Here is a 922746-nt window from a genome sequence, read left to right on the forward strand (position 1 = left end):
TCAAAGGCAATGCGCCCGAGCCGACCGGCGTCCCGCTCTAGCACGCCGACGTTTGAACGCCAGAACCAGGATCTTGTCCAGGAGTCCCCGGGGACTCCGCAGCGGGCGCGCACGGCCTCCTGCAGCCACTCGCGGAAGACCCTGTCAGCGTCTACGGGCGTAGCTCGTGACACTTCCTTCAGCGCGCGACGCACCTCGGCCCAGGGGATGGTGTCCGGGAAGACCTCCGCGAGTGCACCGACAACGCCGTAGTCAACCGAGAACTGCCCCCGGTCCTCCACGTTCTGCAGGCGCGTGGGCACCTTCCACCCCATATTGAGACCGCGGAAGTGCGCCAGGTAGAACCGGTCGTCGGGTGGTACGTCGGCGCCGCGGATGAAGTGGCACGTCGGTGAGGTCGCGGAGGACAGGGAGGAGAACCTCGCCGTCCACTTGGGGCGGCACGGATGACCGGTCTTGAGCATCTTGAAGAAGTCCCAGAAACGCGGCGCACGGGACGTGTCCGAGCGGGAGTTCTCGATCCACCTGCCGCCGTAGCCGACCACGCCGTCCTCGGACTCCGCAAGCGCATCGAAGACATCCATGTCGGTGGTCTTGATGACCAGTTCATCGATGTCGGAATTGATCACACCGACGGCGGACTGCAAGAAGCGGTACCTGGCGTCCTGGAAAGCGCCGATCTGGCCGTAGTCGGAGTCCCATGCGACATTCGGGCCGACCCAGGGGCTGCCTTGGGGACCGAATTTGTAGTTCCACTCCACGACTACGGCGGTCTCCAGCCCCTCAAGCGACCTAAGCGCTCCGAGGAGCTCTTCCGGAGTCCTGGTAGTCGAAGCGTTGTCGTAGAGCAGGACCGCGTCAACGCCGTGCTCGTGCTGGTAGTAGCGGATCCAGTCGAGTATCCAGGCGATGGGCTCGTCCTTCTGGTGAGCCATCAGCACTCTACGACCGGCGAACAGCTCGTTCATATCCGGCGTCGGCGTGAGCGCGAGCCTCGTGCCGTCGCTGAGCCGGAACTTCAGCTCGGCGTTCCCCATGCCGGGATCACGTAGCCGTACTGTGGAGACCTGGCTGCGATCGTGCTTGACCGTGCTGAACCGCACCGGGTCTTCAGACGCGCCGAAGCGAACGTCCCCGCCGGTTATGAGCCCCTCCAGATTCAGTAGCGGAGGTCCGACCAGCGTCACCGTGCGGCCGCTAAGAATAGCGTCGTAGAACACCGTCGAGTCATCGTATTTGTCCGCATAGGTGGGGTCGCGCTTCTCGACCGGACGCGGCGGTTCGCGCCTGAGCGAACCAGCTTCCGACAGTGAGGCGCCCACCGGGCGCACCAGCTTGTAGATAGTCATAGCCGTTCCTTCTGTGGAGCATCTTCGAGAATGTCTGCTTCTTGCCCAGCAGGACGATCAATTGCAAGTATCGCGCCCAGCGTCGCGGAGGTCGCATCGGCGCAGTACTTCTCGGCGTCGAATACTCCTGCGGCCACGGACATGTCAGCGCTCGCCACCTGAATGGCGTGTGCGATCTCCTCCGCAGAGGTTCCGCAGGTCAGGCCGTACCCAAGCCTGATCAGTTCCAGGCTGCCGGGCACATCGGAGGCGATCACCGGAACACCCAATGCCATCGCTTCGAGGATTGTCACCGGCTGGCCCTCATGCGTCGAGGGCAGGATGAAGCAGTCAGCGCATGCCAGAACCGGGTACGGGTTGGCCAGCTGCCCCGTGAACAGAACGTGCCGATCGAGGTCACGGCGCCTTGCGTGCACCTTGAGATCGGGTTCGAGCAGCCCGGACCCTACGAGTACCAGGCCGACGTCGACGCCGCGTGAGCGAGCGGTTGCGACGGCGTCGATCAGCGCAGTCTGGTTCTTCTCCCGCGACATTCGCCCGATCGACACGAAGGTCAGTGCATGCGCTCGTTTGAACGCGCCCACGTCCTCCGGCAGCGCCTCCTGGGACAGCCTGTGCAGCTTGTCCATCTCGATGAGGTTGCGCGCGGCTGCCTGCCGGGAACCGGTATCAATCCCGAGCAGCCGCAGGCTCCTTTGATTGTGTGCCGCCAGTCCCGGGCTAACCGCAATGATCGCGGCGGCAGTGTCGTAGAGCCGGAAGACGCGCATCAGGTCCGGGAGCTTCTCCCGGTACTCGTCGTCCATCTGGTTGTGCTGATAGCAGGAGACGCGCGCGCCGCGCCGTCCCCAGGCGGCTATGAGCGACAGCCAGGTGTACGCGTATCCGTCGTACTCGACGGCGGCGTCGGGGACGAAGTCGCCCAGCAGCCGTCGGCTCTCACGGTCCCAGTAGCTCCAGTACTCCCGCCAGAACGCGGGCGTCTCAGCGTCTGGGTGGCGTGAGAACTCGTTCGTGCACCAGCGCTCTGCCACAGTCCAGGGGGCCACCCCCTGCCTGCAGATGACGTGTACGTGCTCCGGCAGCCGCATGTACATCTCCCGGCGGTCGTCGCGGCTGCGCAGCACCTTCGGCTCCACCAGGAGGCTCACCGAGTACTCTGCGGGATCCAGCGAATTCATGAGGGAGAGCAGCGCTGAGGCGATGCCGTTGGGAATCAGCGAGGCATGGAAGAGGATGGTCTTCCGACCGACGGCGCCGTTGTCCACGCGGTAGTCACGAACCACGGAGGGCTCGGGCAGGCTGCGAACGCCGTCGAAGAAGAGCCTGACCATCCGCTCCGAGGCGTTACCGTCCTCAAGCGGGCAGTACCGCCGAAGATCCGCGTCCTCAGGCGCTCCTGCACCCAGTATCGCCTGGTCGATCGCGTCACAGAGGCCGCTCCGGTCCTGGCAGTGCAGCCCCGGAACCGCATCCGGGTCCAGGTACAGCCCCCGGTCCGCCCGGTACTCATCCAGATCGTGCATGTACAGCACAATCGGCTTCCGCTGGGGCATGAAGTCAAAGAAGATCGAGGAGTAGTCCGTCACCAGAATATCGATCGCTGCGAGCAGCTCGTTCGTATCGATGTCCTTGGGAACGATAGTGACCGGGAGCTCAACGCCTTCGAGCAGTTTCTCGGAGAGCCGGTGGGCACGGTAGACAACCACTACGTCATCACGGGCTGCCATGGCCTTGAGGTCATCCACCAGCGCATCGGCGTCCAGCTCGCGCTCGCTCACGCCGCCGCGCCACGTGGGGGCGTACAGCAGCAGCTTGCGCTCGTCGCCCGGCGCCAGACCGAGCCGTGAGCGAAGCGCCTGCCGCCCTCCCGCATCCATCAGGATGGAGGTGTCCAGACGTGGCGAACCCGCAATGACTGACACTCCCCTATACACGTCCAGTAGATCGTGATCCTCAATCAGTGCACACTCCGTAAGGGCGTTGGGCGCCATCACGACGGTGCTCTGCTGGAAGTTTCGCTGGAGGTTCTCGTAAGCCAGCAGCTCGCCCTTCATGGAGCGGCCGAGTGTCTTGAACGGGGTACCGTGCCAGGTGTTCAGGTACTCCTGCCCGGGCCTACGCACAAAGTAGGGTGCGAAGGACACGTTGTTCACAATGTGGCCGGCAGTGGCCAGATACTGCATGTACTCCTGCGAGTGCAGACGGACGAACACGACGTTGTCATGGTCAAGCACGTCGGCGGGGATTCCGCTCTCGTCGTTGATCGCCCACACATGGATGAGGTGCTCGTACTCCGGCCGGTCCACCATCCAGCGGAACATGGCCAGGGGGTGACACCCGATGGACGCGCCGTGGTTCGACTCCCACAGCACCAGGTTCGGGCTGACGGGGAGTGTCTCCAGTGCCTCCGCGTAGCGGATGTTGCGCAGTGCCGCAGGAGTCTTGCTGTAGGCGGCTGGGTCCAGCCCGTCCTTTGAGCCGAACTCCTCAACATGCTCGAGGATCTCGCATGCCAGTGCGGGGTCACCAGCCTCCTTCACAGCGACCGCCAGGCGTACCCGGGTAGTGCGATCCCCCTTGAGGACCAGCGGCAGTATGGCGCGAATACGCGCCACCTTGTCGACCTTGCTCAGGTACCGCCCGCGCATGTTGAGCAGGCGTGCTTCAACCAGGTCGATCGGACGGTGCCGGTTCAGCACGTGTGGGGACAGCACGTGGGCGTAGGCATCGTTCAGCTTGGGCTCCTTGGGAACGCCCGTGTACTCCAGATAGGACTTCACCGCGTCGTTGTAACGCCCCATGGCCGCCAGCACGACCCCGCGCCGGTAGTTCCACCAGTGCCCCGAGCGGCCACGCAGAGTGGATAACGCCTGCGAGTAAGCCAGCTCTGCCGCGACGTAGTCGCCCGCTCGCTCACGCGCCAGGCCGAACTTATAGTGCTTGTACCCACTTTCGGGGTCGCTCAGCACAGACAGGGCGTAGTGCTCGCTCGCCTCACGGTAGTCGTGCAGTTTGTCCTTACAGAACGCGATCTCATACTCGACCTGCGTCTCCGTCATGCCCTCGCCCGGGAATGCGCGGACGAGTTCAGCTGCCAGGCGCCAGTCGGAGCGCTGGTACGCGAACTGCGCCGGCCCCTTCTCCTTGGCCTTTCCGCCCGCCATGTCGCAGGCGCGGGCAAAGGTGTCGCCGGCCGCCTTATCACCGGACCGGTACTGGATCATGCCGAGGTCGAACAGCTCGGCCGCCTTGAGCTTCCCTACGTCTGAGATTCGCGCGATCAGCTCACGGGCCCGCTCCTGGTGGCCCATGGCCAGCTCGCCGGCGAGCGTCTTGCGCAGCCAGTCGCAGTCCTCCCCGTGGCTGGGCAGGCCGCTGCGCAGGACCTCGAGCCGCCGCCACAGCGGCGTGTCCTTGGGCAGTGCGGCAAGAAGCTGCTCGGAGACCCGGGGGTCGGGCCCGCCGGCAGCACGGGTTAGGAGGCTGTTCGCGTCCTCCCCAGCGCCCCGCTCGCGCATCAGCCGCGCTAGGCTGAGGAGCGCCTCGATGCTGGTCGGGTCATCCTCAACTATGCTCGCGTAGACGGCCTCTGCCTCCTCAGGCCGCTCGAGCCTCTCAGCGATGAGTCCCATCCGCAGCCGGGAGGCGGGGTCGTGCGCCGCGGCAGGAAGCTCGATGTAGATGCTTCGGGCGAGCTCCAGGTCGCCTTCCGCGTAGGCTTGCGCAGCCGCGTAGCGAGCGAAGCGGCTACCGGTGCGACCCCGGAAGCGGCCACTGGCTCGTTCCCCGACACCGCGCGCCCACCGCACTTGCAGCGCCTGACCCTGTTTCCTCTGCGTTGTCATGGAGCGACTCACCCCCGTCACAGCCTCTGCATGTCGTTCTTGATCTGGGTGGTCGAGATCTCCGGCGTGCGCGGCAGGTAGACGACCTCGCACAGGCCCGCGAGCTGCTCGTCAAACTTGCCCGCCCAGTCATCCCCCATGACGAACACGTCGATCTCATACTTCTTCACATCGTCAACCTTCTGCTCCCACGTGTACTCCGGCACCACCAGATCCACGTACCGGATCGCCTCCAGCATCCGCCGACGCTCCTCATACGAGAAGTAGGACTTCTTACCCTTCCCCGCATTGAACTCATCAGACGACAGCACCACCACCAGGTAGTCGCCAAGCGCCCTCGCACGACGCAACAGCTCAATATGCCCGTAGTGCAACAAATCGTAGGTGCCGTAAGTGATGACGCGCTTCATGAGTCCTCGCATGGGTGATGGGGAGCCGTTCGCGACCGCGTGCTTGCCAAATCGTAACTAGCACGAAGGTCGTGAATGAAGAAAGCTTACCTGAGTCCCGGCTGTTCGGTGTCCCGCTTGCGGCTCGTCGTTGACCTGCGGTGAAGCCGCGACGGTCGAGCGCCGACGGCGACCTCGCACCCGCAGTAGACCGCCAACGGGTCCGCACACCATCCCGGCTCGCGAACGATCCATCCGACGCTCTCTAGTATGTGGCTTGTTACCTACGTCGGACCGCCGTCGCCCTCCCGCCTGAGCCCGCTCCCACCTATCGCATCTCTGGATCACCCATGTGGCGGCAAGGGCCCTGAAAATAAATCCGGCGGCCGCCCAAAAAAAGGGGCTAGTTCGTTTCGCGGCCGCAAGGGTGAGCCGACCGCGGGTTGTCGGGCACCTGGAAGCGGCGCCTGTGCGCTGCACCGGAACTGGCCGCCGCCTTCCCCGTGGCCGAATCGGCCAGCGTCTTCGCACCTGTAACCACCCACAAGGCCGTTCCACCGCTGCCGCACCACTGCACAGGGCCGACAACGCCCGCTAACCCGTTTACCCGAGAAGACCCGAGGTAGACAACCGAACGCTAGATACCGTAAAACCTGATTCCTGGAAGGTTATTCATGGGGTGTACGTGAAGGTGGGGGTGAGTATGCCGGTGATGGTTGTTAGGAAGGCTTGTATGGGGTGGCGGTAGCCGGAGTGCAGGACGCGCCAGGTCTTGAGGGTGGCTATGGTTGTTTCGACTACGAAGCGGATGCGGTCGGCCGAGGCGTTGTAGGACATGTCGTTCTCGTGCGGGCGCGGCCCGCGTAGCTTCTTGACGGGCGTGGTCATGCCCAGCCCGGTGGAGCCCCGTCGCCAGTAAGCGTTGGCGGTGCCTGCCCGCCGGGTAGGCACTCGGGCGGGACGTCCAGCAGGCCCGATGTTCCCAGCGCGGCCGCGTCGTGCGCGGATCCGGGCAGCGGGTCGGACACCCGTGCCAGAGCGCCGAAACGGGCACGGGCAACCTGCACGTTACGCACGGCAGTGCGGTACTTGCCTGCGAGCAGGCCAGGTGCGCCTTTCCAGTCCCAGGTCTTGAGCAGGGTGCCGTCCACAATCTGCACCTAGATGGGGTCGATGTCCTCCACTGCAAGCACGCCGTTCCCCAGGGCGTAGGCGTCAGGGTGGCGTAGGCGCTGATGATGCGGGAGGCGGTGGGCTGGGAGACGTCGAAGACCTCAGCAGGAACTCCTGGCTGGTGTTTGTGGCGCAGCGCCATCACGTCCAGATTTACCAGCTGGTACCGGCCCAGTACCCAGGAGCCGCCCTAGCACGCACCCACTACGCGCGCGCATCGAAAATCCCCCACACCCCTACGAATACCCCTCCCGGTACTACCCCCGTTGATCATATATCCCTTCCGCTGCAGCAGCCGAACCCTTCTCTACGCCGCACCGACCGATAGCTCGCCAGAACTCGCGAATAGCATCAGTGGAGTACGTTCTGCTCTCGAACCTAGCCGCAGCCTCTCGGCATTCTTTCCAGCGCCGCATAGCATCAACCCAGAGGTCATGCTCAAGAGGCAGGATCCTCTGCGCGCCGTCCGGCCCCATTGCCCTTATTCCGTCGATATCAGAACCAATTACGGCGGTCCCCAAGGCCCGTGCCTCCAGGATGACCATGGGCTGCCCTTCATGGAGAGACGGGATCAACATCGCATCCGCGCGTGCGAGTATCGGGTACGGATTTCTTACCCACCCCGGCACGAACACCGCCTGCTCAATCCCAAGGCCATGTATCTGCGCCTCAACCTGCGGCCGCAATGGTCCGTCCCCCAGAAGAACCAGACGCGCATCCGAGCATTCCTTGCGGAAACTCGCAAAGGCATTGAGTAAGAATCCGTGGTTCTTCTCCGGGGACATACGCCCGACGTGCACGAATAGCGGTCTCGAATCGCCACACCAATCGATGAATCCATCAATCGATTGCTCATCTGCCAGTCGCTCAAGGACGTCAGGAACAATCACGTTCCGCGCATAAGTAAAGTTGGCGTCGGGAATGCCGTGCGCCTGCGGCAAACGCCTTGCGTTTGTCTCCATCAGCCCCGCGGAAACAGAGACCGCATGGTCAAACCGCGGAATCAGGCTCACTACGGCGGATAGCTCAGGCATCCGAAGTTCTATTTCGCCCTGGATATCATTGTGGAGATACAGCACCTTTGAGGCCTTGCTGTCCGCGATACCGAGAACCAAGCGGGCCATAAACTCGGAGTATCCGTCAAACTCGATCACGGCGTCAAAGGTCGCACCGGGAAGAACCCTGAGCCCTTCTCTCACGAACAGGCGGGTAATCACCGAGTCGAGCCCCGGCCCGGGAGCATACGCCAACTTATGGGCGACGTGCTGGGCGTGCACCTCCAGGCAGGATCTCGGCTGCGCACCGACCCTGCCAATCACACGCACATTTGCCGGGAGCTTGCGCATCGTCTCTTCGCGCCCAGGTTCATTCTGCACCGGACGCCCCTCCGTTAGCACCGTCAGTGACGTGCCCTGGTCGGCTAGCACGGTAATGAGGTTGACGAAGGAACTCGCCATGCCGTTTGGAATCAAGCTTTGGCGGACAAGTAAGCCAGATGATCCTCCGCCCAAGTCTCTTTGAGGATATGCCTCGTCTCGGGACGCCAGGAACGCCTCTGCTACACGTTCCGATGTGTGCCCGTCATCGGCCGGACCAAACTCCGCGATGAATGCTTCACGCTCCACCAGGTCAACCTTAGGCGCCGATATAGCTGCGCGTAGGCTTTCCAGGTTGTCGCAGACTATGCCGGGTAGATGCGACTGATCGAAGTAGACACCCCGGTTCTCGGCGTAGCGGTCCCAATCCGGCACGTAGAACACCATGGGACGCCGGGTCAAGGCGAAGTCGAAGTATATCGATGAGAAGTCCGTGACAAGGAGGTCGATGTCCGGCAGAAGATCGTAGGTGGAAACATGCCTGGGGACAAACTCGATCGTCGGGTCGATCCTCAACGCCGCTTGTTCTACGTAGTGATGGGCGCGCAGATAGGTGTCATATCCCGCATCCGCTAGCGCATCACGAATTGCCAGCAGCGTCTGTACCTGCTCCTCGAGCTCGGAGTCCTCACGCCAGGTGGGAGCGAACAACGCTCGCCTTGCCCCGCTACAGTGGGTGTCGCCGGCGGCTTCTACCAACACGTCGTTGCGCGGGTAGCCCGTGATCTCGATTCTCGCTTTGGTCAAGCCGTTGACATCGCACCCGTTAATCATCACGGACCGAGTGTGCTCGTTCGGGAAAATCGCATAGGTGGCCTGGAGGTAGTTCCGGGCCATGTTGAGATGCACCAGTGGCTCTTGCATGTCCTTCGCGAGCGTCTTGAGCGGAGTCCCGTGCCAGGTCATCAGGTACCGCTGTTCGAGACGCCGAGTAAAGTATGTCGGCCACGTGGAGTTATTGATCAGGTATTTGGCGGTCGCGAGAAGCCTGGTGTACTGCAAAGAGTCTTTCCGGACGACGATCACGTCGGCGCGATCGGCGAGGTCTTCCGGGAGTACGGCATGCTCATCAACGGCCCAAACATGCAGGAATTCGCCTGGGTGCGATCGAAGGATCTCCCGGCACAGCGCAAGCGGGCTACAGTCGATTGAGATTCCGAGGTTGGCCTCATAGAGAATGACATCATCCTCCACCGCGCAGTCCTCCGACCACTCGACATACGCTGCCAGCTGTGCGGTATAGGTCCCAGTCCGCGGAGTATCAACCACCTTTGGCAGCGCCCGATTGAACGTGGTAGTCCGTTTGAGCACGCCTACAGCTCCGCGGAAGTCACCGGTGTCTGCGAGCAGTTCCGCGTAACGGTCTGCGGTTTTAGCCGCCAACGGGTGGCTGAGCAGGCTCACATAGCGATATTCCTCAATAGCCGTTGCTGTATCTCCCGCACGTTCGGCCAGACGCGCACGTTCCTCATGGCCACGGCGATCGGTCGAACCGAAGAAGCGCAGAGGCGCGATAGGTTCTTCGACTGGATCAACCTGAGAAACACCCGAATCGCTGCGTATAACATCTGCCTCGTCCGGGAACTCAGCTGATGGGATCCACGAGGGTCCGCCCGCTATATCGGAAGCAGCTTCTGTCTGCTTGGTAGGCTCAAGCGCACGCGAAGGTGCGAGCCCCATGGATTCCCGCAACGCCTCGTAGGCAGCCGCATAGTAGCCAGCGTCTTCAAAACACCGGCTAATCTCTCGCTGAAGCGTGCGTATCCTGGATTGCTGTCCCGTCAGATTGTCTTCGGCCAGTAAATTGAGTAGTTTCCTATACTCCGTCAAAGCCGCATCACGGGCACCGGAAAGCTGAAGGGCCATTGCGAGGTCTTCGATCCACTCCGTGTTCATCGGCCTCAGATTGACCGCTGACCTCAGTAGCTGTGCGGCATCCGGGAACTCGCACAGCATGGTCTTCATCGTTGCCGCACGATAAAGTAGCCCGGCCCGCCGCCACACTTCGGGCGAAGCTGCCGCGTCGTTGCGATACGTCTCCGCTGCGGCGTCGTAGTGCCGCCCCTCCTCGTGGAAGACACCCAGGCCCCACTTCTTGGCGTCCAGTTTCTGGTCACGATCCTGGGCCATCAAATAGCAGTGCCGGGATCGCCCCCGGTCGCCGGCGCGTTCGTGCGCGTATCCGGCACGGTAGTACGTCCAGCTTCCTCCGCTTAGCGCGGCCGACGCCTCGAAGGCCTCTGCAGCCGCCGGAAGCTGGCCGGCATCTTCGAGCACGGTTGCATAGTTGTATAGCCATTCGGCGTTATCTGAGTGACGCTCTGCAACTTCGGCCATCGCGCTGGCACGCAGCCAAGCGGGATCCTTCTTAGTAAAAGTAGACAAGTATTCTATATCTACCTTCGGATCTGCAAGGTCTTGCACTACTGCAGCGTAATACTCACGGGCGCGCGCCACCTCTCCCTGACGCATGTGCAGGCGCGCAGCGATAAGCTTATCGCTATTTGTCTGCTGACCAGCCTTTGCCCGAGCATCCACCAACGCAACAGCGTCAGCGCACGCACCAGTCTTCTCAAGACTAAAAGCGAGGCGCCTCTCCGCCACGGAGTTTGTGGGATCTGCCTTCAGAGCTGCACGCAGAAGAGGCACCGCGGCCTCGTAGTTCTTCAGCCGGTACTCAAGGTTGCCGAGCGCAAACGCCGATCCTTCCTCAGAGTTCCTCTGAGCAGTCTGGTAGTACTCGCGCGCACGCGCGAAGTTGCTGCGATGCTCGTAGTACTGCCCTAGCCGGACATTGGAGATCAGCTTCATGTCAGCGTCCTTGCTGGAGTCTCAGTTGTTCTGCATGTCGTTCTTGATCTGGGTGGTCGAGATCTCCGGCGTGCGCGGCAGGTAGACGACCTCGCACAGGCCCGCGAGCTGCTCGTCAAACTTGCCCGCCCAGTCATCCCCCATGACGAACACGTCGATCTCATACTTCTTCACATCGTCAACCTTCTGCTCCCACGTGTACTCCGGCACCACCAGATCCACGTACCGGATCGCCTCCAGCATCCGCCGACGCTCCTCATACGAGAAGTAGGACTTCTTACCCTTCCCCGCATTGAACTCATCAGACGACAGCACCACCACCAGGTAGTCGCCAAGCGCCCTCGCACGACGCAACAGCTCAATATGCCCGTAGTGCAACAAATCGTAGGTGCCGTAAGTGATGACGCGCTTCATGGGGCCTCACATGGGTAATGGGTAGCCTTTCCACGATCGAGTACTTACTACGCCAGGGCTAGCATGTCGATCGCGACGTGATGATTCTACCCAAGGCGCAGTACCTTGCCTCCCCTGTGACTGCGCTTACAGGATCACGAAACGGCGCCAATCCGCGACTACAGGCGAGGCTGGCGTGCCTGCTGCGTCAGGCGGACGCACCGCGCCGACTGGTAGGCACGTTCTGCCTCCGCGCCGTGCACCACGTAGCCGCACACCAGCCCCCAGTACGCGGCGGCCGCAGGCGAGTCGGTGAAGGGCACACGCGTATACAGGCTCGCTATCCGTCCAGCCCCTGTCACCGCCACGGCCTCCTCGCCCTTCCACAGCAGCATACGGGCGCGTGCCGCCGCACTCAGGTGCGGCCACGGCGCCCGCCTGATCTGCTCGGAGTCGAGGCGCTCGACCAGACGACGCATCAACGCCTCGTGTTGTGCGGCGAGTCCGGGAATGCTGGGGGCCTCCCCGCGATCTACGACCCCGAAGTACCAGCCCAAGTCATACAGGACCGTCTTCTGCGCCCAGTAAGCACCCCCGGTCTCCTCCAGATACGGCAGGTAACGGTCTACGAGCTGCTCAACGTACCGGCCGGGGCGGTCCCAAGCCGTCTGGACCGCCGAGTCGCCGGAGGCGCGCTTGTTGTAGTAGTAGACCGCGTCCGGAACCACCAGGCAGTACGGGTTCAGTACTCGCACTCTGCCTACATACATGCCGTCCTCGAAGGTCGGCGCCACCCGGTCCTCCGGGAAGCGGCAGCGCCGAGCAAGATCCCCACGCACCAGCACCTCGTGGGTGGATAGCTGCACCACATCCGAGGACCGGCGCACGTCCACGCTGCGCACCCCCCGCCGGAACCGGAAGTCGAGGGGGTGGGGGACGGTCGCCCCCAGCTGGCGGATGAGCGTACGGCCAATGAGCATGCCCGCCCCGCGTCATGCGCACCCAGCAGCGTTGAGATGAAGTCCGGGGCGAGCTCGTCGTCGGGATCGGGGAAGCCGATCCAGTCACCCGTCGCCTGAAGCAGCCCGAGGTTGCGAGCACGGCCCTGGCCACCGTTGTTCGTCTCGATCACCCGAGCGCGAAGATCTGTCCTCGCTGCCCACTTGCGGCACAGGACCGGGGAGTCGTCGCCGGCACCGTCCAGGACAAGTAGTACCTCCATCCGCTCATGCGGATAGTCCTGGGCGTCCAGGGAGGCGAGGAAGTCCGGCAGGTACTCGGCCACCCCGTACACCGCCACCACCAGGGAGACGGTCAGGTCCCGGCCAGTACGGCGACGGCGAGCAATTCCCACTAGATCGTCTCCTTCAGCAGCCGGTGCAGGATCCGCTCACAGGCCCCCGCATCCGGGATGATCAGCTCCGAGGCCGCATGCAGCCGACCCGCGCGCGCGTCCAACGCCGCCGCGAGCGCCTCCCCCAGGCTCGCAGCGGACACGGCGCCTGCCGCCACGTGCATGCGGCGGTAGGCATCGGCGTCGGCGGTGCCGTCCGGACTCCAGACGATTGCCGCGGCCCCCAGCAGCATCGCGTCATCCAGTATCGAAGAGCGGTCCGAGACCACGGCCCACGCCCGCGACAACTGCCCGGGCACGTCCGTGCCGGTGGTGGTGGGTGCGGCCAGGCTCCTAAACCAATCCGGCGTAGTCAGGGCGAGCTTTGGGTGCACGAACAACACCGCGTCTACCCCCGACTCCCTCAGGGCCTCGGCGAGTTGGAGCCAGGGCGCGTAGAAACCGGCGAGCAGGTCCGTGCGTCCAGGGTCCCGGTCCAGCGTCCTGGAAAGCCACGGACTCCAGGTGGGCGCCAGCACTACCCGATCGCGCTCGCGCCCGAGTAGTGCGTGCATGGCGTCATGGCGGGGGAAGCCGGTCAGCCATACCTCCCGGTCGGTGAGCAGGTAGGGGCTGTGGTCGGCGGTGATGGCGGTGTACTCGGCGCGGTGGGCGGTGATGAGCACGTCGATGCGGCGCGTGTTGAACCATCGCCACATGTGCCGCATGGTCACGCCGTGTTGCAGGAAGATCACCCGCTGGTCCCTGCGGGTTCCCGTGCCCACCAGGCGTGCGGCTACGACGGGGTCGCCGATGTCGGCCAGCAGCAGCGTGTCGGCCTGCGCCCAGGCGGTCTCAAATGCGGTCGTTCCCGGAGAGGCCAGCTCGAATCCCTCCGCCTCCAGACGCTCCCAGTCCGCACAGCGGCGGTCTATGGCGAGCACGTGCCGGATGCCCGGCGCGTGCTCGCGCGCGTAGCGGTACAGGGGCTCGGCGTTGTCCCCGGCCGAGTCGTGCCGGTCCATGTACAGCCAGGTGCGGGGAGCACCCTGCGGCGTCACCGCCGACGCGTCCAGCCGTGGCATTCCCGCCTCCGCCCGAGTGGGCTCAGGCGCCGTACCACCGCGGTGGCCGACCAGTCGGGCCGTGCGACGTCGCAACGCCCGTAGCCTCCGTGTCAGGGCGCGCCGCACCCTGGTCACCGGTGCGGGCGGGGGCGACGGCGGGCGCCGCATGCCCCGGTATGGCGCGGGGGTGACCTCGCGGCCGTCGATGACTGCCGTCAAGGTCCCCCTGGGGAGCCAGACGAGCCGCTCGTGCACGAGTACGCGATCGAAGTAGGCGTGGTCGACGATCTTCGTGCTCGTAGGCTCGGCCGGCGCACCGTCGACGTACCACTGCTCCCTAGGCGGGGAGCCGGTGAAGAAGTAGGACACCTGGCGGTCGGCCCGGAAGGGGCGCTCCGACGGCAGCACGGGCTCGGGCAGGCGGGCGCCGGTAGCGGCCAGCAGTGCCGCCAGCCGGTTGAGAGCCACCGGCGTGGCGCAGTACGCCTCGACCTGGGCCGCCGGCACACGGGCAAGCACGCCGACCAGTAGATCCGCCACGCGTGCGCGCTCGGCCTCGCCCAGCGCGTGGGCGGCGAAGCGCAGGCCCCGGTCTGCGTCGGTCACTTCGAGCAGGCGCGCCAGCACCAGCTGGTGCACCCAGGCGGGGAGCCCGCCCCGTTCCCCCGCCGCGGCGTACCAGGCGGGAATGTCCCGCTCCAGCACCTGGACGTACTCCGGCAGCGTGGACAGCGGCGGCTGCTCCTCCGGCCGGGGACGTTCGATCACACCCGGCCCGTCGTGCAGGCGTACCCGCTGGCCGGTGCCCGCGAGCAGGCGGATCAGCAGCGTGGCGCCGTCGGCGTCGGCCTCGTCCCAGGCCGGCAGGCCACCGGCGGGAACGTCCATGACCGCACCCGCCAGCCGCAGCGTGAACAAGTGCGGCTCAGCCAGCAGGCTGGAGTCGCGGGCCCCGTGGGCGAAGCGGGCCCGCAGCGGGTGGGTGTCCGAGACCTGGCCGTCAACCATCCGCTTGAGCGGCACCATGACCACCCCGGCGCGGCCACTCCCCGGCAGTTCCTCGGCCAGCCCCGGCTCGGGCACATCCCCCGCCCGCAGCACCAGCACCCGGCCGCGCAGGCCGGCGAGCACCCTGCGAGTGGCGGCCAGAGGCGTCTGCCCCACCACGGGCTGCAGGTCATGCTCCGCGAGCGCCGCGGCCTCCGCCGGGGTGGGACCGTCTGCGCCGACGCATACGGCGACGTCGCCGATCCCCTCGTCGGCCAGGCCGATGAGGGTCGTCTCCAGGTCCCCGCCGCCGTCGACAATGACTACCACGCGGAGACTCGTAGCACCACCGTGGAGGGCCCGCTCCCGGTCAGGAAAGGCAATACCGTTCTTCAAAGAAGCTCCTGCTCAGCACTCTCTGGGATCACGACCCGCCCATCCCGATCATTGCACCGAGCCGGGGATCTCCGCGTCACCGGGCGCGCCCCAGTGGGTGATGCGGCCGGTCGCCAGCACCTCGGCGGAGGAGATGCCCCAGGTGTGGGCCGGTCCGGTGCCGCGGCGCTGCACGAAGCCGAAGCGGGAGGCGGAGTACATGCGGGCACCGGCGGCGGACGCCCGCTTGAGGAAGCCGGTGTCCTCCCCGATGGTGGTGTCCGGGAAGCCCGCCTCGCGCGCCAGCCCCGTGGTGGCCACCAGCGTCGGCCCGGACAGGAAGGCCGTGTAGCGGTGCTCCCACTCGGGGAAGCGCAGGACGACGGCGTTCTCACCCTCCAGGTGGACGAAGTGGGCGTGCTTGCCCACCACCTCGGCGCGGGCGTAGTCGGCGGCGGCCAGGGACTCGAACAGGTAGTAGTCGCCGTACAAGTCGTCATCATCCAGCTTGGCGATGAAGTCGGCATCCACGCGCGCCAGCATGCGGTTGTAGTTGGCCCCCAGCGAGTCGGCGGCCTCGCCCACAACCCAGTCCACCTCCAGGCCCAGCTCGCGGGCGCGGGCGTGGGCAGCGTCCGGCGCCTCAAAGCCGTGGGTGAGGATGATGGGCCGCAGCTCGACGTGCTGCTGGCGGGCGAGGGTATCCAGTACGCCGTCCAGCCGCTCCGGGCGAATCGTTGATACCAGCGGGGCGATGGTGGGGCGGCGGTAGGCCCGCTCCCCCAGGCCGACCGCCTCCAGCACCTGGTCCACGCGGGCGGTGTAGGTATGCCGCAGCCAGATCTCCCGCTGCGCCAGGTAGGTCATGCGGTCACGCAGCTCGGGATTGCTCACCAGGGCCCGCTCGGCCCAGTAGGCCTCCTTGCGGTCACCGACGACGGCGAGCGTCCCGGCGGGCAGGAAGCGCCCGGTAGCGGGCGACGGCATGGTCACCACCGGGGTGCCGCAGGCGGTGATCTCAAAGATCCGGCGGGCGAACATGGAGGGGCTGGAGACCACCGAGTTGACGTTCAGGAACACCTTGTAGCCACGGTAGGCGGACAGCATCTCCGGGTAGCTCAGCGAGCCGCGCACGAAGGCGTCGTAGGGGGCGGGGAACTGGTAGTTCGCGTCGGCGCCGAGGTAGCGGGAGAAGATGTCCAGTCCCCGCTCCAGCTTCGGGGCGGCATCCACGGCGGCACCCAGCAGCGCCTCCATCTGCTCGCGCCGCTCGGGGTACTTGTGGGCGAAGTACATGCCGGCGAAGGCGATATCCCGCAGCGGGACGGGGCGGCCGTCGTCGTCGCACAGGCGCACCGGGTTGTGGATGGTGGGCTGGGCGGCGAAGGGCAGCACGCCGATGCGGTCATGGCCCAGCTCGGCCCGGTAGCGGTCCAGGAGAGTCTCATCCGTGGTGAGCACCCAGTCGAACAGGCGGGCGGTCGCGATCGCCTCGTCGTAGTGGGCGGGGTCCTCCTTGTTCCAAAACACCGTGGGAATGCCGGCGGCGCGGGCGTGCGCAACCAGTTCCCGCAGGTGGGTGGAGGGCCCGTTCCTGCCGATCACCTGGTAGCGCCAGGCATCCCCGTTGCCGTGCCACGCGGATTCCACGAACAGCAGGTCAATCGGCTCAGCGGCGATCTGCTCGCGCCACTCGGCGGGGGTCAGCGCCACGGGCCGCCACTCGTACTGGAGTGCGAGGGCGGTGAACTCGTCCGCGATCACGCCGACGGTCAGGTCGTGGCGGGGCGGGGCGGCGTCGGGCGCGGGAACCTCCCAGGCAGGGAAGGCGACCTGCCCCTTGCGGGCGCGGCGGCCCCGGGCGGGGCGCGCCCAGGCACTCGCCCGCCGCCTACGCCGGAACTCCCTTACCCCGGCGATTCCACCGTGGCGGGCATGCCACAGGGTCTTGCGGGCCGTGCGGAACAGGTCACTCATGGGGCTCCTCCTCGCCGGGGCGGGTCGGCACCACACCCGGCAGCACCGTATCGATCCAGGCGCACACGGCGTCCAGGCTCGCGCGAATAGGTGCGGGATCCACCACCGCGGGCACCGGGCCGGCGGCCAGCAGCTCGGCCGCACGGGCCTGCACCTGCGCCTGGGTACGGGTGACGGGCAAACCCGAGTCGGCCGGCCAGTCCCGGTAGAAGCCCCGCTCCCGATCCCGGTACGCCTCCAGGTCGGGCAGGTGCAGTAGGGCCGGGCGGCCGGTCAGGGCCCAGTCGAACACCACCGAGGAGTAGTCGGTGATGAGCAGGTCGGAGGCCAGCATCAGGTCCTCGATACTCGGGTAGCGGCCCACGCCGATCACGCGGTCAGCATGGGCCCGCAGTGAGTTCATATGGTGGCTGCGCAATAGCACCACGGCGCCGGTAGCGCGGGCCAGGGCGCCGGCGTCCAGTAGCTCCGAAGCGTCCTGATAGGGCCGTCGCAGTCCCTCCCGCCAGGTCGGGGCGTACAGGATGACGGGTTCGGCCGGGCCGATGCCCAGTTGTGCACGCACGCGCCCTGCCTTGGTCTGCCCGCCCAGGAGGCCGGTGTTGCGCGGCTGCTCACCCACTAATACCCGCCCGGCGTATCCCAGCCCGCGGCGAAGGTCCGCCGCTGCCGCCGGGGACTGTGCCAGCAGGAGGTCCCACTGGGGCGCCTGCCGGGCCATCAGGCGCCGGTAGGGCAAGGTGACGGAAGCGGAAGGGGCGTCGTTGAGCAGCCGCTTGATGGGGGTGCCATGCCAGGTCTGCAGGAGGCGCTGCCCGGGGTCCTTGGTGAACCAGTGGGGCAGGTGGTCATTGACCACGAGCAGGCGGGCGGTCCGCAGGGCGCGGAACCACTCGGGAGTGCCGACGACGATCGGTGTGGCCCCGGCCGGCACGGAAACCGTCCCGTCCCGCACGGATACCCAAAGCGGCACGGGCGTGGAGCGGGCGATGAGCTCGTCGCGGATGGCACCTGGATTGTCACCTGCGGACTTGCCGCTGAAGGTCTCGAAGAAGATCCCGGGCACGAGCGGCCCCCAGTCCTCCTCGATCAGCAGGCGGCGGCCGTACCGGGACCGGTACTGCGGGTCAACCGGTGCGATGATACTCATTTCCAGGCCCCCGTCCGCCTGGGGGCGCAGGCGTACGCGGCGTACGCGCCCGGCCAGCTCGGTCGGGGGCCCGTCCAGGGCGGCACCGGTGACGCAGCGCCCTTCACTGCCCGCTGCGGACCAGCGCAGGACGAAGCCGCCGGAGGGCAGACTCGGGTCCGTCAGGTCCAACTCCGCCGCCCAGCCACCGGCGGCAACGGTCGTGGTCAGCGGGAAGCGTCCGCTGGATGCGGCGGCGGTGATCGCCAGGTCAGCGGGGACTGGGCCGGGACCGCCGACCCGGAGCCGTCCGCCGTCCAGGCTGGCGCGGGCGACGCTCACCCCGTCCGGGGCGAGCCCCCCGGCACCGGGTGGCGCCTCCCCCGCGGCCGCGGGGCGAATAACTAGTGCCCCGCCGTCGGCTGCGGCGCTCCACCCCGTGGCCGACGTGCGCGGTCGACGCGTGCCCAGTGGTGGCGGCACCGGCTGCTCCAGCAGCCGGCCGGCTACCCGCAGGCGCAACTGCACCCGCATGGGAGCGGAAGGTATACCCGCCAGGCTGACGGTCGCGCGGTAACCCGAGCCGGTGTAGCTGCGCCAGGGGTCCTCGGCCTCCAGGTCCGCGAGCGGCGCAGCAATACGCTCGACGTCGGCGCGGGCGACCTCCCGGCCGTCCGCGCCTATCAGGACTACCTCGGGACCGGGATCGGCGCAGGGGTCTACGCCCGGCACATACGCCCAGCCCTCCAGCAGGAGCCCGTCCTCACCAATCCACCGGCATGCCCGCAGCACCTGGTGGATGCGCAGATCGGCATCCGTGACGGCGCGGACCTGCGCGGGAACGGGCGCGATCCGCCCAAGCACGGGCGGATCGGCGCGCAGCCCGCCCGCCGCAGCAGTCAGGGGAACGGCAGGCGTGTCCTCGTAACGGGACGCCAGCACCTCAAGCAGATCGGCCGAGCCTGCGTGCCCAAGGACCCACAGCAGCAGGCGGTCGGAGAAGGGCAGCGCGCCCCACGCGACGGTGTCCGCGTCCGGGAGGGCGCTGCGGGTCACCGCGCGCAGCCGCTCCACCGCATCATCGGGCTGGGCCGGCGCCCCGGCAGCCAGGTCGACTAGCGCGCGGCCGTGCAGGACACCGAGCAGGGCCTCGCCCCCACCCGCCAGTAGCCGCCGGTCGGCGGCGATAGCACTCGCAACCGCGCTCAGGTCCGCATCCCAGCCGGGTTTCGGCACGGCGCCGACCAGGACCAGGTCCGCAGGCTCAACCAGGACCGGCTGGGCACCAAGGACAAGACGGAGTGCGGCGGTGCGGGCGGCCTCCTGCGGGGCGGCGTCCCCGATCCCGGCCGCCGCAGTGACCCAGGCGCTCGCGGGGGCAACCACTCTGCCGGGGATGAAGCCATCCAGTAGCTCCGGAGCGGAGGTGATGCTGGTCAGGCGGCGCGGCTCCGGCACGCCGGGCCCGGGCCCCTGGGCGAGTGGCCGGGCTCCCCCGAGGTGAACCTCGCCGTCGGCGGGTATCGTCCCGTAACCGTCGCGGGCCGCGGCGTCGGACGCAGACATGATCGTCAGCATCCGGCCCCGGGCCGCCTCCAGGACCGCTCCCAATCCCCCCTCAATCACGCGGACGCGGCGGTTGCGGCGGGCGAGCGCTCCGAGCGCCTCCCGCTCAGGGGGAGGGCAGGAATCCATGACAAGAGCGAGAACCTCGCCATCCACCGACTGCTGGTTCAGCAGGGAGCGTGCGGCGCGCGCCACGCTGGCGTTGGCGCCGACCAGCAGCACTACGCTCAGAACCGGCCGGCGGCGCCGAGCCAGCAGCCGCAGCGTGCTTTGAATCCCCATGGCGTCGTTGCTCCCAGGCCGCTTAGCGGGTCAGCGCCAGGCGCCGCGCGTATCGATCACACGCTTGCCGTCCAGCGGTGACCGGTCCAGTGCCTTGAACTCCTTGTGGTCTACCAGCAGTACCACCACGTCCGCCGCGGCAATCGCCTCCCGGTAGTCCACGAGCGAGATGTTCCCTGCGGCGGCGAGCGACGCGGGCAGCTCGGTGATATTCGGTTCGGCGGCCAGAATCCTGGCCTCGGGCAGCAGCGCCGCCAGCTCCCGCGTCACCGACAGGGCCGGGGACTCCCGCAGATCATCCACGTCGGCCTTGAAGGCCAGTCCCAGGGCCGCGATAGTCGGCGACTCCAGTCCCGCCACGGCCTCCCGCACGCGCCCGACCACGTGCCTCGGCTTGGAGTCGTTGACGTCGCGCGCCGCGTGAATCAGTCTTGCCTCATCCGGCGCGGCAGACACGATGAACCAGGGGTCCACGGCGATGCAGTGACCACCAACCCCGGGGCCGGGCTGCAGAATATTCACCCGCGGGTGCAGGTTCGCCAGCTCGATCAGCTCCCACACATCGATCCCGAGCTTCTCGGAGATGATCGACAGCTCATTGGCGAAGGCGATATTCACGTCCCGGAAGGCGTTCTCCGTCAGCTTGGCCAGCTCCGCCGTGCGGGCGTCCGTCAGCCGCAGCTCGCCCGTGCAGAAAGTGGCGTACAGATCACGGGCCAGCTCCGCCGCCCGCGGCGTGAGGCCGCCGATGATCCGCGAGTTAGTGATCATCTCGGTCATGATCCGCCCCGGCAGCACCCGCTCCGGGCAGTGCGCGAAGTGCACCACCGGCCTGTCCCCGGATCCGTCCAGCGACAGGTCCGGCCGCTGCCCCAGGATCAACTGCGCCATGTGCTCGGTGGTCCCCGGAGGGGAAGTCGACTCCAGCACCACCAGCTCACCACCCGTCAGGTGGGGCGCAATCTCGCGCGCCGCCGCCTGAATGTAGGACAGGTCCGCCTCATGTTCACCGGTCCTGCCCTGCTTAAACGGCGTCGGCACCGCCACGATGTACACGCCCGCGGCCGGCATCTGCACCTGTGCGCGCAGCCGCCCCCGGGCAACCCCTTCGGCCACGGCCTCGCCCAGGCCCGCCTCCACGAACGGCAGCTCTCCCCGGTTGACCGCGGCGGCACGCTCTTCCGACACGTCCACCCCGATCACCTCGGCCCCGGCGCGCGCCAGCACGGCCGCCGTCGGCAGGCCGATATAACCGAGTCCAACCACGCAGATCGAGGTCATGTGGGGGCCATCTCCTAAGGATCGACCACGACCAAAGGTGACCCCCTGGTCGGTGGGTTGCTTACAGCCTAGATGATCGCACTTAGTTGCGAAGTCACCAAGATTGCTGATTGCCACAGCCGGGACTGGCTTTTGTGGCACAGACGGGCCGTCAGTTCACCGTGGCCGGAAGCAGGGTGACGGCGTCGGGGTTCTCCTCCAGGTAGTCCGCAACCGCGTCCTTCTGGAAGGCCTCGAACAGGGGGCGTCGGCCTCGGCATCAAGCAGGACGATCGACTGCCCGTCCGCGCTCGTACCCGTGCCGGAAGTGGGAACGGTCATGAAGTTGATGTCCGTGGAGTGGATGCCGCGCAGAGCCAGGGCCAGCGACTGCATCTCATTAATCGTGAAGCCCTCGTCCACGGCCAGGGTCTCGGTGACCGTGGTCAGGAAGGAGTACAGCTTCCCCGGGTTGGACAGGATGCCGTTGTTCAGCACGGCCCCGACCATGGCGCGCATCCAGGCCTGCTGCCGGTTGACGCGGTCGAAGTCGCCGCCGGGCAGGCTCTTGCGCTCGCGCGCGTAGGCGAGTGCCTGCTCCCCGTTGAGCAGCTGCCCGCCGGGCTCGAACTCGGTTCCAGCCAGCGTCTGGGGCGTCTTGAGGTTGATCGTCACGCCGCCAATTGAGTCCGTAATAGCGCTGAAGGACTCGAAGTCCGCTACCACGAAGTGGTCGATGCGCACCCCGGTGAGCTGCTCGACAGTCTGAATGGTCAGGCTCGGACCGCCGTAGGAGAAGGCTGCGTTGATCTTGTTCTCCCCGTAGCCGGGGATGTCCACCCAGGAGTCACGCGGGATCGACATGACGGAGACGTCCTCGCGATCACCGCTGACCTGCACCAGCATGATCGCATCGGTGCGCTGGGCGCCGGCCTCCCACTGGCTGGGGTCTCCGGCGCTGATACGTGAGTCGGAGCCGAGCACGAGGATGTTTGTGGCCGGGTCCTCGGCGTCCTGCTCCGGGGCGCGAGCGCCGGAGTCAATTGACGCGAAGGGGTTGCCGATCGTCTCGATGTTGGCCGCCAGCCGGCTGCGCAGCCACAGGCCCCCCGCGGCTGTGCCCGCGACGAGCACCGCCACGACCGCGAGCACGGACACCAGCCCGATGCGCCAGCGGCGCCCGCTACCGCTCTTGCCGGAGCCATCGCTCGCGGAGTCGGTCCGCCCGACGCCGCCGAGCACGTCATCATTCGCATTTCCGCGAGCGGCATCGTCTGCGCGCTGCTCGTTATCGCTCATAAGTCAATCTGACCACACCGAGCGGGGCGGGGAGCCGCGCAGCCGTGGGGATCGGATCACAAGCCGGTTGCGACGTCAGGCCAGGCGGTACATCCAGTCGTAGGGGTCCTCCAGGCGCCCGTACTGGATGCCCGTCAGGCGCTCGTAGATCTCGTGCGTGACTTCGCTGCCCTCAATGGCAACGTCGAATCCCTCACCCTTGAGCCGCCCGAGCGGGACAACGACGGCGGCGGTGCCGCAGGCGAAGACCTCGCGCACCCTTCCTGATGAAATGTCCTCCAACAGGCTCTCCAGGGGGATGGTCTCCTCCACCACCCTACGGCCGGAGTCCTTGAGCAGGCGAATGATGGCGCTGCGGGTGTTCCCTTCGAGGATGGTGCCGGTCAGGCGCGGGGTGCGCACGGTGCCGTCGGCGTCCACCACCATCACGTTCATGCCGCCGAGCTCCTCCAGGTTCTTCCCGGTGACGTCATCAAGGAAGCAGACCTGGTCGCAGCCCTGAGCGTCGGCCTCCTGCTGCGGCAGCAGGGAGGAGGCGTAGTTTCCGCCGGTCTTGGCGAATCCGGTTCCGCCGCGCCCGGCCCGGTGGTAGTCCTGTGACACCCAGATGGAGATGGGCTGCAGGCCGTTGGTGAAGTAGGCGCCCGACGGCGAGGCGATGACGTAGTAGTCAATGGTGCTGGCGGCGTGCACGCCGAGGAAGGCCTCGGAGGCGAAGGCGTATGGCCGCAGGTACAGGGACTCCCCCTCCCCCGAGGGCACCCACTCGGCGTCGGCACGCACCAGGTCCACCAAGGAGGCGATGAAGTCCTCCTCGGGCAGTTCGGGGACGGCCATGCGGCGGGCCGACAGATTCATCCGGGCGGCGTTGTAACGAGGCCGGAAGGTCCAGATCGAGCCGTCGGCGTGGCGGTATGCCTTAATGCCCTCGAAGATCTCCTGCGCGTAGTGCAGCACGGCTGCGGCGGGTGAGAGGGTCAGGTCCGCGAAGGGAACGATGGCGTGCTCCGCCCAGCCGCCCTCCTTGGTCCAGCGGGCGTGAGCCATGTGGTCGGTGAACACCCTGCCGAAATGCAGATCGGTGAGGGCCTGGGCGCGCTCGGCGTCGCTGGCCGGGTGCGGGTGCGGCTGCCGGGGGAAGCGGCCGGCGAGGGAGTCGGCTGGAGGGACCGGGACAGCGGCGGCGCGAGCCAGAGGCGTCTGGAGGGAATCGGGCGTGGAAGCGGCGGCTGGGGTCACAGACATACCGGCACTGTACCGCCGTTCCACTGCCCGGAAGGACATCTCTCAAATGCTGGTTCGGCCGATCCTGTGTGCCGTACTCAGAAGCGAGCTGACACACGCGCCGTTGGCTCAGACGCTCCCACCCGGTCCTCCCGCGCCCGCACCGGGAGGGCCCCACCACCGCCCCATGCACCGCAGCGTCAACGGTCATCTCGCGCCCGCACCGGGAGGGCGACCTCCGCCTCCGCCGCGAGCCGCCCGGGCTGGCGTACTGCACCCGCCCGGGAAGGCGCCTGGGGTCTGGCGCGCCGGCTTCAGCCCCGCACTGCGGCCGTGACGGCGTCCCCGATCTCGCTGGTGGTGCGCACCAGCGGGGCTCCGGCGGCCTCGGCTACGGCCCGGGCGGCCATGTCTGCGTCCACGGCCGCCTCCACCCTGGCGGCCGCCTCCGTCATGCCCAAGTGGCTGAGCATCATGGCTACGGCGGAGATAGTGGCGACCGGGTCGGCCTTGCCCTGCCCGGCGATGTCCGGGGCGGAGCCGTGGACCGGCTCGAACATGGAGGGGAACTCCCCGGCCGGGTTGAGGTTGCCCGAGGCCGACAGGCCAATGCCGCCGGTGATGGCGCCGGCCTCGTCGGTGAGGATGTCGCCGAAGAGGTTGTCAGTGACGATCACGTCGAAGCGGCCCGGGTCGGTGACCAAGTAGATGGTGGCGGCGTCAACGTGGGCGTAGTCCACCTTCACCTCCGGGTACTCGGCGCCGACCTCCTCAACGGTGCGGCGCCACAAGTGGCCGGCGTTGACCAGCACGTTGTGCTTGTGCACCAGGGTGAGGTGGTGGGCGGGGCGGGCCTGGGCGGTCTCGAAGGCGTAGCGCACCACGCGCTCGACCCCGTAGGCGGTGTTGACGCTGACCTCGGTGGCGATCTCCTGCGGGGTGCCGGTGCGCACGGTGCCGCCGTTGCCGCAGTACAGGCCCTCGGTGCCCTCGCGCACCACCACGAAGTCGATGTCTCCCGGATCAGCCAGTGGAGTGGCCACGCCCGGGTAGTACTTGGAGGGCCGCAGGTTGACGTAGTGGTCCAGTTCGAAGCGCAGCCGGAGCAGCAGGCCGCGCTCGAGCACGCCGGAGGGGACCGATGGGTCGCCGACGGCACCCAGGAGGATCGCGTCGTGAGTCTTGATGTCCTCCAATTCGGCGTCCGCAATGGTCTCGCCGGTACGGTGCCAGCGCTCGGCACCCAGGTCGAAGTCGGTGGTCTCCAGGGTGACGCCGCTACCTTCCAGGGCGGCCCGGAGCACCTTCAGGCCCTCGGGCACCACCTCCTTGCCGATGCCGTCGCCGGGGATCACTGCAAGTCTGATGGTCTGCGTCATGCGGCGACCCTAAGCGGATCGGTCGTCGCCCCGGGCGGGCATCTCAGATAGCGGCGAGCGGTTGGCGGGCCCGCCAGCAGGCACTGCGCCGCTCCTGCCGACCCCACGGTGCCGACCAGTCCGCGGCGCGCCGTCGCCACGACGCCGTTGCACGACCCCGGGCGATACTCCACGACCTTGGTGCGTGTTGCACGACCCTGGGGAGGTCGTGGAACACGCACCAAGGTCGTGCAACGCATGAGCGCAGCCACCACGAACCGGGGCACCCGCGCTACTGATAGCTCAGGTGCTGCCGGTTCCTGACCACGGCGGACTCGAGCTCCTTCTCGAGCCTCTTCCAGGCCTCCAGATGCTTGACGTCACCATCTATCCGGATCTGGCCGACGAGTTTCGAGCGCTTGCGTTCAAAGGCGTTCACCGTCATGAAGCGAGAACGGTCCCGGTTGAGGTACTCCTTCAGCGTTCGCTTGGGGTCCGCCAGATCCTCGATCCCGGCCAGCCGAAATCCTTGCCGCGACGCCCAAGGTTGAAAGGACTCCTCCTTCGACCACAGGTCCGCCAGCACCCACGCCTCGGTCATCGTCACCGGGATCACCGGCACGACGCGGTCGTCGCCCGGGGAACGGCACTCCTTGATCCGAGCCTCTATGCCTACGTTGTCGGCGTCGCGGTGCACGAAGATCAGGTCATACGGCTCTTCTGCCAACGCCTTGATCTTCTCCTCAGCATTATTCGGCCGCCGCCCAGTCCATCCGTGCGGTTCAAGGTTCACGTCGGCACCGGGACGCATGCTCATGAGCAGCCGCTCGAGTACCTTAGCTAGCCCGTTGTCGGAGGTTCCCTCGCCGATGAAGGCGCACTGCCAGTACTCAGTCATCGGTCTCCTCTGGCGCCGAGGGGTTGTACAGGAAGGCGAAGAGCTTAGAGCGCGACACCGGCGCCGAGCTCCGCGGACGGTCGTCCGAGCCCTCCCACCGCTCGGACCGCCAGGTTCCCGGCAGCGGATTGAAGGTCACGGACTCCGTGATGCACCCATCGGGCTCTCGGCGTCGCCATGGCACCGCGCACAGCACGTCGTCGGCGTGGTCCCGCATGACATCCTGGACCAGGTAGGGCGAATGCGTGTTGACGAGGACCTGCCCGGCGTGGCCGTCACGGGCTTCCGTCATGGAGCGCAGCAGTTCGAGTATGTCAGCGATCTTGGCGGGGTGGAGGCCGTTCTCCGGCTCCTCGATTGCGATGAGGCTCTGGCCGGTATCCAGTACCGCGAGAGCGGCGAGCGCGATCAGACGCAGGGTGCCGTCGGAGAGGCTGAGCGCAGATAGCTCGGGCCCGTCTCCGATCCTGGCACGCAGTTCCAGGTAGTCACCGTTGGGGACCACCCGCAGCTCGCGCATCTCAAGGAACGGAGCCACAGCATCAATGATGTCCTGGTAGACCCGGCCGCCGTCCCGAGCGGCACGCCGGTAGAGGGCCGAGGCCAGGTGCGCTCCCGATGCGGTGATGTCCGCCTCCTCGTCACGGTCGTCCGAGCGACGTAGGGCGGAGGGCTCGAGGGACAGAAAGCGCCACGAGCGCATCTGCGCCGCGACGGCGGCGACGGCTCGCGAGAAGCCCGCACCGACAGGATCGCCGAGCAAGGTACGTACGCTGCCGTCGACCGGAAACATCATCAGATCTTCCCCACCACATCCCGGTAGAGGCTCAACATCATCGCGGCTAACAAAGACAGCCTTAATGAAGCCGGCATCTGGCGGGGCGTCGCTACCCACTGACACATCGTCCGTAAAGATGTACGTCCCTGGAGTATCTAGCGAGCCGAGTCGCTCCTTGGCCAACGTAAGGTCGGTGTCGCCATCGCGTTCATTGACGCGGAACTCCACCTCGTAGCGGAACCTCTCGGCGCGCGTCGGGACCCGTGGCGGCCCCGACCGGGGATCGCGCGGCGCCATCTGCCCGGGCCGCGTCACGTCGACGTCGGCAGTGACCTCCGCAGCAAGCCGAACCGTGTGCCCGTCGGCGAGCGACTCGGGTGGGAAGAGCACGCGCAGCGGCGTCTTCTGACCGCCATCGGAACGCAGCCGGCGGAATGCCTCGCGGTACGGGTACTGGACGAGGAGGCTGAGCAGCTCGATCGCGTCGAACAGGTTGGACTTCCCAACGCCATTTGGCCCAGCGATCACAGTCATCGGACCGAAGTCAACGGCAACGTCCCGGAGGTTCTTGAACCCCGAGACCTCAATCCTGTTCAGCACGGCCTCGGCTCCTTCCCACGGCCTCACACCGATTGCAGACCAGGATAGCAACCGCGTTAACCGAACCGTATTTGGACGAGGACGCCCCCATCCGCACGCCTCATCCTCTTACCTCACGCGGGCTCTTCAGGTACGCCAGCACCGCACTGCGCGGAACCGGGCGGATGCCGTCGCCGCCGTCCCGGCCCCGGCTGCGCCACGACCCCTCCAGGGGCCGGAAGTCGGCGACTCGCAGCTGCGAACCGTCCCCGCTGCGCACCGTACGCGCAACCGCGCAGAGTAGCTCGGCGTCGTCGGCACACTGGAACAGGTAAGGAGAATGCGTGTTCACGATGACCTGGCGCAAGTGCTGTGAAGTAGGCTCGGACAGGTCATGCAACAGGTTGTACAAGTCGGCGATCTTAGCGGGGTGGATACCGTTCTCCGGCTCCTCCAGGCACAGTAGCCCCGAGTAGTCGGGGCGGCGCCGATGGCGGCCAGCGCGAGCGAGCGCAATGTCCCGTCAGACAGAGCCCGCGCGGGAAGCTCGGGTGAGTCCCCAACCTGGGCGCGCAGCTCCAAGGCCTGCCGCACGGGATCCTCCCTGACCGACAGGCTGCGGATGTCCACCAGGGCGCTGACGGCGTCACGCACCCGCCGGAGCACCGCGCCGTCCCGCCCGGACGCAAGATCCTGGCGGTACAGGGAAGCCGCCACGTGCGCCCCTGAGGCAGAAATAGCGCGCCGCTCCATTAAGTCGTCGGGTGAGCGCATGGCACTGGGCTCCAGGGCCAGGAATCGCCACGACGCCATTTCGGTACGCGCAGCGAGGATAGTCGGGTACTCGGCACTGGCGACGGCGGACAGGACAGTTCGCTGAGCGCCGTCGGCAAGAACTTGGCGCGCTCTTCCCGAGGCCTCGCGGTGCACCATCACCACTCCGCTGCCGCCAGCGACTTCGTAGTTCATGAAGAAGCCGTTGGAGTCGTCCCGCCGGGAGGGGATAAACCGGCGGCAGAGATCCGCTTCCGGGAAAAGGAGTGGGCGTGTGCTGTCGTTCAGCGGGCGCAGCCGCTCCCCCGCCAGCCGCAGCCGCAGGCCCCCTGGCACCGAGGCGTCGCGGTGTACCGCGATCTTCACCTCGTAGCGCACATATCCGCATGACGGCACCACCGCCTGCCCGAACTCGTCCTCCGCCCGCGGGGGCAGGATCATCTCCGCGGCCAGGGTCAGGTGACCGCGTCCGGCCAGCACTTCTGCCGCAAGTAGAGCGCTGGCGTCGAACTGCTGCTGAGCCGTGGGGCGCACCTGCGCACAGGCGTCGTGGAACGAATTGCAGCTGAGCAGGGAGAGGAACTCCAGCGCATTGAGCAGATTCGATTTTCCCACCGCGTTCGGGCCAGTGATACAGGTGAATGGGCCGAAGTCGACCGCCACACCTACGAGATTCTTGAATCCTGTCACCTCGAAACGGGTTAGCACACTTACGCCCCCATCATCTCCTACCGGCAGCTCGCACAGTTTATCCTCAGGCAAGCGCCCACACGCCCACATACGGCAGCGTGGTCAAAACGCTACATTAAACGCCTTCTAAAACGATGAATTCCGGGAAAAATAAGGGGCGGCGGGCCGCAGCCCGCCGCCCCACTGGGAAGCAATTACCGGCTCACCGGACCAGTCCGCCGCCGCGGGCCGACTCCGCCGCCCCGCGCGGTTGCACCTGACCGGATGCCGACCCCGCCCGTCGGCTCAGCGTGCGGCCGAGCCCTCGGTGTAGTCCTTGTCCAGGTCGGCGCGCCAGGCGAACATGGAGCGCACCTCGCGGCCAGTGGCCTCGATCGGGTGTGCCTCGCCCTCGGCCCGCAGCCGCTTGAACTCCGGGGCGCCGGCGGCCTGGTCGTCCATGAAGCGCTTGGCGAAGGAGCCGTCCTGGATGTCGCCCAGGACCTCCTTCATGTGCTCCTTGACGTCGGGGGTGATCACGCGCGGACCGGAGATGTAGTCGCCGTACTCGGCGGTGTCGGAGCAGGACCAGCGCTGCTTGGAGATGCCGCCCTCGTTGATCAGGTCGACGATCAGCTTGAGCTCGTGGCAGACCTCGAAGTAGGCCATCTCCGGCTGGTACCCGGCCTCGACCAGCGTCTCGAAGCCGTACTGGATCAGCTTGGACACGCCGCCGCACAGGACTGTCTGCTCGCCGAACAAGTCGGTCTCGGTCTCCTCGCGGAAGGTGGTCTTGATAGCGCCGGCCCGGGTACCTCCAATGGCCTTGGCGTAGGACAGCACCAGCGGCCAGGCCTGACCGGAGGCGTCCTGCTGGACGCACACCAGCACGGGCACGCCGCGGCCGGCCTCGAACTCGCGGCGCACGGTGTGACCGGGGCCCTTGGGGGCAACCATGACCACGTCGATGTCCGCGGCTGGGGTGATGTAGCCGAAGTGGATGTTGAAGCCGTGTGAGAACAGCAGGGCGGAACCGGACTTGAGGTTGGGCTCGATCTCCGTCTTGTACAGCTCGGCCTGCACCTGGTCAGGGGCCAGGACGACGGTGACGTCGGCCTCAGCCACGGCCTCGGCGATCGGCTTGACGGTCAGGCCGGCCTCCTGGGCCTTGGCGGCGGAGCGGGACCCCTCACGCAGGCCGACGACGACCTCCACGCCGGAGTCGCGCAGATTCAGGGCGTGTGCGTGTCCCTGCGAGCCGTAGCCGATGACGGCCACCTTCTTGGACTGGATGACCGACAGGTCGGCGTCGTCGTCGTAGAACTTCTCAGCTGCCATAGTGGGTTCTCACTTCTCCTTGAGTTGATCGGTGATGGAACGGGGGCCGCGGGAAATCGCGACCGCACCGGACTGGACGATCTCCTTGACCCCGTGGGGGCCAGGGCGTCCAGGAGGGCCTTGACCTTGGACTCCGAGCCTACGGACTCGATGACCACCGAGGTTGGGGACACGTCCACGACGTGCGCCCGGAACAGGTCAACGATCTGCAGCACGGCGGTCCGGTTTGAGTCGTCGGCACGCACCTTAATCAGGTACAGCTCGCGCCCGACCGAGGTGTCCGGGTCCAGCTCGACGATCTTGATGACGTTGACCAGCTTGTTCAGCTGCTTGGTCACCTGCTCCATGGCCGGGCCCTCGGCGTCGGCGATCACCGTGATGCGCGAGATGTCCTCGTGCTCGGTGGGGCCGACCGCCAGGGAATGGATGTTGAAGCCACGGCGGGTGAACAGGGCCGACACGCGGGTGAGCACGCCGGGCTTGTTCTCCACCAGGACTGACAGCGTGTGCTTCTCGCTCACGGTCTCACTCCTCCTCCCACGCCGGGCTCATGCCCCGCGCGTGCTGGATCTCGTCGTTGGACACGCCCGCGGCGACCATGGGCCACACCTGGGCGTCGGCGGACACGATGAAGTCGATGACGACGGGCCGGTCATTGATGGCGTTGGCCTGGGCGATGACGTCGTCGACGTCCTCGAGCCGCTCGCAACGCAGGCCGACGGCCCCGTAGGCCTCGGCGAGCTTGGCGAAGTCGGGGATGCGCTCGGTGCCGGCACCGGTGTGCAGGTCCGTGTTGGAGTAGCGCTCCCCGTAGAACAGGGTCTGCCACTGGCGGACCATGCCCAGGGACGAGTTGTTGATGATGGCGACCTTGATGGGGATGTTGTTGAGCGTGCAGGTCGCCAGCTCCTGGTTGGTCATCTGGAAGCAGCCGTCGCCGTCGATCAGCCACACGGGCCGGTCAGGGCAGGCCTCCTTCGCCCCCATGGCAGCCGGCACTCCGTAGCCCATGGTGCCGGCGCCGGCGGAGGTCAGCCAGGAGTGGGGCTGGTTGAAGTGGAGGTAGTGGGCGGCCCACATCTGGTGCTGGCCGACGCCGGTCACCCAGATGGTGTCCTCCGCGGCCGCCTTGTCCAGGTGGGTGATGACCTCCTGCGGCTGGAGCAGTCCGTCGTCGGTGTCGGTCCAGTCGGTGGGGTAGGTGGCGCGAATGTGGGCGACCTCGGTCAGCCACTGGTCGATTTCGGTGCGCGGCTCGGCGGCGAACTGCTCGCGGCAGGCGGCGGTCAGCGCGGGCACGACATCCTTCAGGTCCCCCACGATGGGGATGTCCGCGGAGCGGATCTTGGAGATCTCGGCCGGGTCGATGTCCACGTGGATCACGGCGGCGTGCCGGGCGAAGGTGTCCGGCTTGCCGGTGACGCGGTCGTCGAAGCGGGCGCCGAGGGTGATGATCAGGTCGGCGCGCTGCAGGGCGCCGACGGCGGCGACGGTGCCGTGCATGCCGGGCATGCCCAGGTTGAGCTGGTGGTCGGTGGGCAGCACGTCCAGGGCGGTCAGCGTCGTCGTGAAGGGGGCGCCGACGAGCTCGACCAGCTCCTTCAGCTGCTCAGCCGGCACGCCGGCGCGGCTGAGGCCACCACCCAGGTAGAAGACGGGGCGCTCGGCGGAGGCGATTGCCTCCGCGGCCTGGGCGATGCGCCGCTGGTTGGGTCTGCCCGGCAGGCTGTAGCCGGGCAGGTCCATGCGTGGGGGCCAATGGAACTCGGTCTGCCCGACCTGGGCGTCCTTGGTGAAGTCCAGCAGGACGGGGCCCGGGCGGCCGGTCGCGGCCAGGTGGAAGGCCTCCGCTACGCGGCCGGGGATCTCGTCGGGCGAGGTGACCAGGAATGAGTGCTTGACGAAGGGCATGGTCGAGCCGACGATGTCCGCCTCCTGGAAGGCGTCGGTGCCGATCGCGGCGGAGCCGACCTGCCCGGTGATGGCGACCATGGGCACAGAGTCCATGTGCGCGTCACCGATCGCGGTGACCAGGTTGGTGGCGCCGGGGCCGGAGGTGGCCACGCAGACGCCGACCCTTCCGGTGGCCATGGCGTAACCCTCGGCGGCGTGCCCGGCGCCCTGCTCGTGGCGCACCAGCACGTGGCGGATCTTCTCGCTGGCCAGCAGCGGGTCGTAGAAGGGCAGGATCGCGCCTCCGGGCATGCCGAAGATGTCGGTAACGCCGATCTCCTCCAGGGAACGCACGAGTGCCTGCGCACCCGTCATTACTTGTCGGTCCTGGCCCGGGGAGCCTGTGTCACGAACCATCGTCCGCCCTCCTATCCGTGAGATCCGTTTGCTTACACGTTTACTGACCGGTGTACCGGCCGGTGTGGGAGGAACCGTATGCCGAGCTGCGGGCCGCCGTCGATTTCGCCACCCGTGATCTCACATATTGGAATCACGGACGACGCCGGGGGTCCGCTACCCCCGCTCCGAAACGACCGGGCACAGGACGCAACTTCAACCGGCCGCGGCGGCAGCGTGGGCCGCGGCTCCCGGACGGGCGGCGGCGCTAGGGGCCCCTGCGAGGAATGTCAGATGTCTCTCGTATGCGCGCGGTCTTTGGTCCATGCAGCTGAATCCACGCGGATGCCAGAATGCCCTAGTCAACTGCTCATCTGCGCGGCCGACGGCGCAAGCACCGGCGTCGGCCCAGGACAACTGGAAGGCGGCACCTCCACGTGGTCATCGGACTGCTCAATGCCCTGGCCGAGAACCCTGTACTCATCCTATTCCTTCTAATCGGCGTCGGGATGCTAGTCGGGCGCATCAAGGTCGGCGGGGTCAGCCTGGGGGCGGCGGCCGTCCTCTTCGCCGGGATCATCCTGGCCGCCTGGGGCACTGCCGAGGGCATCGTCATTGAGATCCCCGCCCAGATGGGCACGCTGGGGCTGGCGATCTTCACCTTCGCCATCGGTATCCAGTCCGGGCCGAACTTCTTCCACGTGCTGCGCACTGCGGCCGGCCCGCTCGCGATCATGCTGGCGGTACTGGTGGTGGGCGCAGCGGCCGGCCTGGGGGTGGGCCGCTCGCTGGGAATGAGCCCGGCGATGATCGCCGGGACCTTCGCCGGAGCGCTGACGAATACGCCGGCGCTGGCCGCCGCCGGCGGCGCGGCCACGGCCGCGGGCAATCCTGACGGCATGGCGATCGCCACGGTCGGCTACGCGGTCGCCTACCTGTACGGCGTGATCGGCATGCTGTTCTTCTGCCTATTGGCGCTGCGCTACCGCCGCTCGGACAAGGACGCCCCCTCCCCCCTGGTCAACCGCACCGTGCGCGTTGAGCGCGAGGACGCCCCGCAGCTGGGGGACATTGCCGAACGCGTCAGCGGGGAGATGAAGTTCTCGCGCCTGCGCCGCGGCGAGACGGGCCCCATCACCCGCCCGACCCCGACCGACAAGATCTACAAGGATGACCTGATCACCGTCGTCGGCACGCAGGACGCCGTGAACCAGGTCATTCACGAGATCGGGCACCCCTCCTCCCACTCCCTGATCGAGGACCGCCGCTACCTGGACTTCCGCCGCATCACCGTGTCCGACCCCAAGCTTGCCGGGCACACCTTGGCAGACCTGGACGTCGACCACCGGTTCGGCGCCACAATCTCCCGGGTGCGCCGCGGGGATGTGGACATGGTGGGCACCCCGGACCTGGTGCTCCAGCAGGGCGATCGTGTGCGCGTGGTCGCGCCGACCAGCCGGATGGCGGAGCTGTCCAAGTTCTTCGGCGACTCCGCGCACGGCCTGTCCTCCATCAACCCGGTGGCGATGGGGCTGGGTATGGCCGTGGGGATCGTCATCGGTGAGTGGGCGATCCCGCTGCCCGGGGGATCCACGTTCTCCATTGGTGCGGCTGCGGGCACGCTGATCGTTGGCCTGGTCTTCGGCCGCATCGGCCGTGTCAAGGGGTTTGTGACGGCGATGCCGTTCACCGCGACGGCGGTGCTCTCCGAGCTGGGGCTGCTGGTGTTCCTGGCGCAGGCGGGTACGCGCGCGGGCGGGCAGATTGCTAACGCTTTTACGGGCGGCGATTGGTGGAAGATCCTGATCACCGGTTTTGTCATCACGACGATCGTGGGCTTTGGCATGTATGCGTCCATGCGGTGGATCGTGAAGATGGGCGGTACGCGCCTGTCCGGCCTGCTCGGTGGCCTGCAGACGCAGCCGGCGGTGCTGGCGTTCGCCAACGAGCGCACCGGCGCGGACCCGCGTGTGGCGCTCGGCTACGCCATGGTCTACCCGGTAGCGATGATCGTGAAGATCTTCATCGCCCAGTTCCTGGGCGGGATGTAACCCGTCCGGGAAGCGAACCGCGACGAGTACTAAGTACGGCGGAGGGCCCGAACCGCAGGTCGGCGGTTCGGGCCCTCCGCGTTGGCACCTTGCAGCGGGCGCGCGTCTGCGCGAGCGAGCGGGACAGAGCGACCGACGGAGGTCGGCCTGCGGCATCGGGTTGTTCCAATGCCGCCAAATGGAGCCCGGCCACTAGGGCCGGGAAAGAGCGTCATCTGCAAATTCGCAGGTAGGACCCTCGCTACACCTCAATGGAGCCCGGCGGCAGAACCGGGAACTTTACAGGCACAGCCTGCCGAACTATACCTGCATACCTGACTCTTCTATGGGCTCTGTTCCATGCGTGCACCGACTACGGCATGAAGCCCAGCAGAACGCTCCGGGCGACCACCTCGCAGCCGTCCAAGGCGTTGACGTCAACGCCCCGACAATGTCGCGAGCAGCGCCACTACGGCCAGGATCAGTGGTGGAATGTTATCGACGACAGTCTGCCAGACCTGCGCCTTGTGCTTACTCTTCATCCTTTTGGCCTTGTGACGCCGACGTGAAACGTCGGCTCGATGAACGCCCTGACCGACCATCACAACCTACCTCCTTTCACCGTTCGTAGCCAGGGTAATATATACAGGCAGCTCGTCGTCAACCGCTACGCCTACGGAGCCCGGCCATGAAGGCCGGGAAGACTCGGTCGCCGCATCGGACAGCTGGATGATCTGGTGGCCTCAATGGAGCCCGGCCATGAAGGCCGGGAAGACCCGAAGGCCGACCCGCCCAACTCCTCCCCCACCACGCCTCAATGGAGCCCGGCCATGAAGGCCGGGAAGACCAGTACGTCGGTGTCGTCGTGGCGGCGTGCGAGGAGGCCTCAATGGAGCCCGGCCATGAAGGCCGGGAAGACGACCCTGCGGGTCACAGTCGTCTCCTCCACGCCACTGCCTCAATGGAGCCCGGCCATGAAGGCCGGGAAGACGGACTTCCGGTTCTGGAAGTACTGGTCGTCAACCACGCCTCAATGGAGCCCGGCCATGAAGGCCGGGAAGACCTGGATCAGGCGGGCGAGGTAGATGCCGGTCCCGCCGCCTCAATGGAGCCCGGCCATGAAGGCCGGGAAGACCGCCTGCACGCTGTCGACGGAGGCCCGCCCATCGTGGCCTCAATGGAGCCCGGCCATGAAGGCCGGGAAGACCTACGTCGAAAACCTCGGTCTCGCATTAGCCACGAGGCCTCAATGGAGCCCGGCCATGAAGGCCGGGAAGACGTCCCGCCCGAGCTGCGCCGCTTTGAGACGGTCCTGCCTCAATGGAGCCCGGCCATGAAGGCCGGGAAGACCCAGACACACACGCAGAACCGCGGCAACGCACGAGGTGCCTCAATGGAGCCCGGCCATGAAGGCCGGGAAGACCGCCTGAGGGATGTTAGCGGTTTCAGGAAGGTCGCGGCCTCAATGGAGCCCGGCCATGAAGGCCGGGAAGACGTACGTCATTGCCACAGCGATCGCTGCACCAGTCAAGCCTCAATTGAGCCCGGCCATGAAGGCCGGGAAGACAGGTCCGCCTCAACGAAGACGGCTACTTCGAGAATATGCCTCAATGGAGCCCGGCCATGAAGGCCGGGAAGACCCGGTGCTGCGTGGATCGCGACCCTAGCGGCGCTACGCCTCAATGGAGCCCGGCCATGAAGGCCGGGAAGACCGGCTACTTCGAGAACAACCGACCTGCCAATGCCTGCCTCAATGGAGCCCGGCCATGAAGGCCGGGAAGACCCAGGCGCACAGGGCCGTAGCGCAAAAACTAGCTGGCCTCAATGGAGCCCGGCCATGAAGGCCGGGAAGACTCACGACCACCACTAGCAAAGCAGAGGTGCCACAAGGCCTCAATGGAGCCCGGCCATGAAGGCCGGGAAGACCGCACCCTCCTGTCCTGGCTGACGCCTGAGCGCAGGCCTCAATGGAGCCCGGCCATGAAGGCCGGGAAGACACCACGACGGCGGTAACCTACGCGGTTGCGTGCGGTGCCTCAATGGAGCCCGGCCATGAAGGCCGGGAAGACGCAGCACTGTGCGCCGCCGTGCAGCTGATCGAAGAGCCTCAATGGAGCCCGGCCATGAAGGCCGGGAAGACCGCCACCAACCAGTAGTCGCCGAGGAGCACATTGTGCCTCAATGGAGCCCGGCCATGAAGGCCGGGAAGACTCGATCTCGTAGATTGCGTCCTCGACCCGGGTCAGGCCTCAATGGAGCCCGGCCATGAAGGCCGGGAAGACACGGCTTCAGCACGCAGGTCTACTTCTACAGCGCGTCGCCTCAATGGAGCCCGGCCATGAAGGCCGGGAAGACACGAGCACCTACCGGAGGGATTCGAGGCCTTTGTGACGCCTCAATGGAGCCCGGCCATGAAGGCCGGGAAGACCTCACAGCGCGGACAGTGGTCCTTGACGTAAATGTCGCCTCAATGGAGCCCGGCCATGAAGGCCGGGAAGACGGCCTGGTCGGCCAGGTAGTCGCTGATCTCTGAGACGCCTCAATAGAGCCCGGCCATGAAGGCCGGGAAGACGTCCGTGTCCGCTGACGGCACCACCAGCGCCACCCCGCCTCAATGGAGCCCGGCCATGAAGGCCGGGAAGACTCCATCTGTCACGGTATGCGGCGTACCTGGTCGCGATGCCTCAATGGAGCCCGGCCATGAAGGCCGGGAAGACCAATTCGACCCTGTGCCCCTGGACGGCCGCGGCGTCGCCTCAATGGAGCCCGGCCATGAAGGCCGGGAAGACGCGGTCATCGATGAGTTCGACGACTCCAAGGATGCAATTGCCTCAATGGAGCCCGGCCATGAAGGCCGGGAAGACCGGCAATCGACGGCGGCGACGACCTGGTGACGCCGCTGCCTCAATGGAGCCCGGCCATGAAGGCCGGGAAGACAAACAGGTGGTACGGCCGCTACTGGCCCGTCGAAATGCCTCAATGGAGCCCGGCCATGAAGGCCGGGAAGACCACCCAAGAGATCCACACCCTCACCACGGTGGGGGAGCCTCAATTGAGCCCGGCCATGAAGGCCGGGAAGACGTTTAGCTGCTGCCCACTGTATACGGGGTCAAGCCAGCCTCAATGGAGCCCGGCCATGAAGGCCGGGAAGACCCACGAGGACCAGTCCTGGTGCTCCCGCAGCTCGTCGCCTCAATGGAGCCCGGCCATGAAGGCCGGGAAGACACGCGTGTCTCCGCTGCATGATAGCTACGTGCGAGGCCTCAATGGAGCCCGGCCATGAAGGCCGGGAAGACCACCGAGCCCGTCGATGGCGTGCAGGCGGATGCGTGGCCTCAATGGAGCCCGGCCATGAAGGCCGGGAAGACAGCTCGCGGATTTTGCCGCGGCTGGTCAAGGATTCTACGCGGTCTCGCGAGCGCTGCCGCAGAAACGGGCAAGTGAATCGTGTCCGCTGGTCCGCCGACAACCAGAAAACCCTGTCATACCGCCCTTTCGAGCACTCCCCTGGGATCGGGGCAGCACCGGAGCACTCGCTAAACAATCTGGGCCCCCTGAGTGGGCAGACCCGCACGCCTACCGACGAACGTGAAGCGGTCCTCCCCCAGTTCGCCGAGGTCGACGATCACCACCGAGTCCTCGTCTAGGTTCATGATCTCCTCACTGTCAGCCCTTAAGTGGACCAGCTCGGTCCGGTTCAGGTCGCAGATGAACACAGAGTACTGGAGCCGTTCGCCGTTGGCCTCCATAAGCTTGCAGATCCGGCGCAGCCGCCCGGGCTTGCGGATGTCGTACGCGATGAGATATCGGCGTCGGTTCGTCCTCATCTAGTCACCATCGCCGTGTAGTCATCCAGCTCCCCCAACATGACCGCACCGAGCACCCGTGCCTGGATGTCCATGACGCGACGATAGCTGGCCTTGTAGCCGAACTGCGGGTGCGTAATCTCCTGCTCCAGCCTCCGCTCATAGGCCCTGAGCACGGCCTTGCGGCCACTCGCCTCCAGCATGCATCCGCCGGCCCGACTCTGAAAGTCATGCGGACCGACTTCACCGTTGTTTAGCACCTGCAGCACCACGCTCTCTGCTACCAGGGACCGAAACTCCTCCGCCAGGTCCAACGCGAGCGCAGGACGCCCGAACCGGGGCTTATGGAACATCCCGTAGTAGGGGTCGAAGCCGATCCCCATGAGCGTGACAGTCAGGTCCTTAACCAGCAGCGTGTAGCAGAAGGACAGCAGTGCGTTGAGCGGATCCTTCGGCGGCCGCCGCGTGCGCCCGTTCTCCTGGAAGTCCGAGACGTCCACACGTGAGTTCTTCCCGACCATGGCCGAGAAGCTCCCGAAGTACAGGCGTGCAGCCGTCCCCTCGATCCCGAGCAGTTGCTGCGAAGACTCGGCCTGCATCGCCTGGATGGCTAGCTGCTTGAGCTGCTCGCCAACTCGGGGCATCTCGCCACGCGCGTTTCGGCGCAGCATCGTGCGGCTGTTGCGGATCTTTCCGGAGATCATCCGGCGCGCGATCTCAAGCTGTTGCTGCTCGGGCGCTCGGAACTGCGCGATCCGCAGGTCCACGTTCTTACCCGGCAGTCCTTCGGCAATGCCGGAGAACCAGCCCCCGTAGCTGAACCACAGCACCGGGATGTCTCGCGAAAGCAGGGTCCTGGCAGCCTGGGCGGACACCGTCACGTTCCCAAAGACGCACACCTGGCTTACGTCTATCAGGCGATAGCTGGCCTTCAACTCGCCCGACAAGCGCACCTCCAGCCGGTCGCTTCGCACGCCGACCACCGCACCTTGCAGCGTCACGTAGACCGGGCGTCCCTCCAGAATCGGCGCCATCAACCGCTTCAGCGGTCTGCGCTGCTTCGGAGGCGTCTGCAGTGCGTCCAGCTCATCGGGCAGACAGATGCCCACCAGCGAGCAGCGGGCACACTTCGGGCTGTCACGCATCGGTGGGGGCGCCGACGGGTCGGACGCCACCCGCCACGCACGTGTCACGGTGTCGGTGATCTCCTGCAGCGCCGCATCGTCCACGGTGATGTGGACGCGCTGCCGGGTCTCGGCGTACCAGATCTCGGCCCGCTCGACGGCGTAACCCTCCTCGCGCAGCAACAGCGCCTGCACCAGGGACTGCACGCGATCACTGGGCCAAGCACCACCATCCTTGTTGGGGTGTCCCTTCTTGTAGTCGACCGGGACGACGGTCCCGTCCCCGCCGTCCTCCACGAGATCCAGCCTGGTAGCCAGCCCGAGCCTCGGTGAGGACAGCGACACGGATCTGGCGACCCGCCCGTTCCACGCCTCGGACTTGTCCGGCAGGTCCCCCGCCTCCCGGTCAACAACCCGGTGCAGGTACAGCCCCTCCTCGACGTCGTCGCTGGTGGCGAATTGCTGCTGCACCCACTCCAGGTGGAACAGCCGTGGGCAGTACACGAACTCATTCAGCATGCGTGCGGGCACCGTCTCCGGCAGTCCCGGCAGGTCAGGCCTGATGGTGTTGATGCTCATGACACTGTCACCAATACGCCCGCGGACTTCTGACCTTCCGCCTTACGACGATGCGCACGGCATACATGGAAGATCCCCATGACGCGAAGCTTGTCCTGCTCCACCGCATCCCACTTTCCGTCCAAGACCGGGTCCTCAACCAGTGCCTTCACCGCCGCCAACCCCAACGGCTCTCGCCACAGAGGCAGTCTCAGTTCAGGAGCCGAGCGGCGGTCGTCACGACCGACCGGCTGACTGTGCCACCCACTGGTGCGGACCTGCTGTCCGGCCGCCGTGGTGGTCCAAAGCGGGTAGGACATGAGCGCTAGCCACGTCGCCCCGGGCACGCCGCGCATCTCGGCCTTGCCTCTGCCGTCCTCGCCGCTGTCCCAGTTGGCGCGGTGATCCAGGTACTCGCCGGTTACGCCAGGCACTCTGCGCCAGCCGATTAGCGCCTGACGCAAATACTCGGGCTCGGACTGCACCAGCCGCAGAGGCTTCTCCAGCATTGTTGCCATGGACTGCTTGCCTGCGGGCGCAGTGAACTGGCTTATCGCACCGCGCCCCTGGGGGTCAGCGACTAGGTCGGTCACGAGGCTGGCGAGCCACCTCTGCACCACGGGCGACGGAGTGTCGACGCCGAACCGTTCGTACAACTGCCCCTGTTTCAGCCGTAGCTTGTCAGGCGCTTCCCCGGGAGGCGGGAAGCCCGGAGGTCCTCCGGGCACCACCACGTCCTCGGGCATCTCGGCGACTAGTTCCGACAGCTCCTCGACGACGGCGTCTATCGATGCCAGTATCGAGTGCAGTACCGGGGCGCGGTCATCCGGGTCCCAGGACAGGCGAGCGTCGTCGTCGGCGAAGTCATGGATCAGCCGAAACGTACCGATGGCGGCAAGAATGGCCAGCGGTGATTCGCCGATCAGTGCAGGAAACTTGACTTGGCTCATGATCCCTCCGATGAAATAGTCATATCGGCGCTGCGCACCACTGTCTCAAGCAGCGCCAGGCCCCACCGGCCGTAGCGATCAGTGAGCCTGGCGAATCGATCCGCGTCTGCCAGATGCAACTCGACCGGCAGCGGAACCTCGACGGCGACCTCACCAATCGCCGCCCGAAGCGCACCGTCTCCCCGGTCGTCAACGGGTGGCAGGAAGGGACGGGCATGGCCGTGGTGGCTGGACACGAGATGCCGCAGCAGCTCGACGTCACCCGGGTAGGGCTCGACGAACCCCTCCAGGTGGGCGGCGACGATCGCCTCAGACCAGGCCTCGTGGCTGGCGCCGCTGGGCAGGCCGCTGCGCCGCCGGGCGCGTCTATACCGGCCCCGGTCCCCGGGCGGCATGCCGGACTTCGCCAGCGGCTCCCGGGCGAGCTCCGCGGCAATTCGGGAACCGTCGAACAGCATGGCTTGGAAACGCATGTCCACTTTGCCCAGGTCGTGCCAGCGGGCAGCGTCTACGACGACGCGCCGCAGCTCCTCCGGCAGCCCCAGGTTAGTTGCGATCTGCCGGGCACGTTCTCCTACCGCCGCCAGGTGCGCCGCCAGGGTCACGCGCCTGTTGAGGGTGGAAGTGCCCGCCTGGTCCTCCTCGCTGACGGCGCGCCATGGCACTGATGACGCGGCATTGCCGCCGGCGTGGTCTCCGCTCGTGCCGACGGTCCGCCAGTCGTCTGCCGGAGCAGTACCCCGCAGCACCGGAATCAGTTCCCTCGAACCAGCGGCGGAATGCCCAGGTCTCCTGTTCCGACGGCGCCGCTCCACACCGGTTGAGATGAGGGCGCCGCTGTGCTCAAAAGCGTTCTGCAAGCACTCGATGTCCTCCGGCGTCCAGGGATACTCGGGGGCGCCGGACGAGCCCAGCCACTGGCGTGCCGCCTCTACGAGGGCGCCCTGACATGCGTCACGGTCCTCCGGCTCCTCCGCGTTCCGCCAGTCGGCCACCAGTTCCCGCAGCCTCTCAAGAGGCGGCAGGCCCAGTCGGCTCCCCGGGTCGGAGTCCAGGCGCAGAATGGGCTGCCCACGTCGCAGGGAGGCGAGTTCGGAGATGTCCTTTACGGGCGCCTTGCTGGAGGGGTTCCAGCCGAAGCGGTCCAGGCCGCCGTACTCGCACGGAACGACGATCGTGTCTCCCGGCCGCAATTCACGAGCGGTGATCCACCGCCACTGATCGTCGGAGCCGCGGCGCAACACCTGCAGATTGGCATTGCCTTCATTGTCCTTGAAGGGGATGTCATCGAAGCCGTCGTAGTCGTCGACGTCGGCCATGGTCTCCGACTGGCCCTGTTGCAGCCAGGCACGTGCCGCCATGAGCGAGATCTCTATACATTCCTCGCTGCGCACCGGCACCGACTCCACCACGGCTCCCGCATGATCTGGGGGCAGCAACTCAGGGTCGCCCTCGGCATTCTCACCGCCACTCCTGATCTCTAGGCCGTCGCGCCAGGCGATGGTGATCCGGGCGGCGGCCTTGTTGATGCCGTGCAGGTACGGGTCCAACGGCGGATCGTTTACCGGAGCGGGATTTGTCCTCGCCCAGGCGTCCAGATGAGCGGGCAGTAACAACGGCGGCAGGGGCGGCGGCGAGATCAGGTCTCTCGACACGTCCTCCTGCAGATGGCGCAGCGCCAGCGGAGAAACGTCAAGCCCGTTCTGCGCGATCCTTCGCAGAAACTCGGCCGTAGCCACCTTCGCCGGTCCATATACGGAGGGCTTCTTGGCGCGGTCCTCCACCACTGTGATGGAAGCGGAGGCACGATCTCCTCGCCGGTTGACCCGGCCGAAGCGCTGCACCAGGGCATCCCAGGAGGCGGTCTCGGTGACCATGTCCGTGGCGTCGAGGTCGATGCCGACCTCAATGGTCTGGGTGGCCACCAGCACCGCCTTGTGGTCGCCTGGTTCCCGGCCGGCGCCGAACAGCTCGGTGACCCGCGCAGCGATCCCCTCCCGGTCCAGTGGGCGCGAGCGCCCCATGAGCAGCAGTACCTCAACGCCGTCCAGCTTCGTTCCGCCGGTTGTCAACGCCTCGAACACTTCCCGGGCCCGGGCGACCGTGTTGCACACCACCAGCACCCGGTGGTCCTTGGGCCCATTGGGGAGTCATCGGGCGTCTCGAACCGCTCGTGCTTCTCAAGGATGTCCCGTACCTGGGCAGCCATCTCCTTGACGATCTTCTTCTCCGTGGAGTCGACGAGCGTCAGGGGCTTATGCGCGGTCAGCCTCTGCGCGGCGGTCATATTCCGTAAATGCGCGTCCTCATCGAATGACGCCTCCCAGGCACCGAGCTCCTTCCCGGGCCTCTCCGCACTCGTAGCACTCAGGTGAATCACCGAGCTCTCCGGCAGCCCCAGCTGGCAGGTCCGGTCGGCCTGACGGGCGGACGCCAGCGAGGTGGTGAAGGCCTGTGCCAGGTGGGCCTCGTCGATCATGATGACCGAGTCGGTGCCCACGAGCGCGGCGTCGATGGGCCGTCGTCCTTTGCTGACCCCGTATCCGCGGAAGAACAGGCGGCTGCCCACCTGGTCCACGGTGCCGGTGATTATGGCTGGCAGGTCGGGACGCGGCAGCCAGGCGGCGTCCCAGGTCGCCCCGCCGCGCATCTTCACCACCCGCAGTGCGGCCTCGCTCTGCGATGCGCCGAACAGGCCCCGAAGTCGCCGAGCAACCTCGAACACGGTTCCTTCGGTTGCGCTCTCCAGCTTCTCGGCAATGCGCTTACCGTGGGCCTCGGCCTGGTCGACCACAATGCGCCTGTCCACCACCAGGAATATGCGACGGCGCCCCAGGCCTGCGGGGGCCTCGCCTCCGGCGCTTAGTGCCAGGAGGAACACGGCCACGTCCAGCATGGAGGTCTTGCCCAGACCCGTGGGTACGTCAACCAGTGCTGGCCAACTCCCCTTTTCTACGGCCTGCTCGACCACCGCCGACTGCCAGGGGAAGGGGTCATGTCCATGCACCTCCCGCATGAACTTCTCGAAATCGGTGACATTCATTGCTGCTCCTCCTCATATTCGGGAGCGAACAGCCCGACACCGAAGTAGCGTCCCGCACCGGCCAGAATCGGCCCCCTGACGGGGCGATCGAAGGTGACACGCGCATGCGTGTACAGGCGTCCCTGACACCGCTTGGGCAACTCCTGCGGTCTCAGCCGCACCGCCCCGTACACCATGGGCTCCTTGCTCACTTCGACCTCACGCGGCTCCGGCAGGCCGGCGTTGACGAAGGACTCGGCCACCGCCGCGGCGAGGTCGCGGTCCTTCGGGTAGCGGTCCAGCACCAGGGGCGTGGCCGTGGCCCACGTCCGCGCGGGGAGCGTCCAGCGCTCGACGGTGGAAGTGAAGGGCCGTGTCTCGTCAGGCGCATACCGGAGCCGAAAACTCTGTCTGAATCCGTTGACACGCAGCACGACATCCCGTTCCGGATCCTCCCCGAGGATGCCGCGCAGAATGCGCAGGCGTTCGTCATGCTCCAACCCCGGAATGCTGACGGCCAGAGCCATCAGCTGTCCGTCTGCGTGCTCATTGCCCACGAAGGGTAGCCCCAGGTAGGCGACATGCGGCAGTCCGGGGGTACCGTGGCCGTGCAGTGCGGGAGGCAGCGGGTTCTCCGTCTGCCCCATGACCTTGCGGCGCAGGGCCTCGGTGAAAATGGAAACCAGATGGCCGGAGGGACGCAGCTCCTCGAATCTGAGAATGACCAGGTCTGGGTAGGGGGAATCGAAGTCGTCCACCGCAGAGATCTCCTCGCTGCTCTCGTCACTGGTCTCCGCCGCCCCGACTTCACGGTAGAAACGGCGCGCACGCGGGCCGGCGGCCTGCCATGCGGGTTGATCCTCCCGATACAGGGCGTTGAGCTCGTCGAGGTAGCCGGGGTAAGGCACCCGGATACTCAGGGGGCTACGCCCTACCGTCGGCTCATAGGTGGTCAGGCCCGGCAGCGGCGTCGGCTCCCCCACCCGGCTGAAGGCGAGCGTTGCCGACGACGTCGAGCGGCCGAGGTACGGCACGCGCCGGGCGAGGCGGTCGAGGTCGGCCACCGTGCCATCGGAAAGTGCGTCCCCATCCGGCCAGTCGAACTGGACGCGGGCGTCCTCAGGCAGGGTGCTGGTGCGCTGCCGCAAGACGCTGGTGCGTCCGGGGTGGGTCTGATGCCCGCCCTTGTTGTCACGCACGTTCTTCACGACGTATCCCCGAGAATGCCGCGCACCCACCGCGGCGGTGGGGGACGCATGTATCAGCGGCGGCGCCAGGCGCTCCAACTCCTCCAACGGTCCTAGTTCATCCTCACCGGCGACGGCGCGCAGGGCGGCGAAGGCCCGGGCCGGGTGGGGAGGCCACTCCGCGGCACGCGGGTCCTCCCCTCCCCCGGCGTCGTAGCGCTCGCTCAGGAGCGTGATGTCCAAGCGGAGGGTCATGTCACTCCCCCGTGGACTCGGCCTTGGTCAGGCTGAAGTCGATCGCCTGGCTCAAGGCTTTGTTGGGCTTCAGCTCCACGGTCTCCAGATGCAGCGGCACCCCGGCGTCCAGGGCCGCCTGCAGGGCGTCCTCGTACAAGTGGACTGCCGCGCTCGGGGACAGTGCGAAGGACTCCGCCACGCCGCCACGACCGATCCATTCCAGCTGCTCGGCCTGCATGACCAGGTCGCAGCCGCTGCGCAGCCACAGGCCGGCGTCGCCGAAGGCAAGCCGGTCACCCAGGAGGCCAAATGCGACGAGCAGGGCTCGGGCGACCTCGACGGCCGCGGGATCCATGGAGCCGAAGCCCAGTCGCCGGGTGGCGGTGAGGCTGAGGACGGCGGTGCGAGTCGCCTCACTGATGGTGACGCCGCCGTGGATGGGTTTCTTCGGGGCAATATTGCCGTGTCCAATCTCGCTGAGCTTGGTGTCCTTCTTCTTCTCGCTCACCGGCGAATAGGTCCAGTTATCGCCGTCACCGCTGCGCGATCCGGTCAGGTTCGCCGGGTCCATGCGCCCGGCCTTGCGCTCACCCTCAACCGGGTCCCAACCGATCATCTCGCTGGCGTACAGGCGCGGGAACTTCGCCTGCCGTCCCTTGCGTTGGGAGTTCCAGCCTCCGTAGACGAGGGTGGCGGGGTCATATGTCAGCAGCGCCGTCGCATCCTCCAACGACGCTGCCAGAATCGCCTTGCCGATCTCGGTCCGGTCGAACTCGACGCCGCCAAGCTCGCAGTCACGCCAGTAGGCATCGAAGGCGCGGTGCGGCGCCTCGAGGCCAATGAGTTCGAAGCTCGCCGCGTTTTCATGCGTCATCCGCAACATGGGCATGCGGATAACACCCTGCCGCCAAGCCCTCGCCTCCGCCTCCTCGCAGCGGTTGGCCTGGGACGGCACCTGGTCGAGGACCTTTGTCTTGTGCAGCACGCCGTCACGCCACCGGTCTTCTGAAGGCAAATAGGAAGAGTCATCTCCCGCGGTGGGGAACGTCGGCGGATACACACGCGCGCCCGGACCGCCGCTGGGCTGGTAGGTGGCCTCCACGCGGATCGCGGCCCACTCCGGGTCCGCGAGCTTGTCCCGCAGGGCGTCCAATGTGAGTTCAGTCATGATTTCTGCTCCTTCGATGGATGAGTGGTGCGCATGAGCGAGACATCCGCCGCTACCTGTGAGCTCAACCATATGCGGTTCATAGGACTTGAGTGATCGCCTGGTCGAGCTACGAGCGAGCACGCTCCGAGCATCGGCGTCGGCCCGAATGGCTCGGGGCCGGTTGCCGCCAATGGGTCAAGGGCGTGCCCAGGCTGTTTCTTGCTCACGTCACCCATGCTGTCAGGCACGACCGACACGAATTCGACCCCGTTAGCAGGGCGCGGGCCGGACTGGCCGCTTTAATACCCCCTGGGGTATTGTCCGGCGTGCGCCCCGATGGTGCCGGGCAACCGACAGCGCCGCAGAGGACCACCACGCGAAAGGCATGAAGATGACCCCACCCGCCACTTCACGGGATTCCGTCTCTGCACCTGAGGACGGCGCCCCGCGCCCATCCCCCACCGGCTCCGAGCGCCCCCTGCGGCTGGTCGTCGTCGGCGGCGTCGCCGGCGGGATGAGCTGCGCCGCCCGCGCGCGCCGCCTGAGCGAGGATGCGGAGATCATCGTCCTGGACCGCGGGCAGCACGTGTCCTTCGCCAACTGCGCCCTGCCCTACTACGTGGGCGGGGAGATCGAGGACCAGGATGATCTGCTGGTGCAGACCCCCGAGCGGCTGCGCGCCTGGCTCAACCTGGATGTGCGCACCGGCCACGACGTCTCCGGCATCGACCCCGCCGCCCAGGAGGTGATCGTGAGCACCGCCGCTGGCGAGCAGCGCATCCGCTACGACGCCCTGGTGCTGGCCCCAGGCGCGGAGGCCGCACGCCCGCCCGTCGACGGCCTGGACTCTCCGCGCGTTTCCACCCTGCGCACCGTCGAGGACGCCGTCCGCCTGCGCGAGTGGGCGGACGCGGGAGCGAAGTCGGCGGTCGTCCTGGGAGCGGGATTCATCGGCATTGAGGCCGCCGAGGTACTGGCCAAGCGCGGTATTGCCACCACCGTCGTCGAGTTCGCCGACCATGTGCTGCCGCCGCTGGAACGGGAGTACGCCTACCCGATCACCCAGGAGCTGCGTCGGCTGGGCATTGACGTTCGCGCGGGAGCTGCGGCCCACTCCATCGTCCACGGCGCCGACGCGGACGAGGTGCTCCTGTCAGACGGGACTAGCGTGCGGGCCGACCTGATCGTTCTAGCCACGGGGGTGCGTCCGGACACCGACGCCTTCGTCTCCTCCGGCCTGGAGCTGGAGCGTGGGGCGATCGTCGTCGACGAGCACGGCCGCACGAATCTGCCGCACGTGTACGCCGTCGGCGACGCCACCGTGTCGACCGATCCGGTGACCAGGGCCCGCCGCCCCGTCCCGCTGGCGGGCCCGGCGAACCGCGCGGGGCGGCTGGTGGCCGACTTCATCATGGATCCTGCGCATGCCCGGCCGATTCCCGCGCCGCTGGGCACCGCCATTGTGCGCGTCGGGAAGATGACGGCGGCGATGACCGGCGCCAACCGCGCCGCGCTGGATGCGGCGGGCATCGAGTACACGACCATTCACCTGCACCCCAACCAGCACGCCGGCTATTTCCCAGGGGCCACCCAGCTGCACCTTTCGGTCAGCTTCACCCCAGACGGGCGCATCCTGGGCGCCCAGTGCGTCGGGCGCGACGGCGTCGACAAGCGCATCGACGTACTGGCCACGGCCATCCGCGCCGGCCTGGGCGTCGCGGACCTGATCGACCTGGATCTGGCTTACACCCCGCCCTTCGGTCAGGCGAAGGACCCGGTGAACCTGGCGGGGATGCTGGGCTCGAACGTGCTGGATGGAAGCGTGGAGGTGTGGGACGTGCGCGACCTGGAGCAGGTCCGGCGCACCCACCTGCTGCTGGACGTGCGCACGCGGGCCGAGGTCGTCCGTGGCATGGTGCCGGGGGCGCTCAATATCCCGCATACCGAGCTGCGAGCCCGTATCGATGAGGTGCGGCAGGCCGCTGCCGGCCGCCCTGTCGGTGTGATCTGCCAGGTGGGGGTGCGGGCGAATATCGCCCACCGGATCCTGGTGGGCAATGGGCTGAAGTCCTCGGTCCTGACCGGCGGCATGATCACCCTGCGCGCCTGGCTGGGTGACGACGCCGACTCCTTCCTGGTGGGAGCGTGATCGCCGTGGCCAAGACTCAAGATGCTGCAACTCGAGGTGCCGCCGCGACGACGGCGCCGGCCTTCGAGTGTGATCCGGAGACGAAGCGGCGGATCGTCAACCGGCTCAAGCGGGCGCGCGGCCAGCTGGACGCCGTCATCGACGCCGCCGAGCGCGGAGCCTCCTGCAAGGAGACGATCACGCAGCTGTCAGCGGTCACGCATGCGCTGAACCGGGCCGGGTTCGTCATTGTCGCCAGCGCGATGCGCAACTGTGTCGACGCCGAGCAGGCGGCATCCGCCGGCGACGGCGGGGCCGGAGCCGCGGCGGACGAGGCGGTCGCACCGGCGATGACCGTCGACGAGCTGGAGAAGATCTTCCTGTCCCTGGTCTAGGCGCCAGGGCGCGCCGGACACCGCCACTTTCTTTCGACCCGATCAACCGAAACCAAAACAAGGAGAACATCATGTGTCGCAAGGTGACGTGCAAGAAATGCGGCAAGCCCACCTGGGCGGGCTGCGGGCAGCACATTGAGCAGGCGCTGGCGGGCGTGCCCAAGTCGCAGCGCTGCCAGGGCCACGACGACGAGCCCGCCTCGTCCGCCGCGCCATCGGGCTTCCTGCGCGGACTCTTCGGGCGGAAGTAGCGCGCCAAACTGTCCGAGTTCGGCATAAACGCGTTCACCGCGTCGAACCGCGACTTCGCGATCGTTGGAATGACGCGGCTCTCCGAGAGCCCCTCCGGCCGACCGGGGACGTTTATGCCGATCTCAGACATTCTTCCCCGGCCCCGTCCGCAGTTCGGCGGCAACACCGGGCCCCGGAAGATCTCAGGACTCAAAGGCGATCACCTGACTTGGGCACACCGCCGGAGGGCAGTAACACGGTAGCCTGGTGCCATGCCCGCCCAGGAGTCGCTCGGAAGAATCGTCATCCAGGGGTACCGCTCGATTCGCGATCTCGACCTGGAGTTGACGAGTGATGTCACCGTCCTCATCGGTGCCAACGGGTCCGGCAAGTCCAACCTCGTCAGCGCCCTTGAGCTCATCTCCCGCGTCTGGGACGACACATTCCAGAACTACCTCACGGATCGGGGCGGGATCGCGCCGTCCCTCCGCGACGAGGACGGCGCCGCCCGCATCACGATCTTCGGCGCAGGCACCCCGGGGTGTCCCATCAACGGCTACCGCGTAGTCCTCGCGCTTGACGACGACGACGCTCCCCGCGTCACAGAGGATCTCCTGTCCCAACAGCCATCGCACGATCACCCCTTCTGGGAGAGGATATCCCGAAGCGACATGCATGGGAGAGGTAAGACCGTCCCGCACGAGGGCCAGGGCAAACGTACTATCGCATATCACGTCGCACCTATCGTCTCCGGATGTCGCGCATTCCACTTCGACGACGTCTCCCCCAACGCCCCTGTGCGGCAGTACAGCAACACCGCAGATGATCTTGCGCTTCACTCCGACGCCTTAAACATTGGCCCATTCCTGCTCAAGACTCGCGAAAATCACCCCCACCGCTACGAGCAGATCGTCTCGACCGTACGCTCAGCGGCGCCATTCTTTGAGGATTTCGTGCTGGAGCCGAACCAGAATGATCGCCTCCGACTACGCTGGCGGCAGCGCGGACTCGACCGCGTCTTCTCCTCCCGAGAGATGAGCGACGGCACCCTGCGTTTCGTGTGCCTGGCGACTCTACTGCTGGGTCCGGATCTTCCCTCGACCGTAGTTCTGGACGAGCCCGAACTCGGCCTGCACCCTGCAGCGATCACGCTGCTCGCGGAGATGATACACGCCGCAGGCAGGATGGGGCATCGCGTCCTAGTAGCCACCCAGTCGGTGTCCTTGCTGTCACACTTCGAGATCGGCGAAGTTCTGGTACTGAACCGAGTCGACGGCGCCACGGTCACCACGCGCCCCGACCCCGAGATCCTAGCGGGTTTCCTCGAGGAGTACTCGGTAGGAGCCCTGTGGGAGATGAACCTGCTCACAGGTCATCCGTCCTTCCACGAACAGCCGATCGAGGTTATCCGATGACAGCTCCCAGACAAGTCATGGTGCTCGTTGAAGGACAAACCGAGAAAGACATCTTGGATGAGCGTTTTCGCCCCCATGGCGAAGTCTCGTTCAGTGTACGTTTACCCGATTCCCGTCACTACATCCCAAACACCCAAAGGACCCAACCGGGGCGGCGGCACCTGGGGACACTATGATAACGGCGTGCGTAACTTACTTAAAGGCACCCATCTGAGCAGTGTTGGTCTGCTGATAGACTTCTACGGCTACCCGCGCAATGCACTCGGTTACGTTTCCAACGGCAAAGGGGAGTCGTACCGGCTGTCCTTGGAACAGGCCCTTCGAGACCGCCTCGAGGACCCCAGGTTCCACCCACTCGTCGTTAAGCATGAGATCGCGGCACTGGCACTCGCATCCATCTTCGCCGGTCATTCGACGGGAGCCTTCTCAGCGAAGGCGCTGAGGCAACTCATCAAAGCTGTCGAGGCAAGCGGCGGCGCAGAGGAGGTCAACAACGGGCCGGACACGAGCCCGTCCAAGCGTATTCTCCGGGCCTGTCCCGAATACCACAAAGTGCAACATGGCCGGGCGCTTGCAGAGTTGGAGGGTGCGGAAGAGCTTCTAGGGCAGTGCCCCATGTTCGCGGCCTGGTGGAAGAGCCTTCTCGAGGATGCGCCGTCCTGAGCCGCCGTCGACGGTGCGCACCGCGCACTCGCGAACCACATCCATACGCCCGCTGCACGCCGCCCGTTAAGCACCTCGAATTCGTCTCGGAGGTCTGTGAGAGGCTGCGGGCACGTTAATGCCAAGCTCGGACATTCTTCCTTACCCCCACCCGCAGCTCTCCGACAACGCCGGGTTCACAGAAGAAGGCCGGAGCGAGTCGTGCGTAGGCATCCTTTGTGGGGAGCCGTAAAAGCTCCTCGTGCATCGCAAGCAGGTCGATCCTTCCGAATAGGAAGACTTCTCCACCATCAAACCGCACTGTTCGAGTCAGGCTGCAGTCCGCGTACGCCGGGCACTCCAGCAGATGCGGCACCCCGCCCACGCGTGACTCTTCCAGCGTCAGGCCCGCCACGGCCAGCCTGCTTTCCCTGGGTGCATCCGCGACCTCTGGGGCCCGCTCGGCCTGCCGGGCGGTAGGGAAGTTCAGAGTGAAGCGTTCGGTAGCGGTCGCATTGGCGCAGGTCTGATGCTGCTCGGAACATCCGAACCCGATGATCGGCCCGCGGAAGGCGGCCATTGACACCCAGCTCTTCGGCGCCAGGTTCACCTCGCCGTCGGCATCGCGAGTCGTCACATACACGATCTGTCCGGGCACCGGGGACGGACGCCACTGCCACTTGTCCGCGGGCAGTGGATGAAAAGGCGAAGCCGCGATCTGATCCATGCCTTGCCCCACAGCCGCCAGTATAAGGTCGAGGCATGAACCGAAGTGTTACGGTCACTGCGACCCGCTGGTCGGGTGGCTGGGAGCTTGAGCTCGACGACGACCACCACACCCAGGTAGCCCACCTCGACCGGGCACGCCAGCAGGTCGTCGATTACCTCGATACCGTTGACGCGGCCACCGACCACTCCAGCTGGGAGATCGACATCGTCCCCCAAGTCGACTCCCTAGCCCAGGTTCGTGCCGTCGATTGACCGCTACGCATCCAGCACGCTGGCCGCTGGGCAGCATCCCCTGGACGCCACCCGCTAAGACCCTGGAATTCGTGTCGGAGGCTTGTGAGAGGCTGCGGGCATGCGGATCCTCCATACTTCCGACTGGCACCTCGGGCGCACCTTCCACGGCCGGGTGCTCGATGACGCCCAGGCTGTCTTCGCCGAGCACCTGATCGAGGTGGTCAAGGCCGAGGGTGTCGACGCCGTCGTCATCTCCGGGGACGTCTACGACCGCGCCATCCCGCCCACCGCCGCCGTACGCCTGCTCGACGACACCCTGTGCCGCCTGGCCGAATGCACCCGCGTCGTGCTCACCCCCGGCAACCACGACTCCGCCCAGCGGCTCGGCTTCGCCGCCGCCCTGCTGCGCGAAGGACTGGACCTGCGCGTGCGCGTGGCCGACGTCGACCGGCCCGTCGTCATCCCCGACGCCGCCGGCCATCCCGGCCTGTACGTCTACGCCCTGCCCTACCTGGATCCCGACGCCGCCCGCGAGTCCCTGCCACCCCTGCTGGCCGCACGCCTCGGGGAGGGGATCGTCGAACCGGAGGCGCAGGCCGACGCCGCCTCTCCCGCCGACCCGGCGGCCTTCCCCGGTCCCCCCGATGCAGCCGCGCCCGTACCCGCCGGCGGTCCCGCCCTGCTGCCGCGCAGCCACGAGGCGGTTGTCTCCGCAGCACTGCGGCCGGTGGCGCACGACTTGGCTGAGCGGCGGGCCGACGACCCGTCCAGGGTGCCCGCGCTGGCCATGGCGCACGCCTTCGTCGTCGGCGGGCAGGCGAGCCCCGACTCCGAGCGGGACATCCGCGTCGGCGGGGTGGACTCCGTGCCGGCGGGCGTGTTCACCACGCTCGGCGGCTCGCCCCTGGCCGACGCCTCCGGCGGGCTCGACTACGTGGCCCTCGGACACCTGCACCGCCCCCAAGAGCTGCACTCCCCCGCCGCCGGGGCCGACACCGCCACGGCCGACGCGCCTGCCGCTGATGCGCACCCGTCCGCCGCGCACGCCCCCGCACGCCCGCGCCTGGTCTACTCCGGCAGCCCGCTGCCCTTCTCCTTCCCCGAGGCCGACGCCACCAAGTCCTCCGTGCTGCTGGAACTGGGCCCCACCGGCGTGACCCGCATGGAACGGATCCCCACCCCCACCCCCTACCGGGCCACCACGCTGCACGGCACACTCGATCAGCTCCTCGCCCCCGCGAACGCGATCTACACCCGCGACTGGGTGCGCGTGGAACTCACCGGCCCCATGCCCCCCGGCACCATGGCCCAGCTCAAGGAACGGTTCCCCAACCTGCTGGCCTTCTCCCACACCCGCCCCGAACAGGCCGAGCGCGAAACCATCACCGTCACCCGCGCCTCCGACCCGGTGGACGTGGCCGACCGCTTCCTGACCGAGATGCTCGGTCACCGCCCCACCCCGGCCCAGCACGCCATCATGGCCGCGGCCTACGACGCCGCCCGCGCCGAAACCCAGCTCAAGGAGGACCGCTGATGCGCCTACACCGCCTGACCATCACGGGGGTGGGCCCCTTCCCCGGCACCGAGACCATCGACTTCGACCGCTTCGCCGACTCCGGCCGCTTCCTGCTGACCGGCCCCACCGGATCGGGCAAGACCACCATCATCGACGCCATCGTCTTCGCCCTCTACGGGGAGGTCGCGGACTCAGACGGGTCCTCCAAGCAGCGCATCCGCTCCACCCTGGTGGCCCCCACCGCCCCCAGCGAGGTCGAGCTCGTCTTCTCCACCTCCGCCGGCGTCTACCGGGTTGTGCGCACACCCGAGTACATGCGCCCCAAACGGCGAGGCAGCGGCACCACCAAGCAGAACGCCTCCGTGAAGCTGTGGCGGCTGTCCGCCCCGGACGGGAAAGCCCTAAGCGAGCCGATCACGCGCATCGATGAGGCAGGCCAGGAGATCCTCCGGATCGTGGGTCTGGACCGTGGCCAGTTCACCCAGACCGTCATCCTGCCGCAGGGGAAGTTCGCCCAGTTCCTGCGCGCCGAATCCAAGCAGCGCCGCCAGCTGCTGCGCGACGTATTCGGCACGGGCGTCTTCGATCACATGCAGGAGGCGCTGCGTATCCGCGGCCGTGCCCTGGAGCAGCAGGCGGAGTCTGCCCGCCAGGTACTGCGCGCCCGCGCCGAGATCCTGGCACCCCTGCTTTCCGAATCCGGCCCCCCGGCGACTACCGACACAGGCGACGCCGCCACCGACTCCCCCGCCGGCGGCCCCGTAGGCACCGCCGCCGACATGCAGTCCCCTGCAGCAAGCGCCGACTCTCCCGGGGAAGACGGCGGCGAACCAGTCTCCCCGCCGCCCTCTCCCGCCGCACAGCTGGAGGCCCTCGTGTCCGCCCGCGTGCCAGATGCCGGGGCCATCACATCCATAGCTCACGCCGCCGTCCAGGCCGCGCAGGCACCGACCGAACCGGCGCAGCATGCCCTGGAGGCGGCCGGCGCCGCGCGCCAGGAGGCGGTCGACGCCGTCAACGCCGCCATCGCCCTGCAGGACCGCCTGGACCGGCGCGCACGCCTGGTGGCCGAGCAGCAGCAGCTCGACGCCAGCGCCGCCCAGGACGCCGCCGACGCCGCCCGTGCGAAAGCGGCCCGGCAGGCCGCCTCCGTCATCCCCGTGCTGGCCCGCGCCCAGGACTCCGCCGACGCCGCCCGCACCGCACACACGCAAGCCATCACGGCCTTGGAGGAGAACCGCCCGCCCACCACCGGCTCCGACCCCGGGAACAACACCACAACCCCACTCACCATCGCCGAATACGAACCCGCCCGCGCATCGCTGGAGGCGCTCACCGCCCTGATCCCAGCCACCGACACACCCGCACCGGCCGGCGCGGATTACGCGGAGGCGCCCCCCGCCCTGGACGCCCTCACACAGGCCGCCCGCACCATCACCACCCGCAGCCACGCCCTGCGCACCCGGGCGGGAACACTCAGCGCCGTCGTCGAGCTGGAAGACGGACTGGCCGCCCGCGCCCAGGAGGCGGTGACCGCCCGGCAGCGCCTCACCGCCAACCAGGCAGACACCGAAGACGCCGCCGCCCAACTGGCGCAGCGGCCCGAGTTGCAGACCGAGCTGGAAGAGGCGCTGGCCGCAGCGCGCGCCGCCCAGGCAAGAGTGCCCGAGCTGCGCCTGCAGCGGGCCGCCTGCGCCGAGCGCCTCGAGGCATCCCAACGCGCCGACGCACTGGACGTCCAGATCGCCGCCGCGCATGACGCCGTCGAGGCCGCCACCGCCGCGGCGCGCGACGCCAACGCGCTCGTCTCCCAGCAGCGCGAGGCCTGGATCAGCGCCACCGCCGGCTCGATCGTCACTGAGCTCGTGGACGGGCAGCCCTGCCCGGTGTGCGGCTCAACCGAGCACCCCGCCCCCGCCGTCCCCGACCAGGGGACCGTCTCCCGCGCGGACGTCGAGGCCGCCGAGGCGGCGCAACGCCAGGCCGACGCCAAGCTGGCGGCACAGGTCAAAACCCACGAGGCACTGGTCGCCGAGCAGGCCACGGCCCGCACCGCCGCCGGGCAGTCCCCCACGGCACAGCTCGCCCAGGCGCTGGAGGCCGCGCAGCGTGAACTCGACTCCGCACAGCAAGCCGCCGCACCAGCGCCAGAACTGGAGTCCCAGCTCGCCGACTTCACCAGCACAACCGAGCAACTGCGCGAACAACTCGCGCAGCGCCGGGCCGAGCTAGCGCAGGAAGGCGCCCGGCTGGAGTCCCAGTTCGAGGCTCTCGCCCGGGACCGGGAGAACTGCCGCACCGTGCAGGGCGCCTACAACTCCGTCGCCGACCACATGCGCGCCCTGAGCGACGCCGCCGAGGCCGCCGGCCAGCTCGCAGCCCTACTCGCTCAGGCCGCCGAGGCCACCCGGACGGCCACGCAAGCCCGTACCGAACTGGCAGATGCCGTCACCCAGGCCGGCTTCGTCTCCGCCACGGACGCGAACGCCGCCTACCTGCCCGGCCAGAAGCTGACGGAACTGGAGCAGAAGGTCGCCGAGGCGGCCGCACGGCGCGAACGCGTCCGGCACGGCCTGACCCAGGATGAGGCGATCGCCTCCCTCACCGGAGAGGAGGAAGCCGACGTCGTCGGCGCGCGCCAACGGCTGGATGCCGCCGAATCCGCCTACCAGGCGGCGGTGGAGAAGCGGGAGCAGGCCCGCTCCCACCTGGCCCGCGTGCAGGAGGCCGCCGACGCCGTCAGCGACGCCGCCACCGCCCTAACCGCCGTGGTCAAGGACTCCGCCGCCCTGTGGGAGGTCGTCGCCGTGGCTTCCGGCTACAACGACTCCGCCACCCCCCTGGCCACCTGGGTGCTGCTAGAGCGGTTCAAGGAAGTTCTCGTCTTCGCCAACCAGCGCCTGTCCCAGATGTCTGCGGGGCGTTATGAACTCGTCCACGTAGACGACGAGGTCGGCTCCAGGAGCCGCACCGACCGCGGACTGGGGCTCGGCATCATCGACCGCTTCTCCGACTCCGGTGTGCGCGGCCCCAAGACGCTGTCCGGTGGGGAGACCTTCTACGTATCCCTGTCCCTCGCCCTGGCCCTGGCCGACGTAGTCACCGCCGAGTCCGGCGGAGTGACCATGGAAACACTGTTCATCGACGAGGGCTTCGGCTCCCTGGACCCCGAAACCCTCCAAAACGTACTGGCCGAGCTGGGCCGCCTACAGGCCGGCGGACGCACCGTCGGCATCGTCTCCCACGTGGAGGAGCTGCGCCGGCAGGTAGCAGACCGCATCGAGGTCACCCGCTCGCCCGCGGGCTCCAGGCTGCGCGTCATCGCCTCCTGACTGAGCCGCCGCCGGCAGCTCACCCCTCCCTGTGCGATCAGTGCCGGTCTCGACACGTCACTTGTGCCGGTCTCGGCACGTCACTTGTGCCGGTCTCGGCACGTCACTTGTGCCGGTCTCGGCACGTCACTTGTGCCGGTCTCGGCACGTCACTTGTGCCGGTCTCGGCGTGTGATTAGTGCCGGTTTCGCGGGGTGGCGGCCAGCTCCTGCGCAAGCGCGGCACGCTCAGAGACGTCATACCAAAGCAGGTCCGCATCCGCGGCACGCTCAAAGGCAGCCTCATCCCCGGTGCGCGCGGCGCGCACATCGGACTCCGCCTCCGCCTCGTCCACCAGCAGCGCAGCCACCTGGTCCCACTCCACCGGCGCGGTCACCTCAACCGTGCCCGGAAGCACGTCGCCCACCACCGGCACCTCCCGCACCTGCGCATCCTCAACATCCGCGGCGATCACTACGCGTCGATCCGCCTCCGCCTCCGCGCCAGGCGCGGCCAGCAGCAGCACCGAGGAGTCCGCGGCGCACAGGCTCGCAGAGACCTCCAGCCCCTCCTGATCCTCCTCGGGAAACGCGTCGGCCAGCGCGGGCGTGACCGCATGGGCTATACGGGGGCTGATCCGGACGGCGGACAGGTCGGAGGCAGTGGCAGGAAGGTAAGCACGCATGGGCCAAGTGTGCCCGATTCCAGCCGGTGCGCGGCACGACCCGGACGGCAGGGCAACACTGAAATCCGGGGCGCCGCGCCCAGCAAGCGCAGCGGGCCCCCACCCCAACGCCTCTACCCGCTTGGCGTGGCACCACAGGTGTGGTGAGCTGCGGTCATGAACTGGGACAGCCTCCTGGCCGATCTGGAAAGCCGCTTTGACGCAGAGCGCCGCGCCGACCTCGCCGCCGAGGCCGCAGAGCTCGCCGAGGCGGAAGTAGCCAGCCTGCGCCTGGCCGACCGGCTACACGGCGCCGTCGGCCGCACCGTGCACCTGCGCACCCGCGGCGGAACGTCCGTGGACGGCGTCGTCAGCCGCGCCGAGGAAGCCTTCGTACTGCTCACCGAGAGCGAGGGTATGCAGTCACTTGTGCCGTTGCACGCAATCGCCCTGGCCACACCCCTGCCGGGCCCAGCACCCGCGCTGGCCGGACGCCGCCCCACCATCCAGGCGGTACTGCGGCGGCTCGCGCGCGCCGGCGCACGCGTGCGCGTGGTATTCGCTGCAGGCGAGTTCACTGGACGGCTCGCCCGCGTGGGGGCCGACTACATCGACGTCATCCACGACGGCGCCGCCCCGGGGCGCGCTCCCGGCGCGGTCACCATCGCCCTGCCGATGATCGAGGTGATACGCAGCCGCTGAACGCATCAGCGGCGCCGCGCACGCCCAGTCCGGGACCCGGGCTAGGCGTCCGCGCCCCTGGTCGCCCGCAGCGATCCGGCCGCCACCATCGCGCGAGTCGCCGCGAGCTGGCGCTCCACGTACTCATCAAAGGCGCTCTCCGGCACGCGCCACAAGTGGCGGGCCCCCACTTGAATCGCCGGGAGCTCACCCGACTGGATCAAGGCCCGCACCCCCTGGGCAGACAGCTGCAGGTGCTCGGCTACTTCAGCGATGGTCAGAAAACTCTCCGGCATGGCACTATGCTCTCACCATCTTGCCGTATACGCCATAGCTGAACATACTTGTGGATAATCAATTACACTCCCAAGGTGTTCAACGGCAGCACACATGATCAAGGAGGGCCCAGTGAGTTCCGCGCGACGAAGCGCACCCAGCCCGGCTGGGGCCGCACGCCCAACCCCACGCAGGCGCCCGCGCCGCCCCACCTGGCGTGACCCGCGCCTGGCCGGCGGACTGGTGCTGATCGGAACCGCGGTGGCCCTGGGCGCCTGGGCCGTCAACGCCGCGGCAGACACCGAGCAGATCTACATCCTCTCCCGCGACGTCGCCCCCGGCACCGACCTGACCGCGGACGGCGTGCTGACCCTGGTTGACTCCCACCCCGGCACCACCGTGTACGTGGCGGCGGGAGAGCTGCCCGAGGACGCCGTCGCAACCCGTTCCCTCCAGGCCGGCGAGCTGCTGCCATCCGGGGCGATCGGCCAGGCGGCGGATGTCGACCTGCGGTCAGTTGTGCTCAATCTCGCCTCGGGACTGCCCGCGGGTACGGCCGCGGGAGACATCGTGGACCTGTGGGCCCTGCCCGCCGCCCAGGTCACGGCACAAGAGCCCGGCCAGGCCGAGGTTGTTGCACGCGGGCTGCTGATCGCCTCGATAGGCGAGGCGGGCCCCAGCCTCATCGGCGGCTCCAGCCTGCAGGTGGAGGTGCTCGTGCCTGAGGAGGCAGTCGCCGACGTGCTCAGCGCCGTCGGCGCGGCCGGCCCGCTCGTGCTGGTGCCCACCGGACAGGGACAGTGATGACCGAGCCGCAAGCAGCCCCATCCAGTCCGCACGGGGTCCTACTCGCGCTTTCCGGTGACGACTCCAACATCCTGCGCGCCCTCGACGCACCCGGTTCGGGGCTGAAAGTGGTGCGTCGGTGCGCCGACACGCCGGAACTACTCAGCGCCGCCATGGCCGGCCTGGCCACACTCGTCGTCACCGACACCGCCTTCGACGACCTCGACCGCACGGTGCTTGACCGCCTGCGCCGCGCCGGCGCGTTCGGACTACTGCTCGCGCCCGATGCCGAGCGCGAGCGGTGGGCGGGAGCAGGCTGGCCCGTGGAATCCGCCGAAACGGCCGCGGCCGGCATCTGCGCCCGCTTGCAGAGCATCGCGCGCGGCCTCGAGGACCCGCCCCAGCCGCCATTTCCTCCGGCAGCACCGCGCGCATCCGCACCGAGCCCGCCGACGGCCGAGCGGGACCTGTGGGACGAGTTCGACGCCGCGACTCCCACGGCACCACTCGCCCCCACGCCGGATCTGGCTCCGAGGCCGGTGCGCGCGCACGCGAATGAGGCGGACAAGCCTCGAGGACGGCTGGTAGCCGTGTGGGGCCCGCAGGGCGCCCCCGGACGCTCCACGATTGCCGCCGCACTGGCCGCCGGACTCAGCGCCGGCACGATTTTGGTGGATGCAGATACTCAGGCCCCCTGCCTCACGCAGTTACTGGGCCTACCCGAGGACTCCTCCGCCCTGGCTACCGCTGCACGGCTCGCCTCCCGCGGCCGCCTGGACCCCGAGGCGCTGGGCCGCATCCTCATACCGGTGAGCGAGGACCGGCGCCTACTGTCCGGTCTGGGCCGAGCGGGCCGATGGCGCGAGCTACCGGCGGCAGCCATGCCGGAGGTGTGGGAACAGTGCCGGCGCGCGGCCGCCTGGACCGTCGTGGACGTGTCCGGGGGCCAGGTCGACGACGCCGTCGACGACTTCACCCTGGAGCCCGGTCCCGGCGCCGTAACCGCTCACCTGCTGCGCAACGCCGATGTGGTGGTGATCGTCGGCGCCGGCGATCCGATCGGCATACGGCGGCTCTTGCAGCTCATCGACGATCTGGATGGGGGCACCCGGCCGACCGGGCGCATTGAGGTGGTTGTCAATCGGGTGCGGGCCTCCGCCGCCGGCCCTTCACCACAGCAGGCCGTCAGGGAGGCACTTGCACGCTTCGGCGGCATAGAAGAAGTCACGCTACTGCCCGACGACGCGGCTACCGCAGACCGCTGCCTGCTGGAGGGGCGCAGCGTGCTTGAGGCTGCACCGGGATCTCCTCTGGGCCGGGCACTGGCGGAGCTGGTGGACCAGATCGACCCGCGCTCGGGGGCCAGGCGCAGCGCGGGACGAGCAGCCCGCGGGGCCCGGCTCCGCCGCCTGACAGCGCGAAGGGCGCCCCGACGCCCCAGGACAGCCGGCGCCAGCCCCAGCCGCACCTCGCCCAACCACAGTGCGCCCGGTGGCGGTCGGCCGGAAGATGCAGCTAGCGCCGTCGTCAACCGCGGCGCCCCTGTAGCCCAGACGCCCGGCCCGCTCGTCGGAGCCAGCACCCCTGCGCCCCCACCGCCACCGGCGGAGACCGGCCCGGACGTGCCGCAGGCGCCGCCTACCGCCGCTACCAGAGCAGACTCCACCGGCCTCCTCGCCCCGCCGCCCGGCCCGGCCGACTCCCGGGCACGCAACCAGGGCGGACGGCACCGCGCCTGAGCGCCGCACACTCACTGAAACCCTCACCGCCAACCCGCAGGCGCCGGTACGAAACCCGGCGACTGCGGGTTGAGTGCATCCAACCGGCACTCAGGCACACCCAGCCTCATTCAACACACACTTGACACATCTCAATCGCTCTACAATGATCTAACATCATCAAACATCATCACCAGCGATGGAGCGAGTCATGTGTGCAGCTACTGCATCAACGCGGACTACTCAAACCCTGCGGCACGTACGCAGCCACGTTGCGCTTGGCACGATCGGCGTGCTGTCCGCAGCGCTGATCCCAGTGCTGGCGAGCACCGCCGCCAACAGCGCCCGCAGCCTCCTGGAGCTGCCGACCGCCTGGTGGGGCAGCGCCCATCTGACTGCCGCAATCACAGCCCTCGCCTGCACCGCCGGAGCCCTGGGTGCACTCTGGCACCTGCTATCCGTGCTCCTCGCGCTTGCGGCCGGGGCCGGCAACCGTCATGGCGCCTCCGCCCCCGGCAATCCGCCGAGCAGGAGCACCCGAGCAGCTGCGCGGGCACTACAACGGTGGGGCGCGCCCCTGGTGCGGCGGATCACCGCCGGCGTGCTGGTCGCGGGAATCACCACCAGTCCGGCACTCGCCGCCCCGGAATCGGAGGTCGGCACCGATGACCTCGGCTGGCAGCCGACCGTGACGGTACCGACTGACCCCGACGCCGCGGCCCCGAGCTCGCCCCCGTCCGCCCCCGCACCAGACTCCGCACCAGACTCCGCGCAGGAACCCGGCTCATCGGAGTCCCATACCGTGGCCGTCGGCGAGTCACTGTGGTCGATCACCGCCGAGCTGCTGGGCCCGCAGGCCTCGCCGGCGCAAATCGCGGACGCCTGGCCGCGCCTGTACCAGGCCAACACCCAGGAGATCGGCACCGACCCGGGGCTCATCCACCCCGGGACCGACCTGGACGTCCCCACACTCACCGACCAGCCCAATTCCTGAACAAACACCCGCTGCGCGCACAGACGCGCGCCCGTCACCGCGCAGGAGAAGCGTCATGTCCATCCTCACCGTTCCCGATACCCGCCCCGACGCCGTCCCCGCCGCAGCGCGTAGGCACCTACGCGCGCTCGAGGCAAAGGAGGATGCCGCGCACCCGGCCGGCCGGAACCGGCGCCGCACCGGCCCGACGCCACCGCTACGGCCCGTCCCGGGCCTGCGCACCTCGACGAGCAGCCCCGCCGGGGCGCTGGTTCCGCGTCCGGTCCTGGAGGGCACCGAGCGGGCCGAGGAGTGGGACCGGCTGCACTTTCGCCCTTCCCTGGGCACCGGCGGCACCGCCAGTCGGCAGGCGTCGACCGCCGGAGATGACATGCCGGACCCGGCACGTTTCGCCGCCGTAGTCGTGACCGCCGCTGCAGAAGTACTACACGGCCAGCGCCGAGCCGACCACCTGGCGCGCTGGACCACGCCGGAGCTGTTCGAGGCGCTGTCCCGGCGGGCAGGACTGGCACGCAGGCTCCTGGGACAGGCGCCGACGCGCGTACGCCCGCGCTCGGCCCACGCCCAAAAGTCCGATAACGGCACCTGCGAGGTGACGATCCTGCTCGACGACGGCGCCCGCGTGCGCGCTGCGGCGGCCCGGCTTGAGGCCTTTCGGGGCCGCTGGCTGCTGGCCGCCCTGGAGATCGCCTGAGGCTCGAGCCAGTTGGCATCCGCCCACCGGGCGGCGCCGGCACCCGGCTACTTGCGCCGCTTCCTGGCCGCCGCCCGCCGCTGCTTGCGGTTGCCTCCGCCCGCTGCGGAGCCGGCCGGCCGCGTAGCGCCGGCGGCAGCTGCACCGGCGGCCGCGGGCCGGGCCGCGTCCCGGCCTCGAGCCGCGGGCTCGGTGGCCGCAGTAGCGGTGCCGTCCTCCGAAGGCGCCGTGTAGGTCAGGCGCTGCTTCAAGGGCTCCTGACCGGCAGCCCCCATAACCGAGGCCACGGCGGCACTGCGCCCGCGGGCGGGCCGCTCAGTGGCGGACGGCGCAGCGGTACCCGCCGCCGCGGTAGCAGACTCGCCCTCCGCATCCTCCTGCGCGGCTGCGGCGCGGGCGGCCGCGGCATCGAAGCGGGCGGCGTTGGCGAACACCTGCTCGACGGTCTCCTCCCGGATCCCCTCCATCATGGCCTTGAACATGTGGGCACCCTCGTTGGCGTACTCCACCAGCGGGTCCCGCTGGGCCATGGCGCGCAGGCCGATGCCCTCCTTCAGGTAGTCCATCTCATACAGGTGCTCGCGCCAGCGCTTGTCCACAACGGCCAGCAGGACGCGCCGCTCCAGCGCTCGCATGGGCTCCTCCCCCAGCTGCGCGCGGGCGATGGGGTTGTCATTGAGACGCTGCTCGGCCTCCTCATAGGCAACGGCGGCGTCATCGCTGAGCTCGGCGGACAGGCGCTCGGTGGAAAGCAGGTCGCGACCGCCGACCTCCTCGATCAGGTCCTCCTGAGTGACGCTGACCGGGTAGACGTGGGCCAGGTCATTCCACAGGGCGTCCAGGTCCCACTCGTCGGGGCGTCCCTCCTGCGTGCGGGCGGCCACGATCGTGCCCACCGCCTGGGCGCGGAAGCCGGCCAGCTGCGGCTCCAGGTCCTCCCCGTCCAGGACGCGGCGCCGCTCGGAGTACACCTTCTCGCGCTGCTCGGTCATGACGTCGTCGTACTTCAGGACGTTCTTGCGGATCTCGTAGTTACGCGACTCGACCTGCCGCTGGGCGGAGGCGATCGCGCGAGTGACCATCTTCGACTCGATCGGCACGTCGTCGGGGTAGGCGCCGGAGCTCATGATGCGCTGCGCAGCCCCGGAGGCGAACATGCGCATCAGGTCATCCTCCATGGACAGGTAGAAGCGCGACTCACCCGGATCCCCCTGGCGGCCGGAGCGCCCGCGCAGCTGGTTATCGATACGGCGGGACTCGTGCCGCTCGGTGCCCAGCACGTACAGCCCGCCCAGCTCGACGACCTCGTCGTGCTCCGCGGCGCAGGACTCCTGCGCCGCCGCGAGCGCCTCGGGCCAGGCCTTCTCGTACTCCTCGGCGTTCTCCTCCGGATCCAGCCCCGCCTCCTTCAGGGCCGTCACCGCAATGTGCTCGGCGTTGCCGCCCAGCATGATGTCGGTGCCGCGTCCGGCCATGTTGGTGGCCACGGTGACGGCGCCCTTGCGGCCCGCCAGGGCGACGACGGCGGCCTCACGTGCATGCTGCTTGGCGTTGAGGACCTCGTGCGGGATGCCGCGCTTGTCCAGCAGCCGCGAGAGCTGCTCGGACTTCTCCACGCTGGTGGTGCCCACCAGCACGGGCTGGCCGGCCGCGTGCCGCTCGGCGATGTCATCGACGACCGCGGCCAGCTTCGCGGCCACGTTGGTGTATACCAGGTCCGGCTGGTCCTGGCGGATCATCGGCTTGTTTGTGGGAATTGGGACCACGCCGATCCCGTAGGTGCCGGAGAACTCGGCGGCCTCGGTCTCGGCGGTACCGGTCATGCCGGAGCGGGATCCCTCCGGGTACAGGCGGAAGTAGTTCTGCAGGGTGATGGTGGCCAGGGTCTGGTTCTCAGCCTTGATGTCCACCCGCTCCTTGGCCTCAATGGCCTGGTGCATGCCCTCGTTGTAGCGGCGCCCGGGCAGGACGCGGCCGGTGTGCTCGTCGACGATGAGGACCTCACCGTCGCGCACGATGTAGTCCTTGTCCAGGTGGAACAGCTCCTTGGCCTTGATGGCGTTGTTCAGGAAGCCGATCAGGGGCGTGTTCTCCGCCTCGTAGAGGTTGTCGATGCCCAGGTAGTCCTCCACCCGCTCGATGCCGGGGGCGAGCACGCCCACGGTGCGCTTCTTCTCATCGACCTCGTAGTCGCGGCCGGCGCGCAGGCGCTGGGCAAGCTTGGCGAACTCCTTGTACCACTTGTTCACGTCACCGGTGGCGGGGCCGGAGATGATCAGCGGCGTGCGGGCCTCGTCAATGAGGATCGAGTCCACCTCGTCGACGATCACGAAGGCGTGCCCGCGCTGGACCAGGTCCTCCGGACGCTGGGCCATGTTGTCGCGCAGGTAGTCGAAGCCGAACTCGTTGTTGGTGCCGTAGGTGATGTCGCACTGGTACTGCTTGCGCCGCTGGGCGGGATTCTGCGTGGCCAGCACGCAGCCGGTGGACAGGCCCAGGAAGCGGTGCACGCGCCCCATGAGGTCGGACTGGTACTCGGCCAGGTAGTCGTTGACGGTGACCACGTGGACGCCCTTACCGGTCAGCGCGCGCAGGTAGGAGGGCATGGTGGCCACTAGGGTCTTGCCCTCACCGGTCTTCATCTCCGCGATGTTGCCCTGGTGCAGGGCGGCGCCGCCCATGATCTGCACGTGGTAGGGGCGTTGGCCGAGCACCCGGTCGGCCGCCTCTACGACGGTGGCGAAGGCCTCGGGAAGGAGCTCGTCCAGGGTCTCCCCATCGGCGTAGCGCTGCTTGAACTCCGCGGTCTGCTCGCGCAGCTCCGCATCGGTGAAGTCCTTGTAGTCCTCGGCGAGGGCCTCCACCTGGGTGGCGAGGGCATCGAGCTTCTTGAGGGTCCGTCCCTCACCGATGCGCAGGATCCGGTCGACAATCGACACGCTGGTATCTCCCCTGGTAGCTGGTGGGAGCCCGCCGCGGCGCGGCCCCTTAGGCGGGCGGGCCCCGTGCCCGGGCGGACCGGGCGCGAACTCCGCCATGGTATGCCATCCCGCCGACGCCGCCGCGGACGGATCAGTGCTATCGCTCACCGCAGAGCCGCGATTGCGCTTCGCCGGCCCGCCACCTGCTGCCCGCTCCTTGCGGCCCTGTCCTTGCGGCCCTATGCCCTGGCAGCCCCGCCCCATCCGCCGCCTCCCGTCGCGTCCTGCGCCCCCGTCCACAGGCGCTCCCGGAGACAGCCCCCAGCAGTTCCCTGTGGAGGCCCCGGGGCAGTGGCGTGCGCGCGTGCAGCCGGCCCAGCACACTGGCCGCATGCCCCCGTCCCGCTCCGGCACGCTCACCGCCGCGCTGCGCCTCGTTCTACCCGTGACCTGTGCGGGCTGCGGCCGCTGGGACGTTGCCCTGTGCCAGGAGTGCGCCGCGCTGCTCGCCGCGCAGCCGCACCGGGTGGAGCACGTCGACGCGGCCGGCGACCTGCCGGTATGGGCGCTTGCCACCTACGCAGGCCCCATCCGCGCCCTGGTCCTGGGCTGGAAGAGCGGAGCGCGGGAGGACTTGGGGCGCCTAATGTCCCAGGTGGGGCAGGACGCGGGCGGATGGCTCGCAGCCCACCTGCCGGACCAGGTGGTGGCGGCCGCAGCCTCGAGCGGGCACCTGCTGGTGGTGCCGGCGCCGTCGGGACTGCGACGGCGCGCACGCGGGCTGCTGGTGGCGGCGGACCTGGCCGACGCCGTCGCGCGGGGCCTGGCAGCGGGCTGGCCTGCTGCCGGCACCCCGGGGCCGGCGCGAGCCGTGACGGTGGCCAGCACGGACGTGCTGCGACGTCGCCTCGGTTCCGGGGGCGTGCACCAGGCGGGCCGCTCGGCGGCCCAGCGGCGGGCGAACCGCTCCGAGCCGCCGCGGGTACTGGCACCGGTGCGAGGCGCGGGAGTAGTGCTGGTGGACGACGTGGTCACCACCGGGGCGACCCTGGGCGCCTGTGCGCGAGCGCTGCGGCAGGCCGGGGCGGTAGTCGGGGCCGCCCTGGTGGTGGCGGCGGCTCCCCCGCCGGCCCGCGGGCGCCCGATCACGGTCCCCGGCGGGCCGGTACCCAGCGAGTCGGCACCTGCCCGTCCCAGCCGGCCACGCACCCAGGTCGGCACCAGTGACGTACCGCCCCAGCCGGGCACCGCTGCGTACGCGTAGCCCGCGCCCCGGTCTGCTGGGACGCCCTCACGCACGGGCCACCAGGGCATCGGCGTCCCGGCTCCACCGCGAACGGTGCGCTGTACGTGGCGGCCCCGGAAATGGTGTAGCTTATGTGTCGTAACACACACGGCAGCGCGGCGCCGAGAGCAGATTCCGCGCCCGGTTGTACACCGGCAGCACACAAGGAGGTGGCCGACCACTCCGAAGCTCGTCGCAAGGTGCGGCGGGTGTTTCCCCCAGCCCGATCCCCTCACAAGGATCACTTGGACTTAGAAAGAGGTTCCACCATGGACATCAACGTCGTCGGCCGCAACGCGGAGATCAGCTCGCGCCTGCGGGACTACGTCGAGGAGAAGGCAGCCAAGGTCGAGCAGTTCGACCCGCGCGTGCAGAGAGTCGAGGTCGAGATCACCCATGAGCGCAACCCGCGCCAGGCGGACACGGCCGAGCGCGCTGAGATCACGGTGATCTCCAAGGGCCCGGTAATCCGGGCCGAGGCCAGCTCCTCGGACCGCTTCGCGGCCTTCGACATCGCCATGGGGAAGCTGACCGAGCGCCTGCGCCGGGCACGGGACCGGAAGAAGAACCACCGGCGCTACATCGTCGACCTCCCGGAGTCGGTACCGCCCGCGCCCGCCGAGGAGCCGCAGCTGCCGGACACCGATGACCTCCCCATCGAGGACTCCCCCACGGCTCCCACCGAGCCGGGCGTGGCCGTGGAGTCGCAGTTGGGCGACTCTCCTGTGGTGGTGCGGCAGAAGCTCCACGAGGCGGTACCGATGACGGTCGACGAGGCGCTGTACCAGATGGAGCTGGTCGGTCACCCCTTCTACCTGTTCATTGAGAAGTCCACGATGCAGCCCTGCGCGGTCTACCACCGGCACGGTTGGACCTACGGCGTGATCCGCCTGAACGCCCAGGTCTCCCCCGCCGACTGACCCCCGCGCACCCGGCCGGATCGGTCATTCACCCGCCCCGCATGCGCTGTGCCGCATGCGGGGCGCGCTGTATGCCGGTGCCTGCACCGGCCGGCATGGCCCCACCGCCGTCCCGCCCCTGCCTGCGCCTCAGGGCAATGGGTAGGCGATGTCCGTCACGTCGGTGGCGCTTACGCGCCAGGCTGTGCCGGTCTGCTGCCAGATGCGCCCCGCCGCGTCGGTGAGCTGCACCGCCCCGGTGGCGCGGTCGGCGGTGATGGCAACCGCTGCCGGGGAGGTGATCGTGGTGGCAAGTGGCCCGCCGACTGGAACCCGCAGGACTCCGGTCGGCGTCTGCCCCTCAGGGGCCGTGGGCAGGACCGCGATGCTCAGCGCGTCGTACCACACGACTGCGCCGGTGCGCGCCCCGGTCGCCGCAGGCAGCTCGAGCGGCTCGCCCAGGCCTGCCGGAGCGCCCTCGTCACGGGTAATGGCCGCCACGCTAACGCGCTCGTCGGCCGCGCCCGTGCCCGCGCTGTGACGCACCACGATGCGGCTGGACTCGGCTGAGACGTCAAAGGAAATCACCTTCCGACCGTCCAGCCAGGCGGCGGCCGGCCTAACCCTCCTACCACGGTCGTCAACCGCCAGGAGCTCGCCCTCGGCACCGGTCCAGACCCAGTGGTGGCGGTCGGCGACAGGCGGCAGCAGCCCGACGCCGCCGGGCCCGGCCGCAGCGCCCGGGTCGGGGTCCTCCCGCGCGCCGTCCTGCGCATCCTGCTCTGCGCCGGTCCCCGAGTCCTCCCCGGAATCGGCATCGCCCACCGACATAATGACGTCCGCCGCGCTCTGCCCCGGCGGCACGCGCAGCAGGCTCGAACGGCTCAGAACGTAGACAGTTCCATCCGCGCCCAGCGTGGGGTGGGAGGCCGTTCCTGCACCCAGGGTCTGGGCCGTAACCAAAGTGGTTCGCGTCGAGGTTGTCCCCTGCACCACCGCCCCCAGGCACATTCCGACGACCGCTCCCGGCGCCGCATCAACCGCGGGCAGCGGCGCCGCGCCACCGAGCTCCTCCCCGTCCGCGCGCACGACGACACCCCGTACCTGGGTGATGTCCGCCGCCCCGACCAGGGTTGCGCGTATCTGCGCCACCACAAGTGCTGCCTGTGAGCCCTCCAGCGCGTGGGGACCGCCCAGTCCGGTCAGGTCCACGTTCGCGACGCCCGCCTCGACGACTACACCGTCATCGCCTACCGCGGCCGCCTCGGGCACCGCCGTGGTCGCACCTGCGGCAAGCCAGTGCGAGGGCCCGCCCAGAAGCGCCTCAATCAGGCGGCGGGGAAACTCGTGCCGGGGCAGCCACCGCAGCTCGGGTACCAGGCGGGAGTGGTCCGGGGTCAGGAAGAACAACGGGGCCGATGCGAAGCCCGCGCTCAGGTCGCCATCGGACAGCAGCATGCCGGCGGGCAGCTCGGCGATACGCCACTGGCCCGAGGTGTTGGCGCTGAGCACATAGTGGCAGGCATGGTCGGGCTCGGACGCCGCGGTGAACGCTCCGCCCGCGTCGATAGTGCCGATCAGGTCCACCGTAACCGTGACCTCGTGCTCGACTACCGTGACGACGGGCATGGTGGAGCCCTCGTAGATCCCTACGCTGGCGCTCGGCTGCCAGGAGGCGGAGGCGGCATCGGTGAGGAAGGCCCGGGCGGTGGCGAAGTCATCGAACAGGCCGGCTACGCAGGCACGCAGGAACCCGGTGACGATCTCATCCGGCGTCGCGCCGTCCACCGGGCCGGCCGCGGTCTGAATGAGCTGCTCCTCGGTGATGCCCGGGAGATCTGACTCGGTGATCTCTCCGGACGTGGGCAGCGCCGTGCACGCGGCGAGCGCTCCCCCACCTAGGAGCATGGCGGCGAGCATGCTGCGCCGGGGCATCTGCCGAGTGAGCCCGGGCGCAGCGGAGGAGCCACTGGACTCGGCCCCAGTCACCGGCGCACCTCCCCCTGCTTCCTGCGGGCGTCCACGTCCTCCGGGGTGCGGGCGCTGGGGCCCTCCCCGGAGCCGTGCGCGCCGGCAGGTACGGGCGGCTCCGGCTCACCGCCCGACAGGGCCGCTGGGGCCGGGGCCTCAGGCTCCTCCTGCTCCACGTCGCGCTCGACGTCCGAGCGCCGAGACGCCGGAGACGGCGTCAACGCCGGGACCGCCGGCGGGACCTGGCCAGGCTCCACGGTACGGGCACCGACGCGGGAGACCGGCGGGGCGTCGTCGGGGACCACGTCCAGCGGTCCCGGCTTGGTGAAAGCACCGGGGGTGGCGTCGGGCCCGAGGCGGCGCGGGAGGGTGAGCAGGAAGGAGGCGCCGTCGGCCGGCCACCCCCAGGCCACGAGCGTGCCCCCGTGCAGGACGGCGTCCTCCAGGGAGATGGACAGGCCCAGCCCGGTGCCGCCCAGGGTGCGCTTGCGGGAGGGGTCGGCGCGGTAGAAGCGGTCAAAGACCTTCTTGACCACGTCCGGGCTCATGCCCACCCCGTGGTCGCGCACACGTACGGCGACGGCGTCGTCACTGGCGGCAACCGTGATATCGATGGGTGAGCCCTCCGCGTGCTCGAGCGCATTGACTATCAGGTTGCGCACGATGCGCTCCACCCGGGCCACATCCACCTCGGCGACGGCGGGAGCATCGGGCAAGTGCAGGCGGATCGGGGAGCCGGAGGCCTCTACGTGCACGGCAACCAGGTCGAGCACGCCACGTACGACGGCGCTGATATCCGCCTCCGCGGATCGCAGCTGGACCCGTCCGGAGTCGATGCGGGAGATCTCGAGCAGGTCGGACAGCATCTGCTCGAAGCGATCAATCTCCCGCATGAGGATCTCCAGGCTGCGTGCGGCGAAAGGATCCTTGATCTCGTCACGCGCCTGCCAGATCTGCTCGGCCGCCAGCCGAATGGAGGCCAGTGGAGTACGCAGTTCGTGGGACACGTCGGATACGAATAGCTTCTCCACCTTCGACAGGCTCTCCCAGGCCTGAATCTGCGCCTCCAGGGAATCGGCCATGTTATTGAAGGAGCGGGAAAGGGTAGCGATCTCGTTCTCCCCCGCCACTGGCAGCCGCTCCTGGAGGTGCCCGCCGGCCAGCCGCTGGGCGGCCAGGGAGGCGCGGCGCACGGGGATGAGTACACGGGAGGTCAGGGCCCACAGGCCCAGCAGCAGCAGCAGCAAGAAGCCTGCGCCGGCGATGATGATGGCGCGGGTAGCCAGGTCGATGACGTGCTGCTCTGGCGCCAGGGTGTAGACGAGGAACAAGTCGTACCCACCCGCCAGGGGCAGGTTGATCCGGGAGCCGACGACCAGCCCGGGGTCGGTGCCGCCGTGGCCGTCGGGGATGCCCACGGGCTGGGAGTACTGGGCGCCGGGTGCGCCTGCCTCCACCTGGGCCGCGAGCTCCTCGGTTATGAGCGCAGCCAGGTCGGCATCGGTGGCCAGGTCGTTGATTATGGTGTTGGAGGCCTCACCGGAGGCCCGGCGCAGTGCTACCCCCTTACCGCCCGCGCCCGCGAAGGAATCGTTGATGGCTGACAGCTGCGCCTGGGCGGTGGCGGTCAGGTCCTCAGCAGTTTCAACCGCGGCCGCGTCGAATACCGATTGGGTGGTCACCGCCCGCTGGCGGGCATCGGCCAGGATTGCGGCACGCCGCTCGGCGAAGACGTCGTTGCGGATGGTTATGGTGACGGCAACCAGCAGGACGGCGATGAGCACCACTCCGGTCACGGTCGCGAACAGCACCATGGAGGTGCCAAGGGACCGGCGTGCCGCCCGCAGTGGGGACGGCGCGCCTTGGCGCCCCGCGTTCCGGACCGGGCTCTGGGCGTCCACGATCAGTGAGCCGCGAGGCTAGGCCTGCGGTGCGGGCGGGGCCCAGAGGCCACCGCGCCCGCAGTCACTTGCCGTCGCCGGCGCGGTAGCCGACTCCGCGTACGGTGACCACGATGCTGGGGTGCTCCGGGTCCTTCTCGATCTTGGCGCGCAGGCGCTGCACGTGAACGTTGACCAGGCGGGTGTCTGCGGCGTGCTGGTATCCCCAGACCTGCTCCAGAAGCTCCTCGCGCGTGAACACCTTCCAGGGCGTGCGCGCAAGGGTCACCAGCAGGTCGAACTCAAGGGGAGTGAGGTTGATGACCGTCTCTCCGCGGTGCACCTGGTGGCCGGAGACATCGATGTCCAGGTCCCCGGCGCGTACGTGCTCGGCGCCATTGGCGTCGATATTGCGGCGCAGGCGGGTGCGCACGCGGGCGAGCAGCTCCTTGGACTTGAACGGCTTGGTGACGTAGTCATCCGCGCCGGCCTCCAACCCGGCGACCACATCCTGGGTGTCCGTACGCGCAGTGAGCATGATGATCGGCACATCGGACTCGGCGCGGATCAGCTTGCAGATTTCCACGCCGTCAATGCCGGGCAGCATCAGGTCCAGCAGGACCAAGTCCGGGTCTGTCTCCCGGAAGGCCTCCAGAGCCTTCGCGCCGTCGGCGCAGAAGGACGGAGTGTAGTCCTCCGCCTCGAGCATGATGCCGATCATCTCGGCCAGGGCAGTGTCATCGTCAACGACCAGAATGCGAGTGCGCATGGCGCCTATCTTGGCACGTAGTCCAGCCACAAACGCCACCGATATGGTGCACTATGACTTTCATCATAGCCCATTAAGTGGACACTAAGCAGCTGTCGGGCCGGGACTTCTGGCCCGGTACCCCTGTCTTATCGCCCCTGCGAGGCCCCCGGAGCCGGCGCCGGGCCCCGCGAGCGTCCACGAAAATCCGTCCCGCCGCGGGGCGTCGCCCGGGCGTGTCGGAGCGTGTACGCGCACCGTCGCGCCGGGCGGCCCGAGCCGCGAAGGCCGCGGCCCCGGCACCTGATCTCCTCCTCTGGGTGGAGAGCGCCGGTTTCCCCGCCGTGACACAGTATGCCCATGAGCACCGACAACACCGGGTGGCAGCCACCCACCGGAGGGACTCACGCGAGCCCATCCCCTGAACCCGGCCCGCAGCAGCAGCCGGAGTCGGCGTCCGCGCCCCGCTATGGCACCTACGCCCAGTCGGAGCAGCCCGCCTACGGCCAGCAGGCGCCCCAGGGTCAAGGCTCCTACGCGGGAGGTGCCCAGTATTCCCAATACGCCCAGCAGGCGGGCACCTACACGGCAGGTCCGGGCGGATTCTTCGTGGCGCCCAAGCCCGGCATCATCCCGTTGCGGCCGCTCACCATCACCGAGATCATCACCGGCGCCTTCGAATCGCTGCGGGCCAACCCCCGAGCCATGTTCCTGCCGGCCATAGTGGTCATGGGTGCCGCCGGCCTGATATCCGCGCTGTTCACATTCCTGGCATTCAGCACCCTGTCCAACCAGATCAGTATCATTGACTCCTACAACGAGTACGATTACGCCTCCGTCGGCTCCGACCAGGAAGTCTTTAACGCGCTCAGTTCATATCTCGGCGGCTCCACCGGCCTGTCACTAGTGAGCACGGCGATCAACTTCTTCGCCATCACCGTCCTGACGGGGCTGCTGACCGTGACCGTATCGCGCTCGGTGCTGGGCCGCATCGCCACGCCGGCCGAGGTGTGGGAGCGCGTCCGGCCGCGGCTGTGGGCACTGATCGGCCAGGCACTGCTGGTGGAACTGGTCACCGGACTGGCCGCATTCGTCGCCGCCCTCGGCGCCGTTGGGCTGTTAATCGGCTCTGTCTTCGCCCTAGACGACTCCGGCAGCTCCGCCAACCTGGGACTGATCATGCTGGTGTGCTTCCTGCTCGGCGTCGGCGGCCTGATCGCTGCGGCCTTCCTGGGCGTGCGCCTGTCCGTGGCGGGCGCCGCGCTGATCCTGGAGAACGTCAGCATCTGGGAGGGCATCCGCCGCTCCTGGCAGCTGACCCGGGGGTACTTCTGGCGCGTGCTGGGCGTCCAGCTGCTGGTCGGCCTGCTGGTTGGCACCGTCTCCGCGGTTCTCGGGGGCGCCATCGGCGCCCTCAGCGGCGCCGGAACCCTGCTCGTCGGGATCGGGGCGTCCACTGTGCTGATCATGGTGTCGGCCTTCATCGGCAGCCTCCTCGACGCGCTGATCCGGCCCTTCTCCTCCGCCGCAACCGCGCTGGTCTACATCGACCTGCGCATGCGTCAGGAGGGCCTGGACGTCGAGCTGCGCCGCTCCGCCGGAGTCTGACCGCGATCGGCGCCCGAGGTTCCGCATGATCCCGATGCCACCGGTGCCCGCAGCCGTCCACGTCCCCTACTCGGGGCGGGAGCTGTGTGGCCTGCCACCCCTGGATGTTCCGGCCACGCCCGACGCCGATACCGCGCGTCGCGCCGCTGAGAAGGAGCTGGCCAAGCCCGCCTATCACCACGCCGCCACCCTGTGGGAGCGCGCCTGGCGCTGGCTCGCGGAGCACCTGGACCCGCGCGGGGCCGTGCCCGGGGTGCCATCGTGGCTGTCCGTGCTGATCGTGGTGGTGCTGGTGCTCGCCCTGGTTGTCGCCCTGGGGGTCATGTTCACCCGTATCACCTGGGCACGGCGCGCCAGGCGCGCGCACGGCGTGCTGTTCGAGGACGACCGCGACGCCTCGGCCCTCACCCGTGCCGCCAACGCCGCTGCCGCCCAGGGAGACTGGGCAACCGCCGTGATCGAGCGCTTCCGGGCAGTAGTGCGTACACTCGATGAGCGCGGCGCACTGGAGGACTATCCGGGCATGACCGCGCACGAGGCGGCGGGGCTGGCAGCCCGTCCGCTGGGCGAGCTGGCAGCCGAGATGGATGAGGCCGCCCGGCTGTTCGACTCCGTGCGTTACGGCAGCGTCGTTTCCACCCCCTCCCAGGACGCGTGGATGCGCGAGTTCGCCGAGCGGGTCACGCGAGCGCCTCTTGCCCTGCCGACGCCGGCCAGGCAGGTGACACCATGAGCACCACCACGGCCCCGGATCGGGGCGAGGGCACCGCGCCTGCGCACACCGGCGATCAGGTAGTGGGGGCGCGCCTGGGCGAGCGGCTGAGCCGCTGGCGCCCCTTCATAGCCGCCGGGGCGCTCCTCGTACTCGTGGCCCTGGCCACCCTGTGGACCACGCCGCAGTCATCCAAGGTCCCCTACGCGATCAACAACTCCCGTGCCAACGGTACCCAGGCTCTGGCCGAGCTGCTGCGCAGCGAGGGGATCGATGTCAGTAGCGTCAGCTCCGCCGACGCCGCCGTCAGTGCTGCCGCGGACGGCGCCACCGTGGTGGTGCTCCACGCCGGGGAGATGAGCTACCTCGACCGCTTCCGACTGGCCCGGACCGGGCAGGACGTAGTGGTCCTGGGAACCCTCTACGAGAATCTTCAGGACCTGACCGACATGACCCCGGTCGGCGTCTCCGCGAGCGCCGACACCTCACTGCGGCCGGAGTGCGCCGACCCCGACGCCGTGGCTGCGGCCTCGCTGGCCGGCTCGACCGGCTCGGTCCTCCTGGATGACGTCAGCGGCGCTGTGGGCTGCTTCCCGGTTAGGGAGGACGCCTATGCCTATGCCACCGCGCCGCTGGAGGGCGGAGGCACACTGCGGGTGATCGCCGACCCGCGCATTGTCACTAATGAGAACCTGACCACGGCCGGGAACGCGGCGCTGGCGATTCGCGCGCTTGGCCACAACGACCGGCTGGTCTGGTTCGATGCCTCCCGAGCGTCGTCCATTTCAACCCTGTGGGACAGGCCTTCGCTGCCACCGTGGCTGCCGGTGCTGCTGTTCCTGGGCTGCGGCGTCGTCATCGCGCTGGCCTTCACGCGGGGGCGCCGCTTCGGAAGACTTGTGCCTGAGGACCTGCCGGTGGTGGTGCGCGCCACCGAGACCGCCATTGGCCGCGGCCGCCTGTACCGCCGGGCCGGCGACCGTGAGCGCGCCGCTCAGGCGCTGCGGTCGGGAACCGCTCTCCGGCTCGGCCGCAGCCTCGGAATGCCGCCGTCCGCGTCCCGCGGCGAACTCGTCGCGGCGGCTGCGCGGGCCACCGGCTGGCCCCAGAAGCAATCGACCATGCCCTGTACGGGCCCACCCCCGCGAATGACCACGTCCTGGCGGATCTGGCCGTTCGCTTGGAACTACTCGAGAGCGAGGTCCACCCGCGATGACCACTCCCCTTCCCCACACAATGACCCGACGCGCCAGTTCGACGAGAGCGACGTTCCCACCACGGCCCTGCCCACCACGGGCGTCCGCGGATACGGCACCGTGGCGGACCCCACCACTGCGCGACCCGGGACAGCACAGCCCGGCACAGGGCAGCCCGCGAGCGCGGGAGCGTCCGCCTCGCCAGGTGCCGCAGCCGGCCCCGTCCGCGCCTCGGCCAGTGCCGAGCCGCACGCAACTACGCCCCCGGGCAACGACCCCCGGGCCCGGCTGCGGGCGGTACGCGCCGAGGTCGCCAAGGCGGTTGTCGGCCAGGATCCGGCCGTCACCGGGCTGGTGATCGCCATGCTCGCCGGTGGCCACGTGCTCTTAGAGGGTGTGCCCGGGGTGGCCAAGACCCTGCTGGTGCGCTCCCTGGCCGCCTCCCTTGACATTGGTACCAAGCGCCTGCAGTTCACGCCCGATCTGATGCCCGGCGACGTGACCGGTTCGCTGATCTATGACGCCCGCACCGCCGAGTTCTCCTTCCGGGAGGGCCCGGTGTTCACCAACCTGCTGCTCGCCGACGAGATCAACCGCACCCCGCCCAAAACCCAGGCCGCCCTGCTGGAGGCGATGGAGGAGCACCAGGTGTCGGTCGACGGCTCCCCGCGCGCGCTGCCCGATCCATTCATGGTGGTGGCGACCCAGAACCCGGTGGAGTACGAGGGCACGTACCCGCTGCCGGAGGCGCAGCTGGACCGTTTCCTGCTCAAGCTCATCCTGCCCCTGCCGGAGCGCGGTGAGGAGCTTGAGGTGCTGTCCCGCCACTCCACCGGATTCAATCCCCGGGACCTGCCGGCGGCGGGCCTGCAGGCCGTGGCCTCTCCCGCGGACCTGGCAACCGCTAGGGAGCAGGTGCGCACCGTCAGCGCCTCACCGGAGGTGCTCGCCTATATCGTGGACCTGGTACGGGCCACCCGCACCTCGCCGTCGGTCGCCCTGGGCGTGTCTCCCCGCGGGGCGACGGCGCTCCTGGCCACCGCCAAGGCCTGGGCCTGGTTGTCGGGACGCGGCTTCGTCACCCCCGACGACGTCAAGGCGCTCGCTCTGCCGACGCTGCGCCACCGCATCCAGCTGCGGGCCGAGGCCGAGCTGGAGGGCGTGTCCACCGAGTCAGTGGTCAACGGTGCCCTGCGTGCGGTGCCGGTGCCGCGGTAGCCGATCGCGCTAAGGAGGCACCCGTGTACCTGACCATGCGCGCCGTCTGGCTGCTTGCCGTCGGCGCCGTCCTCGTGCCGCTCGTGCCCCGCCCGGGCACCGTCGTAGCGTGGACGGCCCTGGTGGCTGCGCTGGTGGCGGTGGATGTGGCGGCGGCGCCCTCGCCGCGGGGCCTGCGCGCCACCAGGTCGGTGCCCCGCTCCGTCCGCCTGGGTGAGACCGTCACCGAGACGCTGACCCTGTTCAACACCACTGGGCGCAGCATGTCCGCCCTGGTTCGGGACGCCTGGCAGCCTTCGGCAGGTGCCTCCCACGAGCGCCGCGCATTGACGGTCCCGGCTGGGCGCCAGCGCCGCCTACGCACCCAGCTGACCCCCACCCGGCGTGGCGACCGCATCGCCGACCTGGTAACCGTGCGCGTGCGCGGCCCCCTGGGGCTGGCCGGCCGGCAGGCCTCGCTGCATGTGCCGGCCAGGCTGCGGGTGCTGCCCCGCTTCGCCTCCCGCAGGCACCTGCCCTCCAAATTGTCCCGGCTGCGGGAGATGGACGGGCGTAGCGCCGTAATGGTGCACGGGGCCGGCACCGAGTTTGACTCCCTGCGCGAGTACGTCGTCGGCGACGACGTGCGTTCCATCGACTGGCGATCCACGGCCCGACGCGCGGAGGTGGTGGTGCGCACCTGGAGGCCGGAGCGGGACCGCCGGGTACTGATAGTGGTGGACACCGGGAGGATGGCGGCGGCGCGCCTGGATGACGCTCCCCGGCTGGACGCGCAGATCGAGGCGATGCTGCTGCTGGCGGCGCTGGCAGCGCGCGCCGGGGACCGGGTGGACGCCGTGGCCACAGACGTACAGACCCGGGCGCAGGTGCGGGGCGTGTCCGGATCCGCCCTCCTGGGCGCGCTGGCGGACGCATTCGCCCCGCTGCAGCCGGCGCTGGTGGAGACCAACTGGACCCTGGTGGCGGCGACGGTGGAGGCGTCCTTGTCCCAGCACGCCCTGGTAGTGGTGCTGACCGGGCTGGACGGGGCGGGAGCCAACGCCGACATGCTGCGGGCCCTGGGCATTATGGCCCGCAAGCACACGGTAGTAGTGGCCTCCGCTACCGATCCGGGCCTGGAGCACCTGCGCTCCCGGCGTGATGACGCCGAAAGCGTTTACACGGCTGCCGCCGCCGAGCGCGAGCTGGTAGAGCTCAGCGCAGTGCGAGCGCGTCTGCGCCGCGCCGGCGTGGAGGTGGTGGAGGAGCAGCCGGGCGCCCTGGCTCCGGCACTTGCCGACGCCTACCTGGCGCTCAAGGCTGCGGGGAGGCTGTGATGGGTGAGCCGCGCGGCACAGCGGCTGTACGGGTGTCCGGCGGTGCCGCCGGACCAGTCGGCCGATCAGCCGGCCTCAGCCTGGATCGCGCCGGCCTCGTCGGTCTCCAGGTCTCCGGTGTGCCCGGCCATGACCGCCCGACGCCCCGGCAGCAGGGTGTACGCCCAGAACACCGCCAGGGCCAGCGCACCGATCGTGCCCTTGAGCAGCCAAGGCAGCGGTGCCGGGGTCACGAAGGCCTCGATGAATCCGGAGACCGCCAGCGCCACCGTCAGCCCCGCCGCAACTGTGATCAGGGCGCGGCCCTCCGCCGCGAGCGCCACGCCGCGCGACCGGTCCCCGGGCGCCAGCATGGTCCAGAACAGTTTCAGGCCCGCGGCGCCGGCCACGAATACGCAGGTCAGCTCCAGCAGCCCGTGCGGGGTGATCAGGGCGAAGAACTGCCCGAGCAGGCCGTGGTCAGCCATGATGGCGCCGGCCTGCCCGACGTTCACCGCGTTGGCGAACAGCACGTAGGCCGGCAGCACCCCGGTGATGCCGCTGGCCACGCACAGGGCGGCGACGCGGGCGTTGTTAGTCCACACCTGGCCGGCGAACTCCGAGGGGGCGTAATTGGAGTAGTAGGCCTCGAAGGACTCCTGCGCGTAGGTGTCCAGTTCACTTTGCGACCCGAGCGCGGCCATGGCCTCGGGACTGCGCAGCGTCCACACGCCCACGATCACGGCGATCGCGATCTCTACCGCCGTCACCGCCACGGTCCACCAGCGCAGCCGGTACAGGGCTGCGGGGACGCTGGCCACCCAGAAGCGCCTGAGATCGCTCATACGCGCCTCGCGCGTGCCGGTTATGCGTCCGCGCGCCGCCGCAATCCTGGTGGACAGCTCGGCCAGCAGCACCGGGTCGGGCGCGCCGGTGCGGATCCGGGACAGGTGCGCGGCAGTGGCCCGGTAAAGGGATACCAGCTCGTCCGCCTCGGCTCCGGTGAGCCGACGGCGGGACGTGAGCTGGTCCAGGCGGTCCCACTGGTCGCGGTGCGCTGCGGCAAAGGCGTCAATGTCCACGAGAGGAGTCTGTCATGGTGAATGAGGCTGCCGCCTCGTCCGAGCGGATGATGACGCCGGACCTGATGATCACCGGTGAGGCCGTAGCTCTGGAGGTGCTTCCCGCCTCCCCCGGATCTCGCATCCTGTCCGGGTTCATCGACTACGCCCTGTATGCCGCCGGCCTGCTGGTCTCCGTGGTCACGGGCCTCCTGATCGGTGACCGGGTCATTCCCCACCCGTCCGAGGCGCTGGTGATGGCGCTGGTGGCCCTGGTGGCCCTGGGCTGGATGGTGGTGGTGCCGCTGGGAGTGGAGGTACTCACGCGGGGGCGCTCCGCCGGGCGGATGGTCACCGGCTCCCGCATCGTCCGCGACGACGGCGGAGCGGTGCGGTTGCGCCACAGCCTGGTGCGAGTCCTGGTGGGCGTCGTCGAGATCTGGCTGCTCGCTGGGGTGCCGGCGGTGTCAGCGTGCGTGGTCACCCGCCGCGGCAAGCGCCTGGGTGACCTGCTGGCGGGCACCTATGCGGTTCGTGAGCGCAGCGGCGGGGTTGATGCGCCGCCGATCCTCATTCCCCCGGAGCTGGCCGCCTGGGCCGCCGACGCCGATCTGCGCGCCCTTCCCGGGCACCTGGCGCTCGTCATCCGGACCTTCCTGCAGCGGGCGTCATCCATGCAGCCCCAGGCGCGGCTGCGGCTGGGGCTGCAGCTGGCCGCGCAGGCGGAGCCCTACGTGGCCCCGCCACCGCCCCCGCACACGCACCCGGAGCGCTTCCTGGCGGCCCTGCTCGCGGCACGGCGGGACCGAGAGTTCATGCTTGAGCTGCGGGACCGGCGCCTGGAGGACGATGCGCGCGCCGCCTTGCGCACGGCGCCGTTTGATGTGGCCGCACCCGCGCGGGGGAAGTGAGGCGGGAGCGGCGGGCCACCGCCCCCGCGGTACCTTGGGACGGCACCGCGGGGGCGGCTCAGTCCTCGGTCTTCTCGCCGCGCAGCACCCGCAGGTGGCCCCGCCGGGTGATCTCGCCGTCGCCCAGTCCGGTCAGGTGATCCGGCAGCGGGGCGGTCAGTGATGTGGGCAGCAGGCCGGTGGGGCGGCCGGCGTGCTCGGCCGGCTGCGGCTTGGGCCGCGGCGCGCGTGACGCCTCCCGGACGGCGTCGGCCAGGGCGGTCAGGTCGTCGTCCGACGGCGGTGCCGGCTGGAAGTCCGTGGCGAGCCGGATTACCTGCCAGCCGCGTGGCGCGGTGAAGGACTCCACGTGCTTCTGGCACAGGTCGTAGGCCTCCGGCTGGGCCTGCGTGGCCAGCGGGCCGAGCACGATCGTGGAGTCGGCGTACACGCTGGTCAAGGTGGCTACGGCCGGGTTCTCGCATCCGGGCCTGCGGCAGTGGCGGACTCTTCTCACGCCCGCAGGCTACCGCGCGCGGGGCGGCGGGTGCGGTAGCCGCGGGAGTGGCGGTGCAGCGTTGCGCCAGGCGCAGTGCTCACAGATCCGGGTCGATCTCCTCCGGACGGCGCCCGAGCACCAGCGCCACCTGCTCAACTACGACGCGCCGCACGAGCTCTGCCAGCTCGGCGTCATCTGCGGCGCGGGAGACTATGGGACGCCGGTACAGGACGATCCGGGTGGGCAGTCCGGCGCGCGGCTCCGCAGCGAATCCCCGGCCGAGCACAACCCCCTGCTCCCACGGTGCGGGGTCTGAGGGCGGAACCTCCTCGACGGCGAACTGCATTTGGGTGATCTCCGGGTGCCGGCGGGACAGTGCGTCGGCGGCGGCGATCACCATGGCGTCGAAGCGCTCGGCCCGGGTGCGCCAGGCGGGCAGGTGGGGCGGCAGCAGCGGGCCCCGCAGCCCGCGACCGTGGCGGTCGCGCCGACGCGGGGACGCCGGGATGGGTGCCGGGGGCAGTTGGGATGACCGAGCCACGCCCCCACCCTAAACGATCATTCCGGGCGGGCCGGCGCCGTCTGCGCCCAGCCGGGGTCAGTGCAGCAGGAGGCTGCGGGTCCCCTGGACATCGGCATCAAGCACGGCCGGGAGCACGGAGATGAGCTCTCCGGGCACATCTTCCCCGACCTGGGCGGTGACCACGGCAGCCGCCACCACCTGCTGGCCGGCGGGACCGGAAATCTCCAGTGCGTTTGCCTCTGCGGGGGTCGGGACGGTGAGCGTGGCGCCCGCGGGCACGCTGAGCTCCTGCTCCCAGTCCCCGCCCACGGATGCCAGGGCGACCGTGGCGGCATCCGGTCCGGTATTGGTCAGCACCACGGTTGGCTCCAGGCCACCCGCCCGCGGCAGTGCCAGGGCTGAGCCCCTGGTGGCATCGGTGGTTGCCTGCACCCAGGCGATGTCGTGTGCAAGCGCTCCGGAGCGGTCGGGGTACTCCCCCGCACTGCGCACGAGCTTCACGGCGGCGCCGACGGGCGTATCAGACGTGACGCGCACCCCGTAGGCGCCGGGCCGCACACCCGCCAGGGAGAAGTCGAATACCGCGCCCGCATCCACGATCACCGCGGTGGCACCGGCCAACTGCTCCTCGCCCCCGGGGCCAAGCAGGGAGATGGATACGGTCGTCGGCACGTCTGCGGGGTTCACCACCCGCACCAGCGGCGCATCGGAGGAGACGGCGCCGTCAACCTGGGCCTCCCCCTGATCGGCGGCGTCCACGAGCACGACTCCGGGTATGGCCAGATCGGTGGCCGGGGCGGCACCGGGCGTCAGCGTGTCCACGCCGGCGGGGGTCTCCCCGTCGAGTGACTCGGTCACCAGGACCGGGATGAGCGTGCCGCCGTCGGCCTCCACGCTCAGCGCCAGCCGGTCGTCCGCCGCCCCCGCAACCTCGAGCAGCAGGGTCGCGGTCTGCCCCGCACTCACGGAAACCTGTCCGGAGGAGGGCAGCGTCAGCTCACCGGTAGAGCCGTACAGGTGAATAGTCGCGGTGACGGTAGTCAGGCCGGGATTTGTCAGCCGCAGCTCGGAGGAGGCGCCGATGTCGGCCGAGCCGCCCACGATCCAGGCCACGGAGGCGGGCGTGGTGCACGGGGCGGCGGCCAGTCCGCGCAAATCGCCGGAGGGGGTCAGCCAGGTGACGGTGCCGATGGCGCCGGCGGAGCCGCCGCCCGGCCCCCCCACGGTAAGGATGCCGCCGTCGGCCTGGGCGAGGGTGGTGGTTCCACCAATCTCCTCCGTGCCGTAGGTCAGCACTGAGTCCTCGTCGCGGGCGGTGATGGCGGTCGTGCTGGCCGCCTCCCCGACGTCGACGCCGCCGATGGTGTTGCGCGGCGCCGCCGGGCAGCCGTAGACGATGTCCGCACCAGGCGCAGGCATCGCAATGGCGGTCACATTCTGGCTGGTGGCGCGGGGTGTGCGGGTGCCCCACCAGGTCAGGCCGACCACGGCCGCCAGGACCAGCAGTACGGCAGTCAGGCGCAGGGCCGCGAAGAACAGTTTGCGGCGTGATGAGCTCATGCGGCAGTCCTCCTGCGACGCAGGGGCAGGGCCACCAGCACAGTGATCACCCACACGGCCTGGATTCCGCGGGCGGCGAGGCCGCCGATGCGAGTGCCGTGGGTGACGATGAGCTCGCCGCCGTCGGCGGGGACCTCGAAGCCGGTGCGCCAGCGGCCGTATGCGTCGGTGATGGGGGCGGGCTGGAGCGGGCGCCCGTCCAGCGCTGCGCTCCAGGTGCCGTCGTTGCGCTCGGACAGGATGAGCAGCCGCTGGCCGGTTCCCGGCTCCAGGACGGTGCGGATGGCGGTCCTGCCGGTCGTGTCCGCGGGCACGGTGGTGGCGGTGCCGGCGCTGGTGACGAGCACGGCGCGGGCGGACTCGACGGCGTTGCTGGGGGACACGCGCCAAGACGTGCCCGAGTCGGTGCGCGCCAGTTGCTGTAGGCCCGGCGTGGCGTCCAGGCCCGCGCGGGTGGACGCCGTCAGCCCGTCTCCGGCCGCATCGGTGAGCAGCACCACCGCGATGCCGTGAGCCGCCAGGCCGTCGGCGACGTGCTCGTCCTGTCCGGCGGCGGCGCGCACCACCAGGTCTGCCAGTTCGGCGTCGGCCGGGTCGGTCAGCGTGATGCCGAGGGCATCATTCGGCTCAGGAGCGCCGGGAGGGGCAGGCGCTGCGGCTGCGGGTAGGCGCGCAGTGAGCTGCGCAGCCAGGACATCGGGGGTGACGTCGGCCAGTTGGTTGCCATCGCCGCGCCAGATCCGCACGCGCAGCTCATCTCCGGCCGCGGAGAGGACCAGGACCCGCCCGGCGGCGTCGGAGGCCTGGATCTCGGAGGCGATCACGGGTATCCGGCTCCCGGCCGGCCGCAGTGCCATGACTGCCGCGTCGGTGCCGGTGGCCGTCGAGTCGCGTGCGGCCAGGGCCCAGGCACCGCCCACCGCCAAGGGGGCGGCGAGGGCTGCGAGGCCGATGCCCACCACGCACACGCGGGCCCAGCGCCGCCAGCCGGCCGCGCCTGCATGCGGGGACGTCACCGAAGGGTACGCGGGGAAGCACGCGGCCCACACCGCGTCGCCCCCGGCCAGTGCCGCCGCCATGAATCCCGCCAGGGCGAAGGAGATGCCCGTCCCCGCCCAGCCGGTGACGGTTTGTGCGCCGGTGCCGTCAGCCTGCGTGCCCAGGGCTGTAATCATGCGCGTTCCAGCACCGGCCAGGGCCAGGCCGCCCAGCCCCATCAGGAAACCTGCCAGCGCCCGGGCGCCGCGGCGCCCGCCGACCACCAGGCCTGACACGGCCGCCGCGGGAACAATGGCCAGCAGGGCCTTCAGCGTCAGCGCGAGGGCGGGGTCGTCGACCAGGTACTCGACGTCGACGGGCATGCCCAGGACGGTCTCAATGGTGCTGGGTGGGGCTACGGCGATGGGCACGCCGGTGTCAGTGAGCAGGTAGCGCGCGGCGGCGACGGCGTCATAGGACTGCGCCAGGCGCAGTGCACGCCACCAGGCGGGCAGGGCGGTGACCGCAACCGGCACCAGCGTCAGCAACAGCCGCAGGGCGCTGCGACGCACGCACACCGCCAGCAGCACCAGGCCCACCACTATAGGCGCGGCCGTTGCGGGTGCGGCGGCCACGATCAGGCTCAGCAGCAGCCCGGCGACCGCGGCGGCGGTGGGGGAGCCGGTCCCGTAGCGCTCCAGGAGCGCCGCCGGGACCGCGGCGGCCGCTTCCGCGGGCTGGTCCAACTCTTCCGCGGGCTCGGCGGGCTCCTGCGCTGGCCGGTCGAGCTCTTCCGCAGGCCGGTCCGGATCTTCCGCGGGCTCTTCCGCGCCCGTTTCCTCCTCGCTCCCCGGGGTGGTGCCGGCCCGCACGACGGGCACGACAGGTACGTCCGCATCCGTAGCCGCGCGAGTCCCATCGTCTAACTGGGGCGCCGATCCGGCTTCCGGCTGATCATCGCCCTCCGGCTGGCTATCGTCCTCCGGTCGGCCATCAGCCGACGAGTCGGGCGCGGCAGCGTCCGGCTCCGCGGTGGGTGAGGCATCGGCGGAGAGCTCAGCCAGGTCCTCGATCCGGGCGGAGGCGAACCGGTCCAGCTCATCGCGCTCCTCCTGGGTGGCGTGATGCGCACCGACCATCCCGGACAGGACCACGTCGCGCCGATCCGCGCCCACGGCGCGAGCCAAGGCCGTCAGTGCCCACGGCAGCGTCAGGTGCACGATGACAGCGGTCAGCCGTCCCTGCCCGACGGCCAGTAGCAGGGTCGGCGCCAGTGACCACACGCACGCAGCCCAGGCTCGCAGCGGGACTCGGCGAGTAACGGTCCCGGCCGCGTACCAGGCGCCGAGCGCCGCCAGAGGAAGGGCCAGTAGCAGCAGGATGCGCACCAGGGCGTCGCCACCAAGTCCGAACCAGGAGCCCACCGCCACGGGTAGGGACAGCACCGCCAGCAGCGGGTTCACGGCGGCGGGATAGCCGTCCCCCGACAGTGCCCAGGTGGACCAGGCGGCATCCCACAGCTCGCGCCAGCCCGAGCCGAGGGAGGGCAGGGCCCCGCCAGTCACTGCCCGAGTGACCAGCAGCCGTGACATCCCGACTGCGGCAACAGCGGCAACGGCTACGAGGGTGACCGTCAGGCCGACTCGTCGCCGACGGGTGAGAACTGCCAGCTCGCGCAGCTCCAGCTCGCTGCGAACGGCTTCCCGGGCCATGCGCTCGCGTTCCTGCCGCCGGCGGTCGCGGCGGGCGGCCCGGATATCGCCGGCGCTGGTGTACAACTGCGCCAGCACCGAGCGGCGCACGCCGTGGTGCGCGGCCAGGCGCCTGCGGCCACGGCGTATCACACCGGCGTCACCGGCGACGCCGAAGGCGGCAGCCAGCTCGTCCCGAGCCAGCGCGGGGTCCTTGGTCAGCAGGCGCCAGCCGGCGCGCGCCAGGCCCAGCAGAACCATCCAGGCGAGCAGCAGCGGCACGGGGCGAGCCGAGAATGTCGCCCACGCCCTCAGCTGGGCCGTGCGCCGGGCGCGAAAAGAGCGATCGGGATCGGGCTCGGGAATGGCGGTCGCCGCGGTGGCGGCCGGCTCGTGAGAGCGCCCACGACCGAGTCCGCGCGCCGCCTGAGGCTGCTGGCCGGGCCGCAGGCCGAGGAAGCTGGCACGGCGGTGGCGGATAATGGCATCCGGGACCACTACCACGCGGTGACCCGCCAGGCGCACCGCCCGGGACAGCTCCAGCCCGTCATCGAACACCGGGAAGGCGGGCGAGATGCCGTCCACCTCATCCCAAACGGACCGGTCGATCAATGCCCCGGCGGTACCGACCGCGAGCATGTCCGACCGGTCGTCGTACTGTCCCTGGTCGATCTCACCGGCTACTACATCATTGGCTCGCCGGGCCGAGGCTGTGGTGCACAGCCCGACCTCCAAGAGTTCGCGGGCATCGTCCCAGTCAACCTGCTTGGGACCTGCCAGGCCCACGGAGCGGGCCGACCGGACCGCGCGCTCCAGCGCCTCCAGGCAGTCGGGCTCCGGGGCTGAGTCGTCATGCAGCAGCCACAGGCGCCAGCCGTCGGCGGTGTCCTCAGCGGGGGGCGTGTTAGCCGCTACCCCAAGCGTCTCGGACTCCGATATCGGCGACATGGCACCGGTAGGGCCGGTAAGGGGGCCGGAGGCCGACCCCGCGCCGAGATACTCCCCCTGCCGCGCACCGGCACCGCCGGTGCTCAGCTTGCCACCGTGACGGCGTCTGCGGTTGCCGCGCGCAACGAGCTCCGCGTACTTCGCCAGGCCGCGCTTGACCGCGTCGCCGAACCCGGTGGCATCCGGTACACGCACCACGCGCACGGCGGTGGCAGAGTCGGCACCGGAGTCGACTACCGCCTCCTCGATCGGGGTGCCGTCACCCAGGCCATTGCTGCGAGAGGCGACGTCGACGATGAGCAGGACATCGGGGGCAGTCGCCTGGCGGGCCACCGCTCGTAGGGTCTCAGGCAGGTAGGGGGTTACCCCGGCTGAGACGAGGACCGCGAGGGTCCCGGCGGGCGAGGCGTACGGTCCGGCGCTTCCCGGCAGGCTCATACCGCGCGCCGTTTGAGCTTGCGGCGCTCGCGCTCAGACAGTCCTCCCCAAATCCCGAAGCGCTCGTCATTGGCCAGGGCGTACTCCAGGCATTCCTCACGGACTTCGCAGGAGGCGCACACGCGCTTGGCTTCGCGCGTGGAGCCACCCTTCTCAGGGAAGAAGGCCTCGGGGTCGGTCTGAGCGCACAGCGCGCGCTCCTGCCAGGCCAGGGGGCCCTCATCGGGATCGTCGTCGCCGAGCAGAAGGAGGAGCGCCTCGTCGTCGGCGTCGTCGGACCGCTCAAGCGGACCGTCGCCGAGGATGTTCCACACGATGGCTTCCCTTCAGGATACGGACGATGTTTACGTAGAATTACACGGGTGTGAGCCGCCGTGAGTCAAGCCGGGTGCGGGAAATTCACTCAATTGCGACGGCTCGGAGGCCGCCGCGGCGAGCCCGGCCCCGCAGTCACTTTCGCCCGGTATTGCACCACTGGCCGCTACCTCGGGCAAACTCGCGCCCGACCCGGCCAACCGTTTTTATGACAATCAACTGTGAGCTTGCTGTGCGCTCGCAGGCGGCGGCGTGCATCTGCTTGGATCAGACGGTGACCAGAACCGTGACCCCAGCAGCCGACCGCCTGGAGGACCTGCCCGACCCCCTGGCGCCCCTGCTTCCCTCCGCCGCGGACGCAGACCGCCCGTGGCTGGTCTGGTACGCACCCGGCGAGCGGGTGGAGCTGACCGGGCACGTGCTGAGCATGTGGCAGTGCAAGATCGCCAACCTGCTCACCACCGAGGCCCACACCGACGACCCCGCGGCAGGGCCGCTGGTGCACCTGGACCTGGGGGTGCACTGGCGAGCACTGACCTGGTGCGGCGGCGCGTGGCTCGTCGGCGGCGCGGTGGCCTTCACCGAGCCGGCCGCGCACGCCGGCTCATCCCCCTCCCCGGGCGGAGTACTCCGCCCAGCGGACGTATCGGTCGCATTCGAGCCGGCAGGCCTGAGTGCCGACGCGCAGGTGCAGGTACTGGTGCCGCGCGAGCCGCTGGCCACGCGCTGGCCCGGGACCCTGCCGCCACTCGTACTGGATGGCGTCGCCGACGTCATGCCCCACGCCGACTCCTTCCCCGCGCACGCGGTCGGCGGGGCCACCACCGCGATGGTGCACTACCCGGCGCAGGCGCCGGGCACTGCCGTCGAGGTGTCGCGCGACGCGCTTGTCGCAGACCTGACCCCGCCCCTGCTGGTTACGCCCGGCGGGACGGGTGCGGGCGGTACCGACCGCGCGGGCGGGGAGGACCGGACACACGCTGCGCTCCTCGGCGGGAACGGCCGAACGGGTGGGGGCGCCCGCGCGGGTACGCGCGCCGTCCTGGTGCGCGCCGGAGCCGCCCAGGAGGCGGTGCGCGGGGTGCTTGCGGCGTGGCAGGCCGGCCTGACCGCCGTGCTCATCTCCCCCGACGCCGATGAGGCGCTAGTCCGGGACGCCGCCCGGCAGGAGGGCGCCGAGGCGGGCAAGCCGCGACGGTAGCCCGAAGGCGGTAGGCCGGGCGTGCAGCTGCGGACACCAGGACGTCCTCGTCTCGGCGCACCCGGCCACCTGCCGAGGCCTACGGCACATCGGCCTGGACGACAGTCCCCTCTCCTTCAACCGCAAGGGTGCGCTCGTCGGCGCCGATGAACAGTGCCTGCCCGCGGGTCAGCCGAGCCTGCCCGGCGGGGGTCGTGATCGTAGTCTCGCCGTCGGTGGCCAGCACGATTCGGGGCCCGCGACCGGGCACCTGCACCCGCCCGTCCGGCGGCACCACCGTGGTCACCAGCAGCTCGAAGTCATCCACCGGCACGTAGTAGGCGCGTGTGGCGCGAGACAGGTACTCGGGGGCGGGCCGCACCGGGGGCGCCGCGACATAGTCCACGCAGGCCAGCATCTCCGGCACATCCACGTGCTTGGTGGTCAGCCCGGCGCGCAGCACGTTGTCCGAGGAGGCCATGACCTCGATACCCATGCCGGTCACGTAGGCGTGCACCGAGCCGGCGGGCACGAACAGGGCCTCGCCCGGCCGCAGCGTGACCGGGTTGAGCAGCAGGGCCGCAGCCACGCCCGGGTCGCCGGGGAAGGAGCGCCACATGCTGATGACGTTGGAGTCCACGCGCCTTGAGGGAGATGCGCCTGCGGTCAACCGGGTATCGATCTCCGCCACGAGCTCGGCGATGTCGGCCTCCCCCGGGCGCGTGCCGGCGGAAACCAGGTCCGTGAACACCTGGCGAATTCCGAAGCGGGTCGGATTCAGCCGCAGGGTGCGACGCATACGCCGTGCCAGGGGCGAGTGCAGGTCGGCGAGCACCTCCGCCGCCCGCCGCGGCGCCCGGAAGCCGGCGACCGCCTCGAAGTGCGTAAGCGCCAGCACCATCTCCGGCTTGTGGTTGGTGTCCTTGTAGTTGCGTACGGGACTGCCCAGGGGGACCCCGGCCTCGTTCTCCAGCTCATAGCCCTCCACCGCCTGCTCCAGCGAGGGATGCACCTGCAAGGAAAGCACCCGGGCGGGGGCGATCAGCTTGAGCAGGAAGGGCAGCTTGGGACCGAAGCGCCGCACCACGTCCTGGCCCAGCAGGCGCTCCGGATCGGAGTCGATCAGCGCCGCCAGGGTGCATTCCCCCGCGCGCGTGGTTCCCGCCGGGTGCGCGCCGAACCACTGCTCGGCCCACGGCTTCCCGTCCGCCTCGACGCCGAGGAACTCGGGGATGGCCTCGGGCGAGCCCCAGTCGTAGCGCTGCCGCGCGCCGTCAAGACGTTCCATGGGCGCCAACGGTAGCCGACGAGTCGGCCCCACAGCGGCGCGCCGGGCGGATTCGCGTAAACCCGTCCGGCTCATTTGCGGCGAAGAGGGCCGCGGATGAGCCAGACTGTGCCCATGCGAGGCATCATCCTGGCCGGCGGATCCGGCACGCGACTGAACCCGATCACCCTGGGCACCTCCAAGCAGCTGGTGCCGGTGTACGACAAGCCGATGATCTACTACCCGCTGAGCACGCTGATGCTCGCCGGCATCCAGGACGTGCTGGTCATCACCACCCCGCACGACGCCCCCAGCTTCCACCGGCTGCTGGGAGACGGCTCCCAGCTGGGCGTGAACCTGTCCTACACGGTGCAGGAGGTCCCCAACGGCCTGGCGCAGGCCTTCGTGCTGGGTGCGGACTTCATCGGCGACCAGCCGGCCGCCCTGGTGCTGGGCGACAACATCTTCTACGGCCCCGGCATGGGCACGCGCCTGCGCCGCCACACCACCCCGGACGGCGGCGTCGTGTACGCCTACCAGGTGGCCGACCCGAGCGCCTACGGCGTGGTGGAGTTCGACGCGGACTTCAAGGCCGTGTCCATCGAGGAGAAGCCCGCCCACCCCAAGTCCGACTACGCCGTGCCCGGACTGTACTTCTATGACAATGACGTGGTGGAGATCGCCAGGAACCTCCAGCCCTCCGCGCGCGGCGAGTACGAGATCACCGACATCAACCGCACCTACCTGGAGGCCGGGCGGCTCACCGTGGAGGTCCTCCCCCGCGGCACGGCCTGGCTGGACACCGGCACCTTCGACTCCCTGGCCGACGCCACCGGCTTTGTGCGCACCGTCCAGCACCGGCAGGGCCTGAATATCGGCTGCCCGGAGGAGGTGGCCTGGCGCATGGGCTTCATCGACGACGACGGCCTGCGCGAGCGCGCCGAGCCGCTGGTCAAGTCCGGCTACGGCCAGTACCTGCTCGGCCTGCTAGAGCGCGGGCGCCGCTGACACTGCCGACGCCGGCGACGCGAGCCGCGAGCGCAGCGTCCCCGTCCAGCGCCCACCATGATCCGTATCCCGCGAACACTCACCCCCACAAGCATTGGAGACTCATGACTGACAGCACCGACACGCCCGCCGCCGACACCAACGGCGTGGAGACGGCCAAGCCGCTCGGCGTCCAGACCACCCCGATCCCCGGCTTCCTGCGCATCGACCTGACCGTGCACGGGGACAACCGCGGCTGGTTCAAGGAGAACTGGCAGCGGGAGAAGATGACCGCCCTGGGCCTGCCGGACTTCGGGCCGGTGCAGAACAACATCTCCTTCAACGATGAGGTCGGGGTGACCCGCGGCATCCACGCCGAGCCGTGGGACAAGTTCGTTTCGGTGGCCACCGGGCGGGTATTCGGCGCCTGGGTGGACCTGCGCGAGGGGCCGTCCTTCGGCACCGTGTACACCACCGAGATCGACCCTTCGGTGGCGGTGTTCGTTCCAAAGGGCGTGGGCAACGCCTACCAGACGCTGGAGCCGAACACGGCCTACACCTACCTGGTGAACGACCACTGGTCTCCCGACGCCCAGTACACCTTCCTGAACCTGGCCGATGAGACCGTCGCCGTGCCCTGGCCGATCCCGCTGGAGCAGGCCATCCAGTCGGACAAGGACCGCGGCCACCCGCGCCTGGCCGACGTCGTCCCCTTCCCCGCGGACGACGCCGCCGACGCCGGCGGCACGGCAGCCTCCGCGCCGGGCAGACGCGTGCTGGTGACCGGGTGCAAGGGGCAGCTCGGGCGCGAGCTCATGAAGCAGCTGCCCGAGGCCGGGTACGCCCCGACCGGCGTGGACCTGCCGGAGGTGGACATCTCCGACGCCGACGCCATGGCCGCCTGGGACTGGTCTGCTTATGACGTCATCATCAATGCTGCCGCCTGGACGAACGTCGACGGCGCCGAGACCCCCGAGGGACGGCGCCTGTCCTGGCGGGCCAACGCCACCGGCCCGGCCAACCTGGCCCGCGAGGCGGCCCGCCACGGCCTGACCCTGGTGCACATCTCCAGCGAGTACACCTTCGACGGCGAGCTGGAGCCGCACACCGAGGCCGAGGCCCCCAGCCCGCTGGGCGTGTACGGTCAGTCGAAGGCGGGCGGCGATGCCGCCGTCGAGGCCACCCCCAGGCACTACCTGGTGCGCACCTCCTGGGTGGTTGGCGACGGCAAGAACTTCGCCAAGACCATGGCCTCCCTGGCCGCCCGCGGCATCGCCCCGAAGGTGGTGGACGACCAGACCGGCCGCCTCACCTTCACCACGGACCTCGCGGCCGGCATCATCCACCTGCTGCGCACCGGCGCCGAGTTCGGCACCTACAACCTGTCCGGCGAGGGTCCCGTGGTGTCCTGGTGCGACGTCGCCAAGCGCGTGTTCGAGCTGGTGGGTCACAGCGCCGAGGAGGTCACGCCGGTTTCCACCGCCGAGTACTACGCGGGGCAGGAGGGCATCGCCCCCCGGCCGCTGCGCAGCGCCCTGGACCTGAGCAAGATCGAGGCGGCCGGATTCACCCCCGCGAACTCCATGGAGCGCCTGGACGCCTACGTGCCCACCATCGAGCTGTGAGGCAGGTGTACCGCGGGGCGCCCGCGCCGCTCGGCTGACGGGCCCCGCGGCTGCGCCGTCGGAACTACTCGGCGCCGCTCAGCGCCGCGGCTCCTCCCAGCCTGCCGATTCGTACCACCGCGATCGTCCACGCCACGAGCGCCGCGCCCAGCAGCACGATCGCGGGTCCGGGCCAGGCCGGGAATCCCCCTGCCGGGGCAGCGGCGCCCTGTTGCGCCTGCTGCCACCACCAGGGCACGAAGAACACGGCCCACAGGGCGAACCAGGCGCCGGTGGCGATTCCGGCCAGCCGCCGTGAGCAGGTCAGGCCGCCCGCCATCAGCACCGCCAGCGTCAGCAACGCCGGCAGCAGGTAGCGCGGGTGAAGGCCACCGCCGCCAGCCGAGTACTTCAACTGCATCGCCACGATGAGTACGGCCTCAAGGCCGAGCACCCCGGCCACCGCCAGGTCCGCGCCGGTAGCGCGCCGACGCACCAGCGCGACCACGCCCGCGGCAAGCCCGCATGCGGCGGGCGCCGCGATCAGTACGAGACCCACCCCTCCCAGGGCGGGCACGGGCACGAACAGTGACAGCAGTCGCTGCCAGGTTTCCGGCCGCGCGGCGAGCTCGGAAACCGGGACCTGGTGGGTGTTGAAGTGCTCGGCCGCCCACTCGGGGTGCCCGCCGGTGATCGTCCCGGTCAGGCGCAGGTTGCGCAGGTAGAACCAGCCCGCGGACAGCGCCACCAGCACGCCCACACCGGCGCCGTTGAGCAACGCGGTCCACCGGCCCCAGCGGTCGCGTCCCGCCCCGCGCACCATTCCCTCCAGGACGATCGCGAGCATGCACACGGCTACCACCACCATCAGCGACAGGCGGGTGAGCAGCGCGGCGCAGCCGAGCACGGCAAGCAGGAGCCAGCGGCGCCGCGTGGGGCCCTGGCGGATGAACTGGCAGGTCAGCGCGAGGCAGGCGGCCATCAGCAGGGTGGCCAGGGTGTCGTTGTACACGGCCCCCGATACCCCCAGCATCGAGCAGCACAGCGCGGCGATCAGCATCGTGGTGGGGGCAAGTAGCCGATTGCGCGGGAAGGCGACCTGCGCGGCATACCCGATCACGGCCACGGCGGCGGCCCCGAGCAGCACGTTGAGCGCCCGGGCGGCCAGGCCCGCGGCCAGCACGCCTGCCCAGTCCGTCAACCCGCCTGCGAGGGGGGCCATGATCAGGTAGAAGAGCGGCGGGTGCTGGGAGACGGACTGCACGGACAGGGGTGTCCTGGGCCAGACCCCGGGATCACCGGCCCGGTGAAGAAGTCGGGCCATTGGCCGTGCCAGAGCTGAAAGGCGTAATCAAGGTGGTTGACCTCGTCAGCGCTGCCGAACAGGGGGATCAGCAGCGCGCGGCCCGCCGCGCACAGTACGAAGCCAACGAGCACCGCGCGCCCCGCGCCGGAGATCGCCCGGCTTCGCGGCCGCCGCCGTGCCCCGTACCGGTGGTCGTTGGGATCGGCGGGAGTTCGGTCCGGGGATGGCGCGCTTCTCACCGGGTCACAATAGACCGGCTCCTGCGGTGCGGGCGCTTTGGTCGGCACGCTCGCCTGCGTGGCCGCACACCTTAGTTGCCCCGGTCACGCAGACGTGAGCCCGGCTCCGCCGCTGTGCGCAACGAGTCTGAACCCAAGTCCGCCTTTGGGGCGCGACACGCGGCGGCTGCGGGGCCGCGTCCGCTAGCCTGCCTGCATGCGTATTTCCGTAATTGGTTGTGGGTACCTGGGCGCTGTGCACGCGGCTTCGATGGCCGAGCTGGGGCACACCGTGGTAGGTGTTGACGTCGATGCCCGCAAGGTGGAGCTGCTGTCCCAGGGCAAGGCTCCCTTCTTCGAGCCCGGATTCGAGGAGATCCTGAGCCGCAACGTGCAGTCCGGCCGCCTGACCTTCACCACCGACTACGCGGCGATCGCCGGCGCACAGGTGCACTTCATTGGCGTGGGCACGCCCCAGTCGGAGAGCGGCGCTGCCGACCTGACCTACGTAGACGCCGCGGTTGAGGGCATGCTTCCCCACCTGGGCCGGTGCACCGACGGCGTCGAGGTGGTAGCCGGCAAGTCGACTGTCCCGGTCGGCACCGCCGCCCGCCTGGCCGAGCAGGTCGCTCCCACCGGGGTGAGCCTGGTTTGGAACCCGGAGTTCCTGCGGGAGGGTTTCGCGGTCAAGGACACGCTGGACCCTGACCGCATGGTCTACGGCCTGCCCGCGGACGAGCAGTCCGCCGCGGCCGCGCAGGCTGTCCTAGATGAGCTGTACCGCCCCATCATCGACGCCGGCACGCCCCGGCTGGTGATGGACTACCAGACAGCGGAGCTGGTGAAGATCTCCGCCAACGCCTTCCTCGCCACCAAGATCTCCTTCATCAACGCCATGGCACAGATCTGCGACGCCGCCGGCGCCGACGTGACCGCGCTGGCCGGCGCCATCGGCCTGGACGACCGCATCGGCAAGCGCTTCCTGCGCGCCGGCATCGGCTTCGGCGGGGGCTGCCTGCCCAAGGACATCCGCGCCTTCCAGGCGCGCGCCGCGGAGCTGGGGGTGGGCGACTCGCTCGGCTTCCTCGCCGAGGTGGACAAGCTCAACGACGCTGTACGTCACTCCGTGGTGGATACCGCCCGCCGCCTACTCGGCGAGGACCTGGCCGGGAAGCGGGTGGCGGTGCTCGGGGCCGCCTTCAAGCCCGACAGCGACGATATGCGCAACTCCCCCGCGCTCGACCTGGCGCAGGAGTTCACCGAGCTGTCCGCCTCCGTGGTGGTCACGGACCCCGCGGCCGGCCCCATCCTGGCCGCCCGGGAGGGCCTGCCCTACCAGATCGCCGGCAGTATCGAGGAGGCGCTGACTGGCGCTGACCTGGTGGTGCTGGGAACCGAGTGGAAGCAGTTCACCACCCTTGATCCTGCGAAGGCCGCCGAGCTGGTGGCCCGCCGCATCGTTATCGACGGCCGTAACGCACTGCCGCGCGAGGACTGGAAGGCTGCGGGATTCACCTACGCGGGTATCGGACGGCGCTGAGCCGCCCGCTTCACAACGACGCCACCGTCCAGCTGACCGGGTTGATTCCATCGCTGGACGGCAGTAGGACGGTGGCGCCGTCGGGCGACAGCGCCGGGCGCGAGTAGCCCGCCGCCTCGCCCAGCCGGATCAGCCCGGTACCGTCCCATGCGACTGCATACATGCCGGTCTCCTCTCCGTTGGAGCCGGAGCCCCAGGCGAAGCGGGCGGTGCCCGCCGAGCCGATGATGATCGCGGACGGCGTGTGCAGCCAGGTCTGCGGCGCCTGCTGGTCGGAGTTCCACAGGCCGATGTAGGTTCCCGCCTCCGCGGTTGCTGAGGACACGGCAACGGCTCGGTGGTTCCCGGCGGCCCAAACGCCCGTGACTTGCCACGATGAGTCCGCAGAGCTGATCGACATTACCTCCTGGGCGGTGCCGGTCGCCTGCTCCCACTGGGTGAGTGTGGTGAGCGCGCCCTGCGCGTCGGGCTGCGCGAACAGGACGCCGCCGTCAACGGCTGCCGGCAGGTCGCCGGTGGCGACGACGGTGTGGTCCCCTGCGCCGTCCAGTGCGAAGCGAAGTACCTGCCGCTCCCAGGCCTCGCCGACCGCGACGGCGGAGGCCCAGTACACGCTCGTGCCGTCAGTGGTGGGGACGACTTCAAACGGACCAGTGGGCGTCTGGGTGGTTCCGTTCAGCTCCTGCGCGGAGCCGATGAGCTCCGCCTCCTGGCCTCCCGTGCGCCGGTAGGCCCACAGCTGCCAGTTGTCGATCACCGATGAGGCCTCAGACTCGACGTCTACCGTGGCGGCCCGCCACACGATCCAGTCGTCGGTGGCGGAGCCGTCCTGCGGCTCGAAGTAGTCCTCCGGATTCACGATGGCGGGAGGTGCGGGCGTGAGGCGCTCGGGACCCGCGGGGGTCAGGACGGCGGCGGCGTAGGACATGAGTGCATTCGGGTTGGCGCTGACCGACCCGAAGACCTCCGCCCCGGACAGCGGTAGGACGCCGATCTCGGAGTAGTCGCCGCCGAAGCCCCACTCGGTGGACAGCACCGCAGCCTGTGCCGTCTGCGCTACCTCTATCGGGGTGGCGGTGACCGGTTGGCCGACCAGGGAGAACGGCAGGGTGGAGCCCTGGTCCGTGGTGGCGGTGGCCGCAGCCGTGGTTGGCGCCGTCGGCGCCGTGGGGGCAGCCGCCCCGGTTGTGGCCGTTGTGGCCGGAGTCCGACTGCACCCGGCGAGGAGCAGCCCGCAGGACATGCCTGCGGCGGTAAGCAGCCTGCGCCTACTGAATACCCGCGTCATTTATGCTGACCTGCCTTAAGTCTCAGGGAGTGAAGATTCCGATGTGCTGGCGGCCGTCGTTGACGTACTCGTACTGGAGGAAGTTACGGGTGAACGTTGACAGCGACGGATACCAGAACTTCTGCGAGGCGCCGCCCCAGAGCGTGGCGCCGGGGTCCGCGAACTGCACCGCATCGGTCTTGGTGTTGTAGCCGGTTACCACCATGATGTGGGAGAACGTGGAGTTGCTGTGGCCGTTGAAGTGGGGCCCGCCGCGGCGCTCCTGCTCGTCAACAGCCACCGGGTACCCCTTGGAGAACGACTGCTTGACCTTGGTCTGCACGACCGCCGGAGTCGGCGTGTGAATAGTGGAGTAGACCGCCCTGCCCAGCCACGCATTCATGCCCTGCTGGAACTTGCGGTCATGGAATGACGTGTACCCGTAGCGTCGCGTCGCCATCGCGGTGGCAACATTCTCGATGCTCAGTGACGCGCCCGTGGCCTTAGACCGTCCTGCATTCTTGTACCGCAGGATCATGTAGCCGGAGGTCGGCCCGCAGAAGAAGTTGTTCGGCTGCCCCGCCCAGGCAACATCGAAGGTAAATACCGTCTGCGCCGGCTTGACCTCCGGTGGACGGCGCAGGCCGAAGGTGTCCCGGCCATCACCGTTCCAGTCGCCCACCAGCACCAGGTCAGTCGCCCGCCCGTAGGAGACCATCTGATCCGCGTTGCCGCCCGTGAGCGAGTTCTTCACATGGAACACATTGCCGCGCCGCACGGCGAAGGTGTCCTTCTTGTTGCGGTTCCAGTCGCCAGCGTACACCTCGTCACCTGCGCGCCCGTAGGAGAAGACGACGTCCGCGGCACCGCTCTTGATCGTGTTGGACACGTAGTAGTCCTTACCGCGGCGCACGGCCAGGGTGTCCTTGCCGTCCCCGTTCCAGTCACCGACGATCACCTGGTCCGTGGCGCGCCCGTAGGTGATCTGCGTATCGGCGACGCCACCGCGAAGGCAGTTGAGGATGAAGTACTGGTTTCCGCGGCGCACGGCCAGGGTGTCCCTGCCGTCCCCGTTCCAGTCACCGACGATCACCTGGTCCGTGGCGCGCCCGAATATGATGACGACGTCGGCGGCGCCACCGGCGAGCCGGTTGGAGAAGAAATAGTAATTACCGCGCCGTACGGCCAGGGTGTCCTTGCCGTCGCCATTCCAGTCGCCGGTTAGCGCCATGTCATTATTGCGCCCGTATGTGAAGACCGTGGTCGCCTTCGACGTGAACGTGTTGGCAAAGTAATAGGTGCTGCCAAGGTTCTTCTCGGTGCCGCGAGCGTTCGCGGCACCGGCGGCCACACCGCTGGGCAGGGGCAGGCGGCCCCCGAGGTACCCGCCTGCTTCAGCGCTCCTGCATCCGCATCGTCCTTGGCCGCGGCGGCCGGGTCAAGCGGCACAAGACCGTCGGTGCTTGAGGCGGTGGGTGCGGCGGAGGGCGGTGCTGGTGACTCATCCCCGCCGCCAGGGGCCGTGGCGGCTTGGGACGGCGTCGGGGCACTGCCCGCCTCGGTGGGCAGTGCCGTTGCGGTTGCGGTCGCGGAGGGCGTCGGTGTCGCCTCCGCAGTGGGGTCGGCGACCGCCATTGGTGATACCAGAGCGAGTGAGGCGAGAAGGGACAGCGCGACGGTGCGCGGAGTCCATGGTGCATGACGCCGCATGGGTGAGGAATCCTGTCTGGGAGGAACGGGGAATATCTCCGCCAGGCTACCGCACAGCTTTCACACAGCGTGCTTCATTGTCGCATCAACGATAACAACACGGATGCACGCACGCCCCGCACCAGGTATCGCCGCTAGGCGCACGCGTGGAAGCACGCGGCCTGCACCGCGGGCCACGTAACCGGAGGGGCCTCAGCCCATGCCGGCGCTCAGCACCAGACCGCGTCCCTTAGGGCCAGCAGGAAGGTTCTTCCGAAACGGGTGGTCGGTTCCAGCACGGCGCTCTCCGCCCACTCGTTCCAGGCGTTGATGAACACCACGCGGTGCTCCGGCTCCCGGGACATCACCGAGTCGATCAGGCCTGCCACCCAACGGCGGAAGGTGTAGGGGTTCGAGCCGTACCAGGTGTCCGCCGTCCACTGGCGGCGCGCGGTGTTGTCGAATGCGACCATGGCCCCCGGGTACTCGCTGTCATCCAGCGTGCCGGACATCGCCAGGGAGGCCTTGACGGTCTCCTGGTAGCTCATGAAGTTCCCGCGCCAGCGCGAGTCGAGGCCGACCTCTGTGGCCGGGCCCGCCACCCAGGGCAGGTTGTGCGGCGGGAACTGGAGCGTGCCGTCGATGCCCGTGTCGGCACCCAGCGCCTGGATGCCGTCGAACTCCTCGGCTACCGCGACGGCGAGCACGTACAGCTCGCCGACGCCCGCCTCGCGTGCCTTCTCGCGCCAGGTCGCGACCACCTCCGGGAAGTTCTTCATCTGTGCCGGGCGGTAGACCGCCAGGACGGCCTTGCCGTCTATGCGCATGTAGCGCGGGTCGAGGAGGAACTCCATGACGTCGTCGATGAAGGCCTCGGCCGGGACCTTCGTGTAGTCCTGGCCGACCAGGATGTCCGCGGCCCTGCCGTCCCAGCGACGGGTCCAGTTCTCGTTGGCCCACATGATGCAGTAGGGCTGATCGAGATCGGAGGCGTGCAGCCGCTCGATCGGGACGTTCAGCAGTCTCTCGCCGGAGAACCAGTAGTAGTAGTACATGAAGCCGGCGATGCCGTGCTCGCGCGCCAGCACGGCCTGCTTGCGCCGGACCTCATCATTGGCGAGGTCGTAGAAACCGAGCTCGGTTGGCAGCTTCGGCTGGTAGTGCCCCCGGTATCCCGGGATCGCGGCAGTCACATTCGACCACTCGGTGAATCCCTGCCCCCACCAGCGGTTGTTCTGCGGCGAGTCATGGAACTGCGGCAGGTAGAAGGGGATCACCTGGGCCCGGGCGTAGCGGTCCGCTCCCCGTTCGAAGCGCGTATAGGCATCAGCGGCGCCCGCCTCCTGCCTGCCGAGTTCGGCCACCTCGGCCATTCGCAGGCCCGCCTCCTCGGTCAGGATGCCCAGGAGGCGCTCGACGGCGTGCGCCGTGGTGGCGTCGACCTGCCCGTTCTCCTCGTCGAAGTCTGCGTGCTGCAGGTTCAGGGCGCGCAGCCCCTGCAGTGCGAAGCCGCGGATCCAGTACATCGAGCCGGATGCGAAGCGCAGCGTGTCCGGATCATCAAGCGACATCTCCAGTCGGCGCAGCAGCTGCTCGACGATGTGCTGGTCCCCGCCCCAGAACTCGGGGCCGACCACGCAGTCGTCGGCGGTGACCAGGCCTAGGGAGGAGTCCGAGGCGAACGCGTTGAGAATCTCCTTCACCCGCTGGTCGGAGCCAAGCAGGTCGCCCAGCAGCCGGTCCTTCCACCCGGCGCCGTCGCCGGCGAGCTCCGCGTGCTGCTCGCGCCAGGGGCTTCGCTTCGTGTGCACCTTCAGCACAATGTCGTAGGGGTCGAGCAGGCCGGCGTTGACCAGCTGCACGGTTGGGAAGATGTCCCGCCCGTGGTTGGCGACCTCTACGACGCTGGCGTGACCTAGGCGCGGCAGCTGCTCCCGAGGAACGGTCAGCTCCTGGCCGGAGGCATTGGTTATGAACAGGTCGAAGTCGACCGGTATCGCCCGTAGGCGGTCGAACAGCTCGTCCATGAGCTCGGGGTAGAAGCAGTGGATCACCACGGCGATCCGGGCCGGATCGTCGTTGCGCAAGGAGTCGTCCACGCGCCAGTGGTCCGGGAAGCCTGAGTTCTGGCGCCCGCCCAGGCGGGAGACGTACTCGTTGAAGTCGGCGCAGTGCTTGCTCTGATAGCCGTGGATGCTGCCGCTGACGACCAGGTTCGCGACCGCGTTGCGCCCCCTGGCGGCGAAGTAGCTGGCTCGGCGCACGAGCCCGGTCTTGGTGACTTTAGTCATCGCAGGTCCTTACCAGTCGTTGACGTCGGTGCCGAACCGGCGTCGGATGTACTGAGCCGCCTCGGCCGCCTCGGCCTGGGTGGACGGGTGGGTCATGATGGTGCGCTTGAGGAACGGCACGCCGGACTCGATCAGGTTCTTCCAGCCGTCGACGGTGGGGTTTCCATAGGGCACCCCGAGTTCCGGACCGGTCACCCACACCTCGCTGGAGTAGCACTCGGAGAAGGCCGTGCGCGAGACGCCGATCTCGTATGACAGGACCACCTCGTCCTTGCCCGGCTCCACTCTCACCGAGTTGAAGAAGTCGCGCCAGGGCCGGTCTGCCAGGATCCCGCCGCGGTAGGCGAGGAAGTAGCTCTGAACGTGGTAGGCGAACTGGTATGAGGCGGTCAGGCCGCGAATGTCGGGGCCGGGAGCCGCCGCCCATTCGAGCAGGTGCTCAATCGGTCCGAAGGGGCCCAGCAGTGAGTCATTGGTCAGCAGGACGGTGCCCGCCTCGCGCAGCTCGGGGATGCATCCCAGCGCGGTCGCCCAGGAGCCGAAGTCGTAGCCGAGGTTGGGGCGCCGTATGACCATCGTGTCGGTGGGGACGCCCGCGGGGAACTCCAGCGGCGCGGTGGTCTCGCAGGTGGAGATGACCACGGTTGCGTATCCGGCGGCGTCGAGCCGCTGCAGGTACTCAGACAGTGACCTGGGCTGGACTGGCCCCGCGGAGAACTGGGCCACCAGCGCCACCCGGTCGGAGCCGACGACGGCGTGGGGGTCGCCCCGCTCGATGTGGACGCGTCCTTGCGACACCTCCGAGACCAGCGGTCCCCGCCGCCCTGGCACCCTCATCTGAGGACCCCCCGCAGCACCGTCTTGAGGGCGCGCACGGGAGCCGTCATCTGCCAGGAGGAGGAGTGCCGCATCACGTTGATCTGTTCCCATGCGCCCGCAACCGTGCGGTTGGCGCGGCGCAGCTCCTTCTCCAGCTCCTCATTGCGCAAGGACAGCTCGGAGATTTCGTGGCGCATCTTGCGCAGGGTCGCCCGTAGCTGACGAATCTCCTCGTCACGCGCGGACGCATCACCCATCGACTGGTCGTCCTTCTCAGATGCCATTTTCATGATCCTTCTCCGGCTCCGGGTGCCCGGGCCGCCTGCTCCACCGGCCCGGCGCAAGCGTAACGAGTCCGGGCTCATCCATCATTCGGTCCGCGCGGATAATCATCTCCGTACGGCGATCGGACAGGTCGTAGATCTGCCCGTCCCTGACAAAGCAGGTTGTCAGCCACAGGCGTCCTGGCTGGAACACCACCTGATCAATGCTGTAATCGATATATGAATCGCCTCGGCGCAGCGTGTAGAGCGTGCCTGCGGCGCGCGAGTTCGGGCCCGCTACGGTTACCCCGCCATCCGTGGCGAAGCCCAGCCCCAGCTCCACGTCATGCAAGTCCTTCTTGGCGCGCACGTGCACGCGCAGCGTCAGCGGCTTCCCGTAGGTGATGAAGGGAACCTCCGCCCCGTTCTCATCAAGGAAGTCCACGCCGGTCATGCGGCAGTCCCCGTTTCCCTGGTTCTGCTTGTACGGCTCGTCCTCGGGGAACTCTTCCTCACCCTGCTCTGCAGAGCGCTTGCGCGCCTCTCGCTCGTTGACTGCCGTCAGGTACGAGGAGACCACCTCATCGGCGTTGCCTATCATCTGCACTTTGCCGTGGTCCAGCCAGGCAACCTCGTCACACATCTCGGTTGCGAGCGAGAGCGAGTGCGTCACGAGCACGATGGTGGTGCCGCGGTCGCGCAGTTGCCGCATCAGGTCGAAGCACTTCCGCTGGAACTCCTCGTCACCAACCGCGATGATCTCATCCACGATCAGGATCTCCGGCTTGATCGCTACCGCCGTCGCGAATCCCAGCCGCACCGTCATGCCGGAGGAGTAGACCTTCACGGGCTCGTCGATGAAGTCGCCGATGTCCGCGAAGTCGATGATCCAGTCCAGGGACTCGTCTATCTGCTTCCGGCTGCGCCCCAGGATCGCGCCGTTGAGGTATATGTTCTCGCGGCCGGTCAGCTCCCCGTGGAAGCCCGCCCCAACCTCCAGCAGCGCATCAACCTTGCTGGCCACCATGACCTCGCCGCGGGTGGGCCGGTAGACGCCCGCGAGGATCTTGAGCATGGTGGACTTCCCCGAGCCGTTGTGGCCAACCAGCCCGAAGGTGGTGCCGCGCCGCACCTTGAAGCTGACGTCATTGAGCGCGCGAAACACGTGCGTGTCCTTGGAGCGCCCCCGGACAAAGCGTTCCTTCAGGGAGTCGCGCCGGTCTGCGTGGAGCGTGAAGTGCTTGGAGACATTGCGCACCTCGATGGCGTAGTCATCGTCCGCGCTGGAGACTGGAGTGGTCATCGGCACTCAGATCCTTTCTCCCAGATCGGCTCCCCACCTGCGTGATACCCACACCGCCGCGACCAGGGCCAGCGCTGCCCAGGCGGCGCACGCCAGCCAGCTGGCCGCCGCTCCGGGCTGCAAGGAGTAGACCAGTGAGCGGAACAGGCTGATGAACTGCGCCATGGGCATGCCCTGGATTAGGTCATGGGCTGGAAGCCCCCATACCGTTTGCGGGACAATATCGGGATTGTAGATGATCGGGGTGGCATAGAACATCAGCTGCAGGAAGACCCCCACCAGGTGGGCGAGATCGCGAACATAGATGTTCCATACGGACAGGATCACGCTGACGGCACCGGTGAACACAGTGAGTAGCAGCAGGAAGGGCACCAGCAGCAGCCAGGTCCATGACACATTCGTCAGACACGCCAGGACCACGAGCAGCAGACCAACCTCAATCCCCGACTGCACCCCTACGGCCAGGCAAGAGCCGAGGACAGCGGAGTAGGCCGGGAAATAAACCTTCTGCAGCAGTCCCCCGACCCCAGAAGGCCGTTTATGCCCGCGTTGATGGAGTTCTGGAAGAATCCCCAAATGGTCAGGCCGGCGAACAGCCAAACCGCAAAGATCCCGATGCCCTCGTGCCGAGAGGCAATAGTTGCGGGGACCATCTTGAACAGCCCACCGAAGATGAGCGTATAGATCCCCAGCGAGGCCAGGGGGACAACCAGGGACCACAGCCAGCCCAGTGCGGTCCCCTTGAACTTCGACTTGAGGTCACGCTGCCCGAATGCCTGGATGAGGTCCCACTCCTGCCAGAAGGACCTCCTGGACCTCACGTTCGTCTTGCTCATGCAGTCCTCACTTGCCTCGGGGTGCACGCCGGAGCGCGGAGTAGTCCGCAACGGGGACTCGCCTACTCGTGTCCGCGCCGGACGGACCAGGCCACCATACCCGCTCAGTCCCAGGCACATACGGGACCGGTGGGTGATGTCTCCCGCACGTTCCGGTTCGCGCTGACGCCCCGCCGGGTAACCTGTGCGCAGCCGTCTGCGGGCGGGCTGCAAGGGAGGTCGTCAATGCCGGTGGTAGTAGCAGTAGTCGTGACCTTCAATCCGGATCACGACATCGCCGGGCTCCTCGGGGCATTGGCCGCGCAGTGCGACCAGGTACTGATCGTTGACAATGGCAGTTCCGCCGAGCGGCTTTCCCGCATACAGGGCGCGGCGGCCGCCGTGGGCGCGGAACTGCTGCCGCTGGGTCACAACCGGGGGATCGCGGCGGCCCAGAACGCGGGTATCGCACGTGCACGCGAGCTGGCTGCCTCCCACGTGCTGCTGTCCGACCACGACTCCCTGCCGGCGCCGGGGATGGTGCGGCGGCTGCTGTCCGCATTCGACGCCGCCGAGCGTGTCGCTGCGGTCGGTCCCCTGCCGGAGGAGGACCGTGAGGGCGGCGATCAGCTCGTCTACGTGTGCCGTCGCTGGAAGCCGGGACGCGCCACCCCGGCGGAGCTGCGCGCCGACCGCCTCGAAGTCGCCTTCCTCATCGCCTCCGGATGCCTGGTGAGCATGGAGGCGCTCAGCGAGGTCGGAGCCATGGACGAGTCATTGTTCATTGACCACGTTGACCTGGAGTGGGGCCTGCGCGCCCGCCGGGCGGGGTACCGGCTGCTGGTTGTTCCCGCGGCCCGGTTGCACCATTCGCTTGGCGACGACGTCGTTATGCTGCCGGGCCGGTCGCAGCCGGTCCACGTCCACGGGCCGGTTCGCAACTACTACCTGGCCCGCAACACCATTTTGCTGGTCCGCAGGCACGCGCTCATGCCCTGGCGGTGGCGCGTGCGCTACGTCTACTGGCTGGCCAAGTACGCGGCTTTCAACGCCCTGCTGCCCGATCGGGGCAAGGAGCGCAGACGCATGCTGCGCCGTGGCATACGCGACGGCCTGCGGCGCCGTTCCGGGGCACTTGCAGCCCAGGACTGAGCCGGCTAGGCAACCCTGCCGATTCCCATGACATCTGCCACCACCAGCACCAGTACGACGGCGCACACGCCCCAGACGACGGCCTGTCCGCGTCGCCCCAGGGGCTTTAGCAGCAGCCCGAGCACCAGAGCCGTGAGCGGGATCAGCGTGACTCCGTAACGCGCCGAGACGGTGGGGAAGTAGACCTCCTCACGCACCCACGCCTGAATCTGGACTATTAGCACCACCAGCACCGGACCCACCGCCGCGATGCCGGCGAGCAGCCGCTCCCTCCCGCGCAACGCGATGAGTCCGCAGAACGGCACCACGGTCAGTGCCAGGCCGGCCAGGCTGGTCAGCAACTGGCCGTGGTACGTCATTACCGGGGACCCCTCCCAGGATCCCGCCGTATACCCGAATACGTCGGTGAGCGTCGGCAGCCACTCGTCCAACGGGCTTCCCACGTATTCGGTGTTGTTCTGCCCGAGGACCAGGTTCCTCCAACCGCTCGGCGTGTGGGCGGTGACGTATCGTCCCCACACCAGCGTCACCAGCCCCGCCCCGGAGGCGCCTGCGGCCACTGTGAGCAGCGGCTGCCACCAACGGCCGCTTCCGCGCACCAGCCGCACCACAGCGATGACGCCGAGTACTCCGAGCACGATCACCAGGCTGGCCAGGGCAATCGTCTTGACCAGGCCCGCGCAGGCGCCGGTGACCAGGGCGAGTAGCGCCGCCGACCTGCCCGACAGCTCGCGCGTGAGCACTATCGCGGACAGCACCCCGAACACCAGGAAGGGCGCGTCGGTGGACACGGTCGTGGCCATCATGAGGGTGAAGGGATTAGCGAGCAGTAGCAGGGCCACCGCAGCGGCAAGCCCGCGCGGAAGGGACCACATGCGCATCAGGGCGTATACCATCCCCAGGCCCACCGCGATGAAGACCGCGCAGGACAGGCGCATGAGCGTCACCGGGTCCAGGGAGCTCACCGCCATGCCCATGCGGGTCATCACGGCCACCACGGCGAACAGGCCCGGAGGCTGCCAGGCGTTGTAGTTCTCCAGTATCACCTTGAACTGCGAGCGGTCGGTCACGCCGCACTCGGGCAGTTTGTTATAGACACTGGCCTGCTTCCGGCAGGACCACTCCTCAAGCGTGAAGGAGGTGTAGGTGTCACCACGGTGCGGGAGCTCGCCGTGCATGATGCGCCACACGTAATCGATGTGCGTGGCCTCGTCGATGGGGCTGATCTCATCAACACGCCAGATCTGCAGCGCGGCGATGGCGAATGCGAATGCGGCAATCGCCGCGGCAACACCCACATCGGGCCACCGCCTACGCCAAACCGCCCCTGCGCGGGAGCCTCCGCCACCGCCCGCAGCCCGCCTGCCGCGCCGCGAGGCCGCGCTCCGCCCGGCAACATCAGTGGCGGCGTCAGTCGCGGCGTTGGCAGCGCTGCCAGCGGCAGTTCGGGTCATGCCCACCTGACCGAATGTGCTGGCGATGCTGGACGCGGTCACCATGCTGCTCCTCCTCATCTATCGGCAATCCGCCCGGTCGGCCCCAGCGGCTCACTCGGGCTGTGCCTGCTCCCGCCGACGGCCCTGCCGGGCGGCCACGATTCCCGCCCCGCCCATGGCCAAGTCCGCGATCGTAAGCACCACGCGGGACAGCAAGACCACGGCCACCACGCCGCCGGTACTCAGCGACCCCGCCAGGACGAGTCCGAGCACACCCTCGCGCACGCCCGCGCCCGCAGGAACGAAGACGATCAGGAAGCCTACCGTCCAGGCCATGGCGTACCCGCCGACGCACAGCGCCAGCGTGGCCGCCGAAGCCTCCATCCCGATGCCGACGGCCAGCAGCCACACCTGCACGCCCGCTACCGCCCAGGCCAGTAGCGTCCACACCGTGCAGGCGCCGATCCCGGACCAGCTCACCGGGTGCTCCAGCGGCGGCCGCCCGGTGAGTCGGAACACGAGCCGCAGCAGCCGGTTGAGCACCGGCGGCGCCAGCATGGTGACGAATACCGGCAGTGTCCAAGTCACCCAGCCGTAGCTGTCACGCAACCGCTCCGAGGCGAATGGCATCGTCCCCACCGCCAGCGCGGCGCCGGTGACGATCGAGACGATTACCGTTACCGCCATGACTGATACCGAGCGGCGGCGGGGGATGTCATGGTCCGCGCCGAGCTCTGCCGCGGCAAGGATGTTCCACACCCCGCCGGGCATGTACTTGCCCAGCTGGGAGACGAAGAAGACGCGGAAGGCCGCGCTGGGCGGCAGGGTTGTGCCCATGTCTGCCAGCAGCACCCGCCAGGCCAGCATGGTCAGCAGCACGTAGACCACACCGGCCAGCAGTGAGCCCAGCAGGGCCAGCGGACTCATTCCGGCCATGGCGGCCACGATGTCATCCCACTGGGAGACGACCGCGTACACAGCCAGCGCCACCACCAGTATGAGGAAGCCGATACGCACCGGGGTGGAGCGCAGCGCCCCCGTGATCCCGCCCAGGAGCGTGCTCACCGGCGCGCCTCTTCCCGGCGCCTGCGCTCCAGGGCGTCCACCAGCGGGGCCACGGCCTGTTCGGGGACGAATGCCGCCGCGGCCGCTGCGGCCCGCGCACGTGCGTCGCGCAGGGCCGCCGGGTCGGTTGCCAGATGCTGCAGGGCGTCCGCCAGCGCACGGGAATCACCCGGCGGCACGAAGACGGCGCCGTCACCGAGCACTCGCCGCTGCGGGGCGGTGTCGGAGGTGACGACGGCGCAGCCGGCCGCAAGCCCCTGGTAGACCTTGTTCGGTACGACGTCGAGCGCCTTGTCGGTGGTGCCGACGATGCCGAGGCACACGTCGTGCTCGGCCACTACGCGGGGCAGCTCGGCGGAGTCCACCCAGTCGCGCCACTGAACCGCCTGCGCGGCCGGGGAGCCGGCCAGAATCTGCTCGCATTCGGCGCGTTCCTGCCCCGCTCCGATCAGCAGGGCGCGTACCGGGGCGCCGCGCTCGGCGAGCAGGCGCAGAGCCTGGGCAATAACGGGGGCTCCCTGAAGCGGGGTGAACAGCCCGAAGAAGACCACGGTGAGCGGACGTTCCGCGTCTCGTGCACCGTCGTCGTCGGCGCGCGCGGCAGCCGCGGCCTCCCCGGCCCCGTACCAGGACCTGGGGGCCCCGACCGGCACAATCACTCCGCGGTCGGCGATGGAGCCATCAAGCTTGGCGGCGTGCTCGCCGGTGTCCAGGACCACCACGTCGGCGCAGTGCGTAGCCATCCGGTCCAGGACGGACAGAAGCCTCGCCTTGGCACCGTCCTCGCCACGGTCGCGGGCGGTGCCGGAGGCGAAGATCAGGTGGTCCAGGATGATCGTTGTGCGCGGGTAGAGCAGGCGGGCCAGCAGCACGTCGAAATGGCCCATGTAGCCCACGAGCAGGGCGTCCGGCTTGCGGGAGCCGCGGAAGCGACGGCTGCCGGCCGCCAGGCGGGACCAGCGCGAGGCCAGCCGCCCGCCGAGGACGGGCAGGCGCCACGGCTGCTTGAGCATCGCGACCCGATCTGCGGTGCTCAGACCCAACGGCTCATCCAGCTCCCGGACCACATTGCCGGGGGTGCGCCGCAGTCCCTCCAGCAGCACCTCCACACGCGGGTGCGCCGCGGTGTCGTAGGTGCCGAAGCCAAGAATCCTGCGCATGCCTCAGTCTTCCCGGCTGTAGGCGGGATCGGCCCCGGAGGGGCGGCCGGAGACCAGGGCGGCACGGATACCGGGGATCTGCGTGTGGTCCACCCGCCCGTACTCGATGTTCTTCACCCGTTCCAGGGTCTCCTCGATCAGCACCCGGTTGGTGCGCTGCAAATCGGCGATCACCAGCAGAGCCACGCTCAGCAGGGCCGCTACCAGCATGGTGGTGCCGAAGACCAGGGACTGGATATGGCCGCCGGCGGTGCCCATGCACCACAGGATGAAGAAGCGGATGAACGGAATCGCCCCGATAACCGCGAACAGTGCGGCCAGCCAGCCCAGCACCACGTGCGGCTTGAACATCAGGTAGGAGCGGGTGATGGCCCCACCGGACTTGGCCATGTGCTGGAAGATGTTGTTGAACAGGCGGGACTCACGCGTCTTGGGGTTGGTGGTGATGGGCACCGAGGCGATGCGCAGCCGCTTGTTGCCTGCCTGGATGATCGTCTCCATGCAGTAGGAGAACTGGGTGATGACGTTGAGCTTGAGCAGGGCGTTCTTGGAGTAGGCGCGGAAGCCGGAGGCGGCGTCAGGCAGGCGGGTGCCGGCCGCGTAGTTGACCACCTGGGAGCCGAAGTGCTGCATGCGCTTCTTGAACCAGGAGAAGTGCGCGATCCTGGCGGTCTGCCGATCGGCAATGGCGATGTCCGCCTCGCCGCGCACCACCGGGGCCACCAGCTCTCCGATGTACTCCTGCTTGTACTGGTTGTCGCCGTCGGTGTTGACCACGATGTCGGCGCCGTGCGCCAGGGCGTAGTCAACGCCGTCGCGGAAGGAGCGGGCCAGGCCCATGTTGCGGGCGTGGCGCACGAAGTGCTTGACCCCGTGCTCCCGAGCAACTTCCACGGTGCGGTCGGTGGAGCCGTCGTCGATCACGAGGATCTCGACCTGATCGACTCCCTCGATCTGGCGGGGGATCGTGTCCAGGACCATGCCCAGCGTCCCCTCCTCGTTGAGGCAGGGGACCTGCACGAACAGTTTCATCAGCTTCCTTCTCGGATGGGCGCACCACCCCCGGGGCGCGAGGCGGCAATGGCTGGAGCTAGCCTACAAGCCGTTGCGGACGCCCCGCCCGCCGGGAGTGGTCCTCCCCGCTGTTCAGCGCACCACTCCCAAGGTGTCCCTGCCGTCGCCGTTCCAGTCGCCGACGATGGCCTGGTCCCCGCTGCGGCCGTAGGTCTGCACGGTATCCGCGACGCCGCTGGACAGGGAGTTACGTACGTAGTAGCTGGCGCCGCGGCGCACGGCGAGGGTGTCCCTGCCGTCCCCGTTCCAGTCGCCCGCATACACCGCATCGGTGGCCCTGCCGTAGATGACGACGCGATCCGCCTTGCCGCCGGCCAGGGAGTTCTTGATGTGGAACTCGGCGCCGCGGCGCACGGCGAGGGTGTCCCTGCCGTCCCCGTTCCAGTCGCCGACGACGACCTCGTCCGCGGCGGTGCCGTAGGTCACCACCTTGTCCGCTCCCCCGCCGTACATGGAGTTCTTGAAGTAGTAGGTATTGCCGCGGCGTACCGCCAGCGTGTCGGTGCCGTTGCCGTCCCAGTCCCGACGAGTACCTGGTCGGTATCCCTGCCGTAGGTGAAGGTACGCAGACTGGCGCCGGAGGTGTTGGTGTTGCGGAAGCCGTAGGCGGCGCCGTTGCGCACGCCCGTGGTGTCCACGCCGTCGCCGTTCCAGTCGCCCGCGAGAACACTTGTGGCCGGCGTGGTGTAAGTGAACACGATGTTGGCACCGGCCGACCAGGAGTCATTGAGGTAGACCTGGTGGGTGCGGGCGCCGTTGCCCGCCGTTGCCGATCCCGTGGGCGATCCCGTGGGCGAGGTCTGGGCGCTCGTGCCCTTGACCTGGTTCTGTGCGGTCGAGCGGATCTGCCCGAGCTTGGAGTAGCCGACGTCACCGGGGCAGGTGGTGTAGCCGACGTCGCGGTGCCCGGAGATAACCGGCAGGGAGATGGTCTGTCCGGCGGAGTACTTCTCCGTGGACTTGAAGGTGAAGGATGCGGAGCCGGCGGCATTCGTGACCCCGGCCCGCTTCAGGAACCAGCCGGCCATCTTGCCGACGTTGGTGAGCTGGGTGGCTCCAGGGGAGACGCTGGTGTACGTGCCCATCATGGAGATGCCCATGGTGCCGGTGTTGGCGCCGTAGGCGTGGGCACCCACCACCATCTTACCGGCGGCGGCCCCCGTGGAGCCGTAGCGGCCCTCGAAGACCTGCCCGTACTTGTCCACCAGGAAGTTGTAGCCGATGTCGCCCCAGCCCAGGGTGACGGCGTGGTAGTAGTAGATGCCGTTCACAATCGAGGCGGACTGGCTCGCGGTGTAGTTGTTCGTCCCCGCGGTGTGGTGGACGATCACGTGCTTGGCGGCGGCGTATGTGGGAGACCAGCTCATATAGGCGGAGTTGGCGCCCCACTCCGAGCGAGTTGTCACCGCGACGGGCAGGCCGCCCGCAGTGGTGGTGGTCTCCAGGGCCGCCTGCAGGTCCGGGCCGAGCGAGGTTCCGCCGGCCGCGCCGGAGCCACCCGTCGCGGAGTCCGAGCTCTCCGGGTCGGACTCCTCCGCATCGGTGGCGGGAGCGCCCGTGGGCTGCGCCGTGGCGTCGGCGGTGGGCGCGCCGAGTCCGCCCGCCGGCTCCTCCTCGGGATCCTCAGGGGTGGCCACTGCGGTGGGCTCAGCGTCGGCCGCGCTCAGTTCCGCCGGGTCAAGCACCTCCTCGCCTGCGGGCCGCCCGGGGATGAGCGCGAGCTGGAGTCCGGCGGGAAGGGCCTGCGCGTCACCGACCACGCTGGCCTGGACGGCGTCGGCGCCGCCGGTGCTGAACTCCTCGGTTCCGGCCACGCCCGCGGCGTCGTCGCGGCCGGCGCCGGAGGCCTCGTTCAGGTACCAGTCGGACCAGACCCCGCCCTCGCGTACGCGCAGGTAGACGCTCAGTCCCGCGGGCAGCTCGTCGGCGCCGGTCCAGGTAAAGCCGGCTACCAGGAAGTCATCCACCTCCAGGGGCTCGGTAAGTAGTAGGGCGTCCGCCTCCGGATCCACGCCACCCGCTGTCCCCACTGTGGCCGCCCTGGCTACGGCGGCCAGCCGCGGCGCGATTCCCGGGTTGACGCCGGTGCCGCCGCTGGTACCGGCCGATGCCGTGTCCAGCAGGCCGGCCTCGGCCACCTCGGTCGCCTCGCCTGCGGAGGTGGTCAGCTCGAGCAGCTGCACGGGGGCGGCCTGCGTAGCGGTTTCGGCGACCGCAGGGGTCGCGGGTATGAGCCCGGCCGCCAGCAGAGGTAACACCGCTGTCAGTCCGAGGAGTCGTGGGGCTCTCATGGGGATCCTTTCAGCGCCGCATGCGATACCTGTGAATCACATGTGCACCTTGAGGCGCATGTGATTCATGTGAACCATGGGGCACGATACCGATTGCGCGCCCCGAGTCGACCCCTTTGTGCCGCACGACATAATGACAAGCCGGGAATTACTGCTGTGTATTTCCGGGACTTCCCGTGCATTCATGCCGCTCCGCTGTTTAATCCACTGGGATTGCAGAACCGTCTCGGCAAGGCGGCCGGCCCGCGCCCATCGCCGGCGGCTCCCCCGCCCGCCGGGGCGTAGCGGCGCCCGTCGCCGCGACTATGGCATGATTGCGAGCGTTCTAACGCCTTCTAGCAGCGCACTGGGAGCACTCCATGCACGTCCTCATCACCGGCGGCGCCGGCTTCATCGGCGCCAACTTCGTTCACCAGACCCTCGTGCGTCGCCCTGACGCCAAGGTGACAGTGCTGGACAAGCTCACCTACGCGGGCAACCGGGGGTCCCTGGCGGACCTGGGCGACCGGATCGAGCTGGTGGTTGGTGACATCGCCGACGCAGACACGGTGGACCCGCTGGTGGCCGACGCCGACGTGGTGGTCCACTTCGCCGCCGAGTCCCACAACGACAACTCGCTGCGCGACCCCTCCCCCTTCATCCGCACCAACCTGGTGGGCACCTTCACGCTGCTGGAGGCGGTGCGCCGTCACGGGGTGCGCTTCCACCACGTGTCCACCGACGAGGTCTACGGCGACCTCGAGTTGGACGACCCGGCAAAGTTCACTCCCGACACCCCCTACAACCCCTCCTCCCCCTACTCCTCCTCCAAGGCCGGGTCCGACCTGCTGGTGCGCGCCTGGGTGCGTTCCTTCGGGGTGGAGGCCACCATCTCCAACTGCTCGAACAACTACGGCCCCTACCAGCACATCGAGAAGTTCATCCCCCGCCAGATCACCAACCTGATCGACGGTGTGCGTCCGAAGCTCTACGGCGCGGGAGAGAACGTGCGCGACTGGATCCACGTGCTGGACCACAACGACGCCGTTTGGGACATCATTGACAAGGGCCGCATCGGGGAGACCTACCTGATCGGCGCGAACGGGGAGAAGAACAACAAGGAGGTCGTCGAGCTCATCCTGGAGCTGATGGGCCACGACCCCAGCGACTACGAGCACGTGGCGGACCGCCCCGGCCACGACATGCGCTACGCGATCGACAACTCCAAGCTCGTGCAGGAGCTCGGCTGGTCACCGCGGTACACGGACTTCCGCTCCGGCCTGCAGGCCACCATCGACTGGTACCGGGACAATGAGGCCTGGTGGCGCCCGCTGAAGGCGGAGGTTGAGGCCAAGTACGCCGCTCAGGGGCAGTGAGCGCGCCTGCGAGCGTCCCGCGGGCGGGTTGGCCGGTCTTGGGGGCTCACTCTCACTCGGCGTCGCAGGCGGTAATGCGCCACAGCGTCGCGCTGTTCTGTGAGTCCACTTCCTCCAGCGCGCTGCGCGGCACCCGAGCCAGCGCCTCTCCCCACAGGGGCTTACGCACACCCCCGGTAAGTCCATCAGGCTCGGCGTCGTCGCTGTAGTAGTACTCGACGCCGTACCGGTTCAGGATCTCGCATACGCGCGGGTCGGTCTCAATCTGGTCGGCGTTCTCCCCGAGCCACCGCAGTTCCGCGGTCGAGGGCCGCGGGCGGGAGGGGTAGAGCACCTTCGTCCCGGTGACGCTCCACAGGTATGCGCTGCCGTTGGAGGGATCCCCCAGGACGACGGCGTCGTCGGGGAGCGCGCCGCCGATGCGACGAATGAAGTCGAGCTCACCGGCGGAGAGCATGGCGCCGTAGGAGATGCGCTCCGGGTCGTGAATCGCCTCAAGCAGTTCTGCGCGCAGACCCCAGCGCCAGCCCGGGGCAGCAAGTAGGGAGATGACCAGCAGCGTCGCCGGGACGTGCTGCCGCACCAGCGTAAGCCCGCGCCCAACCGCGCTGGCAGGTGCGCCTTTCGCCGCGCCCCAGCGCCGCTGCGCCTGCTGAATGCCGAAGGCCGCGAGCACCAGTACTCCCAGCGTCAGCAGGGGCATGATCCGGGCCCGCTGGGTATACCAGGGGCCGGCGAGGGCGCGCAGCGGCCATGCGGGGCCGGAGGCGAGCAGCAGTAACAGCAGGGAGATTCCCGTTCCCACTGCCCAGGCGCGCACGCTCGTGTCCCGGCGCCACGCCGCGGCTCCCCATACCGCTAGGGCGAAGACGAGGGCGTTGCCCGGTATCCAGGGCGTGAAGGTGGCCAGGAGGGGGTGGTCGGTTACTACGGCGAACAGGGTCTCCCAGATGTTCCCGGCTGCACGGGGGTAGTTGAACACTGCGGCAAGAGGTCGGCGCATGGTCCACGCCCCACCGGCCAGGAGGAGCAGTAGCAGCGCCCCCGAGGCGGCGATGGCCACCCGCACGCCCACTCCCCTGCGCCATACGCTCCGCCATGCCGGGACTCCGGCCGCCACAACCACGGGCAGGCCGAGCACCGCCAGGTTGAACACGGCCGCACCGTGGGCGATCAGTACACCGAGGCAGGCCCCCAGGGCCAGTATCCAGGCGGCGGTACGCTCCCTCGCACCCACCTTGCCCGACCGCACTGCGCGTACAAGCAGCGCCAGCGCGCCGGGGAGCATCACCACTGACATGCCGTAGGGCCACACGCTGGTGAGCAGCAGAAGCGGCGACACCACGGAGCCTGACAGGGCGGTGCCGACCGCGAGGACCGAGCCGGCTCCGGGAAGGACTTCGCGCAGTAGCGCCGCCACGCCCAGCGGCCACACCAGCGCGGCGAGGACCACCACCAGCAGGTTCGCCCCGGTGATGACGTCGCCAGGCAGCAGCGCGGCAACCGCGTGCCATCCGGTCGGGTAGTACACCGCAGTGCCGCCATACATCGGTGCCAGTCCGCCTAGAAATGACGCCGTCCCGGTCTCCCGCACGTAGGCGGTCGCGGAAAGGTGGAATACGGCGTCCGAGGCCTGGGCGGGGTTGTCCCAGGATCCCGTGCCCAGGGCCGTCGGGATGGCGGTGAGGCCTCCCGCCAGGGTGATGGCGGCTAGGAGCAGCAGCCGCTCGCGCCGCGGCAGGCGGTCCCGGTCCAGGGTGTCCGTCCCCCTGGTATCCCGGCTCGTGATGGTGACGGGCAGCGGCAGGCGTCTGAGCGCCAGGCCGACGGCACAGGCGGACGCGAGCAGCAGCATCGGCCAGCCGGTCAGCAAGGCAGTGGGCTCCCAGCGCTGCCCCGTGCGCTGGGCGAGCAGCGTCGCCGTCCCCAGTACGCCGAGAGTCAGCGACGGTGCGCTTCCGACTGCGGTTACGCCTCTCGCGCCCCAGCTGCGCGCCAATAGCCAGCCCGGTACCAGTAGCAATGCCGCCGCGGCTGCCGCAGTCACGGGTGCCGACGCGCTCGAGACTGCGACCGCGGCGGGCACGGGCACGACCGCTGTAGGCGCGGATGGCAGTAGGTTCATACTCATCCCGGTTGCTGCTGGCAGCCTCAGTCGCAGGCGGTTAGCCGATACAGGTGCGCCGTGTCCAGTACTGCCACGAGCTCGAACCCGGCGGTCAAGTCTACCTCATCGTATCCGGGGAAGCGCATCCACCGCTCCAGATCGGAGATGTCCGAGTCCTCGTAGTAGTACGGCGTACCGCCGATCCGGCGGACGATTTCACACACCCGCGGATTGGTGTCGATCTCATCAAAGTGCTTGGCGATGAACTTCTCATCGGGGGTGCCGGCCGGACTCCACGAGCGGTGCACGCTGGTCGCCGGGGTCAGGACGGGGATTAGGCCCGCGCCGGACTGCGGAAAGCCGTAGACGACGGCGTCGTCAGGCAGCTGCGCACCAACGGCTTCCATGCGTAGCGCCTCGGCATCGGTCACCCACGGCGGGTGAATCAGGTAGACGTAGCCCCGGGTCGTCAGCTGGCGGAAGACACCGGTGTTGGGCGCGCACACTCCCAGGAGCAGGGCCAGGGCCACGGCCCCCGCAACCGGTCCGGCGATCCGGCGTGCCAGTGCTGACCGCTGCGGCCGACGCAGCAGTCCGTGCAGCCACAGCACGACTGCCTCTAGGCCGAGCGCGCCGAAGAACGCCAAGGGGATCACCTCCAGCGCGAGGAATCGGGGGTAGTCCCGCCACCATCCTCCGACCAGGGCCCACCATGGTCCTTCCGGAAGCCCGGTGATCCACACGCACAGCACCGCAGCCGCCAGAGCCGCCGTCGGCACCTGCCCCACCCTACGGCGGAACAGTATTAGGCCGATAAACCCCATGACGGCCAAGGGCAGGTACGCCGCCGGGGCGAGTGGCACTGGGGAGACTTTCGCCACCACGTCGTTGAGCAGCACGGGCGCGAGGAATCGCGACCATAAGGGGATCTGTCCGCGGTCGAAGGAGCCCATGGCCTGCAGCGTGGGGATTCGCGTCATCAGTATCAGAGGCAGGCAGGCGACCAGGGCCAGAACGAAGACCGCGGCCAGGCGCAGGGGCCCGCGCGAGATGCTGCGCGCGCGTGGGGCGAGCCGCATGAAGCCCAGTAGGCAGCCGACCTCCACCGCCCATTGGCCGGCCCCGGGGCTGGCAAGACCGATCCCGAGCACCATTACCGCCACGAGCAGTAGCGCACGCCAGTCCAGGCGCCTGCGCCAGAGCAGCACAACCGCGGCCAGGGCCGAGGGAACCAGCGCAATCGCGAATGCCCCGGAGGCCTGCGCGCTGAAGGTCAGCATGAGGCCGGGGAACCAGGGGGCGGCCAACGCGAGCCACGGCGCCGCAATCCGCGCGATGGTACCTCTGCTGGCGGTCGCCGTGAGCATGCCCATGCCCGTGGGGAAGAGAACGGCGAACAGTGCCACGGCCATGGCATTGAACACGAAGGGCGTGTTGGCAAAGGGTGCCAGGAATACTGAGAACGCGTGCCAGGCGGTGGGGTAGTTCCCACCCGTCACGGGTATGGCGGCGGTGAGCATGGAGGCGTCACCGCTGCGTTCGATCTCTGCGATGAGGTTCAGCTGCACCATCGCGTCGGTGTTCTGCAGCAGGGCGTCGGGCCTTCCAACCGCCCTGGCGAAGAGCGCCACCTGCGCTCCCCCCGCGGTGACCGCACCGAAGACCGACGCGGCCAGTGCGCGTGACCGACGTGCTTGGCAGTCAAAGGCCTCGGCCTCCGGCTGACCCGCGTCTGTGGCTCCCCGCCGTCGGCGCAGGGCCGCCGCCAGGGCGCCGGCACCACAGATCGCGGCAAGCAGTGCTACAGCGGTCCGCGCGTCCCACGCGATTCCGAGCCGGGACATGACCACTGTGGCCACGCCCACGATTGCGACCGTTACGGCGGGGCCGGCGGCGATTGCCAGCGGCCGCTGAGTTCCCGCTCCCGCCAGCAGGGTCGCGCCGGGAACTGCCACCAGCAGGCTTACAACTGCCGCTGCGAGCACCAAGGTCACCCAGCCCACCATGGGTATTCCTCCTCGTATGGGAGAACTCGTGCCGGTGGGCCCGGGTGCGGGCCCACCGAACCGGAATTCTGAAAGACCGCCGTAGGGCTCAATGAACCACGCGGTCCACGCCTATGCCGGGCGGCGCATGATGCGGGTTACTTGCCCCCGCCGATGGTCAGGCGGGGGGTGCCCGCCCACAGGGCGGCGTCGGTGGCACGGCGGCCGTCCAGCAGCAGCCGCACGCCGGGCAGGTCCGCGGGGGCGAGGGTGGTGTACTCGGGGTGGTCGGCCTGCACGATGGCGACGTCGACGGCGTCGCCGAGGTGGTAGGCGTCCCAGCCGAATCCGGCCAGCTCGGCGTCGGTGTACATGGGGTCGTGCACCAGCACCTGCGCGCCCTTGGCGCGCAGCGCCTCGACCGTGGGGAACACACCTGAGAAGGCGGTCTCCTTGACTTTGCCGCGGTAGGAGGCGCCCAGCACCACCACGCGCAGGCCCTTCAGGTCACCCAGCAATTCCTCGGCACGGTCGACCACGTACTGCGGCATGGTCGCGTTGAAGGACCGGGCGGTGCGCACGATCGAGGCGTCCGGGTCGGTGGACAGGTACAGGCGCGGGTAGACGGGGATGCAGTGGCCGCCCACGGCGATGCCGGGACGGTGGATGTGGGAGTAGGGCTGGGAGTTGCAGGCATCGATGACGCGCTGGATGTCGAAGCCGGCCTTGTCCGCATAGACGGCGAACTGGTTGGCCAGGCCGATGTTGACGTCCCGGTAGGTGGTCTCGGCCAGCTTGGCCATCTCGGCGGCCTCGGCGGTGCCCATATCCCACACGCCGTTGGGGTGGGGCAGGTCGTCACGCTCGTCAAAGTCGAGTACCTGCTCGTAGAAGCGGATACCGGCCTCGGTGCCGACCTCGTTCAGGCCGCCGACCAGCTTGGGGTAGCGGCGCAGGTCGGCGAAGACCCGCCCGGTCAGCACGCGCTCGGGGCTGAACACCAGGTGGAAGTCCTCGCCCTCCTTCAGCCCGCTGATCTCCTCGATCAGCGGCTTCCAGCGCCCGCGGGTGGTGCCCACCGGCAGGGTGGTCTCGTAGGAGACCAGGGTGCCGGGTGTCAGGTGCTCGGCCAGGGAGCGGGTGGCGGCGTCCATCCACTCGAAGTCGGGCTCCCAGGTCTCGTCGTTGACGAACAGGGGCACCACCAGGACAACGGCGTCGGCGCCGGGGATGGCCTCGGCGTAGTCGGTGGTGGCACGCAACGCCCCGGCGGGCACCAGCTGGGCCAACCGGTCGGCGAGCTCGGCCTCACCGGGGAAGGGCTCCCGGGCGGCGTTAACGGCCTCGACAGTGACGGGATTCACGTCCACGCCGATGACCTCGTGCCCCTTTCCGGCGTACTGGACCGCCAGGGGCAGACCGATCTTTCCCAGGGCGACGACGGCGATGCGCATGCGGGTTCCTTCCTCAATCGACCTTTCGGTCCGACCATCGTAAGTCATCCCAGTCACGCGTATCGACCGGCAAGCGTGAGACGCCTGCCCTAAGATGCCTTTGTGAGCCAACGCCCCGCTATCCTCGTGATCTCCTTCTCTCCGATCGCCCGTGACGCCCGCGTCCTGCGCGAGATCAGCGCGCTTGCCGAGGTCGGCGAGGTCACTAGTGTGGGGTACGGCCCCACGCCACCCCACGTGGTCAATCACCTGCAGATACCGGACTCCGCACCGTCCCTGCCGCAGACTCCCGCCGGAGTGCTGAAGCTGGCCACTCGCCGCCTGCGCTCCGCCGAGACTGCCGCACCCGCGGCACGGGCTGCTATGCGCCTGGTGGGCAATAGCCGCTTCGACATGGTCGTCGCCAATGACGCGCGCGCGATCCCCACGGCCTTCGCTGTGGCCCATGGCGCTCCAGTGTGGGCGGACATGCACGAGTGGGCACCCGAGGAGCGCACCCATGTGACCAGCTGGCGCCTGCTTGTGGCTCCCCTGATGGACCACATCTGCCGGACGTATCTCCCGCGCTGTGCGGCCGTGACGACCGTCGGCGGAGAGATCGCGGACCTGTACAACCAGCGCTACGGCGTCGCCCCCAGGCTGGTGCGCAATGCTGCTCGCTACGCAGACCTGTCCCCCTCCCCCGTTCTGACCGAAGGTCCAATTCGCCTCGTGCACTCCGGCGGAGCAATTTACGGCCGCAACATCGAAGCGACTATCGACGCAGTCAAACAACTTGACGAGCACTTCACCCTGGATCTATATCTCGTTGCCGGCGGAGACAATGGCGCCTACCTATCCGCGCTCAAAAAACGTGCCGCAGACTGTGAACGCATCGTCTTCCGCAACCCGGTGCCGCCCGAGGAATTGCCCGCCGTTCTGAACGAATATGATGTGGGCGTATTTTGGATCCCACCGTTCAACACGAACGCACGTCTCACTCTCCCCAATAAGATTTTCGACTTCATCCAGGCACGCCTGGCCGTGGCCGTGGGGCCAACGGTTGAGATGGTGCGAGTAGTTAAAACCTACGGCGTCGGGGTCAGTTCCACAACTAACGATGTCTCTGACATCGTCGCCACCCTGCGTGCGCTGACGCCGGAGAAGGTAGCCAGCTACAAGCACGCCTCTGACCGCGCTGCCCATGAGCTGAGCTTCGAGCACGAGAAGCAGACTATCCACGCCATTGTCAGTGAGCTGACAGAGTCCACCGTTAACTAGCCGCAGGAGCCCCCATGCGAGTCATGTCCGTCGTCGGCGCACGCCCACAGTTCGTCAAACTGGCTCCGATCGACCGCACCTTTAAGGAAGCCGGAATCGAGCACGTGATCGTGCATACCGGCCAGCACTACGACCCCATGCTCTCCGACGTGTTCTTCTCGGACCTGGGCATCTCCGCACCGAACCACCATCTGGGGGTCGGTTCGGGTACGCATGGGCGCCAGACCGGCGCAATGCTGGCCGCCCTGGATGGAGTACTGGAGGGAGATCGCCCAGACTGGATGCTCGTCTACGGCGACACCAACTCGACCCTGGCCGCGGCGCTTGCCGCAGTCAAGATGCACATTCCGGTCGCGCACCTGGAGGCGGGCCTGCGCTCCTTCAACCGACGCATGCCGGAGGAGATCAACCGCGTGCTCACCGATCACGCTGCCGATCTCCTACTCGCACCAACCCAGGTGGGGATGGACCACCTTGCCGAGGAGGGGCTGGCGTCCCGTTCCGTGTTGGTTGGCGACGTCATGACCGACGTTCTCTACAGGGTGCGTGACGAGGTCGCCGCGCAGCCCGGGTGCGCCATCATGGACGAGCTGGGACTGGCTGCGGGAACATACTCCGTGGCAACCATCCACCGTCCGGACAACACTGATGATCCGGCGATTCTCAACACGGTACTCGATTCGCTGGGAGCGGTTGACCACCCTGTAGTGCTGCTCGCCCACCCCAGGCTGGTCGCGAAGTGCGAGGCGGCCGGGATCTCGATCGACCGGGGGTCACTGCGTTCACACCGGCCGCTCGCCTATCCCGACCTCATTGCCTCGGTGATGCACGCGCGTGGCGTCATCACAGACTCCGGCGGCTTGCAGAAGGAGGCGTTCCTACTGCGTGTCCCGACCACCACAGTGCGCCCGCAGACCGAGTGGGTAGAGACGGTGGAATTGGGGTGGAACGTGTTGGTGGAGCCCGGTCCCGACCTGGTAGCCGCAGCGCAGCGCCCGCGGCCCGCGGAAACAAGTGCTGTGCCATACGGCAATGGCCAGGCCGCGAAACAAGTTGCCTTGGCTCTCACCGATGCTTAAAGTACAGCACGATGACCCGCAGCCCCCGCACGCTATTTATGAATAGCGCGCGGAAAACTCACGTCACATGCATTCTCAACCAAGACTGATTAGTTTTCCCTTCAGAGGAGCGCGTTAGCTTGAAGACGATCAAGGCGGTTACTGTAACTTCGGTGCTGATTGATGGGTTGAGTGTCGCCGTTTGATGGCTTTAAAGCCCATGAGCAGGGCGTTGGCTCTTTCTACGGGGCCCGCAGGCTGACCTAGAACTAGTTGTGGGTCTTCGAGTCGGGGTCGAGCTTGGAGCCCCTGGTGGGCGTATTTAGGCCGATTTCTGCGCCCGCGTACCCCTCGTCGCCCCATGTGGGCATCCCGTATGCGACGCAAGGGCACAGCGCTGGCAGCGCATTGGTCATGGCGAGAGTGATAGGGGCGGTGGAGCCCAGACCGACAGGAAAACCGCAAATGCCCCGCACCAGGAACCCAATGGACCTATCAGCGCTTGCACGTTCCCGCCACAGGCCCTGTACTTGGCGGCGCACCACAGGCGGTAGCCGGTATCCGAGTCAAAGTCGGCAACCCAGTAGGTTCACACCAGGGTCCCGTCCTTTGGCACACGAACGGCACGCCCTTGCCCTTCAGGGTGTGTAGCACGTCAGGCGGCTCAGGAACTACGTCAAGGGATCGCGGCTGGTATCGGTACGCGATAGCGGGCGAGACTCTTACATATCGATTCACGGCCGCCACGCTTGGAGCCTGGATAAGCATCACGGCAATGATCTTGATTGTCTGAGTCCGGCGAGTGGCGGCCCTCTGCCAGGACTTGGCGTCGTGACGGCATCCGTGTGCGCTGGAAAAGCATGAGACGATGCGAGCGATGGAAGCGTGGACGCCCGTAGGTGCCACCATGGGACAGCCACACGAAGCCCTTTGCGAAATTGCTTATCACGATTGAGCCACATGCCGCACGCAGGTCCCGCGTGCACCCACACCAACGACACACCCACCTTCCTGCACAGCCCCCCCACCCCCCGCATCCTTACCCCTGACGAGAAACACTCTATATTCATGAGGCTGCAGGTATCGTGGCAGGAGAGCATAGGGGGTGCCCCCTTACCGCGGGTACTTATTGGCCAACAAGCCCGTGAGAACAGTCCATCAGCCGTGGCTGCCGGCACGAAACTCGGCCTCAGACTCCCTTGCGGGGAGTCCCGAGCGGTCGGCCGCCGCGCCCCTCCGCCCCAAGGACCGCAAGCGACCAGACCGAAACAGCTCGGCGTCAATTCAGAAGAGCTCCTAATCGGCCCGAATACACCCCGTACACGGCCAAGACACCCTCCTCGTCCCCAAGCTCACCAGCGCTGAAGGGCACTCAGAACAAAAGGGCATCATCAGCAGGACTGCACCTAACGATTACGACCGTCCAGCCCGAACATTGCCACATGCACGGTAGCCCATCCCGAGGCGCTCATCGCCAAGTCCGAAGAGCCCATACTTATATCCGCTGCACCATCGGTGCAATTAGTCCTCGGTCGACGCCTGGCACGTCTCGGAAGTAGCTAAAAAAAGACCGATTACAACCTTCCCAATAGCGACCACAACCACACTCGCACCCACACTCATTCGCGCGCCCGTGAACACACCTCAAATGCCGACACGCAAAGTCAGACGAATGAGAGTTGCCCCAGCCAATCGTCCACCTTTCGCGCTAGCCGACCTTGGCCTTTCCGTTCCATGCTCGCACACCGGACAGCTGAGTGAAGCTGTAACTGCAACTTCCGGTCGTAAGACCCGTGACAATTCCATACGCAGTAGCTCCGCCTCTACCATCGCCGTAGTAACTAATGCCACCGGAGTCACCGGCTCGGAAACCGTTGCAGTCTGCAACGCCGTCGCGATTGACGTCATGTATGGCGTTCGTCAGGTGCCCAACTGTGGTACTTCCCACCTTTCGCGTACTATTCGTGCTTCGGACAACATACCTGCAAGTCGCTCCTGTGGTTGACCCAGACGCACAGAGTTCGCGGCCAAGCGCCCTCCGGCCGAAGTCTCCACCGCTGATAGGTAGTGACGACGACGAATTGAGCTGTGCGTTAAACACCCGTAGAGCGTAGTGTGATCCCCGCAACAATTGCCAGTCGCCGTATTTGTGCGCGGTTCCAGTCCACGTGGTCGTGTACAGGCTGCCGACGAAGTTCCCGTTACCTCCATTCCGCCAAGTCCCTTTTCCGCAATGCCCGGCCGTCAGCACGTAGTATTTTCCTCCGATTTCGATGGGCGCCCCAAGCTGCATCGGGTGCCGTTGCTCAGCACGATCGCACCGCCCGCGTAGAAATACGAGCTGTCGTTGAAACGTGTCTTGGCCTCAACTTCCGGTTCACCGGGAGTCACGCGCACTCCCACTCCAATGTCCCCCAAGGAGTCAAGTACGCTGTCTTCGAGGTCATCGAAGTCGGACTGATTACCGTCTTGACGTGAGTCTGCCGGGTGGTCACCCTCTGAGATGGTTACCTCAATGCCGTCTCCGATGGGGTCAGGAGCGACTGACTCGATGTGCAACGCACCCCAATCGCGGTTTAAAACCTGTTCTTCTGCAGCCCTGATCTGTTCTGGCGAATTCTCATTCACGACCGCCCGTATATGGGTCGAATCGGCGGAAAGCAACTCATCCAGGCCCGCAATGTCGAGCGAAGTGACGAACACTTCGACTACCTGCCGGTCTGATGTCAGTGCGACTCCGAGAACGGTATCGGGGTGGGATTCCGCAAATTCTTCCGCTCGGTTGGCAAGCGCTGCAACCGTCGAGGACTCCGAGCCATACCACAGGCGTTGGCCAAACTCATCGACGACGTTTACGCCGACATCATCGGGACCACTGACGTCATCGGCCGCTACGGCGGAAGTAGTAACTGCTTGGAAGCATAGTGCGACAGCAAATGCCGCTGCCAGGGACGTAAACGTACGCATGATCGGGTCTCCACGTTGATTCCGGCATGTCAGGGATTGTGAAGCAGCGTACATCGGCTATGAGGCCGCAGTCAAGCCCTCGGCGCGACTCATCTCAGCTGCTCGTGAGAACCGCAGATGGTGGCGACAAACGGCGGCGGGTCGGCTGGTGCGGGCCAGGGTGGAGATCGCAGGAAGTGCGCGGAGCGTGCGCCAAGGCGCCCAGAGAAGAACGACAGGGGGAGGATACCGAGGCGAGTCGTGCGTGGTCACCGGTCGGCTGCCGAGTGGGCGCAGGCGAGCACGCGGTGCGACACATACCGCTACAACCACGAGGAGCGGCGTGATACGGGCGTACGCATGAGGCGCGACAGGACAACCTGCCCGGAGTCACTCCCGCACAACACGGGTAGGCCCATACCACCGAACACCCAAACCGTAGGAGCCGCTCTAGGGTTCAAGAATCAGCCTGCCTTCCTCATCGAAGACATTCACCTCTCCATCCGGTCCGTACACCGGCTCGTAGGGCGTGTTCAGGCCCCAGGGATCACGCACGAGAGAGTCCGGCGAGTCGAGCTCGCCGCACGCAGTTATGCGCCATACAGATGCAGTGTCCCCGCTCGCCACAAGCTCGAAGCCGGTGGAGGTGTCTACCCCGTAGAGTCCGGGGGCGCGCTCGGCGACGTCCACCCCTGGGACCGTTCCCGAGTCGTCGGCGTAGTAGTAGCCCACGCGATAGTGCCGTATAAGCTCGCAGACTACGGGATCCTCGCGGAGCTCTGCGAAGTGCAGTGCCAGGTAATGAGCATCCCAATCCAGGGAGCGGAAGGTAATGTGGGGGAACACCGAGCGCAGACCGCCTAGAACCTCAACGTACGCCGCACCAGCAGCTGGGTCGCCGAGCACCATTAGAGACGGGTCCGTCCTGCCACGCAATGACTGGATCATCCGTACCTCGTCGGCGCTCAAAGTGCGCACCAGCGCATTACTGCCTACCTCGTAGGAGCTCTCGCTCACGCTCCGACGCGCAGCATCCGCACCGACACCTCCCACCAGAAGGATCGCTGCACAGGCCGCAGCGGTGACCTCCGCAGTAGCCTTACGGCGGGGAGCGGAAGCATGCTCGGCAACAGCCCCGGCACAAGTCTCCACCGCTACGACCGCCAGCAGTGAGATTGACGGAATAACCAGGGGTATGATGCGGTACGGATCGTTATACCAGAGCCCCGTGAGCGCAGTAAGAGGACCTAGCGGCAGGTAAGCCGCAACCAGTAGAACCATTGGCAGCAGCCAAGCGCAGGCAATCCATCGCCATTCTTTACGGCGCGCTGCGATTGCCAGCCCCGCGGCGGTCAGCAGCAGCTGTAGTGCAAGCGCTAGCCGGTACCCCAAGTAGCCGCTGCCCAACGGCCAAAGCGTGATCATCGCCTGTATACGCCGGGGTAGGTTCGAGACTCCGGCGTATCCCTCACGAGCAAGACGCGCCATCACGCCCGGCTCGAGTATCAGCAACCCACCCACAAGCAGAACTGCGAACACGCCAAAGGCAACCAGGAGCAACGTCCCGCGTCGTCTTCCAAGACGGCGCAATATGAAACCCGCTGCGACCTTCGCTATGCCGTACAGGAGCGGAATACCGGTGAGAAGGACCGAGAATACGGCGGATGGATACGTGGCGATCGCCCCTCCCAGAGCGATCATAAAGGCGACGAGCGCGATGACGGCTCGTCGCCTTCCCGCCGTGCCGGTGAGGCGGAGCATATGCATCGCCCGGCACAGCAACGCGAGCATAGCGGGAAGGACCGCGTACCCCAGAGCATTGGGCCACAACTGCCGATAACCGAGCATGTACACTGGAAACGCCGGAAGCAGAGCCGCCGTCAGAGGCGCGATTACCGGAGCCCACCTAGAGGTGGGGAAGGCCTCCATTGCAAGAGCAGCTATGCCGAGCGTCCATATGACGGGGGTGAGCGCGACCAGCGTATTGGTCACTGTTACCACGTGCGCGGGGCCGGCGACGGCGGCAACGATGGCATGCCATACCAAGGGATAGTATGCGGGGATTGCACGCAAGGAGAACGACCAGGAAGCACCGGTGAGCAGGGAGGCATCACCGGTCTGTGTAATGACCCAAGCAAGATTGTAATGGAACACCGAGTCTATCTGCTGGGCTGGCAGCTCCGGATTCCACTGGCTAACTATTGGTGCTGCAATAAGAATACCTGTCATGGTCGCCGCCAGCAGCGCCATGCCCGCCGTACCGCGCCTCCGCTGCGATAGTTCCTCCGGTAAGACCGCGGGCAGACCGCCTAGAACGAGCCGCGCAGTCAACGAGACGACAAGCACGTACAGCACCAGACCGATTACCAACGAGGTGATCGTGTAGCGCACGCCCGTCCAGGAGTAGACCTGACCGAGCAAGGCAATCCCGGCAAAGGTCACTGGCGGCGCTGCCGCCACCGGCAGCACGCCCCGATATCCTAGAGCGCGCAACGCCGCCCAGCCCGGCGCGAACACCAACCCGATGAGGCCGATGAGGTGGCCGGCATTGTGCAGCCACGGCAGGAGAACTGACATGAGGAACTTTCTCTTGAAATGAGGTGGCCGCTAGAACACGTACCAGCGGTTCAGAGCAGTGCCTCCAGGCTCTGCGGCGACAACGTTCTGGCGGCGTCCCGCGCCCGGTCCGCCCAGGTATTGACTCGTGCAGCTGCTCGGGCGGCCGCAGCTCGCTCCGCAATCTCCTCCGGAGCTTCCTGCAGGTGGGCAAGCAGGGAAGCAATCTCATCCCGGTCATAGTCGACCACCCACCCGGCACCATTGGCCTCGACGATCCTGCCGGTCTCGGTGCCCCGTGTGGCGATCACCGGCCTACCGTACGACAGATACTCGAAGAGTTTCACCGGCACCGCGAAACTCCAGTATTCGCTAGGGCGAGCGGTAAGTACGCCCACACTCGCGCGTCTATACACCGGCGCCAACTCATTCGCCGCAAGATGACTCACCCTGATTTGCTCCGCAGAGAGTTCAGGGTTCGCAGCCACCGCCGTCTCCCACAACGGTTTTCGAGTGACTAATTCCAACTGCGCACACGGGATCGCAACAAGAGCGGAGAAGAACACGTCAAGGTCGTAATGGCCGCCTAGACCTCCAACATACACCAGGTGCAGCGTTCCATCTACAGGCGGCAATGGTTCCGAACAGTCGGCCTGTCCAGCCGGAGGTAACGGCGAGCATACATCATCATCCAAACCAAGAACATCAGCCATCGGCCTCGACGGAACAAAAAAGTTGACTCCGTTACGACGATATCCTACCAAGTCCGCCTTCTGTAGCGCAGGGACAATCGACCCACGCAAGCCCGACGCCCTCCCGAACGCGAAACGCCAATAGGCATCTCGATAAAACACGCCCACCGGCACTCCAGCATGCCTCATCGCCCGCATAATGCGATAGTCGAGCAACGGAGCGACACCGGTGCGCACGCTCGTAGCCAGTACGTTGGGCTGAGTCGAATTCTCGCTGTACAGGAATGCGGGCCGGTCACCGGCGGCGATTCGCGCGCGCAGGGCAGCGAACGCCCTACTCCGGCGGCTAACCGAGCCAGAGAGGTCAAAGACCCTGTAGCCGATCTGCGCAAACGCCTCCCGCATGCGCAGCGGACGCAGCCGGGACGCCGAAGTCGGATCCGGGTCCAGCGGGTACGGGGCGTGGAAGACCATCCACGGCCTATCGCCTTGCGCGCTCATGCCGCATCCCCCGCCCGAGCCGGCTGGCGAGCTGCACCAACCGCTCGGCCATGTCGCTGTACTGCCGATCGGCATTGAATTCCTCGTCCCAGGTGCGCACCGCCTGCTCGCGCATCCGGGCGAAGTCGCTGGCAGATGCTCCAGCAACCCCCGCAATCGCATCCGCGAGGTCGTCTCCAGTGGCGTCAGCAGGCACTAGCCTCCCATTCACTCCATCATGGACTATCTCCTTGGTGCCGCCCACGTCCGTGGCGACAACCGGCAGCCCAGCCGCCATTGCCTCCATAATCGATACCGGGACGCCTTCTCCCGAAGAGGAATTGACAAGCACCGTAAATCCGCCTGCCTCTAGCAGGGAGCGTATACGCGAATTCGGTTGGTACCCCATGAATTCAACCTGCGCGCCAGGCGCGACTGTTGCGGTGTACTGCCTTATCGAACTCAGCCTCGCCTCATCCCGTTCGCCGATATGCGTCCACCGAACCTGCAGGCCCCGACCACTGAGCGCCCCTACTGCGTCAGCGATTCGGTCCACGCGCTTGTACGGGGCTAGATGCGAGCAGCTGACTATATGAATCGGCTCCCGGCTACAGTCTCCCCTTCCACCGGCAGGCACCCCCAGGTGGCGTATTTGCAGGTTAGCGGTGCCTGCGCCGAGGTATGGTGTCAGGAACGACGCCGCATAGTGGGAGATCGGATAGACCTCATCCAGCCCTCCGACCAGCCGACGGCGAGCCGGCAGGTGGCCCTGGGGCTTGTAGGACTCGTTGACATCATAGGCGTGCGCGCGGGACACAGCGGCTACCGGGGCGTCATGGGTGGCCCGCAGCATCTGCGCCATTCCAGCACCGTAGTAGAGCCAGTAGCCGTAGGCGACTAGCGGTCTCCCGGCCAGACGTTCGCGGTACAGGCGCGCACGGGTAAAGAGCTCGAAGCGGTGCAGCACATCAACAGCGAAATGCAGTTCACGGACCGCACAAGCTGCCGAGCGGCGTGTGTTCCCGAGCTCGATTCGCCCAGGTCCTGCGATGAGCCGGGGCATGTGCCTAGGCAGGCGCTGCTTCCAGCTCCGGCCGTCCGCTAAAGGGAGCAGGACAGCGGAGACGTTCTCCGGCAGCTTCCGCGTCTTGGATGCGCCTACACCGGCCCGCATCGGAACCACCCAGACCTCGGCGAAGCGCTCGGCTAGGTAGCTGATCTCCTGCTCGAAGAACTCCTCCCCGACATCAAAGGGGTAGTTGTCGGTGAAGACGACCAGGGGAACAGGTGACTTTTTCACGTGGGCCCTCCCGTGCGGCGGCATTATGTGAGCGCAGACTGCGGTCGCATTCTCGCATACGCAGCGTAAGCGAGCTGGTAGTTCCGTCATCGTACGTCGTCGCGTCCGCCCGTGCGGTCATAGCGCCGGGCGGTCAGCAGCGCCATGCACAGCATGACGACCAGCATCACTGCCATCAGCATCCCCAGTACGTACACGGTCTGCATGATGGGCAGCGGGCTGAGCCAGAGCCATGTCAGCGGGACGGCGCAGTAGACCACAGCAAACGCCAGCAGTCGGCTCTGCTGCTCGGTCACCACGAATATATTAGAGATCGGCGAGGTGAGCACGTTCATGAACAGCCACGGCGTGAGCGCGCGTGCGTAGTATCCGGCATCGTCCCACGTGGGCCCGAACACCAGCGGGAACAGCCAGGGCGCCAGCAGGTACAGGAGCGCGAAGGGCACAATCGCGGCCAGGAAGGCGCGCCACAGCACGGCCCTTACCAGAGGTGCCATGGTCCCCGGCTCTGCGTCCGACAACTTCTTCAGGAACACCTGGGACACCGACCCGGAGATAAGGGAGACAGGCACCTGCATGGTGCTCCAAGCGAGCTGAAACTGCCCCAGTGCCGCCACCGATGCCGCACCAATGAACAGGTTGATGCCGTTGTTGCGGATCGAGTCCACGAAGACGTTGGGGCCGTTAAGTAACGGCATCTTCCAGTACCGCCGCATCATCTCGCGCATCGTCGGCGCCTCGGGGTCCCTCGGCTCATGCAGTTCGGGAACGCGGCGCTCCAGGAAGACCAGGGTCAGCAGCTGCCCGGTGATTGTGCCGATGATGATCGCAGAGAGCCCACCGTGCATGATCAGCCCCGCCACAAGTTGACAACTAGCAACCGCCGTATACTGGAACACGCGGTTGCGAGCGATGTCTCCGAACCGACCCTTGCGGGTGAGCCAGTACTGCACGTTGGTGATTTGCGCTACCAGGAAGACGGTAACGCCAGAGATCATAAGCCACCACATCAACTGCTCAGAGTGGTGGTAGTGGTCACGCAGTACGGTTGCGCCGACCATACAGACAAGTGAGGTCAGCAGGGAGCTGACTACGATGCATCGTCGGGACAGGCGCTCAAGGACCTTAGCCGAACGATCGTCCTTGGGAGCACCACGGTCAAGTCGAAGCGCAGCGCGGCGAAGGTGATGACAAAGCCAGTGATGGATCCGTAGATCCCGAACAGGCCCTTGTCCGTGTCCGAGTAGACCCGGGCTATGAAGATCTGCAGGACAAAGGTGATCGCCTGCGCGGTAGCCGTCCCTGACACCAGGGTGAGGATGGCACCCAGGACGGGGCTCCCAGTCCGCAGCCTTTCCCACCTGTCACGCAACCGCTGTACCATGCGGGTATTGAATCACGTCGTGCCTCTCCCACCGAGCATGCCGCGAGCCTCACGTATCACACGGCCTCGCTTCACACCCCGACGGCTTGAGGAGCCCCATGGAGAACTTCCGGATGATGCTCACCTCTCCGCTGTGGACCAGCACGCCTACAGCATCGGAGTGGCTGTGGCGTCCGGTGCGCGACTGGGACAACGAGGACACTGTGAACAGTGTTTCCGCTGCCGCGCCATCCGATCGGCGCGGTCAGTGGACCGTCGTCACCCGCCAGGGCCGGGACCTCCGCATCGACACCGACCGCCTGCGCTCCCACCACCTGCTGTTCACCTATGTAAACGGCCAATGGATGGTTAGCGATGACCCGGAGTCACTTCGCAAGCACTCGGGTTCCTGGAGCCGCGATGCGGAGGCCGCAGACGTGTTCCTCCACACCGGTTTCGTGGTCGGCTCCCGGACCCTGGTGAGCGGCGTGCACGCGACACCAGCGGCCTCAACCGTGGTTCTGCACCCTGACGGTACCTGGACGTGCAGCCTGTGGGACTCTTTCGGGTACAGCACCAACCCAATCACCTCCGCCGCAGAGTTTGACGAGGCCTTCGATCATGCCCTGGACTTGGCGGTGACCCGGTTGCTTGCGCACGCCGAAGGCCGGCAACTGGTACTCCCGCTATCGGGCGGGCTCGACTCGCGGCTGCTGGCCGTCTGGCTCAAGCGTCTGGGCGCCCCCCGAGTAATCGCCTATACCTACGGCAAGCCCAGCTCCCGGGAGATCTCAATTTCTCGGGCCGTGGCACAGGCGCTGGGGATCGACTGGTTCTCAGTGGACCTAGACCCCTCGCGAATCGCGCAGCGCTGGCACACCGCCGCCGGCGCTCACTTTCAGGGCGCCACCTGGGGGCTCACCTCACTCCCCCACGTGCAGGACTGGTACGCCCTGACCGTAATCAGGGAAGACCACCTGGTCGACGACGACGCGATTATCCTCCCCGGGCACGCAGCGGTCCGGACACTGCACGACACCGGCTTGCTGCACTCATCCCCTCGAACGCTCAAGTGTTCACCGCCATCGCCCGCCGATACGCGGTGCTCCAGGGTTCTCCCGAGGCATACCGCGCGCTACCGCTCCTGCGCGAGGAGATCCGGCGCGCGGAGACAGAGGCGCCGCTGGACCGCGAACGCGGCGTGCAAGGGTTGCTGGCATGGTTCAATCTCAGGGAGCGGCAGGCAAAATACATCAACAACTCCATGAAGGCCTATGAGTTCTTCGGCTACGACTGGGCGCTTCCCTTGCTGGACTCCGAGGTGTGGGACTGCTGGCTGAACGGATCGGAGGAACTGACCGCGAACCGCGACTGGTACGCCCGCTACACCGGCGCCCACTATGCTCGCGTGACGGGACAGGAGCAGGAGCTGTATCGGGCGCCCAGTGTGTCTATGCCCGCCGTCCCCAAGCGCGCGTTGCTTGCCGCTATGCGCGCCGCTGGAGCCGACCGGCTGCTATCACGGGTCCGCTCGGTACGCACCATGCTGGATCACCCCATGGCCTTCGAAGCCTTCACCGAGGGGATTCCGCGTTCAGAACAGGCCTGGCGCTTCGCCCGGGGAACCACGTCACTGGGCCTGTGGACACAGCTGTTCCTGGACAACCAGTGGGGCACCGATCTAGTACCGTCGTCCTGACTAATCACCCCAGGCGCTCGCGCGCCTAGGCCTTGGCATCGGCATCAGCAGCCTCGGCGTTCAGGAGCCACTCACCAGCGCGAAGCGTTCCTGAAGCCGTTCAACAGCTCGCGCAGGCGAGTGGTTGGCCTCAACCCACTCTCGTCCGCCCTGCACACGCACGCCCGCTAGCGCTTCACGAACTCCCTCCAACGTGGTTTCCAGCAGGCGCTCGGGAGCCGTCACCCCACCGAGCACGGGCACATCACGCGTCGTTGGATGCGATCCGTCGTACCAGCGCGAGTTCAGCGCCATGACCGTGGTGGTGCCCGTGGCAATCGCCTCAAGCTCGGAAATACTCATGTACCCGGACATTTGTCCCACGGCCAAGCTGCCGCTTCCCAGCCACCGCGCATAGTCATCGTGAGTCATCCGCTGCCGTAGCACCACACCGAAGTCCCGCGCCGCGGTAGCGGCGTTCTCACCCCAGTCCAGGCCTTCAAGCACTATCTGATCGCCGTATTCATCACGCAACGCGGCCAGGAGCTCAAGCTGCATGTCCCCTCCTTTAGCCGCATCCCACCGGGAGGGGAAGAGTATGCGTGGAGGCGCCGCGGCGGTATCCACAGCTCTCGGCAGCTCGCCCACGTCTACGATCACGGGTTGGAGCGTGGCTGCGGGTGCCAGATCCAGTACGTGCTCGGCCAGGTCAGGGGTTGTGTAATAGACATCCAAGGCCTCACGTACAGCGCGCTCTACCAGGTTTGTGTATGCGGGCTCGTAGCGTCGTACACGGATGTCCGTTCCGTGCAGGTGCAGCACATAGGGACGGCGCAGCCACCGTGTATGCGCAGTCACCGTCGCTCCGTGAATGTCAAGAAGATCCGACGCCAGTGCTCTGCGTGCAAGCCCCGCCTCCCAGGCCGCCCCGCGCAACGCGCGGCGCAGCGCGCGAGTACGCGGCGACCAGCGGGGATCAACCCGGGCAGTGTCGTACAGAGTCCAGTCAAGACCGATGCTGCGAGCCTGGCGCACCAGTGCGCTACCTATCCGAGCGACGTCGTTGACATGCAGAACCTTCACTAAGCCATTCTCACATGCCACGACGGGCCTGCGGAGAACACCTCCACAGCCAGCTCCGAGTCTTTGCACCCTGGTGTGCGGCAAATAGGCGCACACCAGGGTGCAAAAGCTCGCATCAGAGCAGAAAGTCGCTTGTCATTCCGCCAGCGGCACCTCCGCCGCCGCCACCTCGGCCAGCAGCACCTCGGCCGCGTCGCGCAGGGCTGCCCGCATGGAGCGGTTGTGCATGACCCATTCCCGACGGCGATCCGCCGCCTCGGCCCGCTGCGCCTCACCCGCCCGGGAGGCCCCAGGGCGGCCAGCATGGCGGCGGCCACCTGCTCGGCGTCGTAGTCACTCGCCCAGCCCAGGGCGTTGGCGGGCAGGTCGGTGCGCGCCGGCCCGGGTCCGGCGTAGACCACCGGCGTGCCGCAGGCCAGGGCGGCGAAGATCTTGGTCGGGTAGGCGAAGTCGTAGCCGAGGCCGGGACGGATGGATACCACCGAGGCCACCGCCCCGCGCTGCCAGGTGGCCGCCTCCACCGCAGGAACCAGGTCGTGAAACTCCACGCGCGCATCGCCGCCCGCCAGATCCTTCAGCGCCTGCCAGTCGCTGCCCTGCCCCAGGAACACCAGCCGCGCCTCGGGCTCCTGCCTGTGCACCAGGCGCAGCGCCTCGATGAATACACCCGCGCCCTGCCACTCCGAGGCGGTGCCGGCGTACAGGAAGTAGGGGGCCTGCGGCGCGTCGGCGGCGCGCGGGCCGGCGGGGGTGAACACGTCGGTGTCGATGCCGTTGGGAACCACCGTCACCGCCCGGGCACCCAGCTCACCCACCCGCTCGGCGACGCCGTCGTTGACGGCCAACACGGTGCGGGCACCCCGCAGCACCAGGCGCTCCACTCCCCGCAGGGCACCAACCACCCAGCCGGGGGCGCCGGTGGAGGCCGCGGCGTCGGACCACACGTCGGCGGCGTAGTAGGCATAAGGAGCGCCACGCAGGGCGGCGGCCACGCGCACCACCGCCCCGGTGGTGGGAGGCGGCTCGGCGACGATCAGGTCCGGCGCGGGCCCGGCCAGCAGCCGCGCCGCGAGCGGGATGTCGAAGCTCAGGTACTGGGCGTAGCCGCGGATGTAGCCGCTCTCGTCGCGCAGGGCCGGGGCGGAGCGCACCGCCACGCCTGGGTCGGCGGGGGCGCTCATACCCGGCGGCGTGGAGGTCAGCACCGTCACTCGTGCGCCGGCGCCGGCCAGGGCGCGGGCCAGTCCGCGCAGCCGTAGCGCGGCGGCGGCCGGCTCGGGGGCGTACAGGCGGGTGGCCAGCACCACCCGGGGGCCGGCGCCGCCCGAACGGGCGCGCAGAGCCGCGGCCGCGAGCGCTGCACCCGCGCCCGCGGCGGCCAGGGCGAGCAGACGGCGGTTCACAACTGCACCGCGCGGCCCTCGGCCGCGGAGGTGAGCACCGCCTCCACCACCCGCAGCGTGTTTACGCCCTCGGCCATGGTGACATGCTCGCTGCCCACCCCGCGCACGGCGTCGCGGAAGCGCTCCTGCTCCAGGGCCAGCGGCTCCCGCTTGGGGATCGCGTAGCGGATCACGTCGCCCTCGGAAACGCCGCGGAAGTTGGCAACCTGGTCCCACCCGGAGGTGACGGTGCCGTTGGCGTAGAACGTCAGGTCACCGGTGAGCGTGTCCGCCACGAAGGCGCCCTTCTCCCCCGTGACGATGGTGACGCGCTCCTTGAAGGGGGTCAGCCAGTTGACCACGTGGGACACGATCACGCCGCTTTCGAGCAGACCGGAGGCAACCACCATGTCCTCGTTCTCCCGCCCGGAGCGGTGGGCCACCTGCGCGCTGATGGAGACGTACGGGGAACCGGCCACCCAGGCGGTCAGGTCGACGTCGTGGGTGGCCAGGTCCTTGACCACGCCGACGTCGCTGATGCGCGCCGGGAAGGGCCCCTGGCGGCGGGTGAGGACCTGGTAGACCTGGCCCAGCTCTCCGGCGTCGAGCCGCTCCCGCAGTGCCCGCAGGGCCGGGTTGCAGCGCTCCACATAGCCGACGGCGCCCACCAGGCCACGGGAGGCGAAGGCGTCACGCACCCGCTCGCCGGCCGCCACGGAGTGGGCGATGGGTTTCTCCACCATGGTGGGCACACCCGCCTCGGCCAGCGCCAGAGCCACCTCCTCGTGGTAGACGGTGGGGACGGCCACCATGGCGGCGTCCAGGCCGGCGTCGATGAGGGCATGCACATCCGGCAGCACCGGCAGGTCCCCGGCGACGCCGAAGCGGTCGCCGCCCGGGTCCGCGACCGCGACCAGGTCCACGCCCTCGGTGGCGCGGATGACGCGGGCGTGGTGACGGCCCATGGAGCCCAGGCCGATCAGGCCCAGACGCAGCGGGGAGGCGGTGGTTGCGTTCTCGCTCATATCAGGCACCCGCCTTCACGACGGCGGCCACGGCCTGCACGATGCGGTCCAGGTCCGCCTGCGACAGTGACGGGTGCACCGGCAGAGACAGGCACTCGCGTGCGACCAGCTCAGTATTCGGCAGCTCGAGCCCGGGGCGTAGGGGGCCAAGGACTCCAGGCGGTGGTTGGGAATCGGGTAGTACACCCCGGTACCCACCTGCCACTCCTCGCGCAGGGCGCTCTGGGCGGCGTCGCGCTCGGCCGTCGTGGCCCCCTCCAGGCGGATCGTGTACTGGTGGTAGACGTGCCGGTAGCCGTCCGGGACTTGCGGGGTGAGCACGCCGGGGACGTCGGCCAGTCCGGCGTCCAGGGCGGCGGCGTTGGCGCGGCGGGTCTCGGTCCAGCCGTCGAGCTTCTTCAGCTGCACCCGGCCGACGGCGGCGGCCACGTCCGTCATGCGGTTGTTCAGTCCCACCAGCTCGTTGGCGTACTGCTTCTCCATGCCCTGGTTGCGCAGCAGGCGCACGCGGCGCGCCAGCTCGGCGTCAGAAGTGGAGACGATGCCGCCCTCCAGGGTGGTCATGTTCTTGGTCGGGTAGAAGGAGAAGGAGCCCCACGCCCCGAAGGTACCCACGGGCTTGCCGTTGATGGCGGCGCCGTGCGCCTGGGCGCAGTCCTCGAAGACCGCCAGGTGGTGGCGGGCGGCGATCGCCATGATCTCTTCCATGTTCGCCGGCAGGCCGTACAGGTGCACCACCTCGATGGCGACCGTGTTGTCGGTGATGGCAGCCTCAACGGAGGCCGGGTCCAGGGTGAAGGTGACCGGGTCGATGTCGGCGAAGACGGGCTTGGCGCCGGTGATGGCCACGGAGTTGCCGGTGGCAGCGAAGGTGAAGGAGGGGACGATCACCTCCGGGACGGCGCCATCGGCCTTGAGGTCGCAGGCCAGCGTGGCCAGGTGCTGGGCGGAGGTGCCGGAGTTGACGGCGACGGCGTGGACGCCGGCAACCACCTGGGCGGAGAACTCCTCCTCGAAGGCGGCGACCTGCGGCCCCTGCACAACCATGCCGGAAGCCATGACGGCGTCAACGGCGGCGCGCTCCTCGTCCCCGATGATCGGCTTGGCAGCGGGAATGAACTCGCGTGACATCAGTGGGTGACCTCCCGGATCGTGTTTTCGGAACTGTTGGGCGCAAGTGTTTCTTCGTACAGCGCGCCGGTTGCGGGGCAGCGCCACCGGCGCGTGCCCGCGGCGGTCGGCTCGGCGTCGTTCTGGGCGGAGGGGTGCCGGGCCTCATCATCGACGGGCACGAGCGGCTCGCCGGCCCGCCCCACCCAGCCGATGCGGCGTGCGGGAACCCCGGCGACCAGCGCGTGCGCGGGCACGTCCTTGGTAACGACAGCACCGGCGGCAACGGTGGCCCAGGCGCCGATTACCACGGGGGCAACACAGACGGCGCGCGCCCCGATGGAGGCCCCCTCCTCCACGGTGACTCCCACCGGCTCCCAGTCCGAGGCTGACTTCAGGGAGCCGTCCGGGTTGACGGCACGGGGGAAGTGGTCATTGGTGAAGGTGACAGCGGGGCCGACGAACACGCCATCGGCCAGGCGCGCCGGCTCGTAGACCAGGGCGTAGTTCTGCACCTTGCAATTGCGGCCCATGCGCACGCCCTCGCCGATGTACGCGCCACGGCCCACGATGCAGCCCTCGCCGAGCACCGCGTGCTCACGCACCTGGGCCAGGTGCCAGATGGATGAGCCGTCCCCGATACTCGCCTCGGGCGAGACGTCGGCGGAAGGGGCGATCCGGGCGGGACTGGCCGGACTCATGGCGGCTCCTGACTGGTCTGGCTTCTGACGTGCGGGCGGACACCGATCCTTCGGGCGGCCCTGCGTCGCCATCCTAGGCCAAGGTTGTGCGAGAATGCGGCGGTGACATCCGCTGAAGGCTCCCAGACGCGTTCTCCCGCGCCGGTAACCGATGCCTGGCTAGTTGTGCCCCTATACAACGAGGGCCAGGTTGTGCGTGGCGTGATCGAGGAGGCGCTGCGTGTCTTCCCCCTGATCGTGGCGGTGGACGACGGCTCCCAGGACGACTCGGCCGCGCAGGCGCAGGCGGGCGGCGCCGTAGTCGTCCGGCATCCGCTGAACCTGGGCCAGGGGGCCGCCCTACAAACGGGCATCACCTACGTACTGGAGCGCACCGACGGGCGTTACGTAGTCACCTTCGACGCCGACGGCCAGCACTCGGTCCAGGACGCCGCCGCCATGGTGCAAGCCGCGAGGCAGGAGGATCTTGCCTTCGTTCTGGGATCGCGATTCCTGGGCAATGCCTCCCCCGTCGGCTGGCTCAAGCGCCTGGTACTCAAAACGGCGGCGCTTGCCGCCTCACGCACTACCGGCATGCACCTGACCGATGCGCACAACGGGCTGCGCGTGATTCGCCGCGACGCCGCCGCGCAGCTCGACCTGCGGCAGAACCGGATGGCGCACGCCTCGGAGATCATCCGCCAGCTCGGCGCGATGCGACTGCCCTGGCGGGAGTTCCCGGTACACATCGCCTACACCGACTACTCCCGCGCCAAGGGGCAGTCCCTGTGGAACTCCGTCAACATCCTGGTTGACCTGCTGTTCTCGTAGCCCCGCGCCCCTGGCGGGTCGCTGAAACTGCCATACTGGACGCCATGAGCTCCCAGATCATCATCCAGATCCTCCTGATCCTCGCGGTCGCCGCCATGGGGTGGATGATGCTGCGCTCCCCGGGCGGCGCCCGGCACCAGGCGGGGCGTCGGCTCCTGACGCTCGCCTTCGTCGTCTTTGCCATTGCCGCGATCCTGGCGCCGTCGCTGCTGACGCGGCTGGCACACCTGGTCGGGGTGGGCCGGGGCACCGACCTGCTGCTGTATGCCCTGGTGGTGGCGTTCCTGTTCCAGATCCTGTCCTCCTTCCGCCGCAATGCCGCCCGCGAGCGGCAGATCACTCGGCTGGCGCGGCGAGTGGCGCTGAATGACGCCCCACCGCCGCCCTCGCTGCCCTAAGACGCACCACACGCAACGACGTCCGTAGCGGAGCAGCCCTCGGCGAGGCTTCCCGCATCTCCGGGCTACGACACTTGGCGAGGAGGCGTCGGCAGGCGCGTTGAGCCTTGCCCACTCGAGTCGGCTCAGGAAGCCGTCCAGATCCCATCTGGCCCTTGCATCCCGTCCTGGCGAGAACCTCAGCGAGTGCGCGACACGCGCAACTCTGGCCTTAACCGGCTCTTCGTGTTTGTGGGTGTGGGGGGGGTTGAGCTGGGGCTGTTGGTGTTGGTTGTGTTCGGGGCCCTGTTTGACGAGAACCGGCCCATCAGGTGGCCGAGTACGACACGGCGGCCACCACGCCCAACAGCGCGGGTCGTATTCGGTCGGCGTCGGGTAGTCGACTACGACCTCACACGCCCGAGTACGACCTCCGCCCGGCCGAATACGACCTCGTCAGCCCGAGAACGTCCCCAGTGCGGCGAAAACGGCCTCGTGGGCCCGAAACCCTCCACGATGTGGAGGGTGTGGGGCGAATGAGGTCGTATTCGGCCAGCGTCGGGTGGTCGAGAACGACCTCGCACGCCCCAAAACGACCTCATCATCCCCAAAACGACCCGCTACGCCCGACCGAGTACGCCGGCCATTACCCGGCAGGCCACCACCGGGAGCACCCGGCCAGCTCAGGGCCGAGGGAGACGGCGTTGGGAACGCCACTTCGGCGCCTACTACGCCCGTTGGGTGCTTGCTGAAGGCTTCCGAGCCCTTCAGCAAGCACCCAAGTGGCGTTGCCAAGCCCGAACCGGCGTAGTAAACGCCCATGCGCCTCGGCCACCGCCACCAGCAGCCCTAAGCCATGGCCGCCAGCACGCCGCCGGGCCTCGAACCGGAAGGGCGAGTTAATGGGCTCTTCTGGTCTAGGGGTGGGGCGGGCTAATGGTTGGCGAGCACCGGGATCGCCGTTTGTGCGCGTGCTCCGGTAGGTACGGCGCACGGCCCCGCTCCGGCGTGCACCTTCCCGCGGCGCCTGGGGTGTGGTACTCGCATGCTGTGACCTGGGTGCGCATTGGACACCTCCCCCGGTGCCTGCGATGCGGTAGCAAAATCGCTGGACTCACTGGCCGGAGCCTTCGACAGCTGCCACCGCGGTCCGGCGCCCCGGTCCGGGAACCGCACGGCCTCAACGACTCCAACGATTCGTCCACGCCGCCAACACGGCCGGACCCGTCGGCCCGAGCACAGCGTTTGCCTACTTGGACCATCTGCGCGCGCTTCTGGAGAAGTCCGGGTAGGCGCGGCCGTTCCCAGCCGGGCGCGGGCCAGCCAGCCGTACCCCGGACACCACTCCAACCTCATCCTCGGCGCGCGCACCGGAAGAGCCGAAACAGCGGCTCTTTGCGCTCAAGGCTTGGGCTGCGGCGGCCCGGCGTGAGCTCAGCCGCCGTGCGGAGGTCTACATGTCGGCCTTCTGCGGCGGTCAGTACGTGCCAGCGTGCGCGCTGATGACATGGATTGCACCACTTTGGAACTTGCTGCCGCAGCTTCCGCCGACCGCGTCCGCGGAACCATGCGGTTTGTTAGCTCCGGAACACGGCCACTACCTGGAAAGTGGTGCATATTGTGACAGAGCGGACCCGGTAAGCGGGGAGCTGCCGCGGCAAGTCAGTCTCCGCACAGCCCTGAGGGGCCTAGGCGGCGCCTTCGTCGTCACCGCCCATGGCCTGTTCATCTGCGGCCACGCCCGAAACCGCCTCGCGGGCCTCCTCCGCCGCCGACGCTGAGTCTCAAGAACGTCAGCCGGACCGAGGCGTCGGCGGCAACTCACCTTCCCGAACGCGATCTCGGCGACACCAAGCATCCGCGCCAGGTTCGGGCCGTACATGCCGGGCGTGCCGACCCCACGCCCGGATCACAAGAGCGCATTCTCAGCCGCGACGGGCAGAGCGCACCGCGATCTCCTCGCGGGCCCGCAACCCTGCAGACACCAGCCAGCGCACAGGCGCCTGCCAGGCGGCCGGGTGGCTGGCGTTCACGTAACGGCGCGCGGAGTCGTGATGCGCGCGGATCATGCGCTCGGGCCGACTCTTCCAGCTGGCGCCCTGGGAGTGGACGACTACAGCGTCGGGCACCTGCAGGTTCAGCCAGCCGGCACGTCCCACACGCGCACCCAGATCCACATCCTCAAAGAACATGAAGTAGTCCTCATTGAAGCCGCCAAGGCGCTTCCAGGCGGCGGCGGGCAGCAGCACGCAGGCGCCGGACAGCCAGCCCACGGCGTGGGTGGCGTCCTCATTCGTGCCGTGGTACCTGGCGGAGAAGGGATTGCCCGGCCACACCCTCCCGAGGACGGCGTGTCCTGCGCCACCTACCAGCGTCGGCAGAGCGCGCCCGGACGGGTAGATGCTGCCGTCCGGGTTGAGCAGCCGCGGCCCCAGGCAGCCGGCGCGGGGCTCGGCGCGCGCGGCCTCGATCAGCGTGTCCAGGCTTCCTGGACGCCAGACGATGTCCGGGTTGGCAACAACGATCCAGTCCTCAGTCAGGTCGCGCGCGGCCAGGTTCGCCCCGCCCCCGTAGCCGCGGTTAGTGCCGTCACCGACCACACGCGCCCCGTAGCGCTCGGCGGTGCTCTCCACCCGCTCATGCTCGGTACCGTTGTCAGCGATCACGACGGCGGGGACCCGTGCGGTGGCGGCACGCAGGGACTCGAGGAAGCGTTCAAGCTCCGGGCCGGGGTTGTAGGCCACCGTGACCACGCGTACCGTTCCCAGCGGCGCCTGGGCGGACTCGCGGGACGGTTGGGACGCTACGTCAGTCACGCTTGGGAGACTACACGCGCCGGGGCCCCATGGCTGCATGCCTGGGCCGCGGGGCGTACCGTAGGGTGGAGCCATTACAGTCACCTAGGATTCCTCCTTGCTAAGGACGGAGAATCGCAGCTCCTCACAGACGGGTTCTTTATGATCATGGCCGTGTCATCCCACGCCAAAGCCAAACCTCACGCGCGGCACTCAGCCAAGGACATGAGCCGGAGCGCTGCGCACAGGTTCCTGCTGGCCGGATTCGCCGTCATACTGTTCATCGTCTCCGGGGTCGGCCTGGCCTGGTATGACCTCCAGTCCCAGGTGAACAAGCTCGGCATCGATGACTTCCTGGGCAAGGACCGCGCCCGCCAGGTAGTGGACAGCTATGAGGGGCGGTCGGTCAACATCCTCATCCTGGGAACCGACTCCCGCGCGGGCGCCAATAACGTGGACGGCTCCGAGGGCAGTGAGGAAGTTGCGGTGGCGCGCTCGGACACCACCATGATCCTCCACCTGCCGGCGGACCGCTCCCGCATCGAAATCGTCTCAATCCCGCGTGACCTGCTGGTGGACATCCCCGCCTGCAAAACCGCCGACGGCGACACCACCGAGGCCATGACCTACACCTCGTTCAACGCGGCCTTCGCCAATGGCGCCGGCGCCAGCGCGGATGACGCCGCCGTCGCCGCCGGCGTGGCCTGCACCGTGGCCACGGTCGAGGACCTCACGGGGCTCTACATCGATGAGTACCTCGTTGTGGACTTCAACGGCCTGACCACCACCGTGGACGCGCTGGGCGGGGTCACCCTCTACGTGGATGAGGACATCAATGACACCGAGTTCACCGGGCTGGTCATGAAGAGCGGCTGCCAGCATCTCGACGGCGCCACCGCGCTGCAGTACGCGCGCGTGCGCCACGGCGTGGGCGATGGCTCGGACCGCCAGCGCATCCCCCGGCAGCAGAACCTGGTGTCGGCGATGCTGCGGACCGCGAAGTCGAAGAACTACTTCACCGACGCCGACGCCCTGTACAGCTTCGCCCGCGCCGCCCTGGGCTCGCTGACCACCTCACCCGGGATCGGCTCCCTGAGCACGCTGGCCGGATTGGCCATGTCCATCAGCAACGTCGGGATGGATCAGGTGACCATCATCACCATGCCCAACGAGGAGGCGCCGTGGGATCTGAACCGCGCGCTGCCCACGGATGAGGCCGACTACGTCTGGAAGGCGATCAAGGCCGACACCCCCGTCACGGACGCCCTGCGCGAAGCAGCCGCCCAGGATGCCACCGCTGCGCCGTCGTCGGACTCGACCGAGCAGGCGCAGGCTGACGGTGATGACGCGGCACAGCCCGACGCCGCGCCGGAGCAGTCCTCAGCCCCGACGCAGGCACGTACCCCAACCGCTACCGCGACCACGCAGGACCCCGCCGCGCAGTGCCACTGAACACCCACTGACACCCGCCGACGACGTGCCGACCGAGCCGCAGGAATAGGAGTCCAAGCAGCAGTGAGCAGCACAGACGACGACCTCCCCCCGGCATTCAGCCCCGGAGACGACGGGTCTCGGCGTCGCCCCGGCACCGAGAGAACCCCTGCGCGCCGCTCAGAGCGTACCGGTCCCGGCTCCCCCAGCGGCACGCGCTCCACGGGCAGCGCAGGTGACGGCAGTGGCGTACGCAGTGGCGCGGCACCGCGCCGCCCACGCCCCCAGAAGGCCGACTCATCGGGCCAAGCCGACCCAGCCTCCCCTCCTCGCGGACACCACCACGCCGACGGGGCCACAGCCCGCCCCGGAGCAAACCCGAGTACTCCCAAGCGGGTCCCCGTAAGGAGCCGGGCGCGCTCCGGATCCTCCGCTGTGCCACTGCGGTCGGCCCCCGCGGCTGCAGACGGCCGCGCGTCCACCAGGGTCATGCCCGCCGGCACCGCGCCCTCCGCGCGCAGCCGTAACGTCTCCCCGGCTCTTGCCCCGGCGCGCTCATCCCGGTACGCCCCCTCATCGACCCTGAACCAGCACACCCAGCCGGCTCCGCCGCGGCCCCCCGCGCGCAAACGGCACCGACCCCTGCGATGGCTGGCCATCACGCTGGTCATCCTGCTGGCGCTAGTCGGGGCCCGCGCAGCCTGGCTCATACACGACGTCAATTCCAAGCTCTCACGCGTCCAGGCTCTGTCCGGCGTGCAGGCCACACCCGGGGAGACCTGGCTGATCGTCGGCTCGGACTCGCGGGCCGACGGCGCCGTAGTGGACAACACCGACGGCGCCCGCTCCGACTCGATCATGCTGCTGCACCGAGCCCCCGGCGGGCAGAGCTCCCTGATCTCCCTGCCGCGCGACACCTACGTGGAGATACCCGGTTACGGAGGCAACAAGATCAACGCCGCCTACGCCTACGGCGGCCCCACCCTCCTGGTCGCAACGGTTGAGCAGCTGACTGGGCTGACTGTTGACCACTACGTTGAGGTCGGCATGGGCGGAGTGTCCTCCCTGGTGGACGCCGTAGGCGGCATCAACGTCTGCCTGGACTACGACGTCGATGACGCGGACTCCGGGCTCGTGTGGGACACTGCCCAGGGCGAGTGCCAGGACGTCGACGGCGCCAAGGCGCTCGCCTACTCCCGCATGCGGAAATCCGATCCGGCCGGCGATATCGGACGCGCCCTGCGGCAGCGGGCGGTCATCTCCGCCGTCGTCTCCCGCGCTGTCTCACCCACCACACTGCTGAGCTTCACCCGGCAGGACGCCCTCGTAAACGCGGGCACCAAGGCGCTGACGGTTGACGAGGACACCTCGGTACTCGATCTTGGCAAGATGCTGCTGGCCTTCCGCTCCGCCTCGAACGCCGGCCTGACTGGCGCGCCGCCCATCGCCAGCGTGGACTACGAGCCCGGCGGCATCGGCGCGGCCGTGCTGCTACAGGACACCACTGCCCCGGACTTCTTCGCCAAGCTCCGCGCAGGCACGCTGACTGCCGCTGACTTCGACCAGCCCTGAGCCGTCCGCTCCGGAGCTGCCTGGCAAGCGGCGGGCACCGCCGTGGCCGGGGATACCCGTCGGCGGTGCCCGCGTGCACCGGGGACCGGTGCGGTGTTCAGCCGAAGTGAGGCCGGTCCGGATCGGCCTGCCAAGCGGAGAAGGACGATGCGACGATGTCGTCCAGGTCGTGCTCGGCCTCCCAGCCGAGTACCTCGCGGATACGCGAGGCGTCGCCAATCAGCTGCGGCGGATCGCCGGCACGGCGGTCCAGCTCCTCCGGCCGCACTTCACGGCCGGTGACGGCAACGACCGCGTCAATCACCTTGGAGACCACCTCGCGCACCGAGGACCCCTGCCCCGTGCCGACGTTGAACACGTGCTCGCGCATCTCCTCCTCGCCGGCCAGGTGGTCCAGCGCCGCGATGTGGGCGCTGGCCAGGTCGCGCACGTGGATGTAGTCGCGGATGCAAGTGCCGTCCGCAGTGGGGTAGTCGGTGCCGAAGATCTTCGGGGACTCGCCACGGGCCAGACGATCGAGCACCATGGGGATGAGGTTGAGGGTGGCCATGTCACCCAGGTCGTCCCAGCCCGCGCCGGCTACGTTGAAGTAGCGCAATCCCGCCCAGCGCAGCCCCCAGGCACGCTCGCAGTCGGCCATCATCCACTCGCCAATGAGCTTCGTCTCCCCGTAGGGGTTGATGGGACGGCAATCGATGTCCTCGGGCACAACCTCCACGGGCGGCATGCCGTACACCGCTGCGGAGGAGGAGAAGATCATCCGCTCTACGCGGGCCTGCTCCATGGCCAGCAGCATGTTGGCCAGGCCGCCCACATTCTGCTGGTAGTACCAGGCGGGTCGGGCAACGGACTCGCCCACCTGCTTGCGGGCGGCGAAGTGGATGACCGCCTTGACGTCCTTACGGTCCATCAGGTCCGCCAGGGCCTCGATGGCGTTGCCGGCGGCGACGTCGAGCTCAACCAGCTCGGCGTCTCCTACACGCCCGGGGGTTCCGTAGGACAGGTCATCAACGACGACGACCTCATCTCCACGCTCTTGCAGCAGACGAACAACATGGGCACCGATATATCCGGCACCACCCGCAACGAGGATGCTCATGGGGCGATGCTACCGGTGGCGGCATCGCTCCGTATATGCCCAAGGTCCAACTCGCCGGGCCGTGCGGCGTCGGCCCAGCGGGCTGACGCCAGGCGGTGACGGGCCTCAGTCCCGCCCAGCGACCTCGCGGCGCAAAGCTGCTCCCTTGGCGTGCGCAGTATCGGCGAGCTCGGCCTGGAATGCGCGCATGGCGGCGCGTAGGCAGGCAGCCTCCGCCCCCTCCCCCGCGCCCAGGATGCGTGCGGCTAGCAGGCCCGCGTTGCGAGCGCCGCCAATGGATACCGTGGCGACCGGTACACCGGCGGGCATCTGGACGATCGACAGCAGCGAGTCCATACCGTCCAGGTACTTCAGCGGCACCGGCACGCCGATCACGGGCAGCTCGGTGACGGCCGCGAGCATTCCGGGCAGGTGGGCGGCGCCCCCAGCCCCGGCGATGATGACCCGCAGGCCCCGCCCGGCGGCGTCGCGCCCGTAGGCGAGCATCTCGTCCGGCATGCGGTGGGCGGATACGACGTCGGCCTCGTAGGGGATTTCCAGCGCGTCGAGGGACTCGGCGGCCGCCCGCATGGTGGGCCAGTCGGAGTCCGACCCCATGACGATGCCGACGACTGGTTGCTGGTCCTGCTGCTGGGTCATGGGGCTGCTCCTACATTGAATCCGCCGCTTGCTGCGTCGTCCGCCCACGCCAGCCGCGGCGCGGTGCGGGACGGACTCGTCAAGCCTATGACGTGCCGCGTGACCGCCCCAAGGATTCGGCTCAGGCCTCTGCGCGCAGGATCGCGACGACGGCGCGGGCCCGCTCGCGCACGGCGGCGATTTCCGCAGCGCCCGTGGCCGTGGTGGTCATATTGACGTGTCCGAGCTTGCGGCCGGGACGCCACTGCTTGCCGTAAAGGTGCAGGTGGGCCTCGGGCTCGCGTGCCAGAGCACGGGCGAGGGCATCGGCGGGCATCTGCTGCTCCCCGCCCAGGAAGTTGACCATCACGGTGGTGGGGGCCGTCGGCGTCGTCGCTCCCAGCGGCAGGTCGAGGACGGCGCGCATGTGCTGGGCGAACTGGCTGGTCACCGCGCCCTCCTGGGTCCAGTGGCCGGAATTGTGGGGGCGCATGGCCAGCTCGTTTACGTACAGGCGGGTGCCCTGCGGGCCCTCGACGGCGAACAGCTCAACGGCGAGCACCCCGGTGACATCCGCACGCTCGGCAATGGTGCGGCCGATGTGCTCCGCCTGCCCGACGGCAGCGGGCTCCAGCCCGGGGGCCGGGGCCACCGTCTCAACGCAGATGCCGCCGGACTGCACTGATTCGATCACCGGCCAGACGGCGACCTGGCCGGAGGGACGTCGTGCCAGCAGAACCGCTAGTTCACGGGTGAAGGGAACCGCCTCCTCCACCAGCAGGCTGGTCACGGCGCCTCCGCCCAGGCTGCCACCACCGCCAGTACCGGCCGCCGCCCGCCCGGCGCGAGCATCGGCAGTGGACTCCAGCCATGCCGCAGCCTCACCCTGGTCCAGCTCAACCGCGGATCGCACCATGAGCACCCCGTGCCCGTCATAGCCGCCGCGGGGCGTCTTCAGCACTACTGGCCAGCCGTGCGCGGCAGCGAAGTCAGCCACCTGCTCCCGCATCTGCTCGGTAGTCCCGGCCACTTCCGCCCAGGCCGGCTGCGGCAGCCCAGCAGCATCGACGGCACGGCGCATGGCGAGCTTGTCGCGGGCCAGGAGCAGCGCCTCGGGCGCCGGCCGCACCGCCACCCCCTCCGCCTGCAGGTGGGACAGCAGCGCAGGATCCTGGTGCTCGTGCTCAAAGGTGAGTGCATCCGCGCCCGCGACCAGGGCACGTACGGCGTCGGCGTCGTCGGCACGGCCAACCGGGGAATCGACCGTCACCTGCGCAGCAGAGCCGTCCGCGGACTCGACGAGGGTGCGCAGATGAATACCCAGCGCGGAAGCCTCCTCCTGCATCATGCGGGCCAGTTGGCCGCCTCCGATAACGGCAAGAACGGGGGTGCTCACGGCTCCACCCTAGTGGCGGTCCCGGCTCGGCCCCGTACGCTGGCGCCGTGTCCGACTCCTCCGCACCCGACGCCGGCGCGGTCACCGCCTCCGGCCCGCATGACGGTTGTCCATCCCCACGTCCACACCGGCGGACGGATCAGGCGCCCACGGGTGCGAGCCGGCCCGCCCTCGCCGCCCTGCCCCGCTGGGCCGCGGTGCTGGCGGTGTGGGCCGCGTCCACTGCGCTTTCCCTGCTGCTGCTGCGCATGGGCGCCCAGGACACGGGGGCCACGGTGTGGGCGCCTGAGGCGCCGTCGTGGATGCAGCAGGCCTCATTCTGGGACTCCGGCTGGTATGACCGCATCGCCCGGGAGGGTTATCCGGCTCAGCTACCCACCAGTAGCGACGGGACGGTGCAGCAGAACGCATGGGCCTTCATGCCGCTGCTACCCCTGGCGGCCTCCGCACTGACGGCCACGGGCTGGTCCTTCTACGCGCGTGCAACGGTGATCGCGCTCGCGGCGTCGGCACTGGCCGCACTGGTCCTGGACCGCTGGCTCGGTCCCCGTGTGGGCGAGCGGGCGTCCCTGTGGGCGGTAGCGCTGGTCTGGTGCTCGCCGTGCGCGGTGGTACTGCAACTGCCTTACGCCGAGTCGCTCGGCCTACTCGCGGTGGGACTGGCGCTCATGCTGGCGGAGCGAGGCCGGTTCCTCACGGCGGTGCCGGCGGTGGTCGCGGGGGCCCTCGCCCGTCCACTCGGCGTTCCCCTGACGGCCGCCCTGGGGCTGTGGTGGCTGTGGGAGACAGTGCGTGCTCACCGCGGCCTTGAGAACGTCAGCAGGGGCGGGCGGCTGCGCCTACTGGCGCTGGCGGGAGCCGCGGCCGCCTCCACCGCCGCCTGGCCGCTGTACGCCTGGATAGTCACCGGCCGTCCCGATGCCTACACGGCCACCGAGACCTCTTGGCGCGGCGGCACGCTGATGCCCGCGCTGCAGTGGCTCACCCGCAGCCAGTGGTGGGTGGGTGACCACCTGGGATGGGCGCTACTGGCCGGCGTCGTGGCGCTGTGCTGCCTGGGCGTGTCGGCGCCCTCGCTGCGGCGGCTCGGCGCCCCGGCGTGGCTGTGGTGCGTGAGCTACTGCCTGTACCTGCTGGTCTTCTTCGACCCGACGACGTCAGTGTTTCGCCTGCTGCTACCGCTCGCCCCGGCGGGGTGGGCCCTGGCCGCCCGGGCTACGCCACGGCTGCGCGCGGCGCTGCTGGCCGCAGGTGTCATAGGCCAGGTGTTCTGGATCAGCTGGGTGTGGGATGGTTACAGCGCAGTCGTGTGGGTGCCGTAAGATCGTAGTCGTGATGAAAGCGATATCTGAGACGGGGTCCGCCAACCCGCCTGTTTTCACCGAGGCCCCCGGCGCACTCACGTCCTACCAGCCTGAGCCGGGCACGCCGCCCCCCGCGCAGGCGGCACCGGGTGAAGAGGTCACTCGCGCCTACCGCCCCCACGCCCGGGTCTGCGTCATCGACCGCCTACTGGCGTGGCTGCGGGAGCTGACCCAGTTCGGCCTGGTTGGGGCGCTGGCATTCATCATCGACTCCGGCATGTTCAACCTGCTCCAGCACGGCCCCACGGGGGTGCTCGCCGGGCATCCGAACACGGCCAACCTGGTCTCCGCCGCAGTGGCGACGGTTTTCTCCTGGGTGGCCAACCGCAGCTGGACCTACCGCGGCCGCACGCGCGAGAGCATGGCCCGGGAAGCGGCCCTGTTCGCCTTCGCCAACGCCGGCGGCATCCTGATCACCCAGTTCTGCCTGCTGTTCACCCACCATATCCTGGAGCTGACCGGCCCCCTGGCGGACAACGTCTCCGCCTACGTAGTCGGCTTCGCCCTGGGAACAGCTTTCCGCTTCTTCTTCTACCACTACGTCGTCTTCACCGGCGATGGCGACGCCGCACCCAACTGAGCAGCCAATCCCGCCTCTGCCACTCACAACTCCCGGCTCCGCCCAGAGCCCGCGGGCACACTCGATGCCCCGGGCCGGACGTGCGGCACGCATCGTCGTGCGGCACACATCGTGGTCATGCAGCACCGCGCACAGCGTGCAAGCTGTCACGGCGAGCCGTTGGGCTCACACGCGCGTGCCCGATTCCACAGCCGAGATGCGGCGCCCGTCTCGGCGGGCACCCAGGGTTTGTTCCTACGCTGAGCGCGTGATTGCGCTGCCTGCTATGCCCGCCCCTGCTCTCGGACCTGAATGGCTCGACGCCGCCAACCTCATCACCAAGATCGTCGAATGGTTCGGCCCCTGGGCCATCGTCGGCGTGATGCTGGTCATCTTCGCGGAGACCGGCCTGCTGGTCGGTTTCTTCCTCCCCGGGGACTCCCTGCTGTTCACCCTGGGGATGTTCGTGGCCACCGGCGCCGTTGGAGTATCCATCTGGGTGGCCGCGCCACTGGTATGGGTGGCCGCAATCATCGGGAACCAGACCGGATACGCCATAGGCCGTAAGGCCGGGCCCGCCATCTTCAACCGGGAGGACTCGCGCCTGTTCAAGCAGGAGTACGTAGAGCGCACGTCTGCGTTCTTCGCACGGCACGGCGGGAAGGCAATCACCCTCGCGCAATTCGTGCCAATCGTGCGTACCTTCACCCCGGTGATGGCGGGTGTGGGCCGCATGCATTACTCCCACTTCCTCGGCTTCAACGTGCTCGGCGCCACCTTCTGGGCCTTCGCCATCACCTGGCTGGGCTACCTGCTGGGATCGATCGCCTGGATCCAGAAGAACATCGACGTCATGATCCTGGGGATCGTCTTCGTGTCGGTGCTGCCGATGCTCATCACCGCCCTGCGGAACAAGCTTGGCTCCGCCAAGCGCGAGGCTGCCGAGCCGGTAAGCGTCGAGGCCACCAAGTAGGCCCGGCCGGGTGGCCCCGGGTAGCGACGGGCGTGGATCCTGCGAGCCTGCCCGGGGGCGGCGTCTCTACTTGAACCGCGTTCCGGCGCATGGACCGTCTGAGAACGCGTTTAAGGCGGCCCAACCGCAGATTTGGGGCCCAACCGCAGCATGGCGGTCCAACTGGGGCCGTGGGAGTGCTGCGACGGCGCAGGCCAGTTCCCCGTCACCTTGCTGGTGGCTCCGAGTGGTCCACGGCGCGGGCCAGTTCCCTGCAGCAAGCGCCAGCCAACCCGCGCAGGGGTGGGCCGCCGCCCACGCACCGTTGGCCCGCCTGCGGCGCTGGAGGCGCCAGGACTGCGAACGCACGCCGGTAGCAGGACGCCTCTCGGGCAGCCCCAAGCGGGTCCGACGGCAGCTTGCCCCGCCGCCCTGCACTGGCTTAGCCCGACATCGGCATGGACGGCTCGGCAGGCCCCTCAGATCCGGCGGCGCCGCCCCACGCTGACCAGCGCCCCACGCGGCAGCACGTTATTGGGGTCCAGTGACTTGGGCACCGCATTGAGCAGTATCGAGAAGACGGCGGGCTTGCGCTGGGACAGCTCAATACGCCCGCCGTCGGCCTCCACCAGGTCCTTGGCCAGCGCCAGGCCCACACCGGTGGAGCCGTGCCCGGAGACATTGCGCTCAAAGACGTTCGGGGCGATGTCCTCGGCCACTCCCTCACCCTCATCCGCAACATCAATGAAGACACCGTGCCCGCCGTTCGCGCTGCGCACGGACACACTGGTTGTGCCATCGCCATAGCGCAGTGAATTCTCAATCACCGTGGCCAACACCTGGGCCAGAGACCCGGGAGTGGCCAGCACCGGCATACCGACGGCGTCGGAGAAAGTGACCTCGCGCCCGGCGTCGTGGAAGGCCGGCTCCCACTCCTCGCGCTGCTGCTCGAACAGATCAGAAAGGTGCAGCGCCTCGGTGGTGCCGCCACCGGTACGCCGCGAAATACGCAGAAGGTCCTCCACCACGCCGGTGAGCCGATCGACTTGCTCGATGCAGGCGCGAGCCTCCTCACGCACCTCCTCCTGAGTGGAAAGCAGCTCGATCTCCTCCAGCCGCAGGCTCAGCGAGGTCAGGGGCGTACGCAGCTGGTGCGAGGCATCGGAGGCGAACTGCCGCTCGGCCGCGATGCGCCCTGCAACGCGCTCGGCACTGCGCACGAGCTCGGCCTGCACCAGGTCGATCTCCTCGATTCCGCTGCTGCGCAGCCGGGGCCGCACCTGGCCGGAGCCGAGCTGCTCGGCCTCGGCAGCCAGGTAGATCAGGGGCGCGCTGATGCGGCGCGACCCCCTGGCGGCCACGATATAGGCGGCAACCAGCGCCACCGCGGCCAGCGCCACGGTGGTCACAACGACTATGAAAATGACGCGTAGATGATCGTCACTGGCGGAGGAGGCCCGGGAGGCGACGGCGATCCACGCCCCGCCCAGGGGCACTCCCAGCAGGACGACGGCGACGGACACGGCCGCCATGGTCATCTGCATTGCTCGGCGTCGCATGGCACCTGCCTTCTTCGGTGGCCTGGCTCAGGCGTGGGCTCAAATCGCCAGCCGGTAGCCCCCACCATCCGCGATCAGCAGCGCCGGGTTGTCGGCGTCGTCGCCGAGTTTCCGGCGCAGCCAGGTGATATGCATGGCCAGCGTGTGCTCGGAGCCGGTGGGGTCCTCACCCCACACTTCCTTGAGGATGTCCTCAGTGGACAGCATCTGGCCCACTCCGCGCACCAGCACACGCAGCAATTCGAACTCACGGGTGGTCAGCTGAAGCTCCTCCCCACGGGCGAAGGCCCGATGGCCGGCCACGTCGACGCGAATATCGCCGGCCACCAGCTCGTCCTCGATCGCCTCACCGGAGGCACGCCGCACCTGTGCGCGCACGCGGGCCAGCAGCTCGGCCAGGCGGAAGGGCTTGGTCACGTAGTCGTCCGCCCCCGCGTCAAGTCCCACCACCAGGTCGGTGTCCTCGCTGCGGGCGGTGAGCATGAGGATCGGGATGGTCAGCCCCTGGGCGCGCACCTGCCGGGCCACATCAAGGCCATCGATGTCCGGCAGGCCGAGGTCGAGGACGATGATGTCCGCCCCGTCCAGATCCTCCAGGGCCCCCTTGCCCGTGCCGTGGGCGTGGACCTCGTAACCCTCACGGCCGAAGGCGCGGGCGAGCGGCTCGGAGATGGCGGGGTCGTCCTCAACGAGAAGCACATTCGTCATGCCCTGGATCGTATGCGACCAGGGCGGGAGGCGTCATCCTCCGCTGGCAGGAAGTGTCGCGCCTCAGGCACGGGCGAGCGCCCATGGGGTGACATTACCCAGACCCTTGGCGACTACTTCGTGACACGGGTGAACCGTGTACAGGTGGGCGTCCGGGCCGTTGATGAGCTCCATGGCGGTTGCCTCATCCATCCGGATGCCCCCGGGCTCAGCGGTGTCAACCAGCCGGGAGGCCAGGTTCACCGGAGGCCCGAAGACATCGCCGGAGCGGGAGACGACCCGCCCCTGTACCAGGCTGGCACGCACCCGCATCATCTCCGGGCCGGACTGGAGCTGCTCAACCAGCGCTGTGACAACATCGGCCGCCGTGCTCAGATCATCGGCGATGTACATCACGGCGTCGCCAATGGTCTTGACCACGCGGGCGCCGCGGGAGGTGACGACGTCCCGCGCGGTGGACTCGAAGTCGTCAAGCATCTCGGCCAGCTCCAGCCGGCCCATGGTCTGGGCGCGCTGGGTGAAGGAGACGATGTCCACGAATCCCAGCGAGCGGATGAGCGGGTAGAAGTCGGGGCCGGCGTCCTCACGACCGCGGCGGGACACCTCCGAATCGGTGCGATCCAGCAGGGAGGCCAGGTGTCGGCGCCAGACGTAGGTCAGCTGCGCGGACAGTGAGTCGACCATCTCGTCGATGTGGTCCAGGGCCACCAGCCGGGCGGCGGTGTCATCCAGGTGGAGGCGCTCGGAGATGTCAGCCACCAGCGTCTCAAACTGCCATAGCACCAGCCGGTCCATGGTGAAGGACTGGGCGCGCAGCAGCTCCAGGACACTGCTGGCGGCGAGTCCGCCCCCGGGGGCGTGGGCCGAGGGCAGGCCGTCATCATTGTCATCGATCAGGTCGGCCACATTGCGCAGGGCGACCGCATCCTGCGCGGTGAAGCGGACCTCATCGGGATCGACGTCGGCGAAGCCCATGGCCCGCCAGAAACGACGCGCCAGATCCAGCCCAGTGCCGGCGTGCACGGCAATCTCGCGCAGGCTGAGCGTGGGCACGCCCTCCAGTAGCCGCTGCTCGTGGCCGCGGACGGTGCCGGCCGCCTTGCCGGCGGACCCAGCCGCCGAGACGGCGCCGGCATACGAGTCCCCGGCGGGGTCGCGCGGCTCGGGGGTCTGTGGGGCGGTCACCGCGTAAGAGTAGCGCACATCACAGGCCGGTGATCAATAGGTGAATCAATCAGGGCGGTCACAAGGCCGACCAGCACTCATCCCAGCTGCCGCCGTATGCGTAGTGCCGCCGCTCGTACCGATACTGCGCAGCGGCACCGCCCACCCGCGCGCTGGCCGCGCCGCACGCTAATTCCGCTCCCTGACCGCGGTGACATCCCCCGCGGTGACCTCGATAAGGCGCGCACCCGTACCGTCACCGACTTGCAGGACCAGCCCGGGGCTGAGGTCGACGGCGACGCCCGCCACCTCCCCGTCGGGCCCGTTGACGCACACTGCCTGCCCGAGGGTGGCACAGGCGCTGCGCAGTTGCCTGCCCAAGGCGCCGTCACCGGCGTCAGGATCGCCCCCGACAGACTCCCACAAGGAAACGAGCTCAGCCAGGCTGCGCCCGCAATCGTCCAGCAGCGGGCCGGCGGCGGTGTCCGCCGCCCCCAGCGAGGCCAGGGAGGCGGCCCAGGGCACCGGCAGCTGCTGCGCGTCTTGAGCGAGGTTGACGCCGATTCCCACGATCACGGCCACGGCGGCATCCCGGGAGGCGGGCACGGCGGCCCCCGTCGGCACAGGGCCACGCGCCCCGGGGGTAACCATTTCAGTGAGGACGCCGGCCAGCTTGCGGCTACTCCCCCAGCCGGGTACCGCTGCGGGGGCGCACGTCGCCGGGCCCGGCAGTGCGATCACGTCATTGGGCCACTTGGTGGCCGTGTTCCACCCGCTGCCCGACAGCCTGGGCGCGAGGGCACGGGCTACGGCCAGGCCCGCCAGCAGCGGCAGCCAGTGCAGCCGGGTGTTGGGAACCAGTGGCCGCACCACGATTGAGGCGGTCAGCGCCCCTGTCGGCGGCGTGGTCCAGACGTGGTCGGCGCGGCCGCGGCCAGCGGTCTGCGTACGAGCGCGCAGCGCCGATAGGTGCGGCCACCGTACGGAGGCGACGGGGTCGAGGCCGCCGTCGGGGCCGGTCAGGGCCCGCCGCAGATCCGTGTTGGTCGAGCCGGTGCGCTCCACTACCACTAGCCGGCTGAACGGGGAGCGGGCGGTCATGCCAGCAGCCTACGCGACCGCCGAGAACAGTCGAGGCGACGAAGCCCGGCTCCGGCGTGGGCTTGCGGGAGACCGGGCACTAGGCTTGAGCGCGTGCTTGTCCTGGCATCCCAGTCCACCGGCCGTCTGGCCACCCTGCGGGCAGCCGGCGTCGATCCGCAGGTACGGGTCTCCGACGTCGATGAGCCCCGAGTCCTGGCCGACCTAGCCGCCGCGCGCCGCGCCGGCGGCTCACCGGCTCCCACACCCGCAGAGCAGGTGCAGGCTCTGGCGCAGGCCAAGGCACTTGACGTGGCGGGCAGCCTCCCGGACGCGGCGGCACAGGCGGACCCGGACCTGGTGGTAGTCGGCTGTGACTCCATGCTGGAGATCGACGGGAACGTGGTTGGCAAGCCGGGCACCGCGCAGTTGGCCCGCGAGCGCTGGCGGGCGATGCGGGGGCGCAGCGGCACCCTGCACACCGGGCACTTCCTGGTGCGCGCCCGCGACGCCGCTACCGCCGCCGGCGTGTCATCCACGATCGTGCACTTCGGCTCCCCCAGCGACGCCGAGATCGACGCCTACGTAGCCTCCGGGGAGCCCCTGTGGTGCGCAGGCGCGTTCACCATCGACGGCCTGGGCGGCGCCTTCATCGACGGCGTTGAGGGGGATCCGCACGGGGTGGTCGGCATCTCCCTGCCACTGCTGCGCCGCCTGCTGGCTCACCTGGGGGTGACCTGGACGGACCTTTGGTCCCCACCCAGCGCCGCACCCGGCTCAGCGGCGCAATAGGGCGCTGTGCCCGCCGGTACTGATACCGCCCCCGGCGTCGACGTGCAGCGCGACAGAGCCGCCTGCCGGCAGCGGCACGGCCCCGGTGAACCGCAGGTCCACCGTCCCGGAAGCCGGCGCTAGCGCGAGGCTGATGGCACCCAGCAGCAGTCCATGGGCGACTACGTCCCCCTCCCCTACGGGCAGTCCTGCCCGCCGCGCCGCGCCGGCACGCAGGTGGATGGGATTGTGGTCACCGGTCGCCCGGGACCAGTCGCGCACGTGGGCGGCGGTGAGAACGAGCTCACGGACCGGCTCCGCCCCCGACGCCGGAACTGGTCCGCCCGGTGCCGGTGCCGCAGCCGCCGCGCGGCGGGCGAGGTCGTGAGCGACCCGGGCACCGGTCGCCCACCCCGGGCCGGCGGGGCACACGAGCACGGTGCTGTGCACCAGCTCCCAGCCGCCGCGGACGGTGCGGTCCATGGTGGGCTCGAGGTCGCGGGAGGCTGGTCTTCCGCGGGCGTCGGCGGGTACGACGTCGGCCGGGGTGATCCGGCAGCGTCGGTGGATGAATCCGGTCAGGTCCCTGCCACCGGTGCCGTCGGCGGCGTTGCCCGTGTACCGCGGGAGCCGGTCGGCTAATCCGGCCAGTGCCACGACGGCGGGGGCGAGCACGAGCGCAGCAGGCGCCAGGGCCGGGCCGCAGTCCGCTCCGCTCGTGTCCGGGGCAACCGGTTCCCTGTGGGTGGAAGGCAGGCGGGCGAGAACTGCGGCGAGGACTTGCGCCATGTCTGCGGCAAGTGTGTCCGGGACTGCCGTTGCTGCGGGGGTATGGCAAGGCCCCGGCGATCCTGGATCGTCGGGGCCTGCATCCGCGTCGCGCACCGCCACGGTCAGCGGGTCTCGCGGTGCTCCGTGTGCTTGCCGCAGCGCCGGCAGTACTTGGACAGAGACAACCGGTCCGGAGTGTTCCGGCGGTTCTTCTTGGTGATGTAGTTGCGCTCCTTGCACTCCGAGCACGCCAGAGTGATCTTGGGGCGAACGTCGCTGGCCTTGGCCACGTCCTTCTCCTCTCGCTGATCCTCGAGCAGCCCGTTGGGTGCCATGCTCGAACTTGCGTAGCGGGGGAGGGACTCGAACCCTCGACCTCACGATTATGAGTCGTGCGCTCTAACCAGCTGAGCTACCTCGCCAGATGACACTTCAGGGGCCCGTAGGCCCCCGCAGCATCAGAGCCCCGAAAGGGAATCGAACCCTTGACCTTCTCCTTACCATGGAGACGCTCTGCCGACTGAGCTATCGGGGCAACGAGCGGAACTTTAGGCAGATCGGATTTGCCTGCGCAACTCCGTTTCCCGTGGCCTCGCTCACCGCGGTCCCGCCCCTGGGGGCGAGTTCTGGCCGCGGCGTAAACGCCGCAACCATGGTGGCGGGTGAGGGATTCGAACCCCCGTAGCATACTGCGGCTGATTTACAGTCAGCTCCCATTGGCCGCTCGGGCAACCCGCCGGGCTCCGTGCTCGCCGCGGGCCGGTCTTGCCGCCCCACGCCTCTGCTCGGTGCCGTGGAAGGATAGCAAGCCAACGGCTGCGCACGCCAATCCCCACCGTAGGACCCTGCTCACAGCGATGACGGCGCCACGTCCGGCTCCGCAATCACCGAGCTCCTTCTACAGTCGTTGTCATGTCGCAACCTAGGCCCCCTTACCGTCCCGATCAGCGACCCGCACCCCAGGCGCAGCCCATGGCTACGCAGACGCCAGGCGTCCCGATGCCGATGCAACCCGGACAGCCTCAGCACAAGCGTCGTAGTCCCCTAGTCCTCGTCATTGCTGTGGTGGCCGCCATAGCGGTCGCCGCCGGCATCGGCATCGGCATCATCGTCAGCGTGGCATCGCACGGCCGGCCCGTCCCGGCAGCACAGGCCACCGCCGGACAGTGCATCGAGGACCCGGAGGTGAAGGAGCTGGGCCACGTCTACGTCGCTGACTGCGACTCTGCGGATGGCGCCTACAGGGTCACCGCCGCTGCCGGTACCGACTGCACGACCGTGCCAGGAACAACCACCACTTACCAGGATCTATGCATGATCGGCCTTGGCGAGGACCCGAGCGCTTCCTTGATCGAGGTTCAGGAGGGCGACTGCCTGAGTATTGACGACGCCACGCAGGAGGCCGCCGTTGCAGAGTGCACCAGCGGCACCTACCCGGCGCTGAAGGTACTTACCGACGTTGCCGACTCAGATCTCGGGCTGATGGCGGGCGACGAGGACGCCTGCATCGCCGCGGGCGTGGATGAGGATGCTTACTCCTTCTGGTACAAGTGGAACCTGACCTCCTTCATGTTCGACACGGCAGGCGACACGAGGAATCTGCTCAGCCCCAACCAGTTCGTCTTCTGCCTGGGCGATCCCCAGCCGTGACCCGTCATCCCTGACCGGAGGGTGGCAGCCGTCTCAGTAGCCCGCCATCTGCTCCAGGCGGGCGATGCGCTGGGCCATCGGCGGGTGGGTGGCGAACAGGCTCCGCACCCCGCCGAAGGGGTTGGCGATCATCATGGCGCTGACCGGCTCCAGGCGCGGGTCCTGCCGCATGGGTGCGGCGGCCACGCCTGTCTCCAGCTTGTGCAGTGCGCTGGCCAGGGCCAGCGGGTCGTGAGTCAGGACGGCGCCGTCGTGGTCGGCGTCGTACTCGCGGGTACGGGAGACGGCGAACTGGGTGAGGCTGGCCGCCAGCGGAGCCAGCAGCGCCAGCAGGAGCAGAACCAGGGCGTTGGAGTCGCGCCGGTCCCGGCCCCCGCCGAACCACATGATGCCGGTGGCGATCGAGGAGATCACCCCGGCGATGCCCGCGGCTACGGAGCCGGTGAGGATGTCCCGGTTGTAGACGTGGGACAGCTCGTGGCCGAGTACCCCGCGCAGCTCCCGCTGGTTGAGCAGCTGGAGGATGCCCTGGGTGCAGCACACGGCGGCGTGCTGCGGGTCGCGGCCGGTGGCGAAGGCGTTCGGACTCATGGTGGGGGCCACGTACAGCCGCGGCATCGGCTGCCCGGCGGCAGTGGACAGCTCGCGCACAACCGCGTACATGACCGGCTGCTGCACCTCGCTGACCTCGACGGCGCCCATGGAGCGCACCGCGAGCTTGTCGGAGTTCCAGTAGGCGTAGGCCGTCTGCGCCACCCCGATCGCGGGCATGAGCAGCAGCCACACGCTTGAGCCGGTTCCGCGCGCAAGCAGCCAGCCGAGCAGGAGCAGCAGGCCCCACAGTCCCCCCATGAGGACGGCGGTCTTGAGTCCGTTGTGGTGGTTCGTGCCCGTCATAGCGCGAGTGTATGAACGCTCGCTGTGCTGTTCCTGGGAGTGGTGGCCGGCTCAGGCCAGCAGGGCGGCGACGTCGGCGACGTCGAGTCCCAGGGCCTGCCCGACGCCGGCCGTGTACAGGGCGCCGCCATGGGTGGCCAGGCCGCGGGCGAGGTCGGCCCGCTGGCGGCAGGCCTCGTGCCAGCCGCTATCGGCCAGGGCGACGGCGTAGGGCAGGGTCGCGTTGGTCAGCGCGTAGGTGGACGTGTAGGACACGGCCCCGGGCATATTGCCCACGGCGTAGAAGATCTTGCCGTCCACCTCGTAAGTGGGCTCGGAGTGCGTGGTCACGTGGGAGTCCTCGAAGCAGCCGCCCTGGTCGATGGCGATGTCCACGAGTACGGAGCCCGGGCGCATCGCCTCGACCATCTCGTGGGTCACCAGCCGGGGCGTGCGGGCGCCGGGTACGAGCACGGCGCCGATGACAAGATCGGCGGCGGCGACGGCTCCGGCCACGTCCAGCGGGGTGGAGAAGCGGGTGCGGACCGTCCCGCCGGTCAGCTCATCGATCTGGCGCATACGGACCGGGTTGATGTCCATGACGGTGACGTCCGCACCCATGCCCGCGGCCACGCGGGCGGCGGCCAGGCCGGCGGTGCCGCCGCCAAGCACGACGACGTTGGCGCGGCGCACTCCCGCGGCACCGCCCAGCAGCACGCCGGAGCCTCCGTTTGGTGCGAGCAGGGCGTCGGCCCCCACCTGCACGCCGAGCCTTCCAGCGATCTCGGACATGGGAGCGAGCAGCGGCAGGCCGCCGTCGTCGGTGGCGACCGTCTCATAGGCGACCGCCGTGACGCCCCGGTCCATCAGGGCCTCAGTCAGGGCGCGGTCGGCGGCCAGGTGCAGGTAGGTGAACAGCAGCAGGCCCTCACGCAGGTAGCCGAACTCGGAGGGCACCGGTTCCTTGACCTTGAGGACCATCTCGGCCCCGCCCCACACCGCAGCGGCATCGGCGGCGATGGTCGCGCCGGCGTCCACGTAGTCGGCGTCGGCAATGCCGGCACCCAGTCCCGCCCCCGCCTGCACGGTCACCTCGTGCCCGTGCCGCACGAGCGTGTCCACGCCGGCCGGCGTGAGCGCTACGCGGTATTCGTGATCCTTTACCTCGGTGGGTACGCCGATACGCATGGGGCTACCTTTCGCTGCTTGGAGTCCGGGCACTGTGCTCCGGGTGCCTCAGCCTACCGCCCCGACCGGACCGTCAGTCCTGCAGGCGGTGTGCAACTCGCTCGGGCACGCGATCGGGATCCGGCTGGCCGATGAGGTCGGCGGGGGCCTCGGTGCTGCGGGAGATCGCGGTCATCGCTTCACGGGCAACAACCTTGACGCGCTCGCGCGACTTGGCGTCACCGCCGGTGACCGTGACCTCACCGTAGGCCTCGCCCAGCTCGCGCTCGTAGGCGTCCAGCAGCTCCCAACCCTCCCAGGTGGTGTAGGGCACGCCGCGGGAGTCGAGCAGCGCCAGCAGGGCGTCGTGGCCGACCTGGGAGGCGTCGTCGGTGGTGGCGTGCAGCAGGCCGGCGTTGGCATCGGCAACCAGGTTCGTAATTGTCTCCTGGGCGTCGGACTTGGTGGAGCCGATCAGGCCGACCGGGCCGCGGCGGATCCAGCCGGTGGCGTAGATGCCGGTCAGCGGCTGGCCATCATCGTCGAGCACGCGGCCGCCGGCGTTGGGGATCACATGCCGGTCGGCGTCGAAGGGCAGGCCCTCAATGGGACTGCCTGCGTAGCCAACGGCGCGGTAGACGGCCTGCACCGGCCAGTCCCGGAACTCGCCGGTGCCGGAGACGGTGCCGTCACCGTTCAGGCGAGTGCGCTCGGTGCGCAGGGCGCGCACGTGCCCGGCCTCATCGGTGAGAATGGCGGCGGGCGCCTGGAACAGGTGGATGTGGATGGTCCGGGAGGCGGTCAGCTCCTCCGGCTCCTGCATGGCGTAGTTCTCCAGGGCCTTGACCACCTGCCGCTGCTGGTTGGAGGCGGCCAGGGCCTCGCGGGAGCCCTCGTCGTACTCGAAGTCCTCCTCATCGACGGTGACGTCCACATCGGGCTGCTTGCCCAGTTCCCGCAGCTCCAGGGGGTGAACTTCACCTGGGCGGGGCCGCGGCGACCGAAGACGTGCACGTCGGTGACCGGGGACTGCTGCAGTAACTCGGCCACGTTCGCGGGGATCTCCGTGGTCATCAGGTCGCGGGCGTGCTTGGCCAGGACGCGGGAGATGTCCAGGGCGACGTTGCCGACGCCGATGACGGCAACCTCCTTGGCCTCCAGCGGCCAGGTGCGCGGATGGTCGGGGTGACCGTCGTACCAGGAGACGAAGTCGGCGCCGCCGTAGGACTCGGGAGCGTCGATACCGGGGATGTCCAGGGGGGCGTCGGTATCCGCGCCGGTGGAGAAGATCAGGGCGTCGTAGTGCTCGCGCAGCTCGGCGACGCTGATGTCGCGGCCGACCTCCACGTTGCCGATCAGCCGGATGTCGCCGCGCTGCAGGATCTTGTACAGGGCCACGATGATCTGCTTGATGCGCGGGTGGTCCGGGGCCACGCCGTAACGCACCAGGCCGTAGGGGGCAGGCAGGCGCTCGAACAGGTCGATGTTCACGTCCAGGCCCGACTTCGACAGGATGTCCGAGGCGTAGATACCGGCGGGGCCTGCTCCGATGACGGCGACATTAAGAGGGCGTGCGTTCACTGGTCTTCGTTTCTGGTGACTAAGGGTGGATGGCCGGGCGAGCACCGGGCGGTGCGCTGCTCAGGTCGGCCCAAGTGTATGCGGGTGCTCATCAACCGCGGTGTGGCGTGCGTCCCGCTCACCCGACTGGCTTCCGCCGCCCCTCGCCGAGGTCGGTAGACGTTACGTGCCGAGGTCGGCAGAAGTGGCGAATCCCATTCCCGCTGACCTCCTCGTTCTTGTCGCCCGTCCGGAAGCATGCAGACGCAGCACTGCGCGGCTCAAACCACGACGATTCGTGCACATGGCGACGGATCTGCGATTCGCCGGGTGACGTGACTCCTCCGGTTCGCGGGTGTGGAGGTGGATTCCGGGGTGATCTCGGGCGCTTAGGCCGAGGGGTCGGCTGGATGCGACTCTCTGCTGGCACCGAGTCCCGTGCGTGGCGGCCCGAAGTGTCCAGATCTATGACAAACGAGGTAGGAGGCGGCAGCGGCCGCGAACAGAACGTTGGAATCATGCGGGTGTCAGATCGGCACCAGCGGCCGTAGGCGGTGTTTGTCATCAATTTTGACAACCATAGGAGCATCATTCCGCCCCCGCGGCGGGCACCCGGCACACACCCACCAGGCCGACAGCACCCACCAGCCACACCTCAAACCTGACAAGTCCGTTTGAGGGCGTACGCATCGCTGGTCATGCAGTACCGGATACCGGCCACTGACAATGCCGTGCCCAGCACCTCCCACGCCTGGAGTCGGCTGCACGCACCCCCGTACCCAAGTCGGCTGCAAGCACCCCCGGAGTCGTTTGCCGGTATCCCCCGCCCGGAAGCGGGATCATCTACAACGCCACTTCGAGGTTAACAACGCCCGTTAACGGTCTGCTGAAGGGCTGCAAGGTATACAGCAGGCCGTTAAGTAGCGTTGTTAACGCCCAACCCGCGTAGCAGACACCCCCAGCCCGCCACACTCGCCAACACGAACAACAGACTGCCGTCTCACCCGAGTCTCCCCACGACGACAAGGCGCCGATATAGTATCGAGACATTTCGTCGCTCCGCGCCTAGGACAACCATGAGACGCCGCCACTTCCTGCTCAGTTCACTGACAGCCACCGCCCTCCCGATCCTCACCGCATGCGGTTCGCGGACGTCGTCGGACCGCGCCACCGCATCCACGGCCGCTTCACCGACCCCGACGCCCCCGGCTCGCGTCCCCGTGGGCTTCGCCGACGCCGGGAATCTGCCGGGATCAGACTTCCATCCCGAGTCGTTCAGCCGGCTCCGTGGCAGCTACCTAGTGGGTAGCAGCGGCAACACCTGGTGGTACGGGGATCCATCCGCCATGAACTACTGGTATTTCACAGCCGACGGCGCCGACGCCGGCTCCATGGAACTGGTAGCCATGGGCTCCGCCGAAGAGCTTCAGAACCTCGCGCCGCAGGTCGGACCGGCTCAAATTCTCACCGATGAAATCATGGTCGTCGACGCCGCTGCCCACTTCGGCTATGTAGTCGTCACGGCGGTCCGCACCGGGGTGACTCAGGAATCCGCCTGGCAAGCCCATCTGCTCAAGGTGGATCTGGAGGCTGCGGCCGTCGTGGAAGTGCTGCCGCTGGATGTCGACGCCGCGGTCGATACGACAATCGGCAACTGGACGATGGCGCTGGACACCGACGGCACCAACCTGGGCATCGGTACCGGGATAATCCGTGGCGACACCCGCATCTGGGCCATCAACACCGAGTCGATGGAGATTGTCCTCAAGGATCCACATCAAGTTGGTTATGACGCCCTCCACCAGGTCAGCGGCGACGCGCTACTGACAGGCACGGCGAGCTCCTCCTACTCCGAGGGCGCATACCCGCCCTATATCGTCTACTCATTCGAGTCCGGCAACCTAGTCACCCAGGAGAACAACCTGGACACCTACTTGTTGGGCTCCTGGCTGTACTGGTTGGAGACCGCCTACGACGCCTGGCGCATCATGGACGTGACCACCGGCGAGGAGGTGACCCTGGCTGATCAGCCTCCCGTAGGCGCGCTGGACGCGCGCCCGACGGTGTGGGAGACGGGCGGCTACTCGGTCGTACGCACCGATTCGGCGCTGGACGTGCGCCCCCTCGGTTCGCCAGCAGCGACACTGTCCCTGTCCGCGGACGCCGGGGACACCATCCCCGCAGCGCTCGCCGTCCACCGCGATGTGGTTTATGCGGCCTATCCCTCCGCCGCGCATGAGCTGCACCTGATCGATCTCGCCACCGGCGAGGAACTGGCCACTGCCAGGCTTGGAACCGAGGAGGACGGAATCGATCGTGAGCCGCAGACGCTAGCCGTCTCCGAGGTCGGTGCCGGCTACTTCTACAGCCGGGGCGGGACCTGCACCTTCCACGCCGCCACCGACTGGCTGACCTGACCGGCAGTCCCGGCGCACAGCGTCCACCAGCCCGGGTGTGCCATTGGTGCGGACTCGCTGGCAGGGCGTCGGGCACCGCATCCCCATTCTTCTATCGCGCACCGCCAGCGCCGACACCGCCATCGCCGGAGTCCTGCCCCGAAGACTTCTCCTCGGAAATGCTGTGGCCGGCGCCGGCGGCTCCTCCGCAATAAACGCCGTGGATGACCACTACCTGGCCGGCACCGCCCACGTGCATGACGCGCTGTTGGGCAGGGATGGGCTGCGCCGCGTCGTCGACCTCAATGGCCCGACCACTTGGGCGGTGCCCAGTGGCGCGACTAAGCCCCCTGGATGGGATGCGGGGCAGCCAGTTCCTCGTGCGGCCCTCGTCTCCGGCAATGCCCTTACCGATACTGGCATTGGCACCTGACTGCTACCGACGTCGGCAAGGGAGCGGGTCAGGCTGCGCGGTCCACCAGCAGGTGCGCGAACTGCACCATGCCATCACGTACCAGGGCCACCCTTTGCCGTGCGTCGGCAAGGGCCGCGTCACGTTCCTCTCCCGTAATGCCTCCGGCGTCCAGACGCTCTACGGTGCCGGCCAGAACCGCGTCCTCCAGGCCGTCTAGCACTGCGACGGCCTGGTCCGCCCAATCCATCGCCATCTTCCGGGTGCGGGCGAGAACCGGGTGGACGCGCAGCTGGGCCACGACGTCCGCCAGCACCGCATCGTCGGACAGGTCGGCGCCGGAGAGAGTGGCCAGGATCGACTGCCCGGCGGCGTCGAGCTCGCCCGCCGCCAGGGCCTGCCGCAGCAGCAGCACCGGCATGGTGTCCACGCCCTCCCGCAGGTCCGTGCCCGGAGTCTTACCGGTGGTGGCAGTATCGCTGGTCAGGTCGATGCAGTCGTCAGCGAGTTGGAAGGCCACCCCGATCTTCTCCCCGAACGCCTCCACGATCGCCTCGGTAGCCTCCCCCGCACGGGAGAGCATGGCGCCATAGCGCGCCGACACGGCAATGAGAGAGCCGGTCTTGTCCGCCAGTACTTGCAGGTAGTGCGCCACCGGGTCCGTGCCTGCCGGGCGCGGCAGCGTCTCATGCAGCTGGCCCATGCACAGCCGCTCAAAGGTCTTGGAGTGCGCCAGCACCGCCTGCGGGCCGAGTGCGGCCACGAGCTGGGATGCCCGGGCCACCAGCACGTCCCCGGTGAGAATCGCCGCCGAGTTGCCCCACACCGTCTGGGCACTGGGGGCACCGCGGCGCAGGGGCGCCTCATCCATTACGTCATCGTGGTAGAGAGTGGCGATATGGGTGAGCTCGACGGCGACGCCCGCGTCCAGCACGGGCTCGACGACCGCCAAGCCCGGGTCACCTAGGTGAGCCGTCAGCAGCGTGAGCACGGGGCGCAGCCGCTTCCCGCCGGCCGCGGCCAGGTGAGAGGTCGGTGCGTTAATGGTTTCGTCGGCGTTGCTGACGACCTCTAGCAGGCGCGCCTCAATGGCTTCGAGTCCCGGTACGATCCGCTCTTCGAGCTGCGGGAGGCTGAGGGGCAGCGTTCCAATCACGGTAGGAGCATAGCGGCGTTAGCCAGCGCCCCCGCTACGGCCTGGGGCAGGACGCCAATGAGCACGGTACCGACGGCCGCCAAGCCGATCGCCAGCGCAGTCGGCCCCATGGAGTCGACGACGGCCACCCGCTCCCCCTCCGGCTCGCGGAAGAACATGAGCACGATCAGTCGCATGTAGAAGAAGGCAGTGGCCACAGAGCTGATCACCGCGGCGACGACGAGCCAGGTAGCCCCGCCTACGACACCCGCGATAAACACCTCGAACTTCGCCACGAATCCGGCAGTCAGCGGGATACCGGCAAATGACAGCAGGAATACGGTCATGGCGCCGGCCAGCCAGGGACTGCGCCGCCCCAGACCGGCGAAGGCCTTCAGGTCCGTGGCCTCGGCGCCGGGGGCGCCGTCGTGGCTCTCCCGCACCAGCGTGACCACCCCAAAGGCGCCGACGGTGGCGATGCCGTAGGTCAGGGCGTACAGCATCAGCGCACTCACGCCGATAGAGTTCCAGGCAATGATGCCGATGAGCATGTAGCCGGCGTGGGCTATCGCCGAGTAGGCCAGCATGCGCTTCACATCGGTCTGCACCACGCCGACCACGGTGCCCACGGCCATGGTCAAGATGGCAACAGCCCACAGGAACGGGGCCAGGTCCCAGCCCAGTACGCCGCCTACCACGTAGTAGAAGCGCACCAGGGCGAGGAAGGCAGTGGCCTTCACCCCGGCCGCCATGAAGCCCGTGACCGGGGTGGGAGCACCCTGGTAGACGTCCGGGCTCCAGGCGTGGAACGGCGCAGCTGCTGTCTTGAACAGCAGGCCGATGGTCACCAGCACGACCCCGGCCAGGGCCAGCCAGTCCATACCGAGCGCTCCCCCGCCGGCGATGGCGTAGGCGATCGCCCTGTAGGACAGCGAGTCGGACACCCCGTACAGGAAGGCGGCGCCCATCAGCAGGAAGGCCGAGGCGAATACTCCCAGCACGAAGTACTTCAGGGCGGCCTCCTGGCTGAGCAGGCGGCGGTGGCGCGCCATGGCCGCCATGATGTACAGGGGCAGCGAGACCAGCTCCAGGGTGACCAGCAGCGTGATCATGTCGTCCGCCAGCGGGAACAGCATCATGCCGCCCAGCGAGAACAGGGTCAGCGGGAACATCTCGGTGGACACCCAGCGGGCGTGCAGGGACTCGGCCTCCTCGGCGCTGCCGGGGCGGTCGGCGGCCTGGGCGGCGAAGGCGCCGTCGTCGGCGGTGGTGCGGTCGGCCATCACCAGGATGGCAAGCAAGCCGATCACCAGCACAATGCCCTGGGCGGCTACCCCGAAGGGGTCCTCCGCGATGCCGGTGGCCAGCTGGCGGCCGATGCCGGGGGACACGATGGACCAGCGGCCCGCCAGTGCCACGCCGGCGCCGAGAACGGCCAGCAGGCTCAGCATGGCCTGTACGACCGGGCGAGCGGCGCGGGGGACGAACGCCTCCACAAGTACGCCGATGACGCCCGCAAGCAGGATGATCAGTACCGGGGTGAGGCCGGCCCATTCGATGACCGGGGCGGTGAGGCTCACTTCGTGTTCCCTTCTGCGATCACGACGGCGACGGCGGGGTCTGCCGGGGCGGGGGCGGTAGCCGAGACGGCCTGGGCCGCCGTGGTTCCGGTGGCATCCAGCGCAGCGGCAACCTGCGCCGCGACGTCCTCGAAGGCGTCGGTCAGCACGGCGGGCGCAAGCCCGAGTGCGAGCATGGCGGCGATGACCGGTACCAGCACGAGCTTCTCGCGGCCGTCCAGGTCGGCGCTGCCCACGCGCTCACGGGCGGGAGCGCCGGTGAACACCCGCTGGTAGGGCAGCAGCACGTACACGGCGGCGATGATGACGCCGAGCACGGCGATCATCCCGAGCGGCACCGACTCGGAGAAGGTGCCGGTGAGCACCATCCACTCCGGAACGAATCCGCTCAGCCCCGGCAGGGCGATGGAGGCCAGGCCGGAGATGAGGAAGGTGCCGGCGATCAGCGGCATGACCCGCTGGATGCCGCCGAGCTCGCTAATGGCAACGGTGCCGGTGCGGCGGGCGAGGAAGCCGGTAACCAGGTACAGGCCGGCGATCGACAGCCCGTGGGCGACCATGTAGACCATAGCGCCGGTCGCGGCGATCTGGTTGCCGATGAACAGTCCTAGCACCATGAAGCCGAAGTGGCTGATGGAGGTGTAGGAGATCAGCCGGTACAGGTTGTCCTGGGCGATGGCGGCCAGGCCCCCGTAGATGATCCCGATCACGGCCAGTACCAGCACTACCGGCGCGGCCCAGGCGGACTCGCGCGGGAACAGGGGCAGCACCAGCGCGGCCATGCCGTAGGTGCCGATCTTGTCCAGCACGCCGATCAGCAGCACGGAGGTGCCCGGTGTGGCCTGCTCCGCGGTGTCCGGCAACCACGTGTGCAGCGGCACCATGGGTGCCTTAATGGCGAAGGCGACGAAGAAGGAGATGAAGATCCACCTCCCGGCGGCGGTGGATCCGCCTATCCGGCCGGTCAGGTTCTCAATCAGGTAGGCGCCCTCACCGCCGGGGCCGTAGACGAACAGTGCGACTACCCCCACGAGCATGACCAGCCCGCCGGCCAGGGAGTACAGCAGGAACTTCAGGGCGGCGCGACGCCGGCGCTCACCGCCGAAGCGCCCGATGAGGAAGTACACCGGCACGAGCATGGCCTCGAAGCAGATGTAGAACAGGAAGACGTCGCGGGCCGCGAAGATGACCACGACGAAGGCCTCCAGCACCAGCACCAGGCCGCTGAACAGGGACTGCTGGTCCGCGGGCACCTCTCCCCAGCTGGCCAGGAGCACAAGCGGCACCAGGAAGGCGGTCAGCAGCAGCATGGCCAGGCCGAGCCCGTTCACGCCCAGCGCCCAGGACACGCCCAGCAGCGGGATCCAGGAGTGGGTCTCGGCCAGCTGCGTGGCGCCGGCCTGGGCCATGTCAAAGCGGGTCAGCGCCCAGATGCCTACACCGAACGTGGCCAGGGAGAAGAGCAGGCCGATGACCCGCCCCTGGCGCCGCAGCGGGGGCATCAGCCACAGCAGCAGTGCCCCGGCGAGCGGGACGACCGCCATGACAGTCAGGATGGGAAAGGTTTCATTCATGGGCTGCATGTGGTCGTGTCCTCTCAGAACCTGCTGGCCAGGACGGCGATAAGTGCTAGGACCGTCCCTCCGAGCATGTAGCCGGCGTAGGAGCGGACGTATCCGGACTCGGTGCGGGCGGTGAGCCGGCCGAGCGCCCCGGTTCCCTTGGCGAGCCCCTCTACGGCGCCGTCGACGACGTAGTGGTCCGCGACCCCCGCGGCGAGGACGAGCCCCTGACCGGGCCGCATGGCTACTGCCTCGTTGATCGTGTCCTGGTACATGTCGTGGCGGGCGGCCTCCACCAGGAGGTTCGCGCGCTGCACCACCGTGGGCACGTCCCGCCGCACGTACAGGGCCCAGGCGACGACGACGCCGATAATCACCAGGGCGAGCGTGGCCCCCATGATCGCGGTGGCCGGGAGGACGGGCTCGCCGTGCGCGGCATGCCCGGTGACCGGCTCCAGCCAGGTGACGAAGGCGTCACCCATGGTCAGCGCCCCACCCAGGCCGAGGGAGAAGACGGACAGGATGATCAGCGGAAGCGTCATCATCCAGCCGGACTCGTGGGGGTGGACCTCACCCTCAATGTCCTTGGCGGTGGTCCACCGGGGGGTGCCGTGGAAGATCATGAAGAACAGCCGCGACATGTAGAAGGCGGTGAGCCCGGCGCCCAGCAGGGCGATGGTGCCCAGGATCCAGGGGCGGGCGCCTTCGCCGACGAAGGCGGCCTCAATGATCTTGTCCTTGGACCAGAACCCGGAGAAGGGCGGGATCCCGAGGATGGCCAGCCAGCCGATTCCCATGGTGACCCAGGTGATCCTCATGGCGCGGTGCAGGCCGCCGAAGCGGCGCATGTTCACCTGGTCGCCCATCGCGTGCATGACGCTGCCGGCGCCCAGGAACAGCTGGGCCTTGAAGAAGCCGTGGGTGAGCAGGTGGAAGATGGCGAAGGCGTAGCCGATCGGCCCCAGGCCGGCGCCGAGCATCATGTAGCCGATCTGGCTCATGGTGGAGGCGGCCAGCACCTTCTTCATATCGTCCTTGGCGCAGCCGATGACGGCGCCCAGCACCAGGGTGATGGCCCCGACGACGGCGACGGCCAGCTGGGCGTCGGGGGCGCCCTCGAATACGGCGCCCGAGCGCACGATCAGGTACACGCCGGCGGTGACCATGGTGGCGGCGTGAATCAGCGCGGACACCGGGGTGGGGCCCGCCATGGCGTCACCCAGCCAGGCCTGCAGGGGGAACTGGGCGGATTTTCCGCACGCCGCCAGCAGCAGGCTGAAGCCGATTGCGGTGAGCCATCCGGTGGAGATGGCCCCCTCCTGGGCGGCCGGCAGCACCGCGTCGTAGGCGACCGAGCCGACCTGCGCGATGCAGGCCATCATGGCCAGCAGCAGGCCGACGTCGCCGATGCGGTTCATGATGAAGGCCTTCTTGGCGGCGGCCGCGTTCTCCCGGCTGGTGAACTGCTCCGCCTGGGGGGCGTCGGCGTCGGCGGTGTTCCAGAAGCCGATGAGCAGGTAGGAGGCCAGGCCCACGCCCTCCCAGCCGATGAACAGGGCGATGTAGGAGTCGCCGAGTACCAGGGTGAGCATGGCGGCGATGAAGAAGTTCAGGTAGGCGAAGAACCGGCGCCGGTCCCGGTCATGGGCCATGTAGGCAACCGAGTACAGGTGGATGAGGAAGCCGACGCAGGTCACCAGCACCACGAAGGTCAGCGACAGCGGGTCCAGGCGCAGGCCCAGGCTCACGTCCAGGTCTCCGGCGCCGAACCAGCGCCACAGGGGCACGCCCACAGCTCGGTCGGCGGCGTCCAGGCCCAGCACCTGGGCGAGGATGACCAGGCCGAGGCAGGCGCTGAATGCGGCGGCAGCCACGCCCAGCCAGTGGCCCCAGGCGTCGGCGGCCCGGCCGAGCAGCAGCAGGATGGCGGCGCAGGCCGCGGGCACGGCTATCAGCAGCCAGGCCAGCGCGGCCGCACCGGTGGCGGGCGCGGCGGCACCGACCACGGACTGGCTCGCGAGCAGCCCGGTGGAGAGCACGAGAGGGGATGCGGTCATGATCTCGGCTCCTTCAGTGCTTGAGCAGGTTCAGGTCGTCAACCGACGTGGACCTGCGGGTGCGGAAGATGGACACGACGATGCTCAGTCCGACGACGGTTTCCGCCGCGGCCACGACGATGGCGAAGAACGCGAACACCTGCCCGCTCAGGTCCCCGTACATGCGGGAGAAGGTCACCAGCACGAGGTTGACGGCGTTGAGCATCAGCTCCACGCCCATCAGCTCGATGATCGCGTTGCGCCGCAGCAGCACGGTCAGGGCACCCAGGGTGAACAGCACCCCGGCGAGCACAACATAGGCGGTAATGGGGACGCTCACTTGTGCTCCTCCTCGGTTTCTGCCGGCGCTTCACCGGCGGCCGCAGAGCCGGGCGACGCGGCGGCTGCCGCCGGGGCGACGGGCTGGGTGACAACGGGCGCGGGGGCGCCCGGCATTGCCGGCATGCCTGAGCGACCGACGGTGGCGTCCTCCCGCTGAGTGATGCGACCGGCGCGCTGAGCCGCGCCCATCTCCGGGGACACCTCGGACAGCTCCAGCGCCTGGTCCCGTACCCGCAGCACCCGCGGCACGGACTCCTCCAGCGCCTCGCCGGAGGCCGCCAGGGCGGGTGCGGCGGCGCTGTTGGTGGCCGCGTAGACGCCGGGCATGGGCTTCTGCCCCGGGTGGGTGCCGGAGCTGGCATACGCCCGCATCCGGGCATCCACCCGGTCGCGCTGGGACAGGCGGGGGCGGACCCGCTGCCGGTGGGTGAGGGTCAGTGCTCCAACCGCGGCAGTGATCAGCAGGATCCCGGTCAGCTCCATGGTGACCACGTGGTCGCCGAACAGGACCACTGCGAGCGACTGGGGGCTGGCTTCGTCACCCTCGGCCAGGCCGACCGCGGTGGGGAAGGCGGTTCGCCACACAACCGCGGCGATCACAGCCACCAAGCCGACTCCGAACAGCGTCAGCAGCCACTTGGTGGCTGCGTTGTGGGTGGCGACCGGCTCGTCTCCGCCCACGCCCACAAGCATGATCACGAACAGCACCAGCGTCATCACGGCGCCGGTGTAGACGACCACCTGGATGACCCCCAGGAAGGGGGCCTCATTGGCGACGTAGAGTGCCGCCAGGCAGATCATGATCAGGATCATGCTCACGGCGGCGTTCACGGCGCGCTTCGCGGTCAGCAGGATCAGGCCACAGGCAACCATGATGACGGCCACGACGGCGAACAGGACCGTCTCACCGCCGGACAGGGTGCCGTCCGCGGTGAGGGTCGCGGGCAGGGGGTTCATGAGCGTCATGAGTGCACCGCCTCCTTCGGGGCCTTCGCGGGTGCGGGAACCGTGCGTACGGAGGTGAGCGTGGGGTCATCGGGGCGGTTCTCACACACCCAGTCGACCTGGTCCTGCGTGGGGCCGGTGACGGCACCCCGGTAGTAGTCGCCATCCTCGGTGCCCTCCACCATTGGGTGGGGAGCGGCCAGGGCGCCTTCGGGAACTGGCGCCAACAGGTCCTGCTTCTCGTAGATGAGGCCGGAGCGGGTGGGGCCGACCAGCTCGTCGATCTCGTGGGTCATGGTCAGCGCGCGCGTGGGGCAGGCCTCAATGCACAGGCCGCAGAAGATGCAACGCAGGTAGTTGATCTGGTAAACGCGGCCGTAGCGCTCGCCAGGTGAGTACTGCGCCCCCGGCGCATTGGGCGCGGCCTCGACGTAAATGGCGTCTGCGGGGCAGGCCCAGGCGCACAGCTCACAGCCGATGCACTTCTCCAGGCCGTCGTCGTAGCGGTTGAGCTGGTGACGCCCGTGGTAGCGCGGCATCAGCACCGGCTTCTCGAAGGGGTACAGCTCCGTGACGGTGGGGCGGAAGATGGAGGACAGCGTGACCCCGTAGCCGGCCACGGGGGCGAAAACGCGTCCCAGTGCGCTGGGCTCGTCGCGCAGCCACTGGTCGTGGCCGACGCCCTCCCGGTCCCCGGGGCGGGACTCCTGAGGTGTTGGGTCAGTCATCGGTTCCCTCCTGAGCGGTGACGTCGGAGTCGGTGGCGGCCGCAGTCAGGGAGACGTCGCTGGCGGCGTCAAGCACCGGTGCGGCAGAGCGGCGGGCGCGGCGAGCACGCGGTGACGGCGGCAGCTTCTGGCCCGGCAGCGGCGGTACCGGGAAGCCCCCGGCAAAGGCGTCCAGTTCCTCACCCGGAACGGTGACGGCATCCGTATCCGCCGGCTCCCAGCCGGTAGCGGGGAGGTCCTCGTCCTCCTCGCCCGCGGGCAGCACCAGCAGGATCACCATGGCCACCAGGAAGATGGCGGCCAGCACCAGCAGCAGCCCCTGGGTGGAGCCGCCGGAGAAGGACCGGTAGCCCTGCACGATGGCGACCAGCACAAACCACACCAGGGCGACGGGGATGAGGAACTTCCAGCCGAACTTCATGAAGTGGTCGTAGCGGATGCGCACCAGCGTCCCGCGAGTCCAGATCATGAAGAACATCACGCACCAGACCTTGAGGATGAACCACAGCATCGGCCACCAGCCGGAGTTGGCGCCGTCCCAGAAGCTGGCCAGGATGAAGGAGCGCCAGCCGCCGAGGAACAGGGTGGTGCACACGGCGGAGACGTTGAACATGTTGATGTACTCGCCCAGGTAGTACCAGGCGAACTTCATCGAGGAGTACTCCACCATGTGGCCGGCAACCAGCTCGCCCTCCGCCTCGGGCAGGTCGAAGGGCAGGCGGTTGACCTCGCCGACCATGGAGACCACGTAGATCAGGAAGCTGGGGATCATGGCCACGCACCACCACAGGCGCTCCTGCGCGCCGACGATGCCGGAGGTGGACATGGTGCCGGAGGCGAGGAAGACCGTCAGGATCGACAGGCTCATGCTCAGCTCATAGGAGATGACCTGCGCGGCCGAACGGACGGAGCCGAACAGCGGGTAGGTGGAGTGCGTGGACCAGCCTCCCAGGATGATGCCGTATACGCCGAATCCGGTGATCGCCAGCACGTACAGCACGGAGACGGGGAAGTCCGTCAGCTGCAGCGGCGTGGAGTGGCCGAACATGCTTACCTGCGGGCCGAAGGGGATCACCGCGTAGATCATGAAGGCGCTGAAGGCAGCGATGACCGGGCCCAGGATGTAGATGAGGCTCTCGGCACCCTTGAGCCAGAAGTCCTCCTTCATGATCAGCTTGGCGGCGTCCGCCACCAGCTGCGGCAGGCCGAGCGGACCGTTTACGTTGGGCCCGGGCCGGGTCTGCATGCGCCCCAGGACGCGCCGCTCGGCCCAGATGGCGACGATGACACTGAGGATCAGGAAGACCATGATGAACACGGCCTTGATGAGCGTCAGCCACCAGGTCTCCTCGGTGAAGTCGGCGACCACGCCGCCGCCCTGCGCGGCGAGGGCCGCCGGGACGCGTGAGCTGCTGGCAATTCCGATCGGGTTCACTGGGCCACCTCCGGGCTGTCCGCAGTGGTGAGTGAGAGGGACACACGGGCGCCGTGGCCGACGCCGAGGCTCTGGCGCACCGTGGAGCCGGGCGAGCACTCCGGCAGCCAGACGGTCCCGTCGGGGACTGCGCCGACAGCGGCCGGAAGCGTAATCGTGCCGGCCGCGGTGGTCACGTCGACTGCTTCGCCGCCGACCAGGTGCAGCCGAGCAGCCAGGTCGGCGCCGACACGCGCCGTGGGCCGCAGGCCCGTGGCGGCCAGGAAGGGCTCACCGTCCTGCAGGCGGCCGGCGTCGAGCATGGGCTTGTGGGTGGCCAGTACGGCGTCCAGGCCACTGACCGTGGAGCGGCCGGGCGCCTGTGCCGAAGCGTCTGGGGCCTCAGGAGCCGGGGTGAAGCTGACCCGGGGGCGATCCCCGCCCCACAGGCCCAGTGCGTCCACCTGTGCGTGCACCTCCTGAAGCGTGTCGACCTCGAGGTCCACGCCCATCTCGGCGGCCAGGGCAGCCAGCACCTGCCGGTCGGTGCGGGCGCGGGACACGTGAGCCTGCCCGAAGGGCCGCACGCGTCCCTCCCAGTTGACGAAGGTGCCGTTCTTCTCCACCGGCGGGGCCACCGGCAGCACCACGTCGGCGTGCTCGCTGACCTCGCTGCGGCGCACCTCCAGCTGGACGGTGAAGCCGGAGGATGCCAGGGCGGTACGGGCCAGCCCCGGATCGGGGAAGTCGCGCAGGTCGACGCCGCCGACCACCAGCCCACCGAGCTCACCGTCGGCCAGCGCGTGCAGTATGGCAGTGGTGTCGCGTCCAGGCTGCGCGGGCAGCGGGTCGGGGGCGCTGATACCGCCAGGCGGGGCCCACAGCTGCTGCACCTCGGCACGGGCGGCGGCGTCGGAAACGGGGCGCCCGCCGGGCAGCAGGTGCGGGAGCAGACCCGCCTCAATGCCGCCGCGCTCACCGGCGCGACGCGGCACCCACGCCAGGCGGGCGCCGGTCGCATTGGCAAGCGTGTCCACCACGGACAGCAATCCGGGAACCGCCGCGGCCCGCTCCCCCACCAGGATGGTGGCACCCTCCCCGCCCAGGGCCCGGGTCAGCTCGGGGTGGGTCTGGGACAGCAGGGCGACGGCGCGCGCCTCAGTTCCGGGGACGGCCAGGACCACTTCGGCGTCGAGCTTGCGCGAGCCGGCCGAGCGGAGGCTGGCCACGGTGGCGACCTTGACGCCGCCGGCGCGCACGCCCTTGCGCAGGCGCAGGAACAGGGACCCGCACTCGTCCTCCGGCTCCAGGGCGATCAGCAGCACCTGGCCGGCGCTCTCCAGCGACCGGTAGGTGACCGTGCCCAGGCCGGTGCCCGCCACCCGGGCGGCCAGGAAGGAGTCCTCCTCGGAAGAGTGGGCGCGCACACGCTGGTCGATGTCATTGGTGCCCAGCACGGTGCGGGCGAACCGGGACCAGGCCCAGCCGTCCTCAAGGGTCAGGCGAGCTCCTGGCAGCAGGCCCACGCCGCCGTCCCGGCGCGCCCCGGCGAGTCCGCGGGCGGCCACGTCCAGGGCGTCGGACCAGGAGGTGGGCACCAGCTCGCCGCTGGCCTCATCGCGCACAAGCGGGACGTCCAGACGGTCATCCAGGGATGACCAGGGGAAGGCGAAGCGGTCCTTGTCGGTGATCCACTCCTCGTTGACCTCGGGGTCGTTGCCGGCCAGGCGGCGCAGCACCACGCCGCGGCGCATGTCCACGCGCAGGGCGGAGCCGGAGGCGTCGTGCTCGGTGACGGTGTCCGTGGAGACCAGGTCCATAGGGCGGGCCCGGAAGCGGTAGCGGGCGCTGGTCAGGGCGCCGACGGGGCAGATCTGGATGATGTTGCCGGAGAAGTAGGAGGCGAAGGGCCGTCCGGACACATCCAGCTCCTCGGCCCCACCGAGCGTGCCCGGGCCGTATACGGTGCCGTCGACGACGCCGGGCTGCCCACCGGGGCCGGCGAGGTCGTCCTCGGGGACCAGGTGCTCCCCGCCGCGGACGGTCTGGGTGTGCCCCGAGGCGACGGCCGCGGGATCGTGGAAGTCCAGGACGCCGGAGTCGAAGCGGCCGATCTGCTCGGAGTAGAGCCCGCCGGTGACCTCCCCGCCGGCGTGGCCGCCGCCGCGTCCCTGCAGGGTGATGAAGCGGTCACCGGCGATCTGGTCGGCGAAGCGCACGCAGCGCTGGCACAGGATGCAGCGGTCGCGGTCGAGCAGGATGTTGCTGGTCAGGCGCAGCGGCTTGGGGAAGGCGCGCTTGACGTCGGTGAAGCGGGTGGCCGCCTGCGCGCCGGAGGCCATCAGCTCCAGGGCCTGGTTCTGCAGGGGGCACTCGCCGCCCTTGTCGCACACCGGGCAGTCCAGTGGGTGGTTGATCAGGAGGAACTCCATGGTGCCGGCCTGGGCCTTGGCGGCCACCTGGCTGGTGGCCTGGGTGGAGACCTCCATCCCCTCTGATGCGGTCATGGCGCAGGCGGGCTGCGGCTTGGGCATGGGGCGCACGACGCCGTCGCGCCCCGGCATGGCGACTTCCACCAGGCACTGGCGGCAGTTGGCTGAGGGCGCCAGCAGCGGGTGGTCGCAGAAGCGGGGAATGCGCACGCCCACCTGCTCCGCGGCCCGAATCAGCAGCGTGCCCTTGTCCACCTCGACGTTCATGCCGTCGATCGTGATGTTGACCGTGTCAGTCATCTGGTCACCGTCCGCTCTGAGCCTGGCTGTTGACAATGGAGGAGGCCGCGTGGGGGAACAGCTCGGCCGCGGGTGTGGTGTAGCCGGCCTCGAACTCGCTGCGGAAGCGCTTGATGCCGGAGAGCACCGGGGTGGCGGCGGCGTCGCCGAGGGCACAGAAGGAGCGGCCGGAGATGTTGTCGGCGATGTCCTCCAGCTTCTCCACGTCGCCGGGCTCGCCCAGGCCCGCCTCCAGGCGGGTCATGATCTGCCGCATCCAGTAGGTGCCCTCGCGGCACGGGGTGCACTTGCCGCAGGACTCGTGCTGGTAGAACTCGGTCCACCGGGACACCACGCGAACCACCGAGACCGTGTCGTCGAAGACCTGCAGGGCGCGGGTGCCGAGCAGCGAGCCGGCACCGACCACGGACTCGTAGTCGAGCGGGACATCCAGCTCCTCGGGGCCGAAGATCGGGGTGGACGAGCCGCCCGGCACCCAGAACTTCAGCTCGTGGCCCGCCCGGACACCGCCGGCCAGTTCAATCAGCTCGCGCATGGTGATGCCGAAGGGCGCCTCGAACTGCCCAGGATTGGCCACGTGCCCGGTCACGGAGAACAGGCCGTGCCCCTTGGAGCGCTCGGTGCCCATGGATGAGTACCAGGCGGCGCCGCGGGCCAGCACCCCGGGCACGGAGGCGATGGTCTCGACGTTGTTGATGACGGTGGGGCGGGCGTACAGGCCCTGCACCGCGGGGAACGGGGGGCGCAGGCGCGGGTGGCCGCGGCGTCCCTCCAGGGAGTCCAGCAGCGCCGTCTCCTCACCGCAGATGTAGGCGCCTGCACCGGCGTGGGCGACGATCTTGAGCGGCTGGCTGCCGTCCAGGCCGAAGCCGTCGTCGAGCAGGCCGGCGTCGGTGGCGTCGTGGATGGCGTGCAGCAGGCGGCGGTAGGCGTGGGCGACCTCGCCGCGCACGTACACGAAGGCACGGTCGGCGCCGATGGCGCGGGAGGTGATGGCTACGCCCTCCACCAGGGCGTGCGGGTTGGCCATCAGGGTGGGCATGTCCTTGCAGGTGCCGGGCTCGGACTCATCGGCGTTGACCACCAGGTAGCGGGGCAGGCCGTCCGGGGCGGGCAGGAAGGACCACTTCAGCCCGGTGGGGAAGCCGGCGCCGCCGCGGCCGCGCAGGTTGGAGGCCTTGACCAGCTCGATCAGCTCTGCCGAGCTCATGGTCTTGGCCCGGGCCAGGCCCCGGTAGCCGCCGGCCTCCCGGTAGGCGTCCAGCGTCCAGGAGCGCTGCTTGTCCCACATGTCGGTGACGACCGGGGTGAGTGTTCCCGGCGCGGTGAAGGCCGGCTCTGCGGGGCCGGGCGTCTGCTCACTCACTTGTCCTCCTCCTGGGTGGGTGCCGTCCAGTCGTGCTCACGGGCCAGCCGCAGGCCGCGCAGGCTGGACTCGCCGGCCGCAACGCCCTCGTCGGCACGGCCGTCCTCGAATCCGGCCAGCAGCCGCTCGTTCTCCCGGAAGGTCGGCACGGTCTCCGGGCCACGGGTGGGGGTCACGTCCTCGCCGCGCTCCAGGCGTGTCACCAGGTCGACGGCGGAGGCGGGGGTCTGGTTATCGAAGAACTCCCAGTTGACCATCACCACGGGGGCGTAGTCGCAGGCCGCGTTGCACTCCACGCGCTCCAGGCTGATGCGGCCGTCCGCGCTGGTCTCGTCGCTGCCGAGCCCGGTGTGCTCACTGACGGCCTGCCAGACCTCGTCGCCTCCCATGACGGCGCACAGGGCATTGGTGCAAACACCCACGTGGTACTCCCCCGCGGGGTGGCGGCGGAACTGGCTGTAGAAAGTCGCCACGGCGGAGACCTCGGAGCGGGTCAGCTCCAGCTTCTGGGCGACCAGCGCGATGCCGGCCGGAGAGACGTAGCCGTCCACGCTCTGCAGCAGGTGCAGCATGGGGATGATGGCGCTGCGCTCGTACCCGGACGGGTAGCGGGACATGATCTCGGCGATGTCGGCGTCCAGCTGCGCGGCCACGTCCGGGGCGTAGCCGAGCGCGATCCCGGCGGCGTCGGCCGGGGCAGGGGTGTTCTCAAGGGTGCTCATTAGCGGTCCACGCCTCCCAGGACGGGGTCGATCGAGGCCAGGGAGGGCACGACGTCGGCGATCATGCCGCCCTCGCTCATCATGGCCAGCGATTGCAGGTTGGAGTAGGAGGGGTCCCGGAAGTGGACCCGGTAGGGGCGGGTGCCGCCGTCGGAGACGGCCTGGATGCCCAGGACGCCCTTGGCGTGCTCAACCGTCTGGTACACCTGCCCGGCAGGCACCCGGAAACCCTGGGTAACGAGCTTGAAGTGGTGGATCAGGGACTCCATGGAGGTGCCCATGATCTCCTTGACGTGCTCCAGGGACTGCCCCTGCCCGTCGGTGGCGACGGCCATGCGGGCGGGCCAGGCGATGGTCGGGTCGGCCACCATCGTGGTGTTGGAGGGGTCGTCCCCGCGCCCGGCGATCTCGTCGAGCCGATCCAGTGCCTGGGAGACGATCTTCAGGGACTGGTAGCACTCGTCGAAGCGGACCCGCAGCCGGTTGTAGCAGTCGGAGCGGTCGTACACGGGGACCTCGAAGTCATAGGTCTCATACCCGCAGTAGGGGCGCAGCTTGCGCATGTCCAGCGGGTAGCCCGCGGCCCTGATGCACGGCCCGGTCAGCCCCATGGCCATCGCGGCGGAAAGGCTCATCTCGCCGATCCCGACGAACCGGGACTTCAGGATCGGGTTGGCCATGAGCAGGGACTCCAGCTCGCCCAGGTCGTTCTTGATGTTCGGCATGACCGAGCGGACGAAGTCGGTGAAGCCCTCCGGCAGGTCCTGGGCCAGGCCGCCGGGGCGCACATAGGCGTGGTTCATACGCAGCCCGGAGGCCATCTCGAAGGCGCGCAGGATGTTCTCACGGCACCGGAAGGAGATGGTCATCAGCGTGGTGCCGCCCATCTCGTTGCCGGCCGAGCCGATGGCCACCACGTGGCTGGCGATGCGGTTGAGCTCCATGAGCACCACGCGGGCCACGGTCGCCTTCTCAGGGACGTCATCGGTGATGCCGAGCAGCTTCTCCACCGCCAGGGCGTAGCCGACCTCCTGGAAGAAGGGAGCCACGTAGTCCATGCGGGTTACAAAGGTCTCCCCCTGCACCCAGGTGCGGTACTCCATGTTCTTCTCAATGCCGGTGTGCAGGAAGCCCGTGCCGGCACGCAGCTCGGTGACGGTCTCCCCGTCGGTCTCCAGCACCAGGCGCAGCACCCCGTGCGTGGAGGGGTGGACCGGGCCCATGTTGACCACTACGCGGTCGCGCTGGAGGCGGTCGGCCTCGTCGCGGGCGGCGATCTGGGCGGCGATGTCATCCCAGTCCCCGCCGCTGGCGGTGAACTGGGGGCGCCGTCGGTGAGGTCATCGGTGGCGGGACCGGTGGCGTGCAGTGTGCTCATCAGCGGTATGACCTCCGGGTGTCGGCGGTAGCGGTTGAGGCGCCCTTGTACTCCACGGGGATGCCTCCGAGCGGGTAGTCCTTGCGCTGCGGGTGACCCACCCAGTCGTCGGGCATGGCCGAGCGCGTCAGGTTGGGGTGGCCGTCGAAGACGATGCCCATCAGGTCCCAGGCCTCGCGCTCGTGCCAGTCATTGCCCGGATAAACCGGTACCAGCGAGGGCACGTGCGGGTCGGATTCGGGGCAGGTGACCTCCAGGCGCAGGTCACGGGCGCCGTGGGTCAGGGAGATCAGCTCGTAGCAGGCGTGCAGCTCGCGGCCGGCGTCGCCCGGGTAGTGCACGCCGGTCACGCCCAGGCACAGCTCGAAGCGCAGGTCCTGGTCGTCGCGCAGCGGGCGGGCCACGTCCAGCAGGTGCTCGCGGGTGATGAACAGGGTCAGCTCGCCGCGGTCCACCACCACCTTCTCAATGGCCGCGGCGGGGTCCACCCCGGCCTCCGTGAGGTCCTCGATGAGGGCGTCGACGACGTCATCGAACCACTCCCCGTAGGGGCGCGTGGACGCCGGGGCGAGGGCGACCACGCTGGTGGTGCCCCCGTAGCCGGTGGTGTCGCCGGCGTCACCGGCGCCGAACTGGCCGGTGTGCGTGCCGATCACCTCCAGCCGCAGCTCCTCGCGCACCGGCTGGCCGGCAACCTCCGGTACGGCGGTGGCGGCCTCGGCGACGGCGTCGGAAGCGGCGTTGTTCTCAGCGTTCCCAGCGTTGGCGGTCATGCGAGCAGACCCTTCATCTCGGCGGTGGGGACGGCCTTGAGGGCGGCGGCCTCAACGGCGCGGGCGATCTCCTCGCGGTGGGCGAAGATCGGCTTGCGCTCGATCTGGCGGGTGAGCTCGAGCATGGCACCCAGCAGCATCTCCGGGCGCGGCGGGCAGCCGGGCAGGTAGATGTCCACCGGGACGATGTGGTCGGCGCCCTGGACCACGGCGTAGTTGTTGAACACGCCGCCGGAGGAGGCGCAGGCCCCCATGGAGATGACCCACTTGGGCTCGGGCATGGAGTCGTAGACGTTGCGCACCACCGGCGCCATCTTGTGGGAGACGCGGCCGGAGACGATCATGACGTCGGCGTGGCGCGGCGAGGCGCGGAAGACCTCCCAGCCAAAGCGGGCCATGTCGAAGCGGGGCGTACCGGTGGCCATCATCTCGATGGCGCAGCAGGCCAGGCCCATGGTCACCGGCCACAGCGAGCGCGCCTGCGCCAGGTCGGCCAGCTTCTCCACGGTGGTGAGCATGAAGCCGGGCCCCTCAACGCTCTCCAGCGCCTGCGCCTGCAGGTCATCCCGCTTGGAGGGGATGTGGAGCATCTTCTCGTTGTACTCACGCATGTTCATCGGGCTTGCTCCCTTACTCCCAGTCCAGGCCGCCGCGGCGCCACTCCAGGAGATAGGGCACCGTGATCAGGGCGATGAAGGCGAGGGCGGCGCTCAGCCCGAAGAAGCCCAGCTGCGTGAAGGCGGTGGCCCACGGGTAGAGGAAGACGACCTCGACGTCGAAGATGATGAAGGTCATGCCGACCAGGTAGAAGGACACGGGGAACCGGCCCTGGTCGACGTTGGTGGGGGTGGGGTCAATGCCGCACTCGTAGTTGGCGACCTTGACCCGGTTGTGCCGGTTCGGGCTCACGATCGCAGACAGCACCAGGCCGCCGACGGCGACGACCATGGCGACTGCCGCCATGATGAGCAGGGAGACGTACGGGTTCATGCTGCCGGCACCATCCTTGTCAGAAGTTGGATGAAGTGGTCGATTCCGTCGCCGCCGCGGCGCTCCCAGCCATCGGACAGGAGCTTGGCGACGAGCCGCATCAGGCGCTTGCGCGGCAGCCCGTAGCGGGTGCACACGCGCATCACCTCAGGGTGCTCAATCAGGGCGACGAAGATGCGCCCGAGCGTGTAGTAGCCGCCCATCTGCGCCTCCAGGGCGGCGGGGTACTGGGCCAGGGCGAGCTCGCGCCCGGAAGCCGTGGTGCGGGCCGCAGCCTGCGCGGCAGCCTCGGCGGCCAGGCGCCCCGCCATAAGCGCCTGGGCGATGCCCTCCCCGTTGAAGGGGGAGACCATGCCGCCAGCGTCACCCAGCAGCATGAGCCCGTCGGCGTAGTGGGGCTTGCGGTTGAAGGCCATGGGCAGTGCAGCGGAGGCGACGCGGCCCACCCGGTTCTCGGGGCTGAAGCCCCAGGCGGCAGGCACGTGCTCCAGCCAGCGGTTGAAAACGGCGCGGTAGTCGATGCCGCGCGCAGACGCCGCGGCCGGCGTCGAGGCGACCGAACCCAGGCCCACATTGACCAGGCCGTCACCCACGCTCCAGATCCAGCCGTAGCCGGGCAGCAGGTCAGAGCGTCGGGCGGGGCCGTCCCACAGCTCCAGGCGGGACTCCATCCAGGCGTCGTCGGCACGCGGGGAGCGGAAGTACGCGCGCACGGCCACTCCCAGCGGCCTGCGCTCGTTCTTCCGGCGGCCCGCGGCGGTGGCCAGGCGGGCGGAGACACCGCCGGCGTCCATGACCAGCGGGGCGCGCACGGTGGCCGGGGCCTCGATACCCGGCTCCGGGCTGCGCGGGGTGGGGGCGATCCTCACGCCGGTGACGCGGCCCGCGGCAGTGGTGACCGGCTCGGTTGCGGTCACGCCGGTGATCAGGCGGGCGCCGGCGGCTACGGCGCGGGTGGCCAGGTCCCGATCCAGCTCGCTGCGGCGCCGGGCCAGGCCGTAGGAGGGCAGGCTGGGCTGCTCCGGCCAGGGGATGTGCAGAAGGTGTCCGCCACCGATTACCCGCAGCCCCTGGTTGCGCTGCCAGGTGGAGGTGTCCACGCCCATGCGCACCAGCTCGCGCACGGCAGCGGGGGTGAGCCCATCGCCGCAGACCTTGTCCCGCCCGAGCTCCTGACGCTCCAGCAGCAGCACGTCCAGTCCCAGCCTGGCCAGGTGGTAGGCGGCGGAGGAGCCCGCGGGGCCGGCGCCCACAACTACGACGTCAGCACTGAGATCGCCTGCGGCTGCTGCCATTACTGCGCGCCTCCTTCGCGTGCCACTCGATCGGGATGTTGGAACTGTCCTGCGACTGCCGGGGAGGGCAGCCGGAACCCGGCAGCCCTGCAACAGACCGGGACCTGCCGAGACATTACCGGCTGACCTCGGCTAGTCATCCGCAGGCTCCGCCAGCACCCTCGCCGACCCCGGTTATTCCCCGCGATTTCCATAATAACGCGAAGACATACGGAACGCCCGCGAGAACGCCGCGACGGCACTAGACGCGCAATTAGAGATACCTACCCTTGCGAATTAGCGTCGTCGGCGCAGGGCCGCCCACCCGGGGGCGGGGCCCGCTCCGGAGCGGGCCCCGGATCTGCGAGGATCACCCCATGAGCCGAGCCTCCCTAGCCAAGGACCCCCGTGAGGTCGCGGGCATGTTCGATGCCGTCGCCCGCCGCTATGACCTGACCAATGACGTGATGAGCCTGTGGCAGGTGCGCATGTGGCGCGCCGTAACCCGCGCCGCCGTCGCCGCCGGCCCCGGCATGCGGGTGCTGGACCTGGCCGCAGGCACCGGCACCTCCGCCGCCGACTATGCCGCCGCCGGTGCGGACGTGGTTGCCTGCGACCTGTCTGCTGGCATGGTGGCGCAGGGGCGTCTGCGCCACCCGGAGATCGAGTTCGTGGTCGGTGACGCCACCGACCTGCCCTTCGCCGACGCCACCTTTGACGTGGTCACCATCTCCTACGGGCTGCGCAATGTGCAGGACACCGCCAAGGCGCTGGCGGAGATGACGCGCGTGACCCGTCCGGGCGGGCGCCTGGTGATCGCGGAGTTCTCCACGCCCGTGAATACGGCCTTCCGCCGCCTCTACCGCTTCTACCTGGGCACGGCCCTGCCCGCGGCCGGGAAGCTGCTGTCCTCCAACGCCGATGCCTATAGCTACCTGGGCGAGTCAATCCTGGACTGGCCGGACCAGGAGGCCCTGGCGGAGTTGATCCAGCGCGCCGGCTGGCGCACGGTCGGCTACAAGAACCTGTCCGGCGGGATCGTCGCCATCCACCGCGCCACCAAGCCGGAGGTACCCGCGGCCAGCAGCGCCGGCAACGCCGCACCGACGGCCCCGGAGGCCTGAGGTGACCGTGGCGGTACCCGCGGGGACCTCCGCCGACGGCCTGCGACTGCCTGCGGCGCAGGCCGCCGCCGCTCCGCCGCGCATGTCCTTCCGCACGGTCGCACTACCCGCCGGCGCCATCACCCCGGAGGGCGGCGGCACGGGGCTGCTTGAGCTGCTGGCCGGGCGCCAGGACCCGGTGTCCTGGGTGCGTCACGGGCGCGGGCTGGTCGGCTGGGGACGCGCGCTGTGCCTGGAGGCCGCCGGCACCGACCGGATCGAGGCGCTGCGCGCCGCCTGGCGGGCCACGGTCTACGCCTCATGGTGGCGCGACGCCCTGGTACGCCCGGGCACCGGGCCGGTCGCGCTGGGGACCATCGCCTTCTCCCCCGACTCCGCCGCCGCCTCGGTACTCATCGTGCCGCGCGTGATCGTGGGTCTGGATGACGCCGGGGCGTGGCTGACCACTGCCGTGGCAGAGGGCGAGGCGCACCCGGACGCGGCGGAGGTCCTGGCCCATATGCGACCACCAGCATCCGGAGGGGCAACTGCCTCCTCCCCCGGCGCCCCCGTGATCTCGCCCGGGGCGCTGTCCGAGACCGACTACCTGGCCACCGTCGCAGAGGTACAGCGGCGCATGACTGCCGGGGAGGCCCGCAAGGTGGTGCTGGCGCGGGATCTGCTCGTAACACCGGCCGCACCCCTGGCGACCGGCGACCTACTGCGCCGACTGGGCGCGAGCTACCCGTCCTGCTGGACCTTCGCCGTGGACGCCATGGTGGGGGCGACCCCGGAACTGCTGGTGCGGCTGGAGAACCGACATCTTGCCAGCCGGGTGCTGGCGGGTACCGCGCGCCGTCACCCGGGCGACGCGGCGGCTCGCGCGCGCGAGGCCGAGCGGCTGGCGGGCTGGCTGGCGGCTTCGGCCAAGAACCGGGCCGAGCACGAGCTGGCGCGGGCCTCCGCGATCTCGGCCCTGGAGCCCCTGTGCTCCATGGTGGAGGCACAGCCGCCGCGGGTACTGACGCTGCCGAACGTGCTGCACCTGGCCACCGACATCACCGGCGTGGTTGCCGGGGACACCGGGGCGTTGTCCCTGGTGGGCGCGCTGCACCCCACTGCGGCCGTATGCGGCACCCCCACCGCCGCGGCCGCCCGCATCATCGCCGAGGTGGAGGGCATGGACCGGGGGAGGTACGCCGGCCCCGTGGGCTGGGTGGACTGGCACGGCGAGGGCGAGTGGTGCATTGCGCTCCGCAGCGCCGCCCTGCCGCCGGGCGGGGCGGGCCCGCAGGCGCCGGCGCGAGTCTTCGGCGGCGGCGGGATCATGCCCGACTCGGTGCCGGCCGACGAGCTGGCCGAGACGAAGGCCAAGATGCGCCCCGTGCTGGCCGCCCTGGGCGCGAACATCTAGCCGTCCAGCGGGAAAAGTGTCACAGTCTGCACCACTTTCCTTGGTGGATCGTTCGCGCCGCACCAGGAAAACCCCGTAATCATGCGGATCACGCGCCAGGCTGCGGTTACCGGGATCGGGAAAGTGGTGCATTTCGTGCCAACGCATGGCCTCAAGGGTGCTCGAAGTACGGTTACGGGAGTCCTGGCACAAGCCGTGCGCCTTGCGGTCGGCCCTGGCGGACGGCCCACCTGGCGGAGTCGGTAAGCGCAGCAAGGCCTGGTCCGCGAGGATCAAGCGGCGGACCGGGCTATCGGCGCCACCTCCCGGCACCTGCAGCTCAGCCCGCACGCGCTCCGCTACTACGAACATGTTGGACTGGCCACCGCCACACGCGACTCGGTCGGTCACCGGCGCCGCACCCCGGCGACTATTCGTCGCTTGCTTCTCCTTACCCGTATGCAGGCCTCGGGCGGGTCGAGCATGGGGGCCAGGGCGAATCCGTCATCGGCTCGCTCGTCGGCATCAACATCGGCATCTGTCAGCGCGGCATCGATCGCACCCAAGCACGTGGACCGCTGGACCCGCACTGTCCCCGTTCCCGATTCGTGATTATGTGCGTGGTCGGTTAAGGTTAGGCGTCCTTCCCCAACCGGAGGTCCGCCCATGACCAGCAGCCCGGCGCCCGACCAGCAGTCGCACTATCAGCACTCACCGTACGCGAGCAACGGTGACCGGCCGCGCCGCTATGACGTACCAACGTGGCGGAAGGCCGCCTACTACGGCGGAGCCTTCCTCCAGGGACTCGGCCTGCTCATGTTCTTCAGCGTCTTCATCGCCGGCTTTGGCGCCTTCGCCGGGACCGGTGACGTATTCGGCTCCGGCGACCACACGGCTATCGGAAGCGGCATCGGCCGCGTCTTCCAGTTCTTCCCCGTGGCATTCCTGGGAGTCTTAGTCATCAGTGCCGGCCAGTGGCTGCGACGCGTGGGCAGGCAGGGTCTGGCCGGCGCCGGCGTGGTGCTGTCGCCCCAGGGCGAGGCCCGCGACGCCGAGCCGTGGAAGCGCTCGGAAGGCGCTCAGGACCAGATGCGGCTCGAAGAGATCCCTGCCCTGCAAGCGGCGCTTGAAGGCGCTTCCAAGCCGGCCGAGCCCCCGGCACAGGTGGTCAGGCTGCGCTGCCGGTCCTGCGGTTACCTGGAGACGGAGGACGCCACCTTCTGCTCCCAGTGCGGCCAGCGGATCTGATCCGCACCTAGCCTGGACGCCGACCCGCGCCTACCGTGGGGGCATGAGCGAACTCACCGACTCCCCTGCATCCCCCAACGCCTACCTCGAGCTGCTACTGGCCTCACTGGACCGCTCCCGCGAGCGCTTCGACCGCGCCCTCGACGACGTGAGCCTGGAGCAGGCGAACACGCAGCCCACCCCGCAGCTCGCCCCGCGTATCGACTCCCTGAGCTGGCTGGCCTGGCACACCGCCCGGGAGATCGACCTGCAGATCTCCGCCCTGGCGGGCACCGAGACGCTGTGGACATCCCGTGGCTTCAAGGAGCGTTTCAACCTGCCCCTGCCCGATGACACCGAGGACTGGCGCCACACCCCGGAGCAGGCGGCACTGGTGCGCGTGGAAGACCTCACCGTCCTGACCAGCTACCTCGACGCCGCCTATGACCTGGCCCGCGACTACCTGCGCTCACTGCACCCGCAGGCGCTTGAGGAGGTCATCGACCGCGCCTGGACGCCGCCGGTGACTCGCGGGGTGCGGCTGGCCTCGATCATCGACGACGCTGCCCAGCACTCCGGGCAGGCCGTCTACACCCACCGGCTGCTGGGTCTGCCCGGCTGAGCGACCCTTGCCCGCGTCAGTCCACCGCCTCACCGCGGCGGAACACCGTGACCGGGTTCAGGTCCGCGTCGGTTACCACCACGTCGGCCCATAGACTGGGCTCCAGTGCGCCGACGGAGTCCTCCCCGAGGATCTCCGCGCCCTGGCAGGAGGCGGCGAAGACGGCGTCAACCAGGTCAACCCCGCCGCGCCAGGTGGTGCGCACGACGTCAATCAGGTGCGCCGTGCTGCCGGCCAGTGCCCCGCCCTCGGCCAGGCGGGCCACCCCGGCGGAAACCGTGACGGCCTGGGAGCCGAGCACGTAGTCGCCGTCGGGCACGCCGGCGGCGGCGAGCGCGTCGGTGATCAGCACGACGTTCTCCCGCCCAAGCGTCTCAAACATGTCGCGCACGATGGCGGGGTCCAGGTGGACGCCGTCGCCGATCAGCTCCACAATGCACTCCCCGCTCGCCGCGGCGGCCAGGAACTCGGGTACGGGTCCGGGCTTGCGGTGGTGCATGGGGCGCATGCCGTTGAACAGGTGGGTGGCGGTGGCGCGGGCGGAGCGAGCCGGCTCACTGGACGCCGCGCGCGCGGCGATGCGGGCGGAGGCGTCGGCCAGGGCGGCGCGCACGGGGGCGGCCTCGGCATCGGTGTGGCCGAAGGAGGGCAGTGCGCCGCCGTCGATCAGCGCGGCGACCACGCCGTCGTCGCCCGCGATGTGCGGCTTCTCGGGGGCGATCGTCATGGTGGCCACGTGTCCGCGGCCGAGCTCGATCAGCTCGCGGGTGAGGGCGGCGTCGGGGTCCGTGATGTACGTGGGGTCCTGAGCGCCGCAGCGCTCGGCGGACACGAACGGTCCCTCGAAGTGGATCCCGGCGAGCTCCCCGGCGTCGCACAGGTCGGCCAGTACTCGCGTGCGCGCCTTGAGCACCTCCGGGGCGGCGGTGACGCAGGAGGCGACCAGGCTCGTCGTTCCGTGCCGGCGGTGCTCACGGACGGCGGTCATGGCCTGGGCGCGGGTCTCAGCGTTGGGGAAGGACTCCCCGCCACCGCCGTGGCAGTGCACGTCAACCAGGCCGGGCAGCAGGTAGCCGCCCGCCGGGGCGCTGCAGGCCGAGGCAAGCAGATCCGCCCAGCCGGCCCGAGCGGCCTCCGTGGCCGGCCCGACCCAGGCGAGGTGACGTGCGGCGATGACGACGACACCGTCGTCAATGATCTGCATTGGTGTGACCACGCGTCCACGTAGGGCGAAGGGGGTATCGGCGGCTGCGGCGGAGGCCGCGGTGGAGCGCGGCTTGGAAGAGACCGACGCGGAGCCTGTGGGTGTGGCGGCACTGCTCATGCAGCGAGTCTACCGCAAGAACCCACAGACATCAGATGTCTGTTGTCTTGCCGGGTTGGTTCCGCTGCGGCCGCCAAGCCGCGGCATTCAGCGGCTCAGTCTGCGCTCCACGCGTCGCACCACCCGGTCCACCGCGGCCTCCAGCCGAGCCGAGCGGCGGGCGCCGTCGGCCCACAGCAGCCCCTCCCCCACGGGACGCACGGCCACCACTCGCCCCCGGTCCACCAGCAGCGGCCGGAACATGCCGTTGGCCGCCGGGCAGATCAGCCGCTCCCCGGCGGCGTCGGTCAAGCAGAGCCGGTCCTTGTAGCCCACGTGCAGTTCGTCGAAGGAGGGCAGGAACAGGGTGCGGCCGACGGCGCGCGCATTCGCCTCCAGCAGTTCGGGCAGGTCGGCGCGCAGGTAGAGCACGTCGCGCCCGGGCCCCGCCCCCGCATCGGCTCCGAGCAGCCGGACGCTCCCTCGCAGCCCGCCCTCCGCACGGGCGCGCACCAGCGGCACGCGAGCGGCGGCCGGGTCCACCGGGTAGGCGGCGGCGTTCGTGACTTCTACGGCGTCCTCGAGGGCGCGCGTGGCCTGCGCCAGTGGCAGCGTGGTCCAGCGGGCGAGGTCGGCGGCACTCACCGGCCCGTGACTGGCGGCGTAGCGGCGGGCGATCTCCGCCAGGGCGGCGCGATGCCCGCCGGTGCCGTGCGCCGCTCCCCCACTGCCGCCGGGCCCGGTTTCGGCGCCCGGCAATGCTCGCGCGTCCACGATCAGGTGCTCGTTGCCGCGCCTGGGCCCCTGCACCAGTACGCCCTCACGCTGCAACCGCACCAGCAGGTGCCGCCGGTGCCAGGTCCCCGGGGTGGATGCGTCCGCCGAGTCAAGCAGGCCGGCCTCCTGCCAGGCCTCGATCAGTCGGGAACGCGCCGTCGGCCCCTCCGCCTGTATGAGTGCCAGAGCGGTATCGGCGGCGCTCCGCAGGAGAGCGTCGTCGATGCCCAGGCGCTCCTCGCTCTGTCGCGTCCAGGCATCGGTGCGGTGCATGAGTGCCTCGCGCAGCCAGTGGTGATCGGCGGTGGTAGTGATGTGGACGGTGCCGCGCATGGGCCAGGAGCGCACCAGGTGGCCACCGGCGAATGCGGCGTCGACGTCGGAGCCGGTGGCGCCGTCGGCGCGGATGATCAGCGCGTGGGGCACCGCGGAGGGCTGCTGGCCCTGCATGGCCAACTGGCGGCGCACCGCTTCGACGACGTCGGGGGCGGTGGTGGCGGGGACGAGCCCCTGGGCGAGAATGCGCAGGTAGGACATCTCGCGCGGGGCGGCGACGGGGCGTGCGGCGGGCATGGGCAGATGTTAAGCGCCCAGCGAGGGTGCGGCACGACGAGGACAGATAACGGCGCACGCGCCGTGATTCCAGCCCGGTCCCGTGCCGCCGGGGTGGTGCCTGCCGGTCAGAAGAGCCGTGAGGAGGGGTCGTCCAGGCCGCGCATGGCGTCGTAGTCCAGCACCACGCAGCGGATGCCGCGGTCCTCGGCCAGCACGCGCGCCTGCGGCTTGATCTGCTGGGCGGCGAACACCCCGCGCACCGGCGTCAGCAGCGGGTCGCGGTCGAGCATGTCCAGGTAGCGGGTCAGCTGCTCGACGCCGTCGATGCCGCCCACCCGCTTGACCTCCACGGCCACCGCGGCGCCGGCGGCGTCACGCACCAGCAGGTCGACCGGGCCGATGGGTGTGGGGTACTCGCGGCGCACCAGGCGGAAACCGGGGCCGAGCACCTCCACCTGCTCGGCGAGCAGCTCCTGCAGGTGGGCCTCGACCCCGTCCTTGGTCAGTCCGGGGTCGACGCCGAGTTCCACGCTGGTGTCCGAGACGATCTCGAACAGGCGGATGACCAGGCGGTCGTCGGTCTTGGCGGCGGTCACCTCCCAGCGGGCCGTAACGCCGACCTCGGTGTCCTCCTCATCCGGGGCGACCTCCGTCAGGCGCGCGGGCGGACTCATCCAGTTCAGCGGCTTGTAGGAGCCGCCGTCGGAGTGGACCAGTACCGAGCCGTCCGCCTTGACCATGATCAGGCGGGTGGCCCGGGGCAGATGAGCGTCCAGGCGACCGGAGTAGTCCACGGAGCAGGAAGCAATGACGACGCGCACCCCGGCAGCCTACCCGCACCCCTCGCCCCGGCGCTCACTCATCCGGTCGGCACCCCACTCACCGAAACCGGCACTTGTAACACGCCGAAACCGGCACTATTGACGCACCGAAACCGGTCGCCATGACGCGGCGGCGCTGTCTCTCAGTTCGCCCCGCCCGCGGACAGCGGCCCGTAGTACCAGGAGGCGGTGACGCCGCCGTCGGCCAGCACATCCGTGCCGTTGATGTATCCGGCCTCGGGCCCCATGAGGAAGCCGGCCAGCGCGGCGATCTCATCGGGTGTGCCCGCGCGCCCGGCCGGAGACAGCTCGAGCTGCTTGCGGTAGCCGGCGCCGCGCGGCCCCTCGAGCTCGTCGCGCGCCAGCGGCGTAATGACGATTCCGGGGCTGATGGAATTGATGCGGGCACCGCGCTCACCCCAGGTGACGGCGTTGGCCCGCACGCGCAGGCCGTTGGCACGCTTGGACATCTGGTAGGCGTGCAGGGTTGAAGTCACGGCGCCCTCAGCGAGCATGGGCAGTGCGAGCAGCTCGTCCACGGGGGTGGTCGCCAGCAGGGCGTCCTGCTCACGGGTGAGCGCGGGCATGCGGTAGCCGGACTGGCTGGAGATGACGACGCCGGAGCCGCCCGGGGCGATGACCTTGCCGAATTCCTCCAGCGCGACGGCGAAGCCGTACAGGTCTACCCGCAAAATAGTGGGGATGTCGGCCTGCGACGGCGAGACTCCTCCGGCGAGGATGACGCGGGTGACTGGCCCGAGTGAGGCGGCGTGCTCCGCAAGGGCCCGGATGGAGGCGGGATCGGCCAGGTCCGTCGTCGTCGCCTCGGCGCTGTAACCGGCGTCGAACAGCTGCTCACGGACCTTCTGTGCGTTCTCCAGCCGCAGGTCGGCGACGACGATGTGGCCGCCGTTGGTGACGCGGCGGGCGATGGCGGTGCCGATGGCTCCGGCACCAAGCAGGACAGTTACGGGACGTTGTGTACTCATGGCATCGATTGTTGACCCGGTGAGCCGCTGCCCCTAGCGACTGGGCAGGCATTGTCAAAGGGGGGTCTGGCTGTGCCCCTGTAACCGCCTCTGTGCCGTGGCGGTAGCCCTCCTGGAGGAGCGCGGTGCACGCACCACCATGTCGACCGGTCTCGGTGCGTTACTTGTGCCGGTCTCGGTGCGTTACTTGTGCCGGTCTCGGCGAAGGGGTGGGGCGGCGCAGAAGAGGAGTAGGGGCCAGAGCGCTAGAAGAGCGTGGGCTGGGAGGGAGCCGCCGACTCGATCCAGGCGACCAGCGCGGAGTGGGAGTCCTCCACCATGGCCAGTTCGAAGCGCTCCCCGCGGTACTTGCACGGCACGTCCACCACGTGCCCGCCCTGGCCACGGTGGTGCACCGGGCCGAGCTCAAGGTCATCGCGCCTGAAGCGACGACGGCGACGCAGCCCGAAGGAGACAAGCCGGTGCCACTCCAGATCGTCGTCGCCGAATACCGCGATACCGCTGATCCAGCGCGCACTTCCCTGCGGGCGCAGCGCGCATTCGAAGGACCCGACCCGCCCGGCCAGAAAACGCAGCCGCAGGAGAAAACCTCCGGTGAGGGCGATGACCACTAGCGCCACGGCGACGACCACTTCCCACACCGGCATGTCTCCCCCTCAGTCCCGCATGCCTACGCCCGGAATCACGATTGTCTCGGCCAGGACGTCGCTGACGGTGACGCCGGAGTCGGTGGTCTCCGCGCCGGCGGCGTCCGCCGCCACGGTGACCACATCCGCATAGACGGAACAGAATCCTCCGGCCACCGGCACGCTGACTTCCTGACCGCCGTCGGCCGGGGCGATCCGCACGTCGCCGCGCCCGAGCACCGCCAGGATGGGCTGGCGCCCGGGCAGCACGCCGAGCTCGCCGTCGGGCAGCGGCACCGAGACCCGGGTGGCCCTACCCGCCCAGGCCTCGCCCCCGTAGCGGGAGACCACCTCCACTTGAAGCATGCGTTCACCGGGCATATCAGGCATCCGCCATCTCTGCCGCGCGGCGCTCAAGATCCTCGATGCCGCCGATGTTGAAGAACGCCTGCTCGGGCAGGTGGTCGTAGTCGCCCTCGGTGATGCGGCGGAAGGCCTCGATGGTCTCCGCCAGCGGTACCGTGGATCCGGGCACGCCCGTGAACTTCTCCGCCATGTAGGTGTTCTGGGACAGGAACTGCTCGATACGCCGCGCCCGGCCCACGGTGACCTTGTCCTCCTCGGAGAGCTCATCCACGCCGAGGATCGCGATAATGTCCTGCAACTCCTTGTTCTTCTGCAGGATGGACTTCACGCGGGTGGCGACGTCGTAGTGCTCCTGGCCCACGTACTGAGGGGCGAGCAGCCGGGAGGTAGAGGCCAGCGGGTCCACCGCCGGGTAGATGCCGCGGGAGGCGATGTCGCGCGACAGCTCCGTGGTGGCATCCAGGTGGGCGAAGGTCGTGGCCGGGGCGGGGTCGGTGTAGTCGTCGGCGGGCACGTAGATCGCCTGCAGCGAGGTAATGGAGTGCCCCCCGGCCGAGGTAATGCGCTCCTGCAGCTGCCCCATCTCATCAGCCAGGTTGGGCTGGTAGCCGACGGCCGACGGCATGCGGCCCAGCAGGGTGGAGACCTCCGAGCCGGCCTGGGTGAAGCGGAAGATGTTGTCGATGAACAGCAGCACGTCCTGGTGCTGGACGTCGCGGAAGTACTCCGCCATGGTCAGCGCGCTCAGTGCCACCCGCAGGCGCGTACCCGGCGGCTCGTCCATCTGCCCGAACACCAAGGCGGTCTTGTCAAAGACGCCGGCCTCCTCCATCTCACCGATCAGGTCGTTGCCCTCACGGGTGCGCTCGCCGACGCCGGCGAACACTGACACGCCGCCGTGGTTCTGGGCGACGCGCTGGATCATCTCCTGGATCAGGACCGTCTTGCCGACGCCGGCACCGCCGAACAGGCCAATCTTGCCGCCCTGTACGTAGGGGGTGAGCAGGTCGATGACCTTGATGCCGGTCTCGAACATCTGCTCCTTGGGCTCTAGCTGCTCGAAGGCCGGCGGCTGGCGGTGGATGGGCCAGCGCTCGCTGATCTCCAGGCGCTCACCCGCGGCGAGGTTGAGTGCCTCACCGGTCACGTTGAAGACGTGCCCGAGGGTGGCGTCTCCGACCGGCACGGAGATCGGGGCGCCAGTGTCGCGTACCTCCGAGCCGCGCACGAGCCCGTCGGTGGGCTTGAGCGAGACGGCGCGCACGATGTTGTCACCCAGGTGCTGGGCCACCTCGAGGGTGATCTCATGGGCGACGTCGCCCTCACCGGTGGCGTTTACGGTCACCTTCAGCGCGTTGTACATCGCCGGGATCGCGTCCGGCGGGAACTCGACGTCGACGACGGCGCCGATGATCCGGGTGACGTGCCCGATGGCGGGGGTGTTCCCTTGGGGAGTCGTGTCGGTCATGATGCGTTCTTCCGTATCCGTTCTGCCAGAAGCTGCGGTGGTCGGTGGGTGAGTGGCTTTGATGCGCGGGTCCGCCGGGCGTCATCTGCCGGGCCGCTATTGCGAGCCCAGGGCGTCCGCTCCCGAGACGATCTCGGTGATCTCCTGGGTGATGTCTCCCTGGCGGGCGGCGTTGGCCAGGCGGGTGTAGGTGGCGATGAGGTCCTCGGCATTGGACGTTGCCGTGTGCATGGCCTGCTGACGGCTGGCCAGCTCGGAGGCGGCAGCCTGCAGCAGGGCGTTGCGGATGCGGCTGCGCACATAGCGGGTGAGCAGGGCGTCCAGGACGGCATCGGCGCTGGGGGTGAACTCGTACAGGGGTCGGGCTCCGGTCCGCTCGGCCCGCACGCGCTCGACGTCGGGGGCCAGGTCCTCCCGGTTCAGCTCGCCGGGGCCGTCCACGTCCACGACTTTAAGTGGCAGCATGCGCCGCACCTCAGGCACCTGGGAGACCATTGACACGAAGCGGGTGAAGACGATGTGCACCTCTGCCACGCCGCCGGCCTCCGGGCTGGACAGGAAGTAGTCCAGCATGACCGTGGCGACCTCCTCGATGGAGGAGTCGGTGGGCCGGTCGGACTCACCGGTCCAGGAGAACTCCACGGGGCGGCCGCGGAATGTGAAGTACGCCGCGGCGCGCCGCCCGTAGGTGAACAGCACCGGCTCCTTGCCGGCGTCAACCAGCTGCTCGATCAGCCGCTCGGTCTCCCGCAGGATGGTCGCGGAGTAGGCGCCGGCCATGCCCCGGTCCGAGGTGAGCACGAGGATGGCCACCCGATTGGTGTCCTCCCGCTCCCGGGTGAGCGGGTGGTCCAGGGCGGCGTGAGTGCCGACGGCGGCGACCGCCTGGCTCAGGGCGTGGTCGTAGGGGCCGGCCTCCTGGGCGTTATTGCGTGCGGAACCAATCCGGGAGGAGGCGATCAGCTCCATGGCCCGGAAGACCTTCTGCAGCGTCTGGGTGGACCGGATACGCTGTTTGTAGATGCGCTGGTTCCCTGCCACGTCGGTCAGCCCCTCTTGACCACGATCTGCTCGGCGGTGTGCTCAGCAGGCACCTCTTCCTCAGGCGCCTCGACCTCGCCGGAGAGCATGCGCCCGCCGGCCAGGTAGGTGGTGCGGAAGGACTCCACGGCTCGGCGCAGCGCCGCCTCGGTGTCCTCGTCCAGGCGGCCAGTGGTCCGGATGGTGTCCAGGATGTCGGTGTTGCGACGCAGGTGGTCCAGCAGGCTGCGCTCAAAGGGCAGCACATCGGCGACGTCGAGGTCATCGAGGTAGCCGTTGGCGCCGGCCCAGACGCTGGCGACCTGGTCCTCCACGGCGTAGGGGGTGAACTGCGGCTGCTTGAGCAGCTCCATGAGCCGCTCGCCGCGAGTCAGCTGCTGGCGGGTCGTGGCATCCAGGTCGGAGGCGAACATGGCGAAGGCCTGCATCGAGCGGTACTGGGCCAGCGTGATCTTCAGCGTGCCGGCCACGCTCTTCATCGCCTTGATCTGGGCGTCCCCACCCACGCGGGAGACCGAGATGCCCACGTCGACGGCGGGGCGCTGGTCCGCGTTGAACAGGTCGGACTGCAGGAAGATCTGCCCGTCGGTGATGGAGATGACGTTGGTGGGGATATAGGCGGACACGTCGTTCGCCTTCGTCTCGATGATGGGCAGGCCGGTCATCGAGCCGGCCCCCAGCTCGTCGGAGAGCTTGGCGCAGCGCTCCAGCAGCCGGGAGTGGAGGTAGAAGACGTCACCGGGGTAGGCCTCGCGGCCCGGCGGACGGCGGAGCAGCAGGGACACGGCACGGTAGGCCTCCGCCTGCTTGGACAGGTCGTCGAACACGATCAGCACGTGCTTGCCACCGTACATCCAGTGCTGGCCGATCGCGGAGCCGGTGTAGGGCGAGAGGTACTTGAAGCCGGCCGGGTCGGAGGCCGGGGAGGCCACGATTGTGGTGTACTCCAGGGCGCCGCGCTCCTCCAGCGTGGCGCGCACGGAGGCGATGGTGGAGCCCTTCTGGCCGGTGGCCACATAGATGCAGCGCACCTGCTGGTTCGGGTCCCCGGTCTCCCAGGCTGCCTTCTGGTTCAGGATCGTGTCCAGGGCGATGGCGGTCTTGCCCGTCTTGCGGTCGCCGATGATCAGCTGGCGCTGTCCGCGGCCGATCGGGATCATAGAGTCGATCGCCTTCAGGCCCGTCTGCAGCGGCTCGTGCACGGACTTGCGGGCCATCACGCCGGGGGCCTGCAGCTCCAGGGCGCGGCGCCCCTCGGCGGCAATCTCACCGAGCCCGTCGATGGGGCGGCCCAGCGGGTCGACGACGCGGCCGAGGAAGGCATCCCCCACCGGAACCGAGAGGACCTCTCCGGTGCGGTGCACGACCTGGCCCTCGTCGATTCCCGAGTAGTCCCCCAGGATGACCACACCGATCTGGCGCTCGTCCAGGTTCATGGCCAGGCCGGCGGTGCCGTCCTCGAAGGTGAGCAGCTCGTTGGCCATCGCCCCCGGCAGCCCCTCCACCTGGGCGATTCCGTCTGCGGCGAAGACCACGTGCCCGATCTCCTCGGCCGCCACCTGCGTCGGCCGGTAGGAATCGACGAACTCCTCCAGGGCGGAGCGGACGTCCTCCGCTGCGATGGTCATGTCAGCCATCTGTCGTCTCCTTCGCGTTTGGCTTGCTGCTTTGCTCGCAGCGGTTCATTTGGCTTGTGCATGCAGAATCCGTCCCTGCGACCTGCGTCATCCGGTCAGACTGCCGCGCAGTTCCGCGAGCGAGTGGCGCATGGTGCTGTCCATGACGAGGTCGCGTACCACCACCCGCACGCCGCCGATGACCTCCGGATCCACTTCAAGGTTGAGCTCCACGTCGAATCCCAGCCGGCGGACCAGGATCGCGCGCAGGCGGGCCTGCTGCGCCGTCGTCAGCGGCACTGCCGCGACGACGTCGGCGATGACCCGGTTCTGCATGCCGGCGGCCAGCTCCGTGACGCGCCTGAGGTTGTAGGGCACCCCGCCTACCGCGACCTCCGGCTGGTGCCGCACGCACCAGGCCACCAGGGTCATGGCGGGTGGGAGATGCGCGAGGCGAACAGGCGGTGTGCCAGGCGCACCCGCGCGTCAGTGCTGGTGCGTCGGGCCGGCTCCAGCGCCTGGCGGATCTCCCGGTTGGCGGCGACCTCCCGGGCGACGGCGAAGACCTCCTGCTCGACGTCGTCGAGGGTGCCGCCGGCCTGCGCCCCGGACAGGATCGCCTGGATACCCAGGTCGTGCAGCGCACTGATCAGGTCGACGGCCCGCGACCAGCGGCCGCGCACCATCCCCTGCAGCAGCTCGACGACGCGCTCATCCGCCCGCCCGGTGAAAAGGCGGGCGGCCAGGGCGGCCTTGTCCTCCGGCTCCCGGTTGGGATCGGTCAGGGGACCGCGCAACGGGTTGGAGGCGATCTCGTGGGCCACGGCGAGGATCTGCTCTCCGAGCTGCTGCCCCTGCGCCCCGGCGGCGGCCAGGACGGGCGCCCAGGCCTCCTCGGTGAGCGCACGGGTGGCTGAGGTGCCGGCTTTCACCGGACTGCCCCGCCCGCGCGGACCAGGCGGGACTGACCGGCTTGTGCTCAAGCTCGTCGAGGAAGCGGTCGATCACCCGTCCGGACAATTCGGCGTCGGCCAGGTGCTCGCCAACGAGCTTCTCCGCCAGGTCGGTGGCCAGCAGGCCGATGTCGGAGCGGAGCGAGATCTGGGCGGCCTGCTTGTCGGCCTCGATCTGCCGCTCGGCGGACTCCATGGCGCGGCCGGCCTCGCCCGCGGCCTCGGCACGGGCGTCGGCGATGATCTTGTCCGCCTCCGCCTGCGCCCGCTCCCGGATCCGGGCCGCCTCCAGGCGGGCGTCCTCCACCAGGCGGGTGGCCCGGGCCTCGGCGTCGGACTGCTCCTCCTTGGCCCTCTCCGTCAGCGCCAGGCCCTCCTCGATCTTCGCGGTGCGCTCATCTAGCACGGCGTTGAAGCGCGGCAGGGCGTACTTGACCAGGACGACGGCGATGAGCAGGAAGCACAGCGTGCCCCACACCAGATCAGCCAGGTGCGGCACGAACAGGAAGATCCCCTCGGGGGCCCCGGAGGCCGCCGCCACGAGCGTACCGACTGACATCTTGGCCACGACCATCAGCTGAAGACGAAGCCGGCGGCGAACCCGAGCAGACCGAGCGCCTCAATCAGGGCCGCGCCGATGAACATGTTGGTGCGCAGGACGCCGGCCACCTCGGGCTGGCGGGCCGTGGACTCCTGGGTCTTGGCCACGACCATGCCGATACCGAGGGCGGGACCGACGGTGGCAAGGGCGTATCCGATCGTCGCGATAGAACCGGTGATTCCCATGTGGTTTCTCCTCGTGTTGGTGGGTGCCGAAACGTGTTACTGGACTGGTTGGTGGACTGGGTCTTGCTGGATTGGGGCTGCGGCTGGGTTCAGTGCATGTGCACCGAGGACTCGATGTACACGGCGCTGAGCAGCGCGAAGATGTAGGCCTGCAGGGCGGCGACGAAGGCCTCGAACAGTATGAAGACGATACCCGCCGCGAAGGTAATCGTGCCCAGGACCTTCAACTGCGCCGTCGCGTAGACGAACAGCGCGTTGGTGGCCAGGAAGCACAGCGATAGCAGCAGGTGTCCCGAGATCATGTTGGCCATGAGACGCACCGTCAGCGTCAGCGGCCGGAGCACGAAGGTTGACAGGAACTCCACCGGCACGATCAGGGGGTAGAGGAACCCGGGAACGCCGCTTGGGATGAGCGAGCCCTTGATGAACTTGCCCGCCCCGTTGGCGCGTACGCCCGCGTAGACGAAGGCGATGTAGGAGACCATGGCGAACACGAGGGGCATGCCGACCACACCGGTGGAGGCGATCTGCAGCCCGGGCAGGATGCCGGAGATGTTCAGGAAGAACACGCCCAGGAAGATCGTGGTGATGATCGGAGCGTACCGGGCGCCGTACTTCTCCCCGAGGATCTCCACCGCGATGTTCTTGCGCACGAACTCCAGCAGCATCTCCAGCACGTTCTGCATGCGCCCCGGCACCACCTTGGCGCGGGCCGCACCTATCCCGAACAAGGCCACCAGCACCAGGGTCATGATGATGCGCACTAGCATGACCCGGTTGAGTTCAAAGGGTGTGCCCACCAGCGCGAAGGCCTCGGGGTAGAAGTCGTCGAGCGAGGGGGGCTCGAATCCGCCTCCGTCACTCGCCGGCGCGATGACGGCCAAGCCGGCCGCCAGGCTCGAGCTCGTTGTCACCGGACCTCCTCGGGAACGATTAAGGACTTAGAGGCTCCGTAACGCCGCCAGGGCAACCGGTACGGGCACCTAGCGGTCAGGCTACTCCCCTCTCGGGCACACAACCCTACCTGCATTCTGCCCCGACCGCACTTCACCGGGGTCGGCCGGATCAGGTGTCCTGATCCGGCTCGCAACCGCCGGAGGGCGCATGGCTGCCGGATCCGAGCGAGACCACCTCCACGCCGGTGACTCCCAGCAGTGCTGCGGCGAAGGCGCTGAAGAACCAGCCCGGGGCAAGTGCGTCCCGGTGCGGCCCGAGCACCAGTACCACCCCGATCATCACCAGCACCTTCCCGGCGAAGGACGCCATCACGCCGGCCGACGCCAGCATGGGGAACCGGTCCCAGGGAACGAGCAGGGCGACCACGGTAATGGCGGTCAGCAGCCCTCCGGTCAGCGCGCCCAAGGCGGCCCCGGACCAGGCGGCGCCGCCCGCGATTCCACCGGCGATGAGCGCGGCAGCCGCGATCACGACGCCGGTGCACGCAACGCGCACGGCCGTGCGCCGGAACAGGGATCGGTGCTGCATGCGGCGCGGTACTCGCTGCGGTGTCTTCAGCACTGCCGGGCGCCCCTGGCTCAACGTCGGCCTCCCGCGTCGTGGCGGGCGCGCACGCGGCGCGCGCCCAGGCCCCGCATCCACGCCTGCCGGACGCCGGGCATCAGGTCAGCGGTGACCACCAGGGCAATGCCGACCCCCGCGATGCTTCCCACCAGCACCCAGCGCAGCGGGAAGAAGGCCATGGCCGCCACGGAGTACGCGGCCACCGCCGCCCACACGTACATCACCAGCACGGCGCGGCGGTGCGAGTGGCCGGCGGCGAGCAGCCGGTGGTGCATGTGCATGCGGTCGGGGTGGAAGGGGCTGTGGCCGGCCCGGGCACGGCGCACGATCGCCATAATCATGTCCATCAGCGGCAGCAGCAGCACCGCCAGGGGGATTAGCACCGGCAGGAACACGGGCACCGCCGTCGGCCCCTCCAGTATGCCGGGGTCGATCTGCCCGGTGACGATGATCGTGCCGGCCGCGCTGATCAGGCCCAGCTGCATGGATCCGGAGTCGCCCATGAAGATGGTGGCCGGGTGGAAGTTATGGGGCAGGAAGCCCAGGCAGATGCCGATCAGGGCCGCCATCACCGTGGCCGCCAGGGAGGTGTAGGACTCCGGTGAGGTGTGGCGGGTGAGCACGTAGATGTACAGGAAGAAGGCGGAGGCGCCAATGCCGATGATGCCCGCGGCCAGACCGTCCAGGCCGTCGACGAAGTTGACGGCGTTGATCACCGCCAGCACCACGATGATGGTGGAGAACAGGGACAGCCGCGAGGAGCCGAGCGTCAGACCGCCTACGGGGAAGGTGATCAGCTGCACTCCCTGCCAGGCCATGATGCCGGCAGCCAGCACCTGTCCGACCAGCTTGGTCATCCAGTCCAATTCCCACAGGTCGTCGATCACGCCCAGGAGGCACACCAGTCCGGCGCCCAGCACCACCGCCCAGGCGGAGGAGTCGATGACATTGGACAGGTAGGGCACCCGCGAGGCCATCACCATCGCCGTGGCGAAGCCCGCGAACATCGCCACGCCTCCCAGCCGCGGGATCGGGGTGGCGTGTACGTCCCGCGCCCGCACCGGGGTGAGGGCGCCGGCGACCAGGGCGAGGTGACGCACAATCGGCACGGCGACATAGGTGACGGCCGCGGCGACCAGCAGTACCAGCAAATAGACCTTCATGCGCCCAGGCCCTCCAGCTGCGCCCGGGTGATGGCGCCCTCACGCAGCATAGCCGGGGACTGCGCCCGCGCGCCGGCCAGGGAGATGATCGTGGAGGGCACGGATCCGGGAGTGGGGCCGCCGTCGAGCAGGCGGATCTGTGTGGGCACCGCCCCGATCGCGCCCGGCCGGGGCGCCCCGGCGACGTCGACGACGCGGCCGGGGAAGGCGGCCCGTACCCCGGCGGCGTCGGTGGCCGGGGGCCTGCCCGTGGCATTGGCACTGGTCACCGCCATTGGGCCCGTGGCGCGCAGCACGGCCAGGGCGAGGGGGTGATCGGGCATGCGCACGGCGATTGTGCCCCCGGTATCCCCCAGGTCCCAGCCGAGGCCGGGCGCGGCGTCGAGCACGAGGGTGAGCGCTCCGGGCCAGAAGGCCTCCATAAGCGCGCGGGCGGCATCCGGAATGCGGGCGACGATACCGTCGAGCCGACTGGCATCCGCAACCAGTACGGGCGGCGGCATGGCACGGCCGCGTCCCTTGGCGGCCAGTAGGCGGGAGACGGCGGCCGCGTCGTCGGCGCGCACACCCAGGCCGTAGACCGTGTCCGTGGGCAGTGCGAGGATCCCACCGGCGGCGACGTGTGCAGCGGCCCTGGCGATCTGCTCGGGCATCGAGTCCGAAGGGGCCTGCTGTGTCACGGCCGTCATCCTCGCACGATTCACCCGCCCACGCGCGCACGCACCGTAATGCGTGTGGATGTTGAGTCCGAGCGGTCACCCGCCCACGCATCTCGGTAACGTTCAGCGCTTGGCCGAATGCCTCTCAGCGGTCAAGGCGGCATACCAGATCAGGGCAATGCCGAGAATCGACTGGAGCACGAATACTACGCACGGGAACATGAACGGAACGATTTCAGGCAATAACGCCTGAATCAGGAACAGCACCGCGCAGTCGAAGAATATGAAGCCCATCAGCAAGGTGGCGTTCGCGCAGGCAGACTGTATCTGATACCAGTCCTCCTCGGAGCGGTAGGCGCGGGGGATGCGCACGCCCGCGAAGGAGTTCGGCTTGAGGGTGCCTCGCTTCATCTTGACGCCGATGATGGTGACCGCGAGTCCGCCTGTGGCGCATACAACCGCCAACAGCAGGCTTGCCAGGAAGTCCGTCATGTCCTCACCTCGTTCTACCCAGGGCACGACTCCTATGGGACAGATCACAGTCTACTATCGGCCGGGACGCCTACACGATGCGGCGGGCGGCCGCCCAGCGGGTGAGCTCGTTGCGGTTGGACAGCTGCAGCTTGCGCAGCACGGCGGACACATGCGTCTCCACCGTCTTGACCGAGATGAACAGCTCGGCGGCGCACTCCTTGTAGGTGTAGCCGCGGGCGATCAGCCGCATGACCTCCCGCTCGCGGGCGGAGAGCCGGTCCAGCTCGGAGTCGGCCACGGCCACCTCCCCCGCCCCGGCGCCGAAGGCGTCCAGCACGAAGCCGGCGAGCCGCGGGGAGAAGGCGGCGTCCCCGGCGGCCACGCGCCGCACCGCCTGCGCCAGGTCAGTGGAGGAGATGGCCTTAGTGACGTAGCCGCGGGCGCCGGCCCGGATGACGCCGACGACGTCCTCGGAGGCGTCGGAGACGGACAGGGCCAGGAAGCGGGTGGTGGGCACGTCCCGGCAGGCGGTGACAACCTCGGCCCCTCCCCCGCCGTTGCCGCCGGGCAGGTGCACGTCCAGCAGGACGACGTCGGGGGTCAGGGCGTGGACGGCGGCGATGGCGCCTTCGACGTCGTCGGCCTCGGCGACCACCTCCAGGTCGGGGGCATCGGCGGCGAGCTCGGCACGTACCCCGGCGCGGACCAGGGCGTGGTCGTCTACTACGAGCACACGCAGCGAGGGCTGCGGGCCGGCGGACTGGTTTGCGTCGGAAGAGTGGGTCACGGGAGCTCCTGGTAATGGGTGCGGATGAACGACTGCGATTGACGCAGTCGGTGGTACGGGGTCAGTGGACAGGGGGGAGGCCCGGCCGGGGCGGCGGGTGGTGAGGACACGGGCGGGTAGGCCGGCGTGGCCGGTGAGGGCGCCGTCTTCAGGGACAGGTGCACCTCGGTGCCGGATTCACGACGGCGGACGCTGGCGTGTCCGCCATGGCGCTCCATGCGGCCAATGATCGACTCCTTGACGCCGTGACGGTCGGGGGCCACCTCGGCGAGGTCGAAGCCGGCGCCGTGATCGCGGACGAACACGTCCAGCTGGTCGGCGGTGATCTCCGCATAAGCGCTCACCGGCGGGGCGCCGTGGCGTACGGCGTTGGACAGGGCCTCGCGGGTGGCGGCGATGACGATCTCGGTGTCCGGGTCCGGGGGCCGGTCCCCCACGACGACGAGCTCGACCTCAACGCCGTGGCGGTCCTCGATCTCGGCGGCCAGGTCGCGCAGGGTGTCCGCCGCGGAGGTGGCAGCCTCGGGACGGTCGGTGTACAGCCAGGCACGCAGCTCGCGCTCCTGGGAGCGGGCCAGGCGGGCCACCGTCTCGGGGTCGTCGGCACGCTTGCGGATCAGGGTCAGGGTCTGCAGCACGGAGTCGTGCAGGTGCGCGGCGATGTCGGCGCGCTCGGCCTCGCGGGCCTCGGCGGCGCGGGTGTCCGACAGGGCGCGGTTGGTGCGCAGCCACAGGGGCGCCAGCACCAGGCCGATGCCGAGTACGAGGGCACCGCCGGTCAGCGCGCCGGTGAGCAGCACCCGCGGCGGGGTGTCATCCCCGATCCACAGCAGGATGCCGACGGCGGCGAGCACGACGCCCCCGGCCAGGCGCAGGATGGTGCCCGATTCCCGGGTCGGTCCGGTCAGCGCGTCCGCCTGGGACCAGGCCAGCGCGGCGCCGGCGGCCACCAGCACGAGCGGCAGCAGCCAGCCGGCGCCGCCGGAGAAGGCACCCTGCCGCCAGGCGGCCAGGAGCGCAGCTGCAAGCAGCAGGGCCGCCCCACCCGCCATCCCGCGCATCCTGGGGGTCAGCAGTGGCTGGTCTGCGGCGTGTCCGGCCAGCCGAGACGCCAGGCGGGCGCGCGCGGGCGGCAGGGGCGCGGGGCGAAGGGGATCACCGGTGGGCACCAGCGCCCACAGCAGCAGGTACAGCAGGGCGCCGGCACCGCTGGAGACCGTCAGCACCATCAGCGCCAGGCGCACCGCGCCCACCGGCAGGCCCAGGTGGGCGGACAGTCCGGCGCATACGCCCGCGAGCGCACGCGAGGGGCAGGGAGGCTGGGCCCGGCGGGGCGGGCGGCGCAGCGGCGGGCGGGGCGAGGCGGTCGCGCCCGCTCCCGACGCCTGTGCCGGTGCCGACGTCGGGAATGAGGCCGACGCGAGCAGATTCCCGTGCCCGGACACGGGAGGCACGTCGGCGGCCGCTGAGGTCATGGCCCCATGGTGGCACGGCGGGGCGGCCCGAAGTGGGGGCGGTGCCGGAAATCAGGGGATACTCGTGACCGAATCGGGGACGGTTCAGGGGAGGTCCCCATCGCGCGTTGCGGGCCGCGCCACGGACCATGGAGGCATGAGTGAAGTGCCCCCTCCCGACCCGCAGGCCCGCCCCACAGGCCCCGTTCCCCCACCACGCCCCCACGGCGGCCCGGTGCCGCCGCGCCCGGCGGCAGCCGGATTCTTCGACTCGCTGCGCCGCACCGGACTGGTGCGCACCAATGAGCGTTGGATCGGCGGCGTCGCCGGCGGACTGGCCCGCCGACTCGGCCTGGACCCGACCCTGGTGCGCTGCGTGTGGGTGGTACTTTCCATCTTCAGCGGCCTGGGGCTGGTGCTGTACGGACTGGGGTGGGCGCTCATGCCAGAGGAGTCCGATGGCCGCATCCACCTCGAGCAGGCCCTGGTCGGCGACTTCGACGCCGGGTTCGCCGGGGCCGTGGCGACCTTCGTCTCGGGCTGGGTGCTGCTCGACCACGGGTTCATCCCGTCCTGGTACATCACCGGCTGGGTTGGTGCGGGCTATTACGACCTGTTCTGGTCCGTGGTCGGAAGCTGCCTGGTGCTGGGAGTCGTCTACCTTATCTACCGCGCGGTTCGGCGTGAGCGGCGCCAGCCGCCCGCGTCCTTGGGGGAGGCCGGGCCCTGGGGGACGACGGCGCCCGGAGCGCCGTACCCGGGGGCGCAGCAGCCCGTGACGCCAGCGTCTGCCGCAGGCCGCGCCGACCCGAGTACGACGGGTCCGCGCCGCGTTCCCGCCCCCACTGCGGGTTCCGGCCCGGCGCCGGCTTCCGCCCAGGCGCGGCCCGCGTCGGCGCAGGCGGCTCCCCCTGGTGCCGCCGGACCGCAGCAGGCCACGCAGGCACCGGCCGGCCCAGCGCGGGGCACGGCCGTCATGGCCGGGGCGGCAGCGCCGGTCCGGGGCGCATCCCCAGTCGGCCCTCGCCCGGCGGGACCCGCGCCCCGGCCCGTGCGTCCGGTACCTCCCCCTCCCCGTGTTCCCGGCCCGGGGCGGCGCCTCGGCCTGGCGCTGGTGGGCATCGCCCTGTGCTGCCTGGCCGCGATCGTGCTGATCTGGTCGACGGGCGGCATGGGTCCGCTCGCGGCGGGCTTCGCAAGCATCGGCGCCGTCACCGCCCTGCTGGGGGCGGGTGTCATCATCAGCGCGCTGCGCGGACGCCGCGGCGGCTGGATGACCGGCCTGGGCTGGCTCGCCGCAATGGTGGCGGTACCCCTCCTGATCATCGGTACCAGCGTGCCGGACGGCGCCCTGAGCGCCACTGCGACCACCAGGGACACCCCCTCCGGCACCGTCACCCTCACCTGGGACGAGCTGGAGCCCCAGTTCGCCGCTGCCGACGGCGACCCGAACATGACAGTGGACCTGGGCAACTACACCGTCGGCGAGCTCATCATCGACCTGACCGACATGCCGGTCGGTGAGGAGCCCCAGGCGCGGGCGCACCTGAGCCTGGGCGTGGGCACGGTATCCATTCGCACCACCATGGGGCAGAACCTGCGCCTGGACTCACGTGTCGGGCTTGGAATCACCACCGCCACCCTCCTGGACGAGTGGACCGTCGACGAGCGCTCCGTAAACGAGTACGGCGGGTACTCGGACAACCGCTTCACCGTTGACGGCAACAGCGTCGTCACCCACCACGTGGAGCGCTGGCGTCCCGGCGAGACTGCGACACTCGTCTCGCCTGCCGCCCAGGACGCGGCTACCGCACTGAGGCTGGAAATCGAGGTGGGCACCGGATCGGTGCGCGTGGACGAGTGGGTGGGCGCCGTCACCTGGTGGGGCTACATGGATGATGCGGCCTGGATCGTCGAGTACTGGCTCGACGAGCGCGGCAACTATCACAGCGAGCTCCCGGTTCCCGGCATGACGCATGCGGCGATCGATACGGATACCGCCGGGGTATGCGCCAACGCGGTGACCGAAGCCCTGGACCAGGAGGCGGACGCCGACGGCGACTCTGACGACCCTGACAGCTACCAGGACTGGGAGGACCAGGGATGGTACGGAAGCTGGTACAGCGTGTCGGACCTGTCCGGTGTGGGGCGTGAGGCCTGGGAGCAGTGCGTAGGCGACGCCCTGGCGACCGAGGCATCCGCCCCGGCTGGCTCCGCCGACACGTCACCCGCGCCCTCTCCATCGCCTTCACCCGCGCCGACCGCTGCGCCCACTGCCACGCCGGCCGCGACCGCCCCGGAGCCCAGCGCCTCCCCTACCCACTGACCTGAGACATCGCGCTTTTGAGGAGACAACCATGAGCAACAACGACACCCCCGCGCAGGCGGAGGCCACCGACGCCGGCGAGACCAACCCGGCCGACGCCACCACTGCGGAGCCAGAGGCCGGGGCGACCGCCACCGGGCTGTCGGCCGCCTCCCCCGAGGCCGCCCCGCACCCGACGGCTCCGCCACCGCTCCGCTGCCCGCGCCGGCTACGACGCCGTCCTCCTCCGAGGACACCTGGGAGCTGCCCGGCGGGAAGCCGCCCGAGTCCCCCGCGCCGCCCAAGGACGCCAAGGATCTACCCGTCACCCCGGAGCAGGACGTGTGGAGCGGGCAGCGCCGTGCCGGGACGACACCTGGCAGCGTCCCGCCCCCAGCAGCCGCCGATGCGGCCCCGCGCGGCGTGCGGGCGAGCACCCTGGTGTGGGGACTGGTCCTCCTGGTGCTGGGCGGGCTGCTGCTCGCAGTCTCCACCGGGGTCCGGATCGACCTGGTGACGGCCATGATCGCGCTACTGGCCGGCGTCGGCGTCGCCCTGCTGATAATGGCGCTGGTACCCCAGCGCAAGGCGGACGCTCCCGGCACGGGTGCCTGAGGCGGCGCAGCGGACATGCGGAGCGCAGCGGGACCGGCGCGTCATCAGCGCCGGTCCCGCTGCGTCACTTATGCCGGTCCCGCGGTGAGGAACGGCGTCAGTACTGGTAGACGATGCCGCGCTTGACGGCCTCTACGGCGTCGTCGCCCAGGTAGTGGCGCACGATCGCCAGGCCGAGCTCGATGGCGGTGCCCATGCCCCGACTGGTCAGGAGCTGGTCGTCAACAACCACCGCGGCCTCGGAAGTGCTCGCACCGTGCTCGGCCAGCACCTTCATGAAGTTCGGGTTGGAGGTGGCCGCGCGTCCCTCCAGCAGCCCCAGCTCCGCCAGGATCGAGGGTGCCGCGCAGATCGCGGCCAGGGGTCGGCCCTGCCCCATGCGGGCGGTGACCTCCGCAGTCACGACGGGGCTCGCCTTGAGGTTGGGGGTTCCGGGGATACCGCCGGGCAGGAACACCATGTCGTAGTCGGCCAGGTTGACCTCTCCCAGCAGCGCCTCGCAGGTAAGCACCACCTTGTGGGAGGAGGTGACCGCCAGGGAGTCACCCACGGCTATCAGGTCGGTGCGGATACCGGCGCGGTACAGGACGTCCACAACGGCCAGCGCCTCGACCTCCTCCAGGCCCTCCGCAATGAGAACGGCTACCTTCTTGTCGGTTGTGAGCTTGTCCGGCGTGGGCATGGTTCCTCCTCGATCGTGTTCCCTCAGCGTACGCGGACCAGGCGAGTCATGCCCCGGTCGATGATCGGGCGGGCCGATGCGGGCACATACACGGACAGCCCGGACTCGCCGACCGGGAACTCGGCGCTGCCGTCGCCGCTGATGGTGATGGCCCCGTGCCCGCCGATCGCGCAGATCCACCGCTCCCCCGCGTGCCGGGCGCCCACATACAGGCGCTTGGTGGCGGCCAGGGCGGTGGACAGGACGACGGCGAGCCCGGAACCCGGGTGCTCGTCGTCACCCTCCCGGGTGAAGCCGACCAGGTCCGCGGCGTTGAAGACATCGTGCTGCGGGCCGTAGGCGAGGCTGCGGCGCAGCCGCATCAGCAGCGGCAGCTCAATGCAGGCGGAGATGTCGCCGGTTTCCGGGGTGCCGAACAGATCGCCCCAGAACACGCAGGGGGTACCCTCCCGCCGCAGCAGGATCAGCGCGTAGGCGGCCGGCTTGAACCCGGGTTCCACGAATGACTGCAGCGACTGACCGGGCTGGGTGTCGTGGTTCTCCACGAAGGTCACGGCATGATCGGGATCGGCCTCCACCAGGGTGTGCTCGAAGATCTTCGACAGGTCGAAGCGGTCCTTGAAGGAGGCGTGGTAGAGCCGGTAGTGCAGCGGGGTGTCAAACATGCACATGATCGGCTCCTCGCCCAGGTAGGCGCACAGCTCGGCAGCGTCCCGGGACCAGAACTCGCCGACGGCGGGCACCTCCCGGCCGGTGGCCTCGCGCAGGGCGGGCAACCAGCGGCGGTAGAACTCGCGGCTCATGTGCTTCAGGGCGTCCAGGCGCACGCCGTCCACACCGGTGGTCTCCAGGTACCAGCGGCCCCAGCGAATGAGCTCATCCGACACCTGCGGGTTGTTCAGGTCCACATCGGCACCCATGAGGTAGTCGAAGTTGCCGAGCTCGTCGGTCACATCCTCATTCCACTCCTTGCCCTCGAACAGCCACACACCGTTACGGCGGGCCTGCTCGTCCCAGTCCGTGCCCAGGAAGCAGGTGTGATCCCAGGTGAAGTCGGAGTAGGCGCCCCGGCGGCCGGGGAAGGTGAAGCGCGTCCAGGCGGTGATGGTGCCCGGGTCCGCGATGGGCTTGCGCCGGTCAGCGCCGTCGACCTCAACGGCGCGCACCTGCTCAACGCCGTCGGCCCCCATACGGTGGTTGAGGACAATATCCGCCAGTACCTCCATACCGGTGGCGCGCAGTGCCGCGACTGCGGCGACGTACTCGTCCTTGGTGCCGTACTTAGTCGGCACCGTGCCCTTCTGGTCGAATTCGCCCAAGTCGTAGGTGTCGTAGACGCCGTAGCCGACGTCGTCTACGCCGGCCTGCCCCTTGTAGGCGGGCGGCAGCCAGATGGTGGTGACGCCGGAGTCCGCGATCAGTGCGGCATTGTCCGCCAGGAAGCGCCAGTGGCTGGAGTCGGCGGCGAGGTCCCAGGCGAAGCCTTGGAGCAGGATCGGGTTTTCACGCCCACCGGAACCGAAGGTAGTCCTGTCACTCACAGGGGCAGCCTACCGGAGTTACAGATCAGCCACCGCGGGCCCGGACGCGGATGCCCTCACTCCGAGCGCAGTGCCTCCACGGGGTCCTCCCGGGCCGCCTTACCCGCGGGGATGAGGCCGGCCAGCACGGTCAGTCCCACGGATATCAGGATTAGGACCACGCCGGCGGTGACCGGCAGCTGGGCGATCGACTCCACCCCGAAGCGCCCGTAGATGAAGGCGTTCACGGGCAGGCTCACCAACAGGGTGATGCCCACGCCCATCACCCCGGCCAGCAGTCCCTCGATCACGGTCTCCGCATTGAACACGTGGCGGACGTCCGCCTTCGACGCACCCACGGCGCGCAGGATGCCGATCTCCTTGCGGCGCTCCAGCACGGAGATGTAGGTGATGATGGCGATCATGATGCTGGATACCACCAGGGAGATCGCCACAAAGGCGATCAGCATCCAGGAGATGATGTTGACGATCCGGGTCACCGAGCTCATCAGCACGCCAACGACGTCGGTGTAAGTGATGACCTTGTCATCGGCGCCGGCCGCGGCCTGCTGGGCGTTGTAGTCCTCCAGGATCTGCTTGACCGAGTCCTTGGCCTCGAAGTTCTTGGGGTAGATGTCGATCTCGCTGGGGTTGTCCAGGTCCGCCCAGCCCAGCGCGGACAGGTTCGACTCGTAGGTGGCGGCCTCGGTGCTTACCAGCGTGGCCAGCAGCTGGCTGAGCTCCTCCGGGGTCATCTCCAGCTGGAAGGCCTCGGCGAAGGCATCGGCGTCAACGCTCATGGCGTCAGCCAGACCGGTGGCCAGCTGGGTAGTTGCGGCCTGCACCTGTGCGGCAATCTGGCTCTGAATGGTGGTCATCATCTGCGCCATGGCCGCGGCCATGGCCTGCTGTACCGCGCTGGACAGGGCGTCGGTGATAGAGCCTGCGACCGCGCCGGCCACCTGAGAGCCGATTTCCGCCACGAGCTGGTCTCGCACGGCGTCGGAGATGTCAGCTACGGCGGGGTCGGTACCCAGGGCGGCAGTGAGGTTCTCGGTGAGCTTGGCCGAGTCGATGACGTCATCGGAGCCGAGGGTCTGCGCGATGGTGCGCTGCACCTCCTCCTGGGTCAGGTAGTCGGTTACCAGCGTTCCCAGGTCAGGATCGTCGGCGGGGTCGTCCGGGTCCTCACCGGCGGCGTGCTCACCGTAGTAGTCGGTGAAGTCTGCGATCAGGCCGGTCATCATGGCGGAGACCTGCGCGTCGGCGCCCTCCTTGATTACGCCGTCGGACAGGGCCTGGGTGATCAGGGCGACATAGTCGACGTCGGCCAGCTGAGGGAACTGCTGCTCCAGGTCGGTCAGGCTGAGCGATGACAGGTCCAGGTCAGAAAGGTCGATCTCGGGCTGGACGGCATCCAGGCCGGACAGGTCCAGGCCGGAGAAGTCCATCTGGGTGGTGTCCAGGCCGGACAGGTCGACACCTGACAGATCCATGCCGGAAAGGTCCAGGGCGCTGGGATCGATCTGGAAGGCCAGCTGCAGCTGAGCCTCATCGACGGTGAACAGGTTGGAGATGTCGAACTCGGTGTCCCCGGCGGCATCAGCCTCCTCGGCAAAGGTCTTTCCCGTAAACACGTTCACCTCCGGCCTGGCCAGCTGCGCCTTGACGATGTCGGAGGCCGCGGCCTGCTCAACCAGGTGCTCGGTCAGCGCGGGCGGGTAGTACACGCCCGGGACGAGCGCGGCCTGGGAACCGTTCGCGCGCACGATCCCAACCACGCTGACGGTCTCGCCTGCGGCGACCAGGCCGGACATGTAAGCGGCGTCAGAGGACTTGTCCGTCCACACGTCGTAGTCGGCGTCGTACACGTAACGCTCGTGGGCGGGGACCAGGGTCAGGGTGCGCCCGATCAGGTCGTTGTAGGCGTAAGTGCGCTCCGCGCCGGAGTCCGCCGAGTCGCCTGCGGCGGCGGTAGCGGAGGAAGTAGCGCCGACGGTGGCGGCCGGCTCCGCGGCCGCGTCTGCGGTGGCCTCGGCGCCTGCCTGCGCGGTTGCCCCAGTGGCGGGCTCCGTAGCGGGGCCTGTGGCTGGATCCGTAGCTGGATCTGTGGCGGAGTCCGCTGCCGCAGCTGTAGACGTTGCGCCGCCGAAAGCGCTGGAGCCGGGCAGGCCGCCCGCCATTCCTGACACGTAGGTCTGTACCAGCTGCTCCAGCTCACTGTGCTCGCGCAGGCCGAGCGCGTACTCGGTCAGGTCACTCATGCGACCATCCTCGGGAAGGACGATCACCAGCTCGTTGTATGCCGTAGGCCAGCGGCCGGAGGCGAGTTCGTACTGGTCGGCGTACAGGTCCGTGTCCGCGGCCAGTTGCTGGAAGGCGGTCATCTGCATGGTGGCCGTCATGGCCCCGAAGCTGGAGAAGGCCGTGTCGGGGTTGACCTGCGTGGGCATCTGCCCGGCGGAGTCGGCATCGACCGGCAGGTACAGCTGCGGGGTGACGTCATAGAGGTACTCGATGGCGTTGGTGTAGTCGCTGATGCTGCCGCCGTCGGCGTCGAAGTAGGACTTCAGGGCGGCCAGGTCATTGGTGTTGGCCGAGCCGAGCATGTTGCTCAGAGCGCGCCGCTCCCCCACCACGCCGTCGGGCAGGTCGTCCTGCGTGGCGGTCTCGGTGGCCTGGGCGATCAGGGAGGTGTAGTCCATGCCCAGCCGCTCGATCTGAAGCGGATAGGAGGAGAGCGTCTCCTCCTCTGTGCGGGCGATATAGGCGTTGACCCCATTGGCCAACGCCAGGATCATGGCAATGCCGATGATGCCGATGGACCCCGCGAAGGAGGTCATCAGGGTGCGGCCCTTCTTGGTCATCAGGTTGCTGAAGGACAGCGACAGTGCTGTCAGCGGCCCCATGCGGGTGCGCCGCGGGGGCCGGGCCTCACGGGCGTCCTCACCTGCGGGGATGTAGGGGGCGGTGTCTGAGGTGATGCGCCCGTCGGCGAGCTCCACGATGCGGGTGGCGTAGTCGTGCGCGAGCTCGGGGTTGTGGGTGACCATGATGACGAGCCGGTCGGCGGCGACCTCCCGCAGCAGGTCCATCACCTGGATGGAGGTGCCCGAGTCCAGAGCGCCGGTGGGCTCGTCGGCCAGCAGGATCTCGGGGTCGTTGATCAGGGCGCGGGCGATGGCTACGCGCTGCATCTGACCGCCGGACAGCTGGCTCGGCCGCTTGTGCACGTGCTCGGACAGGCCCACCTGGTCCAGGGCCTCCAGGGCGCGGCGGCGGCGCTCTCCCCGGGAGACCCCGGTGAGGGTGAGCGCGAGTTCGACGTTGGCCAGCACGCTCTGGTGCGGGATCAGGTTGTAGGACTGGAAGACGAAGCCGATGCGGTTGTTGCGGTAGGCATCCCAGTCGCGGTTGCGGTAGTGCTTGGTGGAGATCCCGTCAATAACCAGGTCGCCGGAGTCAAAGTGGTCCAGGCCGCCGATGACGTTGAGCATGGTGGTCTTGCCGCTGCCGGACTGGCCGAGCACGGCGACGAACTCGTTGTCCCGGAAGGAAACGGTCACACCGTCCAGTGCGGTCTGGTCTAAGGATGCGGTGCGGTAGGACTTGGTTATCTCGTGCAGCTCAAGCATGGGCTCTCCGGAGCGGGGGTTGAGTAGGAAACCCTATGCGGTCTTCCTGAAAGAACCAACAGAGTTCAGCCATCCCTCGCCCAGACCGGCACAAGTTACACACCCAGACCGGCACAAGTCACACACCCAGACCGGTAGATATGACGCGCAGCCCCGGATTCAGACAGTCAGCCGCTCGCGCAGAGCCGCCAGCGCGGCACCGAGGTCGGTGTCGATGAGGATGGAGCGGCCGGCGATCTCGCGGGGCGTACCCGGCTCCAGCGACACCGCCGCATAGGTGGCCTCGGGGTTGTCGTGCACGCGGCGCCAGAACGGGTACTTGATGATGCCGGGCGTGTTCATGCCCACCCCGAGCTCGAGGTGGAGCACGCGCCCGCTCTGGTGGGCGTCGCTCCAGGCGACGTAGCGCTCGGCTGCGGCGTACCAGCCGGCGTCCTGGACGAAGGTCTCGTCCGAGCGCAGGTTGGTGGTCAGCGGCTCGCCGCAGCGCGGGCAGGTGGGAAGCAGGTCGGTGGGCACGCGCATCGGGGTGCCGGCGGCAGCGTTGGCGCGCTCGCCGGCGTCCATGGCGACGACGGCGTCGTGATTGTCATAGGTGTCCTGGCTGCAGGGCACGGAGCACTGGAATAGGCCGTAGTCGCCCTGGGTGTAGAACAGGCGGTCCTTGGGGAAGCCGGAGTTCTGGAAGCGGTGGTCAACATTGGTGGTCAGTACGAAGTAGTCGCGCCCGTCCAGCAGGGCGTGCAGGTCGCGGTATACGGCGCCGGGGCCGGACTCGTAGCGCTGGAGGAGGATGTTGCGCGCCCAGAAGGCCCACTTCTCCTCCGGTGTGGGAAAGGGGTAAAAGCCGCCGGAGTAGGCGTCGGTGATGCCGCGGGCGGCGTGAAAGTCGGCGAAGCGCGCCTCGAATGCGGGGCCGACGTGCGCGTCGCCGTCGGCGACCGACAGCCCCGCGCCGGCGCCCACGAGGACGGCGTCGGCTCGGCCCAGGGCCTCGGCGAGGCGGTCAATACGAACCAGGTTGGCGGCGTCGAGCGGCGATGAGGTGGGAGTCTCGGTCACCCAGGCGATTATGGCGATTCGAGGTATTAGGGGCAAGGGTGCAAGCACCCACACCCGCCGACCATCGCCGACGCGCCCGTGCGGCCCGCACCGGCCGGCGACCTCGGCCTCAGTCGTCCAGGACGCCCGCCCAGGCCAGGAAGTCCACGGTCCACCGCACGGCCGTCTCGTAGTTCGCGTCGCCGAAACCGTGCCCCGCACCGGGGATGCGCTCCAGGCGGGCGTCGGTCAGGGTGCGGGCGGCCGCCTGTGAGACGGCGAGGGGCACGTCGGCGTCCGCCTCGCCGTGCACCAGCAGCACCGGCGAGGGGTAGCGGCCCATGGCGGCCTCGACGTCGCGGGTCCAGAGGTCGCGGGCGAAGTCCCGTCCGAGCGTGATGTCACGGCCGTCGACGCGGGACGTGAAGGTCTCCGGCACCGCGTCGAGGCGTCCGAAGCGGCTCCGGACCGAGGCGGGTGCCCCGAGCGCCGGGTACCACAGGGCCAGTGCGGTGATCTGCGCCGGGTGGGCGGCGGCCGCCAGCATTGCCACCAGCCCGCCCTGGCTGCGGCCGAACAGGGCGGTGCGGGCGGCATCCACAAAGGGCCAGGTGCGGGCGGTCTTCAATACGGCATCCAGGTCGGCCAGTTCGGCGCCGATGGTCATGGCGGTGGTCGGGCCTGTGGTCGGGGCTCCTCCCCCGCGAAAGCTGGGGGCGATGGCGACGGCGCCCGCGGCGGCCAGGCGCTGGGCGACCGGCGCCACCCGCAGCCCGGACTCCCCCAGCCCGTGGCAGCACACCACCAGCGGGGCGCGCAGCCGCCCGGCCGCGGCGGCGCGGGGAACGTAGGTCAGGGCGTGGACGAGCCCGCCCGGGTCGGTGCCGGCCGCGCCGACCGGTACCGCCAGCTCGCGGGCGAGGTAGTCGTTCATACCAGAACCACAAATCCCTCAAGCCGCAGCAGGGCGGCTTTGCGCTCGGGGCCGCCGGCGTAGCCGGTCAGTGCCCCGTTCGCCCTGATTACGCGGTGGCAGGGCACGAGCACGCTGACAGGATTGCGGCCCACGGCGACCCCGACAGCACGGGCAGAGGCAGGTCGGCCGGTGGCGGCCGCGAGGTCGGCGGCGATGCGCCCGTAGGTGGTGGTCTGCCCGCGCGGGATGGTGCGCAGTCGCTCCCAGACGCGCTGCTGGAAGTCGGTGCCGGCCACCGCCAGACCGGGGGTCGGGCCGGGGTCCTCGCCGTCGAAGTAGCGCTCCAGCCAGGCGCGGGCCTGCGCCAGCACCGGCGGCTCATCAGCGGCGCCAGGGGCCACCGGGCGTGCATCGCTGGTGAGCCCGGCGCGGTCATGGCGTTGCCCGTCGAACCAGGTGCCGACGACGGCGCCGCCCTCGGGCAGCCCCTCCCCCGTGGCGGCGGCCAGTGTCATGGGTCCCAGCGGCGAGGTGAAAGCGCTGAGACAAATCGTGGCCTGCGGCACAGCCAGTGACTGTACTCGCATTACGGCACTCGCCGGTAGCCACCGGGAGCGGGCGGCCGAGGCAGGCATATTCCGGGTCCTCAATCAGTGCGGCACTGACAACGAGGGGATCACCCCGTGGTCGGGAATGCGCTCGCACGCCCAGGTCAGAATGCGCGTGTCCATGTTGGCCGGTGCGGGAGCTCCGGCGGCGTGCGCAGCGGCGAGCCTGGCGTCCAGATCGGCATAGAGAGATTCCGGTAAGTCGGCGGCCGCCTGCCCGCGGGGCGGGGTACAGACGATCACGTGGGGCAGGTAGTGGCAGATGGTGGCCTGGCCGAACTCGTCCTGGTCGAACCATGCGGACTGGAGGGGGTAGGTGGCATGACGCAGGCGCTGCGGCGCCGGGCCGAGTGCCAACAGGTCCAGAAGCAGCGGATCTGGGAGGACCCGCGGTGGCAGCTGGGGGCGGGAACCGTGTACGGCGCCCCAGTCCGAATGTGTAGTCGGCTAGCCCGGCACCTCCTGTGCGGTCTCGATCCGCGTGTTGGCGAGGAATCTAGACATGACGCCGGAACTGATCTTGTAGGCGCCGCCGCGCGCCTGGAGCGTCTGCTACGCCACCGACTGGGTACCCTCCACCCAGCGCGAGCCCAGCAACGCACTGCTGCGAGCTGCACAGCCCATGCAGCCATCCACACCTCAGCGGTCATATCGACCGACCTCGACACGTAACTACTACCGACCTCGGCACGTAACATCAACCGATCTCGGTGAGGGGAGGGCAGCAAGCCAGCCAAGGGGCGGTCACCTCACCGGTAGGCCTCCGAGGAGACGCCCTCGTCGTAGTTCGCCACCAGCACCAGGGCGGACAGTGCGTAGGGGCCGCCGATGTAGGGCATGGCCTGCACCAGGGCAGCGGCGACCTTCTGCCGGGTGTTGCCGGCCTTGATCGCTCCGGCCACGTGGGGCGTGAGCTGGGTGGCGGCGCCGATGGCGGCGATGGCCACCAGGGCGATGATCTCGCGCTCGGCCACGCTCAGCACCCCGCGGGACTCGACCTCGCCGAAGCCGATGGCGGTGAGCAGGTGCGGCACCTGGGTGCCGAAGGGCTCGGGCAACTTGGCGAAGACGGCCTTGACCTCGTCCCCGTAGAGCGGGACCTGGATGGCGGCGCCGGCCTCGTCCCGGTCGGCGTAGTCGACGGTGGCGGCGCTCGGCAGGGGCAGCTGGACGCCGTGCTCGGTCAGCACCTCGTTGACCACGCCGATGGCGTTGAGGGTCTTGGGATAGCCGATATAGGGCTGGCACTGGTAGATGACCTCGCGCAGCTGCTCGGGGGTGGCGCCGACGTTGAGCGCGGCGGCCGCGTGGGCGCGCAGCTGCGGCAGGGTCTGCATGGCGGCCAGGCAGGTCACGGTGATCAGCTCCCGCTCGACGTCGGTGAGCACGCCGACGGAGAAGACCTCGCCGAAGATGTGGTTCTGGAGGGTCTCCATGAGCTCAGGGTCGGTGGGGCTGGGCTCGGGGGCGGAGCCGAACAGGCGGGTGAAGGTCTCGATCGCCTCGGGTGTCAGTGCCATGGGTTCTCCTTGGGACGCATACGGGATTTCTGCAGTTGTCGCCCGCGGGCGCGGTGACGCGCGGGGCCGACGACGGCGCCGGCGGGCCTCAACCCCGATCCTGGCACGCCGCAGGCCCCGGCGGACACCCCTGAGAGGGGCACCGCCGGGGCCTGTCGGCATCAATGCCAGTGCCGCGCGACCGTCTGGGAAGGCGACTAACGGGCGGCCCGGTTCGACTGAGGGCCGCCCGGGCCCGACTCGGGCCGGGCGGCCGGAGCGGCCCCGCTCAGACCTCCGGGACGGAGGCGACGTCGCCCAGCAGGTGCGCCATACGCACCACCCGGGCGGCCTGCTTCTCGAGCTCGGCGCGGGTCAGCGTCACAGCAGCCGTCCCCTCGCCGCGCAGGGCCGCGAGGATGTCCTGGCGGTCGGCCTCGCAGCCGGGCATGAACAGCTCGTTGCCGGCCTTGATGGTGGCCGAGGCGGTGGCGCGGGGGTTCTTCATGTCCGTGCGCGCCATGGAGTCGACCACCCAGTCGGTCATGACCAGGCCCTTATAGCCCCACTCCTCGCGCAGGATGATCTCCAGCAGGTCGGAGGACTCTGATGTGTGCACACCGTTGACCAGGTTGTAGGAGGTCATGAGTGCGTGGGGCTGGGCCTCACGGATCACGATCTCGAAGCTGCGCAGGTACAGGTCGCGTGCGGCCCGCTGGGAGACGTGGCTGTTGGAGTTCAGGCGGTTCGTCTCCTGGTTGTTGAAGGCGAAGTGCTTGACGGTGACGGCGCGACCCGGGTGGGCCTGGACGCCGCGGGTGATGCCGGCAGCCACGCGGCCGGCGAGCAGCGGGTCCTCGGACATGTACTCGAAGTTGCGCCCACACAGGATGGTGCGGTGCAGGTTGAAGGCCGGGGCCAGCCACAGGTGGGCGCCGAAGTGCTCCATCTCCACGCCCACCAGGTCGCCGTAGGCGGCGGCCAGCTCGGGGTTCCAGGTCTGGGCGATGGCGGTGCCGATCGGGATGGCGGTGGCGTACTGCTCATAGGTGCGCTCCGGGGTACGGGGCGCAGCCGCGGGGTCGGCACCGAGGGCAGCGGTGGACTCGTCATCCATGAGCTCGGCGAACAGGCCGCCCAGGGCCTCCCCGAGGGCGAAGGGGCCGTCGGCGTCCACGCCCACCTGGGGCGACAGGCGCAGTCCGGCGGGGCCGTCGGGCATGACCAGTGAGGGCAGCCCGTCGAACCGGGTGGTGGTCTGGCCGGCCGCGCCGACCAGTGCCTGCGAGGCCTGACCGATGATGGACTGCTTCTCGGCGTCGTCGCTGTAGTCGCCCAGGACGATGTAGGACAGCTCGTCGTCGGACAGGTTCTTCACGTAGTCGAGGGCCTCGGTCAGGTCCACGGGGGCCTGGGCGTCCTCACGGCGCAGGTCGGCGGCGGCCACGGTCAGCCGTGGGAGGTCGGCCGGCACCTCGACGGCGACCGGTGCGGCCGGCTTGAAGTCGGTGAAGCCGGGGTCTCCCAGGGCGTCGTGGAGCTCACGGACAATCGCCGTCTCGGCCAGCTCGACGACGGCGGCGGGAACCGTGTTGCGGCTGGAGGCGCCTACGCGCACCACATAGTCGCCGGCCTCCAGGACGGTGGCTGACTTGGCGGCGTCGAAGGAGGCGATGTCGGTCAGGTCGAAGGTGACGGCGACGTCCTGGCCGGCGCCGGCGGCGAGCTCGCCGGTCTTGGTGAAGCCGGCCAGGGCCTGGTAGGGCTGGTCGAGGTCGCCGGCGGGCACGGAGACGTAGACCTGGACGACCTCCTTGCCCGCGGCGGCGCCGGTGTTGGTGACGGTGGTCTTGACGGTGATCTCGGAGCCGGAGGCGCTGACGGTGGGAGCGCCGATGGTGAAGGTGGTGTAGCCCAGGCCGTAGCCGAAGGGGAAGATCGGGGCGGTGCCGACCGAGTCGAAATAGCGGTAGCCGACGTACACGCCCTCGCGGTAGTGGGTGTCGTCGGGGTCGCCGAAGTCGCCCTCGGTAGAGTAGTCCTCCCAGGCCGCCCAGGTAGTGGAGAGCTTGCCGGAGGGGTAGCTCTTGCCGAGCAGGACGTCGGCGAAGGCGTCGCCGATCGCGGCGCCCAGCTGGGACAGCAGCAGGATGTTGCTCACGTCCTTCACCGGCGTCAGGTCGACGACGCCGCCGACGTTGAGCACCAGCAGGAACTTGTCGAACTTCGCGGCGAGTGCGGTGATGTCGCGGATCTCGGAGTCGGTGAGCTTCACGTCGCCGGGCTCGGGGTGGCGGTCGTTGCCCTCGCCGGAGTCGCGGGCGACGACGTAGACGGCGGCCTCGCCGTCGCCGTCGAGCGGCAGGTCGAAGGCGGGAGCGGGCTCGACGGCACCCATGCCGAAGTAGATGGCGGGCTGCCCCGCGGCCTTGGCGCGGGCTTTGAGGTCGGCGACGAAAGCCTTGTGGTTGTCCGCGGCGACGCCGTCGTAGGCGTCGAGCCAGGACTTGGTGGTGATGGTGAAGCCCGCGTTCTCCAGTCCCTCCTCAACGGAGACCACGTGGCGGGAGTTGACGTCGCCACTACCGGTTCCGCCCTTGATGGTGCGCCGCGCGCCGGCGCCGTACAGGGCGAGCCGACCGGGGGCCGCCAGCGGGAAGGATCCGTCGGTCTTGAGCAGGACCATCGATTCGGGTGCTCCCGCGCGCACCGTTGCCAGGTGGTCGATCTCGTACTGATTCATGTTCTGCTCCACTGTGAGCCCCTTTGGTCAGGTCGGAATTGCGCGAGCGCCCATCTGGGGCACCTGCTGGTCACAATCTTACCGCTCGGTCCATTGTTTGTGAAGGGCGAGTAGCGAGTGCCACACATACCCAATCGGACGGCCCGTGTAGCATGTCCGGAATCGGACTTAAGGGCTGAGGGACTTGCAACCAATGACCACCGAGCTACTGGACTTGCAACGAGCAGTCAACGCCACGATCAAGCGCATTGAGGACGCCTACCACCGAGCCGCCCAGGCGGCCGGGCTTTCAGACGCCGCGTTCGACATTCTCTACGCCCTGCACATGACCGGCGAGGGCTGCTCGCAGACCCGCCTGTGCGAGTTGTGCTTCACCCGCAAGCAGACGGTTAACTCCGCAGTCAAACGGCTTCAGCACGACGGCACGGTGCGCCTCGAGCCCGGTCCAGGACGGGCGACACTGGTCTACCTCACCGAGCAGGGCCACGAAGTCGTCGCCGCGCGCATCCTGCCAATCATCAACGCTGAGCTCACAGCCCTGGCAGCCATGCCTGCCGGGCAGCGCGCCGCACTCGCAAACGCCCTGACTGAGCACGCAAACGCCCTGGTAGAACGCCTGGACGCGATCGGAGACGACCGATGACGATTGACATGTCCCAGCACCTGGGGCCGCGCGCGCTACTGCGCTTCACCGCACCCGCCATCGCGACGATGATCTTCACCTCGATATACGGCGTGGTAGACGGACTGTTCGTCGCGAACTACGCCGGCAAGACCGCACTGGCCGCCATCACCCTGATCATGCCGTTCATCATGATCCTGGGCACCCTCGGCTTCATGATGGGCTCGGGCGGCAGTGAGCTGATCTCCAACACCCGCGGCCGGGGCGAGGGCGCGCTGGCGAACCGCTACTTCTCCATGGTTGTCTACGTCACTCTCGGCGGCGGCATCCTGCTGGCGATCCTCGGTGCCATGATCATGCAGCCCGTCGCCCAACTGCTCGGCGCATCCGGCCAGATGCTTGAGCTGTGCGTGCTGTACGGGCGGATTCTGATGGTCTCGCTGCCTGCGTTCATGCTGCAGTACGCCTTCCAGACCTTTGCCTCCACCGCGGGCAGGCCCCGAGTCGGACTGTATGTGACGGTTGCGGCGGGGGTGACCAACATGGCTCTGGATCTGCTGTTCGTCGGCGTCCTCGGGTGGGGCGTGGCCGGAGCCGCGTGGGCCACCGTAGCCTCGGAGCTGATCGGCGGCATGGTGCCGCTGGTCTGGTTCGCTCGCCCGAACAGCAGCTTCCTGCGGCTGGGCCGCCCGGCCGGGGACCTGGCCGCGCTGGGACGGGTATGTGTGAACGGATCATCGGAGATGATGGCGGTGGTGGCCATCTCGGTGGTCAGCATCGTCTACAACCTGCAGCTGTTGAAGTTCCTCGGCCAGGACGGGGTGGCCGCCTACGGCGTCGTCATGTACGTCAGCATGGTCTTCACCGCGATATTCGAGGGCTTCTGCATGGGGGCGGCTCCATTGATGAGCTACCAGCACGGCGCCGCCAACAATGTTGAGAAACGGAGCCTGATGCGTACCTCACTGGCCATACTCGGCGTCGCCGGGATGGCCATGCTGCTCACCTCGCAGCTGCTCGCGCACCCGCTGGCATTGGTGTTCGCCGGCCACGACCGCGGTCTCATGGAGCTGACCGAGACGGCGCTGCGCATCTTCGCCATTGCCTTCCTGCCGATGGGCGTGAGCATGTATGGCTCGTCATTGTTCACCGCCCTGGGCAACGGGCTCGTCTCGGCGGCGCTGGCTGCGGGCCGCACCCTCGGCCTGGAGGTTGGCGCGGTGTTGCTGCTGCCGGCGCTCATAGGCCCAACGGGCATCTGGTCGGCGATCATTGTGGCCGAAACCGCGGCCGCACTGGCCGTGGGCCTGCTGATCATGTGGCTGGGGCCCCGGTACGGGCTCCGCGACCTCCAGCGAGGCCGCCGGCACGACCCCAGAACCGTCCCCGCCTAGTGCAAGAACCCACCCCGAGACCTGCACCGCCGTCACCACTAACGCGCCGCGACCGCAAAGGTGGTGCCTCTGGGGCTCGTTCGAAGTAGGCAATATCCAGTTCCTCCGATTCGGGCCCGGCGAGACGGCTGAGAGACGCGGTGGGGGTGGTGGGCGCGAGTCGATTCCGCCTCGAAAGCGCGCGCCTGGTTGGACCGTCCAGCTGCGGATGGACCGCCCTTAGCGCGCTCTCAGACGATCCAAGCGCCGGAATCCGCTCCAGGCGCCGGAGCCCAGTCCAAGTAGAGGGCATGCGCACGGCGGGGCCGGCGGTGGCCTGCTTGCGCAACACGCTCAGTCCCGGCACGAGCACGCGCGGGCGGACCCGGCCCTGCTCGCGCCGCACGCTCAGCGTCGGCACGCTTCCACAGAAACGGCCTAATCACGCGGAAAGCACACCACCAGAAAAACAGCCCGACCACCTCCAGCGTGCCGCAACCCCCGCGGCGCACGCTGGAGCCAACCAACCCCCACCAGCCCAAAACCAGAAACGCCGAAATACCAGGCAAAACCCGCCAACCTGCCAGGGCAGCGAAGCAGCTGAGCGTGCGCCACCCCCAAGACCACCCAACCACCCCCACCCACACGCACCAGACCCAGCCACACACCGAACCCACCAACACACACCGCCCGCACCCTGCCCACACACGCAAACCCCACCCACCACACCTACGAACCAGAAGAGCCGAATGAAGCCCATCTCAACCCGTGGTTGAGTCGGCGAGGACCCGTGCTGGGCTCACGTATTTCGTGATCAACGGACGCGTGCTACCGATCTACGCCCAGTCCCGCAATCATCATATTCAGGGACACCGACAGGTGCCCCGTCGATCACCAAAAGGTGCCTACGGCCAGCAGGCCTGGTGCACACACGATGGAAAGCAGGCAGATACATGAAGCAGTCGGTCGGACGCAATATTGCCGGGTTACGGCTCGCATGCGGCATGACTCAGGAGCAGCTCGCAAAGCGCATGGGTGTCACCCCGCAGGCGGTCAGCAAGTGGGAGAATGACCTTAACTACCCGGATGTGGCCACGCTGCCGGCCTTAGCGGCCCTGCTCGGTACTAGCGTCGATGCGCTGCTGACTGTGCCGGACGGCGATGCACCAGCCGCCGCCACGCCTCCGTCGGCCTCTTCGCCCATACCCTCCCCGGCGGCGCCGTCACCGGCATCACCGCCAACCGCGTCGTCGCCCGCTGCACCCGCCGCCACCGGATTCTCCCTGGTGCGACCCGAACCCGCGGCACAGGCGGAGGGCGGGCCGCGAGCGCCCCGGGCAGCCGGGCGCAGCCTCCACATCGAGGTCCGGGGGCCGCAGGACAATGTCAACCTGGCCTTCCCCATGCAGGCGGTCTCCGCGCTGGCGGCCCTCATCGCGCACGTGCCGCAGGTGCACAGCGCCGTTGGCGCCTACGGCATCGATCTCAATGCACTCCTGGCCACCGCATTCAGCACCCTCGACGGCGTCGGCCCGAGCACCCTCATCGACGTCATCGACGACGATGACCATGTCCGTATCTGGGTCGACTAGCCCGGTTCCGGCGCCCCCGCCGGACCGCCGCGCCACTTCTACCGAACTCGGCACGTAACTACTACCGACCTCGGCGTTGGGGCGGGGCTTAGGCGGTGCGGTTCCTTGCCCAGTCGAAGACCGCCTCGGCCTCGCTGCGCCCGCCCGGGCGCAGCAGCAGGTAGAAGGTGGCGTGTGCCATGGCGTCCCGGATGGGAACGACAACACGGCCGGGCGCGGGGGCAGATAGTGCGGGGGCGTCGGTGACGAAGTGCGGCAGCAGGGAGCTCCTGGCGAGTTGCGCGAAGACGTCCCGGTCCTCCTGAACCACGAACTGGGAGTGGGGCAGGTGGCGGTCGCAGCGCTCGCGCCAGAAGCCGATGTCCGCCAGCAGCAGGAAGGTCTCCCCGTCCAGATCCGTCGCCGCCACCTGCTCCCGCTCCGCGAGCACATGCTCGACGGGCAGGGCGACGGAGAGGTTCTCCACCATGAGCCAGGCCGAGCGCACGCTCGGCAGCGGGTGGGGACGCAGCGAGATGCCCAGGTCCAGCTCGCCACTCACCACGCCCTCCTCAACCTCTTCCTGGCTAAGGCTCTGCGAGGTGAGCACCAGCCCCGGGAAGCGTTCGACGATCAACGAGGTCAGCCGCCACAGCGGCGCGGGCGCGACCGTGCCCACCCGCAGCGCCCGGGTGCGGCGGGCGAGGTCACCCAGGGCGGTGCGCAGTGCCTGCTCCTCGCGCAGGAGCCGGTCGGCATGTTCCAGGGCGACGCGCCCGGCCTCGTTGAGCACCAGGCGGCGTCCGGGGCGATCGAAGAGCGGTTGGCCGAGCTCGGCCTCCAGGCGTTGCAGCGAGCGGCTGAGCGCCGGCTGGGACAGGTGCAGGGAGCGGGCCGCGGCGCTGAGTGTGCCCTCGCGCGCGATCGCCTCCAGTTGGCGCAGCTGCTCGAACTCCACCACGTCCTCCTTGTTATGCGTCGCGCGCATCAATACTTCCGATATTTGCATTTTACATTCGCGCCCGTGGGGCAAAAACTTATGCGCGACGCGACAGTTGAGCCGATATGAGCAAAACGGCCAGACGGCGCCGAGCCGATACGAGGAGCAGACCATGACCACCATCCCGTCCTTCACCATGAACAACGGCATCGACATCCCGGCGCTGGGCTACGGCGTCTTCCAGATGACCTCAGACCAGGTGCGCGAGCACCTGCCGCAGGCCCTCGAACTCGGCTACCGCCACATCGACACCGCCAACGCCTACTTCAACGAGGTGGCCGTCGGCGAGGTGGTGCGGGACGCCATCGCCGCCGGCACCGTGAAGCGCGAGGACCTGTTCATCACCAGCAAGCTGTTCCCCCAGTCATACCCCTACGCGCAGGCAGTGAAGGACATCGACGCCACCCTGGAGCGCCTCGGCCTGGACTACCTGGACCTGCTGCTGTTCCACCAGCCCTACGGCGAGTACACCTCCGGCTGGAAGGCGATGGAGGAGGCCGTGGCCGCGGGCAAGATCCGTTCGATCGGCCTGTCCAACTTCCCGATCGCCAAGTTCCAGGAGGTCCTGGACGTCGCCTCTATCAAGCCGGTCGTGAACCAGGTGGAGGCGCACCCGCGCTGGAACCAGCACGAGCTGAAGGGCCAGATGGACCGCGCTGCCGGCACCGAAATCCTGGTGGAGGCCTGGTACCCGCTCGGCCACGGCGACAAGACCCTGCTGGAAGAGCCCGCAATCGCCGCCGCCGCGCAGCGCACCGGCGCCACCCCCGCCCAGGTGATCCTGGCCTGGCACCTGGCGGAGAAGAACATCACCTTCCCCAAGACCCTGAACCCCGCCCACATGGCCGACAACCTCGCGGCCCTTGACGTCGAGCTGACGGCGGGCGAGATCGCCGCGATCAATCAGACCCCGCAGGCCCCCTACTACGTGATCCCCGACGAGCCGCCCGCCTTCACGACGACGGTCAACGACTACTCCCAGCAGGCCTGACCCCGCTCTGCTAGCGGGACTCCCACCGTACGGCCACCACCTGCACCACCAACCATCCGAACCAGAACATCCGGCGATCCGCAACCCGGATTCGCTGCCCACCCCAGGAGGCAGACTCATGACCACCACCGTCCCCACCAAAACCCTCAACAACGGCGTCGAGATGCCCGTACTCGGCTACGGCGTCTTCCAGACTCCGCCGGAGGAGACCGAGCGCTGCGTGAGCGAGGCCCTCCAGGTCGGCTACCGACTCATCGACACCGCGCAGGCCTACGGCAACGAGGAGGGCGTGGGCGCCGCCGTCGCGAAGAGCGGGCTGCCGCGCGAGGAAGTGTTCATCACCTCCAAGATCTGGGTATCCAACATGAACTACGAGCGCGCCACCGCCTCCATCGATGAGTCGCTGGAAAAGCTCGGCACCGACCACATCGACCTCATGCTGCTGCACCAGGCCATGGGTGACTACCCGGGCGCCTACCGGGCCATGGAGGACGCCTACAAGGCCGGCAAGCTGCGCGCCATCGGCGTGTCCAACTTCTACCCCGAGCGGCTGGTGGATGTGGCCGCACTGGCCGAGATCACGCCGGCCGTCAACCAGGTCGAGACACACCCGTTCCGCCAGGACGACGCCGCGCACGCGGTCATGGCCGAGCTCGGCGTCGTCCACGAGGCCTGGGCGCCCTTCGCGGAGGGGCAGAACAACATCTTCGCCAACCCGGTCCTCACCGAGATCGGCGCCAAGTACGGCAAGAAGCCGGGGCAGGTGATCCTGCGGGCGCTGATCCAGAAGGACGTGGTGGTCATCCCCAAGACCACTCATCGCAACCGCATGGAGGAGAACTTCGACGTGTTCGACTTCGAGCTGACCGATGAGGACCTGGCCACCTTCTCCACCCTGGATGACGGCTCGCTGCCGCGCATCTTCGACCACTACGACCCGAAGGTCGTCGGCTGGCTGCTGCGCGACCTGGTCAAGGCTCAACAGCTGGGTGGTAGCACGCTGTACTGAGGTACACCTGAATAGAGCACGGACCACCGTTCCTGTGGGACAATGCCCAACCGCAAGGGTGGACGGGTGCGGGCGCATCATCCAATTCCCGGAGCCGCCAATCGTGTTGTTGTGCTACACCGAGGAGAATCCGTGCACTACCTGATCGACGAGTCACTGACTCCGTGCGCCCCGGAGGAACTGCGCAACACGGACAGACAGTTCGTCGCCGTGCTGACTCCCGAGCAGTGGGCCCAGCGCCGCGGCGCCTTCGAGCTGGGCATCGACATCGACCCCGACCCCGACGTCGCCCTGGGCACTCAGGCCGAGGTCAACTACGACGCGATCACGGGCACGGTCTTGATCCCGGACCGCACGTCGCCCGATGCTCCGGATAAGCGCTTCGCCTTCGCACTGGATGAGAAGGGCGTGGTGTTCATCGATGCCCAGGAGACGGCCACGGGACTCGTGGCGGCCATCGCCGCCGCCCGTCGCTGGCGTCGACCGGGACTGGAGCGTTTCCTGGCCGACTTCCTCATGCAGATCATCAAGGACGACGCGGCCCTACTGCGCGGCTACGAGCGCGAACTCGACCGCATGGAGGATGCAATTCTGGACGATACCGCCGTGGGCGCAGCGGAGCGGATCAATGATATGCGCTCCGAACTGCGCGACCTCGACAGCCACTACGACCACCTCATGGATCTCACGCAGATCCTTGAGGAGAACGAGAACGGCTTCTTCCGGGAGGAGGATCTGCGGTACTTCCGCACGGTCTACGGTCGGCTCGACAAGCTACGCGACCAGGCATCCTCACTGCGTGACCAGACCCTCCAGATGCGTGACCTGTACAAGATGCATCTGGACGTGCGGCAGAACCACATTATGGCGGCACTCACGATCGTCACCGCGATTTTCGCCCCGCTGACGCTTATTGTCGGCTGGTACGGGATGAACTTCGAGCACATGCCTGAACTCGCGTGGCCGTGGAGCTATCCGGCCGTCGCGCTCCTGAGCGTGGCGGTGGTCATTGGCTGTATCGCCTTCTTCAAGCACCGCAAGTGGCTGTGACAGTCTTTAACTGCGCTTTCGGCCTGAGGGCGTGGCGGCTGAGTGGCACCGGGGAACGGTTGGCGGGCAGCTCCCGGCACGAGCTGTTAAAGAGACCCGGCGGCGGTTGGGTCATCCTGCGCTGGTCTTTTAGGAGGCCCTGGTAGGGACTCCCGAAACCGGGAGGGGCGGCGTAGCCTCCGATCGACTGCGCGATGCGGCGCCCGGCGTCCGCGGCGCGTCACTAGTGCCGGTCTGGGCACGTCACTAGTGCCGGTCTCGGCACCGAGCCACCGGACCAGCACACCGAATAAGCACCGTCCAAACGCCGGATACCGGAGGAAACCATCATGACCACCATCGCCATTATCGGCGGCGGCCCGGGGCTGGGCCGCGCCGTCGCCCGCCGCTTCGGGCGGGAGGGCTTCAACGTCGCCCTGATCTCCCGCAGCCGCGAGCACCTGGATGAGCGGGTCGCCGCCCTGAGCGCCGACGGCGTGAACGCCCGCGGCTACGTCGCCGACGGCCGCGACGGCGAGGCGCTGACCCGGGCTCTAGCGGACGCCGCCGACGAGCTCGGCCCCATTGAGGTGCTCCAGTGGAGCCCCGTACCGGCCCGCGAGTTCATGAAGCCCGTGCTGGAGACGAGCGCGGAGGACCTGGTCGGCCCCATCGAGATGTCCGTGTACGGCCCGGTCAACGCGGTGCGTCAGGTACTTCCGGGCATGCGCGAGCTCGGCCGCGGCACGATCCTGCTGATCAACGGCGGCTCCGCCGTCCGCCCGGGCCCTAGGGTCACCGGCACCTCGGTGGCCTTCGCCGGGGAGAGTGCCTACGGGCAGCTCCTGCACGACGCGCTCGCCCCGGAGGGGGTTCACGTCGCCCAGCTGATCATTCCGCGTGGTATCGGTGGCGGCGAACCCTCCCACGAGCCGGCCGCCCTGGCCGACCGGATCTGGGAGCTGCACGCCCGGCACGACGGCGACTTCCGCACCTTCGCCGCGCCCATGGACGTCTAACCCGTACCGCGCACGTCTGCCGCCGGATTCACGGGCCACGTGTCCACACAGGCCCCGGCGCTGACCCCGCTAGGGCGCTCGCCCCCGGGAAATCCAGACGGCAGAAAGGTGGGGCGCCATCCTGCTGTTACCGGGTGACTTCCCTAGGCAGATGGCTCAGTTGAACCACCTGCCGAGGGCATCCGCATGGGCGCCAATGGCCCGGACCAGGTGAGTGAGAACTTCGAGCAGCTCACTCGCCTGCCGGGCCACTTCCTTGCCCTTGCAGACTTTGCGGCATCGTTCATTCGGCGGCACCTCTGGCTTGTGGGAGTAGTGGTTACTCCGGTGGTGGCTGGCGCGCGTGTCTGGCGGATTGGCGTGCCGGGACCGGTACTTGTGGCGTGGTGGGGTCGGCGGTTGGTGTTTGCGGCGATGCCAGCCCGGCGGTTCGTATGTCCTGGCACAGAACTGTCACCGATGTCCTGAGACATTACCCGGCGCTCCGCATACCCTGGTTGACGGTTCGTACGTTCTGGTCGACGATTCGTACCCCGCGGTGACGGTTCGTACCGTAGGGGTACGTAGCGTCACCGAACGGTACGAAGCGTCGGTGCAAAGGTACGAACCGTCACCGGAAGTGCCGAACCGTCGCGCGGGGCGCCGGATCGTCGTGGGAAGTACCGAACCGTCACGCGGGGCGCACCAGCGCGCCCACCCGGTCCGCGCCCCTCGCAGCGGAGCACGCACCAGGGTGCCGACGCACGGCGGCAGCATCACCGGCGTCTGCTGCGCGCAGGCGGGCAAGCAGCCCGTGACGGCCCCTGAACCGGTTGTCTGATACAGCAGCCCGTCGTCGGCGAGCGCGGTTATATGGCCGTGTAGCCGCCGTCGACGGGAATGGCAGTGCCGGTGACGTAGGCAGAGGAAGGCGCGGCCAGGAACAGGGCGGCGGCGTCGAGCTCACCCTCCTGCCCGTAACGACCGACAGGAATGGCACGCTGGGCGTGCTCCTGGAAGAAGTCGGAGTCGAGGGTCTGGGTGGTCAGCTCGGTGTAGAAGTAGCCGGGGCAGATCGCGTTGACGGTAATGCCGTACTTGCCCCACTCGGCGGCCAGCGCCCGGGTGAGGTTCACGAGCCCGCCCTTGGCGGCGTGGTACGGGGCGGAGCCGGCCACCATATTGCCCACCAGGCCATACATGGAGGAAATGTTGACGATCCTGCCGTAGCCGGCCGGAATCATCGCCTTCTTCGCGGCGGCGCGCGCCACGCGGAAGGAACCCAGCAAGTCGATGTCGAACTCCTGCTGGAACTGCTCATCGGTCATGTCCTCCGCCGGGCCGACGGCGCCGGTGCCCGCGTTGTTGACCAGGATGTCGAGCCGTCCGAACTTCTCCAGGACGGCGTCCACGACCGCTTCCACATTGGCGGTGTCGGTGATGTCGCAGCGGATGGCAAGGGTCTGCACGCCGAACTCCGTGGCGATCTCGGCCGCGACCGCCTCAATGCGCTCCACGCGGCGGGCGACGGCGACGATACTCGCGCCCGCCGAGGCCAGCGCCTTGGCCATCTGCACCCCCAGGCCGGAGGAGCAGCCGGTGACGAGGGCGACTTGCCCGGTCAGGTCGAAGTAGTTGCGGTCCATGGTGTCCGAGAGGCCTTTCTGTCGGGAGTTGCCAGGTGGCGGGGTGGTTCGGAGAGGCTGTGAACGCTAGGCGACGCCGGGATCGGTCAACGGCGACCGCACCAGGCGTGAGGCGAGCCTATGTGCTTAGACCTCCCGCTGGGAAGGATTGTCGTATTCATCGGTGCGGTGCTTACCCACCAGTACGGCGGCTGAGCAGGCTCCATTACTCCAAGCTCCCGACCAGGCGCGCCACCGCCCGGGGCTCGTCGGCCTCCACCACCACACCCTCAAACACGAAGCGCCCTGAGGCGAGCGGATACGGTTACGCCCAGGTCAGAGCCTCTGGGAGGTGCGGTAGTAGAGCACCGCGATCTGGGTGCGGTTGCGAAGGCCGAGCTTGGCCAGGATCGCACTGATGTGGTTACGCACGGTGCCCTCGCTCAGGTGCAGCCGGTCCGCCGTCTCGGCGTTGTCGAGCCCCTCGCTGATCGCCTGAACCACCTCGTACTCGCGCTCGGTCAGCGCGGCGAAGGCCGGCGGGCGGGTGTCTTCCGACGTCGCCGTGCCCGCCGCCAGTCCCATGGCGGCGGTGCGCTCGAGCACCCGCCCCTCCAGGACGCGCATTCCGGTCATGACGCTGCGCAGTGCCGGGGCGATCTGCGCCACGTCCTGCTTGATCAGGTAACCACGGGCACCCATGCGCAGTGCCCGCACGATGTACTCGTCGTCGGCGAAGGTGGTCAGGAAGACCACCTTCGCGTCCGGATCCAGGGCAAGGACCTGTTCGGCCGCGTCCAGTCCGTCGCCTCCGGGCATCTGTATGTCCAGCAGCAGGATGTCGGGCCGCCGCTCCCGGAAGCCCGCCACCGCCTCCTGTCCACTGGCGCCCACGCCGACCACGTCGATGTCCGCCTCGGCCCCCAGGATCGTGGCCAGGGAATGGGCGAGCAGACGATCGTCGTCGACAATCATTACCTTCACGTGGTCTCCTTTGGGATCGTCGCGAGCACCGTGAACCTCGGACGAGTCAGGATACGGAGTGTTCCCCGAGAGACTCGACCCGATCGGTCATGGAGCGCGTGCCGAGCCCGAGACCGTCGGCGCCAGGCTGCGGGCTGCGCAGCAGCTGTGGGGACTCGGCCCACGCCGGGACGGCGCCGTCGTTGGCGACCGTCAGCCGCCAGAATCCGGGGAAGTCGGCGACCGTCACCCAGGCGGTCTTCGCCCTGCCGTGGCGGGCGGCGTTGGTCAGGGCCTCGCGCGCCACCGCGACCAGGCAGCGTGTCACCGGTGCCGGTGGAGACACGGCCGAAGCACAGTCAACCCTAGCCTGGTTGATGCCGCAGCCTGCGGCGAGCCGGTTGAGCGCCACGGCCAGGTCCTCGCCCTTCTCGTCCAGGGCATGAACCCCGGCGCGCATGGCAGACAGCGCCTCGTCGGCTGTCTGCTCGATCCGCTTCAGGTCGGCCACCAGCTCCGGGCCGCCCCTATGGGCGACCTGGGCGGCATGCACCTGGAACAGTAGTCGAGTGAGCAAGTGCCCGACGCCGTCGTGGATCTCCCGGGCGATCCGGGTGCGCTCCGCCAGCGCGGCCGCGCGCGTCTCGTAGTCCTGGGCCTCCTCCAGCCGCGTCTGCGTCTCCTGCAGCACGGTAACCCGGTGCTGGAGATCGTCTCGGACGCCGTGCAAGGCGCTGTGGGCACGGTCCACCTGCCCGGAACGCACCGCCAGCAGGGCGGCCACCGCCGCCAGGACCACCGCCACCGACACAGCAGTGTCGGGATCGCCCCGCAGCGCCAATGCCAGGGGCGCCACACAGGTCGCCGCACCGACCCACACCCAACGACGCCCCCGATCCGAGACCGCCCCCACCAGCTCATAGACGGCCAGTGGAACCCCCACAATGGCGGCACGGTCCACGCATCCCGCCAGCAGGTACGCGGCCGGTAGGGCACCCGCGGCCGGCCACCGTCCCCAGGCGGCACAGGTGCCACTGCAGGTAACGGCAACCAGGAACCACACGATCGTCGTCGGCGTGGGCATACCGGAGGCCAACACCAGGACGGCGCAGGCTCCCAGCACCACGGCCCTGTCCGTCAGCTCCCTCACGCCTCGATTATGGACGATGGCGACCCGGCCGGCGGAGCCGACGACGCCCCTGACGTTTGTCATGCCCGCGCCGCCACCTCATGACAGCAGGCACTTCCGGCACCGAGCCGCCTCGCGCGACCATGACCCCGAACACGGTCCGCGGACGAAAGGAGACGACGTGTCCGACATGGCGGTGGTCGTTGATGACCTGGTCAAGCGCTACGGGGAGCTGGTCGCCGTCGACGGGCTGTCGCTCAGCGTGGCCTCCGGGGAGGTCCTGGGCCTGCTCGGCCCCAACGGCTCGGGCAAGACCACGGCGCTCAATTGCATACTGCAGCTGCTCACCTACAACCGGGGCGAGATCAGCATCTTCGGCGAGCCGATGTCGGCCACCGCCTACGAGCTCAAGCGGCGAATCGGGGTGGTACCGCAGGAGGTGGCCGTCTTCGAGGAACTCACGGTGCGGGAGAACATAGACGCCTTCTGCTCCCTGTACGTCTCCGACCGCGCCCGCCGTCGCGAGCTGGTGCAGGAGGCGCTCGAATTCGTCGACCTGGGGCGGTTCGCCAGGTTCCGTCCCAAGAAGCTCTCCGGAGGCCTGCTGCGCCGCCTGAACATCGCCTGTGGCATCGTCCACCGTCCCGATCTGATCATCCTGGACGAGCCCACCGTGGCCGTGGACCCGCAGAGCCGCAGCGCCATCCTCGACGGGATCAAACACCTCAACGCCCGCGGCGCCACCATTGTCTACACCAGTCACTACATGGAGGAGGTGGAGCAGCTGTGCACGCGGATCATCATCATGGACCGGGGCAGGCAGATCGCGGCCGGCACCGCGAACGAGCTCAAGGCGATGATCGGCACCGGTGAGCGCATCCGCGTGGAGGTCATCTCCCCCGCCGAGCTCGGCGAGCGCGAGCTGGAGGCGGTGCGTCGAGCGGAGCATGTGCGCACCGTCGACTACGAGGCACCCGAGCTGATCGTCGAGTGCACGCCGGGGGCACACAACCTAGCCGACGTGCTGGCAGCACTGGCGGCGGCGGACGTGGCATGCGGGCGGATCACCTCCGAACCACCCACCCTGAACGACGTGTTCCTGGAGATCACCGGCCGGGCCCTGCGCGATGAGGCGGCCTGACATGCGCCCCGTATTCCGATACCAGGTGCTCCGACTACTGCGCGACAGGATCCTGCTGCTGTGGACACTCGGTATGCCGATCGCACTGTCCCTGATGTTCATGATGATGTTCTCCGGGCTGGAGGCGGGCTACGCCGTCGACCCCATCCGGGTCGGGATCGTTCATGATGATGCCTACGCGGCCGAGGCGGGATTGGACGGCGCCCTTGACGCCGTCTCCGCCGACGACGCCGAACTGCGGCTGCTCGATCCCGTGGCCTACGACACCGCGGAGCAGGCCGAGGCGGCCGTTCAGGAGGGTGACACGGTCGGCTATATCTCCGTGCAGGACGGCACCCCCGTGCTGCACCTGTCCCCGGAGGGCAATGACCTGTCCACCACCCCGGTACTGCGCGCCATGCTGGACACCTACGTGCACAGCCGTGACGAGATCACCTCGCTGATCGCCGCGGGAGCACCGCCCGCGGATGCCGCCGCCGCAGTACAGGACCGCCACGCATTCACCACCGAGCTTCAGGTCACCCGCGTGCCCGGAAAGCCCGAGGTGCCGTATTACTTCGCGCTGCTCGCCTTCACCAGCGGCATGGGCATGACGATCGCGGTAGTCGCCATCCGGGAGATCACCGCTCCGTCAGGGCCTTTGGCGGCACGCCGCAATCTGGGGGCGCTGCCGCGCTGGAGACTGCTTCTGGGAACGTTGTCCGCGGCCTGGGTGTGCACCTGGGCATGCCTGGTGCTGGCATTCGTGTTCATGCGCTTCGTGGTGGGTGTGGACTTCGGCCCCTACGCGGCGCTGTGCCTGCTGGCCATCGGGACCTCCAGCCTCATGGCCTGCGCCGCAGGCTCCGTCCTGGGGACCTTCCCGCGGATGCCGCTGGGCGGAGTCTCGGCAATCAGTTGCCTGCTGTCCCTGTTCTGCGGGCTGTACGGCACCGCCTCACAGCGACTGGCCAATGCCGTCGAACTCAGCGCCCCGCTGGCGTCCCAGCTCAATCCCCTGTGGAAGGCGACCCGATGCTTCTACGGGCTGCTCTACTACGACTCCCCGGAGCCATTCGCTCGCAGCTGCACCGTGCTTGCGGGCATGGCCGTCGTGTTCTTCATAATCGCCATGATCCGTATGCGGAGGACAAACCATGAGCACCTTTAAGACCTCGCTGCGGATTCTGGCGGCGCACCGCCTCTACATCCTGATCTATCTGGTGCTCATGAGCGTAGGCGCCGTGTTCGTCGGGACCGGCTCCGGCAATGCCACCGACGCCGGCGTCACCCAGGTGACGGCTGATGTGGCTGTGATCGACCGCGATGACTCCGCGGTATCCCGGGCACTGGCCGAATACGTGGGCTCCGTCGGCAACACCCAGCCGCTGGAAGACACCAAACAGGCACTCCAGGACGCCACCGCCAAGGACCGCATCCAGTACATCCTGATTATCCCCGCCGACTTCGGCGAGGAGCTACAGGCCGCGGCCCAGGATGGAACCCAGCCGCCCACCGTGGAGACCGTCGTCAGCTACCGGTCCTACATGGGCTCACTCATGAACGTGCGCACCAACTCCTACCTGAACCAGGTCTACGACTATCTGCGTGCCCTGGACACGGATGCCACCGGCACCCAGTCCGCCGAACAGGCCGTGGAGCAGGCCGTGACCCTGGCGAAGGATTCTATGCGGGGCGGCTCCGCCGCTCGGCTCGTCACCCAAGACGCGCTCCCGCTGCCGGAGTCCTTGAAGCTGTATACGCTGTTCTCTCTGTTCCCGCTGACGGCCTTCTGCGTCGTGGCGATCGCGGTGCTCATGGCTGCCCTCAACCGACCTCCCGTGCACTCCCGCGTGTCTTCCGCGCCCGTGACCGGCCGCTCACGCGGCCTGGGACTGCTCGGCGCGTGTCTGCTGATAGGTCTGGTGGCATGGTTGTGGTTCTTCTGCCTGGGCACTGCGGTCTTCGCCGCCGACCGCATCGTGGATGCGGCACCACGGCTGGGGGTGATCGGTCTCGCACTGGCCGCGTACACCCTCAACGGAGTCGCCGTGGGCTTCCTCGTGGGACAACTACGGCTGGGGGAGAATGCTGCGAACGCCATCGCAGTCATCGGCGGTATGGCATTCTCCGTCCTGGCGGGCGCGTGGGCACCCCTGGACATGCTGCCCGACGCCGTGATCGCGGTCGCGCGGCTCACACCCGGATATTGGGCGACCCAGGCCACCGGTGGCGCCTTCAACGCCAGCTCGACCTCCGCCCAGGTGCTGATGCCACTGCTCGGTTACTGCGGGATATGCGCCCTGTTCGCCATCGCCATCGGAGCCGTCGGCCTGGGAGCCGGCCGCTCACGGGCACGCACGGCGGTCTAGCCGGAGACCCGGAGCCGCAGCACGCATGCCCGGAAGAAAAATGTCCATCTTCACACACTTTCACCGCAGCCAGCCCTTAGTTTCATAATCAAACCGAGGTAAAACGGCGCAACCATGCGGGCTCCCACAACGAACGCCCGACCCTCCGCCGTCAAAGTGGCGACGGATGGACACTTTTTCCTCTCGACACTTCACCCCAGGCAAGCGTCCCAAGACATCGGCGGCCGAGACCATGCTTTTGGGGCGGCCCACCACCGGTGGACCGCCCCGAACACTATGTCGCACCCGGACCCGGGCCGCTAGCGTCGCTCACGCGAGGTTGGCGTGCAGGAACTCGGCGATCCTCTCCCACGGTATGGCGCCGCTGGCGCCACCGTCATACAGGTCGGTGTGGGAGGCGCCGGGGATGGAGACGAATTCCTTGTTGTCCCCCTGCAGCCGGGCGAAGGCGTCCTTGCCCATGTAGTAGGAGTGCGCCTTCTCCCCGTGGACGATCATGACGGCGTTCTCGATCTCCTCGATGTAGCCCAGCAGGGTCGCGTTCATCAGCGAGGAGCCGCCGATGACAGTCCACCCGTCGTTGGAGTTCAGGGAGCGGGGGTGGTAGCCGCGGGGCGTCTTGTAGTAGGCGTAGTAGTCCTTGACGAAGTCGGGGGCGTCATCGGGCAGCGGGTCCACCACCCCGCCGGCCAGGGCGTAGGTGCCGGAGCGGTAGTCGGCGGTGCGCTGGGCGGCCACGGATGCGCGCGTCTGGTTGCGGGCCTCGGCGGAGTCGGCGGAGTCGAAGTAGCCGTTCGCGGCCACCCGGCTCATGTCGTACATGGTAGAAACCACCGTCGCCTTGATGCGCGGATCGGCGGCCGCGGCGGCCAGCGCCATGCCGCCCCAGCCGCAGACGCCGATGATGCCGACGCGCTCGGGGTCGACGTCGTCGCGCACGGACAGGAAGTCGACGGCGGCCTGGAAGTCCTCGATGTTGAGGTCCGGGGAGTTCATGTAGCGGGGCGTACCGCCGGACTCGCCGGTGAAGCTGGGGTCGAAGGCGATGGTCAGGAAGCCGCGCTCGGCCATGGTCTGGGCGTACAGGCCGGACGACTGCTCCTTGACGGCGCCGAAGGGGCCGGACACCGCCAGTGCGGGCAACTTGCCCGTGGCATCCTTGGGCCGGTACAGGTCGGCGGCGAGGGTGATGCCGAAGCGGTTGTGGAAGGCGACCTTCTCATGGTCCACGGCGTCGGACTGGGGGAAGACCTTGTCCCATTCCTGGGTCAGTTCGAGGTTCTCGATGCTCATGGCGCGCTGCTCCGTATCTCCGTGTCTGCGGGTATCTGTGGCTGTCTGCAGCGCCCGGCGTGGTGCCGCGGCGCCTCTGACGTCTAAATTAACCGTCCGTATGACATGACGCTAATGACTGTTTGGCATACACGACATGCCGTGTTGGCATATCGTAGCGGGCATGGAGATACGCACGCTGCGCTACTTCGCCGCCGTGGCCCGCGAGGAGAACATGACGCGCGCCGCCGCTCAACTGCACGTCTCGCAGCCGACGCTTTCGAAGCAAATGAAGGCACTGGAGCACGAGCTGGGGCACAAGCTGTTTGTCAGGCGCTCCTTCAGCATTGAGCTCACCGAGGAGGGCCGTCTGCTGCGGGAGCGGGCCGACGACCTCCTCCGCCTGGCGGACCGCATCGAAACCGACTTCCTCGCCCTGGGCGACGTCACCGGCGGCGACCTCTACCTGGGCCTGGCCGAGTCCTTCCAGGTGGGTCTGCTCGCCCGCCAGCTCAAAGGGCTCAAGCAGGAGTGCCCCGGGCTGCGCTACCACGTCACCAGCGGCGACACCGAGCAGGTCACCGAGAAGCTGGACCGGGGCCTGCTCGACTTCGCCGCGATCGTTGAGGAGCCCGACGGCGAGCGCTTCAGCCGCTACGAGACGCTGCCGCTGCCCGTGGCGGACAGGTGGGGCGTGGTGCTGCGGCGCGAGGACGCCCTGGCCCGCAAAGAAGCCGTCACCGTGGACGATCTGGCGGAAGTGCCGCTGTTCTGCTCGGAGCAGTCCTGGGCACGGGACATCCCGGCCTGGGCCGGCGGCCGCATGGGCGAGCTGCAACTGGAGGGGACCTTCCGCCTGCCCTACAACGGCGCGGTGTTCGCCCGCGAGGGCCTGGGTTACCTGCTCACCTTCGACCGCCTGGTGGACACGAGCGAGTCCAGCGGCCTGATCTTCCGCCCGCTCGAGCCCGCCCTGGAGTCCCGCATGTACTTGATCTGGCGCCGCCGGCAGGCCCTGTCCCCCATCGCGGAGCGCTTCCTGGACCGCCTGCGCGCCTCACTCGTCGACGACGCAGAGAGCAAAGGGGCGGGAAGTGATGAAAGCAGCTGACACGGCGCCGCTGCCGTTGGCGTCGATCCCCTCTAGCCGAAACCGGCGCGGTCAACCCACCCGAACCAGTGAAACACGAACAACGCGTTTTCAACCGGTCTCGATGCGTCACTAGTGCCGGTCTCGATGCGTTACTAGTGCCGGTCTCGATGCGTTACTAGTGCCGGTCTCGGCTGGGAAGGATCTCCCCACTGCCGCGAGTGATGAACTGCGTGGGGATCACGATGTGCTCGGGCCGGGGGGCCTCGCCCTCCAGACGGCGGAACAGGCGCTGCGCGGCCACCCTTCCCATGCGCCGGGGGTCCTGCCGCACCACGGTGAGCGCGGGCTGAAGCATGTCCGCAAGCGGCAGGTCGTCGAAGCCGATATGCGCAATCCGGTCGCGCAGTTCCAGCTCGTGCAACGCGTGCAGCGCCCCCTCGGTGAGGAGGTTCTGCCCGCTGAAGATCGCCGTCGGCGGGTGCGGCCTGCTGAAGAGCTCGGTGACGGCACGCTCGGCCGCCTCCGCCCCCACCAGCCCGGACACCACGATGGCGCCGTCGGCGCCGGCACCGCGAGAACTGAATGCGGCGGCGAACCCCTCTTGCCGCTCCACCGCGGTGGCCACATTCAGGCGCTCGGTGAGCAGGGCGATACGGCGGTGACCACGCTCGAGCAGGTGCGCGGTCGCCCGCTCTGCCGCAGCCCGGGTATCACTGGTTACACGGTCGGCCTCGATGCCGTGCGGCGCCCGATCCACGAAGACGATCGGCACCCCCAGGTGCAGCACCCGCTCCAGGGCAGCCCCGTCCGCCGTGGTGGTGTTGACGATGATGCCGTCCACGTGGCGCCTGATGGAGTCCTCCACCGCCGCCACCTCGCGCTCCGGCTCCTCGTCCAGGCTGGAGGCCAGCACCGCCACATCGTGCTCGCGGGAGACGTCCTCCACACCCCGGTGGAGCTCTCCGGCGAAGGGATTGTCAACGCTGCCCACCAACAGGGCGATGGTGCGTGTGGCGCCGCCGGGGCGGCGCAGGCTGCCGGCGCGCAGGTCCACGTGGTAGTCCAACTCACGGACGGCATCCCAGACGCGCTCGGCGGTGGCGTCGGAGACATTGGGCTCACCGTTGACCACGCGCGAAACCGTCTTGACGCCGACTCCCGCCAGGCGGGCGACCTGCTTCATGGTGGCCCGCCGCCGCGGCCCCGGCGCAGAGTCGGCAGATGAGTATGACGTCACTGTCTCCTCCCCGATTCTTAAAACGCACTTGACCCGAGTGGAAACCAACCGTACCATCGTCACTGCGATTGACATCGTTGTCAGTACTGGAACGCCGCCACTTGGGGGCATTCCAGTAACCCCTTCCCACCGGCCGCTCCGGCGACCCTCCCAGCCGCGCCCGGCACCGCCGCCAGCGGATTACCTCAAGCAATGGAGCAGATATGGCACCACCACAACCACCCCGGCTGAGACTCACAGACGTCTCCAAGTCCTTTCCCGGAGTGCAGGCCCTCAGCGGCGTGTCCTTCGACCTGATGCCAGGAGAAGTGCACGCTCTCGTCGGGGAGAACGGCGCCGGCAAGTCCACCCTGGTGAAGATCCTCACCGGCATCCACCCGGACTTCGAGGGCAGCTACGAGTACGACGGCGCCCCGGCGGCCTTCCGCTCCATTCGCGACGCCCAGCGGGCCGGCATCGCCATCGTCCATCAGGAACTCAACATGATGGCCGACCTGACCGTGGCGCAGAACATCTTCATCGGGCGAGAGTCCTCCTCCCTGCTCATCTCGGACCGCACGCTGAATCGCCGCGCCCAGGAGTTCCTGACCGAGCACGAGGTCGACGTCGCTCCGCAGGCACTGTTACGGGACCTGTCGGTCTCCAAGGCGCAATTGGTGGAGATCGTGCGCGCCATGTCCTTCGAGGCCACCATGGTGCTGATCCTGGACGAGCCGACGGCGGCCCTGTCGGAGGCTGAGAGCGCCGAGTTGCTTCAACGGGTGCGACGCCTGCGGGACCGCGGCGTGGCGGTCGTATACATCTCCCACCGCATGCACGAGGTCATGGCGATAGCCGACCGCATCACGGTCCTGCGCGACGGCGCGCACGTCGGCACGCTCAAGACGTCCGACACCGACCTGGACGAGATCATCGAGATGATGGTCGGGCGCCAAGTCGTCAACACCCCCAAAGCCGCCTCCGAGGTGGCACCCGACGCCCCCGTCGTCATGCGGGCCGAGCACCTGGCCTCCGCCGACGTCAAGGACGTCTCCTTCACGCTGCACCGGGGAGAGATCCTCGGCTTCGCCGGCCTGGTAGGCGCAGGCCGCACGGAGACCATGCGGATTGTCGCGGGCGCGGACCACCCCACAGCCGGGCGGCTGGAGGTCAACGGCGCCGAAGTCTCCTTCCACCGCCCCAAGGACGCCATTCGTGCGGGAATCGCCTACCTGTCCGAGGACCGCAAGCGCTTCGGCCTGGTAACCGGCCTGTCGGTCTCCGACAACACGGTCCTGGCCTCTTACGACGCCTTCACCACCGCCACGGTGGTGCATGAACGGGCAGTGCAACGCGCAACCCGCAAGTACGTGGACATGCTGCGCATCAAGACTCCGTCCACGCGCCAGCGGGTGCGCAACCTCTCCGGCGGCAACCAGCAGAAGGTGGTGCTGGCCAAGTGGCTGCTGCGCGACGTCGACATCCTCATCTTCGACGAGCCCACGCGCGGCATCGACATCGGTGCACGCGCAGAAATCTACCAGCTCATGCGCGACCTGATCGCGCAGGGGAAGTCAATCATCCTCGTCTCCTCCGACCTCGACGAGGTCCTGCACCTGTCCGACCGCGTGGTTGTCATGCGGGAAGGGCGCAAGACCGGGGAGCTCGACGCCTCCGAGGCGACTCAGATCAAGATCATGGAACTGGCCACCAAGCAGGAAGAAGGTCGCGCAGCATGAGCGCAAATATCATCAAGAACAACCCACTGCGCGCGCTGCCCATGCAGCAGCTGATGGCGCTGGCCGCACTGGTCATCCTGTACGCGTTCTTCGCCGTATTCGGTAACCACTTCCTGTCCCCCAGCACCTTCGTCTCGATCCTCGACTCCTCCTACTACATCGGGTTTCTGGCCATCGGCATGACCTTCGTCATCATCACGGCGGGCATCGACCTGTCCTCCGGGACGGTGATGGTCGGCTCCGCGCTGGTCGGCGGCGTGGCCTACAACGTCTGGCACCTGCCGATCGCCGTAGCACTGCTGGTCGTACTGGCGACTGGGGTCGCCTTCGGCATCGGTAACGGCGTCCTGGTCGGCTTCCTGCATATCCCACCCTTCATCGCCACCCTGGGCATGCAGTTCGCCTCCCTGGGCCTGTGCGCGGTGATCGCCCAGGTACAGACGCAGACCTACCCGAGCCTGGCCTCCGACGACGGCTGGTTCAAGACGGTCCTGTACAAGGCGGGGAACCTGCCCGTGGGCATCTTCTGGCTGGCGGCCTTCTTCGTGATCGCCTGGTTCATCCTGACTCGCACCAAGCTCGGCCGCTACACCTACGCCATCGGCTCCAACGAGGAGGCCGTCGAGCTGTCGGGCGTCGTCGTGTCCCGCTGGAAGTTCTGGGTCTACGTGCTCAACGGCTTCTTCTGCGGACTGGCCGGCGTCATCTACGCCGCCACCTTCTCCTCCATCACCCCGCAGACCGGAAACGGTCAGGAGATGTACGCCATCGCCGCCTGCGTGATCGGCGGCACCTCGCTGGCAGGCGGCGTCGGGTCCCTGTGGGGAACCATCATCGGCGTCTTCGTCATCTCCGTGCTCAAGACGGGCCTGCTGTCAATGGGCCTGCCGGTGCAGTGGCAGCAGGTCCTCATCGGCGTCGTCGTAGTGCTCGCAGTCCTGCTCGACGTCATCCGCTCACGTCGCTCCGGCCGCGCCTGATCCCACCATCCGTTCTTCTCCCCCACCCCACGAAAGGAAAACAACCATGTCCACCATGCTCACCCGGAGGACCGCGCTGACGGCGGCACTCGTATCCGCCTGCTCGGTATCCCTGCTGGCCGCTTGCAGTGACGACGGCGGCTCCGCAGGTGCGGACGGGAAGATGAAGGTCATCATCATCTCCAAGAGCTACCAGAACCAGTTCTATCAGGCAGCCTTCAAGGGCGCGCAGGACGCCGCCGACGAGCTCGGCGTCGACCTGGAGACCAATGGGCCCGACGCGGAGAGCAACGTCTCCCAGCAGGTGGAGCAGCTGGCCTCCGCGGTCAACCAGCGGCCGGCCGCAATCGCCCTGGCCGCCTGCCAGCCCGACGCCGTCCAGGACGCCCTGGTGAACGCCAAGAACCAGAACATCCCGGTAATCGGCTTCGACTCGGGCGTGCCCGACGATGCCTCCGGCGCGGTGCTGGCCACCGCGACCACGGACAACGAGGTAGCGGGCGGCAACGTCGCCACCAACCTTGCCGCCAATGCCGATTTGCAGTCCGCCCTGGCCTCCGCGAGCGCGGACTCCCCCGCCGTCATCGGGGTGCTCGCGCAGGACTCGACCTCCGGCTCGATCGTCCAGCGCGTGGATGGCTTCACCGCCACCCTGGTGAGCGAGTTGGAGAAGCTCGACGGTCTGGCGGGGGCGGTGGACGTGTCCGGGCAGCAGCGTTGGACCACGCCGTCGTCCAACCCCGCCAAGGTGAAGATCGTCGTCACCGTGCCGCCGACCACCAGCCAGGCCGACATTCAGTCCGCGGCCACGTCGATCCTGTCCACGGACGGACTGGTCGCGCTGTTCGCCGCGAACCAGGACGCCGTCAACGGCGTCATCAGCGCCACCGCAGACGCCTCCCAGCTGGATCGCGACTCCGGCCGCTACAAGGATCTGCTGGTGGTGGGCTTCGACGCCGGCACCTCCCAGAAGGACGCCGTGCGCTCCGGCGCCTTCCTCGGATCGGTGACCCAGGACCCCTACCAGATGGGATACCAGGCGGTCACCCTCGCCGTGCAGGCGGCCAATGGTGAGAGCGTTGCGGACGTCGACACCGGTTCACACTGGTACGACTCCTCCAACATCGACGACGAGGACATCTCTGTGCTGCTGTACGACTGAGAGATCCGAACAGGCGTGGGGGCCGGCGGCGCGTTGCCGCCCGGCCCCCACGCCTGTTCCACTGCGGGCGCGGCCTGCAATGACTTGGCAACGGAGACCGGGCAACGCTCACCTACTCCACGGCCAGCCACAGCTCTCCCGTGTCCTGCCGGCGAATCCGCCAGGTGATGGAGGTGGTCGCCTCCACCAGGGCGGCGTCGTGGGAGACGAGCAGCAGCGCCCCAGGAAATGCCGCCAGCATCGCCTCCAGCGCCCGGATGGAGCCGACGTCCAGGTGGTTGGTGGGCTCGTCCATGACGATCAGCTCAGGCCGGTCGAGGACTCCGAGTGCGAGCATGAGTTTGCGCATCTCTCCGGGGCTGACTTCCTCCCCTTCCAGGACCCGCTCCGGTGAGGAGTTGAGCCGGGCGACGATCGACAGCACCCGGCCGCGACGTTCGGTACCCAGCCCGGCCAGACGCGCCAGCGTCGCCTGTCTTGTCGCCCGGTCCGGCTCCTGAGGCACATACAGGCGGGTGGTGTCCTGCGGCAGATGCCCCAGTAGGGCGCCGACGAGCGTGGTTTTGCCGGTGCCGTTGTCACCCACGAGTGCCACATGGTCGCGGCTGTCCAGGTGCAGGGCCGGGGTGTGCAGCGTCCTCTCCCCCAGGGGTAGTTCCAGCGGCCGGGTGCGCAGTAGCACGGGCCTTCGGCTCGGGGCGGCGTCCACCCACGCATCGGCGTCGTAGCGCTTGTCGATCCTAATAGCCTCCACTTCGGCGTCGGCGCGGGCGAGCCGGGCCTACATACGGGAGGCAAGCCGCCCCGTCTTGCCGTCCTGCCCGCTCACCACGGCTAACCGGCGGCGGAAGCGCGCGTCGTTATCGTGCTTGGCGATGTTGCGTCCGGAGCGGCGGGAGGCGGTGCGGGACGCCTCCTCGCGACGTCGCTGGGTCTCCCGGGCCAGACGCCGCTGCTCGCGCCTGGCCGCCTCACGCCGCTGGAGGGCGGTGTCGCGCTCTAGCTCGGCCTGGGCGGCGGCCTGGCTGTAGCCGCCCGGGCGCATGACGGCGCTCCCGGGAGACATGAACAGGCACTGGGTGCACAGCGCGTCCAGCAGGGCGCGGTCGTGGGAGATGAGGATGCCGACCCCGCTGAAGCGCGCCAGGGCGGAGCGTATGGCCGCGCGGGCGGGGGCGTCGGCGTGGTTGGTCGGCTCGTCCACCACCAGCACGTCTGGTTGTTCCCACAGGGCGCAGGCGACCTGGACCAGTTTGCGCTGTCCGCCCGAGAGGGTGTCGTAGCGCCAGGCCCAGTCGTCATCGACGCCGAGGTCGCTCCGCAGCCGCATGGCGACCTCGTCGTAGGCGCAGGCGAAGTCCGTCAGCGCCAGTGGCGGCGCGGTGGCGTCCTGGGCGCAGTAGTGGGCCACGAGCCGCGGAGCCACCGTGCCGGCGTCGGGTTTCAGGTCGCCACAGGCGATGCGGGCGAGGGTGGTCTTGCCGCAGCCGTTGTCGCCGACGACGCCGGTCCAGCCGGTCGGGAAGGTAACCGTGATGCCGGCCAGCGCCGGGGATGCGGCACCGGGGTAGGTGTAGTGGATATCGGACAGGGTGAACTGCATGCGGGCCTCCTGGGGTGGGGGCCGTGCGGCGGTGCAGGCTGTTCGCGATAAGGACTGTCCGATGAGGCCGTACTCGTGCGGAGGGCGGAGCGCCCGCTGAGGCGGGTTCAGTCTGCGCCGGATGCGGCACGAGCTCAGGCCGGTGGCCCATCGGTATAGAGGTCAGCGATGTTGCACCCCGGGCACGGCCTCATGAACTGCTCATGACTTGATTCGAATTCCGTGCGCCCGTGGGGCATCGCTACTTCCTCATGCGCCCGACGCTACTGGGTTGGCGCACGCTCGTCCAGCCCAGCTATGGCTTGTCCCGGCTTCGCCAGTCCTCCCCACCGCATGTGCGCAGTCAGCATGCAGGGTGCAGCTCCGCCCCGGCGAGACCAGTAGGCATCACCGGGGCGGAGCACCTCGATCATGATCCAGTCACTTGCTCGCAGTTGCGCCGGTGAGGGGCTTGTCGCCGGGGCGGGCGAGCGGGCCGACCAGCTCGTGAGGCTGGTAGAGCTCCTCCAGGTAGGCGACCTCCTCCGCGGTGAGCTTCAGGTCCAGGGCGCGCACGGCGTCGTCAACCCGGCTCGGCCGCGAGCAGCCGACGATCGGCGCGGCCACGCCCCGCGCCCAGTGCCAGGCCAGCGCCACGTCCGCCATGGGAACGCCGCGCTTCTTCGCCGTCTCGGCTACGCGCTCGATGATGGGCAGGTCGAGTTCGCGGTCGTGGTCGTACTTGCTGCTCATGATCTTGTCGGTGGTGGAGCGCACGGAGTCGGAGTCCCAGGTGGGGCGGGTCAGGTGACCGGAGGCGAGCGGGCTGTACGGGGTGAGCGACATGCCGTACTGCTGGCACACGGGGATCAGCTCGCGCTCGTCCTCACGGTAGAGCAGGTTGTAGTGGTTCTGCATAGAGGCGAAACGGGTCCAGCCGCCCACGTCCGCGGCCAGCTGCAGGTTGTGCAACTGGTAGCCGTACATGGCCGAGGCGCCCAGCGCCCGGACCTTGCCCGCCTTCACCAGCGAGTCGAGGGCCTCCATGGTCTCCTCAACCGGGGTGCCGTAGTCGAAGCGGTGGATGATGTACAGGTCCAGGTAGTCGGTGCCCAGGCGCTTGAGGCTGCCCTCGATCTCCCGGTTGATCGCCTCCCGGGACAGGTGCCCCTCGTTGAAGTAGACCTTGGAGGCCAGTACCACGTCCTCCCGCTTGACGCCTAGGTTCTTCAGGGAGGCGCCGATGAACTCCTCGCTGGTGCCGCGGGCGTAGACGTTGGCGGTGTCTATGAAGTTCACGCCCAGCTCCAGGGCACGGGCGATCACCTCCTGGGTGGCGCTCTGGTCAATGGACCACTGGTGGGAGTCGGGGAAGACCTCCCCAAAGCTCATACCGCCGATGCACAGGCGAGGGATGGTGATGTCCGTGGTTCCGAGCTTGGTGTACTCCATGTCAGAGTCTCCTTGGGTACGTGAGTCGGTATGTGCGTTCGGGCGCGGGGCGGCGACGCCGTCGCCCGGACCTCAGCCTGCCCCGGGCGGCTCCCGCACAGCCAGGTTCTGGCAGTGCCCCCTCGAACACACGTCGAGCCGAGCAACCGGACTGCAGGGCGCCGCGTTGTCAGTTGCGCAGACAGGCCAGAGGGATGACGAAGACGCCGTCATCTCGGCGGTAAGCGGTGGCTCCGGCGGTGATCACCGCAAGGAAGGACGGCTCGCCCATTCGGTCCAAGTCCACACGGTCCCGCAGGCGGCGCAGGTGGGCAGCAGCATCGTCAAGTTGCGCGGAACCGAGCTTGACCTCGACCGGCGCCCACCGTCCGTCGGCGAGGACGATGACAGCGTCCGCCTCTAGGCCGGTCTTGTCGCGATAGTGGAAGAGCGTCCCGTCGTTGGCTTCGGCGTAGACCCTTAGGTCGCGCACGCACAGCGATTCGAACTGCAGTCCGAAGGTCTCGAAGTCACCTAACAGGTCAGCCGGACTCCAGCGCATGACGGCAGCACCGATCGACGGATCCACGAAATGACGGGTCGGGCTGGTTCTGATCGCGGTCTTCGAGCGCAGCGCGGGGTTCCATGCAGGCAGGTCCTCGATCACGTAGGCGCGCGACAATGCGTCGAGATAGTCGCTTACCGTGTTGGGTGCCATGGAAGCTTCATCAACCGCTAGGTCGGCCGCGATCGTGGCCTGTGAGGCCTGAGTGGAGACGTGGCGCGCATAGGCGCGCATGAGTGCGCGCATGCGGGTGGCGTTTCGGGCGACACCATCCATGCGCGCTACGTCGGAGTCGACCAGGCCCTCAACGTAGTTCCTTGCCAGGCGCCCGGCCGGCACCGCTGCGCCTGCGGTGACGGCGGCAGGCCAGCCGCCGCGGCAGAGCACCCGTGCCATGTCTTCCACGTCAAGCGTGGCGACGCCGACGATCTCCGTTTCTCCGTCGAAAAGCGCCTTTAGAGACACCTGCCCAGTGGACTCCTCCGACTCGAAGAGCGTCATGGTCCGCCTGACTAGGGAGGCAATCCTCCCGACGCCGGAATGCATCCCCTGTACAGTCGGCGTTGATGAGCCGGTGAGTATGAACTGCCCCGGCTCGCCGCGGCGGTCGACGGCGAAGCGGATCGCGTCCCACAGCTGCGGAGCCATCTGCCACTCGTCTATGAGTCGCGGGGTCTCACCTTCCAGCAGCGCGGAGGGCTTTGCATCAGCGAGCGCGAGGTAGGACCGACTGCGATCTGGATCCTGGAGGTAGATGACGCTGCCGGCATGCTGTAAGGAGGTAGCGGTTTTGCCGCACCACTTCGGTCCCCTGACCTGCACCGCACCGCTGATCGCCAGCGCCTCGCCAAGCAGGTCGTCTGCGAGTCGTGGCAGGTAGCGCATGGCTCGTTCCTCCAGCTTCCGAATCCCGCATCCTTCCGACGCCAGCCTACCCGACTGCGTCAGTTGGACCGGATCCGTTGCGTCAGTTGGACCAGATCCGTTGCGTCAGTTGGACCAGATCCGTTGCGTCAGTTGGACCAGATCCGTTGCGTCAGTTGGACCAGATCCGTTGCGTCAGTTGGACCAGATCCGTTGCGTCAGTTGGACCAGATCCGGCTCTTCCGGTACAAGAGTGCGCCGGACGGGTAAGGCCGAGGGTGTTCAGATGCGCGCGCATCGCGGCAGCCGGTTGCGACGGCCCGATCCCGGCGCAGACCGTGGCGGAATGTCCGAGAACGGCACGAACGGCGCCGGACGCGTAGGCAACCGCGAGCAGAACGTTGCAATCATGCGGGTGCCGCATCAGGCTGCATGGGCATCGACGGCGTTTCTGCCGAATCTGGACATTTCTGCCTCCGCCCTGGGGCATGCCCTCCACCAGGCCCTGGCGAACGAGCCTGCCACCGCACCCCAAATACACAGTTTCGCGCCTTATCGCTTCTGCCAGCGCCGCAGGTGGGGCAGTACCGCACTCATGTAGGAGATGGCCTCGTCCTCGGTGATGTGCACACCCTCGGACATGTACGGAGCGCTGTTCTCGATCGCCTCTTCCAGCGTCTCCGGACCGATGAAAGCGCCGTCCTGGTAGCACCAGGCGCAGTAGTCCTCGGACTTGGTGCCGTCCATCTTCTTGCCGCGCTGCTCCTCCTTCGGGATGGGCATGCCACAGCTCTGGCAGTGGGGTCCGGGTGGCGCCTCGAGCAGGCGCGAGACCGCCTGCCGGGTGACCATGACCCGCTGCGCCAGTTCGTCCTGCGTCAATCCCCGCTCCACTCGGACCTCGGCGACGACTTCTCCGATTGCCATATCGGCCTCCTCTTCCGCGGCTTCCCAGCGCTGCCGCCACATAAGAACAGCACACGCCCCGTCGAGCAACGGGTTGTTGCACCGCCACCCCGATCGCCGATCATGGGCACAAGGCCCTCAGGGGAAAGGTGAGGACGCCGTCGGAAAGCTTCATAGTGGGACCGTCCGCAGTCACGACGGCGGTGAAGACCGGTGCGGGCGTACGTCGCGTGTCAATATCCGCCACGAACGCGGCCAGGGAGTCCTGGGCCCGCGCTATCTGCCGCTGCCCCAATTTGACCTCAAAAGCAGCCCAGTGACCGTCATCGAACTCGACGACGGCGTCGGCCTCCTTTCCCGACTTGTCCCGGTAGTGGTAGACACGCCCGCCCCGCAACTCGGCGAAAGTACGCAGATGCTGCACAACCTGGGACTCGAACCACAACCCGGCGGTATCCAGGTCTTGCATCAGGCGCTCTGCCGAGGTCCCGGTGATGGCTGCAGCCAGTGCGGGATCCACGAAATGGAGTTTTGACGAGGTGCGCACCGCGTAGCGCGAGCGCAGGTGCGGAGCCCACGCGGGCTGCTCTTCGACAATGAAGAGCCGCCTAAGGGCGTTGACATAGCTAGCGGCGGTCTCTGCGCTGAGCGCCTGAGTCGTCACGTCCCTCGCGACGGTGGTGAACGAAGCCTCGGTGGCGATATGGCGCGCCAAAGAGCGCAGAAGTGCACGCAACCTGATCGGATCGCGGCGCGGCTCCCCATCGAGCCGCCCCATGTCGATGTTGACGACATCCTCCACATAGTCGCGCAGATGCCGCTGCGCCTGCGCAGTGGTGGCATCGACGTCGCCCGGCCAGCCGCCGTGGACCAGTGCGTCCAGCGCCTCTCGGACGCTCGTGCCGGAGTCAAGCGCAGGCGGCGGCGCCTCGCCGTCGAACAGTGCCGCCAACGAGACCTTCCCTGTACCCAGGCCCCGCTCGAACAGGGTCATCGGCCGCAGGCGTACCCTGGAGATCCGGTGGGCACCAGAATGCCGCGTAGCATCCTCGGCGGGAACCGAGGAACCGGTGAGTATGAACTGCCCAGGGCGTTGCCTGGAGTCGACCTCCCGTCGTACCGCATTCCACAGGTCCGGCGCCAGCTGCCACTCGTCGATCAGCCTGGGAGTATCACCCTCCAGCAGCAACGCAGGATCGAGGTCGAGCGCAGCTCGAATCTGGGGCAGACCCGAGTCCAGGGCGACCTCGGATGCCGCATGCTGCCGTCCGGTCACGGTCTTGCCGCAGGCGCGCACGCCTTCGATGAGAAGCCCGCCCGAATAGCCCAGGATCTCGCTTATCAGTGCGTCAACGACGCGAGGACGGTAGCCCGTACCGGTCATCGTCCGCCTCCCACAATACAGTGCAAAACCAACCTCGACCCGAGAGTTGGCATTATTCTAACCGGACAGTTGGCGTCGCTTCAACCCGGCAGTTGGCGTCGTTTCAACCGGGCAGTTGGCGCCAACTTGAGCCTCAACCGGTCGCGCCAGACTGCTAACAATGCGCGCCATCGCTCAGGGCACGAGCCCCATCCATCACCAGGCCGACGCCGATCTCCACCATCCGCTGTGGCGCGACCGCCTTTCCCCCTTCAAGCCACGCCTGGTAGATGCGCAGCGGAGCCGAAGTGACATGAGCCGGGTACAACGCCCACTCGCCCGTATCCCAGCCATGCGGGATGTTGCCCCTGCCATCCGCCTCACGGACCTCGACCATCATCCGCTCACGGATGGCGTCGTGCCGCCCAGCGACGGTGACCGCCTCACAGAACTCGTCCTGCGCGACGCTGAACTCGAAGAAGGCGCGGGTGATCGCCTCGACGTCCAAATTGATGACAAACACCGCCTACGGCCGCGGGAGCCGAACTGACACCCGCATGATTCCAACGTTCTGTTCGCGGCCGCTGCCACCTCCTACCTCGTTTGTCATAGATCTGGACACTTCGGACCACCCCGCACGCGAATCGACACCAACGCCGAGCCACCCCAGGCGGACAGGTCACCCAAGCACCCGAGGTCACCCCGGACTCCAACACCACACCCAGAAAGCTGGTCTGTGTCCACCCGAGACTCTCGACTCTGCCCGGTACCCGGTGCGCTGGCCGACGGCGGTGAGGCTGGCCGGGACCGGCGCCCGCGCCTGATCTGCACGCGGAGGCGCCCCGACAAAGAGCGTGCCGAACGGCGCTCCGTCGGGGCCGACTCAGGGGGTGACCATCACCTTGCCCGAGGCGCCGCCGGCGTCGACGTGGGCCAGCGCCTCGGACACCTGCGCCAGCGGCAGGACCTGCCCCCACCTGCACGGGCACGCCCCGCTACGCCAGGATCGTCGAGGCCCGCTCCAGCTGCGCGCCGTCGGAGTGGACGAAGACGAAGCGGTAGCGCTGCCCGCGCTTGGCGGCTGCGCGGATGCCGACCAGCGCGAACAACGCCCGCTTGAGAGGTCCGTATCCCGCCTAGGAACGCCAGGTTACATATCTCGCAGTAGAACGGGTCTTCAGACAAGCCATCACAGCCCCTACCTCCTATTTCACAGCCACGGCACCGTAGGCGGTGCGGTCGGTTAGAGCGAAACCCGGCTTGCGCCCCAGACCCCAGTAGACCGGCGAGCGGAAGCACAGCCAGAACACGGCCACGAGCCAGGCGACAGCAATAACCCAGTCGAACCACATAAAGCTCGCAGAGTCGAAGACCCGCGTGAAGTAGCGCACAGCTATTGGGGTAAGGCCGACCACCGCGGTGACCATGCCGGGATTGTAGAGCGTGCGCAGCCGTACATTGAACACAACCAAGTGCATGAGGATCTCGGCGACATTGAAGAGCATAGCCGCCAGCACGAGCGGGCGCGCACCAGGTACGATTATGGGAAGAATATAAACAAGCAGCAGGAAGCCCCAGTTGCCGTACATGGAGTTGAGGTTGTTGCAGTCCCACTTGGACGAGTCCATCTCGCCGCTGCCCATGAGCACCTTGACGCCCATAAAGGGAAATCCACCCGGGAAACCAAACTCCTCGAAAAAGTGCAAAAACAACACCATTACCGACGCGATCTGCAGCGTGAGCAGCGGGCCGCGCGCTATGAAGATGGCAGCCAGCGCCACACCTCCCGCCAAGTACACCGACACATAGTGCCAGTTGTTCACGATTGTCTTGCCCATGGCACCCGCCTTCCATCGGGATCTGTCCGTTGACACCGTTGTACGCCCCGGCAACAGCCCCTTCAATGAGCAAAATAGCTCGATGGTACAATATCGAACCGTTCGTCTAGATTCGTCTAATGAGAGGCACCATGAACGAGGAAGACCTACGCGTGGTAAAGACACGCGAGAACATAGAGGGCACGTTCATGCGGCTTCTGGGCGAGAAGGACTTCTCTCAAGTCACCGTGGCCGAGCTCATTCGCGAATGCCGCATATCCAAGGGCACGTTCTACTACCACTACCGCGACAAGTATGACCTTGCCGAGAGGCTGCTACGGCGACAATTCGAGGTATTCGCTACCGTTGTGGATGAAAGCCGAACCGCCATTGAGAACGGCGATGCCGAGGTTGGACGCCTGGCGGCTACCCTCGTGCAGCTTGTCACCAATTTTGCTCGCCTGAGCTCCATCCGCACGCCCGAGCTGGACTCAAGGGAGGAGCTCACGCGTTTCCTGCAGGACAAGTTCGTTGCCTACATCGGCCAGCAGCCTGAGCTAAGGACCCGGGATCCCGAGCAAGTCGCCAGGTTCCTGGCCGCGATCGTCGTTGCCGAGGCCGAAATGGTCGGCGCGGGCAGGGTTGAGGCAGGCCCTGTCTTCTTTGAGGCGCTGCATGACCTGGCTGCCCTCATTGAGACGCTGCCAAGGCCCTCCACGCAACCCTGACCACCACCGCACGCAGCCTTCAGGATGCCGTCCCGAAAGCTATGCAGGTCAATATGACGCAGCAGAGGTACCGTCCACTTCGCACACCATCAGCCATTCGGTCTCATCGGCGCCGTCGCCCACGATCCGGAAGCCCAGCCGCTCGTACAGGCGGATGCGCGGCACCTGCCCGGTGAAGTCCTCGGGCACGTAGACCGCCTCCAGCAGGAAGTCCTCCAGCAGGGGCGTCTCCTCGAGCCGCAGCGACCGAATCGCGATTGCATCGTCTTCGATGATCAAAACCCGGTCTCCGCGGCTGGCCGGACGCTCAGCCGGTGTAAGGGATGCGGAAGTAGTCGAGGTGCTGTTTGAAGCGGTCCTGCGCAGCACGGCAGGTCTCCAGGAGGAGACCCGGCTGCGAATCCCATTCGCGCAGACCCCGGTAATAGAAGGCTTTCATGTCGTCGGTGATGATGAAGGGCACGACGCCACTCGCCAGACACTCACCCAGCATGATTAATCTCCCGACCCGGCCGTTGCCGTCCCGGAAAGGGTGGATGCGCTCGAAGCACACGTGCATGTCAATGATCTCTTCCAGGGTGTGGCGCTGAGCCGGACGATAACGGGTCAGGAGCGCACCTATCGCCTCAGGCACCTCTTCGGGCGGCGTCGTCGGCATCCCGGAGACCTCGTTGGGCACGCGCTTGTAGTCGCCGACGGCGAACCATTCCTTGGCGGCGTCGCCGGTCGCCGCCTTGAGAATGCGATGCAGACGCTTGATCGCACCCTCGGTGAGCGGCTCACCCACATGGTCGATTACAACGTCGATAGCGCGGAAGTGGTTGGAGGTCTCGACGACGTCGTCCACGCGTACCGGCCCCTCGGAGGCGTCTAGCGTACGGGTCTCGAAGATGAGGCGGGTCTGCTCCTCGGAGAGCCGACTGCCCTCAATCCGGTTCGAGGAGTAGGTGAGGTCGATCTGGAGGCGGTGGTAGATCCCGCCCTTAATCCTCTCCGCCTTCTCCGCTCGCAGCCGGGCCAGTAGCGGCGATCCGGGCACGTTGACGCGCTCCGCGGCATCATTCAGCAAGGGCGCCGTCGCCGCGCGTGATGGCCGCGTCACCGGCGCATCGTCATCAGTCGTCATCGGACACGATTGTAGGGTCCGGCGCCGTCTATTCGGCGGCCCAAGGTTCCATGCCACATTCCCGACCGGCTGCAGCATGCTGCACTTGCTTGGGGTAGCCCGTCGCGCGCCCCTCGCTCTACCTGCCTATTCCCATTCGATGGTGCCGATGGGCTTGGGGGTCAGGTCGTAGGCCACCCGGCACACGCCAGGGACCTCCGCCAGGATGCGGGTGGTGATCCGCCGCAGCAGCGGCCAGTCGAGCTCGGGCACCTCGGCGGTCATGGCGTCGACCGTGTTGACGCAGCGGATGATGACGGGCCAGTCGAAGGCGCGCTTGCCCTCGCGCACGCCGGTGGCGCGCATATCCGGCACCACGCAGAAGTACTGCCAGATGTCCTGGCCGGCGGCCTCGATTTCCTCGCGGACGACGGCGTCGGCCTCCCGCAGCGCCTCCAGGCGGTCGCGGGTGATCGCACCCAGGCAGCGCACCCCCAGTCCCGGGCCGGGGAAGGGCTGGCGCTCCACCATGGACTCCGGCAGGCCGAGCCGGCGGCCGACCACGCGCACCTCATCCTTGTAGAGCAGCTTGACGGGCTCGACGAGCTCGAAGTCCATGTCCTCGGGCAGGCCGCCGACGTTGTGGTGGGCCTTCACGCCTTCGGCTGACTCGAGAATGTCGGGGTAGATGGTGCCCTGCCCCAGGAAGCCGACACCCTCAAGCCCCGCAGCCTGCTCGGCGAACACGTTGATGAACTCGGCGCCGATGAGCTTGCGCTTGGCCTCGGGGTCGGCCACGCCCGCCAGCACGTTCAGGAACCGGTCCGTGGCATCGACGTATACGAGGTTGGCACCCAGCCCGTCCCGGAAGACCTCGATCACCTGCTCGGACTCGCCCTTGCGCATGAGGCCGTGGTTGACGTGGACGCTGATCAGCTGCTTGCCGATCGCCTTGATGAGCAGGGCGGCGACGACGGAGGAATCGACGCCGCCGGATAGAGCCAGCAGCACCTTGCCGTCGCCGACCTGCGCGCGCACGGCCTCGACGGCCTCGGCGATGAAGGCGTCCGCCAGCTCTGGGGTGGTGATGCGCTCCATGTCGGGGCGCTGGTTGGAGGTGAAGTCCACTGCGGTCTCCTTCATCGTCGCGTGCGTGCTCCGCGCCCGACTCTACTGCCATCCCCCGAGGCTGCGCGGAAGAAGCCGACCCCTCACGATGAGCCGGCACCCAAGATGTCAAAATCGATGACAAACGCGTCCAGGGGCGTCGGCGCCAGCGAACAAAACGTTGGAATCATGCGGGTGCCGGATCGGCTCTCGCCGGCATCGGGAGTGTTTGTCATCAAAATTGACACTTCCACCCCGGACACACACCACCACGCGTAAGCTCCCACGTCCCAAACCGGAAGAGCGCGACCTGCAAGCCTAAGACGGCAACGAGCCGCGAGACCTCTGCCATGTCATCGTTTTGAAGAGCGCCTGGCCGGAGAGACCTCGCCCGCTACTCCCACTCGATGGTGGCCGGGGGCTTGCTGGTCACGTCCAGCACCACGCGGTTGACCTCCGGGACCGCGTTTGTGATGCGCGTGGAGATGCGAGCCAGCACGTCGTAGGGCAGCCGCGTCCAGTCCGCCGTCATGGCGTCCTCACTGCTCACCGGCCGCAGCACCACCGGGTGCCCGTAAGTGCGCCCGTCGCCCTGCACACCCACCGAGCGCACACCGGCCAGCAGCACCACCGGGCACTGCCAGATCTCCCCATCCAGCCCCGCCGCCTTCAACTCCTCGCGGGCGATCGCGTCCGCCGCCCGCAGGACGCGCAGGTTCTCCGCCGTCACCTCGCCGATGACGCGAATACCCAGCCCCGGGCCGGGGAAGGGCTGGCGGGCCACGATCCCCTCGGGCACACCCAGCTCCCGGCCGATGGCGCGCACCTCGTCCTTGAACAGGGCGCGCAGCGGCTCGATCAGCTCGAAGTCCAGATCCTCGGGCAGGCCACCCACGTTGTGGTGGCTCTTGATGTTGGCGGCGCCCTCGCCGCCGCCGGACTCCACCACGTCCGGGTAGAGCGTGCCCTGCACCAGGAACTTGATCTCCCCGCCGGCGGCGCCCACCTCCTCAATCACACGCCGCTGGGCGGCCTCGAAGGAGCGGATGAATTCCCGGCCGATGATCTTGCGCTTGGCCTCCGGCTCACTCACGCCCGCGAGCGCGGTCAGGAAGCGCTCGGACTCGTCCACGGTGATCACGCGGATGCCCATGCCCTGGGCATAGTCGTGCTCCACCTGCTCGCGCTCGCCGGCGCGCAGCAGGCCGTGGTCCACGAAGATGCAGGTCAGCTGGTCCCCGATGGCCCGGTGCACCAGGGCCGCGGCCACGGAGGAGTCGACGCCGCCGGACAGGCCGCAGATTACGTGGGCGTCGCCCACCCGCTCCCGGATGGCCTCGACCTGCTCGTCGATGATGTTGCCCGGCGTCCAGGTGGCGGGAATGCCGGCGCCGTCGTGCAGGAAGTTCTCCAGTGCCCGCTGCCCGAACTGCGAGTGCATCACCTCCGGGTGCCACTGCAGCCCGTACAGGCGCCGGGCGGGGTCCTCGAAGGCGGCCACGGGCGTCTGCGCGGTGGAGGCGGTGACGGTGAAGCCGTCCGGGGCGGCCTGCACGGCGTCGCCGTGGCTCATCCACACCGCCTGCCGGGCGGGGTGCCGGCGAACAGGCAGGAGTCGGGGTCGACGTCGGCCTCGGTGTGCCCGTACTCGCGGGTGCCGGTGCGCCCGACGGTGCCGCCGAGGGCCTGGGCCATGGTCTGGAAGCCGTAGCAGATGCCCAGCACCGGCACCCCCGCGTCGAACAGGGCCGGGTCCACACCCGGGGCGCCGTCGGCGTACACGGAGGCGGGCCCGCCGGACAGGATGATGGCGGCCGGATGCTTGGCGAGCATGCCCGCCGCCGACATGCTGTGGGGCACGATCTCGGAGTAGACGCTCGCCTCGCGCACGCGACGGGCGATCAGCTGGGCGTACTGGGCGCCGAAGTCCACCACGAGGACGGGGCCGGTCCGGCCCTCCTCCCCGGTGGCGGCATGGGGAGATGTCGTCACCGGCACAGGATAGCGGGATCCGCCGCTGCGATGACGACGACGTCCGCGAGCGCCACGGCCGAGCACCACGGCCACCCGAACGCTCTTCGACGTGCGCGCTTCCAGCACCCTCCGCCTGCCAGTGCGCCCCGCCTCACACCAGCAGGTAGGCGGCGGACAGCACCGTCAGCACAGTCACCAGTGGATCGAAGATCTTGTTGTCCATGTGCCCGGCCAGCCAGCGCCCTCCCAGCGCCGCAACCACCACGACCGGCACCAGCGCCAGGTCCAGCCACAGCGTATCGGGCCGGATAATGCCCAAGCCGATCGAGAAGGGCAGTTTTACGAGGTTGACAATGAAGTAGAACCACGCGGTGGTCCCCAGGAAGGTCGCCACCGGGAACCGCGAGGCCAGGAAGTACATACTGGTGACCGGTCCGCCGGCGTTGGCGGCCATGGTGGTGAATCCCGCCAGGGTGCCGTAAACGGCGCGCCCCACCCGGCCCTGGATCTGCGGGGGCCGCGGCAGCCGCATGAGCAGCAGGGTGACCGCGATCAGTGCCAGCAGCAGCACGCCGATGAACTTCTTGGTGACCTCGTCGGAGGCCACGCGCAAAAAGAGCGCGCCCAGCACCACGCCCGCGAGCACTCCGGGGACGAGCCGGCGCAGCGTGCCCCAGTCGGCGTCGCGCCGGTACATGCTGATCGCCAGCACGTCCCCCACCAGCAGCAGCACCAGCATGGTGCCGGTGGACTCCTTGGCAGGCAGCACCGTGGCGAACAGGGCGACGGCGAGCGTGGCCGCACCAGGAAGTGCGGTCTTGGCCAGGCCGATGGCGGCGGCGGCGATGATGAGGATGAGCCATGTCGGAGTGGACAACATTGTCAGCACAAATGCATCCTAATACCTGTGCGCCCCGCCGACCGGGGCCCATGGTCGCATCTCGGGCGGCGCAGCCCGCAAGCAGCTCCTCCTGGCAGGAAGACGATTGATGACAACCGCTAAGCGTACCCCGCCGCAAAGGCGCCTGCGGGCCCTGCTCCTGGGCTCCGAACTGGCCTCCGGGGCCGCCTGGGGCGCAGTCGGCGCAACCCTGGCGGGCAGCAGCGGAGCAAGGGCGGCACTGACCGCCCACGGCAGCGCGGGCGCCGATTCGCTCGCGCCCCTACTGCTGACACTCGCAGCCCTGCCGCTGGGCTCCCTCGTGGGAGCGCCCGCCCTCGACTTTGTCTCCCGCGCCGGCGGACGCCGCCCGGCGATGCTTACGTGTGCGGTCCTAACCGTGCTCGGCTGCCTGCTGGCAGCCGCGGACAGGTCATTCCTGTGCGTAACCGGTATAGGTGTGGTCGGCCTGGGGGTGGGCGGCTACGCGATTGTGGCACCAAAGCTGGCCCACGAGCTGGCCGAGCACGGGCACCGTCGGCTGATGCCGCGGATGCGGGCCGCCGCCCCGGCCGGAGCCGGCCTGGCGGTGCTGGCCGGCGCGCTGGGCGCACTGCTGTCCCCCGCACAGGGCGTGGCCTGCGCCTGGACTACTCCACAGCTGGCAGCAATTGGCTCACTACTACTGATGCTAACCCTGCCGGAGACGCCGCAGTGGTATGCCGCGCAGGGGCGCGTGGACGCCGCTTACGCGGCGCTGCAGCGCATGCTGGGCGGGCTTGAGGCCGCCGTCGGCATCGACTGGGTGATGATGGATACCGGCACGCGCGGTGAGCAGCACCCGATCGGCCGCTCCGACCTCGCGATTAAGCGTGTTAGGCGCACCGTCGTCGCCGGGCTACTGCTTGAGGCCGTACAGGCCCTGCCGTTGGGCCTGGCGAGCCTGTGCCTGGGGCCGTCCCTACTGGCCCAGGCCGCCGGCGCTGCCGACGCCGCCGGGACGGGGATGACGACCTTGCCGGTCGGCATCGCCGCAGTCCTAGCCGCGGCCTGGGCGGCTATTGCACTGCTGGGCACCAGGCGGCGCGGCGACCTCTACGCCTACGCCTGGATTCTTGCGGGCATCGGCGCCTCCGCCTGCGCCGTCACGCTGCTGGCTCTAGCCGATACGGTCCACGGCGTCGGCCTGGTGACACTGCTGGCCGGCGTGGACGCACTGCTGGTGGCCTGCCAGTTCCTAGCCGTGGCTCCCGCGTGCACGGGCAGCATCGACCCGCTCGTACCGCCCTGGCTGCTGCGTTCGCAGCGGCGCGCCGTCGCTACGCTCAGGCCGCTGGTGCAGTTGGTCTCCGTGACGGCTCCGGCGCTGCTGCTGGCGCTGGTGCCCGCCCCCACGGCGATCGGGGTCGTACTGGGCTGCCAGGTGCTCAGCCTTCTCGCCGCGGTGGTGACACTGCCGTGGGCTCTGGCGGCAATGCGCTGAGCACAGCAAAAAGCGCCGGCCCGTGGGGTCGGCGCTCGGCGCTTGGCTCGCGGCGGTCTCACTGCACGCGCCCCGCCGACGGCGCAGGTGCTGCGCGGTCCGCGTCGCCCGCGCAGCTCGGGAGGAGCAGGGCGCAGGCCCGTCCTCCGGTTCGGTTCAATGCTTCAGTCGGCCAGGATGTTCACAGCGGTGTACACGCTCACAAAAGTGGCAACCGCGGTGAGCAGGCCGGCGGCGATCAGCAGCGGAGCAGATGACGCGATGAGGCCGACGACGGTCATCACGAGCAGCACGGAGCCGACAACCAGCAGGGCGATCTGGAACGTCAGAAGCTCGGTTGCGCCGGCCTCGTCCCGCGTTGCGGTAGTGGGCTGGGCGGTGGCGGACTGCGGGGTGGTGACGGTGGCGACGTCGACGACGGGTGCGTTCATGTTGGCTTTCCTTCCAGTTCCTGTGCGGAACCGGTCGGGCGGCCCGCACAGCGGTGTGCCCGACCCTGCGGTCGGCGCCGACCTGTCTGGCCGGCAACCCGTACACTAGAAACTTCCCCAACGGTTTGTAAATACAAAGCGCTGATATTCGCGTCACGTTCACGCCGTCGCCGGCACTCCCGGCCCGCGCGCCCGGCACCCCGCGCCCAGCGACGGCACCCACCACCAGGACGGCCCCGCCCGCACCCCGCCACAGTGCACGGCCTATCCTGGCACCGCCTACACCGCATCCCGCACCCCCTCCCGACCCCGCACCTCAAGGAGTGACGCCGTGACAGCCTCATCTCGCCCGGCGTCACTACACGCCACGCAGCAGGACGTCGCCGCCGCGGCGGGCGTGTCCCGCGGACTCGTGTCACTGGCTCTCAAGGGCGGGGGCCGCATGTCTCCGCAGACGCGCCGCCGCATCCTGGACGCCGCAGCGCGCCTTGACTACCACCCCAATGCGGCGGCGGCCGAGCTGGCGGCCCGCCAGTCCCGGCGCCTGGCGGTGGTGGTGCCCTACCTGGACAACCCCTTCTTCGGCCTGCTGCTGCGGGCGCTGCGGCGGCGGGCCAGGCAGGCCGGCTACACCTTGGTTGCACTGGTCTCAGACCTGGGCGAGGACCTGGAGAGCTCAACCATCGACGACGTCCTGTCCCTGCGCCCGGCCGGACTCATCCTCCCCGGCACCTCCATGACAGCCACGGAGCTGCGGGACCTGGGTCGGCGAGTCCGTCTGTGCGTGATCGACCGCAGCCTGCCGGAGTCGGCCGACATCGCGACCGTGCGGCTCGACGAGGCCGACGCCGCCCGATTGACCGTGGAGCACTTGACCTCGCAGGGATATACCCGCCTGACCTTCCTCTCCCCCGCCGCACGGCTGCGGGAGACGATCCTTGGCGAGCGGGTTGAGGAGTGCCGCAAGGCCGCGGCGCGTGCCGGGGTGGGCCTCACCGAGGTCAGCGCCGACGCGGGCGTGGGCGCGGCCATCGCACAAGCCCTGGAGGTGGGCACAGGACCACTGGGACTGATCGCGTACAACGACCTACTGGCGATTGACGCCATCGCCGCGGGCTGGGGCACGGACTCAGCATCCCCCACCAGCTCGGAGTCTCCTCCTACGACAACACCCCCCTGGCCGAGGGCATCGAACTGCGCATAACCAGCATCGACCAGAACCCGGACATGCTGGCGGCCGGGGCGCTGGAGGCCCTACTCAATCCGGGGGACATCTCCGGCTTTCGTCGCGTGGTGCCGGCCCGGCTGGTTGAACGCTCCTCCACGGCACGCCACTGAGCCATCGCGCCGACCACCGACTCGCACCAACCCCGTCTACCCCGCCGGCCTCACCCCGAAGCCATCCCCACAAAGCGGTGCTTGACAGGACAAACACTCATCCATAGACTGCTCGTACACCGCTGCTGACACGCGTTACCTCAATGGTTGCCTTGGCCACTGACGACGTTTCGGTCGCGGCAACCGACAAAGGAGTCACCTATGACCACTAAACGCAAGTTGGGAGTCGGGGTCATCTCCCTGGGCTGGATGGGCCGCCTACACGCCCGCAGTTACCGCTCCCTGTCCGAGCGCTTCCCGGAACTGGGAGTTGAGGCCCGCCTCGTGGCCGCCGCCGACCCGATCGAGGAAGCGCAGCGGGCCGCCGTGGAGGACCTGGGCTTCGAGCGCGCCTACGCCGACTACCGCGAGCTGCTGGCCGATCCGGAGGTTGAGCTTGTCTCCATCGCCTCTCCGAACTTCCTCCACGAGGAGATCGCCCTGGCCGCCGTAGAGGCCGGCAAGCCGTTCTGGATCGAGAAGCCCATGGGTACCTCGGCCGAGCAGTCGGAGAGCATAGCCCGCGCCGCCGAGGCCGCCGGCCTGGTCACCGCCGTCGGCTTCAACTACCGGCACGCGCCGGCGATTGAGTACATGCGCGAGCTCATCCGCTCCGGGAAGCTCGGCCGCATCACCAACGCCCGCATCTGGTTCATCGCCGACTACAACTCCTCTCCCCGCAGCCCCCTGACCTGGCGCGCCTCCCGGGAGAAGGCGGGCGCCGGCGTCGTCCCGGACCTGATGAGCCACGGGGCGGACCTGGCCCAGTACCTGATCGGCCGCATCGCCTCGGTCACCGCCCTGACCGACACCTTCATCAGGGAGCGCCCCATACCAACCAAAATGGGCATCGGCCACTCCGGCTTCGAGATCGGCGACGAGGTCGGCGAGGTTGAGAACGAGGACTACGTGGGCATGCTCACCCGCTTCGAAGGCGGCGCCGTGGCCACGATGGAGTCCTCGCGCGTGAGCGTGGGGCCGCGCGCCGAGTACGTGGTGGAGGTCTACGGCACGCAGGGCTCGGCCCGCTGGAACTTCGAGCGGCTCAACGAGCTCGAGGTCTGCCTGGGCGTGGACGGCGGGCCCACCCACGGCTACCGCCGCGCCATGGCCGGCCCCGCCTGGGGCGAATGGCACCGCTACCAGCCCGCCATCGGCACCTCCATGGGCTTCGACGACCTGAAGTCCATTGAGGCCGCCCAGTTCGTCCGGTCCGTCCTGACCGGCGAGCAGCACGCCCCCTCCGCCGCCGACGCCTGGTGCGCCGCCGAGGTCGACGCCGCCGTCGTCGCCTCCGCGGCCGACGGGCAGTGGCACGACGTCGCCCGCGTTCAGGGCCGCACCACCTTCGACGCCTGAGTCCGAGCAACCGCAACAACCAGACAGACACATTCGCAACCGCATCAAACCCAACCGCATCAAAGGAGATCGCTCATGAGCTTCCGCCTCGACCCCACCACCGCCATCAACGACCCCCACGGCATCACCTGGGGCATGCACCCCATCGCCTGGCGCAACGACGACATCAAGGAGGTCGGCGCCTTCAACACCCTGGAGGACATGCTCTTGGACCTGGCGGACCTGGGCTACCGCGGCACCGAAGTGGCCGGCTGGTTCCCGGCCAAGGAGGTAGCCAAGGAGCGCGCAGACGCCCGCGGCATCGCCATCGTCGCCCAGTGGTTCTCCTCCTTCATCGTGCGCGACGGCGTGGACGCCGTCATCCCGGAGTTCACCGCCACCTGCGAGTACCTGCAGTTCCTGGGCGCCACCCGTGTGGTCGTCTCCGAGCAGACCGGCTCCGTGCAGGGCAAGCGCGACGTATGCATCTTCACCAACAAGCCGGTGCTCACCGAGGAGCAGTGGCCGGTGCTGGCCGCCGGCCTGAACCGCCTGGGCGAGATCGCCAGGGAGCACGGGCTCACCCTGGTCTACCACCACCACTTGGGCACCGTCATCCAGACCAAGGCCGAGACCGTCAGGCTCATGGAGCTGACTGACCCGGGCAAGGTCTCCCTCCTGTTCGACACCGGCCACGCCTTCGTCGGCGACGGCGACGTCATGGGCCTGCTTAAGGCCACCATCGACCGCGTTGCGCATGTGCACTTCAAGGACGTGCGCCCGGAGAAGCTGGAGGAGTCCAGGCAGCTGGAGCGGTCCTTCCTGGACTCCTTCCTGGCGGGCATGTTCACCGTTCCCGGTGACGGCATGATCGACTTCACCGAGCCCTACAAGCTCCTGATCGACCACGGTTACCGGGACTGGATCCTGGTGGAGGCCGAGCAGGACCCGGCCATCGCCAACCCCCACGAGTACGGCGCCAAGGCCCGCGCCTACATCGAGTCCGTACTGTTCAGCGTTTGAGCCCACTCCTCGGCGGGTCCGCGGCCCGCGACACGGGCAGCGGACCCGGCACCAGTACTGAGCCGCCATCATCATGATTCACGGATTCTTCACCGACGTCTCCCGTTGGAACCGCAGCACCACGGGCTTCACCAGGAATGACGCCCTCCTCATCGCCTATTGCGCCGCAGTATGGATCGTTCTGGTGCGGCTCGCCATGGGGCACCTGCTTGGCGCAATGACACATTCCCCGTTGCGCATGGCGGCATTGTGGTGCATGGCAGGATACTCCGCCTGGTTGGCACTGCCCGTCGTTCAGATCTTCACACCCTGGGAGTCAGCGCGACGCCTGTTGCGCACCGCGATCCACGGCGTCTCCATACTGGCCGGCGCCGGCAGCCTAGGGTTCCTCAGCGGCGTTTGGTCCATAACGCGAGCGCCTGCGCTCGCCCAGGACTATTTCTGGGAGATCACATTCCCCGGAGGCGCCCTCATCCTACTGGGACTCGTTGGACTGGCATTTTCATCTGCCGCTCTGCGGCACAGCCGCAACAACATCCCTATGGATCAACCCGCCTCCGGGGAACGCAGCATCGACTGAGTTTCTCCCGCGCCTATCTCACAGGCTCATATCCACAACCGCACGCCCCTGGATCTGGCGGTTGCGCAGGGCCTCGTAGCCGGCACCCGCCTCCTCAAGCGAGAACCGGCGGGAGACGACGTCCTTGTAATTGATGACGCCGCGGGCGGCCAGGTCGACGACGGCCGGCAGGTCCTGGCGGGTGCGGGCGCCATAGGAGCCGAGGATCTTCTGCGAGCGGCGCACGGTGCGGTTGATCTCGACCTCGGCGGTCTGCACGCCGGCGCCCAGGCCGATCGGGACCATGCGGCCGCCGTCGGCCAACACGTCCAGGGCGGTCTTCCAAGTGGCGGGGATGCCCAGAGCCTCGAAGGCGACGTCGACGCCCTTGCCGCCGGTGAGCTTCAGAACCTCCTCGCGGGCGTCCTGAGTGACGGAGTTGACCACAGCGGTGGCACCGTATCCGGGCATGGGCGCAAGCTTCTCATCGGAGACGTCGATGGCGATGACCTGGCTGGCGCCGAAGGCGCGGGCGACCTGAACGATGTTGGTGCCCACCCCGCCGGTGGCGACGACGGCGACGGTCTCCCCAAAGCGCAGGTCGGCGCCGCGTCGCACAGCCCCGTAGCCGGTCATGGCGGCGCAGCCGAGGATCGCTCCGGGGACCAGGTCGAGCGCGTCGGGCACGGGGGCCACCGAGGTGGCGGGGATGACCGCATACTCGGCCAGGCCGCCCATGGAGTACATGTAGATGGGGTCGCCCTCAAGGGTGGCCAGGCGGGTGGTGCCGTCGTAGAGAACCCCTTTGAGACGGTTGAGGTCGAAGAACGGCCCGCACAGCTCGTCATGACCGGCCGCGCAGGCCTCGCACTGGCCGCAGGGCATGAGGAAGCCGCCGGCGACGTTCTGGCCGACCTCCAAGCCGGTGTGCTCATTACCCGGCCCAAGCTCAACTATGGTGCCGGTTACCTCGTGCCCGAGCACGGCGGGCTTGGGGAAGGCAATGGCTCCGCCGATCACGTGCAGGTCGGAGTGGCACAGGCCGCACGCGGCGACCTTGACCAGCACCTCCCCACTCTTCGGGTGGGGGGTACGAATGGTTTCTACCTGGAGGCCGACATCGGGATCGCGCAGCACCGCGGCGCGCATGGTTTCCGGGATGGTGGTGTTCTGGACTGCATCGTTGCTCGTCATGTGGGTATCCCTCTCGAAGCGGACGCGACGATCGCGCCCCGGCGCAAGGCCTGGGCCGAGCCTATCACCACAACAATCATTTGTCAGGACATATTGGCCAAGCGCCCTCGGCTCCCGCAAGCACTCCCCCACGCGCGCATGGCGCGGGCGGCCCACACCTGGAGTCCATCGAGGCATGCCCGGTGGACGGCGTCCTCTTGCGCAGATGCGCCTTGTTAGGCGCGCACCGCTGCCCCACTAGCACGTTCGTCCGCTAGAGTCCCTCCCGTCCGCACCTTGGCGGACGGGAGGGAACACCATGCCTACCAGCGGTCAGGACGTCACCCAGTCCGACGTCGCCGCGGCTGCCGGGGTATCACGCAGCCTCGTCTCCCTCGCGCTGAGCGGCTCACCCAAGGTTGCCGAGGACACGCGCACGCATATCTTGCAGGTGGCCGCCTCGCTCGGCTACCGCATCAACACGGCTGCCTCCGCACTGGCGCGCCAGCGCTCAACCACGATTGGGCTGGTACTTCCCAACCTCCGCAATGCCTTCTTCGAGCAGGTCTCCCGCTCGCTGGACGAGGCCGCGGCCGCGCAGGGGCTAACCGTTTTCGTCACCGTCGGCGCGCAGGACCAGGACCGGCTGCAGCGCGCGATCGGATCCCTGCTGGGCGTGCGGGTGCTCGGACTGATCCTGGTCTCCCCGTGGCTCACCGACGCGCAGCTGGTCGCCCTGGGGCAGGAAGCGCCCACCTGCCTGATCGGTCGGCTCCCACCGGGCGGGCACGTCGACGCCGTACACATCGACGAGCGACAGGCCGCCGGGCAGATCGTCTCCCACCTGGCCTCGCGCGGGGTCAGCTCCCTGGGCTACGTGGCCCCCCGCATCGGCGACGACGCCTCACGCCTGGCCCGGGAGGAGGCCTTGGCCCGGGCCGCCGGTGACGTGGGCCTGCCACTTACCACCGAGGAGGCCAGTGCCGATGACGCCGGGGCCGCCATCCGCAGTCTGCTGCGCGTGGGCACGCCGCAGATGGGGCTGATCGCGCACAATGACATGCTCGCCATCGACGCCGTCGCCGTGCTGCGGGAACTGGGACGCCATGGGGCGGGGCGCATTCCGCTGGTCTCCTACGACAACACGTACCTGGCGCGCCGTTCCGAGTTCGCCCTAACCAGCCTGAACCAGCCGGACCAGCAGATGGCCGCGGCGGCGGTGCGCCTCGTCGTCGAGCGGGCGGCCGCACTCGCGCGGCACCCCGACGCACCTCCCCCACCCAACGACATTCAGGTCGCGGGCCGCCTAGTCGTCCGCGCCTCCTCCACCGTCTAGGTGCTCGGCTCCGGGGGCGCGAACGCTCGGCCTACCCACGACTACAAGATCGACTCGCGCCTTCCTGCGCGCACGGGCAGCCGGGCACGTCGTTGGCGTCGATCCCGGCACGTCAGTGGTGCCGGGACCGGCCCGGGCAGCGGGGGTCAGCTGTATTCGCGCTCGAAGCGCTCCTCCAACTCCTCCAGGGAGTCGTACTTCGTCTCGGGCACGAACTTGATGTAGAAGATCAGCGAGACCACGTTGATCAGGCAGAACACCAGGTAGGTGCCCGCGCCGCCGAGCCTGTCCATCATGATCGGGAACACGATCGCGACGATGGCATTGGCGATCCACAGGGCACCGACTGCCAGCCCCATGGCGGTGCCGCGGATCTTGCTGGGGAAGATCTCAGCGATCAGGATCCAGGTGACCGTCCCCGACTGCTTGGCGAATACAAACAGGCTCACGATGATCAGCACCAGGAAGGGCGCGAAGGTCGGGGCGCCCACGATGTCGCCGTCGGCGTTCTGGTAGGGCTGGATCAGGAAGAAGAACACCGCCGACAACAGCCCCAGGGAGACCACAATGCTGATCTCCTGGTAGATGCCGACGTGCCGGCGGGCGAACTTGGTGACCAGCCACAACCCGACCGCCGAGCCGATGAAGGACACGCCTCCGGACACCACGTTCAGCGAGATGGCATCACTCATCGGCAGCCCCGCGGCGGCTAGCACCTTCGGGGTGTAGTACATGGCGGTGTTGATGCCGGTCAGCTGATCGGCCAGACCCAGGATGATACCGATGATGAGCAGGTGGCGCGTCCACCGGGTGCTCCAGATCTGGGACAGCCTCCACTTCTCCTGGTTGGCCTCCTTGCGCTGGATCTGCAGCATCTCGTCGATCTCCTCGGCAATGGGGCCGTCCTTGGCCTCGTTGCGCACGCGCTTGAGGGAGCCGATCGCCTCCGGTATGCGCAGGTTGGCCACATACCACCGAGACGACTCGGGCATGAGCCGAATGCCGATCCACAGGGCGACGGCCGGAAGGGACGCCAGCACCAGCATGTAGCGCCAAGTCACGCCGTTGCCGGAGCTGACCATGACGTCGGCGAAGTTCTGCACGCTCTCCCAGGCGACGGTATCACCCGCCCGCGCGACCGTATTGCCCGCACTGTTGACGACATCGCGCGAGACCGTCACCTCCGGGCCGCCGTACATCCGGGCCAGGATCGCGTTCATGGAGTAGGCAAGGAACTGTCCGAAGACGATCATCATCTGGTCTACCGCAACCAGGGTGCCGCGGATACGCTTGGGTGCCGTCTCACCGAGGAAGACCGGCACGGTTGCTGAGGCTCCGCCGACGGCGAATCCGAGGATCACCCGGAACAGGTACAGGATCCAGATGTTGGGCGCGAACGTGCAGCCCAAGGCGCCGAACAGGAAGATGATGGCCAGCAGGGTGATGTTGTGGCGCCGGCCATACTTGTCGGAGAGCTTGCCGCCTACGGACGCGCCCAGCGCTGCACCGATGCACAGCAGCCCACCGATCCAGCCCTCCTCCGTGGTGGTTAGGGCCAGCCCGTCTGCCGTGCGCGGCAGGTACATGTATGGCAGGGCGCCGGAGATCACGCCGGTGTCGTAACCGAACAGCAGGGATCCCAGGGTGGCGACAACAGCGATCGCGCCCAGCGAGCGCTTCCTGCCCGACGGCGGGGTCTGGTCGACCAGCTCCTGAATCTTCGCGCGGCTGTACTCACCGGCAGCCAGAGTCGTTGTGGACATTGTTAATAACTCCTTGGGGAACCTGCCGAGGTACGCAGGTTAGAGGACGCGTAGATGCTAGGCGATTAACGACCCTTCGTGTCTTTGGGCGCGGCTGGCAGACGGAGGCGGTGGGTGGTGGTTGGCATGCGCGGCGCGTGCGCGATGACCCGGGCGCGCACGGCGGGGTCCACACTCGTGGCTTGCGTTTGACGGCTCACCGACCACAACGCGCTTCGCCGCCGCGGCTGGGGCTCGCCCGCCACAACGACGACTTGTGTGATCAGCCCCACAACCCGCGCGGAACGGCGTCAACCCACCGGGCACGGTGACGACCCGCGCCCCCGGGAACGACCTCCACCCGGCGAATACGACCTCGCCGGCCCGAGTACGACCTTCGCCCGGCGAAAACGTCCTCATCAGCCCGAAACCCTCCACGATGTGGAGGGTTTGGGGAGTACGAGGTCGTATTCGGCTGGTGTGGGGTGGTCGAGTACGACCTCGTACGCCCGAATGCGACCTCATCAGCCCGAGAACGACCCCGTGCACTCACCCGAATACGACCCCGCGAGCCCCAAAACGACCCCCCGCGCGGCGAATACGACCTTCGCCCGGCGAATACGATCTCGCCGGCCCGAGGAGGCGTTCCCCGAGCACGATCACCACGCCCCAGACCCGAGAAACCCGCCCGCCCCGGCGCAAATGCCTAACCCGCCGGCCCCGACCACGCGCGGCATGCACATGCATGCGGGGCCGACCACCGCACCCGGCAGTGGCCGACCCCGCAGTTGGGCGGGTCACGTCGCGGCACCAGAGCGCCGACGCTCCGCCGCTGGATTCAGTTATCCCGGTTGCTCGCTACTTGCGGCGCTTGAAGAGCTCACCGCTGATCACATCCGCCTCCAGCTGCTCCAGCGTACGGCCCTTGGTCTCGGGCACGAACATGAAGAAGAAGACGAAGGCGATGACGTTCAGCACGGCGAATACGAGGAAGGACATGGACAGCCCGATCGCCGAGATGACCGAGGCGAAACCCAGGCTCAGGAAGGAGTTGGTCATCCACAGGACGAAGACCGACAGCCCCATACCGAAGGCGCGCATCTTCAGCGGGAAGATCTCCGACAACGTCACCCAGGTCGCCACGTTCAGGCACAGCTGCATCGATCCCACGAAGAACACGATCAGTGCCAGCAGCACGAAGGGCTTGACATCGTTCTCCGGCAGCACGCTCGCCGCAGTCGCAATGAGCACGTGGGTGATCGCAACCAACGCGTAGCCCCACAGGAAGGTCTTGCGCCGGGAGAAGCGGTCCATCATCTGCAGGGCGATCACCGCAGCAATCACCGAGATCGTGGCCGGTGCGATATTGGCGATCAGGGCCGCCCCGGTGCTGAAACCGGATTCCTCCAGCACCCGCTCCCCGTAGTAGAGGATGGAGTTGATGCCCGTGGTCTGCTGGAAGAAGCCGATTCCGCAGCCGATGAGGACGATGCGCACCAGGTTCTTGTTGGAGAAGATCTCCTTAACGCTCATGTTGACCCGGCTGGCCTCCTCCTTGCTGGCAGCCTGGATCTCAGCCAGCTCGGGCTTGGCGCGTCCCTCAGGCCGCAGGTCGTCGAGAATCTCGAGCGCCTCCTGCTCACGTCCCTTGTCGGCGAGCCAGCGCGGCGACTCGGGCAGACGCGTCACCCCCAGCAGCAGGAGGATTGCGGGCACAGCGGCCAGCGCAAACATGGCTCGCCACACCCACGGGTACTGGCTGCCCCAGACGTTGCCGATAATGGCGTTCATGATGATGGCCAGCAGCTGGCCGGTCACGATCATCATCTCGTTGCGTCCGGCCAGCGACCCGCGAATCTCATAGGGTGCGAGCTCCGCCAGGTAGACCGGCACCACCACGGAGGCCGAGCCCACGGCCAGCCCCAGGATGACCCGCCCGAAGGCCAGCATCGGCAGGTTGACTGCGGTGACGACCACGACCACGCCCACAATAAACATTGACGCCATGAGCGTGATCGCCGTCTTGCGGCCGATCATGTCCGAGATGCGCCCGCCAGTCAGCGCACCCACGGCGCTGGCGAAGAGCAGGGAACTGACCGCGATGCCCAGGCCGAAGTCGGTCAGGTCCAGCTGATCGGGCCTGACCATGAAGCTCTGGGCACCATTGATGACGCTGGTGTCGTAGCCGAAGAGCAGACCGCCCAGGGTGGCGATCAGGGCGACGACAGTCAGCCGGGCGCGGTAGGGACCCGGCGTCAGCGGGGGCAGCTTAGTCGCTCCGGGAGGGGCGCTGGCGGTTGGACTGTGTGACACGTTGACTCCTTTGTCGACTCATACGGTGGGCTTCACGGTAGCACAATTACCACGAAATTGTCAGGACAAATTGTGCGAGGGAATCGTCCCACGTGTGAGGATCGGGTTGATGAGGGATTTGAGATATGCGCCTGGCGACCTGTCAGCGCAGTGCCTCCAGGCGCTAGCGGACCTGGGCCGCGCCGCCGCAGCGGGCGGCAGCCCCGCACACTGCGGGGTGCGGGCGGGGCGGCTGCTGGGCGCGCAGCGCAGCAGCCGCCCCCGGATCAGCCGCCGAGCTCCTGGGTCAGGCGCTCCAGCGCGGCCTTGTTGTACTCGTCGGCCCGCTCGTGCCAGCCGAAGATGCACACGGATACCACACCGTCGAAGCCGACCTCACGCAGTGTGCCGAACACCTGGTCCCAGGGGACCTCGCCGTTACCGATGGCATTGTGCTGGTGGACGGTCACATCTGCTCCCGGCGGATTGATGATGTACCGGTTGCCGTCGTTGATGCGGTGGTTGAAGCCGTCGGAGACGTGCACCTCACGGAGCTTGCCCGCTGCGGCGGCGGTGCGGATCATGCGGTCGGCGTCGCCGGCGCCGTCGGACAGGTGGAAGGTGTGCGGGCAGCAGTACTCGTAGCCGAGCCAGTCCTTGTCCACCGAGCGGACGATTTCGAGCGCCCGGTCGTGCAGCTCGACGAAGTCGTAGGGGTGCGCCTCCATGTTCAGGCGGATGCCGTACTTCTCGAAGTGCGGGATCAGCTCCTCAATGGACTTGTACCACTGCTGCTCGGAACGGCTGGCGAGGTTGCGGTCGCCGGAGAACTCCGAGACGATGTCGCGCACGTCCAGGGCGTCCGCGAGTTCTAGCAGGCGCCGCCAGTTGCGCACCTGCGCCTGGCGCTCGGCCTCATCGGGCGAGGACCAGTTGAACACCGGGTTCAAGGTGCGCACCTTGACGCCGGAGTCCTTCTCCGCCTGCTTGAGCTCGGAGATGAAGGCGCGGTCGGCCTTGGGGTAGTGGTGCCAGAGGTGGAACTCGTTGTTGGGCGAGAGCTCCACGTACTTGAACCCGAGCTGCGCGGCCTTGTGCAGGGTGTCCGCAGTGGACATGCTCAGGTAGTACATGTTCGGATCCAGGGCGATATCGACCATGAGGCCTCTCCTTTCGGTGGTTGCGTCCCGGCCAGCGTCAGGCGTAGAAGTCCGGCTTGTCGATGAGGGTGACGTCAACCAGAGGTGAGGAGGCGTCCTCCAGCGAGGCGACGGCGGCGTCGACCACGGAGGTGGCCGCGTAGCCGTCCCAGGAGGTTGAGCCGGTGTGCTCGTCGCGGGCGACGGCGTTGATCCACTCCTGGAACTCGCGGTTGAAGGCACCCTGGAAGCGGTCGATGTGCGACTGGCACATGGCGTTGCGGTTGCCGTAGGCGTCGCGGATGTGGATCTTCTCCTGGTCGCCCAGGCGCACCGCCGCGGTCTCGAGCACGAGCTCGCACTCGATGGAGTATGCCCACTGCAGGTTGACGTTGACCTCGTCGTCGATGCGCACGCCGGACTCGGTGTACATGACCACCACGACCGGGTCGATCAGGTGGTCGAAGCGGTGGGTGGTGGACTTCGGGCGCTCGACGCGCACCTTGACGATCTCCTCCCCCAGCAGCCAGCGCATGGTGTCGATCTCGTGGATGGCGGTGTCGTCGATGGCCATGCGCGAGGTGTAGGACTCCGGCACCGACGGGTTGCGGTGGCGGTTGTGGACCAGCAGCGCCTGCCCGTTCTCCCCCGCATCCAGGACGGCCTTCATCTCGTTGTAGGCGGCGTCGAAGCGGCGCATGAAGCCGACGGTGACCAGCTTCTTGCCGGCCTTCTGCTCGGCCTGCATGATCTTGAGGCAGTCCTCGGCGGTGGTGGCCAGCGGCTTCTCGCACAGGACGTACTTGCCGGCCTCGATGCACTTGATGACGTCAGGAGCGTGCACCTTGCCGAAGGTGGCGATGACGACGGCGTCGACCTCGGGGTCATTGATCAGCTCGTCGGAGGTGTGGTAGGCCTTCGCCCCGTAGGGCTCGGCGGCCGAGACTGCGGCGTCGTGGTTGATGTCCGCCACGGCGACGATCTTGCCGCCGGACAGGTCGTTGGTGATGCGGGCGAGGTGGGCGCGGCCCATGCCGCCGGCGCCGATGAGACCAATGCGAACGGTCATTACTTCTCTCTCTTCCTTGAGACTTCGCTGAGGCTTCGTTGTGGCTGAGGCTTTGCGGGCGGGCTCGGCAGCGCCGCTCAGGCCAGGCCCAGGCCGCACTCGGCCAGGTACTTGCGCATGTTGATGGCGTTGGGCTTGGGGAAGGACGGGTCACAGGGGTAGCAGTCCTGCTCGCAGATGCAGTAGATCGGCTTGTCCAGCTCGGCGAGCGCGTCCACGAAGGCGTGCATCTCCGGCAGGCCCGCCGGCGGGCAGACCGAGGCGCCCTTGGTGACCGCCTCGCCGAAGGGCCAGTCCTTCTCATGGGCCTCACGAGTGATGTCCTCATCGAAGGCCTTGATGTGCACGTAGGTGATGCGCTCGGGGTACTTCTTGCACAGCTCCACCGGGTCGCCGCCGCCGTAGACCACGTGACCGGAGTCCAGGCACAGGTTGACGTACCTGGGGTCGGTGGCGTCGAAGATGCGGGCGATCTCCTCGGGCGTCTCAATGTGGGAGTCGCCGTGGGGGTGCAGCACCATCTTCAGGCCGTAGTCCTCCAGCAGCATCTGGCCGAGCGCGTTGGCGTGCTCGACGTACAGCTTCCAGGCGTCGTCGCTCAGGACGCGGTCGTCGGTCCACTCCCAGGTCTTGTCATCGCGGTAGAGCGGGGGCAGGTGAACCATGTACTCGGCGCCGACGGCGGCGTGGGTCTCGGCGATCTCCCGGAAGTGCCTGACCGTCTCGGGCCAGGCCTCGGCCTTGTGCAGAATGCCCCAGCCGGTTCCTGCGACGACCCGCATGCCGTACTCGTCGCACCACTTCTGGAGCTCCTTGGGGTCGGTGGGGAAGTAGCCCCAGGGGCCGGTCTCGATGACCTCGAAGCCGGCCTCGGCCATCTCCTCCCACGCCTGGCGGGGCGGCATCTGCTTGGGATCGTCGGCGAACCAGACACCCCACTGGTCCGGACACACTCCGATGGTGAGCTTGGAGTACTTCGGGTCGTTGGTGTTGACGGCCTTGGAGGCGGTAGACGTCATTGTCACTCCTAGGAGTTCAGCTGGATCGCTCGGACCGGTGGCGGCCGACCCGAGCGTCCGAATCGTTTCGGACAACTACGAGTGTAACGGTCGGCACCCGAAAACACCAGAGATTTGTACTGACAAATTTGGGGACGAGCTTGGCCCGACGCAGCGCGCGCCGTGCGCCCCCGCAGCCATGGCACTGCAGGGGCGCACGCGCGGGGACCGCGCCGTCTAGCCGCGCCTACTCCTCGCGCTGGAAGGACATCGTGGCCGCGTAGGTCTTCTCACTGGGCCAGCGGGAGGTGATCGCCTTGGCCCTGGTGTAGAACTTCACGCCCTCCGGACCGTGAATGTGCGTGTCCCCGAGCAGGGACTCCTTCCAGCCACCGAAGGAGTAGTAGGCCACCGGGGTCGGGATCGGGACGTTGATGCCGACCATGCCAGCCTCGACGTCCAGCTGGAAGCGGCGGGCGACGCCGCCGTCGTTGGTGAAGATGGCCGAGCCATTGCCGTAGGGCGAGGAGTTGACGATCTCGATGGCCTCCTCGTAGGTGTCGGCGTGCACAATGGAGAGCACCGGCCCGAATACCTCCTGCTGGTACAGCTCGGAGTCCAGCGGCACGTTGTCAACAATGGTGGGGCCCAGGAAGTGTCCGTTCTCGTGCCCGGGAACCACTAGCCCCCGGCCGTCCAGGACCACGTCACCGCCCTTGGACTCGCCCTCATTGATCAGCCCGATGATGTTCTCCTTGGACTTCGCGTCGATGACCGGCCCCATCTCCACGCCCTCGTCCATGCCGTAGCCAACCTTGATCTTCTCGGCGTGCGCCTTGACGCGCCGGGCGAGGTCCGGACCGATCCCGCCGACGGCGACGACGACGGGCAGCGCCATGCAGCGCTCGCCGGCGGCGCCGAAGGCGGCGGCCGAGATGTGCTGGGCGGCGAAGTCCAGGTCGGCGTCGGGCATGACGATGGCGTGGTTGTTGGCCCCGCCGAGGGCCTGCACCCGCTTGCCGTGGGTTACGCCGGTGTCCTGCACGATATGGGCCACCGGGGTGGATCCCACGAAGGAGATGGCGTTGATCCCCGGGTGCTCCAGCACCTTGGTGACCATCTTCCGGTTGCCGGCGACGACGTTGAACACGCCGTCGGGCAGGCCGGCCTCCTTGTACAGCTGGGCGGTCAGCAGGGCCGCCGACGGCGTCATGGATGCGGGCTTGAGAATGAAGGCGTTGCCGGTGGCGATGGCGATCGGGTGCATCCACATGGGCACCATGGCCGGGAAGTTGAAGGGGCAGATACCCGCGACCACGCCGACTGGCTGGCGCAGGGTGTGGATGTCCACACCCGTGGAGATGTCGTAGGAGTACTCCCCCTTCAGGGCGAGGTTGATCGCGGTGGCGAAGTCGAGGGTCTCCCGGCCGCGCTGGATCTCCCCGATGGCGTCGGAGTAGTTCTTGCCGTGCTCGGCCACGATCAGCCGGGCCATCTCATCCTGGTGCTCCAGGACGAGGTCCCGCATACGGAACATGATGGCGGTGCGCTTGGCCAGGGAGTACTTGGCCCACTCCTTCTGCGCCCGGGTGGCCACCTCGACGGCGTAGTCGAGGTCGGCGTCCGAGGCCTGCAGCAACTCGGCCTCTACCTCGCCGGTGCCCGGGTTCTCCACCGGGAAGCGGCCGATCGGGCTGCCCTCGTAGGGCTTGCCGTCAACCCAGTGGGTGATCGTCCGCAGGTCGGGCGCTGAGGTGCTCTGTGTCATCACTGACTCCTTCGTGTGTTCTCGGTTCAGGCTCGTTCAGGTAGGGGCCGCCGCTCACAGGTAGTGGCGCTGCGGCTTGCGGTCCTCGACGTACTGCTCGTAGGCCTTCTGGGTGGACTCCAGGTTGGAGACGCCGGAGACCACCACGTCCCACCAGGAGGAGGACGGCGGGTTCGGGCCGTACAGATCGGTCTCGATGTGGATCATGGCGGCCTCGTCCCCGGCGTGCGCCTGGGCGTAGGCCTCCTTGAACTCCGCAATCGTGGAGACCCGGTAGACCTTCAGGCCCCAGGACTCGGCGTTCGCGGCAATGTCCACCCCGGCGATCTTGTCCTCGTCCTGCAGGTGGCCGCCCTGGCCGCGGCGGCGGTACTTGGTGCCGAAGCGCTGGGAGCCGTGGGACTCGGACAGCGACCCGATGGAGGCGAAGCCATAGTTCTGCAGCAGTACGTAAATGACCTTGATGCCCTCCTGGGCCACCGTGGCCAGCTCCATGGGGAGCATCTGGTAGGTGCCGTCCCCGACGATGGAGACGACCTCGCTCTCCGGCCTTGCCAGCTTCACGCCCAGCGCCGCCGGGATCTCGTAGCCCATGCAGGAGAAGGCGTACTCCACGTGGTACTGGACGGGGGTCTTGGCCTGCCACAGGGCCTGGAGGTCGCCGGGCATGGAGCCGGCGGCGTTGATAACCACGTCCTCGTCGCCGAGCAGCTCGTTGAGGGCGCCGAATACCTCCGTCTGCGCCGGCAGCGGCTGGTGGTCCAGGTGGTAGCACTTGTCGGTGGCGGCGAACCAGGCCTCGCGCTCGCGGGCGATCTCCGCGGTGTAAGCGGGCTCCACGTGGTAGTCGGCCAGGGCCTCAGTCAGCGCCACCAGTGCCTCGCGGGCGTCGGCCACGACCATCTCCGCGCTCTCCTTGGCTGCGTCGAAGGCGGCGACGTTAACGTTGACGAACTTGACGTCGGGGTTCTTGAACTGGGTCTTGGATGCCGTGGTGAAGTCGGAGTAGCGGGTGCCGACGCCAATGATCAGGTCGGCCTTGTCCGCCAAGTGGTTGGCGGAGTCGCCGCCGGTGGAGCCGACCCCGCCCACGGCGCAGGGGTGGTCGAAGTTAATGGCCCCCTTGCCGGCCTGCGTGTCAGCCACCGGGATGCCCGTGGCGGTGGCGAAGGCGCGCAGCTCCTCGGAGGCCTCGGAGTAGATCGCTCCGCCGCCGGCGATCACCAGTGGCCGCTTGGCGGCGCGGATCAGGGCTACGGCGCGCCCCAGGGCGGCCGGCTCGGGCACGGGGCGGCGCACGTGCCACACGCGCTTGCGGAAGAACTCGATCGGCCAGTCGTGGGCCTCGGCCTGGACATCCTGCGGCATGGCGATGGTGACGGCGCCGGTATCGGCCGGGTCGGTGAGCACGCGCATGGCGTTCAGCAGCGAGGGGATGAGCTGCTCGGGGCGGTTGATGCGGTCGAAGAACCGGGACACCGGCCGGAAGGCGTCGTTAACGGTGATGTCCAGCGTGGTGGGGTCCTCCAGCTGCTGGAGGACCGGGTCGGGCACGCGGGTGGCGAACTGGTCGGAGGGGAACAGCAGCACGGGCAGGCGGTTGGTGGTGGCCAGGGCGGCGCCGGTGACCATGTTGAGCGAGCCGGGGCCGATGGAGGCGGTGCACATGTAGGTCTGCAGCCGGTTCTTGGTCTTGGCGAAGGCGGCGGCCGCGTGCACCTGCCCCTGCTCGTTGCGGGGCATGATGTAGGGCATCGGCTCCTCGCCCTCCAGGGGGGCGACCTCGTTCTGCAGCAGCGCCTGACCGATACCGGCCACGTTGCCGTGGCCGAAGATGCCGAAGGCGCCGGCAATCAGGCGCTGCTCGACGCCGTCACGCTCGGAGTACTGGTTGGACAGGAAACGGATGGTGGCCTGGGCGACGGTAAGGCGGATGGTGCCCGCGTAGGCTTCATTGCTCATGGGTGGGTTCTCAATCTGTGCAGGTTTGCTGGCTGGTTTACTTGCTGGTTGCTTGATTGGCTTATCGGCGGGGCGCACGGGACGCAGGCCGGCCTGGACGTCAGTGGGTCATGGGTAGCCGCGGGTCGATCTCCTGCTCCTCCCAGGTGCCCCGGATCCAGTGGTGGGCGGGGTCGTCCGGGGCGAGCCAGACCAGGTCCTCGGCCGGGCCGGCCATGACGTTGAGGTAGTACATGTCATAGCCGGGCGCGGCCACGCAGGGGCCGTGGTAGCCGTATGGCACCAGGGCGACGTCCCCCTGGTGTACCTCGGTGCACAGGTCGATGGGACGGTCCGGGCTGGAGGCGTAGGTGCGGTGCAGCCCGAATCCGGCGGTCCCATCCGGGGCGTTGCGGATCTCGAAGTAGTAGATCTCCTCGAGCTCGCGCTCATCGGCGGAGGCGACGTCGTGCTTGTGGGCCGGGTAGGAGGACCAGTTGCCGCCGGGGGTGAGCACCTCGCAGCACAGCAGGTGAGAGGTCTCCACGCCGTTGTTCAGGGCGTAGTTGTTCACCTGCCGGGAGCAGTCCCCCGCACCGCGCAGGTCGGTGCGCACCTGGTCGCGCCCGTAGTAGGCCACCGGCAGGTCGCGGGAGGCCACGGCCGCCGGCAGGGCGAAGCGGCCGCGCCCGTGGGAGGTGATGGTGAAGGTCTTGCCGCGCGGCACGTACAGGTAGTCGGTGACCTCCTCGAACACGCCGGTGCGGCCGGTGAGCTCGTAGCTGCGACCGTCCACCAGGACGGTGGCGGCTCCCTCCAGCGGCAGTACCAGCAGCTCGCTCCCGCCGGTCTCCAGGGTGGTGGAGCGCTCGGGGGCGAGCACGCATACGCGCAGCCCGGAGTAGGTCCAGCCGGCGCGGGCGGGATCGACGTCGACAGTGAAGGTGTCATGGCCGGAGGTACCGGCGGGCACGTAAATGTCTGCAGCACTGGGGACGGTGGTGTTCATGAGAGCAGTCCTACGGTGTGGTCGACGGCGGCGGCGACGTCGTCGTCTGGCGGATACAGGAGGGAGCGGCCGATGACCAGCCCCTTGACGGTGGGCAGGGCGAGCGCCCTGGCCCAGGACTCACGGGCGGCGTCGGCGTCCGCGCAGACGGCCCCGCCCAGGATCAGGGCGGGGAGCGTGGAGGCCTCGACAACCCGTTCCATCTCCGGCACTGCCGGCAGCTTCAGCCAGGTGTAGGCGGAAGTGCGTCCCAGGCCGGAGGCGATGGCCATGGCCGTCATGACGGCGTCGGGGCTGAGGTCATTGACTACGCGTCCCGACTCCCAGCGGGAGATGAAGGGCTCCACCATGGCCATGACGCCGCGCTCGGCCAGGGCGTCAACGGCCTTGGCGCTGGCGGCGATGGTGTCAGCCGTGGCGGGGTCGGAGTAGTTGATGCGTAGCAGCATCTTGCCGCCGTCCAGGCCTGCGGACACCACCCCGGCGGCGTCGTAGCCGGTGAAGCGGTCATCCATCTCGAAGGCGGAGCCCGCAAGGCCGCCGCGGTTCATGGAGCCGTAGACGAGCTTGCCGTCCAGGGCGCCGAGCAGGGCCAGGTCCTCGATCAGGTCGGCGGTACCCAGGAAGCCGTTCACGCCGGGCCGCGACAGGGCGGTGACGCAGCGGGCGAGCACTTGCTCCCGCGAGGCCATGGCCATGGGGTCGTCACCGGCCGCGAGCGCCCCGCGGGCGGGGTGGTCGCAGGCGATGATCATGAGCTTGCCGTCCCCTTCGGGGAGGGTGCCGCGGGGGCGGTCGGCCAGGACCTGGGCGATGCGCTCGGGGGCGTGGGCGCGGATCTCAACGATCCGGTCGGTCAGCGGCGTTTCAGACATGCTCATCCCCTCCTCACAGGTCCTGCAGGGTGGGCACCAGGTCACGGTGCGTGCGCATCAGGGCGAGCAGCTCGGGCTCGGTCGGCATCGCCGTGGAGCACTCCAGGCGCGAGGAGACGATCGCGCCGGCCGTGGAGGCGGCGTAGATCGTCTTTTCCAGCGACCAGCCGGACAGCAGTCCGTGGCAGACGGCGCCGCCGAAGGCGTCACCCGCCCCCAGGCCGTTCTTGGTGACCACCGGGGTCACGGGGATCTCCACCCGCTCCTGCCGGGTCTTGGCCAGCGTGCCCTCCAGGCCCTGCTTGACGATGGCCAGCTCCACGCCCGCCTCCAGCAGGGCGTCGGCCGCCTTGTCCGGCTCGGTCTGGCCGACGGCGACGCGGCACTCCTCGCGGTTGCCGATCGCGACGGTGACCTTGGGCAGGACCGCGGCTACCTCCCGGTGCGCGGTGGCCTCGTCCTTCCAGAACATGGACCGGTAGTCCAGGTCGATGATGGTGTGCCGCTTGCGCCCGCGCAGGTCCAGGGCGGCGTGGTGGGCCGAGCGGGAGGGCTCCTTGCTCAGGCCCGTGGCGGAGATCCAGAAGATCGCGGCGTCACGTACGGCGTCGCCCGGGATGTCGTTATCCGTCAGCTCCAGGTCGGGGGCGGAGGGCTCACGGTAGAAGTACAGGGGGAAGTTGTCCGGGGGAAGATCTCGCAGAAGGTGACCGGGGTGTTGAAGTCCGACTTGGTGACTACGTAGTCGTCATACACGCCCAGCCGACGCATCTCCGAGCACACGAAGCGCCCGAAGGGATCGTCGCCCACCCCGGTTATAACCGCGGAGCGGTGCCGGTAGCGTGCCGCGGCCACGGCCACATTGGTAGGGCTTCCGCCCAGGAACTTGCCGAAGCTCTCCACGTCCTCCAGTCCGACGCCGACCTGGAGCGGGTAGATATCGATCCCACAGCGTCCGATCGTCAGTACATCGAGCGGCGGCGTGCTCGACGAAGCGGTCATGTTGGTCTCCCTTTCCACATCATCGGGGCGGGGCGCATCCAGGCGCCCGCGAGGGCCCGCTGCTCGAAGTCTGGCCCAGATCCGCTCCACCAGTCAAGCGGTTTGTCCGAACAAAATGAAGCAGTTTTGACTGCCCGCCCCGGCTGCGCCCGGGCCGCGCCAGCAAAGCCGCGACCCGAACGAGTCAAAGTCGATCCCCAGCCCCCGACCCGCAGACCACCCCGGCGCCGTACCATGTGTCTATCGATCGTCCTTTCAGAGAGCCTGCATGTCCGATACGCCCTTTCAGCCAGAGATCACCATTGATCGCTCCAGCGAGCTCCCGCTGTACGCCCAGATAGCGGAAGCTCTCGGCACGCTGATCCTGGAGGGCGAGCTGGCGCCGGGAACCCGCATCGAGGACGAGGTCTCCATGGCCAAGCGCCTGCAAGTGTCCCGCCCCACCGCCCGCCAGGCCATGCAGTCCCTGGCGGACCGCGGCCTGGTCTCCCGCCGGCGGGGCGCCGGCACGGTAGTCGCCTCACCGCACGTGCGCCGCCCCATGGAGCTGTCCAGCCTGCTGTCAGACCTGACTGCCGCCGGGCACAGAGTCGAGACCACGCTGCTGGAGTACACCACCGCGCCGGCCACCGAGGAGCAGGCCGAGCAGCTTGAGGTGGCCCCCGGCACCGAGGTCACTCATCTGCGCCGCCTGCGCAGCGCCGACGGCGAGCCGATCGCCCTGATGGACAATCTGCTGCCGGCCGCCATCGCACCGACTCGCGAAGAGCTCGAGCACGCGGGCCTGTACGACCTCCTGCGCGCGCGTGGAATCGTGCCGGCAACCGCCAAGCAGGTGATCGGCGCCCGCAACGCCACCGCCAAGGAGGCCGATGCCCTCGACGAGCGCCGCCGCGCCGCCCTGCTGACCGCCAAGCGCACCACCTATGACGCCACGGGCCGGGTAATCGAGTACGGCAACCACATCTACCGCGCCTCGCGCTACTCCTTCGAGACCTCCCTTTTCACCGGCTGAAGCCGCCCGCCCTCAAGCCACGCCCCGGGACGGCGTCGCGCAAGCTCCGCCGCCGCTACCGCGGGGCGCCTGGCGCCAGGCGCCGACCGGTTCGGGCCACCTGTGCCCGCGAGCTCCGCGGCGCGCAAGACGCAGCCCGCAGCCACCAAGACCTGCCGACGCCCGCCGGCACCCACCGCAACTGCCAGTACAAACCTCCCTAGATTTGTCATTACAAATGCTTGACAGCGGCGGCGCTCAGCGCTTGAATTGAGCCAACGGACCACACAGTCGAAGACGCCGGTGGCCCACCCCTCACCCAGGAGCACGCCGATGAGCACTGAATACACCCCCGGGCCCCTTCTCGAGGCCGCCCGCACCACCCCAACCGCACTGTGGAACGACTCCGCCGACCCCGACGAGCTGCGCCAGTCCATCTCCTTCGGCGGCGTAGGCGCCACCTGCAACCCTACGATCGCCTACACCTGCATCAACCAGAAGAAGGAGCGCTGGCTCCCCCGCATCGCCGAGCTCGCCGAGGAGATGCCCGAGGCCAGCGAGTCCGAGATCGGCTGGCAGGTGGTGCGCGAGCTGAGCATTGACGCCGCCAAGCTGCTGGAGCCGATCTTCGAGGAGCACAAGGGGCGCAACGGCCGCCTGTCGATGCAGACCGACCCGCGCCTGGCCCGCTCCGCCAAGGCCTTGGCCGACCAGGCGGAGGAGTTCTCCAAGCTAGCCAAGAACATCATCGTCAAGATCCCCGCCACCGCCACCGGCATCAAGGCCATCGAGGAGGCCACCTACCGCGGAGTGTCCGTGAACGTGACCGTGTCCTTCTCCGTGCCGCAGGCAGTCACCGCGGGCGAGGCGATTGAGCGCGGTCTCAAGCGGCGCGAGGCCGAGGGCAAGGACACCTCCACCATGGGTCCGGTCGTCACGCTCATGGGCGGCCGCCTGGACGACTGGCTCAAGATCGTCGCCAAGCGGGACAACCTGTTCATCGATCCCGGCCACCTGGAGTGGGGCGGCGTAGCCGCCCTGAAGCGCGCCTACCGGGAGTTCCAGTCCCGCGGGCTGCGCGCCCGGGTGCTCTCGGCCGCCTTCCGCAACGTCATGCACTGGTCGGAGCTGGTTGGCGGTGACCTGGTGGTCTCCCCGCCCTTCAAGTGGCAGAAGCTCATCAACGACTCCGGCTACAAGGTTGAGCCCCGGATCGACGTGCCCGTGGCCCCGGAGATCATGAAGACACTGATGTCGATCCCCGAGTTCGTGCGCGCCTACGAGCCGGACGGCATGACCCCGGAGGAGTTCGACTCCTACGGCGCCACGCGCCGCACACTGCGCGGGTTCCTCCAGGCCGACGCCGACCTGGACGCCCTGGTGCGCGACGTCATCATGCCGCAGCCGTGAGCCGACCGGTTCCGGGAGCCGAACGCGGGCGGCTCCCGGAACCGGCGCTCGCGCCGCCACCTCCTCCCGCACCGCCGGTTCTCACCCCGCTTCAATCACATCCGGGCCACCGCAGACCTGTTGCTAACGCGCGCGCTCAGACAGTGCCGCGGCCGCGCACCCACGACCCCGCGCCCACGACCAAGGAAGCTCTCAAAGGAAGTTCGCAGATGCTCAACATCGCCATCATCGGTGCCGGCCGCATCGGCCACGTCCACGCCCGCACCGTAGCCGCACACCCGCAGGCGAAGCTCGCACTGGTGTGCGACCCCTTCGGTGACGCCGCGGAGAAACTGGCCTCCCAGTACGGCGCCCGCTCCTGCAAGGACGCCGAGGAGGTCTTCTCCGACCCGGAGGTCGACGCCGTCGTCGTGGGCTCCCCGACGCCGCTGCACATCCCCCACCTGCTGGCGGCCGCGAAGGCGGGCAAGGCGGTCCTTTGCGAGAAGCCCATCGCCCTGGACATGCAGGACGTCGACGCCGCCCGCACCGAGCTTGACGCCGTAACCACGCCCGTCATGTTCGGCTTCAACCGGCGCTTCGACCCGTCCTTCGCCGCCGTCCGCGCCGCAGTGCGACAGGGGCGGATCGGGGAGCTGGAGCAGTTGACCATCATCTCCCGCGACCCGGCGGCCCCGCCGGCCGAGTACATCAAGGTCTCCGGCGGCATCTTCCGCGACATGACCATTCACGACTTCGACACCGCCCGCTTCTTCCTCGGCGACATCGTCGAGGTCCACGCCGTGGGCCAGCACCTGGATCCGGCCATCGCCGCGACCGGCGACTTCGACGCCGCCGTCGTCACCCTCAAGGCCGCCAGCGGCGCGGTGGCCACGATCATCAACAACCGGCACTGCGCCTCCGGCTACGACCAGCGCCTGGAGGCCTCCGGCCGAGAGGGCGCGCTGCTGGCGGAGAACGTGCGCGCCCACACGGTGCGCCTGTCCAACGCGGAGGTCACCGACGCCCAGGAGCCCTACCTGGACTTCTTCCTGGAGCGCTACGCCGACGCCTACCGGCTGGAGCTGTCGGCCTTCATCGAGGCGGTTGAGGCGGGTACCACTCCCCCGACCGGCATCGCCGACGCCGTCGCCGCCCTGCGCCTGGCCGAGGCCGCCACCGAGTCCGCCCACACCGGGCAGCCCGTGCGGCTGGCCTGACACTCCCGCCCCGCGTCGGCGCCTATCCCGCATCACGGCCTCACGCTTGACCCGGTCGCCCCTCGGGCGCGGCCGGGTCAAGCCGTGGACTCGCGCACGATCAGCTCAGGAGCCACCAGGTAGGCCCAACCGCCCTGCGGGCGCGGCTCGCGGATGACGCCGGCGGGCAGTGCCCCCGGCACCTGCCCAGCCGGGACCCCCGCCAGCTCCGGGTGCACCCGGGCCAGTAGCGTACGTACCGCCACCTCGGCGATCAGGGCGGCATCCTGACGCACGGTGGTCAAGTCGAATGCGGTGGCGGCGGTTACGGGGATGCCGTCATAGCCGCACACGGCCACGTCCTGCGGTACCCGGACGCCGCGTCGCCGCAGCTCCATAAGCGCGCCCACCGCGGCATGATCGTTGAAGCACACCAGCGCTTCAGGCAGCTCGGCCAGCGCCGCGGCGCCGCGAGCGCCGGCGTCCTCATCCGCCCCGCCGGGAACCACGCGCACCTCATCCGCCAGCCCGTGCGCCGCCATGGCGGCGCGGTAGGCGGCCGCGCGCAGCGCGGAGGCCGACTGCGCACCGCCGTCAAGGTAGACGATGCGGCGCCGTCCGGTTGCGACCAGGTGCTCGATCAGGGCGGTAATGCCGACATCGTCGCGTGAGCGCACCTCGTCGATGCCCGCCACCGCGGTGGTCTGGCACACGACTACAGTCCGCACCCGCGCGCCGGCGCGGCCGAGCTCATGGTCCGGGATGGCCGGATCCACCAGCACCAGCCCCTCGCAGTGATCGGCCAGCAGGGCCCTTACCCCCGCCACGCCGTCACGGTGGGCGGTCACGGCCGCGAGCGCCAGCGAGTGCTCCAGATCGGCACAGGCACGGTACAGGCCGTCAACGATCAGACCCTGGAATGCCTGCCCCACCGCGAAGCCCGCTCCGATTAGCCCGGAGTGGCTGCGCCGCAGCAGGCGCGCGCGAGGATCGGCCACGTAGCCCATCTCGTCGGCTACCCGCAGGATCTCCTCCCGGGTGGCGGCCGCCACACCCGGCGCACCGTTCAGCGCCGCGGACACCGTGGACACCGAGCGGCCGCAGCGTGCGGCGACCATGGCGATGGTCACCCGCGAGACGGCACCGGCGGGCATAGGGCTCCTCTCCACGAGCTACTTCCCTGATGCCAACCACGACCGGCGGCACCCGGCCAGCATTCTATGGGCCGGCCGAAGCCGGCAGGGGCGCACGTCCGGAGCGGCGGCGACAGACTCCACGCGCACACGATACCGGCGAATGTCCGGACTAATTTGAACTTCTTTCCCGCACCCCCTTGACTCCGACGCGCGGGCAGAACACACTTGTGACACCAATTCACGCGCGTGAATTGGTGTGGGTCCGTTCCCTTGGCCGACGTCACCGACCGCCTGCCGGCGTCCGGTGCGGCACCGCATGCGATACGGCATGCCATGCGCCCCACGGCCGGCACAGGGTGCAGCACCCGCTCTCACCACCACCGTCAACGAGGACACCAACCATGAATTCCAGCTCACCCCTGTCAGTCGCAGTCATCGGCGCCGGCATGGCCGGCACCACCCACGCCAACGCCTGGCGCCAGGTCGGCACCGTCTACGACCTGGGCCTGCCCAAGATCCGCCTGGCCGCCATCGCCGACGCCTACGAGCCCTTCGCCAAGGACGCCGCCGAGCGCTACGGCTACGAGAAGGCCGTCACCGACTGGCGCGACATCGCCGACGACCCCAACATCGACATCGTCTCCATCGTGGTGGGCAACGCCCTGCACCGCGAGATCGCCGAGGCCATGATCCGCGCCGGCAAGCACGTCCTGTGTGAGAAGCCCCTGGCTGACACCCTCGAGTCGGCCAAGGCGATGGCCGAGGCCGAGAAGGCCGCCGGCACCGTCACCTCCGTCGGCTTCACCTTCCGCCGCAACGCCGCCATCGCCGAGATCGCCAAGTTGGTCCGGGAGGGGCACCTGGGCGAGATCAACCACTTCGAGGGCCGCTACTGGTGCGACTACGGCGTCGACCCCAACACCCCCATGGCCTGGCGCTACTCCGGCCCCATGGGCTCCGGGGCGCTCGGCGACGTCGGCAGCCACCTGATCGACACCGCCGAGACCATTTGCGGCCCCCTGGTCTCCGTATCCGGAGGCGCCATGATGACCTCCATCAAGCAGCGCCCCGTAGCCAAGGGGCACGTCACCCGCGGCACCGCCCTGGACACCACGGATGTGGAGATGGCCGATGTCACCAACGACGACGTCGCCACCTTCACCGGGCACTTCGCCAGCGGCGCGGTGGGCACCTTCTCCTGCTCGCGCGTGGCCTGGAACATGCCCAACGCGCTGATGCTGGACGTGCTCGGCTCCAAGGGACGGGCCTCCTGGGACCTGGCCCGCGCCGGAGAGATCAAGGTCGACGACGTCAACTCCCCCGCCGGCCTGGGCGGCGCTCGCCAGGTGCTGGTCAACCCGACCTTCCCCTACTTCGAGCGCGGCTCCTCCATGGCCTTCGGCGGCGTGGGCCTGACCCAGATCGAGCAGTTCACCTACCAGGCCTACGCCTTCCTCCAGCAGGTAGCCGGCGTCACCGAAGGCGCCCTGCCTCCGTGCGCGACCTTCGCCGACGGCTACCGCGAGATGCTCATCGCCGATGCCGTGGCCACCTCGGCCGCCAATGGCGGTGCCGCCGTCGACATCACCCCCTTCAACAAGTGATCCCCGGGACGCCCGCTGCACCAGGCGGCTCGGCCCTCACCACCAGGTAGCCGAGATCCACACACCAGAACCACACCTAAGAGCCACACCCAAGAACTACAAGGAGAAAACCTCATGGCACTGAACTACGGCGCCTACACCGCCTGCCTTTCCGACCGCCCGCTTCCGGCCGCCCTGGACGTCCTGAAGGAGGCAGGGCTGACCGGCGCGGAGGTCAACGTCGGCGGCTTCATTCCCTCGCCCCACTGCCCCGTTGACGCGCTGCTCGCCTCCCAGGCCGCCCGGGAGGACTACCTGGGCATCTTCGCCGAGCGCGGCATGCGGCTGTCCGGCCTGAACACCTCCGGCAACCCGGTCTCGCCCCTGCCCGCCGAGGGCATCAAGCACGCCGCGGACATCCGCAACGCCATCAAGCTGGCGGGTCTGCTCGGCGTCGGCGAGATCGTCACCATGTCCGGCACCCCCGGCACCGACCCGACGGCGAAGTACCCCACCTGGGTGGTCAACCCCTGGAACGGCATCGACATGGAGATCCTCGAATACCAGTGGAGCGTGGTCGTGCCCTTCTTCAAGGAGATTGACGCCCTGGCACGGGACAACGACGTGCAGGTCTGCCTTGAGCTGCACCCCCGCAACCTGGTGTTCAACATCCCCGCCTTCGAGCGTCTGATTGAGGAGACCGGGGCCACGAACATCAAGGTGAACATGGACCCCTCGCACCTGTTCTGGCAGCAGATGGACCCGATCGCCGCCACCAAGCGGCTGGGGAACCTGGTCGGCCACGTCCACGCCAAAGACACCAAGGTGTTCCCCGGTGTGGCCTACCGCGGGGTGCTGGACACCGACTTCGGGCACGTCCCCGCCGAGGCGGAGAACAAGACGCCGGTGGCCTACGGCTACTGGACCACCGCCTGGCCGCAGGATCCCGCCTGGCGCTTCGTCGCCTTCGGCCTGGGGCATGACACGGACTACTGGGCCGAGTTCCTGCGGGCCATCGCGGCGGTGAACCCGGACATGAACGTCAACATCGAGCACGAGGACGCCGAGTACGGCAACGTCGAGGGCCTGCGGCTGTCGGCCACCAACCTGCTTGCGGCGGCCGCCAAGCTCTGAGCACCGAGAGCCAAACACGACCGCCCAAGAACGGGCGGGAGGAGGCGGGTCGAAGGTGTGGTCGGCCTGCCTCCTCCCGCCCGCTCCCTCGCCCGCCACGTGACCAAAAAGTCGGACATAAACACCCGCCGTCCGTCTCTGCGGCCCCCACAATCGCGCCAGTTGGGGCAGACTTGTACCAGGCGCGCAGCGGCCACCCGCGGCGCACCCCACTCGACGTCGAGACGCAGACAAAGGACAGCTACACCGTGGCGCGCAGTATTTACATCGCCTCCCCCAATGCCAGCACCGGCAAGTCGACCGTGGCCCTGGGCCTGGTCGCCTCCCTCACCAAGGTTGTGGCTAAGGTCGGCGTCTTCCGGCCCTTTGTCGCCTCCCGCGAGGACGAGCCCTTCCTTGAGCTGCTGCTGCGCCGCTGCGGCTCGAATACCCCGGCGGCGCAGTGCATCGGGGTGACCTGGGAGGAGTTCCACGCCGATCCCGATGAGTCGTTGTCACGCATCGTCGCCGCCTACCGGGCGGTGGCCCGCGACCACGACGTCGTCATCATCGACGGCTCGGACTTCTCCGACGTGGTCGGCAACCCCGAGCTGTCCCTCAACGCCCGCGTAGCCGCGAACATCGGCGTGCCCGTGCTGCTGGTGGTCTCCGGGCAGGGCGACCCCGAGGACGTGCGCGGCAGCGTGGAGGTCTCCATGGCCGAGATCGCCGACAACCACGCCCGCACCGTCGCCGTAGTGGCCAACAAGTGCCCCGCGGGCACGCGTGCGGAGGTGGCCGCGGCGCTGGCGGGGCTGGAGGGCGTGGCCACCACGACCCTGCCCGAGGTGCCGCTGCTGGGCGCCCCCTCGGTGCGCGAGGTCATGAACGCCGTCGAGGGCACTCTCATCAGCGGGGATGACGCCCTGCTCGAGCGCGAGGCCGAGGGCGTGCTCATCGCCGCCATGGACGTCTCCCACGTGCTTGAGCGCCTGAATGAGGGCCAGGTGGTCATCGTCCCCGCCGACCGCTCCGCCGCACTGATCTCCCTGGCCGCCGCCCAGGCCTCCACCGGCTTCCCGAACCTGGCCGGGCTGGTGCTCAACGGCGGCTTCGAGGTGGCGGAGCACGCACTGCGCCTGATCCGGGGACTGCGGCTGCCGCTGCCGGTCATGACCTCCCCGCTGGACACCTTCGCCGCCGCGTCGGTGGCCGGCTCCTTGCAGGGCGGGCTGGGGCAGGCCTCTTCCCGCAAGCTCGACGTCGCGGTGACCACCTTCGAGCAGGAGGCCGACGTCGACGCCCTACTGGCCGCCCTGGAGGTGGAGCCCAGTGAGGTCGTCACCCCCATCATGTTCCAGGCCGAGCTGATCGAGCGCTCCCGCGCCGACCGCCGCACCATTGTCCTGCCCGAGCCCGACGACGACCGCATCCTGCGCGCGGCCGACGTCATCGCCCGCCGCGGCATCGCGGACCTGATCCTGCTGGGAGACGAGACCACGGTGCGGGCGCGGGCCGCCGAGCTGGGACTGGATATCTCCGCGGCCCGCGTAGTGCCCACCGACAGCCCCGAGCTACTGGAGAAGTACGCCGCGGAGTTCGCCCGCCTGCGCGCCAAGAAGGGCGTCACGCTGGAGCAGGCCCGTGAGCGGGTCCAGGACGTGTCCTACTTCGGCACCATGATGGTGCACATGGGCGACGCTGACGGCATGGTCTCGGGCGCAGCCCACACCACCGCCCACACCATCGTCCCCTCCTTCCAGATCATCAAGACCAAGCCGGGCACCTCCATCGTCTCCTCGGTGTTCCTGATGCTGCTGGAGGACCGGGTGCTGGTGTACGGCGACTGCGCCGTCAACCCCGACCCCACCGCCGAGCAGCTGGCCGATATCGCCATCTCCTCCGCCGAGACCGCTCGCCAGTTCGGCGTGGAGCCGCGCGTGGCCATGCTGTCCTTCTCCACCGGCACCTCCGGCAAGGGCGCGGACGTGGACAAGGTGCGCGAGGCCACCGAGATCGTGCGGGAGAAGGCGCCGGAGCTCGCCGTCGAGGGGCCGATCCAGTATGACGCCGCCATCGATCCGACCGTCGCCGCGAAAAAGGCCCCCGGTTCGGAGGTGGCCGGCCGCGCCAACGTATTCATCTTCCCGGATCTGTCCAGTGGCAACATCGGCTACAAGGCCGTGCAGCGCTCGTCCGGCGCCGTCGCCATCGGACCGGTGCTGCAGGGCCTGAACAAGCCTGTCAATGACCTCTCCCGCGGCGCGCTGGTGGAGGACATCGTCAACACGGTGGCCATCACCGCCGTCCAGGCCCAGGCCTGACCCGGGAGGGGCCGCGGCACTGCGCCGGCCCCGCCCCTCGAGTTTCGTCTCTTCCGACCCGCAGAAAGGCTCATTGTGACCACCCGGACCGTCCTCGTCATCAACTCCGGCTCCTCCTCCATCAAGTACCAGCTCGTCGACCCCGACTCCGGCCGCTCCCTGGCGTCCGGACTCGTCGAGCGCATCGGTGAGGAGACCGGCACGATCATCCACCGCCATGCCGGTGAGAAGACCCAGCTGGACGAGCCGGTGCCCGATCACGGCTTCGGCCTGTCGGAGGTGCTGCGCCTATTCGACGAGGAGGGTCCGGCCCTGTCCGAGGCGAACATTGTGGCCGTGGGCCACCGGGTGGTCCAGGGCGGCCGCTACTTCTCCGGCCCCGCCCTGGTGGATGAGGACGTAATCACCAAGATCAGCGAGCTGGTGCCGCTCGGTCCGCTGCACAACCCCGCTCACCTGAAGGGCATCGAAGTCGGCCTGGAGCTGCTGTCCGACGTACCGCACGTGGCCGTGTTCGACACCGCCTTCTTCCAGGACCTGCCGGAGGAGGCGGCCCGCTACGCCCTCAAGCGCGAGGTCGCCGACAAGTACTCCATTCGCCGCTACGGCGCGCACGGCACCAGCCACCAGTTCGTCTCCGGCGAGGTATCCCGGCTGCTGGGTCGCGATGATCTAAAGCAGATCGTGCTGCACCTGGGCAATGGGGCCTCCGCCTCCGCCGTCGTGGCCGGACGGGCCGTGGATACCTCCATGGGCCTGACCCCGCTTGAGGGCCTGGTCATGGGCGGGCGCACCGGCGACATCGACCCGGCGGCCGTGTTCCACCTGGGGCGTGTGGCCGGCATGAGCGTGGATGAGATCGACTACCTGTTCAACCGCGAGTCCGGCATGAAGGGCCTGGCCGGGGACAACGACATGCGGGAGGTGTGGAAGCGCGTCGACGCCGGCGAGCAGGACGCCCGCGACGCCATGGACATCTACCTGCACCGCCTGGTGAAGTATGTAGGCGCGTACACCGCCGTCATGGGTGGCCTAGACGCGCTCACCTTCACGGCCGGCATCGGTGAGAATGATGCCCGCCTGCGCGCCGAGCTGGTTGAGCGCCTGGGCTTCATGGGCATGCGGCTCGACGCCGAGAAGAACGCCGCCCGCTCCGACGAGGGGCGTGTGGTGTCTACCCCGGACTCGGCCATCGCCGTGCTGGTCTACCCCACCAACGAGGAGCTGGCCATCGCCCGCCAGGCCATGACCCTCATCTGACCCTCATCTGACGCTCGTCTGAAGCTCATGCACTGCTGGGACGTTACCCAGCACCCCTGGTGCATTCCTGCCGCACGTATGCCTTTTCGGAGCTTCTCCCCTAGTGGTTCTGGGGCTCGCGCGCCTAGGCGGCCTGCCAGGGGAGGCGGCGACGCCCATGCGGTTGTCAAAATCGATGACAATCGCCTCCCACGCCCACTAGGAGTTATGCGGCGCCCGCATGATTCCAAGGCTTTGTCCGCTGGGCTCGACACCGTCCGCGGCGTTTGTCATCATTTTTGACACCCCGGGCGCTCGCCCGGCACCCACCCCCAACTGCTTGTGTCCGATCAGCTGGTAGGACCGACGGGACCAGCCCGGTGAACACCCGGCTGCACCGCGGCGGCACCACCACAGCACCCGGCCAGCTCCCACGCCGCAAACCCTGCCTGACGACAACCCACGGGGTCAGTCATCCAGAAGCCGGAGGCCTGACTCGTACGCGAGAACCGAAGCCGTCCCCACGGTTAAAAGAGCGTCCCGGTCTCCGCAGACGCTTGCTGCTCACGCCCGGGAACCGGACCAGCCGCGTCAGTGAGCTGCTGCGCACCGGCGGTTCCGCCTAGGTTGGGCGACACGTCGCCGGGCCGAGTCCAGCCGGGGCCGGCGGGAACGGCCGTGCCCCGCTGGTAGGCGGTGGCGGCGGCGCGGGCGCGCTGGTCGGCGGCCTCGTTCATGGGGTGGCCGACGTGACCGCGCACCCACTCGAAGCGCACCTCGCGCCCCCGCATGGCCGCATCCAGCTGCTTCATGAGGTCATCATTGAGGACCGGCTTGCCGTCGCCCTTGCGCCAGCCGCGGCGCTTCCAGCCGTGAATCCACTTGGTCAGGGAGTTGATGACGTACTGGGAGTCCGCCTGGATGAGCAGCTCCTCCCCGGCCAGGCCCGCCTGCGCCGTCGCCCGCAGCAACTCCAGCACGGCGGTGAGCTCACCGCGGTTGTTGGTGGAGTTCTCCCAGCCGCCCGCCGCCCAGCAGTCCTCATCAACGTACCAGGCCCAGCCGGCCGGTCCGGGGTTTCCCAAGGCGGAGCCGTCCGCCGCGGCGATGATCGTCATAGGCCGCACCCTACCGGCTCCCGCAAATACCGGACGCGCCACCCGTGCCCGCCTCGGGGAGGCGGACGGCAGGTGGCGCGTCCGGTATTGCTGCTACTTCAGGCGTCGAGGTCGGTCTCGAGGAGGGCCTTGAGCTCCTCCAGGGCACCGTCGGCGCCGTCGGCGTCGGAGGCGAGAGTGACGACGTCGCCGAAGCCGGCGCCGAGCGTCATAACGCCCAGGATGGAGGAGGCGTCAACGGGAGCGCCGCCCTCCTTGGCGATGGTGACGGGCACACCCTTCTCGGCGACAGCCTTGACGAAGGTTGCGGCGGGGCGGGCGTGAAGGCCGACCTTGGAGGCGATTGTGGCGGTGACCTGGGCCATATGTACTCCTTAGAGAGAACCGGGATCAGCACCCGGGATGCAGGGATTGCACCTGTGCACTGATATGAACCAGCACGACGGCTGATGTCAGGCTCACACTACCCGACTTCGCCGCCCCGTGGCTGCGAATAACGCCACGAATACGGTCCGCGCGCCAATTACCGCCCGGATCGCCGTGCCACTCGCCTGCCATTCGCCGCTTCGCCGACCTGCAACTGGCCGCTCAATCACCGTGCGCGGACGTCTCGAACAGCAGATTGACCTGATCGTTGTAGCTGCTCAGCGTGGACGCCGGCACGCGATCCACCCAGACCGCATCCACCGCCGGGGTGATGATCGCACTGACGTCGGCACCGAAATAGGTAAGCGGGAAGAAGAAGGTCTGCCCGCCCTCCTCCAGGTGCACCGTGAAGGCGTCGGTTGACAGCCCGGTCTCCTCAAACACCTCGATGGCCTTCTCCGTGGAGGAGGAGATCGCCGGGAACACGATCCCGTAGGAGGCGACAATGTCCTGCGCCTCAGCGGTCCCCAGGAATGCCACCCACTGGGAGGCCAGGTCCACCTTGTCGGAGTCCTTCACGATGGAGTCTCCCAGGCCGTTGAACAGCGAGGCCCGGTTGCCGTTCGGCCCGATCGGGGTCGGGGCGATGCCCACATTGATGTCCAGGCCCGCGAAGGTGTTGAACATCCACGCCCCATGGATGGCCATCGCGATCGATCCGGAGCCGAGCTGGATGTCCGTGCTGGTGGCGTCCGAGAAGGCACCGTTGGGGTTCAGATACCCCTTGTCCACTAGGCCGAAGTACCAGTCCAGGGTGCGCTGGAAGTCGTCCTCGTCGTAGCGGTAGTGGGTGCCCCAGGTCTCCTGGTCCGTGTAGTGCCAGTCCCCCACCGTGGCAGTGAAGGGGCTCCACTGGGTCTGTCCGTCGCTGGAGCCGGAGTCCTGAATGCCCAGGCCGTAGACCGCCACATGCTTGGGATCGAAGCCCTCCTCGTCACCACGCACCCCGTTGCGGTCCACGGTGAGCCGGGCGAGGATACGCTCGAAGCTGCCGCCGTCGTCGGGATTCCACTGGCAGGCCTGGATCTCCTCCTCGGAGACTCCGGCCTGGGCGAGCATGTCCTGGTTGTAGAACAACGCCACCGTGTCCCAGTCCTTGGGACAGCCGTACTGGCGACCGTCCTCTCCCTTCCACAGGTCCAGTAGGCCCTCCTGGAAGGCGGACTCGTCGACGCCGGACCAGGCGGGCTGCTCGTCGAGCGGAACCAGCACGTCCAGATCGACGAACTGCGCGAACTTCGCGATGTGGTCCACGAATACGTCCGGGCCGGTGCCGGCAATGAAGCCGGCCGTGAGCTTGGTCCAGTAGTCGCCCCAACCGATCTGGGTGATGTTGACGGTTATGCCCGTCTTCTCCTTGAAGCGGTCCGCGCAGGCCTGGTACGCCGGTTCCTGGCTGGCATCCCACATCCAGTAGTCGATGGTGTTGGACTTGGCCTGCTCGTCATTGCCGGAGCAGGCCGCGAGCGTCAGCGCCGCAGCTCCGGCGAATGCGCCTGTGAACAGGCCGCGGCGAGTGAGCATGAGCTTGTTGTTCATCTGGTCCCTCACTTGATTCCGGTGAAGCCGATGGAGTTGACGACGCGCTTGGCCGCCGCCATGAACAGCAGCAGCATCGGCAGGGCGGCCACGAGCGTGGCGGCCATAAGGCCGGACCAGTCGGTGCCGGAGGTGGGTGCCTGGGAGCGGAATACGGCCACGGCCACGGTAAGTACCCGGGAGGAATCCGTGTAGGAGACCAGCAGTGGCCAGAAGTAGTCATTCCAGGCGGTGATGTAGGTGATGATCGCCAGGGTGGAGATGGGCGCGCTGGCCATCGGCAGGATGAGTTGGAAGAACACGCGGATCTTCGAGGCGCCGTCGAGCAGGGCCGCCTCCTCCAGCTCCCTGGGGATATTCATGAAGAACTGCCGCAGGAAGAACACCGCAAAAGGCGTCATGAACATGGTGGGCAGGGCGACGCCCAGCAGGTTGTCGATGAGCCCGATCTGCTTGACCAGCACGAAGTTGGGCAGCAGCGTGAAGATCGAGGGCACCATCAGCGCCGCCAGGAACAGTGTGAACACGGCGTCCCGGCCGCGCCAGCGCAGGCGGGCAAAGGAGTAGGCCGCCATGGCGGAGAAGAACACTTGGCCGGCGGTGACCAGCGTGGCCACGATTACCGAGTTGCGCAGGTAGATCCAGAAGTTCATGGACGCACCGGAGCCGCCGTCGGCCAGGGCCTCCTCGGTGGACTGCATGCCGAATACGCGGGCGAAGCCGCGCAGGTTGATGTCAACCGGCAGGATCGAGGTGGGGTCAGAGGTGATGCCGGCGTTGGAGGACAGCGCGGTGCGCAGCACCCAGTAGAAGGGCAGGATCGTGATGACCATGACCAGCGCCATGAAGATCCAGGCGATCACCCGGCCAACCGACAGGCCGCGCTTGTCCGAGCGTCGCTGCTCGGTCTTGGCGCCTGCTGTCACGCCGGTACTTGTGGTGGTGAGAGCGCTCATGGTTAGTCGTTCCTCTCAGTCCAGGTCCGTCTCGCCCGCACGGGTCATGCGGTACTGGAGAATCGTGATCGCGGCCAGGACGATCAGCAACCCCACCGCCATGGCGGAGGCGTAGCCGAACTGGAAGCGTCCGAAGGCCATGTCGTAGATGTAGTACTGCAGTACGCGGCTGGCATTGACCGGGCCACCCTGGGTGGTAACCGAAACGGTGTCGAACACCTGGAAGGACCCGATCATCGTCATGATCAGCACCAGGGCCAGGATGGGCCGCAGCAGTGGCACCGTGATCCTCCAGAACATGGTCCACTCGCTGGCGCCGTCCATCTTGCCGGCCTCGTAGACCGTGTTCGGGATCGACTGCAAGCCCGCGAAGATGAGCAGGGCGGTGTAGCCCACGTGCCGCCACACATTGATCATCGCGATCGTGGGGATCGCCAGGGACGAGGAGAAGAAGTTGACGCTCTCCCCGGTGATGGCGGAGATGATCTCATTGGAAATGCCCAGCGTATTATCCAGGATCCACAGCCACAGCATGGCGACGACGACGTTGGACACCAGGTAGGGGGTCAGCACGATCGAGCGCACCAGGGTGGACTGCGTCAACCGCTGCATGAGCACGGCAATGATCAGCGCCAGGACGGTCTGGAAGCCGATATTGATCAGCACGTACTCCAGGGTGACGCGCACGGCGTTCCAGAAGATCGAGTCGCCGACCATGCGCTGGTAGTTGGCCAGCCCCGTGAACTGCTCCGGGGTCAGCAGGTTGTACTCGGTGAATGACAGCCAGATGCCCCGGATGAGGGGCCAGATGTAGAAGGCGATCAGACCGATGCCGGCGGGAATGATGAAGGCGATGCCCAGCAGGCGGTCATCCTTCGGTTTCCTGCGCAGCGCCGGTGCAGCCGCGGCGGTCGCTGTGGACATGTACGGTGCTCCGTTCCTGGCGGTGAAATGGGATTGGGAATACAAGACGGACAACGGCTCGTGGGCGGGGGCGTCGCCCGCGCGCGCCGCGGTCCGCGGCGGATACGCAAGCGGGTCCGTGCCCGCTTCGCTGCCTCAGACGGCGGTGACGCGCACCAGCAGCGAGTGGTCGGGATGGATGACTGGCAGCGAGAGCCCGGTGGTCGCCAGGTACGAGCCCGGCAGCACCACGCCCTCCGGGCGGGTCCAGGCGGCCTGATACATGTGCCCCTCGTACAGGGGCGTTGCCAGCTGCACCCGGTAGGTGCGCTCCGGGTCCAGGCCGGGCAGGGGCCGAGGGGCGCCCGGCCAGGTGAGCGCCTGCCCCAGGCCGGTCAGTCCGAACAGGGCCTCTGAGCGGTCCGGGGCGACGACGCCCTGGATGCGCACGGCGTCGTCCTCATCGACGTCGGCGTGGACCACGGTGCCGGAGTGCAGCAGGGGGCGCAACTGCTTGTGCAGGGCGATCAGCTCGGCGAGGCCCCGCTTGTCCGCGTCGGTGGCGCTCAGCAGGTCCCACTCAACACCCATATGCCCCCACAGGGCGGTGGCGGCGCGGAAGGAGACGTCGAGGCTGCGCAGCGTGGTGTGGTCCCGGCCGGCACCGACGTGGGTGCCGATCAGCTCGGGAGGCAGCAGCGTCATGGTGCCGCGGTTGATGTTGGCGCGATCATGGGCGTCGTTGCAGTCGGAGGTCCACACGCGCTGGGTGTGCTCGATTATCCCCAGGTCGATGCGCCCACCGCCACCGCAGCAGGACTCGATCTCCAACCCCGGGAAGCGCTCGTGAAGGGCGTCCAGGAGGCGGTACAGGGCCAGGGTCTGCTCGTGGACGGCCGGGGCGCCGTAGCGGGTGCCGAGTGCGGCGTTGGGGGCCATGTGCCCGGCGGCGAGCACCGTGGAGTTGTGGTCCCACTTGATGTAGGCCAGGTCCAGCCGCTCCACCAGGTCGCTGATGGCCTGATACAGGTAGTCCCAGGCGCCGGGTGCGGTCAGGTCCAGGACCCGCTGGTTGCGGTGCTCCACCGCGCCGCCGGCGCCGTCGGACAGGACCCAGTCCGGGTGGGCGCGGGCCAGGTCGGAGTCGAGGTTGACCATCTCCGGCTCGAACCACAGCCCCAGCTCCATGCCGAGGGAGCGCACGTGCTGCGCCAGCGGTTCCAGCCCGGTGGGCCAGACCTCCGCGGAGACCTGCCAGTCCCCCAGGCCGGAGGTGTCGTCGCGGCGGGACCCGAACCAGCCGTCGTCAATGACGAAGCGCTCAATGCCGATTGCCGCGGCCTCGTCGGCCAGGGCCTTGAGGGTGTTCAGGTCGTGTTTGAAGTAGACGGCCTCCCAGATATTGAGCAGGACCGGCCGGGGCCGCGACGGATAGGAGGGCAAGGCACGCACGTGGGCATGCGAGCGGGCGGCCAGGGCGTCCAGGCCCTCACCCCAGGAGCCGACTACCCACGGGCTGGTGTAGCTCTGGCCGGGGCCGAGCACGACCTCGCCGGGTTGGAGCAGCTCCCCCGCCCCGAGCAGCCGGTAGCCCTGCTGCGGATGGGACGCCAATGCGCGGGTATTGCCCGACCAGGCGAGGTGAACGGCGTGTACTCGGCCGCGGTGCCAGCCGAAGCCGGGCGTGCCCGCGGCCAACCAGGTTGCGGCGTCGTGCCCCGTGCGCCCCTCCCAGGACTCACGCAGGCGGGTGCCGGGGGCGAAGGGGGTGCGGACCGGCTGGCGCTCAAAGGCGTGGTGCCCGGTGAAGTCCAGCAGCTCGGTGGCATCGGAGGGAACCGGCAGCACGGGGGTGATCTCGTCGACCTCCAGCGGCGCGGCGCCGGGGCCTGCGGTATCGGCGACCTCGGCGCGCAGGCGGACGATACCGGTCGGCTCCAGCCGCAGCACGGTGGTCAGCTCGATCCCGTGGACCGGATCGGTGGCGGTGGAGGTGACGACGTCGGCCCACCCGCCGGGCGCCTCGACGGTCTCGACGCTGTGGTTGACGGACTCGGGGTGCACGGAGAAGGCGGAGCCGTCCGCGCGGTGCAGCAGGACGGCCGGGCGAGCCGACCAGCCCAGGTGCGGCAGCGGCAGCACGGGCAGGTCCGGCGTGGTCCAAGTCTGGTTGGAGCCGGTGCTCGTGTTCTGGGCGATGCCGACATCGGCCAGCGCCGCGCCGTCGAGCTCGCCCAGGTCCTCACCCCAGTGGCGGACCACCGGGTGACGGTCGGGTAGGAGGCTCAGGACCAGCGAGGTGCCGCCGCGGCGCAGGTGGACGATGGGGGAATCGGGCACGGGGTCTCCTTTGACATGGGCAGAATCGCGGACGAGTTACGAGTGCAGCCCGATTGGTGGGGTGCCGCGACGCCGCGGCGCGGGATGCGAGATTATTTTATAGTCGAAGAAATACGTGACGTCAAGCATGCGCAGCCTGACCGTAACCTCCACCGCGACACGCTCCACAAACCGGATGCGGTGCCGCCGACCCGCCCCAACGGCCCCCGCCGCCGGCTGCGTCAGCTCGGCTCGTATGGGGCCACCACGATCTCAACCCGCTGCAGCTCCTTGACATCGGCGTATCCGGTGGTGGCGAGCGTGCGCCGCAGGGCACCCATGAGGTTCAGGGTGCCGTCGGCGCGGTCCGAGGGTCCGGACAGGATCTGCTCCATGGTGCCCACCGTGCCCACGTGGCTGCGGTAGCCTCGGGGCAGCCGCTCATGGCGGGCCTCGGCACCCCAGTGGTAGCCGCCGCCGGGGGCCTCCTGGGCACGGGCGAGTGCGGCGCCGAGCATAACGGCGTCGGCACCGCAGGCGATGGCCTTGACGACGTCGCCGGAGTTGCCGACCGAGCCGTCGGCAATGACATGCACGTAGCGCCCGCCGGACTCGTCCATGTAGTCACGGCGAGCCGCTGCGACGTCGGCGACGGCAGTGGCCATGGGCATGTGGAGGCCGAGGACCTGCCGCACGGAGGAGGAGGCACCTCCGCCCTGGCCAACCAGCACACCCGCCGCGCCGGTGCGCATCAGGTGCAGGGCCGCGGTGTAGGTGGTCACGCCGCCGACCACCACGGGCACGTCCAGCTCGTAGATGAAGCGCTTGAGGTTCAGGGGCTCGACCGACCCGGAGACGTGCTCGGCGGAGACGACCGAGCCGCGGATGACCAGCAGGTCGACGCCGGCGTCGACGACGGTGCGCCAGTGCCGCTGGGTCTGGGAGGGGCTGAGGCGCCCGGCGACGACAACTCCTGCCTGCCGGATCTCCTCCAGGCGGGAGGCGATGAGCTCGGGGCGCACCGGGGGACGATAGACGTCCTGAAGCACGGCGGTGGCCTGCTCGGGTGCGGCGGAGCGGATGCGCTCAAGGGCGGGGGTCGGGTCCTCGTAGCGGGTCCACAGCCCTTCCAGGTCCAGGACGCCGATGCCGCCGAGCCGCCCAACCAGAATCGCCGTCTCGGGGCTCATCACCGAGTCCATGGGCGAGGCCATCACCGGCAGGTCCACGTGGTAGGCGTCCAGCTGCCAGCCGACGCGCACATCGCGCACGTCACGGGTGCGGCGCGCCGGAACCAGTGCAATGTCATCGAAGGAATAGGCCTGGCGGGCGCGCTTGTCCCGCCCGATCTCGATCTCACCGCTCACGAAGAGCATCGTAGCTGGCACGCAGCGCGGACAACCGCCGCGAACTCCGGTGAGCTGCTCCCCATTCTCCGCGGCTTGCAGGCGCGGTGGTTGCGCGAGGTCGGCTACTACGCCCGTTGGGCGTTAACAACGCTACTTAACGGCCTGCTGTATACCTCCCAGCCCTTCAGCAGGCCGTTAACAGGCGTTGTTAACCCCGAAGTGGCGTAGCAGATGGCCCCGCTTCCGGGCACGAGGATCAGGTGGCTAGGTGGGGTGGGGGCTGGTTGTGCGTTGGCGACCTTGACGGGGTCCACTGTCCGCTTCGCCGGCCCGTCGTGCCCGCGCCCGGCATGCGACGCGGCGCTCTGGCACGGACCCGGCCGGGTCCCGGCACTCCACTTGGAGCGGGTTTCCGCGGTTGGACGGATTCCCGCAGTTGGAGCGTCTGAAAGTGCGTTTCAGGCGGCCAACGGCGCGCGGGCGGTCCCACTGCGGGCCGCTCCTGTTTCCAAGCCTGTCCCGACCGCAGAATCATGTTCACACCGGCGCGGCCTGTGCCGGTCGCGCTATTCGTGTCAGTGGGCGGTGGCACACTCGGCATATGAGCGAGCAACCAGTATCCAATCCGGCCACGGCGCCCGACTCCTGGGCCGACGGCCCACTGCTCGGGTTCGACACCGAGACCACCGGCGTCTCCCCCACCACGGACCGGCTGGTGACGGCTGCACTGGTCGCCCGCGGCCCGCGTGGCGCGGACGGCGCCCGCCCGCAGCGCATCACCACCTGGCTTGCGGACCCGGGCGTGGAGATCCCCGACTCCGCCTCCGCCGTACACGGCATCTCCACTGCGCGCGCCCGCGCCGAGGGCCGCCCGGTTGACCAGGTGCTGGAGGAGGTGGCAGCGGCGCTGACCCAGGCGATGTCGGCCGGCACGCCTGTGGTTGCATACAACGCGGCCTATGACTTGGCCCTGCTGGAGACGGAGCTAGTCCGCCACGGCCTGCCCACCGTGCGCCAGCGGCTCGGCAGAGAGCTGGGCCCCGTGGTGGATCCACTCGTGATCGACCGGAGGGTGAACCGCTATCGCAAGGGCAAGCGGCGTCTGACGGACCTGTGCGCGTTCTACGGCGTGGATCCCCAGGCGGGCGGCCTGCACACGGCCGAGGTGGACGTGGTGGCCACGCTGGACGTACTGGACGCCATGGCCTGCGCCCACCCGGAGATCGCCCGTATTCCGCGCACGGAGCTGATGTCCTGGCAAGCGGCGGCGCACCGTGACTGGGCGGTTTCCTTCAACGAGTTCCTGCGCCGCCGTGGCCGCACGCCCGACGTCAACACCTCCTGGCCACTGCCCGACGGCATGTGAAGGCGCCGCCGGCGGACCGGCTCCCCAGGGCTCCGGCACGCCCGGTGAAGGCGCGCGGCGCGCCCAGCCAGCGCCCAGCCCAGTCAGGGCCCACCGCGTGCACGGCGATACCTCACGGCGTGCCCAGCGAAGACGCGCAGCGCGCCCAGCCAGCGCCCGCCGCGAGCGCAGTGATTCCTCACGGAACGCCCAGGTCAGGACTCGCGGCCGGTGTAGTTGGGGGCCTCGACGGTCATCTTCACGTCGTGCGGGTGGGACTCCTTGAGCCCGGCCGCCGTGATGCGCACGAACTGGCCGTTGGCCTTCAGCTCGGGGATGGTGCGCGCCCCCACGTAGAACATCGACTGGTGCAGCCCGCCGACCAGCTGGTAGACGACGTCGGCCAGCGCCCCGGAGAAGGGCACCTGCCCCTCGATGCCCTCGGGGATGATCTTGTCATCCCCGGAGACGTCGGCCTGGAAGTAGCGGTCCTTGGAGTAGGACTTGCGGCCGCGCGAGCTCATCGCCCCGAGCGACCCCATGCCCCGGTAGCGCTTCCACTGCTTGCCGTTGACAAATACGAGGTCCCCCGGGGACTCGGCACAGCCGGCCAGCAGGGAGCCCAGCATGACGGTGTCAGCCCCGGCCACCAGCGCCTTGGCGATATCGCCGGAGTACTGCAGGCCGCCGTCGGCGATCAGCGGCACGCCTGCGGGAGTGCAGGCGCGGGCAGCCTCGTACACGGCAGTCACCTGGGGCACGCCGACGCCGGCCACCACCCGGGTGGTGCAGATCGAGCCCGGCCCAACCCCCACCTTGACGGCGTCAACACCGGCGTCGATGAGCGCCTGCGCGCCCTCACGGGTGGCCACATTGCCGCCGATCACCTCGATGCCGGAGAAGGCCGGGTCGTGCTTGATCCGGGAGATCATCTCCAGGGCCAGCTTGGCACCACCGTTGGCGGTGTCCACCACGATCACGTCCACGCCGGCCTCGGCCAGGGCGCCGGCACGCTCCCAGGTGTCGCCCCAGTAGCCGACGGCGGCGCCGACCACCAGGCGGCCCGCCTCGTCCTTGGTGGCGTTGGGGTACTGCTCGGTCTTGACGAAGTCCTTAACGGTGATCAGCCCGGACAGGCGGCCGTCGGCGTCGATGATCGGCAGCTTCTCGATGCGGTGCTCGGCCAGCAGCGCCTTGGCGTCCTCGCGGGAGATGCCGGCCGGGCCGGTGATCAGCCGTTCGCGCGGGGTCATGCACTCGCGCACCGTCAGGGTGTCCCAGCGCTCGGTAGGCACGAAGCGCAGGTCACGGTTAGTGATGATGCCCAGCAGGTTCCCGGCGTCGTCGACGACCGGCAATCCGGACACCTTGTATTGGCCGCACAGCTCGTCCAGCTGGGAAATGGTGGCGTCCGGGCCCACCGTGACCGGATCGGAGACCATGCCGGACTCCGAGCGCTTAACCCGACGCACGTGCTGGGCCTGCTCCTCGATCGACAGGTTGCGGTGCAGGATGCCGATGCCGCCCTGCCGGGCCATGGCGATGGCCATGTCGGACTCGGTGACGGTGTCCATGGCGGCGCTCAGCAGCGGGGTGGCCAACGAGATCTTACGGGTCAGGCGGGAGGTCGTATCGACTTCGGAGGGGATGACGTCGGTGAGCCTGGGCAGCAGGAGGACGTCGTCGTAAGTCAGGCCGGTGGGTGCGAAGATGTCGGGGCTGGTGATCGGGTCGCTCACGGAATCATCGTAGAACCCGCGCGGCGAGCGACGCACGTCGAGATCCGCCACACGCCGCCGCCATCCTCGACGCGCCGGATACGGCTGTGGGGTGGCAGGCACGTGCCTGCCACCCCACAACGAGCTATGGCGAAACGCCGGCGAGCTACCGGTCAGCGGGTGACGACCGCCAGGACGTCGCGGGCGGACAGGATCAGGTAGTCCTCGCCGTCGTACTTGACCTCGGTGCCGCCGTACTTGGAGTAGATGACGACGTCGCCCTCTGCGACGTCGACGGGGATGCGCTTGCCGGAGTCGTCGACACGGCCCGGGCCCACGGCCACGACCTTGCCCTCCTGCGGCTTCTCCTTGGCGGTGTCCGGAATGACCAGACCGGACGCGGTGGTCTGCTCGGCCTCGACCGTCTGCACGACGATGCGGTCCTCGAGCGGCTTGATGGAGATCGACATGTCGTTCTCCCCTTCTCGCTTCTTGATTGGCGGGTAAATGACTGGTTGCCGCATCCCGGGGTGTCGAGCCGCCGTCGCGGGGGTCGGTCCGGCACGGATGATGCGGGTCACGCGGGGTCGCCTAAGCGCCTCGCGCACCACAGCAGAATCTACGCGCGGCTTTAGCACTCAGTCAACGCGAGTGCTAAAGCAGTCATGGCGGTTCGCCGTAGGCGTGCTCCGCCAGGCGCCCGCCACCCAACACGTCCTGCCCCTAGCCGAACCACCTTCGGCATTGCGGCAATGCGCCGGGCCGACGGGCGGCCCCGCTGCCTCTCCCAGCCTACCCGCGGGCGGCTCACGCCGCCCTGGCGGCCCGTGTCCAGGCGATGGCCTCGTCCACGCTGGTCTCCCGGTCCCCTAGCAGCGGGGTGCGATCGGTGAGTACGTCCCAGCCGGCCTTCACCGCCGCCCCGCGCTCCCGCAGCCAGCTGTATGCCCAGGTGGAGCGGTTGGCGCGGGCGCGCACGTCACCCACTCCGGATGCATCCACGCCCACGGCCCGGCACACCGCCACCGCACGCGCCTCGTGGAAGTCCTGGCTGACCACAATCGCCTCGGAGACGCCAAACACCTTCCGGGCCCGCACGCAGGTGGCGTAGGTGTCGAAACCTGCATAGTCCACGGCGATCGCCCCGCTCGGAATCCCTATGGACACCAGGTACTCGTACATGGCGATGGGCTCGTTGTAGCTGGCCTGGCCGTTGTCGCCGGACACGAGGATGGCCTCCACCCGCCCGGACTCGTACAGGTCAGCGGCCACGTCCAGCCGGTAGCGCAGCCACGGAGACGGCTCCCCGGAGGAGTACACCGACGCGCCCAGGACGACGGCGACCGGCGCGACCGCATCATCATCCGCGGCCCCGTGGTCCGTCACGTGCCCCGCGGCTGCAGCCCATACCCAGGCATTGGGCAGCGCCACCACCGCCACCGCGAGCGCAACCAGCCCGCCCAGGGCCCAGCGCCAGCGGCGTCGTCTGTCGCGTCGTGCCACGCGATTCCTCCTTCGTCTGCCCCGGTTCGCCCAGCCAGCGGCTAGGGAGTGGGGCTTTTGTGGTGTGCCAGTGATGCCCTGCAGGCGTCACCCCGTACGGACGTGTCAGCGTAGCGGCATAGGGAGCCGGCGTCGGGGATGTTCGCCTCCGGCAGCGCATCGGGACCGTGCGCGCAGCGGAGCGCCGCCACCTGGAGCCCCGGGGGAGGTAGCATTCACCAGGCAGGCCGCGGCGGGGGGCGCCGGTCCACGAACCGTGAGGCGTCTCTAACCGTGAGACGCCTCTCCGGATGCGGCGCGCGGGCAGGCAGGCATGTCATGATTCTCGGCGATGGACGGCTTCGACCTCGCCCCGCTGCTGACTCCCGAAGGTTGGCGGCTGCTCGAATCTCTGCCACCGTACGATCCCGACCAGGCACTCGCCCTGGGCGAGTCCCTGCGCCGCGAGGGTTATTCCTCCGCGCTGGTCGCCGCTGCGCTGACACAACAGCGTCTGCGCCAACGCGCCGCCTCCAAGTTCGGCCCCTTCGCGGAGCGCATGCTGTTCACCTCCGACACCCTGGAGCAAGCCACCCGGCTGACGGTCGCCGCCCATCACGCCTCCCGCTACGCGCGCGCCGGCATTCAGTACGTGGCCGACCTAGGCTGCGGCATCGGCGGCGACGCACTGGCACTGGCGTCATTGTGCCCTCGCGTACTGGCAGTGGACGGGGACGAGCCGACGGCGGCGCTCGCCACCGTCAACCTCTCCCCCTTCCCGAACACCGAGGTGCGCTGCGCCGATGCGCTGGAAGTGGATCTGGCGGCCGCTGGCGTGGACGCGGTCTTCGCTGATCCGGCGCGCCGCTCCGGCGGGCGGCGCATCACCGACCCCGAGCGCTGGTCCCCGCCGCTGGGACGGGTACTGGCTCTGCGCGAGCAGGTGGCGGCGCTCGGCGTCAAGGTTGCCCCGGGGATCGACCATGCGCTGCTGCCGGAAGACGCCCAAGTGCAGTGGGTGAGCGTAGACGGCGAGGTGGTCGAGGCCGGTATCTGGTGCGGCCCCCTGGCTCCGGAGGGACCCGGCCGCTCCGCCCTGGTCCTGCGCTCCGGCGGAGACGGCAATCCCGCCGCCCACGTACTGACCGACCCCGACTGCACGGACCCCACGGCCCCGCCCGCTCAAGTCGAGCCTGTAACCGGAGTGGAGGACCTGGGCGCTGTCATTCACGAGCCGGACGGCGCGGCCATCCGTGCGGGCCTGGTAGCCCACCTCGCGGGCCGCCTGGATGCACGCCCAGTCGGGCACCGCATCGCCTACCTGACGGGTGCGCGGCCCGCCGGGCCGGAGCTGGCCCCCTTCGTACGCTCCTGGAGGCTGGTGGAGGTGCTCCCCCTGCACCTAAAGGCGCTGCGGGCCCGCGTGCGCGATCGCGGCATCGGCCACCTGGAGATTCACTCCCGCGGCGTGGAGATCTCCCCCGACGCGCTGCGCGCCTCCCTGCGCCCGCGGGGCGACACCGGAGAGGTCTGGCTGTTGACCCGTATCGGCCCACGCGGCGAGGGCGGGCGCGGCCGCTCCCCGAGGGGCGCCGTGCTCGTCGTCGAACCGCTCAGCCGGCCGGAGGCCGACGCGCAGGCCCCTGCGCACGCATCGCCTCCCCCAGCACGTGTCCAGGTACGTAACGATCATCCTTCACCGTAAACGTACGCAAGTGTCCCTGCTCAACGCCTCCGAGAGGAGCTCCGTCATGACACCTACTACCCCCGCATTCACCCGGACGCCGCGCGCACATCTGCTGCATCGCACGGATCTGCCCTTCGCCCGCTCCGCCCGCTCCACGCTCGGGATCGAGTGGGAGCTGCAGCTGGTGGACAGCGACAGCCTGGACCTGCGCCAGTGCGCCGCAGACGTGCTGCGCCTGGTTGGCCAGGATCCGAATATCCACGGCGAGATGATGCTCAACACCGTGGAGCTGGTCTCCGGGGCCCGCCGCACCGTCGCACAGTGCATTGAGGACATTGCGCTCGCCTATGACCGGCTGCTTCCCGTCGTCGAGCCGCTGCGGGTGCAGCTGGCCAGCGCCGGCACGCACCCCTTCGCCGACCCGCTGGTGCAGAAGGTCACCGACGCCGAGCGCTATGCGCGGCTCGTGGAACGCACCCGGCTGTGGGGGCACCAGATGCTCATCTTCGGCACGCATGTGCACGTGGGCATAGAGGACCGCAGCAAGGTGCTGCCCATCTTGTCCGCCCTGCTCACGCGCGCCGCGCACCTGCAGTGCCTGAGCGCCTCTTCGCCCTTCTGGGCGGGTGCCTCCACCGGCTATGCGGATAACCGCGCCATGATGTTCCAGCAGTTGCCGACGGCGGGAGCCCCCCACCAGCTGAACTCCTGGGATGAGCTGGAGGGCTTCGTGGGCGATATGGTTCACACCGGCGTCATTGAGGACTTCACGGAGGTCCGCTGGGATGTGCGCCCGTCGCCGCGGCTGGGCACCATCGAAGTCCGGTCCTGCGACGCCGCCACCAACCTCACAGAGCTGGGCGGCATCGCCGCCCTCACCCAGTGCCTGGTCGAGGACTTCTCCCGCCGCCTGGATCGCGGTGAGCAATTGGACGCGCTGCCGCCCTGGTACGTCAATGAGAATAAGTGGCGCTCCGCCCGCTACGGCATGGACGCCATTTTGATCACGGACTCAGCCGGCACGGAGGAGCTGGTGACGGAGACGGTCGAGCGGATGCTCACCGAGTTGGAGCCGGTGGCGAGCGACTTGGGCTGCGAGTCCGAACTGGACAGCGTCCGGGTGACCTTGGAGGCCGGCGCCTCCTACCAGCGCCAGCTCGCCGCCGCCGAGGCGACCAACAGCAACGAGGCCGCTATGCGCCTGCTGCTGGAGGAGGTGCGCGCCGGACGGCCACTGGCCCCCGCAGAGGTCACCGCCCTGGTTTCTGACGGCATCCACCCCGGCCCCGCCACCCCTCCCCGGCGCCACTTGCGAAACCGGCACAAGTAACGCACCGAGGTCGGTTATATCTACCGACCTCGGTGAGAAGAGGGGCGAGGTAGGCGGGGCAGGCGGGAGGCCGACCTATAGCGCCTGTAGCGCCCTATGGGCTCAGTGGGCCACGGGGATGTCCAGGGGCATGCCGGAGTCGGGGCCGAAGTCCATGGGGCTCGGCTCCACTCCCGCGCGCACGGCCGCCGCGCCCAGGGCGGCGATCTGGGCGCCGTTGTCCGTGCAGTACTTCAGCGGCGGCAGCCGCAGGGTAATGCCGGCCGCCTCGCAGCGCTGCGCCGCGAGCGCCCGCAGCCGCGAATTGGCGGAGAAGCCACCGCCGATCACCAGGGTGTCGCAGCCAGTGTCCTGGCAGGCGCGCACCGCCTTTGCGGTCAGCGAGTCATTGACCGCCTCGGAGAAGGCGGCGCACACGTCTGCGGCGGGCACCTCCTGGCCGGCGTCCGCCATGGACTCCACGTAGCGGGCGACCGCCGTCTTCAGCCCGGAGAAGGAGAAGTCGTAGCGGTGGCGCTCACGGTCCTTGGCGGCGGCCAGTCCGCGGGGGAAGCGGATCGCCTCGACGTCTCCCTGCTGCGAGAGCCGGTCGACGTGCGGGCCGCCCGGGTAGGGCAGGCCGAGCAGGCGGCCGACCTTGTCGAAGGCCTCCCCGGCGGCGTCGTCGAGGGTGCCGCCCAGCTCGACGACGTCGGTGGCCAGGTCGTGGATGTCCAGCAGGCTGGAGTGGCCGCCGGAGACGATCAGGCCGATGAAGTGCTCGGGCGCGGGCCCGTCGATGAGTTCGTCGACGGCAATGTGCCCGATGACGTGGTTGACGCCGTAGATGGGCTTGGCGAGGGACGCGGCCAGCGCCTTGGCGGCGCTTACGCCGACGGTGAGGGAGCCGATCAGCCCGGGGCCGGCGCTGACGGCTATGGCGTCAACGTCGCCCAGATCCACTCCGGCCCGCTCCAGCGCGGCGTCCAGGGTGGGCAGGAAGGACTCCAGGTGGGCGCGGGAGGCGATCTCGGGGATGATGCCGCCGAAGCGGGCGTACTCGTCCATGGAGGTGGCCACGACGTCGCCGAGCAGTTCACGGCCACGCACCAGGGCGACGCCGGTCTCGTCGCAGGTGGACTCGATGCCGAGGATCAGTGGTTCACTCACGGCGCCCAAGCGTAGCCCGCCCGCAGCCCGGGTGGGGCAGGGCCGGTCAGTAGTGGCTGACTACGGTGGTGCCGGTCTCGGCCCAGTCGTAGTACCAGTGGGCCTCGTCCTCGGGCAGGTTGATGCAGCCGTGCGAGCCGGCGTCGGCCCCGACGCCGAAGTACTTGGCCCAGGGGGCGGAGTGGATCGCGTAGTTGCCCTGCCAGTAGGTCACCCAGGCGACGTCCTTCTGGCAGTAGGACCAGCCGGCGCTGCAACCCAGGTCCTGCTTCGCGTAGCTCAGGTATACCTCGTAGGTGCCGGTGATGGTCTCATTCCCGGGGCCGCCGTGGTTCATGAGAACCGGGCCGTGCACCTGCTCGTAGCCCTCATAGGCGGTGATGGTGGAGTCGGTGAGGTTGATGTCGATCCACTTCTCGTCGGCCTCGGCGGCGTAGGCGAAGCGGTCAGTGCCGGAGGAGACCACCCGCTGCTCAGCGTCTGCCTCCACCTCCTGTACGGCCAGCTCACCGCTGTAGGAGTCGTGCGCCTCCAAGGCGGCAATGATGGAGTCGGTGACCGCATCGCGGTTGGTGACCTCCAGGCCCGCCTGGGCGGGCCTGGCGGGCTCGAGCAGGTTGCCGTCGGCGTCGACGTTATCGATCGCACTGATCGGGTCCAGTTCGACCGAGGCGGCCGCCTGGTCAACCCAGGCGGCGACGCTCTCCTTCAGCAGCACGGCAACAAGTTCGCCGTCGACGGCGGTCGTGCCCACCCAGGAGGCGCGGGTGGCGGCATCGGCCTGGATGGTCTCCCCCGCGCCGGTGACCGTCACCTCGGGAGCGATGAGCGCGTCGGCGTCGGCCGCTGCCGCCTCGGCAGCGGCGTAGGAGACGCTCGGGGCGACGTCGGTCAGGGGCAGCTGCGTGCTCTGGGAGGTCAGGGTGGTGGCGGCGGACTCGACTAATGCTGTCAGTGAGGCCAGGTCCACGCCCCTCCCGTCGCTGCCGGCGACAGCCTCAAAGGCGTCCCCGTCGGCGCTGGGCTGGATGGATGCGTTGACTGCCGGAGTACCCACCTGGGTGTTGATGCGCTCAGCGAGCGCAGCCACGGCCTCAGCGTCCACAGAGACAGCCGGAGCCGCCCCGGCGTGGTCCACGAGGGCGAAGGACACCGACTGCGCGATATCGCCACCGTCCACCAGGGCATCGGCCAGGGACAATGCGTCGACGCGGCCGCCTGCTTGATCCAGCGGTACCTCGACGGTCTGCCCGGCGACGGTGACGGAGACAGTGGTGCTGGCAGCCCGGGTGGCGACGACGTCGGCGACCTCATCACGGGTCATGCCGGCCACGCTCTGCCCGCCAATGCTGGTTCCGGCGGGGGCGAGGTCGGCCGCGTAGGCGGCGTGCCCTGAGACTCCGGCCAGCGGGGCCGCCAGGACGAGCGCAAGCAGCAGTGACAGCACTCGCCTGCGGGCGCGCAGACTGTTAGCTGCATGTCTGGGCGTATGCGCAGCGTCATCGCGTCGCCACTGCGGGAACCTCTTCACCATACCTCCGGCCAAGGAAGTGTAACGGAGCCTGACGGGGAGAAAGTAACGATACAGCCGTCACCTGTGGGAGGCCACCGGCAGCCGCTGTGGCACACGCCGCCCGGAAGCACGCCGCCCGGCGTTATCGCCCGTGCACAGGGGTGTCCGGCCCGCCCTGATTCATACGACGCCGCGCAGCAGCTCTGAGCTGAGCTGCTGCGCGGCGCGAGTGTGGGGCCTCAGCCGGAGCCGAGCGCCTCAGGCGGTGGCCTTCTGCCCCTTCCACAGGGCGTGGCCGAGGTCGCGGTTCAGCCGGGTGATGACCTCCAGCGGCACCGACTTGGGGCACACGGCCGCGCACTCACCGATGTTGGTGCAGCCGCCGAAGCCCTCGGCATCGTGCTGGTTCAGCATGTTGACCACGCGGGCGAGGCGCTCCGGCTGGCCCTGCGGCAGCAGGCCCAGGTGGGAGATCTTCGCGCCGGTGAACAGCATGGCTGAGGCGTTCGGGCAGGCAGCCACGCAGGCGCCGCAGCCGATGCAGGCGGCGGCCTCGAAGGCGGCGTCGGCCTTGTCCTTCTGCACGGGCACGGAGTGCGCCTCCGGGGCGGCGCCGGTGTTGACCGAGATGTACCCGCCGGCCTGGACAATGCGGTCCAGCGCGGAGCGGTCCACGATCAGGTCCTTGAGCACCGGGAATCCCGTGGAGCGCCAGGGCTCGATGGTGATGGTGGAACCGTCCTTGAAGGAGGGGTCCTCCGCCAGGTGGCGCATGTGCAGCTGGCAGGTGGTGGAGCGGATCGGCCCGTGGGCCTGCCCGTTGATGACCACGCCGCACTGCCCGCAAATGCCCTCACGGCAGTCCGAGTCGAAGGCTACGGGTTCCTTGCCCTCGGCGAAGAGCTGCTCGTTGAGCAGGTCGAGGACCTCGAGGAAGCTCATGTGCTCCTCGATGCCAGTCATCGAGTACTCCTCGAAGTGGCCCTCCGAGTTCTGGTTCTTCTGGCGCCAGATCTTCAGCTTGATGTTCACTTGTAACTCCGCTGCTTGAGCTCGATGTCCTTGTAGATGAGGTCCTCCTTGTGGAGGATCGGGGGCTGGTTCTCGCCGCCCCACTCCCAGGCCGCCACGTAGAGGAACTCGTCGTCGTGGCGCAGCGCCTCGCCCTCGGGGGTCTGGGACTCGGCGCGGAAGTGACCACCGCAGGATTCGCGGCGGTGCAGGGCGTCGATGCACATCAGCTCGGCCAGCTCGAAGAAGTCGAGCAGTCGGCCCGCCTTCTCCAGCGCCTGGTTGAGCTCCATGGCCTCGCCGGTGACGCGGGCGTCCCGCCAGAACTCCTCCTTGAGGGCGCGGATCTGACGGATCGCCTCCCGCAGTCCCTCGTCGCGGCGCTCCATACCGCAGTACTCCCACATGATGCGGCCCAGCGCCATGTGGAAGTCGTCCACGGAGCGGGTACCACGCAGCGCCATGAGCCGCTCAATGCGGTCCTCCACACTTCTGCGGGCCTCGGCTACCTCCGGGGCGTCCGGATCCGCCTTGCCCTCGCGAAGCATGTCCGCCAGGTAGTCGTTGAGCGTGTCCGGCAGCACGAAGTATCCGTCGGCCAGCCCCTGCATGAGGGCGGAGGCCCCCAGGCGGTTCGCGCCGTGGTCGGAGAAGTTGGCCTCGCCGGCCACGTACAGGCCCGGGATGTTGGACTCCAGGTCATAGTCGACCCACAGTCCGCCCATGGTGTAGTGCACCGCCGGGTAGATGCGCATGGGGACCTCGTAAGGATCGTCTCCCGTGATGCGCTGGTACATCTCGAACAGGTTCCCGTAGCGGGCGGAGACGGCGTCCCGGCCAAGTCGGCCGATGGCCTCGGAGAAGTCCAGGTAGACGCCGCGGCGCATCATGCGCTCGTTGCCCTGCGCGTCCCGCTCCTTGATGGCGGGGCCGACGCCACGCCCCTCGTCGCACATGTTCTTCGCCTGCCGGGAGGCGATGTCGCGCGGGACCAGGTTGCCGAAGGCCGGGTAGATGCGCTCCAGGTAGTAGTCGCGGTCCTCCTCCGGGATGTCGCGCGGGTCCTTGTCGCAGTCCTCGGCCTTCTTGGGCACCCAGATGCGGCCGTCGTTGCGCAGCGACTCACTCATCAGGGTCAGCTTGGACTGGAAGTCGCCGGACTGGGGATGCAGGTCGGGTGGATCTGCGTGTAGCAGGGGTTGGCGAAGTAGGCGCCCTTGCGGTGCGCCCGCCAGATGGCCGTGGCGTTGCAGCCCATGGCGTTGGTGGACAGGAAGAACACGTTGCCGTAGCCGCCGGTGCACAGTACGACGGCGTCAGCCAGGTGGGTGTCGATCTCACCGGTGACCATGTCGCGGGTCACGATGCCGCGGGCGCGGCCGTCGATCACGATCAGCTCGACCATCTCGTGGCGGCGGTACTCCTTGACGGTGCCCGCGTGGACCTGCCGCTCCAGGGCCTGGTAGGCGCCGATCAGCAGCTGCTGTCCGGTCTGGCCGCGGGCGTAGAAGGTACGGGAGACCTGCACGCCACCGAATGACCGGTTGTCCAGCAAGCCGCCGTACTCGCGGGCGAAGGGCACGCCCTGGGCGACGCACTGGTCGATGATGTTGGCACTGACCTCGGCCAGCCGGTAGACGTTGTCCTCCCGGGCGCGGTAGTCACCGCCCTTGACGGTGTCGTAGAACAGGCGGTAGACGGAGTCGCCGTCGTTGCGGTAGTTCTTCGCGGCGTTGATGCCGCCCTGGGCGGCGATGGAGTGCGCCCGGCGGGCGGAGTCCTGGTAGAAGAAGCACTTGACGTTGTAGCCCTGCTCCCCCAGTGACGCGGCGGCGGCGCCGCCGGCCAGGCCGGAGCCGACCACGATCACGTCGAGCTTGCGGCGGTTGGCGGGGTTGACCAGCTGGGCGTTGAACTTGCGCTGCTCCCAGCGCTGAGCAATCGGGACGTCGTGCGGCGCCTTGGTGTCGGCGATCTTCTCGCCCTCGAGGTACAGGCCTTCGATGAGTTCAGTCATCATTCACTCGCTCTCGATCAGTGGGCGGCGCAGTGGGCGAACTGCTCGGAGGCCGAGCCGATCGCGTCGCAGAACTGGGGGTAGTAGTCGGCCGCGGCCATCGGGGCGTCGACCCAGCCGAACAGGATCGCCGTCGGCACGGACATGAACACGGCGAACAGGCCGAAGGCAACGACGAAGGCGATCAGGCGGATGAGGGGGACGGTGTTGCCGCGGGTGGCGCCGAGGGTCTGCAGCGCCGACCAGACGCCGTGCCACACGTGCAGGCACAGGGCCGCGAGCGCCACCAGGTAGATCAGGTAGACCCACCACAGCTGGAAGCCGTAGTACATGTTGGCGTAGGCGCGCCCGTGGACGTACTCGCCGCCTGGGGTCAGCGTCAGGGTGGTGAACTGCAGGATGTGCCAGATGATGAACAGCAGCAGGATGACACCGCCCCACCGCATGGTGCGCATGGCGTAGCGGGAGGCGAAGTAGTCGGCTCCCGGCTTCTTGACCTCGTACTTGTCATTCCCGCGGGCCTTGCGGTTGCGGTACCAAAGGTGGAAGGCACTACCCGCGTGCGCCAGCAGGCACGCCAGGAGTACAGCGCGCAGGATCCACAGCACGCCGCCGTAGGGCATGAGGGGCTCAAGCAGGGTGCGCAGCCAGACCGCGTAGTGGTCATAGGCCATCTCACCGTCGAAGTAGTGGGTGTTGCCGTAGGCGTGCAGCACCAGATAGACGATGAAGACGATGCCCGACCAGGCCATCAGGCGCTTAATGAAGACCGTCGTCGTGTACGCGGCCTTCTTCTTGGGGGGAGCAGACGTTTTGACCACGGCAGCAGTTTACGAACCACCATCAGCCCTTGGTCCCAATCCTCCGCGCCACTCTTGAGCAGATATAAGACATCCTTGCTACGACGCGGAAAACCTGGAGTCTGCGTGCGGCAATCGGCCTCCGCCGAGCGGCCGCATCCGACCTGCCGCGGCCCGCGGACGCCCCCATTTCGTCACATCATTGTCAGACAAATATCAGGGCCCGCGGGAATCTCCCGCACTCCGCACAGGCCCCTTGCAGCTTCAGGCGCCCGTCGCGGCGTCCTGCAGGCCGCGACGCATGACGATGGCGTCCTCCACCGGCGCCAGGTAGTAGCGCCGCCGTCGCCCGATCGGGGCGAAGCCGTGGTTCGTGTACAGCCGCTGGGCACCCGCGTTGGAGGCGCGCACCTCCAACAGCACGGCGCGGCAGCCCGCTTCCGCCGCTACCCGCACCAGCGCCTCCAGCAGGGCCGAGGCCACTCCCCGACGCCGCGCGGCGGGGACGGTGGCGATGGTGAGCAGGTCGGCGTCCCCGCGGCCGTCCCCGTACCACAGGCCGGCATAGCCGACGATGCCCAGGTGACCGGCGGGCTCCTCAGTCGCCTCAGCGATCAGGTAGGCGCGGTCGGCACCCGGACCGGTGGTGCGGTCCAGCTCGGCGGCGAGCGCGGCCGGGCTCCAGGCCTCAGCGCCGAACAGCTCGGGCTCCAGGCGAGAGATCATCTCCAGGTCGGTGGGCGTCATGGGACGCAGCCGCACCCCCGGCGGGGCGGAGCCCACGGCGGATACGGGCGGGTTCACCGGGCGGGCCCCGCGGACATGTGCACGTCAGGCCGCCGCAGGTAGAGCGGTTGTACGCCCAGCCCGGCCTCCCGTAGCGCCTCCTCCTCAGAATTCGGAAGCACACCCAGGCGGGCTAGGGCGACACGCACCTGTGCCGCGGCGTCACCGGAGACGAGGGCCAGCGCCTCACGGCCGGCGACCAGCTCGGGATACAGGGCGGCCCCGGATCCGGCCACGGCGTCGGCGGGGGGCCGCACGCCGTTGTTCTCGCGATCGCGCAGCGCTGCGGGGGTGAGGACCTCGTACTCACCCAGGCGCTCGACGTCGTCGCGGCCCCGGGCCCGGTAGCGGGCGGTGTAGACCTCCTTGCGGCGCGCATCGGTGGCGACCAGGACGGTGGCCGTACTTGCCGCTTCCCGGTCGCGCCGCACGAGCTCGTCAAGAGCGGTGCGGGCCACGGCGTCGAGGCTGGGGACGCCGTAGACGGGTATGCCGCGGGCGCGTGCCACGGCGCGGGCGGTGACCAGCCCGGCGCGCAGACCGGTGAAGGGCGCCGGACCGGTGGCGGCGACGACGGCGTCGAGCGGGGCGGCGGCCACCTCCGGGTCGGCGAGCGCGTCGGCGAGCATGGGGCCGAGGGACTCGGCGTGACGGCGGGGGCTGTCCTGCTGCGCCGCGACCAGGATGTTCAGGCCCATGCCGGCGGCGGTTGCGTCGGGAGTGCCGCCGCCTGCGGCGTCGGCTACAAGCAGCTGCGTTCCCAACGATGAGTCGATGGAGAGGATGCGCACGGGCGCAAGCCTAGATGAGTGATCCCGGCTGTGCGATCGGCCGCCGGGGCGTCAGCCGGCCAGCGGGCCGAGGTCGACGCCGGCCCAGCGGGGGCCGACGGCGGTGACGGTGATGGTGCGGCGGCCGTCGTCGGCCTGCTCCAGGTCGGTGACCGATCCGGGGCCGACGGCGGGTGCGGCCAGTCCGCCGTGGGGGCGCGCGACGGTGATCTCCAGGCGATCGCGCGACAGCGCCTCCGCCTTGCCCTCCCCCCACTCCATGAGGGTGACCGAGTCGGCGACGGAGGAGTCCAGGTCGAGGGCGTCGAGCTCCTCCAGAGAGGAGATCCGGTAGGCGTCCACGTGAATGAGATCGGGCCCGTCGCCCGTGGCGGGGTGAACGCGGGCGATGACGAAGGTCGGTGAGGAAATGCGCCCGCGCACGCCCATGGCGGCACCGACCCCCTGGGCTAGGGTGGTCTTGCCGGCCCCCAGTCCCCCGGTGAGTACGACGACGTCGCCGGCTCGGAGCAGCGAGGCCAGGCGACCGCCCAGAGCCCGGGTGGCCTCGGCGGAGTCGGTGGGGATGCTGATTGAGGCGGCCGGGCCCGCGGGCCGGGCGGCGTCGACGCTCATGCGCGTGTCTCCTGGTAGTGCGGGGCTGGGAGCCGGGTGGCGTCGCGGCCGGTGAGCACGCGGGGGACGCGCTCACCCAGGCGGGTGACGATCTCGTAGTTAATGGTGGAGCAGACCTGGGCCCAGTCATCGGCTGTGGGGGTGGTGGCGTCGTCGCCCGCGCCCCACAGCACGACGGTGTCCCCGGCTGCGGCGGGCGGGGGCACCGGGGCGCCCTCGGGGGTGGTGGCCGGGCCGAGGTCGATGACCACCTGGTCCATGCACACGCGGCCGACGATGGCGGAGCGGATGCCGTTGACTGCGGCCGGACCGCCGTTGGAGGCGGCGCGGGGGATGCCGTCGCCGTAGCCGAGGGGGACCAGGCCGAGCCAGCGGTCGGTGGGAGCGCGCCAGGTGCCGCCGTAGGAGACCGCCTGTCCCGCCGGGATGCGCCTGACCTGGGTCAGCGGCGCCTCCAGGCGCATGGCGGGGCGCAGGTCGAGGGCCGCGGAGGTGGCAACGGCGGGGTCCGGGGACAGGCCATACAGTCCGATACCGATGCGCACCAGGTCCAGGCGGGTGTCGGGCTGCCAGAGCAGGCCGGCGGTGGCCGCCAGGTGCCGCACACGCGGGTTCAGCCCCGCTTCGGCCACAACACGCTCGGCAGCCAGGAAGCGGGACAGGTGCTTCTCGGTGGAACCGGAGGCCGGCTCATCGGCGCGAGACAAGTGGCTCCACAGTCCGACCATGGCGATGGTTCCCGACTGCTCAGCGAGTTTGATCGCTTCGGCCAGCGCAGGCAGATCAGTGGGAGTGGCGCCGCCCCGGGACATGCCGGTGTCCACCTTGAGGTGGATACGGGCCGGTCCTGGTGCGGGTTGGCCGTCGGCAGAGTCGTCCAGTTCGGCGCGGGCGGCCGCCACAATCGCGTCGAGTTGGGCGCGGGTGGACACCGACAGGTCCAGGCCGGACGCAAGCGCCGCCCGCAGCGGTGAGCCCGGCGCGGCGGCCTGCTCCGGGGTGAGCACGGGCAGCAGCCAGCACAGCAGGCGGGGCCGCTCGGGCGTGGGCACGGAGTCGGGATTGCGCGAAGGACGGGCGACGCCGGCGGCGTCGAGCAGGGCGCGCAGGCGCAGGGCCTCGGCGAGCTGGGCAACGCCGAGCCAGGTTGCGCCGGCGCGCAGGCAGGTGCGCGCCACCGGGCCGATGCCGTGGCCGTAGGCGTCGGCCTTTACCACCGCCATCCAGGGCACGCCGCCGACAGCGGCAAGCACATGGGCGTTGTGGGCGATGGCGTCGAGGTCAATGACGGCGCGGGATGTCGTCGCTGGAAGCGGAGTGCCGGTGGACGCGTTCACGGTGGCGATTGTTCCACTCCAAGCGTTCCGGCGCCTGGATGCGGCGGTGGGAAGCCGATTGGAGTCGGCGAGGGGTGGTCCCCCACGGGGGACAGTTGCGGCGCTGGAGGAGAGCGCGCAGACCCCGGCGCGGTCCCATAGTGGCATGAGCACAGCACTGAATGGGGCGGCGCCGACTGCAGGGTCAGCGCACCTCACCGCGAACATGCACGACCTGGTCGTGTCCACCGATGGCCTGACAAAGATCTACGGCGGCACGCCCGCTGTGGACCACGTGGACCTGCGCGTGCCGCGCGGCGGCGTCTACGGCTTCCTGGGCCCGAACGGCGCTGGGAAGTCCACCACCATGAAGCTGCTGCTGGGGCTGACCCGTCCCAGTTCCGGCAGCATGCAGGTGCTCGGACACCCGGTGAGCGCCCGCTCCCCGCTTCCCGCCGGCACGATCGGATCCCTGATCGAGGGGCCCTCCTTCTATCCGCGGCTGACCGGACCGGAGAACCTCGCCATGGTGTCCGACTACCTCGGCCTGCCCCGTGACCGCGTCCAGCGCGCCCTGGCCACAGTATCGCTCACCGGCCAGGACAAGAAGCTGGTCAAGGACTACTCGCTGGGTATGAAACAGCGCCTCGGACTGGCCATGGCGCTGCTGGCCCACCCACCACTCATGCTCCTGGATGAGCCCACCAACGGCCTGGACCCGGCCGGCGTCGCCGAGATCCGCGAGCTGATCGTGGACCTGGCCCGGCAAGAGGGCACCACCGTCATCGTCTCCTCCCACATCCTGTCCGAAATCGAGCAGATGGCCGACGTGGTCGGCATCATCTGCGCCGGACAGCTGCGCTACCAGGGACCGCTTGCCGGTCTGCAGGATGCCGGGGTCATCGACTTCACCGTCTCCGACCCGTCGCGTGTCGCAGGCCTCTTCGCCGAGCAGCGCATCCGGTACCAGGTTCATGGCCGGACCGTGCGCACGCCGATGCTCCCCGAGGGCGTGGTGGGCGAGCTGGTGACTCGCATCGTGCACGGCGGCGGCACCGTGTTCCGGGTGCAGACCGTCCGCAAGACACTGGAGCAGGCATTCCTGGAGCTGACCGATCCGCTCGGTTCGCCGTCGCTCCCGGTGCCCACCGCTGCTGTTCCCTCCACCGCGGTAGGAGGCAACCGATGACCGCGATCGTCATGGAGTCGCGCAAGCTCCGACGGCGTCATTTCTGGTTGATGGCGGCGGCCCTGGGCGGGCTGGTGGTGCTGTGGTCGGCGGGCCTGCTTTCAGCACGTGCAACCGGTGTGGAGCAGATGCGCCTGCTGAGCCTCGGCCTGGCCGACTCGATCAACATGACCAGCATGCTGCTTCCCCTCATTGCGGCACTGTTGGCGTCCCGTTTGGCCACGGTCGATTCCGAGGAGCGCATGGACCAGTTGCTCACCGCCCTTGGCCAGACCGAGCGCTCCCGGTTCGGCGGGAAACTGATCCTGGGCTCCTGCGCCGCCGCCGTCGGCCAGTTGGCGATGCTTGGACTCATCGCCTTGGCCGGGCCGGGCATGGGCTTACGGACCACCCCCACGGACCGGGAGCTGGTCTGGTCCATCGCCGTCGTCATGGTCGCGGCCTGCGTCGCCGCGATGGCGGCGCAACTGATATTGGCGATCTATGTGTCCAAGCAGGCGGTGGGTCTGGGCGTCGGAGCGGTGGCATCACTGTTGTGCTCCGCGCTGCCATTCATGCACCTGGGAGCGGTGGATTGGCTGTTTCCGTGGGGCATCGCCGGTGCCGCGGCGCCGCTTTCACAGGCGTCGCAGCAGGCAGGAACGGTGATTCTGGTCGAACACCCCTGGCTCAACGCCCTGTGGGCGGTATTGTCCGCGGCCGTTTGGAGCGCGCTGGCCGGATTCGTCATCAACTACCGGGAGAACCACCGATGAGCACAGCGATCACCCCTTCATTCGCCATGCCCCTGCCCCACCCACCGGCGCCCGCGTCGCCGCCGCCGAGTTCCACCGCCGCGGCGCCTTCGGTATGGGCGGCCTGGCGGTGGGAGAACCGCAAGGCCAAGGCGCCGTGGTACTGGGTGGCCCTGGTAGCGCTGTGCGGCGTCGGCATGGCCAACGGGGCAAGTAACTACCTCGACTACCGTGCGGAGTTCGCTGACCAGGGAGTCACCTGGCTGGCGGTATGGGGACAGGCGACGCTGCTGACAACCATGCTGGTCTTTCCCCTGCTGGTAGGCTCCCTGATCGCTCAGATCTGCGCGGGTGAGCACGGTGGCCGCAACTGGCAGCGCATGCACGCCAACCGGTTCCAGGGTGCCATGCTGCTGGGCAAGCTCATGCACATGGCGCAAGTCGCCTTACTGACCACGCTGGTGCTCCTGGGGGAGTTCACCATCACCGGGCTGCTGCTCGGGTTCGATCTGGCGGGCATCGGTCCCTTCCTGCTGCGGGGGATTCCCATCGCGTTGGCCGTATTCGCCACCGAGGTATTCGTCGCCTGGCTCGGCGTGATCATGACTTCCTTCGCCTCCGTCATGACCCTGGTGCTGCTGGGAAGCGTGATCGGCAGCGTCCTCGTGCTGCTGGCTCCGCAGCTCGCCCCGTACTACCCGCTGTCGGTCATGACGGCGGCGTGCAGCCCTAGAGATCTTTATAGCGTTGCCTCCGTGGGCTCGATCCTCTTCACCGCCGTGGTGAGCGCCGTCTGGACCTGCGTGTGGACAATGGCGTTGCGCCGCGCCGTTGCTAGGGTCGTCTGATGGCCGCCGCATCACAGGGGGCGCCGCAGGTGCCCCGAACCCTGATCGATCGGTTCACCGCCTGGTGGCGCACCAGCGCGCTGGGCTTGTGGGCCGTCGTCGTCGGGATGGGGCTGTTCGAGCTGGTTCTGCTGGCTCATCTGCTGGCCGAGGGACCGGTGCCCGGAGTACGTGTGTGGGCTGCGGTTAGCCTGCTCGTCGTCCTTGCCCTGCTCGGGCGGCGGCGTTGGCCGCTGGCGGTGGTGATCCTGACTGCCATGGCCTCCGCCGCCGCGGAGCTGTGGGGTCCGGGTGCGATTCTCAGTCTGCCTCCGCTGGTCGCCCTGTATTCGCTGTTCGTAAGCGCCGGAACGATCCACCGCCTGATCGGTGCGTCGGCACTGCTCGTCGGCTGGGTACTGCCACCGGCATTCAGGGGTCTGGCATATCCGCTGAGCGCTCGACTCACGCCGTACATCTTCTTCTCCGTGGCCGTGATCGCGGCTGCGGCTATCTCACGGGCCCGGCGGGAGGCCCTGGAACACGGCGACGCTCAGCTCGCCGCCCAGGCCGCCGAGCATCGACTGACGGCGCAGCGTGACGCCGCCCGCCGCCAGGCACGGGTTGCCGGGGAGCTGCACGACTCGGTGGGGCATGATCTGACCGCCATCATCGCCCTGTCGGAGGGACTGGCGGGGGCAACCGGCAGGGACGAAGTCGACGAGGCCATTGAGGTCATCAACACCCTTGCCCGCGAGGGACTCGCCGACACGCGCCGCGCCGTCAACGCCCTCCAGCCCACGCATGTGGAAACCGGCCCTCTTGACCCGGTACCCCTTAACGGCGGCTCCCACCGCGACACTTCCGGCGCCGTGGCGCCCGAGCACGGCCGGGAGGGACTGTCCGGATTGTTGGACACGGTTCGCCGGACTGGCATTGCCGTCGCCCTGACCGAGACCGGGCATCGCCCCGAGGACGCTGGAACAGGAGCGTTGGTCTTCACGGTCGTGCGTGAGGCCCTGACCAATGTCATGCGGCATGCGGATGGGGCCACGCGCGTCGTGATCTCCCTGGATCATGCCGCTGCGCTAACCCAAGTCACCGTGTCCGACGACGGCCCGACCACCCTGGGCGCCGGCACCGAGACAACAACGGTCAATCCCCGCAGCTCGGGACATGGGCTCGCACACTTGGCGGATGTGTTGGGCGAGGCCGGCGGAACCCTGAACGCCGGTCCCGGACCCGGAGGCTGGCGGCTGCGGGCCCTCATCCCCCATCGGGAGGCCGCATGAGGCCATCCACCGCCCCACGTATCAACCAGACCGGCAGGGTCATCACCGTCATGGTGGTCGATGATCAGCGCGCCGCCCACATGGGCCTATCGCTGATCATCAATCGGGCAGAAGACCTACAGGTCATCGCCCAGGCCACCGACGGGCAAGACGCACTAGATCAGCTCACGCACCTGGAAACGGACCGTCGCTCCCTCCCGGACGTGGTGCTGATGGACATCCGCATGCCCGTCCTGAACGGTGTGGAGGCCATTGCACGCATCAGCCAGCTCCATCCCTCCGTGAAGACGCTCGCCTTGACCACCTACGACCAGGACGACTACGCCTTCGGCGCCCTGTCCGCTGGGGCCTCCGGTTTCCTGCTCAAGGACACGCGCACGGCGCAGCTGCATCAGGCGATCCGGGCGGTCGCCTCCGGAGACGCCGTACTCACCCCGCGCATCACCAGGGAGCTGCTCAGGCGCCATGCCTTCCGCCCCGTCGCTTCGCCGCAGCAGCGCGCCGCCCAGGAGCGCCTCGAGCGGCTGAGTCCACGCGAACGTGAGGTCGCCGAGCTCGTGGCCCAGGGGCTGACCAACTCGGAGATCGCTCAGCGCCTGGTCATCGCCACCGACTCGGTGAAGAAGAACGTCACCCGTATCTTGGCCAAGCTGGACCTGCGCGACCGAGTGCAGCTAGTCATCCTCATGCGTGACATTGAGTCCCAGTGAAGGGGCCAATGCCGCAAAAAGTGTCCAACTAACGCCACTTTCAGCTACGGACCCACTTGACGCCCGAGTGGTAAACGGCCCCATAACAGCGAAAGGTCCGAGCCGTCCCGGCGGACGGATGGCGGCAGCAGGGCCAAAGTGGCGAAAAATGGACACTTTTCCGCTGATGCCCGCAGTCGGCCCCCGGTCGAGGCCCGAGAACTCATGCGGTGGCTTGTTCTGGTCTCTGGTCGGCGCTCCAGAGTTGTTCCCAGGCGGCCGGAAGCGCCTCGGTCAGGTCCAGCGCGGCAAGTGGATGGCCCGAGCGCGCAAACAGCCGGCCGGCCCCGGCGGAAACTGCACGCTCATGCGCTGCGCGGTCGGTGTCAACCAGGCCCGCCGCCCGCATCGCCGCGAGCGCATGCAGCCGCACCCCCAGGGCGGCGCAGCTGGCCGGGGCGGCACCCGCACCCCCGCCGCCCCGGGCCACGTCGTTATCGGCATCGGCCCGGCCGGCCGCCAGCAGAGCACCGATGATCCCGGCCAGTACGTCCCCGCTGCCGGCGGTCGCGAGCCAGCCCGGACCGGAGTGGACCGACAGCAGCGTCCCGCCCGGGGATGCGATCAGCGTCGGAGTCGTCTTCAGCAGCACGGTGGCTCCGGTCAGCTCCACCAGGCGCCGCGCCGCCGCGGCCGGGGCCGCCTCGACCGCATCCCGCGAGGCCCGCTCACCCAGCTCGCCGAGCAGGGCGGCGGCCTCCCCGGCGTGTGGGGTGAGCACGTGCCGCGGCGAGCAGCGGCCGCCGGAGGCGACTCGGGCGGCGAGCAGGGGCAGCGCCCCGGCATCAATCACCGCATCGACCGGCTCTCCGGCCTCACCGAGTACCCGTCCCAGCGCCGCGTCGAGTTCGGCGGCACGCGGGGCATCGGCGGGGTCGGTGCCGGGGCCGATCACCAGTGCCTGGCAGCGTCCGTCGGCGGGCACGACCTCGGGCCGGCGGGCGAGCACCAGGTCGACCACCCGCGCCGGCGCCGCCAGCCGCACCATGCCGGCGCCCGTGCGCACCGCAGCCGACGCGGCCAGCACCGCGGCCCCCGGGTAGGTCTGGCTGCCGGCCCACAGCCCGACCACGCCCCGGGTGTACTTGTGGTCCTGGTCCCCGGGCACGCGCAGCAGGCGGCCCAGTTCCGCATCCGCGGGCCGACGCGCCAACACCGCAGCATCCGGCACCGGCAGCCCCAGGTCGGCGACCTCAACGCGCCCGCACAGGGATGCGGCCGGCGGTAGCAGGTGGGCCGCCTTGAAGCAGGTGAAGGTGATGGTGCGGTCGGCGGCCAGCACGGGCCCGGGCAGGGTGCCGTCGTCCACGCCTACACCGGAGGGCAGGTCCACGGCCAGCACCCGGAAGGGCCGCTCCCCCGGCTCCCCGGCAGCGCGCAGCGGGGCAATGAGCCCGGCCGCGGCCGGGCGCAACGGCCCCGTGGCACCAATGCCGGTGAGGCCGTCGATCACCAGGTCGGCACCGGCCGCTCCCCCGGCAGCCGCTCGGGCCGCGGCCCGCGGGTCGGCGGCGAGACGCACACCTGCGGCGCGGGCGGCCGCCAGGGCCGTGACGTGCAGCCGGGATATCTCGGCGGCGGGGGCGGCGGTGACGGCGCAACCGCGACGCGCCAGCAGGGCGCCGGCGATCAGGGCGTCACCGCCGTTGTGGCCACCACCCACGAGCAGCAGCACACGCGTGCCAGGCACGGCGCCGCGCGCAGCCCGGATCTCCTCCACCGCTGCCCGAGCCAGCGCGCCGGCCGCGGCATGCATGTAGCGGTCGGTACCCGCGGTCAGCGGCGCCTCGGCTCCGGCGACGGCACGGGCGGGATACGCCACGGCGGCGACCGAAGTGCTGTCGGGGGAGGGTGGGCGCGGTGCGGTGTTCACTGCCCCATCATGACCCCGGCGAGCCGGCTTACTCCACGGTGACGGACTTGGCCAGGTTGCGGGGCTGGTCCACATCCAGGCCCCTGGCCTTGGCCAGGGCAGCAGCGAAGATCTGCAGCGGCACCACCGTCAGCAGCGGCCACATCAGGGTCGGGGCGGCCGGGATGCGAATCACCGTGTCGGCGAAGGGCGTGACCGCCTCATCGCCCTCCTCCGCGATGACGATGGTGCGGGCGCCGCGGGCACGCACCTCCTGAATGTTGGAGATGACCTTGTCATGCAGGACGGGGCGGCGCGGGGTCGGCACGATGACGAACACCGGTAGTCCCTCCTCCACCAGGGCGATGGGACCGTGCTTGAGCTCGCCGGCGGCGAAGCCCTCGGCGTGCACGTAGGCGACCTCCTTCAGCTTCAGCGCGCCCTCCAGGGCGACCGGGTAGCCCACGTGGCGTCCCAGGAACAGGAAGGAGGTCTGGTCGGCGAGCTGCTCCCCCAGCTCGCGCACCATGTCCTCCTGCTCGGCAAGCAGGCGCTCGATCTTCGCGGGCATCTTGCCAAGGTTCTCCAGGTAGTCGGCGACCTCGTCGGGCCACTTGTTGCCGCGCAGCTGCGCCAGGTACAGGCCCAGCAGGTAGCAGGCGGTGATCTGGGCGAGGAAGGCCTTAGTGGAGGCCACGGCCACCTCCGGGCCGGCGTGCGTGTACAGGACGGCGTCGGCCTCGCGGGCGATCGTGGAGCCATAGGTGTTGACGATCGCCAGCGCCCGACTGCCCTGCTCGCGGGCGTGGCGGACCGCGTGAATGGTGTCCATGGTCTCCCCGGACTGGGAGATGGCCACGGTCAGGGTCTTCTCGGAGACAATGGGGTCGCGGTAGCGGAACTCGTGAGCGAGCTCAATCTCCACCGGGATGCGGCACCAGTGCTCGATCGCGTACTTGGCCACGTGCCCGGCATAGGCGGCCGTACCGCAGGCGACCACGATGATCTTGTCGATGCTGCGCAGCACAGCTGGGTCGATGCGCATCTCATCCAGCACCAGCTCGCCGCGGTCGTTGACGCGCCCGAGCAGGGTGTCGGCGACGGCGGTGGGCTGGTCATGGATCTCCTTGTCCATGAAGGTCTCGTACCCGCCCTTGACGGCCGCGGAGGCGTCCCAGGAGACCTCCCAGGTGTTCGGGGTGACGACGTTGCCGGCGGCATCCCACACGGTGACGGCGTCGGCGGTCAGCAACAGGACCTGGTCGTCGTCGACCTCGGCGGCGTGGGTGGTGAAGGCGACGAAGGCGGCCACGTCAGAGCCGAGGAAGTTCTCCCCCTCCCCCAGGCCGATCACCAGCGGGCTGGAGCGGCGGGCGGCGATTATCGCGCCGGGGGCGAGCTCGGTGACGGCCAGCAGCGCGAAGGTGCCCTCCAGGCGGTCGGTGACGGCACGCATGGACTCCACCAACAACGCGGCGGCCGCGTCCGGGCCCACGGTGCCGGCCTCACCCGCGGCGAGCCGGGCGCTGAAGTCGAGGTCGAGCAGGTGCGCGACCACCTCGGTGTCAGTGGCGGAGAGCAGGGTACGGCCCGCCTCCTCAACCTCGGCGCGCAGGGCGCGGAAGTTCTCAATAATGCCGTTGTGGACCACCGCGAGGGTGCCGGCGCGGTGCGGGTGGGCGTTTTCGGTGGTGGGGCCGCCGTGGGTGGCCCAGCGGGTGTGGCCGATGCCGGCGGTGGCCGGGGCCGGGCCGGCCTCGTCCAGGGCGGCGCGCAGGTTGTCCAGCTTGCCGGCGGCCTTGACGACGGTGAGCCGCTCGCCGTCGTCAGGGCGTACCAGGGCGATGCCGGCGGAGTCGTACCCGCGGTACTCCAGGCGGGACAGTCCGTCCAGCAGGACCTCCAGGGAGCGGCCGCTTCCGGGGGCGCCTGCGGGGTTGATTGAGTTCAGGGGGCCTACATGGCCGACGATTCCACACATGAGCCAGATAGAACCACCAACCTGCCTCCCAGATCAACGTGCGCGGCATACGCGGACCGGGACGCAGTTCGGCTACAGCAGTGAGGCGCCGGCTGGGTCACGGACTGGAGCTCCGGCTGAGAATCCAGTTGAGAGGTGCACCCTCACAGGGTCTCGGAGGCGTCCGCACGTGCCAATGCAGTGACAATGCGTCACACTGGTGCGGTGAACATCCCCGTCTCCCCTGCGGCATTGGCGTCCCGGTCCGGGACCGCGCCCTCGCCGTATATCGAGCTGCACCGCGACCAGTGGCGTGCGCTCGCCTCCTCCGCGCCGCTGCCGCTGACCCAGGCGGATGTCGAGAAGCTGCGCGGCCTAGGTGATCCAATCGACCTGCCTGAGGTCGACGTCGTCTACCGGCCGCTGACGGCGCTGCTGGAGCACTTCATCGCCACCGCCCGCGAGCGCGCCCGCCGCACCGCGGACTTCCTGGGGGTGGATGAGCGGCCGACGCCGTTCGTCGTCGCGGTGGCAGGCTCGGTTGCGGTCGGTAAGTCGACAACGGCGCGGCTGCTGGCCCACCTGCTGGCCCGCTTCCCGGACACCCCGCGCGTGGACCTGGTGACCACCGACGGCTTCCTGCTACCCAACGCCGTGCTGGAGGCACGCGGCCTGACCGCCCGCAAGGGCTTCCCGGAGTCCTACGACCAGAAGGCCCTGCTGGACTTCGTCACCGCAGTGAAGTCCGGGGCGCCCCGGGTGGAGGCGCCGGTGTACTCGCACACCGTCTACGACATCGTGCCGGGCAGGAAGCTCGTGATTGAGCAGCCGGATGTGGTGGTGCTGGAGGGGCTGAACGTGCTGCAGCCCGCCCCGCGGGTACGTCACACCCACGGTGGCGCCGACCGTCCGGTGGACTCGGCGCTGGCGGTGAGTGATTTCATCGACTTCTCCATCTATGTGGATGCCGACCCGGAGGACATCCGCCGCTGGTACCTGGACCGCTTCCTCACGCTCAAGCACACTGCCTTCAAGGACCCCAACTCCTACTTCCGGCGCTATGCGGCCATCCCGGACGACATCGCGCTGGCGGCGGCGAACGAGGTATGGGAGAGCATCAACCTGGTGAACCTGCGGGAGAACATTGCCCCCACCCGGGGGCGGGCGACCCTGGTGCTGCGCAAGGACGCCGACCATCACATGAGCCGGGTGCTGCTGCGCAAGGCCTGAGTTCCGCGGGAGGTGAGGTAGGCGATTCTTCGACCATTGGCGCGGCGCTCCTGTTCGATCACATCGTCGGGGACCGGATAGTAGGTGCCGTCGTCGTGGGCGACTGCGCGGGAGACTCCCCACTCCCAGATGGTTTGTGCCGCGGCCGCAGCGGCCAGCAGGGCCTGATCCTCATCCTTAGAGAAACGCGCCGTGCCGGGCATACGCAGCGCTAATCCGGCAGGGTCGAGCAGCCACGCGGAGGCCTCGGCGTGCCCGAAGTAGCGCCGGCTTCGTACGAAGAAGTACGAGCTCGACGGCGGCCACGCCACTCGACGGGTTAGCCATCCCACCAGCGCCAGACCTTCCCGCGAGAGGATCGTGCGTTCCCGAACAATCCGGTGCACGCTGACCACGAGACCGCCCGCGGGTGCGACCAGCAGTATCCAGAAACCGCTGGAAAGGCGCAGCGTCCCGTCCTCCCGGAATACTCCGGCAAAGGCCTGCGGCGTCCGCTCCGGGCCGAGCACGGCCGGCAGCGCCAGGATGCAGAGGAACACGAGGATGACGATGTTGGGGATGAGACCGTGCCAGTTCGGCTTGTCTTTGAGGATTAGGGGCTCGCGGGCGAGCAGTGTCTGGTCGACGGGCAAGGCGCGCGGCGCCGTTACCGGTGGGGGTGCGGCCTGCGCGATATGGGGACCTGGGCCTTGCAGGGCGGGCATCGTCTCGCGGGCGTAGCCGCGGGCCAGCGCCCAGGCCCAGATCGCATCGACCTCGGCCTCGAGTCGCGTCTGGGATGACATACGCGGGGCGGACAGTCTGATCCTGCGGCCTGCCGTTCCTACCTCGACCACGGGCACCGAGCCCCGCTCGCCAGCAGCCAGGACGACGATGAATCCGGCACGGGAGTCGGGCCAGGACAGGTGCACCGTACGCAGCAGGCCGCGGGAGTGGATGCCGCGGGCATCGAAAACAGTGCGGCGTCGCAGCATCGCAATACCGAGGAACAGCCCTAGTGCCCCAACCACGCATAGGGGTACGGCCACCAGCAACGCGGGATCGAGGACATGCAGCATGTAGCCGACGTACAGCAGCATAAGACCGGCAAACAGGAAGACGAAGCCGGCCAGCATCCTGGAGGCAGCCGGTCGGCGCACCAGCGACTCCCGGGGCTGCGCCGACGCACTCGTTCCGGGTGTGGGGACGTTACCGCGAGAATAGGGCAGGTCGCCGTGAACGGAAGCAGGCATGTCAAGTCCTTCAAGCAGCTCGCGAGCGGGGCCCAGAATGCCCCAGATCGGTTCCGGACCAGCAGTAGCACGCACCACTACCGTATCCATACCGTTATTTTCAGCCTAGCAGAGCCGCCGCACCGTCTCGCGCATTAGCAGGAGGCCCATCTCACAGCCACCGCCGCACGTAACCTCGCACGGCTCGTCTCAAGCCGGAACTCCGAAGGCATGGTTCATCCCTGGGCAGAGAGGTACTCGATCCGGCGCGCGACGGCGACGCGTCGGCGTTCGAACTCCGGGTCGGCGGTCGGCTGGTAACCGCCATCGTCCACCGCGAAACCGGAGGCAGCGCCCATTTCCCAAATAGAATCGGCTGCCGCCGCCGCGGCCAGAAGCGCGCGGTCGCCGCCTCCCACCCACCGCAGTCCGGGAACCGCCACCGACAGTCCCGCGACGGCGAGGATTCTCACCTCCACCACGGTCCTGCGGTACTCCTCGGTCTCCGCAACGAAGATGGACGAGCACGAAGTGGGCCAGTCGATCCAGAAGGAGTGCCTGCCGCTGAAATAATCCATGCCCTCCGCATACACGGTCAGGCGGGCACGGGCGGTTTCAAGGAGGTCTGGCAATGTCCGCACCGCGACAATCAACATGAGTAGCCCAATCGCGAAGCCCAGCTTGCCGGCCACGAAGTCAATGCCACTCCGGCTGAGCGCGTAGAAGGCGTAGCCCACACCGCCGCCACCGAGCGCGAGGGTGCCGAGAATGTGCCCGATGATCTCCCAGCGCTGCCCGGACCAAGCGGAGAACACCAGAGGTTCCTGCCATCGCAACGCCACGTCGCCGGAGGCCTCCGCGACGGGAACGTCCCCACGGCTGTTCACCGGATGCCCGGGCACACCCTCCCCGCGCTTATTGCGTCGCTTATGAACCCGATGCCGCGCGGCGCCACGTACGTAGCCGCGGTCAACCGCCCAGGCCCAGATCTCGTCGACCTCCGCCTCCGCTTGAGCCCTGATGCTGCCGACGAAGCCGCCGACCACTCGTGGCGCTCCCAGCTTGAAGCTGCCCACAGGCGAGGGCGCAACGACATACGCCGTATTGAAGTATTTCCCGTACGCCTGACGTACGACGAAGGCCGCACGCGAGTCGGGCCAGGGTGCGTCGATGTCACGCAGCGTGGTGTGGGAGTGAATACCGTCGGCGTCGAAAATCGTGTACTCCCGCCAGGGCGCCGTGCCGAGGAAAACCACCAGCGCCCCGATGGCAGTCAGGAGCAGGCCGCCCTCGATCTCACCGATCGCCAACAGCGCGATGCCGGCGGCGATCGGCAGCAGCCCCATGAAGACGATCAGACCGCCTCTGATGCGAGCCCTGCGGTTAGGACGCGCCACGATGCGCTCGGGCCGTGGCACCGCTCGTGACGCAGTGGAGGTGCCGGCGTCGTACTGGTTGAGAGCCGGCCGGGACCTGCGGAACACGGCTAGTCCGCGCGTTCGGCGTCGTAGGCCTCGCGGGCGGCGAGCACGTCGTCCATGTGCCCAACGGCCCAGTTCTCCACGGCATCCATGACGTCGGCGAGGTCCCGCCCCAGTGCGGTCAACTCGTAGGTGACCCGCGGCGGCGTCTCGGTGTAGTACTCGCGCCTGACCAGGCCGTCACGTTCCAGGGTGCGCAACGTCTGGGTGAGCATCTTGGTGGAGATACCGTCCACCCGCCGGGAGATCTCGGTGAAGCGCAGCGGCCCCTCGTACAGGGCGCCAATGACCAGCACACTCCACAGCTCACCGAGCTCCCGCAACAGGCGTCGCGAGGGGCAGGACCGACTGTAGGGGTTGTAGGCGTGCTCGCCCTCACCTGCCGCACTCATGCGCGGTCCCTCCCTTCGCCTTGCCGTCGGCACCCGACCCATGGGGCTCCGCCGATCCCTGACGAGGGCACAGCGTACAGGGCTGCGCCCGCCGCCCCGAGTGGGGGCGGCGGGCGCACGCGTCACACGGTTGGTGGGTTGCCCGGCGGACGGGTTCACTTGATGACGGCGGAGCCGATGGCACCGGCTCCGAAGACGGTAACGGACGGGAGGGATGCAGCAGCCACGATGTTCTCCATACTGCGTTCTGTGGTGCCGACAGGTATTACCCTCTCGCGGTAACCCACTTCCCGTAAGAGAGTTCATAAGTGAGTAGAGCCACATCCCCCGCCGACGCGGACGACTCGCCCGCCACCACCTCGCACCGCTCCAAGGGCCGCGGCGGTGAGACGCCGCGTGACAGCCACCGCTAGGCGTTCTACTGTTACGCGAGTCACCCCCGTGTGCCCGCCCTCCCTATAACGCGCTCCAGCGCGCCGAGGCGTCGGGCGCGCCCGCTGAAAGGAGCTTCTATGCGTCTTGGAATCCCCTGCCAGCCTCCGGACCGCTCCATGACCGCGGCCACGCCGCAGACCGTCGAGCGGCTGATCCGCCTGGGCTACGACGTCGTCGTCCAGCGCGGAGCCGGAGAGCCGGCCCGCTTCCCCGACGCCGCCTATGAGGCAGCCGGCGCCCAGCTCGCAGATCGGGCCGAAACCTGGGGCTGCAACGTCGTCGTCACCGCCTACGCGCCCGACGCCACCGAGCTGGACCTGATGCACCCGGGCGCCACCCTCATCGGCCGGCTCGACCCCGCCCGCCATCCCGAGCTCGTCCAGGCGCTGCAGGACCATTCCCTCACCGCCCTGGCGATCGACACCGTGCCGCGCATCTCCCGGGCACAGTCCATGGATGTGCTCTCCTCCCAGGCGAACCTGGCCGGCTACCGGGCCGTCATTGAGGCCGCCGCGCACTTCGGCCGTCTGCTCAACGGCCAGGTGACCGCCGCCGGCAAGTTCCCGCCCGCCTCCGTGTATGTGATCGGCGCGGGCGTGGCCGGACTGGCCGCCATCGGCACCGCCTACTCCCTGGGCGCCGTCGTCAAGGGCACCGACGTGCGCCCGGAGGTCGCCGACCAGGTCAAGTCGGTGGGGGCCGAGTTCGTGCCCGTGCCCACCGCCCAGGAGGTGTCCGCCGACGGCTACGCCAAGGAGATGACCACCGACCAGGCGGCCCTGGCGAACGCCCTGTATGCCGAGCAGTCGGCCGCCGCGGACATCGTGATCACGACGGCGAACATCCCCGGCCGCCGCGCCCCGCTGCTGCTGGACCGGGCCGCCGTGGAGGCCATGCGCCCCGGCTCGGTGATCGTGGACATGGCGGCGGCGAATGGCGGCAACACCGAGTTGACCGTGCCCGGGGAAGTCGTCACCACCCCCGGCGGAGTGACGATCATCGGCTACACCGACTTGGCCGAGCGCCTGCCCGCCCAGGCATCCCAGCTGTACGGCCGCAACATTCTCAACCTGCTCACGCTGGTCACGCCCGCCAAGGACGGCGACCTCGCGCTGGACCTGGACGACCAGGTGGTGCGGGCGATCACCGTGTGCCAGGCCGGCGAGCTGCTGTGGCCGCCGCCGCCCGTGGCGGTCTCGGCCGCCCCCAAGCCGCCGGCCGCCCCGGCCCCGGAACGTTCCGTCGCCGATGCGCAGGCCGACGCCGAGGCCGAGGCCGCCGCCCGGGCCCGCTCGCGCCGACGCATGACGATAGGGCTCGCGCTGGCCGCCGTCGCTGCCGCCGTACTCGTGCTGATCACCCCCGCCGCGGCGACCAGTCACTACATCGTGCTGGCCCTGGCGATCATCCTGGGCTTCCACGTTATCTCCAACGTGACCCCCGCGCTGCACACGCCACTGATGTCGGTGACGAACGCGATCTCCGGCATCATCCTGCTCGGCGCCATCGCGCAGGTCGGCAACGCCAACCCGGCGATCAGCGCGGTCGCCTTCGTTGCGATCCTGCTCGCGTCCATCAACGTCTTCGGCGGCTTCGCGGTCACCAACCGCATGCTCGCCATGTTCAGGAAGGAGTGAGGGCATGTCTTGCGCAGCTGTTTCCTCCCTGCCCGCATTCACGTCAATGGTCGCGCCGGCCGTGCCCCCTGCGGCCTCCGCCGACGCCGTCGGCCTGACCCTGCCCTCGCCGGTGGCCCTGGCCTACGTTGCCGCGGCGGTGCTGTTCATCGCGGCCGCCGCCGGGCTGTCCCGCCACGAGACGGCGGTGGCCGGAAATGTTGCCGGCGCCGTCGGCATGGGGATCGCCATTGCGGCCGCCATCGGCCTGGCACTCACCTCCGCCCCCGGTCAAGGGGTGGTCACGACGGCGATCCTGATAGCCCTGGCCCTGGGTATCGGCGCCGTAATCGGCATGCTGCTGGCCGGGCGGGTCGCCATGACCGGCATGCCGCAGCTGATCGCAGTCCTCAACGGGCTAGTGGGTCTGGCCGCCGTGCTCGTGGGCTACAGCTCCTACGCCTCCCCCGATGCGATGTCGGAGTTGCTGGGGGGATTCCACCTGGGCGAAGTGTTCCTGGGCGTGTTCGTGGGCGCAGTGACCTTCACCGGGTCGGTGCTGGCAGCACTCAAGCTGGCCGGACGGGTGCCGGGCAGGCCGATCACCCTGCCGGGCCGCAATAAGCTCAATCTCGCCGCGCTGCTCGTCAGCCTCGTGCTCATGGTCGCCTTCATCCTGCTGCCGGCAGGCTCGCCGGCGGCCTGGGCGTGCCTGGCGGTTATGACGGTGATCGCCCTGGCCCTGGGCGCCCACCTGGTGATCGCCATCGGCGGCGGTGACATGCCCGTGGTCGTGGCCATCATGAACTCCTACTCCGGCTGGGCCTCCGCCTTCACCGGCTTCATGGTCAACAACGACCTGCTGATCATCACCGGCGCGCTGGTGGGCTCCTCCGGCGCCTACCTGTCCTACCTGATGTGCCAGGCGATGAACCGGTCCTTCGTGTCCGTGCTGCTTGGCGGCTACGGCACCGAGGGCGCAGTGTCCGCCCCGGTGGAGGGCGAGCAGGGCACCATCCAGCAGACCGATGTGGGTACCGTGGCGCGTGCCCTCCAGGACGCCAAGCGCGTGGTCATCACCCCCGGCTACGGCATGGCGGTGGCGCAGGCCCAGTACCCCGTGTCCACGCTCACGGAGATGCTGCGCGGGGAGGGCGTGGACGTCACCTTCGGCATCCACCCCGTGGCCGGCCGCCTGCCCGGGCACATGAACGTGCTGCTGGCGGAGGCGAAGGTCCCCTACGACCTGGTGCTGGAGATGGACGAGGTCAACGACGACTTCTCCGACGTCGACGTCGTCCTGGTCATCGGCGCGAATGACACGGTCAACCCCGCCGCCGAGGAGCCCGGCTCCCCCATCGCCGGCATGCCGGTGCTGCGGGTGTGGGACGCCAAGCGGGTCGTGGTGTTCAAGCGGTCCATGGCCACCGGCTACGCGGGCGTGCAGAACCCGCTGTTCTTCAAGGACAACACCGCCATGCTGTTCGGCGACGCCAAGGCGACCGTGGAGGAAGTCATCCGCGCCATGGAGTGAGCCGTAGGGCCCGGGCCTCCGGATCTGTCACGTACGCATTCGCCTCTCACGTACGCGTTCTGAAGTTCTCCGCCGTCCTGGCGCGGGGAAACCTTCGGAACGCGTACGTGTGGCAAGAAGTCCTAAGGCAGCGGCCCCGAAGTATGGGGTGAAAGCGCGGTGAAAGCGGCGACTGCCAGCCTTGACGCATGAGCACCGCATCAGCAACTCAACCTCCTGTCCTTAAGCCGCCTCGGGATGCGCAGACCTCCCCCGCGATCCACGCCACCGGCCTGCGCCGCGACTTCGGCTCCTTGATCGCCGTTGACGCACTGGATTTGGACATCGCTGTCGGCAGCGTCTACGGGCTGCTCGGCCCCAACGGAGCTGGTAAGTCCACCGTCGTCAAGTTGCTGACGACGCTGCTGCGCCCGAGCTCCGGCAACGCCGCCGTCATGGGCCACGACCTGGTTCATTCTCCGCACCGAGTGCGCTCCGTAATCGGTGTCGCCGGACAGTACGCGAGCGTGGACGAGACACTCACCGGACGTGAAAACCTGCGGCTGTTCGCGCGTTTGACAGGGATGTCCCGGACCGCCGGCAAACGCCGCGCCGACGAGCTGCTCGAGGCCTTCGCCCTGACCGACGCCGCCGGGCGCCGCGTGGGCAGGTACTCGGGGGGTATGCGACGGCGCCTCGATCTGGCCGTGTCCATGGTCGCCGCACCTCCTGTGCTCTTCCTCGACGAGCCCACCACGGGTTTGGATCCGCGTAACCGTGAGCAGATGTGGCGGGTGATCGAAGACCTGGTGGCACGCGGCACGACAATCCTGCTGACAACTCAGTACCTGGATGAGGCCGATCGCCTGGCGGACAGAATCGGCATCATGAACCACGGTCGCAAGGTAGCCGAAGGTAGTCCCGACCAGCTCAAGGACCGGATCGGCTCCTCGAGCCTGGTGATCACTCCCGCGGATCCCGAAGACATAGCACCCGCCCTCGACGTCATCATGTCTGTCCTGTCTCCGGGCGGGGAGCCGACCACTCGGGGCGGGCGCATACACGTGCCGATCGAGAACACCGCAGACGCCACGGAGGTCCTTGTGGCGCTGCGTGAGCGGGGATTGTCTCCTGCGGCGCTCTCGGTCGACCGCCCCAGCCTCGATTCCGTATTCCTCACCTTAACGCAGTCCCGTGTGGCGGAGCGATCCACGACCGACCACCCGGGCGCCGAAGGCCCCACCGATGCATCCGCTCACCCTGCGGACCCGGAGACCAAGGAGAACCAGTGACCACCGCAAGCACTTCCGGCAACGCCTCTGCATCTGCTCCCAGACGTTTCAGCGAGTCCCGACTGCTGCCGGACACCGCCGCGATGGCGTGGCGATCCGCGCTGACCATGCTGCGCAATCCGACGGAGTCCTTCGACGTCCTCATCCAGCCCATCCTGTTCACCGTCATGTTCGGGCAGCTGCTCGGCGGTGCGATCTCCGGGGACGTCCGCTCCTACCTGCCGATCCTGGTCCCGGGACTGGTTGTCGTCAACGTGCTGTCCACCGCCCAGAGCGTCGGCGTCGATCTGCGTGAGGATATGACCAAGGGAGTGTTCGACCGCTTCCGTGCGCTGCCCATGTCCCGCCTGGCACCGCTTCTGGGCCCGATGGCGACGGATCTACTGCGGTATGCCGTGTGCGCCGCGCTGACGCTGGCCACAGGCGTCGCGCTCGGCTACCGGCCGGACAACGGCTGGATCGGAGCGATCGGAGTCGTGTTGTCGGCCGCCGCATGCGGTTGGGCGATCTCCTGGGTGTTCTTGATGCTGAGTACCCTGTTCAACTCGGCGCAGGCGGTGACCTCCTTCAACATCATCGTCCTGTTCCCCCTGTGCTATCTGTCCAACGCACTAGTGCCCACAGCTACCCTGCCGCACTGGCTGAGGGTCTTCGCCGAGCACAATCCGGTCTCCTATGTGGTCAGCGGCCTGCGCTACCTGCTCGACGGCGCCGCCGGGACGGGGACCGCCGCAGACGTCGGCCGGGCCCTGCTGGGGTCCCTCATCATTGTGGCCGTAGCGGCGCCGATCACGGTGAAGCGCTACCAACGCTCCACCTCCTGAAACGACCGCCGGTGGTCTCCCCGGTGGCCGAAGGCCGGCAGGGAGACCACCGCGGATTCAGGGCAGCTCGATCAGTGAGGCGGTGAGTGTCGTCATACGCTCTACGAGCGCCTCGGCACCGGCGGAGCCGACTCGCCGCGAGAACTCGTCGACGCGGCCGGCGTCAATACCACGCGCGGCCTCCAGCAGGCGCGGCCGCGACAACAGGCGTGATGTCTGATTGGGCCCGCAGGCCAGGGCCGTGCAGAACAGTTCCAGCCCCAACTCGATCGCCCGGGCGTGATCCGTATCGCGGCTCTCCTCGCGCACCGACGGGTTCGTGCCCGCGTCTTGCCGTTGTCCATCGGCGGCCGTCGCTGCGGACAGGCCGACGGCGCAGGCGAGTGATGCCGTAGTCGGCAAATCGAAGCGGGAGGCACCGGCCTGCTGCAGCGCCTGCCGCAGGCTCAGCAGGCCGCGCCGCAGCATCGCGGTTGCCTCGGGACCACGGTTCCGAGGCACGTTGTTTCGCGTCGCGTGCTCCGTCGCGCCGCGCACGGCGATCTCAACATCGATCAGCAGGCAGGTGGCCAGACCGTAGAGCTCCCACGGGCTGCCCGCGGGCACGTCAGCACCGGCCATGCGCTCTAGCAGAGTCCGCGCCGCCGCGAGGGCCTCCCGGGGGCGGCCGCGCAGAAGCTCCATCTCCCCGCCGAGGAACCCAGTGATGAACATCGCCATCCCGGGTACCGGCATGTTCTCGGCATCCGCCAGTAGCGCAGCGGCCCGCTCCGGGGACGGCGCCAGATAGACCCGACAGCAGTCCCGTTGCAGGCGCAGTGCACTGCGGAGCGCCTCCTGAATTGAACTGCTCTCGGCCGCCTGAAGCAGGCGGGAGCACTCTCTCAGCCCACCGTGGTAATCCCCCAGCTCCAGAAGCAGCCGCAGACCGTCTGTCTCAAGTTCGAACAGGCGGCCGGGCGGCAGATCTGAGTCGCGCAGTCGTTGCCGCAGACCGCGGTTTAGTTCCAGCGCACCGACCACGTCACCGCGGTTCTCCAGCTCCATGACCACACAGCTGCCGGCCGCCCAGGCGGTCCAGGGCTCCGGGTCATTGACTAAACCGGGCCAGTCCTCGTGTCTGGTGCGGACCAACCGACGAATCGCGGCGACATGGGCATCCTCCTGCGGATATGACGCCGGGATACGGACACGGAGCCGGTCCGGCAGAGGACCCAGCAGCCAGGAGTTGGCCACCGCCCGATGAAGCACAAGCATCCGGGCGGTGTTTCCGGCGGAATCCGGCGCCGCGGTGACGGCATGCCCCAGCAGGCGGGGCACCCAGGCGGCGGTCTGGCTGTAGCCCCAACTCGTCGACCAGCCGGTCAGCAGTGCCGCGCCGAGCACCAGGGCGTCCTCCGGAGCCGGGCGCCCACCATCATCGCCCAATGCTCGCCCCAACTCGGCAACCACTCCGCGTTCCTCCGCCAGCAGGACGTCGATCGCCGGAGCGACTTCATCCATGCGACTTCCGCCCATGACAGCCAGCACGGGACGAGCCAGGCCCAGTGCCCATTGACGCACGGCGTGGTACGCGTCCATCCCATCGGAGGTGCCGTTGATACGCTCACGAACCAGTGCGCGCACCGAGGAGAGCATGTGGAAGCGCGGCGGGTCGTCCCCGTCCGCGGTCAGGAGCGACTGGGCGAGGAGTTGGTCCAGCATGACGGCGGCGCCGGGACCGATAACGGCCTCGGCGGTCTCCAGGGTGAAGCCGTCGGCCAGCAGGGCCACACGGATCAGGGCGTGACGCTGCGGGGCATCCAGCAGCGACCAGGACCATTCGATGACCGCGCTGAGGGTGCGCTGACGCTCGGGCAGATCCCGCGGACCGGTCATGCTCTTCAGATCGTGGGGAAGGCGCTGCGCCACTTGTCTCACCGACATCACGCGGGTGCGGGCCGCCGCCAGCTCAATGGCCAGCGGAAGCCCCTCCAGGGCGGGCAACAGGCGAGCCAGATCGCCGTCGCCGAGGCTCTGGTGCGGCCGTGCCGCCAAAGCCCGATCGCGGAAGAGGGCAGCCGCCGCCGTGTCCGTGAGGGGGGACAGCCGATGCACGTACTCGGTTGACAATTCCAGAACACTGCGGGACGTCACCACCACGTGCAGCCCCGGCAGTGAGGCGAGCATCGGGCCGAGCAGGTCCCCAAGCACGTCGGCCACGTGCTCACAGTCGTCCAGTATCAGCAACGTGCCGGGGGCCGCCAGGGCCTGCGCCAGAACGGTGCGGGGCGGCTGTGCGGCCGAGGCGCGCAGTCCGATGGCGGCCAGGAGTCCGCGAGCGAGCCGCTCCACGGCGGCCGCGCGCCCGAATGCGTCCGTCTCCATCGTGTCGCGTCCGCGCGGAGACACCTCCGTCATGGAGAGCACTCTGATTACGGGGAACGGGCTGCGGGAGGCGACGACTTGCGCCAGGCTCGTCTTGCCGATCCCTCCCGGCCCGGTGATGGTCACTAGGCGGTTGGTGGCGACCGCGTCCTCCACCTCACGCAAGTCGTCGTCGCGCCCGATCAAGGCGATCGGCACCCGCAGACCTTGGCGAACCGGGTGCTCGGCGGCCAGCGCATGCTCATGCGCAGCGCGCAGCAGCGGCCCCGGCACGGCACCGGCATTGTGCAGACGACGACGATACCGCTCGTAACGAGCCAACGCGGCGGCCGGCGAACGGGTCCAGGCCTCGCCTCGGATCAGAGCGCCCAGCACCGCCTCATCCGAGGGGTACTGCTCGGCCAGGAACGTAAGCAGCTCCATGGCCTGCGAGTAACGCCCCAACTCGTCGAGGGCTAGTGCGCGCAGACGACGGGCGCGTGTGTTCAGATCCGTCGCCTGTTTCAGAAGCCGCTGGTGGGGCGGACTCATACCCGTCCCCGGCACCTCTCCCATGGCCTCGGTCAGGTCGACCACGTCGGCCGGGCGATGGGCGGACGCCGCGGCCTCGGCCTCCCGCTGTCGTCGCACCAGGTCGAGGTGATCCACCTGGGTGCACGGCAGGGTGAGGGCGTATCCCTCACCCCGCCGTTGCAGGGCCCCGGGCCCGAGTCGGCTGCGGGTCCGGGAAACAACTACCTGCAGCGCCTGACGGGGACGTGACGGCGGCGTGGAGCCCCACAATTCCTCGGCCAGCCGCTCCTCTCCGCCGTGGGCACCGGGCAGGGCGGCGAGCACGCAGAGCAGATCGAGTACTCTCCCGCTCAGCGGCTCGCCGTTCCAGCTCGGCGCGGCGTCCAGCAGTCGCAGGCCGCCGCCCCCGGCGTCGGGCCGCGTCACAGGGCGAGGTTGTCCTTGACGACGGCGGCCAGGCCGGCGGCCACGCGGTCGGCCTCCTCCTGGCTGGCGGCCTCCACCATGACGCGGACCAGCGGCTCGGTGCCGGACGGCCGCAGGAGCACGCGGCCGGTCTCCCCCAGCTGCTTCTCGGCGTCGGCGACGGCATCCTGCACCGCCTTGTTGGTGCCGGCGGCGGCCTTGTCGACCCCGCGAACATTGACGAGCGTCTGCGGCAGCCGCTGCACGATGCTGGCCAGCTCGGCCAGGGACTTGCCGGTGCGCTTCATGCGGGCGGCCACGCGCAGGGAGGTGAGCACGCCGTCGCCGGTGGTGGCGTGGAGGGTGTCGATGACGTGCCCGGACTGCTCACCGCCGAGGGTGTAGCCGCCCTGCAGCATCTTCTCCAGCACGTAGCGGTCGCCCACGCCGGTCTGCACGATGCGGATGCCGTGCTCGCGCATGGCCAGGATCAGGCCGAGGTTGCTCATCACGGTGACTACGAGCGTGTCGGAGCCGAGGGTGCCGTCGGCCTTCATGCCCACGGCCAGCAGGCCCATGATCTGGTCGCCGTCCACGAGGTTGCCCTCGGCGTCCACTGCCAGGCAGCGGTCGGCGTCGCCGTCGTAGGCGACCCCCATGTCCGCCCCGACACTGCGCACGTAGGCCTGCAGCTGCTCGGGGTGGGTGGAGCCGCAGTCGGCGTTGATGTTCAGCCCGTCCGGGGAGGCGTTGATGGCGATCACCTCGGCGCCGGCGTTGCGCAGCGCGGCGGGGCCGACGCTGCTGGCGGCGCCGTTGGAGGCGTCCACCACGATGCGCAGGCCGGACAGGTCGGTAGCCACGGAGTCCACCAGGTGGTTGATGTAGGTCTGGTCGGCCACCGTCTCACCCTTGATGACGCGGCCCACGTCGGCGCCGGTGGGGCGGGGCAGGTCCTCGCTCAGGGCCGCCTCAATGCGGTCCTCCACGGCATCCTCCAGCTTGTAGCCGCCGCGGGCGAAGAACTTGATTCCGTTGTCCGGGAAGGGGTTGTGGGAGGCTGAGATGACCACGCCCAGGCTGACGTCCTGGCTGGCGGTCAGATGCGCGATGGCGGGGGTGGGCAGTACGCCCACGCGGGTGACATCCATGCCGGAGGCGGCCAGGCCGGCGCTGATGGCGTGGTCGAGGAACTCACCACTGGCGCGGGTGTCGCGGCCGACGACAGCGCGTGGGCGGCGACCCAGCCGGTGGGGGGAGTCATCCGAGCCGACCAGGACGCTTGCTGCTGCGCGGCCGAGGCTGACTGCGAGATCAGGGGTAAGCAGTTCGTTAGCGAGCCCGCGGACACCGTCGGTGCCGAAGAGTCGTGTCATGGGATCCTCCTGTTGGTTGACAACGGCCCCATCATTTCACGCCCATATGTAATCCGGCGGTCACCTCCGCATGGGAGGTAACCGCCGGAATCGCGCAATACGGTTCGGCGCGGCCCGGCTGGGCGGCGCCGCCGTGATCAGCGCTTGGAGTACTGCGGGGCGCGGCGGGCCTTGTGCAGACCGGCCTTCTTGCGCTCAACAATGCGCGCGTCGCGAGTGAGGAAGCCGGCCTTCTTCAGGGTCGGCCGGTTGGCCTCGCGGTCGATCTCGTTCAGGGCACGGGCGATGCCCAGGCGCAGAGCACCTGCCTGCCCGGAGATCCCGCCGCCGTTGATGCGGGCGATCACGTCGAAGCGGCCCTCGAGCTCGAGGATGGTGAAGGGGGCGCGCACGAGCTGCTGGTGCAGCTTGTTGGGGAAGTAGTCCTCCAGGGTGCGGCCGTTGATCTTCCACTGACCGGTACCGGGAATCAGGCGGACGCGGGCGACGGCCTCCTTGCGGCGGCCCAGGCCCATGCCGGGCGCGGTGATGGACTGGCCGCGGCCCTCGGTGGGAGTGGATTCGGTGGTGTAGCTGGCGGGGGCGTTGTCCTCGTCCAGCGCGTCGATGTCGACGGTGGTCTCAGCCACGATGTGTCCTTTGCTTGTCGGGTGCCGGGCGCTGGAGCGCTTACTGGGCGACCTGGGTGATCTCGAAGGTCTGCGGGTTCTGGGAGGCGTGCGGGTGCTCTTCGCCCGCGTACACCCTGAGCTTCTTCAGCTGGGCGCGGCCCAGCTTGTTGTGGGGAAGCATGCCCTTGACGGCCTTCTGGATGGCCCGCTCGGGGTTCTTGGCCAGCAGCTCCCGGTAGGAGACGGCGGTGAGGCCACCCGGGTAGCCGGAATGGCGGTAGGCGAACTTCTTGTCTGCCTTACCACGGGTGAGGACGACCTTGTCGGCATTAATGATGACGACGTAGTCGCCGCAGTCCTCGTTCGGAGCGAACTGCGGCTTGTGCTTCCCACGGAGCAGGGTTGCAGCCTTGGCTGCCAGCTGGCCGAGCACGACGTCGCTGGCATCGATGACGTACCAGTTCTTCTCAACGTCGCCTGGCTTCGGTGTGTACGTGCGCACGGGCGTTGCCTTCGTTTCTCTTGGCGGGCGGGCACGCGGATGCAACGCGAGCGCTGGCATCCTGCGGGACCGCCATGGTCAGATGAGGTGGTCGGAGCACCGGCCGCAAGTGGCGAGTGGGATGGCACCACAAGCGTGATCGCGTGCTGCACGACGATTCCCTACATTACCGGCGGCTCCGGGGACGGTCAAAGCGCCCGGAGGGTTGGCGGCCGTGAAACCTGACACGCCACGTACCCGTATGCGGACAGCGCAGTGGTACCGCGCACCCTCCGGTGCTACGTGCCGCCTGGCACGCCGTGCAGCCAGACGCGGGTCAGTCCCCGTAATTCACTCACAGCAGGGTTCCCGGCGCAGGGTGCGGGCCCGTTCGGCCTGAGCGGCGAGACCGGCGTCGTCCGGATACACGACCTCCTGAAGGGTGAGGCCGTGAGCGGGGGCGACGGGTGCCGCCTGCTCACGGCTGCGGGCCGCCAGTAGCCGGGCGGGCCAGTCGACGTCGCGCCGCCCGATCCCGACTGCGAGGGCGGCCCCCACCAGGGATCGCACCATGGAGTGGCAGAAGGCGTCGGCGACCACGGTGAGGGTGACCAGGCCGCCGTCGGGGCCGGGGGCGTCGGCGGGCAGGCGCCGCCAGGACAGTTCTTTCAGGGTGCGGATGGTGGTGGCGCCCGCGCGGGGGCGGCAGTAGGACAGGAAGTCGTGCTCGCCCAGCAGAGGGCGGGCGGCGGCCTGCATGGCGGCGACGTCGAGCCGCTCGTTCACCCAGAGGACCTGACCACGACGGGCGGGGTCGCGTGGGGCACCGGTGGGGCCGCCGTCGGCGATGCGGTAGCGGTAGCGGCGGGTCAGGGCGGAGAACCGGGCGTCGAAGGCGGCAGGGACCAGGCGCGCACCGTGCACTACCAGGTCCCCGGTGCCGCGCGGGGCAGGGACGGGCCCGTGCTGAGCCTCGCGGGCGAGCACGCCGGCGAGTCGGTCCAACAGGGCCTGCTCTGGGGTTCGCGTGGAGCGGCCGGGCAGTGCCCGCCAGGCCGCGGTGGGCACATCAAGGTGGGCGACCTGCCCGCTCGCGTGTACGCCGGCGTCGGTACGCCCGGCCACCGTCAGCCGCACTGGGGCGCGCAGCACGGTGGCCAGGGCGTCGGTCAGCACGCCCTCCACGGTGCGCTGTCCGGGCTGGGCCGCCCAGCCGTGAAAACCGGTGCCGTCGTAGGCGAGGTCCAGGCGCACGCGCACCGTGTCGGTGCGAGCGGGGTCGGCGTCGTACGTTGGGTCAGCATGGCGCGTGGGCTCGGCGTCGGTCATGGCAACCATGAGACCACAAGCCCGGGTGCCGCCTTGGCCCGTCCGCCTCGGTGCTAGACGTCGGGCCGCGTCTCACTTGCACGACCTTGGTGCCATTGCACGACCTTGGTGTGCGTTCCACGACCACCCCGGGGTCGTGCAACACACCCGGAGGTCGTGCAACGTGGCCCAGGGTCGTGCAAAAGCAAACAGCAGCACAGCCCGACACCTGCAAGAGTGCAAACCCACTCCCCCGGCTAGCTTCGCCGAGCTTACCACCGGCATTATCCAGCTCACGTTCCGAGATGACACCCGCGTGCTCGTCTCGATCCTCACCGCGCCACCAACGCATACGGAGAACTGCGCCAGCCCTGGCCAAAGCGGTAGCGTCGGAGCGTGAGCACTACGACCACCCTCAGCGTCGACTGCGGCGGCGGCGGCATCAAGGCCTCCGTGCTCGACGCCGACGGCGCCATCATCTCCCGCGCCCTGCGCACCCCCACCCCATATCCGCTGCCGCCGGAGCTACTGGTGGACACCATCAAGGACCTGGCCGACCAGCTTCCGTCCGCCGACCGGGTGACCGTCGGCATGCCCGGCATGATCCGCCACGGAGTCGTCATTGCCACCCCTCACTACATCACCAAGGACGGACCGCGCTCACGCGTCCTGCCAGAACTGGCGGATGCGTGGGCGCGCTTCGACATGGGCGGGCGCCTGCAGGCTACTCTCGGCCGCCCGGTACTGGTGCTCAACGACGCCGAGGTCGCCGGCGCCGGCGTCGTCACCGGGCACGGCCTGGAAATGATCGTGACCCTGGGCACGGGCCTGGGCAACGCCGTCTTCGACAACGGCGTGCTCGCCCCGCATGTGGAGGTCTCCCAGGGCCCGGTCCGCTGGGGGCTCACCTATGACGACTACATCGGCGAGCATGAGCGGCTGCGCCTGGGCGACGCCCACTGGTCGCGCCGGGTGCGGCGCGTAGTCGAGGCGCTGCGCCCAATGTACATGTGGGACCGGCTCTACCTGGGCGGGGGCAACTCCCGCCGCATCACCGCCTTCCAGCTCGACAAGATCGGCGACGACGTCGTCGTCGTGCCCAATGAGGCGGGCATGACCGGCGGGGCCCGCTGCTGGGAGATGGCCCGCCCCTGACGGTGCCAGCGCCGTCACCGCTGGCGCGCGACCGTCGCCCGGGTACGCGCCGCCGCCGTGGAACGCGGGGAGGGCCGGTCACCTCACGGCGACCGGCCCTCCCCGAATGCGTTGTTACACGCGCACCTAATGGGAGGTCACTTCTTGACCTTCTGCGCGGCGGCACCGCCGGCGGGGGCGAAGCCCGCGGCCTCGGCGTCCTCGGCGGAGGCGAACCAGACCTCGGCAACCGTGTTGTCGTACCAGCGGGAGCCGGGCACGTGATACTTCATGGAGTCCTCGTTGCCCTTGACCTCGTGGTCGGTGTCGGGTGCCTCGGTCGAGCCCTGCTCCAGGCGCACCGAGCCGGCGTAGACCGGCTTGCCGGAAGCCTCGTCGGCAGCGGTCGCGTCGGCAGCCTCGGTCTCCTCCGCGGCAACCTCGGCGGCGTCGTCGGCCGGAGTCTCCGCGACCTCGGCGACGGCCTCCTCAACCTCGGCGACGGCCTTCTCAGCCGCGCGCTTGGCGGTGCGGACGGCGTCGTCGACGATCTCCTTCTTGGCGACCGGCTCCAGCACCAGCGAGATCTGGGCCATGGGGGCATTGTCGCCCCGGCGCGGCGCGGTCTTGATGATGCGGGTGTAGCCGCCTTCGCGCTCGGCCATCTGCGGGGCGATCTCGTCGAAGAGGCGGTAGACGGCATACTTGTCCGTCACCTTCTTCATCACGGTGCGGCGGGCGTGAAGGTCACCGCGCTTGCCCTTGGTGATGAGCTTCTCGACGTAGGGGCGCAGGCGCCGGGCGCGGGCCTCCGTGGTCGTGATCGACTCGTGGATGATGAGCTGCGTAGCCAGGTTGGCCAGCATGTGGCGCTCGTGCTGGGGGGATCCGCCCAGCCGGGGACCCTTGGTGGGGCGAGGCATGTTGTCTCCTAGTGGAATGGCGAGCCGGCGTCAGGCCTGCTGCTCGTCGCTGAAGGTGGGGTTGGTGTAGTCGCCCTCCGGGGCGTAGTCGACCGGGGACCCCTTGAGGGACAGCCCGAGCTCGGCCAGCTTGTCCTTGATCTCGGAGATCGACTTGGCACCGAAGTTGCGAATGTCGAGGAGGTCAGCCTCGCTGCGCGCGACGAGCTCACCGACGGTGTGGATGCCCTCGCGCTTGAGGGCGTTGGAGGAGCGGGCCTGCAGGTCCAGCTCGTCGATCATCATGGCCAGGTCCTGCTGCAAGGCCTGGTCCATCGGCGAGGGGCCGACCTCGATGCCCTCGGCCTCGACGTTGAGCTCCCGGGCCAGCCCAAACAGCTCCACGAGCGTCTTGCCGGCGGAGGCGAGCGCGTCGCGCGGGGTCATGGACGCCTTGGTCTCCACGTCCACCACCAGGCGGTCGAAGTCCGTACGCTGCTCCACACGAGTGGCCTCAACCGCGTAGGAGACCTTCTTGACCGGCGAGTAGATCGAGTCCACCGGAATCCGGGAGATCTCGGCGTTCGGGTCCTTGTTCTGGTTGGCGGACACGTAGCCGCGGCCACGCTCGACCGTCAGCTCGATCTCCAGCTTGCCCTTCTCGTTGAGGGTGGCGATCACCAGGTCGGGGTTGTGGATCTCCACGCCCGCCGGCGGGGTGATGTCGCCGGCGACGACGACGCCCGGGCCGGACTTGCGCAGGTACATGACCACCGGCTCGTCGTTCTCCGAGGACAGGACGATCTCCTTGATGTTCAGGATGATCTGGGCGACGTCCTCCTTGACCCCGGCGATCGTGCGGAACTCGTGGGGCACGCCCTCAATGCGGACGGAGGTCACAGCCGCGCCCGGAATGGACGACAGCAGCGTGCGGCGCAGTGAGTTGCCGAGCGTGTAGCCGAAGCCGGGCTCCAGGGGCTCGAGGACGAACCGCGAGCGGCGGTCCTCCTCAATGACCTCCTCGGAGAGTGTGGGTCGCTGTGCAATGAGCACTAGAGGTTTCCTTTCGTCGCGGCGCCCGCTATATGACGCCGTTCCTCATGGTGTTGGCCGCCGACGTGCGCCGGCGGCCGGCCCGTCGTGTCCGGGCGGGCCGATGGGCCGGCGCCTTCCCCTTATGCGCAGGGAGTAGGCCGACCGGTGGTCGGGTCAGACGCGGCGCCGCTTCGGCGGGCGGCAGCCGTTGTGCGCCTGGGGGTGACGTCCGTGATCGAGCCGACCTCGAGGCCGGCCGCCTGCAGGGACCGGATAGCGGTCTCGCGACCGGAGCCGGGGCCCTTGACGAAGACGTCTACCTTCTTCATACCGTGGTCCTGCGCGCGCCGGGCGGCGGCCTCGGCGGCGAGCTGGGCGGCGTACGGCGTGGACTTGCGGGAGCCCTTGAAGCCAACCTGGCCGGAGGACGCCCAGGCGATCACGGCGCCGTTGGGGTCGGTCAGGGAAACGATCGTGTTGTTGAACGTGGACTTGATGTAGGCGTGACCGTGGGTAACGTTCTTCCGGTCCTTGCGGCGCGGCTTGCGCGCGGTGGAACGAGTCTTGGGGGCATGCTTCCTTCTTCAGATGAGATCTAGTTCCCGGGTCTCCGGACCCGGGTGAGCGGGCTGTTACTTGGCCTTCTTCTTGCCGGCCACGGTGCGCTTGGGCCCCTTGCGGGTGCGGGCATTCGTCTTGGTGCGCTGGCCGCGGACCGGCAGGTGCCGGCGGTGGCGCAGGCCCTGGTAGCAGCCGATCTCGATCTTGCGGCGGATGTCTGCCTGGACCTCACGACGCAGGTCACCCTCAACCTGGTAGCTGGAGTCGATGTGGTTGCGCAGCGCAACCAGCTCGGCCTCGGTGAGGTCCTTCACGCGGGTGTCCGGGTTGACGCCGGTGGCCTCGAGGGTCTTGACGGCGCGGGTGCGCCCGATCCCGTAAATGTAGGTGAGCGCGATCTCCACTCGCTTCTCGCGAGGCAGGTCGACGCCGGAAATGCGTGCCACTGTGTGGTTCTCCTGTGTGTTCCCGGAGGTCGTCACCCATCCCCTCCACCGCCAACCGGTGGCCCCGGCCTCCAGGAACCGGGGGTTGTGGCGCACGGCGCCACTGAGGTGAGTGCTGTTGATTCTGCCGCCTGCCCGTGGCCGACGGCGCGCGGGATTCAGCCCTGACGCTGCTTGTGCCGCGGGTTGTCGCAGATGACCATGACACGACCGTGGCGACGAATCACCTTGCAGTTGTCACAGATCTTCTTGACGCTCGGCTTGACCTTCATGATGTTCCTCCGTCCTCCCGGCTAGGAGGACTGTCACTTGTACCGGTAGACGATGCGGCCCCGGGACAGGTCGTAGGGGCTTAGCTCAACAACCACGCGGTCCTCTGGCAGGATGCGGATGTAGTGCTGCCGCATCTTCCCGGAGATGTGCGCGAGCACGACGTGCCCGTTGCTCAGCTCAACCCGGAACATCGCGTTCGGAAGGGCCTCGACGACCGATCCCTCGACCTCGATGACGCCGTCCTTCTTAGCCATGTTCCTCCATCGGTGCTTTCTCGCTGGATACTCCTGCCGACGACGACGCCGCCGACATGGCGCCCTACCCCTAACGCCCGCATCCCATCCGCCACCGTGAGTCCGACGGGCAAGTATGCCGGGCGCTGGTTCTAGGGCGCGCCGCCCGCCAACGATACGGCATATGCGCCACGGCTGACCACCGCGGAGGGGCATTATCCGGCGGTGTTTCCCGACACACTGCGTGCCCCGAGTGCGCGTGTCGGCTTGTGCGGCGTCGGCTCGTCGCCGCCTCAGACGTTCTCAGTACGTAAGATCGACCGACCTCGGCGGGTGGGCTGGGAGATGGGCTTCAGCCGAGGGGGCGGGGCTCCAGGCCGTAGGGGGCCAGCCCCTCCACTCCCCCGTCGGGAGCCGTGAGCACCCACACTCCCCCGGGCACGAGCGCAACCGTGTGCTCCCACTGCGCCGCGCGAGAGCCGTCCCGAGTCACCACGGTCCAGCCGTCGTCAAGCTCGTCCACCTCGGCCGATCCCGCCGTCAGCATGGGCTCGATGGCGAGCACCATGCCGGGCCGCAGCCTGGGGCCCTTGCGCTTGACCGAGTAGTTGAGCACGTCCGGGGACATGTGCATGGCGGTGCCGATGCCGTGCCCCACGTAGTCGTGCAGGATGCCCAGGCGCACACCCTCGCGCTTGACCGCAGCGCCGACCGCCGCCTCGACGGCGTCGCCGACCACATTCAGTCTTCCGGCCCGGCCTCCGGCGTCGTCCGCGACGGCGCGGGCCACGGCGGCGATGGCGTCCCACAGGGCCTGGCGGGTAGTGCCGTCCAGTACCCGGTCCGCGTCGGAGGCGTAGCTCCCGCCCACCACCGTGGTGAAGGCGGCATCGCCGTGCCACTGGGTGCCGTCGTCGTCGACGATATAGGCGCCGCAGTCGAAGGTGACCAGGTCGCCCGGCTCGAGCACCCGCTCGCCGGGGATACCGTGCACCACTTCGTCATTGACTGATACGCACACCGTCGCCGGGTAGTCGTAGTAGCCCAGGAAGTTGGAGTGCGCACCGGCACGGGCGATCACGTCGGCCGAGACTGCGTCCAGTTCTCCCGTGGTGACGCCGGGGCGTACCGCCTCCCGCAGCGCGGCGTGGATATCGGCAACCACGAGCCCGGCCTGCCGCATGCGCCGCACCTGATCGGGGCTCTTGAGCTGAATGCGTTCACGCGTCAGCATGCTGCTCCGCCCGTACTACCCCGCTCAGGCGGTCACGCCGCGGGACGCCAGCGCAGCCATGATGCGGTCAGTGACCTGGTCCAGCTCACCCACGCCGTCCACGCGCACCAGCAGGCCCCGCTGCTCGTAAAGGGCGGCCAGGGGCTCGGTCTGCTCGGCGTACACCTCCAGCCGCCGCCGAATCACCGGCTCGGTGTCATCGGCACGGCCCTGCTCGGCGGCGCGCCCCAGCAGCCGCTGCACCACCACCTCGGCATCGGCGGTGATCTCCAGAACAACGTCAAGGGCGATTCCGGCCGCGGCGAGCATGGCGTCCAGCTCGTGCACCTGCGCCTCGGTGCGGGGGTAGCCGTCCAGCAGGAAGCCGACGGCTGCGTCGTCGGCGGCAAGGCGGTCGGCGACCATGGCGTTGGTGACCGAGTCGGGCACGTACTCACCGGCATCCATGTACTCCTTGGCCTGCCGCCCCAGCTCCGTGCCCCCGGCTACGTTAGCGCGGAAGATGTCTCCCGTTGAGATCGCCGGCACGTCCAGTCGCTCGCAGATGCGGGCTGCCTGGGTGCCCTTGCCGGCACCGGGAGGACCGAGGATGACCATGCGTGCGCTCATGAGAGGAACCCTTCGTAGTGCCGCTGCTGCAGCTGGGAGTTGATTTCCTTAACCGTCTGCAGGCCGACCCCCACCATGATCAGGATGGTCGTCCCTCCGAACGGCAGATTCTGGGACAGCCCCAGCCACATCACGGCAAGCGTCGGCACCAGGGCCAGGATCAGCAGGTAGACGGCACCCGCCGCCGTGACCCGGTTGATGACGTAGCTGAGGTAGCGCACGGTCGGCTCTCCGGCGCGGATGCCGGGAATAAAGCCGCCGTAGCGCTTCATGTTGTCAGCGATCTCCTCCGCGTTGAAGGTGATCGCCGTGTAGAAGAAGGTGAAGGCGAAGACCAGCAGTCCATAGCCAACCAGGTAGATCGTGTCCGTCTGCCGCAGGTTGGTGGCGATCCACTGCACCCAAGAGCTGGTGGGGCTGCCGAACTGCGCCACCAGCTGCGGCATGGCCAGCAGCGAGGAGGCGAAGATGACCGGGATCACGCCGGCGGTGTTGATCTTGATGGGGATGTAGGTGGTGGAGCCGCCATACTGGCGCCGCCCGACCATGCGCTTGGCGTACTGCACGGGAATGCGGCGGGTGGCCTGCTCCACGAACACCACCGCCAGCGTGGCCACCAGAATCACGGCCACCACCGCCAGGAATCGGGACGGGCCCCCGGAGCCGGCCAGGATGGAGAACAGGTTCTGCGGCATGCGGGCGACGATCGAGGTGAAGATCAGCAGGGACATGCCGTTGCCGATGCCGCGCTCGGTGATGAGCTCCCCCAGCCACATGATCAGGCCCGTGCCGGCTGTCATGGTCACGATCATCAGCGCCAGATTCGCCGGCGAGTCATCGGGAATCACCGGTACGGAGCAGCCGGTGAAGAGATTGCCATTGGCTGCGGTGGCGACGATGGTGGCGGACTGGAGTACGCCCAGACCGATCGTCAGGTAGCGGGTGTACTCGGTGAGCTTCGCCGTTCCGGACTGCCCCTCCTTGTACAGCTCCTCAAAGCGCGGAATCACCACGCGCAGCAGCTGAATGATGATGGAGGCGGTGATGTAGGGCATGATGCCCAGCGCGAATACGCTCAGCTGCAACAGCGCGCCGCCGGAGAAGATGTTGATCAGCCCGAGCAGACCCTCGTCCTGGCTCTCACCCACGCAGATCTGCACATTGGCCAGGTCAACGCCGGGGGTCGGCAGCACCGAGCCGAAGCGGAACAGCGCCATGATGCCCAGGGTGAACAGGAGCTTTCTCCTCAGGTCCGGCGTCTTGAACGCCTGGATGAACGCACTGAACACTCGGTCTCCTGTAACGGGCTGTGTCGGATGTTGATATCGGGTGAACCGGCGCGCCTATCACGCCGGCTGTTCGGGTCCGCCCGGGGACGCGTCTCTTGCCGGTCCGGGGCATACCCTGGGCTACCCTACCCCGCTCGGCCGACGCCACCCGACCTCAGCAGGCGCAGGCGGCGGGGTATCGGTCACGCACTGCGCACCCACCCGGCCGGCCCGCACGCCGGCCCGGCGGCTGCCGACGTGCGCGGGTTCCCGCCACGAGTACGCGTTCTGGAGCCCTGCGACGGCAGGGCACGGGAAAGCCTCCAGGAGGACGTACACGGCCACGCCCGTACCACAGACGGGCACGGAAACGGCGCTAAACGGCGCAGAAACACGGTTCCGGCCGGGCTAGGGGTATCCCCCCGCCCGGCCGGAACCGTGACACCTGCGCTGCTTGTCGGCCCCGCGCTAGCGGCAGCCGACCAGCGATCAGCGCGCGGCTAGCGTGCCGCCCGCGGCCTCGATCTTCTCCTTGGCGGAGTCGGACCAGGCGTCGACCGTGAGGTCCAGCTTGACCGCCACGTCGCCGCCGCCCAGCACCTTGACGAGGCTGCGCTTGCGGACCGCGCCCTTGGCAACCAGGTCCTCAACCGTGACCGCGCCGCCCTCCGGGAACAGCTCGGCGATGCGGCCTACGTTCACGGGCTGGTACTCAACGCGGTTGGGGTTACGGAACCCGCGCAGCTTGGGCAGGCGCATGTGCAGCGGCATCTGGCCGCCCTCAAAGCCAGGCCGTACCTGGTAGCGGGCCTTAGTGCCCTTGGTACCGCGACCGGCAGTCTTGCCCTTGGAGGCCTCACCGCGGCCGACCCGCGTCTTGGCCTTCTTGGCGCCCGGCGCCGGGCGGAGGTCGTGCAGGCGGATGATCTGACCCGCCTCCTGCTTGTTCGTGTCACCCATCTCAGGCCTCCTCAACGGTGACAAGGTGCGCCACCTTGGCGATCATGCCGCGCACGGACGGGTTGTCCGCACGGACCACTGAGTGGCGGATCCGGCGCAGGCCGAGTGCCTTCAGGGTCTCGCGCTGGCGGCGCGTGCCCCCGATGGTTGAACGGACCTGGGTCACCTTGATCTGCCGCGCGTCCTGCTGGGTCTTTTCGGTTGCGGCTTCAGCCATCACGCACCCACTCCTTCAGCGGCCTTCTCGGCCTCCTTCTTCTCGGCCTCGGCCCGCTTGGCGGCCTCGCCCTCGGCGCGGGCGCGCAGCATCGACTGCGGCGCGACCTCCTCCAGGGGCAGGCCACGGCGAACCGCGACCGACTCGGGCTGCTCGAGCTGCTTGAGCGCGGCCACCGTCGCGTGGACGATGTTGATCGCGTTCGAGGAGCCGAGCGACTTCGACAGGATGTCGTGCACGCCCGCGCACTCCAGCACGGCGCGCACCGGTCCACCGGCAATAACACCGGTACCGGGCGCGGCGGGGCGCAGCAGCACAACGCCGGCGGCGTCCTCGCCCTGCACCAGGTGCGGGATGGTGCGGCGGATCATCGGGACGTGGAAGAACTCCTTCTTCGCCGCCTCGACGGCCTTGGCGATGGCGGCGGGAACTTCCTTCGCCTTGCCGTAGCCGACGCCGACCGTGCCCTCGCCGTCTCCGACCACTACCAGCGCGGTGAAGGTGAAGCGGCGGCCGCCCTTGACGACCTTGGACACGCGGTTGATCGTGACGACGCGCTCGATGTACTTGTCGTCGTTGCCCCGACCACTGTTGCGGTCGCGGCGGTCAGTGTTGCGGTCACGGCGGCCGCGGCCCTCGCCGCGGTCGCTCTCGCGCCGGGCCGAGCCGTCGGACGACGCTGACCTGTCTCGCTGCGGTGCAGCCATCAGAAACTCCTTAGCTTTCTCGTCGTCTGGCTCAGAACTCCAGGCCGCCCTCGCGGGCGCCCTCGGCTACGGCCGCCACGCGACCGTGATACTTGTAACCGCCACGGTCGAATACGACCTTCTCGATGCCCAGTGCCTTGGCGCGCTCGGCAACCAGCTCGCCCACGCGGCGGGCGGCACCGACCTTGTGACCCTCGACACCCTGGGCCGCGGCCTCGTGGGTGGAGGCGGAGCACAGGGTGTGCCCGATGGTGTCGTCGATGACCTGCGCCACCATGTGCCGGTTGGAGCGGCTGACGACCAGCCGGGGGCGCTCGGCCGTGCCGGACACGTGCTTGCGCACGCGCTGGTGGCGGATCTTGCGGGCGACGCGCTTGGTCTTGTCCCTCTTGATCGCGTAAGCCATGGTCACTTACCAGCCTTTCCGACCTTGCGGCGCACGTTCTCGCCGGCGTAGCGCACGCCCTTGCCCTTGTAGGGCTCCGGCGGGCGGATCTTGCGAATGTTCGCGGCAACCTCGCCGACCTGCTCCTTGGAGATGCCGGAGACGATCACCTTGGAGGTGCCATCCACCTTCAGCTCGATGCCCTCGGGGGCGTCGACGACGACGGTGTGGGAGAAGCCGAGCGACAGCTCGACGCTGCTGCCCTTCTGCGCGGCGCGGTAACCGGTGCCTACGATCTCCAGCTGCTTGGAGTAGCCGTCCGTCACACCGATGACCATGTTGTTGATCAGCGTGCGGGACAGGCCGTGCAGCGACCGGGAACGGCGCTCGTCGTCGGGGCGGGTCACCAGGATGGAGCCGTCCTCCTGGCGCTCGACCTTCAGCGGCTGGGCGATGGTGCGGCTCAGGGTGCCCTTGGGACCCTTGACCGTCACGTCGTTGCCCTCGATGATGACGTCCACTCCGGCGGGTACCGGAACGGGAAGGCGTCCAATACGAGACATGGTTCTTCTCCGCTCCTTCTCTCACCAGACGTAGGCGAGCACTTCGCCGCCTACGCCCCGGGACTCGGCCTGCCGATCGGTCAGGAGGCCGGAGGAGGTGGACAGGATCGCCACCCCCAGGCCGCCGAGGACCTTGGGCAGGTTCGTGGACTTCGCGTATACCCGCAGACCGGGCTTGGAGACGCGCTTGAGGCCCTGGATGGCACGCTGCCGGTTGGCACCGTACTTCAGGTTAAGCGTGAGCGTCTTGCCGACCTGCGCGTCGGTCACCTCGTAGCCGTCGATGTAGCCCTCAGCCTGCAGCATCTTGGCGATATTCACCTTCAGCTTGCTGGAGGGCATCGAGACGGACTCGTGGTAGGCGTTGTTTGCGTTACGCAGACGAGTCAGCATGTCTGCGATTGGGTCTGTCATTGTCATTAGTGGGCCTGCGCCCTTCCTCGTCGCGGTTTCCTCCTCGGACCTGCGACGTAAGTTCTTACCAGCTGGACTTGCTCACGCCGGGGAGCTGGCCGTTCAGGGCCATCTCGCGCAGGCAGATGCGGCACAGGCCGAACTTGCGGTACACCGAGCGCGGCCGGCCGCAGCGCTGGCAGCGCGTGTAGGCCCTGACGCCGAACTTCGGCTTGCGGTTCGCCTTCGCGATCAGAGAGGTCTTTGCCATGTCACTTCTCCTTGAAGGGGAAGCCGAGCTGCTTCAGCAGCGAGCGGGCCTCCTCATCGGTCTTGGCCGTGGTTACAACAGTGATGTCCATGCCGCGCACGCGGTCGATGGCGTCCGGGTCGATCTCGTGGAAGACGGACTGCTCGGTCAGGCCGAAGGTGTAGTTGCCGTTGCCATCGAACTGCTTGGGGCTGAGCCCGCGGAAGTCACGGATGCGCGGCAGCGAGATCGAGATGAGCCGGTCCAGGAACTCCCACATCCGGTCCCCGCGCAGCGTCACGTGAGCGCCGATAGGCTGACCGGCGCGCAGCTTGAACTGTGCGATGGACTTGCGAGCACGCGTGACCTGCGGCTTCTGGCCGGTGATGGCTGCGAGGTCGCGCACGGCGCCCTCGATCAGCTTGGAGTCGTGAGCGGCCTCACCCACACCCATGTTCACGACGACCTTGACGACGCGCCCGGCCTCCATGACGTTGGAGTGGTTGAACTCCTCCAGCAGGGCCGGAAGCACCTGGTCGGTGTACTTCGCCTTCAGGCGGGGGCGACGGCGGTCGCCGTGGTCTCAACCGTGTTCTCAGCCATGGTCACAGATCCTCCCCGGACTTCTTGGCGTAACGCACGCGTACGGTGCGCTTGCGCCCGTTGGGACGCACGCCCTCCTCAACCCGGAAGCCGACGCGGGTGCGCTGCTTGGTCTTAGGGTCGATGGGCATGACATTGGAGATGTGGATGGGCGCCTCGACGGTCTCGATACCGCCGGCGGTGGCGCCCTGAGCGGTCTGGCGGGGCCGCGTGTGCTTGGTGACACGCTGCACACCCTCGACCACGACGCGGTCCTCCTTCGGGATTACCCGCAGCACGCGCCCGGTCTTGCCCTTGTCCTTGCCGGCGATGACGATGACCTGGTCGCCCTTCTTGATGCGTGCCATGGATCAGATCACCTCCGGTGCGAGCGAGACGATGCGCATGAACTTCTTGTCACGAAGCTCGCGGCCGACGGGGCCGAAGATGCGCGTGCCGCGCGGTTCCCCGTCGTTGTTCTTGATGATGACGGCCGCGTTCTCATCGAAGCGGATGTACGAGCCGTCCGGGCGGCGACGTTCCTTGGCAGCGCGCACGACCACCGCCCTGACGACCTCGCCCTTCTTGACGCTGCCGCCGGGGATGGCGTCCTTCACGGTGGCGACGATCTGGTCGCCGATGCCCGCATAGCGCCGACCCGAGCCGCCGAGCACACGGATGCACAGGATCTCCTTGGCACCGGTGTTGTCGGCGACCTTTAGTCGCGACTCCTGCTGGATCATTGAGTGTTCTCCTGTCGTCGAGCCGGTTCTCACTGCGCGCGGGGCGAAGCGAGCCTGGCCGAACGTTCCTTCTTCTTGTGCGCGCCGCCCGCCACTGGCGGGCCGATCAGGTGCGCGGGCCCCAGCAGACACAGGCGCACAGGCGCGAGGTCTCTGCCGGGCGCACCATTGCACGCAGCTCTACAACCTTAGTGCAACGCGGGGAATTGCCGGTAGTCATGCCACGATTCCCGCCCTGTGCCTTTGCTCACCGCCTTGGCAGCAGGGGCTGTCCCGGTCCGCCTGGACAGGCCGACCCCGCACGTCCCGGCACCCGGGGACGGCCGTCGCCGACACGCAGCGGCACATCAATTGTGATCTGGCACTCAGACTAGTAATCTTGGCGAGTCCTGCTATGACCCTGATCGAGGAGACCTTGAAATGACCGCTCAACTGTCCCGCCGTCGGATGCTGTCTGCCGCCACGGTCACCGCCCTAGCCGCGGTGGGCGCTCCGCTGCTGGCGCCCTCCCCCGCCTTCGCAGCCGATGGCAACGACCTGTACTTCATCAAGACCAACAACACCGGCCAGGGCAAGATCGAAGTCCACGCCCTCACCGCCGCCTCCAACTACACCTCCTTCTCCCGCCACAACATCACCACCCTGACCAACGGCGAACGCAACAACGGCACCTTCCACATGGTCGGCAACGACCTGTACTTCATCAAGACCAACAACACCGGCCAGGGCAAGATCGAAGTCCACGCCCTCACCGCCGCCTCCAACTACACCTCCTTCTCCCGCCACAACATCACCACCCTGACCAACGGCGAACGCAACAACGGCACCTTCCACATGGTCGGCAACGACCTGTACTTCATCAAGACCAACAACACCGGCCAGGGCAAGATCGAAGTCCACGCCCTCACCGCCGCCTCCAACTACACCTCCTTCTCCCGCCACAACATCACCACCCTGACCAACGGCGAACGCAACAACGGCACCTTCCACATGGTCGGCAACGACCTGTACTTCATCAAGACCAACAACACCGGCCAGGGCAAGATCGAAGTCCACGCCCTCACCGCCGCCTCCAACTACACCTCCTTCTCCCGCCACAACATCACCACCCTGACCAACGGCGAACGCAACAACGGCACCTTCCACATGGTCGGCAACGACCTGTACTTCATCAAGACCAACAACACCGGCCAGGGCAAGATCGAAGTCCACGCCCTCACCGCCGCCTCCAACTACACCTCCTTCTCCCGCCACAACATCACCACCCTGACCAACGGCGAACGCAACAACGGCACCTTCTGGGTGCCCTCATCCGTGGGCAACACGGCCGGCTCGGCTCCGACCGGCCGGCTGAACGCCAAGATAATTGCGGCGGCCCAGGCCTACGCGGAAGGTGACGTGGGAGGCCAGTGCGCGGCGTGGGTACAGACCGTGATCCGCGCGGCGGGCGGCACGCCGGTGTACCTGGAGAACTTCCCCTGGGGCTACAACGCCTCCTGGGCGAAGATCTGCACCGAGATCGTCGGTTGGGAGAATGTACAGCCGGGCGACATCTGCCAGTGGGTCTACCCGGACATCGCCAGCGGGCACACAGCCATCATCACGGCGGGAGGCTCCGCCTCCACGGCGCAGGTCATCGACTCCAACTACGGTTACGGCGAGCGCGTCCACCGCGGCAGCTTCGCCTCCCGCAACACGGGTGGCTACTACAAGATCTGGCGCCTGAACTGAGCCGCGCCGAACGGCCCGCCCGCCTCAGCATCGGGTGAGCGCGGCCCTGAATACGACGACATACGACGACGCCGCAGACCGGGTGATCCCGTGCCTGCGGCGTCGTCGTATATGCGGGTGAAGGGCTACCGGATGGTGCCCACTGGGCTCAGCGAGAGGTCACTTGGCCTTCTCGATGATCTCCACCAGCCGCCAGCGCTTGGTGGCGCTGAGCGGGCGGGTCTCCATGATGAGCACGAGATCGCCGGGATGGGCGTCATTGTGCTCGTCGTGGACCTTGTACTTCTTCGAACGACGCAGCACCTTGCCGTACAGGGAGTGCTTGTAGCGCTCCTCAACCTCGACGACGATCGTCTTCTGCATCTTGTCCGACACGACGTAGCCCCGCCGCACCTTGCGGTGGTTGCGCTCGGGGGCGCCGGGCTGATCCTGGGCGGTCTCGTTCTGAGTAGTCTGCTCGCTCACTTGGCCTCCTCCTGGGTGCTCGGAGCGGTGCGGATTCCGAGCTCACGCTCGCGCACGATGGTGTAGATGCGGGCAATATCGCGACGCACGGCCTTCATACGGCCGTGGTCCTCGAGCTGGCCGGTCGCGGAGGCGAACCGCAGGTTGAACAGCTCGGCCTTCGCCTTGGAGAGCTCCTCTTCAAGACGCTCATTGTCCATGGCGTCGAGGTCGGCCGGGGTCAGGCCCTTGGAACCGATAGCCATCAGACGTCACCACCCTCACGAGTCACGAAACGGGTTTTCATCGGAAGCTTGGCCTGAGCGCGCCGCATCGCCTCCCGGGCGAGGTCCACGTCAACGCCACCGAGCTCGAACATGACGCGTCCGGGCTTGACGTTGGCGACCCACCACTCCGGGGCACCCTTACCGGAACCCATGCGGGTCTCGGCGGGCTTCTTGGTCAGCGGACGGTCCGGGAAGATGTTGATCCAGACCTTCCCACCACGCTTGATGTGGCGGGTCATGGCAATACGGGCCGCCTCAATCTGCCGGTTGGTGACGTAGGCGGGCTCCAGGGCCTGGATGCCGTAGTCGCCGAAGGAGATCTGGTTGCCGCCCTTGGACATACCCGAACGGTGCGGACGGTGCTGCTTGCGGTACTTGGTACGGCGGGGAATGAGCACGGCTCAGGCCTCCGTTCCCTGGTCGGGGGCAGCGTTCTCGGTGGCCGGCGCCTGCTCGACCTGCTGCTCGCTTTGGCGCGGGGCGCGCTCACCACGACGACCGCGGCGCTCACCACGACCGCGACCGCGCGGGGCGGACTCGGCCTGCTGGCGGGCGAACTCGCGCTCGGTCATGTCGCCCTTGTAGATCCAGACCTTCACGCCAATGCGGCCGAAGGTCGTCCTGGCCTCGTAGAAGCCGTAGTCGATGTTGGCCCGCAGGGTGTGCAGTGGCACGCGGCCCTCGCGGTAGAACTCGCTGCGGCTCATCTCGGCGCCGCCCAGACGGCCCGAGCACTGCACGCGCACGCCCTTGGCACCGGCCCGCATGGCGGACTGCAGCCCGCGACGCATAGCGCGGCGGAAGGACACGCGGCTGGCGAGCTGCTCGGCGATGCCCTGGGCAACCAGCTGAGCGTCCAGGTCCGGGTTGCGGACCTCGAGGATGTTGAGCTGGACCTGCTTGCCGGTCAGCTTCTCCAGCGACGCGCGCAGGCGCTCGGCCTCCACGCCGCGCCGCCCGATCACGATGCCGGGGCGGGCGGTGTGCAGGTCGACGCGGACCCGGTCCCGGGTGCGCTCGATGTCTACCTTGGAGATGCCGGCCCGCTCCATGCCGTCCTCCATGAGGCGGCGGATCTTGACATCCTCATCCACGAAGTCGCGGTAACGCTGACCGGGCTTGGTGGAGTCGGCGAACCAGCGTGAGCGGTGGTCCGTAGTGATGCCCAGGCGGAACCCGGTCGGGTTGACCTTCTGCCCCATTACCGGGCTCCTTCCTGCTTGTTAGCGTCGGCGCGGTCGCCGACGACGACGGTGATGTGACTGGTGCGCTTCAGGATCCGGCCGGCGCGTCCCTGGGCGCGCGGGCGGAACCGCTTGAGGGTCGGGCCCTCGTCGGCGTACACCTCGGTGATGAAAAGGTCGTTCTCGTCGAAGCGCTCGCCGTCGCGCTCGGCCTGATACCGGGCGTTGGCGATGGCGGACTCGATTACCTTGCGGACTGGCACCGCAGCGGCCTGCGGTGCGAAACGCAGCACGCCCACGGCGTCGACGGCGCGCTTGCCGCGGACCACGTCCACGACACGGCGTGCCTTCATCGGCGTGCAGCGCACGTATTTGGCCTGCGCCTTGGCTTCCATGTTCTTCAGCCTCTCAAACTCTCCGGCGCCCGTCAGCGACGCGCCTTGCGGTCGTCCTTGACGTGCCCGCGGAAGGTGCGGGTCGGGGCGAACTCACCGAGCTTGTGCCCCACCATCGACTCGGTGACGAACACCGGGACGTGCTTGCGGCCGTCGTGGACAGCAAAGGTGTGGCCGATGAAGTCCGGCGTGATGACCGAACGACGTGACCAGGTCTTGATGACGTTCTTGGTGCCCTTCTCGTTCTGGACGTCCACCTTCTTCTGCAGGTGGTCGTCGACGAAGGGGCCCTTCTTCAAGCTTCGCGACATGATGGCTCCTATCAGCGCTTCTTGCCGGTCCGACGACGACGCACGATAAGCCGGTCGCTGGACTTGTTGGGACGGCGGGTACGGCCCTCAGGCTTGCCCCAGGGCGAGACGGGGTGGCGACCACCGGAGGTGCGGCCCTCACCACCACCGTGCGGGTGATCCACAGGGTTCATGACCACACCGCGGACGGTCGGGCGCACGCCCTTCCAGCGCATACGGCCAGCCTTACCCCAGTTGATGTTGGACTGCTCGGCGTTGCCGACCTCGCCCACGGTCGCCCGGCAGGCGGCCTCGACATTGCGGATCTCCCCGGAGGGCATGCGCAGCTGCGCGTACTTGCCCTCCTTGGCCACCAGCTGCACCGAGGTGCCGGCGCTGCGGGCGATCTTGGCGCCCCCGCCGGGGCGCAGCTCGACGGCGTGCACCACGGTACCGGTGGGGATGTTGCGCAGCGGCAGGCAGTTACCGGGCTTGATGTCGGCCCCGGGGCCGGCTTCCACGCGGTCGCCCTGGCGCAGCCCATTGGGAGCAAGGATGTAGCGCTTCTCGCCGTCCAGGTAGTGCAGCAGCGCGATGCGGGCAGTGCGGTTGGGGTCGTACTCGATGTGCGCGACCTTGGCGGGCACGCCGTCCTTGTCGTGGCGACGGAAGTCGATCAGCCGGTAGGCGCGCTTGTGCCCGCCGCCCTTGTGCCGGGTGGTGATGCGCCCGGAGGAGTTGCGGCCCCCGGACTTGCTCAGCGGCCGCACCAGCGACTTCTCGGGCCGGTTGCGAGTCAGCTCGCTGAAGTCGGCGACGGAGGCGCCGCGACGACCGGGGGTCGTCGGCTTGTACTTACGGATTCCCATCTCGGTCTTCTACCTTCCGTGTCAGTCCGTCACGTCGCCGAAGATGTCGATGGTGCCCTCGCGCAGCGTGACGATCGCGCGCTTGGTGTCCTTCGACTTGCCGATGCCCGTGCGGGTGCGGCGGGTCTTGCCGCGGCGGTTGATCGTGTTCACCGACTCGACCTTGACGTCAAAGATCGCCTCGACGGCAATCTTGATCTCGGTCTTGTTGGCGCCCGGGTCTACCAGGAAGGTGTACTGCCCACGGTCCATGCAGGTGTACGACTTCTCCGAGACGACCGGCGCGAGGATGACATCGCGGGGGTTCTTGCTCTTCTCGAGGCTCACTTGGACTCCTCCTCACCCTTGCCGAGGAATGCGTCCAGGGCGGCGGCGGTGAAGACGACGTCATCGGAGTTGAGGACGTCGTAGGTGTTCAGCTGGTCGGCCTGAAGCACATGCGCCTCGGGGGCGTTGCGCAGGCTGAGTCGGGTGAGCTCGTCACCGCGGGCGGCGACCACCAGGGACTTGGGACGGTCCGTGAGGTTGCGCAGTGCCGTGAGCGCCGACTTGGTGGACGGCTTCTCAGCGGTGACGAACTCGGTGATGACGTGGATGCGGCCGTGACGAGCGCGGTCCGAAAGGGCCGAGCGCAGGGCGGCTGCCTTCATCTTCTTCGGGGTGCGCTGGGAGTAGTCGCGCGGCTGCGGGCCGTGCACGGTGCCACCGCCGGTGAACTGGGGCGCGCGGATGGAGCCCTGACGTGCGCGGCCGGTGCCCTTCTGGCGGTAGGGCTTGCGGCCACCGCCCCGGACCATGCCACGGGTCTTGGTGGCGTGCGTGCCCTGGCGGGCCGCGGCCAGCTGGGCCACGACGACCTGGTGCATCAGCGGGATGTTGGGCTCGACGTCGAAGATCTCGCCGGGCAGCTCCGCGGTGCCGGTCTTAGCACCCTTGGAGTCGACGATGTCGACGGTGATGGTCTCTGCCATGGTGTCAGGCTCCCTTCACGGCGGTGCGGATGACGACCACCGAGCCCTTGGGGCCGGGGATGGCGCCGCCCATGAGCAGCACGCCCTTGTCGGTGTCGACGCCCCGGACCTTGAGGTTCTGGACGGTCGTGGTGGCGTGGCCCATGCGGCCGGCCATGCGCAGGCCCTTGAAGATTCGGCCCGGGGTGGCGCAGGCGCCCACGGAGCCGGGCTTGCGGTGGTTGCGGTGCGCACCGTGGGAGGCGCCGACGCCGGAGAAGCCGTGACGCTTCATGGTTCCGGCGAAGCCCTTGCCCTTGGAGGTGCCGGTGACATCGACCAGCTGGCCTACCTCGAAGGTGTCAACGTTGAGCTCCTGGCCGGGGGTGTAGTCCCCGGCGAGCGCCGTGCGGACCTCGGCGACGTGGCGGCGGGGCGCTACCCCGGCCTTGGCGAAGTGGCCGGCGAGCGGCTTGGTTACCTTGCGCTCGTCGATCTCGCCGAAGGCGAGCTGGACGGCCTCGTAGCCGTCGTTCTCTACGGTGCGGACCTGGGTGACGACGTTGGTGTCTACACGCACGACCGTGACCGGGCGCAGGACGCCGTTCTCGTCCCAGACCTGGGTCATGCCGAGCTTGGTGCCGAGCAGCGCCTTGGTGGGCGCGGTGGGCGGGTTGGTTGTCATGGCTTCAGTCCTCAGAGCTTGATCTCAATGTTGACGTCGGCCGGCAGGTCGAGCCGCATGAGCGAGTCGACGGCCTTCGGGGTCGGGTCGACGATGTCGATAAGCCGCTTGTGCGTGCGCATCTCGAAGTGCTCGCGGCTGTCCTTGTACTTGTGGGGCGACCGGATAACGCAGAACACGTTCTTCTCGGTCGGCAGCGGCACCGGACCCACGACCGTCGCGCCCGCGCGGGTCACGACGTCGACGATCTTGCGCGCCGAGGAGTCAATGACCTCGTGGTCGTAGGACTTGAGCCGGATGCGGATCTTCTGTCCCGCCATGGCGCCTAACCTCTCTTGCTTTCGGTTACCGGTCCACGCGCTCGGGCGTGTCGCGTTGCGACGCGCACCTCGGCCCCGTCAAGGGCTGGTGGGCCGGTCTGGACACACGGAAGCCCGATGGCAATCGGGTCCGTCAGACTGGATTCCGGGGTGGGCCCCCGGGGCGGCCGGGCAGGCTTACGCCTGTCGACCGGCCTACGTTATCAACGCCTCGGCCACCGGTGAAAGCCGGAAGCCGCCCGAAGCGCTGTGAGACCGCGCACGGGTCCACGCGCTCGGGCGTGTCGCCCCAGCCGCAACCCGCTCAGGCGGCTCGCCGGTGCTGCCGAGGCCGCGGAGAGCCGCTCCCGCCACGGCAGGTAATTACTACCAGCTGCAGGGATATGCCGGGAGGCCCGCCACCCCAAGGGCGACGGGCCTCCTGCGTGCATTCAGCGGGCGGTGAGCCCGCGGCGGACCAGCGTTACCGCTGGGACCGGGTCACTTGATGATCTTGGTGACGCGACCGGAGCCGACGGTGCGGCCACCCTCACGGATGGCGAAGCCGAGGCCCTCCTCCATGGCGATGGGCTGGATCAGCTCAACCGACATCTCGGTGGTGTCGCCGGGCATGACCATCTCGGTGCCCTCGGGCAGCGTGATGACGCCGGTGACGTCCGTGGTGCGGAAGTAGAACTGCGGACGGTAGTTGGAGTAGAAGGGGTTGTGACGGCCGCCCTCGTCCTTGGTCAGGATGTAGACGTGGCCCTCGAACTCGGTGTGCGGGGTGATGGAGCCCGGCTTGCAGACGACCTGACCGCGCTCGACGTCCTCGCGGCGGGTACCGCGCAGCAGCAGACCGCAGTTCTCACCGGCCCAGGCCTCGTCCATGGACTTGTGGAACATCTCGATGCCGGTGACGGTGGTCTTCTGCGGGTCGCGGATACCGAGGATCTCGACCTCGGAGTTGATCGGCAGCTTGCCGCGCTCAACACGACCGGTGACGACGGTGCCGCGACCGGTGATGGTGAAGACGTCCTCAATCGGCATGAGGAACGGCTTGTCCATGTCACGCTCGGGGGTCGGGATGTACTCGTCGACCGCGTCCATGAGCTCCTTGATCTTGCCGGTCCACTCGGGGTCGCCCTCGAGGGCCTTCAGCGCGGAGACGCGGATGACGGGGGCCTCGTCACCGTCGTAGTCCTGGGAGGACAGCAGCTCGCGGACCTCCATCTCGACGAGCTCGAGGAGCTCCTCGTCATCGACCATGTCGGACTTGTTCAGCGCCACCAGCAGGGCGGGGACGCCGACCTGGCGGGCCAGCAGCACGTGCTCGCGGGTCTGGGCCATGGGGCCGTCGGTGGCGGCGACCACCAGGATGGCGCCGTCCATCTGCGCGGCACCGGTGATCATGTTCTTGATGTAGTCGGCGTGACCGGGGGCGTCCACGTGGGCGTAGTGACGCTTGTCGGTCTCGTACTCGACGTGCGCGATGTTGATGGTGATACCGCGCTGGCGCTCCTCGGGAGCCTTGTCGATCTCGTCGAAGGGGGTGAAGGGGTTGAGGTCCGGGTACTCGTCGTGCAGGACCTTGGAGATCGCGGCGGTCAGCGTCGTCTTACCGTGGTCGACGTGACCGATCGTTCCGATGTTGACGTGCGGCTTGGTCCGCTCGAACTTGGCCTTGGCCACTGGTGTCCTCCTGGGACTCGGGTAGTTCTCTTCGTCGGGAGTCGACTAGCACATGTTAGCCGTACCGACTGCGAGAGTGTCTACGGGTGAATTGTTGGAAATCTTACTTGGATGGGTTGCCCCGGGCGCAATTCCGGGGCCGGGGCCGCCGGGGCGGGGCTGTTCGCCTCCGCCCCGGCGACTGCGCAGGCCGGGTTACTCGCCCTTGGCCTTGGCGATGACCTCGTCAGCGACGTTCTTGGGAACCTCGGCGTAGGAGTCGAACGCCATGGAGTACACGGCGCGGCCCTGCGTCTTGGAACGCAGGTCGCCGACGTAGCCGAACATCTCCGACAGCGGCACGGCGGCCTTGATGACCTTCACGCCCTGTGCATCCTCCATCGACTGGACCATGCCACGGCGGGAGTTCAGGTCGCCGATCACGTCGCCCATGTACTCCTCGGGGGTGCGCACCTCGACGGCCATGACCGGCTCGAGCAGAACCGGCTGAGCCCGCTTGGCGCCCTCCTTGAAGGCCATGGAGCCTGCGATCTTGAAGGCCATCTCGGAGGAGTCAACCTCGTGGTAGCCGCCGTCGACCAGGGTGGCCTTGACGTCCACCATGGGGTAGCCGGCCAGCACGCCGGTGGTCATGGCCTCCTGCACGCCGGCGTCGACGCTCGGGATGAACTCCCGGGGCACGCGCCCACCGGTGACGGCGTTGACGAACTCGTAGTGCGTGTTCTCGGCCTCGTCGTCGGCCTCGTCGGCCACGAGCGGCTCGAAGGACATGAGCACCTTCGCGAACTGGCCGGAGCCACCGGTCTGCTTCTTGTGCGTGTACTCGACCTTGTCGACCTTCTTGCGGATGGTCTCGCGGTAGGCGACCATCGGGTTACCGACGTTCGCCTCAACCTTGAACTCGCGCCGCATGCGGTCGACGAACACGTCCAGGTGCAGCTCGCCCATACCGCCGATGACGGTCTGGCCGGTCTCCTCGTCGAGCTCGACCGTGAAGGTCGGGTCCTCCTCGGAGAGCTTCTGGATGGCGACGCCGAGCTTCTCCTGGTCGCCCTTGGTCTTGGGCTCGATGGCCACGTGGATCACGGGGTCCGGGAAGGTCATCGACTCCAGGATGACCGGGTCGCCCTGGGCGCACAGGGTGTCACCGGTGGTCACGTCCTTCAGGCCGATGAAGGCGTAGATGTGGCCGGCGTGGGCCTCCTCCACCGGGTTCTCCTTGTTGGAGTGCATCTGGAAGAGCTTGCCGACGCGCTCCTTGCGGCCCTTGGTGGCGTTGAACACCGTGTCGCCCTGGGCGACCTTGCCGGAGTAGACGCGCACGTAAACCAGCTTGCCGTAGAACGGGTGGGTGGCGACCTTGAAGGCCAGGGCGGAGAAGGGCTCCTTCTCGTCGGCCTCGCGGGTCAGCACCTTGGACTCGTCGCCGGGGGCGTGGCCCTCGACCGCGGGCACGTCCAGCGGAGAGGGCAGGTAGTCGAGCACGCCGTCCAGAACCGGCTGAATGCCCTTGTTCTTGAAGGCGGAGCCGGCGAAGACCGGGAAGGCCTGGCCGGCGATGGTGAGCTTGCGGATACCGCGCTTGAGCTCGGCGACCGACAGCTCCTCCCCCTCCAGGTACTTCTCCATCAGCTCGTCGTCGGCCTCGGCGACCGTCTCCATGAGCTCGCCCCGCAGCTGCTCGGCCTTGGCCACCAGCTCGGCCGGGATCTCCTCGTACTCGACGATCGAGCCGCGGGTGTCCTTGCCATCGGCGTCCTTCTCCGGGAAGCGGATGGCCCGCATCTCGATGACGTCGACGACGCCGGAGAACTCGTTCTCGGCACCGATGGGGAAGTTCACGACGATCGGGGTGGCGTGGAGCCGGTCGCGGATCGTCTGCACGGAGAAGTCGAAGTCCGCACCCAGCTTGTCCATCTTGTTGATGTAGCAGATGCGGGGCACGTTGTACTTGTCCGCCTGGCGCCACACCGTCTCGGACTGGGGCTCAACGCCCTCCTTGCCGTCGAAGACGGCGACCGCGCCGTCGAGCACGCGCAGCGAGCGCTCGACCTCGACCGTGAAGTCGACGTGGCCGGGGGTGTCGATGATGTTGATCTGGTTGTCTTTCCAGAAGCAGGTGGTGGCCGCGGAGGTGATGGTGATACCGCGCTCCTGCTCCTGCTCCATCCAGTCCATCGTCGAGGCGCCGTCGTGCGTCTCGCCGATCTTGTAGTTGATACCCGTGTAGAACAGGATGCGCTCAGTCACGGTGGTCTTGCCGGCATCGATGTGAGCCATGATGCCGATGTTGCGGACCTTGGTGAGGTCGGTCAGCACGTCTAGTGCCACTAGTGATGTCCTTCGTTCGTTAGGTGAGGGAGTTGGGCCCGTACGAGCCGGCGGGCCCGGACGGCGTGGGGATGCTTACCAGCGGTAGTGAGCGAAGGCCTTGTTGGACTCGGCCATTCGGTGCATGTCCTCGCGCCGCTTGACAGCGGCGCCGAGGCCGTTGGAGGCGTCCAGAATCTCGTTCATCAGGCGCTCGGTCATGGTGTTCTCGCGGCGCTGGCGGGAGAAGTCCACCAGCCAGCGCAGCGCGAGGGTGGTGGCGCGGTTCGGGCGGACCTCGACGGGAACCTGGTAGGTGGCGCCGCCGACGCGGCGGGAGCGCACCTCCAGGGCCGGGCGGATGTTGTCCAGAGCACGCTTGAGCACCGAGACCGGGTCCTGGTCGGTCTTGGAGCGCACGCCCTCGAGGGCGCCGTAGACGATGCGCTCGGCGGTTGCCTTCTTGCCGTCGAGCAGTACGCGGTTGACGAGCTGGGTGACGACGGGCGAGCCGTAGACCGGGTCGACGGCAAGCGGGCGCCGGGGTGCGGGACCCTTACGGGGCATTAGTTCTTCTCCTTCTTGGCGCCGTACTTGGAGCGTGCCTGCTGACGACCCTTGACACCCTGGGTATCGAGGGAGCCGCGCACGATGTGGTAGCGGACACCGGGAAGGTCCTTCACACGACCCCCGCGGACGAGCACGATCGAGTGCTCCTGGAGGTTGTGGCCCTCACCGGGGATGTAGGCCGTGACCTCAATACCGGTGGACAGGCGCACGCGGGCGACCTTACGGAGGGCGGAGTTCGGCTTCTTCGGGGTCGTGGTGTACACACGGGTGCATACGCCACGACGCTGCGGGCTGGACTTGAGCGCCGGCGTCTTGGACGCCGCGCGCTTGGTTGAGCGGCCCTTGCGGACCAGCTGCTGAATTGTGGGCACTACTGATTCTCCATCTTGAAGTGCTTTGCGGGCTGTCGTTGCCCACGTGCCGACCCGCTCTTCCCCGACGGCGCACTCCGCCACGGAATGGGCCGGTCCGCAGGGAGTCGGCCGGGCCGACGGCGCTGCGTCCGGAGCCCCGTGACGGGGCCCGTCGGTTCCCACCGCGGCAGACCCGCGTCACCCCTCGACGTCTGGCGCCGATCGGCTGGGAACGGAATGGAGAACGGTAGCCCGCACACGGGCACCAGTGGGGCACACTACCCGGGCACGACGCCGCACGCCAGACGGGCTCAGGGTGTTCCTGGCCACGTAAAACCGCCCCACCAAAACCGGGAACTGCAACCGGCTCGCGCCCGGGGTGCGGTCGGCTTACTGGCGCGGGGACCGATCACTGGTGCGGGGCCGAGCGACGGACGCTGCGCGCGGATCCCGGTGCCACGGCCCGTACTGGGTGGGCGGGGCGCTCAGGATGGAGCCTAATGGGGGTTTTCGTGTTTGTGGGTGTGGAGGCAAGGACTCGGGCTGTTGCGTGGTGGTCGTGTTCGGGTTGACGAGGTCGTGTTCAGGGTGCCGAGGTCGTGTTCGGCGGGTGCCGGCCGCATCGGCTGGACGTTAACAACGCTACTTAACGGCCTGCTGTATACCTCCCAGCCCTTCAGCAGGCCGTTAACAGGCGTTGTTAACCCCGAAGTGGCGTTACAGATGATCCCGCGGGTCAAGTCTCTTGGTGTGGTGTAAATGTTCTAGGCGGTGATGGCCATGATGGGGTGGGTGGTTTCGGCTTGTTCGTGGAGGATCCGTGTGAGGTGGCGCAGGGAGGTCTCCGACAGGTAGCGGCGTTCGCCGTACTGCCATTCCTCGTGCTGCTCCTGTAGGACGGCACCGACCAGTCTGGTGACGGAGTCTCGGTCGGGGAAGACCTGGACCACATCCGCGCGGCGCCCGGTCTCACGGTTGAGACGCTCAATGGGGTTGTTGGACCAGATCTTGGGCCAGTGCTCCCTGGGGAAGGCGGCGAACGCGGTCAGGTCCGGCTCGGCCTCGGCCAGCATGTCGGCTATCTCAGGGAACGAGGAACGCAGAGAGGCTGTGACCTGCTTGTAAGTGTCCTTCACGGCCTCGCCAGTGGTCTGAGCGAAGATCGTCGTAATCAGGGCGTTTACGGGCTTGGAGCGGGCCGAGCCGAGCTTGGAGGCCGATGTTGCGGGCGAAGTGCACTCGGCACCGCTGCCACGAGGCGCCCGGCAGGATCGCCTTGACCGCGTTCTTGATGCCCCAGTGGGCATCGCTGGTTACCAGCACCACCCCCTGTGGGTCCTCCTGGGTAGGCACTTTCAGCCCCCGCTCGCGCAAGGACCGCAGAAAAGCGGTCCAAAAGTCCGTGGTCTCCGCGTCCCCGACGCCCCGTGCCCAGGATCTCCCTCCTGCCCTGGGCCGAGACCCCGGTGGCCACTACCAGGGCCTGGGAGACGACCCGGTGGCCCAGCCTTACGTCCACGTAGGTGGCGTCAACGAACAGGTAGGGGAACCAGGTGTGATCCAACGGTCGGGACAGGAACTCGTGCACGCCCTCGTCTATGTCCTTGCAGACCCGCGAGACGGTCGCCCTGCCAGATCCCGGACTCGTTGCCCAGGGCCTTAACCAGGTCATCGACCTTCCGGGTGGACACACCCTCGATCCAGGCCTGGCAGATCACTGCGTACAGGGCCTTGTCCACCCGCTTACGCGGGGACAGCAGGGACGGGAAGAACGAGCCCTGCCTCAGTTTGGGGATGGCCAGGTCAACCTCCCCGGCGGTGGTCGCCAGCCTTCTGGGACGGGTGCCGTTACGACGGTTGGTGCGCCTCTCGGTGCGCTCGTACCTGTCGGCACCGATCACCGCGGAGGCTTCGGCGTCCACGAGGTCCTGCAGGCCGGCCTGAAGCAGCCGGCGGAAGACATCATTGTGGGCCAGGTCGGGGTCCGCAAGGACTTCCGCGATCAGTGTGGACACGGCAGACTTGTTCTCGGGCATCGTGGGTGAACCTTCCTGGTGAATCTTGGTCGAGAATCTGGGCTCCCACGATGCCCCCTACCACAGGGAACCCCTCGCGGGAATTGCCACCACACTACGAGACCCACCCATCCCGCGCCGTCGACGACCGCCCGCCGGCAGCGAGGACGCTTCCGATGGGCGCGGGACGTGCTAGGGCCGGCGCCTGACGCACGTACGCCGTTGCGGGGCACTCCCGGGCGGACGGTCCGTGTATTGCGTCTGACCCGCAGCAGCGACGACCCGCCATGAACGGCAACGGTTCACGGGGGGCACCCGACAAACCGCCGCGGGCGACGCCCCAGCACCCAGGCAACATGACGAACCGTAAGGTCAACCCAAGAACTTGTTATGTGTCAGGACATCGGTGACAGTTCAGGGGTTGTTGGTGGTGACAGTTCTGGCGTGTTTTTGGATGCATGAGCCCAGTCAGGAAGTCCAACAGTGGTGGTGTTGATCCGCGTATGCGTCTGGCGATCACCCGGTGGCCTGATGACGCCCCGCGCGGGGCGGTGACCACGTTCTGCGAGCATGAGGGCATCTGCCGCAAGACCTTCTACGCGCTGCGGGCCAGAGCCCGAGCTGACGGGGAGGCCGCGATACTCGAGCCCCGCTCTCGCCGTCCTCGCACAAGTCCGGGACGTATAAGCGAACAGGTGCGCTACCAGGCCCTGGACGTGCGTGCCGCGCTAGAAGGCTCTGGCCTGGACTGCGGCCCGATTCAGCGTGCACGACAAGATGCGGGCCATGGGCCTTCAGGCGCCCTCGTCGGCGTCCCTGGCCCGGATCTTCCGCGCCGCCGGCGTGGCCCACGCCGAGCCGGCCAAGAGGCCCCGGGCGGCATGGCGCCGTTTCGTCTACCCCGCCCCGAACGCCTACTGACAGATGGACGCCACCGAATACGTACTGGCCGGCGGCCGCAAGGCCGTCATCTACCCGGCTCATCGACGACCACTCCCGCCTGGCGGTGGCGTCCCTGGTCGCCGCCTCCGAGACCAGCCAGGCAGCCATCGCCACCTCCGATAAGGCCGTCGCCCGCTACGGAGTGCCCCAGCGGCTGCTGACCGACAACCGGGTCGCTGTGAATCCCACCCGACGCGGCCGCAAAGGCGAGCTGGACGGGCCACGTGCGCGCCCTAGGGGTGGAACCCATCACCGGCAAGCCGTACAAGCCCACCCCCAGGACAAGAACGAGCGCCTCCACCAGACCCTGTTCCGCTACCTCGACGCCCCGCCCCTGGCCCGCGCCCGGCACCCGCTACGTCTCGACCCGCACACACCCAACCCCGCCAACCACCACACCCCACAAGACCCAGAACTGTCACCGATATCCTGACACACCAAGTGTCACCGATGTCCTGGCACAAAACTGTCACCGATCTCCTGAGACATCACAGCGACGGTTCGTACCTCGTGGTGACGGTTCGTACGTTCCGGTCGACGATTCGTACCCTGTGGTGACGGTTCGTACTGTAGGGGTACTGTGCTGTCTCCACACTTCTGGGACGGTTGAGTCTCATGACTTCTGGGACGGTTGAGTCTCATGACTTCTGGGACGGTTGAGTCTCATGGGTTTTGGGACGGTTGGGAGCGGGGTGAGCGGGGTGGCCTGCTGATGATTCTGTTGGGTGGTTTGGAAGCGTTGATGGTGGCCCGGCTGTGGGTCTGGGCCTGGGTGGGCTGGGGCCAGGGGATCGCGGCGAAGTGTGTTCCGGCCTGGTCGTAGAGGTCCAGGCGGGTGGGGTACTGGCGGAACTCGATTGTCTGGCCGGCCATGAAGGATCCGACGTAGATGATGCGGCCTTTGTAGGTCACGGTCCCGTTGCTCAGGGACTGTCTGCTGGTGATGGTGGGGTCGGTGCTGGCAGCCTGCGGCAGGCTCAGCGGCACAGGCCCGGATAGCGCGTCAAGGTTGATTGGGGAGGGATTGGGCAGGGCCCGGGGGACCTGGTGCCACACGCGTATGGGGGTTATGGATATTCCCAGCCCCTGGTGCTGGCGCTCGGTGTTGTAGTAGGCGGTGAAGTGCACCAGTCCGGCGTTTAGGTCCTCCAGGGTGGTGTAGGGGTGCGCTGCCAGCCACAGCTGGAGGGGCTTATGGGAGCTTTCGACCTTGCCCTGGGTCTGTGGGTGACCGATGGCGCCGCTGATCGGACGGATCCCCAGGCTGGCCAGCCACCTCTCTGTCCGCCCGAATCCGGTGGTGCGGTGAGTGTTGAAGGCCCTGCCGTTGTCGGTCAGGATGGCTGCGGGCCGCCCCCAGGAGTCGAACGCCTCGGACAGGATCTGGCGTGTGGCCTCATGCGTCTCCCCGCCCCAGGCCGCCTTGAGCGCCACCAGCACCCTGGAGCAGTCATCGATGACCTGGTAGATGGTCACCGCACGCCCCTGGATACTCCACTCGATACCGTCCAGCTGCCACAGCTCGTTAGCGCTGGTACGCGTGAACCGCTTGAAAGACACCCGCGGGCGCTTGCGTGGCGCCGGGACCACCAGCCCCATGGCCCGCATGCGCCTGGCAATAGTCGCCCGCGACGGGGCCGGGTTTGCCCCCGCCCCGGACAGCACCCACCACACCGACCACGGACCCGCATCCTTCCCGTCGGCAACCAGCTCCCGGCGTACCTGGGCGATACGCTCATCAACCCGCTCATCCCAACGGCGCGCCGGGTGCAGCGGCGCCCTGGAACGGGCGACCAGCGCCGCCCCCGGCCCCTCCTGCTTGGCCCGCTTACGGATCCGGTAGAACGAGGACTTCGAGACCCCCACCTGCCGGCAGAACTCCTCCACGCTCACACCCGCAACCCGCGAGTCGAACTCAATGATGCGCTGACGCTTGAACGGCGAAACTGCATAGCCCATCCCCCAACCCAACCCCACCCAGGGCCTCCCAGAATCTCACGACTTCTGACACTCCCAGATGTCATGAGATCCAACAGTCCCAGAAGTCATGAGACATCACAGTACCGTAGGGGTACGTAGCGTCACCGGAAAGTACGAAGCGTCGGTGCCAAGGTACGAACCGTCGCCGGAAGTGCCGAACCGTCATGCGAAGTGCCGAACCGTCACGGGAAGTGCCGAACCGTCACGCGGGGCGCACGAGCAGTTCCGTCCCCGACGTCGGCGCCCACCGTGCAGAAGATGTTCACATCAGCCCAGAACGTCCTCATCAACCCGAGTACGACTACCCGAACGCGACCCCCACACCACACCGCAGTCCGGGCCTTGCCCAGCGCCGGGTCCCGGCCCCGCACCCTCAAGCACGCAGAGGCCCTAATGGTCAGCCCTGGTCCCGACGCGACAGTCGGCGCCTTCACCCGCCCCGCGGACGCGTACCGCAGGCCGGGCTATGCGAGCGCAGCGATAGCGGCGTCATAGTCGGGCTCCTGGCGGATCTCCGGCACCTGCTCGGTGTACAGGACGGTGCCGTCGGTGTCGAGCACCACGATGGCACGGGACATCAGTCCGGCCGTGGGGCCGTCCACCAGCACAACGCCGTAGTCCTCGCCGAAGCTGGAGCGGAAGGTGGAGCCCGTCACGACCCGGTCCAGGCCCTCGGCACCGCAGAAGCGCGCGGCCGCATAGGGCAGGTCCGCGGAAACGCACACCACGGTGGTGTTATCCAGGCCGGCCGCAAGCTGATTGAACTGGCGCACCGACATGGCGCAGATGCCGGTGTCCACCGACGGGAAGATGTTCAGCACGACACGGCGGCCGGCGAGTTGCGCTGACGTGACCGGCCCTAGGTCCGCGCCCACCAGCTCGAAGTCGGGAGCCTTAGTGCCTACGGCGGGGAGGTTGCCGACGGTGTGTACCTGGACGCCTTCGCGAGTGATCGTAGCCATGCATTAATAATGGCATCTTCTCATTTCAGAGAACAACGCCCTGCGCAACCTATTTTCCGCCTCGGCGCTGAGCGCCCGGCCCACGTAGCAACCGCTACTCGCCCTTGGCGGCCCGCAGGACGCCAAGGATCTCCTGCTTACCGGGGACTTCCACCCCCAGCGCCTCCACCCGCGCGATAACGGCGTCGACTTGCGCCGCGTCAACCGAGGCCGCGTAGGTCCGGGCCTGGGCGGCCGTACGCTCCTTGAGTGCCTCGGCCCCGTAATAGGCGCCACCGACCGTTGCCGCCGTCGGTAGGGCGATTGAAGCCAGGAGCAGGAGCGTCGCAGCCGTCTTGGGACGGGCACGGACCACGGCGACCACCGCCACTATGAAGGCGACGAAGGCCAGCACCCCGCCCGCGCCGAAGGCCGCCAGCGCCGACGTATTGACGAACGAATCGCTGCCCAGAAACGCTGAGAACACGTCGACGGAGACCAGCAACCAGTAGATACCGCCACCCAGTAGCGCGCTGGCGAGGACAACCAGGACGCTGCCCAGGGGCAACGCCGCCGTGCGTCTGCGCCGCGGGGGCCGCGGCAGCCGTGGCGGCGCCGACCGGTATTGCGGCGCAACCGGCCAGGCAGCCGTAGGCGCCGGCTCTTGTGCAGCCTCCGGACTGGACCCGAAGACTGCCGCAGGCAATATCTGCGTCGCCGACGGCGGCTCAGGCTCGGTGGGCACGCCGAAGACGGGCGTCGTAGCCCGCTGCGGATAGGGCTCGTAATCGGGCGGGGTCGGGTTGGTCGGGGGATTGGACACGCTGAGGACTCCTTTCGGCCGCGGTCAGAACCTCAGTCCCACACGGTGAAGCCCCAGAGAATCGGGTCAAGGACCCGGAACGGGGAGATCCCGCGCTCGGTCAGTTGATCCGCGTGCTGCGGGCTCTCGCCAACCGCCGACACCGCGAAGTGCCGTACCTCGGCGAGGGCACCGTTTTGCTGTGCCGAGTCGGCGGAGAGCGTCACCGAGTCATCGCCAATGCGATTGAACAGGGAGCGGACCTCCGCGTCTAGGAAGACCACATCATTCTCAAAGGCAGTCATCGCGCTATCGATGTCCTGCCGCGCGCGCAGCATCGTGTCATCCCGGTTGAAGTGGGCGGCCGGGTTTGCCAGCAGCGGTGTCAGGGCGCTGTCCGCGTCGGTCATCTTGTGCAGTGAGTCGAACTTGGAGATCGTCAGCGCAAGTCGGGCCGAGCCGGAGGACAGCTGCAGCAGCACCTTCGGCAGCACCTCCCCAGGCATGTCCCCCAGCCGGTTGCGGTCGATCTCCGGGATGATTCCCGCCAGCACCTGCCTAACGGAGTCCAGCATGAGCGGGTCGAAGAGGAACACCACCAAGTCGGCCCGGTCCATGAAGCTGAAGTGAAGCGGCTTGCCTACAACCTTCTCGATGTCCTCACCGGCCACGTCGCGCATCACGATGTAGAAGCGCTCAATGTCATTACCGCGAAACTCCCAGATCAGGGGGTCCTGCTGGTATGCGCCACCACCCGCGATGGGAGGTGTGCCCTCCATGACCACGTTCTCCTTGAACAAGGGCTTGTAGTACCGCTGCGAGTACACCTCGTAGGTGCCGGTCGTGGTGGGGGTCATGGTGCATCCCCGGGACTGCGCGTAGCGCCTGAGCAGGTCCACGGCCACCGCGATGTAGACGGACTTGCCCGAGCCCCGCGCCCCGACCAGCGTCATGGTGAATACCCGCGCATCCTCCCATCCCGGCGGCAGATCCCGGTGGCATACGCTGCAGATCCGCTGCCGGCACGGCTGCCCGCACCGCCGGCACGGGACTGTGGTACGCACCGGCTCGTCCTCATTTTGAACGATGCGGTAGAAGGGAGTAGTTCTGGTTTCGTATCCGGCCAGAGCGGTGCCCTGCGGATCCGGGACGGGCTGGCACTGCCCCGTGCACCGCACGGTGATCTCTCCGCCGGGAATGGCGGAGTAGCAGTAAGGACAGGTACTCATACGTTTTCTCCGTTTCCGTGGTGTCCAGCGGGTGTCGACAGCCAAGTGAGCAAAGGTGCAAGAAGCTCCAGCGTGCGCGGCCCGAAACCGAGGTCCTCACGCATCAGCTCCGCCCACGCCGCACCATCCAGCGCGAGGGCTTCCGGGGCGGGGAGCACGCTGAGTACCTCCGTCGGCCCAGCCAGGAGCACGTCGGAGCGTGCCGGCTCAGGAGGCAGGTCGGTGACTACCGCCACCCGCGCGCCGGCGTCGTCGTCCGGAGCGGCCACCTGCCCGACGCCGTGGCTCTCCGCGCCCCCTACCGAGACCCGACGCACCGTCGGCGCCGGGACTCCGACGGTCCCGTACAGGTCGTCGAGGAACCGTAGCAGGGCATCCACCCGGTCCTGGTACTGCTGCATCGAGGCGGATGTATCGATCACCAGGGAGGTGACGCTCGGATGGAGCCTGTGCCCCTGCTCCTCCCAGCGCCGGGCGCACCATCCCCCCAGGCCGAGGGTGACCGTGCCGCCCTCGCCCGGTCGAACCGTGATGGTGCTGCCAGCTCGCGTCACCGAAAGCACCGCCACGACGGACCGTCCTGAAACCGGCACGGAGCGCAACAGGTAGGACTGTCCGCCGACGACGCCGATGGCGAGGTCCACCGTGTAGTCCCCGGGGAAGGGATCACCCGAGGCGGTCATGACACGCACTGTGGTGGGCGCGTCCTCCGCAACCGCCTGTGCGGGGAAGGCCACGGCTCCGCGTGCCGCCCCGAGGTACTTCGGGGCCCGGGTTGTGCCGACGACCTCAATCTGGGCGGGCACGGAGCGTGATACGAGGTTCAGCTCGACTGCGCCCTTGACCGCCAGCGCGAGCTCTTCCCACTGACCGTGGTCCAGGATGTCTGACACGAGGCTTCCTTTCGTAATTCCGCCGTTCAGCGGCTGCCGAAGAATTTGGATCGGATGTTGAAGCGGCTCGACTCCCCGAACACGTTCTTCGCGAGCCAACGCTCCGCACCCGGGGCGTCGTACAGCGCTTGTCCCAGTTTGCGGATGGCCTGCTGCCGCCTGTTCTCATCGAGCATTCCGACCCAGGCGCGCACGGCCGCCAGTGCGACGTCGTCGCGATCCGTCAGCTCGGGTGCCGAGCGCTCCTGCACGAAGTCGAATTCATCTAGCACCGCGTCGCTCCATGCACGCAGGTCCTCATGCACACGCCCCTCCCGCTCCCGCAGGAACAGCTTTGCCGCCAGGCGGCGTGCGGTGTTCCCCAGCGCGTAAGGCGGCTGCGGCGACAGGCTGTAGGGATTCCGCTCCACCCACTCGGCCAGCGTCTGCAAGGACCTGGACCAGTTCACTCCGTGCGGGAGCTGCGGGACGGATACCCCGGCCCACATGGCAATGACCAGCGCCGCCAGCGCCTTGTTCGTGGCCTCCGTAATCGGCAGGCGCGGAATGTCGACTCCGGGTCGGCCGCTGCGGATCTGCGCTATCCCTTTCAGGACGTTCACGGCCATATTCGCCACCTCGGTGGGCGGGGCGCTCATGAGCGGAGTCGAGTGAAAGACCACTGCTGTGCTAACCGCCTGCTGCCATGATGCGCATCTGACCGGCCCTGCCCCAGGCGGTGCTCGGAAAGACCGATAGAACCGAGGTGCCTGCGCGCGAACTCCACGGCGGCGGGCTCACCGGGATTCCGCATTAGGCAGGGCCCGGCAATCCGCCACCACCCGGGGAGGGACTCGGGAAGAGCCAGTGCCTGTCCCGCCGTGAGGTGCTCGGCGAGTGTGTTGAGTGCGTACTCGGGCAGCTGCGGACCGCCGGGCAGCCCCTGCAGCGCCTGTGCCAGGCCGACGGCGTTGCTCCTGTCCGGCTCGGCTTGCAGTCTCGCCAGCGCCGTCTCCAGGCGGACCTGTCGCAGAGTCCCCAGCTCTAGGCCGGGGACCAGCCAGGCCAACGCCGCCGGTGGCGCGGCCGGCAGCGTTCGCGCGGTGCCGTAGGCGTGCCGGTCGCGCAGCAGGTCATCCACCAGTATCGCCAGCTGCTTGCGCGTATCCGCGCACAGGTCCAGGGACAGCATCGCGGTGTGGCCGGGATCGGACTCGTTGAGCAGTGCGCCCGCCGCCGCCCCCAGCAGAGCGGGTGCCGTGGACTCGGGCAGGGTGAGGCCGTCTCGTACCAGTGAGTCCACCGCCTGCGCGCCTGCGGCCGGGCTGGCGGGGCGCCGTTGCTCGGCCGCGGTCGTGTATGCGGTGGTGAACGCGGCCGCCACTAGCGCCTGATTCGCCGGCATCGCGCTCCAGTCCCGGAGCAGCTGCGTGGCGTCCTCGCGGCCGGGCCGTTCAGCGGCCAGCCAGCGCGGGTTCCGGGAGGCGGTATCCAGGTACTTCCTGACCAGTCCGCCCGCGACGCCGTCGACCGGCGAGCCTGCCGGAACCGCCGAGAGCTTGTCATACCAGGACTCGGGATCATCCTGCGTCGATCCCAGCACCCGGTCATTGACAATGGCAGTCAGGTACGCGCTGGTCGCCAGCGCGCGGGGCTGGCAGGCAACCAGTTCTCGTTCCACCAGCGAGACGAAGTCCGTATCCGGCGTGGCCGAGAGCAGGTTCGGCTCGCAGGCCTCCGCCATCGCCAGTGGCCACGCCGGGCTGATATCCCGGTGATCCGAGAGCACTGACAGGACGTCACGCAGCGCCTCGGTGGCAGCAACCCATGCCCCCAGGTCATTCGCGCCGGCCCGTACCAGCCGCCCCCAGGCGCCGGTCGGCGGCGGCTGGTGCGCCTGCGCCGGGTCGATCACCACTACGTTGGACCGGCTGAGGCTCCCGCCGAGCACATCGCTGCGCGGCACGAAGGCCAGCCCAATACCCTGCTGCGCCAGCCCCTCGGCGTCGCCGACACCCGCAATGCGCTCCAGGGTCGACACGCCCAGACGGCGAAAAGTCGCGCCGGCACAGGTGCGGGCCAGTGCAGCAGCCCACAGCGCCGCTTCATCGGTGGAGTCGCAGGCCACCACCACTAGCCGCCGCGTTTGTGGCGGCACCGGCCCGAGCATGGGCTCAAGGGCATCGGCTATGGCGGCCAGGACCGGCCCTCTGTCGCCGGCGGCGATGAAGTCGGCGACGGCGTCGTCATCCAGGCCGCCCCGGGACAGGGAACCGGGATCGGGCAGCTGGGCCGCGCGGACGTTCTCGGCGCCGAAAGGAGCAACCCACCAGTCTGAACGCCACAGATCGGGCGCGGTCAGCGCGGGAGCAGCCTCTTCCCGTACCCGCAGCAGGTGGGTGAAGCTGTTCGGCCTGCCAGTAGTGTCGAGCCCGGCGGGGCAGTATGGATGAAGACAGTGTCACGCCCCACTGGTACCTGCGCGAGCCGGCGCTCGGCGCCCGCGATCTCCTCCGCTGTAGGGAAGGACGGCAGCGACCGGGCCGGGGAGAGCACCGGCTCGATCAGGCGGCTGAGCGACTGCGCCTCCTCCTCATCCAGGTCCCCGGATGCAGCCATGATCTGCCAGCCAGAGAACGTCCGGCCGTCGACTACGCGGTCGACATTCGTGTAGAGCAGCTGGGAGGACGTCGGCGCCGCGCTCGCGCCAGGCGGGATAGACGGCGGCAGCGCGTCTGCCCGGTAGGGGCGGGAACCTGTGTCCTGACTTCGAGGCGACATCCGCTCACCGCTCCTTGCGCAGATTCGCTAGCTCAGGGTCAATCAGCGCGTAGTGCTCAAGCGAGCGGGGGGAAGCCTCTTCGTCCGCCCGTACGGAGGCGGCGGCCGGGGAGTCGACCAGCAGCCTGAAGTACCCGGGTTGCCGCGTTGCGTGATCGAACCACAAGGACATGATGGACCCATCCGGTGGAATGAGCACTGAGCTGTGGGCCTGCTGCCCCCCATCCTTGGTGGGGCGCTCCAGGAAGAACTTCACCTTAGTGCCGTCCGCCGGATTAAGCGGCAAGTGATCGGTATTGTGCACCAGGACGACGCCGACCGCGTCCGGCTGTGCCCGCACGCCGTGCACCGGGGCGATCTGCAGCTCCACCAGCGTCTGTCCGAAGGCCACCGCAGCCCGGCGCAGCAGCCCGCTCGCGATGCGCCCTTCCCCCGGCCAATGCAGGCTGTACTTGTATACCCATTGCGAGGGCACCTCTACGGTCACCGGCAGCGAGGTGATCTGCTGGCCCGACAAGTAGGTCAGAGAGTTCAGGTGAATAGTCCCCCCGGATGCCGGCAGCATCCCCTCGCTCAGCACGCACCCGCCGGCTGCCCGGTAGTCGTCGTGGCTGACATCGAGCAGCGGCGCCGCAGCGGGGTCGAAGGCCTCGCCGGGGGCGGTGAACCGAATCTGCACCGAGGCGGCATCCCCGGCCAGGTGAAAGTCACCAGGTCCCAGGTAAGACGCCGGGTGAGCACCGCGTTGTGGATCTTGCCCGCGCGCTTGCACACGATGGGCTTGCCGATAGTGGCCTGCCCATCGGAGTGCTGCGTAACCGGGGTGAGGTACAGCGCGTCCCACTGGTCGCCCTCCGGCCAGCGCACCAAGTCAAGCTGGTAGCGCTTGTGCGTGGGGTCATCGCTGTCGCTGATGGCGGCCAGGCGAGTATTCAGCCGCGCCTCCTCGGGCAGGCCCGCCGTGGCCAGCTGGCTGAGGGGAATGACTTCCAACGCGCTCGCCTGCGCCGAGACCGGTTCCCGGGTTCGGTAGATCTCGGTTTTGGCCAGCGGGTGCTGCGTCCAGGTCAGCGACAGCGTCAGCCCCGTGCCGTCGGCGTCGGGCACCTGCACCGCCTGCAAGTCCTCAATCGCCTCTACCGTGATTTCCGGAACGATCCGCCGAGGAATCGGTCTTGAGGTGTAGGTCTGGCCCTCGACGACGACCTCTACGGCAGCCACATAGGTGTAGGGGACGCCGCCCACGATCTGCGCGTCCTGAAACCCCTGGCCGTTGTTAGGCAGTGCGAAGCTCATCCACGACGAGCTGCGCAGGTGCGGTCCCGGCGGCTCGTCCTGGGGCAGGCGGGCCGTGAGCACGGTCAGCGAGGCACCGGGCGGGGCTTTGGGCGGCACCCAAGTACCAACGACGGCGCGCGCCTCCGCATCGAACTCCACCGTCCAGTCCGCCAGGTCGTGGATGACCACCCCACTGGCCACGCGCCTAGGCTGCCCCAGCACGCCGGCCTCAGCGCCGGCCTCATAGCCCCATACGGTCACGAACCGGACTGCCGTCGTAGCCGGGGAGTCGTCACGCGCAGTGGTGCCGGTGGTAACCGCGACTTCCTGGAAGTCATCGGGGTTATAGGGCATGGCGGTGTCCGAGACGACCACGCGGTAGGTCTCCCCCTCACCGGGATCCGGCCAGGTGTAGCGCAGGCCACCGCCCACGCGCTGCCATGACACCGGGATGTGCGCACCCTCCTGGTCCGCAGCATCCAGGTCCATGCGCTCATAGGTGTAGTCGGGAAAGGCGACGTCCAGCTCGGGTTCCGCCGCGGCGCCGACGGCGGGCTGGGCCGCCGTCGGCGCCGCGGGGCCACCCACCGACTCACCCGCGGACTCGTCCACGGGCCGACCGGGTGAGCCCGCGGGCTCGCCCTCCCCCGCCTGGTAGCTCGGCTCCGGCACCGATGGTGGGCGGGCCGCGTCCTCGATGACCGCTTCATCCGCATTTTCATTCGCACCGCCCACCGGTGCCTGCGCCGGGGCGGAAGCGCCTGTTGCCGGTCCGAAGGTGCTGTTGAGCATCTCGGCTACCGGAACCGCTACGGACTCGTACAGGTCATCACGTCCCTCGAGCAGTTCCTCGGTGATGACTTCCGGATCAAACACCGTGGCGCCGCCCACCTCGCGGCCGGTCAGCATCAGCCGCCTCCACATCGACGGGCGTAGCACCTCCTTGGCCTGCGCTCCGGTTTCACAGCCGATCCACTGCGTCATTGCCTCGGTGAATTCACGGAAGTTGAGCGACATTGTTAATCCTTATTGCGGGAATTCGGGAATGGGGACTTGCTGTGTTGCGGGAAGGGATGGCGTGGAAGATCGCTTCGCCTCCGACTGACCGGTACGCGACGCGTCAGTACTCGAGCGGACCGAACGGGGGCTGCGGGATAGCAGGCGGGGCGTCATCCGGGCCGCCGGAGTCCGCCGCGGCAAAATCTGCGTGGGCAGCCGCGGCTGTCCGGCCAGTTGCGGCGCTCCTGTCCGCCCTGTCATAGACGGGCTCGTCCAGCCGGAAGCTGTTCCCGGAGTCGGCTGCCTGCGGGAAGACGAACTCCCCCGAGGGGATCGGATCCGTGGATGCGGCCAGCACCATGGTCTGGCTCAGCCCCCTGGTGGACTCGGTGAACCAGTGGTTGGCCAGACTGGTCAGTGCCCGCCCGGTGGCGTGCGCCGCCGGGCTCAGCACCTGTGAAATCACTGGCCGGGAGGCAGGCGTGGACAGGTCCTCCCGGTATGCCGCTACTGCGCGGCGCTCGCCGTCGGAGGTGATGACGGCCAGGTCAAGCCGCGGACCCGTGGAGTCCGCGAGCAGTCCCAGACAGGTGCGCCACTTGTCCAGGCCCGCGCTGGAGCGCACTCCGGCGTGTAGGACGCCCTGCTCCCAGTTGGCCAGCGCGGATCCCGCATGCCCCGGTTCGTTGAGCAGGTTCAAGTGCCCGGCGTTGTAGGCACTGCGCTGCTCCGGGGTCAGGTCATCGGCGACCGCCGCCTCGAATGCGTCCCAGGCCTCGGACAGCCAGCCAACAGTGAATACCTGTCGGCGCAGCTCAGCAGCCACGTCCGCCGCGTGCCGCTGGTCGACCTCGACCGTGACGTGCTGGAGCGGCTCCGGCGGGACTCCGCGGGAATCGTGGGTAGGGGCGGTCGCCTGCTGCTCGCCGAGCGGATCAGCGAGGAACTCGGTGATGATCGCCGCCCACCGGTTGAATTGTGCGTAGGCCTCGCCGATCGCCGACAGGTCCTCGATCGCCATGCGCAGATTGGCCTCCAGCTCAGGCAGCTGCGCGCTTCGCGACTCGGTGAGGAAGATCAGGCGGAACACCTCTCTCTGCCGCACAGCGAAGATCCACACCGATGCCAGCAGCCAGATCAACAGCGCGCCGCCGACCGTGATACCCAGCGCGAACCAGCTCATCCGGCCCAGGACGGTCAGCACCAGTGGCACCCCGACGGCAATCCCCAGCACCAGCAGCAGGAGACGAAGAATCTTCGCCAGGGACCTCTGCTCGTGCTCGATCTCCTGCCCGAAGTCCTGCGCCCGAAGCTCATCGAGCCTGGCCTGCGTGTCCCGGATATCGGCCCTGGCCGCCTCCCAGTGCCGGGCGATCGCCCGGCCGATCAGCGGTACGAAACGCCTGCTGTTCCGGGTGTGCCAGCTCTCAATCCGCCGCAGGTACTCCTGGGCGGTTGCGGCGCGCGGACCGTTTTCCGCAGCCGCCTTCTGCAGCACCCGGCGAACACGCTGCGTCTCCAGCTCGTCCCAGGCGTGGAGCACGGTGTCGGCGGGCAGGGGGTCGATGGCCTGCGGCAGGCGCAGGCTGCCCTCGTCCTCACCCGAGGGCGCCACCAAGTCACGCTCGGGCACGTATCCCTCGTATGCCGTGAGCCGCAGCTCCTCGCACCCGGACCCGTCCAGCAGCGCGCGCGAGCCGCTGATCAGGTCCTGCCACAGCCCGCCGAAGTCCCGTGCCGCCGGCTGTGGTGCCCGCGGGAACTCCTCGGGGATGGATGCGCTCGCCTGCGCCGCCAGGCGGGACAGCTCCTGCCAGCTGGCCGGCTGTCCGGAGGCATCCACCCCGCCGACGACGACGCGGACGGGTGAGTCGGGCCCGAACACGGCCGCCGAAACCGACCCGGCGATGCCGGCCTTGATCCCGGCGATCTGCTTGCGCAGCCAGTCCCCGGGGGCGCCCGCAAGCGCTTTGAGCAGGAACGCGAAGAACATCTTCAGGAGCTTCCACGCTCCCATGGAGCGCGGCGGCGACGCATCCGCCAACCGGGCGGGTGGGCGGCGCAGGTGCTTGCCGTGGCGCCGCTCCCAGTCTGCGGCCGCCTGCACCACGCGCTCCCCGGGATCGGGGAAGCCCGCGACCGGCACACCGGTGTCGGAGCGGATCGGCTGCGGGTAGTGCGCGGCTATGGACGTCACCTGGGACCGCAGCGCGTCTTCGACCGCGCGCGCATCGGCAACCCGCACAAAGGTGCGGGTGATCTTCACGTAGTCGGACGTGGATGGGCGCTGGTCGTCCTCGGGCGCCGCGCTCACCGTGCCGGTGATGCCACCCTGTACGGCGAGCCCAACCGCGGCGCAACCGGGAATCGCCTCCGGCGTCAGCCACCAGCCGGACACGGTAAAGGCCGGGTCGGCCGATACCTCGGGAGAAAGCATTACGTTGTGCCAGCCCTGGTGCCCGAGCTCCCCGGGGATGGGCGCGTCCGACCAGGGCACCAGGACGCGCACGCATTCACGCCGGGCCTGCCCGGGTATGCCCAGCCCCTGGAAGTGAAGCTCCGCGAGGGCTGAAAGAGCATCACGCGCCTCGTGCCCGACGGGCACCACGACGATCAGCCGCACGACTTCAACCGCATGGCGATTCACCGCGCGCGAGAAGCGCAGCGCGGACACCTGGCCCTGGTTGACCGCGAGCGTCAGCGGGTCCTGCTGGGCGGGATCCGCTGACGGATCGGGCCCAGACTCGATCCAGTGGAAGGGAGACAGCAACCCGGCGGCAGACAGGTCCGTCAATGCCGCCAGCACTGGGCGCTGGCTCCGGGGAGCGATGTAGATGGTTACCGCCTTGCCGGGCGCCTGGTCCGCAACAGATGAGATGGCCATGCTCAGTACTCCAGCCCGCCCGTCTCGGCTGCCGCGCCAGGGGCGAATCCAGCCGGATCCACCCGCGCCAGGTCATCGCGAACCGCTATCAGCTCCTCGCTCATCTCCCACGCCAGGTCCACGCTCAGGGGCGTAGTCGCCACCAGCTCGCGGCGGTGGTAGTTGGTCCAGTGCCCCGGTGCGTCTGCCTTGCCCTGCCCGGGAAGGTAGTTCTGATCAAGATCCGCCAAGATCGCATCGCAGTACGCCAGCAAGCGCTCCCTGCGCTCCTCGGCGTTGCGCGCATCCGCCAGGTCCACTCCCGGGGTGAGGTCGTCAACGGCCCCCCGGCCGAGTAATTCGGCAAGCATGCTCTGCACGGGGGTGTCCCTGCCGAAGGCCTCCTGGTGCTGGTTGGCGCCGTCGTCGGCCCAGCGGCGCAGCACGCTCCAGGGCCGGAACACCTCCAGGCCTTCCCGGCCTATCCGCAGGTACGCGAGCAAGGTGGCCTCCAGGATCGCGGGCAGCCAGGCGTTCGGGGCGATCATCCGGGAGGGCGGAGTCAGCATGGGTGCGGGGAAGGCGACCCATTCGCCCTCGGCGCGGTCCCATACGCGCACCGGGTGGTTGTCGGTGGCGGAGCGCCACGGCTCCCGGTCGATCCCTCCGGCGAGGGTGGCGGCCCACCAGCCACGGATGATGGCACGGCGCTCATCATCACCCATCGGCAGGCCCCCGGGCAGCGGGCGCGCCCGCCGGAACTGCCAGAAGGCGCTACGGCCGCCGTCCGATCCGGATACGGTGTCCCACCTGTCCGCCACGGACTTCAGCAGTCCCGAGTAGGCCACCGGCAGTGTGCGCGGGTAGGAGCCGAAGATGTCCACCCGCGCCACGTCGTCGTCTGCGAGGCGCTTGCGCACGTTGTCCACCACCAGGTCCGTGGCGAAGGACGTGTTGTGCCGGAGGTAGTCGAGGAACTCGTCAGCGACTTGGTGGTTAAGGAAGGGAATCGCGGAGAAGGTGAAGGACAACTGCGGCACCTGCCCGTCGTGCAGCCGGGCGTAGACCTGCGGATCGATCTCCACCAGCGGGCGCGCCATCTCCAACGTCCGCTTCAGGCCCGTCAGGACGGCGGCAGAGCGCTCGGCGCGCTCGTGCTCCCCTACCGAGTCATCGTTGAGATAGCCGCGCAGGGACTGCGAGGTGAACTGCTCGAAGGCCTCACCACGACGGGCCACGAATGCCCGCGCCCGGTCAAGCAGCACCGACGGCTGCAGCCGAACCGTGGCACGCGCCGGGTTGGGCACCTCCCCTGAGCCGCGATTTGCAGGCCCCGGGGCACCCAGCCGGACACGCTCAGGAGATTATCCGGGGCGGGGTCGCCGGCCCCCTGCGCCCAGCGTCCGGTAACCACGGCCCTGACCACCGACGTATAGGGGTTATCACTGTCATCCGGGGCGGCATCGCGCACATGCTCGGAGAAGTATGCGGGGTAGTCGCGCACGTCCATGAGCACGACCTCGTTGTGCGCCGTGGCGAATCTGGCAGGCACCGCGGCCACCTGCCCCTCTCCGGGGGAGCCTCCTCGGGCCAGGCGGCGTACAGGTCCGTGGACACGTCAGCGACACCGAAGGCGCTGTGGCGGTCATTGCGTGCGGACTCCAGCACCCGCCGGGCATCGTTGAGCGCGTTCGCCAACGGAGCCACCACTGAATCAGCCATATCCCGCAGCGCGGGCGCAAGGTCCACCGCCGTGGTGCAGCCCACCCACTGTGCGAGCCGCTTGACCAGCTGAGTGCGCAGCTGGTTCATGATCTCCTGCTGCGCCTGCGACGACAGGGTTCCCTTGTGACCCATGGTCGCCAGCTGCTGGGACAGCTCCCGGGGCAGGGCCAGCGGCTGGTTCGGGCGCTGCGTCACCGCACCCGCAAGGCGCTCCGCCAGGCCCGGCAGCTCGCCGCCCGGCCGCCGCAGCCGACCCAGTACCGTCAGGGCGTAGGGGATGCCGTACTCGGAGATGTTGAGCCTAATCGTGTCGGTGAGCCTGCCGGCGATCTCCTCCGCGCGGGCCCGGGCCATGTCGCGTGCAATCGTCTCAAGCTGCGCGGTAACCGCCGGGGCCTGGCCCCGCAGCCAGTCGCTCAGCGCGTTCTGCAGCGCCGCGGCCGTGACCCCGTCGCCGAGCGCGATCTGCCGGGCGAACAGCCCGTCCACGACGTCCCGCATCCGCGCCACAATCGTGTCGTTGTTGACCACCCTGCTGGCCTGTGCGGATGCGAGCCACAGCAGTGCCTCCTGGTCCGCCGCGCCCGACACGCCGACTACGTTCGTGCCCGACGTCGTCGGCAGACCGATCCGCTCCAGCTCCAGGTCCCGGTTAGTGCTCCACAGGTCGTTGAGCGCCTGTGTGTCGCCGATGTTCACGCCCGGGCGCCGGAATCCGTCCAGCACGTGGTCCACGCACCGCCTGGCAATCCGCTGCGCGGCGTACTCGGCGTAGCGGTCCCGCCCCGTGCTCAGGGAGGCATAGCCGAAGGAGCTCCAGGCCGTGTCGGTAGCGTCCACCCCCCAGCTGACGTACTCCTTGTCGGAGACGCTGACGCCGTTCCCCATGTCATAGGAGACGTAGTCATTGAAGGCCGGGGAGGCGATGTAGCGCGCCAGCCCGCGTCCCATGCCATGGAACACGGCCTTTGCCGACCCGTCCCCGAACACCGCCCCCGTACCGCCGGCCTTGATTCCGATGGGGGTTACCCGCTTGAAGGCGCGGCCCGCGCGATTGGTAATCCCGAAGCAGGCGTACAGCTCCTCGTCAAGGCGGGCGGCCCGCCCCTCCGCCCCCGCCTGGGCGGCGACAATCTCTCCGAGCATGGCCAGGGTGTTGCCGGGCATCCCGGTGCGCTTGTCAGGCGAAACCGACCCGAAGGCCTCGGCGGTGTACAGGAACACCGAGATCAGCTGCGGGTCAATCGGCGGGGTCGACTGGACGCCGGCAACCAGACGGCACACGTCCAGCGCCATTGAGGCCCCCGACCCTCCGGCCATTGAGGAAATGACGAGCACCATGGGCGGCGCCAGAGGCTCCGGGGGATTCCCCGCACCCGGTACCTTGCCACAGACGCGCGCGGCCTGCTCCTGCACCTCCGGACCGGCCATTCGCGCCAGGGAGGCCTGCACCGCACGCGATACCTCGTCCAGTTTCGTGAGCACAAGCAGGCGGCCGATGCCGCGATACTGCCCCGCGCCAACAGACACTGGAAATGTTACATCCCTGGGGCGACGCGGCATCCACGTCGCAAGGTGGCGCAACCCGGCCGTGCTGTTCTGCTGCACCCGGCCCGTCAGCGCCCGGTCAACCACGGAATAGTCGCCGTTAGCGATACCGCAGCCCACATACGCACCGCCCTGCTGCGTCACGGTTCGCACGGCGTCCGGGTCCTGGGGGTCCACCGGCTCCTCCTGTAGGGGCGTGTCCACGCTCAAGAACTGCCAGCACTCGGGTATCTCCCCGATGCCGTGTACGGCGAGGTCGGCCCGGATCTGATCCATCATGTACGCCAGTGTCTTAGCGCCCGAGCCACCGCAACCGATGACTAGAACCTTATGCATTTCCGTGTAGTCCTTTCCGCCCGCGATCTCACCGGGGGGCGCCCTGGGGGTACGGGTGGCCCGCCAAGGGCCAAGTTATCGCGCGCGCCATATCGGTGCGCGGTATGTCACTATCCGAACGGGGATGAGTCCTCGGCGGGAGCGGAGCCCCCTAGAGGCGCCGAGTCACCGAAGGGATTGGCCCCATCCGGGCCCGGGTCTGCGGCGCCCGCATCTGCCCCCAGCCCGGCGCCCGCATCCTGGGCCACGGCCGGGCGGGACGAACTCGCGACCGAGGCGACCGCCGTCCCCAGGTGCTCTCTGGCGTCGGCCACCACCTTCTCGATCGCCTCCGGGGCCGCCGAGGCGAGCAGTACCAGCAGCGTTACGTGCTTGGGCGAGTCCGGCTGATCAAGGATCGCGACCCAGTTCCCGCGCACCGCCAGCGGCAGCACGGCGTGGCCGTCTCGAGCGCCGCCGGCCGCGCCGGATACGGACGGGGCCGCGGCGTCGGCCAGGATCACGTAGGGCGGCGCGGTGGGGGACATCCCCGCCACTGCCCGCAGGCGGTAGCCCGCAAGCGAGTACTCGCGCTGCCGCCGGGGCAGGGAGTGCATCGTCAGGTCCTCGGGGCCGAAGTCGATGGAGCCGACGCCGCCGGCCTGCGGAACCTCGACCACCTTCGTCCCGGCGATCAGTGTTCCCGCGGGGATTCGTGCCGACAGCGACTTGAACAGGTAGAGCAGCGCCAGGGGAATGCCGATGCCCGCGACCAGGGCGATGGCGAAGGTGCTCCACGTGGTGGCGACGTTGAGCGGCCGGCGCATCTCCGCGGTCATGGGGACCTCGATGACCTGCACCCGGTCGGGTTCGTCCAGCGGCGAGACCGAGACCTTGACGGTACCCGTCACGGCACCGTTGGCCTGACCGCCGACGCTCAGCGTGAGCGGGAGCGATGCCTTGACGCCGTCAGCCGCGCTTACGCACTGCTCGGGCGTGGAGGCCGCGGCGCTCACCGTGATGTCGCCGGCCCCCTGGGGGGCGCCCGTGAGCTTAAGCGAATCCGCGCCCACCCAGACGCATCCGGGACCGGTGACATCCAGCTCGGCCGTCGCGGTCGTCTCCTTCTCGAGTCTTCCAAAGTCGATCGTGGCACCCAGCTCGGGGAAGTTCGACGGCGGGTTCACGGTCACCGGGACCGAGCTGGTGGTCGGGTCCAGCTGCGTGCCCGGAACCGTCTTTCCGCCGTCGGTCGCATCCGCGGTCGTCACCGTCACTGAGGTCGTAACCGCTCCCGTGCCCACGGCGACGTCCTCGCCGATTGCGAGCTCCACCGGCTGCTCGATGTCGCCCAGGTCGTCCGAGTCCAGCAGCGTGTGCTCCTCCCCCGCGGCATCCGTCAGCGTCACGGAGTAGGAGACCGAGCCGGTGAACTTGTCAGCCCGCACTACATCGCCGTCGACACGGGACAGCAGCACGATGGTCGCCTCCACGCTCTCTCCCTGGCGCAGCGTGGTGGTCTCCAGGTCCTTCCAGCTCAGCGTGAGCGGTGACGTCAGGTGCAGGTTCACATGCACCTGCTTGTCCTCGGACTGCGCCCGCGTGTCGACGAAGGCGATCCGCCACTGCCCGTCCCAGGCCTTGGAGGTGGCCGCGTCAAGGTCGATCTCCAGTGTGCGCCGAGTGCGCCACTGGTAGCTGATGCCGTCGGCGGGCTGTGCGTCGCCCGCCTGCGCCGACAGGATCATCGGCGCAGACGCCCCCGGCGGGTACAGGTATGCGTCCAGGTCATCCACGTCCGTTGTGGCCAGCACGTGCACCGTGTCCACCGACTTGTCCAGGACGAAGGACAGCTCGCCGTCGGCGCAGACCTGCCCCTGGCAGATCTCGACCGAGGACGAGCGGACCGTGTCCCCAGGGGTCCCGATCGCGTCGAATGCGAGCAGGAGCTGGTCTATGCCGCCCGCCGTGTAGAAGGCGCCCGGCGGGGAGGACAGGGCCCCGCATGACTCAAGCCCGGCAGAAGCGGCGTTATCTCCGCCGGCGAGCGTCACCCGGCGCATCAGCGTCAGGTCGGTGTCTCCTGCCTCCAGCCCAATTCCCAGGAGCACCACGCCCGAGCCGCGGAGCTGATCGGCGAGCCCGGTGTCGCGGCAGATGTCCGCAACACCTGCGGCCTCTGCCCGTGCCACGCCGGACTCCTCGTCCAGCGATACGCCCGGCGCATAGGGCTTCTCACTGCCGATGGCGTCACGGACCGCGCGCGTGTCCCGCACGTCCAGGTCGAAGGCGCCGTCGGAGAACCAGGCGATCGCACGGCAGCCCGACTCGTCATGATCCACGAGGTCCTGCCGGGCCCCCTCCAGCGCAGTCCAGTAGTCGGTGTCGTAGTCCCGGATGTCTGAGCCAATCGCCTCGACCGACTGCTTGACAGCCGCGACGTTGTCCGGGGAGATCCCGGTCCACTCGCCTACAGGTGCGTAGGAGTCGGAGAATCCGGCGACGCGGACATCCACCACCGCACCGCTGCGTTCCGAGAAGTCGGCGAGGCGCTCGGCGAGATAGCTCGCGGCCTGTACCCGGGTGCCCTCCGGGTCGGTTTCGCGCAGTGACCCCGACTGGTCCAGGAGCAGCAGCAGGGACCCGCTTCCCCGCCCGACGAGGCAGGCTCCGAAGTCATCCATGCCAGAGCGCGGCGGCGTGGCCGGCTCCTCGTCGGCGGCCGCCCGCGGCGGAGCTGCCAGCAGCGTCAGGCCGAGGCAGACGGCTCCCACCAGCGCGATCAGGCAGCGCAGGATCCCCCTGCGGCGCAGCTCGGGCCGTACCGTGCTCCCTGCCATGCTCACAGCCTCCCCACGTACAGGGCGATCCGCACAGCCGCCGCGACGACGGCGACGACGGCAAGCACCACGCTGAACCGGTGGAACATGACAGCGCGCTTCTTGTAGAGGTACCACGGGTTCGCCTGCCGCTGGGCGTCCTTGACCACGAAGAGCGTTGCGAGTCCCAGGCCGACCAGCGCGGCGAGCGCCCACGCAACTGCGGCGACGGCGATCTGCTCGAACAGGATAGCGAGCACGAGTCCCAGCGTAGACGCGGCCAGGGATCCGGCGAGTAGCCCCACCGGCGCACTGGTCGTGGCGTACCCGGCCGTAGTCTCCGCCGCCCGGCCTGCAAACGCGCTAGCCGAGCCCTCGCCCCCGCCCTCAAGCGGGGCTTGCGCATCGAATACACCGTGCGGCTGCGGGTCCTGATCGGCCCCCGGAGCCGAGGAGGGCGTCTTGGCCTGACTGTCCCACGCCCCCAGCGCGGGTGAGTCCGATCTTGGCGACGTCATCGTAGACGACTTCCTTCCAGGTCCAGGGCGGCCGCATTGCGCACCCGCAGGGCGTCATGTCCGGGCACGGGCCACGTGGCCGACTGCCCGGGGCCCAAGCGTAGTACTTCCATCACTCTCATACTCGATTGCCAGTAGTCAATTCCGGGCGCCCCACTGCCCCAGCACCCTAAGCACCCTGCGAGCCCTCAGAACACTGTGTACTCGGTCCGGGAGACGGTGAAGCCGGAGCCGGTGACCTGATTCCAGCAGGTCATACCGCTCTCCCGCGAAGTACAGGCGAACGTGTCATTCGCTGCTGACGAGCCGTAGTCGAGCGTGATCAGCACGCCATCGGCGCTACCGATGAAGTCATTCCCGCAGCTGAGCGAGGCCCAGCCGTCGGCAACACCGATGGAGAATAGGGACTGGCTGCAATCCTCCTGGCCGGCCTCGGCGTAATACCGCTCCGCCACCGAGCAGCCGACGATGTCATCATGCAGCTCGCAGGAGATGTTCTGCGAGGGGCTCTGAATCCAGAAGGCCTCGACCGCGTCGTCCGGCGCCGGGCTGACAAGGTCCCCGGCCGACGGATCCTGTGTGTCGGCGGCGTTACCCGAGTGGCTGGTGTCGCTGAGCGTGGTAAGCACCCCGTAGGCGCACTGGTAGAGCATGAACAGCGCGACCAGGACCAGCACAACCACCAGGATCGCTCGCGGGCCCCCGCTGCGCTTCGGTTGCGCCATGGGCTGGGGCGGGACTCCGGGCTGGGACGGCACTCCAGACCGGGGCGGTACTCCGGGCCGGGGTGGCACCGGTCCCGCAGCCGGGGTCATGGCGCCGCCGGGCGGCTGCTGCGCGCCCTGGTGCTGCTCCCACGCGCGCCGTACCTCGGACGAACCGAGCGACAGGATCCACTGGCGCAGGCCCTCCGGGCATGCCGGATTGACCACGATTCGCGCATGCAGCTCCGGGTAGTTGTCGGCGAGCTCCTCGAGCCTGTCCGGGCTGGTTTTAGGGGAGGAGGCGTCATTGGCCGCGTCACCGGGAATCATGTCCATCGTGTCCTCCTGGCTCAGGTCCGCGCGGCGGCGGCGTGCGCTCCACGTTGCGCACGCCGCCGTTACTGTGGGCGACACTACATCATGCCGCGCGAGCGCGGGCCCGTGTAGCGAGTTGGCCCCGGCGAGCGGAGTGCTCGCCGGGGCCAACTCACAAGCGGCAACGGTGCGGCGGCTGCCCGCCGCCCGTCAGCTTCGGGGTGTCAGAACTGGAAGTCCTCCGAGGAGGCGTTGAAACCCGTGCGGAAGTCATCGGAGAAGTCCGCACGGAAGTCACCGCTGAAGGAGAAGTCGTCGTCGAGTGCCACGGACTCCCCCATGCTGAAGGTGTCGCCCCCGGCGTAGCCGGCCCGGGAGAAGACCTCCGCCTTGACCTCCTCGGTCGGCTCCACCTCGATGTCCGAGTAGCGGGCCAGGCCGGTGCCGGCGGGATCAGCTTGCCCAGGATGACATTCTCCTTCAGGCCCAGCAGCGGGTCCGACTTGCCGCTCATGGCGGCCTCGGTGAGCACGCGCGTGGTCTCCTGGAAGGAGGCGGCGCTCAGCCACGAGTCGGTCGCGAGGGAGGCCTTGGTGATACCCATCAGCTCGGTGCGCGCGGACGCGGTCTTGCCGCCCTCCGCCATGACCCGGCGGTTCTCCTCGCGGTAGCGGGAGACGTCAACCAGGTCTCCCTGGAGGAGGTTGGTGTCACCGGTGTCCAGCACGGTCACGCGCCGCAGCATCTGACGGACGATGACCTCGATGTGCTTGGAGTGGATGTCCACGCCCTGGGAGCGGTAGACCTCCTGCACCTCGTCCACCAGGTGGCGCTGGGTGGCACCCACGCTGCGCAGTCGCAGGATCTTCTTGGGGTCGATCGGCCCCTCGGTGAGGGCATCGCCCGGCTCCACGTGGTCCCCGTCGGTGACCAGCAGGCGCTGGCGCCGGGAGACCGGTACTACCAGGTCCTCCTCGCCGTCGGCCCGGGTGATGACCAGGCGCTTGCCGTCGGCGTCGTCCTCGATCTTGAGGGTGCCGGCGGCCTCCGCCACCGCGGCCTCACCCTTCGGGGTGCGGGCCTCGAAGAGCTCCTGGACGCGGGGCAGACCCTGGGTGATGTCGGCCGCGCCGGCCGCACCACCGGTGTGGAAGGTACGCATCGTCAGCTGCGTGCCGGGCTCACCAATGGACTGGGCGGCGATGATGCCGACGGCCTCGCCGATGTCCACGCGCTTGCCGGTGGCCAGGGAGCGGCCGTAGCAGGCGGCGCAGGTGCCGACGGCGGAGTCGCAGGTCAGCACGGAGCGGCACACGACCTCCTCGATGCCGGCGTCGATCGCCGCGCGGATATCGGCGTCGCTGAGGTCGGTTCCGGCCGCGACCACCACGTTACCGTCGGCGTCCACGGCGTCACGGGCGAGCGTCGTACCGAACACGGTGGTCTCCAGGATGTCGGAGACCTCCTTGACGCGCTCGCCGCCGACCTCCCGCCAGGTGAACAGGCGCTTGGTCAGGCCCTTGCGGGTGCCGCAGTCGTCCTCGCGGACGATCACGTCCTGCGAGACGTCCACCAGGCGGCGGGTCAGGTAGCCGGAGTCGGCAGTGCGCAGCGCCGTGTCGGCCAGGCCCTTGCGGGCGCCGTGGGTGGCGATGAAGTACTCCAGGACGGACAGCCCTTCCCGGTAGTTGGACTCGATCGGCCGCTCGATCAGGCGCTGCTTGGGGTCGGCCACCAGGCCGCGCATACCGGCGAGCTGGCGGATCTGGTCCCAGTTACCACGACCACCGGACGCCACCATCTGGTAGACGGTGTTGCGCTCGGGGAAGTTGGCGCGCATGGCCTCGGCAACCTCGTCAGTGGCCTTGGTCCAGATGTCGATCAGCGACTTGTAGCGGTCGTCCTCGGTGAGCGCACCGAGGCCGAACTGCTCCTCGATCTCCGCGGCCTGGGCCTCGTAGCGGGCCAGGATCTCCGGCTTGGAGGGCGGGGAGACCACGTCGGCGAAGGCCACGGTGATGCCGGACCAGGTGGACCAGTGGAAGCCGTTGGCCTTCAGCTCGTCCAGGCAGGCGGCCACCTCAACCCGCGGGTAGGACTCCGCCAGCGTGTTGATGATGTTGCCCAGCTTCTTCTTGTCAACCGTGTAGTTGACGTAGGGGAAGGTCTCCGGCAGCGCCGTGTTGAACAGGGCGCGACCGAAGGACGTGCGCAGGGTGATCGGGTCGCCCTCGCTCCAGTTCTCGGGGGCCTGCCAGTCCTCGGGCGCGGTAATGCCCTCCTCGAAGCGGATGTCGCAGGCGGCGTTGACGTCGAGCTTGCCGAAGTCGTAGGCCATGACCGCCTCCGCGTAGGAGGAGAAGGCCGGAACGATCGGCTCGCCGTCGGCATCCGTCTCCACTGCCACGGCCGGGTCCGGCTCCTGGGTGAGGTAGTAGGTGCCGATGATCATGTCCTGAGAGGGCATGGTCACCGGGCGGCCGTCGGAGGGCTTGAGGATGTTGTTGCTCGACAGCATCAGGATGCGGGCCTCGGCCTGCGCCTCGGCGCCCAGCGGCAGGTGCACGGCCATCTGGTCGCCGTCGAAGTCGGCGTTGAAGGCGCCGCACACCAGCGGGTGCAGCTGGATGGCCTTGCCCTCGATCAGCTGGGGCTCGAAGGCCTGGATACCCAGGCGGTGCAGCGTGGGGGCGCGGTTGAGCAGCACCGGGTGCTCGCGGATGACCTCGGCCAGCACGTCCCAGACCTTCGGGTTGGCACGCTCGACCATCCGCTTGGCGGCCTTGACGTTCTGCGCCTCCTTGAGCTCCACCAGCCGCTTCATGACGAAGGGCTTGAACAGCTCCAGGGCCATCTGGCTGGGCAGGCCGCACTGGTGCAGCTTCAGCTGCGGGCCGACGACGATCACGGAGCGGCCCGAGTAGTCCACGCGCTTGCCCAGCAGGTTCTGACGGAAACGACCCTGCTTGCCCTTGAGCATGTCGGACAGGGACTTCAGCGGGCGGTTGCCCACGCCGGTGACGGGGCGGCCGCGACGGCCGTTGTCGAACAGGGCGTCGACGGCGTCCTGCAGCATGCGCTTCTCGTTGTTGACGATGATCGTCGGGGCGCCCAGGTCCATCAGCCGCTTGAGGCGATTGTTGCGGTTGATGACGCGACGGTACAGGTCATTGAGGTCGGAGGTGGCGAAGCGGCCACCGTCCAGCTGCACCATGGGGCGCAGGTCCGGCGGGATCACCGGGATGTTGTCCAGCACCATCGCCTCGGGGGCGGTACCGGTCATGCGGAAGGCGTTAATCACCTTCAGCCGCTTGATGGCGCGGGTCTTGCGCTGACCGGTGCCGTTGTCGACGATCTCGGTCAGGGCGGCGGCCTCGGCCTCCAGGTCGAAGGTGCGCAGGCGGTCCTGGATGGCCTCCGCGCCCATGGCGCCCTTGAAGTAGATGCCGTAGTCGGCGGCCATGTCCCGGTAGAGGACCTCGTCACCCTCCAGGTCACCGACCTTGAGGGACACGAAGCGGTCCCAGACCTTGTCCATGTGCTCCAGGGTGCGGGTGTTCTTACGGCGCAGTGAGGCCATCTCCCGCTCGGCGGTCTTGCGGGCCTTGTCCCGCTGCGCCTGCTCGGCGCCCTCGGCCTCGAGCTGGGCGAGGTCCTCCTCCAGGCGGCGCTGGCGGGCCTCGATGTCGGCCTGTCCGGCCTCCTCGACGTGCTTCTTCTTGACCTCGAACTCGTTGCGCAGCGAGGGCAGGTCGTCGTGGCGGCCCTCCTCATCCACCTCGGTCACCATGTGGGCGGCGAAGTAGATGACCTTCTCCAGGTCCTTGGGGGCCAGGTTGAGCAGGTAGCCCAGGCGCGAGGGCACTCCCTTAAAGTACCAGATGTGGGTGACGGGTGCGGCGAGCTTGATGTGCGCCATGCGCTCACGGCGCACCTTGGAGCGGGTGACCTCCACCCCGCAGCGCTCGCACACAATGCCCTTGTAGCGCACACGCTTGTACTTGCCGCAGGCGCACTCCCAGTCGCGGGTGGGGCCGAAGATCTTCTCGCAGAACAGTCCGTCCTTCTCCGGCTTGAGCGTGCGGTAGTTGATGGTCTCGGGCTTCTTTACCTCGCCATGCGACCAGGACTTGATGTCCTCGGCGGTGGCAAGGCCGAGCTGGATCCTGTCGAACACGTTGGCGTCGAGCACAGTTCCTACTTCCGAATCAGAGTGGTCAGCTCAAAAGTCTTGGGGTCCCCGCACCGCGGTTCCACGGCGGCACAGGGCCCGATGGCCTGCGGGAGCGGCCGACGGCGCCCCTCCCGCAGGCGTTGAGGGTCAGATCTCATCCACCGTGACGGCGTTGCCGCCCGGGCGGCGCCCCAGGTCGAAGCCGAGCTCCTCGGAGGCGCGGCGGCCGTCGTCGTCGGTGTCATCCAGACCAATGGCATTGCCCTCGGCGTCCAGCGCCTCGACGTTCAGGCACAGCGACTGCATCTCCTTCATGAGCACCTTGAAGGACTCGGGGATGCCGGGCTCGGGGATGTCCTCGCCCTTGACGATGGCCTCGTAGACCTTCACGCGGCCCGCCACGTCGTCGGACTTGACGGTCAGCAGCTCCTGGAGGGCGTGGGCGGCGCCGTAGGCCTCCATGGCCCACACCTCCATCTCGCCGAAGCGCTGGCCACCGAACTGCGCCTTACCGCCCAGCGGCTGCTGGGTGATCATCGAGTACGGGCCGGTGGAGCGGGCGTGGATCTTGTCGTCCACCAGGTGGTGGAGCTTGAGGATGTACATGTAGCCCACCGAGATCGGGTACGGGAAGGGCTCACCCGAACGGCCGTCGAACAGCCGTGCCTTGCCGTCCGGCTGCACCAGCTGCACGCCGTCCCCACTGGGCAGGGTGGAGTCCAGCAGACCCATCAGCTCGTCGTCACGCACGCCGTCGAACACGGGAGTGGCCACGGGCGTGCGCGGCTCGGCGGCCACGCCGTTCTCGGGCAGGCGCTGCGCCCACTCCTCGCCGGCCTCGCGGGCCGCGGAGGCGTCCCAGCCGCGGGAGGCGACCCAGCCCAGGTGCAGCTCAAGCACCTGGCCGACGTTCATACGGCTGGGCACGCCCAGCGGGTTGAGGATGACGTCCACCGGGGTGCCGTCCGCCAGGAAGGGCATGTCCTCCACCGGCAGGATCTTGGAGATGACGCCCTTGTTGCCGTGGCGGCCGGAGAGCTTGTCACCTACGGTGATCTTGCGGCGCTGCGCGATGTACACGCGCACCATCCGGTTCACGCCGGCCGGCAGCTCGGCGTCCTCGGAGGAGGCGTCGAACTCGCGCACACCGGTGACAATGCCGTACTCGCCGTGGGGCACGCGCAGGGAGGTGTCACGCACCTCGCGGGCCTTCTCCCCGAAGATCGCGCGCAGCAGCCGCTCCTCGCTGGTCAGCTCCGTCTCACCCTTGGGCGTGACCTTGCCTACCAGGATGTCACCGCTGCGCACCTCGGCGCCGATGCGGACAATGCCGCGCTCGTCCAGGTTGGCCAGCGCCTCCTCGGAGACGTTGGGGATATCGCGGGTGATTTCCTCGGCACCCAGCTTGGTGTCGCGGGCGTCGACCTCGTGCTCCTCGATGTGGATCGAGGTCAGAATGTCCTCGGCAACCACGCGCTGGGAGACGATGATGGCGTCCTCGTAGTTCAGGCCCTCCCAGGTCATGAACGCGACCAGGAGGTTCTGTCCCAGGGCCAGGTCGCCGTCGGCGGTTGCCGGGCCGTCCGCCAGCACCGAGCCGACCTCAACCCGCTCGCCCTCGGAGGCGACCACGCGCTGGTTGTAGCAGTTGCCCTGGTTGGAGCGGCGGAACTTGGCGACCTTGTAGACGGTCTCGGTGCCGTCGTCGTTGGCCACGCGCACAAAATCGGCGCACACCTCGGTGACCACACCCGCCTTGGCCGCAACTACCACGTCGCCGGCGTCCACTGCGGTGCGGCGCTCCATGCCGGTTCCCACGAGCGGGGCGTCGGGGCGGATCAGCGGCACGGCCTGGCGCTGCATGTTGGCGCCCATCAGCGCGCGGTTGGCGTCGTCGTGCTCGAGGAAGGGGATCAGTGAGGTACCCACGGAGACCATCTGCCGCGGGGACACGTCCATCAGGTCCACCTGCGAGGCCGGCACCAGGGCGGGCTCTCCACCGGTGACGCGGCACAGCACGTGGTCCTCGGCGAAGTGCCCGTCCGCGGTGAGCTCCACGTTCGCCTGGGCGATGACGTGGCGGTCCTCGTCGTCGGCGGTCAGGTAGTGGGTCTCATCGGTGACCTGGCCGTCGCGCACCACCCGGTAGGGGGTCTCGATGAAGCCGAAGGGGTTGATGCGCCCGAAGGTCGCCAGCGAACCGATCAGGCCGATGTTCGGGCCCTCGGGGGACTCGATGGGGCACATGCGCCCGTAGTGGGAGGTGTGCACGTCGCGGACCTCCATGGAGGCGCGCTCACGCGACAGACCACCGGGACCCAGCGCGGACAGGCGCCGCTTGTGGGTCAGGCCGGCCAGCGGGTTGTTCTGGTCCATGAACTGGGACAGCTGGCTGGTGCCGAAGAACTCCTTGATCGCGGCCGTGACGGGCCGGATGTTGATCAGGGTGTTCGGGGTGATGGCCTCCACGTCCTGAGTGGTCATGCGCTCGCGCACCTGCCGCTCCATGCGGCTCATGCCGGTGCGCACCTGGGCCTGGATCAGCTCCCCGACGGCGCGGATGCGGCGGTTGCCGAGGTGGTCGATGTCATCGAACTCGACTGCGACGTCGACGATCTCACCGTCGCGCACGCCCTCGATGGTCTCGGCGCCGGCGTGCAGGGCGAGCAGGTACTTGATGGCGGCAACGATGTCCTCGATGCGCAGCACGGACTCGTTCAGGTCCGCAGTCAGGCCCAGCTTCTTGTTGATCTTGTAGCGGCCGACCTTGGCCAGGTCGTAGCGCTTGGCGTTGAAGTAGAAGTTCTCCAGCAGGGTGCGGCCGGCCTCCACGCTGGGCGGCTCGCCGGGGCGGATCTTCTTGTAGATGTCCAGCAGCGCCTCATCCTGGGTGGTGACCTTGCGGTCCTCGTCCAGGGCGGTGGTCAGCGCCGGGAAGTCCTTGAACTCCTCGCGGATCTCGGCCTCGTCCAGGCCCAGGGCCAGCAGGAACACGGAGATGTCCTGCTTGCGCTTGCGGTCGATGCGCACCGCAACCCGGTCGTTCTTGTCCACCTCGAACTCCAGCCAGGCGCCGCGCGAGGGGATGAACTTGACGTTGTACACGTACTTGTCCGAGGCCTTCTCGGTGGTGCGCTCGAAGTACACGCCCGGGGAGCGGACCAGCTGGGAGACGACTACGCGCTCGGAGCCGTTGACGATGAAGGTGCCCTTGTCCGTCATGAGCGGGAAGTCGCCCATGAAGACCGTCTGGGACTTGATCTCACCGGTGGTGAAGTTCTCGAAGTCCGCCACCACGTACAGCGGTGCGGAGTAGGTCAGGTCCTTCTCCTGGCACTCCTCGGCGGTGTACTTCGGTTCTTCGAAGCGGTGGTCGTGGAAGGACAGGGCCATGGTCTGGCCGAAGTCCTCGATCGGAGAGATCTCAGCGAAGATCTCTTCCAGCCCGGAGGTCTCCGGCAGCGAGCCCGGCTGGGCGGCATTGGCGGCGTCCACCCGGGAGCGCCACTTCTCGTTGCCCACGAGCCAGTCGAAGCTCTCGGTCTGCAGGCCGAGAAGGTTCGGAGCCTGCATCGGCTCGGCGATCTTGGCGAAATTGATTCGACGCGACGCGGTGCGCGCGGCGATTTCAGCGGCAGTTGGTGCAGAGGTGCGCGAGGCAGCCAAAGGGGATCCTTCCCTCATCTCGGGGACCACTCTGCGTACACTGCGGTGCGGGTCCGGGCGACCGCCACCCTTTTCCCTTCCGGTTATTCCCTTCCGGTTGGTCCAGCCATCCGGCTGACCGTTGGGCAGCGCCACTGGGGCCAGTACACACAAGGTACGCGAAGAGCTAGCCTACACGCTCACGCCGCACCGATCCACGCCGAGGCGGTGTTCCTCCTTGCGATTCCCGCCACAATCCCCCATACTGCCCCGCGCTCTGGCGGTACCCGCTCTCCCCGCACCGGCTCCGCCCCGCGGCAAGCAGGCGTTTGGACCGCCCCAACCAGGCGGGTCCGTCACGTATGTACGACGTCGCCCCGACCACGCATAGCGGTCGGGGCGACGTCGGTGCTTATGCGATCCCCGACGGCGTCGGCTCGGTGCCGGCCCCGCCGGGGCCGGGATCACTTGAGGGTGACGGTGGCGCCGGCGCCCTCGAGCTGGGCCTTGGCCTTCTCGGCAGCGTCCTTGGCGGCGCCCTCGAGGATGGCCTTGGGGGCGGCCTCAACGAGGTCCTTGGCCTCCTTCAGGCCGAGGGAGGTCAGGGCGCGCACCTCCTTGATGACCTGGATCTTCTTGTCGCCGGCGGACTCGAGGATGACGTCGAACTCGGTCTTCTCCTCCTCGGCGGCCGGGGCGGCGGCACCGGGGCGGCAGCGACGACGGCGGCGGCCGGGGCGGCGGCGGTCACGTCGAAGGTCTCCTCAAAGGCCTTGACGAACTCGGACAGCTCGATGAGGGAGAGCTCCTTGAAGGCCTCGATGAGCTCGTCGGTGGTCAGCTTCGCCATGATGGGGCGTTCCTTCCTGGAAAAGGGGTCCTGCACCGCTTTTGCGCGCAGGGAAGTGGTGTTGGTGTTGGTGGCGCACGCGGCTCAGGCCGCGGTCTCCTGCTTCTCGCGCAGGGCGTCGACGGTGCGGACCGCCTTGGAGGCGGGCGCGGCGAACAGGTATGCCGCCTTGGACAGGGACGCCTTCATAGCACCCGCTGCCTTGGCCAGCAGAACCTCGCGGGACTCCAGCGAGGCGAGCTTGTCAACCTCATCGGCGCTCAGGGCGTTGCCCTCCATGACGCCGCCCTTGACGATGAGGTTCTTGTTGTCCTTGGCGAAGTCACGCAGCGCCTTGGCCGCCTCCACCGGCTCGCCGGTGACGAACGTAAGTGCCGTGGGGCCCTTCAAGTCGTCCACGATCGCGTCGAGTCCGACGCGCCGCGCCGCAATGGCAGCAAGCGTGTTCTTCGCCACGGTGTACTCGGCGTTGCCGGCGAGCGAGCGGCGCAATTCCTTGAGGTCGGCGACGCTCAGCCCACGGTACTCGGTGAGCAGAACGGCGTTGGCCTCACGGAATTTGTCCGCCAGCTGTGCAACAGCCGCGTCCTTCTCAGGCCTTGCCATGGGCCCTCCTTCCGTGGTCTGCCACAGGCTCCGGCACTGAAAAAGCCCCGCGCCGGTGGGCACGGGGCTCGCTTGTGCACTCAGAGTACTCGGCGTACTCCGAGAGCCGCTGGCGGCTCGTTCTCACCTGCGCCGGCTCCGCCACATGCGGACTTGGCCCCGCCTGCGCGGGGAACCTGCGGTCTTTGGCAGGCGCCACCATACACGCGCCCACACCCAGGCGCGCAAGCCCATCGGGGCCCTGCGGCGGTGCTTTCGGTCACGGCCGGGCGCCCCGGCCGCGCCGGTCCTCATCCCGCGACCACGGGCACATCGGTCAGCCGCCAGGGGTAGGCGACGGCGCCTTCCTCCGCGGAGCCGCCCGGATGGTCCACCACAACGTTGTCCTCCGCGGTGTCCGGCCACACCACGCACACCGTCATCCGCTCCCCCTCACCGAGCTCCTCGGTCAAGTCCAGCTCGGTCAGGGCGCGGTGGGCCGTGGTACCCGCGAGCAGGTAGTCCACGGGGTAGATGCGATCAGAACCGGATAGCAGCGTCAGCCCGCCCGCGGAGAATACGCTGGCCAAGCCGCCCAGCTCCCCGCGCGCGTTGGCCAACGCGTCACCGGGGTCGTTGACCCAGCCGAGGTTCATAGCCGTCCCGGAACCGCCCTTGCCGCCCTCCAGCTTCAGCTCCCCAAACAGCAGTCCGTCCCGTCGGGTCACCTGCTCCAGGAAGACGACGACCTGACCGGAATCGGGCTCGGCGGCATCAACAGTCACTCCGCCGGGCCCACGACCCTGGGGGCCGGCCGGGTCCGGGAGCGTGGTGTCGCCGTCGGAGCGGGACAGGGAGCCGTCGGTGCCGCCGGCGGGGGTGATGACGATCTCCACCCTCCGGTTGGCCTGCCGGTGCGCATCGGAATCGTTGGTGACCTTCGGCTCGCTCTCCCCCTTTCCGGAGACGGACACGTCCCAGCCGCCCAGGTCGGTCAGTTCGCCCAGGCGGCTGGAGACGGCTTGGGCGCGCTGCTCGGACAGGGACTGGTTGTGGGCGTCGTCGCCGACGTCGTCGGTGTGCCCGATGATCTCCAGGTCGCCGCCGTCATACTCGGATATGGTCTGTGCGACGCCGGAGAGGACGGCATCGGCAGCGGCGGACAGCTCGGCGGAGTCGGAGTCGAAGGTTATGTCACTGGAGACCTCGACGGTGGTCTCCTCATCGGTGGTAAGGCCGCTGGAGGAACCGTCAAGCGCCTCGGCGTAGCGCTCCAGCGGCACCGGGGCGCGCAACGGGGCGTGCGGGTTGGCGGCGGCAACAATTGCGTCAACGTCGAGCCTGGGCGCGCCGTCGGCGTCGGCATCCACCACCGCCACCTGTGCGAAGCCGAAGCCCGAGAGGAAGACCGTGACCGTGTCGACGTCGACCGGCCCGAAGGTCGCGCGCAGGTCCAGGCCCTGGCCGGGCTGAAGCGGCTTGAACAATCCCTGCAGGCTGGTGGTGGACCACAGGCGCGACCCGGCGGTGTCAATCAGCCTCAGGGGCTTGTACTCAGCAACCGAGGACAGCAGCGAGCCGATCAGCCGCTCGCCGATGCTCACCGCCTGCGTGTTGCTGCCCGCCGATTCCGCGCGAATCGGCAGGATCGCCAGCTCCTCGCCCGCATGCTCGGTGCGCACCACGGGGCCGACGGAAAGCAGGATCTCCTGGCCCGCAAGGGTTCCCCTGACCTCAACGGGCCCGTTCACGGCGGCTGAGGCCGTCGCGGATGCTCCGCCGCCGGCAGTGGGGGTCGCCTGCACCACCGGCGCCTGCCGGTTCTTGCCGCAAGCCGCGACGGCGCCGACGCCGGCGAGTGCCGGCAGCGCCAGCACCATGCGGCGGGGCAGCCGAGTGTCGGCGCCGGGGCGGGGCCTATCGCGCATGAGCTCCCCTTTCTCATCACCGCTGCTGCGTTCACCCAGGTACACCCGGGCTCTCCCAGGTTCACCTGGATGTCGGCCGTCGCCGCGTGCCGCCTCCCGAGCACGGCGGCGACACCCGGATAACGAATTGGGTCGACCATACCGCGCCCAGGGCGCCCGAGCCACCCACGCCCTCACCCGTCGACGACGGGGATGTCGGTGAGGCGCACGGCCAGATGCTGACCGAATGCGTCATCCTCACCGATCATGTCCATGATGACAGTGTCCTCACCCGTGTCCGGCCACACAACCGGAAGACTGCGAACGTCATCCGCCTTCATGGTCCCCGATATGTAGCCGGCCAGGACAACGCTGTCTTCATCGGAGTTCATGAAGTCGACGACCAGATGCCGGGAGTCCCCCTTCAAAAGGGTACAGCCCGAGGTCGCATACGACGACCACATCCTAATGAAAAGCAAATCATGAGGGATCTCCATCAAGAACGGCGGGACACTCACCTCCTGCTTCGAGGCGATCGTGACCGTGCCGATCAGGTACCCCTCATGCCTGGTGACACTCGCAAGGGAGATACGGGCGGGCACGCCATCGATCTCGATGTCCACGCCGTCCGGCCCTCGCCCAGCCGGCCCCTTGGGATCTGGCATATCACCCGAACCTCCAGTCGAGGTAGCGCCTGCCGCAGCGCCCTCGTCAGGGTCGGCGGGTGTAAGCACGATCTCCACCCGCCGGTTCAGCTGCCGGTTCTCATCCGAATCGTTAGCCACCCGCGGCTCCGACTCCCCCTTACCCGACACGGACGTCTCCCAAGCAGACAAGTCGGTCAGCTCCCCCAGGCGATCCGACACGGCCTTGGCCCGCTGCTCCGACAAGTCCTGGTTATGCGCATCGGTGCTCACATCATCCGTATGCCCCGTAACCGCCAGCTCACCGCCTGAGGGGTGAAGCTCCAGCTGCTCCACCACCGACGCCAGGACCGCATCAGCGGCATCACTCAGATCCGCCGAGTCCGTCGCGAACAACACGTCCCCCGACACATTCACCGTCGTCGAGGCATCATCTTTCTCTGTATCCGATGAACGATCCGCAGCCACCACCAATGAATTCAACTCAAACGGGCCGGAATGAATACTCTCATCGATTTGAGCATCAGCAATCGCCGCCGTCACATCAAACCCCGCAGCACCGGCAGCCACCACCGGCACATTCAGTGCCATGCCCATTGTCGGCAGCAACAGCTCGACCGACTCCACACCATCCGGCAAGGCGCCGAACACCGGGAACAACTCCGCCGAGGCGCCCGGTTCGATATACCCGGCCACTACGCGGGCTCGTCCCACCTCGCGATACACAACATTATCCCTGAGGGAGGTCAACTTGACGGACGCCAATGTGCCTATATTCAACCCGTCACCAAACATAGAATTCCCGAGCGAAAAGCGCTCGCCGGAATCAACGGAAATGGTCATCATCACCACGGTGTAGCCGCCCTGCACCACCGCAGGACCCACACGCGTAGTCAGCGCCTCGCCCTGCCACACCGACTTCAGCACCACCGGATCGGAAGACACGGGCGCCGGCGAGGTACTACTCGCCATGGTCGACTCGCCGGACGACGTCGCCACAGCATCCTCACCCTCACCACCGGCTCCGCTCGAGCAGGACGCCAGCACCACGCCCACCGCCATAGCCGCCGAACCGGTCAGCACCTCACGACGACGCAACATAACCGCCACCACTCCTAAACAACACCTGTAGAGGCTCTTGAACCCGACAACCGTAACAAAACAAATAATTGGGCGCCATGGGCACCACTGCCACACTCCCCGGGTGTACCCGGGGAGTATCCGGGTGTACCCGGGGAGACGTTGAGTTCTGCCCATCGCGGTCGTCGCGTACCGGCAATAGCGTCTTCGCGCCAGCCCAATTGATTCCAGATGAGTTCAGAAAGGCGCATCATGAAGTCCACACTTCACAACCCCAGCGGTCTTCCCCGCCGCTCCCTGCTCTCCCTCCTGTCGCTGTGCGCGGCAGGCACCGGCCTGGCCGCCTGCTCCGGCGGGCCCCTTTGGCAGGCGACCGATTCCACCGACGACTCGAGCAGTTCTGTGGCGTCTCCCGCGGTGAGCGCACCCCCGGTGCCGACCGCGGACGCGAGCGGCGCGGTCGCACTGGAATCAGCTCTCGACGGGGTGGCTGCCACTTTCCGTGTAGGGCCTGCCACGGTGCAGGACGGTTACACCATCGTCCGGGTGGAGGTGTCCACTGACTCCGATGAGGAACTGACTCTCTCCTCGACCTTCAGTGCACCCTCGTCGCCCTACTCGATGCGCGGAATGCGATTGCTCTCGTTGCGGCAGTCCCTCGTATTCCCCGAGCTCGGAGATCGCTCCGACGAGATGTTCGACGAGATCTCGCGCTTGTCCTCGGTAGAGGTGTTCCCGGTGTTCGAGGCGGTAGATGACGGCGTCGAGACGGTTGAGCTGTTCCTTCCGAGCGTCGGCGTGGCGGTGGGAGTCCCGGTAGTCGACCCCGAGGACGCCGGCTTTAAGGTCGGTGAGATGCTCAGCGTGGCGGAGATCGACCGCGAGGCCGACCCCGGCCCCTTCCGCCTCAGTTCGCTGGTGGTCGCCACCGACGGCTCCTATGACACCGATGCGGATGAGGACTCCACGACGGTGACGGTCTCTGGAGACGTGACCTTCGGATCGGACTCGACGGAGCTGTCCGCACAGGCTGATGACGTCCTGGCCAAGGTGGTCGAGCAGCTGACGCTTTACCCGTCCGGCGGGGAGCTGTCGGTTACGGGACACACGGACGACGTCGACGAGGAGGACTACAACCAGGACCTGTCTGAGCGGCGCGCCCGGGCGGTCGCCGACCGACTGGGCGAACTGACGGACCTGACTCACTGGGACACCACTGTCAGGGGCAAGGGCGAGGCCGAGCCGCGGGCGGAGGGGACTTCGGATGAGGCGCGTGCCGTGAACCGCCGGGTTGAGGTGGAGCTGACGCCGAAGAACCCTGCGGAGGCGACAGCACTGTCCGCCACGGCTACTGCCCCGTCCGCGCCGGCGGACACCTCATCGACTTCATCGGGGCAGGTGCCCAGGTCCGTCGGCCCGGTGGGCACTGGCGCCGACGGCGTGGACGTGCGCATCAATGATCAAACGGTCCACCTGTCGATGGAGTCCGTGACGCGCGTCGGCGACTATGTGACGGGCTCACTCCTGCTGAGCACGCAGGAGGACGTCAACATCACGGTGAGCCTGTTCGCCCTGCCCGACGAGCTGCAGATTCTGCACTGGCCGGCCTCATTCAGCGCGGTCCACAATCCAACGCTGCTGGAGGGCGGCGCGCGCTACCTGGCGGCCAACTACCTGGACGCCGAAGGCGAGTACGTCCCCGTCACCAATCGGAGTGTGCGTGAGATCGTGCGCGGCGAGGCCATGCGCCTGCCGATCATCTGGCCGTACCCGGGTGGCGAGACCATCACACTGGACCTGCCCGGCAAGAACCTCGCCGCGCGCCTGACCGACATTCCGGTGGCCCAGGCCTGAGCGGGAACGCGTCTCACTGCTTGACGAGTCCGTGGATCACCAAGTCATCCCCCTCGGCCACCAGGATGCGGGGCGCGCCGGCACTGTCACCCGCCGCCTTGTCCGACGCCGGGACCACTCCCAGCAGGGTGCCCGCAACCTGCCAGAGCTGCTCACCGCCGTCGAGGTCGTAGGCGATCACGTTGTCACCGGTGGCGTCCGCGCGCTTTGAGGGCTGCCCCATGGTGAACAGCACCCCGTCGTCTCCGCCGATCAGCCCCTCCGGGGTGATCACGCAGGCCTCCCCCGCGGTTCGCTCGGGCACGGCATAGGCCACGGAGCCCGGGCCGGACGCCGTGCACGCGAACACGTCTACCTCGATCGCCGTCGCATCCCCGCTCCCACGTACCTGCACACCGCCGCCCGCGGCGACGCTGCGCAGTAGCGCCAGGAGCTGCTCCGGCGTCACGTCGGACGAAACCAGCCAGTCCGTGCGCGTGTCGGCCCCCGCAACGGTGCCGACCGCGGTGCCCTCGGCGTCGTACACGGTGACCTCGTCACCGTCCACGACGTAGAAGGCCTGGGGACCCACATCGACGCCGACGCCGCCGGGAAGGTAGGAGCCGAAGTCGGGACTGTCCTCCGAGGCCGCCGACAGCAGGACCTCGCCGGTGTCGGCGGAAAGCACGAGCACCCGCTTCGAGCCGGTCTCGTAGGTGACCACGAAGCCCCCACTGACACGCGCCTCCCTGAAGCCGCCGTCGACGCGCCACTGCTGCTCACCGTTCGAGTGCAGGGCGAGCAGCGAGCCCGAGGAGCCGCCGTCACGGACGATCGCGACGCTGCCCGTGGTTCCCAGCAGCGCGCGATCGTCGAGTGATACCGCGTCACCGGTGTCGACGCCGTCCAGGCCGATCAGGTGCGTCTCCTCATCGCGCACGCACAGGAGGGTGGCGGCCGTCCAGAAGCCCGCCGTATCGCATTCCCCGGCCCAGACCGGGGCCTGGTTGGCGGCGTCCAGGTCGTACAGCGACCAGTAGTTGGAACTCGTCCGAGCCGCGACGGCACCGTGATCGGGTGCGATGCGGTACTCGCTGACACCCGTCATCCGCTGCAGCTCCACGGCATCCGCGCGGGCGGGCAGCGCGGTGACGGCGGTGGCGGCCGGGGCGGCCGCGCGGTGACGCCAGGCGTACAGACCGCCTCCGGCTACAGCGATCGCCACGACGGCCGCAATGGCCCCCAGCAGCAGTCTGCGGCCCCGGCGTGCGCCCCGGTTCCCCCGGCGTCGGCTCGCAGGTGCGCCGGGAACATCCACCTGCGCCCAGCCGGCCGGGGTCGGCGACTGGGCCTCCGGCGCCAGCTGCGGAGAACTGGCGAAGCGCGTGCGGATATCCGCCTCCGGCGCCGACGCCGCCCCGCCACTACCGGCCACAACCGTAGGCTCCGCCGTCAGCGGCGCCGTGGGGGCGGTGCCGGCAGCGGGAGTGACCGCACCGTCCGTCGGGGGCAGGGGGACGCCAGGCGGCGCCTCGCCGTCGGCCCACACGTAGGGCGTGGGCGCGGACGCCGACGGCGGTGGCACGGACAGGCGCTTTGCGGCCGGTGCTCCCGCCACTGCCGCCCCGGCCTCCTCCAGCTGCGCGGCCACCTGTCTTGCGGTGGGACGCGCAGCGGGCTGCTTGGCGAGCATGCGCTCCAGCACCGCCCACAGGGCGTCGGGGATGCCGTCGGGGCGTCCGGGGGCGCGGCGGGCGTGCTGGGCCAGCACCTGGGCCGGGGCACCGACGAAGGGAGTCACGCCGCAGGCCGCCTCGTACAGCAGCACGCCCAGGGAGTAGACGTCAGCGGCGGGCGTGGGCGCGGCGGGATCAAGGATCTCCGGCGCCATGTACAGCGGAGTACCGATGGCACCGGTGGCATGGGAGGAGGCGACCGTGTCGCAGATGCGGGCGACGCCGAAGTCGGCCAGCCGGGGTGTCCACTTCTCCGCGGACTCCCCCGCGCCGGCGTCGATGAGCACATTGGCGGGCTTGATGTCGCGGTGGACGATGCCGGCGTCGTGTACGGCGGTCAGGCCGTGAGCGAGCATCGCCCCGACGCGGGCGACCTCGGCGGGCGGCAGCACACCCCGTTCATTAAGCAGGCGCCGCAGGTTGCCGCCGCCCACGTAGTCCATGACGATGGCGAAGCGGCTGCCCTCCACGACCATGTCCTGCACGCCGACCACATAGGGGGAGGACACGCGCATCAGGGTGGCGCGCTCCCGGATGAAGCGCTCGATAACGCCCGCATCCTCCAGCAGATCGGCGCGCAGCAGTTTGACCGCCAGGGGGGTGTCGGGCGCGTCGGTGCGGTGGGAGAGCCAGACCTCTCCCTGTGCGCCGGCCCCAATGCGCGTATCCAACACATAGGCGCTGCCGAGGCGTTGGGCGGCATCGTCGGTCGGGGGCATGGGCGTCTCCTCGAGAGTGGGTGAGGTGGGGCTGGGCGGATTCCTCGGTCCTGCCGCCTGCGGGACATCCTAGACGGAAAGTCTCGTTCGGATGACGGTCAGTCCGGAGCCATATCTACCGAACTCGGCACGTAACAACTACCGAACTCGGCGGGGGTGGTGCAGCCGCGTACCGGAGACGCGAAGGCGGCGGGCCGGCACCGCTTGGGGAGCCGGCCCGCCGCCTCGGTCTAGCAGTGAGCGCGGGCGCGCTCAGGGCCTCTCAGGCCGCTGAGGGCCGGTCAGAGCTTGGCCACATCCAAGGGGATGCCGGGGCCCATGGTCGTCGCCACGGTCGCCTTGAGGATGTACCGCCCCTTGGAGGTCGACGGCTTGAGCCGCTGCACCTCCTCCAGCGCAGCCTGGAAGTTCTCGGCCAGCTGCTCCTCGGAGAAGGAGGACTTGCCGATGACAAAGTTGAGGTTGCCGGCGCGGTCGACGCGGAACTCGATACGTCCCCCCTTGATGTCGGTCACGGCCTTGGCCACGTCCATGGTGACAGTGCCGGTCTTGGGGTTGGGCATGAGGCCGCGGGGGCCGAGCACGCGGCCCAGGCGCCCCACCTTGCCCATCAGGTCGGGGGTGGCGACGGCGGCGTCGAAGTCGGTGTAGCCACCTGCGACCTTGGCGATGAGCTCGTCGCCGCCAACCTCGTCGGCGCCGGCGGCGATGGCCTGCTCGGCCCGCTCACCCTGGGCGAATACGACCACCCGGGCCGTCTTGCCGGTACCGTGCGGCAGGGACACGGTGCCGCGCACCATCTGGTCGGCCTTGCGGGGGTCAACGCCCAGGCGGAGTACGACGTCCACGGTGGAGTCGAACTTCGTCACGGACGTCTCCTTGGCCAGCTTCACTGCTTCCGCGGGCGTGTAGAGGATCCCGGACTGGATCTTCTCCGCCGCGGCGCGGTAGGCCTTGCTGCGCTTGGTCATCTGCTTCTCCTTAGCAGTCGTGGTGAACGGGCCGCGCAGGCCCTTCCACGCATATTGGTTCTGGGTGACGGGCCGGGGTCTCAGGCCTCGACGGTGATGCCCATGGAGCGGGCGGTGCCGGCAATGATCTTGGCGGCGGAGTCGACGTCATTGGCGTTCAGGTCACGCATCTTGGTCTCTGCGATCTCACGCACCTGCGCCTGGCTGAGCGAGCCGACCTTGTCCGAGTGGGGGGAGGCGGAGCCCTTGGAGACGCCTGCGGCCTTCTTGATGAGCTCTGCGGCCGGCGGAGTCTTCGTCACGAAGGTGAAGGAGCGGTCCTCGTAAACCGTGATCTCCACCGGGACGACGTTGCCGCGCTGGGACTCGGTCGCAGCGTTGTAGGCCTTGCAGAACTCCATGATGTTGACGCCGTGCTGACCGAGCGCGGGGCCGATCGGCGGAGCGGGGTTGGCCTGGCCGGCCTGGATCTGGAGCTTGATCAGCCCGGCGACCTTCTTCTTAGGAGCCATGGGTAATTCGGTCTTTCTTGTCCGGAGTGCTGCACACCTGCCGTGCAGCGCGTGGTTGTGTTGGTACGCGGGTGCGTACCGGGCACGCGAGCGCCAATCTTAGACCCGCGTGCGCGTCCGTGAGAGGCCCGGTGGGCGGTCTCACAGGCGGGCCGTTCCCCGCCTTCGTCCTCTGGGGCCGTCGGCGGGGGCAGCGGTCAGATCTTGGCCACCTGATTGAAGGCGAGCTCGGCGGGGGTGTCGCGGCCGAACAGGGAGATGAGCACCTGCAGCTTCTGGGTGTCGGGGTGAATCTCCGCAATCGTGGCGGGCAGCGACTCGAAGGGGCCGTCGGTGACGATCACGGACTCGCCCACGGAGAAGGCGACCTCGTAGACCTGGCCATCGGCCACGACCTGGGTGCCCGTACCCTCCTCGGGCGCGGTGGCCGCGGCAGCACGCTTGGCGGCGACCTCCTCCGGGGTGGGGCCAAGCTGTGAGACGGCCTCCTCAAGCGTCAGCGGCACCGGGTCGTAGCGGTCACCCACGAAGCCGGTCACGGCGGGGGTGTCCTTGATGGTGCGCCACACCTGCTCGGAGGTCTCCGGGTCATCCAGGTCCATCCGCACGAATACGTAACCGGGGATGCGGACCCGCGACACCTCTTTCTTCTTGTTGCCGTTCTTCAGCTCGATGACCGTCTCCATCGGGGCGACGGCGTCAAAGACGTAGTCCTCCAGCTCGAAGTTCTCGGCGCGCGCCATGATGTCCGCGGCGACGCGGCGCTCGTAGCCGGAGTAGGTGTGCAGCACGTACCACTCGCCGGGCAGCGAGGACATCTGCTTGCGGAACTCCTCGACCGGGTCGACCTCGGCCGGGGCGTTGTGCGGATCGGCGTCGGGGGCGACGGCGGCGGGCTCCTCGGGGACGTTCTCCTCGGACACGGTGCTTCTTTCTCCTCGGACTGGATGTGGCTGCGACTGCGGCTGGCGGTGAGACCTGCGCCGAGTATGGCTGGTATGGCAGGAGTACGACGGGCCTGGCGCTCAGGCGAAGACCCACAGGACGAGTCGATCGAAGACTGCGTCCAGGGCCCCGGTGAACAGCATGATCGCCAGGATGAAGACGACCACCACCGCGAAGTAGGTCCACAGCTCACTCCGCGTGGGCCAGACCACCTTGCGGAGCTCGTCAATGACCTGACGGAAGTACAGGGACACGCGGGAGAAGGGCCCGCGCCTCTGCTTCCGTGCGCCCTTGGCGACGGTTGTATCGCTCATGCTCTCGTGATCCTCGGGGTCGACGTTCCGGTCACGCCCTGACGGGCGAGAAGACGGAGCCGACGGGATCTCCCGACAGATCCGCCGTTCTCAGCAGGGCAGGCGGGACTCGAACCCACAACCGCCGGTTTTGGAGACCGGTGCGCTACCAATTGCGCCACTGCCCTTCAGCGGCCACTAATCTTGCCACATCATGCCCAGAATGCCGAACTCCAGCTCCGTGGGCTGCGCCACGTCAGCGGGCTAAGCCGCGCGCCGCACACCACGCACCGTTATGAGAACCTCGCCACCTCGGGCCGCATACCGGGATGACACTGCGGTTCCCCCGAGGCGTACGTGAGACTATCTGCCCGTGAGTACTGCACCTAGGAGTCGCGTTTCCGCCCGTCTGGCCGCCATCTCCCCCTCGGCCACCCTAGCCGTCGACGCCCGGGCGAAGGCCCTGCGCGCCGCCGGCCGCCCCGTCATCGGCTTCGGCGCCGGCGAGCCGGACTTCGCCACCCCGGACTACATCGTTGCCGCCGCCGTAGCCGCGGCCCAGGATCCGGTCAACCACAAGTACTCCCCAGCCAGGGGGCTGCCCGAGCTGCGTGAGGCGATCTCCGCCAAGACGCTGCGGGACTCCGGCTACCTGGTCTCCCCCGAGGACATCCTGGTTACCAACGGAGGCAAGCAGGCCGTGTTCCAGGCCTTCGCCGCACTGCTGGACCCGGGCGACGAGGTGCTGCTGCCCACCCCCATTTGGACCACCTACCCCGAGGTCATCAGCCTGGCCGGCGGCACCACCGTGGAGGTGTTCGCCGGCGCGGACCAGGACTACAAGGTCACGCTCGATCAGCTGGAGGCAGCCCGCACCGAGCGCACCAAGGTGCTCCTGCTGTGCTCGCCGTCCAACCCCACCGGCGCCGTCTACACCGCCGCCGAGCTCACCCATATCGGCCAGTGGGCACTGGAGCACGGTATCTGGGTAGTCACCGACGAGATCTACGAGCACCTGCTCTATGACGACGCCCAGCCGGCCCACATCGTGGCGCTCGTGCCTGAGCTGGCCGAGCAGACGGTAGTGCTCAACGGCGTGGCCAAGACCTACGCGATGACCGGCTGGCGCGTGGGCTGGATGATGGGGCCCGCCGATGTCATCCGCGCCGCGACCAACTTCCAGTCGCACCTGTCCAGCAACGTGGCCAACGTCTCCCAGCGGGCGGCCCTTGCCGCCGTGGCCGGGGACCTGTCCGCAGTGGAGCACATGCGCGCCGCCTTTGACCGCCGCCGCCGGCTGGTTGTGTCGATGCTCTCCGAGATCGGCGGCGTGCAGGTCCCCACGCCCAAGGGCGCCTTCTACGCCTACCCGAGCGTGGAGCAGCTCATCGGGCGCTCGCTGCGCGGGCACGTAATCGACTCCTCCGCCACGCTGGCGGAGCTGCTGCTGGAGTACGCCGAGGTGGCCGTGGTGCCCGGGGAGGCCTTCGGCCCCTCCGGTTTCCTGCGCATGTCCTACGCCATGAGCGACGATGCCATCACCGAGGGCGTCACCCGCATGCAGCAGCTGCTGGCCGAGGTCGACTGAGTGCGACACAAACGGCTACTGGCCGCGGCGATCGGCGCGCTGGCGCTCATCGTCGCGGCCGTGGTCTACGTGTTCTGGTGGCCGCTGCCCCAGGGCACCCCGGAGCTCGCGCCCGAGGTTGAGGCGTTGCGCGAGCAGGCCGCGAGCTACGTAGAGAACCAACCTGGCAGAGGCGATGACTGGTCTTTAGTTCTTGGAACCGCGAACGCCGAGGCCGTCTGGGTTCACTTCAGCCGAGACGGTGAAGCAGTTCCAGATACACGGATAGACGTTGGTTCATCCGCCGAAGTACTCGGTTGCACCATTACCGTCTTGGAGTCACACCCCAAGCGGCCATCGGGTCGGGGATCCGGGACCGCATCCAGCTCGACACTCATCGCGGTCCAGTGCCCCGACAGCGCCACTCCCACCGCCACCACTCCCGCTGCCCCTGTGGCCACCTCCACCGCACCCACCGCTCAGGCCGAGCCTTCCGGGACGGCTGCCTCAGCCGAGTCGGCCTCGGGCTTCGACGGCACCACTGCGCCCTGACTAACCGACTCCTGCCTCAGGCATGCAGACGGCGCAGCAAAGAGTAGAACGCAGTAGGACAACGCAGTAGGACAAGGAGTAGCACTCCGCCTTGCCCTCCAGCCCTATGCCCGGCAGTTCCCCGGAGACACACGGGAGTCCACCGCCTGGGCATCGTCGGTGAAACCGCCGGTGGGCTGGAACCCGCCGGGGCAGAACGCGTTACCGCCCAGGTGCAGTCCGGCGGCGGTGTGAAGTGAGAACTGGTGCCCGCCGTGCTGATGACGGCTCATGCGGAGTACCAGCGGCACAGGGACCTTGCGCGTCCACCACCGCTTCCAGCATGAAAAGTGTCCATTTCTCGCCACTTTGGTCCCCACGGTCCCTGCTGGCGCTGAGCCTGCGGCGTATTTGCGCGGGTCCGGAACCGGCGGCAGCTCAAAGTGGCGAGAAATGGACAGTTCTCTCACCGCTCAGACCGTCGCATCCTCCGGGACGGAGGTGAACTCGTCGCCGGGGCGCCGCAGGTCCGGGTCCTGGAGCAGGTAGGCCCTGGTCTCACGGGCGATCAGGCCGGACAGCAGCACCAGGCCGATCAGGTTCGGGATGGCCATGAGACCGTTGGCGATATCCGCGAAGGTCCACACGTCGTCCAGGCTGGTGACGGTGCCCAGGAAGATCAGGACGGTGAAGAACAGGCGGAAGGGCAGCACCCCGTGGACGCCCACCAGGCGCACGGTGCAGCGCTCGCCGTAGTAGGCCCAGCCCAGGATCGTGGAGCAGCCCAGGAAGACCAGCGAGACCGAGACGATGTAGTGCCCCAGTCCCCGGGCAGCCCGGTAGTGAAGGCGTTCGCGGTCATGGTGGCCGGGTTGTCACCCGTCCAGGCGCCGGTGGACAGCACCACCAGGCCGGTGCAGGTGACCACCACGAAGGTGTCGATGAAGGTCTGGGTCATGGACACCAGGCCCTGGCGGACCGGGTGGTTGGTCTTGGCCGCGGCGGCGGCGATGGCAGCCGAGCCCATGCCGGACTCGTTGGAGAAGATGCCGCGGGCCATTCCGAACTTGATGGCCATGAGCATGGTGGAGCCGGCGAAGCCTCCCACGGCTCCGTGCCCGGTGAAGGCGTCTGCGAACACCATCCCCAGCGCCGCCGGAATCGCCGTGATGTTGACTGCGAGGATGTAGAAGCAACCGCCCACGTAGAACACGATCATCATTGGCACGAAGGCAGCGGTGACCCGTCCGATGGACTCAATGCCGCCCAGCAGCACGCCACCGATCGCGATGGCCATGAGAATGCCGACGAGCGCCGGATCCGCCCCGAAGGAGTGCTCCAGCTGTGCCGCCACCGAGTTGGACTGCGTCATGGAGCCGATGCCGAAGCAGGCGAGCAGCGTGGAGATGGCGAAGAACACCGACAGCGCGGTGCCCGCACGCCCTTTGATCGCGTGCTGCAGGTAGTACTGGGGGCCGCCGGACTTCTGGCCGTTGGCGTCGGTGGTGCGGAAGCGCACGGCAAGGAAGGCCTCGGAGTACTTCGAGGCCATGCCGAAGAATGCGGTTACCCACATCCAGAACAGCGCACCGGGACCGCCCAGGTGGATCGCAGTGGCCACGCCGATGATGTTGCCCACTCCCACAGTGGCGGCCAGTGCCGTGGTCAGCGCCTGGTAGTGGGAGATGTCCCCCTCGGCGGTGTCGGCCTCGCCACCGCTGCGGTCCAGCAGGGCGAAGCGCAGCGCCGGGAAGAGCTTGCGCAGCTGGACGGCGCGCAGCCGCACGGTCAGCCAGATGCCGGTGCCCAGCAGCAGCGGAATGAGCAGCCATGGCCCCCACAGGAAGTCGTCGGCTGCGGACAGCACCTCACTGAAGCTCGCCGGGTACGGCCCCGCAGCCGCCACCAAGTGCCCGGCCGCTATGCCGGGTGCGGCGGCTGGCTCGGCCACCGGCACGGCGCCGGGTGCCGGGGCAGGTACGGTCAAGAGCGCGGGTAGGGGCGTGGGGAACACGGTTACTGCCTTTCCGCCGGCGGGCACCGGCGCGGCCGTAGGTTACACGCTTGCGCGCGCCCACAAGCGCGTAACCGTCAACAACGTGGCTGCGCGGCGCCCGGGCCCCGCGCAAGGCTCCGTACAGTCCCCGCGCAGTCCCCGCGCGAAGCTCCGCCCGATGCTCCGCGGACCTGCGCCCAATAGTGGCGCGCGCAGCGACCGCCCAGTGAGTCCTCAGTGGGCGCCGCGACGCGCCTGGATCTCCCGCGCCTGGGCCAGCCAGGACTCGGCGCGCGCCAGCCGCCCCTCCGCGTCGGCGCGCCACGGGCCGCCGTCCTCCCGGCGCGCGCCGGCAACCAGCGACAGCACCACGCCGGCGCAGCGTGCGCGCAGGGCCACCGGGTCCACCTGCTGCTCCGCCAGGCGGGTCCAGGTCTCCAGGGCCGGCCGCAGGTGCGGGTACGCGGCCGGCGCCAGGTGATCCAGGACGCTGACGTGCCCGAGCAGGCAGGCCAGGTCGTCAACGCGGCGCCCGGGCCCGAGGGAGTCGACATCGAGCAGGCTGGCAACGGCATCCCCCTCCATGAGCACATTGGCCTCATAGAAGTCGCCGTGGACGGGGACAACCGGGCCCGGATCGGAGGCCGCCATCAACTGCTCGACCCCCTCGGCGATCGCGCGGGTGCGGCCCACATGCTCCGGCAGGACGGTGGCGGCGGCATGCGCGTAGTGGCGGGCGCGCTCGGACCAGGCGGGGTGCGCGGCCAGCTGCAGCGCGGCCGCGGGCAGGGAGTCCAGCAGCCCGGTCAGGGCGTTGAACACCCGTACCGCCTGTGCCTCATCCATGCCGCGGGAGAGCAGCCCGGACAGGGCCACGCCCCTGCCAGTGGACAGCAGCACCAGGCCGTCCCGGTCATCGCGCAGCACGTCCGGCGCGGGCACGCCCGCGGCACGCAGCATGCGGTGCCGGTCGGCGAATGCCGCGGACTGGCTAGGGCGTAGTACCTTGGCGTAGGCGGTGGTGGAGTCGGGATAGGTAACTCGCACCACCGCACGCCGGGTGGGCCGATAGGCGACCATGGTGGCCTTGACCGGGACACCCAGGCGCTGCGACAGCAGCGAAGGAGTGCAGGCTACCGCGAGCGCGGGCAGTTCCGGATCCGCCGGGTGCCGCCACACGTAGACGACCGGCCCGTCCCCGCCGGTGGGAGCCACCCGGGTCAGCCCGGCCGCCTGCGGATTGGACAGGCGGGCGGTGGTGGCGCACAGGTACTCGGTGGCGCGGCTGCCATCGGGGCGGGCAACTACGGCGGTGTAGCCGACCGAGACGCCGGCACCGGGTCGGTGGTGGACCGAATGGACCTCCCAGCTCATGAGCTGCTGGCCGGACGGCGCCAGTGCTGCTGCCAGCACGGAGGCCGCGCGCGCTCCGGTGAGCAGAGCGACCTCCCTGGGCTCATGGTCGGCCATGACGGTGCTCATGGGAACAGTCTGCCTTAATGCGCGCCAGGAGTGACAGGATGCGCGCATGGATCGCGTGCTTGACCGTGCTCGACCGCGCGGGTGATCCCGGTCGGTCAGCGGCAAGCCCTCAGCGGGCAGTGGCACAATCCCGCCATGCGCGACCTAGCCGCCCTGCCCAAGGCGCACCTGCATCTGCACTTCACGGGCTCAATGCGTCTGGAGACGCTCATTGAGCTGGCGTCCGGCGCGGGCGCACGGCTACCGACCTCGTTCCTCGATGGTGACCCGCTGCACGTGCCTGCGGACCATCGTGGCTGGTTCCGCTTCCAGCGGGCCTACGACACGGCCCGCCACCTGGTGGTCACCGAGGAGATCATGCGCCGCATCGTGCTGGAGGCGGCGCTCGACGACGCCGCCGAGGGGTCGCGGCGCCTGGAGATCCAGGTGGACCCGACCTCCTACGCCCCGTACGTCGGCGGTATCACACCGGCGTTGGAGATCATCCTTGATGCCGCCAGGCAGGCGACCATCCTGTCCGGGGTGGAGGTGGCGGTGATTGTGGCCGCGTCCCGTATCCGGCACCCCCTGGACGCCCGCACGCTGGCACGGTTGGCGACGCGCTACGCCGGGGACGGGTCGGGTACCGTCATCGGCTTCGGGCTGTCCAACGACGAGCGGGCGGGCGTGACCTCCTCCTGGGGGCCGGCCTTCGCGATCGCCCGCCGCGCCGGCCTGGCCTCGCTCCCGCACGGCGGGGAGCTGCTGGGGCCCGAGCACGTGCGCGACGTCGTCTCCGCGCTCGGCCCGACCCGGCTGGGACACGGGATCCGCACCAGCGAGGACCCGGCACTGCTGGACGCGATCGTCGCAGCGGGCGTGAGCCTGGAGGTGTGTCCCGCGTCGAATGTGTGCCTGGGCGTGTACCGGGAACCCGGTGACGTGCCGCTGCCGGTGCTGCTAGAGCACGGCGCCCAGGTGGCGCTGGGAGCGGACGATCCCCTGCTGTTCCAGTCCCGGCTGGTGGACCAGTACCAGCTCGCCCGGGACCTGGGGCTGGATGACTGCGCGCTGGCGGAGCTTGCGCGCGGCTCCATCCGCGCCTCCTTGGCCTCGCCCGCCTCGAAGCAGGCGTGGCTGGCGCAGGTGGATGCCTGGCTGGCGGCGGACGAGTAAGCCTCTGGCCGCCTGCCCGATCCGCGTGCCGGGCGGCACGTGCGGGTGGTCGATCCCTGGGCCCGCCCGGACCTAGAAGCCGACGTGCACCGGCTCCGGCACGAGCGTGACCCCGAAGCGCTCGCGCACGCCGGTGACGACGGCGTCGCGCAGCCCGGTCAGGTCGGCGGCGCGGGCGTGACCGCGGTTGGTCAGGGCCAGCACGTGCTTGGTGGACAGGCTGGCGGTCGGCTCCGCCCCGGCGGTTGGCAGGGCGAAGCCCTTGCCGAAGCCGGCGTGGTCGATCAGCCAGGCGGCGGAGGTCTTCACCAGCCCCTCGACGACGGGCGCCTGCCGGGTGCCCGCCACCGCCCGGGAGTGGTCGGTGACCGGGAAGCGGGGGGCGTCGTCAGGCAGGGCGTCGGCCTGGGCGGGGGTGAGGATCGGGTTGGTGAAGAAGGAGCCGGCGGACCAGGTGTCGTGGTCGGCCCCATCCAGGACCATGCCCTTGGAGCGGCGCAGTTCCAGCACGGCCTCGCGCACGGCGCGGGCATCCACCCTCTCGCCCACCTCGACGCCGAGGATGTCTGCCAGCTGGGCGTAGGCGATGGGGGCGGACAGGGAGGCGCTGCGCACGGCGAAGGTCACCGCCAGCACCACCCAGCGGCCCGTTGGCCCCCAGGTGCGGCCGCCGCCGATGGCGGCGTCGCTCAGGGACCGCTTGAGGGCGGAATCCCGGTAGCTCAGGTGCAGGCGGGCCAGCGGCAGGTGGACGGGGCGGCCAGCGACCCGGTCCCAGGCGCGCACGGATGCGAGTAGCTCGGCTACCTCCGCCCCGTAGGCGCCGATGTTCTGCACCGGGGCGGCGCCGACGGTGCCGGGGATCCCGGACAGGGGCGCGAAGCCGCCCCACTGGTTGGCGATGGCCTCGCGCACCAGGTCGTCCCAGGTGGTGCCGGCGGTGGCGGTGAACTCCACGCCCCCGCAACGGTCATCCGCGGATAGGTTCACCTCCTGGCGAGCGTCACGCACAACCATGCCGTCGAAGCCCGCGTCGGCGCCCAGGATGTTGGACCCGCCGCCGATCACCAGCAGGGGGGTGCCGGCGGCGTCGGCCTGGCGGACGGCGTCGATGAGCTCGGCCTCGGTGCGCGCCTCGACGTAGCCGCCAACTGGGCCGCCCACCCGCAGGGTGGTCAGCTCGGCCAAGGTCGGCGCGGCGTCGGCGTCCGCTCCCAGCGGGCGGGCCAGCGCCGGGACGGGCGCCGGCCAGTCGGCGGGGTCGGAATGCACGGACATGGGCGTGGTGCACGCCTCGGTGCCGGACAGCGGTTCGGGCGCGCTCAGGCCGAAGCGGCCGGCGTCGGGGGGTAGTGACATGGAGGCTCCGCTCGGGTCGTGCTTGCAGGAGCAGGATAGGCGACCCGCCCGAACTCACGCCGTCGCCTGCGCAGGCGCGCTCAGCTCCGCGGTGCTCAGCAGGACCGGCCAGTCGTCGTCCCAGGCGAGCCGGCGCAGCGCCAGCGTGGGGGTGCCGCCGTTGTCGGCGTCGTAGTAGTGGTGGACCAGCCAGTCCCCGGCCACGGCCCCGCCCCCGGGGCCGATCATGCTCCCCCGGCTGCTCAGCAGTACCGTGCCGCCGCCATCGAGGAGCGACACCCCCGCCCGATCCAGATAGGGGCCGGTGACGGCCTCAGAACGACCGACCGCGGTCTCGTAGGTTGAGTCGGTTCCCCGGCAGCAGCTGCCGAAGGAGACGAACAGGTAGTACCACCCGTGGTGCCGGGCGAGGGCGGCCCCCTCCACGTCGTTCAGCGCGGTGCCGCGGTGGGCGAGCGGGATGGGCGCCGCGGCGGGGTCGGCTCGCAGTCCGTCCCGTCCGAGTTCGACGGCGAAGATCCCACCCCAGAAGGAGCCGAAGGCCATCCAGGTGCGCCCATCGGCGTCGGTCAGGACGGAGGCGTCGATCGCGTTGTAGGGCTCGCCGTCGCCGGAGGTGATCACCACGCCGCGGTCCTCCCAGCCGGTCTGGGGATCGGCCGGCTCAAAGACGGAGTTGGCCATCAGGCCGATTGCCGAGCGGGAGGAGCCGAATGTCGAGACCGCGTAGTACAGCCGGATCTCCTCGCCCACGCGGACGACGTCGGGGGCCCAGTAGTTCGTCAGCCCGGGTACCGTCTCGTGCGTCCAGGCGGGCTCGTCGGCCAGGCGCCACGCACCGGTTCGCTTGCCCCAAGTGGTGCCGCCGTCCTCGCTGATGCGCACCAGGATGGCGCCGCCCGCGATGCTCGCATCCCCGGTGGAGAAGACCGCCAGCGGGTGGCCGTCCCCGTCCAGCAACAGGGCCGGGTCGTGCGCGACGAGGTCGCCGGCGAGCGTGGGCAGCTGCGCGGCCGGGCCGCGCTCGGCCTCGCCCGCGGCGTGCCTCGCGGCGCAACCGCCGGCGAGCCCGAGCACCGCCTGCGACGACAACAGGCTTCCTAGAGCAAGTAGGGAACGTCGGTTCATATTTGCTCCCGAAGCGGTTTGGGGAGCGGCGTGTGAGAGACCGGCTCCGGGTGGGCCCCACCGAACCAGTCGGGCCCGCAATGCCACACACCCCGTTGGTACATCGTTATAGACAATACTGCACGCGCCGCCGCAGCCTGTCAAGACCTGGCATTTTCCGCAGAATTCCAGCGCTATTTGTGGTGTTGACGTGCGGCCGGTCACATGCCATACTTTCTAACGTTGTAAATCGAGCGGGCCGACGATGCCCCACCTCTCCCGAACGGAGTTCTTCAATGATGAAGCACCAGCTGCTCAGCCGTCGCTCCTTCAACTCACTCGCCCTGGCCGCGGGCGCCCTGGCCGGGGCCTCCGCCCTGGCGGGCTGCTCCTCCTCGGACTCCTCCGCCTCCGGCACCCCGGAGCTGACCTACATGTTCCGCGGGGCACGGATGAGAAGGCCGCCTACCAGACGGCCATCGACAACTTCTCCAAGGCCAACAACTGCACCGTCAAGGTCATCACCACCGACGCCGACCAGTACTCCACCAAGCTGCAGGCCGCCATCACAGGCAACCAGGTTCCCGACGTCTTCTACCTGGAGCAGGGATCGGTCATGTCCTTCGCCTCCAACGGCATCGTCATGGACATCACCGACATGCTCGGCGACGTCGACCTGGACAACATCTGGGCCTACGGCGTGGACTCCTACCGCTACGACGGCACCCAGGTGGGCAAGGGCCGGATCTACGGCCTGCCCAAGGATGTCGGTCCGTTCGCCTTCGGCTACAACAAGACCATGTTCGAGGCGGCCGGGCTCGAGCTGCCCGACAAGGATGTGCCCTACACCTGGGACGAGTTCGTCGACGTGTGCCAGCAGCTCACCCAGGACACCGACGGCGACGGCGAGCTCGACCAGTGGGGCACGGGCCTGAACGTCAACTGGTGCCTACAGGCCTTCGTGTGGTCCAACGGCGCCGACTGGTGCAACGAGGAGCACACCACGGTCACGGTCGACACCCCGGAGTTCGCCGAGGCGCTGCAGTTCTTCGCGGACATGCAGAACGTGTACGGCATCACCCCTTCCATCGCCCAGGCCCAGACCATGGACACCTACCAGCGCTGGATGCGCGGCCAGATCGGCTTCTTCCCCGTCGGCCCCTGGGACGTGTCCACATACCAGGAGTTGGACTTCGAGTGGGACCTGATCCCCTTCCCCGCCGGCAAGACCGGCAAGCCGTCCACCTACATCGGCTCGCTGGGCATCGCCGTCTCCACGGGCACGAAGTACCCTGAGCTCGCCGCCAAGCTGGTCGCCTACCTCTCGGCCGACCGCGACTGCCAGAAGCAGCTGGTGGAGGCGGGGATCCAGATCCCCAACCTGATCGACTACGCCAAGGACGAGTACGCCACCGACACCGAGACGGCGCCGGCCAACAAGGAGGAGTTTCTCCAGATCGTGGAGACCGACGGTCACGCCCTGCCGGGCGCGGTCACCTGGAGCCCCGAGTGGTACGACGAGTTCTTCACCAACATCCAGCCGGTGCTGGACGGGGACAAGACCGCCGCGGAGTACTGCGCGGAGGTACAGCCCGTCATGCAGGCAAAGCTCGACGCCGCCGTCGAGGCCGCCAAGCAGGCTCAGGCCGGCGCCTGATTCGCACCCACTGGGGCGGGTGGAAACGCCCGCCCCAGCGCCAACCCGGAGTTTGCACCATGTCCTCCACGTCCCCTGCTACGACCGCGCCCGCACGGCCGGTCACGGCGGCCGCCGCGCCGCAGCGCAAGTCCACGCTGCACCGCAGTGAGCACCGCTGGGCGGCGGCCTTCGTGGCCGCCCCCGTAATCGGCTTCCTGCTGTTCACCCTCTTTCCGCTGAGTTATTCCGTCTACGCCTCGTTCACTTCATGGAACGGGCTATCCGCCCCTCGCTTCATCGGGCTGGACAACTTCATCGCCATCGGCTCCGACCCCTACTTCCGCAAGACGCTGTTCAACACGTTCTTCTACATGCTCGGTATTCCGATCGGCCTGGTCTTGTCGCTGCTGCTGGCCATGGCGCTGAGCCGGAAGCTGCCGGGGCGGACCTTCTTCCGCACGGTCTACTACATCCCGGTGATCTCCTCGCTCGCGGCCATCGCAATTCTGTGGCAGTGGGCCTACAACGGCGACTACGGCCTGGTCAACCAGGTGCTGCACCTCTTCGGCATCCAGGGCCCCAACTGGCTCCAGGACACCGCGACGGTGAAACCGGCGATCATCATCATGTCCGTCTGGAAGGGCCTGGGCTACTCCATGCTGCTGTACCTGGCCGCCATCCAGTCGGTGCCGAAGTCGCTGTACGAGGCGGCCGAGCTCGACGGCGCCGGGTCGCTGCGCAAATTCACCTCGATCACGCTGCCGATGGTGCGCCCCGTGACCTTCTTCCTGATCGTCACCAACATCATCAACGGATCCCAGATGTTCACCGAGATCAACATCATGACCCCCACCGGCGGCCCCGAGTACTCCGCCGCAACCATCGTCTGGTACATCTGGCAGAAGGCCTTTAAGAACCTGCAGATGGGCTACGCGACCTCAATGGCGCTCGTGCTAGGGGTGCTCATCTTCATTATCACGGCGATCCAGATGCGCATGAACGCGCGCAACGCGTTCAGCGTCGAATGAGGCGACCATGCAGACTCTCAAGCAGACCCGTAGCCGGACCCCCATGAAGGCCAGGACCCGCTACACCATCACCAATATCTGGATCACCGTCCTACTGGCCATCGGCGCGGTTGTCATGATCGCTCCGCTGCTGTGGATGCTCACCACCTCCCTGAAGGACAAGGAGGGCGTCTTCGCGCTCCCGCCGGAGTGGATTCCCAACCCGGCGCACTGGGACACATACCTACGCATCTGGACCGAGGGGCCGCTGGCCAGCGGCATCAAGAACAGCCTCATCGTCTCCCTGTCGGTGACGGTCGTCGGCTCCTTCGTCTCGGCACTGGCCGCATTCGCCTTCGCCAAGATGCGGCTGCCCGGGAAGAACGGGCTGTTCCTGCTGCTGCTGTCCGGAATGATGATTCCCTTCCCGACGCTCATGATCCCGCAGTTCATGATGTTCTCCCGGATCGGCTGGGTGGACACCCTGCTGCCACTGATCGTGCCGGGCATGTTCGGCAACATCATGATGATCTTCTTCCTGCGCCAGTACCTGACCTCCACCCCGGACTCGCTGATCGAGGCGGCCCGGGTTGACGGGGCCTCCTTCCCGCAGATCTTCTTCCGCATGATCCTGCCGCTGATCCGCCCCGCGATCGCCGCCCAGTTCATCTTGTGGTTCATGGGCGTGTGGAACGACTACCTGGCGCCAACGATCTACCTCAACAGCCCCGAGAAGCTGACGCTGCAGCTGGTGATCGCCAATTTCAACTCCAACTACGCCATCCAGTCCGACTACCCACTGATCATGGCGGCCTCCATCGTCGCACTGCTGCCGATCTTCGTGATCTTCCTGGTCTTCCAGCGCCAGATCATTGAGTCCGTCGCACTGACCGGGACGAAGGCATGAGGCCGATGGATAGCAACGCGCAAGCCCGCCCGGTCCCCTCGCCCGCGCCGACTGCGACGCCCGTAACCGCCTACGCGCCCGGTACCGGGGCCGATCCCGGCGCCTGGGGTGCCCACGACCCCACGGTCATCCGCTCCCGCGACGGCCGCTACTACATGTTCTCCACGGACACCGAGGTCGCAGGATCACCCGGGGTCGGCGTACAGGTTCGCCGCTCCGACGACCTGCTGCACTGGCAGTGGGTGGGGCACGCCTTCGACGGGGTGCCTGCCTCGGCCGAGCAGTGGTCCGGGGCGCAGGGCATCTGGGCGCCCGACGTCGTCGAGCGCGACGGCGAGTACCGCATGTACTACTCCGCCTCCACCTTCGGCTCGCGGCGCTCGTGCATCAACCTGGCGGTGTCCGCGAGCCTGGAGGGCCCCTGGACGGATCTGGGACCGGTGGTGCGCACGCGCGCCGAGGACCCGGTCAATGCCATCGATGCCGCAATCGTGCGCACCGCAGAGGGAACGGATCTGATGCTCTACGGTTCCTTCTTCGGCGGACTGCGGCTAATCGCCCTGGATGAGCGGGGCCTGCCCCGCCGGCCGGGCGACCTGGGCGTACCGGTCAGCCGGCGCACCACCGCGCACAACGGCCCCATTGAGGGCTCGCACATGTGGTACGACGCGGAGACCGGGCGCTACCTGCTGATTTGCTCCTTCGACTCGCTGTTCGACACCTACAACATCCGGGCCGCGCGTTCCGAGCACCCCGAGGGGCCGTTCCTCGATGCGGCCGGCCGCCGTCTGGGCTCCCAGGAGGGTGACATCGTGGACGGCGGCACCAAGATCCTCGGCTCCCTGGTAACCACTTCGGGCGAGACGGAGCTGGCCCCCGGGCACTCCAACCACCTGGTGACCCCGGACGGCATGCTCTTGGTCCACCACGTCCGTACCGGCGCCGATCCCGAGCGCCACCGGGCGCAGCTGCGCCGCATGGCGCTGACCTCCGCCGGCTGGCCGGTGGTGAGCCCCGTCGAGTACGACGCGCTCCCCCTGCTGCCTTTGGATGGGGCCGCCCTGGACGGCCCGTGGCGGGTGTGGCGGATGGACACCGGCTCCACGCGCCCCGCAACGCCGTCCGCGCATGCGGTGCACTTGGGCGCCCTGCTCCCGACGCCCGCGGAACAGGGCGGCGCCCGGGCCACCCTGGACGTCGATGGCCGAGCCGTCGACGCCGTCGTCTGGCGCACCCAGGCCTCTACCGCCTTCGCGGGACTGGAGAGAGACGAGGTCGTGCTGGGAGTCCGGGCGGAATGAGGCAACGCCGCATGCAACCGGTCGACGACGCCGACATCGACCTGCCGGGGTGGGGCGGCACCGTCATGGGCTGGCTGCGCGTTGCCACCCAGCTGGTGACGCTGAACATACTGTGGTGGCTCGGTCTTCTCGCCGGGCTGGTGGTATGCGGTGCACTTCCTGCCGGCTGCGCCGTGCACGAGCTTTCGCGGCGCAGCCGCCGGGACCCGTCCATGCATCTGTGGCGCGACTTCTGGCGGATCTACCGGGGGCCTTCCGGCCCGCGGCGGGCGTGGGCGCGCCGCTGGTCGCCGCGATCCTGCTGGGCGCCGCAGACCTGGTCATCCTGTGGTACGCCCGCGGCGCGCTGGTGGCACTGCTGGTACCCGTCATCGTCATCTGCGGCATGTGCGTGGTGGTGGCGTGCTACACCATCCCGCTGCTGGGAGCCGCCAGGGGCCTCAGGCCGCGGGAGACGCTACGGCGGGCAGCGGGGGTCGCTGTGGCCTCACCACTCACGACCACTGCCATGGTGGTCACGGCCACGGCCGCCGGGGCGGTGGCCTGGTGCTGGCCGCTGTTGGCGGTCCTGGTTGGGGTGAGCCTCCCGCTGGCGGCGATGACACTGCTTGCCCGGGAGCGGCTGCTGCGCACCGGGGTACTCGCCGATCCGCCGGCGTAGCCGCAGCCGGGTCACGCCGCAGCGCCGCCGTCCCCCGCCGGTCGCCGACCGCGAGGGGCTTAGCTACAACGCCGTCGACTGCCGCTGGACGAGCCGGAAGGGCGCCACCTCGTTGCGGTAGGAGGCCGGCGGGCGACCGGCCTGCTGCTCCTCAATCCGCTCAACCAGCAGGTCCACGGCGCGCTGGGCGATCCAACCCGGGCCGGGATCGATAGTGCTCAGCGATGGCTGGGTGTACTGGCCGTCCTCGACGTTGTCGAAGCCGATCACGGCCACCTCCTCCGGGACCTGAATGCCGGCGACGGCCAGCTCGTGAAGCACGCCGATGGCCATGGCGTCATTGAGGGCGAAGACCGCATCGAAGGGAAGCTCCTGCGCGATCAGGCGGCGTGCGGCCTCCGCCCCGCTGGCCCGGTGCCACAGGCCCGCCTCCCGCACCAGCCGCTCGTCCACCGCGAGCCCGGCCTGCGCATGCGCCTGGCGGTAGCCGGCCTCGCGCAGCCCGGCCGAGCCGACGACCTCCCCCGCATGCGCACCGATCAGCGCAATCCGCCTGCGCCCCAGCTCCAGTAGGTGCTTGGTGGCAACGCACGCCGCCTCGGTGTTGGCCATGGTCACATGGTCTGCGGGGGCACCGAAGACCCGCTCCCCCAGCAGTACCAGCGGGTAGTCGACGTGGAACTGGGCGATGTCATCCTGCCCCAGCTCAAGCGGGCTGAACAGCAGGCCGTCAAACAGGTGCCGGCGGGAGTCGTGCAGTACCCGCAGCTCACGCTCCTTGTCGGAGTTCGTCTGCTCGATCAGCACCGTGCGGTTGTACTTCTCGGCGGCGGCAATCACCGCGTCGGCAAGCTCCGCGAAGTAGGCGAGCTTGAGCTCGGGGACTGCCAGGCAGACGAGTCCGGTGGAGCCACGCCGCAGGTTGCGCGCCGACTGATTGACCTTGTACCCGAGCTTGTCGATGGCATCGAGAACTTTGGTGCGCGTGGACTCGCGCACGTGCGGGTAGTCGTTAACGACGTTTGAGACGGTCTTGACCGAAACCCCAGCCAGACGGGCGACGTCGTGCATGGTCACGGCCATGTGGTGCTCCTATGCGGTGCGGCTGGGAACGTTTGTGCCCGGGGAACAGGCCCCGGGCACAGTTGGCTTCACTTCTTGTTGCGACGCTGGTGGCGCGTCTTGCGCAGCAGCTTGCGGTGCTTCTTCTTGGCCATACGCTTGCGGCGCTTCTTGATGACAGATCCCATTGAGGCTCCTTCGATGTTTGTTCGTGCCGGCCTGCTCGCGCGGCCGGCGGCGCCGGCGCGTAACTGAACGAGCGTGGTGGCCGAGCAACGGGCGGGTCAGCACTTCGAGGAGTCGCCGGTCAAAGGCTTGACAGTCGAGCGGAGCACCGACAGGCCGCACCCGACCACACGGGTGACGAAGGGATTGTAGCGGGTCTCAGGAACCGGTCGACGCAGAGTCCTCGTGGCCCCAGTCACCCAGGCCGGCCGCAAGGTACTGCTGGACCGCGCGCTCAGGAACCCGGAAGGAGCGTCCAACCTGCATGGCGGGCAGGTCACCGGAGTGGACCATGCGGTAGACCGTCATCTTCGACACGCGCAGCATGGCCGCCACCTCCGCCACGGTCAGGAAACTGGGGGCGCCTGCGGCGCTTGGTGAAGTCGAGGTGCCCGATGCCATGGCGGTGGTGTCCTGTCGTCAGGTCGTAGTGGACGCGAGGGGCCGGGCCGTACACGACCCCATGCGATTACGGAACGACTCCAATATAACCCGTGTCTCAACCGTCGCACAGGCTCTTTCCTCCCCCATTTGTCACGCGCGCCGCATCTCACACACCCGACACTCCCTGACGAGCCCCCGACGCGACGCGGCCCCGCGGCGCACAGCCCGGCAGTACCCGCCGCCGCACCTGATGGCCCACAATGACCCTGTGTCCTCAGCCATGAGCCCCGACTTCGAACCGCACCCCACTGCGCCCCCAGTCCGGCGCCAGGCGCGGACCGGAAACGGGGACGGGCCGGAGGCAACCGCCCGGCACCACGCCAGACCCGCTGCCCGCGCCGCAGCGGCCCACGCAGCCATGATGGGGACCGCCGAGCCCACCGACCCACTGGACCCGGAAGGGCCGGGCGCGATGGCACGCGAGCTGGCGGCCCCAGAGGACGCCACCGGCATACGCGGCCTGCTGGCACGCCTGGGACTGCGCAACCGCTTCGAGCGCGTGGCCCGGTTCTCCCCCGCACGCCTGGCCATCACCGTGTTCGCCATCATCGTCGCGGGGATTGCGGCTCTGCTCAGCCTGCCGATCGCCACGGCGAGCGGGCAGCGCGCCCCCTTCGTGGACGCCCTGTTCACGGCGACGTCGGCCGTATGCGTGACCGGGCTGACCACCGTGGACACCGCCACCTACTGGTCAACATTCGGGCAGCTGGTCATCATCACCGGCGCCGCGATCGGCGGCCTGGGCATCATGACGATGGCCTCGCTGCTGTCCTTCGCCGTGTCCCGCCACCTGGGACTGACGCAGCGCATGCTCACCGCCTCGGAGAACATGGCGGGGCTGGGCGACGTCATCTCACTGCTGCGCGCAGTCGCCTACGCAGCCTTCGGCGTCGAGGCGGTGCTGATGGCGGTGCTGCTTCCCCGCTTCCTCACGCTGGGGCTCGACTTCGGGCACGCCGCCTGGTACGCGTTCTTCATGGCGCTGTCCATCTTCAACAACGCCGGCTTCGTAGTCATGCCTGAGGGGCTGGCGCCCTATGCCAGCGACTGGTGGATGGGACTGCCGATCGTACTGGGCACCTTCTTGGGCGCCATCGGCTTCCCGGTGATCCGCGACGTGGCGCGCAACCGCCGTCGTCCCCGCCAATTGACCCTGCACAGCAAGCTGACACTGACCACCTACACCGCGCTCAGCGCCTTCTCCGCCGTGGCCATCGGCGCCTTCGAGTGGAACAACCCCAACACCTACGGGACGCTGTCCACCGGCGGGAAGCTTCTGACCGCACTGGTGAACAGCGTCAACGCCCGTTCCTCCGGGCTGTCAACGATTGCGCCGGAGCACATGCACGAGTCGACCTGGCTGCTGCAGGACGCACTCATGTTCGTCGGCGGCGGCTCGGCCTCCACGGCCGGCGGCATCAAGGTGTCCACCTTCGCGGTGCTGGTGCTGGCAATTCTGGCCGAGGCGCGCGGCGACCAGGACATCGAGGCCTTCGGGCGGCGCATCACCCTCTCAACCGTGCGCCTGAGCGTGGCAGTGTCATTCATCGGTGTCAGCATCGTCGGCATCTCCTCCCTGCTGCTGCTGGAGCTGACCGACTTAACCCTGGACCGCATCCTGTTCGAGGCGATCAGCGCCTTCGCCACCGTGGGCCTGTCCACGGGGATTACCCCGATCCTGCCGCCGAGCGCGAAGTACGTCATCATCGTGCTGATGTTCATCGGTCGCGTAGGCACGATGACGGCGGCCTCCGCGCTCGCACTGCGCGAGCGCCGCCGGGTGATCCGCATGCCCGCAGAGCGGCCCCTGATCGGCTGACTCGGCCCCCGTCAGCCACCCATCATGCCGGCCAGGGCATGCGCGGTGGCGGTGACGTCGTCGTGCCAGCCGGGCTCGCCGACGACGGCTCTCCGTACCAGCAGGCCCATGGCGGCGTTGTGCACGACCGCAGCCACCGCCTCCGCATCGAGGTTCCGGGCGATGTCTCCGCGTGCCTGCCACCGCCGGAGCGCACTGACGATCTCGGCACGCAACCGGACATAGTGCTCGGCATTGGCGGCGCGCAGATCCGGCTGGCGCGCCAGCTCGGCCCAGATGGCGACCTGGAGCTCGACGCGCGCTACTGCGCGAGCCCCCGCCTGAGCCGCCTCGCCGCCGCAGCCCTGTCCCGTAGCGCCGGGACTACCGTCGGCGGCCTCCCGCTTGTACCTCCAGGCCATCTCGACGGCGTCGACGAAAGCGGACTCAAATGGGGGAGCTCCCCCGCGGCGGGCAGCCCCGCCATCCAGTCCACCACGGGGTTGATCGCCTGTCCGAGCACAGCCCGGACCAAGGACTCCTTCCCCTGGGGAAAGTACCGGTAGACGGTGGAGGAGGACATGCCGGCCTCGGCGATGATTTCGTCCATTGAGGCGCCGTCGAAGCCGCTGCGGGAAAAGCAGGCCTCCGCCGCCGCCACGATTCGGGCGGTCTGGCGGTCCCGGTAGGACTGAGTGACGCGGGGCATGGGGCCAGGATATGCGCGCCGGTACAGCCCCGCCCGCCCTAGGCCCAAGCCAAATCAAAACGAATGTTTTGATTTGGCGGGAACAGCTGCTAGCCTTCCACGCCAAACAGAAACGTTCGTTGTTGCTAGGAGGGCAGTTGAACACTTTGCACGCATTCGACCTTGACATCCCGCCCCTGGGCGCGCAGGCGCTTCCGGCCGCCACCGACCACGCCTTCCAGGCGCTGCGCTGGGCCGAGCTGATTGGTCCCCACGCGATCGAGGAGATCCGCGCGCTGTCACCGCTACCAAGCACAAATGCCGGCTGGGTTGAGGCGTACCTGCACCTCGGTCGGGCCGCCCGCGCGGCCGACCGGCAGTTCGATGCCGCCATCTACGAGCGTGCAGCCCAGTTCTTCATGGCGGGCGACGACCCGCGCCGCCTTCCCACCCGGCACCGCTTCGTGCGCACCATGCAGCACCTGTTCGCGCTCAGCCCCGTGCGAGTAAGCTGCGACGGCGCCGATCTCCCCGCCTACGACCTGCCCGCCCAGGGTTTGGCGCCGGGCGAGGAGCCTCGCAGCACCTGGGTGCTCTTCGGCGGGTTCGACTCCTACATTGAGGAGTGGTTCCCGCTGCTGGCCGCGATCGCACAGCGGGGGCATCGCGTGATCGCCTTCGAGGGCCCCGGTCAGGGCGAGGTCCTGGAGGAGCAGCGCGTGCCGCTCACGGTGGAGTGGGAGCGGCCGGTGTCGGCAGTACTGGACCACTTCGGGCTCCAGGAAGTCACGCTGGTTGGCCTGTCCCTGGGTGGAGAGTTGGTGATCCGGGCCGCCGCCTTCGAGCCGCGAGCCGCGCGTGTGGTGGCCTGGGACGTCATGGACGACTTCCTCGACGTCGCCATGCGGCAGGCGGCGCCCGTGCCGTCGCGCTTGGGCCGGGCACTGGTCGGGATGCCGGGCGGATTGGTGAATCGCCTGCTCGCCTTGGCAGGTAGGCACTCCGTCGTCCAGTGGGGGCTGGAGCAGGGGATGCGGGTAACCGGCACCGACTCCCCGGCACAGTTCCTGCGCTTCGCCGGGCGGCTGCACACCCGCGAGGTTTCCGCGCAGGTGCGCGGAGACGTGCTGCTGCTCGCCGGGGCGCAGGACCACTACGTTCCCCTGGCCCAGCTGCCCCGGCAGGTGCGCACCCTGACCGGTGCTCGCTCGGTGACCACCCGCGTGTTCACCGCGGCAGAGGGCTGTGCCTCCCACTGCCAGGTAGGCAACCTGGGCCTGGCGGTGCGCACCATCCTCGCTTGGGAGGAGCCGCTGCTGTCAGGGGTTGGCCCGGGGCATTAGGAGGCGCGGGAGCCCGGACCGAGCATTCACCGTCCAAAGGCGGTTGGCCGACCCAGCGCGCCGGATCGCCCCACGTAGGCGCGGGCACGGGACGCACCTGCGCCAGTCGAGCCCCGCGCGCCGGATCGCGCCGAACTCGGCGGGAACAACGACCGATCTCGGCGGAGGGGACTACCGTTGGGTGCGGTGCCCGGCCGGTGACGTCAGCCGAGCACCGCTCGCTATCATCCGCCGAGTATCCACACATCGCCATTATCGCCATTGAGGACTCATGCCTGACCGCTCCGCCTACAACGACTCGACCCTGGTGATCGGGCTCGGCCGCTTCGGCTCGGCCATGGCCGCCACCCTGGACCGCCTGGGCCGGGAGGTCCTGGCCGTCGAGCGGGACCCCGTCCTCGTGCGCCAGTGGACCGGACGTATCCCGCTGGTGGAGGCGGACGCCACCGATATGGAGGCCCTCGAGCAGCTGGGGGCCACCGAGTTCGGCACAGCCGTGGTGGGCGTGGCCACCTCCCTGGAGGCCAGCGTGCTGATCACCGGCAACCTGGTGGACTTGCAGACCCCGCAGATCTGGGCGAAGGCCGTCTCCCGCGCGCACGGCCGTATCCTGCGCCGCATCGGCGCCCACCACGTGGTCTACCCGGAGTTCGACGCCGGGCAGCGCGCCGCCCACCTGGTATCCGGCCGCATGCTGGACTACATCGAGATGGAGAAGGGCGGCTTCACCATCGTCAAGATGCGCCCGCCGGCCGAGCTGCACGGCTTCACCATCGGCGAGTCCAAGATCCGCTCCCGCTACGGCGTGACCGTCTTCGGCCTGATGAGCCCGGGAGAGCCCTTCGAGTACGCCACCCCCGCCACCCTGGTATCCCCCGACGACGTCCTAGTGGTCGGCGGAGACGCCATGCTCCTGGAGCGCTTCGCCAACCGCGGCTGACCCGAGTAGGTCGCCAGGCGGCCAAAGAATGCCGCGACGCCGCCGGCACGCGCATGCCCGGGCGACGGTTCGGCACTTCGCACGACGGTTCGTACCTTTGCACCGACGCTTCGTACCTTTCGGCGACTGTGCTGTCTCCACACTTCTGGGACGGTTGAGTCTCATGACTTCTGGGACGGTTGAGTCTCATGGGTTTTGGGACGGTTGGGAGCGGGGTGAGCGGGGTGGCCTGCTGATGATTCCGTTGGGTGGTTTGGAAGCGTTGATGGTGGCCCGGCTGTGGGTCTGGGCCTGGGTGGGCTGGGGCCAGGGGATCGCGGCGAAGTGTGTTCCGGCCTGGTCGTAGAGGTCCAGGCGGGTGGGGTACTGGCGGAACTCGATTGTCTGGCCGGCCATGAAGGATCCGACGTAGATGATGCGGCCTTTGTAGGTCACGGTCCCGTTGCTCAGGGACTGTCTGCTGGTGATGGTGGGGTCGGTGCTGGCAGCCTGCGGCAGGCTCAGCGGCACAGGCCCGGATAGCGCGTCAAGGTTGATTGGGGAGGGATTGGGCAGGGCCCGGGGGACCTGGTGCCACACGCGTATGGGGGTTATGGATATTCCCAGCCCCTGGTGCTGGCGCTCGGTGTTGTAGTAGGCGGTGAAGTGCACCAGTCCGGCGTTTAGGTCCTCCAGGGTGGTGTAGGGGTGCGCTGCCAGCCACAGCTGGAGGGGCTTATGGGAGCTTTCGACCTTGCCCTGGGTCTGTGGGTGACCGATGGCGCCGCTGATCGGACGGATCCCCAGGCTGGCCAGCCACCTCTCTGTCCGCCCGAATCCGGTGGTGCGGTGAGTGTTGAAGGCCCTGCCGTTGTCGGTCAGGATGGCTGCGGGCCGCCCCCAGGAGTCGAACGCCTCGGACAGGATCTGGCGTGTGGCCTCATGCGTCTCCCCGCCCCAGGCCGCCTTGAGCGCCACCAGCACCCTGGAGCAGTCATCGATGACCTGGTAGATGGTCACCGCACGCCCCTGGATACTCCACTCGATACCGTCCAGCTGCCACAGCTCGTTAGCGCTGGTACGCGTGAACCGCTTGAAAGACACCCGCGGGCGCTTGCGTGGCGCCGGGACCACCAGCCCCATGGCCCGCATGCGCCTGGCAATAGTCGCCCGCGACGGGGCCGGGTTTGCCCCCGCCCCGGACAGCACCCACCACACCGACCACGGACCCGCATCCTTCCCGTCGGCAACCAGCTCCCGGCGTACCTGGGCGATACGCTCATCAACCCGCTCATCCCAACGGCGCGCCGGGTGCAGCGGCGCCCTGGAACGGGCGACCAGCGCCGCCCCCGGCCCCTCCTGCTTGGCCCGCTTACGGATCCGGTAGAACGAGGACTTCGAGACCCCCACCTGCCGGCAGAACTCCTCCACGCTCACACCCGCAACCCGCGAGTCGAACTCAATGATGCGCTGACGCTTGAACGGCGAAACTGCATAGCCCATCCCCCAACCCAACCCCACCCAGGGCCTCCCAGAATCTCACGACTTCTGACACTCCCAGATGTCATGAGATCCAACAGTCCCAGAAGTCATGAGACATCACAGTACCTTTCGGCGACGCTACGTACCCCTACTGTACGAACCGTCACCGTGGGGTACGAATCGTCGACCGGAACGTACGAACCGTCGCCACGAGGTACGAACCGTCACCCCGAGTTACGAACCGCCAACTGGAACACCAACCAGAACATACGAACCGTCGTGCCGACATACGAACCACCGCGCCAGCACAGCCCCGAACACCAACTGCCACTCCCCGCACGCCACCTAGGTAGGGGCCGCAGAAACCGGACAGGCACAGCTTCACCTGAGCATCGGCGCGCACCCCCGTTGGCAGCGCCCACCGGTCCTTGACCCGGTCGTGCAGGGCCGCGCCACCGGGCTTCAGGGTGCCGTCGGCGCGGGCGTGACGGCGACCGGCGTGGTGAGCACGCGGCCCTCGCCGACCACGCGGCGCGCACCGGTGATCTCAACCGCGAGCGGGTCCAACCGGTCCTCACTGCTGGTGCCGGCGGCGAGCAGGATCTGGCCGGGTTCGACAATGCGCCGGTGGTCGACGCCGGTGAAGGAGGTGCGGTCGGCGTGCACTGTGAAGGTGACGCGCTTGGACTCCCGCGCCTCCAGGTCCACCTTGGCGAAGCCGATGAGGACCTTCAGCGGGCGCACCACCTCGGCCACCGGGTCGGATAGGTACAGCTGGACGACTTCGGCCCCGGGGCGGTCGGAGGTATTGGTGACCGTGACCGCGTAGTCGACCTGGCCGTCGGCGTCCATCTGGGCGGCGGAGACGGCGGGGCCGGTGAGCGCGAAGGCCGAGTAGCTGAGCCCGTAGCCGAAGGGGTACAGCGGGGTGGGGTCCAGGTTGGAGATGCCGTCGGCGTGCCAGGCGAGTGGTGCCGCCAGGTAGGTGCCCGGCTGGCCGCCACGGCCATTCGGAATGGCGACGGGCAGCCGCCCGGAGGGGTTGATGGCACCGGTGAGCACGCCGACAATGGCGTCGGCGCCCTCCACGCCAGGCATGAAGGCCTGCACGATGGCGGCGCAGCGATCGGCGTACTCCCCCAGCGCGTAGGGGCGCCCGGTGACCAGCACCAGCACGGTGGGGGTGCCGGTAGCCAGCACCGCCTCCAGCAGCTCGCCCTGGCGTCCGGGCAGGCCCAGGTCGACGACGTCGCAGCCCTCCCCGGAGGTCCCCCGCCGAAGAGCCCGGCGATGTCCCCGAGGGCGACGATGGCGACGTCGGCGGCCGCGGCGGCGGCGACAGCAGCATCGAAGTCCTCCGTGCGCCCATCGATGAAGCCGACGCCCTGGTGGAAGGCGGCTTCGCCCGGGTGGGCGGCACCCAGCGCGGTGGGCAGGTCGCGGATGTCCAGTCCCGTGGTGCGGCCGCCGTCGCGGCTTAGCACATGGTTGGGGAAGGAGTAGCAGCCCAGGAAGGAGCGCACGTCCTCCCATACCGGACCGGACACGGCCACGCTCGCATCGGGGTTCAGCGGCAGCACGCCGTCGTTCTTCAGCAGAATCACGGACTCCTCGGCCATCGCGCGGGCGACGGCCCGGTTGCCGGGCGAGTCGAGGTCGCGGTCCGCCTCGACGCCGGTGGTCGGGTCCCAGTCGGCGTCAAGCAGGCCCAGCTCGGCCTTCTGGGTCAGCACCCGTGCCACGGCGGTGTCGAGCTCGGTCTCGGTTAGCAGGCTGGCGTCCAGGGCGGCCTCCAGGTGGGAGTAGCAGGTGGTCTCCGGCAGCTCCACGTCCAGTCCGGCACGCACCGCGAGCGCGGCGGCGTGGGCGTAGTCCCCGGCCACGTGGTGCATGGCCTGGAGGAAGCGCACCGACCAGTAGTCGGAGACCACGGTGCCGGTAAAGCCCCAGCGCTCGCGCAGCACCTGCGTGAGCAGGTGGCGGGAGGCTGCCACGGGCTCGCCGTCGATGTCGGAGTATGAGTTCATCACGCTGGCGACGCCGCCCTCGCGTACAGCCATCTCGAAGGGAGGCAGCATGATGTCCTCCAGCTCGCGCGTGCCCATGGACACCGGCGCGTGGTTGCGGCCGGCCTTCGAGGCCGGATAGGCGACGAAGTGCTTGAGGGTGGCGTGCACTCCCTGGGCCTGCAGGCCGCGCACGTAGGCGGTGCCGAGCGTGCCCACCAGGTAGGGGTCCTCCCCGCAGGTCTCCTCCACGCGCCCCCACCGGTAGTCGCGCACCACGTCCAGCAGCGGCGCCAGGCCCTGGTGGACGCCGACGGCGTGCAGGTCGGCACCGATGCGCCGCGCCATCTGCTCCACGAGTGCTGGGCGCCAGGTGGCGCCCCAGGCGATGGCGGCCGGGTATACGGTCGCCCCCAGCGCGGTGAAGCCGGTCAGGCACTCCTCGTGGGCGATGGCCGGGATGCCGAAGGCGTTGCGGGATACGACCTCGCGTTGGAGCCGTGCCAGCTTGGCGGTGCCGTCCGCGACGCTTACGGGGTCCGTGCCGTAGATGCGGGTCAGGTGGCCCAGTCCGCCATCGATACTCTCCCCCCATCCCTGGCGCCCTACCGCGAACGCGTCGGCCATGGGGCCACCTGGTGAGCGGTGTCCGCGGGGCCCGCCTGGCCGTCGAGTTCTCCGGCGCCGGCGGGTTCCGGTGCGGGGACGGACTCTTCCTCATTGCGCTCCCAGAAGGAGGCGAGCTGGTGGATCTTCTCCCGCCGGCTCATGGCCGCTAAGAGGGCGGTGGCACGCTCGTGCGCGGGCAGGGAGGTGTTGTTCCAGGTGTTCACGGTTGGCTCCAGGTTGCGGTGGTTGACGGTCGGCCCCGGGTCAGCCCTTGACGGCGCCGGTCAGGCCGCCGACGATGCGGCGCTCGAACAGGCTGAAGACCACGAGGGCGGGGATCATGGACAGTGAGGTGAAGGCCAGGACCTGCGCGGTGTTGACCGAGTGCTCGGAGGCGAAGGCCTGCACCCCCAGCGGGAGGGTGTACTTGGAGTGGTCGGTCAGGATGAACAGCGGAAGCATGTAGGAGTTCCACGAGCCGACGAAGGTCAGGATGCCGGTGGTGACCACGCCGGGCGCGGACAGCGGCACGACCACGCGCCAGAAGAACCCCATGCGCCCGCAGCCGTCCAGGGAGGCCGCCTCCTCCAGCTCCTTGGGGATGGCGCGCAGGAAGGGCACCAGGATGATGACCGTCTGCGGCAGGGCAAAAGCGATGCCGGGGATGATGATGCCGGCCAGGGAGTTCATCATGCCCAGGTTCTTGATCAAGATGTACAGCGGCGTGATGGCCACGGTCATGGGGAACATGAGTCCCGCCGCGAACAGCATGTACAGCGCGCTGCCGCCCTTGAAGGGGTAGCGGGCGATCACGAAGCTGACCATCAGCCCCAGCGTTACGGTGCCGATGGTGCCGCAGGCGGCGGCGATGGTGGAGTTGCCGACCTGCAGCCAGAAACCGGAGCTGGTCAGCACCACCCGGTAGTTGTCCACCACCCAGGGGTCGGGCAGGCCGGCGGGATCGGCGGTGATCTGGGAATTGTTGCGGAATCCGCCGAGGATCACGTAGGCGACCGGGGCGAGCAGGGCGGCGATCACCAGCGCTGCCACCAGGTAGACCGCGGGGCTGGCCCATTCGGGCTTGGGCTTGGCGGCGCGCCCACGGCGGTACTTGGCGCCGGCCGCGGACTCGGCGGGGGCCAGGGGCTTGAGGGACGTTACGGCGGCGGTCATCGGCTGCTCCCGGTCAGTGCGCCCTCGGTGTCGCGGCGCAGGACGAATCGCTGATAGGTCAGGGCGATCACCAGGGAGATCAAGAACAGCACCACGGCGACCGCGTTGCCGTAGCCGTAGTTGCCGCTCATGCGTCCGTTGACCACCATGTAGGTGGCCATGGTGGAGGTGCCCGCGGTGGAGGAGATGTACTGCCCCCAGATGATGTAGACCAGGTCGAACAGCTGCAGGGAGCCGATGATCGACAGGAAGCCCCACATGCGCATGGTCGGTCCCAGCAGGGGGATGGTGATCTTGCGCTGGATCTGCCAGTAGGAGGCGCCGTCGACCTTGGCGGCCTCGGTCAGCTCCTCGGGGATGCCCTGCATGCCCGCCAGGAAGATGATGACGGCGAATCCGGCGTACTTCCAGGTCAGGATGAACAGCAGGACGGTCAGTGCCGTCTTGGGGTTGGAGATCCAGTCATTGGCGAGCGCCCCGAGCCCGAGCTTGCGCAGCATGCCGTTCACGGCGCCGTCGGTCTGCAGCATCAGCCCCCAGGCGGTGCCCGCGATGACCTCGGAGATCACGTAGGGGATGAAGATGAGAACGCGGATGAGCGACTGCCCGCGCATCTTCTTGTTCAGCAGCAGCGCCAGCAGCAGGGCGAAGGGGCCCTGCAGGGCAAGTGAACCTACCACGACGATGGCGTTGTGCCGCAGCACGTTGTGGAACTCGGGGTCGGTGAGGATGGTGCGGTAATTGTCGAAGCCGACGAAGTTGGTGGGGACGCCGAAGCCCTTCCACTTGAAGAAGCCGTAGTAGGCGGCCATGATCACCGGCAGGATGACGAAGGTCAGGAACAGGATGACGGCCGGGGCGGACAGGGCGGTGATCTCCACCCGGTCCCGCCAGGACAGGGCGCTGGGGCTCTTCCTCTTGACTCTCCGCCTGGCGACGGCGCCGGCACCGCTGACAGGCGCCGAGCTTGCAGCTGTTGTCATTGTGCTGGTCTCGTTTCGTGGGTTGGCCGCGGCGCGCCCGGGCGCGTGCGGGGCGCGCCGCGGCCTGCTGGTTGGGAAGTTGGGTGCGGACTATTCCTTGGCGGCGGCCGCGGTCATCGCGTTGACGATGCCCTGGGCGTCGCCCTTGCCCGCCAGCATGTCGACGACGGCGACGTTGAGCGCGTTGCCGATGTTCTGCCCCAGGGAGGTGTCCAGCCACACCTGGGAGTAGGCGGCGTCATTGTTGGCCTCCACCTGCGGCAGCAGCGCCTCCTGAGTGATCACGTCCTGCGCCTTCTCGTTTACGGGGATGGTCTCGAAGGCGTCGGCGTAGGCCTCCTGACGCTCCTCGCTCATGAAGAAGTTGAGGAACTCGGCGCACAGCTCCGCCGGGGCGGTGGAGGAGCAGGCGTAGCCGTCAACGCCGCCCATGATGGCGGTGGGGTCGCCCGCGCCGCCCTCTACGGCCGGGAAGGGGAACCAGCGCAGGTCGGGCAGCGGCTCCTCGTCCGGGGTCAGTGAGGCGATGACGCCGACGTTCCAGGTGCCCATGAGCTCCATGGCGGCCTGGTGGTTGGCCACCATGCCCGCCGAGGAGCCGGCACCCTGCTGGGCGGAGGTGGTCAGGAATCCGCTGTTGAAGGGCTCCGTGGCGGCGAAGTCCGCCAGGTCCTCGCCGGCGTCCACCCAGCACTGGTCGGAGAAGTCCAGCTCGGACAGCGAGGACTCCAGCACCTCCTGGCTGCACTCGCGCAGGGCGAAGAAGTAGTACCAGTGAGCCGCCGGCCACGCATCCTTGGCCCCAGGGCGATCGGGGAGGTGCCGGATTCCTTGAGCTTGGCTACGGCGTCGGACAGCTCCTCCATGGTGGTGGGCGCCGCGGTGATGCCGGCGGCCTGGAACAGGTCCTGGGAGTAGTAGATGCCGCCGGGCTGGAGCGAGGTGGGCATGGCATAGATGCCGTCATCCACCGTGTAGGCGGAGAAGGCGCCCTCGGGGACGTCGGCCGCCACGGACTGATCGATCATGCCGGAGATGTCCAGGACCAGGCCGGCCTCCACCATGTCGCGGAGCTTGCCGCCACCGCGCGCGAGGAAGACGTCGGGGCCCTCGCCGGCGTTCTGGGCGGTCTGGAGCTTGCCGTCCAGGTCCTCGTTCTGGATGGCCTGCACCTCCACGGTTACGCCCTCGTGGGAGGCCTCGAAGTCAGCGGCGATGGTCTCCCAGTACTCCGAGCCGGGGCCGGTGGTGGCGTTGTGCCACAGGGTGAGGGTGTTATCGTCACTGCTCGCGCCGGATCCTGCGCCGCATGCGGCCAGCGCCAGCGAGGCGGTCAGCACGCCGGCCAACACTGCGGCGACGCGGCGGCGGTAACGTTCCGGTTGGGGGCGGTGTGCGCTGAGCTTCATCATTGAAACCTCCAGGTACGGCCGCGTCCGATCAGGCTGATCGAAATATTTCGCGAATCCGTCTGACACATTTAGTATAGCGGCGCACATTATCGTGTCAACTGCCGTCGCCGCCGGCCTCCAACCACCCCTCCACTGTCAACCACACACGCACCCCAAGGAGCTGCCATGGCCCACTTCGACCTGCCGCTGGCCGAGCTGGAGGACTACTCCCCCGAACTGCCCGAGCCGGAAGACTTCGACGCCTTCTGGGCGCGCACGCTCGCACACAACCCCTTCGACCCCGACGGCGTCAGTTCCGCCCCCGTGACGACGCCGCTGCGCACCCACCGGGTCCAGGACGTCACCTTCGGCGGTTACGCCGGGGATCCCATCCGCGCCTGGCTGATCACCCCGGCCGACCAGTCCGTACCGCTGCCCGCCGTCGTCGAGTTCCTCGGCATGGGCGGGGGCCGCGGCCTGCCACAGGACAACCTGGCGTGGGCGGCCGCCGGCTACGCCCACCTGGTGATGGACACCCGCGGGCAGGGCTCGCACTGGGGCTCTGGAGGCGAAACTCCCGACCCGCACGGCACGGGCCCGGCCGCGGCCGGCTTCGCCACCCACGGACTGCAGTCACCCGAGGAATACCTGTACCGGCGGCTGTTCGTGGACGCCCACCACGCCGTTGAGGCCGCCGCGGCCCTGCCGGAGGTGGATGCCGCCCGCATCGCTGTCACCGGCGTCTCGCAGGGAGGGGGCCTGGCCATCGCCGCGGCCGCCCTGAACCACCGCGTCATTGCCGCCATGCCGGACGTGCCGTTCATGTGCGCCCTACCCCGCGCCCTCGGGCTGACGGATGACCCGCCCTACGCCGATATTGCCGGCTTCCTGGCCGTGCACCGTGACCAGGAAGCGCAGGTGCGCCACACGCTCGCCTACTTCGACTGCGCCGTGCTGGGGGCGCGGGCGACCTGCCCGGCCCTTTTCTCCACCGGGCTGATGGACACCACCTGCCCGCCTTCGACCGTCTTCGCGGCGCGCAACCGGTGGGGCCGGGCAGGCAGCGCGGACCCGGCGCGGCCGGAGATCCGGGTCTACCCGTTCAACGGCCACGAGGGCGGCGAGTCCTACCAGTGGCGCGAGCAGGTCGCCTGGCTCGCAGCGGTGCGCCGGGGCCGCCGGTAGTGCTGCTAGCCTCCGCATACACGGCGGGCTCCAGCGGCCCTGAGGGGAGGAAGACGTGGAACCTCGGCAGCGAGTGACCCTGGACGACGTCGCTGCGGCGGCCGGCGTTTCCAAGTCGGCCGCCTCCAAGGCACTGAACAACCGCGCCGACGTCTCCGCCGCCACGCGTGAGCGCGTCCTGGCCGCCAGCGAGGACCTGGGCTACGTGCGCCCGGAGACAACGCCGTCCCGCACCTACCGGCCGATCGCGATTGTCTCCGACGACCTCGCCACCGCCTACACCATCGAAGTACTCAAAGGAGCCGCGACCGCCGCGCTCGACGCCGGAGTCGCCCTGCACACCACCTACACGCCCGAGCCGGCCGAGCGCGCGTACCCGGTGCCCTTCGAACCGGAGTGGTTCACGCTGCTGAAGGCCACCGACTACCTCGGCCTGATCGTGCTGACCTCCCCGCTCACCCGTGAGCAGCACGCCAGCGCCAGGCGCATCGGCCTGCCAGTGGTGCTGATCGACCCCTCCGGCGAGCAGGAGCGCGGCATCGCCTCCATCGGCGCGACCAACTGGAACGGCGGGGTGGACGCCACCGAGTACCTGATCGGGCTCGGACATGAACGGATCGCCCTGGTGGGCGGGCCCGCGGACTCGGTGCCCGCGCGCGAACGCCACCAGGGGTACCTGTCCGCCTTGCAGATGCACTCGCTGGCGACGCGCCCGGAGCTGGTCTCCTCCGGTCCGTACACCTACGAGGCCGGACTGCGCCAGGGGCGGCGCCTGCTGGCGCTGCCGGAGGGGAGCGTCCGACCGCGGTCTTCGCCGCCTCGGACACCACCGCGCTGGGCATCTACGAGGCGGTTCGTGAGGCCGGGCTGCGCATCCCGGAGGACTTCAGCGTGGTCGGCTTCGACGACACGGAGATGGCCGGCTGGGCAGCGCCGCGGCTCACGACGGTGCGTCAGCCGCTGTTCCGCATGGGGCAGGAGGCCGTCCGCATGATCGTGGACAACCACCACGGCCGCCCCATGCTGACCACCACGCCCGTGCGGCTGAGCACCCGCCTGGTCGTCCGAGACTCCGCGGCGCCGCCCCGGTAGCGGGGCCCGGCTTGCCACCGCGGGCGGTGGTGAGCCGGTGTCGCCCCACCACCACCCGCGTTTCGGGCCGATCGCTGCGGCGCGCCGCCTAGGCGGTCACGGCACGGCGCTTGTTCAGTAGGTCGAAGGCGACGGCGCCGAGCACCACCAGTCCCTTGATGGCCTGCTGGTAGTCGATGCCCACGCCCAGCAGGGACATGCCGTTGTTCATCACGGCCATGACCAGGCCACCGACGATGGCGCCGACGACGGTGCCCACGCCGCCGGTGACCGCTGCCCCGCCGATGAAGCAGGCGGCGATGGCATCCAGCTCAAAACCCTGCCCCGCCTTGGGTCCGGCCATATTGAGCCTGGAGGTGAAGATGATGCCGGCCAATGCGCACAGCACCCCGTTGTTGACGAACACCCAGAAGCGGACCCAGGGGACCTTGACGCCGGACAGGGCCGCCGCCTCCTTGTTGCCGCCGATCGCGTAGATCTGCCGGCCAATGACAGTGCGCCCGGCCACGAAGGAGTAGATCAGGATCAGCGCCGCCAAGATGATCAGCACGTAGGGCGTGCCCTTGTAGGTGGCGATCTTCCAGGCGAAGGCCATACCGATGATGCAGACCACCACGATGCGGCCGATCCACAGGCCGCGCGAGGTCACCGGCACCTCGTTGGCGATGGAACGGCGCCGGTTGCGCACCTCGGAGAACACATACGCGGCGAGCGCGATGGCCACCAGCAGCAGCGTGAATACGTCATATCCGTAGCCGCCGAGCAAGCCGTTGAGGTATCCCGAGGAGATCTCCCGGAATCCGCCGGGGAACGGGGAGATCGACAGGTTGTGCAGCACGATCATGGTCAGGCCGCGGAAGATGAGCATGCCGGCCAGCGTGACGATGAAAGCGGGGATTCCTACGAAGGCAATCCAGAATCCCTGCCAGACTCCGACCAGCAGGCCGGTGAGCAGCGCGGCAACCACGCCCATCCACCAGGGCATGCCGTGGTTGACGGTCACGACCCCGGCCACCGCGCCGGTCAGCGCCACCACCGAGCCGACCGAGAGGTCGATGTCCGCCATCAGGATGGCGAAGAGCATGCCGATCGCCAGGACCAGTACATAGGCGTTCTGCACGATGATGTTGGAGACGTTCTGGGAGGAGAGGATCTGGCCGTTAGTGGCGACGGCGAAGAAGGCGATGATTACCACCAGGGCCACGGCCAGGCCGCCCTGCCGCAGGTTCGTGCGCAGAGCGCCCGCGAGCGCTGAAAGTGTATTTGACATTAGGCTTCCTTGATTTGAGTCATGTAACGCATGAGGGTCTCCTGGGTGGCGTCTTTGCGCTCCAGGTCGGCGGTGACGCGCCCTGCCGACAACGCGTAGATGCGATCGCAGATGCCCAGGAGCTCGGGCAGCTCCGAGGAGATGACCAGTACCGCCTTGCCCGCGTCCGCGAGCTGGTTGATGATCTGGTAGATCTCATACTTGGCGCCGACGTCGATGCCGCGGGTGGGCTCATCGAGGATGAGTACGTCCGGCTCGGCGGCCACCCACTTGGCGAGCACGACCTTCTGCTGGTTGCCTCCCGACAGCCCGCCGACGACGGACTCGATGGTGGGGGCCTTGACCGCCATCTGGCCGCACAGCTCGGTGACGACGGCTCGCTCCCGGTGCAGGTCCAGCACGCCGCGCTGGGAGAACCGGCGCGGGGATGCCGAGGACACGTTGCGCCTGATCGACTCGATGAGGTTCAGGCCGTAGCGCTTGCGGTCCTCCGAGACGTAGGCGATGCCGTTGGCGATCGCCGAGGCCACGTCCTTGATCTCGATCTCGCGGCCGTCCTTGAGGACCCTGCCGCTGATGTCGCTGCCCCAGGAGCGCCCGAACAGGCTCATGGCCAGCTCGGTGCGCCCGGCGCCCATGAGCCCGGCCAGTCCGACTATCTCACCGTGCCTGAGCACCAGGTCGGCGGCGTCGACAACGGTGCGCGACGGATCCGCGGGGTGGTGCACGGTCCAGCCCTCGAGCCGCAGCGCCTCGTCGGCAATGTGCGGGATGTGATCGGGGAATCGCTGGTCCAGTGTGCGGCCCACCATGAGGCGGATGATCTCGTCCTCGTCGACTCCGCCCTCGCGGTGCATGTCGAGCGTGGCGATGGTGTGCCCGTCGCGGATGATCGTCGTGGAGTCGGCGATCTGCCTGATCTCACCGAGCTTGTGGGAGATCATGATGCAGGTGATCCCGCGCTCCTTGAGCTGCCGCATGAGGTCGAGCAGGTGGGCGGAGTCGTCGTCGTTGAGGGCGGCGGTGGGCTCGTCCAGGATGAGCAGGCGCACGTCCTTGGACAGGGCCTTGGCGATCTCCACCAGCTGCTGCTTGCCCACGCCGATGTCCTGGATGCGCGTGGCCGGGTTCTCCGCCAGCCCCACGCGGGCCATGATCTTCTGCGCCTCGGTATTCGTGCGGTGCCAGTCGATGACGCCGCGGGAGGAGCGCTCATTGCCCAGGAAGATGTTCTCGGCGATGGACAGGAAGGGGCTGAGCGTGAGTTCCTGGTGGATGATCGCGATCCCCGCGCTCTCCGACGCCTTGATGTCGGAGAAGCTGACTTCCTGGCCGTCGAGCAGGATCTGCCCCTCGTAGGTGCCGTGCGGGTGCACGCCGGACAGCACCTTCATCAGGGTCGACTTGCCTGCCCCGTTCTCCCCGCAGATGGCGTGGATCTCGCCGCGCCTGACCGCGAAGTTGACGTCATCCAGTGCCACCACTCCGGGGAAGCGCTTGGTGATGCCGCGCATCTCAAGAATGTTGTCAGCCGCCATGGTGGTTCCCCGTTCCCCGCGCCGTTGCACTCCAGCCGGCGCGACCGCTGAAGGCGATGGAGGTCACTTGAGCTCGTCCTCGGTGATGTAGCCGGTGTCGATCAGCGAGCTGCGGACGTTGTCCTGGGTGATGATCTCGGACTTGAGCAGGTAGGAGGGGACGACTTTCACGCCGTTGTCGTAGGTCTCGGTGTCATTGACCTCCGGCTCCTGGCCGCCGAGCACCGCGACCGCCATCTGCACGGCGGCGTCGGCCAGTTCGCGGGTGTCCTTGAAGATGGTGGAGTACTGCTCCCCCGCCATGATGGACTTGATTCCCGCTACCTCGGCGTCCTGGCCGGTGACCGTGGGATAGGGCTGGGAGTCGGTGCCGTAGCCGGCGCCCTTGAGGGCCCCGAGGATCCCGATTGACATCGAGTCCAGGGGCGATAGCACGCCGTCAACCCGGCTGCCGTCGGAGTAGGTGGAGGTGATCAGGTTGTCCATGCGGGACTGCGCGGTGGCGGCGTCCCAGCGCATGGTGGCCACGGTGTCGAAGGACGTCTGGCCGGACTTGACTGCAATCACGCCGCTTTCGATATAGGGCTGGATCACGTCCATGGCGCCGTTGAAGAAGAACGGGGAGTTGTTGTCATCCGGGGAGCCGCCGAACAGCTCGATGTTGTAGGGCTTGTCCGGCTTTACGCCGGCGTCCTCGCCGTCGGCATTGAGAATGCCCATGCCGATGAGCAGGGAGGTGCCCATCTGGGTGCCGACGTCGTAGTTGTCGAAGCTGGTGTAGTAGCTGACGTTCTCGTTGTCGCGGATGAGCCGGTCATAGGAGATGACCGGAATCCCGGCCTCACCGGCGGAGTCCAGCTGCCCGGACAGCGCCGTGCCGTCAATGGGCGCGATGATGAGCAGGTTCACGCCCTGAGTGATCATGTTGTCGATCTGGTTGGTCTGCGTGGGGATGTCATCCTCCGCGAACTGCAGGTCCACGTTGTAGCCCAGCTCCTCCAGCTGGGCCTTGATGTTGGAGCCGTCCTTGATCCAGCGCTCGGATGACTTGGTGGGCATGGCGACGCCGATCTTGATGTCCGCGGCCGCCTTGCCCGCGGTGTCGCTGCCGGAGCCGCCGCCGGCGCCGCCTCCGCCGCATGCGGCCAGCGCCAGTGCCAGGGCCGTGCCCACTCCCCCTGCGAGCGCGGTACGACGGGAGAAAGCAGGGATGCGGGATCGGGACATGGTGGGTCTCCTCCTTGAGATCGTTCGGTGGCCCGGAGCGCCGGTCCTCGGCACAACAGCCAAGCAGGCCACTCGTTCTAGTGTGAACGTTCACTTCCCGCGTGTCAACTCCCGCCGCACCCGAACCACATCTGCTTGCTAAACAACAAGAATCAGCCACTCACGCCGAGGGTACGCGCGCGCTCGCCTCGTGAACCTTCACCCGCGTCGGCGCCCTGACCGCGTCATTGGCGGCCGGCCACGGCCCGCCTCAGCAGCTGGAGCGCCGCACCCGCAGAGTCGGGGAGATCGAGTGAGTAGCCCCCGCCTCGCCGTTGATGGCGCGCAGGATCACCTCCATGCACAGCACCCCCAGCTCGTCGAAGGGCTGGCGCACCGAGGTCAGCGGCGGGGAGAAGAATGCCGTCCCCGCCGTGTCATCGAAGCCCGCCACCGCAACGTCCTCGGGCACGCGCACGCCCTGGTCGCGCAGTGCCGCCAACATGCCCAGCGCCATGAGGTCGTTGGCGCAGAAGACGGCGTCGGGCAGGCCGCGGGCCACCATCTGGGCGCCGACCTCATATCCGCGCTCGGCGCTCCAGTCCCCCGCCAGCACTGCCGGCACCTCCCGGCCGGCGTCCTCCAGGCACGAGCGCCAGCCGCGGGCGCGGGCCTGCGCGTCGTACCAGTCCTGTGGGCCCGCCAGGTGGGCGATGGACTCACGGCCGTGTCCCAGCAGGTGCCTCACTGCCATGCGTGCACCCAGTTCCTGGTCCACCGAGACCACGTGGATGCGCTCGCTCGGCGCCAGGCCGTCCGCCACGACGACGAGCGGGACCGCCCGGGCGACCCGTTCGGCGGAGGTGGCGATCCAGGTCTGCGGGGCGACGGCGATAATGCCGTCCACCCCCCGCTCGACCAGGAAGTTGAAGACGTCGCGGATCTCCTTCTCCGCGTCGTCGGCCTCGCGCTGGAGGGCGGTGACGAGGGTGGCGTAGCCGGCCTGCCGGGCAGCGACTTCGATGGCGGCGGTGGTGGCTGCGGGCCCCTGGAAGTGGGAGCCGGTGGTGACTACGCCGATCATGCGGGTGGAGTCGGTAACCAGGGCGCGGGCGGCCATGTTGGGCCGGTAGCCGAGCTGGTCGATGGCGGCCCGGACCTTCGCCAGGGTGGCGGGGCGGACGGACTCGGGGCGGTTGATAACCCGGGAGACGGTCTGGTGGGAGACGCCGGCCAGCCGGGCGACGTCCATCATTCCCGGGCGTCGCCCGGCCGCCGCGGACGTCGCCGCGGCGGGTTCGGGCCGGGAGGGCTGCTCAGTCATTGCGTGCGCCCCCGCAGCCCGGCTCAGTCCTCCTCCCAGAGGCGCCAGGTGAAGGTGTGGGACTGGCCCACAGCCAGAGTGATCAGGTCCTGCCCGGTGTTGAAGGCGTTGGGCGGGCACGTCATGGGCTCGACGGCCACGCCCCGGCGCCCCAGGTGCTCACCGCTGTAGACCTGCACCCAGGGGGCGGCGGCACTCATGACCACGCTGCGCTCCCCCTCGCCGCCGGTCAGTCGCACCTGCCAGGCACCGGTGGGCAGGCCGGTGTAGGCGTTGTCGGTGGCGGTGGCCCCCACCAGGCGCCCGGTGCGCCAGTCCGAGTCGGTGCCGGTCACGTCCCGCTCCCCTGCGGGCGCCATGTGGGCGTCGACGTCGAGCACGCGCTCGGCGGGCACCTGCAGCACGCACTCGTCCAGCGGGACCGAGCGGGTCAGGTAGGGGTGGCAGGAGACCCCGTAGGGGGCGGGCGCCGGGGTGCCGTCCTCAATTGGGGCGCCGACCACGCCGACGGTCTGGGAGACTGCGGCGCTGGCATTGGTGGCGGTGGTGGTGACGGTTAGGCCGGTGCGCGTGTCCAGCGCGTAGCGGACGGTGATGTCCAGGCTCCAGGGGTAGGCGTAAGAGGCGGGCAGGCTCAGGGCGAGCGTGACGGCGGTAGGGGCCGTCCCGCCGTCCGCGGCATCGTCAGTGTCCGTCTCGGTTATGGCGAAGTTCGCCCAGCCGACCAGGCCGTGCAGGGCGGCCCCGGTCTCCGGCTCGTTGCAGGGCACCAGGTAGTCCACGCCGCGGTAGGTGTAGCGGGCGTCGGCAATGCGGTTGGGCCAGGGGACGAGGGTCTTGCCCTGCCAGGCCCCGGGCAGGGCGGTTTCGGCATCGAAGGGGATGACCAGGTCTCGGCCCTGGCGGCGCAGGTGGACCAGGGTCGCCCCCGAGGCGGCAATCCGGGCCTCGTAGTCGCCCGCGCGCAGGTCGATGAGCTCTCCGTTGAGCGAAGGGTATTGCATGGTTGCTTCCGTAACTCTCGTGGGGCCGCCGCCCCGTATTGCTTCCCGGTGGTCCGTAGGTTAGCCGACGCCGTCACACGCTCCCAGCTGGATCAAGGCGCCCGCTTACTGTCCTGTATTCAGATGGCGGCCGCCCGCCCCTGAAAGCCGGGCCGCAGCGCCGTGAGCACACCGAAGCCCCCCCCAATCACGCCTCTACCCAGCCAACGGCCTTGCCGACTCCCGGGCTGAAGGGGCGTGGCGCGCGTGGAGTCCGGTTCCTGCTGGCTCCTACGCGATGCACGCGGCCGACGTGATGCGCCGCCGAGGGCCACAATTCGGCCTACGGCACAAAGATTGGTACGTCTTGACCCCGGCTTTTCCGCATGACGTCGTTGAAAGTTGGTGGCTGGAGCGGCCTTGAGGGGTGTCGGTGGCGATCTCGGGCCCTAAAGCGGCGGCGCCTACTACGCGGCTTCCCCGCCTGCAACGCCACTTCGGGGTTAACAACGCCTGTTAACGGCCTGCTGAAGGGCTGCAAGGTATACAGCAGGCCGTTAAGTGGCGTTGTTAACGCCCAACCGGCGTAGCAGACCGCCCGGGCGGGGTCGGCGGCGGGTCGGGCCGACCCGCCGCCGACCATTCAGAGGAGCTCAGGCGAGCTCGACCGCCAGCCAGGAGGCGGGCGGCAGCGTGGTGGTGAGCACGCCGTCGGCCAGCGTCACCTCGTGGGGGACGGGGCGGACGCGGTCGGGGTCGTCGGCGGTGTTGACGGCGTCGAGGTCGTCGGGGGCGATGATCTGAGCTTGCGTAACGCGGCTCGCGCCCAGGGCCCCCAGCGCGGCGGTGACGTCCACCGAATCGGTCAGTGAGCGGTTCAGGGCCAGCAGCGAGCCGGTGGAGGTCTCCTCTTCCCAGGTGACCACCGCGTCGACGGTGTCGACCTCACCGAAGCGCTCGGTGCCGGTGACTGGGCTGGCGACGACGGCGTCATAGGCCTGGCCGCGGGCGATCCGGGAGGCGATGGCGAAGGGGTGGAAGGTGGTCTGCCGCCAGGCGCGTCCGCCCTTCTCGGTCATGATCGGGGCGATCACGTTGACCAGCTGCGCCATCGAGGCGGCCTTGACCCGGTCGGCGTGACGCAGCAGGGAGATGAGCAGGCCGCCGACCACCAGGGCGTCGGCACCGGTGTAGACGTCCTCGATGCGGGGAGCGGCCTCCGGCCAGTCGTCGGCGGCGAAGCCGTGCTCGACGGAGTTCCAGGCTCTCAGGCGCCAGACGTTCCACTCGTCCACACTGACCATGATCTTCTTGCTCGAGCGGTGCTTGGCGCCGACGGCGTCGGCGGTAGCAATGACCCCGTCAATGAAGCGGTCCAGGTCCACGCCGGCGGCGAGGAAGCTGGCCCGGTCCTGGGCATCGGGATCGACGTAGCGGTGCAGGCTGATGTAGTCGACCTCGTCGTAGGCCAGGTCGAGGATGGTGCGCTCCCAGTCGCCGAAGGTGGGCATCTCCCAGCCGGAGGAGCCGCAGGCCACCAGCTCCAGGTCCTGGTCCACCATGTGCATGGCGCGGGCCGTGGACAGGGCCAAGTAGGCGTAGTCCGCCGCATTCTTGTGGCCCACCTGCCAGGGGCCGTCCATCTCGTTGCCCAGGCACCACATGCGCACGTTGTAAGGGTCCTCGTGCCCGTTGGCGCGGCGCAGGTTGGCGTACTGGGTGTCCGCCTGGCCGTTGACGTAGTCCAGCAGGTTGACGGCGTCGGCCTCCCCGCGGGTGCCGAGGTTGATGGCCATCATCGGCTCAATGCCGGCCTGGTCGCACCAGGTCATGAACTGGTCGGTGCCGAAGGTGTTGGGCTCGGTGGTGTGCCAGGCCAGCTCCAGCCGCCGGGGCCGGTCCTGGATGGGGCCGACACCGTCCTCCCAGCGGTAGTTGGACACGAAGTTGCCGCCGGGGTAGCGCACGGTGGTGACACCGAGTTCGCGCACCAGCTCCATGACGTCCTGGCGCAGGCCGTTGGCGTCGGCGGTCGGGTGGTCGGGCTCGAAGATGCCGGTGTAGACGCAGCGCCCCATGTGCTCCACGAAGGAGCCGTACATGCGGGGCGAGATACGGCCGATAGGGCGGTCGGCGTCGACCGAGATGCGTGCTGCCAAGGGAATCTCTCCTTTGAGTCGGTTGGGCCGCGCCTCCGGCGGGCGGTGCCGGAGGCGCTTGCGTTGCCACCATCGTGTCCCGATACTTCAACGTTGTCAACCTCCGCTACTGCGCCTCTAAGAACGAGATCCCACCCACGTTCCACCGCCATAACCGCATTTTTCAGAACCGCCAACGAAACAAAGGCGAACGGCAGCACTTGACATCGTTGAACGTGCGCTACCGCATAGTTGGAGGCGGTATCTGTATGCTGCCGCGCATGGCCGCCACACTGCTCGACGTCGCCGCCCTCGCGGGCGTCTCGCCGAAGACTGTCTCGCGGGTGGTCAACGGCGAGCCGGGGGTATCCCCACCACGCGCGAGCGCGTGCTCGCGGCTGTAGCACGTACCAGCTACTGCCCGAACGCCTCCGCCCGTTCGCTGCGCACCGGACACTCCAACACGATTGGCCTTGCGGTGCCGGAACTGAACCAGCCCTTCTTCGCCGAGATCGCCGACCGCATTGCCGCCGAGGCCCGCCGCCACGACCTGGCCGTGGTGCTGGGAGTCACCGGCGAGCGCGGTCAGTGGGAGGCGAGATTTCTGGCCGACCACCCCGATCTCGACGGCACCATCATGTACTGGCAGGGAATGGCGCCGGAGGAGGTCACCGAGGCCGCTTCCCGCTATCGGCTGGTGCTGCTCGGGGAAAGGCACCACGACGTCGTCGATCGCGTCGCCATGGACAATGACTGCGGTGTCGGCCTGGTTGTCTCGCATCTGCGGGCCCTGGGGCGTAAGCACATAGCCGCCCTCGGCGTGGCCTCCGAGGGCGAGTGGACGCATGCGGCCGCACTGACCCGCACCGCGGCCCTACGCGCGGCGCTGTCACAGCACGGGCTCGAACTGGAAGAACGGCTGCTGGTCACCTCCTCCGAGTGGCGCCCCATCGACGGCGCCAACGCGGTGCGCGTGCTGCTGGACCGCGGCATCGGCTTCGATGCGGTGATCGCCTTCAACGACGCACTCGCGCTCGGCGCACTGCACGAACTCGCGGCGTCCGGGATACGCATACCGCAGGACGTGGCCGTGACCGGTATCGACAATCTGGAGCTGTCGCGCTACACCTCCCCGTCGCTGACAACCGTCTCCCCCTCTCTGGGCGCCTACGCCGCCGACGCCGTCTCACTGCTGCGGCGGCGCATTGCCGCACCGGACGCCCCCGCGCGCACCGTCATTGAGGACGTAGTGCTTTTGGCACGTGATTCCACCGTCGGGGGTGAGGCACCGTGGCCGCGCGCGTGACCATGAGCGACGTCGCCCGCCGCGCGGGCGTGTCCGCTAAGACCGTCTCCAATGTGCTGCGAGGGGCGCCGGGGGCCTCGCCCGAAACGCGCCAACGCGTACTTGAGGCGGTCACGGCGCTGGGCTACCGGCTCAATCCGAGCGCCTCGGCGCTGCGCAGCGGGCGCCGCGGGCGCATCACCTTGGCCATACCCACCCTGCAGCAGCCGTTGTACGCCGCGCTGGCGCAGGGGCTGATGCGGGCAGCCGCTCACACGTCGGTGGTCCTGGAGCTCACCCAGGGTGAGGCGGACCGGGAGCAGGAGATTCTGGCTGGGTCGTGGGCGAAGCGGTCCGACGCCGCCGTACTCGTGCCGCGGGGCGTGGACCCGGCGTCACTAGCGTGCGGGGAAGTGGCTCAGACGAAGTCGCCCCTGGTACTCATCGCCGATTCCGGCCCGCCGGACTTGCCGCGCGTATCCTGCCCGCCTGAGGCACAGGTGAAGCTGGTTGCGGCGCACCTGCGCGCATTGGGGCGGCTCCGCCCGGCGGTGGTCGGCGTAGCCGAGGCCGCCGACCACTGGACCGGCGCCTGCGTGCAGGGCCTGCGGGAGTCAGGGCTGCGCGTCGACGACGACGCCGTAATCCGGGTGGGTGTCCCCGACGGAATGCTCGGCGGGGTCGAGGCGGTAGCGCGGCTGGCTCACGCCGCTCTCCCCGTGAATGCCGTGGTCTGTCACAACGACGCCCTTGCGGCGGGCGCCGTCAGCGCGCTGAGGCGGCGAGGTGTGCAGGTGCCGGCGGAGGTGGTTGTGGTCGGCCGGGGGAACACCGACGCCGCCGCCTTCGCCACTCCGACGCTCACCAGCGTGGACCTGGACCTGCCGGCCATGGCCGAGGGTGCGCTAACGCTGCTCGGTATCGGGCCTGCGGGGGGCCGCCGTGAGGAATCGCTCCCACCCCACCTTACGCAGGCGCGGCTGGTGACCACCACCCCGGCGCTTTCGGCGCGTGGTTCCACGGTCGACGGCGCCGGGGCGGGCCCGGAGCGGCTGGGTTAGCCCCAGGCCGCGAATCGATCAGCTCAGCCCTGAGTCAGGCGGTAGTAGACCTGGTTGCCCCGCAGCTCCTGCACGAAGCCACGTGTGGTGGTGGCGGAGTCGATGAGGGCCAGCTCCATCCGGGCGATCTCGGCCAGGTCCTGCCACATCTCCAGGGTGGTGGCCGTGGTCATGACCGTGTGGTGGGCGGCGCCGGCCTGCATCCAGCACTCGGTGGAAGTGTAGAAGTCGGGGGCCGGCTCCCATACGGCGCGGGCCACGGGCAGCTTGGGCAGCGGCTCGTCGGAGCCGACGATCTTGACAACATTGGCGGTCAGGCGGAAGCGCTCGCGCATGTCGGACATGGCGACCACTAGGCCGGCGCCGGTGTCGGCGTCGAAGACCAGGCGCACAGGGTCCTCACGGTTCCCGATACCGAGCGGGTGGATCTCCAGGCGCGGCTTGGACTCGGTGAGCGAGGGGCAGACCTCGAGCATGTGGGCGCCGAGGATCTTCTCCTTACCGGGCGTCATCTCGTAGCAGTAGTCCTCCATCAGGGAGGCGCCGCCGGGCAGGCCGTAGCCCATGACCTTGGCGGCACGCACGAGCAGGGCCGTCTTCCAGTCGCCCTCGGCGCCGAAGCCGTAGCCGTCTGCCATGAGCCGCTGGACGGCCAGGCCCGGCAGCTGCCGCAGCCCGCCGAGGTCCTCGAAGTTGGTGGTGAAGGCGGTGGCACCGCGCTCCTGGAGGAAGCGGCGCATGCCGGCCTCGATGCGCGCGCCGTAGCGCAGGGACTCGTGGCGCTCGCCGCCGGGGCGCAGCTCCTCGACGACGTCGTAGGCGTCCAGGTATTCCTCGATCAGGGCGTCGATCTCCGCCTCGGTGACGGCGTCGACGACCTCGACCAGGTCGTTGACGCCCCAGGTGTTCACGCTGGCGCCTAGGCGCAGCTCGGCCTCGGTCTTGTCGCCCTCGGTGACGGCGACGTTGCGCATATTGTCGCCGAAGCGGACCAGGCGGGTGTGGTGCAGGGCGTCCCATCCGGCGGCGGCGCGCGCCCAGGTGCCGATCTTGACCTGGGTGTCCGCCTGGGTGGCGTGGCCGACGACGACCTTGCGGGGCTGGCTCAAGCGAGTCAGGATGTAGCCGAACTCGCGGTCGCCGTGGGCGGCCTGGTTGAGGTTCATGTAGTCCATGTCGATGGTGGACCAGGGCAGGGACTGCGAGTACTGGGTGTGCAGTTGGACCAGGGGCTTGGACAACGCGTCGATGCCGCCGATCCACATCTTGGCCGGGGAGAAGGTGTGCATCCAGGCGATCACGCCGATGCAGGCGTCGTCGGCATTGGCGGCGAGCATGGCGGCGCGGATGGCATCGCGGTCCTTCAGGACCGGCTTCCAGACGATACGCACCGGGATGGCGTCGGCGGCGTCGAGCCAGGCGGCGACCTGCCGGGACTGGTCGGCGACCTGCGCGAGGGTCTCCTCGCCGTACAGGTCCTGGCTCCCGGTGAGGAACCAGATCTCCTTGCCGTCGAACGGACTGGGCAGAGCAGTCATGAGTTATTCTCCTTTGAATTATGAATTTTGGATGTTGAATTCAGCTGATTGCTGGGGACCGGACTTGGTCAGTGCTGGCCGTAGACGTTCTGGTAGCGGTCGTTGAGCCGGTCGATCAGCTCCGGCTCAATCGGCACCATCTCACCCCCCTGACGCGCAATATGCACCGTACGCGCCACCTCCTCGCACATCGCCGCAGCCTTCACCGCGGCCCGCGCATCCCGCCCGATCGTGAACGGACCATGATTCGCCATCAACACCGCCGGAGACCGCGACCCCGCGAGAGTCTCCACAATCCCCCGACCAATCGAGTCATCCCCAATCAGAGCAAACGGACCCACCGGAATCTCACCCCCAAACTCATCCGCCATCATCGTCAGCACACACGGCACCGGCTCCCGCCGCGCCGCCCAAGCCGTCGCATACGTCGAATGCGTATGCACCACCCCGCCCACCTGGTCCATGTGCCGGTACACATACGCATGCGCCGCCGTATCCGACGACGGCACCAACCCCTCCGGCGTACCATCCACAATCTTGTCCCCATCCAGGGTGCACACCACCATGTTGTCCGCACACAGCTCCTCATACGCCACCCCAGACGGCTTAATCACGAACAAGTCCGTCCGCTCCACAGTCCCGTCCGGCCGGGTCACCACCACCCGCTCAGACACGTTCCCAGCCGTCCACACCACCAGCCCCACCGAATCAGCTCCCCATGCAAACGCGCCACCCGCTCACGCGCATCAGCCACCGCCCCACGCACACCATCATCCAAATCAGCCAGCACAATCCGCTCGGTCATATCAGCCACGTTCTTCCCCCAGTTCGGTTTCTCGTGTGTCTTGTGGGCGGCAGTCAGGCTCGGCACCGTTGCCGCGAGGTGTCTTCCCGCCCCACGCGCACCACGGCGGTCAGTGGGGCACGTAGGCGAAGGGACCGGCCGCGGCGGTGGCCGCAGCACGGCACCACCAATAGTGAACGTTCACATCGATGCTGTCAAGGTGCTCTTCCGGCCGCGCATGGCACCCGGCGGCGCATGGCAGCCGGCGGCGCATGGCAGCCGGCAGCAGCTGCCGCTCACGCCACCGCCCGCCACCGGCTAAATGTCGATCTGGTCGTGCACCGCCACGTTAATCAGTTCGACGCGCCCATCGGGCAGTCGCCAGAAGTGCAGCCTCCGCGCCGACGGGGTGTTCACCTGCACGGCCACGCGGAAGGCCACGGCCCCGTCTGCCCGCGTACGCGCCTGCCCACTGTGGGTGTTCAGGCGCAACCGGTGCAGCTGACGCGAAGGTATGTCCTTGACCCGACCAGTGAGCACCTCGACCACAACCCTCAGCACGCGCTCGTGATCCACGCCCTCAAGCGCATCCACGGAGCCGATGAAACCGGGACCCACGATGTAGTCGGCCGGGAGGGCCACTGCGCCTTGTCCTGCGGAGGAGTCAGCTGCGCCCAGGCCAAGTAGATCTCATGGCGGAGCTGGTCCTCCGGCTCCAGGAACAGCGGCTCGGCGCGCGCGGAATCCTCCCTGCGCCCGGTCTCATCCCGCGCCGCGTCGCGCTCAGACCTGCGCTGGGCGAGTCTGCGCGAGGCGCTGCGGTGCTGCGCCATGGAGTGCTGAAGCCGCTCCGTGAGCTGCGCCACCTCGCGCGTGGCCTCACGGTAGAGCTGGCTGGTCAGGGACAGCTCCATACGCAAGTGGTCGGTCTGCTCACGCTCCTGATCCAGTCGTTCGGCGAGCCGCGCCAGGCGCTCGCGCGCATCGGCCAGGCTGCGCTCCAGCTCGATGATCCGGCGTCCGCGGGCGTCACCCTCCGCCACCCCGCCCACGCCGAGGGGAGAGGGCACTACGGTTACACCGCGGTCGGCCCGGTCCTCAGCGGCGACGTCGTTGCGCGAAGCCGCCGCGGGTGACTCAGCAGCTCCGGGCCGCGGCTCAGGCGCGGGCATACCGTCCGCGCCCCCAGACACCAGGTCGGCCCCCTCCCAGGCCGCCTCTCCCGCCTCCTCCAGCCACGGGGGACCCCCGGGAAGCAGACTGGGGGCCGGGCGTACCGGCTCGTCGTCGTCGACGTCATCCATGGACAGTGAGAGCCCGCCGGCGGTGGAGTCCACGCGGGCGCGTACCACCGCACCGATCCAGAACAGGTCATCCAGACTGTCGAACGGATTCGCAGTCACGCTCATCTTGGGAATCCGCACGGTCACCTGCGGGTAGGGCTCCACCACCAGCTCATCAGGAGTCATGGCCGCAACCCGGACCAGGATCACCTCGCCCGCCTCCAGCCCGTCCAGCGCCTGTCCCGCTGAGCGCAGGCTCGCCGAGACATCGAGGTATCCGGTAGTCGCATCATGCCTGCCCTCCACCTGCTGGCCGGCGGCAACCAACTGGCCCACGGTCACGTTCAGGGCGGGCACCGACTCCTCCGGGGAGATCATGGCCAGCGGCGAGTTCTCCTGCGCGCCTTCGACTAGTGCGCGGGACGGCGGCACGAGCATCCTCACCGTGCCCTTGAAGCTCTGCGTCGCCTGCGGCCGTTGCCCACGCGGCAGTATCCGGGCCAGCTCCCCGATCAGGCCGTCGGTCGCCCGCCGCCCGGACTCCGGATCCGTGGCCAGGAACAGCCGCGACCGGCTCCAGTCCGTGGCCCAGGCGAGGTCCGGGGAGTACATGCGGCCCGCCCCGCCGTAAACCTGCGTGTACTCCGGCATCGCGTCGGCAAAGGCATACGACGTGCGCCCGGTCTCCAGCAAGTAGACGGGCACGAGGCCACGCCCGTAGTGAGCCAGTGCGTCGGCATCGATCCAGGGGGCCTCGCTGCCCAGCGGCGTGGACACCACCACGACGGGCGCCTCCCGGCCGGCACCCAGCAGGAGCTGTGCGAGCTCGCGGGCCTCGTCCGGAGTCGCCACCCGCACCGGCTCCGGCGGACGCGGCTGCTCCGGTTCTACTGCCGTCACGGGGTGTCCGGCATTGGAGCGCTTGTCCTTCCGTCGCCGTCTGACCACAACTACCTCCTGGGGTGGGTCCGTTAAGCCGAAACCTTCAGGGCCGAGCACAGGCCAGTCTTCCACGCCTAGCTGCTCGCAACGCCCTCACGGCCCCCGCCCTGCGGCGAGTTGCCGGAGAGCTCCCCCAAATCCGTTGCGGCGCGTGGGCGTGTCTGGTCCCGCAAGACGACTATATTTCGAAATGGGGATCACTCCGGCTTGGGCGGTTCCTGCCGAAGCCGGGGCTACTCCTGTACGTTGCCGATTCGACCACTCCCTGGAGGTCAGCATGGCACGACTCGAGGACTCCGCGGCGCCGCTCAAGGACGCCATGGGCAACGCCCTGCTCGAGCTCATGCAAGAAAAACCGCTGAAGAAGATCAGCGCCAGCGATATTGCCACCCGCGCCGGACTGGGGCGGGTCACCTATTTCCGCCACTTCTCCTCCAAGGAGGAGGTACTGGCCTACAAGTACCAGACGGCCTGGACAGACTTCGCCGCCCACCACTGGTATGACGAGACGGATGACCGCGCCAACGCGATAGCCCTGTTCCGGTTCTGCTTGCGGATGCGGCAGGTCAACGAGCTCCTTTACGCCGCGGGGCAGCACAACGTTCTACTGGCAACAGTGCTTGACGCGCTCGGCAGCGATGCACCGAGCCGCAAGGCCGAACCGGGAGGCGGCGAGGTGCCCAGCGCCGACTCCCGCGCACTAAACGCGCATCACTTCAAGGCTTACGGCCTGTTCGGCCTCATTGACACGTGGATACGCGGCGGCTACCACCAGTCGCCGGAGGACATGGCCGCCGAGTACGTCAGCTACCTCAGTCCTGAGATCGAGTCCCTGGGGGCACGCGGAGGTGGGCGCCGGACGGGTGGCCGGGCGGCGCGGATGCGCCGTCTCCAGCGTATCCGCGAGGAGGCGGCCCGGCAGGATCCGCGGCGGTACATCATCGACGACACTCCTTGACGGACGACGGCCCCCACCACCATGGCTCCGCGACAGGCGACAGCCCCCCATCACCGCAGCTCCTTGACAGAATGAATCCATTCAATATCTAATGGACCGACCGGTCGGAACCCCGTGAAGGTACCGTGCGCGTTCAGCGTCCGGGCATCAATGCAAAGGAGCCACATGTCCACCACCGCCGACCCCCGCCTGGAGGAGCCCACGCGGCCGGGCACCTCCGCCAAGTATCTGGGCGGGCGCCCGTACTACCAGTACTTGATCTCATTCGTCATCGCGGGCGTCTTCCTGTACGCCTGCTACTCGGCGCTAGCGGCGATCCTGCTGCCCAACACCGTGCAGACGATCGAGTTTCGGCAGTACTTCTCCGGCACCACCGTCACCAGCCTGGACCAGCTCACCGAGCTGACGAACCTGGCCAATGACGTCAGCGCCGGAACCGCGACTCCCACCGCCGAGCAGGCGCATCTACTGGACCTGCTGAAGCAGTACGAGGCCGCACGCGCGTCCTCCATTTCCAACATGATGATCGTCGGCTCGTTCTTCACGCTGTTCGCCCAGCCGATCGTCGGTGTCCTCTCCGACCGCTGGCGCTCCCGCTGGGGCCGGCGCGCCTTCTGGATCGTGGCCGGCGCCGTCGCCGGGGCCGCCTTCATGATCGGCCTGCGCTACTCCACCACGGTACTCATGCTCACCGTCTTCTGGACCACCGCGCAGGTCTCCCTGAACTTCATGCAGGGGCCACTGTCCACGACAGTAGCGGACCGAATTCCCGCCGAAAAGACCGGCACGGTCTCCGGCCTGTCCGGAATCGGCATGATGGCAGGCTTCACCGGCGGATCCGTGGTGGCCGGCGTGCTCATGAACTCCATTGGCCTGGACGCCTACTTCGTGTTCGCAGTCGCCGTGGTAGTGGGTGCCCTCATCTTCGTGACCTTCGCCAAGGACCGCCCCTCCAAGGACCTGGAGCTGCGCCAGTTCGACTGGCTCGCCTTCCTCAAGGGCTTCTTCGTCCCACTGTTTGACCATGACTTCCGCTGGGTGTGGATCGCCCGCTTCATGATGTTCTTCGGCTACACGGCCGTGACCAACTACAACCTGTACATCATCCAGTCGCACCTGCGCCCCGCCCACACCGCAGCCGAGGCCAACACCATCGTGGCCACCTTGTCGCTCGCCGCCCTGCCGGTGCAGCTGCTCATGCTGGCCTTCGCCGGCAAGCTGTCCGACAAGGCCAAGCGGCGCAAGCCCTTCGTCATCGGCGCCTCGTTGGTCATCGCCCTGGACATGCTGGTTCCCCTGCTGGTCCCAACGCTGCCCATGTACTACTTCTTCTACATCCTGCTGGCCGGGGCCTACGGCATGTACATGGCGGTGGACGTGGCCCTGTTCATCGACGTCCTGCCCGACCCCGACACCGCAGGCAGGGACCTGGGCGTAGCCAACGTGGCCTCCAACATCGGCCAGATGCTGGCGCCCTTCGTCGCCGGCCAGCTGGTCGCGCGCACCGGCGGCTACTCGGCCATCTTCATCACGGCGGTAATCGCCGTCGGCGTCAGTGCCGTGGCCATCATCCCGGTCCGGAAGGTCAAGTAGCACCACCGAGCCCCAGCGGCGGCATCGGTACCGGCTGGTCCGATGCCGCCGCTGTCCTCATCCAACGCTCACAACCTCACTCAAAGGAGCGAGACATGACCACCGCCGCTCGATCCTGGGAGTACGGCTCCTCCCCCTGGCTCACCGACGCCGATCGGCTCCCCGGCGTTGCCCCGCGCACTCGCGTCATCATCGACAACGACTTCGCCGGCGACCCCGACGACCTCTTCGCCCTGGCCCACCACCTGCTGGCTGAGGGCACCGAGGTGCGCGGCGTCGTCGTCTCCCGGCTGCGCGAGGATGATCCCTGGAACCGCACCGACTCCTCCGTGCGCGCCGGCCGCGAGCGCGTTGAGACACTGCTGGCGACCATGGGGGTGACCGGCGTCGACCTGTACGACGGCGACGACCGCGGCTTCGACGTCTACGACGGCCCCACCGCCGCATCCCAATTCATCGTCGCCGAGGCCATGCGCGACGACGACCGCTCACTGTTCCTCGTGGCCGGCGGCTCTCTGGGAGACGTCGCACGCGCGCTCAAGGCTGAACCGGCCATCGCTGCGCGCCTGACCCTCATCTGGATCGGCGGCGGGGAGCATCCCGGACTGGCATACGTGCCCGAGGGCGGCACGGACATGGAGTACAACCTGGCGCTCGACCCCGCGAGCGCACGCTACGTCTTCAATGACACCGAGGCCCGCATCTGGCAGGTCCCGCGCGATGTCTATCGGTCGGCCACCGTCTCCATGGCGACTATCCGGCGCGGCTGCGCCCGCGCTGGCGCGCTTGGCGCCTACCTGCTGGGTGAGCTGAACCAGGTGCGTGCAATGGTCGCGGGCATGGCGCACCCCGGGGCGACCTATGTGCTCGGCGATCAGCCGCTGGTGCTGCTGTCCTCACTGCAAACCACCTTCGAGCCCGACGCAGCGTCCTCCTACTACGACGTTATCCCCACGCCCCGTATCGCACAGGATGGCACTTACCGCTACCCGCAGAACACCCGGCCGATGCGCCGCTACCAGCGCATCGACAACCGGCTCCTGTTCGACGACATGTTCGACTCCCTGGCCGCTCTGACCGACTGGCTGGAAAGCTGACGACGCGTAGAAGCTGGCCAGTCCGCCTGCGGGGCGCACCGCGGCAGCATCGTCAACCCCTACGGGTCGAACCGCTCGGGCGCTGCAAGGACCTACTTAGTGGTTCTCTCGGTTTGGGGTGTGTGGCCTGCGTGCGCCGCACGGGTGCGCGCCGCACGCTCAGTCCCGGCACGCTTCCACAGAAACGGCGTAATCACGCGGAAAGCACACCACCCGAAAAACAGCCCAACCAGCTCCAGCGTGCGGCAACCCCAGCGGCGCACGCTGGAGCCAACCAACCCCCACCAGCCAAAAACCAAGAACACCGAAATACCAGGCAAAACCCGCCAACCGGCCAGAGCGCCAAAACAACTGAGCGTGCGCCACACCCAAGACCACCCGGGTCGGCTCTCCGTATTTGCGAGCCCGCAGTCCGGGCCAGGACTGCGGTGTGGCGCATGGTGGTCTATTCGAGCCGATAAAGGACGTCTTCGCCGCGCCGAGGTCGTTGTGGGGCTGGGGATGGAACGCCAATACGGCGCCCGCTCAGGACAGCCGGTCTCCCGGGCCGGCCGCAGGCCGTCGTACCGCACGCCTGAGCCGCGCGACCGTAGTGGGGCGGGAGTGCCCCGACAGCAGTTCCGTACCATCGGGGAGCGTGAGCAGCCTGGTCTCCAGGCTCGCCCGGAGCTTGGCCGCGTCTCCCGTAGGGAAGATGGTCAAACCGGGGCCGCCCTCGTAGACCGTGTCGCCCACTAGCGCGAAGCCGGCCTGTTCGCAGTAGAAGGCGCAGGAGTCATCGGTGTGCCCGGGAACGTGCAGGACCTCAAGTTCGACGTTCGAGCCCTCCCCCAGGGTCAGGCGGTCGCCGTGCTGGAACTTCTCCACGCCGCGCACCCGCAGCGGCGCGCCGTGGCTGGCGGAGAGGTTCAGGTACGGGTCGGTCAGGTAGCGCTCGGACTCCGCATGCGCCAGCACGGGGATCCCCCAGGCGGCGCGCAGCTCCTCCACGGCCCCAATGTGGTCGAAGTGGCCGTGCGTGAGCACGATGGCCTCTACGGTCCAATCGTGCCCGCGCACGGCTCGCAGGAACAGGTCCGCCTGGGCGCCGGGGTCGATGAGGAAGGCATGTCCAGTCTCCTCGTCGACGACGAAGTAGCCGTAGGTGGCGAACACCCGCGGGCCAGAAGCGGGCGAACCTGAACTCCCATTAGATCGCGCACCCGTCCGGGCCGCAGGCCCCGCCCTCGGCGGCGCCCTCCGCTAGCGCCGCGTCGCGCGCGTTTGTGAGCACGCGGGCCATTTCCTGCGTGGGCTGGCAGCCGGAAATCACGTACTTGCCGTCCACCACGAAGAACGGCACGGCGTTCACGCCCATGGAGTGCGCCTCGCGCTCATCGGCACGCACGGCGTCGGCGTACTCGTCGCTTGACAGCACGCGCTCGACGTCGGCCTCCGGCAGGCCCGCCTGCGCGGCTAGGCGCCGCAGTACGGCGTGGTCGGACATGACCTCGTTGTCCACGAAGTAGGCGTGGAAGCAGAGTTCCTCGAAGCGGGTATTGCCCAGCGCGTGAGCCAACTTGGTCAGCCGGTGCGCATCGAGCATGTTGGTGTTGAGCGTGGTGGCGTAGTTGAAGTCGATGCCCTCAGCCCGTCCCATGGCGCTGATGGAGTCGATGCGCTGGCGCGCGGCTGCCCGGGTCAGGCGGTACTTCCTGGCGAAGCGGTCGAGTGTGGGGCCCTGCACCTCGCGGGGCGCGTCCGGGTACAGCTCGAAGGCCTTCATCTCCACCTCGACGTCGTCGGCCAGGCCGAGCGACTCGATCGCCTTGTGCAGGCGGGTCTCGCCGACGTAGCAGTACGGGCAGGCGAAGTCCGACCAGTAGGTCACCTTCATGTCTTCCTCCTCGGGGTTGTGGGCACCGGCGCGCTGTGTGCGGCCCGCGTATCTGCAACCACTCTCGCCCACCTCCTCCGAGTTCGCTAGTACTATCTTTTTCTGTAGTACTAGCGTGGACGGGTAGACAAGGAGGCGAGGGTTGTGGCGCAAGCCCCGAAGATCGAGTGGTGTCCTGCGATCACGTCCTTGCAGGCGGTAATCGGCGGCAAGTGGAAGATCGAGATCCTCTTCTACGTGGCCCTGGCCGAGGTCCGGCACTTCGGCCAGCTGAAGCGGTGCCTGCATGGCGTGTCGGACTCCACACTGTCCAAGCAACTGCGAGAGCTGGTTGCGGACGACTTTCTGGAGCGCATCGACTACGGCGAGGTACCGCCCCGCGTGGAGTACCGGCTGACCCGCCGCGGCGAGAGCTTCAAGCCACTCATCCAGGCCATGTGGGACTGGAGCGAGGCCGAGTTCGAGTTCTCCCGGGCCGAGGCCGCGCAGATGCGCTCTGCCCGCGACGAGCTGGGGATTCCCCAGGTGCGGTGAGGCGCCTCAGCCGCGCGGCACCCGCACGACGACGGCGTCGCTTGCGCCGAGCGAGCCAGCACCTGCCAGCACGCTCCCGCCGAGTATCCCGGCAACGTCGGCAGCAGGCCCGAGGTCGCGGCATCCGCGGTTAGTCAGCGTCCAGTAGTCCGCGGCCTCCCCGCGGCGGACGGAGGCAATCACCTGCCCGCGCAGGAGCTCGGGCAAGTCCGCCTCAATGCCGGCAGCCGCCAGCAGTTCGGCGGCCAAGTCCGCCAGCTCATCACCCTCCAGACGTGTGGACACGTACGCTGCGGAGCCCTTCCCCACCGCGCGCCGCGTAACGGCGGGGGTGCCCGCCTCGACGCCGCGGGCCCGCTCGTAATGGCGCAGCACCGTGACGTCGGGAGCGGTGACCTCCACCCGTTCGGTCCACATGCGGCCTGTGCCTCCGCCTGAGAGCACTGCGGCGTCGTCGTCGAGCAACGGAGCGAACTCCTCCACGCGGATGCCCAGCAGCTCGCGCAAAGCGCCGGGGTAGCCGCCGGCGATGACGTGATCGTGCTCGTCCACGGTCCCGGAGAAGTAGGTCGTCACCAGGTGGCTGCCGCCGGCAACCGCGGCGCGCAGGCGCTCTGCCAGCTCGGCGGGCATGACGTGCAGCAGCGGGGCGATGATCAGCTCGTAGCCCTCAAGGTCGCTGCGCGTGGTGATGACGTCGACGCGGACTCCCGCAGCCACCAGGGCCCGGTACCAGTCCAGGGCCTGGCCGCGGTAGTCCAGGCGCGTGTGCGGCAGGAACTCCTGCGTCAGTGACCACCAGGACTCGTAGTCGAACAAGACGGCGGCGCGTGCGGGCAGCGCCGGGCTCCCCGCCACTTCGGCCAGCTCTTCGAGGGTACGTCCCAGGGCGACGACGTCGCGGAACAGGCGCGAGTCCTCCCCGGCGTGCGGGAGCAGGGCGGCGTGATACTTCTCTGCGCCTGCGCGCGAGGCCCGCCACTGGAAGAAGCAGATGGCGTCGGCGCCGTGGCCGAGGTGCGTCAGCGAGTCGCGCATCAGCTCCCCGGGAAGCTTGGGCGGGTTGACGGGACGCCAGTTGACCGCCGCCGTCGAGTGCTCCATGAGCCACCAGGGTCTCCCGCCGGCGATAGCGGAGGTGAGCGAGGCGGAGAAGGCGAGCTCATCGATGCCACCGGGCCGGGGGTCCAGGTAGTGGTCATTGGAGACGAAGTCGACGTCCTCGGCCCAACTCGGGTAATCCAGGGCGGCGGTGTCGCCCATGACCATGAAGTTGGTGGTGATGGGAATGCCTGGAGTGATTGCGCGCAGTACCGCACTTTCGGCACGCAGGTAGTCGCGCAGCGCGTCTGAGGAGAAGCGGCGGAAGTCGAGCAGCTGGCTGGGGTTCGGTTCGGAGGCGGCCAGGCGGGGTGGGAGGATCTCCTCCCACCGGTGGTAGGTCTGCGACCAGAAGGCCGTCCCCCAGGCGTCATTGAGCGCTTCCAGGGTGGCGTAGCGCTCACGCAGCCAGGCCCGGAAGGCGGCCGCGGCATCCTCGGAGTAGTCGTAGGCGTTGTGGCAGCCGAGCTCGTTGCTCACGTGCCAGGCGGCCAGTGCGGGGTGCGTGCCGTAACGCTCCGCCATGCGGCGCGTCAGCTCCAGGGCGTAGCGGCGGAATACGGGCGAGGTGGGGCGCCACTGCTGCCTGCCTCCGGGCCACAGCGTCTCGCCCGTGCGGGTGACCGGCAGTACCTCGGGGTGCTTGGTGGTGAGCCAGGCGGGCGGGGAGGCGGTGGAGGTGGCCAGGTCGACGTCGATGCCGGCCTGCGCCAGCAGGTCCATGATCCGGTCCAGCCAGTCGAAGTCCCAGGTGTCCTCGCTCGGTTGTAGGTGGGCCCAGGAGAACACCGGCAGGGTGACGACCGTGACACCCGCCCGCCGCATGAGGGCGATGTCCTCCGCCCAGGTGCTTTCGGGCCACTGATCGGGGTTGTAGTCGGCGCCGAAGTGGATGGCAGAGCCCTCGCGGCGCGGGTGCCGGGGGAAGCCGGGGCGGCTGGCGGTACTTTTCATCATGCCCTGTCTGCTAGCGGGTCGTGAGCCGGTCGGTTTTAAGTGCGCGGCGACGCGCCGGGAATGCGGCCTGGGCCGTCGTCCCGCAGCGCGTCGCCGCCAGGCAGGTCAGGAGACTGTGAAACCCTGCTGGTTGCCGTAGGTGATGCAGGCCTGTTGCCAGGCGGACAGTCCATCGGCGACCGAGGTGGCGCCCTTGGACTCGTAGGCCTTGCCGACGGAGTCGTTGAAGATGGAGTTGGCGTAGGCCTGGAAGGGCAGGAAGGACCAGCCGTCGGTGACGGCCGCGGCGGACTCGGCGAAGACCTCGTTGGCCTTCTGCCCGCCGAAGTACTCGAACTCAGCGCCCAGGAATTCCTCGCTGGTCAGGTCCGCGGTAGTGGCCGGGAAGGCACCGTTGGCGATTCGGCTGGCGACGCCGGCCTCGGCGTTGGCGTACTCGATGAAGTGGTAGGCCAGGGCCTGCTTGCTGCTGGCGGCGGTTACCGCCAGCGAGGACCCGCCCATCTCCGAGGATGCGGTCTCCCCGCCTTCCAGGCCGGCAGCGGCGCCACCCGCCACTTGCCGGCCCCGGCCTCAACGCCGCCGACGAAGGAGGCCGGCATCCATGCCCCCATGGCGAGGGAGGCGATGGTGCCGTCGCCCAGGCCCCGGTACCACTCATCGGACCAGTCCGCGCACGGGTAGAGCAGTTCCTCCTCGATCAGCGTGGTCCACAGCTCGGCGTACTTCTGCGAGCTCTCCTCGCTGAAGTCGATGCCGACGGTAGTGCCGTCCACCATGTAGGGGCGGGAGCCGGCCTGCCACAGCAGCGACAGCGTCTTGACCGCGTCACCGATGTCATTGGCGATGTACTGCTTGGGGTCGGCAGCATGAATGGCGCGGGCGGCGTCGAGGTACTCCTCCCAGGTGGTAGGTACCTGGACACCCGCCGCGTTGAAGACCTCCTCGTTGTAGAACAGTGCCACCGGGCCGGAGTCCATGGGGAGGCCAAAAATCCCACTGCCTGAGGCGACCGCCGCCCAGGGGCCGGCGGAGTAGGAGGCGGCCAGGTCGGCGGCGCCGAACTGGGTCAGGTCTGCCAGCGACTCGGCCAGGGAGAACTGCGGCAAGGCGTAGTACTCGATCTGCGCGACGTCCGGGATACCCGACCCGGCGGAGACGGCGTTTTGCAGCGCCGTGTACTGCTCGGTGCCGGTGCCGGCGTTTACCAGCTCCACCCTCACGTTCGGGAAGGCCCGCTGGTACTCGGCTACGACGTCGGTCAGGGTGGGCTCCCAGGACCACACAAGCAGTTCGCCACCGGCCTCGGCGGCGGCCGCTGCCGCCGACGGATCGACTTCGGCAGCGGGCTTGGAGTCGTCCCCGGAACCGGAGCAGGCGGCGAGGGTGAGGGCCAGCGCGGAGGCGCCGAGCGCCGACAGCGCGCTGCGGCGGGTGAGATTAGCAGTCATGGTGAAGTCTCTTCTCATGATCGGGGTCAGGCTTCGCGATAGGTGGTGCCGCGGTCAGGAGACCGTGAAGCCCTGCTGGTTTCCGTAGGTGATGCAGGCCTCCTGCCAGGCCGCCAGTCCCTCGGCGATGGTGGTGGAGCCATTACTCGTGTAGGCCTTGCCCACGTGGTCGTTGAAGATGGAGTTGGCGTAGACCTGGAAGGGCAGGTAGGTCCAGCCGGGCAGCACGTCCTTGGCGGCCTGGGACAGGACCTCATTGGCCTTCTGACCGCCGAAGTACTCGAACTCCTTGCCGAGGAACTCCGCGGAGTCGAGCTCCGCCGTCGTGGAGGGGAAGGCGCCGCCGTCGATGCGGATCTGGATGCCGTCCTGGGCGGAGCAGAACTCGACGAAGGAGTAGGCCAGTGCCTGCTTGTCGGAGGCCGCCATGACCGCCAGGGAGGAACCGCCGTTCTCCGCGCAGGCGGGGGTGTCGGCGTCCCACCGGGGCTGGGCGGCGACGCGCCACTTGCCGGAGGCGTTCGGCACGGAGGAGGTGAAGTTGCCGGGCATCCAGGCACCGGTGATCAGCGTGGCGATGGTGCCGTCGCCCAGGGCCTGGAACCACTCGTCGGTCCAGCCGGAGATCGGAGCGAGCAGCCCCTCCTTGATCAGGGTGGTCTGCAGCTCGGAGTACTTCTCCGCCTCGGCGCCGGAGAAGTCGATAGTGACGTCGGTGCCGTCAACCGCGTACGGCTGGGCGCCCGCCTGCCACAGTCCGGACAGGGTCGAGCCCGCATCACCGGTGTCATTGGCGATGTACTTGCTGGGGTCGGCCTCGTGGATCTTGCGGGCGGCGTCCAGGTACTCCTCCCAGGTGGTAGGAACATCGACGCCGAGCTCGTTGAAGACCTCCTCGTTGTAGAACATCGCCATCGGGCCGGAGTCCAGGGGCAGGCCGTAGACGCCCTCACCGGTGTGCACGGAGCTCCACGGCCCCTCGGTGAAGGTGCCCTCGTAGTCGGCGGCGCCGAACTGGGTCAAATCCGCCAGGGACTCGGAGATGGAGAACTGCTGCAGGGCGTAGTACTCGATCTGCGCGACGTCTGGGCCGCCCTTGCCGGCGGAGATGGCGTTCTGGAGGGAGGTGTACTGGTCGGCGGAGGTGCCGACGTTGGTCACGGTGACCTTCACGTTCGGGTACTTCTCCATGAAGGCCTGTGCGCAGGGCTCGATGGTGTTGTCCCAGGCCCACACGAGCAGCTCGCCACCGGCCTCGGCGGCCGATGCGGCGGCGGAGGGATCGGCCGCGGCAGCACCGTCAGAGGGCGAGGAGCCCGAGCCGCAGGCGGCCAGGACCGCCGAAGCGGCGCCGGCAACCGCAACGGCGGAGGTGGCACGCAGGAACATGCGACGATCAATCGTCATGGTGGTTTCCTTTCCAGTTCGCACCCTTGCGGTGCTGGTGGGAGTGTTTGAGTTGGGAGTTGACGTAGCCGAAGGACGCAGGTGTCCGGCTAAGGGGACTGGGAGCGGCGGCGTCATTCCTTGACGCCGCCGGAGGCGAGGCCCGCCTGCCAGAAGCGCTGCAGGCTGAGGAAGGCGGCGATCAGCGGAATAATGGTTAGCAGGGACGCGGTGATGACCAGGTTGAAGATCGCCTGTCCGCCGGCGGTGGCGGCCTGCGCGTTCCAGGCGTTCAGGCCGATGGTGAGCGGATACCAGCTGGCGTCCTTGAGCATGATCAGCGGCAGGAAGTAGTTGTTCCAGGTGGCCACGATCGCGAACAGGGCCACCGTCACGATGCCGGGGCCGAGCAGCGGCAGGGCCACCTGGCGGAAGGTACGAAACTCGCTCGCGCCGTCGATACGGGCGGCCTCAAGCAGCTCGGTGGGAACGGCGTCGCGGGTGAACTGCCACATCAGGTACAGGCCGAAGGGTGAGATCAGCGAGGGGATGATCACCGACCAGGGAGTGTTGGTCAGGCCCAGCTTGGCGAACATGAGGAAGGTCGGGACCGCGAGCGCGGTTCCGGGGACCGCGACGGCGCCGATGACAATGGCGAATACGGCGTTCTTGCCGGGGAAGTCGAACTTGGCCAGGCCGTACCCGGCCAGCACCGAGAGCAGCACGGAGCCGCCGGCGCCCAGGACTACGTACATCAGCGTGTTCAGGAACCAGCGCACGAACTGGCCATCGTTATAGGTCAGCGTCTCGCGGATGTTGTCCCACAGGGCGAAGTCGTGCCCGAACCACAGCCCGAAGGTGGAGAAGAGGTCACCCTGGGTCTTGGTGGAGGAGATGAACAGCCACAGCAGCGGCAGGTAGGTGTAGATCAGCATCAGGCCCATCACGAGCGTCAGCAGCCAGCTCTTGCGCGGGTTCTCGACGTTGTAGCCGCGGTGTGCAACGGCGGCGTTGGCGGTCTTCTTGCTCATGGCTCAGTTCTCCCGGTTCCCGCGCAGCTGGACTAGGTAGGCCACCGCCATGGTGATCAGCCCCATGACGATGGCGACTGTGGCCGAGTAGTTGTACTGCTGGCCCGCGAAGGACAGGTTGTAGGCGTAGTAGTTCGGCGTGTAGTAGGTGGTAATCGCGTTGGGTGCCAGGCTCTGGAGGATCGAGGGCTCGTTGAACAGCTGGAACGAGCCGATGATCGAGAAGATCGTGGCGATTCCCAGGGCGCCGCGCAGGGCGGGAATCTTGATGGCGGTGATGATGCGCCACTCGCTGGCGCCGTCAATGGCCGCAGCCTCGTACAGGCTGTGCGGGATGGTCTTCAGCGAGGAGTAGAAGATCAGCATGTTGTAGCCGACGAACTCCCAGGTGACGATGTTGCCGATCGACACCAGGATCACGTTGGCGCCCAACGGATCGGGGATGCTGACGCCCAGCAGGTCGGACAGCGAGCCGACCAGCCCGAACCGGTTGCCGTAAATGAAGCCCCACATCAGGGCGGCGACCACCGCGGGGACTGCGTAGGGCATGAAGATGGAGATGCGGAAGAAGGCCGTGCCGTAAAGCTTCAGGGAGTCGATCGCCAGCGCGGCCAGTAGTGACAGGGTGAGCATGATCGGCACCTGGATGACCAGGAACAGGGCCACGCGGCGGAATGCCTCCCAGAACTGCGGGTCCGCCAGGAGCTGGGTGTAGTTGTCCAGGCCGACGAACTGGTTGCCGCCAACCATCCGCTTCTGGAACAGGCTCAGGTAGATCGAGTAGAGGATCGGCGCCAGGAAGACGAAGGCGAACACCGTCATGAAGGGGCCCACGAAGCCCCAGCCGGTCCAGCGGCGCTTCGGGCGCCGCTCGGGCACCGTTTTGTGTTGTGCGGCAGCGGGTGCGCCCGCCGGGACGGGAATCGCCGACATCCTTGTCCTTCCGTCTCTGCACTGAGGGGAGTTGAAGTGCACGTGAAATGTTTACGCCAACAGCAGCAACTACGCGGATGGTTGCGCAAACATTGTTAACGAGTGTTAGCGTGGCACATCGTTAAGGCACTGTCAACACGGCCGCGGCCCACTGCGTCAGGAGGTTCCCATGTCAGCCCGGCGTCGTCATCAGGTCTCCATGGCGGATGTCGCGCGGCTGGCCGGCGTCTCCGCACAGACGGTCTCACGCGTGTCCAACGGCTACCAGGGAGTAGTGCCCGAGACCCGCGAGCGGGTGGTAGCAGCCATGCGCGAGCTCGGTTACCGCCCCAATGCCGCCGCCCGCGCACTCAAGCGCGGCAGCTTCCACAACATCGGCGTCGTCATGTTCGACCTGACCGCCACGGGCAATACCTCCACCCTGGCCGCAATCTCCGAGTCCGCCTCGGCCCATGGGTACACCGTCACCCTCATGGCCCCGCAAGCCCGCACCACCGCCTCGGTCTCAGGCGCCTTTGACCGCCTGCAGGAACTATTGGTCGATGGGGTCATCCTGGTGCTGGAGTCAATGCCTGAGGACTCCGAGACCGCCTCCTTGACGATCCCGGACGTCGAGCACCTGGTCGTGGTCGACTCCGCCCTGGGTCCCGATCACGCGGTGGTCGACACCGACCAGGCCGCCGGAACCCGTAGCGCCGTGGAGCATCTTCTGGCGCTCGGGCACGAGACGGTCCACCACATCACCGGTCCCGCCCACTCCTACTCCGCGCAGCGCCGCGAGCGCGCCTGGCGCGAAGTGCTCTCAGAGGCCGGGCGGCGCGTGCCCGAGCCCGCGCACGGGGACTGGTCGGCCGGCTCCGGTTACCGCGCCGCCCGCACGCTGTTGGAGGACCCGACCTGTACCGCCGTATTCTGCGCGAACGACGAGATGTCGCTCGGTCTGCTGCACGCCGCGCAGGACCTGGGCCGACGTGTCCCGGAGGACCTGTCCGTGGTGGGCTTTGACGACATCCCCCTGGCCGCCGACTTCGCTCCCCCACTGACCACGGTGCATCAGGACTTCACCGGCATGGGACGGGCCTGCATGGCCCGCCTGGTGCGAATGATGAGCACTGGCGTGGCCGAGACCGGCCAGGAGCTGGTGCCGACCTCGCTTGTGGTGCGCGCCTCCACGGCGCCTCCGCAGCGATCGTGAAGCCGCGAGCGACCACGGTCGGCCACACGGTCAGCCCCACGGCCCACCACGACCAGCCGCGATCAGCCCCATGAACGGCCATGATCAGCCGCGGTCGGCCGTGGTCGACGCTGAGACCGAGCCGACCACCTGCAACTCTCGCCCCGCATTCGGAAAAAGTGTCCATCTCTCGCCACTTTGACCTGTTGGGGCTCCGCGGGCAGCCGCGCCCCTTCCTGTTTTCCCAGGTCAGCGGCCATGGCCGACGGTACGCGGTGACAAGCCGCGAACCAAAGTGGTGAGAGATGGACACTTTCCCGGCCAATGTGCGTCAGGCGGTGCTACGGCGCTTGCCGACGATGTCCACCGCCACGGCAAGCACCAGCACCAGGCCCTTGATGGCCTGCTGCCAGGCGGAGTCCACGGCCATGATGGACAGCCCCATGTTGAGCACGCCCATAATCAGCGCACCGATGATGGCGCCGGACACCCGGCCCACGCCACCGGATACTGCGGCTCCGCCGATGTAGGCGGCAGCAATGGCGTCCATCTCATACAGGTTGCCGGCGGTGGAGACCGCCGCCCCGGCGCGCGAGGTGGTCACGATGGCTGCCAGCGAGGCCAGGAAGCCCATGTTCACGAACACCAGGAAGTCCACACGCCTGACGTTCACGCCGGACAGGCGGGCTGCCTTGAGGTTGCCGCCGACAGCGTATATGTGACGCCCAAACACGCTCTTGTTCATCACGAAGGAGTAGATGAGGATTACCGCGCCCACGATCACCAGGACGATCGGCGTACCGCCGGCGGAGTAGGCCAGCAGCATGGTGAAGAAGCCGATGGCGGCAGCAAATACGAGCAGGCGCGCCGCCACCACTCCGGCCGGGTCAACGGCTCGTCCTGCGGCACGATTGCGGCGCCTTGCCCGCAGCTGGGTGAGCACCAGTCCCGCAATGGCCAGCAGACCGATGAGGATGGTTACGCCGTCATAGTTCTTCAGGTATCCCAGCCAGGCGGGCAGCGAACCGTTGGCGATGCTGACAAATGCGGGCGGCAGCCCGGAGACGGTGCGCTGGACCAGGACCACGGTGAGCCCGCGGAAGATGAGCATGCTACCCAGGGTCACGATGAAGGCGGGGATCTCCATGATCGCCACCCAGAAGCCCTGCCAGCAGCCGATGAGCAGGCCGATCACGATCGCCACCAGCACCGCCACCGGCCACGGCACCCCGGAGTTGACTACCAGCAGGCCGATGACGCCGCCCACGAATCCGACGATCGAACCGACCGACAGGTCGATGTGCCGGGCGATGATGATCATGACCATGCCGACCGCCAGGATCATCACGTAGGCGTTCTGCTGGATGAGGCTGGCAACGTTGTTGGGCGCCAGCAGCAGCCCACCGGTCAGGACTTGGAAGAAGACGATGATCGCCACCAGCGCGGCCAGGATCCCGTACTGGCGCAGGTTGCGGCCAAGGGAATCGCGCAGCCTCGCCCCGGCAGTGGGCGTGCCCTGCCCGCGCCCGGAGGCGCGCTCAGCCCCGCGCTCCACGCTCGTAATGTCGGTTGGCTGGCTCACTGCCCCGCTCCTTCCTGTTCCGTGCTCGGCGCGGGCCCTTGGCCGGCGGCGTCCTTCTCAATGGTCATTAGCTTCATGAGGTTCTCCTGGGTGGCCTCGGCCCGGGGCATTTGCCCCGTAATCCGGCCTTGGCTCATCGTGTAGACGCGATCGCATATCCCCAGCAGCTCGGGAAGCTCGGAGGAGATGACGAGGATGGCCTTTCCGGAATCGGCCAGTTGGTTGATGATTTGGTAGATCTCGTATTTGGCTCCGACGTCGATGCCACGGGTCGGCTCGTCGAGGATGAGGACGTCGGGGTCTGAGAACATCCACTTGGCCAGGACGACCTTCTGCTGGTTGCCTCCGGACAGGGAGCCGACCGGGGTGGCGAGCGACTCCGTTTTGGTGCGCAGCTCGCGCCGGTAGCGCTCGGCCACCTCCTCCTCCGCGGCGTCGTCGACGATGCCGCGGGAGGAGACCTTGTTCAGGGCGGCGGCCGTGGTGTTGGTCTTGACGTCCTGGATGAGGTTCAGGCCGAGTACCTTGCGGTCCTCGGTGACGTAGGCCAGGCCGTTGTCGATGGCCTGCCGCACGGTGGCGGTGGAGATCTCCTTGCCGTCCTTGTAGACGAGCCCGGAGATGTTGGTACCCCAGGAGCGCCCGAACAGGCTCATGGCCAGTTCCGTGCGGCCGGCCCCCATGAGCCCGGCGAGGCCGACGATCTCTCCGCGGCGCAGGCTCAGGGCGGCGTCGTCGACGACGGCGCGGGCGGTGTCGATGGGGTGGTGAGCGGTCCAGTGCTCGATCCGCAGCACCTCCTCCCCCACATGCGGAGTGTGCTCGGGGAAGCGACTGGACAGCTCGCGCCCCACCATGAGGCGGATGATCTCGTCCTCGCCGATGGTGCCTTCCCCGTGCAGCGGGGCCGTGCCGACGGTGCGGCCGTCACGGATGATGGTAGTACGGTCGGCGACGCCGGCCACCTCCGCCAGCTTGTGGGAGATCATCACCATGGTTATGCCGCGCTCCCGCAGCCCCCACATGAGGTCGAGCAGGTGGGCGGAGTCGTCGTCGTTGAGAGCGGCGGTGGGCTCGTCCAGGATGAGCAGGCGCACGTCCTTGGACAGGGCCTTGGCGATCTCCACCAGCTGCTGCTGGCCGACGCCGAGGTCCGCCACGCGCGTCTGCGGGCGGATGTTCAGGCCGACTTCCCGCAGCAGTTCGGCGGCCGCCTCATTGGTCGCGTCCCAGTCGATGACGCCCCGGCGGGACTTCTCATTGCCCATGAAGATGTTCTCGGCCACGGACAGGTAGGGGCTGAGGGCCAGCTCCTGGTGGATGATGACGATGCCGACGGCCTCGGAGTCGCGGATGGAGCGGAACTGGCGGACCTCGCCGTCGTAGACGATGTCGCCGTCGTAGGTGCCGCGGGGCCACACCCCGGAGAGCACATTCATCAGGGTGGACTTGCCGGCGCCGTTTTCTCCGCAGATGGCCAGGATCTCACCGCGGCGGACCTCCAGGTTGACGTCGTCCAGGGCCTTGAAGTCGCCGAAGGGCTTGGTGATGTGCCGCATCTCGAGGATGATGTCCGCGGACGACGCTACTTCCTGCGCGGGCGCGGAGGCGCGCGGGTTCTTGGGGTCGGCCGCCATTACAGCCCCACCTCGCCGGCGGAGTAGTAGCCGGAGTCGACTAGGATCTCGCGGACGTTTCCGGCGTCTACGGTTACCGGGTCAAGCAGGTAGGAGGGCACTACCAGTTGGCCGTTGTCGTAGGACTCGGTGTCGTTGACCTCGACCTCCTGCCCCTGGGCGATCTGGTCGACCATGGTGGCGCAGCGTTCCCCGAGCAGGCGGGTATCCTTGAAGACCGTCATCGACTGGCGGCCCTTCACAATGTTCGCCACGTTGGCCTGGTCGGCGTCCTGGCCGGTGAGGACCGGCCAGTTGTCATCGTTGTACCCGGCGGACGCCAGGGCCTGGCCGATTCCCAGTGCAATGGCGTCATTAGGGGACAGGATCACGTCGACGCGCCTGGTGGTGGAGTAGAAGGAGTTGAGCCGGTTCTCCATCTCCGACTGAGCGGTGGTGTTGGACCACGCCTGGATACCGATGGACTGCCAGTCGTCCACGCTGGAGGGCAGCTTGCCCGAGGGGCATACCAGCTTGCCCGACTCAATGTAGGGGCTCAGCACGTCCCAGGCGCCCTCGAAGAAGAAGCGGGCGTTGTTGTCATCCGGGGAGCCTGCGAAGGGCTCGAAGTTGAAGGGGCCGGAGGCGTTCTCCAGGTCGAGGGCGTCCACGATGTACTGCCCCTGCATGGCACCGACGTTGTAGTTGTCGAAGGTGACGTAGTAGTCAACCGCCTCGGTATCGCGGATGAGACGGTCGTAGGCGATGATCTTGATCCCGAGTCCGGCGGCACTCTGCAGCACGGGCCCGAGCGCGGAGCCGTCGATGGAGCCGACGACGATCACCGCCGGGGACTTATTGATCATCGTCTGGATCTGGGAGTTCTGCTGCTCGACCTTGTTGTCGGCGAACTGGAGCTCGACGGTGTAGCCAAGGCCCTCAAGGAGAGACTTGAGGTTCTCACCGTCGCGACTCCAACGCTCCAGGTTCTTGGTCGGCATGGAGACGCCAATCAGGGCGCCATCGCCGCCGCCGACGTCGCCGTAGTAGTCGGCCGTTCGCTCCGCGGTGCACGCCGCCAGCAACACTGTCGCCGCCGCGACGGAGCCTCCCGCAATAAACGACCTGCGCGACAAATCCTGCATTGAGGCCTCCTCGCCTCGGGGGTGGGGTATGGATCCTGCGATCCATTTAGTTGCACGCTACCACTTATACGGTGTCGTGACAAGCGTGTGGCAGCGTTGCGCCTCCGCGCACCGCACCACCGCCGCGCGACACAGTCCTCACGGGACTCATTGCTGGGCACCAAACTGGGTAACATCCTGATGACACACCAACTACGACCGAGGAGTTTCTAGTGCGTCACTTTCCAGCTAAGCCCTCGCCTTGCCGCCGCGTAGTGACGTCCATGGCGGCGTTGCTGCTGGCGTGTGGGCCTTTGGTGGCGTGCTCCTCCGACTCGGACGACAACCCCTTGGGTATCGGTACCTTCGACCCCGAGGCAATGGCCTCGGCCAAGGCCTCGGAGTCGGCTGCTGCGGCGGCGGCGTCCGCCTCCGCCGCGGCCTCGGCGGAGGCTGCTGGTGTGGTGACGGCGGAGTCGCTGTCCACGGAGCGGCATGTGATCACATCGATCCCCGAGGACCTGGACGAGCCGCAGACCGAGGTCCTGAGGGCCTTCGTCCACTACGACCAGGTCACCTGGAACATCTGGTTCACCCGCACCGGCATCGAGGACGCCCAACCCCTCATGACCGCGGAGGAGTACCAGGCGTTTACGGACTACTTTGAAGAAAACGCCGCAGGCAGGACCGACGGTACGGTGAGGGTCGCAGTGACCTCGGTGTACTTGACGGCGCCGGATGCTGTGCCGCCAAGAGCGATGGTCGAGGTCTGTGACGACCAGACCGACCTGGTCGACTATGACGCTGACGGCAATGACATCAGCGATCCCGAGACTCTGCAGGTGCGGCGCAATATCCGCGTCACCATGGTGTACGAGGACGGCACCTGGAAGGAAGCCGCCGAGGAACGCCTGTCGATCAACGAGTGCACGGTGTGAACCATGCGACAGAGGTCTCGAAAGCTTTTCGCCGCCCTGAGCGCGGCACTCCTGCTGGTAACTCCACTCGTAACCGCAGCTCTAGCCTGGACCTTCGAGCTGGATGACGACGCTACTGGTACTTCGTCTTCTGGCTCGGTGGTGCAGGGTGGGGATGGTTCGGTGACGATGGCGGTCAGTGTGGAGTCTGTGTCGGCGGCTCCAGACGGGTCTGGTTCCGGTTCTGGTGGTGGGGCGGTGTCGTGGTCGCAGTCGGTGACCACCACGGTGCATCCGGTGTGCTGGTACACGCAGAGTAGTGCTGGCGCGGAGAAGGCGAAGTGGCTGGAGTCTCCGGATGGCGCCGCTGTTCGGCCTGTTCGGCCGCAATAACAACAACGACGACTCGGAGGGGCTGGAGGAGTAGAAGACGCGTTGCTCCGACTGTGGGTCCTGTGTGGACGGTGTCGAGGGCTACTGGTGCGTGGTGCCCTGTTCCTCGGAGCTGGTGGATGGTGGCGGCCTGCACGGCAAGTCCTGCATGAGGTCCCCTCGTCCTGCGTGAGGCTCCCTCTTTTCGGGAGCACGGGCGCGGGCCCGACGCCCCATTTGGTTGGCCGACTAGTACGTTTGGCTTGACGGCAACGGCCCGGCAGGGGCGCCGGCGCTCACGCACAGGGACAGCGGAGGCGCTGAAGCCCGCCTCCGGCGGCCCCGGTCGGGTTGCGCACACGCCGGGGGCGTGCGAGGCTTTGTAACGTCCTGATGACGTTGCCCTTACGTTGGCCAGTACATGCGAGGAGCTGCCCATGCATCATTTCCTGAGTTTCCCGACCGGCTCATCCGGGCTCGGCTCGTCCGGGCTACGCCGCACCGCTGCGGGTGCTGCGGCGCTGCTGCTGGCTTGCGCGCCGGTGGTTGCGTGCTCGCAGGACCCTGGCGGTGGTGCCTCGGGGGTGCCGGCCTATGATCCGGAGGCGGCTGCCTCGGCCAGGGCCTCGGAGTCGGCCGCAGCGGCCCAGGCATCTGCGTCGGCCGCGGCTTCTGCGGAGGCTGCTGGTGTGGTGACGGCGGAGTCGCTGTCCACCGACCGCTACGAAGTCACCTCCATACCCGAGGACCTGGATGAGCAGCAGACCGAGGTGCTCAAGGCCTTCGTCAACTACGACCAGGTGACCTGGGACATCTGGTTCACCGGCACCGGCGTAGAAAACGCCGAACCACTCACCACACCCGAGGCGTATCAGAACCTCAAAGATCACTACGATCCCATTGCGGGGAGACAGTCAGTGGTGGTTTGCGTATAGCAATCATCTCTATAGCTGTTACTGCCCCCGATCTGGCCAGCACGCAGGCTGAAGTAAGGGTCTGTAGCGATCAGGCAGACCTGACTTCATATGACGCATCGGGAACGGAGAATACCGATCCCGAAACACTTCAAGGGCGCTACGAAAGAATCGTGACACTCGTCTATGAGGAGGCAACGTGGCGTACTGCCGACGAACGAACGCTCTCCACAAACGAGTGCTGGGTCTGAATCATGGCGACCAGTCAAAATAACGGCAAGCTCGCCACCGTAATGGTTGTCTCACTTCTGCTTTCCCTTCTGTTGAGTCCTGATGCACCTTCGTATGCCGCAGGAGTTGGAGGGCGAAATAGCGTTGGTTCGTCTTCTGCTGCTTCTGGTTCGGTGTCTGCTGGCGGGGATGGTTCGGTGACGATAGCGGTCAGTGTGGAGTCCGTGTCGGCGGCTGCGGATGGCTCAGCTGGTTCCGGTGGTGGCGCTACGGCGTGGTCGCAGTCGGTGACCACCACGGTGCATCCGGTGTGCTGGTACACGCGGGGCATGTCGGGCGCAGAGACCGCGAAGTGGCTGGAGTCTCCGGATGGCGCCGCGTACGACCTGTTCCACCGCAATAACAACAACGACGACCCGGAGGGGCTGGAGAAGCAGAAGGCGCGTTACTCCGGCTATGAGTCGTATGCGGACGATGAGGAGGGCTACTGGTATGTGGCAACCTGCTCCTCGGCATACATGGCCGACGACGACCCGCGCGACTTCTACGACGTGGTTCAGGACTACGTGGCTTCTCATCCGCCGGTGTGGGTGCCCGCGGGCCAGGCACCCCCAGAACCGGTGATCGATGGGGCGACGTTGGCGCGGGCGGCGTGGGATGCGGTGACGATTCCTACGGCGACGATCGGCTACAACCCCATGGTCGGGGACATGCAGGCCACGATCGTGGGTTGGGACACCTGGATCTGGGCCACCGGCGACACCCCCAAAGAAGTGACTGTCACCGCCACCGCCGGACCCGTGACCGCCACCATCACCGCAACCGCCTCCATGCTCACCCTTCAGCCCAAGGACGGGGTCGCCAAGTGCACCGGCTTCGGCATCCCCTGGAGTGAGGACAACGACGCCAAGGGCACCGACTGCAAGATCGTGTTCAACCGGTCCAGTGCGCACTTCAAGGACAGCGTGACCCCAGTGGATGTGAAGGTGTCCTACGCGATCTCCTACACCGCCACCGACGGCGCTTCGGGCACCATGGACACCCACACCACCAGCACGACCACCACCATCCCGGTAGCCGAGATCCAGACGCTCAACACCAGACCCACCACCGAACCATGAGATAGGGCCCACTTAGGTCAGGCATACACTCGCAGCTACCCCGGAACATCCAATACAACTGTTCGATCTACGAACCTGAAGGAGTATCAAATGGTCGCCAACCTGAAGCGCCAAGCGCTTGAGCGCCTGAGCGAGCACGCGTCAAGAAAGAACGGAGAACTTGGATTCTCCACGAACTCACCGTTCCTAGACCTGTCGCCCTGGGTGCGTTCGCCGGGGCAGAAGTACAGTTCGGCCATCAATTCGTCCGACACCTGGACGGGCCCGCTGGCGAACACCTCCGCCGAAGACACCGAGACCGACATTGACGCGGTCGACAAGATTTTCAGCGATCTGTTGGACGCGATAAACGCGGAGAAAAACTCGCTGCTTGAAGACATCGACGAAACCGACACCGACGCGTATTGGCCATACAAGAGCCAACAGCAATAACAGCACTGCCGGTAACCGGGAAATCAGGGAGAAAGGCCCGCACACTATGGCTGTATTGTATTTGAATCCGGACAAGTTGGCAACCGCAATCCAGGATCTGCGCGACTTCGCCGACGATTGCTCTTCCGCCATAACCAGCATAAACAACAAATGCACAGACGAGCATAACCCCATCGATATTACCGACTTCCGAGTCAGCGCCAACAACGCAATCGGCGCCGTCAACGCCAGGGCCGACCAACTGGCGAAGGCCAAAGACGCGATCGTGGCGGTCAACGACTCCGGCGTCGGCAGTATGACCGCCGACGGGGGCATCAGCTGTGAAGTCCCGGACGGCACCGCCATCAACACTGTTGCGGACTTGACGGCCTGGTCGCATGCCACTATTGACGCCCACGATCTGCAAGCCATTATCGACGGCTCGCCTGGTTCTCAATCCAATGGTCGCACCTATGACCAGGTCATCGCAGCCATACGGGAGCGCTCTGGCGATCCCGCCTATGCGGCCGCACTGGTTAACGCACTCGGCCCGGAAAATCTCACCAGCCTGCCGCTAGAGGTCCAGGAGCACTACACCGTCAGCGATGACACAGGCAAGCATGACCTGAAGCCGCAGGCCGGCACGGAGCTGGCTGAGCTGCTTGGCACTGTGCTGGCCTCGGCCTCGAATACGTGGGACAACCAGACCTGCGAGTCTATGGCAACCACCATCAAGGAGTCCGTTGATGACAATGGCGAGTGGGGGCGCATTACCGTACTGAACGCCATGCTCGGCGGACACGACGCCGACTCCAACCATGTCAATGATCTGGAGTTCAACAGCGCCTTCCTCACTGCCCTGGCAAACAGCCTAGACGACATCGACTGGAACGCCATCAAATCCCGCGCAGAACGCGCCACGGACCCCAACACCGACGGCTACACCGCCCGCTACGACAAGAAGGACCTGGGCCCTTACCTCGACGGCCAGTCCTTCGATCCCCTCGCCGGCGTACTGGACGCCATGGGCAACAACCCCAAAGCCGCCCTCGACTATCTGGCCAAGGCCTCCGAGAGCGGCGACGGGGCTGACATGACACTAGTGGAGGAGCTGTCCAAGCGCGGCTGGGATGAGCAGGGATTCGCCGGCTTCGCCGCAGCCTTGGCCGCCGCCTCCAGCCAACGTCCCTCAGATGACCCGACCACACGCAAGCGCGCCGACAACGTGGCCGGATACGGCATCCATTATCTGGTCGCCAACACAGATGAGGAAATCTACAACGACGACGCAAAGGCCCGCATCGCCCTGCTCCTGGCCAACTGCCCCGCAGAATTGACAACGGCATGGAACGGTGACTCAGCCCTGACTGACCCAAATACACATGACCGATTCCCGGCCGCCACGGCCGCGGATCTTAATGCCCTGGGATACCGGGTCGCCGACTCCTGCGACGCAACCGCAACCATAGCCGCCCAACTCGCACAATATGCCCACGACCGAGCACAACAAGACACGGCCAATCACGCCGGTGACCCCGATACACAAATCGCTGACATCAACACAGCATACGATGAGGCGACCGTGGCTGCAGGATATCTTGCGGGGCTTGCGGACAAGAAGGCAAACGACATCAACTCCAAAGCCCAGAATACGGCGGACAACCACAGTGAGGCCGCCAAGACCGCGCTCAGCGTGCTCAGCACGGTCGCCGGTGCCGGATTCGGCGCAGTTGGCGGGCCTCCAACCATGGTCGCCGGCGCGTCCACCGGATACTCTGTAGCCGCTACACTGCTGGCACCCGTGGTGGAGTACGACGCCGCCCAGGTCGATTCCGCCGCTCCAAGCGGAATGGACAAGGGCCTGCGGGCAGCCGCCATTCAGGATGCGGCTAATGCGGGGCTGCTGAACCCCGAGGACTACACCATCACCGGGGACAGCAGTAAGACCTACACCTGGATCGTCACCAACCCCGACGGCACCCACACCATCGACCTATCAAAAGCCGACGACCCCACCATGGCCCCAGGCGAGGTCTCCGCATGGGTACGAATGGTGGAAGCAGCCACCGGAGACTACGTGTTCAATGACATCACCAACGACTTCAACGGCAGTTACACGTCTGGCTATGACAAGGGGAGCAAGTACGGTGGCTGACTCACGCGTGGTGGCTAGGCTGTGTCAGCCCGGGTGGGGTCCTGGGCACCGTCTCCGTCTTGGGGTGTCCGCGGCGGTGTTGGCTGTTGGGCTAGTGCTGTCGGGGTGTGCTGCCGGCACGGGCGCGGTGACGGGGGCGTCTGGGACTTCCGTCTCCGCTGATGCCGCGGACATGGTTTCCTCTGGTGGGCGGGCGGCGCAGGAGCTCTCGGACGCGGCCCGCGGCGCCGGCACCGGGGGTGTCGGGGTGGGGGACCTGGTTCAGGCCGCCGCCCCGCATGCCGGCGATCCGGTGTGGGCCAATGACTTCATCACCGCCCTGGGGCCAGGCAACCTGGCCGGCCTTCCCCTGGCCGGCGCCGTACCCGACGGCCAGGCACTCGCCCACCTGCTCGGCCGGATCCTCGCGACGGCATCCACCACCTGGGACGAAGAAACCTGTGAATCCATGGCCACGACTATCAAGGAGTCCGTCGATGGCAAGGGCGAGTGGGGGCGCATCACCGCCCTCAACGCGATCTTGACGGCCCCCACCAGCACGCAAGCCGACACCACCGCCACCCAGCCAGTCGGCACCGCCGGCGGTAAGGAGGCCGGCAGCGCCACAGGTGCTGAAAGCGGCTTCGCCCCCGGGTTCCTGACCGCCCTGGCCGACGAGCTGGCGGGCATAGACCCCGCCACGATCCACCGCTACCGCGGCTACGCCAACACCAGCTACCCCGACCTGACACACTTCGGCAAACGGGCCATCGGCGGCTACCTGACCGGCTACTCCTTCGACCCCCTGACCGGAGTACTGGAAGCCATCGCCGCACACCCCCAAACCGCCCTGGACTACCTCACCAACACCGCCGATCTGTCGCGCTTCGACCAGCTGTCCCAGCGCCAGTGGGACCAGGCCGGCCTAGCCGCCTACACCACCGCCATCGCCGCAGCCACAACCCTGCGCACCAGCACCAACACCGATGTCCGGCACCGGGCCGACCAGCTCGCCGGCCAAGCCATAACGTATCTGGCCACCAGCACCGCCGAGGACCAGTACACCCCCGCCACCGAGACCGCCATCGCCAACCTGCTGGCCAACAGCCCCGCCGAGGTCACCTGCGCCTTGAACCAGGACAACCTCTACAAGTCCTGGAGCACCTCCACCTGCGACTACGGAGACATCTGGTTCGAACGCCAGCCCTCCATCTACGAACCCGTCGACCCCACCCCAATCACCACCCTGGCCTGGCGCATCACCGACACCCCCGAAACCACCAGCACCATCGCCAACGCCCTAGCCCGTCACGCACACACCCAAGCACAAACCAACCTCACCAACACCACCAGCCCCACACCCGGCACCATCAATGATGACTATGACCCTAGAGTCGACGCCATCAACATCCCCTACCAACGAGCCGTCTACGCCATCAGCTACCTCGCCGGCCTCACCGAGAACAAAACTGCCACCAGCACCTACAACCACGCCCTCATCACCGGCCACACCACAGACGAAAACCAACTATTCGCCATGGCCATCCAGGACGCCGCGAACGCCGACCTGCTGGACCCCGAGGACTACACCATCACCGGGGACAGCAGTAAGACCTACACCTGGATCGTCACCAGACCCGACGGCACCTACACCATCGACCTATCAAAAGCCGACGACCCCACCATGGCCCCGGGTGAGATGTCAGCATGGGTACGAATGGTGGAAGCAGCTACCGGAGACTACGTGTTCAAAGACATCACCGACGACTTCGGCAACGGCTACATGCATGGTCACCGATCCGGGAGCGCTTACGCTGCGGAGTCATGACTGCTCAGGCCCGCATAAGCCAAGAGGCTGTCATTCCGACCGTTCAATCGCCCCGCTGCGATTCCGCCACAATGGCCGCAGCGGCATCATAGGCGGCGCGCACCTCGGGCTGAGGCGCGGCGGTCAGGTGCTCAACCGGGCCGAGTTCCCACGTGGGCGGCTCCTCGCCCCCGGCGAGCACCCAGGCGGCCTGCTTGGCGGCGCCGTTGGCTACGTACTCGCCGGGCTCGGGCACGTCCACCGGGACGCCGAGCACGGCCGGGGCGAGCTCACGCGCACAGGCCCACTTCACTCCCCCGCCCACGAGCGTGACGGCGTCGACCTCGACCCCCTGGCCGCGCACCGCATCCATGCCGGCCCCCATCAGGCACAGCAGCCCCTCGACGGCGGCGCGCGCATAGTTCGCGGGAGTCAGCGAAGTCAGCGTCATGCCGGTGAGCATGCCAGTGGCCTCAGGCAGGTTCGGGGTGCGCTCCCCCTCCAGGTACGGCACGTGCACCAGCCCGGCGGCACCCGGCTCGGCAGACAATGCGAGCCGGTCGAACTCGTCGTACGAGACTCCCAGCACCTGCTTGGCGGCATCCAGGATGCGGGCGGCGTTCAGCGTGCAGGCCAGCGGCAGGAAGGCGCCGGTGGCGTCGGCAAAACCGGTGACCAGCCCGGAGGCGTCGTGAGTGGGAGTTGCCGAGACCGCGGCAACCACGCCGGAGGTACCCAGGGACACGCTGGTAGCGCCCGGGCGCAGGCCGAGTCCGAGGGCGGCGCCGGCATTGTCGCCGCAGCCGGGACCGAGCACCAGGTGGCTCAGATCCCGCTGGCCGCCAGACGGCGCGGTGAAGACCCCGCCGCGGCCGGCCTCCTCGTGTGGGCCGACTACGCGCGGCAATACGATACCTGCGACCTCGCCCTCACTACGGTGCAAGGCGAGCGCGAGCAGGTCGCGGCGATAGCTGTTGGCCACGGAGTCGAAGTAGCCCGTGCCCGAGGCGTCCGAGCGGTCGGTGACCAGGGTGTCCAGCGAGGTGGCGCCGGACAGCTTCCAGGTGAGCCAGTCGTGCGGCAGGCAGATGGCTGCGATGCGGGCGGCATTCTCGGGCTCGTGGTCGGCCAGCCAGCGCAGCTTGGTGATGGTCAGGGAGGCCACGAGCACCGAGCCGACGGCGTCGGCCCAGGCCTTGGCCCCGGCCGCCTCATCGCCGTCGCCAAGCTCACGGATCAGGTCGCGGGCGGCGCCGGCGCTGCGGGTGTCGTTCCACAGGAGAGCGGGGCGGATCACCTCACCGTCGGCGTCGAGCACCACCATGCCGTGCTGCTGGCCGCCCACGCTCAGGGCGGCGACGTCGTCAAGCCCGCCGACGGCGTCGATCACCTCATTGAGCGCGGCCCACCAGTGGTCCGGGTGGACCTCGGAGCCGTCCGGGTGCGAGGCCTTCGCCTCACGGACCAAGGCGCCGGTGGCGGCGTCACGGACAACTAGCTTGCAGGACTGCGTCGAGGAGTCGACGCCGGCGACCAGAGGCATGAATTTCCTTCCGCGTTGAAGGCCGGCCGTGGACGGTTGCCCAGCCCACGGCCGACCACTGATTGATCTTCGGATTCGGTTGGATTGTGTACGAGCGGCGGTCAGCTGATCAGGTGCTGAACGGCCTTCTCGTGCAAGTTGACGAAGTGGTAGTCGCGGGCTGCGGCCGCCTCGGCGTCGAAGTCCTCGTAGGCGCTGCGGTCGGCGAGCAGGTCGGCGATCGTCTCCCCCTCGGCCAGGGTCGGCTCGGCCAGCTCATAAATCCCGGACAGCTTCAGGGCCTCCTGTACCTCCGGGTCGGCGCGGAAGGCGCGGGCCTTGTCCGCCAGCTGGATGAACATCTCCATATTGGCGGCCGCGGACTCCCACACGCCCTCAATGCCGTCGGTGCGGGAGGGCTTGTAGTCGAAGTGGATCGGCCCGTCGTAGCGGGGGCCGCCGCTGGGGAAGCCGTTGACCAGCAGGTCCACGGTGAAGAAGGCACTGAGCAGGTCGCCGTGCCCGAAGACCAGGTCCTGGTCATACTTCAGGCCCTTCTGGCCGTTGAGGTCGATGTGGAAGAGCTTGCCGGCGTTCAGCGCCTGCGCCAGGGCGTGGGTGTAGTTCAGGCCCGCCATCTGCTCGTGGCCCACCTCGGGGTTCAGGCCGACAATGTCACCGTTGTCCAGCTCGGCGATCAGCGCCAGGGCGTGGCCGACGGTGGGCAGGAAGATGTCACCGCGGGGCTCGTTCGGCTTCGGCTCCAGGCCGATGCGCAGGTTGTAGCCCTGGTCCTTGATGTACTGGGCGACCGTGTCCAGGCCCTCCTTGTAGCGGTCGAAGACGGCGCCCAGGTCCTTGGAGGAGTCGTACTCAGCACCCTCGCGGCCACCCCACATGACGAACGTGGTGGCGCCGAGCTCGGCCGCCAGGTCCACGTTGCGCAGGATCTTGCGCAGGCCGAAGCGGCGGATGGAGCGGTCGTTGTTGGTCAGGCCACCGTCCTTGAAGATCGGGTGGGTGAAGGTATTGGTGGTGACCATCTCGATGGTCAGGCCCGTGGCGTCCACCGTGTCCTTGAGCTTACTGACGATCTTCGCCCGCTCGGCGTCAGTGGCATCGAAGGGGAAGACGTCATTGTCGTGGAAAGTTATGCCCCAGGCGCCAAGTTCGGCGAGCTTCTCGGCATACTCCCAGGGCTTGAGCGCGGTGCGGGTGGTGTCCCCAAAGGGGTCGGCCGCCAGCCAGCCGACGGTCCACAGGCCGAATGAGAACTTGTCTTCCTTGGTGGGCTTACGAACCATGGTTCCTCCTCGAGCCGGATTTGTTCGCTGACGCAACTATGGCACAGCCGTGCGGTATGGTCAAGGCGTGTCTCGAGCCAACACGACGTCGGAGTCGCCCCCCTCCCTCACCTCCCGCACCCAAGCGCCGGCCGCGCCTATCTCGGCCCGGCAGTCCAGCTTGCGCACCGCCAACCTCGCGCTGCTGGCCGGCCACGTGTTCGCCGCTCCCGAGCCCGTCTCGCGCGCCGACGTCGCCGCCGCAACCGGCATGACCCGCTCCACCGCCTCACGGCTGGCCGATGACCTCGTCGCTGCCGGCATCCTCACCGAGCTGGACCCGTCGCCCGCATCCGGCCCCGGCCGGCCGGCCGTGCCACTGGCGCCCGCTCGGGGCACCTTTGTGGCCGTCGGCCTGGAAGTGAATGTCTCGCGCATAGCGGTGCGGGCGATAGACCTGTCAGGCCAGGTACTGGCCGAACGAGTGGTGCTGGATTACCTGGAGGCCTCCGACCCGGCGCGGGTGCTCCCCCGCCTGGCGGAGCTGGCCACGGATGTGTTGGCCCTCGACGCCGTAAGGCATGCGCGCAAGGTTGGTGCAGCGATCGCACTACCCGGACTGGTTTCGCACGAGACCCTGCTGCGCGCCCCCAACCTGGGGTGGGAGCGGATCGATCCGCGGCGATACCTGGCGGCGGCGCTCGAAGCCGACGGCCTGGTGCTGCGCCTGGGCAATGAGGCGAATTTCGGTGCCCTCACCGCGGGCCGCACCCGCCCCGCAGCACCTCATTCAGACCCGTCTTACATTTACCTCTCCGGCGAGAACGGCATCGGAGCCGGGATCGTGCGCGACGGGCAAGTCATGTTGGGCGCTTCAGGATTCGCCGGGGAGATCGGCCATATTCAGGTTGATCCCACCGGGCCACTGTGCACCTGCGGCAACCGCGGCTGCGTGGAGCGCTACGCGGGGCGCCGTCTTATTCTGGCTGCCGCTGGCCTTGACGAGGCCGCGGCGCCGGAAGAGCTGGTAACCGCATGGGAGGCCGCAGTTCCCGCCGCGCGGCATGCCGTCACCCGGGCCGCGCAGGCGCTCGGCGTCGGGCTGAGCGCCGCCATCAACGTCCTGGACATCCCCACCGTGATCCTGGGCGGGCACCTCGCCCCGCTGGCCGAGATACTGCGCCCCGAATTGGAGGCGGAGCTACGGCAGCGCGTGCTTTCATCCCGGTGGTCCGTACCCCAGGTGATCACGACCTCCCAGGACCAGACGCCGGCCGTAACCGGCGCGGCCTGGTCGCTGCTGGAGGAGGTTGTCGCCGACCCCGCGACCTGGATCTGACCATCCGGCTCCTCTACCCCAACAGCCCCCTCCCCGCACCGAGACCGGCACTAGTTACGTACCGAGATCGGCAGATATGGCGCACGAGCCGCCCGTAGGATTGCCCACGTGGGCGAGGACGGCACGCGGGGCGACGTCGAGCTGCTGCTGCGGGTGGCGCGCATGTACTACGAGCAGCACCTCACCCAGGCCGACATCGCCCGCGAGATCGGCTATTCGCGCCCCAGTGTCTCGCGCCTGCTAAACCGCGCCCGCGAGCAGGGCATCGTGCACATCACCATCTCCCACCCCTTGGAGCACATCCTCTCGGTGGAGAAGCGCCTGCGCGAGAGACTGCCGCTCAGGGCAGTCCGAGTCGCAGAGGTCAACGGGACCGACGTGATCGGTGCCGTCGGACAGGCCGCCGCCGAGCTGCTAATCGACTCGGTCGCAAACGGGCAGGTCGTCGCCGTCGGCAACGGGCGCTCCATCCAGGCCGCCGCCCAGCGCATCCCGCAGATCCCGCGAGTGGACTGCACCATAGTCCAACTGCTCGGCTCGATCCCCGGCGGCCTGCCCTCCTGGGGCCGGGATGCGCCGACCATCTGCACCCGCATCGCCAGCCAGCTGGGCGCGAAGGTGTCCCGCATGCCGGTGCCACTGATCGTCGACAATCCCTCACTGCTGCGGCCACTCATGCGCGAGGAGAAGGTGGCCACCACCCTGGCACTGGCAGCCCGTGCAGATGTGGCACTCGTCGGCGTGGCCGGGGTGGAGGCGAAGGGCGCGGGCAACATCCTGGCCGAGTACCTCACCCCGGACGTGCGCGAGGCCATTCGTACGGGTGGAGCGGTGGGGCACATCCTTGACCACCATTACGACGCCGCCGGAAACCCCGTTCCCACTCCGCTGACACCGCGCACCCTGGCGCTACCGCTGGACGAGCTGCGGCGCATCCCGCTGGTCATTGGAGCGGCCGGCGGTGAGGACAAGGTGGAGGCGATCGTCGGCGCCATCCGGGGCGGCATCCTGAGCGCGTTGGCCACCGACTACCAGACCGCCCTGTCAATCCTCGACATGCTCTGAACGGTGAAGTCTCCCCCGTTCAACCGGGTCGGTAAGGTCGCTCTTCGCGTTTGAGGGTGTGGTGGCGGGGTTGACGGGCCGGGGAAAGTGTCCAGATTCGGGACAAACGGTGTTCCGGCGCGCGATGCCACCTGCCAGAGCCGCATGGTTCCAACGACTCCGAGGACGCCTGTTTGCGCGGGCTGCGCGTTTGTCCCGAATCTGGACAGTTTTGACCGTAGTACGCCGACCAGCCTGACCGCGACGACGCCCTACAGCACCTCAACCCTGACCGCAGGCACGCCTGCACCATCCGCCACCAACAGCCGCATCCAGCAAGGCAACCGAACCAACACCCCCACACCTTAAGAGCCCCGAAACCAGTCATGCCACGGGGCGATGGATGTCGCAGGCCGGTGGGATGATGGCGGGGCCTCCACGGCGCAACCCCGGATCAACGCAGAAGTCTCTGCCGGGGAGTGTGCACCGAGAGGAGGTGGGCTCTGGGCATGTCGAAGAACCGGAAGCGCTGACGTCACCGGGCCAAGGCGCAAACGGGGATGAAGAGTAAGCAAAAGGCCCAGATCTGGCGGACGGCCATTGAAACTGTTCCGCCGATGATCTGGGCCCTTGCGGCTCTGCTCAGCGTCCTACTAGGCCGCTGAGATCAACATCCCGGATGTCTCCGGGGAGTCGGGCGGTTACCGCCGCTCGGCTCCCCACAATGGTCTCACAAGCCATCGGCGCCAGCCTTCTTCACCGGCCGCCGCCCCCGCTAATCCGTTTCCGCCTGCGGAACCGCGGCACGCTTGCGGTGGTAGAGCAGGTAGGCACCCACGCGGGCGCGCAGGCTCGGGCGCACTTCCTGCGGCCAGCGGCGGGCGACGTAGGAGACGGCGTCATCCACCTCCAGCCGCTGCGTGGAATTGCCCACGCGGACCCATAGTTCGGTACCGCCATTGCCCTTGGGGCCCTTGAGGTACACGGGCACGGGCGAGGGCGGCACCGTCACCCGGCATACCTCACCGGCCCCGTCCGCGGCCGCCGCGAAGTCCAGACGCGGCAGCGCCGCGGCGTTCGTCCCCAACCGCACTCGCCACAGGCTGCGCAGGAAGAGCTCGAAGCGGTCGGCGTCGGGTTGACGCAGGGTGGCGTAGTCCGGGTCCAGGCCGATCAGCCGCCCGTCGTCGTCGACGCCCAGCAGCAGGGTCCCGCCCCGGGAGTTGAGGAAGGCGGCCACGGTCTTGGCCACAACCGTCTCCATGGCGTCGTCGCGCTTGCCGGTGTGCATGTTGACTCGGGCGGAGGATTTCAGCTCCAGACGCTCCGACTCGCCCCGCCGGGCCACCTCGGCGATCGGGTCCAACGGCGGCTCGTGCTGGATGCGGGTTATGACCAGCGCGGTCAGTCCCACCACGATCACGGCGACGACGACGGCGGAGGCCAGCATCCGCGGCGCCCATAAGTAGTCCTCGTTGAACAGCCACGCGCCCCCGGCGAACCCGGCCCACAGCCCGATCAGAGCGGTGAGGGTGGCGGTGGATGTGGAGATACGTGCCCGCCGCCGCACCAGGTGGGAGGCGAAACGGCCGGCCAGGTAGGCCACGAGCAGCGCCGCCGGCTGAATAAGGACGGCGAACAGTAGCACCGGGCTGCGCGGCGCCGGTGGGAGTGCGGTGGAGTTGAGCGGCAGGACGCTAAGCAGGCCTGTGAACGAGACGGGCATGGTGCCCCAGCGTAGGGCAGTACGCTCAGCCGCAATCCCGCAGGTGCCGAGCCAGCAACGTCAGGTCGGCGGGACTCAACCGGTCCGCGGCGTTCAGGTGGTGCCAGAACGGGTACGGCAAGCCGGTTGCGCTGACCTGTTCCAGCCGCTCCATCTCCTCAGCAGTGAGCACCAAGTCGGCAGCACCGAGATTCTGCTGCAACTGCTGCTCATTGCGGGCCCCCACGATCACCGAGGTGACCGCCGGCTTGGCCAGAACGTAGGCAAGAGCCACCTGACTGGGTGCGACGCCGTGCCCGTCGGCGATCGCCACGAGTTCCTCGACGATGTCGTAGAGGACTTCGACGTCATACACCGGCGGCTCGTCCCAGCCCTCCACGTGGCGGCTGCCGGCGGGCGCGTCGACTCCGCGGCGGTACTTGCCGGTCAGCAGCCCGCCTGCCAGCGGGCTCCACACCAGGATGCCTATGCCCTGGTCCACCGCGGCGGGTACGATCTCGTGCTCGATATCCCGGGTCTGTACGGAGTAGTGCACCTGGTTGCTGACGAACGGGGTCAGGCCGTGACGGTCGGCGGTCCACAGGGACTTCATCATGTGCCAGGCCGCATAGTTGGAGCAGCCGATGTAGCGCACCTTGCCCGCGTGCACCAGATCGTCCAGGGCGGTAAGCGTCTCCTCCAGGGGCGTGACCCCGTCCCACTCGTGCACCTGGTAGAGGTCGATGTGGTCAGTGCCCAGGCGGCGCAGGCTCGCCTCCACGCTGCGCATGATGTGGTGCCGGGAAAGGCCGGCGTCATTGGGGCCCTCCCCCATGGGCATCCGCACCTTGGTGGCGATCAGGACGTCCTCGCGGTCCGCGCCGAGCGCCTTGCCGAGGATCTCCTCGGACAGTCCGGCGGAGTACATGTCGGCGGTGTCGAAGAGGTTCACTCCGGCGTCGCGTGCGATGTCGATTTGCCGACGCGCTCCGTCCACATCAATCTGACCCACCGTGCGCGCGAACCCGGTGCCGCCAAAACCCATGGTGCCCAGGGTGATGGTCGAGACCCGTAGGCCGCTTTTGCCAAGCTGTCTGTATTCCATGACACATACGGTACGACTCGATCTGCGGGGGCGGAAGGGGCTCTCGGCACCTCCCACCCCCGCGGATCCGCGACCCTCAGGCCGCCCAGGCGGCCAGCCCCTCGAAGATGAGGCGGCCGACGACGGAGCCGCCGTCGAGCACCCCAATGCTGCGAGAGGCGGAGTATGCGGCGCGTCCGTGCACGGCCTCCATCTCCCGGGTGGACTCCGATCCCTGGGCGGCCGCCTCGGCGGCGCGCCGCAGCAGCTCGCTCAAAGCGGTCTCACCTCCGGCGACGGCGCCCTCGGTGAGCGCCGTCGTCCCGGGCACGAGCGCGTCCAGGATGGTCTTCTCCCCCGGCTTGGACTCGGCCTTGTCCATGATGGCCTCCACGCCCGCCTGCAGGGCCTGCGCGGCAGTGACGACGTCGGCCTCGGTCTTGCCGCGCAGCGCTCGTGCCATACCCATCATCCCGAAGCTGAGGATGGTTCCCAGTGACGACGGCGCCGCGCCGTTGAAGGCCTTGGCCGCCCCGCGCAGGAGCTGCCCGAGGTCGGTCTGCTCCTGGGCGGCCAGGTACTCGGCCAGTGCCCGGAAGCCGTCGTCCATGGAGATGCCCAGGTCTCCGTCCCCACTGACCTGGTCCAGGGATACCAGGTAGTTCCGGTTGGCGGTCATCAGGGCGCTGATTTCACCGGCGATTGCCGCAAGTGACTCACGGTTCAGCATGTGGGCCTCACTTGTTCGCATTGGTGTAGAAGGGCGTGGTGGCCGGGGCGCGCAGCAGTTCCTTCAGCTCGGCGTCGAGCTTGAACACGGACACTGACAGCCCCGCCATCTCCATGGAGGTGGCGAACTCGCCCACATGGGGCATGACTACCGTGACTCCGCGTTCGGCCAGCAGGGCGTGCACGGAGCGGTACACGATTAGTTGTTCCTCCAGCGGTGTGCCACCCAGGCCATTGATCATCACCGAGACCTCGTCCCCGGCGGCCAGCGGCAGGTCCGCCTCGATGGTCTCCAGGATGAGGCGGGCGATCTCCTCGGCGGTCATCATGGGGCGCACCTCGATGCCGGCCTCCCCGTGGATGCCCATGCCGATCTCGATCTGCCCCTCCTGGATGGTGAAGGTCGGCTCACCGACCTTGGGGACAATGCACGGGGACAGTGCCACCCCCATGGTGCGGATGTTGTCCAGGGCGCGGGCGGTGACGGCGGTGACCTCGTCGAGTGTCATCATCTTCTCGGCGGCGGCCCCGGCGATCTTGAACGCGTAGACCAGCCCGGCCACGCCCCGCCGCTTGTCGGCGCGCTCCTTCGGAGAGCTGGCGACGTCGTCGCGGCCGAGCAGCTGCCGGGTCTCGATATCGTCGAACTCGACGTCCTCGCAGGCCATGCGGAAGTTGAAGACGTCGCCGTTGTAGTTGCCGTACAGGCACAGGACGCCGGCGCCGCGGTCGCAGGCGCGGATCATGTCGGCCATCTTCTCGGCGGCCGGTGAGGCGAAGACCTCCCCGACGGCGCATCCGTCAAGCATGCCCTGCCCGACGTAGCCGAGGAACAGGGGCAGGTGCCCGCTGCCGCCGGCGGTGACGACGCCGACCTTGCCCTCCGGCGCCGGGTAGCGTGAGACGAGCACCCGGAAGTCGCCGTCGAGCAGGGCGACACGGTCGCCGTAGGCCGCTTCGATGCCCTCCATGGTGTCGCGGACGAAGCTGTCCGCGCTGTTGAGTATCTTCTTCATGCTTGCCTCCCAGAGTTCTACGTGCCGTCTCAGTGCTGGTTGGGGAAGGTGATCTCCGCCGGATACGCCCACTTCTGGAGCTCCTCGGTGGCGAAGGACTCGGGCTCGACGCCGCCGTTGGCCGTGAGCGCCTGGTGGTAGAGCTGGGCGAGCTCCTCGATGTAGGCGGCCTTGAGGTAGGCCTCGTACAGGTTGCGGGAGTCGACGGCGACGGCGCCGTGCTTCTCCAGCAGCACGCAGTCGGCCTCGCGCACGGCCTGACGCACCGAGGCGGCCAGCTCGGGGGTGCCGGGGCGGCCGTACGGGGCCACGGGAATGCGCGCCCGGCTCAGCCCCAGGTTGGCGACCTCGTAGACGATGGCGGGGATCGGCTTGTTCAGCAGCGCGAAGGAGGTGGCGTAGGCCGAGTGGGTGTGCACGATGGCCACCAGCTCGGGACGCTCCTTGTAGATCTCCAGGTGCATGAGCACCTCGCTGGTGGGTCGCAGGCCGGATTCGTTCTCGACGACGTGGGCGTCGAGGTCCATGACCACCACGTCGCGCGGGGTCAAAAGGTCACGGTCCAGGGAAGTGGGCGAGGCGACCAGCAGGCCGGTTTCGGCGTCGCGGATGGAGAAGTTGCCGGACTTGTGCTTGCACAGCCCGTCGTGTTGCGCCCGCTTGGCGATCTCGCACAGTTCCTTCTTCAGGGTTTCAAGCATGAGTGTTCTACTTTCTGGTTTCGATGGATTCTCGGGTGTTGATCAGGGCCGCGGCGGCGGTGGGTCACCGCCGTCGCCTGGGTCAGTCACCTCAGACGGTGACTCCGGCCTCGACGGCGGCCGCGCGCGCCTCGTTGCGCTCCTTGATCAGGCTGCGCGAGTACGCCGCGAAGCAGACCAGCCAGGCCACGAAGATGACCAGCGGGATGAAGTTCCCGTCGAGGACTTGCATGAGGTGGGACAGCGCGTAGGTGAAGATGGGCGCGTCGATGGAGGAGTTGGAGATCATCTGCCCGGCGGACAGCTCCACCGCCCTGGTGGAGTTGGCCAACTCGGTCATGAACGGGGCGAAGGCGGTGCCCACCCACAGGAACACGGGCGCGAAGATCGTGCACTGGATGAGCATCCGGATGATGTTGCCCTTGCTGGCGAAGTAGGCCGCCACCGCGATGCAGATGTTGATGATGCCCGCAAAGGGGAGAATGCCGTTGCCGGGCAGGAAGAAGGCGTAGGCGAGGGTCACCGGGATGGTCCAGATCACGGCGATCCAGATCTCATTGGCGCCGCCGAGGAAGGGCCAGTCAAGCCCGACGAACAGCTGCCGGTCGTTGAAGCGCTTGCGCATGTACTCGGAGATGGCGTTCGAGATCGGCTCGAGCGCCTGCATGAAGTACTTGGAGATGACCGGAAACAGGGTCAGCGCCGTCGCGGCCTGAATGCCGAGCGTCAAAATGGCGGCGACGTCAAACCGGGCGAGGACGCCGAACAGGATGCCGAGGATGAAGCCCAGCACGTGGTTCTCGGCGAAGATGCCGAGCTTGTCGCGCAGGTCGGCGGCGTTGAACGAGCGGTCGAGCCCGGGGATCTTGCGCAGCAGCCAGTCGATCGGGTACATGGGGGCGGCCAGGAACACCATGCGGTGAGTGATCGTCACGCCCGGAATGCCGGTCATGGTTTCCACCCGGTGCTGGTGGAAGTCCGCGGTCTTCAGCTCGAAGACCACCTGAATGGCCGCGATGACAAATGCCAGCCACACCATTCCGGTTATGTAGTACACGGCGACGGCGGTGAAGATCTTGCCCCACACGTTCCACAGGTCCGCGTTGAAGGTCTCGGTCTGCTTCAGCAGGATCAGCACGATGTTGATGCCGATCACCAGTGGGAACATCAGGAAGGCGTAGGGCCACGACCAGGAGATCGTGGACATCGTCGTCCACCCGCCGTCGGTGATGGGCAGGTCCACGCCGATGGTGTCCGACATGGCCTGAGCGGCCGGCGTGATCGCCTCGGTCATGTAGCTGATGAGCATGGTCATGCCGGAGAAGGCCACGCCCAGGGTGATGCCCGCGGAGATGGCGTCCTTCACCTTCATCCGGACGATCAGACCGGCGATGATGATGATTATGGGGACGAAGATGGCGGCCCCGAGCGAGAGCAGGAAGTTGACGGAGTCCTGAAGGATTTGCATGTCAGTTGCTCCCGGAGGACTTAATGGCCTCGATCAGCTTGGCCAGCTCCTGGTCCTGCCCCATGCCGGTCAGGAACGCGATCCCGTTAATGACGGGGACGGAGCGGGGCTTGTTCTCCCGCACGATGGTGATGTAGGCGGCGGCGTCGGCCAGGTGGCGGTCGACGGACTTCAGGTCGACGGCCTGGACGTCGGCGTCGACCTTCGCCTCCTTCAGTAGGCGGCTGACCTTGCTGGCAACCGTCTGGGATGTGGCGACGCCGCTGCCGCAGGCGACTACTACTTTTGCGGTCATGGTGGGTTCTCCTTGTGAGTGGGTGGGTGCGGGGTGTGGGTGTTTCCGGCTCAGGCGGCCTCGATGCCGGACATGCCGGAAAGCACCCGGTAGTACTCGTCCGGGGTCTGCGCCGCGCTCAGCTGCTCCATGAAGGCCGGGTCCTGGAAGGCCTGCAGCATGATTTGCAGTACCTCCACGTGGCGGTCCTCCTGCACGAAGCCGAGGACGAAGATGAAGCGAACCGGGTGGACGACGTCGTCGTTGCCCATCTCCCGCCAGTCAATCGGCCTGGCCAGGCGCACCGAGGCGATGAAGGGCTTGACGATGTGTTCGACGTCGGAGTGGGGGATGGCAACCGCCTCCGGCATGGTTGGGAGCGCGGTCGGGTACTTGCGCTCGCGTTCCACCAGCGCCTCATGGAAGGTTTCCCGAATGTAGCCCGCGCGCAGGAGCTCCGCCGAGATCCGTTCGAAGAACTCCTGCTGGTCATTCACCTCCCAGTCGAGGCGGATCAGGTCGGGCTTGAGCAGATCCAGCTGCATCGCTGCCATCTCCTTGCGTCTCGTCTTCGAGTACCAGGGTCCGGACGAGGTCCGGACACCTCGGGAAACTAGCGGCAAGTGCCCGCAGAAAACACCCCTTCGGCGAGCATATGTTCACCAATGGGCTATCAGATCTGCGCGCCCAGTCGGCGATATGGCGCCAACTACCAGGCGATTTCCCGGTCGCACCGGCGCGCATTCACATCCGTCTATGAACATTCGTTCATCACCCTATCGGCTCGGCGTAGCGCCAGGCGCGGCCCCGGCAGCACCGGGGACGGCAGCGCCCGGCCTCACGCCCGCCCGCAGGGGCCCGGGCGGCGGCGCACTCGGGCCGCGCAGGACCTCACACCCGCACCGCTCGCCCGGCGCCGGCGCGCACCTCCACGGCACCCTTGATGCCCACCCGCCGGACCACCACCTACCGCCGTTTGTCTTTTCGAGATACATTTATCGCGTGCAAGCTCTCATGCACGTTCATCCCCCCCCGCGCACCAGCTCCGCGGCAGGCGCCATGCGGCGGCGCTCCGGCTCCGCCCAGCGCAGCCGCGCCCGTGGCGGCGCTGGCGCACGCACCTGTGTGCTCCGCTTCGTCTTGCCCGGCGGGCCGCTCGCGTGGATGATGCATCCAGCTTCCGCAGCGTGCGCGCTCACCGACCGGGCGCACGCTGGCACCAGCGCCTGCACTGCAGGCAACTCCGCAGACCGCTAGACAACCAATCAGACGACCGACCAGACGATCAACAAAGGAGCTGCCCATGAGCACCGAGCCCCTCGAGCTCACCGACCTGGACCTCAAGGCCATTAACGTCGCCAAGGCGCTGGCCGCCGACGCCGTGGAGGCGGCGGGCTCTGGTCACCCCGGCACGCCAATCTCGCTGGCACCAGTGGCCCACCTGCTCTACCAGTACGAGCTGCGCCACGACCCCGCCGACCCGAACTGGCTGGGCCGCGACCGCTTCGTCCTGTCCGCCGGGCACGCCTCCCTGCTGCAGTACTGCCAGCTGTTCCTGACCGGCTACGGCATCCCTATGGAGGGCTTCACCCACTTCCGCTCCCCCGCCGGCCTGCCCGGGCACCCCGAGTTCGGATACACCCCCGGGGTTGAGACCACCACCGGCCCGCTGGGCGCGGGCTTTTCCAATGCCGTCGGCCTGGCCATCGCGGCCCGCCGCGAGCACGGCCTGTTCGAGCCGGACGCCGCCGACGGCGCCTCCCTGTTCGACCACTTCGTGTACACGATCATGGGCGACGGCTGCATGCAGGAGGGCGTCGCCTCCGAGGCCGCCTCTCTGGCCGGCACCCTGCAGCTGGGCAACCTGATCGCCATCTATGACGACAACGACATCTCCATCGAGGGCGACACCGATATCTCCTTCACCGAGGACCCCTCCAAGCGCTTCGAGGCCTACGGCTGGCAGGTGCTCGACGTCGACTGGAAGGCCGGCGGCGCCTACCACGAGGACCTGCAGGCCCTGCACGAGGCGCTGGTGGCGGCGCGTGCGGAGACCAAGCGCCCAACGATGATCCGCCTGCACACGATCATCGCCTGGCCCTCCCCCACCAAGCAGGGCTCGGAGGACTCTCACGGCGCCAAGCTCGGCTCCGAGGAGGTCGCCGGGCTGAAGACCGCCCTGGGGCTGGACCCGCAGGCATCCTTCCAGCTGCCCGACGACGTTCTTGCCTTCACCCGCTCGCACGCCGCCGAGCGCGCCGCGGCCGAGCGCGCCGACTGGGACGCCCGCTTCGCCGCCTGGCAGCAGGCCGCCCCCGAGCGGGCCGCCCTGCTGGAGCGGCTACAGGCAGGCAAGCTGGATGCGGGCCTGGACGCCGCACTGCCGGTGTGGGAGGTGGGTGACGCCCTGGCCACGCGTGCGGCCTCCGGCAAGACGCTCACGGCCCTGGCGCCGGTGGCCCCGGAGCTGTGGGGCGGGTCCGCGGACCTGGCCGGCTCCAACAACACCACCATGGCCGGGGAGCCCTCCTTCCTGCCCGCCGACCTGGCTCGTTCCGACGGTGACGGCCCCTACGGGCGCACCCTGCACTTCGGCATCCGCGAGCACGCCATGGGCGGGATTCTCAACGGCATCGCACTGGACCGTCTGACCCGCCCGTACGGGGGCACCTTCATGGTGTTCTCCGACTACATGCGCCCGGCCGTGCGCCTGGCGGCGCTGATGGGCCTGGGGTCCATCTTCGTGTGGACGCACGACTCCATCGGCGTGGGCGAGGACGGCCCCACCCACCAGCCGATTGAGCACCTGGCCGCGCTGCGCGCCATCCCGGGCCTGGCGGTGGTCCGTCCCGCTGACGCCAATGAGACGGCGGCCGCGTGGGCGGAGATCCTGCGCCGCCCGGAGGGCCCGGCCGGAATCGTGCTGTCCCGGCAGAACCTGACCGTCCACGCTGATGCCGAGACCGCCCGCGCCGGTGTGCACCGCGGCGCTTACGTGCTGGCCGAGGCCACGGATGCTGCTGGCACCGAGGTCTCCTCCGCGGTGGTGCTGGTCGCCACCGGCTCCGAGGTGGGCGTGGCCATGGACGCCCGCGAGGTGCTGCAGGCCGAGGGCACGCCCACCCGCGTGGTCTCCGCCCCCTGCCTGGAGTGGTTCGCCCAGCAGGACGAGGCCTACCGGGCCTCGGTGCTGCCCGAGGCGGGCGTGCGGGTGTCCATCGAGGCCGGCTCGGCCATGGGCTGGCGCGAGATTGTTGGCGACGACGGCCTGATCGTCTCCCTGGACCGCTTCGGCGCCTCCGCGCCCGGCACGCAGCTGTTCAAGGAGTACGGCTTCACCGGCGAGGCGGTAGCGGCGCGGGTGCGCGAGGCCCTGGCCCGAGCCTGACAGGCCGGCCACTACAGCGCGGGCGGACCACCTTAACGGGTTGTCCGCCCGCGCCTGATTATCAACTCAGCTCGCCCACGCCCGGTCGGCGTGTTCGTCCCACCGACAGGCCCAGACACCACGAGTCGCGTTCCACGACCCCCGGGAAGTTCCACGACCTTGGTGTGCTTTCCACGACCACCCCGGGGTCGTGCAACAAGCACAAAGGTCGTGCAACAAGCACCAGGGACGTGGAACGCAACCCCCAACCGCGGGCACGCGCCGGGCGCTGCGGCCTGGTGGGCCCAGGGGCTCGGCGTGAGCACGCGCCGCACGCTCATTCGCGGCGCGCTTCTAGCGATTTGGCGTAATTACGCGGAAAACGCATCAACCGGTGAACGGTACAGTCGGCTCCCATGTGCGGCGACCCTCGCGGCGCACATGGGAGCCGACCAACCTCCGCCGACCTGAAACCAAAAACGTTGAAATACCAGGCAAAAGCCGTAGGTCGGCTGGATCGGCGGGGTGGTTTAGCGTGCGCCGCGCCCGGGATGACTCACCCGGCATGCCCCTAACTACCCGCCGGCCATCCACCGACCAGCGCCATCACCCACCCACACACGCACACCCGAGTTCACCCACACACCCCCAAACCGGAAGAGCCCGCGATGTCGGACAACAAATATAGAGGAGCCCCGGTCCTCCCATGCGGTCTCACGTTTGCGCGACCGTATGGAGGACCGGGGCAGTCCGGTTACCGCCCTAATGGTGCGGCGACCGGATGAGGTCAGTCAGTGACGCTTCTGCGGCTGCGGTGCAGGAGCAGGCCCGAGAAGACCAGGCCCGCCGCCAGCATGGTTGCCGCGGTGCCCGCGAAGCCAGTCTTGGCCAGGCTCTTGGAGGAGCCGGCGGACTTGGCGCCGGTTGTTGAAGCGGCCTCCGCACCGGGATCCGTTGACCCGGTGGACGGCTGCGTGGCCACAGAACCGGAACCAGACGAGTCGTCCCCACCAGGAGCACCAGTACCACCTGCGGACGGACCCGCGGAAGGCTGCCCGGCGGAGCCGCCACCGGCGTTGCTCGTGGGAGCGGCGGAGAGGTCGGTGCCGGGGTCCGAGGTGCCGCCGGTCGACGCATCTGTAGGCGCGGCGCTCGGCCCAGCCGACGGGTCATCGGACGGCGCCTCGGGACCGGCCGACGGGGTATCCGTGGGCTCGTCGCCCTGCTCCGAGGTCGGCTCAGTGGACGGCTGCTCCGAGGGCTCAGCACCGGGGCCACCGGTCGGGTCCGTGCTGGGCTCGGCGGATGGGTTGGTTGACGGCTCATCCGTAGGCTCGTCCGAGGGCTCTACGGAAGGATCACCCGATGGGTCTTCGGAGGGCGTGGCAGGACCGGTGGATGGCTCACCAGACGGGTTGCTTCCCGGCGCCGCGGTCGGATCGGTCGACGGCTGGCCTGTAGGCTCAGCACTCGGCTCGGTCGTGGGACCTGTGGACGGCTCTACCGACGGCTCGACGGACGGCTCCACAGTGGGCTCCGAGGAAGGCTCAGCACCCGGCTCCGTCGTGGGGTCATCGCCCGGCTCAGGATCGGTCGCGTAGAAGCCACCCACGGCGCTCCCAGAACCAGAAGGCACCTCGGCGGTGGTCTCATAGACTACGCCGTTGACGGTGAGGCGACTAGTTTGGGATGCTCCACCCTTCGAATAGTAGCCAACAGAGCACCAGTCGCCGGGACCTTCCACAGCAAATGCAAGGCTCCCACCGCGATCATTTTGATCATAGGCGGCATCGGGGTAGTAGTATCCTTTATTGAACTCGTTATCTGACGACTCAAGCTCCCACGAGCCACCCTTAGAACAGACTGGACCTAGAAGGTAGTCACAAAACAAACCGGTATCCTTGTCGCACAGCCCTAAGATCTCATAAGAGCTAGCCCCACTAATATGAAAGTTCCAAATACCTACACGGTAACCTTCATCACCTTGGGGCTCAGGGTCGATCCTCCCAGATATCCCTGCGACGAGTTGCAGATCCGAACCTGATTCGTACTCAATCACGAATTCAGCGTCACCCACATCTATCCTCGAGGTTCTTTTAACAGATCCCTCTTCGCCATCCACGAATGGCGTGTTAACGAATACCTTGAGAAGCCCATTACTGAGATAATCATATTCCTCAGCGCTCTCATTCAGCACGCACGACAATAAGACGTCACGATAGAAACCCTCAGTGTTTCTATCGCTACTCTCACAGTGCCCTACCACGACGCCATTCGCGTCCGTAAGATCGAAGTCATAAGACCACCCATATCCGTAGTCTCCTCGGGCGGTCTCACCCGCGTGCCATGTCATGCCATCCGTAAGCCGAATCTGGAGCTGGTCGCCCGCACGGGGGCTGACAGCCTCCCAAGAAATCGTTAGCTCCAGATCTGAGAGCGAATCCGTTGTCGGAACCGCTGCCTGGACGCCGGTGACGGTGATGTTGTTGCGGCCGTTCTGGCCTGCCACGGTGGGCGGGGCCGGGTTCTCGGTGGGCGCGCCGACCTGGCGGGCCGCGGTTGCCGCCTGCGCCTGCGGGTGTGCCACCTCATCGCCGGCCTGCGCTGACACACCCGCTGCGTCGGGATCCTGCTCCGCGGCGTCCTCAGCGTCAGCGGGCTCGCCAGCGGCAGCATCATCCGACTCCGTCAGGACCGCATCAGCATCGGCGTCGGCGTCGGGGACTCCAACAGCCTGAGGCGCCTGCTGCTCTACCGCGGAATCGTCTGCGGCCTCAGGCGCGACGGGAGCCGACTCAGACGCATCATCCGACTGCGTCAAGCCTGCGCCCTCGGCGTCCTGGGCTCCTGCGGCCTGCGCCTCATCATCGGGCACCTCGGCCGCTACTGCTACAGCAGTATCCGCAGTCTCGCTGGTTCCGGCGTCGTCGCCGGGATCAGAGGCAAGGGCCGGGGCGGTCAGGCCACCCAGCCCCAAGAAGAGAGAGAGAGAGAGAGAGAGTAAGAGTGCTCTCCGTCTCCTAGGAACGGGGATCATCGGTTGTACCTTTCTGGGAGACGGCGCGGGAAGCAGCCCGAACCACGAGCACCCTCCCAACACCGGTACGATGACGACTGAAAACAGCCGCGCATACATGGTCCCTGACCCCGCGATTGGTGTCAACACGTTAACGATTAACTGTACGTTACCTGTGCCGAAGCCAACACCACGACCCCCGGCGATGTTCCACGACCCCGGGAAGTTCCACGACCTTGGTGTGCTTTCCACGACCACCCCGGGGTCGTGCAACAAGCACCAAGGTCGTGGAACGCAACCCCCAACCGCGGGCACGCGCCGAGCGCCGCCGGTGCGCCGCGCCTAGAAGCAGGCGAGCGGCCCCGCCGGGCCCGCGATCACCTGGATGGGGGTGCCGAAGACGGCGGTGAGCACGTCGTCGCGCATGATCTCCGCCGGCGGGCCGAAGCGGAACACGCTCCCGTCCTTCAGGGCGCAGATGCGGTCGGCGTAGCGGGCCGCGAAGTTGATGTCGTGCAGGACGATCAGCACGGTACGGCCGAACTCCCGGGCGGCGCGCTCCAGGTGGTTCATCATCTCCACGCTGTGGGCGATGTCCAGGTTGTTCAGGGGCTCGTCCAGCAGCACGTAGTCGGTCTCCTGGCACAGCACCATGGCCACGTAGGCGCGCTGCCGCTGCCCGCCGGACAGCTCGTCCAGGTGGCGCCCCTCCAACTCGCCCAGGCCGAAGAAGTCGATGTAGCGGGAGATGATGCGCTCGTCGTCGGCCGTGAGCCGCCCACGGGAGTAGGGGAAGCGGCCGAAGCCCACCAGCTGGCGCACGGTCAGCCGGGTGATGAAGTGATTCTCCTGCCGCAGGATGGACAGCACCCGCGCCAGGTCCGCCGACTTGGTGGAGGAAACGTCCAGCCCGGCCACGCGCACCGCGCCCTCGTCGATCCCCAGCAGGCGCCCCACCATGGTCAGCAGCGTGGACTTGCCCGCCCCGTTGGGTCCGATGAAGGCGGTGATGCCGCCCGCGGGCAGCTCCAGGCTGACCGGGCCGATGGCGACCTCGGAGTTGTAGACCTTGCGCACTTCGTCCAGCTCGATCACAGGCGCCCCTTTCTGAGTACGACGGCGAGGAACACCGAGCCGCCCACCAGCTCGATGATGATGGAGACGACGCCCTGGGCGTAGAACACGTGGCGCATGATGAAGTAGGCACCCGTGAGCACGAGCAGTCCCAGGCTGGCGGCCATGGGGAACAGGTAGCGGTGGTCGTAGGTGCCCGAAAGCTGGTAGGACAGGGTCGCCACCAGGAAGCCGAGGAAGGTCATGGGGCCGACCAGTGCCGTCGAGGTGGCCATGAGCACCGAGACCAGCACCAGCACGCCGATGGTGGCGCGGGTGTGGCTCAGGCCCAGGCCGGTGGCCGTGTCCCGCCCCAGCGCGATCACGTTGAGCCGACGCGAGCAGAGCATCAGGGCCGCGCTCGCCGCGAGCGCCAGGGGGATGGCGATCGGGTAGTACTCGGGAGCGGCGTTGGCGATGGAGCCGAACAGCCGGGCCGAGAGCAGGTCGAACTCGCTGGGGGTGAGCAGGCGCTGCATGAAGGTGGTGACGCTGCCCAGCGCGGAGCCGATGACGATGCCGATCAGCAGCATCGAGTACAGGTTGCGCGCGCCGCCGGTCAGCAGCCAGGAGTACAGCAGCAGGGACAGCCCCACCATGAGCGCCAGCCGCAGGGCGAACATGGGGGCGGTGCGGGTGGCGGTCAGGCCGGTGGCCCCGAAGAAGAAGATGGTGGCGGTCTGGATGGCCCGATACAGGGACTCGAATCCCATGATCGACGGCGTGATGACGCGGTTGCCGGTGGCGGTCTGGAAGGCGATGGTGGCCATGGCCTGGCATACGGCTACCACGATCATGGCGACGACGGCGTCCAGGCGCCGCTCGGCGATCAGCCAGAAGCCGCGGGTCCCCGGCGCCATCGGGTTCCTCCACACCAGCAGGCCGACGGCGAAGCAGACGGCCAGGCCGGTCACCCCCAGGTAGGTCAGCCACCAGCGACGGCGGGCGGCGGGCGTGGCGAAGGCGCCCGAGCGGCGGGCAGCGGGACTGCTCGTGGCCGCGCTGGGATCGGTGGGGGCGCCCGGTGTCGCGCCCGTGCCGGCGGGGGCGCCCCGTGTCTCGCCACCCGCGGGGTGGCCAGTGACCGGAGCGGCAGTGACCGACGTCGTCGGCGCCGCGGAGGCTTCGGGGCTCATGCTCCTCCCCTCCCGGTCTGGCGGATGATCAAGGCGATGAACACCGCGGCCCCCACCAGGCCCAGCACCACAGCCACCGGAATCTCAAAGGGGGCGATGATGGTGCGGGCCAGCAGGTCGCAGGCGGTGACGAGCCCGATGCCCACCAGGCACACCCAGGGCAGGTTGGAGCGCAGGTCGTCCCCGCGGTGCATGGACACCAGGTTGGGGACGATCAGCCCCAGAAAGGGCAGCGAGCCGACCACCACGGTGACGGTGCCGGTGGCCACGGCCACCAGAGCGGTGCCGATCAGCACGGTGCGCCGGTAGTCGACGCCGATGTTGGTGGCCACGTCCTGCCCCAGGCCGACGGCGGTGAGGCGGTCGGCGTAGTGGAAGATCGCGGCCACGACCCCCACCACGATCCACAGCACCTCGTACTGGCCCCGGTACACCGAGGTGAAGCTGCCCTGGAACCACACCCCCAGGGACTGCAGCATGTCGGTCTGCAGGGCGAACAAGGTGGACACGGCGCTGACCACCGCCCCCAGCATCATGCCGATGATCGGCACCAGCAGGGAGGAGCGCAGGGAGACCCGCCGCAGCAGCAGGAAGAACACCGTGGTGCCCAGGAACGCGGCCACCACCGCGCCGGCCATACGCCCCAGCACGCTGGCGCGCGGGAAGAGCACCATGACCGCCAGCAGGCCCAGCCCGGCCCACTCGGTGGTGCCGGTAGTGGTCGGCTCCACGAAGCGGTTCTGGGTGATCAGCTGCATCACCAGGCCGGACATGCTCATGGCCGCCCCGGCCAGCACCAGCGCCAGCGTGCGCGGGACGCGGACATTGCGGAACATCTCCCAGCCGTCCGCGTGGGACAGGATCGAGTACTGGCCGGTGGCCAGGCTCAGGCCCAGCAGAACCACCACCACTACCAGCCCGACCGCGAGCCCCCGGCTGACCAGGGGCTCGCGGGTGCGGGCGGCGGCGTCAGTAGCGCGGCCAGCCGGTGCGTCCGACCTAGAGAGCTGCCGAGTGCTCAGTTCTGTGCACCTTCGAAGGCGTCGGCAATCGAGTTGAGGATCTCCGTGTAGGTGATGATCGACTCGTTGGTGTAGGTGTCCTCCGGGGCGTAGACGATCTGCCCGGCGCCGACCGCGGTGACGTTCTGCAGCGCGGCGTTGCCGGCGATCACATCCGCGGCGGGCGTGTAATTGGCGTCATCCGCGGAAATGGCCGCGTCGCGGTCCATGACGAAGATCCAGTCCGGGTTGGACTCGGCGATCTGCTCCACGGAGACGTCGTCTCCCTGGTGGTCATCGGTGGAGCCCTGAACCTCAAGGGCGGGCTCCAGCTCGAGCAGGTCGAACAGTGGTCCCCAGGTGCGTCCGGTGGTGGGGCCGGAGTAGCCGATCTCCCCGCCGGAGACGATCACCGCCATGACCTTCGAGGAGCCGTCGTAGGCGTTCTTGGCGCGCTCCAGGGCAGTGTCGAAATCAGTTATGAGCGCCTCGGCCTCGGTCTCCTTGCCGAAGACCTGCCCCAGGGCGGTCACCTGGCGCTTGAGCTCGGCGTCGAAGGACTCACCGTCACGGGGCTCAAGGTCCAGTAGGGCGGCGTCCGGGGTGAGCTCCGCAATGGAGTCGTACTGGTCGGCGAAGCGCTGGCCGATGATCACCAGGTCCGGCTCCGCCGCGACCAGGGCCTCCAGGTCGGGCTCGCGGTGGTTGCCCATGTCGGCGACGTCGTCGCTGTCATAGGCGGTGATCGAGGAGGGGATGAGCTGCTTGGGAGCGGCCACCAGGGGCACTCCCCACTCGGCCAGCACCTCGAAGGTGCGGTTATCGGTCGAGGCGGCCCGCTGCACGGGCAGGGCGATCTCCACGCTGCCGTGGTTGTCGTCGATGGTGACCGCCGTTGGCTGGGCGGAGGCCTGCGAGGTTGCAACCGTTGCGGCGCCGTCGGCTGCGGCGGTGGAGCTGGAGGTGGATGCGGTGTCCGTGGATCCGGAGCAGCCTGCCAGCGCCAGGCTGACAGTCGCAGACAGGGCCAGGAGCACGGGGAGTTTGCGAGACATGTGTTCCTTCGGGATGGTAGGGCTCGCGCGGAACGGCCCACGCGAGTGGTGCAGGCAACCTTCACCAACTTAGGTCAGGTTCACCTACGTGAGGCTAACCTACGCTGCACCCGAGGTGCTTCACAAGCGCTTGGCGTCGCGGGAACGGCGGAAGTCACGCGCCAAGCGCGGTCTATGCGGCGAGAGCCCGGCTCACCGCGCCGAGCCGGAGGCAGTGGCACTCGCCGACGCGCTGGCCGCAGCCGTCGCCATTGCCCTACTGGCATCAATGGCTGCAACGATGTCCGGCACGTGGTTCTCGCAGCACCAAGGCAGTGACAGCGGGGAGGCCGCCGCCAGGCTCATGGCGGCAGCCTCGTCGGCGACGAACAGGGCCGTGCCGTCAGCAACGGCCGGGATCTCGGCCAGCCGGTCGTCCGCCTGGACGGCTTCGACGGCGGCGTCGCCGTCCACCTGAGCCCACAACAGATCCGCATCCAGCTGCCCGGCCTCGCTGAGCGGGTAGTCCACGGAAACCGCTCCCGCAACCCCCTCCACCGCCTGAATGGCAGGCGCGGGGGCCAGGCCCAGCTGCCGCAGCACCTGCGAACGCGTGTCAACCTCGGTGAACACGGTTATCGACGGGCCGCCCGCATCGAGTGCGACCGCCGCGTAGGCGGCACCCGAAAGGGAAGGATTCAGGGTGCGTGCGGTGGTCAGTACGTCCGTGGTGGTGTTGACCAGGGCTTCTGCGGCGGCGGAACGCCCCAGCGCCCTGCCGACGGCGACGGTCACCGCCTCCCACGAGACCTCGTAGGCAGAGGCGTCGGCCGGGTACGCCAGAGTGGGGGCGACGGCGGACAGGCGCGCGTATTCATCCTCGCTCATGCCCGAGTGCACACCGAGGATCAGGTCGGGCCCAAGCGCGGCGACCGCATCGGCGTCGACGTCGTGCACTGTGGCGTACAGCGCGGGCGCGGCGGCGGTGTCCCAGCCGGCGCCCAGCGCTTCAAGACCCGCGGTGGTCCAGGGGTAGGCCTCCTCGCCGTCGGCGCCCGCAGTGACGGCGGGCATACCAATGGGGACCACGCCGAGGGAGATGACCACATCGGCGTCGACGGTGGATATGGCCACGATACGGGTCGGCTCGGCCGCGATCGTGGTGGAGCCGTAGGTGTGGGCGATGGTGATGGGGAAGGACTCGGTGGCGCCCTGCGAGGCGTTGCCCGCGGCGGCGGACGGGCCCGCAGTGCTGCCGCCGCCGGAGGCGCAGGCCGCCAGCAGTGCGGCGGCGCCCGCGGCGGCGGCGCCGACCAGGAGGCCGCGACGGCTCAGCCGGCGGGTACCGGTGCGGGCGGCGGAACCGGTGCGGCGCCGATCGGCGCCTCGGGCGAGGTCGGTAGAACCGGTGGAATCGACGGAATCGGCCAAAGAAGTGCTTCCCTTCGGTCGGCGGCCCCGGCGCCGGGCGCCCGGGCCTCGGTCGGGGGCATTTTCCTATGTGAGGAGGCCGCGCGGCAAGGTTGCCCGCGCTTCGCGGGGACCGAGTACGCGCCCGCATGCCTGCGTGCAACGAGGGGCGTTGCGCACGGGAGCAGCATCACTGGCCTCGGGCCGCGAGAGCACTTACGCGTACTTTCGCGGGAAACCGGGTGCACCCGAGCCTGCTCGGACGGCTCTTGCGCGACGCCGACTCTGCAGCGCGGGCATGCATCGCGGGCTGCGACCGACGCCACCCTCCACGTCCACAAACCATAAGATCCTGATAACGAATCACACACTTTTCGCGCGCCCCTACCCCTTGTACCGTCTGACGCCGCGGCGAAATACTGGAGCGGCACGCACCCCGAATCAGGAGCCGCCTCATGGCCAAGAACACCGGTAAGAACGAACCCACACCCCACTCCAAGTTCCACTGGTTGCTCATCACACTGGCGGTAATCCTGGGCATACCAGGCGTGATCGGGATCTACATATGGATCTCCAACCACATCGTGAGCTCGGTACGGATTCCCGTCATCCTGCTGATCTTCCCGCTATTGCTCTTCATCGCCATTGCAGGCGTCATCGACGACGCCATCATCGAAAAGGCCCCGCAGCTGGTGCGGAACAAGGACCGGTACCTGCTGGCCCAGAAGCTCGGGCACGACCCCATCACCGGGGCGCCCCTGGGGCCACCCCTCAACGTCGGCGGCTACGCCCCGGCACAGGGCAGCGGCATCCCCGGCACAGCGCCGTATGGTCCCGGCCCGCAGTCACAGGACCAGGCGGGTATGACGCCCCAATCGGGATACGGGCAGGCTCCGGCCAACCAGGCAGTGCAGGGATACGGACAGATGCCGGCGGGCTCACAACCCGCTGCGCCCGGTTACCTATACGGCCAGACCATGCCGGCACAGCCGGACGGCCAGGGGCAGGCGGGTCAGGGCCACCCGGGTCAGGGATACGGGCAGTCCGCGCCGCAGGGGCAGCCGGAGGCGTATGGTCCCTATGGCTACGGCGCCCCCACGGCGTAGGTGGCGGCCCCGAAGCAGACGGGTAGTAGTCCCCAGGCAACGCCATTGCCGCGTGACGAGATCGCGACCAATACTGGGGCAGTAACCGATGTCCCGCACTCAGGAGCCTCCTCGTGGCCGCAAACCAGTCGACACAAGTCCCGCCCCGCTCTAAGTACTTCGGCCTGATGTTCTTCCTCGCATGCGTCCTCGGGATTGCGGCGGCGTTCGGCATGTACGCATGGATTTCCAGCCAGGCAACCCACCCGACACGCATACGCGTGATGGTCCTGATGATCCCCTTCACCATCATGCTGTACGCCGTCACGTACATCGATAAGCAGATCCTCGCCAAGTACCCTCACCTGGTTGGGGCGAAGTACCGCGAGCGGCTCGCCGCAGAGCTTGGGCACGACCCGATTACCGGCGCCCCATACCCGCCACTTTATGAATCCGGATCGGCGAATCCGCAGCCCGATGCGCAGGGCTACGGGCAGGTACCCGCATACGGCGCTACGCCTCAGGCGCCAGGCCAGGGCACGGGCCAGGCCCCAGCAGCCAACGCGTACGGTTCATACGGTTCATACGGGAACACCTCCGGCAACCACCCGGCCACGCACTGAGCAACGGCGGCGCTTCCGCCTGGCTGCACGCGAACCACGCCGCGCGCTACCGCCCGCCAGGTCGCCGGGATGGTGTCTGACGGCCTTCCAGCAACTGCTCGGCCGCCGCGCGCGTCGCACCCGGTGCCTTCTCCTTGCGCTACCCGGACGCCGTCGAAATGAATCGCCTCTGAGCGCCGGGGCAGCTCCTCACTGTCCCACTTAATACGTCGTTGGCGCAGGCACCTGGGTGCTTCCTAGCGATCGCCGCTTCCGTCTGCATTGACGATCCACTCCCCCACGTCGCCTCGGCCCGCAACTGCCCACGGCAGTTCCAGATGACGCACCGAACCACGTTTGCGGCGCCCGAGGCGGGTCTCGTCGAACCGTTGACAGCCCGGCGTCCGGCGCCTACCCTGCGAACTCGCAGCGCTGCATTTTTCTTGCGTCCGCGCAGAGGAGTCCCTGATGAGTAACTTCAAGCACCCACTGGGCAGAAGTGTATTCGTTTCGTTCGCGCATTCACCGCTTCGCTGACCCTGACGGGAGAGCGAGCGTTGCTAACAGCGAAGGAATCAGATGAGATGTGCGCGAACGACGTACGGGAGACGCTCACTTCCGTCCCACCCTTCACCAACGACGCGTCTGCAGACCCTCAACCGCACCACCAAACACGAACAAGCCCATCACCAAGCGCTCCTCGCCAAGGCGCCCGGCAGCTGTCGGCACCTCGCGCCCCAAGCACGAAGAACCGGTTTGGCCGCCATTTCGCAGGTTCGCCTTTCGCCGGAACGTGGAACCTTGAGCGTTCCCACCCAACCGATCGACGCACTGGAGCTACGGCATCACTAAGTATCGCTGTAACTGGACCAACCCGAACGAGCTGTGAAAAGTGATCAACATGGGAGAAGACAACCGCCGGGCACGTGGACGCCATCCGATGGTTCCTCTGTGGGCTGCGCTCATGGTGGGGCTGGCGGTGGTGGCGGCCCTTCACCTCCTGTATGCCTACATCTACGTGATTGGGCCCGCGCAGCAGGATAAAGAGCTCACCCTCAAGGAACTGCTGACCGGCCCCGATTACTCGCACCAGTTGGTCTCCTCACCACAAGACCTTACAGCCGAGCAGTGCCCGGGCGCCTCGGGGTGCATTGAGGCGTGGCGTACGGACCAGGCCGACTATTTCCGCTTCTCCTCCGCGTCCGCGGCGAGTGCTTGGGCGCAGCAGGCAGGCCCCAAGTCCTGCCATTCCGGGTATCGGGTCGTAGTGAACCGTGGGGTGACCACCCTGGATGGTTGGGCAGCTACCTGCGGACTCATTGAGGTTGAGAACAGCTAAGGGAGTCTTCCGTTGTGGGGTGGCGGGCTAATGGTGGGCGTGCACCCACATCGCCGTTTGCGCGCGCGTTCCGCTAGGTACGGTACGTGGCGCGATGGGCGCTCGGGGCGGGAGATGTGGCCGTAAGTCTCAAAGGGACATCGCGGATCACGGCGGACCGGGTGCGACGGTTCGCGCTTTCCGGCAACGGCTCGTCTGTTCCGACGAACGATTCGCTACTTCCAGCGACGGTTCGTACGCTCTGGCCGGCGGTCCGCATGCCCAGGTTGACAGTTCGTACATTCTCACGACGGTTCGTATGTTCTGGTCGGCGGTCCGTACTCCGGCGCGACGGTTCGTACCTGGTGGTGACGGTTCGTACTGTAGGGGTACTGTGATGTCTCATGACTTCTGGGACTGTTGGATCTCATGACATCTGGGAGTGTCAGAAGTCGTGAGATTCTGGGAGGCCCTGGGTGGGGTTGGGTTGGGGGATGGGCTATGCAGTTTCGCCGTTCAAGCGTCAGCGCATCATTGAGTTCGACTCGCGGGTTGCGGGTGTGAGCGTGGAGGAGTTCTGCCGGCAGGTGGGGGTCTCGAAGTCCTCGTTCTACCGGATCCGTAAGCGGGCCAAGCAGGAGGGGCCGGGGGCGGCGCTGGTCGCCCGTTCCAGGGCGCCGCTGCACCCGGCGCGCCGTTGGGATGAGCGGGTTGATGAGCGTATCGCCCAGGTACGCCGGGAGCTGGTTGCCGACGGGAAGGATGCGGGTCCGTGGTCGGTGTGGTGGGTGCTGTCCGGGGCGGGGGCAAACCCGGCCCCGTCGCGGGCGACTATTGCCAGGCGCATGCGGGCCATGGGGCTGGTGGTCCCGGCGCCACGCAAGCGCCCGCGGGTGTCTTTCAAGCGGTTCACGCGTACCAGCGCTAACGAGCTGTGGCAGCTGGACGGTATCGAGTGGAGTATCCAGGGGCGTGCGGTGACCATCTACCAGGTCATCGATGACTGCTCCAGGGTGCTGGTGGCGCTCAAGGCGGCCTGGGGCGGGGAGACGCATGAGGCCACACGCCAGATCCTGTCCGAGGCGTTCGACTCCTGGGGGCGGCCCGCAGCCATCCTGACCGACAACGGCAGGGCCTTCAACACTCACCGCACCACCGGATTCGGGCGGACAGAGAGGTGGCTGGCCAGCCTGGGGATCCGTCCGATCAGCGGCGCCATCGGTCACCCACAGACCCAGGGCAAGGTCGAAAGCTCCCATAAGCCCCTCCAGCTGTGGCTGGCAGCGCACCCCTACACCACCCTGGAGGACCTAAACGCCGGACTGGTGCACTTCACCGCCTACTACAACACCGAGCGCCAGCACCAGGGGCTGGGAATATCCATAACCCCCATACGCGTGTGGCACCAGGTCCCCCGGGCCCTGCCCAATCCCTCCCCAATCAACCTTGACGCGCTATCCGGGCCTGTGCCGCTGAGCCTGCCGCAGGCTGCCAGCACCGACCCCACCATCACCAGCAGACAGTCCCTGAGCAACGGGACCGTGACCTACAAAGGCCGCATCATCTACGTCGGATCCTTCATGGCCGGCCAGACAATCGAGTTCCGCCAGTACCCCACCCGCCTGGACCTCTACGACCAGGCCGGAACACACTTCGCCGCGATCCCCTGGCCCCAGCCCACCCAGGCCCAGACCCACAGCCGGGCCACCATCAACGCTTCCAAACCACCCAACAGAATCATCAGCAGGCCACCCCGCTCACCCCGCTCCCAACCGTCCCAAAACCCATGAGACTCAACCGTCCCAGAAGTCATGAGACTCAACCGTCCCAGAAGTGTGGAGACAGCACAGTACTGTAGGGGTACGTAGCGTCACCGAAAGGTACGAACCGTCGACCAGAACGTACGAACCGTCGCGAGAACGTACGAGCCGTCATGCGAAGTGCCGAAGCGTCACCGAAAGGTACGAAGCGTTGATGCGAAGTGACGAACCGTCGCGGGAAGTGCCGAAGCGTCACGCGGGGCGCACCAGCGCGCACGACCAGCCCGGTCCCCGCCCCTCGCGGCACCGCACGACCCCGCCGACCCGAGCACGGCCACCACACCGCAGCCCCAGCCCGAACCTCCACACCCGCAAACCCGAAGAGGCGGACAAGCATGGTCCAGGCGTTAAGGCTCGCGGGCGGCGTCGGCGAGTCCTAACGCCCCGAATTCGTGTCAGTGCCGGTCGGTAGCCTGCACCCATGACCACCACGAAGTCAGTCAGGGCGCGCACCTCCTACGTGTGCACCGAATGCGGCTGGACCAGCCCTAAATGGCTCGGACAGTGCCGTGAGTGCCGCGCCTGGGGAACGCTGGAGGAATTCGTAGAGTCGGCTCCGGGTGGAGTCGGTTCCCCCGGACGCGTTCCCGCGGTGGCGACGGCCGTCCGCCCCGCCGCCTCCGCCCGCCCCATCGCGGAGGTGAGCGCGGACGAGGCCCGCGCCCGCTCCACCGGCGTGGGTGAGCTAGACCGGGTATTGGGCGGCGGCGTCGTGCCCGGGGCAGTGGTGCTGCTGGCCGGAGAGCCCGGCGTCGGTAAGTCCACGCTGCTGCTGGACGTTGCAGCCAAGGCGGCCGCCGCCTCCCGCGAGCGCGGGCAGGGGCCGGTGCTGTATGTGACCGGGGAGGAATCAGCCAGCCAGGTGCGGCTGCGTGCCGAGCGCATCGGCGCCATCGATCCAGCGCTGCTGCTAGCGGCCGAGACCGAGCTCGGGGCGCTGCTCGGGCACGTGCGGGACGCCACCCCGTCCCTGCTGATCGTCGACTCGATTCAGACCATCGCCTCCGCCCAAGTAGAGGGCGGAGCGGGCGGGGTCACCCAGGTGCGGGCGGTGACGAGCGCCCTCATCCAGGTGGCCAAGGAGCGCGCCATTCCGGTGCTGCTGGTCGGGCACGTGACCAAGGACGGCGGCATCGCGGGGCCGCGGGTGCTGGAGCACCTGGTAGACGTCGTCTGCCAGTTCGAGGGCGACCGCCACGCCCGGCTCCGGCTGCTGCGGGCGGTGAAGAACCGCTATGGCCCCACCGATGAGGTCGGCTGCTTTGACCTGGGCGAGCGCGGCATTGTCGGCCTGGCCGACCCCTCGGGCCTGTTCCTGTCGGCGGCGCGCAGCGAGGTGCCGGGCACATGCGCCACGGTGACGCTAGAAGGGCGCCGCCCCATGCCGGTGGAGATCCAGGCGCTGGTGGCCGGAACCGCCGCAGGCTCGCCACGCCGCACCACCTCCGGGGTGGACCACTCCCGGGTGGCGATGGCGCTGGCAGTACTGGCGGCGCGCCTGCGGCTGGATACGTCGAGTACGGACGTGTACGTGTCCACCGTGGGCGGGGCGCGGGCGGTCGAGCCGGCCACGGACCTGGCGGTGGCGATCGCGGTCGTGTCCGCCGCCCGGAACCTGCCCACTCCCCCGGGCTGGTGGCCTTCGGGGAAGTGGGGCTGACCGGGGAGGTGCGCGCCACCGTGGGCGTGCAGCGGCGGCTGGCGGAGGCGGCACGTCTCGGCTTCGACCGGGCTATTGTGCCCCTGGCAGGCTCCCAGGAGCTGCGGGGCGTCGACGGCGTCCACATCCTTCCGGTGGCGCATCTCAGTGAGGCCGTCGGAGCCGCCCTGCCACGCAGCTGAGACCACCAGCCGGGCGGGGCCGCTTGCAGGATGCAAGTGGTGCCGCGCTCAGCGCGACCTGTGTCACGGCGGCTGGCCGCCCCGGCGGTTAGCATGATGCGGCACCGGTCCGGCGCCTGCACCAGTGGGCGCGCCCGGACCATTCTCAGGAGAGACCCATGACCGACACCCCAGCCAACCTGCTGCGCGAGACGCTCGCGCTCGTCGCCCCCGGCACCGTCCTGCGCGACGGGCTGGAGCGCATTCTGCGGGGGCGCACCGGGGCGATCATCGTGCTCGGCTTCGACGAGACGGTAGAGGCGATCTCCTCGGGCGGCTTCCGGCTGGACGTCGAGCTGACCGCCGCCCAGCTGCGCGAGCTGGCCAAGATGGACGGCGCCGTGATCGTGGACCGCGCCAATAACCGCATCCGCCGCGCCAACGTGCAGCTGCTGCCCAACGCCTCCATCGAGACCGCCGAGGCGGGCATGCGCCACCGCACCGCCGAGCGCGTCGCGCGTCAGACCGGGCACCCGGTGATCTCGGTGAGCCAGTCGATGCGAATCATCTCCCTGTACGTGGACGGGCGCCGGCACGTGATCGAGCCGAGCGAGGCGATCCTGGCGCGCGCCAACCAGGCACTGGCCACCCTGGAGCGCTACAAGGCGCGGCTGGACAAGATCTCCGGCGGCCTGGACGCCCTGGAGATTGAGGACCTGGTCACGGTCCGCGATGTCACCGCCGTACTACAGCTCCTGGAAATGGTGAGTCGCATCGGCTCCGACATCGACGGCTACGTGGTCGAGCTGGGCACCGACGGGCGGCTGCTCGCCCTGCAGGTGGAGGAGCTGACCCGCGGGCTCATGGCCGAGCGCGACTTCCTACTGACCGACTACCTGCCACAGGGGCTGGACACCACCACGGTGGACGCACGCCTGAAATGGGTGGGCTCCCCCGCCCTGCTGGACCTGGCCATGGTGGCCCGCTCCATGGGCCTCGGCGGCGCCGACGGGCAGGACCTGGACGCCGCCGTCTCACCCCGGGGGCTGCGGATCCTCGCCAAGATTCCACGACTACCGCTAGTCACGGCGCGCGCCGTGGTAGACAACTGGGGCTCGCTGCAGGCCGTGCTGGGGGCAACCGTGGAGGAGCTGCAGGCGATCGACGGCGTCAGCGCGCGCCAGGCCCGCACCCTGCGCGACGGCCTGTCCCGCCTGGCCGAGGTATCCATCGCCGACCGCTACGCGTGAGCGCGCGGTGCGCCTCAGCACCGAAGCGGATACCCATGCTCACCCATGCTGCCGGCGCCTGCTGCGGCCAGTCACCAACCTGAGCGCCCACCCCGCCCCAGGGCGTACCGATAAGCCAGGAGCACCGGTCATTCGATAACGAAGACACGGTCCTCGGTCAGGTCGGCACCGTCCAGCTGGATGCGTACCCGGTAAGTACCTGCGGAGGCAGCGTCTCCGGCTGCGGACGCAGGCGCCTGCCCCGCAGCGTCCTCCGCATCCTGCGCGTCCTCCGCATCCTGCGCGTCCTGCGTCTCCTGCGCCTCTCCGCTCGCGGCGCCGTCGCTGCCCTCGGCAGTCGCCTCGGCCGTAGCGGTCTCGGTAGCCTCCGCAGATGCCTCGCCCGTAGCCGCATCGGTAGCCGTCGGCGTCGCGGTGCCTGACGCCGTGGCGGCGGGAGCGCACTGCGACGAGGCCACATTGCCGTCCCAGATGATGGTGGCGTCTGCGGCATCGCCCGGAGCCACAAGCAGGCGCCGGCTAGTGGGGGTGAAGGGGCAGGCCGTCGACTGCCAGACCGTCTGCTCCCCAGAGGTGATGAGGGCGCCGACGTGCTCACCACCCAGGTCCAGCAGGCAGGCCTCTGAGCCGTTGTTGTTGACCGTCACGTTCAGCGTCATGGAACTACCGCTGGCAATCGAGTCCGGCGACGTGAACGTGACGTCCAGGTCGCCCGCGGCACAGTCCCCGGGGATGGCGTAGGTAGTGGCCACATGCGCGGCAGCGGCATCGTCCTGCGCCCGGATCGTGTTACGGGCCCAGACGGCAGCAGACAGAATTCCGCCGGAGATCCCGGCCAGCAGCGCAACGCCGATCAGCAGTGCCACCAGGCGGCGCAGCCAGTAGCGCGGCCGCTGCGGACGAGCCTGGCGACGACTGTCGGCAAGCCTGCTCCCCCGGCCCCGCCCACCCGGGTATCCAGCACCCGGCCTTGCTGCGGAGCGATTACCCCTGCCACGGCCGCCCCGCTCTAACGGGCTGCCGACGCCGGAGCGCGAGCGCGCCGCCGAGCGGGCGGTCTGCCCTCGGCCGGTGCGGGCCGTGCGCGCAGGGCGGGCGCCCGGACGACCATCCTGGGTGGTCACGGTGCGCTGCGCACGCGCCCGCCCGCGAGGCGCCTGCCTGGAGGCTGCGGGGGAGGAACCGGAACGGGAACCACCACTAGGCGTTCCTGAGCGGCCACTGCCCGAGCGGGGCGGCCTGGCACCGGAGGACCTGGAACCACTGCCTGCAGACGGCGTCCGCCTGGCACCTCCGGAGCGGCCGGACCGAGCGCGACCTCCCGTGCCGCGGCCGCGACCGCCGCCGCGGGAGCCGTCGCCCCTGTTCCGTCCCTGCGCCATAAGGCCGACTGTACCGGCGCCAGCCCCTCTCCCCGGTCACCGCCCCGCCCGGCGCGGCCGCACTGCGACCCCAGTAACCTCCGGCGGGAGGGCCCGCCGCCTGAACGCGAGCGACATCCCCCGCCTCCCCGTACAGCTCACCTCACCGAGCAGTTCCTGCGGGCGTCCCCTCAGTCGTCCAGCTCCAGCAGCATGCGGGTATTGCCCAGGGTGTTGGGCTTGGCGCGGGCCAGGTCGAGGAACTCGGCGACGCCGTCGTCGTGGCTGCGCAGCATCTCCACGAAGATGTCCGTGCCCACGGGGGTGCCCTGAATCTCCTTGAACCCGTGGGCGGCGAAGAAGTCAACCTCGAAGGTCAGGCAGAACACGCGCCGCAGGCCCAGGGCCCGGGCACGGTCCAGCAGGTTGTTCAAGATCGCGTGGCCGACGCCGTGGTGCAGGTGGTCGCGGCGCACCGCCAGCGTGCGCACCTCCGCGATGTCATCCCACATGACGTGCAGGGCGCCGCAGCCGATCAGGCCGGACTCCTGCGCACCGTCGAGCCTGCCCGCTCCCTCCGCGACGGTGAACTCCTGGATGTCCTCGAAGTAGTTGATCAGGTCCTTGCCGATCAGGATGCGCCGCTCCGCGTACGGGCGCACGAGTTCAGCGATGGCACGCGCATCGGCGGGACGCGCCGGGCGCAGCACGGTACGGAAGGCGGCGTCCTTGAAACGCTCGGGCAGCCGAGTGGTGAGGTCGGGCGCGGCCACGGGCACCGGCTGTGATGGCGCCGACGGCGCCGCGGGCGGCCGCGCCGCCGGGCCGCCGCCCGCACCCGCCTCCAACCCGCTCGTGCCGCGTGGCTCACCGCGGTCGGCGCTGGACGTGTTGCGCATGCGGCCCATAGTCACGCTTCTCCTTCCGTGCGGCCAGTGCCAGCACTGCGCGTGCGGTCGCGTCATCAACCACCAGGTCGGTGGCCACGCGCGCCCGCAGCGCCGCCAGCAGGGCGCGCGCCTTGCCGACACCCGCCACCACACACAGTCTGCGGGGAATTCGCGACAGCTGCGCCGGGGTCGGGCCGGTGGCCCGCCCATTGAGGGCGACATCACGCCAGGTACCGTCCTGGCGCAGCATGACGGTGCACACGTCACCGACGACGCCGTCGAGCCGCAGCAGCTCCCGGTCCTTCTCCGTCAGGTGCCCGCCGCTGTACACCTGGCTGGGCAGCGCCGCATTGGGGTCCAGTGAGCCGACGCCGAATACCGCCAGGGTGGCGCGGTCCGCCAGTGCGAGCACGCGCCGCACCGAGCGCTCGGACCACATGGCCTCACGGGTGGCGGCGTGATCGAAGAACGCCGGCACCGGAAAGGCCACTGCCCGCGCGCCAAGCCGTTCAGCGAAATCGGCCAGCACCTCCCCCACATTGGGGCCGTCCCCCTCGGGGGCCGTGGCGCCGTTTAGTTGCACGACCGTCAGTCCCGGCACGCGCCGCCGGGGCAGCGCGGCACACACCTCCGACATGGTGGTGCCCCAGGCCGTTCCCAGCACCCCGTTCTCCGGGGCGAGCATCGCCAATTCCTCCGCCGCCACGGCGGCAACCTGCTCCAAGCGGTGAATCTCCGTGGTGCCCTCGCGCACCGGCACGATTCGGGCGGAGACACCAAAGGTGTCCCGCAGGGCCGCCTCCAGCGTGCCGGCACCCCCTGGGGCGGTCAGGGTGATACGGACAATGCCGTCGGCGCGCGCCCGCGCCAGCAGCCGCGAGACCGTGGAACGCGACACGCCCAGGTGGCGGGCGATTACGTCCATGGTCTCCCCCTGCACGTAATACATCGAGGCCGCCTCGTAGCAGCGCCCCAGGGAAATCGGGCCCGCGGCCCCAGATGTCATGCTCGCCCCTCTCCGGGAAGACCCCGCACATTCACCCATTAGTGCTGCACATTATCGCACACGGGCTCCGGCCCGCACAGTTGCGTGGTTCCGCCGCGCCCCCGCAGGGCGCTACGGAACCACGCACCTGTGCCCGGCCGACGGCTACGCCCGGGAGCCACGCTCCGGCTTAGGCTCGATGCCGGCCAGGCGGGACAGGCCGTAGGCGGCGTGCAGCACCCAGATCGGGTGGACCGTCTTGACGCCGCTGGACTGCTCGATCTGCCAGCGGCAGGTCTCGGTGTCGCACACGGCCAGGTTCGGGTTGACCTCGCGCACGATGTCGAACAGGGGCCCTCCGACCGCCTGGGCGATGTCGTACTTCTCCTTCTTCAGCCCGTAGGTGCCGGCTATGCCGCAGCAGGCCCGGCCGGACTCGACCACGTGGAAGCCCGGCACCAGTTCCATGAGCTCGATCGCCGGCATACCCATGTTCTGCCCCTTGAGCTGGCAGGGGGCGTGGTAGGCGACCGTGGCGTCGATGCGGCGGAACTGGTGCGGCAGCTCACCGGCATCGTCCAGGTCACGCAGGAACTCCGACAGCTCCACGGTCCGCGGGGAGACATCAGCGAGGGCCTCGGCCTCCACACCCATGATCTCGTGGGCCTCGTGCTTGAGCATGCCGGCGCAGGAGCCGGAGGAGGACACGATCGTCAGGTCCTTCCCGGCGGCTGCCAGCTGCTCACACAGCTTGACCACGTTGGCCGAGGCCTGCCCGTACAGGCCGTTGGACTGGGCGGCCAGGCCGCAGCAGCCCTGCTTGGGCACGATCACCTCATAGCCGATGTGCTCAAGCACCTCGATGGCGCGCTTGGAGGTCTCCACCTCGAAGTAGCCGCCGGCACAGCCGTGGAAGAACACGACCGGCCCGCGCGAGCCGGCCGGCACCAGCGTGTGCTCCCGCTTGGTGCGACGGCGCAGCCAGCCGGCCAGTGACTGCGGCTGCGCGTGCGGCATGGGGGCGTCGCGGTGCACGCCGACCGTCTTCTCCATGACCACACGGATGGGCTTGTTGGCCAGGGCGGCGTTGGCCAGCGGCGCGATGGGGGTCATCACCTTGCCCATGAGGGTGGTCTGCGTGATCAGCCGGTCGCGCACGGGCACGGCACTGTTCTGCGCGCGCATGACGGCGCGGGCCTGGTTGTTCAGCTCCGCGATCTTCACTCCCTGCGGGCACACCCTGGTGCAGGTGCCGCAGGAGGAGCAGTAGTCGATGGAGTGGTCCACGCTCTGACCGTTGCGGTAGCGCTCGGCCTGCGGGCCGACGAACTTCGGCCCGGGGAAGAGCTCGGTGACCTCCATGACCGGACACATCGTCTCGCAGATGGTGCACTTGACGCAGCGGTCCAGGCTGGCGCGGGCCAGCGAGTGGGCAGCGGTCTCGACGGCGGCGGCGCCGCTCCTCACGCGCTCCCCACCCTTGCCGGGCAGCGGCAGGTCCCAACGCTGGGCCAGGGTGTCGACGTCGAACATCAGTCCTGCTCCTTGCTCTTCGCGGGCCCGGTGGCCCGTCCGGTTGCGGCGTCCGCCTCCAGGGCGGCGGTGTTGTTGGAAGGTGAGTGCCCCAGCTCAGCCATGACGGCATCGCAGGCGGCCTCGGCCGAGCCCAGCGCTATGCCCTCCCCGGACTTCTCACTCCAGCGCACCGCACCGGCCAGCACCCCGCCGGCGGCGTGGACTCCCGCCAGAGCCGCAGTCCCATCGGGGCCCAGCGGCCGCATCTGCGCATCGACCGCTACCCCGACGCGGAACAGACCCTGCGGGGAGCCCCAGTAGTCGCGGTGGATCAGGTGGCGCAGGTTCTCCTCGCCGTCGGCGCCGGCTCCGGCCAGCGGCAGGCCCAGCACCGTGTCGGTGACCCGCCCGTAGGAGTCCATGGTCAGGGCCCCGGACTCGAAGCCGCCCGCAGCCAGGACGAAGGCGGCGGCGCGGTGCTCGCGGGGACGTCCGGCAGCAGCACTGGTGACCGACACCAGCCGACCGCGCTCCACGCGCGCATCCACGACCCGCGCGCCCATGACCACGCGCACGCGCTCGGCGGAGGCGAGCCGGTCCAGCCGGTGCTCCAGGCGCAGTCCGGGTACCGACGGCGGCACCAGGGGAATCTCCCCGACGGGCGCGCCCAGGCGCGCGGCAAGCTCCTGGAAGACACCCGGGTGGTCCAGCCCGAGCACGGCCGGCAGCAGCACGGTCTCACCGTCGCGCACCTTGCCGGCCAGCAGCCGCACCAGCTGCTCAACCCCGGCGGGCTCATCCAGGGCGCGGGCGTGCCCGACGGCATTAGTGTCGTTCTCGCCCGCGCGGGCCTCGAAGTCGACCGTGAGGGCGCGCGCCTGCACGCGACCGCCCCCGGCAGCTCGGCGCGGTTCAGGTTCCCGGCCACCATGTCTGCGGTGAGGTCCTTGAGCCGGGCCAGGCCGACGACCAGGTAGCGGCCGCCGTCGCGCAGCACGGATGCCTCCATGGAGGGCTGGACCAGCAGCGTGGGGCGCACGGCCCCCAGCGCAGTGGGCAGCCACAGGTTCACGGGCCCCTCACCGCTGCTCGCGGTGGCACCGTCTTCACCCGTGCCGGTACCGCCGGCAGTCCCGTCCGGCCGGGCGGTGAGCAGCTCGGGGCCGACCAGCGCGGCGAAGCGGTCCACGCCGGCCGCGGTGGCCCGCCGACCGATCACCCGGTAGGGGTGCCCCTCGGGCAGCAGGTCGGAGGCGTCGATGGCCGCGTAGGGGTGGGTGATACTGCGGCGCGCGGAGCGTGCCTCCACGTCCGCGCCGGCCCCGGGGCCGGCCGGACCGGCGGCACCGCCGAGCCGCCCCAGCACGTCAATGGTTCCCGGGGACAGGGCCAGTCCGCCCATGCCCTTGGTGACCAGGGTGACGTCGGCTCCGGCCCGCCGTAGCCGCAGGGCCGCGGCGTAGCCGGCGATTCCGGCACCGATGACAACGACGTCGCTGCTCATGCGCGCGCCTCCTGCTTGCCTGAGGTGGCGGCGCGCTTGGCGCCGGCCGGGGCCGCTGCGGCGAGCCGGGGCGCGCCGGCCAGGGCGGCCAGGGCCCGGGCCAGTTCCTCGGGCTGCTGCTCGCCGTCCTCGGCGTTCTCGATCGGGGTGGCCGCGGCGGCTGGAGGGGGCGCGGCCGGCAGGTCCTCGACGTCCAGGCTCCCCTGCAGCATCCAGAAGTCCAGTGCCGCCTCGCGCACCTGCTCGCCGTGCAGGATCGGCCACAGCCCGATCCAGCGGTGCCGCAGGAAGGTGCGTAGCAGCTCCGTGGCCGCCGCGGCGTCGGCCCGGCCCTGGCAGGCCTGCACGCCGGCTACCCGGGCGGCACAGAACCCTCCTTGGCACGGCCCCATGCCGATGCGCAGCTGGCGGCGCAGGTCGTCGAAGGACGCGTCGGGCTGCTCTTCCATCAGGTCCGTGAGCATCTTGCGGGTGACCAGCTCGCACTCGCAGATGACCTGGTTGTCCAGCCGGTCCTGCTCGCGGTCGGCCAGGCGGTGGGTGACGCGGTAGTTGCGTCCGTGCTCGGAGCCGGGAACCGCCTCGGTGTCGGTGGTGCAGGGACGGTCCGTGCCCAGCTCGGCGCATACGGCGTCGACGGTGTTCTTGGCCATCAGCCGGTAGGTGGTGAGCTTGCCTCCGGCCACGGTGATCAGGCCGGCCAGGCCCTCGGCCTCGCTGTGGCGCAGCACGGTCATGCCGCGGCTCATGTGGCGGGTGTCGGTGCCGGCCACGCGCTTGTCGCGCACCAGCGGGCGAGCGCCCGCCCACGCGTGCACCAGGCGCGCCTGCCGGAAGCCGGGGATGAGTACCTCGCCGGCGTCGAGCATCTGGGCGACCTCTTCGCGGGGAATCGGAATATGGTCGGGATCGGGGATGCGGCTGTCGGTGGTGCCGATGATGGACACCGTGTGGTCGGGGACGAGGATGTCGCCGTCGGCGGGGTAGACGCAGCGATTGATGACGTGGTTCACGACGCGGTGATTGACGGCGATCATGATGCCGGCGCCTGCCACGATCTCCACCGCCTCCGAGCCGGCCATCGCGGCCAGGCGCCCGCCCCAGGGACCGGCGGCGTTGACGACCATGGCGCAGGAGATGGTCAGGTCCTCGCCGGTCTTGAGCCCGTGGGCGCGCACGGCGACGACGCGCCGGTCGCCTCCCTCACCCTCAACCACCAGGCCGGTGACCTCGTGGTAGGTCAGCACCTGCGCGCCGTGGGCACGGGCCGAGCGGGCGGCGCCCCACACCATCTGCCAGCCGTCCACGGCGGCGTCGTTCACTGCGAAGGCGCGCTTGATGCCCGGGTTCAGCCGCGGCTCCATCCGCAGCGCCTCGGACAGGCTCAGCTCCTCACAGGCGACGCCGGTGGCCTGCGCGCCGATGAGGAACTGGTCGGAGAAGTCCAGGTCGTCCTCGGGGGTGACGACGAACATGCCACCCGTGCGCTCGATGGCGTCGGCGTGGATGCGGGAGACGATGGCGTTCTCCTCGGCGCACTCGCGCGCGGACCTGGGGTCGGACACGACGTAGCGGCCCCGGAGTGCAGCAGCCCGTGGAAGCGGCCCGAGGTGCCCTGGGCCAGGTCGGCGCGCTCCAGGAGCACCACGCTCATGCCGCGCATGGCGGCATCCCGCGCGACGCCGACGCCGGTGGCTCCGCCGCCGACGACGACCACGTCGGCAGTCATGGCTCTCACTGGGGACCTCCTCGTCCGTCTTGTCCAGGCGGTTGCCTTGACTCATACCTGTGCGGCGCGTTCCTGCCCGCGCCCGGCTTCATGCCTACACGCCTCCGAGAGCTCGTGCACGCCTGGTGCGCAAACGTTCACCTCCAGACACGATTCTTCGCACCTATTCCCTGGCGCGATCACCCAAAAGAGGACTTATCCCCGGAATTCAGAGGATTCTCCGACTTAGCCACGCCTAATTGGCACGTAACAGAGCCGACGCCGGGGTGCGAGCACCCGTGTGACCTCGAGTACTTTCGGACCTGTTCGGGCGCGGCCAGGACTGCGCCCGTTCCTTCGTGCAATGCGAACGGCTGCACGCCGCTCGCCCTACGCATCGAGCACGCTGTCGTGCAGAAAGTGAGCAGGCCATGAGTCTCGCCCAGATCTTCCTCTCGGAGTTCTTCGGGACGTTAATCCTCATCCTCTTCGGTGCCGGCGTCTGCGCCGCCGTCAACCTCCCCAAGTCCAAGGCGCAAGGATCCGGCTGGATCGTCATCGCCTTCGGCTGGGGCCTGGCGGTATTCATGGGCGTCTACGCCGCCTACGCCACCGGCGGCCACCTGAACCCGGCAGTCACCATCGGCCTGGCCGTGGCCGGCAAGGACCTGGCGGCGGGTGTCCCTGCCACCGCCGCGAACATCTGCATCTACATCCTCGCCCAGATGCTGGGCGCCATCGTCGGCGCCGTGTGCGCCTGGCTTGCCTACAAGAAGCACTTCGATGAGGAGGCGCCCGCGGACGCCAAGCTCGGCTGCTTCTCAACCGGCCCCGGCATCCGCTCCTACGGCTGGAACGTAGTCACCGAGGCCATCGCCACCTTCACCCTGGTCGCCTGGGTCATCTACAACGGCAAGTCCCCCTCGGAGCTGGGCCCGCTGGCCGTGGCCTTCGTGATCGTGGCCATCGGCCTGTCGCTCGGTGGCCCCACCGGCTACGCCATCAACCCCGCCCGCGACCTGGGCCCGCGCATCGCCTACGCAATCCTGCCGATCCGCGGCAAGGGCTCAGCTGACTGGGCCTACGCCTGGGTGCCGGTAGTCGGCCCCCTCATCGGCGCCGTCGTCGCCGGGCTGCTGATCCCCAACATGGCCGGGCTGTTCTGACGCCCGCGCCGCCGTCACAACGAAGTGAAACCGAGAAGTGAACAGAAAGGACTGTCCATGACCGAGGTATCCGAGACCGAGAAGTACGTCCTGGCGATCGACCAGGGCACCACCTCCTCCCGGGCGATCGTCTTCAACCACTCCGGCCAGGTCGTATCCATCGGCCAGCAGGAGTTCACCCAGATCTTCCCCAACCCCGGCTGGGTTGAGCACGACCCGGTGGAGATCTGGGAGTCGGTGCGCGCCGTCGTCGCCGAGGCCCTGCAGAAGGCGGAGATCAACCGCCACTCGCTCGCCGCCGTCGGCATCACCAACCAGCGCGAGACCACCATCGTGTGGGACAGGCACACCGGCGAGCCGATCTACAACGCCATCGTCTGGCAGGACACCCGCACCGCCGCCATCGCCCGGGAGATCGCCGCCGGCGACCCGCTGGGCACCGAGCGCTACCGCCAGATCACCGGTGAGAACATCTCCACCTACCCCTCGGCCACCAAGGTGAAGTGGATCCTGGACAACGTGCCCGGGGCCCGCGAGAAGGCGGAGGCCGGGGACCTGCTGTTCGGCACGCCCGACACCTGGGTGGTGTGGAACCTGACCGGCGGCGTCAACGGCGGCGTGCACGTCACCGACGTCACCAACGCCTCCCGCACGCTGCTGATGGACGTGCGCACCCTGCAGTGGCGCGAGGACATCTGCGCGGACTTCGGCATCCCGATGTCGATGCTCCCCCAGATCAAGTCCTCCTCCGAGGTCTACGGCTACGGCCGCAAGAACGGCCTGCTGATCGACACCCCGATCTCCGGCATCCTCGGCGACCAGCAGGCGGCCACCTTCGGCCAGGCCTGCTTCGAGGTCGGCACCGCGAAGAACACCTACGGCACCGGCTGCTTCATGCTGATGAACACCGGTGAGGAGCCCGTCTTCTCGAAGAACGGCCTGCTGACCACGGTGCTGTACCAGCTCGGAGACGCCAAGCCGGTCTACGCGCTGGAGGGGTCCATCGCGGTGGCGGGCTCCCTGGTGCAGTGGCTGCGCGACAACCTCGGCATGATCGAGAAGTCCAGCGACATCCAGGCGCTGGCGCGCACGGTGGAGGACAACGGCGGGGTGTACTTCGTGCCCGCCTTCTCCGGGCTGTTCGCCCCCTACTGGCGCGACGACGCCCGCGGCGTAATCGTGGGCCTGACCCGTTACGCCACCAAGGGGCACATCGCCCGCGCCGTGGAGGAGTCCACCGCCTTCCAGTCCGCCGAGCTGCTCGACGCGATCAACGCCGACGCCGGCGTGCCGCTCAAGGAGCTCAAGGTCGACGGCGGCATGACTAACGACGACCTGGTCATGCAGTTCCAGGCCGACCTGTGCGGCGTCGACGTAATCCAGCCCGTGGTGGCCGAGACCACCGCGCTGGGCGCCGCCTACGCCGCCGGCATCGCGGTGGGCTTCTGGAACGGCACCGAGGACGTCGTGGCCAACTGGCAGGAGGGCAAGCGCTGGACCCCGTCCATGGACGCCGCCGAGCGCGACCGCACCTACCGGCTGTGGAAGAAGGCCGTCACCCGCACCCTCGACTGGGTCGACGACGACGTGAAGTGAGCGCCGACGTCGGGACCGCCCCGTGAGGCCCCACGGGCCACGCATCCCGGCCCGACGCGCGCGCCCCGAGACCGGCTGGGGCCCGGCACCACTGCGGTGCCGGGCCCCAGCGCCTACCCGGCAGCAGGCGGTGCCGAATAAGGTTTCCCAACCTTCATGTGACGAGAGCGATTTGATGTGATAATTCAGTGGTCGCTGTCGTCTCGCGGCCTCACCACGAAGCCGGCGGACTTCGGCACCGTCGTCGCCACCCCTCCCGGAACAGCTCATGACACTCACAGCTCCACTGCTCGCCACGGCCTTCACGCCCTCGACGACCGCCGTCGGCGGCAATGTCTTCCTCACCGCGATCATCGGACTGCTGCCGCTGATCGCGTTCTTCGTACTCATGGGGGCCTTCAAGGTCGCCACGCACTGGTGCGCGATCATCGCCCTGGCACTGTCCGCCGTGATCGCCGTCGTCGCCTTCCACATGCCGGTGGGAATGACGGCACTATCGGCCACGCAAGGCCTGGCCATGGGCTTCGTCCCCATCATCTACATCATCATCGCCGCCGTCTGGCTGTACAACCTGACCGAGACCTCCGGCCGCAGCCAGGACCTCAAGGCCGTGTTCAACGCCATCGGCAAGGGCGACCAGCGCGCCCAGGCCCTGATCGTCGCCTTCTGCTTCTGCGGCCTGCTGGAGGGCCTGGCCGGCTTCGGCGCCCCGGTAGCCATCACCGCCGCCATGCTGGTGACGCTGGGGGTGCCCAAGCTCAAGGCGGCGATCGCCACCATCGTGGGCAACGGCATCTACGTCGGCTTCGGCGCCATGTCCATCCCGGTGACCACCGCCGGGAACCTCGGCGGCCAGGACCCGGTGTCCGTCGCGCAGAACATGGGCCACCTGACCTCGCTTATCTGCCTGCTGGTTCCCTTCCTGCTGCTGTTCATCCTCGACGGTGCCCGTGGGGTGCGCCAGCTGTGGCCGCTGGCACTGGTAGCCGGGATCGCGGCCGGCATCGGCCACTTCACTACCCCGAGCCTCTCCTACGAGCTGACCTCGGTGGTGGGCGCCCTGCTGGCCTTTGCCGCCTGCTACCTGTTCCTGCTGGCCTGGACGCCAAGCACGCCCAGCGAGTACCACTCAGAAATCGCTGCCGCAGACAAGCCCGACCGTGAGCGCGTCATCCTGGCGCTGCTGCCCTACGTGCTGGTGGTGGTCATCATCGCCATCACCAAGCTGTGGAAGCTCGGCGTGGACCTGTCCGCCGTCCTGTCCGGCACCGACATCAAGATCCAGTGGCCGGGCGTGTACGGCAACCTGCTCACCGCCGACGGTGAGGCCTCCACCTCCGCCATCTACAACCTGCAGACGCTATCCAACCCGGGCACCTGGATCCTGCTTACGGCGGTGATCGTCTGCATCGTCTACGGCACCCGCTCCTCGGGGGGACGCTTCCAGACCTCCATCGGCGCCATGTTCGCAGTACTGCCGCGCACCATCTACACCCTGCGCATGTCCATCCTCACCATCGCCTCCGTGATGGCGCTGGCCTACGTCATGAACTTCTCCGGCCAGACCACGGCTGTCGGTGCCGCCCTGGCCACCACCGGTGCCGCCTTCGCCTTCCTCTCCCCCGTGCTCGGCTGGATCGGCACGGCGGTGGCGGGCTCGGCCACCAGCGCCGGGGCACTGTTCGCCAACCTGCAGGCCACCGCCGCCGCGCAGGCAAACCTGGACCCGCGCATCCTGCTGGCCGCCAACACCATCGGCGGTGGCCTGGGCAAGATCGTCTCCCCGCAGAACCTGGCGGTGGTCACCACCGCCGTGGACGCCCCCGGCACCGACGCGGAGATCCTCAAGAAGGCCGCCCCCTACTCCCTCGGCCTGCTGCTGGTGCTGTGCTGCCTGGTGCTGGCCGCCTCCCAGGGCTGGCTGGGCGCCTACATGCCTGCGTGACGGTGGCGCCGGCGAGGTCGACCGGGGGCCGTTTGTCGGATACGGCCGCTTCCTCCCCGGTAACTCCGCGTTCGCGGTGGCCTCGGGAGGTGGGGGCCGTAGCCGGGCTCCCATGGTCGTACTCGGGCTGGCGGGTGTGCGGCCGACTCCCGAGGTGCGGACTTCTCAGCGCACTGGCTGTCTGCATGGCTCTTCTTCTTGCAGCCTGCTCGGTTACTCCTCTCCTGGGTCGGGACGCCCAGCCGGACAGCACGCAGGATGCGCGCTTCGCCGAATTCACGCAGTACGTTCCCGACCCACTGACCGTCCAGACCTCCCTGGACTCGGTCACCAGCCGTATGCCGGCCATGGGCGCCACAGGCGTGCACTTCGTCGGGCAGTACCGGGTCAACAAGGGCGAGTGGCCGCTGCCGGAACCCGATCGCCCCTACTGGTTCCACGCCGTCGTCGAAGTCGACCAGCCCACCAGCCGGGCTTTGGGCGACGCCGCGACTACCACGCCCGACCTGCTGCCGCCGATCCACCCCGACCTGCACCAGTACGTCCCCCAGGACTGCACCTTCGTCACCATCCCGGAGTCCGACGCGAACCGGATTCTTGACACCGAGAACGCCGACCTCGTGGGCGGCTCGGAGCGGTTCACCGTGGATGAGCTGGCACTGTCCACCGACTGCGACCTCGTCGTCATGGTCGGCACCGGGCACTACTCCTGACGGCGTAACACCATGCTCAAGGCGGGGCTCGTAGTGGGGTGGCATTCCCGTAGGGGTCCCTTAAGCGGCGGGAAGACGCTTCGTACCCTGACCCGACGGTTCGTACTTTCCGGTGGACGCTTCGTACCCCGAGCCGACGGTTCGTACCCTAAAGTGCCGAACCGTCACCGCAAGGTACGAAGCGCTGATGCGAAGTGCCGAAGCGTCGGCGGAAGTGCCGAAGCGTCGTCGCCGGGTGGCCAACCGCAAGCAGCCGCACGCCCCGGACACCACCCCGGCCTCCACGTCCGCATCCTCGAACCGGAGGAGTCAGCCGATGACATTGTCGACCGCACGCGGCAACAGGTGAGGAAAACCGAAGGCCGGAGTTGCGGAATGTGACCCGCAACGCGCCCGCAGCGGTGCCCGAGGAGGCCCCCCACCACCCCGAACTACCCCCACTTTTCCGCGAGATTTCAGCCTTCAACCAGAGAGTTTGAAGGTGCTCGCACACACCGGTGGAGACCTTCCCGCCGCCGTCCTAACCTGGTCACGGTTACGCCAATGCATCTCGTGGAGGAAAGGACCTCACACCGTGCGCGTCGCACTATTCGCCACGTGTCTGGCAGACACGATGTTCCCCCAGGCCGCACAGGCCACCGTCAGTATTCTCGAGCGGCTCGGCCACGAGGTGGTCTTCCCCCAGGGGCAGGCCTGCTGCGGCCAGATGCACGCCAACACCGGCTACTTCAAGCAGGCCGCCTCCATCGTCGCCAACCACGTCAAGACCTTCGAGCCGGTCCTGGACGGGGAGTGGGACGCCGTCGTCGTCCCCTCCGGGTCCTGCGCGGGCGCCGCCCGGCACGAGCAGCGCCTGGTGGCTGAGCACGTGGGCGACTCCTCCCTGGTTAAGCGCGTGGACGCGCTGAGCAACTACACCTACGACATCTCCGAGTTCCTCATTGACGTGCTCGGACTGGAGGACGTAGGCGCCTACTTTCCGCACACGGTCACCTACCACCCCACCTGCCACTCCATGCGGGTGGCGCACGTGGGGGACCGCCCCTACCGGCTGCTGCGCGCAGTCGAGGGCCTGACCCTCATCGAGCTTCCCGATGAGAAGGTCTGCTGCGGATTCGGCGGCACCTTCTCCATCAAGAACTCCGACACCTCCACCGCCATGGTGGCGGACAAGGCCGCCAACGTCATGTCCACCGGCGCCGAGGTGCTGTGCACCGGTGACTACTCCTGCCTGATGAACATCGGCGGTGCCCTGTCCCGCGTCAACTCCGGCGTGCGCGTAATGCACCTGGCGGAGATCCTCGCCTCCACCAAGGAGGCCCCCTTTGAAGGCCACGCCTCCTTCCAGCCCAGCAACGACCAGGTGAGGTTGTGACGACTCAAATGACCCAGACATTTCTAGGCATGCCCGCCTCCGCCCCCGACGAGCAGCCCCACACCGGCGGCTGGCGCACCAACGTCGAGGTCCCGCAGGACACGCTGCGCTGGGGCCACACCTTCCCCGAGGGAGCACACAAGACCCTTGCCAACACCCAGATGCGCCGCAACCTGGGCCACGCCACGCGCACCATCCGCAACAAGCGGCAAATGCGCGTGGACGAGATGCCGGACTGGGAGGACCTGCGCAACGCGGCGGAGGCCGTCAAGTTCGAGGTCGCCTCCCGCCTGCCCGAGCTGCTGGAGCAGTTCGAGGCGAATGTGACCGCCAACGGCGGCATCGTCCACTGGGCGCGCGACGCCGCGGAAGCCAACCGGATCGTCGCCGACATCATCAAGTCCAAGGGCGTGGACGACGTCGTCAAGGTCAAGTCCATGGCCACCCAGGAGACCAACCTCAACGAGTACCTGGCAGACGAGGGCATCACCGCCCACGAGACCGACCTGGCGGAGATGATCGTCCAGCTCGCCGACGACATGCCCTCCCACATCGTGGTCCCGGCGATCCACCGCAACCGCTCCGAGGTGCGCGGTATCTTCCTGGACCGCATGGGGGACGCGCCCGAGGACCTGTCGGACCAGCCCGAGGAGCTCGCCGGGGCCGCCCGCGCCCACCTGCGCCGCAAGTTCCTGCACGCCTCCGTGGCCGTCTCCGGCACCAACATGGGCATCGCCGAGACCGGCACCGTCTCCATCTTCGAGTCCGAGGGCAACGGCCGCATGTGCCTGACCCTGCCGGACACGCTGATCACGCTGATGGGCATCGAGAAGCTGGTACCGCGCTACCAGGATGCGGAGATCTTCACCCAGCTGCTGCCGCGCTCCGCCACCGGCGAGCGCATGAACCCCTACACCTCCATGTGGACGGGTGTCACCCCCGGCGACGGCCCCCAGGAGTTCCATCTGATCCTCATGGACAACGGCCGCACGAAGGTACTCACCGACCCGATCGGCAGGCAGGCACTGGCCTGCATCCGCTGCGGCTCGTGCATGAACATCTGCCCCGTCTACCAGCACACCGGCGGGCACGCCTACGGCTCGGTCTACCCCGGCCCGATCGGCTCAATCCTCACCCCCCAGCTCACGCAGGGGCTCGACGACGACGATCCGGTCCACACCCTGCCCTTCGCCTCCTCCCTGTGCGGGGCCTGCGCGGAGGTGTGCCCGGTCAAGATCGACATCCCCACCATCCTGATTCACCTGCGGGCCCGCAGCGTGGACGTCAAGCGCCGCCTGGTGCCGGACATGTGGGACGTGGCCATGAACACCACCGGCCCGCTCATGTCCAGCGGAAAGGCCTGGCTGGCGGCCACCGAGGGGGTCAAGGCCACCCGCCTGCTCGGGAAGGACGGCAGGATCGGCGCCCTGCCCTTCCCCGCCTCCCTGTGGACGCGCTCGCGCGACCTGCCCGTCGCCCCCAAGGAGTCGCTGCGGCACTGGTGGAAGCGCACCCACCCCGAGGGCATCACTCCTGCCCGCCCGGCAACCGACGCCGCAGCTGACGCCACCGCCCAGCCCACCACCGAGGAGAACCGCTGATGGACGCCAAGACCGCTATTCTCGCCCGCGCCCGTGAAGCGATCTCCCGCTCGCAGCAGGGTCGGCCCGTGCGGGAGGTCCCCCGCAACTACATTCGCGTCGGCGCCGACGCCCCCGGCTCGGAACCGGTGGTCGCGGACATGGCCGAGAAGCTCGAGGACTACTCCGCCAAGGTCGTGCGCGCCCCCAAGGATGCCGCCATCCTGGACGCCATTGACGAGCTGCTCGGGGATGCGCGCAGCGTCGTCGTCCCTGCCGGGCTGCCGCAGGCCTATAAGGACGCGGCCGCACGCGGCGGGCGCACGGTGCGCGAGGACTCCCGCGAGCAGCCGATCCCTACCCTCGAGCTGGACCAGCTCGATGCCGTGGTCACCTGCTCCCGCGTGGGCATCTCCCTGTCCGGCACAATCTGCCTGGACGGGGAGCCCGACCAGGGTCGGCGTGCCATCACGCTTGTTCCAGACAAGCATGTAGTCGTCCTGGAGCGGGAAATGATCATGCCGACGGTGCCGCAGGCGGTGGAGGTGCTCGGGCAGCACCCGACCCGCCCCACCACCTGGATCGCCGGCGGCTCGGCCACTTCTGACATCGAGCTGGTGCGTGTCAACGGCGTGCACGGCCCGCGTAACCTGGGCGTGGTGATCGCACACTGAAGCCGACTCTGGTGCCCGTGCGGAAGCCGACGCTGAAAGCGGCGGCAGGTGCGGCGCAGCTCCCCTCCCGGCACCGGGCGTCACGGCAACTGGCGGCCGCATGACAGCAAGTAGCCCAGAGCCGCTCTCGGCGCGCCCGGAGGCACGGGCGCGCCGAGAGGCGCTGATCCGCGAGCTGCGGGAACGCGGCGAGATGGAGGTATCCGAGCTCCCGGGGCGATTCGGGGTGTCCGTGGAGACCATCCGCCGCGACCTGCGCCACCTGGAGTCCAGTGGGCGCATCATCCGCACCTACGGGAGGGTTGCTGCCGCCGAGTCCGCCACCTATGAGACCAGCCGCGCCTTCCGCTCCAGCCACAACGCCGGTGAGAAGGACCGCATTGCCCGCGCCGCCGTGGCCTGCCTGGGGCACGCAGAAACGGTATTCCTGGACGAGGGCAACCAGCCGGCTCTGGTCGGGCGAGCCCTGCCCGAGGACCGTACCCTCACGGTCGTTACCACTTCCCTGCCAACCGCGATTGAGCTGGCCGAGCGGCCCCGCTACACCGTGATCGCCGTCGGCGGCCGGATACGGCCCAAGACTCTCGGCGCCGTCGACCACTGGGCCACCGCCATGCTGGCGCGAATCGAGCCGGACCTGGCGTTCATCGGAGCCAATGGCATCACCGATGACGGCTGGCTGACCACCCCGGATCCTGCTGTGGCAGCAGTCAAGGAGGCAGCCCTAACGGTGGCCCACCGCACCATCCTGGTGGGCAGCCACACCAAGTTCGGCCACTCCACCTTCGTGCGCTTCGGCCACGTGCGCTCGCTGGAGCGCATCATCACCGGCCGGGAGCTGCGGGCCGCGACGGCGCGCAGACTTGGCGCCCTGGGTCCCCAGGTCGAACGAGTCTGAGCGGGAGCGGCACTTTAGGAGCAGGAGCCTGGCAGCCACCCGGTGCCGCCAGCCGGCGGCGCGCGGCCAGGCCGCCGCCGACTGCAGCCCCAAGTTCGCCCGCTCCCGTCCCCACTTGGGGCGAAGGCTGTCGGAAACGGTCACCGGCACGCCCGGCTTCGGTAACCGCCGTCCCCTCGCGGGCGCCCTGAGCCGCGTCGCCGAGGCGCTTGAGGAGCCGGACACCGGTAAACCTGACGTGCCCAACCGGTCACCGAAGCGGTCACCTCCCGGTCGCAAACTGGGTTTACCGGCGAAGGACGCCGGCCCTGACCCAGCGACCAAAGGTGATCGAGCAACGATGCCCTCCTCCAACAGGTTCATAGCAGCCATACAGAAAACCGGATTCCCCACCAACCTCGCGGCCGGCTTCCTGGCCGTCATCATCTTCGTGATCGGTGACGGGATCGAAGCGGTGTGGATCACCAACTACCTGTCCAGCGACGCCGTCGGCTTCGCCGTCTCCCAGGCCTCAATGATCGTCACCTCCTACGGCGTAGTGGTGGCCATCGCAGCCTTCCTTTCTGGCGCCCTGTGCGACGCAATCGGCTGCCGCCGGGTGATGCTGATCGGCCTGGTCTCCTTCCTGGTGTTCGACGCGCTGTTCATCGCGGTGGGCCTGCCCAGCCACAACCTGCCACTGCTGCTGCTGTTCTACGGCATGCGCGGCTTCGGGTATCCCATGTTCGCCTACGGGTTCCTCACCTGGACCATGATGGTGACCCCGCCCGCACGCCAGTCCTCGGTCTCCGGCTGGTTCTGGTTCGCCTTCAGCTTCGGCATGCAGCTGCTCGGCTCCTACTTCTCCAGCCTGCTGCTGCCGCACATCGGCCACATCGCCACCCTGTGGCTCGGCTGGGTCCTCGCCGCGGTTGGCGGCGTGATCGGCATGCTGTTCCTGCGCATGCACCCCTCCTCGGCGCAGACCCAGGGCAAGTCGGTGGCGCAGTCCGTCGGCTCGGCCGTGTCCGTGCTGTGGCGCTACCCGAAGGTCTCCATCGGCGGCATCGTGAAGGTCATCAACCTCTCCGGCCAGTACGGCATGCAGGCCTACTACGTGGTCTACCTGCACAAGGTCTACGGGATGCCCGAGTCCCAGGCCATCCTGGAGTTCTCCATCTTCGGCTTCGTGGCCATCATTGGCGACGTGTTCTGGGGCGTGGTCGGTGACAAGCTGGGCTGGCGCAACACCCTGCAGTGGTTCGCCACCCCGATTACGGCGGCGGCGCTGGCCTACATCTACCTGATCCCGATCGTCGCGGGCCCGAACTTCTTCCTGATCGCCCTGGGCACCTCCGCCGTCGGCATCGGGCTCAGCGCCCACGTACCCACCACGCCGCTGATCACCGCTCACGCCCACGGCGAGACCGGCAACGCGCTGGCCATCCTGAATCTCGGTGCCGGACTGGGCGCCTTCGTGGGCCCCGCCATCGTCACCCTGCTGATGGGTGACGAGACCACCGCCGGCGGCTACCTGTGGGTGGCCATGGCGCTGGCCGGCATCTACGTCATCTCCTTCTTCCTGTGCTTCGCCCTGAAGCTGCCCGGCAACGCCCGCATCCTCGAGTCCTTCGGCGACGAGGACGCCGACGCACACAAGGAGGCAGTCACCGCCTGATCCCGCACCAGCAGCGCCGTCATCACCCGGCCGGGGCGCCTGCCGCGGCCCGGCCGGGAGCCGACCCAAGAACCCGTCCGACTCCGCACCGCTAAACCCGATCCAAGACAAGGATGTCAACATGACCACCACACTCGCCGCCTCCCCCCTCGCCCCCACCTACGACCGCTCCGCCATCACCACCGGCATCGTCCACATGGGCGTGGGCGGCTTCCACCGCGCCCACCAGGCCATGTACCTCGACCGGCTCATGCGTGAGGGCAAGGCCCTGGACTGGGGCATCTGCGGGGTGGGCCTGCTGCCCCAGGACGCCCGCATGCGCGACGCCCTGACCGGGCAGGACTTCCTGTACAGCCTGACCCTCAAGCACCCCGACGGCCACCACGAGCCGGCGATCATCGGCTCCATCTGCGACTACCGCTTCGCCCCCGAGGACCGCGCCGGCGTGCTGGAGGTGATGACCGCAGCCACCACGCGGATCGTCTCCCTGACCGTCACCGAGGGCGGGTACAACATCGACGACGCCACCGGCACCTTCCGTGCCGAGGCCCCCGGGGCCGCCCACGACGCCGCCAACCCCCGCGAGCCGGAGACCTCCTTCGGCTACATCGTGGAGGCGCTGCGGCTGCGCCGCGAGGCCGGGGTCGCACCCTTCACCGTGATGAGCTGCGACAACCTGCCCGGCAACGGGAAGATCGCCCGCACCGCCGTCGTGTCCCAGGCGCGCCTGTCCGACCCGGAGCTGGCGGACTGGATCGACGCCAACGTCGCCTTCCCCAACTGCATGGTTGACCGCATCACCCCGCAGACCACCCCCGCCGATATTGAGGAGGTGCGCGCTGAGCTGGGCGTGGAGGACGCCTGGCCGGTGGTGGCCGAGCCCTTCACCCAGTGGGTGCTGGAGGACGACTTCCCCGCCGGGCGCCCACCCTACGAGGAGGTCGGGGTGCAGATGGTCGACGACGTCGTCCCCTACGAGCTGATGAAGCTGCGGCTGCTGAACGCCTCCCACCAGGGCCTGGCGCACTGGGGCGGCTGCTGGGCATGGAGTACGCGCACACGGCCGCCGCCGACGGCGACATCGCCGCCTGGGTGCGCACCTACCTGGAGCGCGAGGCGCGGCCGCGGCTGCTGCCCGTGCCGGGCATCGACCTGGATGAGTACATCGACACGCTCTTCGAGCGCTTCACCAATGAGGCGATCGCGGACACGCTGCTGCGGCTGGCGCAGTTCGGCCCCTCCGGCATGCCGAAGTTCGTGCTGCCGACCGTGCGCGACAACCTCGCCGCGGGCGGGCCGATCCGCCTGGGCGCGGCCATGTGCGCCGCCTGGTCGCTGGGGGTGCTCGGCACCGACGAGAACGGGGAGGCGATCCCGGTGGCCGACGACCTGCGGCCCTTCGCGGAGAAGCAGGAGGCGGGCGACGAGCTCGGCTTCATCGGCAACCGGGAGATCTTCGGCGACCTGGCCGACGACGAGCGATTCCGCACCGCCTACACCGAGGAGCTGGCGGCGCTCAAGCGTGAGGGCGCCCGCGCCCGCATGCGCGCCCTGCTCGGCTCGCCTGAATGATCACCCGACTCCCTTCACCGAGACCGGCACTCGTTACACGCCCAAACCGGCACTTGTAACACACCGAAACCGGCACCAATGACGGGCCCGGCGACTTTGGTCGCCGGGCCCGTCGGATGCGTCGGATTAACAGAGCCGCGCTGAATCAGCCGGCCGCCGTCGCCTTGTTCTCCTCCTGCCGTGCCGCCCGCTCGGCGGCGGGCAGCCAGCCGGTGTTCACCAGTCGCACCTGGTACCACCAAGCAACCGCGAACAGGATCGCGCCGAAGGCGAGTGCGCTGAGCGAGCCGCCGACGGCCCCCAGACGACTGAGCAGCCCCACGATCGAACCGAACCAGCCGAAGTCGGCGTCACCAAAGGTGGAATTGGCCAAACCGAGTGAACCCATGACGGTCAGCAGCGCGGCGGGCAGGAAGGTGATAAGCACGCCATTGACGAAACCGCCCAGAATCGCACCGCGACGCCCGCCTGTGGCATTGCCGAATACACCGGCGCCGCCGCCGTCGAAGAAGTGCGGGACCATGCCGGGCAGGATCAGCGCCATCCCCCAAGCAGGACCGAACCAGACGGCAATCAGCGCCAAAGACGCCAGACCGCCCACGAAGGAGGCGATGAATCCGATCAGGGAGGCGTTGGGCCCAAAGGGGAATACGATCGGGATGTCGAGCGCGGGCTTGGCGCCGGGCACCACCCGGTTGGCGATTCCCTGGAACGCGGGAACCAGCTCACCGAGGATGATGCGCACCCCGTACAGGATGATGCTGACGCCGATTCCGAACTGCAGCGCCTGGGCGAAGGCCGCCATGATGTAGGAGCCGTAGGTGTCGGAGGTCTGAGCCCCCTCGAAGACGCCCATTAGCTCCTCCTTGGGCACGGCGACAATCCCCCAGACGGCGAACACCAGGTACAGGACCAGCATGAGCAGCGTCGTCGAGACCATGGAGTCGCGCAGGAAGCGCAGCCCCTGCGGAAACTTCATGTCCTCGGTAGAGCGCGAACGCTTACCGACGGCGCTGCCAAGCGCGCCCGCCAACAGGTAACCGACCGTGTTGAAGTGCCCGACCGCCAGCTTGTCATCCCCGGTCACCCGGTTCATGTACGGCTGGGCGAACGTCGGCATCACCACCATGATGGTGCCCATAAGCACCGAGCCGATCACTACCACGAGGGCGGAGTGCCCGGGGCCGAAGCCCACCGAGAGGACCACGGCCAGCAGCGTCGCCATGAACACCATGTGGTGTCCGGTCAGGAACACGTACTTCAGCGGGCTGAACCTGGCCAGCAGCAGCATGATCAAGAAGCTGAGCACGATGAGGTAGGCGGAGGTGGTCCCGTACTCGCTCGCGGCCTGGGCGGTGATGACCTCGTTGGTCGGGACCACGCCGTGGGCCCCGGTGACCCTGAAGATGAGGTCGCCGAAGGGGGCCAAGGAGCTGGTCACCACCGTGGCGCCGGCGCCGAGGATCAGGTAGCCCATTGCGGCCTTGAGTCCCCCGCCGATGACCTGCCCGGCAGACTTGCGCAGGGCGATCAGGCCGACAGCTGCGACGATACCGATCAGGTAGGCGGGAACGTTGAGGATCTCCTGGCTGATGAAGTCGAGTACCGCAACCAGCACGTTCACTGGGTCTTCTCCCTTAGGGCGGCCTCGATCTCAGAGATGTCAGTGAAGTTGTGGACCACGGCGATCGGGGTGGACAGGCCCGTGAGCTCCTCGGCCAGCTCGGCGGAGGTGATAATCAGGTCGGCGCTCTGCGCGGCGCCCTTGGCGGTGCCGATATCGGAGGTGGAGACGTCGGCGTCCAGGCCGAGCGAGGCGGCGGCCTGCTCGACGTTCATCTTCAGCAGCATCGAGGTGCCGATGCCCATGCCGCAGACGCAGGTGATGTTCATTCTTCTTCCAATCCGGTAGAGGTGGTGGTATCGGTTGAGCTGGGGTCAAGCAGTCCGCGGAGCGCCGCCGGGGTGGGTGCACGGTCCAGCTCCGCGCGCGAGGTGGGGTCGGACAGGGCGCGGGCGAGGGCGGCCATGACATCCAGGTGCTCGCGCTCGTCCTTGGCGGCCAAGCCGATGATGTGACGCACCGGATCGTTCGGGCTGCCGAACTCGACGGGGTGCACCAGCCGCACCCAGCTCATGCCGGTGCGCAGCACAGCCGGGGAGGGCCGCGAGTGCGCCAAGGCGAGCCCCGGAGCGATCACAATGTAGGGACCGTGCTCCTCAACGGCCGCGATCATCTCCTCGGTGTATTCGGGCGTCGCCGCCCCGGAAGCGGTGAGCCCTCGCCCGCGAGCCGGAGTGCGCCGCGCCAGTCGGTCGCGTCGACGTCGAGCCGGAAGGAGGTATCCGGTAAGGCGGTGGACAGAGTGAGAGCGGCCATCATTGCCTCTTCTCGTCATATGGGCCGGTGGGTTCCGGTGAGCATGACGATACCGGCCGCAGGCCCGTTATGTAAAGAGCTTTACAAAACTGTCTGGAGCCGGTCGCCGCGAGGTCACCCGGGACAGCAGCATGTCCAGATGGGCGGGGGCAGTCAGTAGATCCTGGGCCAGCAGCGCCGCGCCAACGACGCCGGCGTCCGCCCCTAACTGCGCCGAGGCGATCACGAGCGGCCGAGTGGCCTCCTGCGGCCCGACGGCGTCAAGGGCGGCCCGCAGCGGGTCCAGGAACACTGCTCCGCCGTCGGCGAGGGCACCGGCAACCACCACCGCGGAGGGATTGAGAACCGCAACGACCGGGGCTAGCGCACGGCCCACGAGTCGCGCAGACAGTTCGAGCAGCTCGATACTCAGTGAGTCCCCGCGCAGGGCGAGCCCGGAGAGCTCTTCGCTACTGTCCACCGTCCAGCCGGCCGCGCTCAGCCGTTCCCGCAGGGCCCAGCCACCGGCCACCGACTCCAGGCAGCCGAATCGCCCGCAACGGCACTGCCGCCCCTCCGGAATCCGCATGTGCCCGATCTCTCCGGCCGCCCCGGTGGCGCCCGTGCGCACGACGCCATTAATCACGGCGGCCGCGGCGATCCCCTCGCCCGCCTTGACCAGGACGATGTCGTCGGAGCTGGACCAGCGCATCCGGTACTCGCCGAGTGCGGTCACCTGCACGTCGCTGCCCACGGCCACCGGGACACCATCGAAGTCTCCCGTCAGCTCCGCGGCGATGTCCACGCCGTGCCAGCCGGGCATCAGCGCGGGGTGGACCAGGCGCCCCGAGAGGGGGTCGACCGCGCCGGGAACGCATACTCCCGCACCCAGGACGCTACCCGTGGCACCGATTTGCTTGACCATTGCCTGCAGACGACGACGGACCCACGGGAGTACCGCGCCAGGACCACCGGAGAGGTCCAGTAGCCGGTCATCGCGCACCAGGATCGTCCCCGCGAAGTCCGTCACCGCCAGGCGGGTGCGCGCGCTGCCAATGTCGACGGCTAGCAGCGCGCCGCAGCCGGGGCGAATCCGGAAGACCGTGCGCGGCCTGCCACCGGTTGAGGCGTCCTGCCCGGCCTCATCCACCAGCCCCGAGCGCAGCAGCGCGTCGAGCCGCTTGCCCAGCGTGACCCGCGAGAGCTGCAGACGATCCTGAAGCTCGGGCCGGGTAGTCGCCTCTCCGCGACGGATCAGCCCGAGGAGTTCGCTGGTCTCAGCCTCTCGAACGTTGCCCATCACGCCGCCTCACGCTTGCCCCTCGCCGAGATAGTACCCAATCCGCCGCAATCGGCGGCAGCCCCAGGATCGAGATCACGCCACCGCGCCCCGGTCAGGGCCCCGCGCGCCCGGTCAGGGCCCCGCGCGCCGGCTTCCTGACGGCCCCGGGCAGTGAACCCGTGTTCGCGTGATTCACCCCGCCCGCCCCGATCCGCATTTGCATTTCCCGACAACGCAGCCGTGCCCACCTGCACCCGCCCGGCAGGCTAGCCTTGGGCACCGTGAGCACCCGCGTCATCCTGCTTGCCGGCCCGTCCGGCTCCGGTAAGACGTCCCTGCTGCGGCGCTGCGGCGCGCGTCGGCTCAAACTCGACGACTTCTACCGCGACGGCGACGAGCCGGGCATGCCGCTGCTGGACGGCGGCGTCTCCGGCGCTGAAGGCGTCACCCGGGCCGAGGCCCACAGCGCCATCGACTGGGACAACCCCGCCTCATGGGACGCAGACCGGGCAATGACCGCAATCCTCGACCTGTGCGCCACGGGCACGGCGACCGTGCCCGTGTACTCAATCCCGGATAACGCCACGGTCGACTACACGACCCTCGACGTCGACGCCCTGCCGGCCTTCGTCGCGGAGGGCGTGTTCGCCGCGGAGCTCGTTGACCGCTGCCGGGAGGCCGGCGTACTGGCCGATGCGCTCGTACTGCGGCGCCCACGCCTGCAGACCTGGTGGTTCCGACTGCGCCGCGACCTGGCCGAGCACCGTAAGCCGGTACACGTGCTGCTGCGTCGTGGCCTCCGGCTCGCCCGCGAGGAGCCCGCCAAGATCGCCGGCTGGGCGGCGAAGGGCTGCCGCCCGGTTGACCGCGCCGAGTGCGAGGCGACTATCGCTCGCCACCTCGGCGCGGACGTCCAGCAGTCGCGGGCCGACGACGCCGCCTAAGTCCCGTGCCTCGTCCCCCGCTTCCCCGGCCGCCCCGGGCGAAACCGATCCGGCCGCGGGATCTTGAGCCCGTCGGCGCCGTCGTCCTGCGGGCGGGCGGCTACGTCGACCGAGCGCGCCTCAGCGGCGTCGATGTCTCAGGGGTGGATCTGCGCGGGTTGGAGCTGGTCGAGTGCGTAGTTGAGGACGTGCGGGCCGATCGCGCTCATCTTGAGGAGTTGCGCCTGGCGGAGTCACGCGTGGACCGCTTGACCGCCTCCGAACTGCACGCGCAGCGGTCGGTGTGGCGTGAGGTGTCCTGGGAGTCCTCCCGGGTCGGGGCCTGCGAATGTCATGACGCGCAGTGGCGCAGCGTGCTGATTGAGGGCTGCCGCATCGGTTTCCTGGGGCTGGGACGGAGCAATCTGCTGGATGTGCGCCTGCGCGACTGCGCGCTGGACACGCTCGACCTGACTGCCGCCACGCTCAACCGGGTCGCTTTCGAGGACTGCCGTGTGGGCGAGCTGCGGATCCGGGAGAGTCGGCTCAAAGACGTGGACCTGCGTGGACTCACGCTCAATCAGCTCGACGACGCCGCGGGCCTGCGCGGTGCCTGGGTGGGTGCCGAGCAACTCGCGGAACTCGCGCCCGCGCTCGCCGCGCATGTGGGCCTTCGTGTCATCTAACCGCCGCTCCCCGCCAGTCTTTCTTCGCCTCGCCGAGTTCGGTCGAAGTTGCGCACCGAGTTCGGTCGCTCATAGGGCCCAAGGTAGGTCGGTACGGGTGAAGGTAGGTCTGTACCGGTGAAGGTAGGTCGGTACGGGCGCACAAGCGCTGGTAGCAAGATGCGGCCCCGGGCCGCGCGCCCGGTACCACGGCCGGCCCGGAATGTGATGGGTTTTCCACAGGCGCGATGGAGCCAGTAGCGCCGCGGCTGTTGGTCACGCTACGGTTGCGTGCGTTAACGCCAAGCCGAAGCCCCAGCAAGTCCCGCCCGGGTCCTCATCGAGGAGGCCACCCCCAACATGCCCACGCACCCAAGCAAGCCACACGCCAGCACCCGCCACCACCAGGCCCGCGCCGCTGCCGCACACCCCCATGCGCCGAAACCTGCGCGCCGAGCGGATCACGTGCGCCGAGCCGGCGCACTGGCCATCTGCCTCGCCCTACTGGGCGCCGGCTGCTCACACGCCGCCAACCGCACCACCTACACCCCCACCTGGACCCCACCCGCCACAGCCAGCGCTAGCGCTACACCCACGCTCTCACCCCAGCAGGCCGCCGCCAGGGCCACCGCCCTGGCCATGGACAAGCCCCAGGCCTACACCCCGAGTTCACCCCCGACGGCGCAGCCCAGGCAGCCACATACTTCCTCAACCTCTACCCGTACGTCTACGCCACCGGCGACCTGGACGCCTGGAAGAAGATGAGCGACGACAACTGCGAATTCTGCAACAACGTGGCAGATGACGTAGCTAATCGCCATGAAGCAGGTAATTGGGTCGACCCGTGGGAGCAGGAGATCACCCCCCTGGAGTGGTGGACCGACCAGGACGACCCCAACCGCTACGTCGTACGCGCAAAAACAAGCTTCGACGTCCACTCAACACATTCCGGAGACGGAGTAGAGGTCACGCATACCGAAGGGGCAGACGAAATCCTTCTAATTCAGATGCTCTGGAAGAACTCGACGTGGAGCGTAGAAATCGTCGACATCGAAGACGCAGGAGATTCCAAATGAGAGTTCATTTAACTATATTCCGCCGGACCACGGCGATCGTGGCGACATTTTATTTGATGGCATTCGTAAGTTCAACCGCCGCCGCCTCTCCGCCTTCGACAGATTACCATACCGAATCACACGGTAATTCTGTGACTGTTACGGGTAGGACGTCCTACGAGGTGGTCTACTCCACCCCGGGCGCGCCGGTCGGCGGGGGCTACTACGCCAACCCCGCCCCCGCGCAGGACAACGGCAGAACCTACGAGTACGGGCCACCCACCCACCAGTGCCCCTACGGCACCATGTCCTCCCCCGCCGGCGTACGCCCCTTCATGTTCAAGTGCCTAGACGCCCCCCAGGCAGCACCCGCCCAGGGCACCACCACGGTCACCACCGTCACCGCCACCGACGCAGCCACCCTCCTAGCCGACGGCTCCGGCATCACCCGCCAGCCCCCAGGCCCAGAAGTACTACTAACCAAGGACTTCATCACCTACACCAGCCCCGACACCCAGGTACTAACCACCACCATCGCCGGCACCCCCGTCACCATCCACGCCACCCCCACCACCTACACCTGGAACTGGGGCGACGGCACCACCACCACAACCACCGACCCCGGAGCCCCCTGGCCGGGCCAGACCAACACCCACCGCTACACCCACACCGCCCAAGACGTAACCACCACCCTCACCACCACCTGGAAAGCCACCTACACCCCCGCAGGCGGCACCACCACCCCCATCACCGGAACCATCACCACCACCAACACCACCACCCCATACAACATCGTCCGCACCATCACCTACCTCACCGACCAAGCCGAAACCCAACAAGAACACTAAACCCACCCACACCACCACCCGGGCGGGCCCAGCCAGAGGCACCACAGCCACCGCAACTGTCCAAGATGTCCAAGAGCGGCACAAACCCCACCCCACCCCGAACCAGCGCCGCCTCCAAACCGCACGATCCCAACGGCTCCGCAAGACGCGAGAGGGCCATCCGCGGACATTCATGCCAATCTCGGACAGTTTGCTCAGCCGAACTTCGACTAGCGAGCGCCCAACCGACCCACACTCATCTACACGCCACAGGTATACTTCGCGTGTATAGTCACACTCATGGATACCCGCCTCACGCTTCTCGGCCTACTCGGCACCGGCCCCGGCTACGGCTACGACCTCAAGACGCACTGGGACCGCTGGTTCGCCGACACCAAGCCGCTCGCCTTCGGCCAGGTCTACGCCGCCCTCGCCCGACTGCTGCGCGACGGTCTCATCGTCCAGCTCGGCGCCGAAGCCGGTGCCGGACCGGAACGCAAACGCTACGAGATCACCGAAACCGGACGCGCCGCCGTGGAGGAGTGGATCCGCAGCCCCGAGGTCCCCTCCGACTCCATTCAGGCCGACCTGTTTGCCAAGACCATCATCGCCATCCTGCTCGACGACGACGCCGAGCACCTCCTGGACCTGCAACGCGCCGCCCACACCCAGCGCATGCGGGAGCTCACCCGCCGCAAGGAGGGGGCCGACCTGCACACGATCCTCGTCGCCGACCACGCCCTTTACCACCTGGAGGCGGACCTGCGCTGGATCGACCTAACCGCTGCCCGCCTCAACGAGTTGCGCCGGGAGGTTCGGGCATGAGCACCGCACCCTCAGACTCATCCTCCGTATCCGTTTCAGCCCTGCCGTCTGCAGCGCCTACAGGAGCCGCTTCATCCACGTCCTCCCCCGCCTCGGCACCCGAGGTGATCGTGCGGGCGCGCCGACTGGAGCTTGCCTTCGGCGCCACCCGCGCCTTGCGCGGCATCGACCTCGACATCGCCGCGGGCGAGGTCCTGGCCATTACCGGCCCCTCCGGGTCGGGCAAGTCCACGCTGCTGCACGTGCTGGCGGGAGTGCTGACACCCGACGCCGGCAGCGTGCTCTACGGCGGCCGCGACGTTGCCACCCTGAATGAGGCCGCACGCGCCCGCCTGCGCCTCGCGGAGTTCGGCTTCATCTTCCAGTTCGGTCAGCTCCTGCCGGACCTGTCGGCGCTGGACAATGTCACGCTGCCGCTACTGCTGGCGGGCGTCTCGCGCCGGGAGGCCCTGGAACGCTCGCATACCCAACTGACGGCCCTCGACCTGGGCGAGCACGAGCACAAGCTGCCCACGCAACTCTCGGGCGGGCAGGCACAACGCGTCGCCGTCGCCCGCGCCCTGGTCACTTCGCCGCGCATCCTGTTCGCGGACGAGCCCACCGGTTCCCTGGACTCCCTGGCCGCCGAGCAGACGATGGGCGCCCTGCTCAAGGCCGCGCGTGCGGCGCGCTCCGCTCTGGTGATCGTCACTCACGACGCCCGCGTCGCCGCCTACGCCGACCGCGAGGTGATCATCCGCGACGGGTGCGTCAGCCTCAACAACGGCCTGCTCGTCGCAGCTCGGTCCGACGGCGAGGAGCAGGCACGATGACCACGCTCCCCCTGACCCGCCTGGTGGTGGCCGGAGACCGTGCCGCTCGCCGCCGTCTTGCGGGTATTACCGCGGGCGTCATGATCGGCGTCGCACTCTTCCTGCTGCTGGCCGCCGCCGGACAAGCATTCGGGGTGCGTTCGGAGCGCTCTACCTGGACCGACCTGATGGTGACTGATCCGGGGGTGAGGCAGGTACTGGCGGCGGACACCGTCTTAACGCCGGAGACGGCCGCCGCCGTATCGGACATCGACCATTACGAGGATCACCTGATCACCATCCTCATGGTCGCCGCCACACCGGACACCCGGGTGCGGATCCCCGGCTCCGACGTCGTCCCCCACCCGGGCCAGTACCTCGCCTCCCCCGCCCTGGCCGAACTCATCGATGCCGCGCCGGCAGACCAGCTGGGCGAGCGCTACGGCGAGCAAGTGGGAGTCCTGTCCGACGACGCTATCGAGGGGCCGGACTCCCTGGTACTGGTGCTCGGGGTGGAGCAGTCACGCGTGCTGGCGTGGGAGGGTATGAGCGCTCCCCAAGTGGTTACCGAGTTCATCGGCTACGACTACGCCTCCACGGCCTACCGGATCGTCGCCATCATCGGAGCGATCGCCGTGCTGGTACCGGTGCTGCTGCTGATCGCCATCGTCACCGGTCTCGGTGCGGCTCAGCGCGCAGAGCGCTTCGCCACCCTGCGGCTGATCGGCGCCACTCCTGGACGAGTAGCGCGGATCGCCGCGGCGGAGACCGCCGTGACGGCCCTGCTGGGAGCACTGCTCGGTGTCGTCCTGTATCTTTTCCTCATCCCGCTGGCGGCACGCATCGAGATCGGCTCCTCGACCTTCTTCCCACGCGATCTGCTGACCTCGCCGGGAGTCATCGGCGCAACCGTCGTCGCCATCCCCCTGATGGCGGCGGTGGTGACCTGGTGGACGACGTTGCGGGCCGATGTCGGCCCTTTGGGTGCCTCCCGCGAACGCCGCGAACGCCCGCCGCGTCTACTCTCCCTCCTGCCCCTGCTGCTCGGTCTTGCGGGACTGACGGCGGTGCGGGTTCTCGCCAACGCCGTAGACACCGGTGAAGGAACAGCCGTTGACATTCCCATCGCCCCTCTGCTGGTGGCCTCATTCGTGCTGACCATGCTGGGACTGCTGTGGGCCGGTCCCCTGCTGACCTCATGGGCTGCTCGCCTGGTGCAACGCCGCGCCCGCAACGCGGCGCAGGTGATCGGTCTGGGCAGGATGGTCCAGCATCCCAGGGCGGCCTTCCGCGCCGTCGGCGGCCTCGTCGTCGCCGTGTACGCGGTGACACTGTTCGCTGTAGCCGTCACCGCCGCGGCCGGCACCCCGGAACTCAACCAGGGCAGTGGTTACCTGGCGCCGACGACGCTGTATACGTTGCCCGAGCCCGGCGCCGCGGACGCGCTCGAGCAGGCGGCCCCGCAGATCGCGCAGGTCGAGGGCGTGAGCGCCGTCGTCGTCGCCCGGGAGGCGCCGTATGGCGCCGAGGACACCTCCCCGCGGCTCGCCCTGCGGACGGCGGACGCCCGCGCCCTGGGCGCCTTCAACGCCGATTCCTCGGGCGCGACCATGGACTCGCAGTGGGTGAGCGTGTCCTGGGACTGGCTCGTCAACGACGTCGCGGATCCGCGACCGCTTACCGCTCCCGAGACCGATGCCGCGGCCACGCTGCTGGTCGCCACCGACGGCGAAGCGGCCTCGGTTGAGCGGGCGCGCACCGCCGTGGTGACCGCCATGGGTGAAGGGCTGACCCACTACCCGATCTCACGCTTCGACAATGTGGTCGCCTCCGACTCCGCGCTGGAGAACCAGTTCGCCGCCCTGGGTTATATCGGCATACTCATCGCCGCGGGGGTGTCGGCGGCGGCGCTGGCGGTGTCCACCGTCTCCTCACTGCTGGCGCGGCGCCGGGTGCTGTCACTGCTGCGGCTGATCGGGATGCCCCACCAGACCCTGCGGCGGGCCACCGCCTGGGAGATGTTGCTCCCCGTGATCACCGTGCTGGCGCTGTGCATCGGTGCGGCGGTGTACACGGCGTGGATCGTCATCGTCGGTATCTCGTCGCGGGGAGTCGGTTGGCCTGCGGCCTCCTACTACGTGGTGCTCGGCGCGTGTCTGGCACTGGTCGGCGTCGCCGTGTTGGCGAGCACGCGGGCGGCGTCCCGGATGGTTGCCTCCACGACGGTACGGTTCGAGTGAGTTACCGACACATCCGCTTCCCCTGAAGCGTCGAATAATGGGCACGCATCAGCGCGGAGCGCGCGTAGTAAACAACGCACAGGAATCGCGATGTGGTCCGTTATGAATCATCAGGAGGATCGCCCCATGACCGGCACGGTCATCGTCTTTGACATCGACGGGACGCTCATGGGCCACAGGGCAGCGGCAGACGACGCCCTGGACAACTTTCTTCGCCTGATGGGGATCGACCCTACGCCGTCGCTGCACCACGCCTGGATTCGGGCAGAGCAGGAGCACTTCACGGCATGGCGAGACGGGAACATTAGCTTTACCGAGCAGCGACACCTCCGCATGGCGGAGCTGCTCACGGCGCTGGGGATGACAGTCGACGGCGAGGCGCAGCTGGACCAGCTCTTCACGTACTACCTGGCCGAGTACGAGCGTGCCTGGCGGGCCTACCCCGATGCGCTGCCGTGCCTGGAGGAGTTACGCAACCGCGGCTTCAAGCTCGCGGTGCTCAGCAACGGTGAGTACCGGCAGCAGGACCTAAAGCTTGAGCGGATCGGCGTCCGCAAGTTCTTCTCCTGCGTGCTCACCTCCGACTCCTTAGGGGCCGCAAAACCTCACCGGGAGGCATTAGACCGGGCAGCCGAGGTGCTCAACGCATCGAGCGCGGAACTCACCTACATCGGCGACGACGTCGAAATCGACGTGCTCGGGGCACGCGCCGCAGGCTGGCGGGCGTTCCACCTGGACCGGTCCGACATCAGCCGCATCCAGGGCTGCATCAAGTCGCTGAGTGAACTGCCCGCGCTCCTTGAGCGGTGACGAGAAGTACGCCCACTCACGAGCGTGGCCTGACCGACTGCCGCTATGCCCCATGCGCCCGGCGCGGCGCGACCGAACCGTGGGAGGTGCGCGTCGTCGTCGGGCGGGCCGACTCGACCCGCCCGGCCGACTCAGCCCCGCCGCACCAGGGGGAAGGTGATGGTCTCGCGGATGCCCTGCCCGGTCAGGGCCATAAGCAGCCGGTCCACACCCATGCCCATGCCGCCGCAAGGCGGGAAGCCCTGCTCCATGGCCACCAGGAAGTCCTCGTCCAGCACCATTGCCTCCGGGTCCCCCTTCGCAGCGGCCAGCGCCTGCGCCTCAAAGCGCTCGCGCTGGATGACCGGGTCGGCCAGCTCTGAGTAGGCGGTAGCCGTCTCGGTGCCGCGGATGTACAGGTCCCACTTCTCGGTGAGTCCCGGACGGGAGCGGTGGTAGCGCGTCAGCGGGGAGGTGTCCTCGGGGAAGTCGAAGACGAAGGTCGGCTCCCATAGGTCGTTGCCGACCGTCTCCTCGAAGATGTCCTCCACGATCTTGCCGGCCACGGCGTAGTCGTCGACCTCCAGGCCGAGCCGCTCCGCAATCCGGACCAGCTGCTCGCGGGGGTGGCGACGGTGATCTCCTCCCCCACCGCCTCGGACACGGAGGTGTACAGGTCGAGCCTGCGCCACTGGCCGGACAGGTCGTACTCGGTGCCGTCGGCCAGGCGCACGATCTCCTCGCCCTCGCTCAGGCCGAAGGCGTCGCGGGCCGCCTGCTGCACCAGGTTCTGGGTCAGCTCGGCCATGCCGTTGTAGTCGGAGTAGGCCTCGTAGGCCTCCAGGGCCGCGAACTCCGGGGAGTGGGAGGAGTCCATGCCCTCGTTGCGGAAGATCCGGCCGATCTCGAAGACCCGGTCCACTCCGCCGACCACGGCCCGCTTGAGGTAGATCTCGGTGGCGATGCGCAGGTACAGGTCCATGTCTAGCGCGTTCATGTGCGTGACGAACGGCCGGGCGGCGGCGCCACCGTGAATCGCCTGCAGCACCGGCGTCTCCAGCTCGACGTAGTCGCGCCCGTAGAAGTTCTCCCGCAGGCTGCGCACGACGGCGGCCCGCGTGCGCACCATGTCGCGGGCGGCCGGGCGAGTGAGCAGGTCCAGCTCCCGACGCCGCACCCTCTGCTCCTCCGAGAGCGTCACCGCCTCACCGGCCTCGTTGGTCCAAGTCTTGGGCAGGGGCCGCAGTGCCTTGGAGGCGATGCGCCACGCGGGGGTGGCGACGGAGTCGTCACCCAGGTTGGTCAGGTCCGCGGGGTCGGCGTCCGCGCATAGCTCCGGCTCGGCAAAGACGGACAACTCGCCGCGGCGGGAGGCGCCCACGTGCCCGCGGACGAACAGGTGATCGCCCAGGTCGACATCAGTCTTGAACGCAGCGAGACTCGAGTGGCCCTCGCCCGGCAGGGACTTAGCCGACAGCATCGCCTGAAGAGTCGCGCCGGCACCGTCCTGCAGGGTGACGAAGCACAGCCGACCGGTGTTACGCAGGAAGACCACGCGCCCGGCGACCCCCACGACGTCCTCGGTCTCCTCGCCGGCCTGGAGGTGGCCGTAGCGCTCGCGCACGGCGGCGATCGTGGTGGTCAGCGGCACGGAAACCGGGTACGGCTCCCAGCCCTCTTCGCGCAGGCGCTCGCGCTTGTCGGACCTGATCCGGAACTGGTCGCCCGACGACGGGGCGGCCTGCCTGGGCTCGGGCCGGGATGCGCTCGGCTCGGCGGCCCGCGGCGCGGAAGTCTGCTGGTTGTCGAGGGCTTCACTCACGCGCGCGAGTCTAACCGCTCAGCCCGAGCGCCCCACACCCGGCGACCACCGGCTTCACCGGTGTCGGCCACCGTGGCTGCGACCGCCCCGTTCCGCCTGGTTGGCATGACCGTGTTGGCCAGGACGGTCACTCGCCCAAGCTGTTGTCCCGTCCCACATCTGGGCCGAGGCCCGGCGAACTCGCACATACTTTCATCCACAGGTTACGACTGCTCTCCGCCGCTGTTGGAGAGTTATCCACAGGCAGGCGCTTGGGGCTACACGACTCGGCGGGCACGAGGTCATCATTCGTTCATGGACATCAAGCTCGAGCTCCTGCTGGAACGCGTCGCGACCCTGAACGGCGCGGCGTACGACGATGAGGTCGTCCGCGGTGCGCAGGACAAGCGCGCCGTCGAGGCCGCCCTCGCGGCCGAGCTGCTCTACCGCCCCGCACCGAGATTCCTCGCGATCCCAGGAACAGATCCACGCATCGTCAAGTGCAGGCAGTTTCGAGCGCACCTGACCTGCGCGAGCGCCGCCGAGGTACTCGGCTACCCCATGTGGGGCAAGCCCGAATCGCTGCACCTGGCGGTGCCCAGTAATCGCGGAGTCAGATCGAGCCCGCACCGTGACTTGAGCGACGTAGTCGTGCATCGGAAAACACAACTCACACCGATGACTGTGGACGGCTTCCCCCTGGTGGTTCCGGCCGAGGTCGTAGCCTGCTGCCTGAAATGCCTTGATGAGCTCGACGCCATATGCGTTGCGGATGCTGCACTCCACCGCGGCGACACCACGAAAGCGGAAGTCGCGGAGCTTCTGACCGGGCGTTACAGCGCCAAGGCCAAACAACGGTTGGAACGCGCAGAACCTGCTACGCGGTCCCCTCTGGAGACTCGTACCAGGCTCGCACTACGTGACATCAACCTGTCGGTGGACACCGGGGTGATCGTCGAGGGGATAGGGGAGGTTGACATGCTGGTTGAGGGATGGCTGATCGTAGAGACGGACGGCTGGGAGTTCCACTCGTCGAACGAGCAGTTCGCGCTTGATCGCCATCGCGACCAGGCTGCGCTCGCCGCCGGCTACGTGCCCGTGCGCTTGACCGGACAGGATGTTGCGGCCGGAGAGGAGCGTATTCGCCGCATAGTCGCGCAGGCGATCCTGGGTGCCGCACGCTCAGTTCGCGTTGCCCTTCCCCAAAACCCCGGAATAATGCGGAATCTTTGTCGGGCTGCGGGGGCGCGCTAAGCCTCCAGCGTGCGCCGAGGATGTCGGCGCACGCTGGAGCTACATCAACCAACCGCCCCGATTTTCGGGCAACCATCACTTTTCCCTGGAATCTAGCCATATTTGGGTATATCGCACGCCGGAGTCTTCATCCCTAAGCGTGCGCCGCCCCTACTCCCAACGTGCGCGAACCGTCAGCGGTGGCGCTCAACAGGAGATCCGGCTCCGTATGGTCCGCTAGTGCCGTCGGGAAACGAGGACACGGCATCGGCTCGACTTGCCCAACAGTTAGCAATGCGCAGTTCAGTCACGCACCGCAGCCAGGGGCAGACCAGAGGACCGCAAGCCCTGGAGGCGGGCTACGTCGGAGTCCGCGGGAATCTGTCCGGGCTCGGTGCCGCGCTCGACAATCTGGTTGTTCTCATCAACGAACACCACGTGCGGCAGATAGTTGCGGGCCTCGTCATCACTCAGCTGGGAGTAGCCGATGAGAATCACGATGTCGCCGGGACTGACCAGGTGAGCGGCGGCACCGTTGATGCAGATCTCCCCCGCGCCGCGCTCGCCGGGGATGACGTACGTGGAAAGGCGGCTGCCGTTGGTGCAGTCGCAGATGTCCACCCGCTCGCCGGGCAGCAGGTCCGCCGCGTCCAGCAAATCCGCGTCCACGGTGATCGAGCCGACGTAGTCCAGGTCGGCCTGCGTCACTGTGGCGCGGTGAATCTTGGACGTCATCATCGTCCTAGTGCGACTACTCATCGCTCACAAGCGTAGACGCACCAGACTGGCCCAACGCAGTGTCGTGACAGAGAAGACAGCGTGAGGAGGACAACGGTCCCTGGACAGTAAGGAGCGGGCCGCCACGCCACTTCAACCGACCTCGGCACGTAACTACTACCGACCTCGACGGTCATATCAACCGACCTCGGTGGCGCGAGCGAGCCAGCGGTCCAGGCGCTCGCGCCGGCGGCGCCGCAGCGCCCGCTCGGAGATGACGCGTTCAATGCTGGCGGCATCGTTCAGGTCCAGGTTGCTCAAGGAACGGCCGATCTCCGCATCCACCATGTCCAGATGCAGCGCGGCCAGGCCGCGCCGCCGCGCGAAGGGCCCCTGCACCAGCCGCAGCGACTGGATGCGCTCGTAGGGGATCACGCTGACGCGCCGCCGCCACCGACCAAGCCGCAGCACCACGCAGGTGTCGGTCAGTGCGACCGCCTCGCGTCGCCACGCCAAAGGTGAGAACAGACGTCCGCGCGGACTGATGCGAATGAAGCCGCGTCCTGCGGCGCCGGAATCCAAGTCCACATCGCCCACCCCGTCATGATCGCTCCCGGTAAGAGCCACCTCCAGAAATGCATCCGGATCGGCGACGCCCAAGTCGGGCACCACCAGCCACAGTGCCCGCAGGGCGGTCTCGCGCCGCCCCACGGGCAGCAGCACATTTGCCCCGGTGTCCTCTACCCCGGAGGACTTGACCTCGGCGGCGCTGCGCCCGGCAACGCTTACCTCCACTCGCCACCAGTCGGGCCCACGCCACAGCGGCCCCTGTTCGATCTGCACGCCATGCACCCGGCCAGGAGGGAGTGTGGAGGAGGTCTCCGCAGTCAGCCCGAAGCGCGTTCGAATCCCCGCAGGCGTGGCCGCGGCGCGGAAGCGCCACCCCTTGTCGAAGCGGCTCCATGCGTAAGCCCCCAGACCGAGCGGTATGGTCAGCATGGGCAGCACGCTGAAGAACACCGCCAGCGCCCTGGTGTCCTGAAAAGCCTCGATTCTCAGCCACACGGCTACCAGCACCAGGAAGCCGACCAGCACCGCGGCGGTCGCCAGGGTCACTCCGGAGCGGAGCATGGAGCCGATCAGGATGCGGGAGTCCACCTCATACAGGTAGTGCTCGGCGGCGGACAGCCGCTCCTTCGGGATCGGCTGCGCGGCCACGGCGTCCTCGAATCCGCGGGGCACCGACCGGCCCGCCGCGGCTCCCGCGAGTTGGTCCCCGCCAGAGCTGGGCGCTTCCCTGGGTGCGCGTCCCAGCTCCCCGGGGGCATGCATCCCGCGCCCCGCGGAAACCGGTCCCGCCGCCCCGTCGGAGTCAACGAGGCGACTGCGCGGCCCCGCATCCCCATACGGTTCGCCGACTTCGCCAAGCCGCTCCAGACCCGGGCCCGTGCTCGCACTCTGCTCCACTGCCTGACCCTCGCCGTGCAGCTGGGCTCCGGCCGCCAGCGACAGGATCCGATCACGCAGCTCCTCCAACTCGCGCGTCCGCAGGAATCCGATCAGTACGTGCGAATCGCCACCGCCGGCCACTTCCACCTTCAGCCGCCCCAGCCCGAAGATACGGCCGAGCAGCGGGTGGATGATGTCGACGGACTGGATGCGCGGCAGCCGCGCGGTGCGCAGTTTCCGATTGAGGACGCCCGTGCGCAGGTAGACGGCGTCATGGTCGACGGCGTATGCGCGCATCCGCCAGGAGAGCCACAGACCGAGGCCAATGACCGCCAGGACGCCGACCATTCCCAGCCCAACGCTCAGGATCAGGTTGGACGGCAGGTCGCCCCGGTAGCTTTGAACAGCCGAATACGCCTCCAGGATCAACTCGATGTTCTGCCACAGCAGGAAGGCCAGCACCGCCCCGACGATCTTCCAGCCCTCCAGCAGCGGGGTGATGGGGTGCACCCGAGACCACTGCGCGTCCGGCGGCAGAGAGATGCCCCGTTCCTGGGCGTTCTGGCGCCGGGCATCGGGCAGGGAGGTGCCGCGGGGCCGGGCTCCTCCCCGACGCCGTCCGCCACCGCGGAGCGGAGCAGCGTCGCTATGTGACTGAGCGGATTCGTTCTGCGGCAGGCCGGAGGCGTTCTGCGGCAGGCCGGAGGCGCCGGAGGCAGCTGGAAACACGTTCACAGTCCCGCCATCCTCTGCTCGCCGCGTTCGGACAGCACGCGCCGCAGGCTCTCCGCCTCGGCGACGGGCAACCCGTTGATGGTCGCGTCGGTGGAGGCCGACGCCGTGTGCAGTTTGACCTCCGCAATACCGAGGTGGCGGGCCAGCGGCCCCTGAGAGGTATCCACGAACTGCATACGCCCATAAGGGATCACGCTGATGTGGCGGAACATGATGCCCTTGCGCCACAGGAGGTGCTCGTCAGCCATGGCGTACCCCATGGCCCGCACCTGTCGGGGAATCAGCCAGGCCTCCCACACCGTAAGTACAACGGCAAGTACGGCCCCGATGTGGAACCAGGGGCTTACCCAGACTCCGGCAACCAGGAAACCGATCAGGAGTACCGCGTTGAGAATCAGGTTCAGCACCAGGCGGGCGGTGCTCAGGCGTGCGGAGACCGGGCGGAAGCGGATGCCTGCAGGCGTGAAGGGATCGGCTGCTGTAGGCGCGGAGTCTGGGGAGGAAGGGGAGGAAGGGTACATGCTGCTCCTGACGCGATGTGTCGTGTCGGACCGAGACCGAGCATCGCAACCATGCGCGAGCACCCGCATCCTCCCACGGTAGGACCCACTTCCGCCCCGGCTCCTGCCAGGGTGCCACCCGGCCCCTGGGTGGCGCCGTTCAGGCCTGCTACCGGCGACTCCGAATGCCTCATGCCGCCGGACTCCTGGGTGGCGCCGTTCAGACTTGCTGCCGGCGACTCCGAATGCCTCGTGCCGTCCGGGTCCCCGGGTGGTGCCGCCCGCCCGGGCCCGACGGCACCCGGCGCCCGCCCTGGCCCGCGGCGGGCCGGCGGACTCACCCCAGCTCGACGAGCGTGTTGTCGATCAGGCGGGTGGTGCCGACGCGTGCGGCGAGCGCCAGCAGGCCGTGGGCGTGCTGGCCGGGCGTGTTCTCCGACTGCCCGGTGCCCGCCCGGCCCGATTCCTGCTGGTTCTGGGGCTCCAGGCCGAGTCCCGCCCCGGCCAGGTCAGTGAAGGAGTCGGGGTCGACGACGGCGACGTAGTCGACCTCCACGCCGGCCTCGGCCTCGAGCACCTCCTGGGCGGCGGCACGGATGGCGGCCGGGCTCGCACCGTCCCGGGCGGCCGCGCGCCCCGCCTCCAGCGCACGCGACAGCGCGAGCGCGCGCTCGCGTTCGACGTCGGACAGGTAGGCGTTGCGTGAGCTCATGGCCAGGCCGTCGGCTTCGCGGCGGATGTCGACGGGGACGATCTCAACGGGGACCGCCAGGTCGCGCACCATGGCCTTCACGACGGCGAGCTGCTGGGCGTCCTTGCGGCCGAACATGGCCCAGCGCGGCGCGGTCAAGTGCATCAGGGACAGCACCACCTGGCACACCCCGGCGAAGTGGGTGGGGCGGGTGCGGCCCTCCAGGACGGTTGCCAACGGACCGGGGTCGATGCGCACCTGCGGCTCGCCGTCGGGGTACATGACCTCGGGGGTGGGGGCGAATACCACCAGGCGCCCCACCGAAAGTGCCCCGTCAGCCCCCGTCAGGACGGCGGCCAGGCCGTCCAGGTCGGCCTCCAGGGTGCGGGGGTAGGCGTCCAGGTCCTCACCGGGCGCGAACTGGAGCGGGTTGACGAAGATCGTGACGACGACGGTGCCGCCCGCCCCTACGCGGCGGGCCGCCTCGCGCACGAGGTCGAAGTGGCCCTCGTGTAGGGCACCCATGGTCATGACGACGGCGCGCGGGGCGCTGTCCCCGGCCAGGGTTGCGGCGAGCTCCTCCCGGGTCCGGGCGAGAACGGTGTTGGCGGCGTGGGAGGACGTGTCCGGGGTGGTCGAGACGGTCATGACCCAACGCTAGATGATCCGGTTCCTGCCTGCGCCGCCTGATCCTGAGGCGCAACGCTAGCCGGCGGGCTCAGCGGGCGCTTGTGGCGGTTCCGGCGGCTCGTCCAGGGCCTCACGCAGCGCATGCGCCTGTTGCGCACCCAGTGCGCCGGTCTCTTCTCGGCGCGTCACGGTGGCCTGGGCAAGCGCCCGGTAGGTTGCGACGACGTCGTCCAGTCGCTGCCCGTTGGCGTCGCGCAGCTTGGTCAAGGCCGCCAGGTGGGTACGGACCGTGCCGGCGTCGCCACGCGCGACCGGCCCCGTCAGGCCTGCCTCGCCCTCTCTCAGGGCGCGATCCAGGGCGGTGGACAGCAGCGGGGCGAGGGTGGCGGCGCCATCTTCCACGCCGGCGGCCGAGAGGATGCGCACCGCCTGGTTCACCAGCGTCACCAGGTGGTTGGCGCCGTGCGCGAGGGCGGCGTGGTAGGCGGGCCGGGAGTCCTCCGGCAGGACGAATGGCTCCCCGCCCAGTTCTACTGCGAGCGCCTGCCCGATCGGCAGTACGGCGGCGGGGGCGGTGACGGCCATGGGGCAGCCGACCAGGCGTGCAACGTCGGTGGAGAAGCCACCGAAGGTCATGGCCGGGTGGATGGCGAGTGGGATGGCGCCGCAGCGGCGAGCCGGCTCGAGCACGCCTACGCCGTATGCGCCGGAGGTGTGCACCACCAGTTGTCCAGGCTGCCAGCGCTTCAGGTCGGCCAGGCCCTGGACGAGGTCTGCCAGGGCGTCGTCGGGGACGGCCAGGAGTACCAGCTCAGCACGTTCGACAATGTTCGCTACGTCCAGCAGGGGGACGCCGGGAAGAAGCAGCTCGGCGCGCTCGCGCGAGGCCTCGGAGACGGCGTGCACGCCGATGATCTGGTGGTCCACCGCGCGTAGGGCGGAGCCGAGCACCGCGCCGACCCGGCCGGCGCTGATGATGCCGACTCCGAGCCGGCCGGGCCGACCCGGGCGGGGCAGAGGGGTCGCTGATGATTCGGGGCCGGGGGCGGCGTCGGGGGCAGGCCGGGAGTCGTGGGCATGAGGCGATGCTCTCACGGCACGCGAGTGTGCCCCGAGTGCCGTCGTGCGGGTCCTGTTCGCCGGTCTGCCCCTCCCGGCGACTGCTCAAGCTGTGCTGCCATGCGGGGAGGACCCGGAGTGCAGGTCGTCGTCATCATCCTCACCGATCGCGCACCAGTGCTCAACCAGCAGGCCGATGCCGGTCCACACCACGCAGGCCGCCAGGCAGGCGCCGGCCGAACGCGCCAGGGACGTCATTGCCGGCGAGTCCAGGTGGAGTAGTGCGACGGCGAGACCTCCGGCGTATACGCCACCGATGACGGCGCCGACCCGCGCGGATGCCTGCGCGGCGGCCGCCGTGGTGGCGGCCCCCGTTGGGGTCATCCAGGTGGGTTCGTGCTCGCGCAGGCGCCGCACCGCCAAGCCCGCGATCAGCACGATCGCTGCGATGGCGATGGCGACCGCCGCCCCCCAGGGCGTCAAGGAGACGACCCAGCCGAGGTGGCGCAGCATGAGATCCGATGCCGCCCAGGCGAGCACACCGGGACCGATAAAGCACGCGAGGACCGTCGTCCAGCGCGTGCGGCGCATCATATGCCCTGGCCGTTGCGGCCGATGACGTCGTTCCAATTGGGCGGAGCGGCCCAGGCGCGCTCATCGTCGTCACCATTGCCGCCTATCGCGCCGCCCAGGAAGCTCGGTGCGGCGGGGGCTGCTGGTGCAGCGGGAGCGGCGGGCTCCCCGGGCGTGACGGGCTGCGGTGCAGCAGGTGCGGCAGGACCCGCAGGCGCAGCAGGAGCAGCTGGCTCCCCGGGTGCTGCAGGAGCGGCAGGCACGGCAGGCGCGGCTGGTGCAGCAGGAGCAACCGGAGCGGCTGGATCCCCGGGTTCCGCAGGCGCCGCTTGTGGGGCCTCGTTGTGGGGCTCGTCCTGCTCGGCGCCCTCCGCGGGCTCCGGCGGGGCGACGTACTGCCCAGTCGGCAGGGCGGGCAGGTGATCGGAGTCCAGCCAGTCGAGAGCCAGCCAGCGCACGCCATCACGGTCCGGGGCTGCCTCCGCCAAGGCGGCCACTGACTGGTCACCGATCTCGGCGAAGGGGTCGGCCTGTGCCCACGGGGCCAGCACGAAGGCCCGCTGGGCGGCGCGGGGATGCGGCAGGGTGAGCTCGGGGTCCGCCGACCTGACGGACTCGTAGGTGATGATGTCCGCGTCCAGCGTGCGCGGGCCCTGCGGCCGTGTGCGTACGCGCCCGGCCGCAGCCTCAAGTCCCTGGCACACGCCCAGGAGTTCACGCGGGGAGAGGGTCGTGGTAGCCAGCACCACCGTGTTGAGGTAGTCGGGCTGTTCCTGTCCGTCCGCGACTACGGCGGCCGTGCGTGCCAGCGGGGCGACGGCGGTGACCGTGATCCCATCGGTTTGCCGCAGCGTGTTCACCGCGGTGCGCAGGGCGGGTACAACACCGCCGACGTTACCGCCCAGCGCTATCACCACTGCTGCGGGGGCCTGCGGGCGCACGGTGAGTGGGTCGACCTGCGGCTGAGGCGCCGGCGCGGCGTCAGGCTGGGGCGCGGCGGGCGCCTGCGGTACGCCAGTCGGCGGGACCGCGTCCACCGGCGCGGCGAAGACCGGCTCCGACGCACTGGGCTGGGGCGGAAGGGGCAGGGCCGCGTCGGAGTCGGGCTGTGCCTCCGGCGGCGACGGCGGAGCCGCTAGTGGCTCGGGCGCCTCGGTCTCACCCACCGGCTCCGCAGGCGGTTCCGCTGCCTGGACCTCGACCTGGGCCTCAACGGCGGGCTCCGGCGTCGGCGGCGCGCTCAGCGGAGCGGATGCCGACCACTCCGGCTCGGGCGCCGCAACCGGGGCCGCCTCCGGCTCCAGTGCCGCAGCCGGAGCTGCTGCCGGCTCCGGCGCACCAATGGGCGGCGCTACCGCGAGCGCGTCCGCGGCGGCGTCTGCAGCGGAGTCAGCGTCACGGAAAATGCTGACCGACACGTCGTCGAAGGCGACATCCAGCGGCGCCTGGGGCTTGTGGACCGTCACCTCCACCGCGGTCACGCGGGGGAAGGCGAGTACGGCATCACTGATGCGTTCGGCCAGTGTCTCGATCAGCCCGACCGGCTCACCCTCAATGATGCCGACAACCGCCTTGGCCACGTCCGCGTAGTTGACCGCATCGGTCACTGAGTCGGTGACGGCCGCTATCGCCGTGCCGCGCTCCCCTAGGAACACCGCGACGTCAGCGGTGAACAGCTGTCCCTCGGTGCGCTCAAAGGGGAGCAGGCCGTGGTAGCCGCGGGCGGACAGGCCTCTCAGCGTGATCCTGTCGGGGTTGGCTTGAGTGGTGCTCATCGGTGTTCCTTCCAGAGGGAAGCGGTGCGGACGGCGTCTCGATTGGCCGGGACCTCATGGACCCGGACAGCCCAGGCGCCGGCGGCGGCGGCCAGGGCAGTGGTGGCGGTGGTGGCTGCGTCCCGGGCGAGCGGGTCGGCGGCGGCCTCGGGAACGGTGGCGGCGGCGAGGAAGCGCTTGCGCGACGCGCCGATCAGGACAGGGCGGCCCAGGCTGCTTCTGAGCCGCTCGGTAGCGGCTAGCAGCTGCCACGACTGCGCGTGCGTCTTGGCGAAGCCGAGGCCCGGATCCACCACGATCTGCTCCGGGCGCACGTCGGCGGAGTCAAGCTCGGACAGACGCTCGCGCAGCTCCGCCTCCACCCCGGCTACCACGCCCGCGGCCCCGTAATCGGTCAGCGCGTCCATGGTTGCGGGGTCACCGCGCCAGTGCTGACAGATGTAGACGACCCCCGCCGCGGCCACGGCGCGATGCATTTCCGGGTCGGCGAGCCCGCCGGAGACATCGTTGATGATCTGCGCGCCGGCGGCGACTGCGGCGGCGGCCGTCTCGGCGCGCAGGGTATCGACCGAGACAACCGCGCCCGCCTTGGCCAGCGCCTCGATAACCGGCAGCACCCGGCGGCTTTCCTCCCGCCCCGTCACCGGGTCGGCGCCCGGGCGGGTGGACTGGCCGCCGACGTCGAGGATGTCCGCGCCCTGAGCGAGCAGCTGGTGCCCGTGCGCGACGGCGAGCTCGGTGGTGTCCCAGCGGCCGCCATCGGAGAAGGAGTCTGGGGTGACATTCACGACGCCCATCACCAGGGTGCGCCCGGCCGCGGAGGCCGCCGCAAGCGCCTGCGGCAGCGGCGCCGGGGCCGTAATGGGTATCGCGTTCACGCCCCCAGGCTATAGGACACCGCCCAGTTCCCCCGGATTTCGGGGGCAACGAGATCGAATACGGCCGCTCAGGCGCGGCTACCCAGCACCAGGCTCATGGCCTCGGCACGGGTGGCGGCGTTCCGCATCGCACCGCGCACCGCGCTGGTGATGGTGTTGGCGCCGGGCTTGTGTACGCCGCGCATGGACATGCACAGGTGCTCGGCCTCGATCACCACGATCACGCCGCGCACGCCCAGCCGCTCCACCATGGCGTCGGCGATCTGGGAGGTGAGCCGCTCCTGCACCTGCGGACGGCGCGCGTAGCCCTCCACCAGGCGGGCGAGCTTGCTCAGGCCCGTGACGCGGCCGTCCTCGCCCGGGATGTAGCCGACGTGCGCGACCCCGTGGAAGGGCAGCAGGTGGTGCTCGCACACCGAGTACAGGGGAATGTCCCGTACCAGCACCATCTCCTGGTGGTCGGCGTCGAACACCGTCTCCAGGTGGCGGGCCGGATCCTGCCCGAGCCCGGAGAACATCTCCTCCAGGGCGCGGGCGATGCGGTCCGGGGTCTCACGCAGCCCGTCACGGTCGGGGTCCTCCCCGACGGCGGTCAGCAGGTCCCGGATGGCGCGCCGCACGCCGTCGGCGTCGTAGGCGGCGCTCACCACTGCCGCCACTCCTCTTGGCGATCGGCGTCCGGAGAGGCGCCTCCCGCGTCCTGCGGCGCGTCCGCCGAGTCGGGGCCGACGGCGTCGGGCCCCGGCGCGGGCTGCGCTCCGGTCGCGGCCGGGGCGGCTTCGGCGGGCTCGGCGGCGTCGGGTCCCTGCGCCTGCGTGAGCTGGGCGGCGGCCTTGGCCGCGTGACGGTCAGGGGCCTGCGCGGCGGCGGTGAAAGTGCCGGTCACGTCCTCACCCAGGACCAGGGCGTCGTCGGACTGCCACAGGGGGCGGCGCGGCTGCTTGATGACCGGGGCGAAGATCTGCTCCAGGTCCTTCTCCAGCAGTGTCTCCTTCTCCAGCAGCTGCGTGGCCAGGTCCTCCAGCACGTGCCGGTTGCGCACCAGGATCTCCCAGGCCTCCCGGTGGGCGGCGTCCATGAGGGCACGCACCTCGGCGTCGACCGTGGCGGCAACGTCCTCGGAGAAGTCGCGGCTGGTGGCGTTCAGGCCCAGGACCGTCTCATTCTCGGTGGTGCCCAGGCGCACGGCGCCCACGGAGCGGGTCATGCCGTAGTCGGTGACCATCTTGCGGGCGGTGGCGGTGGCCTTCTCAATGTCGTTGGAGGCGCCGGTGGTGGGGTCGCGGAAGACGATCTCCTCCGCGGCGCGCCCGCCCATGGCGTAAACCAGCTGGTCGAGCAGCTCGTTGCGGGTGGTGGAGTACTTGTCGTCCGCGGGCATCACCATGGTGTAGCCCAGGGCCTTGCCGCGCGGCAGGATGGTGACCTTGGTGACCGGGTCGGAGTAGGCGCTGGCCGCCGCGCACAGGGCGTGGCCGGCCTCGTGGTAGGCGGTGACGGCCTTCTCGTGGTCATTCATGACGCGGGTGCGCTTCTGCGGGCCGGCGATGACGCGGTCGATGGCCTCGTCCAGGGCCCGGTTGTCAATCAGCTGGGCGTTGGAGCGGGCCGTGAGCAGCGCCGCCTCGTTGAGGACGTTGGCCAGGTCGGCGCCGGTGAAGCCGGGGGTGCGCTTGGCCACCTGGTCCAGGTCGACGTCGCGGGTCATGGGCTTGCCCTTGGCGTGTACGCGCAGGATGGCGGCGCGGCCGGCCATGTCCGGGGCCTCCACGGAGACCTGCCGGTCGAAGCGGCCCGGGCGTAGCAGGGCCGGGTCCAGGACGTCGGGCCGGTTGGTGGCGGCGATCAGGATGACGTTGGTGGTGGCGTCGAATCCATCCATCTCCACCAGCAGCTGGTTCAGGGTCTGCTCGCGCTCGTCATGCCCGCCGCCCATGCCGGAGCCGCGGTGGCGGCCGACGGCGTCGATCTCGTCCACGAAGATAATCGCGGGGGCATTGGCCTTGGCCTGCTCGAACAGGTCCCGCACGCGGGAGGCGCCCACGCCCACGAACATCTCCACGAACTCCGAGCCAGACATGGAGAAGAAGGGCACCCCGGCCTCGCCGGCGACGGCGCGGGCCAGCAGGGTCTTGCCGGTTCCGGGCGGGCCGTACAGCAGCACGCCCTTGGGGATCTTGGCGCCTACGGCCTGGAACTTCTGGGGCTCGGAGAGGAACTCGCGGATCTCCTCCAGCTCCTCGACGGCCTCGTCCTCCCCGGCGACGTCGTCAAAGGTGACATCCGGCATCTCCTTGCTGCCGACCTTCGCCTTGGAGCGGCCGAAGCCCAGGGCGCCGCTGCGGTCCCCGCTCATGCGGCCGATGAGCCACCACATGAAGCCGATGAACACCACCATGGGCAGCACCAGCTGCAGCAGGGAGGACCACCAGGTGGTGGTGGGCACAACCGAGTTGTAGCCGCCGGAGGGGTCGGCGGCCTGGACCAGCCGGTTCACCTGCCCGGCCTGGGCCTCGGTGTAGGTGAACTGGACGCGGCGGCCGAGGTCCCGGGCGCTCTCCCCCTCCTGCCGGGGCTGCTTGGTGTAGTCCTGGGTCAGGTCCAGCTCCACGCGCTGGGTGCCGTCGATGACGGTAATGGACTCGATGGTCTCGGGCTGATCCTGCAGAAGGGCGAGGCCCTCCGAGGTGTCGATGGCGCGGTAACCGCTGATGGAGCTCAGCAGGGCCCACCCCAGCACCACCAGCAGCACAAAGGGGGCGATCCAGAGCAGCGGGTTACCCAGCGCCGCCCGACGCCGCCCGCCATTCTGCTTGGAGCCGCCCTGCTTGGAGCCGCCCTTGTCCCCGCGGCCGCCCTGCTTCGCGGAGCGCTCCGTCACCCGGATCTGACCGGAATCGTTCATCGGCTTTTGGTCCCTTCGCACGTCTATGCGCTCCGACGCTAGCGGAAACCACCGACGCGTTCCGCCCGCTTCCACCCGTGTTCGCGCCGGGCGTGGGCAGGGACCGGTGCGCGGCGCGGGTTCCACGCCGCCTGTGAGTCCGCAATGTGACCAAGTCGAGGACACTGGCGGCGGTAAAGGGTTGGCAAAGCCCCCCTCGAGTCGTCTAACGTGTCGGTTACGTGCTCGGTCGGTCTGGGACCTGAGTCCGGAAGGGCACGTCCCCGATGACTGCGTCGGCCCGGTCCCTGATTCCGGGGAACGGCCCGCACCGCAGTGAAACCCGTTGCCAAGACGCAGGAGACCCTGAATATTGTCGCCGATCAAATCATTGCGCCGATGTGCCCCTACCGCGGTGGGAGCGTCCGCGGCCGCCGCTGCCGCGCTTTCTATCGCCGCCGCCCTGCCAGTGGCCCCGGCCCAAGCCGCCGTCCAGTTCGATACCACCTCTGACCTGATGTCCGCCTCCGGGCTGTCCGGGACCGTCTACACCGCGGGCGACGAGTTCGCCGACGACGGCGCGGGCATGAGCTACTCCATCTCCGATACCCTCCCCGACGGCATTGAGGGCAACATCGCCGTCCCCCTGGCGGATGACAGCTATGCGGTGCCGCAGGGGCTGCCCACCGCGCCCACGCGCGCGACCGACTCGGCCGCCGTCGAGGACCTGTTGTCCCGGGCCCAGAGCTTCTACGACGCCGGCAGCCAGCTCATTTGGGACTCCAGCCGCCCCACTCCGCTGACCGGGACGGTTGTCCACTCAAGCACCACCGCACCCTACGGCGTGACCTGCTCGACCTTCGTCAGCATGGTGCTGCTGGGCTGGGACTACGACCACACCACGTACGTGGCCGATGAGAACACGCAGGTGGGCTACGCCGTCGACTTCGGGGTGGACCCCAGCACCTCCAAGATCTGGCGCGCCAATAACCTGGCCAGCTGGTTCTACGCCCACGGGGACCTGTGGCTGGAGACGGGCGACGCCGGCGACACCTTTGAGCGCGGCGACATCCTGTTCTTCTCCGAGCAGGACCCGGAGGGCCGCATCGACCAGGTGCGCTCCGGCACCGAGGCCACCTACTTCGGCAATGTCTACCACGCCGCCATCTACATGGGCGACGGCATGCTGATCCACTCCACGGGCACCGGCGACGGCGTCAACATCACCACCTTGAACCCGGTGCTCAAGCAGGACCTGTCCTTTGTGGCCCGCCCGAGCTTCACCACCGAGGCCGCCAACACCGGGCAGGCCACGGAAACCAGCACCGGGCAGGGCACGACCGGCGGGACCGGGCAGGGGACGACCGGCGGGACCGACGCCGGCGTCGACGCCCCGAGCGGATCTGCTACCGCCCAAGGCCAGACGACCGAGTCGACCGGCGGGAGCACCACGCCTACCGCAGCCGTCCCCGCACCCACTGCCGCTGGAGGCCAGAACTCCACGCAGGGCGGAACCACCGGCAACACGAACTCGGGCGCCGTCCGGGGGGTTACTCCGGTGCCGCCCAACCGGCACTACTCCCGCCCGATCGAGGATCACCGCACCTGGATGAACCGCTGAGAGGTCGGCACGCCTGCCGGGCTGGGTTGTGCGGCTCGGCTGTGCGGCTGCCCCAATGGCCGGCCTGCGGCTGCCCCAATGGCCGGCCGCATAGCACACGCGGGAAGCCGCGCAGACAACCGCATATTCACCGTGGGTGGCGGCGAGGCTCCAGGGCCTTGCCGCCACTAACGTGCTTGCGCGCCTCACACGCGTGGGTCACGGTCCGCACGGCCTCGACCCCACGCACGCAGATGATCCGCGCACCTTACGGGCGTGGTTCACGGGGGCGATTCCCGAGCTCGGGGACGACTCCCCACCGTTGCGCGCGGTGCCGAACCGTCCCGCGGGGCGCACCAGCGCGCACGACCAACCCGGTCCCCGCGGCCGCCAACACGGCCATCGCCAACGATTCGCTGGGACGACGATGCCCTGTACGCCTACCCCGCGCAACACGTATCGAATCGCCGACCCGACGGCACGAGCCGTCGGGTCAACGCCCGAATCCCCACCGCACCTGACGAACTACCAACCACCACGGCTCCCGCTAAACCACCGCCTTGCCCGGCGTGCCTTCACCGTATCCGGTGAGCCGCAGCCGTGCCTCGTGAATACCAAGGCGCATGCAGAAACACGGCGAGCCACTGATATAGTGGCGTTTTGATGAAAATCACTGCGCAGTCCGGGCTCGCGGCGCCCGAGTACTGGCCGTTCCTCGAAGAGGCACTCCCCAAGCTTGACCGCACATTGGAGACCGGCGATCTCGGGGAGTTCCGCGGCGGCGAACCTTTCATCGGAGCCGTCAATATTCTTGCTGCATGCGCCCAGCGAGGTATCGACCTGAGCGACGAAGCCATGGCCGAGGTCGAGCACGATGCACACGCCTTCGCCGACGACGAGTGGCACACCTACCGTCATTTATCCGCCAAGGCGCTGGAATACATCGCGATGATCCGCAGTCGCCGCGACGCGGACCCTGCAACCGCCTAGCCTTAGCGCACCCGCCCCGAGGGCGAGCCTGCGAACGCGGCCGAGTGGCCTTCCCCGTAATCCAGCAACACCCCGCCATGGGTTCCGCCCGAACGGGAACATACGGGGTTATTCATGCGGTGCGGGGCATCTATGCGCGCGGCTCGCTGCGGCCGCGGAATCCGCCGGGCACCGGCCGAGGGTGTCAAAATCGATGACAAACGCTGTCGACGACGTCCGCAGCTGCGGACAAATCGTTGGAATCATGCGGCCTCCGAATCGTGACTGGCGCACGCGGAAGGCGTTTGTCATCAATTTTGACACCACCCCACGACGGCCGCCGCGCAGCACCCCTCCCCGAGGAGCCTGCACACACCTGAAAGCGCGGTGTGCCACCTGACGTGAGCACGTCCTGTGCCACGACGCTGGCGCGCTTGAGTCTTAATGCACCTTGAGGTGCGAGGTGCTTCCTGACGCGCAGACATCAAGCTAGTGCGCCAGCGCTTCATCAAGTCTTAATGCACCTTGAGGTGCGAGGTGCTTCCTGACCACCGTTGACATCCTCGCCGCCGTCAAAGGCGCTCGAGTCTTAATGCACCTTGAGGTGCAAGGTGCTTCCCGACCCCTACCCCTGGAAACCGCGCCATACCACCACTTCCAGGCTCGAGATCGCCACCGGCCCCGCAAGCACCCCACGAGACCGACTGGCACCAGGCCAAAACTACCACCTTTCGTTGAGAACAAGCCAAGCGCCACCGACACTCCCCAAGGCCCCTCCAGCCACCAACTTTCAACGAAGTCATGCGGAAAAGTCGAGGTCAAAATGTATCAAACTTTGTATCGTAGACCGAATTGTGACCCTCTCACAGCGCCCACCACCGCACCACTGGTCACACACAACCCATTGGCACCACTAATAATGCACGGCCCCGCCGCTCGCGCCGCATGCCTACACCCCGCTCCCGCAACCAGCAACGTGCGCACTCGTCACCGGTCTCGGCGACGTCAGCGGCCACGACCACGCCCCTGGCCCGAGCGCTTCTTGCGGCCGAAAACCAGATACAGCACCCAGGCCACCACCAGGGCAAGAAGAATCATCCCGAGGCCCACCATGAACCCGATCGCCCCATGTAGCCGCGGGCCTCCGTCGTACAGGTTCGACCAAACTTCAAGCACGACCGACAGCGGCAGCCCGACGAAAGCCAGTATGCCCACGGCCCGCTCCAAGACATGCGCAGATTCCTGCCGCTCACGCTCCATCTCCTCCCACCTGCGGTCGCGCGCCTGCCGCTCCTTGTCAGCGACGTGCTCCTGGCGCTCAATCAGCGTCTGCACGCTCTCCCTAAGCAGGCGGGCCTGCTCAACAACCTGCTGTACTCCACGATCAAGCCCCCCGACGTCCTGCATCCAGGACAGAATCAGATCCGCCTGCATGTGCCTAGTGATGTCGGTGCGCCATTCTGAGGCAAGGAATGCGACAGCATCACTATCAAGGTCAATGGCCTCCTCGATAAGGGCATCCTCCTCGCCACGCTGCCCCTCACCCCCTTCCTGACGGATCGCATCGCTCGAGCCATGACGCCGTTTCCGCAGCGCGCGCAACCGCTGCGCCGTATCTGCCAACCTCCTGGACAGAAGCCGCACATTCAACTCGTTCAGCAGTATCATCAGGCACACGTCAACATTGATGGAACAGGTCCGCAGCAATGCCTCAAGGATAAACTCATCCTTCTGCCGAGGCATGTAGGCGACGCCACGCTCCCACACGGTCACAGCCCAACTTTGTGAAAGCAGATGAGTATTCCTCCGCGCCATCGCATAGGGTCCCCCGCTTAGCTCGATGCCACTCTGGTAGGCCAATTCGCCCCAGCACCACCCGCTCGCGGCAAGCACCGCCTCCGGCAGTCGCCGTCGTGCAGGGGCGCCGGCCGTAGACCGGCGAAGCTCATCGACAACCTCCGCCGAGACCCCAACACCCATGCGGCTGCCCAATTCTTCTGCAGTCTCCCCGAAGCGCGGAAACCAGGCTTCACCTAGGCTCAGTGGAATCCAAGTCAAGGTGCGCAATGGAGAGGCGATTTCCGTGCTGCCGCCCGTCGACTCGCAGGCGAGCGCCACCTTGTTGGAATCGCATACATCTTCCGACTGGAGCAGACCGTTAAGCATTTTCCCCAGCTTGGGCAGGCCACCACCCTCACCATAGGCCAGGTCAGCGCGCAAGAGATCCGGGTCCCGCACAATCGCATGAACTACAAGAATCGCGGAGTCGGAGTCATCATCGTCCGCGAATCGCAAGACCTCAAGACCATCGACACGAAGCATCGCGTCGCCTTGTGCGTCGTCACCCGAATAACGGTATTCCCCGTACTGCCGCAATATCAATGAGCGTCGTTGATCCGGCGAAAGCAACCGGGATGCGACCTCATGATGGAAGTAATCTGCGCGCACCTTGCGGTTCGCCGTGATCTGCCGCCCAGACGGCACTACAACCCGAAACGACAGCGGCCCGTCGGTCCACCCCGAGAACACTGTCTCCCACGGCGCGCAGACCTCGAGTCTCCAAAAGAAGACCATGCGCATCTCATCGGGGTCCTTCAAGTGGATGAAGCCGGTGCGCGGCGGCCGACTCGAGTCAGCCCCTACCGTGGCCGGACGTTCCCGCTCTTCGGTCATCGGTCCCCCTCGTCCCAACCAGGACCCACATCGCCACCGCCCACAGCGGCGTCGACCGGTCGCGGCAGGCACCCCAGGCGGCGAGCACCGACCACCTGCCCATCGGCGTCCCGGATCAGGTCATCGGGCCAGACCAGGTCGGTGCGCTGCGGGAAGTGCTCCGCCACCACCCGGCTGGTGACGTAGACCGTGCCGGGCTCGGGCGCGGGCAGGGGCGGGTCGATTCCGAGCCAGGTGGCGCCGACGACGATGGGTACCTCCCGCGCACCGGTCGCCTCGCCGGGGTGCTCGGGGTCGTAGACGGTCAGCGTCTCCTGCCGTCCGTCCGACAGCAGCAGCCGGGGCACGACGTCGGCCCCCGGCAGCCGCAGCGGCCCGCCCTCAAGGTGCAGGATCACCTCGTGCGGGGTGAGGTTAACCAGGGTGAGGGGCTTTGCGGGTGTCATGCGCGCGCCTCCGCCCAGTTCCGCAGCGCCCGGAACCGCTCGGCCCACGACTCGTCAAGACCGGTGGTCAGATTCCCGGGGCCGGCCTTCACCGACTTGATGGCTTGCTCAAGCAGGTCTGCATAGCCGAAGTCATCATCGACGTCGACGAACCTGTTGCGCATCACCTCCCGCACCGCCTCATCGACCTGCCTGTCTCCGTGAGTGAGACGCACTTCATTCCTGACCTCGTACAGAAGCCGCAACAGGTCTCCGCGACTACATGCCTCCACTCCATGCCTCCGTGCCGTGTACACCTTGACGTCCTGCCACGCGTAACGCTCTCGAAACAGCGTTTCGGCGGCCTTCATGCGCCGTCGCGGGAAGTCGACCGCCTCGGCTGCAACAACCACCAGGTGTGGATCGACATCCCCCTCGGTTTCCAGACAGAGTTCATGGACCGTATCCATGACGGACAGCAGTACGCCCGCATGCGCATCGGGATCCTTGGCGTTGACCGCCGCCAGGTACTCCTTGCGCAACTCATCACACGCCTGGGCCCACACATCCATGTCCTGGTCGCCGGCGCTGAGCACCCGCACTGCACTGAGCAGGTTGAGACTGGAAAGGCTTGCGGCCGCCGCCTCGCGCAGTGCCGCCTCGGCGTCGTTGTGCAGAGCGATACGGTGGAACTGCATTCCCGACCGCTTGATGTTCTGCCCCGGCTGAACCGAGGTCTGCACGAACAGCGGGACTGCGTGCTCGGCACACCAGTCCTGAGCGGCTTCCAGCGCCCCGATGACGGCGCCCTTCTGCCCCAGCCCGACGACGGCGACGGCGGAAGGCCGCTTGGTCTCCAGTACATCACGGACAATTCTGGCGACCTTCCGCGACGTCTCCTCAACGGCGAGGAACTGATCTCTGCTGACACCCCCGTAGTCAATAATGTCTACCCCGGAGGCAACCATGCCGTCCTTCGGCGTGGTCAGCAGAACGGACGCACAGGTCTTGACCGCGGTCTGTTTGGAGCCTGGATCCGCAGAGTGCAGCAGCAGGAAATCCACCTCGCCCACGCTCCCGTCTTCCAGCATTCCCCCGGGGACAGCGCGCTTGAGCTCCTGGTCCGGCCCGGCATCCATGACGCGCTCAATTACCGACGACGGGCGATAGTCGGTGCCGATGTTACAGATGTACAGGACCCGCCCCTGACCGGGCCAGTGCATCCAGGAGGGTACTCGTCTCCACAGGTCAGGAACCTGTTGGACGGTGGCCAAGTCGGACACCGTCGGCGCCGCGGCATCGTGGACGGCGCGGTTGCCAACCGGCCGCAGGCGATCACCTGTTGTGAGAAGCCACGCGGCCGAGGTGGAGCCCTGGTCCAGCTGCTCATCGCGGACCAGGCCCAGCACCTTGCCCAGTTCCTTGCCCGGCAAGCGCTTGAACACGCTACCGATCTGATCATCCTGGGCGCGCCCTGCGTTCTCCTCGGCCAGCAGGGCCTCATAGTGCTTCTCCACCCAGGCGCGCACGGCCAGACCCGCGCCGTTGTCCGCCCGGGTCATCTCCACCGCCACCAACGAAGCAAGCTGCTCATCGGTGGCCGCGGCCAACACCTCTCCCCTCTCCTGCCCCGCGCCGCCGAGCACCGCCTGGAGATCACGAAGTAGCCGCGTGTGTTCCTCGTCGATCAGTTCCTCTCGGCCGTGCTGCCGAGCCCACTGAGCGGCTTGTTCCAGGTAGCCCAAGGCGCGCAACCAGTAGAAGGGGGCGTTGCCGTGGTGGCCGCGACGGATCAGGCGCGCCTCGGCGTCGTCAGGACTCCCGGCAACCGCCAGACGCCAGTCGTAGCCGAGTTGGTCGACCACTCCCATGGCGCTCAGGCACATCATGGTTGCCCCGCCGATCATGGACACCACGACGGGGCGGTCCACAGCAGTGCCGTGCGCCGCCTCGACCCAGCTGGTGAGGTCTCCGCGGCCTACCTGTTCGTTCAAGTCGCCGTCGGCGTGAAGCTCCGCTATGACTTCTAGCCCGTACCGTTTATGCAGAGCCGCTCTGATCTCGTCACGCTCCAGAAGCGAAGCAAGGGCCTCGGCAATGTCTGCCGTGGCCCCGTAGCCGGAACTGCTACCGAGCAACAGCACGCGTACTTGCCCCTCGTGACCCTCGTCCTGGATCGCTCCCAGTTCCAGGGCCAGCGGCGTCCACGCGAACCGACTCTCAAGCTCTTCAGCCACCGCACCGCGGAGCAGGAGGCCGACGGCCTCGTACCCCGCACCGCCCGCTGCGGCATTCTGCAGCGTTGCGACGCCGGTACACCTGGCTTGCTGGCGCTGTTCCCCCTTGAGTCTCAGGATATCGCTCCCTAAATCGCCTTCACCGACGATGTGAACGAGCAGGGTCATGTCAGGTCCTCTCTGACCGCCTGAAGGGGTCGCTTCCTTCCCGGGTGAGTCCGCCTCGGGGACGGCGGAGCTCCACTGCCCCGAGTCTGCCCCCAAGTCCCGGTCGGCGTCAGCAGAACAGGCACGAAGACCTATTGTTAGGAGCCCACCTCAAAAGCGTGTCGCACCTCACGCCACCATGGCAGACTACACGCGTCCCGGCATCCGCCCCGTCCTGTCCCGCTCCGTCCCGCCCCGAGAGGATCCCCATGCAGCTCGTCATGATCGAGACCAACGGGAATCAGAACTACATCTTCTCCTCCCCGCGCCTGCGGGAGAACATCGGGGCGTCGGCGCAGCTGGTGCGGCTCAAGGCGTGGACAGACAAGGCGCTACGAGAAACCCACGTCAGGCAGGCGTGGGCGGAGTCCCACGAGCCCAAGAAGCAGGCAAGGCCTAAACCGTCACCTCCCCGGGATGCCACCAGCCCCTCACACTTCAGCTCTCTGTGGGTCTCCCGCGCCTCGGGCAAGGTCATCTTCATGGTGGACACACCCCAGCAGGCCAAGGCCGTCATCGGCCACGTCACCCGCACGGCGCTCGCCCAGGCGCCTGGCATCGACATATCCGGTGTCTTCATTGACATGGGCGAGGCTACGCACGTGGACGAAGCACTGCTGAGGACACTTCATTCGGAGGCGAGTAGATACGCGCTCGAGCGCCTCCCGGCAGGCTCCCGCTTCTCCCAGGTCCCCTTTCTCGCACGCGCGCGAGACTCGGCGCTGCCAGCTGCACCACCCCTGAACACGTTCCTTCCAAACGGTCTTGCGGACGAGGCCAAACAAGACCTCATAACCGCTTACTCACTGCCCTCCCGGGTCAAGCGCTACGAGGCTTACCGGGCACGTAAGGCACTGATCGAGCGCGCAGTCGGAACCAAGCCCGGCCTGGAGGAGGACAGGGACGAGGGCCGACTCGTCCGCGATCCGACCCAGCTTGAGAACAAGTACAAGGAGCTCCAGGAACAGCTCAAGCACGACCTCATGCAGACGTTCCTGATAGACGAGGACGAGGACACAGTCCCCGACGATTCCACCGACGACGTAGACACCGACACCGCCGCTGACAACGCAGACTATTCGCTTCGCGCCATTGAGGAGGTCTTCCAAGACACGGAGGTCGTTGACCGCGAGATCGAGCCGGACGACCTCGTCAACATCACCAAGCTTTCCAAGGTTGCCGTCATACACATTGACGGCAACGGCATCGGCGCCATCATGCGAAACTTAGAGATCGCAAAGAGCTGTGTCGGCGTCAAGGAGTTCGAGTCCTCAGTCGGCTGCCACCCGGACGACCCCGATGCGGTCCGCCGCTTCATACTTGGCGTTAGCACACGGTTGGACGGCGTCGTGACTTCCGCGTTCGCCGATGCCTGGTTCGACGTCGCGCGCTGGGCACAGCGTGACAAGCGCGCCCAGCAACTCGACTTCACCGTGGTCCCGGTCGTACCCGTGATCCTCGGTGGCGACGACGTCACGGTGATCACCAGCGGCGACTACGCAATACCCTTCACAACCTCATTCCTGAAGCACTTCGAGGAGAAGACAGCCTCTGATCCGCTCCTGAAGTACCTGCACGGAGTCGACCGGGGTGCCGCTCCGGGCGACGATCAGCCCGAGTACACGCCGGGCCCGATGACGGCAGCCGCCGGCGTTGCCGTAGTCCGCCGCAACTTCCCCTTCCACATCGCCTACGACCTGGCCGAACGGCTGGTTGAGTCGGCCAAGCGAGTGGGCAAGGCGCAGGTTCCCGCAATCTCCACCCTGACCTACCACGTCCTTTTCGACACGACCGTCCTGGACGCCGACGAAGTCCTCAGCGCCTACAAGAGCTTCACCACCCGCCCCTTCCTGCTGAACCCCGACCCGGCCCGGCCGGCGGGAACCTCGGCGGCGCAGCACCCGGACTGGGTGGAGGTGTGCGAACGGGTGAACAAGTTCAACGGACTTACCGAGGAGGACGAGAAAAGCGGCGAGACCCGCTTTCCCCGGACCAGGGCCACGCGCATCCGCAGGTTCCTGTCCGACGCCGCCCAGGCCCAGCTCAGGGGAGAGACGATTCTTCGGGACGAGCTCAAGAAGCGTGCAGAGGAGGAATGGAGCTCTGCCAAACAGGCCCTGGGCAAGCACGTCGAGGCAATCGGCGGAACCAACGGCCTGTTCGATCTGCTCGAGCTGTCCGACCTGCTGCCTAAACGCTACCTTGCCGAGCAACTTGGTGAGACATCGAGCCGAGCCCCCGAATCCGCCAGCCAGCAGTCCGAGGAGGCTCAGGCATGAGCACCACGAGCGTTTTCCCATCGTCCCACTCACCCGTCAGCTTCCCGCTGCGCGTGGTCTTCAAATCCGATTGGGGCGTATCCACCGGTGCCGGGATCGCTGGCGGCGTCGACGCCGTCGTGGAGAAGGACGATCGCGGCCTGCCAATTGTGCGCGGAACCGTCCTGGCCGGTGTGATTCGCGAGCAGGCCTTCGTTGTCGCCGCTGCCCTCGACCAAGACGCGGCGGCCGGTTCCGCGGCGGCCTCAACCGACCGCCCCACCTGGCACGCCTTCGTCACCCGACTATTCGGCAACGCCAAGGACCCGCGCCTAGTAGGTTTCACTGACGCCCGGCTCCCCGACGACGTCACCCCGGAAGACGCGGTCCACGAGGTGGTGTCGCTATCCATTGACGAGGACACGGGCACGGCCAAAGAGGACCACCTGCGTTTCTTCGAGCGCGCCGCCGCAGGCGAACTCGATGGAAAGGTCGTGCTCGCAGACTTCGATCCTCAGGGGCGGCCGCTGGTCTGGAAGGACAGTCAGATTGACGCCGCGCGACTGGTCCTTAGCCTGGCCGGGCTGCTAGTGCGCGGCATCGGCTCGAACCGGTCCGACGGCGACGGCGTCTGCGACGTCCTGATCGGTGATCCGCAGAAGGCGTACCCGCCCGCCGAGCGGCCGACCCTTGAGACCGTCAAGACGTGGTGCCAAGGGCAGTTGAAGTCCGAGCGGGTTGAGGTGCCCTCCGTTCCCCGGGCAGACGGCAAGGCTCGGGCTCCGGAGATCCCTCACGCTTCCGCATCCGGCGACGAGGCGGCACCACCTGCTCCCAGCCGTTTCTTCACGGCCACGCTCGACATCCAGCTACTGACCCCGGTCGTGTCCTACGAGGTGCCCCTGTCCAATGAGGTGCGTTCCCTGGACTTCCTACGCGGGACCGTACTGCTGCCTTGGGTTCACAGGCGCCTGCGGGCCGCTGCGCCGGAGGACGCGCTTGTGCGCGACGCCGTCGTCGCGGGTGACCTGCTGGTCTCCGACGCCACTGCTGTGATTGCTGGCGCGGAGGGTGAGTCCCTGCAGGGGATGCCGGTACCGCTGGTGCTGTCCCGTCCGAAGAACCCGCCCCGCACCAGCCCTGCGGGTAACGCAAGCACACCGGACGGCTCCCATAAGCCCATCGCGATCACGAACCGGCTGCTCGCCGGCGAGCCGGAGGATGTGCACAAGCCGCTGCGCGCGGGTTACGTGTTTGTTCCGGCCGACCGCCCCGAAGCCCCTGACAACGTCGTCGGCTGCTTCGGGGCGCCGGCACTCGTAGGCAGGCAGTCGACCGCCCACGATCCTGCCACCGGCGGGGCGCGCAGCGGCCAGCTCTTCCTGGTCAGGGCGCTCCCCGCGGGACTGCGCATGCGCGCCACCGTAACTGTGTCGGACAGGCTTTTCGACCGGATCAGGCCGCTTCTGGCCGCGGCATTCCCCGACGAGGTTGAGGCCCGGCTCGGGTCGCGGCGCCTGAGCGGCACCTATGGGTGCGCACAGTGCAAGCTGTCAGACTTCGATGAAGCAGACCCGGCTTCGCGTGCGGGAGATCCCGCATTCACGCTCTGGTTCACCTCTGACGTGCTAGTGCGTTCACCTCAGCTCGGTCCCGGAGGCAGCATTGAGGATCTCCTGCGGGCCTTCAGCCGCGCCGGCGCCCCTGTCGCACTGGTGGGTGAGCGCAATGCGCAGCAGTCCACGGCGTCGCCGCCGGAGGGCGCATTCACCGCCGGAGTCCGACATAAGCGCGTGGACTCGTGGTCGGCGGCCGAACACCAGCCGCGCGCGACTCGGACCGCCATCTCGGCCGGTTCGGTGCTGCGGGTGGTGCCCGCAGAGGGTGTGGACTCCGCGGCGGTTCTCCGACGGCTGACGGAGCTGTCTGTCATCGGCGTCGGAGAGTTGACCGCGCAGGGGTATGGGCGGTTCGTCATCGACCACTGGGTGCTCAAAGAAGCACAGATCCACTTGGCGGAACTTCACCGAGCGGACTTCCTGAACGGCACACAAACACAAGCAGAACGCGCTGATGCGGACAGCGCCTCCGGCGACCACGAGGAGGGGCAGGCATGAGCATCACCCGCTACGAACTGACGATTCGGCTGCGGACGGCTTCACCGCTGCATTCGGGCGGGATCGACGAGTTCGTCGATCACACCCGCTCAAAGGAGGAGCGCAAGTCCGTGCCGCGGCGCTTCGTCCGCGACGGGCGTGAACACCCGATTATCACCGGCCGTTCGGTCAAGGGCGCCGTATGGGCGGCGTGCCGCAAGTACGTGAAGAACCACAGCGACGCCGGGCTCACGCTTGCCGATCTTGATTTCCTTCAGGGACTGGCCGAGGACAACCGAGCAGGCGCCCTGACCTTCCGCTCCATCGACTTGAACGAGGTGGCTGAGCGCGAGCGCAAACCGAAGAAGGACCAGGACACGAAAGACCCGCTGATCACCCGCACGGGCATCGCCGTCGACCGTTACTGGGGCACGGCCGGGGATACGGCCCTGTTCCAGCACGAGTATGTGCCGACGGGCAAGTCCCTGGAGCTGGTCATTACCGCACAGGTCGGGACGCTGGACGGCGCGGGGGACCCGAGCGCGTCAACCGGCAATGCTCCATCCGAGAGCGCGAACAAGTTGAAGGACCCGGAAGCCACTGTGGAGCGACTGTTCGCACTCATCATCGCCCTGTTCGCACAGGAGCGCATAGCCTTCGGCGGGCGCAGGAGCGCCGGCTGGGGCAGAGTACGACTGGACGAGACGAAGTCGAGTACATCGGGTCCGCCTACATCGGGAAGACCGTGGACCCTGGTGAAGACTCCCCTGGCGAGCAAAGACGCCCTGTTGGGCTGGCTTCAGCCTTCAGAGGGGCAACGCTTCCCGCTTGAGCCAGCGAGTATCGCCCCATCCGGCCTGGTCAGAATCACCATCACCTGGGACAGCCCCACCGGCATCCTTGTGGCTGAGACGCCTTCCGAGGATGACGACGACGAACAACGGAAGAATGACGAACAACGGAAGAATTTGGTCAAGCCGCTCCGCACGGGACCGGGAGAAGAAGACACGCTGGTACTTCCCGGCTCATCGGTGCGCGGGGCCCTGAGGTCACGCGCGTCGCGTATCGCTCGTACGGTACTTGCCGTCAAGCGGCCGGAGGAGGAGAGCTGGCAGAACTGGGATGTCCACAAGCAGTTGGCTCATGACCCGACCCTGGTGCGCGACCTATTCGGTTCACCCGAGCACCGCGGCGCACTGACGGTGCTGGACACCGTTGCCTCCAGCGACGGTACCGGACGCGAGGTGACCCACAACGCCGGGGACCGCTGGACCGGCGGCGCCGCGGACGGCGCCTTGTACCACGAGATGGTGTACGACAACGCCGACTGGAATGACATCGTGCTTGAGCTCGACGCCGATGCCCTGCCTGGGAGCGATGACCGCCGGAAGGCGGCGTGGTGCCTGCTGGGCCTGGTGCTCGCTGAGCTGATTACCGGGACCCTGCCCCTGGGCAGCCGCGGCACCCGCGGCATGGGGCAGGTGGGCGTATCCGCGGTGCGGGTGAAAACGGGCAGCTCACTCATTCCCGGGTGGAACCTGACCGCCAAGGACAACGACTCCGAATCCCTCGCGCGCGGCATCCTCGCCGAACTGCGCGGGATCGACATCGCCGCCAGCCCAGACGCCGACGAGGGCTGGGAGGGCTGGTCCAGTTATCTAGCCGAACCGCCTGAACGCTCGGAGAAGACCGACAAGGAGATCTCTCATGCCTGAGCACAGTCCCAACTACCCGCCGCTACGGCGCGGGTGGATCACGAGCTCCTCATGCGGGGACGGTTCTCTCGCCGCGGTTCTGTCCGAGGCGACCGGCACCGGCTGGCAGGGCATCGCGTACACGACCGTGGGCGCCTGCGCGCTGCGCGGGGTACATGGCGTGGCGGGGAGTACGAGACTCCGGAACACCGACGGAAGCGAGGTTGACCCCGGCACCGTCTATGAACTGCGTCTGTGGTCGGTGGACACCAGCGACGACACGGCGCTTCTGGCCCGTGAGCTGCGCTGGCTGAACGGAACAGGCGGCGTAAAGCTCGCCGTATACACGGCAACCGAAGACGCCCACGACGCCACACCATGCTGGTACCGGAGGAACAGCTACTTGCAGCACGGCGCCGACGCACCCTTCAAGGGCTCGGACACCATGACCAGCATCGAGGTCTTCACCGAGGAGTCCACCTACGGGAACACGGTGTTCATTGACGAGATCATGACCGGAAGGTGGAGCTTCAATGGCTGAGTTCGGTGACTTCCACTCCGCTGTCAACCGCATCCCGCTGCTGCGCAAAAAGGCGGCTGGCCTGGCTGACAAAAGAGTTTTCTCAAGGGACCTCTTCAGTGACCGGGCCGCCCGGGGCCACGACCACCTTGAGTCAGATCACTGGTCCGGGTCGATCGATCTGGAGATGACGGTGCGCACGCCGCTGGTGTTCGGGGAGCAAGCTACCGAGGAGACCTTGCTTCCGGGCGGCAAGAAGGAGAAACGCAGCTTCGTGGATCTTCCCAAGAACGACGACGGCACGGTGCGCGTACCTCCCACCATGGTCAAAGGCATGCTCTCCCGCGCATACGAGACCCTTACCTGCTCACGCTTCCGCGTGTTCAGCGATTTGCCCGGCAAAGCCGCGGGTATGCCCGACAGCGAGGCGGACACCGCACCGCTGACATACCGGGGTGACGCCGCCAGTGCGCTCAGGCTGGTGCCTATCCGTATCTGCGAGAAGCAGGAAGACGGTTTCGTATGTGAGCTGTTCTACGGGGATACGTTGGTGAAGAACGACTATCGCGACGACCGGAACCGACGCTACCCCACTATGCGTGCGGCCACGCTCCAAGGCGACACGGTGGGACCAGCGAACCTAATCGTAAGCACCCAGCGACTCACGGCGATGACGCCGCACCGCAAGCGTATCCGCTGCCACCTCTCGCTATGCTTACACGGGGACCGCGCCGAGGGTGCGCGCTACGCCTACTGGCAGGTAACCCACATCATCACTGACACGGGCGAGATACCGCTGTTCAAAATCCCTAGTACGGTAACCGTCATCGACCACTTGTATAATGTCGAGGGCTACGTATGCCGTACCGCCCCGGATGGCATGAGGCCGAACCAGCTGTTCTCCAAGAAACACGACGAACGGTTCTTCTTCGATGTTTCGCGTCAGGGACCGAAGAAGGTCACCATCGAATCCGATGTCTGTAAGGCTTACGCAGCTGTGGTACGAAGCTATGTTTACCAGCGGACGCAGGACAGCCCACGGAAGCGCCACGAGCCCAACCGGGCGACCCGAGCCGCCCAGCAGGATTCGTCGGCGGCGGCCCTCAAAGTGGACGACCTTGCCTTCGCGGTGGTGGACGACAGCGGCCCCGGGCCTGTTGTGCTCGAGATCGTGCCGACGATGATCGGACGCCATGCCTATCGCAAGAGTCCCTTCCGGCTCGCACAAGCACAGGGCGCAGCTCCGCTGTCAACAGCTGAGGAGGCCTCCGCCGCGGACCGACTCTTCGGGTATGTCGTGCCCTATCCTCAGGAAAACGCTGTTCGAGGCGATGTAGCCATGCGCGGGCGCGTATCCGTAGGGAAGGTTGATGGTTCCAGAGCCAGGATCAGCCGCGACCACAAAACCCTTACGCCTCTACTCGAGCCCAAACCAGGATCGGCTCGCCGCTTCCTGACCGCTCCCGGTGGCAGCACACCCGTAGCTGAGGGGGGACAGAGCCCAATCAAGCGGTCGGAGTACTTCTCCCCCGGGCAGCTGCTGGGGGCGGCTGCGTATCCGGTCCACCGCAACGTGCTCGACTCGCGGAAGTTCCCCAAGCAGGCCACAGCGCCGGCGGTGATGAACGGCCGCGAGCAGCACAACGCGAATGTGCAGCTCACCGCGAAGTCGTGGGTAGAAGTCGGCAGCGTGCTGCGGTGTACCGTGTCCTTCACCAACCTGAGCCACGATGAGCTTGCCGCTCTCATTTGGGTCCTCACCCCGGAAAACCTGGTTCCCGAGTCGGAACAGGACTCTGACCGCTCCAAGTGCGGCTACCTTCGAATGGGCCTCGCCAAGCCCTTCGGTCTTGGGGTATTGGAGGTTCGCATCGCCGAAGGCGGCCTGCGTGCGCGTCGGGGCGCCGGCCTGTCCGACTCCTATGCGACTCTCAGCGGGTGCCTGGGCCTCGATGACCCGGTCGCGGAACCAAGCAACTTCACGCTGTCCCATGCATCGAACCTCAACAAGACACCATGGGTAGCGGCGATGCAGCGTGCAGCCTACGGCTATGCCGACGACATTGAGGTCCGGCACATGACTATTGACGAGAACAGGGAGAACAACCAGAGTGACGGAGGTACAGGTGAGCCCCATCCCGAAAAGGGAATCGGGCCTCGCGATATGTTCGGCCCACACTCTGCCAAACCTATCCGCGTCGGCTAGCCTCAATAAAGAAACAGCCCGCCGGCGCACTCAAGCAGAGGCCGTGGTCAGCGGTGGCGAAGGGAACATCAGTCATGAAATGGCACCACGCCTACAACGGCATCCCCACGGTCCGTGATACGGGCCGGAAGGGTGGCATCACATTCACCGGCGACCACGTTCCATCCGGGCAGGATCGGCTTGCGCCTGACACTCTGTCCGGCGAACTGGCACTCACCATCACCGTCGCCTCGGCCACGATTCCCGGGCAGAGAACCGCGGATCGGCGCGTGGTGGTGGCCTCGCGCAGCGGAGAGCCGGAGGGTGCACGCACCTGGGAGGACGCCACCATCCCCGTAACTACACTGAAAGGCGTACTCTCCTCCGCCTACGAGGCGGTCACTGCTTCGCGCATGCGCGTATTCGCTGACCACGACCATGTCCTCACCCATCGCCGCACCACTCAGGAGTCCGCCACGCTCTACCCGGTTCTCCTGGTGCACGACGGCGGGCCGAACAGCGATCCCGAAACAGGCTTGAGTGCGCGGATCATGCTCGGCAAGAACAGCCCACGCAAGGACGGGAGGCCTTGGCACCGTCCAGACTACGTGTGCGCCGCCGTGCTTCCCAATGACCTGAACTCTCGAACCGCCCTATACGACTCGGCGGGCAGATGGATGTACTCCGGAGCAACCGACGAAGACGACCGGAAGTACGCCAACAGGGTATCTGACACCGATGCGGAGAAGCGGCTGAGCCAACTGCGCAACGCCACACCACATCTCAAGCGCATCAGCTTCACCGTGGAGATCGAGAAGTTCTATAAGACTCGGCGAGCGGTCGTCGCTCGCGTCGGCGATAAACGTTTCTGCGGCACAGCATCCAAACCCGCGGAGAAGGACACTAGGACCTACACAGGCGTGGTCGTAAGGCTCACGCCACCTCATACTGATCCGCTTATTGACACCAAGTTCAACGAGTTCATCTTCTTCGACACCAAGAAGAACCGTACGCGCCGCCCGGTCAACGCCGACGTCCTAGAACGATTGGTTGAGGTCATTCACAGCTACTTGGAGAACATACGCCAACTCATGGACCGCGAGAAGGCTGGCGTCCCTAGTAACACGAATACTCGCAAGTCGACCGACTCGAAGACGTGGCTAGTCCATGAGATCGCCAACGGCAAGATCAACGAGCACGGGCAGATACTCGGCGCCTCCGATCCCAAGGTCGATGAGGGTAAGGGCTCCGCGGTCATGGCCGACCGTGCACAGATCAAGCAGTTCCTGGTGAAGCTCGCCTCCGACAAAGACAGCCCCGGCATCCCTCTGTTCGCCTCGGTGTCGAACAGGGGCAACATCACGAGCCTGACGCCATCCCAGGTTGGCCGGCGCACGGCGCCCGGATCACTGGCCCCGGTCAAGCTGGCAGAGAAATCAGGAGTCGCCCCCGCACGTACCTTCGCCCAGGCTTCGGCCGGTGACCGCATGTGGGGCTTTGTGGCCGATCAGAAGGCGGAGAATGCCAGTCAGGCGGCAGCGGTACGCGGACGCATAACAATCCATCCCATCACACCCGTTCAACCTGGCCACGACAGTTGGCTACAGCGGCCTGCGCCCGACGATAAGCCTTGGCTTCTTCCTACTCTGGCGAGCCCCAAACCCTCGACCGGAGTACCGTACCTACGAGATCAGCGAGGACGGGCGCTGCCGGAGGAAACCACTCGCGCCGGCACGTATCAGCCAAAACAGACTCTGATCCGCAAGGTGTACCCCACCCACCGCAAGCTACTCGGCCGAGAGGGCTTGCCTAACAGCACGCTCCTCGAAGGCGACATCGGCCCTCACGACACTGTGGTCGGATCGTTTCTGTCACCGGGGGCCAAGTTCACCACGACGATCGCCTTCGACGGGCTGACGCCCGAGGAACTTGCCGTGCTGGTCTGGTTGCTTACCCCGGAGTGCCTGGTACCACCGGACGCGTCCCCCGACGACGAGTCGATGCGCCGCGGCTTTCACCGGCTCGGTCTCGGCAAGCCGCTCGGCTACGGCGCGGTTGAAATCAGGGCCACCGACGTACACATGCACACCGGTAAGAGGTTAGCTGGCATGTACATGCAGCTCAACGGATGCCTCGGTTGTACGCCGATCGACGCAATGACGACGGCTTCGGACAGACTGGCCAACGCGCTAGACGCGCTGCCCAGCGACTTCGAGAACAGCCTGCCGGTGCGCGCATTCGTGCGTGCGGCCTACGGCTGGGATGGTAAGGCCGTGGTCCAGTACCCGGACGCGGACAAGCCCGCCGACAGTAAAACTGGCGTGTCCGCCACCACCAACTGGTTCAAGAACCGCGAGGAGAATCGGGTCAAGCACAGCATCGACCCTGATGATTGCGAGATTGACTCCGACTACGATCTACCAGACTTGCTGGCAGCACCCGGCGGACAGGAGGCAGGCAGCAGCCCGGCAGATTCCAAACGCTCCCAGCCCGGTTCTAAAGCGAGCAAAAGCAGCAGACGTCGAACAGCCATCAGGCGTAGCGGGCACCAGCCCAGAAGACAAGAATCAGGGGCAGGCTCGCAGCTCAGACATAATCGTAAGGGCAAAACACAGAAACGGCGCCGACGCGATAGCGACCATCGCCACTGAGCATCAACAACTGACAACATGACCACCGCAGAACGATCCGCCAACACTACGCACCGCACTCCGAGGCGATGGAAAGCCATCGGCTTCATTCTCCCTATTCTCATTTCAGTATTACTTACTTGGCTTGGCGTCAACGACTTTCGACTATTTCAGCACACCCCACCTCCGTCCATTTCCTCCACGTCAACACATCTCATCGGCGGCGCCACGGCACCGGTGGAAGTAACCATACTGGAGGGAAATAGCATTGACATTAGTTGGACCGTCGTCGAGGATCCAGACGTATACAGCTATGATGTAACCGTCGTAGCTGTACACCCTTTACGGTATACTTACTCAATCCCCCGCTATTCGGGCGACAGGGACGTCAACGAAAGACACTACCCCGTCGACTATCTGAGCCAGATTCTTGAGGACGAAGGGCGCGCCGAGCGGATTGAAGATGGCCAGGTATGGCACATCTGCGTTCAGGCCATGAAGAAGCAACCGCTCAATACACCCATCGACGAATATATCATCCCCGGAACCAAGGCTTGCAGCAATGACTTCACTATGCCGTGAATGCACCATGGCAGTCATGCCCGCCGTCGCACATCACCTATTCGCCCACAACATAAATGCTCACACGCCCGATATCATGCGGGTTTAGACGTACAGTGTTGCACTCCTTCTTCTCACTTTCACTGCGGCGATCTTGTATGTCGGCTTGCAATACACCCGTGTGCACCGAGGTAGACCAGCCAAAGGCCTTTTGCCGAGGACGGCCGTGCCGGAGGAGTCGATGCCCGCAGCGTCGTTGAAGTCGGCTGCAGCACTGCTCGACCAGGCCGATCCGAGCTCCTCACCAGAGGTGGACCAGGAGACCGGCCTGCACCTGCTGCGCATCGGCCGCCCGTTCACTGCGGAAGAGGTCGCCGGATTCCTCGCCGAGGGCCACTCAATGCGCTGCCGCACGGGCCCCCGCCATCGAGCTGCCTCACCACACCCCGCGGTACAGGCCGCCGTCGTCCAGGGCGGGGGCGGTGCCGTGCACCTCGGCCCGCCCCAGGCAGTTCGCGCACAGCGGGTAGATGTGGACCACGTCGTCGCGCGAGTCGATGATGTCGTTGACACGTTCGCGTACCTCGTCAAGTTCACCGCCCTCCAGCCGCAGTTGGAACACTGATTCCTGAATCCGGTAGCCCCAGGCCTCCAGGGCCGCTGCCAGGCGGGTACGGCGCGAGTCAGCCGACACGTCGTAGGCGAGGATGACGATCATCGCCATGCCGCACCGGTCCACTCGTAGCCTGGCTCGGTGATGGCTCGTCCCAGCAGCTGCGCCTGGTGGTGAATGTGCCGCCGCCAGGTACCCGCGAACCCGGGCAACGCACCCTTGACCTGGCGCTGCAGAGTCGCCTCGTAGCCATCCACAAGCGCCTTTTTGCCCTCCGGCCCGAGCCACACTCCCTCCCCATCCGGTGAATCAATGGCGTGCTCGGGTCGCAGACGCTGGGAGCGCAGCAGCGCCATGACGGTGCGGTCCACGAGCAGCGGCCGGAACTCCTCCATCAGGCCCAGGGACAGGCTGGGCCGTTTATCGGTGGAGGCGTGCAGCACGCCCAGCGAGGGCTCCAGCCCGGCCGCTATCAGCGCGCCGGTGCATTCGGCCAGCAGGATCGCGTACGCATAGGAGAAGGCCGCGTTGGCCAAGTCCTTGGGCGGGCGCCGACTGCGTCCCTGGAAGGCGACGTCCTCGGGCACCAGCCGGGACAGTGCCTCGAAGTACCCGGTCGACGCAGCCCCCTCCAGGCCCATCAGCTCGTCGGTGTCGGCGGCGTGAGCGACGTCCTCGGACAGCTGCCGGATAGCGGTACATGCCCCGCCGATGTCGGCCCCGCTGTCACGCCTGCCGATGCGGTGTAGTACGCCGATCTGATGGCGCAGCTTGGCCCGCACGATGGCGCGGGCAAGCGGAAGGCGAGCGCCGTCGTCGGCGGCGAAGGCGGCCTGAGTGAGCAGACGCCGAGCGTTGGCGGTGTCCCGTAGGCCGGAGAGCTGCCCCAGGTAGCTGCCGCGCCGGGACAGGAAGACGACGTCGATGTCGTTGTACAGCGCCCACGAGCGCGCCCCGGCGGATAGGCCCACGGCGCCGGTGAGCACGATCCGGCTGACGGCCTGCCGCGGGATGGAGACCTGCGGGAGTCCGTCGGCGCCGTCGACGATCAGCCGCCCTTTGGTCACGTGCAGTCGTGCGCCGTCGCGGCCAACGTAGACGACCTTGTCCGGGTTGGGGCGGCCCTTGATGTCGTGGTGGGGGTCGACCGCAGGGCGGTGCGGGAGAAGTCGACTCCGAGGTAGCAGAAGCCCTCGTCGAAGGTGGTCATCGTGGTCTTCTCCTGGTTCAGGCTCAGCCCGTGGGCGGCGACCCGGGAGTTGAGCAGGCCGTATGCGGACAGCAGGTCGTCTTCGGTGGGGACGCATACGACGATGTCGTCGGCGAAGCGGGCGTAGCCGTAGCCGGCGTCGCAGAGCGCCGTATCAACGTCGGCCAGGGCCAGGTTCGCCAGCAGGGGCGACAGGCAGGAGCCCTGGGCGATGCCGCGGCCCCGCACGCGCCGCTCACCATGGGCGCGACGGGGCCGCGCGAGCAGCCGGATCAGGTTGAGGGTCCGGGTGCATCGCAGCGCCGGGGAGAGCACGGTGAGGGCGTCCTCGACGTCGGCATTGGGGAAGTAGTCCTCAACGTCGGTGCGCAGCACGTACTTGTAGCCGTCGTCGCGGAGGGTGGCGAGTAGGTCGATGGCGTCATCGGTGCCGATACCGGTGCGGTAGGCGAAGGAGCACGTCGACATCAATAGGTCGGCGGTGTGTGCGATCGTGTCCAGGACGGCCCGCTCGACGATCCGGTCGCGGATGGAGGGGATGTGCAGTGCTCGCGTCTGTCCGGGCTCACGTTTGGGGATGTCCAGTCGCATGAACGGTTCAGGAACGTAGGTGCCGTCGCGCAGGGAAGTCGAAAGCTCGGTGAGGAAATTATCGAGGTCTCCAACGATGGCGCGCGTCTGCTTCTGGAGCATGCCGTCACGGGCATCTCTGGCCAACACGGTCTCCCAGGCGGCGGTCGGTGTCTCGACCGAGCTGATGCGCTCGTATAGGGAGTTGGGGGTCACCTCCTGCGGCGCCGCGCCCGCGGGCTCGGTCGCCAGGAGGGAACGCCTGGCAAGCGGCGGCAGGTCCTGGCCGAGGAACTGATCCCGGCGCCGGGCTTGGAATTCGTCATTGCGGCGGCGTCTGTGCCGATTCAATGAGTGGGGCATCCGGGCACACCGGCACCCACCGTCCGCCCTCTGGGGCGCCCACCGTTGTCCCTCGAAAGAGCCGGGTGGTGGGCGGGACTTGACGGTTCGTACCTTCTGATCGACACTTCGTACCTTTGTTCGACGCACCACAGGGTACGAACCGTCATCACAATTGCCGAAGCGTCGGGGCGAAGTGCCGAACCGTCAGGTCCCGGGACACGCCCAGACCGCCACACCCGCAAACGCGAGCACCCATTTGGCCGGCCCCTGCGCGGCTGCCCGGCGAAACCGTACGTTCGAGCATGCAAGACGGCCTAGACCACCACGGTCATACCGGTTATACTTGGCGTGTGAAGACGGCAGTATCCATTCCAGACCCGGTGTTCCAGGAAGCCGAAGAACTTGCGCGGCGCCTCGGATGGAGCCGGTCGCAGCTGTACACGAAGGCCGTCCACGATCTGATAGTTCGCTACAGCGATGATCCTGTGACTGAAGCTCTCAACGCCCTCGAAGACGTCGAGGCGGCGCAGGCGCCGTTAACACCGGCCAGGAAACTCATCGAGTCGGGAGCATGGTCTTGGTAGCTCGAGGGGAAGTCTGGTGGCTCGACTTTGGCGACCCCATCGGCTCGGAACCCGGTTACCTCAGGCCCGCCTTGATCGTGTCCTCGGACCGGTTCAACCGATCCCACATAGCCACCGTCATCGTGTCAGCGATAACCAGCAACCTGCGCCTGGCAGCGGCGCCGGGCAACGTCGAGTTGGAGCGCGGCGAGGCGGGCCTGCCCAAGCAGTGTGTCGTCAACGTCTCGCAAACTCTTGTTGTCGACCGTTCCAGGTTGAACACCCGCATTGGCGCTGCCCCCATGCACATTCTCGCCCGCGTGGACGATGGACTTCGGCTGGTGCTGGACCTTTAGACGCAGACCCGCGGCGGGCACCGGCATAAGGTAACGCGACTTGCCTGGGAGGTGCCCGCAGGCCCGACTCGTCTCACTTCAGCGCCCTGAATTCGGGGGCTCTTCCGGTTTGAGGGTGTGCTGTCTGGCGCGCGTGGGGCGAGTGCCGCTCTGCTCACCTGCGGGCACTTCGACCGACAGCGACAATCGCTGCCGCACATCCTGGTGAGCGGAGGCCGGAAAAGTGCCCGGATTCGGGACAACCGCCACACACGTGGGCGATAGTGCTGTCTGGGAGCCTGCCGCCCGCGGGTGTGTGCTGATTCCTCCGACGAACGCGCGTCACCGTGAGACGAAGATGGCGGTGTACCCACGTCTGAGTCCATTGCCGTTGTCTCTTTGTTGAGCGGTGGCCCAACCCACACTGGTGGTAGGGCCGCCAACGCGAGTTGGTTGGGCGTTCGGGCGGTAGACGGCTCGCCGTTGCCATTGATTCCGCCCGGCAGCGGCCGAGGGTGTCAAAATCGATGACAAACGGTGCCGACGACGTCGGCAGCTGCGGACAAATCGTTGGAATCATGCAGCCTTCGGATCGGGGTTAGCGCGCGCGTGAGGCGTTTGTCATCGATTTTGACACCATGCCCCACGGCGGGCGTCGCGCATACCACCCTCCCCGAGCAGCCTGAATGCACCTCGAGGTGCGAGGTGCTTCCTGACGTCTGACCGGCCGACTTGCGGCGGATCCAAAGATTTTGTCTTAAAGGACCTTAAGGTGCGAGGTGCTTCCTGACCCGCTGCTGCCGAGGCCCGCGAAGCCAAGGCGGAGGTGTCTTAATGCACCTTGAGGTGCGAGGTGCTTCCTGACGCAGCACCTGTGGTACCTCGCCAACGACGGCGAGGACAGTCTTAATGCACCTTGAGGTGCGAGGTGCTTCCCGACCTCCGCCAAGAACCCGCAGCTCGGCGTTCAGTACTCGTCTTAATGCACCTTGAGGTGCGAGGTGCTTCCCGACGGGAGACGATCGAGCCTAACTGGATTCGCGCTATTGTCTTAATGCACCTTGAGGTGCGAGGTGCTTCCCGACCCCAAAGAAGGAGGGGCGCTCATGAGCGTCATGATCGTCTTAATGCACCTTGAGGTGCGAGGTGCTTCCTGACTTGGCTGCCTCGCGCACCTCTGCACCTCACGTATCGGTCTTAATGCACCTTGAGGTGCGAGGTGCTTCCTGACGTGGGCGGGTGCACCCGCACCCGCACCCGCAGTCTTAATGCACCTTGAGGTGCGAGGTGCTTCCTGACGCTGGACAATAAGGTTTATTACGAGAAGCGCAGGAGGTCTTAATGCACCTTAAGGTGCGAGGTGCTTCCTGACAAAAAGAGGGCTGCCCTTTTAGCTGATGATCCTCAACGTCTTAATGCACCTTAAGGTGCGAGGTGCTTCCTGACGATCATTGCGTTTCTGGAGGAGTTTGTTCGCACAGGTCTTAATGCACCTTAAGGTGCGAGGTGCTTCCTGACTTACGGTCTACCTGCCTTCGGAACTCCGCATTGCGTCTTAATGCACCTTGAGGTGCGAGGTGCTTCCTGACCCCTACCCCTGGAAACCGCGCCATACCGCCACTTCCAGGCTCGAGATCGCCACCGACCCCGCAAGCACCCCACGGGACCGACTAGCACCAAGCCAAAACTACCACCTTTCGTTGAAAACAAGCCAAGCGCCACCGACACCCCTCCGACCCCCTCCAGCCACCAACTTTCAACGAAGTCATGCGGAAAAGTCGAGGTCAAAACGTACCACACTTTGTACCGTAGACTGAATTGTGACCCACAGGAGCGCACCACACCAACCCCACACACCCCAACTGCATCACACGCCACACCCGCAACCGGCCCTCTCGCCACCTCCAGGCCTCCCCGCCGCACCGACGCCACCGAGCCCGCCCCAGCGCACCTCCCGCCACCTGCAGCCTCCTCAAACTCCGGGCCACGAATACCATCCGCCATCCAATATCCACCCCACGCAATTGCACCTTCTGTTCAGGCACCACGCCTTGCAACACCGCCCCGCCCCTACGCAATCGGTGCCAAGATGTTCCCGGTACGGCAACCTGACTACGGCAACCTGACCGTACCGTCGCAGCACGCAGAGCCGTCATGTACGCACCGATCCGAGGAGAGGCAGACGCCTATGCCCAGCACCGTCTTCCTCCGGTTCGACGCCCCCGACGCGTTCTCCCTGACCCCGCGCCGCCTACACGCCGCCTGGGGCCGGGTGCTCGAGCTCCCCGAGGGCATCTCCCCCGAGCGGGCGGCTCGGCTCCCCTCCCTCGCAGCCAGGCCCCCGCACAATCTGCACGGCCCCAAGCCCTTCAGCGTCGGCCAGATGACCGAACAGCCGGGCATGATCGGCGCGGAACTGCGCCTGCTCGACGACCGCCTGCTGGACAACCTCGACGGCTGGCTGGCCTGGGGCGGCGTTCTCCCCCTCGGCGACGGCACCCAGGAAGGCACGGCACTCATCGTCGCCGCCGAGGCACAGATCCTGGAACGCGTCTCCTGGGAGGAACTGGCGGAAGACGACGCCTCCACCACCTGGAACATCACGCTGCTGAGCCCCACCGTGTTCACCTCCCACGGCCGCCACATCCCCGGAGTCACCCCCGCCCAGCTCGCCACGAGTCTGCACGCCCGCTGGCACGCCTGGTCCCCCGAGACTCAGCCGCCGCAGCTCCATCCCGACGAGCTCGGCGTGCTCACCATGCAGGACCACACTGAGTCGGTGCGCGTGAGCCTCGGCATGCCGCGTGCCGACCGGCGCGGGCGCCTGACTGCCCGTTCCATCCTCGCCACGGAGGGCTCGCTGCGCATCAGCGGCGTCGCCGGCGCCGCCACCACCCGTGTCTTCTCCCGGCTGATGTCGCTGGCCCGCTTCACCAACGTCGGCTCACACGCCGCCTACGGCATGGGCACGCTCGACGTCGTCGCCGAGCCCTGACCCGCTGGGCCAGCATTACCGCCGCGCGCCTACTGACCCAACGCGCCCGGCGCCCGCACGCCCCGGTCGGCCTCAGCCGCCGTAGACCTCCGGGCGCAGGGTGCCGATGAAGGGCAGGTTGCGGTACTTCTCCGCATAGTCCAGCCCGTAGCCGACCACGAACTCGGTGGGGATGTCGAAGCCGACGTACTTGACGTCCACCTCCACCTTCGCGGCCTCCGGCTTGCGCAGCAGGGTGGCGATCTCCACGCTGGCGGCGCCACGGCTGGACAGGTTCCCCAGCAGCCAGGACAGGGTAAGCCCGGAGTCGATGATGTCCTCCACCACCAGCACGTGCCGGCCGGTCAAGTCCGCGTCCAGGTCCTTCAGGATGCGCACCACCCCGCTGGACTTGGTGCCCGAACCGTAGGAGGACACCGCCATCCAGTCCATCGGCGCCGACCGGTGCAGCCGCCGGGACAGGTCCGCCATCACATACACGGCTCCCTTCAGCACGCCCACCAGCAGCAGGTCGCGGCCGGCATAGTCGGCGTCGATCTGGGCGGCCATCTCATCCAGCCGCTGGTTGATCTCCTCCTCGGTGATAAGCACCTGCTGCAGGTCCTGCCCCATGTCCGCGGCATCCATATGTGCGCCTCCTCGTAGTCCGGTGATTCTCCGGCAAGCAACTTGCGGGGGCTGGGGCGGCGTCGGGCTGACGCGCAAGCCTCGGCCTCACCCGCATCTTTTCACACCTCCCCCGCCGACGCCGGGCCGGATGGCCCGGATCCGGCCGCGCACCCCGCCCGGCACTCGCCCACGGGCATCCCACCCCGTCGGCATCCCCGTAGACCGCCCGGCCACGCCGGCCGTCACGGCCGTCACAGCCCCAGCACGGCGGCGCTAAAGCCCCATGCGCTCGATCCAGGCCTCGGGGCGGCAGATCTCCTCCGGCCGCGGCAGATTCGCCGGCTCCCGCCACACCACGTTCAGCCCCGCATGCCCCACCCGGCCGACGACGCCGCGCACGAAGGCCGCGCCGTCCACATACTGCGCCTGCTTGGCCTCCACGCCCAGCAGCCGCTCCAGCGCCGTGCCCGCCGCACTCCCGCGGGAGTGCCCCAGCACCGCGCGCAGCCGGTGCACCGAGGGCATACGGCTGGGCTCCACGGCGTCGAGCACTGCCTCGGCATGCCCCTCAAGCAGCGCCATGGTGGCGGCGACGGCGGACAGCCGGGCACGCTCCTGCGCACCCAGCCGATCGGTAAGCAGCGGAGAAGGCTCACCCTCCACCGTGCCCGTGCGCGCCGCCTCACGCACGGCCCGGGCCAGGCGGGCCACGCCCGCCGGCTCGCCTGAGGCCGCAGGCCCCATGAGCGCGGTGGCTACATCTGTCACCTGTGCGGCCAAGTACTCCACCAGCCAGGGGGCGGCCGCCAGCTGGAGGACGTGGGCGGACTCGTGCAGCGCCACCCAGGCGGGCAGGTCCAGCCGGTCCAGATCCCGCTCCCGCTGAAGGCGGAGCACATTCGGTGCCACCAGCAGCATGCGCGGCGCATTCGACCCCGCGCGCGGTGCGGCCTCCGCCCGCGTTCCCGCGCCCGCGCCCGCCCCGGCTCCCCACGCCCCAGGCAGTACCTGCCCCAGCACGCGGGTGGACACCAGTCCGAGCAGTCCCGCCACTGCAGCAGTCACCGCGGCGCGGCCGGCGGCGCGCGCAGCCGGGTCGAGCGGCCCGAGCTGCGTGGCCGAATCCGGAACCTGCCCCATAAGGGCACGCAGGGCCTCAATGTTGGCCCGCTGCAGCCCGACGCGGTCCACCACCAGCACCGTGGTGGTATCCGCGGCCTGCCGGGCCGCCCGGGTCAGCCCGGTGATCTGCGCGGCCCACGGCAGAGCGTCCTGCGCACTGCGGCGCAGCAGCGCGACGGCACTGCGGCGAGTCGCCCCGGGCGCGTGCGGCCCCGCGGGAGTAGCCACCCGTGCCAGCCGCAGCGCGCCCTCCCAGTCGACGCCGTCCGCGGCACTGCGAGGGGCCCCGGCCCCACTCCCGCGCGCGCCACTGCGAGCGCCCCCGGAGCCGGCACGCCCTCGCCCGGCCCCACGCAGAGCAGCCCCGAGAACCGGCCCGCCGTGCGTCCCGCTCACCCGTTCAGCCCCCGCACCCGCAGGCCGCCAGCGGAGTGAGCAAGGCGTCGTCAATGGCCAGCCGGGCCGAGTACAGCCCGCCCTCCTCAAAGCCGTCCACGATCACGCTGAAGGCCAGCAGGCGCCCGTCGGCGGTGACCACCGTGCCGGTCAGGGACGCGACCGTGTCCAGGGAGCCGGTCTTGGCGCGTACGGCGCCCGCGCCGGCAGTACCCACGTACCGGTCATCCAGCGTCCCGTCCAGGCCGCCTACCGGCAGGGCGGCGATGAGGCTGCGCCCGGCGGTGCCGGCGTCGTCGGCCGCCGCCCGGGCGATGATCTGGGCCAGTAGCCGTGCGGGCACCTGATTGCCCAGAGCCAGCCCGCAGGAGTCGAGCATGGTCACTCCGGAGGTGTCAAAGCCATCTGCCTGCAGCTGCCCCAGCACGGCCCGGGTGGCGCCGGCGAAACTGGCCTCCTCACCGGCGGCAAGGGCGACCAGTCTGCCCTCCACCTCGGTCATGGTGTTGTCGGAGGCCTTCAGGGAGACGGACAGGATGTCCGCCAGCGGCGCGGACTCCACGGCCGCCAGCTCGGTGGCCTCCGCACCCGCCGCCGACCGGCTGACTGCCCCCGTAACCTCGATGCCGGCGCCCCGCAGGTGATCGGCGAAGACCCCGGCGGCATCCAGGGCGGGGTCGGCCGGGTACCCTCCGGAGGGGTATGCGGTCACGTCCAGCATCAGCGGCTGGATCGGCGCCACCCAGGACTCGTTGCCCGAGGCCCAGGCGTCATTCCAGGTGGGCCCGGTGAACAGCGTGTCATCCAGGGCCACGCTCACGCTGGTGACGCCCTGCTCCTTGAGCTGCGCGGCGGCCTGGCGGGCCAGGTCGCCCAGGCCAGCCCGCCCGACGGCGGCGTCGGGATCGCCGGCGTCCTCGGCCAGCAGGACGTCCCCGCCACCCACGAGGGTGACGGTGCTGCCGTCCAGGACTGCGGTGGTTCGCAGGGTGTGGTCGGCGCCCATCAGGGACAGGGCGGCCCAGGCCACCGGGACCTTGTTGGAGGATGCCGGCGTCAAAGGTGCGCCGGCACCGTGGTCCACCAGCTCCCGGCCGCTGGCCACGTCCACGATTGACACCCCCGTGGTGGCCTTCCCGACGCGCTCGTCCCCGGCCAGCGCATTGGCCAGGGCGGCCAGCTCGCCGGCGTCGGGAACGGGCGCGTCCGCGGCCAGGCCGGGGGCGGCGTCGGGCTCCCTGGCGGCGGCGGAGGCGGTGGGGAAGGGCTGGACCGCGTAGTCGGCGGGCGAGGCGGTCAGCACGCCGGGCACCAGGTCGAGGGCGTCGGCCAGGCCGTAGTAGGCGCCGACGACGACGAGCGTGGCGGCCGTCAGGGCTGCGATTTGGGCCTTATGCACGGCTCCTCCGATGATCTGGCGGGCGTATGGGTTGCTGTGGGCGGTGTTGTAGGCGGTGCCTGTGCGGCGCGCCGCGGACGCAAAGCGGGCCAGCTCCGGGGCCGGCCGCATGGCTTTGCCCTCCGGATGCGCCGTCGTAGTCCACACTAGTGCTATCGGACCGGCCCTTCCGGCGCGACGCCGTCCCCGTCGTGTCGCGGGCCGGCCGGCGGCCCGAGCGCTCGGGGCACCCAGACAAGCAGGCAACGCAAGATACGGAGACAGCCGTGGAATTCGACGTGACGATTGAGATCCCCAAGGGTAACCGCAACAAGTACGAGCTCGACCACACCACCGGGCGCATCAAGCTGGACCGGATGCTGTTCACCTCCACCCGCTACCCGGACGACTACGGGTTCATCGACAACACCCTGGGCGAGGACGGGGACCCGCTTGACGCGCTGGTGCTGCTGGAGGAGCCCACCTTCCCCGGCTGCCTCATCCGCTGCCGCGCCCTGGGCATGTTCCGCATGCGCGACGAGAAGGGCGGGGATGACAAGGTCCTGTGCGTGCCCGCAAGCGACCAGCGGGCCTCCTGGCGCACCGACATCGAGGATGTCTCCGAGTTCCACCGCCTGGAGATCCAGCACTTCTTCGAGGTGTACAAGGACCTCGAGCCCGGCAAGAGCGTGGAGGGCGCCCACTGGGTCGGCCGCGAGGAGGCGGAGGCGGAGATCCGCCTGTCCTACGAGCGCGAGGCCGCCCGCATCGCCCGCGAGGGGCACTGAGCGAACGCGAGCGGGCGCGGCACCGGGGCCGCGCCCGCTCGGCCTGCCCAGCCGGGTCGGCGCTCAGCTGCGCCGCCGCCCGCCGCATGGCCCGCGGCAGCTCGCGCGCGGCATGGTCGTCGGCCTCAGGGGCGCACGGCGTAGGGCATGGCGCCGGAGTAGCGCATGGAGGTCACGCGCACGGTGTAGCCGAAGGTAGGCGCCTCGATCATCTGCCCGTTGCCCAGGTACATGGCCACGTGGTAGATGCCGGACTGGGTGCCGTTGGAGGACCAGAAGACCAGGTCGCCGGGTTGCGCGCTGCCCAGCGGGATCAGTGTGCCCTGCCCGTACTGGGCCCTGGAGGAATGGGTCAGGTAGACGCCCGCCGCACGGTAGGACAGCATCGTCAGGCCCGAGCAGTCCACGCCGCCATAGGACTCGCCCGCCCAGACATAGGGCACCCCGATGTAGGTGTAGGCGGCGGCGATGGCCGTGCTGGCAGCGGCACCGCCCGACGCCGATGCGTTGGAGGCCGTCGCGGTCTGCCGCGTGCTCTGGGAGGCGCCCCCGGAGGAGCTCGCCCCCGAGGAGCCCCCGGAAGAGGAGGAGCCGGACGACGCACTCCCGGAGGAACCGGAGCCGGATGAGGAGCTACCGGAGGAGCCCCCGGAAGAGGAGGATCCTGACGAGGAGGATCCCGATGAAGTCCCCCCGCCGGAGGAGGACTGCGACTGCTGGCCCTGGGACGACGACGCCCCGGAGGAGCCGGAGGACTGCTCACCCGAACCCGAGTTCGCGGAGCCCTCGGAGGAGCCGGAGGGAGCCGGCGTGCTCTGCTCGGCGCTGCGGGCCGCCTCAGCCTGAGCTGCCTGCTCGCGAGCCGCCTGCTCGGCCGCCTCCTTGGCGGCGGCCTCCTCCCGCGCCTTGCGCTCCGCCTCCAGCTGCTCCTGGTAGGCGGTCTCCAGCTCAACCGTCGTATTGCGCTGCTCGGCGAGCTGGGCGATGAGGCCGGCGCGTTCGGTCTCGGCGGAGGCCTGGGCCGCCTGCGCCGCAGTGGCGGCGGCGTCGGCATCGGCCTTGGCGGTGGCGGCAGTGTCAGCGGCGGCCTGCTTCGCCTCGACCTTGGAGTCGGCGATGGACTGCATCGTGTCCGCGACCGCCTGCAGCGCCTCCACGCTCTGCAGCTGGGAGTCCGTGTCCTCCCCGGCGCGTTCGAGCGCGACACTGACGTCGGTGACGTCGCCGAGGGTCTGACTGGACAGGTAGGGGGCCAGGGCGTCCAGGGTGCCTGCACTGCCCTGCTCGTAGGTCTCGGCGACGACGGCGCCCAGGTCCGTGCGGGCCTCCGCCGTCTCCGCGGCGGCGTCATCCGCCCGGGACTGCGCGTTCTCGGCGTCGGTGGTGGCCGCATCCAGCTCGTCAAGCGCGGTGAGGTAGTCCTCATTGGCCGCAGCGGCCTCGACCTCGGCGGCGGCGGTCTTGACACTCAGCTGCGCCAAGGACGCCTCCAGCGAGGCGATGGAGGCGGCGGTTGCCTGCTCCGCTGACTTGGCGCGGTCGATGTCATCCTGGGTCACTTCATCAGCAACAGCCGGGGTGAACGTGACGGCGAGTGCGAGGGCCGCGGCGGTGAGGCTCGCGCGCAGGGGTGCGCTGGGGCGGCGCGGGCGATGGGTCGTGCTCACAAGATCTCCGTACGTATTCCGGCGCGCCTCCTTGACCGACGCAGACCGGGTGTCCTCGCATACCGTACCCATCAACGCCCGCAAGAGAAACAAGAACATCATATTTCACAACCGTCACAGAGGCCCTCACACGTACCACCAGCCCCGGAATACAGCGGATCCGCGACACGCTCCGCAATTGCGTGACGTTCGTCATACCCAACTCTGAGGTAGCGTTTCTCCCACAGGTCCGGCCACCTCCGGCCCGCCCACGGTCCCGGTGGTTCCGCCTGCTGACACGTCCGCCGGCGATGCCGTCGCTGCGGGCGCCGTCGGTACCGCCCTCGATTCCGCCATTGATCAAGGAGTTCTCATGGCAGAGGCCCCGTCCAGCACCCCGGGACACGTCCCCTCCCCCGCAGACCCGACCGGCTGGCGCTTCGAAACCATGCAGGTCCAGGCCGGCCACACACCCGACTCCGACACCGGTGCCAGGGCCATCCCGATCTACCAGTCGACCTCCTTCGTCTTCCCCGACGCCCAGGAAGCCGCCAACCGCTTCGAGCTGAAGTCCCTGGGCCCCATCTACACCCGCCTCGACAACCCCACCAACCAGATCGTGGCCCGCCGCATCGCCGCCCTGGAGGGCGGCATTGGCGCCCACCTGGTGGCCTCGGGCATGGCCGCCCAGGCCCTGACCTTCTTCACCCTGGGCGGGCAGGGAAGCAACATCGTCGCCTCGCCATCCCTGTACGGCGGCACCGTGAACCAGCTGAACCACACCCTGCCCAAGCTGGGCATCGAGACTCGCTTCGTCTCCGACCCCGGTGATCCGGCAGCCTGGGCCGCGCTCGCGGACGAGCGCACCATCTGCTTCTTCGGCGAGTCGATCCCCAACCCCAAGGGAGACATCCTCGATATTGAGCCGATTGCCGACGCCGCCCACGCACTGGGCATCCCACTGGTGGTGGACAACACCGTCGCCTCCCCCTACCTGATCCGCCCCTTCGAGTGGGGGGCCGACATCGTGGTCCACGCGGCCACGAAGTTCCTCGGCGGCCACGGCTCCACCGTGATGGGAGTGATCGTCGACTCCGGCAACTTCGACTTCGCCTCGCAGCCCGAGCGCTTCCCCGAGTTCAACACCCCCGACCCCTCTTACAACGGCCTCGTCTACGCCCGCGACCTGGGCGTGGGCAGCCCCCTGGGCAATATGGCCTTCATCCTGCGGGCTCACACCGCCGGCCAGCGCGACCTCGGCTTCGCCGCGAGCCCCACCGACTCCTTCCTCATTGCGCAGGGCGTGGAGACCCTATCCCTGCGCATGGAGCGGCACGTGGACAACGCACTCGCCGTCGCCAAGTGGTTGGAGGGCCGGCCCGAGGTGGCTGAGGTGCGCTACTCGGGCCTGGAGTCCAGCCCCTACTACGCGCTGCACCGCAAGTACTGCCCGCGCGGTGCAGGCAGCGTCTTCGCCTTCGACCTGGCGGGCGGACGCGAGGCCGGGGCCGCCTTCATCGACGCCCTGTCCCTGTTCTCCAACCTGGCCAACATCGGCGACGTCCGCTCCCTGTGCGTCCACCCGGCCACCACCACGCACTCCCAGCTGTCCGACGCCGAGCTCGCCCGCGCCGGCATCAGTGCCGGCACCGTCCGCCTGAGCATCGGCATTGAGCACGTGGATGACATCATCGCCGACCTGGAGCGGGGCCTGGCCGCCGTCGCCGCGCTCTAGCGTCGCGCCCCGCCCCCACACCGAGACCGGTAGAAATAACCGCCGAGACCGGTAGACGTTACGCACCGAGACCGGTAGACGTTACGCACCGAGACCGGTAGATGTTACGCACCGAGACCGGCGGCACCGCACGTGGAGCGGCCGCACGGCAGCGGCACCGGGCCGACGCTCCACGGCCGCACACTCATGCCGCCCGCACTCGGGCCTCGCTCGCAGACAGCCTCCCCGGCTACCATGACGGCCATGACCGCACCCATTTCGCAGGTGCCCGGGGTCGGCACGGCGACCCTCAAGCTCGTCGACCGCTCGGCGGGCTCTCCGACGGGCGCCTGGCGGCCAGGCGACGACCCCGGCCAGCGCCATTTCCTGGAGATCGGAGACCTCCCGCTGGACTCCGGCGAGATCCTGCCGGAAACGCACCTCGCATTCGAGACCTGGGGAGAGCTCACACCCGCCCGTGACAATGCCGTCCTGGTGCTGCACGCCCTGACCGGCGACTCCCACGTCACCGGCGCGGCCGGCCCCGGGCACCCCACCGCCGGCTGGTGGGACACGCTGGTCGGCCCCGGCCGCGCCATCGACACCGACCGCTACTACGTGGTGGCCGCGAACATTCTGGGCGGCTGCCAGGGCTCCACCGGCCCCTCCTCCACCGCGCCGGACGGGCGCCCCTGGGGCTCGCGCTTCCCCTGGCTGACCACTCGCGACGCCGTGCGGGCGGAGTCGCGCCTGGCGGACGCCCTCGGCATCGACGCCTTCCACCTGGTCATCGGCGCCTCACTCGGTGGCCACCGCGCCCTGGAGTGGGGCGTCACCCACCCCGAGCGCGTACGCAACCTGGCCCTGGTAGCCACCGGCGCCTCCACCACCGCCGACCAGCTCGCCTGGTGCCACCTGCAGGAGCTGGCCATCGTCGGCGACCCCTACTTCTTCGACGGCGACTACTACAACCACCGCGTCGGCCCCGTCCGCGGCCTCGGCCTGGCCCGCGCCATAGCGCACACCACCTACCGCTCCGCCGGGGAGCTGGACACGCGCTTCGGCCGCGCCCACCAGGGCCAGGAGGATCCCGCCGTCGGCGGCCGCTACCAGATCGAGTCCTACCTGGACCACCACTCCGGCAAGTTGCTGGCACGCTTCGACGCCAACACTTACCTGATCGTCAACCACTCCATGATGGTGCACGACGTCGGTGCCGGGCGCGGCGGTATCCAGGCAGCCCTGAGCACGGTTACCGCCCGCACGCTGGTGGTCGACGTCGACTCCGACCGGCTCTTCCTGCCCGCGCAGGCCGAGGAGCTGGCCGCCGGCATCCCGGACGCGCGCCGCACCACCATCCACTCCCTACACGGGCACGACGGCTTCCTAATTGAGGCCGAGCAGATGGACACCGCCCTGCGAGGCTTCCTGACCGAGGACGAAACGCCCCGGTGAGCACTCCCGCAGCCCCCGCAGGCCCCGAGCACACTGCTCCCACGGAGCCGACGCCGCCCCCACAGCCGGCCCCCGTCGACGCCTGGGGTCTCGACGTACTCGGGCCGGGATTCCGCGCCCGCACGCTGCAGCTGCTGCCGGACGCGGAGGACGACGACGCCGTCGCCACCCTGGTGCACCACGTGCCCGCACTGGACCCGGCTGCCCTGCCCGGGACGCCCACGGTGCCGCGCGTCGCGTTCCTGTACCTGCACGGTTGGAACGACTACTTCTTTCAGGCGCACTTCGCCCGCGAGGTATCGCGCATGGGCGGCGCCTTCTATGCCCTGGACCTGCGCCGCTACGGGCGCTCCCTGCGCGCGGGGCAAATGCTCGGCTGGGTCAACTCCTTGACCGACTACGACGAGGAGATCGGACTGGCCCTGGCCGCCGTCCACGCCGCCGAGGGCTGGGACATGCCCACCGTCCTGTACGGTCACTCCACCGGCGGGCTGGTCGCCTCCCTGTGGGCGGACCGCCACCCGGGGGCGATTTCCGCACTGGTGCTGAACTCCGCCTGGTTGGAGATTCAGGGTTCCGAGCCGGTGCGGCTCGTGGGCGAACCGGTGGTGCGCACGCTCGCCCGTCGCGACCCGCGCATGGTGATACCCACCCGCTCTTATCCGCCCAAGGCGCTCTACTCGCTCGTTGACGGCTGGAGTCCCGAACGAGACGGCCCCCTGCCCGATCCCGCCTGGGCGGATGACCCCTACATCACGGGCTGGAGCGTCGACAGGCGCTGGAAGATGGTCCCGGCCGCCCCCATCCGCCCCGGCTGGCTGCTGGCGATCCTGGCCGGTCAGCGCCGGGTTTCTGAGGGCCTGGACGTGCGCTGCCCGGTCCTGTCCATGGGATCCGCCCGCAGCCACTTGAGCGTGACCTGGACGCCGCAGTCGCGCCAGACCGACACGGTGGTGGACGCGGACGCCACCGCCCACCGCGCAATCGGCCTGGGCAAGCTGGTGACGGTAGCCCGCTTCGACGGCGGCGTCCACGACCTGGTGCTGTCGGCCCCGCCGGTGCGTGAGCAGGTCTACTCCGCGCTGCGCCGCTGGCTGCGCGGTTACGTGCTCACCTGAGGCGCCGGAGCCGGGCGCGTTCCACGCCTACTCCGTGACCGGTGGGGGTAGGCCGGCGTCCGCACTCCCCAGTCGAAAGTAAAAGCAGGGGATGTCCCCGACTTGCGGTCGACATTCGTTCAGGGGCCACTCATCCGACGAACGGAGGCGACCTGGATCACCACTCACACACTATAGAGGCCTGTCAGCCACAGCCGTCTCACCGTCGTTTCCCAGCATTGCAGCGCGCCCCGTCCCCACGGCCCCCACGGTCGCGGATGCGGGCATGGGCGTGGGCATGCGCGTGGGCCAGGCCTTCCCCCTCTGGTGCGAGCTTTTGCACCCTGGTGTATGGCAAATAGCCGCACACCAGGGTGCAAAGGCTCGCAGTAGACGACCGGTACGGCCGCTGCCGCTGCCGCCTGCCGCCCCGGTGCGGCCTCAGGCCAGTAGCTCGCGCAGGCTCGGGCCGCCGACGCCGACGCGCCACACCCGCCAGCCGTCGATATCCTGCGTGTTCTGGGCAGCATTGGCCGCTGTGGACGGGTCACGGTAGGAGGTGCCGTCGGCGAGGGTGATGGTGCCGTCGGCCGCCAGGGTTGCCCGGTGGTCAATGCCGCGACGCCGGCGCAGCCACACCAGGGTCGCGGGCGTCTCGAGCGTCTGGGCGATGTCCGCCAGAGCCCGTTCCGAAGCCTCTCCGGAGGGGACGGTGGGTTCGGCACCCAATACCGCCGCGTCCAGGCGGTGTCCACTGTTGGCGCCGGCGGGGGACGCGGCCACCGGGGCGTCGTCCTGCGGGCCGTCTTGAGGGGCGGGCGACTGCGCCACTACCGGTGTGGGCACGGTGGCGTCGTCGGGCAATGGGTCATCGGAGCCCTCTGCGGCTGCGGCGGTCTGCCCGTTCAGTTCCAACGCCTGCCCGGTCACATCGGTGCGCAGCAGCTCAACGGACACCAGGACACGGCCGTCCTCGGTGGACCGGACCCGCAGCTCGTGCAGTTCCACGCCGGAATCGGCGACCATGCCGAGGCAGGTGCGCACGTCGTCGGCGATCTCGGTGGCGATCAGGGTCAGCCGGGGCCCGGGCTCACTGCCCACGGGCATGCTGCCGCGGAAATCGGCCCAGTCCTGCTCGAAGGCGGGCTGGGCGCCCGGGTAGCGGGAGGCGAGCTGATCGCGGCCGGTGAGCGCGGTATTGGTGGCGCGCGCCATGGCCAGCAGCAGGGCGGTGGAGTCGAGCACCTCAATGACTTCGACGGTGACGACCTGGCCGGCGGCGTCGAGCGCGGTCAGGGCATCCCCACCGACGACCTGATCCCAGCCGATCGCCAGCAGCGGGCGGCGCAGCACCTCGGTGATCTGCCGCCGTACCGCAGCCAGGGCGGCGCTGCGGTCGGCGTCGGTGGCGGGACGCCCCAAAACCGCGGGCTGAAGCCGTTTGTCCGTAAGGTCAAAGAGCGCCATCGTGGTGTGCCTTCCTGTCCGGCGCTCACCGCCCCAACGGTGCGCGCTGTGCTAGGTCATCCTCTCATGCGTAGCGCGGCACATCGCACCGGTGTGGGCTCCTGCACATCCCGTCAGCCGGCAACACATCTAAAGGCGCCCGGGGAGTTCTGCTGCGACGCTTTGCACCCTGGTGTGCGGGAATTCGCCGCACACCAGGGCGCAAAAGCTCGAACCAAGCGGCAAAGGCTCGTAGCAGGGCGGCGTGGCGTGGGACGACCTGCGAGTCCCCTGCCTGCTGGGCGCGGATGACGGCCCGGTCAGCGTCGCCGCCACAGGCTCGCGGGCAGCAGTCGGGCGCGCAGGCGTCGACGCAGGGACGTGGCGCGGGCCAGGCTCGCCGTCACGGTGCGCAGTCCACTGGCCAAGCGCTCCCGGTCGCCGACCGTACCGTCGGCCCGGCCCCCCGGAGCGGGTGCCAGCGCCCCCTCCCCGAAGGCCTCGGCGACGGCGGCTCCCGCCAACTCCTCCAGGTCTCGCCCGGCGGCCTCCAGGCCGGGTAGGGCGGCCAGATACTCAGCCAGCGCCTCGTGCGTGCGCGCCCGCGGCCCCCGGCCGGCACCACCGGGCCGCCGCCCGGCTCCCCCGGCCGCGCCAACGCGTCCAGGTGGCGTCCACAGCCCCAGATCGGTGGCGGTGTCGCGCAGCTCCTGCCAGGCTGCGGCGGCGGGTCTGGATCCGTTCCGGATGCGGCCCAGTCGGCGTCGACGCCGCCCGGAGCGCACCAGCGCCGGACCGGCGAGCAGCAGCGCTACGAGCACGGCCGCAGCCAGCTGCGGCGCGCGGACTCCCGGCCGGGTGGCGTCCCCCGCGCCGGCTGCACCACTGGAACCACTGGGGTCGGGCGCATTGCTGGTCGCGACCACCGTGGGCGCGGGCGCGGCCGACGCCGACGCGGTCGGTGTCTCGGTCCCCGCCGCGGTGGGTGAGGGCTGCGGGTCCGCCCCGGTGTCGGCCCGCCGCCCGGCCCCGCCCGGCGTGGGCTCGAAGGCCACCCAGCCGACGTCGTCGAACCACACCTCGGGCCAGGCATGCAGTTCCTGACCGGACACGGGGGTCGCCGCCCCGTCGGCGCGGGAGGCGTAGCCGATGGCGATGCGGGTGGGCAGGCCCAGGCTGCGGGCCATGAGCGTGAAGGCGGCGGCGTAGTGGACGCAGTAGCCGTGGCGGTCGGTGAGGAAGTCATTGACGGTGTCCACGGGCATGGTCCCGCCGCTCCCGGAGAAGCCACCGGGAGCGGACTCGTCGTACACGAAGTCACCGCTGTGGAACCAGGCGGCCAGCGCGGCGGCCTGGGCGGTCGGGGGCGCGTCGGTGCCGTCGAGCCCCACGGCCCCTACCACTTCCCGGGCAGTCAGGGCGATGCCCGCCGAGCCGCGGGGCGTGACCGTGTAGGCGGCCAGTTCCTGGGGATCCGCGGCGGCGGCCTCGTAGGGCGGGAGGACCTGCGGGGTGCCGTCCGGGCCGGCGACGGCGTTCCACCCCCGTACCGTGTAACGGTTCCCCCTGGTGGCACCGGCGCCCCGGGCGACGACGGTGGAGGTGCCGGGCACCCACGCCCAGTTCGAGACCGCGAGCGCGTCATCGTTCGCATCCGTCGTTATCAGGGCGGTCGACTGGGCCAGCGGCAGGCGTGCAGAGGCTAGGTTCTGGATGCCTATGTGAGTCTCCGGCAGGTCGGCGCCGCCGGAGCGCACCTCGGCGGCGCTGACTCCGGCGGCCACGAGCGCCCCTCCGGCCGTGAGCGCACCGCCGCCGACGGGCGCTACCAGGCTGCCTGCGCTCGCGGGTCCCGGATCTTCCAGGGGCTCCCAGGCATCGCCGTCGAGATCTCGGATGACGGCGAGGGGGAAGCGCAGGGAGGTGCCGGTCGGCACGTCGGAGGTGTACTCAAATACGGTTGCGGCAGAGCCGCGCACCAGGTCCTGGTCCAGGGTGAGCGTGGTATCCGGAACGGAGAGGCCGGCCACGCCCGCGCCGCTCACGTTCCAGCTCCATGCACGCACCGGCACGGCCGGAGCGAGGGACACCGCGACGCCGGCCGTGCCGACCGCCAGGGCGGTCACGACCGCCACGCCGGCCAGTTTCCCGAGCGCGCGCATCAGGGCGCCGTATGCGACCAGCGGCGCGGCGCGTACTGCTGCGTGGGGCGGCTTCGCCTCCCAACCGTGCTGGTTGCGCGTGCCCGCGGCGGGCACGGGCCCCGCTGTGAGGATGAGCGCGAGCACGCCCGCCCCGGCAGCCAGTACGACGTCGTCGGCGGGCCGCTGCCCCAGGACGATGCCGGGGGCCAGCAGCGCGGCGGCCGGGATCAGCCCGGTGGCGCCGCAGCCATCGCCGCCGCCCGCGCTCGAAAGCGCGCACACCCAGGCCAGCAGCCAAGTGAACAGGCACAGGGCGAAGCCGAGCGCGCCGCCGGTGTCCAACGGGGCGATGCCGTCGCACAGCATGCTGCTGACCTCGCGCAGCTGGGTCGAGGGGGAGGCGAGCCAGGACTCCACCTGGCCGGTGCCGCGCCAGCCCCACCACAGCACCCCGGATCCGGCGAGCAGGCCCAGGGCACAGGCGAGTCCCGCCCGCTGGGGCCGGGCTGTGCGCACCAGGGCGGGGAGCAGCAGGGCGACGGCGGCAACGGCCAGGCCGCGGTCGGCCCAGGGCGCCGGGGTCAGCAGCGGTGCCAGCACAGTGGCGGCCAGGTGCCACAAGCCGACGGTGATGAGCCCGGCTGCCAGCGGCTGCCAGCGGGCGGTGCGCAGGCGCGGCCGACTAGTGGGCGCGTCCTGCGGCGCCCTCAGGCCGGCGCGTGCAGGGGGCGAGGCGGCCGCCGCATCCGTGGCCGCACTGGCGCCGGCCTGCGCGTCCGCCACCAGCACCAGGGTCCCGGGCGGGGGCTGCGGCTCGGCCGGGGCACCAGTGATGAAGACATCGGCCTCGGCACCGGGCCCGGCGTCGGCCGCACGGGTGCCGGGGCGTGGGCCGCCGGGAGGGAGGTCGGCGGCGTCGTCCTCCGGCAGGCTGCTCATCTCAACCGTGGCGAGGCGTCGCAGCAGGGCGGTGGAGTGCGCCGCGGTGGCGCGGTGGCGCTCGGTGCCCAGGTGCAGCTCGACGTCGTGCCCGGCGCGCGCCCACGCCTCGATCAGCCCGGTGGCCGTGCTGACGGCGCCCTCGAAGGCGGCTGCGGCGCCACCCGGTGCCTCAGCATGCGCCGTGTAGGCGCAGGCGCGCAGGTCTAGCCGCAGGCGGCGCAGGCCTCGGCCCTCGTGCTCGCGGTCAATGACGATGAGCCGTCCGGTGCGCGCGGACTGGCGCCAGTGGACGGATCCGAGCCAGTCGCCTGGCCGGTATTCGCGCAGGTTGCCGAGTTGCCGGCCGGAGGTACCGGGGTGCGAACGGGACGGGGCAGCCGCGTCCACGCCGCCTGCCGTGTCAGCTGTGCCGGTGGCGGCGGCCTCAGCCGGCGGTGGCAGTGGTCGGGGCAGGACCAGCAGGCTGCCGTCCAGGCGCATGGGAATGCGGGCGCGTGCGAGCCCGAGTGGGTCGTAGCAGGTGAGCGCGGGCGCGCTTACGGTGAGCGGTCCGCGCCGGTGCGGACGGTAGGAGATCGCGCAGCCACCCTGCGCCACCGGGACCGTGAGCCGAGCACCGGCGACGTGCCAGGTCACCCACAGGGGTACCCACCGGGGCAGCCGGGTGGCGACGGCCAGCTGCCAGACCGCATCCTGGCCGACGTGGACCTCACCTACCTCACCGGGTCCGCTCAGCCGCGCTCGCGGCCTTGCGGCGAGAGCCATCAGCCAGCCTGCCACAAGGGCGGCTCCGGCCGTTGCCGTGAGAAGGAGACCCAGGTCGCGCATCAGGCTCAGGCCGGTGAGGCAGCCACCGAGTACCAGGGCCGCCCCGAGCACGAGTACCTGCCAGCCGGTCGTTGACGGAGCCGCCCAGGGGACGAGCCGGCGCGTGGGCTGTCCGTCGGCGGCTGCGGCTCGGGTCACGCGCAGGCGCCCACTGGGGCGGTGGCACCCGGAGGGTTGCGGTGTGGCGCCGCCCGCGTCTAGTGGCATCGGCTCAGTCACCCGCCGGTACGGGCGTGCTCGCGAGGATGCGCCACAGGGCTTGGGTGGAGGCGGCGAGCGCGTCGGCAGCCGAGGCGGGGCATCCGGCCGGGATGAGCCGGTGGGCGAGCACGTGGACGGCGGTGCGGGCGACGTCGTCGGGCGAGACGAAGTTGCGTCCGGCCATGGCGGCGCGGGCGCGGGCGACGGCGGCCAGGTGCAGGCCGGCGCGGGGGCTCGCGCCCAGGGCGATGGCCTCGTCGCTGCGGGTGGCGGATACCAGGGCGACGATGTAGCGGGCGACGGCGGGGGCCAGGTGCAGGGAGGCGACGGTGGTGCGCGCCGCGCGGGCGTCGTGCTCGGAGGCGATGGGGGCGAGGTCGGCGAGCGGGTCGGCGCCGCCGCGGGCGAGCAGCATGGCGGCCTCGGCGCCGGCGTCGGGGTAGCCCATGGTCAGGCGGGTCATGAAGCGGTCGCGCTGGGCCTCCGGCAGGGCGAAGGTGCCCTCCATCTCCAGGGGATTCTGGGTGGCGACGACGATGAACGGGTCGGGCAGGGGCAGGGTCCGCCCCTCGACGCTGACCTGCCCCTCCCCCATGGCCTCCAGCAGGGCGGACTGGGTGCGCGGGGTGGCCCGGTTGATCTCGTCGGCGACGACGACGCCGGCGAACACCGGGCCGGGGTGGAAGCGGAACTCGCGGGTGGACTGGTCGTAGACACTGACCCCGGTGACGTCTGCGGGCAGGAGGTCGGCGGTGAACTGGATGCGGGCCGAGCTCAGGTCCAGGCAGCGCGCGAGTGCCAGGGCCAGGGTGGTCTTGGCGACGCCGGGCACGTCCTCGATCAAGAGGTGGCCGCCGGCCAGGAAGGTGGCCAGGAGGGTGTCGATCGCCTCGGTCTTGCCGACGACGACGCGCTGCATTCGGTCTCGCAGTGCGCCGGCGAGTTCGCGCAGGGCGGCGGGGGCCATCGGTGCGTGCGCGTTTGCGGCGCCGCGGCTATCAGCGCTGGTCATGCGTCGATTCTGGCAGAGCCCATCAGCCGTTGACAGGGGATGGCGGTACCTGGCAGCGCGTACGGGGCGCGCATAGCCCGGTCAGGAGCCAGCCGTGCCGTAGCCGTGCAGCGCGGTATTCATGCTCCGCCCGCATCGTGGCCCGCTTCAAACGCCTTTACTGCCGGCACACCGTCGCGGAGGTTAACCCCGGCAAGATCAGGGTCATCTGTAAGCCAACCGACGAACTGTCCCATATGGTCCGGGTCGGACAGCAGCGCCGCGGCGTAGAGGTAGGAGTTTCCGGCGGCATCCCGTTTCATCCACGCATCGAAGCCGGTGTAGGCCTTGTCCTCAACGCCCTCATAGACGCCGGCCGGCAGAAGTCCGCGCTCATCGAGCTTGACATATGCCTCCACCAGGAAATGCCGCCTCACCGCCTCCGACATGCCGTAGTCCTGAACGTCACTCCAGCCGGACGCGCCGGCAACGGGTTTCTGCAGCGCAGCCACCAGATAGGACTGCGCAATGTTTCGCGCCGTACCGCCCCAGGCGGGCCCGGCGGCGCCGGCAACGGTAGCGGCGGTGGAGTACACCCCGTCGTCGAAAGCATCGAGGAGCATCTGGTTCGTCGCATCCAACTGCTCGCCATCATCGTCGCGCCCCTTCTCCGCAGCTCCCTGAATGTAACCGAGTAGACGGCCATCGGGCTCAAGTTTCTGAACAATCAGGGCACTCGCAGCCTTCAGACTCGAGTATCCCGAGTCCTCCGAGTCATCAGAGTCTGCAGGCAGCGTATCCAGCGCATCGTCGAGGCGCAGTGAGGTGTATCGGCCCGCCGCGGCGGAGACGGTCTGCAGCGCGACATCATCCTTTAGTGTCTCCTGCAGCAACTTCTTCACTTCGTCCGGATGGTAGCCCTCCCAACCGGCGGGCAGGCTGCCGTTGAATGCCGAGTCCTTTCTCGAATTCTCAGTTTCATTAGCGGACTCGTCTACCTCCTGCATGGAATTGGCCAGTACCACGGCCGCGTTCTGCCGCGAAGTGTCCGTCCACAGGCCATCCTTGCGCCCGGCCATGTCAACCACCGCCTGCTCCGTGATCCACGCGGCACGCTCGTCCTTCGTACCCGTCGTCAACTGACGATGCTCCGAAGCGCCCGCAATGGCCGCCGTAAGCGCCTCAAAACTGGTCGAATCCCAGTCACGTCCCTTAAGCCATTCCCAGGTAGTACCATCAACCTCCACGGTCTGCTCGGTGGCGCGATCATCAACCGGCGGCGCCAGGAAGTCCAAAGCCGCATCAGGCTGCCGCCCCATCGCAGTCAGAATCCCGGCCATCGGATCCCAATCACCCACGGCGCCTTCCGGAGATGGCGTCTTCATCCTCTGCGACTGCCACGCCGGCAGGCCATCGCCAGTCTGCTCGTGCGCCGTCGCTGCAGACACCAGGTCCTGGAGGAAGTACTTGTTGAATACTCCGCCCGCGCTCGCCATCGGCTCACCGTGGGACAATATGTTCGTTGCCGAGCGGTTGGCTCCCCGCAGCAGCAGATTGAAGCCTAGCGGCATGTAGTAGGACTGGCTCTCGTCCGCGAGCAGCTCACTGAGTATCTTCGCGTAGTCCGTGCGGTGCTGGGGAGTCCAGGCCGAGGAGTTCGTCGCAGTGCCGAGGCAGATCGATAGCGTCGCCTGGGCCGACAGCCACGCGTCTTCGGTCTGCTGCCAACGGGTCACGTATTCGGCGTCGGGGTCATTCGGATCGTAAGCAGGCAGGTTTTCGGTCTGCTGCTGCCTCTGCTGGTTGATCGTGTAGGCCAGTTCCATCATCCCCTCTGGGCCCATGGCGTCGGCAAAGGCCGCGGCATAGACCCCATCGTCCTTGTGGTCGGCCAACAATCCGTTAATCAGTTCCAGCAGCTCATCGGGCTTGGCGTTCTTCGCCTTCTCCGCATCGCTTCGAGCCCGGTCCGATCCCTCCGTCCCTGCCGTGACAGAGGCAGTCGTCGCGGCGGTGGCAGAGGCAGACGGCTCGGGACTGGGAGTGCCGGTGGCAGGATCGTCCCGGTTGCGACCGGGGTCCGCTGTACGCGATGCCACCCCATCCAGCACCTGTGGCGCGTACTTGATCACCAACTCCTCCAACGCCGCAACCGTCGACTCATCAGCATCCTCCGCAACTACCGTGTACATGGCAAACCCGGCACGACCTTCCAACCAATACGCATAAGCATTCGGGTGCTTTGGGTACCGCCCAAGATAGGAGAATACACGCGCATCCGCACCCGGGACCTCACGCCCCTCACCCCCAGCAATCGCCTCCAACGTGGTAAACGCATTATTACCACCACGCCCGAACGCCACCCATGAATCCGCCGTACCGTGCGCGGCCAATACGGCACGCTCACCCTCAATGCTACAATAGAACACTCCGTCACTACCCTCCTCGACCTCCGTCACACGACCCACAATAGGGTGTACATCCTCCTCGGCAATCAGCCCACAGTATGGGCCCGCGATCGAATCATCAGCGCAGCCACTCACGCAACCTAACGGCGCAACCACTAGCAGCGCCACCACAACAACACGGAGTGACGGCACGCGGCTGAACTTGAGTCCCATCATTGTCACTGACCTGGCGATCCGGTGGACGTTGAGTCAGCATCGCTGGACATGTCTGCAGCCTGGGAAGCAGACGACTCGGCACCAGGCGCACCAGTCGCCGGATCATTCCAGTTAGGGCCTGGGTCCTCCGAACGCGAAGCCACGCCATCCAAGACCTGTGGTGCGTACTTGATCACCAACTCCTCCAACGCCGCAACCGTCGACTCATCAGCATCCTCGGCAACCACCGTGTACATGGCAAACCCGGCACGCCCCTCCAACCAATAAGCATAAGCATTCGGGTGCACAGGATTTCCCGTAGACAGGTAAGAGAATACGCGCGCTTCCGTACCCGGGATCTCACGCCCCTCACCCCCAGTAATCGCCTCCAACGTCGTAAACGCGTTGTCACCATCCTGCCCAAACACAACCCACGAGTCGCTAGTGCCGTGCACCGCCAACACAGCACGCTCACCCTCGATAGTACAATATGACAGCCTGCCACCCCCCTCCTCAACCTCCGTCACACGACCCACTATCGGAGTCACGTCCTCCTCGGCAATCAGCCCACAGTAAGGGCCCGTGATCGAATCATCGGCACAACCCCCGAAGCACCCCGTACACGCCAGAATTAGCAAAACCCAAACTACACGCGCCTTGACACCCACCTCACGTTGTATTTGCCCCATCATCGCCTCCCACTCTTAGCGCCTGCTTCGAAACCATTCGACCCCATCAATGCCTCACCCAGAACAGAGTCAAGCTCCCAATCATCTTCAATCCACCCCATGAACTGCTCGATGCTTTCCGGATTGGACAGCAACGCCTCACCGTCAATATGCAAGTCTCCCTGATCGTCGCGCTTCATCCAGGAATCCTCGTAATAGTTGTTCTCGTAGTCCAAGTATGCCTCGGGCGGCAAATACCCGCGCTCATCAAGCTTGACATACGATTCCGCTAATATTCTCCTCATGGCTTGCTCCTGCATACTCACCGCCTCGTCCTGCGCCTGCTGCGCATTTGATGGCAAGCAGTCCCCCACCATATCGAGCGCATACGACTCCGCGATACTTAGCGCCTTTCCTGCCACAGCGGACTGTGGTCCCGGTATGAAGCTCAGCCCTTTACCAAAGGCGTTTAGGATCATCTGATTGGTCGCGTCTTTCTCGGCTGCGGCGTCGCCGCGCCCCTTCTCCGCGGCACCCTGAATATATCCGATAAGGCGGCCATTACTGTACCCCGTTTGAGACGCCCGCTTATACGCCTCCTCCCCACTCGCGTCTTCCGGCAGAGCATCCAATGCGCTATCCATGCGCGCAGACGCGTACCTGCCTGCAGCGTCGGAGACGGTCTGCAAGGCGACGTCATCCTTGAGCGTCTCCTGCAACAATGCGCGCACCTCCTCGTCGTGCTTCTCATCCCAGCCAGCGGGCATCGCAGCATTGAATTGCGATCTCCGTGAATTTCTTTGAACGTCGCCTGCGGCCTCATCCACCTCCTGCATGGAGTTGGCCAGTACCACGGCCGCGTTCTGCCGCGAAGTGTCCGTCCACAGGCCATCCTTACGCCCGGCCATGTCAACCACCGCCTGCTCCGTGATCCACGCAGCACGCTCGTCCTTCGTACCCGTCGTCAACTGACGATGCTCCGAAGCACCGGCCACGGCCGCCGTAAGCGCCTCAAAACTGGTCGAATCCCAGTCACGCCCCTTAAGCCACTCCCAGGTAGTACCATCAACCTCCACGGTCTGCTCGGTGGCACGGTCATCAACCGGCGGCGCCAGGAAGTCCAAAGCCGCATCAGGCTGCCGCCCCATCGCAGTCAGAATCCCGGCCATCGGATCCCAATCACCCATGCTCCCCTCAGGCGAAGAGGTCTTCAGCATCATCTCCCACCACGCCGGGTAACCTTCGCTGGTCTTCTCATGCGCCTGTATGGCATTCCCCAGATCCTGCAGGAAGTACTTGTTGAACACTCCGCCGGCCTGCACCGCCTCGCCGTCAACCTCGGCCGTATTCGCTGCGGTTCGGTTCGCGCCTTCCAGCAGCAGGTTGAAGCCTAGCGGCATGTAGTAGGGCTGATCTTCGTCCGTGACGAGTTCCGCCAGCTCCTCCGCATACTCCTTGCGGTGCTGGGGCGTCCAGGCAGAGGAGTTCGTCGCCGTGCCGAAGCAGATCGACAGCGTCGCCTGAGCGGACAACCATGCTTCGTTGGCCCTATCCCAGCGAGTGCCGTAGTCAGTGTCGGGATCCTTCGGATCGTAGTCCGGAAAGTTCTCAAGCTGGTACTGCCGGTGCTTGTCAATCGTGTAGGCCAGATCGGCCATGCCCTCAGGTCCCATGGCGTCGGCGAAGGCCGCAGCATAGACCTCATCATCCTGATGGTCTGCTACCGATCCATTCATCAGGTCCAGCAGCTCATCGGGATCTGCGTTCTTCGCCTTCTCCGCGTCGATCTCCGCCTGGACTACCGAACTGAGATCGTCCGAAGAGTTGATCGTCACGGTGTCCGGCAAATTGTAGGTGATGACGCCGTTAGCGTCCATGCCCGCAATTCCCGACTCATTCAACCGCACGATCTCGTCCTTGCAGGACTCAATCTCATCTGCTCTGGCCCTCAGGTTATCAATGGCGGTCAACGCGTCCGTGCTGAAGTCAGTGTCAGGCACGGTGACATCGGCGTTGTTAAGCTCGAGATTGATTGAGCTCCGAGCGCCTTCCGCGTCGGTGGCAACCTTACGGATTTGAGCGATGGCGGTTTCCAGCTTCTCTGCGTTGAGGGATACCTTTGTCATTATTGTTCCTCCCCTTCCTATGCAGCAACCAGGCGGAATTCCCGACACCCCTATGGGCGTCAGCTATCCTCCTCGCCGCTTTCTGCGTTGGCTATTGCCGTCGCAAGATCCTCACTGAGCGCCGCAAACACACCAATCAGCGCGTCAATCTCGGCCTTCGTCTCCTCGGACTCTTCATCCGCCAGCGGCCCCTCCCAGGTGTCGGACGCATTCACCCAGCCATGCAGCCCCTCCACAACGGTGCAGGCGTACGGATTCACCAGGTCCGTCTCGCGGTTCTTGCGATCGACATATTCCTTCAGCTCGGTGAGCTTTTCCTTCTCGGACATCTCTTCCTCCAGGGTTACTAGGCGACTCGGGCGGCCATCGACTCACCATCACTGTACCGCAACTAACAGGCTGCGTTACGCCCATCGCTTGACTCTACTTTGCCAGCACGCCGCGCAACTGCTTGCGCGCAGCATGCAGAGGCCGCGTGGGAGGATGCCGCCTGGGCGCTCCTTACTGTTGACATGCGCCCGGGAGCGGCGCACGATGGAGATGCCGTCCTCCAGCACCCCATCGTGCAGTAATGCACTCCTGGACGCGGAAGGAGCGTGAGTACCTTGCTCTCGACTGTCGCCATGATGCTCGCAGCGGGTCGGACCCTGACCGGTCTGCTGCTGGCTCTGAGCGCCTACGCAAAGCTCTCCACGTCGCGCGATCAGCAGGTAGCGGACGTTGTCGGCTACCGCATAGTGTCCGGGCGCTCAGCCCGTCATGTGGCACTGGCTCTACCTGTGATCGAGCTGTTCTTGGCAGGCTGCCTGATACTGGGCGGCCGCCTGCCCATCACCGAGACCATCGCAGCGGTCCTGCTACTGGCCCTGGCCGGCGCATCTGCCAGCGTAGTCGCACGCGGCATACATGCGGACTGCGGCTACTTCGGCACGAGGCTGCGCTGGAGAGTGGGCCCCGGCATAGTCGTCGTGGACGCGGCACTGGCCGCCGTGCTCATTGCCGACCTACTCATCACCCCGCAGCGCCTCGTCCTGTCCAGCCCCGGCAGCAACCTGGTGGTAATCGTGCTAGGCATAGCCGCAGGCTTCAACCTCCTGACAAACTGGGACAAGTTCCGTCGGCCGCAGCCAGCCTGAGAGATACCCTCCCCAGCCAACACCCAGCCGCTGCCCTCAACGGCGACCAAATGCCCCTACTGCGAACTTTTGCACCCTGGTGTGCGGAAAACTGCCGTACACCAGGGTGCAAAAGTTCGTATCGGAGCCCCGCCGGCGTGCCGTCAGCGCTTCACATCGACGGCACGCCGACGCTTCACCAATGCGTCACTCGGCCGGCTCCAGCACCGCCGCCCGACCCGCTTCCAGACGCGCCACCGGCACGCGGAACGGCGAGCATGACACATAGTCCAAACCGACCCGGTGGAAGAAGGCGATCGAGTCGGGGTCACCACCGTGCTCACCGCACACGCCCATCTTCATGCCCGGCTTGGTAGACCGGCCGCCGTCGACGCCCATCCGCACCATGCCGCCCACGCCGTCGACGTCAATGGACTCGAACGGGGAAGTGCCGAAGATGCCCGCCTCGATGTAGCGGCCCACGAAGGACGCCTCCACGTCGTCGCGGGAGAAGCCCCAGGTGGTCTGGGTCAGGTCATTAGTGCCGAAGGAGAAGAAGTCCGCCTCCTCGGCGATGTGCGCCGCGGTGACGGCCGCGCGCGGCAGCTCAATCATGCAGCCGACCGGGAAGTCGAGGTCGAAGCCGGACTCCGCGGACACCTCCGCCAGCACCGCCTCCGCGCGCTCCCGCGCCAACTGCAGCTCCCGCACCGATCCGATCAGCGGGATCATCACCTCCGGGCGGGGATCGCCGCCCGCCTTGAGCCGCTCGACGGCGGCCTCCGCGATGGCCCGCACCTGCAGCTCGATCAGGCCCGGCATGGTCAGCAGCAGACGCACGCCGCGCAGACCGAGCATCGGGTTGGCCTCGTGGTTGCGGCGCACCACGGCGAGCAGCTGCTCGTCGGCCGGGTCCAGGGTGCCGCGCTCCCGGTCAACCGCAACCTTGACGCTCAGCTCGGTCAGGTCGGGGAGGAACTCGTGCAGCGGCGGGTCGATCAGGCGCACCGTCATGGGCTTGCCGTCCATCGTCTCAAGCATCTGCACGAAGTCGCCCTTCTGCAGCAGCAGCAAGGCGGCCAGGGCGGCCTCCCGCTCGGCGTCGTCGGCGGCGAGGATCAGGTTCTGCACGTACTGCTTGCGCTCACCGAGGAACATGTGCTCGGTGCGGCACAGGCCCACGCCCTGAGCGCCGCGGTGGATGGCGTGGCGCGCGTCGTCGGGGGTGTCGGCGTTGGCACGCACCTGCAGGCGGCGTACCTCATCGGCCCGCCGCATGATGCGGTCCACGCTGGTGACCAGCTCGCGGGAGTCGTCGTCGGCGGCGGAGGCCAGCGCCGTGTCCAGGCCACGGCGCAGGTAGGTCATCACCGGGGAGTCGACCACGGCGACCTCCCCCAGGAACACCTCACCGGTGGTGCCGTCGATCGCGATCACATCGTCACTGGTCAGGGGCGCCTCCCGCCCGGCCACACGCACGGTGCGGGCGGAGGCGTCCACCTCCAGCGCCTCGGCGCCGCACACGCAGGTCTTGCCCATGCCGCGGGCGACGACGGCGGCGTGCGAGGTCTTCCCGCCGCGGGCGGTAAGCACGCCGACGGCGGCGACCATGCCCGGCAGGTCGTCGGGGTTGGTCTCGCGACGCACCAGGATGACGGACTCCCCGGCCTCGGCACGGGCGATGGCCTCGGCGTTGTCGAAGGCGATGTGGCCGACGGCGGCGCCCGGGGATGCGGGCATGGCGCGGGTGATCAGGTCGCGTCCGGCGTCGTCGCCGAACTGCGGGAACATCAGCTGGGTGAGCTGATCACCGGTGACGCGGGTGAGGGCCTCGTCCATGGTGATCAGCTTCTCGTCCACCAGCTGGGTGGCCACGCGGAAGGCCGCCGCTGCGGTGCGCTTGCCCACGCGGGTCTGCAGCAGCCAGAGCTTGCCGCGCTCAATGGTGAACTCGATGTCGCACAGGTCGCGGTAGTGGGTCTCCAGGCGGCGCATGGCGGCGCGCAGCTCGTCGTAGCTGGTCTTGTCCAGGCGCTCCAAGTCCGCCAGGGACAGGGTGTTGCGGATGCCGGCGACGACGTCCTCACCCTGGGCGTTGACCAGGTAGTCGCCGTACACGCCGGAGCGGCCGGTCGAGGGGTCGCGGGTGAAGCACACGCCGGTGCCGGAGGTCTCCCCCATGTTGCCGAACACCATGGTGCACACGTTGACGGCGGTGCCCAGGTCGTGCGGGATCTTCTCGCGGCGCCGGTAGATGTGGGCGCGCTCGGTGTTCCAGGAGCGGAAGACGGCCTCCGTGGCCATGTCCAGCTGGGCGCGCGGGTCCTGGGGGAAGTCGATGCCTGCGTGCTCGGCGACGATCGCCTTGTACTGCTCCACGAGCTCCTTGAGGGCATCCACGTCTAGCTCGTAGTCGAGGCTGACGCCGCGCTCGACCTTCTTGGCGTCCAGGGCGTCGGAGAAGTGATCGCCGTCGACGTCGAGCACGGTCTTGCCGAACATCTGGATCAGGCGGCGGTAGGAGTCCCAGGCGAAGCGCTCATCGCCTGAAGCGGCGGCCAGGCCCTTGACCGAGGCGTCGTTCAGACCGATGTTCAGGACCGTTTCCATCATGCCGGGCATGGAGAACTTGGCGCCGGAGCGCACGGACACGAGCAGCGGGTCCTCGGCGTCACCCAGCTGGCGGCCGAGCTCCTCCTCGACCTGCCGGAGCGCTGTGGTGACCTGGACGGCTAGCTCATCGGGGACGACGCCGTCGCGCAGATAGGCCCGGCAGGCGTCGGTGGTGATGGTGAAGCCGGGCGGCACCGGCAGGCCGAGTCGGGTCATCTCGGCGAGGTTGGCCCCTTTACCGCCCAGGAGGTCCTTCTGGTCCTTGTCTCCCTCACTGAAGCGGTATACGTACTTGGGCATCGTCGCCTCTTTCTAGTTCTGGTTGGCTATGCGCCCGCGCGCGTTGACAGCGCACACTCTAATGTGACTTCAGTCCTAACGCCACTTTCCGGCGCCATGTCGCCATATCGTCGCTATTTGTACGGACAAAATACGCACCGGCTCACCGCACGTGGTGCGCGGACGGCGCGCCTTGCTGCAGGTGGCAAGCAGCACCAGCCCGCGGAAAGCGGAGTGCAGCGACTCATGCGCTCCGTTCTACTTTTTGGAGGCTTCCGGTTTGCGGAGTGGGGTTGCTCGTGGGGTCGGAGGGGGTTCGCAGGAGCGAGCAGGTTAGCGGGGTGCGTGGGCGTCTCGGGGCGCCTGACTCGCCCGGGGCCAGGCTGGCCCGAACCTGGCTGGCCCGCACACGGCTGGCCGAGGCCTAGCGGGACCGCGCCTGGCTCTCCCGCACACGGTTGACCGAGGCCTGGCGGGACCGCGCCTGGCTCTTTCACGCCGGGCCCCGCGGCGCTTTGGCCCCACATTCAAGGGCCGCACGCGACCTGCCCCCGACCAGCCTCAACACCACGAACTAAAAGAGCGGGAGGTCTCCGTCAACGCGCTGCTCTCGGCCGACGTGCAGAGGGGTGTTCGTGAGTTCACTACTCGGCACCCACGGATTCGCTTTCTGCCGCGATGGTTCGCGGATATGGCGTTCGGGTTGGAGGAACGCTGCGTTGCGGTCGTGGTCGGGCCGTCGAGGTCGTTCCCGCCCACCCAAGGTCGCATTCGGGCCACTACATGGGGTCGTTTTCGGGCTCGCGAGGTCGTACTCGGGCGTATGAGGTCGTGCTCGACCACCCCACGCAGGCCGAATACGACCTCACACTCCCCAAACCCTCCACATCGTGGAGGGTTTGGGGCTGATGATGACGTTTTCGCCGGGCGGGGGACGTTCTCGGGCTGACGAGGACGTATTCGCCACGCGGAGGTCGTACTCGCCCACCCAAGGTCGTATTCGGACAACTACATGGGGTCGTTTTGGGGCCGGCGAGGTCGTACTCGGCGTACGAGGACGTATTCGGGAAGGTGGTGGCATTCGCGGACGGGGCCCCGGAGTATTCAAAGTCGTGCGGGCACCGGATCGGGGACCGTGTTCCTCCGGCTGGTCCGTCCGAGAGCGCCTCTGGGCAGTCCAAGTAGAGCTACACAGTCCCCGTAGAGCCAGACAGTCCAAGTAGAGCCAACCGCTCCGAAGTCCAATGCACCAGCCGCCGACCTGAGCACCCCCGAGAGCACACCAGCCGCCGACCCGAACGCCCCTACCGCAATGCCGCCAGCCCGCCACGCCGCAAACCTGCCACGCCGCCAGCCCACCACGCCGCAAACGCGAACAACCAGGAAAGGCAGGAACGGCTCAGGGCACCAGAGCGATCACGCCCTCGTGGGGGCGCAGTCGGAGACGTCGGGGCAGGGGTGCGCCGTCGGGCCGCCCCAGCGGTCCCGGTTGTACCGCGCCATGCGGAAGAGTAACGGTTCCCCCGCTCTCCCCGTCGGGTATGGCGGCCGCGACCCCGCCTTCAAAGCGCCGTCGCCAGACTCGGCCGGACTTGCGCACAGGCCCGCACGGTCGGCCAAGATCGGCGTCCATGGCGGGGAACCAGGGCGTACGCGAGTAGTCATCGTGCCCGGTGGCCGCATAGGACAGGCGCGGGGACCCGGCCCCGATGATCCAGAACATCGCCAACCCGTACAGGCCCTGCCGGGACCCGTCATACTCCGGACCAGACCCACCTGAGGGCGTGCGCAGCAGCCCCAGGCCCGGGCCGTCGAGCTGGCCCGCCTGCGCAGCCACCGTCGCCGCATCGAACAGGATGTCCTCCCCCAGCCCAACCAGCACTCGTCGAAGCCCCCGCCCCAGGCGGCGTGGCGCTTCCACCGGCCGGGTTCGCGCCGTGCCTCGGCGATGTTGGGAACCAGCAGGCGGCCAGTAGCGGACAGGGCCCGCCCCGCCACGTCAACCAGTTCGCTCAGCGCCAGGCGCAGCCCCGCGACATCGGCCGGGGCGTGCGGGTCGGCGGCGGCAATGGCGGGCAGGTCCAGACCGTAATAGTCCTCGAAGACATCGTTGTCCGCCATCACCCCGTCGAAAGCGGTTCCCTCCAGCGATCCGGCGACGTGCTCCGCCCAGGCGGCGCGGTAGTCGGGGTCCCACACGCGGGCCTGGAAGTGTCCCGGATAGGAGGACCACTCCACCGGCTCGCCGGAGCGGTGCGCGATCCAGCCCCGCGCGTCAGCCTCCCGCCAGCCGATCCCCGAGGCGCAGCGTTCGGGCGGTTCGAAGTCCCGCGCCGAGGACAGGCAGCGGTAGGCCAGCACCGTCATGTCGGGGCGGGCGTCCTTGAGCCTGGCCGCAACCTCCCGCTCCCAGGGCTGGAGGACCGCGGTCCGGTAGTGGGCGACGGCGAAGTCCACCTCTGCGGGTGCAATCGGCCCGCCGTAGCGCAGCCAGGCGCCGACTCCCGTGCCGGTGCCGGTCATTTCGCGGCCGACCGCCCTTTGGGCTTCCGGCTCCAGTTCCACTTAACAGGCCGCCGCGGCGCCCGGTGACGTCCCCGCGACGACGGTGGTACGCCATGTGGCCGCCGCGCCCCCGCGTTATGAGCCGCGTCCGCCCTGGGACGGCCCACTCCTCCCTCCACGTACAGCTCATGGTATGCGGCGTTGACCCGCAGCAGGTTGAAGGCGGTCTCCGCCCTTGCCCGAGCGGAGCGGCTCATCCGCTCAAACAGGTCGACGTCGCTCGTGACCTGCTGGATCCGGTCCGCCATGAGTACCGGGTCCCGGGGGAGATGATGAAACCGCTGGGGTCCAGGACCGTCCCGTCCTGGGCGGTGATGGCGTCAAGGACAACCGGCCGCAGCGCGCCCACGTCGGTAGACACGGTGGGAATACCTGCGCCCATCGTTTCCAGCGACACCACCGGCAGGCCCTCGTTGTAGGACGGAAGGAGGAAGAGGTCCCAGTCGCTCAGGTGCTCACGGACGTTGATCGTGCCGCGCACCGTGATGACGTCTTCCAGGCCGAGTTCCGCGATCCTGGCGACGCAGCGCTCGTAGTAGTCGGGAGCGTGCTCGGTAGGACCGCATACATCAAGGTGGAACCGCAGGCCGCGCTCGCGCAGAATCCGCATGGACTCAATCAGGTCCAGCAGCCCCTTGATCGGTACGACCCTGGCTATGTACACCAGCCGCCACCGGTGGGCCTCAACTCCCTCCTGCCGCAGCAGCCGGGTGGCGTCACGCCGCTCGGCGTAGGCCCCATCGAACTCGTCGATGACGATGCCGTTGGGGATGACGTGCACCGCGGTCGAGTCCAGTCCCAGTTCCCTGGCCTCTGCGACGGCGTCGGGATACAAGTAGGTGGTGGCATAGGTCTCCGGGTAGCACAGCCTCCCCATCTCGATCCACCAGGTCATCCACATCCGGTCCCGCCCGCCGACGTCGAAGGTCCGGTAGTCCTGCCGGGTGACGGGCTTGTCCATGCGCCTGCCCAGCAGCGTATTGATCGTGTCGCGTACGTAGAGGTTGTGCTCGGTCAGCAGGAAGGACCCCTGATTCTCCCGCGCGGCGTTGGCGGCCAGCAGGGAGGCGTAACCGGTTGTGTGGGCGTGATAGACGCGCGCCCGGGGCATGGTCTGCCCCAGCACCGCGTACGCCAGGGAGAAGAACTCGCGCAGGCACCAGAACAGCTCGCTCAGCGACATCCCGAGTGTAGGCATCCGGTCGCGGTAGGTCTCCATGAACTCGGCGGACCCCAGTAGCGCCCACAGCGGGTAGCGGCGCGTCGAGGCGGCCATGCCCTCCGCGATCAGGTCCCAGACCGGCTTGCCCTCACCTGCCGCCAGCGCCTGTAGGGCGTCGATGAGCCGGTGAGACAGCACCAGCCGCTCGCGGTGGTTCATGTGCAGGTCGGCGGGACGGCTGGAGGTGAACTCCGGGTGGTCCGCCATTGACAGGTACACAACCTTTACCCAGCGCACGTTCCCCGGCATGCCGTACAGGTCGGTGCGCGGGGAGTCATGGTCCCAGGTGATGTGGATGATCCCGAACGTGAGGTCCGGGTTGCCGGTGATGATGTCGTGGACGACTGCGGAGACCCCGCCCTTGAGATACGGATAGGTGGACTCCATGACGATAGCGACATCCACCTCCGCGTAACGCCCGTCAGCGGGAACGCCGTCGGGCAGGACGGCGCCTGCGGGCTCGGTCCCGTCCATCGCCGGGTCGTGTTCGCTGCTCACCATGACAGGGCCTTTCGCCAGAAGAAGGAGTACTCGGGCGAGGACCAGCGCGCCCGGTAGACGATCACCGAGACGGCGATCAGCGCTACGTCAACCAGCGCCGTCGCCGCGAATGAGGCGGCCAGGCCGCCAACCAGGGTGAAGCTCGCCAGCGCCGCCAGCAGGTGCGCGGCGGACAGCCACAGCGCCAGGGCGGGGTCCCCGGCATGGTCGATCTCGTAAGCGAGCAGGGTGAGCGCTGCCAGCAGCGCCGACCCCAGCGACACGGCGAACGCCTCAAGCAATGACGCGGGGGCCAGTACTGCAATCGCCGCCAGCACCACGGCCACGCCCAGGGCCTCTACCAGCACGGCGCGCACGAGCGCACGGTCCATGAGCCTGGTGAGATAGCGGCTGCGATCCCGCAGCGAGTCGATGCTCACCGACTCGAGACCCTGGTGGAAGTCCGACAGCGCCCCGGTAACCCTGGGTGTGGCGATTGCGAAGTAGAAGGTGTAGCCGAGTACGGCTGGCTGCAGGCACAGGTAGGCCAGGGCAATGTGCCACTGAGTGCCGACAGTGAGGAAGAGGAGGAGCTTGTCCGCCCAGAGCACGCCGCCAAGAACCAGGCCTCGCCCCATGTCCGCCACGTAGTCCCTGACAGGTACGGGCTGCGGGCGCAGCAGGCCGGGCATTAACGGCACCAGCGGCACGACCTGCGTGGCGGTGGCCAGCAGCGGCGGCAGGTACCAGGCCGTTGGCAGTAGCAGCACCGAAGCGGCGTAGGCCACCCAGCCCAGGGCCCAGTGGCGCCTGCGCCGCAACAGGTCCGCCACCATGAGCGACTGGGCGAAGACCATGTTCTCCATCAGCAGCAGGAAATGCGCGGCGAGCGCCGGCGCGGGCCAGTGCGTGGTCAGGGCCACGAGTGCTGTGACCACCAGCGCCGGCGGAACCGAGAATGCCAGGACAGCCGGCCACAGTCGGATGAACTGCCCGGCGCACTCGCCCGGTCGCGCATCCACGACGGGCCCCATGAGCCGGTAGACGGGGCCGCAAACCACTTGGCTCAGCCAGGGCACGCCCACGGCAACGCTGATGATCAGCGAGGCAATCGGCTGGCCGCCGACGACGTGCCCCGCCATCCGGCTCATGGCCAGCGGGTAGGACAGGCCCAGGAGTATCGCGGGCGACATGGCTAGCAGGAGCGTCTCGACAGCCCAAGTGGCTTTCCGCCCCAAAGAGGGCTCATCCGGGCCGGTCAATGGTCTGATCCACCCCGGCAGCGGAGGCGCTTGCCGGGCGGAAACAGGCACGGTCGCAGTCATGATGGGTGTTTTCCTTGAAGGGTCCAGAAGTATCTGTAGATAACGACTTGCAAGCACATGACCCCAGATGCGCCAAGCACTTGCGTACTACTAACGCCGCACACACTAACCGAGAACGCGCCGAGGACCAGTGAAAACGGGGCAGTAGCGCGAAGGTCACATCAAACTCACAGCCCAGTTATGGCAAGCGCCACTTGATCCTCTTCGTTACCGGGACCCGCAAACCCGTCCCGCAGCCGCCTCCCGGCCCCGATCAATCCTGCCCGCGCTTGCCCCCAGCAACCGGCGCACGCCCATAGGCGAAGGCGGGGCCACTCCCCTGGTGGGAAGCGGCCCCGCCTCCATACACTGCGGAGCTCCATGCACCACGGAGCAACCGGCACCTAGCCGACCGCCCTGGCGGCTCGCACGCCTACTGGCGGGTCAGTGCCATGCTCATGCGACGCTCACTGCTGCGCCGGCTCGGCCGCGGCCGAGGCGATCTCCTCCGCCTCGCGTACGGCCTCCTCCGCGTCCTGCCGGGGCACGCCGCGGAAGGTGAACTCACCCAGGATGCCCTCGCCCTCGGCGTCGACCAGGACCTTCTGGCCCCGCTCGATCTCCCCGAAGAGGATCTTCTCGCTCAGGGCGTCCTCAATGTCACGCTGGATGGCGCGGCGCAGCGGACGAGCACCGAGCACCGGGTCGAAGCCGCGCTCGGCCAGCAGCTCCTTGGCGCCGTCGGTCAGCTCGATGTCCATCTCCTGCTCGGCCAGGCGCGCAGCCAGGCGGCCGATCATCAGGTCGACGATCTGGCGGACCTCCGCCTTGGTCAGCTGCGGGAAGACGATCAGGTCATCCACGCGGTTGAGGAACTCGGGCCGGAACTGCTGCTTGAGCTCACGGTTGACGTGCGCCTTCATCTCCTCGTAGTCCATGGTGCCGCCCTCGGTGGACTGGAAGCCCGTGGCTACGGCCTTGCCGATGTCCTTGGAGCCGAGGTTGGTGGTCATGATGATGACGGTGTTCTTGAAGTCCACCACTCGGCCCTGGGCGTCGGTGAGGTGACCGTCCTCCAGGATCTGCAGCAGCGAGTTGAAGATGTCCGGGTGGGCCTTCTCCACCTCGTCGAACAGCACCACGCTGAAGGGACGCCGCCGCACCTTCTCGGTGAGCTGGCCGCCCTCGTCGTAGCCGACGTAGCCGGGGGCGCACCGAATAGCCGGGAGACGGTGTGCTTCTCGGCGAACTCGGACATGTCGAGCTGAATCAGCGCGTCCTCGTCGTCGAAGAGGAACTCCGCCAGGGCCTTGGCCAGCTCGGTCTTACCCACGCCGGTGGGGCCGGCGAAGATGAACGAGCCGCCGGGGCGCTTGGGGTCCTTCAGGCCCGCGCGCGTGCGCCGGATGGTCTTGGACAGGGCCTGAATGGCCTTGTCCTGGCCGACGATCCGCTTGTGCAGCTCATCCTCCATGCCCAGCAGCTTGGCGGACTCGGTCTCGGTGAGCTTGACCACCGGGATGCCAGTGGACATGGCGAGCACCTCGGCCACGAGGTTCTCATCCACCTCCGCCACCTGGTCAAGGTCCCCGGACTTCCAGGCCTTCTCCTTAGCGGCACGCTCCTCGCCCAGACGGCGCTCGTCGTCGCGCAACGAGGCCGCGCGCTCGAAGTCCTGGTCGTCTATAGCCGACTCCTTCTCCTTCTTCACGGCGGCGATCTTCTCGTCGATCTCGCGCAGCTCGGGCGGAGCGGTCATGCGGCGGATGCGCAGCCGCGCGCCCGCCTCATCGATCAGGTCAATGGCCTTGTCCGGCAGGAAGCGGTCGTTGATGTACCGGTCGGCCAGCTTGGCGGCCGCCTCAATGGCGTCGTCGGTGATGACCACGCGGTGGAAGGCCTCGTAGCGGTCGCGCAGGCCCCCGAGGATCTCGATGGTCTCCTCGATGGAGGGCTGCTCGACAGTAACCGGCTGGAAGCGCCGCTCCAGGGCGGCGTCCTTCTCGATCTTGCGGTACTCCTCCAAAGTGGTGGCACCGATGGTCTGCAGCTCCCCGCGGGCCAGCATCGGCTTGAGGATGCTGGCGGCGTCGACGGCGCCCTCAGCGGCCCCCGCCCCGACGAGGGTGTGAATCTCGTCGATGAACAGGATGATGTCGCCGCGGGTGCGCACCTCCTTCAGGACCTTCTTCAGGCGCTCCTCGAAGTCACCGCGGTAGCGCGAGCCTGCCACGAGCGAGCCCATGTCCAGTGAGTACAGCTGCTTGTCCCGCAGGGTCTCGGGCACGTCGCCGTGGACGATCGCCTGACTGAGGCCCTCCACCACAGCGGTCTTGCCGACGCCGGGCTCACCGATCAGCACCGGGTTGTTCTTGGTGCGCCGGGAGAGGATCTGCATGACGCGCTCCCTCTCCTTGTGGCGGCCAATGACCGGGTCCAGCTTGCCCTCGCGCGCGGCGGCGGTGAGATTGCGGCCGAACTGGTCCAGGATGGCCGAGCCCGACGGCGCGCCCTCCTTGTTGGAGCCGCCGGCGGTAACCGTCTCCTTGCCCTCATAGCCGGAGAGCATCTGCATGACAGTCTGGCGGACGGTGGACAGGTCGGCGCCGAGCTTGGTCAGCACCTGCGCGGCCACGCCCTCGCCCTCGCGCAGCAGGCCGAGCAGGATGTGCTCGGTACCGATGTAGTTGTGGCCCAGCTGCAGCGCCTCGCGCAGGGACAGCTCAAGCACCTTCTTGGCGCGCGGCGTGAAGGGGATGTGGCCGGAGGGGGCCGACTGACCCTCGCCGATGATCTCCACGACCTGGGCGCGCACGGCGTCCAGGGAGATGTCCATCGACTCCAGCGCCTTGGCGGCAACCCCCTCGCCTTCGTGGATCAGGCCCAGAAGGAGGTGCTCGGTACCGATGTAGTTGTGGTTGAGCGCGCGGGCCTCGTCCTGGGCCAGGACGACGACGCGGCGGGCGCGGTCGGTAAAGCGTTCGAACATCGCTGATTGCTCCTCGGCACGTGCGGTTGGTGGTCGCGTTGCCCGGGTTCGGGCACTGCCCGGATTGGGGGAACGCGGGGCACGCGCTGACAAGGCTAACGGCGTGGGGCCGGCAACCATGCCCCTGTTCGCAGTGGGCGTGAGCAGGGTTGAGCCGACCCGACTCAGGAATAAAGGAGGGCGGGCGCATGCAGGCCCTCGTACCAGTGACCGAGTGGGAGTCCAAGCATGGCGACCTACCCCCACGCTGACGCCGGGCTCCTGCACAAGGACCTAGCAGGAAGAGCGAGGGACGTGGCTACCGCTATCCCCGTGTCTGAAAGTGAGGTCATCTGCAACGCCACCTCACCGTCTACGACGCCACCTCACCGCCTGCAACGCCACCTCACCGCCTGCAACGCCACCTCACCGCCTGCAACGCCACCTCACCGTCTGCAACGCCACTTCGGGGTTAACAACGCCTGTTAACGGCCTGCTGAAGGGCTGCGAGGTATACAGCAGGCCGTTAAGTAGCGTTGTTAACACCCAACCGGCGTAGCTGACGCCCCGCCCACCACACGCCCGACCAGCCCGACCGGCCTCGTGCGCGCCAACGCGCGATAGTTCCAAAGACGAGCGCCGGTCACCGGGACTCAGGCGCCCAGGGCGGCCTGGAATGCCCGCAGCAGCCGGTCGGAGAAGAGCACGAAGCGCACCACTTGCAGTCCACCCGCTTGCTCCGCGGCGGCGTCGACGACGTCGGTTCCGCACACTTCCACGCCACTGGCGGTATCGGCTCGGGCTGCGAGCGCGCGGGCCTCGGCCACGGCGGCGCGGGCGACGGCGTCGGCATCCCAGCCGTATACGCCCGCGGAGATCGCCGGTACCGCCACGCTGCGGCAGCCGAGTTCCTGGGCCAGCTCCAGGCTGGAGCGGAAGGCGGCGCGCAGCAGCGCGGGGTCGGTCTGGCCGGCGTGCCGGTTGGGGCCGACGGTGTGGATGACCCAGCGGGCGGGCAGGTCGAAGCCGGGAGTGGCCACGGCCTGACCCACCGGCAGCCCATCGGGCAGGCTGGTGGCGCGCAGCTCGCGGCAGGCCTGGAGCAGACGCGGCCCGGCAGCGCGGTGGATGGCGCCGTCGACCCCGCCGCCTCCCAGCAGCCCGGAGTTGGCCGCGTTGACGACGGCGTCGACCTCCTGGGTGGTGATGTCCCCGCGTTCCGCTTCTATCCGCATCATGGCCCCTATCGGTTACGTTGCACGACCCCGGTGTACATTGCACGACCCTCCGGGGGTCGTGCAACACGCACGAGGGTCGTGCATCCCGTCCGGAGGTGTCGTCTACTACGCCGACTGGACCTTAACAACGCCGCTTACCCTACTGCTGTACACCCCGGACCCCTTCAGCAGACCCCGAAGTGGCGTAGTAGAGCGCTAACCGGCGTAGCAGACGACCGCGCTCGCCAACAGCCCACCACTCGTGGCCCAGCGGCCAGTCAGGTCAGCGCCATCTGCATCGAAGTGGGCGCCCGCGGCGAGCCGAGCCGTAAAGGTACCGTCCGGCCGCACGGTCACCGCGGCGTCGGCGAAGCGCAGGGGCAGTGCGTCAGGGGGAACCACGCCTTGTAGACGGACTCCTTAACGCTGAACAGGAGCCGGTCCCAGGCCACATCCGGGACCGCCTCGACCAGCTCGCAGACGTTCTCGCGCTCCACCGGTGCGGCGATCCGCTCAAGCACGCCGCGCGCGAGCGGCCGGTTCGGCTCGGCGTCGATGCCCACCGCCGCCACCCCACTCGCGCGGGCCACCGCCGCCGCCCGGAATCCCGTGCAATGAGTCAGGGAACCAACGACGCCGTCGGGCCAGGTGGGCTCCCCCGCCGGCCCGGGCACCATAACCGGTCGGGCCAGCCCCAGTTCGGCCAGCGCCCGCCCGGCCAGGAACCGCACGGTGGTGAACTCGGCGCGACGCCGTGCCGAGGCCCGAGAGACATGGGCGGCCTCGGGCGGCAGCAGCGGGGCGTCTACATCATGGCGCGCCTCGGCGACGATCACCGACTCCGGAACGAGCCCCAACAACAGGGGAGCCTCCGCGTGCGCAGGCCGAGTCGACGCGGGCGTCAGTGCACCGACAACTGGTCCGAGCATCACGCCTCGACGAGGATCGTGACCGGGCCGTCCAGCTCGGCCTCGATGTCCATGTGGGCGCCGAAGCTGCCGGTAGCCACCTCCAGGCCGCGAGCGCGCAGCTCGGCAACCACCGCCTCCACCAAGGGTTCGGCCACATCGCCCGGCGCCGCACCGTTCCAGGACGGGCGCCTCCCCTTGCGCACGTCGGCGTACAGGGTGAACTGGGATACCACCAGCACCGGCGCCCCCAGGTCGGCCACCGACACCTCCCGGCCCGGAGCACCGCCGTCGTCGCCGGGGCCGTCGAAGAGCCGCAGCTCGGCGATCTTGCGGGCCACGGTGGCCACCTGCGCGGGGCCATCATCATGAGTGACACCGACCAGGGCCAGCAGCCCGGTACGGTCAATGGCGCCGACGACGTCTCCGTCGGCCCGCACCGCAGCCCGGTGCACGCGTTGCAGGACTGCGCGCATCAGCGGCCAGGCGTCCAGTCGCGCGGACCCCGGCCGCCCTGATAGCCGCCGCGGCCATTGGGGAAGCGGATAGAGGAGCGCACCCGCACCGGTGAGTAGTACTGCAGCGCGGGACGGACGTCGGCCAGGTAGACGGCGTTCGCGACCACGCCCAGCAGGCCCAGCATCGAGGTGGCCCCCATCAGCAGAACCACAGCCACGCCGGCGGCATTGACGCCGAGCCAAAAGCCCTTCGTGCGCTTGTCAGCCGCGATGAAATGCGACGGATCGTGGGTGAGGGTGTCGATGAGCGCCCAGACGCCCAGGCCCACGGCGGTGAGCTGCGCGATCCGCCAGATCACACTGACGGCCAGCGACACGTAGTAGGCAATGAGAACCAGAATCTCCACGTTTCCACTCTAGCCGCCGCCCTGCCGCGCCGCGAGGTCCATCCCTCCGGGCATGACCCGCCGCCACACATACGTGATATGGTTCAGCTCACATTCGAGGCGGTCGTCCCCTGCGTCCGCCGCCCCGCCAACCATCTCAACACCTCGCCCCGACGCACACCGCATCACCGCCGATCCGGGAGCTCCCATGACGGCCCTGGCCGAAACAAACAAGTCCGACCTCTCCGCGCCCCCCGCACCTCAGACGCCCACCAGAATCCTGTATCCGGGCGCCGCGACGCTGCTGATCGCAGTCATCGGCTGCTTCACTGCCTGGGGCGTCGCCGCAGACCTGACCACCCCCATGGTCTCCGGGTTCAAGCGCATCTTCGACATGTCCTCCTTCCAGGCCTCGCTGGTGCAGATGGCCTACTACGGCGCCTACTTCCTGCTGGCGATCCCCGCCGCCCTGATCAACTCCCGGTGGGGCTACAAGGCGGGCATGGTCTCCGGCCTGGCGCTGGCGTCCCTGGGGGCCTTCGGCTTCTGGCCCGCCTCCCAGGTGATGACCTACGGCGCCTTCCTGGCCGCCCTGTTCGCCATCGCCGCAGGCTGCTCGCTACTGGAGACCTCCGCCAGCCCCTACGTCATCTCCCTCGGGCCGGAGGAGACCTCCACCCGGCGCCTTAACCTCGCCCAGGCCTTCAATCCGCTGGGCACCAACATCGGCGTGCTGATCGCCTCCACCCTCATCCTCCCCAAGCTCGACACCCCGGTGAACCTGGCCGACGTCAGCGCGGAGACCGAGCGGGCCATCCGCGCCGAGCAGCTGCGCGCCGTGACGGGGCCCTACATCGGCCTCGGGGTCCTGCTGGCCGTCATCCTGGTAATCATCTTCGTCCAGAAGGCGCCACCCACCGCCCAGGTCGCCGAGGACGACGCCCCGCGACCGACCAGCCCGCTGGCCACCCTGTGGCGTTCCAAGCGCTACCGCTACGGGGTAATCGCCCAGTTCTTCGACGTGGGCGCCCAGGTGTGCTGCTGGACCTACATCATCCAGTACACCCAGCAGGCGTTGAACGGCTCCCTGCAGCTGGGCTCGCAGATGCTGCAGATCAGCTTGATCGTCTTCCTGATCGCCCGTTTCCTCATGACCGCCGTCATCGCCCGCATCCGGGCCACCAAGGTGATGGCCGTCCTGGGCACGATCGCCGTTGGCCTGTGCATCTACGCCTCGCTGCGCCCCGACATCACCGGCGTGATCGCCATCATCTCGGCCTCATTCTGCCTGTCGCTGATGTTCCCCACGATCTACGGCGTGGCCCTGTCCGGGCTCGGGGACACCACCAAGTTCGGTGCCGCCGGCCTGGTTATGGCGATCGTTGGCGGGGCCATCATGCCGATGGTGCAGGGGCGGATGATGGACGCCACCAGCGCGGCCCGCTCGTTCATCGTTCCGGCGGTGTGCTTCGCCATGGTGACCGCCTACGCGATCTACGACTTGCGCGCTCCCGTCCAAACAGTCACCACTGCCGCGGCACCGGAGCCGGCCTCCGATGCGGCCCCGGCCGGAACAGCTTCTAAGAGGAGGGCCCAGTCATGACTTCCCTGAGAAAACGCGCCGCCGCCCTGATCGCGGCGGCCAGCACCGCCCTCGCCCTGACCGCCTGCGGGAGTCCCTCCGCCCCGTCCGGCTCCGTCGAGGTGCTGTCCTGGTGGACCTCCGCCTCGGAGTCCGTCGCGCTGGACACGCTCGTCGACGCCTACAAGGAGCGCAACCCCGACGTGTCCGTGGACCAACTGGCCGTCGTCGGCGGTGCCGGCTCCCAGGCCCACGTGACCCTGGCCTCCCGCATCGCCCGCGGCGACGCCCCCGACGTGTGGCAGTCACTGACCGCCGGGAACGTCACGGCGTGGCGGGACGCCGGCGTCGTCGGCGACGTGTCCCCCCTCTTCACCGACGAGGTCACTGCCCAGCTCCCCGAGGAAATCCTCGCCTCGGTCACGGTGGGCTCCAGTCAGTACGCGGCGCCGCTGTCCGTGCACCGGGCGAACATCCTCATGTTCAACCGCGACGTGCTGCAACAGGCGGGCATCAACGAGCCGGGGACGGGCTACTCCCTCGACGATCTGCTCGCCGACCTGGACACCCTGCAGGAGCAGGGGACTACGCCGCTGTGCATCGGCGGCGCCGACTCCATCACCACGGCCGGGCTGTTCGAGTCCGTACTGCTGGCCACCGTGGGTGAAGAGGGCTGGGCCCAGATCGAGGCCGACCGCTTCGACTGGTCCGGCCAGCAGGTGAGCGACGCCCTGGAGATCTTCGGGCGGCTCATGGATCACACCGATCCCGACGACGCCGACCGCACCTGGGACGAGGCGGCCGGTCGGCTGGCGGAGGGCGAGTGCGGCTTCTACCAGATGAACGACGGCGCCCTGACCGAGTCCGAGGCGCTGGCCGGGTCCACCACCGGGGAGTCCCCGGTAGCCTCAGTGGTCTTCCCGGGAACCGAGGGGACCTTCCTAATCGTGGTGGACGCATTCGTCCGCTCCTCGACTTCGGCGGACGGCGAGGACGCCGACGCCTTCCTGAGTACCGTGCTCGACCCGCAGGTCCAGACGGCCGTGTGCGAGGTGAAGGGCTGCGTGCCGGTGCGCAATGACGCCGACGTCTCCACGCTCACCCCCTACCAGCAGCAGGCCGCCGAGGACCTGCGCAGTCAGAAGGTGCTCAACTCGATCTCCTACGGCGAAGTGATATCCCCCGCGATGCAGGACGGATTCTTCAAGGCCGTGAAGAACTACCTGTCTACCCGCGACGCCTCAGCCGCGGCCTTCGCCCGCATCCTCACCGAGCGGATCAACGAGGGCGCGGCCGGCCCTAACGTCTGAGCGGTCGGCCGGCTCGCGCAGGCGGTCTGGCGCCGCCACATCCGAGCGGGGCGGCCCGCGCGGTGAGTCGACTCCTGACCCAATACCGGATCGCCGCGGGCCCATCAAGATTGCGGGGCCGTCAACCACCGGCGGTGGTTGACGGCCCGCTCGGGCGGCTGGGTGCGTGGCGGCCCTCAGCCGATCTGGTCGAGGAAGGTCAGCACCGAGTGCGGCTCCTCGATGCGCTCCTCAAGGCGCGCATTGAAGGGGCCGCCGTAGGGCATACCCAAGTGAGTCTGGAAGGCGTCCTCGTCGACGTAGGCCTCCATGACGAAGAACTTCGCGGGGTCGTCGCTGTGGCGGTAGACGTCGAAGACGCGGTTGCCGGGCTCGCTGCGGACCTTCTCGGCGAAGTCGCAGATCATCTGGGCGACCTCGTCCTCGTAACCGGGTTTGGCGGTGAACTGTGAGTGCAGAATCTTCATGGCTCCTCCTCAGGGCGCATGGGATGCGTTGCGCCGATTCTATGGTGCGCATCACGTTCACGGTAGGGCCGACGGAGATGCGCAGGCATGCAAACGCGTATTGCGCACCGGGGTGCGTCATACTGCCATCTGAGTCGCGCACCGGAGATCGTCGTCCGCCCTCAGCCTCGGGTACGACGCCGCAAACCGTGCAGCATGCCGTGCGACATGAGCCGGGCCACCGGGCGGACAGCCCACACCATCCGACGCGCGGCCGGCGTTTGGGGCACGTACCGCTCGCGCACCGTCAGGCGGCAAGAATGCAGTCCCGTCGAGGTGAGGACGAACGCCCACGTGAAGTCGAAATCCATACCGGCCGCAGCGGGCGCGCGCCCTCCCTTGGATGACAGGACCAGGAAGCGATCCGACTCCAGGCGGGCGACGACGAGGGTGGTGTTCTCCGCCAGGTCCACCGGGTCGCCCTCTGTCAGGTTCTGCCACGCCGGGTGGATCGCATCCGCATTGGAAATGCTCACTCCGGCCAACCGCTCAAGCGCATCGAAGGAGTAGAAACCGCCGCGTCCATAGCCCATCTGGACCAGCCAGGGCCATACGTCAGCCACGGGCGCCTGCAGCACCGTCTCATGCGTCTCAACGATCTCTGCGTCGGGCAGGAGCTCGTCCCCGGGCAGGGGCTCGGCGGCATCGCCGCGCGGGCGCAGGCGTCCATTCACATAGGCGACACCAGCTGCCCCTAGGGCGATGGGCACAATCCAGCGGCTGCGGTCACTCACGAGTTCACCCTCCCACAGGGACAACATTCCAACAAGGACCACAACGCCAAGTCATGGCGGGCACCGCACACTCAGGCTCCGCGGCCATGCTCGTCTGGCGGCTGCAGGCCCGATGCCCCTTCGCACCCTGGTGCAAGCTTTTGCCCTCTGGTACGAGCTTTTGCGCCCTGGTGTGCAGCAAATTGGCGTACACCAGGGTACAAAAGCTCGCAGTAGGCGGGGCGCCAGGCGCCACGCAAACCGCTCTAAACAGCTCCGTCGGCTCGGACGGCCGATTCTCAGCTCTCAGGCGGCGATCCTCAGTTGGTGGCCTGGGCCATCGCGGTAGCAAACTCGCCGGATCCCGACGAGCTGACGGGCTCATTGTCGTCAATGGTGATGGACTCGGTGATGTCCGTTCCGTCCTTGGCCTGAGCCAGCACATTGGCGTTTGAGGTGCCAAAGACGCTGGCACCGTCAATCTCGGCCGTCTTGCTGAACGGGAGTGCCTCATCACCAAGTTGCTCCTGGCTGATGTTGCCGTTGGCGTCCAGAGCGGTCAGCGTGATGCCTGCGAGGGTTGCTGTGTCGCTGGTGACCTCAAAACGATCATGTGCCTACCCGCGTCGTATCCAGCGGCAACATCGGACTCCTCAGTGGCCTCCTCGGAGGTAACCGACGCTTCCGTCACACTCGTTGAGCCTCCACCGGCAGTGCTTGAGGAGTCCGCGGAGCCTGAGGAGCCGCATGCGGAAAGCGCAAGGGCAGCGACAGCCCCATGATTCCCGGTGCGAAAACCCGGCGCGGCATGGCAGTCAGGGCAGCGAGTCTCCTATGAATCAGGACTGCGAGGACGAGCCGAAATACGCCACCCCCGCTTGCAAAACGGGCTGAGCGCGCAGTCGCCAGGTTGAGCACCGGCCCGCGTCGTACGGCAGTCGCACGTCATCGGACCCGGCGCACGCTTAACAAATCTACCGCCGACCACAAACCGCATGATTCTGCGGATTCACACACTAGTCGCAGGCCACCCGGAGAGCTCCTGCGTGCGGCGAGACCTCCGGCGCACGCAGGAGCAATTCGAGCGGAGCCTGGCGCGCCCAGATGAATCCCGTAATTCCGCATCATCTCAACGAAAATCCCTGATCGGCGGAATTCCCGCCACCAGCGTAAGCGTGCGGCACCTATCGCGCGGGTTCCGCCTCGAAGGACGACGAGCGTGCCCACTCGCGCCCCTGTTACTCGACCGCGGCCACAAGCACGAGACAGTCGGCGCAGCAAGCCCCACCGCCATTTCTACCGACCTCGGCGGTTATAGCTACCGAACTCGGCGAGGGGAGAGGGAGGCGCCGCGCAGGCCGGCGCCGGGGCGCTCAGCGGGGCTCGCCTGGGCCCGCCCCTCGGGGGAGACCAGGGGCTCCTGAGCGGCGTCCACCCGCGCGACAACCACGGGTTCAGCCCTCCCCGCAGAAACCCCGGAGTGTGTCGCCGCCGGAGCATCCGCCAGTTCCCCCGCGCCGGGGCCGCCGGACACTGCTGCCACACCTGCGGCTCCCGCGGCCCCGGCCGCCGCAGTCGCGACCTCCTCCGCATTCGCGTCGGGGTCATCTGCGTCGGTGACCTCCACGGTCAGTGCCGCATCCGCGGGCACGCCCCGGCGCAGCAGCGCCAGCGCCATGGGGCCGTAGTCGACGTGCCGGACCACGGAGGTCACGGCACCAACAGCCCGCTCCCCCAGGCGCACAACCGCCCCCGGCACCGGCAGCTGACCGGTGAAGCCGTCCAGTTGCAGGATCGTCAGGCGCCGCGGCGGACGCCCCAGGTTGAGGGTGCGGGCCACGGTCTCCTGCCCCGGGTAGCAGCCCTTGTTCAAGTGCACGGCGGTACGCAGCCAGTCCAGCTCGTGTGGGATCGTGCGCGCATCCACCTCGCGTCCCCAGCGCGGCCGCCCGGCCTCCACGCGCAGGGCCTCCCAGGCGAGCGACCCGGCCAGACGCCGCCCGGCCGAACCCGGCCCGCGGCCACTCCCGTCGAGGTCACCAGCAGTGTTGGCGCCACCAGTGGCAGCGGCAGCCGCGCCACTAACGAACGCATCCGCAACGGCTCCGACCGCGTCGGCCTGCACCAGCACCCAGGTGGCCCGGTAGCCCGCGCCGGGGTGCGTGCCCTCCACGCCGACGTCATAGCTGGTGCCGCCCTCGACCACGCCCGGCCAGGGATCGCGCCAGGTCGCCACGTGTGCACCCGCGGCCCGGGCGGCCTCCTCCAGGGCCGCGCCGCCCGTGCCGAGCGCAGCCAGCACGGCCACATCCTCCCGCAAGGCCACCTCAACGCGCAGCATGAAACGCATGGACTCCAGGAAATCCACCAGCGCCCGCCCACGGCCGGCCTCGGTGACCAGCAGCAGCCTGCCGTCGTCTACACAGGCCAGGGCATGAGTGATATGCCCCTGGGCGTCCAGCAGCAGCGCCTCCGCCCCACCATCTCCGGGCGTCAGTCGGCTCAGCTCCTGGCTGGACAAAGTGCTCAACCAGCTCAGGCGGTCGGGACCGGACACGGCAACGACGTCCCGGGCCAGGGCGGTGGCGGCGCGGCCGGCAAGCAGCGCGTTCTGCTCCCGCAGGGGGTCTTCGTACCGGGCCGGTACCGCAGCATCCAGGTCGGTCGCGGGGCTGGCGACGGCGTCGGTGCGGGACAGCAGAGGACTGCGGCGCATCAGACGGAGGCCCCCGTGGTCGGCGACTGAGTGTCGGTCGGCGGTGGTGCGTCCTGCACCGCGGAAGAGCCCCCGGCTGCGACCGCCCCGGCTGCGACCGCCTCGGCGGCGCGCGTAGCCTCGTCGGCGGCGATGGCCGCGCGCAGGGCAGCACCGGGGTCAGCCTCCCCCGCCTCCTCCACCCGGCCCAGGCGACCGGAGGCGTAGGACTGCGCCTCCTCCTGGCCAAATGCAGCCATGTCCTGGGTCCACAGGAGCTCCCCGCCCACCAGGCCGAACATGCGACTCATTTCCGTCACGGAGGCAGCGGTGCGAGTGCGGCCCACCGCCTGGGTGCCTACCTGGGCGCGCGGCCCCTGAATCCAGCCCTCCCACACGCCGACGTGTCCGGCCGGATCGGCGGAGACCAGCTCCAGGGAGGTGATCGGGGTCTTCGAGGCGGGGCTGGACGCCCCACCGCCACTGCCGGCCTCTCCGCCGCCGGCCTCTCCGCCGTCATCGGCCGCCTCCGGCATCTCCTGGCCGACCGGCCGCCAGAACGTGGTCTCGGTGGACCAGACCTGCGCGGGGGTCAGGCGTGAGGCTCCCTCCAGCCCGGGCATCTCGAAGTCGAGGTCCTGGCTACGGGTGGCGTCCACGGTCCAGATGGTGGTGGTCTGCCGCAGGTAGGGGCCACCGTCGTGGTCGAAGGTCATCTCCTGGTAGACGGCCTGCTCGGGGACGGTCTCCCCGTAGGTGAGGATGCCGTAGCCACGCCAGGTACCCACCAGCCACGCCAGCGGGTACAGCTCGGGAGAAAGGTCGTCGGGAATCGTGAACGCCATGGGTGCAGGGTACGGCCCGGGCGCCGGGGCCGCTACGGCGCCGCGGTCAGCCCGCGATGAAACCGCCCATGATCCGCGCGATGGCGTACACGGGAGCCCCCAGGGACAGGATCGGAACAATCGCGCTAGCCACTGCGGCCCGGGCGCCGGGGCCGCTACGGCGCCGCGGTCAGCCCGCGATGAAACCACCCATGATCCGCGCGATGGCGTACACGGGAGCCCCCAGGGACAGGATCGGAACAATCGCGCTAGCCACTGCGGCCCGCCCGCCGGGAACCCAGCGGTGAGTCCACAGCACCCGGTTGGAGACCGCCATGAGTACGCCGGCGACGAATCCCGCCACCAGGCAGGCTGCGGCCGACTGCAGCGCCGGCTCCGCCCCCACGTGACTGGCACCGAAGAAGCCGACCATGGCCAGTGCTCCGCCGGAGGCACCCGCAACCAGGGCGGGCAGGGTGAAGGTGAGTACCTCCAGCACGGTGGCGCGGACATTCAGGGTGGTCAGCAGGGCGCCGGTGAACAGGGCGAGCGTGCAGGGCACGATGACGGCGGGGTCGGCGATCCCACTGCGCAGGGCGCACCAGCCGGCACCGGAGATCATGACCAGGTTGCCAGTGACCGTGGAGGAGAGGTCCTCCACCAGGTGCGGACGGCCGTCCCTGCGCGCCATCTGCGCAAGAAAGGCCGCCGGCACGCTGAAGGCCATAACCACTCCGGCCATGCCGAAATCGTTGGTGATGGCCACCAGCACCGCCGCACACAGGCCGGTCAGCGTGATCACGGCGGTGGCATCCTGATCGTGCCGGGTACGCACCAGCGCCGGCCACCCCTGGCCGGTCAGTGGCACCAGCAGGACTACCACGATCAGCCTCACCCACGCGGGCAGGGCCGCGGAGATGGCCAGGAGCACGGGGACCACGGAGGCCACCGCCAGCCGCGTCCAGGCCGGGTCCACCAGCCCCACCTCGATGGGGCGGTTGCCGCCGCGACGGGTCCCGAAGCTGCCGGGGTCCACCATGCCGGGCACATCCTGCGTGTTCACGGTCGCATCGTCCCACACCTGTGACCGGCACACGTAGTCGGGCGACATAAGCCGCTCGTGTAATCCGTTCGCAAATGCGAGTGTGGTTGACTCGGCCCCAGGGTCCACCGGACCGGAAGGAGGCGGCAGCCGTGCGCATCATCATGTTCACCCGTGAGGACGATGCCACCGCCGTCCTCCCCGCAGTCTCCTTCTTGGAGCACCAGGTCGAGTGCTTGGAGCCGGTGCCGTCCTCCTACGCCGCCGTGGGCGCGGCCGACGTGGTCATGGTCGACGCGCGTGAGGACCTGATGCGGGCCCGTGCCCTGTGCCAGCTGCTGTCCGGCCCGATGGACTGCGGACCGATCATTCTGGTGCTGGAGGAGGGCGGCGCCGCCGCCGTCCAGCCGGACTGGGGGGCCTCCGACTTCGTCATGGCGCAGGCCTCACCCGCCGAGCTGGGCGCCAGGCTGCGGCTGGTGCGCGTGCGCGAGTCCGGGCCCGAGCTGATCGCCGATGACCGGATCGAGGCCGGCGACCTGGTCATCGACACCACCGCCTACACCGCCCGCATCCGCGGCACGCTGCTGGACCTGACCTACAAGGAGTTCGAGCTGCTCAAGGCGCTCGCCCTCAATCAGGGGCGGGTGCTGACCCGCCAGGCGCTGCTGGACGAGGTGTGGGGCGAGGACTACATCGGCGGCTCACGCACCGTGGACGTGCACGTGCGTCGGTTACGGGCCAAGCTCGGCACCGAGTACGACCACCTGATCGGCACGGTCCGCAACGTCGGCTACCGCCTGGACACCTCCGAGGAGTAGCAGGGACGACGCCGACGTGCGCGCGCCGGAAGGCCGTCAGGCCTCAGCCGCCCGCGTGGCGGGCTCGGCGACGGCGCCCGCGGAGGCGGGCACGGCGTCGTCGGCGTCCCGGTCGGCCTGCGGAAGCTGGTCGCGGCCGAGCCTGGCGGCCCGCCTAGCCGCGGCCTCTGCGCGCAGGCGCTCCTTCTCGCCGCGGTCACGCACCCCGAAGGCGCCGAGCACGTTTGCCGCCAGGGCCACGGCCACGATCGTCACCCCGAAGGCGACCCCGGAGGCCTGGCCGGTCAGCCCCACCAGTGGGCTGGCGATGCCGCCGACCACGAACTGCACGAAGCCCAGCAGCGCCGAGCCGGTGCCGGCCCAGCGGCCGGTGCGTCCAAGCGCCACCGCCGGCAGGTTGCCCATGCAGGTGCCCAGCGCCATCACGTGGATGATGAACAGGGCGACGGTGGCGACCGTGAGCGCCGTGGAGGACACGGGCCCGGTCAGGCGCGTCAGGCAAACAGCGGCGAAGACGAGGTCCACCACGAGGATGCCGATCAGCCCCAGGCGGATCTGCCGCTCCGGCGAGACCCGCCTGGCGAGCGAGCCGCAGGCGGCCACGGTGAGCGTCACCGTCAGGCCGCAGGCGGCAAAGACGGCGGTGTATGCGGCCGTACTCATGCCGAGCACGCCCTGCAGCATGAATGGGGCGGCGGACAGGTAGGAGGTCAGCAGCGCGTAGACGAGCGCGTTGATACCGATCAGGCGGATGAACACGTGATCCTTGGCGAGCGCACGGGTGCCGTCCACGAGCACACCGAAGCCGCCGTCGTGGCGCTGCTGCGCGGGCAGGGTCTCGGGCACCCAGGTGGCCACCAGCAGCACCAGGATGCCCTGGAAGGCGGCCACCACGCCGAGGATGCCGCGCCAGCCGACCGGACCGACCAGGGCGCCGCCCAGGATCGGGGCGATGACGGGCGCGACGCCCTGGATCGACATCACCAGGCCCAGCGCCTGCGCGGCGGTGATGCCGCGGGAGCGGTCGGAGATGACGGCGCGGCCCAGCACCATGCCGGCGGCACCGCCGAGCCCCTGCAGGAAGCGCGCGATCAGCAGGAAGGCGGCGCTGGGCGCGAGCGCGGTGCCGACGCCGGCGACGAAGGCCAGCACGCTGCCCCACAGCAGCAGGGGGCGGCGCCCGAAACGGTCGGAGAGCACACCGATGCTCAGCTGGCCCAGCGCCACCCCAACCAGGAAGGCGGTCAGCGTCAGCTGCGTGGTGGAGGCGGACACGCCCAGGTCGGCAGCCATCTGGTTGAAGGCCGGCAGGTAGGCGTCCATGGCCAGCGGGGCGACGGCCGCGAGCGCCGCCAGCGCCACCAGCAGGCTGGGGGCGAAGGAGGTGCGCAGGCCGGCTTCGGGTTCTGGAGTGACCCCCTTCCCCTGCAAGGCAGAGGCGGGTCCGGTCGAAGGGGAGGTGGTCATGGACCGAGATTATGAAACCGCGAGTCGTGAAGTCACGCATGCCGGGTGCGTGAGATCTTGCACCCGCTGCACCTGTGGGGCTCAGCGCGGGGCTCAGTGGAGAAGCGGCCGGGGGCACCCGCGTGCGCATCCGGTCTCCGCTCAGCCAACCAGGGACTCCGACGCGCGCGGCCACCGGATTCACAGGGGCCCCATACCCGGGTTCCGGGCGGCGCACACCCAGGCCCGCGAGGGTTGTGGGCATGTCCAATGCTTCGCTCCCTGAATCCGGTACCGCACAAGACGACACCCGGGCGCCGGGCGGCAGTCTGGGCGTCGCGTCACCAGATCGGCTGCCCGCACCCCGGGCTTCGCGTCCCGGGACGCCGGCCTGTGGACCCACGGCACAACCCGCCTTCGAGCCCGCGGCGCCCCGCCGTCACTCCCGACGGCGCGTCCTCCTGGGCAGTGGCACCCTGCTGGGCGCCGGGGTGGCCAGCACGGCGCTCTGGGCGCTGAACCGGTTCGTCATCGACCACGTGGAGGTCGGCGATGTGGCCGCCTATGAGGCCGCCAACTCCTCCATGTCCGCTACGACTTCCGCCACAGCGGCGGCCACCGACGTCGCCGTCACCGACAACTCCTACACCTCCTCGCTGACCTCGATCGGCATTGAGCAGGTCACCACCGGCTCCGGAGACGACACGGTCACCTACTACGTCGCCGACGTCAGGGTGTCCGACGCCACCGCCCTGCGCAGCGCCTTCGCCAACAACGCCTACGGCACCAATATCACCGCCCTGCCCTCCACCATGGCCACCGAGCACGGCGCCGTGCTGGCGATCAACGGCGACTACTACGGCTTCCGCTCCGACGGCATCTTGATCCGCAACGGCGTCGTCTACCGGGACGAGGGTGTGCGCGACGGCATGGCCTTCTACACCGACGGCCGCGTCGAGGTCTACGACGAGACCAGCACCGACGCCGGTGCGCTCCTGGCGGCGGGCGTGTGGAACACCCTGTCCTTCGGGCCGGCCCTGGTGCAGGGCGGCGCCGTGCTGGCCGGCATCGACGACGTCGAGGTGGACACCAACGTCGGCAACCACTCCATCCAGGGCACCCAGCCGCGTACGGCGCTGGGCGCCGTCGCGGACGGGCACTACGTGGTCGTCGTCGTCGACGGGCGCGACCAGGGCTACTCGCGCGGGGTCACGATGACCGAGCTGGCGCAGATCATGGCGGGCCTGGGCTGCGATTGCGCGTACAACCTCGACGGCGGCGGCTCCTCGACGCTGTGGTTCAACGGCGAGGTGGTCAACCGGCCGTCCAACGGCGGGGAGCGGGAGACCTCCGACATCCTCTACATCGCACAGGGGGCTTGAGATGAGCACGCAGACACGACCCAGCACTGGTTCCTTCCCGCAGCGCCGACTGCGGCCCGAGGCCGCGGCCCAGCCAGTGACTACCCGCGCGCCGGACCGCACGGCAGGATCGGCCGGGGCGGATGAGGCCGGCCGCCGCAGCGGGCCTGCGTCCGGCCCGGGGGTGCGGTGGGCGTCGACGTCGGGCCGCCCCGCCCGCGTGGGGCTGGTCGTCCTCATGCCCGCCTACCAGCCCGACGGTCGGCTGGTGGAGTTGGTGAGCGAGCTGGTGCGGGAGCTGCCCGGGTGCCGGGTGCTCGTCGTCGACGACGGCTCTGGGCCTCAGTACGCGCAGGTGTTCCGGGAGGCGAGTGCGCGCGGGGCCGAGGTCGTCGGGTATGAGTCCAACCGGGGCAAGGGTGCGGCGCTGCGCACGGGGCTGGCTCAGCTGGCCGAACTGTGGCCGGGGGCGGACGTGGTGTGCGCGGACGCCGACGGGCAGCACCGGCCCGCCGACATCGCGGCAGTGGCACGCCGGGTGCGCGCCACCGGGCATATGACGCTGGGGGTGCGGCGCCTGACCGGGCCGGTGCCCCTGCGCAGCCGGATCGGCAATGCCGTAACCTCGCTGGCCTTTCGGCTGAGCACGGGCTGGCGCCTGGGCGACACCCAGACGGGCCTGCGCGGCTACCCGGCCGGGCAGACCGCCTGGCTGGCGGAGGTGCCCGGGGACCGGTACGAGTACGAGCTCAGCGTGCTACTGCGGGCCCACGAGCTCGGGCTGGAGGTGGAGGAGGTGGAGATCGCGACGGTGTACGAGCCGGGCAACGCGTCCAGCCACTTCCGGCCGCTACGGGACTCGGCGCGTGTCTATGCGCCAATGCTGGGTTTCCTCGGGGCGAGCCTGGTGTGCTTCGGCATCGACTGGGTCGGGGTGGTGGCGCTGCACGCAATGACCGGCAACCTGCTGGCGAGCGTGGTAGGGGCGCGGCTGGTGTCCGGGACCGTGAACTTCGTGATGAATCGGCGGGTATTCCACGCGGCGCCCGGCACCGTTTGCCGTACGGCGGTGCGGTACGTGGCGCTCGCGCTGGTGCTACTCGCCGCCAGCTACATGCTGCTGCGGGTGCTGACCGGGATCGGGGTGCCGCTGGGTCTGGCCAAGCTGCTCGGCGACGGGGCGCTGTACGCCGCAAGCTACGTGATCCAGCGGCGGGCAGTGTTCCGGTAGAAGCGGTGTGGCGGTCGCCGCGATGCGCACGCGCGCCCAGACGCACCGACGCCAGCCCCCAGATGGTCGCCACGCCACGACGTTGCACGACCCCGGGCCACGTTCCACGACCCTGGTGCACGTTCCACGACCCCCGGGTGGTCGTGGAACACACCCCAAGGTCGTGCAATGTCCCCAAGGTCGTGGAACGAGACGAGCTATTCGTCGCGGGAGCGCTCCAAGCGACGGGGCGGGCGGCCCATTAGCCAGGCGACACCCACACCCACCGCGACGAACCCGGCCAGGCCCGCCAGCTGCCAGCCCCATACGCCCTCCAGGTGCAGCCAGGGCCCATCGATGGCCACGTGCCGGTTCCAGACCACCAGGTACGCGGCCCCTACCCAGCCGCACACCGCCCCGGCGGGCACGCCGAGCGCCAGTACGACGGCGGCATGCGCTGCGGTGAGCCGCCGCAGGAACCGCGGCGAGGCCCCCACCGCGTGCATGGTGACCAGGTCACCGCGCAGCTGGGTGCGGGTGAGCAGCAGACTCACCACCAGTGAGAACAGGGCCAACGCCACCAGTACGGCCAGGACGGCGAAGTCTGCCATGCCGCCCCAAGGCGGCAGATCCGGGTCGGTCCCTACGGTCACCAGGTCGGTGTGTTCTTCAACTACCCGCCTGGCAGTGGCGGCCTCCGCCGCGGTCAGCGGCCGCGACAGCTGCACCATCTCGCCCACGTATATCGGCGCATCGGTGCCGCTCAGCCCCAGTTCGGCGGCGGTTGCGGGCGAGACCGTGATGGAGGAGGTCATCCGTGGCAGGAAGTAGGCGTCCCGGGTCTGCGTGTGCTTGATAGTGATAGAGCCTGCGCTGTAGTCCATGAGGCCTACACGCACCGTACCGTCGTCATCAATCCAGGTGGCGTTGTTGACCACCACCCCGCCCGCCTCCAGGACCTGCGCGGCATCCCGCGCCCCGTCCAGACCAGTGGCGCGCAGCGCCTGCCCTTCCATTACGAAGACATCGTCTCCTATCATCCAGGGGGCCGTGATACCCGGGTTGTAGCCCTGGCCCTCAGGCACACAAGTCACCGTATCCGCCAGTCCCAGGGATGCGGCCACATCCGGCTCGGTGAACTCGGGGCAGCGGGCGCCGGCTGGCGGTTCGACTCTGAGGGTGTGCGACACGACCTCCGTACGAAAGTCCATCGCGCGAACCGGCACGGATCCGGTGACGGGCAGGCCTGCGTCCTGCAGCACGCTTACGGCGTCGGCCAGGACGGCGGCGTCGAAGTCCTCCGAGACCGGCACGCGCGGCCCCAGTGCCAGGCGCCCGGGCGCAACCAGAACCGCGGAGGTGTCGTTGTAGTTGGCGGCGGACGAGGCGACATACACCGTCTGTCCGCAGGCCAGCGCGACGACGGCGCCGATCGCCCCTACCACCGGCAGGGCACGCCCCCGGTGAGCGGCGGCGTCTCGGGCGGCCAGGCGCAGCGCCAGCGGCCCCTTGGCCAGCACCGCGATTGCGGCGTCGAGCGCAACCGGGGCCAACACGATCAGCCCCACCGCCCCCAGTAGCAGGGCCGCCACCAGCAGGGGTACGGCCGCACCTCCCGGCAACATGCCGGTTGCCGGCGGCACCTCCTCGGGAACGGCAACAGGCAGGGGCGCTCGCAGCGAGGCGAGGCCGCAGCCGATCGCCGCCGCCAGCAACATCGCACCGCCAAGCAGACGCCACCTGCGGCTGCGACGCGGCCGGTGCGTTTCCGCATCCGCGGGCGGGCGGGAGTGCTTGAGCGCCTCGACCGGTTCCATGCGCGCCACCCGTCGGGCGGGGGCAAGCGTGGCCAGCCAGCCGGCCAAGGCGGCGCCCCCGACGGCAAGCACCGGCAACCACCCCGGCAGCCCCGCGAGCGCCTGCACCTCGGGTTCGAAGATGCGGTAGGCCGCCCAGGCGGCGACGAGTCCGCCACCGGCGCCGAGCACTCCGCCCAGGAAGCCGATGGCGGCCCCCTGCAGCGTGATCGTGCGGGCCAGCTGTCGCGGTGCAGCGCCGGTGGCCGAGGCGAGGGCCAGGGTGCGGCGCTGCTGCTCGGCGGCGACCACGAAGGCGGGGGTGACCAGCCCCAGTAGCAGGCCCGCGGCGGCGGTGCAGGCGATCACGGTCATCACCAGGGCGGTGGCCAGGTAGTCGTCGCTGAGTGCGACCGGATACAGCTCGGAGGCGTCCGGGTAGTTGGTGAGCACGTGGCGGGATACGGCGAACGCCATCTCGCCGTTGAGCTGCTTGGTGGTCTCCCAGGTGACCGGGTCCGGGCCGATGACCAGGAAGTGGGTGTCGACGCCGGCCGGGTCGCCCTGCACCGCCGGCGCCAGCCAGGCCGGAAGCGCCCAGGCGCGGGCGGCATCGTCATCGACCAGGCCGCTGACCCGGTAGGTGCGCAGGGAGTCCTGCTGGACCTCGGCAATGCGTCCGTTGGTGGAGTACCAGCCGTCGAAGGGCGGGGCGATCAGGGCGATCGTCTCGCCGACCTGCACACCGGTGCGGTCGGCCAGGGCGGTGGTGATGACGACGTCGGCGGTGTCAGTCGGGGCGGTGCCGGCGGTCAGCGGAGGCAGCAGGACATCCAGGCCCTCGGCGTCGGCCTCGCGCAGGGTGAAGGTGCCGATTGCGCCGAAGTCCGCGCCCTTCAGGTCCCCCGCCGTGGCCGGCGTGGTCGAGCCCGGCTCAGCGTCGGGGTCGGCCAGGGCGAGCAGGTCCTCCGAGTCCCAGAACTGCAGGACCCGGTCGCGCTCGGGTAGGTAGGCGGCCAGTTCGTCCGCGGTCAGGGGCACGGTCTCCGGCGAGTCCATCCACGGTCCGGGGGCGCCCTCGGGCACCTGCCGGAATGGGGCCTCGGCCGGGTCGACGGCGGTGCCGGTGACGACGGCCTGGGCGCCGTCGGGGATGGAGGCCAGGGCGGCCTGCTGGGTGGGCGGCGTGGACAGCCGCGTCCCCAGAAAACCGACAATCAGTACCAGCGGCGCGGCCACCAGCAGAATCGCCAGCAGGCTGCGGGCCTTGTGGGACAACGCATCGCGCACGGCCAGGCGGACCACGGGGCGCAGAGCCCATAGTCGGGCCGCGTTCACCGCTCCTCCCCCGGTGCGGACAGAAACTCGTCGACGTCGGCGGGGTCGGAGGCGCCCACCAGGCGGCCGTCGCGCAGGAAGACCGTGCGGTCGGCCCAGGCGGCGAAGCGGGGCTCGTGAGTGACCATGAGGACGGCGGCGCCGTCGTCGGCGCGTTCCCGCAGCACACCGATGACGGCAGTGCCGGTAGCGGAGTCGAGTGCGCCCGTGGGTTCGTCGGCGAGCAGCAGGCGCCGCGGTCCGACGATGGCGCGGGCAATGGCGGCGCGCTGGGCCTGGCCGCCGGACATGTCGTCGGGCAGGCGGTCGGCCAGGTCGGACAGGCCGACCTGTTCCAGCGCGGTCAGTGCGGCCGTCCGGGCGCGGCGGGCGGGCCAGCCGTCGAGCTCAAGAGGGAAGGCGACGTTCTCGGCGGCCGTCAGGGAGGGCAGGAGGTTGAAGTCCTGGAAGACAAAGCCAATGGCGCGGCGGCGCACCTCGGCCAGGGCGGCGCGGTCCAGGCCCGCCAGGTCCCGGCCCGCGACGATCACCCGCCCACTGGTGGGGCCGTCCAGGGCGCCGGCAAGATTCAGGAGGGTCGACTTGCCGGAACCGGATGGCCCCATGACGGCGACGAATTCGCCGGGCGCGACCGTGAGGTCAACGGCCTCGAGGGCGGTGACGGCACGGGCGCCGGTGCCGTGGATCCGGCCGACACCGCGGAGCTCAAGTACGGGCGACAGGGCGTCTTCGCGCATCACGACCGCCGCCCCTCGGCGGCGGCGTGGGCGAGCCGACCCTCGGCGTCGTCGAGCCAGCGCAGCTCTGCCTCGACGGTGAACACGTGATGGTCCAGGACCAGGGCGGTGGCCAGGTCCTCGTCCCCGGCGGCGCGGCGGGCGCGGTTGATCTCGTGGAGGACGGTTTGCGTGGCCTGGCGCTGCTGCTGGATCAGTGCGGCCACGTCGACGTCCGGGGAGGCGGTGGCGAGCGCGAGCTTGATGACGAGCTCGTCGCGTTCGGGGGCGCGGCGGGCCACCGGGCTGGTCCACCAGCGGGCGAGTTCCTCTCGGCCGGCGTCTGTCAGGGTCCAGGCGGCCACGTCCCGGTTGGCGGTGGGCAGCGTCTGTGTTTTGGATGAGGCGGTTGCGGGAGCCGCGTCCGCGGCGACGGGCTCGGCGTTGGGGTTGTGTGACGTGGAGTGCGCCGTTGCCGTCGGGGCGGAGGTGGATGCGGCGGAAGCGGTTGCGGAGCCCGGCGCGCCGGAGCCACTCGCGGGCCGACCTGGGTCGAGGCGGGTCACCAGGCCGTCGCGCTCGAGGCGCGCCAACGTGGTGGCGACCTGGCCAATGTTGAGGGGCCAGGTAGTGCCTGTAGCGGACTCGAAGTCCTTGCGCAGCTGGTAGGTGCCTGCAGGGCCGCGGGCGAGTAGGGCGAGCAGGGCGTGTTTTACGGCCATTCCGGTCTCCTGAGCCGTGGGGGGACGGCAACCAGCGGTAGTTACCGAGTAACGCTTACTCAGTAAGCCTATCTGCTCGACGCGTCGCGCTCAAGCACACGGTGAGGCGACGCCCGAGTGGCCAGTGGACGACCGCTCGTAGAGGAAGACAGAGGGGCAGACGGAGGGACTCTGTCACTGGATGCACCACTTTCCCTGCTCCGCCGACCCGCCTCAGACGCACCAGGCGCAAGATCATGCTGTTCGGCGCTTCGCCGAGTGCGGCCGACGCGAGAAAGTGGTGCAATTAGTGACAGCTACGGACAGCTACGCCCCCACGCCCCTGCCGTGCGGGCCTCACCAGCCCGGCCTCGTAGGCGGCGATCACCAGTTGTGCCGAGACCGGACGCCCCTCCGTCAATGCCAGCTTTTGCGCGAGAACGCGGGTTGTTGCGCGTCCGAGGCACGCATTGCCGCTCCGGGTCGGACACGCCCTCGCCAAACAGGCTCACCCTGGTACTCCGCCGGACGACTTCCACGACCTCGGGCCGCACTCCACGACCCCGTGCGCGTTGCACGACCCCAGGAAGGTCGTGCAACACACCCCAAGGTCGTGCAACACACCCCAAGGTCGTGCAATACCCCCAGGGTCGTGGAACGTGGATCGGGGACCGGCCCGCCAGCACAGCTCGCGCCGCCCAGTACTGGCACGTCACCCGTGCCGATCTCGGCGGGAGCCGACTGTAGGCCACCAGGCTGACCGACCTCGGCACGTAATTGCTACCGGTCTCGGCGTGTTACAAATGCCGGTCTCGGCGGGAGAGGAAGCGAGGGGCGGCTGGGCGTCAGGCGGGGCGGTAGGTGAAGCGGTCCCAGCCGAGGGCCTCGATCTGGGCGGCCATGCGCTCGCACTCGGCGTCCCAGCCGGGCGCAGACACGGCGAAGTCGCCGGTCGTGCCCTCACCGCGGGCCTGCTGGAGGGCGTAGACGCGGGCGCCGGCGTCATGCACGCGGCGAGCAACCTCAACAGCGTCGGCGGCGGTGACATCCCCGGGGACAACGGTGGTGCGCACCTCGAAGTCGACCCCCTTGCCGCCGGCGGCCGCATCCACCAGCACCTGCAGGCTCTCCCAGGCCTTGGCGGCGGAGTTGGGGCGGCCGACCACGGCGTCGTAGTGCCCTGGCAGCGCCTTGATGTCGAGGCCCACCCAGTCGGCCAGCCCGCGCCGCACCATGTCGCGCAGGCGGCCCGGATAGGGGCCGGCGGTGTGCAGGCCCACCTGGAAGCCCATGTCCTTCACCTCAGCGGCGGCGTCGGCGAGGGCGTCCTGGCGCAGCGCCTCCCCACCGGTGAGGACGACGCCGTCGAGCAGGCCGCGCCGGCGGGCGAGCAGGGATCGGACCGCGTCCCAGGCGACCACGCCGGGAGTGCGCGTGGGTATGAGGTCCTGGTTATGGCAGTAGAAGCAGTTCCAGGGGCACCCCTGCATGAAGACGGTCGCGACCAGATGGTCGGGCCAGTCGACGGTGGACATGGGCACGAGTCCGGCGATCTGCAGGTCGTCGGCGGGGCGGTGCGCGACGCCCTTCTTGAGAGTCTCAGTCATCGAGTCCGAGGCTCGCTGCGATCTCATCGAGGCGGCGCGTCCTGATCTCACCGCGCCTGGCCGCCTCCGCCTCGGCCTTCAGCGTGTACGCGTACTCCAAGTCATCGATGTAGGACTCAACGGCCTCACGCACATAGAACGTTGCCGGGCGTCCGGTCCGACTCCCCAGGTCATCGAGCCGACGCTTGAGATCCTCCGGCAGCCGCACGCTCAGAACTGCTGTAGACATGTTTACAGCATAGGAGCCGACCTTCGCTTCCGACAAGCCCAGCCCATATGGCGAGGAGCGACCGTCTTCACATGACGAACCGGCCGTCTCCCAGCCCACATGGCGAGGAACTCAGGGCTCCCTAGACCGAGCGCCGGGGCCCCACCGCTGAAACGGCGGACGCCCCGGCGCCTCTGCGGCCAAGTCGCGAACGGTCCCGGCGATCTCACCGATAGACCGTGGAGCGATGACCGATATCGATCGCGAGGATCACGCAACGCTCATCCTGAACGTCGATGATCACCCGGTAATCCCCGACCCGGAGCCGGAATTGTCCCTTAAGCGGGCCGGTCATCGGCTTCAGGAAGCTCCTCGGCTCGTCAGCCTCCTGGACCTCTCGCAGCTTGCCGACCACACGCGCCTGAACGCTGCGATCGAGTCGGCGCAGCGAATTCTCGGCGCGAGGAGTCAACTCAACGATCCAGTCCGCCACCTACCCCTCCTGCTCCGTTGGAGACCCGGCCCTCAGGCGCTGATGGAGGTCAGGCGTGAGGTGGTGGTGCCGTGGGCGCCAGCGGCAGCCTCGGTGAACATCTGCCGCTCCATGTACTCGCCCTTCTTGCCGATGTTGAAGGACTTCACGGGGCGGAAGTAACCCATGACGCGGGTCCACACCTCGCACTCGACCGGCTCGGCGTCGGGGTGCAGCTCGGCGCACTTGGGGCAGGTGAAGTGCTCACCGGCCAGGTAGCCGTGGGTCGGGCAGATCGAGAAGGTCGGGGTGATGGTGATGTAGGGCGTGCGGAAGGCCGTCAGCGAGCGGCGCACCAGCTCCTTGCAGGCCTGCGCGGAGGAGATGTGCTCATTCATGTACAGGTGCAGCACCGTGCCGCCGGTGTACTTGGTCTGCAGCTCCTCCTGCATCTCCTGCGCCTCGAAGGGGTCGTCGGTGTAGCCGACGGGCAGCTGGGAGGAGTTGGTGTAGTACGGGTTGGAGTCGGTGCCGGCCTGGAGGATGTCGGGGTAGCGCTTGCGGTCCTCCTTGGCGAAGCGGTAGGTGGTGCCCTCGGCGGGAGTGGCCTCCAGGTTGTACAGGTGGCCGGTGGCCTCCTGGATCTCGACCATGCGTCCGCGGACGTGATCGAGGATGCGCACGCACATGGCGTGACCGCGGGGGTCGGTCAGGTCGTAGGCGTCGTGCGTGAAGTTACGGACCATCTCATTCATGCCGTTGACGCCGATGGTGGAGAAGTGGTTGTCCAGCGTGCCGAGCCAGCGCTTGGTGAAGGGGAACAGGCCGGTGTCGATGTGGTGCTGGATCACGGTGCGCTTGAGCTCCAGGGTCTGCGAGGCGATGTCGATGAGGCGGTCCAGGGCCGCCACCAGGGCCTCCTCGTCGCCGGTGTGCAGGTAGCCCAGGCGGGCCATGTTCACGGTGACCACGCCGACGGAGCCGGTCTGCTCGGCCGAGCCGAACAGGCCGTTGCCGCGCTTGAGCAGCTCGCGCAGGTCGAGCTGGAGGCGGCAGCACATGGAGCGGATCATGCCGGGGTCGAGCTCGGAGTTGATGAAGTTCTGGAAGTAGGGCAGGCCGTACTTCGCGGTCATGGTGAACAGCCGGTCGGCGTTGGGGCTGTCCCAGTCGAAGTCCTTGGTGATGTTGTAGGTGGGGATCGGGAAGGTGAAGACGCGGCCGTCGGCGTCGCCGGTGGTCATGACCTCCATGAAGGCGCGGTTGATCATGCCCATCTCCTCGGCGAGGTCGCCGTAGGTGAAGTCGCACAGCTCGTCGCCGATCAGCGGGTGCTCGTCGGCCAGGTCCGCCGGGCAGGTCCAGTCGAAGGTGAGGTTGGTGAAGGGCGTCTGGGTGCCCCAGCGGGAGGGGACATTGAGGTTGAAGATGAGCTCCTGCATGCACTGGAGGACCTCGTCGTAGCTCATGTTGTCCAGGCGGACGAAGGGAGCCATGTAGGTGTCGAAGGAGGAGAAGGCCTGCGCGCCGGCCCACTCGTTCTGCAGGGTGCCCAGGAAGTTGACGATCTGGCCTACGGCGGAGGAGAAGTGCTTGGCGGGGCCGGAGGCGATCTTGCCGGGCACGCCGTTGAAGCCCTGCTGGAGGAGGTTCTTCAGCGACCAGCCGGCGCAGTAGCCGGCGAACATGTCCAGGTCGTGGATGTGGATGTCGCCGCTCCGGTGGGCGTCGCCGGCGACCTGCGGGTAGATCTGGCTGAGCCAGTAGTTGGCGATGACCTTGCCGGAGGTGTTCAGGATCATCCCACCCAGGGAGTAGCCCTGGTTGGCGTTGGCGTTCACGCGCCAGTCGGAGCGGTCCAGGTACTCGGTGATGGTGGAGACGGCGTCTACCTGAGGGCGTGAGCCGTGGGCGACAGCGGAGTCGGCAGAGCCCCGGGCCACGAGCTCGGGGTGCGCGGCGGCCAGGTGAGCGGCGGACGGGGTCTGAGTGCTGTCGGACACGGGGGCCTCCAGTGCGGTGTAGATCTTCTTTGAAACCAGCAGGCCGGGCCGGGTCTCAAGGACCCGTCTCGGCGCCGCCAACAGCTTCGACACTACTCCAAGACACCCCTGGATGCGAGCAGGAACGACACCGATGTAACACATCATCTGGGAGAGTTACCCCCTGGCAACCACAACATGTTGTGGTCACAACCCGCACCACATCCGCACCGGCGGCACCATCAGGCGCGACTGCCGCGCCGCACACCTCCACTTCTTGTGGGTGGCACAGCTCACACTTTTACGGGCGCGCACACGCGTGTCGCCCCATCGGGCGAGCCACACCAGCCCGCGCGGCCGCAGGTCGGGCCGAAAAGTGTCCATCTCTCGCCACTTTCACCCCGAACGAGCCAGGTCACCACCCAGCCCGTCGCTATTTACCCAGGTCAGGGGCTATTTGCCCGCGGCCCTGCAGGCTGCCATCCACCAAAGTGGCGAGAGATGGACACTTTTGGCCGATGCCTCGCAGCCTCGTGCCTTCGACGCGCACCGGCGAACGCCGCCGCCACCCGCGACATGCGCGAGGCCGCGCAAGCGGATGCCGGTAGTCTTTGCGGTACCTGAACCATCCCTGAGGAGTTCCCGCATGACCGCTACGGCGCAACAGCTCTTCCGCTCAGACCTTTTTCGCTACTTCGGCCGCACCGACGCGCCGCTGACTGCGCGCCTCGGTGAGCGCAAGGTGCTGAGCTACCTGTGGGCCTTCCGGCACGCGCAGAGCACCAGCTCACCACCGCTGCAGAAGGCCTACCGGGCGGCATTAAGCCATCTGTCGGCGACGACCTTCATCCAGATTCCCTGGTCAACCAAGATTGGGCCCGGCTTCTATATTGGGCACCGCGGGCGCATCATCATCAACCCCGCCACGGTAATCGGCAGCAACTGCAACATCGCCACGGGTGTCACGATCGGAGCTATCCCCTCCGGCCGCCGCGCGGGCACACCCACCATCGGAGACCGGGTGTGGATCGGCACGAATGCGGTTATCGTCGGCGGGATCACCATCGGCGACGATGTACTGATCGCGCCCGGAGCGCTGGTCAACATCGATGTCCCCTCCGGTGCAACGGTTATCGGCAATCCCGGCGTCATCAAAGAGGGACGCCCCTGTCCGCCGGAGTACATGCAGAACCTGTGGCTGGGATGACGCAGGGCATGCGCCCACCTAGCGGAGGCAGACGCCGCCCCCGCAGTGACTGCGGGAGGGGCTTCCAGCCATCGGGCCCCGCGGCCTCAGGCCTCTGAGCTGAGCAGCCGGGCCCGCAGATCATCCAGGGTGGGGCCGTCGAGGCTCCCCAGGCCTGACTCCTGACGGTGGGTGGCGGTAGATGGGCTTTTTCGTTGGTGTGGCGTGGTTGGGTTGGTGGTTGTGGGGCACTAATCCGGTTGGCGGTAGGGTGCGGGGGTGTGAGTCCGTATGTTCGTAAGGTGCGTACCGCTTCTGGTGCTACGGCGGTGCAGATCGTGGCTAAGGAGCGCGGGGTGCGACGGATTGTGGAGCACCTGGGCTCAGCGCACGGGTGAGGCGGAGCTGGCGGCCCTGATTCAGGCCGGCAGGGAGAAGATCCGGGGCGGCCAGGGTGTGCTGGACCTGGCCGGCCTGACACCTCAAGCTGCCCGCCAGGCCGCGCCGGCGGTGGTGGAAGCTAAGCGTTCGGCTCTGCTGTGGGACGTGCTGGCCGGCGCGTATGAGGCGCTGGGGCTGGGTGAGGCCACTGGCGGGGATGAGGCTTTCAGGCAGATGGTGCTGGCCCGACTCGTGGAGCCCACCAGTCAAGGAGCAGGTCCCCGCCGTGCTGGGCGAGCTCGGAATTGACGCCGTAACCCCACGCTCCCTGTTCCGGTCCCTGGCACGCTGCATTACCGGTGACTACCGCTCCCGCATTCAGGCGGCCTGCCTGCGGCACGTCACCGGCCGCGGGGACCTGTCCCTGTGCCTATATGACGTAACGACCCTGTACTTCGAGGTGGAGAAGGAAGACGACCTACGGCGGGTCGGCTACTCCAAGGAGCGCAGGGTGGACCCGCAGGTGATCGTGGGGCTGCTGGTGGATAGGGCCGGCTTCCCCCTACAGATAGGCTGCTGGGAGGGCAGCAAGGCCGAGACCAGCACGCTGATCCCCATGATCGAGGGGTTCCGGGAGGCGTCCGGGATTGAGCACCTGGTCGTGGTCGCCGACGCCGGCATGCTCTCCGCGGCCAACCTCGAAGCACTCGATCAGGCCGGCTTGGGATTCATCGTGGGCTCGCGCATGACCAAGGCGCCGGCTCACCTGGCCGCCCACTTCGCCTGGCACGGCGATGCCTTCACCGATGGGCAGGTGATCGACACGATCACCCCACGCCGCGGCACGCGCTCGACCGAGAGGAACGACAAGACGCGTGATGAGCCCGTCTGGAGTGCTCAGGCGTATCCGGGCTCGTGGCGCGCGGTCTGGGCGTATTCCGCCAGGCGGTTCGCCAGGGACAACAAGACGCTGACCGCGCAGGAGAACCGGGCTCGGGCGGTCGTTGCTGGGGACCGGCGCCCCAAGGCCACCAGATTCGTCACCGTCAGTATGGGTGACCAGGTCCTGGACGAGAAGGCTCTGGCCCGAGCACGCCGCTTGGCGGGGCTCAAGGGCTACGTGAGCAACATCCCCGCCACCGTGATGCCCGCCAGTGAGGTGATCGCCTCCTACCACGAGTTGTGGCACGTGGAGCAGTCCTTCCGCATGAGCAAGCATGACCTGCGGGCCAGGCCCGTCTTCCACCGCACCCACGACGCCATCCAGGCCCACCTGACCGTGGTGATGGCATCCCTGGCGGTAGCCCGCCACCTACAAGCCGCCACCGGCATCAGCATCAAACGGCTCGTACACGAGCTGGGGCCGCTCCAGGAAGTCACCATCACCATCAACGGGCACCACGTCATCGCCCAACCCCAGCTCACCGAGACCGCGCAGCAAATCCTCAACAGCCTGAACACCGCAGGGCACTAAACCGTCAGGACTCAGGCCAGGGATCCAGCCCCTCCACGACAATGCCCCATCTCCTCCGGCGTCTCGGCCTACTGAATCGATGACCCCTCGCGCAGTACAAGCTTCGGAATTCCCCGCACCATCACACCCGCTCCGGAGCCCCGCGAGTCGGCTGGCAAGCGGGCCGCAGCGGGATGTTACCGTCACGCCCGTCAGGGCCTCGACGCCCCTCACCTCGCTACCACCGAGCTGCCACCGACCTGCCAGCCACCCGATCCCGCCCAGACCTTCAAACCGGAACGCCCCGTTTACGCTTTCTCATTTGTGAGGTCCCCGAACCTCTCCACGTACGCCGTCAGTGCCTCGACGACGCGCGCCTTGCGCTCGCCGCGGCTCTGGCCGGCTGCGGCCTTGCGGAATCGGGAGACGCGCGGGAGTAGACGGGTGATCGCGGTGCCCTCGGTAGGAACGACTCCGCTACGCAGGGCAGCGCCGACGAACTCCTCGGTCTCTGCTTCGCGCAGGCCCTCGGCAGTGACGATGGCAGCGAGCTCTGCCGCCATCCTCGCAGCGATGTATTCCTTCCACTGTTCGTCCACCGTCCCATTGCTGGAGACAGACCGGACGAAGTCCTCGATGAGGTCTCGCTTGGAGTGGAGCGTGGGGCTGGAGGCGATGGCCCGCTTGATCTCCACGGGGATCTCCCGGTCATCACCGTCGCCGCGCTGGGTGCGCTTGTCCTCCACTAGCCGCAGTATGTAGTCGACGCCTACCTCTACCTGCTTGATGAGCTCGATCTCGAACACGAGGTCCTCGTTGACGACTTCCTTCTCCGCCTCGGCCGCCGCGCGCATCTGGGTATGGATCTCCAGGTACATGCTGGTGTAGTCGGCGAGGTCGGCATCGTTGAGTCCGCCCATGTTGTCCTCGGCGAACTCGTCGAAGGAGATCAGGATGTTCCGCAGCCGGAGTATCTGGCCGAACAGCGTAACGAACTCCTTCTGGGCCTCCTCGGAGGTGATCACCTCGCCGGGCCGCCACTTGTCGCGCAGCTGGGCGACCTTGGCGATGAACTCTTCCAGGTACTCGCGGTAGGACCGCAGGAGGATGGTGCCGCTGGCGTTCTTGTTGCCGAACAGGGCGATGGCGGCGTCGGTCTCGGCCTGAAGGTTGCGGAAGCAGACGATGTTCCCGTAGCTCTTGACGGCGTTGAGGATGCGGTTGGTGCGGGAGAACGCCTGGATGAGGCCGTGGGTGCGCAGTTGCTTGTCGACCCACAGGGTATTGAGGGTCTTGGAGTCGAAGCCGGTGAGGAACATGTTGACGACGATGACGAGGTCGATCTGCCGCTTGGTGAGGCGGGCGGATATGTCTTCGTAGTAGCCTTCAAAGCCTGAGGCGCTGGTGTCGTAATTGGTTCCGAACTGCTGGTTGTAGTCTGCAATGGCGGCGTCGAGGAAGGCCCGGTCGTCAGCGGACAGCGCGGTGGGGTCGGTGGACTCCTCTGCGAGTGAGTCCCCGGGCGCTTCGGCGTTGGCGGCGTAGGAGTAGATGATGCCGATGGTGAGCCGCTGGTCGCTCGGCAGTCCCTGCTGCTGCCGGGCGAACTCCTGGTAGTAGGCGCGCGCGGCAGGGATGGAGGCGGTGGCGAGCAGCGAGTTAAAGCCGGCCAAACGCTGCTGCCCGAGCGTGTAGGTCCGGTTGCGCCGGGTCTTCTGGTTGAAGTGTTCGCGAATGTAGGTGACTACCTGCGCTATCCGGCCCGGCGCGAGGAGCGCCCGCTCGGTGTCGATGGCGCTGATTTCGGCGTCGACGACGTCGTCGCGGCTGTGCACGGTGTCTATGTAGTCGATGCGGAAGGGTAGGACGTTCTTGTCCCCGATGGCGTCGACGATCGTGTAGGAGTGGAGCTGGTCACCGAAGGCCTGGGCGGTGGTGCGCAGTTGCACGTTGCCGCTGGAGCCGGCGTTCTCGGCAAAGATGGGGGTGCCGGTGAAGCCGAAGAGGTGGTAGTTACGGAAGGCCTTGGTGATGGCGGTGTGCATGTCGCCAAACTGGCTGCGGTGGCACTCGTCGAAGATGAGGACGACGTGCCCGGTGTAGACGGCGTGCTTACGGTTGCGTCCGACGAAGGTGGACAGCTTTTGGATTGTGGTGACGATGATCTTGACCGTGGGGTCGTTGATCTGGGCTGTCAGCTGGTTGGTGGACTGGTTGGCTGATACGGTGCCCTCGGCGAAGCGGTTGTATTCCTTGATGGTCTGGTGGTCGAGGTCTTTGCGGTCGACGACGAAGATGACCTTGTCGATCTCCTCCATTCCGGCGGCGAGCTTGGCAGTCTTGAAGGAGGTGAGGGTCTTGCCGCTGCCGGTGGTGTGCCAGATGTATCCGCCGGCGGCGAGGGTACCGGTCTGACGGGCGTTGGTGGAGGTGTTGACGCGCTGGAGGATCGCCTCGGTAGCGGCGATCTGGTAAGGCCGCATGACCAGTAGCTTGCGGTCAGCGAGGGTGTCGGCGACGGTGAAGACGCAGTAGCGCGTCAGGATGGCGAGCAGCGTGTGCTTGGACAGGAACGTGCGGGTGAAGTCAACGAGGTCGGTGATGCGCTGGTTGGCGGCGTCGGTCCACCAGGAGGTGAACTCGTATGCGTCCGACGTCGCGGCCTTGACCTGCCGCTGCATTCCCTGGTTCCCGGTGATGTGATCCTGCCGGGTGGTGTTGGCGTAGTACTTGGTGTAGGTGCCGTTGGAGATGACGAAGATCTGGACGTAGCCGAATAGGCCCGCTCCGGACCAGAAGGAGTCGCGCTGGTAGCGTCTTATCTGGTTGAAGGCCTCGCGGATGTCGACGCCCCGTCGTTTGAGCTCGACGTGAACCAGCGGCAGCCCGTTGACGAGGATGGTGACGTCGTAGCGGTTGGAGCGCACAGCGTTGGTGGCGACGTACTGGTTAGTGACTTGCAGCCGGTTGTTGTGGATGTACTGCTTGTCGATGAGGCGGATGTTTTTGGACTCGCCATTGTCCCGGGTGAGGACCTGGACGTGGTCCTCCTGGATGCGCTGGGTCTTCTCGACGACGTCGAGCGCGCCTCCGGTCGTGAGGATGGAGTGCTCGAAGAAGCGTTTCCACTCGGTGTCGGTGAAGCGGTAGTCGTTGAGTGCCTCTAGTTGGGTGCGGAGGTTGGATATGAGTTCGGCTTCGGCGTTGTCGGGGCTGAACTGGATGTACTCGTATGCCTGGTCCTGGAGCTGGCGAATGAAGGCGCGTTCGAGGTCCGCTTCGGACTGGTACGCCTTGCTGGTGCGTTCGCTCGGCTCGTAGGCGCCGACGACGGTGGACTCGTCGGTCAGGATGACGGGTTCAATGCGTACGGCGTGGGCCTCGCGGATGGTCATGCTGCTGCGCCCTTCTCCGGGAAGGTCAGGAGCCTGTCCCGGTAGTACTCATACTGCTTGCGCCGCGCCGCGATCTCAGCCGGCAGGCCAGAGTTCAGATCGTCCACGAGGGCGTCGAACTTATCGAGGATACCAACGATGCGCCGCTGCTCGTCCAGCGACGGAACAGGTATGTCTGACGCCGCGAGATCCTTCACTCGCACATGCGGCACACCCGCGCCGAGCTTCATGCGATGCAGCCGTTCTTGAATCACCTGAAGTGCATGAAACAAGAAGCGTGAATCGATCATGCCAGGCTTTGCCTGAAAACTGAACGCATCGGTAAGAAAGAAGCGCCCAGTCCAGTAACTCACCAGTCCGGCATTCGCTCCCGATCGGGCAACGACAATAGTTTCGCCTTCACGATTGAAGTCATTGTGGGCGTATATTGGCTCTGGCCCGTTTGCCACAACGGGGTATGGGCCTGGGACCGCGGAACGTTCAGCCAGGGCCTGTCCACGTGCTACCACCGCTACATCACTCACCTTCCGCCATCGGAGAGCGCTTCGAGAGAGAGAGAGAGGAAACAGGCTTCACATCAAACGTGAGCAAACGGTCACGATAGTAGGCGTACTGAACCCGACGGGCCTCCAGCTCCGCCTCCAGCTCCGCCTCCAGCTGGGTGAACCGGTCCAATATTCCCACAATTTCACGCTGCACCGCAAGCGGAGGAATCGGGAACAGAAACCGTTTGAAGCCGACCATGTCAACTGACTGAAAACTCGAGACCGTAGTGTTCTTCTTGCACCACTCATCCAGACGAAAGCAGTAGTAGTACAGGAACTTGATATCGAAGCAGTTGCGATACTCATCCTTCAACGTGAGACACGTAAACCTCTGGTTCGAGAGATGCGGCACCCGAATCAGTGCGTGCTCCCCGATTGTTGCAGATGTTGCTACCAAGATCGAATCCGCAGCGAACAGCCGACCGCCTTTAACCGCGGACTTTGATATCCGCTGCATCGAATCACTGAGAATTCTACCGTTAGCCCGGATGTCCTCCATCCTGAACCAAGGCACCTCATCGCCAGACCATGCCTCGGCGTCAGTCTTCCGCGGCGTGTAGCCATTCCGCGTATCGAACAACGTCGCCAGCGGCTTGTACTCCACGCCGTCGGGGCACAGTTCCTTGACCAGGTCATCAATGCGGCTCACTTGGCGTCCCCTTCCAGGTCGGCGACGATCGCATCGATGCTGGTACGCAGCTCGGCCTGGCGCGCCACGATGCGTGCGATCTCGGCGTTAAGCGCCACGATGTCTACCTCCTCGCGCGTATCTTCTGCCTCCACGTAGGCCGACACCGACAGGTTGTAGCCGTTCTCGGCAAGCTGCTCGGCACCTACCACAGCGGAGCGGTGCGCCACCACCTCGCGCTTCGCCACGGCGTCGACAATAAAGTCGCGGTGCTCGGCAGCGAGATGGTTCTTGTTGCCGGTGCGGACGAACTGGTCGGAGGCGTCGAGGAAGAAGACATCGTTAGTAGTCTTCGACTTCTTGAGCACGATGACGCAGGTGCCGATCGTCGTACCGAAGAACAGGTCGGGCGGCAGCTGGATGACCGCCTCCACGTAGTTGTTCTCGATCAGGTACTTGCGGATCTTCTGCTCCGCCCCGCCCCGGTACAGCACACCCGGGAACTCGACGATCGCCGCCGTGCCCTTGACGTCCAGCCAGGACAGCATGTGCATCGTGAAGGCTAGGTCGGCCTTCGACTTCGGAGCCAGGACGCCCGCGGGCGCGAAGCGGGGATCGTTGATCAGAGTCGGATCGTCCTTGCCGATCCAGTGCGTCGAGTACGGCGGGTTGGAGACGATTGCCTCGAAGGGCTTGTTGTCCCAGTGCGCTGGATGCTGCAGTGTGTCCCCGTGGGCGATGTTGAAGTCCGCGAAGTTGATGTCGTGCAGGAACATGTTGATTCGGCACAGGTTGTAGGTGGTCAGGTTGATCTCCTGGCCGAAGAACCCCCGCGGACGTTCTCCTTGCCGAGCACCTTCGCAAACTGAAGGAGCAGCGAGCCCGACCCGCAGGCCGGGTCATACACCCGGTCCACGCTCGTCTTGCCGGCCACGGCGATGCGCGCCAGCACCTCGCTGACCTCCTGCGGGGTGAAGAACTCACCTCCGCTCTTGCCCGCCGAGGAGGCGTACATGGTCATCAGGTACTCGTAGGCGTCCCCAAACGTGTCGATGGTCGAGTCGCCGTATGACAGGTCGAGGTCCCCTATGGCATTGATGATCCGTACCAGCTTCTCGTTGCGCTGGGCGACCGTGGAGCCGAGCTTGTTGGAGTTGACGTCGACGTCGTCGAACAGACCACGCAGGTCCGACTCGGCCCCGGTGCCAAATGCGGAGAGCTCGATGTTCTTGAAAATCCTGGACAGCGTCTCGTTCAGGTTCTCATCGTGCGGCGCCCGCTCGCGCACGTTGCCGAACAGCTCCGACGGGACGATGAAAAAGCCCTTCTCGTTGATGATGTCGTCGCGCGCCTCGCGTGCCTCGGAGTCGCCCAGTACGGCGTAGTCGAACTCCAGGTCACCGGCTTCATGCTCTCCGGCGTTGATGTACTCGGTGAGGTTCTCCGAGATGAACCGGTAGAAGAGGAAGCCCAGAACGTAGGCCTTGAAGTCCCAGCCGTCCACGCTTCCGCGCAGCTCGTTGGCGACCTTCCAGATCGTCCGGTGTAGCTCGGCGCGCTCGGTCTCTTTGGTCACGGGTTCCTCGTTCTCGTCGTCGGGGCGGCGCCGGGGTCAGGCGCCACGGGACAGTGTCGCACCCATCTCTGACACGAACTCAGGGCACTCCAGCAGGCGGTCGAACCGTTGTCCACGCCGACTACTCACCCGAGCTCATGGCTCCGGGAGACTTAGCTCAGGGCGAGCTTCAGTGCTCCGCCGCGCGGGTGGAATGGTGCATCAAGCTTGCCCATCCTCTCTGCCAACCCCTCGAAGGTCGACTGCGCCGCTGTCCCCAGCATCCGGTAGGCATCCCGGTACGTCGTCCGCCCCTCCAGGGTCGAGGAGACCACCGCCCGGGTGAAGGGACGCCCCAGACGCCGCAACTGAGTGTTGTAGTACTCCCCACCCGCACCGCTGCTACGACTGGACTGCATGACTTCCATGACCCGCATGCGTTCGGCGTCGTACCGGGACATGAACTCATCCCAGGTCAGCTGACCGGCTTCTCGGAGCCTGGCAAGCACCACAAGAGTGCTGACCTTGTAGTGGGCGGCCAGTCGCTCCAGTTCGTCCTCACCGTAGCTTCCTGCCCACTCCTCACGGAGCGAGTCGAGGGGAACCAGCACCTCCGCAGCAACCTGGTTGCACCAGCGCTCCTCCTCTTTCGTCCCCTTCACAGCACCTGTAGTGGCGTCGGAGAGAGCGCTGCGTCCCAGCCACAGGTGGGCGAGCTCATGGACGAGAGTGAAGATCTGCGCAGCCTTCGTATCGGCACCGTTGACGAAGACGAGGGGAGCGATGTCATCAGCTAGGGCGAATCCCCGGAACTCCTCCGGGTCGAGCACGCGGTGCGTGTTCGCACCTACGATCCCACTGACCATGACCAGGACCCCGATGGTCTCAACACGCTTGATGAGGTCCGTTATCGCGGCGGCCGAGTCGGAGACGGACCGCTCGCCCAGGCGGAGCACGTCCCTTATGCGGGCGGCAACGTCCTCCGCAGGAGTCGCCAACGTTGCGGACCCCACGAAGCCGAGCGGGGAAGCGCCCAGTTCCAGGGCGTCGTCGCGATACCAGTCCTGGCGCCTTTGGCACAGGTAGATCGTCTCCAGCAGGTCGGCGGATGGCTCGCGGATTCCGGCGTCGCGAACGGTCCGCATGTCCGGGATAGGGATCTCCTCGACCGGCGGCGTGGGCAGGAAGAGCATCCCGAAGGGGGTGTGGGTGTCAGAAGCGAACTTCTCCACCTGCTTGAGGGTGGGGCGCTTGGTGCCATCAATCCAGTCGTCGAACTTGGGAGCGCGACGGCGGAGGGTCTCCTCGTCCCAGCGCGCCCGCCTGACAGCCCAGCGCAGCAGATCGGGCGCGACATCCACACGGACTACGGCCATGGGGTCCTCCTTCGCGTCCCGGTCTCATGCACAAGTTTGCCGCATACCGCCGACATCGTCAGCCTCCAAAGCAGAGTCGCCCGTCATCGTCCGGGCATAACCGCTGGCTGCCACGCACTTGACCACAACCTTGGCTGTCAACGGTGCGATCCGCTGGGATCCCCGCGTTGTCGCGGATGAACGGCAGTGAGGAGCAGTCCGACCACTACTCAGGCATGAGTACATCATCGCCTCGTAGCCTGCTCTCTTCCGTCCTACGCCACCTGCTCGTTGCCTTGGTCGCCCACCTGCTTGCCACCTTGGCCACCCACCTGCTCGGATATCCCTGTTCCAGCGAGCTCATCGCGGTCACCATTGACCTCCTCTGGACCGTCATCCGGCACCCGGCTACGAAGCGCCTCGGCACGCGCGTCATCAGCAGGGTCACTCGTAGAGCCGATCCTCCGCGCCACGCCGCGGGACGGCGGCCTCGGCGCCGAGACCGTCGTCGCCGTATGCCAAACCTTCGAGCTGGTCAGGCGTAACGCCGCAGCGGGGCAGGAGCGGCGCCGCCGAACTCGATGATGCCGCGGTACCGCTGAACCTGTGGCTTGAGGAGGACCCAGCCTCGGGGGCGGGCGCCCCGGAGTCCATCGCCATCCTGGCGCACCGAGGCGTGGAGGTGCGCCCCGTGGAGCGTGAGGCGGTCGGCCGGGGCCGGCCGGTGGTCATGACCATGCACCGCGCCAAGGGACTGGAATTCCGCAAGGTGCTGCTCTTCGACGTGTCCGTGGAGGCCATTCCCCGGTCCCTGCGGGAGCAGGAGTACTCCGAGGCCGATCACGACGATGCTCTGCTGCGCGAGCGCTCGCTGCTGTACGCGGCCGCCACGCGCGCCCGCGATCAACTGGTCATCTCCTGGTCCGGCCAGGCCAGTCCCCTGCTGGAAGGCGTGCGCGGGGCGGCGTGAGCGAACGCTCGGCTGCCAACCGGTTCACGGCCATCCGAAGCCACCTGTTCGTCGCCCGTGGGCTGGAGCAGTGCCATGAGCGTGACGGTGCCCAACTCACACGCGCAAACGCATGCGCCGCGGGCACGTTGGTGCCTACAATGGGATCAATCGCCCCCCAGCCAGGCCTATGACTCATCGCAGCCACGCCCAAATGGCTGGGGCCTTTTCTACTCTGGACGGATCAGGTTCAATGCCGAAAACCTGGCTCAGCTTACAAGAACAGGTGGCACAACTTCACTGCCGCGGCCTCATCATTGACGATGACGAGGCCTGCCTCAGGTTCTTATCGCAAGTCAGCTACTACCGCTTCTCCGGATACTTCCGCTACTGGCAACGGTCCCCTGAAACCGGCGACAACAGGTTCGTCAAAGGCGCTAACTTCTCCGCAATTCGGGAGGCCTACGAAACCGAGCAGGCCGTCGCCACACTCGCCTTTGAGGCCATACAAAAGCTTGAGATACTGCTACGAACAACGTTCGCACATCATTACGCTCAGTACACTTCGCCGGAGGGCGCGCTGACCCGCGGCATGGAGCTCACCCAGCCCCCAACCCAAATGAGGAACCGATCGAAGAGCACGTACTTCGCGATCTTGATCGAAGTAAAGAAGCCTACGTCTCTCACTACCGCGACGAGTCGAAGAAGGACCTGCAGGGCAAGTACCCGGCGGAGGCATACGACCACATGCCCGTGTGGGCAGTATCCGAAGCGCTGTCATTCGGAACACTCTCGAGGTGCATCCAGGCATGCAGCGGAACACCGATCCTTGATAATATCGCCTCATCCCTAGGAGTTGCGCGAGCCCCTCTGGCAAACCAAATACGCTCTCTGGCATACCTGCGCAACCGCATCGCACACCACGCCCGCATCTGGAATCACTCAGTTCTCGACGCACCACCACTACCCATGAACATTAAGCGGAGGGCCAAGCAGAAGTACGGCAACTTCGAGCCACGCTCAATATTCACCATCTTCGTGATAATGGATAAACTCCTCACCGAGTCCGAAATCTCCAATACATGGCTGCACGAAGACATCTGGCCTCGCCTTAAAAACAGTCCGCTGACCACAAGGGGACTCCTGACACCAAGAAAATACGGGCAGATGGACTTGACTGTCACCTAGCAGGCACGTTCAACATCAAGACACCCCGACCGCACCACATCAGGAGAATTGCCGTAATACTCATTTTTCACTGAAGTAAACATCGATGCCATCGCTCTGCTTCCACTTTCTCCGCCAGAGCCTCCAAGGTAGAACACCGGGCAGTCCCGAGCAGTCGACACGCTATGAAACGCGTCGTCCGCCCCTGCGGGCCGAGGGGACTTCGACGCGGGCGAAAGGAGGCTCCAGGCATCACGTCAGCTTAATCCCTCGCGCGCGCGACACAGGGCAGCCGTGTAGTCCGCAGCCTCCTGGGTCGTCAGTACCTGATCCACCGGCGCCACCATGATCGCCCTGCCCTGCGACATGGCGTGCACGACGTCCATAAGCACCCGGTGTACCTCCGCCGGTAGACCTACAGTCTTGCCGTCCGGCCCGACGAGCGCGGCCGGTTCCGCAACCTGTCCCAGAAAGCGGGATAGATCCAGCATCGCCTCGAGATCCTCGGGCGGCAGGGTCGCCTGCATCTGCGCATGCTTACGCGGGGCCGAATGAGTACCAGGCACCGGGGCGACGCTACCGTGCTCGCAGATAGTTCCCCAGCCAGATCTCCGGCTCCTCGGAGGCAGCAAAGAAACCCAACGCACCGACATCAGCAAGGCGCGCACGAGACTCGAGATCCTCAGGAGAACAGGAGACTGTGCATGAGCGGGATAGCGGAGCAGGTCGGCGTCGGACGCAAGTCCCTGCACAAATCCCTGTCCGACGCCGGCAATCCGTCCTCCCAAACGGTCGCCCGGGTGGTCCGCGCCCTACCGCGGCTCCTCGGGCCTTCGCTCTCCGCGGCTCCTCGGGCCTTCGCTCTCCGCGGCTCCTCGGGCCTTCGCTCTCCGCGGCGCCTTACGACGCGCGAGTTCCCCGCGAAGCCGCATTCACGCGCGCCGCTAGTCGCCCACCACGAAGGCCCGCACGCGGGCGGCAGCCTCGTGAGGCGCCTCCGACAGCATCAGGTGCGTGGTGTCGGGGAAGTCGTCGGCCAGGGTGAAGCCGCCGGTGACGTGCGCGCGTATGTAATTGGTGTTCACCGTCGAATACAGCGGGATCTCGGGCATCAGGTACAGGAAGGGCACGTCGATCCGGTCCATCACCGGGCGCTGGTCGGTGCGGAACAGCGAGTACCACAGAGCAGCGAAGGACAGCGGGTCGACCGACTCACGCATCGCCTCAATGGCCTCTTCCTCCTGGTCGGCCGGCAGGTCCTGCAGCTTCGGGTTCATGAGGGTCTTGGCGATGTACCAAGAACCGTAGCCGCCGTCGTCGAACAGACGGTCCAGATCGCGGTGGAAGTCCTCATCGGTCCACTCGCCTCTGCCGATGCCGCCCTTCCAGCCGTCGTTGCGCAGGTACGGCGACATGTCCGCCGCGACGATGCGCCGCAGGCGTCCGGTTCCATACTGGCCCACGTAGCTGAAGATGGCGGCAGCCCCCATGGAGTGGCCGACGGCCGTGACGCCGTCCAAGCCGAGCTGCTCGACGACGTCGTTCAGGTCCTGCCCGAGGGTGCGCACGTTCAGGTGCATGCGGGCGCGGTCGGAATCGGCGTGCCCGCGCTGGTCGTAGAAGACCACCCGGTAGTCCTGATTCAGGTCGTCGATGAACTCCGCCAGGTCGTAGTGAGAGGAGCCCAGGCCGTGGATCACCAGGAGCGTCTCCTCCGCCGCGCCCGATTCCTTGGCGGGCAAGTCCTCGTAGTAGAGCCGGGTTCCGTCTTGCGTGACGATGTGTGGCACGTTCTTCCTCTCAGGGTTTGGGCTCTCACCGACGCCAGCAGGGCAGGCGCGCCCGGAGGGCGTCGGAGGGCCTCATGCTGCCTTATATGCGGCCCGACCCGCTATTGACCGCCCTCCGGGTGGCCCGGGGATCCCGGCTGATCGAGGCCGGATCAGCGGGATTCACCGGCCCCTGAAACCTTCCCGGGCTGGTGATCTCGATCCGGTTCGGAAAGACTCAACCCGCACGGGATCCCCACCGACGCCGTAGAACAGGTGCACGACGGTGTTGACCGGACCCTCTGGCCAACCAGGTTCTTCCGGCTTGCGGGTGTGGCGATTGACGGTGCGGGTCTCCGCGACGCCACGGTCTGCCGGTGCTGAGGCTGCGGGGCAGCAGAGTTTGTTGGGTACGCCCCTTCGGTGTTTACTACGCCTGTTAGACCTGTGCTGAAGGCTCCGGAGCCCTTCAACAGACACCTAACCGGCGTACTAAAGCCCTAACCGGCGTAGTAGACGGCCCCGGGCACCAAGGACCGTCACCCCCGCCTCACAACCCAACGGCCCGCGCCGGGCGCCCCGGCACCGGCCGCACACCAGCCCCCGCCAACACAACTCCAAACTGGAAGAGCAATTAAGAGCCCAAGAGCTCCTGCCCCATCTCGCTTTCGGCGTCGTCGCGGTGTTCTGCGACGGTGGCCGGCGCCACTCTTACTCGCTCTAACGCCGGGCGTGAGAGTACTTAAGAGTAATGAAGAGTTACCGTCGAGGCGATGCGGGAAGCACTCCGATCCGCCGGGCCACCGTCACAGCCCGACCCGGTCGGGCTCCTAGCGGACGGTGGGCGACGCCGGAACCGCTCGCGCCGATCGACGAGCCACGCGCGGCAGCCCGCCACGCGGCTTCCCTCCGAAGCCGCATCATTAGACTCCGTCGCCCCGCCGCCTGCCACGCCGTCGGCAGCCGCGGCCAGCACCTCATCCCGCTCCGCACCCTCCCGGCCCGTCCAGCCACCGACCGTGGTGAGTACGTCGAGCATCTCCGGCGCGGGCGCACGACGGAACAGGGCGCGAACCATGTCCAGCTCGTCCTCGTCGCGCCCGCCCTCGCGGTACAGCTCGGCCGCACGCAGCAGATCAATCCAGTACCCGCCACCTCGCCTGCGTCAGTAGTCCAGGTTGCTCATGGACACGCACCCCTCGTCGACCGCCCGGTCCAGGTAGGCCATTGCCTCCCGACGGCGACCCGCAGCAAGCAGCCGCTCGACGATCGCCCCGTACTCGGCGTGCTCGCCCAGGCTCAGCAGCTGGACGGCGCGGTCGACGTCGCCGTCGTGATCGGCTAGCTCCAGCAGCATCTGCTTCAGCTCAAAGTCCGGGCTCCTCCCCTCGGTCTCGGCTGCCGCCTCCGCCTTGGCCGCCGCACGCCGGCAGACGTTCAGGCCCTCGTTCCCCAGCGCCGGCAGGAACTCCGCCAGGGTGAGCGAGGGCCACCCGGAGGATTCCAGGCGGAACTTAGCCAGCTAGCGCCCAAGCTTGCCCGGCGCGGGCGGGCTCGCGCAGCAGGCGCGGGCGGGCTCGCGCAGCAGGCGCGGGCGTAGAGCCTCACGGCGCGCTGGCAGACATCGACTGCCACGCCGCTGGAGTCGTCAATGTTCCTCTCCAGCTGCTTGCGCAGGCGGGTGGTGTTGTGAAGTCGTGCGGGCGCCGCCGCCCGGGCGCCGTCAGCGATTCGAAGTTCGCCGACCGCGTCCACCAGGCCCGGGCCGCGCCCGTAGACGGCCCCATCAGCGGCTGTGGCAAGCGCCGCCTCGGTAAGCGAGCCGAGCGATTCGATGCGCATACAGTAATCGTGGCAGATGCCGTCTGAGGCGCCAACCGAACCGGTACTCATGCCGTCCACGGATCGATGAGTTTCAATCCCATTGGCTTGAAGTCGCGCCCATTCCGCGTGGCCAGTGTCATCGAGTGGGCATACGCGATTGCCCCGATAAGGGAGTCCATCACCGGCAGGGGCGCCCTTTGGCGGCTGCCCGCGCCTGCAACTGCGCCCACGCGCTTGCGGCAGCATCATCGAACGGAAGGACCCTGTCACTGAAGAACGGCAGCAGCGTCTCCTCCAATCGGTACTGGAGCGTGTCTCGTCGTCGCCCTTCCGACAGGGCCAAGACACCCCGCCGCAACTCGGCAAGCGTCAGGGCGGTCACGAACAGCGACTCCTGAGGCTGCCGATCGAGCCATTCAACAACCGCCGGCTCCGGTGCACTACGCAACGGCTCGGAGATGACATTCGTATCGAGAATGATCACGACAGGTTCACCGGGACATAGGGAGCGTCGTCACGATCCATGTCGAGTTCCACAGGCCCGACCTCTTCGCGTATCGAAGTCAGCAGCGAACCAAGGCCGGGCCGGTCATTCGCGGCAACAGCCCGTCCCAGGATCTGCCGTATCTCGGCCTCCATGCTGCGACCATGCGACTTCGCCAGCGCCTTCAATGCCCGGTGGGTCCCATCGGGCAGGTTCCGAACCAGAACATCTGCCATGACAGCCTCCTGCTAACACTTTCGTAAAATGCTAGCAAGATGCTCCTACTCGCGACAACCCCATGATCACGAGGTCCTCCCGGGATGGCGCGGGACGCAATCTGCTCATGAGTAAGGCTTGGCACCCAGCTGCGACTCGGAAGAGCACCACCGAGATCGCGGAAGCAGCGGCATCGCGTCCATGCCTCGCGGTCGCCGATCACGTATATGCCCCTAAGGCTCCGACTTGCACGCAACCGTTCCGACGCCGACTCCCAATTCCGTGCGATTCCGCGGTTTCACTGAAACAGCCTCGGCGGCAGAACACCTCCAGTGTGCAACGAGGCCCTCGTTGCACACTGGAGCGTCATCACCAATCTCCAGCCCAATCGCCATTTCCGCGTGATTTCAACGAAAAGACACGATCGGCCGACTTTGTCCTGACAGCTCCAGTGTGCAGCCGCACCGGCTCGACCCGGGCCGACCCTTCCCCGCACGAAACCTGCGTCGCTCGGGACGGGCCCCACCCGGCGCCGGCCCCGCCCGGAACCTACACAACCCCAACGGCTCCACTCGGAACCGCCCCGCTCTCTCCGCCTCACCCCCGCCCGACCACCCGGCTATCAGTTCTCGTCAGGCCCCTGCGGCACACTTGCCCCATGAGCACCCAGCCGCACTCGCCCGCGCGCAACCTCACCGACCTGCTCGAAGGCATCGGCGCGCGCGACAGCCGGCTGATCCACCTGCAGCGCACCCCGGCCCGCCCCGGCCGCCACGGCGAGTGGCCCGCCTGGGCGGACCCCGACCTGCTCGCCGCCTACGCCCGCCTGGGCGTGGACCGCCCCTGGACGCATCAGGTTGCCGCCGCCGACTCCGTTCACGGCGGCCACCACACCGTGCTCGCCACCGGCACCGGCTCGGGCAAGTCCCTGGCCGCCTGGCTGCCCGCACTCTCGGAGGTCCTGGCCGCCCAGCGCGCAGACACCGATAGCCACATTTCCGCCTACGGGCGCCGCCCCACCGCCCTGTACCTGTCCCCCACCAAAGCACTCGCTGCCGACCAGGCCGCCGCCCTGGGCCACCTGATCACCGAGTTGGAGTCGGTTCAGCGCGAGGCGGGCGTGCCGGGCGGCTCACTGCGCACGGTGCACGCCGCCACCTGCGACGGCGACACGCCGCTGCCCGAGCGCGACTGGGCCCGCGCCCACGCCGACGTCGTCCTCACCAACCCCGACTTCCTGCACTTCTCGCTCCTGCCCGGCCACGAGCGCTGGAACCGCCTGCTGCGCTCGCTGCGCTACGTGGTGGTCGACGAGTGCCACGCCTACCGCGGCATTCTCGGCGCCCACGTGGCCCTGGTACTGCGTCGGCTGCTGCGGCTGGTGCGCCGCCTGCGCCCGCACGGCCCCGAGCCCGTGGTGCTGTGCGCGTCGGCGACGGCGGCCGAGCCGGCAGTCACGGCGGCCCGCCTGATCGGGGCGGAGCCCGAGGCCATCACCGCCATCACCGACGACGCCGCCCCCACCGGTGAGCACACCCTCGCCCTGTGGCAGCCGGCCCTATTGGATCCCTGGGCGGCCTGGGAGAACTCGGTGGCGGCCCTGGCGCAGGCGAGTGACTTCCCCGCCGCCGACCCTCGCCTGAACCACCCGGGCGATGTGACCGCATCTTCGGTGGAAGACGACCCCTCCTCGGCGCAGACGCCGACCAGCCAGGCAGACTCGCCGCACCCACCGGCGCCATCCCCCGCCTCCCGGCCCGCCACGCCCGTCGGCCCGGACACGGCCGACCCGACGGAGGACCCGGCCGCCCGCCGCAGCGCCGTCGTAGAGGCGGCCGAGCTGCTGGTGGACCTGCTCAGCGTGGGCGCCCGGGCGCTGGTGTTCGTCCGCTCGCGCCGCAGCGCGGAGATCGTGGCCGAGCGCGCTCGGCACACGCTCGGCCTGTCCCAGCCGGAGCTGGCGGGCACGGTCGCCGCCTACCGGGGCGGCTACCTGCCCGAGGAGCGGCGCGCCCTGGAGCAGGACCTGCGCCACGGCCGCCTGCGGGCCCTGGCCACCACCAATGCCCTCGAGCTGGGCATCGACGTCACCGGCCTGGACGCCGTGATCATCGCCGGCTGGCCGGGAACCCGGGTGAGCCTGTGGCAGCAGGCGGGCCGGGCCGGGCGGGCCGGCAGCCGCGGGGTGGCGGTGCTGATCGCCTCCGACAATCCGCTGGACGCCTACCTGGTCCACCACCCGGAGGACGTGTTCGCCGCCCCGGAGGCCACTGTCTTCGACCCCGCCAACCCCTACGTGCTGGCCCCGCACCTGTGCGCGGCGGCCTCGGAGTCGCCGCTGCGCACCGACGACCTGCCCCTGTTCGGCCTGCCCGACGAGTCCCTACTGACGGAGCTCGCCGCCCGCGGGGCGCTGCGACGCCGCCCAGCCGGCTGGTTCTGGAACACGAGCCTGCCGGGCCGGGCACAGGACCTGACCTCCTTGCGCGGGGACGGTCCGGCGGACGTGCCCGTGGTGGAGGAGGCGACCGGCGCCGTCGTCGGCACCGTGTCCGGGGCGTCCGCGGACTCCACCGTCCACCCCGGGGCGGTCTACATCCACCAGGGCCGCACCTACCTGGTGGAGGAGCTGACCGAGGAGGCGGCCGTCGTCACCCGCCGGACGGCGGTCGGCTACCGCACCCGGGCGCGCGAGCAGAGCTCGGTGCGCATCGTCGCCGAGCGGGAGCGGCAGGAGTGGGCCGACGGCGTGGTGTGGGCCTTCGGCTCGGTGGAGGTCACCAGCCAGGTGGTCGGTTACAACAAGCTCGCGCTGCCGGGTATGGAGGTGGTCTCTCAGCATCCGCTGTCCATGCCCGAGCATGTGCTGCCGACGGCGTCGGCGTGGTGGACGGTACCGGTGGAGCTCACCGCCCGCGCGGGCTTGAAGGCGGATGAGCTGCCGGGCGCCCTGCACGCCGCCGAGCACGCCATGATCGGCATGCTGCCACTGCTGGCCACCTGCGACCGCTGGGACATTGGCGGACTGTCGACGGCGCTGCACCCGCAGACGCTCGCGCCCACGGTGTTCGTGCACGACGCCCATGCCGGTGGTGCCGGCTTCGCCGAACGGGGTTTCAGGGCGGGGCGCGCCTGGCTGGAGGCGACGCTTGCGGTGGTTTCCGAGTGCGCGTGCACCGCCGGCTGCCCCAGCTGTGTGCAGTCGCCCAAGTGCGGCAACAACAACGAGCCGCTGGACAAGGCCGGCGCAATCGCGCTGCTGCACCTGCTGCTGGATGCCATCCCCGACGACGTCGCGGCCGCGTAATTCCGTCGGGGCTGTTCGCACGGTGGCGGTCATGCCGCCCCCGGGTTGTGTGCCCGCAAACACCACCGCCATGACGGCGGCGTAGAGCGCCGGTGACATTGGCCCGCCCACCACGACCGGCGCCCCGCCCGCGACCGGCGCCCCGTGCCCGGTGCGGCGTTAGGCCATGGTCAGGCCACAGCCAGCAGCCAGGCGAGCCAGCCGCCCGCGGCCAGGTAGGGCCCGAAGGCGATGGTGTCTTTCAACCCGGTTCGGCCTGTGATCACAAGCCCAATGGCCGACAGTCCGGCGAGTACGAAGCTCAGCATTAAGCCATTGACCACGTGCTGCACGCCGGTGTAACCCAGCCACAGGCCCAGCAGGGCGCATAGTTTGACATCCCCGAGCCCTAAACGGGATGCGCGGATGAGCCACACGACCAGGGCCACGGCTCCCACTACAAGCGCGCACAGTACTGCACGGCGCGCCTGCCAGCCTTCCGCTGCGGGTGCACCCAGGGCCGCACTGCCGAGCGCGAGCGCAGGCATGCTCGCCAGGAGCCACAGCGCTGCCAGGCCCAGCAGCCGGTCGGGCAGCCGGTGGCAGACGGCGTCGACACTGCCGGCCACGCCGAGCAGGGCCACCACCGGGATGGTGAGGGCCGTATCGACCACCGCCCCGTGGCCAAGTCCCCAAACCAGGGTCACCGTGCACAGGATCGTTGCGAGCGCACCCTGTGGGAGTGGGTCAAGCAGTCGCCGGAAGCGTATGCGCACAGTGGCGGTGGCGGCGTCTGCGGAGCCCTCCTCGTCCTGGTTCTCCACGGCCCGCTCCAGGCCGTCCACGTAGGCCCGCGCAAAACCGGAGGCGGGCCAGGCGGCTACACCGACGGAGGCCACGGCGGTCAGGCAGGCCGCAACCACTGGCAATACGGCAGCAGCATTCACCATGTCATCCTCTCATCGCTTCTCCCGTCCATCCCTCCTACCGCGGCACCCGGTGCTGGCCCGTTCCACCCCGGTGCTCGACGTCTCAGGGGGAATAACGGGGCCGGGTGCGGTGGTAGCCGCGTCATGCCGATGTAGTGCCTCGTGGCTTCCTGATCGGGCCGCGGCTGCCCCGGTACAGCTGATCGGGCCGCGGCCGCCCCGGTACAGCGGACCGGGGCGGCCGGGCGAGGGGTTCCCGCCGGCGTCGTCTCCGGCGCGTCACTCACAGCGGGTTAACCGGTCCAGCGCGGGCGGCGGCACCGGCACGGCGCGGAATCCCGAGTACTCGGGTGGGCACAGTGACCATGACCGTGACGTCCTCGCCGTCAATCTCGCATGTGCCCAGTTCTGCGCCGTTGGCCTGGGCCACCCGTTGGGCGGTGGCGCAGGGGTCGGCGGGGGCGAGCACCGAGCTCAGCGCCGTCGCCCCGGCAAGTGCCGCCAGGTCGGCCGCCGAGCGGGCCCGCCCGGCGGCCGACTGGGCCTGAATCAGTCCGGCGGCGCCTAGGGCCAGGCACAGGGCGACGGCGATGATGCCCAGCACCATGACTGTGCCGGAACCCCGCTCGCGGCCCGCCGGTGCTGCGGCACGGCCCGTGCCGCACGCCCGTGTGCCATTGCCCGGGGTGAGGAACGGACGCATGGCCCGCCTCATGGCACACCCGCCTGCGCAGGGGCGGGCTCGGTGTAGGCGCAGGCGCGCGAGCGGGCGGTGAGTCCCAGTCCGCCCAGCGGCCCTGGGACCCGGCGGCTTGCTGTCACACAGGTGAGTTCACCGGTTTCAACGCTGACCGTTACCGGGCCGCCCGCCCGCTGGGCGGCGCCGACGACGTCGCCTGAACCGATCGCGGCCTGACGGGCGGCCACGCGGGCGGCGTCGGTGACCCGCAGCTGGGTGAGGCCGGCACTGATGGTGGCCAGAACCAGCAGCAGGACCAGTGCGACCGCGGGCATGGTGACGGCGAGTTCGGCCGTCACCATGCCCGCCTCGTGCCGCCCGTGCGGGCTGCGGGACTGCCGCCCGCCACGGCCATGCGCAGCCTCCGGGTCAGAACGGCCGCCCTGGCTGCTGGGTGGTCGGCCCGGGGAGGATGGGACGGCGCTGTGAACTAGGCGGCTCGCGGGCGCGTTCGACCACGGGTTCGGTGGTGTCCACATGTCCGCCTCAGCCCACCGAGAGCGCGGACTCGATGACGCCCCGCAGGATGCCGGACAGGCTCCCGGACCGCATGATGGCCAGCAGCAGGCCGGCGAATGCCGCAGCCGCGAGGGTGCCGATCGCGTACTCGGCGGTGGCCATGCCGGCCTCGCCGTCCGGGTCGGGCGCTCCGTCCGGCCCGCGCAGGAAGGGCGGGTTACCGTGGGCGAGGGCCCAGGCGTTGTGCAGCGTCAGCAGGGTGTGCTTCATGGTCTCCTCCTTGAAGAGTCGGGGGATGTGGCCGGCGTTGGCCGTATCCCGCGGGTGGCTTGCCCGCGTATCCAGCGTCGGGTAACCGCCCCGCCCGCGCATCTGTGCCCTTCGAGCCCTGTGGATTGGGGGTGCGCGAACCGCCCCTGTGGACGCCGGTGCCTCTGATGCCACAGCAGGACACCTCGGTGTACTACAAGAATTGCAGCGAGGCCAGGGAGGCGGGTGCCGCTCCGATCCATTCCGGCGAACCGGGCTACCGCAGCGCGCTAGACCGCGACAATGACGGAATTGCCTGCGAGTAGACTGGAGTAGTGTCACGCTTCGCTTACATGCCGACCCGCCGTCGTCTGCTGCAGGGCCTGCCCGTTGTCCTGAGTGCCCCGGCACTGGCGGCCTGCGCCCCACGGACCGGCGGTGCGGCGGCGTCGTCGGCAACCGGCCGTGAGGTGTCGGCCCCCGCGGACGCCTCCATCAGCAACCCGTCCGCCGCCTCGGAGGCCACCATGTCCCCCATCCCCATCCATATCAGCCTCGGCAATGCCTTCGAAGGCACCGTCATGGAGGCGACTCTCGATGACAATGCCGCCACCCGCTCCCTGCTCGCCCAGCTGCCCCTGGAGGTCAGCTTCTCCGACTACGGCGGCCAGGAGCTGACCGCCTCCCTGCCGCAGGACCTGGACACCACGGGCATGAGCGCCGGCGCCCCACAGCCAGGTGATATCGGCTGGTACGAGCCCGGCAAGGTGCTCGTCCTGTACTACGCGGCCGTCGGCTCCTGGCCGGGCCTGTACGTCATTGGGCACACCGACTACGACGTCGTCCTCCTCGCCAGGCAGGCCGACATGCCGGCTTCGATCACCCGGGCGCAGTAACGCACTGGGCAGCAGCCTCCGCCTTGGGCTGAGCACCGAAACTGCGGGGTGGGCCGCCGGGAGTGAGCGGCCGATATCGGCCCGGTAGGGCGACGGCGGCGCGATACTTGGGGGCATGCTCCAGCCGTACTCCCCCTCCGCCGAGCCGCTGACGCGTATGGCGGACGGGACCGTCAAGCAGATCAGTCCCTTCACCGGCACCGAGGTGTGGACCGTGCCCGGGCGCGGCAACCGCCCCATCTCCCACCCTGCGGCTGAGGTGCACGAGCTCACGCAGGCCGAGCGCACGCGCGCCTGCACCTTCTGCCCGGCGCACTACACCGAGACCCCGCCGGAGAAGTCCCGGGTGGTGGCCTCTCCCGGCGGAGGCTTCGAGCGGATCGACGCCCTGCCCGCCTCCGAGCTGTTCGACACTGTCGCCGAGTTCCGCCGCATCCCGAACCTGTTCGAGATCCTGTCCTACGACTACTGGCACGCCAACCACGGCTATGAGGTGCCCGACGCCGCCCGGGAGCGGATGGAGGCCTACCTGGCCGATCCTGCGGGGGCCGCCCACGTGGCCCGGGTGGCCCGCGCCAAGCTGCGCGCCTCCGGACGCAGCCCGGAGGCCTGGGAGAGTATGGACGATGACGCCCGCCGCGAGTACCTGGCGGCCTTCTTCGCCGGCGGTCACGACGTGATCGTGGCGCGAAGGCATTTCACCGACGACGCCGTCGACTCCTCCGCCCTGGCCGGCTCGGGCACGCTCACCCCGGCCGAGCACCGCGCCTATGTCCGCCTGTCCGTGCAGGCCGCCCACGACCTTTACCAGGCCAACCGCTGGGTGCGGTATGTGGCGGTGTTCCAGAATTGGCTGCGCCCGGCCGGGGCCTCCTTCGATCACCTGCACAAGCAGCTGGTCGCGATTGACGAGCGGGGCGTGTCCTCGGAGCTGGAGCTGCAGCGGGTGCGCGCCAACCCGAACCTGTACAACGAGATGGGCGTGGACTACGCCGCCTACCGGGGGCTGCTGGTGGCGTCCAACGAGCACGCCGTCGCATTCGCGGGCTTCGGGCACCGCTACCCCACGCTGGAGGTGTATTCGACGTCGGCCACCTGTGAGCCGTGGCTGATGAGCCGGGACGAGGTGGATGCCGTCTCCGACCTGCTGCATGCACTGCACGCCGCTACGGGGGCGGATGTGCCCAGCAACGAGGAGTGGCACCACAAGCCGCTCGACGTCGACCAGCCGATGCCCTGGCACATCACGCTGAAGTGGCGGGTGTCCACCCTGGCGGGCTTTGAGGGCGGCACCAAGATCTACCTCAACACGATCGACCCGTGGACGCTGCGGGACCGGGTGGTGGCGCGCTTGGAGGACCTGCGGGCGGACCGGCTGATCGCGCCCATGGCGGTGGGCGAGGAGTGCCCGACTACGCCGAACCGGCTGCTGTACAACCCGGTGTTGGGGCGGTGACTGGGTGACTGGCTGCCCTCCTTGGTAGCAGCCGAGGCAGACAGCACACGCCGTGTGACCTGAAGCACTCGCACTCGCATTAACAAAACGGTAGGGTAACGGGAGTCTCGTTTCTTGAACCCTGCTGGGAGGCCACGCATGTGCGGTGACACGGACGCCGACGACCCGGGCCCGAAGCCCAATCTCTACCGCGACGCCCTGTATGACCACTACACGGACGTTGGTAACTCGATCTCCTACAAACTGACCCCGCCCAATGGCGCCGGGCATGTCTGCACTGGGGTTTGCCAGGGGGCCGCGAATGCATGGAAGTCGCCCGCATCGGATGACTGGGTCGACGGCATTGACACGCTCGGCTCCAGCATCCGGAAGGCCTTCAGCGACTACAGAGATGACATCTACGACGCACATGCTGCGGAGCCGGAGACGGTTGAGGTCCCCGGCGAGGATTCATGGAAGGCGGATTGGGAGTGACGCGCAGGTTTCCACCTGCCATTCGCTTCCCCAGCCCGCATCGCCTGCTTGAGGAGACAAGACTATGACGCTGGTCAAGGTCAATATTGAGAATCTACGCTCCGCGGCCACCTCGCTGTCCACCATCGCGGAAAACGTGGAGGAACTTTATGACACCACAACATCGGAGGGTCGCGATCTCAAGCTTTCGACGTCGTCGCTGGCGCATGTGCCCGAGCACGTGGAGAGTCTGCGGAAGGAGTCGACATTCCTGTCCGCGAAGGTCGACTGGATCGTCCTGATCAACTCCGACAGCGAAGGCAACCTGCCTGAGTCCGGGGAGGTTAGCTACGAGGTCAACGGTGAGGACCCGGACACCCTGGAGGAGATGGAGACCGCCCTCGGGGAGGCCATCGCGGATCTCGGCGCCGACATCGCCACCTCGGACTTTGAGAAGGGCGATCCACGCATAGAGACCCTGAACAAGTATCTGGATACCTGGGGCGGCAACAAGAATGTGAATGCCGCCCTGTTCAGCACTCTGGGACCCGATGGGACGCTGGCGCTGACCGAGGCGGTAGGGAACCATGTGGGCTTGGCCTTCAACGTAAGCGGGTCCGAGAGCGAACTGGCCCAGGAGACACTCGAGCAGCTCAAGCGCGGGCTCGGGATCGCCACCCAGCAGTGGGAGCCGGACTATGCGCAGCAGTTCGGCTCCGACCTGGTAGAGGCGGCGCAAGGTCTAGACTACGATTCCCCCTACTACCGGCTCGGGGACCGCAACGAGTCCCTGGCTTACCTCCTGTACAACGCCAACGGCACCAGTAGTCCATTCATACTAGGCGCAGCCGAGAAAATGGAGGAGCTCCAGCTAGCAGCTAATGAGCGCGGCCTACCCAGCCCGTGGGAATGGTATGGGCCCTCACGCTTCCTGCCCGACATGATCAACGAAACCGACGAGGGCTGGGCCTTTGACATCCCCTCGATCATTATGCATGACTTGGGTAGCCATCCCTCCGCCTCTTACCAGTTCCTTTCTGCCGATGACAGCCGGGTCAGCTACTGGGCAGGTCAGCATCCTTATACGAGGGGCGATCTGTCCGGCATTGCCGCCGCCCTGGACTCTGCCTCAACCTACGGACCCATCGTCGCAATGGACAGGCAAGGAACGGCCAGCATTGCCGCCCGTGGCCTGGAGGCGCTAGCGAACCGGGACGACTTCGGCGTCGAGCGAGGCAAACAAGGAGTCGAAGGAGCCCAGTCCCTTGAGCACATCCTTGAGACCTACATGGACTCCCTGGTCGACTCCTACGCAAACTCCCAAACGGACCCGTGCGGCGACAGCCCGACCTACACCATCGGCACAGCAACTCAGCAAAAATTCATCGACAGCCCCTACTTCAGCGTCGGCACATTGGATACGATCCTAGGGGTTGTCGGTCGCGACGGGCAGGCCCTCATCGACCTACGCACCGCGGTCAACAACGCCGAACTCAACTCTCTCCCCGAAGGCAGCACTGACGAAACCCTAGCCCTAGTGGCAGACAGGTGGGGCACCACCGAAGGAGCCATAGCCAACGCCATCGGTACCGGCGGTATCAACGAAAAGCGATCAAATGACGAGTATGCGCAGGCATGGATCGACCTGGCAGGTAAGCCCGCCTCCGAGCTTGCCGGCCTGGCCAAGACCTACGCGCCAGCTGGAACAGCCAAGGGCGTCGGCTGGGCATCGGATGCGCTTGTCAATCACCTAAAAGAGCAAGCTAGCCAGACCTGGGCGAGCGGCGCAGACACCGAAATCGAGAAACAGGAAAAGAGTGCCGACGAGGCGTACTCCTCCTTCATGCGTCGCCTACTTTGGGCGGCCGATGCAGCCGGACTCAACGGCTACCAAGACCCAGACTCTGCCCTCACTCTAGACGGATACGAGTATGCCGCCATACAAGAGCCGGACGGCACCTACCGACTCATCACACCGCAGGAATACGAACTCCTGAGCGACGCCGATAAAGCCGCAACAAATAAAGAACTACAGAATATCGCAACCAACGACTACGGCATGGGAGCCGAGGCAACAAACGTAGACACCAACTTCAATCAGAAGTTTCAGAAGCGGTTTTCATGACACATGCACATGCACCCAGACCGCTCTTTGTGCTGGTACTGACGGCCGGCCTGGTCACTGCTTGTGGCCATGGCGGCGCCGATCAGGAGGTCACCGCCACATCCGAGCCGATCCCCACCACAGCCCTGACACTCGCGGACGTCCCCGGAGCAACCAGCCAGGCCGCCTACCGCGGAATACGCGTGGAAGTACTCTGCAAACGCGTCGAAACCAGCATCCGTAATGCCGCTCTGCGGTCGAATCCGAATCACACAGTCACCGTGGAGCACAAAGTGGGTGATGCCACGGTGCACGAGACCCTCGCCCTCGGCTTGAACACTATATGGCCCAACGGGCGCTTTGCCGGTATTGCGAGCGATATTGCCGCTTGCGACGGCACTGATGAGGAGGTCCAGTTCTGGTCCTACGGCGCGCCCGATTCCGAGACCGGCGTACTCCACGCCACTGCGGGTCTGCCGGATGCCCTGGCGGGCTTCACCATAACCACCACCGGCGAGGACGGCGCCAAGCACCATATTGAGCGCATCTACGCAGCAGTCACCACCAACAACGGCGAGCACCCCGGCATCATCGTGCTGACCACCGTGTCCAGCACCGACCAACCCGCAGCCCTCGCACCAATGGACCTGCTCGACACCGCCCTACAGCGCGCCAACGCCACCCTCGACCCCACCGCCATCACCACCGATATCGGCACCCGCGCCACACCCCACCCCACCAACACCACCGGGCAAGGGTGAAAGCATGACAACCACCCCAGCTAACCCCCACCACTCCCACGCGGCACCAGCCCACTCGGGCGACACCGGAACAGAACAGCGATTCATGACCCGCGCACGTTGCCTTAAGCCGTTCCTGGTGCTGGCACTGGCGGCCAGCCTGGTCACTGGTTGCGGTCACGGCGGCGCCGATCAGGAAGCCACCGCCACACCCGAGCCGATCCCCACCACGGCCCTGACCCTCGCGGACGTCCCCGGAGCAACCAGCCAGGCCGCCTACCCCGGAAAACGCGTGGAAGTACTCTGCAAGCGCATCGAGCCCAGTGTTCACGGTCTCGTTCTACTGTCTGAGCCTGACCACGCTGTCACCGTCGAATACCAGGTGGACGATGTCACGGTTTATGAGACCCTCGCCCTCGCTCTGACCACTACAAGACCCAACGGAAGCTTCGCGAGCATCGCCACGGACATAGCCTCCTGCGACGGCACTGATGAGGAGGTCCAGTTCTGGTCCTACGGCGCGCCCGATTCCGAGACCGGCGTACTCCACGCCACTGCGGGTCTGCCGGATGCCCTGGCGGGCTTCACCATAACCACCACCGGCGAGGATGGCGCCAAGCACCATATTGAGCGCATCTACGCAGCCGTCACCACCAACAACGGCGAGCACCCCGGCGTCATCGTCCTGACCACCGTGTCCAGCACCGACCAACCCGCGACACCCGCACCAATGGACCTGCTCGACACCGCCCTACAGCGCGCCAACGCCACCCTCGACCCCACCGCCATCACCACCGACATCCGCCCCCACACCACACCCCACCCCACCAACACCACCGGGCAAGGGTGAAAGACATGACAACCAACCCAGCTAACCCCCACCACTCCCACGCGGCACCAGCCCACCCGGACGACACCGGAACATAACAGTGACTCATGACCCGCGCCCGCTGCCTCAGATCCTTCCTCGTACTGGCACTGACGGTCGGCCTGCTGACTGGTTGTGGTCACGGCGGCGCCGATCAGGAAGCCACCGCCACACCCGAGCCGATCCCCACCACAGCCCTGACCCTCGCAGACGTCCCCGGAGCAACCACGCAGGCCGCCTACCGCGGAATACGTGTGGAAGTACTATGCAATAGCCTCGAGAACAGCGTTCGCTTTGCAGCCCTGCAGTCGGATCCGTTTCACACGGTCACCGTGGAGTATGAAGTAGGCGATGCCACGGTGCACGAAACACTCGCTCTAGGATTGTTCACCAAGCGACCCAATCTACGTTTCGCAGGCATTGCCGATGACATAGCCTCCTGCGACGGCAATAATGAGGAGGTCCAGTTCTGGTCCGAGGGTCCTCTGGAATCCGGTAGGGGAACCTTCCATGCCACCGTCGGCCTGCCGGACACTCTGGCGGGCTTCACCATGACCTCGACCGGCGAGGACGGTACCGGGCACCACATTGAGCGCATCTACGCAGCAGTCACCACCAACAACGGCGAGCACCCCGGCATCATCGTGCTGACCACCGTGTCCAACACCGACCAACCCGCTTCCCCCGCACCACTAGACCTGCTCGACACCGCCCTACAGCGCGCCAACGCCGCCCTCGACCCAACCGCCATCACCACCGACATCCGCCCCCACACCACACCCCACCCCGCCAACACCACCGGGCAAGGGTGAAAGACATGACAACCAACCCAGCTAACCCCCACCACTCCCACGCGGCACCAGCCCACTCGGGCGACACCGGAACAGAACAGCGATTCATGACCCGCGCCCGCTGCCTCAGATCCTTCCTCGTACTGGCACTGACGGTCGGCCTGCTGACTGGTTGTGGTCACGGCGGCGCCGATCAGGAGGCCACCGCCACACCCGAGCCGATCCCCACCACAGCCCTGACCCTCGCAGACGTCCCCGGAGCAACCACGCAGGCCGCCTACCGCGGAAAACGTGTGGAAGTACTCTGCAAACGCGTCGAAACCAGTATCCGCAACGCCGTCCTGCTGTCAGAGCCGTTTCACGCGGTTACCGTAGAATATGAGGTGCGTGACGCAACGGTTCACCAGACGCTCGCCCTGAATCTGAACACTATCAGACCTAACGGGAGTTTCGCCACCATTACCAATGACATTGCCGCTTGCGACGGCGCCAGTGAGGAGGTCCAGTTCTGGTCCGACGGCGCACGCGATTCCGAAAATGGCATCATCCACACAATCGAGGGTCTGCCGGATGCCCTGGCGGGTTTCACCATGACCTCGACCGGCGAGGACGGTACCGGGCACCACATTGAGCGCATCTACGCAGCCGTCACCACCAACGACGGCAAAGAGCCCGGCGCCATCGTCCTGACCACCGTGTCCAACACCGAAAAGCCCGCAACACCCGCACCAATGGACCTGCTTGACACCGCCCTCGAACGCGCTAACGCGACCCTGGACCCAACCGCCATCACCACCGACATCCGCCCCCACACCACACCCCAACCCACCACCACCCCCTAGCCAGATAGGCGCTGTGCGGGGCGTTGGAAGAAATTCAAAGAACTTCTCAGGGTTACTGGGTGTTATTGGCGTTCGGGACCTGTATTTCACCGACCGGAATTTAGGGCTGTTAGCTTGTGTGGGTATGGCGGCCTGGCGGGCGGCGGTTGGTGCGTTTGGGCCGACTAGCTCCGCTTGGACTGCCTGGCTCCATGGGGACTGCGTAGTCCTGCCTGGTCTGCCCGGAGGAACTCTCAGGCGGTCCAGCTAGAGGAACATGGTGGCTCTTCGTGTTTGTGGGTGTGGGGGTTTGAGCTGGGGGTGCTGGTATTGGTTGTGTTCAGGGCCCTGTTTGACGAGAACCGGCCCATCAGGTGGTTGTGTTCGAGCGTGGGAGGTCGTCCTCATCCGCCCCCGAAACGACCCGCTGCGCCCGGCCGAGTACGACCCCGCCGGCCCGAGAACGACCTCCACGCGGCGAATACGACCTCATCCGCCCGAGAACGTCCCCAGTGCGGCGAAAACGACCTCGTGGGCCCGAAACCCTCCACGATGTGGAGGGTGTGGGGCGTATGAGGTCGTATTCGGTCGGAGTCGGATAGTCGAGTACGACCTCACACGCCCGAAAACGACCTCATCCGCCCCAAAACGACCCCCTGCGCCCGGCCGAATACGACCTCTCCAACCCGAGAACGACCTCCGCACGGCGAAAACGACCTCGCCAGCCCGAAAACGACCTCGCGCACCCGGCGACCACCGATACGCAGCAGTCCTCCAACCCGAACTCCACGCCCTCGAACCGGAAAAGCCGCCAATCCGCCCTCACGCCCGCTACCACGGACGCCGAACAGGCCGTGACGAGCCGCCACCGGTTCGCCGTTCGTGACGTCGCATTCGCGCCGGTCACGCAAGCATGAAGCACCGCCGCCGCGGCAAGGCGGCGAAGCCCTTACACCGGACGGCGGCAACTTCGTCATTCACCAATCGTTGACGCACGGCGTCGTCCGGGAAGCAGCGCAACTGTCCCACACACTCGGTTGCGCACGCGCCTTACCGCATTACAGCCCGAGTGCGCTGCGCTCCTCAATACCGACCCAGCCGACACGTCCCTCCAGCGCCCGGAACCAGCGGGCGAGCGCGGGCCAGAAGGCGACCGACGGCGCCTCACCACCGGGGTAGTAGGCGCGCCCACCGTACTCATATGCCTGCACGGTGGTGAACAGGCGAATGTCACTACCCGTGGGAGCGGCACCGCACAGGAACTGCTCCACGGACACCACGGCGGACAGCGGCGGCACGTCCTGCACGGTCAGGGCCGCCTCGCGGGACGCCTCCATCTTGGTGGCGCGGGCCAGCAGGGTGTCGACGACGTCGAAGGCCAGCAGCACGCTGTTCGCGGCCGTCGTCGCCTCCTCGGTGTCCTTGGAATGGGTGGCGGTAGAGTGCGGACGGTTGATGTGCTCGCCGATCCACTTGTCCCAAGCGTCGGTTGAGTTGCGCCGGTCCAGGGGGTACAGGTCCGGTGCGCCGGCGCGGTGCAGCGGCTTCCAGGCGGTGGCAAGGTCGAAGAGCAGATCCCCGGAGTCGTCTACGACGACGTGCCCGGTGGTGGTGTCCACCAGCGCCGGCACCGTAGGCGGCGGGGTGTATCCGGGGGTGCCTGCGTAGACCTCCGCAATCGAGGTTGCGTTCCCCAGAGTCGGGTCGGGCCCGGGCTCGCCATCGGGGCCGGTCAGCTCCCAGAAGCCGTCAACGCCGCGCCCATAGCTCCAGGAGACCGGGATCGCCTCCGTCAGGCCCAGCAGCCGCCGGGCAATGAGGACTCTGCGGCACCAGGGGCAGGAAGCGGAGGCTACCAAGCGGTAGCGGCCGGCCTCGACTGGCAGGTCTCCTTCAGTGAAACGGTGCGAGTGGGCGATGGCCATGGGTGCCTCCCGGAGCATGGAAACGAACGTCATATGGGCTCAAACCTATGGTGACCCCTGCACCGGCCTCCCGTCAGCCCCTTCACCGGAGGCGAACCCGCATTGTGAACTTGCCGTGCGCCGTACTCACCTCGGAGGCACCACCGCCGTCACTTCTACCGGTCTCGGCACGTAACAAGTGCCGGTCTCGGCACGTAACAAGTGCCGGTCTCGGTGGGGAGGGCGCGGGCGGCAGGTACCGGTACGAGCCGGTTCGGGTCAGGCAGCCCGTAGGCGCGCGGCGCGCCGGCGGGCCTGGGCGTCGGGGTCGGGAACCGGCACGGCCCCGACCAGCCGCCGCGTGTACTCCTCGCGCGGGTGGGCGAGCACCTGCCGGGTGGGCCCTGCCTCGACCACCCGCCCATGAGCGAGCACCACCGTCCGGGTGGCCAGGGAGTCCACCACCGCCAGGTCGTGGGAGACGAACAGGCAGGCGAAGCCCAGCTCGGACTGCAGCTGACGCAGCAGCTCCAGCACCACCGCCTGCACCGACACGTCCAAGGCACTGGTCGGCTCGTCCGCGATCACCAGCCGCGGGTCCAAGGCCAGGGCCCGGGCGATGGCGACGCGCTGCCGCTGGCCGCCACTCATCTCATGCGGGTAGCGGTCCGCCAGAGCCTCCGGCAGGCGGACGGCATCCAGCAGCTCACGCACCCGGGCCCGCCGCTCAGCGGAGCTATAGCCTCCGTGCACGAGCATCGGCTCGGCAATGGCGGCACCCACCGTACGGCGCGGGTTCAGGGAGGACGCCGGATTCTGGTAGACGACGCCGGTGGCCCGCCGCGCGGGCAGGAGAGCGCGGCGCCCGGCTCCGGCCACCTCCACGCCGCACACGCGCACCGACCCGGCTGCGATAGGCACCAGCCCGGTCAGGGTGCCGGCAATGGTTGACTTCCCCGAGCCGGACTCACCCACCAGGCCTAGTACCTCGCCCGCGTCGATGTGCAGGGACACGTCGTGCACCGCGTGTACCCTGCGGCGGCGGTTGCGGTAGACGACGTCGAGCCCGCGGATCTCGACGACGGACTCGCCCTGCGGCTGCCCGTCGCCAGGGGCACCGGCGCTAACCGCCGCAACCGCGGCCCCGCCCGGAGGCGGCGCTGCACTCGACCTGCCCTCCTGCGGCGTCTGCGTACCCTCCACAGCCCCATCCACTGCGTTACCCGCCGTGCCCTCCGCAGCATTACCCGCTGCGTTATCCGCGTTGGACCCCACGTCCCCGGCGCGCAGGGACTCCAGCCGAGGCACGGCTGCCAGCAGGGCGCGGGTGTAGGGGTGGCCCGGGTGGGCGAACAGCTCCCGGGTACGGCCCCGCTCCACAATTCGGCCATGCCGCATGACGGCGACGTCGTCGGCCACATCCGCGACCACCCCCATGTCATGCGTGATCAGCAGCACGGCGACCCCGGACTCGGTCAGCGAGCGCAGCAGGTCCAGGATCCCGGCCTGCACGGTGACGTCCAGGGCCGTGGTCGGCTCGTCCGCGATCAGGACCGGCGGGTCCGCGGCCATGGCCAGGGCGATGCAGGCGCGCTGCAGCTGACCGCCGGACAGCTGGTGGGGGTAGGAGCGGGCTATGCGCTCAACCTGCTCACCATCCCCCAGGCCCACGCGCCGGAGCAGCTCCAGCACGCGGGCACGCACCTGGCTGCGACGCTGACGACCCACCGCATGAATGCGTACTGCCTCACCGATCTGGGCGGCGATGGTCTCCAGCGGGTCCAGCGCCGTCGTCGGCTCCTGGAACACGGTGCCGACCAGCCGCCCGCGCACATCGTCAAGCACCTCCCGGGATGCCCCCACCAGCTGCAGGTCCGGCGGGGCAGCGGGTGCCGGCGCTCCGTCCGCGGTGCGGTCGGCGGCGTCGGGGGCACGGGGCGCGTCGACCACGACGGCGGAGCCGGTAACGACGGCGGTAGGCGGGAGCAGGCCGAGGGCGCCCATGGCGGTAACCGACTTGCCGGACCCGGACTCGCCCACCAGGGCGAGCACCCGGCCGGGCACCAGGTCCAGGTCGATATCGGCACTGGCGTGCTCGACCGTGCCGGCGAAGGACACCCCGAAGCCGCGCAGCGACAGCACCGGGACGGGCTCCACCGCGTCCCTGACCGAGGGCTTCGGCGCGTCCGTCGCCTGCTGCGCCGTCACGGCCTGGTCGGAGTCGGCCGTCCGCTCCCCGGTCGGCTCCTGCTCCCGGCCGCGCACTACTCGCTCACTCCCAGCACCAGGTAGTTGGGGTAGGCGGGGAAGGGCGCCACGAAGAAGCCGGTCACCTTCGAGCCGTGCAGGAAGGAGTTGCGGCGGTTGACCAGCGGGACCCCGGGAACATCCTCGGCGATACGCCGGTCCAGCGCCGCCCACTTGGCGGCGGCCGCCTCCGCGTCGGTCTCCTGCAGCGCCTCGGTGATCAGCCGGTCCACCTCCGGCTCGGAGTAGCGGGAGACGTTGTGCCCGCCCTGGCCGATCTCGGAGGAGGCGTACAGGGGCTGAATGTTGGCGTTGGCCGACGGGTAGTCGGGGTTCCAGGACACCACGGTCAGGTCGTAGGTGGAGCCGTCGCCCTGGGTGGCCCGCTCGGTGTAGGCGTCGGTGGTCTGCGGGTCGATGGTCACCTTCAGCCCCAGCTCGGTCAGCGACTGCTGCACGGCCTGGGAGATCGCCAGGCGCGCCTCATTGTTCTGCGACAGCAGGATCAGCTCCGGCACCTCCTTGCCCTCCAGCAGCTCCTTGGCCTTGTCCATGTCCGTGGGGTAGAGGTCGTAGTCCTCCTGCCCGGGGATGCCCGGGGTGATGTAGGTGGTGGCGATGCCGGCACCCAGCTCCCCGCCCAGGGTGCGCTGCACGGCGGTCTTGTCAACAGCGTAGGCGATCGCCTGGCGCACCTCCGGGTCGGTGATGCGCTCGGTGTTGATCGCCAGGTACAGCAGCGGGCCCGGGTCGGAGGTGGCCAGGCGTGCGGACACGGAGTCGTTGGCACTGACCTGGGCCAGCTTGGACGCGGTCAGCAGCTGGGCGGAGAAGGCGTACTGGTCATTGCCTGAGTCGGCGATCAGCCGCTGGCTGACGGTGTCCTCGTCCTGCCCCAGGGAGAAGACGATCTCGTCAGGCAGGGCTGAGCGCACCTGGTCTGTGGCTGCCGACCAGTTCTCGTTGCGGGCGAGGGTCACCGAGTTGCCCTGGCGGTACTCCTGCACCCGGTAGGGGCCGGAGGCCACGGGCGCCTGGGCGTAGGTGGCGGGGTCATCGCTGGCCTCGGGCACGGGCGCGAAGGCCGGCAGGGACACGATCCACGGCCAGTCGCCGTAGGCGTGGTCCAGGTGGAAGATGATGGTGGTCTCGTCCGGCACCTCAATGGAGTCCAGGTGCTCCCCGTCATAGGGGCCGGTGTAGTCGCCGGCGCCCGCCAGCAGGGTCTTGTGGTAGCCCAGCCCGCCGGACAGGGCGGGGGCGAAGGAGCGCTCGATGCCGTACTTGATCTGGGAGGCGGTGATCGGGGTGCCGTCCTCCAGGGTGATGCCCTCCTTGAGGGTGTAGGTCCAGGTCAGGCCGTCATCTGAGGCGGTACCCGTGTCCGTGGCCAGGTCGGGTACGACGGCGGGTACGCCGTCGGCGGTGATGTCCCAGGTGGTCAGGCGGCGGTGCACCAGCGCCAGGGAAGTGGTGGCCAGGGACTGGCTCTTGGCGGGGTCCCAGTTGATGTCGGTGTCGGTGCTGAGCACGTACAGGGTGCCGCCGGACGCGCCCGTGGCGGCCGCGGCACTCTCAGCACCGGCGGAGCTGCGGGAGTTGGCGCCGCAGGCGGCCAGTGCCAGGGCCAGGCCGGAGACACCGGCCCCGGCCAGCAGGCCGCGGCGGGAGACAGCGAGACCGGTCTCGGAGCGCCGCGCGGAGGCGGGCTGCGACGTCGTCGGGCGGGTGGAAGACATGAGTTTGTCCTTTCGGGTGGATGACGGCAGAAGTGGAATTCGGGGGCTCAGACCCGTGGGTCGATGAAGGTGGCCACAGCGTCCATCAGCAGGTTCGCCACAATCACGAAGGCGGCGGAGACCAGCGTGACACCGGTGATCACCGGCAGGTCGGTGGAGCCGACGGCGTCCATCAGCAGGGCGCCGAGCCCAGGCATGGAGAAGACGCGCTCGGTGATGACGGCGCCGCCGAGCATGCCGCCCAGGTCGAGGGCGAAGTAGGTCAGCACCGGCAGGGACACGTTGTGCATCACGTGGCGGCCAATCACCCGGCGCTCGGGCAGGCCGACGGCGCGGGCTGTGCGCACGTAGTCCTCACCCAGGTTCTCCAGCATCTCTCCACGCACCATGCGTGCGTAGACGGCGGCGGAGATCAGGGCCAGCACGCACCATGGCAGAACCAGGTGCCACGCCCAGTCAATGGGACTGTCCGTCAGCGGCACATAGCCGGAGACGGGCACCATATCCAGGGTGAAGCCGAACAGGAGGATGCCGAGCAGGCCCAGCAGGTACGACGGCGTCGACACGCCAATGACGGTTCCAGTCATGATCGCCCGGTCCAGGCGGCTGCCGCGCCTCAGTGCGGAGACCGCACCCGCACCCACGCCGATGATCAGCCACAGGACAGCGGCGCCGATCGCAATCGATGCGGTCACCGGCAACCGGGAGACGATCAGCTCCGTGACCGGCGTCGACAGGCGGAAGGAGTAGCCCAGGCACGGGGCGGCGCAGGTGATCGCGGAGGCGCCCGAGCCGAAGGTGCGCCCGGTGAAGATCCCGGACAGGTAGTTCCAGAACTGGGTGTACCAGGGCTGGTCGTAGCCCATGAAGCCGCGGGCACGTTCCAGGTTCTCCGGCGTGCAGGGCTTGCCGCAGGCCATGGTGGCGGGGTCAGAGGGCCACAGGGAGAAGACCGCGAAGGTCACGAAGGCGATGATCACCAGCACCAGCAGGGTCTGGGCGGTGCGGGAGGCAAGAAAGCGCAGGCGGTTCATCGGGCCTCACCGGTCCTGGGGTCAAGGGCGTCGCGCAGGCCGTCACCGAACAGGTTGAAGGCGAGAGTCACCGTCAGCAGGGCGGCGCCGGGGAACAGTAGGTACCAGGGATCCGTGCTCACCCACGTCACCGCGCTGCCGATGGCGCGTCCCCAGGAAGGGGTGGGTGGGGCCACACCAACCCCGAGGAATGACAGGGCCGCCTCGGAGGTGATCTTGCCGGGGATGGAGATAGTGGTGAACACGATGATCGTGGCCACCAGGCCGGGAAGGATCTGCGTGGTGACAACATGCCACTGGGAGGCGCCCATGGCCCGGGAGGCGCCCACGTAGGTGCGTGAGCGCAGGGACAGGGTGCGGGCTCGCAGGACCCGGGCGGTTGAGGGCCAGCCGAGAATCCCAATGATGGCGATCATCACCGGCACGCGTGGGGCGGTCGCGGGCACGATCGCGGACACCGCAATCATGAACACCAGATTGGGGAAGCCGAGGGTGATATCGGTCAGGCGGGAGACCAGCGCGTCCCACCAGCCGCCGAAGTACCCGGCGGACACGCCCAGGATGATGGCGATGACCATGGACAGGACGGTGGCGCCCATGCCGATCGCGAAGGAGGTGCGGGTGCCCTCAACCACAATGGCGAACAGGTCGCGCCCGGTCTGCGGCTCCACGCCGAAGGGGTGGGCGGCACTGATTCCGCCGAAGCGGCCCAGCGGCAGCCCCGCCGCGTCCAGGGCGTCGAGGTCGTAGGTGTAGGGGTCCACGCCGAGGGCGCGCGTGATCAGCGGGGCGAACAAGGCGACCAGGGTCGTCAGGATCACGATGCCGGCCCCGATCACGGCCGCCCGGTCGGAGCGCAGCCGACGCAGGCGGGCGCGCGCAGCGGAGGTGGGTGAGGCCCCGGCGCCGGGCGCGGCGAGGGCTGTTGGGACGGCGTCGGCGGGCGCCGACGCGGCGTCAGGGGGGTCCTGGACGGACGTGTGCACGGGGCACCTCACATGGGCTCGGGAGCGCAGAGCGCTCGGAATGGATGGCGAACGGGTATGGAGCTGTCGTCAACGACAGCAACAACACATTCGCTCGGCCAGCATGTTAGGTGGTTCCTCCGGGGATCGGATTGCGTTCGGCACGCTCCGGAGAGCCGGTTCGACCGCCGACGCCGGGTGGCGTCGGGGCGAGACGCTAGCAGCGTGCTGAGTAGTTTGACGAGTAGCCACGGCATTGTGAGACCAGGCTCTCACCCACCCCAGCGAGTTCGGTAGACAAAACCACCGAGTTCGGTAGATATGACCGCCGAGTTCGGTAGCTATCACGCCGCACCCCGCCAGCGGCGGAGTCAGCCGACGTCGGCGTCGGAGGGGACGAGTTCCACGCCCGCCTCCGCCATGGCGGCGCGGGCCGCCTCACCCTGCTCGGGGCTGACGGGGGCAGTCAGGTCGGTCAGGACGCGTACCCGGTAGCCGCCTTGCACGCCGTCGAGCGCCGTCTCCTTCACACAGTGGGACTCGGCCAGCCCGACCACGTCCAGGGCCTCGATGCCGTGGGAGCGCAGAACCGCGTCCAGTACGGAGCCGGTCTCGTCCACACCCTCGAAACCGGAGTAGGCCGCGGCGTACTGACCCTTCTTCACACTCACGTCCGGCGCCAGCCCCGCCAGGGCGGGGTGCAGCTGGGCCTCGGCCGTGCCGGCGACGCCGTGCGGCGGCCAGGTGTCCACGAAGTCCGGGGTATCGGAGAAGTGCTCTCCGGGGTCGATATGCCAGTCCTGGGTGGTTACCACCAGCTCGTAGTCGCCGCGGTGAGCGGACGCGTAGTCGGCCACCCGAGCGGCGACGGCGTTGCCCCGGGTACGGCCAGGGCGCCTCCCTCGCAGAAGGTCGGCTGAACGTCGACGATTATCAGGGCACGGCTGGCTGCGGTCATAGCGCCACGCTAGCCACCCTGGTGTCTTGACACAAGGCGGAGCGGCCCAGTGTCAAAATTGATGACAAACGGCTCGCGCGACCGCGCGCACCAGCGCGGTGCCCGCATGATTTCGCCATTTTCAAGACCGTCAAGAACGTCGGCGCCCCCGTTTGTCATCATTTTTGACAGCCACGTGCGGGCGGCCGAGTAGGTCATCGCATGCGGCCAACAGGCTCCGGACCTCCGCGCCCACCTTCCCGAGGTGGACGTCCTTGCCGGTGAAACGAGCAACTCGATACCCCTGTCGGACCAGTTCCCGATCACGGGTGCGATCCTTAGCGAACTGAAAGTCGTCCTCGTGGTAGGTGTAGCCGTCCAGCTCCATAACCAGGCGGCCGCCAACCAGCAGGTCCACCTCTCCCACACGCGGAATGACCACCCCGTCCTCGAAGGGGATCCCGGCGTCGTGCAACTGCAAACGGGCCAGAGTTTCTAGCGGGGAGCGCGCCCGCGGACTGGCCAGCGCCAGCCGCCGTAACGCCTGCCGAGACCCCGGGCCCCGCAGCAGCGCCGCAATCGCCTCGACACTGGTATGTCCCCGGTGAAGGGCGGCGTCGCAGGCCATAAGTGGCGCTTCACGGTCGGGATCGCAGCGCAGGTAGCGCGCCAGCATGAGCGGCGCCGACGCCACCGGGAACCGAGTCAGGGGAGGCGGCTCAAGGGAGCCTTCAGCATGCAGCACCTCGCCTTTGAGCGAAGGCACTGTTCTGCCGCGAGGAACCGCCAGATGCACCGGCGTCCACAGCCGCGGGCATGGGTACCCATAGTGCCTGGCGGCGTGCATACAGGTAATCACCCCGCCGTGGATGCGCGCCAGCACCAGGTCCCAGCCCACGCCGGGCAAACTCACCACCCCATGGGGGTGCGCAATCAGCTCACGTGCCTCGACCAGCCTCGCGACGTGACGCCGCTCCGTCCGATCCGGGTGCAAGTCCCGTAGCCGAACGGCGCCATGGCAAGCCCGTACCCGCACCAGAATGTCGTCATCCTGTCTCATAGCCCGAGGCTGCGCCGGTTGAAGACGCCGCGCCAACCGCCCGAACGAGCTCTGTGAACTGCCCCCGCACGAACCGTGCCTGTGGACACCGGGCGCACCTGCCCTCCGAGCGCCCCTCAATGTGTCAAAAATGATGACAAACGCTGCGGGCACACGCCCGCGGCAACTCCGTATCCGCGTGATTCCACCGTTTTCAAGGACGACGCCGACGGCGACCAGCCCGTTTGTCATCAATTCTGACACCCGCCCCAGACGACGTTCCCACGCCACAAACGACGGGTCCCCGGCCCAGTGGACCGGGGACCCGACTAAGCGCTCAGCGCTCAGGCCTTGGCGGCGGCAATGCGCTCGCGGAACTTGGCCAGCTCCTCACGGATCGCAGCCGGGACCTTGTCACCGAACTGCTCGTAGTACTCCTCGGTGGAGTCCATCTCGGCAGCCCAGGCGTCGGGGTCGATGTCGTACATCTGGTTCCAGACGGACTCGTCGACGTCCACGCCGTCGAGGTTGAAGTCCTCGAACTTCGGGTACAGGCCCGTCACACCCTCGATGGCCTCGACCTCACCGGCGGAGCGGCGCACGATCCAGTCGAGCACGCGGGAGTTGTCGCCGTAGCCCGGCCACAGGAACTTGCCGTCGGCGTCCTTGCGGAACCAGTTGACCTGGTAGACCTTCGGGAAGTTCTCGCCCAGCTGCTCCTGCATCTCCAGCCAGTGGCCCCAGTAGTCGGCCATGTGGTAGCCGCAGAAGGGCAGCATGGCGAAGGGGTCGTGGCGCAGCGAGCCGGCCTTGACGTCGGTGGCGGCAGCGGTGACCTCGGAGGCCACGGCGGAGCCGATGAAGACGCCGTGCGCTGGGCTGTACTGCTCCGCCACCAGCGGCACGTTGGTGGCGCGGCGACCGCCGAACAGAATGGCGTCAATGGCAACGCCCTCGGGGGCCTCCCAGTCCGGGCAGATGATCGGGCACTGCGCAGCGGGCGTAGTGAAGCGCGAGTTCGGGTGCGCGGCCTTCTTGCCGGCCTCGGCATCGGCGGGGGTGTAGTCGTTGCCCTGCCAGTCGATCAGGTGGTCCGGCAGCTCGGCGTCGATGCCCTCCCACCACACGTCGCCGTCGTCGGTCAGGGCGACGTTGGTGAAGATGGTGTTGGCCTTCATGGTGTCCATGGCCACCGGGTTCGTCTTGTACGACGTGCCCGGGGCGACGCCGAAGAAGCCGGCCTCGGGGTTGATGGCGCGCAGGCGGCCGTCCTCGCCGGGGCGCATCCAGGCGATGTCGTCACCGACGGTCTCGACCTTGTAGCCGGGGATGGTCGGCTGGAGCATGGCCAGGTTGGTCTTGCCGCAGGCGCTCGGGAAGGCCGCGGTGACGTGGTACTGCTTGCCGGACTTCTCATCGGTCAGGCGCAGGATGAGCATGTGCTCGGCCATCCAGCCGTCGCGGCGGGCCATGGTCGAGGCGATGCGCAGCGCGTAGCACTTCTTGCCCAGCAGGGCGTTGCCGCCGTAACCGGAGCCGTAGGACCAGATCTCGTTGGTCTCCGGGAACTGGGTGATGTACTTCTCGTCGTTACAGGGCCAGGTGGTGTCCTCCTGGCCGGGGGCCAGCGGGGCGCCGACGGAGTGCACGCAGGGAACCCAGGTGCGCCCCTCGTTGATCAGGTCCATGGCCTTGGCGCCCATGCGCGTCATGATGCGCATGTTGGTGACGACGTACGGGGAGTCGGTGATCTCGATGCCCAGCTGGGAGATCGGACCGCCGAGCGGCCCCATGGAGAAGGGGATCACGTACATCGTGCGGCCGGCGTAGGTGCCGTCGAACTTCTCGTTGAGGATCTTCTTCATCTCGGCCGGGTCGTACCAGTTGTTGGTCGGGCCGGCGTCCTCCTCCTTCTCGGAGCAGATGAAGGTACGGGACTCCACGCGGGCAACATCGCTGGGCAGCGAGCGCGCGAGGAAGGAGTTGGGGCGCTTTTCCGGGTTGAGGCGGACGAACATGCCCGACTCCACCATCTCGGAGGTCAGGCGGTCCCACTCCTCCTCGGAACCGTCACAGAAGTAGACGTCTTCCGGCTTGCCGAGCTCGGCGAGACGGACGGCAAAGGCAATGACGTCCTCGGGGGCGTTGGCCGGTGCAGCCGCCCGGACGTCCTGCTCAGACACAGTCATGTGAGTCCTTCTTTCTTTTGGTTCTCATGACTCAACGGGGTCGGGTCCTATCCTTCCTCATCCGTCGCCGAAGGTCACGTCCGAAGGTCCCTCGTCCGCACATTCGCGCCCTCCCGGGGTGGTGTTTCCCGCCACATCCGCGTGCGTGTAGCGTCGGGGCATGGCCGTCAACCCCTGCCTCGTCATCCGTCATTCCGCGCGCCCACGCGCTTTACGCGGGCTTACTGCGCTGGCGGGGGCCGCAGCCGTGCTGTTGCTGTCGGGCTGCACCGCACATATGGACATGCGCCTGGACGCCTCCGGCACCTACGACGCCGATCTGGTCATGCGCGACACCACGGGCACGGTCTTCACCGAGGCCTCCGACTGCCAGGAGCTCGCCGCCGAATCGCTCGTCGGCACCGCGGACGGCGTGGGCGTGACCGCATCCCCGCTCGGATCCGCCGACGACGCCGACGGCCTGGGCTGCGAGGTGCACGTCACCGGCGTGCCCATCCCGGACGTCGGCGCCTCCGGCTCCAGTGCCGACGCCGGCCTGCTGGTGGCGCGCGACGGCGACCTGTACGTCGTACACCTGGCCGGTTATGGCAACGTAGCCGCCGACGCTTCGGGCGCCGAGGGCGCCGACGGCGCGGCTAACGACGACGCGACAGCCGCAGCGCCCGCCACCGCGAACTCCGCCTCGAACCCGACCACGGGCCCAGATGACTCAGCACCGGAGGACTCGGGCCTCTCCCCCACGGCGGAATCGCTGAACACGGTTGTGGATGCCCACCTGTCGATCACCTTCCCGGGCGCCGTCGTCGACGCCGGCGGCGGCACCGTCTCCGGCACCACGGTCACCTGGGAGGATGCCGACGTCCTGTACGACGGCGTGAGCGCATCGGGGTACGCCACGGCGGGGACAGGCGTTTCCACCTGGGACCGCTACGGGTGGTGGATTGTCGCGGGGGTCGCCGGGGTCGGCGCGGCAGTGGGTGCGGCCGCGCTGCGCCGGCACCGTTCCTGACGCCGCGGCCGCCCCCGCCTCAGCCGAGTAGCCGGTGGCGGGTGATGGTGGCCTCGCGGCCCGCACCCACCCCGATGGCGGAGACGCGGCAGCCGGCGAGCTCCTCGATGCGCAGCACGTAGTCGCGGGCGGCTGCGGGCAGGTCCTCGAAGCGGCGCACGCCGGTGATGTCCTCGCTCCAGCCGGGCAGCTCCTCGTAGACCGGCTTGGCGTGGTGGAAGTCGGTCTGGGTCAGCGGCATCTCGGAGGTGACCTCGCCGTCGACGTCGTAGGCGACGCATACGGGGATGGTCTCGTGCCCGGTGAGCACGTCGAGCTTGGTCATGACCAAGTCGGTGAGCCCGTTGACGCGGGCGGCGTAGCGGGTGACGACGGCGTCGTGCCAGCCGCAGCGGCGCGGGCGGCCGGTAGTGACCCCGTACTCACCGCCCTCGGCGCGCAGCCGCTCACCCATGGCGTCGGCGAGCTCGGTGGGGAAGGGCCCCTCGCCGACGCGGGTGGTGTAGGCCTTGACCACGCCGACGACGGCGTCGATGCGGGTGGGCCCCACGCCGGTGCCGGTGCAGGCGCCACCGGCGGTCGGGTTGGAGGAGGTCACGAAGGGGTAGGTGCCGTGGTCGATGTCGAGCATGGTGGCCTGGCCGGCCTCGAACAGGACGGTCTTGCCGGCGTCGAGGGCCCGGTTGAGCAGCAGGGAGGTGTCCACGACCATGGGGCGCACGCGGTCGGCGTAGGACAGCAGCTCGTCGGCCACGGCGTCGGGGTCGATGGCGGGCCGGTTGAAGACCTTGAGCAGCAGGCTGTTCTTCTGATCCAGGGCGGAGTGGACCTTCTGCCGCAGGATCGACTCGTCGAACAGGTCCTGCACGCGCAGGCCCACGCGGTTCATCTTGTCCGCATAGGTGGGGCCGATGCCGCGGCCGGTGGTGCCCAGCTGGCGGGCACCGAGGAAGCGCTCGGTGGTGCGGTCCATGACCCGGTTGTAGGAGGGGATCAGGTGGGCGTTGGCGGAGATCTTCAGCGAGGAGGCGTCCTTGCCGCGGGAGGTGATCTCCTCGATCTCGGAGAACAGCACCTCCAGGTCCACCACCACACCGTTACCGATGACGGGGGTGACCCCGGGGGTGAGCACGCCCGCGGGCAGTAGGTGGAAGGCGAAGGACTCGCCGTCGATGACGACGGTGTGGCCGGCGTTGTTGCCGCCGTTGAACTTGACGACGTAGTCGACGCCCTGGCCGAGCTGGTCGGTCGCCTTGCCCTTTCCTTCGTCTCCCCATTGAGTCCCGACGACGACGACGGCTGGCATTGCTGCTCCCTGTGTGAGTGGGTGCCCCGCGGTGCTCCTGCGCGCCCCTTGGGACAGGCGCGGCCTGCGGACGCGCCGCGGGTCAGCCTACCCGCGCCAGGAGCCGCCCACGGGCAACGCCGACTGGCGGACACGCTCCGACGGCTTGTCCCGGCAGCACGCGGACGCCTCCGACCGTTGCGGCCGAAGCCCCGCCGCTTCAGGTGGATGTGACCGAGTTGCAGCACTTAACGATAATCATTACCGTTTAACGTATGAGAACGATTCCCCATACCAGAAATCTCATCCTGGCCGCCGCAGCGGCGTTGACCATGACCTTGACCGCCTGCGGGTCATCCCCAGCGGGAGACCCCGGCTCCCCCGATACCACGCAGGCGCAGGCCACCACGGCGTCGTCGGAGAAACCCGTGGAGGTCGCCGACGTGGACCCGCGCGCCGCCATCGCCTACGACGGCGGCATCCAGATCGTGGACACCTCCGACGGCTCCGTCGTGGCGGACATCGAGAAGGAGGGCTTCCTGCGCCTCAACCCGGCCGGGGACGGCCGCCACGTGCTCGTCTCCTCCGCCGAGGGATTCGAGGTCCTTGACCTGGGAATGATCGTCAAACCCCACGGGGACCACAACCACTACTACACCACCACCCCGAAGCTCACCGGGTCGGTGATCGCGGCGGAGACCCCCGGACACGTCGTCACCCACGCCGGGAAGACGGCCGTATTCGACGACGGCACGGGCACGGTGACCATCTTTGAGACCAACGCCCTGGAGGACGGGCAGCTCAGCCCCGAGGAGCTGACCAGCTTCAAGACGAATGACCCGCACCACGGCGTCGCCGTCCCCCTGGCCAGTGGCAGCGTCCTGGTGACCGAGGGGACCGAGGACGAGCGACACACGATCCATGAGCGCAAGGCCGACGGTTCCATCGGCGCCGAGTCGACCGACTGCCCCGGCGTCCACGGCGAGGCCACAGCCCAGGGCGAGGACGTGGCCAGCTTCGGCTGCACCAACGGCTCGGTAGTGTTCCGCGATGGGCAGTTCCACAAGGTGGCGGTGCCGGAGGCGTATCAGCGCAGCGGCAACCAATTCGGCTCCCCCGACTCCCCCTATGTGCTCACCGACTACAAGACCGTCGAGCCGGTCGACGGCGCGGAGCCCGAGCATCCCACGCGGGTCGGCATCATCGACACGACCGATGCCACCACCAAGACCGTGGAGCTGGGCTCGGCCTACTGGTTCCGCTCCTTCGGCCGCGGCGCCGATGGGGAAGGCGTGGTGCTCACCTACGACGGCAAGCTGAACATCCTCGATCCGGCGTCCGCCGCCGTGACCAAGCAGGTGGATGTGGTCACGCCCTGGACGGAGAATGAGAACTGGCAGGAGCCCGGCCCCAATGTGAAGACGGCAGGCGACTTCGCCTACGTCACCGACCACGCCGCCAAGAAGTTGCACCTCGTACAGATCTCCACCGGTGAGCTGATCTCCAGCCTGGACCTGAGCGTGGTGCCCAATGAGATGACGGTGATTGACGCCGAGCTCAAGCACTGAGACCCGGTTTTTCGGCACCGGCGCATACCGCCACGCCGTCGCCTACCGGGTCCGGCGTCCCGGCGCTCTGGTCCGTGAGCGGCTCTCATGGACCAGAGCGCCGGGACGCAGCTACGTCTTCGCCTTATCGACCGACCTCGGCACGTAACTTCTACCGACCCCGGCGAGTTGGGGCGGCGGCGCGCAGGCGGTCAATCACGGGCCGCTGCACCAGAGCCATGAGATAGCCGATGAAGGCGACGCCGAGCAGCACCATGAACCAGCCGGCGGCGGCGCGGGCGCCGGGCAGGGCAACCACGATCACGGGGACGGCAAGCAGAAGCAGGCACACGGCGGTGCGGCCGAGCGCCCCGACGGCCAGGCGCGCCGCATTGGCCACGTGCGCGCCGACGGTGTTGTCGAAGAAGGCGACCAGCGGCACCAGCCAGATCAGGACGGCGACGATCAGCAGCGCCCCGGCGTCGACCAGACCAGTCAGGGCGGCACCGCCCAGCTGGGAGAGTGACAGGTTCATCCAGGCGGCCAGTCCCGCCGCGGCGAGCGCCGGCAGCCACCAGGCCAGCGACTGGGCCAGGTTGGTGCGGAACGAGTGCCACCAGGTGCGCACCGTGTAGGTGTCCTCATCGCGCGCCATTTCCATCACCACGCGGGCGCAGGCGGTAAGCGCTGCGCCCGCGGTGATGATGGGCAGGCACCCCAGCAGGGTGAGCAGGTTGACGACGACGAGGTCGGCGGCCGCAGACCACGCCCGGTAGAAGGCCGAGTCGGGTCTTAGGAAACCGGACATGACGTGGGCGGCTCAACCCTTGACGGCGCCGGCGGCGACGCCCTCGACGATGTACTTCTGGCCGAAGGCGTAGAAGACGACGATCGGGATGATGGCCAGAACCAGCATCGCCATCTGGGCACCCATGTCGCGGTTGCCGTTGGAGCCGACGAGCATCTGGATGACGATGGGGACCGTCTTGTAGCGCTCGTCCTGGCCGATGACCAGGTTCGGCAGGAGGAAGTCGTTCCACACCCACATGGCATTCAGGACCGCGACCGTCACCGACGTCGGCTTGAGCAGCGGCATCACCACCCGGAAGTAGCTCTGCAGCGGGGTGCAGCCGTCCATGTAGGCGGCCTCCTCGATGTCCATCGGCACGGACTTGATGAAGCCCGCGAACAGGAACACGGACAGGCCGCCGCCGAAGCCCAGGTAGAGGATGATCATGCCCCACGGCGTCGCCAGGCCCAGCGCGTCGGCGATCTTGACGGTGGGGAACATGACCAGCTGGAAGGGGGCAATCATGGAGAAGGCGAACAGGTAGTAGATCAGGGAGGTCCACCAGGTCTTGACGCGGGTGATGTAGTACGCGGTCATGGCCGTCAGCAGCACGATCACCGCCACCGAGCCGACGGTGATGAACAGCGACCAGCCCAGGGCCCGGGCGAAGCCGGACAGCTGCAGACCGGTGATGTAGTTGCTCAGCCCGGCGAAGGTCTCGCCGGTGGGCAGGGAGAAGGGCGAGTCGGAGATGAAGAACTTGCCCTTGAAGGAGTTGATCAGGATGAACAGCAGCGGAATGATCCAGATCAGCGACAGCACCGTCAGCAGGGCGGTGAGCAGGTTCTGACCGGCCGTCTGCTTGCGGCGGGCGGGCTTGGAGGGCTGCATCGGCTTTATGGCCGTCGGGCCCATGGGGGCGAGGGTCTCGGTGCTCACGCTTCAACCTCCTTGGCGCGGGTCGCGCGCAGCTGCAGCACGGCGATGACGGAAACGATGATGAAGAAGATGACGGCCTGCGCCTGGGCGATGCCCTGCTTGCCGACCTGCTTGTACATCAGGTCGACGATGTTCAGCGCCGCCATCTGCGTCTGCTTGAGCGGAGCGCCGTTGGTCAGCGCCAGGTTCTGGTCGTACATCTTGAAGGTGTTGGCCAGGGTGAGGAACAGGCAGATGGTGATGGAGGGCATGACCATCGGGATGGTGACGTGGCGCAGGGTCATCCACTTTCCGGCGCCGTCGATCTGGGACGCCTCGATCAGCTCCGGCGGCACGTTCTGCAGACCGGCGATGTAGATGATCATCATGTAGCCCATGAGCTGCCAGTTGATCAGCAGGATCAGGCCGGCCATGCCCAGGCGCCAGTCGTTGACGATGGTCTGACCCCAGTGGCGCAGAATCGCGTTGAGCATGACCTGCCAGGTGTAGCCCAGGACGATGCCGCCGATCAGGTTCGGCATGAAGAACACCGAGCGGAACAGGTTGGTGCCGCGCAGCTTGCGGGTGAGCAGGTAAGCCAGGACGAAGGCGCCGAGGTTGACAGTAATGATGGAGATGGCCGAGACCAGGGCGGTGAAGCCGAGCGCCTTGACGAAGCCGGTGTTGCCGGTCAGCGCGGTCTGGTAGTTGTCGAAGCCGACCCACTTGGCGTTGGTGAGCGTGGTGAATTTGGTCAGTGACAGGTACAGGCCCATGAAGAAGGGCACGATGAACGCGATGAGGAAGGCGATCAGCGTGGGGCCGGTGAAAACGAGGAAGTACTTCTTGAGCGACTTGGTCATGTGTGTCTCGAGGGGTTCACGGAGGCGGGCGGCGACAGGGCGGTTGAGTGGGAATGACAGGCGGCGCCCGGCAGTGTCACCGGGCGCCGCCGTCGTTAATTCACGATCCTACAAGGGCCACTCGACGGCCACTGTCGGGGTGCGGAGAATCAGGCGCTCTTCTCGGCGTGCCACTCCTCGACGAAGTAGTTCTTGACGTCGTCCCAATCCTCGGCGCCGGAGGCGTACTGGGACAGGTGCTGGCCGACCTGGTCCTTGAAGTCCTGGCTCGGGAAGGTCTGGAAGACCCAGTTGATCGGGTACAGGTCATCGTTGTTCATGTACTCCACGACCTCGGCGCCGAGCGGGTCGGCAGGGGCGAGCTCGGCGAAGGCCGAGTAGGGAGCCATGGAGACCACGGAGTTGTCGGTGAGCAGCTTGGCGGCCTCGGCATCCATGAACAGCCAGTTCAGGAAGTCGATGGAGGCCTGCTGGTCCGCCTCGGAGGCCTGGGAGTTGATCGACAGGAAGTTCTCGGTTCCCAGCGCGATGCCGGAGTCCTCCTCGCCGTCCACGCCGATGTAGATCGGCATGAAGTGGATCTGGTCCTCCTTGACGACGTTGCCGTCGACCTCGGAGATCTGGGACCAGGCCCAGTTACCGTTCTGGACCATGGCGGCCTTGCCCAGGGCGAACTCGGCCATCGAGTCCGAAACGTACTTGGAGGACAGCGCAGAGGGCTCGACCGTGGAGTTGTTGAGGTAGAGGTCGAAGATCTGCCGGTAATTGTCCGAGTAGGTCAGCTCGAGGTCAGGAGTGTCGGTGACGCCCTTGTCCTTGAACTCGTAGTAGATGGGGTAGTTGGCCAGGTGGGTCTGCCAGCGCCAGTCCTCACCGGGGGTGAAGGAGGTACAGGCGAAGACACCGTCGATACCCAGCTCGTCCTTCTTGGACTGCATGTCCTCGACGACCTCCTTGAGCTTGTCGAAGCCCTTGATCTCATCGATGGAGGAGGCCTTGGCGCCGTCCGTCGCGAAGTAGGCGTCCATGATCTCGCCGTTGTAGATCAGGCCATAGCCCTCGGTTGCGAGCGGGGAGCCGTAGACGGTGCCGGCATCGTCGGTCAGGGCCATGGACGGGTCGGTGAGGTCCTTGACGAAGTCTGCGTCCGAGATGTCGAGCGCGTAGTCCTGCCAGGTGGCCAGGCCGACCGGGCCATTGATGTTGAAGATCGTGGGCGGGTTGGACTTGGCTACCTCGGTCTGCAGGGTCTGCTCGTAGGTGCCGGAGGCGGCGGTGACGACCTTGACCTGGACACCGGTCTTCTCGGTGTAGGTGGAGGCGATGGTCTTGAAAACCTCCTCGGCCTCGGGCTTGAAGTTCAGGAAGTAGACCGAGCCGGTCCCGGAGTCGCCGGAGTCGGACCCGTTGGAGCAGGCGGCCAGAGTCGCGGCGAGCGCGACCGCCGCGGAGCCACCGAGCATAGAGCGACGGGTGATGGGTCGCATTGATTGTCCTCCCTTGGACACGGAGTTGCCGGACCGAGGCCCGGAGAGAGCGGCTGCCAATCGTGCGTCACGAACCGCGAAGCGGCCCATCGCCCGACGGCGCTGACGCCCCCATTACACACGACACCCCGGCTTGTTGCAAGCCTTGCAAACCAGATTCGGGGCATTCATGGGCGGATGCGGGGTTTTGTGTGCATTCACAGCCCCATCCTGTAACCTTTTTGCAAGGACTGCGCCGACCCATTGCAGGCCGGTACTCGTCCTCACACCGCCCCTCACGCCAACCTCCGCCTGTCATGCCGCTGCCGCATTCCGACCCGAGCGGTATGATTCTGGTATGACTCAGAAGATTGCGGTAAGCCTCCCGGATGCGCAGGTCAGCTCGATCCGGCGCGCGGTTGCGCAGGGGCGGGCGGCGTCGGCGTCCGGGTACATCAGCGCCGCGGTCGCCCGCGCCGAGCGCGAAGACGGCCTGACCGAGCTGCTCGATGACTTGGACCGCGAGCTGGGCCAGGTCGACGACGCCGACCTGGCCTGGGCCGACCGCGCCCTCGGACTGGCGTGACTACGGACGTCGAGGTCACGGGCCTGACCCTGGACACCGGGGCGCTGCTGGCGCTCGAGCGCGGCGACGCCAGAATGCGGGCCCTGCTGCGCCGGGCGACCGAGGCCGGGATGGCACTGGCAGTACCCGCCGGCGTCGTCGCCCAAGCCTGGCGAGGAGGACCCCGCCAAGCGCGTGTCGCCCGCCTGCTCGGTGACCCCGCGGTTCAGGTCATCCCGCTGGACGATGTGACGGCGCGGGCGGTGGGGCTGCTATGCCGCCGCAGCGGACACCCTGACATCGTCGACGTCCATGTGGCACTGCACGCCCACGAGCATGGCCACGCGGTGGTGACCTCGGACCCGGGCGACCTGCGCGCCGTCACCCCCACTCTGCGCCTCATCGCCGTCTAACCTGCCGACGCCACCGGCCCGGCGCCGACATCAAGCACGCCCCGCCTCGCCAGGCGGTGTGCTCAGTCGTCCCGGTGGCGCATCCAGTACAGGTAGGAGTACACGCCCATGACTCCGAAGAAGAGTGGATACAGCCAGACACGCGGGGTCAGCCACGCCTCGATGGACAGCAGGTCGCCGTTCTCCAGCCCCAGCAGGACTCGCGCCACCATGAGCGACCACAGGAACTGCGCGGCCACCCGCCTGGCAGTCGGCCGACGGTGCCGCGTGCGCTCGCCGGTTACAGTCATGGGACTCCCCTTCAACTCGTGCATCCCGTTGTTCTCCGCGGAAGCCGGCGGCCCCGGCACCGCGTGGGTGCCGGGGCCGCCGCCAATGTCACAGCGCGTTCAGACGCTCTCCGCACGCACGGCTGCCCGGTGAGGCAAGGCCACCGCCGGGCACGCCGTCGTCGGGACGATCAGCGCTTGGCGGAGCCGACGGAGCCGAGGCGCTCGCAGGCCTCGACCACGCGGGCGGCCATGCCCTCCTCGGCAGCCTTGCCCCAGACGCGCGGGTCGTAGGTCTTCTTGTTGCCGACCTCGCCGTCGATCTTGAGCACGCCGTCGTAGTTCTTCAGCATGTGGTCGACGACCGGGCGGGTGAAGGCGTACTGGGTGTCGGTGTCCACGTTCATCTTGATGACGCCGTTGCGCACCGCGGTGGCGATCTCCTCGTCGGTGGAGCCGGAGCCGCCGTGCATGACCAGGTCGAACGGCGAGTCCTTCACGCCCACCTTGGTGGACAGGCGGTCGCCCAGGCGGGCGGCGACGTCCTTCTGGATGTCGCCGAGGATCTCCGGGCGCAGCTTGACGTGGCCGGGCTTGTAGGAGCCGTGCACGTTGCCGAAGGTCAGGGCGGTGATGTAGCGGCCGTTCTCACCCAGGCCGAGGGCCTCGATGGCGCGCCAGGCGTCATCGGCCGTGGTGTAGAGGTTGGCGTTCTCGTCACCGGAGATGCCGTCCTCCTCGCCGCCGACGGCGCCGATCTCGATCTCCAGGACCGTGTTGGCGGCCTTCGCGCGCGCCAGCATGTCCACGGCGATCTCAATGTTGTCATCCAGGGACTCGGCCGAGCCGTCCCACATGTGGGAGTTGAACATCGGCAGCTCCCCGCGCTTGACCTGCTCGGCCTCCATCTCCAGCAGCGGGAGGATCCAGGGCTCGAGCATCTTCTTGGGGCAGTGGTCGGTGTGCAGACCGATCGTCACCGGGTAGAGGTCACCAACAGCGCGGGCGTAGGCCGCGAAGGCAACAGAGCCCTTGACGCGGTCGAGCCGGGAGGAGCCGGACCAGTAGGCGGCGCCGCCGTTGGAGATCTGGACGATTCCGTCGGACTCGGCGTCGGCGAAACCCTTGAGCGCCGCAGACAGGGTCTGCGAGGAAGTGACGTTGATCGCGGGGATGGCGTACTTGCCGGCCTTGGCGCGGTCAAGCATGTCGGCGTAGGACTCCGGGGTTGCAATGGCCACTGGGTGCCTCCTGAGGAAAGTGAATAGTCAGTGGTGCACCGCTGATTCTGTCACGGATTTGCGCGTCGGTGAACCGGATCATGGTCCCGGTTGGTTCCGAGCCGAGGTTTCACCGTCGGCGATGACCTGGATCACCCTGCCTAGAGCGGTGCCACAATTGAGGTGCAGCTGGTTGGGTGCAAGGACGCCCAGCCGCGCGACTCTCGGAACCTCCGAGGCCGCAACCACTGGAGGTGGTTGACATGGCAGCATCAGCATTCGACCCGTTCCGCGACCTGGACCGCTGGCTGAGTGGCGGCATGGTACGCACGCCCGCATCCGTCGGTATGCCGCTCGACCTATACCGCGAGGGCGAGTCCTTCGTTGCCCGCATCGACTTGCCCGGCGTGGACCCCGCGACGATCGACGTCGACGTCGAGGACCGCACCCTGACCGTGCGCGCCGAGCGCCCGGCCACCGACGCCAAGGACGTGCAGTGGCTCGCCCACGAGCGCCCGAGCGGCACCTTCGCCCGCCAGCTCACGCTCGGCCACGGGCTGGCACTGGACCGCATCTCCGCCCAGTACACCGACGGCGTGCTGACCCTGACCATCCCGGTGGCCGAGGAGGCCAAGCCCCGCAAGATCGAGGTCACCCACGCCCCGGCCAACCACCCGGTCATCGAGGCCGAGCAGAGCTGACCGCAGCGCCGGGGCGGCCCGCCGTCGTCCCGCCCAGCGCTCGTCGCAACCCGGCCACGGCCGCTTGTTCACCGCCGGGCCCGTTCTCGACTCAGTCGGGGGCGGGCCCGGCGTGCTGCAGCACCCAGGTGTGCATGGCGACGGCGGCCGCGGCGGCCACGTTGATGGAGCGGGTGGAGCCGTACTGGCCGATCCGCAGCACCCGGGAGCAGCGCGCCAACAGTGCCGGGCTGATGCCCTCCCCCTCGCTGCCGAACACCATCAGGCAGCGCTCGGGCAGTACGGCCTCCTCCAATAGCTCCGCCCGCGGCCCGTTGTCGATGCCGACGACTTCGTAGCCGGCTTCGGCGGCCCACTCCAGCAGCGCGTCCGGCTCGGGGTGGTGGCGCACATCCAGGTAGCGGTTGGTGACCATGGCGCCGCGCTTGTTCCAGCGGCGCCGCCCAATGATGTGCACGGCAGCCACGTTGAAGGCGTTGGCGGTACGCACGATCGACCCGATGTTCAGGTCCTGGGCGACGTTCTCCACGGCCACGTGCAGCGGGTGGGCGCGGTCGGCCAGGTCGGCGCGGATCGCCTCGATTGTCCAGTAGCGGTAGCGGTCGACGACGTTGCGGCGGTCGCCGTCGGCCAGCAGCGCCCGGTCGTAGCGGGGGTCGTCGGGCCAGTCGTCCCGCCCACCGGGCCACGGCCCGACCCCGACCTCGCGCGGCGCACCCTCCTCTGTCCGCGCATCGGGCTCGAGCGGCCCGGACGGGTCGGCGGTGTCGCGGTCGTCTGGGATGTCCGGATCAGCGCCGCCGACGTCACCCGCACACCGTTCACCTCGGTATCCCAACATCATCATCTGTCCCCTGCCAGTACGCGACATACGACCACATCCACGATCGCACCTGCGGTAGCTTAGTGACCGTCCTACCGACACGGCTTCAACATGACGACGTCGTCCGAGGAGTCCCATGGCCTTCCCCGACATCACCCGGGAACTGATCGACCGCATCGTCACGCCTCCAGACAAACTGATCTTCCTCACCGGTTCGGGAATCTCATACGAGGCCGGCTACCCCACTTGGGATGACTTCGTCATCAACCTGCTGGTGGGCTCGGGCGCACTGCCGGATCGAGACTCCGCGCGCGGATACCTCGCCGCCGCCGGCAACAGACAAGTCATCGCCGAAGGCGCCCGCGCAGCATGCCATGCGACGGCAGTCAAGCAGGGCGTCGACCCTGACGACGCTTGGCGATCACTGGTCGCACGCGCGCTGCACCCCGCCAACACCCCCGATGACGCCATCGCACCTCCAACCACCTTGCATTACATTCTCGCTAGGCACGCGGCCGCTCACGGGCTTCCGATCCTGACCACCAATTTCGATCTGCTGCACGAAGGAGCCGCAGCGGACTACAACAGATCAGACGTCTTTGTTCTAGACGATTTCCAACCGAGCGAATCTTTCATCAGCGACAATAACGGAAACGACAGGTATCTCCCTACGGTATTTCACCTGCACGGTTATGTTGATGACACAATGTCATGGGAGGGTGGAACTCTCACAGGATTCACATCTGTCAACCCCATAGTAACCCAGTCCGACTACAATAAAGTATTGCACGACAAGAGCAGTTGGCAACTCGAGTTGCTGAATGCAATCAGAACATCCGGATTCAGCCTTTTCATAGTCGGACACTCACTGACGGACCACGATCTACAGGCATGGTTCGAAGCGATACGAAACTCCGCATCTAGGTCATGCAACAGCGACGAGTCAGCATCTCCCACTGAGAGCGTCCCTCTGGGCTACCTGGTGATCGCGAAGGAGAGCTTAGGCGGGCTACAGGATCTGGGGGACGCCGATTTCGCGGATTACCGTCGACTTCTCGAAAAGCAGTGGGAACAACTCGGAATCACGGTGCTTATCACGGAACACTTTTCTGACGCAACGACGCTAATCGAGGAGTACCTGTATCGCTATGGCGCCGGTTCCACTTCCCGCAGCGACAACCAGTCACCGCAAGAACGCGTTTCTCACATCTTCAACAGCGTTGTCAGCGGCAACCGTCTCGAGACTACATCCCGGGCGTTCGTCAAATGTGCCACGCTAAACCTGAAGGACGACCGGCTTGCACGGTCAGACGTGTCAGTATGGCTCGCCGACGGCTCCCATCAACTGCACAGGATCGGCAAGCAAGGACACGTCTTCCTGATTCCGGAAGTCGTCAAGACGATAAGCACTCGACCAGGCAGTATGTGGGTAGCAGCACAGGCCCTACATTCTGAAACGCAGCAAGTGGAGACGAAAGACATAGAGCACTGGGACGCAATTCTTGGACAGCGCGTGACAATCTCCCAGCCGAACAAACCACCAACCGTATGCGGATCCGTCACGATCGCAGTCCAACTCGCAGATGACGCTGACACCGGTTCGAAAAACGCCCAGGATCTCGCTGATACCATAGTCGAGGACCACGCCCTTCATGATTACCTTGACAAGCTCGTCAAAGACGTAGCCGATGTTCTTGAACGCCAGCTCGTGCCGCTCGCCTAGCCGCCGCGAGTCATGTATCCTGAGTTGGTCTCTTAAGGAGCAGACATGACGATGATGATGCAGTCTCTACCGCAGTCACCGAATCAGCCCGCACAGGAAGAGCGCGTTGTCGCCGTCCCGGTCACTGGCGACGGAACTCGGTTCCGTCTGGTGACCGTGCGTACCGGCCGTCGCAACATTCGCACGCGATCCAAGCCGCAGCGCACCGAACCGCAGTCAAAGACGGCAAGAAGCGCCTGACCGTCGCCGATCCGAAGCTGACGGACGCTGCAGATACAGTCCTAACGCAGTCCTCGTCCTAGCGCTGGCCTCCCGGCCCCCGCTCACACGTGGAGCCTGCGGGGCGGTCCCGGGCGGCCCGGACCGGTCCGCGGTGTCAGTCAAGTCCCAGGTCCGCGAGTCCGAGGGCAGCGTGGTAGGGCAGGCCGGCGGCCTCGATCCGCTCGCGCGCCCCGGTGGCGCGGTCCACGATCACGGCGACGGCGAGCACGTTCGCACCCGCCTCGCGCAGCGCGGCGACAGCCTCCAGCGGGGAGCCGCCGGTGGTGGAGGTGTCCTCCAGGACTACCACGTTGCGGCCGGCGACGTCGGGGCCCTCCACGCGGCGCTTCATGCCGTGGTCCTTGGCGGCCTTGCGCACCACGAAGGCGTCCAGGTCCAGCCCGCGGGAGGCGGCCGCGTGCAGCATGGCGGTGGCAACCGGGTCGGCGCCCATGGTGAGCCCGCCGACGGCGTCGACGTCCTCGGTGCTCAGCCCGGCCTCCTCCAGCATGTCCAGCATGACGTGGCCGATGAGGGGGGCGGCCTCGTGGTGCAGGGTGGCGCGGCGCATGTCCACGTAGAAGTCGGACTCCAACCCGGAGGCGAGGGTGACTTTTCCGCGGACGACGGCGAGGTCGCGGATCAGTTCGGCCAGGCGGGCGCGGTGGGAGTCGTTGGCGATCACGTCGGTACTCACGCCGCCAAGGCTAACCCGGCGGTGGCTGCTGGACGATCTCAAACCGGCCCTTGGCGTTTGAGGTTGTGATGGCGAGGAGGGGATGGGTGTGTGGATGGTGGGATGCCGATGGTTGTGGAGGATTCGCGTCTGCGCACCGCTTGGTGACGGGTGTGATGTCTCAGGACATCGGTGACAGTTCTGCCTCAGGACATCGGTGACACTTGGTGTGTCAGGACATCGGTGACACTTGTGGTTGTTTTCGGGGTCTGCCGCGGTTGGAGCGTGTGCTGGGGTCGTGGTGGCTGACGTACCTGGTGGCTGGGTCGGGCCAGGGGTAACTGGTGATGACCTCGCCGTCGGTGTCGACGAACCGGATAGCGGTGGCGTCCCAGCAGGCGGTGACCTGTTGGCCGGCACGTTTCCTGGAGACCAGGAACGAGGTGTTAGCGATCGTGACGGTGCCGTTGGATGCGATCGTCTTGGCCCGCTCGCCCTGCTCGCCGAGCCGGGACCGGCTGCGGCGCCCCTTGTCGGCCAGGACTTCGTAGTCGTCCAGGGCCTGCTGTGCGACCGCGGCGCTCGGGTCCGGTGGGCCTCCAGGGATCACCGGCTCATCACGCGCGGGGTCGGGGCGCGGTGGAGCGGCGACGGGGGTGGCCTGCCATGCCTGGGCCGGGGTGATGCGCCCGGGCAGGCCCTGGTGGGGGCGCTCGTTGTTGTACAGGTGATCGAAGGCGTCGACCTGGGCCTGCAGCTCCTTGAGATCTTTGGCTAAGGGCTGGCTGTCCAGGTAGCGGAACAGGGTTTGGTGGAAGCGCTCATTCTTACCCTGAGTGGTTGGCTTGTACGGCTTGCCGGTGATCGCATCAACCCCAAGAGTCTTGATGTGCTCTACCAGCGCGCCCTGCATGCCCCGCCTGGTGGGGTTCACAGCAGCACCGTTGTCGGTCAATAGCCGCTGGGGCACCCCGTAGCGGGCGACGGCCCGGTCGAAAACCGCGATAGCAGCATCGCTGGTTCTGCGACCAGGCGACCAGCCACGCCACCGCCAGGCGGGAGTGATCGTCGATGAGCTGGAATACGACGCACTTGCGTCCTCCGGCGAGGACGTACTCGGTGGCGCCCATCTGCCAGCAGGCGTTCGGGGCGGGGTAGACGAACCGCCTCCACGCAGACCTAGGCCGCTTGTGCGGCTCGCGTCTTGCCACGCCCCGTTGGCGGAAGATGCGCGCCAGAGCTGCCGGCGAGGGCGCGTCCAGTCCCATCGCCACCATCTTGTCATGAACCGATACCGGCCCGTGGTCCAGGCCGGAGGACGCCATCGAGGCGCGCACCGCCACCGCCTGGTCCTTGATGTCCTGGCCTAAGGCGGCTGGGCTAGACCTCGGACGCCTGGACAGCGGCTCGAGGACAGCGGCCTGCCCCAGCTCGACGGCCCTGCGTCGCAGCTTGTAGAAGGTGTTGCGGCGGATGGCGTGCTCGGCGCAAAACGAGGTCACCGCACCACGCGGGGCGTCGTCGGGCCACTGAGCAATCGCAAGTCTGATACGCGGGTCAACAGGATCATTACTCACCGGCCCATCACAGCCGAACTGTCACCACCAATAACCCCCGAACTGTCACCGATGTCCTGAGGCAGAACTGTCACCGATGTCCTGAGACATAACACCGCTTGGTGACGGGCGGAGGCCGGAAATGTCCATATTCGGCATTAACGCCGTCGATGCGAATGCAGCCCAATGCGGCATCCGCATGATTTCAACGTTTTGTTCGCGGCCGCCGACACGGCTGGCACCGTTCGTGCCGAATCTGGACATTCCGCTGCGGCCTGCACCCGGGATCGGCCCGCCACACCCTCATACCGAAAGCGCCACGTGATTCCCACCGGTCTCGGCATGTAACAAGTGCCGGTCTCGGCGAAAGAGGGGAGGGTCAGGCGCCGGTGAGGGCGCGCAGGGACTCGTCCATCTGCGCAGGAGTCAGCAGGCCCACGTGCACCTGCTGTACCACGCCGTCGGCACCGATGAAGAAGTGGGAGGGCACGCCCATGATCCCGTAGGCGGCGGAGATCGCCTGGTTGCGGTCAGGCACCTGGGTGAACTCGTTGCCCACACGCTCGGAGTAGGCACTCACCGCGGCGGCGTCCTCCCCCACATAAACCACGATCACCTCCACGTCGTCGCCGTATGCGGCGGCCGCCGCCTGCACATCGGGCATCTCGGTGCGGCAGCCCGTGCACCAGGTGGCCACGAACATCAGCCACACCGGCCGCCCCTCCGTGGCCTGCGGATCCAGCGCCACCTCCTGGGAGTCGAGGTCCGCGGCGGTGAAGGCGGGCGCCGTCTGCCCCGCCACCGGGGCGGTGCTCGCCCCCGCCACGTCCACCTCGGTGACTACTGCGATCTCCGCCTGGGCCGGCCCGGCATCCTCGGGCCCCACCGCCCACCAGGCGGCGATGGCAATGGCGAAGGCCGCCACGATCACCACGGCCACCTGCCCGAAGTGGGAGCCGCGGACGCCGGCGCGCCAGGCCGGCTCGCCGGGGACACCGCCCCGGGCATTGGGATCGGCGTCGGGCCGGTCACCGGCGTCTGCGGAGGCTTCTTCCGGCAGCTCGTCACTCATGTCGTCACGCATAGGAGTGCAGTCCTCCGAAGAACAGGTTGCCCAGGTAGGTGAACAGGACGGCGGCGAATCCGAGGATCAGCAGCCAGGCGGCGCGGTTGCCCCGCCAGCCGCGCGTCACGCGGGCGTGCAGGTAGGCGCCGTAGATGAGCCAGGTGACCAGGGCCGCGGTCTCCTTGGGGTCCCAGCCCCAGTAGCGCCCCAGGCGACATTCCCCCACAGCGCCCCCAGAATCAGCATGAGCGTGAGCATGGGGAAGGTGACCACGGTGGCCCGGTAGGCCAGGTCGTCCAGCACCTCCTGGCGGGGCCAGCCCCGCCAGCGCACGTGCGGGGCCAGCAGGTACATGACCGCGGCGGCGAAGGAGACCACTGCGGCCCCGTATCCCAGCGACGCGGTGAACACGTGCAGCGTCAGCAGCGGAGAGTTCTGCAGCGCCGGCATGAGCGGGCTCGGCTGGTAGGACAGGGTGGAGGCGTAAATCAGCATCGCCAGGATCACCGGCAGCACGATGATTGACACGGTGCGCACCCGGTAGCGCCACTCGAAGACCACCTGCGCCAGCATCATGCCCCAGGCAAAGCAGATGGCGAACTCGTAGTGGTTGGAGAAGGGGGCGTGCCCGGTGGCAATGGCACGGGCGATCAGCGAACCCGTCAGCAGCAGCAGGCCCAGCTGAGTCGACTTAGCCGCCCACCAGGTGATGGTGAAGCGCTTGATCGGGGCTCGCTGAACCCCGCCGGTCACCTCCACGGTGCGCTCACCGTCGCCGGTGTCGACGACGACGCTCACCCCCGCCCCTCCCGCCGGGGCCGCGACGGCGGCCCGGGACATGCGGGCGGAGAAGAATGCACCCAGGTAGGCGATGGTGGAGATCACCACCAGGGCGGTGGTGATCAGCAGCAGGGCCTGGGAGTACTCAAGCATCGGCGTCGGTCCTTTCCGCGTGCTGTGTCATCTGTCCGCTCAGGCTGACGGACATGTCGGTGAAGAAGGCACTGAATCCGTAGTCGCGGCGGTCGGGGGAGGCCAGCTGCACCAGGGCGCCGTCGTCGACGTCGGTAACCCGCACCCAGATGCGCCGGTGCCGGAAGAACATGGTCATGCACACGCCAATCGCCAGTAGGCCGAAGCCGACCCAGACGATCGGGGCACCGGGGTCGCGGCGCACAATCATGCCGGTGAACTGCTGCTCCCGCTCAAACGTCAGGGTGTAGTCCCCCACCGCCGTCGGCGCACCCTGGTCCAGGATGGCCTGCGCGCTGGGCGTGGTGGCGTCGCCGTCGTACAGCTCGACGCGCACCTGGCCGGGCTCGATGCCGGTGCCCACCTGCCCGGAGGCGGCCTCGACCACGTACAGCACCGGGCCGTCGGGCAGGGTGGTGTGGCCGTAGTTGAAGATCTTGTCCGAGGTGGTCCACTCCAGGGCGACGCCGTCGTGAAGGATCTCCGTCCCGGAGGCGTCGGCCACGCGCATGACGGCGGATACCCCGAAGTAGGACTGGTGGAACATGACGCCGTGGTAGCTCAGCGGGGTGTTGACCCGTACCTGCTGGGAAGCCACCTGCTGGCCTGCGTCCAGCAGGGTCAGGTCGGCGACGTAGTCCTTCGGCGAGCCGTCCTCGTAGTAGGTGTCCTGGAAGCTGTTGGCCTGCGCCGTCAGGACGGTGCCGTGGCCCACGTCCTTGGGGTAGCCGACGGTCAGGGTGAACTGCTGGTCGCGGAAGCCGGTCAGGGAGGAGACCACGAACCCGGCCATGACCACCACGAAGGCGAGGTGGGCGAACACCGTGCCGAAGGGCGCCCAGTAGTTGCGGTCCAGGTAGGCGTTGAGGCCGGGACCGCGCTCGTCCACGATCACGCGCATGCGGCGCCGACGGGCGTCCTTGCACACGATCGCGAAGGCGTCCGCGGCGCTGAGCGGCGCGGTGAAGTGGGAGCGCAGCCGGGCCCGGTCGAAGAAGCGGGCGGTCACCCGGGTACGCGGGTGCCGGTAGGCCCGCCAGATGACCGGCAGGCGGTGCACCGTGCAGGCGATGATCGAGGCGGCCAGCAGCCCCATCACCACCAGGAAGGGCACCGAGGTGAACATGTTGAACGCGCCCAGCGTGCGCAGAATGCCGGTCCAGCCGCCGAACACCGGCCGCACCTGCTCCAGCCACTGCTCGGTGGCCTGGGCATCCCCCGGGCGGAGTCGGGCATCTGCGGGAAGATCGCGCCCAGCAGCCCCAGCAGGCCGGCCAGCAGAATCAGCACCAGGCCCACGGTCTTGTTGTAGAAGAAGGCGTAGACCTGCCGGAGCACCTGGCCCAGGGGCAGCGCGGCCTGGTCGTCCAGGCCGTCCACGGCCCCGGAGCTGCGCGGCGCCCCGGCGGTACGCGGCTCCGGGGGCAGCGTCTTGGTCTGTTTCACCGTCAGTGCCTCCTTACTTATAGTCCCAGCGAGGGAATCAGCGCGGACAGCCGGGTCAGCAGGCCGCTGACCATAAGCAGCCCGACGACGACAAGCACGCCCCCGCTGGCCAGGGACACGCCCACGTGGTGGCGGCGGAACCAGCCGAATCTCCGCGTCACCTGAGCCGACCCGAGGGCGACCGCGATGATCGGGATGCCCAGGCCCAGGCAGTACGCGGTCATCAGGGCGATGCCGGACCAGACCGTCGGGCTCGCCGTCGCCAGCGCGAGAATGCCCCGAGGATCGGGCCGATACACGGGGTCCAACCCGCACCGAAGGCGATTCCCATCAGGGCGGCGCGCAGCGGCGACCCGGCGGCGTCGGCGGGGCCGGAGGCCCGTACCTGGGTGTCGAAGGGCCGCAGCGTCAGAATGCCCGCAACGTGCAGCCCCATCAGCACCAGGACCGCCCCGGCCACTATGCGCAAATGAACCACGTAGGGGCCCAGTGAGCGCCCAAGCAGCCCGAGCGCGGCCCACAGGGCGATGAAGACCACGGAGAAGCCGAGCACGAAGCTCAAGGAGTTCGCCAGGGCGGCGCGGCGGCGCACGGGGCCGCTCCCGGCCCCCACCAGCTGCCCCACGAAGGCGGGCACGATCGGCAGGAAGCAGGGCGAGGCGAAGGAGACGAGGCCCGCCAGCAGGGCGACAGGAAGAGTCAGCTCCATCCGCTCACCCCGCGCTCGGCGTAGCCGTGGCCGAGCCCATGGTTCCCACATGACCCCGGACATTCGCGGCCATCTCCGAGTCTGGGGCTAGCTGAAGCACCTTCTCCCAGCACTGATTCGCCCGGTCGGCGTCGGGAGGGGTGCGGGCCATGTACAGGAAGCCGAGGTTGTACCACGGTTCGGCCACGTCCGGGTCGATCTCGGCGGCGCGCAGCCAGTGCGCCTCCGCCTGCTCGTACTGGTTGGACTGGTACTCCGCCACGCCGATGGTCAGCAGCGCGTCCAGGTTGTCGGGGTCGACGTCGAGGATCTGCTGCAACCAGGTAATGGAGTCCTGGTACAAGGCCGCCTTGAGGTACATGACGCCCAGCTCCTGGCGGGACTGCGCATCCGCGGGATCCGCCTGCGCCTGCGCCTGGAGCTCCGCCTCCCGCTCGGTGTCCACCGGCTCGGCCTCATCCATGGCGGCGATGGCGCTCGCATCGGCGGTGGCCGCGATGGACGGGTGCCCCTCGGGCAGCGCCGTGCCGGCGGCATCGTCCTGTCCAGCCTGCTGCACGATGATGACGACGGCGGCAGCCAGCAGTGCCACGAGCACCAGGTTCAGGCGGGAGACGCCTCCGCGCGGCCGCACCGCCGCGGAGGTGCGCCCGCGTACGGCCTTGACCGGCCGGGCGGGGGCAGCAGCATCGTCGTCCTCCGCCAGCAGGTCCTCGACGTCGGCCGCGTCCTCACCGTCGTCCTCACCATCCGGCTCGTCCCCAATGCCGTCTTCAGGAGCAGGCTCGTCGGCGGGCTCGCCGTCCGGCGTCCTGCGTGCCGCGGCCGCGGCGGCGTCGGCGGCCTTGCCCGCGCGCCCGGCCTCAGGGTCGACCTCGAGGTCGGCCTCGAGGTCGGCCAACTGCGCGGCCGCCCATCCCTTCAGCCCTTCCGGGGCGGTGGCCAGGAAGGCGGCAAGTTCCTCCCGATTCGGCTCACCGCTGGTCTCCTGTGCTCGCGATTCCTCGTTCCCCTGCGCTTGACGCATACCGCTCTTGTACCCCGTCAGTCGCCGGTGTCAGGCAGGTGCTGCTCGGGGATGGCCGGCCCGATCCCGTTGTCCACCTCGACTCCGCGCAGCGCCAACTGCCCGGAGCGGGCCCAGTCGGTCGCCTGGTTGAGGATGGAGATCGAGTAGGCGGGTGCGTGGAAGCCGCGGCCGTTCTCCGAGAAGGAGTAGTCGATCACGAACTGCGCCTTGCGCTGGTAGTCGCGGGCCGTGGCCAGCTCGTCCGCCGACGCGCTGCCGTCCTCATCCGCCGCCGTGATATCGGTGATCAGCGCATCCAGGGCGGTGAAGGATACGTTCAGCGAACCCTGCCAGCGGGTCTGGATGACCTCTACCCGCTCGCGCATCTGCGCCGCCGTGGAGTGGTGGCAGGTCAGGCAGGAGGCGTTAATGCTCTCGTCACTGACCATCGGGCTCATGATCTGGTGGTTGGAGACCTTGGCGGCACCCTCCCGACTGTAGGCCATGTGGCAGTCGGCACAGGTCACGCCATTTTCGGCATGGATACCCTGGGCCCAGGTCTCGAAGTCTGGGTGCTGCGCCTTGAGCACCTCGGCACCGGACTCCTCGTGAGTGAAGTCGGTCCAGCCGACCTCGTCGTAGTAGTCCATGGCGTCGTATACGGTCAGGCCCTTGTCCCACGGGAAGGTCAGCGTCTTGGAATCGCCGGCGAAGTAGTACTCCACGTGGCACTGGGCGCAGACGTAGGAGCGCATCTCCTGGTTAGTAGCGTCCCGGTTGACGTCGTAGTCCGCGATGCCCTCGGCGGCCTTGGCCTTGCGGATGCCGTCGATGAAGGCGGGCCGGGTGATGGTCAGCTCCATGGTCTGCGGGTCGTGGCAGTCGATGCAGGCGATGGAGGAGGAGGTGTGCTCGTAGGCCTCGTCGTAGCTCATGGCGTTCATGGCGTGGAAGCCGGCCTCACGGTCGCCGTCGCCCAGCTCGTCGTAGACCTCCGGCATGGAGGCGTGACAGTTCAGGCAGGTGCCGGGCTGGTTGAAGCGCTCGTCGGTGCGCTCGGTGTAGCGCTGGTCCACCAGCGCCCACTCGTGCCCGCGCGGCTCGGTGTAGTCCACCGCGAAGGCGTAGCCGCGCCACATCCGCTGTGCGCGGGTCTCGGACTCGATCCGGGAGATCGTGTGGTACTCGCGCGGATCCTCAGCGGTGGGGGTGACGGCGATGAAGTCACCGTCGGTGTCCTCGATGGTCTTGCGGTACTGCTCGTACTGGATGGGGAAGTTCTGGCCCCATATGGCCGGATCGTAGGTGGTATCGCTTAGCTCAACCACCTCGGTGAAGGGGGACGCCGACTCCTGCTTGTGCTCGAAGATAGTCGTCAGCATCCAGGTCACGGCACCTGCCGCCACGGCGACTACCACCAGCACCAGGGCCGGCACCCACTTCTGCGCCCGCCCGGCCTTGCGCACACCGCCCGCCGCATCGGCCTTAGCGGCCTGTGCGGCGCCGTCCGCCCCGTCCAGGTCCGGATCCAGGTCCGCGTCCAGGCCGGGGTCCTCCATAGCGGCGTTGTCCCTCTCGGTACTCATGTCGCATCACCTCGTGTGCCCGACGCCGTCGTGACAGCGGATGCACGACACCGTCTCGTCTTTGTGGGTGGAACTGTTGGTGGCCTGGTCGACGAAGTCGCCATGGCAGTACAGGCAGGCCGCCTCGGTGATCTCACGGTTGTGCTCGCGGATCTGGATGTTCTCCGGATAGTCCTGCAGCGTGAACTTCAGGGAGTGCCACAGGCCGTTGTCAGCCTTGTTGATGTACTTGTAGACGACGTTGTCATGCGGAAGGTGGCAGGAGTTGCAGGTGGCCACCTCATGGTGGCTGCCCCGCTGCCAGGCCTCGTACTGCTCATTCATCGCATGGCAGTTGGCGCAGGTGGCCGGATCATCACCGAGGTAGGAGACAACACCCGAGTAGTACACGGTGAAGCCGCCCACTCCCAGGACCGCGCCCAGCAGCGCCGCCAGGGCGATCCTGGTCCAGCCGGTGAACAGGCGCGTGTAGCCGCGCCATAGCGTCCTGACGAGACGTACCACGCGGCACCCCCTCACGCTCCGGGAATGTCACGCCCCGTCCGTTGGGGACACGGACCGACAAGGGCTTCCTGACCATATGAAGGATATCACACGGCGTCGTGAAACGTCAGGACTTACGCCCCAGCCTCCGGCCGGGGGCACGTAGCAGTCACGGCCGGCTAGCCATAGCCGACCAGTCAGTAGCGGGTGCGCACGCTGGCATGCCCGGCGATGCGCCGCACCACCCCGCGGGGCGCCACGCGCAGCAGTGCGTTGACACCCAGGTACCGCAGCGAGGGCGTGCAGATGACCTGGCCGCGGCGCACCGCCGCGAGCGCGGCCCGGGCCACATCGTCGGCCCGCAGCCAGGCGATCGGCGGCCAGGCCGCATCCATGCCGGCGCGGTCGTGGAACTCCGAGCGCGTCAGGCCAGGGTTCACCACCGTGGCCGTTACGCCGGTGCCGCGCAGCTCACTGGCCAGGCCCTCGGTGAAGGTGCGCACCCAGGCCTTGTGCGCCGCGTAGGTACCCATGGCGGTCAGCGCGGTCACGGAGGCGACGTTCAGGATGGCGCCGTGCCCGCGCGCGATCATCCCCGGCACGGCGGCGTGGGTCAGCTCCATCACGGCACCGACCATCACGCTCAGGGCCCGCCGCTCCTGGGCGATGTCACCTTCTGCGAAGGCCTGCCCGACGGCAAAGCCGGCGTTGTTGACCAGCAGGTCGATGGGCTGGGCCGCCACCTGCGCGGCGGTGTGCGGGGCATCCGGGCGGGCCGGACCCGCCGCGGGGTCGGCTGCGGGCGCTGCGACGCGCAGTCGCTCGGCGACGCGGCCAACGTCATCGGCGACCGACAGGTCCGCGGCGATCACCTGCACGCCGACTCCCGCCGCCTGACTGATTTGCGCGGCAACCCGATCCAGCCGCGCGCGCGTGCGGGCCACCAGCACCAGGTCGTGGTGGGCCTCGGCGAGCTGCCAGGCCAGCTCCAGGCCGATTCCGCTGGTGGCGCCGGTGATGAGTGCGGTTCCCATGGGGCTGAGCCTAGCCGCGCCGCCCACCGCCCGCACTACGCGCACGGGCGCCGGGCGGGCGGCCGCGGTAGCCTGCCCGTATGCGCCTGGCTACCTGGAACGTGAACTCCGCCCGCACCCGCGTCGACCGGATCGTCAGTTTCCTTCAGCGCAGGGACGTAGACGTGCTGGCCATGCAGGAGATCAAGTGCCGCCCCGACCAGTTCCCCGCGCGCCCTTCGAGGCGGCCGGCTACGAGCTGGCCGTGCATGGGCTGAACCAGTGGAACGGCGTGGCCATCGCCTCCCGGGTGGGGCTGGCGGACGTCGTTACCGCCTTCCCCGGGCAGCCCGGCTGGGCGGCGAAGGCGGGGGCCGAGCCGGTGGTGGAGGCACGCGCTCTGGGCGCCACCGTCGGGGGCGGGGACGGCGAGCCGGTGCGGTTGTGGAGCCTGTACGTGCCCAACGGCCGCGAGCTGGCACACCCGCACTACCAGTACAAGCTGGCTTGGCTGGCGGCCCTGCGCGATGCTGCGGCAGGCTGGATGGCGGCGGATCCGGGCCAGGCGCTGGCACTGGTCGGCGACTGGAACGTGGCGCCGCGGGATGAGGACGTGTGGGATGTGAGCGTCTTCGAGGGCGCCACGCACGTGTCCGCGCCGGAGCGGGCTGCCCTGGCGGCGCTGGAGGCTGTCGGCCTGACCGAGGTCACGCGCGAGCGCGTCACCAACTACACGTACTGGGACTACCAGCAGCTGCGCTTCCCCCGCAACGAGGGCATGCGCATCGACTTCGTCTACGGCTCGGCCGCCTTCGCGGCGCGCGTGCGCGATGCCGCCATCGAGCGCGACGAGCGCAAGGGCAAGGGACCGAGCGATCACGTGCCCGTCATCGTCGACCTCGACTGACCGGGATGGCCCGGGGTCCGCCCTCGCGTCGGCCTTCACACGGTGCGCCACGGCGCGCTAGTGCGAGTGACGCACGCTTAGCCATCGGTGCGCGTCACAAGAACCGCGAAATTCTGCGGTTTCACTAAGCGCGCCGAAAACGGCGAAGGGCTCCAGCGTGCGCCGGGTCCTTCGCCGCACGTGGGAGCGTCGGCGCCGCGAGTCGGGCAATTTCAAAAATGGCTGTTTTTCAAGGAAAAGTCCCGATTCAGGTAATTGGGGCGACCGGCTGAGCGTGCGCGGCCGCGATGCCCGAGTCATAGGGCGAGTAGCTGGGCGCTGAGCGCGGGCCAGTTCTCCCGGTGCACGGCACTGAAGGGGCGCGCGCCCAGGAATACCGCCTGGCGGCGGGCGACCGGGTCTATCCAGATGAATGAGCCGGACTGGCCGAAGTGGCCGAAGGTCTCGGGGCTGTTCGTCGGGGCGGTCCAGTGCGGCTGCTTGGCGCCGCGAATCTCCAGGCCAAGGCCGAATTCGTTTGCGGCCTGGCGTCCGTATCCGGGCAGTACGCCCGGCAGGCCGGGGTGGACGGGGCGGCGTGCGGCTGCGGCAAGAGCGGGCGAGACGAGGGTTGGGGCTGCGAGCTCGCGGGCGAAGGCGGCCAGGTCGGCGGCGCTGCCCGTCCCCGAGTATGCGGGCGAGCCGGGGATGCGGACACTCGCCATGCCGAGGGGTTCGAGGACGCTGGTCTCAACCCACTCCTCAAGCGGGGTGGCGGTCGCCTCCTCCAGGCACCGACCGAGGATTTCGAAGCCGCGGTTGGAGTAGATGCGGCGGTGGCGCGGCGGCGCCAGGACGGCATCGGAGTCGAAGGCGATGCCGGAGGCGTGGGCGAGCAGGTCACGGATGGTGGCGCCGGGCAGGCCGGGCGCAGCCGAGGCGCCGAGGTCCAGCAGGTGCCGGTCGGCGGCGACCAGGACGCTCCAGGCGACGATCGGTTTGGTCAGGGATGCGAGTGGGAAGACCGTGTTGCCGTCGCCGACCTGGGCGAGAGTGCGGAAGCGGGGTCGTGTGCTGGGGGCCGAGGGGGCGCCGGTGCCCGCGTCCGTGCGGTGTTCATCGGCGATGAGCGCGATGGGGAAGTCGAAAGCCGTTACGGCAGGGAGGGCCTCCGGCCCGACCGGGGCGGGCACGGCGCCAAACCCAGCAGGGAGGGCCTCCGGCCCGACCGGGGCGGGCACGGCGCCAAACCCAGCAGGGAGGGCCCCCGGCCCGGACGTGGTCGGCACGGCTCCTCCTCAGTGCAGGCAGAGCAGTTGCTCGTGGAGGACATCCAGTACGGGCGCTTGCGAGGCCGGGCCGCCGCCCAGGGCGCGGGCGATCTGGGTGGTGAAGGAGTCGACGCGGTTGTTGGTGTCACGCAGGTCGTAGTACTGCTGGACCTCGGCGTCGTAGGCGGCCAGGGCGTCGACGTGGGCGTCGAGGTCGGGGTAGGTGTCCACGGAGGTGACGATCTCGCGGGGCAGGCGCGGCTTGTATTGCGGTTCCTGGGCGGGGTGGCCCACCAGCAGTCCGAGCAGCGGGTAGGTGCGCTTGGGCAGGCCCAGGGCGGTGATGACACGGCGCACGTCGCCGATGATGGAACCGAGGTAGACGGTGCCCAGGCCCAGGGACTCGGCCGCGACCACCATGTTCTGGGCGGCGATGACGGCGTCCTCAACGCCCTGGAGGAACAGGGCGGTGCGCTCGAGCGGCTCCAGGGAGGCGCCGGCCCGCTCGCGGATGACGGCGTTGCGGTGCAGGTCCACCACGAACACGAACAGCTCCCCGCGCTCTCCACCCACGTAGGGCTGGCCGGAGGCGAGGTGAAGCTGCGCGCGCACCGCGGGGTCCTGGACCCGGATGACGGTTACCTGCTGCTGGAAGGAGGAGCTGGCGGCCTGACGGGCGACATCCAGCAGGGTGGACACCACGTCCTCGGCAACCGGCTCGGAGGTGTAGGCGCGGATGGTGCGGTGGGCCAGCTGGGTGGCGATTGTGGTGTTGGTGACTGGGGTGGCCAAGGGGGCGGTCAGGGCGTTAGTAGGCGCTGAGGCAGCGGCGCCGGTGGAGTCATTGGCGGGCGTGGTCGTCATGTCTCGACTCTAGCCCGGTCGGCCGGGTTGGCGCCGGGAGACTCGGGCGACAGCCACGAGCGGGGACGGCCCCGGCGGCGGACGCCTACGATGGGGCCGATGCCCTTCTACCACCGCCCGCGTCGCCCGTTGCGCCAGACGCTCCAGCCCCGCCCGAGCACGAGCGCACCCGATGCGGCGGACGTCGCGGGAGTGGGTTACGCCGTCGTCGACCTGGAGACCACGGGGCTGTCACCGGCGGCGGACTCGATTATCGAGATCGGCCTGGTTCTGGCGGGACCGGACGGGACGGTGGAGCGGACCTGGTCAACCCTGGTGAACCCGGGCGTCGGCGTCGATGTGGGGCCCACGCACATTCACGGGCTGGTGTCCGAGGATCTGATCGGGGCGCCCGCGCTCGCTGACGTCGCCGACCTGCTGGTGCGCGACCTGGCGGGACGGGCGGTCGTGGCCCACAACGCGCGCTTCGACGTCGGCTTCCTCACCCAGGCGCTGGGCGGCTTGGACCGCCTGGAGCGCGGGGCGCGAGTGCCGCGGGTGTGCACCATGGAACTGGCGCGGCACTTCATGGCCACCCCGTCGCGGCGGCTGGTGACCTGCTGCGAGACCGCCGGGGTTCAGATTGGGCGGCACCACACGGCGCTCGACGACGCCCTTGCCAGTGCCGGGCTGCTGCGCCACTACATGGCGGTGGGGCGGGAGCGCGGCGAGGAGCCGGTGGCCTGGTCGCGCTCCCTGGCCGAGGCGGTGGTCTTCAATGGCTGGCGCTGGAGTGAGGCGTCGGCCCGCGCCCAGGAGGCGCGCCTGGTGCCGCGCCGCGGCGATGGCGTGCTGCGGCAGGTTGACGCCGGGCGGCTGTAGGACGTGGCAAACGCGCATTACGCATGTGGGCTAGCAGACCTGTGCGTAGTACATAGAATCTGATTTGTGATTTACTGCCGCGGGTTCGTATCCGCACGTCTCGTCGAGAGGCTCCCTGATGTCTTCGATCCCCCTGGCAGCTCCTGGTTCGTCCTTTGGTTTGTTGCCTGGGGGCCGCGTGGAGTGGTGGGAGGTGTTGCGTGATCGTGTGACCGGCACGGCCTGGTTCGGACGCCTGTTGCGGTTTCGGGCGGCGTGTTCGTGGGTGGCGGCCGTGGTGGTGCTGGTGGCACTGATCGTGTCGCCGACGTTGCGGGCGGCCCTGGGCGCGTGGATCGGCTGCATGTGGCTGGTGCTGTGCTGGTTCGCACTGGCGCGGGCGAAGAGCGTGTCTTGGGCGCTGGTGTCCGGGGTGCTGGCGGCGGCGATGCCGTGGGCGGGGGTCATCGCGGCAACGAGTACGTGGGTGTCGGGGTTGGCTGAGGTGTCGGTGAGCTCTACGGCCGCTTCGGTGGTGGTGGCCCCGTTGGTGGAGGAGGTGGGCAAGCTGGTGCCGCTGGCGGTGCTGGCAGTGGCGGCTCCGGGGCGGGCGCGGCGGCTGCTGGCGAGCGACTGGCTGGTGCTGGGCGTGGCTTGTGGCGCTGGGTTTGAGGCGGTTGAGGAGATGGCGCGTCGTGTTCTCATCTTGGAGGCGCAGCCGAGCCTGTTCGGTGCATTGGGTATGTTGACGTGTTCCTATCAGGGTGTCGGCGACTTGGAGTGCTTGGGCGCGGCCACGTTCTCCCTCAGTCCGTTCTCAGGTCAGGCGGGGGAGTATCTGGTTTTCGCGGGGCACGCGATAGTGACCGGCCTGGTGGCCGGGACGGTGGGGTTGTCCGTAGCTGCGTGGCGCCGGTGCGCAGGCATGACCGGTCCGGGGCGCCTGGTGGCGCGGGCGGTGTGCGCGCTGGCGCCGTTGTGGGCGTTGTGGGTGGCGATGGTGGATCACGCCGGCCGCAACGCCAGTCAGTACGGTGCCTGGTCGAGTACCGGGGACCAGGCGCCGTGGTGGCCGGTGGGGGCCACTTCTGCTTTGACGCTGGGCGGTCACGGGCGCGGCTGGGTCCTGCTGGCCTTGTTGGGTGTGGCGTGGCTGTTGGACATGCGCACGCTGTGGGAGGGCGGCTACACGCTGTCGCTTGAGGGTGACGACGGCGGCGGGCGGTGGGGGCTGTGGCGGCTGCGGCGCATCAAGGCGCTGCGCTATGACCGCTGGCGGCCGCTGCGGGCGGTGCTGATCGATCTGGTAGCCACCGCGGGGATTGAGTGGCGGTGGGCCTACCTCACGCTGCTTGAGGCCGCCGACACACGCCAACCAAGTTTGTTGGCGGTTACGCCCGCGAGGCTGCGCGTGGGCCGGGAGGAGGCGGCGCGCGCGGTGCTGGACGCCGTGCCGCAGCGCTGGTGGGTGTGGCGGCTGGCGGGCGTGGGCTCCCTGGGGGTGGCCGTCGGCGTGGTGGCTCTCGCCCCGGTGCTGGCCGCTGCCCTGGAGACGCAGTTGAGTAGCTCCGGGGTCTTGTGGTGGCTAGCGGGGATTCTCCACGCGCTGGGGGCCTGGTGGGAGGGCCTGAGCCTGGGGCAGAAGGCCGCATTGGTGTTCTTTGTTGGGGCGGTGGTGGTGCTCACCGGAGGGACGCTGGGGCTGGCCTTCGAGGTCGGCATGGGTGTTACCACTGCTCTCGGAGCGGCTCATGGCGCCGCTGACCTCATGCGTGACCCGTCCGGGACGGCACGCCGCTATGTATCCACCCACACGCCCGCTGAGGTGGTCTTGGACTTGGCCTTGACGGCGCTGACCTTCGTGGGCGGTGGCGCGGTCAGTGGGATGGGCGGGCAGACCGCCCGCGGCGCCTACTGGGCCTCCCGGCAGGCCGCCCGCGAGGCCCGCTACGAGTACTGGCTGTGGCACAATAACCGGCCCGCCTGGCGTAGTTACGTCAAGGACCGCAACCAGGCCGTACGCCGGTACCTGGCCGATGAAACCGGTGCGGTAAAGCCCGGTTTATTCGATCCGCGTGCCGGCAAGCACTACCCCGGCGTGCGCAAACCCGTGCGCGGGTCCAGTGAGGGCGGTGTCGGTACCTGGGGTAAGGGCAAGAACCACAGCCCCTCCTGGCGCTCGGCGACCTATGAGGAGCAGGTCACCGGCGTGCGCGTGGATGACTCCTACTTCGTGGGCGGCAAGGAGTTCGACGGCTTCAGGGACGGCGTGCTCCTCGAGGCCAAGGGCGAGGGCCTGGCCAACCTCATGAACAAACCCTGGGGCGAACACATTGTCGATGACGCGGTCGAGCAGGCGAGAGAACAGGTCGCGGCCGTGCGCGCCACCGGCACCAACACCCCCATACACTGGCACATCGCCGAAAAAGAATTCTACGATGTTCTCCGAGACCTACAGAAAGACGGTAAATTCGCTTCCGAGGTCAAGCTGTTCTTCACCCCACCCAACTACTACTAACCAGCAACCACAACCGGTCCACAACCGCAGCCAACAGGAAAGGACAATCATCATGAGATGGAAACTTGTGTTCAGGACATACCGCCCGGGTTTGGACCAGGACATGGATGAGTCGATCGTCAAGGCGTGGGAGTTCATGCAGGCCATCAAGCCGTATGACCCCACCTTCCACCGGTGGCGGGAGACCGCCCGCACCAAGGCGCAGGCCGAGGCCAACCCCAATATCGAAACCCTCGACCAACTCCGCCAGTCCGTCTACGCAAGCGCCGACCCCGAACTCCCCGGCGCCATCCGATCATTCTTCAGCGGCGACATTGACACCGACGGAAGCAGCCTTAGCATCCAGTTGGGCATGCCCAGTCCCGACACCCACTTCATAAGCCTGCACACAGGCCACGCGCTCGGGGCGCGTATTGACGCCGACGAGGACTTCGCCGACTGGCTGATATACACCGGCGCCCGCATCATCAACCCCACCATCGGCGCACTACGACGAGACGGCGAGCCTCTCAACCCCGACCCCGAACCATACGACTTCGGACCCGGGTGGAAGATGTTCTTCCACCAGGACTCACCCCACTGGCCCCAGGCCTGCGCCCTAGCAAACAAGACCATGCCCGTAGCCGAGGGCGCCATCCTCACCTACGGCACCCCCGACACCTACACCCAAACCCTCAACCAATGGCCCCGCGACAACGCATGAACATCACGGCCTGACTCCGGATCACACCCCCGACCCTCAAGCCGAACCACCGCCGTCGCCGTAGTCGACAAGCATGCACCGCCCCATGAGGGCGGGGTCGGCACCTGGGGCAAGGGCAAGAACCACAGCCCCTCCTGGCGCTCGGCGACCCATGAGGAGCAGGTCACCGGCGTGCGCGCCACCGGCACCAACACACCCATACACTGGCACATCGCCGAACAAGAACTATACGAACGACTCCTCGAACTCCAGAAGCACAATAAGTTTCCCGCCACCATCAAGCTCTTCTTCACCCCACCCAACTACTACTAACCGCCACCCACAACCAACAACAGCAAGGCAGCAGGAAAGGACAGACGCCATGAAATGGTATCTAGATTTCAGCATCTATCGGCCCGGCCTTGACCAGCGTATGGATGAGTCGATCGCCAGGGCGTGGGAGTTCATGCAGGCCATCAAGCCGTATGACCCCACCTTCCACCGGTGGCGGGAAACCGCCCGCACCAAGGCACAGGCCGAGGCCAACCCCAACATCGAAACCCTCGACCAACTCCGTGGGGCCGTCTACAACACTATGAAACCCGACCTACCCGGCGCTCAGCTTATGCTGTTCAGCGGCGACATCGATGCCGACGGCAGCACCCTTGACATCCAACTGGGCTTAGGGCTCGCCGACACCCACTTCATCGCCTTGCACACAGGCCACGCGCTCGGGGCGCGTATTGACGCTGATGAGGACTTCGCCGACTGGCTGATATACACCGGTGCCCGCATTGTCAACCCCACCATCGGCGCACTGAGCAGACAAGGCTCGCCGCTCAACCCCGACCCCGAACCCTACGACTTCGGACCCGGGTGGAAGATGTTCTTCCACCGCGACTCACCCCACTGGGGCCAGGCCCACGCCCTCGCAAGCAAAGCCGTGCCCGTAGCAGAAGGAGCCATCCTCACCTACGGCACCCCCGACACCTACACCCAAACCCTCAACCAATGGCCCCACCAGCAATGACCGGCGTGGCCGACGAGATGACCTAGACGAGATGACCCAATAGAACCGAATTGGGACTAAAACCCGACCAGGAACCCGTCGTCGTCAACTACTACTCCCCCAGCGGCGGCCAGCAGTGCGGCGGCAACATCCTCAATGAGAACGCGTGCGGCAGCGCGTGCCTGCCGCACGCCGTCAGGCAGATCCTCGCGGTGAGCGTCGGCAGGGTCCAAGGGCGTCCACACGATCTGGTAGGCGATTACGCCGTCGCGCGACCACGCCTCACCCCGCACAGCCAGCGGCACCTCCTCCGCCGCCTGCACGCGAATCTCGATCCCACCCCACTCGGGGTGCGCGTGCGCCACCTCCGCGACTACGCCGTATCCGTCGCGCAGCTCCTCCACGGGTGCGCCCGCCGCCCGAGCCCGGGCCTCCTCCTCCGCCTGTTCGTGGCGACGACGCTCGGCCGCCTGCCAGGCCGCATCCAGCACATCCTCACCGATGGTCTCAGAGAGCCTTACCAGCTCCTCATGCGGTATGGCAGCAAGGCCGGTCGGGCCCGCCGTCGGCTCCGCATGCAGCAGCAGGCGAGCACCCGGAGCGATCGGGGCGGCCACGGAGACAGCGCCGTCTGGCGTGATCCACACCGGGGAGTACACGGTCAGCGTGGTGGACAGCTCGGGGTCGGGCACCACGAGCACAGGAACAGTACGGCCACCAGCTTCCTGCGGGTCGCCAGCCAGCCTCAGTCCTCCGGCCAGGCGGCGGGCCATAGCGCGCACGCGGGTCAGCGCAAGCAGTTCGGCGCCGGCGGGCTGAGCCAGCGGGAAGGCGTCCGTGAGCGGATCAATACCCGCCAAGGCGGCCGGCAACGCACCGTCCCGCTGAGGCGGGCAGTCCAGGACCATCACCTGGGCGACCCACTCGGGCAGCTCCAGAACACCCCGCAAGTCGGCGTCGGTGTCCCACGGCCCCTGCAGCTCGGCGCCGGGAGCCACCTGCAGGCGGGAGGCGCCCACCCAGCCGGCGTTCTCGTCCAGGGACAGGGCCAGAGCCTCAACCTCATCGACGGTCACGTCATCGGCTAGCAGCAGGAGGTGCTGCGCATCGGCGCGCCCCACTGGGAAGGAACCGACCGTGGACAGGGCAGCACTGGGCAGGGTAGTGGCCAAGTCGGTGCCCGCGGCGTAGAAGTCCGGCAGCACCGGGACAGGCTGCTCCTGGTCGGCGGAGCGGTTCGGCTTACTCATGCGCCCGGCCCCTCGGAGACGGGCGCGGCGGCTTCAGCCAAGGGGCCTGCGTCAGTGATGCGGATGCGGTGGAATGACAGATGTGAGCGCGACGCCGTCGGGCCGCGCTGGCCCTGGTAGCGCGAGCCGGTGGCGCCCTGGCCGTAGGGGGCGGCGGCGGGCGAGGACAGCCGGAAGAAGCAAAGCTGCCCGACCTTCATACCGGGCCAGAGCTTGATGGGCATGGTGGCCGTGTTCGACAGCTCCAGGGTGACGTGGCCGGAGAAGCCGGGGTCGATGAAGCCGGCGGTGGAGTGGGTCAGCAGGCCCAGGCGCCCGAGGCTGGACTTGCCCTCCAGGCGGGCGGCGATGTCATCGGGAAGGGTGACGCGCTCGTAGGAGGACCCCAGGACGAACTCACCGGGATGCAGCACGAGCGGCTCGTCGGGACCCACGTCGACCAGGTGAGTGAGCCGGTCCTGCTCGACGGCGGGATCGATCACCGGGTAGCGGTGGTTGTCGAACAGGCGGAACCAGCGGTCCAGGCGCACATCAATAGAGGCGGGCTGGATCATCTCCGGGTCATAAGGCTCGAGGCCGACGTGACCGGATTCGAGTTCTGCGCGGATGTCACGGTCGGAAAGCAGCACGCCCCCGATTGTGCCAGGTTGCCGGCGCCCCGGCACCCGGCTCGGGGCGCCGCGGCCGACTCAGTTGCTCAGCGGCACGCCTTTAGCGTCGACGCCCCACGGCTGGGCGCCGGGCGTGGCAGTGAGGATGATGATGCCCTCAACCAGTCCCCAGATCCCCGATACCACAGCAAGCAAGCCAAACGACAGCAGCGTGATCAGCAGCTGGGCGATCGCCTTGCCGTTGTAGCCCAGGTAGAAGTTGTGGACGCCGAAGCCGCCGAGGAAGATTCCCAGCAGGCCCGCAGCAACCTTGGACTTCTGGTTGTACATGGCGTAGGGCTGGCCGTACGCCGCGGCCGGCGCCTGGTAGGCAGGCTGCTGGTAGCCCTGCTGGTACCCGGCCTGCTGGTAGGCGGGATCTTGGTACCCCTGCTGGTAACCGGCGTTCTGGTAGCCGGCCTGCTGCGCCTGATCGTATCCAGGCGGGTAGCTACCGCTCGCGTAGGCCTGCTGCCCCTGGTAGGTGTCTAGTTGCTGATAGGGATTGGCCGTCGCAGCGTCGGAGGAAGCGGCATGGTCCTGCGATACCTGGGACTCCGGCTGATAGCTGCCGCCGGAGGCGTCCTGCGTGTTCGCCCCGTCGGAGCCGTCAGTGTTCTGCGGTTCGGGCGGGCTGAAGGGCGAGAAACTCATATGCTCACTCTGGCAGATCGGGGCGCGGCCACGCAGCCCGTCTCATGGGTCGTTCTCCCCACGCGAGGAATCTCACGCCCGTTGCAGCGACTTGGGTCACGCTGCCGCGGAGCACCGGCCGACCCGCCTGTTTGTGCCGGTGCGCACCAGCCCCCGCGGGCGCCCGCAGCCACCGGCGGGACCCACCTCTGCCGGGGCGCGTTGCAACGCGCCCACCACGTGGTAACCTGTGCCCGCACCTCATCCAGATATGAGGCGCGCGGGTGTAGTTCAATGGTAGAACTTCAGCTTCCCAAGCTGACAGCGCGGGTTCGATTCCCGTCACCCGCTCCACCGATGGCCCGCGGATTCCTGAACCGCGTCCCTCACCACAGCCCGGCGACGGCGCGCACCACCAGCCAAGTGACTCCGGCGTCGACCAGCACCCAGGTCAGCCACCAGAATCCTGCAGGTAGCGGGGTCAGCGCGGCCAGCGTACGGTGATCGGCACCGCCGTCGCGCGAGCGGGCGACGGCACCGAGAGACTCCCACGCCCCGGCGAGCAGCAGCAGTCCAACGCCGACCACCACACCTGCGCGCACAGGCACGGCCACGGCGGTGTCACCCCACCACCACAGGACCGCCACCACCGCGGCGCTAAACGTCACCAGTGCTGCGGTGCGCACGGACCGGCTCATCACCAGCAGCGCGACCAGCACCACCAGCGCCGCCGCCAGCACCGTGCCCGCCCAGCCTGACAGGGCGGCGAGCACTGCGCCCGCGCCGATGACCGCCGGCATCGGGTAGCCGGCCCAGGCCGTGATGCAGCGGCCGGGCCCGCGGCTGCGGCCGGAGGTGACCGCCCGCCCGGACAGGTCGCCCGCGATGACGAAGCCGTGGAAGCGGCGTCCAACCAGCATGCCGATAGCGGCGTGTCCGGCCTCGTGTACGAGCGTTGTCAACGCGCGGGACCAGCGCCGCACTCCCGGCAGCGCCCAGGCCAGGACCAGCACTACGGCAGCCGGCCAGAGCAGACGCGGGTCGGGCGCCGGGGAGGCGGCCATGCGTGAAAGCACCTCCTCCCAGAGCGTGCCGGCTCCCGGGAGAGCCACAGCTGCTACCGGCACGTCCGCCGCCGCCCATCCGGAGGTCGAACGCACCCCGGCGGGCAGGGCGGCACTGATTGTGGGCGCGCTAGTCACGATCACCCGCCGCAGTCTGCCAGGCACTTCTGTGCGGGTGTTGTCGATGCGCAGCCTGGACCGGTGCTCCTGCCCTTAATCGGGCGAACACTGTCACAGAATGCACCACTTTATGACCGGAGCGCTCCCTGTAACATCGCCGGGCCGCATGACTACGCGGATTTGAAGATGGGCCAACCGCCGGGTGGGTTGAAAGTGGTGCATTTCATGACAGCTGTGCGCACCCGGCCGGTCTAGGCGCGCGTGGCCTAGGGTCGGTCCATGCTCGAAACGCGTCGCGCCCGCCCCGGCCGCCTGGTGGTGGCGGCCGCCGTTCTGGACCGACTGCCGAACGCGGCTAAGACGGATGCAGACCGCGCATCGACCGCGTTCTCACCCGCAACGGCCCCGCAGTCAGCCGCAACACCTGACCTCAGCCCCACGCACGCTGCGCCAAGAACGCTGCTGTGCGCGGCCCGCTCCTACCCGGCCGAGCACGCCGGCCAGTACGAGTTTCCCGGTGGGAAGGTCGAGCCGGGCGAAACACCGACGGCCGCGTTGATGCGGGAACTGGCGGAGGAGCTCAACCTGCGCGTGCGCCTGGGCGCCGAGGTGCTCCCCTCACCCGACCTGGCGGTTCCGCCGACGCGAGCAGTAATGCCCCCGGGCGCTCCTCCCGGGGGCAACCGCTGCTCCGACCGCGTTGCCAACGGGCACGTACAGACCGGCGCCGAAGCCGCTGTCGCCGCCTTCCCCGGTGACGACCGCCCGGCCTGGCCGGCGATGCACGGCTACCGCATGCGCGTGTGGCTCGCCGAACCCGTCGGGACACCGCCCCACCTCGGCGATGCGCACGCCGCGCTGAGGTGGGTCCCCTTGGACGAGGTCGGAGCCCTGCCCTGGCTACCCGCCGACCGACCGATCCTGGAGGCAATCCGCTGCCTACTCGCGCACACGCGCTGACTGCTCAGTGTCAGGACGCTCCGCCCGAATTCGCTGTTCCCGGAGCGGCCTGACTCAGGCATCGAGCCACTTCTACCGATCTCGGCACGTAACTGCTACCGACCTCGGCGGTATGGGGGTCCACTTGCTGACACTTCTCGCCGCTCCGTCACCTTAAGGGTTAGGGTGTCCTCATGCCGAAGATCTTGGGTAGTTCCCTCGCCGAGCACCGCGAGCGCACCCGCCGCGCCCTGTTCGATGCACTGTCCGATCTGCTGAGCCAGCGTCCCTTCGACAAGATCACCCTGTCCGACGTCGCAGCCCGGGCGGGCGTGGGCCGCACCGCCGTATACAACCACTTCACGGACAAGGAAGACCTCCTCCTGGCCTTCATGGAGTACGAGACGGGCCGCTACGCCAAGGAGCTGACCCGCATCCTCGCCGACGTCGCCGACCCCATCGACCGCCTGCGCATCTACGTACGCCAGCAGGCCCTCATCAAGCGCCACTACCACTTCCCCTCCGGCGGCCCGCTGGCCAGCTCCGTTTCCCGCGACACCGCCGGCCGCCTGCACGCCCACGCCGGGCACATGGCACGAATGCTGACCCGCATACTCACCGACGCCATGGACGCCGGCGCCATCCCCCGCCAGGACCCGGCCCTGCTGATCCCACTGATCCACGCCTGCGTGCTCGGGGGGCGGCCCGCGCCCGCCGAGCCGCACGCCCGCGCCGCCTACCTGGAGTCCCTGGACGTGTTCGTACTGCGCGCCGTGGGGGCGTCGGCACCGGACCATGCCATCCCCAACGTGCCGCCTACGCAGGCGACGGAGCCGACGGCGCCCCCGGCTCGCGCCGTAGGGTAGCCGCCCCTAACCACCCACTGCCGCCCGTACTTGCGCTTGCTCGCACTGCAAACAAGACGTACTACCAGCGCCGCCCGTCACCGCCGCTAAGGCCGGAGTGACCGGTGGAGTTGGCCTCTCCATTGCGCTCCTCCAGTTCCCGGCGCCGAGAATCGCCGGGACTGGGCGACGGGCTCGACGGCGGCGTGGCCTGCTGGCTGGACTGCCCAGTGCCGGTCGGCTCGGGAGTGGGAGTACCCGTCGAGCCTCCCGAAGGCGTCGACTCGCCGCTCGCGGACGCAGTGGCCGTGGAGCTGGGATCTGACTGGGCGCTGGGGTCCGGCTCGGACGCAGGATCGGGCGGAGGCGGCACTTCGCACTGGCCCGCGGCTTGCATCGCCGCATCCCACTGTGCCTCCGCAGTGGCCGAGTCGCCCCCGTCCTGGGCTACGTCCGCGAGGGATGCGTGGGCGGTGTAAAGATTCACGCGCACCAGGCACTCAGGCGCCTGCGGATCAAGGACCGTCACCGTGTTCCCCGCTTCGTCCTTCACCTGTACGGTGCCGACGGCGGGCGCGGTCACCAGCGCCTCCTCCAGCTCGCCCACCGCGGCATCCAGCCGGTCATCCAGTAGCTGGGCGGTACCCAAGTTGTAGTGGACGCGCCACTGCTCCAGCCAGGGGTTCAGGCGCGCCACCGCACCGTAGCGGTCCACCGCGGCGGCGTAGTTCCCGGAGACGGCGGCATGGTTGGCGGCGAAGGTCAGACCGGATACCACCAGCATCCACACCGCGACCACCGCGGCGATGACAGCCGGCACCCCCTGCCAGGCCAGCAGCCGCCGCCGACGCGCCAGCCGGGCACGTCGGTGCTGGGGCGACTCCGCCTCGGGCCCGGTGGTGTCGGCTATGCCGGCACGCACGGCGTAATCGTGGGCCTCGGCAGTACTACGGGCCCCGGGGCGGTAGGCGTCATTCTCGCCGGGAAGCCCGGCGGAGCCCGCCTGCGGGTCTTGGGGACCGGCTGCGCCGGAGTAGGTCATCGGGGTCCTCCTGCCTGCGCCCCCGGGCGGCCACCGACGGCGGGGAGCGTCAGTCTTTGCACGGCGCGGTCGGCGCGTATCAGCGCCACTCCCTCCCACACCAGTAGGACGGCGGCTACCAGCCCGAGTGGCCAGATGACGTAGTGGCTGTAGCGCTTGCGCTCCCGCCCGTCCGACAACACCTGCTCCACGTCCTGGTCGGTGAAGGCCTCACCGGGGTCGTCACCGGTGCCCGTGCGCTGGAGGTAGGTGACGCCCAGGGCGTCGGCCACCGCCTGCAGCTCGGCGGTATCAGGCACGGAAACCGCGGGCTCGCCGGTGCTTGGATCGGTGATGTAGTCGGCGTCGGGGTCGTCCGAACCGCCGAAGGCGCGCATGCGTCCACCGCCCTCAGTGCCGTAGCCGAGCACCGCGCCGCCGTCCACGACTTCCCCCAACTGCTGCCAGCTGACCCCGGCGGCGTCGGCCGTGCCCGCGCCGCGGCCGTCATCGGTCGCCTCGCCGTCGGAGAGGATGAACACCAGGCGGGCGTTCTCGGGGGCGGACTCGGCGGCGCCGGTCAGGGTCTGAGACAGCAGCGGCAGCGCGCGCTCAAGGGAGGATCCCTCGGAGCGGTTGGTGACCTCCTGCTGCAAGGAGCCGATCCAGGAGGTGACCGCGTCAATGTCACTCGTCAAGGGCAGTTCCCGGGCGGCAGTGGAGTCCAGGGCGATGATGCTGAAGCGGGCATCGGGGTAGGCGTCACGAATGGTGGTCAGGTCGGCGCGCACCCCGTCCAGGCGGGTGCCACCCCCGGCCTCGGGCCCGCCCGCCCAGTCCTCCGCCGCCATCGATCCGGTGCGGTCCACCACCAGGTAGACCTCAACATTGGAGACGGCCACCGCCTCGGTCACCGGCACACTGGGTCCCGCCAGGATCAGTACGACGGCGGCGCCCAGCGCCACCCGCCGCCACCAGGTCGAGCGCGCGCCAGGGTCGGCACCGCTGCGCAGCAGCCAACGTGCGGAGGCGGCCAGCACTGCGGCCACAGCAACGGCAGCCAGCAGGGTGAGCGGCCAGCCGAACAGGGGCACCAGTCTCATGCGCGCCTCCAGGCGGATACCGCCAGGAATCCCAGGACGAACACGGCAAGAACCGCCGCGGCCTGCTCGGGCACATCCGTCACGCGCACCTGGGTGTTGGTATCGAGCTCGTCCACCTGATCGGCCTCCAGCTCCCGGACGATCTGGCCGGCCGTGTCGGCGTCGTCCACCTCGTAGAAGAGTCCGTCGTGGGCGGTGGTGATCTCGCGCAGGTCCTCGCGGGCCGCATCCACATCCTTGCCGGAGACGTCAGGGTCGGCCAGCTCCGGGTCCGCTCCGAACAGGGAGAACAGGCGGATGGACTCCTCCTGGGCGAGGTCGGCGGCCTGGGACACGGAGTAGATCTGCTCGTGGAAGGGGTCGAGTATCTGGTTGTCGGTCGCCAGGATGATGGAGCGGGAGCGGTCGGCTACCGGATTGTCAAAGGCGAGGGTGCAGGAGGCGAGCCCGTCCCCGGCCAGGGAGGACCCGGTGACCTCCTCGGCGAGGGTCCCGGAGAAGGTCTGGTAGTAGCGTTCCAGCGCGGGATTGCCCCGATAGGGCAGGAAGTCGAGGACGTCGGCGATCTCGTTGAACTGATCCTGCAGCAGCTCGTAGTCGTCGGTCAGCGGCACGATCGTCTGCGCGGTGGAGTTCCAGGCGACCAGCGCCACCCGCTCGCCCTCGAAGGTGTCCAGCAGCTTGGCGAAGGTATCCAGGATCTTGGAGTCAGTGGTCACCATGGAGGTGGAGACGTCCAGGCACAGCACGATGTCCCGGCTGGCCAGGGACTCATTGCGCACGGTGCGCTCGATGGGGCGCCCGGCCATGGCGGCGGCCGCGCACAGGGCGACGACGAGCGCCGCTCCCAGGAGCGCGTGCAGCATACGGCGCCGGGCCAGTCGCTCCCGCAGCATGGGACTGCTCAGCAGGGAGGCGGAGTTCGCCACCCGGCGCGCCGCTTCCCCGTGGCGGCGCCGGGAACCGTCCCCGAGGCCGCCCGTGGCCGCCGCCGCTGCCACGGCCACGGCCACGGCGGTTAGGATGACGACCCAGACGAGCCAGGGCATCACCATCGGTTGACCACCTCCCGGGCCCGCGCAATAGCGGCATCTGCGGCGGCGTCGGGGTCGCGGTCGAAGGAGGGCTGCTCCCACACGGCCAGCAGCTCACCCACGTGCCCGAGCGGGTTGGTGTCCAGGGGGCGGCGGCTGGCGCGCACCCGACGCAGCCGCTCCGTGATGGAGCGGGGGCCGGCGGTGTCCGCCATGTCCAGGATCTCCAGGACAGTGGCGGAGACAATGTCCTCGCCGCTGCGGGCAGTCGCAAAGCCCCGCAGCGTGCCGGCCAGTTCCAGGTGCAGGCCGCGCAGGTCCAGCTCGTTGCGCTGATAGCGGGCGGCGGCCTCATCCACCCGGCGGGCCCACTGGCTGCGTTCCGAGGCCGCCATGGGGATATCGCCGACCGACAGGGCCGTGTCGCGGCGGGTGACTAGGAAGGCGCGCAGGATGAAGGCGGCTGCCGCGATCAGGGCGACCACGCCGATCAGTGGCATCCACAGGGGCATCAGTACCGGTGGGTTGACGACCATCTCAGCGCCTCCCCCGGCGGCTGCGGCTCGATGCCAGCCGCTGGCGGGCCAGCAGGGCAGCGATGGAGTCCACCATGGACGCGTCGGAGCGGATGGCGGTGTGCTCAATGCGGCGGGCGTCCAGCAGGGCGGTCACAGCGGCGCGCCGGGCGTCGGCGGCGGCACTGAGCTTGGCCGCCAGGGCGGCGTCCTCACGCAGGAACGCGGGGATCTCACCGTCCAGCTCAACATCTCGGGTGCGGCCACGGCCGGGAGCCAGCGGGGTGTCGTCGGCGATCTGGACCGCGATCAGCTCGTGCTGAGCGGACAGGCGGCGCAGCCGGTCCACCACCGCCGGGTCGGTTTCGGCATCGGGGTGGAAGGTATCGGTGATGAGAACCACCAGGCTGCGCCGACGGTGCCAGGTTCCGACCCGCTCAAGCAGGGTGGACAGGGCCGCGCCGGGGGCGTCGGGCGCGAGCGCATTGCCGTGGGTCAGGGACTCGAACTGGTGCTCTAGCAGGGACAGAATCATCTCGGCGTGCTCACCGCCTGAGCGCGCCGGGCGGGTGATCACGCGGGCGGCGTCGGCGGCGACCAGCGCCACCGTGTCACCCCGCAGGCGCGCCAGGTAGGCGAAGACCTCGGCGACGGCAAGGGCAAGATCGCGCTTGTCCTCGCCACTGGGAGCCTGGGCGGCCATCGTGCGGCTGGTGTCGACGGCAAGCACTAGCGGCAGGTTCGACTCGCGCTGGTAGCGCTTGATCACCGGCTGGCCGGTGCGGGCGGAGGCCTTCCAGTCGATGTCGGTGACGTCATCCCCGGGCCGGTAGACGGACAGGTCATCGAAGTCCTGCCCGTGACCGACGAACACGGAGCGGTGGCGCCCGTCAAGCAGGCTGGTGGAGCGGCGCAGGGTGGGCAGTGACAGGCGGCCGCGCACGCGCGCCACCCGAGGACCGGACCGGCGCCGGCCGGGTGCGGTCGGCTCCTGCGTGGAGGCGGGGTCGGGGCTGGTCATGGTCGCGGAGCCGGTCAGGGGGTCGGGACAGCGGCGAAGATCGCATCGATGATGGACTCCGGCGCGATGTCGTCGGCCAGGGCGTCATAGGTCAGCACCAGGCGGTGGCGCAGAACCGCGTGGCGGAGTAGGCGGACGTCGTCGGGCGTGACGTAGGTGCGGCCGGCCTGCAGGGCAACGGCCTGGGCGATCTTCATCAGGGCGATGCCCCCGCGCGGGAGGCGCCCACGCGCACGTGCCGCTCCAGCCCGGGCACGGGCCGGGGGCCGCCGCCGCGGGAGGTGTTGACCAGGGCCACGATGTAGTGCTTGATGACCGGGTCGACGTACACGCGCTCGACCGCGCCCTGCAGCCATTCAACCGCATCGGTGGAGATCGGCCGGGCGTGGATGGGCTCCTCGAAGGCACCGTTGGAGATGCGGTCCAGGACGTCGGCCTCCTCCGCCGGCCGGGGGTAGGTGAGCACCTCCTTCATGAGGAAGCGGTCCATCTGCGCCTCCGGCAGGACGTAGGTGCCCTCCTCCTCGATCGGGTTCTGGGTGGCCAGCACCATGAAGGGGTGGGGCAGGGGGTAGACGACGCCGCCGATGGAGGTCTGCCGCTCCTGCATGGCCTCCAGCATGGCCGACTGGGTCTTGGCGCTGGAGCGGTTGATCTCATCGAGCAGCACGATGTTGGCGTGGACCGGGCCGAGCTGGGTGGTCATCTCACCGGTGGCGTAGTTGAGCACCTGGGTGCCGACGATGTCGTTGGGCATCAGGTCGGGGGTGCACTGGATGCGGTGGAAGGTGCCGGACACCGCGGCGGCCAGCGTCTGGGCGGCGGTGGTCTTGGCCAGCCCGGGCACGGACTCCAGCAGGATGTGCCCGCCGGCGATCATGGTTGACACCAGGGCCAGGCGCAGCTGCTCCTGACCGACCACGCGCTGGGAGAAGATCTGGGTGACGCGGCCCAGCAGCTCCCCGGCGCGTTCAACGTCGGCGCGCGGGGAGGCGTTGGAGCGGGAGTTCCGCTCGGCCTCACGCTCAAGCTCGGCGGAGGACGGCAGGGACTGGGTACCGGGGTATCCACCCTCGGGCGCGGAGGCCGCGGTGGCTGCCGCGCCCGTTACGCCTCCGGCACGGCGAGAGCGGCGCCCCGATCCGGACGGGTTCGGCTGGCTGGGTGCCGCGGGCACAGACGGGGGTACGGACGGGGGGACCGCAGGGGGATCGTGCCACCGGCGGCCCCGCCGGCGGCACTGGCGCCAGACCACGCGGAGCCCGTACCTGAGCTACTGGTACCGGCTCCCGGCGGATCGGGCTGCATGGTCATGGCACTCCTCTGGTTCTCCGCGCGTCGCCCGCCTCACGCCTGGCGCTGCGGCAAGCATATTGTCTCGGGGAGGCTACACGAGCCCCTGAAGGTTTCATCGCACTGTGGTGGGAAGTACTTCCCGCCACCGCCACCCGGCGCGCCTTCGGGGCAGCGCGTGGCCCGCACGCTCCCGCCAACCCGCCCCATCCGCAGATACCGGCCCCGGTGTCACTGGATGCACCACATTCACGTCGTTCACGCCGCCTCGGCCCACAAGCCGGGAAACCAGGCGCAGAATCACGCCGATCGCCCCGATCCCAAGGACGCACCACACCCGAAAGTGGTGCATTCCATGACAGATCCACTCCCCCGCGCGGGCTCGCCCCCCGCTACCAGCTGGCGAGGCTGACGTCAGAGCCGGACAGCGTCAGCCGCACTCCGTCACGCGCAACGTAGGCCTGGGACAGTGTCAGTCCCTCCGGCAGCACCTCGGGACCGATCTCAATCTCCGGTTTGTCCAGGCCGAAGTACTCCAGCGCGGTCCCCAGGGACAACGCGCTGATGCCGCCGGCGCCATCCGTATCATCCCCGCCTGCCGGGTCATCCACGTCGATATCCACGCCGAACACATTCAAGGAGACCACCGAGAACTTCAGCCCGCCCGCGTCGGTGACCACGGGCTCAAACGTCAGCGACGCGTCGACTCCGAGCACGGTTGCGAGGGCAGTAACCCGCCCGGGCTCAGTAGTCGAACCGTAAACGTCAGGGGTGATCGTCAGCTCGGGCACATCAGGCGCAGCCGCCGCCACGAGCCGCTCCAACTCGTCGAAGCCAATCGCCGCGGAGGCGTAGACCTCGCCGGCCCGGTAGGGGTCACGGGTACCGACCTCCGTGAGGTTCGCGGTCACATTCGTGAACTCCAGGCTGGCCACCGCAGCCAGGCCCGCCCCGCCGGGTCGTCCCCCGTCCCCCCGGCGCCGGTGGGCGCATCAGTCGGGTCGGCCGAGGCGTCATCCCCGCCGGATCCGGTTTCAATCACCAGGCTCTCCGACCTCAGGCTCAGTGTCTTCAGCTCGTGCCGGAGCAACTGCGGCAGCACGATGCCGTCCGTGGTGATGCTGGCATCGGCGGCAAGACCCGGCAGGGCCGCGCGCACGGTCTGCTCGACCTGTCCGCGCGCATAACGCTCCGCGCCGACCAGACCGCCGGCCGCCACGCACACCAGCACCAGCAGCGCTGCCAGCCCACGCCGCCGCCAGCGCTGCCGACCGTGCCGTCGGAGTTCAGACCGCGCGCCCTCCTGCCGCCCAGCCGCGGTGGCCGCGGCGCCCTGCGCGTCATCCGGCCCGGCTGTGGATGCCAGGTCGGGGGTCGCGGCGTTAGCGGTCACCCCGCCTCCCCCGCCTGGGCGGCGCCGCGGGACGGTGGGACCGGGGCGGTATCCACGCGGGATCCGCTGCCCGCCTGCGCCGCCTGATTCGCCTGGTACTCCTCATCCAACAGCGGCAGGTCCTCCGCCGTAACCATCAGTGTGGACACCGCATGCTCCACCAGGGCGGCCCGGCGGTTGGAGGCGACGCCGCCGGCGCGCCCACCGCGCAGGCCCCGCACTCCCACGCGGTCGAGTTTCTCGCAGACATTGTCGAGCTTGCGGTTGAACTTAGTCAGCGACCAGCCCAGCCGGGCGGCCGCCGAGGCCGAGGAGGGGATCTCGGCGGAGCCGGTACCGGCGCGCTTAAGCACCGGCTCCGCCAGGGCGAGTACCAGCAGCCGCTGCGACCGAGTCATGGGGGTGGCGCCGATGGTGGTCTGCCCCCGCGACTCGCGCGTTCCGTCAATGCCGGTGAAGCGCCCCGCCTCTGCGGTGATCAGGTCGATCTCGTAGGTGGTGGGCCCGGCGGAGAAGGTCAGGATGACGCGGGAGAACACCAGCGGCATGCTGGCGCCGGGGGCGAGCCGGGACTGCACCAGTCCGTCGCCGTCGGTGAGTGTGGCTGACAGGTGCGAGCCCTCGTTGGCGATCCACCACAGGCCCGAGTCGTGGCGCAGCACCAGGAAGCGGCGGTGCAGGTAGGGGTTGTCATCGATGTCGAGGTCTCCGCCGCGCCCGATGACGAAGGTCTCCTCCGTCCCCACGCGGTAAACCTCCCCGGAGAAGTCGACAACCAGCTCCTCCGGGCGGTCGGGGTCGACCTCCGGCAGGTCGGTCCAGGTAAGGTCACTCATTGGGTCCCCGCTTCCTCGCGTGATGGCTGAATGTACTCTGAATGCGCTGCTCACCGCGGCGTTGCGGCACCGCCACGGCCCCTGCCCCCGGCTGCGCCGCATGGTCCGCTGGACCGGCCGACCGGAGCGGCCGACCGGATTGACTAACAGCAGCGTAACGGATTCCCGTCCCGGCGCCCGGGCGGGCTGCGTGCCCCGCCGCAGCTCGCGCGCTCACAGCGGCGGCTCAACACGCAGGGTAACGCCGTCGCCGACGTCGAGCAGGTCCCCGACTTGCAACGGGGTAGGCAGGGCTGTGGCCAAGAGCACCGGGGCCGCGCCCGGGCGCACTAGAACCGTTCCGTTGGCGGAGCCCAGGTCGCGGGCGAGCAGGCTCCACCCGGCCACGGTGATCTCCAGGTGCGAGCGCGATACGAAGTGATCGGCGCTGGGCACGGTTACCAGCTGGGTAGCGGCCTCCTGGCCCGGGCGGGGCCTGGGCGCGCGCCCGACGACGACGTCTCCCCGCACGGGCACGGTCTGCCCCGTGGAGAAGGTCAGCACCGCCAGCACGGGCCGCGGCACCTGCCGGACCTCACCGGTCAGCGGCGCCGCGCACGCCTGGCAGGCGACGGCGTCCAGGGGGTTGGGGTGCCCGGCGGCGCACATGGCCGCCGGAATCAGTGGCACCGGCGGCTCCGGCGCAGAGGCGCCCCCCGCATCCTGCAGCGCCAGGGTGCTTTGGGCGGCGTCCGGCTGCTCCGCTGCGGGGCCGACGGCGCCTGCGCCCTGGCCTGCAGCGCCGTCACCACCGTCCGCGGGCGCCTCCGCAGTCGCGCCGGCGGGCACGCCCGCGCCGGAGCCACCGGTCCGGCGGCGTCTACCGGAGCCGGGCTCGGGCACGGCCCCGGCGGGCGGGGGCGCTTCCTCTGGGGCCTCGTCGGCGGTATCCATCCACACGCCGGTTTGGGGCAGCGCGGGCGCATAATCCGGATCGATCCACACCCCGGTCTCAACCAGGCCGGTGCCGTCGGGGCGCTCCGCGGTCGGCTCGCCCCGGCCCGAGTCGTCCGGCTCGTCGGCGGTGGCGGCATAGGCAGCTCCGGGCTCCTCCACGGCCGGGCCGACAGCAGGCGCCGTCCCGCCCAGGGCGGCGAGCACCTGCTCACGCACACCTGCGGGCACCGGCGCCCGCAGGACCGCCGTGCCGAACCGACCACTGACGATCTCGTCCGTCAGCCCGCCAGCCCCGACCGGCACGCCGGGACGCGCCGCATCCAGGGCACCGGTATCGGTGTCGCTCGGGGTGTCGCTCGGGGTGTCTTTCACTGCGTCTGTCACGACGTCTCCCGCTCCGGCAGGTCCACCACGAGCGCAGTGACGTTGTCATGCCCGCCGGCCTCAAGCGCGGCGGCAACCGCCATCTCCGCGGTGCGCTGCGGCCCCAGCCCAGAACCAAGCACAGTGGCCAGCTCGCCGTCATCCAATTCATCGCTCAGGCCGTCCGAGCACACCAGGATGCGGTCGCCCAGACGCGCCGGCACCAGGCGGACCTCGGGGTAGGCGGCCTGGTCCAGTCCGGCGCCCAGCGCCCGGGTGACCACGTTGCGCCGCGAATCCCGGTGCGCCTGCGCGCGCGTGAGCTGGCCGGCATCCACCAGGTCCTGTACCTGAGAGTGGTCGTGGGACAGCTGGGACAGCAGGTCCTCGCGCAGCAGGTAGACGCGCGAGTCACCAATGTTGAACACGATCCACGTGCGGCCCTCCGGCAGGTCGGCGAGCACCGCTCCGGCGATGGTGGCACCGGGAGGGTTGGCGGCCTGGGAGGGAATCGCCGAGACCGCCTCGCCGGCCGCGACGACGGCGTCGACCACCTGCGACTGGTCAATCACCCGGCTGCCGGCCAATGGCACGAGCGCACTGAGCGCCGCCCGGGCGGCGGCGCGGCCGGAGGCGTGACCGCCCATTCCGTCCACCACGATGAAGGCGGGTGCGAGCGCCAGGTAGCCGTCCTCATTGACGCTGCGCAGGCGGCCGATGTCGGTCGCCGCGCCGGCCACCGTCGCCGCCTGCGGGGACGGCTCCGCCGGCGACTGCGGTGCCACGAGCGCGGGGGTCGTGGAAGCGCTGGGGCCGGTCCGGCCAGCGGGCTCGGATCCTGCGGCCGGTTCGGTGTCCTCACGCATCGGCGTCTCCTAAAGGTGCGGGGCGGGACGGGCTTTCGTTGCTCCGACGATACCGGCCGGGCCACTACAGCGTGCTCTCAGGTAGGCTCTTAACTGCCGGTACCCGCCGGCGGTCCGCGAAAACCCGCCCGGACCGGGCCCACGCAGTTACAAAGGATCCAGCATGCCTCAGCCTCAGGACGATCTCGTCGCACGGGCGAGTGACCCCAATGCGGAACTCAAGACCCTGCACGAGCTCGCGAACAACTACCCCGGCCTACGCCCCCACATTGCGGAGAATCCCCGCACCTACCCGGCGCTGCTGGAGTGGCTCGCCGCTTTGGGGGACCCCGCCGTCGACGCCGCCCTGGCGCGCCGCAACGCTGCGGCTGCAACTCAGGCGATCAGCGTGGAGCAGGCACAGGCGGCCGCCCGGGCGGCCGCGGCCGACTCGGCACCAGCCCAGGGCGGAGCCACCGGTCAGCTGCCCGCAGACGACTCCGCGGGCCTGACGCAGGCCCTGCCCACCGGCGGCCTGGGCGGCCAGGGGCAGGTCGTCGATCCGGTGGCGCCCACGCAGGCCATCTCCCAGGCCGAGGTGGCGCGCCCAGCCGCCCCCGAGCGGCGCCCGATCATGGAGGGCAGGCAGGCCGCAGCGGCCAGTCCGACCGCCCCCACCGCCGCCTACGGCTACCAGCAGCCGCAGCAGGCCCCCTACCCGCAGCCCCCGCAGCAGACGGCCTACCAGCAGCCGCAGCAGGCCCCCTACCCGCAGCCCCCGCAGCAGACGGCCTACCAGCAGCCGCAGCAGGCCCCCTACCAGCAGCCGACCGCCTACCAGCAGGCCGGCCCCCAGGCCACGGGCACCCAGGCGGCCGCCGGCAGCCAGGGGGTATTCGGCGTCGGCACCCCCGAGGTCGAGGCGCAGCCCCGCCGCAGCAACCTCTGGCTGTGGATCCTGGGCGGCATCGCCCTCGTGCTCGTGGTTGCCCTGATCGTGTGGTATCTGAGCTCTGACCACGGCGGCAGCAGCTCCGACCCCGCTACCGCACCGGCCCAGGCCGTGGCCACGCAGGCGCCCGCCACCGCGCCGGCGCAGGCCGACTCGACGCCGTCGCCGACCCCCAGCCCAACCTCCACCCAGAACCTGGTCGCCCCCGCGCCGGACGGCGCGCTAGAGATGAGCGCCTTCACCACGCCGTCGGGGAACATCAGTTGCGTGCTGGGCGAGGACGCGGTCTCCTGCACGGTCGATGAGCACGACTTCGTACCCGCCGACGCCTCCTGCAACAACTCCAGTGACCAGGCCTTCACGGTGAGCGTGACCACCGAGGGTGAGGCGCAGGGCAGCTGCGGACTCGCCTTCTCCTCCGCCGGCGCCTCCCTGAACTATGGCGCGTCGGCGAAGAACGACTCCTTCGCCTGCACCTCCAATGAGTCCGGGATCGAGTGCTGGAGCCAGGTGTCCGGCAAGGGCTTCCGGCTCTCACGCTCCAACTCCGAGGCCGCCAACCGCTGACCCCGGCGCGCCCGCACCGCCCATGCCCGCCCCGGTGGGCCCGTCCGTAACCAGCAGAACTGAATGTCCAGCAGCTACGCCACCATCCTGCGCCGGCCCGGTGCTCTCGGCTTCTCGGCCGCGGGCCTGATAGCCCGCTTCCCCATGTCCATGGTGGGCATCTCCACCATCCTGGCGATCCAGGAGCTTTACGGCAGCTACTCGACGGCGGGCACGGTCTCCGCCGTGAACGTGGTCGCCGTGGCCGTTGGCGCCCCCGTACTGGCCCGGCTCGTCGACGCCCGGGGGCAGTCCCGCGTCATGCTGCCGGCCACGCTCGGCTCAGCCGCAGCGCTCATCGGGCTGGCAGCGGCCACGCAGCTGCGCGCCCCGCTCGGGGTGCTGCTTGTGCTCTCGGCGCTGGCCGGGCTGCTGGCGGGCTCCTTCGGCTCCCTGGTGCGCTCGCGCTGGACTTACATCCTGGACACCCCGGAGCAGGTGCACACGGCCTTCTCCCTGGAGGCCGCCTTCGACGAGGTCGCCTTCATCATCGGTCCGGTGCTGGCCACGGTGCTGTGCACCTCCCCGCCGCTGCCGGCCACTAGTGGGTGGATCGCCGCCGTCGCGCTGCAAGTGGGCGGTGGCCTGTGGTTCTTCAGCCAGCGCGCCACGGAGCCGACGCCGCATCGGCGCGTGCCAGCCAGCACAGCTGCAGAAGCGAGCCAGCGGCCGGGACCGCGGCCGGGCGGACGCAAGCCCGCCACGGAGCCGGGCGAGCCTGCTGCACCGGTGCGGGATCAGCGCCGCGCCCAGACGCGGCCAGTGCTGCGGCACGGCGCCGTCGTGGCCGTGATCGCCGTGTTCCTGGCGTCCGGTGCCATGTTCGGCGCCAACGACGTCGCCGCTGTTGCCTTCGCCACGGAGCTGGGCATGAAGTCGGCCGCCGGGACGGTGCTGGCGGCTTGGGGCGTAGGGTCGTTCACGGCCGCGCTCGTCTACGGGTCGCGCCCCTGGCACCGGCCGTTGTGGCAGCAGTTCCTGCTGGGCACGACGGCGCTGGCCCTGGGGGCCTCGACCCTTGTGCTCGCCCCCAACCTGGTGGTGCTGGGGGTGCTCATGGCACTGACCGGCATGGCGATCGCCCCAACAGTCACCACCGGTAACTCGATTACCCAGGTGTCGGTGGCGCCGTCGCAGCTCACCGAGGGGCTGGCGTGGGTCGGCACCGCGATGAACATCGGCATTTCACTGGGCTCCATGTTCGGTGGCTACGCGGTGGATGCAGCCGGCAGCCATGGCGGCTACCTGCTGGTTGCCGCCATGGGCTGGCTCGCCGTCGGCATGTGCCTGTGCGGATTGCGCGTGCTGCGGCAAGCCCGCCCCCACCGCAGCCTGCACGACGGCGCGGAGCCAGTCGGCACGGATACGGTCGGCGTCGGCGGGGCGTAAGCGGATTACCCGCGCCACCCCCACCCATAGACTGCCGGCGTGGAGTCCCTCAAACGCGCGCTCGCATCGCCGGCCACCGCCCTGCTTGGCTGGGCCGCACTCGCCCTGTCCGTCTATCCGACCCTTTGGGGCAAGGACGGCGCGGGTGCCTTCAAGCTCGACGCCTGGATCTACCATCACGCGGTCGCGCAGTGGCACGCCGGCGGCAGCCTGTACGACTGGTACGCCAACCCCGATCAGCAGCTGTGGCCCTTCACCTACCCGCCCTTCGCCGCCTGGGCCATGACTCCCCTGACCTGGTGGCCGGACCGGGCGACCCAGGTGGCCCTGGTTGCCGCAACACCGGTTGCTACCGCAGTGACCGCCTGGGCGGTGCTGCACGCCCTGGGCGTACCTGGACGCATCACCCGAGGCGCGGCCCCGTGGCTGGCACTGGCCGCCGTGCTGCTACTGGAGCCGGTGCCCAAGACCATGGAGTACGGGCAGGTCAACGCCGTGCTCATGGCGCTGGTGGCTCTCGACCTGCTGGTGGTTCCCAGCAGCTCGCGGCTGCGCGGCGTGTCCGCCGGACTGGCGGCGGCATTCAAGCTGACCCCGGCGATCGCGGTACTGGTCCTCGCGGCCCGGCGCGAGTGGCGGGCCGCAGCCACCATGGTCGGCTCCGCCCTGGCGGTGACGGCGCTGAGCTGGGCGGCCTCGCCCGATGAGTCCGCCCGGTTCTTCTTCTCCGCCATGTGGGACTCCTCCCGCGCCGGCTTCACGGACTACTCCGGCAACCAGAACCTCAAGGGGCTGGTGGCCCGCTGGCTGCCGCCCGCGGCCTGGGACGCGGTCTGGGCGGGACTGGCCGCGGCCGGCGTCGTCCTGGCCTGGTTGCTGCTGGTGCGGCTGAATCGCCTGCGCGCAACCGCTGCCGCAGGCTCCCGGCGCGCCCCCGGTGGCCCGCCGGCCGACGGCGTCGTCCTGGTGCTGCAGACCGTGGTGGCAATGACGCTGGGACTACTGATCTCCCCAATATCGTGGTCGCACCACTGGGTATGGTGCCTGCCCGCCCTCATGGGACTGGTTGCGGCGGGCCTGGCATGGGACTCCGCGGCGCTGCTGCAGGTGGCGGCCGCCGGCGCGGCCGTGTTCGGGCTGGCGATGCAGTGGTGGTTCCCCGAGCAGAATCACGTGGAACAGGACTGGCCCTTCTGGGCGACGGTGGTGGGCTCGTCCTACACGTGGTGGGCGCTGGCCACAGGAGTCGTGATGTGGCGCGTGGCCGGACGCCATATCGACCGAACTCAGCACGTAACGTCTACCGACCTCGGTGAGGGGCGGGGGACGGGGAGGACTCCCCACCGGCTCCCGCGCCCGGAGCCGCCGGGGCGCGATGATCGCCCATAGGATGTCCCCGTGCCGTTTTCCGACCTCGTCCGCGCCGCCGAGGACCAGTTCCACCGCGACTCGATCCCCGTGCTCAAGCGCCGCGGCTGGCGGCCGCGGGTGATCCCCTACACCGGCTACGGGTCGGCGGCACCGGCTGCGCACCAGGACGGCGCCCCGCCGCGGGACATGGCGCGGGTTCTGGCCCGCATGGTCATGCGCCCGCCGAACGCCCCCAGCGAGGGGCCACTGTTCCAAAGACTCCCCGAGGAGCTGCCCACGACGCCGCAGGCGGCCCGCAAGCTGGCGGCCGAGAACCTGCTTGAGGCGCAGCGCGGCTGGCGCATGTTCATTGACGTGCCCGTGCCGCACCTGCCGGTCACTGTCAGGCTCGGCGGGGTGAGCGTGCGCACCCGCGCGGACCGTGAGGGGTATGTCGACGTCGTCGTGCGCGGACACGGCCTGAGCTCCGGCTGGCACGAGGCGACCCTGGAGGCGGCGGGCACGCGGGCGGTCACCACCCGGGTGCTCGTGGTGGCTCCCGGGCCACGGCTGGGCATCGTGTGCGACATCGACGACACCGTCATGGTCTCACATGTGCCCCGCATGTTCGTGGCCGCCTGGAACCAGCTGGTCAAGCACACCTCCTCCCGTGAGAGCGTGCCGGGCATGGCGCAACTGCTCACGCGGGTGCGCCAGGCGCACCCGGGTGCGCCGGTGATCTACCTGTCCACGGGCGCGTGGAACGTGGTGCCGACCTACCGCTCCTTCTTCGAGCGCAACGGCTTCCCCGAGGGCCCGATGCTGATGACGGACTGGGGGCCCACGAACACCGGCCTGTTCCGCAGCGGAATCGAGCACAAGCGCACCGGGCTGCGTCGGCTCATGATTGACCTGCCGGAGGTGAAGTGGCTGCTGGTCGGCGACGACGGCCAGCATGACCCGCTGATCTACGGCGAGGCTGCGCGCGAGCACTCCGACCGTGTGGCCGCGGTGGCGATCCGGCGGCTGTCACCCACCGAGCAGGTGCTCGCCGGCACGCAACTGACCCATCCGGCGGGTCTGGCACCGGAGGCGCAGGCCCTGGCCGAGTCCGGCGTGCCGGTGGCGGCGGGGATGGACGGCTTCGAGCTGGCACACGCCCTGCCGCCGGAGCTGTTCACCGCGTAGCAGCCGTGCGGCGCCGCGAGCGGCGGCGCGCATCAGACGGCAACGCCGATCAGGTGGCCGATACCCCAGGTGACAGTCATGGCGATGGCGCCGCCCAGGACGTTGCGAGTCACCGCCGGCCGGATCGGGGCGGCGCCCAGGCGCGCGGACACGACCCCGGTCATCGCCAGCCCCACCAGCACGGAGGCGAAGGTCAGGGGGATCTTGATACCCACGGGCAGCAGCAAAATGGCGAGCATCGGCAGCATGGAGCCGATCACGAAGGCGACCGCGCTGGACAGCGCAGCGTGCCAGGGGTTGGTGTAGTCGTCCTCGCGCAGGCCCAGCTCCGCCTCCAGGTGCGCCCCCACGGCGTCGTACACCGTCAGCTCCCGGGCCACTCGCCGCGCGGTCTCCTGCGTCAGGCCCTTGCCGCGGTAGTGCGCCGCGAGGGAGTCCACGCCGGAGGCCGGGTCGGCGGCCAGCCGGCTACGGGTGCGGGCCACGTAGGCGCGCTCGGTATCCGACTGGGTGGATACAGACACGTACTCGCCCGCCGCCATGGATACGGCGCCGGCCAGCACCCCGGCCACCCCGGCGGCCAATATGGCGCCCGTGTCCGTGGGCGCGGCGGCGGCGACACCAATTACCAGTCCCGCCACGCTGACGATGCCGTCGTTGGCGCCCAGGACCCCGGCACGCAGCCAGTTAAGGCGTGAAGCCAGAGACGATGCGGTGTCGGAGCCGCCGGGCACAGGCCGGGACCGCTGCGGGCGGGCGGTGAGCCACAGCGCCGTCGGGCAGGCCTCCGGCGCCGAGTGGTCGGTGGCCTGCCCCGCGACTCCAGAACCCGCGCCCCGCTCGCCCGGGTCGATGAGGCGGTGCGCGCGGGATGGGCAGGCGCTGTGCTGCAGGCTCATGCTTCGAAGGTAAATCGGATTAATTCATCTGTATAGCAAAGATAGGTTTACCTATCATCCCGCTTCAGCGGGAGCGCCGGCATCGACCTTCACCAGGCCTACGCCCAGCCTTGCCCCAGGTGGATGCCGGTAGGGTTGCGGGCAGGGGCCGCGCCGGGCGGCACCCCCGAGCAGGAGGAACCCATGGCTAGCAAGCTCCCCTTCATCATCGGACTCGGTGCCGGCTACGTCCTCGGGACGCGCGCGGGCCGGGCGCAGTACGAGCGCATCAAGGCCTCGGCCACCAGGCTGGTGGACCAGCCCTTCGTGCGCGACAAGGTAGCCACCGCATCCACGCGCGCCTCCAGCTTCGTGCGCGAGCAGGGTGAGGCCGTCACCGACAAGGTCGCCGACGCCGTCAAGGAACGCCTGTTCGGCACGCCGGGCCCGCAGGCCGCCCCGGCCCCCTCGGTCACCGTCGACGACGCCGAGGTCCGCCCGGTCGACCAGCCCGGCTGACCGCCAGGTCGCCTCGCGCGGACCGGGAGCTGACGCGGCTTTTGCCGGGTCGGCCGCTGCGGCCATACTCTGGGGGTGCCCTCTCCGCGCTACGCCCCGCCCAAGGACCTGTCCGGCTACGCCTGGCTCTCCGTGGGCGCGGCCCTGGCCACCATCACCCTGAAGGCGCTGGCCTGGTGGCTGACAGGCTCGGTCGGGCTGCTGTCCGACGCGGCCGAGTCACTGGTCAACCTGGTGGCCGCGCTAGTGGCGGTGATCGTGCTGAAGATCGCGATCCGCCCGGCCGACGCCGACCACCAGTTCGGCCATTCCAAGGCGGAGTACTTCTCCTCGGTGTGCGAGGGGATCATGATCTTCGTGGCCGCCGCCTTCATCATCTTCTCCGCGGTTGAGCGCATCATCACCCCGGTCATGCCGGAGCGCCTGAGCCTGGGCCTAGTGATCTCGGTGGGTGCCTCCCTGGTGAACGGGATCGTGGCGTGGGTGCTGCTGCGCCGGGGCCGGGCCGAGCACTCGGCCGCGCTGGTAGCCGACGCCAAGCACCTGCTGACCGACGTAGTCACCTCCGCGGCCGTCCTGGCCGGGGTGGGGCTCGTAGCCGTATTCCACTCCCCCGTGCTAGACGCCGTAGTCGCCCTGGGGGCGGGCCTGAACATCATGTGGACCGGCTTCCAGCTGATCCGCGACTCAGTGGGCGGCCTCATGGACGTGGCCCCGGACCGGGAGGCGCTGGAGCGCATCAACGCGGTCCTGGACGAGCGCCGCCGCGAGGGGGTTGTGGACTTCCACGCGGTGCGTGTGCGGGAGGCCGGCAGCCGCCGCTTCGCCCACCTGCACGTGCTGGTGCCGGGCACATGGACCGTCAAGCGGGGGCACGACTACACCGAGTCGCTGATCGACGAGCTGGTTGCCGCCGATCCGAGCCTGCGGGTATCGGCCCACCTGGAACCGATTGAGGATCCGCTTTCCTACGCCGACGTGGAGGACGTCTAAGGGCGCGCCGGATCTCGCCGCGCCTGGCACCGGCGCGCATCGGCACAGCCCGCGCGCCTTCACTCCTGCCGGGCACGCAGCCTGGCGAGCGGCCCGCCGGCCTGCGCCAGCAGCTGCGCCGGGGGGCCGGACTGCACCACGCGCCCGCCGTCGACGACGATGACGTGGTCCGCCTGCTCAATCCGGTGCAGCCGGTGAGTCACCTCCACCACGGTGGTGCCGCGGCGGGCCGCCCACGCGCGCACGGCGTCGCGCACGCGGGCATCCAGCTCGGGGTCAAGATGGCTGGTGAACTCGTCCAGTACCAGCACATCGGGCTCGGCGAGCAGTGCGCGCGCCAGGGCGAAGCGCTGCCGCTGCCCCCCGGACACGGAGGCGCCCCGTTCCCCGAGCAAAGTGCTGTAGCCGTCGGGCATGGCCGCCACCTCGGCGTGCACGCCGGCGAGTCGGCAGGCCTCCGCCACCTGCTCCCGGGTGGCTTCCGGGCGGGCCAGGCGCACGTTGTCGGTCACGCTCAGGCGGAACAGGTGCACCTGCTGGCTGACCAGGGCGACTCGCGCACGCAGATTCTCGGCCGCCGCCGCACGCACATCCACCCCGCCCACGGTCACCCGCCCGCCGGCCGGGTCATCGAAGCGCAGTACCAGCCGCGCCAGCGTCGTCTTGCCGGAGCCGGACGCCCCCACCAGGCAGGTCCACCTCCCCGCCTCGGCGCGTCCGCTCACCCCGCGCAGCGACGGGCGCGACGCCCCCGGGTAGGTGTAGTCGACGTGCTCCCAGGTGACGTCAAGCGGGCCGGCCGGCAGCGCGGAGGCGCCGTCGGGCAGCTCAGTGGGCGCGGTGGCCACCTGATGCACCCTCTCGGCGGCCGCGAGCGCGGTGGCGAGCGAGCCGGCCAGCTCCTCCACCCCGCGCACGGTCTCGCCCAGGCGCAAAACGGCCGCCGCCGCGGCTGCCAGCGCTGCGGGCCCCACCGCCCCGGACAGCACCGGGCCAGCTCCGGCCGCAACCACGGCAATCGGTCCCGCCAGCACCAGCAGCTGCACCCCGCCGCGGCGCAGTGCCCCCAGTAGGGCCGCCGGGCGGGCGGCGGCCGCCACGGCGTCGTCCAGGTCCCGCGTGCGCTCCAGGCGCTCGGCGGCGCGGCCGTAGCCGACCACCTCGGGCAGACCCTGCACGGAGTCGGTGACATGCTGGGTCAGTTCCGCCCGGGCCGCCACGGTGTGCCGGGCGCTGCGCGTGGCTGCGCGGTGCCCGAGGAGCGGGACCACCACGATCGCCGCCGCCAAGGTGGCGGCGGCAGCGGCGGCAACCGCCCAGGTGGTCTTCACCCCGATGACCACCAGCACGGTCACGGGCACAACTGCGGCGCTGACGGCGGGAGCGAAGGTGTGGGCGAAGAACACCTCGACACGGTCCACATCCTTGGTGGACCGGGCCAGCAGGTCACCGGAACGGGCGGTGCTCATCACGCGCGGGGCACGGCGGGCCAGGGCGCGGAACAGCTCGGCGCGCAGCAGCTCCAGGGAGGTGAAGGCAACCGTGTGCCCGAGGAACTGCTCCCCGTAGCGAAGCGCCGCCTTCAGTACCGAAATGGCGGCCATGGCGCCCACCACCGGCCAGACGGACGGGGCGGGGCCTCCGGCGGCGAGACTGAGGGCTCCAGCCACGACGGCGTGGGCGGCCAGGGCGAACAGGGCCACTCCCAGCAGGTGGTCCGCCACCCGGCAGGCGGCCGAGCCCAGCAGCGGCGGCAGGACCGGGCGGGTGACCTCCAGTAGCCAACGGATCAGGGGCCTGCGCGCCTTGGCGGGGGCGGCGTCGGCGGCGCCTGTGGACCGCCCTGCTGGTGCCGCACTGCGGCTGCTACCGGCCGGTCGTGGCTCGCGTGCCAGATTCATCGCAGGACACCCCCGCTGATCGTGACCACCCGCTCGGACGCGGACAGCGCCCCGGCGCGGTGGGAGACGGTGATTACGGTGCGGCCCGCGGACAGGCGGGCAATGGCGTCGATGATGGCGGCCTCACTGTCGAGGTCCACCTGGCTGGTGGGCTCGTCCAGCAGCAGCAGGGGCCGGTCGGCAAGGAAGGCGCGGGCCAGTGACAAGCGCTGCGCCTGGCCGCCGGACAGCCGCGAGCCGTGCTCACCGACGTCGGTGTGCAGGCCCTCCGGCAGGGCGTGAATCTCATCGGCCAGGTTGGCGGCGGCCAGTGCCTGCCACATGCGTTCCTCCGTGGCGGTGGGATCGGCCAGGCGCAGGTTGTCAGCGATGGTGCCGGTGAACAGCCAGGTGGTCTGGCTGACCACTGCGCTGGCGGCGCGCACGGCGTGCTGAGTGGACGCGGTGGAGGCGGTACCGGCCACGTGCACCCGGCCCGCCACGGGCAACAGGTCTCCCGCGATCAGGGCCATGAGGGTGGACTTGCCGGCGCCGGAGGGTCCTGCGACCGCCAGGTGCTCGCCGGGGGCGACGTCCAGGTTGACGTCGCGTAGCACGACCACGGGCGCAGCCCGACGCGGGCCTGCCTGATCGGCGGCACGGGGGCGCCCGGGATGGCCACCGGAGCCGCCGGGATGACCACCGGGGTGCCCGGGCCGGCCAGGTCCGGCAGGGCGGGCCGGCCAGGCCGCGGTGACACCGCGCAGTGACACCAGCGCCGTGTCACCCGGCTCCTTAGCAGCCACCGGACCTGCGGGGCCCTCCTCCCGGCGTCGGGCCAGGACGCGGCGCAGCGCCCGCTGGTTGGCCATGCCACCCATGCCGACGTAGAAGAATCCGCCTACCCGCCCCAGGGGCTGCAGCAGGACGAAGGCGATGAGTACCAGGGCGATGGCGCCATCAAGGCCGATTGCCCCGGAGCCCAGACGAGCCAGGGCGAGCACGGCGGAGGCGGTGACCAGGAACAGGGAGAACAAGCCGTCGGTAATGAGGATGACCAGCTGATTTCCCGCCAGCAGTCGCATCACCGCGCGGCGATTGGCCTCACCGAAGGCCTCCAGGTCGGTGGCGCGACGCGCTGCGGCACGGGCCAGTACCAGGGTGGTCAGCCCCTGAATCGCATCGAGGTACTCGGCGCTCAGCCGCATGCGCTGGGCGCGTGAGGCGGCCGAGGAGCGGCGCAGCCGCCGGTGCAGGAAGATGATCAGCGCGGGGACGGCTACGAAGGCGACGGCCAGCACCGCCGCCGAGAGCGGGTCCACCACCGCGCCTACGAGTCCCAGCACCAGCAGCGGTGAGACGATCGCGGCGATGGTGGGCACGAGGAAGGTCTGCCTGTAGGCGGCCACGCGTTCGGCGCCGTCGGTCAGCAGGGTGACGGTGGCACCGGAGCGCGCGGAGGCGTGGGCCGGTCCCAGCTCGAACAGGTGGGCGAGCACCTGGCGGCGCAGCACACCTTCCTGACTGGCCGCGCTGATCTGGGCGATGCCGTGCACGGCGGCTTCGCACAGGGCGCACACGAGTGCTGCCACAGCCGCAACGGCGAGGTGATGCCGCCACGCGCCGGGCACTTGGTCCGCACCTACTCCGACCACGGCCGGCACCACCGCGGCCGTCAGGCCGGCCAGGGCGCGGGAGAGGGAGATCAGCGCCCACCCCTGCGCCAACGCGGCTGCGGCAGTCAGCACTGCCGCAGCCGCGCCCGCACGGGCGCCCGCGCGAGAGCCGAGTACGGGCTTGGGTGCAACCGCCGTCGTCGGCCGGGCCCCACCGGCGCCCGCCGGGCCATCGGCAGGCTGCTGCGTCTGTCTCATGCACTTATGATTACCTAATTTTTGCAGCCTGCACCCACCCCGGGTACGGCAACCCGCCCCGCTTACATGAACACTTGCTAGCATGCGGTTCACAACTCGCCCGGCGAGTGCATGGGTACGTCCCGTTAGCATGACACCATGACCACACCCACCTATCTCCTCGTCGACGGGGAGAACATTGACGCCACTCTCGGTATGAGCGTGCTCGGACGCCGTCCCGATCCCGACGAACGGCCCCGGTGGGACCGCGTGCTGTCCTTCTGCGACGATCTCGCCGATGAGAAGGCCGACGGATCCGAGACCCGCGCCCTGTTCTTCCTCAATGCCACCTCCGGGCACATGCCCATGGGCTTCGTCCAGGCCCTGCTTGCGATGGACTACCGCCCGATCCCCCTGGCCGGCTCCGGCAGCCAGGAGGAGAAGGTCGTCGACATCGGTATTCAGCGGACCCTGGAGGCACTGGCGAAGCGGGTCGAGGAGGGCGAGGCGATTCACGTCCTGCTCGGCTCGCACGACGGCGACTACATCCCCCAGGTCGAGCGCCTCCTGGATGCCGGCGCCCAGGTCGACGTGCTGTGCTTCCGGGAGTTCCTCAACGCCCAGTTCGCCTCACTGGAGTCGCGCGGGCTGACCGTGTACGACCTGGAGACCGACGTGGACGCCTTCACCATCGCCCTGCCGCGCGTCCGCATCATCCCGCTGACCGAGTTCGACCCGCTCAAGTTCATCTGAGGCCCGGCGACTCCGTCGGCATCGGGCACCCCTGGCCAACCGCCACCGTCGGCGGCAGGCGGGGCGGGGGCGTTACCCCGTCCCGCCGCACCGGCCCGCCCCCGCGGCAACGGCTCGCCCGGTCTCGCCGCGCCGGCCGCACCGTCCCCCACACCGGCCCGCCCCCGCGGCGCCGGCGAGCTCCCGGAGAAATACATTCCCCACTCCCACCCAGGGTTCAGCAGACTCCCAGACTCGCCGTGCACAGTGGCGGCATGGACCGAACCCACGATTCTCAGCAGACGTCTTATGAAGCTCGCCTCCTCGTGGTGGACGACGAGCCGAATATCCGCGACCTGCTCGCATCATCGCTGCGCTTCGCCGGCTTCGAGGTACTTACGGCAGCGGACGGGAACGGCGCTCTGCGCGGCGCCGAGGACGCCGACCCCGACCTGATCGTGCTGGACGTCATGCTGCCGGACATGGACGGGTTCACGGTCGCCCGGCGCCTGCGCGAGCGCGACGTGACCATCCCGATCCTGTTTCTGACCGCCCGCGACGACATGGCGGACAAGGTGCAGGGCCTGACCGTAGGCGGCGACGACTACGTCACCAAGCCCTTCGGCCTGGAGGAGGTCGTGGCCCGCATCCGCGCCATCCTGCGCCGCACCCGCGCCCTGGAGGGCGAGGACGACGGCATGGTGCGGGTGGCCGACCTGGTCCTGGATGAGGACGCCCACGAGGTGCACCGGGCCGGCGTCGAGGTGGACCTGTCCCCCACCGAGTTCAAGCTGCTGCGCTACCTGATGCTCAACGCCGGCCGCGTGGTGTCCAAGTCGCAAATCCTGGACCACGTGTGGGAGTACGACTGGAACGGTGACGCCGCCATCGTCGAGTCCTACATCTCCTACCTGCGCCGCAAGGTGGACCAGATCTCCGGCGCCGACGGGAACCCGGTTGCCCCGCTGATCCAGACGCGCCGCGGCGTCGGTTACATGCTGCGCGAACCCAAGGCGAGCTGAGCGTGCGCGCCACCGTGAGGAACACGGTGCGCCGCCCACCCCGGGGACGCCAGTACCGGCCGATTAAACGCGGCCGCTGGCACCTGCTGACCGCCTGCAAGCGGGCTTGGCGCACCCAGCCGCTGCGCACCCGCCTGGCGCTGCTCACCACCGGCCTGCTGACCGTCGGGCTGTTCGCGTCGTCGCTGTCAGTAACCTCGCTGCTTGAGAACCACCTGGTCGGCCAGGTGGACGCCCAGCTGCGCAACACCGCGCAGGCCATCGGCACCCAGGGGCTGACCGCGCTCAGCTCCAGCCGCATCAACAGCTCCGACGCCAGCTCCTCCATGCCGTCCACCTACTATGTGGAGGCACAGTACCTGGATGGCAAGACCGGCCAGATGGTCTCCTCGGACACCGCCAACAAGTACGGGGTCCCAGCGATCGGAGTACTGTCGGTGGACGACGCCGTCGCGCAGGCCTCCGACCCCAGGCTGTTCACCGTCGAGTCGAACCAGCTGAACCACCCGTGGCGGGTCATCATCCTGCCGATCGATGACCGCACCTCCGGGGAGCACGTCGGCGTGGTTGCGATCGCCCTGCCGCTGAGCGACGTCATGGAGACGGTTGAGCAGACCAGACTGGCGGTGGCCCTGACCGACGTCTCGCTGATTCTGCTGGGAGCCATGGCCGCCACCTACCTGGTGCGCCGCTCGTTCCGCACGCTGCGGCAGATCGAGGGCGTGGCCGGGCAGATCGCCAGCGGCGACCTGTCCGCACGTGTTCCCGTGACCGAGCCGCCGACTACGGAGGTCGGCTCCTTGCAGCGGGCACTGAACACCATGCTGCAGCAGAACGAGCAGGCCTTCGACGTCCAGGTAGTCGCCCAGGAGCGCATGACCCGCTTCGTCTCCGACGCCTCGCACGAGCTGCGTACGCCCCTGTCCGCCATTCGCGGCTACGGCGAGCTGTATCGCATGGGCGGGGTGCCGCCGGAGCGGACCGCGGAGGTGATGGGACGGATCGAGTCGGAGGCATCCCGCATGGGTAGGCTGGTGGACGACCTGCTGCAGCTGGCCCGGATGGATGAGGGCCGGGAGATGAGCATGGCCCCCGTGGACCTGACCCAGATCGCCGCCGGGGCGCTGACGGACATGATGGTGCTGGCCCCGGACCGCGACTGCGCCCTCATTCCGCTAGGCGACGCCGCTGGCGCCGACGACGAGGTCGAGCCCGCCATGGTGCTGGGCGACCGGGACCGCCTGTCCCAGGTACTGACTAACCTGCTGGGCAACGTCACCCGGCACACGCCTGAGGGCACGCCGGTGGAGATCGCCGTCGGCACCGTGCCGCACCCCGCGGGCGCAGGCGCGCCGGGGGCGCCGAGCGTTGTAGTCGAGGTGCGCGACCACGGGCCGGGCGTCGCCCCGGCCGACGCGAAGAAGGTCTTCCAGCGCTTCTACCGGGCCGATACCTCCCGCAACCGCAAGACCGGAGGCTCTGGGCTGGGACTGTCGATTGTGGCGGCCATCATCGCCCGCCACGGCGGCACCGTGCGGATGGACCAGACGCCGGGGGCGGCGCCACCGTGCACATCGAGCTGCCCGCCCTCGTGACCCCGGTGGACAAGGCCACCCCCACACCCGACGCCCAGTAATCCCGCCGAGATCGCTAGACGTTACATGCCGAGTTCGGTAGACGTTACGTGCCGAGTTCGGTCGCGCGGCGACCTCCCTGGCATGCGCGTAGCCGCGAAAGGTGGTGGGTAGAACACCCCGTGGGCTTCAAGTTCGCCGCCAGTAGTCCTACGATGGCTCCGTTTCATCTCATCTCGGAGGCTTTCTCATGAGCCCTATGGACGTGGTTGACGCCCCCCAGTGGCTGCTTCCCGCTTTCGTCCGCTGTACCAAAGCGGTCGGCGCCACGGCACCGGTGGAGCAGATTCGCTCTGCCGGAGAGGAGCTCGTCTCCCGCTGGACGACCCCGGACCGGCACTTCCACAATCTCAAGCACGTCATCAACATGCTGGCGCGCGTCGATGAGCTTGCCGATGAGTCCCACAACCCCGACGTGATGCGCCTGGCAACCTGGTACCACGGCTGCGTCTTCTCCACCGCCAGCGAATCCACCTACCGACGCAACGGCGGCGAGGACGAGGTCGCCTCCGCCGCCTACGCGGCCAAGAGCCTGCAGTCGCTCGGCGTGCCCGACAAGACGGTGGACCGTGTGTGCGCGCTGATCCTGAACCTCAAGCGCCACAACCTGGCGAGTAACGACATTGACGCCCAGGCCCTCAACGATGCCGATCTAGGGGCGCTTGCGGTAGAGCCGCAGCAGTACAAGAGCTACCGGATGGGTGTGCGCCAGGAGTACGCGCACATCCCCCTGGAGGACTACCTGCGGGCGCGCCTGGCGATCATTACCCGGCTGCTGGACCGCGAGTCACTGTTCTCCTCCCCGCTCGGCGCCCGTTGGGAACTGCCTGCGCGCGAGAACCTGGAGGCGGAGAAGCAGCACTTGGAGGACAAGCTGGCGCGCTTGCCCCAGGCCGATGCCGCCGAGTGCTCTTGCTGCCGGGCCGCACAGCCTGCTGCCCCCGAGGCCGGGGCGGACGGCGCAGCAGCTGCCGAGCAGGGCGCCGTCGTCGGCGCACCTTCGGAGCCGGCGGGCACGGGAGCCACCGCGCCGGGGGAATCCCCCGCTGGTGCTGACGGCGCCCAGCAACCGCCTGCTCACAGGGAAACGGATCCCTGGATCGGTGGCCTGGAGGCCGCGGGTGAGGAGGACGAGGTGCGACACGCCGTCCCGTCGGCGATACGGACCTCCCCCGTGTCCGCACCGACACCCACCGAGGCTGCGCGCGCACGCCGCTCCCGTACGGTGGAGGACTCCGACGATGCGCACACGACGTCCCTGGAGTCGTGCGCCGATGAGCTGGACCAGCTGTTGTCCAAGCCACGTCCGGGCGAGGAGGGCCCCACGGATCGCGCCAGCGCGGCGGAGGCGGAGCGCGCCAAGCTCGCCGAGAAGCTACGCGCCAAGTGCGAGGAGGCCAAGGCCCTGCGGGAGGCGCGCACAGGCGAGTTCGCCGCCATCACCGAGCCGATACTCGGCTCCTCCGCAGACTGACGCCGCGGGACCATGCCGTCTGCCACTGTCGGCCGCAACCCCGATTCACGACCGAACCGATGACCTGTGAAGTCCGGCCGCATTCGTGCTTTTTCCTCGGTCCCAAGTGCCCCTTCAGGATCGGCGCAGCGCGTCCACCGCCTCGAGCTGCGACACAACGCGAGCAGCCATGAGTCCTCCCGCAATGCCAGCCGTTATCCCGATCAGAGGCCCAGCTCCGAGGACCGCCGGGGTCATGACCGGCGTCCAGTCGTGCACGGCACTGACGATGACGATTACGAGCACGCCAATTGATTCGCCCGTAAGAGCGCCCACTCCTCCCAGCAGCGCCGCCTCGATCACAACCTGTAGATGGATGTGACGCACACGCGCCCCCAGCGCGCGCCTGAGCCCTATTTCCGCGGCCCTTTCATTGACCGAGGACAGTGTGGCGGTACCGATCGCAAGCGCCGAGATCACAAGGATCACGACGGCGACGGCGAGGAGTAGTCCGCTGATGGAGTCCTCTACGCCCTCTGTGGCCCGCGACCAGTCCTGGGGCGCGGTAACCGTGAACAACGACGGCGCGTCCGGGCGCAGGGCGTAGCGAACCTGGCGGGCAATGAGGTCCGCCGCGCCGACGTCGGTGCGGATCGTCATTTGAGCGGGGTGCTGGGTGGTTGGTGGCCCGAATAGATTCAGGGCCGTCTGGTTCGGAATGATGATGGCGGTGTTGAGCTGTGGGACGGCCTCGCTTTTGCCCAGAACACCGATGATTGTGAAGTGCTCACCGTTGATGCTGATTGTGGCGGGCAGCCGCAGGTCGGCTATCCCGAGCTTGTCGGCCGCGCGCTCGCCGAGGATCGCGGTACGCGCACCAGAGGCGACGAGGAAGTCCGTGAACCCGATGCCGTCCGCACGCACCGAGGGCGCCAGGTCGTTCACGCTGGCGTCGGCGGCATATACGGCGAGGGAGTCGGCGAGGTTCTGTGTAGATGAGGATGTGCGCACGTCCAGGTCGAGGGCATTGGCGTCGAGCTGCCAATACAGTGAGGCCGACTGCACGCCGTTAAGCGCGGTGACGGCATCGGCGCCATCCACGGGGAAGCCCATCGGGTCGGCGTCGGTCATCTGCTCAGGGTCCATCCGGACGGTCACCAGGGTGGTCTGCAGAAGGGAGAAGCCGACGTTGATCTGGCCTGCCGCCGTCTGCGAGATCCCAATGAGAGCAACGAGGCTGGCGACTCCAATGAGGGTGGAGGCCAGAGTGAGTAATGAGCGCCCGGGCCCGCCGGAGACCGAGGCAAGGGCCTCGCGCACAATGTCAATGAACGCGGCGCGGCCGGGGGCAATACGGCGTCTCATGCGAACCCCTCCGTGAGAGCGCCGTCCCTGACCCGCAGCACACGGGGCGCCCGTGAAGCGTGCTCCTCATTGTGAGTGACCATGATGATCGTGGTCCCAGACTCGTTGAGGGAGGCAAAGACGTCGAGGACGCCTTGGGCGTGGGAGGAGTCGAGGTTGCCCGTCGGCTCGTCACTCAGCACGAGGGGCGGATGGGTGCAGACAGCTCTGGCGATCGCCACACGTTGCTGCTCGCCGCCGGAGAGTTCGTTGGGCAGTGCGTCCGCCTTGTGCGCCATACCGACACGTTCAAGCGCCGCCATGGCGCTGTCCCGACGCACCGACCGGGGGATGCCGGCATACAGGCCGGCCAGGGCGACGTTGTCAAGCGCGGTGCGCTCACCGATGAGGTGGAACGCCTGGAATACGAAGCCGATGCTCTTCGAGCGCAGGGCCGCGAGGTGCGCGTCGTCCAATGAGGTGGTATCCGTCCCGTCCAGCAGGTAGCGCCCGGAGGTCGGCCGGTCAAGCGTGCCGAGAATATTAAGGAGAGTTGACTTTCCGGACCCGGAGGCGCCGACAACGGCCACAAGCTCCCCACGGGCCACCGTCGTCGTCACATTGTCTAGGGCGAGGGTAGGGACCCTGCCGGAATAGAGGCGGCTGACGCCCTCCAGTTGAATGAGCGGCCGTTCCGCGCCCCTCGGCTCATCCGGGGCGGTTGCGGCGGGTGAAGCGCCGGCCCTCACGGCGTCATCACTGTCCTCCCACGATGACAACGCTATCCCGGGTGATCGCGTCAGGGTCGTTCGGCCGGATTTCGACGTAGCCGTCGGCCTCAAGGCCAACGGTGACCTCTACACGGGTCAGCGTATCCGTGCCGGTGAGGGTTATGACCGTCGTCGTCCCGTCCGCGCGTTCAGAAACCGCCCCGATCGGAACGCACAGGACGCTTGTGCCGGTGCTCTCACGGATAAGACGGGCGGTTACCGTCCCGGCTAGGGCGGCGGGGTCCAGGTCCGTGTCGCAGCCGACCGTCACCTGCGTGCGTCCGGAGTCGGCGGCGTCCAGCGCGGTGACGCTGCAGGCCGCACCGTCACCGAGCGCATCGACATTCGCCGTCGCACCGACGCGCAGTTCGGCCGCCTGACCTGCCACGGTTTTGCCGCGCAGCACCAGGTCTCCCGATCCGAGGGAGACAACCGCCTGCTGGGCCTCCCGTCCAACCTGCCCCGATACGGACAGGACGGTCGCGCTGCCTTCGGGAACGAACACAACTTCGGAGCGCGGCAGGACGACGCCGATGCGAGCCTCGGTATCGGCCAGGTCGGCCTGCGCATCGGCGAGTTCTGCCCGCGCCGTGGTCAATGACGTCGAGTCTGCGCTGGTGGGGCCTTCCTCCTCCTGACTCGTGCCACTTTAGTGCCCTGCGGTGTTTAGGTTGTTGAGGATTTGCTGTGCGGTCTGGGTGGTCTGGGGCTGGGCGGTGATGTGGTGGCCGTTGATGGTGATGGTGACTTCTTGGAGTGGTTTGAGTTCGCGGATAAGTCGTTTGATGCTGATTCCGGTGGCGGCTTGTAGATGGCGGGCTATCGCGAGGGATGCCATGACGATGGTGAGGTGGGCCTGGATGGCGTCGTGGGTGTGGTGGAAGACGGGTCTGGCCTTCAGGTCATGCTTGGACATGCGGAATGATTGCTCCACGTGCCACAGCTCGTGATATGAGGCGATCACCTCACTGGCGGGCATGATGCCGGCGGGGATGTTGCTCACGTAGCCTTTCAGCCCGGCCAGTCTCTTGGCGCGGGCAAGAGCCTTCTCGTCGAGGACCTGGTCGCCCTTGCGGGTGGTGACGAACCGGGTGGCCTTGGGACGCCGATCCCCGGCAACCACCGCCCGAGCCCGGTTCTCCTGGGCGGTGAGGGTCTTGTTGTCCCTGGCGAACCGGCGCGCGCTGTAGGCCCAGAGCCTGTCAATATGTTTGTGTAAGTGGGCTGGGTCACAGGTGGGGGTTGATTCGTTCCGGGTAGGCCAGGGCCAGCTGTTGGAGGGCTTGTTTCCAGTTGGTGGTTACCGCTCCTTCCACGAGCCGGCCCTTGGCTTTGCGTTTGCTGGCGGGTAGGTTCTTCTCCTTCTCGCGCTGTCTGGCGCGCTTGTCCTCGATGTTGCAGATCGCCAGCCACAGCAGCTTCACCGCGGCGGCGTCGGAGGGGAACTGTCCCCGGTTCTTCGACACCTTGCGCAGCTGGTAGTTCAGCGACTCGATGGAGTTGGTTGTGTAGATGACCCGGCGCAGCATCGGCGGGAACGCCAGGAACGGCGTGAACCGCTCCCAGGCGTCGGTGAAGGTCTTGACCGCCGCCGGGTAACGCTGGCCGAGTTCGCTGGTCTCGAAGGCCGCCAGGGCCTCCAGGGCGGCCTCCTCGTTGGCGGCCTGGTATATCGGCCGCAGGGCGGTGCACACGGCCTTGCGGTCCTTGTAGGACACGAACCGTGTGGCGGCCCGGATCAGGTGCACCACGCAGGTCTGGACGGTGGCCTGCGGCCAGGTCGCCTCGATCGCCTCGGGGAACCCGGTCAGCCCGTCGCAGCACACGATCAGCACGTCCTGGACGCCGCGGTTGGCCAGCTCGGCGCACACCCCGGCCCAGAACTTCGCCCCCTCATGGGCCTGTACCCAGATCCCCAGCACGTGCTTGATTCCGTCCATGTCCACGCCAACGGCGATGTGGGCGGCCCGGTTGGAAACATGGGCTCCGTCACGGATCTTGACCACGATCGCGTCCAGGTAGATCACCGGGTAGAGAGACTCCAGCGGCCGGTGCTGCCAGGCCAGGACCTCCTCGCCGATCTGGTCGGTGATCTTGCTGATCGTCTCGTGGCTCAGCTCGGTGCCGATGGTCGAGGCCAGATGGTGCTGGATGTCCCGCACCGTCATTCCGCCGGCGTACAGGCTGATGATCATCCCGTCCAGGCCGTCCAGGCGGCGTTGTCCCTTGGGTACCAGCATCGGCGCGAAGGTGCCGGCTCTGTCCCGCGGCACGTCCAGGTCGACATCCCCGACCTCGGTGCTGATCGTCTTACGGCTGGTGCCGTTTCGGGAGTTGGGATGCGCCGCGGCGTCCGCAGCGCCCTTCTCATAGCCCAAGTGGCTGGTCAGCTCGGCCTCAAGACCCCGCTCCAAGGCCGCCTTGAGCACGCCGGTCAGCAGGCCATCCTCTCCAGTCAACGGGGTACCGGCATCGATCTGCGCGAAGATCTCATCCAACGCGCCCGAGGCCTTCAACTCCTCAGCGACCTTACGCTGCCGCTCACCAGCCGCAGCCCGCTCCTCATTCACATTCACACTCACAGTCTCATCTCCTTACAGACCAGCCCACCACCCCTTACACAAACAATCTGACACCCTCTAGGCCCAGATCGCGCGCCACGAGCCCGGATGGGTGGCAGGGTCCCACACGGGCTCATCACGCAGGCCGCTGTCGCGTTCCCTGCTGATGGAACCTTTACGTGGGGTGATGGTGTCGATGATCTGCCCGTCGGCCAAGGCGTCCCCGTGCCAGGCGAAGTGCGCCTCCAGGTCCGCCGGCGCCTTGGTCATGCGGGACCCCACAATGAACCCCAAGCCGGCCTGGTGGAGGGCTTGAAGGTTGCCGGCCGAGAGCATGCCGGCGTCCGCCACCACGACCAGGTGATCAATCCCCGACGCCTCCCGGAACTCCTCGATCATCGGCACGATCGTGCTGGTTTCGGCCTTGTTGCCCTCCCAGCAGCCGACACGTAGGGGGAAGCCCGTCCGGTCCACCAGCAGCCCCACAATGACCTGCGGGTCCACCCTGCGTTCCTTGGAATAGCCCACCCGCCGTAGGTCGTCCTCCTTCTCCGCCTCGAAGTACAGGGTCGTCACGTCATACAAACACAGACTCAGGTCCCCGCGGCCGGTGACGTGCCGCAGGCAGGCGTCCGCAATCCGTTCCCGCCACTGGCGGCCCGCGCAGCGCGCCAGCGAGCGGAACAGTGTCCTCCTGGAGGCCGGCTGCACACCCAGCTCGGAGATCACCCGGGGTACCTGCTCCTTACTGGTGGGCTCGATCAGCCGGGCCAGCACCATCTGCCTGAAACCCTCATCCCCGCCAGTGGCCTCACCCAGCCCCAGGGCCTCGTAGGCGCCACACAGGACATCCCACAGCACAGCCGAGCGCTGCCCGACGACTACCGCCGGCGCGGCCTGGCCGGCGGCCTGAGGTGTCAGGCCGGCCAGGTCCAAAACGCCCTGCCCGCCCCGGATCTTCTCCCGCCCCGCCTGAACCAGGGCCGCCAGCTCCGCCTCGTCGTGCGCTGAGCCCAGGTGCTCCACAATCCGGCGCACCCCATGCTCCTTAGCCACGATCTGCACCGCCGTAGCACCCGACGCGGTACGCACCTTACGAACATACGGGCTCACACACCATCACTCTACCGCCCACCGGATTAGTGCCCCACAACCACCAACCCAACCGCACCACACCAACGAAAAACCACGATCCCGACGTCATGTCACCAAAAGTGGCACGAGTCAGGTCTACACGGGTCAGCGTATCCGTGCCGGTGAGGGTTATGACCGTCGTCGTCCCGTCCGCGCGTTCAGAAACCGCCCCGATCGGAACGCACAGGACGCTTGTGCCGGTGCTCTCACGGATAAGACGGGCGGTTACCGTCCCGGCTAGGGCGGCGGGGTCCAGGTCCGTGTCGCAGCCGACCGTCACCTGCGTGCGTCCGGAGTCGGCGGCGTCCAGCGCGGTGACGCTGCAGGCCGCACCGTCACCGAGCGCATCGACATTCGCCGTCGCACCGACGCGCAGTTCGGCCGCCTGACCTGCCACGGTTTTGCCGCGCAGCACCAGGTCTCCCGATCCGAGGGAGACAACCGCCTGCTGGGCCTCCCGTCCAACCTGCCCCGATACGGACAGGACGGTCGCGCTGCCTTCGGGAACGAACACAACTTCGGAGCGCGGCAGGACGACGCCGATGCGAGCCTCGGTATCGGCCAGGTCGGCCTGCGCATCGGCGAGTTCTGCCCGCGCCGTGGTCAATGACGTCGAGTCTGCGCTGGTGGGGCCTTCCTCCTGCTCCGCCGCGGTAACGGCATCCTGCGCCTGCCTAACGGCCGCTCGCGCATTCCGCAGGGCCTTGGCGTCCTCCCCGCTGCCGCCGTCCGTCGACGCCGCCGTGTACCCCAGATAGCTGTACAACTGCGACACGGCGGCGCTGGTGGCAGAACCGTAGGTTCCATCGACCGCGGAGTCCGAAAGCAGCCCCTGGGCGACGAGCGCCTGCTGAAGCTGGGTCACGTCGGGCCCGCTCGCGCCGGGCGCCAAGTCCCGATACGACGGGATGTCCCCCTTGAGCGCAATGATCGGCCGACCGGAGAGCTCGAGAACGACCGCCCCTGCCGACACCGTGTCTCCAACACTCACCGGGACCTTGGTGACGACTGCCGTCGTGGAGCCGCTTCCACTCGTTGCCCCGGCTCCCGCATCATCATCACTTTCCTTATCGCTGTCGCCGCCCTGCTGCGCCTGCCCGTTGGGGCCGACGCTAATGGTCTGCTCGGAAACAAGCTCAGTGTCAATCTCGAAGGAGTCCACCAGCACCCGCTCGTCGACGTCGGCCGTAATGAGCGACGGGGTCGGGGCCTCGGCGCTGGCGGCAAGGTCAGCCGGGGACTTGAGCAGGAGGCCGGTGGCTATTCCCGCTGTACCGCTCACGAGGGCGACAACAACGAGGACAACGAGCCAGTGCCGCCGCGGCCACGAGCGGTGCTTTCCATCACGAGCAGATACGGCACCGTCGGTGTCTTCAGCCTCTTCGGTCCCGCGATGTCCGGATGCCTCGGTCGCGGTCACGAGCCCAGGACCTCTTGGGCACGTTCGTATATCTGGGAGGACAGCCGTTTGATCGTGTCCATCGTCGCCTGGTTGTCAGTGACGGCCTGCGTCTCATAACGGTTGATCACACCGGTCAGTGTCGTGGCGAAGGAGGTATCCGCCTTGCATTCGGCGTCGGCAACCGCCGTCTCCCGTTCTTCTGCGCTCGGGGTCCCCTGTGAGCCATCCAGGTATTTGCTGGCGAGCGACCGGGGATCGTCGGCGTCATAGCCCTTTCGGGACATGCACGCGGACCAGTCCGCAAAGAGCTGGACCGCTTCGGGATCCGCCACGGCGGACTCGTTGGCCGTGGCCCGCGCAGTATCGTAAGTGGCGATCTGCGAGTACCACTCGTCGTCGTAGCCAAGTTCGGCATATGCCAGATCGTCGCAACCGGTGTTCTCGTCGTTGACGAGTGCGTCGATGTAGCCCGGCTGCTGCTCGGCGGAGGAAGTCGCTGCGCCTGGGGCCCCGCTGTCTTCTTCGGGCTCCGCATGGTAGCCGTTGCGCCGAGCCTGATCCAGATCTATCGGCCCCCATGTGGCGCCGTCCAATCCTGCGGTGGAGTCGCTAACGCCGCTCATGGTCTCGTTGATGTCCTCGGAGTACTCGAAGCCCTTCCCCGCCATGCACTGCGTCGTCAATTGGATGCGCGCCTGCTCGACGGTGCGCAGCTGTTCGGCGTCGAGGAAGTAGTCGTCGAAGGGGGAGCGGGAATCGGCGGTTGTTGCGCCCGTTGTCGCCACTGCGGTGGGTTCACTCCCGGGCCCGGACCTCCCGTAGACGTCCTGTGCGGACAGCCCTCGTCCGAGGCTTCCTGCCCGCAGCCAGCCGGGAGTACCAGGCCCGTGGCCACCAGGGCGCCGAGCAGCACCCTGGTGGCCACCGTGAGAAATCGAGTGCGCGTCACGCTGGAGACTCCTGCGGACGACGGTCAGCAACCGTGCCTAGGCTCTGCATTAGTGCGCATGTACCGGTGCAGGGAGTAACCCTTGACTCCCGTCCTAAGGTTCCGGTGATAATACCAGTCGCCGTTGTTTTCATGAAAGTTCCAGTCATAGCAGTAGACATTCGCCCCCTGCCCCTTGTAGCCGGAACCGACAACGACTGAGTTATATCCGGTGCGGTTACGGATGTTGACCCCATTGGCGGTGTAGTCACCTCGTACCGCCCAGGCCGAGGCCGGAGTTGCCACCAGGGTGACGACGAGTACTAGGGAGACGACCAGACGCTTCAGGACGGATCGCGAGGTACGGGACAAGGGCATCGTTATGCTCTTATCTTTCTCAGGGGCATCAAGCAGCAACAAGACCACCGTCATTCTGTCTGCGGGAGTTTGCCGCTGAGGATCAGTATGCACAAGCATCAATATGCGCGTCAAGTCACCGACGAGACTCATCTCAGGTGCCCGCGTAAGCAGTAGCTCGGTGAGGACCCTCACTCCACCAGTATCCACAGGCACGGTTCCTGCAGGGTGAATCCACAGGGCTCGACGGCGGTGGATGCGGACGTCTCGACTCAATCCCTACGGTGATTTCAGGCGCCGCGGCCGCGGCACCGCCCACATGTCCGAGCCACAGGGACTCCGGACCGTCTCACCGAAAGGTTTCCGTCATGCCCGTCTTCGCCGTTGACACCCAGGCAGTCACCGACACGGCCACACGCGCCCGCACCCGCATCTCCACCATCCAGACCGAGGTGGACGGGATGAAGGGCGACATCGCGCTGCTCCAGTCCTCCTGGACGGGCGGCGCCTCCGACTCCATGGCCGCGTGCGCCGCCGACTGGCACGTCACCGCCCTGCAGGTGCAGGCGAGCCTGGATTCGATCAGCCAGGCCCTGGACCAGTCCGCCACCTCCTACGACGACGCCGAGACTGCCAACTCCGGTCGCTTCACCTACCAGACCCCGCCCGCCTGAGCGGCGCGCCCGACGACGGCGGGTGGCCCCCTCCCCCGCAAGCGGGAGGGCGGCCCGCCGCCGTCGTCGTGATGGGACCGGGGTCCTGTCTAGCGGCTTCGCGGAGGCACGTCAGCAGGTACGGCCGGACGTGTCCGGGCGACGCGGGCCTACACACCACGCAGGGGATTGAACTCGCGGCGGCGCACGGGCTGCGGACCGTCGGGGTAGCGCCCGCATCGCAGGGCCACGCACACCCCCAGGAACAAAGCCAACAACGCAAGTCCACCGGTGAAGGCGCCCCAGTTGCCGAGCAGGATCAGCAGCCCGATCACCGCCAGGCGCCCCAGGTTGTTGATCCGGACCCCATCGGCGTCACCCGCGCCACCTATGCGAGCGAGCGCCAGCACCTGCCACAGTACTCCGCCTCCGACCAGCAGGCCCACCGCCCACAAGGAACCACCGTAAACCCGCAGCAGTCCTCCGGACCCAACCAGCAGGAAAGGCGGAACCTCCGCGAGTACTCGGCCAGCGAGGGCATTGGCATCCGTCCGACTCATACGCCCATCCAATACCGCGTCGATGTCGTCGGCAAGGGTGAGCTGGGAGCCGCCATCGACCCGTCACTGAACGCCTGAGTGGCACGGCTTCGCGCAAACGACAGGCGGGCCGCCTCCTGCGCTTGCAAGAGACGGCCCGCCTGTCGTCGTGATGGGGCCGATAGCCCGCCGGCGGCCGCGCGGGGCGCGCCTACCGGCGAACTGCGTCGGCCGAACCGACCGGGTGACCGATCAGTACATGCCACCCATCTCGTCACCGGCGCCCGCAGCGGCGGCCGGGGCCGGGGGCTCCGGCTTGTCGGCGACGACGGCCTCGGTGGTCAGGAACAGGCCCGCGATGGACGCCGCGTTCTGCAGCGCGGAGCGGGTGACCTTGACCGGGTCGGCGATGCCGGCGGCCAGCAGGTTGGTGTACTCGCCGGTCGCGGCGTTCAGGCCCTCGCCGGTAGGCAGGTTGCGCACGCGCTCGGCCACGACGCCGCCCTCAAGGCCGGCGTTAACGGCGATCTGCTTGAGCGGGGCCTCCAGGGCGACGCGCACGATCGCGGCGCCGGTGGCCTCGTCGTCGGACAGCTCCAGGGCGTCCAGGGCAGTGGCGGCCTGCAGCAGCGAGACGCCACCACCGGCGACGATGCCCTCCTCGACGGCGGCCTTGGCGTTGCGCACGGCGTCCTCGATGCGGTGCTTGCGCTCCTTGAGCTCCACCTCGGTGGCGGCACCGGACTTCAGGACGGCCACACCACCGGCCAGCTTGGCCAGGCGCTCGGACAGCTTCTCGCGGTCGTACTCGGAGTCGGAGTTCTCGATCTCGTTGCGGATCTGAGCGACGCGGGCGTCAATGGCGTCCTTGTCCCCGGCGCCGTCGACGATCGTGGTCTCGTCCTTGGTGACGACCACCTTGCGGGCCTGGCCCAGGTCCTCCAGGGTGGCGTTCTCCAGCTTCAGACCCACGGTCTCGGAGATGACGGTGCCGCCGGTGAGGATGGCCATGTCCTGCAGCATCGCCTTGCGGCGGTCGCCGAAGCCGGGGGCCTTGACGGCCACGGACTTGAAGGTGCCGCGGATGCGGTTGACCACCAGGGTGGCCAGGGCCTCGGCCTCGACGTCCTCGGCGACGATCGCCAGCGGCTTGCCGGACTGCATGACCTTCTCCAGCAGGGGCAGCAGGTCCTTGACGTTGGAGATCTTGGACTCGACCAGCAGGACGTAGGCGTCCTCCAGGACGGCCTCCTGACGGTCGGCGTCGGTGACGAAGTAGGGGGAGATGTACCCCTTGTCGAAGCGCATACCCTCGGTGACCTCGAGCTCAAGGCCGAAGGTGTTGGACTCCTCCACGGTGATGACGCCGTCGTGGCCGACCTTCTCCAGGGCCTCGGCGATCATGGCGCCGATCTGCTCGTCGGCGGCGGAGATCGAGGCGGTCGCCGCGATCTCGTCCTGGGTCTCGACCTCCTTGGAGTCGGCCAGCAGGCGCTCGACGACGGCGGCTACGGCCTTGTCGATGCCGCGGCGCACGGCGATGGGGTTGGCGCCGGCGGCCACGTTGCGCAGGCCCTCGCGCACGAGCGCCTGGGCCAGGACGGTGGCGGTGGTGGTGCCGTCACCGGCGACGTCGTCGGTCTTCTTGGCGACCTCCTTGACCAGCTCGGCGCCGATCTTCTCGTAGGGGTCCTCGAGCTCGATCTCCTTGGCGATGGTCACGCCGTCGTTGGTGATGGTCGGGGCGCCCCACTTCTTGTCGAGGACGACGTTGCGGCCCTTGGGGCCGAGGGTGACCTTGACGGTGTCGGCGAGGGTGTTCAGGCCCCGCTCCATTCCGCGGCGGGCCTCCTCGTCGAAGGCGATGATCTTGGGCATTGCTGCTCCTGTATTGGGTGGTGGCCGACGGGTGCCCGCGACGGACGGGACGGCGCCGGACGTTCACGTCCCGCCCGACGCCGACCCTCACCTTCCGGCCTGGGTCGTTCACCGGATCCGGGGAGCGGCTTTGTCACTCTCCGGGTCCGAGTGCTAACCGCAATGCTGGCACTCTCGACCCTTGAGTGCAAGGCGCTCAGGTTCGCCGTCGGCCCGAAACGGGGTGTGAAAGAGCTCTCCGTACGTCACAAGTGCCGGTCTCGGCGTGTCACTTGTGCCGGTCTCAGCAGCCATATCTACCGAACTCGGCGGGTCAGTTTTGCCGGTCGCGGCGGGGAGGGTCACTCCTGGTAGTCGCTGCGCAGCACGACCACGATCGGGTTGGACTGGGCTTCCTCGGCGGACTCCACCACTTCACCCGACCCGAGCGCGTCGGCGACCGCTTGGGCAGTGGCCGCCAACTCGGCGGAGGCATAGTAAATGGTCGTAACAGTCGGCTCTTCCATGGTGTAGACACCCTGGGACACCGTCACAGAGGTGAAGCCGACATTGCCCAGCTTGTCACCGGTGCGGGTGGCCAGCCCAGTGGTGTCGGTGCCGTTGTGCACCGTTATCCCCGTGGTGAAATCGGTGCTGCCAGTGGCCTCGGCGCTCGCCTCCGAACTGGCCTCGGCGCTGGCCTCCGGGGCGCCCCGCTGCCCGTCGGCAGACGCCTGCGCCGTCGCAGCGCCGCCCGAGGCCGCGGCCGTGGACGCCCCTCCCCCGGTCGCGTGCCTGCCCAGCAGACCGACCACGCCCCAGGCCAGCAGCGGCACAATGATGAGGATGGCCAGCAGCGGGATCCAGCTGCGCCAGGCGGGAACTTGGGCGCGATGCACCCCGACGGGCACCGGACCGTCGTCGTCGGCGTCGAACTCGTCGTCGGGGTAGTCGTAGCGGCTCACACGGTGAGGATACCGGCAGGACGCCGCTAAAGCGGCAGATGCGCGCCGACACCCCGAGCCCGGGCCCGCCGATTAGGCTCTGGGTGTGACCGAACCGAAGCCACTGTCCGAGCTCATCCACCCCTCCTGGGCCCAGGCCCTGGCCCCCGTGGAGCCGACGATCCACGAGATCGGCGCCCGGCTGCGCGAGGAAGTCGCGGCCGGCCGCGGCTACCTGCCCGCGGGAACTGACGTGCTGCGCGCCTTCACCTACCCGCTTGACGATGTCAAGGTGCTGATCGTCGGCCAGGACCCCTACCCCACGCCGGGCCACCCGATGGGGCTGAGCTTCTCGGTGCAGCCGGGCGTGCGCCCGCCCCGCAGCCTGGAGAACATCTACACCGAGCTGGTCAGTGACCTGGGCGTCGCGCGCCCCACCTCCGGCGACCTGACCCCGTGGTCGCTTCAGGGGGTGATGCTGCTCAACCGGGTGCTCACCGTGCGGCCGGGCGCGCCGGCGTCGCACCGGGGCTGGGGCTGGGAGACGGTTACGCAGCGCGCGATTGAGGCGCTGGTGGCGCGGCAGCGGCCGCTGGTGGCGATCCTGTGGGGACGCCCGGCCCAGTCCCTGTCCCCCATGCTGGGGGCGACGCCGATCATCGCCTCTCCGCACCCCTCACCGCTGAGTGCCTCTCGCGGCTTCTTCGGCTCCCACCCCTTCTCCAGGGCCAACGCAGAGCTGGAACGCATGGGGGCGACGCCGGTCGACTGGCGCCTGCCCTGAGCCCCGCGGGCCGCCGGTCACTCCCCGACGGCGTGCAGGTGCATGCGCACACCGGGCCCGATCTCACCGGACGCGGCCAGCTCCTCCAGGTCGGCGGCGGAGCGGACCTCAGCCGCCGGCACGAATCCCGTGACGGTGGCGACCCCTAGGTCCAGGAACAGCGGATGCATGGGGGTGGAGGGGCCCACGAGCACCGTATGTGCCCCGCCGCCAACCGCCAGGTCGACCAGCCGCGGCATGGTCTTGTTGACCAGGCTTGAGGAGGAGATGAACACGTAGTCGGCCTGTGGCAGCAGGTACTCGCAGGCGGTGTCCGGGTAGTCGCCGGGCCGGGGATCGCGTTCCAGCGTCCACAGTTCGCCCGCCCGCCACAGCACGCGGCGGGCGAAGGGGAAGTGACCGATGACCGCCACTTTCAGGCCGGCGACGGCGTCTTGATACGGGTCGAATACCTGCCCCCAGGTGAGTCCGTCACCGGTGGGAACGAAGCCGTGAGAGGCGGCGACCTCGGGGCGCGAGTACCAGGAGTTGATGGCGGCCAGCCCGACACTCGCCTCGGCGAGGTTCCAGCTCCTGGCCAGGGCGGCGACGTCGCGCAGGGGCCGGCCGACGTCGGGGATGTCGGCGGAGGCGGCCGGACGCGATACCGCCTTCAGCGACCAGGCGGAGCCCAGCCCGTCGGCGGAGTTGAGCACGCGGGTCCAACGCGGGCCGCGGCGGGATGCCGCGACGGTTACGCCGTCGGGGAGGTCATCGATAAGGGCCTCATAGACTTCCCAGGGGCTGGCCACCGCGGTTCTCCTTAAGGTCGACGGGGCCCGGCCGCAAGCCGAGCCGTATTCAGGCAAGGCTCACCTTATCGCCGCGCGTTCCGGTTCGGCAGGCGGGTCTCAGCAGGCGGCCCACTGCGCGGGAAAATCATGGAGCCGCGTGTCGGACTCGAACCGACGACCTGCTGTTTACAAGACAGCCGATCCGCCCCTACCCTGACCACGCGGGACACCGCAAAACGGCGGAGTTCCAATGAAAAACAGATGGTCGCCGTACGCGGGCATGCGCCCACGTACGCCAGAGGTGGCTAGCACAATGGCTATCATCGGGTATCAGAGCCCAGCAGGGAGGAGCAGACGATGGCGTACGGGGACGGCACAGGCCCCTACCAGACCAGGAGCGGCAGGTGGGTGGGCGCCGTAGACGTCGGGTGGACCGAGCGAGGCACCCGCCGGAGGCGCACCGTCTCCGCCAAAACCCGGGCCGAGTGTGCCCGGAGGCTGCGGGACCTCAAGCGGGAGATCAACGCCGCCCAGGGAGCCGCACCAGCCGCATCGCAGGCCACCGTCAAGCGCTGGGCCGACGAGTGGCTACCGATCCAGGCCGGGCGGCTCCGCCCCAAGGCGTACGCGGTCACCGAGGGGATGGTGCGCCGGTGGATCATCCCCACCCTCGGCAACCGGCGCCTCGCGGACCTCACCGCCCGCGACGCACGCCGACTCGACCAGGCCGTCATCGACGCTGGCCGGTCGTCGACGACGGCGCGCACCTGCCGGGCCACCCTCGCCCGCATGCTCCGCGACGCACGCCGAGAGGGCCACCCCGTGCCGCAGGCGATCCTCGACGCCGAGCCACCCAAGCGGGCCGCCAGCACCAGGCGGGCGATCCCGGTCGACGGCGCGATCCGGCTCCTGCGCGCCGCAGCCTCACGCGACCAGTGGCCGGACCCCGGCCCGGAGGTCACCGGGCGCCGACTATGGGCACGCCACCTCGCCGAGCGCGTCGACCCGTCACGGTGGGTCGCCGCCCTCCTCCAGGGCATGCGCCAGGGCGAGTGCCTCGGCCTCACCTGGGACCGCGTAGACCTCGATGCCGGGACGATCACCGTAGACCGGCAGCTACAGGCCATCCCCCGCCGGGCCAGGGAGGCCGGCACGGCAGATGCCGACTGGTACGCCGCCGAGCACCTGGCCGGCACCTACTACCTGGTGCCGGTCAAGAGCGCGGCGGGGCGGCGCGTGATCCCGCTCGTGCCGTGGATGGCCGGGGCGCTCGCCACGTGGCGTGAGCAGTGCCCGGCCTCGCCCTGGGGGCTGGTGTGGCCGCGCCCAGCAGGCGGCCCGTGGTCGAGCGGGGACGACCTGCGCGCCTGGCGCGCCCTCCAGGAGGTGGCCGGCGTGGCCCGCCCGGACGGCAGGCCGTACACGGTGCATGAGGCGCGGCACTCGGCGGCGACGCTGCTCATGGCGCTACAGGTGCCCGCCCCGGTGCAGGTGGCGATCATGGGGCACTCCTCGATTGCGGTGACGCAGGGGTACCAGCACGCGGACCTGGAGGGTGCGCGGCGTGCACTGGAGGGTGTGGCGGGGCTGCTCCAGATCGAGGCGTGACCCCTGGGAGTGTGAGCGGGGCCCTACCCCACACCTTGCGTTATCGCAAGGTCTAGTGCTATGCTCTTGCCATACCGAAAGGGGGTGGTAGATGATGGACAAGGACCTCAAGAAGCTCGTCAAGGCGCTCAGGGCCGCCGGGTACAGCGTCGAGGAGACCCGTCGCGGACACATCCGTGTCAGCAGGGACGGCCGCCTCCTGACCACGTTCGCCGGCACGGCCTCGGACCGCCGGAGCCTCGCGAACGGGCTCGCCCCGCTCAAGCGCGACGGCTTCCAGTGGCCACCGCGCCGCTGACGGGCCGGGGAGGTCGGAGGCGGACCTGGTGCCTCCGACCTCCCCGGGGTCCCCACATCATCCCACCCCACCAGGACAGGAGCCAGCATGGAGTACAACGCGACCATCACCATCCGCTCGGCGGGCGACGACGCCGACGACGCACTGATCAGCGCCCTGATCGACTACCACCCCGCCGTGTCCCCGTCCCCCCTCGCGCAGGGCGCCTGGGACGCCACCATCACCCTCAGCGCGGAGACGCTCGGGCAGGCACTGACCACCGCGCGCGCTATCGGGGAGCACCTGGGCGGGATGGTCGGCCTGGAGGTCGTGCCTACCGCCGCCTGGGACCGGCGCGCCGCCCAGGAGGCGGGCCCGGGCGGTGAGCTGGTCGGTGTCACCGAGGCCGCGGCGCGGCTCGGGGTGACACCCCAGGCGGTCCGCGACCGGATCGGGCGCGGCACGCTGCCCGCGCGGCGCCTCGGGCGGGAGTGGGCCGTCCCGGTGCGGGCGCTCTCCCGCTGACGGGCACACCGCGCCGCTATTGTGACCCGGTTCACCCCTCCACATGTTGCCCTACGGGATATCCCATAGGTATAGTTAGGGGTGTCGGGAGGCCACAGGGGCCAACCAGGAAGGAGAACCGAAATGATCGGGTACCGGATGCAGGACAAGAACCGCGACATCAACGACCTGCTCGACCCCGAGCAGCAGTACTCCTTCCCCATGGACAACGATGACGAGATGGTGCGCCACGGCGTCTCCGCCTGCGAGACCCTCGCCGAGCTGGCCGCCTACATCGCCTGCTACGCCATCCAGGCCGGCGACCCCATCATCGTCGAGGTCGAGGGCCCCGTCTCCGACGACGAGCCCTGCGACGCCGACGCCGGAGAGATCCTCCTCCTCCCGACCCGCGCCGAGCAGGTCACCGACGACGACGCCTTTTTCGCCCTCGTGTCCGACCTCGTAGACCTCCGCTGGGAGCAGGGCCTGGAGTACCGGGACCTGCTGGAGATCGCCGAGGACCGCATCTGACACCCGCCACCACACGACAGGAGACCACACCATGACCACTACTCAGGACACCGCCCGTCGGATCCTCCGACAGGAGCTCGAGGAGATCGCCGCCCAGGGCTGGGCTGACCTGCCCGTCTGGACCGACGAGGCCGAGATCCCCGGCCCGAACATCCCCGGGGAGCGGGCCGCCGACGGCGCCACCTACCACGTCGGCCTATGGAAGGGCACCGACGGCACAGTCGCCGTCATGTGCCGCTGGTACCGGGACGGCGTGGCCTGGTGGCCGGACGACGAGGGCGAGGCCGTCGACCTGGATACCTACCAGGCCGAGAGCGAGGACGACGCCGCCGACCAGTACGGAGACGTCAGCACCCACTACGTGCCGGTCGACGCCGACACGGCGCGGCGGGCCGAGGCCGCCATCCGGGCCCACCTGGCCGAGGTCGAGCAGGAGGAGGCCGGCGACGCCCTGGGCCGCTACCAGGGCCTCAGCACCGCCACCATCACCATCACCACCACCAGCGAGGAGGCAGACCAGTGACCCGCCCATACGACCCGGCCGCCGAGACCGAGGCGATCCGCGCCTGGCTCGGCCCCCTCGCCCACGACACCGACACCGTGGACCAGCGGGTCGAGGCCGTGCGCACCGCCTGGCACGCCGTCGACACCGCCGCCGCCTGGGACGCCGACGACACCGAGGGCCGCCGGGCAGCCGCCGAGGCGGCCGCACAGTACATGCTCGGGGACCTCACCGTCGCCCAGGCCGCCGACGCCGTACTGCGCGCCCGCGCGGTACTAGCCGACGCCGAGGACCGGCTGCGCGGTACCTGCCTGGCCGCCCTGGCCGACGGGCGCGGCGTCACCAAAATCGCCCGCGAGGCAGGAGTGGCCACCAACACCGTGTACCGGTGGCGCGACGGCAGGCCCGACCAGTAAACACAGCAAAAAGGGGCCGCCCCACACCCGCAATTGGGTGTGGGGCGGCCTCGCTTGTGAGATCAGAAGTCGGGGGTCCAGTCGCCGACGCCGGAGACCATCGCACCGACCGCGCCGCCCTCCACAGCAGCCGCGTACTCGGTGCGGCTGGTCAGGATGTGCGCGGTCAGCGGCTTCCCGGCCGCCAGAGCATCCCGCCAGGCGGCCGACGTGTACGGCCCATCCAGGCTGAGGATGTCCTTATTGGCGTCAGCCAGGAAATTACTCCAGGCGGCGGTGTTGCCGGTGCGCCAGGACTGGTAGCCGTACGCCCACGTCGTGAAACCCCTCGACTTCCACGCGCTGAAGGCGGCGAGGCCGTCCCCGCTGTACTTGAGGATCGTGCGGTCCCTGTAGGGGGCGAGCATCGCCAGGTACTCGCTCTGGAAGGTCGTGATCGCGTACTTGGGGTCGAAAAGGATCACGTGGGAGTCGCCGTAGTGCTCGATGAGCCAGTCCAGGCGGGCGGGCATGGTGTCACGGCCGCTCATGGCCGCCTCCACCTGCGCCCAGGTCAGCTCGGAGACGGGCGTGTCCGGGCCGCCCAGCCGCGCCAGGGTGCGGTCGTGGCAGCCCAGCCACACACCATCGCTCGTGCGGGCGGCCGAGAACTCCAGCATGTGGGCACCGGCCCACACCGCCTGCGTGTAGGCGCGCTGGGTGTGCTCGGGCCAGGACGCGGACCCGCCCCGGTGGGCGACCAGCCACGGCACCCCCATGCCCAGCAGGCCGGTGACGGTAGTGGCGCCGTGGGGCATGAGCCGGGCGGGCGCCAGGCCACGCGCGGTCTGGTATCCCACGATCTCCACCGCCCGGCCGTCGACCTCCAGGGACCGGTCCACCGGGTCCGGCTCCGGGTCAGGCTGCGGCGGCTGGTGGGCCGGGTCCGCAGCCAGCGGCACCACGCACCATGCCCTCAGCGCCGTATCCCCGGACAGGGTGGGCACTAGGGCCTCACCCTGGCAGTCGTCGACAATCGCCAGGGTGACTGCGCTCCAGGACGCGGCAGTGGTGTGCCCGGCCTCGTCAGCGGACACGACCTGCCTGCCCGCGGGGTCGTGCCCGACCACCTGCCCGGAGGCGACCTGGTGCTGCTGGGTGATCACCAGGGCCGCGCCGGACGCGGGGAGCACCGGTGCGGGCTCCTGCCACGCCACCGGCGCGGGGGTGGACAGCAGGCCGCGCAGGACGACCAGGGCGGCGGAGATGCGGCCGCCGCCGACCGGGGACCCGACGGGCACGCCGCGCGTGTCCGCGGGCGAGGTGACCGCGCGGGTGGCGATGGTGCCCGACCGGCCCCCGTCCCCGATCTTCGCCACGTATGACCCCTGCCACCCGGCGGGGGTCATGTCCCCGGAGTGCCCATACTGGGCGCCGACCACGAGGACGGCGGCGTCACCGGCCTGGGCTCCCTCCACCGTCAGCACGGCCCCGGCGGACGTGGTGGCGGCCGTGCCCACGACCTCCACGGTCATGCGATCACCCGCACCACGAGCGTGCCCGCCTTGGTGCCAGCAGGCACGGACGCCCCGGCCGGCAGCACCAGCACCTGCACGCCGTCACCGCCGCCCTGCGAGGCCGCGGGCACCTGCACCGCCTGCACGGCAGCGGCGATAGCCGCGTCAGCCCCAGCCTTCGTGTACACAGTCACAGCCATGATTCACTCTTCCTCTACAAGTCGCTGCCCTCGTGGGTGGTGGGCCATGCGACGGCCGAGCCCTCCCCGGGGCCCCGGGGCAGCCGCTCGACCGGCACGCCGGCCTGCACAGCCATAGACCGCGTCGCCCAGCAGGCGGTCTCCCAGGCGGCCGCCTGCCGCCGCCACCGCTGCACCTCAGTCTCGATATCACGGCGCTGCATCCACGAGCGGCGCGCCGCCCTGGCCACAGACAGCAGCAGCGGCGACCCCAGGGCCGCCACCACCACCGACACGATCAGGTCAATCCTCACGTCCATCGACGGCCTCCCTACTCCCGGGCGGCTGCTCGTAGGCAGCCAGGATGTCCGCGCCGAGCGCCCGGGCGGCCATCAGGCGCGTCTCCTCCCGCCGCAGCCGCGTGGGAGGCTCCCGGCCAGGCTCCCACCAGCGCCCCCAGATCCGCAGTATCCGCTGGGCCACCAGCAGCGCCACCGCCAGGGCTATCCACAGGTGCCACGACGGCCAGCGCTCGGCCAGCAGCGCCCGCATCACGCCCAGGGCGGTCACGTCCCCATCCCGAGGACCACCAGGCCCGCGGCGGGCGCCTCCACGCCCCACCAGCCGCGCCACGCGGCCGGCGCGGCAGCCACGGCCCCCACGATCATGCACCCGGCGCCCAGGGCGAGGTCCAGCGGCACCGGCCCACCGGGGTGCAGCAGTACCGCACCCCCTGCGGCGCCCAGGCACACGTAGGTGACAGCGGCCAGCAGGGAGATCACCCGCGGCGGCGTGAGCGACCCCCACACCACCCGCGGCACCAGCAGCGGCGACCACGCCATGACAGCTCACTCCCCCACGCCGCCGCCGGCGGAGTCGTCATCCACGGGGCCGATGACGGGCGCCTCATACACGCCGCCGGTGTGCACGGCAGCGAGGATGAGGGCGGCGACGGCGAGGGCCTGCTCGGCCACCTGCCCCACGCGGTCGCCTGCTCGCCCGTGATGACGCCGACGGCCGCGAGCGCAGCCAGGATCGCAGCGGCCGCCCCGTAGATCGCTTTCCTGCGCTCGGGCGTCAGCCACGAGACGATGGTTCTGTCCTCGGTGAGTGCTACATGCTTCCCCATTGGTGGCCTCCGTTCATTTGGCGAGGAGCTTGCCGGAGTTGGCGTAGCTGGAGTTGAGGCAGTGCTGGAGCATTTTGATGGTCATGGGGCCACCGATGCCGTCGACCCATTTGCTCCAGTTCGCGCCGTTGAGGTCGGGCGGGCCGCCGACCTGCCGCATCCAGGCGGGGTTGGCGTGGGCGGCCCAGTACTGGAAGACCTTCCAGGTCCGCCAGCCCATCACGCCGTCGGCGGTGAGCGTGGTAGAGCCGGTCAGTGTCCGCTTCGCCCCGGCGGGCACGGCCCCGTCCAGGAAGCGCTGCAGCCGCTTGTACGCGTCTGTGGCCGGTGTGCCGGAGGTGGTGATGGTGACTCCCATGACCTCCTGTAGGCGGCGCAGGGTCGGGGCGCCGAGCACGCCGGTGATGGCGAGCTGGCGGGCGCCGTCGGTGCCGGTGCGGGCGTCCAGTGCCCGGTCCGCCACCGCCGGTGCCGCTGGTGCCGTGGTGCTGGCAGTACCGGTGGTGGCCGCCGAGGCCGTGGAGACCACGGACGGTGCCGGCGTGCCCTTAGCCATGGCGTCGTACCAGGCCTGCGCCCGCGCCATGTAAGCGGCGTTGCGGGCGCCGGCCAGCTGCCCCGGGCAGGCCGTAGCCGAGAAGTCCTGGTGCGGGAAGACGTTCACGCGCCAGGCCGGGCGGCCCAGCCCGTAGTAGTGGCACAGTGCGGCCACCAGGTGGGCTCCGGCCTCGATGGTGGCGTCAGAGATGGGCCAGCCCGCGCCTGCGCCGCCGGAGTTGGCGTGCTCGATGCCGATGCTGGTCTGGTTGGCGGCGAGGTTGCCTGCGTGCCACGCCGTGTCTGCGTCCCACACGAGCTGCCCGATACGCCCGGCCCCGTCCACCTGGTAGTGGGCGGACGCCTGGCGGGTCTGCCAGGCGTTGTAGCAGTCTGCTATCGACAGGTTGCCCGCGTTGTGGTGGATGACGATCTTGTTGATCTTCTTCCCGCCACGCCCCGGCGTGTAGTGCTTGCTCAGGATGCGGTTCTCGTCCGCCCTCAGATTCACCCAGTCCATTTGACCTCTTCCTCTGCTGAGTTGTGTCCTGCTTTGTACCTATTGCCTGGTGCCGAGGACGACGGCGCGGCGGCCGTGCAGCAGCACCAGCACCCGGGCACCCGCCGCCGGGGCCGCCACCAGCGACACCGGGGCCGCCCCCAGCGGCTCACTGTCACCATCCAGGCGCACCCGCAGCGGGGAGCGGCTGGTGACGGTGCCCCACCGGTAGGACGGCGCCCGGTCCACGCGCCGGCGCAGGTCCGCGAGCGCGGTCACGAGGGCGTCCAGGGTGGTGGTCATGGGATCTCCTCCAGCTCCAGGCCCATCAGGGCGGTGGGGGCGGCCTGGTAGGCCACCTGGCGGACGGTGGTGTCGGTGCGGTGGCCGGCGGTGTCCCAGGTGACGCGCTCCCTGGGCCAGATGGGCAGTGGGAGGCAGGAGGCTGTGATGGTGGCGGTCGAGGTCGTGAGCTCGGCCAGGCGGCGGGCCGCGATGGCGGTGAGGGTGGCCTGGCTGGTGGCCTCCACGCCGGTCTCCACGTGCGTGATCCACCTGCCCCTGGCCTGGTAGCTGTAGGGGCTGGTGGGGGTGGTGTTGGTGGCGGTGGCGGTCATCTCCGGCTCGTCCTCGCCGCCGCCCTGGGCGACGGCCACCACGCGGTTGGGTGTGCCGGCGGTGTCGAGGTCGCGGGTCCAGGTGGCGGAGTGGACGGCCCGGTCGCCCTCTGCCAGCTCGCGGGCCAGGGGGCGGTCGGCGGGCAGCCGGTAGGGGTGGAGCCGATGGTGCCGTCCGGGGAGGGGTGCAGTGCCCAGTAGTTGGCGGCCGCCAGCACCTCATTCAATGCGGTGAGGAGGGTGGTGCCTGCCTCGAAGGTGAGGGCGGAGGTTAGCTTGGCGGTGGAGGGGTCGATTGCGGGCCGCTCGCCGGCCGAGGCCACCCGGGAGGCCACCCAGTCCGTCACCACGGTACCCGCCGGGACGGTGAGCGTCTCGGGCAGGGCGTCCTCCGACAGCACCAGCAGCGGTGAGGACAGCTCCACCTCCCACGAGGACCCGGAGGACCTGTAGGCCCTGGTGGGGGCGGACAGGAGGTACTCGCCCAGCGGCCAGGAGACCTCGCGGCCGTGGCGGTCGCGGATGTGCTGGAGGATGTGCACGCGGTCGGACAGCCAGTCGACGCCCTGGCCACGGTCGGCCAGGGACAGGGTGCCCGAGGCGCGCAGCGTCGTGGTCGCCGACAGCTCCACGCTCCCGCCGGTCACGCCGTCCAGCGGCCGCAGCTCCGCCCCTCGCCGGTCCGCCAGCACCACCTCCCACCAGGACTGCCTGTGCCCGGTCAGCACGCGCTCCACCACGTCGCCGTCCAGGCCCGCGGGCGTAGTGGTTACCCAGGCGGGCACCGCGTCAGTCATCGGGATCCACCTCCACCAGGTCCAGCGACACGCCCCAGATCCCGCCCCGGTAGTCCCGCGGCAGGCGCAGCCCCGACATCGAGCACCACATGCGCCGCCCCACCGGGTCCCGGTACACCACGGGCCCGGGGAGGACCGCGAGCGCGGCCAGGGTGTCCAGGATCGCCATATCGTCGTCGTCCAGGGTCGCGGAGACGGACAGGGAGCGGGCCTCCTGGGTGCCGGCCAGCTCCACCGGCAGGCGCCGGCCTGCGAAATAGGCGGTGTCCCGCTCGGCGAGGTCCACGTCCAGGGCGTGCGCGGGGTCCCCGTACAGGGGTGCGGTGGTGGTGTAGGCGGGGCCGCCGCCGATCCACATCGCCTGCGAGTCCGCCACGGCCGCCACGACGGTGGCGGCGGAGGCGCCGTCAGCGGAGACCGCCTCCGCCCGGTACATGGTCTCCCCATAGCTGAGGGCGAGGGGGTCGCTGGTGGCGTAGTCCAGTGGCACCTCCGCGTCCAGCGGCTCCCAGGTGGTGCCGCCGTCCACCGACCGCGACACCCGGTTGCGGGCCGCCGGCGGGGAGTTGGGCACGACACTGGTGGTGCCGTCAGCGGACACGGACACGGCGTAGGACTGGCCTCCCAGCTGGGCGTACGGGCCTGCCGGGTCCCACCACTCGGTCACCAGGCCCGCCGGGCTGGTGGCGGTAGTCAGGAGCGGGCGGCGCACCCACAGGGTCGCGCCCTGGCACACCACGGCGGGACGGGCCGCCACCGCACCGGCCGGGACCGTGGCCGCCACGACCGCGCGCACGCCGCCAGCGGGGGCGGCACCGGGGGCGGCGGGCTCGCTGGTGACGGCCAGCACGGTGCCGTCCGGGCCGAGCCAGGCCACCTCCACCGACACCACCGCGTGGTCCGCGACGTCCACCCCCGGCACCGCCACGGGGGCCGCGGTAGTGTCCACGATGGCGGTAGCGCCGTCAGCGGAGGTGGCCGCGCCGTCCACCACGACGGTGGCGCCGTCAGCGGACACGGACACGGCCGCGCCGTCCAGCACAGCGGTGGACCCGTCGGCGGACGCGGACACGGCCAGTGACGGGGCCGCGGGCTCCGCCGGCGCCCCGGTGTCCTGGCCGGTGACGTCCAGCACCACCGCGTCGTGCACCACCAGGCGGCGGCCGCCCGCACGCAGGTAGGCGATGCACTGCAGGCGGTCCTCCCCCGCCCGGTAGGTGATGGGCAGGTCCACCCAGATCAGCTGGCGGTCCGTGCCGGCCGACAGCTGCTTGCGATTATTGGCGGGCCACAGGGACCTGGAGTACGCGCCCGCGGTGGTCATGTAGTAGGCGCCCATGTCCACGTAGCAGTCGGCCTCGCAGGACACGAGCATTGCCAGCCGGTAGGTGCGGCCACCCGGCAGGGGCCGCGTGCTGGTGCCGATGCGGCCGTTGTTGCCCGACACCGCCGCCGTCGACGTCGAGACCTCCGAGGCGGTCTTGGTGACCTCGGCGTTGACCCACCAGTCCGAGGTCCACAAAAGGAGGGTGTCCTCGGCCTCGGGCGGGGCCGCGGCAGCCACGTCCACGCTCCACGCCGCCTGCTGCCCGGCCACCACGGGCACCGGGTCAGCCAGGGACAGCCGGCATCCCCAGGAGGGCACCACAGGCACCGCCTGCGCCCACCCGTCACCACTGCCACCAGACACAGCCAGCGCCCCACCGGGGGTGTCCCACGCCTGCGGGCGCGCCAGGAGCGGGTCCGGCACCAGGCTCACCACACGCTCCGACACCGGCAGCGGCGCAGGATTCGCCAGAGCCAGGCTCATAGCCCCACGCGACTCGTCCCACACCGCCTCCACCACCGGGGCGGGAGGCGACGGGTACACCACCGAGACGACCACGCGGGCGGTAGCGGTCTGGCGGACCGCCGAGGTCACCGTCACAGTCACCTGCCACGCGGAGCCGTGCGGCAGCCGCGACGACATGGCCACGCTCGCGCCCGCACCCGACACGCTCACCGACTCCACCGGCCCGGACGGCACCCCGTCCACCAGCTCCACCAGCTCCACCACGGCAGACGACTGGGCGTGCCCCTCAGCCTGGGAGTACGACCACGCCACCTGCGTGGACGAGGTACCCACCACAGGGCCAGGCACCGTGATACCCACCACCGGCGGCGTAGCGACCCGGAACTGCCCCGGCGAGCCCAGGCCCCCACCGGCGGGGGACCACGCCGCCGAGTCCCCGGCCGCGCCGCCGTCGTACATGCCCCGGGTACGCACCGTCCACATGTACTGGCCCACAGGCAGGGTGAGCGCCGCAGTCTGCGCCGCCCCCGTGACCTCGATGACCTGCACCAGCTCGGTGGACAGCGCCGACACCACGCGCCGCACCTCGACACGGGCCGCGGTCTGCGCCGTGGAGTCCACAGGATTGTGCCGCCACGACAGCACCACGCGCCCCGGCGCTACCGTCCCGGTCGGGCCCAGCACCGTCGGCGCGGACGGCGCGCCCAGCACCTGCACCGCAGGCGACGCCGCCGACATCGCCGACCGCAAACCATTAGGCGTCCTAGTGACGACCGTGTACGTGTGCGCAGCCGCCGGGTCCGGGCTACGGTGCACAAACGACGTCACATTCTCGGCGGTACTGCCGATAAGGACCCCATTGTCATAAATATCGTAGGAGCCCTCATTATGCAGGACAGTCTTAACCCAGGAGACGGTAATATTCCCCGCCGCGTCCTTAACCGCCCGCACATTAGTAGCAGCTGTCGGAGTCGTCCATACGGTAGCCGACTGCGCACGCGCAGACTCCCGCCCATTCCACGCCCACACCCGGTAATAGGTGGCGCGGCCCGCCGGCAGTGACGTATCGGACCAGGCCGTACCAGTGCCCTGCACGGTACCGACCCGCACCCACGTCTTGGACTGGTTGTCGTAGCGCTCAATACCCGATGCGCTGACCGGGTGGGCCGCATCCCGCCTCTGCGCCCACGAGACGCGGATCGTCCTGCCGTCCGTCGTGGAGGCGGTCACCGACGTAGGCGCGTACGGCACCTCATACTGCCGCGCAGCAACCGTGTGCGTCCGCGAAACCGACGGCGCCCCACCATTCCAGATCGGCCCCAAGCTCGCGGAGAAAGTGCGCGACACCGTAGAGCCGTACGCCGTCGAGACCGTAACCGTCTGCCGGGCGACCTCCTTGGTGACGGTCGCACCAAAACCACTAGAGAAGCTAACCGACACGTCGCCGGTAATCGCACCCGACCGGTGGAGCGTGGACGTGTAATTGTGCCCGTAAGCGACTGACTGAATGTAGTAGACGACGGTCAGCCTCACGCTGCCGGAATCGACACTCCCAGACTGGGAGACATCAATCCCGACACGCATGTACCCGGACGCGGCACCCCACTGGACAGCCACCGACTACACCCCCAGAGCCTCACGCAGGCGGCCACGCGACGCCGGCCCAACCGCACGCTCAATACGCACATCCAGCTCGCCGATAATCGAGTTGCTCGAGTCCACGAGCGTGACCTTCTCAGGCCACGGCCGGGACATTGCCGCCAGCTGCTCCTGCGTAAAAACAGCCTCCGGCTTACCGGTAGCATTGAGCGTTGTTGTCAGGCCCGGCTGCAGCCAGCCGCCGGAATCGTACTTGAAGACACCCGCCGAGGGGCTGCCCCATATCGGCCGCTCGACCACTGACAGGCCAGCGCGCGGGGCCTCAACCATCATTCCTCGCCCGGACGCGATAGCGACGTGATAAGCGCCGCCACGCCCCACGGCGCCGCCCCAGAACAGCAGGTTCCCGGGCGTGTTGCGGTCACCAGGAGTGGAGGCCGCCTGGAAGCTGGACGCGGTGTGCCTGGGCACATTCTTGCCCATCTGCCGCAGCGCCCAGACGATCAGGCCCGAGCAGTCCACACCCCCGGGAACGTTGACGCCGCCCCACACATACGGGGTGCCGATTGCCTTCCGCGCCATGTCGACCAGGCCGGACGCCGACATCGTGGCGGTCTTCTTCTTCAGCCAGTCGCCGACCCCGCTAATAATCTTGCCGGGAATTGCCTTGCCGATATCCCAGAATGCGCCGGAGTCGAGGAATCCGCCCAGCATGGCGTCGACAGGCGCCTGCACGAGGGTTTTGACGGCCCCCAGCGGGTCAGTGATTATGTCCGCGACCGCGGACGCACTGTTCTTCAGCCAGTCGAGGCCGCCCGCGACGCCGCTCTTGACCTTGCCCCAGATGCCGCCGAGCGCGAAGGCGGTCTGCCCGCCGCGCCGGCCGGCGCCGATGTCGCCGCCGGGAATGCGGCCGCCGCGCGATGCGGCCCGGTTCATCACGTCGACCGCCGCGGGGCCGCCTACGGCGCGCACCCACTCCGGCCGCATGATCGCCTCACCACCGGACAGGGCGAGCACGCCGCCGCCGTCCGGGGAGATGAAATGGTAGACGTCCCGGCCTGGCGTGTAGCCGGGCAGGACACCACCGGACGCGTAGCCGGAGATCTTGCTGATCGTCGGCATCCGCAGCGAAAGGCCGAGCTTCGACATGATATTGTCGACAAGCTTCTTGATGCCGTCAGTGTAGACGGTACCGATAACGAAGTTAATTGGCCTAGCGGCCTTAGCCTTAATCTTATTGAATGCGTCGCCGACGGTGTCCTTCATCTTCTGGAAGGCATCACCAATCTTATTAGCAACATTCGCGATCTTCGGCTTTACCGTATTGTCGAAGAAGTTCGCCAGCGTATTCATCTTGCCCGTGATCCAGTCCGCCACGGGCCGGACCGCCTTGTCCCACAGCCAAGTGAAAATATTGCCGATGACGCGGACAGCCGCCGAAATCAGCTTCGACGCGACGTTAATCGCGGGCACCAGTGCGGCCGACACCACGTTAATCACACTGGTGACGACCTTGATAACCCCGTTGATGACCTTCACCAGCGTGGGCAGGACCGCCTGCGACACCTTGACGACCACCGACACGACCGCGCCCAGGATCTTCCCGAGCGCAGGCAGGACCTGCCGGGCCATGTTCCCGATAGTGACGAGCATTTTCGCTAGCACCGGGGCGATAGCCTGGATCGCCGACTGGAGCGGCGGCATCAGCCCTTTCACGAGCTGCTCGAAGATCGGCGCGATGATCTTAATCGCGTCCACGAAGATCCCGGCGATCACGTCAATAACCGGCACGAGCGCCGCCGCCACCGTGCGGACAATACTCGCGAGCGCGGGCAGCACAGTCCGGGCAATATTGGTGATCGTCGGCAGGATTGCCGCGAGCGCCTGGCTGATCGCCCCGATAATCGTTGTCGCGATGGGTGTCACAGCCACCGCTACCGTGCGTAGCACGTTGGCGAGCAGCGGCAGGACGGTGGCGGCCATCTGCGACAGGAGCGGCGCCACCTGGTTGATGGCCTTGCCTAGGCTGTCGCCCATGGTGCGGGCGACGGTCCCGAGCGCGTCGCTGAGGCCCTTAAGCGCGGTCTGTGTGCCGGAGCCCGAAATCGCCTTCTGCAGGCCGGAGAACGCGCCGGTGATGGCGTCCCGGAGGGTCTGGCTGCTGGCGACCATGCTGCCGAAGAGGCCAATGACGACGCCGACGGGCCCGGTCAGCCCGGAGAACAGGCCGCCGACCACGGGGATCTGAGCCAGGAGGGGGCCGAGGGCGCCAGCGACGCCGCCGATCACCGGCGCGAGGCCGCCAATGGTCGCACCGATCCCCTCGAACCCACCGTCCTTCTTCGCCGCTGTTATAGCGTCGGCGATCTTGCTGCCGAGCCCGACAATGCCGGACGTGGCCGCATTGATCTTCGCGCTGATCTCGTCGACACCGATTGCCTCGATAACCGACGCAATAGCCTTAACGATGCGGTTTCGCGCGTTCTGGAACGCGGTGCCGATTCCCGCGGTCGCGGTGATTGCCTGGTCGTGAAAACTGGCGAGACCGTCAAGCCCCTCACCATCAAGCTTCACCAGCGCATCGTTAAACTGCTCGAAGGTGACGTTGCCATTCTGCATGGCGTCGTACAGTTCGCTACTGTTGGCTGCCGCGCCGAGCAGGCTCTTTGCAATCTGGTCGAGCTGGCCCGGCATCGCCGACTGGAGGGACCGCCAGGCCGCCATGTCGACCTTGCCGACGGCGAGCATCTGCCGGTACTGCTCCATCGCGTTCTCGGCCAGCGTCGCGGAGGCGCCGCCTGCCAGGAGCGCATCGTTGAGTGCGAGGGCGACATCGGTCGCAGACTCCAGCGACCCAGTGAGCGGGGCGAGTCCCTTGACGGTCTGCGCTACCGCCTGCGTGGAGGTGGGCAGCCCGTCCAGGGAGGAGCTGATCCGGTCGATCTGCTCCCTGGCCTCATCGGCGGAGTAGCCGATATTGGCCATCACCTTGGGGAAATTGTTGAGCATGTCGGCGCGCTCGATGGCGCCGCCCAGGTTCGCGGAGATCACCCCAGCGAGCCCGGCCACGGCCACGCCGGCCGCACGGACACCGACGCCGATTGCGCCGCTGATCGCCGACCCGACCTTCCCGGCCACGTTCGCGGCGACGTTGACGGCCCCGGACAGGCCGGTGGACAGGACACGGCCCACGCTGGAGCCGACGTTGCCGAACGCCGCCGTGATCTTCCCGGGGATGGCCTGCACGGGGCGGGCATCTTGGCCCACGCCGACGACCAGGACGCCCCGATCTGGGACAGGGCGTTGCCGACGACGGCCCGGGTCGCCTGCATGTTCGCGCCGACATAGCTGGTGATCGGGGAGACCGCCTGCCGTACCTTCGTGATGGTGGAGTAGGCGTCAGCGTAGATGCGGGTGCCGGTGTTCTTGGCGGCCCCCGCCACCGTGTTAAAGGCTTTGGACGCGGCCGTGGACACTGGGGTAAACGCCTGCGCCACCCGGGCCAGGGCGCCGGACAGGCCGGTCGTGATGCTGGCACTCACGCCGCGGACGGCGCCGGTGATAGAGCCGACCGCGCCAGTCGCGACCCGCCGGGTCGCCGCGAAGCCCGCCTGCACCTTGCCCAGACCAGGGATCATCCGCGCCAGGACAGTACTGGTGCCCTGCCAGGACTTGGACACGTACCCGGCGGCCTCACCGGCGATCCGCCGGGTGGATGCCATGGCCTTCCCCACCAGCTCCACCGACTGGCGGGCGCCCCGGAAACCGGCGGCGATCTTGCTGCCGAGGCTCGCGACCGCCTTGGGGATGCCGGCGGCCTTGGACAGGGCCGTACTGATTCCGGCGACCACCTGGTCTCCGACCTGCCGCCCGGCCTGCCGGGTGGCTGCCCCCCGTAGCCCCTTGGCGATGGCCTCGGGGCGCCGCGTAGGGACGGCACCAGGGAGACGTAGACGGACGCGAGCTCTACGGATTCGGTAGCGGCCTCGGCCATGTGCGCCTCCCTGGTGCTGTCTCTGTGGAGTTATTCGGTGGCCGCCGCCTGGGCGGCCTGCTTGCGGCGCCGCTCGGCGGCCCGCGCTTTGAGCCGGTCGACCCGCGACCGCTCGTACTCGGCCTGCGCCTCCGCCCGGTCCAGCCATCCGGGCTCGGGCGGTTTCGCCTCCGGCTGCCCCGGATTCGTCCGCGCGAACAGGCTGGCGATCAGGTCGCGGAGGGCGTGGATCTCCTGGTGGATGGCGCGCGTGGTGTCATCCCACGCGAGGTCACCGCCCATGCGCCGATGCAGCGTGGCCCCGGGCGGCAGCCCCTCTATGAGGACCATGCACCTGCGCGGCGACAGGAGCCCCCTATACAGGTCCAGTAGGTCCACACCGTAGTAGCGGAGCAGGTCCGCTTCGATGGCCTGCCCCTGCTCGGCGAGGAGCTGGGGCAGGCGGACTAGTTTCCCGCGCCCACGGCCTGGGACAGCTCGATGATGATGGCCGTCACTGCTGTGGTGCGTAGGCGGCCGTCGTCGTCGCGGGCGTCGTCGAGCACGGCCCGGCGGGTGGGCTCATCGGGGATGAGCGCCTCCATCAGAGGCCCCGGGAACCCCTGCCGCAGGGCCTCGAAAGCGTCGTAGTCGTCGAGCCGGTCAGGGTCGATGTCGAGGGTGCGGCCGCGGAACTCGACGGTCGAGTGCTTGCCGGTCGCCTCGCCCTTGGCTAGCCGGTCCTGCGGGGCCCTGCGGGCGCGTGCGGCAGCAGACGGCTTCTTAGGTTCTGTCATGGGTCAGTCCTCCCTGGTGATGCGGTCCTCACGGTGATGGGGTGGCCTCGTGGCCGCCGGGGAGGACCGTCCGGCGGCCACGAGGAGTCAGTCACGCGCCCCGCGGCTTGAAGTTCGGGTCGTCGGTCACGAGGATGACGTCCTCGGTGAAGGTGCCGGTGATCGTGTAGGCGGTGTCCTGCGTGCCGGACAGGGTGAAGTCGGAGCGCTCGCCGATCTCGTACTTCGGGCACGCCCACACGTAGGTGTGGCCGTTGGCCTTCGCGGAGATGACGATCGCCACCTCGGTGATGTCGTTGGCGGCGGAGAGCACGTGCCGGCTCACACCGCCGGTCTCGCTGGACTCCTTGATCTGCCACTGCAGGCCCAGGGTCTGCAGGTTGGACTGCAAGGCGACGAAGCTGAAGTCGACGGAGGATTCGGTCATCCTGGTCTTGTAGACGCGGTTGCCCTGGTGCCCGCGCCGCTTCTCCACGCTGTCGGACGGGGTGAAAACCTGCGTGTCCTGGCCGATCCAGCCGACCTCCACGAAGGCCGGGTCCATCTTGTCGATGGAGGTAGGCATGGGGGTGCCGACCGGGGCGAGAGCGACGAAATCATCGTCGCTGCCGAACTGGAGTACCTGCTCGGCGTTCAATAGTGCGTAGGTCATGGAAGTGTCTCCTGCTTGTTGTGGGGGTGGTGTTGCTTGTTGCTGTGTGGTGTGGCGGCCTTCTCGCCGTCGGCGGCGGGCGGGGCGTCGACTGCCTGCCCGGCACGGAGCAGCCGCAGCCGCTCCGACTCATGGGTGACAGCCACAACCCGGCCGATGGCGTCCACCCCGAGCGGCCGGCCGTCGACCTGGCACGGGGCAGTAATCCTCATCAGAGTCACGTAGCCTCCTCGTCGATGAGCTGGTGGCGGACCCGGATGGTCCACCGGTAGCGCCGGTACCCGGCCAGCGCGGGCGGCTCACGGGACGGCCCCGCATACTCGCTTCGGCCGATCACGCGCACACCCCCGACGGTCGGCGGCAGGTGGCGGAGCACGTGGTCGCGCACCGTGTCGGCGAGCCGCCACGCGTCCGCGTCCCCGCGGCTGGACCACGCCTCCACGGTGATGGTCGGCTCGTCGTAGGCGAGCCCGCCCGCCCCGCCGACCCGCTCTAGGTACAGGTACCGGTCGGGCCGCGGGTTGGGGTGCTCGCCCGCCCACGCCGGCACCCCAGTTAGGGCCTCCAGGTGGGCGCGCAGCCGGTCCAGGAAATCGGGGGGCGGGGTCACCGGCCGGCCCCCACAGCCTTGATGAGCACGTTGTCGTCGGCCTGCCTGCGGCGCCCCACAGGGTCACTGGTGCGGACCTGCGCGCCGTACCGGTTGACTCGCTGGGGGCGTCGGCGGGTGTGGAATCCGGGGCCGGCTGCCTGCGCGATGCGGGCTGCCCGCTCGTCGATGATCGCCTGGACCTTCGGGTGGTTGAGCACGGCCCGGACACCCGGACCGGACATGACCACCTTGACACCGTCACTCATTGGGCGTGCCCCCATCTGCGGCAGGAGACCTGGATATTGGATACGGCCCCGGTCGGGGACGTGTTGGCGGCGGGCTCGCCGACGATCACCCAGTCGGTCCCGGGATCGTCGGGGAACCGGAGCCTGCACGCCCCGGTAACCGGCGCGCCGGGGTTGAGGTACACGGTGCGGGTGCCGAGGATCGTATCCAGCCCATCCGAGGAGGATTGGGCGGGCGCCCCCATCTCCCAGATGCACGGCACCATGGCCTCGGTGGTGGTGCCCCAGTCGAGCACCTCGTGGCCCCGCTCGATGCGGGTTCCCGGCGTGACGATGGTGACCCGCTGGCGGGCGAACGACGGCAACATGCGTGGCCTCCTCTATGCCCAGTTTTGGAGCCGGTATGGGGCGAGCGCCTGCATGTCCTCCCCGGTCATGGTGAGGCCGGACCGCCCCCAGGTGACGGAGACCTGCCCGGCCTGCTCGCGGGTGGCCCCCATGGGGGACGCGAGCACGGCCAGCACCTGGGCGGTGACGACGCCGGCCAGTGGCGGGCACGTCTCCCACCCGTGCCGCACCGCCACCTGGACGGCGCGGAATCGGTCTGGGAAGCGGCCGCGGCGGAGCCGGATCATGCCCGCCCCGGACCAGTCCCACAGGGCCGGGTCCACTACCTCGCCGTCGACGGTCAGGTCGGCGGCGGACAGGAGCCTGCCGGTGGGCAGGCTGAGTGACTGGCCGCCCTCGCCGTCGAGGAGCATGGTCTCCTCGACGACGGGGGCGATGTGCCAGCCCGCCCACGCCCTCGCGGCTTCGGTGGCGGCGTCGAGGAGCACCTTGATGCGCGGGTCACCGTCTGCGACTTGCCCGCCGGATGCGGCGGCAATGTCTGCCGTGGTCAGGATTGGCGGCGCGCTCACAATGATGCCCCCTCGGCGACTACTGGTTGGTGGCGGTTGGGCGGCGACGGCGGGACGGCTTGACCGCCGCCTCCGGCTCGGGCTCCGCCTCCGGCTCGGGTGCGGCGGGCTCGGCCTGGTGCCGGCCGAGGCGCGCCTCGACGTCGACCAGGCCGAGCGCCTGCGCATCCTCCAGCCGGTACCGGACACCACCCACGGTGACCATTACGTGCCCAGCCATCAGGCTGCCTTGACCAGGCAGAGGCGGTTGGGCCGCCAAATGACCACGCCCGCACGCAGCTCAGCACGCACGTACACAAGGTTCCGCTGTGCGAAATCCTTGTGCTGGTTGAACGCGGTCACGGCAAGGCCCTCACGGTCGAGCAGCTGCACCTGCTTGAAGTCACCGACGAGCGCCTGACCGGCCGGGATCTTCTCCGACGCGATCACCGGCACACCCCACAGGGTGCCAGGGCCGGTACCGAAGGGACCCTGGCCGTAGAAGCGGCCGGTGGTGTCCTGCAGGAGGTCGATCTCCTCCTGGTCCTCCGGGTTGAGGAGGACGGCGGTGGTGACGCCGCCGACACGCTGCACGCGGCCCTTGGCGCGGCGCACGGCCTTGACCAGGCCCATCGTGTCGGCGCCGTCGGGGTTGACCTCCTGCACGCCACTGGTGGCGAGGATGCCGGTGGGCTCGCCGGTGCCGGTGCCGTTGAGCACCTTGTCCTCGATCACAGAGTCCAGGTTGTACGCCAAGCTGGTCTGCATGTAGGAGGCGAACGCGGGGCGTCGGAGAGCAGCTGGTTGGTGACGACGAAACCGTCCGCGAAGGTGTACGGGCGGGCGTCAGCCAGCGTGGTGGTCATGTCGGAGGTCGGCTTGAGGCCGTCATCCGCACTGGTGGCCTCCTCCACAATCGCCGCGTTGTTCGTGACGCCGGTGATCTGCACGTAGTCGAAGGGGCCGGACATGCGGCCGCGACCGATGACGTCGAGCAGGGTCAGCGGGCGGCGGTCCACCATGTCGACGGTCGGGTACCGGTCGACGGTCGGGTGGCTGATCGGGGTGCCGAGCACGGCCCCGTCGGCCTTCCTGTTGGCCAGGAAGTCGGCCATGTCGCCGATCTTGACGCGAGGCATCGACAGTGGGGTGCCCTCACCCAGGCCGGCCGGGTTCGCCTTGCGGAACGCCTGGTAGGCGTCGGAGCGGATGTACCGGTCGCCCAGGTCGCGGGCCTTGGTGCGAGTGTCCTCGCCGGGCTCGTAATCGTCGACGGCGTCGGCATCGTTGGTCTTGGCGATGGCGGCGAGGGCGGCCTTCGCATCCTTGGCGCCCGCGATACGGGCGTCCAGGGCCTTCACCTCGGCCACGGCGTCCTCCACGGCCTTGATCTGCTCGTCGGTGACGTCCGCGCCGGCGGAGGTCATGATGTTCTGCGCGTCCAGGGCGGCCTTGACGGCGGCCTCGCGCGCCTCGGTGAGCGTAGCCATCAGGCTGCGTCTCCCTTCTCCCCCACCGTGGTGAGGGCTCGTATCTGTTGGGTGAGTCGCGCGACGGCCTCCGCCCGCGACTGGGCCTTGCCGCCGCATGTGGCCTCGGCCCCTTCGCGGGTGTTGTCGTCGGCTGCCCCCTTCTCGGGGGTGGTCTGGTGGGCGAGGAGCGCCCGGACGGCCGCTACCTCTCCGGGCGTGAGGGCATCCGCGACGGCGGGGGTCTTCACGTCCTCAATGCTGGTGTCCTGGTTAGCGCCGACCGGCACCACGGACACCTCGTACAGCTTCAAATCGCGCAATTCGCGCGCCTCGCTGCCGTCGGAGAGTTGGATGGTGCCGGAGTCGCGGATGTCGAACGCAAAGCTCATCTGGGCGACGGCCCCGGCACGCAGTAGGTCGCGGACGCGCTGGGCCTTCGGAGCATCCGGGTAGAGGCGGGCGTCGACTTTCAGGCCGTGGTCGTCCTCCATGGCGGAGCGGAGGTCGCCGATGAAATAGTCGGGGTCGTCCATGCGGTGCCCCCACAGGACGGGGATCGGCCGCCCAGACTCCTCCCACTCCTTCAGCGTCTTCGCGAATGCGCCCTTTTTGACGACGTCGCCGTAGGAGTCGGGCTCCCGCGTGAACGTGGACGCGTAGCCGGTGAACCCGGGCTCGCCGCCACTATCTGTGCCGTCGGAGAGCTTGACCGGGACGGTAATGGTTTTCGTGAGCATACCTATGCCTGTCCTAGATGGTGAGGTTGACGGAGCAGTTGCAGCCGGCGCACTCGTCCGCGCCCAGGCTCGGATCACCCGGCCACGTCAACCCGTTAGAGAAGGTCTCGCCCTGGGGGACGGTCTCCCCGTCCAGGGCCGCATGAGACGGGCGCGGATTCGGGCCGGCAACCCAGGTTTTGGTGCCCTGCCCGGGGGCGGCCTGCCTGCCCGCTTCTAGGACCGCCCAGGCGACCATCGCGGCCGCGAATGCGTGCCCGCCCGCCCCCGTACGCTGTGCCTCGGCACGGTCAAACACCGTGGCGGGGTCGGTGTCGGCGGCGAGCGCCTGCTCGATCTGCGCCCGGGTGGCGTCGTTGACCCACTGTGCGCGGGCTCGGGTGACGGCTGCCAGGTAGGCGCGCGTCCGGGGCGTGGACCACACGCCGTCAGGGTCGAAGCCGAGCCGCTGGCACGTGTCCGGGCCGACCTCGGCGACGATCTCGGCGGCCAGGGCGTCTAGATCCTCGGCCAGCTCGCGGTTCCACCGGTCGGTGTCCCACCAGTCCGCTGCCTTAGCGCCGAGGGCGGACAGGACGGCTCGACGCTGCCGGGCGAAGTGGCGGGTGAGGACGGCGGCCGCCCGGTCGGGCCACTCGCCTTCCATGCCGCGGGCCTTCACCTCACGCCCGCCAGCCTTCACGGCCGGGGAGGGCGCCGCCGCCTGATTCTGTACCCCACTATCCGTGGGGGATGTCTGCCCGCCGACGAGCACGTTCAGCGGCGTCACCAGGTCATCCCCGCCGTCAATCGCCGGCAAGTTGGCCTTCGCCCTGGCCTCGTTGCGGGTCAGCCACGGCGCGCCGGTCGCGGTCTGCAGGTTGCGGGCCTGCTCCTCGAAGCTGCCGCGCAACTTGGCGTCAAGGTTGGCCTCAATGTAGAGGCGCCTGCCGTCGCTGTACCGGTCGGCGAGCGGGGAGAGAGCCTGCTCCCACACCGCAATGTAGGGGCCCAGGTAGTCGCGGTACAGGGACTCTCTCATTGACTCCATGTTGGAGTAGGTGCCCTGCCGGATACCGAGCAGCTCGGGCGCGATGTGGTAGGCGGTGCACACCTCCACGTCGGTCAGCTGCCGGGCCTCCAGGTCGTCAATATCGGTCGGCTTGTACGACCGGTCGTGCCACTCCATGCCATCGTCAAGCAGCGCCGTACCACCGGCACGCTCACCGTCCCGCTCCAGTGCGCGGAGCGACTCCAAGAAGTTGGCGCGGGCAGTACGCGACGGCCACGGAGTATCGCGGCCGACCCAGCCGGTGTGCCGGGCGGCGCGGCGCATCACGGTACGCCGGTACTCAACCGCCTCGGCGGCCTCCTCCAGGAGGGCCGTCAATGTGAGGATCGGTGAGGTGCCCCGCCCGGATGACTGGGCGTAGCCGACGTCGAGCAGGAAGTCGGCGGGGTCGAGGTCGCGGGTGGTGCCGTCACCACGGGTGACCCGTACCGCGGTCACGAGATCCAGGCCGTCAGTCCGGAGCCGGAACTTGCGGGGAGGGATCCGCACGAGCTGCGGCCCGTCCTCACCGTCGACGATCATTGCCGCCCACCGGTCATACAGCAGCCCGTCAATCAACAACCGCTCCCAGAACCGGCGGGGCGTCTGCCCCACCGCGTGGGAGGGGCGAGCCACCAGGGCGGCTAGGGCGCCGTCGGTGACGCGGGGCCGGTCCGTGTCAGACCGGCGCTCATACACGTGCAGCGGAATGCTGGCGATGTTGGCGGCGATGAACGACACCACCTTGCGGACCGCAGGCTGCCGCCGCCAAATACTAGCGATACTGGCGGCGCTGGTGCCGCCGTCGTAGTCAACGAGCGGGATACCCGGGTCGGCAACGTCGAGCACGGCGGCGTGCCGGTCACCCGTCACCGCCCCGGCCAGCTCCCCCAAAGACTGAAATACGGCCACGGGTCACACCACCTGCACGTAGGAGACAGGCAGCGGCACCACGAGCACGCCGTCAAGCGGCGCCTCCCGGCCCGCGACGGCCACGTGGGCGAGGACAAGGGCGTGCCGGGTGACAGCCTGCAGCTCACCGCGGGCGGCCTCCCCGTCCACGGGGACGACGACGGTCCGGCCCTCCCAGGCGCGCAGCGTCCTCCACACAGCAAATCACCCCTATAAGCGATAGTTATGAGAGCGGGAGTGGGCCGTCCTCATAGACGGACGGCGACTCCGGCGCGTTAGTCAGTAGGTCCCACAGGGCCTCGGTGGCCGCGATCAGCGGCGCCGCATCCTGCGGACTGTTGCGGCGGTCCCAGTACCAGCCGTCCCCGTAGTAGCGCTGCGCGGCCGTGTGCGCGGCCAGATTGAGCGCCTCCTGCCCCCGGTGCGCCAGCGGCGGGATACGCTCTGACGCGTCAGGGGACGCCGCGAGCACCCGGTCATACAGGAGCCCGCACCCGATCCCCAGGTCCCCGCCCTGCCACGGCACGACCGTGAGACCGTCGACCTCGGCCAGCACATCCACGAGCACGGACGCCGGGCACGCCTTCGCCTGGACAACTACCCGCGCCGGATAGTCCTCATCCACGAAGCCCCGGAACCACTCGGGCAGCCAGTCGGCCCACCCCTGCCCGGGGCGGGCCGCGACAATCTCCACCTGCGGCCGGCCGTCCGCCCGCACGCCAGCGGCGGCGACGTAGGCGGCGCTACGGTCCACGGACACGTCCACCGCGTAGGTCACCGGCGCCTCATCCGGGATCACCCCCACCGGATCAGTACATGCGTCCCACACACCATCCGGGAACGGCCCCTCACGCATGGTCGTGACCCACTGGCACAAGCACTCGGTGCGGAACACGGGCTCCGGGTCGGTGGCCTCAGCGGACGCGAGCGACCCCTCGGCAATCGTGTACCCGAGCGACGGGTTCGCCTCAGCCCACCCGTCCCTGTCCGACGTCGCCCGCCCCGGGGCGGCAGACCACTCGAAGAGCCCGATCCCCGAGTCCTCGCCGCCACCCATAGTCACCACGGTCTCGTCAGCGTTGACCCCATCCGGGTCACCGAGACCCGCATGCGCCTTCCTCCGTAGCGTCATCAGCACCACGGACGCGTCATCGCCCGCGTTGGACAGTGTCCACGTCTGCGCCTTCGGCCGGGCTATCGTGGTCTTCGTGACCGCACCCCACGCGTCCCAGTTCGTGTGCTCGCGCAGCTCGTCCAGGATGATCAGGTCACCGGACAGGCCACGCGCACCCTTACGGGACGACGCCTTCACCTTGTACTTGGACTTGGCGCCGCCATAGTCGATTTCGAGGGCCTTCTTGCCGTTCGTCCTGTTCACGTTGGTGACGGCGGCAGCCAGCTCGTCCACGGACTCGGCGATATCCACGCACCCCGACCACAGCTCCTCGGCGATATCGAGATCCTGCGCCGTACCAATCAGCAGGCCAATACCGAGCACGTACATAGCCCACAAGCTGAGCACCTGCGCGAACGTCGACTTCCCGTTTTGTCTCGCCACCAGCAGGAGCACGGTCCGGTAGCGGAGCCGGGCACCGGCGGCGTCGACCTCCAGGGCACGAATCGCCAACTCCTGCTCCCACGGCAGCAGCCGCATCCCCAGCACGTCGTGCGCAAACTCGATCAGCGAGTACCCGTAGGACGTGTCTGGGGTCAGCTCGCGTGCCGCCGGGGTGCAGACGCGCGGCGTCGACCTGCCGAACCTGGTAGCGCCGGGGATCCGCAGCGGGCACTCCTCATGGGCGCGCCGCATCCAGTCGTCGAAGTAGGTGCCCTCGGGGCTAGACGGCTCGGAGGTTCGCGGTGCCCTTGCGGAGCGTTTCAAGCCGCCCATTGTTGGCCTTCTTGTCCTTCTTCTCCCACGCGGCCCGCATCTCCGGCGTCAGCCCGAGCCCCGCCGCCGTCTTCAAAAACAGCGACTCGGAGACGTTGTCGAAGCGGCCGTCCTCCACGATCGGGAAGTACGGGTCGTCGAGCCGGGCGGCGAGGCGCCGGAGCAGGGCGACGGCGGCGGCGTCAGCGTCGGTCAGCCATGACGCGCCCGCGAGCGCCCGCTCGACGGCGTCGACCATGCTGTCGGCCTTGTCCATTGGTACTCCTTATGTCCGCGCGACCCGGCCTGCCTCACGGGGAGGGGGAGCCCACTCCCCGCCCCCACCTGGCCGCCTGGTCACGGTTCGGTAACCTGGACGCCCCTACCCCCTGGTGCGGGGCGGCGCGCCTAGGATCGGCGGTGTGCGCCGTCGCGTCCCCGTTGCGGCGGCATCCCAGGATTGAGGAGGACCGGCATGTCGCTGCCGAACCAGAATATTGAGACCTACACGCGTAGTGGTTGTGTGGGGTGCTGTGTGTGTGAGGGTGGTAGCCGGAAGGTTGCGCGGACGGCTGTGTTGTGGACCTTGGGTATCTGCACGGCGGGATTGGGGCTGCTGGTGCTGCCGTTCTCGAAGTCGTGCGTGTACTGCGGCCACAATAAGTTCATGAATGCTCATTCGCCGCATGCGGCTGCGTGAGGCTCCGCTTCCGTGGTGCTCCCCAGTTTCGGGATTGGTTGCCGATGCTGGGGAGTGCCGCGCGTTTAACGCCTTTGGCCCGGTTGCAGTCTTGGTGGACGACCATGAGGTTGGCTGGGTCGAGGCGTAGCTCGGGGTGCGTAGCCCAGGGCTTGATGTGGTCGACGCTGGGTGCGTCGCCTGCGTTGGGGTTGCGGGTGTTCCAGTTGATTGGCTGTCCGCAGATCCCGCACGGTTTGTCTTGGTCGCGGGCTCGGACTTGGGCGGCGATGCGGCGCCAGGTGCGGGAGTCGCGGCGGAGCCGCCCCGGCTGGGCGGGGTTCATCGGCGCCGTCGGGGTTGGAATTGGTTGCCCCATTTGCGGATCTCGTCCTGGGCTCGGCGTTGCAGCTCGAGCGCGGGGTGGGGGATGGGCTCGCCTTTGGGTCCCTCGACTATGAGCCCGTCGGATTGGATCGCTCGGGTGGCGGCGCGCTCTACCGCGACCTGGCTGCAGTAGGCGTCGAGTGCTGGCCCGGCGATGCTGTCGTCGCCGTAGGTGTCGATGACTTCTTGCCAGATGGTGGCTACGTCGTCGGGTAGGTGTGTGGGTGGTGTGGGTGTCATCGGCGGCCTGTCTGTGGTGGGGCGCCGACGTGGCTGATGTGTCCGACGGCGATGGGCAGGGATGGTTGTACGGCGTCGATGCCGTCGATGTCGACGTTGGGGACGCCGTGGTCGCGGCGGTCGGTCTTGTCGACCGTGGCGAAGACGGCGTCGGCGAACGCGTCGAAGAGCCGACACCGGTCGGGGTCGTCCGTCATTTCGAATTGCTCGATGCGTGGGTTGAGGTTGAGGTTCATGCTCGTGGTGATGAGCACGTTCCACGCATCGTTGCGGATGGTGACGAATTTGGCGTGTGATTTGGTGGCGCGGATGTTTTCCGCGCCGAAGACGCTGGCGACGTCGACGGCGTTGGCCTGGCCGCGTTTGCGCCCGTTGTCCATCACGAAGCGGATGGACAGGAGCCTGCCGGAGTCGCGGAAGCGCTCGGCGGCTTCGATGTCGTAGAAGCCTGCGGACCATGTGCTGATGGTGACGTGGGCGGGTCCGGTGATGTGGAGGGTGGCGTCGATGAGGTCGAGGAGGCTGAATTGGCCCATGGTGAGGCCGCAGATGTCGACGCCGTGGGTGAAGCCTTGGATTGTGTCGGCCGCGTTGGCGGTTTTGCTGTAGCGCGCCCTGGTGGTGCGGGTTGGGCGGGTGTGTGCGGTGGGGGTGTTATTGTTGTGCATGTCGCCGACCTTCGGGGGTTGGTGGCCATGGCCCCGGCGTGTTGGCGCACGCGCGGGGCCGCTTGTTTCTTACGCCGCTAGTTTAGCGGGTTTTCCGTGCATTTTCAACGTTTGCGCCCTCTTTGGCACTCCCCGTTTTTGGGCGTACGGGACGCCCATTCCGTGACAGGGGTAGGTTATCACAGGGCGCGGCAATGTGGGTGTTAGGTGATGTCGCGCGGCACGTAGTCGATGCTCACGTTGTAGCCCTCGGCCATTAGGCACAGGGCGAGGATGCCGACGCAGGCGCGGTGTTCGCGGGCGGTCATGTCGAGGCCGGCCCGTTTGGCCTGCTCGTCTGTTGCGTAGACGCTTAGGGTGACCTCGTCGGGGTCGGGCTGGCCTGCGAGCTCGTCGAGGGTGGCGGTGAGGGTGGCGGTGACCCATGCGGCGCGCTTGTCGATGATGGCCCAGGCGGCGGCGGGGGCAGTCGTGCTTGTGGACCAGTCGCGGACGGACCGGGGGTTGACGTCGAGGGCATCTGCGAGGTCGCTTACGGAGACGCCGAGCGCTTCGCGCATGGTGCGGAAGTGTGCGGGGGTGCGGTGGTCCGGGTTGAGTCTGGGCACGGGAGACTCCTTGTGGATAGTGGGGCGCCCCGCCCTGCGCCCTGCTGGTGGCTGGTGGCTGGGCGGGGCGCCGAGGTCAATTGGAGGTGTGGGTGGCGATGAGTTTGCGGGCCGACTCGGCGGCGCCGAGTCCGAGGGGCTCGTCGGTGTCTCCTGCGTACCAGCGGGCGATGCTGCCGTCGCGGTAGAGCGCCATGGTCATGGTCCCGGCGCCCGCGGCGTCGAGGAAGATCTTGTGTGCACTCACGTAGCGGCCGCGGTGTGCGCGGAGGATGCCTTCGACGTTGCGGACGGCGTCGAGGTGCTGGCGGGTTACGGTGATGGGCTGCATAGCTATTGGCCCCTTTCTTGGGCTCATCTCGGTGGGCTTGTTCCCTCCCGACACCCCAATTCTATGACACCCGCTCTCGGATGTCAACCGTGTGGGCTATGCGGCTTCGCGTTCGCGTTTTTTCATGTCGCGCTTGTGTTTGTCTACGCGGGCGTTGAGGCTGCCCAGGTTGACGTCGCGCTTGTCTGGTGCCTTGGGTCGGCTGGTGACTTCGCCGCGGTGGATCCATTGGCGGAGGAGGTCTGCGCTGATGGTGGGGTGCAGGTCTCTTGCCTCTTCGCGGGTTACCCACGCGTCGGCGTCGTCCGTGGTGGTGATGGTGTGGTGTCTGGTGGCGTCGATGATGTCGCCGTCGGGGTACCACTGCTGGCAGTTGGTGCATTGGCGGCTGTCGGTGAGGCCGCGCCGTGTGGCGGCCTGTTGCAGTTGGCCGCCGCATGCGGGGCAGCGGTGGTCGGGGTCGGTGGCGTCGGCGTGTCCGGTGGCGGTGGCGACGCGGGCATAGATGGGCTGTAGCTCGTCCAGGAAGTCTGCCCATTCGTTTGGGTGCTGCGCCTCGGCCTGGGGTGCGATGGTGGCGAGCCAGGTTAGGGCGCGGCGTCGCCGGTATCGGCGTATGCGGGCTTGCTTGTGGAGCGTCTGCCTTTTGTCTGTCTGGGGGAAGCCGGGGTACCAGGTGGTGAAGAAGTCGGCCCAGATGGTTGCCCAGGTGCGGATGCCGGCGGCGGTGCGGGCGTCGGCGGGCTCATCCTCACTGTCGACGCGGATTCCGAAGGGCACCTGCCCGGCGGTGTCGCCGGGGTGGGCGGGGTTGGGGCGTGGGCTGCGCGGCTGGCCCCTGCCCTGCTCCAGCTCGCGGAGGAGGGGCAGCCATTGGGCTAGGTCTGTGAGCATGCGTGCGGGTGTGGTCATTGGCTGGTCCTCCTGGTGCTAGTTGAGGTGCAGGCCGCCGGGGGCCGGCTTGGCGGTGACGCGGGTGGTGATGATGGCGTCGCGCTCGGGTAGTGGCGTCCGGAGGCGGAGCGGCTTCCCGGTGGGCATCTGCTGGATGTCGTCGAGGCCGTTGATGGCGGCGAGGAGCGTCTCGACGATGCAGTGGGTCTCGGTGTTGATCCTGGCGACGATGTCGTCTCCGCCGTTGGGGGTCGGGTCGGTGAATGTGAGGCGGGCTTCCGCCTCCCAGGGTGTGGTGTAGTCGGCGTCGACGGTGATTGTGATGCGCATGGTTTACCTTTCTGCGAGTAGGTCCAGTAGTGCTGTGATGTAGTGGTAGGCGTTGTCGCGGAGCTCGCGCTCGGCCTCCCGGCGTTCGCGGACGGACAGGGATGGGGCGGTGACGCGGGCTACGAGGGTGGCGGCTTGGTGTGCCCGGGCGGATGAGCCGAGGGTGACGGCTGGCCGGATCTCTGGCGTGGGGTGAATGGGGCTGTAGGGGTTGTCGTAGGTCACTGCTCCTCCTGAGTGGCGGGCTGGTAGGTGGCGGCGAAGATGCCCGGCTTGCACGGGTAAAACTCGCCTTGGACGCCTCGGATCACGCAGTCGCCCCAGTCGACGGTCATGTCGCCCTCCAGGGTGTGGATGACGAGGTTGCCGTCGTCGTCGCGCTCGGCGCTGGCCGCGTCGCCTATCCAGTCGAGGATGTCGAGCGCGCCGGCGAGGCTGCCGTCGTATTGGATGGCGTCGATGGTGACGGGCTTCTTGGTGTATTTGCGTGGCTGGTTCACTTGTGGTTCTCCTGGGCGTGGTTGACGATGGCGTGTGCGGTAGCGAGGGTGTTGTGGGTCACTGGTCCTCCTGGCTGGTGAGGTCGTCGAGGGTGTTGGTGAGCTGGTGGGCGGCTTCGAGGATGTCGCTCCGGCGGGTCGTGGCGAGGGCCGAGTCGTAGCCCTTGCGGCGGATTGCGTCGCGGTAGGCGCGGACGGCGCCGGTCAGGGGGGTGAGGATCTTGTCGGGGATGAGTACGGCGGTGTCGTCGGTGATGGTTACGTCGTCGTCGGGGGCGCACAGGTAGAGGCCGCCGCGGTCGTCGGGGGCGTCGTCGAGGTGGATGCGGACAAGGCATTCGGTGGATTCGACGTCGGCGACCAGGTGGGCGTTTCCGTGGGATACGACGCGCATTCCCGGGTGCACGTGAATTGCGGGAATGTCCCGTGTCGTGACCATTCTGTGGCAGTGCGCGTCGACGAGGCCGGGCGTGTCGTCGTCGGCGGCCTGGTCGGTGGCGAGCTCCTGGGCGTAGGCGATGTGGCCGATGGCCTGGTTGAGGGTGTCGCAGGCCTCGATGAGGGTTTCGAGGGCCCGGAGGAGGGCGTCGCGGGTGCTGTTGATGGCGGCGGCGAGGTCGCCGGTGCTGGTGGTGGTCATGGTGGGTGTGTTCCTCTCAGGTTTGTACCGGGCTTTGTTTTGGGGTCTTGGCGGGCCGATCTTGGGCCGACCCTTACCGGGGTAGGGGCGGGGCGTTTTCTCCCCGCCTAGGGGGCAGCCGCGCAGGATTTGGGCATGTTCCGTCCCGGCGGCCGCCCCCAGGGTCGCGGGCGGTGTCCTAGAACGGCACGCTCTCGGTGCTGCCGCCCTGGGTGGCCCACGGGTCGCCGGAGGCGCCTCCGGCGGGGGCGTCCCAGCCACCCCCGCCCTGCTGCTGGGGCTGCCCGCCGGGCTGGCCCTGCTGGCCGCGGGGCGCGTTCCTGGTCACCTGCGCCCTGGCGTAGCGCAGGGAGGGGCCGATCTCGTCGATCTGCATCTCGATCACCGACCGGTCCTGCCCGTCGCGGGTCGTGTACCGGCGCTGCACGAGGCGGCCGGTGGCGATCACGCGCATCCCCTTGCGCAGGGACTCGGCGGCGTTCTCGGCGGCCTCCTGCCACAGGGAGCCGCGCAGCCACAGGGTCTCGCCGTCGACCCACTGGCCGGTGGCCTGGTCGTAGCGGCGGGGCGTGTCCGCGATCGTCAGGGATGCGACGGCCTTCCCGGACGGCGTGAACTTCAGCTCGGGGTCGGCGGCGAGGTTGCCGGTGATGGTGACGGTGTTGTGCGCCATGGTGGTTGCTTCCTTTCGGTGGGGTTCTGCGGATTGGTTGGCGTGTTGGCGGTGCCAGGCGGCTTGCTCGGCGTCGTGCTCGGCCCACATCGCCCGGATGCTGCGGGCTCTGGGCGCCATGCGGGCGAGGTCCTCGGGGCGGTACAGGATCGGGCTCACCGGGGGATCCCCTTGCGGGCGGCGATGGCCGCGAGCACGGCGCGGGCCTTCTCCGGGCCCACGAGGTTGTCCATCGCGATCTCGGGCGGGGGCGGCTGCCGTCCGATGGCCTGCCACGCCAGGCGCTCGGCGTCGGCGCGGTCGTGGCCGGTGCCGATGGCGCGCCGGGCCGCCACCAGCCACCGGTTCGCCGTGTCGGGCTCCCGGTCGAGGCCTGCGGGGCGGAGCGGCCCGTGGGCGTCCTCCTCGGCCCTGATCCGCTCCGAGCGGCCCTTGCGGATCGCCTGGGCGAGGTGCTCGACGTTGATCTGCCAGGCCCGGCCCGCGTCCTGCCAGGCCCGGATCGCCGCACGGCAGGCGGGCCGCAGCTCGCCGGTGTCGGGGCCGCCCGGCACCTGGTCGTTGAGGTAGTCGGCCCACACGGGGCCCTGGGCGTCGCGGGCTGTGGTGGCTCCGGCGGCGACGAGGTAGGTCACGGCGTCGGCGGCGTCCCTGGGGGTGATCATGCTTGGCCTCCTGCGATGAGTCGCAGCGCGTCGCCCTGGGGGTTGGCGGCCTGCTGCTGCCGGGTGATCTGGTCGGCTTGGGCTCGCATGTCGGCGAGCACTTGGGCCTGGTTGCGGTAGCCCTGCTGGCGCTGCTGGCGGGCGTCGGCGTCGTCCTGGCATCTCCTGGCCCAGGTCTTCCAGGTGCGGGTCCAGCTGGCCTTGCGGCCCCTGGCTCCGGGGGTGGATAGCCAGTAGTCGCGGAACTTTTCGACTTCGCGGTCGGTGGCGGCGGCTGGGCACTCGGCCCTGGTCCAGGCCACGAGGTCGGGGGGCGGCTGCCAGTCCTCCGGGAGGCGGGTGCCGTGAGCCGTCGAGGCCTTCGGCTTAGGTGCCGGTGCGTCGACGTCGAGCATGCCGTCGGCGCCGTCGTCGTGGGGGGGGGCTCACTCCCCGCGTCAGCGGGGAGTGAGGGGGAGTTCCCCTGTTCCCCTGTTCCCCTGTTCCCCTGTTCCCCTGTTCCAGGCGGCATCTCGCCGCAACTTGCCGCAGCTTGCGGCGGATTGGCGGGGTCGGAGAGTTTTTCGCACCATTCCGCCGGTTTCCCTTCGGCTGATGCAGGGAACTTCGAGACTTTATCGTCCCGTGTCCTTTGGTGCTTCTCCCACGATGGAATCTCGAAGAAGCCGCGTCCCGCGACCTCGTAGAAAACCACGCCGTAAGTTGCGGCAACTTGCCGCAAGACGCCGCGGATGTCCGCAAACTCCCCACGAGACAGCACACTGATGTCGTCGTTGGGGAAGATCGCGCCTTCTATCTCCTTGAGGTTGCAGGTGCCATGCCCGGTGTCGTCAGCGCAGCACCACAGGCCGATATAGGCCAGGCGGGCCACTGCCGACGCCTTGGCGGTGTCTGGCGAGTCGAAGAACTCCGGCTTGATCGTTCGAATCCTCATGATCCCGCCTCCGACGTGTCGGGTGTGGTGATCGGGTACAGGGGCAGGATGCGGATCCCGCCCCGCTCCCTCCGCCACAGGCCGTGCTCGACCAGCTGCTCCGCGTCCAGGTCGTCGGCGTACATGTCGACGATCACGTCAGGCACGTACCAGTCCGTGCACTGCTCCTCGGCCCACAGGAGGCACTGGAGCCAGGCGGCGAGGGCGCCGCTCGTGCACGCGGCGATGCCCGGGTGGGTCAGTACGCGCGTGGGGATAGTGACCATGCTGCTCACGGCTGCTCCTCGGTGTCGTGGAGGGTGTGGGCGAGCCAGGCGGTGGCCGTGGTGGCGACCTGTAGTAGTGCGTCCGCGAGGTCCTCGTCGTGATCTGCGGGAGTGTCTGCGACCATGCCCACCTGCGTGATCAGCCAGTCGGCCCGGTCGTCGTCCGACATGTCCGGGCGGTACGGGGAGACCTTGTGGGCGCGGCGGTACTCGGCGCGCACCAGCTCCCATACGGTGCGGATCGAGACGTTGAGGATCTCGGAGATCCACCAGGCCGCCCAGGCCGCGGTCCTGACCAGTCCGCTCTGCCGGGTCGGCGCCCATGAGGTGCTGCATGCCTGCCCGGCAGCGGCGGCGAGGACGCCGATGCTGTAGGCGCGGTGGTGTCCGGGCGGGGCGGGGAGGTCTCCGGGCCAGTGCCGGAGGGTGTGGTCGATGGCCCGGTCGAGCGTGTCGGATGGTGCGCTGGTGGCGGTCATGATGCCTCCTCGGGTGTGGTGATGGTGGTCGCCCAGGTGGTGGCGTGCATGGCCAGCGCTATGAGGGCGCCGGCGCGGCCCTCAGTGAGGCGGGCGACCTGGCCGAGCGCGTCCACGAGCACGCCGAGCCGCTCGGTGTCCGCCCACGGGGCCAGGACGTCCAGCGTCCGGCTGGCCCGGTCGTAGGCGTCACGGATGGCCTGCACGGGGTCCGTGACGCCCTCATCGGCCGCCCACAGGACGCACCGGTAGGCGAGGCAGTCGAGCAGCCACCGCCTGTGTGCGAGGGCTACTGGCGTGCGCGGGCTGCGGATCGCCCCGGACCGCTCCCGGGCGGTGAGCCCGTCGGCGACCTGCCCCACCAGGGCGGTGATGTCCGCCAGGCCGTGGGGGATGGGTCCGCGTGGCGGCGGGAGCGTGAGCGGGCGTAGTGCGGCGTCCAGCGGGTGGCTCATGACTCCACCTCCGCGTCGGGGTCTGCTGCGAGCTGCTGCACGGCCCACTCGACCTCGGCGGGCGTGGGGCGCCCGCCCTCGCGTGCGAGGCTGTCGGTGAGCTGGTAGGCGGCGGTCTCGTGGATCTCGGGGTAGTACTCCCAGACCTCGCCGCAGTGGCGGGTGCGTAGGTCGCGGGTGTAGTCCGCGGCGAGGACCTGGATGGCGGCCCAGTAGGAGGGTGATCCGATGGGGGCGCTCATGCCTGCGCCTCCTCTGCGTGGTCGTCGTCGGAGAGGAGGCCCGGCCACTTGTCGCGGGGGTCCGGCACCGGGGCGGGGGCGCCAGGAGAGCCCATGAGGACCGGCATGATGAGTGCGATCGTGTCATCGCCGAGCGTGATGACGGTGGGGCGGCGGTCGCCGCCGGACGCCCAGATGGCGGCGGCCTCGACGTCCTCGGCGGTACCGAGTAGGCCGGCCAGCTGGCGGGGGTCGTAGCAGGTAGGGCCGTCAGTGGCGGCGGCGGTGGTCTTGCCCCACAGCTTGTCGAGGCCCGGCCACTCGTCGAGGGGCCGCACCTTGCCGGTGACGGTGACCTCGGTGTCTCCGTGGATGGTGGCGTGGATGTGCTCGCCGTCGTCGCTGGCCCGGAGGCTGACTGTCCAGTCCTTGGCGGGGTCGTCCTTGGTGATCCACGCCTCCTCGTAGTCGGACTCCGCCACCGGCACGGGGTCGGGGATGAGGCGGCGGGCGGCGGTGAGGGTCTCGGCGGGGATGACGGCGTCGAGGCTGGCGTTGTCGGCGTCGAGCGGGTGGCGGGTGCGGATGACCCGGTACCGGTCGCTGGCCTCCATGAGCAGGTGCTTGCCGTCGGCCCAGGCGTGCACGCAGTGCAGGGCCGGCGTCTCTAGCGGGTCGGTGGAGACGGCGGCGGTCGCGCGGTCGGTGAGGCGGGCGAAGGTGCGGGCGGGGATGGTCACGGTCATGGCTGGGTCTCCTCTGTGAGTAGGTCGAGCAGTCCGCCGTCGTCGGCGGGCACGGTGGTGTGGTTGCGTCGCCAGGCATGGGCTAGGCGGGTGCGCCAGCACTGCCCGCCGGTGAGGGACTGGCTGGCGTGGCGGGTGCCGCACGAGGGGCAGCGGGTCGCCGCTGGCGCGGGGTGGGCGAGCAGGCGGGCTACGGCGTCGACCTTGCGGGCCGTGCGCTCCCCGTCGCCGTCGCCGTTGTGGGCGGGGCGGTTGAGGCCGCCCGCCTGGATGGCGAGGGCCGCGAGGGCCGCCTCGGTGTCGGTGATCTCGGCTCCGGCCTGGAGCTTGATAAGCGCCAGCCGGATAGGCGGGGCGTGCCGCTCAGGCTCAGACAGGACGGTCACGTGGTGGTCCCAGTGGTTGGAGGCGGCAGAGTCGCGCGTGTATACGCCGTTGCGGTCGGGGATGCCGTAGTTGAGCTCCCGGCAGTCGTGGCAGTAGGCGAAGGTCTGCGAGGCGCTCATGCGGCCACCTGCTCGTCCGCGTCGTCCTCGTCGGCGAGGTACACCATCGGTGTGATGATCAGCGTCACCCGGTGCCAGCCCTCCCGCATGTCCCGGTCCGGCGCCCCCGTGTACATGTGTGGCCCGTCCAGGTGGCGGCTGTCGTCGTCCGGCAGCACCCGGGCGTCCACCAGGCCGTCGACCAGCGCTTTGACGGTGGGGTAGGTGTTGGCGGGGTCGACGCGCCGGCGGAAGCGGCCATGGATGTAGGCGTCGATGCGGGCGCGGGGCATGGCGGGGATGCGTGCCCGGCGGGCCTCCCATCCCGCACGCTCCCGCAGACGGCGTGTGCGGCGGGCCTTCTCGGCCCAGTGGAGGCGCCCGGCGGGGCCGTTGGAGGTGATCCACTCGCCCTTGGGCACCAGAATTGATAACTTATACGCCATTAGATGACATCCCCTAAAAACTTGCCGTAATAGTTTCGTGCCGCGTCTTGCGCGGTGGGGCCGGTGGTGCCGGTGCACAGCGACCCGACAGTCAGCGTGCGGCTCATATCCACGCCTCCCAGTCCTCGGTGGGGAGACCCACGGTGTCGGCCCAGTCGACGGCGGCGAGCGCGTCCGCGTCGTCACGCCAGCCGGGCATTAGGGCGATGGCGTCGCAGTCGGCGAGCATCCGCAGGCAGGCCCGCGACCTCGCCATCTCGGCCGTGTCGCCGGGGCGTGCGCCACTGGTGACGGTGCTGGTGGCGATTGCTGCGGGGACGCGCACGTCATGGCCCGCGGCGCGGAGCTGCGTCACCGGGTCGGCGTCGGTGTAGTCGTGTCCTGCGAGGTAGAGCCTCATGCCGCCTCACCGCCCCACAGGTCCATGGGCTGCTCCGCCAGTCGGCGGGCGATGATCTCGCAGTACCGCTCCTCGATCTCCACGCCGATGGCGTAGCGGCCGAGGTTGCGGGCCGCGACTAGGGTCGCCCCCCTCCCGCGAAGGGGTCAGCGATGGTGCCGGGCGGGCACAGGCCGATGAGCTGCTCCATGAGCCCGACCGGCTTCGGCGTCGGGTGGCCGAGCTTGGCGGCCTCGCCGCCTGCGCCTCCGCGCGCCTCACGGGTGGTGTAGACGGCGCCACGCCGGTGGCGGCCGGTGGCTGTGATGTCCCAGCCGCGGCCGATGACGTGCACCTGCTCGTAGTTGGTGCCCCACGGCATGGTCAGGTCGCCCATGCCTGGACCTGCGGCGGCCTTGTGCCAGATGAGGCGCATCACCTCACCGTCTGGCGGCTGGACCGACCAGCGGCCGAACGCCAGGCCCGGCTTCTCGGCGCCCCATAGGGCAAGTGCGGCGTCCCGCATGTCGGTGCTCTCGTCGCCCACGATGGGGGCGTCGTCACGGAGCTTGACCTGCCCGTTGCGGTATCGCATGCCGTAGGGCGGGTCGGTGACCAGTACGTCACCGGTCAGCCAGTCGGTGATCTCCCGGCAGTCACCGTGGTAGAGGGTCACCAGATCATCGCTGTAGTAGGGGGTGATCATGCTGGGTCTCCTGTCCCTAGGCCGCGGCGGGCCAGGGCGGCCGCCTCCGTGTCTGTCATCGGGCGGACCGGGCACACGCACCGGATCCGCGGGGTACGCCCGTGCACGAGCGTGATGTCGGGGCGGGCTGTGAGCACGAGCCGCCGCTCACGCAGTGCCCGGGCGACCGCCCCCTGGGCCTCGGTGACCCAGTGCGCCTGCGGGATGGATGAGGCTGCCGGGATGGCGGACTCCCACACGTACCGGGTCGGCGTGGCCGGCACCTCGGGCTCCTGCGCCTCGGCCCGCCGCAGCTTGGCGGCGCAGGAGCTGCACCGGCCGTGCCCGTGGCACGTGAGCGTGCCGGGCCACTCCGCCCGCCGGACGTGGCTGGGCCGCATCGGGCGGCCACAGTCCACGCACGGGACGGGCCCCTGCGACCAGTCGATGCGGGCGCTCATGCGACCGTCTCCTCTCCGATGATCTCGGCGCCGTCCATGGCGTCAGTGGTGGTGTCCTCAACGTCCACGCCGTCGTCGTCGACCACCTCGGCGTCCACGGCGTCCACGGTGTCGCTGTCGGCGGTGGATGCGGCTAGCTGGCTGTCGAGCCAGGCCCGGTAGGCGTCGGGTGTGGCGTCGACGCCCGCGGCCTCGGCCTCGGCCGCGAGCCGCTGGACCGTCGCGTCGCTGCTGTCGTAGCGGTGGACGGTCAGCCACTCGGCGATCAGCCGCTCACGCCCCGACGGGGCGCCCTGCGCGGGCTGCGGCTGGGGCTGCTCGGCGGCGGCAGCCTGGTCCGCCTGCTGCATCTCCTCCGCCGTGTAGATCCCCGACAGGTCCATCGGGCACGCCTTGCGCAGCGCCTGCGCCTCCGCGCACTTGCCGAGCATCGTCATCGGCATGCGCGCCCACATGCCCGTCGGGCTGCCGTCGCGGCCGGTCTGCGCGTACTCAGACAGGTACGCGGTCGCCTCGTAGGTGCCGTCACCGAGCCTGACGGTGACCCTGGCGGCGAGGGGCGCCACCCCGGCGGGGAGCACCGGCCGGAAGTCGCCCGTGCGGGGGTCGGCGTACTCGGCGGCGGAGATCGACAGTGGCACGCCCATGCGCTCGGCGCGGCGGGCCGCCACCAGGCGCAGGCCGTCGATACCGGTCTGGATTGTCTGCTTGGTGCGGCCGCTGCGCCGGTCGTAGCGGCCGATCATGTACAGCTGCCGGGCGAAAGGGTCCAATCCGGTGCGCTGGGCCTGGTGGAGGAAGACGGCGAGGTCGGCGGGTGACGCGTCGGCGACGCCGAGCTGCTGGAGGGCGGCGACCTGCGCGGGCGTCCACTCGGTCTGGTCGGCGCGGATGGTGAGGTCGGTGCCGGTCATGCCGCCACCCTCTCGGTCTCGTCCAAGGCGGGCAGGTAGTTACTCATTGGGGTTGGTCCCTTCAGGATCGTCATAGGAGATGGTTATGAATGCGGTTCCGGCTGCGGCGGACACCAGGGCGGCGACATTGGACACGCCGTGCAGGGCGGAGGCCACAGCCCCCACAGCCCCCAGGACGAGCAGCGCCCAGCCGACAAAGGCGATGAATCGGTCAGTCACGGGTCACGCCTCCGGCATCCCGGCGACCCACGCCTTGAGGTCCTCGCGGAGAATCCGAATGTTGCGGCCGATGCGGCGCGCCGGCAGCGGCGGCAGCTCGCCCGCGCCGCCGGTGGAGCGGATGGCCCGCCGGATCTGGTCCTCGGACAATTCCGTGATCTTGGCGGCCGTCTTGACAGTGACGGAGATCTTCTCCGGGTCGTCGGTGCTCATGCCGCCACCCCCTCGTCGAGCGTGTAGCGGCCGGTCGTGAAGCCCTCGATCAGGTCGGCCTGCCCGGGGCCGGTGATCTTCGGCGTGGTCTTCTCGACCTCACCGTGACCGGTAGTGATCAGGGTGACCACCGAGCGCACGTAGCCGCGCTCCAGCGCCCACTTCGTCGGCGCATTCCACAACGCGCCCTGGTTGCGGCACAGCCACCCGTGCCCACGCAGCCACCGGAAAAGCTGCGCCTGGTTGACGGGCACGCCCTCCTGCGTGATCGCGTCGGCGACCTGCTTCACCAGCAGCTCCCCACCGGACGCGGAGATGGCCTTGCCGAGGCGCGTGTGCGGGCGATCCTCCTCAACCTGCGCCTCCAGCGCCGCACGCTTCGCACGCTCCTCCTTCAGGCTGGTCGCCAGGCCGATGATGAAGTCCGGGTCGGTCAGCGCTTTCTCGACCGCGGCGGGGGTGAGGTAGCCGCCCCGCTGCCGGATCGACGGCAGCACCTCATCAGTGATCCACGCCTGAAACTTCAGCGCGTCGGGCTTGTCAGAGCGGAGGATGACCCGGTACATGCCGGACTCGTTGACGATGGTCGCCTGCTGAGTCCGCCCCAGGGAGTCCTGGATGGGGTGAGTTCGGCTCACCCCATCCCCCAGGCGCTCCGCCACCTTGGCCGGTGAGGTCAAGCCCAGCACCTTGCAAAGGTCAGCGAGGACGAACCAGGGAGCGCCGTCGATGACGATCACGCGGACGTTCTGGCCGTCGAAGTCAAACAGGCTGGGCGCGTCAGCCTCGGCGTTGCCGCTGTTGACGTTGGGTACGTCGGCTTCGGTGATGATCCCGCTCATCAGTGGGCCTCCTTGGCGGTGATGCGGGCGATGGTCAGGGCGAGGTCACGGAAGACGCTGTACGGCTCTCCGTGTCGGGGGCTGCTGGTAGGCTGGGACATGAGATTTCCTTTCTCTCGCCCCCGTCGGGTTCCGTCCGGCGGGGGCACTCTTTTGTGGGTCAGGCCGCCTCGGTCTCGGCGGCGTGGGTGGCGCGGTACCGGGTATCGGCCTCGTCGATCAGTGCGGCGGCGGTCGTGCCCAGCTCGGCCGCCACATCCACCAGCTCGGCGGCGGAGAACGCCACCTGACCGCGCGCCTTCCGCCCGAACACGTTCGGGTGCATGTGGAGGCGGCGGGCCATCTCGGCCTGGCTGATGTGGGCTCGGCTGAGTTCTGCGCGGACGACGCCGGAGACCTCCTGGTCGATGCCACAGAACCTAATTGGGTTTCGGCTCATGCGAGCATGTTAGAACCCGATTGGGTTCTAACGGAACCTAATTGGGTTGCGTTTTGGTGACGGATGCGGGATGATCGGGGCATGGCCCACGCAAAGCAACTCCGCACAGTCGACCGCCTAGCCCAGTCGCTCCTTGCCGACGCGGTACGCAGCGCCGGCGTCAAGCACGCGGACATCGGCGCTAGGACCGGCCTGTCCCAGAACCGGGTATCGAAGATCCTGCGCCTGGACACACCGCCCGCCACCGTCGGCGAGATCGCAGCCATCGCGGGCGCCATCGGGTACAGCGCCGCCGAGATAATCGGGCGAGCGGAGGCAATCGCCGCCAGCGATCCCGACTGGGCCGACGTCGTGCAGATCGACGATCAGGAGCCCAGTGGCGACGCCGAGGTGGTGCAGCTGCGGCCAGGCTGGCCCGAGGGACTCCCCCCGGCCGAGGAGCTGGCCGCACAGGACCAGCCGGGCGCCGAGCAGGAGGACGAGGAGGGCATGTGGACGCCCTAGCCCGCGAGCACACACAAATAGCGGCCCCGCTTGTAATCCGGCGATTACAAGCGGGGCCGCAATACATGTCAGTGGTCGGGGCTAGCGTCCCCCGGTCGTGAGACCATCCCTAGATGCCGTGCTCGCCACCGCCGCCGGGCAGGGTGTGGCCGTGAGGTGGCTGCCTCTCGCCGGCACGGGCTGGCGCGGCTGCTACCACCAGCCCACCCGCACCATCTACCTGCGCGCGGGCATGAGCGACCGCCTCGCCGTGGCGACGCTCATGCACGAGCTGGAGCACGCGGCCCGTGGGGACGACGGACACCAGGGCCGGGCGGTGGAGGCACGGATCGACCGGGCCGTGGCGTGCAGGCTCATCACGCCGTCGGAGTACCGGGCTGCGGAGGCGCTGGTGGGGCCGCACCCGGGGGCGCTGGCCGTCGAGCTGGACGTGCCCCGGTGGGTGGTGGACGCGTACCGGACCACCCTCCGGTAGGTCACGGTCAGGCCACAGACGAGATGGCTAGCACAGTGGCTATCATCCGCCCGACCCGGCACCTCGCCCCTGTTGGTGGCCCCGCATGATGACGCGGAAAAACATGGAGCCGCGTGTCGGACTCGAACCGACGACCTGCTGTTTACAAGACAGCTGCTCTACCAACTGAGCTAACGCGGCATGCGGGGTGAGCTTACCCGGTCCCGCCCGGAACGCCCACAACTGCTCCGCACGGCACCGGACACGACCCTGCGCGGGCATTGCCGGGACGGCAGTAACTACTGCGGCTACTGCGCGGAGGAACCGGAGCCTCCCCGGATGCGGTCGGTGATGCCGGTCTCCGTGGCGATATCGGTCAGCTCAAGCTTCTCGCTTCCCAGGGCGACTGTCGGCGTGCCGGTGATCGCGGCCTCCGCGAAGGTCTTGTCACACAGGTCGAGCCAGGCGCCATAGGTGTTCGCCGTGATGGCGGAGGCGATCTGCTCGACGACGGCATCGCCGACGCCCGCCTCTGTCGCAGCCTGCGTGACCGACTCGGCGTTGATGGCCGAGAAGTCCCCGCGGGCGTAGATCTCTGAGAATCGAGTCATGACCGCATGGTGGAAGGCGAACGCGGAGGTCGGCTCCTGATCCAGGACCACGCCCATGGCATTGCACACCATGTCACTCCAGCTGTTCCCGAGGGACCGCGAAGTGTGCAGCACCAGGTTGATCGTGCCGTCACCCAGTAGCGTCTCGATCTCCGTCTTGTGGAGTTCCTCGAAGTTGGCACAGTGGTGGCAGGAGTAGTCAAAGTAGATGTGCAGGTTCTGGGCGCCGTCCGTGCTAGTGCCGGGCTGGAGGTCGGAACCGAAGACGAGTGACCCGTCGGCACGAATGGTTGCCGGAATTCCGTCACCGCTGGCAAGGTCCGTCACGATCTTCCCACCCAGGGCTTCCTCATCGCGCCCGGCGATCACTACCGCGGCCACGGTTCCGGCTACGGCCAGCCCGCCTACGCCCAGGAAGCTGCGGCGCGTGATCCGGGCGCGGCGCTCCCGGCGCTCCTGCTCTTCACGCAGTGCCCGCGCCTTGGCACGGGCCGCCTCTCGACGCTCGGCCTTGGTGGGACGGGGCTGATTAGAGGCCACGAATAACTCCTCGACTGGATCCTTCGGTGCGGTGCCGCCGCGAACCCTGCGGCGCCGACCAGCTTAAGCATTGTGCCTTGGAGCAGGCGGAAAGGCACGTCCCTGGGGCTGCGGCCTGCCTCACGCCACCGACAGGCGCACCCGCAGCACCCCGGCACAGGGGAACCAGAAGGAAGGCCAGATAACTAGATGGAGGGCTAGATGAAGTCGAAGGGCGTCATGCGGGCGAGCGGCACCGCCCCCATGACGAACAGGAGCACCACGCCCAGGGCGATCGCCGCGAATACCGCGGCGCCGATCAGCCGATTCGAGCGACTGCTGAGCAGCACGTCGATCATGCGGGCGCCGCCCCGGCGGGTAGGCGCCCCCAGGGAATGAACCAGGACACCAGCATGTATGCGGCACTGGCGGGCACCAGGCAGAAGCCCACCCGGTGGTAGTCGCTCCACGAGGCCAGCACGGTGGCGCTGTCCGCCGGGCCGAATCCGAGTGCGTTGCCGGTGACGGAGAAGATCACTACGGCCACCAGCGCACCAACGGCGCAGGACGCTGCGGCCGCCGCCAGGGACCGCACCAGGTACCACGGCATTGACGCCCACATGCGCGAGTTGTCGGTGCCGGACACGTAGCCGTTCCTCAGACGGCGCCACCGACGGGCGTCATCCGCCCGCCCCACGGTGCCGGCAATCACGACCAGCAGGGAGAACGCCAGCCCAATCCACCCCGGAATGGGCAGCGACAACGCCACCAGCATCAGGAAGAAGACGGCTGCGACCGACCGGTGCCGCCTGGGCTCGAGCGCCCATTCGGGGACGGCCCCCGGCTGCGGGCTCGGCTGCACCTGCGGCGGGCTCGGCTGCACCTGGGGCGGCCTTACCGCTACCGCGCCCGAGTCCGCCTCTTGCCGGACGGGCACCGCACCGGTGCCCGGCGTGTACGACGGCGGCACCGCCCGGTCCACCGGGCCGGAGGTGACTGCGACGGCGTGCGGGGCAGGGCGCACAGCCCCCGCCGCGGAGGCGGAGGCCTCCACGCCGGCGGTGTCGGGCTGCGATGCCGGGGCGGAGAGGAATCCATATGCGCCTGGAGGGGCGGAGGACACCACCCCGTACCCGGAGGCCGTGCCGGCTGAGCTCTCTGAGCTCGCGGCGGTCACCGCTGCGGCGGCCGTCGGGCTGCTGGGGAGCGAGGGACCGGCGGGCCTGACCGGCGCGCCGTACCCCGGGCCCGCTACGGCCCCGTAGGTTCCGGTCGTGGTGTCCGACTCGTCCACCGCCGTATCCGGCACCGCCCGCGACAAGGCGTTCTCCCCGGTGCCGCCGTCGGCGATCTCATCAAGAACCTCCAGCAGCTCCGGCACGGACAGGCGGTCGGCGACGTCGGGCGCCAGCGCCAGCTTGAAGGCACGGGCGAGGGCGGGGTGCGTCTCCTCCAGGTCCCCCAGCTCCGGGGTGCCGGCATAGACCCGGCGGAACACCGCCTGCCAAGGGCCGGCGCCGAAGGGCGAGCGGCCCGTGATGGCGAACAGGATCACGCCCGCGCAGGCGTACCAGTCCACGTCCGGGGTGGGCTCACCGCCGTCGAGCATCTCGGGCGGGATGAAGCCGGGAGTGCCGGTGACCTGACCGGTCTGGGTGAGGCGGACGTCGTCGGCCACCTGCGCGATACCGAAGTCGATCAGCACCGGCCCCTGCATCCCGAGCATCACGTTGGAGGGCTTCAGGTCGCGGTGAATCACGCCGGCGGCGTGCACGGCGGACAAGGAGTCGACCAGGCCGTGCGCGAGATCGGACAGGTCACGGATGTCGGTGTCCAGCCGGTAGACGCCCTCGTGGTCGACTTCGCTTTGCAGGGTGGGCCCGTCCACGAGCTCGGTGATGACGAAGGTGACGCCGGCGCCATCCGCGCCGTCGCCGGTCTCAATGTCGAGGATGCGGGCCACGCGGGAGTCCTTGACCCGGGCGAGCACGGCGGCCTCACGGTCCAGCCGCTTGCGGGCCATCGGGTCGGCCGCGATCTGCGGGTGGAGGATCTTCATGGCCACGTGCCGACCGTCTGCGTCAACGGCCTCCCAGACCACTCCCATGCCGCCCGCACCCAGGCGGCGCAGGAGCCGGTAACCGCCGACGTCGGCTCCCGCGCGCAGTCCTGCCAGGGAGGCGGGCGTTGCGCTGTCGGGGCTGTGCGTCATGGCGCCACAGTACCGGCAGCCGCCACAACCACCACGGACGTGAGGGGATTCACAGCCCTTTCAGAGTTTTCTGAGCTGCCGCGGGCTACCTGGAGTGCGCCGTCGTATGACAGAGTTGGTCCTGCCCGGGGGCAAACCGCTCCCGGCCCGTGTCAATGCGGACACGCATCGGCACCTTTCACCACGGATCGTCCGGCACGTACCTGCCGGTGAAGGGATACCCCTTATGGCAACTGTCACTTTTGATCATGCCACCCGTATCTACCCGGGGAACGACACCCCGTCGGTGGACAGCCTGAACCTTGAGATCGCCGACGGCGAGTTCCTGGTTCTCGTAGGCCCCTCGGGCTGCGGAAAGTCGACCTCCCTGCGCATGCTCGCAGGGCTCGAGGACGTCAACTCCGGCCGCATCCTCATCGGCGACCGCGACGTGACCGACGTCCAGCCCAAGGACCGTGACATCGCCATGGTCTTCCAGAACTACGCCCTGTACCCGCACATGTCTGTGCACGACAACATGGGCTTCGCCCTCAAGATCGCCGGTACTCCCAAGGATGAGATCGACCGGCGCGTCAAGGAGGCCGCCAAGATCCTCGGCCTGACCGAGTACCTGGACCGCAAGCCGAAGGCACTGTCCGGTGGTCAGCGCCAGCGTGTGGCCATGGGCCGCGCCATCGTGCGCAAGCCCAAGGTCTTCCTGATGGACGAGCCGCTGTCCAACCTGGACGCCAAGCTGCGCGTGCAGACGCGTACGCAGATCGCGTCCCTGCAGCGCTCGCTCGGCGTCACCACCGTCTACGTCACCCACGACCAGACGGAGGCGCTGACCATGGGTGACCGCATCGCGGTCCTCAAGGACGGCGTGCTCCAGCAGGTCGGCACTCCGCGCGAGATGTACGACAAGCCGGCCAACGACTTCGTGGCGGGCTTCATCGGCTCCCCCGCCATGAACCTGGGCCGGTTCACGGTCAGCGACGGCGTTGCCTCCATCGGCGCCGCGCGCGTCCCGCTGTCCCGGGCCACGCTCGACGCCCTCGTCCCGGAGGACAACAACAAGGTCGTCATCGGCTTCCGCCCCGAGTCCCTCGAGGTTGTCTCCGCTGAGGACCAGCACTCCATCCCGGTGCGCCTGTCCTTCGTTGAGGAGCTGGGCAGCGACGCCTACATCTACGGCGAGCTGGTCGGCGCCGAGGGCTCAGAGGACAAGCTCGGTTCCGGCGAGGACTCCAGCCAGATCATCGTCCGCGTGCCTCCGCGTACCGCGCCGGAGCCTGGTGAGACGGTGTACGTGCGCATCAAGCCGGGCGAGGAGCACATCTTCTCCGCCTCCACCGGCAAGCGTCTGCCCGCCTGAGCCGGCCCGGCCGCCTGCGGGTTGCGTTCGCGTCCGCAGGCGCGGGAAGACCAACCGGTTGGGCCCCGTTCCTCCGCGCGAGGGGCGGGGTCCAACCGCTCCGGCACCGTCCGACCCGCCTGCCTTCCCTGACGGGGCGGTTTTCAACGAAACCACATGTATCGTTCGCCATGATCCGATGACCACAAGGCGAGCGGCCTCGCCTGCAACGACCCGGCGCCGTCGCGGAGCGCTCCACGGCGGACCTGAGAGAATGCGCTCATGCCCCAGTCCATGCAGATCACTGCGGCCACGATTGACCCGGCGCTGCTTGATCTCCCGTGGGAAATCCCATTGGAGGAGTGGCCGACCGACGTGCTTGCCGCCCTCCCGCGGGGGCTGTCGCGCCACATTGTGCGCTTCGTGAACCTGTCCGAGCGGGTCATCGCCGTCAAGGAGATCGGCGAGGAGGTCGCTTACCGCGAGTACGAGCTGCTGCGGGACCTGGTCAGGCTCGGGGCGCCCTGCGTGACGCCGACGGCGGTCATCACCGGACGCAAGGGCCTGGACGGCTCCATCCTCAACTCGGTGCTGGTCACCGAGCACCTGTCCTACTCGCTGCCCTACCGGGCGCTGTTCAGCCAGTACATGCGCCCGGAGACCGCCACCCGCCTGATTGACGCCCTCGCCGTACTGCTGGTGCGCCTGCACCTACTGGGCTTCTACTGGGGGGACGTGTCCTTGTCCAACACGCTTTTCCGCCGTGATGCGGGCGCGTTTGCCGCCTATCTGGTGGACGCCGAGACCGGTGAGCTGCACACCGAGGGCCTGACCGAGGGCAAGCGGTTGTACGACATCGATATCGCCCGCACAAACATCATCGGCGAGCTCATGGACTTGCAGGCCGGCGCCCTGCTGGAGCCCAGCGTGGACACCATTGAGGTGGGTGACCGGATCGTCAGCCGGTACACGGAGCTGTGGGACGTGCTGACTGCGGAGGAGGCCTTTGACCTGGGTGAGCGGTGGCGAGTGCGCTCACGCATTGAGAAGCTGAACAAGTTGGGATTCGACGTCGGCGAGCTGACCATGAAGACCGAGGCGGACGGCTCCGGCACGCGCATGGTCATTCAGCCGAAGGTTGTGGACGCCGGCTACTACCACCGCCGGATCATGCGTCTGACCGGTCTGGATGTACAGGAGCGCCAGGGTCAGCGGATGCTCAACGACCTGGAGACCTTCCGTACGGTCACCGGCCGTAAGGATGAGCCTGTGGAGCAGGTGGCGCACGCCTGGTTGTCGGAGGTGTTCGAACCCACTATCTCCGCCGTCCCGATGGAACTACGGCGCAAGCTGGAGCCGGCGGAGATCTTCCACGAGGTGCTCGAGCACCGCTGGTACATGTCTGAGCAGAGCAGGCGCGATGTCACCACCGAGGAGGCCGTGGCGGACTACGTCAACACGGTTCTGCCGCAGCGCCCGGACGAGCAGGCGTACCTGTCGCTGGGCGACACCCAGGAGATGGAGGCCATCTTCAGCGACGACGAGCCCGTGCCCGCCGACGACGAGGAGTTCGCCGCCCTCGACGAGGCCACCGCCGCCGCCTTCGAGCTCAACCCCATGGGCTTCACCGCCGGCATGAAGTTCAAGGGCGAGTAGCGCCCCAGAAACCATCGACGAGCGCGCAGCATCGTCGGCATTATTGACATCAAGGACCCTGACCATGGGATGGCTAGAGACTCAGCCCATGCGCCGCTTCGAGGTGGCGGCGCCGCCGCGGGACGCAGTGCGCTTCGTCATTGATCAGCTGAGGCCGCGGGGCTTCTCCCTGGAGACCTGGGACCTGGACTCCGTGCTGGCCGCACGAGGGCCGTGGACCGGCGTGGTCCTGCGCGAGGGCAGTGAGGCCGGAAGCTTTTTGGCGGAGTACCTTGCCGAGGCATTTCCGTTCGCGCTCATTCTCCCCTGGGTACGCCGCCAGCACGGGCGCGTGCGCCTGGCGGTGCTGGCCCGCCCACTGCGCGACCGCGCGGCCAGCGAACTCATCTGCTGGCACTTCTCCCGCAATTCCGGAACCCCGTGGAACCGTCCCAAGCACTTCACCATTGACGTTATGGAGGGCTTGACCGAGCCCCTGCACGCAGCGGGCCTGCTGCTGGCGGGGCCGGCCAAGCCATCCAACTGGAACACCTGGAAGACTCTTCCCACCGATCACCCGCTGCATCCTAAGCAGTGGCGCGCCATCAGCGGGGAGGCGCGGCGTCGCGGCCGTCGGCGTCGGGATGGCGCGTAGCCAGCGCGCCGTCGCGGATCACGTTGCAACCCGCCCTTCTCGACCAGGTGCGCCACCACGCCGCCGGTGAGTAGCGCCAAATGTCCAGATTGATGACAAACGACGCTCAGCCCGCGATCCGCGCTGCATGAAACGGCGCAATTCCAACAACCCGTGAGCTCACCCCTGGGTGTCGGCAGGCGTTTGTCATCGATTTTGACACTGTACCGAGGGCTCCATAAGGCTTCTGCCGAATCACGGCCTTGGTCCTCCCAGCTGCACGCGCACGCCGGTGAGCACTCCGACGTCGTCAGCCGCCAGCACCAGCGCGCACAGAAAAGCCGCCATGGTGTGCGACCAGTAGGGCACGCGCATGCACGCGCTCGCCCCCGCGGATACGCGCGGCGCACCGCCTAGTGGTGCGCCTCCCAACCCGCGGCACCGGCGACCAGCGACAGCAGGCCGTCGGCGGTTTCGAATACGGCACGCGCTACCTCACCGGGACTGCCGTCACGCGCCTCCACGGCGATAACCACCGAACGCGATGAGACCTCACCGCGCACCGGCAGTCGCTCCGCAATATGAGTGGCGAGGGAATGGTCGTAGGTGACCCGCTCCGAGGGCAGTCTCAGCGCCAGCCCCTGAAACGTGAATGGTCCGGCGTCCCGGCAGGCGGCATAGGCGCACTCGCAGATCAGGCTGATGGTGGCGGGCGTCAGCTCCCGCGACACCCCACCTGGAACCAGCCGACGGCGCCGTCATCGACGAAGTCGTCGGCTGCGCCGCGAGGCAGGTCCCACCGGCCCTCCTCAATAGCCAGGCCCACACAGTCGGCCGGAGGCACCAGGTTCAGACCCCTGATCGCCGCCTCGCCGATCACACCGTAGGCTACGTCGTCAGAACGGTTGGCCGCCCCGGCCGCTGTGCCCTCGCGGTGCCCGAGCACGCCGATCTCGAGTGTCAATAGCGACGAGTGGTTTACGGTTTGCAAATTAAAGTCCTTATTGCCGTAACCACTATATTTGGTGCGTCGATTTGACTCTCATTTGGTAATCTGATCGACAGTTGGTCATCGCCAGCGGTCAGCTGAAATGCGCCGCCGGGATCTAACGGCAAAGAAGTACTGACACTGTCATCAATGAAGACAGCCGAATCACCGGTGGACTCGACACTTAAAAGTTCTTCTCCCGGAGCGTTTTCGTTCGACGCCGCAAGAATGCAGTCCTGTGCAGAATTCAGTTGACTGTCGGTTGACGAGTCCGCAGCACTCGCGGCCGAATGCAACGACAAAAACACGAGGGCAAGAGATCTCGCGGTTGACATCACCGCACTGCGATGCACGCGGCCCCCTAAAGGATTAGGGCGCGATGGCCCCAACACGCCTGTGAGCGCGGCAGCAATTCCCAAGCGCCTGCCAAGCGAGGCAGCGAGTCGTCAGTTACGGGCGCCCGTGTCAGGGCGTTTTGCAGCGTACAGCTGCCAGACCGCCTCAGGCCCCGAGCTCCTCGGCCACCAGCGCCATCTCCTCATCCGCGCGGCGCCGCAGCTCACGATGCCGGGTCCAAGACGCAAGCGAGACCTCGGCCACGGCGTCCACCAGCAGCACCACTCCTGTGCCCAGCAGCCCGCGGGAAGTCAACCCGGTGCGACCGCGACGGCGCACCGCCGCCCCAATCAGCACCCCGCCGATCCCCGCTTCCAGTAGTGCGCCGGCGCGCATGATCCAAGGCCGCTCAGTGACGGTATCAATGTAGGTCTGCCAGAACACCGAACCCGGCGCGGAAGGGTCCTGCAGCATCAGCCCGACCGAGCGCCCCACGGCATTGGACAACCCGCGCGGCTCATGCACCACCGCCCCGGGCGCCTCTGCGGGCGCCAGCCGGCCAGTCAGCACCGAGGCCACCCAGTCGGGCATACCGAGCGCGTCCACCAGTGCCACCAAGCCATCCAGCCCAGGGGTGGAGAAGGCCTCGGCCACGGCCTGCGCGTCTGCGCCAGGCACGGTCTGGGCAACCAGTGACACGTCGGTGGAGTCCTTCAGCAGCTCATCCACCAGGTGCCGCAGCGCCGGCCCCGGGGTGGCCACGCCGCCCCACACGTACTTCGAGCTCATGCCCCAGGAGAAGACGGCGTCGTCCTCACTCTCCCCGGTGACCACGGCGCGCACCGCGATATCACGCGTGTCCACGCTCATTACCAGGGCCGGCAGGGACTCCTCATCCCAGCCGAAGGTGCCCAGCTCATTGCCCTCCCCGGCGTACATGACGACGCGCCGGTCCAGGGCGGGCAAGGAGACAACCGCAAGCGGACGCTCCAGCAGGGTTGCCTGCAGCGGCACCATGTACGCGCTGAGCGGGGAGACAACCACGGTACGGGAGGCATCCGGTGTCTGCTCCGACACACTCGGCAGCGCCACACCGTCCGGCAGGGCGTTGAAGGAGGCCGGCCCGATGGTGACATCACCGGAGAACTCGCGGGCTAGGGACTCCACCAGCTCACTGATGCGGATCCCGGCGATCGCGCCGCCGCGCGACGGCGGGGTGACCGCCACGCGCCCGTCGGCGTCTGCCAGCAGAGTTAGGGACAGCAGGTGGGGCGTAGCCGGGTACCACTCGAGGCGGGCGACGACGCGATCCGCCTCAAGGCGCGCGGCAACCGCGTCCGGCTGGGTTCCGGGCACGACTAGCACACCCTCGGTGCGGTTCCAGCGCTGTGCGTGGTCCTGAGCCATAGAGGCCTCCTAGTCGGATGGTGACGACCGTTGTCCGCCGACCCGTCCGCACGACGGGCGGGTACACGACCATTGTGTCAGCATAGAGCCTCCCGGTCAGCCCCGTGCGCCGCGCTGATCCCGATACGCGAGCAGCAGCGCGGCTGCCGTCGCCTACCGGGCCGCACCCGCCAGGCGACGCAGCCGGTCCACCTCGTACAGTGCGATGCCCGTGGCGACGGCGGCATTAAGGGACTCCACCGTTCCGGCAATCGGAATGGAGACCAGCAGGTCGCAGGTATCACGCACAAGCCGCGACAGCCCACTGCCCTCCGCGCCCGTGACCACGACCAGCGGGGAGTCCGCCAGGTTCAACTCCTCCACCGGCGTATCCGCCCGCCCATCCAGGCCGACGACGAAGCACCCCTCCTTCTTCAGCGCCTGCAGGGCCCGCACAAGATTCGTCTCCCGGGCCACCGGCACCCGCGCGGCGGCACCCGCGGAAACCTTCCAGGCGGCGGCACTCACGCCCGCCGAGCGGCGCTCCGGAATGATCACGCCGTCGGCACCGAAGGCCCCGGCTGAGCGCAGCACGGCGCCGAGGTTGTGCGGGTCGGTGACCTGGTCGAGCGCCACCAGCAGCGGCGTGTGCCCGGCCTCGCGAGCGCGGTCCAGCAGGTCGCGGGCCAGGACGTAGTCGTAGGCGGGTACCTCAATGGCAATGCCCTGGTGAACGGCACCCTCGGTGAGTGCCTCCAGGTCGAGCCTGGTGGCCTCCACCACGGGCGCCCCCACGAGGGCCGCCCGGCGCACCACGGCGTTCAGGCGGTCGTCGTCCTGCGCGGAGGAGGCCATGAACACGCGGGTGATGGGCACACGCGCACGGGCCGCCTCCGCAACTGCGTTACGGCCACAGACGATCTCGTGGCCCGCCGGCACCCCGAAGCGGCGCCTGGCCTCCTCCAGGCGCCCAGCGTGGGTGGGCTGGGCCGCGCGGGACTCGGCAATGGCCTTGGCACGCGCCTTGGGGTGGCCGACCCGGTCCTCCGCCTTGGGCGTGGGCCCCCGTCCCTCCAGCCCCCGACGGCGCACCCCGCCGGAGCCCTTGAGCGGGCCCTTCTTCTTGCTCGACTTGCGCATTGCGCCGTGCCGCTGGTCGTTTCCTGGCATCGTGTAGATCCTGTTCCTCGGTTAGCGTCCGTTGGTCCCGCTTGGTCGCGGTTACAAGTGTCCTGCTATACGGCTTCGGTCGGCCGGGCACGGGGTCTCAGGCCAGGTGCCAGCGGGCCCCGCCGCCCGAGCCCGCGGCGCCGTCCTCGACGACGACCCCGGCGGCGGCCAGCTCCTCACGCAGCGCGTCCGCCCGCGCCCAGTCCTTGGCGGCGCGGGCCTGGGCGCGCTGCTCCAGCAGCCCCGTGACCAGTCGGTCCAGGGCATGCATGGCGGCGTCGTCCGCACCGCTCCCCGCGCCGATCACCCGAGCGCGCCACGGTTCCGCGAGCGGGTCGAGGCCAAGCACATCCAGCTGGGCGCGTAGATCCAGGGCGGCCGCCGCGACGGCGTCGGTGTCAGTGACGGGGGCGGCCAGGGCGGTGTTGAGCCGCTTGAGGGTGGCGTGAACCACCGCCATCGCGCCCGCGAGGTTCAGGTCATCGTCCATGGCGCCGACGTACTGCGCAGGCAGGGCCCGGTCCCTGAGCATCGCGGCACCAGCATCAACCGGGCTAGTGCCGCCGTCGGCCGGCGCGGTGACCTCAAGCGCCCGCAGAACCGCCCCGGACAGCCGCTCCCACAGGGAGGCGGCGTCGGCCAGGGTCTCCGCGGAGAACTCCACGGTGGAGCGGTGGTGGACGGTCCCCAGCGCCAGGCGCAGCACCGCCGGGTCGTAGGACCTCAGCAGCTCGGAGACCACCAGCGAGTTGCCCAGGGACTTGCTCATCTTCTCGCCCTTAATGGTCACCCAGGCGTTGTGCACCCAGTGGCGGGCGAAGCCCCAGCCCGCGCCGTGGGACTGGGCCTGCTCGTTCTCATGGTGCGGGAAGCGCAGGTCGATGCCGCCGCCGTGAATGTCGAAGGACTCCCCGAGGTAGCGCCGGGCCATGGCCGAGCACTCCAGGTGCCAGCCGGGACGGCCCCTGCCCCAGGGCGCGTCCCAGGAGGCGTCCGCGGGCTCGCTCGGCTTGGCAGCCTTCCACAGGGCGAAGTCACGCGGGTCGTGCTTGTCCGCCTCCACCTCGGCGTCGAGCTGCGAGTCGTCCTCGGTGGTGGCCAGGTCGTCCACGTTCTGGTTGGTCAGCGAGCCGTAATCCGGCAGGGAGCGCACATCGAAGTAGACGTTGCCCGACTCGCCGGTGTAGGCGTGCCCGGCCTCCAGCAGCCTGCGCACCAGGTCGATCATCGCCGGGATGTGACCGGTGGCCCTCGGCTCGTAGGTGGGGGCCTGCACGCCGAGGGCGCGGTAGGCCGCGTCGAACTCGCGCTCATAGCGCTGCGCCCACGCCCACCAGGGCACCGGCGGGTCGGCCGCCGCGGACTTGGTCAGAATCTTGTCATCGATGTCGGTTACGTTGCGGATCAGTACGACGTCCTGCCCGCAGCGGGTCAGCCAGAGGCGCAGCACGTCGAAGGCGATGGCACTGCGCATATGGCCGATGTGCGGGGAGCCCTGGACCGTGGCACCACACAGGTAGATCGTCACCGTGCCGGGGGTGACAGTTGGCGCCAGGGGCACAACAGCGCGGGCCGCCGTGTCATACAGGCGCAGGTTCAGCGCGGGACGCGCATCATTCACGGAGGTGCTCACCCCCGCAGCCTAGCGGGTGCGGCAAGCCCGGCACCGCCCGGGCGGCAACCGCCACGGCTGCGGCACCGCCCGGGCGGCTACTGTCACGGCTGCGGCACCGGCCAGACCAGGGCGGTGGCGACGGCCGCCAGACCCTCCTTACGGCCGAGGAAGCCCAGGCCGTCGGTCGTGGTTGCGGAGAAGGCGACATTAGCGCCGACGGCCTCGCTCAACGCCGCGGTCGCCTCCTGAAGCCTGTCGGCCACGCGGGGGCGCGCGCCGATCAGCTGGACGGCGACATTCCCGATCTCGAATCCGGCTTCACGCACCCGCCCCGCGGTCTCGGTCAGTAGCGCCGCCCCGGCGGCGTCCTTCCACTGGGGGTCGTCGGTGCCGAAGTTGGTGCCGAGATCGCCCAGACCAGCGGCAGACAGCAGGGCGTCGCAGCAGGCGTGGGCCACCACGTCACCGTCGGAGTGCCCCTCCAGGCCAACCTCGTCCGGCCAGTTCAGGCACGCCAGGTTCAGCTCGGTGCCGGAATCGGCGTCGGCGAAGGCGTGTACATCGGTGCCGATGCCCGTGCGGGGCGTCCACTGGGCGATCTGCGCGCGATAGGCGGCAGCATCGGCCTCGGTGAATGTGGCGGTGCCGGCGGAGTGGCGGGCAGTGCGCTGCGTGCTGGCATCGGTCTCAGGTTCATCACTCATGCGCGACAGTCTGCCGTATACCCGCCCGTTACCCATGCATCCTCCTGTTCCCCCGCGCGTCGGATCGCCGGATCACGTATGCCGTGACGCCATTCAGGGCCGTCCAGGCACCCTGAGCGGCTGCGCCTGCCAGCCGCCTTGACGCGGGGGCGGGCCGGGATCAGACAATGCCACCTGTGGTTTGCGCAGGCACGCACATGAGCGACCTCCCCACCGCACCGGGGATGGCGGCGTCGCTGTGCGCGCTGCACGACGTCGGCACCTGCCGGTCCTGCCCGCACCTGTCAGCACCGCTGACCGCACAGCTGGCACGCAAGCAGGCGCGTGTCACCCGGCTACTGGCCGACGGCGCGAACCCCGTGCCGCCGCGGGCGTGGGAGGAGCCGGCGGCGAGCGCGCCGGAACGATTCCGCAACAAGGCCAAGATGGTGGTCTCCGGGACGGCGGCGGAGCCGCTGCTGGGCATCCTCGGGCCGGGCGGACGCGGCGTCGACCTGCGCTCCTGCCCCCTGCACGTGCCCCAGGTCGCGGCTGCGCTGCCGGTGCTCGCGCACACAATCACGGAGCTCGGGTTGACGCCCTACGACGTCTCAGCCAGGCGCGGTGAGCTCAAGTACTTGCTGGTGACGGCCTCCCCGGACGGGGACCTGATGGTGCGCTTCGTGCTACGCAGCCGCCGCCACGTCGCCGCCCTGCGAGCCGCCCTGCCCGACCTGCAGCGGCGGCTGCCGACGCTGGCGGTGCTCAGCGCCAACATTCAGCCGGTGCACCAGGCGATCATTGAGGGCCCGGAGGAGATCGTGCTCACCGAGGAGGACCGCCTACTCATGCGGCTACAGCTGCCGGATCTACCCGGCGCCGCAGTAGGGGGCGTCCAGGAGGGCATGGCCCGCAGGCGCATGCGGGAGCTACCGCTGTTCGTGCCCACGCGCTCCTTCTTCCAGACCAACACCGCCATCGCCGAGCAGTTGTATGCGACCGCCCGCGACTGGGCCGATGCCGCACCCGGCGCGGCGGTGGGAAGGGAGCGGCTGGTGTGGAACCTGTTCTGCGGCGTCGGCGGATTCGCCCTGACGCTGGCCGGGCCGGGCCGGCGCGTGCTGGGCGTGGAGGTGTCGGCGTCGGCGATCGACGGCGCCCGAGCCGCGGCCCGACTCATGCGGTTGCCGGAGGGCGCCGTGCGCTTTGAGGCGGGCGACGCCTCCGTGCTGGACCCGGGGGCCGGGGCCGTGCCGGACCTGCTGGTGGTCAACCCGCCGCGGCGTGGCATTGGCGCGGAGCTGGCCGCGCGCATCGAGGCCTCGGGGGTGGAGCGGGTGCTGTACTCCTCGTGCAACCCCGTCAGCCTGGCGAGCGACCTGGAGCGAATGCCATCGCTGCGGGCGGGCCGGGCGCGCCTGTTCGACATGTTCCCCCACACCGACCACGCCGAGGTCCTAGTAGACCTCCGCCGAGACCGAATGACACACCCAAACCGGCACTAGTGACACACCCAAACCGGCACTAGTGACGCATCGAGACCGGTTGATATGGCGGTTCTGGGCACGACGGCCCATAGATCGGCGCCGCCACGTCACCTAGCCTCGACGCATGGCGAGCAACGGCGCACCCGGTCCCTCTTCATCCACTCCCTCCGCGTCTACCTGCCCCGCGGCCCCCACGGCCCCGGGCAGTCTGCCCCGGAGACGTGGGACTCGCGGCCTGTCCCGCCGCCGGGCGCTGGCGCTCCCGCCCGCCATCGCCGCGCTGGTGGCCCTCGGCGGGTGCGGAGTGTTCGGCGGCTCCGCGCGGGCACAGGCCTACGACACCGACGCCGTCCACCGCGAGATCTCGCTGGAGGACGCCCCCGTGGCAGCGGAGGCCGCGGCCGCCTGCGCCGCCCTGAGCGAATCCCTATTGCGCTTCCGCCTGGGTGAGAACCCCGCGGCCAACGCCTTGACCTGCCCGGTCGGAACCGCCCTGACCATAGCCCTGCTGTACGCGGGCTCCGACGCTCCCGCCGACGGTGTGGAGGAGCTGCTCGGAGTGGCATCATCGGCCGATGGCTCGGGCGCCGCTGCGGATGACGCCCGTGACCAGACCTGGTCGGCGCTGCAGAACAGCCTGCTGATCTACGAGCCCACTGAGGCACAGCTGGAGAACTACAACCCCAAAGCGATCCCGGAGATTCCGTTGCTGCACATCGCCAACCGGGTGCTGCTGGTCGGGGATGACCCCGCAGTGGAGCAGTCCTACCTGGACGCCGCCCGCGAGTGGTACGACGCCACCACCGAGCACGCCGCCCTAAGCGATGCCAAAGCGGCCCTCGACGCGTGGGCGCAGAGACACACTGGCGGGCTGATCAGGTCCTCCGGTATCGAGATCACCGAGGACACGCGGCTCGTCCTGCAAAACGCCCTGCTGTTCGCCGCCGGGTGGGCCTGGCCCTTCGACGCGAATGACACCGCCGACGAGGACTTCACCCTTTCCGACGGCACGGTAGTCACTGCCCGGCTCATGCGCGACAAGCTCCGCCTCCCCTATGCGCAGGGCCAGGGCTGGCAGGCCGTGCGCCTGCAGTACGCCGAGGGCAGCGGCCGCACCGTAATGGACGTGTTCCTGCCCGAGGTCGGCACCAACCCATCTGACCTGCCCGAGGGCACCTGGGCCGAGGCCTCGGCGGCGCTTGACGCCAACGCGTATGGACAGCAGCGTATGGCCGAGGTCCGGCTGGCCCTGCCCACCTTCGACCTAGCGCCCGGCCCCGTGAATCTGCTCGCCTTCCTCACGGCCCAGGGCATAACACTGGACTCTCTGGAGCACATCGGCGAGAACCTGGAGGTTGACCAGGCGGTCCAGCAGGTCCGCCTCATGGTCAAAGAAGAAGGCACCGTCGCTGGAGCCCTAACCGAAGTGTCCATAACCGAAAGTGCCGTACCCGACGAAGAAGACAACCCAGTCAGCTTTATCGTCGACCACCCGTTCGTGGTCCGCATCCTCGACCAGTTGACCGGCCTGGTGCTGATCGAGGGCGTCATCATGGACCCGACCGCGACCACCGGGTAATTCCCACCCGGACCACGCCGCCGTGCGCCTCCCGCGGGCCACCCGAACGGTTACGCTCTTACCCGGCAGCCCCTCCCACGACTGTAAGGAGTACCCGTGAGCGTCGACGTCGTCACCCAGTCCACCCCCGAGCTGGTCGAGGCAATGGAGCGCCTCATCCCCCAGCTCTCCCGCAGCGCCCCGGCCCTGACCGCCGCGCAGTGCGAGGCCCTGGTCGACCAGCCCGGCGTGTACCTGTTCGCCTTCCGCCCCGACGCCCCGCTCGCAGACGGCACCACCCCCATTCTGGGGATGCTGACCCTGGCGACCTTCACCATCCCCACCGGTCTGCGCGCCTGGGTGGAGGACGTCGTCGTCGACGGCGATGCCCGTGGCCACGGTGCCGGCCAGGCGCTGGTGGAGGCGGCGGTCGAGTACGCCCAGTCGCTGGGTGCCCGTACCGTCGACCTCACCTCGCGTCCCTCCCGGGAGGCGGCCAACCGCCTGTACCGCCGGGCCGGTTTCAAGCTGCGCGAGACGAACGTGTACCGCTTCTCCGGGGAGTGACCCCGCGGTCGGTCCGGGGCGCGGCGGCGCTCAGGGCTCGGCCCACAGCAGCAGGTGCGGCGTGACGGCCTTCAGGTCCGGGACGACGACGAGCCCGGGATCGGCCGGGAAGTGCTTGTGCCCGCCGATCTGGATCACCCGCAGGTCGTTGGCGCGGGCGGAGGCGGCGCCGGTGGCGGAGTCCTCGACGACGACGCACTGGTCCGCGCTCAGCCCCAGCAGGCGCATGCCGGCGGCGTAGGGCGCCTGGTCGGGCTTGCCGGGCAGGCCGTCGTCGCCAGTTATCAGGCCGGCGAACACGTCCCCGAGCGCGTGGGCGACCGCCTCGACGATGGGGCGCGGGGACTGGGTGACGATCACCTGCGCCAACCCGACCTCTAGCAGCGTCTGGGTGATCTCCCGGGCACCCGGGACCAGCGGCGGGGAGGCCTTGACGGCGGCCTCCACGTCGGCAGCCATGGCGGCGAAAATCGCCTCGGCCGCCGGGTCGTCAGGATCGGAAGCCGCCCCAGTAGCAGCAATCAGCTCACGAGTACGGCGAATCGAGGCTCCCTCCAGGGCGGCCACCTGCGCTTCGGTGACGGTACCGCCGGCGGCCTCGCAGCGGCGGCGGAAGGCGTCATCCCAGAAGTGCTGAGAGTTGATGAGCGTGCCATCCATGTCCCACAGGACGCCGCGCACGTAGCGGCCGACGTGGTTCACTACTCGCCTCCAGAGCTGCGCCGACCGCGGCCCTTGCGTCGATCCCGCTTGGCCCGCTTGTCCTGCTCAGCCTGCGCCCACTCGATGCGCCTAGTCAGCCAGGCGCGCGTGTCCGCGGTGAGCATCTTGTTGTCCTCCAGCAGGCCGCCGGCGCGCAGCCGGGTGAACTCCAGGTACTCGGGATTGCGGGTACGCCCGTACTGGCGCTCCGCCTCACGTAGATCGGATGCGTCCCGTGCGACCTGCCGCTCGATCATCTGTCTGCCCAGCAGCAGGAAGATCGCCAGCACCAGCGCCACAATGCTGCCGTAGCCCTGAGTCGGTCCGTAAAGCAGGGCTGCCAGGACGGATAGCCCGATGGCGGGCCCCATCATGCCGTAGGTGTAGCCCTCGGAGCGGCCGTCGTGGCCGCGCGCCCAGGCGCGGAGCTTGGCCCGCCCGTCCGGGTCTCCCCCGTTGAACCAGTCGCGTACCCGCCCGCCGACGCCGCTCATCGCGCTGCCCCCTCAAGCAGCTCGTCGATGAGCTCGGCCATGGAGCCCACCGAGCGCTCGCAGGCGGCGACGACGTCGGGCGGGGACCAGGGCAGGCAGATGGCGTGGTCGGCAACCGCGTGCATGGAGATGTCGTTCCAGGAATCGCCGACGCTCCAGGTCTCGATCCGCTCGCCGGCCAGCGGCCCGTCGGCGCTGGTGAGTGAGTCAACCAGGTCGCTCAGGCCGGCACCCTTGGTGGCACCGGCGGGGATGACGTCGAGGAACTCCTGATTGCGGACCACCTCGATCTGATCCGGCCAGCGGGCGGTGAGGTCGGCGACGATGCGCTCCCGCACGGCGTCGTCGCGTACCCGCATGGGCACGCCGATGAACCGGTGACCCGGCATCTCCTCCACCGCCATGGGCCGGAAGATCTCCAGGATCGGGGAGGTCTCATGGTAGGTATCGGACAGGATGTGGTCGGCCTCCATGGTGGTGCCGAAGACGGTGAGCCCGTCGATGCCCTGCAGGAAGCTGGCAATCTCGTGCGCGACGCCGTCGGGCAGGTAGCGGGCGGACAGGACCCGGTATTCGCCGTCGATCAGGACGGCGCCAGTGAAGGTGACGGCGTAGTCGAACTCCAGGCCCAGGGGCGTCAGGGTGTGACGGGTCGCGAAGACGGACTTGCCGGTGTCCACCACCAGCAGGTTGCCGACATCCCGCCAGCGCTGCATGGCGTCCAGGTCCGCGGAGCTGACGCGCCGGTCAAACAGGACCGTGCCGTCCAGGTCGGTAGCGATGAGTTGGCGCACTGCTTCTCCTGCCGGGCCGAGGTATGTGCTGGGTTACAGCTTACTGACTGCACCCCCGAAGCGCGTAGAACTACCGGCAGCAGAAGCTGCTTGAATCCTCGTTTCAGGAGGCGACGCGAGTAATCGCCACCACGATCATTACGCCGCCGCCGATGACCTGGAGCATGCCCCAGTACTGCATCGGAATCCAGAACATGGTGTGACGGTTGCGCAGGCCACGCTGGAGGCGGGCGCGCTCCCGTTCCACCAGGGAGCCAACCTGCTGCTGGGCCTCCTCTACGCTGCGCGGAGCCGGCACGCCCGGTGCGGCTTGGAAGGCGCCGGCCTGCACCCGACCCAACAACTCCTGCTGGTAGTCGGCAAGGCGCTGTTCCGCCTGCCGACTGGGCCGGGTGATATTGAACCACTTACCCACCAAGTAGCTAGCGAAGCCGAAGAACAGGCAAGCGATCCCGATGCACATCGTCTGGGTCGAGTCACTGCCTCCCAGGGCCGAGGCCGCCGCGGAACCGGCTCCCACACCAAGACCCCAGAACAGCAGCGCCAGGACACCACCACCAGTCCAAACAATCACGCCGCCACGGTAATCGGATCACCAACCACTTACAACTCGGTCACGCGACCCAACTGAAATCAGGGCACAGTCACCAAAATCACTTGCCAGTTTCCAGCGCGTCAATGGCTTCCGGTGCGTTTGCGCGGGCGTGCGTGTCAGGCCGCGACCTCGTCCCGGAGCCGGACATCATCCGACTCCGCCCGGGCCCTACTGGCCTCACGACGCCTGAGGGTGGCCCGGGCCGAGTCGACCAGGAGCACGAAGCCGGCCCCCATCTGGATGCAGTCCTTGACCACCAGGCGCCCGCGCGCCGACAGGTAGGGGAAGCCGAGGTCGGCGTCGGCCACCCCCTCAGCAGGTGCGGACACCCATGTCTCCGGCGTGGTAACCAGGAACGACAACGTGATGAAGGAGAATCCAATGACCCCCAGCGCGCCAAGCATCCCCAGCTCGGGGCGCATCCAGTGCGCCGCCAGCAGCAGGCCGATGCCGACGATCGTGACACCGACGAAGATGGCCACCGGGTAGGTCGCGTTGGCCTCGTGCCAGGCACGGTTGGTCGCATTGAGCACGCCCTCGGCGTTCATGTGGGCCTTGTAGCCGTCGGGGTCACCGATCATCCACCGCATGAAGGGAGAGTTAGCGACGAACGGGATGATTCCGTCCGCCTCGTACTTAAACCACTTCAATGCGCCGATCCACACAAAGACGATGATGACGCCGACGCGAAGCAGCGTCATAGCCAAGCGGTCCAGGGCGGTGACACGTCGCGCAAAGGATTCGATAAGACCGGTACCGGCGGCAGTTCCAGCAGTCATGGCGCAACTCTTTCTGTCGTCGAATTGTCTCACGAAAGACACGGGCCTACTTGTGAGCATCCGCGTCCTTAGGCGGACCTAAGGCTAAGGTGCCGCACACGGTGACGCAATATGCGCGACGTCGCACCGCTGTGGTCTACGCCACCATATTCCGCCTTGTCATGCAGGCACAGGGTGGCGGCAGCGGCGCTCGGCCAGCCTCAGGCCCTCGCGGGCCCGGGCGACGGTCCGTCCCGGCCGGTGGCGTAGTCCACCAGCGCCATCAGCCCGGAGCAACCCCGTCACGCACAAGACGTCGAGGTCGGCCGAAGTGTGCAACTTCGACCGACCTCGACGGTAACAACAACCGATCTCGACGGTAATAACGACCGATCTCGGTGGGTGGGGTGGGTGGGGCGATTGGGGCTACAGGCCGAGCCAGCCGGTCCAGGCCCCGAAGATGCCGATGACGAACATGCCCAGGATGATCCACAGGGCGTTGACCTTCTTATTCAGCAGCCACATGCACACGAAGGTCAGCCCCAGCGCCGCCACGCCGGGCAGCAGCTGATCGAGGATGTCCTGCAGGGTGGTCTGGGTGACGGTGCCGTCGTCGGCGGTCACCGAGGAGATCACCCCGGGAAGTTGATCGTCGTCCACTTGGCCACCAGGGCACCCATGACGAACAGACCGGTGATAGCGGCGATCTGCGTGATGCGCTTGAGCTGGCCGCCGCCGACCTCCGTCACCATCGCCGTGCCGCGCTCATAGCCCCACTTCAGGCCGTACCAGCGCACCAGGATGCGGATGATATTGATGCCCAGGAAGTAGACGATCGGGCCGAGCCAGGAGCCCGTAAGCGCCAGGGAGGCGCCCAGCGCCCCCAGCACCGGGCGGACGGTCCCCCAGAAGATGGGGTCGCCGACGCCCGCGAGCGGCCCCATGAGGCCGACCTTGACGTTGGTGATGGTGTCATCACCGATGTCCTCACCCTTGGCGCGCTGCTCCTCCATGGCGGCGGTGACGCCAAAGACCACCGAGGAGATCCAGGGGTGGGTGTTGTAGAACTCCAGGTGGCGCTTGAGGGCGGCCGCCTGCTCGGTCTTGTTGGAGGGGTAGAACTTCCGGATCGCCGGCATGAGGGTGATGCAGAAGCCCATGGCCTGCATGCGCTCGAAGTTGAAGGAGCCCAGCAGGAACGTGGAGCGCCAGTACATGCTCCGCAAGTCGCGGTTGGTGAGCATGCGCTCGGTGGCGGGAGCGGCGTCAGTTTGTGTAGACATGGTCTTGTTTCCTTCCCAGTTCCTTGCCGCGCTCAGTCGAGCTCGTCATCGAGATCGTCATCCAGGTCGTCGTCCAGACCACCCGCGCCGGCGGCAACAGGGGCGGGACGCGGCAACTGGACCGACTCGTGGAAGTCGGGGTTGAGCTGCACGTAGATGAAGGCCAGGCAGATACCCATGATGCCCAGTGCCACCAGGGTGATGCCGGTGTCCAGGGTGGTCATGGACTGGGCCACGATGAAGCCGATGAAGAAGAACGGCATCAGCTTGCGGGCGCGCATCATGTTGATGACCATGGCGTAACCGACGACGACGATGAACCCGCCCGCGATCTGCAGGCCCTGGGTGACGACGTCGGGGATCATCCCCAGCGCGCGCTGCACGGCGTCGCCCGAGGCCACCACCGCGACGGCGGCGGTGGGGATGGCCACGCGCAGGCCCTGGAGGGACAGCGCGATGAAGTGCATGATCTGAATGCCCCGCATATTGCCGTCCTCCGCGAAGCGGTCGGCCTGGTGGGCAAAGAACACGTTGACGGTACGCACGAAGATGGTCAGGGCCTGGCCGGCGACGGCCAGGGGCACGGCGACGGCGATCGCCTCCTCGTGGCTCTGCCCGCCGGCGATGGCGATGACGGTGGAGACGGTGGAGGCCAGCGCCGCGTCGGGCGCCATGGCGGCACCAACGTTCATCCAGCCGAGGCTGACCAGCTCAAGGCTGCCGCCAACCATGATGCCGGTGGTCGGGTCGCCCAGGGCGAGCCCGGTGAGGGTACAGGCGACGATGGGTCGGTAGAACATGCGTTCGTCCAGAACGGAGTCGCAACCGGCGAGGAAGGCCACGAGGGTCACGAGGATGATCTGGACAGCACCGATGTCATGCATGAGAGTGCTTCCTGGTGGGGATGGATAGGGGTGGGGTCAGGCGACAAAGCCCTTGGACTTCAGCGTCTCCATCAGGCCGGCGCGGCCGGAGGAGGGAACCTGCTGGATGTACTGGGTGATGCCGCGGGAGTCGATCTCCTGGAAGGCCTTGACGTCGTCATCGGAGACGTAGACGGCCTGCGACAGGGCCTTGGTGCCCTGCTTGAAGGTCATGCCGCCGACGTTGACCTCATCGGCCTGGATGCCCAGGTCGAGCAGGCGCACGATGTCCGCCGGGGTCTCCACGACGATCACGGCCTTGAGGTTCTCGTACTTGGGGTTCTTGTACACGCGGGCCGCCTTGGCCACGGTCAGCACGTGGACCTTGACCTTGCCGCCGCCGGTCTGGAGCATCAGCGTCTTGCGCAGCTCGTCGTTGGCGGCGCCGTCGGAGACGGCGAGGATGGCCTCGGCACCCAGGGAGCCGGCCCAGTTGTTGGCGACCTGGCCGTGGACCAGGCGGGAATCGATGCGCAGGAGCTTGATGTCCATCAGAGCTCGTCTCCTTCGTCGTCGTCGGAATCGGTGTTGGTGGGTGGGGTGAAGATCTCGGATAGGACCTTGACGCCGCCGGCGCCGGAGGTCTTGGCGACCTCAACCAGCTCGGCCAGGTCACCGCCGGCCAGGCGGCGGCCGAGGACCTCGATGAGCATGGGCAGGTTCACGCCGGTAACGACGTCGGCGTCTTCACGGGCCGCTGCGAAGCGGGCGGCAGCGTTGTAGGGGCTGCCCCGAGCAGGTCCACGAGGATGAGGTACTGGCCCGAGGCGGAGGAGTCCACGGCGTCGGCGTACTTGGCCAACAGGTCCTCCGGCCCTTCACCGGGATCGAAGCTGATGGGGATGACGTCGTCCTGCGGACCGGCGATCATGGCGGCGGAGTTGAGCAACCCCTCCGCCAGGTGACCGTGGGCCGCCACGATTACTGCAACAGATGACTGCAACGGCGGGCTCCTGCCAGTTACGCACCGCAGCGCGGTGCCTATCGGTTTGTGGGGACGTCATAGCCGCGGCGCCGCGTCCCCGATTGGCTGAAGCATATGCCAAATCGTTTGAACTGACGACGGTCTATGACGAGGCACACAGTAGCACCCATACGGCCTTAGATCTCTGGAACGTTGCGCTCAATTTCATCGAGCCAGGCGGCGGCATCCGCATCGGAGGGCATCCGCCAGTCTCCGCGCGGGGAGAGCGTGCCGCCGGCAACCACCTTCGGCCCGTTGGGCAGCGTGGAGCGCTTGAACTGATTGGCGAAGAAGCGCCGGAAGAAGACCAGCTCCCACTTGCGGATGTCGGCGAGCGTGTAGGCGACCTTCTCCTCCTCCGGCAGGCCGGCCGGCCACTGCCCCACCGCCGGGTCCGCCCAGGCCTTCTCCGCCAGGAACGCAATGCGGGACGGACGCGCACCATGGCGCAGCACGTGCCACAAGGTGAAGTCCTGCAGCGCGTAGGGGCCAATGCGTGCCTGCGTGGACTGGATGGGCTCACCCTCCGTGGCGGGCACCAGCTCGGGGCTGATCTCGGTGTTCAGCACGGCCAGCAGCACCTCGGAGGCGGCGTCGGAGAAGATCCGCTCGGCCACCACCCAGCGGATCAGGTGCTGGATGAGTGTCTTGGGCACGCCCGCATTGACGCCGTAGTGCGCCATCTGGTCACCCACTCCGAAGGTGCACCAGCCCAGCGCCAGCTCGGACAGGTCTCCGGTGCCCAGCACAATGCCGCCACGGGCTCCCGCGATGCGGAACAGGAAGTCCGTGCGCAGCCCGGCCTGCACGTTCTCGAAGGTGACGTCGTAAACCTCGCGGCCGCGCTCGCCGCGCCCGTAGGGGTGGTCCATGGCGGCCAGCATCTGCTCTGCCACCGGCCGGATGTCGAGCTCCTCCACGTGGCACCCCAGCGCCTCGGCCAGGGCGAGTGCGTTGTGCTTGGTGGCGGCGGAGGTGGCAAAGCCGGGCATGGTGATGGCATGAATGTCCGTGCGCGGCCGGCCCAGCCGGTCCATGGCACGGGCGGCGACGATGAGGGCGTGCGTGGAGTCCAGTCCGCCGGACACCCCGATGATGAGCCTGGGGTTGCCGATGGCGGTCAGCCGCTGCACCAGGGCCGCCACCTGGATGTTGTAGGCCTCGTAGCAGTCCTGGGCCAGGCGCTGCGGATCGTTGGGAACGAAGGGGAAGCGGTCGACGTCGCGCCGCAGCCCGATGTCGGTGCGCGGCACCGCGAGCGCGGCGCGGGGGATCACCACCGTCTGGAATCCCTCGGGACTGCCCCCATCCTGGGGGGCGCGCTGCCCGGCGAGTCGGCGACGGTTGTCGTCAAAGGTGCCCTGGCGCAGGCGCTCGGCGCGCAGGCCCTCGATGTCGACGTCGACGACGGTCGCGCGGGCCCCGTCCGGGAACCGCTCGGTCCTGCCCAGCAGGGCGCCGTTCTCATACACGAAGGTCTGGCCGTCCCAGGCCAGGTCCGTGGAGGACTCCCCCGCCCCGGCGGCGGCGTACACGTAGGCGGCCAGCCCCCGGGCGGAAGAGGCGCGCGCCAGTAGCCGCCGCTGGTCGGCACGGCCCACGGTGACCGGGGAGCCGGAGAGGTTGACCAGCACCGTGGCGCCGGCCAGGGCCGCGAGCGAGGACGGCGGCACGGGCACCCACATGTCCTCGCAGACCTCGGCGTGGAAGACCAGGCCAGGCACGTCCTCGACGTCGAACAGCAGCCTCGCCCCGAGCGGCGCGCTGGCGCCGTCGGGATCGGGGCCGACGCCGGGAAGGCGGACGGTGGGGGGCAGGCCGTCGGCCCCGGAGGCGAAGTGGCGGGACTCGTAGAACTCCCGGTAACTGGGCACGTAGGACTTGGGGGCGACGCCGCGTACCACCCCGCCCTGGATGACGACGGCGCAGTTGAGCAGCCGGTCGCCCACGCGCAGGGGCGCCCCGACTACGAGCGCGGGCAGCAGCTCGGCGCTGGCCACCCGGATGGCCTCGATGGCCGCCAGCACGTTGCGCAGCAGCAGCTCGTCCAGCAGCAGGTCGTCGATGGAGTAGCCGGTCAGGGTGAGCTCGGGGAAGGCCGCCACGGCGACGCCGTCGTCCGCGAGCGCGCGGGCCTGGGCGATGACTGCGTCCGCGTTGGCCCGGGGGTCCCCGAGCACAACCGGCAGGGTCACGGCGGCCACGCGCGCGAAGCCCTGGTCGTAGGCGGAGTGGAAGACCAGGTCGGAGTGCGCCTGTGCGCGGGGCGCGGCTGGTCCGGTGGTGTCGGTGTGCTCCGGGTTACTCATGGCCCGATCCTGGCACAGCCGGGACGACAACTCTTGTCAAATCGTTTTGTTCGCCATAGTGTTTCTACGCGGCCCGGAGACGGCCGGACCGCTGTACCCCCACCCTGAATCGCATCGAAGGAGATGCACATGCATATCGCTACACGATTACAACGCGCGCTGCGGCCCGCCGCCGTCACCGCGGCACTGGCGCTCGCCGCCGTCGGCGCGGGAGCCTGCCTGCCCGCCGTCGGCGCCGCCGCGGAGCCCGCGGGCTCCGCAGCCGCCGATCCCTGGCGGCCCCTGGCCCACTACACGCCCGAGATCAACTGGATGAACGACCCCAACGGCCTGGTGTACGTGGACGGCGAGTACCACATGTTCTACCAGTACAACCCGGAGGGCTCCCAGTGGGGCAACATGTCCTGGGGACACGCGGTATCCACCGACCTGGTGCACTGGGAGGAGCTCGACGTAGCCATCCCCTACACCGAGGACTACGGGGTGTTCTCCGGCTCGGCCGTCTACGACGAGCACAACACCTCCGGCCTGGGCACCGCCGACAACCCGCCCCTGGTGGCGGTGTGGACGCGCGCCGACAACCACAACGGCAACCAGTCCCAGTCGCTGGCCTACTCCACCGATAAGGGCCGTACCTGGACCACCTACAACGGCGGCGACCCGGTGCTGGACATCGGCTCCACCGAGTTCCGCGACCCCAAGGTGTTCTGGGACGAGGGCGCCGGGCGGTGGACGATGGTGGTGGCCCTGTCCGCCGACCACCAGGTGGCCTTCTACTCCTCGGACAACCTGATCGACTGGACCCGGCAGTCCACCTTCGGTCCCATGGGCGACACGAGTGCCGTGTGGGAGTGCCCCGACCTGTTCCCCATGGCGCTGGACGGCGACCCGAACAACGTCAAGTGGGTGCTGTCGCTGAGCGTGGCCGGCATGGGCCGGTACTTCACCGGGGACTGGGACGGCACCACCTTCACCGCGGACGCGCTGCCCAGCTACACCGGCGAGGGAACCGTCCTGGAGGACTGGGAGTCGGGCACCTACGCCGGCTGGACCACCACCGGCACCGCCTTCGGCCAGGCCCCGGCATCCGGGGACGCCACCGGGCACGTCGGCTCCTACTACGCGGACTCCTGGGGCGCGGGGGATGCGGACACCGGCACACTCACCTCCTCCCCCTTCACCATTGAGCAGGACTACCTGAATCTGCTGATCGGCGGCGGCAACCACCCCTATGACGCCACAGCCACCGCGGACGACAGCGGCGGGAGACTGCTGACCGGCTTCGACGCCGGCGACTGGGAGGGGTGGACCGTGACCGGCAACGCCTTCGGTGACGCCCCGCTGGCCGGCACCGCGCCCGGGCAGCAGGAGCTGATCAACATGCGGGGCACGGGCGTGCTCAACTCCTTCTACGACGTCGGCACCGGCCAGGGCACCGATGCGTCCACCGGCACGGCCACGTCCCCGGAGTTCACCATTGACGCCGACTACGTGAACCTGCTCATCGGCGGCGGCAACCACCCGGAGGCGGATGGCGGCGGCGCCACCGTGGTGCAGCTGCTGGTGGACGGCCAGGTGGTTCGCACAGCCACCGGCCGCAACCTGGAGGAGCTCAACTGGCAGAGCTGGGACGTGTCCGACCTGCGCGGCACCACCGCCACGCTGCACGTGATTGATGACAACACCTCCGGCTGGGGCCACATCCTGCTGGACGAGGTGCGGTTGTCCGACCGCGCCGCCACCACTATCCCCAACAACACCTCCGTCAATGTGGTGGTGGACGGCGAGGTGGTGGCCTCGGCCACCGGCCCGCAGTCCGGCACCCTGGACTGGACCAGCCTGGACCTGCGTCAGTGGCGGGGCCGGGAGGCCACCCTGGTGATTGAGGACAACAACCAGACCTCGGAGTGGGGCCACCTGCTGGTGGACACGATCGTCCAGTCGGATACGGCCGGCTTCAGCCAGACGCAGGCCATGCCGTACCTCGATTACGGGCGCGACTACTACGCGGCCGTCACCTGGAACGGTGCGCCGGATGGCGAGCGGTACACGGTCGCCTGGATGTCCAACTGGGACTATGTGAACGCGATTCCCACAACCTCGTGGCGCACGGCGATGACCATGCCGCGGCGGCTTGAACTGCGCACGCTGGACGGCGCCGCCCGGCTGAGTGCCGCGCCCGTGCCCGGTATCGAGTCCCTGTACACCGGTGACGCGGTGGTGCTGGACGGCACCGCGATCCCGGAGGGCGCCACCGCCCTTGACGAGGCCGCGCAGGGCGCCGCCCTGGACATCTCCCTCACTCTGGATCCGGGTGCTGCCGCCACCAGCGGCATCGTCGTGCACGCGGCCGACGGGCAGGGCACCGTCATCGGCTATGACGCCGAGGCCGGCGAGGTCTACCTGGACCGCACCGCCTCCGGCGCCACCGACTTCTCGGCGGCCTTCCCGAGCGTCGAGCGCGTGGGCGTCTCGCCCGACGCGGACGGCCTGGTGCCGCTGCGGGTACTGGTGGACGCCTCCTCGGTTGAGGTATTCGCTGCCGATGGCGCGGTCACCATTACCGATGCCGTCTACCCGCAGGCCGAGGCGGTCGGGGTGTCCCTGTTCGCGGACGGAGGTGCGGCCACGGCGGTGCAGCTGCGCATCAACCAGCTGTCGGACTACCGCGACGCCGCCCCGACACCCGCGCCGACGGCTACGGCGACGGCCGCCCCGACGGATACGGCTACAGCGGCGCCCGCCCCGACGGCGCCACCGACGCCTGCGCCGACGGCAGGAGCCGCTCTCCCGTCAGCAGCCTCCCCCACCACGGGCGGCGCAGGTGCCGCTAAGCCGACGGCGTCGCCGTCGGCTCCGGCTGCGGGCCAGGGCGCCCCGGGCTCGCTGGCGCGCACGGGTGCGTCCGCGCCGCTTGTCCTGGTCATGGCGCTGACCGCTGTGGTTGCGGGAGCAGGCCTACGCGGCTTGCGGTACCGCAACTGACTTGCGGATTCGGGGGTATCCCGCATAAACGCAACCCATCCGTAACAGGACTCCCGCGGAATTCCGGGATTCTTGGGATGGATTAACCTGACGGGACGTCCTATGATTGGACGCGTCGGAACGCTCGCGGCATCGAGGAGGTTCAGGGACTCTGACGACGTGCCGGTGCGTTTGGGGTTGACGCGTTTCAGGGACCGCGCCCCCAAATCCGACCGAGGCCCCGCGCCGATGGCGCGGGGCCTCCTTTATTCTCCGAGCTCCTGCGAACACGAGTTATCGGGTATCGAGGGTTATCAACACGCCGATGAAGCAGGCGCTATCGGGGCCGCGGACACAATCAGGGTCGGTTATAAACAACAGGGCGCCCCGCGCAGCGAACGCCGGTCCGGATACGGCCGTGGCTCCGCATTGCGGGGTTGCCGGCACTAATGCGTGCGCGGTTCGGGCGTGTCGTGGGGGACGCGTCGCCGACCTCGTCGGCTTGGACCGTGTTCCGGCACTTGGATCGCCCCCGACGCGCTTCCGACCGCAGGAACGCGTTCCAACTGGAGGGACGCGGGCCGAGTGGGCCAAGTAGGGGCCCGGGAGGGTGCGGGCGCCGGTCCCGGCCGGCCTCACCGCCGTCGGCCGGCGCACCGGGCGCCGAGTCCCGCGCGCGGCGGACCGAAGTGTCCAGAATCGGCATAAACGACTCCGACGTCACCGACGACCACGGACAGAACGTTGAAATCATGCGGTTGTCAGACACGGCCCCAGCGGTCGCCAACGGCCTTTGTGCCGAATCCGGACACTCCACCCCCACGACGGGGACGCCCGAGGAGCACACCACCCACCAGCACCCACAAATCGGAAGAGCCCCATAACCGGGAGGCTTCCGAGAAGCTCGTTGAACTCCAGCCGAGCAGCTAAACCGGCGCGGCCTTGTCCGCCGATCCCAGGTCAAGCAGTGCCGCCGACGTCGCAGACATCCCACAACCAGTTTCGTAGAACGAGGCCAGTGGCGGGTCGTAGTCCACGTGCAGCCATCGGCATCCCCGGCGGCGCGCCTCCTGAGCGGCGACTTCCACCATCCGAGTACCGATTCCAAGCCCCTGGTGTCTCGGACTGACGCAGGTGTCCATCAAGATCGCATGGAGCCCGCCGTCGCCGAGTACATTGACGAAGCCGACGAGCGTGGTCTCCACACGGGTGGTGACCCAGAAGAGGCTGTGTTCTCGAAGCCGTGCCGCCCACGGGGGTGGTGGGACTTCGGCCTCCAACCCGAAGGCCTCGGCGTGCAGACGCTCCAATTCAGCATCGTCAACCGAACCGTTCACATGCGGGGTCGGCGAAGACGGCTGGTCTGGCTGGCGCGCGGTCACACACGAACGATACGTCCCGACCCGGGATTGCCGACCATCGTAGCGAAGTAGGGTCGAGACATGACGACACCACTTGAGCGGATCACCGCCCGCATCGCCCCCTTCTGGGACGCGGACGCCGGCGTGTACCGTCCCACGCCGCTGCTGACGTTGGAGGAGTTCTTCGAAGGCAACCACGTCACCGGCAGCGTCATGGCCAATGTGGTGCTCGACGGCGAGCCGCAGGACATGCCCGACCCCCAGCAGGTATGCGCCGTCCTTGAGAAGCTTCTCTCCCGGGACGACGTTGACGACGTGCGGGTGGCGATCTCCATGTTTGACGACCCGGACTGGCCGTTCGCCGAGGAGGTCATGGTCGTCACCGATGTCCGGCCCGAGCAGGTCCGCAGCTGGTTTCCCGAGGCAATGGCCCCCGACCAAGTGCTGCCACTTCCCGACCGTGAACTCGAGGACATCGGCTGGCCCACCGAGCGGATTCGCGTGTGTTGGTGGGACTGATCATGCCGGAAGCGCTGGTCATATCAACCGATCCCGGCGGGGTGCCGCGGTGCCGGTGGGGAGGGGGAATCAGTCGATGCGCCAGCGCTGCTTGAGGTCGGCCACGTACAGGCGCATTTCATCCACCATCCCGGTGCCGACGTTCGTCGCCGCGGCCGTGTCAGGCGTGGTGGCGCACAGCCACTGGATCTGCAGCCCGTCACTGAGCGCCACAACCGAGCGCGCGATCAGCCGCGAGGGCGCCTCGGGGCGCACCACCCCAGAGGCCTTGCCCCGCTCCAGGCTCTCCTCGATCTGGGCAATGGATTCCGCCAAGTGGTGGGCCAGCCAGGTGTGTGCGGGGTGCGCGGTGGCCAGCACCGCGGGCGTCGTCGCGGTGTATATCGCCACCAGGTCGCGGTGCTGGGTGTTGTGCTCAACCAGGGCGGCAAACGCGTCCAGCAGCGCCCACGGATCGTCCTTGAACCGGTCATCACCCAGCAGGCTCGCGCGGTCCTCCCGATCACGCCGCTCCAGCACCTGGGCGAACAACGCCTCCTTGGAGGAGAAGTGGTGCAGCAGCCCGGCCTTGGAGATCTCAGCGGCCGCGGCGATGTCCGCGAGGGAGGTACCCGCGTATCCGTGAGCGCCGAACAGGGCCACGGCCTCGTTGAGGATCCGTTCACGCTTGTCCTCGCTTCCGGCCGGCGGGCGGCCGGGGCCGCGCCAGCGCCCACCGGTGGAGGCGCCTGCGCCGGGAGCAGCAGGATCATGGGCCGAGATACCAGACATGCCCCTATTCTGGCACCGATGCCCGGCGGGCCCGGGCGGCGCGTCCCTGCGCGGGCAGCCCCGCCCGGGCGCCCGCTCAGCCCATAGGCGTGGCGGCCGACGGCGCCCAGGCCTCCCCGCGGGCGGTCAGCGCCAGGCCGGCGAGCACGCCCTCGGGACTGACATCGACGACTACCTCCTGGCCATCGAGCACCTCGCCGGCCAGCAGCATCTTGGCCAGTCGGTCGCCGATCTCCCGCTGCACCAGGCGGCGCAGCGGCCGGGCACCGAAGGAGGGGTCGTAGCCCTCGTCGGCCAGCCACTCCCGGGCGGCGTCGGTAACCGTAAGCGTGAGGCGGCGCCCCTGCAGCCGCTCGGACATGCGGGCCAGCTGGATGTCGACGATCTTGCCGAGCTCCTCCTTGGTGAGCGCGTCGAAGATCAGGGTGTCGTCAAGCCGGTTGAGGAACTCCGGCTTGAAGGCGCTGCGCACCGCGGTCATCACCGATTCACGCTTCTCATCCGGGGACAGCAGCGGGTCGATGAGGAACTGGCTGCCCAGGTTCGAGGTGAGCACGAGGATGGTGTTGCGGAAGTCGACGGTGCGGCCCTGGCCGTCGGTCAGGCGGCCGTCGTCGAGCACCTGCAGCAGGATGTCGAAGACCTCGGGGTGGGCCTTCTCCACCTCGTCCAGCAGCACCACCGAGTAGGGGCGGCGCCGCACGGCCTCGGTGAGCTGGCCGCCCTCCTCGTAGCCGACGTACCCCGGAGGCGCCCCGACCAGCCGGGCCACCGCGTGCTTCTCGGAGTACTCGGACATGTCGATGCGCACAATGGCGCGCTCGTCGTCGAACAGGAAGTCAGCCAGGGCCTTGGCCAGCTCGGTCTTGCCCACGCCCGTGGGTCCGAGGAACAGGAAGGAGCCGGTGGGCCGGTCGGGGTCGGACACGCCCGCGCGGGAGCGGCGCACGGCGTCGGCGACGGCGGTGACGGCCGCCTTCTGGCCGATCAGCCGTTCCCCGATGACCTCCTCCATGCGCAGCAGCTTGGCCTGCTCGCCCTGCATCAGCTTGCCGACCGGGATGCCGGTCCAGGCGGAGATAACCTCGGCGATCTCGGTGGGGCCGACCTTCTCCGCGATCATCGGCTCCGGGCCGACGCCCTCGCGCTCGACGCCGTCCGGGCCGACCACGGTGGTGTCGGCCGCCTCGGCGTCGCGGATCTGCTTCTCCAGGGCGGGCATCTCGCCGTAGCGCAGGCGCCCGGCCTCCTCGAAGCGGCCCTCGCGCTCGGCCAGGTCCGCCTTGGTGCGCAGTTCGTCCAGCTGTGCGCGCAGTTCACCAACCTTGTTGTGACCGGCCTTCTCCGCCTCCCAGCGGGCATTGAGCGCGGTCAGCTTCTCGGAGGCGTCAGCCAGCTCGGCGCGCAGCCGCTCCAGCCGGTCGACGGCGGCGGGGTCGGCACGGTCGCCCCCCTCCAGGGAGTCGGCCAGGTAGGACTCCTCCATGCGCATGCGGTCCACGCGGCGACGCAGCTCGTCGATCTCCACCGGCGAGGAGTCCAGCTCCATGCGCAGGCGGGAGGCGGCCTCATCGATCAGGTCGATGGCCTTGTCGGGCAGCTGCCGGCCGGAGATGTAGCGGTCGGAGAGGGTGGCGGCGGCTACGAGCGCGCCGTCGGAAATGGTGACCTGGTGGTGGGCCTCGTACTTGGGGGCGATTCCGCGCAGGATCGCGACCGTGTCATCCACGGAGGGCTCACCCACGTACACCTGCTGGAAGCGGCGCTCCAGGGCGGGGTCCTTCTCCACGTGCTCGCGGTACTCGTCCAGCGTGGTGGCGCCGACCAGGCGCAGCTCACCGCGGGCCAGCATGGGCTTGAGCATGTTGCCGGCATCCATGGCGCCCTCCGAGCCGGCGCCCGCGCCGACGACGGTGTGCAGCTCGTCGATGAAGGTGATGACCTCGCCGTCGGAGTCCTTGATCTCCTTCAGTACGGCCTTGAGGCGTTCCTCGAACTCGCCGCGGTACTTGGCGCCCGCGACCATGCCGGACAGGTCCAGGGCCACAAGGCGCTTGCCGCGCAGGGAGTCGGGGACGTCGCCGGCGACGATGCGCTGGGCCAGACCCTCGACCACGGCGGTCTTGCCAACGCCGGGCTCGCCGATCAGCACGGGGTTGTTCTTGGTGCGGCGGGACAGTACTTGCACCACCCTGCGGATCTCGGCGTCGCGGCCGATCACCGGGTCGAGCTTGCCCTCGCGGGCCGCCTCGGTCAGGTCGGTGCCGTACTTCTCCAGGGACTTGTAGGTGCCCTCGGGGTTCGGGGAGGTGACGCGGGCGGAGCCACGCACCTGCGGCAGGGCCTCGCGCAGCTTCGGGGCGGTGGCGCCGGCGTCGGCTAGAAGCTTGGCGACGGGGTCGGCCGCGGGGCTGCCGGCCGCCAGGCCGATGAGCAGGTGCTCGGTGGAGACGTACTCGTCTCCCAGCTGCTTGGCCTCATTGCCGGCGGCCTCCAGAGCGGCCAGGAAGGCGCGCGAGGGCTGCGGCTGGGCGACGGAGGAGCCGGAGCTGGCCGGCAGCGACGTCAGTACGCGCCGGGTGGCCGCACCGATGGCCTGGCGGGCCGCGGCGTCGGGGACGACGGCGGCGAGCAGTCCGGCGGCAACGCCGTCGGTCTGGGTCAGCAGCTCGGAGAGCAGGTGCGCGGAGTCGACCTGCGAGTTGCCCGCGGCGGCGGCCGCCTGCATGGCTCCGGAAATCGCCTCCTGCGAGCGGGTGGTGAAGTTAGTGTCCATATGGACCTCCTTGACGTGGATGCCCGGACACAGGCGGTCCGGAGTTTCTGCACGCCTCAACCGACGCAGCCTTGAGTCTATTCCACTCAACTTTGTGTGACGGCAGATCCGAGTCGGAGCGCCGGTCACGACTTGCCATACGCCAGGTGCCACCGGGCGGCCCACCCGCCGCGCCCCGCGCGAGGGGTCGCAGCCAGTAGGCGCTGATCCGCCGAATACGACCTCATCGGCCCCGATACGACCCCCTGCGCCCGACCGAGTACGACCTCGCCAGCCCGAGAACGACCTCCGCGCGGCGAAAACGTCCTCGTGGGCCCGAAACCCTCCACGATGTGGAGGGTGTGGGGCGAATGAGGTCGTATTCGGCCAGCGTCGGGTAGTCGACTACGACCTCGCACGCCCGAATACGACCTCATCGGCCCCAAAACGACCCCCTGCGCCCGACCGAACACGACCTCGCCAGCCCGAGAACGACCCCAGCACGGCGAGAACGACCTCATCCGCCCGAGAACGACCCTCGAGCACGATCGCCGCACCCGCAAATGCGAAAAGCCATTTAACACCCCCATAACCAGAGGGCACCGCATTCCCAAGCGCGCACAAGCGGAAGTGGGGAGTCCTCCCCATTCCCGCTTCCTGGTCCTCTGCCTAGCCTGGCGGCGCGAATACTCGAATGTTCCCGAAACCTGGAGCACCCATGAAACGTATACCGCGCGTCGCGACCATAGTCGCTGCCACCGCGACCACTGTGACCCTGGCTGTATCGCTGTCCGCCTGCTCATCCGACCGCTCCGCCGAAGCCGAGGCGCAGAGCCCTGTGCAGCAAGTCACCGCTGCGGCCAGCACCGACACCGACGCCGCCACCGATGCCGCCAAAGCCCCTGACGCCGAAGCCGACGACTCGGCCCGCAGCGGGGCAACCGTCCCCGACGGCTACACCCTCACCGAGATTCCCGACGCCGATCTCTCCATCGCCATTCCCTCCACATGGACCGTAGCCACCGGCGCGGAGCTGGCCGACTCCGAGTCGGCAGAGGCCATCGCCTCCGCCCTCGGCTACACCACGGAGACGGTACAGGCCCTGTCCAACCAGTTATCCATTTTCGCCGTTGACGCCGGCAACACATCAACGGCCGGCGAAAACATCAGCGTCCAAACCACCCCGGGCACCAGCCTGCTGGGTGAGTCCGACCTGAGTGCTGCGCTCGCAGTGACCAGCACGCAGCCGGGAGTCAACGTCGAACCCGGCGCCTTCAGCGAGGTGACAACCGGGAGCGGAGACGACGCCTCCATGTACACCTACACGATGACTATGGACAGCAACCCGGGAAGGACGATTCACGGCGCATATATAGCCGTCCTGGACAACAGTGGCCAGTCGGTTGTCATAAATGTCGCCTCCCACACGTCCACGCGGGTCACGGACCTGAGCGACGCAGTCATCGGCTCCATCTAATCCCTCTCAGCACATTCACACCTACACACGCAGAGGATCAAAATGTCCCACACACCACGTAAAACACTCGGCGTCATCGGCCTGGTAGCCGCAGCCGCACTGGCCGTATCCGCGTGCCAGTCCGAGCCAGAGACCACCGCCCAGTCCCCCGACCAGCAGGTAACCACCGAGTCCGGCGGCGACTCGACCGACGAGCCACTAACGGATACCGCCACCGATTCAGCTTCGGAGCCGACCGCGGAGATCACCGTTCCGGACGGCTACACCCTCACCGAGGTTCCCGACGCAGACCTGTCACTAGCTCTTCCCGCGGACTGGAGCACCGTGGCAGGCGACGCGTCCGACACCTCCCAAGCCGATGCCGTCGCCGAAATCGCGAATGTAACCGGCTGGGACGAGGAGCAGGTGATCGACTCCTTAAGGGGCATGGACCTGTTCAGCATGGATACCAGCGGTGACACCCGGTACAACCCGAATCTCAGCGTGGTGATCTACAACGATCAATACACGCGCCCCACCGAGGATGACATGCACACCCGCCTCGAGCACGACATCACCTCATCGGACCTCACGGCAACCCCCGTCAACTACACCGCGCCCAGCACCGCTAGCGGGCAGGAGGCCGCCGTGCAGACCTACGTCATCACGGGCGAGGACTCCAGCCGCACCGAGGGCGCCTATGTGGCCGTGCCAGCCAACCACGGCGATTCCATGGCCGTGATCACCATCTCCGCCAGTACTGCCGAGCACACGCAGGAGCTGATCGATGCCATCCTCGACTCGATCTGATCCGTGACATTTCAGTGCCAGGTTCGTTATCGTTGGGGTGGGGTCTGCACGACCCCACCCCAACAACGCGATGAGACACCGAAGGCCCGTCATCCCTGACACACCTGGATTGGAGCCCCATGCCCCGCACGTCCCGCCGCAGTGCCCTCACCTCCGCCCTGGTCCTGGCCGTCTCCGTTTCCGCGACGGTATCTGCATCCGCGCTCCTTACGGCCTGCTCCCCGGGCACCGAGTCGTCCCCCCAGCCGGTCACGCCCGAGGGCTACACCCTCACCGAGGTTCCAACCCTGGGCCTGTCCCTGGCGGTGCCAGCCGACTGGACCACCTTGACCAGTGACGGGCTGGACGACGATGACCTGGTGCGCACCGTCGCGGAGGCACTTAAGCAGGATGTGGACTCACTGCGTGAGCAGGCTGCGACCTTCCACCTGATCAGCGTGGATGCGGACGCCGTCGGCTTCGCGGAGAACCTGGTGGTCTCCCAATACGAGCTCGAGGGCGGACTGCCGCCCGAGGAGGAGCTCGCGGAGATCACCGAAGGCGATCAGGTCAACTCCAGCGACTACGTGCGGAGGACCACCGGCTCCGGAGCCGACGCCGCCCTGTACACGGCCTCCGGCGTCCTCGGCGGGTCCAGGCAGGACTTCCACATCGCCTTCATGGCCATCATGACGGGCGCCATAGCAAGCGCCACCACCTCCGCCGCCTCCCCAGCAGGCGGCGCCACCGCTTCCAGCCCAGCCGATTCAGTCACCTTTGTCCTGATCAAGGCGACTTCCACCGACCGCGCCCAGGAGCTGGCCGACGTCGTCCTGGAGTCCATCTGACTCGGATTGCGCTGGCACTTGTTCCGCAGTCATCCAGCCGATAGCGCTCCTGACGCTCACAAGCCCGCTGGCTCACAACTCCCGCTCTTGTAGTTGCCGACCACTGTCCACCACACGCTTGACGCCCAAGCCACCCAACCGGAAAGGACCCACCCATGACCCGTTCCACCCGCTTCCCCCGTCTGGTCCCCCTGGCCGCCACCGGCCTGACCGCCGTCGCCCTGAGCCTGTCGCTTGCCGCCTGCTCTTCCTCCGACTCAGGCTCCGCCGACCCGGCAAGCACCGAGTCCAGTCAGTCCGTCACCATCGAGTCCTCCGCCGACGCCGCGCAGGCCCCGGACGGCGCAGCAGTCCCGGAGGGCTTCACGCTGGTCGAGGTGCCGGAGTACGGCATCTCGGTGGCCGTCCCCTCCGACTGGGAGACCCTTACCTCCGCCAATGCCTCTGATACAGAACTGGTGGCACGCGTCGCCAAGGCGAGGGACATGTCCGAGGACGAGGTGATCGCCGATCTGGAGGACCGGCCACTTTTGAGCATCGACACCGCCGCCGAGGGCGATTTCGCGCCCTACCTGGTGCTGAGCCGAATCGACGATGACGGCCCCCTGCCGTCCGAGGACAAGATGCAGTCGCTGGCGGAGCTCAACGCGGCTGAGACTTCTGAGCTGGAGCAGACCACCTCCGGCAGTGGCGCCGACGCGTCCCTGTTCACCATGAACGCCTCTGATGACGGCGTGCAGTACAACTTCTCGGCGGTCAGTGTTTCTGAAGGCGATGACGCCTACATCACGACCGTGGTCGTCTCCGATTCCGCGCAGCAGGCCCAGGAGGTCTCCGAGGCCGTACTCGCCTCCCTCTAAACCGCGCGTGCAATACTGCACGGAAGGGATGCCGCCCGGCTTCCCGTTGGTCGACGAAAGGACTCACTATGGCACTCGATGACCTGAAGAAGAAGGCCGAGGGCGTCGTCAGCTCAGACAAGGTCGAGGAGGTCTCCGACAAGGTGCTCGACACGGCTGCGGATGCCGCCAAGAAGGTCACCGGGGGCAAGTTCGACTCCCAGATCGACTCCGCTCGCGACGCCGCCGACAAGGCCATCGGCAACGACTGATGCACGCAGTGGCATCCTCAGGCACCAGCCGGCCGTAGAGTCGGTCAGGTGACTACCGCGCCCGCATCCCCTCCGTCCAGCCTTGAGCCCGTCCCCGACTGGCTCGACGAGATCGAGGGGGCGCGGGCGCTCGCATGGGTGGCGCAGCGTAATGCCGCCACCCGCGCCGCCTTCGACGGCGCCCCGGGGTTCTCCGAGCTGCGCTGCGACCTTGAGACGATCCTGGACTCCCCCGACCGGATTCCCCGGGTAGGTGAGGCGGCTGGTGCGCTGTACAACCTCTGGACCGACGCCGCCCACCCGCGGGGGCTGTGGCGGCGCACCACCTGGGCGTCCTACCGGGACGGCGCTCCCGCTGCGGGAGCGGCGGGCTCCACCGACTGGGACGTGCTGCTGGACCTCGATGCGCTCGGCGAGGCTGAGGGAACCACCTGGGTGTGGCACGGGGCGTCTGTGCTGCGCACCGGTCCGCTAGCCGGGCGGCGCGCCCTGGTGACGCTTTCCGACGGCGGTTCCGACGCCGACGTTACCCGCGAGTTCGACCTGGACACACGCAGTTTCGTGCCCGTGGACCCGGTAACCGGCGGAGGCTTCCACCGAGAGGCGTCCAAGGGCTTCCTGACCTGGGCCGATGAGGTCGGCGACGCGGCGCTCCTGGCTACGGACTTCGGCGTCGGCTCCCTGTCGCCGGCCGGCTACCCGCGGCAGGTTCGGCGTCTGCGCCGCGGGCAGGACCCCAGCGAGGGCGAGGTGCTGCTCACCGCGGCTGCGGCGGACAACGGCGCCTGGGCGTACCGAGACTTCTGGGGACGCACCTGGCTGCTGACTCATCCTGACTTCTACACCGAGGAGCTGTGGCTGCTGCCCGACGGCGCCCCGGTTTTCCCGGCCGCAGACGCCGAGCGCCTGCTGACCGCCGTCGACACGGCGGTGGCACCGGGTGCCTTGCACGTGGATGTACCCGCCTCGGCGGCGGTGACTCCGGCCTGGGACCTGCTGCTGATCGAGTTGCGGGAGGACTGGCAGGCCGAAGCGGGCTGCACCTATCCGGCCGGCTCGCTTCTGACCGCCCCCATCGACGCCTTCCTGGACGGCTCCCGGGAACTGACGGTGCTGTTCACCCCGACCCCGGCGACCTCGCTGTCGGGCTTCACCATCACCGCTCACCACTTGGTACTTGAGCTCCTGGACGATTGTGTTACCGCACTGGAGGTGCTCACTCCGGCAGGACCAGACGGGGTCGGCCCCTGGTCACGGCGCCGCCCCGGCCTGGGGGCACTCGCCGATGGCGCTGTGCGCGCCGCACCGGACAGCCTGGGGTCAGCCGCGTCCTCACCCACGGGCTCACCCGCCCGCGCGGATGGGCGTGAGCCCCGCCCGGACGCGGCAGCTACTTCGGCGGACCCGACGCTGCTGCGGCCGGGGCGGGCACTGCTGCAGGTGTCCGCGAGCGCCGTCGACCCCCTGGAGGGGGACCGGCTGTGGCTGAGCAGTTCTTCCTTCACCCGTCCCACCACGCTTGCGGTCGGGGAACTGGGCACGGACGGCGAACTGGGCGGCGTCGAGGTGCTGCGGTCCGCACCCGAGCGCTTCGACGCCGGCGGCGTCCTCGTCAGCCAGCACGTGGCGGTCTCGGAAGACGGCACCCGCGTGCCGTACTTCCAGATCGGTCGGCCCCGGCTCGACGACGCCGGTCAGCCGCTGCCCTCCCCGACGCTCCTGTACGGCTACGGCGGCTTTGAGGTCTCGCTCGGCATCAGCTACCTGCCGGTGACCGGCCGGGCCTGGCTGGAGCGCGGCGGCACCTACGTGGTGGCGAACATCCGCGGCGGCGGCGAGTATGGGCCGGCCTGGCACCGGGCGGGACTGAGGCAGAACCGGCACCGGGTCTACGAGGACTTCGCGGCCGTGGCACAGGCTCTGGTGGAGCGGGGCGTTACCACGCCGGAGCAGCTGGCGGTGCACGGCGGTTCCAATGGCGGGCTGCTAGTGGGGGTCATGCTCACCCGCTACCCGCAGCTAGTGGGCGCGGTGGTGTGCGAGGTGCCCCTGCTGGACATGCGTCGCTACCACCGGCTGCTGGCGGGCGCCTCATGGGAGGCGGAGTACGGGAATCCGGATGACCCGGCGCAGTGGGAGTTTATCCGCGAGTTCTCACCGTTCCACCTGCTTCAGCCGGGGCGCACCTACCCGCCGGTGCTGCTGGTGACCTCCACCCGGGACGACAGGGTGCACCCCGCGCATGCGCGCACCATGGCGTACCGCATGCTGGAGCTGGGGCAGGACGTCACCTTTTTCGAGAACAGCGAGGGCGGGCACGGCCGTGCGTCTACCAGCGCCCAGCGGGCATACATGTACGCCCTGGAGCACGAGTTCGCCTGGCGGGCGCTGACACGCAGCAGGTCAACCAGCTCCTGAAGCTCACCCCGCGGCCCGCAGGAGTCCAGTGGGAGCCAGCCGCGAGCGTGAGCGGGCTCGCTAGCGTGCGTGAGCATGAGCTGGCTCACCCGCGTGCTTGCGTGCGGGGTCGAGTGTGCGGAGTCGAGCGCGCGCGGGGGCGCTTGCTACGTCGGTTAGACGTTAACAACGCTACTTAACGGCCTGCTGTATACCTCAGAGCCCTTCAGCAGGCCGTTAACAGGCGTTGTTAACCCCGAAGTGGCGTTGCAAACGGTGAGGTGGCGTTGTAGACGGTGAGGCGGCGCAGCAGATGACCCCGCTTCCGGGCACGGGAATACCGGACCCTTCCTGCATGTGGGCGTGATGGGGCGGTGGTGTGCGCCCAGGCATCCGCAGGGGGTAGGGCGGGTTGAATGCGACCGCGCTGCCGACATCGGGGGGCGCCCACGCACCCGCAAGGGGTAGGGCGTACGAGTGCGCCCCAAAGGCCGTCGGCAACCCCGAGGTCCGGCCTGAAAGCGCATGATCCCAATGCTCTGCCGACAACACTGGAGCGGTCTGGCCGCTCGCGGACACGTCCGGCCGCCGCGCATGGGAGCAGGCACCAGCGGCCGCCAGGCGGCCAGGCCCCCGCCCCACCCGCATGAGCACCCACAAGACGCTCGCTAGTCAGGAGGACGACGTGAACGTCTCAGCGGCGGGCACGGACAGCGCCAACCACGGTCACCACCAGTCCCGCCACACCCGCAGCGCCGGCACCTAGGACCAGAAGGGCGGAGACCGGGACACGATCGAGGTTCATGGTCGGACCGACCACCAGTCCCGTAGTGCCCGCGGGGCAGGAGACGCGGTACACGCCGCCAGCGTCGGCCTTGAAGGTGGCATAGGGCACCCCTGGCTCGGGGGTGTCCAGCCCCACCGCGGCACCATCGGGATCGCTGACGCTGCAACCGGAAGTAGCGGTCGCAGAAGTGCCGTACAGGCCCGCCGTCGTGCCGGCCGACAGATAGACCCGCCCGTCCTCACCCAGGGGCGCTCCCCGGCTGAGGGAACCATCCACGACCGCCATAACACCGACAGCCAGTAGCAGCGGAGCCACCACCAGCATCAGCACCAGGCCGACGCCGAAGACGCGCCACCGGTGCGGGCGCGGGCGCTCCGGCCCGCCCTCGGTCCCGGATGAGCGGGCCGCATGCTGAACGCCGCCGGGCGCGCCGTGGGAGCGCCGCCAAGTGCTGTTCACAGCGCCCGGCGAGCCTGCCGCACTGGTGCCCGCTGGCCGCACCGGTTCCGCGTCGGCCGGGGGCTCAATGCCCTGCTCACGCAGGTAGGCGGCGAGCTCCTCCGGGCTCAGGCGCTTGCCGTAGCGGGGTTCGCCGTCCTCGGTCTCGTATGCCGCCACCGCTGCTCCCTGGTGCGGCTACGCCGTCAGGCGTCCGTGGAGTCGGCCTTGGAGCCACCGATCTTCGCCGCGATCTCAATGAACAGGCGCAGAATGAGAATGTTCACCGCGACCCGCGGGACGTCGACGAGGAGTTTCAGCAGGAAGTCACCGAAGTTGAAGTAGGTGCTGCCGTCGTAGTTGGAGTGGTAGTAGGTGTCGTCGAATGCGCCGAAGACCCACGCCACCACATACAGGACGAATCCGACGGTGAAGATGGTCTTGCCGTACTTGGAGGCGAAGTCGCGAGCACCGTCGAACAGGTTGCTCATGAAGGACTCCGAGGACGCCGTCGGGGCCTGCGCGTAGGGGGCGCCGTTGTAGGGAGCCTGCTGGAACTGGCCGGGCTGCGCGGCCTGCGCCGGCTGGTACTGAGCCGGCTGCTGCGCCTGCTGGGGATACTGCTGCGGATTGTAGCTGCCCGGGGCGGAGCCTGCCGACGGCGGGATGTAAGGCTGTCCTGGGTTGGGGGGCTGGGTCATAACGCGTAATCCTTCACTATCTGATGCAGTAGCAATGTCAGCCTACCGCCCGCAACCGCCAGGATCACGAGTTGAGGGGCGTCTCACCTGCGATAACGGTCTCCTTCGGGCGGCCTGATGGCGCCCGGATCACCAGGAGCGACGCACCACAATCGCCGTACCCGGACGCGCGGAGGAGGCCCCCGCTGCCGAGGCGGTCGCGGATGCCCGCGTATCCGGGCGGCTGCGGGCGCGGCGCCCCGGCTGGACCGGGACGACCTGCACCTCGCCGTCGGCGGCCGCAGCGAAGACCCGCTCGACGGCTGCCTGGCGGGCGCGCAGAGAGCGGTTCTCGGCCTCCAGCCGCTCCACGCGCCGCTCCAAATCGAGGATCCGGCGTATGCCCTCCAGATTGATGCCCTCCTGGCTCAGCGCCTGCACGCGCCGCAGCCGCTGAACGTCGCGGTGCGAGTAGCGCCGCCCCCGCCCGGAGGCGCGGGCGGGGGTGACCAGGCCCAGGCGGTCGTACTGCCTGAGGGTCTGGGGGTGCATGCCTGCCAGCTCCGCCGCCACGGAGATGACGTAGACGGCCCGCTCGTCGGCATCCTCGGCGAGGAAGTCGACGCCCTGTCCCGTCAGGCGGCGCGCGCTCACCGCGCTGCCTCCTGGGCGAGGCCTGCGCGCGGATCCGCCTCCATGGCCGCGTCGAAGGCCTCCAGGGCGGCCTTGGCCTCCTTGGACAGCTTCTTGGGCACGGCCACCTGCACCGTGACCAGCAGGTCACCGGTCTTCTTGGAGGTGGCGACACCCTTGCCGCGCAGGCGCAGCACGGTGCCGGAGGAGGTACCGGGCTTGATGCGCACGCGGCTGGTCTTGCCGTCCAGGAGGGGCACCTCAACGGTCGCGCCGAGGGCCGCCTCCTTGAGGGTGACGGGCAGGTCCATGCGCAGGTTGGCGGGGTTGACCGGGTCGATGGAGTACACCGGGTGCTTGGCCACCGAGATGGTCACCACCATGTCGCCGTTCTCCCCGCCGTTCGTACCCGGCCGCCCCTTGCCGCGCAGGCGGATCTTCTGGCCGTCGTGCACGCCGGCGGGGATGCGCACGGTAATGGTGCGCCCGTCGGCGGTCAGCTCGGCCAGCGTGCCGGAGACGGCGTCGCACAGGGAGAGCGTGGCGTTGGTGAGCACGTCCGGCCCCTTGACCGGCTGCGGCTGGGAGGAGAACCCGCCGAAGCCGAAGGGGCCACGCGCGCGGCGCCCACCTGCGCCCGCGCCGCCGGCAGCGCCTCCGAACATGCGCAGCAGGTCCTCCAGGTCCTCCTGGGAGGCGCCCCCGGAGGTGGAGTAGCGCACGTTCGGGCCGCCACCGCCGAACATCGAGGAAAAGATGTCCTCGAAGCCCGCGCCTGCGCCGCCGGACCCGGAAGTGAAGCGGGCGCCGCCGCCCGCCATGGAGCGGATGGCGTCGTACTGCTGGCGCTCCTTGGGGTCCGACAGCACGGCATAGGCCTCGCCGATCTCCTTGAACTTCTCCGCCGCGGCGGCATCCCCGGGGTTGCGGTCGGGGTGGTACTTCTTGGCGAGCGCGCGGTAGGCCTTCTTAATGGCGGCGGAGTCGGCGTCCTTGGCGACGCCGAGGACCGCATAGAAGTCCTTGGTCATCCAGTCCTGACTGGCCATGGCTCACCGCCTCCTTTCTGTTCCTGCTTCTCCTGTTATCCGTTATGGGCGCCGCCTCAGGCCGGGTTGGCGACCTGCACACGGGCCGCCCGCACCACGCGCTCACCGAGCTTGTATCCGGGCTGGAGCACCAGTGCGATGCTCGGCTCGCTGACCTCGGCGGACTCGGTGGCCATGAGGGCCTCGTGCAGCTTGGGGTCGAAGACCTCCCCGACCTCGCCGAAGCGCTCCAGTCCGAACTTATCGGCCAGGATCTGCTCCAGCTTGCCGGCGATGGTGCCGAAGGTGCCGGTCAGGTCGCCGTGCTGGCGGGCCAGCTCGATCTCGTCCAGGACCGGGATCAGGGTCTCGACGACGCTCGCCTGCCCCGCCTCACGGTGCCCGGCTGCGCTCTCGCGCGAGCGGCGCACGAAGCCCTGGTACTCCTGCTGCAGGTTGTACAGGTCGGCACGGGCGCGGGCCAGCTCGTCGGCCGCCTGGGCGGCCTGGGAGCGGGCCTGCTCCAGCTCAGAGGCCTGCCCGTCGGCTCCGGCCTGACCCGCGCCGCCCCCGTCCCCCGCCGGGGCGGCGCCGTCCTGGGCCGAGTCACCCAGGTCGACGCCGTCGAAGGCGGACTCGACCGCGTCGGCCAGCGCGGGGTCAATTCCACTGACACCCCCGGCCGCACCGTCCGGGCCGGAGTCCCGGCCCGGACCGGATGCTGAGGAGGCGGGGCCGTCGTCGTCGGGGCGCTTGTCCGGCTCGGTGCTCACTTGGCATCCTCGTCGTCGACGATCTCGGCGTCCACCACGTCGTCGTCCTCGGTGGAGGACTGCGCCTGGGCGGAGGAGTCGGCGCCGGCGGCCTGGGCGGCCTGCTCGGAGGCGTACAGGGCCTGGCCGATCTTCTGGGAGACCTCGTTCAGCTTCTCCTGGGCGGCCTTGACCGGCTCGATGTCGGCGCCCTCCAGGGCCTTCTTCAGCTCGTCGACGGCGGCGGTGACCTCGGAGCTGACGTCCTGCGGCAGCTTGTCCTTGTTCTCCTTCAGGAGCTTGTCGATGGAGTAGGCCTGCTGCTCCGCCATGTTGCGGGTCTCGGCCTCCTCGCGGCGCTTCTTGTCCTCCTCGGCGTGGGCCTCGGCCTCCTTGACCATGCGGTCAATGTCCTCCTTGGGCAGGGCGGAGCCGCCGGAGATGGTCATCGACTGCTCCTTGCCGGTGCCGCGGTCCTTGGCGGACACGTGCACGATGCCGTTGGCGTCGATGTCGAAGGAGACCTCGATCTGCGGGATGCCGCGGGGGGCCGGGGCGATGCCGGTCAGCTCGAAGGTGCCCAGCGGCTTGTTGTCGCGGGCGAACTCGCGCTCGCCCTGGTAGACCTGGATCAGCACCGACGGCTGGTTGTCCTCGGCGGTGGAGAAGACCTCGGAGCGCTGGGTCGGGATGGCCGTGTTGCGCTCGATCAGCTTGGTCATCACGCCGCCCTTGGTCTCGATGCCGAGGCTGAGGGGGGTGACGTCGATCAGCAGCACGTCCTTGCGGTCGCCCTGGATGACGCCGGCCTGCAGGGAGGCGCCGATGGCGACGACCTCATCGGGGTTGACGCCCTTGTTGGGCTCCTTGCCGCCGGTCAGCTCGCGCACGACGTCGGTGACGGCGGGCATGCGGGTGGAGCCGCCGACCAGGACCACGTGGTCGATCTCGGACAGGGAGACGCCGGCGTCCTTGATGACGTTGTGGAAGGGCACCTTGGTGCGCTCGATCAGGTCCGCGGTCATCTCCTCGAACTGGGCGCGGGTCAGGCGCTCGTCGAGGTGGATGGGGCCGGCCTCGCTCATGGACAGGTATTGCAGGTTGATGTCGGTGCTCATCGCGCTGGAGAGTTCCTTCTTGGCCTGCTCGGCGGCGTCCTTGAGGCGCTGCATGGCGATCTTGTCCTTGGACAGGTCCACACCGGACTTGTCCTTGACCTGCTTCACCAGCCAGTTGACGACGCGGGCGTCCCAGTCGTCGCCGCCCAGGCGGTTGTCGCCGTTGGTGGCACGCACCTGGATGGTGGAGAAGCCGTCCTCGTCCTTGCCGACCTCCAGCAGGGAGACGTCGAAGGTGCCGCCGCCCAGGTCGAAGACCAGGATCAGCTCGTCCTCCTTGCCCTTGTCCAGGCCGTAGGCGAGAGCCGCCGCAGTGGGCTCGTTGACGATGCGGTCCACAGTCAGGCCCGCGATGGTGCCGGCCTCCTTGGTGGCCTGGCGCTCGGCGTCGTTGAAGTAGGCGGGGACGGTGATGACGGCGTTGGTGACGCTCTCACCCAGGTAGGCCTCGGCGTCGGCCTTCAGCTTGGCCAGGATGCGGGCGCTGATCTCCTGCGCGGTGTACTTCTTGCCGTCAATGTCGACGGTCCAGTCGGTGCCCATGTGGCGCTTGACGGAGGAGATGGTGCGCTCGACGTTGGTGACCGCCTGGCGCTTGGCGACCTCGCCGACCAGCACCTCGCCGGACTTGGAGAAGGCGACCACGGACGGCGTAGTGCGCCCGCCCTCCGCGTTCGGGATGATGGTGGGCTCCCCGCCCTCGAGGACGGCGATGGCGGAGTTGGTGGTTCCGAGGTCGATACCGACGGCACGTGCCATGGGTGCTCCTTGGTGTCTTGTAGTGTTGAAGTTGAGCGGTATGCACTCAGGATTGCGGTTGAGCGTGGTCTTGTCAACTCCACGCGCCCCAGCCTTGAGTCTGATGCACTCAACCTTGTGGGGGCGGTTCTATTCCAGACCCGCCCTCCGTGACTCGGGTTACTCCGGGCACCTGAATGCGGCCCATATGCCGCCCGACTTCCACCCGAACGCAGCTCAGAGGCCGCCCAGACGCGGCTCGGAGGCGCCCCAGCGCCCGCCCCCTTTCGCCGAGGTCGGTGGACGTTACGTGCCCAGGTCGGTAGAAACTGCTCGGCGCCTCGGACGGACGGCTGGCGCATTGGCGAACGCTGTCCGAAACGATGACAAAGGCCGAATGCGTCGGCTCGTCCCGTACTCGCAGCCGCATGATTCCAACGGCTGCTGAGCCGGGCCGGGGGGCGGCGGGCACGTTTGTCTCCATTTGTGACAGTGCGGGGCCTTCTGGACGGGCACGCCCCCTCCCGACCAGACGCGCAACCTGGGCCACACGGTCCCCGGGCACGCGTACACCAGTCCCGACGTCTTCGACCATCGCCGCGAGGGCACCATCCGCATCGTTGTTCCAACCGGCCGCACCCTCCGGCTGACGATTCGTACCTTCACACGACGGTACGTACCTCCCGGTCAACGATTCGTACTTTCCTGCGACGGTACGTACCTCTAAGTGCCGAACCGTCGCAAGAAAGTACGAATCATCGGAGCAAAGGTACGAACCGTCAGGCCCCGCGCTGGCCTGCGCGCCAAACCCCACCCGTAGAACACTCCCGGCAGCTCAAGCGACACGCGCCCGGCGCGAGCCCCAAGGTCTCGGCGACCTGGGAGATGCTCAGGCCGTTACTGACGGCGCGCGTCGTCGAGTCGGGCCGTCTCCTCGGCCGTCAACCGGGTGCCGACGGCGTGCCAGGCACTGGCCACCTGCTCGGGTCGGGACACCCCGACTACCGGGATGACGGACTGTGCGCGCGAGACCATCCAGGCGAGCACGGCCTGCCCGACGTCCAGTCCGTGCCGCCGCGCCACCTCGTGCAGCGCCTCCAAGGCCCGGTCCCCCGGCACGTAGCCCTCGGGATAGGCGCGGTCAGAACGGGTGTAGGCGCCGGACAGAAGCGGGGAGTACCCCAGTCGAGTGATCCCGTGCTCCTGACACAGGCGGGAGACGTCGTCGTCCAGGAGGACCTGGAGCCCGAACTGCCTATTCACAGGTTCGATGTAGGTGAAGCGTTGCTGGAGCGCCCGGTAGGGGTGGCCGGCAGGAGTCGCGGCCGCCTCGGCCAGGCGCGCCGCGGTGAGGTTCGAGGCCGCGACCGTCCGCACCAGGCCCTCGTCGACGAGTTCGCCCATCACCCCGAGCGTCTCCTCAAGCGGGACCGAGGAGTCGTCGACGTGGCTGTAGAGGATGTCGATTGCCTCCACCCGCAGACGCCGCAGACATTCGTGGACCTGCTCGCGCACCGCCCGCCGAGACAGACCCCACGCATCCTCCAGTCCGGCTCCGGGGGTGCGCGGCCGGGCGCCCACCTTGGTAGCGATGACGATCTGCTCGCGCGCCGCGGAGCCGTGCGCCGCGAGCCAGTCCCCAATCACGTTCTCCGACTCGTCCCCCACTCCCCCGACCCAGAAGGCGTAGTTGTTGGCGGTGTCCCACAGCCGCGCCCCGAGTTCAAAGGCCTCGTCCAGGCAGGCACGAGCACGCTCGACGGGCACCCGGGTCCCGAAATACATGGTGCCCAGAGCCATGGAGGGCACTTCCAGTTCGCCCATGCGGAATGATGTTGATGAAGAAGCAGCCATGACGTCATTAAAGGAGCTGGACCGCGGTCCAGGTCAAGACGCCGCGTCAGGGAATCGCCGCGAGTGCACCAGCCGCTTTCAGCACCGGGCCCAGGGCACTTGACGCCCCCTGGCGCGGCAGGCGTGCAAGCCCGGCCATCCGCTCGGGGATGCGATGCGCATGGCCGCCGCCCGCGGCGTGGGCAATGGCCAGCGCCAGCAGCGGATGGGTATCCAGAGCGCTGTGCCCCAGGTCCGCAACCGGCGCCAGGACTGCGTCGGGCGCCAGCTGAGCGATCCGCTGCGCGACGGGGCGCGGAGTACGCAGATCGCGATCCCCGGAGACGACGACGATCGGGAAGTCATAGTCGGGCGCCGCCTGCCGCAGGTCTACGGGCGTCCCGCGGAAGGCGGGCATCCGGGAGGCGGCCTCCACGAAGAACAGCTGCGGGTCCAGCGGTCCACCGTCTACGGGGAGTCCGTAGCCTAGTTCCCCGTAGGCGATGCCGGAGACGAGGTCGGGCTCCATCAGGAATGCAATCCCCTCACCCTCGACTTCGCCGCGGCCGGCCGCAGCCAGCGCTTTCCACAACCATCCCATACGCCCCTCGCGCCAGGCATCGGCCAGCGTGTGCAGCGTCTGCGGGCCCGCGAACTCATATACGACCTGGACCACGTGCGCGAGCTGGTCGGCCGGCCGGTCCTCGGCCAGCGTCCGAATCTGCGCGGCAACGGCGTGGGTTGCGGCGTCGTCGCCGTCCCACAGGAGACGACGCCGGTAGCCGCGGGCCGCCTTCAGGTCGTCCTCCGGATCGAGTATGGGCGAGTCGAGCACGAGCGCCTCGACCCGCTCGGGGTGCCGCACGGCGAGCAGCTGGGCCAGGTAGGTGCCGTAACTCGACCCGAGGACCGTGACGCTCTCCACGCCCTCGGCGTCGAGTACGGCCGCGAGGTCGTCGGCGGCGGCCACGCCGGTGACGTCGGAGACCAGCAGGTCGGCACCGGTGGTGTCACGCCGTGACATGCCCACGCCGCGGTGCTCGACCATGAGCAGGTCCATGCCGCGCCGTGCCGCCCCGGCCCGCAGTCCCGCATACGGGCTGATTGACGCCAGGCCGGGGCCGCCGGGGATGATCAGCGTCGGACGGGGCGAGGGCGGTCCACTGCGCAGGTAGGCGAGTTCGAACTCGCGCCCGCCCGCGAGCCGCCGCCGTACCGAGGCCCCTTGCCGGGCGAAGATCGTCCGCGAACGCCGCTCCATTGATGCCATGCCCGCACATTACTCGGCAGGACGCCTGCATGGGCCGGACCGAGACCAACCAGCGCGACGACGACGCCTACTACGACACCTACGACGAGGACATCGCCGCTGGCCGCGTGAAGCCGATGCGCACCACCCATCGGGCCAACCCGGGCCGCGTCAGCGATGACGAGTTCGATGCGATCTTCCGAGGACGTCCCAACCCGGGTGAGGCGCACGCGACCGGCGCCGGCCGATCCCCGGCACGGCATGTGCGCTTCAGCCCCGCCACCGACGCGGCCCTCTCCGAATACGTCAAGGCACCTGACACCACGGCGAGCGCGGTAATCCGCGAGGCCGTTGAGCCTGCCTCACCGGCGCCTGAACCCGTGCACGCATCGGCCGTGCGGTTCCAGCCGCGGGGAACGGCAACCCGGGCGGCACATGCATCCCGATTTGGGATTCATCTTGGTATGCTGATGCCGTGAGCACGCAGATCACGGTACGCCTGCCCGACGACGTCGTCGCCTTCCTCAATGACGCCGTCTCCGCGGGAGAGGAGACGAGCCGGGCGGCGCTGGTCACCAAGGCCCTGCAACGGGAGATACGCCGCTGGGCCGCGCTTCGCGACGCCGAATTACTCCGCGGGAAGGGCGCTGCCGACGATCTGGATGAACTGGTCGCCTGGACGGCCAGCAACACCGAATTCGGCGACTGATTCACGGGCACGGAATCATGAGGCAGATCCGACTGGCGCGGCTCGACAAGACCCGCCCCGTCGTCGTACTCACGCGGGCGGCGGCACTCACGGCCATGACCAAGGTGACGGTCGCGCCGATCACCTCCACGATCAAAGGCCTGTCCAGCGAGGTACCCGTGGGTCCCGCCCAGGGGCTCGACCACCCCGGCGCCATCTCACTGGACAACGTACTGACCATTCCGACGGCGTCGCTCGGCCGCGTCGTCGACTATCTCACCGAGGAACAGGAGCACATGCTCGCCCGCGCGATGGTGCTCGCCTTCGACCTGGAGCTGCCGGTGCCCGCCGAGCGGTGATTCGCGACGCCGTTGTCACTCCTCCCCAGCCAGGAGGGCGAGCGTTGATAGCGACCTGTCACAGCCGGACCGATTCGACCGACGCAACCGGGAAGCTCCCGGCGACATCGCGGCACAAAAGTCTGACAAACGATTGCGTGACGTCGGCGGACCGGCGGAGTTAAGCTGCCCAATATAGCGCAGATCACTTCCCCTACCATCTCGACGAGGAGATCCCTATGACGAATCCATCAACCGCAGCCGCGCCCTCCGGCAGGCGCGCCACCCAGGAGGAGATCGACGCCTTCTTCGCGCCGCCCACCAAGGAGGTTGGGCCGCTGTTCATCGTCTCCTACCTGGCCGCCCAGCTCTTCTTCTTCATCGCCCTCATGGGTCCCGCGATCGTGTCGATCCAGAACAAGGCCATGCTCATGTTCCCGCACGACACGGCTGCACAAGCCACTGCAGTCTCCCGGATTGCCGGTCTGGGGCACTGGGCGCGGTCTTCGCCAACGTCATCTTCGGGCAGGTATCCGACCGCACCATGTGGCGCTGGGGCAGGCGCCGCCCCTGGCTGGTGATCGGCATGCTCGGCATGACAGTTGGCCTCGCAATCATGGGACTGACCAACACCGTACCGGCGGTCGCCGTCGGCTGGCTCATCGCCCAGATCGGCGCCAACGCCGCCCTGGCGCCCTTCGTCGCCGTGCTGTCTGACCAGGTGCCTGAGTTCCAGCGCGCCCGTATCAGCTCGATGATCTCCATCGCTCAGAACCTAGCCATCTTGATCGCCACCTATCTGTCTAACGGGCTGAAGGACAACCTCGCGGTGCTGTACATCGCCCCAGCCATCCCGGCGATCCTGGTCATGACCTGGTTCGCCTTCGTCCTACCGGACAAGCAGCTGACCATCAAGCCACCCCGGCTCGACCTGATCGGTCTAATCAAAACCTTCTGGGTGAACCCCATTGCGCACCCCGACTACGCCTTAGCCTGGGCCGGGCGCTTCCTGATCACCCTGTGCTCCTTCTCCTTCACCACCTACCGCCTCATGTACCTGGTCAACCGGGTCGGCCTCACGAGGGATGAAGGACTGAGCGTCCAGGCCACTTCGGTGCTCATTTACACGATCACTCTCATGGCCGCGAGCTTCGTGGGCGGACAGTTGTCAGACCGACTCCACCGCCGCAAGGCCTTCGTCTTCGCCGCCTCCGCGCTGTTTGGCCTCGGCACTTTAATGCTGGCACACACCACCACGGTGTCCGGCTTCTACATGGTGGAGGCCGTCATGGGCCTGGCCTACGGCGTCTACATCTCCGTTGACCTCGCCCTGGTGGTGGACGTCCTGCCCAACCCGGACAACGCCGGCAAGGACCTGGGCGTGTTCAACATCGCCAATGCCCTGCCGCAGTCGCTCGCCCCGTACATGGCACCGTTCTTCCTGGGCATCGGCTCGCCGGAGAAGATGAACTACCCGGCCCTGTGCTACTTCGCCGGCATCTGCGCGATCGTCGGCGGCGTGCTGGCCATCTTCATCAAGAAGGTGAAGTAGGGCATCATCCACGGCTGCCGCCCCGCCGCGGACGGCAGACACTGCGCCCGGTGGCGCCCTCGGCTCAGCAGCCGGGGCGTCACCGGGCGCCTCTGTTCCCCGGCAGGAGTGGACACTCACAGCGCGGCCGCAGGCGGCGCTGGTAGCTTGGCGGCGCTATGACGGCAGCGGACGCCGCGCGGCCGCCGGCACACGGATGGCCACGCAGCGACAGCCCCACGGTTACCGCCACACCGCCGCCGTCGCAGCACCGCCCACGAGTCACCGCACCCTTAGGAGCCCCTTGTCCGCCCCTCCCGGCACCTTGATTAACCGGCTCTCAGGCGTCACCCGCCGCCTACGCCGCCGTTGGGAACTCGGTTACGGCGCCTGGATCCTGGGCGGGCTGGTCTTCGTCACCTGGACGGTCCTGGTTCGCGCCGGTTGCACCGACCGCCTCGACGCCGCCCTGACGGTGCCCGTGCTGCCGCCGCGCTCGGGCCGGGGGCAGGTGCTCGAGGCGGTCTCCCTGCTCACCCACCCGCTGCTGATCTACACGGCCATCGCCGTGGCCGCCGTCGTCGCCTACCAGCAGCGCATGCGGCGCCTGGCCACCGCCCTGGTCACCTCCCTGCTCGGCCTGCCGCTGCAAGTCGGCATCGCCACCTGGATCGACCACGCCCGCCCCTCCTCCGCCTTCGCCGACTCCCTGTCCTACCGCGGCTTCGCCTACCCGGCCGGGCACGCCGTCGCCATGACCGTAGCCGCCTGGGTCCTGGTCACCCTCACCCGGGCCCGACGGCGCCCCACCTCACAAATCCGCCTGTGGCGGGTGGCGGGGATTCTCGCCGTCGCCGTCACCTGCGCAAGCCAGTGGGCCATGGGCCTGCAATCCATCTCCGACCTGATCGGCGGGGTGCTGCTTGGCGCCACCGTCGCCAACCTCGCCCTGAGCGTGGGCGGTACCGAGGAGATCCTGGCGTCATGGGCGCATATCGGCCTGCCGTCCGCCACCGTGGACAAGCGCGCCGCCATCGTCTACAACCCCACCAAGTTCGATGACCTGTCCCTACTGCGTCGGCGCGTGGAGTCCGAGGTGCTGGCCGCCGGCTGGCAGCCCACCCTCTGGCTGGAGACCGCCCCCGACGACGCCGGCCACGAGCAGACCCGCCGCGCCCTGGCCGCCGGCGTCGACCTGGTGCTGGCCGCGGGCGGAGACGGCACCGTGCGCGCCGTATCCAGCGAACTCGCGGGCAGCGGGGTCCCCATGGCGCTGCTACCCACCGGCACCGGCAACCTGCTGGCCCGCAACCTGCAGGTACCGCTCGACACCGACGCCGCACTGCGCCTGGCCCTGTCCGGCACCGCTCGCGCCATAGACGTCGTGCGCTGCACCTGGGACGGCGGCACCGAGCGCTTCGTGGTCATGGCCGGCCTCGGCCTGGACGCCCGCATCATGGCGGACACCAGCGACGACCTGAAGAGGGTGATCCGCTCCGGCGCCTACGTGGTGGCCGCCGTGCAGAACGCCGTACCGCACCCCTTCGCCGTCGACGTGGCGCTCGACGACGCCCCCGGGCACGCGGACGCCCCCGGCACGCCTGCCGAGCACCGGGTGGTCATGGCGCTGTTGGGCAACGTCGGCACGATCACCGGCGGCATGACGATCTTCCCGCAGGCCGTCCCCGACGACGGCCGCGTGGACCTGCTGCTCACCGGCCCCAACCGGATCACCGACTGGGCCAAGGTCGGCGCGGGCCTACTGATCGGCCAGGACGTGGACGGCGTCAGCCACCACCAGGCCCGCCGCCTGACCCTGACCACGCCCGAGCCGGTTCCCTTCGAGCTCGACGGTGACCCCGTGGGCCGCACCCGGAGACTGGTGGCCGAGGTCGAGCCCGGTGCCCTACACGTCGTCGTCCCGCCCGACCCCACTCGCCCCTCGCCGAGACCGGCACAAGTAACGCACCGAGACCGGCACAAGTAACGCCTCCGCGTTTCACGACCCCCGGGTACACTCCACGACCCCAGGACGGTCGTGCAACGTACCCCAAGGTCGTGGACTGCACCCCAAGGTCATGTTTTGCGAAGCCGCAATCCCATACGCGCCCACCACCACCCCATACCGCCAAGGCAGAGGCACTCATCTAGACTGGGGCGATCCGCCGTCGACCACAGGCAGGAGCCCCATGCGTTCACGACTCACCGTCGCACTGGGCCGTACGGCCCGCACCCTGGCCCGTCTACGCGGAGGCGGTTCCGGCGGCACCGCCTTCCCCGGCCTGGTCATGGAGCGCACCGACCCCGGCTTCCTCGCCCGCACCCTGGACCGGCTGCCACACGGGGTGGTGCTGGTCTCCGGCACGAACGGCAAGACCACCACCACCAAGATGGTGGTGCAGCTGCTGCGCGACCAGGGCCTGAAGGTCTTCACCAACCGCACCGGCTCCAACTTCGTGCGCGGCGTGCTGGCAGCCCTGCTCACCGAGGTCGACGCCGCCGGCCACCTGGACGCCGACGTCGCCGTCCTGGAGCTCGACGAGGCCCACGCCGTCCACTTCGTCCGCGCCGTTAAGCCGCGGGCCGCCCTCGTGCTCAACGTCATGCGCGACCAGCTGGACCGCTTCGGCGAGATCGACTACACGGCCTCCCTGCTGCGCAAGGCCGCCCTTGCCACCCGTGACGTGGTGGTGGTCAACGCCGACGACCCGCGCCTGAACAGCGAGCGCTTCCTGGAGGGCGTGTCCGCCCGCACCGCCGCCTTCGGGGTCGGCCCCGCCCTGCGCTCGGTGTTCCTGTCCGACGACGACCTGCGCACCGAGCAGGCTGCCGCCCCCGCCGACGGCGAACCCGACGACGGCGGCGTGCCCGAGTCCGCCTCCGCGCCCGGGACGCTCGCCGACGACGCAGCCGAGCCCGCTGCTGACCAGGATGCCCCCGGCTCCCCCTGCCCGGCCCCGCGCGTGCGCCTGCTGGCGCTGGCGGGCAACGAGGCCACCATCGAGGTTGACGGCACCGCGCACCGGGTCGCCTTCGCCATCCCGGGCATCCACAACGTCCTCAACGCCTGCGCCGCCCTCGCCCTGGTGCTCGAGGTGCTCGGGGACCGGGCCGACCTGCCCCGCCTGCTGACGACCCTGTCCGAGATCCGCCCCGCCTTCGGCCGCGGCGAGGTCATCACCCTGGACGGTCGCCCGGTGCAGCTCTCGCTGGTGAAGAACCCGGCCGGCTTCCGCATGAGCCTGCTCTCCGCACCCACCGCCCGGGCCGACGCCACCAGTCGGACGGATACCGTGGACGCCGGCCCCGGCAGCCCGTCCTCCCCCACGTCCGCCGACGAGCTGATCATGATCGCCATCAACGACGAGTACGCCGACGGCCGTGACATGTCCTGGCTGTGGGACGTGGACTTCACCTCCCTCAAGCGGGCGGGCGTCGCCGTCGTCACGGGCGTGCGTGCATGGGACATGGCGCTGCGGCTGCGCTACGACGAGGTACCCGCAGGCGTCGTCGAACCGGATCTGGCGGCCGCCCTGGATGCCCTGCGTGAGCGGGCCGCCGCGGAGGACCGCCCCATGCGCGTGTACACCAGCTACACCGCCATGCTGGCGCTGCGCGCCCGCCTCGGGCAGCTGACCGAAGTCGAGGAGGTCATGAAGTGAGCACCGCCCCCACCACCTACCACCATGGCGGCGACGGCCCCGCCCGCGGCCGCATCCGCGTGCTGCAGCTGTACCCGCGGGATATGAACATCTACGGCGACTGGGGGAACCTGCTCACCCTGGCCCGCCGCGGTCAGTGGCACGGCTACGACGTCGAGCGCTTCGCATACAACCCCGGTGACGAGCTGCCGCAGGAGGTGGACCTGGTGCTGGGCGGCGGCGGCCAGGACTCCGGGCAGGAGCGCATCAAGGAGGACCTGGTCCAGATCGGCCCGCGCCTGCGTCAATGGGCGGACGACGGCGTACCCATGCTGGTCATCTGCGGCCTGTACCAGCTGTTCGGGCATCGCTTCGTCACCGGTGAGGGCTCCGAAATCCCCGGGATCGGGCTGCTGGATGCGCAGACGGTGGCCGGGCCGGGGCGGCTGATCGGCAACATCGTGCTGGACTCCCCCGAATTCGGCCGGGTGGTCGGCTATGAGAACCACTCCGGGCTGACCACGCTCGGCCCCCGCGCCGAACCCCTGGGCACGGTACGCTCCGGCGCCGGCAACAACGGCAAGGACGGCGCGGAGGGCGCCCGGTTCAAGCACGTGATCGGAACCTACCTGCACGGTCCGCTCCTGCCGAAGAACCCCGCGGTGGCCGACTGGCTGCTGCAGCGCGCGGTGGAACTGCGCGGTGGCACCTGGGATCCGCTGCCCATCGACGACGCCGACGCCCGCCGCGCCAGCAACGTCGCCGCCGCCCGGCCGAGGTGACGTGCCGTGGCCACACCTGAGTTCATTATCGAGCTGCGCAAGAAGATCGGGCACGAGCAGCTGTGGCTGCCCGGCGTCAGCGTGGTGGTGGTGGCCCCGGATGGGCGGCTGCTGCTGGGGCGGCGCTCCGACAACGGCGCCTGGGCGGTGGTCTCCGGCATCCCCGAGCCCGGCGAGCAGCCCGCTGCCGCGGCCCGGCGCGAGTGCCTGGAGGAGACCGGCGTCGACCCCGATATCGTCGGGGTGGCCGGGGTGGCCACCGGGGAGCCGCATGTGTTTGCCAACGGCGACCGCTGCGTGTTCATGGACGTCACCTTCGTCGCCCGGGCGGATGCCGCGGCGGTGGCCGGGGCGCATGTGGCCGACGAGGAGTCGACGGCGGTGGGCTGGTTCGCGCCGGACGCGCTGCCGACCCCGCTGGTCGCCTCCACCCCGGGGCGGATCGACGCCGCCCTGGCGTGGCTGGCCGACCCGTCCGCGGGTGCACGCTTTCAGTGACGGGCGCTGCGGCGCACCCACCGGAGCATCAGATATGGCGCTGCCCACATTAATTTCCGCTGATGCTTACCGCAGCCTATCTTTATCCCGGCGGGTGGGCGCCAGTGCCTGCTCGACACCTAACTGACCCGCACCGTGAGCGTCACCAGGACCAAGGAGTCAGACATGGCCGCACCTACCACGGCCAGCACAACATCATCTCGGCCCGCCGCCGTCCCCCTGGCCACCCTGCCTCGCGGCACGCGCGCCCGCATCACCGCCGTATCCGCCGATCGCGGGGAAGCACTGTCCCGGCGCCTGGCCGACCTCGGCTTCGAGCCCGGACGCATGATCGAGGTGGGCCGCCGCGCACCGCTGGGCGATCCGACCGTCTACCACGTGGCGGACTATGAGATCAGCCTGCGCCACCAGGACGCCGCCCTGGTATCCGTTGCGGTTGTGGCACCCGCCCGGGCAGCATCCGCCTCACCTGACTCGGCCCCGCCGGTGGCCGCCGTACCGGAGGCCGCAGTATGAGCACCACCGTCCAGACCGGCACCGCCGCGGGCAGGACGACGATCGCCGTCGGCGCCCCCGCAGAAATGCCCGCCTGCCACGAGCCCTCCTGCCACGACGGCTGCACCGCCCACGGTTCCGCGTCCTCCGCCCCGGCCAACGCCGCCGCCCGCATTGCCCTGGCGGGCGCCCCCAACGCGGGCAAGACCTCCATCTACAACACGCTCACCGGCCTGCGCGCCAAGACCGGCAACTATCCGGGCGTTACGGTCTCCCGCTCACTGGGCGCCCTGGAGCTCTCCACCGCCGAGACCGGCGCCGACCCGCTCACCCTTGCCCTGGAGGACCTGCCGGGCGCCTACTCGCTGGAGCCCATCAGCCCCGACGAGCGGGTCGTGTACGACGTCCTGACCGGCCACTGCGACGGCGTCGCCCAGCCCGATGCGCTGCTGGTGGTCGTAGACGCCACCACCCTGTCCCGCTCCCTGGGCTTCGTCGCCCAGGCCCTGGCCCTGGGCCTGCCCACCGCCATCGCAGTCACCATGACCGACGAGCTGACCCGCCGCGGCGGCAGGCTCGACGTCGAGGCCCTGGGCGCGGCGCTCGGCGTGCCCGCGGTGCGGGTCATCGGCAACCGGGCCACCGGCATCCCGCAGCTGCGCCGCACACTCGCCTCCTGGCGCGACTGGTCGCGCGCGCCCATCGCGCCTCCGACCAGCGGTCCGGAGCGCACCTCCTGGGTGGAATCGATCCTCGCCGCCGCCGACTACACCGCCCCCGTGCCCGACTCGCGCACCGCCGCCGTCGACCGCGTACTGCTGCACCCGCTGTGGGGCACGCTGGTGTTCTTCGCGGTCATGTTCACCTTCTTCCAGGCGATCTTCACCTGGGCCACCCCCTTCCAGGACGCCATTGAGACCGGCTTCGGGGCCCTGGGCGACGCCGTCCACACCTGGCTGGACGGCCCCGCACCGCTGCTGGCGGGGCTGCTGGCCGACGGCGTGATCGGCGGCGTCGGTGGGGTGCTGGTGTTCCTGCCGCAGATCGCCATCATGTTCCTGCTGATCGCCTTGATGGAGGGCGTGGGCTACATGTCGCGCGCCGCCTTCCTCATGGACCGGGTGATGAGCCGGGCGGGGCTGGAGGGGCGCGCCTTCGTGGCTCTGCTGTCTTCGCTGGCCTGCGCCATCCCCGGCATCATGGCCACGCGCACGCTGCCCAGCGCCAAGGACCGCCTGGCCACCATGCTGGCGGCGCCGCTGATGACCTGCTCGGCGCGCCTGCCCGTCTACATCATCATGATCTCCCTGCTGGTCGGTCCCGAGCAGCGCGTCGGCCCCTTCGGGGCGGCGGGCACGATCATGTTCGGCCTGTACCTGGCCGGGGCGGTGGCCGCCATGCTGGCCGCACGGGTGGTCAAGCGCCTGACCGACCGCGGCGGCGTGCTGTTGCCCTTCTACATGGAGATGCCGCCCTACCGGCTGCCGCGCGCCCGCACGGTGGCCCTGATGGTGTGGGACGCCTGCAAGGGCTTCCTGAAGAAGGCGGGCACCATCATCCTGGCGGCCACCATCCTGGTGTGGGTGGGGCTGAACGTGCCCGCCCGCTCGGAGGCGGAGTTCACCGCCCACTGTGAAGCCAGCGCCGAGTGCGCGGCCATCGCCGCCGCCGTGGCCAACCCCTCCTCCTCCACGGTGCTGGACGACGACGGCGCGGTCGTAACCGACCCCGAGGAGCTGCAGGCGCTGCTGGACGCCCAGCGCACCAGCTACACCATGGACTCCTCGCTAGCCGCTTCCATCGGCAAGGCAATCCAGCCGGTGTTCGAGCCGCTGGGCTTCGACTGGCGGATCAATGTGGCGGTCATGTCCTCCCTGGTGGCCCGGGAGACGGCGGTGGCCACCCTCGGGCAGATCGCCGCCGCCGGGGACCCGGAGGATCCGGGCGCGCAGCTCGCGGCCATGACCTACACCGAGGACACGCTGGTCGCCCACGCCGGCGAGCCCCTGTTCAACCCGGCGACGGTCGCGGCGCTGCTGGCCTTCTTCGTCTTCGCCATGCAGTGCATGGCCACCGCCGGGGCGATCCGCCGCGAGACCGGCACCTGGAAGTGGTCGGCGATCGCCTACGGCTACCTGTTCGTGCTGGCCTGGGTGGCCGGGGCCGCCGCCCACGCCGCGGTGGCCGCCCTGACCTGACCGCCTCCCCCTCCACCACCGAGACCGGCACTTGTGACACGCCGAAACCGGCACATATGACGTCGTCCCACCGAGAGGAGCCGCTATGGGCGTTGTCCCCACGCATCCCGTGGTGACCCCGGACCCGGCGCCTCCGGCCCCGCCCCGCCCCTCACCGAGACCGGTAGAAGTCACGTACTGAGAGCGGTAGAAGTTACATGCCGAGATCGGTTCGGCGGGCGCGGCCATGCCGTGTGCATCCGCCGCACCGCAACTGCCCGGACCCATCCTTTGCCCCTTGTACTCATGACGGTAGCCTGGGTGTCGGAGAGGAGCCTCGAGATGGTTGTAAGGACCGTTCCGATTGTTGATGTTGAGCAGTCGCTCGCGTTGATCGAGAAGGGCCAGCAGCTCGCCGGTCACTTCCCGGATGCCGAAGACATGGGGCGCGCGCGCCGGATCCTGACGGGCGAGCTGTCGCCGGAGGCGGCGCGCGCAGAAGTTCGGGATGCGCTGGCGCGACTTAGCGCGAACGAGTGTGCTACCGGTCGTGGCTGAGGACGACCGTTACACGATCCCTGGTAGCGGAGGAGTACTCCGCAACAAGCTTGGGCTGATCACGCAGACCGGTGTCGATCGGGCGATGAACATCAGCGCCTCGGCGGAGTGGGCGATTTTCCAGCTTGAACCGATCCCTGATCGGCTCGACCTTGATTATCTTCGCTCGATTCATCGGCGTTTCATGAGCCCGGTGCTGGATTGGGCGGGCGAACTGCGGAAGGTAGGAGACGAGGTTGGGGCGGGCGGTACGCCGTTCCAGTACGCACCATCGGAGTTCTACAAGCCGTATCTTGATGCGTTGTTCGGTCGGCTTGCGGAAGAAGACTATCTGGTAGGTCTTCCAGAGAAGGAATTTGCTGACAGGCTCGCGGATCGCTGGGGGACGCTGACATTCTGTCATCCGTTCCGCGACGGCAACACCCGCTCACAGAGTGCCTACATCGACCGACTCGCGACACGTGCGGGTCACCCTATCGATTGGCAGCACGTGAACGTGTCCGAACTGCGCGAGGCGCGTCTGTCAGCAGCGTTCCGCGTTGGTGGTGAGCAGATACTGTCGAACTACCTACAAATGCGGCTCTTGCCGCCATCACGCAGCGCCGCCCTGCGCTTTACGCCGGAGTGAGGCCGTATGCGGGGAGACCAGGGTGCAGCGATCCGGCGAGGCAGGATCGTCCAGCCACACACCAAGCCACCGAAAGGAGCCGCCATGGGCGTCGTCCCCACGCATCCCGTGGTGACCCCGGACCCGGACGTGCTGCGTTGGGTGATCCCCGACGGGCTGCTGGGCTTCTCCGGGTCAGTGGCCCGCGCCCCGCGCCTGCTGCAGGCCCTGCTCGACGACGGCACCCTGGCCGGCATTGAGGCGGTGCCCGGGGCGGTGCTCACGCTCCTCGGCGATGGCCACAGTTGGCAGGCCGACGGCGCCCGGGTGCGCACCGCCCTGGTGGACGCGCTCGGCGTACCCGGGTCATGGGAGCCGGCGGCTGGCGCCGTCGGGGTGGGGCCGGACGAGGCCCTGGAGGCGGCGGCCCGGGAGATCGCGGCCGGGCCGGTGGGGGCGATCGCCGCGGCCCACGGCGGCTCCTTCACCGTGCGGGCGGTAGCCGACGGCGTCGTCGAGGTGGCCCTGGAGGGCGCCTGCCGGGACTGCCCGGCGGCCGTGATCACCATGCATGCGCGCTTCGAGCACCTACTGCGACGCCGCTGCCCGTGGCTGGCGGGCGTGCGCGAGGCGCCGAGGTCCGCAAGCTAGCGGGCTCACCCCGCCAAAACCCGCCAACATGCTCTGCTACGAGCTTTTGCACCCTGGTGTACGGCAAATACCCGCACACCAGGGTGCAAAAGCTCGCAATGGATGGGGAAGGCGTGTGCGAGGCGCCCGCTTAATCGTCGCCCTGGCTGCGGGGCGTGCGGGCCGCGGCCACCAGCAGGCCGAGGGCCACCGCCGCCGACGCCCCGATGGGGATGGCCCACCACCAGCCGAAGGAGCCGGTCACCAGAGGATTGTTCATTATCAGCGCCGGTTGCGCCCCGAAACGGCCGAGCAGGGCCGCCACGGCTGTGCACGCCACCACGCTCAGGCTCAATGGTGCCGCCAGGGCGCACTGGCCGCGCCTGCCGACGCCGTGGTCCCGCGCCTGCAGGCGCACGGGCCGCAGCCGCCCCAGGAAGGTGATCGCTGCCAGCCCCTGGCCGATCACCGCTACCAGGCTTGCCGCAATCGGCAGGGCGAGGGCCTGCCGCATCAGTTGGCGCTGCTCCGGCGAGTCCGGCTCGATTACAAAGGCGTAGCCGGCGCGGGTGATGACGTCGCTGCGGAAGGCATCACGCTCATCGTCGGGCAGGGAGCCGAATTCCGGCAGGTAGATCGTGCGCACGTTCGATGGCTCCAGCCCCAGCGCCTCCACCTGCGGGTCGTCGGCGGCGAGCACCACGTCGGGCAGCCACTGGCTGTCCAGCAGATTCGACGGGGACAGCCCCGTCACCTCGGCGGTCTCCTCCACCTGGTCCGTGGCCAGAGTGAAGAAGACGCGCGTTGCCCGGTCCTCGGCACCGCCGTCCAGCAACTCTGTTGCCGCTGTGCCGGCCAGTGCGGAGGCGGGCCCATCCTCAGGCGCGAGCGCAATGAGCCCCAGGGCGGTGAAGCACATGGCGTCGGTGCAGTCCGACTTTCCCGCCGGAGCCACCCGCGGCCGCCGCTGGTCCTCACGCAACTCGGTGAATACCAGCGCCGACTCCATGGCCTGCGGGTAGGTGGTGGTAAGCACGGCGACGTCCTGCGCGGTCAGTCTCTCCACCGTCAGCGTCTGATCCTCTCGCCCATCGGTCCCGTTAGCGAAGTGGAGGCTCGCACTGTAGAAGGCGGCGAAGCCGGTGAACATCATGGTGGCCATGAGCACGGGCAGTGCCACCGTGAGGCAGTGGCGCACGGCCGCGCCCGCCGTCGGCGTGCGCCGTAGCCACGGCAGGCTGAGCAGCAGCACCGGGGCGGCCAGCGCCCCCACGATCACACCCAGGATGTGACCGGTCAGCACGCGGTGGGGCTCGGCGACGCGCAGGTAGACGAGCACCACCGCCGCGATCACGCCCACCGCGCCCAGCGCCACCCCGTAAGCGGGGCGTAGGTGCCAGGCCGCACCCCTGGTGTCGGCTGACCAGCGGCGCAGCCGGTCCGGCAGTGCCCCCACCGCGGCGGCGAGCAGCAGCCAGACCAGGATCAGGCCTCCGCTCTGCCACAATGCCGGACGGTAGCCGTCCCAGTACTGTCCTAGCGCCGTGCCAATGGCCCCGTGGCCGACGCCGAGGGACACCTGGGCGGCGATGATCCCGAGAACGCTGCCCACAAGGAGTGTCAGCGGCATGCCCGCGCCGGCCAGCACCGTTGCACGCTGTGGCGTCGCCCCCGCGGCCCGCAGCGCCCCGGCGACGCGACCGGCATGGGGCCGATCCGCGGCCAGGGCGGCGCCGCAGGCGGCGCCGGCGCTCAGCAGCAGTAGCGCCAACAGCACCGGGAACCCGGCCAGTTGCCGGGAACTGACCTCCTGCACGGCAGACCGAACGGCATAGTCGACCCCAGCTACCGTTACCGCACCGCTACCACACTGCTTACCCACCCCGATCTGTTCGCACGGGTCGGCGTCACTGAACCAGGAGGAGATCGCCGCGCCGGCATCCAGGACCTCGCCGGATACCGCGACGGCCGTGGGCTCATCCGGCGCGGCGGGATTGCGGGTAATGCCGGTAACCGTGTACTCGGCTGCGCCTTCGGGCAGATCCTCCGAAGTCAATTCCAGGCGGTCGCCCACGCTCAGACCCGTGCGCCGGGCGACCTCAGCGGAGACGGAGGCCTCGCCGTCGGCGCGCGGATAGACGCCCTGCGCGAGCACGCCGGTGCGGGAGGGCCCACTCAGCACGGACACCTGCGCATCGGAGACGGCCTGCGGCCCGGTCAGGGCTGCGCTGATGCGCAGCACGGCCACCGCCTGGCCTTCGTCCGCCAGCGCGCGCATGCGCTCGGACAGCTCGTCGCTGTCGCCGCTGACCTGGTAGCGGTAGCCGCCGAATTCGGCGCGCGCCCCGGCCTCCACCGTGGCCAGGAAGGTGGCCCTGCCGCTCAGCAGCAGGGAGCCGAACAGCGCCAGCACGCCGGATAGCAGCAGTGCCGCGGCAAACAGTCCCGGATGCGCACGCACCGAGCGGGTAATGACCCGCAACTGCAGGCGGCTCACCGCTGGGCCCCGCCCGTCATGGCGCCCACCGAGGAAGGTTCGGCTACGAGGTCGTGGTCGTGGATGCGCAGCACCACGTCGGCATACTCGGCCACCACCGGGTCATGCGTGGCTACCAGCACCAGCAGGCCGTCGTCGTGGGCCAGTTCGGCGAAGCGCCGGGCAATCTCCCTCGTGGCCTGCTCGTCGACCGCGCCGGTCGGCTCGTCGGCGAGCAGGACCTGCGGGGCGGTAGCCAGTGCGCGGGCGATGGCTACCCGCTGCTGCTCGCCGCCCGAGAGGCTGCTCACCGCCGCATCGGCCTGCCCGGCGAGCCCGAGCCTGCCCAGCAGTGCGGCGGCGTCGGGGAAGGTACCGACGCCGCCACCCGCGGAGGCGAACTCCTGGGCCAGCTTCACGTTCTCGACCGCGGTCAGATAGGGGACCAGCCGATAGTCCTGGTAGACCTGGGACACGCGCCGGGCACCGCCGGTGCCCGCCAGCTCGATCGTGCCGGTATCCGGTTCGAGCTCGCCGGTGATGAGGCGGAACAAGGTGGTCTTGCCCGAACCCGAGGGCCCCATCACCGCGTGCAACTGTCCGGCCGTGAGCCGACAGGCCACGTCCCGGTAGATGACGCGCTCGCGTGTGCCGCCGTAGGCGAAGCCCATGCGATCGAATACGAGTTCCAGGGGCATTCGTACTCCCATCCTTGGGTCGGCTTCCCACCCTTGGGCCGACTCCTTCGCACGATAGCGTCCCCCCTCCCTCTGCTACGAGCTTTTGCAATCTGGTGTGCGGGAATTTGCCGTACACCAGGGTGCAAAAGCTCGCAATGGATGGGGAAGGCGTGTGCGAGGCGCCCCGGTTACGGCTCCCGACGCACGCTCATCGGCCCCTGGCCGCGTTCAGGCAGGTCGCCCCGGACGCGCGGGCGCGCTCAGCAGTGCCTTCACGTCCTCGGGGTAGGGGAAGGAGCCGGGCCGGTAGGCGCACAGCGGCTCCTCGGCGTGCAGATCCCCGGTGGTGTTGAAGGCGCGGGCGCGGGAGCCGCCGCACACGCGGTTGTACTCGCACTCCCCGCACTTGCCCTTGAGCCGGGAGGTGTCCCGCACCCCGGTGAAGACCTCGCTGTCGCGGTAGATCTCCGTCAGGGAGGCCTCGCGCACGTTGCCGGCGCTCTTCTCCAGGAATCCTGAGGGGGTGACGTCGCCGATGTGGGAGATGAACATGAAGCCGTTGCCGCTGGAGACGGTGATCGGGGGCCGACGCCGCCGCTCGCCGTGATCCAGGCCCAGCTCCACGATCCGCTCCCGCAGACTGCGGTACAGCGGCCCCAGGTGCATGGCGGCGATCATGTCCTCGCCCTCGATGCCGCGCTGCGCCAGGGCATAGCGCTGCAGGGAGACGCGCCGGAAGTGGTGCCCCTCGGTGGTCTTGGCGGGCACCGCCTCGCCCATGTCGTAGAAGATGTTGAGCACGTCCTCGATCTCGGCGGCGTCCAGGCTGCCCAGGTCCACCCCACGGCCCGTGGGAACCAGCAGGAACCCGGACCAGGTCATCGCCCCGTAATCGCGCACGAGCGCGGCGATGTCGGGCAGCTCGTGGACGTTATGGCGGGCGACGACGGAGTTGATCTGCACCTTCATCCCCAGCTCGCGGGCCGCCTGCCAGCCGGCGACGGTGCGGTCGAAGGTGCGCTCCACGCCGCGGAAGGCATCGTGGGTGGCGGCGGTGGCGCCGTCGAGCGACAGGGAGATGACCCCGGCGCCCGCGTCCTGAATGCGGGCCAGGGACTGCTTATTCAGCTTGTCCGTGCCGGAGGGGGACACGGCCATGTGCAGGCCCAGGCCACTGCCGTAGGCGACCAGCTCGGCCAGGTCGGGGCGTTCGAAGCAGTCCCCGCCGGTGATGATGAAGATGACCGCCGGCTTGCCGAAGGAGGCGGCCTCATCCATGAGGGCCTTGGCCTCGGCGGTGGTCAGCTCGCGGGGGTCGCGCAGGGGCCGGGAGACGGCCCGGCAGTGGCGGCAGGCCAGCTGGCAGGCGCGGGTTGACTCCCAGGTCACCAGCATGGGGCGCTGCGCCGGGTCGTGGCGCTGCATGCGCACCGGCCGCGCGGTGCGGGGGTGCGTGGCGGTGCTCATGCGCGGGGCTGGCGCTCGGCCCACTCGTGGGGGCTGACGCGGCAGCCGGTGTAGAAGGGGGTGTCCACGCGCACGTGCAGGCGGGCCTCCGTGTAGCGCTGGTAGTGGATGACGCCCTCCAGGCGGTCCAGGGTGTCCGCCTCGAAGCCGAGCACCCACTCGTAGTCGCTCATGCCGAAGGCGGCGAGCGTGGAGCCCTTGACATCGGGGTACTTGGAGAAGCCGTTGCGGCCGTGGGCGGCCATGATCCGCGAGCGCTCCTCGGGCTCCAGCAGGTACCAGTCGTAGCTGCGCACGAAGGGGTAGACCATGCACCAGTCGCGCGGCGCCACGCCGCCGAAGCAGGCGGGGATGTGCTTGCGGTTGAACTCGGCGGGCGTGTGCAGGCCCATGCAGGACCACACCGGCTCCAGGTAGCGTCCCAGGGCGCTGGCACGCAGGCGGTGGTTGGCGTCCTGCAGCTTCTCCGGGTCGTCGTCGAGCCACCAGACCATCAGGTCCGCATCGGAGCGGAAGCCCGACACGTCGTACCAGCCGCGCGTGGTCACATCGGAGACGTCGATGAAGTGGGTGGACTCCCCACCAGCCGACGGCGCGTGTCCTCCAGCGGCGGCAGCGGCGCCGTCAGCCGGTAGACGGCAAACAGGGCGTAGTGGTTGTTTTCATTGACGGCGTCGAAGTCGACCTCGGCGGCGTCGCGGGGGTCGCGGTGGGGGCGGCGCTCCTCGTCGTCGAAGCGGTGCAGGCGGGGGGCGCCCTGGCCCGAGTCGGCGTCGGGGTGGGAGCTGTCGTGCTCGCTCATGGGGAATCTCCTTGGTCGGGGTTACTGGTGGGTAAAGGTCTGGGGATGGCTTCCGCCCGGGTGCCCGGCGGGTCGGGTGGCGGGCCTGCAGCAGGTGGGCGGGCAGACGGTGTGGAAGGGGCCGGTGCCGGTGGTGGAGTGCGGGCGCACGTCCTCGCCCCGGGCGACGGCGGCCCGCTCGGCGAGCACGTCGGCGAGCGAGGCGACGAAGGCGGGGTGGGTGCCGGCCGTGGCCGCGCGCACGTAGGGCAGGCCGAGGTGCTCGGCGGTCTCACGAGCCTCGGTGTCCAGGTCGAAGACGACCTCCATGTGGTCGGCGACGAATCCGATGGGGGCGACGACGACGCCCGTCGGCACGTCCACGGGCCGCCCGTCGGTCAGGTGCCCGGCGGCCAGGGCCTGAAGGTGGTCGTTCACGTCCGGTTCCAGCCAGCGGGCCTGCGGCGGGCCGGAGCGGGAGCAGTAGACCAGGTCCGCCTGTGGGCGGCGGCCCAGGCGGGCGGCGACGGCGGGCAGGAGCACCTCCGCCAGGCGCTCGTGCTGGGCGACGTAGGAGATCTCGGTGGACAGGTCCGCGGCGACGCCGGGCTCCTGTGCGGAGGGGCCGAGTTCTCGCGAGGAGGGACTGGGGAGGCCCCTCGGCTACCATCCGCGCCGCTCGTTCCTCGCGGCGCTCCCGCCAGCCCCGCCACGCCTTCGGGGGCCTCCCCCACCCTTCCGGTTACGGTCCGCGGCCCAATTCCAACCGAGTCAGCACTTTCCGCGCACGAGGAGCGCTCTCCAGCCCCTCCCGAGCCGGCGCGTTCCTCGGCCGTGGGCGCGGACAGCCGCTCCATGGACTCGGGGATGGAGTGCGTGACCAGCACCAACCGGATGCCGTCGGCGCTCACGCCGTCGGCCACCAGCTGGTTGAAGGCGGCGACGATGGCGTCGGTGTTGGCGGCGAGCATGCCCGGGGTGTTGTAGAAGGGACGGGTCTTATCCACCACCAGCTCCACCGGCGCGCCCCCGGCGCCACCCACGCGGGCGGCGGCGTCCGCCTCCCGGCCGCGCCCGGTGGCTCCGTCGGCGCCGTCGGCCAGGAGCGCCAGCGCCCCGGCGACGTCCTCCCGGTACTGGCGGCAGCCGGAGTAGGAGGCATAGGCGGCGGTGGTGATGGCCAGGACGCGGCGGGCGCCGGCGTCGGCGAGCTCGCGCAGGGCCTCGGAGACGAAGGGGTGCCAGTTGCGGTTGCCGATCACCACCGGCACCCGGCTCCCGCGGGCGGCCAGCTCATCGCGCAGCGCCGCCAGTAGCTCGGCGTTGCGGGCGTTGATCGGGGAGACGCCATTCCAGCGGCCGTAGTGGCCGGAGACCTCGCGCAGCCGGGAGTCGGGCACGCCCCGGCCCGCGGTGGCGTTGCGCATGAAGGGGAGCACGTCGTCGGGGCCCTCGGGGCCGCCGTAGGACAGCAGCAGGACGGCGTCGTAGGGAGCCAGCGGGTCGGCGGCGGAGGCGGGGCCGGAGGCTGTCACGGACCTGGCCTGAGGGGTCATTGGGCTCCTCCCGGGGCCGGGGCGGTTGGGGCCGGGGTGGTTGTGGCCGGGGCAACCGCGGCGCGCAGGTCGGCGGCGATCTCCACGCCCAGCAGCAGGTCGAGGGCGTCGAGGTAGTCCTGGCCGCGCCCGGCCTCGGCGGCGGCACGGGCGGCAACAGTGGGATGGTGCAGCATGCGGGCCGCCAGGTGGTGCAGGGCGCGGGCGGCGTCGCCGGCGTCCACCTGGCCGTCACGCACGCGCAGGCGGGCAACCTCCTCCTCAACGAGTTCCGCCACATGCCCGCGCAGGCTGCAAACCACCGGATCCATGCGCCGCCCGGACAGCATGCGCTCGAACAGGGCGGTCTCCTCATCCACAATGGCGCGCGCGGCCTGCACCTGGCGGGCTTCGGCCGCGGGCACGGATCGCTGCACGCTGGGCAGGTCGATCAGCCGCACCCCGGGCATGGAGCCGACGGCCCTTTCCACATCACGGGTGAGCGCAAGGTCGAGGATCACCAGGGGGCGGAGGCGGTTCCCGGCGTGCGGCCGGGACGGGACGGGCCGCGCGGGGCCTGCTGCCCGCTCGGCAGCGGCCGGGGCCACGAGCTCGCGGGTCAGCACCGGGGCGCCCAGGCCCCGGCAGGTGATGACCAGGTCGGCTCCCGCCAGTGCGTCGGGCAGGGCGACGTCGTCAATCGCCCTGAGTCCGCGGCCGACGGCGAAGGCGGCGGCCCGGTCCGAGCGGGAGTAGACGGAGATGTCGATGACCCCGCGCCGACGCAGGGCGGTCACCGTGGCGCCCGCATAGGCCCCGGTACCGACGATCAGGGTCCGCACGCCCTCAAGAGGCGGCAGGTGACGGGCAGCCAGGTCTACGCCGACCCCCACGACGGAGCGGCCATTGCCCGCCAGGCCGGTCTCGTGGGCGACGCGGCGGGAGGCGGTGGAGGCGTGCTCGACGGCGCGGGACAGATCGGTTGAGAGAGTGTCTTCCTCGGTGGCAACCCGCATGGCACGACGTAGCTGGCCGGCGATCTCGCGCTCGCCCACAACCATGGACTCCAGCCCGGCGGCGGTGGCGAACAACTCATTGACGGCAGCGTTTCCGCTCCAGGCGGTCAGCTCGACGGGTTCCGCCGCAACCGGGCCCGCGTCGGCCCAATGCCGTCCGGCCCCGGGGTGCGTGCCGGAGAGCGCCTCGGCGGCGGGGCGCAGGCCCGCACGCCGGGCCAGGAAGCCGGTGACGTCGTGACGCAGGGCGTCGGCCGGGAGGGCCTGCGGTGCGTCCAGTAGCAGCGCCAGGCGGTTGCAGGTCCCCAGGACGATCGCGCCCCGCAGCTGTGGGAGGGCGCGCATGAGGTCCGGGCCGAGGTGCGCGGCGGTTGCACCCAGGCGGGCGACCGCGTCGAGGCCCTGGGTGCGGTGGTCGGCGGAGAGCAGATGGATAGTCACGGCGAGTGGTAGTCAAGCATTGGATGCCGGTCGGGGCACAATTATCACCGGCACCGCCCTCAACTATTCCGACACTGCGTCAGATTAGTTTTACGACACTGCGTCACATGACTGGTAGCCAGCGGTATTGCAGGCTAAACCAGTCACTGGGCGAAGGGTTCTGGGCGAGGCGGCACAATGTTCGGACGGCGCTTTCCGGCGACGCCACGTCATGTCATTTCAACCGGGACCACCAGGACGAGGACTATTTCGTGAGTATTTCCGTGCAGAATTCCGGCGGGGCGGACCACCCGGCCGGGAGCGGCGGCTCCACCGGCCTGAGCGCCCCGCAGCCGGGGCGACCCGCCCTGCTGGAGGCCCTGGCCGGGCGCCGTCCGAGGCGTACACCCGTGTGGTTCATGCGGCAGGCGGGGCGCTCGCTGCCGGAGTACCGCGCCCTGCGCGAGCGGGCCGGGGCACCCATGTTGGATGTGTGCCTGTGGCCGCAGGCGGCCGCGCAGGTGACGCTGCAGCCGGTACGGCGCCACGGCGTGGATGCCGCCGTGCTGTTCTCCGACATCATGGTGCCGCTGCGGCTGGCCGGGGTGGAGGTGCGCATCGAGCCGGGCACCGGCCCCGTGCTGGACGCCCCCGTACGCGACTGGGCGCAAGTGCGCCGCCTGACCGCGCACCACTACGGGGACGCCGACCAGGCCGGGGCGGGGCCGGACGGCAGGGCACTCGACGGCGCCGCAGGGGTGAGCGCGATCCAGGCGGCCGTGCGGGCGGTTGTGGCGGAGCTGGGCGGTCCGGGGCAACCAGGTGCCGGCGCAAGCGCGCCACGGCAGGCGGACCGCGCCCACAGCCACAATCGCGGCGAACCGCACCGCGCGTCAGCCGACTCTGGCGGCCTGTCCGCCCGGGCGCTGGCGGGACTGGCGCAGTCGCGCGGCGAGGCGGAGTGGACCCCGCTGCTCGGCTTCGGCGGGGCACCGTTCACCCTGGTGGCCTACCTGGCGGAGGGCCGCCCCTCCCGCGACCACTTGGCCGCCCGCACGCTCATGCACGCCGACCCGACCGCCTGGGACACGCTGATGACCTGGGCAGCGCACCTGACGGGCCAGTTCATGGCCACGCAGGTAGCCGCGGGCGCGGCCGCCGTCCAGCTCTTCGACTCCTGGGCCGGCTCACTGTCCGCAGCCGACTACCGCGAGAAGGTCGCCCCCTACTCGGCACTGGCGCTGGACGTGGCCCGCGACGCCGTGTCCCCCACCACCGGCGCCCCGGCGCCGGTGATTCACTTCGCCACCCGGGCCGGACACCTGCTGCCCGAGCTGCACCGCACCGGGGCCGACGTCGTCGGCGTGGACGAGTGCACCGACCTGGCCCTGGCTGCCACCGCCCTCGGGGAGCGGGACGACGGGTCCGGCGCGCGCCCAGTGCAGGGCAACCTGAACCCCGCCCTGCTGGCCGCACCCTGGGAAGTGCTCGCACCGGCGGTGGATGCCTGTGTGGAGGCGGGCCGGGCGGCACCCGCGCACGTGTTCAACCTAGGGCACGGGGTACCCCCGTCAACCGACCCGAATGTGCTCACCCGGGTGGTGGCACGCGTGCACAAGTCGCAGGACTGGGAACGTATGGCGCTGACCGGATGGGATGGACAGGCATGAGCGAGCAGCTGACCGATGGCGGCGGGACTATGTCCCCGGGGCCGGCGGGTGGACCGGCCGAGCCGCTCGAGGCGCTGGTGGTGGGCGGCGGGATCGCCGGGCTCGCCGCCGCCTGGGAACTGGCCCGCGCGGGACTGCGGCCACTGCTGGTCGAGGCGCGCGGCTACACCGGCGGACTCGTTGCCGGCGCAGACATCGGCGGGGTGCGCATGGACCTGGGTGCCGAGGGATTCGTCGTCCGCGGGGACGCGATCACGCAGATGGTAGATGCCCTGGGGCTGCGCGTGGTCGGCCCCTCCGGCGGCGGGGCGCGCTTGTTCCTGCCGCCGCCACCAGACGCCGCCGACTGCGACGGCGCAGCTGCCGGCCCGGGCACCGCGCAGGCGGCTTCCGACGCCCCTCCCACCGATCCGGCCCGTGGCTGGCGGGCCCACCGCTTCCTGCGCGACGGTTTCCTAGGCATCCCGGCCGATCCGCTCGCCGAGGACGTTGTGGCCGTAATCGGGCGGGCCGGGGCCTTGCGGGCAGCCCGAGACGCCGAGCTTGACGGGACGGTGGGCACCCGCCCCGAAGACCCGGCCGACCTGGCCGCCTTCGTGCGTACCCGCATGGGCGAGGCAGTCCTGGAGCGCCTGGTCCGCCCGATTGTGGCGGGAATCCACACCGCCGACCCCGCCGACCTCGCGGCCGACACGGTCGCCCCCGGACTGCGGGAGGCGACCGCACGCCTGGGCTCGTTGCAGGCCGCCGTCGGCGAGCTGCTGGGGCGGCGCCGGGCCCGCCGCCGGGGAGGCGGCGCCGCGGACGTGACCGTCGAGGGCGGCCTGTTCCGCCTCACCGATGCGCTGCGGGAGGCGATCGAGACTGCCGGCGGCCGGGTGCTTACCCGCACCGGCGCGCAGTGGCTACAGCCGGCCACGCGCACCGCCGGGCCCGGCGGCACCGACTCCACCGGCGCCTGGGAGGTGGGGATCGCACCCACTGCGCGCGGGAAGACGCCGTCGGACGAGCCGGTGGCGGCCGGGGAGCAGTGGGTGGTGCGCACGCCACGAGTCGTGCTGGCCTGTTCAGCGGGGGCAGCACTCCGGCTGCTGGCAGGAGCACCCGGGGTGGAGACCCAGGTACCGGTTCCGGTCGGCTCCCCGATCGCCCGTTTCACCCTGGTAGCTCACGCCCCGGGACTGGCCGACGCACCGGTGGGCTCCGGACTGCTGGTGGCACCGGCCGCACCCGGACGAGCGCCCGTCAAGGCCAAGGCACTGTCACACCTGTCGGTGAAGTGGCCGTGGATCGGGGAACAACTACGGCAATTGCACGGCCCCGGCGCCGCGGGAGCACCCGCCGATGCGGTACACGCACTGCGCCTGTCCTACGGACGCCCGGGGGAACCGCGCCCCCAGGTGGAACTGGCGGACGCGCTGGCCGATGTCGAGGTGCTTACGGGTGTGCGCCTGCGGGAGCAGGACGTGCTCGACTCCAAGCTGGTGCGCTGGGACGGGACCCTGCCGCCGGTGACGCCCGCCTACCGCGAACGCACCCGGCGCCTGGAGTCCCAGGTCGAGCCCCTGGAAGGCCTGGCGGTCACCGGCGCCTGGGTAGCCGGAACGGGCATCGCCGCCGTCGTCGCCCATGCCCGCGAGCAGGCGGCCGGGCTCACCGGCATGCCGCGGGTCACGGCGGACGGCACTTGCGGCCATAGGGAACCGGAGGGACTTGCATGAGCAGCGGCACGATTATCGGAGCGGGTGCGCCGTCGGCGCGGACCGTGCGTCTGGGAACACGCGGCTCGGCGCTGGCGGTTGCCCAGTCCTCACAGGTGGCGCGGGCGATCGTCGCCGCCTCCCGCCAAATCGGCACCGACCTGCAAGTGGAGCTCGTCCCGATCCGTACCCGCGGCGATGTTGACTCCACCCCGCTGACCCGGCTCGGCGGAGTGGGGGTATTCGCCGCCGCCCTGCGCGAAGCGCTCCTGGACGGCAGCTGCGACCTGGCCGTGCACTCCTGCAAGGACCTGCCCACCACGCCGGTGCCGGGGCTGCACATCGCGGCGATTCCGCCGCGGGAGGACCCGCGCGACGCCCTGTGCACGGCGGGCGGGGTCGGCCTGGCCGACCTCCCGCCCGGCGCGCGCGTGGGCACCGGGTCACCGCGCCGGGCCGCACAGCTGCTAGCCGTGCGACCGGATCTTCAGGTCGTGCCCGTGCGCGGGAACGTACCCACCCGCCTGTCCCGCGTGGTCGGCTCGGTTGTAGGCGCCGACGGGCCTATGGGGGCCGTGCGCGAACCCGACCTGGACGCGGTGGTACTAGCGCTGGCGGGCCTGCGCCGCCTGGGTCTGGACGACTATGCCACCCAGCCGCTGGCGCTGCCCCAGGACGGCCCCCGGGCGGGGACCCCGGGCGGGGACCAGTCCGCGCAGGACGCGTCACCGGCAGCCGCCGCACGCACACCCGTCATGGTGCCGGCGCCCGCGCAGGGTGCGCTGGCCCTGGAGACGCGGAGCACGGCGGGAACCGAGCAGGATCGGCCCGTCGGCAGGCCGGGAGCAGATACCTCTCCGCGCGCCGGGGTGGCCCCGCGCGATCCCGGGCTGGCCGCCGCGCTTGCTGCGACCGTATCCGCGCTGGACGATCCGCTCACCCACGCGGCCGTAACCGCCGAACGTGCGCTCATGCGTCACCTGGAGGCTGGCTGCGCCGCGCCGGTGGGGGCCGTGGCCGTGCCTACCGCGCTACCGGAGGGGCTCACCGGGCTGCGTCTTGACGCGGTCGTCGCGACCGCCGACGGGCGGCGCGTGCTGCGGGAATCGGTGACCGGGACCCGGGCGGACGCCTCCGCGCTCGGTGAGGCGGTGGCGCAGGCACTGCTGGAGGCGGGCGCCGCCGATCTGGTCGACCTGCACGCCGCGCTGCCCGGTCGCGGCCGCCGGGAGGCGCCGTGAGCCCGGCCGAGGGCACCACAGCGGCAGGCTCCGCGGCAGCGGGCTCCGCGGCAGCGCGTCTGGCCGGGCGGCGCGTGCTGCTGCCGCGCGCCAAGCCCGGCGACGCGATTGCCGCCGCACTGGCCGCGGCGGGTGCCGCGGTGGTGAGCGTGGGTTTGACCCGGGCGGTCCCCGGGGCCGCCGGTCCCCGTGAGCGCGCCGCCGCAAGGCTGGCGGACGGCCACTACGCCTGGGTAGTGCTGACCTCGGCCCGCACCCTGGACTTCTTCGACTTCAGCGCCCTGGGCAACTATGAGGCGCACGACGCCTGCGGACACGTGAACGGCGCTTCGGGCTGTCCCGATACCCCCGCGCGCGACCGCTCCACCGCCTCACGCCCACGCACCGGAATCGCCGTGGTCGGCACTGGCACCGCGAGCGCCGTGCGGGAGCGGCTGGGGCGCGAACCCGACCTGGTGGCGGCCGGCAGCGGGACCGCCCTGCTGGAGCTGCCGCAGCTCAGTGGCGGGCCGGACGCCCTTGCGACGTCCTCGCCCGCGCGCCGATACGGGACGGCCGGGGGCGGGGCGGGGCGGGAGCGCCGACTGCTGCTGCCCGGCTCGGCGCTGGCCTCCCCCGCACTGGCCGCGGGCCTCAGGCGCGCGGGCTGGGTGGTCGATGCCGTGGCCGCCTACACCATGGAACCGGTTCCGCTCGCCGACCTGCCCGGGGGCTTCACCGCAGACTGGGCGGACGGCCGCTTCGACGCGGTGGTACTGGTTGCGGGGTCCTCCACGCGCGCGCTGGTGGATCTCGCCGGGCCGCCCCCGCCCGCCACGCGCGTGGTGACGATCGGGAAGCCGACCGCCGCGGCCGCGGCAGCCGCCGGACTGCGCGTAGACGCAGTCGCCGCCCGCCCGACCCCCGAGGCCATCCGCGACGCCTTAATCACGACGCTGCCTGCTCCACCGCGCTGAACTCATACCCTCCATAACCGCTATCACCCGCCCGCATGCCCGAGGAGACCGCCGTAATGACCCAGGCAACCACCACCTTCCCCCTGCCCGACCCGCGAGACCCCGCCACCTCACCGGCCGCTGAACTGCTCACCTCGCGGGGCGTGCCCGCACCCGCGACGCCGACTGTCCGCCCTCGGCGCCTGCGGCGCACGCCCGCCCTGCGCGGGCTGGTCGCCGAGACCCGTATCAGCCCGACACAGCTGATCCTGCCGGCCTTCGTACGCGAGGACATCAGCGCGCCGAACCCGATCGGCGCCATGCCGGGCGTCGTGCAGCACACCCTGGACTCGATCCGGCGCGAGGCCGCCGCCTGCGCCGAGGCGGGCGTGGGCGGCATCGACCTGTTCGGCGTGCCGGCCACGCGCGATGAGACCGGCTCGCAGGCGTGGGCCGAGGACGGCATCCTCAACCGGGCGGTCGCCGCGGTGCGCGCGGAGGTCGGGGACGCGCTAGTGGTGTGCGCCGACACCTGCCTGGACGAGTTCACCTCACACGGCCACTGCGGCCTGGTGCGCCCGGAGGGAGACCGCCGCGCCGGCGAGATCGACAACGACTCCACCCTCGCCCTCTACCAGGCGATGGCCGTCTCCCAGGCAGAGGCGGGGGCGCACATGGTCTCCCCCTCCGGCATGATGGACGGGCAGGTGGCGGCGATCCGCGCCGCCCTGGACGCCACCGGCCATGACGACGTCACCATCCTGGCCTACTCCGCCAAGTACGCCTCCGCCTACTTCGGGCCGTTCCGGGAGGCAGTCGGATCCGCTCTCAAGGGCGACCGCCGCACCTACCAGCAGGATCCCGCCAACCGCCGCGAGGGACTGCGGGAGGCCCTGCTGGATGCGGAGCAGGGCGCGGATCTGGTGATGGTCAAGCCGGCCGGGCCCTACCTGGACGTGCTGGCCGATGTGGCCGCCGCCAGCCCGGTGCCGGTGGCCGCCTACCAGGTCAGCGGCGAGTACGCGATGGTGGAGGCGGCCGCGGCCAACGGCTGGATCGACCGCGAGCGCGTGATCATGGAGTCGCTGCTGGGGATCGTGCGCGCCGGCGCCGACTGCGTGCTGACCTACTGGGCACGCGAGGTGGCCGAGCTGCTGCGTACGCAGCGGTAAAAGTGTCCATCTCTCGCCACTTTGCGCGCCGGCCGTTCGCACCACCCCACCGCTCGTCCGCATATGCCCAGGTCAGCACCTATTTGCTCAACGCGCCAGGACCGGCGCCATGCTGAAACTGGCGAGAGTTGGACACTTTTTCTGCGCCGGTCCCGCTGCGCGGGGTCGTAGGCTGCCGTCGGACCGCCGCAATCGCTTCAGGAGCCCCCATGCCGTCAACCACCAATGCCGACCTGTTCGCCGCCGCCCGCGCTGTGATCCCGGGCGGCGTGGACTCCCCGGTGCGCGCCTTCGGCGCCGTGGGCGGGGCGCCCGCCTTCATCGCGCGCGCCCACGGCGCCCACGTAGAGGACGCCGGGGGACGTGACTTCGTGGACCTGGTCGGCTCCTGGGGGCCTGCCCTGCTCGGGCACGCCCACCCGGCGGTGGTCGAGGCGGTGCAGGCAGCCGCCGGCCGGGGACTGTCATTCGGGGCGCCCACCGCTGCGGAGACCGAGCTGGCCGAGGCGGTGCGGCGCCGCGTGCCGCCGGTGGAGCGGCTGCGCCTGGTGTCCACCGGCACCGAGGCCACCATGACGGCGGTACGGCTGGCACGTGGCGCCACCGGCCGCGACCTGGTGGTGAAGTTCGCCGGCTGCTACCACGGCCACAGCGACGGCCTGCTGTCTGCGGCCGGCTCAGGCGTGGCCACGGGTGGACTGCCGGGGTCCGCGGGCGTGCCGGAGGCGGTGGCCGCGCAGACCATTGTGCTGCCCTACAACGACGTGGACGCGCTGGAGGCGTGCTTCGCCGCCCGCGGCCAGGAGATCGCCGCGGTCATCACCGAGCCGGCGCCGGCAAATATGGGTGTGGTCCCACCCGCGCCCGGTTTCAACGCAGCCATCCGCAGGATCACCGCCGCGCACGGCGCGCTGATGATCGCCGACGAGGTGCTCTCCGGTTTCCGCGTGGGCCCGGCAGGGTTCTGGGGCCTGGAGGCAGTCGACGGCTGGACGGCGGAGGCAGCCGATTCTGGGAACCGCTTCAGGCATGCGACGGGCCGGCCTGCCTCGGCCCAGGCTGACGAGGCCGCCGCAGCGACCACCCTGGCGCTTTCCACCCCGTCCTGGCCCGGCGGCCCGGACGGGGGCGAAGCCGACTGGCGCGAGCGGGCGGCCTGGGTGCCGGACCTGTTCACCTTCGGCAAGGTGATCGGCGGGGGCATGCCACTGGCGGCCGTGGGCGGCCGCGCCGAGGTGATGGAGCTGCTAGCACCGCTCGGCCCCGTCTACCAGGCGGGCACCCTGTCCGGGAACCCGCTGGCGACCGCCGCCGGCCTGGCCACACTCGCCCTGGCAGACGATGCCGTGTACACCACGGTCTCCCACCGCGCCGCGGAAATCGGGCGGGTGATCGCAGCGGCGCTGACCGAGCAGGGGGTGCCGCACCGGGTGCAGCACTCCGGCTCGCTGTTCTCGGTCATGTTCGGCCCCGCGGCCGCCGCGACGGGCGTGCGGGACTATGACGCCGCCCGCGCCCAGGAGACGTGGCGCTTCGCCCCGTTCTTCCACGCCTTCCTCGACGCCGGGGTCGCGCTGCCGCCGAGCGTGTTCGAGGCCTGGTTCGTCTCGGCCGCGCACGGCGACGCCGAGGTCGAGCGCATCGCTGGGGCCGCGCCGGCGGCGGCCCGGTCCGCGGCCGCTGCGCGTCCCGAGGCGTAACCCTGCGGCATGCCTCCTGGCCGCAGGTAGGCGCCACACGCGCCCGCCCGCGGAACAGACCCCGCACCTGTGCCCGACCGGTCGCGTCGACTCGGCGACGGCCCTAGCCAGGGCAGCACCAGGGGCATCCCGGATACCGGAGGCCGACCGGATTCGGCAGGCTGGCACCATGACACAGCAGCGTCCCACCAACCCCTACGGCCGCAAACCGTCTTTCTCCCGGCGCACCAAGTCGTGGCGCTCGCGGCTGCCGCGGCGGTCCTACCGCCGCCTGCTGGCGGGCGTGTGCGGCGGCCTGGCCGAGTACTGGGGCGTGAGCCCGACGCTGGTGCGGCTGGCGACGCTCGCCCTGGCGGTGCTGCCGGGCCCGATGTGGGTGGTCTACGTCGCCGCATGGGTGCTCATGCCCGGCCCCTACGAGCGCTGAGTTACGCTCCCGGCCGGGACGCGAGCGCGGCCTCGTAGGCGGCGAGGTCGGGCTCGGCGAAGACGCAGATGACGATCCGCAGCTCGGATTCGGGGTGCGTGCGCAGCCAGTCCACAAGGGTGTCCAGTACAAGCGGCGCCGCCTCTTCCTTGGGGTAGCCGTACTCCCCGGTGGACACCGAGCACAGGCCCACGGAATCCAGACCGGTGGCGACGACGGTGTCCAGGACGCTGCGGTAGCTGGAGGCCAGTAGGGCGCGGTCGGCGTCGGTGGGGCGGCCGCCCTCGATGATCGGGCCGACGGTGTGGACCACGTGCGCGGCGGGCAGGTGGTAGCCGGAGGTGAGCAGGGCTCGGCCGGCCTCCTCCGGGCGGCCGTCGCGGGTGTCCATGTGGGCGGCGCATTCGGCACGCAAGCCGGGCCCGGCGACGGCGTGGATGACGTTGTCGATGCAGGTGTGCCCGGGGACGAAGCAGCCCAGCATCTGGGCGTTGGCGGCGTTGACGATCGCTCCGGCGCGCAAGGTGGTCAGATCCCCGCGCCACAGGGCGACGTGCTCGCCGAGCGGGCCGGCCACCGCGTGGGTGGCGGCCAGTGTGGGCAGTGTCAGGGCGTCGGGGGCGCCGGCGTCGTGCACGCGCTGGGCGGCCTCGGCGGCGAGCATCTCGTCCAGGTCCTCCCGGACGTCGTCGTCGGGGATCTCGCGGGGCGGACGGATGGTCAGCAGCCCGTCCAGCAGCCGCCGCAGCTCCACCGGGGGGAGCTCGGCGAGGGCGGCGGGCGGTGGGAATGCGGCGACGTCGCCGGCCTGGACGGCCTCGGTGGCGAAGTGCCGGGCGAGGCGGTGCAGGCGGGCGACGTCGGCGGTAGGCGCGTGCGGCATGCGCCCAGGTTAGGCGCGCCGCCGCGTCGGCGGCAGCGGCTCCCGGGCGCGTGGGCGCGCAGGACGCGGTCGGCAGTCTCAGTTCACGGAGTAGTTCTGCGCGGAGAGGAACCAGCTCTGCTGCTCCAGGCGCTGGGTGTAGTCCTCCAGGATGCCGGAGGAGGAGGGGTCGGCCTCGTCGACGGCGTCGTGGATGTCACGCAGGGTGGTGACCACGGCGTTGATGGCCGAGACGATGTAGTCGACCGCGTCAGCGGTGATGACGGCTCCCTCGGGTGCCTCCGGGACGGTGGTCTGGGAGGCGATGGTGCCGGGGCGGCCGTCGGGGAATGCGTTGATGGCGCGCATGCGCTCGGCGAGCTCGTCGGAGCCCTCGCGGGCGATGTCGACGACCTCGTCCAGGTTGAGGTGGAGGTCACGGAAGTTCGGGCCGACCAGGTTCCAGTGGACCTGCTTGCCGACGAGGCTGAGGGCGGTGATATCCACCAGGGCGCGCTGCAGGTCGGCGGCGAGGGTCTCGGAGGCGGTGAAGGTGGGGATGACGGCTGGGTTCTTGACTTGGTGCTTGCTCATGGGGCCAACTTTACAATCACCGAAGCTTAGATGGGTAGGGCTTATCGCTCATGAGGGAACCTGGAAACAGCCCGGACGGCGCCAGCCGCAGCAAGATGCCCGGCGCCGCACCATATGGGTGGGGCGCCGGGCACCTGGACAGGCCGGCCCCAGGCAGCTTTCAGCCGACTGGGGCACGGCCCCGGTAGGTAGTAGGTACCGGGTCAGGCCTGCGCGGCGGCGCCGGCGGCCTCCTCCTCGGCGATCTTGCGCTTGATCTCATCCATGTCGAGCTCGCGCACCTGGGTGATCAGGGAGTCCAGGGCGGGTCCGGGCAGGGCGCCGGCCTCGCGGTAGACCAGGACGTCGTCGCGGAAGACCATCAGCGTGGGGATCGAGGAGATGCCCAGGGCGCCGGCGAGCTCCTGCTCGGCCTCGGTGTCAACCTTGGCGAAGGTGATGTCGGGGTTGTTCTCGGCAGCCTTCTCGAACACCGGCGCGAAGCGACGGCACGGACCGCACCATGAAGCCCAGAAGTCAACAAGGGTGATGCCGTCCCCGCGGACGGTCTGGTTGAAGTCTGCGCCGGTGATGTTCTTGGTGGCCACGGGTGTTCCTTCCAGTCGGAGGGATTGGATGTTGTGTGCCGGGCACGCGTCCAGCGCTGCCGACGCCTGGGACAACCGTCCTACCCGACGAGGTATTCCGTGGGCATGGTCATCTTCGGCCCCCTTCCCAGGTGCACCCCACCCACGCCGAGGTCGGTAGAAGTCACGTGCCTAGGTCGGTAGACGTTGCGCACCGAGGTCGGCCCACTGCTCTACTCGCCGACGACGCCAGAAACACGAAGGCGACTCCCCGGCTCCGTCCAGACCACCTGCCTAACGTCGGGATGGCGAACGCCAGTTCCGACGATGCCAGGAGGCACTATGTTCACCATCACCTACCGCCCCTATGAGCCCCGGGATGCCGAGGGGGTCATGGCGATCGTCCTTGACGCCTTCCACATCCGCAGCTACGCACCGCGCCCCTACTTGGAGCGCTCCGCCGCAGAGGTGTTCCTGTCCGAGCGCCTGCTCACCTCCACCTACGCGCAGGTCGCCGTCGTCACCGATGACCGCAGCGAGGACGACGCGGAACCCGCCGCCGAGCGGGTCGTGGGCGTCCTCATGGGCCGGGTAGAGGACGAGCCACCGCTTCCGGCCCGGCCGCTCGCTCATGCGCATAAGCTCGCCGCCATGGCCTGGCTGGCGACGGCGGGAATGCCGCAGTGGGACACGCTCACGCAGGCATTGGGCTTCGACTACCGGCGTGCCGAACTGAGACAGGACGTGCTGCTTGGCGGAGGCGTCGCCCTCACCGATGAGATCACCCTGCTCGCGGTGCATCCCGCATGGCGGGGCCGCGGGGTGGGCACCCGCCTGTACGACGACTTCATGGAGCACCTGCACGCCCACGGCCGTAAGGACTTCTTCCTGTACACGGACTCTCTGTGCGCTTACGAGTTCTGTGAGCGGCGGGGCCTGGTGCGTGCCGCCTCGCGGGAATTGCGGCTGGACGTGCCCGAGCTGCCCGAGCGCGTCGGCGTGTACCTGTACGCCGGCGAGGTCCCGACTACCACAACCACAAGCGCTGCAGCCCACTGACCACCGAAACCGGCACATGTGACGCATCGAGACCGGAACATGTTACGCGCGGAAGTGGTGGTCGTTGTCGGGCAGGGACGTCGTCGGGCGGGCGGTGCCGGGCTTGCGGGAACGATTCGTTGGATCCATTGGGACCATCCGAAGGCCTGACCGGGGAGGTGAGCGTCGACGGCACCGCTGAGTACTTCCAGTGAATCCAGAGCCCTGACGCCGCACCCCCGTGCTTCGGCACTTCCCACGAGGGTTCGCGCCTCTAGGTGCCGAACCGGTCGCAACAAGTGACGAATCGTCAACCACAACGCATGAACCGTCACACCCTCGAACCGGAAGAGCCACTAACGACATACCGAGACCGGCTGAGCTCTGCCAGCTGCTCCCAGCCGCATGAAGGTGCCCCGGGGTTCAGGAGCGCCGCCACCCCCGACGCACCAAGGCGACGAGCCCGCTGCGCGGCTCCTCGCCACTGTCGCCCTCGGCAGGCCTGTTGGCGACAACGTCGTCGGCGCCGTCGCCTGCGCCTTCGACGGCGGATGCGACCCAGGCCATGGCCAGCACGGCCTGGTAGAGGGTGTCGGCGTCGACCTCGGCGCGAGCCACACCCGCGCGCTGCGCGGGCTCCAGGAAGCCCCGCGTCATCTCAATGACCTCCTCACAGGTTGGAGCCAGCGGCGAGGAGGAGCTGGTGTAGGCCTCCCGCAACGGCCCGGGGAGTCCGTCATAGGACCGCATCCACTCCCCTAGCGCGTCCAGCCACCGCTCGAGCGCCTCGCCGGGCTCCAGGGCAGCTCCCTCAATCTCCCGGCACCTGCGCGTCAGATCGGTGGTGCGCTGCGCCAACACCTGGCCGAGTAGGTCCTGCCTGGTGGGGAAGTGACGGTAGAGGGTCCCCGCCCCCACTCCGGCACGCCTGGCGATGGCGTCCATAGGGACGTCCAGCCCCTCCCGGGCGAAGATCTGCGCGGCTATCTCAACGATCTTGTCGCGGTTGCGCCGCGCGTCGGCGCGCACCGCCCGGTGCCTGTTCCTCGTCCGAGGCGCGTCGTCCCGGGCCGCCGGGTCAGACATGGATCACACTCCTGCGCCATTGATAAGTGGAGAGCCTCTCCGTATCGTCCGGGCTATCTACTTCAAGCGATCTTAGGCGAACGGAGATGCGTGTTGCCACCACAGCCAGCCAGCCCCGTCGACCCCGAGGCCCTGCGGCGGACCCTGGCCAGCTTCCCCACCGGCATCGTGCTGGTGACGGCCCAGGACTACGACGGCGCCCCTGTAGGAATGCTGGCCAACTCCTTCACCTCCGTGTCACTGGATCCGCCGCTGGTGTCTCTGGCCTTCGCCAATAGCTCGTCCACCTGGCCGCGGCTGCGCGACGCATCGCTCCTGCGGGTCAGCGTCCTGGGCACCGAGCACCACGCCCTGGTCTCCCAGCTCGCCGGCCCCACCGCCCAGCGCTTCGTCGGCCTGGAGTGCGCCCTGCGCAGCGAAGACGCCGCTCTCCTGGGATCCCCCGCCACCCTGAGCGCGGCGCCCGAGAGGATCATCGAGGCGGGCGATCACGATCTTGCCCTTCTTCGGGTACTCGAAGTCGAGCAGGACAGGGAGATCGACCCCCTGGTCTTCTACGCGCGCCGACTGCATCGCCTCGCCACCTGACCCCGCCTCCGGCACCGGAGATCGGCCTGCGCCACCCAGCACCACCCCACTGCAGTGACGAGCACTGCGCCGAGTGCGCAAGACACACCGCCCGCCACCAACCTCGGAGGAACACCATGACCACCAATCCCGCCAAACGACAGATGACCCTGGGCATGCATCTGGGGACCGGCTACGGCTCGCAGGCCAACGCCTGGCGCGCCCCCGGCGTGAACCCCTCCGCCTATGCCGACATTGAGGCCCAGGTCCGCTACGCCCGCGCTGCGGAGCGCGGCACCCTCGACTTCCTCTTCCTGCCTGACAACCTCGCGATCACTCCCTCCATGGGGGGTGGGATCCCGCAGGCCACCATGGACCCGGTAGTTACTATCGCCGCCCTGGCCCGCGCGACCTCCCGGATCGGATTCGTGGCCACCGGCACCACGACCTTTAACGAGCCCTACAACATCGCCCGCCAGTACAAGGCCCTAGACGTGATCACTCACGGCCGCTTCGGCTGGAACGCGGTTACTACTGCGGACCCGGCTGCCGCCGCGAACTTCGGCCAGACCATCGCCGAGCGCCCGGTCCGCTATGGCCGCGCGCACGAGGTGATCCAGACCGTGCAGGCCCTGTGGGGCAGCTGGGGCGAGGACGCCTGGACCCGGGACAAGGCCACCGGCCGCTTCGTTGACATGGACCGGGTACGCCCGGTGAACCTGCGCGGGGAACACGTCGCCTCCCAGGGGCCCCTGCCGATCCCGCCGTCCGAGCAGGGGCAGCCGGTCATCTTCTCCGCCGGGGGCGGGGAGTACGGCCTGACCATTGCCGGACGCTACGCCAGCGGCGTCATCGGTGCGGCCTTCACCATTGAGGACGCCCGCGCCCAGCGCGACGCCGTACGCCGGGCCGCCCGCCAGTACGGCCGCAACCCGGAGGAGGTCAAGTTCTTCGCCGGGCTCATGCCCCTCATTGGCGCCACGGTCGAGGATGCTCTGGCCCGCAGACGCCAGCTGGATGAGGTCAGCGCCCCCCAGCGGGTCCCCTATCTGGGAGCCATGCTGGGACTGGCCCTGGAGCCCGAGCAGATCGACCGGCCCTTGACGGCCGGAGAGCTGGCCGACGCCCGACCCAGCGGTTTCGATCCCCGCTCCCAGCACGCGCTGAGCGTCGCCCGGGAGGGCTGGACGATTCGGGACATCCTGGCACACGGCATCATCGACTACCACCCCACTCCCGTGGGCCCGCCCTCCGTCGTGGCCGACCACATGCAAGAGTGGTTCGAGGCCGGCGCATGCGACGGCTTCTGGATCTCTCCCGACGTAAACCAGGACGGGATCGACACCTTTGTTGACGAGGTGGTTCCGATCCTGCGCGAACGCGGGCTGTTCCACGACGGCTACCGGGGCACCACCCTGCGCGAGCACCTCGGAGTGCCGCCGCAGTACGGTCTGGATCCGCGGGTCATGCGGGACGCGCAGTAGCACGCCCGACGACGCCGCTTCGACCGACCTCGGCGCGTAACTTCTACCGACCTCGGTGCAGGTTGGCGGCGACCAGCTCGGCCAGTTGGACGGCGTTGAGGGCGGCACCCTTACGCAGGTTGTCACCCACCGCGAACAGGGCGATGCCGTGGCCGTCGTCCCAGGCCTGGTCGGCGCGCACCCGACCCACGAAGGTGCCGTCGCGGCCGGCGGACTTCAGCGGGCTGGGCACGTCGTCGTAGGTGACGCCGGGGGCGGCGCGCAGCAGCTCGATGGCCCGCTCGGGGCTGAGGGGACGCTCGAACTCGGCGCTCACGCTCACCCCGTGGCCGGAGAACACGGGGATGCGCACGCAGGTGCCAGACACGCGCAGGTCCGGGATCCCCAGGATCTTGCGGGACTCGTTGCGCAGCTTCTGCTCCTCGTCGGTCTCCCCGGAGCCGTCGCCGGCGTCGCTGCCGGCCCAGGCGACGGCGTTGAAGGCGACGGTGTCCACGTACACCTTCGGCTCGGAGAAGCTGACGGCCCGCCCGTCCAGGGCGAGGCCCTCGATGTCCTGCCCCTGCTCGACGACGGCGCGCACCTGCCCGGCCAGCTCGGCCACCCCGGCGCGCCCGGAGCCGGAGACCGCCTGGTAGGTGGAGGCGACCAGGCGCGTGAGCCCGGCCTCCTCGTGCAGTACCTTCAGGGCCGGCATGATCGCCATGGTGGTGCAGTTGGGGTTGGCGATGATGCCCTTGGGGCGGTCGTCCAGCGCCTCGGGATTGACCTCGGCAACCACCAGCGGCACGTCGGGATCGCGGCGCCAGGCGGAGGAGTTGTCCACCACGACGGCGCCGGCCGCGACAAACCGGGGCGCGTACTCACGCGAGGCGGTAGCGCCGGCGGAGAAGATGGCCACGTCGATGCCGGCCAGGTCCGCGGTAGCCACGTCCTCCACTTCGATGCGGGCGCCGCGGAACTCCACGACGCTCCCGGCGGAACGCGCCGATGAGAACAGGCGCAGGCTGCGGGCGGGGAAATCACGCTGGGCGAGCATGCTCAGCATGACGCGGCCTACCTGCCCGGTGGCGCCGACGACGGCGACGCTCACGCCGTCGGCCGGGCCCACGTACCCGCCCGCGGGACCCACGTACTTCCCCGCGTCCTCCTGCGGGGCCTGGCTGTCCTGGTTGCTGGGGTTGCTCATCTTCCGGTACCTCCGTAGACGACCGCCTCGGCGGCCTCGGCATTGAGGCCGAAGGCGGAGTGGACGGCGCGCACGGCCTCGTCTAGCACGGCGTCGTCCACCACCACCGAGATGCGGATCTCGGAGGTGGAAATCATGTCAATGTTGATGCCGGCCTCGCTCAGTGCCCCGAAGAGCTTGGCGGACACGCCCGGGTGGGAGCGCATGCCGGCGCCGACCAGGGAGAGCTTGCCGATGTTGGGGTTGAAGTGCAGGGTCTTGAAGCCGAGCTCGTCCTGCGCGGCCTCGAGGGCGGCGCGGGCTGCCGCAGAATCGCCGTCGGGGCAGGTGAAGGAGATGTTGGTCAGGCCGGTGCCCTCTGCGGAGACGTCCTGCACGATCATGTCGATGTTGGTGTCGGCGCGGGCCACGATCTCGAAGATGCGGGCGGCGGCGCCGGGCACATCGGGCACGCCGACCAGGGTGATCTTGTCCTGGCTGCGGTCGTGGGCGATGCCGGAAATGACGGGGGCTTCCACGTGATCCTCCTGAGCGGATGGGTGCGGGCGGGCCTGGGCGCGGGCGTTGACGGCACGGGTGTGTGCGGCACCCACGGAGGCGCCGTCGGGCGGCAGGGCGCCGTCGGGGGCGACGACGCGGCCGGTGACGGCATCAATGGCGGGTGCTGGAGTGGGCTGAGCCCGCAGGGCGGGCGCGGGCGGTACCGAGGCATCGGCAGGGGCACCGGAGGCGGGCGCGGGTGTGGGGGCGGAGGGGGCGTCGTCGTCGGCCCCGGGGACTAGGGGCGGGATGAAGGCGCCCTCGCGGCGGCCGTCGTAGATCCAGGTGCCGGTCTTGTCGGAGAAGGAGGAGCGCACGTGCAGGGGCACGCCGAAGCGGCGGGCGTACTCCACCGCGCGCAGGTGCAGGATCTTGGCGCCGTTGGCGGCCATCTCCAGGGTCTCCTCGCTGGAGAGGGCCTCGATGCGGCGGGCCGTGGGGACGATGCGCGGGTCGGCGGTGAACAGGCCGTCGACGTCGGTGTAGATCTCGCAGACGTCCGCGTTCAGGGCGGCGGCGAGGGCGACGGCGGTGGTGTCGGAGCCGCCGCGCCCCAGGGTGGTGACGTCCTCCACCTCGTTGATGCCCTGGAAGCCGGCGACGACGGCGACGGCCCCCATCTGGATGGCGCGGGCGATGCGCTCGGGCAGGACGCCGACGATGCTGGCGCGCCCGTACTTGGAGTCGGTGAGTACGCCGGCCTGGGCGCCGGTGTAGGCGCGGGCGGGCACACCCAGTTCGCCGATGGCCATGGCCAGCAGTGCCATAGAGATCCGCTCGCCGGCGGACAGGAGGATGTCCATCTCGCGCGCGGGGGCTTGGCGGAGATGGCACCGGCCATGTCCAGCAGGTCGTCGGTGGTGTCGCCCATGGCGGAGACGACCACCACCACGGTGTTGCCCGCCTTGCGCGTGGCGACGACGCGCCTGGCGACGCGGCGGATCGCCTCAACGTCGCTGACGGATGAGCCTCCGTATTTCTGCACTACCAGTGCCATGTGGGGGTTCCTGCCGTTGTGCTGCCGGTTGGTCGTTGCCGGTGCCGACTCGTCGGGCGCGCCCGCGCGGGGCGTCCCGGCGTCCTCGGCGTGGCGTCGAGCCAAGCATACGGCCCGCAGGTTACGACGGCTCGACGGGGATCGCAGGGTGGAGGGGCAGGAGTCCGGCCCTGAAGAGGTGGCGCATCGACCCTGACCGGGGTTGCCTCACGGGGTAGTACATGGCTAAGGTCACCACATGGCGAGCGTTATGGTTTCGTCATTTCCTGTTGGTTCCTGAAAGGCCTGTCTCATGGTTGACGACGGCGCTCGGCGTGAGGCCGTGGGCGATAACGACGGCGCCCAGCGGGTCCGCCCCGCATCCGTGGCGGGCGGGGACGCCCCGGCGCCTCCGCCGCCGCCAGGGGCTTCGCCGAAGCCGGCGCGGGGGCGGCATGCGGCTGAACCGGGCGAGGGCGAGCCCGATGGGCGGCCCGGGATAGCACCGGAGTCGGGTCCGGCGGTGCGAGGGCGGCATGCCGCTGCGCCGCAGAGTGCGTACGGGCTGATGCCGGACGGTGCGCCTGGCGGAGGCTACTCCGGCGCACCCGCTCCCGCTGCTGGGGCGGCATCATCTGCAGCCGGTTCTGGGGAGCGTTCCGACTCTGCGCGGGGATACGGGTTTGTGGTGCCTACGTCGGCCCCGTACGGCAGGCCGCCGGGCCGGGGAGCGGCAGAGTCGGCCCACTATGTCGCGCCGACTGCGAGTGCGGCAGCGACGGCGGGCGAGGGTCGTGTCTTGTCGACGCTGGATGTGCCGGCGGAGTGGTGGGAGCGGGCGCTGGCTGGCTGGCGGGGCTGGTGGGCGCGTCATGCGGGTTTCGCGCGTGGGTTGGTGCGCGTGCAGCAGGTGGTCTCCACCGTGGCGCTGGTGCTGGGTGTGGTGGCGCTAGTGGTGGTGCCGCGCCTGGCGATCGGGCTGGTGCCCGCGCTGTTCATGACCGGCTGCCTGCTGGTGGTGGGACTGCTGGCGCGCACCCGCACCCTGGGGCTGCGCCCGCTGCTGCTGCTGATGGGCATCAGCGCGCCCTGGTCACTACTGATCGCCCACGCCACCCTAGTGATTGGTGAGGCGATTGGGCTCTCCACGGCCGATGACGGCGCCCGCATCGCGCTGGCCGCTTTCGTTGAGGAGCCAGGCAAGCTGCTGCCGCTGCTCGCCCTGGCGCTATTGGCGCCGGGCCGGGTCAGGCGTCTGGCGGCGGTGGACTGGGCGCTGCTGGGCTTCGCTACCGGGGCGGGATTCACCATCGCCGAGGACGGTGCCCGCCGCCTGGTGCCCCCGGGCCTGATCGCCGAGCTGCTGGGAGAGGACCGGCTCCAGTACTCGCTGAACCCGTGGACGGCGGGCCGGTTCCTGATACATGGGGGCAGTTGGGCCGAGAACCTGCTGGAGCTGGACACTCCGGTGGAGGTAGTAGCCACAGGGCATCAGGTCCCCACCATGGGGGTTGCCATGGGTATCGCCCTGGGCCTGGCCCTGTGGCGCACCGCGAAACCCTGGTGGCGCGCCGTCGCGTGGCTGCCGCCGGTGGTGATGCTCACGATGGCGATCGTGGATCATGCCTGTTACAACGCCACCGTCGGCTGGACCGGCTGGGCCGACCAGGACACCGCCATCCCCACCTGGATACGCCTGGCCTGGCACGTGCGCGGGCAGGGACGCACCCAGATCGCCGTCTCCGTGGTCCTGTTCATCGCCTGCATGCTGGTCGACGCCCGCCGCCGCCACCGCGCGGGCGTGTTCGGCGACGTCGTCATCGAGGCCCCCAAGGCGCCCGCCCTGCCCATGACCGGTGTCCCCTTAGCCCTGCGGGCACCGGTGCAGGCCGTGGTGTGGCTGGCCGCCTACACCTGGTCGGACCTGGCGATCATCGCCGCCGCGTACGGCGACCGAACACTGAGCCGTAGGGCGCGCATGGCCGAGGGCCGGGCCATGGGCGTACAGGTGCGCGGGGTGCGCCAGGACGCCATGACCGTGACCACCCCCGGCACCGAGCCGGCCGCTCGTAACGCCTTCCGCCTGGTCGCACTCACGGTCGGAGCGGTGATGCTGGCGGTCTGTCTGTGGTACGGCACCGCTCTCGCCCAGGACATCGGCTCCTGGCTCCAACAGCCCGACTGGCCCTACTTCTTCGCCGGCCTGCTGGACGGGCTCGCACAGTGGTGGGACTCCCTGGGCGTGCTCGGCCAGATCCTGGTCACCGCCCTCGCGGTACTCCTGCTTGCGTGGGCGGGCCTGTCCGTGGCCGCGGCGCTCGGGGCCGTCGGCGTGGGCACCTGGGTGCTCAGCCATGGGCGCGGCATCGCCACCTTCCTCCAAGACCCCGCCGCCGCCACCCGCTCCTACGCAGCCAACGCCACCTGGGAGCAGCTCCTACTGGACGGCGCCGACTTCGCCCTGACCTTCATACCCGGCTCCGCCCTCGGGCTCGGCACCCGCAAAGCCGCCCGCACTGCAGCCGAGAGCGTCGCGGTCTCACGCGCCGCACGCCGGGAGATCGCCGGCCTGACCGAGGTCAACAACCTCTTCGCCCAGCGCGACGCCGCCAAAGCGGTCCGCGTCTGGACCGAGCAACAAGTAACCGATTGGGTCAGCGGGCTGCATACCGTCGTGCGCAGGCCTTACAACAGCGCCATCCAGTACCAGCATCGAGTCCTAGGCACCAACGTCGAACACGTCATACCCACTGGTGTCCCTGGCGAGACCATCGTCGCCGACGCCGTCACCAAAGAAGGAAACATAGCCGTGGCCTGGGAAGCCAAATACACAGAGGGCGGAGCGAACTCTCTATACGAAGGAGGCAGACCCGACTTCCTATACAAGAAACTTGACGACGAGATCAAGCGGTACGGACGGGTTATAAGCAACCCTGACAATCCAGTCCGAGGGCTCACTATCATCACCAACACAGAGAAAGCCGCCGAGTTCCTCTCCAGCCGCATCCGTAGTATCCTTGGAGAGGACTTTCCGCTGACCATCAAAGTTGCACCTTGAGAAGGCGCCCATCACCACCCGGAGGCAACACACACATGTACTACACGATACACCCACCTCTTGCTAATCCCAGTAGCACGATTGCCGACAGAGATGATTTCATCCGTTCCGCGCAAGCACATTGGCCTGGTTGTAGGGTCTTTCGACGCGAAGATCACGAGAACCGCTTCGCCGACGCTTATGTCTACCCCGTGCTGGGCGGCTACGAAACTGAAATCAGCCATTTCCCAGACAATCAAACTATATCCTTCCGCGGAGCTCCGGATATGCTAGGGACGGCAGAGATCGCCGCATGGGTGCGGACACTCAACTCGGACCCAGGGACTGTTTTTTGGCTAATTGAGGGAGATTTTTCCGGGCACGCGCTTCTCACTCCGGGAATCACTCCGGAGCAGATACTTCACACATGGGTAGACGATACTGGGCGCGACCCCGTAAAAGAGTACCCGGAGTTCTTCGGCAATTAACCGGCACCTCTACCTCACCGCGCATGACCTCAGCAGGAGCCGACCACCATGACCGAGATGAAGATACTTCCCGTCGAGCGTGCCGTCGAGTGGATTCGCGCCTGGGCCGAGCTCGACTGGCCCATCACCTGGGAGACCGCCTACGCCACCCGCGACAAACTCGGCTGGACACCCAACCCACAAGACCCCGAACTGTTCACCACAGAACTCACCGTCAACGAAGACGGGGGTACCTCAGCACACTAGACGACGCTTGCAGCGGCCTCTCGATCCCGCTCTGCTCTCGTAACCTATCAGCCGAGCCGAACACTCCTTGGACGACTTCCCTGTGGCAGGCATACGATGCCATCGCTAACGCACTCACGCAGCTATACGGCACCGGCAAGCAGACCGGCGACCGAAGCGACGTTCTTCAAACCGACTGGATACTCAACAACCAAGTCACCGTAAGCCTAGTAGCCTCGGACAAGTCCATGAGCGTCATGCTGGACTCACCCGAAGTCACCGCGATTGATCAATGGGATTCATACTACGTTGAGAAGTACGGCGAGGACTATGTCGACGACTGACCCCGGCACCGCAGCCGGCGACACCACCGCCAGCATCGACCCGAACCACCACGGGGATGCCCCTTCGCACGGCATGCGCATCCTCCCGGTCGAGCGCGCCGTCGAGTGGATTCGCGCTTGGGCCGAACTCGACTGGCCCATCACCTGGGAGACCGCCTACGCCACCCGCGACAAACTCGGCTGGACACCCGCCCCCGACGACGGACGCTTCTTCACCACAGAACTCTCCACCAACGGACAAGAAGACGGATCAATATCGCAACTAGATGGAGATGTCAGCGGACTAACCATCCCGTTAACTTCCCTAGTTCCCAAAACACAAAGAGACCAGACAACTGCGCCGACCACATGGGCTGCATATAACGCATATGTTGAACAGGTCACCCAGATCTACGGTCAAGGCACACACGAAACAGGCCGTCTAGGGTCAGAGCAAACCAAGTGGACACTACCAAACGGAGCAGGTTTAAACGTTATCGCTTCACCAGGCCTGATTGAAGCTAAAGTCAAGTCGCCGTCGCTCACTAAAATCAATGCGCAGGAACTGTACTACGTTGAGAAGTACGGCGAGGACTATGTCGACGACTGACCCCGGCACCGCAGCCGGCGACACCACCGCCAGCATCGACCCGAACCACCACGGGGATGCCCCTTCGCACGGCATGCGCATCCCCCGGTCGAGCGCGCCATGGATTCGCGCTTGGGCCGTCCAGTCTGTTCCATCGAGCCCACATTGTCACAAACGGTGACAAACGAGCCCGAGGCGCTGGCCCACGACTCACGAAACGTTGGAATCATGCGGTTGCGAAAACCAGGCAGGGCAGCGATTCCGGCGTTTGTCACCGTTTCTGACAATGCTGGCCACCGAACGCCCCGCTCTCAGCTCTCCTCGTCGAACCGACTGCACGAAGGTGCGCCCTACTACATCTGCCGGTGAGCCCGACGCCCTGCCTCGTTCCATCCAGTGGTCCACGGAACAGTCGGTGGGTTCTCCCGGCCTGTGATGACATGGACCTTGCCGTTGACGACGCGGCGGAGGGACCTGTCTAGCTGCTGCCGATAGTTCGCCATCGTCTGCTGCGCCGCGGCTTGCCGACCTCGCCCCGCGTGTGGCTGCGCGCCGGGCAGGTCGATGCGTAGCGCTACATACAGCGTCCGGGCCCTCACCGTCTTGCGGCACATCTCCCGCATCTCCCGATCGGTGTGTCCGTCGCGGGTCCCGGCGTGCAGGCCCGCGAGCGTGTCCATGACCTTCTCGGCCACGACGGCGACCAGGTTCTTGGGCTCTTTCGCCTCCTGGTAGGCGTAGTCCTTCGCCTCAATCAGCCACAGCTGGTCACCGGTAGAGGTAGCGGGTGGACTGCTTGAGTTCAGCGTCGAGGGCCGTAATGACGGGCAGGTCGTCAAGGTCATCGGCCTGGGCCACGGACACCGGGCCGCTGTCGGTGCGGTCGAGCCCGAAGTAGCGGATGTCTGCGTCCTCCCGCTCATCGAGCATCTAGAGTTCGCGCAGGAGGAAGAGACTGTGGGTGGCGAGGAAGACCTGGACTCCGCGGCGGGCGAGGTCGGCGATGAGCGGGGCGAGGAGCCGAATGGAGGCCGGGTTGAGGTTGGCCTCGGGCTCGTCCCAGAACAGGTACCCCTGATCCTTGAGGACCCCGTTAGCGAGGAGCACCTGGATCATGCCAAGCTTGCGGTGCCCCTCGGAGACCAGCGGCGCCTCAAGCTGAGCACCTGAATCACCCTCGGCGTCGGGACGAAGAACGAAGCGCTTGTCCCTCACCTCGAAGCGTCCGCCGACGATGCCGCCGATGACGTCCTCGATCTCCGTGTCGGAGCGGTCCTTGAGCCGGGGGCGGTAGAGCAGCGTCGCCAGGTCGTTCCAGGTCTCATCGAAGGGGACCTCGTAGGTGGCGAAGAGCGAGCGCAGACCGTGGGCGACCGAGAGGATCTCATGTGCCGGTATGAAGACGGGAAAGGCCTGAGCACGAATCCGCCGACCGCCGCCGGGAACCGGCCCGCAACTTTCCCGGTCGCCCGGCGATTCAATTGTTACATTAGCGCCCATGAGTATTGAGGCGACAGAGGTTACGCGTTTCTTCGGCTCGGCGCCCGCCGTGCAACGGTTGAGCCTGTCCGTACCCGGCGGAGCCGTCACCGGCCTGGTCGGCCCCAACGGGGCGGGCAAGACCACGCTGCTGCTCATGCTGGCGGCCCTACTACGGCCGGACGCGGGCACCATCCGGGTGGCCGGACTCGACCCGGTGGCCCAGCCGCGCGAAGTGCATCGGGCCGTGGGCTGGATGCCGGACGCCTTCGGCACCTGGGACTCCCTGACCTGCACGGAGATCCTGCTGACCTTCGCCGCCGCCCAGGGAATCGACGACGCCACCGCTGGCGAGCGCGCCGCCGACATGCTCGCCCTCGTGCATCTAGAGGACATGGCCCGCACCCCGGCGCGGGTGCTCTCGCGCGGGCAGAAGCAGCGCCTGGGGTTGGCCCGCTCGCTGCTCCATGCCCCGCAGGTGCTGCTGCTCGACGAGCCCGCCGCCGGCATGGATCCGCGCTCACGCATGGACCTGCGCGTGATCCTGCGGGAGCTGGCGAGCCAGGGGATGACGGTGCTGGTGTCCAGCCACGTGCTGGGCGAGTTGGAGGAGATGGTCGACGGCGTGGTGTTCATGTCCCGCGGGCGGGCGCTCACGCCGCCGGGCGCCGAGATGAACACGGATACGGATACAGAGCCCGGCCACGCTCAACCGGCCGGGCAGGGGCAGGCCGCGGCGGAGGCACCCGCGCAGGCCGACGCCGGAGAGCCCGCCAGCGCGGTGACCCCGGTACGCCCCGCGCCGCTGCGCGCCACCTGGCGGATGCGGGCGCTGGACGGCGACCGGCTCGCGGCGTGGGCGCGCGAACAGGCACCGCCGGGTCGCCGGGTGCCGGCACCGAGTCCGACGGCTCGCTGCGGCTGCGGGTGCCCGACGACGTCGCGGCCGCGCGGCTCCTGCGCGACGCCGTCGCGGCCGGCGTGGAGGTCGTGTCCTTCGCACCGGCGGCGGGCGAGCTGGAACAGGCATATCTCGCACTGGAGGAGGAGCGCGCATGAGTCGGCGGGGAGTACACACCGTGGCGGTGCTGGAGCTGAAGCAACGGGTGCGGGCCACGCGCTGGTCGATGATGCTGCTGGTGTGGGCGGCGGTGCTGACGGTGCTGTTCGTAGGCATGCTGTGGCTGGCCGCCTCCGTGGGTGCCGATTACGAGGAGTTCGCACCGCTGCTGTATGACGTGGTGCTGTGCTTCGTGCTCGGGATCGGGCTGATCGTGGCGCCGACGCTGTCGGCCACCTCCGTCAACGGGGACCGCACCGATGCGACCCTGGCGCTGTTGCAGGCGACGGCGCTGCGTTCCTGGGAGATCGCCGTCGGCAAGCTCCTGGCGGCGTGGTTGGCGGCCATGGCCTTCCTGGCGGTAGCACTGCCCTTCCTACTGGTGCTGACGCTGATGGGTGGGGCGACCTGGATGGCGCTGCTGGGGCACCTGTTGCTACTGGTGGTGACGCTGGGCTCGGTGTGCGGGATCGGCCTGGGGTTCTCCGCGGCCACGGCCCGCCCCTCCGCCTCCGCGGTGCTGACCTACCTGGTGGTGGCGGCCCTGGTGATCGGGACGCCGCTGACCATGGTCATCGGGCTTTCCGGCGCGCGGCAGCAGCAGGAGATGATCGAGTACTCCATCGACTACGACGCCTCCACCGACGACCAGCTCGTGTGTGAGGCAGAGCCCCACACCTACCACAACACGGTCACCCACACCGAGTGGGTCTGGTGGCTGCTCGTGCCCAACCCGTTCGTGGCCCTGGGGGATGTTTCCGCGCGCGCCCCGCTGGAGCAGCCCTCACGTGAGTACAGCTCCGAGAACATACTGGAGGGACTCGGCCAGGAGGTGGACTGGATGCGAGACCCGCAGCCCTCACGAGTCATCGACAATCCCTGCGCCGAGCCGGCCGACGACACCGACTCCACCGCCGGGGCCTCGAACTACGACTATTTCCGCGACCACTACTCGGTGGGCCACGTGCCGTTCTGGCCGGCCAGCGCCCTACTGCTGTTGGCACTGGGCGCCATTGGTGTCGCGGCCGCAGCCAAGCGGCTGCGCACCCCGGCGGGTCCGCTCCCCCGCGGCATCCGCCTGGCGTGACCCGTCAGGCGGAGCGATCTGCTCCACCGCTTACGGCACCTGCATGCTCCTGGTGGCACGGGCACGGGCGGCCGCTCGCGTCGACCCCGCCCGCAAAACACGACCTTGGGGTACGTTCCACGACCCCGGGGTGGTCGTGATTTATACCCCAAGGTCGTGCAGTGTCACCAAGGTCGTGTTTTGCGCGGCGATGGCGCAAGCCGTATACACGGTCATTCCGCGCTGCCGTCGGAGGAAGCGGCAGCTCACTCCGAGAAGTCGTCCTGGCGGACCTCTCGCTCACCGAGGTCCTCAGACAGAGTGACCCGCACCGCCGACTGCACCGCAATCGCCGGGCAATCGCCGTCCGCCATCTCCGGCAGAACCCCGTAGCTGAGGTTGATGGTGACGTCCTGCGGGGTCTCCAGCAACTCCACCGACACGCCCTCACATGTGGGCGAGCCACCGGTAAAGCTGACCTCGACAGTAGTTGAGTCGATCAACTTCCACGATTCCCACCGGAGCCGGGACGGTGATACCAGATCATCGCGGGGCGTCAACAGCGTCGGCTCGGCGCCCTCAGCAATGGAAGGCGCAGGCGCCGCCGTCGAGTCCATGGGCCCGGCTGACAGCTTCACTCCGCCTGAGGACTGGGCTCCCGTAGGCGCCGTCCCCATGGTGGAGGATGACGGAGCTGAACGTGAGCACGCCGTCAGAACCGGCACCGAAATGGCGGCGGCGCTCGCGACAATGGCCATTCTGATACCGTTACGTCGTCCAATGGCAGGCATGGTGCTCCTCCCGCGGGCTCAACTACCTCAACATTGAGCGGTTGACAGTGACCCCAGCGTACCCTGCGATTCACGATCACGGGCGCCTTGGCCCAGCGCGCCCGGACTGCGCCGCCAGGTCCGCATTGCCTCAATCCGTTAGAAGGGACCCCAGGTACCCGCACCAAGCTGGAAAACGCGGGAATCATACGGCGCCGCGAACGAATAACGCGGCGGCACCCTTCGCTGGCTACCGCGCAGAAGATTCAATCCTGCATCTCGCGCCCCGCAACTCACCCATCCGCGTCAACACGCCGCCGCCCCTCGAAGGCGCGCCCGAGGGTGACCTCATCGGCGTACTCCAGGTCGCTGCCCACCGGCAGGCCGGAGGCGAGCCGCGATACGGGCACGGCCATGGTGCGCAGCATGCGCGTCAGGTAGGCGGCGGTCGCCTCACCGACCACGTCAGGGTCGGTGGCGATGATGACCTCCTCCACGGCTCCGTCCCCCACCCGGGTGAACAGCTCACGAATACGCAGGTCGTCCGGGCCAACCCCGTTGATCGGGTCGATGGCGCCGCCGAGCACGTGGTACAGGCCCCGGTACTCGCGAGTCCGCTCAATGGCGACGACGTCCTTGGGCTCCTCCACCACGCAGATGACGCTGCGATCACGGCGCGGATCGCGGCATACGGTGCACTGCTCGGACTCGGCAACGTTTCCGCAGGTGACGCAGAACCGCACCCGGGACTTCACAGCGCGCAGCGCCTCCACCAGACGCTCAACGGTGTCAGTGTCCGCCGACAGGATGTGGAAGGCTAGCCGCTGGGCGGACTTGGGGCCGATACCGGGCAGCTCGCCGAACTGGTCAACAAGGTCCTGAAGCGCACCCTCATACGCAGCGGGCAAAGTCAGTGTCCTTCCTGGGTAACCGTGATCTCCTCCAGGACGGTTGCGCCCAGGAGACGTTTGACGACTTCCAGCCCGACAACGCCGGCCTCCTCGGCGTCCTCATCATCCTCACTGGGAAGGTCGTCTTCAAGAACAGGACGCGCAGGCGCTTGCGGAGCGCTGTCATTACGGTGCTCCCGGGCACCGCCCCGGGCTGCGGCCCGAGCGGCCGCCTGCGCCGCAGCCAGCCGCGCAGATCCGACGCGCGGGCCGCCGTCCGCAGGTCCCTCAGGATCGCCGGGCTCCTCCGGCACCGGTACGCCGTCGGAGAAGGTCTGCTCCGGCCCGTCCCAGGCAACCGGTGCCAACCGGTGCGGCCGGGAGTCCGCCGGGATCGCCGACGGCGGCTGGTCACCGGAACCCGAATCGTCCTTATGCGCCGGTGCCGAGTCCAGAGGCTGCTCGGCGGCGCCGGCCGATTCCGTCTTCGGAGGTGAATCCGGCGACGGCTCGGGAATCTCCGGCAGGGGGCGCAAGCGGTGGACGGTGGCAAGTGGGGCCGCATCGGGATCGTCATCCCGGCCTGCCGTCGGCGCGGGGCCGGACGCCGCGTTAGCCGCCTCAGGGCTGGTCTCCGCTTCTGCCGCGATAGCGGACGCATCTGGTTCAGGCGCCCACTCCTGTGCCCGGGCGGAGGGGCCTGTTGGGACGCTGATCGGTGCGGGCGCCACCACTGCCCGGGCATCCAGCGCGGCGTCCGCGGGGGATGCGTCACTGGGAGGGGTGGCGCCGCCATTCGCAGGTCCCGCCGACGGCGCATGCGGTTCCGGAGGTCCTGCAGTGGGTGCCGAGGGCTCGTCCGATAAAGGCGCGGCCTGCGGCGCGGAAGCCAGCGAGTCTGGCTCGCCGGCCAGCTCACTGCCTGGCCCGCCGGCCGGAGTCTCGCCCGAACCGGTCGGTTCCGGGCTCGGGGCGCTCTCGGCGGCGGTGATCGCCTGCCCGCGCGCACCGCCCCTACTACCGGGAACAGCGACCTCTCCCCAACCGTCGTCGCCGACGGGTGCAGCCGGGGCCGCTGCCGCCGCGGGCCCGCCCACAGCGCCCATGCCACGCGGGGAGCCATCCGCGGAATGCCTATCGCCGTCAGTGGCGGCCCGTGCCCGGTTGGCGCCGGACCCACCGGCAGGGGCATGGGCTAACGCCCCCGAGCCACCGGCGTTCCCGCCCTGCCCCGGTCGACCGCCGTACCCGCGGCGGGGCCCAGCCGGGCCCCCACCTCCCGGGGGCCGTCCGCACCACCGGGACCGCCCTGGGGACCGGCCAGCACGGCGTGTACCTCCAGCTCCAGACCCAGTGCCTGGCGGATCGCCTGTGCGAGCACCGGCCCATGGCCTCCGTTCTCGAAGGCGTTGACCAGGCCCTGCCCCGTGAAGATGACCTGGAAGACGCCGCCGCTAATACCACCGGGCTGAGAGTTGGGCCCCACCAGTGCCCAAGTGGCCCGGCGCGAGCGCTTGGCGGCGTCGAGCACCTCCTCCCAGCGGGAGCGGATCATCTCGGCGTCGGCGGCGCCCCCTGCGGGGGCTGATCCCCCCTGTTCCGGGGCGCTAGGCGGGGAATCCTGAGCAGGGGGTCGCGTCGCCATGCTCCCCGGGGCGGCGTCGTGTCCGGGGCGGGCGGGGCGGTCCGGCTCAGGCGCGCCCGTCGGTGCGCCGCCGACCGCCTGGGGCGCAGCGGCTCCGCCTGCCACGCCGGCACCCGCCCGTAACTGGTCAGAGGCCGCAGCGTCATGGTCGCGCGCCGGTGCGGGCGGCCCTTCCCACGCAGTAGCGACGGCGGGCATCCCGGTGGACGCGGCTACCGCCGGGGCCGCAGGCTGCTGCGGTCCGCCACCCCCCGCCGACGGGACCGCGCGCTGCGGCATTGAGGCGCCGCCGCGTACGCCGTCCGACCGCCCGGGAACACCTGCCGCCGGGGCCGCGGACTGCGGGGCTGGCGCCGCAGACTCCGCGGGCAGCAGCAGGCGGGCCATGAGCAGTTCCACCTGCAGCCGGGGGGAGGTGGCACCCACCATCTGGTCCAGGGCCTTGGCGGTGGCGTCCGCAGCCCGGGACAGGCCGGCCGCGCCAATGGTGCGGGCCTGGCCCTCCATGCGGGAGAGCTCGTCGGCGGGCAGAGAGCCGAGGGCGGGCCCGGCCTCACTGCCCGCCAGGGCGATCACCAGCAGGTCCCGCAGTCGCTGCAGCAGATCCTCGACGAAGCGCCGCGGATCGTGCCCGGAGGTGACCACCCGATCCACCACCCGGAACACGCCCGCGCCGTCGGCCGCTGCTACCGCGTCCACGCAGGAGTCCAGCAGGGTGGTGTCCGTGTAGCCGAGCAGCGCGACGGCGCGCTGGTAGTCGACCTCGCCGTCGACGGCGCCGCCGATCAGCTGGTCCATGACCGACAGGGTGTCGCGCACGCTGCCGCCGCCGGCGCGCACCACCAGCGGGAACACGCCCGGCCCGACACCGATCCCCTCCGCCTGGCACAGGCGCCCCAGGTAGTCCTCCAGGATGTCCGGCGGCACGAGCCGGAAGGGGTAGTGGTGGGTGCGGGAGCGGATTGTGCCGATCACCTTGTCCGGCTCGGTGGTGGCGAAGATGAACTTCACGTGCTCGGGCGGCTCCTCGACCAGCTTGAGCAGGGCGTTGAAGCCCTGCGGGGTGACCATGTGGGCCTCGTCGAGGATGAAGATCTTGTAGCGGTCCCGCGCCGGGGCGAAGGAGGCGCGCTCACGCAGGTCGCGCGCGTCGTCGACGCCGTTGTGGCTGGCGGCGTCGATCTCGACGACGTCGAGCGACCCCGGCCCGCCGGTGGCCAGGTCCCGGCAGGAGGGACACTGCCCGCAGGGGGTGTCCGTGGGGAACTGCTCGCAGTTCAGGCAGCGCGCCAGGATGCGGGCGGAGGTGGTTTTGCCGCAGCCGCGCGGGCCAGAGAAGAGGTAGGCGTGGGTGACGCGGTCGGCGCCCAGGGCCGCCATGAGCGGAGCAGTCACGTGCTCCTGCCCGATGACGTCCTGGAAGGTGTCGGGCCGGTAGCGGCGGTAGAGGGCGGTGGTCACGGTCCGACTCTAAACGGGTGCACCGACACGATGCGACGCCTGGCGCATTGCCAATCGCTTAACCGCTGGGGAAGGCAAGTCGCTCCCGCCCGGCGGTGAAGCCCCTGGGGGCGTTACTCGGTGCCGAGCTGCGCGGTGAGCTCGTTGCAGAAGGCGGCGGCCTCGTCAACGGTGATGAAGGTGGAGTATGCCGTGACAACTAACGCGCCGTCGGCGGTCTGCAGGTAGCAGAGGGGATGGTCGCTCCCACTTGGGGTGCCGCACAGGCCGGTGCCGCCGGGCACCGTGTCGTTCAAGTTCTCGATCGCGCCCGCATAATCCATGCCCACTATGAACTCGACACCGATGGCGTTGAAGGCGCCGGCATCTTCATCGAGCTTGTACTCCTCCGCGTCTCCGAGGCTCCCGGTGTGGGTGAAGTCGCCCACCTCCTCGGGCAAGTCCCGGTTGTACATGGCGGAGATCATCGCGCCCTCGGGCGCCGGGGTCGCCGCGCCCGCGGAGTCGGCATCGGCGCCGGCATCGGCCTGCGCAGAATCCGGGGCGTCAGTATCCGCCTCCTCGCCGACGTCCTCGGTTTCAGCGGCCAGCGGCTCCGTCTCCTCGGCGGCTTCGACCGTCTCGGTGACCACCGCATCGGCCGCCGCGTCCGATGACCGGGCGGAGGAGTCGGAGGATCCGCAGGCGGCCAAGGTCACCGCAAGGCTCCCGGCCAAGAGCAGGGAGGCCATACGTCCAATATTGCGTTTCGAGTTCTGTTTAATAGCCATGCCGTAACTGTAGGCCATCCCACAGCGGACTTCCATGGGCAGTACGACCCGCGCGTCACCCGGCGGGGCACACGCCAACGCGTCGGCACAGGCGGATGACGGCGAGGGACCGCGCGCACTGAGGCACAAGAGCAGGCGCACAGGAGAGACGCACATGAGCGGACGTAAAGGACCCCTCGTGCACCCGCCAGAGCCCGCTTACCCTTGCTACCTTCCGGTCCTGGGGGATTCACTGGATGACGCCGCACGAGGGGCCGGGCCTGAGACTACCTGATGATGCCCGGAGGCGGTCAAGTCACCGCCCGGGCCGGTACCACCCACTCCGCAGGTACCACTCGTGACCGATGCCACCACTCCGGGTTGGCGCTAAGGGCACTCGGTCCGATATATTCGCTTCTCGCTACGCGCGGTGAGCAGCCGCGTGCGGCACCTGGAGGATTCGCCTAGTGGCCTATGGCGCACGCTTGGAAAGCGTGTTGGGTGCAAGCCCTCGGGGGTTCGAATCCCCCATCCTCCGCCACCACTTTTCCCCGGAATCACAACGATTCCGGGGATTCTCTTTTCCTCCTGTCAACATCTGCCCACCACCGACGTGACGAGAACCACCACACAGGCGCATGAAAAAGGGCCGCCCCACACCCAACCGTGTGTGGGGCGGCCATCTGCATGTGGCGGCACGCCGCCCGCGGGGACGACGACCACCAGACCCGCTCCGTGGAGGCCCGCATAGACCGGCAAGTAGCGTGCAGGCTCATCACCCCAGGCGCCTACCGGGCAGCCGAGGCCCTGGTGGAGCCACACCTGGGGGCACTCGCCGTCGAACTCGACGTCCCAAGCTGGATCAACCTTGCCTATAGGGAGACGCTGCGTCGTCACAAGATCGTTGCCTGAGGCTGCCTCAAAACCGCGCAGACGAGCTAAACGCAGCGCAAGATAAGAGACGCCATCACTACCTAACCCTCAAGGAAGAGGCAAACATGAAGCCCTCCGGCTGGGGGATCGCACTGCGCGTCCTCGGCGTCCTGTCCGCGCTCCTCGCAGGCCTCTGGGTCATCGGGATCATCGGCGCCATGGCCACCGCCGACTATAGCGCCGGAGACGCCGTAATCGGCTCCCTGATCCTCGTGATCCCACCAATCGTGGTCGCGGTGCTCCTGTTCCTCGGAGCCCGACGAGCGGACAGAAGGGCCGCCGAGCGCGCAGTCCGACAAGCCACTCAACTCGCCGCAGCCCGGCCGACGCCACCGCAACCGGCCCTGCTTCAGCCCCAGCCCCTGTTGCCACAGCCTCTCCCACAACAGCCCCAACCCCAACCGCCGCAACCGACACCACCGCGACCGATTCTGCTGCAGCCACACCCCCACGACGAATCTCAGAAGGCCAAGGCAGCCGAGGATAAAGCCGCGAAGCGATGTCGGATGGAAGCCGAGCGGCAGGCAGCCGAGGAAGAGCAGGAGGCAAAGCGCGCTGAGCGGAAAGCTGCCAGGGCTGCGCGCAGAAAAGAACGCGAAGAGAAACGAGCTGCTGCCGCGGCAGCCGCCCGCGAGCGCGAGCGGGCCGAGCAGGAGCGCAAGGACCGGGAGGGCTACAGCACTGCAAGAGGCGATTGGGTGCCGCCGAAGCCGCTGGGGACGCTCGTGGACCCATGGGCTCCAGGCCAATCGTTGGAGGTTGTGGGGGAGCAGTACCGACAGCGGGCATTCGTGCGCCTACTGGGTCGCAAGCCGGGGTTCGACCAGTACGGCGGCGCCGAAGTCTACGGGGAGGGGATTCTCGTCCCAGATCCGAATAATCCCTACGGTGGGGATGGCGCGGTGGCCGTGTACTTCGGTGGGGAGCACGTCGGATACCTCGCCCAAGAGGACGCCGACAGATACTTTCCGACGTTGGAGAGCATGCATGACAACGGGGTACTCGTGCGGGTTCGGGCGAGGATCTGGGCGAGCCGCCCCTCCGCCGGCGGCGACGTCAACGCCCGCGTGACGCTCGTAGTGCCCGAGCCATCAGGCATGTATCCCTCCAATGACTTCCCCAACGTGCCGTATGCCGTAATCCCGACGGGCAGACGCATCCAAGTGACCAAGGAGGATGAGCACATGGACGTCCTGGCCGGGTATGTGCTCCGCGGCGTCAACGTAGACAACCATGTTGCGGCGTCCCTGCGGTCCATTAACGAGATCCGGCCTCGGTCGTCATACGAATGCGTGCAGGTCGAGATCGACGGGCAGCGCGTCGGAGTACTGACCAAGGGACAATCGGACAAGCTCCTGCCCCTGGTAAGGCACATTGAGCAGCGCGGCTACGTGCCGATCGTAAGGGCCGTGGTCAAGGGCACCAAGCTCAAGGCTGACGTCGTGCTCAACACCGCCGATGCGGAAACCATTGACGAGGACTGGCTCGACGACCTGGGCGAAGCGGTCACCGACGCGAACATTGACAAGATGCCCGCCACCACGCCCCGCCCGGACTTCGACTGGGACGACTAACCCGGCAGCCGCGAAACACGGCTGAGGGGGCCACGCCAGATCTGACGTGGCCCCCTCAGTGTTCGTTGGGTCTGGTGGACTCATTACTGCGAACGTCGAACACTCAGACGGGCCGCGATCCACGACGACACAAAGTCAAGCTCCACATCGCCCTTGACCACAGCTAGAACCAGAGCCTCCGCTTCGGCGTCGTCGGCGCGGATGCTGTACCCGGAGCGTGCCAGGAAGTACACCAGGCACATCCAGGCCGTGCGCTTATTACCGTCGGTGAAGGCATGGGCCTGATTGATCGCGTCCAGAAGCGCGGCGGCGCGCCCGGCTAGCGTTGGGAACAGTACCTCCCCGCCGAACGTATGGAACGGGCGCCCGCAAGCGCTGCGGAGCTTGTCATCACCGATGATCGCGTATCTCGAACCGAATTCGCGCTCGTGGTAACAGAGAGCGAACCGATAGATAGCGTCCGCGGGATCTTCACTCTCGATGTCCTCGCTCACGAGGCCAGACGTTCAAGTAGTCCGGCCCAGCGTTTCTCCTCTGCTTCCATGAAGCCAGCTGGGAGATCGTCCCACCGCGCCTCGTCAGTGACCGTAGCGGTGGTAGTTGCGTTCCCGGGCTTGGAGAAGAACCGCAGCATGGACTCATGCGTGATCTCCGTCCGGCTGGACTCCTCTGGTGCGAGGTCACCACGTGCCTCAACCCAAGGATCGGACTCGTGAGTTAGCTGCATGAGGTCTACGGGGCGATTCTCGTGGTTGTTGGTGACGATGGCTCCGATCAGATGCTTCTGAGCCTCGGTCAAGACGCTCGTGTCAGCGCAGTCAATATCGCTGGTCTCGTACCTGTCGACAAAGTACACAGCCGGGTAGACGGGGCCGTACTGCCAGGCCTGGGGAGTCTCGGGGAAGAGGGGGTTCCCCGTCTGGGCCAGGTAGGAGCCCTGGATGAGGTACAGCAGCTTCTGGAGCTTCATCCGATCAGCACCGGAGTCCTGCGAGCGAATGTACTTGCATACGGCGAGGAGTACAGGAGACGCGGGGGGTAGGACCTGGTAGGACGAACGATCGACTTTGTCATGGTGATTCACCTCATCTCTCAACGCGATGCTGAGCGCCGAGACATTCAACGTCATCGTATGGAGGACCAGCAAGACCTGGCGAGTTTTGTGGCGTACTCCTCGCAAACTCAAGCTTACCAACTCACATCGGAGCCAGAACAGAAGTTCAGCGCCGACGTAGGCAGGATGACCTACTGGGCGAGGGCGAGCATGGTTGGCATAGCGTCGGCGACGGCGCGGCGGCGATCATCCACGAGGCGGCTGTGTGGCGTAGGCCGTGGATGCGTGGGCGCACGTCGAGGGCCTGCCCCTTGGGCAGTGGCTTGACGCCGTCAAGGAGGCTGGTGGGCCGGCGGCGGCTGACGGGGTCCTGGGCGGGGCGGCCGGAGGCGAGGCGGGTCACGGGCGCCCAGACGTGCTGGAAGAACACGTTGTGGCGTACCGGGTTGCCGGACGGGGTGGTGAACAGCAGGTCGGTACGCGAGCGGCCCCGGGCCGTGGCGGTCAGGCGGTAAGGCGGTCTTCACCGGCGGAGCCTGCCCCACCCGCCCGGCGCTGCGCGCCTCACCACCGAGCACGCCCAGCTCCCAAATCGGCCTGCGAGCAACACACCGTGCCCTGTCACGGATTGCACCACTTTCACCGCCGAAGCCCCATGCCCCAAGGCCATAGCCCGCATGAACACTTGCCTCGACGACCCCAAGCCAACTCACCACAGCGGAAAGTGGTGCAATCCGTGACACCTGCGCGCCCGCATCGCGCAGTCAGCACAGGTTCCTAGCCATTTCACAGCGCTGCGGCGGGCCTCCTCCCAGGTGCGGCGGGTTACATGGTTACTGCCGCCGGACGGAACGGGTCACGAGGGAATGGGGAGCCCAGTGACTGGCCCGAGTCCGAGACGGGGCGGGTATATGGGAGCCCGCACCGCGTCGCTCCGGCGAAGGAGGACCGCCCCTCGGGACCGGGAACCCCGAGGGCACCGCGCACCTCGCTGCGGTGGCCTGCGGGCCGTGCATGCTTGCCGGCCCGCAGGCCACCGGCTCGTCTCAGGTCACCCGGGCCTACAAACCCCTTCCCAGTCGGCATTTGACTCCGCCGCCGAGCGCGCGTCCCGGGCTTTCCCCATCCTTTCCGGCCCTAGTCCGGTCCTGACCGCTGCAGTGCCGGGACTCCCGCCGCCTGCGACCGGCCCCCGGGAGATGAGTCACGCCAGTCGTACTGTCCTCGCCGCGCGCGTATGTGTCAGCCTAGAGCCATGCGTTACTCCTTCGCTACACTCGCCGTCCCTGCCGCAATACTGCTCACCCTGGGAGTATCTGCCTGCCAAGGCAGCGCTCCCTCCGGCGCCGCCACACCCACAACGGCGCCATCCGCAACCGCAGTTTCCAGCACAACGGCGGCGCTCCCCGAGGAGGCGCTCACCACCCCTACCGCCCGCACCGTCTCCGCCATGGATATCAAGGTTGGCGACTGCCTGATCTACGGAGACAACTCAACTCCCGCCACCTCAGCGGCGACCGCAGGAGCATCCGGCGCGCCCGGCCCCGCCACTCCCCAGGCGACCGACTCCACTGACACGGCGCCAGGCGGCGGCACCGGGGGGACCGTCGCCAGCGCCAGCCTGGTTGACTGTGCCGCCCCCCACCTGTACGAGGTTTTTGCCGAGGGCGCCATCTCCGCCGACGCGTTTCCCAGTGACGAGCTGATGGAGCAATACATCTCAGACATCTGCTACGACGCCTTCCAGACCTACGTCGGCACCAGCTACGACGACGCCTACTCCCAAGGCCGTTACGCGATCACCTCGCTGCGCCCCACGCAGACCACCTGGGAGCAGGGCGACCGCACCGTGTCCTGCATTCTCACCTCCGTTGACGGCAGCGAGTTA

The 922746-nt window shown here is 68.7% G+C and carries 786 protein-coding genes, 7 tRNA genes, 1 other RNA gene, 47 pseudogenes and 2 CRISPR repeat arrays (2 of these 843 cut by a window edge); of the genes and pseudogenes, 277 read left to right on the top strand and 564 right to left on the bottom strand.

Annotated features, from left to right (window positions below; all coding sequences use genetic code 11):
* From CWT12_RS08940 to CWT12_RS09040, 23 genes and pseudogenes are all read right to left on the bottom strand, one after another.
* A protein-coding gene (locus CWT12_RS08940; RefSeq protein ID WP_161924524.1) for a hypothetical protein crosses the window boundary here: on the bottom strand, positions 1-1349 show its 5' portion. 232 nt of this gene lie to the left of the window's left edge; the window shows 1349 of its 1581 coding nt (coding positions 1-1349); its start codon is at positions 1347-1349; its stop codon lies beyond the left edge, outside the window.
* Positions 1346-5197: a glycosyltransferase gene (locus tag CWT12_RS08945; protein ID WP_161924525.1), complete on the bottom strand. Its 3852-nt coding sequence runs from the start codon at positions 5195-5197 to the stop codon at positions 1346-1348. Before CWT12_RS08945 ends, CWT12_RS08940 begins: the two co-directional genes overlap by 4 nt.
* A 17-nt stretch (positions 5198-5214) precedes the next feature.
* On the bottom strand, positions 5215-5607 hold the full coding sequence (tagD, locus tag CWT12_RS08950) for a glycerol-3-phosphate cytidylyltransferase (RefSeq protein WP_161924526.1): 393 nt from the start codon (positions 5605-5607) through the stop codon (positions 5215-5217).
* A 651-nt stretch (positions 5608-6258) separates the two neighbouring features.
* Positions 6259-6474 carry a transposase family protein gene (locus CWT12_RS13470; RefSeq protein ID WP_202616183.1) on the bottom strand — a complete coding sequence of 72 codons (216 nt, stop codon included), beginning with the start codon at positions 6472-6474 and terminating at the stop codon, positions 6259-6261.
* The gene (locus CWT12_RS13475) at positions 6471-6746 is read right to left on the bottom strand and encodes a hypothetical protein (protein WP_237564110.1); all 276 of its coding nucleotides are present in this window, start codon (positions 6744-6746) and stop codon (positions 6471-6473) included. The genes CWT12_RS13470 and CWT12_RS13475 overlap by 4 nt, the downstream gene beginning before the upstream one ends.
* A gap of 270 nt (positions 6747-7016) precedes the next feature.
* Positions 7017-10946, bottom strand: coding sequence for a CDP-glycerol glycerophosphotransferase family protein (locus CWT12_RS08960; protein ID WP_161924527.1), 3930 nt, complete (start codon positions 10944-10946; stop codon positions 7017-7019).
* Between the two features lie 21 nt (positions 10947-10967).
* The gene (tagD, locus tag CWT12_RS08965) at positions 10968-11360 is read right to left on the bottom strand and encodes a glycerol-3-phosphate cytidylyltransferase (RefSeq protein ID WP_161924528.1); all 393 of its coding nucleotides are present in this window, start codon (positions 11358-11360) and stop codon (positions 10968-10970) included.
* 158 nt (positions 11361-11518) lie between these two features.
* Positions 11519-12319, bottom strand: coding sequence for a hypothetical protein (locus CWT12_RS08970; protein WP_237564434.1), 801 nt, complete (start codon positions 12317-12319; stop codon positions 11519-11521).
* 14 nt (positions 12320-12333) lie between these two features.
* Positions 12334-12693 (bottom strand): annotated as a pseudogene (locus tag CWT12_RS14010) (glycosyltransferase); the annotation flags it as partial.
* Positions 12693-15122: a CDP-glycerol glycerophosphotransferase family protein gene (locus CWT12_RS08975; RefSeq protein ID WP_161924529.1), complete on the bottom strand. Its 2430-nt coding sequence runs from the start codon at positions 15120-15122 to the stop codon at positions 12693-12695. The gene CWT12_RS08975 and the pseudogene CWT12_RS14010, both read right to left, overlap by 1 nt.
* Before the next feature lie 48 nt (positions 15123-15170).
* Positions 15171-17078 carry a CgeB family protein gene (locus CWT12_RS08980; protein ID WP_161924530.1) on the bottom strand — a complete coding sequence of 636 codons (1908 nt, stop codon included), beginning with the start codon at positions 17076-17078 and terminating at the stop codon, positions 15171-15173.
* On the bottom strand, positions 17071-20055 hold the full coding sequence (locus CWT12_RS08985) for a bifunctional glycosyltransferase/CDP-glycerol:glycerophosphate glycerophosphotransferase (RefSeq protein WP_161924531.1): 2985 nt from the start codon (positions 20053-20055) through the stop codon (positions 17071-17073). Before CWT12_RS08985 ends, CWT12_RS08980 begins: the two co-directional genes overlap by 8 nt.
* Before the next feature lie 30 nt (positions 20056-20085).
* Complete coding sequence (gene wecC / locus CWT12_RS08990) at positions 20086-21336, bottom strand: UDP-N-acetyl-D-mannosamine dehydrogenase (protein ID WP_161924532.1); 1251 nt, start codon at positions 21334-21336, stop codon at positions 20086-20088.
* A 156-nt stretch (positions 21337-21492) separates the two neighbouring features.
* Positions 21493-22614 carry an LCP family protein gene (locus tag CWT12_RS08995; RefSeq protein ID WP_237564111.1) on the bottom strand — a complete coding sequence of 374 codons (1122 nt, stop codon included), beginning with the start codon at positions 22612-22614 and terminating at the stop codon, positions 21493-21495.
* Positions 22615-22689: 75 nt separating this feature from the next.
* Complete coding sequence (locus CWT12_RS09000; protein ID WP_161924533.1) at positions 22690-23859, bottom strand: branched-chain amino acid aminotransferase; 1170 nt, start codon at positions 23857-23859, stop codon at positions 22690-22692.
* 293 nt (positions 23860-24152) lie between these two features.
* Positions 24153-25217, bottom strand: a complete 1065-nt coding sequence (locus CWT12_RS09005; protein ID WP_161924534.1) for a 3-isopropylmalate dehydrogenase — start codon at positions 25215-25217, stop codon at positions 24153-24155.
* Positions 25218-25488: 271 nt separating this feature from the next.
* Positions 25489-26094 (bottom strand): hypothetical protein, encoded by a 606-nt coding sequence (locus CWT12_RS09010; RefSeq protein ID WP_161924535.1) that lies wholly within the window; start codon positions 26092-26094, stop codon positions 25489-25491.
* A complete protein-coding gene (locus CWT12_RS09015; protein ID WP_161924536.1) occupies positions 26087-27472 on the bottom strand; it encodes an AAA family ATPase in 1386 nt (461 codons plus the stop codon). The genes CWT12_RS09010 and CWT12_RS09015 overlap by 8 nt, the downstream gene beginning before the upstream one ends.
* A 100-nt stretch (positions 27473-27572) precedes the next feature.
* On the bottom strand, positions 27573-27914 hold the full coding sequence (locus tag CWT12_RS14715; protein WP_442862559.1) for an AAA family ATPase: 342 nt from the start codon (positions 27912-27914) through the stop codon (positions 27573-27575).
* The gene (locus tag CWT12_RS09025; protein ID WP_161924537.1) at positions 27800-28915 is read right to left on the bottom strand and encodes an AAA family ATPase; all 1116 of its coding nucleotides are present in this window, start codon (positions 28913-28915) and stop codon (positions 27800-27802) included. Before CWT12_RS09025 ends, CWT12_RS14715 begins: the two co-directional genes overlap by 115 nt.
* A gap of 285 nt (positions 28916-29200) precedes the next feature.
* Positions 29201-30232 (bottom strand): ketol-acid reductoisomerase, encoded by a 1032-nt coding sequence (gene ilvC, locus CWT12_RS09030; RefSeq protein WP_161924538.1) that lies wholly within the window; start codon positions 30230-30232, stop codon positions 29201-29203.
* Between the two features lie 9 nt (positions 30233-30241).
* Positions 30242-30753, bottom strand: a pseudogene (gene ilvN / locus CWT12_RS09035) (acetolactate synthase small subunit).
* Positions 30754-30757: 4 nt separating this feature from the next.
* Positions 30758-32542, bottom strand: a complete 1785-nt coding sequence (locus CWT12_RS09040; RefSeq protein WP_161924539.1) for an acetolactate synthase large subunit — start codon at positions 32540-32542, stop codon at positions 30758-30760.
* A 416-nt stretch (positions 32543-32958) separates the two neighbouring features.
* On the opposite strand from CWT12_RS09040, the gene CWT12_RS09045 reads away from it, so the two are divergent.
* The gene (locus tag CWT12_RS09045) at positions 32959-34572 is read left to right on the top strand and encodes an aspartate:alanine exchanger family transporter (protein ID WP_161924540.1); all 1614 of its coding nucleotides are present in this window, start codon (positions 32959-32961) and stop codon (positions 34570-34572) included.
* Positions 34573-35220: 648 nt separating this feature from the next.
* A CRISPR array of direct repeats spans positions 35221-37919; the repeat unit is 36 nt; unit sequence GCCTCAATGGAGCCCGGCCATGAAGGCCGGGAAGAC.
* Positions 37920-38087: 168 nt separating this feature from the next.
* On the opposite strand, the gene cas2 (CWT12_RS09050) is transcribed toward CWT12_RS09045, so the two are convergent.
* From cas2 (CWT12_RS09050) to cas7g, 7 genes are read right to left on the bottom strand one after another with little or no spacing between them, the layout of a single operon-like run.
* The gene (gene cas2 / locus CWT12_RS09050) at positions 38088-38378 is read right to left on the bottom strand and encodes a CRISPR-associated endonuclease Cas2 (RefSeq protein ID WP_092532301.1); all 291 of its coding nucleotides are present in this window, start codon (positions 38376-38378) and stop codon (positions 38088-38090) included.
* A complete protein-coding gene (gene cas4g/cas1g, locus CWT12_RS09055) occupies positions 38375-40060 on the bottom strand; it encodes a CRISPR-associated endonuclease Cas4g/Cas1g (RefSeq protein ID WP_202616185.1) in 1686 nt (561 codons plus the stop codon). Before cas4g/cas1g ends, cas2 (CWT12_RS09050) begins: the two co-directional genes overlap by 4 nt.
* Entirely contained in the window at positions 40057-40989 is a 933-nt protein-coding gene (locus tag CWT12_RS09060) for a type I-G CRISPR-associated protein, Cas3-extension family (protein WP_161924541.1), read from the bottom strand. The genes cas4g/cas1g and CWT12_RS09060 overlap by 4 nt, the downstream gene beginning before the upstream one ends.
* Positions 40986-43112: a type I-G CRISPR-associated helicase/endonuclease Cas3g gene (cas3g, locus tag CWT12_RS09065; protein ID WP_161924542.1), complete on the bottom strand. Its 2127-nt coding sequence runs from the start codon at positions 43110-43112 to the stop codon at positions 40986-40988. The genes CWT12_RS09060 and cas3g overlap by 4 nt, the downstream gene beginning before the upstream one ends.
* Positions 43058-44032, bottom strand: a complete 975-nt coding sequence (locus tag CWT12_RS09070) for a DEAD/DEAH box helicase family protein (RefSeq protein WP_161924543.1) — start codon at positions 44030-44032, stop codon at positions 43058-43060. The genes cas3g and CWT12_RS09070 overlap by 55 nt, the downstream gene beginning before the upstream one ends.
* Complete coding sequence (gene csb2, locus CWT12_RS09075; protein ID WP_161924544.1) at positions 44029-45453, bottom strand: type I-G CRISPR-associated protein Csb2; 1425 nt, start codon at positions 45451-45453, stop codon at positions 44029-44031. Before csb2 ends, CWT12_RS09070 begins: the two co-directional genes overlap by 4 nt.
* 1 nt (position 45454) lies before the next feature.
* Positions 45455-46603: a type I-G CRISPR-associated RAMP protein Csb1/Cas7g gene (gene cas7g / locus CWT12_RS09080; protein ID WP_161924545.1), complete on the bottom strand. Its 1149-nt coding sequence runs from the start codon at positions 46601-46603 to the stop codon at positions 45455-45457.
* Positions 46604-46970: 367 nt separating this feature from the next.
* Here cas7g and CWT12_RS09085 point away from each other — a divergent pair, with 367 nt between their 5' ends.
* The 5 genes from CWT12_RS09085 to CWT12_RS09105 all read left to right on the top strand — a co-directional run bounded on the left by CWT12_RS09085 (position 46971) and on the right by CWT12_RS09105 (position 51417).
* Positions 46971-48734 (top strand): FAD-dependent oxidoreductase, encoded by a 1764-nt coding sequence (locus CWT12_RS09085; protein WP_272927749.1) that lies wholly within the window; start codon positions 46971-46973, stop codon positions 48732-48734.
* A 5-nt stretch (positions 48735-48739) separates the two neighbouring features.
* Complete coding sequence (locus CWT12_RS09090) at positions 48740-49108, top strand: metal-sensitive transcriptional regulator (protein WP_161924546.1); 369 nt, start codon at positions 48740-48742, stop codon at positions 49106-49108.
* A 71-nt stretch (positions 49109-49179) separates the two neighbouring features.
* Positions 49180-49359: a hypothetical protein gene (locus CWT12_RS09095; protein ID WP_161924547.1), complete on the top strand. Its 180-nt coding sequence runs from the start codon at positions 49180-49182 to the stop codon at positions 49357-49359.
* Positions 49360-49611: 252 nt separating this feature from the next.
* Entirely contained in the window at positions 49612-50754 is a 1143-nt protein-coding gene (locus tag CWT12_RS09100; protein ID WP_161924548.1) for an AAA family ATPase, read from the top strand.
* Positions 50755-50829: 75 nt separating this feature from the next.
* Positions 50830-51417, top strand: coding sequence for a DUF4276 family protein (locus CWT12_RS09105; RefSeq protein WP_237564401.1), 588 nt, complete (start codon positions 50830-50832; stop codon positions 51415-51417).
* Between the two features lie 115 nt (positions 51418-51532).
* On the opposite strand, the gene CWT12_RS09110 is transcribed toward CWT12_RS09105, so the two are convergent.
* Positions 51533-52123 carry a flavin reductase family protein gene (locus CWT12_RS09110; protein WP_161924550.1) on the bottom strand — a complete coding sequence of 197 codons (591 nt, stop codon included), beginning with the start codon at positions 52121-52123 and terminating at the stop codon, positions 51533-51535.
* A 35-nt stretch (positions 52124-52158) separates the two neighbouring features.
* Between CWT12_RS09110 and CWT12_RS09115 the strand changes: the two genes are divergently transcribed.
* The 3 genes from CWT12_RS09115 (at position 52159) to CWT12_RS09125 (ending at position 57207) form a co-directional block, all read left to right on the top strand.
* The gene (locus CWT12_RS09115; RefSeq protein ID WP_161924551.1) at positions 52159-52377 is read left to right on the top strand and encodes a hypothetical protein; all 219 of its coding nucleotides are present in this window, start codon (positions 52159-52161) and stop codon (positions 52375-52377) included.
* Positions 52378-52477: 100 nt separating this feature from the next.
* Positions 52478-53893 (top strand): exonuclease SbcCD subunit D, encoded by a 1416-nt coding sequence (locus CWT12_RS14385; RefSeq protein WP_161924552.1) that lies wholly within the window; start codon positions 52478-52480, stop codon positions 53891-53893.
* Positions 53893-57207, top strand: coding sequence for an AAA family ATPase (locus CWT12_RS09125; RefSeq protein WP_161924553.1), 3315 nt, complete (start codon positions 53893-53895; stop codon positions 57205-57207). Before CWT12_RS14385 ends, CWT12_RS09125 begins: the two co-directional genes overlap by 1 nt.
* Positions 57208-57382: 175 nt before the next feature.
* Here CWT12_RS09125 and CWT12_RS09130 read toward each other — a convergent pair whose 3' ends face one another.
* Positions 57383-57871 (bottom strand): DUF6912 family protein, encoded by a 489-nt coding sequence (locus CWT12_RS09130; RefSeq protein WP_161924554.1) that lies wholly within the window; start codon positions 57869-57871, stop codon positions 57383-57385.
* A gap of 156 nt (positions 57872-58027) precedes the next feature.
* Here CWT12_RS09130 and CWT12_RS09135 point away from each other — a divergent pair, with 156 nt between their 5' ends.
* Positions 58028-58552 (top strand): Fis family transcriptional regulator, encoded by a 525-nt coding sequence (locus tag CWT12_RS09135; protein ID WP_161924555.1) that lies wholly within the window; start codon positions 58028-58030, stop codon positions 58550-58552.
* A gap of 41 nt (positions 58553-58593) precedes the next feature.
* On the opposite strand, the gene CWT12_RS09140 is transcribed toward CWT12_RS09135, so the two are convergent.
* On the bottom strand, positions 58594-58827 hold the full coding sequence (locus tag CWT12_RS09140; RefSeq protein WP_161924556.1) for a helix-turn-helix domain-containing protein: 234 nt from the start codon (positions 58825-58827) through the stop codon (positions 58594-58596).
* 112 nt (positions 58828-58939) lie between these two features.
* Here CWT12_RS09140 and CWT12_RS09145 point away from each other — a divergent pair, with 112 nt between their 5' ends.
* The 4 genes from CWT12_RS09145 (at position 58940) to CWT12_RS14025 (ending at position 62999) form a co-directional block, all read left to right on the top strand.
* The gene (locus tag CWT12_RS09145; RefSeq protein ID WP_237564112.1) at positions 58940-59611 is read left to right on the top strand and encodes a hypothetical protein; all 672 of its coding nucleotides are present in this window, start codon (positions 58940-58942) and stop codon (positions 59609-59611) included.
* Positions 59611-61332: an AAA family ATPase gene (locus CWT12_RS09150; protein WP_161924557.1), complete on the top strand. Its 1722-nt coding sequence runs from the start codon at positions 59611-59613 to the stop codon at positions 61330-61332. The genes CWT12_RS09145 and CWT12_RS09150 overlap by 1 nt, the downstream gene beginning before the upstream one ends.
* Positions 61333-61522: 190 nt before the next feature.
* The gene (locus CWT12_RS09155) at positions 61523-62305 is read left to right on the top strand and encodes a LysM peptidoglycan-binding domain-containing protein (protein WP_237564113.1); all 783 of its coding nucleotides are present in this window, start codon (positions 61523-61525) and stop codon (positions 62303-62305) included.
* A gap of 55 nt (positions 62306-62360) precedes the next feature.
* Positions 62361-62999, top strand: coding sequence for an Rv3235 family protein (locus CWT12_RS14025; RefSeq protein ID WP_237564114.1), 639 nt, complete (start codon positions 62361-62363; stop codon positions 62997-62999).
* Between the two features lie 47 nt (positions 63000-63046).
* Here the strand turns inward: CWT12_RS14025 and secA are convergent, their stop codons facing one another.
* Positions 63047-65938, bottom strand: a complete 2892-nt coding sequence (gene secA, locus CWT12_RS09165; RefSeq protein ID WP_161924558.1) for a preprotein translocase subunit SecA — start codon at positions 65936-65938, stop codon at positions 63047-63049.
* Positions 65939-66311: 373 nt separating this feature from the next.
* On the opposite strand from secA, the gene CWT12_RS09170 reads away from it, so the two are divergent.
* A complete protein-coding gene (locus CWT12_RS09170) occupies positions 66312-67184 on the top strand; it encodes a ComF family protein (RefSeq protein ID WP_161924559.1) in 873 nt (290 codons plus the stop codon).
* Between the two features lie 290 nt (positions 67185-67474).
* A complete protein-coding gene (gene hpf, locus CWT12_RS09175; protein ID WP_161924560.1) occupies positions 67475-68125 on the top strand; it encodes a ribosome hibernation-promoting factor, HPF/YfiA family in 651 nt (216 codons plus the stop codon).
* A gap of 129 nt (positions 68126-68254) precedes the next feature.
* On the opposite strand, the gene CWT12_RS09180 is transcribed toward hpf, so the two are convergent.
* From CWT12_RS09180 to mtrA, 3 genes are all read right to left on the bottom strand, one after another.
* Positions 68255-70093 (bottom strand): LpqB family beta-propeller domain-containing protein, encoded by a 1839-nt coding sequence (locus tag CWT12_RS09180; RefSeq protein ID WP_237564115.1) that lies wholly within the window; start codon positions 70091-70093, stop codon positions 68255-68257.
* A complete protein-coding gene (mtrB, locus tag CWT12_RS09185; protein WP_272927750.1) occupies positions 70090-71976 on the bottom strand; it encodes an MtrAB system histidine kinase MtrB in 1887 nt (628 codons plus the stop codon). The genes CWT12_RS09180 and mtrB overlap by 4 nt, the downstream gene beginning before the upstream one ends.
* A gap of 64 nt (positions 71977-72040) precedes the next feature.
* Positions 72041-72724, bottom strand: a complete 684-nt coding sequence (gene mtrA, locus CWT12_RS09190) for an MtrAB system response regulator MtrA (protein ID WP_161924562.1) — start codon at positions 72722-72724, stop codon at positions 72041-72043.
* Between the two features lie 339 nt (positions 72725-73063).
* Between mtrA and CWT12_RS09195 the strand changes: the two genes are divergently transcribed.
* The 5 genes and pseudogenes from CWT12_RS09195 (at position 73064) to CWT12_RS09210 (ending at position 78753) form a co-directional block, all read left to right on the top strand.
* Positions 73064-74311, top strand: coding sequence for a glycerophosphodiester phosphodiesterase (locus tag CWT12_RS09195; RefSeq protein WP_161924563.1), 1248 nt, complete (start codon positions 73064-73066; stop codon positions 74309-74311).
* Positions 74312-74336: 25 nt separating this feature from the next.
* On the top strand, positions 74337-75044 hold the full coding sequence (locus CWT12_RS09200) for a DUF4129 domain-containing protein (RefSeq protein WP_237564116.1): 708 nt from the start codon (positions 74337-74339) through the stop codon (positions 75042-75044).
* Positions 75041-75691, top strand: a pseudogene (locus CWT12_RS14570) (DUF4350 domain-containing protein); the annotation flags it as partial. The gene CWT12_RS09200 and the pseudogene CWT12_RS14570, both read left to right, overlap by 4 nt.
* An 816-nt stretch (positions 75692-76507) precedes the next feature.
* A complete protein-coding gene (locus CWT12_RS09205) occupies positions 76508-77437 on the top strand; it encodes an AAA family ATPase (RefSeq protein WP_203233850.1) in 930 nt (309 codons plus the stop codon).
* Between the two features lie 23 nt (positions 77438-77460).
* Positions 77461-78753, top strand: coding sequence for a DUF58 domain-containing protein (locus tag CWT12_RS09210; RefSeq protein WP_161924564.1), 1293 nt, complete (start codon positions 77461-77463; stop codon positions 78751-78753).
* A gap of 65 nt (positions 78754-78818) precedes the next feature.
* On the opposite strand, the gene CWT12_RS09215 is transcribed toward CWT12_RS09210, so the two are convergent.
* Entirely contained in the window at positions 78819-79814 is a 996-nt protein-coding gene (locus tag CWT12_RS09215; protein ID WP_161924565.1) for a stage II sporulation protein M, read from the bottom strand.
* Positions 79815-79828: 14 nt separating this feature from the next.
* Here CWT12_RS09215 and CWT12_RS09220 point away from each other — a divergent pair, with 14 nt between their 5' ends.
* Positions 79829-80704 (top strand): RDD family protein, encoded by an 876-nt coding sequence (locus CWT12_RS09220; protein WP_161924566.1) that lies wholly within the window; start codon positions 79829-79831, stop codon positions 80702-80704.
* 58 nt (positions 80705-80762) lie between these two features.
* On the opposite strand, the gene CWT12_RS09225 is transcribed toward CWT12_RS09220, so the two are convergent.
* From CWT12_RS09225 to CWT12_RS09245, 5 genes are all read right to left on the bottom strand, one after another.
* A complete protein-coding gene (locus tag CWT12_RS09225; RefSeq protein ID WP_161924567.1) occupies positions 80763-81200 on the bottom strand; it encodes a DUF3499 domain-containing protein in 438 nt (145 codons plus the stop codon).
* 79 nt (positions 81201-81279) lie between these two features.
* Positions 81280-81723: a metallopeptidase family protein gene (locus CWT12_RS09230; protein ID WP_237564117.1), complete on the bottom strand. Its 444-nt coding sequence runs from the start codon at positions 81721-81723 to the stop codon at positions 81280-81282.
* A 57-nt stretch (positions 81724-81780) separates the two neighbouring features.
* Positions 81781-83265, bottom strand: coding sequence for a DUF5719 family protein (locus tag CWT12_RS09235; protein ID WP_161924568.1), 1485 nt, complete (start codon positions 83263-83265; stop codon positions 81781-81783).
* Positions 83262-87320, bottom strand: a complete 4059-nt coding sequence (locus tag CWT12_RS09240; protein ID WP_161924569.1) for a glycosyltransferase — start codon at positions 87318-87320, stop codon at positions 83262-83264. Before CWT12_RS09240 ends, CWT12_RS09235 begins: the two co-directional genes overlap by 4 nt.
* Positions 87317-87565 (bottom strand): WhiB family transcriptional regulator, encoded by a 249-nt coding sequence (locus CWT12_RS09245; RefSeq protein ID WP_275405338.1) that lies wholly within the window; start codon positions 87563-87565, stop codon positions 87317-87319. The genes CWT12_RS09240 and CWT12_RS09245 overlap by 4 nt, the downstream gene beginning before the upstream one ends.
* 344 nt (positions 87566-87909) lie before the next feature.
* Between CWT12_RS09245 and CWT12_RS09250 the strand changes: the two genes are divergently transcribed.
* Complete coding sequence (locus CWT12_RS09250) at positions 87910-88836, top strand: TIGR03089 family protein (RefSeq protein ID WP_237564118.1); 927 nt, start codon at positions 87910-87912, stop codon at positions 88834-88836.
* Between the two features lie 79 nt (positions 88837-88915).
* On the opposite strand, the gene manA is transcribed toward CWT12_RS09250, so the two are convergent.
* Positions 88916-90103 (bottom strand): mannose-6-phosphate isomerase, class I, encoded by a 1188-nt coding sequence (manA, locus tag CWT12_RS09255; RefSeq protein WP_161924570.1) that lies wholly within the window; start codon positions 90101-90103, stop codon positions 88916-88918.
* Between the two features lie 114 nt (positions 90104-90217).
* On the opposite strand from manA, the gene rfbA reads away from it, so the two are divergent.
* A complete protein-coding gene (rfbA, locus tag CWT12_RS09260; RefSeq protein ID WP_161924571.1) occupies positions 90218-91090 on the top strand; it encodes a glucose-1-phosphate thymidylyltransferase RfbA in 873 nt (290 codons plus the stop codon).
* A 104-nt stretch (positions 91091-91194) separates the two neighbouring features.
* Complete coding sequence (locus CWT12_RS09265) at positions 91195-92694, top strand: sugar nucleotide-binding protein (RefSeq protein WP_161924572.1); 1500 nt, start codon at positions 91195-91197, stop codon at positions 92692-92694.
* A 64-nt stretch (positions 92695-92758) separates the two neighbouring features.
* Here the strand turns inward: CWT12_RS09265 and CWT12_RS09270 are convergent, their stop codons facing one another.
* A complete protein-coding gene (locus CWT12_RS09270) occupies positions 92759-93937 on the bottom strand; it encodes a hypothetical protein (protein WP_161924573.1) in 1179 nt (392 codons plus the stop codon).
* A gap of 477 nt (positions 93938-94414) precedes the next feature.
* Here CWT12_RS09270 and CWT12_RS09275 point away from each other — a divergent pair, with 477 nt between their 5' ends.
* Positions 94415-95737, top strand: a complete 1323-nt coding sequence (locus CWT12_RS09275) for a UDP-glucose dehydrogenase family protein (protein ID WP_161924574.1) — start codon at positions 94415-94417, stop codon at positions 95735-95737.
* Between the two features lie 10 nt (positions 95738-95747).
* Here the strand turns inward: CWT12_RS09275 and CWT12_RS09280 are convergent, their stop codons facing one another.
* The 8 genes from CWT12_RS09280 to CWT12_RS14035 all read right to left on the bottom strand — a co-directional run bounded on the left by CWT12_RS09280 (position 95748) and on the right by CWT12_RS14035 (position 104205).
* Entirely contained in the window at positions 95748-97025 is a 1278-nt protein-coding gene (locus CWT12_RS09280) for a hypothetical protein (RefSeq protein ID WP_161924575.1), read from the bottom strand.
* Between the two features lie 22 nt (positions 97026-97047).
* A complete protein-coding gene (locus tag CWT12_RS09285) occupies positions 97048-98235 on the bottom strand; it encodes a C39 family peptidase (RefSeq protein WP_161924576.1) in 1188 nt (395 codons plus the stop codon).
* 688 nt (positions 98236-98923) lie between these two features.
* Entirely contained in the window at positions 98924-100984 is a 2061-nt protein-coding gene (locus CWT12_RS09290; protein ID WP_161924577.1) for a glycoside hydrolase family 99-like domain-containing protein, read from the bottom strand.
* 9 nt (positions 100985-100993) lie between these two features.
* Positions 100994-101782 carry a rhamnan synthesis F family protein gene (locus CWT12_RS09295; protein WP_237564119.1) on the bottom strand — a complete coding sequence of 263 codons (789 nt, stop codon included), beginning with the start codon at positions 101780-101782 and terminating at the stop codon, positions 100994-100996.
* A gap of 35 nt (positions 101783-101817) precedes the next feature.
* Positions 101818-102087, bottom strand: a complete 270-nt coding sequence (locus tag CWT12_RS09300) for a coiled-coil domain-containing protein 22 (protein WP_237564120.1) — start codon at positions 102085-102087, stop codon at positions 101818-101820.
* Positions 102077-103369, bottom strand: a complete 1293-nt coding sequence (locus tag CWT12_RS09305; RefSeq protein WP_161924579.1) for an ABC transporter ATP-binding protein — start codon at positions 103367-103369, stop codon at positions 102077-102079. Before CWT12_RS09305 ends, CWT12_RS09300 begins: the two co-directional genes overlap by 11 nt.
* A 6-nt stretch (positions 103370-103375) precedes the next feature.
* Positions 103376-103822: a hypothetical protein gene (locus tag CWT12_RS14030; RefSeq protein ID WP_237564121.1), complete on the bottom strand. Its 447-nt coding sequence runs from the start codon at positions 103820-103822 to the stop codon at positions 103376-103378.
* A 2-nt stretch (positions 103823-103824) separates the two neighbouring features.
* Positions 103825-104205, bottom strand: coding sequence for an ABC transporter permease (locus CWT12_RS14035; RefSeq protein ID WP_237564122.1), 381 nt, complete (start codon positions 104203-104205; stop codon positions 103825-103827).
* Between the two features lie 225 nt (positions 104206-104430).
* Here CWT12_RS14035 and CWT12_RS09315 point away from each other — a divergent pair, with 225 nt between their 5' ends.
* Positions 104431-105336, top strand: coding sequence for a glycosyltransferase family 2 protein (locus CWT12_RS09315; protein WP_161924580.1), 906 nt, complete (start codon positions 104431-104433; stop codon positions 105334-105336).
* 5 nt (positions 105337-105341) lie between these two features.
* Here CWT12_RS09315 and CWT12_RS09320 read toward each other — a convergent pair whose 3' ends face one another.
* The 6 genes from CWT12_RS09320 to CWT12_RS09345 all read right to left on the bottom strand — a co-directional run bounded on the left by CWT12_RS09320 (position 105342) and on the right by CWT12_RS09345 (position 112362).
* A complete protein-coding gene (locus CWT12_RS09320) occupies positions 105342-106835 on the bottom strand; it encodes a phospholipid carrier-dependent glycosyltransferase (RefSeq protein ID WP_161924581.1) in 1494 nt (497 codons plus the stop codon).
* A 48-nt stretch (positions 106836-106883) separates the two neighbouring features.
* The gene (locus CWT12_RS09325) at positions 106884-107837 is read right to left on the bottom strand and encodes a lysylphosphatidylglycerol synthase domain-containing protein (protein WP_202616186.1); all 954 of its coding nucleotides are present in this window, start codon (positions 107835-107837) and stop codon (positions 106884-106886) included.
* Positions 107834-108997: a glycosyltransferase family 4 protein gene (locus CWT12_RS09330; RefSeq protein WP_161924582.1), complete on the bottom strand. Its 1164-nt coding sequence runs from the start codon at positions 108995-108997 to the stop codon at positions 107834-107836. The genes CWT12_RS09325 and CWT12_RS09330 overlap by 4 nt, the downstream gene beginning before the upstream one ends.
* 3 nt (positions 108998-109000) lie before the next feature.
* Complete coding sequence (locus tag CWT12_RS09335) at positions 109001-110029, bottom strand: glycosyltransferase family 2 protein (RefSeq protein ID WP_161924583.1); 1029 nt, start codon at positions 110027-110029, stop codon at positions 109001-109003.
* A 114-nt stretch (positions 110030-110143) separates the two neighbouring features.
* On the bottom strand, positions 110144-110497 hold the full coding sequence (locus tag CWT12_RS09340) for a hypothetical protein (RefSeq protein WP_161924584.1): 354 nt from the start codon (positions 110495-110497) through the stop codon (positions 110144-110146).
* Positions 110494-112362: an N-acetylmuramoyl-L-alanine amidase gene (locus CWT12_RS09345; RefSeq protein ID WP_161924585.1), complete on the bottom strand. Its 1869-nt coding sequence runs from the start codon at positions 112360-112362 to the stop codon at positions 110494-110496. Before CWT12_RS09345 ends, CWT12_RS09340 begins: the two co-directional genes overlap by 4 nt.
* A gap of 359 nt (positions 112363-112721) precedes the next feature.
* On the opposite strand from CWT12_RS09345, the gene rfbB reads away from it, so the two are divergent.
* Positions 112722-113717 carry a dTDP-glucose 4,6-dehydratase gene (gene rfbB / locus CWT12_RS09350; protein WP_161924586.1) on the top strand — a complete coding sequence of 332 codons (996 nt, stop codon included), beginning with the start codon at positions 112722-112724 and terminating at the stop codon, positions 113715-113717.
* Between the two features lie 52 nt (positions 113718-113769).
* Here the strand turns inward: rfbB and CWT12_RS09355 are convergent, their stop codons facing one another.
* From CWT12_RS09355 to CWT12_RS09365, 3 genes are all read right to left on the bottom strand, one after another.
* Entirely contained in the window at positions 113770-115842 is a 2073-nt protein-coding gene (locus tag CWT12_RS09355; RefSeq protein ID WP_237564123.1) for a DUF6541 family protein, read from the bottom strand.
* Positions 115843-115868: 26 nt separating this feature from the next.
* A complete protein-coding gene (locus tag CWT12_RS09360) occupies positions 115869-117830 on the bottom strand; it encodes a DUF6541 family protein (RefSeq protein ID WP_161924587.1) in 1962 nt (653 codons plus the stop codon).
* Between the two features lie 137 nt (positions 117831-117967).
* A complete protein-coding gene (locus tag CWT12_RS09365) occupies positions 117968-119263 on the bottom strand; it encodes a nucleotide sugar dehydrogenase (protein ID WP_161924588.1) in 1296 nt (431 codons plus the stop codon).
* A 102-nt stretch (positions 119264-119365) separates the two neighbouring features.
* Here CWT12_RS09365 and CWT12_RS09370 point away from each other — a divergent pair, with 102 nt between their 5' ends.
* Both CWT12_RS09370 and wecB read left to right on the top strand, forming a co-directional pair.
* Positions 119366-120523: a glycosyltransferase gene (locus tag CWT12_RS09370; protein WP_161924589.1), complete on the top strand. Its 1158-nt coding sequence runs from the start codon at positions 119366-119368 to the stop codon at positions 120521-120523.
* A 14-nt stretch (positions 120524-120537) separates the two neighbouring features.
* Positions 120538-121602, top strand: coding sequence for a non-hydrolyzing UDP-N-acetylglucosamine 2-epimerase (wecB, locus tag CWT12_RS09375; protein WP_161924590.1), 1065 nt, complete (start codon positions 120538-120540; stop codon positions 121600-121602).
* A 2223-nt stretch (positions 121603-123825) separates the two neighbouring features.
* Here wecB and CWT12_RS09380 read toward each other — a convergent pair.
* The 6 genes from CWT12_RS09380 to CWT12_RS14040 form a co-directional block, all read right to left on the bottom strand.
* Positions 123826-124548, bottom strand: coding sequence for a hypothetical protein (locus CWT12_RS09380; RefSeq protein ID WP_161924591.1), 723 nt, complete (start codon positions 124546-124548; stop codon positions 123826-123828).
* Positions 124549-124977: 429 nt separating this feature from the next.
* The gene (locus tag CWT12_RS09385) at positions 124978-127104 is read right to left on the bottom strand and encodes a DUF6541 family protein (protein WP_161924592.1); all 2127 of its coding nucleotides are present in this window, start codon (positions 127102-127104) and stop codon (positions 124978-124980) included.
* Between the two features lie 50 nt (positions 127105-127154).
* Positions 127155-128276 carry a glycosyltransferase gene (locus tag CWT12_RS09390; protein WP_237564124.1) on the bottom strand — a complete coding sequence of 374 codons (1122 nt, stop codon included), beginning with the start codon at positions 128274-128276 and terminating at the stop codon, positions 127155-127157.
* On the bottom strand, positions 128257-129555 hold the full coding sequence (locus CWT12_RS09395) for a glycosyltransferase (protein ID WP_161924593.1): 1299 nt from the start codon (positions 129553-129555) through the stop codon (positions 128257-128259). The genes CWT12_RS09390 and CWT12_RS09395 overlap by 20 nt, the downstream gene beginning before the upstream one ends.
* Before the next feature lie 86 nt (positions 129556-129641).
* On the bottom strand, positions 129642-130616 hold the full coding sequence (locus CWT12_RS09400; RefSeq protein WP_237564125.1) for an oligosaccharide flippase family protein: 975 nt from the start codon (positions 130614-130616) through the stop codon (positions 129642-129644).
* A gap of 29 nt (positions 130617-130645) precedes the next feature.
* Complete coding sequence (locus CWT12_RS14040) at positions 130646-130939, bottom strand: hypothetical protein (RefSeq protein WP_237564126.1); 294 nt, start codon at positions 130937-130939, stop codon at positions 130646-130648.
* A 98-nt stretch (positions 130940-131037) separates the two neighbouring features.
* Here CWT12_RS14040 and CWT12_RS09405 point away from each other — a divergent pair, with 98 nt between their 5' ends.
* Positions 131038-132186, top strand: a complete 1149-nt coding sequence (locus CWT12_RS09405) for an asparagine synthase-related protein (RefSeq protein WP_161924594.1) — start codon at positions 131038-131040, stop codon at positions 132184-132186.
* Positions 132183-132617 (top strand): hypothetical protein, encoded by a 435-nt coding sequence (locus CWT12_RS09410; protein ID WP_161924595.1) that lies wholly within the window; start codon positions 132183-132185, stop codon positions 132615-132617. Before CWT12_RS09405 ends, CWT12_RS09410 begins: the two co-directional genes overlap by 4 nt.
* A gap of 60 nt (positions 132618-132677) precedes the next feature.
* Here the strand turns inward: CWT12_RS09410 and CWT12_RS09415 are convergent, their stop codons facing one another.
* From CWT12_RS09415 to CWT12_RS09435, 5 genes and pseudogenes are all read right to left on the bottom strand, one after another.
* On the bottom strand, positions 132678-133679 hold the full coding sequence (locus CWT12_RS09415) for a glycosyltransferase family 4 protein (RefSeq protein WP_161924596.1): 1002 nt from the start codon (positions 133677-133679) through the stop codon (positions 132678-132680).
* Positions 133679-135082: a glycosyltransferase gene (locus tag CWT12_RS09420; RefSeq protein ID WP_237564127.1), complete on the bottom strand. Its 1404-nt coding sequence runs from the start codon at positions 135080-135082 to the stop codon at positions 133679-133681. The genes CWT12_RS09415 and CWT12_RS09420 overlap by 1 nt, the downstream gene beginning before the upstream one ends.
* Positions 135079-136086 (bottom strand): Gfo/Idh/MocA family protein, encoded by a 1008-nt coding sequence (locus CWT12_RS09425; RefSeq protein ID WP_161924597.1) that lies wholly within the window; start codon positions 136084-136086, stop codon positions 135079-135081. The genes CWT12_RS09420 and CWT12_RS09425 overlap by 4 nt, the downstream gene beginning before the upstream one ends.
* 1 nt (position 136087) lies before the next feature.
* Positions 136088-137217, bottom strand: a pseudogene (locus CWT12_RS09430) (DegT/DnrJ/EryC1/StrS family aminotransferase).
* Positions 137217-137897: an acyltransferase gene (locus CWT12_RS09435; RefSeq protein WP_161924598.1), complete on the bottom strand. Its 681-nt coding sequence runs from the start codon at positions 137895-137897 to the stop codon at positions 137217-137219. The pseudogene CWT12_RS09430 and the gene CWT12_RS09435 overlap by 1 nt, the downstream one beginning before the upstream one ends.
* Positions 137898-137999: 102 nt before the next feature.
* On the opposite strand from CWT12_RS09435, the gene CWT12_RS09440 reads away from it, so the two are divergent.
* Positions 138000-138707 carry a glycosyltransferase family 2 protein gene (locus CWT12_RS09440; protein WP_161924599.1) on the top strand — a complete coding sequence of 236 codons (708 nt, stop codon included), beginning with the start codon at positions 138000-138002 and terminating at the stop codon, positions 138705-138707.
* A gap of 44 nt (positions 138708-138751) precedes the next feature.
* Positions 138752-139105, top strand: coding sequence for a DUF2304 domain-containing protein (locus CWT12_RS09445; RefSeq protein WP_161924600.1), 354 nt, complete (start codon positions 138752-138754; stop codon positions 139103-139105).
* Positions 139106-141009: 1904 nt separating this feature from the next.
* On the opposite strand, the gene CWT12_RS09450 is transcribed toward CWT12_RS09445, so the two are convergent.
* On the bottom strand, positions 141010-141900 hold the full coding sequence (locus CWT12_RS09450; RefSeq protein WP_237564128.1) for a glycosyltransferase family 2 protein: 891 nt from the start codon (positions 141898-141900) through the stop codon (positions 141010-141012).
* 204 nt (positions 141901-142104) lie between these two features.
* On the opposite strand from CWT12_RS09450, the gene CWT12_RS09455 reads away from it, so the two are divergent.
* Entirely contained in the window at positions 142105-143331 is a 1227-nt protein-coding gene (locus CWT12_RS09455) for an LCP family protein (RefSeq protein ID WP_237564129.1), read from the top strand.
* A 468-nt stretch (positions 143332-143799) separates the two neighbouring features.
* The gene (locus tag CWT12_RS09460) at positions 143800-144882 is read left to right on the top strand and encodes an LCP family protein (protein WP_202616187.1); all 1083 of its coding nucleotides are present in this window, start codon (positions 143800-143802) and stop codon (positions 144880-144882) included.
* Between the two features lie 97 nt (positions 144883-144979).
* Here CWT12_RS09460 and galE read toward each other — a convergent pair whose 3' ends face one another.
* The 3 genes from galE to CWT12_RS09475 all read right to left on the bottom strand — a co-directional run bounded on the left by galE (position 144980) and on the right by CWT12_RS09475 (position 147995).
* Positions 144980-145981, bottom strand: coding sequence for a UDP-glucose 4-epimerase GalE (galE, locus tag CWT12_RS09465; protein ID WP_161924602.1), 1002 nt, complete (start codon positions 145979-145981; stop codon positions 144980-144982).
* Positions 145982-146086: 105 nt separating this feature from the next.
* Positions 146087-146620 carry a 5-(carboxyamino)imidazole ribonucleotide mutase gene (gene purE / locus CWT12_RS09470; protein WP_161924603.1) on the bottom strand — a complete coding sequence of 178 codons (534 nt, stop codon included), beginning with the start codon at positions 146618-146620 and terminating at the stop codon, positions 146087-146089.
* Positions 146621-146741: 121 nt separating this feature from the next.
* The gene (locus CWT12_RS09475; protein WP_161924604.1) at positions 146742-147995 is read right to left on the bottom strand and encodes a 5-(carboxyamino)imidazole ribonucleotide synthase; all 1254 of its coding nucleotides are present in this window, start codon (positions 147993-147995) and stop codon (positions 146742-146744) included.
* A gap of 47 nt (positions 147996-148042) precedes the next feature.
* On the opposite strand from CWT12_RS09475, the gene CWT12_RS09480 reads away from it, so the two are divergent.
* The 3 genes from CWT12_RS09480 to CWT12_RS09490 all read left to right on the top strand — a co-directional run bounded on the left by CWT12_RS09480 (position 148043) and on the right by CWT12_RS09490 (position 150891).
* A complete protein-coding gene (locus CWT12_RS09480) occupies positions 148043-149317 on the top strand; it encodes a hypothetical protein (RefSeq protein WP_442862526.1) in 1275 nt (424 codons plus the stop codon).
* Positions 149318-149495: 178 nt separating this feature from the next.
* Positions 149496-149939 carry a GtrA family protein gene (locus CWT12_RS09485; RefSeq protein WP_442862560.1) on the top strand — a complete coding sequence of 148 codons (444 nt, stop codon included), beginning with the start codon at positions 149496-149498 and terminating at the stop codon, positions 149937-149939.
* Between the two features lie 265 nt (positions 149940-150204).
* Complete coding sequence (locus CWT12_RS09490) at positions 150205-150891, top strand: VTT domain-containing protein (RefSeq protein WP_161925423.1); 687 nt, start codon at positions 150205-150207, stop codon at positions 150889-150891.
* A 458-nt stretch (positions 150892-151349) separates the two neighbouring features.
* Here the strand turns inward: CWT12_RS09490 and CWT12_RS09495 are convergent, their stop codons facing one another.
* From CWT12_RS09495 to CWT12_RS09510, 4 genes are all read right to left on the bottom strand, one after another.
* Complete coding sequence (locus tag CWT12_RS09495) at positions 151350-152429, bottom strand: sensor histidine kinase (RefSeq protein WP_161924606.1); 1080 nt, start codon at positions 152427-152429, stop codon at positions 151350-151352.
* A 39-nt stretch (positions 152430-152468) separates the two neighbouring features.
* Entirely contained in the window at positions 152469-153137 is a 669-nt protein-coding gene (locus CWT12_RS09500) for a response regulator transcription factor (RefSeq protein ID WP_161924607.1), read from the bottom strand.
* A 63-nt stretch (positions 153138-153200) separates the two neighbouring features.
* Positions 153201-154322, bottom strand: coding sequence for an adenylate/guanylate cyclase domain-containing protein (locus tag CWT12_RS09505; protein WP_442862527.1), 1122 nt, complete (start codon positions 154320-154322; stop codon positions 153201-153203).
* Positions 154323-154490: 168 nt separating this feature from the next.
* Positions 154491-155402: a biotin--[acetyl-CoA-carboxylase] ligase gene (locus tag CWT12_RS09510; RefSeq protein ID WP_161924609.1), complete on the bottom strand. Its 912-nt coding sequence runs from the start codon at positions 155400-155402 to the stop codon at positions 154491-154493.
* A gap of 93 nt (positions 155403-155495) precedes the next feature.
* On the opposite strand from CWT12_RS09510, the gene CWT12_RS09515 reads away from it, so the two are divergent.
* A complete protein-coding gene (locus CWT12_RS09515) occupies positions 155496-156173 on the top strand; it encodes a Maf family protein (RefSeq protein ID WP_161924610.1) in 678 nt (225 codons plus the stop codon).
* On the opposite strand, the gene CWT12_RS09520 is transcribed toward CWT12_RS09515, so the two are convergent.
* From CWT12_RS09520 to CWT12_RS09540, 5 genes are all read right to left on the bottom strand, one after another.
* The gene (locus CWT12_RS09520; RefSeq protein ID WP_161924611.1) at positions 156159-156941 is read right to left on the bottom strand and encodes a MaoC/PaaZ C-terminal domain-containing protein; all 783 of its coding nucleotides are present in this window, start codon (positions 156939-156941) and stop codon (positions 156159-156161) included. The genes CWT12_RS09515 and CWT12_RS09520 overlap by 15 nt on opposite strands.
* Positions 156942-157045: 104 nt before the next feature.
* Positions 157046-157258 carry a 50S ribosomal protein L33 gene (rpmG, locus tag CWT12_RS09525; RefSeq protein ID WP_203234195.1) on the bottom strand — a complete coding sequence of 71 codons (213 nt, stop codon included), beginning with the start codon at positions 157256-157258 and terminating at the stop codon, positions 157046-157048.
* 13 nt (positions 157259-157271) lie between these two features.
* Positions 157272-157345, bottom strand: a tRNA-Met gene (locus CWT12_RS09530).
* Positions 157346-157385: 40 nt separating this feature from the next.
* Positions 157386-157458: transfer RNA gene (locus CWT12_RS09535), tRNA-Thr, on the bottom strand.
* A 118-nt stretch (positions 157459-157576) separates the two neighbouring features.
* A tRNA-Tyr gene (locus CWT12_RS09540) sits at positions 157577-157661 on the bottom strand.
* A 261-nt stretch (positions 157662-157922) separates the two neighbouring features.
* Here CWT12_RS09540 and CWT12_RS09545 point away from each other — a divergent pair.
* Entirely contained in the window at positions 157923-158573 is a 651-nt protein-coding gene (locus tag CWT12_RS09545; protein ID WP_161924612.1) for a hypothetical protein, read from the top strand.
* A gap of 33 nt (positions 158574-158606) precedes the next feature.
* On the opposite strand, the gene htpX is transcribed toward CWT12_RS09545, so the two are convergent.
* The 3 genes and pseudogenes from htpX to CWT12_RS09560 all read right to left on the bottom strand — a co-directional run bounded on the left by htpX (position 158607) and on the right by CWT12_RS09560 (position 162197).
* A complete protein-coding gene (gene htpX / locus CWT12_RS09550; protein WP_161924613.1) occupies positions 158607-159470 on the bottom strand; it encodes a zinc metalloprotease HtpX in 864 nt (287 codons plus the stop codon).
* Between the two features lie 51 nt (positions 159471-159521).
* Entirely contained in the window at positions 159522-160637 is a 1116-nt protein-coding gene (gene ald, locus CWT12_RS09555; RefSeq protein ID WP_161924614.1) for an alanine dehydrogenase, read from the bottom strand.
* 73 nt (positions 160638-160710) lie between these two features.
* A pseudogene (locus tag CWT12_RS09560) lies at positions 160711-162197 on the bottom strand (FAD-dependent oxidoreductase).
* Positions 162198-163252: 1055 nt separating this feature from the next.
* Between CWT12_RS09560 and CWT12_RS09565 the strand changes: the two are divergent.
* Entirely contained in the window at positions 163253-164593 is a 1341-nt protein-coding gene (locus CWT12_RS09565; protein ID WP_161924615.1) for a hypothetical protein, read from the top strand.
* A 37-nt stretch (positions 164594-164630) separates the two neighbouring features.
* Positions 164631-165005 carry a hypothetical protein gene (locus CWT12_RS09570; protein ID WP_161924616.1) on the top strand — a complete coding sequence of 125 codons (375 nt, stop codon included), beginning with the start codon at positions 164631-164633 and terminating at the stop codon, positions 165003-165005.
* Positions 165006-165033: 28 nt separating this feature from the next.
* Here CWT12_RS09570 and CWT12_RS09575 read toward each other — a convergent pair whose 3' ends face one another.
* The 16 genes and pseudogenes from CWT12_RS09575 to CWT12_RS09650 all read right to left on the bottom strand — a co-directional run bounded on the left by CWT12_RS09575 (position 165034) and on the right by CWT12_RS09650 (position 183982).
* Positions 165034-166140, bottom strand: coding sequence for a polyprenyl synthetase family protein (locus CWT12_RS09575; RefSeq protein WP_161924617.1), 1107 nt, complete (start codon positions 166138-166140; stop codon positions 165034-165036).
* Positions 166137-167699, bottom strand: a complete 1563-nt coding sequence (gene nuoN / locus CWT12_RS09580) for an NADH-quinone oxidoreductase subunit NuoN (RefSeq protein ID WP_161924618.1) — start codon at positions 167697-167699, stop codon at positions 166137-166139. Before nuoN ends, CWT12_RS09575 begins: the two co-directional genes overlap by 4 nt.
* Entirely contained in the window at positions 167696-169282 is a 1587-nt protein-coding gene (locus tag CWT12_RS09585; RefSeq protein WP_161924619.1) for an NADH-quinone oxidoreductase subunit M, read from the bottom strand. Before CWT12_RS09585 ends, nuoN begins: the two co-directional genes overlap by 4 nt.
* Before the next feature lie 14 nt (positions 169283-169296).
* On the bottom strand, positions 169297-171318 hold the full coding sequence (gene nuoL, locus CWT12_RS09590; RefSeq protein WP_161924620.1) for an NADH-quinone oxidoreductase subunit L: 2022 nt from the start codon (positions 171316-171318) through the stop codon (positions 169297-169299).
* A gap of 13 nt (positions 171319-171331) precedes the next feature.
* Positions 171332-171637 (bottom strand): NADH-quinone oxidoreductase subunit NuoK, encoded by a 306-nt coding sequence (nuoK, locus tag CWT12_RS09595; protein ID WP_161924621.1) that lies wholly within the window; start codon positions 171635-171637, stop codon positions 171332-171334.
* Positions 171634-172605 carry an NADH-quinone oxidoreductase subunit J gene (locus CWT12_RS09600; RefSeq protein WP_161924622.1) on the bottom strand — a complete coding sequence of 324 codons (972 nt, stop codon included), beginning with the start codon at positions 172603-172605 and terminating at the stop codon, positions 171634-171636. The genes nuoK and CWT12_RS09600 overlap by 4 nt, the downstream gene beginning before the upstream one ends.
* Positions 172602-173312, bottom strand: coding sequence for an NADH-quinone oxidoreductase subunit NuoI (gene nuoI / locus CWT12_RS09605; protein WP_161924623.1), 711 nt, complete (start codon positions 173310-173312; stop codon positions 172602-172604). The genes CWT12_RS09600 and nuoI overlap by 4 nt, the downstream gene beginning before the upstream one ends.
* Positions 173305-174747 (bottom strand): NADH-quinone oxidoreductase subunit NuoH, encoded by a 1443-nt coding sequence (gene nuoH / locus CWT12_RS09610; protein WP_161924624.1) that lies wholly within the window; start codon positions 174745-174747, stop codon positions 173305-173307. The genes nuoI and nuoH overlap by 8 nt, the downstream gene beginning before the upstream one ends.
* Positions 174744-177458 (bottom strand): NADH-quinone oxidoreductase subunit G, encoded by a 2715-nt coding sequence (locus CWT12_RS09615; protein WP_161924625.1) that lies wholly within the window; start codon positions 177456-177458, stop codon positions 174744-174746. Before CWT12_RS09615 ends, nuoH begins: the two co-directional genes overlap by 4 nt.
* A 4-nt stretch (positions 177459-177462) precedes the next feature.
* Complete coding sequence (gene nuoF / locus CWT12_RS09620) at positions 177463-178749, bottom strand: NADH-quinone oxidoreductase subunit NuoF (RefSeq protein WP_161925425.1); 1287 nt, start codon at positions 178747-178749, stop codon at positions 177463-177465.
* 71 nt (positions 178750-178820) lie between these two features.
* Entirely contained in the window at positions 178821-179546 is a 726-nt protein-coding gene (nuoE, locus tag CWT12_RS09625) for an NADH-quinone oxidoreductase subunit NuoE (RefSeq protein WP_161924626.1), read from the bottom strand.
* Positions 179546-180924: pseudogene (locus CWT12_RS09630) on the bottom strand (NADH-quinone oxidoreductase subunit D). The gene nuoE and the pseudogene CWT12_RS09630 overlap by 1 nt, the downstream one beginning before the upstream one ends.
* Positions 180924-181697: an NADH-quinone oxidoreductase subunit C gene (locus CWT12_RS09635; protein WP_161924627.1), complete on the bottom strand. Its 774-nt coding sequence runs from the start codon at positions 181695-181697 to the stop codon at positions 180924-180926. Before CWT12_RS09635 ends, CWT12_RS09630 begins: the two are co-directional and overlap by 1 nt.
* Positions 181694-182314, bottom strand: a complete 621-nt coding sequence (locus CWT12_RS09640) for an NADH-quinone oxidoreductase subunit B (protein WP_161924628.1) — start codon at positions 182312-182314, stop codon at positions 181694-181696. Before CWT12_RS09640 ends, CWT12_RS09635 begins: the two co-directional genes overlap by 4 nt.
* A gap of 13 nt (positions 182315-182327) precedes the next feature.
* A complete protein-coding gene (gene ndhC / locus CWT12_RS09645) occupies positions 182328-182687 on the bottom strand; it encodes an NADH-quinone oxidoreductase subunit A (RefSeq protein ID WP_161924629.1) in 360 nt (119 codons plus the stop codon).
* Positions 182684-183982: a geranylgeranyl reductase family protein gene (locus CWT12_RS09650; protein ID WP_161924630.1), complete on the bottom strand. Its 1299-nt coding sequence runs from the start codon at positions 183980-183982 to the stop codon at positions 182684-182686. The genes ndhC and CWT12_RS09650 overlap by 4 nt, the downstream gene beginning before the upstream one ends.
* A 356-nt stretch (positions 183983-184338) precedes the next feature.
* Between CWT12_RS09650 and CWT12_RS09655 the strand changes: the two genes are divergently transcribed.
* From CWT12_RS09655 to CWT12_RS09675, 5 genes are all read left to right on the top strand, one after another.
* Positions 184339-185085, top strand: a complete 747-nt coding sequence (locus CWT12_RS09655) for a demethylmenaquinone methyltransferase (protein WP_161924631.1) — start codon at positions 184339-184341, stop codon at positions 185083-185085.
* 1 nt (position 185086) lies between these two features.
* The gene (locus tag CWT12_RS09660; protein WP_237564131.1) at positions 185087-186478 is read left to right on the top strand and encodes an isochorismate synthase; all 1392 of its coding nucleotides are present in this window, start codon (positions 185087-185089) and stop codon (positions 186476-186478) included.
* 312 nt (positions 186479-186790) lie between these two features.
* Complete coding sequence (locus CWT12_RS14720) at positions 186791-187069, top strand: MerR family transcriptional regulator (protein ID WP_442862561.1); 279 nt, start codon at positions 186791-186793, stop codon at positions 187067-187069.
* A gap of 54 nt (positions 187070-187123) precedes the next feature.
* Complete coding sequence (locus tag CWT12_RS09670) at positions 187124-187705, top strand: zinc ribbon domain-containing protein (RefSeq protein ID WP_202616188.1); 582 nt, start codon at positions 187124-187126, stop codon at positions 187703-187705.
* Between the two features lie 43 nt (positions 187706-187748).
* Positions 187749-188306, top strand: a complete 558-nt coding sequence (locus CWT12_RS09675) for a mycothiol transferase (protein ID WP_161924632.1) — start codon at positions 187749-187751, stop codon at positions 188304-188306.
* Between the two features lie 16 nt (positions 188307-188322).
* Here CWT12_RS09675 and CWT12_RS09680 read toward each other — a convergent pair whose 3' ends face one another.
* The 20 genes from CWT12_RS09680 to CWT12_RS09770 all read right to left on the bottom strand — a co-directional run bounded on the left by CWT12_RS09680 (position 188323) and on the right by CWT12_RS09770 (position 205686).
* Complete coding sequence (locus tag CWT12_RS09680) at positions 188323-189510, bottom strand: N-acetylglucosamine-6-phosphate deacetylase (protein ID WP_237564404.1); 1188 nt, start codon at positions 189508-189510, stop codon at positions 188323-188325.
* Between the two features lie 207 nt (positions 189511-189717).
* The gene (locus CWT12_RS09685) at positions 189718-190959 is read right to left on the bottom strand and encodes a DNA glycosylase AlkZ-like family protein (RefSeq protein ID WP_161924634.1); all 1242 of its coding nucleotides are present in this window, start codon (positions 190957-190959) and stop codon (positions 189718-189720) included.
* A 107-nt stretch (positions 190960-191066) separates the two neighbouring features.
* The gene (nucS, locus tag CWT12_RS09690) at positions 191067-191762 is read right to left on the bottom strand and encodes an endonuclease NucS (protein ID WP_161924635.1); all 696 of its coding nucleotides are present in this window, start codon (positions 191760-191762) and stop codon (positions 191067-191069) included.
* A 143-nt stretch (positions 191763-191905) separates the two neighbouring features.
* Positions 191906-192751 carry an SDR family oxidoreductase gene (locus tag CWT12_RS09695; protein WP_161924636.1) on the bottom strand — a complete coding sequence of 282 codons (846 nt, stop codon included), beginning with the start codon at positions 192749-192751 and terminating at the stop codon, positions 191906-191908.
* A gap of 245 nt (positions 192752-192996) precedes the next feature.
* A complete protein-coding gene (locus CWT12_RS09700; protein WP_161924637.1) occupies positions 192997-193398 on the bottom strand; it encodes a DUF2550 family protein in 402 nt (133 codons plus the stop codon).
* 9 nt (positions 193399-193407) lie between these two features.
* Positions 193408-193743: a F0F1 ATP synthase subunit epsilon gene (locus CWT12_RS09705; protein ID WP_442862528.1), complete on the bottom strand. Its 336-nt coding sequence runs from the start codon at positions 193741-193743 to the stop codon at positions 193408-193410.
* 16 nt (positions 193744-193759) lie between these two features.
* On the bottom strand, positions 193760-195211 hold the full coding sequence (gene atpD / locus CWT12_RS09710; RefSeq protein WP_161924638.1) for a F0F1 ATP synthase subunit beta: 1452 nt from the start codon (positions 195209-195211) through the stop codon (positions 193760-193762).
* Positions 195212-195307: 96 nt separating this feature from the next.
* Positions 195308-196252, bottom strand: a complete 945-nt coding sequence (locus CWT12_RS09715) for a F0F1 ATP synthase subunit gamma (protein WP_161924639.1) — start codon at positions 196250-196252, stop codon at positions 195308-195310.
* Positions 196253-196257: 5 nt separating this feature from the next.
* Positions 196258-197889, bottom strand: coding sequence for a F0F1 ATP synthase subunit alpha (gene atpA, locus CWT12_RS09720; RefSeq protein WP_161924640.1), 1632 nt, complete (start codon positions 197887-197889; stop codon positions 196258-196260).
* Between the two features lie 87 nt (positions 197890-197976).
* Positions 197977-198300: a F0F1 ATP synthase subunit delta gene (locus tag CWT12_RS14050; protein WP_237564133.1), complete on the bottom strand. Its 324-nt coding sequence runs from the start codon at positions 198298-198300 to the stop codon at positions 197977-197979.
* Positions 198297-198665 (bottom strand): hypothetical protein, encoded by a 369-nt coding sequence (locus CWT12_RS14055; protein WP_237564134.1) that lies wholly within the window; start codon positions 198663-198665, stop codon positions 198297-198299. Before CWT12_RS14055 ends, CWT12_RS14050 begins: the two co-directional genes overlap by 4 nt.
* Positions 198580-199395, bottom strand: a complete 816-nt coding sequence (locus CWT12_RS09730) for a F0F1 ATP synthase subunit B (RefSeq protein WP_337247888.1) — start codon at positions 199393-199395, stop codon at positions 198580-198582. Before CWT12_RS09730 ends, CWT12_RS14055 begins: the two co-directional genes overlap by 86 nt.
* Positions 199395-199601, bottom strand: coding sequence for an ATP synthase F0 subunit C (gene atpE / locus CWT12_RS09735; RefSeq protein WP_136193469.1), 207 nt, complete (start codon positions 199599-199601; stop codon positions 199395-199397). The genes CWT12_RS09730 and atpE overlap by 1 nt, the downstream gene beginning before the upstream one ends.
* 95 nt (positions 199602-199696) lie before the next feature.
* Positions 199697-200521: a F0F1 ATP synthase subunit A gene (atpB, locus tag CWT12_RS09740; protein WP_161924641.1), complete on the bottom strand. Its 825-nt coding sequence runs from the start codon at positions 200519-200521 to the stop codon at positions 199697-199699.
* Between the two features lie 151 nt (positions 200522-200672).
* The gene (locus CWT12_RS09745) at positions 200673-201092 is read right to left on the bottom strand and encodes a hypothetical protein (RefSeq protein ID WP_161924642.1); all 420 of its coding nucleotides are present in this window, start codon (positions 201090-201092) and stop codon (positions 200673-200675) included.
* 50 nt (positions 201093-201142) lie between these two features.
* Positions 201143-202291, bottom strand: a complete 1149-nt coding sequence (locus CWT12_RS09750; RefSeq protein WP_161924643.1) for an MraY family glycosyltransferase — start codon at positions 202289-202291, stop codon at positions 201143-201145.
* Entirely contained in the window at positions 202288-202980 is a 693-nt protein-coding gene (locus CWT12_RS09755; protein ID WP_161924644.1) for an L-threonylcarbamoyladenylate synthase, read from the bottom strand. The genes CWT12_RS09750 and CWT12_RS09755 overlap by 4 nt, the downstream gene beginning before the upstream one ends.
* Positions 202981-203073: 93 nt before the next feature.
* Positions 203074-203442 (bottom strand): SdpI family protein, encoded by a 369-nt coding sequence (locus CWT12_RS09760; protein WP_161924645.1) that lies wholly within the window; start codon positions 203440-203442, stop codon positions 203074-203076.
* 70 nt (positions 203443-203512) lie between these two features.
* The gene (locus CWT12_RS09765; RefSeq protein ID WP_161924646.1) at positions 203513-204211 is read right to left on the bottom strand and encodes a response regulator; all 699 of its coding nucleotides are present in this window, start codon (positions 204209-204211) and stop codon (positions 203513-203515) included.
* On the bottom strand, positions 204208-205686 hold the full coding sequence (locus tag CWT12_RS09770) for an ATP-binding protein (protein ID WP_161924647.1): 1479 nt from the start codon (positions 205684-205686) through the stop codon (positions 204208-204210). Before CWT12_RS09770 ends, CWT12_RS09765 begins: the two co-directional genes overlap by 4 nt.
* 136 nt (positions 205687-205822) lie before the next feature.
* Between CWT12_RS09770 and CWT12_RS09775 the strand changes: the two genes are divergently transcribed.
* Positions 205823-207991 (top strand): PspC domain-containing protein, encoded by a 2169-nt coding sequence (locus CWT12_RS09775; RefSeq protein ID WP_161924648.1) that lies wholly within the window; start codon positions 205823-205825, stop codon positions 207989-207991.
* 321 nt (positions 207992-208312) lie between these two features.
* The gene (locus CWT12_RS09780) at positions 208313-208585 is read left to right on the top strand and encodes a hypothetical protein (protein WP_161924649.1); all 273 of its coding nucleotides are present in this window, start codon (positions 208313-208315) and stop codon (positions 208583-208585) included.
* 97 nt (positions 208586-208682) lie between these two features.
* Here CWT12_RS09780 and CWT12_RS09785 read toward each other — a convergent pair whose 3' ends face one another.
* The 9 genes from CWT12_RS09785 to CWT12_RS09825 all read right to left on the bottom strand — a co-directional run bounded on the left by CWT12_RS09785 (position 208683) and on the right by CWT12_RS09825 (position 221229).
* Positions 208683-209267: a DJ-1 family glyoxalase III gene (locus tag CWT12_RS09785; protein WP_161924650.1), complete on the bottom strand. Its 585-nt coding sequence runs from the start codon at positions 209265-209267 to the stop codon at positions 208683-208685.
* A 23-nt stretch (positions 209268-209290) separates the two neighbouring features.
* Positions 209291-210808 carry an alpha-amylase gene (locus tag CWT12_RS09790; RefSeq protein WP_161924651.1) on the bottom strand — a complete coding sequence of 506 codons (1518 nt, stop codon included), beginning with the start codon at positions 210806-210808 and terminating at the stop codon, positions 209291-209293.
* A gap of 56 nt (positions 210809-210864) precedes the next feature.
* Complete coding sequence (locus CWT12_RS09795; protein ID WP_161924652.1) at positions 210865-214422, bottom strand: ABC transporter ATP-binding protein/permease; 3558 nt, start codon at positions 214420-214422, stop codon at positions 210865-210867.
* A gap of 159 nt (positions 214423-214581) precedes the next feature.
* Entirely contained in the window at positions 214582-215484 is a 903-nt protein-coding gene (locus CWT12_RS09800) for an SIR2 family NAD-dependent protein deacylase (protein ID WP_237564135.1), read from the bottom strand.
* 109 nt (positions 215485-215593) lie between these two features.
* A complete protein-coding gene (locus tag CWT12_RS09805) occupies positions 215594-216397 on the bottom strand; it encodes an alpha/beta hydrolase family protein (protein ID WP_161924653.1) in 804 nt (267 codons plus the stop codon).
* Complete coding sequence (locus CWT12_RS09810) at positions 216394-216894, bottom strand: methylated-DNA--[protein]-cysteine S-methyltransferase (RefSeq protein WP_202616189.1); 501 nt, start codon at positions 216892-216894, stop codon at positions 216394-216396. Before CWT12_RS09810 ends, CWT12_RS09805 begins: the two co-directional genes overlap by 4 nt.
* Positions 216895-217029: 135 nt before the next feature.
* Positions 217030-217344 carry a hypothetical protein gene (locus CWT12_RS09815; RefSeq protein WP_161924654.1) on the bottom strand — a complete coding sequence of 105 codons (315 nt, stop codon included), beginning with the start codon at positions 217342-217344 and terminating at the stop codon, positions 217030-217032.
* 392 nt (positions 217345-217736) lie between these two features.
* A complete protein-coding gene (locus tag CWT12_RS09820) occupies positions 217737-218507 on the bottom strand; it encodes a carboxymuconolactone decarboxylase family protein (RefSeq protein ID WP_161924655.1) in 771 nt (256 codons plus the stop codon).
* A gap of 268 nt (positions 218508-218775) precedes the next feature.
* Complete coding sequence (locus CWT12_RS09825) at positions 218776-221229, bottom strand: beta-glucosidase (RefSeq protein WP_202616190.1); 2454 nt, start codon at positions 221227-221229, stop codon at positions 218776-218778.
* A gap of 193 nt (positions 221230-221422) precedes the next feature.
* Here CWT12_RS09825 and CWT12_RS09830 point away from each other — a divergent pair, with 193 nt between their 5' ends.
* From CWT12_RS09830 to CWT12_RS09840, 3 genes are all read left to right on the top strand, one after another.
* Positions 221423-221872, top strand: coding sequence for a MarR family winged helix-turn-helix transcriptional regulator (locus CWT12_RS09830; RefSeq protein ID WP_161924656.1), 450 nt, complete (start codon positions 221423-221425; stop codon positions 221870-221872).
* On the top strand, positions 221869-223245 hold the full coding sequence (locus CWT12_RS09835) for an MATE family efflux transporter (protein WP_161924657.1): 1377 nt from the start codon (positions 221869-221871) through the stop codon (positions 223243-223245). The genes CWT12_RS09830 and CWT12_RS09835 overlap by 4 nt, the downstream gene beginning before the upstream one ends.
* Positions 223246-224177: 932 nt before the next feature.
* Complete coding sequence (locus CWT12_RS09840; protein WP_161924658.1) at positions 224178-224816, top strand: helix-turn-helix transcriptional regulator; 639 nt, start codon at positions 224178-224180, stop codon at positions 224814-224816.
* 88 nt (positions 224817-224904) lie between these two features.
* Here CWT12_RS09840 and CWT12_RS09845 read toward each other — a convergent pair whose 3' ends face one another.
* Complete coding sequence (locus CWT12_RS09845) at positions 224905-225783, bottom strand: LysR family transcriptional regulator (protein ID WP_237564136.1); 879 nt, start codon at positions 225781-225783, stop codon at positions 224905-224907.
* A gap of 124 nt (positions 225784-225907) precedes the next feature.
* On the opposite strand from CWT12_RS09845, the gene CWT12_RS09850 reads away from it, so the two are divergent.
* The 4 genes from CWT12_RS09850 to CWT12_RS09865 all read left to right on the top strand — a co-directional run bounded on the left by CWT12_RS09850 (position 225908) and on the right by CWT12_RS09865 (position 229843).
* Positions 225908-226786: an aldo/keto reductase gene (locus CWT12_RS09850; RefSeq protein ID WP_161924659.1), complete on the top strand. Its 879-nt coding sequence runs from the start codon at positions 225908-225910 to the stop codon at positions 226784-226786.
* A gap of 118 nt (positions 226787-226904) precedes the next feature.
* Entirely contained in the window at positions 226905-227795 is an 891-nt protein-coding gene (locus CWT12_RS09855) for an aldo/keto reductase (protein ID WP_161924660.1), read from the top strand.
* 132 nt (positions 227796-227927) lie between these two features.
* On the top strand, positions 227928-228845 hold the full coding sequence (locus CWT12_RS09860) for a magnesium transporter CorA family protein (RefSeq protein WP_161924661.1): 918 nt from the start codon (positions 227928-227930) through the stop codon (positions 228843-228845).
* Positions 228846-229174: 329 nt separating this feature from the next.
* Positions 229175-229843: an SDR family NAD(P)-dependent oxidoreductase gene (locus tag CWT12_RS09865; protein WP_161924662.1), complete on the top strand. Its 669-nt coding sequence runs from the start codon at positions 229175-229177 to the stop codon at positions 229841-229843.
* Positions 229844-230691: 848 nt separating this feature from the next.
* Here CWT12_RS09865 and CWT12_RS09870 read toward each other — a convergent pair.
* From CWT12_RS09870 to CWT12_RS09880, 3 genes are all read right to left on the bottom strand, one after another.
* Positions 230692-231468 (bottom strand): SDR family oxidoreductase, encoded by a 777-nt coding sequence (locus tag CWT12_RS09870; protein WP_161924663.1) that lies wholly within the window; start codon positions 231466-231468, stop codon positions 230692-230694.
* Positions 231469-231783: 315 nt separating this feature from the next.
* The gene (locus CWT12_RS09875; protein ID WP_161924664.1) at positions 231784-232431 is read right to left on the bottom strand and encodes a response regulator; all 648 of its coding nucleotides are present in this window, start codon (positions 232429-232431) and stop codon (positions 231784-231786) included.
* Between the two features lie 46 nt (positions 232432-232477).
* A complete protein-coding gene (locus CWT12_RS09880) occupies positions 232478-233623 on the bottom strand; it encodes a sensor histidine kinase (RefSeq protein ID WP_237564137.1) in 1146 nt (381 codons plus the stop codon).
* Positions 233624-233729: 106 nt separating this feature from the next.
* Here CWT12_RS09880 and CWT12_RS09885 point away from each other — a divergent pair, with 106 nt between their 5' ends.
* From CWT12_RS09885 to CWT12_RS09895, 3 genes are read left to right on the top strand one after another with little or no spacing between them, the layout of a single operon-like run.
* Positions 233730-234680 carry an ABC transporter ATP-binding protein gene (locus CWT12_RS09885; protein ID WP_161925434.1) on the top strand — a complete coding sequence of 317 codons (951 nt, stop codon included), beginning with the start codon at positions 233730-233732 and terminating at the stop codon, positions 234678-234680.
* A 1-nt stretch (position 234681) separates the two neighbouring features.
* Positions 234682-235830 carry an ABC transporter permease gene (locus CWT12_RS09890; protein ID WP_161924665.1) on the top strand — a complete coding sequence of 383 codons (1149 nt, stop codon included), beginning with the start codon at positions 234682-234684 and terminating at the stop codon, positions 235828-235830.
* Positions 235817-237031, top strand: coding sequence for an ABC transporter permease (locus CWT12_RS09895; RefSeq protein WP_202616191.1), 1215 nt, complete (start codon positions 235817-235819; stop codon positions 237029-237031). Before CWT12_RS09890 ends, CWT12_RS09895 begins: the two co-directional genes overlap by 14 nt.
* 309 nt (positions 237032-237340) lie before the next feature.
* Here CWT12_RS09895 and CWT12_RS09900 read toward each other — a convergent pair whose 3' ends face one another.
* Complete coding sequence (locus tag CWT12_RS09900; RefSeq protein WP_161924666.1) at positions 237341-238324, bottom strand: alpha/beta hydrolase; 984 nt, start codon at positions 238322-238324, stop codon at positions 237341-237343.
* 163 nt (positions 238325-238487) lie between these two features.
* On the opposite strand from CWT12_RS09900, the gene CWT12_RS09905 reads away from it, so the two are divergent.
* Positions 238488-239414, top strand: a complete 927-nt coding sequence (locus tag CWT12_RS09905; RefSeq protein ID WP_161924667.1) for a LysR family transcriptional regulator — start codon at positions 238488-238490, stop codon at positions 239412-239414.
* Between the two features lie 157 nt (positions 239415-239571).
* Here the strand turns inward: CWT12_RS09905 and CWT12_RS09910 are convergent, their stop codons facing one another.
* Positions 239572-240633, bottom strand: a complete 1062-nt coding sequence (locus CWT12_RS09910; RefSeq protein WP_202616192.1) for a LacI family DNA-binding transcriptional regulator — start codon at positions 240631-240633, stop codon at positions 239572-239574.
* A gap of 203 nt (positions 240634-240836) precedes the next feature.
* Between CWT12_RS09910 and CWT12_RS09915 the strand changes: the two genes are divergently transcribed.
* The 3 genes from CWT12_RS09915 to CWT12_RS09925 are packed head-to-tail and all read left to right on the top strand — an operon-like array spanning position 240837 to position 244493.
* A complete protein-coding gene (locus CWT12_RS09915) occupies positions 240837-242351 on the top strand; it encodes a sugar ABC transporter ATP-binding protein (RefSeq protein ID WP_161924668.1) in 1515 nt (504 codons plus the stop codon).
* Positions 242348-243331 (top strand): ABC transporter permease, encoded by a 984-nt coding sequence (locus CWT12_RS09920; protein WP_161924669.1) that lies wholly within the window; start codon positions 242348-242350, stop codon positions 243329-243331. The genes CWT12_RS09915 and CWT12_RS09920 overlap by 4 nt, the downstream gene beginning before the upstream one ends.
* A gap of 46 nt (positions 243332-243377) precedes the next feature.
* On the top strand, positions 243378-244493 hold the full coding sequence (locus CWT12_RS09925; protein WP_161924670.1) for a substrate-binding domain-containing protein: 1116 nt from the start codon (positions 243378-243380) through the stop codon (positions 244491-244493).
* Positions 244494-244605: 112 nt separating this feature from the next.
* Here CWT12_RS09925 and CWT12_RS13480 read toward each other — a convergent pair whose 3' ends face one another.
* The 8 genes from CWT12_RS13480 to CWT12_RS09960 all read right to left on the bottom strand — a co-directional run bounded on the left by CWT12_RS13480 (position 244606) and on the right by CWT12_RS09960 (position 253042).
* Positions 244606-245247, bottom strand: coding sequence for an ATP-binding cassette domain-containing protein (locus CWT12_RS13480; protein ID WP_202616193.1), 642 nt, complete (start codon positions 245245-245247; stop codon positions 244606-244608).
* A gap of 27 nt (positions 245248-245274) precedes the next feature.
* Positions 245275-246096 (bottom strand): ATP-binding cassette domain-containing protein, encoded by an 822-nt coding sequence (locus tag CWT12_RS13485; protein WP_202616194.1) that lies wholly within the window; start codon positions 246094-246096, stop codon positions 245275-245277.
* A gap of 420 nt (positions 246097-246516) precedes the next feature.
* On the bottom strand, positions 246517-247527 hold the full coding sequence (locus tag CWT12_RS09935) for an aldo/keto reductase (RefSeq protein WP_161924671.1): 1011 nt from the start codon (positions 247525-247527) through the stop codon (positions 246517-246519).
* Positions 247528-247696: 169 nt separating this feature from the next.
* Positions 247697-248956: an ATP-binding protein gene (locus CWT12_RS09940; RefSeq protein WP_161924672.1), complete on the bottom strand. Its 1260-nt coding sequence runs from the start codon at positions 248954-248956 to the stop codon at positions 247697-247699.
* A 531-nt stretch (positions 248957-249487) separates the two neighbouring features.
* Positions 249488-249862, bottom strand: coding sequence for a zinc ribbon domain-containing protein (locus CWT12_RS09945; RefSeq protein ID WP_161924673.1), 375 nt, complete (start codon positions 249860-249862; stop codon positions 249488-249490).
* A gap of 100 nt (positions 249863-249962) precedes the next feature.
* Positions 249963-251225, bottom strand: a complete 1263-nt coding sequence (locus tag CWT12_RS09950) for an ATP-binding protein (RefSeq protein WP_161924674.1) — start codon at positions 251223-251225, stop codon at positions 249963-249965.
* A 154-nt stretch (positions 251226-251379) separates the two neighbouring features.
* A complete protein-coding gene (locus tag CWT12_RS09955) occupies positions 251380-251727 on the bottom strand; it encodes a hypothetical protein (protein ID WP_161924675.1) in 348 nt (115 codons plus the stop codon).
* A gap of 682 nt (positions 251728-252409) precedes the next feature.
* Positions 252410-253042: an HXXEE domain-containing protein gene (locus tag CWT12_RS09960; RefSeq protein ID WP_161924676.1), complete on the bottom strand. Its 633-nt coding sequence runs from the start codon at positions 253040-253042 to the stop codon at positions 252410-252412.
* Between the two features lie 131 nt (positions 253043-253173).
* On the opposite strand from CWT12_RS09960, the gene CWT12_RS09965 reads away from it, so the two are divergent.
* Complete coding sequence (locus tag CWT12_RS09965; RefSeq protein ID WP_237564138.1) at positions 253174-253749, top strand: TetR/AcrR family transcriptional regulator; 576 nt, start codon at positions 253174-253176, stop codon at positions 253747-253749.
* Positions 253750-253797: 48 nt separating this feature from the next.
* On the opposite strand, the gene CWT12_RS09970 is transcribed toward CWT12_RS09965, so the two are convergent.
* The 5 genes and pseudogenes from CWT12_RS09970 to CWT12_RS09990 all read right to left on the bottom strand — a co-directional run bounded on the left by CWT12_RS09970 (position 253798) and on the right by CWT12_RS09990 (position 258824).
* Positions 253798-254028 (bottom strand): hypothetical protein, encoded by a 231-nt coding sequence (locus CWT12_RS09970; protein ID WP_161924678.1) that lies wholly within the window; start codon positions 254026-254028, stop codon positions 253798-253800.
* Positions 254029-254056: 28 nt separating this feature from the next.
* A complete protein-coding gene (locus CWT12_RS09975) occupies positions 254057-254875 on the bottom strand; it encodes a Fic family protein (RefSeq protein WP_202616196.1) in 819 nt (272 codons plus the stop codon).
* 126 nt (positions 254876-255001) lie between these two features.
* Positions 255002-255997 (bottom strand): glutamine-hydrolyzing GMP synthase, encoded by a 996-nt coding sequence (gene guaA / locus CWT12_RS09980; protein WP_161924680.1) that lies wholly within the window; start codon positions 255995-255997, stop codon positions 255002-255004.
* A 358-nt stretch (positions 255998-256355) separates the two neighbouring features.
* A pseudogene (guaA, locus tag CWT12_RS09985) lies at positions 256356-257953 on the bottom strand (glutamine-hydrolyzing GMP synthase).
* Positions 257954-258086: 133 nt separating this feature from the next.
* Positions 258087-258824 carry a sulfite exporter TauE/SafE family protein gene (locus CWT12_RS09990; protein WP_161924681.1) on the bottom strand — a complete coding sequence of 246 codons (738 nt, stop codon included), beginning with the start codon at positions 258822-258824 and terminating at the stop codon, positions 258087-258089.
* A 100-nt stretch (positions 258825-258924) separates the two neighbouring features.
* Between CWT12_RS09990 and CWT12_RS09995 the strand changes: the two genes are divergently transcribed.
* A complete protein-coding gene (locus CWT12_RS09995) occupies positions 258925-260298 on the top strand; it encodes an MFS transporter (protein WP_161924682.1) in 1374 nt (457 codons plus the stop codon).
* A 164-nt stretch (positions 260299-260462) separates the two neighbouring features.
* Here the strand turns inward: CWT12_RS09995 and CWT12_RS10000 are convergent, their stop codons facing one another.
* Positions 260463-260729 (bottom strand): mandelate racemase, encoded by a 267-nt coding sequence (locus tag CWT12_RS10000; RefSeq protein ID WP_161924683.1) that lies wholly within the window; start codon positions 260727-260729, stop codon positions 260463-260465.
* A gap of 331 nt (positions 260730-261060) precedes the next feature.
* Here CWT12_RS10000 and CWT12_RS10005 point away from each other — a divergent pair, with 331 nt between their 5' ends.
* The 5 genes from CWT12_RS10005 to CWT12_RS10025 all read left to right on the top strand — a co-directional run bounded on the left by CWT12_RS10005 (position 261061) and on the right by CWT12_RS10025 (position 265047).
* Positions 261061-261933: a LacI family DNA-binding transcriptional regulator gene (locus CWT12_RS10005; RefSeq protein WP_161924684.1), complete on the top strand. Its 873-nt coding sequence runs from the start codon at positions 261061-261063 to the stop codon at positions 261931-261933.
* The gene (locus CWT12_RS10010; RefSeq protein ID WP_237564406.1) at positions 261906-262067 is read left to right on the top strand and encodes a hypothetical protein; all 162 of its coding nucleotides are present in this window, start codon (positions 261906-261908) and stop codon (positions 262065-262067) included. Before CWT12_RS10005 ends, CWT12_RS10010 begins: the two co-directional genes overlap by 28 nt.
* A gap of 201 nt (positions 262068-262268) precedes the next feature.
* Complete coding sequence (locus tag CWT12_RS10015) at positions 262269-263465, top strand: Gfo/Idh/MocA family protein (protein ID WP_161924685.1); 1197 nt, start codon at positions 262269-262271, stop codon at positions 263463-263465.
* Between the two features lie 75 nt (positions 263466-263540).
* The gene (gene iolE / locus CWT12_RS10020) at positions 263541-264467 is read left to right on the top strand and encodes a myo-inosose-2 dehydratase (protein WP_161924686.1); all 927 of its coding nucleotides are present in this window, start codon (positions 263541-263543) and stop codon (positions 264465-264467) included.
* Positions 264468-264540: 73 nt separating this feature from the next.
* A complete protein-coding gene (locus CWT12_RS10025; protein WP_161924687.1) occupies positions 264541-265047 on the top strand; it encodes a pre-mRNA-splicing factor in 507 nt (168 codons plus the stop codon).
* A gap of 18 nt (positions 265048-265065) precedes the next feature.
* On the opposite strand, the gene CWT12_RS10030 is transcribed toward CWT12_RS10025, so the two are convergent.
* Positions 265066-266220: a zinc-binding dehydrogenase gene (locus tag CWT12_RS10030; RefSeq protein ID WP_161924688.1), complete on the bottom strand. Its 1155-nt coding sequence runs from the start codon at positions 266218-266220 to the stop codon at positions 265066-265068.
* A gap of 298 nt (positions 266221-266518) precedes the next feature.
* Here CWT12_RS10030 and CWT12_RS10035 point away from each other — a divergent pair, with 298 nt between their 5' ends.
* A complete protein-coding gene (locus CWT12_RS10035) occupies positions 266519-267535 on the top strand; it encodes a LacI family DNA-binding transcriptional regulator (protein WP_161924689.1) in 1017 nt (338 codons plus the stop codon).
* Positions 267536-267681: 146 nt separating this feature from the next.
* Here the strand turns inward: CWT12_RS10035 and CWT12_RS10040 are convergent, their stop codons facing one another.
* From CWT12_RS10040 to iolC, 10 genes and pseudogenes are all read right to left on the bottom strand, one after another.
* A complete protein-coding gene (locus tag CWT12_RS10040; RefSeq protein ID WP_161924690.1) occupies positions 267682-269298 on the bottom strand; it encodes an MFS transporter in 1617 nt (538 codons plus the stop codon).
* Between the two features lie 837 nt (positions 269299-270135).
* Positions 270136-271590: a sugar porter family MFS transporter gene (locus CWT12_RS10045; protein WP_161924691.1), complete on the bottom strand. Its 1455-nt coding sequence runs from the start codon at positions 271588-271590 to the stop codon at positions 270136-270138.
* A gap of 266 nt (positions 271591-271856) precedes the next feature.
* On the bottom strand, positions 271857-272729 hold the full coding sequence (locus CWT12_RS10050) for a sugar phosphate isomerase/epimerase family protein (protein WP_161924692.1): 873 nt from the start codon (positions 272727-272729) through the stop codon (positions 271857-271859).
* A gap of 37 nt (positions 272730-272766) precedes the next feature.
* Complete coding sequence (locus CWT12_RS10055) at positions 272767-273777, bottom strand: Gfo/Idh/MocA family protein (protein ID WP_161924693.1); 1011 nt, start codon at positions 273775-273777, stop codon at positions 272767-272769.
* Between the two features lie 77 nt (positions 273778-273854).
* Positions 273855-274796, bottom strand: coding sequence for a sugar phosphate isomerase/epimerase family protein (locus tag CWT12_RS10060; RefSeq protein WP_161924694.1), 942 nt, complete (start codon positions 274794-274796; stop codon positions 273855-273857).
* Between the two features lie 226 nt (positions 274797-275022).
* Positions 275023-276516, bottom strand: a complete 1494-nt coding sequence (locus CWT12_RS10065) for a CoA-acylating methylmalonate-semialdehyde dehydrogenase (RefSeq protein WP_161925438.1) — start codon at positions 276514-276516, stop codon at positions 275023-275025.
* Positions 276517-276597: 81 nt separating this feature from the next.
* Positions 276598-278505 carry a 3D-(3,5/4)-trihydroxycyclohexane-1,2-dione acylhydrolase (decyclizing) gene (gene iolD, locus CWT12_RS10070; protein ID WP_161924695.1) on the bottom strand — a complete coding sequence of 636 codons (1908 nt, stop codon included), beginning with the start codon at positions 278503-278505 and terminating at the stop codon, positions 276598-276600.
* 100 nt (positions 278506-278605) lie between these two features.
* On the bottom strand, positions 278606-279493 hold the full coding sequence (gene iolB, locus CWT12_RS10075) for a 5-deoxy-glucuronate isomerase (RefSeq protein WP_161924696.1): 888 nt from the start codon (positions 279491-279493) through the stop codon (positions 278606-278608).
* Complete coding sequence (locus tag CWT12_RS10080; RefSeq protein ID WP_161924697.1) at positions 279490-280368, bottom strand: Cgl0159 family (beta/alpha)8-fold protein; 879 nt, start codon at positions 280366-280368, stop codon at positions 279490-279492. The genes iolB and CWT12_RS10080 overlap by 4 nt, the downstream gene beginning before the upstream one ends.
* 13 nt (positions 280369-280381) lie before the next feature.
* A pseudogene (gene iolC / locus CWT12_RS10085) lies at positions 280382-281370 on the bottom strand (5-dehydro-2-deoxygluconokinase).
* Positions 281371-281638: 268 nt separating this feature from the next.
* Between iolC and CWT12_RS10090 the strand changes: the two are divergent.
* The 3 genes from CWT12_RS10090 (at position 281639) to iolG (ending at position 284973) form a co-directional block, all read left to right on the top strand.
* A complete protein-coding gene (locus CWT12_RS10090; protein WP_161924698.1) occupies positions 281639-282385 on the top strand; it encodes a GntR family transcriptional regulator in 747 nt (248 codons plus the stop codon).
* Between the two features lie 312 nt (positions 282386-282697).
* Entirely contained in the window at positions 282698-283774 is a 1077-nt protein-coding gene (locus tag CWT12_RS10095; protein ID WP_161924699.1) for a transaldolase family protein, read from the top strand.
* 209 nt (positions 283775-283983) lie between these two features.
* Complete coding sequence (gene iolG, locus CWT12_RS10100; protein WP_161924700.1) at positions 283984-284973, top strand: inositol 2-dehydrogenase; 990 nt, start codon at positions 283984-283986, stop codon at positions 284971-284973.
* Positions 284974-285050: 77 nt separating this feature from the next.
* On the opposite strand, the gene CWT12_RS10105 is transcribed toward iolG, so the two are convergent.
* The gene (locus tag CWT12_RS10105; protein ID WP_161924701.1) at positions 285051-286106 is read right to left on the bottom strand and encodes a LacI family DNA-binding transcriptional regulator; all 1056 of its coding nucleotides are present in this window, start codon (positions 286104-286106) and stop codon (positions 285051-285053) included.
* Between the two features lie 383 nt (positions 286107-286489).
* Here CWT12_RS10105 and CWT12_RS10110 point away from each other — a divergent pair, with 383 nt between their 5' ends.
* The 4 genes from CWT12_RS10110 to CWT12_RS10125 all read left to right on the top strand — a co-directional run bounded on the left by CWT12_RS10110 (position 286490) and on the right by CWT12_RS10125 (position 292368).
* Entirely contained in the window at positions 286490-287692 is a 1203-nt protein-coding gene (locus CWT12_RS10110) for a Gfo/Idh/MocA family protein (protein ID WP_161924702.1), read from the top strand.
* 114 nt (positions 287693-287806) lie between these two features.
* The gene (locus CWT12_RS10115) at positions 287807-288805 is read left to right on the top strand and encodes a sugar phosphate isomerase/epimerase family protein (RefSeq protein ID WP_161924703.1); all 999 of its coding nucleotides are present in this window, start codon (positions 287807-287809) and stop codon (positions 288803-288805) included.
* A gap of 248 nt (positions 288806-289053) precedes the next feature.
* Positions 289054-291108 (top strand): phosphate acetyltransferase, encoded by a 2055-nt coding sequence (gene pta / locus CWT12_RS10120; RefSeq protein WP_161924704.1) that lies wholly within the window; start codon positions 289054-289056, stop codon positions 291106-291108.
* 75 nt (positions 291109-291183) lie between these two features.
* Positions 291184-292368: an acetate/propionate family kinase gene (locus CWT12_RS10125; RefSeq protein WP_161924705.1), complete on the top strand. Its 1185-nt coding sequence runs from the start codon at positions 291184-291186 to the stop codon at positions 292366-292368.
* Between the two features lie 506 nt (positions 292369-292874).
* On the opposite strand, the gene CWT12_RS10130 is transcribed toward CWT12_RS10125, so the two are convergent.
* The 7 genes from CWT12_RS10130 to CWT12_RS10160 form a co-directional block, all read right to left on the bottom strand.
* Complete coding sequence (locus tag CWT12_RS10130; protein WP_161924706.1) at positions 292875-293465, bottom strand: ribonuclease H family protein; 591 nt, start codon at positions 293463-293465, stop codon at positions 292875-292877.
* 98 nt (positions 293466-293563) lie between these two features.
* Entirely contained in the window at positions 293564-293830 is a 267-nt protein-coding gene (locus CWT12_RS10135) for an HPr family phosphocarrier protein (protein ID WP_073328472.1), read from the bottom strand.
* A gap of 223 nt (positions 293831-294053) precedes the next feature.
* The gene (locus tag CWT12_RS10140; protein WP_161924707.1) at positions 294054-295430 is read right to left on the bottom strand and encodes an ABC transporter substrate-binding protein; all 1377 of its coding nucleotides are present in this window, start codon (positions 295428-295430) and stop codon (positions 294054-294056) included.
* An 8-nt stretch (positions 295431-295438) separates the two neighbouring features.
* A complete protein-coding gene (locus CWT12_RS10145) occupies positions 295439-296386 on the bottom strand; it encodes a carbohydrate ABC transporter permease (protein ID WP_161924708.1) in 948 nt (315 codons plus the stop codon).
* Between the two features lie 15 nt (positions 296387-296401).
* A complete protein-coding gene (locus CWT12_RS10150) occupies positions 296402-297310 on the bottom strand; it encodes a carbohydrate ABC transporter permease (protein ID WP_161924709.1) in 909 nt (302 codons plus the stop codon).
* Between the two features lie 135 nt (positions 297311-297445).
* Positions 297446-299629, bottom strand: a complete 2184-nt coding sequence (locus CWT12_RS10155) for an alpha-galactosidase (RefSeq protein ID WP_237564139.1) — start codon at positions 299627-299629, stop codon at positions 297446-297448.
* Between the two features lie 221 nt (positions 299630-299850).
* A complete protein-coding gene (locus CWT12_RS10160; protein ID WP_161924710.1) occupies positions 299851-300975 on the bottom strand; it encodes a GuaB3 family IMP dehydrogenase-related protein in 1125 nt (374 codons plus the stop codon).
* A 583-nt stretch (positions 300976-301558) separates the two neighbouring features.
* Between CWT12_RS10160 and CWT12_RS10165 the strand changes: the two genes are divergently transcribed.
* Positions 301559-302323 carry an exonuclease domain-containing protein gene (locus CWT12_RS10165; protein ID WP_161924711.1) on the top strand — a complete coding sequence of 255 codons (765 nt, stop codon included), beginning with the start codon at positions 301559-301561 and terminating at the stop codon, positions 302321-302323.
* A 194-nt stretch (positions 302324-302517) separates the two neighbouring features.
* On the opposite strand, the gene guaB is transcribed toward CWT12_RS10165, so the two are convergent.
* The 3 genes from guaB to CWT12_RS10180 all read right to left on the bottom strand — a co-directional run bounded on the left by guaB (position 302518) and on the right by CWT12_RS10180 (position 305523).
* Positions 302518-304041 (bottom strand): IMP dehydrogenase, encoded by a 1524-nt coding sequence (gene guaB, locus CWT12_RS10170; RefSeq protein ID WP_161924712.1) that lies wholly within the window; start codon positions 304039-304041, stop codon positions 302518-302520.
* A 152-nt stretch (positions 304042-304193) separates the two neighbouring features.
* Entirely contained in the window at positions 304194-304490 is a 297-nt protein-coding gene (gene groES / locus CWT12_RS10175) for a co-chaperone GroES (RefSeq protein ID WP_092532878.1), read from the bottom strand.
* 337 nt (positions 304491-304827) lie between these two features.
* Positions 304828-305523: a SanA/YdcF family protein gene (locus tag CWT12_RS10180; RefSeq protein WP_237564140.1), complete on the bottom strand. Its 696-nt coding sequence runs from the start codon at positions 305521-305523 to the stop codon at positions 304828-304830.
* 331 nt (positions 305524-305854) lie between these two features.
* Here CWT12_RS10180 and CWT12_RS10185 point away from each other — a divergent pair, with 331 nt between their 5' ends.
* The gene (locus CWT12_RS10185) at positions 305855-307207 is read left to right on the top strand and encodes a class I SAM-dependent methyltransferase (RefSeq protein WP_161924713.1); all 1353 of its coding nucleotides are present in this window, start codon (positions 305855-305857) and stop codon (positions 307205-307207) included.
* 46 nt (positions 307208-307253) lie between these two features.
* Positions 307254-308519 carry a glutamate--cysteine ligase gene (locus CWT12_RS10190; RefSeq protein ID WP_161924714.1) on the top strand — a complete coding sequence of 422 codons (1266 nt, stop codon included), beginning with the start codon at positions 307254-307256 and terminating at the stop codon, positions 308517-308519.
* Between the two features lie 102 nt (positions 308520-308621).
* Here the strand turns inward: CWT12_RS10190 and tsaD are convergent, their stop codons facing one another.
* The 9 genes and pseudogenes from tsaD to alr all read right to left on the bottom strand — a co-directional run bounded on the left by tsaD (position 308622) and on the right by alr (position 318547).
* Positions 308622-309668, bottom strand: a complete 1047-nt coding sequence (tsaD, locus tag CWT12_RS10195; protein ID WP_161924715.1) for a tRNA (adenosine(37)-N6)-threonylcarbamoyltransferase complex transferase subunit TsaD — start codon at positions 309666-309668, stop codon at positions 308622-308624.
* Positions 309669-309714: 46 nt separating this feature from the next.
* Positions 309715-311202: a L,D-transpeptidase family protein gene (locus tag CWT12_RS10200; protein ID WP_161924716.1), complete on the bottom strand. Its 1488-nt coding sequence runs from the start codon at positions 311200-311202 to the stop codon at positions 309715-309717.
* A 237-nt stretch (positions 311203-311439) separates the two neighbouring features.
* Positions 311440-312213 (bottom strand): succinate dehydrogenase/fumarate reductase iron-sulfur subunit, encoded by a 774-nt coding sequence (locus CWT12_RS10205; protein WP_086614064.1) that lies wholly within the window; start codon positions 312211-312213, stop codon positions 311440-311442.
* Positions 312210-314209 (bottom strand): annotated as a pseudogene (locus CWT12_RS10210) (fumarate reductase/succinate dehydrogenase flavoprotein subunit). The gene CWT12_RS10205 and the pseudogene CWT12_RS10210 overlap by 4 nt, the downstream one beginning before the upstream one ends.
* A 17-nt stretch (positions 314210-314226) precedes the next feature.
* Entirely contained in the window at positions 314227-315030 is an 804-nt protein-coding gene (locus tag CWT12_RS10215; protein WP_161924717.1) for a succinate dehydrogenase cytochrome b subunit, read from the bottom strand.
* A 243-nt stretch (positions 315031-315273) separates the two neighbouring features.
* Entirely contained in the window at positions 315274-315813 is a 540-nt protein-coding gene (gene rimI / locus CWT12_RS10220; RefSeq protein ID WP_442862529.1) for a ribosomal protein S18-alanine N-acetyltransferase, read from the bottom strand.
* The gene (tsaB, locus tag CWT12_RS10225) at positions 315810-316586 is read right to left on the bottom strand and encodes a tRNA (adenosine(37)-N6)-threonylcarbamoyltransferase complex dimerization subunit type 1 TsaB (protein WP_161924718.1); all 777 of its coding nucleotides are present in this window, start codon (positions 316584-316586) and stop codon (positions 315810-315812) included. The genes rimI and tsaB overlap by 4 nt, the downstream gene beginning before the upstream one ends.
* Before the next feature lie 51 nt (positions 316587-316637).
* Positions 316638-317201: a tRNA (adenosine(37)-N6)-threonylcarbamoyltransferase complex ATPase subunit type 1 TsaE gene (gene tsaE / locus CWT12_RS10230; RefSeq protein WP_161924719.1), complete on the bottom strand. Its 564-nt coding sequence runs from the start codon at positions 317199-317201 to the stop codon at positions 316638-316640.
* Positions 317198-318547 (bottom strand): alanine racemase, encoded by a 1350-nt coding sequence (gene alr / locus CWT12_RS10235; RefSeq protein WP_374939176.1) that lies wholly within the window; start codon positions 318545-318547, stop codon positions 317198-317200. Before alr ends, tsaE begins: the two co-directional genes overlap by 4 nt.
* Before the next feature lie 136 nt (positions 318548-318683).
* Between alr and CWT12_RS10240 the strand changes: the two genes are divergently transcribed.
* The 5 genes from CWT12_RS10240 to CWT12_RS10260 are packed head-to-tail and all read left to right on the top strand — an operon-like array spanning position 318684 to position 323269.
* Positions 318684-319706, top strand: a complete 1023-nt coding sequence (locus CWT12_RS10240) for an ABC transporter ATP-binding protein (protein WP_374939171.1) — start codon at positions 318684-318686, stop codon at positions 319704-319706.
* Positions 319703-320461, top strand: a complete 759-nt coding sequence (locus tag CWT12_RS10245) for an ABC transporter permease (RefSeq protein WP_161924721.1) — start codon at positions 319703-319705, stop codon at positions 320459-320461. The genes CWT12_RS10240 and CWT12_RS10245 overlap by 4 nt, the downstream gene beginning before the upstream one ends.
* On the top strand, positions 320458-321288 hold the full coding sequence (locus tag CWT12_RS10250; protein ID WP_237564142.1) for an ABC transporter permease: 831 nt from the start codon (positions 320458-320460) through the stop codon (positions 321286-321288). Before CWT12_RS10245 ends, CWT12_RS10250 begins: the two co-directional genes overlap by 4 nt.
* A complete protein-coding gene (locus CWT12_RS10255) occupies positions 321288-322559 on the top strand; it encodes a sensor histidine kinase (RefSeq protein ID WP_161924722.1) in 1272 nt (423 codons plus the stop codon). The genes CWT12_RS10250 and CWT12_RS10255 overlap by 1 nt, the downstream gene beginning before the upstream one ends.
* Complete coding sequence (locus tag CWT12_RS10260; RefSeq protein WP_237564143.1) at positions 322556-323269, top strand: response regulator transcription factor; 714 nt, start codon at positions 322556-322558, stop codon at positions 323267-323269. Before CWT12_RS10255 ends, CWT12_RS10260 begins: the two co-directional genes overlap by 4 nt.
* Before the next feature lie 202 nt (positions 323270-323471).
* Here CWT12_RS10260 and CWT12_RS10265 read toward each other — a convergent pair whose 3' ends face one another.
* Positions 323472-325256, bottom strand: a complete 1785-nt coding sequence (locus CWT12_RS10265; protein ID WP_161924723.1) for a bifunctional ADP-dependent NAD(P)H-hydrate dehydratase/NAD(P)H-hydrate epimerase — start codon at positions 325254-325256, stop codon at positions 323472-323474.
* On the bottom strand, positions 325210-327141 hold the full coding sequence (gene glmS, locus CWT12_RS10270; RefSeq protein ID WP_161924724.1) for a glutamine--fructose-6-phosphate transaminase (isomerizing): 1932 nt from the start codon (positions 327139-327141) through the stop codon (positions 325210-325212). The genes CWT12_RS10265 and glmS overlap by 47 nt, the downstream gene beginning before the upstream one ends.
* Positions 327142-327327: 186 nt before the next feature.
* Here glmS and coaA point away from each other — a divergent pair, with 186 nt between their 5' ends.
* Positions 327328-328350, top strand: coding sequence for a type I pantothenate kinase (gene coaA, locus CWT12_RS10275; protein WP_161924725.1), 1023 nt, complete (start codon positions 327328-327330; stop codon positions 328348-328350).
* On the opposite strand, the gene CWT12_RS10280 is transcribed toward coaA, so the two are convergent.
* From CWT12_RS10280 to CWT12_RS10290, 3 genes are all read right to left on the bottom strand, one after another.
* Positions 328317-329582 carry a hypothetical protein gene (locus tag CWT12_RS10280; protein WP_161924726.1) on the bottom strand — a complete coding sequence of 422 codons (1266 nt, stop codon included), beginning with the start codon at positions 329580-329582 and terminating at the stop codon, positions 328317-328319. The two genes, coaA and CWT12_RS10280, sit on opposite strands and share 34 nt — an antisense overlap.
* 215 nt (positions 329583-329797) lie before the next feature.
* Positions 329798-330907, bottom strand: coding sequence for a hypothetical protein (locus tag CWT12_RS10285; protein WP_161924727.1), 1110 nt, complete (start codon positions 330905-330907; stop codon positions 329798-329800).
* 140 nt (positions 330908-331047) lie between these two features.
* Positions 331048-331434 carry a winged helix-turn-helix transcriptional regulator gene (locus CWT12_RS10290; protein ID WP_161924728.1) on the bottom strand — a complete coding sequence of 129 codons (387 nt, stop codon included), beginning with the start codon at positions 331432-331434 and terminating at the stop codon, positions 331048-331050.
* Positions 331435-331946: 512 nt separating this feature from the next.
* On the opposite strand from CWT12_RS10290, the gene CWT12_RS10295 reads away from it, so the two are divergent.
* The 4 genes from CWT12_RS10295 (at position 331947) to CWT12_RS10310 (ending at position 337114) form a co-directional block, all read left to right on the top strand.
* On the top strand, positions 331947-333506 hold the full coding sequence (locus CWT12_RS10295) for a Re/Si-specific NAD(P)(+) transhydrogenase subunit alpha (RefSeq protein ID WP_161924729.1): 1560 nt from the start codon (positions 331947-331949) through the stop codon (positions 333504-333506).
* A gap of 46 nt (positions 333507-333552) precedes the next feature.
* Positions 333553-335019, top strand: coding sequence for an NAD(P)(+) transhydrogenase (Re/Si-specific) subunit beta (locus tag CWT12_RS10300; RefSeq protein WP_161925445.1), 1467 nt, complete (start codon positions 333553-333555; stop codon positions 335017-335019).
* A 188-nt stretch (positions 335020-335207) separates the two neighbouring features.
* Positions 335208-336290, top strand: coding sequence for an ATP-binding cassette domain-containing protein (locus CWT12_RS10305; RefSeq protein ID WP_161924730.1), 1083 nt, complete (start codon positions 335208-335210; stop codon positions 336288-336290).
* Positions 336287-337114 (top strand): ABC transporter permease, encoded by an 828-nt coding sequence (locus CWT12_RS10310; protein WP_237564146.1) that lies wholly within the window; start codon positions 336287-336289, stop codon positions 337112-337114. The genes CWT12_RS10305 and CWT12_RS10310 overlap by 4 nt, the downstream gene beginning before the upstream one ends.
* Before the next feature lie 57 nt (positions 337115-337171).
* Here CWT12_RS10310 and CWT12_RS10315 read toward each other — a convergent pair whose 3' ends face one another.
* The 5 genes from CWT12_RS10315 to truA all read right to left on the bottom strand — a co-directional run bounded on the left by CWT12_RS10315 (position 337172) and on the right by truA (position 344196).
* Positions 337172-340420, bottom strand: coding sequence for an ATP-binding protein (locus CWT12_RS10315; RefSeq protein ID WP_161924731.1), 3249 nt, complete (start codon positions 340418-340420; stop codon positions 337172-337174).
* Entirely contained in the window at positions 340417-341775 is a 1359-nt protein-coding gene (gene glmM, locus CWT12_RS10320; protein ID WP_161924732.1) for a phosphoglucosamine mutase, read from the bottom strand. Before glmM ends, CWT12_RS10315 begins: the two co-directional genes overlap by 4 nt.
* Positions 341776-341912: 137 nt before the next feature.
* A complete protein-coding gene (gene rpsI / locus CWT12_RS10325) occupies positions 341913-342404 on the bottom strand; it encodes a 30S ribosomal protein S9 (RefSeq protein ID WP_161924733.1) in 492 nt (163 codons plus the stop codon).
* Between the two features lie 40 nt (positions 342405-342444).
* Positions 342445-342888, bottom strand: a complete 444-nt coding sequence (gene rplM / locus CWT12_RS10330; protein ID WP_161924734.1) for a 50S ribosomal protein L13 — start codon at positions 342886-342888, stop codon at positions 342445-342447.
* 330 nt (positions 342889-343218) lie between these two features.
* The gene (truA, locus tag CWT12_RS10335; RefSeq protein ID WP_161924735.1) at positions 343219-344196 is read right to left on the bottom strand and encodes a tRNA pseudouridine(38-40) synthase TruA; all 978 of its coding nucleotides are present in this window, start codon (positions 344194-344196) and stop codon (positions 343219-343221) included.
* A gap of 375 nt (positions 344197-344571) precedes the next feature.
* On the opposite strand from truA, the gene CWT12_RS10340 reads away from it, so the two are divergent.
* The gene (locus CWT12_RS10340) at positions 344572-345330 is read left to right on the top strand and encodes an ROK family protein (RefSeq protein ID WP_161924736.1); all 759 of its coding nucleotides are present in this window, start codon (positions 344572-344574) and stop codon (positions 345328-345330) included.
* 137 nt (positions 345331-345467) lie between these two features.
* Here CWT12_RS10340 and rplQ read toward each other — a convergent pair whose 3' ends face one another.
* The 19 genes and pseudogenes from rplQ to rplN all read right to left on the bottom strand — a co-directional run bounded on the left by rplQ (position 345468) and on the right by rplN (position 356670).
* Entirely contained in the window at positions 345468-346232 is a 765-nt protein-coding gene (gene rplQ / locus CWT12_RS10345) for a 50S ribosomal protein L17, sunset domain variant (protein WP_161924737.1), read from the bottom strand.
* A gap of 30 nt (positions 346233-346262) precedes the next feature.
* Positions 346263-347264, bottom strand: coding sequence for a DNA-directed RNA polymerase subunit alpha (locus tag CWT12_RS10350; protein ID WP_161924738.1), 1002 nt, complete (start codon positions 347262-347264; stop codon positions 346263-346265).
* A gap of 156 nt (positions 347265-347420) precedes the next feature.
* Positions 347421-347815: pseudogene (gene rpsK / locus CWT12_RS10355) on the bottom strand (30S ribosomal protein S11); the annotation flags it as partial.
* A 63-nt stretch (positions 347816-347878) separates the two neighbouring features.
* Positions 347879-348253: a 30S ribosomal protein S13 gene (gene rpsM, locus CWT12_RS10360; RefSeq protein WP_161924739.1), complete on the bottom strand. Its 375-nt coding sequence runs from the start codon at positions 348251-348253 to the stop codon at positions 347879-347881.
* Positions 348254-348411: 158 nt separating this feature from the next.
* Positions 348412-348525: a 50S ribosomal protein L36 gene (rpmJ, locus tag CWT12_RS10365; RefSeq protein WP_009748913.1), complete on the bottom strand. Its 114-nt coding sequence runs from the start codon at positions 348523-348525 to the stop codon at positions 348412-348414.
* A 33-nt stretch (positions 348526-348558) separates the two neighbouring features.
* The gene (infA, locus tag CWT12_RS10370; protein ID WP_003781847.1) at positions 348559-348780 is read right to left on the bottom strand and encodes a translation initiation factor IF-1; all 222 of its coding nucleotides are present in this window, start codon (positions 348778-348780) and stop codon (positions 348559-348561) included.
* Between the two features lie 331 nt (positions 348781-349111).
* Positions 349112-349993, bottom strand: coding sequence for a type I methionyl aminopeptidase (gene map, locus CWT12_RS10375; protein ID WP_161924740.1), 882 nt, complete (start codon positions 349991-349993; stop codon positions 349112-349114).
* A 24-nt stretch (positions 349994-350017) separates the two neighbouring features.
* On the bottom strand, positions 350018-350602 hold the full coding sequence (locus CWT12_RS10380; protein ID WP_237564147.1) for an adenylate kinase: 585 nt from the start codon (positions 350600-350602) through the stop codon (positions 350018-350020).
* A complete protein-coding gene (secY, locus tag CWT12_RS10385; protein WP_161924741.1) occupies positions 350599-351891 on the bottom strand; it encodes a preprotein translocase subunit SecY in 1293 nt (430 codons plus the stop codon). Before secY ends, CWT12_RS10380 begins: the two co-directional genes overlap by 4 nt.
* Before the next feature lie 468 nt (positions 351892-352359).
* Positions 352360-352830 carry a 50S ribosomal protein L15 gene (gene rplO, locus CWT12_RS10390; protein ID WP_161924742.1) on the bottom strand — a complete coding sequence of 157 codons (471 nt, stop codon included), beginning with the start codon at positions 352828-352830 and terminating at the stop codon, positions 352360-352362.
* Between the two features lies 1 nt (position 352831).
* Positions 352832-353047 carry a 50S ribosomal protein L30 gene (gene rpmD / locus CWT12_RS10395; protein ID WP_161924743.1) on the bottom strand — a complete coding sequence of 72 codons (216 nt, stop codon included), beginning with the start codon at positions 353045-353047 and terminating at the stop codon, positions 352832-352834.
* Positions 353047-353754, bottom strand: a complete 708-nt coding sequence (gene rpsE / locus CWT12_RS10400; protein WP_161924744.1) for a 30S ribosomal protein S5 — start codon at positions 353752-353754, stop codon at positions 353047-353049. The genes rpmD and rpsE overlap by 1 nt, the downstream gene beginning before the upstream one ends.
* Before the next feature lie 31 nt (positions 353755-353785).
* A complete protein-coding gene (gene rplR / locus CWT12_RS10405; RefSeq protein WP_161924745.1) occupies positions 353786-354160 on the bottom strand; it encodes a 50S ribosomal protein L18 in 375 nt (124 codons plus the stop codon).
* A 2-nt stretch (positions 354161-354162) separates the two neighbouring features.
* Positions 354163-354702 carry a 50S ribosomal protein L6 gene (gene rplF, locus CWT12_RS10410; protein WP_161924746.1) on the bottom strand — a complete coding sequence of 180 codons (540 nt, stop codon included), beginning with the start codon at positions 354700-354702 and terminating at the stop codon, positions 354163-354165.
* 21 nt (positions 354703-354723) lie between these two features.
* A complete protein-coding gene (gene rpsH, locus CWT12_RS10415; protein WP_161924747.1) occupies positions 354724-355122 on the bottom strand; it encodes a 30S ribosomal protein S8 in 399 nt (132 codons plus the stop codon).
* A gap of 58 nt (positions 355123-355180) precedes the next feature.
* The gene (locus CWT12_RS10420) at positions 355181-355366 is read right to left on the bottom strand and encodes a type Z 30S ribosomal protein S14 (protein ID WP_161924748.1); all 186 of its coding nucleotides are present in this window, start codon (positions 355364-355366) and stop codon (positions 355181-355183) included.
* Position 355367: 1 nt separating this feature from the next.
* Positions 355368-355877 carry a 50S ribosomal protein L5 gene (gene rplE, locus CWT12_RS10425; RefSeq protein ID WP_272927751.1) on the bottom strand — a complete coding sequence of 170 codons (510 nt, stop codon included), beginning with the start codon at positions 355875-355877 and terminating at the stop codon, positions 355368-355370.
* A 73-nt stretch (positions 355878-355950) separates the two neighbouring features.
* Complete coding sequence (rplX, locus tag CWT12_RS10430; RefSeq protein WP_161924749.1) at positions 355951-356295, bottom strand: 50S ribosomal protein L24; 345 nt, start codon at positions 356293-356295, stop codon at positions 355951-355953.
* Positions 356296-356298: 3 nt separating this feature from the next.
* On the bottom strand, positions 356299-356670 hold the full coding sequence (gene rplN / locus CWT12_RS10435; RefSeq protein WP_092532997.1) for a 50S ribosomal protein L14: 372 nt from the start codon (positions 356668-356670) through the stop codon (positions 356299-356301).
* A gap of 420 nt (positions 356671-357090) precedes the next feature.
* On the opposite strand from rplN, the gene CWT12_RS10440 reads away from it, so the two are divergent.
* The gene (locus CWT12_RS10440) at positions 357091-358401 is read left to right on the top strand and encodes a CHAP domain-containing protein (protein ID WP_161924750.1); all 1311 of its coding nucleotides are present in this window, start codon (positions 357091-357093) and stop codon (positions 358399-358401) included.
* A gap of 159 nt (positions 358402-358560) precedes the next feature.
* Here the strand turns inward: CWT12_RS10440 and rpsQ are convergent, their stop codons facing one another.
* From rpsQ to CWT12_RS10520, 16 genes and pseudogenes are all read right to left on the bottom strand, one after another.
* On the bottom strand, positions 358561-358866 hold the full coding sequence (gene rpsQ, locus CWT12_RS10445; protein WP_374939168.1) for a 30S ribosomal protein S17: 306 nt from the start codon (positions 358864-358866) through the stop codon (positions 358561-358563).
* Positions 358863-359111, bottom strand: coding sequence for a 50S ribosomal protein L29 (gene rpmC / locus CWT12_RS10450; protein ID WP_161924751.1), 249 nt, complete (start codon positions 359109-359111; stop codon positions 358863-358865). The genes rpsQ and rpmC overlap by 4 nt, the downstream gene beginning before the upstream one ends.
* Entirely contained in the window at positions 359111-359530 is a 420-nt protein-coding gene (rplP, locus tag CWT12_RS10455; RefSeq protein ID WP_161924752.1) for a 50S ribosomal protein L16, read from the bottom strand. Before rplP ends, rpmC begins: the two co-directional genes overlap by 1 nt.
* A gap of 3 nt (positions 359531-359533) precedes the next feature.
* Positions 359534-360334, bottom strand: a complete 801-nt coding sequence (gene rpsC, locus CWT12_RS10460; protein ID WP_161924753.1) for a 30S ribosomal protein S3 — start codon at positions 360332-360334, stop codon at positions 359534-359536.
* Complete coding sequence (gene rplV, locus CWT12_RS10465) at positions 360334-360711, bottom strand: 50S ribosomal protein L22 (protein WP_161924754.1); 378 nt, start codon at positions 360709-360711, stop codon at positions 360334-360336. The genes rpsC and rplV overlap by 1 nt, the downstream gene beginning before the upstream one ends.
* Before the next feature lie 32 nt (positions 360712-360743).
* The gene (gene rpsS, locus CWT12_RS10470) at positions 360744-361022 is read right to left on the bottom strand and encodes a 30S ribosomal protein S19 (RefSeq protein WP_092533016.1); all 279 of its coding nucleotides are present in this window, start codon (positions 361020-361022) and stop codon (positions 360744-360746) included.
* 11 nt (positions 361023-361033) lie between these two features.
* Complete coding sequence (gene rplB, locus CWT12_RS10475; RefSeq protein WP_161924755.1) at positions 361034-361870, bottom strand: 50S ribosomal protein L2; 837 nt, start codon at positions 361868-361870, stop codon at positions 361034-361036.
* A gap of 21 nt (positions 361871-361891) precedes the next feature.
* A complete protein-coding gene (rplW, locus tag CWT12_RS10480) occupies positions 361892-362197 on the bottom strand; it encodes a 50S ribosomal protein L23 (protein ID WP_161924756.1) in 306 nt (101 codons plus the stop codon).
* Positions 362194-362841 (bottom strand): 50S ribosomal protein L4, encoded by a 648-nt coding sequence (gene rplD, locus CWT12_RS10485; protein WP_161924757.1) that lies wholly within the window; start codon positions 362839-362841, stop codon positions 362194-362196. Before rplD ends, rplW begins: the two co-directional genes overlap by 4 nt.
* Before the next feature lie 4 nt (positions 362842-362845).
* A complete protein-coding gene (gene rplC, locus CWT12_RS10490) occupies positions 362846-363505 on the bottom strand; it encodes a 50S ribosomal protein L3 (RefSeq protein WP_161924758.1) in 660 nt (219 codons plus the stop codon).
* An 11-nt stretch (positions 363506-363516) separates the two neighbouring features.
* Positions 363517-363825: a 30S ribosomal protein S10 gene (gene rpsJ / locus CWT12_RS10495; RefSeq protein WP_003786051.1), complete on the bottom strand. Its 309-nt coding sequence runs from the start codon at positions 363823-363825 to the stop codon at positions 363517-363519.
* Between the two features lie 480 nt (positions 363826-364305).
* The gene (gene tuf / locus CWT12_RS10500; RefSeq protein WP_161924759.1) at positions 364306-365496 is read right to left on the bottom strand and encodes an elongation factor Tu; all 1191 of its coding nucleotides are present in this window, start codon (positions 365494-365496) and stop codon (positions 364306-364308) included.
* Positions 365497-365691: 195 nt separating this feature from the next.
* Positions 365692-367827, bottom strand: a complete 2136-nt coding sequence (fusA, locus tag CWT12_RS10505) for an elongation factor G (protein WP_161924760.1) — start codon at positions 367825-367827, stop codon at positions 365692-365694.
* A gap of 75 nt (positions 367828-367902) precedes the next feature.
* Positions 367903-368373, bottom strand: a complete 471-nt coding sequence (rpsG, locus tag CWT12_RS10510) for a 30S ribosomal protein S7 (protein WP_161924761.1) — start codon at positions 368371-368373, stop codon at positions 367903-367905.
* Positions 368373-368747 (bottom strand): 30S ribosomal protein S12, encoded by a 375-nt coding sequence (rpsL, locus tag CWT12_RS10515; RefSeq protein ID WP_073327562.1) that lies wholly within the window; start codon positions 368745-368747, stop codon positions 368373-368375. Before rpsL ends, rpsG begins: the two co-directional genes overlap by 1 nt.
* 746 nt (positions 368748-369493) lie before the next feature.
* Positions 369494-370765 (bottom strand): annotated as a pseudogene (locus CWT12_RS10520) (IS256 family transposase).
* 765 nt (positions 370766-371530) lie between these two features.
* Here CWT12_RS10520 and CWT12_RS14725 point away from each other — a divergent pair.
* Entirely contained in the window at positions 371531-371665 is a 135-nt protein-coding gene (locus CWT12_RS14725; RefSeq protein ID WP_442862530.1) for a hypothetical protein, read from the top strand.
* An 85-nt stretch (positions 371666-371750) separates the two neighbouring features.
* Entirely contained in the window at positions 371751-372119 is a 369-nt protein-coding gene (locus tag CWT12_RS14730; protein WP_202616197.1) for a hypothetical protein, read from the top strand.
* A 230-nt stretch (positions 372120-372349) separates the two neighbouring features.
* On the opposite strand, the gene CWT12_RS10530 is transcribed toward CWT12_RS14730, so the two are convergent.
* The 22 genes and pseudogenes from CWT12_RS10530 to CWT12_RS14075 all read right to left on the bottom strand — a co-directional run bounded on the left by CWT12_RS10530 (position 372350) and on the right by CWT12_RS14075 (position 406281).
* Positions 372350-373645, bottom strand: coding sequence for a DDE-type integrase/transposase/recombinase (locus CWT12_RS10530; RefSeq protein ID WP_161923422.1), 1296 nt, complete (start codon positions 373643-373645; stop codon positions 372350-372352).
* 485 nt (positions 373646-374130) lie between these two features.
* The gene (gene tpx, locus CWT12_RS10535; protein WP_161924762.1) at positions 374131-374628 is read right to left on the bottom strand and encodes a thiol peroxidase; all 498 of its coding nucleotides are present in this window, start codon (positions 374626-374628) and stop codon (positions 374131-374133) included.
* A 94-nt stretch (positions 374629-374722) separates the two neighbouring features.
* Positions 374723-375430, bottom strand: a complete 708-nt coding sequence (locus CWT12_RS10540) for a hypothetical protein (protein ID WP_161924763.1) — start codon at positions 375428-375430, stop codon at positions 374723-374725.
* Between the two features lie 32 nt (positions 375431-375462).
* Positions 375463-376362, bottom strand: coding sequence for a hypothetical protein (locus CWT12_RS10545; RefSeq protein WP_237564148.1), 900 nt, complete (start codon positions 376360-376362; stop codon positions 375463-375465).
* A 272-nt stretch (positions 376363-376634) separates the two neighbouring features.
* Positions 376635-377531: a hypothetical protein gene (locus CWT12_RS10550; protein ID WP_161924765.1), complete on the bottom strand. Its 897-nt coding sequence runs from the start codon at positions 377529-377531 to the stop codon at positions 376635-376637.
* A gap of 26 nt (positions 377532-377557) precedes the next feature.
* A complete protein-coding gene (locus CWT12_RS10555) occupies positions 377558-378169 on the bottom strand; it encodes a hypothetical protein (RefSeq protein ID WP_161924766.1) in 612 nt (203 codons plus the stop codon).
* The gene (locus CWT12_RS10560; protein ID WP_161924767.1) at positions 378166-379668 is read right to left on the bottom strand and encodes a hypothetical protein; all 1503 of its coding nucleotides are present in this window, start codon (positions 379666-379668) and stop codon (positions 378166-378168) included. Before CWT12_RS10560 ends, CWT12_RS10555 begins: the two co-directional genes overlap by 4 nt.
* A gap of 200 nt (positions 379669-379868) precedes the next feature.
* Positions 379869-380291, bottom strand: coding sequence for a GAP1-N2 domain-containing protein (locus CWT12_RS10565; RefSeq protein ID WP_161924768.1), 423 nt, complete (start codon positions 380289-380291; stop codon positions 379869-379871).
* Between the two features lie 4 nt (positions 380292-380295).
* The gene (locus CWT12_RS10570; protein WP_161924769.1) at positions 380296-380970 is read right to left on the bottom strand and encodes a hypothetical protein; all 675 of its coding nucleotides are present in this window, start codon (positions 380968-380970) and stop codon (positions 380296-380298) included.
* Positions 380865-382586 (bottom strand): hypothetical protein, encoded by a 1722-nt coding sequence (locus tag CWT12_RS10575; RefSeq protein ID WP_161924770.1) that lies wholly within the window; start codon positions 382584-382586, stop codon positions 380865-380867. The genes CWT12_RS10570 and CWT12_RS10575 overlap by 106 nt, the downstream gene beginning before the upstream one ends.
* A gap of 103 nt (positions 382587-382689) precedes the next feature.
* Positions 382690-385452 (bottom strand): hypothetical protein, encoded by a 2763-nt coding sequence (locus CWT12_RS10580; RefSeq protein WP_161924771.1) that lies wholly within the window; start codon positions 385450-385452, stop codon positions 382690-382692.
* 2 nt (positions 385453-385454) lie between these two features.
* The gene (locus CWT12_RS14065; protein WP_237564149.1) at positions 385455-386738 is read right to left on the bottom strand and encodes a hypothetical protein; all 1284 of its coding nucleotides are present in this window, start codon (positions 386736-386738) and stop codon (positions 385455-385457) included.
* Between the two features lie 49 nt (positions 386739-386787).
* On the bottom strand, positions 386788-388983 hold the full coding sequence (locus CWT12_RS14070; RefSeq protein ID WP_237564150.1) for a tubulin-like doman-containing protein: 2196 nt from the start codon (positions 388981-388983) through the stop codon (positions 386788-386790).
* Between the two features lie 167 nt (positions 388984-389150).
* Positions 389151-391859, bottom strand: a complete 2709-nt coding sequence (locus tag CWT12_RS10590; protein ID WP_161924772.1) for a VWA domain-containing protein — start codon at positions 391857-391859, stop codon at positions 389151-389153.
* Between the two features lie 2 nt (positions 391860-391861).
* On the bottom strand, positions 391862-392356 hold the full coding sequence (locus CWT12_RS10595) for a hypothetical protein (protein ID WP_161924773.1): 495 nt from the start codon (positions 392354-392356) through the stop codon (positions 391862-391864).
* 188 nt (positions 392357-392544) lie between these two features.
* Positions 392545-393396 carry a variant leucine-rich repeat-containing protein gene (locus tag CWT12_RS10600; RefSeq protein WP_161924774.1) on the bottom strand — a complete coding sequence of 284 codons (852 nt, stop codon included), beginning with the start codon at positions 393394-393396 and terminating at the stop codon, positions 392545-392547.
* 203 nt (positions 393397-393599) lie between these two features.
* Positions 393600-397567 (bottom strand): annotated as a pseudogene (locus tag CWT12_RS10605) (DNA-directed RNA polymerase subunit beta').
* 129 nt (positions 397568-397696) lie between these two features.
* Positions 397697-401215, bottom strand: a complete 3519-nt coding sequence (gene rpoB / locus CWT12_RS10610; protein ID WP_161924775.1) for a DNA-directed RNA polymerase subunit beta — start codon at positions 401213-401215, stop codon at positions 397697-397699.
* Positions 401216-401658: 443 nt separating this feature from the next.
* A pseudogene (rplL, locus tag CWT12_RS10615) lies at positions 401659-402044 on the bottom strand (50S ribosomal protein L7/L12).
* An 84-nt stretch (positions 402045-402128) separates the two neighbouring features.
* Positions 402129-402650, bottom strand: coding sequence for a 50S ribosomal protein L10 (gene rplJ, locus CWT12_RS10620; RefSeq protein WP_161924776.1), 522 nt, complete (start codon positions 402648-402650; stop codon positions 402129-402131).
* A gap of 290 nt (positions 402651-402940) precedes the next feature.
* Complete coding sequence (locus tag CWT12_RS10625; RefSeq protein WP_161924777.1) at positions 402941-404557, bottom strand: OmpA family protein; 1617 nt, start codon at positions 404555-404557, stop codon at positions 402941-402943.
* A gap of 173 nt (positions 404558-404730) precedes the next feature.
* On the bottom strand, positions 404731-406281 hold the full coding sequence (locus CWT12_RS14075) for an OmpA family protein (protein ID WP_237564152.1): 1551 nt from the start codon (positions 406279-406281) through the stop codon (positions 404731-404733).
* 231 nt (positions 406282-406512) lie between these two features.
* Here CWT12_RS14075 and CWT12_RS10635 point away from each other — a divergent pair, with 231 nt between their 5' ends.
* Complete coding sequence (locus CWT12_RS10635; RefSeq protein WP_202616198.1) at positions 406513-408114, top strand: OmpA family protein; 1602 nt, start codon at positions 406513-406515, stop codon at positions 408112-408114.
* 13 nt (positions 408115-408127) lie between these two features.
* Here the strand turns inward: CWT12_RS10635 and CWT12_RS10640 are convergent, their stop codons facing one another.
* The 6 genes from CWT12_RS10640 to CWT12_RS10665 all read right to left on the bottom strand — a co-directional run bounded on the left by CWT12_RS10640 (position 408128) and on the right by CWT12_RS10665 (position 413457).
* Complete coding sequence (locus tag CWT12_RS10640) at positions 408128-410548, bottom strand: serine/threonine-protein kinase (RefSeq protein WP_161924778.1); 2421 nt, start codon at positions 410546-410548, stop codon at positions 408128-408130.
* A 281-nt stretch (positions 410549-410829) separates the two neighbouring features.
* Entirely contained in the window at positions 410830-411519 is a 690-nt protein-coding gene (gene rplA, locus CWT12_RS10645) for a 50S ribosomal protein L1 (protein ID WP_161924779.1), read from the bottom strand.
* A gap of 80 nt (positions 411520-411599) precedes the next feature.
* Positions 411600-412031: a 50S ribosomal protein L11 gene (gene rplK, locus CWT12_RS10650; protein WP_161924780.1), complete on the bottom strand. Its 432-nt coding sequence runs from the start codon at positions 412029-412031 to the stop codon at positions 411600-411602.
* Between the two features lie 197 nt (positions 412032-412228).
* The gene (nusG, locus tag CWT12_RS10655) at positions 412229-412954 is read right to left on the bottom strand and encodes a transcription termination/antitermination protein NusG (RefSeq protein ID WP_161924781.1); all 726 of its coding nucleotides are present in this window, start codon (positions 412952-412954) and stop codon (positions 412229-412231) included.
* 102 nt (positions 412955-413056) lie between these two features.
* The gene (gene secE / locus CWT12_RS10660) at positions 413057-413290 is read right to left on the bottom strand and encodes a preprotein translocase subunit SecE (RefSeq protein WP_161924782.1); all 234 of its coding nucleotides are present in this window, start codon (positions 413288-413290) and stop codon (positions 413057-413059) included.
* A 94-nt stretch (positions 413291-413384) separates the two neighbouring features.
* Positions 413385-413457: transfer RNA gene (locus tag CWT12_RS10665), tRNA-Trp, on the bottom strand.
* Between the two features lie 185 nt (positions 413458-413642).
* On the opposite strand from CWT12_RS10665, the gene CWT12_RS10670 reads away from it, so the two are divergent.
* A complete protein-coding gene (locus CWT12_RS10670; RefSeq protein WP_161924783.1) occupies positions 413643-414857 on the top strand; it encodes a pyridoxal phosphate-dependent aminotransferase in 1215 nt (404 codons plus the stop codon).
* Complete coding sequence (locus tag CWT12_RS10675) at positions 414858-415388, top strand: hypothetical protein (protein ID WP_161924784.1); 531 nt, start codon at positions 414858-414860, stop codon at positions 415386-415388.
* Positions 415389-415492: 104 nt separating this feature from the next.
* On the opposite strand, the gene CWT12_RS10680 is transcribed toward CWT12_RS10675, so the two are convergent.
* The 3 genes and pseudogenes from CWT12_RS10680 to CWT12_RS10690 all read right to left on the bottom strand — a co-directional run bounded on the left by CWT12_RS10680 (position 415493) and on the right by CWT12_RS10690 (position 418845).
* On the bottom strand, positions 415493-415660 hold the full coding sequence (locus CWT12_RS10680; protein WP_202616199.1) for a hypothetical protein: 168 nt from the start codon (positions 415658-415660) through the stop codon (positions 415493-415495).
* Between the two features lie 180 nt (positions 415661-415840).
* Positions 415841-417408, bottom strand: a pseudogene (locus CWT12_RS10685) (alanine/glycine:cation symporter family protein).
* 189 nt (positions 417409-417597) lie between these two features.
* On the bottom strand, positions 417598-418845 hold the full coding sequence (locus CWT12_RS10690) for an aminoglycoside phosphotransferase family protein (RefSeq protein ID WP_161924785.1): 1248 nt from the start codon (positions 418843-418845) through the stop codon (positions 417598-417600).
* 135 nt (positions 418846-418980) lie between these two features.
* On the opposite strand from CWT12_RS10690, the gene CWT12_RS10695 reads away from it, so the two are divergent.
* The gene (locus CWT12_RS10695) at positions 418981-420000 is read left to right on the top strand and encodes an adenosine deaminase (RefSeq protein WP_161924786.1); all 1020 of its coding nucleotides are present in this window, start codon (positions 418981-418983) and stop codon (positions 419998-420000) included.
* A 72-nt stretch (positions 420001-420072) separates the two neighbouring features.
* On the opposite strand, the gene CWT12_RS10700 is transcribed toward CWT12_RS10695, so the two are convergent.
* Positions 420073-421359 (bottom strand): UDP-N-acetylmuramate dehydrogenase, encoded by a 1287-nt coding sequence (locus tag CWT12_RS10700; protein WP_442862531.1) that lies wholly within the window; start codon positions 421357-421359, stop codon positions 420073-420075.
* Positions 421360-421413: 54 nt separating this feature from the next.
* Positions 421414-422451: an arabinan endo-1,5-alpha-L-arabinosidase gene (locus CWT12_RS10705; RefSeq protein ID WP_161924787.1), complete on the bottom strand. Its 1038-nt coding sequence runs from the start codon at positions 422449-422451 to the stop codon at positions 421414-421416.
* Between the two features lie 280 nt (positions 422452-422731).
* On the opposite strand from CWT12_RS10705, the gene CWT12_RS10710 reads away from it, so the two are divergent.
* The 6 genes and pseudogenes from CWT12_RS10710 to CWT12_RS14085 all read left to right on the top strand — a co-directional run bounded on the left by CWT12_RS10710 (position 422732) and on the right by CWT12_RS14085 (position 427981).
* A complete protein-coding gene (locus CWT12_RS10710; RefSeq protein WP_202616200.1) occupies positions 422732-424123 on the top strand; it encodes an ABC transporter substrate-binding protein in 1392 nt (463 codons plus the stop codon).
* A 59-nt stretch (positions 424124-424182) separates the two neighbouring features.
* Positions 424183-425133 carry a carbohydrate ABC transporter permease gene (locus CWT12_RS10715; protein ID WP_161924788.1) on the top strand — a complete coding sequence of 317 codons (951 nt, stop codon included), beginning with the start codon at positions 424183-424185 and terminating at the stop codon, positions 425131-425133.
* A 7-nt stretch (positions 425134-425140) separates the two neighbouring features.
* Positions 425141-426019: a carbohydrate ABC transporter permease gene (locus tag CWT12_RS10720; protein WP_202616201.1), complete on the top strand. Its 879-nt coding sequence runs from the start codon at positions 425141-425143 to the stop codon at positions 426017-426019.
* Between the two features lie 5 nt (positions 426020-426024).
* Complete coding sequence (locus CWT12_RS10725) at positions 426025-427320, top strand: arabinan endo-1,5-alpha-L-arabinosidase (RefSeq protein WP_161924789.1); 1296 nt, start codon at positions 426025-426027, stop codon at positions 427318-427320.
* A gap of 65 nt (positions 427321-427385) precedes the next feature.
* Positions 427386-427508 (top strand): annotated as a pseudogene (locus CWT12_RS14735) (hypothetical protein); the annotation flags it as partial.
* A 32-nt stretch (positions 427509-427540) separates the two neighbouring features.
* A complete protein-coding gene (locus tag CWT12_RS14085) occupies positions 427541-427981 on the top strand; it encodes a hypothetical protein (RefSeq protein ID WP_237564154.1) in 441 nt (146 codons plus the stop codon).
* Positions 427982-428044: 63 nt separating this feature from the next.
* Here CWT12_RS14085 and CWT12_RS10735 read toward each other — a convergent pair whose 3' ends face one another.
* From CWT12_RS10735 to CWT12_RS10745, 3 genes are all read right to left on the bottom strand, one after another.
* On the bottom strand, positions 428045-429064 hold the full coding sequence (locus CWT12_RS10735; protein ID WP_161924791.1) for a LacI family DNA-binding transcriptional regulator: 1020 nt from the start codon (positions 429062-429064) through the stop codon (positions 428045-428047).
* 68 nt (positions 429065-429132) lie between these two features.
* Positions 429133-429231: a 30S ribosomal protein bS22 gene (locus CWT12_RS10740; RefSeq protein WP_003792170.1), complete on the bottom strand. Its 99-nt coding sequence runs from the start codon at positions 429229-429231 to the stop codon at positions 429133-429135.
* 196 nt (positions 429232-429427) lie between these two features.
* Positions 429428-429670 (bottom strand): helix-turn-helix domain-containing protein, encoded by a 243-nt coding sequence (locus CWT12_RS10745; protein WP_161924792.1) that lies wholly within the window; start codon positions 429668-429670, stop codon positions 429428-429430.
* A 454-nt stretch (positions 429671-430124) separates the two neighbouring features.
* On the opposite strand from CWT12_RS10745, the gene CWT12_RS10750 reads away from it, so the two are divergent.
* Positions 430125-431531: a TrkH family potassium uptake protein gene (locus CWT12_RS10750; protein ID WP_237564408.1), complete on the top strand. Its 1407-nt coding sequence runs from the start codon at positions 430125-430127 to the stop codon at positions 431529-431531.
* Positions 431532-431542: 11 nt separating this feature from the next.
* Here CWT12_RS10750 and CWT12_RS14090 read toward each other — a convergent pair whose 3' ends face one another.
* Together CWT12_RS14090 and CWT12_RS14095 are read right to left on the bottom strand one after the other, a co-directional pair.
* Positions 431543-431932 (bottom strand): TetR family transcriptional regulator C-terminal domain-containing protein, encoded by a 390-nt coding sequence (locus CWT12_RS14090; RefSeq protein WP_237564155.1) that lies wholly within the window; start codon positions 431930-431932, stop codon positions 431543-431545.
* Positions 431833-432219, bottom strand: coding sequence for a TetR/AcrR family transcriptional regulator (locus tag CWT12_RS14095; protein WP_237564156.1), 387 nt, complete (start codon positions 432217-432219; stop codon positions 431833-431835). The genes CWT12_RS14090 and CWT12_RS14095 overlap by 100 nt, the downstream gene beginning before the upstream one ends.
* Positions 432220-432356: 137 nt before the next feature.
* Between CWT12_RS14095 and CWT12_RS10760 the strand changes: the two genes are divergently transcribed.
* Positions 432357-433541, top strand: coding sequence for an alpha/beta fold hydrolase (locus CWT12_RS10760; protein ID WP_161924793.1), 1185 nt, complete (start codon positions 432357-432359; stop codon positions 433539-433541).
* Positions 433542-433812: 271 nt separating this feature from the next.
* A complete protein-coding gene (locus CWT12_RS10765; protein ID WP_161924794.1) occupies positions 433813-434481 on the top strand; it encodes a potassium channel family protein in 669 nt (222 codons plus the stop codon).
* 186 nt (positions 434482-434667) lie between these two features.
* On the opposite strand, the gene CWT12_RS10770 is transcribed toward CWT12_RS10765, so the two are convergent.
* The 9 genes and pseudogenes from CWT12_RS10770 to CWT12_RS14400 form a co-directional block, all read right to left on the bottom strand.
* Entirely contained in the window at positions 434668-435963 is a 1296-nt protein-coding gene (locus tag CWT12_RS10770) for a DDE-type integrase/transposase/recombinase (RefSeq protein WP_161924795.1), read from the bottom strand.
* Positions 435964-436404: 441 nt separating this feature from the next.
* The gene (locus tag CWT12_RS13495; protein ID WP_202616356.1) at positions 436405-436686 is read right to left on the bottom strand and encodes a fibronectin type III-like domain-contianing protein; all 282 of its coding nucleotides are present in this window, start codon (positions 436684-436686) and stop codon (positions 436405-436407) included.
* Positions 436687-436896: 210 nt separating this feature from the next.
* Positions 436897-437475, bottom strand: a pseudogene (locus tag CWT12_RS14740) (glycoside hydrolase family 3 protein); the annotation flags it as partial.
* 203 nt (positions 437476-437678) lie between these two features.
* Positions 437679-438575, bottom strand: a pseudogene (locus CWT12_RS14745) (glycoside hydrolase family 3 protein); the annotation flags it as partial.
* Positions 438554-438781: a hypothetical protein gene (locus tag CWT12_RS10780; protein ID WP_161924796.1), complete on the bottom strand. Its 228-nt coding sequence runs from the start codon at positions 438779-438781 to the stop codon at positions 438554-438556. The gene CWT12_RS10780 and the pseudogene CWT12_RS14745, both read right to left, overlap by 22 nt.
* Positions 438782-438821: 40 nt before the next feature.
* Positions 438822-439730, bottom strand: coding sequence for a carbohydrate ABC transporter permease (locus CWT12_RS14390; protein ID WP_161924797.1), 909 nt, complete (start codon positions 439728-439730; stop codon positions 438822-438824).
* Positions 439727-440713 (bottom strand): carbohydrate ABC transporter permease, encoded by a 987-nt coding sequence (locus CWT12_RS10790; protein WP_161924798.1) that lies wholly within the window; start codon positions 440711-440713, stop codon positions 439727-439729. The genes CWT12_RS14390 and CWT12_RS10790 overlap by 4 nt, the downstream gene beginning before the upstream one ends.
* 90 nt (positions 440714-440803) lie before the next feature.
* Positions 440804-441448 carry an extracellular solute-binding protein gene (locus tag CWT12_RS14395; RefSeq protein ID WP_202616203.1) on the bottom strand — a complete coding sequence of 215 codons (645 nt, stop codon included), beginning with the start codon at positions 441446-441448 and terminating at the stop codon, positions 440804-440806.
* Entirely contained in the window at positions 441337-442125 is a 789-nt protein-coding gene (locus tag CWT12_RS14400; protein ID WP_202616204.1) for an ABC transporter substrate-binding protein, read from the bottom strand. Before CWT12_RS14400 ends, CWT12_RS14395 begins: the two co-directional genes overlap by 112 nt.
* A 165-nt stretch (positions 442126-442290) precedes the next feature.
* On the opposite strand from CWT12_RS14400, the gene CWT12_RS10800 reads away from it, so the two are divergent.
* The 3 genes and pseudogenes from CWT12_RS10800 (at position 442291) to CWT12_RS14575 (ending at position 444381) form a co-directional block, all read left to right on the top strand.
* A complete protein-coding gene (locus tag CWT12_RS10800; RefSeq protein WP_161924799.1) occupies positions 442291-443289 on the top strand; it encodes an acetylxylan esterase in 999 nt (332 codons plus the stop codon).
* Between the two features lie 73 nt (positions 443290-443362).
* A pseudogene (locus CWT12_RS10805) lies at positions 443363-444031 on the top strand (LacI family DNA-binding transcriptional regulator); the annotation flags it as partial.
* A gap of 98 nt (positions 444032-444129) precedes the next feature.
* Positions 444130-444381, top strand: coding sequence for a substrate-binding domain-containing protein (locus CWT12_RS14575; RefSeq protein ID WP_337247927.1), 252 nt, complete (start codon positions 444130-444132; stop codon positions 444379-444381).
* 88 nt (positions 444382-444469) lie between these two features.
* Here CWT12_RS14575 and mmsB (CWT12_RS10810) read toward each other — a convergent pair whose 3' ends face one another.
* From mmsB (CWT12_RS10810) to arfA, 6 genes are all read right to left on the bottom strand, one after another.
* A complete protein-coding gene (gene mmsB, locus CWT12_RS10810) occupies positions 444470-445651 on the bottom strand; it encodes a multiple monosaccharide ABC transporter permease (RefSeq protein ID WP_161924800.1) in 1182 nt (393 codons plus the stop codon).
* Complete coding sequence (gene mmsA / locus CWT12_RS10815; protein ID WP_161924801.1) at positions 445651-447189, bottom strand: multiple monosaccharide ABC transporter ATP-binding protein; 1539 nt, start codon at positions 447187-447189, stop codon at positions 445651-445653. Before mmsA (CWT12_RS10815) ends, mmsB (CWT12_RS10810) begins: the two co-directional genes overlap by 1 nt.
* Positions 447190-447252: 63 nt before the next feature.
* The gene (chvE, locus tag CWT12_RS10820; protein ID WP_161924802.1) at positions 447253-448416 is read right to left on the bottom strand and encodes a multiple monosaccharide ABC transporter substrate-binding protein; all 1164 of its coding nucleotides are present in this window, start codon (positions 448414-448416) and stop codon (positions 447253-447255) included.
* Between the two features lie 250 nt (positions 448417-448666).
* Positions 448667-449719, bottom strand: a complete 1053-nt coding sequence (locus CWT12_RS10825) for a LacI family DNA-binding transcriptional regulator (protein WP_237564157.1) — start codon at positions 449717-449719, stop codon at positions 448667-448669.
* 23 nt (positions 449720-449742) lie between these two features.
* Positions 449743-450723 (bottom strand): aldose-1-epimerase, encoded by a 981-nt coding sequence (locus CWT12_RS10830; protein ID WP_161924803.1) that lies wholly within the window; start codon positions 450721-450723, stop codon positions 449743-449745.
* 632 nt (positions 450724-451355) lie between these two features.
* A complete protein-coding gene (gene arfA, locus CWT12_RS10835) occupies positions 451356-452861 on the bottom strand; it encodes an arabinosylfuranosidase ArfA (RefSeq protein ID WP_237564158.1) in 1506 nt (501 codons plus the stop codon).
* Positions 452862-453121: 260 nt separating this feature from the next.
* Between arfA and CWT12_RS14750 the strand changes: the two genes are divergently transcribed.
* The 3 genes from CWT12_RS14750 to CWT12_RS10850 are packed head-to-tail and all read left to right on the top strand — an operon-like array spanning position 453122 to position 455186.
* Positions 453122-453244 carry a LacI family DNA-binding transcriptional regulator gene (locus CWT12_RS14750; protein ID WP_442862562.1) on the top strand — a complete coding sequence of 41 codons (123 nt, stop codon included), beginning with the start codon at positions 453122-453124 and terminating at the stop codon, positions 453242-453244.
* On the top strand, positions 453229-454146 hold the full coding sequence (locus CWT12_RS10845) for a LacI family DNA-binding transcriptional regulator (protein WP_161924805.1): 918 nt from the start codon (positions 453229-453231) through the stop codon (positions 454144-454146). The genes CWT12_RS14750 and CWT12_RS10845 overlap by 16 nt, the downstream gene beginning before the upstream one ends.
* Positions 454131-455186, top strand: coding sequence for a LacI family DNA-binding transcriptional regulator (locus CWT12_RS10850; protein WP_161924806.1), 1056 nt, complete (start codon positions 454131-454133; stop codon positions 455184-455186). Before CWT12_RS10845 ends, CWT12_RS10850 begins: the two co-directional genes overlap by 16 nt.
* Before the next feature lie 23 nt (positions 455187-455209).
* Here the strand turns inward: CWT12_RS10850 and araA are convergent, their stop codons facing one another.
* The 4 genes and pseudogenes from araA to CWT12_RS10870 form a co-directional block, all read right to left on the bottom strand.
* Positions 455210-456724 carry an L-arabinose isomerase gene (gene araA, locus CWT12_RS10855; RefSeq protein ID WP_237564159.1) on the bottom strand — a complete coding sequence of 505 codons (1515 nt, stop codon included), beginning with the start codon at positions 456722-456724 and terminating at the stop codon, positions 455210-455212.
* Positions 456725-456792: 68 nt separating this feature from the next.
* A pseudogene (locus CWT12_RS10860) lies at positions 456793-457529 on the bottom strand (L-ribulose-5-phosphate 4-epimerase).
* Between the two features lie 297 nt (positions 457530-457826).
* On the bottom strand, positions 457827-458084 hold the full coding sequence (locus CWT12_RS10865; RefSeq protein WP_161924807.1) for a hypothetical protein: 258 nt from the start codon (positions 458082-458084) through the stop codon (positions 457827-457829).
* A complete protein-coding gene (locus tag CWT12_RS10870; protein ID WP_161924808.1) occupies positions 458063-459691 on the bottom strand; it encodes a hypothetical protein in 1629 nt (542 codons plus the stop codon). The genes CWT12_RS10865 and CWT12_RS10870 overlap by 22 nt, the downstream gene beginning before the upstream one ends.
* Before the next feature lie 319 nt (positions 459692-460010).
* Here CWT12_RS10870 and CWT12_RS10875 point away from each other — a divergent pair, with 319 nt between their 5' ends.
* The 3 genes from CWT12_RS10875 to CWT12_RS10885 all read left to right on the top strand — a co-directional run bounded on the left by CWT12_RS10875 (position 460011) and on the right by CWT12_RS10885 (position 463381).
* Positions 460011-460691 carry a TetR/AcrR family transcriptional regulator gene (locus tag CWT12_RS10875; RefSeq protein ID WP_161924809.1) on the top strand — a complete coding sequence of 227 codons (681 nt, stop codon included), beginning with the start codon at positions 460011-460013 and terminating at the stop codon, positions 460689-460691.
* Positions 460692-460856: 165 nt separating this feature from the next.
* Positions 460857-462284 carry an MFS transporter gene (locus CWT12_RS10880; protein WP_161924810.1) on the top strand — a complete coding sequence of 476 codons (1428 nt, stop codon included), beginning with the start codon at positions 460857-460859 and terminating at the stop codon, positions 462282-462284.
* 95 nt (positions 462285-462379) lie between these two features.
* Positions 462380-463381 (top strand): nucleoside hydrolase, encoded by a 1002-nt coding sequence (locus CWT12_RS10885; RefSeq protein WP_161924811.1) that lies wholly within the window; start codon positions 462380-462382, stop codon positions 463379-463381.
* A gap of 525 nt (positions 463382-463906) precedes the next feature.
* Here the strand turns inward: CWT12_RS10885 and CWT12_RS10890 are convergent.
* Entirely contained in the window at positions 463907-464536 is a 630-nt protein-coding gene (locus CWT12_RS10890) for an MBL fold metallo-hydrolase (RefSeq protein WP_161924812.1), read from the bottom strand.
* Positions 464537-464570: 34 nt separating this feature from the next.
* Positions 464571-465257, bottom strand: a complete 687-nt coding sequence (locus CWT12_RS10895; protein ID WP_161924813.1) for a DsbA family oxidoreductase — start codon at positions 465255-465257, stop codon at positions 464571-464573.
* Positions 465258-465401: 144 nt separating this feature from the next.
* Between CWT12_RS10895 and CWT12_RS10900 the strand changes: the two genes are divergently transcribed.
* Positions 465402-465791, top strand: a complete 390-nt coding sequence (locus CWT12_RS10900) for a winged helix-turn-helix transcriptional regulator (protein WP_161924814.1) — start codon at positions 465402-465404, stop codon at positions 465789-465791.
* Between the two features lie 6 nt (positions 465792-465797).
* Here the strand turns inward: CWT12_RS10900 and CWT12_RS10905 are convergent, their stop codons facing one another.
* The 6 genes from CWT12_RS10905 to CWT12_RS10925 form a co-directional block, all read right to left on the bottom strand.
* Complete coding sequence (locus CWT12_RS10905) at positions 465798-467849, bottom strand: beta-galactosidase (RefSeq protein ID WP_237564160.1); 2052 nt, start codon at positions 467847-467849, stop codon at positions 465798-465800.
* 105 nt (positions 467850-467954) lie between these two features.
* Positions 467955-468353, bottom strand: coding sequence for a hypothetical protein (locus tag CWT12_RS13510; RefSeq protein WP_202616206.1), 399 nt, complete (start codon positions 468351-468353; stop codon positions 467955-467957).
* The gene (locus tag CWT12_RS10910; RefSeq protein ID WP_202616207.1) at positions 468329-469300 is read right to left on the bottom strand and encodes an ABC transporter substrate-binding protein; all 972 of its coding nucleotides are present in this window, start codon (positions 469298-469300) and stop codon (positions 468329-468331) included. Before CWT12_RS10910 ends, CWT12_RS13510 begins: the two co-directional genes overlap by 25 nt.
* 54 nt (positions 469301-469354) lie before the next feature.
* Entirely contained in the window at positions 469355-470707 is a 1353-nt protein-coding gene (locus CWT12_RS10915; RefSeq protein WP_161924815.1) for an extracellular solute-binding protein, read from the bottom strand.
* A gap of 113 nt (positions 470708-470820) precedes the next feature.
* On the bottom strand, positions 470821-471717 hold the full coding sequence (locus tag CWT12_RS10920) for a carbohydrate ABC transporter permease (RefSeq protein WP_161924816.1): 897 nt from the start codon (positions 471715-471717) through the stop codon (positions 470821-470823).
* Between the two features lie 3 nt (positions 471718-471720).
* Positions 471721-472650, bottom strand: a complete 930-nt coding sequence (locus CWT12_RS10925; RefSeq protein ID WP_161924817.1) for a carbohydrate ABC transporter permease — start codon at positions 472648-472650, stop codon at positions 471721-471723.
* A 169-nt stretch (positions 472651-472819) separates the two neighbouring features.
* Here CWT12_RS10925 and CWT12_RS10930 point away from each other — a divergent pair, with 169 nt between their 5' ends.
* Entirely contained in the window at positions 472820-473845 is a 1026-nt protein-coding gene (locus CWT12_RS10930; RefSeq protein ID WP_161924818.1) for a LacI family DNA-binding transcriptional regulator, read from the top strand.
* A gap of 310 nt (positions 473846-474155) precedes the next feature.
* Here CWT12_RS10930 and mmsB (CWT12_RS10935) read toward each other — a convergent pair whose 3' ends face one another.
* The 3 genes from mmsB (CWT12_RS10935) to chvE (CWT12_RS10945) form a co-directional block, all read right to left on the bottom strand.
* Positions 474156-475406 (bottom strand): multiple monosaccharide ABC transporter permease, encoded by a 1251-nt coding sequence (mmsB, locus tag CWT12_RS10935; RefSeq protein WP_237564162.1) that lies wholly within the window; start codon positions 475404-475406, stop codon positions 474156-474158.
* The gene (gene mmsA / locus CWT12_RS10940; protein ID WP_272927780.1) at positions 475403-476965 is read right to left on the bottom strand and encodes a multiple monosaccharide ABC transporter ATP-binding protein; all 1563 of its coding nucleotides are present in this window, start codon (positions 476963-476965) and stop codon (positions 475403-475405) included. Before mmsA (CWT12_RS10940) ends, mmsB (CWT12_RS10935) begins: the two co-directional genes overlap by 4 nt.
* Positions 476966-477042: 77 nt before the next feature.
* On the bottom strand, positions 477043-478167 hold the full coding sequence (gene chvE / locus CWT12_RS10945) for a multiple monosaccharide ABC transporter substrate-binding protein (protein ID WP_161924820.1): 1125 nt from the start codon (positions 478165-478167) through the stop codon (positions 477043-477045).
* 212 nt (positions 478168-478379) lie between these two features.
* Here chvE (CWT12_RS10945) and CWT12_RS10950 point away from each other — a divergent pair, with 212 nt between their 5' ends.
* The 6 genes from CWT12_RS10950 (at position 478380) to CWT12_RS10975 (ending at position 486074) form a co-directional block, all read left to right on the top strand.
* On the top strand, positions 478380-479084 hold the full coding sequence (locus CWT12_RS10950; protein WP_161924821.1) for a hypothetical protein: 705 nt from the start codon (positions 478380-478382) through the stop codon (positions 479082-479084).
* Between the two features lie 788 nt (positions 479085-479872).
* Positions 479873-480370 carry a hypothetical protein gene (locus CWT12_RS10955; RefSeq protein ID WP_161924822.1) on the top strand — a complete coding sequence of 166 codons (498 nt, stop codon included), beginning with the start codon at positions 479873-479875 and terminating at the stop codon, positions 480368-480370.
* 539 nt (positions 480371-480909) lie between these two features.
* Positions 480910-481701 carry a hypothetical protein gene (locus tag CWT12_RS14110; protein WP_237564163.1) on the top strand — a complete coding sequence of 264 codons (792 nt, stop codon included), beginning with the start codon at positions 480910-480912 and terminating at the stop codon, positions 481699-481701.
* 90 nt (positions 481702-481791) lie between these two features.
* Positions 481792-482133, top strand: coding sequence for a hypothetical protein (locus CWT12_RS10965; protein WP_161924823.1), 342 nt, complete (start codon positions 481792-481794; stop codon positions 482131-482133).
* Positions 482072-484267 carry a DUF6571 family protein gene (locus tag CWT12_RS10970; protein WP_161924824.1) on the top strand — a complete coding sequence of 732 codons (2196 nt, stop codon included), beginning with the start codon at positions 482072-482074 and terminating at the stop codon, positions 484265-484267. Before CWT12_RS10965 ends, CWT12_RS10970 begins: the two co-directional genes overlap by 62 nt.
* Entirely contained in the window at positions 484239-486074 is a 1836-nt protein-coding gene (locus CWT12_RS10975) for a DUF6571 family protein (protein WP_337247889.1), read from the top strand. Before CWT12_RS10970 ends, CWT12_RS10975 begins: the two co-directional genes overlap by 29 nt.
* 43 nt (positions 486075-486117) lie before the next feature.
* Here CWT12_RS10975 and CWT12_RS10980 read toward each other — a convergent pair whose 3' ends face one another.
* Together CWT12_RS10980 and xylA are read right to left on the bottom strand one after the other, a co-directional pair.
* On the bottom strand, positions 486118-487596 hold the full coding sequence (locus CWT12_RS10980; protein ID WP_161924826.1) for a xylulokinase: 1479 nt from the start codon (positions 487594-487596) through the stop codon (positions 486118-486120).
* A gap of 101 nt (positions 487597-487697) precedes the next feature.
* Positions 487698-488879: a xylose isomerase gene (gene xylA, locus CWT12_RS10985; RefSeq protein WP_161924827.1), complete on the bottom strand. Its 1182-nt coding sequence runs from the start codon at positions 488877-488879 to the stop codon at positions 487698-487700.
* A 67-nt stretch (positions 488880-488946) separates the two neighbouring features.
* Here xylA and CWT12_RS10990 point away from each other — a divergent pair, with 67 nt between their 5' ends.
* Positions 488947-490197 (top strand): ROK family transcriptional regulator, encoded by a 1251-nt coding sequence (locus CWT12_RS10990; RefSeq protein ID WP_237564164.1) that lies wholly within the window; start codon positions 488947-488949, stop codon positions 490195-490197.
* A 108-nt stretch (positions 490198-490305) separates the two neighbouring features.
* Positions 490306-491262 (top strand): sugar-binding transcriptional regulator, encoded by a 957-nt coding sequence (locus CWT12_RS10995; RefSeq protein WP_161924829.1) that lies wholly within the window; start codon positions 490306-490308, stop codon positions 491260-491262.
* 754 nt (positions 491263-492016) lie between these two features.
* On the opposite strand, the gene CWT12_RS11000 is transcribed toward CWT12_RS10995, so the two are convergent.
* The 8 genes from CWT12_RS11000 to CWT12_RS11035 form a co-directional block, all read right to left on the bottom strand.
* Positions 492017-492967: an AlbA family DNA-binding domain-containing protein gene (locus CWT12_RS11000; RefSeq protein WP_161924830.1), complete on the bottom strand. Its 951-nt coding sequence runs from the start codon at positions 492965-492967 to the stop codon at positions 492017-492019.
* A 25-nt stretch (positions 492968-492992) separates the two neighbouring features.
* Entirely contained in the window at positions 492993-494051 is a 1059-nt protein-coding gene (locus tag CWT12_RS11005; protein WP_161924831.1) for an aldo/keto reductase, read from the bottom strand.
* Positions 494052-494127: 76 nt separating this feature from the next.
* A complete protein-coding gene (locus CWT12_RS11010; RefSeq protein WP_161924832.1) occupies positions 494128-494760 on the bottom strand; it encodes a dihydroxyacetone kinase subunit L in 633 nt (210 codons plus the stop codon).
* Between the two features lie 7 nt (positions 494761-494767).
* Complete coding sequence (locus CWT12_RS11015; RefSeq protein ID WP_161924833.1) at positions 494768-495775, bottom strand: dihydroxyacetone kinase subunit DhaK; 1008 nt, start codon at positions 495773-495775, stop codon at positions 494768-494770.
* Between the two features lie 29 nt (positions 495776-495804).
* Complete coding sequence (locus CWT12_RS11020) at positions 495805-496476, bottom strand: class II aldolase/adducin family protein (protein ID WP_161924834.1); 672 nt, start codon at positions 496474-496476, stop codon at positions 495805-495807.
* A gap of 91 nt (positions 496477-496567) precedes the next feature.
* Positions 496568-497944, bottom strand: coding sequence for a PTS galactitol transporter subunit IIC (locus CWT12_RS11025; RefSeq protein ID WP_161924835.1), 1377 nt, complete (start codon positions 497942-497944; stop codon positions 496568-496570).
* Between the two features lies 1 nt (position 497945).
* Entirely contained in the window at positions 497946-498239 is a 294-nt protein-coding gene (locus tag CWT12_RS11030; protein WP_161924836.1) for a PTS sugar transporter subunit IIB, read from the bottom strand.
* 50 nt (positions 498240-498289) lie between these two features.
* Positions 498290-498772, bottom strand: a complete 483-nt coding sequence (locus tag CWT12_RS11035; protein ID WP_161924837.1) for a PTS sugar transporter subunit IIA — start codon at positions 498770-498772, stop codon at positions 498290-498292.
* A 749-nt stretch (positions 498773-499521) separates the two neighbouring features.
* Between CWT12_RS11035 and tkt the strand changes: the two genes are divergently transcribed.
* Entirely contained in the window at positions 499522-501606 is a 2085-nt protein-coding gene (tkt, locus tag CWT12_RS11040; RefSeq protein ID WP_161924838.1) for a transketolase, read from the top strand.
* A gap of 766 nt (positions 501607-502372) precedes the next feature.
* Here the strand turns inward: tkt and CWT12_RS11045 are convergent.
* The 6 genes from CWT12_RS11045 to CWT12_RS11070 form a co-directional block, all read right to left on the bottom strand.
* Positions 502373-503197: a hypothetical protein gene (locus tag CWT12_RS11045; protein ID WP_161924839.1), complete on the bottom strand. Its 825-nt coding sequence runs from the start codon at positions 503195-503197 to the stop codon at positions 502373-502375.
* A 1746-nt stretch (positions 503198-504943) separates the two neighbouring features.
* Complete coding sequence (locus CWT12_RS11050; protein WP_161924840.1) at positions 504944-505696, bottom strand: iron ABC transporter ATP-binding protein; 753 nt, start codon at positions 505694-505696, stop codon at positions 504944-504946.
* Entirely contained in the window at positions 505693-506850 is a 1158-nt protein-coding gene (locus CWT12_RS11055) for an iron chelate uptake ABC transporter family permease subunit (protein WP_161924841.1), read from the bottom strand. Before CWT12_RS11055 ends, CWT12_RS11050 begins: the two co-directional genes overlap by 4 nt.
* Entirely contained in the window at positions 506847-507758 is a 912-nt protein-coding gene (locus tag CWT12_RS11060; RefSeq protein WP_308807199.1) for an ABC transporter permease, read from the bottom strand. Before CWT12_RS11060 ends, CWT12_RS11055 begins: the two co-directional genes overlap by 4 nt.
* 110 nt (positions 507759-507868) lie before the next feature.
* Positions 507869-508906: a siderophore ABC transporter substrate-binding protein gene (locus tag CWT12_RS11065; protein ID WP_161924842.1), complete on the bottom strand. Its 1038-nt coding sequence runs from the start codon at positions 508904-508906 to the stop codon at positions 507869-507871.
* A gap of 192 nt (positions 508907-509098) precedes the next feature.
* Positions 509099-510316 carry an ABC transporter substrate-binding protein gene (locus CWT12_RS11070; RefSeq protein ID WP_161924843.1) on the bottom strand — a complete coding sequence of 406 codons (1218 nt, stop codon included), beginning with the start codon at positions 510314-510316 and terminating at the stop codon, positions 509099-509101.
* A 434-nt stretch (positions 510317-510750) separates the two neighbouring features.
* On the opposite strand from CWT12_RS11070, the gene CWT12_RS11075 reads away from it, so the two are divergent.
* The 6 genes and pseudogenes from CWT12_RS11075 to disA all read left to right on the top strand — a co-directional run bounded on the left by CWT12_RS11075 (position 510751) and on the right by disA (position 518191).
* Positions 510751-511401: a hypothetical protein gene (locus CWT12_RS11075; RefSeq protein WP_161924844.1), complete on the top strand. Its 651-nt coding sequence runs from the start codon at positions 510751-510753 to the stop codon at positions 511399-511401.
* A 113-nt stretch (positions 511402-511514) separates the two neighbouring features.
* The gene (locus tag CWT12_RS11080) at positions 511515-512003 is read left to right on the top strand and encodes a hypothetical protein (RefSeq protein WP_161924845.1); all 489 of its coding nucleotides are present in this window, start codon (positions 511515-511517) and stop codon (positions 512001-512003) included.
* Positions 512004-512883: 880 nt separating this feature from the next.
* The gene (locus CWT12_RS11085) at positions 512884-513321 is read left to right on the top strand and encodes a hypothetical protein (RefSeq protein ID WP_161924846.1); all 438 of its coding nucleotides are present in this window, start codon (positions 512884-512886) and stop codon (positions 513319-513321) included.
* Between the two features lie 473 nt (positions 513322-513794).
* Positions 513795-515090, top strand: coding sequence for a DDE-type integrase/transposase/recombinase (locus tag CWT12_RS11090; RefSeq protein ID WP_161923422.1), 1296 nt, complete (start codon positions 513795-513797; stop codon positions 515088-515090).
* 451 nt (positions 515091-515541) lie between these two features.
* A pseudogene (radA, locus tag CWT12_RS11095) lies at positions 515542-516962 on the top strand (DNA repair protein RadA).
* Between the two features lie 158 nt (positions 516963-517120).
* Positions 517121-518191 (top strand): DNA integrity scanning diadenylate cyclase DisA, encoded by a 1071-nt coding sequence (gene disA / locus CWT12_RS11100; protein ID WP_161924847.1) that lies wholly within the window; start codon positions 517121-517123, stop codon positions 518189-518191.
* Between the two features lie 128 nt (positions 518192-518319).
* On the opposite strand, the gene CWT12_RS11105 is transcribed toward disA, so the two are convergent.
* The 7 genes and pseudogenes from CWT12_RS11105 to glpA all read right to left on the bottom strand — a co-directional run bounded on the left by CWT12_RS11105 (position 518320) and on the right by glpA (position 526184).
* Positions 518320-519057: a hypothetical protein gene (locus CWT12_RS11105; protein ID WP_161924848.1), complete on the bottom strand. Its 738-nt coding sequence runs from the start codon at positions 519055-519057 to the stop codon at positions 518320-518322.
* A 686-nt stretch (positions 519058-519743) separates the two neighbouring features.
* Positions 519744-520451, bottom strand: coding sequence for an amino-acid N-acetyltransferase (locus tag CWT12_RS11110; protein WP_161924849.1), 708 nt, complete (start codon positions 520449-520451; stop codon positions 519744-519746).
* Positions 520420-521448, bottom strand: a complete 1029-nt coding sequence (locus tag CWT12_RS11115; protein ID WP_161924850.1) for a sugar-binding transcriptional regulator — start codon at positions 521446-521448, stop codon at positions 520420-520422. Before CWT12_RS11115 ends, CWT12_RS11110 begins: the two co-directional genes overlap by 32 nt.
* A gap of 144 nt (positions 521449-521592) precedes the next feature.
* Positions 521593-522960 (bottom strand): anaerobic glycerol-3-phosphate dehydrogenase subunit C, encoded by a 1368-nt coding sequence (locus CWT12_RS11120; protein WP_161924851.1) that lies wholly within the window; start codon positions 522958-522960, stop codon positions 521593-521595.
* Entirely contained in the window at positions 522960-523826 is an 867-nt protein-coding gene (locus CWT12_RS14115) for an FAD-binding protein (RefSeq protein WP_237564165.1), read from the bottom strand. Before CWT12_RS14115 ends, CWT12_RS11120 begins: the two co-directional genes overlap by 1 nt.
* A pseudogene (locus CWT12_RS14755) lies at positions 523811-524446 on the bottom strand (FAD-binding protein); the annotation flags it as partial. The gene CWT12_RS14115 and the pseudogene CWT12_RS14755, both read right to left, overlap by 16 nt.
* Positions 524443-526184 (bottom strand): annotated as a pseudogene (gene glpA, locus CWT12_RS14405) (anaerobic glycerol-3-phosphate dehydrogenase subunit GlpA). The pseudogenes glpA and CWT12_RS14755, both read right to left, overlap by 4 nt.
* 401 nt (positions 526185-526585) lie before the next feature.
* On the opposite strand from glpA, the gene CWT12_RS11135 reads away from it, so the two are divergent.
* From CWT12_RS11135 to CWT12_RS11180, 10 genes and pseudogenes are all read left to right on the top strand, one after another.
* Complete coding sequence (locus CWT12_RS11135) at positions 526586-527320, top strand: MIP/aquaporin family protein (RefSeq protein ID WP_161924852.1); 735 nt, start codon at positions 526586-526588, stop codon at positions 527318-527320.
* A 57-nt stretch (positions 527321-527377) separates the two neighbouring features.
* Positions 527378-528916 carry a glycerol kinase GlpK gene (glpK, locus tag CWT12_RS11140; RefSeq protein WP_161924853.1) on the top strand — a complete coding sequence of 513 codons (1539 nt, stop codon included), beginning with the start codon at positions 527378-527380 and terminating at the stop codon, positions 528914-528916.
* Positions 528917-529184: 268 nt separating this feature from the next.
* Positions 529185-530861, top strand: a complete 1677-nt coding sequence (locus CWT12_RS11145) for an L-lactate permease (protein ID WP_161924854.1) — start codon at positions 529185-529187, stop codon at positions 530859-530861.
* A 185-nt stretch (positions 530862-531046) separates the two neighbouring features.
* Entirely contained in the window at positions 531047-531574 is a 528-nt protein-coding gene (locus tag CWT12_RS11150) for a hypothetical protein (RefSeq protein ID WP_161924855.1), read from the top strand.
* Between the two features lie 574 nt (positions 531575-532148).
* On the top strand, positions 532149-532949 hold the full coding sequence (locus CWT12_RS11155) for a (Fe-S)-binding protein (protein ID WP_161924856.1): 801 nt from the start codon (positions 532149-532151) through the stop codon (positions 532947-532949).
* An 8-nt stretch (positions 532950-532957) separates the two neighbouring features.
* Complete coding sequence (locus tag CWT12_RS11160; RefSeq protein WP_161924857.1) at positions 532958-534550, top strand: LutB/LldF family L-lactate oxidation iron-sulfur protein; 1593 nt, start codon at positions 532958-532960, stop codon at positions 534548-534550.
* Positions 534550-535203, top strand: a complete 654-nt coding sequence (locus CWT12_RS11165; protein WP_161924858.1) for a LutC/YkgG family protein — start codon at positions 534550-534552, stop codon at positions 535201-535203. Before CWT12_RS11160 ends, CWT12_RS11165 begins: the two co-directional genes overlap by 1 nt.
* A 100-nt stretch (positions 535204-535303) precedes the next feature.
* Positions 535304-536101, top strand: a complete 798-nt coding sequence (locus tag CWT12_RS11170) for a DeoR/GlpR family DNA-binding transcription regulator (protein ID WP_161924859.1) — start codon at positions 535304-535306, stop codon at positions 536099-536101.
* Between the two features lie 340 nt (positions 536102-536441).
* Complete coding sequence (locus CWT12_RS11175) at positions 536442-537758, top strand: RbtT/DalT/CsbX family MFS transporter (protein ID WP_161924860.1); 1317 nt, start codon at positions 536442-536444, stop codon at positions 537756-537758.
* A 121-nt stretch (positions 537759-537879) separates the two neighbouring features.
* A pseudogene (locus CWT12_RS11180) lies at positions 537880-539330 on the top strand (mannitol dehydrogenase family protein).
* A gap of 145 nt (positions 539331-539475) precedes the next feature.
* Here CWT12_RS11180 and CWT12_RS11185 read toward each other — a convergent pair.
* The 4 genes from CWT12_RS11185 to CWT12_RS11200 are packed head-to-tail and all read right to left on the bottom strand — an operon-like array spanning position 539476 to position 542989.
* A complete protein-coding gene (locus CWT12_RS11185; protein WP_161924861.1) occupies positions 539476-540954 on the bottom strand; it encodes a PTS ascorbate transporter subunit IIC in 1479 nt (492 codons plus the stop codon).
* Positions 540951-541223, bottom strand: a complete 273-nt coding sequence (locus CWT12_RS11190) for a PTS sugar transporter subunit IIB (protein WP_161924862.1) — start codon at positions 541221-541223, stop codon at positions 540951-540953. Before CWT12_RS11190 ends, CWT12_RS11185 begins: the two co-directional genes overlap by 4 nt.
* On the bottom strand, positions 541220-541729 hold the full coding sequence (locus CWT12_RS11195) for a PTS sugar transporter subunit IIA (protein WP_272927752.1): 510 nt from the start codon (positions 541727-541729) through the stop codon (positions 541220-541222). Before CWT12_RS11195 ends, CWT12_RS11190 begins: the two co-directional genes overlap by 4 nt.
* 48 nt (positions 541730-541777) lie before the next feature.
* Positions 541778-542989, bottom strand: a complete 1212-nt coding sequence (locus tag CWT12_RS11200; protein WP_161924863.1) for an ROK family transcriptional regulator — start codon at positions 542987-542989, stop codon at positions 541778-541780.
* 263 nt (positions 542990-543252) lie between these two features.
* Here CWT12_RS11200 and CWT12_RS11205 point away from each other — a divergent pair, with 263 nt between their 5' ends.
* The 9 genes and pseudogenes from CWT12_RS11205 (at position 543253) to CWT12_RS11245 (ending at position 551107) form a co-directional block, all read left to right on the top strand.
* Positions 543253-543915 carry an ATP-binding protein gene (locus CWT12_RS11205; protein WP_161924864.1) on the top strand — a complete coding sequence of 221 codons (663 nt, stop codon included), beginning with the start codon at positions 543253-543255 and terminating at the stop codon, positions 543913-543915.
* 5 nt (positions 543916-543920) lie between these two features.
* Entirely contained in the window at positions 543921-544580 is a 660-nt protein-coding gene (locus tag CWT12_RS11210; RefSeq protein WP_161924865.1) for a pentapeptide repeat-containing protein, read from the top strand.
* A 339-nt stretch (positions 544581-544919) separates the two neighbouring features.
* Complete coding sequence (locus CWT12_RS11215) at positions 544920-545324, top strand: hypothetical protein (protein WP_161924866.1); 405 nt, start codon at positions 544920-544922, stop codon at positions 545322-545324.
* Positions 545285-545635 (top strand): annotated as a pseudogene (locus tag CWT12_RS11220) (DUF6318 family protein); the annotation flags it as partial. The gene CWT12_RS11215 and the pseudogene CWT12_RS11220, both read left to right, overlap by 40 nt.
* Positions 545636-545766: 131 nt before the next feature.
* A complete protein-coding gene (locus CWT12_RS11225) occupies positions 545767-546462 on the top strand; it encodes a zinc transporter (RefSeq protein ID WP_161924868.1) in 696 nt (231 codons plus the stop codon).
* A 279-nt stretch (positions 546463-546741) separates the two neighbouring features.
* On the top strand, positions 546742-547266 hold the full coding sequence (locus CWT12_RS11230; protein WP_161924869.1) for a PadR family transcriptional regulator: 525 nt from the start codon (positions 546742-546744) through the stop codon (positions 547264-547266).
* Positions 547263-548078, top strand: coding sequence for an ABC transporter ATP-binding protein (locus CWT12_RS11235; protein WP_161924870.1), 816 nt, complete (start codon positions 547263-547265; stop codon positions 548076-548078). The genes CWT12_RS11230 and CWT12_RS11235 overlap by 4 nt, the downstream gene beginning before the upstream one ends.
* Positions 548075-550297: an ABC transporter permease gene (locus tag CWT12_RS11240; RefSeq protein WP_161924871.1), complete on the top strand. Its 2223-nt coding sequence runs from the start codon at positions 548075-548077 to the stop codon at positions 550295-550297. Before CWT12_RS11235 ends, CWT12_RS11240 begins: the two co-directional genes overlap by 4 nt.
* Before the next feature lie 126 nt (positions 550298-550423).
* Positions 550424-551107 carry an HAD family hydrolase gene (locus CWT12_RS11245; RefSeq protein ID WP_161924872.1) on the top strand — a complete coding sequence of 228 codons (684 nt, stop codon included), beginning with the start codon at positions 550424-550426 and terminating at the stop codon, positions 551105-551107.
* Between the two features lie 131 nt (positions 551108-551238).
* On the opposite strand, the pseudogene CWT12_RS11250 reads toward CWT12_RS11245, so the two are convergent.
* Positions 551239-552908 (bottom strand): annotated as a pseudogene (locus CWT12_RS11250) (lysine--tRNA ligase).
* Between the two features lie 294 nt (positions 552909-553202).
* Here CWT12_RS11250 and CWT12_RS14135 point away from each other — a divergent pair.
* Entirely contained in the window at positions 553203-554141 is a 939-nt protein-coding gene (locus CWT12_RS14135) for a hypothetical protein (RefSeq protein ID WP_237564167.1), read from the top strand.
* Positions 554142-554423: 282 nt separating this feature from the next.
* Here CWT12_RS14135 and panD read toward each other — a convergent pair whose 3' ends face one another.
* From panD to ftsH, 10 genes are all read right to left on the bottom strand, one after another.
* Positions 554424-554879 (bottom strand): aspartate 1-decarboxylase, encoded by a 456-nt coding sequence (gene panD, locus CWT12_RS11260; RefSeq protein WP_161924873.1) that lies wholly within the window; start codon positions 554877-554879, stop codon positions 554424-554426.
* Between the two features lie 156 nt (positions 554880-555035).
* Positions 555036-557021 carry a PH domain-containing protein gene (locus CWT12_RS11265; RefSeq protein WP_161924874.1) on the bottom strand — a complete coding sequence of 662 codons (1986 nt, stop codon included), beginning with the start codon at positions 557019-557021 and terminating at the stop codon, positions 555036-555038.
* On the bottom strand, positions 557018-557542 hold the full coding sequence (locus tag CWT12_RS11270) for a PH domain-containing protein (RefSeq protein WP_161924875.1): 525 nt from the start codon (positions 557540-557542) through the stop codon (positions 557018-557020). Before CWT12_RS11270 ends, CWT12_RS11265 begins: the two co-directional genes overlap by 4 nt.
* A gap of 316 nt (positions 557543-557858) precedes the next feature.
* Positions 557859-558860, bottom strand: coding sequence for a pantoate--beta-alanine ligase (gene panC / locus CWT12_RS11275; RefSeq protein ID WP_161924876.1), 1002 nt, complete (start codon positions 558858-558860; stop codon positions 557859-557861).
* A 57-nt stretch (positions 558861-558917) separates the two neighbouring features.
* The gene (locus tag CWT12_RS11280) at positions 558918-559859 is read right to left on the bottom strand and encodes a Rossmann-like and DUF2520 domain-containing protein (RefSeq protein ID WP_161925462.1); all 942 of its coding nucleotides are present in this window, start codon (positions 559857-559859) and stop codon (positions 558918-558920) included.
* 147 nt (positions 559860-560006) lie between these two features.
* The gene (locus tag CWT12_RS11285; RefSeq protein WP_161925463.1) at positions 560007-560492 is read right to left on the bottom strand and encodes a DUF3180 family protein; all 486 of its coding nucleotides are present in this window, start codon (positions 560490-560492) and stop codon (positions 560007-560009) included.
* The gene (gene folK / locus CWT12_RS11290; protein ID WP_161924877.1) at positions 560492-562249 is read right to left on the bottom strand and encodes a 2-amino-4-hydroxy-6-hydroxymethyldihydropteridine diphosphokinase; all 1758 of its coding nucleotides are present in this window, start codon (positions 562247-562249) and stop codon (positions 560492-560494) included. Before folK ends, CWT12_RS11285 begins: the two co-directional genes overlap by 1 nt.
* The gene (gene folP, locus CWT12_RS11295; protein ID WP_442862532.1) at positions 562246-563127 is read right to left on the bottom strand and encodes a dihydropteroate synthase; all 882 of its coding nucleotides are present in this window, start codon (positions 563125-563127) and stop codon (positions 562246-562248) included. The genes folK and folP overlap by 4 nt, the downstream gene beginning before the upstream one ends.
* 68 nt (positions 563128-563195) lie before the next feature.
* On the bottom strand, positions 563196-563774 hold the full coding sequence (gene folE, locus CWT12_RS11300) for a GTP cyclohydrolase I FolE (RefSeq protein ID WP_161924878.1): 579 nt from the start codon (positions 563772-563774) through the stop codon (positions 563196-563198).
* Positions 563771-566032: an ATP-dependent zinc metalloprotease FtsH gene (gene ftsH, locus CWT12_RS11305; protein WP_161924879.1), complete on the bottom strand. Its 2262-nt coding sequence runs from the start codon at positions 566030-566032 to the stop codon at positions 563771-563773. The genes folE and ftsH overlap by 4 nt, the downstream gene beginning before the upstream one ends.
* 394 nt (positions 566033-566426) lie before the next feature.
* Between ftsH and CWT12_RS11310 the strand changes: the two genes are divergently transcribed.
* Positions 566427-567632 (top strand): C40 family peptidase, encoded by a 1206-nt coding sequence (locus CWT12_RS11310; protein ID WP_161924880.1) that lies wholly within the window; start codon positions 566427-566429, stop codon positions 567630-567632.
* 639 nt (positions 567633-568271) lie between these two features.
* Positions 568272-568601 carry a hypothetical protein gene (locus CWT12_RS11315; protein WP_161924881.1) on the top strand — a complete coding sequence of 110 codons (330 nt, stop codon included), beginning with the start codon at positions 568272-568274 and terminating at the stop codon, positions 568599-568601.
* Positions 568602-569585: 984 nt separating this feature from the next.
* On the opposite strand, the gene CWT12_RS11320 is transcribed toward CWT12_RS11315, so the two are convergent.
* From CWT12_RS11320 to CWT12_RS11330, 3 genes are read right to left on the bottom strand one after another with little or no spacing between them, the layout of a single operon-like run.
* Positions 569586-571253, bottom strand: a complete 1668-nt coding sequence (locus CWT12_RS11320; protein WP_161924882.1) for a hypothetical protein — start codon at positions 571251-571253, stop codon at positions 569586-569588.
* Positions 571250-571699 carry a hypothetical protein gene (locus CWT12_RS11325; protein WP_237564169.1) on the bottom strand — a complete coding sequence of 150 codons (450 nt, stop codon included), beginning with the start codon at positions 571697-571699 and terminating at the stop codon, positions 571250-571252. Before CWT12_RS11325 ends, CWT12_RS11320 begins: the two co-directional genes overlap by 4 nt.
* The gene (locus tag CWT12_RS11330; RefSeq protein ID WP_161924883.1) at positions 571696-574083 is read right to left on the bottom strand and encodes a hypothetical protein; all 2388 of its coding nucleotides are present in this window, start codon (positions 574081-574083) and stop codon (positions 571696-571698) included. Before CWT12_RS11330 ends, CWT12_RS11325 begins: the two co-directional genes overlap by 4 nt.
* Before the next feature lie 248 nt (positions 574084-574331).
* Between CWT12_RS11330 and CWT12_RS11335 the strand changes: the two genes are divergently transcribed.
* The 7 genes from CWT12_RS11335 (at position 574332) to CWT12_RS11365 (ending at position 586087) form a co-directional block, all read left to right on the top strand.
* Positions 574332-576401 carry a hypothetical protein gene (locus CWT12_RS11335; protein ID WP_161924884.1) on the top strand — a complete coding sequence of 690 codons (2070 nt, stop codon included), beginning with the start codon at positions 574332-574334 and terminating at the stop codon, positions 576399-576401.
* Entirely contained in the window at positions 576398-578497 is a 2100-nt protein-coding gene (locus CWT12_RS11340; RefSeq protein WP_161924885.1) for an RAMP superfamily CRISPR-associated protein, read from the top strand. Before CWT12_RS11335 ends, CWT12_RS11340 begins: the two co-directional genes overlap by 4 nt.
* On the top strand, positions 578494-580191 hold the full coding sequence (locus CWT12_RS11345) for an RAMP superfamily CRISPR-associated protein (protein ID WP_161924886.1): 1698 nt from the start codon (positions 578494-578496) through the stop codon (positions 580189-580191). Before CWT12_RS11340 ends, CWT12_RS11345 begins: the two co-directional genes overlap by 4 nt.
* The gene (locus CWT12_RS11350; RefSeq protein WP_161924887.1) at positions 580184-580711 is read left to right on the top strand and encodes a hypothetical protein; all 528 of its coding nucleotides are present in this window, start codon (positions 580184-580186) and stop codon (positions 580709-580711) included. Before CWT12_RS11345 ends, CWT12_RS11350 begins: the two co-directional genes overlap by 8 nt.
* Entirely contained in the window at positions 580704-582896 is a 2193-nt protein-coding gene (locus CWT12_RS11355; RefSeq protein WP_161924888.1) for a TIGR03986 family type III CRISPR-associated RAMP protein, read from the top strand. Before CWT12_RS11350 ends, CWT12_RS11355 begins: the two co-directional genes overlap by 8 nt.
* Before the next feature lie 74 nt (positions 582897-582970).
* Positions 582971-585526 (top strand): hypothetical protein, encoded by a 2556-nt coding sequence (locus CWT12_RS11360; RefSeq protein WP_161924889.1) that lies wholly within the window; start codon positions 582971-582973, stop codon positions 585524-585526.
* Between the two features lie 18 nt (positions 585527-585544).
* Entirely contained in the window at positions 585545-586087 is a 543-nt protein-coding gene (locus CWT12_RS11365) for a hypothetical protein (protein WP_161924890.1), read from the top strand.
* Positions 586088-586502: 415 nt separating this feature from the next.
* Here the strand turns inward: CWT12_RS11365 and cas2 (CWT12_RS11370) are convergent, their stop codons facing one another.
* From cas2 (CWT12_RS11370) to CWT12_RS11380, 3 genes are read right to left on the bottom strand one after another with little or no spacing between them, the layout of a single operon-like run.
* Positions 586503-586790 carry a CRISPR-associated endonuclease Cas2 gene (gene cas2, locus CWT12_RS11370; RefSeq protein WP_161924891.1) on the bottom strand — a complete coding sequence of 96 codons (288 nt, stop codon included), beginning with the start codon at positions 586788-586790 and terminating at the stop codon, positions 586503-586505.
* Positions 586781-587746, bottom strand: a complete 966-nt coding sequence (gene cas1 / locus CWT12_RS11375) for a CRISPR-associated endonuclease Cas1 (RefSeq protein ID WP_161924892.1) — start codon at positions 587744-587746, stop codon at positions 586781-586783. The genes cas2 (CWT12_RS11370) and cas1 overlap by 10 nt, the downstream gene beginning before the upstream one ends.
* Entirely contained in the window at positions 587743-588675 is a 933-nt protein-coding gene (locus CWT12_RS11380; protein ID WP_161924893.1) for a reverse transcriptase domain-containing protein, read from the bottom strand. Before CWT12_RS11380 ends, cas1 begins: the two co-directional genes overlap by 4 nt.
* 479 nt (positions 588676-589154) lie before the next feature.
* Here CWT12_RS11380 and CWT12_RS11385 point away from each other — a divergent pair, with 479 nt between their 5' ends.
* From CWT12_RS11385 to cas6, 3 genes are all read left to right on the top strand, one after another.
* Complete coding sequence (locus CWT12_RS11385) at positions 589155-589388, top strand: hypothetical protein (protein ID WP_161924894.1); 234 nt, start codon at positions 589155-589157, stop codon at positions 589386-589388.
* Positions 589376-589723 (top strand): type II toxin-antitoxin system PemK/MazF family toxin, encoded by a 348-nt coding sequence (locus CWT12_RS11390; protein WP_161924895.1) that lies wholly within the window; start codon positions 589376-589378, stop codon positions 589721-589723. The genes CWT12_RS11385 and CWT12_RS11390 overlap by 13 nt, the downstream gene beginning before the upstream one ends.
* Positions 589724-590382: 659 nt before the next feature.
* Positions 590383-591287: direct repeats of the CRISPR family, unit length 33 nt; unit sequence GTCTTAATGCACCTTGAGGTGCGAGGTGCTTCC.
* 603 nt (positions 591288-591890) lie between these two features.
* Complete coding sequence (gene cas6 / locus CWT12_RS11395) at positions 591891-592697, top strand: CRISPR system precrRNA processing endoribonuclease RAMP protein Cas6 (RefSeq protein ID WP_161924896.1); 807 nt, start codon at positions 591891-591893, stop codon at positions 592695-592697.
* Positions 592698-592769: 72 nt separating this feature from the next.
* On the opposite strand, the gene hpt is transcribed toward cas6, so the two are convergent.
* The 3 genes from hpt to dacB all read right to left on the bottom strand — a co-directional run bounded on the left by hpt (position 592770) and on the right by dacB (position 596223).
* A complete protein-coding gene (gene hpt / locus CWT12_RS11400; RefSeq protein WP_161924897.1) occupies positions 592770-593324 on the bottom strand; it encodes a hypoxanthine phosphoribosyltransferase in 555 nt (184 codons plus the stop codon).
* 255 nt (positions 593325-593579) lie between these two features.
* Positions 593580-594785 (bottom strand): zinc-dependent metalloprotease, encoded by a 1206-nt coding sequence (locus CWT12_RS11405; protein WP_161925466.1) that lies wholly within the window; start codon positions 594783-594785, stop codon positions 593580-593582.
* Positions 594786-594828: 43 nt separating this feature from the next.
* The gene (gene dacB / locus CWT12_RS11410; RefSeq protein WP_161925467.1) at positions 594829-596223 is read right to left on the bottom strand and encodes a D-alanyl-D-alanine carboxypeptidase/D-alanyl-D-alanine endopeptidase; all 1395 of its coding nucleotides are present in this window, start codon (positions 596221-596223) and stop codon (positions 594829-594831) included.
* Between the two features lie 266 nt (positions 596224-596489).
* On the opposite strand from dacB, the gene CWT12_RS11415 reads away from it, so the two are divergent.
* Complete coding sequence (locus tag CWT12_RS11415) at positions 596490-596990, top strand: inorganic diphosphatase (protein ID WP_161924898.1); 501 nt, start codon at positions 596490-596492, stop codon at positions 596988-596990.
* A gap of 125 nt (positions 596991-597115) precedes the next feature.
* Here the strand turns inward: CWT12_RS11415 and CWT12_RS11420 are convergent, their stop codons facing one another.
* Positions 597116-598657 carry a C40 family peptidase gene (locus CWT12_RS11420; protein WP_237564171.1) on the bottom strand — a complete coding sequence of 514 codons (1542 nt, stop codon included), beginning with the start codon at positions 598655-598657 and terminating at the stop codon, positions 597116-597118.
* A 352-nt stretch (positions 598658-599009) separates the two neighbouring features.
* Between CWT12_RS11420 and CWT12_RS11425 the strand changes: the two genes are divergently transcribed.
* The 3 genes from CWT12_RS11425 to CWT12_RS11435 all read left to right on the top strand — a co-directional run bounded on the left by CWT12_RS11425 (position 599010) and on the right by CWT12_RS11435 (position 602923).
* Entirely contained in the window at positions 599010-600371 is a 1362-nt protein-coding gene (locus CWT12_RS11425) for an O-acetylhomoserine aminocarboxypropyltransferase/cysteine synthase family protein (RefSeq protein WP_161924899.1), read from the top strand.
* Between the two features lie 234 nt (positions 600372-600605).
* A complete protein-coding gene (metX, locus tag CWT12_RS11430) occupies positions 600606-601805 on the top strand; it encodes a homoserine O-acetyltransferase MetX (protein WP_161924900.1) in 1200 nt (399 codons plus the stop codon).
* Positions 601802-602923 (top strand): alpha/beta hydrolase, encoded by a 1122-nt coding sequence (locus CWT12_RS11435; RefSeq protein WP_161924901.1) that lies wholly within the window; start codon positions 601802-601804, stop codon positions 602921-602923. Before metX ends, CWT12_RS11435 begins: the two co-directional genes overlap by 4 nt.
* Before the next feature lie 420 nt (positions 602924-603343).
* Here the strand turns inward: CWT12_RS11435 and CWT12_RS11440 are convergent, their stop codons facing one another.
* The 6 genes from CWT12_RS11440 to CWT12_RS11465 all read right to left on the bottom strand — a co-directional run bounded on the left by CWT12_RS11440 (position 603344) and on the right by CWT12_RS11465 (position 615180).
* Entirely contained in the window at positions 603344-604369 is a 1026-nt protein-coding gene (locus CWT12_RS11440) for a hypothetical protein (RefSeq protein WP_161924902.1), read from the bottom strand.
* A 299-nt stretch (positions 604370-604668) separates the two neighbouring features.
* Positions 604669-608400 (bottom strand): transglutaminase domain-containing protein, encoded by a 3732-nt coding sequence (locus tag CWT12_RS11445; RefSeq protein WP_161924903.1) that lies wholly within the window; start codon positions 608398-608400, stop codon positions 604669-604671.
* Between the two features lie 73 nt (positions 608401-608473).
* Positions 608474-609475, bottom strand: a complete 1002-nt coding sequence (locus CWT12_RS14410; RefSeq protein WP_272927753.1) for an AAA family ATPase — start codon at positions 609473-609475, stop codon at positions 608474-608476.
* Between the two features lie 119 nt (positions 609476-609594).
* The gene (locus CWT12_RS11455; RefSeq protein ID WP_161924904.1) at positions 609595-612078 is read right to left on the bottom strand and encodes a DUF6571 family protein; all 2484 of its coding nucleotides are present in this window, start codon (positions 612076-612078) and stop codon (positions 609595-609597) included.
* A gap of 667 nt (positions 612079-612745) precedes the next feature.
* Complete coding sequence (locus tag CWT12_RS11460) at positions 612746-614851, bottom strand: DUF6571 family protein (protein ID WP_161924905.1); 2106 nt, start codon at positions 614849-614851, stop codon at positions 612746-612748.
* Between the two features lie 59 nt (positions 614852-614910).
* Entirely contained in the window at positions 614911-615180 is a 270-nt protein-coding gene (locus CWT12_RS11465; RefSeq protein ID WP_161924906.1) for a hypothetical protein, read from the bottom strand.
* Positions 615181-615447: 267 nt separating this feature from the next.
* On the opposite strand from CWT12_RS11465, the gene CWT12_RS11470 reads away from it, so the two are divergent.
* The gene (locus CWT12_RS11470; protein WP_161924907.1) at positions 615448-615987 is read left to right on the top strand and encodes a MauE/DoxX family redox-associated membrane protein; all 540 of its coding nucleotides are present in this window, start codon (positions 615448-615450) and stop codon (positions 615985-615987) included.
* Positions 615988-616173: 186 nt separating this feature from the next.
* Here CWT12_RS11470 and ppdK read toward each other — a convergent pair whose 3' ends face one another.
* From ppdK to CWT12_RS11515, 11 genes and pseudogenes are all read right to left on the bottom strand, one after another.
* Positions 616174-618879: a pyruvate, phosphate dikinase gene (gene ppdK / locus CWT12_RS11475; protein WP_161924908.1), complete on the bottom strand. Its 2706-nt coding sequence runs from the start codon at positions 618877-618879 to the stop codon at positions 616174-616176.
* Positions 618880-620257: 1378 nt separating this feature from the next.
* Positions 620258-620779, bottom strand: coding sequence for a putative glycoside hydrolase (locus CWT12_RS14415; protein WP_337247928.1), 522 nt, complete (start codon positions 620777-620779; stop codon positions 620258-620260).
* Positions 620779-621381, bottom strand: a pseudogene (locus CWT12_RS14420) (putative glycoside hydrolase); the annotation flags it as partial. The gene CWT12_RS14415 and the pseudogene CWT12_RS14420, both read right to left, overlap by 1 nt.
* A 235-nt stretch (positions 621382-621616) precedes the next feature.
* The gene (gene pelF, locus CWT12_RS11485) at positions 621617-623146 is read right to left on the bottom strand and encodes a GT4 family glycosyltransferase PelF (RefSeq protein ID WP_237564174.1); all 1530 of its coding nucleotides are present in this window, start codon (positions 623144-623146) and stop codon (positions 621617-621619) included.
* Positions 623140-624450, bottom strand: a complete 1311-nt coding sequence (locus tag CWT12_RS11490) for a beta-carotene 15,15'-monooxygenase (RefSeq protein WP_161924909.1) — start codon at positions 624448-624450, stop codon at positions 623140-623142. Before CWT12_RS11490 ends, pelF begins: the two co-directional genes overlap by 7 nt.
* 446 nt (positions 624451-624896) lie before the next feature.
* Positions 624897-627418: pseudogene (locus CWT12_RS11495) on the bottom strand (ATP-dependent Clp protease ATP-binding subunit).
* Positions 627419-628050: 632 nt separating this feature from the next.
* On the bottom strand, positions 628051-628632 hold the full coding sequence (locus CWT12_RS11500) for an O-acetyl-ADP-ribose deacetylase (RefSeq protein WP_161925470.1): 582 nt from the start codon (positions 628630-628632) through the stop codon (positions 628051-628053).
* A gap of 198 nt (positions 628633-628830) precedes the next feature.
* Positions 628831-629016, bottom strand: a complete 186-nt coding sequence (locus CWT12_RS14150; protein WP_237564435.1) for a hypothetical protein — start codon at positions 629014-629016, stop codon at positions 628831-628833.
* Positions 628968-629543, bottom strand: a complete 576-nt coding sequence (locus CWT12_RS11505; RefSeq protein ID WP_161924910.1) for a 4'-phosphopantetheinyl transferase family protein — start codon at positions 629541-629543, stop codon at positions 628968-628970. Before CWT12_RS11505 ends, CWT12_RS14150 begins: the two co-directional genes overlap by 49 nt.
* Positions 629543-629998 carry a D-aminoacyl-tRNA deacylase gene (gene dtd / locus CWT12_RS11510; protein WP_161924911.1) on the bottom strand — a complete coding sequence of 152 codons (456 nt, stop codon included), beginning with the start codon at positions 629996-629998 and terminating at the stop codon, positions 629543-629545. Before dtd ends, CWT12_RS11505 begins: the two co-directional genes overlap by 1 nt.
* Positions 629998-630387, bottom strand: a complete 390-nt coding sequence (locus tag CWT12_RS11515) for a DUF2516 family protein (protein ID WP_161924912.1) — start codon at positions 630385-630387, stop codon at positions 629998-630000. Before CWT12_RS11515 ends, dtd begins: the two co-directional genes overlap by 1 nt.
* A 187-nt stretch (positions 630388-630574) precedes the next feature.
* Here CWT12_RS11515 and fucP point away from each other — a divergent pair, with 187 nt between their 5' ends.
* Together fucP and CWT12_RS11525 are read left to right on the top strand one after the other, a co-directional pair.
* Positions 630575-631969, top strand: coding sequence for an L-fucose:H+ symporter permease (gene fucP / locus CWT12_RS11520; RefSeq protein ID WP_161924913.1), 1395 nt, complete (start codon positions 630575-630577; stop codon positions 631967-631969).
* A complete protein-coding gene (locus tag CWT12_RS11525) occupies positions 631966-633258 on the top strand; it encodes an ABC transporter substrate-binding protein (RefSeq protein ID WP_161924914.1) in 1293 nt (430 codons plus the stop codon). The genes fucP and CWT12_RS11525 overlap by 4 nt, the downstream gene beginning before the upstream one ends.
* Before the next feature lie 176 nt (positions 633259-633434).
* Here the strand turns inward: CWT12_RS11525 and CWT12_RS11530 are convergent, their stop codons facing one another.
* The 6 genes from CWT12_RS11530 to CWT12_RS11550 all read right to left on the bottom strand — a co-directional run bounded on the left by CWT12_RS11530 (position 633435) and on the right by CWT12_RS11550 (position 639059).
* Entirely contained in the window at positions 633435-633725 is a 291-nt protein-coding gene (locus CWT12_RS11530) for a putative quinol monooxygenase (protein ID WP_161924915.1), read from the bottom strand.
* A gap of 161 nt (positions 633726-633886) precedes the next feature.
* Positions 633887-634498, bottom strand: coding sequence for a hypothetical protein (locus tag CWT12_RS11535; protein ID WP_161924916.1), 612 nt, complete (start codon positions 634496-634498; stop codon positions 633887-633889).
* A gap of 299 nt (positions 634499-634797) precedes the next feature.
* The gene (locus CWT12_RS14425; RefSeq protein WP_257504883.1) at positions 634798-634920 is read right to left on the bottom strand and encodes a hypothetical protein; all 123 of its coding nucleotides are present in this window, start codon (positions 634918-634920) and stop codon (positions 634798-634800) included.
* 875 nt (positions 634921-635795) lie between these two features.
* Positions 635796-637193 (bottom strand): CAF17-like 4Fe-4S cluster assembly/insertion protein YgfZ, encoded by a 1398-nt coding sequence (gene ygfZ, locus CWT12_RS11540; protein ID WP_161924917.1) that lies wholly within the window; start codon positions 637191-637193, stop codon positions 635796-635798.
* Positions 637193-638017 carry an FABP family protein gene (locus tag CWT12_RS11545; RefSeq protein WP_161924918.1) on the bottom strand — a complete coding sequence of 275 codons (825 nt, stop codon included), beginning with the start codon at positions 638015-638017 and terminating at the stop codon, positions 637193-637195. The genes ygfZ and CWT12_RS11545 overlap by 1 nt, the downstream gene beginning before the upstream one ends.
* Positions 638018-638186: 169 nt before the next feature.
* On the bottom strand, positions 638187-639059 hold the full coding sequence (locus tag CWT12_RS11550; protein ID WP_308807127.1) for a tellurium resistance protein TerC: 873 nt from the start codon (positions 639057-639059) through the stop codon (positions 638187-638189).
* Positions 639060-639190: 131 nt separating this feature from the next.
* On the opposite strand from CWT12_RS11550, the gene CWT12_RS11555 reads away from it, so the two are divergent.
* Positions 639191-639859: a response regulator transcription factor gene (locus tag CWT12_RS11555; protein ID WP_161924920.1), complete on the top strand. Its 669-nt coding sequence runs from the start codon at positions 639191-639193 to the stop codon at positions 639857-639859.
* Positions 639860-639895: 36 nt separating this feature from the next.
* Here CWT12_RS11555 and CWT12_RS11560 read toward each other — a convergent pair whose 3' ends face one another.
* Entirely contained in the window at positions 639896-641326 is a 1431-nt protein-coding gene (locus CWT12_RS11560) for a multidrug effflux MFS transporter (RefSeq protein WP_161924921.1), read from the bottom strand.
* Between the two features lie 242 nt (positions 641327-641568).
* On the opposite strand from CWT12_RS11560, the gene CWT12_RS11565 reads away from it, so the two are divergent.
* Together CWT12_RS11565 and CWT12_RS11570 are read left to right on the top strand one after the other, a co-directional pair.
* Positions 641569-642687 (top strand): phosphodiester glycosidase family protein, encoded by a 1119-nt coding sequence (locus CWT12_RS11565; RefSeq protein WP_161924922.1) that lies wholly within the window; start codon positions 641569-641571, stop codon positions 642685-642687.
* Position 642688: 1 nt separating this feature from the next.
* Complete coding sequence (locus CWT12_RS11570) at positions 642689-643897, top strand: bifunctional glycosyltransferase family 2/GtrA family protein (RefSeq protein WP_161924923.1); 1209 nt, start codon at positions 642689-642691, stop codon at positions 643895-643897.
* Between the two features lie 197 nt (positions 643898-644094).
* Here the strand turns inward: CWT12_RS11570 and CWT12_RS11575 are convergent, their stop codons facing one another.
* The 7 genes from CWT12_RS11575 to CWT12_RS11605 form a co-directional block, all read right to left on the bottom strand.
* Entirely contained in the window at positions 644095-647010 is a 2916-nt protein-coding gene (locus CWT12_RS11575) for an FtsX-like permease family protein (RefSeq protein WP_161924924.1), read from the bottom strand.
* The gene (locus CWT12_RS11580) at positions 647007-647747 is read right to left on the bottom strand and encodes an ABC transporter ATP-binding protein (RefSeq protein WP_161924925.1); all 741 of its coding nucleotides are present in this window, start codon (positions 647745-647747) and stop codon (positions 647007-647009) included. Before CWT12_RS11580 ends, CWT12_RS11575 begins: the two co-directional genes overlap by 4 nt.
* A complete protein-coding gene (locus CWT12_RS11585; RefSeq protein ID WP_161924926.1) occupies positions 647747-648448 on the bottom strand; it encodes a PadR family transcriptional regulator in 702 nt (233 codons plus the stop codon). Before CWT12_RS11585 ends, CWT12_RS11580 begins: the two co-directional genes overlap by 1 nt.
* A gap of 824 nt (positions 648449-649272) precedes the next feature.
* The gene (locus CWT12_RS11590) at positions 649273-650034 is read right to left on the bottom strand and encodes an anaerobic ribonucleoside-triphosphate reductase activating protein (RefSeq protein ID WP_161924927.1); all 762 of its coding nucleotides are present in this window, start codon (positions 650032-650034) and stop codon (positions 649273-649275) included.
* Positions 650027-650263 (bottom strand): type II toxin-antitoxin system RelB family antitoxin, encoded by a 237-nt coding sequence (gene relB / locus CWT12_RS11595; RefSeq protein ID WP_161924928.1) that lies wholly within the window; start codon positions 650261-650263, stop codon positions 650027-650029. Before relB ends, CWT12_RS11590 begins: the two co-directional genes overlap by 8 nt.
* A gap of 205 nt (positions 650264-650468) precedes the next feature.
* The gene (locus tag CWT12_RS11600) at positions 650469-650735 is read right to left on the bottom strand and encodes a type II toxin-antitoxin system RelE family toxin (protein WP_161924929.1); all 267 of its coding nucleotides are present in this window, start codon (positions 650733-650735) and stop codon (positions 650469-650471) included.
* Between the two features lie 32 nt (positions 650736-650767).
* Positions 650768-652717 carry a ribonucleoside triphosphate reductase gene (locus CWT12_RS11605; protein WP_374939133.1) on the bottom strand — a complete coding sequence of 650 codons (1950 nt, stop codon included), beginning with the start codon at positions 652715-652717 and terminating at the stop codon, positions 650768-650770.
* A gap of 625 nt (positions 652718-653342) precedes the next feature.
* On the opposite strand from CWT12_RS11605, the gene CWT12_RS11610 reads away from it, so the two are divergent.
* Together CWT12_RS11610 and CWT12_RS11615 are read left to right on the top strand one after the other, a co-directional pair.
* Entirely contained in the window at positions 653343-653903 is a 561-nt protein-coding gene (locus CWT12_RS11610) for a serine acetyltransferase (RefSeq protein ID WP_161924930.1), read from the top strand.
* Positions 653904-654163: 260 nt separating this feature from the next.
* Positions 654164-655737, top strand: a pseudogene (locus tag CWT12_RS11615) (IS1634 family transposase).
* Between the two features lie 287 nt (positions 655738-656024).
* Here CWT12_RS11615 and CWT12_RS11620 read toward each other — a convergent pair.
* The 5 genes and pseudogenes from CWT12_RS11620 to CWT12_RS11640 all read right to left on the bottom strand — a co-directional run bounded on the left by CWT12_RS11620 (position 656025) and on the right by CWT12_RS11640 (position 663215).
* Positions 656025-659111, bottom strand: coding sequence for a type I restriction endonuclease subunit R (locus tag CWT12_RS11620; RefSeq protein ID WP_161924931.1), 3087 nt, complete (start codon positions 659109-659111; stop codon positions 656025-656027).
* Entirely contained in the window at positions 659108-659635 is a 528-nt protein-coding gene (locus CWT12_RS11625; RefSeq protein WP_161924932.1) for a restriction endonuclease subunit S, read from the bottom strand. Before CWT12_RS11625 ends, CWT12_RS11620 begins: the two co-directional genes overlap by 4 nt.
* Positions 659628-660305 carry a restriction endonuclease subunit S gene (locus tag CWT12_RS11630; RefSeq protein WP_161924933.1) on the bottom strand — a complete coding sequence of 226 codons (678 nt, stop codon included), beginning with the start codon at positions 660303-660305 and terminating at the stop codon, positions 659628-659630. The genes CWT12_RS11625 and CWT12_RS11630 overlap by 8 nt, the downstream gene beginning before the upstream one ends.
* Positions 660302-661860: pseudogene (locus tag CWT12_RS11635) on the bottom strand (type I restriction-modification system subunit M). Before CWT12_RS11635 ends, CWT12_RS11630 begins: the two are co-directional and overlap by 4 nt.
* 152 nt (positions 661861-662012) lie before the next feature.
* The gene (locus CWT12_RS11640; RefSeq protein ID WP_161924934.1) at positions 662013-663215 is read right to left on the bottom strand and encodes an ImmA/IrrE family metallo-endopeptidase; all 1203 of its coding nucleotides are present in this window, start codon (positions 663213-663215) and stop codon (positions 662013-662015) included.
* Between the two features lie 493 nt (positions 663216-663708).
* On the opposite strand from CWT12_RS11640, the pseudogene CWT12_RS14760 reads away from it, so the two are divergent.
* The 3 genes and pseudogenes from CWT12_RS14760 to CWT12_RS14770 form a co-directional block, all read left to right on the top strand.
* Positions 663709-664164 (top strand): annotated as a pseudogene (locus CWT12_RS14760) (3'-5' exonuclease); the annotation flags it as partial.
* 232 nt (positions 664165-664396) lie between these two features.
* Positions 664397-664660, top strand: a pseudogene (locus CWT12_RS14765) (Abi family protein); the annotation flags it as partial.
* A 113-nt stretch (positions 664661-664773) separates the two neighbouring features.
* Entirely contained in the window at positions 664774-665331 is a 558-nt protein-coding gene (locus CWT12_RS14770) for an Abi family protein (RefSeq protein WP_442862563.1), read from the top strand.
* A gap of 236 nt (positions 665332-665567) precedes the next feature.
* Here the strand turns inward: CWT12_RS14770 and CWT12_RS11655 are convergent, their stop codons facing one another.
* Entirely contained in the window at positions 665568-665876 is a 309-nt protein-coding gene (locus tag CWT12_RS11655; RefSeq protein ID WP_161924936.1) for a hypothetical protein, read from the bottom strand.
* A gap of 138 nt (positions 665877-666014) precedes the next feature.
* On the opposite strand from CWT12_RS11655, the pseudogene CWT12_RS14775 reads away from it, so the two are divergent.
* Positions 666015-666113 (top strand): annotated as a pseudogene (locus CWT12_RS14775) (helix-turn-helix domain-containing transcriptional regulator); the annotation flags it as partial.
* 141 nt (positions 666114-666254) lie between these two features.
* Here the strand turns inward: CWT12_RS14775 and CWT12_RS11660 are convergent.
* The 4 genes from CWT12_RS11660 to CWT12_RS11675 all read right to left on the bottom strand — a co-directional run bounded on the left by CWT12_RS11660 (position 666255) and on the right by CWT12_RS11675 (position 669623).
* Entirely contained in the window at positions 666255-667100 is an 846-nt protein-coding gene (locus CWT12_RS11660) for an alpha/beta fold hydrolase (RefSeq protein ID WP_161924937.1), read from the bottom strand.
* Between the two features lie 1144 nt (positions 667101-668244).
* Entirely contained in the window at positions 668245-668436 is a 192-nt protein-coding gene (locus tag CWT12_RS14780; protein ID WP_161924938.1) for a hypothetical protein, read from the bottom strand.
* A gap of 645 nt (positions 668437-669081) precedes the next feature.
* Positions 669082-669387, bottom strand: coding sequence for a PIN domain-containing protein (locus tag CWT12_RS11670; protein ID WP_202616208.1), 306 nt, complete (start codon positions 669385-669387; stop codon positions 669082-669084).
* On the bottom strand, positions 669384-669623 hold the full coding sequence (locus CWT12_RS11675) for a FitA-like ribbon-helix-helix domain-containing protein (RefSeq protein WP_161924939.1): 240 nt from the start codon (positions 669621-669623) through the stop codon (positions 669384-669386). The genes CWT12_RS11670 and CWT12_RS11675 overlap by 4 nt, the downstream gene beginning before the upstream one ends.
* A gap of 638 nt (positions 669624-670261) precedes the next feature.
* On the opposite strand from CWT12_RS11675, the gene CWT12_RS11680 reads away from it, so the two are divergent.
* On the top strand, positions 670262-672910 hold the full coding sequence (locus tag CWT12_RS11680; protein ID WP_161924940.1) for a DEAD/DEAH box helicase: 2649 nt from the start codon (positions 670262-670264) through the stop codon (positions 672908-672910).
* A 170-nt stretch (positions 672911-673080) separates the two neighbouring features.
* Here the strand turns inward: CWT12_RS11680 and CWT12_RS11685 are convergent, their stop codons facing one another.
* From CWT12_RS11685 to CWT12_RS11700, 4 genes are all read right to left on the bottom strand, one after another.
* The gene (locus tag CWT12_RS11685) at positions 673081-673839 is read right to left on the bottom strand and encodes a prepilin peptidase (RefSeq protein ID WP_161924941.1); all 759 of its coding nucleotides are present in this window, start codon (positions 673837-673839) and stop codon (positions 673081-673083) included.
* Between the two features lie 262 nt (positions 673840-674101).
* Positions 674102-674521, bottom strand: a complete 420-nt coding sequence (locus CWT12_RS11690; protein ID WP_161924942.1) for an Rv3654c family TadE-like protein — start codon at positions 674519-674521, stop codon at positions 674102-674104.
* A gap of 8 nt (positions 674522-674529) precedes the next feature.
* Positions 674530-674859: a TadE family type IV pilus minor pilin gene (locus CWT12_RS11695; protein ID WP_161924943.1), complete on the bottom strand. Its 330-nt coding sequence runs from the start codon at positions 674857-674859 to the stop codon at positions 674530-674532.
* A gap of 184 nt (positions 674860-675043) precedes the next feature.
* The gene (locus CWT12_RS11700) at positions 675044-675286 is read right to left on the bottom strand and encodes a DUF4244 domain-containing protein (RefSeq protein ID WP_161924944.1); all 243 of its coding nucleotides are present in this window, start codon (positions 675284-675286) and stop codon (positions 675044-675046) included.
* 167 nt (positions 675287-675453) lie between these two features.
* Between CWT12_RS11700 and CWT12_RS11705 the strand changes: the two genes are divergently transcribed.
* The 9 genes from CWT12_RS11705 to CWT12_RS11745 all read left to right on the top strand — a co-directional run bounded on the left by CWT12_RS11705 (position 675454) and on the right by CWT12_RS11745 (position 683415).
* Positions 675454-675591: an excalibur calcium-binding domain-containing protein gene (locus CWT12_RS11705; RefSeq protein WP_161924945.1), complete on the top strand. Its 138-nt coding sequence runs from the start codon at positions 675454-675456 to the stop codon at positions 675589-675591.
* Positions 675592-675600: 9 nt separating this feature from the next.
* Positions 675601-676161 carry a cyclophilin-like fold protein gene (locus CWT12_RS11710; RefSeq protein ID WP_202616209.1) on the top strand — a complete coding sequence of 187 codons (561 nt, stop codon included), beginning with the start codon at positions 675601-675603 and terminating at the stop codon, positions 676159-676161.
* Positions 676162-676276: 115 nt separating this feature from the next.
* Positions 676277-677617: a DUF4921 family protein gene (locus tag CWT12_RS11715; RefSeq protein ID WP_161924946.1), complete on the top strand. Its 1341-nt coding sequence runs from the start codon at positions 676277-676279 to the stop codon at positions 677615-677617.
* Positions 677618-677755: 138 nt separating this feature from the next.
* On the top strand, positions 677756-678091 hold the full coding sequence (locus CWT12_RS11720; protein WP_161924947.1) for a hypothetical protein: 336 nt from the start codon (positions 677756-677758) through the stop codon (positions 678089-678091).
* 64 nt (positions 678092-678155) lie between these two features.
* A complete protein-coding gene (locus CWT12_RS11725; RefSeq protein WP_161924948.1) occupies positions 678156-680195 on the top strand; it encodes a hypothetical protein in 2040 nt (679 codons plus the stop codon).
* Complete coding sequence (locus CWT12_RS11730; RefSeq protein WP_161924949.1) at positions 680192-680935, top strand: hypothetical protein; 744 nt, start codon at positions 680192-680194, stop codon at positions 680933-680935. The genes CWT12_RS11725 and CWT12_RS11730 overlap by 4 nt, the downstream gene beginning before the upstream one ends.
* A gap of 85 nt (positions 680936-681020) precedes the next feature.
* Entirely contained in the window at positions 681021-681764 is a 744-nt protein-coding gene (locus CWT12_RS11735) for a hypothetical protein (RefSeq protein WP_161924950.1), read from the top strand.
* An 86-nt stretch (positions 681765-681850) separates the two neighbouring features.
* On the top strand, positions 681851-682594 hold the full coding sequence (locus CWT12_RS11740) for a hypothetical protein (RefSeq protein ID WP_161924951.1): 744 nt from the start codon (positions 681851-681853) through the stop codon (positions 682592-682594).
* A 5-nt stretch (positions 682595-682599) separates the two neighbouring features.
* Complete coding sequence (locus tag CWT12_RS11745; RefSeq protein ID WP_161924952.1) at positions 682600-683415, top strand: hypothetical protein; 816 nt, start codon at positions 682600-682602, stop codon at positions 683413-683415.
* Positions 683416-684452: 1037 nt separating this feature from the next.
* Here the strand turns inward: CWT12_RS11745 and CWT12_RS11750 are convergent.
* The 8 genes and pseudogenes from CWT12_RS11750 to CWT12_RS11785 form a co-directional block, all read right to left on the bottom strand.
* Positions 684453-685319 carry a glutathione transferase gene (locus tag CWT12_RS11750; protein ID WP_161925474.1) on the bottom strand — a complete coding sequence of 289 codons (867 nt, stop codon included), beginning with the start codon at positions 685317-685319 and terminating at the stop codon, positions 684453-684455.
* A 258-nt stretch (positions 685320-685577) separates the two neighbouring features.
* Positions 685578-687563, bottom strand: coding sequence for a dipeptide ABC transporter ATP-binding protein (locus tag CWT12_RS11755; RefSeq protein WP_237564176.1), 1986 nt, complete (start codon positions 687561-687563; stop codon positions 685578-685580).
* The gene (locus CWT12_RS11760) at positions 687563-689284 is read right to left on the bottom strand and encodes an ABC transporter substrate-binding protein (RefSeq protein ID WP_161924953.1); all 1722 of its coding nucleotides are present in this window, start codon (positions 689282-689284) and stop codon (positions 687563-687565) included. Before CWT12_RS11760 ends, CWT12_RS11755 begins: the two co-directional genes overlap by 1 nt.
* Positions 689285-689331: 47 nt before the next feature.
* On the bottom strand, positions 689332-690318 hold the full coding sequence (locus CWT12_RS11765; RefSeq protein WP_161924954.1) for an ABC transporter permease: 987 nt from the start codon (positions 690316-690318) through the stop codon (positions 689332-689334).
* Entirely contained in the window at positions 690315-691304 is a 990-nt protein-coding gene (locus tag CWT12_RS11770) for an ABC transporter permease (RefSeq protein WP_161924955.1), read from the bottom strand. The genes CWT12_RS11765 and CWT12_RS11770 overlap by 4 nt, the downstream gene beginning before the upstream one ends.
* Before the next feature lie 350 nt (positions 691305-691654).
* Positions 691655-692241 (bottom strand): annotated as a pseudogene (locus tag CWT12_RS11775) (isochorismatase family protein).
* Between the two features lie 130 nt (positions 692242-692371).
* Positions 692372-692965 carry an endonuclease domain-containing protein gene (locus CWT12_RS11780; protein ID WP_237564177.1) on the bottom strand — a complete coding sequence of 198 codons (594 nt, stop codon included), beginning with the start codon at positions 692963-692965 and terminating at the stop codon, positions 692372-692374.
* Between the two features lie 638 nt (positions 692966-693603).
* Positions 693604-695448, bottom strand: a complete 1845-nt coding sequence (locus tag CWT12_RS11785; RefSeq protein WP_161924957.1) for a phosphoenolpyruvate carboxykinase (GTP) — start codon at positions 695446-695448, stop codon at positions 693604-693606.
* Positions 695449-695608: 160 nt separating this feature from the next.
* On the opposite strand from CWT12_RS11785, the gene CWT12_RS11790 reads away from it, so the two are divergent.
* The gene (locus tag CWT12_RS11790; protein ID WP_237564178.1) at positions 695609-696457 is read left to right on the top strand and encodes an LppM family (lipo)protein; all 849 of its coding nucleotides are present in this window, start codon (positions 695609-695611) and stop codon (positions 696455-696457) included.
* Between the two features lie 19 nt (positions 696458-696476).
* Here CWT12_RS11790 and CWT12_RS11795 read toward each other — a convergent pair whose 3' ends face one another.
* The gene (locus CWT12_RS11795; protein WP_161924958.1) at positions 696477-697763 is read right to left on the bottom strand and encodes an adenylosuccinate synthase; all 1287 of its coding nucleotides are present in this window, start codon (positions 697761-697763) and stop codon (positions 696477-696479) included.
* Positions 697764-698017: 254 nt separating this feature from the next.
* Here CWT12_RS11795 and CWT12_RS11800 point away from each other — a divergent pair, with 254 nt between their 5' ends.
* Entirely contained in the window at positions 698018-699310 is a 1293-nt protein-coding gene (locus tag CWT12_RS11800; protein ID WP_237564179.1) for a hypothetical protein, read from the top strand.
* Between the two features lie 151 nt (positions 699311-699461).
* Here CWT12_RS11800 and CWT12_RS11805 read toward each other — a convergent pair whose 3' ends face one another.
* The 4 genes from CWT12_RS11805 to CWT12_RS11820 form a co-directional block, all read right to left on the bottom strand.
* Positions 699462-700097: a DUF624 domain-containing protein gene (locus CWT12_RS11805; protein WP_161924959.1), complete on the bottom strand. Its 636-nt coding sequence runs from the start codon at positions 700095-700097 to the stop codon at positions 699462-699464.
* Between the two features lie 12 nt (positions 700098-700109).
* Positions 700110-700970 (bottom strand): carbohydrate ABC transporter permease, encoded by an 861-nt coding sequence (locus CWT12_RS11810; protein WP_237564416.1) that lies wholly within the window; start codon positions 700968-700970, stop codon positions 700110-700112.
* Between the two features lie 44 nt (positions 700971-701014).
* Positions 701015-701860 carry a carbohydrate ABC transporter permease gene (locus CWT12_RS11815; protein ID WP_161924960.1) on the bottom strand — a complete coding sequence of 282 codons (846 nt, stop codon included), beginning with the start codon at positions 701858-701860 and terminating at the stop codon, positions 701015-701017.
* A 149-nt stretch (positions 701861-702009) separates the two neighbouring features.
* The gene (locus tag CWT12_RS11820; protein WP_161924961.1) at positions 702010-703347 is read right to left on the bottom strand and encodes an ABC transporter substrate-binding protein; all 1338 of its coding nucleotides are present in this window, start codon (positions 703345-703347) and stop codon (positions 702010-702012) included.
* Between the two features lie 337 nt (positions 703348-703684).
* Here CWT12_RS11820 and CWT12_RS11825 point away from each other — a divergent pair, with 337 nt between their 5' ends.
* Both CWT12_RS11825 and CWT12_RS11830 read left to right on the top strand, forming a co-directional pair.
* Complete coding sequence (locus CWT12_RS11825) at positions 703685-703912, top strand: toxin-antitoxin system antitoxin subunit (RefSeq protein WP_161924962.1); 228 nt, start codon at positions 703685-703687, stop codon at positions 703910-703912.
* Positions 703909-704304, top strand: a complete 396-nt coding sequence (locus CWT12_RS11830; protein ID WP_237564180.1) for a type II toxin-antitoxin system VapC family toxin — start codon at positions 703909-703911, stop codon at positions 704302-704304. The genes CWT12_RS11825 and CWT12_RS11830 overlap by 4 nt, the downstream gene beginning before the upstream one ends.
* A gap of 62 nt (positions 704305-704366) precedes the next feature.
* Here CWT12_RS11830 and CWT12_RS11835 read toward each other — a convergent pair whose 3' ends face one another.
* Entirely contained in the window at positions 704367-704594 is a 228-nt protein-coding gene (locus CWT12_RS11835; protein ID WP_161924963.1) for a hypothetical protein, read from the bottom strand.
* Positions 704595-704764: 170 nt separating this feature from the next.
* Positions 704765-705814 carry a class II fructose-bisphosphate aldolase gene (fbaA, locus tag CWT12_RS11840; RefSeq protein ID WP_161924964.1) on the bottom strand — a complete coding sequence of 350 codons (1050 nt, stop codon included), beginning with the start codon at positions 705812-705814 and terminating at the stop codon, positions 704765-704767.
* Positions 705815-706056: 242 nt separating this feature from the next.
* Between fbaA and CWT12_RS11845 the strand changes: the two genes are divergently transcribed.
* Positions 706057-706494, top strand: a complete 438-nt coding sequence (locus CWT12_RS11845; RefSeq protein ID WP_161924965.1) for an Hsp20/alpha crystallin family protein — start codon at positions 706057-706059, stop codon at positions 706492-706494.
* Positions 706495-706585: 91 nt separating this feature from the next.
* On the opposite strand, the gene CWT12_RS11850 is transcribed toward CWT12_RS11845, so the two are convergent.
* The gene (locus tag CWT12_RS11850; protein ID WP_202616348.1) at positions 706586-707335 is read right to left on the bottom strand and encodes a TrmH family RNA methyltransferase; all 750 of its coding nucleotides are present in this window, start codon (positions 707333-707335) and stop codon (positions 706586-706588) included.
* 118 nt (positions 707336-707453) lie between these two features.
* On the opposite strand from CWT12_RS11850, the gene CWT12_RS11855 reads away from it, so the two are divergent.
* Positions 707454-709040 (top strand): SIR2 family protein, encoded by a 1587-nt coding sequence (locus CWT12_RS11855; protein WP_161924966.1) that lies wholly within the window; start codon positions 707454-707456, stop codon positions 709038-709040.
* A gap of 45 nt (positions 709041-709085) precedes the next feature.
* Entirely contained in the window at positions 709086-709280 is a 195-nt protein-coding gene (locus CWT12_RS11860) for a hypothetical protein (protein WP_161924967.1), read from the top strand.
* 136 nt (positions 709281-709416) lie between these two features.
* On the opposite strand, the gene pyrE is transcribed toward CWT12_RS11860, so the two are convergent.
* The 12 genes and pseudogenes from pyrE to CWT12_RS11910 form a co-directional block, all read right to left on the bottom strand.
* Positions 709417-709986, bottom strand: coding sequence for an orotate phosphoribosyltransferase (gene pyrE, locus CWT12_RS11865; RefSeq protein WP_202616349.1), 570 nt, complete (start codon positions 709984-709986; stop codon positions 709417-709419).
* Positions 709987-710209: 223 nt separating this feature from the next.
* Positions 710210-711554: pseudogene (locus CWT12_RS11870) on the bottom strand (integrase core domain-containing protein).
* 358 nt (positions 711555-711912) lie between these two features.
* Positions 711913-712605, bottom strand: a complete 693-nt coding sequence (locus CWT12_RS11875; RefSeq protein WP_237564182.1) for a TlpA family protein disulfide reductase — start codon at positions 712603-712605, stop codon at positions 711913-711915.
* 4 nt (positions 712606-712609) lie between these two features.
* A pseudogene (ccsB, locus tag CWT12_RS11880) lies at positions 712610-713532 on the bottom strand (c-type cytochrome biogenesis protein CcsB).
* The gene (locus tag CWT12_RS11885; RefSeq protein WP_237564185.1) at positions 713525-714745 is read right to left on the bottom strand and encodes a cytochrome c biogenesis protein ResB; all 1221 of its coding nucleotides are present in this window, start codon (positions 714743-714745) and stop codon (positions 713525-713527) included. Before CWT12_RS11885 ends, ccsB begins: the two are co-directional and overlap by 8 nt.
* Positions 714667-715017, bottom strand: coding sequence for a hypothetical protein (locus CWT12_RS14160; protein ID WP_237564186.1), 351 nt, complete (start codon positions 715015-715017; stop codon positions 714667-714669). Before CWT12_RS14160 ends, CWT12_RS11885 begins: the two co-directional genes overlap by 79 nt.
* A 17-nt stretch (positions 715018-715034) precedes the next feature.
* Positions 715035-715241, bottom strand: a complete 207-nt coding sequence (locus CWT12_RS14165; RefSeq protein WP_237564187.1) for a cytochrome c biogenesis protein CcdA — start codon at positions 715239-715241, stop codon at positions 715035-715037.
* Positions 715241-715726, bottom strand: a complete 486-nt coding sequence (locus CWT12_RS11890; protein ID WP_237564188.1) for a cytochrome c biogenesis CcdA family protein — start codon at positions 715724-715726, stop codon at positions 715241-715243. The genes CWT12_RS14165 and CWT12_RS11890 overlap by 1 nt, the downstream gene beginning before the upstream one ends.
* A gap of 4 nt (positions 715727-715730) precedes the next feature.
* Entirely contained in the window at positions 715731-716753 is a 1023-nt protein-coding gene (locus CWT12_RS11895) for a tetratricopeptide repeat protein (protein ID WP_161924969.1), read from the bottom strand.
* Between the two features lie 17 nt (positions 716754-716770).
* Positions 716771-718321: an ammonia-forming cytochrome c nitrite reductase subunit c552 gene (locus CWT12_RS11900; protein WP_237564189.1), complete on the bottom strand. Its 1551-nt coding sequence runs from the start codon at positions 718319-718321 to the stop codon at positions 716771-716773.
* Positions 718322-718327: 6 nt separating this feature from the next.
* Positions 718328-718825 (bottom strand): cytochrome c nitrite reductase small subunit, encoded by a 498-nt coding sequence (gene nrfH, locus CWT12_RS11905; protein WP_161924970.1) that lies wholly within the window; start codon positions 718823-718825, stop codon positions 718328-718330.
* A 176-nt stretch (positions 718826-719001) separates the two neighbouring features.
* Positions 719002-719838: an SDR family NAD(P)-dependent oxidoreductase gene (locus tag CWT12_RS11910; protein ID WP_161924971.1), complete on the bottom strand. Its 837-nt coding sequence runs from the start codon at positions 719836-719838 to the stop codon at positions 719002-719004.
* An 80-nt stretch (positions 719839-719918) separates the two neighbouring features.
* Here CWT12_RS11910 and CWT12_RS11915 point away from each other — a divergent pair.
* Positions 719919-720724, top strand: a pseudogene (locus tag CWT12_RS11915) (exodeoxyribonuclease III).
* A 296-nt stretch (positions 720725-721020) separates the two neighbouring features.
* Here the strand turns inward: CWT12_RS11915 and CWT12_RS11920 are convergent.
* Both CWT12_RS11920 and CWT12_RS11925 read right to left on the bottom strand, forming a co-directional pair.
* Positions 721021-721896: a serine hydrolase domain-containing protein gene (locus CWT12_RS11920; RefSeq protein ID WP_161925483.1), complete on the bottom strand. Its 876-nt coding sequence runs from the start codon at positions 721894-721896 to the stop codon at positions 721021-721023.
* 105 nt (positions 721897-722001) lie between these two features.
* The gene (locus CWT12_RS11925; RefSeq protein ID WP_161924972.1) at positions 722002-722838 is read right to left on the bottom strand and encodes an NADPH-dependent oxidoreductase; all 837 of its coding nucleotides are present in this window, start codon (positions 722836-722838) and stop codon (positions 722002-722004) included.
* Between the two features lie 99 nt (positions 722839-722937).
* On the opposite strand from CWT12_RS11925, the gene CWT12_RS11930 reads away from it, so the two are divergent.
* The 4 genes from CWT12_RS11930 (at position 722938) to CWT12_RS11945 (ending at position 727908) form a co-directional block, all read left to right on the top strand.
* Positions 722938-723699: a 3'-5' exonuclease gene (locus CWT12_RS11930; protein WP_161924973.1), complete on the top strand. Its 762-nt coding sequence runs from the start codon at positions 722938-722940 to the stop codon at positions 723697-723699.
* 193 nt (positions 723700-723892) lie between these two features.
* Complete coding sequence (locus CWT12_RS11935) at positions 723893-726196, top strand: PrsW family glutamic-type intramembrane protease (protein WP_237564190.1); 2304 nt, start codon at positions 723893-723895, stop codon at positions 726194-726196.
* Positions 726197-726248: 52 nt separating this feature from the next.
* The gene (locus tag CWT12_RS11940; protein WP_161924975.1) at positions 726249-726899 is read left to right on the top strand and encodes a hypothetical protein; all 651 of its coding nucleotides are present in this window, start codon (positions 726249-726251) and stop codon (positions 726897-726899) included.
* A gap of 361 nt (positions 726900-727260) precedes the next feature.
* The gene (locus CWT12_RS11945) at positions 727261-727908 is read left to right on the top strand and encodes a hypothetical protein (protein ID WP_161924976.1); all 648 of its coding nucleotides are present in this window, start codon (positions 727261-727263) and stop codon (positions 727906-727908) included.
* A gap of 56 nt (positions 727909-727964) precedes the next feature.
* Here CWT12_RS11945 and CWT12_RS11950 read toward each other — a convergent pair whose 3' ends face one another.
* The 3 genes from CWT12_RS11950 to CWT12_RS11960 are packed head-to-tail and all read right to left on the bottom strand — an operon-like array spanning position 727965 to position 730441.
* Positions 727965-729137: a hypothetical protein gene (locus CWT12_RS11950; RefSeq protein WP_237564191.1), complete on the bottom strand. Its 1173-nt coding sequence runs from the start codon at positions 729135-729137 to the stop codon at positions 727965-727967.
* Positions 729134-729766: a dCTP deaminase gene (gene dcd, locus CWT12_RS11955; protein ID WP_161924977.1), complete on the bottom strand. Its 633-nt coding sequence runs from the start codon at positions 729764-729766 to the stop codon at positions 729134-729136. Before dcd ends, CWT12_RS11950 begins: the two co-directional genes overlap by 4 nt.
* 60 nt (positions 729767-729826) lie before the next feature.
* Entirely contained in the window at positions 729827-730441 is a 615-nt protein-coding gene (locus CWT12_RS11960; RefSeq protein ID WP_161924978.1) for a TM2 domain-containing protein, read from the bottom strand.
* A gap of 259 nt (positions 730442-730700) precedes the next feature.
* On the opposite strand from CWT12_RS11960, the gene CWT12_RS11965 reads away from it, so the two are divergent.
* Positions 730701-730774, top strand: a tRNA-Gly gene (locus tag CWT12_RS11965).
* Between the two features lie 32 nt (positions 730775-730806).
* Here CWT12_RS11965 and CWT12_RS11970 read toward each other — a convergent pair.
* Positions 730807-731628 (bottom strand): M50 family metallopeptidase, encoded by an 822-nt coding sequence (locus tag CWT12_RS11970; protein ID WP_337247890.1) that lies wholly within the window; start codon positions 731626-731628, stop codon positions 730807-730809.
* Positions 731629-731883: 255 nt separating this feature from the next.
* Here CWT12_RS11970 and CWT12_RS11975 point away from each other — a divergent pair, with 255 nt between their 5' ends.
* Together CWT12_RS11975 and CWT12_RS11980 are read left to right on the top strand one after the other, a co-directional pair.
* The gene (locus CWT12_RS11975; RefSeq protein ID WP_161924979.1) at positions 731884-732564 is read left to right on the top strand and encodes a (deoxy)nucleoside triphosphate pyrophosphohydrolase; all 681 of its coding nucleotides are present in this window, start codon (positions 731884-731886) and stop codon (positions 732562-732564) included.
* Positions 732565-732737: 173 nt separating this feature from the next.
* Positions 732738-733409 carry a TetR/AcrR family transcriptional regulator gene (locus CWT12_RS11980; protein WP_161924980.1) on the top strand — a complete coding sequence of 224 codons (672 nt, stop codon included), beginning with the start codon at positions 732738-732740 and terminating at the stop codon, positions 733407-733409.
* A 61-nt stretch (positions 733410-733470) separates the two neighbouring features.
* Here the strand turns inward: CWT12_RS11980 and CWT12_RS11985 are convergent, their stop codons facing one another.
* The 11 genes and pseudogenes from CWT12_RS11985 to CWT12_RS12035 form a co-directional block, all read right to left on the bottom strand.
* Positions 733471-734430 (bottom strand): hypothetical protein, encoded by a 960-nt coding sequence (locus CWT12_RS11985; RefSeq protein WP_161924981.1) that lies wholly within the window; start codon positions 734428-734430, stop codon positions 733471-733473.
* Positions 734427-735512 (bottom strand): VWA domain-containing protein, encoded by a 1086-nt coding sequence (locus CWT12_RS11990; protein ID WP_161924982.1) that lies wholly within the window; start codon positions 735510-735512, stop codon positions 734427-734429. The genes CWT12_RS11985 and CWT12_RS11990 overlap by 4 nt, the downstream gene beginning before the upstream one ends.
* The gene (locus tag CWT12_RS11995; protein WP_337247891.1) at positions 735509-736561 is read right to left on the bottom strand and encodes a VWA domain-containing protein; all 1053 of its coding nucleotides are present in this window, start codon (positions 736559-736561) and stop codon (positions 735509-735511) included. Before CWT12_RS11995 ends, CWT12_RS11990 begins: the two co-directional genes overlap by 4 nt.
* A complete protein-coding gene (locus tag CWT12_RS12000; protein ID WP_161924984.1) occupies positions 736561-737082 on the bottom strand; it encodes an alpha-amylase in 522 nt (173 codons plus the stop codon). Before CWT12_RS12000 ends, CWT12_RS11995 begins: the two co-directional genes overlap by 1 nt.
* A 1-nt stretch (position 737083) precedes the next feature.
* Positions 737084-738082 (bottom strand): DUF58 domain-containing protein, encoded by a 999-nt coding sequence (locus CWT12_RS12005; RefSeq protein ID WP_161924985.1) that lies wholly within the window; start codon positions 738080-738082, stop codon positions 737084-737086.
* A 14-nt stretch (positions 738083-738096) separates the two neighbouring features.
* Positions 738097-739337, bottom strand: a pseudogene (locus CWT12_RS12010) (AAA family ATPase).
* A 430-nt stretch (positions 739338-739767) separates the two neighbouring features.
* Positions 739768-740286 (bottom strand): hypothetical protein, encoded by a 519-nt coding sequence (locus tag CWT12_RS12015; protein ID WP_161924986.1) that lies wholly within the window; start codon positions 740284-740286, stop codon positions 739768-739770.
* Positions 740283-740768, bottom strand: coding sequence for an LmeA family phospholipid-binding protein (locus CWT12_RS12020; RefSeq protein WP_161924987.1), 486 nt, complete (start codon positions 740766-740768; stop codon positions 740283-740285). The genes CWT12_RS12015 and CWT12_RS12020 overlap by 4 nt, the downstream gene beginning before the upstream one ends.
* Positions 740765-741604: a hypothetical protein gene (locus CWT12_RS12025; protein ID WP_202616210.1), complete on the bottom strand. Its 840-nt coding sequence runs from the start codon at positions 741602-741604 to the stop codon at positions 740765-740767. The genes CWT12_RS12020 and CWT12_RS12025 overlap by 4 nt, the downstream gene beginning before the upstream one ends.
* 213 nt (positions 741605-741817) lie before the next feature.
* A complete protein-coding gene (locus CWT12_RS13515; protein WP_237564192.1) occupies positions 741818-742924 on the bottom strand; it encodes an FHA domain-containing protein in 1107 nt (368 codons plus the stop codon).
* Entirely contained in the window at positions 742921-743769 is an 849-nt protein-coding gene (locus tag CWT12_RS12035; RefSeq protein ID WP_161924988.1) for a PP2C family protein-serine/threonine phosphatase, read from the bottom strand. Before CWT12_RS12035 ends, CWT12_RS13515 begins: the two co-directional genes overlap by 4 nt.
* 163 nt (positions 743770-743932) lie before the next feature.
* On the opposite strand from CWT12_RS12035, the gene CWT12_RS12040 reads away from it, so the two are divergent.
* The 4 genes from CWT12_RS12040 (at position 743933) to CWT12_RS12055 (ending at position 749233) form a co-directional block, all read left to right on the top strand.
* The gene (locus CWT12_RS12040) at positions 743933-745267 is read left to right on the top strand and encodes a variant leucine-rich repeat-containing protein (RefSeq protein WP_161924989.1); all 1335 of its coding nucleotides are present in this window, start codon (positions 743933-743935) and stop codon (positions 745265-745267) included.
* Positions 745268-745330: 63 nt separating this feature from the next.
* Entirely contained in the window at positions 745331-746695 is a 1365-nt protein-coding gene (locus CWT12_RS12045) for an MFS transporter (protein WP_161924990.1), read from the top strand.
* A gap of 39 nt (positions 746696-746734) precedes the next feature.
* Entirely contained in the window at positions 746735-748084 is a 1350-nt protein-coding gene (locus CWT12_RS12050) for a glycosyltransferase 87 family protein (RefSeq protein ID WP_161924991.1), read from the top strand.
* Positions 748085-748093: 9 nt separating this feature from the next.
* Positions 748094-749233: an App1 family protein gene (locus CWT12_RS12055; protein WP_161924992.1), complete on the top strand. Its 1140-nt coding sequence runs from the start codon at positions 748094-748096 to the stop codon at positions 749231-749233.
* A 32-nt stretch (positions 749234-749265) separates the two neighbouring features.
* On the opposite strand, the gene CWT12_RS12060 is transcribed toward CWT12_RS12055, so the two are convergent.
* Positions 749266-750132, bottom strand: coding sequence for a VIT1/CCC1 transporter family protein (locus CWT12_RS12060; RefSeq protein ID WP_161924993.1), 867 nt, complete (start codon positions 750130-750132; stop codon positions 749266-749268).
* A 183-nt stretch (positions 750133-750315) separates the two neighbouring features.
* On the opposite strand from CWT12_RS12060, the gene CWT12_RS12065 reads away from it, so the two are divergent.
* Positions 750316-750630 carry a YtxH domain-containing protein gene (locus tag CWT12_RS12065; protein ID WP_161924994.1) on the top strand — a complete coding sequence of 105 codons (315 nt, stop codon included), beginning with the start codon at positions 750316-750318 and terminating at the stop codon, positions 750628-750630.
* A gap of 75 nt (positions 750631-750705) precedes the next feature.
* On the top strand, positions 750706-751623 hold the full coding sequence (locus CWT12_RS12070) for a cation diffusion facilitator family transporter (protein WP_161924995.1): 918 nt from the start codon (positions 750706-750708) through the stop codon (positions 751621-751623).
* A gap of 59 nt (positions 751624-751682) precedes the next feature.
* Here CWT12_RS12070 and cydC read toward each other — a convergent pair whose 3' ends face one another.
* Both cydC and CWT12_RS12080 read right to left on the bottom strand, forming a co-directional pair.
* Complete coding sequence (cydC, locus tag CWT12_RS12075; RefSeq protein ID WP_161924996.1) at positions 751683-753524, bottom strand: thiol reductant ABC exporter subunit CydC; 1842 nt, start codon at positions 753522-753524, stop codon at positions 751683-751685.
* Positions 753521-755377, bottom strand: a complete 1857-nt coding sequence (locus CWT12_RS12080) for an ATP-binding cassette domain-containing protein (RefSeq protein ID WP_161924997.1) — start codon at positions 755375-755377, stop codon at positions 753521-753523. The genes cydC and CWT12_RS12080 overlap by 4 nt, the downstream gene beginning before the upstream one ends.
* A gap of 138 nt (positions 755378-755515) precedes the next feature.
* On the opposite strand from CWT12_RS12080, the gene CWT12_RS12085 reads away from it, so the two are divergent.
* From CWT12_RS12085 to CWT12_RS12100, 4 genes and pseudogenes are all read left to right on the top strand, one after another.
* A complete protein-coding gene (locus CWT12_RS12085) occupies positions 755516-756109 on the top strand; it encodes an NYN domain-containing protein (protein WP_161924998.1) in 594 nt (197 codons plus the stop codon).
* Positions 756110-756363: 254 nt separating this feature from the next.
* Positions 756364-757110 (top strand): response regulator transcription factor, encoded by a 747-nt coding sequence (locus tag CWT12_RS12090; RefSeq protein ID WP_161924999.1) that lies wholly within the window; start codon positions 756364-756366, stop codon positions 757108-757110.
* 62 nt (positions 757111-757172) lie between these two features.
* Positions 757173-758746: pseudogene (locus tag CWT12_RS12095) on the top strand (sensor histidine kinase).
* A 197-nt stretch (positions 758747-758943) separates the two neighbouring features.
* Positions 758944-760218, top strand: a complete 1275-nt coding sequence (locus CWT12_RS12100) for an HD domain-containing protein (protein WP_161925488.1) — start codon at positions 758944-758946, stop codon at positions 760216-760218.
* A 114-nt stretch (positions 760219-760332) separates the two neighbouring features.
* On the opposite strand, the gene CWT12_RS12105 is transcribed toward CWT12_RS12100, so the two are convergent.
* The 9 genes and pseudogenes from CWT12_RS12105 to CWT12_RS12145 form a co-directional block, all read right to left on the bottom strand.
* Complete coding sequence (locus CWT12_RS12105) at positions 760333-761562, bottom strand: ABC transporter permease (protein ID WP_161925000.1); 1230 nt, start codon at positions 761560-761562, stop codon at positions 760333-760335.
* The gene (locus CWT12_RS12110) at positions 761559-762224 is read right to left on the bottom strand and encodes an ABC transporter ATP-binding protein (protein ID WP_442862564.1); all 666 of its coding nucleotides are present in this window, start codon (positions 762222-762224) and stop codon (positions 761559-761561) included. The genes CWT12_RS12105 and CWT12_RS12110 overlap by 4 nt, the downstream gene beginning before the upstream one ends.
* A 73-nt stretch (positions 762225-762297) precedes the next feature.
* Positions 762298-762909, bottom strand: coding sequence for a hypothetical protein (locus CWT12_RS12115; protein WP_161925002.1), 612 nt, complete (start codon positions 762907-762909; stop codon positions 762298-762300).
* A 51-nt stretch (positions 762910-762960) separates the two neighbouring features.
* Positions 762961-763509: pseudogene (locus CWT12_RS12120) on the bottom strand (IS1634 family transposase); the annotation flags it as partial.
* A 31-nt stretch (positions 763510-763540) separates the two neighbouring features.
* Complete coding sequence (locus tag CWT12_RS12125) at positions 763541-764887, bottom strand: IS256 family transposase (RefSeq protein ID WP_374939127.1); 1347 nt, start codon at positions 764885-764887, stop codon at positions 763541-763543.
* A 66-nt stretch (positions 764888-764953) separates the two neighbouring features.
* Positions 764954-765985, bottom strand: a pseudogene (locus CWT12_RS12130) (IS1634 family transposase); the annotation flags it as partial.
* Positions 765966-767288, bottom strand: a complete 1323-nt coding sequence (locus tag CWT12_RS12135; protein WP_161925003.1) for a peptidoglycan-binding protein — start codon at positions 767286-767288, stop codon at positions 765966-765968. The gene CWT12_RS12135 and the pseudogene CWT12_RS12130, both read right to left, overlap by 20 nt.
* Before the next feature lie 134 nt (positions 767289-767422).
* Positions 767423-768193: a hypothetical protein gene (locus CWT12_RS12140; RefSeq protein WP_161925004.1), complete on the bottom strand. Its 771-nt coding sequence runs from the start codon at positions 768191-768193 to the stop codon at positions 767423-767425.
* Positions 768194-768381: 188 nt separating this feature from the next.
* On the bottom strand, positions 768382-768714 hold the full coding sequence (locus tag CWT12_RS12145; RefSeq protein ID WP_161925005.1) for a hypothetical protein: 333 nt from the start codon (positions 768712-768714) through the stop codon (positions 768382-768384).
* 347 nt (positions 768715-769061) lie between these two features.
* Between CWT12_RS12145 and CWT12_RS12150 the strand changes: the two genes are divergently transcribed.
* On the top strand, positions 769062-769367 hold the full coding sequence (locus CWT12_RS12150; protein WP_161925006.1) for a WXG100 family type VII secretion target: 306 nt from the start codon (positions 769062-769064) through the stop codon (positions 769365-769367).
* A gap of 149 nt (positions 769368-769516) precedes the next feature.
* On the opposite strand, the gene CWT12_RS13520 is transcribed toward CWT12_RS12150, so the two are convergent.
* The 3 genes from CWT12_RS13520 to CWT12_RS12160 all read right to left on the bottom strand — a co-directional run bounded on the left by CWT12_RS13520 (position 769517) and on the right by CWT12_RS12160 (position 772707).
* A complete protein-coding gene (locus tag CWT12_RS13520; protein ID WP_202616211.1) occupies positions 769517-769906 on the bottom strand; it encodes a hypothetical protein in 390 nt (129 codons plus the stop codon).
* A gap of 231 nt (positions 769907-770137) precedes the next feature.
* The gene (gene groL, locus CWT12_RS12155; protein ID WP_161925007.1) at positions 770138-771763 is read right to left on the bottom strand and encodes a chaperonin GroEL; all 1626 of its coding nucleotides are present in this window, start codon (positions 771761-771763) and stop codon (positions 770138-770140) included.
* 341 nt (positions 771764-772104) lie between these two features.
* Positions 772105-772707 carry a LytR C-terminal domain-containing protein gene (locus tag CWT12_RS12160; RefSeq protein ID WP_161925008.1) on the bottom strand — a complete coding sequence of 201 codons (603 nt, stop codon included), beginning with the start codon at positions 772705-772707 and terminating at the stop codon, positions 772105-772107.
* A gap of 85 nt (positions 772708-772792) precedes the next feature.
* Between CWT12_RS12160 and CWT12_RS12165 the strand changes: the two genes are divergently transcribed.
* Positions 772793-773470 carry a uracil-DNA glycosylase gene (locus tag CWT12_RS12165; protein WP_161925009.1) on the top strand — a complete coding sequence of 226 codons (678 nt, stop codon included), beginning with the start codon at positions 772793-772795 and terminating at the stop codon, positions 773468-773470.
* 17 nt (positions 773471-773487) lie between these two features.
* On the opposite strand, the gene CWT12_RS12170 is transcribed toward CWT12_RS12165, so the two are convergent.
* Complete coding sequence (locus tag CWT12_RS12170) at positions 773488-774261, bottom strand: Rossmann-like domain-containing protein (RefSeq protein WP_161925010.1); 774 nt, start codon at positions 774259-774261, stop codon at positions 773488-773490.
* A gap of 339 nt (positions 774262-774600) precedes the next feature.
* Here CWT12_RS12170 and CWT12_RS12175 point away from each other — a divergent pair, with 339 nt between their 5' ends.
* From CWT12_RS12175 to CWT12_RS12195, 6 genes are all read left to right on the top strand, one after another.
* Positions 774601-775851, top strand: coding sequence for a tyrosine-type recombinase/integrase (locus tag CWT12_RS12175; protein ID WP_161925011.1), 1251 nt, complete (start codon positions 774601-774603; stop codon positions 775849-775851).
* Between the two features lie 91 nt (positions 775852-775942).
* The gene (locus CWT12_RS13525) at positions 775943-776149 is read left to right on the top strand and encodes a hypothetical protein (protein ID WP_202616212.1); all 207 of its coding nucleotides are present in this window, start codon (positions 775943-775945) and stop codon (positions 776147-776149) included.
* Between the two features lie 87 nt (positions 776150-776236).
* Complete coding sequence (locus tag CWT12_RS12180; RefSeq protein ID WP_161925012.1) at positions 776237-776653, top strand: helix-turn-helix domain-containing protein; 417 nt, start codon at positions 776237-776239, stop codon at positions 776651-776653.
* Between the two features lie 123 nt (positions 776654-776776).
* Positions 776777-777163 (top strand): hypothetical protein, encoded by a 387-nt coding sequence (locus tag CWT12_RS12185; protein WP_161925013.1) that lies wholly within the window; start codon positions 776777-776779, stop codon positions 777161-777163.
* A gap of 31 nt (positions 777164-777194) precedes the next feature.
* Positions 777195-777686 carry a hypothetical protein gene (locus CWT12_RS12190; protein WP_161925014.1) on the top strand — a complete coding sequence of 164 codons (492 nt, stop codon included), beginning with the start codon at positions 777195-777197 and terminating at the stop codon, positions 777684-777686.
* On the top strand, positions 777683-778081 hold the full coding sequence (locus CWT12_RS12195) for a helix-turn-helix domain-containing protein (RefSeq protein WP_161925015.1): 399 nt from the start codon (positions 777683-777685) through the stop codon (positions 778079-778081). Before CWT12_RS12190 ends, CWT12_RS12195 begins: the two co-directional genes overlap by 4 nt.
* Before the next feature lie 62 nt (positions 778082-778143).
* Here CWT12_RS12195 and CWT12_RS12200 read toward each other — a convergent pair whose 3' ends face one another.
* From CWT12_RS12200 to CWT12_RS12250, 11 genes are read right to left on the bottom strand one after another with little or no spacing between them, the layout of a single operon-like run.
* Entirely contained in the window at positions 778144-779595 is a 1452-nt protein-coding gene (locus CWT12_RS12200) for a glycerophosphodiester phosphodiesterase (protein ID WP_161925016.1), read from the bottom strand.
* The gene (locus tag CWT12_RS12205; RefSeq protein ID WP_161925017.1) at positions 779592-779777 is read right to left on the bottom strand and encodes a hypothetical protein; all 186 of its coding nucleotides are present in this window, start codon (positions 779775-779777) and stop codon (positions 779592-779594) included. Before CWT12_RS12205 ends, CWT12_RS12200 begins: the two co-directional genes overlap by 4 nt.
* A 14-nt stretch (positions 779778-779791) precedes the next feature.
* Complete coding sequence (locus CWT12_RS12210) at positions 779792-780076, bottom strand: hypothetical protein (protein WP_161925018.1); 285 nt, start codon at positions 780074-780076, stop codon at positions 779792-779794.
* Positions 780060-780326, bottom strand: coding sequence for a hypothetical protein (locus CWT12_RS12215; RefSeq protein WP_161925019.1), 267 nt, complete (start codon positions 780324-780326; stop codon positions 780060-780062). The genes CWT12_RS12210 and CWT12_RS12215 overlap by 17 nt, the downstream gene beginning before the upstream one ends.
* Entirely contained in the window at positions 780323-780598 is a 276-nt protein-coding gene (locus CWT12_RS12220) for a hypothetical protein (RefSeq protein WP_161925020.1), read from the bottom strand. Before CWT12_RS12220 ends, CWT12_RS12215 begins: the two co-directional genes overlap by 4 nt.
* 6 nt (positions 780599-780604) lie before the next feature.
* A complete protein-coding gene (locus CWT12_RS12225; RefSeq protein WP_161925021.1) occupies positions 780605-780841 on the bottom strand; it encodes a hypothetical protein in 237 nt (78 codons plus the stop codon).
* Positions 780842-780898: 57 nt separating this feature from the next.
* A complete protein-coding gene (locus CWT12_RS14785; RefSeq protein ID WP_161925022.1) occupies positions 780899-781942 on the bottom strand; it encodes a peptidoglycan recognition protein family protein in 1044 nt (347 codons plus the stop codon).
* A gap of 39 nt (positions 781943-781981) precedes the next feature.
* Complete coding sequence (locus CWT12_RS12235; protein ID WP_161924152.1) at positions 781982-782224, bottom strand: hypothetical protein; 243 nt, start codon at positions 782222-782224, stop codon at positions 781982-781984.
* Positions 782221-782538 carry a hypothetical protein gene (locus CWT12_RS12240; RefSeq protein ID WP_161925023.1) on the bottom strand — a complete coding sequence of 106 codons (318 nt, stop codon included), beginning with the start codon at positions 782536-782538 and terminating at the stop codon, positions 782221-782223. The genes CWT12_RS12235 and CWT12_RS12240 overlap by 4 nt, the downstream gene beginning before the upstream one ends.
* Entirely contained in the window at positions 782535-783335 is an 801-nt protein-coding gene (locus tag CWT12_RS12245; RefSeq protein ID WP_161925024.1) for a hypothetical protein, read from the bottom strand. The genes CWT12_RS12240 and CWT12_RS12245 overlap by 4 nt, the downstream gene beginning before the upstream one ends.
* Complete coding sequence (locus CWT12_RS12250; RefSeq protein WP_161925025.1) at positions 783328-786357, bottom strand: hypothetical protein; 3030 nt, start codon at positions 786355-786357, stop codon at positions 783328-783330. The genes CWT12_RS12245 and CWT12_RS12250 overlap by 8 nt, the downstream gene beginning before the upstream one ends.
* A 43-nt stretch (positions 786358-786400) precedes the next feature.
* Here CWT12_RS12250 and CWT12_RS12255 point away from each other — a divergent pair, with 43 nt between their 5' ends.
* Positions 786401-786610 carry a hypothetical protein gene (locus CWT12_RS12255; protein WP_161925026.1) on the top strand — a complete coding sequence of 70 codons (210 nt, stop codon included), beginning with the start codon at positions 786401-786403 and terminating at the stop codon, positions 786608-786610.
* A gap of 137 nt (positions 786611-786747) precedes the next feature.
* On the opposite strand, the gene CWT12_RS12260 is transcribed toward CWT12_RS12255, so the two are convergent.
* The 47 genes and pseudogenes from CWT12_RS12260 to CWT12_RS12480 all read right to left on the bottom strand — a co-directional run bounded on the left by CWT12_RS12260 (position 786748) and on the right by CWT12_RS12480 (position 814707).
* Positions 786748-789867 (bottom strand): tape measure protein, encoded by a 3120-nt coding sequence (locus CWT12_RS12260; protein ID WP_337247930.1) that lies wholly within the window; start codon positions 789865-789867, stop codon positions 786748-786750.
* Entirely contained in the window at positions 789777-790580 is an 804-nt protein-coding gene (locus tag CWT12_RS14175) for a hypothetical protein (protein ID WP_237564196.1), read from the bottom strand. The genes CWT12_RS12260 and CWT12_RS14175 overlap by 91 nt, the downstream gene beginning before the upstream one ends.
* A 173-nt stretch (positions 790581-790753) precedes the next feature.
* A complete protein-coding gene (locus tag CWT12_RS12265) occupies positions 790754-791005 on the bottom strand; it encodes a hypothetical protein (protein WP_237564197.1) in 252 nt (83 codons plus the stop codon).
* 164 nt (positions 791006-791169) lie between these two features.
* Positions 791170-791499 carry a hypothetical protein gene (locus tag CWT12_RS12270; RefSeq protein WP_161925029.1) on the bottom strand — a complete coding sequence of 110 codons (330 nt, stop codon included), beginning with the start codon at positions 791497-791499 and terminating at the stop codon, positions 791170-791172.
* A 91-nt stretch (positions 791500-791590) separates the two neighbouring features.
* Positions 791591-792151: a phage tail tube protein gene (locus tag CWT12_RS12275; protein ID WP_161925030.1), complete on the bottom strand. Its 561-nt coding sequence runs from the start codon at positions 792149-792151 to the stop codon at positions 791591-791593.
* Positions 792148-792372: a hypothetical protein gene (locus CWT12_RS12280; protein ID WP_161925031.1), complete on the bottom strand. Its 225-nt coding sequence runs from the start codon at positions 792370-792372 to the stop codon at positions 792148-792150. Before CWT12_RS12280 ends, CWT12_RS12275 begins: the two co-directional genes overlap by 4 nt.
* Positions 792369-792761, bottom strand: coding sequence for a hypothetical protein (locus CWT12_RS12285; protein ID WP_161925032.1), 393 nt, complete (start codon positions 792759-792761; stop codon positions 792369-792371). The genes CWT12_RS12280 and CWT12_RS12285 overlap by 4 nt, the downstream gene beginning before the upstream one ends.
* Positions 792758-793009 carry a hypothetical protein gene (locus CWT12_RS12290; RefSeq protein WP_161925033.1) on the bottom strand — a complete coding sequence of 84 codons (252 nt, stop codon included), beginning with the start codon at positions 793007-793009 and terminating at the stop codon, positions 792758-792760. The genes CWT12_RS12285 and CWT12_RS12290 overlap by 4 nt, the downstream gene beginning before the upstream one ends.
* The gene (locus CWT12_RS12295; RefSeq protein ID WP_161925034.1) at positions 793006-793356 is read right to left on the bottom strand and encodes a hypothetical protein; all 351 of its coding nucleotides are present in this window, start codon (positions 793354-793356) and stop codon (positions 793006-793008) included. Before CWT12_RS12295 ends, CWT12_RS12290 begins: the two co-directional genes overlap by 4 nt.
* A 12-nt stretch (positions 793357-793368) precedes the next feature.
* Positions 793369-793908 (bottom strand): hypothetical protein, encoded by a 540-nt coding sequence (locus CWT12_RS12300; protein WP_161925035.1) that lies wholly within the window; start codon positions 793906-793908, stop codon positions 793369-793371.
* A 19-nt stretch (positions 793909-793927) separates the two neighbouring features.
* On the bottom strand, positions 793928-794128 hold the full coding sequence (locus tag CWT12_RS12305) for a hypothetical protein (RefSeq protein ID WP_161925036.1): 201 nt from the start codon (positions 794126-794128) through the stop codon (positions 793928-793930).
* Positions 794128-794622: a phage major capsid protein gene (locus tag CWT12_RS12310; protein ID WP_237564198.1), complete on the bottom strand. Its 495-nt coding sequence runs from the start codon at positions 794620-794622 to the stop codon at positions 794128-794130. The genes CWT12_RS12305 and CWT12_RS12310 overlap by 1 nt, the downstream gene beginning before the upstream one ends.
* On the bottom strand, positions 794619-795377 hold the full coding sequence (locus tag CWT12_RS12315) for a hypothetical protein (protein ID WP_161925038.1): 759 nt from the start codon (positions 795375-795377) through the stop codon (positions 794619-794621). Before CWT12_RS12315 ends, CWT12_RS12310 begins: the two co-directional genes overlap by 4 nt.
* Positions 795377-796096, bottom strand: a complete 720-nt coding sequence (locus CWT12_RS12320) for an HK97 family phage prohead protease (RefSeq protein WP_161925039.1) — start codon at positions 796094-796096, stop codon at positions 795377-795379. The genes CWT12_RS12315 and CWT12_RS12320 overlap by 1 nt, the downstream gene beginning before the upstream one ends.
* A 13-nt stretch (positions 796097-796109) precedes the next feature.
* Positions 796110-798038 carry a phage portal protein gene (locus tag CWT12_RS12325; RefSeq protein WP_161925040.1) on the bottom strand — a complete coding sequence of 643 codons (1929 nt, stop codon included), beginning with the start codon at positions 798036-798038 and terminating at the stop codon, positions 796110-796112.
* A 3-nt stretch (positions 798039-798041) separates the two neighbouring features.
* Complete coding sequence (locus CWT12_RS12330; RefSeq protein ID WP_161925041.1) at positions 798042-798236, bottom strand: hypothetical protein; 195 nt, start codon at positions 798234-798236, stop codon at positions 798042-798044.
* Positions 798237-798261: 25 nt separating this feature from the next.
* Positions 798262-799920: a terminase gene (locus tag CWT12_RS12335; protein ID WP_161925042.1), complete on the bottom strand. Its 1659-nt coding sequence runs from the start codon at positions 799918-799920 to the stop codon at positions 798262-798264.
* The gene (locus tag CWT12_RS12340; protein ID WP_161925043.1) at positions 799877-800185 is read right to left on the bottom strand and encodes a terminase small subunit; all 309 of its coding nucleotides are present in this window, start codon (positions 800183-800185) and stop codon (positions 799877-799879) included. Before CWT12_RS12340 ends, CWT12_RS12335 begins: the two co-directional genes overlap by 44 nt.
* Before the next feature lie 388 nt (positions 800186-800573).
* On the bottom strand, positions 800574-800966 hold the full coding sequence (locus CWT12_RS14790; RefSeq protein WP_442862533.1) for an HNH endonuclease: 393 nt from the start codon (positions 800964-800966) through the stop codon (positions 800574-800576).
* Positions 800930-801214: a P27 family phage terminase small subunit gene (locus CWT12_RS12350; protein ID WP_161925045.1), complete on the bottom strand. Its 285-nt coding sequence runs from the start codon at positions 801212-801214 to the stop codon at positions 800930-800932. Before CWT12_RS12350 ends, CWT12_RS14790 begins: the two co-directional genes overlap by 37 nt.
* On the bottom strand, positions 801211-801882 hold the full coding sequence (locus tag CWT12_RS12355) for a hypothetical protein (RefSeq protein ID WP_161925046.1): 672 nt from the start codon (positions 801880-801882) through the stop codon (positions 801211-801213). Before CWT12_RS12355 ends, CWT12_RS12350 begins: the two co-directional genes overlap by 4 nt.
* Positions 801883-802085: 203 nt before the next feature.
* The gene (locus tag CWT12_RS12360; RefSeq protein ID WP_161925047.1) at positions 802086-802490 is read right to left on the bottom strand and encodes a helix-turn-helix domain-containing protein; all 405 of its coding nucleotides are present in this window, start codon (positions 802488-802490) and stop codon (positions 802086-802088) included.
* Between the two features lie 76 nt (positions 802491-802566).
* Positions 802567-802821, bottom strand: a complete 255-nt coding sequence (locus CWT12_RS12365) for a hypothetical protein (RefSeq protein WP_161925048.1) — start codon at positions 802819-802821, stop codon at positions 802567-802569.
* A 96-nt stretch (positions 802822-802917) separates the two neighbouring features.
* Positions 802918-803733, bottom strand: coding sequence for a hypothetical protein (locus CWT12_RS12370; RefSeq protein ID WP_161925049.1), 816 nt, complete (start codon positions 803731-803733; stop codon positions 802918-802920).
* A gap of 18 nt (positions 803734-803751) precedes the next feature.
* On the bottom strand, positions 803752-804045 hold the full coding sequence (locus CWT12_RS12375; protein WP_161925050.1) for a hypothetical protein: 294 nt from the start codon (positions 804043-804045) through the stop codon (positions 803752-803754).
* 3 nt (positions 804046-804048) lie between these two features.
* Positions 804049-804270, bottom strand: a complete 222-nt coding sequence (locus CWT12_RS12380) for a hypothetical protein (RefSeq protein WP_161925051.1) — start codon at positions 804268-804270, stop codon at positions 804049-804051.
* Entirely contained in the window at positions 804267-804545 is a 279-nt protein-coding gene (locus CWT12_RS12385; RefSeq protein ID WP_161925052.1) for a hypothetical protein, read from the bottom strand. The genes CWT12_RS12380 and CWT12_RS12385 overlap by 4 nt, the downstream gene beginning before the upstream one ends.
* A gap of 58 nt (positions 804546-804603) precedes the next feature.
* Complete coding sequence (locus CWT12_RS12390; protein ID WP_161925053.1) at positions 804604-805185, bottom strand: hypothetical protein; 582 nt, start codon at positions 805183-805185, stop codon at positions 804604-804606.
* A 178-nt stretch (positions 805186-805363) separates the two neighbouring features.
* Positions 805364-805858, bottom strand: a complete 495-nt coding sequence (gene ssb, locus CWT12_RS12395) for a single-stranded DNA-binding protein (protein WP_161925489.1) — start codon at positions 805856-805858, stop codon at positions 805364-805366.
* Positions 805859-806013: 155 nt separating this feature from the next.
* Positions 806014-806523 (bottom strand): hypothetical protein, encoded by a 510-nt coding sequence (locus tag CWT12_RS12400; protein WP_161925054.1) that lies wholly within the window; start codon positions 806521-806523, stop codon positions 806014-806016.
* Positions 806520-806918: a hypothetical protein gene (locus tag CWT12_RS12405; protein WP_161925055.1), complete on the bottom strand. Its 399-nt coding sequence runs from the start codon at positions 806916-806918 to the stop codon at positions 806520-806522. Before CWT12_RS12405 ends, CWT12_RS12400 begins: the two co-directional genes overlap by 4 nt.
* Before the next feature lie 535 nt (positions 806919-807453).
* The gene (locus CWT12_RS12410) at positions 807454-807732 is read right to left on the bottom strand and encodes a hypothetical protein (RefSeq protein WP_161925056.1); all 279 of its coding nucleotides are present in this window, start codon (positions 807730-807732) and stop codon (positions 807454-807456) included.
* Complete coding sequence (locus tag CWT12_RS12415) at positions 807729-808202, bottom strand: hypothetical protein (RefSeq protein WP_161925057.1); 474 nt, start codon at positions 808200-808202, stop codon at positions 807729-807731. The genes CWT12_RS12410 and CWT12_RS12415 overlap by 4 nt, the downstream gene beginning before the upstream one ends.
* Entirely contained in the window at positions 808199-808657 is a 459-nt protein-coding gene (locus tag CWT12_RS12420) for a hypothetical protein (protein WP_161925058.1), read from the bottom strand. The genes CWT12_RS12415 and CWT12_RS12420 overlap by 4 nt, the downstream gene beginning before the upstream one ends.
* Positions 808654-808899, bottom strand: coding sequence for a hypothetical protein (locus CWT12_RS12425; RefSeq protein WP_161925059.1), 246 nt, complete (start codon positions 808897-808899; stop codon positions 808654-808656). Before CWT12_RS12425 ends, CWT12_RS12420 begins: the two co-directional genes overlap by 4 nt.
* The gene (locus tag CWT12_RS12430) at positions 808896-809624 is read right to left on the bottom strand and encodes a hypothetical protein (protein ID WP_161925060.1); all 729 of its coding nucleotides are present in this window, start codon (positions 809622-809624) and stop codon (positions 808896-808898) included. Before CWT12_RS12430 ends, CWT12_RS12425 begins: the two co-directional genes overlap by 4 nt.
* Complete coding sequence (locus CWT12_RS12435) at positions 809621-810130, bottom strand: hypothetical protein (protein ID WP_161925061.1); 510 nt, start codon at positions 810128-810130, stop codon at positions 809621-809623. Before CWT12_RS12435 ends, CWT12_RS12430 begins: the two co-directional genes overlap by 4 nt.
* Positions 810127-810555 carry a hypothetical protein gene (locus CWT12_RS12440; RefSeq protein ID WP_161925062.1) on the bottom strand — a complete coding sequence of 143 codons (429 nt, stop codon included), beginning with the start codon at positions 810553-810555 and terminating at the stop codon, positions 810127-810129. Before CWT12_RS12440 ends, CWT12_RS12435 begins: the two co-directional genes overlap by 4 nt.
* 103 nt (positions 810556-810658) lie before the next feature.
* Positions 810659-810955: a DUF4406 domain-containing protein gene (locus CWT12_RS12445; protein WP_161925063.1), complete on the bottom strand. Its 297-nt coding sequence runs from the start codon at positions 810953-810955 to the stop codon at positions 810659-810661.
* Positions 810952-811050: pseudogene (locus CWT12_RS14795) on the bottom strand (hypothetical protein); the annotation flags it as partial. The pseudogene CWT12_RS14795 and the gene CWT12_RS12445, both read right to left, overlap by 4 nt.
* A gap of 23 nt (positions 811051-811073) precedes the next feature.
* Positions 811074-811640 (bottom strand): site-specific DNA-methyltransferase, encoded by a 567-nt coding sequence (locus CWT12_RS12450; RefSeq protein ID WP_202616213.1) that lies wholly within the window; start codon positions 811638-811640, stop codon positions 811074-811076.
* Positions 811637-812080 (bottom strand): hypothetical protein, encoded by a 444-nt coding sequence (locus CWT12_RS12455; protein ID WP_161925064.1) that lies wholly within the window; start codon positions 812078-812080, stop codon positions 811637-811639. The genes CWT12_RS12450 and CWT12_RS12455 overlap by 4 nt, the downstream gene beginning before the upstream one ends.
* Entirely contained in the window at positions 812077-812994 is a 918-nt protein-coding gene (gene bet, locus CWT12_RS12460) for a phage recombination protein Bet (protein WP_161925065.1), read from the bottom strand. The genes CWT12_RS12455 and bet overlap by 4 nt, the downstream gene beginning before the upstream one ends.
* A gap of 39 nt (positions 812995-813033) precedes the next feature.
* Positions 813034-813213, bottom strand: coding sequence for a hypothetical protein (locus tag CWT12_RS12465; protein WP_161925066.1), 180 nt, complete (start codon positions 813211-813213; stop codon positions 813034-813036).
* A 3-nt stretch (positions 813214-813216) separates the two neighbouring features.
* Entirely contained in the window at positions 813217-813426 is a 210-nt protein-coding gene (locus tag CWT12_RS12470; protein WP_161925067.1) for a helix-turn-helix domain-containing protein, read from the bottom strand.
* Positions 813423-814268 (bottom strand): phage antirepressor, encoded by an 846-nt coding sequence (locus CWT12_RS12475; protein WP_161925068.1) that lies wholly within the window; start codon positions 814266-814268, stop codon positions 813423-813425. The genes CWT12_RS12470 and CWT12_RS12475 overlap by 4 nt, the downstream gene beginning before the upstream one ends.
* A 160-nt stretch (positions 814269-814428) precedes the next feature.
* A complete protein-coding gene (locus CWT12_RS12480; protein WP_161925069.1) occupies positions 814429-814707 on the bottom strand; it encodes a helix-turn-helix domain-containing protein in 279 nt (92 codons plus the stop codon).
* A gap of 81 nt (positions 814708-814788) precedes the next feature.
* On the opposite strand from CWT12_RS12480, the gene CWT12_RS12485 reads away from it, so the two are divergent.
* Together CWT12_RS12485 and CWT12_RS12490 are read left to right on the top strand one after the other, a co-directional pair.
* Positions 814789-815211, top strand: coding sequence for a helix-turn-helix domain-containing protein (locus CWT12_RS12485; RefSeq protein WP_161925070.1), 423 nt, complete (start codon positions 814789-814791; stop codon positions 815209-815211).
* A 97-nt stretch (positions 815212-815308) separates the two neighbouring features.
* Positions 815309-815686 (top strand): ImmA/IrrE family metallo-endopeptidase, encoded by a 378-nt coding sequence (locus tag CWT12_RS12490; RefSeq protein ID WP_161925071.1) that lies wholly within the window; start codon positions 815309-815311, stop codon positions 815684-815686.
* Between the two features lie 104 nt (positions 815687-815790).
* Here CWT12_RS12490 and CWT12_RS12495 read toward each other — a convergent pair.
* The 4 genes from CWT12_RS12495 to CWT12_RS12505 all read right to left on the bottom strand — a co-directional run bounded on the left by CWT12_RS12495 (position 815791) and on the right by CWT12_RS12505 (position 819007).
* Positions 815791-815866: transfer RNA gene (locus CWT12_RS12495), tRNA-Thr, on the bottom strand.
* Positions 815867-815973: 107 nt separating this feature from the next.
* Entirely contained in the window at positions 815974-816816 is an 843-nt protein-coding gene (locus tag CWT12_RS12500) for a DsbA family protein (protein WP_161925072.1), read from the bottom strand.
* A 197-nt stretch (positions 816817-817013) separates the two neighbouring features.
* Positions 817014-817154: a hypothetical protein gene (locus CWT12_RS14180; RefSeq protein WP_237564199.1), complete on the bottom strand. Its 141-nt coding sequence runs from the start codon at positions 817152-817154 to the stop codon at positions 817014-817016.
* Positions 817151-819007 (bottom strand): serine/threonine-protein kinase, encoded by a 1857-nt coding sequence (locus tag CWT12_RS12505; RefSeq protein WP_237564200.1) that lies wholly within the window; start codon positions 819005-819007, stop codon positions 817151-817153. Before CWT12_RS12505 ends, CWT12_RS14180 begins: the two co-directional genes overlap by 4 nt.
* A 226-nt stretch (positions 819008-819233) precedes the next feature.
* Here CWT12_RS12505 and CWT12_RS12510 point away from each other — a divergent pair, with 226 nt between their 5' ends.
* The 3 genes from CWT12_RS12510 to CWT12_RS12520 all read left to right on the top strand — a co-directional run bounded on the left by CWT12_RS12510 (position 819234) and on the right by CWT12_RS12520 (position 822630).
* The gene (locus CWT12_RS12510; RefSeq protein WP_161925073.1) at positions 819234-820361 is read left to right on the top strand and encodes an ABC transporter ATP-binding protein; all 1128 of its coding nucleotides are present in this window, start codon (positions 819234-819236) and stop codon (positions 820359-820361) included.
* Positions 820362-820622: 261 nt separating this feature from the next.
* Positions 820623-821996 carry a DUF4032 domain-containing protein gene (locus CWT12_RS12515; RefSeq protein ID WP_161925074.1) on the top strand — a complete coding sequence of 458 codons (1374 nt, stop codon included), beginning with the start codon at positions 820623-820625 and terminating at the stop codon, positions 821994-821996.
* Between the two features lie 64 nt (positions 821997-822060).
* Complete coding sequence (locus tag CWT12_RS12520; RefSeq protein ID WP_161925075.1) at positions 822061-822630, top strand: hypothetical protein; 570 nt, start codon at positions 822061-822063, stop codon at positions 822628-822630.
* A 392-nt stretch (positions 822631-823022) separates the two neighbouring features.
* Here CWT12_RS12520 and CWT12_RS12525 read toward each other — a convergent pair whose 3' ends face one another.
* The 6 genes from CWT12_RS12525 to ispF all read right to left on the bottom strand — a co-directional run bounded on the left by CWT12_RS12525 (position 823023) and on the right by ispF (position 828808).
* Positions 823023-823340 (bottom strand): hypothetical protein, encoded by a 318-nt coding sequence (locus tag CWT12_RS12525; RefSeq protein ID WP_161925076.1) that lies wholly within the window; start codon positions 823338-823340, stop codon positions 823023-823025.
* A complete protein-coding gene (locus tag CWT12_RS12530) occupies positions 823325-823573 on the bottom strand; it encodes a hypothetical protein (RefSeq protein ID WP_161925077.1) in 249 nt (82 codons plus the stop codon). The genes CWT12_RS12525 and CWT12_RS12530 overlap by 16 nt, the downstream gene beginning before the upstream one ends.
* Positions 823574-824098: 525 nt before the next feature.
* Positions 824099-825340 (bottom strand): hypothetical protein, encoded by a 1242-nt coding sequence (locus tag CWT12_RS12535; RefSeq protein WP_161925078.1) that lies wholly within the window; start codon positions 825338-825340, stop codon positions 824099-824101.
* A 153-nt stretch (positions 825341-825493) separates the two neighbouring features.
* Positions 825494-826489, bottom strand: a complete 996-nt coding sequence (gene rlmB, locus CWT12_RS12540; RefSeq protein ID WP_161925079.1) for a 23S rRNA (guanosine(2251)-2'-O)-methyltransferase RlmB — start codon at positions 826487-826489, stop codon at positions 825494-825496.
* A gap of 97 nt (positions 826490-826586) precedes the next feature.
* Positions 826587-828122 carry a cysteine--tRNA ligase gene (cysS, locus tag CWT12_RS12545; RefSeq protein ID WP_161925080.1) on the bottom strand — a complete coding sequence of 512 codons (1536 nt, stop codon included), beginning with the start codon at positions 828120-828122 and terminating at the stop codon, positions 826587-826589.
* Between the two features lie 83 nt (positions 828123-828205).
* Complete coding sequence (gene ispF / locus CWT12_RS12550) at positions 828206-828808, bottom strand: 2-C-methyl-D-erythritol 2,4-cyclodiphosphate synthase (RefSeq protein WP_161925081.1); 603 nt, start codon at positions 828806-828808, stop codon at positions 828206-828208.
* Between the two features lie 197 nt (positions 828809-829005).
* On the opposite strand from ispF, the gene CWT12_RS12555 reads away from it, so the two are divergent.
* From CWT12_RS12555 to CWT12_RS12565, 3 genes are all read left to right on the top strand, one after another.
* Complete coding sequence (locus CWT12_RS12555; RefSeq protein ID WP_161925082.1) at positions 829006-830292, top strand: methyltransferase domain-containing protein; 1287 nt, start codon at positions 829006-829008, stop codon at positions 830290-830292.
* Between the two features lie 106 nt (positions 830293-830398).
* Positions 830399-831853 (top strand): serpin family protein, encoded by a 1455-nt coding sequence (locus tag CWT12_RS12560; RefSeq protein WP_161925083.1) that lies wholly within the window; start codon positions 830399-830401, stop codon positions 831851-831853.
* A gap of 96 nt (positions 831854-831949) precedes the next feature.
* Positions 831950-832399 (top strand): GNAT family N-acetyltransferase, encoded by a 450-nt coding sequence (locus CWT12_RS12565; RefSeq protein ID WP_161925084.1) that lies wholly within the window; start codon positions 831950-831952, stop codon positions 832397-832399.
* Between the two features lie 30 nt (positions 832400-832429).
* Here the strand turns inward: CWT12_RS12565 and CWT12_RS12570 are convergent, their stop codons facing one another.
* From CWT12_RS12570 to CWT12_RS12615, 10 genes and pseudogenes are all read right to left on the bottom strand, one after another.
* Positions 832430-833101 carry an HAD family hydrolase gene (locus CWT12_RS12570; protein ID WP_161925085.1) on the bottom strand — a complete coding sequence of 224 codons (672 nt, stop codon included), beginning with the start codon at positions 833099-833101 and terminating at the stop codon, positions 832430-832432.
* On the bottom strand, positions 833101-833595 hold the full coding sequence (locus CWT12_RS12575; RefSeq protein WP_202616214.1) for a hypothetical protein: 495 nt from the start codon (positions 833593-833595) through the stop codon (positions 833101-833103). Before CWT12_RS12575 ends, CWT12_RS12570 begins: the two co-directional genes overlap by 1 nt.
* Complete coding sequence (locus CWT12_RS12580; RefSeq protein WP_161925086.1) at positions 833592-834389, bottom strand: HAD-IIB family hydrolase; 798 nt, start codon at positions 834387-834389, stop codon at positions 833592-833594. The genes CWT12_RS12575 and CWT12_RS12580 overlap by 4 nt, the downstream gene beginning before the upstream one ends.
* 103 nt (positions 834390-834492) lie before the next feature.
* Complete coding sequence (locus tag CWT12_RS12585; RefSeq protein WP_161925087.1) at positions 834493-834963, bottom strand: transcriptional accessory protein; 471 nt, start codon at positions 834961-834963, stop codon at positions 834493-834495.
* 137 nt (positions 834964-835100) lie between these two features.
* The gene (locus tag CWT12_RS12590) at positions 835101-835763 is read right to left on the bottom strand and encodes a DUF417 family protein (protein ID WP_161925088.1); all 663 of its coding nucleotides are present in this window, start codon (positions 835761-835763) and stop codon (positions 835101-835103) included.
* Between the two features lie 405 nt (positions 835764-836168).
* Positions 836169-837025 (bottom strand): annotated as a pseudogene (locus tag CWT12_RS12595) (PTS system mannose/fructose/sorbose family transporter subunit IID).
* Between the two features lie 32 nt (positions 837026-837057).
* A complete protein-coding gene (locus tag CWT12_RS12600; RefSeq protein WP_161925089.1) occupies positions 837058-837909 on the bottom strand; it encodes a PTS mannose/fructose/sorbose transporter subunit IIC in 852 nt (283 codons plus the stop codon).
* 36 nt (positions 837910-837945) lie between these two features.
* Positions 837946-838440, bottom strand: a complete 495-nt coding sequence (locus CWT12_RS12605) for a PTS system mannose/fructose/N-acetylgalactosamine-transporter subunit IIB (RefSeq protein ID WP_161925090.1) — start codon at positions 838438-838440, stop codon at positions 837946-837948.
* Positions 838440-838819: pseudogene (locus CWT12_RS14585) on the bottom strand (PTS sugar transporter subunit IIA). The gene CWT12_RS12605 and the pseudogene CWT12_RS14585 overlap by 1 nt, the downstream one beginning before the upstream one ends.
* Before the next feature lie 230 nt (positions 838820-839049).
* Entirely contained in the window at positions 839050-841221 is a 2172-nt protein-coding gene (locus CWT12_RS12615) for an NAD(+) synthase (RefSeq protein WP_161925091.1), read from the bottom strand.
* 129 nt (positions 841222-841350) lie between these two features.
* On the opposite strand from CWT12_RS12615, the gene CWT12_RS12620 reads away from it, so the two are divergent.
* A complete protein-coding gene (locus CWT12_RS12620; RefSeq protein ID WP_161925092.1) occupies positions 841351-844206 on the top strand; it encodes a GH32 C-terminal domain-containing protein in 2856 nt (951 codons plus the stop codon).
* A 905-nt stretch (positions 844207-845111) separates the two neighbouring features.
* On the opposite strand, the gene CWT12_RS12625 is transcribed toward CWT12_RS12620, so the two are convergent.
* Positions 845112-845567, bottom strand: coding sequence for a GNAT family N-acetyltransferase (locus CWT12_RS12625; RefSeq protein WP_202616215.1), 456 nt, complete (start codon positions 845565-845567; stop codon positions 845112-845114).
* A gap of 60 nt (positions 845568-845627) precedes the next feature.
* Here CWT12_RS12625 and CWT12_RS12630 point away from each other — a divergent pair, with 60 nt between their 5' ends.
* On the top strand, positions 845628-846065 hold the full coding sequence (locus CWT12_RS12630; protein WP_161925093.1) for a hypothetical protein: 438 nt from the start codon (positions 845628-845630) through the stop codon (positions 846063-846065).
* 69 nt (positions 846066-846134) lie between these two features.
* On the opposite strand, the gene CWT12_RS12635 is transcribed toward CWT12_RS12630, so the two are convergent.
* Complete coding sequence (locus tag CWT12_RS12635) at positions 846135-846836, bottom strand: TetR/AcrR family transcriptional regulator (RefSeq protein WP_161925094.1); 702 nt, start codon at positions 846834-846836, stop codon at positions 846135-846137.
* Positions 846837-846912: 76 nt separating this feature from the next.
* Positions 846913-849612 (bottom strand): ATP-dependent chaperone ClpB, encoded by a 2700-nt coding sequence (gene clpB / locus CWT12_RS12640; RefSeq protein WP_161925095.1) that lies wholly within the window; start codon positions 849610-849612, stop codon positions 846913-846915.
* 748 nt (positions 849613-850360) lie between these two features.
* On the opposite strand from clpB, the gene CWT12_RS12645 reads away from it, so the two are divergent.
* The 6 genes from CWT12_RS12645 to CWT12_RS12665 all read left to right on the top strand — a co-directional run bounded on the left by CWT12_RS12645 (position 850361) and on the right by CWT12_RS12665 (position 856213).
* Positions 850361-851068, top strand: coding sequence for a hypothetical protein (locus CWT12_RS12645; protein ID WP_161925096.1), 708 nt, complete (start codon positions 850361-850363; stop codon positions 851066-851068).
* A gap of 42 nt (positions 851069-851110) precedes the next feature.
* Positions 851111-851857 (top strand): hypothetical protein, encoded by a 747-nt coding sequence (locus CWT12_RS12650; protein ID WP_161925097.1) that lies wholly within the window; start codon positions 851111-851113, stop codon positions 851855-851857.
* 119 nt (positions 851858-851976) lie between these two features.
* Positions 851977-852684 (top strand): hypothetical protein, encoded by a 708-nt coding sequence (locus CWT12_RS12655; RefSeq protein WP_161925098.1) that lies wholly within the window; start codon positions 851977-851979, stop codon positions 852682-852684.
* A 155-nt stretch (positions 852685-852839) separates the two neighbouring features.
* Positions 852840-853544, top strand: coding sequence for a hypothetical protein (locus CWT12_RS13535; RefSeq protein WP_202616216.1), 705 nt, complete (start codon positions 852840-852842; stop codon positions 853542-853544).
* A 68-nt stretch (positions 853545-853612) separates the two neighbouring features.
* Entirely contained in the window at positions 853613-853795 is a 183-nt protein-coding gene (locus CWT12_RS12660) for an antitoxin (protein WP_161925099.1), read from the top strand.
* A 48-nt stretch (positions 853796-853843) separates the two neighbouring features.
* Positions 853844-856213, top strand: coding sequence for a prolyl oligopeptidase family serine peptidase (locus CWT12_RS12665; protein ID WP_202616217.1), 2370 nt, complete (start codon positions 853844-853846; stop codon positions 856211-856213).
* Between the two features lie 673 nt (positions 856214-856886).
* Here CWT12_RS12665 and CWT12_RS12670 read toward each other — a convergent pair.
* From CWT12_RS12670 to CWT12_RS12705, 8 genes are all read right to left on the bottom strand, one after another.
* On the bottom strand, positions 856887-857597 hold the full coding sequence (locus CWT12_RS12670) for a hypothetical protein (protein WP_161925100.1): 711 nt from the start codon (positions 857595-857597) through the stop codon (positions 856887-856889).
* Between the two features lie 26 nt (positions 857598-857623).
* Positions 857624-858118 carry a hypothetical protein gene (locus CWT12_RS12675; RefSeq protein ID WP_161925101.1) on the bottom strand — a complete coding sequence of 165 codons (495 nt, stop codon included), beginning with the start codon at positions 858116-858118 and terminating at the stop codon, positions 857624-857626.
* A 129-nt stretch (positions 858119-858247) separates the two neighbouring features.
* Positions 858248-858751, bottom strand: coding sequence for a heat shock protein transcriptional repressor HspR (locus CWT12_RS12680; RefSeq protein WP_161925102.1), 504 nt, complete (start codon positions 858749-858751; stop codon positions 858248-858250).
* On the bottom strand, positions 858748-859779 hold the full coding sequence (locus tag CWT12_RS12685; protein ID WP_161925103.1) for a DnaJ C-terminal domain-containing protein: 1032 nt from the start codon (positions 859777-859779) through the stop codon (positions 858748-858750). Before CWT12_RS12685 ends, CWT12_RS12680 begins: the two co-directional genes overlap by 4 nt.
* Before the next feature lie 56 nt (positions 859780-859835).
* Positions 859836-860411, bottom strand: coding sequence for a nucleotide exchange factor GrpE (gene grpE, locus CWT12_RS12690; protein WP_257504903.1), 576 nt, complete (start codon positions 860409-860411; stop codon positions 859836-859838).
* Between the two features lie 116 nt (positions 860412-860527).
* Positions 860528-862387 (bottom strand): molecular chaperone DnaK, encoded by a 1860-nt coding sequence (dnaK, locus tag CWT12_RS12695; protein WP_161925104.1) that lies wholly within the window; start codon positions 862385-862387, stop codon positions 860528-860530.
* Between the two features lie 876 nt (positions 862388-863263).
* Positions 863264-864190 carry an aldo/keto reductase gene (locus tag CWT12_RS12700; protein WP_161925105.1) on the bottom strand — a complete coding sequence of 309 codons (927 nt, stop codon included), beginning with the start codon at positions 864188-864190 and terminating at the stop codon, positions 863264-863266.
* A gap of 76 nt (positions 864191-864266) precedes the next feature.
* Positions 864267-865469, bottom strand: coding sequence for an alpha/beta fold hydrolase (locus CWT12_RS12705; RefSeq protein ID WP_161925106.1), 1203 nt, complete (start codon positions 865467-865469; stop codon positions 864267-864269).
* 29 nt (positions 865470-865498) lie between these two features.
* Here CWT12_RS12705 and CWT12_RS12710 point away from each other — a divergent pair, with 29 nt between their 5' ends.
* The 14 genes from CWT12_RS12710 (at position 865499) to CWT12_RS12770 (ending at position 877414) form a co-directional block, all read left to right on the top strand.
* Positions 865499-865927, top strand: coding sequence for a hypothetical protein (locus CWT12_RS12710; protein WP_202616218.1), 429 nt, complete (start codon positions 865499-865501; stop codon positions 865925-865927).
* A complete protein-coding gene (locus tag CWT12_RS12715; protein ID WP_161925107.1) occupies positions 865924-866157 on the top strand; it encodes a YlcI/YnfO family protein in 234 nt (77 codons plus the stop codon). The genes CWT12_RS12710 and CWT12_RS12715 overlap by 4 nt, the downstream gene beginning before the upstream one ends.
* Positions 866158-866174: 17 nt before the next feature.
* Positions 866175-866495: a type II toxin-antitoxin system PemK/MazF family toxin gene (locus CWT12_RS12720; RefSeq protein WP_161925108.1), complete on the top strand. Its 321-nt coding sequence runs from the start codon at positions 866175-866177 to the stop codon at positions 866493-866495.
* 218 nt (positions 866496-866713) lie between these two features.
* Positions 866714-867055, top strand: coding sequence for a hypothetical protein (locus tag CWT12_RS14195; RefSeq protein WP_237564202.1), 342 nt, complete (start codon positions 866714-866716; stop codon positions 867053-867055).
* Positions 867019-868026 (top strand): MFS transporter, encoded by a 1008-nt coding sequence (locus tag CWT12_RS12725; RefSeq protein WP_237564203.1) that lies wholly within the window; start codon positions 867019-867021, stop codon positions 868024-868026. The genes CWT12_RS14195 and CWT12_RS12725 overlap by 37 nt, the downstream gene beginning before the upstream one ends.
* 283 nt (positions 868027-868309) lie before the next feature.
* Positions 868310-869992, top strand: a complete 1683-nt coding sequence (locus CWT12_RS12730) for a bifunctional phosphatase PAP2/diacylglycerol kinase family protein (protein WP_237564204.1) — start codon at positions 868310-868312, stop codon at positions 869990-869992.
* 202 nt (positions 869993-870194) lie between these two features.
* Positions 870195-871667 (top strand): Mur ligase family protein, encoded by a 1473-nt coding sequence (locus tag CWT12_RS12735; protein ID WP_161925110.1) that lies wholly within the window; start codon positions 870195-870197, stop codon positions 871665-871667.
* Positions 871664-872428 carry a type 1 glutamine amidotransferase gene (locus CWT12_RS12740; protein ID WP_272927754.1) on the top strand — a complete coding sequence of 255 codons (765 nt, stop codon included), beginning with the start codon at positions 871664-871666 and terminating at the stop codon, positions 872426-872428. Before CWT12_RS12735 ends, CWT12_RS12740 begins: the two co-directional genes overlap by 4 nt.
* A 6-nt stretch (positions 872429-872434) precedes the next feature.
* Entirely contained in the window at positions 872435-872926 is a 492-nt protein-coding gene (locus CWT12_RS12745) for an NUDIX hydrolase (RefSeq protein ID WP_161925111.1), read from the top strand.
* Between the two features lie 165 nt (positions 872927-873091).
* Positions 873092-873442, top strand: a complete 351-nt coding sequence (locus CWT12_RS12750; RefSeq protein ID WP_161925112.1) for a FeoA family protein — start codon at positions 873092-873094, stop codon at positions 873440-873442.
* Positions 873439-875619: a ferrous iron transporter B gene (gene feoB, locus CWT12_RS12755; protein ID WP_161925113.1), complete on the top strand. Its 2181-nt coding sequence runs from the start codon at positions 873439-873441 to the stop codon at positions 875617-875619. The genes CWT12_RS12750 and feoB overlap by 4 nt, the downstream gene beginning before the upstream one ends.
* A gap of 321 nt (positions 875620-875940) precedes the next feature.
* The gene (locus CWT12_RS12760; protein ID WP_103061790.1) at positions 875941-876156 is read left to right on the top strand and encodes a hypothetical protein; all 216 of its coding nucleotides are present in this window, start codon (positions 875941-875943) and stop codon (positions 876154-876156) included.
* Positions 876149-876784 (top strand): Fic/DOC family protein, encoded by a 636-nt coding sequence (locus CWT12_RS12765; protein ID WP_161925114.1) that lies wholly within the window; start codon positions 876149-876151, stop codon positions 876782-876784. Before CWT12_RS12760 ends, CWT12_RS12765 begins: the two co-directional genes overlap by 8 nt.
* 84 nt (positions 876785-876868) lie before the next feature.
* Complete coding sequence (locus CWT12_RS12770; RefSeq protein WP_161925115.1) at positions 876869-877414, top strand: NifU family protein; 546 nt, start codon at positions 876869-876871, stop codon at positions 877412-877414.
* A gap of 130 nt (positions 877415-877544) precedes the next feature.
* On the opposite strand, the gene CWT12_RS12775 is transcribed toward CWT12_RS12770, so the two are convergent.
* From CWT12_RS12775 to CWT12_RS12800, 6 genes and pseudogenes are all read right to left on the bottom strand, one after another.
* On the bottom strand, positions 877545-879890 hold the full coding sequence (locus tag CWT12_RS12775; RefSeq protein WP_161925116.1) for a hypothetical protein: 2346 nt from the start codon (positions 879888-879890) through the stop codon (positions 877545-877547).
* A complete protein-coding gene (locus CWT12_RS12780) occupies positions 879887-880567 on the bottom strand; it encodes an ATP-binding cassette domain-containing protein (protein ID WP_161925117.1) in 681 nt (226 codons plus the stop codon). Before CWT12_RS12780 ends, CWT12_RS12775 begins: the two co-directional genes overlap by 4 nt.
* A 210-nt stretch (positions 880568-880777) precedes the next feature.
* The gene (locus tag CWT12_RS12785) at positions 880778-882016 is read right to left on the bottom strand and encodes a TIGR04053 family radical SAM/SPASM domain-containing protein (RefSeq protein WP_237564205.1); all 1239 of its coding nucleotides are present in this window, start codon (positions 882014-882016) and stop codon (positions 880778-880780) included.
* Positions 882013-882818 (bottom strand): annotated as a pseudogene (gene hemQ / locus CWT12_RS12790) (hydrogen peroxide-dependent heme synthase). The gene CWT12_RS12785 and the pseudogene hemQ overlap by 4 nt, the downstream one beginning before the upstream one ends.
* A gap of 21 nt (positions 882819-882839) precedes the next feature.
* Positions 882840-884353: pseudogene (locus tag CWT12_RS12795) on the bottom strand (ferrochelatase).
* A complete protein-coding gene (locus tag CWT12_RS12800) occupies positions 884350-885789 on the bottom strand; it encodes a glutamyl-tRNA reductase (protein WP_161925118.1) in 1440 nt (479 codons plus the stop codon). The pseudogene CWT12_RS12795 and the gene CWT12_RS12800 overlap by 4 nt, the downstream one beginning before the upstream one ends.
* Before the next feature lie 251 nt (positions 885790-886040).
* Here CWT12_RS12800 and CWT12_RS12805 point away from each other — a divergent pair, with 251 nt between their 5' ends.
* The 7 genes from CWT12_RS12805 to CWT12_RS12835 all read left to right on the top strand — a co-directional run bounded on the left by CWT12_RS12805 (position 886041) and on the right by CWT12_RS12835 (position 894613).
* Positions 886041-887438: a uroporphyrinogen decarboxylase family protein gene (locus CWT12_RS12805; protein WP_442862534.1), complete on the top strand. Its 1398-nt coding sequence runs from the start codon at positions 886041-886043 to the stop codon at positions 887436-887438.
* Complete coding sequence (locus CWT12_RS12810) at positions 887435-889159, top strand: protoporphyrinogen/coproporphyrinogen oxidase (RefSeq protein WP_337247892.1); 1725 nt, start codon at positions 887435-887437, stop codon at positions 889157-889159. The genes CWT12_RS12805 and CWT12_RS12810 overlap by 4 nt, the downstream gene beginning before the upstream one ends.
* Positions 889156-890379: a hydroxymethylbilane synthase gene (gene hemC, locus CWT12_RS12815; protein ID WP_161925120.1), complete on the top strand. Its 1224-nt coding sequence runs from the start codon at positions 889156-889158 to the stop codon at positions 890377-890379. Before CWT12_RS12810 ends, hemC begins: the two co-directional genes overlap by 4 nt.
* Positions 890376-891335, top strand: a complete 960-nt coding sequence (locus tag CWT12_RS12820) for a uroporphyrinogen-III synthase (RefSeq protein ID WP_161925121.1) — start codon at positions 890376-890378, stop codon at positions 891333-891335. Before hemC ends, CWT12_RS12820 begins: the two co-directional genes overlap by 4 nt.
* Positions 891336-891391: 56 nt before the next feature.
* Entirely contained in the window at positions 891392-892486 is a 1095-nt protein-coding gene (gene hemB / locus CWT12_RS12825) for a porphobilinogen synthase (RefSeq protein ID WP_161925122.1), read from the top strand.
* 209 nt (positions 892487-892695) lie between these two features.
* Entirely contained in the window at positions 892696-894186 is a 1491-nt protein-coding gene (locus tag CWT12_RS12830) for a glutamate-1-semialdehyde 2,1-aminomutase (protein ID WP_161925123.1), read from the top strand.
* 169 nt (positions 894187-894355) lie between these two features.
* Entirely contained in the window at positions 894356-894613 is a 258-nt protein-coding gene (locus CWT12_RS12835; protein ID WP_161925124.1) for a PspC domain-containing protein, read from the top strand.
* 1 nt (position 894614) lies between these two features.
* On the opposite strand, the gene CWT12_RS12840 is transcribed toward CWT12_RS12835, so the two are convergent.
* The 3 genes from CWT12_RS12840 to trxA form a co-directional block, all read right to left on the bottom strand.
* Positions 894615-895496, bottom strand: coding sequence for a macro domain-containing protein (locus tag CWT12_RS12840; protein WP_161925125.1), 882 nt, complete (start codon positions 895494-895496; stop codon positions 894615-894617).
* A gap of 78 nt (positions 895497-895574) precedes the next feature.
* Positions 895575-896069, bottom strand: a complete 495-nt coding sequence (locus CWT12_RS12845) for a Dps family protein (protein ID WP_161925126.1) — start codon at positions 896067-896069, stop codon at positions 895575-895577.
* A 203-nt stretch (positions 896070-896272) separates the two neighbouring features.
* On the bottom strand, positions 896273-896656 hold the full coding sequence (gene trxA, locus CWT12_RS12850; protein ID WP_161925127.1) for a thioredoxin: 384 nt from the start codon (positions 896654-896656) through the stop codon (positions 896273-896275).
* A 321-nt stretch (positions 896657-896977) separates the two neighbouring features.
* Between trxA and CWT12_RS12855 the strand changes: the two genes are divergently transcribed.
* A complete protein-coding gene (locus tag CWT12_RS12855; protein WP_161925128.1) occupies positions 896978-897694 on the top strand; it encodes a GNAT family N-acetyltransferase in 717 nt (238 codons plus the stop codon).
* 402 nt (positions 897695-898096) lie between these two features.
* Here CWT12_RS12855 and CWT12_RS12860 read toward each other — a convergent pair whose 3' ends face one another.
* Positions 898097-898759, bottom strand: a complete 663-nt coding sequence (locus CWT12_RS12860) for a TetR/AcrR family transcriptional regulator (protein WP_161925129.1) — start codon at positions 898757-898759, stop codon at positions 898097-898099.
* A gap of 93 nt (positions 898760-898852) precedes the next feature.
* Between CWT12_RS12860 and CWT12_RS12865 the strand changes: the two genes are divergently transcribed.
* Positions 898853-899347: a flavin reductase family protein gene (locus CWT12_RS12865; RefSeq protein WP_202616219.1), complete on the top strand. Its 495-nt coding sequence runs from the start codon at positions 898853-898855 to the stop codon at positions 899345-899347.
* Between the two features lie 116 nt (positions 899348-899463).
* Positions 899464-900810 (top strand): NtaA/DmoA family FMN-dependent monooxygenase, encoded by a 1347-nt coding sequence (locus CWT12_RS12870; protein WP_161925131.1) that lies wholly within the window; start codon positions 899464-899466, stop codon positions 900808-900810.
* Between the two features lie 43 nt (positions 900811-900853).
* On the opposite strand, the gene CWT12_RS12875 is transcribed toward CWT12_RS12870, so the two are convergent.
* Both CWT12_RS12875 and CWT12_RS12880 read right to left on the bottom strand, forming a co-directional pair.
* A complete protein-coding gene (locus CWT12_RS12875; RefSeq protein WP_161925132.1) occupies positions 900854-901999 on the bottom strand; it encodes an aspartate-semialdehyde dehydrogenase in 1146 nt (381 codons plus the stop codon).
* Positions 901996-903536, bottom strand: a pseudogene (locus CWT12_RS12880) (aspartate kinase). The gene CWT12_RS12875 and the pseudogene CWT12_RS12880 overlap by 4 nt, the downstream one beginning before the upstream one ends.
* 778 nt (positions 903537-904314) lie before the next feature.
* Between CWT12_RS12880 and CWT12_RS12885 the strand changes: the two are divergent.
* The 4 genes from CWT12_RS12885 to CWT12_RS12895 all read left to right on the top strand — a co-directional run bounded on the left by CWT12_RS12885 (position 904315) and on the right by CWT12_RS12895 (position 908198).
* Positions 904315-906573, top strand: coding sequence for a restriction endonuclease fold toxin-2 domain-containing protein (locus CWT12_RS12885; protein ID WP_161925133.1), 2259 nt, complete (start codon positions 904315-904317; stop codon positions 906571-906573).
* 515 nt (positions 906574-907088) lie between these two features.
* Positions 907089-907286 carry a DUF6301 family protein gene (locus CWT12_RS12890; protein ID WP_161925134.1) on the top strand — a complete coding sequence of 66 codons (198 nt, stop codon included), beginning with the start codon at positions 907089-907091 and terminating at the stop codon, positions 907284-907286.
* Entirely contained in the window at positions 907205-907609 is a 405-nt protein-coding gene (locus tag CWT12_RS14800; protein WP_442862565.1) for a DUF6301 family protein, read from the top strand. Before CWT12_RS12890 ends, CWT12_RS14800 begins: the two co-directional genes overlap by 82 nt.
* Positions 907596-908198 carry a DUF6301 family protein gene (locus tag CWT12_RS12895; protein ID WP_161925135.1) on the top strand — a complete coding sequence of 201 codons (603 nt, stop codon included), beginning with the start codon at positions 907596-907598 and terminating at the stop codon, positions 908196-908198. Before CWT12_RS14800 ends, CWT12_RS12895 begins: the two co-directional genes overlap by 14 nt.
* Before the next feature lie 332 nt (positions 908199-908530).
* Here the strand turns inward: CWT12_RS12895 and CWT12_RS12900 are convergent, their stop codons facing one another.
* The 3 genes from CWT12_RS12900 to CWT12_RS12910 are packed head-to-tail and all read right to left on the bottom strand — an operon-like array spanning position 908531 to position 909677.
* Complete coding sequence (locus tag CWT12_RS12900; protein WP_161925136.1) at positions 908531-909022, bottom strand: hypothetical protein; 492 nt, start codon at positions 909020-909022, stop codon at positions 908531-908533.
* Positions 908946-909107: a hypothetical protein gene (locus tag CWT12_RS12905; protein ID WP_161925137.1), complete on the bottom strand. Its 162-nt coding sequence runs from the start codon at positions 909105-909107 to the stop codon at positions 908946-908948. The genes CWT12_RS12900 and CWT12_RS12905 overlap by 77 nt, the downstream gene beginning before the upstream one ends.
* Positions 909108-909677 (bottom strand): AAA family ATPase, encoded by a 570-nt coding sequence (locus CWT12_RS12910; RefSeq protein ID WP_161925138.1) that lies wholly within the window; start codon positions 909675-909677, stop codon positions 909108-909110. It lies immediately after the preceding gene.
* On the opposite strand from CWT12_RS12910, the pseudogene CWT12_RS12915 reads away from it, so the two are divergent.
* Together CWT12_RS12915 and CWT12_RS12920 are read left to right on the top strand one after the other, a co-directional pair.
* A pseudogene (locus CWT12_RS12915) lies at positions 909676-910715 on the top strand (ABC transporter ATP-binding protein). The gene CWT12_RS12910 and the pseudogene CWT12_RS12915 sit on opposite strands and share 2 nt — an antisense overlap.
* A gap of 68 nt (positions 910716-910783) precedes the next feature.
* Positions 910784-911803: an ABC transporter permease gene (locus CWT12_RS12920; RefSeq protein WP_337247931.1), complete on the top strand. Its 1020-nt coding sequence runs from the start codon at positions 910784-910786 to the stop codon at positions 911801-911803.
* Between the two features lie 245 nt (positions 911804-912048).
* On the opposite strand, the gene CWT12_RS12925 is transcribed toward CWT12_RS12920, so the two are convergent.
* The 6 genes from CWT12_RS12925 to ffs all read right to left on the bottom strand — a co-directional run bounded on the left by CWT12_RS12925 (position 912049) and on the right by ffs (position 917577).
* The gene (locus CWT12_RS12925; RefSeq protein ID WP_161925140.1) at positions 912049-912540 is read right to left on the bottom strand and encodes a hypothetical protein; all 492 of its coding nucleotides are present in this window, start codon (positions 912538-912540) and stop codon (positions 912049-912051) included.
* 305 nt (positions 912541-912845) lie between these two features.
* Complete coding sequence (recR, locus tag CWT12_RS12930) at positions 912846-913460, bottom strand: recombination mediator RecR (RefSeq protein ID WP_161925141.1); 615 nt, start codon at positions 913458-913460, stop codon at positions 912846-912848.
* A 2-nt stretch (positions 913461-913462) separates the two neighbouring features.
* Positions 913463-914548 carry a hypothetical protein gene (locus CWT12_RS12935; protein ID WP_161925142.1) on the bottom strand — a complete coding sequence of 362 codons (1086 nt, stop codon included), beginning with the start codon at positions 914546-914548 and terminating at the stop codon, positions 913463-913465.
* Positions 914549-914637: 89 nt separating this feature from the next.
* Complete coding sequence (locus CWT12_RS12940) at positions 914638-916548, bottom strand: DNA polymerase III subunit gamma and tau (protein ID WP_161925143.1); 1911 nt, start codon at positions 916546-916548, stop codon at positions 914638-914640.
* Positions 916549-916661: 113 nt separating this feature from the next.
* Positions 916662-917318: a hypothetical protein gene (locus tag CWT12_RS12945; protein WP_161925144.1), complete on the bottom strand. Its 657-nt coding sequence runs from the start codon at positions 917316-917318 to the stop codon at positions 916662-916664.
* 164 nt (positions 917319-917482) lie between these two features.
* Positions 917483-917577, bottom strand: an RNA gene (gene ffs, locus CWT12_RS12950) — signal recognition particle sRNA small type.
* Positions 917578-917750: 173 nt separating this feature from the next.
* Between ffs and CWT12_RS12955 the strand changes: the two genes are divergently transcribed.
* The 3 genes from CWT12_RS12955 (at position 917751) to CWT12_RS12965 (ending at position 919804) form a co-directional block, all read left to right on the top strand.
* A tRNA-Ser gene (locus CWT12_RS12955) sits at positions 917751-917838 on the top strand.
* A gap of 146 nt (positions 917839-917984) precedes the next feature.
* Complete coding sequence (locus CWT12_RS12960) at positions 917985-918209, top strand: hypothetical protein (protein WP_161925145.1); 225 nt, start codon at positions 917985-917987, stop codon at positions 918207-918209.
* Between the two features lie 527 nt (positions 918210-918736).
* Entirely contained in the window at positions 918737-919804 is a 1068-nt protein-coding gene (locus CWT12_RS12965) for a hypothetical protein (protein ID WP_161925146.1), read from the top strand.
* 83 nt (positions 919805-919887) lie between these two features.
* Here the strand turns inward: CWT12_RS12965 and CWT12_RS12970 are convergent, their stop codons facing one another.
* Entirely contained in the window at positions 919888-920298 is a 411-nt protein-coding gene (locus tag CWT12_RS12970) for a type II toxin-antitoxin system death-on-curing family toxin (protein WP_161925147.1), read from the bottom strand.
* Positions 920295-920774, bottom strand: coding sequence for a Panacea domain-containing protein (locus tag CWT12_RS12975; RefSeq protein ID WP_161925148.1), 480 nt, complete (start codon positions 920772-920774; stop codon positions 920295-920297). Before CWT12_RS12975 ends, CWT12_RS12970 begins: the two co-directional genes overlap by 4 nt.
* A 1339-nt stretch (positions 920775-922113) precedes the next feature.
* Here CWT12_RS12975 and CWT12_RS12980 point away from each other — a divergent pair.
* Positions 922114-922746 carry the 5' portion of a septum formation family protein gene (locus CWT12_RS12980; protein WP_161925149.1) on the top strand. It continues 30 nt past the right edge of the window, so 633 of the gene's 663 nt are visible here — the first part of the coding sequence; the start codon lies at positions 922114-922116; the stop codon falls past the right edge of the window.

Source organism: Actinomyces sp. 432 (assembly GCF_009930875.1).
GTDB lineage: Bacteria > Actinomycetota > Actinomycetes > Actinomycetales > Actinomycetaceae > Actinomyces.

Excerpts from the sequence above, each read along its gene's own strand:
- CWT12_RS09085 (WP_272927749.1), top strand. The coding sequence starts at position 46,971 with ATGAAGATGACCCCACCCGCCACTTCACGGGATTCCGTCTCTGCACCT.
- cas4g/cas1g (WP_202616185.1), bottom strand. The coding sequence starts at position 40,060 with ATGAGCATCAACACCATCAGGCCTGACCTGCCGGGACTGCCGGAGACG.
- CWT12_RS11985 (WP_161924981.1), bottom strand. The coding sequence starts at position 734,430 with ATGACCTACTCCGGCGCAGCCGGTCCCCAAGACCCGCAGGCGGGCTCC.
- CWT12_RS09760 (WP_161924645.1), bottom strand. The coding sequence starts at position 203,442 with ATGACGGACTTCCTGGCAAGCCTGCTGTTGGCGGTTGTATGCGCCACA.
- CWT12_RS10635 (WP_202616198.1), top strand. The coding sequence starts at position 406,513 with ATGAAGTCCACACTTCACAACCCCAGCGGTCTTCCCCGCCGCTCCCTG.
- CWT12_RS10965 (WP_161924823.1), top strand. The coding sequence starts at position 481,792 with ATGGTCGCCAACCTGAAGCGCCAAGCGCTTGAGCGCCTGAGCGAGCAC.
- CWT12_RS09865 (WP_161924662.1), top strand. The coding sequence starts at position 229,175 with ATGACCACCATCGCCATTATCGGCGGCGGCCCGGGGCTGGGCCGCGCC.
- CWT12_RS11010 (WP_161924832.1), bottom strand. The coding sequence starts at position 494,760 with ATGCTGAACCGTGAGTCACTTGCGGCAATCGCCGGTGAAATCAGCGCC.
- CWT12_RS09010 (WP_161924535.1), bottom strand. The coding sequence starts at position 26,094 with ATGACTGAGTACTGGCAGTGCGCCTTCATCGGCGAGGGAACCTCCGAC.
- CWT12_RS11505 (WP_161924910.1), bottom strand. The coding sequence starts at position 629,543 with ATGCTCGGACCAGTTGTCGGTGCACTGACGCCCGCGTCGACTCGGCCT.
- CWT12_RS11680 (WP_161924940.1), top strand. The coding sequence starts at position 670,262 with ATGAGCACCCAGCCGCACTCGCCCGCGCGCAACCTCACCGACCTGCTC.
- CWT12_RS12830 (WP_161925123.1), top strand. The coding sequence starts at position 892,696 with ATGCCGTCAACCACCAATGCCGACCTGTTCGCCGCCGCCCGCGCTGTG.
- CWT12_RS12960 (WP_161925145.1), top strand. The coding sequence starts at position 917,985 with ATGTGGCGGCACGCCGCCCGCGGGGACGACGACCACCAGACCCGCTCC.
- CWT12_RS12025 (WP_202616210.1), bottom strand. The coding sequence starts at position 741,604 with ATGAGTGACCTTACCTGGACCGACCTGCCGGAGGTCGACCCCGACCGC.
- CWT12_RS09870 (WP_161924663.1), bottom strand. The coding sequence starts at position 231,468 with ATGGACCGCAACTACTTCGACCTGACCGGGCAAGTCGCCCTCGTCACC.
- CWT12_RS11355 (WP_161924888.1), top strand. The coding sequence starts at position 580,704 with ATGGCTGAGTTCGGTGACTTCCACTCCGCTGTCAACCGCATCCCGCTG.
- CWT12_RS11175 (WP_161924860.1), top strand. The coding sequence starts at position 536,442 with ATGCCCTCCTCCAACAGGTTCATAGCAGCCATACAGAAAACCGGATTC.
- CWT12_RS09400 (WP_237564125.1), bottom strand. The coding sequence starts at position 130,616 with ATGGTCGGCGCAACCGTACTGCGTGACCACTACCACCACTCTGAGCAG.
- CWT12_RS12180 (WP_161925012.1), top strand. The coding sequence starts at position 776,237 with ATGGAGTACAACGCGACCATCACCATCCGCTCGGCGGGCGACGACGCC.
- CWT12_RS09855 (WP_161924660.1), top strand. The coding sequence starts at position 226,905 with ATGACCACCACCGTCCCCACCAAAACCCTCAACAACGGCGTCGAGATG.
- CWT12_RS11805 (WP_161924959.1), bottom strand. The coding sequence starts at position 700,097 with ATGTCCGGTTTCCTAAGACCCGACTCGGCCTTCTACCGGGCGTGGTCT.
- CWT12_RS09390 (WP_237564124.1), bottom strand. The coding sequence starts at position 128,276 with ATGAGCGCGCAAGGCGATAGGCCGTGGATGGTCTTCCACGCCCCGTAC.
- nuoI (WP_161924623.1), bottom strand. The coding sequence starts at position 173,312 with ATGACTGACCCAACACCTCAGGAGTCCCGCCCCGGGGACCGGGAGGGC.
- CWT12_RS09280 (WP_161924575.1), bottom strand. The coding sequence starts at position 97,025 with ATGACGCGGGTATTCAGTAGGCGCAGGCTGCTTACCGCCGCAGGCATG.
- CWT12_RS11800 (WP_237564179.1), top strand. The coding sequence starts at position 698,018 with ATGAGAACGATTCCCCATACCAGAAATCTCATCCTGGCCGCCGCAGCG.
- CWT12_RS12045 (WP_161924990.1), top strand. The coding sequence starts at position 745,331 with ATGTCCAGCAGCTACGCCACCATCCTGCGCCGGCCCGGTGCTCTCGGC.
- CWT12_RS09365 (WP_161924588.1), bottom strand. The coding sequence starts at position 119,263 with ATGCGCATCGCCGTCGTCGCCCTGGGAAAGATCGGTCTGCCCCTGGCG.
- CWT12_RS10255 (WP_161924722.1), top strand. The coding sequence starts at position 321,288 with ATGGCCGCCGCATCACAGGGGGCGCCGCAGGTGCCCCGAACCCTGATC.
- CWT12_RS12080 (WP_161924997.1), bottom strand. The coding sequence starts at position 755,377 with ATGAGACAGACGCAGCAGCCTGCCGATGGCCCGGCGGGCGCCGGTGGG.
- CWT12_RS10765 (WP_161924794.1), top strand. The coding sequence starts at position 433,813 with ATGCCTGACCGCTCCGCCTACAACGACTCGACCCTGGTGATCGGGCTC.
- CWT12_RS10115 (WP_161924703.1), top strand. The coding sequence starts at position 287,807 with ATGGCACTGAACTACGGCGCCTACACCGCCTGCCTTTCCGACCGCCCG.
- CWT12_RS10690 (WP_161924785.1), bottom strand. The coding sequence starts at position 418,845 with ATGAGCACCGTCATGGCCGACCATGAGCCCAGGGAGGTCGCTCTGCTC.
- CWT12_RS10715 (WP_161924788.1), top strand. The coding sequence starts at position 424,183 with ATGTCCTCCACGTCCCCTGCTACGACCGCGCCCGCACGGCCGGTCACG.
- CWT12_RS09650 (WP_161924630.1), bottom strand. The coding sequence starts at position 183,982 with ATGGCAGCAGCCGCAGGCGATCTCAGTGCTGACGTCGTAGTTGTGGGC.
- CWT12_RS11030 (WP_161924836.1), bottom strand. The coding sequence starts at position 498,239 with ATGACCGCAAAAGTAGTAGTCGCCTGCGGCAGCGGCGTCGCCACATCC.
- CWT12_RS09490 (WP_161925423.1), top strand. The coding sequence starts at position 150,205 with ATGCCCGCCCCTGCTCTCGGACCTGAATGGCTCGACGCCGCCAACCTC.
- CWT12_RS12975 (WP_161925148.1), bottom strand. The coding sequence starts at position 920,774 with ATGAAGCTCCAGAAGCTGCTGTACCTCATCCAGGGCTCCTACCTGGCC.
- CWT12_RS13525 (WP_202616212.1), top strand. The coding sequence starts at position 775,943 with ATGATGGACAAGGACCTCAAGAAGCTCGTCAAGGCGCTCAGGGCCGCC.
- CWT12_RS09635 (WP_161924627.1), bottom strand. The coding sequence starts at position 181,697 with ATGACCGCCAACGCTGGGAACGCTGAGAACAACGCCGCTTCCGACGCC.
- CWT12_RS11570 (WP_161924923.1), top strand. The coding sequence starts at position 642,689 with ATGAGCACGCAGACACGACCCAGCACTGGTTCCTTCCCGCAGCGCCGA.
- rpsH (WP_161924747.1), bottom strand. The coding sequence starts at position 355,122 with ATGACAATGACAGACCCAATCGCAGACATGCTGACTCGTCTGCGTAAC.
- CWT12_RS11460 (WP_161924905.1), bottom strand. The coding sequence starts at position 614,851 with ATGACAAAGGTATCCCTCAACGCAGAGAAGCTGGAAACCGCCATCGCT.
- ilvC (WP_161924538.1), bottom strand. The coding sequence starts at position 30,232 with ATGGCAGCTGAGAAGTTCTACGACGACGACGCCGACCTGTCGGTCATC.
- CWT12_RS09615 (WP_161924625.1), bottom strand. The coding sequence starts at position 177,458 with ATGACTGACACGGTCAACATCACGATCGACGGCATGAACGTCGAGGTG.
- CWT12_RS12435 (WP_161925061.1), bottom strand. The coding sequence starts at position 810,130 with ATGAGCGCCTCGCAGACCTTCGCCTACTGCCACGACTGCCGGGAGCTC.
- CWT12_RS11525 (WP_161924914.1), top strand. The coding sequence starts at position 631,966 with ATGACTTCCCTGAGAAAACGCGCCGCCGCCCTGATCGCGGCGGCCAGC.
- CWT12_RS10265 (WP_161924723.1), bottom strand. The coding sequence starts at position 325,256 with ATGTGGACCAGCCCCGCAACCTGGCCAAGTCCGTCACCGTGGAGTAAG.
- rfbA (WP_161924571.1), top strand. The coding sequence starts at position 90,218 with ATGCGAGGCATCATCCTGGCCGGCGGATCCGGCACGCGACTGAACCCG.
- CWT12_RS10980 (WP_161924826.1), bottom strand. The coding sequence starts at position 487,596 with ATGCCTCTGGTCGCCGGCGTCGACTCCTCGACGCAGTCCTGCAAGCTA.
- CWT12_RS12340 (WP_161925043.1), bottom strand. The coding sequence starts at position 800,185 with ATGGACAAGGCCGACAGCATGGTCGACGCCGTCGAGCGGGCGCTCGCG.
- CWT12_RS14110 (WP_237564163.1), top strand. The coding sequence starts at position 480,910 with ATGTCGGGCGCAGAGACCGCGAAGTGGCTGGAGTCTCCGGATGGCGCC.
- CWT12_RS12600 (WP_161925089.1), bottom strand. The coding sequence starts at position 837,909 with ATGCATGACATCGGTGCTGTCCAGATCATCCTCGTGACCCTCGTGGCC.
- cas2 (WP_161924891.1), bottom strand. The coding sequence starts at position 586,790 with ATGGCGATGATCGTCATCCTCGCCTACGACGTGTCGGCTGACTCGCGC.
- tpx (WP_161924762.1), bottom strand. The coding sequence starts at position 374,628 with ATGGCTACGATCACTCGCGAAGGCGTCCAGGTACACACCGTCGGCAAC.
- CWT12_RS11165 (WP_161924858.1), top strand. The coding sequence starts at position 534,550 with ATGGACGCCAAGACCGCTATTCTCGCCCGCGCCCGTGAAGCGATCTCC.
- CWT12_RS14790 (WP_442862533.1), bottom strand. The coding sequence starts at position 800,966 with ATGGGGCAACCAATTCCAACCCCGACGGCGCCGATGAACCCCGCCCAG.
- CWT12_RS10575 (WP_161924770.1), bottom strand. The coding sequence starts at position 382,586 with ATGTCGCTCAACTTCCGTGAATTCACCGAGGCAATGACGCAGTGGATC.
- rpmG (WP_203234195.1), bottom strand. The coding sequence starts at position 157,258 with ATGGCACCCAACGGGCTGCTCGAGGATCAGCGAGAGGAGAAGGACGTG.
- CWT12_RS11110 (WP_161924849.1), bottom strand. The coding sequence starts at position 520,451 with ATGCGCAACACGTCCAGCGCCGACCGCGGTGAGCCACGCGGCACGAGC.
- guaA (WP_161924680.1), bottom strand. The coding sequence starts at position 255,997 with ATGAAGGAGACCGCAGTGGACTTCACCTCCAACCAGCGCCCCGACATG.
- CWT12_RS09880 (WP_237564137.1), bottom strand. The coding sequence starts at position 233,623 with ATGACAAACGTCAGGGGCGTCGTCGGCTCCGCCGGCCGGGTCGCCATC.
- CWT12_RS10725 (WP_161924789.1), top strand. The coding sequence starts at position 426,025 with ATGGATAGCAACGCGCAAGCCCGCCCGGTCCCCTCGCCCGCGCCGACT.
- CWT12_RS09640 (WP_161924628.1), bottom strand. The coding sequence starts at position 182,314 with ATGAACATGCGTGAGTACAACGAGAAGATGCTCCACATCCCCTCCAAG.
- CWT12_RS09655 (WP_161924631.1), top strand. The coding sequence starts at position 184,339 with ATGAGCCGAGCCTCCCTAGCCAAGGACCCCCGTGAGGTCGCGGGCATG.
- CWT12_RS10640 (WP_161924778.1), bottom strand. The coding sequence starts at position 410,548 with ATGCCCCCGACCGACGATGCCGCCCAACGCCTCGGCAGCGCCTATGTG.
- CWT12_RS08960 (WP_161924527.1), bottom strand. The coding sequence starts at position 10,946 with ATGAAGCTGATCTCCAATGTCCGGCTAGGGCAGTACTACGAGCATCGC.
- CWT12_RS12620 (WP_161925092.1), top strand. The coding sequence starts at position 841,351 with ATGCATATCGCTACACGATTACAACGCGCGCTGCGGCCCGCCGCCGTC.
- CWT12_RS13535 (WP_202616216.1), top strand. The coding sequence starts at position 852,840 with ATGACCCGTTCCACCCGCTTCCCCCGTCTGGTCCCCCTGGCCGCCACC.
- CWT12_RS12810 (WP_337247892.1), top strand. The coding sequence starts at position 887,435 with ATGAGCGAGCAGCTGACCGATGGCGGCGGGACTATGTCCCCGGGGCCG.
- CWT12_RS12065 (WP_161924994.1), top strand. The coding sequence starts at position 750,316 with ATGGCTAGCAAGCTCCCCTTCATCATCGGACTCGGTGCCGGCTACGTC.
- manA (WP_161924570.1), bottom strand. The coding sequence starts at position 90,103 with ATGGAACGTCTTGACGGCGCGCGGCAGCGCTACGACTGGGGCTCGCCC.
- CWT12_RS11000 (WP_161924830.1), bottom strand. The coding sequence starts at position 492,967 with ATGCCCGTCTCGTTCACAGGCCTGCTTAGCGTCCTGCCGCTCAACTCC.
- bet (WP_161925065.1), bottom strand. The coding sequence starts at position 812,994 with ATGACCGGCACCGACCTCACCATCCGCGCCGACCAGACCGAGTGGACG.
- CWT12_RS12605 (WP_161925090.1), bottom strand. The coding sequence starts at position 838,440 with ATGGACATCAAGCTCCTGCGCATCGATTCCCGCCTGGTCCACGGCCAG.
- CWT12_RS09095 (WP_161924547.1), top strand. The coding sequence starts at position 49,180 with ATGTGTCGCAAGGTGACGTGCAAGAAATGCGGCAAGCCCACCTGGGCG.
- CWT12_RS09940 (WP_161924672.1), bottom strand. The coding sequence starts at position 248,956 with ATGCGCTACCTGCCACGACTCGCAGACGACCTGCTTGGCGAGGCGCTG.
- CWT12_RS12675 (WP_161925101.1), bottom strand. The coding sequence starts at position 858,118 with ATGACCCAGCCCCCCAACCCAGGACAGCCTTACATCCCGCCGTCGGCA.
- CWT12_RS10735 (WP_161924791.1), bottom strand. The coding sequence starts at position 429,064 with ATGGCCGTGACCATGCACGACGTCGCCCGTCTGGCTGGGGTTTCGGTC.
- CWT12_RS09895 (WP_202616191.1), top strand. The coding sequence starts at position 235,817 with ATGAGCACCTTTAAGACCTCGCTGCGGATTCTGGCGGCGCACCGCCTC.
- rpsE (WP_161924744.1), bottom strand. The coding sequence starts at position 353,754 with ATGGCTGCACCGCAGCGAGACAGGTCAGCGTCGTCCGACGGCTCGGCC.
- atpD (WP_161924638.1), bottom strand. The coding sequence starts at position 195,211 with ATGACCGACACGACTCCCCAAGGGAACACCCCCGCCATCGGGCACGTC.
- CWT12_RS11700 (WP_161924944.1), bottom strand. The coding sequence starts at position 675,286 with ATGAAGCACACCCTGCTGACGCTGCACAACGCCTGGGCCCTCGCCCAC.
- CWT12_RS10185 (WP_161924713.1), top strand. The coding sequence starts at position 305,855 with ATGGACGGCTTCGACCTCGCCCCGCTGCTGACTCCCGAAGGTTGGCGG.
- CWT12_RS12965 (WP_161925146.1), top strand. The coding sequence starts at position 918,737 with ATGGAAGCCGAGCGGCAGGCAGCCGAGGAAGAGCAGGAGGCAAAGCGC.
- CWT12_RS12235 (WP_161924152.1), bottom strand. The coding sequence starts at position 782,224 with ATGACCACCACCCTGGACGCCCTCGTGACCGCGCTCGCGGACCTGCGC.
- CWT12_RS09200 (WP_237564116.1), top strand. The coding sequence starts at position 74,337 with ATGATCCCGATGCCACCGGTGCCCGCAGCCGTCCACGTCCCCTACTCG.
- rplO (WP_161924742.1), bottom strand. The coding sequence starts at position 352,830 with ATGGGTGACACGAACAAGCAGGAGGCGGGTCAGATCATCCGCCTGCAC.
- CWT12_RS12505 (WP_237564200.1), bottom strand. The coding sequence starts at position 819,007 with ATGACGCACAGCCCCGACAGCGCAACGCCCGCCTCCCTGGCAGGACTG.
- ppdK (WP_161924908.1), bottom strand. The coding sequence starts at position 618,879 with ATGCCCAAGTACGTATACCGCTTCAGTGAGGGAGACAAGGACCAGAAG.
- CWT12_RS09840 (WP_161924658.1), top strand. The coding sequence starts at position 224,178 with ATGAAGCAGTCGGTCGGACGCAATATTGCCGGGTTACGGCTCGCATGC.
- CWT12_RS09900 (WP_161924666.1), bottom strand. The coding sequence starts at position 238,324 with ATGAGCATCGAGAACCTCGAACTGACCCAGGAATGGGACAAGGTCTTC.
- CWT12_RS09360 (WP_161924587.1), bottom strand. The coding sequence starts at position 117,830 with ATGGTGGGCTGGGTGACCTTGGTGCTCGCAGCGGCAGTTGTAAGCCTG.
- CWT12_RS14410 (WP_272927753.1), bottom strand. The coding sequence starts at position 609,475 with ATGACCAGCGCTGATAGCCGCGGCGCCGCAAACGCGCACGCACCGATG.
- mtrA (WP_161924562.1), bottom strand. The coding sequence starts at position 72,724 with ATGCGCACTCGCATTCTGGTCGTTGACGATGACACTGCCCTGGCCGAG.
- CWT12_RS11215 (WP_161924866.1), top strand. The coding sequence starts at position 544,920 with ATGCCCACGCACCCAAGCAAGCCACACGCCAGCACCCGCCACCACCAG.
- CWT12_RS11005 (WP_161924831.1), bottom strand. The coding sequence starts at position 494,051 with ATGGAATACAGACAGCTTGGCAAAAGCGGCCTACGGGTCTCGACCATC.
- iolE (WP_161924686.1), top strand. The coding sequence starts at position 263,541 with ATGAGCTTCCGCCTCGACCCCACCACCGCCATCAACGACCCCCACGGC.
- CWT12_RS12295 (WP_161925034.1), bottom strand. The coding sequence starts at position 793,356 with ATGTTGCCGTCGTTCGCCCGCCAGCGGGTCACCATCGTCACGCCGGGA.
- iolB (WP_161924696.1), bottom strand. The coding sequence starts at position 279,493 with ATGAACACCACCGTCCCCAGTGCTGCAGACATTTACGTGCCCGCCGGT.
- CWT12_RS10150 (WP_161924709.1), bottom strand. The coding sequence starts at position 297,310 with ATGTCCACAGCGACCGCCGCGGCTGCACCGGCGCTGCGCAGGAAACCG.
- rpsG (WP_161924761.1), bottom strand. The coding sequence starts at position 368,373 with ATGCCCCGTAAGGGTCCCGCACCCCGGCGCCCGCTTGCCGTCGACCCG.
- CWT12_RS10035 (WP_161924689.1), top strand. The coding sequence starts at position 266,519 with ATGCCTACCAGCGGTCAGGACGTCACCCAGTCCGACGTCGCCGCGGCT.
- CWT12_RS12175 (WP_161925011.1), top strand. The coding sequence starts at position 774,601 with ATGGCGTACGGGGACGGCACAGGCCCCTACCAGACCAGGAGCGGCAGG.
- CWT12_RS12515 (WP_161925074.1), top strand. The coding sequence starts at position 820,623 with ATGCCCCAGTCCATGCAGATCACTGCGGCCACGATTGACCCGGCGCTG.
- CWT12_RS11075 (WP_161924844.1), top strand. The coding sequence starts at position 510,751 with ATGGCCAAGAACACCGGTAAGAACGAACCCACACCCCACTCCAAGTTC.
- CWT12_RS12910 (WP_161925138.1), bottom strand. The coding sequence starts at position 909,677 with ATGGGCGCTAATGTAACAATTGAATCGCCGGGCGACCGGGAAAGTTGC.
- CWT12_RS14195 (WP_237564202.1), top strand. The coding sequence starts at position 866,714 with ATGACGAATCCATCAACCGCAGCCGCGCCCTCCGGCAGGCGCGCCACC.
- CWT12_RS09040 (WP_161924539.1), bottom strand. The coding sequence starts at position 32,542 with ATGGTTCGTGACACAGGCTCCCCGGGCCAGGACCGACAAGTAATGACG.
- relB (WP_161924928.1), bottom strand. The coding sequence starts at position 650,263 with ATGTCTACAGCAGTTCTGAGCGTGCGGCTGCCGGAGGATCTCAAGCGT.
- mmsA (WP_272927780.1), bottom strand. The coding sequence starts at position 476,965 with ATGCGGCACATCACCAAGCCCTTCGGCGACTTCAAGGCCCTGGACGAC.
- CWT12_RS12455 (WP_161925064.1), bottom strand. The coding sequence starts at position 812,080 with ATGAGCGCCCGCATCGACTGGTCGCAGGGGCCCGTCCCGTGCGTGGAC.
- CWT12_RS09680 (WP_237564404.1), bottom strand. The coding sequence starts at position 189,510 with ATGCAGATCATTGACGACGGTGTCGTCGTCATCGCCGCACGTCACCTC.
- CWT12_RS11735 (WP_161924950.1), top strand. The coding sequence starts at position 681,021 with ATGACCCGCGCACGTTGCCTTAAGCCGTTCCTGGTGCTGGCACTGGCG.
- CWT12_RS10565 (WP_161924768.1), bottom strand. The coding sequence starts at position 380,291 with ATGTCGCCTCGAAGTCAGGACACAGGTTCCCGCCCCTACCGGGCAGAC.
- CWT12_RS10090 (WP_161924698.1), top strand. The coding sequence starts at position 281,639 with ATGTCCGATACGCCCTTTCAGCCAGAGATCACCATTGATCGCTCCAGC.
- ygfZ (WP_161924917.1), bottom strand. The coding sequence starts at position 637,193 with ATGCGCCGCAGTCCTCTGCTGTCCCGCACCGACGCCGTCGCCAGCCCC.
- CWT12_RS12290 (WP_161925033.1), bottom strand. The coding sequence starts at position 793,009 with ATGAGTGACGGTGTCAAGGTGGTCATGTCCGGTCCGGGTGTCCGGGCC.
- ispF (WP_161925081.1), bottom strand. The coding sequence starts at position 828,808 with ATGAGTGATGAACCTGAGACCGATGCCAGCACGCAGCGCACTGCCCGC.
- CWT12_RS10105 (WP_161924701.1), bottom strand. The coding sequence starts at position 286,106 with ATGCCCGCCGGTGCCGTCTCGCGGGTGACCATCGCCATGGTCGCCGCA.
- CWT12_RS12315 (WP_161925038.1), bottom strand. The coding sequence starts at position 795,377 with ATGGCTACGCTCACCGAGGCGCGCGAGGCCGCCGTCAAGGCCGCCCTG.
- CWT12_RS11425 (WP_161924899.1), top strand. The coding sequence starts at position 599,010 with ATGGCAGAGGCCCCGTCCAGCACCCCGGGACACGTCCCCTCCCCCGCA.
- CWT12_RS11900 (WP_237564189.1), bottom strand. The coding sequence starts at position 718,321 with ATGAGTACCGAGAGGGACAACGCCGCTATGGAGGACCCCGGCCTGGAC.
- ndhC (WP_161924629.1), bottom strand. The coding sequence starts at position 182,687 with ATGAACCCGTACGTCTCCCTGCTCATCATGGCGGCAGTCGCCATGGTC.
- ald (WP_161924614.1), bottom strand. The coding sequence starts at position 160,637 with ATGCGTATCGGCGTACCCACCGAGGTAAAGGATCACGAATACCGCGTA.
- CWT12_RS10545 (WP_237564148.1), bottom strand. The coding sequence starts at position 376,362 with ATGACGCTGGTCGGGGCGCGGGGCTCGGGCAAGTCCGTCTACATCGCG.
- rplV (WP_161924754.1), bottom strand. The coding sequence starts at position 360,711 with ATGGAAGCCAAGGCGCAGGCCAAATACGTGCGCTGCACGCCGATGAAG.
- CWT12_RS11020 (WP_161924834.1), bottom strand. The coding sequence starts at position 496,476 with ATGCTTGAAACCCTGAAGAAGGAACTGTGCGAGATCGCCAAGCGGGCG.
- CWT12_RS09345 (WP_161924585.1), bottom strand. The coding sequence starts at position 112,362 with ATGAGAGCCCCACGACTCCTCGGACTGACAGCGGTGTTACCTCTGCTG.
- CWT12_RS12005 (WP_161924985.1), bottom strand. The coding sequence starts at position 738,082 with ATGACCAGCCCCGACCCCGCCTCCACGCAGGAGCCGACCGCACCCGGC.
- disA (WP_161924847.1), top strand. The coding sequence starts at position 517,121 with ATGACCGACACCCCAGCCAACCTGCTGCGCGAGACGCTCGCGCTCGTC.
- CWT12_RS10300 (WP_161925445.1), top strand. The coding sequence starts at position 333,553 with ATGGTCGCGCCGGCCGTGCCCCCTGCGGCCTCCGCCGACGCCGTCGGC.
- CWT12_RS10295 (WP_161924729.1), top strand. The coding sequence starts at position 331,947 with ATGCGTCTTGGAATCCCCTGCCAGCCTCCGGACCGCTCCATGACCGCG.
- CWT12_RS09545 (WP_161924612.1), top strand. The coding sequence starts at position 157,923 with ATGCCGATGCAACCCGGACAGCCTCAGCACAAGCGTCGTAGTCCCCTA.
- CWT12_RS12375 (WP_161925050.1), bottom strand. The coding sequence starts at position 804,045 with ATGCGCATCACAATCACCGTCGACGCCGACTACACCACACCCTGGGAG.
- CWT12_RS11795 (WP_161924958.1), bottom strand. The coding sequence starts at position 697,763 with ATGCCAGCCGTCGTCGTCGTCGGGACTCAATGGGGAGACGAAGGAAAG.
- CWT12_RS11270 (WP_161924875.1), bottom strand. The coding sequence starts at position 557,542 with ATGTACCCTTCCTCCCCTTCCTCCCCAGACTCCGCGCCTACAGCAGCC.
- nuoE (WP_161924626.1), bottom strand. The coding sequence starts at position 179,546 with ATGAGCACCCTTGAGAACACCCCTGCCCCGGCCGACGCCGCCGGGATC.
- CWT12_RS10750 (WP_237564408.1), top strand. The coding sequence starts at position 430,125 with ATGGCACGCGAGCTGGCGGCCCCAGAGGACGCCACCGGCATACGCGGC.
- CWT12_RS09675 (WP_161924632.1), top strand. The coding sequence starts at position 187,749 with ATGAGCGAACTCACCGACTCCCCTGCATCCCCCAACGCCTACCTCGAG.
- CWT12_RS09915 (WP_161924668.1), top strand. The coding sequence starts at position 240,837 with ATGGCACCACCACAACCACCCCGGCTGAGACTCACAGACGTCTCCAAG.
- CWT12_RS11170 (WP_161924859.1), top strand. The coding sequence starts at position 535,304 with ATGACAGCAAGTAGCCCAGAGCCGCTCTCGGCGCGCCCGGAGGCACGG.
- chvE (WP_161924820.1), bottom strand. The coding sequence starts at position 478,167 with ATGCAGGATTTGTCGCGCAGGTCGTTTATTGCGGGAGGCTCCGTCGCG.
- CWT12_RS10040 (WP_161924690.1), bottom strand. The coding sequence starts at position 269,298 with ATGTCCACAACGACTCTGGCTGCCGGTGAGTACAGCCGCGCGAAGATT.
- CWT12_RS10055 (WP_161924693.1), bottom strand. The coding sequence starts at position 273,777 with ATGACCGTTCGCATTGGTCTCATCGGCGCCGGCGGCATGGGCCGCGCC.
- CWT12_RS11240 (WP_161924871.1), top strand. The coding sequence starts at position 548,075 with ATGACCACGCTCCCCCTGACCCGCCTGGTGGTGGCCGGAGACCGTGCC.
- CWT12_RS10580 (WP_161924771.1), bottom strand. The coding sequence starts at position 385,452 with ATGGCCATCTCATCTGTTGCGGACCAGGCGCCCGGCAAGGCGGTAACC.
- CWT12_RS12430 (WP_161925060.1), bottom strand. The coding sequence starts at position 809,624 with ATGACCGTGACCATCCCCGCCCGCACCTTCGCCCGCCTCACCGACCGC.
- CWT12_RS11695 (WP_161924943.1), bottom strand. The coding sequence starts at position 674,859 with ATGGTGACGGCCGAACTCGCCGTCACCATGCCCGCGGTCGCACTGGTC.
- CWT12_RS11365 (WP_161924890.1), top strand. The coding sequence starts at position 585,545 with ATGACCACCGCAGAACGATCCGCCAACACTACGCACCGCACTCCGAGG.
- folK (WP_161924877.1), bottom strand. The coding sequence starts at position 562,249 with ATGAGCACCACTCAAGCCAACCCCGACAGGATCACGCTGAGAGGCCTG.
- CWT12_RS09385 (WP_161924592.1), bottom strand. The coding sequence starts at position 127,104 with ATGTCAGTTCTCCTGCCGTGGCTGCACAATGCCGGCCACCTCATCGGC.
- CWT12_RS10380 (WP_237564147.1), bottom strand. The coding sequence starts at position 350,602 with ATGAGCGCACGCATGGTCATCCTCGGTCCTCCCGGTGCCGGCAAGGGC.
- CWT12_RS11975 (WP_161924979.1), top strand. The coding sequence starts at position 731,884 with ATGCTCGAAACGCGTCGCGCCCGCCCCGGCCGCCTGGTGGTGGCGGCC.
- CWT12_RS10720 (WP_202616201.1), top strand. The coding sequence starts at position 425,141 with ATGCAGACTCTCAAGCAGACCCGTAGCCGGACCCCCATGAAGGCCAGG.
- CWT12_RS10095 (WP_161924699.1), top strand. The coding sequence starts at position 282,698 with ATGAGCACTGAATACACCCCCGGGCCCCTTCTCGAGGCCGCCCGCACC.
- CWT12_RS13520 (WP_202616211.1), bottom strand. The coding sequence starts at position 769,906 with ATGAGTCGGACGGATGCCAATGCCCTCGCTGGCCGAGTACTCGCGGAG.
- CWT12_RS12440 (WP_161925062.1), bottom strand. The coding sequence starts at position 810,555 with ATGGCGTATAAGTTATCAATTCTGGTGCCCAAGGGCGAGTGGATCACC.
- CWT12_RS11565 (WP_161924922.1), top strand. The coding sequence starts at position 641,569 with ATGTCCAATGCTTCGCTCCCTGAATCCGGTACCGCACAAGACGACACC.
- CWT12_RS11230 (WP_161924869.1), top strand. The coding sequence starts at position 546,742 with ATGGATACCCGCCTCACGCTTCTCGGCCTACTCGGCACCGGCCCCGGC.
- CWT12_RS10050 (WP_161924692.1), bottom strand. The coding sequence starts at position 272,729 with ATGGTCGATATCGCCCTGGATCCGAACATGTACTACCTGAGCATGTCC.
- CWT12_RS12840 (WP_161925125.1), bottom strand. The coding sequence starts at position 895,496 with ATGCCGCACGCGCCTACCGCCGACGTCGCCCGCCTGCACCGCCTCGCC.
- CWT12_RS09220 (WP_161924566.1), top strand. The coding sequence starts at position 79,829 with ATGGTGAATGAGGCTGCCGCCTCGTCCGAGCGGATGATGACGCCGGAC.
- CWT12_RS10130 (WP_161924706.1), bottom strand. The coding sequence starts at position 293,465 with ATGACGATCATCGCCGCGGCGGACGGCTCCGCCTTGGGAAACCCCGGA.
- CWT12_RS10240 (WP_374939171.1), top strand. The coding sequence starts at position 318,684 with ATGAGCACAGCACTGAATGGGGCGGCGCCGACTGCAGGGTCAGCGCAC.
- CWT12_RS10975 (WP_337247889.1), top strand. The coding sequence starts at position 484,239 with ATGACAAGGGGAGCAAGTACGGTGGCTGACTCACGCGTGGTGGCTAGG.
- CWT12_RS09920 (WP_161924669.1), top strand. The coding sequence starts at position 242,348 with ATGAGCGCAAATATCATCAAGAACAACCCACTGCGCGCGCTGCCCATG.
- CWT12_RS12905 (WP_161925137.1), bottom strand. The coding sequence starts at position 909,107 with ATGCTCGATGAGCGGGAGGACGCAGACATCCGCTACTTCGGGCTCGAC.
- CWT12_RS12100 (WP_161925488.1), top strand. The coding sequence starts at position 758,944 with ATGGACGTGGTTGACGCCCCCCAGTGGCTGCTTCCCGCTTTCGTCCGC.
- chvE (WP_161924802.1), bottom strand. The coding sequence starts at position 448,416 with ATGTCCCGATCCCGCATCCCTGCTTTCTCCCGTCGTACCGCGCTCGCA.
- CWT12_RS10590 (WP_161924772.1), bottom strand. The coding sequence starts at position 391,859 with ATGGCAGGGAGCACGGTACGGCCCGAGCTGCGCCGCAGGGGGATCCTG.
- CWT12_RS12370 (WP_161925049.1), bottom strand. The coding sequence starts at position 803,733 with ATGACCACACCCGCACGCATGCTCACAGACCTAGCCCAATGGCTGCCC.
- CWT12_RS14780 (WP_161924938.1), bottom strand. The coding sequence starts at position 668,436 with ATGCTGCTGGAGCTAGCCGATCACGACGGCGACGTCGACCGCGCCGTC.
- galE (WP_161924602.1), bottom strand. The coding sequence starts at position 145,981 with ATGAGCATCCTCGTTGCGGGTGGTGCCGGATATATCGGTGCCCATGTT.
- truA (WP_161924735.1), bottom strand. The coding sequence starts at position 344,196 with ATGACCGACGCCGAGCCCACGCGCCATGCTGACCCAACGTACGACGCC.
- CWT12_RS12845 (WP_161925126.1), bottom strand. The coding sequence starts at position 896,069 with ATGAGCAAGCACCAAGTCAAGAACCCAGCCGTCATCCCCACCTTCACC.
- hemC (WP_161925120.1), top strand. The coding sequence starts at position 889,156 with ATGAGCAGCGGCACGATTATCGGAGCGGGTGCGCCGTCGGCGCGGACC.
- CWT12_RS14725 (WP_442862530.1), top strand. The coding sequence starts at position 371,531 with ATGGGCCTTCAGGCGCCCTCGTCGGCGTCCCTGGCCCGGATCTTCCGC.
- CWT12_RS12650 (WP_161925097.1), top strand. The coding sequence starts at position 851,111 with ATGTCCCACACACCACGTAAAACACTCGGCGTCATCGGCCTGGTAGCC.
- dtd (WP_161924911.1), bottom strand. The coding sequence starts at position 629,998 with ATGCGCGCAGTCCTGCAACGCGTGCACCGGGCTGCGGTGCGGGCCGAC.
- hpf (WP_161924560.1), top strand. The coding sequence starts at position 67,475 with ATGGACATCAACGTCGTCGGCCGCAACGCGGAGATCAGCTCGCGCCTG.
- CWT12_RS10260 (WP_237564143.1), top strand. The coding sequence starts at position 322,556 with ATGAGGCCATCCACCGCCCCACGTATCAACCAGACCGGCAGGGTCATC.
- glmM (WP_161924732.1), bottom strand. The coding sequence starts at position 341,775 with ATGACACGACTCTTCGGCACCGACGGTGTCCGCGGGCTCGCTAACGAA.
- CWT12_RS12475 (WP_161925068.1), bottom strand. The coding sequence starts at position 814,268 with ATGAGCGGGATCATCACCGAAGCCGACGTACCCAACGTCAACAGCGGC.
- CWT12_RS12085 (WP_161924998.1), top strand. The coding sequence starts at position 755,516 with ATGACCACACCCACCTATCTCCTCGTCGACGGGGAGAACATTGACGCC.
- CWT12_RS12735 (WP_161925110.1), top strand. The coding sequence starts at position 870,195 with ATGCGTTCACGACTCACCGTCGCACTGGGCCGTACGGCCCGCACCCTG.
- CWT12_RS12445 (WP_161925063.1), bottom strand. The coding sequence starts at position 810,955 with ATGAGGCTCTACCTCGCAGGACACGACTACACCGACGCCGACCCGGTG.
- CWT12_RS09810 (WP_202616189.1), bottom strand. The coding sequence starts at position 216,894 with ATGACACTGGCCGCCGCCACGGGGGAGGGGCTGCCCGAGGGCGGCGCC.
- CWT12_RS11330 (WP_161924883.1), bottom strand. The coding sequence starts at position 574,083 with ATGACCCTGCTCGTTCACATCGTCGGTGAAGGCGATTTAGGGAGCGAT.
- CWT12_RS11560 (WP_161924921.1), bottom strand. The coding sequence starts at position 641,326 with ATGACCACCTCCCCTTCGACCGGACCCGCCTCTGCCTTGCAGGGGAAG.
- CWT12_RS12000 (WP_161924984.1), bottom strand. The coding sequence starts at position 737,082 with ATGGTCGTCAACCCACCGGTACTGATGCCCCTGTGGATGCCACTGATC.
- CWT12_RS10135 (WP_073328472.1), bottom strand. The coding sequence starts at position 293,830 with ATGGCCCAGGTCACCGCCACAATCGCCTCCAAGGTCGGCCTTCACGCC.
- iolD (WP_161924695.1), bottom strand. The coding sequence starts at position 278,505 with ATGAGCAATGAAGCCTACGCGGGCACCATCCGCCTTACCGTCGCCCAG.
- metX (WP_161924900.1), top strand. The coding sequence starts at position 600,606 with ATGACGGCCATGACCGCACCCATTTCGCAGGTGCCCGGGGTCGGCACG.
- CWT12_RS09335 (WP_161924583.1), bottom strand. The coding sequence starts at position 110,029 with ATGAAACTGTTCGTGCAGGTCCCCTGCCTCAACGAGGAGGGGACGCTG.
- CWT12_RS09960 (WP_161924676.1), bottom strand. The coding sequence starts at position 253,042 with ATGGGCAAGACAATCGTGAACAACTGGCACTATGTGTCGGTGTACTTG.
- CWT12_RS11530 (WP_161924915.1), bottom strand. The coding sequence starts at position 633,725 with ATGAAGATTCTGCACTCACAGTTCACCGCCAAACCCGGTTACGAGGAC.
- CWT12_RS12520 (WP_161925075.1), top strand. The coding sequence starts at position 822,061 with ATGGGATGGCTAGAGACTCAGCCCATGCGCCGCTTCGAGGTGGCGGCG.
- CWT12_RS12510 (WP_161925073.1), top strand. The coding sequence starts at position 819,234 with ATGGCAACTGTCACTTTTGATCATGCCACCCGTATCTACCCGGGGAAC.
- CWT12_RS11685 (WP_161924941.1), bottom strand. The coding sequence starts at position 673,839 with ATGGTGAATGCTGCTGCCGTATTGCCAGTGGTTGCGGCCTGCCTGACC.
- CWT12_RS10905 (WP_237564160.1), bottom strand. The coding sequence starts at position 467,849 with ATGATGAAAAGTACCGCCAGCCGCCCCGGCTTCCCCCGGCACCCGCGC.
- tkt (WP_161924838.1), top strand. The coding sequence starts at position 499,522 with ATGAGCACCGAGCCCCTCGAGCTCACCGACCTGGACCTCAAGGCCATT.
- CWT12_RS11675 (WP_161924939.1), bottom strand. The coding sequence starts at position 669,623 with ATGGCAGATGTTCTGGTTCGGAACCTGCCCGATGGGACCCACCGGGCA.
- CWT12_RS11810 (WP_237564416.1), bottom strand. The coding sequence starts at position 700,970 with ATGCAGCCCTCCAAGCCCGCCCGCCGCAAGCAGACGGCCGGTCAGAAC.
- CWT12_RS08945 (WP_161924525.1), bottom strand. The coding sequence starts at position 5,197 with ATGACAACGCAGAGGAAACAGGGTCAGGCGCTGCAAGTGCGGTGGGCG.
- CWT12_RS12400 (WP_161925054.1), bottom strand. The coding sequence starts at position 806,523 with ATGATCACCCCCAGGGACGCCGCCGACGCCGTGACCTACCTCGTCGCC.
- CWT12_RS11585 (WP_161924926.1), bottom strand. The coding sequence starts at position 648,448 with ATGGCCGTAAAACACGCCCTGCTCGCCCTACTCGCCCGCGGCCCTGCA.
- CWT12_RS14750 (WP_442862562.1), top strand. The coding sequence starts at position 453,122 with ATGGCCGCCACACTGCTCGACGTCGCCGCCCTCGCGGGCGTCTCGCCG.
- rplQ (WP_161924737.1), bottom strand. The coding sequence starts at position 346,232 with ATGCCTCGCCCCACCAAGGGTCCCCGGCTGGGCGGATCCCCCCAGCAC.
- CWT12_RS10875 (WP_161924809.1), top strand. The coding sequence starts at position 460,011 with ATGGCACGACTCGAGGACTCCGCGGCGCCGCTCAAGGACGCCATGGGC.
- CWT12_RS09755 (WP_161924644.1), bottom strand. The coding sequence starts at position 202,980 with ATGACGGCCGTGACACAGCAGGCCCCTTCGGACTCGATGCCCGAGCAG.
- CWT12_RS09315 (WP_161924580.1), top strand. The coding sequence starts at position 104,431 with ATGCCGGTGGTAGTAGCAGTAGTCGTGACCTTCAATCCGGATCACGAC.
- xylA (WP_161924827.1), bottom strand. The coding sequence starts at position 488,879 with ATGGTTCGTAAGCCCACCAAGGAAGACAAGTTCTCATTCGGCCTGTGG.
- CWT12_RS12945 (WP_161925144.1), bottom strand. The coding sequence starts at position 917,318 with ATGGCTATTAAACAGAACTCGAAACGCAATATTGGACGTATGGCCTCC.
- CWT12_RS09820 (WP_161924655.1), bottom strand. The coding sequence starts at position 218,507 with ATGGCACTGACACCCGAGGCGATCGAGACCTTCACCCGCCTGTTCGGC.
- CWT12_RS11790 (WP_237564178.1), top strand. The coding sequence starts at position 695,609 with ATGGCCGTCAACCCCTGCCTCGTCATCCGTCATTCCGCGCGCCCACGC.
- CWT12_RS11025 (WP_161924835.1), bottom strand. The coding sequence starts at position 497,944 with ATGCAAATCCTTCAGGACTCCGTCAACTTCCTGCTCTCGCTCGGGGCC.
- CWT12_RS09355 (WP_237564123.1), bottom strand. The coding sequence starts at position 115,842 with ATGAACCTACTGCCATCCGCGCCTACAGCGGTCGTGCCCGTGCCCGCC.
- CWT12_RS11500 (WP_161925470.1), bottom strand. The coding sequence starts at position 628,632 with ATGCGGATAGAAGCGGAACGCGGGGACATCACCACCCAGGAGGTCGAC.
- CWT12_RS11620 (WP_161924931.1), bottom strand. The coding sequence starts at position 659,111 with ATGACCATCCGCGAGGCCCACGCCGTACGCATTGAACCCGTCATCCTG.
- CWT12_RS09445 (WP_161924600.1), top strand. The coding sequence starts at position 138,752 with ATGAGCTCCCAGATCATCATCCAGATCCTCCTGATCCTCGCGGTCGCC.
- CWT12_RS12870 (WP_161925131.1), top strand. The coding sequence starts at position 899,464 with ATGACCACCAATCCCGCCAAACGACAGATGACCCTGGGCATGCATCTG.
- CWT12_RS12895 (WP_161925135.1), top strand. The coding sequence starts at position 907,596 with ATGTCGACGACTGACCCCGGCACCGCAGCCGGCGACACCACCGCCAGC.
- CWT12_RS08995 (WP_237564111.1), bottom strand. The coding sequence starts at position 22,614 with ATGAGCGATAACGAGCAGCGCGCAGACGATGCCGCTCGCGGAAATGCG.
- panD (WP_161924873.1), bottom strand. The coding sequence starts at position 554,879 with ATGAGTAGTCGCACTAGGACGATGATGACGTCCAAGATTCACCGCGCC.
- iolG (WP_161924700.1), top strand. The coding sequence starts at position 283,984 with ATGCTCAACATCGCCATCATCGGTGCCGGCCGCATCGGCCACGTCCAC.
- CWT12_RS10695 (WP_161924786.1), top strand. The coding sequence starts at position 418,981 with ATGCGCGACCTAGCCGCCCTGCCCAAGGCGCACCTGCATCTGCACTTC.
- CWT12_RS12785 (WP_237564205.1), bottom strand. The coding sequence starts at position 882,016 with ATGAGCACCGCCACGCACCCCCGCACCGCGCGGCCGGTGCGCATGCAG.
- rplC (WP_161924758.1), bottom strand. The coding sequence starts at position 363,505 with ATGACAACCAACCCGCCCACCGCGCCCACCAAGGCGCTGCTCGGCACC.
- CWT12_RS11545 (WP_161924918.1), bottom strand. The coding sequence starts at position 638,017 with ATGGCGTTCACGATTCCCGACGACCTTTCTCCCGAGCTGTACCCGCTG.
- atpA (WP_161924640.1), bottom strand. The coding sequence starts at position 197,889 with ATGGCTGACATGACCATCGCAGCGGAGGACGTCCGCTCCGCCCTGGAG.
- CWT12_RS09000 (WP_161924533.1), bottom strand. The coding sequence starts at position 23,859 with ATGTCTGTGACCCCAGCCGCCGCTTCCACGCCCGATTCCCTCCAGACG.
- CWT12_RS12760 (WP_103061790.1), top strand. The coding sequence starts at position 875,941 with ATGGTTGTAAGGACCGTTCCGATTGTTGATGTTGAGCAGTCGCTCGCG.
- CWT12_RS09705 (WP_442862528.1), bottom strand. The coding sequence starts at position 193,743 with ATGCTTCAAGTGGAGGTGGTCTCCCGCTACGGGGGCGAGGCCTGGGCG.
- CWT12_RS14400 (WP_202616204.1), bottom strand. The coding sequence starts at position 442,125 with ATGATGAAGCTCAGCGCACACCGCCCCCAACCGGAACGTTACCGCCGC.
- glpK (WP_161924853.1), top strand. The coding sequence starts at position 527,378 with ATGACCGAGGTATCCGAGACCGAGAAGTACGTCCTGGCGATCGACCAG.
- CWT12_RS10015 (WP_161924685.1), top strand. The coding sequence starts at position 262,269 with ATGACCACTAAACGCAAGTTGGGAGTCGGGGTCATCTCCCTGGGCTGG.
- CWT12_RS10595 (WP_161924773.1), bottom strand. The coding sequence starts at position 392,356 with ATGACGTCGCCAAGATCGGACTCACCCGCGCTGGGGGCGTGGGACAGT.
- CWT12_RS11015 (WP_161924833.1), bottom strand. The coding sequence starts at position 495,775 with ATGAAGAAGATACTCAACAGCGCGGACAGCTTCGTCCGCGACACCATG.
- CWT12_RS11340 (WP_161924885.1), top strand. The coding sequence starts at position 576,398 with ATGAGCACCACGAGCGTTTTCCCATCGTCCCACTCACCCGTCAGCTTC.
- CWT12_RS12890 (WP_161925134.1), top strand. The coding sequence starts at position 907,089 with ATGACCGAGATGAAGATACTTCCCGTCGAGCGTGCCGTCGAGTGGATT.
- rpsJ (WP_003786051.1), bottom strand. The coding sequence starts at position 363,825 with ATGGCGGGACAGAAGATCCGCATCCGGCTCAAGTCCTACGACCACGAG.
- glmS (WP_161924724.1), bottom strand. The coding sequence starts at position 327,141 with ATGTGTGGAATCGTCGGCCATGTAGGCCCCCTGAACTCAATCAACCCC.
- CWT12_RS14180 (WP_237564199.1), bottom strand. The coding sequence starts at position 817,154 with ATGATCGACGTGCTGCTCAGCAGTCGCTCGAATCGGCTGATCGGCGCC.
- CWT12_RS14075 (WP_237564152.1), bottom strand. The coding sequence starts at position 406,281 with ATGTTGCGTCGTCGTGAGGTGCTGACCGGTTCGGCGGCTATGGCGGTG.
- CWT12_RS14025 (WP_237564114.1), top strand. The coding sequence starts at position 62,361 with ATGTCCATCCTCACCGTTCCCGATACCCGCCCCGACGCCGTCCCCGCC.
- CWT12_RS11705 (WP_161924945.1), top strand. The coding sequence starts at position 675,454 with ATGCCACAGCAGGACACCTCGGTGTACTACAAGAATTGCAGCGAGGCC.
- CWT12_RS09290 (WP_161924577.1), bottom strand. The coding sequence starts at position 100,984 with ATGACTAAAGTCACCAAGACCGGGCTCGTGCGCCGAGCCAGCTACTTC.
- CWT12_RS12935 (WP_161925142.1), bottom strand. The coding sequence starts at position 914,548 with ATGGGCGCTGTGGGCGGGCCCGCGGCGGCAGCGGCCCCGGCTGCACCC.
- CWT12_RS11035 (WP_161924837.1), bottom strand. The coding sequence starts at position 498,772 with ATGGCAGCGATGCAGCTGGATCTGCTCAAGCCCGACCTGATCCGCCTC.
- CWT12_RS11960 (WP_161924978.1), bottom strand. The coding sequence starts at position 730,441 with ATGAGTTTCTCGCCCTTCAGCCCGCCCGAACCGCAGAACACTGACGGC.
- CWT12_RS12920 (WP_337247931.1), top strand. The coding sequence starts at position 910,784 with ATGATGCTGCTGGTGTGGGCGGCGGTGCTGACGGTGCTGTTCGTAGGC.
- CWT12_RS09125 (WP_161924553.1), top strand. The coding sequence starts at position 53,893 with ATGCGCCTACACCGCCTGACCATCACGGGGGTGGGCCCCTTCCCCGGC.
- CWT12_RS12405 (WP_161925055.1), bottom strand. The coding sequence starts at position 806,918 with ATGCTCGACGTCGACGCACCGGCACCTAAGCCGAAGGCCTCGACGGCT.
- CWT12_RS10625 (WP_161924777.1), bottom strand. The coding sequence starts at position 404,557 with ATGCGCGATAGGCCCCGCCCCGGCGCCGACACTCGGCTGCCCCGCCGC.
- CWT12_RS09070 (WP_161924543.1), bottom strand. The coding sequence starts at position 44,032 with ATGAATGTCACCGATTTCGAGAAGTTCATGCGGGAGGTGCATGGACAT.
- CWT12_RS09460 (WP_202616187.1), top strand. The coding sequence starts at position 143,800 with ATGCCCGCCGGCACCGCGCCCTCCGCGCGCAGCCGTAACGTCTCCCCG.
- CWT12_RS09890 (WP_161924665.1), top strand. The coding sequence starts at position 234,682 with ATGCGCCCCGTATTCCGATACCAGGTGCTCCGACTACTGCGCGACAGG.
- CWT12_RS12480 (WP_161925069.1), bottom strand. The coding sequence starts at position 814,707 with ATGAGCCGAAACCCAATTAGGTTCTGTGGCATCGACCAGGAGGTCTCC.
- CWT12_RS09405 (WP_161924594.1), top strand. The coding sequence starts at position 131,038 with ATGGAGAACTTCCGGATGATGCTCACCTCTCCGCTGTGGACCAGCACG.
- CWT12_RS10000 (WP_161924683.1), bottom strand. The coding sequence starts at position 260,729 with ATGAACGCACCCGTCGTCGACGTCGCCACCGTCACCACCCCGCAGTCC.
- CWT12_RS13470 (WP_202616183.1), bottom strand. The coding sequence starts at position 6,474 with ATGACCACGCCCGTCAAGAAGCTACGCGGGCCGCGCCCGCACGAGAAC.
- CWT12_RS11835 (WP_161924963.1), bottom strand. The coding sequence starts at position 704,594 with ATGACTGTAACCGGCGAGCGCACGCGGCACCGTCGGCCGACTGCCAGG.
- CWT12_RS14095 (WP_237564156.1), bottom strand. The coding sequence starts at position 432,219 with ATGCCCCGCGTCACTCAGTCCTACCGGGACCGCCAGACCGCCCGAATC.
- CWT12_RS12240 (WP_161925023.1), bottom strand. The coding sequence starts at position 782,538 with ATGACCGCCACCGCCACCAACACCACCCCCACCAGCCCCTACAGCTAC.
- CWT12_RS11120 (WP_161924851.1), bottom strand. The coding sequence starts at position 522,960 with ATGTTCGACGTCGACACCCTGGCCCAGCGTTGGGACCTGCCGCTGCCC.
- CWT12_RS12415 (WP_161925057.1), bottom strand. The coding sequence starts at position 808,202 with ATGACCGCCACCAGCGCACCATCCGACACGCTCGACCGGGCCATCGAC.
- CWT12_RS11115 (WP_161924850.1), bottom strand. The coding sequence starts at position 521,448 with ATGACATCTGGGGCCGCGGGCCCGATTTCCCTGGGGCGCTGCTACGAG.
- CWT12_RS12835 (WP_161925124.1), top strand. The coding sequence starts at position 894,356 with ATGACACAGCAGCGTCCCACCAACCCCTACGGCCGCAAACCGTCTTTC.
- CWT12_RS09500 (WP_161924607.1), bottom strand. The coding sequence starts at position 153,137 with ATGACGAATGTGCTTCTCGTTGAGGACGACCCCGCCATCTCCGAGCCG.
- CWT12_RS11875 (WP_237564182.1), bottom strand. The coding sequence starts at position 712,605 with ATGAGTGACGAGCTGCCGGAAGAAGCCTCCGCAGACGCCGGTGACCGG.
- CWT12_RS11845 (WP_161924965.1), top strand. The coding sequence starts at position 706,057 with ATGGCAGCATCAGCATTCGACCCGTTCCGCGACCTGGACCGCTGGCTG.
- CWT12_RS08985 (WP_161924531.1), bottom strand. The coding sequence starts at position 20,055 with ATGGGGATTCAAAGCACGCTGCGGCTGCTGGCTCGGCGCCGCCGGCCG.
- CWT12_RS10955 (WP_161924822.1), top strand. The coding sequence starts at position 479,873 with ATGCATCATTTCCTGAGTTTCCCGACCGGCTCATCCGGGCTCGGCTCG.
- CWT12_RS09770 (WP_161924647.1), bottom strand. The coding sequence starts at position 205,686 with ATGACCTCAGCGGCCGCCGACGTGCCTCCCGTGTCCGGGCACGGGAAT.
- CWT12_RS09520 (WP_161924611.1), bottom strand. The coding sequence starts at position 156,941 with ATGGCGCAAGTCCTCGCCGCAGTTCTCGCCCGCCTGCCTTCCACCCAC.
- CWT12_RS09745 (WP_161924642.1), bottom strand. The coding sequence starts at position 201,092 with ATGCAGCACCGATCCCTGTTCCGGCGCACGGCCGTGCGCGTTGCGTGC.
- CWT12_RS10250 (WP_237564142.1), top strand. The coding sequence starts at position 320,458 with ATGAGCACAGCGATCACCCCTTCATTCGCCATGCCCCTGCCCCACCCA.
- CWT12_RS14390 (WP_161924797.1), bottom strand. The coding sequence starts at position 439,730 with ATGACCGCCGCCGTAACGTCCCTCAAGCCCCTGGCCCCCGCCGAGTCC.
- CWT12_RS12200 (WP_161925016.1), bottom strand. The coding sequence starts at position 779,595 with ATGACCGTGGAGGTCGTGGGCACGGCCGCCACCACGTCCGCCGGGGCC.
- CWT12_RS09130 (WP_161924554.1), bottom strand. The coding sequence starts at position 57,871 with ATGCGTGCTTACCTTCCTGCCACTGCCTCCGACCTGTCCGCCGTCCGG.
- rlmB (WP_161925079.1), bottom strand. The coding sequence starts at position 826,489 with ATGCCAGGAAACGACCAGCGGCACGGCGCAATGCGCAAGTCGAGCAAG.
- CWT12_RS09170 (WP_161924559.1), top strand. The coding sequence starts at position 66,312 with ATGCCCCCGTCCCGCTCCGGCACGCTCACCGCCGCGCTGCGCCTCGTT.
- CWT12_RS11950 (WP_237564191.1), bottom strand. The coding sequence starts at position 729,137 with ATGAGTAAGCCGAACCGCTCCGCCGACCAGGAGCAGCCTGTCCCGGTG.
- CWT12_RS09795 (WP_161924652.1), bottom strand. The coding sequence starts at position 214,422 with ATGCTTGAGCTGCACGAGATAACCAAGTCCTACCGCACCGCATCCTTA.
- CWT12_RS10895 (WP_161924813.1), bottom strand. The coding sequence starts at position 465,257 with ATGAAGGTGACCTACTGGTCGGACTTCGCCTGCCCGTACTGCTACGTC.
- CWT12_RS09235 (WP_161924568.1), bottom strand. The coding sequence starts at position 83,265 with ATGAGCTCATCACGCCGCAAACTGTTCTTCGCGGCCCTGCGCCTGACT.
- CWT12_RS14040 (WP_237564126.1), bottom strand. The coding sequence starts at position 130,939 with ATGGTACAGCGGTTGCGTGACAGGTGGGAAAGGCTGCGGACTGGGAGC.
- nuoL (WP_161924620.1), bottom strand. The coding sequence starts at position 171,318 with ATGACCGCATCCCCTCTCGTGCTCTCCACCGGGCTGCTCGCGAGCCAG.
- CWT12_RS11580 (WP_161924925.1), bottom strand. The coding sequence starts at position 647,747 with ATGCGCGAAGACGCCCTGTCGCCCGTACTTGAGCTCCGCGGTGTCGGC.
- CWT12_RS12350 (WP_161925045.1), bottom strand. The coding sequence starts at position 801,214 with ATGACACCCACACCACCCACACACCTACCCGACGACGTAGCCACCATC.
- feoB (WP_161925113.1), top strand. The coding sequence starts at position 873,439 with ATGAGCACCACCGTCCAGACCGGCACCGCCGCGGGCAGGACGACGATC.
- CWT12_RS11065 (WP_161924842.1), bottom strand. The coding sequence starts at position 508,906 with ATGTCTCGCAAACTCCCCGTGCTCCTGGCCCTGTCTGCGACTGTCAGC.
- mmsB (WP_161924800.1), bottom strand. The coding sequence starts at position 445,651 with ATGTCAAATACACTTTCAGCGCTCGCGGGCGCTCTGCGCACGAACCTG.
- CWT12_RS11160 (WP_161924857.1), top strand. The coding sequence starts at position 532,958 with ATGACCCAGACATTTCTAGGCATGCCCGCCTCCGCCCCCGACGAGCAG.
- CWT12_RS09410 (WP_161924595.1), top strand. The coding sequence starts at position 132,183 with ATGAAGGCCTATGAGTTCTTCGGCTACGACTGGGCGCTTCCCTTGCTG.
- wecC (WP_161924532.1), bottom strand. The coding sequence starts at position 21,336 with ATGACCTCGATCTGCGTGGTTGGACTCGGTTATATCGGCCTGCCGACG.
- CWT12_RS11590 (WP_161924927.1), bottom strand. The coding sequence starts at position 650,034 with ATGACTGAGACTCTCAAGAAGGGCGTCGCGCACCGCCCCGCCGACGAC.
- CWT12_RS09425 (WP_161924597.1), bottom strand. The coding sequence starts at position 136,086 with ATGAGCGAGAACGCAACCACCGCCTCCCCGCTGCGTCTGGGCCTGATC.
- CWT12_RS09275 (WP_161924574.1), top strand. The coding sequence starts at position 94,415 with ATGCGTATTTCCGTAATTGGTTGTGGGTACCTGGGCGCTGTGCACGCG.
- CWT12_RS09950 (WP_161924674.1), bottom strand. The coding sequence starts at position 251,225 with ATGACCGGTACGGGCTACCGTCCTCGCGTCGTTGACGCACTGATAAGC.
- CWT12_RS11890 (WP_237564188.1), bottom strand. The coding sequence starts at position 715,726 with ATGGAGCTGACTCTTCCTGTCGCCCTGCTGGCGGGCCTCGTCTCCTTC.
- infA (WP_003781847.1), bottom strand. The coding sequence starts at position 348,780 with ATGGCTAAGAAGGACGGCGTCATCGAGGTCGAGGGATCGGTCGTCGAG.
- CWT12_RS12875 (WP_161925132.1), bottom strand. The coding sequence starts at position 901,999 with ATGAGCAACCCCAGCAACCAGGACAGCCAGGCCCCGCAGGAGGACGCG.
- rpmJ (WP_009748913.1), bottom strand. The coding sequence starts at position 348,525 with ATGAAGGTCAAGCCGAGCGTCAAGAAGATCTGTGACAACTGCAAGGTG.
- rpsC (WP_161924753.1), bottom strand. The coding sequence starts at position 360,334 with ATGGGGCAGAAGGTCAACCCGACCGGGTTCCGCCTGGGCATCACTACG.
- CWT12_RS09850 (WP_161924659.1), top strand. The coding sequence starts at position 225,908 with ATGACCACCATCCCGTCCTTCACCATGAACAACGGCATCGACATCCCG.
- CWT12_RS11715 (WP_161924946.1), top strand. The coding sequence starts at position 676,277 with ATGCTCCAGCCGTACTCCCCCTCCGCCGAGCCGCTGACGCGTATGGCG.
- CWT12_RS09455 (WP_237564129.1), top strand. The coding sequence starts at position 142,105 with ATGAGCCGGAGCGCTGCGCACAGGTTCCTGCTGGCCGGATTCGCCGTC.
- CWT12_RS09150 (WP_161924557.1), top strand. The coding sequence starts at position 59,611 with ATGACCGAGCCGCAAGCAGCCCCATCCAGTCCGCACGGGGTCCTACTC.
- CWT12_RS12590 (WP_161925088.1), bottom strand. The coding sequence starts at position 835,763 with ATGACTGCTGGAACTGCCGCCGGTACCGGTCTTATCGAATCCTTTGCG.
- CWT12_RS11235 (WP_161924870.1), top strand. The coding sequence starts at position 547,263 with ATGAGCACCGCACCCTCAGACTCATCCTCCGTATCCGTTTCAGCCCTG.
- CWT12_RS12365 (WP_161925048.1), bottom strand. The coding sequence starts at position 802,821 with ATGCAGCCCATCACCGTAACCCGCCAGCACCTCGACGCCGTCCGCAAC.
- CWT12_RS14135 (WP_237564167.1), top strand. The coding sequence starts at position 553,203 with ATGGACATCAAGCTCGAGCTCCTGCTGGAACGCGTCGCGACCCTGAAC.
- CWT12_RS09685 (WP_161924634.1), bottom strand. The coding sequence starts at position 190,959 with ATGCCCGCCGCACGCCCCGTCGCCGCCCCGCGCGAGATGTCCTACCTG.
- groL (WP_161925007.1), bottom strand. The coding sequence starts at position 771,763 with ATGCCCAAGATCATCGCCTTCGACGAGGAGGCCCGCCGCGGAATGGAG.
- CWT12_RS09265 (WP_161924572.1), top strand. The coding sequence starts at position 91,195 with ATGACTGACAGCACCGACACGCCCGCCGCCGACACCAACGGCGTGGAG.
- CWT12_RS12090 (WP_161924999.1), top strand. The coding sequence starts at position 756,364 with ATGGACCGAACCCACGATTCTCAGCAGACGTCTTATGAAGCTCGCCTC.
- CWT12_RS09285 (WP_161924576.1), bottom strand. The coding sequence starts at position 98,235 with ATGGCGCTAACCGGCGACTGGAATGGCGACGGCAAGGACACCCTGGCC.
- htpX (WP_161924613.1), bottom strand. The coding sequence starts at position 159,470 with ATGACGGGCACGAACCACCACAACGGACTCAAGACCGCCGTCCTCATG.
- CWT12_RS10190 (WP_161924714.1), top strand. The coding sequence starts at position 307,254 with ATGACACCTACTACCCCCGCATTCACCCGGACGCCGCGCGCACATCTG.
- rpmC (WP_161924751.1), bottom strand. The coding sequence starts at position 359,111 with ATGGCTATCGGTTCCAAGGGCCTGACCCCGGCCGACCTCGACGCCATG.
- CWT12_RS11725 (WP_161924948.1), top strand. The coding sequence starts at position 678,156 with ATGACGCTGGTCAAGGTCAATATTGAGAATCTACGCTCCGCGGCCACC.
- CWT12_RS11930 (WP_161924973.1), top strand. The coding sequence starts at position 722,938 with ATGCCCTTCTACCACCGCCCGCGTCGCCCGTTGCGCCAGACGCTCCAG.
- CWT12_RS11750 (WP_161925474.1), bottom strand. The coding sequence starts at position 685,319 with ATGGCCATCGCCCACTCGCACCGTTTCACTGAAGGAGACCTGCCAGTC.
- cas2 (WP_092532301.1), bottom strand. The coding sequence starts at position 38,378 with ATGAGGACGAACCGACGCCGATATCTCATCGCGTACGACATCCGCAAG.
- CWT12_RS12105 (WP_161925000.1), bottom strand. The coding sequence starts at position 761,562 with ATGAGACGCCGTATTGCCCCCGGCCGCGCCGCGTTCATTGACATTGTG.
- tsaE (WP_161924719.1), bottom strand. The coding sequence starts at position 317,201 with ATGAGCGTCGACGCCGCCCGGCCCGCGGGCCCGGCCGCCTCAATCAGC.
- CWT12_RS11055 (WP_161924841.1), bottom strand. The coding sequence starts at position 506,850 with ATGAGCCCCGAAGCCTCCGCGGCGCCGACGACGTCGGTCACTGCCGCT.
- CWT12_RS10245 (WP_161924721.1), top strand. The coding sequence starts at position 319,703 with ATGACCGCGATCGTCATGGAGTCGCGCAAGCTCCGACGGCGTCATTTC.
- CWT12_RS14050 (WP_237564133.1), bottom strand. The coding sequence starts at position 198,300 with ATGACCCTGGTGGCCTGGTGCGTGCGGCACCAGCCGGAGGTCGCGGTA.
- CWT12_RS11195 (WP_272927752.1), bottom strand. The coding sequence starts at position 541,729 with ATGACGAGAAGAGGCAATGATGGCCGCTCTCACTCTGTCCACCGCCTT.
- CWT12_RS11085 (WP_161924846.1), top strand. The coding sequence starts at position 512,884 with ATGGGAGAAGACAACCGCCGGGCACGTGGACGCCATCCGATGGTTCCT.
- araA (WP_237564159.1), bottom strand. The coding sequence starts at position 456,724 with ATGACTGCTCTGCCCAGTCCGTTCGACGGCAAGGAGATCTGGTTCCTC.
- CWT12_RS09105 (WP_237564401.1), top strand. The coding sequence starts at position 50,830 with ATGGCGAAGTCTCGTTCAGTGTACGTTTACCCGATTCCCGTCACTACA.
- ftsH (WP_161924879.1), bottom strand. The coding sequence starts at position 566,032 with ATGAACGATTCCGGTCAGATCCGGGTGACGGAGCGCTCCGCGAAGCAG.
- CWT12_RS12060 (WP_161924993.1), bottom strand. The coding sequence starts at position 750,132 with ATGAGCCTGCAGCACAGCGCCTGCCCATCCCGCGCGCACCGCCTCATC.
- tagD (WP_161924528.1), bottom strand. The coding sequence starts at position 11,360 with ATGAAGCGCGTCATCACTTACGGCACCTACGATTTGTTGCACTACGGG.
- panC (WP_161924876.1), bottom strand. The coding sequence starts at position 558,860 with ATGACCGTCTCGACCACCCCGGACACGTCCTCCCACGCCGCCAACACC.
- CWT12_RS12630 (WP_161925093.1), top strand. The coding sequence starts at position 845,628 with ATGACGACACCACTTGAGCGGATCACCGCCCGCATCGCCCCCTTCTGG.
- CWT12_RS09825 (WP_202616190.1), bottom strand. The coding sequence starts at position 221,229 with ATGAATCAGTACGAGATCGACCACCTGGCAACGGTGCGCGCGGGAGCA.
- CWT12_RS10060 (WP_161924694.1), bottom strand. The coding sequence starts at position 274,796 with ATGACGTCTACCGCCTCCAAGGCCGTCAACACCAACGACCCGAAGTAC.
- CWT12_RS09320 (WP_161924581.1), bottom strand. The coding sequence starts at position 106,835 with ATGGTGACCGCGTCCAGCATCGCCAGCACATTCGGTCAGGTGGGCATG.
- rplJ (WP_161924776.1), bottom strand. The coding sequence starts at position 402,650 with ATGGCAAGGCCTGAGAAGGACGCGGCTGTTGCACAGCTGGCGGACAAA.
- CWT12_RS11090 (WP_161923422.1), top strand. The coding sequence starts at position 513,795 with ATGGGCTATGCAGTTTCGCCGTTCAAGCGTCAGCGCATCATTGAGTTC.
- CWT12_RS10600 (WP_161924774.1), bottom strand. The coding sequence starts at position 393,396 with ATGGACATGATTCCCGGTGACGCGGCCAATGACGCCTCCTCCCCTAAA.
- CWT12_RS12770 (WP_161925115.1), top strand. The coding sequence starts at position 876,869 with ATGGGCGTCGTCCCCACGCATCCCGTGGTGACCCCGGACCCGGACGTG.
- CWT12_RS12700 (WP_161925105.1), bottom strand. The coding sequence starts at position 864,190 with ATGGGCGAACTGGAAGTGCCCTCCATGGCTCTGGGCACCATGTATTTC.
- CWT12_RS09995 (WP_161924682.1), top strand. The coding sequence starts at position 258,925 with ATGACAACCGCTAAGCGTACCCCGCCGCAAAGGCGCCTGCGGGCCCTG.
- CWT12_RS10025 (WP_161924687.1), top strand. The coding sequence starts at position 264,541 with ATGATTCACGGATTCTTCACCGACGTCTCCCGTTGGAACCGCAGCACC.
- CWT12_RS11980 (WP_161924980.1), top strand. The coding sequence starts at position 732,738 with ATGCCGAAGATCTTGGGTAGTTCCCTCGCCGAGCACCGCGAGCGCACC.
- CWT12_RS12900 (WP_161925136.1), bottom strand. The coding sequence starts at position 909,022 with ATGACCTTGACGACCTGCCCGTCATTACGGCCCTCGACGCTGAACTCA.
- CWT12_RS11760 (WP_161924953.1), bottom strand. The coding sequence starts at position 689,284 with ATGTCTTCCACCCGCCCGACGACGTCGCAGCCCGCCTCCGCGCGGCGC.
- CWT12_RS10885 (WP_161924811.1), top strand. The coding sequence starts at position 462,380 with ATGACCACCGCCGCTCGATCCTGGGAGTACGGCTCCTCCCCCTGGCTC.
- CWT12_RS09750 (WP_161924643.1), bottom strand. The coding sequence starts at position 202,291 with ATGAAGGTCTATTTGCTGGTACTGCTGGTCGCCGCGGCCGTCACCTAT.
- fucP (WP_161924913.1), top strand. The coding sequence starts at position 630,575 with ATGACGGCCCTGGCCGAAACAAACAAGTCCGACCTCTCCGCGCCCCCC.
- CWT12_RS11765 (WP_161924954.1), bottom strand. The coding sequence starts at position 690,318 with ATGAACCGCCTGCGCTTTCTTGCCTCCCGCACCGCCCAGACCCTGCTG.
- CWT12_RS10910 (WP_202616207.1), bottom strand. The coding sequence starts at position 469,300 with ATGACTGCTAATCTCACCCGCCGCAGCGCGCTGTCGGCGCTCGGCGCC.
- CWT12_RS10930 (WP_161924818.1), top strand. The coding sequence starts at position 472,820 with ATGTCAGCCCGGCGTCGTCATCAGGTCTCCATGGCGGATGTCGCGCGG.
- CWT12_RS14090 (WP_237564155.1), bottom strand. The coding sequence starts at position 431,932 with ATGGCCTGGAGGTACAAGCGGGAGGCCGCCGACGGTAGTCCCGGCGCT.
- CWT12_RS11345 (WP_161924886.1), top strand. The coding sequence starts at position 578,494 with ATGAGCATCACCCGCTACGAACTGACGATTCGGCTGCGGACGGCTTCA.
- CWT12_RS10830 (WP_161924803.1), bottom strand. The coding sequence starts at position 450,723 with ATGCAATACCCTTCGCTCAACGGAGAGCTCATCGACCTGCGCGCGGGC.
- CWT12_RS12750 (WP_161925112.1), top strand. The coding sequence starts at position 873,092 with ATGGCCGCACCTACCACGGCCAGCACAACATCATCTCGGCCCGCCGCC.
- CWT12_RS09830 (WP_161924656.1), top strand. The coding sequence starts at position 221,423 with ATGACCACCGAGCTACTGGACTTGCAACGAGCAGTCAACGCCACGATC.
- CWT12_RS12425 (WP_161925059.1), bottom strand. The coding sequence starts at position 808,899 with ATGAGCGCCCCCATCGGATCACCCTCCTACTGGGCCGCCATCCAGGTC.
- CWT12_RS09785 (WP_161924650.1), bottom strand. The coding sequence starts at position 209,267 with ATGCCCACGCCGGACAAGCTCACAACCGACAAGAAGGTAGCCGTTCTC.
- CWT12_RS12720 (WP_161925108.1), top strand. The coding sequence starts at position 866,175 with ATGAGGCAGATCCGACTGGCGCGGCTCGACAAGACCCGCCCCGTCGTC.
- coaA (WP_161924725.1), top strand. The coding sequence starts at position 327,328 with ATGCGTCACACTGGTGCGGTGAACATCCCCGTCTCCCCTGCGGCATTG.
- CWT12_RS11610 (WP_161924930.1), top strand. The coding sequence starts at position 653,343 with ATGACCGCTACGGCGCAACAGCTCTTCCGCTCAGACCTTTTTCGCTAC.
- CWT12_RS11200 (WP_161924863.1), bottom strand. The coding sequence starts at position 542,989 with ATGGGCAACGTTCGAGAGGCTGAGACCAGCGAACTCCTCGGGCTGATC.
- CWT12_RS12705 (WP_161925106.1), bottom strand. The coding sequence starts at position 865,469 with ATGGCATCAATGGAGCGGCGTTCGCGGACGATCTTCGCCCGGCAAGGG.
- groES (WP_092532878.1), bottom strand. The coding sequence starts at position 304,490 with ATGTCGATCTCCATCAAGCCGCTCGAGGACCGCATCGTCGTGCAGACG.
- CWT12_RS10200 (WP_161924716.1), bottom strand. The coding sequence starts at position 311,202 with ATGGTGAAGAGGTTCCCGCAGTGGCGACGCGATGACGCTGCGCATACG.
- CWT12_RS11740 (WP_161924951.1), top strand. The coding sequence starts at position 681,851 with ATGACCCGCGCCCGCTGCCTCAGATCCTTCCTCGTACTGGCACTGACG.
- CWT12_RS10420 (WP_161924748.1), bottom strand. The coding sequence starts at position 355,366 with ATGGCAAAGACCTCTCTGATCGCGAAGGCGAACCGCAAGCCGAAGTTC.
- CWT12_RS09925 (WP_161924670.1), top strand. The coding sequence starts at position 243,378 with ATGTCCACCATGCTCACCCGGAGGACCGCGCTGACGGCGGCACTCGTA.
- CWT12_RS12320 (WP_161925039.1), bottom strand. The coding sequence starts at position 796,096 with ATGCTCACGAAAACCATTACCGTCCCGGTCAAGCTCTCCGACGGCACA.
- CWT12_RS12305 (WP_161925036.1), bottom strand. The coding sequence starts at position 794,128 with ATGGCTGGGCACGTAATGGTCACCGTGGGTGGTGTCCGGTACCGGCTG.
- CWT12_RS09885 (WP_161925434.1), top strand. The coding sequence starts at position 233,730 with ATGGCGGTGGTCGTTGATGACCTGGTCAAGCGCTACGGGGAGCTGGTC.
- CWT12_RS11190 (WP_161924862.1), bottom strand. The coding sequence starts at position 541,223 with ATGAACATCACCTGCGTCTGCGGCATGGGCATCGGCACCTCGATGCTG.
- CWT12_RS12205 (WP_161925017.1), bottom strand. The coding sequence starts at position 779,777 with ATGGCTGTGACTGTGTACACGAAGGCTGGGGCTGACGCGGCTATCGCC.
- hemB (WP_161925122.1), top strand. The coding sequence starts at position 891,392 with ATGACCCAGGCAACCACCACCTTCCCCCTGCCCGACCCGCGAGACCCC.
- CWT12_RS09155 (WP_237564113.1), top strand. The coding sequence starts at position 61,523 with ATGTGTGCAGCTACTGCATCAACGCGGACTACTCAAACCCTGCGGCAC.
- CWT12_RS09730 (WP_337247888.1), bottom strand. The coding sequence starts at position 199,395 with ATGGTCGTGGCCAAGATGTCAGTCGGTACGCTCGTGGCGGCGGCCTCC.
- CWT12_RS10145 (WP_161924708.1), bottom strand. The coding sequence starts at position 296,386 with ATGAGCGCTCTCACCACCACAAGTACCGGCGTGACAGCAGGCGCCAAG.
- CWT12_RS11745 (WP_161924952.1), top strand. The coding sequence starts at position 682,600 with ATGACAACCAACCCAGCTAACCCCCACCACTCCCACGCGGCACCAGCC.
- CWT12_RS10745 (WP_161924792.1), bottom strand. The coding sequence starts at position 429,670 with ATGGCATCGGGCACCTCGACTTCACCAAGCGCCGCAGGCGCCCCCAGT.
- CWT12_RS09380 (WP_161924591.1), bottom strand. The coding sequence starts at position 124,548 with ATGCGTACGTTTACGTCCCTGGCAGCGGCATTTGCTGTCGCACTATGC.
- CWT12_RS12210 (WP_161925018.1), bottom strand. The coding sequence starts at position 780,076 with ATGGACGTGAGGATTGACCTGATCGTGTCGGTGGTGGTGGCGGCCCTG.
- CWT12_RS12485 (WP_161925070.1), top strand. The coding sequence starts at position 814,789 with ATGGCCCACGCAAAGCAACTCCGCACAGTCGACCGCCTAGCCCAGTCG.
- CWT12_RS09965 (WP_237564138.1), top strand. The coding sequence starts at position 253,174 with ATGAACGAGGAAGACCTACGCGTGGTAAAGACACGCGAGAACATAGAG.
- CWT12_RS11135 (WP_161924852.1), top strand. The coding sequence starts at position 526,586 with ATGAGTCTCGCCCAGATCTTCCTCTCGGAGTTCTTCGGGACGTTAATC.
- CWT12_RS09805 (WP_161924653.1), bottom strand. The coding sequence starts at position 216,397 with ATGAACGACTACCTCGCCCGCGAGCTGGCGGTACCGGTCGGCGCGGCC.
- CWT12_RS09195 (WP_161924563.1), top strand. The coding sequence starts at position 73,064 with ATGAGCACCGACAACACCGGGTGGCAGCCACCCACCGGAGGGACTCAC.
- CWT12_RS10770 (WP_161924795.1), bottom strand. The coding sequence starts at position 435,963 with ATGGGCTATGCAGTTTCGCCGTTCAAGCGTCAGCGCATCATTGAGTTC.
- CWT12_RS12470 (WP_161925067.1), bottom strand. The coding sequence starts at position 813,426 with ATGAGCACCGACGACCCGGAGAAGATCTCCGTCACTGTCAAGACGGCC.
- clpB (WP_161925095.1), bottom strand. The coding sequence starts at position 849,612 with ATGGACACTAACTTCACCACCCGCTCGCAGGAGGCGATTTCCGGAGCC.
- CWT12_RS11910 (WP_161924971.1), bottom strand. The coding sequence starts at position 719,838 with ATGGGAACCGCACTCATCACCGGCGCCACCAGCGGAATCGGCCTGGAG.
- CWT12_RS11825 (WP_161924962.1), top strand. The coding sequence starts at position 703,685 with ATGACTCAGAAGATTGCGGTAAGCCTCCCGGATGCGCAGGTCAGCTCG.
- CWT12_RS12185 (WP_161925013.1), top strand. The coding sequence starts at position 776,777 with ATGATCGGGTACCGGATGCAGGACAAGAACCGCGACATCAACGACCTG.
- CWT12_RS11990 (WP_161924982.1), bottom strand. The coding sequence starts at position 735,512 with ATGAGACTGGTGCCCCTGTTCGGCTGGCCGCTCACCCTGCTGGCTGCC.
- CWT12_RS09835 (WP_161924657.1), top strand. The coding sequence starts at position 221,869 with ATGACGATTGACATGTCCCAGCACCTGGGGCCGCGCGCGCTACTGCGC.
- CWT12_RS12685 (WP_161925103.1), bottom strand. The coding sequence starts at position 859,779 with ATGGCCAGTCAGGACTGGATGACCAAGGACTTCTATGCGGTCCTCGGC.
- CWT12_RS12780 (WP_161925117.1), bottom strand. The coding sequence starts at position 880,567 with ATGCCCCTGGAACTCGTATTCGATCGCATGGGCTTCGCCTACGGCGGC.
- CWT12_RS11440 (WP_161924902.1), bottom strand. The coding sequence starts at position 604,369 with ATGGCGCTCTTTGACCTTACGGACAAACGGCTTCAGCCCGCGGTTTTG.
- cas6 (WP_161924896.1), top strand. The coding sequence starts at position 591,891 with ATGCCCAGCACCGTCTTCCTCCGGTTCGACGCCCCCGACGCGTTCTCC.
- CWT12_RS09775 (WP_161924648.1), top strand. The coding sequence starts at position 205,823 with ATGAGTGAAGTGCCCCCTCCCGACCCGCAGGCCCGCCCCACAGGCCCC.
- CWT12_RS12270 (WP_161925029.1), bottom strand. The coding sequence starts at position 791,499 with ATGACAGAACCTAAGAAGCCGTCTGCTGCCGCACGCGCCCGCAGGGCC.
- CWT12_RS11820 (WP_161924961.1), bottom strand. The coding sequence starts at position 703,347 with ATGCGACCCATCACCCGTCGCTCTATGCTCGGTGGCTCCGCGGCGGTC.
- rplA (WP_161924779.1), bottom strand. The coding sequence starts at position 411,519 with ATGACCAAGCGCAGCAAGGCCTACCGCGCCGCGGCGGAGAAGATCCAG.
- CWT12_RS12190 (WP_161925014.1), top strand. The coding sequence starts at position 777,195 with ATGACCACTACTCAGGACACCGCCCGTCGGATCCTCCGACAGGAGCTC.
- CWT12_RS12390 (WP_161925053.1), bottom strand. The coding sequence starts at position 805,185 with ATGACCACCACCAGCACCGGCGACCTCGCCGCCGCCATCAACAGCACC.
- CWT12_RS11465 (WP_161924906.1), bottom strand. The coding sequence starts at position 615,180 with ATGTCCGAGAAGGAAAAGCTCACCGAGCTGAAGGAATATGTCGATCGC.
- CWT12_RS09700 (WP_161924637.1), bottom strand. The coding sequence starts at position 193,398 with ATGCCGGTGTGGGAAGTGGTCGTCGCCGTGGCGCTAGTGGTCATCGCC.
- CWT12_RS10800 (WP_161924799.1), top strand. The coding sequence starts at position 442,291 with ATGGCCCACTTCGACCTGCCGCTGGCCGAGCTGGAGGACTACTCCCCC.
- CWT12_RS11785 (WP_161924957.1), bottom strand. The coding sequence starts at position 695,448 with ATGACTGTGTCTGAGCAGGACGTCCGGGCGGCTGCACCGGCCAACGCC.
- CWT12_RS11850 (WP_202616348.1), bottom strand. The coding sequence starts at position 707,335 with ATGTTGGGATACCGAGGTGAACGGTGTGCGGGTGACGTCGGCGGCGCT.
- CWT12_RS12560 (WP_161925083.1), top strand. The coding sequence starts at position 830,399 with ATGGCGAGCAACGGCGCACCCGGTCCCTCTTCATCCACTCCCTCCGCG.
- CWT12_RS11325 (WP_237564169.1), bottom strand. The coding sequence starts at position 571,699 with ATGACACCCGCAAAGCCCCTCACCCTGGTTAACCTCACCCCGCACGAG.
- CWT12_RS12655 (WP_161925098.1), top strand. The coding sequence starts at position 851,977 with ATGCCCCGCACGTCCCGCCGCAGTGCCCTCACCTCCGCCCTGGTCCTG.
- CWT12_RS11815 (WP_161924960.1), bottom strand. The coding sequence starts at position 701,860 with ATGACCAAGTCGCTCAAGAAGTACTTCCTCGTTTTCACCGGCCCCACG.
- CWT12_RS10290 (WP_161924728.1), bottom strand. The coding sequence starts at position 331,434 with ATGAGTGCGGCAGGTGAGGGCGAGCACGCCTACAACCCCTACAGTCGG.
- CWT12_RS09845 (WP_237564136.1), bottom strand. The coding sequence starts at position 225,783 with ATGCGCGCGACGCATAACAAGGAGGACGTGGTGGAGTTCGAGCAGCTG.
- CWT12_RS09905 (WP_161924667.1), top strand. The coding sequence starts at position 238,488 with ATGGAGATACGCACGCTGCGCTACTTCGCCGCCGTGGCCCGCGAGGAG.
- CWT12_RS12245 (WP_161925024.1), bottom strand. The coding sequence starts at position 783,335 with ATGACTGACGCGGTGCCCGCCTGGGTAACCACTACGCCCGCGGGCCTG.
- CWT12_RS09600 (WP_161924622.1), bottom strand. The coding sequence starts at position 172,605 with ATGACGCTCATGAACCCCCTGCCCGCGACCCTCACCGCGGACGGCACC.
- CWT12_RS08980 (WP_161924530.1), bottom strand. The coding sequence starts at position 17,078 with ATGAGTGACCTGTTCCGCACGGCCCGCAAGACCCTGTGGCATGCCCGC.
- secE (WP_161924782.1), bottom strand. The coding sequence starts at position 413,290 with ATGAGCGATACAACCGTCGCCAAGGGCGCACGGAAGCAGAGGCGCGGG.
- CWT12_RS12220 (WP_161925020.1), bottom strand. The coding sequence starts at position 780,598 with ATGGCGTGGTCGCCGCTGCTGGTGCCGCGGGTGGTGTGGGGGTCGCTC.
- CWT12_RS10280 (WP_161924726.1), bottom strand. The coding sequence starts at position 329,582 with ATGCCTGCTTCCGTTCACGGCGACCTGCCCTATTCTCGCGGTAACGTC.
- CWT12_RS11895 (WP_161924969.1), bottom strand. The coding sequence starts at position 716,753 with ATGCGTCAAGCGCAGGGGAACGAGGAATCGCGAGCACAGGAGACCAGC.
- CWT12_RS10710 (WP_202616200.1), top strand. The coding sequence starts at position 422,732 with ATGCCCCACCTCTCCCGAACGGAGTTCTTCAATGATGAAGCACCAGCT.
- CWT12_RS11995 (WP_337247891.1), bottom strand. The coding sequence starts at position 736,561 with ATGCCCTGGCTCGTCTGGGTCGTCATCCTAACCGCCGTGGCCGTGGCC.
- CWT12_RS12855 (WP_161925128.1), top strand. The coding sequence starts at position 896,978 with ATGTTCACCATCACCTACCGCCCCTATGAGCCCCGGGATGCCGAGGGG.
- CWT12_RS09005 (WP_161924534.1), bottom strand. The coding sequence starts at position 25,217 with ATGACGCAGACCATCAGACTTGCAGTGATCCCCGGCGACGGCATCGGC.
- CWT12_RS12150 (WP_161925006.1), top strand. The coding sequence starts at position 769,062 with ATGCCCGTCTTCGCCGTTGACACCCAGGCAGTCACCGACACGGCCACA.
- CWT12_RS09135 (WP_161924555.1), top strand. The coding sequence starts at position 58,028 with ATGAACTGGGACAGCCTCCTGGCCGATCTGGAAAGCCGCTTTGACGCA.
- nuoF (WP_161925425.1), bottom strand. The coding sequence starts at position 178,749 with ATGTGGGACAAGCAGCGCTCCTGGACGCTGGACGCCTACCGGGAGGCC.
- CWT12_RS10140 (WP_161924707.1), bottom strand. The coding sequence starts at position 295,430 with ATGAACAACAAGCTCATGCTCACTCGCCGCGGCCTGTTCACAGGCGCA.
- CWT12_RS10925 (WP_161924817.1), bottom strand. The coding sequence starts at position 472,650 with ATGTCGGCGATTCCCGTCCCGGCGGGCGCACCCGCTGCCGCACAACAC.
- CWT12_RS12450 (WP_202616213.1), bottom strand. The coding sequence starts at position 811,640 with ATGATCACCCCCTACTACAGCGATGATCTGGTGACCCTCTACCACGGT.
- CWT12_RS09585 (WP_161924619.1), bottom strand. The coding sequence starts at position 169,282 with ATGCAGCCCATGAATGAAACCTTTCCCATCCTGACTGTCATGGCGGTC.
- CWT12_RS09935 (WP_161924671.1), bottom strand. The coding sequence starts at position 247,527 with ATGGAGTACACCAAGCTCGGAACCACGGACATCACCATCCCTCGCCTG.
- CWT12_RS12555 (WP_161925082.1), top strand. The coding sequence starts at position 829,006 with ATGAGCGACCTCCCCACCGCACCGGGGATGGCGGCGTCGCTGTGCGCG.
- CWT12_RS10030 (WP_161924688.1), bottom strand. The coding sequence starts at position 266,220 with ATGACGAGCAACGATGCAGTCCAGAACACCACCATCCCGGAAACCATG.
- purE (WP_161924603.1), bottom strand. The coding sequence starts at position 146,620 with ATGACCCAGCAGCAGGACCAGCAACCAGTCGTCGGCATCGTCATGGGG.
- ssb (WP_161925489.1), bottom strand. The coding sequence starts at position 805,858 with ATGGCGCACAACACCGTCACCATCACCGGCAACCTCGCCGCCGACCCC.
- CWT12_RS10915 (WP_161924815.1), bottom strand. The coding sequence starts at position 470,707 with ATGACGATTGATCGTCGCATGTTCCTGCGTGCCACCTCCGCCGTTGCG.
- CWT12_RS09495 (WP_161924606.1), bottom strand. The coding sequence starts at position 152,429 with ATGCGACGCCGAGCAATGCAGATGACCATGGCGGCCGTGTCCGTCGCC.
- csb2 (WP_161924544.1), bottom strand. The coding sequence starts at position 45,453 with ATGACCCTCCGCTTGGACATCACGCTCCTGAGCGAGCGCTACGACGCC.
- CWT12_RS12615 (WP_161925091.1), bottom strand. The coding sequence starts at position 841,221 with ATGAGTAACCCGGAGCACACCGACACCACCGGACCAGCCGCGCCCCGC.
- CWT12_RS10285 (WP_161924727.1), bottom strand. The coding sequence starts at position 330,907 with ATGGGGCTGCTGCCGATCGCCGCCGGCATCGCGCTGTTGGCGATCGGT.
- CWT12_RS11855 (WP_161924966.1), top strand. The coding sequence starts at position 707,454 with ATGGCCTTCCCCGACATCACCCGGGAACTGATCGACCGCATCGTCACG.
- CWT12_RS11860 (WP_161924967.1), top strand. The coding sequence starts at position 709,086 with ATGACGATGATGATGCAGTCTCTACCGCAGTCACCGAATCAGCCCGCA.
- CWT12_RS08970 (WP_237564434.1), bottom strand. The coding sequence starts at position 12,319 with ATGCTCATTGGCCGTACGCTCATCCGCCAGCTGGGGGCGACCGTCCCC.
- CWT12_RS11720 (WP_161924947.1), top strand. The coding sequence starts at position 677,756 with ATGTGCGGTGACACGGACGCCGACGACCCGGGCCCGAAGCCCAATCTC.
- CWT12_RS09670 (WP_202616188.1), top strand. The coding sequence starts at position 187,124 with ATGACCAGCAGCCCGGCGCCCGACCAGCAGTCGCACTATCAGCACTCA.
- CWT12_RS09945 (WP_161924673.1), bottom strand. The coding sequence starts at position 249,862 with ATGGCAATCGGAGAAGTCGTCGCCGAGGTCCGAGTGGAGCGGGGATTG.
- CWT12_RS09100 (WP_161924548.1), top strand. The coding sequence starts at position 49,612 with ATGCCCGCCCAGGAGTCGCTCGGAAGAATCGTCATCCAGGGGTACCGC.
- CWT12_RS11335 (WP_161924884.1), top strand. The coding sequence starts at position 574,332 with ATGCAGCTCGTCATGATCGAGACCAACGGGAATCAGAACTACATCTTC.
- CWT12_RS12275 (WP_161925030.1), bottom strand. The coding sequence starts at position 792,151 with ATGACCTACGCACTATTGAACGCCGAGCAGGTACTCCAGTTCGGCAGC.
- rplK (WP_161924780.1), bottom strand. The coding sequence starts at position 412,031 with ATGGCTCCTAAGAAGAAGGTCGCCGGGCTGATCAAGCTCCAGATCCAG.
- hpt (WP_161924897.1), bottom strand. The coding sequence starts at position 593,324 with ATGGATGCCGCGGACATGGGGCAGGACCTGCAGCAGGTGCTTATCACC.
- CWT12_RS10880 (WP_161924810.1), top strand. The coding sequence starts at position 460,857 with ATGTCCACCACCGCCGACCCCCGCCTGGAGGAGCCCACGCGGCCGGGC.
- CWT12_RS09435 (WP_161924598.1), bottom strand. The coding sequence starts at position 137,897 with ATGAGTCCGGCCAGTCCCGCCCGGATCGCCCCTTCCGCCGACGTCTCG.
- CWT12_RS10680 (WP_202616199.1), bottom strand. The coding sequence starts at position 415,660 with ATGAGCCGTCATCAGCACGGCGGGCACCAGTTCTCACTTCACACCGCC.
- CWT12_RS11940 (WP_161924975.1), top strand. The coding sequence starts at position 726,249 with ATGAGATGGAAACTTGTGTTCAGGACATACCGCCCGGGTTTGGACCAG.
- CWT12_RS09060 (WP_161924541.1), bottom strand. The coding sequence starts at position 40,989 with ATGAGCCAAGTCAAGTTTCCTGCACTGATCGGCGAATCACCGCTGGCC.
- CWT12_RS11455 (WP_161924904.1), bottom strand. The coding sequence starts at position 612,078 with ATGATGGGACTCAAGTTCAGCCGCGTGCCGTCACTCCGTGTTGTTGTG.
- CWT12_RS10825 (WP_237564157.1), bottom strand. The coding sequence starts at position 449,719 with ATGACTGAGCAGCCCTCCCGGCCCGAACCCGCCGCGGCGACGTCCGCG.
- tagD (WP_161924526.1), bottom strand. The coding sequence starts at position 5,607 with ATGAAGCGCGTCATCACTTACGGCACCTACGATTTGTTGCACTACGGG.
- rplN (WP_092532997.1), bottom strand. The coding sequence starts at position 356,670 with ATGATCCAGCAGGAGTCGCGACTAAAGGTCGCCGACAACACCGGTGCC.
- rpmD (WP_161924743.1), bottom strand. The coding sequence starts at position 353,047 with ATGGCTGAAGCCGCAACCGAAAAGACCCAGCAGGACGCGCGGCAGATC.
- CWT12_RS11490 (WP_161924909.1), bottom strand. The coding sequence starts at position 624,450 with ATGACTGCGACCGTGCCTGTTTCCGCCCGGCAAGCGCCTCCGCTGCCG.
- CWT12_RS13510 (WP_202616206.1), bottom strand. The coding sequence starts at position 468,353 with ATGGGCGGGTCCTCGCTGGCGGTAACCGCCGCCAGCAGCAAGCAGGCC.
- CWT12_RS11285 (WP_161925463.1), bottom strand. The coding sequence starts at position 560,492 with ATGCGCCGCACGCGCTGGACGACGGTCCTCGCGTGCTTTATCGGTCCC.
- CWT12_RS11245 (WP_161924872.1), top strand. The coding sequence starts at position 550,424 with ATGACCGGCACGGTCATCGTCTTTGACATCGACGGGACGCTCATGGGC.
- CWT12_RS11690 (WP_161924942.1), bottom strand. The coding sequence starts at position 674,521 with ATGCGTCCGTTCCTCACCCCGGGCAATGGCACACGGGCGTGCGGCACG.
- CWT12_RS10305 (WP_161924730.1), top strand. The coding sequence starts at position 335,208 with ATGAGCACCGCATCAGCAACTCAACCTCCTGTCCTTAAGCCGCCTCGG.
- CWT12_RS12635 (WP_161925094.1), bottom strand. The coding sequence starts at position 846,836 with ATGTCTGGTATCTCGGCCCATGATCCTGCTGCTCCCGGCGCAGGCGCC.
- CWT12_RS12265 (WP_237564197.1), bottom strand. The coding sequence starts at position 791,005 with ATGGGCGGTGACCTCGCGTGGGATGACACCACGCGCGCCATCCACCAG.
- CWT12_RS12725 (WP_237564203.1), top strand. The coding sequence starts at position 867,019 with ATGTGGCGCTGGGGCAGGCGCCGCCCCTGGCTGGTGATCGGCATGCTC.
- rplB (WP_161924755.1), bottom strand. The coding sequence starts at position 361,870 with ATGGGAATCCGTAAGTACAAGCCGACGACCCCCGGTCGTCGCGGCGCC.
- CWT12_RS09565 (WP_161924615.1), top strand. The coding sequence starts at position 163,253 with ATGAGACGCCGCCACTTCCTGCTCAGTTCACTGACAGCCACCGCCCTC.
- CWT12_RS10790 (WP_161924798.1), bottom strand. The coding sequence starts at position 440,713 with ATGACAACAGCTGCAAGCTCGGCGCCTGTCAGCGGTGCCGGCGCCGTC.
- rplD (WP_161924757.1), bottom strand. The coding sequence starts at position 362,841 with ATGGCAGAGACCATCACCGTCGACATCGTCGACTCCAAGGGTGCTAAG.
- CWT12_RS11730 (WP_161924949.1), top strand. The coding sequence starts at position 680,192 with ATGACACATGCACATGCACCCAGACCGCTCTTTGTGCTGGTACTGACG.
- CWT12_RS10740 (WP_003792170.1), bottom strand. The coding sequence starts at position 429,231 with ATGGGATCTGTCATCAAGAAGCGCCGCAAGCGTATGGCCAAGAAGAAG.
- CWT12_RS11320 (WP_161924882.1), bottom strand. The coding sequence starts at position 571,253 with ATGACCGAAGAGCGGGAACGTCCGGCCACGGTAGGGGCTGACTCGAGT.
- CWT12_RS09330 (WP_161924582.1), bottom strand. The coding sequence starts at position 108,997 with ATGCGCAGGATTCTTGGCTTCGGCACCTACGACACCGCGGCGCACCCG.
- CWT12_RS10080 (WP_161924697.1), bottom strand. The coding sequence starts at position 280,368 with ATGTCTGAAACGCCGCTGACCGACCGGATCGTTGAGATCCGCGCCCAC.
- CWT12_RS11150 (WP_161924855.1), top strand. The coding sequence starts at position 531,047 with ATGGCTCTTCTTCTTGCAGCCTGCTCGGTTACTCCTCTCCTGGGTCGG.
- CWT12_RS11945 (WP_161924976.1), top strand. The coding sequence starts at position 727,261 with ATGAAATGGTATCTAGATTTCAGCATCTATCGGCCCGGCCTTGACCAG.
- CWT12_RS09240 (WP_161924569.1), bottom strand. The coding sequence starts at position 87,320 with ATGAGCCTGCCGGGAAGCGCCGGACCGTACGCCTCGCCCGCCGGGACC.
- rplX (WP_161924749.1), bottom strand. The coding sequence starts at position 356,295 with ATGGCACGCATCAAGAAGGGCGACCAGGTCATCGTCATCGCCGGCAAG.
- CWT12_RS10530 (WP_161923422.1), bottom strand. The coding sequence starts at position 373,645 with ATGGGCTATGCAGTTTCGCCGTTCAAGCGTCAGCGCATCATTGAGTTC.
- CWT12_RS12860 (WP_161925129.1), bottom strand. The coding sequence starts at position 898,759 with ATGTCTGACCCGGCGGCCCGGGACGACGCGCCTCGGACGAGGAACAGG.
- CWT12_RS14785 (WP_161925022.1), bottom strand. The coding sequence starts at position 781,942 with ATGGACTGGGTGAATCTGAGGGCGGACGAGAACCGCATCCTGAGCAAG.
- CWT12_RS13485 (WP_202616194.1), bottom strand. The coding sequence starts at position 246,096 with ATGCAGTTCACCCTGTCCGATATCCACTACACCTACCCCGGTGCCGCA.
- CWT12_RS11390 (WP_161924895.1), top strand. The coding sequence starts at position 589,376 with ATGGTCTTGGTAGCTCGAGGGGAAGTCTGGTGGCTCGACTTTGGCGAC.
- CWT12_RS12660 (WP_161925099.1), top strand. The coding sequence starts at position 853,613 with ATGGCACTCGATGACCTGAAGAAGAAGGCCGAGGGCGTCGTCAGCTCA.
- CWT12_RS11640 (WP_161924934.1), bottom strand. The coding sequence starts at position 663,215 with ATGGCCGTAGTCCGTGTGGATGTCGCGCCCGATCTGCTGCGCTGGGCT.
- CWT12_RS14165 (WP_237564187.1), bottom strand. The coding sequence starts at position 715,241 with ATGACCGCGTACTGCCTGGGCCTGGGCATCCCGATCATCGCGGTCGCC.
- CWT12_RS09510 (WP_161924609.1), bottom strand. The coding sequence starts at position 155,402 with ATGACCGCCCGCTCCCCGTTCAGCCGGCTAGTGGTAGTGGAGCGCACC.
- CWT12_RS10700 (WP_442862531.1), bottom strand. The coding sequence starts at position 421,359 with ATGTCACTACCCCCCGACGCCGGCCGCTTCGGCCTGAGCGCGCCCGAA.
- CWT12_RS12040 (WP_161924989.1), top strand. The coding sequence starts at position 743,933 with ATGCCTCAGCCTCAGGACGATCTCGTCGCACGGGCGAGTGACCCCAAT.
- CWT12_RS11145 (WP_161924854.1), top strand. The coding sequence starts at position 529,185 with ATGACACTCACAGCTCCACTGCTCGCCACGGCCTTCACGCCCTCGACG.
- CWT12_RS12145 (WP_161925005.1), bottom strand. The coding sequence starts at position 768,714 with ATGCCCTTGTCCCGTACCTCGCGATCCGTCCTGAAGCGTCTGGTCGTC.
- CWT12_RS10920 (WP_161924816.1), bottom strand. The coding sequence starts at position 471,717 with ATGAGCAAGAAGACCGCCAACGCCGCCGTTGCACACCGCGGCTACAAC.
- rfbB (WP_161924586.1), top strand. The coding sequence starts at position 112,722 with ATGCACGTCCTCATCACCGGCGGCGCCGGCTTCATCGGCGCCAACTTC.
- CWT12_RS09305 (WP_161924579.1), bottom strand. The coding sequence starts at position 103,369 with ATGACCACTCCAGTCTCCAGCGCGGACGATGACTACGCCATCGAGGTG.
- CWT12_RS14070 (WP_237564150.1), bottom strand. The coding sequence starts at position 388,983 with ATGATGGATCAGATCCGGGCCGACCTCGCCGTACACGGCATCGGGGAG.
- CWT12_RS12535 (WP_161925078.1), bottom strand. The coding sequence starts at position 825,340 with ATGGCTCAGGACCACGCACAGCGCTGGAACCGCACCGAGGGTGTGCTA.
- cydC (WP_161924996.1), bottom strand. The coding sequence starts at position 753,524 with ATGAATCTGGCACGCGAGCCACGACCGGCCGGTAGCAGCCGCAGTGCG.
- CWT12_RS09140 (WP_161924556.1), bottom strand. The coding sequence starts at position 58,827 with ATGCCGGAGAGTTTTCTGACCATCGCTGAAGTAGCCGAGCACCTGCAG.
- rplR (WP_161924745.1), bottom strand. The coding sequence starts at position 354,160 with ATGGCTTACGCGATCAAGAGGGACAAGACCAAGCGCGTCGCCCGCAAG.
- dnaK (WP_161925104.1), bottom strand. The coding sequence starts at position 862,387 with ATGGCACGTGCCGTCGGTATCGACCTCGGAACCACCAACTCCGCCATC.
- CWT12_RS09695 (WP_161924636.1), bottom strand. The coding sequence starts at position 192,751 with ATGAGTACACAACGTCCCGTAACTGTCCTGCTTGGTGCCGGAGCCATC.
- rpsS (WP_092533016.1), bottom strand. The coding sequence starts at position 361,022 with ATGTCGCGAAGCTTGAAGAAGGGCCCCTTCGTCGACGACCACCTGCAG.
- CWT12_RS10165 (WP_161924711.1), top strand. The coding sequence starts at position 301,559 with ATGAGCGAGCAACCAGTATCCAATCCGGCCACGGCGCCCGACTCCTGG.
- CWT12_RS10110 (WP_161924702.1), top strand. The coding sequence starts at position 286,490 with ATGAATTCCAGCTCACCCCTGTCAGTCGCAGTCATCGGCGCCGGCATG.
- CWT12_RS11925 (WP_161924972.1), bottom strand. The coding sequence starts at position 722,838 with ATGACGACCACGCCCGCCAATGACTCCACCGGCGCCGCTGCCTCAGCG.
- CWT12_RS12575 (WP_202616214.1), bottom strand. The coding sequence starts at position 833,595 with ATGAGCGGCGTCGGCGGGCGGGTACGCGACTGGTTCAACGGGGGAGAC.
- CWT12_RS14385 (WP_161924552.1), top strand. The coding sequence starts at position 52,478 with ATGCGGATCCTCCATACTTCCGACTGGCACCTCGGGCGCACCTTCCAC.
- CWT12_RS09300 (WP_237564120.1), bottom strand. The coding sequence starts at position 102,087 with ATGGCATCTGAGAAGGACGACCAGTCGATGGGTGATGCGTCCGCGCGT.
- CWT12_RS11360 (WP_161924889.1), top strand. The coding sequence starts at position 582,971 with ATGAAATGGCACCACGCCTACAACGGCATCCCCACGGTCCGTGATACG.
- CWT12_RS12710 (WP_202616218.1), top strand. The coding sequence starts at position 865,499 with ATGGGCCGGACCGAGACCAACCAGCGCGACGACGACGCCTACTACGAC.
- cas7g (WP_161924545.1), bottom strand. The coding sequence starts at position 46,603 with ATGACTGAACTCACATTGGACGCCCTGCGGGACAAGCTCGCGGACCCG.
- CWT12_RS10555 (WP_161924766.1), bottom strand. The coding sequence starts at position 378,169 with ATGAGCGCCCCGCCCACCGAGGTGGCGAATATGGCCGTGAACGTCCTG.
- CWT12_RS09115 (WP_161924551.1), top strand. The coding sequence starts at position 52,159 with ATGAACCGAAGTGTTACGGTCACTGCGACCCGCTGGTCGGGTGGCTGG.
- map (WP_161924740.1), bottom strand. The coding sequence starts at position 349,993 with ATGCTGACGCGTGAACGCATTCAGCTCAAGAGCCCCGATCAGGTGCGG.
- mmsA (WP_161924801.1), bottom strand. The coding sequence starts at position 447,189 with ATGGCGGCTGACAACATTCTTGAGATGCGCGGCATCACCAAGCGCTTC.
- CWT12_RS12420 (WP_161925058.1), bottom strand. The coding sequence starts at position 808,657 with ATGAGCCACCCGCTGGACGCCGCACTACGCCCGCTCACGCTCCCGCCG.
- CWT12_RS12355 (WP_161925046.1), bottom strand. The coding sequence starts at position 801,882 with ATGCACAACAATAACACCCCCACCGCACACACCCGCCCAACCCGCACC.
- pelF (WP_237564174.1), bottom strand. The coding sequence starts at position 623,146 with ATGGTGAGCAGCGAACACGACCCGGCGATGGACGGGACCGAGCCCGCA.
- CWT12_RS11350 (WP_161924887.1), top strand. The coding sequence starts at position 580,184 with ATGCCTGAGCACAGTCCCAACTACCCGCCGCTACGGCGCGGGTGGATC.
- CWT12_RS09975 (WP_202616196.1), bottom strand. The coding sequence starts at position 254,875 with ATGACGACTGATGACGATGCGCCGGTGACGCGGCCATCACGCGCGGCG.
- CWT12_RS14035 (WP_237564122.1), bottom strand. The coding sequence starts at position 104,205 with ATGAGCAAGACGAACGTGAGGTCCAGGAGGTCCTTCTGGCAGGAGTGG.
- CWT12_RS09110 (WP_161924550.1), bottom strand. The coding sequence starts at position 52,123 with ATGGATCAGATCGCGGCTTCGCCTTTTCATCCACTGCCCGCGGACAAG.
- rplF (WP_161924746.1), bottom strand. The coding sequence starts at position 354,702 with ATGTCTCGTATTGGACGCCTTCCCGTTCCGGTACCCGCCGGAGTGGAC.
- CWT12_RS10440 (WP_161924750.1), top strand. The coding sequence starts at position 357,091 with ATGACCGCTCAACTGTCCCGCCGTCGGATGCTGTCTGCCGCCACGGTC.
- CWT12_RS12035 (WP_161924988.1), bottom strand. The coding sequence starts at position 743,769 with ATGCGTGAGGACACCGAACCGGCCGCAGGATCCGAGCCCGCTGGCCGG.
- wecB (WP_161924590.1), top strand. The coding sequence starts at position 120,538 with ATGCGAGTCATGTCCGTCGTCGGCGCACGCCCACAGTTCGTCAAACTG.
- CWT12_RS12925 (WP_161925140.1), bottom strand. The coding sequence starts at position 912,540 with ATGGCCATTGTCGCGAGCGCCGCCGCCATTTCGGTGCCGGTTCTGACG.